Here is a 922746-nt window from a genome sequence, read left to right on the forward strand (position 1 = left end):
AAATCGGCACGGCGGATTTTGGTCGCGCGTTTCAGGTTTTTTCGTAACGATTCCGCGTACTTCGTGCGGTCGCGTTTGAGAGTGCGGCTTAGCACGTCGAAGGTGTAGGCAGCCAGCTCCGGCTTGATGCCGACGCCCATAAAACGGATGACCGTATTGCGTTTGAAAAAGGCGTTATTGATCCCAATCGAATTAACCGCGGCGCAACCAAATGCATCGGCAATCACGCCGGCCAATTGACTGAGATAAACCGGCGGTCGATGCACCGACTTGGTGTCGCTGGTTTCTTCATGCACCGCAGCCGCCGCCACATCTCCGCTGGTGAGGTTGTACTTCTTCATCAACGCATCGGCCTGGCGCTTGGCGGCTTCGGCTTCCGCCGGGTTGTCGCTGGCTGCCAAGGCCAGACACTTGGCTATTTTGTCGGCAATCTTTTTCAGTTCGGCAGCGGTCACGGCGCAAACCCTCCCGGCATCACCACCCACACCGTCACGCACGGCAGCAGGTTGATACATAGGCGCTTGTTGGCCGCCGACCAGTGGGCGCCAATCCAGAGCGAGCCGGGCCTGATGTGCCAGCCGTAGCGCCATGTTTGAATGGGTGGTTTTTCTGGAATATCGGGTTGCGGTATGTGTTTGGCCGGTCTGGTATAGCGCATGGTGTCCTCCTGTTCTGGCCGCGCACTCTACGCCGGCTGTGTCACCCGGGCAGCGCTGGAAACGTTTCCAGCCTCATCAAGCCTCGCGCGCGCGCGTACTCTGCAGTCTCCGAAAGGCAGTAATCAGCAACAGGAGACGATATGAAAATAAATTTGCACGAGGCATCGACCAAGCGGGGCTTGGTATTCGTGGTCACTGGCTTGGTGGCGGTGGTGTTTTGGTGGTTTGGTAAAGATGTACAGCCTGTGTTAGCGGCTGGCACGTTTGTAGTTGGCGGTTTGGGTGTGGCATTGCCGGATCGTGCGGAGTAGGCCATGAATGCCAATCGCAAAGCGTTTTTGGACATGATTGCCCATTCCGAGGGTACCAGCACCTGTAAGGCCACGCGGCACAATGGTTACGATGTGATTGTGGGCGGTACGGTATTTACGGATTTTTCCGACCATCCGCGTAAGTTGGTGCAACTCAATACCCGCCTCAAATCCACCGCTGCCGGGCGTTATCAGCTTTTGATGCGCTATTGGGATGTTTACAAAAAACAGCTAAAGCTTCCGGATTTTTCGCCGGCCTCACAAGACGCGGTTGCCATTCAGCAGATCAGGGAGCAAAAAGCCCTGGCGGATGTGGATGCCGGCCGGTTTGAGGTGGCGGTGGCCAAGTGCGCCAACATCTGGGCCAGCTTTCCGGGCGCCGGTTATGGCCAGCATGAAAATACGTTGGCGGCATTGCAGAAGGCTTATGTTGAGGCTGGCGGGGTGGTGGCATGAGCAGACTCTATCTCGCCGGCCCGATGACCGGTATCGCCGACTTTAATTACCCGCTGTTTAATACCACGGCTGCCAAATTGCGCGCCAAAGGTTTTGTAGTCGAAAACCCGGCGGAAAATCCGGCGCCAGCCAATAACGATTGGCATTTGTATATGCGCATGTCGATTCGGCAAATGCTGACCTGCGACATGGTGGTATTGCTGCCGGGTTGGTCCGGCTCACGCGGCGCGGCCATCGAACATGAGGTGGCCACGCAGCTGGGCATGCCGACTCGTATGGTCGACGATTTATTACAGGAGGCCGTATGAATCCGTTTTTTATCGTGGCCTTGCTGTGCTCTGTCGGTGGCCTGCTGGCGGGCGGTGGCGCGGTAGACATGCTACGCAGGGCCGACATCGCCATTTTAAAGGCCAGCCAAGCCGCTGCCCTGGCGGATGCCGAGCAATTGTACCGGCGCCGGTTGGCCGATGAGCAGGAGCGCGGCTTTGCGCTGTCGGACAAGCTGGCCAAAACCGAAACCCAACTGACCCAACGCACCCTGGAGGTATCCCGTGCCCTTTCTAAAGTTACTACTGGTCGCGCTTGTCTTGGCAATGATGCTGTGCGGCTGCTCAACCGCGCCCCGCGTGACGATCCAATCGTGCCCGAAGCCGCCGGCCCATCTGCTACAGAAAGTGGCGCCGTTGCCACCGATACCGACGTCGCCGGCTGGATCGGCAACGCCCAATGGCAATACGACACCTGCCGAGCCCGCCTCGGCGCATTGATTGATTTCGAGACAGGAAGACCCGATGACCGAACAGAACAATAACGAAGCCGCGCTGGCGCAAAACATAGGCCACTTGACCGGCGAAATCCGTGCCATGCATGCGGCTATCCTGGCGTCGATCGAGCATTTGCGCGAGGACATGCGGCGCATCGAGACCTCCAGCAATGCCCGCATCGATAGGCTGGAAGACAAGATGGCCGATAGGCTGGATGCGGTTGAATCCAAGATCGGCGAGCTGCAAAGCGAGGATAAGCGCATCATCGAGAAGGTGGCCAAGATCGGCGCTTTGGGCGGCGGGGCCGGCGGCGCGCTGGTGGCCGGCATGGTTGAAGTGCTGAAACGGATGAGCTGAACGTGGCGCACACTCCTGAAACACGGGCCAACGTCCGCCGCATGTATGTCGAAGGCATGGCGCTAACCGCCGCCGCTGCTTGCGGCAATGTCAGCTACGACACGGCACGCGAGTGGAAGCGGCTGGGCAAGGAGCGCGGCGACGATTGGGACACCGCACGGGCGGCGTATCGAATCAGCGAGCAAGGCATCGACGAGTTGAACAAGAACATGATCGAAGATTTTGCCCGGTTGGTGTTGACCACGACGCGCGAGCTGGACAACTCGACCATTCCCGCCCACGAAAAAGCCGGCGTGCTGTCGCAGCTGGCCGACGCCCATGCCAAGTTCGCCAAGGCCTTTTCGCGCATCAATCCGCAGTTTAGCGGGCTGAGCGTGGCGCTGGATACGTTGAAAACCGTGGTCGATTTGTTGCAAAAGCGCGATCCACAGGCGCTAAGGGCCTTGCAGCCGCATATTGATGAGATTGGGGCGGTGTTGGGGAAGCGGTATGGGTAAAAAAATGATTACGTCACGAGAAGCGGAAATCCTGGCCCGGCAGGCTATGACCGATTATGTCAACGCCTGCCACTGCCAAACCCAAGATGATGTTGCCAATGTGCTGATGAAGTTGGCGAGCCTATGCGGCCTTGGCATGGTGGCGGTTGTCGGTCATGCCGATGCGGTAGCCAGAATGCAAGGCACGACGGATTACATATCTGAAAACGTATCAGATGTGCTCTGGAAAACCACAAAGGCTCATTGAAATGTCTGAAATAGACATCCAGGAAGTTCGCAACTGGCGCGAGTTCGAAAAGGAACTGGCGGTACTCGGCGAGCAAATCCGCAACCAGATCGAGCTGGAGTGCGAGGCGTTCGCTACCGATCCGGCGGCGAGCCGCGAGCGGCGGGAACGTGCCTGGCACGACTACGGCTATTTCTGCAAAACCTATTTTCCGCACTACGTCCCCACGCCGCATTTCAGCCAGTTTCACGAATTTATCTTCCTGCGCTTTCCGCAAGTGATCGACGGCGCCGCCGATGGCCGCGAGGTGCATCAAGCGCCGCGCGGCGAGGCGAAATCGACCTACGAAACCCAGCTCGGCAGCTTGTGGTGCATCGTCACCGGTCGCAAGCACATGATCGGCATCATCATGAACACCGAGGAACAGGCGGCGGAGATGCTGGAAAGCATCAAGGCCGAGCTGGACACCAATCCACGGTTGATGATGGACTTTCCGGACGCCTGCGGCCGGGGCCGGGTGTGGCAGGCGACCACGGCCATCACCGCCAACAACATCAAGATTCGCATCGGCGGTACCGGCAAGAAAATCCGCGGTATGAAACACGGCCCGCATCGGCCGGATTTGATCTTCCTGGACGATCTGGAGAACGACGAGAACGTCAAGGACAAGGGCCAGCGCGACAAGGTGCAGAAGTATGTACTCAGCGCGGTGCTGGGCTTGGCCGGACCGGGCGGCGGCATGGATGTGTTTTGGGTCGGCACCAGTTTGCATTACGACGCAGCTATCAACCGTGTCAGCCGCGCGCCGGGCTGGCGGCGCAAGGTGTTCCGCTCGATTTTGAAATGGCCGGACCGGATGGACCTTTGGGACCAGTGGGAAGCGTTGTACACCCGTAGCGGTGACGATGACGAAAAGGAACAGTTCGAGGCCGAGGCGCTGGCGTTTTACCAAAAGCACAAGAAGGCGATGGATGCCGGAGCCGTGGTCAGTTGGCCGGAGGTGCGGCCTCTGTACCGGTTGATGTGCATGCGGGCGATCAATCACGACGCGTTTTCCCAAGAGCAGCAAAACGAAGCCGGCAACGATGAAAACGCGCCGTTTAAGGGCGTTCATTTCTGGGTCAATCATTTGGCCGAGTGGATATTTTTCGGCTCTATCGATCCCTCGCTGGGCAAAAAAGGCAAGCCGAAGGGTGACCCATCAGCGATTCTGGTCGGAGGTTTGGACCGGCGGACAATGACACTGGATGTGGTTGAAGCCGATATCGCCCGCCGCGTGCCCGATTTGATCATCAGCCGCGCCATCGATCTGCAAGCCGAATATAGCTGTATGGCCTGGGTCGTGGAGACCATTCAGTATCAGTATTTTTTGCACACCGAGATACTCAAGCGTGCGGCGCTGAAAGGCATTGCATTTCCGGGCATTCCAGTGGAACCGGATACCGACAAGGCGCTGCGCATCATTAGCTTGCAACCGCACATCAACAACGGGCTAATTCGCTTACACCGCAGCCAGTCCACATTGATAGAGCAGCTGAAGTTTTGGCCGGAAGCGGACCACGACGACGGCCCGGACGCGCTGGAAATGCTGTGGCAAATCGCCAAACAGTTTGGCGGCGAGTGGGATTACACGCCGGCAGGCAGCAGTCGCGGCCAGCGGCGCTCCACCAGCCGGGGCAATAGCGATTATGACGAGGATTGGGATGATGATTGACGATGAAGAATTATTTGAATTTGAGGTTAGCTGTAGCAAAACTAAAAGTTCAGATGAACGAATTTCCTGTGCGGTATACACAGTAGGGTTGTATGCAAAGGATGAAGCCGCGGTGCGTAAAATCATGGCTGATGAAGAGCCGGATTTGACGATTGATAGCATCAAACTCATAGGACCGGCATAACATGATCAAACAAGCCAAAGCCGCCTTGGCCGCGCTGGCGGGCGTCAGCAAGAAAGGCCTGCAAGTGTTGCAAGCCGGTGCCCGCTCCACGCAAAGCACGCCGATGAATTACAACAGCGTCAACACGCTGGACCCGACCCGGCTGGCGAATGCGTTTGCCCAGGCCGACCAGGGCTATATCACCGATCAGGCGACGCTGTTCGAGTTGGTCGAAGAGCAGGACGCGCATATTTTTTCGGAGCTGGCCAAGCGCCGCCGCGCGGTGACTGGGTTGAATTGGGACTTGCATCCGAAAGACGATGCCACCCAGGCGGAGATCGACAGGACTAAAGAGCTGAAAGACATGCTGTGTCAGATCCCGCGCTTTGAAGATGCGCAGTACGATTTAACCGATGCCATCGGTAAAGGCCTGGCGGCATTGGAAATCGAATGGCGGACCGGCGCGGAGTGGGTGCCGGCGGCATTGCATTGGGTGCCGCAGCGCGAGTTGGAGATTGACATCAAAACCGGCGATCTGCTGTACCGCAAAAACGGCATGACGGAAGCCTTGCGGCCGTGGGGCTGGGTGATCCACGAGCACCGGGCGAAGTCGGGGTACATCGAACAAGCCGCGTTGTTCCGGGTGCTGGCCTGGACCTATGCCTACAAAGCCTACAACGTGCGCGATATGCAGCGCTTCCTGGAAGTGTACGGCATGCCGTTGCGACTGGGTAAGTATCCGGCCGGCATCGGTAAGGCCGAGCGCGATCAGCTGCTGCGCGCGGTGCGCAATATTGGCAACGACGGTGCCGGCATCGTGCCCAGCACCATGACCATCGATTTCGTCACCCAAACCTCGACCGGCAATGTCACCGACTTTTTGAACGCGATCCAATATTGGGAGCGCAAGCAATCGATGGCGATCCTGGGCGGCACGTTGACCAGCCAGGCGGACGGCAAGACCAGTACCAATGCGCTGGGGGCGATTCACGACAAGGTGCGACGTGAAATCATGCTGCACGATGTGCGGCAGATCGACCCGACCATTAACCGCGATATCGTCCGGCCGATTGCGTTATTGAACGGCATGTTCGCCGAAGACCGTATGCCGGAAGCGCGGCATGATACCTCTGATGAAGTCGATCAAAAGGCGATGGCTGAGGTACTGGATCTGGCGGCGGCGATGGGCATGGAGATCGATGTGGATTGGGCGCATAAGGCGTTGCAGATCCCCAAGGCTGGCAAGGACGCGAAGATTTTAACGGTGTCCGGCAAATCGCCCGCGCCGACCCAAGCCGGGGCGGCATTAACCCGATTGGCAGCACTGGCCAAGCAACAACAGGACGGCGATATCGTCGGCAATTACAGCCAACAATTGGCCGCGCTATGCATGCCACACGAAGAGGCGGCGATTCAACAGATTGCAGCGGTGGTGGCGGCGGCGGGCTCGTTTGATGAGGCGATTGCTGGCATCGAGGCGCTGAATTTGGATAGTAACGCCTGGGCCGGGTCGTTGCAGCTGGGCATGGCGGCGGCGCATTTAGCGGGGCGCGGCGATATCGGCGGTGCAAAATGAGTGTGCATATCGAATGGACGCAGGGCGTGGCGCGGACGTTCGATCCCGGCATGCGCTTCGAGGATGCGGCGCCGTTCGTATCCGTCGTGAAATTGGACAAAATCGGGCCGGATACGGTGCTGCTGTCGGCGGATTTGTCGCAACGTAAACTCAATCGTGGCGATATCGCCGATTTGAAAGCCGCATTAGCCGCGGCCGGGTTTGAGTTGGTGCATTGCTGGCGCAAGATCGGCCGCAAAGTGCCTTACGGCGGCAGAGTGATCCGCACCAAGGGCCAACTGGCACTGTGGGAGATACCGTTGTGACCGATTCGCCGGCCCAACTGCCGTTTAAAGAGGCGATTGATTTTTATAAGGCCAAAATCCAGCTGCCGACCGCGAGTTGGACCGATATTTGGCAGCAGCAACACAGCCACGCCTTTGTCGTGGCCGGGGCGGCGCACGATGCGCTGGTCGAAGACTTCTATAACGCGATTTTCGATGCCAAGCAGAACGGCGGCGGTTATGAGGATTTTCGCGGGCGGTTTGACGAGATAGTGGCCAAGCACGGCTGGAGTTATAACGGTTCCGCCGGCTGGCGGAGCAAGGTGATCTACGACACCAATATCAATCAGTCGTACAACGCTGGACGCTATCAGCAAATGGTGGCGGTCAAGCATCTGCGACCGTATTGGGAGTATGACCACACATCAATCGAGCATCCTCGGTTGGAGCATAAGGCCTGGGACGGGCTGATTTTGTCGGCGGATGACGTCTGGTGGGATACGCACATGCCGCAAAACGGCTGGGGTTGCCGGTGCCGGGTCAATTCGCTGTCCAATTATGAAGCGGAACAGGCCTGGCAGGCCAAAGGCATGACCGGCCCGGACACCGCGCCGCCGATCGAGTGGGAGGAAAAGACGGTCGGCAGCAAAGGTGCGTCGCCGCGCACTGTGCGGGTGCCGAAGGGGATTGATCCCGGCTTTGCGTATAACCCCGGCAAGGCCTATCTGGAACCGACGACGGTGCCGCCGTTGACGGGATATGGCGCTGTGTTGAAACAGCGCGATAAGCCCTGGCCGACTGGGTTTAAGGTGCCGGAAATGCCGAAGCCGACCAAGGTTTCGCCGGCTATTTTGCTGCCGGCCGATATCGCGCCGGAGGTGGCGGTGGCGGAGTTTTTGTCGATTTTCGGGGCGACGATGGAGGAAGGCGCGGCGTTTACCGATGCGGCTGGTTCAACGCTGGCGATTACAAAGGCGTTGTTTGCCGATGGTGCGGGCGGCGTTGCGATTTCTGCTGATTTGGTCTCGAATATCAATTTATTGGCGATGACGTTACTGGAGCCGGATGAGATTTGGTGGCATTGGGTGCGCGATGAGGCGGATGTCGGCCGGTGGCGGCTGAAACGGCGCTATTTGCGGGCGTTCGAGGTGGACAATAGCAATCAATTTGTCGCTGTATCGTATGAATGGGGCCGTACTGGCTGGGCTGGCGACCAGATTACGGCGAGTAAAACGCAAGCAGACGCGTGGTTGGACGATAGCCGAATCGGCCGGCCTCTATATATAAGGTGATGCTATGCAATTTGAGATCGAATTCGAGGTGGGGCATCTGGAGCGGGTGCTGGAGGCGGTAAGACGTGAGATTGCAACACCGGAGGAGATGCTGGACAGCATCGGCGAGTCGCTGTTGCGGGTTAACAGGCGGCGGCATGAACAAGGCGTCGATCCGGAGGGTAAGGCATGGAAAAAGCTATCGTCATTGACGCTGGCTGAGGGTAATCGCAAGGGCGGACCGCTGAAAAAAACCGGTCGGATGTTGGCCAGTCTGAATTATCAGGTTTCAGCTAATACGTTGATTTTAGGATTTGATGGACAAAGGGATTCAATGCTGGCTGCCATTCACAACGCAGGCGCAGATCCGTATGTTATTCGGCCGCGTACTAAAAAAGCGCTGGCATTTGCGGGTATAGTTCGTAAGCGAGTGAATCATCCAGGACTGCCGAAAAGGGAGCTTGTTGGCTTTCCGGATAGCGATAAAAACTTGGTAGAAAATGTGACGGTCGATCATCTCACACGTGTTTTAACGCGCGTTCGATGAACGAATAAACGGCCTTTAATCGGTAATTAATCCGTAATCGGCGGTAGTGTTTTTCCAAAAAAGGACATGGTTTTTCCGCGTTTTCATGCCAATTTTGTCCGGAATTCAAGATTTTTTGCTTTTAGCCTGAATCCCGCGAATTTCGGGGTTTTCGGGGCGAATTTGGGTGTTGTAACTGTCCGTTTTCCACCTCCTCCCTACTATCGGCATTCTCAGCGGCGCCTTGGGCGAAGAAGCCATTGCCGAACCGTTAATACCCTGGCTGCAGTCATTCCCGTTTTTCGCCGCTTACGCTGAAAAACTGGCCTTGGTGGCGACGGTGCTATCGATCACCTTTTTATCCCTGATTGTTGGTGAATTGGTGCCTAAGCGCCTGGCGCTGAATTTTCCGGAACGCATCGCCGCGCTGATTGCGCGCCCCATGCACGGCTTGTCCTTGCTGGCCTTACCCATAGTGAAACTGCTGAGTTTGGCGACGGAAGTCACGTTATGGCTGCTGCGCATCAAGCCGAAAAACGAACCGTCGATGACCGAGGAAGAAATCAAGTTGCTGCTGGCGCAAGGCACCGAGGAAGGCGTGCTCGAAGAGGCCGAATTCCGTTTCATGGAGAATATCCTGAGGCTCGATAAGCGCAACGTGGCTTCCATCATGACCTGGCGTCAGGACATCGTCTGGCTCGATCTGCGCAAGCCGTTCCAGGAAAACCGCCAATTGATCGTCGAAAATTCGCACGGCATCTTACCGCTTTGTTCCGGCGGGCTGGAAACGGTGGTTGGTTTTATCAAGGTCAAGGATATTCTCGACCGGGTACTGATGGGCGACCAACCCAATCTAAACCAGATCATGGTCAAGGCATTGTACGTGCCCGATTCCATAAGCCTGATGGGCTTGCTCGAGCAATTCAAGCAATCCCACTTGCACACAGCCCTGGTCGCCGATGAGTATGGCGAAATCAATGGCTTGGTGACCTTGGGTGACGTATTGGAAGCGATTGTAGGTACGTTGGCGACCAGTCCGCTAGAAGACAGGCCGGAAATCTTGCAGCGCGAGGATGGTTCCTGGCTGGTGGATGGCATGGTCGACATTCACCAATTCCAGAAACAATTCGACCTGGATGAGCTATCCGAAACAGCCGATGTCCGTTTCAATACGGTTGGCGGTTTCATATTGTTGCACCTTGGCTATGTGCCCAAAGCCACCGATCATTTTGAATTCCGCGGCTTGAGGTTCGAAGTCGTCGATATGGATGGAAATCGTGTGGACAAGGTGCTTATTTCCAAAAGCGAAGGTGAAAACTGATCGGCCTCTACATGATCGCAGGTATCGGATTGCCCGCTGTCGTTCTTTTTACCAGCACAGGGAGACTGGATTGAATGATAATGAAACCCAGCTTTGAATCTGTGAGTTTTGTAATCCAAAGAGCAGTAGAAACTCGATTATTTCAAAGCAATTACTGGGTTTCGAGTTGCTCTACCTGGCCATCGGGGGCAGCCGGTCACTAAGAGACATTCGATCCACCTAAAATAGCGTTTATTGAATGGCTAGAGTTCTTCATACTGCGGACGTTCACTGAAGTATGGTTATCTCCTTGCGTTCTTTCTATTTTCAACAGCAAGGAGCTGTCAGTGTCTCATTTTATTAAGGTGATGCCAAGACGAGTCTTTCTTAAAGGTGAAAGGGGTACCTCACCTTTATGAGCCTGTAAAGTGTAGCGCAGTGAGGTCAAATCGTCATTAATAGCTTGTTCTTCGGTCGCATACTCAGCCTGTGTTATCAAATTCGCTTTGAGCTGTTTAGCAACTGCTTTAAGTTGAAGCTCCTGTTGTTCAATCTCCGCAGTTAATAAGCGAACAGTTGTTAATGTGCCAAGCCTATACTGAACTAAGGCATCATCATTTAATTGCAGTAATTCTTCAGTATGCTTTCCATATGGCGTTCGGGCCTCAACCTTACCCGTTTTGGAATTGAACCGAAGATGAGCAGCCATCCCATGATCGCAGGGGTTTACAACGTAAGGCCCAAGTTTTTCGTCAAGCGGCCAATCATTGTTCTTTCGACTATTGCAGTTACCGCAGCAATAATACAAATTATCATAGTCGCAAACTAGGTTTGCGAATCGAGGGATACTCTTTGGCCTGTAATGATCAACACCAAAGTTGAGATTTGGCGCGCTACTGTCAGGTTGGCGACAGTACACACATACTCTGGAAAACTCTGCTTGCAGATAACGCTTGTACGATTGGTAGCGCTTGAACTGCCGTGGTGAAAGTTGTCGCCTGTGCTTGGTTTTAGGGTACTGAAATACCGTCACAGTTTAGATTGAATTCCAAGGCGCTTTGCGCGTTCTTCGCGAGCTGCGCGAATGCGAGCTAACTGCGCATTTGCATCCTCTAAGGCGATTACTTGCTCTTTAGATACGAGCGGCGCGCGCTCCGAGAGACGACTATTGAGAATTTCCAATCGAGCCAATATTTCCGACGACTGGGCGTTTCCACTTGCATATTTGGCTGCCATCAATCTGACGCGCTGCTTAGCGATTTGATCGACTTCTACGCTTCGCTGCGGCACAACGTTGGCCGAAGTATAAAAATTTACGGACTCTTTTAACGTAGGAGTTGATTCTAAGGGCGGCTCTAATTGCGGTATTGGTGGCTTGGTCTGCGCAAGTGGTCCTTTTGTTGTGGAAAATAAATCAACAGCCTTAGCCTCTTCGGTTACAAATGCAGTCTGGTTTGTCAGACCTTTGATTTCTGGAGTGTTTCGATCGCGCGACCTTGGCTGAAAAGGTGCGATATTAAGCGCAACTACCGGATTAATAAATGGCGTATGGTCTATGTAGAAATCCATGATTTCACTCAGGCTCTCTTCTGGTGACTTTCAGATGACAAATGTTCACGAGCTTTGGGTCCTAGTGCCCAATCGAAGACATCAAAGGCTTGTGAATGCATTACGTCTAAAGCTTCCCCAGTGTTGACAAGTTGTATTTCATTGCGGAATGCATCAATGTCTAATAAATACTGAGGAATCATTTCTCCTGCGGTTTGTTTGGGTTTCAAGACTATGCCGTGTTGCAACAAACATCCGCCATCATCCGCCATAAGTTGCAGCTTGCCAGCGTATTCATGAATCCCTTTGAAGCATCCTGAAAGAAGAGGACCAACGAGTTCAGGATTCACCCAACCAAGCACTGGATTGGTATCGCTGTCGACTATATTGATATAACGAAGACCAATCCGGGTGAAGAAGTCTGAATCGATAATTTTGGACGCGGCCTCGACTACGCGCAACACTCTTTCTCTCATATGCGCATAATCGCTGTATGCGGTAGTTTCCACTGAAAGGGAGCTTTGTTTTAACGATACTGTCCAGGTAAACTTTGCCGACCGGAAGATATGAGTGTGAGTATTGTTTGAGCTGTTAGCGCCGATCCCCAAACTAACTTCATTCGCCAATTCAAGGTGAGGGTATTCCTTCCTTAGTGCTTTGACCAAAGCAGCCGGAGGTCGGGGCTCGCCGAGCTCCATGAGCGTAGGGAAACGAAGCTCGCAAACAGCTTGGTGTAAGAAGTTGCGCTTATATTGGTCAACATTCCTAGAACGGAGAGTCACTAAGGAGTCCGCATTCCAATTTGGTGCCATGCTGTTCTCAAGGTGTATGAGGAGGATTATTTTAAATCGCTCTGAATTCTCCCATACGCTAACCAATTAGTCCACCTGTAGAATTTCCTACGGCCAATTAGTTCTGAATGACGGCGTAATGAACTAGACCTGCCGGATGTCCATGCTGAAATAGAACGTCTCATTGGGGTTGCTCGTTGTCGGTCAAGTCGCCGCTGATACCTATGTCGAAAAATAACCAGTCCAGAAAAAGTTGGTTTGCTTGGGATAATTGTGGGCTGCAACAGTCATATCTTAGTGTCGCCTGTTTTGGCGTTATTTAAGATAAACTGCCTCAAACAGCAATATCGATTGATTTTGCTCGTCGTATAAAGTCAGTCTTTCGCCTTGTATTGAATATCGCCGGACTCTGTTTAACGCGTCAAGAAAAGTGCTTTCTAGCTCCATAGTTTCGGCACACGCCATCCTAGTCGTTGCCAAATTCCCAAATTCCAAACGATCATTGTTCTGTTTGTATCCACCCGAAAATCGATTACAGCCGGAAAAACCATGGACATGGTTTTCCCCGCCGCCTGTAACCAGGCTGATTTCTTTTCCTCCGGCGCCCAGTGCTGCGGGCTTGCCATTGATTTCCAGGAGTTTCCAATATGTGTTGACTAGACTAGCATCGGGTTTACTGGCTTCTGCTTTCATGGATGGCGTCGCCACATGGGCGGCATCGTTATTAGCTGCGCAACCAAACAAGGAAAACACGGGTAAGCAGGCAAATACCAGAGCTTGTTCGTACCTCGGGCGATATGATGTCATCTAAATTCTCCGGTTAAAAAATACCTATGGCCGTTCAGTCAAGGGTACGCACCGCTTGCCCTTTGAGACAATGCCAGCGCTTCATGCCCTATCTTTTTATATTGTGTTGCAGCTCAAGCGATTCGGTTAAGTTATAGCCATTATCATTTAATAAATCGCCGACAAAAAACAGGCGCATTTCGATGATCCAGCCGATTTTTCTTTGGTTGTTATTCTCGATGATGACGGTCGATAGCTTGTTATTATTATCAATGATATTGGTCACTATCGTTTTAGGATTATTGATGTCTTCCTTCAGTGCGCTAGAGACTATGCGCTGAGCCGATTCCAGGGTTAGCACTTGGTGCGTGACCGGTATTTGAGACAGTTTTTCTTCTATTAATGATTGCGCCTTGAAATAACCAATATCGTAGGCAAGCTTGGCAATCAGGCTAATGATAATCGCCACGCCCCAAACAGACAGGCCAATTTTCAATCGTCTTCTTACGCGGGGATGGGATAGTCTTTTGAGGAAAACGTTAAATTTCATTTTAGTGCGGTGTTATGACTTTATTTGTTATTTTTCAATAGTGAAAAAGACAAAATAATTTTTGCAGAGTTCGCGGCGGCGATTGGCATAAGGCAATTAAAGCAACGGGGATGCGGGCATTTTGTGTCGCGTGCGGCACAAAATGCCCGCGAGATGGAAATTACTGCAAATCCGCCACAATCTTGTCCCTCACCAATTGCCCGGACAGCGTCACCATCGGCATGCCGCCGCCGGGATTGACGCTGCCGCCGACGAAATACAGATTGGATAATTCGCTGCTGCGCTGCGGTGCCTTGAAACCCAGGTTTTTGAAGCGGTCGGCGACCACGCCGTAAATCGAGCCCTGGTTTGAATAATATTTGGCCTGAATATCCAGCGGGGTCCAGTATTCTTCGGTTACGATGTGTTGGCGTAAATCCGTCAGGCCCATGCGTTCGAGCTTGACCAGCACCCGTTCACGCAAGGCCCAGTAAGCATCGGCGGTCAGCGGTTTATCGGGATCGATATGTGGGATGTGCGGCAGGATTTTGATGATCTCGCAGCCGGCCGGCGCCTGGGCGGGATCGGTCTTGCACGGCGCGACCAGATAAATGGTCGGATCGTCCGACAGGCGATGGCTTTTGAATACCGCATCGAAATGTTCGCGCGGGTGATCGGAATAAAAGAAATTGTGGTGCGCCAGTTGCGGATACGACCGGTCCACGCCCAAGTGCAGCACCAGGCCGGAACAACTCGGCTCGAAACGCTGCATTTTTTTCAGTTCGCTGGCCGGGCTGCGCAGCAGTTTTTCCATGGCTGGAATCACTTCCATGTTCGACACTACGATGTCGGCCGGCAGCACGTCGCCGCTCGCCAACTTTACGGCGCTGGCTCGGCCGTCCTGTTTTTGGATTTCCGACACCTCGGCATCTAAACGAATCTCGACGCCCAATTCCACGGCCAGTTTTTCCATGGCCTGCGCCATGCCATACATGCCGCCTTTCACGTACCACAGGCCGTAATGATATTGAATGTAAGGCAACAGGTTCATCAAGGCGGGCGCATCGTAAGGCGAGGAGCCGACGTATTTGATGAAGTAATTCAGGATGTCGACCAGCTTGGGGTCGGACACAAAGCGGCGCACGCCCTGGTCCATGCTGCGGAAAACATCGAAACTCAGCAGGCTGCGCAGTGGGCCGTAAAACTTGAGTAAATCCCAAAAACCGTCCAGGCCCTTGGCGAAGTAACCGGCTTCGGTTTCGGTGCAGAGGTTTTTGGAATAATCCAGAAAGCGCTGGAATTGCGCGTAAGTGCCGGGGCCAAGCTTATCCAGTTCGCGGCGCTGGGTTTCGGCGTCTTCGCACAAGTCGATCACGCGGCCGTCCTCGAAAAAATTGCGCCAGTGCGGCTCGACTTTCTGGATTTGCACGTAATCGGCCATGTTTTTGCCGGCCCCTTTGAACAAGGCCTCAAAGATGTGTGGCATCGTCAAAATGGACGGCCCCAGATCGAAGGTGAAGCCGTCTTTTATCATGATGTTGAGCTTGCCGCCGACCTTGTCGTTTTTTTCGACGAGTTGCACGGAAAAACCTGCCGTGGCCAGCGAAATGGCGGCGGACAGGCCGCCGAGACCGGCGCCGATCACGATCACGCGTTGGTTGTCATTTGAGTTCATTAGTCATCCCGTGTCCAAGAAAACAGCAGTTTCAGGTTTTGCCAGCGTTGTGCCCAATCGAAAATGGAAAACTCGCGGAAGGCTTGCAGCGCTTGCTGATTGCGCCGGCCGCGCTGAAGCATCGAGTCTTCGTCGTAGATAAAATCGAGAAAACCCTTGAAATTTTCATAGCCTGATGCGCTGTAAGGGAACCAGTTGGGTTCTTTGGGCAAGCGGCTGCGATTGGTCAGGCCCGATACCGGGTAGCTGAAGTTCAGCAAGCCTTCGGCGCCGTGATAACGGCCAAAACCGCTTTGCTTGACGCCGCCGAACGGCAGGCCGGAATGGCCCACGTTTTTCAATACGTCGTTGATCGCCCAGTTGCCAACATCTAGTTGTCCAGCAAGGCGCTCGGCTTTGATTATATCCTGGCTCCAGATGCTGGCGTTTAGGCCCAGATCGCTGTCGTTGGCAAGCGCGATGGCGTCGGCTTCGTCGCTGAACGTCATGACCGGCAGCAACGGACCGAAGGTTTCTTCGCGCATGACCTTCATGCCGTGGTGCACGTCCCAAAGCACCACGGGCTGCACGACATTGCCGTCGCGCAGCAGCGGGCCGGAGGCCTTGGCGCCCTGGGCGATGGCGTCCTCGTAATGGGTCTGGACGATGTCGATTTGCCGGGCGGACGTCATCACTCCCACATCGCCGTGCGGGTCATGGCCGACCTTGAGCTTGGACAGGCCCTTCAGCAGCATGGCCAGGAGTTCCGCAAAACAGGCTTGTTGCACGTACAGACGTTCGACCGAGACGCAGACCTGGCCGCTATTGCAAAACGCGCCGTACAGCGCGGCAGCGCTGGCGCGCTTGAGGTTGGCGTCGGCCAGTACCAGCATGGCGTCCTTGCCGCCCAGCTCCAGCATGACCGGAATCGGATGCCGGGCGGCGCGTTGCATGACCGCCCGGCCGGTCTGCAGGCCGCCGGTGAAAAACACCAGATCGGGGCGGGCGTCTATCAGTTCCGCCCCGGTTTCGCCGGTGCCGATGACCCATTGCACCAACCCGTCCGGCAAGTCCAGCTTGGCGAACAAATCGACGATCAACTGACCGACCGGCAAGCAGAGTTCGGAGGGTTTCAGGATCACCGCATTGCCGGCCAGCAAGGCGGTCAGCAGCGGAGCGACGCTCAGGTGGAAGGGATAATTCCATGGCGAGATCACCGCAACCACGCCGTAAGGGCGGCGTTCGATGCGGGCGGTGGCGGCCGGAAACGCGAACGGCGAGGTGGACACGGCGCGCGCGCGTAGAATTCGCGGCGCCCGCTTTTGATAATACGCCAGCAAATCCAGCACCGGATAAATTTCCCCCAGCAAGGCCTCGGTGCGAACCTTGCCGGTGCTGAGACGGATGGTTTCGCAGAGATTGTCCAGGTTATCTAGCAGTTGTTTTTTCAAGGGCAACAGGCGTTTGACCCGTTCCGTGACCGGCAGCTCGCGCCAAAGCAGGGCGGCGCGGCGGGATTTTGTCAGCTGTTGCTGAATGAGCGCCGGCTCGCTGACTGGAAAATGTCCCAGCAAGCGGCCATCCAGCGGGGAGACGGCTGCCATCGTCGTCATACTCAGGCTTTGGCTTTTTTCAGCCAGGTGCTGTGTGCTATGTCCTTGAACCGCACCCGGTGTTTCTGGGAAATCAGTTTGGCCGAAATCCGCGCCGATTCGTAGATGGTCGGTAAACCGCTGCCGGGATGGGTGCCGCCGCCGACCAGATAACAATTGGCCAGTTCTTCGAAACGGTTGTGCGGCCGCCAGTACAGCATCTGGCTGAACTTATGCGACAGGCTGAAGGTGGCGCCCTTGTAAACGTGCTCGTCCGTTTCCCAGGTTTGCGGCGTGATGATTTTTTCGCATTCGATATGGGCTCTGATGTCAATCAAGCCCAGCCGCGCGCCCAGCGTGTCCAGCACCTGTTCGCGCACGTTTTGGCAATGGGCCTGCCAGTCCAGGCCGCTGTCGTTGTTGGGCATCGGCACCAGCACGTACAGTGCCGATTTGCCGGCTGGCGCCAGGCTGTCGTCGCTGGCGCTGGCGTTCTGCACGTAAAACGAAAAATCGTCCGTCAGGGTTTTGTTGTCGAAGATGTTGCGGATATTGGTGGTGTAATCCTTGGCAAACACGATGGTATGGTGCGGCAGATCGTACATCCTGTCCAAACCCAGATACAGCATGAAGGTCGAGCAGGAATATTCGCGCCGTTTCAGGTTTTCTGGGGTGTATTTTTTCAAGACGCCCGGTTTGACCAGATGCGTCATTGCGTGGGCGAAATCCGCGTTGATGATGACTTCGTCGCCGCGCAGCTCCGCGCCATGTTGTAATTTGACGCCCTTGGCGACGCCGTTTTCGATGATCAACGACTCGATTTCGCTGTTCAAGTGAATTTCGCCGCCGTTTTCCGCGATCACTTGCGCCATGGCCGCCGCGATGCGGTTCAGGCCGCCCTTGACGTGATAAATACCGTATTCGTGCTCCAGATAGGGCAGCATCGTAAACAGTGCCGGGCATTCCCACGGCGACATGCCCAGATACTTGGACTGAAAGCAAAAGGCCAGGCGCATTTTTTCCTGGTTGAAATACTGGCCGAGATTATTGAACACGCTTTTCGGAAAAGCCAGCCACGGCAGGGCCTTGATCAAGTCCAGCGACAAAAAGGATTTCAGGCTGGAATAATCGCGGGTGATGCAGGGATACAGCGCGTTGAAGCGTTTGCGTTCCTGCGCCATGAACTGTTCGTAGCCGTCCGTGCCTTCGTCGAATACCCGTTGCAATTCGGCGCGCATGTTCTCGCGGTCGGAATAGACGAAGATGTCGCGGTCGTCGTACAGCAGGCGGTACATCGGGCTTAGCGGCAGGAATTCCAGATAATCCTCGCTACGGCGCTCGCACAGTTCGAACATTTCGTCCAGCACGCCTTTCATCAACAAGAATGTCGGACCGGTATCGAAGGTAAAGCCGTTCATGTTGATCGGGCGGTTGCGGCCGCCGATTTCTGCATGTTTGTCGAAAATCGATACCTTGAAGCCGCGCTGGCTCAGCAACATGCCGGCGCAAAGTCCGCCGGGACCCGCGCCGACGATGATGATGTGTTTGGTGTTGGCCATGATGATCCGTTGATGCGTTGTCGCCAGGATGATGGTGAAAAATCGCTTAATTTACCAGCAAAACTCAAAAGCTCCAGCGGCTTTGCGAAACGGTGGAAAAAAGCCTAGCCCGGCGGCTGCTTCCGTGGTCATAACCAGCCCGCGCGTTTCAGGCGCCAATAGAGTATAAAGCTACAGAGCAATACACCACCGACGACCAGCGGGTAGCTGTATTCCCAGTCCAATTCCGGCATGTTCCTGAAGTTCATGCCGTACCAACTGAAGATCATGGTGGGAACCGTCAGAATTGCGCCCCATCCGGCCAGGCGTTTGACGACTTCGTTTTGCCGGACGGTTTCGAAGGTCAAATGCACTTGCATCGCCGCGATCAACATTTCCAACATGCCTTCGATGGCACGGTCGATGCGGCTGATATGGTCGGCGATGTCGCGGAAATAAATGCGCACGTCCTTGGGGATGTTGATGTCGTGCGAATGCATCAGCACGTTGCAAATGTCGATGACCGGCATGATGATGCCTTGCATTTGGATCAGTTCGCGTTTCAGTTGATAAAGCCCTTCCAGGGTTTTCCGGCTGGGGTGGTTGGTGAAGATGGCCGATTCCAGCGCGTCGAAGCGTGCCTGCAGACCATCCAGCACCGGCATGTAATTGTCGACGATATGGTCCATCACCGCGTATAGCGCAAAGCCGGGGCCTTTGGCCAGTTGGTGGGGCAAGGCTTCGCAGCGGGCGCGAACTTTGCTATGGCTTAATGAGGCGCCGTGCCGCACTGTGATCAAAAAACGGTTGCCGACGAAAAAATGGGTTTCGCCAAATTCAATACGATCATTTTGTAAAACGGCGGTATGCAGCACCAAAAACAGCGAGTCGCCGTATTCCTCGATCTTGGGGCGTTGATGCGCTCGGTGGGCGTCTTCCACGGCCAGTTCATGCAGACCAAACACGTTTTTGACTTTTGCCAGCAGCTCGGAATCGGGTTCATGCAAACCCAACCAGACGAAATGATCGGGCTGATTGATGGCTTCGTTGATGTGTTCGACGTCTACCTCGCCGATATGCAGGCCGTTTCTATAGGTCGCGCCTTGGATGATCATCGGGTTGTCGCTTGGGCTTGGCAAGGCTTGCTCCTGAATCTGGGCGGCAGGCTAATGGCCGGCGCGCCGGGTAAAATCAAAATCCATTCGAATCTAAACGGCATTTCGTCGATAATAACCGGTTTTATCAATAGTCACCGAGCGCATTCAGCCTGCATGAAGCTGGAAAAAATCAAACTTTCGGGTTTCAAATCTTTCGTCGATCCTACCACGATACCGATCAACGGCAATCTGACCGCGATCGTCGGGCCGAATGGCTGCGGCAAATCCAACATCATCGATGCGGTGCGCTGGGTGATGGGCGAGAGTTCGGCCAAGCATCTGCGCGGGGGCAACATGGCCGATGTGATTTTCAATGGTTCGTCGGGACGCAAACCGGTCAGCATGGCTTCGGTGGAACTGGTGTTCGACAACAGCGAAGGCAAGGCCGGAGGCGAGTACGCCAAATACGCGACGATTTCGATCAAGCGCCAGGTCAGCCGCGACGGCCAATCGCTGTTCATGCTGAATGGTTCCAAATGCCGGCGCAAGGACATTACCGATTTGTTTCTGGGAACGGGGCTGGGTTCGCGCAGTTATGCGATCATCGAGCAGGGCACGATTTCACGCATGGTGGAAGCCAAGCCCGAAGATTTGCGCGTGCATATCGAGGAAGCCGCCGGTATTTCCAAATACAAGGAGCGCCGCTCGGAAACCGAAACCCGCATGCGCCACACCCGCGAGAATCTGGAGCGCTTGGATGATTTGCGCGACGAGGTGGAAAAACAGCTGAAAAACCTGGCCAAACAGGCCGAAAAAGCCGAGAAATACACGGAACTGAAAAAACAGGAACGCCAATACAAGCAGGAATTGCTGGCGATGCGCTGGCAGAGCTTTCAGCAACACGCCCAACAATTGGAAGACAAACTGCAAGCCATCGCCGAAGAACATAACCGTTTGTTCGTGTTGTTGCGCGATACCGAAAAAGCCATGGAGCTGAAGCGCGGCGAACAGAAGGCGCAGCAGCAACATCTGGATGCCACCCAAGCCGAGTATTATGCGGTGGTCGGCGAGGTCAGTCGCCTGGAGCAGGCCATCAGACACAGCGAAAAAAGCCATGAAGAAACGCTGATCGAAATCAATCGCCTGAAACAACAGGCCGAGCAAGCGCAAGCCGAATGCGAACTGGACAGGCAGCAATTGGAAGAGATTCGGCAGACTTTGATGGAGGCCGAGGAAACCTTGCAGGTGGCGAAGGCTCGCGAAGAAGACTTGTTGGACATGCAACAAGATGCGCAGTTGCAAAAGCAGCACTGGCAGCAGCAATGGGAAGCTTTTCTAGCGGAGAATGCCGGTTATCGCGAGCAGGCCGAAGTGCAGCGGGCCAAGTTGATCCAGTTAGACAATCAAAATCGCCAACTGCAAGCGCGTTTGGACAAGTTGCAGAGCGAGCGCGGCGGTCTGGTCGATACCCAGTTGCAATTCGAATTGGAGTCGTTGGAAACCAGCATCGAGCTGATCGAAACCGAGCGCGAGCAGTTGCAACACCAGTTGAATGAGGTCTTGCGGCGCATTGCGCAATTGCGGCCCGAGATCAAACAGCTGCAGGACCAGTTGCACGATCAGCGGGCCGCCTTGCAAAAGGTCAACGGTAAGATCAGTTCGCTGGAATTGTTGCAGCAGCACGCGATGGGCAAGGACAAGAAGGAGTTGGCCGCCTGGCTGGAGCAGGTCGGTTTGGAACAACAGCCGCGGCTGGCCGAGTTTCTGGAAGCGGAAGAGGGCTGGGAAACCGCGGTCGAAACCGTATTGGGCAGCTATCTGGAGGCGATTTGCGTCGACAGCGCCGACGGTATCTTGAGCGAGTTGCAGGAACTCGGCAAGCAATCCTTGATCGTGTTCGAGACGCGCCCTGCCGAGACCGGCGCGGATTTCGACGCTGCGACATTGGCCAGCAAACTGCGCAGCCGGTGGAATTTGTCGAGTTTGCTGGATGGCATTTATTGCGCCGACTCGATGCAGCAGGCGCGAAACATGAACTTGCTGGCGCATGAGTCGATGGTGTTGGCGGATGGTACTTGGCTGGGCCAGGATTGGATCAAGATCAGCCGCGGCAGTGATAGCAAGGCCGGGGTATTGCATCGCGAGAAAGAGTTGCGAGAATTGAGGCAGCGCCAGGGCGAATTGCAGATGACGATTGCCGAAGCCGAGCAGCGGCTGGAAGACAGCGAAATCGAATTGAAAGCCGCCGAAAGCAATCGCGAGCATTATCAACAACGGGAAAAAGCCCTCAGCGCGGAATATTCGGCCAAAAGCGCGGAGTTCAGCGCGCAGTCCGCCCGTCACGAGCAGCAAAGGCGCCGGCTCGAGCAGCTCGATCATGAGATCGCGGAAATCAGCGAGCATTTGGCGGAAAATGCCGAAAGCATCTCGGAAGCCGAACTGATCAAACAGGACGCGGAATCCGCCTTGGGCGAACTGGGCGACAAGAAATTGCAACTGGAACAGCTGAGCCAGCAAATCCTGGCCCAGCAGCAAGACACCGACGCCTCGGTGGACGAAGCGCGCCGGCATTTGCAGCGTTTGCATGCGCAGATCGAATCCTTGAAGACCTCGGAAGGGCTGACTGCCAAGCAGATCGAGCGCTTGCAATTGCAACATCAACAATCGGCCGATCGTATTGCAGAGCTGGAAAATAAATTAGAATTTACCTTGTCGCCGCTGGACGACGAGAAAATGCTGCTGGAACAATTGCTGGAGAAAAAACGGCAGATCGAGGCCGGTCTGGCGGCCGAACGGCAGGCACAGCAGGCCAGCGAGCAAAGCGTCGGCGAATTGGCCGAGTTGTATGCCAAAACCCAGCGCGATCTGGAACGGCAAAAAGAGGCGCTGGATACGGTCCGCTTCGAGCAGCAGGACAGCCGGGTGCGTCAGCAAACCGTCGCCGAACAACTCAGTGAAGTGGATGCCGACCCTGCGGCCATATTAGAGAATCTGACGGCGGAGGCGAGCGAGTCGCTGTGGAAGCGCCGGGTCGATGATCTGGCGGATCAGATCGAAAAACTGGGCTCTATCAATCTGACGGCGATCGAGGAGTACAAGACTCAGTCCGAGCGCATGAAGTTCTTGAACGAACAGCACGACGATCTGATGGAGGCGCTGACCAGCCTGGATCAGGCCATCAGCAAGATCGACCGGGAAAGCCGGCAGCGTTTTCGCGAGACGTTTGACAAGATCAACAGTGGCTTGCAGGAAAAGTTTCCAAGGCTGTTCGGCGGTGGTCAGGCTTATCTGGAGCTAACCGAACAAGATGTGCTGGAGGCGGGTGTCAACATCATCGCCCGCCCGCCCGGCAAGCGCAACAGTTCTATCCATTTGCTGTCCGGTGGCGAAAAGGCTTTGACGGCGGTGGCCTTGGTCTTTTCGATCTTCGAACTGAACCCGGCGCCGTTCTGTTTGCTGGACGAGGTAGACGCGCCGTTGGATGACGCCAACGTGGTGCGTTTTTCCAAGATGGTGGAGGACATGTCGGAGACGGTGCAGTTTTTATATATTTCGCATAACAAAGTCACAATGGAAATTGCAAAACATTTGGCAGGTGTTACCATGAAGGAGCCTGGTGTGTCCAGAATGGTGGCGGTTGATATTGACGAAGCAGTGAGCATGGCGGAAAGCTAATGGATAAAGAATTATTGAGAGTCGTGATTATTTTGATCGGCATGCTGGTGATGATCGGCATGTTGCTGTGGCATTTCTTCAAATCGCTACGTGAGCGCCGCGAGGCCGACGATTATTTCGACGATTCCGAATACGACATTGGCGACGAGGAATTCCAGGTCGACGAGGATGAGGACGAATTGGACCTGTTTCCAACCGAAAGCGTAGTCGATGGCGATGGATTACTGGACGAAGAAGAAATCAAGCCGACCCCGAAGGAGCCGCCAAAAGCCGCGGCAGCGCCGAAACCTTCACCCAACAAGACGGCCTTGCCGGGCCTGATCGAGTTCAGCATCGTCGCCCGCGCCGATGAAGGCTTCAATGGCGAGGATTTATTCGAGGCCTTCGAACGCGTTGGTCTGATCTATGGCAGTGTCAAGGTGTTTGAGCGTATCGACAAGAATCGCCTGGTCGATTTCGCCGTGGCCAGCATGATCGATCCGGGTACCTTCCCGGATACGCATCTGGACGAGTTCTATTGCCCCGGCATCGTGTTCTACATGCAGCCGCGCGAGGTGGATAATCCGTTGGCGGTGTTCGATGATTTCATGGAAACCATCGATACCTTGGCCATCGAATTGGACGGCGTGGTCTGGGACAATCAACGCCAACCCCTGACGGCCGAAACCATCGCGCAATTCAGGCAAATGCTGGCGGCTCGGTAACTGCAATCAACTCAAATTTTGCGAGAGCGGGGCGCTCTCTTTTCAAGTCAACATTAGTAGTCAATAAGTGGATCAAAAACATATTAGAAATTTCTCCATCATCGCTCATATCGATCATGGTAAGTCGACATTGGCGGATCGTTTCATTCAAATTTGCGGGGGCTTGAGCGACAGGGAAATGGAAGCCCAGGTGCTCGATTCGATGGATCTGGAACGCGAACGCGGCATCACCATCAAGGCGCAAAGCGTCACGCTGGATTACAAGGCTCAGGACGGCCAGATCTATCAACTGAATTTCATTGACACTCCCGGTCACGTGGACTTTTCCTATGAAGTCTCGCGTTCTTTGGCGGCTTGCGAAGGTGCCTTGCTGGTGGTCGACGCCGCGCAAGGTGTGGAAGCGCAGAGCGTCGCCAACTGCTATACCGCCATCGAACAAGGCCTGGAAGTCATGCCGGTTTTGAACAAGATCGATTTGCCGTCCGCGGAGCCGGAGCGGGTGATGGCCGAGATCGAGGATGTGATCGGCATTCCGGCGGATGACGCCTGCCAGATCAGCGCCAAGACAGGCTTGAATGTCGAAGCGGTACTGGAACAACTGGTGCAGAAGATTCCGTCGCCGAGTGGCAATGAAGAGGGTCCGCTGCAGGCCTTGATCATAGACTCCTGGTTTGACAATTATTTGGGCGTGGTGTCCTTGGTGCGCATCGTCAACGGCACGTTGAAGCGCAAGCAAAAGATCACCGTGATGTCGACCGGCAAGTCCTATTTGGCGGAAAAGCTGGGCGTTTTTACCCCCAAACAATTGGAAAAACAGCAGCTGAATACCGGCGAAGTGGGTTTCATCGTGGCCGGCATCAAGGATATTTTTGGCGCGCCGGTGGGCGATACCATCACCGCGACCGACAATCCGGCCAGCGGCGCGTTGCCCGGTTTCGAAAAAGTACAGCCGCGCGTGTTCGCGGGGCTTTATCCCGTCAGTTCCGACGATTTCGGCGCGATGCGCGAAGCCCTGGACAAATTGCGCTTGAACGATTCGGCCTTGAATTACGAACCGGAAACCTCGCAGGCCTTGGGCTTTGGTTTCCGCTGCGGCTTTTTGGGCATGCTGCACATGGAAATCGTGCAGGAGCGTCTGGAGCGCGAATATAACATTGATCTGATCACCACTGCACCGACCGTGATCTACGAGGTGGAAACCCATAACGGCGAAGTGCTGATGGTGGATAACCCGGCCAAATTGCCGGAACCTGGCACGATCACCGAAGTTCGCGAACCCATCATCCTGGCCAATATACTGGTGCCGCAAACCTATTTGGGTAATGTGATCAACCTGTGCGTGGAAAAACGCGGCGTGCAGAAGAACATGCATTATGTCGGCGCGCAGGTGTCCTTGAATTACGAACTGCCGCTCAGCGAGGTGGTGCTGGATTTCTTCGATAGATTGAAATCGGTCAGCCGCGGTTATGCCTCGTTCGATTACGAGTTCTTGCGTTTCGATCCGGCGCCGCTGGTCAAGCTGGATGTGTTGATCAATGGCGACAAAGTCGATGCCTTGTCCATCATCGTGCATCGCGACCAGAGTCAAAACCGCGGCCGCGATCTGGTCGAGAAAATGAAAGACCTGATTCCGCGGCAGATGTACGAAGTGGCGATTCAGGCGGCCATTGGTTCCAAGATCATCGCGAGGTCCACGGTCAAGGCCATGCGCAAGAACGTGACGGCCAAATGCTACGGCGGCGACATCACTCGCAAGAAAAAACTGTTGGAAAAACAAAAGGCGGGTAAGAAACGCATGAAGCAGGTCGGCAGTATCGAGATTCCGCAGGAAGCGTTTCTGGCGGTGTTGCAAGTCAATAAAGAATAACGGCGAAGGCTATGGATTACGATTTTTCCTTTTTTCTGGTGGCGGCCACGTTTGTGACCGGCGTGGTCTGGGGCGGCTACTGGCTGTATTTGAAACAGCTTAAACGCCCTTATCCGGCCGAAGGCAGCGAGCCCTTACTGGTGGAATATGCCCGCTCGTTCTTTCCGGTGGTGTTGGTCGTCTTGCTGCTCAGATCTTTCCTGGTCGAACCGTTCAGGATTCCGTCAGGATCGATGATGCCGACCTTGCTGGTCGGTGATTTCATTTTGGTGAACAAATTCACTTACGGTATTCGCTTGCCGGTATTGAACAATAAAGTCATCGAGTTGGGCGAACCCCAGCGAGGGGATATCGTGGTATTCCGCTTCCCTAAGCAGCCCAGCGTCGATTACATCAAGCGGGTGATCGGTTTGCCGGGCGACCGAATCGCCTACTTCGGTAAAAAACTCTATGTGAACGGCCAGCCGGTTCGGCAAACCTCCTTGGGGCGTTATCAGGGGGTGGGTCAGGGCAGCAGCATGACCGGCGCCGAGCATTTGGAAGAAGACTTGACCGGCGTCAAGCATTCGATATTGATCAGTCCGGGCGTCTCTTCGGTGGAAGACGTGTTCGTCGTGCCCAATGGGCATTATTTCGTGATGGGCGATAACCGCGATAACAGTAACGATAGCCGTTATTGGGGCATGGTGCCAGAAGCCAATCTGGTCGGACAGGCGTTTTTCATCTGGATGAATTGGGACTGGCAAAACAACGGCATTGCGTTCGATCGGCTTGGGACGGTTTTGAACTAAGCATTTCAGTTGGCATGGGAGTTAAGGTATGCGTTCTTCGCTAAATAAACAACGCGGGTTGACGTTCATTTCGTTGGTCTTCATCTTAGGTCTGGTCGCATTTTTCACCTTGTTGGTGTTGAAGATCGCGCCGATTTATTTCAATAACAGCAAGGTCAAGAATGCGTTGGCGGCTGTCGAGCAAAGCGTGGACATTACCACCAAGACGCGGCAGGAGATTTTGTCCAGCCTGGATAAACGCTTCAACATGAACTATGTCGAATATGTTACCCAGGACGATATCAAGATCATTGCGCAGCCCGGCTATGTCAAGGTGGACATCGAATATGAGCGGGTCGAGCCTATCATGGGTAATTTGAGTGTGTTGGTGGAATTTCACGAAGGTTTTGAAGTTGGTAATCAGTGATCAAGAAGTCTGATGTACTTGCTAGAAAGCTGGGGCTGACATTTAGTCAGCCCCAGTTGTTTAAAACGGCGCTGACGCATCGCAGCGCCGGTAGTCAAAATAACGAACGCCTGGAGTATCTGGGCGATTCCGTGCTGGGCTTTGTGATTGCCGAAAGGCTTTATGCGCAATTTCCGGGTGTTGGCGAAGGCGTTTTGAGCCGCTTGCGGGCCAGTCTGGTCAATCAAACGTCGCTGGCCGAAATTGCCCGGCAGCATAGCATTGGCGATTATTTGATTTTAGGATCCGGCGAACTCAAGAGCGGCGGTTACCGGCGGGATTCGATTTTGTCGGATGCACTGGAAGCCATCATGGGCGCCTTGTTGTTGGACCAGGGCGTCGATACTTGCCGGCAATGGATCTTGGCGCTGTTTGCCGACAAGTTGGCTGAAATCAAGCTCGATAGCTGGAACAAGGACCCGAAAACTCGGCTACAGGAACTGATGCAGGCGCGCAAAAAAGACCTGCCGGTCTATGAATTGATCGGCATGTCGGGCGTGGACCATGCTCAGACTTTCGAGGTGCGTTGCCGCGTGCCCATCGTTGGCGAGACCACGCGCGGCATCGGGATTTCCCGCAAGAAAGCCGAGCAGGCCGCCGCGGAAAACATGTTAATTCTTTTAGAAGATCGAGACTAATGCATTGCGGATATGTCGCGTTAATCGGTAGGCCGAATGTCGGCAAATCGACCTTGATGAACCATCTTTTGGGGCAGAAACTCAGTATCACGTCCAGGAAGCCGCAAACCACGCGGCATCGGATTTTGGGCATCAAAACCACCGACGCCGGCCAGGCCATCTTCATGGACACGCCCGGCATGCACGGCGACGAAAAAAGGGTGTTGAACCGGTTTTTGAATAAAACGGCCGACAGCACCTTGCTGGGTGTCGATCTGGTGCTGTGGTTGCTGGATGGTTTGTACTGGCATGAGTATGACGAGCGCATCTTCAAGAAACTGGAGCAGGCCGGCTTGCCGGTGATACTGGTCGTCAACAAGGTCGACAAGATCAAGGACAAGCAAGCGATCTTGGCGTTTTTCGCCGAGGCGCAAAAAAGGTACCCGTTCGAGCAGATCGTGCCGGTTTCGGCGCTGAAAAATAATAATCTGGATGTGTTGGAACAGCACATCATGGCTTTGCTGCCGGAAGCCGATCCCATTTATCCAGAAGATCAAATCACCGACAGGCCGGAGCGCTTTTTCGCCGCCGAAATCGTGCGGGAAAAACTGACGCGCCGCTTGGGCGATGAACTGCCCTACGCGTTGACGGTGGACGTCGAGCGCTTCGAAGAGCATCCGGAACTGAGCAAGATTTATGCGAACATCTGGGTCGAGCGTAGCAGTCAGAAGAGCATCGTCATCGGCAAGCAAGGGGAAATGCTGAAAAAAATCGGCACCGAGGCGAGGATCGATATTGAAAAGCTGCTCGGACACAAGGTTTATCTGCAATTGTGGGTCAAGGTGAAAAAGGGCTGGTCCGATAACGAACGTGCCTTGCAAAGCTTGGGGTTTCTCGATACCGAATAAGCAATGACCGAATCCGCCGTCTATTTGCAGCCGGCATTCATACTACAGCACCGGCCATACCGGGAAAGCAGTGTATTGCTCGATGTACTGACCCGCGATTTCGGTATCGTTACTGTGCTGGCGAAAGGCGTGCGCAAGCAGAAATCCAAAATGGCGGGTTTGTTGTTGCCATTTTCGCTGCTGCAATTGTCCTATCTGGACAAAAACGAGCTGAAAACCTTGATTCAGGCTGAAACCGTCACGCGCTACCCATTGCAGAGGCTGGCATTGTATTGCGGGTTTTATGTCAATGAATTGGTGCAGAAGTTTTTACATAAGCACGATCCCCATCCGCGTCTGTTTTTTTGTTATCAGCACTGTTTACAGGATTTGTCACAGCATGAGTGCGTCGAACAAACCCTGCGTTATTTCGAATTGGCATTGCTGGAGGAGTCAGGCTATGGGGCTCAACTGGATGTCGAGCAACAAGAAGGGCGGGCCATCGAGACTGGACGCCGCTACGCATTCTTGGCCGATGTCGGCATGGTTGGGGCGAGTGACGGGCTTGTTAGTGGTGAGACCTTGCTGGCGCTGAGCGCTAAAATGCCGTTGAAGGGCGCTGCTTTACCAGAGGCCAAGCAATTGTTGCGTAAAATGCTTGACGTGCATTTGCAGGGGCGGCCTCTGAAAAGCCGTGAGGTACTGGCTAAAATTGTGAAATATTTATAGGCGATAGGCGATAGGCGATAGGTGGAATATGAAAGATGAAAGGCCGGTCTTTCGTCTTTCATCTTGTGTTTTTTGCCAACTACTAAAAATCAATGGAAAAACAAGTCATTTTATTGGGCGTGAATATCGATCATGTCGCAACCTTGCGTCAGGCCCGTGGCACGCGTTATCCAGAGCCCGTGCAGGCGGCCCTGATCGCCGAACAGGCGGGGGCCGATGGCATTACCGCGCATCTGCGGGAAGACCGGCGGCATATTCAGGATAGAGACATTTATTTATTGAGGGAGATGCTGCAGACCAAGCTGAATCTGGAGATGGCGGTGACCGAAACGATGATTGCCGTCGCGCTGGCAGTCAAGCCGCACGCCTGCTGTCTGGTGCCGGAACGACGCGAGGAGCTCACCACCGAAGGTGGATTGGATGTCGTGGCGGCACCGGGCCGAATGCGCGATGCGTGCCAGACTTTGGCGGAGGCTGGAATCGAGGTGTCGTTGTTTATCGATCCGGACTTCGCACAAATCGATGCGGCGGTGAAAGCCGGGGCGCCGGTGGTTGAATTGCACACCGGCCGTTATGCCGATGCGCAAACACTGCAGGAACAGCAACAGGAGTTGCTACGCATTCAGCACGCTGCCCAATATGCCCATCAAGCAGGGTTACAAGTCAATGCCGGCCACGGCCTGAGTTTGCACAATGTCGAGGCGATCTGCAGACTCCCTCAAATCGTCGAGCTGAATATCGGTCACTCCATCATTGCGCAGGCCGTTTTTTCCGGTTTGGATCAGGCGGTCAGGGATATGAAACGGATCATGCGGGAAGTGCGCCTGCACATTTAGTTCATGATGAATGCGTTGGAGGTTTATCAATTGACCTCGGTGGGCGATAGGGAGGTCAATCAGGATTGCATGGTGCATAGGCTTTACCGGGACTATGCGGTTTTTGTGGTCGCGGACGGTTTGGGCGGACATCATGCCGGCGAAAAAGCGGCGCAATTTTTCTGTCGGGCCTTGATTGCGCTAGTCACTCGGTTTCAACCGGCTATCAAGTTGCAGGCTCAGCAAGCGATCAACGACTGGGTCGTTGCCGCGGTTGGCAAGATGCGGGAATTATTCGCGGACGATCCGGCCGCGTTTGATGCGCATACCACCTGCGCCATTTTGTATCTCGATGACGAGCGGGCGATCACCGCGCATTGCGGGGATTCGCGCATTTATCGTCTTAATCCCGCCCAAGTGCTATGGCGTACCAAGGATCATTCGCGGATTCAGCAATTATTCGACGAGGGTAAGCTCAGTGAATGGGAAATGGGCATACATCCCGAGCAGAATCAACTGACGCGAAGCATCAACGTATCAGTACCGCCGCAGGTGGATATTCAATTATTTCCGCCTATGCAAAGCGGCGAAACCTTCATTCTTTGCAGCGATGGCTTTTGGGAGTCGATCAAGGAGCAGGAGTTGTTGCAGTTATCTCAGCCGGCCGTCGGCAAGGCGGAGCTGAAAAAAATGGCGCAATTGGCGATCTTGCGCGCACAAGGAAAAAGCGACAATTGCACCGTGCAGTGGGTGCGCATGCGTTAAACCTCGAAGCAAGGTTGCGACGCAAGCCGCAACCCGTTTTGAAATCAGTGAGTGGCCAAGCCGTGTTTTTGGATGCGGTACAGCAAGGTGTCGCGGGAAATGCCCAATAAACGCGCGGATTTGCTGCGATTGCCATTGGTTCTGGCCAGGGCCTGATGGATCATGTTGGCTTCCAGGGCGTCGAGTTGCAGGCCGGCTTCGGGTAATTTGAATTCCAGGATAGCGCCGGTGTCGGTGTTATTGTGCGTGAATTCGTGCGGCAAATTCTCCGGTTCGATGACTCTGCCCGCAAGCAGGATGCTCAGGCGTTCGCACAGATTGCGCAGTTCGCGCACATTGCCCGGCCATCTGTAGGCACGCAGGGTCTTCAACGCCTGTTTGCTCAGGGTTGGCGATTGCAAGGCATGGGTTTCGGCAAAATGGGCAAAGAAGTGTTTGGTCAGCATTTCGATGTCGTCGCTGCGTTGGTGCAACGATGGAATCTCGAGGGGAACGACATTCAGGCGGAAATATAAGTCACGGCGGAATTCACCGGCGTCGATCAATTTGTTCAGATCCGAGTTTGTCGCGGCGATGACCCTGACATTGACCCGATAAGGCTTGGTGCCGCCGACGGGCAGGCATTCGCCGGATTCCAGGAAACGCAGCAATTTTGACTGAATCGACAAGGGTAGCGAGTTGATCTCATCGAGAAACAAAGTTCCGCCGTCGGCGGCTTGAAACAGGCCTTGTTTGTCCGAGACAGCGCCAGTGAAAGCGCCTTTCTTGTGGCCGAAAATTTCCGATTCGACCAGGCTTTCGGGCAGGGCGGCGCAGTTTAGCGTTACGAACGGCTTGTTCGCCCTTGGGCTGTCTTTTTGAATGGCTGTCGCGAGGACTTCCTTCCCAGTACCGGTTTCACCTTTGATCAGAACCGTGACGTCGGTCGCCGCCACCATGCGGGCGCTACGAATCAGTGATTCCAGTGCGGGAGATTGACCAATAATTGAACTGAAGTGATCCACTGTAAAACCTCTCAAAACGTCATGATGTGTTCAACACGCATCGGATTAAGCCATGGGAAGGCTGCCAGCAGTGCGAAAATGATTAATAGAATTCCAACCGCTTGTTTGAAATGCTGAATTCTAGACAGCTTGGCCAGCATCGAAGTCATTATACCGACTCCGACCACGGCAGGTAAAGTACCCAACCCGAATGACAGCATGGTCATTGAGCTATGCACGATGTTGCCTGTGGTGGCGGCCAATGCCAGCGCGGTATAAATCAAGCCGCAGGGCAGCCAGCCCCAGATCATGCCGAATAGTAGAGCCTGGATGCGGGTTTTGACCGGAATCATTCTACGGCCAAAAGGCTCTATCAGTTTCCAGAAGCGCGAACCCAGTTTTTCGATGTAGGCAAACCGCGGAAACCAGCCGCCGATGTACAAGCCGGCGCCTGTCATGATCAGCGCGGATGCCAGTTGGAGGATGCGGTGGGCGTGGCCTTGCGTGAACGGCAGACTCAGGAAGGCATGCAGTACGCCGACCACGGCGCCGGCCATGGCGTAACTGGCGATGCGGCCGAGGTTGTAGCTGAGCACGATGCTGAACAATATGCGTTTGTTGTTGCGCAGCTCGGGACTGAGACTATAGGTCAATGTGCCGATGATGGAACCGCACATGCCGATGCAGTGTAGGCTACTAAACAGGCCTATGACAAAGGCAGCGAGATAGGATGCATTGAAATCGAGATAAAGGTGCATAAACGGCTAAATTGAAAATTGCGGTATCCATGTGAGGCGGGATTATAAACGGGATGGCGAAAACGCAAACGAGAATTCAAACGCATTGGGACGGCTGCGACAAGTCCTGGAAACATACCCGGTTACGGCCTTGGTGTTTGGCTTGATACAGCGCGTTGTCGGCTGCTTGCAGGAGGTCGTTCGCATCGCCGCCCTGGCTGGCGATCACCGTGCCAACGCCGATGGAAACCGTGACGTAGGGCGCAGATTCATTGAGCTGGTGCTGGATCTTGAGGTTTTCAACCACGCTTCGATATTGTTCCGCGCGCAGCGTGGCGCCGATGTTATCGGTGTTGGGCAATAAAATGCCGAATTCCTCGCCGCCTAGCCGCGCGACCAAGTCTTCGGGTCTATGCGTCAACGCCCTCAAGGCGTTGGCGACCCGGCGCAGGCAATCATCGCCGACCGGATGGCCGTAATGGTCGTTGAATCGCTTGAAATAATCGATATCCATCATCAACAACGACAACGGGGTCGCGGTGCGTTGGGCTTGGTTGAATTGGCGTTCCAGCGCGGTATCGAATGCGCGGCGGTTCGGAATTTCCGTCAAGCCATCCAGGGAGGCCAGTTTTTCCAGCAAGTCGGTCTTGGCCTTGAGCTGGATTTGGGTTCTGATGCGAGCCAGCATGATGGCGGGTGAAAAAGGTTTGGTGATATAGTCGCAGCCGCCGATTTTGAAGCCTTGTACTTCGTCGGCTTCCGATCGCTTGGCGGTCAGGAAGATGACGGGGATGTTACGGGTTTTGTCATCCGATTTCAGCCGATGGCAAATGTCATAGCCGTTGATGTCGTCGAGCATGATGTCCAGCAGTATCATGTCGGGTTTCTGGGTCTGCGCGATATGCAGGGCCAGTTCGCCGGTCGGGGCTACCTTTACGGTGTAGTAAGGTTCCAGTATGTTTTTGATCAGATCGAGATTTTCAGGGCTATCGTCAACGGCGAGTATCGTGTGGTCGTGTAGTTTTTTCATCATCTCATCTGTCCGATAAATCCAACAGTCTACTTAGGGCAAGACCCGCATCGACAAAACGGTAATTGGCAATTTGTTTTTTGATCTGTAACAGGGCGTCGATCAGCGCCGTATCGTTAATGCCGGATAGAATCAGCTCCAGCTGCTGGTCGGCATCCGAGTCGAAAGCCTGCAGCTTTTCCAGCAAGATTTTCAGTTGCTCGTCTGTTTCGGTCGCCGAAAATAGCCTTTGCGGTTTGGGTAAGGCGGTTGCCGCGGCCGACAAGGTGCCGCGAATACCGTTGATGACCCTGGTGAATTCCGCGTGGGTAAGCTGACATAATTTGTTGATCATCAGGCCATTTTCGATGTTAGAGTCGGAATCTGCAAGTGATTCCTCAAGTCGAATCAAATGTCCTTGTAGCTGGATGGCGCCTAATGAGCCGGCCAGGCCCTTCAGTGTGTGCACCAGCTGCCGCGCGCTGGCTTTGTTGCCGGCTGCCAGGGTTTGTTCGACTTCGCTCATGCTGTCGGCATGGTTTTCGGCAAACTTTTGTAAAATCTTCCGGTAAACGGCGGTGTCGCCGGCGGTATGAACCAGGCCAATCGCAGTGTCTATGCCGTATAGATAAGGAATCTCCTCGTTATTGTGCGGTATGCTGCTTATCATGTCGTTGACCACGCGATTGGGCTTAACCCATTTGACTAGGGTGCTGTAAAGGGTTTCCGGTAAAATGGGCTTGCCGATGAAATCATCCATGCCGGCCTGCAAGCACTTGTTGCGGTCATCGTTCATGACATTGGCGGTCATCGCAATCACGGGCAGCGCGGCGCAATGAGGCAATTTGCGCAGATTGCGCGTCGCTTGATAACCATCCATCACGGGCATTTGCACATCCATCAAGACGCAATCGTAATGGTGTTCCGCCAGTTTACTCAAGGCGATTTCGCCGTTTTCGGCGCAATCGACCTGAAAATGTGCCTGAGTCAACAGTTCCGTGGCGACGATACGATTGACTTCGTTGTCTTCCACCAGAAGGATGCGGGCGTCACGAATGTATTGTAACCTGCTGGTGTCGGCATTCTTGTGCAAGCGGGTCGGAAATTGGTGGATGTCGCCGCTATCGGCCACGCCCAGTGTCACGCTGAAGCTGAAACTGGAACCGACATTGAGCTGGCTGCTGACCTGAATGTCGCCCCCCATTTGTTCCACCAATTGCTTGCAAATCGCCAGACCCAGTCCGCTGCCGCCATAGTGACGGGACACACTGCTGTCGCCCTGAGTAAAAGAGCGGAACAATTTGCTCTGCTGCTCTGGGGTCATGCCTATGCCGGTATCGCTGATGCTGAATTCCAGCCGGATTTCATTCGCCGTGCGGCTCAGTTCGCGTAGCGACACTTGGATTTGGCCGTGCTTGGTGAATTTAATCGCATTGCCGATCAGATTGATCAATATTTGTCGCAAGCGCTGTGGATCGCCGATCACGGCAGGGTAGGGCCGGGTGAATTCGGGACGGAGCAATTTCAGATGCTTGCGGTGGCATAATTCCGACATGATAGAAAAGACCTGGTCCAGCGTATCCTCCAGCAGGAACGGCATTGCTTCCAGCGTGAGTTTGCCTGATTCCATCTTGGAGATGTCCAGAATGTCGTCGATCAGATTCATCAGGTCATGGGCGGCTGCCTCGACCCGTTCGAGGTAATCGCGCTGCTTGGAGGACAGTGGACTGTTCAGGCAAAGTTCTATCAGGCCGACGATGGCGTTCATCGGCGTGCGGATCTCATGGCTCATGTTGGCGAGAAACTCGGATTTGACCTGAGTGGCTTTCTCCGCCTCTTGTTTGGCGTCGAGCAGATGTTGTTCGATTTCCAGGCGCTCACTGATGTCCTGCATGGTGCCTTGGATGCCGATGGCCGGCTGTTTGTCGCCCTTGATGACCTTGCCGCGCTGGTGTACATGACGAATTTTGCCGTTGCTCAGGACGATGCGATGCGTGAAATCGATAGGGCTGTCGGAGGTGGCGTTTTGCAGCACCCTCTTGACCAGGTTTCTGTCGTCAGGATGCACGAGCTGCGTCAGAATGCCGGCAAACGATGGAATGAAGTTGGCCCGGCTGGTACCGGTGATGCGGTACATTTCATCCGACCAGCTGAACACGTTTTCCGACCAGAGCCATTGCCAATCACCAATATGCGAGATGCTTTGCGCGTCGATCAATCGTTGCCTTTGAATTTCCAGCGCGCGCATGGCGGCGGATCTTTCCAGTTCCGCGGTGATTTGGGCAGCGAACAATCTGAGGATGTCTTCGGCAAACTGCGGATCGGGGATGGCTTGCCGATACATCGCCACTACATAGCCAAAAAATTGCTGGCGTTCGTTTTGCAAGGGTATGCCGATGAAGCCCTGGATGTCATGGCTGCTCAGCCACAGGTCTTCCGGGAAATAAAAGCAGACATTCCGGGGATGGCAACAAGTCTTGCCGGTTGCCAGCTGGGCGCAAACGCTGGGGTGCATGTCATAGAGCCGGTTGTCGACCGATGGGGTTTGGCTGCACGACGACAGGACCTGGCAAGTGCCGGCAGGCTGTATTTCAGCTATCAAGGCATAGTCCGCGGCCAGGGTTTCCGCCGCCAGCAGGGTCAGATTGTCCAGTGTCGTCGTGGCGCGTTTCTCCGACACGCTGGATATGATGTTGCGGATGGCGCTAGATTGCTGGCGCTGGCGGGTAATGTCGGTCACCAGGCCGTGATAGCCGATGACTTGGCCGTCTTCGTTTCGGCTGAGGGCTTTATGGTCCTGCACCCACTTGATGCTGCCGTTGGCGGCGATGATTCGATAGGGCTGATGGGCGACTTCCTGGCAATCCGGCAGGTTGCGGCAGCTGTTGAGTTCCTCGTTGAACCTGGCCTGGTCGTCGGGGTGAATCAGGCTCAGGTAGAATATGTTCCCGTTCGCTATTTGGCTGGTCGTGTAGCCCAATAACTGATGGACGTTTTCGGTGGCGAATTCGATTTGCAAGCCTTCGTTGCCGTGCCATTTCAATACGACGGAAGGGCTTTGGCTGATGATTTGGTAGGCCTTTTGCAGGTTTTTTTCAAATTGTTTGCGTTTGCTGATGTTTTGATGCGTGCCGCAGAGTCGAGTGGCTTTTCCGCTGACCGGGTCATGTTCGACTACCGAGCCAGAACCTTGAATCCATACCCAGTGCCCGTCCTTGTGGCGCATACGAAATTCCACCACATAGGGTGTGTGCGATTCGATATGGCTGGCAATCAGTTCGCGCACTCGGTCGCGATCTTCGGGATGAATGCGGTGATCCCAATCGCTGACGTAATTGTCCAGGTCTTCCTGCTGCAAGCCCAGCATGTCCAGCCAGCGTTGATTGACTCGATGCTTGCCGGTGGCGTAGTCCCAATCCCAATAGCCTAATTCCGCGCCGTTGATCACTAGCGACAATTGTCGTTCGGCCTGCTTGCAGGCGGTGATGTCGACATGCAGTTGCAGCCAGAGATCCGGGTGGTCGGGCGACAAGCCGCTCAAGGATATTTGCTGCCAGTGCTGTTCCGAGAAGGCAAGCTCCGTGGCTGGCAAAGGTTTTCCGGCCTTGATGTGTTGGCAAAGCAGGCATTCGCCAATGTCGGTCGCGGCGGGGTGAAACCAGGCGTGTACGGGGTGATCGATCAAAACCCGGCGGGGTTGCGCGACGGAGGCCGCGGCAGCGGGATTGAGGTCGCGAATGATGCCTTGACGATCGACCACGACGGCCGGCAGCGGCAACTCCGCAAAGCCAAGGGGTATGTTTTTTTGCTGAAACGGGGTTTTGCTGGTTCGAGTCAGGCTGTAGCCCAGGCCCAATATCCCCAAACCGGCCATCGCCGCGCGTAAGTATGCAAAAGGTGTTTGCTCGCCACCGGATAGCAGTTCATGCGCCGTCATGGCCAGTTCCGCCGTAAACAACATGACCGCCAGCAACAGGATGATGCGTAATTTGCGCTCGCAGGCTGGCGTAACTGTCGTACTCATTTCTTATCCGCTGAAAAGGTGGCCGCTGACTCAATCTTAAACCGCGGGACGTCGCAGGACAATGCCGACCTGACTTGCCGGTTCAGGCAATACGAATCTTATGCGCGGCACCGGCTTGTTCCTGCACCAATTTCGGCACCAGATAGCCGGGCAGTCTTTGCTGCAAGGTTTGCATCAACTGCCGCGCCCGATTCAATGTCACTTCAAAATGCCCCACGCCGGCCGCGCGATCCAGGCAATGCAGGTAATAAGGCAAGATGCCGAAACCAAACAGTTTTTCGCTGAGCGTGCAGAGTGTGTCGCTGTCGTCATTGACGTCTTTCAGCAAAACGCTTTGATTCAACAACGTGACCCCATGCATGGCCAGTTGCCGGCAAGCGTCGCCGACCTCGGTGCTCAATTCGTTTGGGTGATTGGCGTGTAAAACCAGGATGACTTTTTGCGGCAGGCCGGCCAGCGTTTCCAGCAAAGCCGGCGTAATTCGAGCCGGCAGGACCACGGGAATGCGGCTATGGATACGGATACGCTGGACGTGGGCTATGGCGCTGATGCGGAGAAGCAGATTTTCGAGTTTGTCGTCGTTCAGCAGCAAGGGGTCGCCGCCGCTGAGTATGACTTCGGCGATGTCGTCGCGCTCGGCGATGTAAGTGAGCGCTTTATCCAGTTTTTGACTGGATAACTGCAGTTCCTGATAGGGGAAATGGCGGCGAAAACAGTAACGGCAATGCACCGCACAAGCGCCGGTCGCAATCAGCAGCACGCGGCCATGATACTTGTGGATCACGCCCGCTTCGGCCACGGCATCCAGGTCACCGACCGGGTCGAGGCTGAAGCCCGGAAATTGTTGCAATTCCTGTTGCACGGGTAAAACCTGTCGCAACAACGGATCGGCGGGATTGCCTTTTTCCATGCAGGCGACGAATCCGCGCGGTACGCGCAGCGGAAAATCCTTGAATTCAGGTAATAGTGGCAGGCTGGCTGGATCGATCTGTAGCTGCCGACACAAGGCATCGATGCTCGAAAAAGCCTCGGCAAGCTGGCGTTGCCAAGGGGCGGTGGGGGTGTTCAATGCGGCTCCGGTTTCCGAATAAAATCCATATCCATTATAATCGTCCGACTTATTGTTTGTTTCACGAGGAAAAAATGGCGACTTTTAGCACCAACGAGTTTAGAGGCGGTTTGAAAATCATGCTGGACAACGATCCTTGTTCCATTATCGAGAACGAGTTCGTCAAGCCAGGTAAAGGCCAAGCCTTTAACCGGGTCAAAATCCGTAACCTGAAAACCGGCCGCGTCATCGAGCGCACCTTCAAGTCCGGTGAGACCGTGGAAGGCGCCGACGTCGTCGATAGAGACATGCAGTATTTGTACAACGACGGTGAATTCTTTCATTTCATGGTGCCCGACACGTTCGAGCAATATCAAGCGGACAAAAACGCGGTGGGCGAAGCCATCAAATGGCTGAAAGAGCAGGATATGTGCACGCTGACGCTGTGGAACGATTCGCCGCTGTCCGTCACGCCGCCCAACTTCGTCGAACTGGCGATTACCGAAACCGACCCAGGCCTAAAGGGCGATACCTCGGGCGGCGGCGGCAAGCCTGCAACCTTGGAAACCGGCGCCGTCGTGCGCGTGCCATTGTTCGTGCAAATCGGCGAGGTGATCCGGGTCGATACCCGTACCGGCGAATACGTTTCCCGCGCCAAAGAATAGTGGCCGGCCCCTGGCAGCCGGCGGCGGATATGCTGCGACTGCGACAACGCGCGCGGTTGCTGGCCGAGGTCCGCCAGTTTTTTGCCGAGCGCGACGTGCTGGAGGTGGAAACGCCCTTGTTATGTCGCGCCACCGGCACCGATCCCAATCTGGATTTTTTCTCCAGCCAGTTTCATAGTCCGCCGCACGCTAAACCTCTGTTTTTGCAAACGTCGCCCGAGTTTGCGATGAAAAGGCTGCTGGCGGCGGGCAGCGGCAGCATTTATCAAATCTGCAAGGCCTTTCGCAACGGCGAGGCCGGCCGCTTTCACAATCCCGAATTCACGATACTGGAATGGTATCGCGTCGGTTTCGATTTACAGCAATTGATGAATGAAGTCGCCGACTTGCTGTCGTCGGTGCTGCCACCCATGCAAACGCTGCAAACCAGCTATCGGCAGTTGTTTGTCCAGGTCACGGGCCTTGATCCTCTGCTGTTCGAGCGCTCGGCTTATCGGCAATTCGGCTTGGAACACGGCTTGCCGGAAGCCGACGCTTTGTGCGGCGACGATCATGCATTGTGGCTGGATTTGTTGTTTAGCCATTGCGTGCAAAAAAACATGCCCGGCGATACGGTGTGCCTGGTGCATGATTATCCGGCCATCCAGTCGTCGCTGGCGCGCATTCATCCCGATGACTGCCGTATCGCGCAGCGTTTTGAAGTCTTCATCAACGGCATGGAACTCGGCAACGGCTTTTACGAGCTTTGCGACGCCGCCGAACAGGAGGCGCGGTTTGACAAGGAAATCGCCTATCGCGCGGCGCATGGGTTGGCGGCTGTAGAGAAGGATGCCTTGTTTCTGCAAGCCTTGCAAGCCGGGTTGCCCGAGTGCAGCGGGGTGGCGATTGGCCTGGATCGCTTGTTGATGATCGCTTGCGGTTGTGATTCCATCGAAGAGGTATTGGCCTTTCCCATCGCCAGGGCCTGAAGTCAAGCGGCCTCTGCGTTGAAATGTTCCGTGGGAGCGACGCCCCGTCGCGATTCTAGGCTTTAACTCGCAGCATAAGTATTCAGTCCCCTTTTTCAAACAGGAATGCCCAATTGCCGACTTCTTTTCGAGGAGGGGGCTGAACACCACATCACAGCCTGATTCAATCCGAGAAAAGGCCCGAAGAAATCACCTGCGTTTTAGATGGCCTTCAGTATAATCGGCATAGCTACCGACACCATTTACGAGGGCACCCATGTTCGATATCCAAGCTTTTTTTGAAAGGTATTATCTGCGCTTGCAGGCTCATCCGCAGTATCTGAGATTGATGATGTTGCCGACGCTGCAGCGTTGGGGCGCGATTGCCGGGCTTTTCATCGCCAGTCAGATCGTGGTGTTCGGCAGCCTGTATCTGCTTTTTGGCAAGATCGTCGTGGTGGGTTTTCTGGCCAGTATCCTGGCGGGTTTGGCCACCGGCGTAGGGGCATTGCCCGCCTTGTTTTTCAAGGATATTTCCCCCCGGTTATTCAACAGCATGCTGGGTGCGGCGGCGGGCGTCATGTTGGCGGCGACGGCGTTTTCGTTATTGGTGCCGGGCATGGATTATGGCGAGCAAATCTGGCCGGGCAAAGGTTTGTTGATCGTGTCTGCCGGCATGTTGCTGGGTGCGCTGTTTTTGCATTTTGCCGATGAAAAACTGCCGCATCTGCACTTCGACGCGGTGGCCGATGAAAGCCTGGACTCCCTGCAGAAAATTTCCTTATTCATCATCGCGATTACGATTCATAACTTCCCGGAAGGCATGTCGGTCGGCGTCAGTTTCGGTTCCGGCGACATGAAAAACGGGCTGGTGTTGTCGATTGCGATTGCCTTGCAAAACCTGCCGGAAGGTTTGGCCGTCGCCTTGCCGCTGGTGGGCTTGGGCTATAACAAATGGAAGGCCGTGGCGATTGCGACCTTGACCGGCTTGGTGGAGCCTGTTGGCGGTCTGCTCGGCATCACGATGGTGACGGTGTTTTCCTCGGTATTGCCGGTGGCGATGGGCTTTGCCGCTGGTGCGATGTTGTTCGTGATCAGCGAGGAAATCATTCCGGAAACGCATGCCAGGGGCCGTTCGCGCGTCGCCACGTTTTCGTTGATGATCGGTTTCATCATCATGATGATGCTGGACAAAATCTTGGGATAAGCCAGAAAAAGGCGAATGAAACAGGAAGAAAGCCAAGTGTTTTTCTTGGGCTGTTAAGCTGATTTCGCCTTCGCCCTTTCATTTTTCACTTTTGCTCTATGGATTTTCTAGCTCGCTTCATTGGATATTTGCACGATCTTCCCCAGCTCTCCGCTACCGCGGCGACCAGTTTTGCCCTGATCGCCGCGGCGGAAATCGGCGACAAGAGTCAATTGGTGTGCATGACGCTGGCCTCGCGGCATCGTGCGACTCCGGTGATATGGGGCGCCATCGCCGCCTTTGCCTTTTTGAATACACTGGCCGTGGTGTTTGGCGTGGCGATTGCCAAATGGTTGCCGGAATATCTGGTGGCCGCGATTGTGGCGCTGTTGTTTGCCGGTTTTGGCTTGCATGCTTTGTTGAACCATGACGAGGATGACGATGACGAAGACGTCGTGGAAAAAAGCGGGCACAGCATCTTTTTTACTACGTTTTTGCTGATAACCGTGGCGGAATTCGGCGACAAGACCCAATTGGCGGTCGTGGCCTTCAGCAGTACCGCGTCGCCATTGGCTGTCTGGCTGGGTTCGACAATCGCCCTGGCCTTTACCTCCGGGCTGGGCGTGCTGGCGGGGCGCACGGTACTGCAGCGCATGCCGCTGGTGCTATTGCACAAAATCAGCGGCTTGATGTTTTTGTTGTTGGCCGGTATTGCCGCATACAAGGCTTTCGCGGGGTGGCAGGCGGCCGGATTCTCTCTGGTGTTTTAGTAATGGACTGGCAGGTTGGGCGCATGAGGTTTTAACATGGCGATTCGGCGTTATCGATGGCAGGAAATTGGCGGCTTGTTATGTCTGGGATTGCTGTATGCCATCGTCGCCAAAATTGTACTGACCTCGTTTTCCGAAGCCAATAGCGGCGTTTCGCTAGTCTGGTTTTCCGGCGGCATCGGGCTGGCCGTATTGCTGCTCAAGGGCATGCATTATTGGCCGGGCATTTTCCTCGGTGCGTTCGCGGCCGGTTTGATGGTGGATGATGCCTTTTGGATGTCCGTTTTCATTGCCGCCGGCAATACCCTGGAATCGGTGGCGGCGGCGTGGTGGCTGAAGCGCGATGGCCGGTTTTCGCCGGTCTTGAGCCGGCCCGAGCATTTTTTTCGCCTGAGCTATGCCGCCGCCGCCTGTTCCTTGATTAGCGCCGTGCTGGGTCCTTGGGCCATTTGGTGGGGTGGGTTGATTCCAACGCCTGCCATGCCTAAAGCGATGCTGCATTGGTGGATGGCCGATGTGTTCGGCATCGTCTTCACCACGCCCGTCATTCTGGTCTGGCGACGCTGGCCGCATGAATGGTTTCGGCGGACGCGTCTGCTTGAAACCTTGTCCTTCATGGCGTTGTGCCTGTTCATAGGGCAGTTTCTGTTTCTTGGTTTTTTTCCGTTCTCGGCCGAGGTATATCCTAATACCTATTGGTTTTTTCCCTGCATGATTTGGGGGGCCTTGCGGTTTGGCCGCCACGGTGTGATGTGGGTCGCAACCCTGGGCGTGTTGATGGGGTTGTATGGCGCGGCCCACCTGCGCGGCGTGTTTGCAAACGATTTTCAGCAGAGCGGCATGTTGAACTTCTGGTTTTTCATGGCCGTGCTGTCGTTTACCGGCACGCTGCTGGTCCTGGCTTTGCAAAGCAACCTTTATTACGCTCGAGTTTTACACGGGAGCCAACGCCGCCTGCAAGCCATCATTGATGCGACACCGATACCCTGCGCGCTGAACGATGACAGGCAAAGGATTACGCTGTTGAATCCCGCCTTCGTCAAAACCTTTGGTTATACGCTGGACGATATTCCCACGCTGGAGGATTGGTTTACCCAAGCCTATCCGGAACCGGCGTATCGGCAATGGGTAAAGGACACCTGGAGGCAGCGCCTGCGGCAGGCCAAGCAAAGCGGCCTGCCGCTTCAGCCCTTTCAGAAAAAAGTGGTTTGCAAAAACGGCGAAATCCGTCAGGTACTGGCCGGTGCGGGCCCGCTGGAAGGCGCTTACGAAAACGAATATCTGGTCACGCTGATGGACTTGACCGAGCAGTCTCGAATCAACAAGGCCTTGTCCGATGCCAACGTGTTATTGCAAACCGTCCTGGAAACCCTGCCGTTGCGGGTGTTTTGGAAGGATCGCCAATCCCGTTACCTGGGGGGCAATCGCTTGTTTGCCGAGGATGCCGGCCTGGCCGCCGTCGATGACTTGCTCGGCAAGAATGATCATCAGTTGGGTTGGTGGGCGCAGGCCGAGCAATATCAGGCCGACGACCGTCAGGTCATGGAAACGGGCCAGGGACGGGTAGGCTATGAAGAGCCGCAGACCCGCCCCAATGGCGAGAAAATCTGGCTGCGCACCTCGAAGTTACCGCTACGCAATAGTGATGGCGAGGTGATTGGCGTCTTGGGGATATATGAAGACATCAGCATGCGCAAGCGCATCGACGACCAATTGCTGTGGCGGACCACGTTTCTGGAAGCGTTGCTGGAAGCGACGCCGGACGGTATTTTGGCCGTGGACGAAACCGGCAATAAACTGTTGCAAAATCGAAGGTTGAGCGAATTGTGGGATATTCCGCCCGGCATTGCCGAGCAAGCCGACGACAGTCTGCAACTCGAGTTTGTAAAGAACAAGACCAGAAATCCGCGGCAATTTCTGGAAAAGGTGTCCTTCCTGTATGCGCATCCGGAAGAAACCAGCCGGGATGAAATCGAATTGGTCGACGGCAAGCTTCTGAAACGTTTTAGCGCGCCGGTGCGGGATCGCTTGGGACATTATTACGGCCGTATCTGGTATTTCACCGACATTACCGAGATGCGCAAAGGCGAACTCAGTTTGCGGCAGCAGGAGTACTACCAGCGTTCCTTGCTGGATAATTTCCCCTTCCTCGTGTGGCTGAAGGATAGGGAAAGCCGTTATTTGGCGGTGAACAGAACCTTTGCCCAGCAATGTCGTATCGGCATTCAGGATGTCATCGGTAAAACCGATTTCGACATTTTTCCGGCCGATTTGGCGCAAGGTTATCGCCGCAACGATGAAGAGGTGATGGCAAGCCGGCAACGAAAGCATATCGAGGAAAGTCTGCTGGTCGATGGATGCTGGCGCTGGATGGAGACTTACAAGGCGCCGTTGATCGATGACAAGGGTGAAGTGCTGGGTACGGTGGGGTTTTCCCGCGATATTAGCCCGCGCAAGGAGTCCGAGGAGGCGCTGAAGCTGGCCGCGCTGGTATTTGACAACAGCAGCGAGGCCATGCTGGTGACCGATGCCGAGAATAAGATTCTCAAGGTCAATGCGGCATTCACCCAGATCACCGGCTATTCCTTCGAGGAAGTGCGAGGGCAAGATCCCAAGATTCTGGCGTCGGGATTGCAAGATCAAGCCTTTTATAGGGCGATGTGGGATTCCATCAACGCCACGGGGGGCTGGCGTGGGGAAATCATCAATCGCCGCAAAACCGGCGAAATTTATATCGAAGAAATTACCATCAACAGCATTTTTGACGATCAAGGGCGGCCTCAGCGCCGCGTGGCTTTGTTCTCCGATATTACCCAGCGCAAACAGTCGGAAGAGCAAATCTGGCAGCAGGCCTATTTCGATCCGTTGACAGGTTTGCCCAATCGCAGGTTGATGCGCGAGCGCCTGGCGCAGGAAATCAAAAAAGCCCAACGCATGCAGCAGCGCTTCGGTTTGCTGTTCATCGATTTGGACCATTTCAAGGATGTCAACGATACCTTGGGTCATGAAATGGGCGATGAGTTGTTGAAGGAAGCCGGTCGCCGCTTGAGTGCCAGCGTGCGGGAATCGGATACCGTTGCCCGCCTCGGCGGCGACGAGTTTACGGTAATTCTCGGTGAAATGGCGAGTTTGGATGGGCTGGAAAGGGTGGCGAAGTTGCTGATTCAGCGCTTGAGCGAGCCCTTCACGCTGAGCGACGAGGTGGTGTTCGTGTCCGCCAGTATCGGCATTACGCTGTATCCGGACGATGGTCTGGAGCTGGGGCAATTGCTGCGCAATGCCGATCAGGCCATGTATGCGGCTAAAAACCTGGGCAGGAATCGTTATAGCTTCTTTACCGCGGCCATGCAGGAAGCCTTGACGGCCAGGGCGGCCATGGTGACCGATTTGCGCGGCGCTTTGGCCAATCAGGAATTCGGCTTGGTTTATCAACCCATTGTGGAATTGAGCAGCGGTGCCGTGCATAAGGCTGAAGCCTTGCTGCGTTGGCAGCATCCGGAGCGAGGCGGCATTAGCCCCGCGGAGTTCGTGCCGTTGGCGGAAGACGCGGGCCTGATCCATGAAATTGGCGATTGGGTGTTTCAAACGGCTAGCCGGCAAGTGGCGCGTTGGCGACAAATCCTGCATCCCGATTTCCAGATCAGCGTCAACAAATCACCGCAGCAATTTTTGGATAGCCGGCATGGCGCTCTCGACTGGTTGGACTGGCTGAGGCGCTTGGAATTGCCCGGCAACGCCGTTGCGGTGGAAATCACCGAAGGCTTGTTATTGGAGGCCAATACCAAGGCCAGCGAGCATTTGTTGGTATTTCGCGATGCCGGCGTGCAGGTGGCTATCGACGACTTCGGTACCGGTTATTCGTCCCTGGCTTATTTGAAAAAATTCGACATCGATTACTTGAAAATCGATCAGTCGTTCGTGAGTAACTTGAGCGCCGATTCCAGTGATTTTGTGCTGTGTCAGGCCATCATCGTGATGGCGCATAAACTGGGACTGAAGGTGATCGCGGAAGGGGTGGAAACCGAGGCGCAGAGAGACTTATTGAACGCGATCGGCTGTGATTATGCTCAGGGTTACCTGTTCGCCCAGCCGATGACAGTCGATGAGTTCGAGCGGCGTTTCGTTTTGAAATAACGCCGCTCTAGCGTGGTTGTCGTAAATATTGGGCTGGCCTGTCTTCAGTCTGATTTGACTCTGGCGGCAGGCTTCTATTGAAAAACCTGAGCTTGGCTTGCTAATCCACGGCGGGGCGTATGACGACCGTGTCAGGGGTCAGGCTGAGGGTGTACTGGCCTTGCAGCAGGCCTTGCAACTCCCGGCCCGCCATGTTGTAGCGCCAGCCGTGCAGCAAAGGACAGTCTTCTTCGCCGAACAGCAGTTGTTCCAACTCATTGCGGGTGGCGAGTATGACCGGGTTCAAGGAATTTTCCTCGGCACGTATGCGTACCACGGCGCTCAGCACGTCGATGATGGCTTCGTGCTGGTGAGTTTTCTTGATGGGACGTTCTTTTTCCTTCAGCGGTTTCGGTGGGGTTTGGCGGGCCGAGGCTATCAGCTCGCATAACACTTTGCCGTAACGGTTGGCGCTGCGTTCGTTGATATTGCGAATTTTGGCTAGATCGGCCAGGGTTACGGGCTGCAGTTTGGCCAGTTCCAAGAGCATGTCATCCGGGAACAGCCAGTTGCGTGGCTTGTTTTCGCTTTGCGCGGTGCGTTCGCGCCATTCGCTCAAGCTTTGCAAAATGGACAGTTGCCGCCCGGTGAGCTTGTTTTTGCCGCGGATGCGCAGCCAGGCATTTTCCGGCGACAACTGATACAGCTCCGGGTCGTTCAACAGCGCAAAATCGTTGTCCAGCCAATTCAGCCGGCCCAATTTGTCCAGTTGCTCGCACATCATCGTGTAAATCTTGCACAAATAGATCACGTCGTCGGCGGCATATTGGATCTGGTCGTCGCTGAGCGGTCGCGCGGACCAGTCGGTGCGGGTATGGGCTTTGTTCAGGTTGATGTTCAAAAAACTCGAAACCAGCATCGCGTAGCCGGGATTTTCCTGAAAACCAAGTAGCGGCGCGGCGATTTGCGTATCGAAAATGGGCTCCGGGATTCGACCGGTAAGCTGGTAAAAAATCTCCAGGTCCTGGCGGCAGGAATGCAGCACCTTGGTGATGGAAGGGTTGTAGATGGCGGTGAACAGCGGACCCAGATCGGTGATGCTCAATGGGTCCACGCAGGCGACCCAGCCGGGAGCCGCAATTTGAAGCAGACAGAATTTGGGGTAATAAATTTTTTCTCGCAAGAATTCTGTATCGAGCGCGATCCAGGGTTCCTGGCTGATTTGCTCGCACAACGCGGGTAACTGGTCGGCGTGGTTGATGTATTGAATAGTCATGATGCCTGATAGGGAAAGGGCTTTTCGAAGTTTTGACGGGCTATTTTACTCCGCCGGCCTCGATGATGGGGCAAATAATCCGAAATGGCCGAGTGGCGGATAGTGCGTCCGCAAGTTTGCCGAATGCACAAACAATGCATGGGAAAAATTCCTTTTTTTGTCGCGTGTATTCTGGTGACGGCGGCGGGGCTTATCATGTAGGAATTTGCAAAGAAGGTATATCCGATGAAGAGACTTGCCCTGGGGCTGTTGCCCTGGTTTGCGATGTTACCGCTGGCGGAAGCCATTGCCGAGGAGCTGACCAGCGACGCCGAGGCGTTGGAGAATGTCGAAGTGGTGGCGGTATCGCCATTGCAATTCGGCGGTGTGGATATCAACAAAATTCCCGCCAATGTGCAAACCACCACGGCCGAGGGGCTACAACGGTCGCAGGCAATATCGCTGGCGGATTACATGAATCGCTACATGGGTAGCGTCAATATCAACGATGCGCAAAACAATCCCTTGCAGCCGGATATCCAATATCGCGGCTTCAGCGCGTCGCCCCTGATGGGCTTGCCGGCCGGCATGGCGGTCTATGTGAACGGCGTTCGTTTCAACGAACCTTTCGGCGACATGATCAACTGGGATTTGATTCCGCAGGGCGCCATCGAGAACATGGCCTTGCAACCCGCTTCCAACCCGGCCTTCGGTTTGAACGCCTTGGGTGGGTCCATCACCGTCAATACCAAGACCGGCTTTTCGTCGCCCAAACATCAGTTGGAAGTGCAGGGCGGTTCCTGGGACAGGCATTCGGAAGAACTCAGCAGCGGCTGGAACAACGGCACCTGGGGTTACTTTGCCGACTTCAGCAATTTCTCCGAGGAAGGCTGGCGCGATCATTCGCGTAGCGAGGCCAAGCGCGGTTTCGGCACCTTGAGCTGGCGCGGCAGTCAATCCAGCCTGGATTTGAATTTTGCCGGCACCGAGAACGAATTGCGCGGTAACGGCGCGATTCCCGAGGAGTTGCTGGCCTTCGGCCGCGACAAGGTCTTCACCCATCCCGATCTGACGCGCAACCGTTTGTTCATGGTGTCGCTGGACGGCGATACCTGGCTGAACGACCAGAACCAGTTGTCCGGCACGGCTTATTACCGTCGCAACAAGATCAGTACCTATAACGGCGATGGCAGCGAGTTTGATGACTGTGAGGTCGATGGAACCGATTTCTTGTGTGAAGATGACGAACCTTTGGTGGCGATGGACGGTAATCGGGTTTTGGAAGACGAGGCCCTTGAAGGCGGTACCATCAACACGTCGGAAACCACGCAACAATCCTTCGGCTTTGCGCTGCAAAACGCCTTTCATCACAAGATTTTCGGCATGAACAACCAGTTGATCGGCGGGGCGAGTTACGATCACAGCACGGCGCATTATCGCGCCGATACCGAGCTGGGCAGCTTGACCAGTGATCGCGGCGTCAGGGCGGGCGGCGTGTTGCTGCAGGAGTCTCGAGTACGTTTGAATACCGAGACCAATAACTACGGTGTGTTCCTGACCGATACCCTGTCCGTGACCGATAAACTGGATGTGACGGTTTCTGGCCGCTACAACATCACGCATCTGGAGTTGAAGGATCAATTTCCGGGCGACGATCCGGACGAGAATCTGACTGGCTATCATACCTTCAACCGTATCAATCCGGCCGCAGGCTTGACCTATGCCTTCATGCCCGAGCTGACGTTCTACGGCAACTACAGCGAATCGTCCAGGGTGCCGACCCCGATGGAGTTGAGCTGCGCGGACCCAAACAATCCTTGTAAACTGCCGAATGCCTTCGTGGCCGATCCACCGTTGGAACAGGTGGTGGCCAATAGCTGGGAAGCGGGCTTTCGCGGCGATTTGAAACAATTGCCGTTTGGCCGCATGCATTGGAACGCCGGCTTTTTCCATGTCATCAACAACAACGACATCCTTTGGCAGGGCAACGGCGCCGTCAACGGCATGGGGTATTTCGAAAACGTCGGCAAAACCCAGCGCCAAGGCGCGGAAGCGGGGCTGTCGGGCTTGTTTTTCGACGATCGCTTGCGCTGGACGGCCAATTACACCTTCATCGATGCCACCTACCAATCTTCCTTTGGCAGTCCGAACGGCGCTCATCCCAATGCGGTGGATGGCGTCACGCAAGTTCGCCCCGGCAACAAAATACCCGGCATCCCGGCGCATCAAGCCAAGTTCAGCGCGGATTACGATATCGTTCCGGAATGGACGCTGGGCTTCGACATGAACTACAACAGTTCGCAATACCTGCGCGGCGACGAAGCCAATCTGACCGCCAAGATTCCAGCTTTCGTCATTTTCAATCTACGCAGCGAATACCGCTTCAACGAGCATGTGGCCTTGTTCGGTCGAGTCAACAACTTGTTCGATCGCGATTACGCCAACTTCGGCGCCTGGGCCGAAACCGGCGAAGTATTGCAAGGACTGGGGCTGGAGGAAAACGAAAACGCTCGGTTTGTCGGCGTCGGTGCGCCGCGGGCAGCCTGGATAGGACTGCGTTTGACGATGTAGGCAACATTACTGCGAAAGTCATGCTGGTGGGAGCGACGCATAGTCTCGATGCGAAGTCTATTGTCGCGACGGGGCGTCGCTCCTACAGAAAAATTACTCTGAAAGTAGCAAAATGTGAGGGTGCGGTTGCTTGTTGGACAGGCGTCGGCGGCAAGGATGCCGCCGTCGAGCCTACATGGATGTATTCACGGCGGCCTGTCCGGCAAGCAACCTTACCCTGAAGACGATTTTCATTTGCCGGGACGATGTCCATCTTCATCAGCGTTACTCTGAAAGTCGCGGGCTAAACGACGGCACGCTTGGAAAAAGCTAAAGCTTTTTCACTTCCAAACCACGCTGGGGCGTGAGATTGCTTTAGCTATTGCACTGATGATAAATCTTCCCCGCTTGCGAGGCTTGACCGAACCCTTGGCTCGATTAGGATTTTTTCCGCTTCAGTCGCTGGCGCGTTTGATTTCCCGCAATTTTCTGCGGTTGGATTTGACGCGTTTGATATTCAGCGGGCGCCCGTCTAGCGTTGCTTCGCTCAATAACTGAAAGATGTCGGCCGGCATGCCGTCCGGCAGGTCGACCAGCGTGTAAGTGTCGCGCATGTCCAGGCGGGCAATGCGTTTCCTGTCAACGCCCGATTCTTCAATCAACACCGCCAATACTTGCTCTTCGGTGATGCGATGGCTGGTGCCTACATCCAGGCGATAGCGTACATTCCGATAAGCAGGCCCCTTGAATGCTGGTGGTGGAGCAATGGTGTTCTCCGGCTCCTGTTGCTCGCGCGGATTCTGGAACAAATGCGGTTGGCCGATGTAGAGCAGGGCGGCGGCACAATCCAGTGGGGCTATCGCCATGTCTTTGCCGATTTGTTGCACCACGGCGCGCTGTGCGTCAAGGTTGGCTTGTTTTAGCACATGTTGCAGACGCTTCTTGAGTTTTTCCAGCTTGCGGGGGTGAACGTGCATGTTCTTCAATTCCTGATTAAAGTCTATCCATATCAATTTCCACGTAGGCCTCATCGCGTAAGCGCCGCAGCCATAATTCGGTTTCTTCCTCGATTTTGCGCTTGCGGATTTCGTCCCGGATCTTGTCCTTTCTGAATTGGTCGCTGTTGTCCTGATTTTCGCGTCCCAGCACTTGAATGATGTGCCAGCCAAACTGGGTCTGTACCGGTTCGCTGATTTGATTGATATCCAGCTTGTTCATCGCCTCTTCAAAGGGCGGCACCAGGGCGCCAGGGCCGACCCAATCCAGCGAGCCGCCGTTGATTGCCGAGCCTTTGTCGTCCGAGTGGGCACGGGCCAGTGTGGCGAAATCGTCGCCATCGCGGATACGCTCCTTCAGCACCAGCAAACGCTTTCGTGCTTCGTCATCATCGACCAGTTCGTTGGTCTTGATCAGGATATGCCGGACCTTGGTTTTGGTGACGATATGTTGGGCAGAGCCTTCAGTTTCCAGCATTTTGATGATATGGAATCCGCTGGGGCTGCGAATCGGATCGGAAATGTCGCCTTGCGTCATCGTCGTCACGATGTCGGTGAACAGGGTGGGTATTTGGCCAATGCTACGCCAGCCCAAGTCCCCGCCTTTCAGGGCGTGGTCATCGTCGGAGGCGCTGATCGCGGTTTCCTTGAAATCCTTGCCGCTACGTAATTCGGCCACGAGGCGATCGGCCTTTTCCTGGGCTTTCTGGATCACGCTCGCGGAAGCACCGGAAGGTACGGAAACCAAAATATGTCCCAAATGATACTGCGTGTTGGAGGCGCCGGCCTTGCTTTGGGTTTCCAGGTAGTGGTTGACCTCTGCATCGGTCACCTTCACGCGGGCGCCGATTTCGCGGCCGCGCAGCTGGTTGATGATGATCTCGTTGCGCAAGTTTTCTTCAAAGGCCTTGTAATCCATGCCCTGATTGGCAAGTTCTTGTTTGAAGCTTTCCACCGACAGGTTGTTTCGCCCCGCGATTTCAGTCACCGAGCTTCTGAGCATTTCCTCGCTAACCTGAATCCCGGAGCGAGCCGCGAGCTGACGTTGCAGCTTGTCGACGATCATGCGCTCCAATACTTGCTTTCTCAAGACAAACTCGGGTGGCATCATTACATTGTTGCCGCGCAATTTATTGCTGACAGCGGCGACTTCGACAGCGAGCTCGCGTTCCAGTATCACGTCATCTTCCACGACCGCGACGATGCGATCCAGGGTTTGCGCATGAACCTGTGCGGGCAACAGAGGCAGCAATAACCCGGCAATAACGAGCAAGTGTTTGAGCATATCGAGTTTAATCTTCAAAATCATCGTACGGACGATAACCGTTCAAGTTGCGTTGCAGGAAGGTGTCGACTTGGTCGCCGAAGCTGGTCAAGCCTTTCAATTCCAGCTGAACGAAAAATGCGTTTTCCGGCTTGGCGTCGGGATCCAAGATGTTGGTGGTATTGGCACCGTTGATGTAGCGGCGGCCAATCACGCGTAAACGCCAGCAGCAGGTTTCCTTTTCGATACCAATGAAGCTTTCGGTGGTCTTGTCGAAATTGAACGAGTATTGCCAGCGGCCTAGGCCGTACCAGCCAGCGGCAAGTGGCCAGCGGAAGGAAATGTCCGACTGCGAAATGTCGGTGCTGCCGAATTGATAAAGATCGGCGGGATTATAGTTACGCCAGCGATAGCCGATGTCGAAAATCTGACCCGGTTGATTGCGGTATCTCAATACGCCTTGTGCGCGGGAGAAGCCGTTTTCAATCGGATCCCATTGCGCGCCGGTCGAATAAGACAAATGTTTGGTCATTTGGCCGCTCATTTCGCCGACAAAATTTGAGGTCGTGCTGTTTTCCGCAGCCCGATTGTCCGCTAAATATTCCAAGTCGACGCTTCTATCCTGAAAATAAATGACCTGACCCAGGCTGAGCTTCAGGGGTTCAAGTCCGGTTTGGGAGTCGATCAGGCGAGTCGTGCCGGCCAGTGTAATTTGGTTGGCGTCTTGAATCCTGTCAACGCCGCTGAAGCGGTTTTCCCGAAACAAACTGTAGAAGTTGGTATCGTAGGCGGCCGTGTCGAACAGCGGAATATCGCTCTGATCCTTGCGCGGGATGTACAGATAAAACGCCCTTGGCTCCAGGGTATGGGTATAACCCGAGCCGCCAAGGTTGATGTCTTTCTCGAACATTAAGCCACTGTCCACCGAGAAAATCGGCAGCATGCGGCTTACGCTATCCGGCTGGTTAGGCGTCGCTTGATTGGTAAACTGGTACTGGGTGTATTGGCCGGTGATTTTGGGGATGAAAAAGCCGGCGCTGGACTCCAGCGGCGTGCTTATCGAGGGCGCCAGGTTGAAACGTTGGCCGTTGACTCGGACATCATGATAGAAATGCGTGTATTCATTGTTCATGGCCAGGCTGATCGGCATCTTCTCGAATTCATGGCCGAAGTTCAGGTTCACCCGCGGCAGCATGTCGTAAGGCATGTCGTTGGCGGTGAGCGTTTTATCCAGGGATTCGTAATGATTGATGCCGGTCGAGAATGACGTCTTGGGCAAGCCGGAATAATAAGCATAAGCCGTGCTGGGCAAGAAGCGGTTGGTTTGTTGAAAACCTAGCGCGTTATTCATGTCATTGATGTATTCGTCATCCGAAACGTAATTTAAATCGGTGAGGGTGCTCAAACTCTCGGTAAAGCGGCTATTGTCCTTGAAAGAAGCGGAATAACGGGTTCCGCCTCTTAGCTCGTCATGGGGCAGGATTTCGGTACCCAAACTGCCTTGCGAGGTTTCGGTCAGGTAACGCAGCTTGTTGCGCAGCATGCCGCCGCGTTTTTCCATGTAGCGCGGCGTGATGGTGGTGTCGAAATTAGGGGCAATATTCCAGTAAAACGGTGCCGCGAAATCAAAACCGTTACGCTGCGTGTTGCCAAAGGTCGGAGCCAATAAACCGCTCGTGCGGCGATCATCAATAGGAAACGAAATGTACGGAGTGTACAGCACCGGCACGCCTTTGAACTCCAGCCAGGCGTTTTTGGCCGAACCCTTGCCGGTTTCGCGGTTCATTTTGACCCGCTCGGCATGCGCGACCCAGTCCTGATTGCCAGGCTGACAACTGGTAAATGAGGCATGGTGATAACGCGAAAGGGTTTTGCTGTCGCGATACATGACGTCGGCGGTGCCGCGTAATGGTGCTTCGGCGTTGATGAATTGGGTTTTCCTGAGACGGGCTTGGTCCTTGCCTAGACTGAGCGAGGCCGTATCGCTGGCCAGAGCCAGGGTAGATTCGCTGTAAATGACGTTGCCTTGAGCGTCCATGGTATCGGCGACCGTATCGTAACTGGCTTTATCCGCCATCAGGTGCTGGTCGGCGCGGTTCAAATCGACATTGCCGGTAAAACTTAAAACCTCGCCATCGAATATTTCGGAAAAGTCGGCGGTGACGTCCGTATCAGCGCTATCTCGGTCCTTGCTGGAGGTGGTTTTGTGTTTGATTTTTTTAGCGGACCAATCCGAACAGTTTTGCCAGGGGTCCTGCTCGAATTCTGCGCGCAGGGTCTGAAACGTCCGTTCTTGTTGCTGGCTATAAGCCGGCGTCAACCAGGTGGAGCTGGTCTCGGTGTCGGCTACGATTTGCGCCTCGCCTTTGGGATCGGGGCCGGACAGGTTGCAATTCCAGTTCTTGGTCTCATCGCCCGATTTACAAGTCCAGCCCTGATTCTGTACCTTTTGCGGTGCGGATGCGCTACGAGCGGGGAGCTTTTCCAGCACGGGTTTCTGGCTTTCGCTGATTTTGGCGTGCAGCTTTTCGGGTTTGCTGGCGGGTTTGGCCGCTTCGTCTTCGCCGGGCCGATTGGTTTGCACGTGCTCGATAGCTTGCGCCGGTGTGGCGGCCGCGGGTTGCTGCGGGACTGCCGCCGGCGGCGTTTGCTGACTGGCTACCGCGGGTTTTTCTGGGCTAATGACTTTCGGTTGCGCGGTTTCCGGGGTATTTTGGCCTTGATTCAAACATGTCCATTCGCCGTTTTTGCCTTGCTCGCAATTCCAGGCCGCATTGTTGGCGGCCAGAGCGACTTCCGTAAAGGATAACAATGCTAAATAAATTGTATAAAACCTAAGATTCATATCGAGGCTGGCGGCTAAATTAACTTAGCGGAATGGAAATCGAATAAAATGCCGGCTCATTTTACCTTAGGTTGCTTTGCAGTTTATAAATAATGTGCTATCCCAATTCCGATCCGCGAGCTCATGCGTTGCTGCAGTGGCTGACTGGCGACCTTGATCTTCAGATCAAAAAAATCGAGCCTGCATCCAGTGATGCCAGCTTTAGACGTTATTTCAGGATTTATCATGCCGGTGGCTGTCATATCGTGATGGATGCGCCGCCGGATAGGGAAAACATCGTGCCTTTCGTTCGCAATGCCGCGTTGTTTGCCGCAGCCCAAATCCATGTCCCGGAAATTTTTCAGCAGAATCTGGAGCAGGGGTTTTTGTTGCTGGAAGATTTCGGTAGCCAATCCTATCTGGATGGCTTGCGGGATGACAATGTCGATCGCTTGTATCAGAAGGCACTGGACAGCTTGTATCGCTTGCAAAGCCGAATCGAGCCGCATGACTGTGGCTTGCCCGAATACGACCAGGCCCTGTTGAGCAGGGAGTTGGGCATTTTTCATGAATGGTTCATGGAAAAACGCTTGGGCATTGTGCTGCCGGTTTCGGTTCGGCAAAGGCTGAACGATTGCCTGATCGGCTCGGCATTGGAGCAGCCCCTGGTTTGCGTGCATCGGGATTTCCATTCCCGGAATCTGATGTTGCTGGATGAAGACGCGGAGCCTGGGGTGATTGACTTTCAAGATGCGGTGGTTGGCCCGGTTACCTATGATCTCGTATCCCTGCTGCGTGATTGTTATGTCCGCTGGCCGCAGTCGCGCATTCAAAGTTGGTTGCAACGCTATTTTCAGCGTTTGGTTCAAGCCGAACTGCTGAGCGTGGACTTCGCCCAGTTCAGACGCTGGTTCGATTGGATGGGACTGCAGCGGCATTTGAAAGCCATCGGCATTTTTTCTCGTTTGGATTTGCGCGACGACAAGCCCGGTTATTTGGCCGACATTCCGCGCACGATGGGCTATGTCGCAGACGTATGCAATGCATATCCGGAATTGGCGGAGTTCAACGCCTTTTTGCAGCAACAAATTTTACCGATTTATCAAGCAAAATTATGAAAGCCATGATACTTGCGGCAGGCCGGGGCGAGCGCATGCGGCCATTGACCGACAGCAAGCCCAAGCCTTTGTTGAAACTGGCGGACAAGGCCTTGATCGAATATTGCCTGGAAAATTTGGTCGCCGCCGGGTTTGTCGACATCGTCATCAATGTAGCCTATCTCGGCCACCAGATCATCGAGTATTGCGGCGACGGCAGTCGATGGCAGGCGTCCATTCAATATTCCGACGAGGGGCAAACGGCGCTGGAAACCGCTGGCGGGATCGCCAAAGCCTTGCCCTTGTTGGGCGACAGTCCTTTTTTAGTCGTGAATGCCGATATCCTGTTCGATTATCCCTTGGCTAGCTTACGAAAGCGGTCGATAGAACTGGCGCATCTGGTCTTGATCGACAATCCGCCACATCATCCACAAGGTGATTTTTGTCTGCAAGAAACAGGTTTCTTGTCGGAACAGGGGGCGCAAAAACTGACGTTCAGCGGGATCGGGGTTTATGACCCCGCATTGTTTGCCGAGGTAAAAGTCGGTCAAGCGCTAAAATTGCGGCCGCTTTTGCAGCAGGCCATGCGGATGGGTAAAGTCAGCGGCGAATATTTCGGGGGCTTATGGTGTGATATCGGCACGCCGCAGCGACTGCAGGAAGTGGCCGGAAGCCTTGAGTTGTCGGCGTATTGAAGTCGGTTTCCGCTGTGCGTGAGGCTATCTAAAGGCTCATTTTCTCGGCGCGCATGTCATAATCGGAAACCAATAAATGGATGGGGGGCCGGCATGCTGCAAAAACGTCTTATTATCCTGTTGTCATTATTGATTCTGGTGCCGACGTGGGTGATAGGCTGGATGGCTTATCGTTTTTCCATCGAATCCATTCGTAGCGACAGGATCAAACTGGTCGGTCAAATTGCCGACAATCGTCATCAGCAATTGAATCGGGTGCTGGCGCAAACGCATGCGCGCGCCAATCTATTGTTGGATGATCTTTTACATAAATGTGCCGCCGGCAGCGCTACACTGCAGCAAGAGTGTGCAACCGGTGTTTTGCGTGATTATCTCCATACCGAGGGCGCTAGCGGAGCGTTCTTGTTTCAGGAGCATGGCGAGCACGGTTTAAGGGTGGGAGCGCCGGCCGATATTGACGGGGGGATGGCGGTATTTCAGCCCGAGCAATTGGTTTGGGTTTCGCCGTCATCGTCGCAACAGGCTCGAACCTACTCGGTCATCGTCCGTGATCGACGTTCGTCGTTTCAGTTACAGGTGAGCTATCCCGTCAGCCTGTTGCAAGCAATTTTTACCCCGTCGGCCGAATTGGGACAAACCGGCGAAGTTTTTTTGGCCGACAGCGCGGGATTTTTCGTGACCGAGGCTCGCTATGCCAGCGAGCAAGGCCATAGCCATCCGATTTCTGCGCCACCAATGCAGCTATGCCTGGGCCGACAAAATAGCGAGCTATTGGATGAGGACTATCGCAGGCAAGCCGTCATCCACGGGTTTCGCTACGTGCCGGAAATCGGCGGCGGTTGCATCATGGCGCATATCGACCAGCATGAAGCCTTTGCACCGGTCCATGCATTGGAAAGACGCATCCTCGTCGCGATGTTTCTGTTCATCATCATTGCGGCCGTGGTGGCAAGGTTGCTGGCCAGGCGCATCGTCAGTCCGATAGTCCGTCTGACCGATGCCGCGCGCAAGATCAGCAGGGGAAATCATTCGATTCGCGCAGACGTGAAAGGGCTCGATGAAATATCGGAACTCGCCGAATCATTTAATCAAATGACCGATGCGCTGGCGGACTCTCAGCGTAATCTGGAGGCCAAGGTCTTGGAGCGCACGCAAGCCTTGAGCAATAGTCAGGAACGCTACATGCTGGCGGAGCGCGCCGTCAACGATGGCATCTGGGACTGGAACATCGTCACCCATGAGTATTACCTGTCGCCGCGCTGGAATACCATCCTGGGTTATGGCGATGGCGAACTGCCCAATGTCGAATCGATTTTCTTCGAACTCATCCATCCCGAGGACAAGGCACGTGCCAGCCAGGCATTCAAGCGGCATCTGGAGCATAACGAGCGTTACGCCGCAGAAATCCGTTTGCGGCACAAGGATGGTAGTTATCGCTGGGTATTGGATCGCGGCGAAGCCTTGCGTGACGAAAGCGGCAATCCGGTGAGAATGATAGGTTCGATTACCGACATCACCGAACGCAAGGCCGCCGAAGCGGAGTTGATCGAATATCGGGAGCATTTAGAATCCTTGGTGGCGATGGCGACTACCGAAGTGCAAGCCATCGTGCAGACTGCGGTCAATGGTGTGATTTCGATCGATGCCAGCGGCGCCATTCGCGTATTCAACCCGGCGGCGGAAAGATTGTTCGGGTGGAAGGCGGAGGAAGTGCTTGGCAAAAATGTCTCGTTGCTGATGCCCGAGCCCTTTGCTTCCGAGCATGACAATTACATTCAGCGCTTCTTGCAAACCAATCAGGCCAAAATCCTGGGCATGGAACGAGAGGTCGTGGCGCAGCGCAAGGATGGCGGCGTGTTTCCCGCCAATCTGGCGGTAGGTCACGGCATCATCTCCGAAGGCCGGCACATTTTCGTCGGCTTTATTGCCGATATTACGCAGCAAAAGCAGGTCGAGCAGGAGCTACGCCAGGCCAAGGAAGCCGCCGAGGCAGCGGCCAAGGCCAAAGCCAATTTCTTGGCGAACATGAGTCATGAGATACGCACGCCGATGAATACCATCATCGGTTTCGCCGAAGTGGCCTTGCAAAATAGCGCATTACCTGCCGATGCGCGCGAACATGTGCGCACCATCCTCAGTTCCGCTCGCCATTTATTGAACGTGATCAACGATATTTTGGATTTTTCCAAAATCGAGGCCGGCAAGGTCGAACTGGAGTCGGTTTGCTTCAATCTGCCATTCGCGGTGCAGGAAACCCTCCAGACCATCGGTCTGCGTGCATCCGAGAAAGGACTTAAAATTGAATTGCATATAACCCCTGAATTGCCTCAATTTTTTAGCGGCGATCCCAATCGCTTGCGGCAGGTCATTTTGAATCTGGTCGGCAATGCGGTGAAGTTTACCGAAACCGGGACAATAACGGTGTCAATCCAGCGGGCCGAAGGCGAAGACATGCTGCATTTTGCCATCAGCGATACTGGTATCGGCATGACGGCCGAGCAGACCGAAAAAATCTTCGATTCCTTCTCGCAGGCCGATACGACGACTAGCCGTCGTTTCGGGGGGACGGGCTTGGGTACCACGATCAGCAAGCAAATCGTCGAGATGATGGGGGGGCGGATATGGGTGGAGAGTAAGCTAGGCGTGGGCTCGACTTTTCATTTCACGATTCGATTACCTGAAACAAGTCAACAAGAAAGTTGCCTTTACCAAGAGCATTCGCAACAGACCTTGGATTATTTTTCACCGCGTGCTTTCAAGGTGTTGTTGGCGGAAGATATCGAGGCCAATGCGACCTTGGCGCGTTTGCGCCTGGAGCAGCAAGGGCATCAGGTAATTTGGGTGAAAAATGGTCAGGAAGCCGTGGATGCATTCGAGCAGGGTGATTTTGATTTGATCTTGATGGATTTGCAAATGCCGGTTTTGGATGGCATCAATGCAACCAGGCGAATACGTCAGCTGGAGCAGGGGGGGCGTCAGCGGATACCGATACTGGCATTGACGGCCAGTGTATTGCAGCATGAAATGGCTCAATGCACCGAAGCCGGCATGGATGCCATCGTCGGCAAGCCTATCGATATCAATCAGTTATTGGAGCAAATGGAAGCGCTGGCGCCTGAAGGCGTTGGCCAAACAAGAGCGGAAGGCAATGTGTTTGCTAAGCCGGAAGTGGAGATCGATTTCTCGCCGCTGGCGTCGGTTGCGGATACGGCAAAAGCACTGAAGCGGTGGCGCGAGTCTCTAGCCTATGCTCATGCGTTGCGAAGCTTCGCACAAGAACACAGGGGCGACGCTGCGCGCATGGCCGCCCTGTTTGCACAAAACCCAGGCGAGCTGGCTGCGATAGAGCGTATTGCCCATGGTCTCAAGGGGGTTGCCGGTAATTTGGCCCTGATTGAAGTGACGGATTTGACACTCGGTCTGGATGAAAAACTGAAAGCGGGAGACGGCGAAAATTTGACGGCGGATTTTGCTGCGCTGGATGTCGCCCTGAAGGCGGCTGCCTCTGCGATCGAGTGTTTGCAATTGCCGGAAAAAACGGCGCGCACCGATAATCGGAGTGTCGACATGAACCAGCGAGTCGCTGTTTTGCGGAGGTTATTGCTTGCGCTGGATGCCTTGAACCCGGATCGGGTAGAACCGATATTGCATGAGCTGGAATCCAGTTTGGATGAAGGCGAGCTCAATACGCTAAAACATGAAGTGGACAACTTCGATTTCGATGCCGCAAGGGTTTTGGCGCAAAAACTGTTGGAGCGCTGCAATGCGGATGCGCAAGCGCAAGAGAGAAATTCATGAAAGAAAGTTACAAGGTACTGTTGGTTGATGATGAGCCGAACAACCTGAAGGTGTTGCAGCAGATTTTGAAGGGCCGTTTTGAGTTGCTGTTTGCGATCAATGGCGAGAAAGCTCTGGCCGCGGCCCAGGAACATCGGCCGGATATCATCTTATTGGACATCATGATGCCTGGCATGGACGGTTATCAGGTATGCAGGCATTTGAAGCAGGATACGGCAACTGCGCATATACCGGTGATCTTCGTCACGGCGATGAGCGAGGTCGAAGACGAAGCGCGTGGTTTCGATGTCGGTGCGGTGGATTATATTCAAAAACCGGTTTCCGGCCCCATCGTGCTGCGACGGGTGCAAACGCACCTGTCCCTGGTCAAGGTGGAGCAGCTGGACGCGTTGGCGCGTGCCGCTATCGAAATGTTGGGCGAGGCCGGCCATTATAATGATCCCTATACCGGTGAGCACATTTGGCGGATGGCGGCCTATTCCGCGGCATTGGCGCGGGCGGCCGGCTGGTCGCCGGCTGAAGTCGAGATGATGGAACTGGCGGCGCCTACGCATGACACCGGCAAGATTGGCATACCTCACAGTATCTTGAAGGCGCGGCGCGCGCTTACCGCTGAAGAGTGGGAGGTCATGAAGTCGCATTCTGAAATCGGCTATGACATTCTCAGCAAAAGCGACAATCCGGTCATCAAAATGGCGGCCGTCATTGCGCGTCATCATCATGAAAAATGGGATGGCACCGGTTATCCTATGGGGCTGGCTGGCGAAGAGATTCCTGAGGCCGCACGGATCGTGGCCATTGCCGATGTGTTCGATGCGTTGACGACCAAAAGGCCTTATAAGGAACCTTGGCCGCTCGAGGAGACGTTAAGAGTGATGCGGCAAGCCGCAGGCAGTCACCTGGACCCGCGCTTAATGAGGGTTTTTATTGAAATCATGCCGGAGATATTGCGTATCAAAGCGGATTGGCAATAAATCCTTCAAACTAGTTTGCATGATTAGCTTTGAGCTGCCCGTTTGGGAACGGCAAATTCCTTTTCCAGGTCGGAATAGCAGGAAAAGTGTTGCTTGTAGTCTTTCTGCCATAAACGATTGGCGAGAATGTTTTCAATGGATATTTGGTAAGGTGTTCGCAGACCTCTGTGTTCGCAAGCGTCGGCGATTTGTTGGAATTCAAATCCTTCTTTGCGTATGAACCAAGCCAATGCGGGTGCAACGATGAAATACCAGTAATCAATGTTGTTTTCGGCGCAGTAGACTGCGGCGGCGCGAAACAATCCCCACATTAAACTTCTAGTCTGATTTTTATAGTTATAAATCGATTTGATTTTATCGTTTTCTTCGCTAATTTCTTGTTCAGGCAGTCCATAGGGGGCGAAGCGCTTAGCAGGAAAACGTCTTGCTTCCTTGATGACGCATAATCTCGACATTTCCACTGAAACTTCGCGTTCGGCCAGGGAGATTTCCCGGTACGGCTGAGTTAAGTTTTCGAAGGGAAAGGCATCGTGTTTGTTGAAAACCAAACGCAGACCACCCAGCCAGTGGCCTGACTTTCTATGTCTGACCAAAAAATGGACTGCCGAATCGTCCCAGGCATCAATTTCCATTTGTTCGGGGAATTGATCTTTGTCTTCAAATCCCATTTCATCACAATAAACTTGATATCTAAGGTTGTAATGAATTTGCTTGCTTTCCAAGGTGTCCGCCAAAAACACCTCAAAGCTACTATCAAAAGACTTGTTTTCGGGGATCAAAATAAACTCCAGATGTCCAGAATGCTGGGCCATATACAAAATTGAGTCTAATTCTAGTGGATGTGCAGAGGCTTAGCTATGAAAATAAACCTTAAAATTAGATTAAAATGAAAAACACTGAGTAAAAGGGTGCGGCTGCTATTGGGTGGGGCTTTGTGGATGTTCGGCTGGATTCGCCACAATAATCGTGGTTTTTTTCGCTAATGCCTTGGGCTACAATCGTCCTGCTTTTAACCCGTCATGCATAATGGAGAAAAGAGAATGGCAGAATACAGAAAGTATAAGTGCAAAACATGTGGTCATATTTATGATGAAGCGGTCGGTGATCCGAGACAGGGTATTGCGCCAGGTACTCGGTGGGAAGATGTGCCGGAAGATTGGGGTTGCCCTAAATGCGGCTCGGTCAAAGCAATGTTCACACTGATGAAGTCTTGAACATCTAGTTGAACAGGCATACGGAAAAGGGCGCTTAGGCGCCCTTTTTTGTTTTCGATCAAGCCAATTTCGCCTTGATGAAATCGACGAGCTCCGCGAACGGAACTTCCTGGCTTTCCTTATCGGTACGACCTTGATATTCGACGGTGCCGCTGTCCAGGCCTCGATCGCCGATGACGATGCGGTGCGGAATGCCAATTAGCTCCATGTCGGAGAACATGAAGCCAGCGCGGACTTTTCTGTCGTCCAAAAGCACTTCGATGCCGGCATCCAACAAATCCGTGTAGATTTTTTCTACCGTATCGATCAAACGATCGGATTTGTACATGTTCATCGGGCAAATCGCCACTTGAAACGGTGCCAGTTCGTTCGGCCAGATGATGCCGCGTTCGTCGTGACCTTGTTCGATGGCGGCTGCCACCACGCGGGATATGCCGATGCCATAGCAGCCCATGATCATGATCTGGTTCTTGCCGGCCTCGTTGACGATACTGGCGTTCATCGCTTCGCTGTATTTGTTGCCCAACTGGAAGATATGGCCGACTTCGATGCCGCGGGCGATCGTGAGCTGGCCTTTGCCGTCTGGGCTGAGATCACCCTCGACGACCATGCGTAGGTCGTTGATTTCTGGCAGCGGCAGGTCGCGTTCCCAGTTCACGCCGCTGTAATGTTTGCCTTCTTGATTGGCGCCGCAGATGAAGTCGGACATGATGGCAGCGCTGCGATCGGCGATGATGGGCATGGCCAGGCCGATCGGGCCCAGCGAGCCCGGTTTGCAGCCGCAGGCGGCGACGATTTCCTCGTCGCTGGCGAATTGCAGCGGGGACAATACGCCAGGAATCTTTTCGGCTTTGATGGGGTTCAGTTCATGGTCGCCGCGAAGTAACAAGGCAATCAGGGGGGCATTCTCGCCTCTGACGATCAGGGTTTTCAGGCATCTTGTCGCGTCGACTTGGAAAAACTGGCTGACTTCCTCGATGCTATGTTGGTTTGGAGTGTCCACCAGCGTCATGGTTTGTGCGGGCGAAGGGCGTTCGCCGCCGGGCGCAAGTGCTTCGGCTTTTTCGACGTTGGCGGCATAATCGCTGCTGTCCGAGAAGGCAATGGCATCTTCGCCGGAATCGGCCAGCACGTGAAATTCATGCGAGACCGCACCGCCGATCGCGCCGGAATCGGCGATCACCGCGCGGAACTTCAAGCCGAAGCGGTTGAAGATGTTGGTGTAGGTTTGATACATCACGTCATAGGTTTGTTGCAGCGAAGCCTGATCCAGGTGAAAGGAATAGGCGTCTTTCATGACGAACTCGCGCGAGCGCATCACGCCGAAGCGTGGGCGGATTTCGTCACGGAATTTGGTTTGGATCTGGTAGTAGGTGATGGGCAGCTGTTTGTAGCTTTTCAACTCGTTGCGCGCCAGGTCGGTGATGATTTCCTCGTGCGTCGGCCCCAGGCAAAAGTCGCGGTCGTGACGATCCTTCATGCGTGCCAGTTCCGGGCCGTATTTTTCCCAGCGACCGGTTTCCTGCCACAATTCGGCGGGTTGCAGGGCTGGCATCAGTACTTCCAGGGCGCCGGCCTTGTTCATTTCTTCACGAGTGATTTGTTCGACCTTGCGAAGCACACGCAAACCCAGCGGTAGCCAGGTATAAATACCGGCGGCCAGTTTGCGGATCAGGCCGGCGCGTATCATGAGTTTATGGCTGGCGATTTCGGCATCGGCAGGTGTTTCTTTTACGGTGCTCAGAGGAAATTGTGATGTGCGCATGGGTATGAAAAGATTGAGTCAATAAACACGTATTTTACCGTTTAACTGATGGGGTGAGAATTTTTGCCTGGTCTTTTTGCTTGAGAATCTCGATGTTCTGCTGCAGATTGCTGAATTTTGCTAAACTTGGACCAATTAGGTAGTGCTGTCTTCAGGATGTGAGATCGGATGATTAAAGTTTTATTGGTTGATGATCATGAGTTGGTGAGAAGCGGGATAGAAGCGTTGTTGAATACGGTCGATGGTATTCATGTGGTGGGTGTGTGTGAGTGCGGTGAAAAAGCCTTGCAATTGATTACGCACGATCCGCCGGATGTGGTGTTGATGGATGTGAACATGCCGGGGATGGGGGGATTCGAAGCATGCCGGCGGATTTTGCAGAATTTTCCTAATGTCAAAATCATTGGTTTGTCGGTGCATAACGGCGGTCCGATTCCGCAGCAATTATTGAAATTGGGTGTGGAAGGTTTTGTGTCCAAGGCTTCGCCAGTCAGCGAAATGGTAAGCGCGATCAGGAGCGTGATGGCTGGTAAGCGCTATTTATGCCAGGACGTGGCCAGTAATCTGGTCTTTGAGTCGATCGAGAGCGAAGACGCATCGCCGTTTTTTCAGCTTTCTCAGCGGGAAGCCGAGGTGGCGCAAATGATTTTAAGGGGCAAGGGGATTCAGGAAATTGCCGAAGCCTTGGAGTTAAGCGATAAAACCGTCAACACCTATCGCTATCGGTTGTACGCCAAGCTGAAAATCAAAAATGACGTCGAATTGACCCGGTTGGCGGTCAAACACAATTATTTCGAAACGTTTTAAGTGGAATGCCCGGCCGAAACGACCGGGACGAACCTGCTTCAGACTAAGGTGCGAGCTTTGTTGAAGGCTTCCCTGAAATCAATGAATACCGGTTTTTCGGCTTCCAGCATGGATTTCAATAACTCATGCTGTAGCTGATATTTGACATTCCCCACGGCCAGTGCGCCGACACCAACGGCATTGGGGGATTGAGTGGCATGTACCAACGGAGTCGCCATGTCGTTGGCTGTCACGCCTTCGATACCCGCAGGCGGCACCGCGTTGACGTCACCCGCAACCTTCAGGTTTTTGGTCTGCGCCAAGACAGCGGCATTCAGGACGCGAACGCCGGCTTTGGCCGTACAGAAGACGATGTCCGCCTCTGCCAACAAAGCGATTTTTTCCTCATCGTTTCGGGCGGCCGCGCCAGACAATTGGGCATTGAAGCGGCGGTTATATTGTTTGGCGGCGTCGTTGGCGGTGTCTATCGATAAATGGTCTACCAAGGTAGTATCGGAGCCCTGCAGCGAGGCGATCACGCCGGTGGCGATGCCGACCGGACCCGTGCCGCCAAAAACCAAAGCCTTGCAATCTTTCAATACCTTGCCGTGGCTTTGCTGCAAGGCTTTTTCCACACAGGCCACCAAGGCCGCCGCCGTGGTGAAGGCGCCGCTCGGATCGGCAAATACCGATACTTCGAACGGCGGCACCATGGCCGGTTGAGTCGCTTCCAGCATGTCTATCGCCAAGCCGATGTCGCGGCCACCGATGAAGAGGGCGGTTTTTTTGATGCCGGACGGGCTGCGCGAGAAAATCGCATCCTGGGTCAGATTCCGGATGTTTTCCAGCTTGACGTTGGAATAAGGCATCAGCACCTCAAAACCGGCATCCAATGCCATGTTGATGTCAAACGGGCTGTTGTTTGGCATCGGATCGAACATATGGAGTATGCTGCGTTTCGGCATTTTGATCTTACCCTGGTTGGTTGGCGGAGGCTGGCGCTTACAAAACGCGTTAATCAGTTGACTTAATAAATTCACGAGCGACTTCAAAAGCGTGTTCGAAATGCAAATATAACGGTTGATCGCATTCCAACATGCGTTTCAGCAAGCGGTTTTGCGCCTGATACTTGATGTTGCCGATAGCCAGTGCGCCGATGCCAACCGCGCCACTTTTTGAGCTTGCCAGCGGTTTGCCGTTGTCGAACGCATCGACGCCCGCAATGCCGGCGGGTGGCACGGCGTTGACGTCTGCGACGACTTTGAGTTGTGGTGCGGCGGCGATCAATTCGGCGCTCAACAGTTCGATGCCGGCGGCGCCGGTGGCGAAGACGATGTCGGCGGTTTGCATGTATTCGGCTTTGTCGGCGTCGGCGCCGGCGGCGATGGTGATTTTACCGTCGCCGAATTCTTCGCTGCATAGCTCGGCGGTGCGTTGAGCTCTTTCCAGTTGTCGGCCGATGATTCTGACGTTGGCGCCGGCTTGCGCCGCAATCACCGCTGCCGCTTGGCCGACCGGGCCGGTGCCGCCCAAAGCTAGCACGTTTTTGCCTGCCAAAGTAGTTTGGAATTTGTCGGCCAGTTCTTTTTCGACCGCGGCAACCATGCCGGCGGCAGTGGTAAACGCGCCGCTAGGATCGGCAAATACCGATACTTCGAAAGGGGGCACCATGGAGTTTTTAGCGATCTTCAACATGTCCATTGCTTGCTTGGTTTCGCGGCCGCCAATGAAAATACCAGTGCGTTTCAGGTTTTTCGGGCTGCGGGAGAAAATGGCGTCTTGCACCAAACCCCTGACTTCGCTGGGTTCGACGTTGATATAAGGAACGGCTGAAATCCAGCCCGCATCCATCGCCATGTTGACGTCGAAAGGGCTCAGGTTTTTAGCTGTGGTCAGCATGTGTAGGATGAACGGTTTTTCCATGATGTCCTCTTAAATTTTGGTTAGCCTTCAAGTATAAAAGAAAAGGCGAGTCGATAACAATTTTAGGGCGGCTCGTATAGGGCGCGATTAGCCCGCTTATTTGAGTTTGTCGGTAACGTGCGGCTCGATCGCGTGATACATCAATTGGTGCATGCGCGGGTTGCCGGCGATGATGTTGCCGGATTGCAGGTATTTGTCGTTAAAAGAAAAATCGGTAGCGACACCGCCGGCTTCTTGTACCAATAATACCCCGGCGGCGATGTCCCATTCCTTGACGCCGATTTCCCAGTAAGCATCCAGTCGGCCGCAAGCGACATAAGCCATGTCCAGCGCGGCGGCGCCGGCGCGTCTGATGCCGGCCGTGTCGGCGCTGATGGCTTTGAACATGCCCAAATAGGCTTCGATATGGTCCATGGTTTTGAAAGGAAAGCCCGTGCCGATCAAGGCGCCGCGCATGCTGTTTTGCTTGGTGACGCGGATGCGGCGATTGTTCAACATCGCGCCGCCGCCACGTTCGGCCGTGAACAGTTCGTCGCGGACCGGATCGTAAATCACCCCAATTTCCAGCTTGTTTTTGAGTTTTAATGCGATAGATACGGCGTATTGGGGAAAGCCGTGCAGAAAATTGGTGGTGCCGTCCAGGGGATCGATGATCCAGACGTAATCGTTGCCTTGATGCTCGCCACTTTCTTCGGCCAAAATCGCGTGATCCGGAAAAGCGGTGCGGATGACCTTGATGATTTCCTGCTCCGCCATGCGATCCACTTCGGAAGCATAGTCGTTACGGCTTTTGTGGTCGATGGTGAGTTTCTCGATGTTTTGCGAGGAACGTTGAATCAGGTCGCCGGCATTGCGCGCTGCGCGCACGGCTATGTTGAGCATCGGATGCATAGAACGAATTGACAATGAGCAGTTGGAAAACTGGGATAGGATAGCAAATCTTTTGCTAGAATCGCCCGTTTTTTAGCGGGTGGGAATTGTCTTTGCTATCCAATTTTAAAGTCGTTCTGGTCGAAACATCGCATCCCGGCAATATCGGCGCCGTAGCGCGGGCCATGAAAAATATGGGCATGGATCAATTGCGTTTGGTCACGCCTAAATTCTTTCCGCATGCCGATGCGACTGCCAGGGCTTCCGGCGCCGATGATGTGTTGAGGAGTGCCCAGGTTTATGAATCCTTGGTGGAGGCTATCAAAGATTGCCAGATCGTTTTAGGCGCTAGCGCCCGTGATAGAACCATCAGTTGGCCATCTGTCACGGCCCGAGAATGCGCGGAAAAATGGGCAAATGACGCGAGCCGGGAAAATATAGCTCTTGTGTTCGGCCGGGAAAATTCCGGCTTGAAAAATCACGAACTGGATTTATGTCATTATTTGCTGCGCATCCCTTGTAATCCCGCCTATAGCTCCTTGAATCTGGCAGCGGCCGTGCAGGTGGTCTGCTATGAATTGTATGTCACCAGTGGTCAGGAACATGTCAGCAGCATCGGTGACCGCGGCGAAGATCCTTTGGCCACTGCCGAGCAGATGGAAGCTTTTTACCAGCATCTGCAGCAAACCATGGCCGATATTGGTTTCTTGCATCCGGAGCGGTCCAAATCGATCATGCGCAGACTCAGACGGCTTTTTAACCGCACTCAGCTAGACACCAAGGAATTGGATATTTTGCGCGGCATCTTGCGGTTCTCTCAAAATCACAACCTCAAATAGACGATATGTTGAAGCAAATCAAAGAAGATGTTCAGTGCATATTTGCGCGCGATCCGGCCGCGCACTCGGTTTTTGAGGTGATCACGACCTATCCGGGGTTTCATGCCCTGATGATTCATCGCCTCAGCCATTGGCTATGGATTCGGGGTTTTAATTTTCCGGCGCGTTACCTTTCTTTTTTGGCGCGCTGGTTGACGGGTATCGAGATCCATCCGGGGGCGCAGATCGGTCGACGTTTTTTCATTGATCATGGCATGGGGGTCGTGATAGGCGAGACTGCGGTGATTGGTGATGATTGCACGCTGTATCACGGCGTGACCTTGGGCGGTACTAGCTGGAACAAAGGCAAGCGTCATCCAACTTTGCAGAACGGAGTGGTCATCGGCGCGGGAGCCAAGGTGCTCGGACCGATAGAAATCGGCGAAGGCGCAAGGGTTGGCTCCAACTCGGTAGTCGTAAAACCGGTACCGCCCGGGATAACTGTAGTCGGTATTCCCGCGCACATCATCGATGCCAAGACCAAGCAAGATAAGGCACGGCGTGATGCGATGGCGCAAAAAATCGGTTTCGACGCCTACGGCGCGACCGGAGACATGCCTGATCCAATTGCGAATGCGATTAACCTGATGTTGGATCATATTCACCAAATGGACAAGCAATTGGAAATCATGTGTCGAAAGTTGAATGATGCCGGTATTCAATGTGGCGATGCGCAAATTCCGCAGATGGATGACTGCCAAATCAAGGACAAGGGCTGAAAGTGCTCGAGCTTAATACTTGACTAAAATACTGGGTTTATTTATAGTCACCCTACATTAACTAAGTTTTATTAGGGGGCTATATGCGACTCACCACAAAAGGACGTTATGCGGTTACGGCCATGCTGGATTTGGCATATCACAGCCAGAAACATCCAGTCACGTTGACCGATATAGCGACGCGGCAAACGATCTCTTTGTCTTATCTGGAGCAGTTATTTGCGCGCTTGCGCAAGGCCGGCATGGTCAAAGGGGTCAGAGGGCCGGGCGGTGGATACACCTTGAGTCGCAGTGCGCATGAGGTCAATATTGCCGACATCATCGAAGCCGTCGATGAAACCGTGGATTCGACCAAGTGCGGTGGCAAGTCCAACTGTCATAACGACCAGCCCTGTATTACGCATGATTTGTGGATGGGCTTGAGTGAGCAGATTCGCTCCTATTTAAAACAAATTACGCTCGGTCAGTTGCTGGAAAGAGAATTGGTTAGTGAAGTCGCCAAGCGCCAGGGCAAGCAAGGCGAGCACGTGATCGAACTGAAACCCCTTCAAGAAAGAAAAACCGCTTGAATGATCTATTTTGATCACAATGCCACCACGCCGATCGACGAACGCGTGGTGGAGGCCATGCTGCCGTATTTACGAGGGCTATACGGCAACCCTTCCAGTTTATATCGACTCGGGCGCATCGCCCGTAGCGCCATCGATACCGCGCGAGAGCAAGTGGCGGCCTTGGTTGATGCCCCCGCATCCCAAATTTTGTTTACCAGTGGCGGTACCGAGGCTGATGCCTTGGCCTTGGCCTGCGGGCGTGGGCGACGAGTCTGGATGTCAGCCATCGAACATCCGGCCGTGTTTGAAAATGTCTTGCGCCAAGCCGGACTTTATCGAGAGATAAACAATCTCGGCGTGACTTCCGCGGGCTTGTTTGCACCTGAAACGCTGGACGAGTTGAAACCGGATGCCGGCGATTTCATATCGTTGATGTTGGCAAATAATGAAACCGGTGTCATTCAGGATGTGGCGGGGCTGGTCGAGCGTGCCGAATCATTTGGCGCGATTGTGCATACCGATGCGGTGCAGGCCTTGGGTAAAATGCCGGTCAGTTTTAGACGGTTAGGCGTTCAGTTGATGAGCTTGTCCAGTCATAAAATTTATGGTCCCAAGGGTTGTGGGGCGTTGGTATGGCATGAAAACGTCAGATTGCAGCCTTTGCAGTTCGGCGGCGATCAAGAACAAGGTTTGCGCGCGGGCACCGAAAATGTCGCCGCGATCGTTGGCTTTGGTAAGGCGGCCGAGTTGGCAAGGCTGGAACTGGAGCAGCGTCAGGCTCGTCTGCTGACGCTCCGGAGTCGCTTGGAACAACAATTAAAAACGATACCAGGCCTGGTGATTTTTGCCGAGCAGGCCAAGCGCTTGCCGAATACCGTGCAGTTTGGCATTCCTGGTGTCAATGGCGAAATGCTGCTGATGCAACTCGATCAAAAAAATATCGCCGTTTCCAGTGGTTCCGCGTGTGCCTCGGGTTCCGAGCAGATCAGCCCGGTGTTGGCAGCGATGGGGGTGGAGGCGCAGCTTGCCAAATCGGCGATTCGCGTCAGTCTGGGTAAAGACAACAGCGAAACGGAAATTGACCAATTTATCGATGCCTTGAAGGCATTGCTAGTCAAATCAGGAGACAATTCACTATGACAATTACGATTACTGAAAGCGCGGCCAAACAGATTCAAAAACAACTACAAAAACGCGGTTCCGGCATAGGTTTGCGTCTGGGAGTCAAGACTTCGGGGTGTTCGGGTTATGCCTATGTCTTGGATTATGCCGATGAACAGGCCGCCGACGAGATCGTGTTCTCTCAACACGACGTCAAGGTGCTGGTTAAGCAGGATGATTTGGACAAACTGAACGGCATCGAATTGGATTATGCCAAGGAAGGTTTCAACGAGGCTTTCAAATTCAACAACCCCAATGTCAAAGGCATGTGCGGTTGCGGGGAAAGTTTCAGCGTTTGAGATTCAAATGACACCGGCTCCAGTTTTGCTGCAGCCGGTGCTTGTTGCGTTTACTTCATATTGGCGCCGCAGTTGCCTTCCATCTTTTTGTCGCTGCCGGCCTTGTCGCCTGCTGGCGCGGGAGCTGGTTTGTTGCCGGCGCATTTGCCTTCTACTGCTTTAGAGTCGGTGCTTTTTTGCATCATGGCACCGCCGCATTTACCTTCGCCGCAAGCGCCATCTTTCATTTTGGAATCCGCTGGTTTTTCGGCTTCTGCTGTTTGCATATAGCCCGAATCCAGTTCCGATAGCGCAAATGGATTGGCTTGGGTTTCAACCGCATTGGCTGCAAATGGCAGTAAGGACGCGCTCATCGCGATCGCAAATGGCGTTTTTTGGATTTTTTTCATGATGTCTCCTGGTTGGTGATGTGTTTTAACACGTTGTTAAGATTTGGACGCCAGCTTCCACGCACGTCTTTACGATAACTATCACAAAAAAGTCGGGCAAAGTAAAGATGAGTCAATCCTTATAAACCACAGTATACTGACTTTCATTCATTCGACTTTTGCCATTGATTTGACTTTGCCATGTCTGAAAAAACCGAAATCAAACAATTAGGTGCCGACGTGTTGCGTCAGTGGGCGTGTGCTGTTGACGATTTTAGCTCCGTGGAGTTCCATGAATTGATCGATACTTTGCTTGATGTGATGCGGCAAAGTAACGGTGTCGGTATCGCCGCACCACAAATTGGGGTTTCGTTACAGGTCGTGGTCATCGCGTCCAGGCCGACAGCGCGTTATCCCCTGGCCCCTGAAATGGCGCCGGTGGTAATGGTCAATCCACGCCATGAGGTGCTGGATGCCACATTGATCAAGGATTGGGAGGGATGTTTGAGTGTACCTGGTATCCGTGCCTTGGTACCGCGGCATCGAACGGTTAAGGTGGCATATCAGGATAAAGAAGGACAAGACTGCCAGATCGTCTTGCACGATTTTCCGGCACGGGTATTTCAGCACGAGTTTGACCATTTACAGGGGCTGATTTATCTGGACAGAGTGCAGGATAATCGGGACATCGTCGCCGAAAGCGAATTTTTCAAACGAATTGCCGCATAAGGAGGGAATATGCGTACTATCTTGGTCCTGCTGGGGCTCGTGCTCAGTTATTCCTGTCATGCCGTGCCTGCTTTACCGGTATCCGAGGTCGCACCAGGCATATATCTGCATTCATCCGAGCATCACTGGCCGGATCGAGACAATCATGGAGAGATCGCAAACATTGGCTTCATCATCGGGGACAGATGCGTGGCCGTGATCGACAGTGGTGGAAATCCGCGCCAAGGTATTGCATTGCGCAATGCGATCAAGCAAATCACGCCCAAACCGATCTGTTATGTGATCAATACTCACGTGCATCCCGACCATATCTACGGCAATAGCGCTTTCAAAAAAGAAACGGGGGTCCGGTTTGTCGGGCATCATAAATTGGCCCGCGCGATGGCGACGCGTTCGCCTCATTATTTGAGTAAAGCCGATGAATTGCTTGATATTCGCGTCACGCCCGACAATATCATTCCGCCGGATTTGCAGGTGCAAGACACGATGACGCTGAACCTCGGTAATCGGGAACTGGTATTGACGGCGCATCCCACGGCGCATACCGACAACGATTTGAGCATTTACGACAAAAATACCGATACGCTTTGGTTGGCGGATTTGTTGTTTTTGGAACATATTCCGGTCATCGACGGCAGCATCAAGGGTTGGTTGAAAGGGCTTGAGCGATTGGAGCAAAACTCATACAAACTGGTGATTCCCGGGCATGGCCAGTTGGTGAGGGATTGGCCGGTTAGCCTGCAGCCACACAAGACTTATTTACTGCAATTGGTCAACGAAATCAGGGCCGCGATCAAGCAAGGCAAAACCCTGGAATTTGCGGTCGAGCATGTGGGGCTTGCCGCTAGAAATCAATGGCAACTGTTTGATGAGTTTCATCGTAAAAATGTCACCATCGCGTTTGCTGAACTCGAATGGGAAGACTAAGCATTTGATTTTGAGGAAATAGACTATGAATGCATTACAAAAAATTGCCTGTCTGGCCTGGTTGTTGCCAACGATTGCGTTGGCCGAAGGTGACGATATTACTTGGAACAGTGCGCTAAAAAACCAGTTTTTTGCGGGTAAAACCATTGAAGAATCCGATGCCACGATCGAGCTGGAAGTGCCGGTGCGTGCCGAAGATCCTGCCATTGTGCCTGTTAGGGTCAGTGGCAAAATTACTCAGACTCCGGAAAAGTACATCAAAAAAATCTGGATGTTTGTCGATAAAAATCCTTTTCCTTTCGTAGGGGAGTTCGAGTTTTTCCCGGAAAGCGGCAAGGCTGATTTGGCGATGCGGATTCGGGTCAATACCTACAGTAATATTCGGGCCATTGCGGAAACCAATGATGGCAAGCTGAACATGGTCAAGAAGTTCGTCAAAGCCAGCGGTGGTTGTTCTGCGCCCATCGGAGCCGATTTGGACGAGGCAATGAAGCGCTTGGGCAAGGTAAAGTTCCGTTTGGACGAGCAGATACAGACCAGTCAGCCGGCACAGGCGCAATTGATGATCAGCCATCCCAATATCACCGGCATGCAGATGGATCAGATGACCCGGTTCGTCAGAAAGTCCCACTTCATAGACCGGTTGACGGTCAGCTTCAACGATAAACCCGTGTTAAATGCCAAGCTCGATATCGCCATTAGCGCCGATCCCAATTTTCGTTTTTATTTCGTTCCCGATAAGGCTGGTGAACTGAAGGCCGAATTCAGTGACATTTCGTGTGAATCTCCGGTTAGCCGAGATGTTTGCAAGCCAGGACAAAGTTATGTGCAGCGCTACTCTGTAACCCCATGAGTGTCCGACATGAAAAAGCCGGCGTTATTGTTGTGCCTGTTGTTGGCCGCGACCGATGTGATGGCTTTTCGCTGTGGCCGGCAATTGGTTCACGTGGGGGATCATAAGCTGGATGTGCTCGATAAATGCGGCGATCCAGAGCTAACACAGGAACGCACGGCTGTACGTGGCATGCGCTTGCGTCATCCATTTGGCGCGTTGGAAGAAAGTCTGTACGAAGAGGTGCTGATTGAAGAATGGGTCTATAACTTCGGGCCGCGCAAATTCAAGCAATGGCTGCTATTTGAGAATGGCGTCCTGAAGAAAATCGACAATTTGGACTATGGGCATTGATAAAATTGGAGCGATCCGGCTTTTGCATGTTTTCGGACATTTATTATAAATCGAACTTTTATGATCAAACAAAGCAGCAATACTGTGTGGCATCACGCGACAGTGACACGGGCCAGGCGTGAAAAACAAAATGATCACAAGGCTGCCATTTTATGGTTTACCGGTCTATCGGGAGCGGGAAAATCAACGTTGGCGCATGCCGTCGAGGAACGTTTACACCAAATGGGGTGTCGGACGTTTGTATTGGATGGCGACAATGTCCGGCATGGCTTATGTGGCGATTTAGGCTTTAGCGATCAAGACAGGCAGGAAAACATCCGCCGTATTGCCGAAATGGCTAAGCTGATGTTGGAATCGGGCACGATTACCTTGACGGCCTTCATATCCCCTTTTAGAGCGGAAAGAAATCTGGCAAGAAAGCTTGTGCCGCACGGTGACTTCATCGAAATTTACTGCAGTTGCGATCTTGCGGTTTGCGAACAGCGCGATGTCAAAGGGTTATACAAGAAGGCCAGGCAAGGGGAAATCCAATACTTTACCGGTATCTCGTCGCCCTATGAAGTGCCCGAAAAGCCCGAGTTGAGCATCGATACCGGTAAACACGCTTTGGAAGAATGCGTAGATCAGGTATTGGCATTATTAAAAGAACGCGGTATCGCCAAAAACGCTTAATCAAGGTGGTGTTATGAACTACGATGTGTTCAATGGTGACGCCGATGGTATCTGTGCATTGCTGCAATTGCGATTGGCCGAACCGCGGGAATCGACGTTGATTACCGGTGTAAAGCGAGACATTAGCCTGTTAAAAAGGGTTGATGCCGTTGCTGGTGATAAAGTAACGGTGCTGGATGTTTCTCTGGAAAAAAACCGCCAGCCTTTGATCGACTTATTGGGCAAAGATGTCGATGTTTTTTATGTCGATCACCACCAGGCGGGTGAAATTCCTCCGCACCCTAATCTTAAAGCGCTGATTGATACCGATGCCAATGTCTGTACCAGTCTGTTGGTCGATCAATATTTGAATCACCGATTTAGCCAGTGGGCGGTAACGGCCGCGTTTGGCGATAACCTTGAAGAAACAGCCCTTCGGGCTGCACAACACTTGAAATTGTCGTCAGTGCGGTTGTCTCAATTACGTCAGTTGGGTGTGTGTATCAATTACAATGGTTATGGAGCAAGCGTCGAAGACCTACATTTCGCACCGGATGATTTGTATCGATTGCTATCAGGTTATGAATCTCCATTTGAGTTTATTGCTGACAAAGCAGATGCCTATCGACAGTTGATCGACGGTTATGCGTCTGATATGGAATGGGCTTGGCAAGTTCCCGCAGAGTATCAAACCGATAAAGTTGCTGTTTTCATTCTGCCGGATGAAAAATGGGCGAGGCGGGTGAGTGGTGTCTGGAGTAATGAACTGGCAAATCAACATCCCGACAGGGTTCATGCTGTGTTGACGCATAATCGGCAGGGAGGGTACCTTGTTAGCGTCAGGGCGCCTTTGAATAACAAGGCCGGCGCTGATGAGTTATGTGCTCGTTTTCTAACAGGTGGTGGGAGAAAAGCAGCTGCGGGAATTAATCATTTGCCTTTGGAAGAGTTGACTCATTTTGTCGCGGCGATCGAAAAGCAGTTTTCCGGTTCATGAGAGTGTTGCTCTACATGTTGGTTTGAGTTTGATGCAAAAACTTTTGTTTTATTGGGTCGTTTTTTTTATCACTTATGGATCTTTATATCCGTTCGAATTTTCTTTGCTGATCAGCAGCCAGTCTCGACAGGCGTTTCTGGATTCAATGTGGACATCATCCAGTATCGGCGATGTCATAGGCAATATTGTTTTGTTTATGCCTTTTGGTTTTTTGGGGTATCGCATATTCCCTTTCTGGGGGGTGGCCATAATTGGCTTGCTATTGGCGTTTGTTTTGCAACTTGCTCAGTTATTTCTGCCTAGTCGTGAACCTGCTTTATATGATGTGTATTGGAATTTCCTAGGCATTGGTATCGGTTTGCTATGTGCTTATTTATTGAAGGCGCACGAATTATTCCATAGGCATTTTGGGCTTGCCGACAAACAAGCTGCAATAGGCATAATCATGCTGTGGGGAGCCTCTCAGCTATTACCCTTTGTACCTACCCTGGATTGGCAAGCCTATAAAAATGCCCTTAAGCCGTTGCTGATGCAGCCCAGTTTCGCATGGGAGCATTTATCATTTTTAATGATTGCTTGGTTGTCGGCTGGATACTTTGCTGAAAAAATTCTGGATAAAAATTGGCGTACCGGTTATTTCACCTTAGGTATTCTATCAATACTGGTCTTGAAAATTGTGGTTGTCACCAGTGAACTTACACTGAACGATGTGATTGCCAGTTTTTTTGCAATTTTGTTGTATCCGCTGTTAAGCAGAATGGGGTCTCGCAGAGCCGCTTATCTTGCTTGGATGATGCTATTTACCTACGCTATTACTAGACTGTCGCCCTTGCAATGGCAAAGCGAAAGCAAGTCGTTCAATTGGCTGCCATTCTCAGGATTTCTGGATGGCTCGATGATTGTCAACAGCAGGGTGTTGGCAGAGAAACTGTTTGTGTTTTCTGGTATTTTTACTTTATTTAAAGATATTAAAACTCTCAGTATAAAAACTATTTCGGCAGTGGCCATAGTCGTGACATTGATCGAAATTTGTCAGTTGTGGCTTGTTGGACGAACTGCGGAAATCACCGATCCGTTGCTTGTAGTAATAATTGCTTGGTTGATTGTCAAGTTGAGTAACTCGACGCGGGGCGAGCCTATGTGGCAACCGTCTCCTATGGTGCGTGCCGCCGCGCATATCTTAGGAACCAATTTCGATGCGGCAAATGTGGTGTCAGGTCGAATTGTATATGACAAAAAAATCTCGTTAGGGGGGGGGCATTTCCAAGTCATTGTTTCGGGATTGATGATGAGCATGGGAATCGCTTTCTGTTTTTACGTATTACTCAGAATGCCGAATGTTCCTTACAACATAAAGGAGCTTTTCAAATACCATGGTAATGGTATCGATTTATTTATATTTGCGCTGGCTTTATTGTCGGTAGGGGCTGGTCCCGCCTGGGTGGGCCGAAATATGGCCAATGCCAAAAGTTTTATATTTAGTGGTCCAATCACGGCTATTAAAGTTACCGTCATGATTTATTGTCTGTTTTTTTTCAGTGTTACTGAAGAAAGTATAATGGATATCGCTGGTAGTTCCGTGCTAGTGCATCGTGTGGGCGAAAAAGGTGTATTGGGCGAGTTGGGAAAGCAGTTTGTCGCTACAGTGGGGGCTGATAATCTTCGTAATGTGACCGATATTTTTGAGCCAATAGTAAGATTTGGCGCTCTTTTGGGGCCATTGATTATTTTTCTGGGTATATTGTTTGCCGCAATATTCAAGAGTCTTCGTGTGTCTGAAGCAAGCTATAATTTACATTTTTTTTTACTGGGTAAATTCTTTATTATCTATTTCCTTTACATGTTGCCTTGGTTTTACTTTTGTAAAGTCATCGCATTCGACTGGTCATCCACGGATAATCTGAATGAGCTTATCGCTCCGGATGGATACTATGGCTTGGGAGGGGGTGGATATCTTTATATGCTGTTTGGGTTGATTGCAACTTGCGTGGCTTGGTTTTCCTGGATGCTGGTAAATCCTAATGCCATAAAAATATTGGCAGTTATGGGGGGGGGGGCGCTATCAATTTTGCCAGGATGGCTGTTGATTAATGCCGGATTAACCGATAATGTCGCTAAGTATGGTTTAACCTTTTCGGGTGTCGACTTTCTTTTAGGGCCCGATCGCACTCATCTGCTTTCTCGTGCTGAATTGTTTTTACGCTGGTCGCTACTCCAATATAGTGCAATATTGGGTTTGGCCGCAGGTGCAACGCTTTTTTTGAGGTGGCAGATGGGATTGCTTGCGGATAAGAATCGATTTTTGATAAAAAGCACTCGCTTAAATAATTCTATTATGACCGAGTTATGTGGAGAGCTTGAATTTAATCAGGTTGAGTTTGTCAACGATTTGGCGCGACAAATGGGCAAAAGTTTTTCTGCTACTGTAGAGCTGATTATTTCTTTTGTTAAAAAAGAGATGCTTGGCTTTCAAAGTGTGTTAAATATTGATGCTAAAAATATTAAATATCAGTATCCAATTCAAAAAGAAAAGCTATTGCCCGTCGTTTTAGAGTTGTCACCAAGACAGATGAAGGTTATAACCGAGATCAAGGTGGATTATGGAATTGGTTGTTTTGATGTTATTGGTTGGATGATCAATGTTTTTATGTTTGCTTCTAAGGTAGAAGCGAATAATAAAAGTGATATTGTGGCATGATTTTTGTACAAGGTATTTGTGTCAATCAGTTAGTGCTTTGTAAAAAATTGTTATAAATTTAGTTTATTTGTATCGGGTTTTTATGATGTGTTTTGCTGAGTTTTTGCCATATTTTGTTGGGTATTGTATTAATTTAAATAAATACAATTGATAAATGATCAGTTGCATGGTTGTTGTAATTTTATTTGTATTTAATTAACTTATTGATTTTCATGGTTTTAAAATTTAACAACGTATAATTAATGAACGACTTTATCCCCGGCCAGCGCTGGATTAGCAATACCGAGTCGGAACTCGGTTTAGGCATGATTTTGGAAACGGAATTCAATCGCGTGACGGTGCTTTTTCTCGCAACTGGCGACAAGCGCGTCTATGCGCGCGACAACGCGCCGTTGACGCGGGTGAAATTCATCGAAGGTGATGTCATCGAGTCCACCGATTACGTGAAGATCACCGTGCAGCAAGTGCAACAGCACAATGGATTATTGAGCTATATCGGCTTGGATGAAGACGGGCAATTGCAGCAAATCGATGAAATGGAACTCAATCATCATATTCAATTCAACAAGCCTCAGGATAGATTGTTTACTGGACAGTTCGATCCCAGCGCCTGGTTTAGTCTCCGCTTTGAAACCTGGCGGCGCCAGCAGCAGCATCAACAATCGGCGGCCAAAGGTTTGCTGGGTGCAAGGGCGGCATTGATTCCGCATCAGATTTACATCGCTCATCAGGCCGCCAATAGGGTGGCGCCGCGTATCATGCTGGCCGACGAAGTCGGTTTGGGCAAAACCATAGAAGCCGGCTTGATTCTGCATCACCGTTTGATCAATGGCTTGAGCCAGCGCGTGCTGATTTTGGTGCCAGAAGCCTTGATGTATCAATGGTTGGTGGAAATGCTGCGGCGCTTTAATCTGCGTTTCAGCTTGCTCGACGAAACCCGTTGTCTGGCCTGCCCCGATGAAAACCCGTTTGCGGCCGAACAATTGGTGTTGTGCAGCCAACAGTTTTTTGCCGATTTTCCCGAGCGTCAGGCGCAAGCCTTGGATGCTGGCTGGGACATGGTGGTAGTGGATGAGGCGCACCATCTGGAATGGAGCGAACAATCGCCGAGCTCCGATTATTTGTTTGTCGAGCAATTGGCAAACAGCGTGGATGGTTTGATTTTGTTGACGGCGACCCCGGAGCAATTGGGCAAGGAAAGTCATTTCGCCCGCTTGCGCCTGCTCGATCCTGATCGTTTTTATAATTTTCACCAATTCATTCAGGAGGAAAGCCAATTTGCCCCGGTTGCCGAATTGGCCAATCAGCTGATCTCGGCCCAGCCCTTGAGCAGGGAGCAGCAAAGCCGACTTAAAACGTTGCTACAGCACGACAACGTCGACAAGTTGTTACAGCAGTTCAATGATGAGCCTGACAATCAGGATGTGTGCGAGGAGCTGATCAAGCTGTTATTGGATCATCACGGCACCGGGCGGATTTTGTTCCGAAATTCCCGTCATACCGTGCAAGGCTTTCCAGATCGCCAGCGCCATGGTTATCCTTTGACAGGCGAGGCGACGGCCGAGTTGGCGAGCAGTCCTTACTTTTCGTGGTTGGTCGCCAAGCTGAAAGAACTGGGTGACGAAAAAGCCCTGCTGATTTGCCAGAGGGCTGAAACCGTGATTCAGCTGGAACAATTGTTGCGCCAACATGTCGGGCATACCGCGGCGGTATTTCATGAAGGCATGAGCATCGTCGAGCGCGACCGGGCCGCGGCGTTTTTTGCCGATGACGAAAGCAGGGCGCAAGTCCTGTTATGTTCGGAAATCGGTAGCGAGGGACGTAATTTTCAGTTCGTGCGTCACTTGATTTTGTTCGATTTGCCGCGTAACCCCGATTTGTTGCAGCAGCGTATCGGCCGGCTAGATCGTATCGGGCAAAAACACGTGATTCAGATTCACATTCCTTATTTGATCGATAGTCCACGGCATTTATTGTTTCGTTGGTATGACGAGGGGCTGGACGCCTTCCGGCATAATTGTTCCGCTGCGGGACAGGTCGCCAAACAACTGGATGCAGAATTGACGGAATTACTGGCGGGTTCTAATCAAGCGAGTCACGAAGCATTCATCGACAAGACTCGTAGGCTGACCGCGCAAATCGAAGCGGAGCTCCACAACGGCCGCGATCAGCTACTGGAGCTGAATTCCTGCCGGCCGGTCGAGGCGTCGGTATTGATCGATCAACTCCATCGGATCGAGCGCGATGACAGCTTTTGGCCTTATATGGAGGCAATGTTCGATTGTTATGGTGTCGATGTCGAATACCATTCGAAGGATTGTCATATCCTGTGGCCGAGCGAAAACTTGCGCATCGCGCATTTTCCGATGCTCCAGGACGATGGCTTGACGGTCACCGTAAGTCGGGATGTGGCATTGGCTCGGGAGGATATGCAATTCCTGACCCAGGAGCATCCCATGGTGTTGGCGGCGATGGATTTGGTGTTGTCCAGTGAAACCGGCAACGCGGCGGTTAGCATCATCAAGCAGCCGCAGCTGAAAGCGGGGCAATTCTTGCTGGAATTGCTGTTCGTCGTCGAATGCAGCGCGCCGGCACATCTGCAAATCGGGCGTTTCTTGCCGCATACGCCGCTGCGAGTATTGATCGATCAGAACAAAAAAGATTTGACGGCGGCGATTGCGCACGATTCCATGCTCGAAACTGGCGACAATGTCGATAAGGCTCAAATCACGCAGTTTTTGAGCGCCCAGCGTCAACATGTTCAGGAAATGATCCAGGTCGGAGAGCAAAAGGCCACGCTAATGATGCAAAAACTGATCACCGAAAGCAGCAACCAGATGATTGCGGTATTTACCGGTGAGATAAAGCGCATGGTCAGATTGAAAACAATCAATCCCAGCATCAAGGATCAGGAAATTCAGCAATTAAAGGAAATGACCATGCTGGCACATGAGAGCATCCAGGAAGCGCAATTGAGGCTGGATGCTGTGCGGTTCGTCATAACCAGTTAAGAGCGATTTAAAACGCGGTTCGCTGCGGCGGCATGGGTGAAAATTGCCGTTGGCTTTCGGGCACGGATGCTCAATGGGTTTTGATAAACACCGTGTTTTCGTCGAGTTCCACGCATTCGAACATCAGATCGTCGATAGAGCCATCGATATGATCGATATAATGCAAACCTAGTTCGTCCTTCGCGGCTTGATGCTTTAAAATGCCGTGAACGCAAAAGGGAGTATTGGATTCAGGCAATATCATGTTGATTCTGATGTTGCCTGTCATGTCGGCGGCAATGGGTTGTTTCAGTTTGACTCGAATGCCGCTGTAACTGATGTCCAAAATGTCGGCATCCAGAGCGATTTCCTGATCATGCGAATTAAAGGTCAAACCGGCTTGCAAGCCCTTGGGCCTAATACGTTTGTGTATGCGTTTTTCCGATCTCATGCGCTCCCTCTCTTCTAGTGTTTCGGCTAGTTGGCCTAAGCATGTTATTTTTTTCGTTCCATTGAATTGTATAGGGATTTTGCAAAAAATCCATCTTCAATAGGATTTTTATCGGCCACTTCATCGTGGTGTTCAACAAAGGTCATCAAATGTTATTTTCAGAGTTAAATTTATCGCCGCAACTGTTGCAAGCTGTGGCGGAACAAGGCTATCAAACGCCAACCCCCGTCCAGGCGCAGGCCATCCCTGTCGTTTTGCAAGGCCGCGACGTATTGGCGGGCGCGCAGACAGGCACCGGTAAAACCGCCGGTTTTACCTTGCCGCTCTTGCAGTTGCTGCAAAATCAGCCGATTCCGCAAAAGCCAAGGCCGGTGAGAGTGTTGATCTTGACGCCGACTCGGGAGCTTGCGATGCAAGTCTATGAGAGTGTCAGAACGTACGGGAAGCATTTGCCGTTTTTCGCTGAAGCGATTTTTGGTGGGGTTAGCATCAAGCCGCAGATCCAAAAAATGCAGCGTGGTACCGATATCGTCGTGGCGACGCCGGGCAGGCTGCTGGATTTGATTCAACAGCAACACCTGGATTTGTCCCGAGTCGAGCATTTCGTGCTCGACGAGGCAGATCGCATGCTGGACATGGGCTTCATTCGCGATATTCGCAAAATCATCGCTTTGTTGCCTGCAAAACGGCAAAACCTGTTCTTCTCCGCGACCTATGCGCCCGAGGTCAGTGCTCTGGCCGAGCAGATACTCAACGATCCGGTGGAGATTGCCGTTGCGAAACGCAACGCGGCGGCGGACACGGTATCGCAACTGGTTTATCCGATCAAACGCGAGTACAAGCGTGAGCTGTTGTCTTTCTTGATTGGTGACGGCCATTGGCAACAGGTGTTGGTGTTCGTGCGCACCAAGCACGGCGCCGACCGGCTGTGTAAACAGTTGATCAAGGACGGCATTCGTTGCGCGGCATTGCATGGCGATAAAAGCCAGGGAGCGAGGGTGCGTGCGCTGGACGAATTCAAAAATGGCGACATCACGGCCTTGATTGCGACGGATATTGCCGCGCGCGGCCTGGACATCGATCAATTGCCGCACGTGGTGAACTTCGATCTGCCGCAAGTGGCGGAAGATTATGTGCATCGCATCGGCCGCACCGGCCGGGCGGGCGCGGAAGGCCAGGCTATTTCCCTGGTCGACCCGGAAGAGGCGCATTTGCTGGGGGCGATTCAGAAGCTCTTGAAGCGAGATATTCCGCAAGTGGCCGACACAGGTTATGAAAGCGTGTCATTGAATGTCAACAGTACAGCCAAGTCCAAGCCGGTACAAAAAGCCAACGCCGCAGCCAAACCACAAACCAGGCGGCCCGCACATGCCACAGCAAAACCGGCTGCCGCTGGAAAATCAGGCTCGGCCAACCAGTCCGGCAAAGGACGCAGGCAAACTAATCGCCAGCGCGCTGTATCACGTTAGGGTCTGGTTCAAGCGCATGAACCGCCAGCCAGATGCTGACCTGATCGCTGGCGGTCCAATCGACCCGATGCTTGCAATGCGCGGGTATCAGCAAATAATCGCCCGGCTTCAAGTCAACCGGTTCGGCGTCGGCAAAGCTGATGCGAGCTTGGCCCTGCAGTAAAATGACCCATTCGCTTTCTGCTTGATCGTACCATGCGCCTGCCGGCGTTTGATGGCCGAGGGACAATATGCGCTCGATGCGGACGGTGGGATTCCGAAACAAGGTTTGGCATAATTCCTCGGGTAATTGCTGGGGAATATCGGCAAACACGGACGCAAGGCTGATGTTCATATCTCAATCTTAATGTTTTGCGGAGTGGGTATGAATAATAAGACGTTTTCTGAACTGATGGCGGTGGCGATAGAAAAAACGCCTGATATCGTGCGCTTGATCAGGCATGGTTGTGATAAAGCCAAGTGTATGGATTTTATCGCGCCATTGCTATTACGCTTATATTTGGCCCCGGTGTTTTGGATGGCCGGCACCAAGAAATTCATTAGTTTTTCCGATACCGTCGAATGGTTCGGCAACAGCGAATGGGGATTGGGCTTGCCGCTGCCTTATTTGTTAGTATTTCTGGTGGCGTTGCTGGAGACGTTGGGGGCGTTGTTTTTATTGTTCGGCTTCGCGACGCGCGCGATGTCGCTGCCGCTGATGGTGATCATGCTGGTTGCGGCGCTTACGACGCATTGGAGCAATGGCTGGCTGGCGATTGCGACCGGCAGCGGCATTTTTGCCAGCGACCGGACCGTGGGAGCGATGGAGCGCCTGGAACAGGCTAAACAGATCCTGCAAGCGCAGGGCGATTATCAATGGCTCACCGAAAACGGCAGTTTGGTGATTTTAAATAACGGCATCGAATTTGCCGCGACCTATTTTGTGATGCTGCTGGTGTTGTTTTTTATGGGCGGCGGCCGTTTCGTCAGTGCCGATTATTGGTTGGTGCGCCGTTATTTCAACGATTGATCAAGGACTGCGCCTGGCGCTGCCGTCTTGTACCAATACCCAAGGTTTGACGACAACCGCCCAGACATCTGCTTTGTCGTTGAACCAGTCCGTTGCCTGCTGGTCCGAAACCGGACCAATCCGGCGATTTTTCAGCCATTCTTCGACCAGTGCTTTGTTGTCGCGCGAAAATTGATAGGCCACTTCGACCAAATCCAGCCCTGGTTCTACGGCTATGGCCAATCCCGCCGCGAAAAAGCGCTGCAACTCCAGCCAAGGCAGGAGCGAGGTTTCCAAATTCACTTTCGCTTTTTCCAATGCGCTGTGGTCTAGGGTCATTTTCGGGTTCCGGTTGCCGGGTGGATGTTGTAGACTTTTCGGTTATTTTACCGCAACCCGTATCAAAACAGATCAGTGAGGAATCCGTATGTCACTTTTGAGTTCATTTAAAAAGCGTTCAACCCTGGACGCCGCCATCAAGCAAGTCGCGCAAGCCCGCAAAAGCGAATCAGGTAAAGCCGAGCAGCTGTATAAAAGCGCTTATCAAGGTTTTGCCAGTGTGATTGCCGATAATTTGATGTTCTCGGAAGCCCTGTATCACTGGGGATTTGCCTTGCTGCACGAGGCCAGAAGCAAGCTGCAACCAGCCGAAGCCATAGAGATATACGAAGACGCGATTTCCAAGTTTTCCTTTTGTTTGTTGACGGCGCCTAATTACCTGGGAGCCGCGATCGATGGCGGTGTGGCATTCATGGAATTGGCGCATATCAGCCCTGATGATGGGAGAGCGGCTTTGTATGGATTGGCGGAAGATTTTTTCGAAAAGGCGGGCAAGATCCAAAAAGGTAGTGCGGCCTATAATTTGGCCTGCATCTATGCCTTGCGCGGCGACGAACAGGCTTGTCAGCTGGCTTTGCAGCAGGCCAGGGAATTTGGTAGCTTGCCCGATGTCGACAATATTTTGCAAGATGTCGATATGGATAACGTCAAGCAAGCCGCATGGTTCAAGGATTTTATCGAAGAGCTGAAGGCGCGGCCCGAACCTCAGCGTGAAAAACTGGCCGATGTCGAAATTGAATCCGAACCCAAATTCAAATTGAAAAAGACCGAAGAATTCGATTATTACTCGACAGGCAAAACAGAGAAATAAGTCCGACAGCAAGCTGGGCGAGACTTAGTAAGTGTCCATTATTCTTGCCGAAGTTTTGCCTAGATTACCCAGTGAAATCGGGAAATAGTTTCTGGACACTTACTTAATGTTCAGCATAGCAGGCCACCAATAAGGCTTGCAGTTTTTCCAAGCCCAGTTCGCGAGTCAATTTGATATTGCGAACTGGGATATTTTCAGGGTCGGGATAGTTGGCCAACGCGCGATCGAGGCTTTCCTCGCGGATGAGATGCAGCATGGGGTAGGGTGAGCGGTTGGTGTAATTGGCTGGATCATCACTATCCTCGGTCTCTGTTTCGAAATGATAGTCGGGGTGGAAACTGGCCAATTGGTAAATGCCTTCATAACCTTGCGCTATCAACAGTTGTTCTGCCAGCGCCAGCATATCAAGATAATCATCGAAGTCCGCAAACATGTCCGCAAAAATCAGCAGTGTCGTTTCCGTTTCGGGATGGGTGTCGAGATAATCGCATTCGTCACTCAGTGTTTCCAGCGTATTTTCCAAACCATTGGGTCGCGCGACCCGGTAGCGTATGCTATTGCGTTGCTGCTCCCGTTTGGCAAACGGGCAAATATTGAAGGCAATGATGAAGGACTTTAACCAAGTTTGCGTGGCGTGAATGATTTGTTGATCGATCATAAGGGATATGAATATGTCAAATAAAGCAGTGGATTCTCTGCTGGTATTGCTAATGCTGGTATCCAGCACCGTTCCGGCCGAAGTGTTCAAGTCGGTGGATAGCCAAGGTCGGCCTCACTATTCCGACCGCAGGCGAGATAATGCCGAAATTTTATCCGTTACGCCCGGTGTTTCTTATTATTTCGTGGAAAAAGTGTTCGACGGCGATACGATTTTATTGGCTGACGGGCAAAAAGTGCGCTTGTTGGGCGTCAATACGCCTGAGGTGGCAGGACGGAACAAGGCTGCGGAGCCTGGTGGCGATGCCGCCAAAGCCTGGCTGAAACAACGCCTTGAGCATAAAAGGGTGCGTCTGGAGTTTGATGTCGAAAAGCAAGACAAGTACATGCGCACTTTGGCTTATGTCTTTAGCGAAGATCAGCGGCATATCAATGAAGAATTGGTGCGTGGCGGATTTGCGGCCGTCAATATTTACCCGCCCAATTTGAAATACGTCGATGCCTTGATGGCGGCTCAACAAAACGCGGAGCAAGCCGAGATGGGTATTTGGCGGGACCGGGCTTACGCCGCGAGAGGTTTCGAAACCCTGAATGCCGAGAACTACAAAGGTTGGAAACGCATAAGCGGCGCAATACAGGCAGTGAAAAAGACAAGAAAATACAGTTATCTGCAGTTTTCCGGGCAGGTGGCCGTCAGAATAGAAAATAAATCGTTAAATTTGTTTCCGGCGTTACGCGGTTATATCGGCAAACGGGTAGAAGCCAGAGGGTGGGTCATCAAAAACAAGGATCGCTTCGTACTGCCGGTTCGGCATCCTGGTGAATTGAAAGTGATGTGAGCTTGGCGGATAAAAAAAGGGAGGCTAGGCCTCCCTTTCGCGGTGCGTCAAGAAACTACTTTTTGGCGCGGTCGAAAACGACGCGGCGGTTGTAAGCGCGACCTTCGTCGGTTTCGTTGGTGTCGGCAGGTTTGGATTCGCCGTACCCTATAGTACTCATGCGATGGCCATCGATGCCTCTTCTGATGAGTTCGTTTTTGACGGCTTTCGCTCTGCGCTCCGACAGGTTCAGGTTGTAGTCATCCGAACCGAAGGAATCGGTATGTCCTTGAATCTCGATGGACAATTCTGGATTGATGTGCAGTACTTCAACCGCATTTTCCAGAGCCGGATCAAAGTTCGGCTTGATTTTGTCGCTGTCGAAATCGAAGAAGATGCCGTGGTATGCCCAGCAACCATCTTTATCGACTTTAGCGCCTTTCGGTGTGTTGGGGCATTTGTCCAGGCAGTTGTTGACGCCGTCATTGTCGTCATCGAGTTGCGAGCATTCCTTGACCGGTGAGCCTGGTTTGAAAAAGACGTTTTTGACGAAATTGCCCATGCCGGCAGGGTTGGATATGGCATTGACGTCGGTGGCAAAGCCGCAGTTCGAAATATTCGCGACTTCCTGCAGGTTGGTTTGGCCAGGGGCATCTTGTTCGTTACCAACCCAAACCGTGTAAATACACAGTCTGTCACCATAGCGCGCCTTCAGTGCTTGCGCGGCGGGCAGAGGTGAAAATTCGTCCATGCCATCGCTGAATACCAGTAACGCGATGTTGCCAGAAGCCGACGCAAGATCGGCGTTGGATGCCTCGATGGCTTCAGCCAGCGGAGTGCCGCCGCTGGAGCAGGTTAGCGATGTAATCGCGCTGTCGAATCCGGCTTTTGAATAGTTTTGCAGGGGTTGATTCAAATGGGTATGGCTCCAACCTAGGCAAGGGCCAAAACCAAAGCTGCGTAGCCCCGATGACAAGGGGATGGCGGGAATGGTCTTGTTGAATTTGTTCAACAGGTTTTTTTCCACGTCGAGTTTGGTGCCGCTGTATTCGGCTGAATTCAAGAAAGTTTTGCCCATCGAAGATGATGAATCATTCAGAACGAAGAAGGTATTGGTTTTTTGCACCAACAGCCCCGCTTTAACCTGGGCGCTCAAATCTTCTGCCTGAAAGGGTTGGAAGGTGTTGCTCGATTGCGTGGCGCAACCAGATAGCAGGGCGGCTACCAATGCCGCCGAGAGGGTGAGTGTCGTTCTCATGGATGTTCTCCTGTTATTTTTGTTTATACCGAATAGCCACATAGTCTTCGTAGCAGAGTCTAGCACCAATAGTATTTTTTTTAATACAGGTTTTTACTTTTTAACGGCCTGGCTGTGGAATAATAATCAAAGCCGTTGATCTTGCCCTTTTTCTGCATGTCGGGCTTGTCATCGATGTAATTCGCGTAATGATTTTTAACAGTTAAGTAAGAATAATGAGTATAAGAACCCGATTTGCCCCGAGTCCTACCGGTTATTTACATGTGGGTGGCGCCAGAACAGCTTTGTTTTCCTGGCTTTATGCCCGTAAACATGGCGGAAAGTTTATTCTGAGGATCGAGGATACTGATCTGGAGCGTTCTACTCAGGAATCGGTCAATGCCATTCTGGAAGGCATGACTTGGTTGGGATTGGAGTATGACGAAGGACCTTTTTATCAAACCCATCGTTTCGATCGCTACAAGGAAGTGATTCAGCAGTTACTGGATCAGGGTGATGCCTATTATTGCTATTGCAGCAAGGAAGAGTTGGAAGCGCTACGCGAACAGCAAATGGCCAATAAGGAAAAACCGCGTTACAACGGTAAATGCCGGCATGGGGCCGAAGGCGAAGGCGAGCGGGTGATACGTTTCAAGAATCCGGAAAGCGGCGATGTGATCATCGATGATCTGGTCAAGGGGCGCATCGTGGTCGCCAATAAGGAGCTGGACGATTTGATCATTGCCCGATCAGATGGTACGCCGACCTACAACTTGACGGTAGTGGTCGATGATATGGACATGGGGGTTACTCACGTGATTCGCGGTGATGACCATGTCAATAATACACCTCGGCAGATCAATATCTTAAAGGCGTTGGGCGCACAGTTGCCTGTCTATGCGCATGTGCCGATGATCTTGGGTTCGGATGGCGCGCGTTTGTCCAAGCGTCACGGTGCTGTCAGCGTGATGCAATATCGCAACGATGGTTATTTGCCAGAGGCTTTGTTGAACTATCTGGTGCGCTTGGGCTGGTCTCATGGCGACAAGGAGTTGTTCAGCATCGATGAAATGATTCAATTGTTCGAGCTGGAAAAAGTCAATGTTTCTGCATCGACTTTCAACACCGAAAAGCTGTTGTGGCTGAATCATCAATACATCATGAACAGCGATCCCGCTCATGTCGCGCATCATCTGAGCTGGCATCTGGGCGAGCGTGGCATTGATCCAACCACGGGGCCGGCTTTGATCGATGTGGTCAAGGCTCAGCGCGAACGCTGTAAAACGCTGGTCGATATGGCCGAGCAAAGCCTGTATTTTTATCGCGATTTCGAGGAGTATGACGAAAAAGCCGTGAAGAAAAATTTCAAGGCTGGGGTCGATGATATTTTGCAACATCTTTGGGGCCGCTTCGATGCGGTCGAGGATTGGCAGCCGGAAATATTGCATCAGGTCGTGCTGGATGGCGCCGAACAACTGGAGCTGAATCTGGGCAAGGTAGCTCAGCCCTTGCGGGTGGCGGTGTGCGGTAGTGGAGTGTCTCCGGCCATCGATGTGACACTATATCTGTTGGGCAAGGAGAAAACCTTGGACAGAATTGCCCGGGCGATAGAATTTATAAAAAATAGCTAGACAGAATAAAAAAAGACTGTATAATGAGCAATCTCAACTACGGGGCCATAGCTCAGCTGGGAGAGCGCTTGCATGGCATGCAAGAGGTCAGCGGTTCGATCCCGCTTGGCTCCACCAAAGTAGTTGATAGTTTATCGTCCTGTGTCCCCATCGTCTAGTGGCCTAGGACACCGCCCTTTCACGGCGGTAACCGGGGTTCGAACCCCCGTGGGGACGCCAAATCATTCAATGCATAAGCGATAAATCAAATATTGCAGCATGCTGCACCGGTCTTAGTCCCCATCGTCTAGTGGCCTAGGACACCGCCCTTTCACGGCGGTAACCGGGGTTCGAACCCCCGTGGGGACGCCAAATCGAAAAGCCGCTTTCTATTGCCAGAAAGCGGCTTTTTTTTGCCCATCGTTAATGCGAAACTCACCCAGCATCAGTAGCTGGGTGTTGTGCGCGCTTAAACGTAAATGACGCTTTTGCTGTCCGTTGTTTCAACGATCTCGCCAATGCTGAATGCCGTTTCGCCTTGCTGATTGAGGCTGGCCAAGGTTGCCGCTTCGTCGGTCGCATCCACGCAGACTATCATGCCGATGCCGCAGTTGAAGGTGACCAGCATGTCGGCTAACTCGACATTGCCTTGCTGTTGCAGCCAAGCGAAAATATCCGGCATCTGCCAGGCCGATAAATCGATTTTGGCGCTCAAGCCTTGCGGCAGCACGCGCGGCAAGTTTTCGGTGATGCCGCCGCCGGTGATATGGGCCATCGCGTGTACGTCGACGGTTTTTAGCAATTCCAGCAAAGGCTTGACGTAAATGCGGGTTGGCGTCAACAGCGTTTCGCCTAAGGGTTTGCCATTGACCTTGTCGGTCAGGCTCAAGCCGCTACGCTCGATGATTTTGCGGATCAGTGAATAGCCATTGGAGTGAGGGCCGGAAGAGGCGATGCCGATCAGTTTGTCGCCGGCCTTGACCTTGCTGCCGTCGATGATACGGGCTTTTTCGACTATGCCGACGCAAAAACCAGCCAAGTCGTAATCGCCCTCGCTGTACATGCCGGGCATTTCTGCGGTTTCGCCGCCCACCAATGCAGCACCGGCTTGTTCACAGCCCTTGCCTATGCCTTCGATGACTGCGGCGGCAGTGTCGACGTTCAGTTTGCCGGTGGCGAAATAATCCAGAAAGAACAAGGGTTCTGCGCCTTGTACGACGATGTCGTTGACGCACATCGCCACGAGATCGATGCCGACGGTATTATGCAGATTCAAATCCAGTGCCAGTTTCAGTTTGGTGCCGACGCCGTCGGTGCCGGATACCAAAACCGGATTTTTATAGCGGTCCAAAGGCAATTCAAACAGCGAACCAAAGCCGCCGAGTCCGGCCATCACGCCGGCATTGCGGGTTCTGGCCGCGATGGGTTTGATGCGGTCGACCAAAGCGTTGCCGGCTTCGATATCGACGCCCGCGCTCTTGTAATTCAGGCGATCTTGCTGTTGTGAGCTCAATGGGGGCCTCTTGCTAAAGTTAAGATTGAAACAACCGATATTGTACTATATTCCAAATTCATGCACCGTCAGGGTAGTTCTCGAGCAATGATTTTTACCAAGGGAAAAACAGCGTTTCTGCTGGCTTCGTTATTGGCGTTTTTGCCTGTCAATGCCGTGTTGGCGGTAGAAGTGCAAGGTCTTTACGAAATTGAACTGATTGCGAGGAGTCAATCGCCGGAGGATAGGGAAACGGCAATCAAGCAAGCCTTGTACGGTGTATTGAGTCGGGTCATCGTGGCGGAAGATATTTCCAAAATTCCGGCTGTTCAACAGATGTTGAGCGGTGCGATGCATTACGTCAAACAGTTCCAGTATTCCTTGATTGCCGCCAACGAATATTCCGACAGTGATGCGCGCTTGATTCGGGTTGAGTTCGACCAGGATCAATTATTGGAAGTGATGCGCGCCAGTCATGTGGGGGTATGGAGTGAAATTCGGCCGCAAACCCTGGTTTGGTTGGTCGTGGACGAAGAGGGCAAGCGGCAGTTTTATAATCCTGATGTCATGCCCGATTTCGAAAACGCACTGACGCTGGCCTCCAAAGTCAAAGGGGTGCCGGTGATATTTCCGATGCTCGATCTGGAGGAGCAGCAACGAATTTCCGTCAGCGAAGTATTGGGGGCCGACTCCAGGAACCTGCTCAACGTTTCCGCGCGTTATGAAGTGCCGGCCGTAATGTCGGGTCGGGTCGTCAGAAAGGATCAATGCTGGCAGGGCGAATGGGCGTTTTATTTCGATGGCAAAATCAAACAATGGAACAGCGAATGTCTGCCGATGAAGGCGGCCATTGCCGAAGGCATGCAAGGCGCTTACAACGTGTTGTCCAACTACTATGGGGTTAAGCCGTAGCCCTCTTTTATGGTTTTGCAATAACGTGTGGCTGGGATGTCTTCTCGCAGTCTGATAGGCCATTCCGGGCGCGAATTAAATGGCGTATTGTAAACAGCACACGATTTTTGCGTTGAATTGTCCAGAAAAACTGATTAGAGTTTGGCCGATTGGATGCATAAATAGAACAATAAACAAGAGGCCTATCATGAAATTATCCAACCTTTGGAAAAGCGCATTCCTATTGACCATTTTGCTTGGTGCTCAGGCTGCAATGGCGGTTACTCCGGAAGAAGAGGCGGAGAAAAAGTGCATTAAACCCAAGTTTAGGGATTTTTCGCCTGCCCCAAAATCCGAGGTGATGCCAGAATCGGAGATTTCTTTTCATATCAATCGCCACGCTGATCCCAATCACATTAAGGCAAGTGCAAAAACGATTCCGTTAAAGTTGACTGTCGCCGATAAAAAGACTTTTTACTATGTCAAAGCCAAGTTGCCGGCGGAATTGACCGAAGGATTTGCCCGGATTCATGTCGAAGCCAAGGCGGCGGAAGGCGAATGTATCGGTCAAGATGGTTGGCTGATCAAAGTCAAAGGACAGGGCGCCTCCGCGGCAGCGGGCGAACAAGCCGTGGAATCGGCCAAGGATAGTCCTGCCGCGAAGGCGGAAACTGCTCAATAACGGATCTTGGTTTCCAGCCGGTTCCAGGCTTCAAACGGGGAATCGGCTTCGGGAATCTTGAGATAATGCATCGCGATATTGCGCAGGGCCGGTTTCTTGGGAATCTCGTCGTAGATGAAACTATCGTCGAAACCTGCAGCGGCAGCATCGAAGCGATTGCACGCGTAATAAACGTCTTTCAATCTCGCCCAATAGATTGCCCCCAGACACATCGGGCAGGGTTCGCAACTGGTATAGAGCGTGCAATCAGGTAGCTGAAAGTCCCCTGTTTGCTGGCAGGCGAGGCGTATCGCCATGATTTCGGCATGCGCGGTGGGGTCCAGATTCGGCGTGACGCGGTTGGCGCTGCTGGCGATGATGCGTTGATCTTTCACCACGATCGCGCCGAACGGGCCGCCGCCGTCGGCGACGTTTTGCCGAGCCAAATCAATCGCATATCGTAAAAATTCGCTGTGCATGTTCATAAACTCAGTGGATTGTTGGGATCGACTCCGTCCATGAACGGCAGGCGCCGGTCTTCATTGGTGATCTGATAGACCTTGCCCAGCCAGTTGTTGAATACGGCTTTGGCCGAATCACGCCAGGTAATATCCAGATGTTCGACGATTTGCGCTTCCGGCATCGGTTGCAACGTGGCGCCGCTGGCTTTGGCCGTCATGACGTGTTCGGCGTAGCCGGCCAATAGTTGATGCACGTAAGCGTCGAAATAGTGGTCGGGATAGGGGGGGTAATCGTCCCGTTCGCCGTTGTAAAAGCGGAGCACTTCTCGCTTGTATTCCTTTAGCAAGCTAATGTCGTCGTATTCCGGGTGGCCCTGGAAAAATACGATGCGAAAGCCATCGGGGCTGACCGCTAAGTGTACGCCGGCTTCTTCGCTGACGACCAGCACCTTCAAACCCTGTTTTTCCATGTCGCTTTGAAATATTTCGTTGAAGCGCGAATGCGGTACGTCGAAACGGGTGTTGGTTTCGGCAACCAGAGGGTGCTGCCTATCGACGACTTTATGCGAAAAAACCCCCCAGCGTTTGGCCGGCAAGCGCGTGCGCTCGATGCCATAACAGCTTTGAATCAAGGCGTGCGTGGCCAGACAGGAGCACAATATCGATGTGACATTCTGTTTGGCCCATTCAAAGACCTCGGTCAAGGGGTGCCAGAAGGGTTCGTTTTGCAAATGCTCGTGGGTGACATTGGCGCCACTGATGATCAGCGCATCGAGTCCATCCCGTTTGATTTGTTCGAAACTTTCGTAATATTTTTGAATGTGTTCCCGGGCGGCGGGGCTGCGCTCCAAGCCTTCTATCGTGAATGGATGGACATGGAATTGTGCAATCTGATTGCAGGCGCCGACCAGCCGGAAAAATTGGCGCTCGGTGGCTTCCAGCGCCGCATCCGGCATGATGTTCAACAAGCCGATGTGCAATTCGCGTATCGACTGGTGTTCGGCTCGATCCGGCGTAAGAATTTCCTCGCCTTCTTCATGCAAACGTCTGAAGGTGGGTAAATCGGTGTGGGCGACTAACGGCATGGCTTTACTCGTTAAGCGTCGTGGCGTGCAATGGCGCGCGCAATCAATTGAATGAAATCGTCTTCGGTCTGTACTTTGGCGACATCATCACCATCCACGGTATAACCATACTGGGCGGCGATGGTTTCGTAGCGCGGCACGCGCGCCTTGAACAATTCCGGAAACACCCAGCTGACGAACTCATCCGGCGGAATTTGATCGGTGGAGTCGTAATTCCGTTCACGCATGAACTGGGCTAATTTTTCCTCGACGAATTCGGGACGATAATACAGTGGCTTGGGGTCTTTTTTGGCTCTATCGATGATGGTTTGTTCCAATGCCGGTGGAATCTTGATGTAGACGATCAAGGTATGTTTGGCCAGCGTTTCCAAAACCTCGGGGCAGTCGAGTTCGCAGACGCTGCCACCGGCGTCGTTGATGAAATGCTTGTAGCCATAAATCCTTTCGGCCTTGTGAATGAACTCGGGCACATCGTTCATCGCCGCGATCTCAGCCTGATGATGCAGGGCTTGGCGGCGTTTGAATTCGGCCAAAGTCAGTCCGCCCTTGCTCGGATCGCCTATTTTTCCCAGGAAACTGGACACGGGGGATAGATTGTCGACCGTGATATTGCTGCAGATATAGATGGAATCGGATTTCAGCAAATCGCGCAAGAACGGTACGCCCATCGCTTGTTGCTTGATGTTGTCGAGTATGGGTTCTTCCAGGTATTTGGTGCCGATTCGGTAATCGCCGGAATAATGAAACCACTTGTCGCGGGGTAGTTTGCTGGATAGCGTGGTTTTGCCGGCGCCTGACATGGCCAGCAGGGTGATGCTCTTGGATTCCCAGTCCAAAAATTCTTGCGGGGTCATTCTCATAAAAAACTACTCAATCCAAATAATCGCTGATATCCAAATCTTCCTGATCCGGTCGGGCATGGCGGTCCGGGTCGGTATAACCCAAGTCGTCGACTTCGATGTCATCGAAGGGCGCGCTCCAATCTTCCGGATCTTCGATATAGTCAAAAGTCGACGCATACCAGGCATCGTTGTCGTATTCGCCCAAGTCGCCATTGGCATATTGCACTTCAATGGTGTCATCGGTACTGTCGATTGCCACGACCTTGAAGGTCAGGTTGTTTTCAAAGTCTTTATACCAGCGGCCTATGACCGGGTCTGTAATGGTTGTCATCGTCGCATCCTCGCTGTGGTTGATGGTGGCGGCTATCATAGCCGAGTTTATTCGGGCCGTGTAAACCCACGGCAAAAATTGCCGGGCAATTTCCATTAGAATGTTCGCAATCTATTTTTACCCAAAGCAGGCTATGAGCGAAGAACGCATTATCGAACTGGAAATAAAACAAGCCTATCAGGAAGATTTGATTCAGGCATTGAATCGGGTGGTAGCCGATCAACAAAAACAGATCGGCAAATTGGAAGAAACCTGCAAATTGCTAAATGACAAGATCAAGAGTCTGGCAATGGCCGAGCGTAATCCAATGTCTGCGATTGACGAAAGGCCGCCGCATTATTGAACGGCGGATCAAGCGGTTGCTTTGGTCAGGCGTTACCCGGCAACAACGTGCATTCAAACCCTCTTGAGCGCAGTTTTTTGCAATAGGATCTGGCCTCGTTTTGATCGAGACCGCTCCATTCGGTGCGCCACAGTTGCTTACCCTTGATCTTTTGCCTGACGACTTGAGGTTGTCCACTGTTACCCGTCGCTCCCAAAACATGGCGGGCTTTTTTTAGTTCGACATCGGCGTCGGTTTTACGGCGGTGATCGCCCAGCATGACGGCCCAATCGGAATGAGATGACTCGACTCTGGCATATCTGCTTTTAACCGAACGTTTAGCCGCTTGTCGAGAAGGGTGGTTGGGACGGATATCGATGGCCTCGGAACTGCCGGAACCACTGTCGGCGCCCATTTGCTCCGCGCTACCGGCGCAGCGATTCGACGATAACTGAAACGGCGGCGGCTCGTAGCTGGCGTCGACCAATTGTTCGACTCGCATGCCCGCGACACCCGCTTGGGCTTTTTCAAAGCCCAAATCCAGTAAATTGCCCATTTGCTTGAAACGTTCCGCGCTGCTGTGCGCCCCAAGCAATACGCCGATCAGGCGGCGGCCGTCACGCTTGGCGGAGGCAATCAGGTTATAACCCGAGCCGCAGGTAAAGCCGGTTTTCAAGCCGTCGGCATCCGGATAGGTTTTCAAAATCTTGTTGGTATTCGGCAGCACCCGGCCTTTGTAGGCAAATTCGGTCGCCGAAAAATAGCGATAATATTGCGGAAAATCCCGTATCAACGCGGCGGACAACAAGGCCAGGTCGCGGGCGCTGCTGATCTGGCCTTCATCGGGTAAACCGCTGGCATTGTGAAAGGCGCTGCTATACATGCTCATGCTGTGCGCTTGTTGCGTCATCATGGACGCAAAATTGGCCTCACTGCCGCCAAGTCGTTCGGCCAATAACACGGCTGCATCGTTGGCGGAGCGGGTGGTCACGGCCATGATGGCGTTTTCGACGCTGATACTCTGCCCGCGGCGCAGACCCAATCTGGAGCTGGGTTGCCGCGCCGCATGCGCCGATACGGTCAACATTTCGTTCAGCCGCAGGCGCCCCGCTTCAATTGCCTGGAAGGTCATGTAGATGGTCATGACCTTGGTCAATGAAGCTGGATACCAGCGATGAGCCGCCTCGACTTCATGTATGACTCGGCCGGTGTCTGCGTCCATGACGATTGCCGCATAACGCGCGGAAGCAGACAGGCTGTGAGAGAGCAGGAATGCGAGGGACAGCAGGCGTAGGGTTTTCTTCGGGACAGCGTTCAATGTGTTAAATCTCTGCAGATTAATGACCTAACGGTTGAGTCTGCCATTTAAACAGAATTATCGCCGGCAAAAAAGCCCCAATTTGCATCGAAACGCCATTGTTTTGCCAAGGCACGCAACATTAGGGCCTATTGAACAGTTTAGGTATCATTGGCGGTTTAGTCGTTACCTCGGAAGTTGCCCATGCCTCTCAAGACCTTGCTAGTCCAACATGCCGCGCATGTCCCGGAAACCTTGCAAAGCGAAGCCTCTGTGTTGGTCGAGAAATTGGAAGAGAAACTGACGCCCGAGGATTGGAGTGTTTTCGATAACGCACTATTTTGCAACTCCGTCTTGAAGGTTTGCAGCTGCAGTCAATTCGTCGGTGAAAGTTGGTTGCGCGACCCCGGCATGATTGCCGATTTGGTTCGGTCTGGCGACTTGTTCTCGCCGCTGCGCCGCGAAGCCTATCTGTCCGTACTGCAGGCTGAAACCTACGATGGCGAAGCGATGCTAGCCCGCCAATTGCGCTTGTTCCGGCGCAGGGAGATGGTGCGTATCGCTTGGCGCGATCTGGCGGGATGGGCGGATCTCGACGAAACCCTGCTGGATTTGACGGCGTTGGCCGAGGCCTGTATTCAAACCGCGCTGGATTTTTTCTATCGGCAAGCCTGTCAGCGTTGGGGGACGCCAACACTGGCCAATGGCAGTCCCTTCAATATTGTCGTATTGGGGATGGGCAAGCTCGGTGCCTGGGAGCTGAATTATTCGTCCGATATCGATCTGATTTTTGCCTATGCCGAAGACGGGATTTTGACCGAGAAAAAGGAAATCACTTATGGCGAGTTTTTTACTCGCGTCTGCCGGTCGCTGGTGAAAGCGCTGGATGAGATCACCGTCGATGGTTTTGTCTTTCGCACCGACGTGCGCCTGCGGCCGTTTGGTGATAGTGGGCCCTTGCTGATGAATTTCGAAGGCATGGAACACTATTATTTGACCCAGGCCCGCGAATGGGAGCGTTACGCGATGATCAAGGCGCGGCAAGTAGCGGGAGATTTCGAAACCGGTAAACAATTGGCGGCGATGATCAAGCCTTTCGTCTACCGGCGTTATCTGGATTACGGCGCCTTTGAGGAGCTGCGCTCATTGAAGTTTCAAATTACTCAGGAGTTGAAGCGCAAGGACAGGATGGAAAACATAAAGCTTGGACCGGGCGGTATTCGGGAAGTGGAATTCATCGGCCAGGCTTTCCAATTGATTAGGGGAGGGCAGGAACACGCCCTGCAACAGCGGGAAATACAAGTCATACTCGAAGCCTTGGAAGAGCTGGAACTGATGACCAAGGACGATGTGGCGACGCTCAAGTTTGCCTATCGTTTCCTGCGCCGGGTGGAGAATCACATTCAGCAATACCAAGACAAACAAACCCACGACTTACCGAAGAGTGAGCTGGTGCAACAGGTTCTGGCCTATTCGCTGGATTTCGAGAATTGGGATGATTTCAAGCGAACGCTGGACGATGTTCGAGACAGTGTGCATGCCATTTTCGATCAGGTGTTTTCGCTCAGCGAACAGGACAATCAACAATTGGCTACCCGTTCGGTTTGGCTGGGGAACGACGAGGAGCAGGCGCTGGAAATCCTGGCCGATTGCGGTTTTGCTAATGCACAGGCCATGTATGACGCCATTTTGAATTTCAAGACCTCACATGCGATCAAACGCATGACCAGCAAGGGCGCGGCGGTGTTGGACAGGTTGATGCCGTTGTTGATCGAGCGAGTGCCGCGCGTCGACAATCCGGATGTAGCCTTGAGCCGGATTTTGCATTTATTCGAGGCCGTGGCTGGCCGCAATGTCTATTTGTCCCTATTGGCGGAGAATCCGGATGCGCTGACGCAATTGATCAACTTGGCTTCCGCCAGCCAATGGATTTGCGACTATTTGGCCTTGTATCCGATTTTGTTCGATGAGTTGCTCGATCCGATTGCCTTGTTCGAACCGCTGAAAAAAGCCGACTTGAGCCGCGACTTACAGCGTGAATTGAGCAAACTCGATCCTCACGACAGCGAACAGTTGATGATCGCGTTGCGGCAATTCAAGCATCAGAACGTGCTGCGGGTGGCAGCGGCCGACATCATGGGCGTGATTCCGGTGATGATCGTCAGCGATTGCCTGACCTGGATCGCGGAAGCCATTCTGGGGCACGTGCTGGAGCGCGCCTGGCAAATGCTCAGCGAAAAACATGGCTGTCCGCCCGGTACCCGAGCCGAAACCGCCAGCCGATTCGGCATCGTCGGCTTCGGTAAGTTCGGCGGCATCGAGCTCGGTTATGCTTCCGATCTGGATTTGGTGTTTTTGTATGATTGCGCCGATGCCAATGCAATGACCGATGGCGACAAGCCGATCAATAGCGGGCAGTTCTATCTGCGTCTTGGGCAAAAGATTCGGCATATTTTGGATACCAAAATGTTGTCGGGTGTACTGTACGAAGCCGATTTACGCCTGCGTCCCAATGGCGATTCCGGTTTGCTGGTGACGCATATCCAATACTATGAAGACTATCTGCGGGAAAGCGCCTGGACTTGGGAGCATCAAGCCCTGGTTCGCGGCCGTTTCGTGGCTGGTGATCCCGTGTTGAAGGCCCAATATGAGGCGATACGCACGCGCATTCTGGCGTTGCCGCGCGATGTGGCCAAGTTAAAGCAGGAAGTGCGGGAAATGCGGGAGAAAATGCGGGAAAATCTGGCCAGCAAGCAGGCTGACGTGTTCGATCTAAAGCAAAGCAAGGGCGGTATCGCCGACATCGAATTCATCGTGCAGTTTGGTGTGCTGGCCGAAACCGCCCGCAATCATAGTCTGGCCACCTATACCGATAACGTGCGCTTGTTGGAAGGGTTGGCGGCGCATGGCTTCATCGGCGCCGATGATGCGACGACATTGAAAAAGGCTTATTGCGCCTACCGCGATTACGGCCACCATCAAGTGTTGCAAGGCGAAAGCGCGATGGCGAAAGAGGATGAATTTGCCGAATTGCGCGCGCAAGTGGATAGGATTTGGCAACAGTTCATGGAATGAGAGTTCGGCAAAGCCCTCATGCGCCAGGGGACGGTCGAGTGAGTCATTGTGGGAGCGACGCACCGTCGCGATAAATGGCTTCAATTCGCGGCTATGCATCGCTCCTACAAGTAACTTTTATTTGCCGGGGCGATGCCGAGCCTTCATGACGGTTAGGCTGAAAACGACGAGCCGCAGCCGCAAGTGGTCGTGGCGTTGGGATTGCGGATCACAAACTGGGCACCACTCAGGTCTTCTTTGTAATCGATTTCGGCGCCTTGCAGATACTGAATGCTCATCGAATCGATCAACACCGTCACGCCGCCTTTTTGAATCTGCGTGTCGTCGTCATTGACCTCTTCATCGAAGGTAAAACCGTACTGAAAACCCGAGCAGCCGCCGCCGGTGATATAAACCCGAAGCTTCAGGTTGTCGTTGCCTTCTTCCTGGATCAAACCTGCTACTTTGCTTGCTGCGCTATCGGTAAAAACAATAGGATCGGCCATGAAAAGTCTCTATAAGTGGTTGAAAAAAAATAATTATGATTTTACCTAGTATTTTAATCAAGATTTTTCGGCTTGGCTATCGGTAAGTTTTATTGGTTGATTTCGCCCGATGCAATTCTGTATTTTCTTGAGCTTCAATACGTTTATACATCCCCAAAAACACAGAAGGAGTGCGCCATGAACGCCACCCATTGGGCCAGAATCAAATGTTTCATCGTGTTGTTCATTTTCATGATCATCAGCATCGGCCCAATTCCAATCACCAGCAGCATAGGCCTGTATGTGGTTGTTTTTCGGCCCCTGTGGTTCAAAAAACTGGTTGAAACCGTCTATGCCGACAAGGTTGGCTGACGGCTGAAATACTGCTTTTTTATGCACCAACATCGTGCGAATTGACGCACCAATCCTGAGCGCCGATGTCGGGTGTATTCGAATCAGTGGCCAAGGTAAGTAATTGCTTGATCATAAGAAGTTGTAACTAAAAAACTTATTCGATCTGGTCCTGAGTTTGCTTTAGCTGGCACGATTAGATTCAAGCTACAAGGACTCAGGAATGTTGAAAAGTGCCACGATGAATTTATCCACTCAGGAAAAGTGTTGGCTTCCCTGGTTTGGAAAAACCGGTGCCCTGGCGATGCGCTGGGCGACTTATATCAACCGCCGCCGTTATGCAGTGCTGGAACAAACCTTTGAAGGGATCGCCGCTACGCGAGTGAATATCTTGACCAGTTGGGCGCAGCAGCAATGGGCTTTTCTGGAGGGGGTTTCCGCAGAAGTGATACGCGAACTGCCGCGGCCATCCACTGCGTTTTTGCAAGCCAAATTGACGCAAGCTCCAGATTTTTCTGAGCTATTCGTCATTGACGCCCAAGGCCGCGTGCTGGTTTCTAGTTTGGCGAGTCGTAAGGATAAGCAAGATTTAGCACCACAGGCTGTCGCCTCGGGTTTGCAGGGGCGGTTTTTGCACGGCCCCTATATCGATCAGACTACCTTGGACATTGGCCCTTCCAGCTCCCGGTTTCACGATGCCGTGACCTTGATGTTTTATCTGCCACTGCAGAACCAAGGCAAAGTGGTCGGCTGCTTGTGTGGCAGGGTACCGAACGATGTCTTGGGTGATCTGATTCAGCGCGAGGCCGGGCATATTTTCATCGAGTCCGGCGACAATTATTTGTTCATGGTCAAATCGGCTTTCGATCCCAGTATAAGACCCGGTACCGCCCTGTCGCGCTCGCGCTTCGAGGACAGCGCTTTCAGTCTGGGAGACAATCTGAAGCAAGGGGTGCGGACGGCCTTTGGTATCGTGCGTGTCAGACGGCATACGGAACTGGAGTTGATATTCACCGATCCCGCCACCGGACAACTGCATCCCGGCGTTCGCGAAACCATCCGCCGCGGCGAAAACCTGTTCGTCACCTATCCGGGCTATTCGGACTACCGCCACATTCCGGTGATAGGCAAGGGCGTTACCTTCGTGATGCCGGGATCGCGGGATATTTGGGGCATGATGTGCGAAGCCGATCTGGAAGAGGCGTATCGCTTCCGTTCGGTCAATTACCGGATGATGCGCGTCTATCTGGCGATAAGCTTTTCGAGCTGGCTGATTGCCAGCGGTGTTGGCTATGGCATGCGGCTGGGTGTAATACCCGCGTCGTTGCTGCAGTTGGGCTTGTTGGCTTTGGGCGCGTTGGCATTTTATCGCTTCGGCTTGAGTCCAATGACGAAGCGCCTGCGAACCATGGCGGGTGTGATACGTGGCCTGGCGGAAGGCGGCGGCAATCTGGCGCAACGCTTCGAGCGCAAGGAAGCGGCCGCGGACGAGCCGGCCGTGATGGCGCAATGGGTCAACAGTTTCATCGATAATCTCGATGGTACGGTCAGCCGCGTGATTCATGCCACCGATGAGATGAGCGATAGCCAGTCGAGGATGCTGGAACGTAATCAAGAAGCCAGCGTGGCGACCGGGCAAGTGCTGGATGCGGTGCAAGACATTCTCAATTCACTGAGGCAACAAATGCGGGATATCGATTCCGCGACCCAAGCCACAGCCGACATTCGCGGCGCCATGCAGCAAGCCGTGGAAAACGCACATCAGCAATTTGACATGGTCAAGCAGCGCACACAAGGCATTCGCCATTCCATCGAGCAATCCTCGCAAACCATACGCCGACTCGGTCAGAGTACCGAACTGATCGGCAAGATCGTCAAGGTCATCAACGATATCGCCGACCAAACCAATCTGTTGGCCTTGAATGCGGCGATCGAGGCGGCGCGCGCCGGCGAAGCAGGACGCGGCTTTTCTGTCGTGGCGGACGAGGTGCGCAAGCTGGCGGAACGTACCGGTATGGCAACGCACGAAATCAGTCAAATGATAGGCACTGTGCAGATTCAGGCGCGCGAAGCCGTGCAAATCATGGAAAACGGCGCGGCCGGGATGGAGGAAGGCTTGCGTCTGGCCGAGGAGGTGGCGGCCGACAATACCGGCATGCAGGAGATTGTGGAGCGTATGTTCATGCTGATTCAGAGCATTGCCGAAAGCGCCTACAGCTATGGCGCGCGCGTGCAGGGCGTGGCGGCGATGACCGAGTCGATGCGCGAAGCCCTCGATGAACTCAATTTCAGCGTCGCGCAATCCAGACAGACGTCGCAGAAATTAAAGCATTTGGCCAGTCAGTTCCAGGTGACTCAGGTGCAGCAAAGGTCCGTGATGCGTCGTGTCGGCGTGTCATGAGTTTGCCTGTTACAGCGCTGCAGCAGGTAAGTCGGGCCTTGGTGCCGGGGCTTACCGGCATGGTTGGCCACCATGCAGATTTGACGCTACACAGCGCATTTCAACCTATCCTTGATCTCCGTGACGGCCGGAACATCGGGTTCGAAGGATTGGTGCGGGTACTGCGCGCCGAAGGCGGTTCGGTCACGCCGTTGGCCTTGTTCGATCTGGCCCGGGATGAAGCGGAACTGGTCCATGTGGACAGGCTCTGCCGGGCCTTGCATGTTTGCAATTTTGTCAGGTTGGACGCGGGGGATGGGCTGTTATTTTTGAACGTCAATCCCGTGGTCAGTATTCGTGGCCGGTTTTTTGGCCCGTTTTTCGAGGAGTTTCTGAGTCAGGTGGGTTTGCCGCCCGAGCGGGTGGTGATCGAAATCTTGGAAGGCTCGGTATTGGATGACCAACAGCTGGCGGATTCGATAGCCTTTTACCGGGAGCGAGGCTGCCTGGTGGCCATCGATGACTTTGGGGTTGGTCACTCCAATTTTGGCCGCATCTGGCAGATCAAACCCGACATCGTCAAACTGGATCGTTCCATGCTGACATTTGCCCGCGCGAATGAATGCGCGCGTCGGGCCTTGCCCAGTCTGGTCACAATCCTGCGTGAAGCCGGCTGCCTGGTCATCGTCGAAGGTGTCGAGGATGAATTCGAGGCCATGCTGGCGTTGGAATCGCGCGCCGATTTTGCCCAGGGTTACTACTTTGGTTTTCCTGCGGTCGTGCCGAATGCCCAAACGGCGACAGCTAAATGGCGCGCCTTGCTTGAACGTTCCGAGGGGACGATGGCGGAAGTGGTGGCGAGAGCCTGCCGAGATGTTGGCGAACTTGGGACCCGGCTGCGCCAATCGGCATGATCCCTGTGAAGCCTCGGTTTGCAGGCGTGCGTAATCGTTTCAGAAACACATGTTCGTCTGCAGCCAGTTTTTTTCGTGTCCGTATAAGCGGGGTTGTCGCTGTTAAAGTTGGCGTACTTGGCGAGCAGGGAATATGGTTCGATTGTGTACTTTATTCTGCGGTAAAGACCGTATTGACGGGGTTTGCGGGTTATAAGCCGATTTTTGCCGACTTCATCGCAGGGCTAAGGGTGTTTATTTCGTGTGAGATCAGAGAATAAAGCTCCCGGGTCCATTCCGGTTGTTGAGGGGCGGCCTCCAGGGCGAAGCGTCTGGGGTCGTGCGGCGCAATCACAACTTTCACGTTTTCGGCTCCCACTTGCGCCGTGAGGACGAAAAGTTCCTCTATTGCTTCATCGCCCATGGCGAGACAACCAATGGATTTGTCTTGGCCATGGATAAAAATATCCGAACCGGGGTTCGTGCGTCCTTCCTGCCGGGCATGGAAAAGGTCGAATTCATTGGGGTAATTGATTTTCATCGACAAGTGGTAATGACTGTTGGGATTCAGGCCCTCGATGCGGTAAATTCCCTCTGGAACCTGCTTGTCCCCTTGGCGTAATTTGGGGCCGCTCATGCCGCTGGCGGCCTGGATGTCGTAGTTGCGGATGAACTGAAAATCGCCATTGTCTCTAGCCCAGAGCTCCAGTTTCCTTTCCTGTTTAAGGGCAACGAAAGTAACTTCTTTCGGGGGATAGGAAACCTTGGCCTTGGCGAAATGAGGTTTGAGTTTGTTCGCCGCGTAGGTGCCGTAAATTTGCAAAATGTCGTCCACGGTTCTTTCACCGAGCGGCGGCGGTGGCAGAGGATACAGGTTTCGGCTGGCCTGGGCTTGAGGTTTAATGGCAGGCGGGATGGTCTTGTGGGTAACCTGCTTGTGGCTGGAGCAGGCACCGAGCAATTCCGCCAAGGCCAAGATGGCAATGATTTTGACGCTTGATTTCATACAGTACGCTTGAAACGAAGTGGAGACCGCAATAGTTTAGCAGGCTGTCGAAACTCAATCTCATGTCTTAGGCTTTCGTCCTCGGCCTTTAATTTTAGCGAATAGCCCGGATGGTGCTTGCGAAACCACAAGCGAATGTCGTTATGCGAGTCATGGTCTAAAATTGTCGCTTGGATTTGCCGCCGGAACAGGAAGGCCGTGCTCGGATGATTGTCGAATGAGTTAGCAACCGTGCCGTGAATGATTACACTCAGTGTGAGAAATAGAGTCATGATTACAAATAATCCTATATCGCGGCGAAGCCTTATGCACTGGCTTGTTGGCGGGTTGGTGCTGACATGCGCAACCCTGGGTTGCCAGACGCATTCAGCCTCCGATAAGGCTTTGGGCGCGGTTGAGATTCGGAATGAACAGCTGAAAGCCCCATGGCCAGACGCGCGGCCGACTATTGTGTATGTCTGCGACTTTAGTCTGGACGCTGCCAATTTCAAGGAAAACCAAGGCATCGGCGACAGGTTGCCCGGCCAGAGGTTGCAGCGGCTTGAGCAGCATTTGCCTCTGTCGATGGCGAATTCCGACCCTGGGCAACAGGTTGAAAAAATCGTTGCCGAGATGAGTCAAAATTTGATCAAAAGCCTGAAAGACAAAGGTTTCATGGCGGAGCGGCTTGCTAATCCAAATATCTCCCTGTTGCCTCGCGCCGGCTGGTTGCTGCAAGGCGTGTTTACCGAAGTGGATGAAGGTAATCGGTTGAAACGCGCCACGATCGGTTTCGGCCAAGGGGCAACCCACATGGAGGTTCAGATTGCCGTCAGCGACTTGGCCAGTGCCAACCCGCGAGAACCCTTCATTGTGTTTGGCACCGTCAAAGACCCCAAGAAAATGCCTGGTGCCATCGTCAGCATGAACCCCTATGTGGCGGCTGCCAAGTTCGTGATGGAGAAAAATGCCACGGAAAAAGACATCAAAAAGACGGCTGAACAAATCGTCGAGGAAATGCTGAAAAATTTCGCATCCGCCAGCAAACCCAGATGACGCATCCTGTCAGTTAAGGTGGGAGTTGGCGGAAACCGGGGCAAATGCGGCTTGGATTATTTCGAATTTAGCTGCGTTGCATACGGGATACTCGCTGCCTATTCCAAAAGTTAATCAAAACCAGTTAGAAATTTGAAATTTAGAGCAATTTTTGTTTACTTGAGATCATGCATCGCTAGCAAGCAAAGGCTATTCATAAGTTAAATGAAGCCTGAATCCTTGGCTTCAAGGCTTAAAATCGTAACTTCTCAATAAGTCAAGGCAACAATAAAATCAAAGATTTATGCGCCGAGAATTGTGGCTTCTTGTCGTTTTTTTGAGCTCTCGACACCAAAGATCAATGACTTACAGAGCGAGCTTTTGCCACGAGCGAATAAAAACCCATTTTTTGTGATCGTAAGTCATTCTTTATTAAAGGTGCCGTGACTTATTGAGAAGTTACTTGAAATGGCTATAACCTATTGAAATATAATGTAAAACACTGTTTTTGTGATTTCGCCTAAGGCATTTGAAAAGTCACATGTATTCAATGGCTTATAGGTGAAGTCACGGATTCATGTGAAATCCTTGATTTTAACTACCGGATAATTGCTCTAAGATTTTCAGTTTTCTATTTCATCCAAAGCGAAGTTAGGAGTTTCAACCAAAATGCTTTTACTTGGCGTGATAAATACTTTGTTTGGACGTAGAAATAATATCCGGTAGTTAGCCATATCTATACTCATCATTTCTGGATCAGAATAGCCTTGGCAAAACAATACCGATTCGTTCTCAATGGGAGTTCGGTAGGGTACGCACCGCGTACCTTCGGTTTTCAATCGGTTAAAAATCGCTCGGATACGTCACAATCAACGCTAGGCCAGGTATAGTCGATGATCAATGGCGCATGGTCGCTGAAGCGCTGGTCTTTATAGATCTGGCTGGCAAGCGCGGTGGCGGCCAGAGCGGGCGTGGCGATTTGATAGTCGATGCGCCAGCCGACATTCTTTTCCCGTGCCTGGCCGCGATTGCTCCACCAGGTGTAGCAGGCTTCGGTGGCGTCGGGATGCAGGCGACGGTAGACGTCTATCCAGCCTTGCTCGTCCAGTACCTGGCTAAACCAGGCTCTTTCTTCCGGTAAAAAACCGGAGTTTTTCTGATTGCCGCGCCAGTTTTTCAAGTCTTCCTTGCGGTGGGCGATGTTCCAGTCGCCGCAGATCAGTACTTCGCGGCCGCTGGCCTTGAGTTCCGCCAGATGCGGATAGAAACGTTCCAGCACGCTGAATTTCATGGCCTGCCGTGCTTCGCCGCTGGAGCCGGACGGCAGATACAGGGAAATGACCGATAAATTGCCGAATTGCGCTTCCAGATAGCGCCCTTCTGCATCGATGTCGGCATGGCCCAAACCTTCGATCACGGCGTCCGCGGGTCGTTTGCTGTAAATGCCCACGCCGCTGTACCCCTTTTTTTCCGCGTAATGAAAATAACCGAAGTAGTCGCCCGGTTGCCGCATTGGCTCGGTCATGTTCGTCGCCTGAGCCTTGAGTTCTTGCAAGCAGACGATGTCCGCGTTTTGTTGGTTTAGCCAGTCGTAAAAGCCTTTGCTGGCGGCGGAGCGGATGCCGTTCAGGTTGAGTGAAATGACGCGCATGGGGAATGGAGGTTATTGAAATGGCTGTCATTCTATCGAATTGGTGCGTTGCTTGTGCCTGGCAACGCGGAATGCGGGGGCCGAAAGCCGAGGATGCACCCGCATTCCGTTCCATTCCATTTGGGGCGCTAGCCATGGAATTGGTTATGCCAGAAATGTAACAGGGGAAAAGCAAGAGACCCGGGGTTAAACGCTACACGGTGCCATCCTAATTGGCAGACCAATTCGAAGATTACCTGTCTCGGATTCGCCTTGGACGCGCAATTTTAGTTGCCGGCAACAGCGATTCAGGTCCAGTATTGTGGCACTTCTCCCTGCCCGGATAAACGTCATGAAAAAGCTGTTACTGACCCTGCTTGCCATTTTGCTGATTGTGGAAGAATGGCTTTGGGACTTCCTCTCGGCCTGTGGCCACTATATGGCTTTGCTGTTGAGGCTGGAAAGTTTTGAACGGTGGCTGGTGCAAACTTCGCCACCCTTGGCTTTATTGGCGTTCACAATTCCGATTTTGATCGTTACGCCGATCAATCTGGTGGCGTTGTCCTTGTTGTTAAATGGTTTGTTGTTGCAAGGGATTTTGCTGGAGCTGTTCGCCAAATTGCTCGGCACCTTGCTGGTAGCCAGGGTGTTTAGTTTGACAAAGCCGCAGTTGCTGACTTTCGCCGTGATCGCGGTCATTTATCACAATGTCACAGGTTGGTTACGCTGGGCTCATGCCAAAATCGTCGATACCGAGATATACCGCTGGTCACGACAGGTCAAAGCCCAAGTAAAGACCAAGATCAAAGAACTATTGAGATGGGCGCAGCCCTAGAAACCATTATGCTCCCGTCATGTCCGGCAGACGCTACTCCAATGCCATCGGGTGTCACGGTGCTATCGGGTGAAATTGCGTTACCTGATAGCAGTTTATTGGGGTTTTGCCGCTGGCTCATGTAAAATCCCGCTTCTTTATTCGAATTGAGCAGTTATAAGCCATGAGCATAGAACTAAGAGGTACCACGATTCTGGCCGTGCGGCGTGGAGACAAAGTCGTTATCGGCGGTGACGGTCAGGTGACTTTAGGTAATACTGTCATGAAAGGCAATGCCCGCAAGGTCAGAAGACTGTATCACGACAAAGTCATTGCCGGTTTCGCGGGCGCTACCGCCGACGCGTTCACCTTGTTCGAACATTTCGAAGGCAAGCTGGAAAAGCATCGCGGTAACTTGATGCGCGCGGCCGTGGAAATGGCCAAGGACTGGCGCACCGATCGCGCCTTGCGCAAACTCGAAGCCTTGTTGATTATCGCCGACGCCAAATCCTTGTTGACGATTTCCGGTAACGGCGATGTGATCGAACCCGAGGGCGATTTCATGGCCATCGGTTCCGGTGGCGCGTTTGCCCAGAGCGCTGCGCGCGCTTTGCTGGAAAATACCGAACTCAGCGCGCGCGAGATTGTCGAAAAGGCCTTGAACATTGCCGCCGACATTTGCATTTACACCAATCACAATTTGCGTATCGAAGAATTGGCGACCGAAGCGGTAGCGCCGGAGAAAGAATAAGTTATGAGTCAAATGACCCCCAGAGAAATCGTCAGCGAACTGGACAAACACATCATCGGCCAGGCCGAGGCCAAGCGTTCGGTGGCGATTGCGTTGCGCAACCGCTGGCGCCGCAGTCAGGTCGCGCCTGAGCTGCGCGACGAAATCACGCCGAAAAACATTCTGATGATAGGCCCGACCGGCGTCGGCAAGACCGAAATCGCCCGCCGCCTGGCCAGATTGGCCAATGCGCCGTTCATCAAGATCGAAGCCACTAAATTTACCGAAGTGGGGTATGTTGGCCGCGACGTGGAATCCATCATTCGTGATCTGGTCGATACCGCGGTCAAGATGACCCGGATGTCGGCGATGGAAAAGGTGCAAAACCGTGCTGCCGACGCCGCCGAGGATAGGGTATTGGATATTTTGTTGCCGCGCGCCGAAGGCGGTATGTTGTCGGAAACCGAGGCATCGACCCGGCAGAAAATGCGCAAGAAATTGCGCGAAGGCGATCTGAACGACAAGGAAATTGAAGTCGATGTCGCCGCGCCATCGGTGGGCGTGGAAATCATGGCGCCGCCGGGCATGGAAGAAATGACCAGTCAGTTGCAGGGCATGTTCCAAAATCTCGGCAGCGGCCGCACCAAAACCCGCAAGCTGAAGATCAAGGATGCCTTGAAATTGTTGCAGGAAGAAGAAGCCGCCAAACTGGTCAACGAGGACGAAATCAAGCAAATGGCCGTGGATGCAGTCGAGCAGCATGGCATCGTGTTTCTGGATGAAATCGACAAGATTTGCAAGCGCGCGGAAATGGGCGGCGGTGAAGTGTCCCGCGAAGGCGTGCAGCGTGACTTGCTGCCGCTGGTCGAGGGCAGCACGGTCAGCACTAAATACGGCATGATCAAGACCGACCATATTCTGTTCATCGCTTCCGGGGCGTTTCATCTGACCAAGCCGTCCGATTTGATTCCCGAGCTACAGGGCCGTTTTCCGATTCGGGTTGAATTGAGCGCGTTGAGTGCCGATGACTTCGTGCGCATCCTGACCGAGCCCGATGCGTCGTTGACCGAGCAATATCAGGCGTTGCTGGCGACCGAAGGCGTTATGGTCAGTTTCACCGAAGATGGCATCAAGCGTATCGCGGAACTGGGTTGGCAGGTCAATGAAAGCGTGGAAAACATTGGCGCCAGACGCTTGCACACCATATTGGAAAAACTGTTGGAGGAAATCTCTTTCAACGCACCGGACATGCCGGATAAAACCGTCAGCATCGATGCTGCCTATGTCGATGCCCATTTGGGCGAACTGGCGGCCGACGAAGATTTGAGCCGCTATATCCTGTAAACCATGCGCCTGAAAATTACCCCTTGCGGTCACCTGCCGACCGAAATCAAACTGCATCAGGTATCGGCGCTGCTGGAAGTGCATTTCGACGATGGCAGCATCTTCGAAATGCCGGCCGAATATCTCAGGGTCTATACCCAGTCCGCCGAAGCGGTGGGGCACGGCCCTGGCCAGGAAACCCTGCAAATCGGCAAGGAAGACGTCACGATCACCGATGTCCGGCCGGTCGGCAATTACGCGATTGCGTTGACCTTCAGCGACGGCCATGACAGCGGTATTTATTCCTGGGATTTACTGTACAAGCTGGGCTCGGAATTTCCGTTGTTGTGGTCGCAATACCTGGAAACTCTGAAGGCGGCCGGCATCAGCCGTAAATCTTCTCTACAACATTAAAAGTTCATCATGACCCAAGACAACACTACCCATTTCGGTTTCAAACAAGTTCCCAAGCACGAAAAAGTCGCCCTGGTGCGCGGCGTGTTCGATTCGGTCGCCAGTCAGTACGATTTGATGAACGATTTGATGTCGCTCGGTATCCATCGCATCTGGAAACGCATCGCGGTGCAATTGGCCAATGTGCGCGAAGGCGATTCGGTATTGGATCTGGCCGGCGGCACCGGCGATCTGACCGCGTTGTACGAAAAGCGCGTCGGCTCCAAAGGGCAGGTGGTGCTGGCCGACATCAACGCGGCGATGCTGCGCACGGGGCGCGATCGCTTGATCAACCGCGGCCTGGCCGGCAACATCCGTTACGCCCAGGTCAACGCGGAATGTCTGCCGTTCGCCGACAATACCTTCGACTGCGTGACGATAGGCTTTGGCCTGCGCAACGTCACCGACAAGGATGCGGCCTTGCGTTCGATGTATCGGGTATTGAAACCGGGCGGCCGCGTGATCGTGCTGGAGTTTTCCCATCCGATCGATCCGATCACCGAAAAAGTCTACGATTTTTATTCGTTCAATTTGCTGCCGAAAATCGGCGCCGTGGTGGCCAAGGACGAAGACAGCTACCGCTATCTGGCCGAATCGATCCGCATGCATCCCAAACAGGATGAACTGAAACGCATGATGGAAGAAGCCGGGCTGGAACGCTGCGAGTATTTCAACATGACGCAAGGTATCGTCGCCGTGCACCGGGGTTATAAGTTTTAACCCTAGCATGGGTTTTGGTAATCACGGGAGACGCATCATGCCATTGAAACACGCGCACGACTTCATTAGCGAGGCAGAGTATCTGCAAGGCGAAATGCTGGCGGAGATTCGCCATGAGTATATCGATGGTGAAGTATTTGCGATGGCGGGTACCAGTCGAAACCATAATATCCTGACTGTTAATGTAGCCAGGTTACTGGGGGATGTTACGGCTGACGGTCCCTGTTTTACCTTTTCGTCGGAAATCAAAGTCAGAACCGAACGTTGTTTCTTTTATCCCGATGTCATGGTGGTCTGCGACGATGATGATGGCGATGATTATTACACCGAAAAACCGAAACTGATCGTCGAGGTCATGTCCAAATCAACGCGGCGCATGGACAAAACTACCAAACTGGCGGCTTATAAAACCCTGCCCAGTTTGCTGGAATATGTGTTGATCGAGCAGGATCACGTCGAAATCGAAATATTCCGCCGCTCGCAAAACTGGTTTGCCGAGCATTATTTTCTGGGCGACGCGCTCGAACTCGAATCGGTCGGCTTGACCGTCTATGTGGCCGACATTTACCGCCGGGTCGACAACGAAGACATGCGCGACTACCTACAACAATTGCAAGAGCAGGCCAGCTGATGCTCAATGATTTTCTGCAAATCAAGCCCTTGCTGATTGCGGCCCTGGAAACCGCATTGAATGCCTATCTGACGCTGGACGATCGCCTGGAAGAGTATCTGGCGCCGATGGCCGGCAAGGTGCTTGCCGTGCATATCACGCCGTTCGATGAAACCCTTTATCTGGCTCCGGCGCATGACCGTATCCAAATGCTGGAAAATTATGCCGGCGAGGTCGATGCCCGTCTGAGCGGTTCGCTGTCCGCCTTGGGCTTGATGGGGTTTAGTTCGACGCCGATGCGCTCGCTGTTCAAGGGCGAAGTTAAAATCGAGGGCGACACCCAGCTGGCGCACAAAGTGCAGCGCTTGTTCGAGAAACTGGACATTGATTTCGAAGGTAAACTGGCTCGCTACACCGGGGAAACTTTTGCTCAACGCTTGACCGGCTTTTTTCGCGGCGGTCGGGATTGGACCCAACAGGCCTTGACCAGTTTTCGCTTGAATCTGGAAGAGTTTCTGCAAGAAGAAACCCGCGATTTGCCCGCTAAGGCCGAAGCCGAGTTGCTGTTCCAGGACATCGATGCCTGTCGTTCCGATGCAGATCGCTTGGTCGCGCGCATCGAACGACTGCAGACTACCATCGATCAGCTCCCCTCATCCAAATAAACCTCGCCATTTAAGGAATTGCTGTGATTCGCCCTAAAATTCTCATGCGCCTGATTCATATCAATTGGGTCATGATGTCTCATGGTTTGGATGAGATTGTGCTCAAAACGCACTTGTTTCGGCCGATTCGTTTCCTGGCCGTTTTTTCGCCGACCTATTGGTTGCGCAAGCCCACGGAATCCCGCGGTGTCCGTATTCGCCGTACCCTGGAAGACCTGGGGCCGATTTACGTCAAATTTGGGCAGACCTTGTCCACCCGTAAGGATTTATTGCCGGAAGACATCGCCGAGGAATTGGTCAAATTACAGGACAGGGTGCCGCCATTTCCAGCGGAAACCGCGCGGGCGATAATCGAGGAGCAATTGGGACAAAGCATAGAAGCGGCTTTCGACGAATTCGATCCTCAGCCTTTAGCCTCCGCTTCGGTAGCGCAGGTTCATACCGCTACACTCAAAACGGGCGAAAAAGTCATCGTCAAAGTCTTGCGGCCGGACATCGAAGGCAAGATTTATTCCGATGTCGGTTTGCTGTACGAACTGGCGCGGCTGGCCGAACGTTTCTGGAGCGATGCCAGACGCTTGCGTGCCTCGGAAGTCGTAGCGGAATTCGAAAAAACCATACTGGATGAACTGGACCTGCAGCGTGAAGCCGCCAATGCCAGCGCGATTCGCAATAACTTCAAAAATTCGGATTCCCTCTACATCCCGGAAATCCATTGGCCCTTATGCCGGCGCAAGGTGCTGGTGATGGAGCGCATATATGGCGTGCCGATTGGCGACATTCAAGCCTTGCGCGATGGTAAGGCTGATTTCAAGAAACTGGCCGAGCGCGGGGTGGAAATCTTTTTTACCCAGGTGTTTCGCGACAATTTTTTTCATGCCGATATGCATCCAGGCAATATTTTCGTCGATCTGCCGGACAAATATCTGGCGGTGGATTTTGGCATCGTCGGCAGCTTGTCCGATTCCGATCAACGCTATCTGGCCGAGAATTTCCTGGCGTTTTTCAATCATGATTACCGTAAGGTCGCGCGCATGCACATCGAATCCGGTTGGGTGCCTGCCACGACCCGGATAGAAGAGTTCGAGGCCGCGATTCGCAGCGTCTGCGAGCCCATCTTTGAAAAACCGCTGAAGGATATTTCGTTTGGCCTGTTGCTGTTACGCTTGTTCCAAACCGCGCGCCGTTTCGATATGGTGGTGCAGCCGCAATTGGTATTGCTGCAGAAAACCTTGTTGAACATCGAGGGCCTGGGGCGTCAGCTCTATCCCGATCTGGACTTGTGGCAAACCGCCAAGCCGTTCCTGGAGAATTGGTTCAAGCAACGCCTGGGACCGGCGGCGAAGGTAAAGGAGCTAATGGGTAAATTGCCGGAAATCACCGAGCAGTTGCCCGAAATTCCGAATTTGATATTCCAGGCCTTGCAAAGCAATGCTCAAATGCAGCAGCACATGCAACTGCAGCATCAAGAAATGGCGCTATTGCGTAAGCAGTTGCGGCGTAACAACAGAAGAACGCTATGGGCGATGCTGACTAGCGCGGCGATGATCGCCGCGGCGATGCTCATGCAATCGCCCTTGTTCCATGGCTAAACCGTATAAGCCTTGGAGAGTGGCGCATGTGCGAGTGCCGATGCAGTCGTTAGGCCCAAGCCATGCTTGAGCCTGAGAATGCAATGCAGTATAGTTCTACGCCATGAATACACAGCCGCGCTTCCAAACCTCTGTTTTCGTTGAACTGCCATCACTCGGCAGGCTATTGCTCGCCCTGTCTCTAAGACTGCTGCCCTGAGGGGCAAGCATTCTATCCGCACATAGTTAAAAGAACCTTTTTCTGTTTTTCGGCGCAAACAGCCGAACGCTTCATGACGGAGTTCTCATGAAAGACAAATTGATTATTTTTGATACGACCTTGCGCGATGGCGAGCAAAGTCCGGGTGCGTCGATGACGCGTGATGAAAAAGTCCGGATTGCCCGCGCCCTGGAGCGCATGCGGGTGGACGTGATCGAAGCCGGTTTTCCAGCCGCCAGCCAGGGCGACTTCGAGGCGGTGCAAGCCGTCGCCGACGCGATCAAGGACAGCACGGTGTGCGGTTTGGCCCGGGCCCTGGACAAGGACATCGATCGGGCCGGCGAAGCCTTGAAGGGCGCGAAAAGCTCGCGTATCCACACCTTCATCGCCACGTCGCCGATTCATATGGCGAAGAAACTGAACATGCAGCCGGATCAGGTTATCGAGTATGCGGTGCGTGCGGTGAAACGGGCGCGGCAATATACCGACAACGTCGAATTCTCGCCGGAAGATGCCGGTCGATCCGAAGAAGATTTCTTGTGCCGGATTTTGGAAGCGGTGATCGACGCCGGCGCCACCACGCTGAACATTCCGGACACGGTCGGCTACAGCATGCCGCAACAGTTCGGCGCGACGATCGCCAATCTGATCAACCGGATACCGAACTCGGACAAGGCGATTTTCTCGGTGCATTGTCATAACGACTTGGGCCTGGCGGTGGCCAACTCGTTGTCGGCTGTGATGAACGGCGCCCGTCAGGTCGAATGCACGATCAACGGCCTGGGCGAGCGTGCCGGCAATGCTTCGTTGGAAGAGGTGGTGATGGCCGTGCGCACGCGGCAGGATTTCTTTCCCTGCGATACCGGTTTGGATGCCCGCGAGATCGTCGCCTGTTCCAAATTGGTGTCATCGATTACCGGTTTCCCGGTACAGCCTAACAAGGCCATCGTCGGCGCCAATGCCTTCGCCCATGAATCCGGCATTCATCAGGACGGTGTATTGAAAAACCGCGAGACTTACGAAATCATGCGGGCAGAGGATGTGGGCTGGAGTACCAATCGCATGGTATTGGGCAAGCATTCCGGTCGTAACGCGTTCAAGACGCGCATGGCGGAATTGGGCGTGGAATTCGCCGGCGAAGCCGAGCTGAACGATGCGTTTTACCGTTTCAAGCAACTGGCCGACAAGAAACACGATATTTTCGACGAGGATTTACAGGCCTTGATTTCGGAACAAAGCTTCGAAGCCGAAGACGAGCACATCAAATTGGTGGCGTTGAAAGTGTGTTCCGAGACCGGTGAGGTACCGAATGCGACCGTGACCATTCTGGTCGATGGCAAGGAATTGACCGGTACGGCGGAAGGTGGCGGCGCGGTCGATGCCAGCCTGAAAGCCATTGAGAGCTTGGTGAAAACAGGCGCCACCCTGGCTTTGTATTCGGTCAACAACATCACCACGGGGACAGACGCTCAGGGCGAAGTGACCGTCAGGTTGGAAAGCGCTGGCCGCATCGTCAACGGTTCCGGGGCCGATACCGATATCGTGATCGCCTCGGCCAAAGCCTATATCAATGCGGTCAACAAACTGCAAAGCCCGGACAAAAGACAGCATCCGCAAAAAGGTGACGTCTAACGCCTGCGATGGATAACGCCACGCGCTTGCACTATCTGGAGGCGATGGGTATCGATGTCTGGGTTGCCAGGCATCGGCCTGTTGCCGCTGATTTTGCCGTCGTCCAACCGGTTGATGCACCGGAGCCACCGCCACCGGTACAGATGTCAATGGAAAAGCCTGTGCTGGCAGAAAGCCTGGCTTGGGAGGCGCAAGCCGAATCCTATCAATCCCAGCAAGATCATCCCGAGTCAGGTCTACACTCCGAATCGGTGTTTGTGGAAGTGCCTGAAGCATTGGATGTCGATCATGGCGAAAGCAATCAACATGGCACGCTTGAAGAGTTAAACGCTTGGCTGCCACCGTCTTCGGGTTTGTCTGCACGAAAGCAGGGCGATGAACTGGCCTGGAAAGCGCTAAAGCAAGAAGTGTCGGTTTGTCGTGCCTGCGGTTTGTGCGAAACCCGGACGCAAACCGTGTTCGGCGTCGGCAATCATCATGCCCGCTGGATGTTGATCGGCGAGGCACCCGGGCAGAATGAGGACCTGCAAGGCGAGCCCTTCGTCGGCAAGGCGGGGCAATTGCTGACCGAAATGTTGCGGGCGATCGGCTTGCGGCGCGAGGAGGTGTTCATCGCCAACATGTTGAAATGCCGGCCGCCGAACAATCGCGATCCGCAAGCCGATGAAGTGTTGGCCTGTCATGACTTTTTGCAGCGGCAAATCGCGCTGGTTCAACCCAAACTTATCGTCGCGGTTGGTCGTATTGCCGCGCAAAATCTACTCAAGACCCAGCAACCTTTGGCAAAATTACGCGGTATGTTGCACCATCTGGACGACTTTCCTTTGGTGGTGCTGCATCATCCGGCTTATCTGTTGCGCTCGTTGACAGAAAAAGCCAAGGCCTGGGACGACTTGCAATTTGCGTTGTCCGTTTATCAATCGCTAGAACAATAACCCTGACCATGTGGAAGCTACTGCATAAACTCAAAGATGCCGTGATTTACGATGCCGACCGGGAATTTTACGCCAAGGTATTTCCGGATTCGGTGGATAGCAAAGATTTGTTGAGACTACGCAAAATGGATCATGGCGATCTGCCCAGCGTGCTGAAAATCGAGGCATTGAATTACGAATTTCCGTGGTCCGAAGGCGTGTTCAAGGATTGTTTCCGGGCCATGAATTATGTGAATTGGGTCTGCGAAGCGCCGGAAGATGTCATCGTCGGCTATTGCATCATTTCGGTGATGGCGGGCGAGGCGCATATCATGAATATCAGCGTCAATCCTGATTTCCAGCGGCAGGGCGCGGGCCGTAAGATGATGGAGCATGTGATCGAATACGCACGTCCGCGCGCGGAAAAAATGTTTCTGGAAGTTCGCCCGAGCAATCCTAATGCCATGGCCTTGTACCGCAAGCTGGGTTTCCAGGAAATCGGCATTCGCAAAGGCTATTACCCGGCCAAGGGCGGGCGCGAAGACGCCATCATGTTTGCGCTGGATTTGGTGCCAATGTTATGAGCGTTTGAAGGGTGTGGCAAATTCGCGCGGGATGGTTTGATGCTGTTTTAGCGGCTGCTATCTGTGTGATAATGGTCAGCATTTTTCAGTCACAGATTTACCGGGTATAGATATGGACGAGAACAAGAAAAAGGCGCTGGGCGCCGCATTGATGCAAATCGAAAAACAATTCGGCAAAGGCTCTGTGATGCGGATGGGCGACGTAGCCGCCACCCGCGACATCGAAGTCGTGTCGACTGGTTCTTTGTCGGTGGACATCGCTTTGGGCTGCGGCGGCTTGCCACGCGGCCGTATCATCGAAATCTACGGCCCGGAATCGTCCGGCAAAACCACGTTGACGCTGCAAACCATCGCTCAGGTGCAGAAATTGGGCGGCACCGCGGCCTTCGTCGATGCCGAGCATGCACTCGACCCTGTCTATGCGCAGAAAATCGGCGTCAACATCGACGACTTGCTGGTGTCGCAGCCGGATACCGGCGAGCAGGCGCTGGAAATCACCGATATGCTGGTCCGCTCGGGCGCGGTCGATATCGTTGTCATCGACTCGGTGGCGGCCTTGACGCCGAAAGCCGAAATCGAAGGCGACATGGGCGACTCCCACATGGGCTTGCAAGCGCGTTTGATGTCGCAAGCCCTGCGTAAGCTAACCGCCAACATCAAGCGCTCGAATACTCTGGTGATATTCATTAACCAGCTCAGGATGAAGATCGGCGTGATGTTTGGCAATCCGGAAACCACCACCGGCGGTAATGCGCTGAAATTCTATGCCTCGGTGCGGATGGATATCCGCCGCATTGGTGCGATCAAGAAAGGCGACGAGGTGATCGGCAACGAGACTCGGGTCAAAATCGTCAAAAACAAAGTCGCACCGCCCTTCAAGCAAGCCGATTTCGAGATTTTGTACGGCGAAGGTGTCTCTTTCTACGGAGAACTGGTTGATCTGGGAGTTGAATACGGCTTTGTGCAGAAATCCGGCTCTTGGTACAGCTACGGCGATGAAAAAATCGGCCAAGGCAAGGATAATGCCAAACAATTTTTGAAAGACAACCCGAATAAAGCCGCCGAACTGGAAAAGGCGATTCGAGAAAAAGCCTTTGCCAAGTTAGCGACGCTGCCGGCGACAGCCCCCGATGCAGAAGACGACGCCGAGTTCATCGACGGCGATTGAGCGTCGCCAGCAGATCGAGGCGGTTTGTCTGCGCCTGCTGGCGCGGCGCGAACATAGCCGGCGAGAATTATTGGACAAGCTGGCGCTGAGAGGTTATCAGCGTGACGAAGTCGAACCGGTCATAGACGCTTTGGCGGAACGGGACTGGCAGAACGAAGAACGTTATGCGGAATGTTATGTTCGGCAGCGTATCCAAAATGGCTACGGCCCAATCCGAATACGCTACGAACTCCAGCAGCGCGGCATAGACGGTGCCGACCTGGATGCTCAAGCCGAGGAGCAGGGCGGTTGGCTCAATTTGGCGATGGCGGTCTATCTGCGCAAATACGACGAAGACACCTCGCTGACCCAAACCGAATGGCTGAAACGCAGCCGCTTCCTGCAACAGCGAGGCTTCAGCGGTGAGATGATCAAGGGCTTGTTTGCGGAATTGAAAATCAAGTTGAATCGGCGGTTGAAATCAGGTGAAACCGATTTTACTGATTGGGCGGCAGCAAAGCTGGAAATTAAAACTTGAATTCGATGAAAATTTGATTTGTTAGATTTGCAAGCATTATCTTCAAACTTATATAGCCACAAGAATTGTGAATGGCCTACGATAGCCAAAACTTTAAAATCCCTCGACAGAATTTTGATTACTCGGAGTGTTCATATTTTGTAACAGCGACGATTGAGGCGATCATTAAGGATGCCATCGATAAAGGACGGAACAAAATCGTTATAAATACCAATCTGAAGCTTGGTCTTCCGATGGAGAATATCAATAAAATTGCTGGGCCATTTGTTGAGGCGTGGGCGGCACAAACTTTTTATGATGTTCTGGAGGATCAGTCTAATAAATATCATTTGATTAATGTCGAAACCGTTGAACGTTTGCATATCGCTGATGTTATATTGCAATTTAGAAAGCAGAGGAAAATTGATAGTGGAGTTACTGCTGAAGTAGATGTTAAGGCGACGGCAGAAGATATAGAGTCAAGTGGTAAATCTCCAAATATTACGTCTTATGCGCGTATACGAACTGCTTATATTGAAGATCCTGATTATATATTTATAATTCTTTCTCTTAAGCACAGGGTATATTCAACTCGAAACAATATTACCGGGCTGATGGATGGAATTATGGAAGTCGTTGCGTACAATGCTTATGACTTGAAATTTCTATCTTCTAGGGATATTAGCTACAATCCTGCACTGGGAACAGGACAAATTCAGGTTAGAGATATTCATTATGTTGAACTTGAAGAGAGAACTACTTGGGAGTTTTGCCAATTGCTTGATCGCAAATATCTACAATCGGCTCGCCGTTCTTTTGACCAATGGTTAGTGCTGGCTAATAAAAATGGTTGGATAAAAGCCAATGATTAAGCAAGAAATAATTCTAGGAGATGCGGTTGATGTGATGCGAAAGCTTGAATCCGAGACCTTTGATCTGATCATCGCTGATCCTCCGTATAATCTAGGAAAGGATTATGGTAATAATCACGATATAAAAGGATTCGAAGAATATATCGATTTCTCAAGGTGTTGGCTTAAGGAATCTTGTAGATTACTAAAGCCCAATGGTAGTATTTATGTCTTTATGGGGTTTAGATTTATTTCGTATCTATATGATATTCTCGATAGGGATTTGGGAATGTTTTTTAATAGCTGGATTGTTTGGCATTACACTCAGGGCATGGGGAAGATAAAAGGATTTTCGCCGCGTCACGATGATATTCTTATGTTTACGAAGTCGAAAGATTTTATATTTAATTTGGACGATATTCGTGTTCCTCAAAAATACTATCGTGAACGAAATAATATGAGAGGTGCTAATCCTGGGGATGTATGGCAATTCTCTCATGTTCATTACTGTAATGAAAATCGACAAGATCACCCGACTCAAAAGCCTGAAGGATTAATAGAACGGATGGTGTTGGCGTCAAGCAACCAAGGTTCTATGGTTCTTGATCCATTTTTGGGAAGCGGGACTACTCTTAGGGTATGCCAGCAGCTTAATCGGAAAGGGATAGGAATTGAACTAAACCCGGTATACGTACAAATGTCCCAGGAGCGTTTGCTTAAGAAGTTCGATGGATTCGATAGTGTTGATCCGAGAATGGAGAGAGTACCGTTTGATTTACGCAATCATTCTATCCGAGAAGAGTATCTCAATAATCATAAACGTTGGTTTCTTAAAAATCATGAAAATGCAATAAAAGAGTTTGAGAAATCTGTCGAGTTACTTTATCCAAGTAAATCAGTAGAGCCGATTCAAACATCTTTATTTGAGCCAAAATCAAAATATTTAAAAAATTGATATAATAAATTATTCGAATTTTGTGCCTTTGAATTTATCAGGATTAACTCATACAACCCAAAAATAACCACCATGAAAAAAATGACCAGCGCCGAAATACGCGCCGCCTTTCTGGAATTCTTTCGCCAACGCGGCCACGCCGTGCGTCCGTCCAGCACACTGGTTCCGGGTAACGACCCGACCTTGCTGTTCACCAACGCCGGCATGGTGCAATTCAAGGACGTATTCCTCGGTCGCGAGAAAGTCGATTTCACGCGTGCCGCGACCAGCCAACGCTGCGTGCGGGCCGGCGGCAAGCATAACGACCTGGAAAATGTCGGTTACACAGCGCGTCACCATACCTTCTTCGAAATGCTGGGCAACTTCAGCTTCGGCGATTATTTTAAAAAAGACGCCATCCATTACGCCTGGGACTTTTTGACCAAGGAAATGGGCATCCCGCCCTCTAAATTGTGGGTGACGGTGTTCGACGAAGACTCGGAAGCCGAAGCGATCTGGCTGGAAGACGTCAAGATCGATCCCAACCGTTTCTCTCGCATCGGCGCCAAGGATAATTTCTGGTCTATGGGCGATGTCGGCCCGTGCGGCCCATGCACCGAGATTTTCTACGATCACGGCGAACACGTGGCTGGCGGTCCTCCGGGCAGTCCGGACGATGACGGCGACCGTTACATCGAAATCTGGAACCTGGTGTTCATGCAATACGAACGTGACAAGGACGGCAACCTGACGCCACTGCCGGCGCCGTCGGTCGATACCGGCATGGGTCTGGAGCGGATCGCCGCCGTGATGCAAGGCGTGCACAGCAACTACGAAATCGATATTTTCCAAAACCTGGTCAAAACCGCCGCCAGCCTGGCCGGCACGACCGATTTGAACAATAGCTCGCTCCGTGTAATCGCCGACCACATCCGCTCCTGCGCGTTTTTGGTCGCCGACGGGGTATTGCCGTCCAACGAAGGCCGCGGCTATGTGTTGCGCCGTATCGTGCGCCGGGCGATTCGCCACGGTTATCGCTTGGGCATTCAGGATACTTTCTTCTATAAACTGGTCGCACCGCTGGTCGCCGAAATGGGTGAAGCCTATCCCGAACTCGCCAAGGCACAGGAGCAGGTCGAACGGGTATTGAAAAAAGAAGAAGAGCGTTTTGCCGAAACCTTGGGCCAAGGCATGCGTATCCTGGAAAACTGTGTCGCTAAACTGGATGGGCACGTGATTCCCGGCGACGTGGTGTTCCTGCTCTACGATACTTACGGCTTCCCGGTCGATTTGACCGCCGACTTCGCCCGCGAGCATAACCTGAGCGTGGATCATGCCGGTTTCGAGGTCGAAATGAGCGCGCAGCGCGACCGTGCCCGTGCCGGCGGCCAGTTCGCGGCCGATTACGACCAGGACATCAAGCACGATAGCGTCACTGATTTTACCGGCTACCACAACCTGGAAGGCTCTGTGCGGATTCTGGGCTTGTTTAAAAAAGGCCAGCCGGTCGAAAGCCTGGAAGCCAGCGACGAGGGCGTGGTGATTCTGGACCAAACCCCGTTTTACGCCGAATCCGGCGGTCAAGTCGGGGACAGCGGCGTGATCGAATGTGCGGGCGGCGTGTTCGAAGTTACCGATACGCAAAAGCAGGGCGGCCAGTTGTTCCTGCATAAAGGCAAGGTTGTCAAAGGCGTCATCGCCGAAGGCCAAGCCTGTGAAGTCAGCGTCAATGCCGATACCCGCAAGGCTACCGAACGCAACCATTCGGCGACCCATTTATTGCATGCCGCGTTGCGTTCCGTACTGGGCGAACACGTGCAGCAGAAAGGTTCGTTGGTCAATGCCGAACGCCTGCGTTTCGACTTCTCGCATTTCGAACCGATGACTGTCGAGCAAATCGCCGCTGTCGAACGTATCGTCAACGAGCAAATCCGCGCCAACAACCCCGTTTGCGCGCAAGTCATGGCCAAGGATGACGCGGTCAAGGCCGGCGCGATGGCCTTGTTCGGCGAAAAATACGGCGACGAAGTGCGCGTTTTGACGATGGGGGATTTCTCGACCGAGTTGTGTGGCGGTACACACGTACAACGCACCGGCGACATCGGTCTACTCAAAATCATCGGCGAAACGGGCGTTGCGGCCGGCGTGCGCCGCGTCGAGGCCGTCACCGGGCAAGGCGCTTTGGAATGGATAGCGCAGCGCGAACAAGCCTTGAGCAATATTGCCGGCCTGCTGAAAGCCGCGCCGGACAAAACCGCCGACAAGGTACAGCAGTTGCTGGAGAAAAACCGCAATCTGGAAAAAGAACTGGAAAAACTGAAAGCCAAACTAGCCAGTTCGGCCGGCGACGAACTGACCAGCCAAGCGGTCGATGTCAATGGCGTCAAAGTGTTGGCCGTCAAATTGGATGACATCGATCCGAAAGCGCTACGCGATTTGGCTGATCAGCTGAAAAACAAACTTGGCAGCGCGGCGTTGGTACTGGCTGCCGTCAGCGGCGAAAAAGTCAGCCTATGCGCCAGCGTGTCAAAAGATGCCATGGATAAAGTCAAGGCTGGCGAACTGGTGAATTTCGTCGCCCTGCAAGTCGGCGGTAAAGGCGGCGGTCGCCCGGACATGGCGCAGGCCGGCGGCAATGATCCAAGCCTGTTGGCGGCGGCGCTACAAGCCGTGCCGGCGTGGGTCAAAGAACGACTCGGTTGAAGTGATTGCGGTGAAAGTCATTGTGGGAGCGAGGCCTTCATCGTGACGAAGGCGTCGCTCCCACGGAAAGCTTTTAATGCAGCTTTTTTGATGACCGCAGGCAATTGTCCTCAGACCTATTCGGTGCCGACGATTTCCCGCAATAAAGCCGTTGCGTAACTGCCGGCCGGTAACGCAAAAGACAGCTGCAAAATGTCATCGGCGGCAAAGTTCCAGCTCAGATTGTCCGGCAGCGCGCGTAATGCGCGGCGATCGCTTTGCATACCCTCTTTCAGTAATCCAGCCGCCAGGTCTTGATGGGAGGCGATGATGCGTTGCTCCAAAGCCAGTATTTCGCCGCTGGTGGGATTTTGGCCTTTGCCGAACAGCCAACCGGTCGGATGAAGGTCGCCGTTGGCGATGCGGTCTATCAACGCTTGATCCAGCGTATCGGCGTGAAAATAACTATTGGATTTATTGAGTTTGAACACGTCCCCCGGCAAGCCTTGGCGCCAGGTTTGCGTTCCCACCCGTTCCGCCAAAATCCAGTTGAACAGATAGGATCGCGCTGCGGATAAGTAAATCGAGCGTTGTTCGCGCTTGACCTTTTCGCCTTGAAACATCGCCAAGGCTTTGGCGATATTCTTGCCTTGATGGCCGAAACGCTGCTCGGCGAAATAATTGGGAAAACCCTGGGTTTTGATCCGCTGCAGCTGGTTTTCGGTTTGTGCGCGGTCGCCTTGCCAGTTTCGAACCAGAATGTTGAAACGGTTGCCGGCCAGTACGCCGCGTTTGAGTTTGCGGGCATGGCGGGTCATTTCCAGGATATTCAGCTTGTCTGATTCCAGCACTGACCAATCGGGATCTTCTTTGCCCGGTAGCCAGACACTGAACCATTGCCGGGTGCGGCCGTGACGATCTTTCAGGCCGGCATAGCCGATGTCGCGCTGTCTGACGCCGGCATGGCGGGCCAGCAAACGGGCGACATATTCGGTATTTTCACCGCTTTTTTCGATATGCAGGATCACGTGCTCGCCGCTGCCTTCGGTTTCGAAACCGAGGATTTCTTCGACGATGAAATCATCTGGCACGCTTTTGATGTTGCCTTTGCTGGTTGGTCCACCATAGGCATAAGGCCAGTTTGGCAGGGCGGATTCTGTTTTGTCGCTATCGATTTCTGTCATCTAATCAGTGCAATAGCTGAAGCTGTTGCACGCCAATTCAGGACTGAAAAAGCTTTAGTTTTTTCCTGCATAAAAGCGTTAGCGTTCTATCAACACCACAGCCTGCACGGCGATGCCTTCCTTACGGCCCTCAAAACCCAGTTTCTCGGTCGTCGTGGCTTTGACGTTGATGAAATCGACATCGGTTTCCAGATCGGCGGCAATGTTGGCGCGCATGCCGGGCACGTGTGGCAGCATCTTCGGCGCCTGAGCGATGATGGTCACGTCGGCGTTGATTAGTTTATAGCCTTTTTCCTTGACGATGCCGTACACGTGGCGCAGTAGCACCCTGCTGTCGGCGCCCTTGAAATTGGGGTCGGTGTCCGGGAAATGTTTGCCGATGTCGCCCAAAGCTGCCGCGCCCAGGATCGCATCGGCCAATGCGTGCAACACGACGTCACCGTCGGAATGGGCTTCCAGGCCTTTTTCATAAGGGATTTTGACGCCGCCCAGAATGATGTGGTCGCCGTCGTTGAAACGGTGCACGTCGTAACCCATGCCTACGCGTATCATGCTTGTTGCTCCATGTAAAATTGTGCCAGGGCCAAATCTTCCGGGCGGGTGATTTTGATGTTGTCCGGGCGGCCTTCGACGATCTTGGGTTTGTAGCCCAATAGCTCTAGCGCGCTAGCTTCGTCGGTGACGGCCGGATTGCCTTCGGTTTGTTGTAGCGCGTCGCGCAACATGCCGTATTTGAACATTTGCGGCGTCAAGGCGCGCCAGACATGTTTTCTATCGATTGTCGCAGTGATGGTGTCGTCATCCACATGCTTTAACGTATCATGCGAACTCAAGGCCAGGATGCCGCCGACACCATCGTTTTTGAGTGTCTCTATTTGCAGATGAATGTCCGCAGTCGTCAGGCAAGGGCGGGCGGCGTCATGCACCAGCACCCAATCGTCTTCGCTGGCCAAGTCTTTCAAGGCTTTTAATGCAGACAATACCGAATCGGCGCGTTCCTTACCGCCCGGCGCGGTGATGACGTCGGAGTGTTTGGATATGGACAGTTCCGGCCAATAGGGGTCTTCGACGGAAATCGCCACCGCAACTTTTTGGAAGGCGCCGGACTCCAGTAGTCGAGTCAGTGTGTGTTCTATGACGGTTTTGCCGGCCAAAGGCAGATATTGTTTGGGGCGGTCGGCTTGCATGCGTTTGCCGACGCCGGCGGCGGGCACGACGGCCCAGCATTGGACTGTTGGTTTCATGCTATTCCAGCACTTGAAAGAAGGTTTCGTTTTCTTTGATCATGCCCAGTTCGTAGCGGGCGCGTTCTTCGATGGTTTCCAGGCCGCGGCGCAAATCCAGCACCTCGGCGTATAGCGCGTCATTGCGCTCCTGTTTTTCCTGGATTTCCTTGTTCAATTCCTCTAGGCGTTCGCGATATTCGCCGATTTGCGCAACGCTGGCGTCACCGAACCACAACCGATACTGGAAGTGGATGATCAGCGCAATGATGAGGATGATGATGGATTTAATGGTGGTATCTCGGTAAAGGCCGGGTTATGCCTAAAAGCATAACCCGGTTCGTGCAAGCTGAATATTAACCCAGCATTTTGAACGCGCTGCGGCCGGCGTATCTGGCTTTGGCGCCCAACTCGTCTTCGATTTTCATCAGACGGTTGTATTTGGCAACACGGTCGGAACGGCTCAATGAACCCGTTTTGATTTGGCCTGTGCCGGTCGCGACGACCAGATCCGCGATGGTGGTGTCTTCGGTTTCGCCTGAACGGTGAGAAACCACGGCGCTGTAACCCGCGGCTTTGGCCATGTCGATTGCGGCTAAAGTTTCGGTCAGGGTGCCGATTTGGTTGACCTTGATCAGGATCGAGTTGGCGATGCCTTTTTCGATGCCTTCTTTCAGGATGGCAGGGTTGGTTACGAACAAGTCGTCGCCGACCAATTGAATGCGGTTACCCAGTTTTTCGGTTTGATATTTCCAGCCGTCCCAGTCGTTTTCGTCCAGGCCGTCTTCGATCGAGATGATGGGATATTTGTCTACCCAAGCCGCCAGGAAGTCGACCATTTCTTCGGAAGTGAAGCTTCTGTTTTCGGCGGACAGGAAGTATTTGCCGTTTTCGAAATATTCGGAAGCGGCGGCGTCCATACCCAGATAGATGTCTTGGCCTGCTTTGTAGCCGGCTTTTTCGATCGCTTCCAGGATGACTTCGATGGCTTCTTCGTTGGAACGCAGGTTAGGGGCGAAACCGCCTTCGTCGCCGACGGTGGTGGTCAGGCCTTTGCCTTTCAAGACTTTGGCCAGGTTATGGAACACTTCGGCGCCGTAACGGATCGCTTCGCGGAAAGTCGGCGCACCGACCGGCAGAATCATGAATTCTTGCAAATCGACGCTGTTGTCGGCGTGCGAACCGCCGTTGATGATGTTCATCATCGGCACCGGCAACACGAATTCGCCGCTTTTGTTCATGAATTGATACAACGGTTTGCCGGCTTCTTGCGCGGCGGCGCGGGCGGCGGCCATAGAAACGCCCAGGATGGCGTTGGCGCCCAGTTTACTTTTCGCGTTGGTGCCATCTAGCTCGATCATTTTTTGGTCCAGTTCGGCTTGCTTGCTGGCATCCATGCCGATCACGGCTTCGCGTAATACGGTGTTGACGTTGTTGACGGCGGTCAGCACGCCTTTGCCCAGATAACGGGATTTGTCGCCGTCGCGCAATTCGATGGCTTCGCGTTCACCGGTGGATGCGCCCGATGGCACCATTGCGCTGCCGACCACGCCGGAATCCAAATAAACTTCGGCCTCGACGCTCGGGTTGCCGCGAGAGTCCAGGATTTCTCTAGCTTTTACATCAACGATTCTCATGATCTTCAATTGCTCCGTGGTATGGATGGATAAGATGTTGGTTATTGGTTTAAAGTGGTTTCGATGAACGGGCCGGCTTTGACTGCGCGGTCTATCGTCATCAACGTTTCCAGCAGTTCTTTCATGCGGTGCAGCGGCCAGGAGTTCGGGCCGTCGCTGAGGGCTTCCTCGGGTTTGGGATGGGTTTCCATGAACAAGCCGGCAATGCCTACGGCGGTTGCCGCGCGCGCCAACACCGGCACATGTTCGCGCTGGCCGCCCGAGCAACTGCCTTGGCCGCCCGGTAATTGCACCGAGTGGGTGGCGTCGAACACGACAGGGCACTCAGTGTCGCGCATCACGGCCAGTGAGCGCATGTCGGACACCAGATTGTTATAACCGAAAGAGACGCCGCGCTCGCAAACCATGATCTTGTCGTTGCCGGTGGCTTTGGCCTTGGTCACGACGTTGCCCATGTCCCAGGGCGCCATGAACTGGCCTTTCTTGATGTTGACCGGTTTGCCTTGGGCCGCGACGCTTTGGATGAAATTGGTTTGGCGGCACAAAAAGGCGGGCGTTTGCATCACGTCGACGACGGCAGCCACTTCAGCCAGTGGGGTGTCCTCGTGCACGTCAGTCAGTACCGGTACGTTCAATTGCTGTTTGACCTTTTCCAGAATCTGCAAACCGGTTTCCAGGCCCAAGCCGCGAAAGCTGGTCATCGATGAGCGGTTGGCTTTGTCGAACGAGGATTTGTAGATGAACGGAATGCCCAACTCGGTGGTGATTTCCTTCAGCTTGCCTGCGGTATCCAGTGTCATTTGTTCGCTTTCGATCACGCAAGTGCCGGCGATCAGGAAAAGCGGTTTGTCCAGGCCGACTTCGAAGTTACATAATTTCATGCTGTACCTTGTGTTTTGTGTTTGGCGGCTGCTTCGACGAAGCCCGAAAATAGGGCGTGGCCGTTACGTGGCGTCGAGGTGAATTCGGGATGGAACTGGCAGGCCAGGAACCAGGGGTGTTCGGGTAGTTCGATGATCTCCACCAGGCGGCCGTCCAGAGACTTGCCGGAAAATTTCATGCCGGCCGCTTCCAATTGTTTCAAGTATTGATTGTTGAACTCGTAGCGGTGGCGGTGGCGTTCGGTGATGACGTCTTTTTGATACAGCTCGAACGCCAAAGAGTCGGCCTTCAGGCGGCATTTTTGCGCACCCAGACGCATCGTGCCGCCCAAGTCGGAATCTTCGTCGCGCGTGACCAGTTCGCCGGCTTCATCCATCCATTCGGTGATCAAGCCGATCACAGGGTGGGGGCTTTTGGGCAAGAATTCGGTGCTGTGCGCGCCTTCCAGACCAACCACGTTACGGGCGAATTCGATCACCGCCGATTGCATGCCGAGGCAAATGCCCAGGTACGGAATCTTGTTCTCGCGGGCAAAGCGTACCGTGGAAATCTTGCCTTCCACGCCGCGCTCGCCGAAGCCGCCTGGCACCAGAATCGCGTCGACGTTCTTCAATTTGGAGGTGCCTTCGGCTTCTATGGTTTCGGAGTCGATGTAGCTGATTTGTACCTTGTGCCGAGTGTGTATGCCGGCATGAATCAGGGCTTCATTCAGTGACTTGTAGGCATCGGTGTGGTCGACGTATTTGCCGACGATGGCGATGCTGACTTCATCGGTCGGATGCGTCAGGCCATCGACGACTTTTTCCCAGGCCGATAAATCGGCTGGCGGCACGTCCAGGCGCAACTGATCGACCACGAGATCGTCCAGGCCTTGTTCGCGCAGCAGTAGTGGAATACGGTAGATGGTGTCGGCATCGATCGCCGAAATGACGGCTTTCTCGGCGACGTTGGTAAATAGCGCGATCTTGCGGCGTTCACTGGCTGGGATCGGTTGTTCGGAACGACAGATCAAAATGTCCGGCTGAATCCCGATGGTGCGCAGCTCTTTGACCGAATGCTGGGTGGGCTTGGTCTTCAGTTCGCCGGCCGATTTGATGTAAGGCACCAGCGTCAAATGAATGAACAAGGCGCGGTCATGGCCTAGTTCCACGCCCATCTGGCGTATGGTCTCCAAAAATGGCAGCGATTCGATGTCGCCAACCGTGCCGCCGACTTCGATCAAGGCCACATCCTTGCCTTCGGCGCTTTCATACACCCGGCGTTTGATTTCGTCGGTGATATGCGGAATGACTTGCACGGTCGCGCCGAGATAATCGCCTTTGCGCTCGTTGCGCAATACTTGCTCGTAAACCTGGCCGGTGGTGAAGTTGTTTTTCTTGGTCATCGTGGTTTTCAAAAACCGTTCGTAATGGCCAAGGTCCAAATCGGTTTCGGCACCGTCTTCGGTCACGAACACCTCGCCGTGTTGAAACGGGCTCATGGTGCCGGGGTCGACGTTGATATAAGGATCAAGTTTAGTGATAGTGACTTTGAGGCCGCGGTCTTCCAGAATCGCCGCCAGGGAGGAGGCGGCTATCCCTTTTCCCAAGGATGACACCACGCCGCCGGTGATAAAGATGAATTTTGTCATGAACGTTTTGCGCCCTGTTTAGCGAATAGCAAGGGAGGTCGGAAAAGACGCAAATTTTATCAGTTTTATGCTGGGTTTGCCGTTTTAATTCAGCCGATCCAGGCTTGGCTTTCATAGGTTTTGCTTGACGTCGGCCCGTAGATTGGGCCAGCGGCAGAACGCAAACACCCAAATCATGATGATATTGACGACCGGTATCAGCAAGGTCAACGTCCACCAGCCGTCCAGGCCGGCTTTCAGCAGGATTTTGTAGCCTAGCCACAGGATGAACAGACTGAAAAGGATTACCAGAGTATAAAAAAACAGCATCATGATCAGCGCTCCTGTCTTGCGTTGGGCCAGTCCATGAAGGCCAGTTGCAGGAAGACGATCAACAAGCCAAAACCCGGTAGAAACACCAGGGCGGCCCACATCGGATTCAAGCCGGCTTTTTTATAGATCACTAGGGTCGGAATCACGATCATCAAACCGACGATCACGACTTGCAGTATTTCAGGCACCATGAGCATTGTTAGTCTCCAGAGCTTATTTAAGGCTAATCATCACATGCTTTGGCCGAGCTGCCAAGTCACTTGATAACAGCCGTCAGTCTTGGTTTGTAAGGCCCATTCCGCAATCCATAAGCCCGGCACGGCGGCCAGACGGTCATCCAGATAGAGCAAAGGGCGGGCTTCGCGTTCCCAGGGTGGAATGCCGGCTTCCTGAAACAGTTTTTTCAAGTCGTGGTGGCCTTGGCGGCCAGGAAGCTTGAGTTTTTCCCCGCCACTACGCGGCTTTAACGTAATTTTGCTGCTATGCCATAGTAATTGATCGATGCCGGATGGTGCTATGACGCGCGTCAATTCATAACCATTCGTTAGTGACAGACTGGTTTGGTCGCAAGGCCAGTCGTGCGTGCCCGTTAATTTGAGCAGTTGTTGGGGATGCAGGCAATGCAGGCGTTGCCGGAATTTTTTTAGCACCCGGCCTTGTATCAAAATTTGCGGATTGGCGTCGTCTCTCGCCTGTATCAATTGCTGGCTGATGGACTGCAGCAATGCCTGGTTGGGTGGTTTCAATCCCTGGTTTTGTAACCAATGCCGCAACAGCCAGTTTGCCTGAGTATCGTTAAATTCGGAGAGTTTATCGAGCGCCAAACATCTAGTAGTGGGCTCCATCAGTTGTGACAGTGTTTGATTGGCCCAACCAGTCAATAATTCGACTGCTTCTCCGCAATGGCGGGCGCTACGGGCAATGGTTTTATCCAGCGAGGGCCAGCGCTGTTTCAATAACGGCACGATTTCATTACGGAGCAGGTTGCGATCGAAATCGCTGTGCTGGTTGCTGGGGTCTTCCACCCATTGCAGGTTGTGCCGCGCCGCATAGGTTTGGATTTCCGATTTGCTCACGTCCAGCAAGGGGCGAATCAGGCTGCCCAAGCCAAAAGCGGCCTTGATCGGCATGGCGGCCAAACCTTGAATCCCGGCGCCACGAAATAATTGCAGTAGCATGGTTTCCATTTGATCTTCCCGATGCTGCGCCGTCAATAACACATCGTCCTCTTGGGTCAGTTTTTCCAGGGCTCGATAACGGGCGTTGCGGGCCGCGGCTTCCGGGCTTTCGCCATTCGAGGCCCTGGCGTCCACTTGCAAGCTACAAAAGGCTACGCCCAGCGCCTCGGCTTGTTGGCGGCAATGTACGGTCCAATCCGCCGAAGCCGCTTGCAGGCCATGATCGACATAAACCGTGACGATGCGGTCGCGCCATTGGGATTGCGTTGCCAAAAGATGCAGCAGGACGTGGGAGTCGATGCCGCCGCTGTAGGCGATATAAAGAGTGCCGAAGGAAGTCGGCAACAGTGGGGCAATGCTTTGAAAATCCAACACGGGCGTTTTGCGCATAAAAAAGGCCGGGTTGAGCGGCCTTTCGATGCAGCGCTTTTGCTTTATTTCACCGGCTCTTCGATGAAGGCGCCGAAACGCATGATGCGCTGATAACGATTTTCCAGCATTTTCTCCATGTTCAGCACTTCCAGATTCAATTCGTCCAAATGACGCAGCAAGGCTTCGCGCAGATTTGCAGCGACTTTTTCGAAATTGCGATGGCCACCACCGATGGGTTCGCGCACCACTTCATCCAAAAAGCCTTGCTCGCGCACGCGGTCGGAGGTAATGCCCATGGCTTCCGCGGCCAGTTGGGCCTTGTCGGCGCTTTTCCACAGAATCGAGGCGCAACCTTCAGGTGAAATCACCGCATAGGTGCTGTATTCCAGCATCAATAAACGGTCGCCGACGCCGATCGCCAATGCACCACCGGAGCCACCTTCGCCGATGACGGTGCAAATGATAGGTGTTTTAAGCTTGGACATTTCGAACAGGTTGCGGGCGATGGCCTCACTTTGCCCGCGTTCTTCGGCGCCGATACCGGGATAAGCGCCAGGTGTGTCGATCAGGCAGATGATCGGTAGTTTGAAACGCTCGGCCATTTTCATGACGCGCAAAGCCTTACGATAGCCTTCCGGACGCGGCATGCCGAAATTGCGATAAATCTTTTCCTTGGTGTCGCGGCCTTTTTGATGGCCGATGATGACGATAGGTTGACCTTCCAATCTGGCCAGGCCGCAAACGATGGCGGGATCGTCGGCGTAGGCCCGGTCGCCATGCAGTTCGTGGAAATCGGTGAACATCAGATTGATGTAATCCAGCGTATAAGGACGGCCGGGGTGACGGGACAATTGCGAAATCTGCCAGTCCGTCAGGTTGCTGAAAATCTGTTCGGTCAGGTTTTCGCATTTTTGTTCGAGCTGTTTCAGGGTGTCGGAGATATCGAAATTGTTGTCTAGCTCCACCTTGCGCAGCTCTTCGATCTTGGCTTGCAACTCGGCGATGGGCTGTTCGAAGTCTAAGAATTTTAAATCCATGTCAATCCGGCGTCAGAATCAATAAAATGGTGGGCAATTCTAATGAAAAAAGCCGCCATTGCCTATCTGTTTTACTTGTCATGACAAACGCTTACTCCCACACAGCCACTCCCGATGCACCTTTGGCAGCCAGAATGCGGCCGACGACGCTGGATGAATTCATCGGCCAACAGCATTTATTGGCCAAGGGTAAATCGCTGCGCGCGTCGATAGAGCAGGGCGTGCCCCATTCCCTGGTGTTTTGGGGGCCGCCTGGCGTCGGTAAAACCACCTTGGCCAAGATCATCGCCGCCAGCGCGCACTGTCATTTCATCGAGTTGTCGGCGGTGATGGCCGGTGTCAAGGAGATTCGCGCGGCGGTGGCCGAGGCCGAGGAGGTCAAGCTGACCCGCAACCTGAACACCGTGCTGTTCATCGACGAGATCCACCGCTTCTCGAAAAGCCAGCAGGATTTGTTGCTGGCGCCGATCGAGAATGGCGCCGTCATACTGTTTGGCGCCACTACCGAAAATCCATCCTTTGAATTGAACAACGCGCTGTTGTCTAGGCTGCGGATTTACGTGATGCGCAGCATAGAGCCAGAGGCTTTGGTGGAACTGCTGAAAAATGCCTTGACCGACAAGCGGCGTGGCTTGGGCGAGCGCAACCTGACCATTGCGCCCGAAGTATTGGAGATGATCGCCAAAGCCGCCGACGGCGATGCGCGTCGCTGCTTGAATATTCTGCAAATCGCCGCCGATCTGGCCGAAACCGTCGATGGACAGGAAGTCGTCAATCGCGAGGTGCTGGATGAAGTATTGCAAGGCCACGCTGCCCGCTTCGATAAAGGCGGCGACATTTTTTACGATCAGATTTCTGCATTGCATAAGTCTGTGCGTGGCACCGATCCCGACGCCGCCTTGTATTGGTTTTGCCGGATGCTGGACGGCGGCTGTGACCCGTTATACATCGCCCGCCGTGTCGTGCGGATGGCCTCGGAAGACATCGGCAACGCCGACCCGCGAGGCCTGGAATTGGCCTTGAACGCGGCGCATGCTTACGAGAGGCTGGGCAGTCCGGAAGGCGAGCTATCGTTGGCGCAAGCCATCGTCTATCTGGCCTGTGCGCCGAAAAGCAATGCAGTTTATGTGGCTTACAAGGCGGCGATGGCAGATGCCAGGAATAGCGGTTCGCTGGAAGTGCCGATCCATCTGCGCAATGCGCCGACCAAGCTGATGAAGGAACTGGGACACGGCGCCGAATACCGCTACGCCCACGACGAGGCTCACGCCTTTGCCGCCGGGGAGAATTACTTTCCGGAACAACTGAAAGGCAGGCGCTATTACTTCCCGGTCGAGCGCGGATTGGAGATCAAGATCAAGGATAAATTGGCGTTTTTACGCAAGTTGTAACTGCTCATTGAGCAGTTTTAATGCCCTCTGCTTGGCGGGGCGGGCGGACGTCGAATAGCTTCCGCCACATTGTCAAAAAGACCTTCAGCGATTAAAACCGGCAGGCAGCAAGCCTGAGGTGGCTAAGCTTTCAAGGTATTTTTGCGTCTGACGCCTAAAATGCCGAGTGCACCGGTCAGGAGCATCCAGATAGTTCCAGGTAGAGGAACCGCCGCGGTTGGTACGATCGGCGATACGCTAAGGCTGCCGGTATAGGCGCCACCGGTTGAGCTACCTGCCACGGCCAGCTTATAGTTACCGGCGCCTAAGACAGGAATATTATTGAAGGTAATTGTGTTATAGGTCGTCAATAGACCTTGGTAAAAAGGCGGTAAAAAACCTAGATCAACCAGGGTTGGAGCAGACGTCACGGAAAAAGAACTCAGCGAACCAGTCGCGATGATTGAAGATCCGGAATCGAGCAGTTCAACAGACGCGCTTGAAATGCCAGAAGTATTTGTGACGGATGCATTACTGAAATCTGTCGTAAGACTCGTCAAAATCTGAACGCTCTGAAAGCTGAAAGAGCCTGACAGGTTGTAAGCGCTAAATGCGCCGTCGATAATTACATCGTAGCTATTCTGGAAAGAGCCTGAGCTTACGGTTTGATTGAAAATAGCCGCTGAGGCCGGGGTTAGCAACGTCGCTGCCGATGCTTCCTGTGTATAAACGACAGGTACTAGCATCATGAATCCCGTCAGTAGATAGGCTGTGGTTTTTTGCTGCATGCTCGACTCCTTGTAAAAACTCAACTGAGTTCACAGTTTACAATATCTTGGATCGAGGCAGATAGGACTAAAGTACATATTGTCGAATGTGCTTTCGGCCTGCCGGCAATAAGGTTTTCGAAAGCCATAAAAACCGGAACTTGAACACTCTTCGGATAAGGTGCTCCTTTCTTTATGATTGCGTTGGCGTTCATGAGAGTCGCGCGGTCTCATTCTTGGCGGCGCATCGAAATCAAGTCCCTGGCTCCGGTTATAATGGATTTCCTAAGATTAAAACCAAACCAAGGAGAGCCAATCATGGCTTTAGTGTCATTGCGACAACTTTTGGATTATGCGGCCGAGCAGGGCTTTGCCGTGCCGGCGTTCAACGTCAGCAACATGGAGCAGGTGCAGGCCATCATGCAGGCGGCCGCTGCCTGCGATAGTCCAGTTATCATGCAAGGTTCGGCCGGCGCCAACCGCTATGCCGGCGAAGTGTTTCTGCGGCATTTGATCCTGGCAGCCGTGGAGCAATATCCGCATATTCCGGTCGTCATGCACCGCGACCATGCACCCACGCCCGACATCTGCGCGCAAGCCATAAAATCGGGTTTCAGCTCGGTGATGATGGACGGTTCGTTGCTGGAGGACATGAAAACCCCGGCTTCTTTTGCATACAACGTCGACGTGACGCGCACCGTGGTCAAGAAGGCCCATGCCTGCGGCGTATCGGTGGAAGGCGAAATCGGCTGCCTGGGGGCGCTGGAGGCCAATTCCGCGCAGGATCACAGTCGCCTGCTGACCGATCCCGGCGAAGCGGTCGAATTCGTCGAACAGACCCAGGTCGATGCCCTGGCGGTTGCGATCGGCACCAGTCATGGTGCCTATAAATTCAGCAAGCCGCCCACTGGCGAGGTGCTGGTGATCAGTCGATTGAAAGAACTGCAGCAACGACTGCCGAATACCCATTTTGTGATGCATGGCTCCAGTTCCGTGCCGCAGGAATGGCTGAAAATCATCAACGATTATGGCGGCGATATTCCGGAAACCTATGGCGTGCCGGTCGAAGAAATCGTCGAAGGCATAAAATATGGTGTGCGCAAGGTCAACATCGATACCGACCTGCGCATGGCTTCCACTGGCGCGATGCGCAGGTTTCTGGCGCAACCGGAAAACGCCTCGGAGCTGGACGCGCGCAAGACCTATCAAGCCGCCAAAGACGCAATGGAGGCATTATGCCAGGCTCGCTACGAAGCGTTCGGTTCGGCGGGACATGCCGGCAAAATCAAACCGGTTTCACTGGCAGCGATGGCCAAACGCTATTAACCCCTATTCATTCGATGAAAGCCTTACCCAAACAACCGCACCCTCCCGAACTGCAGGCCCTGCATCAGCTTTACCAGAACGGGCAAGTGCCGCTGGCCGAAGTGCAGGCCAAGGCCATGCTGGCGCGTTACCCCAAATCCCTGGCCGTGTTGAATTTGTTGGGCATGTGCCAGCAGGTGCAGGGCAAGCTGCGGGAAGCGGCCGACAGTTTTCGCAAAATGCTGGCGTTGGACCCGCGCATCGCCGAAATCCATTTCAACCTGGGTGCGATCAACACGCAACTGAATGACGTCAAGGCGGCGATCAGCTGTTACCGGAAAGCCTTGCAGCTCAAACCCGATTTGACAGTGGCGCATTTCAATTTGGGTGTTCTGTTGCAGCAACAAGGCTTGCTACAGGATGCCGGCAAGCACTATCAGCAAGCCGTGGCTCAGCAGCCCGGTTTTTACGAGGCTTGGGTCAATTGGGGCGCGGTGCTGCAATTGGTCGGTGATCTAAGTGGTGCGGAGCGATGCTACCGCAAGGCATTGAATTTGAATGCCGATGCCCGTGGCCATTTCAATTTGGGTACGGTGTTGTACGGGCAGGGCCTGCATCCTGCGGCCATCGAGGCCTTTCGCGAAGCGTTGCGCCTCGATCCGCAATTTGCCGACGCCTGGAATGATTTGGGCGAAACCTATCGCGACCAGGGAGACATGGAGGAAGCCGTGCGCTGCTACCGGCAGGCCTTGAAGATCGATGCCGCGCATGCGCGCGCCAATTACAATCTGGCCGAGAGCTATTGTCTGGGCGGACAATTGCAGCAAGCCGTGCCGTTTTTCGCCGCCTCCGATTTTGCCGATGCGCAGGAGCGGGTGCTGCAGTGCCTGTACAAGACCCGGCAGTTCGACGCATTCAAGCAGCGCTTCGACCAATTGATTCAGCAGGGGCAGCACAGCTCGATATTGCTAGGTACCTTGTCTACCCATTACGCGATCAATTTTCATCAGGATAATCCCTATAAGTTTTGCCGGAACCCGATGGATTTCGTGCAGCATACCCATATCGATGAACTGTCCGATCCTAGCAATCCTTTACTGGGCGAGTTGTTGCACGACATCAAGTCGCTGCAGATTGCCGAGCGCAAGCAAGGGCGGCTTTATTACGGCATCCAGTCGGCCGGCAACTTGCTGCAACGGGCCGAACCGTCGTTTCAAAAACTGGCCGCGCTGATCCGGGCCAAGGTCAAGGCTTATCAAAAGTATTTTGCCGGCAGTGACGATGCGTTGATCAAGTTGTTTCCAAAAGAGCTGGAATTCGCCAGCTCCTGGTATTTGAGGATGAAGCAGGGCGGCTACCTGACGTCGCATATCCACGAAGAGGGCTGGATCAGCGGTTGCGTGTATTTGCAATTACCGGACAAGGGCGCTGATGGGCACGAGGGCAGTTTCGAATACGGCACCGACGGCGACGATTATCCGCGTTTGCACGACGATTTCCCGAGTCGCATCGTCGATCAGATCGTTGGCGACTTGGTGCTGTTTCCGTCTTCGTTGTTTCATCGCACGCTGCCGTTCCATGCCGAGCAAGAACGGGTGTGCGTGGCATTCGACATCAAGCCCAGGGCTTGAAACCTGACAATTTGATTATCCGGCTATTTGCAAGATGAGATTGGAAGGGATGTTTGATAGGCAATATCATTGAATCCGCTCAAGTGGTTGGAATCATGATCGTTTTGTTACGCCCCATAGGAGACAACCGACAGGGGTTGTCCAATGCCGGGGTGAGCCAATTGCCGACAGTAGGATGGGTAGAGCGAAGCGAAACCCATCAAACGAAACGCCGATAAATGAGATATGACAGAATATCGCCGACATCGCCTCAAAGGCGGTTGTTATTTTTTCACAGTCAATTTGGCGGAACGAAATCGGACTTTGCTGACCGATAAGATTGAACTGCTTCGCGAGTCTTTTCGTAACGTAAAAGAACAACACCCGTTTAATATCGACGCGATTGTTGTTTTACCGGAACATCTCCATACCATTTGGACTTTGCCGGAAGGTGACGATGATTTTAGTTGTCGCTGGCGGCTCATTAAGACCCGCTTTACTAAACAGATTGAAAAAGGCGAGCGAATTTCCAAAAGCCGTGAACGGAAACAGGAGCGCGGCATATGGCAAAGACGGTTTTGGGAGCATCGAATTAGAAACGAGGACGACTTCGTCAAGCATGTCGACTATATTCATCCTGAATCCGTGACTCCACATATTGCCAGACCTTTTATTCGTCATACTCTTCCAAAATTCGCTGAATTTAAAAGTGTGGTCCGGGCAATCGAGTTTAACGGCTAGAAATGCAGCGTATTATCTGGAATATTTTCCCTGCATGATTCAATTTGATGGACTTTAGGCGCAGGATTCCCAAGCCACTGTGAATTTGCGGCGTTGTGCTATCGATGGCAGAGCGATCAGTCGCTAGCCGGCGGCGAGTTTGGCGTAGGTGGATTCAAAAGCGATGAAACCGGGACAGCTCTGTGAAAAGCGCAGCTTCAGCCGGTGCCCGCTACGGATGAGTCGCGCGGCCAGATACATCAGTTCCTGGATCACGGTTTTGATACGCCGCCGCTTGGCAGGATGCCTGACCGGGCTTTGTTCGCCCAGCAAGCCGATCAGGCCTATCCAGCGCAGGATGTTGTAGCTATAGGCGCTGAGGCTCATGATCAGGTCGTTGGTGGCAAACTTGCCGGATGGCAGGCGCTCGATATCCAGATCGGTCTTGAATTCGCTGTGGAATTGTTCAGCGGTGGCATGGTCGCGATAGAGGGCAATAACCATGGCATCGTCGTAATCGGCCACCGGCAGACTGGTCCACCAGCCTTCGATTTCGATATCCGGTAGCACGAGGGCTTGGCCTTGAGCCGTGATGGTGCGCTCGGTGATTTGCATGACCCTGCGACAGGTATAGGTTTTACCGTTGCGAGTGTGTTGCTCCATGACACTGAACAAGGCCACGCGTTTGCCTTCGCGCGGTGTGGTCCACTGGCCGTGTTGTTCGGCGTAGGCCAGCCAGGCGTCGGCATCTTGTTTACGCGGGTTCCATTTGATGATGAAATCGACCTGATCGGCTTCGTGTAAGTCGATGCGATTGTCGAGCGCGTCGTGACCGCCATCCAGCCGGACCAACAAAGGCAAAGTCGTCAAACGTTTCGCGGCGGCGAGTCCGCGCTCCAGCGCATAGCGGAATTCGTATTGGCAATGCTGCTTGCCTTCGCGCAGTTCATTACCAATACACCAGCCCTCTTTACCCAGATAGAGGGCAATCGGGGCGTAGCCGTCAAAACCTTTGTAGGTTCGGGAGACGCCTTCTTTGCAGGTTTTTTCGTTGTTCATGGGGTAAACATCGATATCCAACGCGACATGGCCTGTGGCTAACGGCGTTACCGGCACCTGGGCGTGAGCCAGAAAATCGAGGTTGCTTTGATAAATGATCGGTAATAAGGCGGCGGCGTGTTCATCCAGCCGCTGTCTGAGGCGGGCGCTGGAGGGTACTTGATGAATGGCGAGCGCGGCTTTGAAATAGTCGTCGTCGCGATGGTTTTCGATGGCTTCGAAGTCGCTTTTGCCCAGGCTAAGGGTGCCTATATAGCTTTTGATAATATCGGCGTGAGCAATACCGTGCCGTAGCGGAATACCTTTTTCCAGCGCCTGATTGAGCTGGCCATATTGATTCAAACATAAACCGACCAAGGCTAATCCAGAATGGCTGGTATAAAATTCAGTTTCAGATTGCTCCAGGATAAACCGCTTCATGAATCACTCGCCGGGTGAATGGAAGAATAGCGGTATTATCCCAGAATAAGCGTTTTAAATCATTGCGTTGCGGCCGTGGATGGCCTTTTAAGTCACGGATTCAGGTTCATTACAATCCAGTAAAACACGGCTATGCCCGTTGCGTTGCTGATTGGCGATATTCTTCATTTCATGATTTCGTCAAACGCGGCATTCTCCCGGCAAATTGGGCGGGCGGCATATATCCTGAATTGGATTTGGCGTAATCGATGGTGTTTTTGATGGGTTTCGGCTGGCGCCTCTACCCATCCTACGAGCTTGGCTTCATGATATACAGAAGGGAAAATTACATGTTAAACAATGAACTATCGTTTCTAGGATTAAATTTCGGTAGATATACGGAAACTATCTAATTCCTTGTTATGCGTAATTGGCCAACGCTATGAACAAATGGAAGGCATCTTTCTTTGTGATCTTGGCATTATTGATAGCCACAAACGTTTTTTGGCTCTACACCACAATTGATGCTGGAGTCACATACACGTACCAACAAGTCACACTTGATGAAAAATCAAAGGCAGTAGGAATGCTTGGCGCGCTGGTGGTCAAAGGTGGTCAGCAGTACACAAAAAAAGACATTCTTCATATCCTACGCCAGCTAAACAAGGACGCATTCATAGTAGAAGAAGCGAACCTTATTGATGTTGAAGGTGTTCAGTTCATATTCGTAAATGGCAAGCTAGTAGAGGTCAAAGGTTGAATATGCATAACCCTGCGCTCAACCGGAGCGCGGTTATAATGCAGTTTTGTTTTTTCGGCTTTCCGGGCCGCGCCCGGTTAGCTCTACGTTAGCCGTTACGCGTCACAGGAGGTCTCTTGGATCGTCGGGCTCTAAAAATTCCTTTCACCCGAGAGAGCACGCCAGATTGGTTGTGCCCGCGCTGCAGGAAGGGTCTGCTTCGGTTTGTTGATGGGCAATTCCACGCCCAAGAGCGCAAAGATTCAAAGGATGCTCACAGCCACGAGGCCTGGGATCCCGACTGGATCGAGTACGTGTATTCGGGACTTCTCCAGTGCCGCAACGACAACTGCGGCGAGTTTGTTGCCAACTCGGGCACGGGCGCCGTTGACATTGATGTAGTGATTGGTGATGACGGTGAGCCGGAGCAAACTTGGGGCGACTTTTTCCGTCCCAAGTACTTCGAGCCGCCGTTGCGGCTTATTGATCTCCCTGAAGAATGCCCTGATTCTGTTTCTGCCCCACTGCAAGAGTCCTTCCGTTTGTTCTTCAGCAGCCCACCCGCTGCGTCCAACAACGTCCGTATCGCCCTTGAGGCTCTGTTGACGGAACTGGGTGTAAAGCGATTTAACACAAAGAATGGCAAGCGGATTTTTCTCAACTTGCATTCCCGCATTAGCCTTCTTCCGCCCAAATACTCTGAACTTGGAGAGCTTCTGCTGGCCATAAAGTGGCTCGGCAATGCTGGGAGTCATGCTGATAGCGCCGTTACGATCGATGACGTAATGGATGCGTACGAACTCATAGATCACGTTCTGCAAGAGCTCTATACGCAAAAAGCAAAGAAGGCTAAAGCCCTTGCCAAGCTGATCAACAAGAAAAAGGGACCAAAAGGGTGACGCATAACAGTTCGTTCAAGCCGAAGCCGCTTCGCGGCTCGGCTTAACTCAAGTGTTAGCCGTTAAATCGACTTATTGACGACGGTTTGCTAATTTACTGAAATATCCTACCTAGCTGCGGACGATTACAGGAGAATTGCCATGCTACCAATACATGTCCCTGTGGACGAGTTCACCACCCCCGATCCCGTCACCGCAAACGAAGACATGACGATCGACGATCTACGGTATCTGATGGAGGAGCACGGCATCCGCCACCTCCCTGTCGTCCGCGGCGATACTGTAGTCGGTGTGATCAGCGACTGGGATGCGCGCCTCGTTTTGGGTTTGGCCAGCGCAGAGAAGCTCCATGTGCGGGCTGCCGACATCGTGGCGGTTGCCCCCTTGACTGTGAGGGCCGTAGGATGTGCTGAACAGAGTGAAGCGCATCGCTCGCGATTGGTGCGGTTCGTAAACTCACCACACCCTACGCCTGCTTTTGGCTAGACATTTGCCATTAGCACTTTTGTTTCGTCTGGTGGGTATTGGCCGATAACAAGCACAGAGTTCACCAACTTTTGCACAAAACAGCCCATAGGGTTACTTAACGATCCAACCCAGTTTTGCTTGAAATGGGACGTTTTAAAAAAGGGGATGGTGTTGAGTTACAACCCCAGAATGCAAATAGCCGATTACTCTAAAAAATCGGGAGTCCACGAAAAGCACGAAAGACAAGAAATAAAACAGACAGTTACGCCACGAAATTTAATCAGCCAGCCGGTGTCAGCTTGTGTAAGCAATAATGTGCCGAAACTTTTCGTGATTTTCGTGTCTTTCGTGGGTCAAAGCCTTGTTTCAGGATTATTTGCGTTGCAGACGTAAGGAGTTCAGCACCACCGAAATCGAACTCATCGCCATTGCGCCGGACGCGATCATCGGATTGAGTTTGCCCATGGCCGCGACGGGTATCGCCACGCTGTTATAACCCAGCGCCCAGAACAGGTTTTGCTTGATGATGCGTAGCGTTGCTCCGCTGAGCTCCATGACCTCGGCGACCTTGCCGATGTCGCCGCTAACCAAGGTCAGGTCGGCGGTTTCTATCGCGACGTCGGTGCCGGTGCCGATCGCAAAGCCGACATCGGCGGCCGCCAGCGCCGGGGCGTCGTTGATGCCGTCGCCTATCATGCCGACCTTGCCGCCCTTGGTTTGCAAGTTGTGGACGATGTCGAGTTTTTGTTCGGGTTTGGCCTGGGCGACGACGGTGTTTATGCCGACCTGTTCGGCGATGTAGCGCGCGGTGGCTTCAGTGTCGCCGGTCACCATCAAGGGTTCGACGCCCAATTTGCGCAGGCGCTGAATCGCTTCGGCGGCATGTGCGCGTGGACGGTCGGCGATGCCGAACAAGCCGGCGGCCTTGCCGTCGATCGCGACGAATACCGGTGTCTTGCCTTGTTCAGCCAACGGCGCGGCGCGTTTCGCCAGGGTTTTGACATTGATTTTTAGGCTTTCCAGCCAGTCGGCGTTGCCTATCAATACCTCCGCGCCATCGACTCTGGCCTGGATGCCGTGGCCGGGAATGTTTTCGAAGCTTTCGACTTGGCCGGGTTGGATGCCGCGAGACTCCACATAGGCGACGATAGTCTTGGCCAAAAAGTGCTCGGAATCGTCTTCGGCAGCGGCCACCAGCGCCAACAGCCTGGTTTCGTCCTGTCTGGCGGCGACAATGAAGTCGGTTACCTCGGGCTTGCCTTCGGTGATGGTGCCGGTCTTGTCGAAAATGATGTAGTTTAGCTTGGAGGCCATTTCCAGGCTGCCGCCGTTGCGGATGTAAACGCCGCGTTTGGCCGACTGGCCGGTGCCGACCATGATGGCCATCGGCGTGGCCAATCCCAGGGAACAGGGGCAGGCGATCAACAGCACGGCAATCGCATTGGTAAACGCGAAGCCGAAACTGGCGCCGGCCAGCAGCCAGCCGCCCAAGGTCAGCGCGGACAGCGTCATTACCGACGGCACGAAAACGGAAGAAATGCGGTCGACGGTTTTTTGTATCGGCAATTTCGACGATTGGGCCTGATCGACCATGTGGATGATGTTGGCCAGCACCGTATTATTGCCGATCGCGCTGACGCGCATTTTCAACACGCCATTGGCATTGATGCAGCCGCCGACCAGTTTGTCGCCGGCTTGCTTGATCACCGGTAGACTCTCGCCGGTGACCATGGCTTCGTCGACCGTGGACAGGCCTTCCAGCACGATGCCGTCGGTCGGGATTTTCTCGCCGGGCCTTACCAGTAGAATGTCGTCGACCACGACTTGGTCCAGCATCACGACGATTTCCTGACCATCGCGCAGCAACGTGGCGTGTTGTGGCTGCAGATCGACCAGTTTGCGTATCGCTTCGTGGGCCTTGCCCTTGGCTTTTTCTTCCAGGTAACGGCCGATCAAGACGAAGGTCAGGATGCCGGTGGCCGAATCGAAATACAGCCCGCGCCGGCCGGCCAGCAGCGTGTATAGGCTGTAGCCATAGGAAGAGCCCACGCCCATCGCGATCAGACTGTCCATGTTGGTGGCGCCTTGTTTGGCCAGTTTGGCCGCTCTGACGAAGAAGGGCTTGCCGGCCCAGAACACCACCGGAATCGCCAGCAAATGCTGCGCCCAGTGCCAGAAACGTGAGCTCGGCGCGGCCATGCCGATCGCCATGACCGGCACGCTCAAGGCCACCGACACAATCGCCCGGTTGCGGGCATCTTTAAGACGTTGTTTTTCCCTGGTGATCAGCCATTGCCGCTGTGCCAAATTGTCGAAATTGTGCGCCTTGTAACCGGCCTTTTCCACCAGGGCGATGGCTTCGCCCTTGGTCAGTCGTCCTTTGACGATGGCCGATTCCGAGGCGTAATTGACGTTGGCCAGCGTGACGCGCGGGTCGCGCCTAAGCAGCATTTCGATAAGCAGTGCGCAGGAGACGCAGGTCATGCCTTCGATAGCCAGATTGTGTTCCTGCTCCGGCAGGTTCGGATCGACGATGATGGTGCCGGCGGCTTCAGCTGTCTGGCAATTTTTTTGCCCCAGGTTGCCGAGTACGGCATCCAGCACGGTCAACAGACTGGCGGCTGGCAATTTCAAAGGGTCGAAACGGACAGTCACTGAGCCTATCGCGGGTACGCTGCGCACATCGACGATGCCGGGGCGTTTTTTCATCAGGATTTCCAGGATGTAGCAGCGTTCCGGATCTTTGTGTAACAGCGGAGACAGTATCCGCACGCGCCGCTTGAGTTTGTGCACTAACTCACCATGCGCCAGATTTATCAGATCACTGTTCGCTGTCATGACGGTCTCCTGAAAACTTCTGCTGGCCCTATCTTCAGTAAGGATAAGAAAATTTCGACTCGTGCCTTACTCTTCGTGTTGTTGCATTTCGATGATCTGATGGCGGTATTTATATGCGGTGTAACCCAGCGCAAAACCCAGGCCGATCAGCGTAATCGGATGAGTCAGGATTTTTTTCAATGTGCTTTTCTTGGTCGTCGCGACCGCGCCGGCGACGACGCCTGTCATAATCGGGTGAGCCATGGTTTCGCCCATTTTACCCATCGCCGCATCCATCATTTTTGCGCCCGCGTCGGCGACCGCTTTTGCTCCGTGTACATGTGCCATTGTTGTTGCCTCAAAATAAAAGTGAAAAGGATTATTTGGGATCGTCCCGCTCGGCCACATATTCTCGGCTTTCAGCGACCAAGTCCATTAGATTTTCCCGTTGTCGCAGCAGGAAGTTTTTGCTTTCCTTTGCGGTACGGCTACCGACGATGATGATTTCCTTGCGGTATTTGTGGGTCAAATAACCAGCGGCCAAGCCGCCGGAGAATAAGGCCAGCGGATGCTTGATCAATACGCTGGTTATGCTTTTGCTGGCGTGCGTGACACCGGAAATGACGATACCCATGAACACGCCTTTGACCAAGGTCTCGCCGCGTGTGGGTGGAGCCATTTTTTGCAGTTTGCTCTTGTGACCATGAGCCTTTTTGGGTTTTTCGTTGTCGTTCATAGCATACCTCCGTGTCTGGGTAACGGTAAGATCAAGGACTTTCTCTGGTCAGCGTGTTTGGAAACTTACCCGTCAGGCTTGACCTGAGTAGTGGCTTTCAATAATCTGCGGAAGCATTAATCTGCTAGTCAATTCATGCCGGTGTGATTAGCGTAACGACTAGGCAGAATTTTCATCTATCGCGGAAACTCTCTACATGAATATAGCCCAACCAGCGCGCGCCTCCAAAAGTATCTTCAAAAGAATCCTGACCATCATTCTGGCGTTGCTGGGCATTACCTTCATACTGTGGCTGGACAGTTGGTTCATGGACCATGCCGACATGCCGGAAATGACCAAGGACGTCAATTTCGGCCTGTTGATACTGATCGGTTTTTTGACCAGTTTTCATTGCGTCGGCATGTGCGGGCCTCTGATTTTGGGTTACGCCACCAAGGAAGCCAAGGCCGGGCATAAATCTTACATCACTCACTTTTTGTACGGTCTGGGCAAGACCATTTCCTATACCACGATAGGTGCCTTGTTCGGGGCTTTTGGCGCCATCGTTGCGTTCACGCCTTACACCCAGGGCGCGGTGGGCATGGCGGCGGGCTTGTTTTTGATCCTGTTTGGTTTGCATATGCTGGAAGTGTTTCCGGCCTTGAATCATTTTCAGTTCAAGACGCCGGCCTTCGTGATGCGCTTCGTCGGCAAGGAATACCGCAAGCAGAGCAATCCGTTCATGATCGGTTTGCTGAATGGCTTGATGATCATCTGCGGCCCGCTGCAGGCCATGTACGTGATGGCGGCCGGGACCGGCAGTTGGTCGCAAGGCGCGGCTATCCTGTTCTTTTTCGGCATCGGTACCTTGCCGCTATTGCTGGGCTTTGGCTTCTTGACCAGTCTGTTGTCCAGCAATCTTACGCCGAAATTGCTAAAAGCCTCCGGCGTGATCGTGATGGCCTTGGGCGTGATCATGATGAATCGCGGCTTGGCTGTGACGGGTACCGGCGTGGATTTCAATACGCTGGTGGCCAGGGCATCGCAGTATCTGTCGCCAACCGCCGCCGAATCGCCGTCTTGCGATACCGAGCAAACCATACACATGGATGTCGTCAAAACCGGTTTCAAGCCGAATAAATTCACCTTGCGCAAAGGCATACCGGTGAAATGGGTGATCGACGCCAAGGAAATCAATGAATGCAACAAGGCTATCGTCGTGCCCAGCTACGACCTGAAGGTCGAGTTCAAACCGGGCGTGCAGATCGTCGAATTCACGCCTAACGAAGCAGGCGTGATTCCGTGGAGCTGCTGGATGGGCATGATTCCAGGTACCTTCATCGTCGTCGATGAGCCACAACCGGTCAAACAAGCCGATGCGTCCGAACCAGCGGTCGCGCCAGGCCAGGAAAGCGAGCAGCAGCGTCTGATTCGTCGATTCCAGGAACAATGGCGACTGATTGTTAGTTATTTTCGCCGATTGGGAACTTGAGGCTAACGGCTAAATTAGGGTGCTTTGGGGTTGGGTCTTACTGGTTAACTGTGTCATTTGCCGCAAAATAAATCGATAAATGACATAGTTCAAAAATGCGCCTAGGCGGCGCACCTCAAAAGTTAGTTGAAAACACAAGAAAATTTTTTTCTGGCAGCCAGTTTGCTTATAAGCGAGCCTTGGTTTTTGTATCGCTTTTTTTGATTGACTGTTAAAAAGTGTGAGCTTGCGCAACTTTATTTTCCCGCCAATAATTGATGCGTATGCAAAAACAAGCTGAAACATAACGCTAAGGATTCGGTGACAAATAAGTTCCGTGTTTTCGATGGTAGGGGCGAATTCATTCGCCCAGGGCGATTAAAATCGTCCAGACAGCCTTCATTAATTCAGGAATTTATTTTGGGCGGAATCCTGAGGTTTGCTGGCCACCATCTGACGAGCTCATGGACGAGCGTTATTTTTTTAGGGGGAGCATGAGACAGTCCTCATGGTTTTTTTTCGGCATCACGGCCGAAGCAATTGTGTTGAGTTTGTTGCTGCTACATGCAGCATCCAGCGAAAACGCCCAGCAGTCCTCGCTCGCGCAAAAGGCGGCCTTGGTCAAAAATCTGCGGTTGACCGATCTTTGTTTGTTTACCGAGGCTCGCTACACCCGGCATTTGTCGCAAGCCGATTTGAATACGGCTTTTCAGGATCATCCCTTGTCGCTGGAGCATTTTCCATCCGGGTCTTTCACCCAGCCCAACCTGCCAAACGAGGCGCCATGAACAGCTGGATAGAAAAACAACGTTACATCATCGATTTCACGATCTCGTCGCTGCTTAGGCGCAAGGTCAAGAACATCGGCTTGCTGGCCTTGTACACGCTGATCGTGTTCATTCTGGCCTCGACGATGTTCTTTACTTATTCGATCAAGAAAGAGGCCAGGCTGATTCTGCAGGGTTCGCCGGAGATCGTCGTGCAAAAAATCGTCGCCGGCCGGCATGACTTGTTTCCGGTTGCCTACATCGACGACATTAAGGGCATACGCGGGGTCGCCGACGTCGAGCCCAGACTGTGGGGTTATTACTACGACAGTCTGGTGCAGGCCAACTACACGGTCATGGTGCCGTCACGGCAGATTGCCAACAGCCCATCCGATGCCCGCACGACGGTGGTGATCGATCCCAACGATCCGCATGCCGCCGACGTCAACAAACCCATGTACGAATACGACGGCGCGGCGCCGGAAGCTGGCACTATCGTGATCGGCAACGGCGTCGCCAGGATGCGCGAGATCGGGGTCGGTGATTACATGCCGTTCATGGCCGCCGACGGCGAGATCATGAATTTGAAAGTGGTCGGCACCTTGTCGGCGGAATCTGAATTGGTCTCGTCCGATTTGATGCTGCTGAACGACGAGGACTACCGCAAGCTGTTCGGCATCGACAAGCAATTAGTCACCGATGTCGTCGTCAGCGTGAAAAACCCCAGCGAGATCAGCACGGTGGCCAGCAAGATCAAGAAAAAGTTGCATGACTCGCGCCCTATCATCCGCGACGAAATACTCAGAACCTACGATTCCATCTTCAACTGGCGTGGCGGCATGATGATCGTGGTGTTTTCGGCGGCGGTACTGGCCTTCGTGATTTTTGCCTGGGACAAGGCTTCGGGCCTGAGCGCCGGCGAACGGCGCGAAATCGGCATTCTGAAGGCCGTGGGCTGGGAAACCTCCGACGTGATTCAGATGAAGTTCTGGGAAGGGACCGTGGTATCGCTGACTGCCTATTTCAGCGGCGTGATTCTGGCTTACATCCATGTGTTTTTCACCGGGTCCGCGGTGTTCGAGCCGGCCCTGAAAGGCTGGTCGGCTTTGTATCCCAACTTCGCGCTGACGCCGTTCGTCAACGCAGAGCAACTGACGACCTTGTTTTTCCTGACCGTGGTGCCCTATACCGTGGCGACCATCGTGCCGACCTGGCGGGCCGCGACCATAGATCCCGACAGCGCGATGCGCCATACCGGAGAATAAGATGATCGAACTGCTCAATGTCAGAAAAGTGTTCAACGCCGGCAGCCCCAGCGAATTTTCGGCTATCAACGGTGTGGATTTGCGCATCGCCGAAAACAAGGTCACCGTTTTAAAAGGCCCCAGCGGCTCCGGCAAAACTACCTTGCTCAGCATCGTCGGCTGCATGAGCCGGCCCTCCGCGGGGCGGGTGAAATTGCACGACAGGGAAATCACCAGCCTGCCGGAGCGCTTCTTGACCGACATCCGCCGCAAGACTTTTGGCTTTATTTTTCAGCAACCCAATCTGATCAAAGGCATTTCGGTGCTGGAAAACGTGATGCTGCCGGCCTATCCGCTGGGCGAAAGACGTGCCGAATTGAAGGTCAGGGCCTTGAATGGATTGGATAAACTGAATCTAGGCAATAAGGCGGCTTCGAAAGTGGAATGGCTGTCCGGCGGCGAAGCACAGCGAGTGGCTATCGTGCGCGCGTTGATCAACGATCCGCAGATCATCATCGCCGACGAGCCGACCGCGCATCTGGACACCAAACTGTCCTACCGCTTCATGGAAATCGTCGATCAGTTCAAGGCGCAGGGCAAGACCGTCATCATTACCAGTCATGACCCCTTGGTCTACGATTCCAAGATCGTCGATGACGTCGTCAATCTACGCGACGGTAAACTCGAGGCGAATCCCTCGTGATCCTGAATCCGACCGTCATCGCCAACCTGTTGGCCGCGTATATCGCCAGCGGCATGTTGCTGTACGCGGCCTATTACGGCGCGCAAATCCTGAAACATTGGAACATCGAAAGCGGCGACGAATTGCAGCTGATTTTGGAGCGCAAGACCTATCTGATTTCGACGGTGCTGAGTTTCGTGTTTGGCTTGCAGTTGTTGTCGCTGTTTTTGTACATCTTCACCGCCGATGCGCTGAGCCCGTTGTTCGTCGGCGCCATGTGCGCGGCAGGCACCTTGAATATCAATGGCTTTGGCTATCCGACGCTGGAATTGAAAATCTTGAATTTCATTTTGGCCGGCCTCTGGCTGGTGCTGAACCACGCCGACAACCAGGGCTACGACTATCCGTTGATCAAGAAAAAATATCTGCTGTTGTTGATCATCACGCCGTTCATCGTCATCGAAACGATTTTAGAGAGCGCTTATTTTCTGGGCATGCGGGCCGACGTGATCACGTCCTGCTGCGGTAGCCTGTTCAGTAGTGAAAAGGCCACTGGCCTGGGTTCCGAGATTGCCGCGTTGCCGGCCAAGCAGATGCTGTGGATTTTTTACGGCGGCATGTTCGTTACGTTGCTGAGCGGTTTGTTGTTTTATCTCAAACGCATCGGCGGCTCTCTGTATGCGGTCTTGAGTTTTGCGATGTTTCTGGTTTCGCTGGCGGCCATCGTTTCGGCCATTTCCTTGTACATCTACGAACTGCCGACCCACCATTGCCCATTCTGCATCATCATGCCGGATTACCACTATATCGGCTATTTGCTCTACGTGCTGTTGTTCGGCGCCGTGGTCACCGGCATGGGTAGCGGTTTGTTGCTGCCGTTTCGCGGCATTGCCAGCCTGAGCGCCGTGCTGGAGGATTTCATCGGCAAGCTGGCGCTGACTTCCGTGGTGTTGTTTATGCTGTTCATGGCCTTTGTCAGCTATGAAATTCTGAGCTCCAGCCTGGTGATCAGTTACGAAGTCGTTTATTGAATTTGAGGGGGGAATTATGAAAAAGCATTACCGTTTGCCGCATTTTGGCGCATGGCTTTTGCTGTTATGTTTTTTGCTGGGCGTCAGCAATAGTCGGGCGGATCAGCAGATCGAAATCACCAAGCAGGACCGCTGCCCGGTCTGCGGCATGTTCGTTTACAAATACCCTAAATGGGTGGCGCAGATCTACTTCAAGGATGGTAGTGCTTATTTTTACGACGGCGCCAAGGACATGTTCAAGCACGTCTTCGACACGGCCAAATATACGCCCGGCAAGACCGCCGACATGATGACGGAAATTCTGGTGACCGATTATTACGAAGTGGAATTGATCGACGCAAAATCCGCCTATTACGTGATCGGTTCCGACGTGTTGGGGCCCATGGGCCACGAATTGCTGCCATTCAAGGATCAGGAAGCGGCGCAGGAATTTCTGGAAGACCACAAGGGCAACTCCATCATCCGGTATCAGGACGTGACGCCGGCCATCATCGAATCCCTGGATAGACGAGGATGATGAAAAACTCAGGCTGGCGATGGCTGGCGCTCTGCTTGATGCTGATACTCGCGGTGGGTTGCACCCGGCGCGGTGGTTTGCAAATCGACGACCCGGCGCCGGTCGTCAGTTTGCCGGATTTTCACGGCAAGACCGTGAACTTGCCGCAGGACTTGAAGGGCAAGGTATTGCTGGTTCGCTTCTGGTCTCTGGACTGCGTCTATTGCAACAAGGAGATGTTGCCGGCCTTGGAAGCGTTGTATCAAAAATACAAGGATAAAGGTTTCGTGCCGGTGGCTATCGATGTCGGCCAGTACGACGGCAAGGACGAACGCTGGAAGCGCTTCGAACAATTGACTTATCCGATGCTGAACGACGAACGCGGTTTGGTGGCGAGGCGGTTTGGCGTGATCGGCATGCCGACCAGTTTCGTGATCGACCGGGAGGGCATATTGCGGGGAAAAATCACCGGTGAAGCCGGGCTGGACGAATTTGAAAAACTTTTTACAACGGTCCTAAATTAAGGAGGATGCTATGAAAACGCGAACGTTATGGTTTGTGTTGCTTTGCCAGTTACTGCTGCTGCCCGCGTGGGTGCTGGCTCATGACGCGCAGATGACACCGGTGGTAGTGACGCCGCACGATCACGAAAAACAGGAGCGCCCGAGTTGCCGTGTCTGCGGCATGTGGATAGACCAGTACATCAAGACGGCCGGTGTGATTACCTACAAGAACGACGACAAGGAATACACCTGCGGCGTGGCGTGTTTGCTCAGGGAAGTCGATGATGCCGGCGGCATATCCGAATTGAAATCGGCGAAGGTCACCGACTGGGTTTCCGGCGAATTGGTCGATGCCGAAACGGCGACCTATGTGGTCGGCAGTAAGGTAATTCCCGACATGCTGCCGAACTACATCGCCTTCGCCAACCGTGCGGATGCCGAAGCGTTCCAGGCCAAGGAAGGCGGCGAGATCATGGAGTTTGGTGTCGCCTTTCAGGACTCCTCGCCGGTCGGCACCACCGCGCCCTTCAGGATTCGCACCGCGGTAACGCCGGGCGCGGGGAACTTCAGTGTGGGCATGGTGTATGGATACACCGAGAAAAATAATGTCAAGAACGGTTCCAATGGCATTGATCCTAGCGAATTCATTCAAGCCAATCGTGGACAACGGCAGGCACCGAATGAAGTACAAATGCACCAACAGGCGATTACGTTCAACTATTCGCCGACCGACGATTTGGCGCTATTCATGAACATTCCAATGTTTGAAAAAAGGACTAGCACCCTAACTCAATCGGCGCCGACGGCCCGGCAGTCTTTTGGTGAAACCATCGCCGACGAAAGCGGCATAGGCGATATTGCCTTGGAAGGTCGTTATAACTTTTGGCATAGCACGCGCTATGACCAGTTCGCCAGCTTGCTGCTGGGCACCACGTTGCCGACCGGCGACTTTGATGCTACTCGTGAATTCAATGCAATTGTTGGCAGGGATTTGGTGAGGATGGGGCCGGCTTTGCAAATGGGCAAGGAAGTGGCGACCTTTACCGGCGGCTTGCTGTACTCGCAGCGATGGAAAGACTTCTGGCTGCATGCCTCCGCGCTGCACCAAGTCAATCCGGAAAACGACGATGAGTTCAAATATGGCGACGTCACCACAGGTGGATTGGCTTTTCATTACACCCCCAATTATGACTTGATGGTCGGCATCGAACTGGATGCCAGTTACACGCAGAAAAACCAAGACAGGGGCTATGCGATCGGCAATAGCGGTGGTGTCGTCACCAATCTGGCCTTCGTCAGCGATTACCGTTTCCTGAATGCCTTTGGTGGTAACTTCAAGCTGCGTGGATCGGTCGGCTTGCCAATCTATGAAGATTTGAATTCCCGGACTATCAATTATGGGCCGAACAACCGGTTTAATTTGACTCAAGTCCAACCGGGCGATGGCTTCTTCGCCAACCTGGCGATCCAATGGACCTACCGCGAAGCACCGGATTTTTGATCTTCGCGGCTTTGAAAAGCCGGTTTGCGGGTGCTGTTCGCAAACCGGTGGATTTCAAATTCCTTTTAATTTCAAATCTCGCCCATGCGTAAATTACTGCTATTGATCCTGCTCGGTTGTATTGGTTTTTGTTCCCTGGCTTTTGCGCTAGGCTCCGACGAACCTCTGCCGGCCGACGAGGCTTTTCAATTGGCCGCCGAGCTGCGGGATGCCAAAACCGTGTCGCTGTCTTGGCACATCGCCGACGGCTATTACCTATATAAGCAAAAATTCAAATTCGTTACCCGAACACCGGGGGTAGATATCGAGCAAGTCGGGTTTCCCGCCGGCCAAATCAAGCAAGACGAGGTCTTGGGCGCCGTGGAAATCTACCGGGAAAGATTGGAGCTGACACTCCCGCTACGTCATTCGCAGCAGAAACCGGACAGTCTGGCCCTGGAAGTGACCTACCAGGGCTGCGCCGATAGCGGTTTTTGTTATATGCCGATCAAAAAAGTCCTCACTTTCGCACTCGACGATTGAGTCTAAAAACGGCGGTAAGTCCACGAAAATCACGAAATACACGAAACACATGAAAGAAACCATTGCGTCATGAAGTTTATCGATTATCGATTCACTTGTTCGGCGCCGTTCTTGGATGGGATAACGGTTTGAAACTTTTCGTGATTTTCGTGTATTTCGTGGACCCAATGATTTTTCTAGGTTGACTCAACTCACATCCGCCCACATCCTGAGCAGATTGTGATAACAGCCGGTCAATTGGACGGCCGGCTGCGTATCGCCTTGTGTTTGGCGTAGCTGCAGAATCGCCATGTCCATTTCAAACAACAAGCGGCGGCGTTCGGTTTCCCGCACCATGCTTTCCAGCCAGAAAAACGACGCGACCCGGGCGCCGCGGATCACGGGTTCGACCCGGTGCAGGCTGGAACCCGGATACAGCACCATGTCGCCGGCATTCAATTTGACCGCGTGCTGGCCGTAAGTGTCCTCGATGACCAGTTCGCCGCCGTCGTAGCTGTCCGGATCGGCCAGAAAAATCGTCGCCGACAAATCCGTGCGCACGCGTTGGCCGCTTACGCTGCAATGCCGGATTGCGTTGTCGATGTGGTTGCCGAAGGTGTTGTGCTCGCCTTCGTAGCGGTTGAACAGCGGCGGAAATATGCGTTTGGGCAGCGTCGCCGACAGGAACAAAGCGTTGCGGTTCAAGGCATTCAGCAAGATTTCACGGGCCGCATGGCTCTCTGGGCATTGTTCCGGCAATTGCCAATTGTTTTTGACTTGAGCCGACTGGGTACCGGCGGTGATGCGGCCGTCGGTCCAGGATGCATCTTTCAATAAAGATTGCACTTGCTCTAGTTCTGCGGCGGATAACACTTCGGGGATTTCGATCAACATGGTTTAGCCTCCCATCGCGGCCAGCGCCAGATAAGCCGCCGTGCTCAACGAACCCAAACCCAAGCTGGCCGCGGCCAGGCGGGGGCCGTGCAACCGCGTCCACAGCAAGGTGCCGGTCAGGCTCAACAGGATCAACGCGCCGGCCAGGGTATCGACCAATAACACCCAGCCCACGCCCATGCCGGCGCCTTTGTGCAGATTGTTCAGGGTTTGCAATAGATTGGCCTCGCCTTGCTTGACGCTGACGAAGGCGTTGCCCTCCCAGTATTCGGCCTGCAGCATTTTATTGGGGCTGCGCAGATTGATTTGCCACAGCGCGGGTTGTTGTATTTCCTGGTTGTTCCAGACCAGGGTTTTGCCGGGCTCGCGCCGGGCTTTGGCATGGGCCATGTCGACGTTCAGGGTTTGCCCGAGCCAGGCGGCTAAGGCCTTGGGATCGGCGGGGCGCGGCTCGGCCAGCGCTAGCTGGATTTCCTGCTGCTGCATGCGGCCGATGGGGATTTTCATGACGTCGCGGTGATTCAACAAAATGCCGGTAAAACCGAACAACAAGCCCAGCGCCGCGCCCCACAAGCCAAACCAGGCATGGGTGCGGCGCAGCCATTTCAGAAACGCGCCGCGCGACAGGTTTCTGGGCAGGAACAAATAGCCACCATGCGTTTTTTTCGGCGGGCGGTTGGCTGGCGGAGTCAAGGCTGATGGAATGCTATTCATAAGATGGCAATCAAAAAAATTAAGAATCAATGTAATCATCCGGCGATTTTTGTAGGAGGCGATGCACTGTCGATTTTTCCAGGCTCAATTGCACCTTCCCTGGCAGCGTTGCCGTCCATCAATATTTGAAACTTACGGTCAGCTGTCCCGACAACGGTACCCCAGGCAGCGCCGAATTGGTTCGTCCCGATTCGTAGTAGACCTTGTCGGTCAGATTGAACATGTTGAGTTGTACGTCGAAATGCTTCTGGTGGTAGGCCAGCATCCCGTCCAGTCGGGCGTAACCCGGCAAAACAGCTTCGTTGACGCTGTCCGCATAGCGAGAGGAGGCGTAATAAACCCCGCCGCCGATCTCCCAATTGTCTGTCAGGCGATAGGTAGTCCAGGCCACGCCGCTGTGTTCAGGTACATTGACCGCCCTCATGCCTTCGAACGATTTGCGCAAACCGCTGACCGAGCCGACCGCGCTATTGTTGGATTTGACCACTTCGGCGTCCATGTAGGCATAGGTCAGCGAGACATCCCACTTCGGCAGGATTTCGCCGGCCAGGCCAAACTCGAAGCCATCGGTGCGCTGCTCGCCGCTCAGCTCCAGCAAATTCGTGTCTATCGCCGAGGTGGTGCGGGCGTTGGTCTTTTCCAGTCTGAACAGCGCGGCGGTGGCGGCCAGTCTGCCGTCGAACAAATCCCATTTGCCGCCGATTTCGTAATTGTTGTTTTGCTCGGGCGGTAGGTCGGCGTTATTGGCCGACAAGCTCAGGCTTTCCGCCGACGGATTGAAGGATTTGCCGTAGCTGAAATAATAGGATTGCTCTTTGGTCGGTTGCCACATCAGGCCGCCGCGCGGGCTCCATTGATCGACGCTGCTGTCGAAGCTATTGCTGCCCAATAAGTCTTCCTGCTGCGCCTCGAATACGTCATAGCGGGTACCGCCCAGCAATTTCCAGTGCTCGTTGATTTCGAACTGGTCCATGACATAGCCGGCATAGGTTTGAGCATAAGTCAGCCTATCGGTTGCCAGCTTGCCACTGAAGTCATCGGCCAGACCGGCGCCGACGCTGCCAGTGATGACCGGGTTGAAAATCGAAACGCGGGGTACGCCGGTCGAGTCCTTGCTTCGATAGGTATAGTCTTCCCAGCCGAATTCGCTGCCGAACATCAGGGTGTTGTTGAAGCCGAACAGCGGATGCTTGAATACGAAATCGGTCTGGTTGTAGACGTTTTCCTGGGTATTGAAGCGCAAGGCTTGCGAGCGGCCTATCGTGCCGGCGTTTCTGCCGGTATAGGCGGCATTGCCCGAGAACAAGTGCGTCAGATATTTACGCTCGTAATCGCCATAACGCACGGTATTTTTCAGCGAAAACTCGTTGGAAAAGCGGTGCGTCAATGCCACCGTGGCGACGTTGACGTCCGTGTCCATCATCCGGTTGTCGGTGAAACCGTAGAAGGCGTTGATCGGCACGTCGGCGGGCCGGCCTTGCCACATCGGCACGCCGTAATCGAATACGCCTTCTTCCTGTTGATGCAACAGGTTCAGCGTCAAATCGGTGTCCGGCGTCAGCTTGAAGGAGAAGGACGGCGCGATGCCCCAACGGTTGCTGTAGTTGTAATCGCGGAATGAATCGGCGTCCTGGTACATCACGTTGAGTCGCGCCGCAAGGTCTTGATAGCTGGTTTCGGCGTCTATCGTCGTGCGTTTGAAATCGTAATTGCCGTAGGTGAAGCTGCCCTTGACGCCGGTATGGCCGGTCGGCTTCTTGGCGACTTGATTGATCACGCCGCCGGTGGCGCCGCGGCCAAACAGAATCGACGACGCGCCTTTCAACACTTCGGCCTTTTCGATGAAGAAGGTGTCGCGATTGTATTGGCCGTTGTCCTTGACGCCGTCCACGTATTGGTCGGAATTGGCCGCAAAGCCGCGCAAGGTGATGGAGTCGCCGGTACGGCCGCCTTCGCCGGCGGCGATGGTCAAGCCGCTGACGTTGCGCAAGGCGTCGCTCAGATTGAAGGCGTTTTGCGATTCGATCAATTCCTTTTTAACCACGCTGACCGATTGTGGAATGTCGCGTAGGTCTTGTTCTATCTTGCTGCCGATGGTCGAGGTTTTGGCCTTGAATCGATTGGCTTGTTGTTCGCGGGCGGCTTTGACCTTGACGTCTTCGAGGATCATGTCCTCGTTTTCGTTAAGCGTTTCGGCCGTGGTTTCGGCGAATACCGCGCCGCTCAACGCAGCGCCCAAAGGCAGTAGTACGCCGAATTGCCATTTGCGTTTTCGAGAGGAAGTCGTGTTTGACATGAGTATTTCCGTTTTTTCTCTTGATGTGTCAATGGCTGCCTGACGGTGTCCGCTGGGTGGCTGGGTTAATTTAAGGCTGGGTTTTGCTGTCGGGTTCCGACACGAAACCGATGCGGCTGACGCCGGCCTTGGCGGCATCGGCCAGGGTTTCGGCGATGAAGTGGTAAGCCACGTTGCGGTCGGCGCGAATGTGCACTTCCGGATCGTCGGTGTGCTGTCCCAGTTCTTGCAGGCGCTGTTGCAAGGCGGCGCGGTCGAGCGCTTCCCGGTTCCAGAACAACTGGCCGTCGCCGTCTATGCTCAGATTGACCGGCTCCATGGGCGTCGGCTGTTGGGCCTGGCTGCTGGCCTTGGGCAAGTCGATCTTGACCGCGTGCGTCATCATCGGCGCCGTGATCATGAAAATCACCAGCAGCACCAGCATCACGTCGATCAGCGGGATCATGTTGATTTCGGCCACGGTATGGCCGCCTGCTTTGTTGTGATCGAAGCCGCCGAACGCCATCACTCACCTCCTGCGGCCGACATGGCCAGTTTGTCCGAATGGACGATGCTGTTGATCTGGGCGTTGATCGCGGAACCCGTGGTCAAGAACGCGAACAGGTCGTGGGCGAAGGCATCGAGTTGCGAGAGCAGCACCCGGTTGGAACGCACGCAGTCGTTGTAGGCCAGCACGGCCGGAATCGCCACCGCCAGCCCCAAGCCGGTCATGATCAGGGCTTCGCCGACCGGCCCCGCGATTTGCTCCAGCGACCCCTGGCCGTTTTGGCCGATGCCGAGCAAGGCGTGGTAGACGCCCCAAACCGTGCCGAACAGGCCGACGAAAGGCGCGGTGCTGGCGATCGATGCCAGCGCGGTCAGGCCCCATTCCAGTTTGGCGGTTTCTTCGTCGATGACGCGGCGGATGGCCCGGGTCAGAAATTCGCTGGCGGAACCGGCTTCCTGCAGGCGCTTGACGCCATGCAGCGCATGGTGGCGGCTGGCGTTGATGGCGTGATAGGTCAGATGCGAAAAGGGCTCCTCGTCGCGGTGTTGCTGCAAGGTCTTGGCCACGTCGTCCAGCGATTCGGCATTCCAGAACAGGCTCAAAAACAGGCGGCTGCGGCTGCGCGCTTGCCAGCCTTGCCAGGCCTTGACGACGATGAAATACCAACTGGCGACCGACATCGTCAGCAGCAGGAAAAATAAGGCTAGTCCGACGCCGTCGCTTTGCGCCAGAAAATGACTGAGGTTTTGATTGAATGACATGGATTTATCCTTCCAGGCTGAATGAAATCGGGACGACGACCCAAGCGGTCACCGCTTGATCGCCGCGTTTGGCGGGCACGAAGCGCCACTGCTTGACAGAGTCTTGCGCGGCTTGGTCCAGGCGCTGATAGCCGCTGCTTTTGCGCAGATTCACTTGTTCGACGTCGCCATGGGCGTTGACCAGTACCCGCAGCAATACCTTGCCTTGTTCGCCGAGTTCGCGCGATTGCGGCGGATAGGACGGTGGCGGATTGTTCAGGTAATCGGCGTTTAGACTAGGAAGACTCGTTGGCCTTTGCTCGCTTTCGGCTGGGCTATTCGTGGGGCTGGCGCTGCTGACGGCGGGCGCCGGTAGAGTGGGCGTCGGGGCTGGGCTGGTTTCTTTTTGGATGACCGGCTCATCAATCGGCACACTCATTTCCGCAGCCGTTTGCCGCTGCGTTGCAACCACGGGTTGCGGTTTGACGGTTTTGGGGCGCGGCTTGGGTTTGGGCTTTTCCAGTGTGGTTTCCGGTTTTGGTTCGGCTTTAGGCGCAGGCGCTGCCAAGGTTTTGGCAATCGGCGCGTCTATCCAGTTGACCATGATGGGCTTGGGCGGCATGATGGCTTCTTTGTTAGTGTCGTCGCCGGGCATGGCTAGCCAGGCTAGATGTAGGCTCGCGGCGATCAGGACGGCCGGCCACGTAGAGGAATTTTGCGGGCGCGATGTCGGATAGGTAGGCGTGTCGCCCGGTTGGCGCGGCGGTTTGTTCGCCACGGCGACATATTGCAGGAAACAGGTTGTGACGATCATGCAGCCTCACGCTCAGTAGGTTTTACTTTACGCTTGGCTGGCTAGCGGCTGGAAGCGGCTTGGCTGGCTGGGCGATTAAATCGGATTATTTGGTCAGAATCAGTTTGCCGTTGCTGGTGATGCGCAAGCGGTATTCTTCCCCCTGATGGTCGATGATGATTTCGTTTTGCGACAGGAACAATTGCCTACTGTCGAAGCGGCGCCGACTCGTGCCGGTTTCGCTTGGCGGCGGCGTCCGCGGCGTGACTTTTGGATTGAGATCGGTCACGGTATCAATCAATGGTAAACAGATGGGGTTGACTGGTTTTTCTTATGTTCCAGCAAGGCCATGGCAACGCTTTGCCAATGTTCCAGCAGTTGCCGGTACATCTCCTGGCTGGCGGGCACATGCTCCAGCGCGGGATGCGTCAGCAGGCGTTGCAGCTGATGCACGATGACATGGGCCAGCTTGGGGCAATGATGGCCGTTGATGAAGCGCGTCATCAGCAGGCAAGTAGCGGCATGCAATTGGGTAATGTCCTGTTGGGTAGCGAGGTTGGCTTCGGTTGAATGCATAAAAACCTCTGGGCTTGTGAGTCAAAAAATAAAAAAAACGGCGCACGCTGTTGTTGCTTATGAGGATGACCAGGTGCGCCGGGGATAGTACGAGAGAAACTATCGGATACAAATGATAATGATTCTCAAAAACATGTCAAGCAAAAATATTAGCTCTACTTGATTTTTATCCGTGTTGTTTGGGGTTTACATTCCGAGCAAGCAGGCCTAAGCTTGCCTGAGATTAGCGTCATCGATCACCGTCAATCGCACAAAGGAGGCCGTCATGCGCCGTCTATTGTTGTTAGTGATAACCGTCTTCAGTACCACGGCTTGGGGGCAGGCGGTCGATAGCCGGCAGCCTACGGCATCGGCTCAGGTCAATCCGCTGCTCGGTTTACCGCCGTTACCGATTCCGGCCGACAATCCGCAAACGCCCGCCAAAATCGCCCTCGGCGAAAAGCTGTTTCACGATAAACGCTTTTCTATTGATGGCACTGTCAGTTGCGCCAACTGCCACGACGGAAACAAAGCATTTACCGACAATCTGCCGGTTTCGGTCGGCCATCATGGTCTGACCGGCACCCGCAATGCGCCGACAGTAATCAACGCGGCGTTTTACAAATCGCAATTCTGGGACGGCCGCGAACCGGATCTGGAAGCCCAATCCAAAGGCCCGTTCGTCAATCCAGTCGAAGCGGGTTTGGCTAACCACGAGCCGATTCTGCAAATCGTGCGAACCGATCCGGATTATCATGCAGCGTTCAAGGGCGTTTTCAATGTCGGCGGAGACAAGCTGACGATGGAACACGTCAGCAAAGCCATCGCCAGTTTCGAACGCAGCCTCATCGCCGGGAATTCGGCCTTCGACCGTTTCTATTTCGGCGGCGATAAATCGGCGTTGAACGAACAGCAGCAACGCGGCTTGCAAGTGTTTCTGGAGCAGGGCCGCTGCGTATCCTGCCATACCATAGAACAAGATCATGCCTTGTTCAGCGACAGCCGTTTTCACAACATCGGCATTGGCATCAACGCGGTACAGGACGATGTGCCGAGGCTGGCGCAGGCGTTTCTGGAAGCCAAAAACAAGGGCGGCGATGTCGATAAAATGGTGCTGACCGACAAGAAATCCTCCGAATTGGGCCGCTTCGCGGTGACCGATGCGTTTAATGATCTCGGTGCGTTCAAAACGCCGACGTTGCGTAATATTGCGTTGACCGCGCCGTACATGCACGACGGCAGTCTGAAGACTTTAAAAGAGGTGGTGGTTCACTACAACAACGGCGGTGTTACACCGGCCGACGCCATAGTCAACGATTTCCTCAGCGGCGGCATCCGGCCGTTGAATTTGAGCGATGCGCAAATCGACGATTTAGTGGCTTTCATGGAAGCTCTCACCAGTGAACAATATGCCAAACCCAAGCCCGCCGCCAAAGGAGGCAGCCATGAGTAACATCGATCAAAGCCGCCGAAATTTCCTGAAAACCGGTGGGTTGCTGGCCTTGGGCAGCACCTTGCCTATCAGTCTGGTCGAACTGGCCTTTGCCGAATCCAGCCAGAATTTCACCTTTGCCTATATCTCCGACGCGCATATACAGCACATCAAAGGCAACCGCTTCGTCAGAAACTGGGACATGGGCTTGAGGCGCGCGGTGGCCGAGGCCAATCTGCTGACGCCTAAGCCCGATTTCGTGATGTTCGGCGGCGACCTGGCCCAACTCGGCAGCAAGGAAGAACTCGATCACGGCGCCGAGATCATGTCCGCCCTGAAACATCCGGTCAAATACGTGATGGGCGAACACGATTATTATCTGGATTTGGGCGCCTATTGGGAAAAATTGTTCGGACCGCAGTACTACAGTTTCGAGCACAAGGGCGTGCATTTCGTAGTGTTGAACAGCATCCGCACTTACGACGACTGGACGCACAAGCGCTGGCCGACTGCGGAGCAACGCATGCTGGAAATGGCCGGCCTGGACAATCCCAATGGTTCGCCGTTCATGGTCGGCGACGAGCAGCGCAAATGGCTGAAGGAAGACCTGGCCAAGGTCGCCAAGACCACGCCAATCGTAGTGTTCTCGCATTCGCCGCTGCAAAAAATCTACAAGGGCTGGAATTTCTGGACCGAGGACGCCGAGCAGATTCAAGCCTTGCTGAAGCCTTTCAAAAAGGTTTCGGTGATCTACGGTCACGTGCATCAGATTCAATACAACCAGATCGGCAACATCAGCTTCAACTCGGTGATGGCGACCGCCTGGCCGTGGCCTTATCCGCAAAGCTATGCCCAGGCCGAGCAATACCTGCCGAAACTGACGGTACCGATGAATCGTGCCGATCCGTTCTTCGAGCGCGACGCCACCGGCTGGCAATTCATCAATGTCGCCAATGGCAACGTCGATGTGAATTTCACGCTATACAACAATAGCGATCGAACGGTGCGTTTCGACACAGTGAAAAAACAGCCGCGGGATCAGGCATATCAGGACGAAAAAGCCCGCATCAACCCGCAACGCCATTACTAACCGCGACAGGAGCAAGGTCATGACTTCATTGAAAACTATCATGTTGACGCTGGCGCTGGGCGCGCTGCCGCTTGTATCCAGCGCCGACGAATTCACCCCTGAGGATGAACAGCGCTGGCAACAGCAGTTCATGGACGTCGTCAAGCAGGGCAGGGAACTGTGGACCAGTCCAACGCTGGGCAGCAACGGCGTCGCCTGCGCCCAGTGCCACCCCAACGCCGCTAATACCCATCCGGAAACCTATCCCAAATTCCAGAAGCAGATCGGCAAGGTGATCCCTTTGTGGGAGATGATCAACTGGTGCCTGCGCAATCCGCTGGAAGGCACGCCGCTGGCGGCAGACGATCCCAAGATGATCGCGATGCAAGCCTATGTGACCTACGAGCGGCGCGGTGTTAAACTGGAGCCCGGTAAACATTGACGCCACCGGCACTGCGGGAGAGTAATCATGAAAGGCAACGAGCAAGTCATTGCGCATTTAAACGAACTTTTGGCCGGCGAATTGACCGCCATCGACCAGTATTTCATTCATTCCCGGATGTATGAAAACTGGGGCTTCGGCAAGCTTTACGAGCGCATCGCCCACGAAGTGCAGGACGAAACCAACCACGCCGATGCCTTGATCAAGCGCATCCTGTTTCTGGAAGGCACGCCGGACTTGAGCAAACGCGAGCCGCTGAATGTCGGTCACACGGTCGAGGAAATGCTGAAAAACGATCTGTCCCTGGAATTAAAAGTGGTGCAGGATTTGCGAAACGTGATGGCGTTTTGTGAGTCGGTACAGGATTACCAAACCCGCGAAATCCTCCAGGTGATGCTGGAAGACACCGAACACGACCACGCTCATTGGCTGGAGCAGCAACTGGGGGTGATCGAGCGCATCGGCCTGCAAAACTATCTGCAGTCGCAGCTTTAATCAATCTGTGACCGAGTCATCCCGAACAAGCTGGGAAGAGTTGTAACCTGTGCGATAGCTAAAGCAATCGCACCCCCCTGGGGCGGGAGGGAAAAAGCTTTAGCTTTTTCAAGCGCCCATCATGACTTTCAGCGTAATCCAACATTGCGCATAGGTGGTGTGCTTGCTTGGGTTGCCGCCTGCTTAATTTGCATAATTTTTCAATGGAAATGTAATCCAGCCCAGTGCGGCCTTGTGTTCGCACGTTGATGCAACACAACGAGATAGCCATGTCCCAAACCGATGCTCTTTTGCAAGCGGTTCGAGAAATCGAACCCATCTTGCGTCAATATGCCGCCGAGGCAGAGCAAGAGCGTAAGCTCTCTGTCCCCGTGGCCAAGGCGTTTAAGGATGCCGGCCTTTATCGCTTGTGGCGGCCTAAGGCCTTGGGCGGCTTCGAACGGGACCCGGTCTCCGGCTTGCGCGTTATCGAAGCCGTCTCCCGCATCGACAGCGCGGCCGGCTGGAACTTGCAAATCGCCGTCGCGCACGATCTGTTCGCGCCTTGGTTTGGTGATAAAGCCGCGGCCGAGATTTTTCATGCCGATGCCATTCCGGTCGGCGCCTTCAACCCGCCGCGCCTAGCGATTCCAGTCGAAGGCGGCTATCGCATTTCCGGACGAACGCCGTTCGTCAGCGGGACGCACCATGCCAGCGTCTACTTGGGTTTTGCCAAGGTTCACGACGTCGGCGACGAACCTCCGGACATCCGGTTGATCGCGGTTCCCGCATCGGAAGCCATCATCATCGGGCTTTGCTTACACCCAACACGACTTCACGCCCAACATTCGCAATCACTGGATCAAAAACTACGAATATTCCCGGAAATTCCAGGCCGACTTCGCCGCCGAAGGCAATGCCTTTTTGTGTGAGGCCCGCATGGCTGAAAACGGCTGGTTCAAGGGTCATGCCGAGCGCAAAACCTTGGTCAGATTTTTATATCTCGTAGAACACAATGCCGCCTTGGCGTAGGCTTGATCGAGCAGTTATTGCGATTGTCGCAAAGCGCGTGCTATAAGATTGGCCTATTCGACACACTCCAGGGGGAACAAACATGACATCACCATTCCGTGCGCTTGGGCTAGCGTTAGCCTGCTCGGCCTTGGCATTAAGCATTCAGTCTGCGCATGCCGAAGAATCCGCGGCGAAATTTTCACGCGAATCGTTATTGAATAAACGGGTAGCTCTGGAGTCGAATGACATTGACGCCCGCGTCATCCGGGTTCGTTTCCCCAAGGGCTTTAAAACCCCACTGCATACTCACGAAGGGCCAGGGCCGCGTTACGTGCTGAAAGGAAAGCTCAAGGTCGAGGATGACGGCCAAAGCCATACCTATGTTCCGGGCGATGTATTCTGGGAAACGGGCAAGGAAATGACGGTGGAGAATATTGGCCGCGGGGAAGCTGAAATCATTATTTTTGAAATGGCTGCCGCGAAAAAATAACTCGAGCCCAGGGCTGAGTCGGGGCTGAATCATCTTGCAGAGTACTTTGCTGAGTTCTGGCGGTGCTTAGTTCTGTTGCGCTGCGGCCTCATTTGAATTGATTGGCGCTGATGCCGTGTTTTTTCAATTTTCCATAGACTGCGCGCGTGGTCAGGCTCATATCGGCGGCGACTTGTCTGACGTCGCCGCGATGGCATTGTAGGGCTTTTTTCAGATATTGCTGCTCCGCTTCGTCGAGGACTCGCTGTTTGTGTGCATGCCAGTCGCCGGTCGGCACGGGTGCTGGTATTGCCTGATTGTCCAATTCCAATTGCGCCAATTCACCACCTTTACAAAACAGCACACTGCGTTCCAGCGTGTTTTCCAGTTCCCGTACATTGCCAGGCCAAGAATAAGCGCGGATTTGTCCCATCACCTCACGGCTGACCGATTGAACCAGTTTGCCGTATTTCTCGTTCAGGCGCTTCAGGATCAGTTGCACCAGATGCGGCAAATCTTCCGGGCGCTGTGCCAGCGGCGGAATCCATAGCCGAACCACGTTCAGGCGGTAAAACAAATCCTGTCGGAACGAACCTTGCTCGGCATGATGTTCCAATATCCGGTTGCTGGCCGAGACGATGCGGACGTCGACGCTCAATGTGTGTTTGCCGCCGACGCGTTCCATCTCACCTTCCTGCAACACCCTGAGCAAGCGGGTTTGCGCGGCCGCCGACAGGCTATCGACTTCATCCAGAAACAAGGTGCCGCCTTCGGCGCGCTCGAAGAAGCCTTGATGAACTTCTATGGCGCCGGTGAACGCGCCTTTTTCATGGCCGAACAGTGCGCTTTCGATCAGACTTTCCGGTATTGCGCCGCAGTTGATCGCGACGAAGGGTTTATGACCGCGGTCGCTCATCGCATGCAGCGCGCGGGCGATCAGTTCCTTGCCGACGCCGGTTTCCCCGTTGATCAGCACGGTGGCCTTGGTCGGAGCCACGACTTCGATTTGCTGCAACACTTTTTGCATGGCGGGCGATTTGGCAACGATGGCTGGCGCCGGCTTGGCGGCATGCTGTCTGGGTTTGTTCCACCAGACGTTGCGCATGCGCTCTTCGATGCGAGAATGCAGTTCGGCCATTTCCTGCTTGTCTTGCGGACGTTGTTCGCGCCAGTATTCCAGGCCGGGTTTATCGGCCGTGCCGGTGGGGTTGGTGTGAATGCAGACTTCACAGCCGCCCTCTTGCTTGGCGATGCTCTTGCGGATTTCCACCTTGGCATAGCCAAAATTGCGCGCGGCGATGCCGCCGAAGACGCTGGAGGTCATCCGGCACAGTTCCGGGAAATTGGTCACACCGTCTCCGAACGGGCAGCGGCTATTGACCACGCTGATCGTATCGCTCTCCACCGATGTCAGCGAGAAATTGCCGCCGATGTGGTTTTTCAGCGCCAGAATCAGATCGATGTAATCTACCCTGTTCAACTCGCCGTCGCGGCGGAATTCGTCGCGATAGGTTTGCTCGAAATAAAGCCCGGCGCTTTTAGCAATGCGTTCGATTAGTGATTCGCAATAGTCGCCGCCTTCCTGTTCGCAGGCATGCATGAGCTCCAAAATGAAGGTTTGCAGAAAAAAGACCGGCGAAATTTGCGAAAAATCTTGGTTGTCCATGATGCTTCAATGAGTGAAATTTTATTTCACTCATTGAAGCATCATTTCCTTGTTAGGCCAAGTGCATGTTTCTAAGTCTTTGATCAAGAATGTGATTCTTGTTTTTTGATATTGGCCCAAGGATTGCGGTAGATTTGCGGAAGCCGTGTGGCGCGGTTTTCAAACTTTGCCGGCAACAGCCGGCGAGACTTATAACGACAACACATCTTTCGAGGAAAACACCATGAGCAATGACAGGCCGCCTTTGAATCCACATCCACTCAGCGAATACGTGGCTTGGGCCGGTAACCGCAACCGGGAGCCGATTCTGGGCGTATTGAAGGAAAAACTGCCCAAAGATCCGGGCCGCGTGCTGGAAATGGCCAGCGGTAGCGGTATGCATATCAACTATTTCGCCCCGCATTTCGAACACCTGCATTTTCATCCGACCGACAAGGATCAGGAAGTGTTCGACAATATCAAACAGCTGAAGATGGATCATGGCAACGATAATATCGCCGATCCAGCTCACTTGGATTTAACCGACCCGAATACCTGGTTCAATCCGGGGGATAAAAACAGCTTCGATGCGATTTTCTGCATCAACATTTTTCAGGTCGCGCCGATTTCGATTGCCGACGGTATGATGGAATGTGCTTCCCATTTATTGAGCGACGACGGTGTTTTGCTGATTTACGGTCCGTTCAAGGTCGAAGGGCGTTTTACCACCGAATCGAATCAGGCGTTCCATGACACCTTGTCGTCCTACGAAGTACCGGAGTGGGGCTTGAAAGACGTCGCCGATTTGAAAAAGGCTGCGGCCAATCACGGCATGGAACTGAAGGAGATCATCGATATGCCGGCCAATAATTTCACGCTGGTATTCGGACGGGTAGGAGCATGACTGCCGCAGGCGCTGCCCTGGTACTGGGCGTCGGTCCGCAACAGGGACTGGGCGCGGCATTGGCGAGGCGTTTTGCGGCGGAAGGTCTCCATGTCGTCATCGCTGGGCGTAGTCCGGAAAAGTTGCAGCAGGTCGCCAATGCCATTTTCGCCAACGGCGGCGTGGCGACCCCGCTGGTTGCAGACGCCACCGTCGAGGGCGATGTCCAACGCTTGCTGGATGAGGCGGTCTTGGTTGGCGGGACGCTGGAAATCGCCGCTTATAACGTAGATAGTAACCAGTCAGCGCCGTTATTGGATACCGATGTGGACATGTTTGCCGGCTTGTGGCGGCAGAACAGTCTCGGTGCTTTTTTGTTCGGCCGTGAAGCCGTGAAACACATGTTGCCGCAAGGACGCGGCACGCTGATTTTTACCGGCGCCACTGCATCGTTGCGCGCCAGGCCACCGTTTACCGCTTTTGCCGCCGCCAAAGCCGCGGTCAGGGCGTTGGCGCAAGGCATGGCCCGCGAATTCAGCCCGCAAGGCATTCATGTGGTGCATGCGATCATAGATGGCGTGATCGACGGTGACCGCGCGCGCAGCCAATTCCCGCAGTTCGTGGCCGGCAAAGGCCTGGATGGATTGATGCGGCCGGAGGCGATCGCGGAAACCTATTGGCAGTTACATTGCCAGCATCCCAGTGCCTGGACCCATGAAATCGATTTGCGGCCATTCAAGGAGCCTTTCTGATGACGACTCAACATCCCGCCTGGCGGCTGCAAGGCCGCTATTTCGAAACCTGTAATTGCGAAGTGGCTTGCCCGTGCATCTGGCTGCAGCCACCTAGCGAAGGTGAATGCAAATTGCTGGTAGCCTGGCATATCGAGCAAGGGCATCTGGGCGAACAAGGCCTGGATGGCTTGAACGTAGCCCTGGCCTGCCATGCCCCGGATAACATGATCAAGGGCGGCTGGAGCGCGGCCTTGTATCTGGATGAACGTGCCGACGACCGGCAAACCGCAGCGCTGACGCAAATCTTCACGGGTCAGGTTGGCGGCCATCCCAGTGTGTTGCTGGGCTTGGTCAGCAATGTTTGGGGCATACGGAAAGTGAAAATCGACTACCACGAACAAGGTGACCATCGCAGTTTGTCGATTCCCGAGATTGCCGAAGCCGAGATCAAGAGCATTCAAGGCATTACGGGCGGCGAGTCATCGATCGGTACACCGCCGCTCTGCGTGGTGCCCAGTCATGCGGCCACAGTAGCCAAGTCGTCTTTATACCGTTACCGCGATCATGGTCAGGACTGGGAATTCTCCGAGCGAAACGGCTTTCATTCGCCTTTTGTCTACCAACCCTGAGCCTGATGTCGGCGAAAATAGGTGTGGTAATTGCTGCACTGCTGGCTGGCGCCTGGGGTTTTTTAATGATTCAGGCCTGGCAAATGCGCCATCTGCCGATGACGGAGATGTGGATGGCGCCGGCGGGCTCGATTGCTTGGCGCTTGCTTGATTTTGCCTGGGTGTTTGGCATGTGGGCGGTGATGATGGCGGCCATGATGTTGCCAACGGCTCTGCCGATGCTAAACATTTTTGCGCGCTATTGCCAACGCGACCCTGGCAGCTCCGAGCTGAAAACCTTTGGTTTCATTGCCGGCTATTTGGCGGTCTGGATCTTGTTCAGCCTGGGCGCCACTGTTTTGCAATGGCTGTTTCACACCTGGGCCTGGCTGTCGCCGATGATGGACAACCACCAACCTCTCTTGGCGACAGTCATATTTTTTCTGGCCGGGCTATATCAGTTCACCGTTTACAAGAATGCCTGTCTGCATCATTGTCGAACCCCCATCGGTTACCTTTTGAGCCACTGGCGGCCAGGCATGCGCGGAGCGGTACAAATCGGTTTCCGACACGGCTGGTCTTGCCTTGGGTGTTGCTGGGCTCAAATGTTGATCATGTTCGCGGTGGGCGTGATGAATGTGTTGGGCATGCTATTGGTCACCCTGCTGGTGATCATTGAAAAATACGCGCCTGTCGATGCGAACAAGCTTAGCCGTGGCATCGGAGCGTTGTTTCTGCTGGCCGGTTTTTACAATTTGTGGCAGGCAACGGTCTGAGTAAGTGGGAAAAAACCATATTGGGATGGGAATCCTGGCTGGATTACTCTGAAAGTAGCAAAATGTGAGGGTGCGGTTGCTTGTTGGACAGGCGTCGGCGGCAAGGATGCCGCCGTCGAGCCTACATGGATGTATTCACGGCGGCCTGTCCGGCAAGCAACCTTACCCTGAAGACTATTTTCATTTGCCGGGGCGATGCACAGCCTTCATGAGCGTTACTCTGAAAGTCATTGAGCGACGCCTTCGTCGTGACGAGGGTGTCGCTCCTACAGAAAACTTTCATTTGCCCGGCTGATGTCGAGCTTTCATGAGCGTTACGGTTAGTATGAGCTTTGTCAGTGATCTGGCGAGATCATTGTTGCAAGCGATATAAATATTCCACCAGCGCCAGAATCCGGCTGCGAGCGGCTGATTCGCTATCTTGTTGTGGATAATTGTCGAAATACAATGAGGTTTGGTTGTTGAACGCGTTGCCCCATACCGGCATGTCGCGAGGCCCATGCGATTTGACCTCCTCGCGGCCGTCTATGATTTGATAGACTTTGTCGAAAGGGAACACGCCCTTGTTATTTTGGGCCAATACCGTCAGATTCGGCACGGGTTTTACCAGCATGGCTTTCAAAGGACCATCGTCACCCTTGCCGCTGATGCCGTGGCAGACGGCGCAAGCTCCATCGTATTCTCTTTTGCCGATGTCCACTTTCTCTTCGGCGACACTTTGCACGGACAAAAACGCCAGTATCAAGCCAAGTGCGATAGATGAAACATCGACGGCTTTGTTATGAATTTTCATGTTGCCTCCTGATTAGGTATTCGACGTTGAATGCTGGTTAAAACGCAATATGGCTGTTAAATCAAAAAAGCAAACCCAGGCTGGAGTTGCTGGTTACCGTGTCTCCATCTAAAGCAGATGGGGTATTTATATGGCAGGCGGCAGCAGGGGCTCTATGCCTTCGAATTCCGCGGTCGGATGGTGTTTGCCGATGGCTTGATTGATGGCATCTATGCGTTCTTTGGCTATATCCACCAACACCAATACCGCTCCGTTCTCGATCGCCTCGGCATAATCCCTGACTCTGGAATTACCGACCTGAAGGCCGGCCAGGCCGCTCATGATGGTGCCGATGGTGGCGCCAAAGGCCAAAATGCCCAGCACCGGCCCGCCGGCTATCGCAAATCCGGCGAAGCGCAAACCGACCAGGCCAGCCAGCAGCCCGGTCGTGGCACCCAGCGCGGCGCCGCGCTCCATGGCCGGAAGGAAATCGGTTTTTTCGAATACCGAGGCCTCCGGCATGTCGCTCAGTGGCGTGTCACGCGTTGCCAGTACATGGATATGTCTATCCTCTATGCCTTCCGCGCGTAGTTCATCGACGACTTTATGCGTGGTTTCCAGATTGGGTACTAAAAAATAGATTCTTCTCATGGTCTTCTCCTGTCAAGGTTGAAATTGCCGCACGAAAGGTCTGTTCATTTCAGGTCTTCGGCGGTCAAATGCGAGACCGGCTTACCTTTATATTCGCCGTTCAGGGTTAATAAAAACGCCACCAATTTGGCTGTTTCGTCATGTGTGAATTCCCTGTCGACTTGATCTTTGCCCATGATTTCGACTGCTTTGGCCAGATTGTGGGTGGAGCCATCGTGAAAATACGGGAACGTCATCTCGATATTGCGCAACACCGGCACCTTGAAGACATGGCGGTCTTTTTCGTCTTTCGTCACATTGAAACGGCCGTTGTCGGCATCCGTCAACTCGCCGCCGCGCTGCTTGAAATAGTCGTGTTTGACGCCCATTTTTTCGAAGGACAGCCCGCCCAGGGCTGGACCGGAATGGCAGGAGGCGCAGTGGATTTTGAACAAGGCGTAACCTTGTTTCTCGTCGTCACTCAAAATGGCCGTATTGCCGCGCAGATATTGATCGAAGCGGGAGTTGGCCGTGACCAGCGATTGTTCGAATACCGCGATCGCATCCGTCACGCTGGCTTTGCTCAGGCCTTGTCCGGGATACAGTCTGGCGAAAGCCATCTGGTATTCCGGCACTTGGTTGAGTTTTTCCACGACTTCGTCCCATTGCGCGCCCATTTCCAGCGGGTTGGCGACAGGCCCGGCGGCTTGTTCCTGCAAATCCTTGGCGCGGCCGTCCCAGAATTGGGCGATGTTGTACATCGCGTCGTAGACGGTCGGTGAATTGATGGGGCCTTGCTGGCCACGGATGCCGGTGGATACCTTGGCTTGATCGGTGCCGCCGCGTGTCAGATCATGGCAGGAGGCGCAGTTGATGGTGTCGTCGCCGGACAGTCTGCGGTCGTGGAACAACTGTTTGCCCAAGGCGACTTTTTCGGCATCGAGATTGAGCGTCAGCGGCAAGGGGTGTACCGGCTCGCCCTTGAATTCTGGGGCAGCATCCTGGCTCCAGGGCAATTTGGCGCGTTCTTCGGCTATCCAGGCTTGCAGGGTTTGTTTTTCACCGGCGCTCAAATGATCGGTCCAATGCATCGTCAGATACAGTGCCGGCGGCATGCTGTCGTTTAATACGACATGCTCCAGTCTGGCCAGCATTACCGGGCTAAAGGCGTCCTCGCCGCTGAACAGTTTTCTGGTCAGAACCATGCGCTGGCTGGCTTGGGCGATGTCTTTTTCCATCAATTGCTTGGCAACCGGGAAATCGGCGTAGAACGGTTTCCGCAGCATGCCGGGCGCATGGCAGTCCACGCATTTGTCCTGCATGATTGCAGAAGCCTTGGCAAAGTTTTCGGAATGGCCAGCCCCCACGGTAATCGGTTCATTTTTGCCCTGAAGGCCCAATAAATTCGAGAGTGGAAAAAACAAGGCGACGGCAAATAGCACCAGCACTAGTATTTTTTTCATTAGGCTTGCTCCTCTATGAGCAGTGAAAGTAAAGATATACGCTATTCAGTTCTTCCAAGGGAGTTGTTTTGCTAGGGAGGGCATGATTCCCAGGGAAAAGCCTGTTTGGAACTCGGTCTCCAAAATAGTTTGATGTGTTCCCGCTTGGATATAAAAGTACTGAGTATAGTGCCATGCCGATGCTGATAATAGCTTTGGATTGACGATGGCACTTGCTCGCCAAAAAAAGCCTTCAGGTTGAGCAGCAATACGCTGGAGTCCTGGAACTCGCCCATGCGGGTCAGATAAGCATGCAATTGTTCGATATGATCTTCCGGCAGCGGCGGCAACAGGGCTTGACCGGCTTCCAGCATATAGCGCAGTTTTTTCACGGCGATGCGTAAGCGATGGATCGTGTCGGGCTGAGCCACATCAATGGCTTGATAACGCGCCATGGCAGCTTGATAAGTTTCGTCAATGACGGTCAAGATGCGCGGTTTTAGATGGGCTTTGCCAAGCGTTTGCGATAGATGGGCATGCGATTTTTTAAAACGCGCGTGTATTTTGGGCTGGTCGATGGCTTGTAATCTTGCCGGTGTTTGCGCCAGCAGCCATTGTTCGTTCAGCTGTAATTGCCGGAAAAAAGGCAGAAGATCAGGGAGGCTGTCTTGTTTGGCGGTGATTTCTAGCAGCATCACCTGCGTGTCGCGCAACTCGTCGAAGGCGTCGAGCTGAGTTTTGAGATTCTTGCGTAGTTTTTGTAAGGAAGGGTGCGGAGAGAGGGTTTTGAGTAATTCGATTAGAGCGAGGAGGCGCCGTGTGCTTATGCGGAGCTTATGCACGGCCTCCTCGGTGGGCCGATGGTGACAGTCTGTCAGGCGCTTTTGGTACTTGGTCCACAGACTGTCGAGTGCATGAAGCAGCCGTTTGCCGTCATGCATGGCGATCGCTCATGATTTTCGACTCTGCAGGCGTTTTTTACGCATCACCAGCGTTACGATAGGGCCGGAGATTGCGTAACCGACTGAGAGCAGGAACAGCATGCGCTGTGGTTGCGCCATCACGAAGCTGATCACCAGCATTGCCAAAATGGTGACGATGAATGGTACCCGATTTTTGAAATCAATTTCTTTGAAGCTGGAATAGCGAAAATTGCTGACCATCAGCAAACCGGTGGCTATCGTCGTTATCAACACCAGATATTTGAAGTTTTCCACGTCGTAGCCGTTTTCCACGCAAAACCATAATCCGCCGGCCAAAATGGCGGCGGCGGCAGGGCTGGGCAAGCCTTGAAAATAACGTTTGTCGGCTACCTCGACTTGAGTGTTGAATCGCGCCAGGCGCAAGGCGCCGCCGGCCATGTGTACGAACGCGGCGAACAAGCCGACTTGGCCCATGCTGGACAGTGTCCACAGGTACATGACAATCGCTGGCGCTGCGCCAAAGGACACCATGTCGGACAGGCTGTCGTACTGCACGCCGAATTCGCTTTGGGTGTTGGTCAAACGGGCGACACGACCATCCAGGCCATCGAGTACCATCGCGACGAACATGGCGATGGCGGCGGTTTCGAAACGTCCGTTAATGGCCGAGGTAATGGCGTAAAAGCCGGCAAACATGGCGCCGGTAGTGAACAGGTTAGGTAACAAATAGATACCACGATGGCGCTTGGGCAATTGATTTTCTATCATAGTACTGAGTTGAAGTGGGGAATTCAGTGGCATTGTACATGGAGCACTAGCGGCTCGCTATCCTGTTTAGATGACAATTCAAGGACAAACAGCTACTTGTCTGCCATTCAAAAAGTCACAGAAACGGCGCTCGGGGTAAGCCATTGATGCCGTTTAACCTTGAAAAATCATTTGGTCCACGAAACACAGAAAAATCACGAAAATTTTCAAACAGTTATCACGCCCAAGAGCAGCACCTAACAGGTGAATCGATAAGCTTCATAACGCAATGATTTATTTCGTGTATTTCGTGATTTTCGTGGACTTGCTGCCGTTAGGTTTAATGTGCTGGGAGCGGTATTTTAAAACTCTGCGGGGCAAAATTCACCACTGCCGAAATTTTATGCGCGAAAAGTCTATGCCAATTCCTTTTTGTCTCAGTTATCAGGCTGCCAAGAAGTGTTGGCCAGTTCAGCCGCTTGTGGCAAGGATTGTTCGCAAAAATTGCAGATTCGGAATCTATGGTTGGCACGCAAAAAAAAGCCCATCCTGGGATGGGCTTTTTACTGGTTAACGGTCGCTTAGTTTTTGCTTTTATCGACGATTTGGTTGGCCTTGATCCATGGCATCATGCCGCGCAATTTGGCGCCGACCACTTCGATCGGATGTTCGGCGTTCAGGCGGCGTCTGGCTGTCATTTCCGGATAGCCGGTTTGGCCTTCCAGGATGAACTGCTTGGCGTATTTGCCTTGTTGAATGTCTTCCAGGGCTTGTTTCATCGCCCAGCGGCTTTCTTCGTTGATCACGCGCGGGCCGGTGACGTATTCGCCGTATTCCGCGTTGTTGGAGATCGAGTAGTTCATGTTGGCAATGCCGCCTTCGTACATCAGGTCCACGATCAGTTTCAGTTCGTGCAGGCACTCGAAATAGGCCATTTCAGGCGGATAACCCGCTTCGGTCAGGGTTTCGAAACCGGCTTTGACCAGTTCCACCGCGCCGCCGCACAATACCGCTTGCTCGCCGAACAAGTCGGTTTCGGTTTCGTCGCGGAAGGTGGTTTCGATGATGCCGGAACGGCCGCCGCCGATCGCGGAAGCATAAGACAAGCAGATGGCTTTGGCTTGGCCTGAAGCGTCCTGGTGAATCGCAATCAAGTCAGGAATGCCGCCGCCTTTGACGAATTCGGAGCGCACGGTGTGACCCGGCGCTTTAGGCGCGATCATGATCACGTCCAGATCGGCACGTGGCACGACTTGGTTGTACAGAATCGAGAAACCGTGGGCGAAGGCCAACGCGGCGCCTTGCTTGATGTTGGGTTCGATTTCTTCCTTGTACAGTTTGGATTGGAACTCGTCCGGAGTCAGGATCATCACTACGTCGGCGCCGGCGACGGCTTCCGGTACTTCCTTGACGGTCAGGCCGCTGTTTTGCGCTTTGGCGACAGACGCGGAATTGGCGCGCAGGCCGACGACGACGTCAACGCCTGAATCTTTCAGGTTGTTGGCGTGGGCATGGCCTTGTGAACCGTAACCGATGATGGCTACTTTTTTGCCTCTGATGACCGACAGGTCGGCGTCTTTGTCGTAATAAACTTGCATAGATTTTCTCTTGTTATGATGGTGTTAATTAAAGATGTAAGCCTTTTTCGCCTCGGGAAATGCCGGTCGGGCCGGAGCGCACCACTTCGATGATGCAATCGGGGTCCAGGCCATGAACGAAGGCATCCAGTTTACTGGATTCGCCGGTCATTTCGACGACATAACTGGTCGTGGTCACGTCTATGATTTTGCCGCGGAAGATATCGGCCATGCGTTTGGCCTCTTCCCGCGTTTCCGGAGTGGTTTTGATCTTGACCAGCATCAGCTCGCGCTCGATATGCGGGGCTTCGGCCAGATCGATCAATTTGACCACATCGATCAGCTTATTCAGTTGCTTGGTGATTTGTTCTATCACTTCATCGTTGCCGCGGGTGACCAACGTCATGCGGGATAGACTGCCATCTTCGGTCGGCGCCACGGTCAATGATTCGATATTGTAGCCGCGCGCCGAGAACAGGCCAGATACTCGCGACAAGGCGCCGGCTTCGTTTTCAATCAGGATCGAGATGATATGTCTCATTTATGATAACTCCCTGTTCAGCGGAGTGCCTGGAGCGACCCGCAGCTTCATGTCATGATGAGCCTTGCCGGCCTCGATCATCGGATACACGTTTTCGGTACGGTCGGTGATGAAATCCAAAAATACCGTTCTGTCTTTCATCGCGAAGGCCTCTTTTAGCGCATCGCGTACGTCGGCCGGTTTTTCGATCCTTATGCCAACGTGGCCATAAGCTTCCGCCAGCTTGACGAATTCCGGGATGGTGTCCATGTAGGATTGCGAGTAACGGCTCTGGTAGGAAAACTCCTGCCATTGCCTCACCATGCCCATGTAACGGTTGTTCAGATTGATGATCTTGACCGGCGTGTGGTATTGCAGCGCCGTCGACAGCTCCTGTATGCACATCTGGATACTGGCCTCTCCCGTTACGCAGGCGACATCGGCATCCGGGAAGGCCAGCTTTACGCCGATCGCGGCAGGCAAGCCAAAGCCCATCGTGCCGAGGCCACCGGAATTGATCCAACGGCGCGGTTTGTCAAACTTGTAATACTGGGCCGCGTACATCTGATGCTGGCCGACATCGGATGTGATGTAGGCATCGCCCTTGGTTACTTCGTACAGCTGCTCGATGACGAACTGCGGTTTGATGAACGAACTGTTGCGATCGTAATCCAGGCAGTTGACATCGCGCCAGCTTTGAATCAATTGCCACCAGGCTTCCAGTGCTGGTTTGGATGGCTTGATTTTGCTTTCCTTGATCAGTTCCATCATCTGCTGCAACACGGGCTTCACTTCACCGACGATGGGAATGTCGACGCGCACGGTTTTGGAAATCGATGAGGGGTCGACATCGATATGAATGATCTTGGCATAAGGACAAAATTCGGCCAGCTTGCCGGTGACGCGGTCGTCGAAGCGTGCGCCTACGGCTAGGATCACGTCGCTTTCATGCATCGCCATGTTGGCTTCGTAGGTGCCGTGCATGCCCAGCATGCCCAAAAACTGTTTGTCAGTGGCAGGGTAAGCGCCCAGGCCCATCAACGTGTTGGTGATGGGGTAGCCCAGCATTTGGGTCAGTTCGGTCAATTCCTTGTGCCCTTCGCCCAGGATCACGCCGCCGCCGGAATAAATGATAGGCCGTTGCGCCGACAACAATACCTCGACGGCGCGCTTGATCTGGCCCTTGTGGCCGACCACGACCGGGTTGTAAGAGCGCATGCTGACTTTTTTCGGGTACTTGTAGGGTACCTTGATGTTCGGGTCGGTAATGTCCTTGGGGATGTCGACCAGGACAGGACCGGGTCTGCCGGTGGTGGCCAGATAAAAAGCCTTTTTCATGGTCTCGGCGATGTCATTGACATCCTTGACCAGGAAGTTATGTTTGACGCAAGGGCGGGTAATGCCGACGGTATCGACCTCTTGAAAGGCGTCGCTGCCGATGACAGGCGAGGGCACCTGTCCGGAAATGACCACCATCGGAATCGAATCCATATAGGCCGTGGCGATGCCAGTCACGGCGTTGGTGGCGCCGGGGCCCGAAGTCACCAGCACTACGCCGGGTTTGCCGGTGGCGCGCGCGTAGGCATCGGCCGAATGCGTGGCGCCTTGTTCGTGCCGCACCAAAATATGTTTTACGTCGTCTTGATGAAAAATGGCATCATAGATGTGCAAAACCGAGCCACCTGGATAGCCAAAGATATATTCGACACCTTCGTCTTTAAGACACTGGACAACAATTTGTCCGCCGCTGAGTTCCAATTTTATGTCCTCAAAATGCTAATCAAACCTGAAAATGCTTTATACAAAAAAGGGAGAGTAAACTACTGTCTTTAGCGGCTTTCGTCAAGAAAAACAAGCGTTTTACCTAGGTTTTGCAGGGGATTAGAAGTGGAAATACGGCAGCAGGAAGCGGTGTTGGTATCGCAATTTGTCGATGTTTGGGAAGGTCGGTTGACATTGGCGGCTGAGCAAATACGGAGCCTGTTTGGGTTTTTGGGGCAGGACGAGCGGGAAAGGGCGCAAACGTTCAAGTTGCCGCAGATGCGTGATCGTTATATCGCCGTGCGTGGGATGTTGCGGCAGACCTTGGCGGGCTACCTTGATGTTGCGCCGGAAAGTTTGCGGTTTGAAGTCAACGAATACGGCAAACCCAGCTTGCTGTGCGGCTCTTTGCATTTCAATCTTTCTCATTCAGCCGACGTCCTGATGATTGCGGTGGCCAATTTTGCCGACATCGGAATCGATGTCGAAACCATCAAGATGCGTCCGAGTTTGGATAGTCTGGCCGAACGCTGCTTTTCGGCCAATGAACTGACCGGCTGGCGCCAATTACCGCAAGATCAAAAATTGCAATGTTTCTATCGGTTGTGGACCAAAAAAGAAGCCTTTGTCAAGGCAGTCGGACGCGGCATTGCGTTGGGTTTGGAATTGTGCGAGTTCGAACTCGAAGTGGGTGGGCAATTGTTGGCGATTCCGCCTGATTATGGGCCGGTATTGGCGTGGCAGGTTACGGAGTTGGCGGTTTCGCCTGAAATTGGCGGCGCGCTGGTAACGAAGCGGTGCCCGTTCGGATTGTCGCGCCGCAATATCGTTATTTCCTGAGCCGCAAAGCGGCAGTCAACACGGGGGGTGCGATGCTCTATTGGTGTCTACGGTGCGATTTTTGGGGATAATCTGTTTTAGCCCTGGCGGGTTATCAAGTCGTAAGGGCTTGATTGGAATGATTTGGAGCGGGAAACGAGACTCGAACTCGCGACCCCAACCTTGGCAAGGTTGTGCTCTACCAACTGAGCTATTCCCGCTTTACGCATGCGTTTTGCGCGCTTGATTATATGGAGGCTGCGACCGGAATCGAACCGGTGTATACGGCTTTGCAGGCCGCTGCATAACCACTTTGCTACGCAGCCTTTGTCTTAAATAAAAAAGCCGCGTAGTCGCGGCTTTTAAAATTTGGAGCGGGAAACGAGACTCGAACTCGCGACCCCAACCTTGGCAAGGTTGTGCTCTACCAACTGAGCTATTCCCGCTTTGCTTTCGATACGTGCATTATAAGCAATAAAAATTACGTGTCAACAGTTTTGCAAATTTTTATTGTAAATTGATGGCCGAAGTCCAGGCTTTCTTGCCTTGGCATTCGCCTGCAGCAGTGATTTCCACTTCCGCCCATACCAGATTCTTATCTGTGCTGTCGTTCATGGACTGAGCCAGCTTGACGGTAGTTCCTTGCGGCATGTGCTTGCATGCGCCTTCACGATCGTTTTCTTCCGAATCGTCATAGGCAGCCATGGAGCCAGGTACCGCTACCAAACGGATGGTAGCGTTAGGGTCGTAAGTGTTAGGGCTTTTTAGGACATAACTCTGTCCAACCACCATAGGTTTGGTTTGATGAACTGGCAGTTTATTATCGGATCCGCCGCTCATCATCAGGACCACCAATAGCAGAGCAACCCCGCCAATGCCGCCGAAAAATACCTTTGGATTGGACTCCTTCAATTCAAGCAGCTTGGAAATCATGTTGCCGGCAGCGACTGGTGTTTCGATCGCGGGTTGGCTGGTTTCCTCCGCTGGAGTCAAGTTTTCTGATTCGTTGGTGTTGTCATCAATGCTCATGCGATATGTCCTCTCGGTAGTTCTTATTATGGTAGTGATTGTGCTAAGAGCGCTAAAGTTACCATGCTGATCAAACATTTCAAGCATTCATTTTGCAGTTTTTTGATTAACGCTTTTATGAATTACAGGCTACAGTTGCCCTATAGGCAGGAAATTGCCGGCAGGGTTGGGTTAAACTAATATATTAGAAAATTCTTACGTGCGAGGTGTTTGGGTGCGCTTATGCGGTTATTTTTGATACACATGCTTGTCATCGTGTTGCTGTTTTTCGGTTATCGAGTGGCACAGGCGGATGTCGAGGCTCGTACTTTTACATTGCAACAAACCCTCGATTATGCGCTGGAGAACAATCCGGAGCTGGGGGTATTGCAGGCGAGGATCGAGCAGGCGGATGCGCAATTGGGCGAGGCGTTGGCGGCGTTTTATCCGCAAATCAAGGCGAGCCTGTCGTATCTGCACAGCGACAATCCCTCGCAAGCCTTCGCGATGATCATCGCCCAGCGGCGGCTGGATTTTGCCAAGGGGGACGGTTATTTCAACCATCCGGGCGGGGTCGACAACTACCGGCCGGAAGTGAGCGCCAGTTATGCCTTGTTTCGCGGTGGTCAGGACTATTACCGCAAGCAGGCGGCGGAGTGGGGGATAGAGACCGCCGAGCTGGAAAAAACCGCCACCCGGCATCAGCTGATCGACAACGTCACCGCGACCTACTACGGCTATTGGGCTGCGCAAGACGCGCACGCCGTGAGCCAGCGCTCGATCGAAGCCGTGCAGGCCCAGCTGGGGCAAAGCCGCACCCGTTTCGAGGCCGGCACGCTGTTGAAATCCGATGTGTTGTCGCTGGAAGTGCAATTGGCCGAAGCCCAGGACGCGGAAATCCAGGCGACCCATGCGATCGATATGGCCAAGGCCATGCTGAAAACCCTGATGGGCTTGCCGGCGGCACAGGATTTTGCCTTGGCGACCCCGCTCGAGCAAAACCTGCCTGAAACGCCGGCCGGGTTCGAGGTCTTGCTGGACCAGGCCCTGCGTCAGCATCCCGGCTTGCAGGCCGCCCAAAAGCGGGTCGCCATCGCCGAGAAACAGCTCGACATGGCCGAAGCCGGGCATTTACCGCGCGCCGACGCCTTCGTCAGCTACGGCTCCGACAGCCAGGACCTGGCCTACAGCACCCGCCGCGACAACGTCACCGCCGGCGTGACGCTCGAAGTCGACGTGTTTTCCGGCTTCGCCACCCAGGAAAAGATCAAGCACGCCGAGCACGCCGTGACCGCCGCCCGCGAAGCCGCCCGGCAAATGCGGCTGCAGGTGGAAAACCAGGTCAAGACCGCGCACCTGAAATTACTGGAAGCCCTGAGCCGCGAACGGGTGACCGCGGTCGCGGTGCGGGCCGCCGAAGAAGCCCTGCGCCTGGTCAACGAACAGCGCAACGCCGGCGTCGTCACCGTAACCCGTTATATCGAAGCCGAAGTCGCGCGCGACAAGGCCCGGACCCGCGACATCGCCGCCCGTTACGACGCCTTGCGTGCCGACGCGGCCTTGAAACTGGCCACCGGTTTTTGGAACTGAGCACATAGGATACCTCACATGTCGGAACACAACGCTTCCCGCCAGCCGCGCTGGTTGCTGCCCGCCGCCGCCATCGGCGGCTTGATGCTGGTGATCTTGTATGCCCTGGGCATTTTGGGCGGACCGGACAAGGTCGAGCCCGGTGTCAGCCCGGGGCCGGGCCAAACCCTGCCCGCCGGCGCCAAAACCTTTAAAGTCGGCGCCCAGGCGGCCGTCAATACCCTCGCCTGGCAAGGCCGCGTGCGCTCGCGGACCGTGGCGAACCTCTCGCCGAAACTGAGCGCGCGCGTCCTCGAAGTCAACGTGCGGCCCGGCGACAGCGTCAAGCAGGGCGACGTGCTGGCCCGGCTCGACGACCGCGAGTTACGCGCGGCGCATGAGGCCGCGACAGCCGCGTTGGCGGCCGCCCAGGCGCGGGCCGCGCAAGCCACGGCCGACGAAAAGCGCGCGGCCGCTTTGTATGACAAACAAGCCGCCACGCAACAAGACTACGACGCCGCCCTTGCCCAGGCCAAGGCCGCGCGCGCCCTGGTCGGCCAAGCCGCCGGCGCGGCCCGCCAGGCCCAGGTCCTGCTGGGGGACAATAGCCTGCGGGCGCCGTTCGACGGCGTGATCAGCGAGCGCTTGAAAGAACCCGGCGACATGGCCATGCCCAGCGAAACCGTCGTCACCCTGTACCAAGCGCAAGCGCTGCGCTTCGAAGCGGCGATTGCCAGCCAGTGCGCGGCCTCGGTCAGCCGGGGCATGACGGCCACGGTACGCCTGGACGCCCTGGCGCCAACGCTCAGCGCGCAAGTCGACGAAATCGCCCCGGACATTGACCCGCACACCCATACCCGCCTGCTCAAACTCAGCTTGCCCGCGGCCGCCGGCGTGCGGCATGGACAGTTCGGCTGGCTGGAACTGAGCTGCCAGGCCGAGCGCCAGGCCTTGTTGATACCGCTCGGCGCGGTCCTGCAATACGGCCAGCTGCAAGCCGTCAAAGTGGTCGAAGACGGCCGCCTGCATACCCGTCACATCCGCACCGGCAAGCGCTACGGCGATCAAATCGAAGTCCTGTCCGGCCTGCGCGACGGCGAAACCCTTCTGGCTGACGGCGGATTGGCGTTATGACGCAGAAGGCCGCAAACACAAAAGACAGCCTGACGGTCGCCATCGTCAGACTGTTCACCACCTCGCACCTCTCGCTGTTGTTCCTGCTGATCTCGCTGTTGGCCGGCGCTGCCGCCCTGATCTTGACCCCGCGCGAGGAAGACCCGCAAATCATCGTGCCGGTGATGGACGTGTTCGTGCAATACCCCGGCGCCAGCGCCGAAGAAGTCGAAAAACGCGTTGCCACCCCGCTGGAAGTGCTACTGAAACAGATCCAGGGCGTCGAATACGTCTATTCCGTCTCCAGCCCCGGCCAGGCCCTGGTCACCGTGCGCTACGAAGTGGGGCAGAGCATCGAAGACAGCCTGATCAAGACCCGCGACAAACTGGACGCCAATCTGGACATCATTCCGCCCGGCGTCACCGACTGGGTGGTCAAACCGGTGGAAATCGACGATGTGCCGATCTTGCTGCTGAATCTGTCGCTGCCTAAGGCCTGCGAAGACAACCTGGCGTTGCGCCGCATCGCCGAAGAACTGATCGAACGCCTGCGCGCGATCGACGACGTCGGCAAGAGCTGGGTCATCGGCGCCGCACCGCGGCAGATTTCGGTCTATCCGCAACCGGCCAAGCTCCAGGCGGCCCAACTCAGTCTGCTGGACATTCGGCAAGCCCTGGCGCAAAGCAACCTCAAACTGTCCGCCGGCGCGCTGAACCAGCAAAACCAGGAAATCCTGCTGGAAGCCGGCCCGCACTATCAAACCCTCGACCAAGTCGGCGCCACGGTAGTGAAAAACGTCGACGGCCGCTTGCTCTATCTGCGCGACGTGGCCGAGATTCAAGACGGCCCGCGCGATACCCCGTACTACACCCGCATCGGCTTCGGTCCCGGCGTCGCGCACATGAAAACCGTCGGCCAGGCCGCCGGCCCCTGGCCGGAAATGGGCGAAGAGCGGCAAACCGCCACCCTCGCCATCGCCAAGCGCCGCGGCAGCAATGCGGTCGGCGTCGCCGAGCAGGTCCTGGCGCTGACCGCACAACTGCACGGCACGCTGATTCCCGACGACGTCCTGGTCACGGTGGCGCGCGACTACGGCGAAACCGCCGACCACAAAGTCAACGAACTGGTCATGCACCTGGGCATCGCCATCGCCACCATCATCGTGCTGCTGGCCTTGTCCCTGGGCTTCAAGGAATCGCTGATCGTCTCCCTGGCGGTGCCGATGACCTTCGCGGTGACCTTGCTGCTGGACTTGATCTTCGGCTACACCATCAACCGCGTGACCCTGTTCGCGCTGATCCTGTCGCTGGGCTTGCTGGTGGACGACCCCATCGTCGACGTCGAAAACATCCATCGCCATTACAAGCTGCGCAAGGAACCGCCGCTGCAGGCCCTGCTGACCGCGGTCGACGAAATTCGGCCGCCGACGATACTGGCGACCTTTGCCGTGATCATGTCCTTCGTGCCGATGTTCTTCATCACCGGCATGATGGGCCCCTACATGGCGCCGATGGCCTTCAACGTACCGATCGCGATGCTGATGTCGCTGATCATCGCCTTCAGCGTCACGCCGTGGGCCAGTTACCGCCTGCTGAAAGGCGACTACGGCAAGCAGCACGGCCCCGAATTCGACCTGAAACAAACCCGCGGTTTCAAGACCTATCAAGCCATCATGGCGCCGCTACTCCACAGCAAGCCCCGCGCCCTGTGGTTTTTGCTGGCGGTATTCATCGCCTTCGTCCTGTCCGCGCTGATGGCAGTGACCCGGGTGGTGCCGCTGAAACTTTTGCCGTTCGACAACAAAAACGAACTGCAACTGGTGATCGACATGCCGCGCGGGTCTTCGCTGGAGGCGACCGACGAAGTCGCGGCCGCCCTCGGCCGCTACCTGGCCAGCGTCAACGAAGTCAGCCACTACCAGACCTATGTCGGCCTGGCCTCGCCGATGGATTTCAACGGCATGGTGCGGCATTACTACCTACGGCAGGGCGCCTATGTCGGCGATGTGCGCATCGTCCTGGTCGACAAAACCCGGCGCGAACAACAATCGCATGCGATTGCCTTGAGGATGCGGCCCGAGATCGACAAAATCGAACGCCGCTACGGTGCCAACATCAAGATCGTGGAAATGCCGCCGGGGCCGCCGGTGCTGTCCAGCGTGGTCGCGGAAATCTACGGCCCACCGGAAGCCCGCTACGCCGACATCCTCCAGGTGTCTAACCGCGTGCGCGCCGACCTGGAACACAGCGAAGGCGTGGTCGACGTCGACGACTACGTCGAAGCGCCGCAAGCCAAACTGCATTTCCGTCTCGATCAGGACAAGGCCGCCTTGCTCGGCATCAGCAACCAGCAAGTGGCCCACAGCCTGAAACTGGCGGTCGAAGGCGGGCTGGCCGGCACCCTGCACGTCGAAAGCGAGCGCCAGCCGCTGCGAATACAACTGCAACTGCCGCGCGCCGCCCGCTCGTCGGAAGCCGATTTGCTGGCCTTGACGGTCAAGTCCGCCCGCGGCGACATGGTCCATCTGGGCGAGCTCGGTTATTTCGAACACCAGACCGGCGACCAGAGCATCTACCACAAGAACCTGCAGCGGGTCGCCTACGTGCTAGCCGAGATGGCGGGGCGCAGCCCGGTGGAAGCGGTGTGGGACTTGGGCGACAAGCTGGACGAAAAACCGCTGCCGCCCGGCTACCACGCCGAAATGGCCGGCGAGGGCGAATGGAAGATCACCGTCGACGTGTTCCGGGATTTGGGCCTGGCCTTCGCCGCGGCGATGGTGATGATCTACATCCTGCTGGTTGGGCAGACCGGCTCCCTGGGCGTGCCCTTGATCATGATGATCGCGATCCCGTTGACCGTGATCGGCATCATGCCCGGCTTCTGGTTCATCAACCTGTTTGCCGAGGACGTCGGCGCCTATGCCGACCCCATCTATTTCACCGCAACGGCGATGATCGGCATGATCGCGCTGGCCGGCATCGTGGTGCGCAACTCCATCATCCTGATCGACTTCATCGAGAGCATCTACCGCGGCAACCCGGCCATCTGCCTGATCGACGCCATCATCGAGGCCGGTGCCACCCGCCTGAATCCGATCTTCCTGACCGCCGCCTCCGCGGTGCTGGGCTCGGTGATGATCGTGCTCGACCCAATCTTCTCCGGCCTGGCCTGGAGCTTCATCTTCGGCATCATCGCCTCCACCCTGTTCTCGCTGGTGGTGATTCCCCTCGTCTACTTCCTGATCAATCGGGATATGGCTAAAACAGTAGAAATCGATCAATAAGCATTTTATGACCAAAGACTCGCCGTTCATTTTCGAACAAATACATATCGAGGTGGCCCGCGCCGCCTCGGACGACTTCAATTTGTTTCACGACAAGCATAAATGGTTGCAGGTTACCCATAACCCGTTCAAGGGACCGATAGTCCTGGGGTTTCAGATGAATACGCTGATCGAGCATCAGATAAGGCTTTATCGAGAGGCTCAGCACGAAGATAAGATCATCGCCGAAAATCAGCTGCGTTTCAGTAACTATCAGATTACTTTCGTCAACGCCTTGCGGCCACGGCAGGAGTTGGTGCTGGATATCAAAAAAACCTTGATTGCCACGATTCCCGAATTGACGCTGACCAATCGCATTACGATGAAGTCACGCGGAAAAACCATTCTTTTGGGCTATAAAAAAGAAACCAAAGCGCCTTTATTTTTAGCGGAGACCGATTTGAGCGCTCTGCCGGATCTCAATGGGCTTCCCGATAAATCCATGGTGCCCGGCACCGAGTTTTTTTTGAAACGCAAATGGATGACCAATGGCAATGCGAAAAACTTTTTATCGGGTTCCTTGGCCGAGCAATCGGATTATTTTGACGAATTGGCCCATGTGGCGCGCTATCCGGAAATTTTTCCCTGCAGTTTGACGTCCGGGGCATTGCTGGAAAAGGCGCAGTTGGAAAATCACGATTTCAAGCGCAACCCGATGGTCTACACTTCGCATGACATTTCCGTGGACAGGGAATGTCTGGCCCAGGTTAAAAACAACGATAAATTGCACATTCTGGTGAGGCAATTGCCGGAGTCGAAGGACAATACGCTGCATCACAGCAATATCATGTTGCGGACTTATGAGTGTTACGGATTGTTGGCGAATCGGGCCATCTTGTTCCGCATCAAGCTGAATTTGGTGCCGCTCGAAGAAATCGTCAAGAATCTGAGTTCAAAAATGCATTAACAATCAGCTTGTTGCGTTTGTGCGGGCTAATGTTGTGAATTTTTTGGAACATCAAGTATAATCCTGCAAATCGTTAGGCCTAGCCGGTGACGAGATTTCAAATTAACAATACAACACTAAAGATAAGGTGAATGCTTCGTATGAGGTGTTCGCATTGTTCGAGGAAAAATATATGAGTAATATCGAAGAACGAGTAAAAAAGATTGTCGCGGAGCAATTAGGCGTAAAGGAAGAAATCGCAAATGATGCGTCTTTTGTTGATGATCTTGGTGCGGATTCTTTAGACACAGTTGAACTCGTCATGGCTCTGGAAGAAGAATTCGAGTGCGAAATTCCAGACGAAGAAGCTGAAAAAATCACCACCGTCCAATTGGCTATCGATTATATCAACGCCAACCTGCAATAAGCTGTTTCAGGGGTTGGTGGGCGGCATGCCCGCTAACCCTTTCTCTTTTCCCCGCTGTTTGTCTTCTATTGAACGGTAGTTTACTGTGAGCACACGTCGAGTTGTTATAACTGGCTTAGGCGCTGTTACGCCTTTAGCGAATAATGTTGCCGATACCTGGGATGGGATTATCAACGGTAGAAGCGGCATAGGCCCCATAGAGTCGTTTGATATATCTAGTTTCGCAACCACCTTTGGCGGTGTGATCAAGAATTTGAACATAGGGGATTATATCCCCGAGAAAGATGCCAAGCGCATGGATGGTTTCGTGCATTACGGTATCGCGGCGGGTTGTCAGGCTTTCGAAGACTCCGGTATCGAAGTGACCGAAGCAAACGCCGAACGCATCGGTGTGGCGGTCGGTGCCGGTATTGGCGGCATCACGGGTATCGAAGAATGCTATGCCACTTATGTGGCGGGTGGCCCGCGCAAGATTTCACCGTTTTTCGTGCCCGGCAATATCATCAACATGATTTCCGGCAACCTTTCGATCAAATACGGTTTGAAAGGGCCGAATTTCGCGATTGTTACGGCGTGCTCGACCGGTACCCACAATATCGGTGATGCCGCAAGATTGATCAAATACGGCGATGCCGATGTGATGATCGCCGGTGGTGCCGAGCGCTGCACGACTTCGCCGACGGCCATGGGCGGTTTTGCGTCGGCTAAGGCTTTGTCACGTCGTAACGACGATCCGCAACGCGCTAGCCGCCCGTGGGATAGAGATCGCGACGGCTTCGTGCTGAGCGATGGTGCGGGCGTGGTGGTGCTGGAGGAGTTGGAGCATGCCAAGGCGCGTGGCGCCAAAATCTATGCGGAATTGGTCGGCTATGGCATGAGTGGCGATGCTTATCACATCACCTCGCCCTCTGTAGGCGGCGAGGGCGCGGCGCGTTGTATGCGCAATGCCTTGCGAGATGCCAAGTTGGACGCCAGCGCGGTCGATTACATCAATGCGCATGGTACCTCGACACCAGCCGGCGATATTGGCGAAACCCATGCGATGAAAGCCGCGTTGGGCGATCACGCCTATAAAGTGGCGGTCAGTTCGACCAAGTCGATGATAGGTCACTTGCTGGGCGCGGCAGGGGGTATCGAAGCCGTGCTGACGGCCTTGGCCATACAAAACCAAATCGCTCCGCCGACGATCAATCTGGAAAACCAAGATCCGGAATGCGATCTGGATTACGTACCCAACATCGCGCGGGAGATGAAAATCAATGTGGCGATGTCCAATTCCTTTGGATTTGGCGGGACCAACGGTACCTTGGTGTTCAAGCGTTACGAATAAATCCCTTTTTCAAACAGTGTCTGCCGATGTTCTTACTGAATGGCGAACGCAGACACTGTGTCGATGTCTCTGATAGAGGCTTCCAATACGGCGATGGTTTGTTCGAAACCATCGAAGTGTTCCAGAGTAAACCGCTATTTTTGCCGCGACATCTCAAGCGGCTGCAAAAAGGCTGCGAGAGGCTGCTGATTCCTTTGCCAGAACTGACATTGCTCGAGGATGAGGCGGCGCAGCTTTGTGTTGGCGTCGAGCGAGCGGTGCTGAAGATCATCGTCACTCGAGGTTCCGGCGGGCGAGGTTATCGGCAGCCGGACAGTATAGTGCCGACTCGTTTGCTGGGCTTGCATCCCTTTCCCCAATATCCTGATTGCTTCCAACGTGACGGTATCGTGGCGCGCTTTTGCGAGCAACGTTTGGCTATCAATCCTGTACTTGCCGGCATCAAGCATCTGAATCGCTTGGAGCAGGTTCTGGCCAGGGCGGAATGGCGCAGCGATGACGTTCAAGAAGGCTTGATGCTCGACTACGATGAGCATGTCGTCGAAGGCACGATGAGCAATTTATTCTTCGTTAAAAACGGAGTTTTGCATACACCGTTGCTGGTTAATTGCGGCATCACGGGGATTGTGCGAGAAATTGTGATAGACTTCGCTTTGTGCAACAATATTGTTGTATGTGAGCAACAATTTGATAAGCAAAGCGTGTTAGCGGCCGACGAAGTTTTTGTCACCAATTCGGTGATAGGCGTGTGGCCGATAAGACGAATCGATCGACAGTGCTTTGGCGTGGGCAGGATAACCCGCACTATCCAGCAAGGGTATGCGCAGGCACGAGAAGCGGATACGAAATTATGATCAGAAGTATAGTCGCATTTACTTCCCTGATGGTGTTGGGCCTGTTGTTAATCTGGGGGGGGATGCATCATCATATCTTGCAAAAAAAACCGGTGGTGCAGAGTTCCACCACCCTGGAAATCAAAAAAGGCGATACGCTGGATAGCGTCATAAGGCAATTACGCGCACAAAACATTGCGATCAATACGCTTTGGTTCAAATTTCATGCTTACCGTACGCATCTGGACAGGATGTTGAAAGTGGGTGAGTATGTGTTGACAAAAGGCGCTACCGCCGCGGATATCCTGGAGGTGTTGAAGCAAGGCAAAACCCGTCAATATGCGATCACCTTTGTGGAAGGCTGGAGCTTCAAACAAATATTTCAAGCCATCGAGAATAATCCCAATTTGCAGCATACTCTGGAAGACGAGGAACTGGCCGGCGTAATGCAAAAAATCGGTTCCGACGAATTGCATCCGGAAGGGCAGTTTTTTCCGGATACCTATTATTTCGAAAAAAACAGCACCGATGTCGAGCTATTGAAACGGGCCCACGAGAAAATGCAAAACCTGCTGGCGGAGGAATGGCAAAAACGCGACAAGGACATTCCGCTGGAAAATCCATATGATGCCTTGATCCTGGCATCCATCATCGAAAAAGAAACCGCTGCGGCGGAAGAGCGGAAAAAAATCGCTGGCGTTTTCAGTCGCAGACTGAAAATGGACATGTTGCTGCAAACCGACCCAACCGTCATCTACGGCATGGGGGATGACTATCGCGGTGATATTCGTCGTCGCGATTTGCGCGAACCCACGCCTTACAATACCTACGTCAACAAGGGTTTGCCGCCGACCCCGATCGCGATGCCGGGCAAGGCCGCCATCCATGCCGCCTTGCATCCCGCCGACGGCAATGAGTTGTTTTTTGTGGCGCGAGGCAACGGGCGTCATGCGTTTTCAGCGGACTACAGTACGCATGAAAAATACGTCGCGCTTTATCAACGATGAGGGTTGGTCGATTCATTACGCTGGAAGGTGGCGAGGGTAGCGGTAAATCCACGAATTTACGCTATCTCCAGACGCTATTACAGGAACGTCAGATTGACGTCGTCGTCACCCGCGAGCCTGGCGGTACCGAGCTGGCCGAGAAAATCCGTCGGCTTTTGCTAGAAAAACACGCAGAATGCCTTACGCCGGAAGCCGAGTTGTTATTGATGTTTGCGGCGCGTTCCCAGCATATCCGGCACGTGATCTTGCCGGCTCTGCAACGAGGTCAATGGGTGTTGTGCGACAGGTTTACCGACTCAACCTTCGCTTACCAAGGCGGCGGGCGCGGCATGGATATGCATGCTATCGGCTGGTTGGAACAGACGGTACAGGGGGATTTGCAGCCGGATTTGACGCTGTTGCTGGACACGCCGATAGAAATAGGCATGCGCAGAGCCAAACATCGTGGCGACCTCGATCGTTTCGAAAGTGAGCAATACCATTTCTTCGAGCGGGTGCGGCAAGCCTTTCTACAGCGTGCGCAGCAAATGCCCGAACGCTACCGTATCATCGATGCCAGTTTGCCTTTGTCGGAAGTGCAATTGCGGATTAAGCAGGCTATCGATGCCCTGTGTGCAGATGGTTACTGACGCAGCCATTTATCCCTGGCAGCAAGCGCTATGGCAGCATTTGCTAGATTATGTTCAGCAACAGCGTATCCCGCAGGCTTTGCTGATTACAGGGGCCAACGGCCTGGGTAAACGGCATTTGGCTGAAGTTTTTGCGCAGCGTCTGATGTGCCATGCGCCGTTGGCGGATCATTCTGCTTGCGGCCAATGTCAAAGCTGCAAGCTATTAGCGGGCAAGACCCATACCGATTTTGTGCAGGTGGAGCCCGACGAACCCGGCAAGGCTATCGGCATCGACAAGATCAGGCAGCTCATCGTTACACTGGCTCTGAAACCGCAATATGAAACGTTTCGGGTCGTGATCATTGCTCCAGCCGATCAATTGAACACCGCGTCGGCAAATGCGTTCTTGAAGTGTCTGGAAGAACCTACGGAGCGCACCTGCTTGATATTGCTGACAGATAAACCATCCAGACTACCCGCCACGATTCGCAGTCGCTGTCAGACCATTCATTGTCGGCCGCCAGATAGGGCGATTGCCAAGCAGTGGTTACAAAAGGAAGGCGTCATCGGGGATATTGATCTGGTATTGAACCTTGCTCAGGGTGCGCCATTGGTGGCGAAGGATTTTGCCGACCGGAATTTGCATGCGGTAAGGCAGGCGTATTTCGAAAGCTGGCTGCAAATTGCCGACGGCAAGGCAAACCTGGTCCAGTTGGCCGAACAGTGGCAAAAAGCCGAGAACCTCGATTTGGCCACACTCCTGCGCTGGATGCTGAATTGGGTGGTGGATATCATTAAAGCCGCGCACCGGGCAGAGGTGGCGCAGCTGCATAATCCGGACATGAAAAAATCCTTGCAAGCCTTGGCTGAAAAGCTAGAATTGAAAGGCCTTTATCGATTCCATGATGACATACTAAAGGCTCATTCCCTGTTAAACACGCCAATCAATAAGCAACTGATGCTCGAACAGCTTTTAATCAACTGGTCGCAACTGAATACTCGATAACAGCATGGCAGAAACAGCACCCAGGCAAGGTATCTTGTCCTTATCGATCAAAGACAAAAACGCGCTTTATGCTGCCTACATGCCGTTCATTAAAAATGGAGGCTTGTTCATTCCTACCAAACGCGAATACCAGATGGGCGAGGAAGTATTCATGTTGTTGAATTTGATGGAAGAAACCGAACGCTTGCCTATTGCCGGCAAAATCATCTGGAAAACGCCGATTGGCGCCGAAGGTTACCGGGCGCCGGGCATCTGCGTCCAGTTCAGCGACCAGGATGGTGGCATGGCGCGGAATAAAATCGAAACCTATCTGGCCGGTGCTTTGGAATCGGATCGCTCGACTCACACCATGTAATGCCATCGCGGGCGTCTGCGTCCGTTCGTCTACAAACTTGTATTTCCGATGTTCATAGATTCCCATTGCCATTTGGATCGTATCGATCTAAGCCCCTACGCCAACGACTTCAATGCCTTCGTCGAAGATGCCAGAAATCAGCAGATTCGCCACATGCTCTGTATCGCCATTGACTTGGAGTCATACCCTGAAATGCGGGCTTTGGTGGAACCCTACCCGGATATTTCCTTGTCGGTGGGCGTGCATCCGAATGTCACCGAAGGTCGCGAACCCACCATAGACGAGCTGATGCACCTGGCTAATGATGACAAAGTGATCGCGATCGGCGAAACCGGGCTGGATTATTTTCATGGCAAAGGTGATTTGGATTGGCAGCATCGCCGTTTCATCAATCACATCGAAGTGGCCAAATCTCTAAAAAAGCCATTGATCATTCATACTCGCGAAGCCGGGCACGATTCGCTGGATGTACTGCGCGCACAGGGCGCGGAACAGGTAGGCGGGATCATTCATTGCTTTACCGAGGATTGGGCCTATGCCGAAAAAGCGCTGGAACTTGGATTTTATATTTCTTTTTCCGGCATCGTGACCTTCAAAAATGCGCAAGCGATCAAGGACGTGGCGCGACGGGTGCCGGCCGATCGCTTTTTGATCGAAACCGATTCGCCTTATCTGGCGCCGTCGCCGCATCGCGGTAAACCCAATTACCCGACCTATGTGCGCCATGTTGCCGAGCATATCGCCGAATTGCGTGATAGCAGCGTCGAAGAAATCGCAACATTGTCCCGCAACAATTTTTACCGCTTGTTTGCGATAAATGATTGATGGCGGTTATGCAGGCAAAAAAACGGCCAGGTTAAAAACGCAACCCGGCCGCCACGAGAGGGAAGTAACTCTGCATACAAGAGTTGACTAGAGTCTATAGCAAGCGGACTCCTCTGCAAATGTGGCATTTCGCCGCGTGGCAAATTGTCGCTTGAGCTTCTGATTTCGTCCCATCCAGTGTTTACAAAGGTTTTTCCACTCGAATCGCCCATGCAAGGTATTTTTGAAGTTCCACAAGGTCGTTTTCGGCTCAAGCGCTTACCCGAGCGAAAACATGAGTCATTGCAAGCCTGGGATGCGGCCGACGAATATTTGCTGCATTATCTGGCCCATGAAGATACACCAGCACACGATGCCAGCATTGTGATATTGAACGATAGCTTTGGCGCGCTTGCCGTGGCGCTCCATGCTTATCGTCCCGTCGCGCAATCGGACTCTTTTTTATCCCAACAAGCGACGCTGGCCAATATGCGGGCGAACAGGCTGGAGCCGAATCGCGTAGGGTTATTGGATAGCCTGAGCTTGCCTGAAGCCGGCATCGATTATTTGTTGGTCAAGGTGCCCAAGACCTTGGCTTTACTGGAGTATCAACTGCATACCCTACGGCCTTTGCTAAAGCCTGATGCCAATATTATTGCCGCCGGCATGGTCAAGAATTTACCGGCAACGGTCTGGAAAACACTCGAACGCTTGATCGGCCCGACCCGGCCGTCGCAGGCCATCAAAAAGGCTCGTTTGATATTCGCTCAACTGGAGCAAAATTGGGTGTTGCCGCCTAATCCGTATCCGGTGCGTTATCAGCTGGAAAACAGCGATTGGCAAATCTGCAATCACGCCAATGTGTTTTCCCGTGACAGCCTGGACATTGGTACCCGGTTTTTGTTGCAGCATTTGCCGCAAGACAGCCGTTATCGGGATTTCATCGATCTGGGCTGCGGCAACGGCGTGGTTGGCTTGATGCTGGCCAAGCAGTTTCCCGACGCCAATATCCGTTTCGTCGATGAGTCGTTCATGGCGGTCGCATCGGCGCGAGAAAATTTCGAGGCAGCCTTTGCCGGCCAGCATAAAGCAGAATTCAACGTCGCCGACTGTTTGAGCGGTTTTGAGCCTGACAGTGCCGATTGCATCGTTTGTAACCCGCCGTTTCATCAGCAATATGCCATCGGGGACCATATCGCGTGGCAGATGTTTCAGCAAGCCCATCAAGTGTTACGCAAAGGCGGAGAATTGCGCATCATCGGCAACCGGCATTTGAATTATCACTTGAGTCTAAAAAAGCTGTTCGGCAACTGGGAAACCGTCGCCGGCAATGCCAAATTCGTCATCATCAAGGCATTTAAACGCTGAGAGAACGGATTAACCTGAGTTCGGGTTAATAAACTAGCCAGTGTCAGGCATCTCTTCCAGAAGACGCCGTGAATACGTCCTGTAGGCTTGGGCCCGGCATCCATGCCGCGTACTCTTCCAGAGCTGCCTGATACTGTCTTAAACCGCTGTAATAGGGATTCTTTAATCCCGAACTGAGATTGACTAAAACTGATCCTTCAGGCGCCGCACTTTGGCGAATATTTCCGCAGGACTATCGTTTTCGCCGTTGACGGCTTGACGAATGCTGGTGGAGTGCTCGCGTAGAAAGGGATTGGTCGCCAGTTCCTGTGCCAGGGTCGAGGGCAGGGTAGACTGGTTTTGACGCCTGAGTTCGGCAACTTCCGCTAGCCGTTGTTGCAAGGCCGGATTGTCGGCTTCCACACTTAGCGCAAAACGACCGTTGGCTTGCGTGTATTCGTGCGCGCAATAAATCCGAGTGGATTCCGGAAGTGCTTTCAGTCTTTGCAGTGATTGCCACATCTGCTCGGCACTACCCTCGAACAAACGACCGCAGCCCAACGAAAACAAGGTGTCGCCGCAAAACAGCGTCTGGCTGTCTGCGCCATAAAAAACGATATGACCGAGAGTATGGCCCGGCGTGGCCATGACCTTGAAGACATGCGAGCCAAGGCGGATTTCATCGCCGTCTTCAACGCCGATGTCCAGACCAGAGATCCTGGCTTTATCGCTGTTGGCGCCGACGACCTTGCATCCTGTCTGTTGTTTCAGTTGCAGATTGCCGCCGACATGATCGCCGTGGTGATGCGTATTGAAAATGTAGTTCAAACGCCACCCTTTGGACTGCAACACCTCCCGCACAGGTTCGGCGACGGCCGGGTCGACCGCCGCCGTTTCCCCGCTATCGGCATCGTGCAGCAGGTAAATGTAATTGTCGTTCAGGACTGGAAGTTGAATGATTTCCAGCATCGGCAAGTTTAAGCACAAAACTGTTCGATGGTGGCGAGGATGCCCTTGCTGTCGAGTCCGACCAAGCTGAGCAATTCCTCGCGGCTACCTTGCTCGACGAAGCGGTCGGGCAGGCCGATGTTGCAGACCGGCATCAGCACCTTCTGCGCCTGCAGGAAGGTGTTGATCGCACTGCCGGCGCCGCCGGCGATGACGTTTTCCTCGACGGTGACGAACACATCGTGCGTCCTGGCCAATTCCAGCACCAAGGCTTCATCGAACGGCTTGACGAAACGCATGTTCACCACCGTCGCGCCCAGCTGCTTGCCGGCTTCGACGGCAGGCGTGACCATGCTGCCCCAGGCCAGAATCGCGATCCGGCTGCCGTGATGGCGAATCTCTGCCTTGCCGATCTCCAACGCGGTCAACCCTGGATCGATGGCGGCACCAGGCCCCTTGCCGCGCGGATAGCGCACCGAGGCGGGGCCAGGGTGCTGAAAACCCGTGGTCAACATCTGCCGGCATTCGTTCTCGTCGGCCGGCGCCATGATCAGCATGTTCGGAATGCAGCGCAGATAGCTGAAATCGAAGGCGCCGGCATGGGTCGGGCCGTCCGGGCCGACCAGACCGGCCCGGTCCAGTGCAAACAGTACGTCCAGGTTCTGCAAGGCCACGTCGTGGATCAATTGATCGTAACCGCGTTGCAGGAAGGTGGAATAAATCGCCACCACCGGTTTGGCGCCCTGACAGGCTTGGCCGGCGGCCAAGGTCACCGCATGCTGTTCGGCAATCGCGACGTCGAAATAGCGTTTCGGAAACTTTTGTGAGAATTCCACCAGACCCGAGCCTTCGCGCATGGCCGGCGTGATGCCCAGCAAGCGTTCGTCTTGTGCCGCCATGTCGCACAGCCAGCGGCCGAATACTTCGGTGTAGGTCGGATGCGGCGACGGCGCCGCCTTGGGCAGATAATCCTTGGTCGGATCGAAGGCCGGTACGCCATGGTAGGCCAGCGGGTCTTTCTCGGCCGGCGCATAGCCTTTGCCTTTCTTGGTCACCACATGCAGGAATACCGGCCCGGTCAAATCCTTCAGATTTTCCAGGGTCGACACCAGCATCTCGACATCGTGGCCGTCGATCGGGCCGAAATAATTGAAACCCAATTCCTCGAACAAGGTACCGGGCACGATCATGCCCTTCACGTGTTCCTCGGTCTTGCGCGCCAGTTCCCACACCGAAGGCATCTTGGCCAGGGCTTTCTTGCTTTCTTCCCGCACCGACGAATAAAACTTGCTCGACAACACCTTGGTCAGATAATTGTTCATCGCCCCGACTGGCGGCGAGATCGACATATCGTTGTCGTTCAAGATCACCAGCAGGTTGGCATTCACATCGCCGGCATGATTCATCGCCTCATAGGCCATGCCGCCGGTGATGGAACCGTCGCCGATGATGGCTACCATCTTCTTGTCTTCGCCTCGCAGCTGCGAGGCGATGGCCATGCCCAAGGCCGCGCTGATCGAGGTGCTGGAATGGCCGACGCCGAACGCGTCATACTCGCTTTCCTCCCGCGCCGGAAACGCAGACACCCCGCCCAGGGTGCGAATGGTTGGCATGCGTTCCTTGCGCCCGGTCAGAATCTTGTGCGGATAGGCCTGATGGCCCACGTCCCAGACCAACTGATCGACGGGGGTATTGAACACATAATGCAAGGCCACGGTCAGTTCCACGGTGCCGAGGCCGGCCGCAAAATGGCCGCCGGAAATGCTGACCGTGTGGGTCAGATAGCCGCGCACCTCGTCAGCCAGTTGCTGGAGCTGGTCCTTGGACAGTGCGCGTATGTCCGCCGGCGTGTGGATGTTTTTAAGCAAGGGATAGTCGGTGGTCAGTTTCATAATCAGTACAAGGGTTCACGGTAGAACATCAGGATGACGCCGATTTGAAACAAGGCGAACACTGAAATAAAACCGGCAATATTTTTGCCGGGAGAATCGAGCTTGAGTTCCAGCCAGCGACCGCAGGCCAGGATCAGCGAGAATACGCCCATCAAAGTATGGCCGACCTGGATCAAGAACGCGGTTTTGGCTTCGAAGCCGACATGGGAGTGTGCCAGCAACATCATGCCGCCGAAGGCCGCCAGTAACGGAAAGAAGAAGGGCAAGATGCCGGGATCATCCTTGACGCGCGCACGGGTTTCAAACCAGCCGAGTACGAATACCAGCAGTGTGGCGATACGGTGCTGCAGGATCTCACCATTGTTGAAGGTGCTGTCCCAGAAGCCGATAGGGCCCAGCGGCCAGCTTTCCGCGTCGCTGCGGAAGAACAAAAATACGCCCAGCCCCATGAAACCCACTGGCCAGTAGCGCGCCCAGTGATGAAAGCGATCCCGGTAGGACAGCATCGCGAAGAAGCTCATCACGGTCAGGAAAATGCCGGAAATGTTATGGTTATAATCCGACCAGGCCGTGGCGGCTTCGGAAGGGACTTGACCGACGATCGCGACCCGGCCCGCTTCGCCTGCAATCAGCGCTTCATGAGTTGGCGATTCCCAGCGCGGGATGCGCGGATGGAACATGTTCAACACTTCTTCCCAGGTTGCGGTCAGATGCGGAATATCGACGGAAGGCGGCTGCGAAGCCAGGCTGGCGGCGGTGAACAGAATCGTCAGCAGGATCAGGGTTTCGGCTTCGATGTAATAGGGTACGCGTGTGGTCAATACGTAAAGGCTGCGGCTGCTGAAATAGTCTTCGACCGCTTGGCGATTCATCCAGGCAAAGCCGAGCGCCAAGCCCATCATCATGATCTTTACCATCAGTAGATTGCCGTAACCGGCGCCGATGAAGCCCTGGAAGGTGCGGATGTAATACCAGGCCAGCGGCGTGCCGGTGATCAGCAGGCCGACAACCGCCCAGATACCGACGATGGAGAAGCGTTTCAGCAACAAAGGCCATAGCTCGACACTGATGGCGTTGCGCTTTTTCAGGCGCCAGATCGCAAGGATCTGAAAGATGCCGCCTACCCAGGTTGCGGCGGCGAGCTGGTGGCTGACGGTCAGCGTCATCAATAAGCCGCGGTCTTCCAGGCGGCTGGCGCCGTGTACCAACCAGGCAGCCGCCATGACCAGCGGGGCGATGATGGCGATCGCCGTCAGCCAATGTTGCTTGGAGCGTGTGTTGTTGTAAAGGCTGTGCTTGATGAACAGGAATAAACCAAACGCGAAGGCGGCGCGCGCCAATCCGGCTTGAAACTGCACGGTCTGGAAAAATGCCGGAAAGGGCGATTTACCCAGGGTGACCGCCATCAACCAGATTTTCAGGCCGATTTTGGATAGCTGGGTGATCACCAAGGCTTTGCTGCCGAAATAAATCAGGCCGATGGTTTTTTCCAGCAGGGCGTTGTTGTAATTGGCGTTTTCATCCCAGGGACGCAGTACGAACAGGCCCCACATCAGGCCGCCAATGGTGATGGAGTAAAACGTCAGATCGACGCCGCCGATCAGCGAGTCAAGATAATTGGCTATGCCTTCCATACAGTTTATTTAGCTTCTTTGACAAAAAAACGCAGCAGGTCTTCGCTCAAGTGACCGTCCGCGGCGAAGATTTTCAATTTGATTGCATATTCGCCCGGAATCAACGAGGGCAATTCCAGTAAAACCTGGCCAGGCTTTTCGCCGGGAATGGCTTTGATCGGTGTCATCACGTCGCCGGCGCTGACCAGAAACACTTCCGACAAGTCCAGTTCGACCTTGGAGTTGAACGACAACTCGACCTGGCTGGCCTGGTTGACCGGTACCGGTTTCAGTTTCAACGAGTTATGGGTTACCACGGCATGGCCGAAAGCCAGGTTGCTGATGACTAACGTCAATGCCAGAAATAGGGGTTTCAATACGCGCATTACGATTCTCACTTTTTGCTTTTCAAGGCGTGGCTGGCCAGGTTTTTACCCAGTGTCCAGATCGAGCCCGTGACGTTGTGGGTGTCGGCGATGGTGGTTTCCATCGCGTCGACGATCCAGTCGCGGTCTTTTTGCGTCAGATTCAGCGGCGGCAACAATTTGACGACGTTCATGCCATGGCCGGCTACCTGGCTAAGTACCCGATGTTCCTTGAACAGTGGGATCGTGATCATTTGGCAGAAGAGGCCTTTGTTGGCGGCTTCCAGCATGGCCCAGGCGGCTTTAAGCCCCAAGCTCTTCGGGGTGTGGAATTCGATCGCGATCATCGAACCCTTGCCTCTGGCTTCTTTCAGGAATTCGTATTTGCTGCTCATCGCGTTGATGCTGGCGATGATGTCTTCACCGACCTTGGCGCTGTTCTCGACCAGTTTTTCCTCGTGAATCACATGCAGACTGGCCAAGCCCGCCGCCATGGCCATATTGTTTTTCGAGAAGGTCGAACCGTGAACGACTGCGCGATCCATGCGGTTGAAGACGGTATCCATGATCTTGGTCGTCATCGCCACGCCGCCGACTGGCACGAAACCGCCGGACAGCGCTTTGGCCATCAAGATCATGTCGGGTTTGACGCCCCAGTGCTCGATCGCCCAGAACTTGCCGGTGCGACCTATGCCGGTTTGAATTTCATCGGCAACGAACAAGGTGCCGTATTTTTTGCACAAGCGTTCGACTTCTGGCAGGTAGTTGTCGTCAGGCACGTTGACGCCTTTGCCTTGAATCGGTTCGACGATGAAGGCGGCGACGTCCTTGTTGCTGAGGGCTTTTTCCAGCGCGCCCAGATCATTGAAGGGGACCGCGCCGCATTGTGGCAACAATGGGCCGAAGCCTTCGCGGAAAATTTCTTCGCCATTCAGCGACAAGGCGCCCATCGTCAAGCCGTGATAAGCATGCTCGCAGTAAACGATGCGTGGACGCTTGGTGGTATAGCGGGCAAATTTGATCGCCGCTTCCACCGCTTCGGTGCCGGAGTTGCAGAAAAACATTTTTTCCAGATTGTCCGGGCAGGTGGCCAGAATTTCTTTTGCCAGCAAGCCGCTGAGCAAGGAAACGTCCATCTGCACCAGATTCGGCAGTTCCAGGGTCAGGGTTTCTTGCAGCGCGCTGATGACGGTCGGATGATTGCGGCCGATCGCGAATACACCAAAACCGCTCAATAGATCGAGGTATTCATTACCGTCTTCGTCATACAGATATTGGCCGATGGCTTTTTTGTAGTTGCGGTCGTAGCCGATGGTGCGCAGCACGCGAACCATTTGATTGTTCAGATAATGCTCGTGCAGGTCGAATTTTTCTTCGAAGTGCTGAGCAAAGAGTTCGGCAATGCTAAAAGACATGTAATACCTCTTGAATGCGTACTGTCTCGGTCAATACCGGGCAGTAATGAATGAGATTGAAAATGAGCGATTTTTCATAGCGGCTCAATTCGCTATTGGTTTTTATGGGGTTCCGGCAGCGAAAGTTGCCGGGCGACAAGTTTCAAGGTTTTCCGGGCAGCATGGAAATGCAGGCCAAGGCGGATCAAGCCAGAAATTTCCGCGGGATGGAGCAATAAATAGCGCAATAGCTTGGGCAGTTCCGCTCGACCATCGGCGTTCAAGGCATGCTGAACTGCTTGCGGCAAATTCATCTCGACCGGATCGGCGATAACGCGGATGGCCAAAAACGGTAACAAGGCCTGGGATGCGACTTCGGCGATTGCAGTACTTTCCATGTCCAATGCCATTGCCTGGCTTTGTTGGTGGATGCGTTGTTTTTCACGGCTGTCGCTGATCAAGGTGCCACTGGTGAACAAGTGGCCTTCGTGCACGGGCAAAATGGGTGACAAACTCTGAATCGTATCAGCCGTCCAGTTGCCGTCGGCGGCGTAATTGCGGTCTGCAGCAATGATCCGGGTTGGTATCAGCAGATCGCCCGGTTTTAACTGGCCGGACAGTCCCGCCGCGCAACCCCAGCTCATCAAGCGCTGCGCGCCCTTTTCTAGCAGAGTGCGGGCAGCCTTGGCGGCATTGATCGGCCCGGCTCCGCCATAGGCAATCCAGTTGTTTCCAAACCGGCGGCATTCGCCTTGCCGGAGTTTGCTGGATGTCAGTGTGCTTAGCTCTTCCGGTAGCGCAACGACAATGCCGACGATGGCGTCGGCATTGTTGAAGGTAGCGTTAAGGTTATCGCTCACTGTTTCGCCAATTCGTTACGGTATCTGGCCAGCGCCCACAACGGGAAGAATTTGTCGTAGCCGTGATACTTCAGATAAAACACGCGTGGAAAGCCCGGTGCGGTAAAGCAAGGGTCATTCCACAGGCCATTGGCTTGCTGGGTGCGCAACAGGTAATCGATGCCCGCGCTGACTTCCGGACTATGCACTTCGCCGGCGGCGATCAAGCCCAATACGGCCCACGCTGTCTGGAAGGCCGTGCTGAAATGATAACGGCCGCGATATTGCTGGTCGTCATGGTAGCTCAGGTTGTCTTCGCCCCAGCCGCCGTCCTCGCGCTGCACACTTTTCAACCAGGCGGCCGCCTTGGTGTACATCGGGTCTGTTTTGGGTAGATGGGTTTGCTCCAGGGCCAGCAGGACCGACCAGGTACCATAGATGTAATTGGTGCCCCAACGGCCGAACCACGAGCCATCCGCTTCCTGTTCGCTACGGATGTAGTCTATGGTGCGTTCCAGTGCGGGCAAGTACTCAGGATGATCCTTCGCGACTCGTGCCATCAACATTGCGCAACGGGCGCTGACGTCCACGGTGGGCGGGTCGAGCAGGGCGCCATGATCGGCAAATGGAATTTCGTTTAGGTAGTAATAAGTGTTGTCGACGTCGAAAGCGCCATAGCCGCCGTTTTGCGACTGCATGCCGACGATCCAGCGGGTGGCGCGGTGAATCGATTCGTCCAGGCCGCTTTGGCTGGATTCCGCCATCGAAAACGCAATCACCGCAGTGTCGTCGACGTCAGGGTAATGGGGATTGGCAAATTGAAACGCCCAGCCGCCGCCGGCCAGATCCGGCTTGCTGACGCGCCAGTCGCCGGGTTCGTCGGATAACTGCACGCTTTTCAACCAATCATAGGCTTTGCCCAAGCTATTGGCATTGCCTTGTTTGTCGGCTTCCAGCAATGCCAGGCTGGCCAAGCCGGTATCCCAAACAGGCGACAGGCAGGGCTGGCAGTAGGCGTCGTTGTCATTGATGACCAGCAATTTCTCCAGCGCCTGCCGGGCGATGACGACGTTGGGATGGTCTTTTGGAAAGCCCAGTAGCAGCAGGGCTTCGTAAGCGTTCACCATGGCTGGAAAAATCGCGCCCAAACCGTCTTCGCCGTTCAGACGCTCCGTGAACCAGGCCAAGGCTTTGTCGATGGCGCGCTGGCGCATGCTTTTGGGAATGAAGGGTTCGGTAACCCGGCCGAGCTTGTCCAGTACCAGGAAGCACTTGTTCAAAAAGGTTCGTTCCGGAAAGTAGTGTTTTTCCTCGTCCGGATGCACGACAAACAATTCCAGGATGTCGATGTTGTGCGGGTTTTTGGCTTTGGCTTTCAGCGTGCACAAAATGAACAACGGTACCATGACGGTTCGCGACCAATAGGAAACCTTATCCAGATGGAAGGGGAACCAGGATGGAAACAGCATGATTTCCACCGGAATGTACGGTACGCCTCGCCATGGCAATTGTTCGAACATCGCCAGCGCGATTCGAGTGAACACGTTGGCACGCGCGGCGCCGCCTTGCGCCAGAATCCACTCGCGCAGCTGTTTCATATGGGGGGCATGAATCGAGTCGCCGGCCATTTTCAATGCGTAATAGACTTTAACGCTGCAACTGATGTCGCCGGGCCCGCCGGTAAACAAAGGGTAGCTGCCATCCGGGTTTTTGCGACTTCTTAAGTAGATTGCGATTTTGCGTTGCAATTCTTCGTCGATGTCGTCCAGGTAATGCATCATCATGATGTATTCGGCTGGAATGGTGCAATCGGCTTCCAATTCGAACACCCAGTAACCGGCGGGATTCTGCAGGCCTAGCAAGGAACTCTGCGCGCGCTCGATGGCGCCTTGCAATACGCCGAGCGCTGGCCGGTTGGACGAGACGTTGTTTGACATGTCGGGGCTGCTGGTTTCGATAGGGGATTCTGTAAACATGATGATTCCTTATTGTCCAGTGTGCGATTCGGGTAAGTACTGCCAACCAGGTGTCTTTAGTCCCTGGCTGGTCAGATTGAAAAGTAATGAAAGTAACAGGTTGCTGCGCGCGCTGAGCTTGCAGGCCAAAATCGTGGCCTTGACGCTATTCCGGCTGATCTTGACCTGGCTGGATTCGTTGAAGCTCAGGTTTTGCTTGATCTTTTTCAGTGTCAACACCGCCATGCCCAGCGCCCACAGGCAGAAGTTGCGAATGCCCGTTTCGTGGCGAGGCAGTAATTGGGTATAGGTCAAGGCGTTCTGCAAATGACCGTGCGCGATGCTGATCAGGTGCTCCAGTCCTTTGCGAAAGCGTTCGTCGTTGGTGGTTGGCGTCAAGTCCGCCAGGTTGAAGCCGGTTTCGGTGAAAATGTCTTGCGGCAGCCAGCACACGCCACGCTGAGCATCATCCCAGATGTCTTTCAGAATGTTGGTCATTTGCAAGCCTTGGCCGAATGATACGGAAAGTTTCAGTAATTCGTCGCGATGCGCGTCGATTTGCGGCGAGTAGTGACAAAACAGCTTGGCCAGCATTTCTCCGACGCAGCCGGCTACGTAATAACAGTAATCATCCATGTCTTTCATGGTTTTCAGGCCGGCCCGCAGGTCCAGGGCTTGATAGACCGGCATGCCGTTCGCCATCGTTTCCACGCAACAAGCCAAGGCTTCAATTTGCGCCCGATCCAGGCTGTGCGTGATCGCAATGACCCTAGGGATCAAATGAATCAGGCTGTGTTCGGCGGGAATGGTTTGTGTCGAAAGTAAAGGCGCGAGTTCATCGGCAAAAGCTTGAGCACCTTCGCCTGTTTTGACGATTTGGATGAATTCGCTGCAAAAACGTTTTTTTTGTTCCGCGTTCAGCGAGATTTCGTCTTCGATCGTGTCGACGATACGGCACAACAAATAGGCGTTGGCAACGGCAGGGTACAGATTCTCCGGCAGCTGGGGAATGGTGAGCGCAAAAGTCCGTGAGACTCCTTCGAGTAAAACTGCCTGTAGTTCCGCGTCTGATAATTGCGAAAGCAATTGCGGGTTGGTAATGAGTGGTTGAGGTCCGTTCATGAGCTTTCGATAGCCAACTTAAGTAGTTGAAGCAATGATAGACTGTTTGTTGGGTTTTTGCAAAGTGGTGTTGTTTTACTGCAAATGAATTGTGGGTTTTGGTTTCGTCAATGTGGGTCTATCTCGGTTCTACTTTTAGAATACTTAAATTCTTGTTGTTTATTAAGGTAATTTTAAATGTTCGACGCGGACTTGTCCTGTGTCTTTATTCAGGCGGAAGGGGGTGATGCGGCAGATGTTTTTCGTCGGGAAATGTTGCGTTTTATGATTTGTGCTGGAGAAGACCCAAAAAAAGTAGTATTCTAGCAACAATCGGGTCGTGCTTTTGTCCGAAGTTACGTTTTTCGCTATGTTGTGCGTGCTCGAGTATCGGATTTTGTGGTGATGTATCGATTGTTGTTTTTTCGTAACAGCGATGTTCGCCGGTTGTTTTTAGTTTTGGAGAATGTGCCGTGAGTGTTCCTTTGCGTCAGCAGTTGGCTGTAGGTAGTTATTTGATCAAGCAAAAGCTGAAGGGTGCGAAAAAGTATCCTTTGGTTTTGATGCTGGAGCCCTTGTTCAGATGTAATCTGGCATGCGCCGGTTGTGGCAAGATCGATTATCCGGATGACATCCTCGATAAACGCTTATCGGTCCAGGAATGCTTGGACGCGGTAGACGAATGCGGCGCGCCGATGGTGTCCATTCCGGGCGGCGAGCCTCTGATCCATAAGGAAATGCCGCAAATCGTCGAAGGCATTATTGCGCGGAAGAAGTTCGTTTATTTGTGCACCAATGCGCTGTTGTTGCGAAAACGCATCAACGATTACAAACCGTCGCCGTATCTGACCTTCTCCGTTCATCTGGATGGTTTGAAGGATCGTCATGACGCTTCCGTTTGTCAGGAAGGCGTGTTCGATATTGCCGTCGAAGCGATCAAATTGGCTTTGAGTAAAGGCTTTCGCGTGACCGTCAACTGCACCTTGTTTCAGGGTGAAACTCCGGATGAGGTGGCTGAATTCCTGGATTATGTCACTGAGTTGGGTGTGGAAGGCGTGACTATCGCCCCTGGATTCAGCTACGAGCGTGCGCCAAGACAGGATGTATTCATCAAAGGCGTCGATGTCAAGAATCTATTCCGCGGTATTTTCAAAATCGGCAAAGAGAAAAAGCGCAAGTGGAAGCTGAACCACTCTTCGTTATATCTGGATTTTCTGGCCGGTAACCAAAACTACAACTGCACGCCATGGGGTAACCCGACCCGCAATGTGTTCGGTTGGCAAAAACCTTGTTATTTGCTGGCGGACGAAGGTAACGCCAGTTCCTTCCAGGAATTGATCGATACCACGCCTTGGGATAAATACGGCACAGTCAAGAATCCGAAATGCGCAAATTGCATGGCGCATTGTGGCTATGAGGCAACCGCCGTGGAAGACACGCTGGCAAATCCGTTGAAAGCCTTGTGGGCAAGTATCCGTGGCCCGAAAACTTCCGGAGCCATGGTGACCGAGAAAAATCCCGAATACGTTGCGGGTGGGAAAACTTCGATTTCCGATATTCCGGTCAAGGTCGAGTCTTGAGTGTTCGAAACGGGCTGCCTTTGAACTTTACGAGAATTTTTGGTGATGACTATGTTAAGAAAAATTTATTTAGGCTTGAGCATTTTGCTGCTGGTCTGTTTGTCGCCGGTGTCTCTGGCGGAAGAGGTGACGGCTAGACAAGTGGTGGAAGAGTTCCAGGACAGATTGATCGAGGTCATGAAGCAGGGCAAGGAACTCGGTTTTCAAGGGAGATATGACAAGCTGGACGCGGCGGTGAAAAAAAGCCATGACCTGCCCAAAATTGCCCGTATCGTGGTTGGCAAGCAGTGGGAAGAGCTTACCCCCGAGCAGCAGGCTAAACTGGAGTCCGTGTTTAGTCAGCTCAGCGTTTCGGCTTATGCGCACAATTTCAAGGATTTTTCCGGGGAGTCTTTCAGCTTCGTGTCCGAAGAAGAAACCGGTCGTGGTGGCGTCGTCATACACACCAATTTGAAAATTCCCGGAGAAAAGGACGTCAAATTCGACTATATGATGAAGAAAAAAGACGAAGGTTGGCAGATTATCAATATAATAGCGGATGGTGTCAGTGATTTGGCGTTGAAACGTTCGGATTACACCAGTGTTTTGAACCGAGAGGGATTTGATGCGCTGATCGCCAAAATCAACGAGAAAATTGAAAGTTACGCTAAACAATAAGTCTGTCAGGAATTGTAAGCAATGCATACCCCCATTCTACATGGCAAGAGCCAAACATCTCTTTTTTGGGCGCTGTTAATGTCCGGTGCGCTATCTGTAACGGGGTGTGCTAGCACCGAACCTGCGATTGGCGGTGCTTCTCTGGCGGCGGCGCGGCCGTCTCCCGTGGACCCTTATGAGAATTTGAACCGGTCCATTTATGGTTTCAACATGGGGCTGGATAAATATTTGCTGAAGCCTGTCGCCGATGGTTATAAGTTTATTACTCCGAACTTCATGCAAACCGGGGTTACCAATTTTTTCAGAAATCTGAAAGGTATCAATGTCGTTCTGAACGATGTGTTGCAAGGTAAATTCGAACAAAGCGCCTCCGATACGGGGCGCTTTCTGGCCAACTCGACCATTGGCCTGTTGGGGTTGTTCGATGTGGCGAGCGAATTTGGCTTGGCGTATAACGAAGAAGATTTTGGCCAAACACTGGCGGTTTGGGGTGTGGATCAGGGGCCGTATTTGGTACTACCCATCATGGGGCCGACTACGCTGAGGGATGGCGCGGCCGTTGTCGTTGACAAAGCCGCGAATCCAGGAACCTATGTGGTAGGAACCGGGATCGTGGAAGGAATTAGCGACCGTGCCAATGCCGAAGGCGCTTTGAATTTCATTAATGAGGCGGCCCTGGATCCTTATGTCTTCATGCGTGAGTCGTTTTTACAATATCGCCAGAATCTGGTCAATGACGGCAAGGCCGATGCTAACGACCTTGAACTTGATCTTGAGCTTGAGGGCGATGTGGATGTCGGCGAAATTTCAGATGCCAAATCCAAGGAGGGCGGTGCCGCCGCTCGCAAGGCACTAGAGCCTGAAGCCAAGGCGCCCAGGGACGCAATTGATACGACGGCGGGCGATGATACGGTTCAGGCATTCGACAGTATGTCCAAATCCTTCGATGGGGTCGAGCGGGAGTTTGCAGAGGTGTCGGTGAAGATGGACGACATCAGCAAAAAAAAAAGCCGTTTGAAAAGACGCTAGCCTGACAAAAAAGCCGCAGAGATGCGGCGTTTTTATTGCTTGATCAATAATGCAGCAAGGAATGGACTTCGTAATCCTGCAATTTTTCCCGTCCTTGTAAAAAATCCAGTTCCACGACAAAAGCGCAAGCGACGACGCTGGCGCCCAATTTCTCTATCAAGTCACAACTGGCTTTCGCGGTGCCGCCGGTCGCCAACAAATCATCGATCAACAAAACCTTGTCGTTTTCGTCGAAGGCATCGATATGCACCTGCAATTCCGCCGAACCGTATTCCAGATCGTAGGATACGCTTTGGACGTCGTACGGAAGCTTGCCGGGCTTTCTGAGCGGAACGAACGGAATGCCGAGTTCCCATGCCACCAGCGAACCGAAGATGAAACCGCGCGCTTCCATGCCGGCGACGGCGGTGATGTCGCGCCCCAGAAACGGGTGCAGCAATTGATGCACTGTTAGCCTCAAGGCGGCAGGGTCTTTGACCAATGGGGTAATGTCCTTGAAGATGATCCCTGGTTTTGGAAAATCGGGGATGTCGCGAATCTTGCTTTTCAATCTTTCCATTGTCGTTCCTGTTTTCAAGCGCAAAACTGTTCGATGGTGGCGAAGATGCCCTTGCTGTTGAGGCCGACCAGGCTGAGCAATTCCTCGCGGCTACCTTGCTCGACGAAGCGGTCGGGCAGGCCGATGTTGCAGACCGGCATCAGCACCTTCTGCGCCTGCAGGAAGGTGTTGATCGCACTGCCAGCGCCGCCGGCGATGACGTTTTCCTCGACGGTGACGAACACATCGTGCGTCCTGGCCAATTCCAGCACCAAGGCTTCATCGAACGGCTTGACGAAACGCATGTTCACCACCGTCGCGCCCAGCTGCTTGCCGGCTTCGACGGCAGGCGTGACCATGCTGCCCCAGGCCAGAATCGCGATCCGGCTGCCGTGATGGCGAATCTCGGCCTTGCCGATCTCCAACGCGGTCAACCCTGGATCGATGGCGGCACCAGGCCCCTTGCCGCGCGGATAGCGCACCGAGGCGGGGCCAGGGTGCTGAAAACCCGTGGTCAACATCTGCCGGCATTCGTTCTCGTCGGCCGGCGCCATGATCAGCATGTTCGGAATGCAGCGCAGATAGCTGAAATCGAAGGCGCCGGCATGGGTCGGGCCGTCCGGGCCGACCAGACCGGCCCGGTCCAGTGCAAACAGTACGTCCAGGTTCTGCAAGGCCACGTCGTGGATCAATTGATCGTAACCGCGTTGCAGGAAGGTGGAATAAATCGCCACCACCGGTTTGGCGCCCTGACAGGCTTGGCCGGCGGCCAAGGTCACCGCATGCTGTTCGGCAATCGCGACGTCGAAATAGCGTTTCGGAAACTTTTGTGAGAATTCCACCAGACCCGAGCCTTCGCGCATGGCCGGCGTGATGCCCAGCAAGCGTTCGTCTTGTGCCGCCATGTCGCACAGCCAGCGGCCGAATACTTCGGTGTAGGTCGGATGCGGCGACGGCGCCGCCTTGGGCAGATAATCCTTGGTCGGATCGAAGGCCGGTACGCCATGGTAGGCCAGCGGGTCTTTCTCGGCCGGCGCATAGCCTTTGCCTTTCTTGGTCACCACATGCAGGAATACCGGCCCGGTCAAATCCTTCAGATTTTCCAGGGTCGACACCAGCATCTCGACATCGTGGCCGTCGATCGGGCCGAAATAATTGAAACCCAATTCCTCGAACAAGGTACCGGGCACGATCATGCCCTTCACGTGTTCCTCGGTCTTGCGCGCCAGTTCCCACACCGAAGGCATCTTGGCCAGGGCCTTCTTGCTCTCTTCCCGCACCGACGAATAAAACTTGCTCGACAACACCTTGGTCAGATAATTGTTCATCGCCCCGACCGGCGGCGAGATCGACATATCGTTGTCGTTCAAGATCACCAGCAGGTTGGCATTCACATCGCCGGCATGATTCATCGCCTCATAAGCCATGCCGCCGGTGATGGAACCGTCGCCGATGATGGCCACCATCTTCTTGTCCTCGCCGCGCAGCTGCGAGGCGATCGCCATGCCCAGTGCCGCGCTGATCGAGGTGCTGGAATGGCCGACGCCGAAGGCATCGTATTCGCTCTCGTCCCGCGCCGGAAAGGCCGACACCCCGCCCAGGGTGCGAATGGTCGGCATGCGCTCCTTGCGACCGGTCAGAATCTTGTGCGGATAGGCCTGATGGCCCACGTCCCAGACCAACTGATCGACGGGGGTATTGAACACATAATGCAAGGCCACGGTCAGTTCCACGGTGCCGAGACCGGCGGCAAAATGGCCGCCGGAAATGCTGACCGTGTGGGTCAGATAGCCGCGCACCTCGTCAGCCAGTTGCTGGAGCTGGTCCTTGGACAGTGCGCGTATGTCCGCCGGGCTGTGGATGGAATTGAGTAGAGGGAAGTCTTTGGAAAGAGCCATGTCGTTATTTATTCCTTGAAATCACCGTGCGGTGGTAGTGCAATTGGATCAGTGCGTGCGCTCGATGATGTAAAGCGATAGTTCGCGCAGCAGGTCGGCTTCGCTGCCAAATCCCGTTAAGCTTTCGACCGCTTGTTCGTGCAATTCCTGGGCTTTTTGTTTGGCGCCAGCCATGCCCAATAGCGCAGGGTAGGTCGGTTTGTCGTTATCGATGTCCTTGCCCTGAGTCTTGCCGAGTGTCGCGGTGTCGGCTTCGATGTCGAGAATGTCGTCTTTGACCTGGAACGACAAGCCTATGCATTTGGCATAGTGATCTAGTTTCTTGGCGACGCAAGGATCCAGATCGGGTTTGGATAATGCCGCCAGATTGACGCTGGCGCGGATCAGGGCGCCGGTCTTGTGGATATGCATGTTTTCGAGTTCCGGCAGCGTCAATTTGCGGCCGACGGAGCCGAGATCGATGGCTTGACCGCCCACCATGCCTTGAGAGCCGCTGGCGCGGGTCAATGCCGTGATCATCTTCAGGCGAGCCGTGGCATCGACGGTGATGCCGGGGTCGTTGGCCAGAATTTCAAACGCCAGCGCCTGCAGCGCGTCACCGGCCAAAATGGCGGTGGCCTCGTCATAAGCCTTGTGACAGGTCGGTTTGCCGCGGCGCAGATCATCGTTGTCCATGGCTGGCAGATCGTCGTGAATCAGCGAATACACATGGATGAATTCTACCGCGCAAGCCGGCGCATCGAGCAGATCTTCACTCAAGCCCAAAGCCTGGCCGGTTGCATAAGTTAATAAAGGGCGGGTGCGTTTGCCGCCGTTCAATACGGAATAACGCATGGCCTGATGCAAGGTTTGTGGCAGAATGTTTTCGGCAGGCAGACGGGCGTCCAGCGCGCGCTCGACGCGTTCTTGGCAGACGGTTAGGTAGGCTTTCAATTTACTCATCGTTAAATGGCTCCAGGGTTTGTTGGCCGTTTTTTTCTAATAGGATCTGCACTTTCTGTTCGGCTTCCTGCAACGCTTGCTGGCAAGTCCGGGTCAGTTTGATGCCGCGTTCGAAGGATTTTAAGGATTCCTCCAGGGAAATATCGCCACGCTCCATTTGTTCGACCAATTTCTCTAGTTCTTCCATCGCCTCCTCAAATTGGGATGCGCTTTTTCTTCTCGACATATAATGTAACTAGCAGTGCTCAAAATGACCGAGCATTATAGTATGAATTTAACGCAAACGATGACTAACAATGAGTAACGAATATAACGCCGCCGCGATCGAGGTGCTGAGCGGATTGGACCCGGTGCGCAAACGTCCGGGCATGTACACCGACACGACACGGCCGAATCATTTGGTTCAAGAAGTGGTGGACAACAGTGTGGACGAGGCTTTGGCCGGCTACGCCAAAAGCATAGAAGTTACCTTATTCAAGGACGGTTCGATCAAGGTCGTCGACGACGGTCGCGGGATGCCTGTGGATATCCATCCCGAACAAGGCATTCCCGGTGTCGAGGTGATCCTGACCCAGCTGCACGCCGGCGGCAAGTTTTCCAACAAGAATTATCAGTTTTCCGGTGGCTTGCACGGCGTCGGCGTGTCGGTAGTCAACGCCTTATCTGAGAAATTGTTGGTCGAGATCAAGCGCGGCGGCGGGGTTTATCAAATGGAATTCGCCGGTGGTGACAAAGTCGGCGACTTGCAACAAACCGGCACGGTCGGCAAAAACAACACCGGCACCAGCGTACATTTTTGGCCGGACGGTAAATATTTCGATTCCAATCGAGTGTCCGTCAGCAAGCTGAAGCATGTATTGCGGGCCAAGGCGGTATTGTGTCCTGGCCTGACAATCGTGTTGGTTTCCGAACTGTCCGATGAAAAATTCGAATGGTGTTACCAGAACGGTTTACAGGAATATTTGCTGGATCGCGTCGGCGACGCCGAGATTTTCCCGCAGCCGCCGTTCATGGCCAACATGGTGGCCAGCAACGAGGCAGTGGAATGGGGCATCGTCTGGACGACCGATAGCTTGCCTGAAGCGGTCGCGGAGAGTTATGTCAATCTGGTGCCCACCGCCCAGGGTGGCACGCACGTCAATGGCTTGCGCGCCGGTTTGACCGAGGCGATCAGGGAGTTCTGCGATTTTCGCAATCTGCTGCCACGCGGCGTCAAGATTGCGCCGGAAGACGTTTGGGAAAACTGCCATTTCGTGTTGTCGGTGAAGCTGGAAGATCCGCAATTCTCCGGGCAAACCAAGGAACGCTTGAGTTCGCGCGAATGCGTGACCTTCGTCTCCGGCGTCGCCAAGGATACCTTCAGCTTGTGGCTGAATCAGCACCCGCAGGAAGGTGAGAAAATCGCCGAAATCATCCTGGCCAGCGCGCAGAAACGCCTGAAATCAGCCAAGAAAATCGTGCGCAAAAAAATCACCGCCGGTCCCGCCTTGCCCGGCAAACTGGCGGATTGCTCGGCGCAAGACATCAGCCGTACCGAGCTGTTCCTGGTGGAGGGCGATTCGGCCGGTGGCTCGGCCAAGCAGGCGCGCGACCGCGAATATCAGGCCATCATGCCGCTTAGGGGCAAGATTTTGAACACCTGGGAAGTCGATTCCAACGAAGTGATGGCGTCGCAAGAAGTGCATGACATCGCAGTGGCCTTGGGCATAGAGCCGGACAGCGATGACTTGCAAAATCTGCGTTACGGTAAAATCTGCATTCTGGCCGACGCCGATTCCGATGGTAACCATATTGCCACGCTGATTTGTGCCTTGTTTTTCCGTCATTTCAAAGCCTTGGTCAAGGCTGGCCATGTGTTCGTGGCAATGCCGCCCTTATATCGTATCGATGTCGGCAAGAAGGTGTTTTATGCCCTGGACGAATCGGAGCGCCTGGGCGTGCTGGCGCGCATCGAAGCCGAAAAACTCACCGGTAAGGTCAATATCCAGCGATTTAAAGGTTTGGGTGAGATGAATCCGTCGCAACTGCGGGAAACCACGATGAACCCGGATACTCGCCGGCTGGTACAACTGACCATCGCCGAAAACGACGAAACCTTCGAACGCATGGATTTATTGTTGGCGAAAAAACGCTCCTCCGATCGCAAGAGCTGGCTGGAAGACAAGGGTAATCTGGCGGAGGTTTTGTAAGATGGGTTATAACCTGGCCCGACGGGGTGGCCTGATAACAACGACAACGGAAACATCATGATAGAAATCGGCAAAATCAATAGGCTGACCATTGCCAAAAAGCTCGACAATCAGTGTTATCTGGATGGTGGTGAACTCGGCGAACTGGTATTGGTGGATGTTGCGAACGCCGCGCGTCAAATCGGCGATAACGTCGAAGTTTTCGTTTATATCGACGGCAAAAACCAAACCGTAGCCACCACGCAAAAACCCAAGGCCCAGGTCGATGAAGTGGCCTGGCTGAAGGTGGTGTCGCTGAGCCACGCTGGCGCGTTTCTGGATTGGGGCTTGCCGAAGGATTTGTTGTTGCCGTTCAGCGAACAAAAAGGCAAGCTGGTGGAGGGGCGCTCTTGTCTAGTGCGTTTGTTTCTGGATGAAAACAATCGCATCGCCGCGTCCATGCTGTTGGACGATTTCATTCAGGATGAGGCTTTTTATTATAAGGAGGGGCAGGCGGTGGAATTGATCATTGCCGACTTCACCGAGTTGGGTTTCAAGGCCGTGGTCGATCATAAATACTGGGGCGTCTTGTACAAAAACGAGGTATTCCAGCCTTTGAAACGCGGCCAGCAACTGACTGGCCATATCAAGAAAGTCCGCCCTGATCATAGGCTGGACTTGATTCTGGGTCAGGAAAAATACGGCGAAAAAGTCGATGCGACCTCGGCCAAGATTTTGGCTGTGCTGGCAAAACATGGCGGCCATATCGCGCTGACCGATAAGAGTCCGCCCGAGATGATTTATGACACCTTCGGCGTCAGCAAAAAGGTTTTCAAACAGGCGATTGGCGGGCTTTATAAACAGCGGAAGATCGTCATCGAAGAAAAGGGTATTCGCTTGAGCGAAACCCCATGAGTCATGCGGTGCCGTTAGCGATTTGCGTCGCTAACGGCATCGCGGATAGGATTAAAACTCGAGTCTGGCGCCTAGCATCAATTTGTTGCTGTTGATGCTGGTGTAACTCTGTAAAGTTTCGTAGGCCAAAAATGCCGAAATACCACCGGCAAAGACGCTGGATACTTCCGCGCCGAAGGTATAGTAGTCGCGGCTGGGCCCGTCGCTGGTCATGATGAAGCTTTGGCCGCTGGGATCGTTGACAAAACCGGTTTCGATTTGGCGTCCGCCATCCATGAATTGATGATGCCATTCGCCACGCAATTGCGGAATCAAAACTCCCCAAGGAAAACTGAAGGCGTAAGCGGTTTGAATGCCGACGGTCGAGGTCAGCGACTCGATGTTCTGCTTGCCGAATCTCACCGCGTAAGGACTACCTGACTCGCTGTAACTGTCGATGTCCAGATTCATGTATTCGCCTCTCGCATAAGGGGCAATGGTCCAGGCATCGATGTTGAAGTCATAGCCGCCGCCCCAGCTGAAGGCGTACTGGCCGCCTTCTGGCGAAGCCTTGGCCACGGAAGATTCACCGTTATAGGTAATGTTGCGGCGGGTATCGTAGGCAAAGCCGCCATAAGAGGCCGTGGCTTCGACATGAGCCGCGTCGGTGATGTGATAAGCGGTATAAATCGTACCGGTGTACGTGTCATTGACGGTTTCGCCGCGGCCGCCGTCGAAATCGGCGGTGTTGTGGCGATAGGCAAAAGATCCGCCGGCTACCCAGTTATCGAAAATCCGGTAATCGGCGCCAAAAACGAAGTTGTGATTATCGAACTCAAAGCCGGGTTGGCTGAAAGTGGTATCGCGCGAGCCGAAATCGCTGTCGATTTTGCTCCAAAAATTCAACGGCGGAAAATCGATGTCGCCGGCACCGCCCCCACGGCGGCCCTGTTGTCTTAAACCAAAATAGTCCGAAGGTTGTGTGATTTTACCGCCATTGACGCGTGTGGCCAACGAACCCATTGCGAAGATTTGGTCCGGCGTAATGCTAACGGTATTGGCATCACAAGGTGTATCGTAGGAGGAACTGGAGTATTCGTAGTGGGTAGTGGGTGTTTCGGTGATTTCAAAGTTTGTCGGGATCTGATAATCGATGGGTACTTCGCTGCCGCCGCCATTCAAGTTTGATAAGTAACTGGATAGCGCGCTGCTGGCTGCCAGTTGATTGGCGTTGCAACTGGCAGCGGCTTCGCCGGCAACCACCATCGTGGTCAAACCCAGGGCGAGTTGAATGAGTCGGGATTTTGACTCGAAGTGGTGATAAGGATTGCGGGCACTGCTATGGCTTGTTGACTTAAACATCTGATTCTCCCAAGAATTTTTCTGAAACATTATAGTTCAAGTTTGGCGTGGCAGCGAGAGCGCTTATTGGCTCGCGCGGAGTTTTTCCCGCAAACTCAGCAAGCCCTTGTGTGAAGGATTGGCTTCCAAACCTTCTTGGACTTTTTTTAGGGCCGTGGAGCGGTCGCTTTTTTCATAGGCCTCCCAGGCCTGTTGCTCCAACATGTCGGCAATTTTCAGAATGCCGCTGGTTGCCGGCTGATTGTAGGGGTCGATTTTCAGAATTTCCCGGTAGGCCCACAACGCATTGCTGCCGGTGGGCGCGGTTAAATAACCGACATCGGCATGAATGCTGGCCAATTCCAGAAGATCATTGATTTTTTGTTGCTGCTCCGGTGCTATTTGTACCGCGACCTTGGGGGCTTCGACGACAGTAGGCGGTGCAATCATGCTCAAATAGATGTTGATGGCAAACAGCGTCACCGCGACGATACCGCTACCCCACAAGCCATAAAACACTGTCGAGCGCGGGCCCAGCGCATTGATGAATTCATCTATCGTCGCGGTGCGCTGTGCTTGTTGAAAAGCCAAGGCCTTTTGCAGCCCTTTCATTTGCCTGCGCGATAATTGAGGGATGGGTTTGGCTTGCAGATTGACTTCTTGGGCTTTGTCCGCCGACAAGCGGCCGAATGGGTGTTTGCCGCTCAATAGTTCATAACTGACGCAGGCCAGCGCGTAAATGTCGTCGCGCGGGTCGGGATCGCTGTTTTGCAGTTGTTCCAGGCTGGCGTAGGCCGGCGTGAACGCACCAAGGGCGCGAGCATTGAATACCGTGGCGTCTTGATGATCCTTGTCGCCCTGTTTGATCGCGCAGGCAATGCCAAAGTCCAGCACGCGCACTTCGCCGTTTTCGTCGATGAACACGTTGCCGGGTTTGAAATCGGAATGCACGATGTTTTTCTTATGGGCGTGGTGCAGCGCGTCGGCCATCGCCCGAATCAACGGCCAGGCCTGTTTGAATGGCAAGCCCGCGGAGTGTTCCTTGATCAGATGGCTGAGTGGGTGGCCGATCAGATATTCCATCGACATGAATACGTGGCCGCCGTCGCGATCGAAGTCGTAGACCTTGATGATGTTGGGATGCGCCAGGGTCTGCGCCCGCTTGGTTTCTCGTTGCAGCGACACCAGTGCCATCGGATTGGCCTGAAAATCCTGATTCAGTACTTTCAAGGCCACGTAGGGGTCTTTATCGGCGGCTTCGATTTTGCGCAAGTCGGTGGCCTTGAACACCATGCCCATGCCGCCGACACCCAATAACTGTTGCAACACGAAGCGGTTTTTCAGGGTGCTGCCTACGCTGAGCTCTTTATGCGCTTGTTGTTCCTGTAAGCCTCTAAGCAGCGATTCGGTATCCATGCCTGTCTTGTTGAGGGACCCGGTTTTCGTGGCGGCTTGAATCCGGGTGGCGTCGTCTATCGGGACGGGGCTTGCCTTGATCGTCGAATCTTCCGGCGCATGGGTGACATGGGTTTTATCGTCCAGTTCGGCGACAAGTGCGGCGTGGATTTGCGGCGGAAGTTTTCCGGATCGAAATTCGGCTTCCAGCCTCTGCCTGGCTGCGATCAGTTCAGGCCCGCCTTGGCGTGCTGTTTCCCTGACGACTTGCAACAATTCGTCAAACCGGATTTGTGACTGCTGGAAAGCGGTTAATGCTGTGTCTAGTGAGTTCATGGAGACATCGGCCATAGAAGGAAGGGAGGATTTTAGCCGAAACTTGCAATGGACGTCGGTCTACGCTAGCTGGCATGGCTTATGCTGAACGGCTGTTGTTAATCGCCAGCCTATGCCGAAAACAGGCTATCCTTAATCCCAGTGATAATTTCCACGGAGGTTTACCCTAATGAAGCGCTTTTGCATATACACAATGCTCAATGTGCTGGTCGTGGGCTGCGCCAGCGATCCCGAACTACCGCCACCGCCGCCGCCAACCCTCGTCAATTTGCAAATCGAAGCTTCCGCCAATTTGAATGCAGACAGCAACGGCAATGGCGCTCCAGTGATGCTGAGAGTTTATGAATTGCGCGAGCAGAGCAATTTCAGCGCCGCCGATTTTTTTGCGCTGTACGATAACGAACAGGCTACCTTGAGCGCCGATCTGGCGCGCAAGCAAAATTTGTTACTAAAGCCCGGCGAGACGAAAAAACTGACAATTAAACCCGATGACGATGTCGCCTCTGTCGGTTTTTTCGCGGCGTTCAGACAATTGGATAGCGCGCGATGGCGAGCCATTGCCGAGGTCCAGCCGCATCAAACGCAAGATTACCGGGTAAAACTGATAGACAACCAATTGACGGTGGAAGCGATCCAGCCAGCGGCAAGTGCGCCGCAGGAACCTTGAAGGTTTTCATCGGCCGGCCGGTGGCGGACGAGTCGGGACAGCAGTCCTCGGTTGTTTATTTTTACTGCTTTTTGGGGGCAGGGGAGCGTTTTTCGATGCCTGCCGTAAATCCCTCCCTGCTGCCGACATCTCCGAAAATCGCTACCCAATGCCCTTTTTCGTTAAATTGGGAAGGGTTGGAGTCAAGCAGCAATTCTCAATTTAAGCGGAGCAATATAATTTTTCTCAGCGAGGGATTGGAATGTCCAGGCCATCAAGCATAAATTCCATCAAATGTTGCCAGCTATCAAAACAGACATAACGGGTGATTGCCCTTAAATCGTTAAAAAACGTCTTCCGGCTGGACAGTTCTTCGCGCAGCAAGCAATAACATCGATCGAACCATTGCAGCAACGTATGAACCAGAAAAGCCAGTATGATCAAGCTGGCTAACAAGGCCGCGAGATGTTTTTTACCGTGCCCGAAGTTATGCGCGAAGTGATACCCTTTGGTTTTCAAGGTGTTGTTATTTTCGTTTTCGATCTTCCAGCGCGTACGACCGGTGCTGACGATATCGGCCACATTGTGCGCGCCTAATGCGTAATCCGTGGCGAACGCATTGCGGTAGACGAGATGACCTTGTTCATCGATGACCTCGATTTCGCACCAATTCACCAATAGGGCATCGTCGCTGTCGCGTAACGGCACTTGCTGAGCGATGCGGTAGCGTTCGGTCAATCGTTTCTTGCCTGTCCAGTGGCGTTTTTCTATCACTTCAACCTGCCCGAGCCGCTGAAAATCCTCGACCCACTCGTAGAGGGTTTTATGGGATTCCGGTTTGCAAACCAGGATGAAATGTCGGCCCTGTTGCTTAAGGTATTCGCAAAAAGGCTGTTTGCAATATAAATCGTCGGCTAAAAAAGTCACGTTTGCCGGCAGGTGGCTGCCTTCGCGCTCCAACCAGCGTCGCGCGGCCGCCAACTCATAATCCTGCTTATCGCTCCCGTCTTGCGGTGCGATAAATTCGGGGGCCAACGGAATGACATCCGCCTGATGTGGGGAAACGATTACCGGGGTAACCGCGCTGTGAGCATACTGAACAACTCCCGTCTTTAGCGTCTTCGTCGAGCAGCATTCGCAATGAATCTTCTGCGAACTAAAATACTCCACCCCATCCAAGGCTACCAGTACACTATCCTCCAGCACTTGGAATTCTTTGAGTTTGCCTTGCGCTTCCAATGCCTGCAGCACCCATCGGTACAGCGGCCATAGAGCGTCGGGCGACACGGCATCCAGCAGATTCCGAATCTGGTTGTCACTCGGAATCTGATAAACGCCAAATAGACTGTGGGCGTTATTTTGGCCGCGTTCTTTTTGCATTGTCCGCTGATGCTCCAGAAACGAGGGTGATTGCATGAAAAACACCGAAAACGCGCTAAGCGCCGCATCGGACATAGTGTATTTCTGGTAAACACCCGTCCCACTACGACCGTCGGGCAATGTTTCGAAGACTTGCCTGATTCGCTCGATCAAGCGGGCTTGCGTGAATTGTTCGTTTTCTTTAAAAGGGTGAGCCATCGTCCGTGAGCTGTTATGAAAAAATCAGCTCAGTTTACCAGCATCGGCTAAATTGAGAATTGCTGGGAGTCAAGAAGGCTATTTGTCGCTATCGCGGTTTTCTGCTATTTTCGCTCGAGTCATTAACACAACGACAAGGCGGCCCTATGCCTGTGAAACTTTTTAACACGCGGAAATTGGTACTCGCCATTTCGACGATTTTATTGGCATCTTGCGCCCATGAGGCGAGCAAGGAAGAAATCGCCAAGGCTACCGAGGGATTTGCGATTCAGGACACCAATAAATTGTTCGTGGTCGATTGCCTGCTACCGGGACAGGTACGTAAATTGGGCTCGCAGATGACCTATCTGAGTCAGCGCCGGCCGGTGCGCACTACCGCGGCCGATTGCGAGGTAAGGGGGGGAGAGTACGTTGCTTACGACAGGGCTAATTACGCCAGTGCATTGAAAATCTGGTTGCCCAAGGCGCAGGAGGGCGATGCCAGCGCCCAGCTTTATGTGGGTGAGATTTTTGAAAAGGGCCTGGGCGCCCAGGCTGATTATCAGGCCGCGGCCCAATGGTATGAAAAGGCCGCCAACCAGGGTAATTTCCAAGCGCAATTGAATTTGGGGCATTTGTACGAAAAGGGTTTGGGCGTGCCGGAAAACAAGGAAACCGCGATGCGCTGGTATCGGAAGTCGGCGGGGCTGGATGAGGCCGGTTTGCAATTTACGCCGGCGGTCGAGACTCAAACCGTACAACCGGTGCAAGCCACAAGTGGCCAGGTGGAAAGCGAGCTTGCCGCGCTACGACAGGAAGTGGCGGAATCCAGACGGGAAGCCGAACAGTTGCGTGAGCAGTTGAAAAATACTCGTGAACAGGCTTTGGAGCAGCAGGAAAGTTTGAGGAAGGCGCAGGACGAATTGGAAGCGCTACGGACCACGTTGCAGCAGCAAAAATCCGAAGCCCCCGCGGATTCCAGTGAAATACGAGCTCTGGAGCAACAGTTGCGGGAAAAGGAGGAACGGCTGAAATCGCAACAGGCAAAATTGGGAAGCTTGACCCAGACTCTGAGTGCGGAGCGCAAACGCATGGCGCGTGAACTGGAAACGGCTCGTAAGGAAAAAACGCCCGTTTCGGTGGCCGAGGGCGCGAAAAACGACCTGGAAAACCGCCTGAATGAGAAAATCGAAGCCTATCAAGCTCAATCGGCCGAGCTCACGACTTGGTTGACTGCCGACAAAAAAATCGATCGGACCCAAATCGACGCGCGCAAATCGGCGTTACAGCAGCAGGCGCGCGAGATTGCCAGCCTGAAGGAAAAGTTGGAGCAACAAGCCCCAACGCAATTGGCGATGGGCAATGGACCGGCTATCGAATTGCTGGAGCCCGCCGTCACGGTGACCCGTGGTATTCCCAGCATCCAGTTCACACTCGGCGAAGCCAGCAAGCGCTTGGTCGGACGTGTCGATACCAAAGCCGGTCTGAATAAGGTTTTGTTGAACGACAAACCGCTCGAAGTCGATAGCGAAGGCCGTTTTCAGACCGACGTGAGACTGCAGGATAAGGAAACCTTGATACGCATTGTGGCGACCGACAAGAAAAATCACAGCAGCGATTTGAGCGTGCGTTTGTTTGCCGCCGAATCCGCCGAACAACCCAGTTTTGCCGGCACCACAACCGGCGATGTGCAGCGCGCGGGAGACATCCAGTTTGGCAATTTTTACGCGTTGATCATCGGTAACAACGATTATGCCAGCTATCCCGATCTGCAGACACCGACTACCGATGCCAAGAGCCTTGAGGTCTTGTTGCGCGAGCGTTACGGCTTCAAGACCAAATTACTATTGAATGCCAACCGGCATGCCATCATGTCGGCCCTGAACGAACTGAACCAGAAATTGACCGACAAGGATAATTTGCTGATTTACTATGCCGGTCATGGCGAGATCGATGCGAAATCGCAGAGCGCTTACTGGCTGCCGGTGGATGCCGAGGCCGGTAACTCGGCCAACTGGATTTCCAGTCAAAGCATCACCGAATACCTCAGCATCATGCAGGCCAGGCATGTGATGGTGGTGGCCGATTCCTGCTATTCCGGCGCGTTGACAGGCTCTGCGGTGGCGAAGTTGCCGGAAGGCATGGATGCCGCCAAGCGGGAACGCTGGCTCAAAGCGATGAATAGCCGCAAGGCGCGCACCGTATTGACCTCGGGCGGCGTCAAACCGGTCATGGATACCGGCGGCGGTGCGCATTCGGTATTCGCCAATGCCTTTTTGAAGGTCTTGCGCGGCAATAAACGCATCATCGAGGATTATGATATTTTTCGTGACGTGGCCCGGCAGGTCAAAGCCTCGGCGTCCAGAGCGGGTTTCGAACAGAATCCGCAATATGCTCCGTTGCAGCATGCCGGACACGAAGGCAGCCCGTTCATTTTCGTTCCCGAAGCCTAATCCGAGTACGATGCGATCGACAGGACAGATATAAGCCATGGCATTGATACTCAGAACCACCCGCTACAAAGGATTGCCGCCCGGTCAGGAAATCAGCGCTCAATTCGACACCCATGACGGTACCATAGGGCGCGCGCCCAACAATCATTTGGTATTACCCGACCCGGAAAAATTCATTTCCAGGCTGCATGCCACCATCGTTTTCGAAGGCGGGCAATACTTCATTCAAGACAGCAGCACCGGCGGCACCTATCTCGATGATGGCGATACTCCGCTGCAGCAGGCGCGGTCACCGTTGCGCGATGGCCAGAGATTGCGGATAGGCGAATATGAATTAAGCGTTTCTATAACCGATGCCGTGCCCGAGTCGACTTTTACCGGCATTGAGGTACCGGTGCGACAGTTGGACATGGCCGATAGCCAAATTTTGCAGGAGCCGTTCGCGCAACCGAAACCGAGCGAGCCGACGGCGGATTTCTTCTCCAGCTTCATCGAGCAGCCGGAATCCGCGCCGGTGCATGAAAGTTTCATTCCACCCGAGGTTGTTGCCGCGCCGTCGGCGGCACCCATCGATGATTTGGATTTTGGCGATTTGCTTTCCAAATTAGAAGAATTGCCCGGCATGGGCGGTGGCGCGCCGGCGGCAAAACCGCAGCCGCCGGAACTGCCGTCGCTGCCGGATGACTTTTTTGCCGAGGAAGCCGAGCCGGTTCAAAGCCCGCCGCCACCGGCGGAGACCGAACCCGCGTTTGCCTTTTCCGAACCGGCCGAAAATTTACCGGAGCGGCCTGCCGGCGATCATGCCGCTTTCGATCCATTTGCGATGCCTGAGCCCGCCGTTTCTCGGGAACAGCCGGAACAACCGATCTTTGCCGAGCCGGTCGAGCAAGTCCGGGCCACCGACCAAATCCAGCCACTGGAGCCACTGGATGCGCAACCGCAGCCCAGGCAAGCGATTGATACGCCGGCTGTTCAGGCGCCGGTTGCCGAAGGCCATTCGACGAAACCGATGCCGGCGCATACGGCTACCCCGCCGGGCGACGACCGCTTGTTGCGCGAATTTTTGGCCGGTGCCGGCATCAACGATCCCGGTTTGGTTGCTCCCGAACAGTGGCCCGCGCTGATGAGAACTTCCGGCGAGTTGCTGCGCGGCATGGTTGATGGCCTGATGCAGGTGTTGCGCGCGCGCGCCGAGTTGAAAAGCCAGTTTCGCGTTTCCGTCACCACGATGCGTTCGGTCGACAACAATCCCCTAAAATTCACGCCCAATGTCGACGATGCGATGAAACTGATTCTGTCGCCGACCAATCCGGGATTTCTGCCGCCGAAGCAGGCCGTCAAAGAAGGTTTTAGCGACATCATGAATCATCAGATCGCGATGACGGCCGGTATACAGGCGGCTTTGGCCGACGTGCTGCGCAGCTTCGATCCGCAATTGATCGAAAAGACGCATGGTGAAGGCGTGCTGTTCCAGAAAAAAGCCAAATGCTGGGACTATTACGTCGAAAAATATCCTCAGTTGAAAGCCGTGGCGCAGGAGGAGTTTTTCGGCGAGGCCTTTGCCGATGCCTATGAAAAACAAATGCTGCTGCTGAGCCGGTCAGTCCACAAACCCTAAGCGTCGCTGCTTTACAGCCTAGAACCACAACCTATGTCAGAAAATAATCGAGTCGTCTGGTCGGAGGGCATGTTTCTTCGCCCTCAACATTTTCAGCAACATGATCGCTACTTTGAAAATCTGTTGCGCGGTTTGTCGCAAGGCGTCAGGGCTTACGCCTGGGGCTTTTCTCGTTTGAAACTCGATCAAACCTGTCTGGCCATCGGCAAGCTGGGTTTGACTGAATGCAGCGGGGTGTTTCCGGACGGCACGCCGTTCGATTTGCCGCAAGACGACGATTTGCCGTTACCGCTGGAAGTGCCGGAGAACGAAAAAGCCAGCGTGGTTTATCTGGCGTTACCGCTTCGGCGTTCCGACGCCAATGAGGTCGATAGCGAGTCTTACCCGGACAACATGGCGCGCTATAGACTTAGCGAGCGGCAAGTGCGCGATAACAACAGCGGTGCCGATGGTCGCTACGATGTGCAAATCGGCGCGTTGAAACCTCGTTTGATGTGCGATAGCCAGGAGCGCTCGGGTTACGTCTGTCTTGGCGTGGCCCGCATCATTGAAATGCGTGCCGACAAAAGCGTGATTCTGGACGAAAACTACATTCCGCCGGCCGTGCATTGCGCCAGTGCCGGTATTCTCGGCGGTTTCGTCCGTGAATTGCAGGGCTTGTTCCATACCCGCGGCGAGGCCTTGGCCGCGCGGGTCGCGGGTAGCGGCCAGGGGAGTGGGGTCGCGGAGATCGCTGATTTCATGTTGTTGCAGATGATCAACCGTTATCAACCCTTGCTGGCACATTTGGCCCATGCCGCCACGCTGCATCCGGAAGAGCTTTTTCAATGGTGCCTGCAAATCGCCGGCGAATTGTCGACGTTTTATCGCCCCGGCAAGCGCCCCCTCGCTTTTCCGGATTACCGGCACGACGACCTCAAGGCCAGCTTCATGCCGCTGATCGACGAGTTGCGCGGCTTGTTGAGCATGGTGCTGGAGCAAAACGCGGTGCAATTGCCGCTGGCGGAAGTCAAGCCGGGCGTGTATGTCGCGAAACGGCCGGAACTGAATTTGCTGGAGGGCGCGATTTTCGTGCTGGCGGCCAAGGCCCAAGTGTCTTCCGAGCTGATTCGCTCCCATTTTCCGCCGCAAGTCAAAATCGGCCCGGTCGAAGACATTCAGCAACTGGTCAGATCGGCCTTGCCTGGCATCAATATTCAGGCTCTGCCGGTGGCGCCGCGGCAAATTCCTTACCATGCCGGCTATTCGTATTTTGAATTGAACAAGCAAAGCGAGTTGTGGAGCAAGATGGCGGTGTCCGGCGGTTTCGCGATTCATATCGGCGGCAGTTTTCCGGAACTGGAACTCGAGTTTTGGGCGATTAGAAAAGGTTGAATGCCATGAATCAAAACGATCCTTTCGGCTCCTTCGAAGATAGTGACAGAACCGTGATCCGGCCGATGCCGGGCGGTCGGCGGGCGGCTTCGCCACCGAGCCCTCAAGCCCCAGCCTACAGCCCCCCACCTTCATCGGCCCCAAGTTTAAGCCCCCCGCCGACGGCAACATTGATCACTGGCGAGTTTCAGGAAAACGTCATGGTATCGGCGGCGGCATCGATGATTTCGCTGGCCAGTCGCTTGCGGCAAACCGCGGTTTATCCTGCGATCGCCGAATTACGCCAGCGCTTGTCCGCCGAAGTCAGCGGCTTCGAAAATCGGCTGCTGCAGGCCGGGCTGGGAGCCGATGTGACGAGGATGGCGAGCTATGCCCTTTGCAGCTTCCTGGATGAAACCATACTGAACACGCCTTGGGGCGCGCAAAGCGATTGGGGGCATCAAAGCCTGCTGATTTCGTTTCATAAGGAAGCCTGGGGCGGCGAGAAATTTTTCGACATCGTCGGTATGCTGGTCAAACAACCCGCGCAAAACCTGCCTCTGATCGAATTGGCCTACCTGTTCTTGAGCCTGGGTTTTCAAGGCAAGTTCCGCATTCTGACCAATGGCTTGAACGAGCTGGAAAAATACCGGCTGGAGTTGTATCAGCTGATACAACGGGTCAAGGGCGATTACGAACGCGAGTTGTCGCCACGCTGGCAGGGCTTGCGCGATGTGCGTAACGCCCTGGTGCGTTATGTGCCGCTGTGGGTGGTGGGCGCCGTGTTAGGCGTCGCCTTGATCTTGGCCTATATCGGATTTGTCGTGGCCTTGAATGCGCGTTCCGACCAATTGTTTTCGGATGTGTTCGCGCTGGGTAAACAGCCGATCGACATCGCGCAGGCCATGCCGGTCGTCAAACCGCCGGTACCGGGCAGGCGCGAACGATTCAAGCAAATCCTGGCCACGGAGATTGCCGCCAACATGGTCGAAGTGGTCGATGACCGCTTGCTGCGCGTGCGCAATTCCTTTGCATCCGGCAGCGATCAGCTGAAAGCGGAATTCGATCCGATGTTGAAGAAAATCGCCGATGAACTGGTGGCTGGCAACGACAACTTACTGGTCACGGGCCATTCCGACAATGTACCGATTCGTTCCGCGCGTTTTCCTTCCAACTGGCATTTGTCCACCGCGCGGGCCAAATCGGTCAGCGACGATCTGCTCAAGTCTGCGCCGGCGTTGAACGGCAAAATCCGTTTCGAAGGGCGCGCCGACAGCGAACCGCTGGTGGCGAACGATACCGCAGAACATCGGGCGATCAATCGTCGTGTCGATTTACTGATTCAGTGAGAGCGTAAATGGGTAAGCTCAAAGCATTTTTTACCAATATCTGGGTCATCCAGTTTCTAGGCTTGCTGGCTTTCAGCATTCTAATTTGGCTAGCAGGGCCTCTGATTGCGATTGCTGGGCATGTACCCTTGGAAGCGGAGTTGCCCAGGATTTTGCTAATCGCGGGTTTGTTTGTGGTGTGGGTGATTTATCGCTTGCTGATGCAAATTCGCGCCAGCAGCACCGAAAAGCAACTGGTGCAGCAATTGGTGGCCTCGGATGTCGATCAGGTCGCGCTGGCCTCGGCCGATGAAGTGGATATGCTGCGCAAGGGCTTTGAAGAAGCATTGACGCTACTCAAGCAATCGCGGGCGGAAGCCAAAAAAGGCGGACAGTTTATTTATCAATTGCCCTGGTACGTGATCATCGGTGCGCCGGGGTCTGGCAAAACCACGGCTCTGGTCAATTCCGGCTTGCATTTTCCCTTGGCGGAAAAGTTGGGCAAGCATGCCATCAAAGGCGTCAGCGGGACGCGTAATTGTGATTGGTGGTTTGCCGATGATGCGGTGTTTTTGGATACCGCCGGCCGCTACACGACGCAAGAGAGTCATCAGGCGGTCGATGCGGCCGGTTGGGCCGGATTTTTGAACCTGATCAAAAAGCACCGGCCTTTAAGGCCTTTGAACGGCGTTATCATCGCCACCAGCGTGTCCGACTTATTGCAACAGTCCGAACGGGAGCGGGCTGAGCACGCCAAGGCGGTGCGTACCCGCATTATGGAGTTGTATCAACAATTGGGCGTGCGCTTGCCAGTTTATCAACTGTTTACCAAAACCGATCTGGTCGCCGGCTTTAGCGATTTCTTTGCCGATCTGGCGCCGGAGCAGCGGGCGCAGGTCTGGGGGGAAACTTTTTCCGCCACCACCTTGCAGGGCGATCACGATGTATTGGCGCAGTTTGCGAGTGGTTTTTCCGAGTTATTGCAACGTTTGCAAGTGCGAACCTTGAAACGTATCCAGGACGAGCGCGATATTCAACGCCGCGCGGCGATTGTGGACTTCCCGCAGCAAATAGCCTTGTTGAAACCGGCAATGATGGATTTCTTGCAGGCCACTTTTATGCCTAACCGTTATGAAGAGCCGGTGTTGTTGCGGGGAATTTACTTTACCAGCGGCACGCAGGAAGGCACGCCCATCGATCGGGTGTTGGGCATTCTGGCGGGAGCCTTTCATCTGGACAGGCAAACCGTGCCGATGTATAGCGGTCAGGGCAAGAGCTTTTTCCTGACCCGTCTGCTGAAGGACGTCTTGTTTCCGGAAGCCGAACTAGCCGGGCAGGACCCGGTATTGGCCAAACGCACCCGCTTGTTGCAACTGGCGGCTTATGTCGGCGCTGGCTTGTTTTTCGTGCTGATGATGGGGCTGTGGACCGTCAGTTATTTCAAAAACCAGACCGCCTTGGATAAAGTCCAGGAACAGATCGCGCAATATCATGCGATCAAAATCAGCGGCAACGATACACAAGGCAATTTCAATGCCTTGCTGCCGCGCTTGAATAGCCTTTTGGCGATTCGCGATATTTATCAAGACAGCGGTTTTCTGTCCGGTTGGGGGTTGTCACAAGGCGACAAAATTCAAGCTGCCGCCAATCATAGCTATGAACAGCTGCTCCGCGACTATTTTCTGCCGGCAGTCCTGACGCGCCTGAAGGAGCGCATGCAGGGGCAGGAAGGCAACAAGCAGGAGGTACTGTATCAATTGCTGAAAGTGTATTTGATGTTCAATCAGACCGATAAAATGGATCGATCCATGGCCGTAGCCTGGATACGCGCCGATTGGGACAGGCAATACGCGACCGATCCGCAGGCCTTGGGGCAACTGGTCACGCATTTGAACCACCTATTGGATATGCAGTTGCAGCCGGTTCAAGTCGATGACAATTTTGTCGCCGCAGTGCGCAGTAAATTGATGCAAGTGCCGTTGATTGGGCAAATTTATTCCCGCTTCAAAACCGAAGCCTTGCTGGATCAAAGCCATGATTTACGCCTGAGTAAGGCCTTGGGGCCGGATGCCGGCCGAGTGTTTGTAATGTCCGACGGCAAGGATGTTTTAAGCTATACCATTCCAGGACTGTTCACGGCCTATGGTTATACCGAGCTGTTCTTGAAGAAAAGCCGTGATTTTGTCAAAGACGCGGTCGAGCAGAACTGGGTCTTGGGTAGTCAGGCCAAGCTGGAAACCCTGCAAATCGAGCAGCTTCATCGTGAACTGAAAAAACTGTATTTGAACGAATACCAGGCGGCCTGGACGGATTTACTGGCTAAAATCAAATTGCAATCGGCCTTATCGACCAATCAGACCACGCAGATTCTGGATATATTGTCGCGCCCGGACGGGCCCTTGCATGCCTTGCTGGTAACCATCGATGACAATACCGCATTGACCCGCTTGAACCAACGAGTCAGTGACGCGTTGTCCCAGGCGGCCGGCAAAGCGGTGGAAGCCGCTGGTGACAAAGGCGGGCAGTTGTTGGAGATGGCCAAGGAAGCTGCAGGTCTTGGCGGTGAGCCTGATCCGGTGTTGGCGGTGGAAAATCGGTTTGAAGCCTTGCGCAATCTAGTCGCTGGCGGCCCCGACAAACCCAGTGCATTGGAACCCGTGTTGCAGCAATTAAAAAGTCTGCGGGATTATTTCTTGCAATTGAGCGTCGCCAACACTGGCGGACAGGCCTTGCAAAACCAGGCCAATGTTTTCAGTGGCGCCGGCATGGATGTGTTGAAACAGGCGCAGATGGAGTTTGCCCGCCTGCCCGAGCCTTTGAAGAGCTGGTTTCAAATCGTCGTCAGCAGCGGCGGGCAAAAGCTGTCTTCCGCCGCGAAGGGGCAATTGAGCGACATGGTCAAAACCGGCGTGGCCTCGCCTTGCAAGGCGGCGTTGGGCGGACGCTATCCGTTTAGCAAAAGCTCGGCGCAAGACGTGTTGCTGGCGGACTTTGCCAAACTGTTCGCGCCGGCGGGTGTGATGGATCAGTTTTTTCAAGCCAATTTGAAACCCTTCGTCGATACCAGCAAGCCCGTATGGACGGAAATGGCTTCGGAAAAGCCGCTGGGCCTGTCGCAAGCCTCGATTCGGCAATTTCAGACGGCGGCCAGGATTCGCGATGCCTTTTTCGCCGTGGGCAATATCCCGCAGGTGCAATTCGAGTTGAAGCCGCAATTGCTGGATAACACCGTCGGCACGTTTCGCTTGCAGGTCGAAGGCCAGGAGGCCGTTTACCGGCATGGGCCGGAACAAGCCGTCAGTATGAAATGGCCCGGGCCCAATCCCAGCCAAGGCGTGCGCATCGTTTTCGAGACCCTGGATGGCCGGCAAGTCAGCCGCGGCAAGGAAGGCACCTGGGCGTTTTTCAGGCTGCTGGACGAAGCCACCATCATACCCGGCAGCGCGCCGGAAAAATTCACGCTGACTTTTCAGTTACAAGGCTTCAGCGCCAGTTATGAGTTGCGGGCGGCCAGCGTCAACAATCCCTTTAATCTGCTGGAACTGCAAAGTTTCCGTTGCCCGGACGCGCTGTGAGCAGGGCGGATTCCATGGTCGGTTTTTATGGCAAGTTGCCCAGTCACGGTGATTTTTTATCCAGGCGCTTGCCCAGGCAGTTCATTGAACCTTGGGACCAGTGGCTGCAAGGTTGCATCGCCGCCAGTCGCGAACAATTGGGCCAAAGCTGGCTGGATACGTTCTTGGTCAGTCCGATTTGGCAGTTTGGCTTGACGCCGGGGTTGTGCGGCGGCGAGGCTTGGGCCGGCGTGATGATGCCGAGCGTCGATCGCGTTGGCCGCTATTTTCCGTTGACCTTGGCGGCCAAGGTCGAGGCAGCACGCTTGAATCAGTTGTTCGATCCCGCCTGCGGCTGGTTTGACGCCCTGTCCGAACTGGCGTTTTCGTCGCTGGATTACGACTTTGATTTGCAGCGTTTCGATGAGGGGTTGCAAAATCTGGACTTGAGCCGGTTTTTGCCTGCCGCTTATCGTGGTGAAGAGGTGGCTTTTGCATCCGGTTCGGCGCGACTGGCCTTTCAATTTCAATTGGTCAGTCCACAAGATACCCCGCAAGCCTTCGTGCAATTGGGCGAGCAGTTGAAGGAACGTTTCCTGGCGCGTTGCAGTTACTGGCGTTCGTCGGCCAATGAAGGTGTCGAGGCATCGCTGTTGGTATGCGAGGGACTGCCGCCGGTCGATGCCTATGTCGGTTTTTTGAAGGGCGACTGGCCACGGCATGGCTGGCAATTGTCGCGTCGATGCGTGGTGCCGGGTTATGCTGCTATTCAAGCCGAGAGGGCCGATTCCGCGGTTATGCAGCAACCACCGCCGCTACCGGATCAAGAACCAAACCTGACAGCGCAGGCCGATACTCCGCTTTCGCGGGAGGGCGGTGACGAATTTTCCTGGCAAAGTTACGGTATCACTGTCGTCGGCTTGAGGCGCAGGCTAAACGAAGACGCGATTTTGCTGCGCAACGAGGCAGGCTTGTGGGCGGTCGCCGACGGCATGGGTGGACATAGCGCCGGAGATGTCGCCAGTCAGGCCTTGGTCGATGCGCTAACCGACATCCCGGCGATCGATGATTTGGAGCACTTCAGCGAGCAAGTGGCATCCGCGCTGCATAACGTCAATCGGCAGTTGCTGCAAATGGCCAGTCGGCGCGGCTATGGCCACATCATCGGCAGTACGATCGTGGTGTTAATGATTCATGAGCGGCAATTTCGTTATCTATGGGCCGGCGATAGTCGCTTGTATCGTTATCGCCGGGGAGCGTTGGAGCAATTGACGCTGGATCATTCCTTGTACAACGAGTCCATCAGTCAGGGAAGCGCTCCGGTGGATGGCAGCGTGGAACAAGGTCGCGGCAATATCATTACCCGCGCCGTCGGCGCCGATGCGCAATTGCAGCTGGATTTTGGCCAGGGCGAGATTGAGGCCGGTGATTTGTTCTTGCTGTGCAGCGACGGCATAGACAAGGAATTGGCTCATGATGACATTGCCGGTTTGTGCTCGGATGGCTCGGTGGCGGAAATCGCCGAGCGCCTGGTGCATGAAGCGGAAAATCGGGGCGGGCGGGACAATATTTCGGTGATTGTGGTTAAGGCCTGAAACGGGGTGCTCAAAGCCTTTGGCGTCACTCCGAACGGATTGGATGAGCCTTGAACAAACGCCGGCAGAGAGACGACGGCGTTTGCAACGATCCTAGTGAATGAGCATAAAATAATCCATGCAAGTATTCGGTGTGGGTGCGGATTTATCAGCATAGTGCGAATGAATTCGCACCTGCCATTGCCGAACTTATTTCTCACACATTCCTAAGCCGACTTGGGGGTTCGCAAGGCTTTGAGTCTTTTGATTCTCATCATCGATGCGGCACCGAAAAAGCCGATGGCAAGCAAGGCTAGTTCGCCGGGTTCGGGTACGGTTATTCCGGCAGGAGGAATTGAACCATTGTCCTTGGTACGGCCTTCGGTGTAGTAAACGCTGATATGCGATACATCCTTTATTTTCTTGCCAACAGAAAAGTCAGGGGCTCTGAATGGTGATGCCCATGTTCCAGACGTGACACCAGAGCCCAGCAAATAACCAACCAGGGAAGTATCGTTGCCACCCTTGAAAATCAGCATGACATTGTCCCAATTGGTATTGTTGAACAGCAAACTGAAATCGTAAGTCCCGGACTTTCCTTCCGAGGTTCCTTCATAGCCGTCCGTGTTGCCTATCTTGCCGCCGAACAGCCAGTCGCTGGTATCGAAAAAGCCACCTGATAAATTGACCGTCATGGGATCCTGTTTCAGAAAATCTTGAGTTTGATCGCTAATCTCGCAGTCTGTCGCGCCTGAAATAAGACCAGAAATCACTCCGCTACAGTTTGTATAGGTTGCGTTTGATGGTTTGTCAGGTTTGGCGGCCTCGGCCGTGCCAGACAAAACCGCGAACAGCATGGTGGCAAGACCTAAGCTGGTTAATTTGGCGTGATTAGTGGTCGTCATTACTTTCCTCTGCTGTCGTTATTTTTCGTCGTAATTAAGCAAAATAGATGCCATTTAAATAATGACTGAAGCGATTGTAGTTCCATGATTGCGGTTGGAATGAAAAAGGTTTGGCTTTTTGCGCTGAACCCTGACTCAAGAGCAATGAGTGTGCGTTGTAACTTCATGAATTGAAAGCTAAATATTTTTTGGGTGGAAAACTTGATTTTTCGGCGGTCTTCTTCAAAAGGGCGGTGGCTCTACATGAACAAGAAAGTGTTTGGGAGGCGGTAGTGGAAAAAAATGAATGAACTTTTGCAGTAATTTGTCATTTCAACATGACACTCATGACAATTTTGTTGAGGGCTGACAACTCTGGCAGCAGCCTCGATTAACCTATAAAAATCATTGGGTCCACGAAACACACGAAAATCACGAACAGTTTCAAAAAGTTATTGCTCAAAAAAGCCGATATCTTGTGAGTAACCAAATCACGTGACATAACCAACTGTTTTATTTCGTGTCTTTCGTGCTTTTCGTGGACTACTGATGCTTTTAGGATTAAACAGGGGGCAAACCAATGCGGGTGCGATTTATTCGGCTGCCACGCTTCGAGCGTGCGGCGCTTTGCGAATCACCGTGCGAAATGAGGCGGATTATTATTTCAACAGCGGTTGCAAATGGGGCCAGACCTTCTCCATGATCAAGGGTTGCCCTAGCGCATTGGGATGCAGGCCGTCGGCCTGCATCAGTTCCGGCTTCAAGGCCACCTCCTCCAAAATGAAGGGTACCAGCGGCACTTTCAGCTCGGCGGATACTTGCGGATAAATGTTGTAGAACATATCGATGTAGCGCCTGCCGTAATTCGGCGGAATTTTCATGCCCAGCAACAACACTTTCGCTCCCGCTTGTCGACTGCGGCGCACCATTTCGCTCAGATTGCTTTTCATTTCCTGCGGCGAAAGGCCGCGCAAACCGTCGTTGCCGCCCAGCTCCAGCAATACGATGTCGGGCTTGTGTTTGGCCAGCACTTGATCGATGCGCGCCAGGCCACCGGCCGAGGTATCCCCGCTGATGCTTTCATTGCTGATAACATAGTCCAGGTGTTGTTGCTTGAACTTTTCCCGCAACAAATTAACCCAACCCGCGTTGACATCGATGCCGTATCCGGCGCTGATGCTATCTCCCAACACGACTATCGCTTTGGCCACAGCGGCCAAGGGCGTCAAACTCAGAACAACGGCAAGGACAAGGCTATACATCATGCAAACTCAGACTGAAAAAACCAACAGGTCTATTATCGTGACACAAAACTTGGGTAAATCGGTACCCACTTCGGAAGGCGCTTTGCAAATCTTGTCATCCGTTGACCTTCGCATCGAGCGGGGCGAGAGCATTGCCATCGTGGGCGAATCCGGTTCCGGCAAGACCACGTTACTGAGTTTGTTGGCGGGATTGGATACGCCCAGCAGCGGTTCTGTCAGCATCGATGGCCGAGATATCACGCGCATGGACGAAGATGGACGGGCCGTGTTACGCAACGAATTGATCGGTTTTGTGTTTCAGTCGTTTCAGTTGTTGCCTGGTTTGACCGCGCTGGAAAATGTGATGTTGCCGCTCGAATTGAGCGGCGATGACAACGCGGAGAATGCCGCGCGTGCGTTGTTGCAGCGGGTCGGCTTGGCGCAGCGTTTGGGACATACGCCTAAACAGTTGTCGGGCGGGGAGCAGCAACGGGTGGCCTTGGCGCGAGCTTTCGTCACGCAGCCGTCGATTTTATTCGCCGACGAGCCGACCGGTAATCTGGACAGCAAAACCGGAGCCCATATCATCGATCTGTTGTTTGAGCTGAACCAGGAAAAACATACCACGCTGGTATTGGTTACCCACGATGCTTCATTGGCCACGCGTTGCGGCCGCATGATCAGGCTCGAAGCCGGGAGCATGGCATGAAACGTTTCAAGTTGGCGCTCAAGTTATTGAAACGGGATGGCCGCTCAGGTGAATTGACCTTGCTGGTGCTGGCATTGGTCATTGCGGTGGCCAGCTCAACCACGATTTCGCTGTTCGCCGATCGATTGCAACGCACATTGACACTGCAGGCCGCCGAGTTTCTGGCTGGCGATTTGGTGGTATCGAGTCCGGCGCCGATCGAACCGAATTGGCTGGAACAGGCGGCCGCGTTGGCTTTGGTCACGTCGCGAACCACGGAATTCGGCAGTGTTTTGCTGGAAAACGAACAGATGCTGTTGGCCTCGATCAAAGCCGTCAGCGCCGCGTATCCGCTACGCGGTTTTTTGAAAACCTTGGAAGGCGATGCGGCCGATGAGGCCATCCAGCAGCAGGGGCCGCCGCCAGGCGAGGCTTGGGTGGAAAACCGGGTGTTGTCGGCCTTGCATCTGAAGCTGGGTGATAGCGTTACGGTGGGTGAAAAGCCCTTGCGGCTTAAGAAAGTATTGAGCTATGAGCCGGATAAGCGTGGCGATTTTTATAGTTTTTCGCCGCGCGTGATGATCAGTCAGGCCGATTTGCTGGCGACCGGCGTGGTGCAGCCGGGTAGCCGTGTGCAGTATTTTTATCAGTTCACCGGGGCTGAACAGCAATTGGCCGCGTTCAAGCAGTGGCTGAAACCGCAGCTCAATCCGTCGCAGCGACTCATGGATGTGCATGATGATCGGCCGGAATTGGGTTCCGCGTTGAAGCGGGCCGAGCGTTATTTGGGCTTGTCCAGCATCGTGGTGGTTTTGATTGCCGGCGTGGCCATCGCGATGGCGGCCGGACGCTATACCGAACGCCATTTCAATGCCGCGGCGCTGTTGCGCTGCCTGGGCTGCCGGCAAGCAGAAATCGTCCGGCTCTATGTCTATCAGTTTTTGCTGTTGGGATTGCTTGCCAGCGCGGCGGGCTGTTTGCTGGGCTGGCTGGGACAGTTGGGGCTGTTTTATTTGCTGCAATCCTTGCTGCCGACGCAACTGGCCAATCCGGGCTGGCTGGCGGTTTGCTTCGGCTTCATCACCGGGATGGCGATACTGCTCGGCTTTGCGCTGCCACCATTATTGCGTTTGCACCGGGTGCCCGCGTTGCGGGTGTTGCGGCGGGAGCTGGAGCCTTTGCCGACAAAGGCTTGGCTGATTTATGGCTTGGCGATGTTGCTGATGACACTATTGATTGGGCGTTATAGCAACGATTGGCCGATGACCGCCAGTGTGCTTGGCTCGGGAATGCTGACATTGCTGGTGTTGACGCTGCTGATCATGGGATTGCTGCGCTGGCTGAGGGGATGGTTGCCGCGTTTGAGTGTGGGCTGGCGGTTAGGGATGCAAGGTATTTTGCGTAACCGTGGTGCCAGTATTGGCCAAATCCTGGCGTTCAGTATCACGCTGGCGGCGATGAGCCTGAGTTTTAGCGTGCGTAGCGATTTGATCGAGCAATGGCGGCGACAATTGCCCGAGCAGGCGCCCAATCATTTTGCCTTGAACATCATTCCCGAGCAGTTGGCGGCCTTCGAGCGGGATTTGCAGCAAGCGGGTATCCTCAGTAGCCGGTTTTATCCCATCGTCAGGGGTAGGCTGGTGGCGATCAACGACGAAGCCGTGCAGGTCAGAGTCAGCAAGGAAAGTCGCGGCGAGGCGGCGACTCAGCGTGATTTGAGTCTGACCTGGACGGAGATGTTGCCGGAAGACAATGCGATTACCGCGGGCGAGGGCTGGCCGAGTAAACAAGCCGGCTGGGTGTCGGTGGAACAGAAATTGGCGGAGAATCTGAAAATAGCGGTCGGCGACCGATTGTTGTTTACGATAGGCAGTGCCCAGGTCAGCGCGAAAGTCGCCAATATTCGCAGTCTGCAATGGGATACCATGAAGCCCAATTTTTACATGATTTTCTCGCCCGGCACGCTGGACGGTTTTCCGGCGACCTATCTGACCAGTTTTTATTTGCCCGACGGGCAAAAAAATCTGCTGAATCAACTGGTCAAAACCTATCCGGCCGTGACCGTGCTGGAGGTTGACCAAATCCTGAAACAGTTCAAGCTCATACTCTCGCAGTTGACCCAGGCGATCAATATCGTGTTGTATTTGGCCTTGCTGGCGGGATTCTTGGTGTTGTTTGCCGCCGTCCATGCAACGCTGGATGGCCGGATTCATGAAGGCGCCGTGATGCGTACCTTGGGCGCCAAAAGAGCCTGGCTCAGAAAAATTCATTTAATCGAGTTTGGCATTTTGGGGGCCATATCGGGGATTCTGGCGGCTGTGCTGGCGCAGACGATTTTATATGTATTGTACAAGTGGGTGATGCATATAGCCTTTGAGCCTTCATTGCTGATATGGGCGCTGTTACCCGTCATCGGCGCCTTTTCCGTGGGGTTGGCCGGGTATTGGGGGGTGAGGCAAGTCGTCAGGTTATCCCCGATGCGGGTTTTACGGCGGCTTTGATGGGCAAAATCCATCAGCGATGAATCAGATGGGCAGTCTTAGGGTTTATTTCCAAATCCAGCGTTTTGGCATTGAAACGCCGGATAAATACCTGTCAAAATTGTCAGAAAAAACTGTCACGGCTGGCGGAAAGTCGCTTGGGATGTCAAGATAGGCTTCCGCAATTCGAATATTTGACGAGATTTATGGCGCAAAGTGTTTTTAGGCTGGAATCGTTGCTAGAAACTCACGAACAACCTTTCGTGGTGATTGGCGCCGATCTACGTGTTATAGCGGTCAATCGTGCCTGGGAAGCGGCATTCGGAATTCCACGGGAACATCAAATCGGTCAGCCCTGTTGCAAGCAAACGGGGGTATGCCGGCACCAGCATTTGTTTCAAACATTGGAGCCTTATGCCGGCATTTTTAGCGCGGATGACGGAAAAGAGTCCAAAAAATTGTTGAATGTGCATGGTTATCCCTTGCTGGACGCCGATGGGCGGCTATATTTAGGCGAGTCGCAAAATCTGCTGCACAAGTCCGCGGACGAAGTGCATCAAACCGGCATGATCGGTAAAAGCGAACCTTTCCTGCGTTTAAAGGCGCAATTGCAGCAAACCACGATGACCTTGGTGCCGGTATTGTTGTTGGGTGAAACGGGAACTGGCAAAGAACTTGCTGCCGAGTTTGTCCATCGACATTCGATGCAGGCGCGCGGCGAGTTTGTGATTGCCGATTGCACGGTGTTTGGCGAGGATTTGTTTGAAAGCGAATTGTTTGGGCATGAAAAAGGCGCGTTTACCGGCGCCTCTAATAATAAAAAGGGCCTGTTTGAATTGGCGGATAACGGTACCCTGTTTCTGGACGAAATCGGTGAATTGCCTTTCTCGCAGCAGGCGAAGTTACTGCGCGCGATTGAAAGCGGGCAATTCAGGCGAGTGGGTGGCACGGCAACACTGAAAGCATCGGTCAGGATTGTGTGTGCCACGCACCGGAATTTGGCGGAGATGGTAAGGCAAGGCCGGTTTCGGGAAGACCTGTTTTATCGCTTGTCGGTGTTTCCGATTCATATGCCGCCGTTGCGCGAGCGCAAGCAGGATATTCCGTTGTTGGTGGATCACTTTTTGCAACAATTGAGCTTGATGCGGGGTAAACCTTTGGCGATCAGTCGCGCGGGGTTGATCAAGCTGATGCAGCACGCATGGCCAGGCAATGTCCGCGAACTGAGAAATTGCCTGCAACTGGCCGGCAGCGTTTGCGCTGGCGACACGATTCAAGAAGAGGATATTCATTTCATGCGTTGTTTTAATGAATCGGTGCAACCCATAACCAATGGCGAAACCGAGGTGATTGCGCCCGAGCAAACGGCACCGGCATTGTCCGCATTGGAGCAGTATGAGGCCAACTTCATAGCCAGCTTGATTAAAAAATATCAAGGCAACCGCAAGTTGATCGCGGCGGAAATGAATATCAGTGAAAGAACGCTTTATCGAAAATTAAACAGGCTCAATTTAAACTAGGCAAGCACATGCAGTCTACGCTCGAACTCTGGACGCTGGACGCGATCGATTCGCAAGACGGTTTTACCCCGCCGTACGACATGCGCGAAACGATCGCGAAAATTCAGGCGCTCCCTCCCTTTCCGGGTACAGCCGCGCGTATCATAGAACTCATTGCCGATCCCAGTGCCGATGTTGATCACTTGGTCGACATTATTGAGCTTGACCCTATTCTGACCGCGCAAGTCATTCGTTGGGCCAGTTCCGCGCTCTACGGTTATCGCGGAAAAATAACCACGGTGCGTAATGCCATCGTGCGGGTGTTGGGGTTTAATTTTGTCCTCGATCTGGCCTTGGGCCTAGCGGTGATGGCGCCGTTAAGGGCGCCCAGGGAAGGCGTGATAGGTACGCGCATGTTCTGGATTCACGCCTTGGCCAGTACCCGGTTGATGCCGGCATTGGCGGCAAGGACTTCAGTCGGGACGGGATTGAAGTCCGAGGAAATTTTGTTGGCGGCCTTGTTGCACAATATAGGCTTTCCGTTATTCGGTCATCAATTCGCCCCAGAGTTTAAGCGTTTAAATCAGCTGATCCACGTCAATCCGACTCTATCCATTTATAACCTGGAAACCTTTGTGTTTGGCGTCAATCATGCTCAATTGGGCGCTTGGTTGATGAGTGCCTGGTCCATGCCTCAGGTGATTACCGATATCGTCTACCATCACCATAATCCGTTTTATCGCGGAGACCATGACGTATTGAATCTGTTGACTTATATCAACGATTATTTGCTGGGACAAATCGGCATTGGCGATGCCGCCAATCAGACCTGTTCCGACGATATCTGGGCCATGCTGGAATTGCAGCCAACCACGGGTTTTGAAATTCTGGATACACTGCAAGATGAAATCAACACCATTACCGAAATGGCCGATAGTCTTACCACCGATCCCTATCCATGAGCATTGCCTGTTTGGATCGGCTCGGCTTTTTACCCTGCTTGTAGCCGCTCACCGAATTCTCGGTTTACATGTCCGCCTCGCTTTGCCCCGCTTGTTTACAAACCGCTGCAGGTCTCGCGATTTGTCCGCATTGCGGCTGGCGTAAAGGTGAGCAGACGGCCCATACGCTGCATCTCTCGCCCGGAACCGTGATTAAGTCGCCATATAGCGTGGCTCGAGTATTGGGATACGGCGGATTTGGCATCACCTATTTGGGATGGGATGCCCATTTGGCAATCAAGGTCGCCATCAAGGAATACTTGCCGCGCGAGTTTGCCATGCGCGCGCCAGGTTCCACGCAGGTATTGCCAATTTCTCCCCAGGCGCAAAGCCATTTTCACGCCGGACTCAATCAATTCCTGGATGAGGCCCGCACGCTGGCCAAATTTCGCCAGCACCCCGGTATTGTCTCCGTACTGTCTTTTTTTCCCGCCAATGGCACCGGCTACATGGTCATGGAATATGTACAGGGCGAAACGCTGAAAAGTTACATACAGCGGCGGGGTTGCCAGAACTGGTGCCAAACCCTGGAGATATTCATGCACGTGATGGATGCGTTACGGGCCGTGCATGGCGCAGGACTGCTGCACCGCGATATTGCGCCGGATAATATTTATTTATGCGGTGATGGGCGGATACAACTGCTGGATTTCGGCGCGGCTCAGTTGAGCCGGCCAGGCGGCCCTTTAAAACCGGCGTCTTCGACGATTTTGGTCAAGCCGGGGTTTGCGCCGGCCGAGCAATACCAAGATCTTGACGGGCAAGGACCCTGGAGCGACGTCTATGGCGTTGCCGCCAGCATGTATTTTTGCCTTACGGGGCAAGTACCGCCGGATACGCAGGACAGGTTGAGTCATGATTCACTGAGGCCGCCGACGGCTCATGGCGCGTTGATTCCGGTGCGGGCGGAACAGGTTTTGCTGGGTGCGTTGGCGATCGATGCCGCGCAGCGGCCGCAAACCATGGCCTCGTTACAAAACCAGTTTCTCAGCACAGCGTCAGGCTCGGCAACCGCGGAGCTTGCCCCGCCGGATGCCGTGGCAGGATTGTCTGTGCGTGCCGTCGTGGAAAGACTGGCCGTATTTCAGGGTTGGCCTGGACGATTGATGGTTATCTTATTATTGCTGTTGTTACTGTTCTGGCTGTTGCCGGCTCGACAGGCGCGCTTTGACATTGCCCCCGTAGCGATGCCGGATGATACGAGCGGACTCGCTGTTCGGCGAGATTTTTCCGGCCAGCCATACCACGAGGAGACTATGTTGCGAGCCAGGGAGCAAGAGCGGCGGGCGGCGGAAGAATTGAAACAACGACAGATCGAGGCCCTGAAGCGGTTCGAAGAAAGCGCGCGCAGGGAGTCTCAACCGGTAGAGCAACAATCCAGGCAACAAGAACCAAGCTATAGCGAGCATTTGCGCAGCCTGTGCGCGGAATGGGGGGCTACGATGGATTGCAAGGATCTTCGCTAAATTTTGGCCCGATACCGAGTAACATTTGCCCGTTAACTTCATTAAGGATACTCGCCATGAAACTGATACGCTGTGAACGCGGCCATTATTATGACTCCCAACAGCATAGTCGCTGTCCTTCTTGTGGTGTGCCCGGTTTGGATGCCGGCAATAGCGATGCGCAAATGCAGGCGGCGCCAGTGGATGCAATGGTCACGCAAGTGCGTGGGCAGGCGGGAGTGGCCGATATCGGCGTCACCGTGGCAATGGTGCGCAAGAAAATTGGCATCGATCCCGTCGTTGGCTGGCTAGTTTGCATCGAAGGTCCCGAAAAAGGGCGCGATTATCGTATTCGCAGCGAACGCAATGGTATCGGTCGTGGCGCCGACATGGCGATTTGCATCAACGGCGACGAGGCTATTTCACGCGAGAATCATGCTTATATCAGTTTCAATCCGCGTAAAGCCAGTTTTAGGATAGCCCCTGGTGATGGCCGCGGCATGACCTATCTGAATGGCGAGGAAGTCGACGTGCCCATGCCCTTGCTAGCCTATGACCGCATCGAACTGGGGCAGACTCATTTGCTTTTCGTGCCCTTATGCGGCGAGCAATTCAATTGGGAAAATCAAGGAGAGTAACCATGCGTCTTCTGTGTTTGCTGTTATGCGGACTGCTTTCCGGTTTGGCCCAAGGACAAGAGGCTGCCGAACTGCGAGTGATTCAAGCGCGGGCCGATTTGCCCAACCTAACGATTTGGGCTCATTTACCCAACGATACGCCTAGTGAAGCCGGACAGATCAGTGTCAGTGTCGGCGAACGTCCAGCCACCGTGACGCGCATCGATCATTTTCGCCAAACCGGCCAGGGCGTGGCCTATATTTTTTTGGTGGATATTTCCAAGTCTCTCAATCCCCGCCAGTTTGCTCAAATTCAACGCGCATTGCATCAGTGGGTGGATGGCATGAGTGATGATGACCGCGCCGCGCTGATGACTTTTGGCGGCGAGGTCAAGCAACCAGTGGACTTTACCGCCGACCATGACCGATTGAACGCAGCAGTCGAGGCGCTGGCGCCTACCGACATGGAAACCAGCTTGTATCGGGGGCTGTCTGCAGCCATCAATCTGGGGCGTCGGCAGGATGAAGGGCTGCCTGACAGGCGCGCCATCGTCATGCTGAGCGACGGCATCGACGACAGCACGGCCGGAATGTCGGTGGAGGATGTTTTCAGACAGAGCCGTGAATACCGCGTGCCGATCTACAGCATTGGTTTCGCCTCGGATCCGGTCAACGAGCGCAAACGAGAAGGCTTGAAAGTGCTCGGCCTGCTGTCGCGCCAATCCGGTGGCTATTTCGTGCAGGCCAATGCGGCCAGTCTGGATGACGCGTATCGACTGCAGCAGCAACGTATCATCCAGGCTTATCGGATTGGAGTAGCTTGTGCGGCGTGTGAAGCCAACGGGCAGTTACAGCCTATCAACGTGACCTGGAGCGATGGGCGCAGCACGCTGAATGACGGCCTGGAGCTGCGCTTATTGCCAAAAGCCGCGCCAGACAAGGCTTTGTTTCCTGAGAAGATGGTCGGCAATCAAGGCCAGGCGATCTTGGTTTTTGCCGGCGGGTTGTTGCTGTTTTTCGCCGCCTTGATTTGGCTTTATCGGCAACGCTTGGTGCGCCCACCGGCGGATGCACCGCAGCCGTTGCCAGAGTCGAAAAAGTCCTCGGCGCAATCCCCAAAAAGCGAAAATCGACTGACCGTACGGCTAACGACGGTAGCCGGTTTACACAAAGGCAAGAGCCATCAGCTCGACATAAAAGAGCGCGCGTTGTTGGGTCGAGCCGGCGATTGCGAGCTGACGCTGGAAGACGATGTGGAAATATCCGGCCACCATGCCTTATTGTTACGCACTGCCAGCAAACTGATCATTCGCGACCTGAATTCCACCAACGGCACTCTGGTCAATGGCGTGCCGATTCACAATGATTATCCGCTGCGAAACGGCGACCTGTTGTTGCTGGGGCGCACAGAATTGCGTATCGAATTCGCGGATTCTTGATGAAGGTTTCGCCGGGCAACGCCAGCCATATCGGCCGGCGCCAACAACAGCAGGACGCCTTTGCCTTATCCGATTTTGACGATGCCGAGTTTATTGAACATGGTGGTTATCTGGCCGTGGTGGCCGATGGTGTCGGCGGGTTGGCGCACGGCGCGGAAGCCGCCGATACCGCCGTCAGTCGCTTTGTGGCCGATTATCGGAGCAAATTCGAGCAACAATCGGTAGACTCGGCTTTGGACGAAGCCCTGGATCATGCTAATCATGCGGTTTGCGATGCCGGATTTTACTTGGGATGTCCGGAGCGAATGGGCTCGACCTTGCTGGCCGCGGTTATTTATCAAGGCCAGTTATATTGGCGCTCGGTAGGGGACAGTCATTTATATTTATGCCGCGATGGGCGGATCGGCCAACTCAATGCCGGCCATAATTTTGCCCGGCAATTACAAACCCTGGCCAACGAAGGCATCATCAGTCAACAAGAGGCCGACACGCATCCGGAACGCCAAGCCCTGGAAGCTTTTTTGGGTTTGAATCCCTTGCCGGCCAGGGATCGAAATCGTCAACCTCTGCCCTTGCAGGACGGTGATGTCATCTTGATGTGCACCGATGGTATTTATGCCGAGTTATCCGATGACGAGATGATGGCCTGTTTAAACCAAACACCGATGGCAGCGGCACAGGCTTTATGCGATGTGGTATTGGCCAAGCAACAGCCCCATCAGGACAATCTGACGGCCTTGGTGCTTGCCTATGAAAGCAAAGAGTCGAAGCCGGTGTCGTGGTCTGGCAGGTTTGCCCTGTATGGCGTGATCGGCTTATTTCTGCTGATGCTGGCGGAATATCTGGCATAAACGCGAGCAGTGGTTAGAATGGCGGCTTAATCAATTTTTCTGACAACGCTGCGTTGTTGGCGTGGATAAGCGAGTGTTAACTCTTGGAAAATCAGTCAATGGCCCTTGATTTAGTCTATGCCTCTCACGATGAAGCCGGCGCATACATTGAGCTGAGCAAGCAGGAGCAAGCCAAAGTTTTGCAGTTTCAACAACAGGTCTTGAAGCTGGTGGCCCTGGGACATGATTGCGTAAAGATTTGCGAAAAACTGTGTCTACTGGAAGAGCAGTTGGTGCCCAATTCGGTAGCCTCCGTCATGTTGCTGGATGCCAGCGAACAGCAATTGAATGTTTTCGTCGCCCCCAGCATACCCAAGGAAGGCGTTGCCCAGCTCAATGGTTTGCGGCCCGGTCCCTGTGCCGGATCATGTGGCAATGCCATTTATCGGCAAGAACCCGTCTACGTCGAAAATACGCTGACCGATCCCCGTTGGCATGACATTCGTCATCTGGCGGTCAATTTCAATATTTGCGCCTGCTGGTCGATGCCGATACGCGGTCGCGGCGGGCGCGTGATCGGCTCGTTTGCGTTGTCTAGCTTCGAGCACCGGATGCCGGGCCCTTTTCAAACCAAATTATTGGAAATCGGCTCATTCATCGTGGGTATCGTGCTGGAACAACGCAAGATCAATCAACAGCTGTATTTGTCCAGCCAAGTGATTGAGCAAAGTACGGAAGGCATCATGATCACCGATAGCGATAATGGCTTTGTGTCGGTGAATCGGGCCTTTACGCGCATTACCGGCTACGCACAAGACGATGTCTTGGGGGAAAATCCGCGGATATTGTCCTCCGGCCGGCATGGCCAGGATTTTTACCGGCAGATGTGGGGCAGCATCAATGCCACCGGACACTGGCAGGGTGAAATCTGGAACAGGACCAAAGCCGGCAGGTTCTATCCGCAGTGGCTCAGCATTACGGCGATCTTGGATGCGCAAAAGAACGTGATGTACTACCTGGGGGTGTTTTCCGATATCACCGAAAAGAAACAGGCGGCGGAAACCATTTGGCGACAAGCCAATTTTGATCTGTTGACGGGCTTGCCCAACCGTAGCCGTTTTTACGACCGATTGCAGCAGGACATCAAAAAAGCCGCGCGTACCAAGCAGAAGCTGGCGCTGCTGTTTATCGACATCGACCGTTTCAAGGAGGTCAACGATTCCGTGGGACACAGCCGCGGCGATGCCTTGCTGAAAGCCTCGGCGGAAAGACTTGCCGCCGGCGTGCTGGATACCGATCTACTGGCGCGCTTGGGCGGCGATGAATTTACTGTCATTTTGAATGAAGTGACGGATGTCGAGGCGGTCGAGCATATTGCCGCGCGGATATTGCAGAAACTGGCCGATCCGTTCGACCTCGATGGCAAACAGACTTATGTCTCCGCCAGTATCGGTATCGCGTTGTTTCCAGACGATGCGGTCGAGGTCGATGCCTTGTTGAAATGCGCCGATCAAGCCATGTATGTGGCTAAAAGCGAAGGCAGAAGCCGCTGGCGTTATTTCACGCCGGCCATGCAAGTCGCGGCGGAAAAAAGGTCTCAAATCATTGCCGATTTGCGTTTGGCCGTGATGAAGCAGCAGTTTTTTCTGCTGTACCAACCCATCGTTGAGCTGGAAACCGGCAAAGTACATAAAGCCGAGGCCCTGATTCGTTGGCAACATCCAGACAAGGGCATGATCAGCCCGGCCGACTTCATTCCGCTGGCGGAAGAAACCCAGCTGATCATAGAGGTCGGGAACTGGATTTTCCAGCAGGCCATCCAGCAAGTGGCAATTTGGCAAGCGGCGCATGGTAAAGATTTTCAAGTCAGCATCAATAAGTCGCCGGTGCAGTTCTACCATGCCGTTGCCGGAGACTGGTCGGCAAGTTTGCAACAAATGGGCCTGGCAGGTCACAGTATCGTCGTCGAAATCACCGAAGGTTTGTTGCTGGATGCGAACGCCACGGTATCCGGGCAATTGCTGCATTTGCGGGATGCCGGCATTCAGGTCGCAATAGACGACTTCGGCACAGGTTATTCTTCGTTATCCTATTTGAAGAAATTCGACATCGATTATTTGAAAATCGATCAATCCTTCGTACGCAATCTGTCGGAAGATTCCAGTGATCGGGTGCTATGCGAAGCCATCATCACGATGGCGCACCGGCTGGGGATGAAAGTCATCGCCGAAGGCGTGGAAACCCGACAGCAATGCGATTTGTTGAAGCAAGCAGGCTGCGATTACGGCCAAGGTTATTTGTTTGCGCGGCCGTTGACGGCGGAAGCTTTTGATGAGTTTATGGCCAGGAAAATCTCGCCTTGAATGCATCGGTTCGATCGCGAAGCCCACGCATCATTCCCAGCCGGGCAGGGTTTGGGCGCCTTGCGTGTGCTTTACGATTCTTATGCGGAAAAGACTCGTTCAGTAGTCGTTTTTTCGCAAGCTATCGCAGGACTGATCGATGCCATGGGTGTCGATGTCGCAGACCGGCTCCGGCCACATCGCGTTGATGATGCCGAAAGAGGCGGCAAAGCCCACGGTCAACATTGCAGCACGCCGAATAATACCGGAGGCAAGGTACCGCCCAGGAAACAACGCCCAGTCCCAGCCGTTGCGCCAGGATGGATTTTCGAGCTTGCTGCGATAATCAAAGCCAGCCGGTCGGAAGAACAACGCAAACAGCACCAGCAACATCGCCGCGTACAAGCCGGAAAACAAGGTCGCATAGACGGCCGGCCAGATCGCGAAAATCGCTCCGCCCAGCAGTATCAGCCAGACCTGATTGCCTTCCCAGGTAGCGCCAACGGTATTGATGATGACGCGGCGCTCGACGTCGGTCCTGCCGACAAACGGCAACAAGGTACATACGCCAAAATCAAAGCCCTCGATCAAGGCGAAGGCGACGATGCCGATGAACAGCCACCAGATCAGGCGTATGGTTTCATAATCGAACTGGTTGAACTCCACAAAAGTAGATTGGATTGGGCGGAAGCCAACGAAAAAAAACGACTCGGTCGGGATGAGCCTGGTCAAGCATCCAGCGGGTGAGAGTGTTGCTAGCCAGCCCTACTTGGACTTTGCTCAGTACGAACGGCCTACAACACTCGCCAACTGATTTTTTAGGTTCATTGCTGATGCTGATGATGCGTGCCATGTCCACCGACCGCGTGCCGCGCGTGATCGCTGAGCTGGGCATCGAAATAACGGTGGATGGCATTGACTAGCGTGGCATCGTTCGTCGAATATTCGATTTCGGCGCCGTTCGGCAGCTCGCGGTAGTCGAATGTCACCTGTTGATGATGGCTGCTCAACTCGGCCAAGCCCGGCATGTCGTCGCCGTGAATCTGCCGTTGCCGGGAAAAATCGCCCTTTTTGAAACGTTCGCTGATTTGCGACAAATGCTGGCGGATCAAGTGGATTTGCTCGCCATCGCTAGCGTCCTTGGCGATGACTTGCTGCAAGCCACCTCGTTCGGTTTTGTTGAATACATGCCGGGTCTTTTCCAGATGAAATGGCATCACATGTTTGCCGCGTTCGGCAACTTCATCCAGGCGTTGCGGGTTGGCCGGCACCTGGGCATGCGCCGAAACGGTTGTCGCCGACAACAGCAAGGCCCATGCGGTTTTAGGCATAAATTTCAAGGTTGACTCTCCGGTTGATCAATGTGCGGCAGCGGGTTGTTGTTCGAAAAAATAGCGTCCGGTATGCAAGCTTCTGGGGCCCAGTTTGACGTATTTCGGCATCAGATAGAGCTCGATGAGCAATAGCACGGTATAGAACAGGGCAAAGCCGGCGATACTGAACCAGAGTTGATTGCTACTGAGGCTGGAGACGCTCAGGTGGGTCGGCAATACGCCGGAAATAGTCCAGGGCTGGCGTCCGTCATGACGGCCTCCTCGGGAATAAGGTTTATCGAATGTCATGAACAAACGCCAGCGCACGGATCACTCGACCAGGAAATCCCGCATCATGCCCATGTCCTCGTGTTCCAGGTTGTGGCAGTGATACATGAACAAGCCTTTGAAATCCTCGAACGGTTTGATCAAGCGAACACGTTCGCCCGGCATCACCAACACGGTATCCTTCCAGCCGCCTTCGATGAAACCCTCCTTGACGGTCGCATAATCGGCACTTTCATCATTGCTGATGCTGCGGCTGAGGATTTGGAAGTATTGGCCGTGCATGTGAATCGGGTGAGCCATTGACATCATCATGCCCATGTCTCCGCCCATCATGCCGCCCATTTTGTGTCCGCCTTCGCCATCACCATGATTCATGCCTCCCATCATGCCCATGCGATGACCGCCACCCTCGCCATGGTTCATTCCGCCCATCATGCCCATGCCACCCATTTTGTGTTCGGACGCTTCGGCGCGATTACCACCATCATGATTCATGCCGCGGCGCATGCCGCCATGTCGCATGTTGTCCTGGCTTTGTGGTTTGCTGTTTTCGCTCTCATGTTTTTTTTCGCTGCCATGACCACCGCTGCCACCATGAGCATGGAAAATCTCCATCAATTGCACGGTATTAACGGGAATGCGTTCGTTGGGCAGGATGTCGTTATACGCATAAGGCCGGCCATTCAGCACCATGCGCATCGGCCCTTCGGAAATGCCGATGGGTACCGGTTTGTTCGGGTTGGCGGTATCGGCCAGCGTGTAATGCTTAATTGTGGATAATTGGTTGGGCAGGCTTGGGCTATCGCTGACTTGACGGGTCACTTTGACGGTGAAAATCGGGTAATCGCTGCCGACCGGCAACTTGCTGCCATGCATGCCACCCATGCCCATGCGATGACCGCCACCGCCATGCTGTTGATCATCGCCGCCGTGCCTGCCCGTCATCATGCGCTCCGCCATCATCGGCAGCACACCGGAAAATGGCCTGCTGCGCATGACCAATTGCGAACCCACCTTGCGCCCGCTGAAATCAGCCCAGATGTCCAGGCGCTCGCCGGGCGCCAGCATCACATAAGGTTTGTTGACGGGCGTTTCGAGCAGGCCGCCGTCGGTGCCGATCACGGTGATAGGTGATTTGTCGTCCCAGGCCAGTTTGTAGATGCGCGCCGTCGAGCCGTTCAATACCCGAAAACGATAAGCCCGGCTGGCCACGTCCAGCTGAAAATCAGGGCGGCCGTTGACCAAGATGCGGTCGCCGTAAAAGCCCATCATGCGGTCGTGCATGTGCCGTGCGTAAAGCAACTGGTTGTTGCCGTCGAACAAGCGATCCTGAATCACGATAGGCACTTCGTATTCGCCGTTTGGCAATTCCAGCTTGCGCTCTTCGGGGTCGTTGACCAGGATGGCGCCGGCCAGACCGTGATAGACCTGTTTGGCGGTGATGTTGTGCGGATGCGGATGATAGATGTTCATACTGGCACGATTCAGCATCTCGAACTCATAGACGAAGGTTTCGCCCTTGTCGATCGAATAAAGCGGATGTCCGTCGACGTCGGCAGGCACGTGCAGCCCGTGCCAATGCGTGATCGTGGGTTCGTCGAGCTGGTTGTGCAAGTTGATGCGAATTTTTTGGCCTTTTTCAAAACGCATGATGGGGCCAAGATAAGAGCCCGGTATCTCTGTCAGCGTGCTGGCGGGGCCCTTGATCAGCTTGGCGAAATATTGCTGCACCCGGGTTGGTTGTCCGGACAGAATCGAGACCTCCGCGGGCTTGCAGAACAGATCGATTTCTACATCGGGATGAAAATTGGGTGAGGCTTTCTTGGGCGGCATTTTTGGCATTTCGCCCATGCCTTCCATGGCCCGTAGCCAGCCCGGCATGCCTGCGTAGGCGAATAATCCGAAACCGGTTTGCGCGAAAAAACGGCGGCGGGATGGGTTGATGGTATGCGTCATGACGTCTCCTCGACCTTATAGGTTCTTGTTTTTAATAATAATTAGTCTCTGCCATATCCCTATCTCGAGTTCAACCGTTGTCCGATGGTGGCTTCAGGATAACCCGGGTGGAAATGGCCAGCAATAAAATTGCCGCCGACACCCATAACATGCTGATGCCCGCTTGGTGATGCGCTTGCACATCAGCAATCACCAAACGCGCCAGCGCGGTAATGGCGACATAAATCAGGCAGCGCACCGGCATTACGTTGGTCTTGAAATAAATCCCGACCATCGCGCCGAGTTCCTGATAAATGAACAGCAATGGAATATCGCCTATCGTGGCGTGGCCTTGCGACATCATGCCGACTATAGGCGAATACCGCTGACCAGACGATGCTGGCGCCAATCACGAACAAGGCCAGATAATGAAAGCCTCGATCAGCAGGTTGCCGAAGTCATCCGCCCATAGCTTGGTATGGGTATGCCAAGCTCCAAATTGACGAGGGTGCATGATTCAGTGTCCGTTCGAGCCGCTTTGCGGCTTCAAAACCACCGCATCGGCTTTGTGTATCCAACTGCCGATGCGCAACAATATCAATACGGTCAACAAAACCAGTGTAGCCCAGATTTCGCTATGCGCCCGGTCAAACCATGCTTCCGCATCGAGCAACAATTGGGCGGTAAAAGCCTGCGACAGTACATAAAAGCCAACGGCCGCCACCATCAGGCCAAACCCACGCCTCAGCCAGTTGGGCTTGATATAGCCAGACAAGAGGGCACCCATGCCGCTACCAATGAGGGCGCCGGTGGTGACCAAGGCCGTCAACGGTAGATCCAGCGTCGCATGTTGGCTATAGCCACCGAGACCCGCCAGCGCATTCATCACTATGATCAGCAACGAAGTGCCGATCGCGCCCTGCATCGGTAACCCCACCAGCAAGGTCAAGGCCGGCACGATCAAAAAGCCGCCGCCTACGCCGACCATGCCGGTCAAGCCACCGACGAAGAAGCCGTCGAACAGTACGCGTAAATAAGGCACCCGCAAAGGGCAAACCCTGCGCGGGATGCCGGTAGGGCTTGCATCGGTCGATGATTTTCCGCCGCGCAGCATCAATAGGCCGGTCGATAAGCTGATCAGGGCAAATAGCGTCATCAGCAAGTCGGAGGTGAAATGAACAGCCAAACGGCCGCCGGCAAAGGCGCCCATCATGCCGGACAAGCCGAAAAATACCCCGCTCTTCCAGCATACTGAATGGCGTCTGGCGTGCGGAATCAAAGCCAGCAGGCTGGAAACACCGACCACGACAAAAGACGTAGTAATCGCGGTTTTGGGATCTACGTGCAGCAGATACACCAACATCGGCACGGTCAAAATCGAGCCGCCACCACCCAGCAAGCCCAACAACAAGCCAATGATCATCGATAAGCCTAGCGTGAGCAGCATGACGGCATCCTTAACCCTGTGCGATCAAGCCGCAGGATTGATTGGCCGGTAAGGCCTTATCGATGAACTTGGGATAAGCCAGTTTCAAATCTTGCAGGATGGCGATGAATTCCTCGCGTGATTTTCCGCCGCCCAAGCGCGTGTTTTTGGCCATCTCTTGTTTGATCGTGGAAACGGTGTTGCCGTTGTAATCGTGTCCAGGATAAACCAGGGTGTCGGGTGGCAATGTGAACAGCTTGCCGGTGATGCTGTCGTAAAGTTGGCCAGCGTCGCCTTGTTGAAAATCGGTACGGCCGCTGCCGCCGATCAATAGTGCATCACCGGTGAAGACCCGGTCGGCCATCACATAGCTGACGCAGCCATTGGTGTGGCCGGGCGTATGCCGGACTTCTAATTCTAGGTCGCCGACTTGCAGTGGTACGCCATCGGTGACCAGGAGGTCCGCGCACATGGCGCCGGCATCTCGATGCACGACGCTTTTGCTGCCAAGCTTTTGCCGTAGCAGTCCGGAGCCGGTGATGTGGTCCGCATGAACGTGCGTTTCCAGGGTATAAATCAATTTGAGATTCAGGCTATTCAACAGATCGATATAGTCATCCAGTTCCGAGGCGACCGGATCGATTAAAATCGCGCGTTGAGTGCGTTCACAGCCCAGCAAATAGCTATAGGTCGATGTTTCGGTTTCGAAAAGTTGCTTGAAAATCATGACTAGGCTCCTGGTTTTAACCAAAATTAGAAAAGTTTGATGTTCTTATATCAATTCCCGTGCCAGTTTTTTGGGGCCTTGCCACGCGCTTATGTATTGATTTTGCTGCTTCTTTTTCAAGTGTTTGTTTCTCGGTTGTTTCAGGCTGAAGTGTTGAAACGATTGTGTTTCATTTGAAGTATTTGTGAAACATTTGGTGGCGCTAGCCATGAGTCATTGCAAACGCTGGCTTAATACAATCGACTTTTACCAAGGTTCAAGCTTTTGGGGTGAGTCGATAGCGGCGCGGTTTGTCGTCCGACGCCAATGGCAAAGCTTTGTTGCGACAGGAGGAGGAAATCGTTTGAGTTGTCCACCGATGACATCATCGGTAGGGTTCATGCCTGGCTTTGGGAGGAAGCCGTAAGCTATCGATCAGTCCAAAGCAGGCATTTATCCTAGAAAAATCATTGGGTCCACGAAATACACAAAACCCGTCCTGAGCAGGGGCGAAGGGATCACGAAAAGTTTCAAACAGTTATCATTTCAAACAGCAGCACCGAACAGGTGAATCGATAAGCTTCATAACGCTTTTCGTGGTCTGTGGTTTTTTGGGGTTATTCGGGATCGTGGTGTTTTTTAAGTGTGCTGCCGGCCGGTTTGAAGGTATGCAGGTCCGCTTCGGTTTCCATGCCTTGCGCGGCGCAGCCCCAATTCAGTTGCTGATCCTGGGTGAAGCGTTTGCCCAACTGCCAGGCGATCTGCGCCCGCGCCAGTTCCACGCCCAGATAAAAGGCATGGCCGCCGTCGGTTTCGACGCCCAGTTTCGGATACAAGTCGAACGGGTCTTGCGCACTATGAAAACCCTCGCGGTTGAACACATGCAAGCCCTCGCTGCTGACCTGGATGCGGTAGCTGGGGTCCTTGATCTCGGCGGCAATGGCCTGGATTTCGTCGAGCCGGTACGGAAACGGGGCGGTGTCGTGCACGGTCAATAAATCCGCCGATATGTGCTTGGGCAGACTGTTGCTTTGCTTGGCGGCAAACATGATGCGGCGGGCACAGTCGGCTTCCCTGATCGCGCGGCAGGCATGCTTGCTGACTTCGGTGGCCAGGATATGGTTGATGTTCAATTCCGAGCAAATACCCAGCAGCAAGGCATTCATGCCGCTGGTGTCGGCGTGGGTCAGTTCGGTCAGATTGCCGACACCCATCATCATTTCGATGTCGGGGTAACGCTGGCGAAACTCAAAATTGCGCACGATGGACTCGGTAAAGCCGAAATGTATCGGGTCCAGAATCGGATCGACGATGAAGGCCCGGCTCTTGCGCTGCAAGGTTTCAATCGCTTTGTCCAAGGTGCTCAAATCGCCGTGGGCTTGCGGAATCAGAATCGGCGTGGTCGCCACTTCGTCGGCGATCCACAGGCTTTTCTCGGTCAGGCTCAGCATGTAGTCGGCCCCGGCCTTGCCGCCCGCGATCAAGTCTTCATCTTCCAGCGAGTCGATGCTGACCGTGAAGCCTTCCTGTTTCAGGGTACGGATACAGTCGGCCAGATGGGGGAATGGCGTGCCGGGCAGGCAGCCGATGTCGATGACGTCGGCGCCGTTGGCTTTATAGTAATAGGCGCGCTTTATCACCTCGTCGACGCCAATGTTGGGGGCATCGACGATTTCGGCGAAGATCTTGGTTTGGTATTGGCTGAGGTCGTAATGATGCGCGCCCTTGCCGAAATACAAAGGCAAGTCTTTGACTTCTTCCGGCCCGCGTTCGACCGGTACGCCTAACTGTTGAGAAAGGGCCTCGATGTCACCGCGGCAGCGGCCCGGGATGACGATGCGGCTGGCGCCTTCGGTATCCTTCAGGCGGCGGCCTATCATGTCGGTGGTCATCAGGGCTGCGACCTTGACCCCCATTTCCTTGACCTTGTAATAAAAATCCGGCTCCATCGCCGCCAGGATCTGTCGCAGTTGTTTTTCGGCCAGCTTGCCGGTCAAGAACAGGATGCGTTCGGGTTCCGCGTTCATGACAGCGCTGCCAGGCGGTGTAATACCGAAGTTTTCAATTCGGCTACGCTTTCAACGACTTCGGTGAATGGAAAAGTCTTGATTTTGGCGGTGGCTTCCAAGTCGATAGGGCGCGGGTAGACCATGACTTTTTTATTGCCGGGCGCGGTGGTTTCCATTTCCGGCGCGATGTCGCATGGATACACGATGCTGGGTACCCGGCATTTGCCGGCCTGCGAATACAGGTTGGTGACCAGGGAATCGGCGATGCCGAGCACGCATTTGGCAATGGTGTTGGATGTGGTCGGCGCCATCACGAAGGTGTGGTAATAGCCCTTGTAAAACAAACCGACAGGTGGCGCCGAGGCGGCCTTGTCGCGGTAGATCGGCAAGCGGTCCTTGAGGTCGTTGATGTGGATGCCGTACATTTTGAGCACTTCCTCGCCGGCTTGGCTTAAATATAGATCGACGTTGTCCAGGGTCAGCATGAATGCCAGACATTCTTCGATATAATGCCCCGAGCCGGTGATGGCCCAGGCAAGACGCGGTGATTTCATGACGGGTCAAGATAAATAGGGTAGGGCATTATACCCGAGTGCTTACAACATGCGGCGAGGAGGCGGCGATGGCTTTACAGCAGCTCAAACAAAACGGGATCAGCCCGGAAGACTATCTGGCCGGGGAATTGGTCAGTGACATCAAGCACGAGTATATCGATGGCGAAGTCTATGCGATGACGGTCACCAGTATCAATCATAACCGGATCATCGGTAACCTGTATGCCGGCTTACGGGCACAATTAGTCAACATGCCTTGCGAAGTATTTACCTCCGATATCAAGGTCAAGGCGCAGAATAACTTTTTCTATCCAGACCTCATCGTCGACTGCGAGCGGAAAAAGGGCGATCAGCACTTTACCGAAACGCCGCTGATCGTCTTCGAAGTCTTGTCGAAAACCACACGCAAGCTCGATCAAACCTTGAAACGGTTGGCCTATCAAAGTCTGCCGAGCCTACAAGATTATGTGCTGATCGAACAGGATTTCGTCGATGTCGAAGTCTGCCGGCGTAGTAACCACTGGCAGCCGGAGCATTATTATCTGGGTGATCAGGTCTATCTGGCGGCGCTGGATTTGTTTTTGCCGGTGCATGAGATTTATGCCAAGGTCGATAATGATGATATGTCAAGTTTTTTGCAGTCGGCCTTAGCCTGACTATCTGAAGGAATGATCGAAAAAACCATGGAAAATATGAATTTTGCCGAACCATTTTTCCCGTCCGCAAATCATCGCCGACCCCATGTCATGGTGTTTACCAGCGGCAAGGGGGGAGTAGGCAAGACTTGCGTTGCCACCAATGTGGCCACGGCGTTGGCGCAAAATGGCGCGAGAGTTTGTATTTTCGATGCCGATACCGGCTTGGCAAACATCAATATTTTGCTGGGATTGCGGCCTGAGTTTACTCTGGAACACGTGTTGAAAGGCCAAAAGGCCATTAAAGACATCGTCATCAAAACCCGGCAAGGCGTAGGGGTGGTGCCGGGTGCGTCCGGCGTGGCGGAGTTGGCCAATCTGGATGCTGCTAGGGTCAAACGCCTGTGCGCGGCCTTGACCGAACTGGAAGCCGAATACGATTATTTTTTGATCGATACCGCCGCCGGGGTGGCCGATAATGTGTTGCAATTCATCGAATCGGCGCCGTACACCTTTTTGCTGATCACGCCCGAGCCGACATCGCTGACCGACGCGTTTTCCTTGTTGAAGCTGCTGAATGGCCGTGGCTATGGTGGCCGCTTGCGCGTGATCGTGAATATGGCGGTTGATTATCCGCAGGCTAGCGAAACCTACCGACGTTTTGCCACTGCTGTAGAAAAATATCTGGAATTGAAAGTCGAATATGGCGGATTCGTCGCGCGCGATGAACTTTTGCCAAGATCGGTGGTACAGCAAACGCCTTTGGTTGAATTATCAAGCAATTCACCAGCGGCACGCTGTCTGCTGGCGCTGGCGGACAATGTGTTGAAGCATATCGGCGCCGAAAGCAGCGAAACCGGGCTGGCCGACTATTGGAAAACCCTGTTGTCCGATTTGCCCGAAACCGAATTGCCGTCAGCCAATCATGAAGTTGTTATTTCCGCTGAAACTGAGGCGGGCCAAGCGTTACCTGAAACTTTGTCAGGACAGGCCTTGACGGATTTGGCGAGTCAATTGCTGTCCGCGATGACACCATCCACCGATGCCTCTGACTTGGAAACCTTTATCGCCGATTTTTTTGAGGCCTTCGTCAAACAGTTTGGCCACTTCCCGCAAGCATTCAAGCCATTGTTGTTTCGTTGGTTGGAAGCGGAAAATTATGCCGAGCCGCGGTTATTAGAGCTCACTGGAACGCTAGAGGCGTTGTACATGACCAAGCATCGGCAGCCGATGTACAGTCTTGACAGTATGGCCGCGCGCATGGTGGCTCAATGCCAGGGGGATCGAGCACGGATGCAGGATATGGTTTATCAGCTACGCAAGGCTTACCGGCAAATGTTTCAGGCCGATGTTTTCGATGCGCGCCAGGAAGTATTGGATGGCATTTTGCAAGATGATTTTAGCGAGGAGGACTTTCAAAGCTTGCTGGATGCCTTGAGCCAGACCTTTGAAAAACGTTTCAAGCGCTGTTATCAAGGGCAGAGCGACTTATTGCTGGAATCGACCGCCGAGACATTGACCGCGATCGCGGGTGATGAAGAAACATTGCAGCAGCAAATCCAGGCGCTAAGCCATGGTTTTCAGCAGCTTGGTGCGCGGCGAGAAGCCTTGCTGACGGCCATCCGGCATGGTCAGCATGGCAACTTGTCTTTTGAGGCAAAAACTTCCGTGCGGGACTAAAAACCTTGCCGGAAAAAATTGGCAGTGGCGGATGGAGTGATCGCAGTGACCGCTCCATCCAAGTCGCAAATCATGGACGATATTTGGAATAGACGTAATCGCTGTCTTTTTGTGGCTCATGGCAGCCGAAACACGATTTGCCGCCGTCATTGGTCAAGCGCTCCGTTTTGCTGTTGCCGGCAAAGCCTTCAAAGCCCCAGCCTCCCGTGGCGGCGTATTTTTTGGCGTCCTTGACCATCACCCCCACCAATTTACGCTCGCCTTCTTGAATGGTTTTGTCCTGTTCCTGATATTGCAGCAGATCGAAAACCAGCACGGAGCCATCGGCATATTTGCCTTCCTTCAGGCCTTTTTCGGCTTGTTTATTGGCATAGACATGATGCAGGCCTTGAAACGGATTTTCCAGGGCATGGCCTGGTTGTATCAACATGCTTTTGACGTGTAGCCAGTTGCGGTAGCCTTCTGGATAAGGCACGCCCTTGCCGTTTTCCGCGGCAAGGCTAGTCAGAGAAGTCGTAAATAATAAGCCAGCCATACCGAGTGAAATACTTTTTTTCATGATCTCATCTCCCCTAAGTTGAATGGAATAATGATTTCGAATCGAAATCATGCTTTCCTTTTTAGGCGGATTTTGCGAATTTGTCAAATGGGTATTGATGCGCTATTAAATGATAGCGAGTCCGGGTTCTCAGTATGGCATCGCCCGGACTCGCAACCGAAGCGTCTCTCAGTCGAAACCGCTTGCGGCATGTCCGCTGAATGGTATGGCTATTTGCCGTTGATTTTGGTCTTGTTTTTCGCCATCAGATTCGGCGGAGGACCGATCGGATCGAAGTTTTTCAGTAAAGGTACGTCGTCTTTGTTGACCCATAGCACATCCATGTCGTAAGAACCTTGCGGGCCCCAGCCACCAAAGAATTTCTTGCCATCCGGCGTAAAGGCCCAGCACATGTCTTCGCCGGCCGTGTTGATGGCGTCGCCGAGGTTCAAGGGCTCTTGCCATTCGCCTTGGGCGTTCTGGTAAGAAATCCATTCGTCGTGGCCGCCGCGCGAGCCCATGTCGGGGCGCATGCTGGTGATGATCAGGCTTTTACCATCCTTTGACAAACCGGTCCAGTGCAAATGGTCCCGGTACGGTGAGTTGATGCGCGAACCCAGGCTTTGCGGTTTTTGCCAAGTGCCGTTTTTCTTTTCGACTTTCCAGATGTCGCTGTCCTGAGTCACGCCCGGTTGCTGGTAACTGAAGTAAATCAAGTTATCCGAGACAATGATGGGGCAATGTTCCTCGCCGGTCGGCGTGTTGAGGTGTGGCAATTCGGGCACGTCGTTCCAACTCTTGGCTTCTTGCCAGACGCCATCGATTTTCTGCGCCACGTACAAGTCACCGGTCGATAGATTGCCGGGTTGGTAGCGGGTGAAATAAATCGAGTTGCCGTCGTCCGACAGGCTGGGCTCCAGTTCCCAGGCCTCGGTGTTGATATTCGGACCTACCTTGGGATCGATGCCCGGCCCCAGATGGATCGGTGTTTGCCAAGCGCCGTTGACGTTGTGGGCCATCCAGATGTCGAAGCTGTAGGGATTTCCTTTTGACTCAATGACACCGGGTCGAGTCGAAACGAACAGGACCGTCTTGCCGTCGGCGCTATAGGTCAGTTCGAATTCGGAAGCCGGCGAGTTGATCGGCGCGCCCATGCTTTTGGCCAAGGACGGCGCTTTGGCATCCGCGCCGGCCGGCATGTCCATGCCGGGCATTGCATAGGACGGGGACTGCGCCAACAGGAGTGTCATTCCTGCCAAACACAGATTGGGGAGAAGGCGTTTAATTTTCATATCGTTCACACGCTGGTTTTGGGTGGATCTTAGATACCGCAAGTTTAGGCCTTGGGCTTTTCGGTTTCGAACAGAATGGCCTGCATCGGATAACGCATCGGACTGGCACCGAACGCTTGTTTGAAGGCGTCGGCCAGTTCTTTGACGATGTCCTCGGGATCGACGCCACCCCGGTCCCTGATTTCGAAGATCACCGGCGTGTAGACCAAGGCGCGCGCAAATGCCGTGATGTCGAGAATGTCGTAGACGTGGCGCTGCACGGAAATGACGATGGGATCGAAGCCGATCTGAATCAATTGCTCCTTGAGCGGATCAATCTGGTGGCAGGACACGGGGTCGAATAAAAACTGAGGAGGGTCGGACGGAAAGTATTGCTTCAGCACTTCGAAGCTCAAGCTAGCAAACGGGTTGTAGCGTTCCGAGTCCCAGACGCGGAACAGATAACGGCCGCCAGATTTCAGTGTCCGGTACACCTCGCGAAAGCCTTTATCCCGGTCGAAAAACATGATGCCGAATTGGCAGACCACGGCATCGAACGCTTCGTTAGCAAACGGCAAGGCGGTGGCATCGGCGTTTTGGAAGGTGATTCGTTCATCGGGGCGAAACTTTTTTCGAGCCACGTCCAGCATCGAATCGCTGATGTCGATGGCGGTCAGGCGTGCGTCTTTCGTCAACAAGTTGCGTAAGTGGCGCGTGACGATACCGGTGCCGGCGGCGATTTCCAGCACGTCAAGGGGTGTCTGTTCGGCGACGCGTCGAGCGGTGTCGGCACCGTAATGCTCGAACAGCACGGGTCCCAGGTCGCGGTCGTACGGAATCACCACTTCATCAACATAACCTGACATAGTCAATTTCCTTTATTAAGTCCGAATGCTATTAGAGCTCAAAGTCTCAGAAATGCTTGAACGCAGTGCAATAAATGCCGGCGTCTTTAGAGGCTTGGAATTTTGCCATGCATTGTAGGGTAAACGGCTCATGATTAAAATGCATAATGAATCTCTAATTTAGCATGAGGATCTTGCAACTAGGCAAACTGTGAACTGGGACGAGATGGCAAAAGTGCCGACTAGCTGCGTCAGGCATAGGCTTGTAATAGATACAGCTATTGATTTTTTCGAAGAGATCAATCTAAAAAATCAATTTGTATCGAATCGATATATGGCTACAATGGTCTCCAATCCGCCGAGTCATCTTTCACACTCCCAAGGGCCGTTGCTTGGCGGATTTTTGAGGGTGGCGGGCATTTGCTCGCCACTTCGCTCAGCGTGAAGCGGTTTTTTGCGGGTGTCGATGTCATGCTTTGGCCTGCGACATTTGCCGTATTCATGACTCGAAATTCAAGCCTGCAGGAGTTGCCATGATTAAACAGTATCTCGATTTGATCATCGTTTCATTTGTTGTGCTCTCCATAGTCCTGTATGACACGACGATCGATATTTTCTTGAATGTGCTGCATTTCTTTTTTGAACTGCTGCATTGGGGCTATGAGTGGTTTGAACTGGGTATAGAGCATACTGTGGAGCACCTGTTCCATACCTCCCGCCATGGTAGCCAAATCGTCACGTTTTACATTTTGTTGCTGATCGCCAGTTTGGCGCTGTATGCGTTGTGGCGGGTGTTGCCGCGTCTTTACAAGCGCTTTTTACAATTCATGCATCAATCCTGGCTGCGCAGAAAAACCGAACTGGAGGCTTATTGGCTTTCGTTGACCCTGGCCAATAAAGTCAAAGTGCTTTCCACCGCGATGGGCGTGATGTATTTGAGTTCCTTTTGGGTGATGTAGGCAGGATGGACAAGCCTGGAACCGGCTTGTCTTTGTCCTGAGCGGAGCTTGTGAATTACGGTTTCGCGTGACCCACGTGCAAGCCGCATTCTTTCTTCGCGGCATCCTCCCACCACCAGCGGCCGGTGCGCTCGTGCTGATTCGGCAGTACCGGCCGGGTGCATGGCTCGCAGCCTATGCTGATATAGCCGTGTTTATGCAGATCGTTGAACGGCACCTGATAGGCTTCGATGTAATCCCAAACCTGCGCCGAGCTCCAGTTCAACAAGGGGTTGAATTTGATCAATGCTTTGCCGGGTGAGGAAAAGACGGTGTCCATTTGCACTTCGGGTATGTTGCCGCGGGTATCCAGGCTCTGGTCCTTGCGTTGGCCGGTGATCCAGGCATCCAGAGTATTCAGCTTGCGACGCAAAGGCTCGACCTTGCGAATCGCGCAGCATTCCTGATGGCCGTCGTCATAAAAACTGAACAAGCCTTTTTGTTTGACGAAGGCTTCCAGTTGTTCGTGATTCGGACTCAACACATCGATATCGATTTGATAATGTTTGCGGACCTGATCGATGAAGCGATAGGTTTCCGGATGCAGGCGCCCGGTATCCAGCGAAAACACTTGAATGTCCTGGCGGATTTGCAGCGCCATGTCGATCAATACTACGTCTTCGGCACCGCTAAACGAGATGGCGATGTTGTCGAAACTGGCTAACGCGGCTTTCAAGATGGCGCGCGGGTTTTTACCCTGGAGTTCGGTTTGGGCGTTGTCGAGATCGAATGTGGTCATGATTGCGAAAAATAACGAGTCAGAAAATCGTCGAAGGACAATGTGTCGGCAGCCTCGATATCGGCCTGTTTTTGCCGGGACGCAGCAGCCATGTCGATAAACTGTTGTTGAACCTGTGAGTCGAGTGGTTGCGCCAAAAAATAATGTTTGTGCAAGGCCGAAGTATTGCTGGCAAAACAGCCGAATTCCTGGCTGTTTTGGCTCATGCAGGCCAGGATATGCGCCGACGGCGTCAAGGCTGGGTTGTCCACCTTGGCTTGTTGTTGTTGTAAAGCCAATTGATAGGGCTTGTCCAGGCTGCCCTGGTCCAGCAACGCGCAAATCGGTTGCATCGCATCCAGGATTTCATGCGCCCAGGTTTTCAGATCGATGGTTTGGCCGTTTTTGTTCAATTGCAAGCCCGGTTTGCGGCCCTGGTTGGCAACCAGCAGCTGATTGCTGTTGTTGATCTGGAATTCTTCCATGGCTTGTGGTGGACTGTCATGCAATAAACAACTCAGCAAAAAGGCTTCGATGAAGCGCGCGGTACTTTCTTCGATGCCGATGGGATTGAATAGATTCAAATCCAGCGAGCGCATTTCCACATACAAGACGCCGCGGCGCTTCAAGGCCAGCGTGGGTTTTTCGCCGGATTCGGCGATTTGCTTGGGGCGCATGGTGCTGTAAAACTCGTTTTCGATTTGCAGCAGGTTGGCATTCAATTGCTGATATTCGCCGTTGAGTTTGACGCCGATCTTTTCGTAATCGGGGTACGGCGTGTTGATCGCGGCGCTGAGGCTTTCGACATAGCCGTCCAGTGAGTTGTAATCTATCTTCAATCCCGCCTGGTTTTTGCTTTTGTAGCCGATGTCACTCATCCTCAGCGAGGTGGCGTAGGGGTGATAAAGCGTGTGCGGATCGAATTCCTCGAATTCGGCCATCAGGTGCGGGCGGCTTTTGAAGAAACTTTTACAAATCGCCGGCGACGCGCCGAACAAATACAGCATCAGCCAGCCCTGGCGCTGAAAGTTGCGGATCAGACCAAAATAACCGTCGGCGATGAAGCTTTGCAGCGAACCCGGATTTCCTACCTGGCGGTGTAGCGTGGGCCACAGGGATTGCGGCACCGAGTAATTGAAATGGATGCCGGCGATGGCTTGCATCGTGCGGCCGTAACGATGCCACAGGCCCTTGCGGTAAATGTGCTTCATTTTGCCGACGTTGGAACTGCCGTATTGCGCGATCGGCACGCTCAAATCGCCGTCGATGCCGCAGGGCATGCTGGTGGCCAGCAGCATTTCCTCGCCCAATTCAGGATAGACGAACTGGTGAATCTGATGCATGTAGCTCAAGGTTTGCTTGACGTCGGCAAACGGCGGCGTGATGAATTCCAGCAGCGCTTCAGAGTAATCGGTCGTGATGTAAGGATGCGTCAGCGCCGAACCCAAGGCTTTGGGGTGCGGGGTTTGCGCAATGGCGCCGCGGCGGTCGATACGCAAGCTTTCTTTTTCTATGCCTTTTAAGCCCAGCTGCAGCAGGTGGTGCAGATTGTTGTCGAGCAGATAACGCAGGCGTTTGGGTAAGGCGATGTTTTGAATGTTCATGAATGAGAAGAGCGGCATACCAGTGCTGATATAATCGCCGCATTATAAAGGGTCCTACAGCTTTGCAGAAACAATATCCACTCAATAGCGAAGACGATGCCGCGCTGGTCACTCCAGGCGCCCTGGCTCCCGTGACACTAGCACGTCCCTGTGCGTTGCAGGTGTTGCGCACGGTGTTTGGTTACGACAGTTTTCGTGGCCAGCAGCAAGCCATCATTCAGTGCCTGATAACCGGCGACGATGTGCTGGTACTGATGCCGACCGGCGGCGGCAAATCCTTGTGCTATCAAATTCCGGCGCTGGTCAGGGACGGCGTTGGCATCGTGATTTCGCCATTGATCGCGTTGATGCAGGATCAAGTTAGCGCCTTGCATCAAGTGGGCGTCAAGGCAGCCTATCTAAACTCGACGTTGTCGCTGGAACAGGTTAGGCAAACCGAGCAAGCGTTATTGGATGGCGATCTGGACTTGTTGTACATCGCACCGGAGCGATTGAGCAACGGCCGTACCCAGGCCCTTTTTGCCCGCTGCAAGATCGCCTTGTTCGCGATCGACGAAGCGCATTGCGTGTCGCAATGGGGGCACGATTTTCGCGCCGATTACTTGCTGTTGTCGGTGTTGCATGAGCAGTTTCCAACGGTGCCGCGCATCGCTCTGACGGCCACCGCCGACGAGCGCACCCGGCAGGAAATCATCACCCGACTGGCGCTGGAGAATGCACAGGTATTCGTCAGCGGTTTCGATCGGCCCAATATCCGCTACCGCATCGTGCAAAAAGACAATGCCCGGCAGCAATTACTGCGCTTCATTCAAACCGAACATCCGGGCGATACCGGCATCATCTATTGCCTGTCACGCAAAAAAGTCGAGGAAACGGCCGAGTGGCTGAATCAAAAAGGCTTGCGCGCCTTGCCTTACCATGCCGGCATGAGCAACGAACAGCGGCAGAAGCATCAGCATCGGTTCTTGATCGAAGACGGTTTGATCATCGTCGCCACCATTGCTTTCGGCATGGGCATAGACAAGCCTAATGTGCGCTTTGTCGGGCACCTGGATTTGCCGAAAAGCATCGAAGCCTATTATCAGGAAACCGGGAGGGCAGGGCGCGACGGTTTGCCGGCCAATGCCTGGATGGCTTACGGCTTGCAGGACGTATTGACTCTTCGGCAAATGCTGGCGTCCTCCACTGCCGACGAAACACATAAGCGCGTCGAATATCACAAGTTGGAAGCGATGCTGGCCTTGTGCGAGACGGTTTCCTGCCGGCGTCAAGCCTTGCTGGCTTATTTTGGCGATGTACAAGGAGGTACGAGTGCCGCGATAGGCAGGACGCCGAAAGCGGCCGATCATTTGCCGCAAGGTTGCGGCAATTGCGATACCTGTCTGGAACCCGTGGCGACCTGGGATGGCACCGTGCCCGCGCAACAGGCTTTGTCGTGTATTTATCGTACCGGCCAACGTTTTGGCGTGAATTATCTGATCGACGTGTTGCTGGGTAAAAGCGACGAACGCATCAGGCAGTTTGGCCACGACAAGCAATCGACCTTCGGCATAGGCAAAGCCCTGGATGAAAAGCAATGGCGCTCGGTATTCCGGCAACTGGTTGCGCGCGCTTTGGTGGAAGTCGACTTCGAGAGCCATGGCAGCCTGAAGTTGACGGAGGCCTGTCGTTCTGTGTTGCGCGGCGAACAAACCTTGATGTTGCGCAAGGATACACAGACGACCAAAAGCAAGACGAAGGGATACGAAAAGCGCCAGCCTGAGCACGGTGCCGATAATGCCCTGTGGAACGCGTTGCGCGCCAAACGCAAGCAGTTGGCCGAGGAACAGGATGTGCCGCCTTATGTGATTTTTCACGATGCCACTCTGATGGCGATGGTGGAAAATCGGCCACGCACGCATCGACAATTGGCGCTTATTTCCGGCGTCGGCGAGCGTAAGCTGGCACTGTACGGTGATGCGTTTTTGGAGGTGCTGGCGGAATTTGATGATGAGGCTAATTCAACCGATACTGTCAGCGAAACGCTGGATTTATTCCGGCTGGGCTACAGTATCGAACAGGTGGCGCGGCAGCGCGGGTTGAAAGACGATACGGTTTACAATCATTTGGCCAAAGCCCTGGAAGTGGGCGCGGTTCGTTTCGACGAGGTGTTGGAACTCTCGCCGGAGGAAATCGCCGGCATCGAGGCGGTGCTGTTGGCGCTGCCCGATGAGCGGCGCAATGCCCTGAAGCCCGTGTACGAACAATTGGGCGGGGCTTATAGTTATGGGATATTGCGCTGCGTCAGAGCCGCATTGCAGCATCGACTCAAATAAGGCAGTCGGCGGTATTCGAAAAGCAATATTCAGTTTTCAGGCAGTGATCCAGCCATTTTTGCAAAAAATAATTCAATCGCCATTTGTATTCCTGAATTTCCAGCGCCTTGCCTAGATTTTGATAAACCCGGTCCACCGCAGGGCGATCGTGGTCGCGTATCACTTCCGCTAGCTGCGCATCCAGATAAACGCGAATTTTGACGGCCGGTGCCAATAATCTGGATAAGGGTTGCTCGAAACAGTGGCTGAGTTCTATCGTCAGGGTATAGGGATTGCGTTCCAATATGTCCAAATGCAAGGATGGACGATTTTGAGTTTGGCCGATCGCGGTTTTTCCCAGCGAACGTAAATTCGGTATCAGTCTGAACAGCTTCTGATAATTGGATTCACAGATTTTTTCCAGGCATAACGAAGTGTTGACCGGTCTGAGCTGGCTCATCTCAATCTTCCCGGTAGCAGGCGTAGGCGCTGGCGGTTTCCCATAACACCACTTGGTCTACATTCAGGCCTTCGCGTTTCAAATGTTGGTAAATCATTTTGCTCAAGACTTCGGCGGTCGGATGTTCGTCGATGGCCAGGAAGCGTTCGTTGTTGGCAAGCAAGGCCGGAATAATCGGGTCGTCCTTATGCAGCAGGAAGTTATGATCCAGATGTTGATCCACGAAGGATTCGACCGCGTCGCGCACATCGGCGAAGTCGCAGACCATGCCCTGCTGATTGAGTTCGTCGCTCTTGATGGCAATGCTGGCTTTGACGCTGTGTCCATGCAGGTTGCGGCACTTGCCCGGATGATTCATCAGGCGGTGGCCGTAGCAAAAATAAACTTCTTTGGTGATGATGTACATGGATTAGCGCATCCCTGTGATAACTGAGGGGATTTAGGTGGCCTTGATGCTTTTGATCGCGGCGGCAATTTCGTAGTGGTTGTCGTCGTGTTTTGTGCTGCGCACCACTTCGATATAGGCCGTCATCGGCGGTGTAATGTTGTTTTTGGGGGTAATGCTAATTTCCATCGCCAAACCGGGGGCATAGGCCTGGTCGGCAATAAAGGATACGCCGGCGCCACTCAAGGTAGTGCAGCGGCCAGTTTTGACAGTGGGAGAATCGGCCAATTTGTAAGTGAGATCACAGTCAACATCCATACGGATGTAATCGCGCCTTTCATCATGAGTCAGCATCAAGTTCCTCCGACATAAAACCGGGTTATGGGGCGAAAAATCAGTCGTTGCGAAGTGTACTATAAAAAGTCTCTGTTTGTTGGTCGATTCCAGGCAAGATCATGTTCCATTAAGCGGTTTGCCGGCAGCCTGGTGATTCCAATGGCTGAGACTATCGCCGACGATTTGTGTAGAATCGTTAGCTTTTCAATCTTTATAGTAAGGGTGCACAGGTAGCAGCATGAGCAAGTCCATCGTTCTGACCGGTATTACCACGACGGGTACGCCGCATTTGGGAAATTACGCCGGCGCCATCCGTCCGGCGATCAAGGCCAGTAAGGATGAGCAGGTCAGGCCGTTTTATTTCCTGGCCGATTATCACGCCTTGATCAAATGTAACGAACCGGCCCGCGTCAAGCAATCCAGTCTGGAAATCGCCGCCACCTGGCTGGCGTTGGGCCTGGATACTTCGAATGCGGTGTTTTACCGCCAATCCGATGTGCCGGAAATTTTGGAACTGACCTGGATGCTGACTTGCGTGACGGCCAAGGGCTTGATGAACCGGGCGCACGCCTATAAGGCGGCCGTGGCCGAAAACGAAGAAGTGGAAGGCAACGATCCCGACAAGGGCATCACGATGGGCTTGTTCAGTTATCCTATCCTGATGGCGGCCGACATTTTGATGTTCAACGCGAACAAGGTGCCGGTCGGTAAGGATCAGATTCAGCATATCGAAATGGCCCGGGATATTGCCAGCCGCTTCAATCATATTTATGGCGAACATTTCGTGTTGCCGGAAGCGGTGCTGGATGACAATGCGGCGACACTATTGGGCCTGGACGGCCGCAAGATGAGTAAAAGCTACAACAACACCATTCCGTTGTTCGAGCCGGAAAAGAAACTGCGCAAACTGATCAATAAAATCAAAACCAATTCGCTGGAACCGGGGGAGCCCAAAGATCCGGAAGGTTGTACGCTATTTGGTATTTATCAGGCCTTTGCCAATACGCATGAAGTCGAAGCGATCCGCAAGCGTTATGCCGAAGGCATAGGCTGGGGCGAGATGAAACAGGTGTTGTTCGAGAAAATCAACGACGAAATCGCCCCGGCGCGTGAACGCTATGAGGCGCTGTTGGAAGCGCCCGAGCATATCGAGCAGCAATTGCAGGAGGGGGCTGAAAAGGCGAGAGACATTAGCCGGCCCTTTATTCAACAATTGCGCGAGGCGGTGGGGATTTCGTCGATCAGTTTGGGGTAATTGCCTCTGGACGCCCTTAAAGCGATTGCGCTCCCACAGAAAACTTTCATTTGCCAGGGTGATTGCCTAGCCGTGATGAATGTTTGGTTGAAAATAATTTCCCGCACTCCAGGCGCATCGTTCCCCTGCTCCGCGTGGGAATGCAGCCTGAACCGCTCTGCGGTTCGGGACGCTAGAGCGGTCCCTGAGCAGGTTCCCTCGCGGAGCAGGGGTGATATTTCGGCGGATATTAAGGATTGAACTATGATTTTGTTGATTGGGGTGCCAGGCTATAGGTTTTTGATCGTAGCCCAAATATCCAGCCCGACCAGATAATCACCAAATGCCAACAGGAGACAGACGCGATGATTAGGCTTTTACCCGGATGTTTTTTGCTCTGCATGTTGTTGATCAGCAATGCATGGGGGCGACCAGAAGAAGCCAATTTGCCCGATATTTTGCCCCGGATCAAATCCAGCGTGGTTGCGGTAGGTACTTTCATGCCCACGCGTAATCCGCGTGCTGTATTTCTGGGAACCGGTTTTGCCGTGGCGGATGGGCGTCAGGTTATCACCAACGCGCATGTCGTTGGCAAGGAGTTGGATGTGGCCCACCTTGAGCGGTTTGCGGTGTTTTTTCGCCAGAATCAGCAAGAGCAGATGCAGATAGCGGAGCTGGTCGCCACCGATGAAGAACACGATCTGGCTTTGCTCCGCTTGGCGGAAGGCAAGTTGCCCGTGCTTGAGCTGGGTGATTCCTCGCGGGTCAGGGAAGGGGAGTTATATGCTTTCACCGGCTATCCGATCGGAATGGTGTTGGGTTTATACCCGGTTACGCACCGCAGCATTATTTCCGCTATTTCGCCGAATGCAATTCCGGTCATTGTCAGCCGGCAACTGAATGTGCAGATGCGGAAAAAACTGGAAGCACCCTATGACGTGTTTCAACTGGACGCAACCGCATATCCGGGCAATAGCGGCAGCCCCTTGTACGACATAGACACGGGCAAGGTCATGGGCATCATCAATAAAGTCTTTGTACAGGGCAGTAAAGAAAACGCGATCAGCCATCCCAGCGGTATTTCATATGCCATTCCCGCCGAGCATATCCAAAGGCTGCTGGCACAAAAAGGCAATTGATAAGCCCTTCTTCAAAACGCATACGAGTTCCTATGATTAGAATTTTTCGACACTATATCTCGACTGCCTATTTGGGGTTGATGCTGGTGGAATGGCTGGTGTTTTATCTGGCCATGCACTGGGGAGCGGCTGTCAGGTTTTTGTACACGTCGTCCTGGTATTCACGTGGAGACATGATCATGTCTTCGTTGGTGTTTTCCGCTGTATTTACCCTTTGTTGTTCGTTCCTGGGCTTATATCGTAAAACCCTGGATAAGGAAGAATACAACCTGTTGGAAAGAATCAACTACAGCTTTGCCGTGGCGATTTTTACCTTGGTATTTATTTATTACATTATCCCGGATCTGATGCTGGCCCGGAGTGTCTTGATTTCGGCCTTGGCGTTTTCGTTTGTCGGCATGTTGTTGACTCGGTATTTGTTTTATCGCTTTGTCAATCTGGAGAAACTCAAACGACGGGTTCTGGTGATAGGCTGTGGTCAACGTGCCAGCGCGCTGGATGTGGTCAATTCGACCTATGTCTATCGAGGTTTCGATATCGTCGGTTATGTTGCGATGGAAGATGAGCCCGTGTACGCGGCCAATGTCATCTTGGTGGATGAAAATTTGACCCTGGCGGACGTCGTGGCACGAGAAAACGTCGATGAAGTCGTGATTGCGGTCGATGACAGGCGAAAAAAGCTGCCGGTAGACGAGTTGCTGGATATCAAGATGTCCGGCATCCCCGTGATGGATTTACAAACCTTTTATGAAAGAGAGCAACGGCTGGTTTATTTGGAAACCTTGAGTCCGAGCTGGTTGGTGTTTTCCGATGGCTTTGTCAACGACGGTCTGCGGCCTATCGTCAAACGCAGCTTTGACGTGGTGGCCAGCGTGTTTTTGTTGAGCGTCAGTTGGTGGTTGATGCTGTTGACCGCGCTGGCGATTTATCTGGAAAGTGGCTTCGGGGCGCCGGTGTTATACCGGCAAACGCGGGTCGGTTATCGCAATAAGCCGTTTAAGGTGATCAAGTTTCGCAGCATGCGGCTGGATGCGGAAAGGAATGGCGCCCAATTTGCCAGCGCAACCGACGACAGGGTGACGAAAGTGGGCAAGGTGATACGCAAATTTCGTATCGACGAACTGCCGCAGCTGTTCAACGTATTCAAAGGCGAGATGAGTTTCGTGGGCCCGCGTCCCGAGCGTCCCGAGTTTGTCGAGGGTTTTGTCAAAACCATTCCCTATTACAAGGAACGGCATCGGGTCAAGCCAGGCATTACCGGTTGGGCGCAGCTATGCTATCCCTATGGCGCCAGTGAGCATGATACCTGGCAAAAGCTGCAGTACGATTTGTATTACGTCAAAAACTATAGCCTGTTTCTGGATTTGACGATCATGTTGAGTACCGTGGAAGTGGTACTGTGGGGGCGGGGAGCAAGGTAATCAGTTGATCGCAATTTTGACATTGACTTCCAGCCCGACTGGCACTTGCATGTCCGCATTGGGCTCGATAAAGGCCTGAATCACATCGATATCCTTGCGCTCGGTAGCAGTCTTGGCGAAAACGGTTTTTTTACCCATGATCTTTTTCACCAAGGCGACATGTGCCGGTATTTCTTTTTCGCCCAGACCCCGGCCAAAAATAATGGCTTGCTGTCCCTCGCGTAACGACAGCGCGTAGTTTTCGTCGATTTCGGCGCGCACCCGCAGTTTTGTCATGTCGCCAAGCAACAGTGCCGGTTCCGGGCTACCCGCCGAAACGGTCGATTCTCCGATGCGCAGTATTTTTTCCAAAACGGTGCCGTTGATTGGGGCTATCAAATAGGTTTCCGCCAGGCGTTGTTTGGCGGCTTGTAATTGTGCTTCGGCTACCGCGACTTGAGACGTCGCGACTTGTTTGTCGACCTCTCGCACGAAATGCGTCAGATAACGGGTTTCCGCGGCCAAACGCCGACTGTCGGCTTGTTTCAGTTTTGCGCTGGTTTCGGCTAGGTCCCGTTCATCTTCCGATGCAAATTTGTTGCTGCGTAAGTGTTCGATGCGGTCCAGTTTGCGCCGCGCATATTCTGCATCCAGCACACTGACTTGTTGGGCATTTTTTTTGGCCTCGATTTCATAGGGATTGACGCCAGCCAAGACCTTTTCCAGGTCAGCCTTGGCTGCCTGCAAGCGACTTTCCGCAACCGTCACCGCCGTCTGTTCTTCGCGATTTTGCTGAATCGCCAGCGTGTCGCCCGCTTTGACAGACTGACCGATTTCTGCCTTGTATTCTCCGAGAATGCCGGGATGCTTGAAGGCCAATCTAAGCACTTCGCTGGTGGGTTCCACGTAACCTATGCCTTGAATCCAGCGTTGTTCCGCGTGAGCCGACAGCGCGATAAGCGCTTGAGCGAACAAGAATAGGTAAGCAAGTTGTCGCATACGAATGTTCCGCCTAGAGTACTGATTTACGGTTGAGTATAGAAAATATTATCGACGGCGGCGGTTTGCTGTTGTTCGGTCAAGATACCGTCGGCAATCGATAGGATACGGTCAAACAAGGGCAACATGCGCGTGTCGTGCGTCACGACCACCAGCACGGCTTGTTCCAGACGGGCTTGTTCCAGCAACAGTTCCACGACGGTCTTGCCGGTATGCCAATCCAGCGCCGCCGTGGGTTCGTCCGCCAATACGATAGAAGGGCGATGCAGTAAAGCGCGCGCAATCGCAACCCTCTGGCGCTGGCCGCCGCTGAGCTGTGCTGGGAATTTATAGCGCATGGCTTTTAATTCAAGACGTGCCAATAAATTATCCAGTCGCTGTTGGATATCGTCATCAGTCATGCCGGCATTGCGGCCGATGATGGCTAGATTGTCTTCAATGGTCAAAAACGGCAACAGTTGGGCGTGTTGAAAGATGAACCCCAGCTTTTGCCGTCTAACTTCGGTCAAACTGCTTTTGTCAGAAAAATTTACAGGCTGATTGTCGATGAGAAGTTGGCCTTCGCTAGGGGCGAGCAGACAGCCGAGAATCGATAGCAAAGTGGTTTTTCCGGAACCGGATGGGCCGATCAAAACCGAGGCCTGGCCTTGAAAAAACTCCAAATCGACACGCTTGAGCACCAGCTCGGTCATCTCGCCGGAGCCGTAGCTCTTACAAATTCCCTGGCAAGTCATGATGCTATTCATCCGTGGAATACCGAGACAGGGTCGAGTTTGAAAATGGCCCGGATCGAAAACCAGGAAGCGCCGAGGCAGCAGAGCAAGGAAAAAGCAATAAGTCCGGCCGACACTAGTGGGGTCGTTTCCAGCGGTATCGGACTACGAGCGGAGGCATTGCTGGCAAGGATAAACAGCACAGTACCAAACAGAATTCCAAGGCCACCCAAACTCAAGCTTTGACTCAGTACAATTTGCCTCAAGGTTTTTTGATGAAAGCCCAAAGCCAGCAACGTGGCATAATTACCGATATGATCTTGGGTAATTGCAAACAAGGTTTGACTCATGATGACTACGCCAACCAGCAAGCCTAATATGGCGGTAATGATCACCGTGATACCAACGCCGGTTTCCAGCATCCAGTATTTGACCGAGCGTTCGGCAAATTCCGATGTGGTAAGTACTTCGACATTGGATACTTCACTGGCGATGCGGTCGCGAACCTCCGTGAGGCTGGCCCCTGGTTCTATTTTGGCTAAAACATAGGAAATTTCTTCATCTTTATAATAGGGCGAATAGCGTAAGGCATTTTCGATTGAGGTAAAAACAAAAGGGGCGGCGGTAAATGTCCTGACTTCGCTGGAGATGCCGCCTAAAATGACCCGATTACCTTCTATCTCTGCCTCGTCGCCAAGGTTGCGTAAGCCCAAGACATCATAGGAAAGTTCGTCGATAATAACTGTCTCGGGCTGTTCAATATTTTCTATATCGCCGGCCAACATTTTCCAGGGGCCGCCGGCGTGTCTAGTATCCAAACCAACAATTTCGACATTAATTCTTTTGCCATCAGGATGTTGCCACGTAGCCCATCCCATCAACATCCCTTCTGCCCAAGCAACACCCGGTATGCTGCTGACTTGCTGTACCCGATGGCGAGGAATGGCGGTACCATAGTCGAAGGCGCGGGTTTGCTCTGCCATCACCCAGATATCGACGCCGGCGTGTCTGATGATTGCGCTATTGGTGTTGATCCAGCCTACCAATAGACCAATTTGGGCTGCGGCCAGGAAAAAGGCGATGGCTATTCCCACGATCGTCATTACGAAGCGCAGCAGGTTGTGCGACAGCATGCGAATCGCGACCGGGATGACGACGGTGTTCATAAGGAAGCCAAATAACCAGTTTCAGATAAGATGAGCGATTTTAAGTAGTACGCCAATGATCAAAGTGGTTTGCAGTAAGCCGACTGCAACTACCCAGCGCACCAGTTCTGCCTTGGTTTCAGCAAGCTTGATTTCAACTGCTTTGACTTCCAGACGTACTTGGCCGATTTCATGCTGTAAGCGGCTCTCTGTCTCCCTGATTTCCAGTCTGACATTTTCAATTTCCTTTTGTAGTTTTCCTTCGACGTGCCTGATTTCCAGTCTGATATTTTCAATTTCCTTTTGTAGTCTTCCTTCGACGTGCCTGATTTCCAGTCTGACATTTTCAATTTCCTTTTGTAGCTTTCCCTCGACTTCCCGGATTTCCTTGAGCAATCGCAATTCGCTTTCACGCATATGGCCTTGCGTGGCCACTTCCTTCAAATGTGGATAACGCTCTTCCAGTTGCTCAAAGGCATCAGCGATCACCTTGGCACGGGTTTTATCCTCGCCGGCTTCGGTGAGTTGTTCATAAAGACGTAAGGCGACACTCATTGAAATTTCCCGTGAAATACCATTGACAGTATAGCAAACAACACAGTACAAACCGACGAGCAAACCAAGAGGAGTGACACAATGACCGTCTTTGATTATCAACAAGCCTTTTCGCGTAACATTGGTTGGGTAACCCAGCAAGAGCAGGAAACATTAAGAAGAAAAAAAATTGCCATCGCAGGGCTTGGTGGAGTAGGGGGCAGTCACTTGTTGACGTTGACGCGTCTTGGTATCGGTGCCTTCCATATCGCCGATTTCGACAAGTTTGAGTTGCCCAATTTTAACCGGCAGGCAGGGGCTACTGTGTCTCATCTGGATCGACCCAAAACCGATGTGTTAGCCGAGATGGCGCTGGATATCAATCCGGAACTGCAAATCAACAAATTTCCACACGGCGTGACCATGGACAACCTGTCAGAATTTTTTACAGGGGTTGATGTTTACGTCGATGCGCTGGATTTTTTTGCCTTTGATGCGAGGGAAAGGGTGTTTGCTTACTGCGCGGAGCACGGAATACCCGCGATTACAGCGGCGCCATTGGGGATGGGCACGGCATTGTTGAATTTTTTGCCAGGCCAAATGACATTTGAGGAATACTTCAGGCTTCAGGGAAAATCGGAAACCGACAAAATTCTGCATTTTTTATTAGGCCTGTCGCCGGCGATGCTGCAGCGTGGTTATTTGGTCGATCAGGGCGCGGTTGATTTGCTGAATCACAAAGGCCCTTCCACGCCGATGGCTTGCGAATTATGTGCCGGTGTGGCGGCGACACAGGCTTTAAAGATTTTGCTAAAAAGAGGAAAGGTTTTAGCCGCTCCTTGGGGGCTTCAATTCGATGCTTATACCAATAAGATGATAAAAACTTGGCGGCCCGGCGGAAACAGGCACCCCATTCAGTGTTTAGGACTGTTTATGGCGAAAAGGCAGTTTTTGCATTTGGGGGGGGGGCAAGAATAAGGTAAGTGCTGCTGAAAGTCGGATTCTATGTTGATTCGGTATGGAGATTCAAAATTCATTGCAAGATTGCAATTTGAGCTTCCCATGTTCCATGGTTGATTGGGATTGACGGCAAGCGGCTTCGATACAAAGAGTGTCAGTTTTTTTTACGGGTTTGAGGAAAAGGAATGAGTATTTTGGGGTTTCTTGTTTTATTTTTATATAAATCAATATCTTGGAATAATTGGCATATGATGTGCTTTATTTTTGGCGTGTTGTCCATTATCTTAACTTGGAGAAATCTAATGAAAATCGCAAATAAACTAGCAGTGGTCATGGCGTTATCGGCGCTATCAATTGGTAACGCGCAGGCTGCGGCAGCAAAAATTAACACGGGTGTGGATCAGAATTTCGATGGAGATTCGGTCACAGATGTTTTCTTTGACTTGGGGCTTTTTCCTAATGCTACTTCAAATTACACAGGCGCTTCACTAGCCGATGGTTTTTTGAACCCAGGTGATATAGCGAATTTTTCTGACTCCGGTCAAGTTTTGGTTCAAGCCTTGAATCCCTTAAGTACTGTCATAAACGATGTTGAAGGTTTTGGTAATTCTTGGACTTTAAATGCGGTTTATTCAGTTTCAGGTACTGCACAGTATTTAGGAACCGTGAACTATGATTTGAATAATATTGCCACGGGAACCCTGTTTAATGCTAATGAAGGTTTCTTACCCACTTTTGTAAGCGGTACTTTAGAGCTTGTTCTTGTTAATCCAAGTAACTCTTTAGGAGCAGGTGTAAATGGAACCAAATTACTTGAATTAACCCTAACCGGAGGGAGTACTTCTATTGGAAATATCCTTCTCAATGGTGTCGTTGATTACTCTTGGTACAATGCTTTAGCCTACAACGCTAACCAGCAATGGCTAATTGAAAATATGTTCCAATTCGCTACTGGGCAGACATTTTTTGCTGCTGGTTCCGGAACAAATATTGGTAAACTTGCATGGCGAGATGATTTCAATATCGATCCAAATCTGGTTCCAAGGTTTGGACAAAGTAATTTCTATGCTCCAGAAGGCACAAAGTCTAAAGCTTGTGACCAAGGTGCCGCTTGCAGAACCAGCAATCTTAATATGACATTACGTTTCAACAATGTGCCTGAACCGGCTTCAGTCGCGTTATTGGGAATTGGGTTATTGGGTTTAGCTGTTTCGCGTCGAAGAGGTGGGGCAAACATAGAGGCGTAGTTCAAAAGGGTAAAAACCCCCTTTAGTTTAATGCTAGGAACTAAAGGGGAGTAAAAAAGGGCTCTCCCAGATTTCCCGTGGTAGTTCATGATCTCGGCCTAAAACTGAGATTTCAAAGATTAGCAATAAATAATAATTGCTCTTTATTTCAATGGGATGGATTGTATGAGGCAGTTTTTTCGATCTGCAGTCAGCAAAAAAGGGGGTCAGAGTCCTTTTTGGTGTGGAAATTCTCGACAATCTGGTTTTGCCGTCACTGCGGCTGCAGGTGGTTAGCTATACTTGGCTTCTGTTTTTTGAAAAAAGGGGGCAGAGTCCTTTTTGGTGTAGAAATTCTCGACAATTTGGTCTTGCCGTCACTAATTCTGCATGTGGATTGCAATACTAGGTCATTGTTTATATGCAGAAATACAATATTTTCTCATTTGGGCTTTTGTTGCTTGCCTGATGTTGGCTCTGCATGTTGAGTAGGCGGCGCTTGTAGTAGAATGAAAGTCGCTTATTGTTTCTGAGATTCGGTTATGAATGCAATTCCTTTTGATACCCTGCAATTTGCCAACCGACTAAAGGCGGTCGGGTTTTCTGAAGAACAGGCTGCCGTTTTAACAGAATTGCAGAAAACGGCGACGGGTAATACGTTGGAACAGGCGCGGCACGATTATCATCTTGATGATGTGGCGGCTAAGAGGGATTTAAAAGAATTAGAGGCAACGTTGAAGCATGAAATGCGCGAGTTGGACCATAAGATAGAGTTGTTAAGGGCTGACACGCAACGGATGATTGCGGAAAGCAAAGCCGATTTGACTCGCTGGATCATTGGCGCCGGCTTTTTGCAAACCGCGTTAATTATTGGTGTGCTGTTGAAAATTGCTCATTTGATTTGAAATAAAAGGGGCGGAGCCATTTTGCGTGACCTTGTGCAATAAGGGGTCAGAGTCCTTTTTAAGGGGCGTTTTGTGATATACTGCAAGCGTTGTCATCGTATAGCATTGGAGTATAGGGATGGCTTTAGCCCAAGAAGATATCGAGCAAATCCAAAATTTGATTAGGGAGAATATTTCCGAGCGTTTGCTTGCGCAGAATGTAAATGTTCGTTACGAACTGGACTTGCGTGAGCGGACGATTCGCGTTGAGGAAGAACTGAAACATCAACGTGAGTTGATGCTGGAAGGCTTCAAACAGATGGAAAAGCGTTTCGAGCAGGTTGACAAACGCTTTGAACAGATCGATAAGCGCTTTGAACAGATCGATAAACGCTTTGAATTAATCGAAAAGCGTTTTGAACAAATTGACAAGCGCTTTGAGCAAGTAGAAAGGCGTTTCGAACAAATCGACAAGCGGTTTGAACAAGTCGATAAACGTTTCGAGCAAGTCCATTCCGAGATCATGGCTATTCATAGTGAAATTAAGCTGCTCATGCGTTGGGGGGTTGGGACTTTGCTGGCTGTAGCCAGTTTAGTAGTCGCCGTTTTGCGCGTAATGCCTTGACACCTAAGTCTAATGCCCAGGAAACCGCGTTTTTTTCTGCCGGGCGTGCCCGTTCACGCTATTCAACGTGGGAATAATCGGCAGCCTGTCTTTTTTGAAGATGAAGACTATCGTATGTATTTGACTTGGCTGACTGCGGCGGCCGAAAAATATGCTTGTCAAATTCATGCCTACGTGATCATGACCAATCATGTGCACCTTTTAGCGACGCCCGGTCAGCAGGATAGTATCAGTGGCTTGTTTCAATATATCGGTCGGCATTATGTTTCTTATGTCAATAAGAAGTATCAACGCACCGGCACGCTTTGGGAAGGGCGCTATAAAGCCTCTTTGATTGACGAAGAGCCGTATTTGCTAAGTTGCTACCGCTATATCGAGTTAAATCCAGTTCGTGCGGGGATGGTAAGCGCTCCCGAAGACTACCCATGGTCCAGTTATCGATGCAATGCTTTAGGGGAGGATAATCTACTGCTCAAACCACATCGGTTGTATGCTCAGTTGGCTAGGTCTGACGAACAACGGCGCGTTGCGTATCAATCGCTTTTCACTGGCGCGCTAGATGATGCGGTGGTGAATGAGGTAAGAGCCAGCACCCAAAGTGGTACGCCATTGGGTAATCAGCGATTCCATGAGGCGATTGAGCGTTCATTGCAGGTTAAGGTGGGATATGCCCGGCGAGGAAGGCCGGTTAGGCAAGTGTAAAATTTTCTGACGCTTGAGCGAGCGATTAGAAAAATCAAGACTTTGACGGTCACCTGTCCTTTTGGGTAATTTTGTCCGTTGCGCCTTCAGGTTCAAATGCTCTAAGGATTGGTCAAAATAACTTCCAATTTGGTTACCCTCCCCCCAACCCGAAGGAAGAGGGAGTAAAATCCGAAAGTTATTTCAGACGGAATCCTGAGCGCCGAGGCCATGAGTTGTGTCGAGGCGAGATCAACTTTTTCTGGTGTAAAAATTCTCGACAATCTGGTTTTGCTGTCACTGCGGCTGCAGGCGGTTTGCTATACTCGGCTTCTGTTTTTTGTGGAGAAACGCAATGCCTACCATCAGCATGTTTTATGGGATTCTCGTATCAATGTATGTTTTTGATTCGGAGAAGCATCATTTGCCGCATATTCATGTTCGATACAATGAATTCAAGGCATCTATAGCCATTCCGAATGGTGATGTGCTCGAAGGTGTTCTGCCGGCGCGACAAATGAAGCTGGTTCAGGCATGGATAGAATTACATCAGGATGATCTGATGGCCGATTGGTATCTGGCATCGAATGGTCAGACACCATTCAAAATCGATCCCTTGCGCTGAGGGGTGGGATATGACGCCTGATGTGGTACAAGTCACACCACTAACTGATTATTGTCTGGAGGCCGTTTTCGAAAATGGGGAGCGTCGTTGGTTTGATATGAAGCCCTTCCTTTCCTACCCGGCATTTTCTGCACTCACTGAAAAGAATCTATTTATGAAAGCACATGCCGCACATGGCACCGTGACATGGAATGACGAGATTGATCTTTCGCCAGATACCCTTTATCTACGAGGGCGGTCTCTATAGAAGTAAGGGGTCAGCCGAGACCATGACGTGTGTCGAGGCCAGATCATTTTTCTTGGTAGACGAGCATGCTTAACATACCGAAATTTCCTAAAAAGCAATGCGTCATCACGCTATTTCTCTATGGATTGACCCAAGGCGCTTGGGCGCTTGAGGGCGAGTCGCCCGAAGCGCTCAGGCAACTTGCCATGAACCATGAGCATGGCCGGTCTGGTGTCAAGCAAGATTTTCAGCAAGCTTTTCAGTTGTATTGTCAGGCTGCCTTGCAAGGGGATGCGGAATCGGCTTACAACATGGGATTCATGTATTTTAATGGCCGAGGTAAACCACGCGACTTGTCGTTGGCTGTGCATTGGTTCAAGCAAGCGGCCGAGGCCGGCGATAAACATGCTCAAAAAATGCTGGTGCGTTATGTCGATGTTTCTGTGGTTGATGATCAGGCATGCAAGCGACCGGACGCTGAGCCAGAGTTGAAGTTGGCTGCCGACGCCAATCCGAACAAACAAGTGGTTGAAGGCTGGGTCAAACAAATCGCTCCCCATTACGGCATAGACCCAGAGTTGGTTATGGCGGTGATTCGCGCCGAATCGGCATTCAATGCCAGTGCCTTATCCAATAAGAATGCGCAAGGCTTGATGCAGCTCATTCCTGAAACGGCAGCGCGCTTCGGTGTCAAAGACAGTTGGGATCCGATACAGAATATCCAGGGAGGGACCGCGTATTTACACTGGCTGCTCAGGCATTTTGAGGGCAAGGTGGATTTGGTTTTGGCCGCTTATAATGCCGGTGAAGGAGCCGTTGAGCGCTATCATGGCATCCCCCCTTATCAAGAAACGCAGAATTATGTCAGACAAATTCTGACATGGTATCCAAAGCCTTTTCATCCCGTACCCACGCAAGAGCCAGGCAAAATAGTCGTTAGGCAAAAGACCTAGCGAATTGCGCGGCACGCTTTTAGAAGCGGGTCACATATAACTTTAGCGTATCCCCCCTCGTCCAAGTTTCTCTGGAGGAAGGATGGGGAAATCAAGAGCTTTGATCAGAATAGCGCCTAATCATGTCCTGGAAGCCATGTTTTTCCAACAGGCTATAAAGGGTTGGGCGCGTTATTCCCAGCAGCTTGGCGGTTTCCGAGATATTGCCGTCGCTATAATGAAATGCGCGCTTTATGGCGGACAATTCCGCGGCATCACGAACGGTTTTTAAATTTAGCGGCATTGCATGATCCAGAATTTCGCCCATTTCCAAATCGTGCAAAGTTATCAGGTGCTTGTCGGACATTATCACGGCGCGTTTGAGCTTGTTTTCCATTTCCCTGACGTTGCCCGGCCAGGCGTAGTTTTCTAGTGCCTGTATGGCTTCTGGCGACAAGCGTTTTTCTTTGCAGTTGTGTTCGTTGCAGAAACGCTTTAGCAACGCGTTTGCTATGACCAAAATATCGCCCTCGCGTTCTCGTAAAGGGGGAATGTCGATGGTGATTTCGCTCAGGCGATAAAATAAATCGCCACGGAATGCATTTTGCGCAATCAATTCCTGCAGGTTGCGATGGGTGGCGCAAATGATGCGCACATCGACCGGAATTTCCTTGCGCCCGCCTAAGCGTTCGATGACGCGCTCCTGGATGAAGCGTAGCAGTTTGGCTTGTAGTGAGAATGGTAAGTCGCCGATTTCATCGAGGAAAAAAGTGCCGCCGTCCGCATATTCTATTTTGCCTTTGGTTTGTGCTACCGCGCCGGTAAAAGCGCCTTTTTCATAACCAAATAATTCGCTTTCCAATAAGGTTTCTGGAATGGCCGCGCAATTGACCGCAACGAAGGGGTGCTTGGCGCGCGGACTTTTTTGATGTATCGCCTTGGCGAGCAATTCCTTGCCGGTTCCACTGTCGCCTGACAGCAGCACGGTGGCTTGGGTTGGCGCGATCCGATCGACCATGCGCATCACGTTTTGCATCTGCGGACTGGTGGCGATGATGCCCGCTGAAGAGCTTTGCTGACATTGCAGATTGCGGAAATCGCGTTCCAGGGTTTGTAGATGGAATGCCCGCGCGATAATCAAGTTGAGAACATCCGGATCGACCGGCTTTTGATAAAAATCGTAGGCACCAAGCGCGATGGCGTCGATGGCATTGGTTCGGTCGTCGTTTCCCGTGACTACGATGATTTTTGTATGCGGGGCTAAAGCGAGTATTTCTTTCAGGGTGGCAATGCCCTCGCTGGCATTGGTTGGGTCAGGAGGCAGGCCGAGGTCGAGCGTTACAACGCCCGGTGTGTAGCGTCTTAATGCGGCAATTGCTTCCGCGCGATTGCTGGCGATGATCGTTTCATACTGGTCCAGACTCCACTTTAACTGTTTTTGTAAGCCGGGGTCGTCTTCAACTATTAACAGAACATTGGATTGGCTCATTCTGTGCCTGATTTCGTCAGTGGTAGATGTAAGGTTATCGTGGTGCCTTTGCCGGGTTGGCTCTCGACATCGAGTTGTCCATGGTTTTTTAGAATATAGTCTCTGGCTTCATAGGCACCTATGCCCATGCCTGCGTTACCTTTGGTGGTGTCGAAGGGCTTGAATAAGCGTTCGGCTATGAATTTTTCATCCATGCCGATACCGTTGTCGATGATTTTGAGGGCAGCATAGTCACCTTCTATGTTTAGGGAAAGTTTAACCCAGCCATCGGGTTTTTGCTTGGTGGCGTCCTGGGCATTTTGTATCAGGTTGCTAATGATGCTGGCCAGTTTTATCGAGTCTGCCTTGATGGCGCAGTCTTCGGTCGCAATTGCCAATTGCACTTCCGGGTGGCCGATATGTTGTTTCTGAATTTTTCGTAAAAACTCACCTAGATCAATCAGCGTGGCGGGCGATGTGGGCGGTTTTCCTTGTTTTAATTGATCGACGATGCGCTGCATTTTGTTCACGACATTATGCAAGGTGTCTAGGGTGTCATCGAAAAATTCAGGATTGTGCTTATGCTTGTCGGCATTTTTTACAATCAATGAGATTTGAGCCGCAATGTTTTTCAGATCATGTACGAGGTACGCCGAGAGCCTATGATAAGCCTCGAACTGGCGATTGCTGGCCAAAGCTTCGCTGGCTTTGCTGAGAGCAATGGCATTGGCAAGTTGCATCCCTACCGTTTTTAAAAGATCATGGTCCTCCCAATTAAGTTTGCGAGGGGCTCTGGGTTGGGTTAAAGCGACAAAAGCTTCTAGGTGGTTGAGATGAAATAAGGGGATAATCAGCCATATCTGACTGTCCTCGTAGCACCATGGGGACAAATCAATATCATCGTAAACCTCCGGGGTGTGGGCTAGTTCAAAAAAATCGATCACCCATTGCTTGTTGGCTAAATATTCAGGCAGGTGCCGATTATTTTTTAAATGCGTAAGTTCTTGCGATGGAATGCGAAAGTTCTGTGTCGCTGCCAACACAAATTCGCCCTGATCATTTTTTAACCAAAGCCCGCCGCCACAGCTTTCTACCAGGTTGGTAAGGGTGGTGATAATAAAAGTTTTCAGCTCTTCCAGCGACTCGAGTTTTGCCAGTGACTTACTGATTTTTAGCCATTCTTCACGGTAGTCGTAACTGTAGTGGAAAAAGTGCTTGCTAAAATAAACTTTTGCCAAGGCCCTAATCTTTCCCGAGGTAAAGGAGATCACCAATAACAGAAGGGCTAGGAAAATGAATAAGGTTTGAAGGGTTTCGCCCCACACTGCGTCTGTGTGTTTCAGATAATAGCCGGCAACTGACATCAGCAGCAGATAGATGCCGCAACCGAGTAGAATTGTGGTGTAAAAAGTTGTTTTTCGCGGGCTTGTATGTTTTGTCTTTGCGTCACTCGCCTCGACGGGGGGTATGCGGGTGATGGCAATTCCTAGTAAAGGCGCCGTTAAGGCGTTGAGAAGGCCGCGGGTTTGCCAAAGAGAGACATCTAATTGCTTGTAAAGTAAGGATTTACTATAGACCATGAAGTCAATCGCAAAGATGGCGCTAAGGGCAAGGCAGGCAAATTTTATGTTCCAACGTTCGGAGAGAGGGGTATTACGGTATAGTTGTTCGATAAGAATGAGTCCCGAGATTGCAAAGATCACATGAGAAAAGAAGCGTGGGTCCATGTGCGTCCAGGTACGAATCCAATCCAAGAAGGCTGGAAAAGTCTCTATACTTACTACAAAAAGAACAAGCCCGCCAAATGCTGGTGTGAGTGGGCAGTCCTTGAGATATTGGAAGGCATTGCCGCTAAGTTGCTTTGACAATAAAGTCGCCAGGAATAAAATCCAGGATGTATTGCGTAAGGTTTCATAAACCAGTGTATCGGCCAGAAAAAATTGTTCATCCAGGGTCGTTTGTATGATTTTTAGGCTCCAAATTATGGATAGCAGCGTGGCTATCCTGAATGACATGTTGCGTTGTGTTCTGGTAAACGAAAATAACAGTAAAGCTCCGAAAGCAAGTGCGCTGGCTGAATAACTGAAAAAAATGAAATGGTCCATGCTTAAGATATGCTGGAGATGCCTTGTATTTAGGGCTTTATTATAGCGTTAAGGCAGGCGCGATTGTGACGGATAGGCTTGGCAATCAACTTAGGAAGGCATGAAACAAATTCTGTACGAGATTATAAATAATCCACAATTTTCCGAAGGTTCTGCATGGAAGCGTTGTTTTTTTCGCGCGGGGGAAAAAATCCTTGAAAAGGACACTATCGGGAATACTTTGTTTTTTCTTGATGAAGGACAAGTAAGAATCTTGGGGGGAGCTGAAATCGAAGGGAATATCCGAATTACTCCAGGGCTTTGTGATTTGCAGGCAGGGGCTATATTCGGCGATATTTGTTTGTATGGCAATCATCGGAGGACGGCCACTGTTGTGGCGCTTACTGATGTGAATGTCATAGAAATTCGTAGCGATATGCTGAGTGTATTTTTGGATGATCATCCTGTCCAAGGGTATTTGTTTTTAAAAGCCTTGTTTCAAATTATGGTGCTACGCTTGGAGTTAGCCAACGAAAGAATCGAGAAACTTTTGGCATGGGGCATCAAAGCGCATGACATTGATAAATATCTTTGATTGCTTGCTTAATATCATTTTTTAGGGGTCGACTTTAATTATGAATAGCGAACCTAATCTCTCTCTCACGGAAAGCTTTGAACGTTATTTTCGCGTGGAGTTGGCGGTATCGGAAGCCCAGAAAAGGCAGGTATTCGGCATAAGATATAGGGTGTATTGTGAAGAGTTTAAATACGAACCCACCGATCACTTTCCCGAGCAATTAGAAATTGACGAATATGACCAGTTTTCTAGGCATTGTCTGATTGTGCATCGTAGCACAGGTACGCCCGCCGGTTGCGTGCGATTGGTTCCGGCATTAGGTGAGTGCGATGTTGATCCGTTGCCATTGGAGAAATATTGTCGAACCAGTTTGGATTGGGGGTATATCGAGAATCTAAAATTGGATCGCAATACAGTTTGCGAAATTTCGCGATTGGCTGTGGATGGGGCGTTCCGTCGTCGTACGGGGGAGTCCTTGACGAGGTTTGGTCAAATTAATGGGCTGACTATTGATGCTCAAGAGCAAAGAAGTTTTTCATTGATTGCGGTAGCTTGTTTTCTTGCAGCGACAGCGTTAACCGTGATGGATGGTAGAACCAACGTATTTGCGATGATGGAACCCTTTTTGCCTCGTTTGATGCATCGATCCGGTATCGATTTCCAGCGTGTGGGGAAAGATATGGATTATCATGGCATAAGGGCGCCATATTTCATTACTAGCCAGTCCGCTTTGAATAATATGCATAGCGATTTGGCCTGTTTATATCAATGGATTCAGGAAAGTTTAAAAACAAATATTCCGTAAATTAACTGGTTTTAAAGTATTTATCGACGAGATAAATTTTGTGATATTTTATGGCTTTTGAATAGCATATTTTTCGAGTAGTGCATTTGTTTAAGATTAATAATTTAGAGAAAATCGGTTAGTTGTGGGTCCGTTATGCGGGAAAAGCGGCATAACTGTTTTACGCCCGGTATTGTGGGATTAACACACCGCCGCGTACCATGGTAGATTAAAGTTGCAATGATGCACAGTTCTTAAAGGTATTTTAAAAAGATTTGAGCATGATTGCTTGTATGGATTAATGAGAAGTATTTTATGAGGTGAGTATGTTGGCTGATCAAAAAACTAATAAATCGAGTTTGCCCTATTTGCTATTGAGCGCGTTGATTCTGACGGCTTGCAACTCCCCTGAAGAAACTGCTGAAAGTCATCTGCAAAAAGGTAAGGAGTTATTTGAAAAAGGTGAATATGATAAAGCTATTCTTGAATTGAAAACTTCCAGCCAAAGTAGTGATCAACGTGCGGATACTTATTATTACATGGCCTTGCTGGATGAAAAAAGTAATAACTTCAAGTCGATGAGGGAGAATTTACTTAAAACCCTGGAGCGTGACTCTAATAATATGGAGGCAAGGCAGAAGTTAGGTAAGGTACATTTGCTTTTTGGGGATTTAGATAAAGCTCTGGAGCAGGCTGATTTTATTTTGGGTGTCAACGCCAGTAATGTTGAAGCACTGCTATTGAAAGCTTCCGTGCTTGTTCGGCAGGAAAAGAAGGATCAGGCAGTTAAGATCATCGATGATGTATTGGCAGGGAATTCAGGAAATGTTGATGCATTATCACTGAAAGCAGCCTTGCTTTTTCAGGATAATCAATTGGACCAAGCTTTGGCAACAGTTGATGCTGCGTTAGAAAAAGACATAAAAAACATGCCATTAAGGCTTTTCAAGATCAAAATAAATGCAAAGAAAAATAATATTGATGCCGTTGCCGAGGATTATAAAAAATTAATCGAATTGTATCCTGATTCAGATAACTTCAAGTTGAGTTTGGCCTCAATCTACTCCATGAGCGATAAACTGAAGGAAGCGGAAGAACTGCTGCGAGATATGGTAGCGAAGCGCCCGGATAAACTGGAACCCAACATTGTGCTGCTGGAGTTTTTAAATGCCAAAAGCAAAGATCGGGTTGTTGATGAATTCAATTCGTTGCTGGCAAATTTCAATAAAAACCCGGCGGGTAAATTGGAAATGTCTAAATGGATGTTGGCGAATGGTTACCTTGAAGCGGCATCTAATGGTCTAAAGCAAGTGGTGGAATCGGAAAAAGATAACAAGACTGGATTGTCAGCTCAAACCATACTCGCTGAAGTCGCGGTCAATAATAAAGAATATGATAAGGCGGATGAAGCCATTGCAAAAATTTTAAAAGCTAATTCTGATTTTGTTGATGCAAGCTTGTTAAAAGCGCGTTTGTTTTTGATTAAAAACGAAGTAGATCAAGCGATTGAATTATTGAATAAAGTTGTCTGGACAAAGAATGATTCTGATAACGCTTTTATGCTATTGGGACAGGCTTACACATTAAAGAAGGATTTAAAGCAAGCGGATAAGAACTTCAAGCAATCTCTGGAAATAAATCCGGCAAATCTTCAGGCTTTTTTGCCAATTTATAATGGTTACTTAAGAGCCAATCAAAAAGAAATGGCGAGACAGTATTTGGATAAGGCTCTAAAAGCCAAGCCCAATCAAGCTTTATTGCTAACCAATAAGGCCGAATTGGATATTGCGGAAAAAAAATGGGAGGATGCTCAAGAAACTGTACAGCGTATAGCATTGTTTTCGAAGAATAAAGCGGTTCCATTATATCTGCAGGCAAATATTCTACAGGGTAAGGGTGAATATGATAAGGCAGTATCTATTTATGAAAAAATAATTGCCGATTATCCGAATCATCTCAACTCAATGGTCAATCTGGTTCGCTCGTTTGAAGGGCTTAAACAGCGAGATAAGGCGATAGGCTTTTTGGAGGCTCATCACGCTAAAAATTCCGATAATCTCGAAGTTGTCGGGGTTTTGGGCGATCTATATATGGCCAACAAAGATTATGCAAAAGCCAAAAATTTGTTGGAAAGTCAAATCAAGCAATCACCGGATAAGTCGGTGCCTTTGTATCTGGCTTTGGCCAAGGTTGAAGCTGTTGTCAAGAAAACCCCAGAAGCTGCTAGAGATGTTTATATCCGCGGCTTGCAAGCCAATCCAGATGATGTCCAGCTTTCATTGGCATTGGCAGGGCTTTATGAGCAAACGGGCGATAAAGCGGCGGCGCGTAAGCTTTACGAAGCCGTTATCGAAAAGAATGCCGATGTTAATCTGGCCGTCAACAACCTTGCGGCTTTGCTGATTGAGTCTGAAAAAACGGAGGATGTGTCTAGAGGCTTAATGTTGGCAGAGAAGTTTAAAGACGTCGAGAACGTATTTTTTCAAGATACTTATGCCTGGGGACTGGTAAAGAATGGAAAGAATGATGAAGGCTTGGCGATTTTGGAGTCCTTGATCCTGAAGGAGCCAAAAATGCCGGAGCTTAGATATCATTTAGGCGTTGCTCATTTGAATAACGGTAACAAAGCGACCGCTATCATTGAACTGAAACAGGCGCTGGCGCTGGCAGAGAAGGGGCAGCGCAATTTTTCCGGAAAAGATCAAGTCTTGAGGTTACTTAAAGAGCTTGAGCAGCGATAGGTTTGGTAGACTATATTCTTTTGGAACAAGTAGATCAAGGTGCATGAAAGTATGATGGGGTCTAAGGTTAACGCCGTATTGAGTCGATTGGGGCTGTCTATTTTGTTGTCTCTTGCGGTCATAGGCTGTTCACAGCCGTTATTGGAAGACGTGTACCAGGCATCTGATTACACTTATAAAATTGGTCCCGGCGATAGTGTAAACATCTTTGTATGGGGAAATCCTGAGTTATCCACTTCCGCACCTGTTCGTCCGGATGGAAAAATAACGGTTCCGCTTGTAGAAGAGTTGCTTGCGAGCGGTAAAACACCTTTTGAGTTGGCCAGAGATATCGAAAAGGTACTATCGGTCTATGTCAAAAGCCCTCAAGTCGTAGTCATGGTGTCCGGTTTCAAAGGGGTCAGAGATCAGCAAATTCGAGTAATAGGACGAATTGGTGGTGGAAGTGGTGGCGGCATGGGTGGCGGCATGGGTGGCGGCATGGGTGGCGGCATGGGTGGCGGCATGGGTGGCGGCATGGGTGGCGGCATGGGTGGTGGATTAGGACGTTATCAGGGAAAAGCCATACCTTATGAAAGAGGGATGACATTGTTGGATGTAATTATCGAAATTGGGTTAAATCAATTCGCCGACGGCAATCGCGCTAGTGTCATTCGAGAAGTGGACGGGGACTTGAAATCATATCGCGTGCGTATCGATGATTTAATCGATAATGTGGATTTATCTGCAAACGTTCTGATGATGCCAGGGGATATTTTAATTATTCCAGATGCTTTCTTTTAAATAGAGTGTTGTCGGTTCTGACTTAATTATTCCACTAAATATGCAACAAGAACTTTCTGAAATTTATTTTTATCTCAAAGGAACTCTTAAATATAAACGTATCGCAATGCTTTTAGCGTTGCTGGTTTGTATTAGTGGTTGGTCTTACGTTTTTGTAATGCAGGATAAATTTGAATCCAAAGCCAAAGTCCATATCGATTCGTCAACAATTCTTAGGCCGTTAATGCGGGGTATGGTTATCGAGCCAGATGTGTCCGCGCTTATCAGAATTATTTATCAATTGATGTTTACCCGACCGAATCTGGAGAAAGTTGTCGAATTGTCCCGGCTAAAACCCGTTAATTCAGGGCACGTAATTGATGATGATCTGATCGAAAAGTTAAAAAATGAAATAAAAATTTCTGGCGCCGGTTCTAAGGACATTTTTGATATTGGATATTCGGCGGCTGATCCGGAAACCGCAAAAAGTGTGGTTCAAGCCGTTTTGACAGTCTTTTCTGAGCAAACTCAAGGTAAAGCCTTGGCTGATGCGACTGATGCTCAGAAATTCATTGAGCAGCAAATTCGCGAATATGAAATAAGGTTACAAGAAGCTGAAAAAGCAAAAGAGGATTTTAAGCGCTCGAATCTGGATTTACTTTCCGATTCAGGACAATTTGACCAGTTGGCTCAATTAAAAGAACAGTTGAATCAGGCTAATACCAATCTGGAGCAAGCGATAGCTAGGAAAAACGTTCTGGCCGAGCAGGTTGAAGACGTACAGGATTCGGACGAGGATTGGGGGTTGCCTGATGTGACAAATAATGTTGTGCAGGAAGATGCACAAATTTCTCAATTGATGAATAAAAGAAATGATTTATTAATTAAATATACGGAACATCATCCTGACGTCATTGCTATTGATAAATTGATTGAATCGATAAAGGCGCAAAATGAGCAGAATAAAAATACTCAGCCTGAACAAACTGAGACAGATACTTTAGGCCCTAGAAAATTAGCCAATCCTTATGTGCAGGCTTTGAAGACAGGGCTGGATAATGCTCAAGCAGAGATTGCGGCAAATCAAGCGTTGATTGGTTCGATCAAGGAGAGAATGGCGCAGATTGAGCATGGTTTGAGTGACAAACTCGCCCTGGAAACTGAAATGAAAAATCTCAATAGAGATTATGAAACCATTAGCGGAAAGTATACCGAGCTATTAGCGCGCAGAGAGCAGGCTCGTATCACGGAGAGTGTTGATGATCAAACTTCTCGGCTTAAATTCAAAATTGCAGACCCTCCTACCAAGCCTTCAAAGCCATCATTTCCAAATAGACCATTATTTTATTCGTTGATTTTAGTGGCCGGGCTTGTGTTTGGTTTTGGCATAGCATTTCTGATTTATTTCATTCGTCCAGTTTTCATGTCTACAAGACAGGTTAGGGCGGTTACTGGTCTGCCATCATTAGGTAGCGTGTCTCTAACTAGCCAAGGTATTATAAAAGCCAAGGATTTCGACTGGATGTTGTTAATAACTATAATAATTATGATCGCTAGTTACACCAGCATTATATTATTCGAAGTGCTCAAATAATTTAGGTATCTTACATGAGCATAATTGAAAATGCTTTGAGAAAGGCTAATCAACAAAGTGTGACTGATGATAAGAGTCAGTCTGTGGTTGATCTGAAATCTGCAGCTAAACCAGTTGTTCAAGATGAAGAAGTAAAAAATGACAAATTTGTTGCGGAACCGGTATTATCAAATGACAATAAGGTTTTAATAAACTGGAACAAGCTAATCTCGGATGGTTTTATCGATAACAATGATACCAAGTCGCAACTGGCGGAAGAGTTTCGGGTGATTAAACGTCCACTCGTAAATAACATTCAAGGCTCCGAGGTTAATGGAATATCTCGTCCTAACCTGATTTTAATTTGTAGTAGTTTGCCTGGCGAAGGCAAGACTTTTGTTTCAATTAACTTGGCTCTGAGTATCGCCAACGAAATGGATAAAAAGGTTTTATTGATCGATGCGGATGTCGAAAAGCCAAGTATATCAAAGCAGTTGGGTATCAAGCAATCTCCAGGGTTGATCGAGTATTTAGAAAACGAAAGCATCAGTTTCTCTGATATTCTGTTGAAAACCGACCTCGCGAACTTGACTGTTATTCCGGCGGGAAAACGTCACAAATATTCGACTGAATTATTGTCTAGTCAAAGAATGTATCTATTTGCCGATGAAGTTAGTCGTCGTTATAGGGATAGGGTAGTAATCTTCGACTCACCGCCTTTGCTGGTTGCAACCCAAGCTCAAATCTTGGCTGAATTGGTTGGGCAAGTGGTTTTGGTTATTGCGGCGGAAGAAACGCCACAAAATGTGGTTAATGAGTCCGTTGCAAAGTTGGCTAACTGCGATGTGGTGATGACTTTATTGAATAAAACCAAAAAAGAACTTGACCTATATGGCTACGGCTATGGTTATGGTAAGTATGGCCATTCGTAAAAGTGGGCGAAAATTGCACAAGATTGTCGTTAACTCTTGTGTTTTAACATTATCTTATGGACTGTTTTTCTCGCACAAAGCAGCTGCCTTTGATTGGAGAATGCGACCTAGCCTGTCAATGAGTGAAGTATTTACTGATAACCTCGAGTTATCGGATACGGCGAAAAGAAGCGGCTTTATAACTGAAGTAGCGCCAGGAGTATCACTTTTTGGAACATCGCCTTGGAGTAATTTTAACCTTAATTATCGCTTGCAAGGTCTTTACAATGCAGGTGGCAGTGATGCTGTTGATATAAATCATCAATTGCAGATGAACGGTCTTTACCAGGCGGTGCGAAACAGGCTTTTTGTGCAAACTAGTAGCTCAATTAGTCAACAAAATATTAGCAATGGATTTATTGCAACGGATAACTTAACTGGGGGTAGGGATAGAACGGAAACTAAAAACTTTTCTATTTCACCTTATTGGACACCTCAATTTGGGCAATATGCACGAGGTCTCGTCAAGGTTGGCTATCAAAATACCTCTTTCGATAATGCTAGTTTTGGAGGCGGCTCAGTATCGTCTTCTGGTCTTATTTCAGATTCAGACACATTTTCAAAGCAAGCTAGACTTACGAGTGGAACGAAATTTGGTAGAGTGAGGTGGAGCTTAAATTACTCTTCTCAAGAGCAAAGCAGGGCAACAGGGGATGACGTCTTATTCGAACAGTATCAAGGTGACTTGCGTTACTATTTAAACAGAAAGTTTAATGTGTTCGGGCAAGCCGGATACGAAAACAACGATTATCAGACGTTAAACGATTCCATTAATAATGGCTTTTTCTATACCTTTGGTGGGCAATGGAGTCCAAATAGATGGTATTCTCTCGAGGCTGGCTATGGAAATAATAGACACGTAACCGTACGCTTCAATCCTTCTCCTAATTTTATAGGGCATGTAACCTATCGTAATAAGGAAGTTGGCTTGAATACAGGTGATTCCTGGGATGCAAATATCAGGTATCGAGCTCAGCAGGCATTTATTGGCTTTAATTATTCTCAAGATACCACGACAGTTCAGCAGGTTTTAGTAGAGCAGACTGCTTTCGATTTAACTGGCCCAGTCATTGATACGGACATCGATCCCGTAACCGGTCAACCACTTAGCCCGCTTTTAAATCCAAACTTGCCTAATTTTGTTGATGATGTGATAGTTAATAAGCAAGCAAGTTTGACATTTGGATATCAGACCGGGAAAAGCTCTTATAATTTATCCTTTTATAATACCCGTCGGACATACGAATTAAATCCTCAAGAGGACAATGTTTACGGAGCGAGCGGCAGTTGGAACTGGAGACTGGCGCCGAGACTTAATTTTTACCTACGTCCTACTTGGCAAACTATCGATAATGAGGCGTCGAGTAATGACCGCTATGATGTAGCTTTAGGTTTTTCCAAAGCGATCCCAATCAACCTGGGGCGGCCTTTGCTGATGAACACTCGGCTGGAGTTTCGACATATCAACCAAATGTCGGACTTGTCTACCAATGATTACGTAGAAAACCGTGCCACCGCGAATTTTGCCGTTCGATTTTAATTTCTCATATTCAACTAATGTACGACGGATTTTATAACTTAAATCAAAAGCCGTTTCAGTTAAGCAGCGACCCGGATTTCTTTTTTCAGAGTTCGGTTCATCGAAGAGCTTTGGCCTATATGCAATACGGTTTGACTCAAGGCGAAGGATTTGTCTTGGTGACAGGATCTCCTGGTACAGGCAAGACCATGTTGGTTAAAAGCTTGATTAAAAATCTGAATAAAGACAAGCTTTTAATCGGTGTAATGGTGACGTCGCAAGTTGGTCCGGAAGACACCCTCCGCCTGATTGCTTCTACATTCGGATTTCAGTATCTACATAATGACAAGGCCAGTTTATTGGCAAGTTTTGAGAAGTTTATCGTCGAGAAAGCCAGAGAAGGAAGGCGTTTGTTGTTAATCGTCGATGAGGCGCAAAACCTGCCCAAACAATCGCTGGAAGAGCTGCGGATGTTAACGAATCTTGACGTTAATGGCGTGCCGATCTTTCAAGTGTTTTTGATTGGACAGCCGGAGTTAAAGCGTACAATTTATGCGGCTGATATGGAGCAGCTTAAGCAACGTATAGTTTCCACTTATCATCTCGAGCCTCTAGATCTGGAAGAAACCAGGGAATATATTTTATTTCGCCTGCAAACAGCGGGCTGGAAGGGGGCTCCGGAGTTTCACGCCGGTATATTTGTCGACATTCATGAATTTTCTGGCGGTATACCACGTAGAATCAATACCTTGTGCGACCGATTATTGTTGTACGGGTATCTGGAGGAATTGAGCGTACTCGACAGTGATGCCGTTGAAAAGGTGGTTTCAGAAGTCAAGGAAGAAATGCTGTTAGAAACGGTTGACACGTCCGACAATAAAGCCTTCACGCCGGTAAATTACTCCAGCGCAGAAGCCGGGACGATCGAAGAGAGGCTGGCTCGTTTGGAAAATCAGGTGATACAACTTCACGATAATGCCTGCAAGGAAAAAGCCTTGCTCAGAAAAGCGATCTTAATTCAATTGGATATGGATTCAATCTATGACGATGTCGGGAAGTGATCTCAAGCAGCCCAAAACCTTGATCTGTGTCGTTGGGGCAAGGCCTAATTTCATGAAGATGGCGCCCATCATGCGGCAGTTGCAATTGTTCAGGCATTTGATCAAGCCTTATCTGGTGCATACGGGACAGCATTACGATCAGGCCATGAAGGATACCTTCTTCAAGCAACTGGGTATTCCTGAGCCGGACAAGGATTTGGGCGTGGGTTCCGGTAGTCATGCCGTGCAAACGGCCAATATCATGCTGCAATTCGAGCCGGTCCTGGATGAAGTCAATCCGCTCGCGGTGCTGGTTGTCGGTGATGTCAATTCGACGATTGCCTGTGGCTTGGTGGCAGTCAAAAAGCACATTCCGTTGATACATGTCGAAGCGGGGCTGCGAAGTTACGATCGCGGGATGCCGGAGGAAATCAATCGCATCTTGACCGATCAAATTGCTGACTTGCTTCTCACCACCGAGCGGGCGGCGGCGGGAAATTTGCACAAAGAAGGCATACCTGACGAGCGCATCTGTTTTACCGGTAACGTGATGATCGATAGCTTGTTGAGCAATTGCGAACAAGCGATTCCATTCTCGGTTACCTTGCAAAAATATGGCTGTGTTCAGGCGATAGAAGAAAAAGACTATGCTTTGCTGACCTTGCACCGGCCATCAAATGTAGATGATACCGACACCCTAAAGCGTTTAATCACTGTTATCGGCGATATTGCGCGCAAGTTGCCGGTGATTTTCCCGGTTCATCCCAGAACGCAGCAAAAAATTAATCAAGCAGGGTTGTTAAAAGATTTGCCGGAAGATAGCGTGGTCATGTTGCCCCCAGTGGCTTATCTGGAAATGCTGGGTTTGATGCAAAGCGCGAAATTGGTTTTGACCGATTCCGGAGGACTACAAGAAGAAACCACGGCCCTTGGCGTGCCATGCGTGACTTTACGGGAGAATACCGAACGTCCCATTACCGTCACCGAAGGCACCAATACCATCGTGGGGACTGACCCGCGCAAAATCATGCAATGCGTCGACGACATCCTGGTCAGTGGGGGTAAATCGGGGCGCATTCCAGAATATTGGGATGGCCAGGCTGCCAAACGCATAGTTGAGGCCATTGTGCGCCGTTATATTGAAACGGATCAAAGCTGATGGCAGCTGAAAAGATCGTGAATGCGATGACGGTCGATGTCGAGGATTATTTTCAAGTCTCGGCGTTTGAAAGACATATCGCAAAATCGGAATGGGATAGCTTGGTTCATCGGGTGGAGGATAACACGAATCGTATCCTGGATTTATTTGCCCAGCACGACGTCAGCAATTCTCAATTTAGCCGATGCTGGTAAACTGAGCTGATTTTTTCATAACAGCTCACGGACGATGGCTCACCCTTTTAAAGAAAACGAACAATTCACGCAAGCCCGCTTGATCGAGCGAATCAGGCAAGTCTTCGAAACATTGCCCGACGGTCGTAGTGGGACGGGTGTTTACCAGAAATACACTATGTCCGATGCGGCGCTTAGCGCGTTTTCGGTGTTTTTCATGCAATCACCCTCGTTTCTGGAGCATCAGCGGACAATGCAAAAAGAACGCGGCCAAAATAACGCCCACAGTCTATTTGGCGTTTATCAGATTCCGAGTGACAACCAGATTCGGAATCTGCTGGATGCCGTGTCGCCCGACGCTCTATGGCCGCTGTACCGATGGGTGCTGCAGGCATTGGAAGCGCAAGGCAAACTCAAAGAATTCCAAGTGCTGGAGGATAGTGTACTGGTAGCCTTGGATGGGGTGGAGTATTTTAGTTCGCAGAAGATTCATTGCGAATGCTGCTCGACGAAGACGCTAAAGACGGGAGTTGTTCAGTATGCTCACAGCGCGGTTACCCCGGTAATCGTTTCCCCACATCAGGCGGATGTCATTCCGTTGGCCCCCGAATTTATCGCACCGCAAGACGGGAGCGATAAGCAGGATTATGAGTTGGCGGCCGCGCGACGCTGGTTGGAGCGCGAAGGCAGCCACCTGCCGGCAAACGTGACTTTTTTAGCCGACGATTTATATTGCAAACAGCCTTTTTGCGAATACCTTAAGCAACAGGGCCGACATTTCATCCTGGTTTGCAAACCGGAATCCCATAAAACCCTCTACGAGTGGGTCGAGGATTTTCAGCGGCTCGGGCAGGTTGAAGTGATAGAAAAACGCCACTGGACAGGCAAGAAACGATTGACCGAACGCTACCGCATCGCTCAGCAAGTGCCGTTACGCGACAGCGACGATGCCCTATTGGTGAATTGGTGCGAAATCGAGGTCATCGATGAACAAGGTCATCTCGTCTACCGCAATGCGTTCGCCACGGATTACGCATTAGGCGCGCACAATGTGGCCGATATCGTCAGCACCGGTCGTACGCGCTGGAAGATCGAAAACGAAAATAACAACACCTTGAAAACCAAAGGGTATCACTTCGCGCATAACTTCGGGCACGGTAAAAAACATCTCGCGGCCTTGTTAGCCAGCTTGATCATACTGGCTTTTCTGGTTCATACGTTGCTGCAATGGTTCGATCGATGTTATTGCTTGCTGCGCGAAGAACTGTCCAGCCGGAAGACGTTTTTTAACGATTTAAGGGCAATCACCCGTTATGTCTGTTTTGATAGCTGGCAACATTTGATGGAATTTATGCTTGATGGCCTGGACATTCCAATCCCTCGCTGAGAAAAATTATATTGCTCCGCTTAAATTGAGAATTGCTGGCACGACGTCAGAGCTACCTTCTTTACCCTGGGTTGGGTTGCGGAGCGCTATCCTCGCTTGATAACACGCATCGTCTCTGAGGGGCATGAATTGGCGTCTCATGGCTATGAGCACATTCGGGTAACGGAGCAAACGCCTGATCAATTCCGCGCTGATATCAAAAAATCCAAACAGATTTTGCAAGATATTGCCGGCCAACCGGTTATCGGCTATCGGGCGGCCAGTTATTCGATTGGCGCCAGGAATCTTTGGGCGTTAAAAGTGTTGGAGGAAGAGGGCTACCTTTACAGTTCCAGCATTTATCCGGTCAAACATGATTTATATGGCATGCCAACGGCGCCCCGTTTTGCCTTTCACCCAGAGAATACCGAAACTTTGCTCGAAGTGCCCATAACCACGCTAAAAATTCTGGATAAAAATATTCCATGTGGTGGCGGCGGTTTTTTCCGTTTATATCCCTATCCATTTTCCAAATGGGCGTATCGCTATATCAATTCGGTGGAAAAACAGCCGGGTATTTTTTATTTTCATCCCTGGGAGATCGATCCCGATCAACCCAGACAGCAAAACTTGCCGTTAAAATCCCGTTTCAGACATTATTTGAACTTGAGCAAGGTGGAAAGTCGCTTGAACCAATTGTTAAGGGATTTTCGCTGGGACACGATGCAGAACGTATTTCTCAAGCAGTCGACAGTCACAACAGCATTATGATCAAACTCCTCGAACCGCTTGATTATCCGCGTTGGGATAGCTACGTGATGGCTTCCGATGAAGCCAGTTTTTTTCATTTATCCGCTTGGCAAGAGGTGCTACGCCAAGCGTTCTCGCATAAGACCTATTATTATTTCACCGAGCAGGATGGCCAAATTACCGGCATTTTGCCACTGGTGCATGTCAAAAGTATGTTGTTTGGCAACACACTGATCTCGAATGCGTTTTGTGTCTATGGCGGCATAGTCGCCAGCAATGACGACGCTTTTTTGGACTTGCAAAGCCAAGCGCAAAAATTGGCGAGGGAGTTGGGTGTCGATTGTCTGGAAATGCGCAATCGCCGCCAGCTGCATCCTGACTGGCCGCATAAGGAACTTTATGTCACCTTTAGAAAGCAACTGGACGCCGATCACGAGAAAAACATGAATGCGATTCCGCGCAAACAGCGAGCCATGGTGCGGGCGGGTATCAAGGCCGGTTTGAGCAGCGTGATCGATGAATCGGTCGAGCGTTTTTTTCAAGCTTATTCGGAAAGTGTCAGAAATCTCGGTACCCCGGTGTTTCCAAAACGTTATTTTCAAATCCTGAAACAAGTATTTGGCAAAGATTGCGAGATTCTGACCGTCGAACATGAAGGTAAACTGATTGCCAGCGTGATGAGTTTTTATTTCAAGGATGAAGTATTACCTTATTACGGCGGTGGCACGGAACTCGCGCGTGATTTGAAAGGCAACGACTTTATGTATTGGGAAGTCATGCGCCGCGCGGTGGATAAAGGCTGTCGTGTGTTTGACTTTGGCCGCAGCAAAGTGGACACGGGTTCCTATCGTTTCAAAAAACATTGGGGCTTCGAACCCGAGCCGCTATATTACGAAGTCGATTTAGTGCGTGCCCAAAAAATCCCGGAAATTAATCCACTCAACCCGAAATATCGGCTATTCATTGCCGCATGGAAGCGTTTGCCCTTGCCACTAAGTCAACTAGTCGGTCCCTGGCTAGCCAAAGACCTAGGATAGGAAGGTTTTTTTCGAATTTTTATTTTGTCGAATGTTTCTTGGTTATATACATACTTTTAGGGCGATAGCGATATATTTTATAATAGCTATGCACTGTATAGATGTTTTTCAATGGGAAAATAACAAAAACCTAGAAAGAATTCTAAGGATATCTATAAGTAATGGGACAATTTTATTTGTGTTCATTGCTGGTTATTTGTTTCAGCATCTGTCGTCACGATTTCAATATAAAAAATACTTGTTTGCTAAATTTAGAAATGTAATAACACCATACTTTTTTATTTCTATTCCTGCGATTATTGTTTTTACATTGATTTTGAAGCGTGAATCTGTGTGGCAAGGATTTTATGATGATCCTGTGTGGCTGCAAGTGTTGAATTTTTATCTTACAGGTTTGCATCTTGCACCTTTTTGGTTTATTCCAGTAATAACAATTTATTATTTGGTGTCTCCAGCGCTGATTCAGGCAGACAAAAGTAGTGTTTTTTACTATTTATTGCCGATTTTGATTCTGGTTTCTTGTTTGGTCGGCAGGGGGGGGGGGCAACCATTAATAAGTTTCGTGCATTTTCTATCAGTCTATTCTTTAGGTATGTTTTGTAGTCGATATAAAATGTACCTAAATGATTGGCTATCAAAAGGGTTTGTCATTATTATCGTTTTTATTTTTGTTATCTTACTTTGGTTGTGTGAGTATTTTTTTGCAAAAACTACTTATACGTATTTTAATTTTCTGCAGAAGATCGTTCTTTGTTTTTTTGTTTTGGGTGTTCTAGTTCGTTATGGAGAGAAGGCTACGCATCACTATCTAAATTTGGTTGCTGATACTAGTTTTGGTATATTTTTTATACATTCATATGTGTTGACGGCTGGAAAAATGCTGGCTCATAAGTTTTTCGGGTACCTTCCGTCAGGTACTTTCCAGTGGTATTTCCTAACTACACTCATTACGATGTTAGTTTGCTTGGGTATCGTATATGCAATTAAAATTATATTGGGTCCCAAAAGCAGGATGTTTGTTGGGAGTTAACTTATATGAAACCCATTCTCTATCTGGTTCACCGCATTCCCTATCCGCCGAATAAAGGCGACAAGATACGTTCGTTTCATTTTCTGAAAGCGTTGGCGGAAAAATATGAAGTTTATCTGGGGACGTTCATCGATGATCCCGAAGACAGGCCATATCTCGATGCCTTGAAACCCTTTTGCAAGCAGAGTTTTTGCGTCGAGCTACAGCCGAAGTTGGGCAAAATAAAGAGCTTGACCGGATTCTTGAGCGGAGAAGCCCTCAGCTTGCCCTACTACCGTAATACGGCTATGCAAAGTTGGGTGGATAACGTGATTGCCGAGGGAAAAATCGAAAGCGCGCTGATTTTTTCCTCGCCAATGGCGCACTATCTACAGAACCATCCGGCTTTGCGACTGGTGGCCGATTTCGTCGATGTGGATTCCGACAAATGGCGGCAATATGCGCAAAGCAAACCCTGGCCGGCGAGCTGGGTGTATCGGCGCGAAGCGCAAAAGTTGCTGCAGTTTGAAACGGCCATCGCTCAACGCGCCGAGGCGACGTTGTTCGTGTCCGCGCAGGAAGCCCATTTGTTCAAGCAATTGGCCCCCAGCGTTGCCAATAAAGTCGGATTTGTAAACAACGGGGTTGATACCGAATTTTTCAATCCGGAATTGCCCTACGACTCGCCTTATTCGAAAGACCTGAAAACTATCGTTTTTACCGGAGCAATGGATTATTGGGCCAATGTGGATGCCGTGGTCTGGTTTGCGCAACAGGTATTCCCATCGATCAAGCCGCAATGTCCAGCCGTGCGTTTTTATATCGTGGGCTCCAAACCCGCCAGACAGGTGCTGCAACTGGCTGAAACCGATGCCTCCGTGGTGGTAACCGGCCGAGTTGACGACGTGAGAGCCTATATCGCACATGCGGATGTAGTCGTGGCTCCGTTGCGTATTGCCAGAGGCATTCAGAACAAAGTGTTGGAGGCCATGGCGATGGCCAGGCCTGTGGTAGTCACTTCGGCGGCTATGGAAGGCATCTGCGCTGATTCATCCATTCAGGTGCCCGCCATAGATTCGCCTGATGAATTTGCCGAGCAAGTCTTGCGGTATTTGCAACAAGCGATGCCGCCTATCATCGCTAACCGCCGCTATGTGCAAGCCGAGTTCAGTTGGCAGCATAATGGTGAACAACTGTGCCGCGTACTGAGTGGTGAAGGCCAATAATCCATGTCGCAGCCGCCATTGATCGTTCACATCATTTATCGCCTTGGCATCGGCGGGCTGGAAAACGGCTTGGTCAATCTGATCAATCGCTTACCGGCAGATAAGTATCGGCATGCGATTATTTGCTTGACCGATAGTACAGATTTTAAGAACCGAATACAGCGCCCGGATGTTGACGTCTACGAGATGCACAAACGACCAGGTCAGGATTGGGCGAGCTTTTTAAACGTCTATCAACTGATCAAACGATTGCGGCCTGCTGTTGTGCACACGCGCAACCTTGCCGCGATCGAATATCAAGTGTGCGCGTTTTTGGCTGGCGTACCCTATAGGGTGCATGGCGAGCACGGCTGGGATGTCTTCGACCCCGACGGAAGCAATGTCAAATATCAATGGTTACGGAGGCTGTTGGGGCTGCTGATTCATCGTTTCATTCCACTGTCTCGGCATCTCGAGGAGTACTTGCTGAACAAGGTTGGCATTCCCGCCGCGAAAGCTACCCGAATTTGTAACGGTGTCGACACCCAAGTCTTTTATCCCAGAGCGGCTACAAGGCCCATACCGCTGGGCTGTCCGTTGGCGTTGGACGATAAAGTCGTCATTGGCACGGTGGGGCGCATGCACGGCGTCAAGGATCAATTAACTTTGGTCAGGGCGTTCATCCAGGCTTGCAATCAATCTCAATCGTTTGCCGGGCGGGCGCGCTTGCTGATCATCGGCGATGGTCCTTTGCGGGAAGAAGCCTTGGTCTTGCTGGCAAATTGCGGTTTATCGGCACAGGCCTGGTTGCCGGGCGAGCGTAGCGATATTGCCGATATTTTGCGTAGTTTGGATGTATTCGTCTTGCCATCCAAGGCCGAAGGCATATCCAACACGATACTGGAAGCGATGGCGACGGGATTGCCGATTATCGCTACCCGTGTCGGCGGCAATCCGGAATTGGTCGAGGAGGGTGTGAATGGCTGTTTGGTGGATAAGGAAAATCCGCAGCAACTGGCTGAAGCGATGCTGGATGTGCTGCTCGATGACGATAAACGTGCTCGGTTAGCAGAGGCATCGTTGCGCCGCGCCCGAGAAGAATTTTCCATCGATAGCATGGTAGAACGCTATCGACACATTTACGATAGGCAATAACCCAGCCCAATAGGACAATCATGTGCGGCATAGTCGGTATTTTTGATATTCATGGCAGCAGCGAGATAGACCGCGATTTGTTGTCGCGAATGAACGAATCGCAATTCCATCGCGGCCCCGATGAAGGTGGCCTGCATACCGAGCCGGGCTTGGGCTTTGGTCATCGTCGCTTGTCCATCATCGACTTGTCCAGCGGTCAGCAGCCGATGCACAGTCAGGATGGCAATGTCGTGTTGACGTATAACGGTGAGGTTTACAATTTTCCGGCACTGCGGCAGGAGCTGGAAGCGCTGGGCTTTGTTTTTAAAACCCATTGCGATACCGAAGTGATTCTTTATGCCTGGCAAGCCTGGGGCGAGGCTTGCGTCGAGCGCCTGCGCGGTATGTTTGCCTTTGCGATTTGGGATAGACCTCAGCAAACCTTATTTCTGGCCCGCGACCGCTTGGGTGTCAAACCGCTGTTTTATGCGCAGCTGCCGAATGGGCATTTCATTTTTGGCTCCGAGCTAAAGTCATTGAAGCAGCACCCGCTGCTACCCAAAACCATCGATCCGACTGCGATCGAGGATTACTTCGGCTTTGGTTATATCCCCGATCCCAAAACCATTTATCAGGGCGTTTATAAGCTGGAGCCTGGCTATTGTCTGACCATCCGACGTGGACAACAACATTGGCAACCGCGGCAATATTGGGATGTGAAATTCGACGTAGGGCAAAGCCGAAGTGTAGCCGAAGCTGGCGAGGAACTGATAGAGCGTCTGCGCGAAGCCGTGAAAATCCGTATGGTGGCAGATGTGCCGCTTGGAGCGTTTTTGTCCGGCGGTGTCGATTCCAGCGCGGTCGTGGCCATGATGGCGGGCATATCGGCCGATCCGGTCAATACCTGCTCGATTTCCTTTGGCGACCCCAAATTCAACGAATCGCAATTTGCCGCACAGGTGGCCGAGCGCTATCACACCGCGCACCGTGTCGAACAAGTCGATCCCGACGATTTCAGTTTGATCGATCAATTGTCCGGTTTGTACGACGAGCCCTACGCCGACAGTTCGGCCTTGCCCACCTATCGGGTGTGTGAGTTGGCGAAAAAACAGGTGACCGTGGTGTTGTCCGGCGATGGCGGTGATGAAAACTTGGCCGGTTACCGGCGTTATCGTTGGCATACCTACGAAGAACGCATGCGGGCTTTGTTACCGGATGCGTTGCGGGTGCCGCTGTTTTCGACGCTGGGTCGTATCTATCCCAAACTGGATTGGGCGCCGAAAGTGTTGCGAGCCAAATCCACGCTGGAATCGATCGGGCGTGATTCCATGGCCGGGTATTTCCACAGCGTTTCGGTTCTGTCCAACGAAATGCGCGCTCAGTTGTTCAGCGAACAGCTAAAAAGCCAATTACAAGGCTATCAAGCCATTGAAGTATTCCGCCGCTACCGTCAACACGCCCCCGAACACCCGTTGGCCATGGTGCAGTATCTGGATTTGAAAACCTATCTGGCCGGCGATATTTTGACCAAAGTCGACAGAGCCAGCATGGCGCACGCGTTGGAAGTGCGAGTGCCTTTGCTGGATCACAAACTGGTGGAATGGATGGCAACCTTGCCGCCGGACTTGAAATTGCATGGCCGCGAAGGTAAATATTTATTCAAAAAATCCTTGGAACGCTATTTGCCGAACGACATCCTGTATAGGCCAAAGATGGGCTTTGCCGTACCGCTTGCCAGTTGGTTCCGCGGGCCGTTAAAACAGAGGGTGCAAGACGCTTTGCTGGGCGATACCTTGCGGCAAACAGGCTGGTTCAACGAGGATTTTCTGCGGCACATGGTTAGCCAGCATCAATCCGGATTGCGAGATTACAGCGCTTCGATTTGGTCGTTGCTGATGTTCGAAGCGTTTTTGCGGAATAATCTTGAGTAATTTTGTTCGATTTGCTTGGCTTAGTCTGTACCCGCGTGCAAGGGATGTTTTGACGTTGATGCATGAAATCGCGATAGCGTAAACTGAAGTCTATGATTAACCCAATACAATGCGACTATGAAGGTCAAACAAATAGCTTCGGATTGCCCTACCTATCTCAGCAAACGCGAAATACGAAGTACTAAATTGGCCTGAATATGACCGAGCATTGATGAAGCTAGGTGATATCACGGTTTGGTTTGATGAAGAATTTATCAGTTGCCACTGGTGTTCTGAGTCCATTGGTCAGAGTGGTGTACTGTTGAAGCATTCAGATTAAGTGATCCGGTCGTTGTTGGTTTTGAAAGTCACGTTCGCACTGGTTGCGGATGCCCTGGTATTTATTGATTCCCCATCTTTCCCGTAAGGCCTGGATGAAATTGACCGAGCCAAAACAGCCTTAAACCTTGTTGCCAATTTTCCAGCGATCGGCGATGCTAATAAAAACAAAATCATGATATTGCCATGAAAATCCTGCATATCCTCGACCATTCGATACCGCTGCATAGTGGTTACACCTTTCGTACCCGGGCCATTTTGGAGCAACAGCGGCAGTTAGGTTGGGAGACTTTTCATATCACGTCCGCCAAACATGTTGGAAGCCGGGCGGCGGAAGAAGTTGTCGATGGACTGACTTTTTATCGATCACCGAATCCCGAAGGCCTGTTCTCGAAATGGCCGGTTTTGAATCAATGGGCCATCGTGCAAACCTTGCGCCAGCGTCTCGATGAAATCATTCCTAAAATCCAGCCGGACATTCTGCATGCGCATTCGCCCGCGCTGAATGGTCTGGCTGCATTGCAAATGTCTAAAAAACATGGCATTCCATTGGTCTACGAATGCCGGGCGTTTTGGGAGGATGCCGCGGTCGATCACGGCACTACTCAAGAAGGCAGTTTGCGTTATCGGGTGACCAAGGCCTTGGAAACGCATATCTTCAAGCATGCCGATGCGGTTACCACGATTTGCGAAGGTTTGCGTAACGACATCATTGGCCGAGGCGTGGCGGCCGACAAAATCACCGTGATTCCCAATGCGGTCGATATCGATAAATTCACATTCGGCGAAAAAGCCGATCCCGAGTTGCTGCAACAATTGAATCTGGTTGACAATACCGTGTTGGGTTTCATCGGCTCGTTTTACGCCTACGAAGGTCTGTTGTTGCTGCTCGATGCCTTGCCTGAAATCATCAGAAATCAGCCGAATGTACGTTTATTGCTGGTTGGCGGCGGTCCGCAACAGCAAGCAATAAAACATAAGATCAAGGCGCTGGGTTTGCAGGATTTTGTTTTGTTGACGGGACGCATTCCGCACGATCAGGTACAGCGGTATTACAACTTGGTCGATATATTCGTCTATCCGCGCTTGTCGATGCGACTGACCGATCTGGTGACGCCTTTGAAACCGCTGGAAGCCATGGCGCAGGGACGGATTGTGGTGGCTTCCGATGTCGGCGGTCATCAGGAATTGATAAGAAACGGGGAAACCGGTTACCTATTTAAGGCGAGCGATCCTGATGCCTTGGCGCAAACCGTGCTAAAAGCGCTTGCGGATCAACACGGCTGGAACGAGATGCTGCGTAACGGCAGGCGTTACGTCGAGGATGAGCGCAACTGGCAGCGCAGTGTGGCTAATTACCAGTCTGTCTATGCGTACGCCAGTCAAGCGAAAAGATGAGCGAAAAAACGCCCAGAATCGTGGTTTTTTGTTCTCTGTATCCGAGTCAGGTCAGACCGAATGCGGGTGTGTTCATACGCGAACGCATGAGTCGGGTCGCGGAACATTGTCCATTGTTAGTGGTTTCGCCGGTGCCGTGGTTTCCCTTGCAAGGCTTGATTCGCTTGGTTAAGCCAGGCTACCGACCGCAACCTCGCCACTATGAAGAGCAAAATGGTATTTCCGTGTATTTTCCACGTTTTTTGGCGATACCGGGTTTGTTTCGTTCTCTGGATGGCTTCATGATGGCGCTTGCTTGTCTGCCATTGTTCCTCAAGTTAAAAAAAGAATTGGCTTACAATTTGATCGATGCGCATTTCGCCTATCCTGATGGTTATGCTGCAACCTGGTTGGGACGCTGGCTTGATGTGCCGGTGACGATCACTTTGCGGGGAACCGAAGTGCCGCTATCCAGAATAGCCGGACGCCGGAAGTGCTTATTGAAAGCACTACAGCGAGCAACCAAAGTATTTTCAGTTTCCGAGTCGTTGAAACGGCATGTGGTGGCTCTAGGCGCGCAATCTAAAAAAATCCAGGTAATCGGCAACGGCGTTGATAGGGAAAAATTCCGGGCAATCGATAAAACCAAGGCCCGCAAGCAATTGGGACTGCCCGAAGACGTGCCGGTGCTGATTTCGGTCGGTGGACTGGTGGACAGAAAAGGGTTTCATCGTGTAATTGAAATACTGCCCGGATTACTGGAAAAGTATCCAAGATTGGTTTATCTGATCGTTGGCGGGGCCAGTCCGGAGGGTGACAACCGGGCGCAACTGGAGCGTCAAGTCGAAGCGCTGGGGCTGACGCAATGCGTGCGTTTTCTGGGGGCGATGCCAAGCACTGAGCTATATGTGCCATTATCCGCGGCCGACGTGTTCGTGCTGGCGACCGCAAACGAAGGCTGGGCCAACGTGTTTTTGGAAGCGATGGCTTGTGGCTTGCCGGTCGTGACGACTGACGTTGGCGGTAATCGCGAGGTGGTAGCCGATTCCAGTTTGGGCACGATCGTGCCTTTTGGGGACTCCGCGGCCTTAGCTGCAGCTATCGGTGATGCCTTGGGTCGTACATGGGACAGGCAAGCGATCATTCGCTATGCCTCCGACAATGCCTGGGATAGACGCATCTCTCAGTTACGGGCGGAATTCAACTTGCTGGTAAATCAATGAACCTTTATACGTCTTTTTGCTCTGCCATTCTGTTTCCGCTACATGAGGCCCTGAAACAGCACAACACTGTAAAGATTCGTCGCGAGATGGAGCAGACTCAGTGGTTGAGCCCCGAGCAAATCAGACAATTGCAACTGAATAAGCTGAAAGCGTTCTTGACCGATGTACAAGGCCATGTGCCATATTATCGAAACTTGTTCGGGCAAAACGGATTCGATCCCGCGTCTGTCGAGAACCTGGAGCAATTGTCCGCCGTACCGTTATTGTCCAAGGCCGAGATCAGAGCGCATCTCGAAGATTTGAAGGCCGATGATGCCGTCGGGCTGGCTCGGTTCAATACCGGGGGTTCCAGCGGCGAACCTTTGATTTTTTATATTGGCCGGCAACGGGTCAGCCACGACGTGGCCGCCAAATGGCGAGCGACACGCTGGTGGAACGTCGATATCGGTGATCCCGAGGCGGTGATCTGGGGCTCGCCCATTGAGCTTGGCGCTCAGGATAAAATCCGGCTGCTGCGCGATAAATTGCTGCGCACCCACTTGATTCCGGCCTTCGAAATGTCGCCGGAAAAAATCGATGGTTTCATACGCGATATTCAAAGAATCCGGCCGAAAATGCTGTTCGGCTATCCGTCTGCCCTGGCGCATATCGCCAGCCATGCCGAGAAAAAAGGCATCATGCTGAACAATCTAGGCATCAAGGTGGCCTTTGTGACTTCGGAACGGCTCTACGAGCATCAGCGGGAAAAAATCCAGAACGTGTTCGCATGCCCGGTCGCCAACGGCTACGGCGGCCGCGATGCCGGCTTCATCGCCCATCAATGCCCGCAGGGTGGGATGCATATCACCGCGGAAGACATCATCGTCGAAATCGTCGATGCAGCAGGTCGAGTTTTGCCGGCTGGCGAGTTGGGCGAAATCGTCGTCACCCATCTGGCGACTCGCGATTTCCCGTTCATACGCTATCGTACGGGCGACATGGGGATTTTATCCGGCAAAACCTGTAGCTGTGGTCGCGGCTTGCCTTTACTTGAAGAAATACAGGGACGGACTACCGATTTCGTGGTCGCCCGGGACGGCACCGTGCTGCATGGTTTGGCGTTAATTTACGTGCTGCGCGACCTGGAAGGCGTCGATGCTTTCAAGATTACTCAGCACAGTTTGGATAAAACCGTGGTACAAGTGGTAAGAGCCGGCGGCTATCGCGAGGCCGAGGCTGAAAGCAGAATTATCGGTGAATTCAAGAAACGTTTAGGCGCCGATGTCGATATTCAAATCGAATACAGCGATGTTATTGCTAAGGAACGATCCGGCAAGTTCCGCTATGTCATCAGTCATGTGCATCCAGTTTGATTTCGGTCGCAATGTCAAGCCAGTAGCAAAGCCAAGTATGGCAGCGAAGTAAAGCCTGCCTTACCCTTTGCCTTCTCGTGAGCTTGAAGAGGCGATATTTTATCCAACAAATTTATTAGAAAAGGAAAACCTAATCATGATACCCGTCATACTTTCTGGAGGTTCCGGTACTCGGTTGTGGCCGCTGTCCCGTGGACAATATCCCAAACAATTCCTGCCGCTGGTTTCGGGGAAGACCATGATCCAGGAAACATTGTTGCGGTTGAACGGTGTGGCGGATTTGCAGCCGCCTATCGCCGTTTGCAACGAAGACCACCGGTTCATGATGGCCGAGCAATTGCGGGAAATCGGCATCAGGCCGTCGGCGATCATACTGGAACCCGTCGGCAAAAATACCGCGCCGGCCGTGGCGATGGCGGCTTTGAGCGCTTCGTCGGAAGACGATGTGCTGTTGATTTTGCCAGCAGACCATGTCATCGCCGATACGGTGGTTTTCCATGAGGCCATCAGACACGCCGCCGAGTTGGCGCAACAGGATTTGCTGGTAACCTTCGGCATCGTCGCAACGGCACCGGAGACAGGGTACGGCTACATCAAGGCAGCCGATAGTGCTATCGGCCAAGGTTTCAAGGTGGCGGCCTTCGTCGAGAAACCCGATGTGGAAACGGCTCAGCGCTATATCGACAGTGGTGATTATTTCTGGAACAGCGGGATGTTTGCCTTTAAAGCGGGTTGTTTTTTGCGCGAACTGGAAAAATTCAATCCACAAATGTTGGCTTCCTGCCGCCAAGCGTTGGCGGCAGCAAAAACCGATTTTGATTTCACTCGCCTCGATAAGGCAATATTCTCCAGCTGTCCTGCGGATTCCATCGACTACGCGGTGATGGAAAAAACCGACAAGGCGGCCGTGATACCAATGAATGCTGGCTGGAACGACGTCGGCTCGTGGTCGGCCTTGTGGGATGTCACCGGTAAAGATCAAGCCGGCAATGCCATCAAGGGCGATGTATTGGCCATCGATACGGTCAATTCCTATATTCATTCCAGCAGTAAACTGGTAGCCGTCGTCGGCGTCGAGAACTTGGTGGTCGTGGAAACCGATGATGCGGTGATGGTAGCGGCCAAGGACAAGGTTCAGGATGTCAAGCTGGTCGTCGATCAATTGAAAGCATTGAAGCGCGACGAAGCCCAAGTGCATCGCAAAGTTTATCGGCCATGGGGGCATTACGATTTGGTCGATAGCGGAGACAGGCATCATACCAAGCGCATCGTGGTCAAGCCCGGCGCCAAGCTGTCCTTGCAAAAACACCATCATCGCGCGGAGCACTGGGTGGTGGTGAAGGGTACGGCCTGGGTACACAAGGACGGTCAGGAGGTCATGGTCACCGAAAACGAGTCGATCTACATTCCGGTCGGTGCCATGCATAGCCTGGAAAATCCGGGTGTGATTCCGTTGGAAATGGTCGAGGTGCAATCCGGCAGTTATCTCGGCGAAGACGATATCGTACGTTATCAGGATAATTACGGCCGAGTCTGATGCCTTTGGTTCGTTCTCGCTTGGTGGTCGGCGGATCCGGGTTTACCTGCGTCGTGCAGGCCGGGTAACAGAAGAAAGTCGGTTATCATGATGTTGGGTAGTCGCTACACATAGCTTTTCACTTTGAAAAAGGGGATAGGGGGGATCGAAAAACGCCTCCAGTCCTCTTTAGCAAAAGTGATAATCAGCGTGTGATTCGGCACTAGCCGAATTGTGCGAAGTTATGCGTGAGCAAATTCTTGGTAACTGAAACCGCCTGTTCTGGAGTCTTGATTGTCATTGCATACCGTCAACGATTTGTTGAAAAAGCACCGCTTGGTCGAAAAAATGGTTCAAAATCAGGCGCAGCCGCGAAATAAGTTGGTCGCGGCGTTGGTGCAAAAACAGCATCTGGCGGAATTGCACGCTTTACTCGCGCGTTTGACGCCTATCGAAGTGGGTCAAATTTTATCGACCTTGGTTTTGGAAGACGCCGTGCTGGTTTGGGGGCAAGTCGAAGAAACGCGTCAGGATGATGTGTTGTGGGAAATTTCTGATACGCTTCGTGAACAGTTGGTCGGCGACCGGGAGCCTCACTGCGGTTTAGGTCAGATGTGCGCGTTTGAGCTGGTCGATGGTCGACTGGCCAAAGTGGCCATTACCTGCCGGCATGATTTGCAAGCGATCAATCCGATCTGGGTCGATCTGCTGGCGCCTACCAAGGCGCAGCGCGTACTGATTGGACAGCATTACGGCGTGGAATTGCCCGATCCGGAAGAGTTGACGGATCTGGAGGCGAGTGCCCGTTTTTACGTCGAGCAAAGGGAAATCCACATTCATTCCGATTTTTTGCTGGATAGGGAAGGCAAGTCTCGCAGCGTACCGGTCGCGTTCATACTACGGGGTGATATTTTATTTTCGGTACGCCGGGAGGAGTTGCCGGTCTTTCGGTTGCAGCGCTTGCGGGCACGCAGTCAGCCGGGCTTCGTCACCGACGCCAAGGACGTGTTGCTGGACCTTTACGGCGCCGAAGCCGAATATTCGGCCGATGCCCTGGAAAATATTTATACCGAGCTGGAGGCGGTCAGCAAGAAGGTTTTGAGTCAAAATGTCAGCGACGAAGATGCCGAACGGATTTTGGCAGACATCGCCGAAGAAGAAGATCTCAATGGTCGCATCCGCCGTAATATGCTGGATACTCAACGCGCGGTGTCATTTTTGATACGGCGTAAATTGCTTTCCACCACCCAGCTGGAAGATGCGCAGCAAATCCTGCGCGACATCGAGTCGTTGAACAGTCATACCGCGTTTTTGTTCGACAAGATCAATTTTTTGATGGACGCCACGGTCGGCTTCATCAATATCAATCAAAACAAAGTCATCAAAATCTTTTCCGTGGCCTCGGTCGCGATGTTGCCGCCCACCTTGATCGCCAGCATCTACGGCATGAATTTTCAACACATGCCGGAGCTGGAGTGGATGCTGGGCTATCCGTTTGCCTTGTCCCTGATGGCGTTTTCCATTTTGCTGCCCTATTTATATTTCAGGCGTAAAGGCTGGTTGAGATAACGCCGCCTAATAGCTGAGTCTAAAACCGATCTCGGCGCCTCTGGCCGCTTCCGGCGCGAAGTTGCGCTGATAAGACACCGCGTTGCGGATGTTTTGATCCAATAGGTTGTTGCCTTTGGCAAACACCATCAGTTTGGCGTCCTGATAAGCCTTGAGCTGATAATTGACCCCGACATTCAACAGGAAATAGCCGGCCGTCGAGGTTTCGAAGTCGCCAACATAGGTCTGGTCGTCGGCACGGGTAAAGCGCAAATAACTGGATAATTGCTCTTTGGTGTAGTCCAGTTGCAGGCCGTAACGCAGCGGCGGCATGCGCGGCACATCGCCGCCGGACTTGAATTCGCCCCTTGTGTAGTCGCTGAATAGCGTTAATTCCAACAGGCCGTGGCGATTTTCCATGACCGGGAAAATCAGTTTGGCTTCGTAGCCTTTGAAAATGGCGTTGGCCTGGCTGCTTTGCAGCACCGGCACGCAGTAACTGTCGTCGCAGTGTTCGCTGTGACCTTCTTCATCGAGGAATTCGCCGGTGCGGCGCTGGTAGATATAGTCGCTGGCCCAATTGTGGAATAGGTCCAGCTCCGCGCGCATCCAGTCGCTTTTGAAGCGGTAACCCAAATCGAGGTTGTAAGAGGTTTCTTCCTTTAACGAGGTGTCGCCGCGTTCCCAGCTGCGGGTGGCGTGGTGAAAGCCGTCGGACAATAACTCTTGTACCTGCGGCGCGCGCGACGAGCGGGTCACGGCCACATTCAAGCTGTTGCTGCCGTCGAGTTTCCATAAGGCCGACACCGAGGCGCTAACCGGCGTATAGCTGAAGCTTTGCATGCCGTCCGGGCGGATGTCGGTCTGTTCGACGCGGGTGCCGAATTGGTAGGTCACAGGGCCGGCGTCAAAAGATTCCACGGCAAACACGCCGTAACTCTGCACGTCCGAGCGCGGCACGATGTTTTCCACCAATGGGCCTTCATGTTCGCCATCGTGCTCGTCATGTTCATCATGATCTTCTTCCTCGTGCGCGTGATCATCCTCATGCTCATCGTGGTGGTGCGTGTGGTAATGCAGGCCTTGAAAATCGCTGGATTGCGCCTGAAAGCCGACCACGCCACGGAACGGCCCGATGTCTTGATGTTCGAGCTCGATGCGGCCTTCGTAGGTTTTATTGGTAAACAGCGCGCCCATTTCGCCATTGGCGATTTCGGTGTGCTGGTAATCGGTATAGCCCAGCCGGGTGCGTAGGGCTTTGGCGAATTTAAACGGGTTATCCAGTTCGCTCTTGAAATCGTATTTATTCTGCCGCATGGCGATTTGCACGATTTCTTCGCCGGTACCATCCGGGGCAATGCCGTAGTTGTTGTTGATGTTGTTGATGGACGCGCCGGCAAAGCCGAAATCATCGATCCAGGATAAACCGGCCGAGCCGCTGATGGCTTCGGCGCCGGTGTTCTCCAGATAACCTTCGGGATTGTCGACGATTTCCAGCGACGGATCGGTAATGGCCACTTTGGCGGTATCGATCGCCCGGCCGCCGATATCCAGATTGTCGCGATGGCGGTAAAAACCGTCCAGGTGGTAGGCCAGGTTGCCTTGGCCGCCGTCGATTCTCAGCGCAGTGCTGGTTTCGTCGCTGGTGGAGTCGAAACGCTGTTCCAACGCGCCGCCCAAGGCTTTATCGGGCATCTGGCCTGGAATGCGGCTATCGATGACATTCACCACGCCACCGATGGCGCCGCTTCCGTACAATAGCGTCGCCGGCCCGCGCAACACCTCGATACGGTCGGCCAATAGGGGCTCGACGCTGGTGGCATGGTCCGGGCTGATCGCGGACATGTCGTTGGCGCCGATGCCATTGTTCAGTACCCGTACGCGAGGCCCGGCCTGTCCACGAATCACCGGCGTACCGACACCGGGGCCGAACGACTGGCTGCTGATGCCCAGTTCGTTTTTAAGTGTCTCGCCGATGCTGTGGCCGGTTTTCATGCGCAACTCGTCGCCGCTCAAAACCGTTACCGGTGCGGCGCTTTCCGAGAGTTTCACTGCTAAAGGAGCCGTAACGATCACCGATTCCAGTTCCAGGTCTGGCGCAAGAGCTTGATCGGCGAGGATGGTGACGGGATGAAGTGATAGCAGAAAGACGGTAGCTCTTCTCATGGGAAGTGAAGCAAACAGTGATTGGGATGTTATATTGTAACACATTACTGTCTTTAGGTTAGGCATTATGTGTGTCGCCGAAAGTTTGGCTGTCAGTTTGTGTGGGATGTGGGTGGATGGCGCTGGTCTTCGTCACAAAGTGAGCGATTTCACACAATAAACTGAGTGGAATCACCTAATTCTGCCAAAAAGCCCGTTTGGTCGATGATTCTGATGCGGGGTATTCCAGGGTTTTCATGATTGGCATCGCTTTTGCTAAATTATGATTGCAGCTGACAGACATGGATTACAACGTTGTACGCCTGGACATCGTCGGGAGCTGGTAATCAGAATGAATAAAAGGTGCCCATCGTTTTTGTGCTGGCCTGATTGGGACGAGTTTAAGGCTGTGTCAAAAAATATTGGGGCTTTATGTTTTTGCCACCCCCGTCGTGAGGCGGGCTCGGAAAACCACGGATCTTGCGCCTAACAAGATGGCCGGGTTGCTCTCTCGGAGTTGAGAGGTGCGAGTGTGTTCGCCTGCTTGGGGATGCACGTTTAAACAAAAGTTAGGAAAGGAAAAATTATGACTAAAACAAAATTGGCATTGGCAATTGCGGGCGCGGTTCTTTCTGCAAGTGCTTCAACGGCTTCCGCGCATGTGATGTACAACACTTTCACGACAGTCGCTGCGACTCAGACCGACGGTTGGACGCGTGTTTACGATGGTACTGACGCTGATGCCGTCGCTACAGGCCCTGAAAGTCAAGGTAACAAAGGTTCGCTGGTGCCTTGGTTGGGTACTTCAGGTGGTGCGCTGCCTTTTGGCTACACTGGAAGCTCTCATCTGAACTGGGCGGCAACCATTCACGGCGCCGGAGATAGCCTGGAAGTATCTTCAGCCAATGCCTTGGAACATTATGGTTTTGCCGCGGAAATCGATACAGGTGGTGGTGCGTGGAATGATAATGGGACGGACAAGGATGGAAATCTAACAACGACCGGTCCAACTGGCTGGAAGCATCAAACGGATATAGGTTTAATTAAATCTCTGGTCACCCAAAACGTCACGTTGAATCTTTCAACGGTGAATGGCTTATTTAGCCGCTTTGGCGTCACGGTATTCGAAGGCATGGACACCAACACAGGCAACTATAGCCATCACGGCGCCTGGAATAATGCGTCGAATCCTTTCACTAAAGACAATCCATTCGGCACCACCGGTCTGACCAATATCGGTTACTCCGATAACGTCGATTCAATAAACGGATATACCTTTTTGGCGGAAGCCGGCAAAGTGTATTCGATCTACTTGGGTGGGGTTGGTTTCTCGCGCTGGAATTCCGGTGTTGATGGATATGCGTTAAGCATTACCTCTGCGCCGGTGCCGGTTCCGGGGGCCGTCTGGTTATTCGGTAGCGCGATCGCCGGTCTGGTCGGCTTCGGTCGTCGCAAAACAGCCGTTGCTGCATAAAATGTTTTAAAAGTCGCTGAAAATCCGTTGAGTTTTTCAGTGCAGGGAAATTTAGGATAGGTCAGGATGACTGCCACGGATGGCTTCTTTATTGATTTACTCGTTTAATTGGCACGCGAGAATCGCTTGGCCGCGCCAAGTGTTCGCGGATTTATTCCCCCTCCGTTAGTCCTGAGCAATCTTTGCTTTTTTCAAAGACTATTCGTAATGACATTTCTTCGGTATTAAGGCGGTCAAACGTCATTGCGGTCGGGTCACCAATACCCCCTAACCACCGTTATCCCTATTCGACTTGGCGGCAAAATTCAAGCAATCAGTCCCATTTGTGTCGCGTGATATGGCATGATTACACGCAAAATGGCCGTTGAGGTACTGTCGGCCCAGGCTTAAGTTACGAGAACATGCGACATATCTATACGTTAATTTTTTACTGTGCTTTGCCTTTTGTTTTGTTGCGGCTGTATTGGCGAGGCGTCAAGGCAGTGGATTATCGCCGGCGCTGGCGTGAGCGTCTGGGGTTTTATGCGTCAACGCCGGTAAGGAATGTGGTTTGGTTTCATTGCGTTTCGGTGGGAGAGGCCGAGGCCGCATTTTCGTTGATCGGTTTGCTGCAATCGGAGCATCCTGGTCAACGCTTTTTGGTCACGACTACGACCCCCACGGGTTCGGCTAGAGTACGCGCGGTTCTGGCGGATCGAGTTGAACATGTGTATCTGCCCTATGATTTGCCTGCGGTTCTAGTGCGTTTTTTTGCGCATTTTCGTCCCAAAATGGCTATCTTCATGGAAAAGGAAATCTGGCCCAATTTATTTGCGATGTGCGCCGAGCAGGAAGTTCCGCTGTTTGTGATCAATGCGCGTTTGTCGGCGCGTTCTGCGCCTGCTTATCAAAAGATCTCCTGGTTGATTAAGCCCGCCCTGGCGTGTGTTGATCAAATCGCCACGCAAACCGAAGAAGACAAGAGGCGATTCATCGAGATAGGCGCGATGCCTGAGCGGGTAACGGTGCTGGGCAACCTCAAGTTCGATCTGGCGATAGACGATAGCTTGCTTGCGGCTGGCCGGGCAATGCGACGGCAGCTTTTCGCTGGCCGCTTTGTCTGGATTGCGGCCAGTACCCATCACGGCGAGGAGTCGCTATTATTGCCGGTTTATCAACGGTTAAAGCAGCGTATTCCCGAGTTGCTGTTGCTGATTGCGCCAAGGCATCCGGAGCGGTTCCGGCAGGTAGAGCAATTATGCGCGGATCAGGGGCTTGATGCCGTAATGCGCAGTGAGTCGCTGCCTGTTTCCGAGGTTACCGATGTTTACATCGCCGATAGCATGGGCGAATTGAAAATGCTCTATGCGGCGGCCGATGTGGCCTTTGTGGGCGGTAGTCTGGTGCCTGTCGGAGGGCACAATGTGCTGGAGCCCGCCTTAGCCGGGGTGCCGATTTTGTTTGGCCCCGAGATGTTCAATTTCAAGGAGATTGCGCAACGTCTCTTGGCCGAACAAGGGGCTTTGCAATGTGACGAGCCGATGGTGCTTGCCGAGGCTGTCTTGCGGATAAGGGGTGATGAGGATTTTAGAAACAAAATGGCCGCCAAGGCCAAGGCTTTTGTGTTGCGCAATCAAGGCGCCACGCGGCGAACAGCGGACATGCTGACGCAAGCCTTGCGGCGATGAGCGAAGTTGCCGCTGGTTTGCGGAAACTGGCGGTGTTTTTCGATATAATCCTTGGGTTTTTATTCATCAATTTGAGGTGTGAAGCACATTATGTCCGAAGTCAAAAAAGTCGTATTAGCCTATTCAGGCGGTCTGGATACCTCGGTGATTCTGAAATGGTTGCAGGATGTCTACCAATGCGAGGTAGTGACATTTACGGCCGACATCGGGCAAGGCGAAGAACTGGAGCCTGCGCGCGCAAAAGCCACTGCCGCCGGGATCAAGGAAATTTACATCGACGATTTGCGCGAGGAATTCGCCCGAGATTTCATCTTCCCGATGTTCCGCGCCAATACCATTTACGAAGGCGAATATCTGCTCGGTACATCTATCGCTCGCCCGTTGATTGCGAAACGGTTGATCGAGATCGCCAATGAAACCGGCGCCGATGCGATTTCCCATGGCGCGACCGGTAAAGGCAACGACCAGGTGCGCTTCGAGCTGGGCGCCTATGCATTGCGCCCGGACATCAATGTTATCGCGCCGTGGCGGGAATGGGATTTGAATTCGCGGCAAAAGCTGCTGGATTACGCCGAGAAACACGGTATTTCGGTGGAGATGAAAAAGGGCAAGACTTCGCCGTATTCCATGGATGCGAATTCGCTGCATATTTCCTACGAAGGCCGTATTCTGGAAAATCCCTGGAACGAGCCGGAAGAAGATATGTGGCGCTGGACCGTGTCGCCGGAAAATGCGCCGGATCAAGCGACTTATGTTGAGTTGACCTATCAAAACGGCGACATCGTCGCGATCGACGGCGAACCGCATACGCCGCATCAGGTCATGGAAAAGCTGAACAAAATCGCCGGTGCCAACGGCATCGGCCGTTTGGACATCGTCGAAAATCGCTATGTCGGCATGAAGTCGCGTGGCTGCTATGAAACGCCGGCAGGTACCGTGATGCTCAAAGCGCATCGTGCGATCGAATCTTTGACTTTGGACCGCGAAGTGGCGCACCTGAAAGACGAGTTGATGCCGCGCTATGCGTCGTTGATCTATAACGGCTACTGGTGGAGTCCGGAGCGCAAGATGTTGCAAACCATGATCGATGCGTCTCAAGCCAATGTCAACGGCAAGGTTCGGGTCAAGTTGTACAAGGGCAATGTGATCGTGGTCGGCCGGATGTCGGACAACAGCCTGTTCGACGAAAACATCGCGACATTCGAGGAAGATGGTGGTGCCTATAACCAGAAAGACGCCGAAGGCTTTATCAAATTGAATGCTTTGCGCATGCGCATCGCTGCGAAAAAAGGCCGTTAATTTTTCCTGGTTGCAGAAAGCAGGACATTTCTAGTGAAGCTTGTATAATGGCTTGATACGGCCAAGTCCGGGTTTGTGCCCTGTTCTTGGCTAAAGCTTCCTGATTAGCCACACTAAAACAATAATGAGCACTATGCCTGAGATTAATCTGGATGATGCCAATAGCGAATCACGTGCACTAGCTTTACTTCAGGCCGTCCAAAGACATCATGCCTTGGTCAAAGCCAACCGTTTTTTGTTGGGTTTGGTGTTTGTATTGATGGTTGCGGTGCTTGCGATGGGCTTGGTGTTGATGCCCAGTCAAACTAATTGGCCGCGAAGTCAAGCCAGTCAAGTTGCCATGGCATCCAATGCCCTACAAAATCCTGCTATCTCGGCCGAGATCAATACTCTGAAAAGTCAGTTATTCGGGCTGGTGAGTGGATCTATCGAAAGCAAGCTGCGTTCATTGGAGGAAAATATCAAGCGCGGCAGCGTGGCTGATTCGTTGAATACCATTCAAGACTTGAAAAGCGACGTCAAGGTGCTCAGCGCGTATACGCATGCCCCTCAGATCAAGGCGCCGGATGCGGTGGTCAATCAGCAGTTGATCAAGGAAATGACCGATTTGAAGGATTTGGTTTATCTGACCTTTATTTCCTGCGGCTTGATGATTGCGGCGGTGGCTGGTGTCTGGTTGCGTAATCGCTATCGCTTGACTCATCAGAACAATCATACGATTTACCTGGCGCGTAGTCGTAACGAGCAATAACTGCTGCTCATTGCGGATTGGTAAAATGCTCTGAAAAACGGTGTCATAAAAATAATGAAGACATAAAAAAGCCGCCTCACATAACGTGGGCGGCTTGTTTGTTGGCCTGATAGGCTTGAGCTTATTTGCTCAGGTAAGCGTAAACTGCATCGATCGCTTGGTCTTCGGTGTAGCCTGCTTTTTTGACAGGACCCACTTCCATGATGGCGGCGGTTGCTTTAGGCATACCGTTTTTGCCTTCTTTCAGGACTTTGGCGAATTGATCTTTAGGCAGTTTGCCGGCTTTGATCAGTTCTTTCAGTTGTGGGTTAGAAGCGATGTCGTGGCAAGCACCGCAACCACGGCCGAAAGCGCGTTCATAGATTTTCGCGCCGATTTCTTCCGCTTCGTTAGCAGCTACTTGACCGCTGATTGCAATCAGAGCCGCGCCTACTAATAAACCAAATGATTTTTTCATTATTGTGTTCTCTCGTTGTGATTAAAAAAAGGATCGCGAATTACCGAAGAAACTCACGGACCAATGGGAAAATTTGAGAAAGCATAGGGAATTTTCCAGAAAAATTCAATCAATTTTGTCTGAAACAGGACGATTTCCTGGCTTTCGGTTTCATTGTTCAAGGTTAGACTTAACGTTTGCTGAAAATAGTTATTCATCCTTGTGGGATTGGGTTTGAAACCAGTTCAGCTTTTCATGCAACGAAACCACGGTGCCGACGATGATCAGCGTGGGTGGTTTGATATCTTCGTTTTCCACGCGTTGTGGCATGTCGCGCAAGGTGCCGGTGAATACTCGTTGCTGTGGCGTGGTGCCTTGCTGGACGAGGGCTATTGGATGATCGGGCGGACAGCCATTTTCAATCAGGGCCTGGCAAATGTTTTGTAGCCCGACCAGGCCCATGTAAATCACGATGGTTTGATTCGGGGCGGCCAATTGTTTCCAATTCAGATTGATGCTGCCGTCTTTCAGATGACCTGTGACAAAGGTGCAGGATTGGGCGTGATCGCGGTGCGTCAGTGGAATGCCGGCGTAGCTGGCGCAACCTGCGGCGGCGGTGATGCCAGGGACGACTTGGAAAGGTATGCCTTGTTGCATCAAGGTTTCGATTTCCTCGCCACCGCGGCCGAAAATGAACGGGTCGCCGCCTTTGAGCCGCGCGACGCGTTTGCCGGCCAAAGCCAGCTTGGCCAGCAATTCGTTGATCGATTCCTGCGGCAGGCTGTGGTTGCTGCGTTGTTTGCCGACGTAGATTTTTTCGGCGTCGCGCCGTGCCATTTCCAGGATTTCTGGCGACACCAAGCGGTCGTAGACGACGACATCCGCCTGCTGCATCAGACGCAATGCGCGAAAGGTCAATAAGTCCGGATCGCCTGGCCCCGCCCCGATCAAATACACCTCGCCTTGATTATCCGATGTGTCCATTTCGCCCAGGCGAGTGCGCAATTCCTGTTCGGCTTCCTGCATGCGGCCCGAGAAAACCAATTCGGCGACGCGGCCGTGCAGCATGTTTTCCCAAAAGATTCTGCGTCGTGATGGCTGCTTGATTTCTTGTTTGACCAATAACCTGAAATCTTCGGCAAACTGCGCCAGACGGCCATAAGCGGTTGGAATCGTGCTCTCGATTTTGGCGCGTAAAATCCTGGCCAGGACCGGTGATGAGCCGCCAGATGAGATGGCGGCAATCAGGGGTGAACGGTCTACGATGGCCGGGAAAATAAAACTACAGAGATCAGGGTTATCGACTACGTTGACGGGAATATTGCGTTGATTCGCAGCTGCGGCGACCGCCTCGTTACTGGCTCTATGATTGGTGGCGGATACTGCTATGCGCATGCCGGTCAAGTCGTCGGCGGCAAAGCTTTTTTGCCGGATGACCAAATTTAATGCCGCCTGCATCGAGGCTACGTGCTCATGCACTTCTTCCGCAACCACGGTAATCCGCGCGCCGGCCCGGCTGAGCAATTCGATTTTACGCGCGGCAATTTCACCGGCGCCCACGACCAGGCAGGGTTGATCTTTGAGTTTTAGAAAAAGGGGGAAGTAATCCATCTCTGCTCGATTTTCGCGGGTTGGGGTTGATGATATGATAAATGTGTTTATGACTCAGTTGAGAAAACAAAGTAATGATCGAGTTTGACTTGGAAGTGGATGCGAGTGGCTTGCAATGTCCGTTGCCGTTGTTGCGCCTGAAAAAGGCGATTATGGAAATCGATAGCGGCAGGGTGGTAAAGGTGATAGCCACCGATCCCGCCGCCCATCTTGATTTCGGTGTCTATGTCGATCAGGCCGGACACATTCCGCTAAAGATTCTCAAGGAAGCCGACAAACAGGTTTTCTTTATACAGAAAAAATAGAAGCGATTCAATATTAGATAAGGCTAAAGGCAAAAAGGGGGGTATTGCTATTTTGACCCTTTTGCCTTGTACCTAAATCTAAACCCTACCTCAGGCTGATAATCGGCCAACCGGCTTCTTGCGCGGCTTGCAACAATTTTTCATCCGGGTCGACCGCGACGGGTTTGTCGACCAGTCTCAGCAATGGCAGATCGTTGTGCGAGTCGCTGTAAAAACAGCTGCCTTCCAGGGTTTCATGGCTGCTGTTCAGCCAATCTTTCAAAAGCGTGACCTTGCCTTCCTGAAAGCAGGGCGTGCCGATGAATTTGCCGGTGTATTGGCCATTTTTGAATTCGGGCGTCGTTGCCAGCAAGTTGTCTATGCCGTAAAGCTTGACGATGGGTTCCGTTACGAAACGGTTGGTGGCGGTGACCACTAACAACGTGTCGCCGGCAGCACGGTGTTTTTCCACCAATGCATGGGCGGCATCGAGTGTGATCGGCTTGATCACGGTTTCTATGAATTCCTCGCGCCACGCATACAATTGGGTGGCATCGTGCATGGCCAAGGGTTCCAGCGAGAAGTCCAGGAACTCGACGATATCCAGTTTGCCCTGTTTGTAATCTTCATAAAATTTGGCATTGGCATCCTCGTAATACTCTTTGTCGACGATGCCGTGGTCTACCAAAAACTGTCCCCATAAAAAATCGCTGTCATCGGCGATCAGCGTGTTGTCCAAGTCGAAAATCGCTAAGCTCACGGTAAACCTGTCAAAAGTAAATAAAACCAAGCGGCCTGTGGCGTCCGCCGCTTATTTGTGGAACAATTGTGCCATTCATTTTAATGGTCTGCCCGAGTACGATTTTAACATTCACTCGATATTGCGGGCGGCAAATAATACAGGTTTTTACATGATAGACTCGAAAGGATACCGGCCTAATGTCGGCATTATCCTTTGCAATGACGAGGGTCGTGTGTTCTGGGCCAAGCGCAAGGGCGCCAATTCATGGCAGTTCCCACAAGGCGGGATCGATGGCAATGAAGACCCGGAAACCGCGATGTATCGGGAATTGTGGGAAGAAACAGGCCTGCGCGCGGAGGACGTGCAAATCTTGGGTCGTACCCGCTATTGGCTGCGATATAAATTACCGGAACGTTACATACGCAAAAATTCATTGCCGCTTTGTATCGGGCAGAAACAGATTTGGTTCATGTTGCGTTTGCTGAGTGACGAATCCATGGTGCGCTTCGATTGCGGCCACAAGCAGGAGTTCGATAGTTACAAATGGGTGGAGTATTGGTATCCGCTGCAGGATGTCGTGTATTTCAAACGCCGGGTCTATCGCAAAGCCATGGATGAGTTGGGCTCCTTGCTGATAGCAGATGGCAGTCAAGTCGATGCGGCTAGCTATTTGGCCGGACGCGAAGCCTGTTAATATTCGTGCGCTTGCCGGTTTAAGTGTTCTAGTCGGATCGGCAATCTGTGGCACTCGGACTTCAGGCTACCGTCGGCAAACAAGTCGAAGATTCGATAGCCGGGCGGCGCATCGTCGATACTGAATTCCATTGAATGCGGGGTGAACTGGAAGCAGCTGGCCGGGGTAGCAAATATGGCGATCTTATCCATCGTAGCCGAAAGCTCCTGGTGTACATGGCCAAATGTCACGGCCTTGACGTTAGGAAATGTTTTTACCAGTGACAGAAATTCGCCACTGTTCTGGATTTGCATCGTATCCAGCCACGGCGAGCCGCTGGGAATGCAGTGATGGTGTACCGCGATCAGTGCCGGGCGGCTCGGTTCCTTGCGCAGTGTTTCTTCTAAAAATCTTAATTCTTCGGTTGTCAATTCGCCTTGCGGACTTCCTGGCTTTTGGCTGTTCAACGCGATGATCCGCCAATTCTTTGCGATCCATTGCTGGCGGCAGCTGACCAAGCCGCCATTCAAATAGCGCTTCATCATGTCGAAGTCATCGTGATTGCCCGGTAAACATAGGCAGGGTGTGTCATATTGCATCAAGTGCCGGCCAATGCGCTGGTAGCTTTCGGGGCAGGGATCTTGCGCCAAATCGCCAGTGACCAATATCAAATCGAAACGGCCATGCCGCTCAATCGCAACTTTTAGCGTTTGTTGAAAATAGTCCTCGGTAACTATGCCCAGCATGGTGTCGCCAACATGCGGTTTGACATGCAGGTCGGTGATTTGCAGCACTTTGAGTACGGACATGATTTTGCTTTCTTGAATTGGCTTACGATTAATTGACGTCTTTGAACAATACCTTTGAATTGCGCTGATAGTTATACGTGCTTTTCATCGATTCCGGTAAGTCGTCGATTTCACAAGGGGTAAAACCGCGTTCGACAAACCAGTGCACGGTTTGCGTCGAGCGGACGAACAAACGCTTGATGGCCTGTTTTCTGGCCTCGTCAAGCAAATATTCCAGCAAGCGATTGCCGCGGGCGCCTTTACGATAATCGGGGTGTACGGCCAGACAAGCGATTTCCGCCCGTTGTCTGTCTTGCATCACATGAAACGCCGTGCAGCCGATGATCAGCCCATCGCGCTCGATGACGATGTAATCGCTTATTTCCATTTCTAGCTTTTCCCGTGAGCGCTTGACCAGTATCCCTTGAAGTTCCAAAGGTTTGATCAATTCCATGATACCGCCGATATCGTCCAGCGTCGCGGGGCGGATAGTCTCGAACTCCGTAGAGCTAATCAAGGTGCCGACGCCGTCACGGGTGAACAGTTCCAGCAACAAGGCGCCGTCCAGATGTCGGTCGATCAAATGCGCGCGGCCAACGCCGCGTTGACAGCTCTGAATCGCTGCCTGTAAAGAGCGCACGACGGCGTCCGGCATGTCGGGTGTTTGTGCCAATAGTGCGTTGGCTTGTTCGGTTGTCAGTTGTTGGATGGCGATGTTGTCGGTCGGTGACAGGCAGGCTTGCTCGGTCAATAAAATCAGTTTTTCGGCTTGTAATGCGATGGCCACTTCTGTCGCGACCTCTTCGGCGGAGAGATTGAAGACCTCGCCGCTGGGCGAATAACCGATCGGCGAAATCAACACCACATTGTGTTGATCCAGTTGCTGATGTATGGCTTGGGCGTCGATGCGTCTTACCTTGCCGGTATAGCAATAATCGATGCCATCCAATACACCCAAGGGCTTCGCGGTCACGAAATTGCCCGAGGCCACCCGGATCTTGGCCCCCGCCATCGGCGAACCGGATACGCCCATGGACAACAAGGCTTCGATTTCCACGCGCACCAGACCTGCTGCTTGTTTGACGTATTGCAAGGTGGTGGAATCGGTAATGCGTAAATGATGATGGAATTTCGGCGTGTCGCCTTGCTGCAACAAGCGCTCATCGATTTGTGGCCTGATGCCATGTACCAGGACCAATCTGACGCCCAGGCTTCGCAATAAGGCAAAATCATGGATCAAATTGTCGAAATCCGGTTCGGTGACTGCCGTACCGCTAAAAAAAATCACAAAGGTGCGATTGCGATGGGCGTGGATGTAAGGTGAGGAGTTTCTAAACCAATGAACGAAAGCGGTGGGTTGCAGCATGTGAATGTTGAGATGGCGGAATATAGGTCGCAAGACTGAATGAACTGGCTTGCATGTTATGCAGCTGAGTGCTGAAAGTCCAGTGCCGTGGCTGGCTGTAAGGTGCTACATTCACTTGGATAACTCCACCTGGCACAATTATCCAGCATGAGCGGTGTAAACAGGGCAAGCGAAGGTATAATTTGCTTTTATCGTTCCCATCCCTAGATTTGACATGACCACCGTTAATACCGAAAAACTTTCCAGTGCCCGTTTTGCCGAAGCCACCGATGCGTTTGTCGAGGAATTTACCGCCTCGGTGACGTTTGACCAGCGCATGGCGCTGCAAGACATTCAAGGTTCGTTGGCGCACGCGGCGATGCTGGGCAAAATCGGCATTCTGACCGAGCAGGAATTGGCCGATATTCGGCGGGGGCTGGCGCAAATCGAGGGCGAGATCGAGCGAGGCGAATTCGTCTGGTCGATCAAGCAGGAAGATGTGCATATGAACATCGAGGCGCGTCTGACGGATTTGATTGGCATCGCGGGCAAGAAATTGCACACGGGACGCTCCCGTAACGATCAGGTCGCGACAGACATACGTTTGTATCTGCGTGATGAGGTCGCCAACATTCTGCTACAACTCGAGCGCTTGCAATCGGCGTTATTGGATGTGGCCGAGCGCGAGGCCGATACCATCATGCCGGGCTTCACGCATTTGCAAGTCGCCCAGCCCGTTACTTTTGGCCATCATCTAATGGCCTGGTTCGAAATGCTGAGCCGGGATAAGGATCGATTGCAGGATTGCATCAAACGCATCAACGTGATGCCGTTGGGCGCGGCGGCCTTGGCCGGTACCAGTTATCCTATCGACCGTTTCATGACGGCGGAGCTTTTGGGCTTTTCGCGCCCGTCGAACAATTCGCTGGATTCGGTCAGCGATCGTGATTTCGCCATCGAATTCGCCGCGGCTGGTAGTTTGATCATGATGCATTTGTCGCGCTTTTCCGAGGAATTGGTGCTTTGGGCCAGCGCGCAATTCGATTTCATCGATATTCCCGACGCGTTTTGTACGGGTTCTTCGATCATGCCGCAAAAGAAAAACCCGGATGTGCCTGAGCTGGTGCGCGGCAAATCTGGTCGTGTCGCCGGACATTTGATCTCGTTGCTGATGTTGATGAAGAGCCAGCCCTTGGCTTACAACAAAGACAATCAGGAAGACAAAGAGCCCTTGTTCGATACCGTCGATACCTTGCTCAACTGTCTGCGCGCCTTCGCCGACATGATGCCGCACGTCAAGGCCAAGCGTGACAATATGTACCGTTCCGCCAAACGCGGCTTTGCCACTGCGACGGATCTGGCGGATTATCTGGTGCGCAAGGGCATGGCTTTTCGCGACGCGCATGAGGTGGTCGGCCAAGCCGTGCGGCTGGGCTTGGAAAGCGGGCGAGATTTGTCGGAACTGACTTTAGTCGAGTTGCAAAATTTCTCAAACACCATCAACGAAGATGTGTTCGAGATTCTGAAATTGGAAGGCTCGGTGGCCTTGCGCAATCATATTGGCGGTACCGCGCCCGAACAGGTCAGAAAAGCCATTGCGGCCGCGCGCCTGCAAATGGCTGGCTAAAGCGCTTGAGATAGGACGACGGCAAAAAAACGGCAAGACCTGGCCGTTGTCAGCAGCGGCCAGGATGATTTCGCGGTTTTCGATGTTTCAGTCTAGTAGCGCTGAGGCAGTGGAATGGGCTGTCTAGGTGCCAGTGGCGGGTTCAGGTTGGCTCCGGGGCCTTGGTTGGCTGGCGCTTGAGGTGCTGGCGCAGGCGCTGGAATCGGGCGATGGCCGGGCCCCGGTGCTTGCCAAAGATAGTAGTCGTTGACGTCATTTTGATTTTGCCTTTCCAATGCATCGGCTTGTCTATGCTGGGCCTGCGCCTGCTCTTGTTGCGCAAGGGCGGAACGTCGCGCGATTTCCAATGATAAAGCGTCATTGCGCCGAGTGCTTAAAGCCTTTTCATTTTCTACTTTGGCGGCCTTTCTGGCCTCGTATTCACTGCGTATGGCTTCCAGTTTGGCCTTGGCCTCGGCTTCTTTGGCAGGATCGGATTTGATATCGAGCTGTTGTTCTTTTGCGTTTCCTTTACAGGGCGTTTTTTGGTAAATGGTCTTGCCGTATTTCTCGGTGCATTTGAATACTTCGGCATTGGCTGATGCCGATAGCAGCGCCAAAAGGATGAACAACGGTTTGCGCATTTTGAATCTCCATGCTGGAAAAGAAGCCCTCATTTGGCTAGTGTAAGAATCTCGGCGCAAAATCGCAATAACGCGTAGTCCGTCTGTTTTCTAATCCTGCTTCGCCAGCAAATCGTTTTTTCTTGAATGTGCTATCACAAAATAAAGGTTGCGAGCATAGATCAATAAGCCGGCTCCCTGGCCTAAGATAAAAACGGGGTCTTCTTTGTGAATTGAGTAAATCAGTAAGGTCGAACCGCCCAGGATGCTGAAATACCAGAACATCACCGGTATCACACTCTTTTTTTGCCGCTCGCTGGCAAGCCATTGCACCAAAAAACGCGCGGAAAAAAGCGCTTGGCCGACGAAGCCAACGATGAGCCATGCGGTATTACTGTCCATGCTGCACCTCGCTGACCACTGCCAGGCTATGGCGTTTCTTGAGCCAAATGGCGCCTAATAAATCCACGATGCCCGCCAGCAATCTGTCCAATGTGCCGTATTTGGATTGGCCATGGCTTCTGGCTCTATGATTGACTTTCACCGAGATGACTTCGCCGCCGATCATTTGCATCATGGCCGGCATGAAGCGATGGATATGATCGAAATAAGGCAAGGCCAGGAATTTATCGCGGCGAAACAGTTTCAAGCCGCAGCCTGTGTCTGGCGTGTTGTCGTGCAGAATCGCTTGCCGAATGGCATTGGCGAATTTGGATGAAAAGCGCCGCCAACCGGTATCGTTGCGTTGATGTCTGAATCCTGCGAGCATCCAGAGTTTGTCGGAATCATGTTCCGCTAGAGCAGTGATTAGTCGCGGAATATCGGCAGGGTCGTTTTGACCGTCACCGTCTAGCGTGGCGATCCAGTCGTATCGAGCGGCTGCTACCCCACTGTGAATGGCGCGGCTTTGGCCGCAGCTTTTTTGATGTTGCAGTACGCGCAATTGCGGATAGTTTTGCATGGCCTGTATCAATTTGGCCAGGGTGTCGTCTTTACTGCCGTCATCGACAAAAATCATTTCATAAGCTTCTTGTGCGTTGAGTGCCAGGTGTATCTCTGCAATGAGAGCGTTCACATTGTCGGTTTCATTATGAACCGGAACTACGACCGAAATTTTCATGTTTGAATTTAATTGGATACTCGGAATAGCCTAAAGAAAGTTATTTTAACTGCAATGGGAGATACTGTTTAATCTAGAAAAGTCATTTGGTCCACGAAACACACGAAAATCACGAAAAGTTTCAAACAGTTATCACACCTAAGAGCAGCGCCGAACCGGTGAATCGATAAGATTCATAACGCAATGATTTCTTTCGTGTATTTCGTGGACTTACTGCCATTTTTAGGTTTAAGGCGATGATGTTGCGCGAATGGAGGCAATGGCTTGCGCGGCGGTTCTGAAGATTAACCAATGTTCCCGGTGAGGCTGGGTGTAAGCCGCGTTTTCGGGTTTGTGTTTTTCTATGGAAACCAAATAACCGTTGGGATGCTGCTCCACCCAGCTAGAGATTTGTTCGGAGCTGATGACGGGTAATGGTTGTGTCATGCGGCCAAGAAAATTGAATTGTCCTTGATAGTTTCCGACAAAAGCCGTGGGTATCTGTTGGTCGTCAAACTCCTTCAACATCAAAGACGCTGGGCGCAGATTGTATTGCAAGCCCGTGTAATGGAAGAAGAAAAAAAAGCCTATCATGATTGCAGTAACCAGCGCGGTGGAAAGAGCGATAACCGAGAGTTTTCTATAATGCATCACCCAGGCGGTCAGGCATAGCGCAATCCCGATGACGCTCAGTCCCCAATAAGGCTCGACCAATTGCACCCAATGGAGGTTCGATAGGCCAGGGATATGCGGAAGCGATACCAAAACAAGGCCGATCATTGCCATCGCCAGGGCCGGGACTAGTTCCGGAAATAAGTTGCGTTGCGCATCCAAATGACATAAGACGCGCGCGCCGAGCAGGGCAAAGGCGGGTAAAATCGGAATCAGATAATGCAGCTGTTTGCTGGGTAGCCAGCAAAATATCAGCAGCGTCGCCAACAGCCAGGTTAGGCAGAATCGTATTCCTGGATCCTGGCGGATGCTGGCCAGGCGCATGTTGTGCCAGAGGCGGGGCCAGGTTATCCATGGAAACACCATCAGCGGCACGAACGGCAGATACCAGATGAACGAACGGGCGTGAATCTTGGTGTTGATGGTTCTGTCGGCGGTTTGATGCCACAAGATGGCGTCGGCGTATTCTTTACCTCCCGCAAAAGCGGCGGGTAGTGCCCACATCAACGCTAACACGCTGCCTGTCAGTATCGTCAACAATAGATAGCCGGACCAGGTTTTTTTGTCGATGCTATCGCGCTTGCGCCACAAGAACGGGACTGCGCTGGTCGGGAGTAAATGGAGAAATATTACGGGGCCCTTGGCAAGCAGTCCCAAGCCAATTGCCAGGGTGAAGTAGCCCCAGCCTTTACTGGCTGAGCCGTGCGCGGCCTCATGCAGGCCTGTCATGCCCAGCAACACACAAGCGCTAAGCAACATATCGAACATGGTCGAGGTCGCAAACAAGGTCCACGGCAGGGTGGCAATCAACACCCACGGCGCTTTTAGCGCGATCAATTTGTCCTCGGGCCAGAGTTTGCCGGCCAAATGGCGAATCAAAAAAAGATTGGTCAACGCGCATAACGGGCCGACCAAGCGCGGCCACCATTCGTTGATACCCAGCAAGGCCCAGCCGAGATGAAATAACCAAAATAACAGCGGCGGCTTGTGACTGTAGGTATGTCCATTTAGGTAAGGCACCAAAAAATCGCCACGTAACCACATTTCCCATGCCACGCTGAGGTAACGGGTTTCATCGATGGGAATTGGATTGCGGAAAAAAAGTGTCGTTGTCAGCAGCAGCCAGAGCGGAACAATGCCCCAGCGATAAATGGATGCTCTGCAAAAAATAGGCATTGAGAAGAGGGAGAACGGCAAATTAATTTAAATTAAAAAGCAAAAATCCTGCCAAAATCAAATCGGTTTGATGGTTAATCGGGTTTGTTCAGAACGGGCAGCGGTTTAGGATTTAATGGTGCGAATTATAAGGTTTTTGGGCTGGTTCATGCTCGACGGTGGCAAATTGTTTTTGCCTGCAGGCAAAAACAACGCTGGTTGAAATGGCGTAGAGAGGTTGAAATAAACCGGAGTTCTAACAGAATCAAACCAACTGCCAGATCATTTGTTCGCCGGCTTTCAAAGGCGTGATTAGGGTGTCGTCAGTGCCGTATTGCTGGGGGACGCTCCAGGTTTGTTTTCGCAGTGTGACGGTAGCGGTATTTCGCGGCAGGCCGTAAAAATCCGCGCCAAAGAAACTGGCAAAACCTTCCAATTTGTCCAGCGCGCCGGCCTGCTCGAAGGCTTCGGCATAAAGTTCCAGGGCTGCATGGGCGCTATAGCAACCGGCGCAGCCGCAGGCGTTTTCCTTGAGTGTCGTCAAATGCGGAGCGCTATCGGTGCCTAGGAAGAATTTGGGATTACCGCTGGTGGCGGCTTTCAGCAACGCTAGGCGGTGATGCTCGCGTTTCAGAATCGGCAGGCAATAAAAATGCGGGCGGATGCCGCCAGCCAGGATGGCGTTGCGGTTGTACAGCAAATGTTGCGGCGTGAGGGTGGCAGCAACATTTTGGGGGGCAGATTCCACGAATTGCACCGCTTCTTGGGTGGTTAGATGCTCCATCACGATACGCAATTGGGGGAAATGTCGTGTGATAGGCGCGAGTTGGGTATCAATGAAGATTTTTTCCCGGTCGAAAATATCGTATTCGCTGTTGGTGACTTCGCCATGCACCAATAGAGGCACGCCGTGTTCTTCCATCGCGGCAAAAACAGGGTAGGCGGATTCGATATTGGCTACGCCGGCATCGGAATTTGTGGTGGCGCCGGCCGGATAAAGCTTGAAGGCAAAAACGTGCGCCGAATCGGCGACTTGCTTGATGTCATCGACCGAGGTGTTGCCCGTCAAATAAAGCGTCATCAAAGGTTGAAAGGTTGAGCCATGCGGCAACGCCGCTAGTATTTCCTCGCGGTAGCTGAGTGCTTGCTGGACCGTGGTCACGGGCGGTTTTAGATTCGGCATGATGATCGCGCGGGCAAACTGGCGCGCCGTATGCGCAATCACGGTGTTCAAAATGGCACCGGTACGGACATGCAAATGCCAGTCATCGGGTTGAACCAGTGTCAATTGCTCAGTCGATATGTCCATTTTTGCGCCGTTTTCGATTAAAATAGGGCAATTTTAACATCAAGGCTCTTGAAAATTTCAACGAGCAACCCTATTCAGCAGTTTTTACCTATTTTTGGAGTAGCTTATGCCCATTTACGAATACAAATGCAATGCCTGCGGTCATGAGCACGAAGCACTGCAAAAGCTTGGTGCCGAGCCTTTGGTGATCTGTCCTGCTTGCAATGAAGCTGAATTGAAGAAAAAAATATCCGCCGCGGGATTCCGTCTGAAAGGCGGCGGCTGGTACGAAACCGATTTCAAGAGCGGCAACAAGAAAAACGTTGCCGGCGAAAGCAATAGCTCTAGCTCTAGCTCTAGCTCTAGCTCTAGCAACTCGACTTCAAGCAGCGGCGGTTGCGGCAGTAGTTGCGCCTGTCATTAATTAAACAGACGAAAGGCAAAAGAGAAAAGGCAAAACGAGTTCCGTAACAGCCTTTCGTCTTTCGTCTTCCGCCTTTGATCTTTATTATTTTGAACAACCCGAGAACCATTATGCGTAGCCACAAGTGTGGAGAATTGAACACCCAACATCTAGGACAAACCGTTGCCTTGTGCGGCTGGGTACACCGCCGCCGCGACCACGGTGGCGTGATCTTTATCGACTTGCGCGACCGCGCCGGTTTGGTGCAAGTGGTGTTCGACCCCGACGCGGCGGAAAGTTTCGCGATTGCCGAAAGCGTGCGCAGTGAATATGTGTTGCGCATCGAAGGCATCGTCCGCGACCGTCCTGAAGGCACGCATAACCCCAATATGGCAACCGGTCAGATCGAAGTCTTGGGCAAGCACATCGAAGTGCTGAATGAGTCCGAGACGCCGCCGTTTCCGCTGGAAAGCGACATCGAAGTCAACGAAGAAACCCGTTTGCGTTTCCGCTACATCGATTTGCGCCGCACCGCGATGCTGGAAAAAATGAAGGTGCGCCGTGACGTGGCCCGCTATCTGCGCCAGTATCTGGACGCCAAGGAGTTTTTCGAAATCGAAACGCCGTATTTGACCAAAGCCACCCCGGAAGGCGCGCGCGACTATATCGTGCCCAGCCGCACCCACCAGAACGCCTTCTTCGCCTTGCCGCAGTCGCCGCAACTTTACAAACAATTGCTGATGGTCGCCGGCATGGAGCGTTACTATCAAATCGTGCGTTGCTTCCGCGACGAGGATTTGCGCGCCGATCGCCAGCCAGAATTTACCCAGCTCGATATCGAAACCTCGTTCATGAACGAGGAAGAAATCATGGCGATCATGGAAGAAATGATCCGCGGCCTGTTCAAGGACATCATCGATGTCGATCTTGGCGACAAATTCCCGGTCATGAGTTATGAAGAGGCCATGCGTCGTTACGGTTCCGACCGCCCGGACTTGCGGATTCCGCTGGAATTGGTCGATATCGCCGACGAGATGCGCGAAGTCGATTTCAAGGTCTTTTCCGGCCCCGCCAACGATCCGCACGGCCGCGTGGTGGCGATGAAATTGCCGGATGGCGGCGAACTGAGTCGTAGCGTGATCGACGAACTGACCAAATTCGTCGGTATATACGGCGCCAAGGGCTTGGCCTACATCAAGGTCAACGACCTGGCTGCCGGCGTCGATGGTCTGCAATCGCCCATCGTCAAATTTGCCCCGGCCGAAGTCTGGGCCAAGGTCATGGAGAAAGTCGACGCCAAAAACGGCGACCTGATTTTCTTCGGCGCCGACAAGGCCAGTATCGTCAACGAAGCGATGGGCGCATTGCGGGTCAAGCTGGGCCTCGATCGCAACCTGATCACCGGGTCCTGGAAACCGTTGTGGGTCGTCGATTTCCCGATGTTCGCCTGGGACGACAAAGCCCAGCGCTACACGGCAATTCATCACCCTTTTACCGCGCCGAAATGCACGGTCGAAGAGCTCAAGGCCGATCCTGGCAAGGCCTTGTCGCGCGCCTACGACCTGGTGTTGAACGGCACCGAAGTCGGCGGCGGTTCGATCCGGATCAACCGCACCGAAATGCAGCAAATCGTGTTTGCGATTCTGGGCATTGGTCATGAAGAAGCGCGCGAGAAATTCGGCTTCCTGTTGGATGCGTTGAAATACGGCGCGCCTCCGCACGGCGGTATTGCCTTCGGTCTGGATCGTCTGGTGATGTTGATGACCGGTGCGACGTCGATTCGCGACGTGATTGCCTTCCCGAAAACCCAGACCGCGGCTTGCCCATTGTTCAACGCCCCGGCACCGGTCAGCGAAGAGCAATTGAAGGAATTGAACATTCGCTTGCGCAAACCAGCGGGCAAGGACGAAAAACAGGATTGATGCTATGCGCAAAATCGTGTAAGCCCATCAAGACGTGCTTGCACGGTCGGTTTGCGCTTGCTTCGAACTGAAGCGGTTTAGGCTTTTTTGTTGCCGTTTTTCGGTGAAACGCCGGTTTGGCAATCTGGAAGACATATCAAATAGGCTATAGGCGAGGAAATGTGCCGCCCTAGTGTTAAGCCCGCTTGCTGTTCGATCGTTGGTCTTGTTGCTCACTTATCTCGGAGTTTAATTCGCATGAACCGATTGGCCCCTGTTTCGGCGGTTTTGCTGCTGTCAATGATTGCAGGATGTGCTTCTGAACAGCCATTGACCGGGCAAATGTTTGCGGATGATTCACAGGAGCCTTTGTCACGGCAGGCCGGAAATCCAGTCGCGGTTGGCAGTCCTGACGCAGGACCGGGAACGGAGTTGGTCGATATCTTGGTCAATCAGTTAGGTATCGACTCGCGGCAGGCCAAAGGTGGTGTTGGTTCTATCCTCGCGCTGGTGCAACAACGCATGGACCCTATTGATTTCATGCGCTTGAGTAACAGCGTGCCTAATATTGATCAATACTTTTCCGAGGTGCCGGCGTCGGCCTCGTCGGTTTCCTGGTTCAGCTCGCACGAAAGCCTGCAGGGGCAACAAGGACCTGTTTCGGACAGACTGGCTTTTTTGGCGGGTTCGTTTGAAAAACTGGGCATGAACGCAGAGATGGTTGGTCGATTTACGTCGATAGTGTTGCAATATTTTCAAGCCCAAAATGGTCCGGAGGTCATGAGTTTATTGTTCAGTGTCCTGTATTGATCAATTTGCGCGGGAGTCTGGGCGCTTAAGGGTTTGATAAAAATAACGTCTGCATTTTGGTCCCTTGCCTCCTGGGTCGGGTTGAGGGAATAAACAGGGAGGTTATTTTTGACCCCATCCTTAACAGTCTCGGGTCAATAAACTGCATAAATAAGGCAAATTGGCTGGATGAGTCGAGCATTGAATGCGGTTTCCCGTCCCTTTTCCATACACACTCATTCGAACGAACATCATGGCAAACTTTAAAACCCATGTCGGTGCCGCGCTGGGTGTCAGCGCCTTCTCCGTCGCGATAGCGGTCAATGGAGGTCTGATCGAGTTGGCGCAGAGCCATTGGTATGTTTCGATGGGGGTTGTCGGTGGTATGCTGCCGGATATAGACGCCGCCAAATCTCGTCCTTTCAAGCATTTGTTCATGGGGTTGGCGATATGGGCCGGTAGTCTGGCTTGGTACGCCCTGGAAAACAGCTTGAGCGAGAAATCACTGCTATTGGCGGTGTTCGCGGTTGCTGGTTTTGTACGCTATCCGCTGGCGTACTTGTTTCAAAAAATGACGGTTCATCGCGGGGTGTTTCATTCGCTGTTGGCCGGGATATTTTTCAGCCTGTCGCTAGTCTGTATCTGGCATTATTTGCTGGGAGCTTCCAGGCTGGATGCCTGGTTGAGTGGTATTTTCCTGTTGCTTGGCTTTGTGGTGCATTTGTGCCTCGACGAACTCTTCAGCGTGGATTTGGCCAATGGACGTATGAAAAAATCGTTTGGTACGGCGTTAAAATTGTATGGTTACCAGAATGTTTCGGGATCGGTGCTCTTGCTGAGTTTGGTCGCGGGTTTGCTGATATTGGCGCCTTCAGCGGCACCGTTGTATAAGGCTTTGAGTCTGGTGGACTGGATAAATGCCGCCGAGCTGGTTCCGCGCTTCAGTCATGTTCTGTCTGCTAGCTTGGGTTAGCGGGCATCGAGTCCGGGTCTGCGTATCATGTCGTTACGCAAATATTTGAATTAATTTACTTTTCGAGTAATTAAACTATGACAACCACTGCCTTACCCATTCACGATTACGCCCTGCTCGACGAATCCGAGTGCTCTGAGCGTATTGCCGCAGCTAAAGCCAAGCTTGGCAAGCGTTGCATTGTGCTCGGTCACCATTATCAACGCGACGAAGTGTTCAAGCATGCCGATGTTTTCGGCGATTCACTGAAGCTGTCGCGGGAAGCTGCGCAATCGGAAGCCGAATACATCGTGTTTTGCGGCGTGCATTTCATGGCCGAAGTGGCCGACATTTTGTCCAGGCCCGAGCAGATCGCGATTTTGCCGGATATGGCGGCGGGGTGCTCCATGGCTGACATGGCCAACAAAGTCAAGGTGCAGCAGTGCTGGGATGAGCTGGCGACAGTAATCGATGTGGAAAATACGGTAACGCCGGTGACCTACATCAACTCGGCTGCAGACTTGAAGGCTTTTTGCGGGCAGCACGATGGTATCGTTTGCACATCGTCCAATGCGGAAAAAATCCTGAACTGGAGCTTTGCCAAACGCGAAAAAGTGCTGTTCTTCCCCGATCAGCACCTGGGCCGTAACACCGGTTACCGGATGGGCATCCCGCTGGAACAGATGGTGACCTGGGACTTCAACAAGCCCATGGGGGGCTTGAGCGAGCAGCAAATTCGCAATGCTAAGATCATTTTATGGAAAGGCTATTGCTCGGTACATCAGGCATTTCAGCCGGAACAGATCGACGACTTCAAGGCCAGATATCCGGAAACCATCGTCATTTCGCATCCTGAGGCTTGTTTCGAAGTTTGCCAAAAGTCCGATTACATCGGTTCGACCGAGATGATTCTGAAAATCGTGCGCGAGGCAGCTCCCAATACCCGCTGGTTGGTAGCCACCGAACTCAATCTGGTCAACCGCTTGGCGCAGGAATGCAAAGCTCAAGGCAAACACGTGCATTTCATGGCGCCCACCCTGAGCATGTGTTCAACCATGTTCCGCACCGACCCGCAGCATTTATGCTGGGTGCTGGAGAATCTGGTGGCGGGCCATGTCGTCAATCAGGTCTCGGTGCCAGCGGAACAAGCGGCCGCCGCCAAGAAAGCATTGGACAACATGCTATTGGCTTCTTGAGCGTTGTTTTCGAGCGGCGTTTTTGGCCGCCTTTTCAGCACGGATGGCCTCCAATTCAACCATTTCCGCGGTGATCATTTCCGGTGTTTCCAGGCTGATTTGGCCTAGTGTGCCCGCACGCAGTTCGGTCAAAAACAATTTCGCGGCTTTGTCCACGTCGACCAAGCCGCCTGCTTTCAGGCAGCCGCGGTGGCGGCCGATGTTTTGTAAGGCGTCCATTGCGGTTTCCGGCAAAGTTTCCAGGCGGTAACGTGCTTGCAGCAGGCTGGGGTAGGTCTTGAGCAGATATTCCAGCGCAAACAGGGCGATGTCGTCGTGTTGAAAGGCCGTGTCCTTGATCGCGCCGGTTACCGCCAGCCGATAGCCGCTGTGGCGGTTCTCCACATTCGGCCACAACACGCCGGGCGTGTCGGATAGCACGATGTTATTGCGCAGGTTGATGCGCTGCTGCTGTTTGGTAACGGCCGGTTCATTGCCGGTTTTTGCAATGGTGCGGCCGGCCAGAACGTTGATGAGGGTGGATTTGCCGACATTGGGTATGCCCATGATCATCGTGCGAATCACCTTATTGGCTTCGGTTTTTTCCGGCAACATTTTGGCGCATAGGTCGATGATCTGTTTGATCTTGTCAGGCTGCTGCGTGGTGACGGCTAGCGTTTTGACGCCTTGCTCCAATTCCAGATGGGTTTGCCATTTCAGCGTGAGGTCGGGATCGGCGAGATCGGTTTTGCTCAATACGCGAATCGTGGGTTTGTCGCCGCGCAATTGGGCCAGCATCGGATTTTGACTGCTAAACGGGATGCGGGCGTCGAGTATTTCGATCAAGAGGTCTATCTCGGGCAGGGCGTGTTTAATTTCTTTGCTGGCCTTGTGCATATGGCCGGGGTACCACTGAATCAGCATGGCAAGTATCGTTTTTTGTTGATGCAGCCTTCATTCTACTAGGAGCGCATTTAGTCCGACAAAGAAAGATCAAATAAACTTTTCTTTTTTTCAAAAAGATTATAAAATTGTCAGCTCAGTTTGTTTCAGAAACAAAGTGCATTGGACATGTAGGGAGATGATATGCTTATTCTGACTCGTAGAGTGGGGGAGACCTTGATGATTGGTGATGAGGTCACTGTCACCGTTCTCGGCGTAAAAGGAAATCAGGTTCGGATTGGCGTTAATGCTCCGAAGGATGTTTCTGTGCATAGAGAGGAAATTTACGAGCGGATTAAAAAAGAACAATCCGAATCCAAGTCCTCTGAAGTTTAAAAGTTCGTAAAGTTTAGGAGAGATGGCCGAGAGGCCGAAGGCGCTCCCCTGCTAAGGGAGTATGTGCCAAAAGCGCATCGAGGGTTCGAATCCCTCTCTCTCCGCCATTTTTTGGATTTATAAAGACTTTTTATAAATCAGGCTAAAAACCTCAATTCAACAGCGTTTTTCTCTCATCGCTGTCAGACAATCTGAGGTATTTTCATGAGCAAACCTGCCAGCCAGCGTCGACGACACATGCCATTTCAATCGTCGGCTTCCAAGAGAGCGTCGAGTGTCGCCCCATTCTCGGGTCATTTTTTCATAGTCTCGGAACCAGTGACGGACTTGATGCAATCCAAAAGCCTCTGTAGCTTCTTCAGTTTCAAATCTCTATAACGTGACTCCAGGTCAGCGAGATAAACTTAGCCCAAGTTTGGCATCCATTTTTAAAAAATAGCGCAAGCTCTGCAGGCCCGTCTTTGGATTGTTAAGCCTGTGTGATGGCGGTGGCGGCAATGTGGCCAATGGTTATGTGTTCAAGAAGCGTTCCAGAATCTGATCGAACTTAGACATGGAAATCCGTGCGGCTTAACTCGTTTGGGTGGGCGACATCAGTAGGGAATTGCTGATGATAAAGGTGGCGACTGTCGCGCCTACATGAATGCTTTCATATAGGCGCGACGGGCAAGCTTTACGATGTCAGGTTAAAGAAAAAATACCTGTTTGCTGACGGCAATTTTGACGATGTAAATAAAACAGAGCAGCGCGCCGGCAAGAAAAGCCCTGCGCCGGCTGCCTTGTTCTTTCATGGTGAAAATTCCAAGCACGATAAAAGCCACCATCAACAACACCTTGGCAACTATCCAGCCGTAGTTGTCCGCCCAATTACCCTGGAATACCAATCCGATGCCGGACAGCAACAAACCTGCCGCCAGACCATGCGGTAGAATTTTCAGCCATTTTTCGGCCAACTTCTCGGGGTTCTTTTCGGCTAGATAAACCCGCCATAAAAAGCTGGTGATGACCAGGGCGACAAACAATAAATGTAAATGTTTCATAAGTAATCTTGGTTTCGAGATTAATGAATGATGAAGGAATCAACCAGCCGTTGATCATCAGCTATCGCAACGGATAAGGCAAGATTTTCCTGGTTCGGAATTGCGTTTTTGGAAGAAGCCAAGCTTTTTACTCCAGTCACAACGCAGGCGTGCAATAGCTTTAGCTATTGCCGAATAGCGCCCGCGTTTTTTACTTTTAGGATGGCCTCAGGTCAAGGAGGCATGTTTTCACGGAATCTTAAGGGGCAAAAAACAGCCTTAGCGCTTTTGATACAAGGTCAAGGCGTTTATACGATCGTCGATTTCCGCAATCATGTTGCGATACAACTCGCTGCTGGTGTCGCCGAAACGGGTTTTGAAGGTTGGCTCGTCCATTTGTTCGGGCAGGCCTTTGATATCCGGGATGATCATTGTGTAATCTTGGGCTTCCGACATGAAGCGTTGCAGTTCCCGCGCTTGTTTGGGCGAGGCGATGGCCAGTTGGCCGAAGCGCGTGCCGGCACGGTCGGCGGCCAGGTCGATGAAGCTGAAGCCGCTGCCTTGTTCCGCGTCGCCCAATTCCTTGTCCACGCCCAACTGTTCACCCAGCAGCGAGGCATCCACCATCGCAAAGAGTGCCGAAGCGATGAAATGCTGTGGAATGTCGACGCGTTTATAGGCAAATACTTGATATTCCTTGCTGTAGACCAGGCCCAGCGGTAAGAAGCGGCGCAGTTCTTGTTTATAGATGTAGCTGCCTACCGCAATGATTATTGCGCGGTTTTCCTGGATTGCGGTATCTTCGCTGGAGCGTTGGTAAGCCGATAAAAACAGGGGTTGCAACAGTTCCGTCAACGAGAGGCGCCATTCCGGATCGTGCTGGCTGACGATGTCGTTGATTTGTTGCTGATACAGATGCAGGTTGGGATATTCGCGATGTTTCTGTATTGCCAGTTGTCTCGCGGCATCGATTGCGGAACCCAAATAACTGACTTGCAGGCCTTCCTGGGTGAAGCGGATGTCCCTGATGTAGTTTTCACCAAGTTGCCAGTATTTTTTCAGTGGACTCGATTCCACGATGGTCGGAATCAAATAATTTGCCGCCGAGTCAGGTATCGATATTTCACCGATCTTGAAAGATTTGATCTTGATTCCGTTGTCGGTTTGCTTGAGCTTGAAACTAAAATCAAGGTAGCGGCCCCAAATGGTTTTGGGAACGAATACGGCGATTTGTGCGGTAATCAAGTCCTGGCTGATGTCTATTTGTACGGTGTTTTCCACGACGTGATTGAGCAGATAACTTATCGCGATGTTGATGTCTTTGCTGTTCAGGACAACGGTCTTGACGCCACCTCGCTCCTCGGGCGAGGTATGTAAAATCTGTTTCGCGCGTTGAATGTCCTCGCGATTCAAACCCTGATGTATTTTCATCAACGGGGTGTCGTCAATCGCAAATAGCATCAGCAGATTGAACAGCAGCACGAAGGTCAGACCGGCGAACAGCAGGCGTCTGGCCAACTTGGGAAGGGTGAAGGGCCTAGGCATGGTTAAAAAGACAGATTGAACCTGGCCTCTTTCAAATATTGGGCTTCCTGTTTCAGATCGGCGCACGTCAGCGGAGCCTGTTCCAGCCAGGCTTCTGGAAAGGTCAGCTCTATATCCTTACCGTCAATGCCAATCCGAAAATCAGGGCGGACGGCTTGTCTATTGCGATGCAACAGAGTCGCCAAACGGAAAATAACGCTCATGATGGTGGTGTGTTTGTTCCATGGCGGAGGCAGGTCTTCGAAACGGGATTCCTTGAATCTTTTGCGGTGGCTACGAACCAGGCGGGATAGTATCAATTGATCCTGTTTGGAAAAGCCGGCCAGATCGCCGTTTTCGATGATATAGGCGCTATGTTTGTGATATTGGCTATGCGCGATCTCGAAGCCGATTTCATGCAAATCCGCGGCCCATTCCAAAAATTGCAGGCTGGCGGAGTTGTCGGCAAAGCAGGGATGGTGTTCCAACTGGGCCACCATGTAACGCATGGTTTCCTTGAGTTGTTTTGAATGGCGTCTGTCGGTGTGATAACGCTCGGCGATGATTTGGCTGGTTTGCGAACGGGTGTCGTGATTGTAAATGCGGCCGACCAGGTCATATACCAGACCTTCGCGCAAAGCACCGTCGGATACCGTCATTTGCTGGATGTTCAAGGTCTTGAAGGTGGCATAGACTATCGCCACGGCGCCGATGAACACCGGGCGTCTTTCGATGCTTAATGCAGGAAAGCTGATTTGATCGACATGGTCCAGGGTGTGTAAATGCGCGACCAATTGTTCCATGCCGTCGAGCGTGATGCCGTTGTTGCTGAAGCCGGAGGTTTCCAGTACGTTGCTGATGGCTTTCAAGCTGCCGGATGCGCCGATCGCTTCATCGTAGTGTTGACTGTTGAAGGTGCTTTGAAACGGTTCCAGATGGTGCTCGGCGAATAATGTCGCTTTTTTGAAGGCTTTTTTGGACAGCGCGCCGTTCCTGAAAAAAGACTGGCTGACGGTGACGCAGCCCATGTTCAGGCTTTCCTTGGTATGGGGAATATCCTGTTTGCCGATGATGTACTCGGTGCTGCTGCCGCCGATGTCCATCACGAAGCGATTGTTGGCGTTGCTGGACAGGCTATGGGCGACGCCTTGGTAAATCAGCCGCGCTTCCTCTATGCCCGAAATGATATGGATCGGATGGCCCAGGGCTTTTTCCGCCTTGACGATAAATTGGTGAGCATTTTTGGCCAAGCGCAGGGTGTTGGTGCCGACGATGCGCACGCTGTTGGGTGGAAAGTTGCTGATGCGTTGGCCGAAGCGTTCCAGGCAGGCGAGCGCCTTTTCCTGCGTGGCCGAATCCAGATATTTATTCTCATCCAGGCCTGCCGCCAGTCTTACCATTTCTTTCAGGCGGTCTATGGTTTGCAGTTTGCCGTCTTTCAGGCTGCAGATGATCATGTGAAAGCTGTTGGAGCCTAGGTCAACGGCGGCGACATTGGTGGGTATTGGGTTGGACACGGTGATATTCCTGATTTAGGCAGCGGCAGGGTGGGGAATTTTGTTAAGATTCGCGGCTTTGAGCGCTTTCGGTTGGCCTTGCGCCTGTTTCCAGTCGGTCTGCATTATAAACTACCCCATGAAGGCTTTATCTATTCAGAATCTAAAAAAGACCTATAAAAACGGCTTCCAGGCCTTGAAAGGTGTGGATCTGGAGGTCGAATGCGGTGACTTTTTTGCGTTATTGGGTCCCAATGGCGCCGGTAAGTCGACCATGATAGGCATCATCAGTTCCCTGGTCACCAAAAGCAGCGGTGTGGTCAATATTTTTGGTCATGATTTGGATAAAGACAACGGGCGGGCCAAGAGCTGTATCGGTCTGGTGCCCCAGGAAGTCAATTTCAATCAATTCGAAACCGTGAAAAACGTGGTGCTGAATCAGGCAGGCTATTACGGCATTCCACGTAAGCTGGCGCAAGTGCAGGCCGAGTATTGCCTGCGGCAAATGGATTTGTGGGACAAGCGCGATAGCGTGTCGCGGCGTTTGTCGGGCGGCATGAAGCGGCGCCTGATGATAGCGCGCGCGATGGTGCACAAACCGCGTTTATTGATTCTGGATGAGCCGACGGCTGGCGTGGACATCGAAATCCGCCGCTCGATGTGGCAAATGATGCAGGATGTCAACCGCGAGGGTACTACCATCATTTTGACCACCCATTATCTGGAGGAGGCCGAAAGCCTGTGCCGCAACATTGCCATCATCAACAATGGCGAAATCGTGGAAAAATCGGGCATGAGCGCGTTGTTGAACCGGATTCACACCGATCATTTCGTGTTCGACATTGCTCAGCGATTGGACAGCGCGCCAGTCATCGAAGGTTGTGACATCGAATTGGTGGATGGCCATGTGTTGAATGTGGCCGTGCCGAAAAGTTACGGCCTCAATCGGCTGTTTCAGGAACTATCGTCTTTACGTATCGACGTATTGAGCCTGAAAAACAAATCCAACCGTCTCGAACAACTGTTTATCGATTTGGTGCAATGAATTATTCCGTCGCCTTTTTTACCATCCTGTTCAAGGAAATTCGCCGCTTTACCCGGATCTGGCCGCAAACGCTGTTGCCGCCCGCCATTACCACGGCCTTGTATTTCCTGATTTTCGGCAAACTGATCGGCGACAGGATAGGCACGGTGCATGGCGTCAGTTATATGGATTACATCGTGCCGGGCGTGATTCTGATGTCGGTGATCAGTCACTCTTATTCCAACGTGGTGTCGTCGTTTTATTCCACCAAGTTTCAGCATCATATCGAAGAATTGCTGGTGGCGCCGGTGCCCAACTGGGTGATCTTGACCGGCTATGTCTGCGGGGGGATCGCGCGCGGCGGCATGGTCGGGTGCGTGGTGGCGGCGATATCGATGTTGTTTAGTCCTATCAGCGTGATGCATTGGGGTGTCACGGTCGCAGTGCTGGGCTTGACGGCGACCTTGTTCGCGTTGGCGGGTTTCATCAACGCGGTATTTGCCGACAGTTTCGACGACATTTCGATCATTCCCAATTTCGTGTTGACCCCGTTGAGCTATTTGGGCGGGGTGTTTTATTCCCTGGCCATGTTGCCGCCCGTTTGGCAAGCCATTGCTCAAGGCAATCCAATTCTTTACATGATCAATGCCTTCCGCTTTGGTCTGATCGGTGTTAGCGACGTCGATATCATGCTGGCGTTTGAAATGACGGCTGGTTTTATCGTGTTCTTGAGTGTATTCAGTTTGTGGTTGTTGCACAAAGGTGTTGGCATAAAAAACTGACGCAGGATCAAGCTCTTTTAGTTTTGATTTAGATTGTGCATGGCCATGCAGCAAAAAAAACTATGTTAAATAACGCATTATTTCTATGTTAAATAACTGGGATTTTTTCCTTTTTTCTGGCGTGGTTTTTGTTTTGGCAATAAAAACAGAGGGATAGGTTTTGGCTCGGTTCATGCTGTTGCATTCGAGTTGTTTTTTATTTTTCTCTTTGTGAGGTTGAAAGCATGGCACAGGAATTAGTCGCGTCTAATTACGCAGTAGCTGCACAACAAATCAATACCGGTGCCTTGATGTTGGGCGCGGGGCTGGCATTGACCTCGATGATCTTGGTACCCGCGCTGGCTATGCGTTTGGGTTTGAGCGCCAGTTTGACGGGGGCTTTGAGAATTGCTTTGATGAAAGCCTCCAGCCGCGCCGCGGCGGTTCGAGTCACCGAAGAATCCATTCAACAGAAATTATTGCGTTGAGCCAGCTATAGCTCCCCGTAGGTTGCCGTGTTGCCTGATTTAGTCAGGTCGATTGTTGTTTTGCCCGGATAGAAAGTTATAATGTCTAACGTCTTGCGTTGGGTTAATTTTTAAAGTTTGGTCTATTGGTAATGAGCGATAAACAAAAGCAGTGCGATCTTTGTGGTTTGGATGTCGAAGTAGAAGGTTTTGATCTGAAAACCACCGAAGGCGACAAACAGTTTTGCTGCGAAGGATGCAAGGGCATTTATCAAATGTTACATGAAGACCAGGTGCTAGCAGACGAATCCGAAAACGCGGAAAATAATTGATCAAACTAAACGCTATCGAGAAATTTATGGCACACAATCACGATTCCAAAGAAACCTCCATGGGCAAGCAAGTCATGGCGGGAACATTGGCAACGGCAACAGTCAGCACAGGGGAAAAGCTCATGAGTAAGGTCACCAAACATCCATTGTTAGTTTTCGGCCTGGGCATGGTTGCCGGTTTCTTTGTTTACAAATACAGAAAGGAAATCATCGCCAGCGCCAGCAAAACCATCGAGGCCGGCAAGGATTTTGTTCTGCATCAAAAAGAAAATTTGGAAGATATTGTCGCCGAAGCAAAAGAAGAGAAATAACTAACACTCCGAGTGATGCATTGATAGAGCCGGGTTGAGTTTAATTTAAAAACGGGCGTACCTGCGTGGCGGGTTCGCCCGTTTTGTTTTTTGATGTATTGATTATGGCTATCCAAAAAGAATTTGTTGTGCGCTTTCGTAGCGAAGGCCATGTGCGTTTTCAAATACCGCAACGGGCGGCACATGCCGAAGTTGCCAAACTGATTACCGACAAAGTGGCGGCAATAAAAGGGGTTCACGCGGCCAGTTTGTTCAGGCGTTCCAGGAAACTGGTGATTCGCTATCGTGAAGATGAATGCGGTTTCATCGATCTGGCCAAACAATTGCACTCGATTTTGGCTGCCCTGGAGCAACAGGGGTGGTTTGCGCCTAAGGCCGTAGTCGATGTCTCGAAAAAACCGTTACTGGGTTTGAAACATAGGCTGCAAAACAGCGGAGTGGGGCGCTGGTTTGGGGAAAAAATGACGGCCGCCAAGGAAACCGCGCAAGCCGCCAAAATCCTCGGCAAAATGGGCACGAAAGGGCCAAAGGCCTTGTTCCGAGATCCGGAGAAAGCCGTGATCGATTTCTTGAATGACATCTTGGTGCTTTATCTGATCAAGGTGCACTGGACTCGAATTACCCAGCAATGGCTGGTGAGACCTCTTGCCTATCGTTATGAATGGCTGGCAATGTTTTATATGTTTTTCCTGTTGGTCCGTTCTCGCAGGCCCAAATAGCGTTTCCGGCCAGTTATAAAGCCTAGCTGGCCAGGTTGGTTACAGTTCAGAGGAAATCATGCATTCCGAGAGTCAAACATACAAGCATTTCGAAATTCAGCATCAGCTGAAGAATCGTATCCGCATCATTACGCCAGTGTTAAAAAACGATCCCGAGCGGGGGTACATTTTTGAAATTTTGCTGAAAAAAAGGCCGGAAATTGCTTCGGTCAGATCGGTGTTCGACATCGGTTCGGTCGTCATCGAATTCGATTCCAGCCGCTTCCCGGTAAAAAATCTGTTGATCATGCTCGATGCGGTGTTGGGTAACATCGCCCAGAAGCAGCCTACGGTTAAAAAAGACAAGAAAAAGCAATTCGACGGGCCGGTTCAGGACATAGACCTGGCTGTGGAAGGCATGAGTTGCGCGTCCTGCGCCTTGTTGATCGAAATGGTGTTGAACCGCGATGAACGCGTCAAAAACGCCAGCGTCAACTTCGCCACCCAGACCGTCAATGTGCAGGGGCAGTTGAGCAAGGCCGACGTGGTACACCAAATCGAAAAGCTCGGCTACAGCGCCTTGATGGTCGATACCTTGGCGCAGAGAAAGAAGCTCATCGAAAAGGAGCAGACTCGAATTGACGCGGCCCGGCGTCGATTTGTATGGGCAGGGCTTTTGACCATACCCGTGGTAGGCGTGGCGATGTCGATGGCGACCTCTCGTTGGACGCACTGGCTGCAGTTTGCCTTGACGACACAAGTCGTTTTTGGTACCGGCGCCCAATTTTTTACCAAGGCTTACCGTTTGGCCAAGCAGCGCGCGGCCAACATGGATACCCTGATCGCCTTGGGGGTGGGCTCGGCTTATGGCTATAGCGTGCCTGCCTTGTTTCGCCGGCGCGGACACGTTTATTTCGAAGCCGCCGCGGCCATCATCACATTCGTATTGCTGGGGCGTTTCCTGGAAGAGCGCGCCAAAGGCAAGGCCGGCGAGGCCATCCGCAAGTTGGTGGACTTGCAACCGCAAACCGCGACCTTGTTGAGAAACGGCCAGGAAATCGTGGTCGATGTGGATGACGTGCAGGTCGGCGACGTGATGTTGGTGCGTCCCGGCGAACGCATCCCCACCGATGGCCGGGTCATCTTCGGTTTGTCCACAGTCGACGAAGCCATGGTCACCGGAGAAAGCATGCCGGTGGTCAAGACGGTAGGGCATGCCGTGATCGGCGGTTGTGTCAACGGAAACGGCGTGCTGCATATCGAAACGACTGCCGTGGGCATGGATACCGTGCTGGCAGGCATCGTGCACATGGTCGATCAGGCGCAGGCCGCCAAATTACCGATACAAAAACAAGTCGATAAAATTTCCGCCGTCTTCGTACCCTCGGTGATGGCAATTTCCAGTTTAACCTTGTTCGGCTGGTTGTTGGCCGGGGCTCCGTTTGCTTTCGCTTTCGGCAATGCGATAACCGTGCTGTTGATTGCCTGCCCGTGCGCACTGGGTTTGGCGACACCCGCGGCGATCATGGTCGGCACCGGGCAGGCGGCCAAGAAAGGGGTTTATATTCGCAACGGCGAAAGTCTGGAAGTCGCCAGCAAGCTCAACGCCATCGTGTTCGATAAAACCGGTACGATCACGGAAGGCAAACCCAAGGTCAGCGAAGTGTTCAACATGTCCGGCCTGGACAATCACACGCTGGTGATGTTGGCGGCGACGGCCGAGCGTAATTCCGAACATTTTCTTGGCAAAGCCATCGTCGAGTTTGCTCGCGATCAGGCCATCGAGTTGCAGGAATGTAGCTATTTCTACAGCGAAACCGGGCGCGGCATTCGCGCAGACATCAATGGCTACAAGTTATTGCTGGGCAATCGCGATTGGCTGGACAGCCAGAATATCGACTTTGCTCCGCTGGACGTGCAAGCCGATGAATTTGCCGGGCAAGGCAAGACGCCGGTTTACATGGCTATCAATGGCGAGCCCGCAGCCATATTTGCGATTGCGGATAACCCGCGCCTGGAAGCGGGGGCTGCGATTGCCAGGTTGCACGAGCTGGGCATCAAGACCTTGATGGTGACCGGCGATACCGAGAAAACCGCGTATTACATCGCCGACAAAGTCGGCATCGCGGATGTGGTGGCCAACGCCAAGCCGGATCAGAAACTGCAGATCATTCAACAGCTGCAAAGCGAGGGTTTTCAGGTTGGCATGATAGGTGACGGCATCAATGACGCGCCGGCATTGGCGGCGGCGAATGTCGGTTTTGCCATCGGTAGCGGTACCGATGTCGCCATCGAATCGGCGGATTTGACCCTGGTGCAAGGCGACATCGGCAAAGTCACCGAAACCATAGAGCTCAGTGCGTTCACGATACGCGTCATCAAACAAAACCTGTTCTGGGCCTTTGGATACAATACCATCGCGATACCGGTCGCTGCGCTCGGTAAACTCAATCCCATGATCGCGTCGGCGGCGATGGCGTTGAGTTCGGTGTCGGTGATCGTCAATTCATTGAGGTTGAACAAGTAAATGGAAAATACGATGGAGGGCATGGATCATTCCGCGCATGCGATGAATCATGGCATGAATCACATGGACCACGCGATGCACGGCATGGCGGAGATTGCGGGCGCGACCGGTTTTGACTACTCATTGGCCGTGGTGGCCGGTTTCCTGGGCAGCGGCCATTGCTTGGGCATGTGCGGGGCCCTGGTGTCCGGCTATTTCATGAAGGCCGGCAAAAACAAAAGCTACCTGCCGTATTTTGCCTATCAATTCAGTCGCATCAGCGTTTACACCATGGTCGGTGTCTTTGCGGCCTCCTTGGGCGTGGTGCTGGTGTCCAGCGGCCTATTCGGCAAGTTGCAAAGTATTTTGCAAATGCTGATCGGTTGCGTGGTGATCGTGCTGGCCTTGGGCATTTTGGGCTGGATACCTTGGCAGGGCTCGATTCGCTTGATTCCGATGCAAACCCTGCGCAAGGGCTATGCCACCGCCAGCCAGAAAGGCCCGGTGCTGGGCGCGATGATCGCCGGATTTTTGAACGGCTTGATGCCGTGCCCGCTGACCTTTGCGATGGCGGTCAAGGCCACTACCGCGACCAGCCTTTTGGAGGGGGGGGCGTTGATGTTGGCCTTTGGTGTTGGCACTTTGCCGATGATGCTGTTCATCAGCGTAGCCTTTGGCAAAATGAGCGCCAAATTGCGCGGTTTCATGTACAAGTCGGCCGCCCTCATCATGGTGTTCATGGGCCTCAACACCATTCATAAGGGTTTGAGTTTTTATCTGGACGAAGACTTTCGCCATAGCACCTTTTTGATGATGGTCAAGAATTCGCTCGACCAGTTCGATCACTTCATCGATCAGATCATGGATTACATAGCCAGCATGATCACCGTGATTCAGTCCATGTAGTTTTCTCTAAGCCAGGATGGGCAATGGCCAATATTTTAGTCATCGGTTGTGGCGACATTGGGTTCAGGGTAGCCTTGGCGTTACACCGACAAGGCCATCGTGTCACGGGCTTGAAAAGAGCGCCGCCATCGACTCCTGCCCCATTTTCTCTGATCGCCGCCGATATTCGCCAAGCCGCCACGCTGTCTAGTTTAGCGACTGACTTCGATCTGGTGCTGTTCATCGTTTCGGCGGGCAGTCGTCAGGCCGACGAATACCAGGCGCTTTATCAGGTAGGGTTGAATAATGTGCTGGCCCATTTCGCCAGTGCCGGTCGTTCGCCTCGCTGGTTCATGGTGTCTTCAACCAGTGTCTATGGGCAATTTCGTGGGGAATGGGTCGATGAAACAAGTCCCACTGAACCCAAAACAGCCACCGCGCAAGCGCTGGTGGCCGCCGAGCAGCGCTTATGGCAGGACGATCCCAAGCATTGCGTCGTGCGATTTTCCGGAATCTATGGGCAGGGCCGCGATTGGTTGTTGCGGCGCGTGGCGAGCGGCGAAAGTATTCAGCGGCAACCGCCCAGTTATACCAATCGCATTCACCAGGATGATTGCGTGGCGGTTTTGCTGTTTTTGATTGAAAAGCAATTGGCGGGCGAGCGGTTGCAGCCTTGCTATCTAGCCAGTGACGATGATCCCGCGCCCCTGTGGGACGTGATGAATTGGATCGCCGAGCAATACGATTATCCACGTCCAACCGCCTTGTCAGTACCCGTCGATGCCAATCAGAACAAGCGCTGCCGCAATGACCGCCTGCACACGCTAGGGTATCGGTTTTTGTTTCCGAGCTACCGTGACGGGTATGGAAATCCCGCGAAAGAAAGCGCTTGAACAAAAAATAGACAAATCGACTCAAACTATTGATTCGACTGCTTTAATCGATTGATTTCGCAAATTATCTACAAACTTATCCACATCGGCTGGGGATAAACCTGGAAATGTCGGCTTCACTTTTGGATAACTGCCTTGCTCAGTGGCTGGCTCGTGTCTGTGTTACAGGTTGATTAAAAAATAGCCAAATTAATTCAACTTATTGTTTTAAATGGATTTAAATACCTGATTATCAGTTTTTCTACAGGCTTATCCACAGATTGTGGGGATAAATGTGTATTTTAAAAGCGCTTGGGTGTAAATTTATTTCAGGGTTCTGGCACGGGAATCGACCTGGTTCGGCAGGTTTGGAACAATCATTGTCATTGCTTTAATCGCTTGATTATCAATAAAAAATAGATAAGATGCTCAGCTTATCGACAGAGTTGTCCACAGAAAATGTGGATAAGTGGTAACTGTGATATGTCGTGTTGAAAACTGTGGTTGACTGGAGTCGGCCCGAGCTGGTGTAAAAACAAAGATGGCAACGAAATCCAAGCAGACTCATTTTCGCCGTGCCGACACGGCGCCGCCATTGCCGACCGATACGGTTGGCTTCATTTTGTACTGCCTGAAAAGGTTTCGGCGACTGATCTTTTTGATGCTGTTGCTGGAAACCGGGCAGGCGGCGGGCGGCATTTTGGTGCCTTATGCGATCAAGGCCCTGATGGATAACGTTTACAGTCAGGTCGGCGCGGAATTTTCCTGGGAAGCGTTCAAGCAGCCGCTGCTGTTGCTGGTCGGGCTCAATGTAGCCGAGATTCTGTTCAGCCGCTCGAGCGGCGCGGTGCTGATCATCATTGGGCCGCGCATCCGGCAGCGTACCAGTCGTTTGCTGTATGCCTATCTACAGCAACATGCACCGCGTTATTTCGCCAATCATTTCGCCGGCAGCCTGGCGCACCGGATCAGCGAAACCGCGCAAAGCGTCAATCATACGGCCTGGTCGGTATTGTTCGATTTCTGGCCCATCAGCGTGACGTTCACGGTTTCCGTGATTCTGCTGTTGAATGTGCATACCGGCTTGGGTGGATTCGTCGCCGGTTGGGTGTTTTTATACGTTGCTACTTCGTATTGGCTGGCGACACGTTGTCAGCCTTATGCGCAAAACTATGCGGCTACCCGAAGTTTGGTCAACGGTAAGATCGTCGATGCAGTGACCAATATGTTGAATGCCAAATTATTCGCCCGCCTGGCGCATGAGCGGGAGTATCTGGATGGTTTTCTGGAAACCGAGGTGAGGGAAGGCCAGCGTACCTTCTGGTATATGGAACGGGTGCGGTGGTTTCAGTTTACCGCGGCGGCACTGTTGAAAATTGGCACCATCGCTTATGCGCTGATGCTTTGGCGGCAGGCTGAGATCGGCGTCGGCGATTTTGCGATGAGTACCGGTCTTGCCTTGTTGATCATCGGCGATGCCCGTAACTTGACGCGGCGTTTTCTGGAGTTTTTCGAATATGTCGGCAATGTCGCCAATGGCATCGACACCATCGTCAAGCCGCACGAAATCGTGGACGTCAGCCATGCCAAACCCTTGCAAGTCACGCAAGGGCGTATCGAGTTTCGCGACGTCTGTTTTGCCTATGAACCGGGGCGGCCGGTGTTCGAAAACCTCAACGTGGTCATCGAGCCTGGTCAACGCGTGGGCTTGGTCGGTTTTTCGGGGTCGGGCAAATCGACTTTCGTCAGCTTGATATTGCGCAATTTCGAGCCGCAATCCGGTTGCATTCTGATTGATGGCCAGGACGTTTGTCAGATGACTCAGGATTCCCTGCATCAACAAGTCAGTCTGATTCCGCAAGATCCCAGCCTGTTTCACCGCAGCTTGCAAGAGAACATCGCTTATGGACGCCCTTGGGCCAATGACGAACAGATTCGTGAGGCCGCGCGACTGGCGCATGCCGACGCTTTCATCGACGCGATGCCGGATGGCTATGACTCGCTGGTCGGCGAGCGCGGCGTCAAGTTGTCGGGAGGTCAACGCCAGCGTATTGCCATCGCTCGCGTGATGCTGAAGGATGCACCGATATTGATCCTGGATGAAGCGACTTCCAGCCTGGATTCCGTCACCGAAAAAACCATACAGGAAAATCTCGATAGAGTGATGGGGCGGAAAACGGTGATTGCAATTGCGCACCGCTTGTCGACCATTGCGCATCTGGACAGAATCCTGGTGTTCGATCAGGGGCGTATCGTCGAGGACGGCAGTCATGAAGCCTTGCTGGCGCAAAAAGGTTTTTATCACCGCTTATGGGCCATGCAGGCCGGCGGTTTCTTGCCCGAGGAGCAGGAATGGCGTCCGTCCGATGAGGAGTGACGTTTTTGCTACTTGCCGGGGCATGCGCGTATCATCGTCGATACGGTTGATTCACCCATCGCCCTAAAAGCATCGGTAGTCCACGAAAAGCACGAAATACACGAAATCGATCAATGAGTTGTCAACTATATGCATTCACCTGTTGGGTGTCATTGTTGATTGTGAACACTGTTTGAACTTTTCGTGACCCCTTCGACTGCACTCAGGACTGGTTTTGTGTCTTTCGTGGACCAAACTCTTTTTCTAGGATCGCTAAATTTACAGGACTTCGCTGTCTTCTCATTCATAACATGATCAAGGAATTCAATAATCTGCCCACGGGGCTGCTGGAGATCGCGGTCGAGGATTTGCACACGCTGATTCCGGGGCCTGCGTTATTTCATTTGCCCGGTAAAAGCGCCGATAGTCTGTTCGTGTCGGTGCTACTGCACGGCAATGAGCCGACGGGTTTTCTGGCCGTGCAAAGGTTATTGCAGAAATATCACGGACAAACATTGCCGCGGGGGATGACGTTGTTTTTTGGCAATACCCAGGCGGCGCGGGTCAGTTTGCGGCGACTTGATCAGCAACCGGATTTCAATCGCATTTGGCCGGGTACTGCTTTGCCGGACTCGCCGGAGACCGCTTGGGCGAGGCGGATATATGAAATCATGCGGCGGCGAGGCGTGTTTGCCAGTATCGACGTGCATAACAATACCGGTCTGAATCCGCATTACGCCTGTTTGAATAAATTGGATGAGGATTTTTTGCATCTTGGCGCGCTGTTCGGGCGCTTGCTGGTGTATTTCACGCATCCCAAGGGCGTGCAATCGGGTGCCTTTGCCGAATTCTGTCCTGCCGTGACGCTGGAATGCGGTCGCCCCGATCAGCCGCACGGTGTCGAGCATGCGTTCCAGTTCATCGATGATTGTCTGCATCTGCGGCAATTTCCGGCGCATCCTATCCCCAGGCATGACGTCGATATCTATCACACCGTCGCGCAGGTGACCGTGGCGGACAGCGCCAGTTTCGCTTTCAATGATGCCGAGGCCGATTTATGCCTGAATCAGGATATGGAACGGATGAATTTCACCGAAATTCAGGCCGGCACGGCGTTTGGTGAAGTCAAGGGCGATCTGATGCCGGTGATCGCCAGGGATAATGACGGCAATCCCGTCACCGAGCGGTTTTTTCAATTGAGCGATGGGCAATTGCAAATCACCCGGCCGACCATGCCGTCCATGTTGACGCTGAACGAACGCGTCATTCGACAGGACTGTTTGTGTTACCTGATGGAGCGTATATCGCCTTGAGTCTTGGTGATTTTGATAGATGGCGGCGGTGAGCGGGTAAAAAAGATAAAAATCACTTTGCAAGAAGTCTGCCGGGTTTTACAATGACCGGCTTTTTGGGGTATTCCACTCCAAATCCTTGCCTCATCACGCGAACGAGTGGGAGGCTTTTTAAACCGTAAGGAGAAATCATGCGTCATTATGAAATCGTCTTCTTGGTACATCCTGATCAAAGCGCTCAGGTGCCTGCCATGATAGAACGTTACAGATCTACCATCGAAGAGGCTTCCGGCAAGATTCACCGACTGGAAGACTGGGGTCGTAGACATCTGGCATACCCGATCAAAAAAATTCACAAAGCGCATTACGTGCTGATGAATATCGAATGCGATCAAGCCACTCTTGAAGAATTGGAAGCGGGCTTCCGCTTCAACGATGCGATTCTGCGCAGCCAAACCTTGCTGCAAAAAGAAGCGATTACCGAACCTTCGAAGATTGCGACCAGCGGCAACGACGGGCAAAAAGCCGGCAGCCGAGTGAAGGAAGAAGTCGAAGAAGAGCAGGAAGAGACAGAAGTCGAAGTTGCCGATGAAGCGGCAACCGAAACTGAAGCGGATTCCGAATAAACGTTATTGAATCAAGAGAACTACTATGGCACGTAACAACATTAGACGTAAAAAAGGCTGCCGCTTCAGCGGTGAAGACGCGCTCGTAATCGATTACAAAGATCTGGATTTGCTCAGCGAATACATCACCGAAACCGGCAAGATCATTCCTAGCCGTATTACCGGTACCAGCGCGAAATATCAAAGACAGTTGACCTCGGCAATCAAGCAAGCCCGTTTCCTGGCTTTGCTGCCGTTCTGCGACGCGCATAAATAAGCTGGATTAAACCGGAGAGCGGGCGTGCAATTTCTGGCAGCCTACATCATGAAGGGCAGATTGCAAGCCATGACCGTGGCGGCTGCCCTGGCATTGCTGTCATTGGCGTTCCCTCCGGCAAGTATCGTAAGTTCGGCCTCGGTTGCATTGGTCACATTGCGGCGAGGGGCGAAGGAAGGCTTGTATGTGTTGCTGTTCTCCTGCTTGGCGGCGGCGGTATTGAGCGTCTTCCTGAAGATCGGTTATCAGTTTGCCTTGCTGTACGGTCTGGTATTGTGGATGCCGATCTGGCTGATTTCCATCGTGTTGCGCGAAGGGCGTCATCTGGGCGTGGCGATTGAAATCGCCGTGTTGCTGGGTGTGGTGGCTGTTCTGGGTTTCTATCTGTATCAGCCCCAACCGGCCCAGCTTTGGGATGGTGTGCTGACGACGATGATGCAGCCCATGCTGGCGGCCCGGCCGGATGTTCCCGCCGAGGACGTCCGCCATTCGGCGCAAGTCTTCGCGCATTTCATGACGGGTGCGATCGCCGCCGGCAGCGTCTACAGCTTGTTGTTCGGCTTGTTTCTGGCAAGATGGTGGCAAGCGGCGCTTTACAATCCGGGCGGATTCAGAAGCGAATTTCTGACCTTGAAGAGCCATGCCAAACTGGCGATGGCGACTATCGTGATCATCGCCGTGGCGACATTGGCCAGCGGCGTACTCGCGGAAGTGTGTTGGAACGTGCTGCTGGTGTTGCTGGTGCTGTATACCTTCATCGGTACCGCAGTGCTGCATGCCTGTTTCGCGGTGATGAAAGGCAGCCGTTTCATGGTGCCCTTTCTGTACCTGACCCTGGTGGTGATTCCGCATGTCATGGTGATCATCGCCTTGTGCGGCTTGACCGATAACTGGCTGGACTTACGAAAAAAAATTTCAAATCAAACGGCTGAATAAGTGCAGCCATCATTCGACGGTAGGTCGATTAACGAGGTAGGTAAAGATGGAAGTCATTCTTCTTGAAAAAGTTGCGAACCTGGGTAATCTGGGTGACAAAGTCACCATTAAATCAGGTTACGGCAGAAACTATTTGATTCCACAAGGCAAGGCGGCTATGGCCACCCCCGCCAAAGTCAAGGAATTCGAAGAACGTCGGGCGGAGCTGGAAAAACAAGCGGCAGAAAAATTAGCGGCCGCCACCGCGCGTGGCGAAGCCTTGAGCAAACTAAACATCGTCATCGCGCACAAAACCGGTGATGAAGGCCGTTTGTTCGGTTCCGTCGGTACTCAAACTATCGCGGAAGCCGTAAGCGCGGCCGGTGTCAAGGTTGAAAAAAGCGAAGTGCGCATGCCGCATGGCGTGATTCGTCAAGTGGGCGAATACGACATCGCCTTCAATCTGCACAGCGATGTGGTCGTTAGTTTGCCGATCAAAGTCGTTTCCGAGTAAGCCCGCATGATCATCGTAACGGGCGGTGCCGGCTTCATCGGCAGCAACTTGGTGCTGGGCCTGAATGCCCGCGGTTACGATGATATTTTGGTGGTCGACCATTTGACCAATGGGGTCAAATTCAAGAATCTGGTCGATTGCCGCATCGCGGATTACATGGACAGAAGCACCTTTCTGCAACGTTTGCAGCAAGGTGCCTTTCAAGCCGAAAACATAGAAGCAATATTCCATCAGGGCGCTTGCTCGACCACGACCGAGTGGGACGGCCGTTACATGATGGATAACAATTATGAATACAGCAAAACGCTGTTTCATTTTTGCCAAAGCCACAAAATACCGTTCATTTACGCGTCCAGCGCCGCCGTCTATGGCGCCGATCTGACTTTCAAGGAAGAATTGGCGTTCGAAGGTCCGCTGAATGTCTACGGTTATTCCAAATTCCAGTTCGACCAGTACCTGCGCAGGCAAGACAAATTGACTGCGCAAGTGGTCGGCTTACGCTATTTCAATGTCTACGGACCGCGCGAAGCCCACAAGGGCAGCATGGCCAGCGTCGCCTACCATTTGAACAATCAAATCAAGGAATCCGATGCACTCAGGTTGTTCGAGGGCTGCGATGGTTACGCCCATGGCGAACAGCGGCGAGATTTCGTTTACGTCGGCGACGTGGTCGATGTCAATTTATGGTTTCTGGACAACCCGCAAGTGTCGGGGATCTTCAATTGCGGCACCGGCCGTAGTCAGACTTTCAACGACGTCGCCAATGCGGTGATCCACTATCACCAGCGCGGCTACATTCAATACATTCCGTTTCCCGAGCACCTTAAAGGCTGCTATCAAAGCTTCACCGAAGCCAATCTGGACAAGCTGCGCGCCGCCGGTTGCGAGCATCAATTCAAAACTGTCGAAGAAGGCGTTCAGCTTTACATGGAGTGGTTGAACCGGTAAGCGGTATCCCCGAACTCTGGCCTCAATTTTGACAGACCAGAAAAACGTTGCGTTTCCAAAGCGGTAGTACTCCCCTATCGGGTTTGAATGTTGATAGGCCTGAAATTCCGATTCAATTTTGGCTTGGGTCTGGGGGTTAAGTTTTTGTTAAAAAGACCGTCAAAAAACATGTTTCCAATAAATGCCGGCCATAAAGAGGCAATCCAGCCTTTCTGGATAATGGTGGATGTAAGAGAGAAAATCGCCGTTCGATGCTAGGGTTCATCTTCACTTTTTTTTAACCAAGCTTGCTTTTTTAAACGGGTCAAAACCGGTGAGCATTGTATGCAGCATGATCGGAACGCATACCCCATGATGCGCGGCTTCCTTGAATATTGCTTGTTATTTTTGCTGATCCTTTTTGTCCAGCAACCCGCATGGGCAACCGATACCTTGGTATGGGGTGTGTTTGCCTATCGTCCCAAGGACGTTTTACAACAACGTTATCAGCCGCTGGCGGACTATCTGAGCGAGCATCTAAACGATACGCGCATCGAGCTCCGGGTGCTCGACATGGATGAAATCGATGAGCAAATCGCTCACGGACAATTGGATTTTTTGTTTACCACGCCTGGGCATTACATACTACTGCGGCTGCAAAACCGATTGACCGGGGCATTAGCCACCTTGATCAGTCAAGAAAGCGGGCATCCCACCAGCAGCTTGGGCGGGGTGATTATTGCCCGAAGCGACAATGCCTCGATCCAGACGCTTGCCGATCTCAAGGGACGAAAGATTGCCACGCCCGGCACTAAATTCCTCGGTGGCTATCAGACTCAGGCCTTTGAACTACTTGAAAATGGTATCAAATTGCCCATGGTTGCTCAGTGGGTAGAGGTTGGCGCGCATGACAACGTGGTTGCGGAGATTCTGGCGGGACGCGTGGACGTCGGTTTTGTTCGCACCGGCTTGATCGAGGAATTGACGGCGGAAGGCAAGCTCGACCCGGCGTTATTGCGAGTGATCAATCCTTTGCATTTTCCGGATTTTCCTTATCTGACGTCCACGCGCCTTTATCCCGAATGGGCTTTTGTCGCCATGCCCCACGTAGATAGTCAGCATATCCGCAAGGTCGCCGCCGCCCTGCTGCAGTTGGAAGGAGATCATTCCGTGGCGCGGGCCGCGGGCATTGGCGGATTTGCGCCGCCTGCTGATTATTTGCCGGTGGAAAACATCAGCCGCAAATTGCACCTGCCGCCTTTCGATCAGGCGGAGGAAATCAGCTGGCGGGATATTTGGCGCCAATACCAGGCTCTCATCCTGGTTGTAATGGCGTCATTGCTCATCATCTTTTTCTTGCTGTTGCTGGTGGCGCGGCGCAATCGCTCATTGGCCGCAGCCAATGCGGAACAACGCAGGGAACGAGAGCGGACGCAGTATTATCTGGATAGCATTCAAAGCATGATGCTGGCTCTGGACGCTCATGGGCATATCATGATGATCAACCGTTACGCTTGTGATTTGCTGGGTTACAGTGAAGCCGAATTACTGGGGCAGTCCTGGTTTACGCGCTGCTTGCCGCAGCCGGAAGGGGGGCGGGAGTTTTATCCGCTTTTCATCCGGATCATGGCCGGAAGCAAGGAAAAGGTCTATTTTATGGACAATGAAATCCTGCTGCGCGATGGCAGTCGGCGCATGATTTCTTGGCGCAATGCCTATGTCGCTGATGAAACCGGGCGGATCACCTGTTGCCTCAGTGCCGGGCAAGACATTACCGAACGCAAGCAGGCCGAAGCCACTTTGAGGGCCAGCGAAGAAAGGTTACGCACCATTCTGGATAATGTCGATGGTTTAATCTATCTCAAGGATGCCGAAGGGCGCTATCTTTTTGCCAACCGTGCTACAAGAGAACTTTTTCAAGCCGACATCGACGAGATCATTGGCTTCAGCGATGAAAAATTCTTCGAAGCCCCCTCAACGGGACTCATCCGGGACAATGAACGCTGTGTGCTGGAACACGGTGAGTCCATTCAGTCCGACCAGATGCTGACGATTCGCGGTAATGCCGAGACGACAATCTTTCAGACCACCAAATTGCCGTTGCGCGATCACCAAGGACATATTTATGCACTGTGCGGCATATCGATCGACATCACGCAGCGCAAGCGCGCCGAAGCCGAACTGCTACGCTCGCGCGACGAGTTGGCGTTTGCGCAAAGAGTTGCCAAGGTTGGCAGTTGGACGATTAACCTGGAAACCAAGGAACTGGAATGGTCGGCGGAAACTTACCGGATGTTCGGCATTCAGGCGGGGCAACCGGTGGATCTGGACTTATTTGCCTCACTCATTCATCCGGGTGATCGCGACCGGGTGCTGAATGCCTGGAACAAGGCTGAGGCGGGCGAGGCTTATGAAATCGAACACCGGATTCTGGTAGGCGACCAGGTGAGATGGGTGCGGGAGCGAGCCGAATTTGTCCGCGACGACAAAGGCTCGATCATCAGCGCGTTGGGCATAGTCCTCGATATCACGGAACGCAAGCGTGCGGATGAAAAACTGCAACTGGCGGCGAGTGTATTCAGCCATGCCCGAGAAGGCATATTCATTACCACCCCGAATGCCGAGATCGTCGACGTGAACCGAGCTTTTAGCGAAATTACCGGGTTTAACCGCGACGAAGTGTTGGGGCAAAACCCCAGAATCTTTCAGTCCGGTCTCGAGTCGGGCGAGTTTTATCAGGCTATGTGGGCCGCCTTGCTGGAGGAAGGTTACTGGTTTGGCGAGATAAAAAACCGCCGCAAGAATGGTGAGTTGTATGCAGAGCTGTTGACCATCATTGCCGTACGCGACGCCAAAGGTTGCACGCAACATTATGTGGCGATGTTTTCCGACATTACCCTGCAAAAGGCCAGTCAGCAGCAACTGGAGCTCATTGCCCATTACGACCCGCTGACGGGTCTGGCCAACCGTGTCCTGCTGGCCGACCGCCTGCACCACGCCATGGCGCAGGCCAAGCGTCGCAACCTGCAAATTGCCGTGGCCTACATCGATTTGGACGGTTTCAAGGCCGTCAACGATGGCTATGGGCATCATATGGGCGATCAATTGCTTGTTCAAGTTTCGCAACGCATGAAACATGCGCTGCGAGAGGGCGATACCATTGCCCGATTGGGCGGCGACGAGTTCGTGGCGGTACTGGTGGATTTGACTGACAACCATGTAGGCATTCCGTTGATTCAACGCCTTATCGACACTACGGCGGAACCGACACTGATCAATGGCGTTGAACTGAGCGTTTCAGCCAGCGCGGGTATCAGTTTCTACCCTCAACAAGAGGATATCGATCCCGACCAATTGATGCGCCAGGCCGATCAGGCCATGTATCAGGCTAAAGTGGCGGGCAAGAACCGCTACCATCTGTTCGATCCCGAAATCGACCGTAACGAGCGCGGCCGCCATGAACAGTTGGAGCGTATTCGTCAGGCTCTGGAGCAGCAGGAGTTTGTGTTGTATTTCCAGCCGAAGGTCGATTTGCGCCGAGGCAAGGTCTTCGGTGTCGAGGCGCTGATTCGTTGGCAACATCCTGAACTCGGCCTGTTGCCACCGCTGCGGTTTCTGCCCATGATCGAAAATCACAGTCTGGGGTTGCGGGTAGGGGATTGGGTGCTCGATACGGCTTTGTTGCAACTGGAAGCCTGGAGCAGCCAGGGGATCGATCTATCGATCAGCGTCAATGTTTCCGCTCAGCAGTTGCAGCAGCCAGATTTTGTCGTCCGGCTGGAACAGCGGCTTGCCGCGCATCCTGATTTGCCAAACGAGCGGCTGGAATTGGAGGTGTTGGAAACGAGCGCACTGGAGGATTTCGCCAGGGTTTCCCAGGTGATTGCGGCCTGCGCCAGGATGGGGGTGTCATTTGCGCTGGATGATTTCGGTACCGGCTATTCGTCGCTATCCTACTTGAAAAATCTACCGGCCGCCGTGCTCAAAATCGATCAAAGTTTTGTCCGTGACATGTTGGACGATCCGGAAGACCTGGCGATTCTTGATGGTATTTTGGGTCTGGTTAGCGCTTTCCGCCGGCGAGCCATCGCCGAAGGCGTGGAAACGCATGGCCATTGCAAACAACTGCTGCAATTAGGCTGCGATTTTGCCCAAGGCTATTACATCGCCAGGCCGATGCCGGCAAATGAGATTCCACGTTGGCTCGATAATTGGCAACCCGACACCTCGTTATCGCAAATACCGGTGATCAGCGGGGACCGTCTGACGATTCTGTTTGCGATTGTGGAGCATCGGGCATGGGTGCGTGGGATCGAAGATTATCTGCAAGGCGAAGGACAACCCCCGCCACTGCTTGATTACCAATCTTGCCGTTTTGGGGTGTGGCTGTCGGGCACCGTGGCAAGGCTGTTGATACCGGAAGATACCGTAGCGCCGCTCATTAGCCATTTGCATCGGCAGGCTCATGGCATTGCCACAGAAATAGTGGAACTGCACTCGACTGGCAAAACCGTGGAGGCAAAACGCCGTTTGACCGAACTCTATTCGGTAAGAGATGAATTGATCAGCCATTTGGAAAATCTTCTCAGCCAATAGCGGGCAAAATTCATGCTCAGGATATGGTCAGAAATACTCCCTGTGGTTTTTCTTTATCCTATAAAAATCATTTGGTCCACGAAATACACAAAAATCACGAACAGTTTCAAAAACTTATTGCTCAAAAAGCCGACACTTTGCGGGTAACTAAATCAAGTGACGTAACCATCTGTTTTATTTCGTGTCTTTCGTGCTTTTCGTGGACTACTGATGTTTTTAGGTTTATGCCTCGCGGATGCGGAGGGAGAAGGAACTTGTTTTGACTCACCCAACAGAGGACGAGGAAGTAAAATGCGGCAGTTATTTTTGACGAAATTGGGTTAGGCGTTCGTTTTCAGGCTGGCGAGCAAGATCGACTCAGTCCGGCAAATGGTAGGCTTGCTCTTGAAACAGTGTTAGGCAGGCGTTCACAACGCGCGCATCGTAAAGGACATCCTTATTGCGGGAAATTTCGGCCAGTGCCGTGTCCACGCCAAGGCCGGCGCGGTAAGGGCGGTGCGAAACCATGGATTCGACGACGTCGGCGACCGCCAGAATCCTGGCTTCCAGTAGGATTTCCTCGCCTTTCAAGCCCTGAGGATAGCCCCTGCCGTCCAGGCGTTCATGGTGTTGCAATACGATTTCGGCAAGAGGCCAGGGGAATTTGATCGATTTTAGGATTTCGTAACCGGTGAGAGAGTGTCGCTTGATCAGGTTGAATTCCAATTCATCCAGGCGACCGGGTTTGCAGAGTATTTCGGCGGGCACGCGAATTTTGCCAATATCATGGACAACGCCGGCCAGCTTGAGCCCTTCTATTTGTTCCGCCGGCAATTGCAATTCTCTGGCGATGGCGGTGGCGAGATTGGCCACGCGCCGCTGATGCCCCGCCGTATAGGGATCGCGTGCTTCGATGGTGGCCGCGATGGCGGTGACGAAATCGAGCAGATTTTCCCTGAGTTCCAGGGTCCGCTCGACGACCATTTCTTCCAGATGATTGCGGAGACGATTGAATTCCAAATGCGTGCGCACTCGGGCCACCAGCTCTTCGCGCTGAAACGGTTTGGTGACAAAATCAACGGCGCCCAGTTCAAAGCCTTGCACTTTTTCCACTGTCTCTGAAATCGCGCTGACGAAGATGACCGGGATGCCCTGCGTTTTCGGATTCGCCTTGAGTTGTCGGCACACTTCGAAACCATCCATCCCCGGCATGCAAATGTTCAGCAATACCAATTCGGGCGGATTGTTGATCGCGGCATTGAGCGCCAGTTCGCCGCTGAGGGCCGCCCGCACCTGGTAACCTTCTTCGGCCAGCAGGTCGGCCAATAATTTCAGGGAAGCGGGGGTGTCGTCTACGGCAAGGATGTTGCCTTTATTGCTCATGGAGTCCCATCATGTTTGCAGTGCCTTGAGAATGCTGGGGTAATCAAAATATTCGGCCAAGCGCTCCAGTATTTTTTGTAACGCTGGGTCGTACGCGGCTACTTGTTGTATGGCCTGAGCGATGCGCTCTGTTTCCAAGCTTTGCAGGGCCTCTATCATCTCGTTTTTTAAAGCGTCTGGCAAAACGGATAACATTTCCGGCGTCAATTGCGTGGCGGGTTCTTCGGAAACAGGCATGTTTCGATAAACATAGCGGAGACCCAATTGTTTGGACAGGCATTCATAGATTTCATGGGAGCGGTAAGGTTTGCGCACAAAGTCGTCCATGCCCGCGTTCAGCAACTCACTGCGTTGCTCGATAAAGGCCGAGGCGGTCACTGCGACGATTTTTACCTCTTTGCCGCCCGGTAACCCACGGATGCGGCGGGTTGCCTCCACGCCATCCATCACCGGCATGCGTCTATCCATCCAGATCAGATGCGGGTGCCAATGCTGGAACAAGCGAATGCCTTCTTCGCCGTTCTCGGCCACCTTGACCTTCAAGCCGATGGATTCCATCAGCAGAGTCAGCAACAGTTGATTGTCACGCTGGTCTTCAATGATCAGGATGCGGTATTCAGGCTGGCCAGGCTCCAAAGCAATGACTTCGCCTTTGTCGGTTACCGTCGGTTTGCTGATTTCTGTTTCGTGTACCTCGTGCAGCGGTAAATCGACTCTGAACAATGAACCCTTGCCGGGGGGGCTTAGTAAACTGATACTGCCTTCCATCAACTGCACGAATTGGCGCGTGATGCTCAGGCCCAAGCCGGTTCCCTTGTTGGCGCCCTGTTCGTTGAGCTGGATAAAGGGCTCAAAGATAAGGGCTTGATCGTCCGGACTAATGCCGGGACCCGAATCCTCGACTTCGATATGAAGATGGGAATGCGTGTTTTTCGTGGCCCCCAGGCGCAGGGTCACGCCGCCTTGTTCGGTAAATTTGATCGCATTTCCCAGCAGATTGATCAATATTTGCCGCAGGCGCGCTTCGTCGCCAAAAATGTAACGAGGGAATCTCGAGTCTTGGTCGACCAAAAGCCGCAGGCCTTTTTCCTGGGCGCGTATTTGCATCATGTCGGTCACGTCTCGAACCATGCCGCCCAAATCGAACGGTGCGCTTTCCAGTTGCACGCGGCCGGCCTCGATTTTGCTCATTTCCAGTACATCGTTGATCAGCGTCAGCAAATGCTCGCCGCTGCGATTGATGATGTCTAAATTTTGCCGCAGTTTTTCCGATAATTGCGGATCTTTGCACATCATGTTGGAGAAACCCAAAATCGCATTTAACGGCGTGCGCAATTCATGGCTCATGTTGGCTAAAAATGCGCTTTTGGCCTGATTGGCCGCCTCCGCGGCATTGCGCGCAAGCACCAGGTCCGTCGTGCGCTGTTGCACTTCTTCTTCCAGGTGGTCTTTGTAGCGCCTGAGTTCTTCTTCCACGCGCATGCGTTCGGTGATGTCGCTGAACACGACTACCGCGCCGGAGAGTTTGCCGTCCACTTGAATGGGCGTGCTGACAAACTCGACGGGAAAACCGCCGCCATCCTTGCGCCAATAAAAATCGCGACCGCGACAAACCTCGGCGCGGGTATAAGCCGAATGCACCGGGCAACTATCTTCGGCATACGGTGTGCCGTCCGCTTTGCTATGGTGGCACATCTGATGAAAAGGCTGGCCTTGTAGCTCCTCGGCGACATAGCCCAGCAATAGCGCCGCGGTGGGGTTGACGAAGGTGCAGCGGCCATGGCTGTCGAGTCCATAAATACCTTCGCCGGCCGAGTCAAGAATGAGCTTGTTCTTTAAGCTCAACTTGGCTAGTTCCAACTGGGCGATGTGGCGTTCGGTGATATCATGGATCGTGCCTGTGGAGCGTATGGGTTTTCCTGCCGCGTCGTAATGAGTCTCGCATTTTTCGTTGACATACTTGACGCGGCCATCGGGCATCAGCAGGCGGTGTTCGATGTCATACGGCCTGTGATGGCGCACGGATTCGGTATAGGCGGTATCGACTCGCTCCCTGTCCTCGGGGTGGATGAGGTTTAGAAAGGCTTCGTAAGAGGCTTGAAATTGTTCGGGGTCGATTTCAAAGATGCGGTAGATTTCGTCGGACCAGTGCAGTTTGTTCCGCAACAAGTCCAGTTCCCAGTTGCCCAGGTGGGCGATACGCTGGGCTTCGGCCAGGCCTTGCTCGCTACGTTTGAGTTTTTCCTCCGCAAGCTTGCGATCGGTAATGTCCCTGGCGATCGTGGATATGCCGGTGATGGCGCCCGTTGCATCTTTGATAGGCGATAGCGTCAACGCGACATGGATCGGTGTGCCGTCCTTGCGGATGCGGCTGGCCTCATGGTGGGAAACGGTCTCGCCATCGCGTATTTTTTGCAGCAGTGTGCGTATTTCGGTGTGCAGGGAAGGCGGAGCCAATGTGGTGATGTGTTGACCGATAATCTCGTCGGCTTTGTAGCCATAGATTTTCTCGGCGCTTCGATTCCAGTGCGTGATGATACCGTCCAAGGTTTTACCGATGATGGCGTCGTTGGAGGATTCCACGATTGCAGCCAGCTGGGTGCGGACGGCGTCGGCCTGTTTGCGTTCGATGCGGTTGCGTAGCACATTGATACCAAAAGCCATATCGCTGGCAAGTTCTTCCAATAGTCTGACCTCGGCGGGCGTGAAGGTGTTGGGAGTGGACGAATAAATGGTAAGCACGCCGAATATGTCCGCGTTTTCATCCCTGAGAGCCAGGGCTATGCTGGAATGATAACCACGCTGCAAGGCGCTCTCGCGCCAAGGAGCTGCCAGCGGTTCGCTGGAAAAATCCTGGATGCAAGTCGTTACTCCGGTACGCGAGGTGGTGCCGGTCGGGCCGCGTCCGCGTTTCGTATCGGCCCAGGTGATGTCGGCGTTTTCGAGATAACCATGCTCGGCGCCACTCCAGACGACCGGCCTGACACGTTTGGCGGCGTCATGTTCCACATAGCCCACCCAAGCCATGCGATAACCGGCTTCGGCGCAAATGATGTGGCAAATACCTTGCAACAGGCTTTGTTCATCCTTGGCCCGCATCAAGAGCTGGTTGCAGTTGCTGATGGCGCGGAGTTCCCGGTTCAGGTGAAGCAAGGCCGCTTCGGCCTGCAAACGTTCGTTGAACAAAGGCGCTACCCGGGCGATGCCTAAGGCCATGGCAAGCGACAACAACAACCCGATGGATTCATTAAACGGGTCGGGTGGAAACGCTGTATCGCCAATGAATAAACGATAGAGCGGCACGATGCGTCGCAAAGTCATCAGAACCAGCGCGGCCGCAATGAGCCCCCAGGCGGCGCGTTTGCCGGTAATTTCGATGAGGCGGATCGCCATCGCCGCGGCCGCGCATTGAATCATGACCGACACTGCCACGATGCAGACAATCAGATAGTCGGAATGTGCCATGTGAGTGTGCCGTGCCTGCTTGAACCTGAAAACGGTAGTAAGTCCACGAAAATCACGAAATACACGAAAGAAATCATTGCATTATGAAGCTTATCGATTCAACTGTCCGGTGCTGCTCTAGGTGTGATAGCTATTTGAAACTTTTCGTGATTTTCGTATGTTTCGTGGATCAAATGATTTTTCTAGGTTGAATCGTTGGTAAATATGACGGCAACCGCCAAATCAAGGCCAAGCGGATTTAAAAAGTTTTGCGTACCGTTCACGCATGCCAAGTATTTGGCCTATGCTTATGCCGATTTATCCTAAAAAATCAGTTGAGCATGCTAAATCCCGTTCGCCCCGAACCTAGTCGAAGGGCGCGGCACGAACGGATTCCAGATACGCCAACTATTTTTTAGGTTTATAACATCATAAGCCAAGGAGCGCAGCCATGTCTCAATCCCATCAATACATACGCTGGTTCAATGAACTGACTATCCAGGATATTCCGCTGGTTGGCGGAAAAAACGCCTCGCTCGGTGAAATGTATCGGGAATTGGCCACGGAAGGCGTGATCGTGCCGAACGGTTTTGCGATTACCGCCGAAGCCTATCGCGATATGCTGGATCAAGCCCATGCCTGGGATAGACTGCATGAGCTGTTGGACAGGTTCGATCCAGACGATGTCGCCGATTTGGCAAGACGCGCCCAGCAAGCCCGCGACTTGGTCTATGCGGCGCCGTTGCCCGAGGCGTTGCAGCGGCAGATTTTGGCGGCTTTCGCGCAATTACAACAAGAGTATGGCGACGATCTGACCGTCGCGGTACGCAGTTCCGCCACGGCCGAGGATTTGCCGACCGCCAGCTTCGCCGGCCAGCAAGACACCTATTTGAACATCCGCGGCGGCCAATCCTTGCTGGATGCCTGCAAGCGCTGCTTCGCCAGTTTGTTTACCGACCGGGCGATTCATTACCGCATCGTCCAGGGCTTCGATCATTTCAAGGTCAGTCTGTCGATAGGCGTCATGAAAATGGTGCGTTCCGATTTGGCGGCCAGCGGCGTGATGTTTTCGCTGGATACCGAATCCGGTTTCAAGGATGCGGTGTTCATCACGGCCGCCTACGGTTTGGGCGAAAATGTCGTGCAGGGCGCGGTCGATCCCGACGAGTTTTACGTACACAAACCCACCTTTGCCGACGGTCACCGTTGCGTATTGCGTCGCGGCTTGGGCGCGAAAAAGATCAAGATGGTCTACAGCGATGGTCGTACCCACGAACCCATCCGCAACGTGGCGACGTCCAATACCGAACGCAGTCATTTCTGCCTAGACGATACCGACGTGCTGACCTTGGCCGATTATGCGATAAAAATCGAAAACCACTATGGTAGGCCAATGGACATGGAATGGGCCAAGGATGGTCTGGACGGCCGTTTGTACATCGTGCAGGCGCGGCCGGAAACCGTGGCCTCGCAACGCACCGGTACGGTATTGGAACAATACGAACTCAAGCAAGCAGGCGAAATCATCACCAAGGGCCGCGCGGTCGGCAGCAAGATCGCGGTCGGCAATGCACGGGTGATTACCAGTGTCGCCAACTTGTCGACCTTCAAGCCTGGCGAAGTGCTGGTGGCCGACATGACCACGCCGGATTGGGAACCGGTCATGAAAACGGCCGCAGCCATCGTCACCAACCGCGGCGGTCGTACCTGCCACGCCGCCATCATCGCCCGTGAATTGGGGGTTCCGGCCGTGATCGGCTGCGAAGATGCGACCGATGCGATAGTGGGCGGCGGCCTGGTGACGATCAGTTGTGCCGAGGGTGATGTCGGCAAGGTTTACGCCGGAAGGCTGGATTTCGAGGTGCTGCAAACCGATTTGTCGCGGATGCAGCGCCCCAAAACCAAGGTCATGCTGAATCTGGGCAATCCGGAACTGGCTTTCAAGCACAGCTTCTTGCCGAACGACGGCGTCGGCCTGGCCAGAATGGAGTTCATCATCACCGAATATATCAAGGCCCATCCGATGGCCTTGATCCATCCGGAAAAGGTCGCCGACAGCGGCGAACTGGAACAACTGCGGCAGCTCACCGAAGGTTATGAAAAGCCGGAAGAGTTTTTCATTCAGCGTCTGGCCGAAGGCGTCGGCACCATTGCGGCGGCTTTTTATCCCAAGCCGGTGGTGGTGCGGATGTCGGATTTCAAGACCAATGAATATGCCACTTTGTTGGGCGGACGCTGGTTCGAACGCGACGAGGCCAACCCGATGATCGGCTTTCGCGGCGCCTCCCGTTACGTGCATCCGGCCTATGCCGAAGGTTTTGCGTTGGAATGCGCGGCGATGAAGCGGGTCAGGGAACGGATGGGCTTGACCAATGTGGTGCTGATGATCCCATTCTGCCGGCGGGTCGAAGAGGCCGAAAAGGTGTTGGATTACATGGCTCGATGCGGCTTGCGGCGCGGCGAAAACGGCCTGGAAATCTACGTGATGTGCGAGATCCCGAACAACGTGATTCGCATCGACGCCTTTGCCGAACTGTTCGATGGCTTTTCGATCGGCTCGAACGACCTGACTCAATTGACTTTGGGCGTGGACCGCGACTCGGAAATCGTCGCCCACGACTTCGACGAACGCGACCCCGGCGTCAAAGAAATGATCAGGCTGGCGGTTGAAGGCTGCCGCCGCAACAACAGGCATTCCGGCCTGTGCGGCCAGGCTCCGTCCGATTATCCGGAAATGGCCGAGTATCTGGTCGAAATCGGCATAGACTCGATGAGTCTGAATCCCGATACCGTGCTGAAGACCACGCAGCGGATATTGGAGCTGGAACAGCGCTTGGGACGATAAGTGAGGGGCGAAAAGTGTTTTACAAGGTCAACGACTCTTTTCTAGGGTTGTGATGAGAGCACGCAATTTCGCCCTTCTGCCTTGGCTTGATATAAAGCTTTGTCGGCATTATCGATCAAGTCGACAATATCCTGACCTGGCAGGGCTTCGGCAACGCCCATGGACAAGCTGAACGTCCCTACTTGAGCGTCATCGTATTCGTAAACCGCCAGGCGAATACGCTCCGCGATTTCCAGTGCGGCCGATAACTCGCAATACGGCAACAGGAGCAAAAACTCCTCGCCCCCCCAGCGTATCACGGCGTCGCAATTTCTGACCTTGGCTTGCAGAATTTTGCCGGTGTTGACGATGATTCTGTCGCCGACCGAGTGGCCAAAACCGTCGTTGATGCGCTTGAAATGATCGATGTCGGCCATGATGACACAAAAGGGTTGATGCATCGCATTTGCCGAGGCGCGCTGGCTTTTTAGCATGACTTCGCCGCTGCGCCGATTCCACAGCCCGGTCAAGGGGTCTTTGGTCGCCTGTTCCTTCAGCTCCCGTTCGGCGTTGACCCTAGCCGTGGAATCCTTGCTGAAACTGACGAAATGGGTGATTTCGCCCTTCGCATTGCGCACCGGGGCGATACTTTCCTCGGCATGAAACAAGCTGCCGTCCTTGCGGCGATTGGTAAACACATAACGAAAACTTTTACCCTTGCGCAAGGTTTCCCATAAATCGCGGTAAAAACGCGCGTCATGCACACCTGAATGTAACAAGGCGGGCGTTTTGCCCAGGGTTTCTTCCTGCGTATAGCCGGTCAAATCCAGGAAGCTTTGATTGACGAACACAATTTTCGATTGATGATCGGTAATCAAGATCGCATCCGGCGAGTCATTCAATGCCGTGGCCAGCAAGTCGCGCGCCTGTTCCGCCGCAATCATGGCACTGATATTTTGCTGTACCGAGACAAAATGAGTGATGTTGTCGTCCGCGTCGCGGATCGGAGAGATGTTCCATTGGACCACGTATGCCGTGCCGTCCTTACGGTAATTGATGGTCGATCCTTCAAAAAAACGCCCTTCCCGCAAACACTCGCGCAGCCGGTCGATCACCCCGGCATCGGTATCCTGGCCTTGCAATATGCGCGGCGATTTTCCTATGAGTTCGGCTAAGGCATAACCCGTCATCTGACAAAATGCCGGATTGGCATAGACGATCAAGGGGCCTGCCGGACTGGGCTGTGCGTCGGTAATCACCACTGCGTTATAGGACTGATCGATCGCGGCTTGAAATAGGACGGTCAGTTCGGCGGGCGTCAAGGCGGGATGCAAGCGAGGATCGGTTGCCATTAAATGATCGCTATAGAGAAAACAAGAAGGACGGCTTCATTATCGGCAAGGGGTGCGAAAATGTCGCGAATCGCACTCACACAAGCCCAGGATATGCGATGCGCAGGCATCCTGGGCAAGTCGCCGGAGAGGTCAAATGGATGGCAACGGCGGTTCAGACCGATTTTTCCAGACATGCCTGGGCCTGCAGTGCAATTTCCAGCTCTTCGTGGGTTTTGATCACCAGCACCTTGGTGGGAGACGGGTCGGTATGGATGGCACCGCAGGGGCGGGCGGGGGCCCGGTTTTTTTCGGCGTCGATGGCGATTCCCAATGCCGATAAACCGGCGCAGCATTGCTGGCGCAGCCAGTGGTCGTTTTCGCCGATGCCGCCGGTGAATACCAGGGCATCGACACGGCCAAGCACGGCAAAATACGCGCCGATATATTTTTTGATCCGGTAGGCGTACATCGCCAGTGCCAGTCTGGCGTTGACGTCGCCGGCATCGGCCATTTGGTGGATGGTGCGCATGTCGTTTTCACCGCAGACGCCTTTGCAACCGCTGTTTTTATTCAACAGGTTTTCGATCTCTTCCAGGGATAAATTCAGCGTGCGGTGCAGATAAAAATGCAGGGCGGGATCGATGTCGCCACTACGAGTACCCATCATCAAGCCTTCTAGCGGCGTCATGCCCATCGAGGTGTCGATGCTGAGACCGTTTTCGATGGCGGTGACGCTGGCGCCGTTGCCCAGATGCAGAGTGATCAAATTGACTTCGTTTAACCCTTTGCCCAGAAAGTCAGCGGCCTGCTTGGCGACGTAATGGTGCGAGGTGCCGTGGAAACCATAGCGACGCACGCCCTGGTCGTGATAAAGCGCGTTTGGCAGCGCATAACGGTAGGCGTAATCCGGCAAGCTGCCGTGAAATGCCGTATCGAACACCGCCACTTGCGGTACATCACCCATTTGCCGTAACGATTCCTTGATACCCAGCAAATTGGCTGGATTATGCAGGGGCGCCAGCGGAATCAGACTGTCGATGCGGTCGATCACCTGCTGGTCGATCAAGGCCTGCTCCCGGAAAAACTCACCGCCGTGCACGACGCGGTGGCCGATACAGGCCAATTCGCCGTCGCCGATCACGGCGGAAGTCGAGATGAGTCTGAACAATGCCCGTAGCGCATGCTGATGATCGGGAATGACTTCTTCGGTGGTTTGCGGTTCGAGGCCTGCCAGACGGTAACGATGAACACCCAGTGATTCGCCTATGCGTTCTATCAGGCCGGTCAACAGGATGCTTTGATTGCTCATCTCAAACAGACTGTATTTGACTGAAGAGCTACCGGCATTGAGTACGAGAATTTTCATAGGCGAGGTTTCGGCTTATCCGTGAAAGATATGATTGATGTCGTCCGTGGAAAAATATTCCGGATCGAAGTTCTCCGGCAACCATTCCGACAAATTTTGATGTTCTTCGTGTTCCGGGTCTTGCATGATCAGCAGCAAGTCTTTATAGCCCCAGATGCCGCCACAATTTTCCGGCGGGCAGGCACGTTTGCCTTTTACGCAAAACGGTAAGGGTTGCCCAGCCGTAAAAGGCAAAATTTTCTCTAATACGACATCATGTTCCCAGCCATCACCAAAATCGTATTCATACAGCAGTTTGTCGCCTTCCCGTTTTAGCAGGCTGGTCAGTCTGACTTGCGTTTCGTCTTTGCCGTAATCGAATCCCATCGAAGGGTCGGGGATTTTATAGATGACGGAATCGCTGACAAACGCGTGCAGGTGATTGTCTTCCCAACCCATGATGACTTGTAAAATGTTGTGAAACTCGGGCAGTTTGACGCTGGAAAACGTCAGAAAGCGGCGCCAGATGGGCGGTCTGATGCCCTTTAGCGTCACTTTGATTTGATAGATTTCATGCAAGTTTTTGACCATGGAGAGGGGTTGTCGCGCTCAGGGTTGTAGGGATTTAAGCGTGTTGGGCGGCGGCGGGGTGTAGCGATTTTCCAGTTGGTTGTCGATTTTATCCGCCATGGTTTCGACGGCCTTGCCGACCAATTCCACGTTCGGCCCTTTGGATTCGGTAATGAAATGAGCCATCCAGTTTGCATCCCCGACTCGCACCAGTTTACCCATCAAGTAGGCAAACAAGAAACTGGGCTTATGCAAGCGGCCAACCAATACGTAGTCGGCGCCGGCGCGTCTTCCCAGTTCGGATGCGACATCGGCATGATCGAACAAATAGCCCACGCCGCTATTGGCCGCTTGTTGGGTGTCTAACGGAATCTCGACGATTTCGTAGCCGGCGGAGCGTAATTCGCCTTCCAGCAAGGGTTTGATCGAGGCCGTGCGTTCGATTTCCGCCGGCACGCCGGGTGCAAGGGTTAAATCCTTCAGTTCGAAATCCAGAATGGCAATGCGCGGAGCGGCATGCACCGAGCCACTGATGCAGCTTAACAACAGCAGGTGTTTTAAATTTAGCATGTGTTGCCGACCTCCTGCGCTTGAATCGCGGTGATGATGACGGTGTTGACGATATCCGGGACGGTGCAGCCGCGGCTGAGGTCGTTGACGGGTTTGTTCAGGCCTTGTAATACCGGGCCGACGGCGATGGCGTCCGACGAGCGCTGTACCGCTTTATAGGTATTGTTGCCGGTGTTGAGGTCGGGGAAAATGAATACCGTGGCCTGGCCGGCCACCTCGCTGCCGGGCAGTTTGGTTTTGGCGACGCCGGAATCCACGGCGGCGTCATATTGCATCGGACCTTCGAGTTTCAAATCCGGACGCAAGGCTTTGGCGATTTTGACCGCCTCACGTACCTTGTCGACGGCTTCGCCCTTGCCGGAATCGCCGGTGGAATAGGACAGCATCGCCACTTTGGGTTCGATGTTGAACATGCGGGCGGTCTCGGCGGAATTGATGGCAATGTCGGCCAGCTCCTGGGCGGTTGGATTGGGATTGACCGCGCAGTCGCCGTAAACCAGCACTTCGTCTTCCAGACACATGAAAAATACGCTGGAGACGATCGATGCGCCCGGTTTGGTTTTGATGATCTCGAACGCCGGCCGTATCGTATGTTGTGTCGAGTGTACCGCGCCGGATACCATGCCGTTGGCAAAACCCAAGTGTATCATCAGCGTGCCGAAATAGCTGACATCGGCCATCAAGTCGAACGCCGTGGCATAAATGACGTTTTTGTGCTTGCGCGCCTCGTAATAGGCTTGCGCGAATAGCGGGCGCAGCTCGGACGTCATCGGGTCGATGATCTCGACATCGTCCAGTTTCAAGGCTAGTGACTGGATTTTTTGCCGGATTTCGGTTTCGTTGCCCAGCAGCGTGATTTTGACGACATCGCGCAGCAACAAGATTTCCGCGGCGCGTAAAATACGCTCTTCGGTGCCTTCCGGCAGCACGATGTGCTGTTTCTTGGCCTTGGCGCGTTGCAGCAGGTCGTATTCGAACATCAGCGGGGTCATCTTGTGCGTGAGGTTGCTGCGCAAGCGCAAGCGCACTTCGCTCATGTCGAGGTTGCTTTCGACCAAGCCCAAAGCCTTGGCGATTTTTCTGTCATCATGCGAATGCAGGCGGGCCGGCACCTGGCTGATTCGCATCGCGGTGGTGAAGGTATCGGAGTCGACCCCCAGAATTGCAAAGGGCGCATCGCCAAGCCCGTCTATCAAGGCTTGTACTTGCTTGCCCGGTTTTTGATTGCCGGTCAACAACAAGCCGGAAATTTGCGGGTAATTGGTCGAATGGTAAGCCATCAGGCTGGCCAGAATGATGTCGGAACGATCGCCTGGGGTAATGATCAAGTCGCCGGTCTCGACATAATCCAGAAAATCCGGCACCAGCATGGCCGCCACTTTGTATTGATGGACCTCGCGACTCAATGCGTTGTTGTCACCGGAAAATATTTTCGCTCCCATCGCATGTACGATGTTGCCTATGGTCGGCTTTTCAAGCGACAACTCGACCGGGACGATGTAAATCGGGAAATCGTTGGGGTGGCTCAACATGGCGCGCAGCGGCTCTATCTGGCCGGGTTCGACACCGTTGATGATGACCGCCAGCACATCGCTGTCATGCTGATGCAGTTCATGCTTGAGGTGGGCAAGACTGTTTAGAATCTGTATATTGTCTTGCCTGGAACCCGGTATCACCGGCATCATTTGGCAATCCAGATTGTTGGCGACCTGGGCGTTGAAATCGAATTCGAAAACCGCGTCGCGGTGGCTATAGTCCGAGCCCATGCAAAGCACGAAGTCGCATTTCGCCTTCAATGCCCGGTATTTTCCCAGGATGATTTTGTGTAGTTCATCGTATTGTTCATCGGCGACCAGCGCGCGGGCATGGTCGCTCTTGCAGCCATACATGGCTTCGTAAGGGATGTCCGGCTGGTAACGATAGGTAATGAATTGGATCAATTCGTCTTTTTTGTCGCCGGCTTGAATGATGGGGCGAAAAAAGCCAATTTTGCCGGCATAACCCGTCAGCATCTCCATCATCGCCAGCATGATGATCGATTTTCCACTGTTGCGGTCCGCGCCTGTAATATAAAGGTTCCGCGATTGAAACGATTGTTGTTTTTTTTCGGTGGAAGAATTAGTCATCGTCATGGTCGGCTAGGGTGGCGGCATTGATTTTACTGTAAATTCGACCGGATAATAGGCCTTTGTGTTATCGAGTCGATGTTTATCTTCACGGATTTTGCCAGAATTGACGTTCCGCTGGGCGAATGCCGCTTTCAGGCGAATGTGGGGGCTTATTTGCAACGTCCCCGGAGCAGCCGAGCGTGTGATTTGTGGACGTAAAATTGCCAAGTAAGAAAATCGAAAATTATCGTTTATATCACTGCAGGCTTCCTTTTAGCGTCTATACTACAATTCGGTCGCAGGGACTTATAGAAAAACAGCAATGGCAAAATTTACCGTCTATTTCAAAGATAAACCCATTTTTTCAGGTATTTACGATTCCGGCGTGGTGCATATCGGCCGGGACGACACCAACGAATTAGTGGTCGATAGCTTGGCGGTGGCGCCTGCCCACGCCGTGGCGGTCATCAAGGACGGCAAGTGCGTCATCAAGCAACTCAACGAAAAATTTCCGCTACTGGTCAATAATCAACCTTCCAAGGAATGGAATCTGCAAAACAACGACGTCATCAATGTCGGCAAGCATTACATCGTTTACAACGCGACCGAATTTTTTCATCAGCCGGTCGAATCGCCTCAAGCCGCGTCTTCCCAGGACCCTGACCTGGAGTTTTTGAACGAGAAGCTCGAAGCGGGCGCAAGGCAGCAGGAAGGCAAGCTGCAAGTGATGGATGGACCTCATATCGGTCGCATTCTTACGCTGAAAAAGGCCATGACGCGCCTCGGGCACGAAGGCGCCGGCGTGATAGTCATTGCCCGGCGTAAGGATGGTTATTATGTGTCGGCCTTGCAGGGCCACGACGGACTGCGGCTGAATAGGGAGCCATTGGGCGAGCGAACGGCGTTGCTGCGAAACAATGACGTGATCGAGGTGGACAAAACGCCGATGCAGTTTTTCCTGGAGTGATTCGGGTGACGGCAAAAACAGACGGCGAGAAAAGGCATTTCCAGCGCATCTTTTATGACGCCGAGGCATCGTTGCTGAACGATGAGTTCACGCTACCTTGCCGGATTGTCGATATTTCACTGAAAGGCTGTCTATTGAATCTGGAAAAGCCTTGGCCGGGTTCGGCGACGACGCCTTGCATGCTGATACTGAACCTCTCCGACGAAGCATCCATACGCATGAAACTGACTTTTGCTCACGGTTCTGGCACGCTGGCCGGTTTCAAATGTGACGATATCGACATCGACAGCATCACCAATCTACGCCGGCTGGTGGAACTCAATCTGGGGGATAGCGCGTTGCTGGAGCGTGAGTTGAGCGCGCTGGGCGGCTGGTAACTTTCTTCGACGGCGCCCTGTTTTCAGGTTTTGAGGTTCTGCAACCGCGGGACTGGTAGTCTTTACTGGTGCGCGGGCATTAAATCCAGGCCTGTTTTCTATCCAGCCACCTCAGGCTTAGCCAATACCACAGTGTCATTGGCAGCATCATGGCAAACCACTCCCAATCATCCATCAAAAACAGTTTGTTTATCCATTGGCTGTCATTGAAATAATGACTCCAGGGGATGCAATAAAAGCTGAAGACGATGCTGCTCCAGAGCAAAATCAGCGCGCCTCTTCGCGTCTCGATACTCGAAAATGCCAGAAATACCCAAATTGGCATGTCCTTGGTTTTTTGCATGCAAAATTCTCCGTAATAGATTGAGTTGATCAAGCAATTATTGCGCCCATTTTACAAAGGCGCAATTTGGCCGGCCATGGCCTGGAAGTCCGCGATCGAGATTGAGGCATTTGGCCTGAAAACTGCGTGATTTCCCATAATTCTATTCGCGAAAAAACATTTTAAGAATATTACCGAATGATGTAATTTTTTGAAACCTAGTGCTTTAGTGGGTTTTGGCATGAAAGCTGTCTCCAAAATATTGGGTTGAGTTTGTTGTGAGCGTTTTGGCCAAAAATATCGCATCAGATTGTTTGGTAGAGCTAAGGTCAGCCTGGCCACACCCGGCGCGAGGCGGGGTCGGAAAGCCACGGGTCTCAAGGAAATGAGATAGCCGGGTCGCCTCCTTTAGTGATGGGGAGGTCAAGATGGAGGTTAGGGCTATACCTTGTCTTGAACATTACTGTTTACTTATCTTGTCAACAGTATAAAGAGGAAATTATGAAAAAAATCGTTATGTCGTTACTGGCCCTGGCTAGCTTGCTATGCGGCAGCCAGGCATTCGCTCACGTGTCCTATCGTGACTTGAGTGTTTTAAGTCCATTCCAACGTTCAGTGACCAGCAATGTCGGTTGGGCTGATGCCGCGGAAGCTGATTGGGGCGATAGCCACCATGGCGCGTTTTTTAGCTTTACCCTGGCGACCGATCAACAAGTGAAAATCGATGTTACAGGCCTGGGGCAAGGCACTTATGCCAATTTGACTGCCGCGGGTTTGCCAAACGCTAGCACGCCTACCTATAGCACGGTTGCCGCGCTCACCGACGTGGGTTTCAGCTTGTACAAAGGCTTGTTGCCTGCTTCGACGTATGAAGGCGCCACGAACAGCGCTACAGGCGAGTTATGGATCGATTTCGCCGCGCAAGGTAAGCAAGGCGGCTGGAATGCGAATGGCGACATGACGCTGTATAACAACTCGGGTCAATCGGGCACGCTGGAATTTTTGCAAGCCGTCAACAACAGCCTGACAAACGCCGAAAGCCTGACCATTTTTCTGACCGCGGGCAGCTATACCATCACGGCCGGTGGCGCCATCGATCCAGCTAGCGGTGCTCACTCTGGCACATATGGTATCCAAGCCAGTATGGCGCCGGTCCCTGTTCCGGGTGCGGTATGGTTGTTCGGCAGCGCGATGGCCGGATTGATCGGCTGCGGTCGTCGTAAAGCAGTGGTTGCGGCTTAACGGCATCTCGCGGGCCTTGGTTTTGCAGCCAAGGCCTTATGTACTGAAAATCAGAGGAATTCTTGATGACAAAGAAACGACTAAATAAAGCCATTATCGGGATCTTGGGCGTGGCCGCAATCTCCGTATCCACCCAGGCCAGCGCCTTTACCGCCGTATCGTTGGGCGTTTTCACCGGCGACACGATCTCGCGCGATGATGCGACGCCTTACAAATCCTGGTCGGATATTCAAGCCAAAAGCAATATGGGCTGGGTGCATACAGCCGACTGGTTCAAATTACAGGTTGGTACGCAGGCGGACATAGCCGCTGGAAACACGTTCAATGTCGGATTCAGTTTGACTTCTAGAGGGACTAACCAGCCTCTAAATACCGGGGGGTTTAGCATTTGGACCAGCGGTACCAGCGCCATCGCAGAAGGCGGTGGCTTCCATGAATACAATCAGGTGCGCGGTCGCAATGACGGTGGCGTGACCACGAATAATGACATCGGTAATATCGTCGATGGACACGATGGCTGGGTCGGTTATGCGCAAAACGGCCTTTCCTTTAAGAATGGTGATCTCGATGATGTCGCCCATGGCGGCGCCTGGAACACCAATTCGCCTTTTTTGAGCGGTGGCGCCGCAAGTGCGTCGGCGAGCGCGGCAACCTTGAATCTGTTTGGCTTGAAGGCGGGTTACTATCTGATTGGCTTGGGCGGCGTATGCCCGGATAACGATTCGAGCTGCATGGGCCAATCACCGGCTTCGCGCCAATATACGTTCTCGGTTGCCACTGCCGCGCCGGTTCCCGTTCCTGGCGCCGTCTGGTTGTTCGGCAGCGCGTTGGCTGGCGTGGCGGGCATCAACCGGCGTAAACGTGCGGCTTGATCGAAATCTCAAGGAAAATGGACAGCCTGAGGGAAATGGGCAACACGTTTTGAACAGGATGATTTAGAACGCAGGGATGTTAATGGATTGACCTTGCCAGGAGGCAGACGACCCCGAATCACGGAATGGAGCCGGTTCGGGGTTTTTTATGGGTAAAAATTGACTATCCAAAATTGAACTTTTTGAATCCTATGGCCAAAAACAACAATCATCATCCCGCAAGTTTGTCTCGTCTCGACGCGGCGCCAAGCAAGGTTTTTCTATGGCTTACTGTCACCCTCAGCGGTGGCGCCGTGATGATTCTGGAACTTTTGGGTACCCGAATCATTGCGCCTTTTTACGGCGCCAGCCTATATGTCTGGTCTGCGCTGATTTCGGTCACAATGATTGCCTTGGCTTTGGGCTATTATCTCGGCGGTTTTCTGGCGGACCGATACCCAAGCCTTCGTTTGGCGCACGTGATCCTATTGGCGGCTTGCGCGACGAGTTTGATTCCCTTCCTTAGCGGGCCCATCTTGAACCTGACCAATCCACTGGGGATGCGGGCTGGCGCATTTGCCAGCGCCATGTTGTTATTTTTCCTGCCGTTGACGGCCTTGGCGATGGTGGGGCCCTTTGTCATCAAACTGGCGACCGAAACACTGGACGATGTCGGCAGTACGGTGGGCTCCGTTTACGCCATCAGCACCGTGGGCAGCGTGCTGTCTACCTTGATGCTCGGTTTCTTTTTGCTGCCGGCGTTTGGCAGCAGAACCATCATTTTCACGCTCGGCTGGGTGCTGGCATTTTGGGCCATTGCCCTGATGATAAAGGACAAATCCGGCTTTGCCCGCATTTCGACGATAATTCCGTTGCTATTCATCGCCCTGGTCGCCGGCTTGCTCAGTGCCAAGGGTTACGCGACTTCCAGACTAACGGACAGCGGTTTCAAGGTCATGCATCAAGCGGAAAGCAATTATGGCTGGGTCAGGGTGGTGGACAATCCGCAAAATGGCACGCGCCTGCTGTTGTCGGATGCCTCGGTGTTAAGCGCCACCGCCTTGCGGGATGGCCGGACCCTGCTGGATTATCAAAACATCATCAGTTCATTGCCGATTTTGCTGCCTAGTCATAATGATGCGCTTTTGATTGGCTTGGGTGGCGGGCATATCGCCCGGCAGTTGAAAGCCAGGGGATTGACCACGGACACGATAGAAATCGACCCCGTGGTGGCTGATGCGTCATTGAAGTTTTTTGATTTCAAGCCTACCGGCGATTTCATCGTGGGTGACGCGCGGTATGAAATAACAAAACTGCGCAAACGATACGACCTGATCGTTCATGACTGTTTCACGGGCGGCACGGAGCCCGTGCATTTGCTGACGAGAGAGATGTTGAGCGATTTGCGCGGCTTGTTGACGGAAAAGGGCATGCTGGCCTTGAACTATGTCGGCTTCACGCGCGGCGAGGGCACGGCCGCGGTGGCGTCTGTGCATAAAACGCTGAAACGGGTTTTGCCCCATGTGCGGGTATTCGTTACCGAAAAGACCGAAATGACGGATTTCATCTTTTTGGCCGCCAACCAACCCATGGAACTGGACCCTAATAGCCGCGACCCGCGCGTGCAATGGTTGATCGACCACGAATACGCCCTCGATGACAGCGAGGGCATCGTCATCAGCGACGACTATAATCCGATGGAAAGCATGCAAATCAGGAAAGCCGAAATCTACCGCGAATTATTCATCAAGCGCGTGGCGCCGGAGTTGTTGGTACTGTGATGCAAAATGCCGCGAAAATCAGCCGAAACGCGCCATGCCCTTGCGGCAGCGGAAAAAAATTCAAGGCGTGTTGCGCCGACAGGCCGGGTAGCGTTTCGGCCATTCCCTTAGACATCGAGCCATTGCACCGGCAAGCCCGGCAGGCCGTGGCGGCGGGAAATTTCACCGAAGCGGAACGGTGCTTTCGCCAATTGGCCCATGCCAAACCCGCGGATGCTTATTTCAAGGCGGGGTTAGGTCAGGCGCTATGCTGGCTGCATCGACGCAAGGAGGGCATAAGTTGTTTGCTGCAGGCCGCCAGGCTGCTGGAGCGTCAAGCCGCCAAATCCCGCGATCCGCGTTTTTTGGTCGAACTGTCGGCGCAACTGACGCACTGGGGAGAAGTGAATGCCGCCGAGCGCTTGGCGCGCCTCGCGCTAACGCTTGCGCCCAAATCCCCGGTTTTCTTGAATAACCTGGCCTTGTGTTTGGTGCGGATGAATCGGCATCAGGAAGCGCTGCCGGTTTCTCGCCAGGTTTGCCAGTTGTTACCCGATCATCCGGGATGCAATATCCTGCTGGCGATTCTGGAAGCCCGTTTCGCGGCGCCCGAACAAGCCTTGGATCGATTGAACCGCGTGATAGAACGCAATGACGACCGCGAGCAGACCGCGCGTGCCTGGCTGGAAAAGGCCGTGATCCTGGATAAAATAGGCCGTTATGACGAGGCTTTCGCGGCCATGGTTCGCGCCGGCAGGGAGCATAGCGCGCTTTCGCCTCTCGGCCCGGAACAGCGCGAATCCCTTTTCGAAACGCTGGAAAGCAATAGCCAGGGATTTAACGCCGCGTTGCTGAAGCGTTGGCCTGTCGAGGATGTCATTAACGACGGTTTGCCGGCACCGGCTTTTTTGCTGGGTTTCTTACGCTCGGGGACCACGCTAACGGAGCAGGTACTGGGGGCTCATAGCCGGATAATCGCGACCGATGAAAGTAGCGTGATCCACGAACTGACCCGCGAATTGCAGCGGCTCAGCGGCAGCAACGAGGATCATGCCAAGGCGCTCTCGGCGTTGAACCTGGCGCAGATCAAACAACTTCGGCAATTTTATTGGCGGCGCATGCGGGAGGAATACGGCGACGCTGTCATGGTCAGGCAACTGGTCGATAAAAATGCGTTGAATACCATCGAGCTGGGCGTCATCAGCGTGGTATTCCCGGAAGCCAAAATCTTATTCGCCTTGCGCGACCCTAGAGACGTTTGCCTGAGTTGTTTCATGCAGGCCTTCAGTTCTTCACCGGCAACCGTCAATCTGACCTCATGGCAAGGCATCGCCAGGCAATACGCGGGCGTGATGGGGTATTGGCTGACGCTACGCGAAACCATGCAACCCCGGTATCTGGAAGTGCGTTACGAGGATACGGTGAACGACTTCGAAAGCACCTTTAGGCAAATATTCGCTTTTTTGGGCGTGGAATGGCAGGCCTCGGTGCTGAAGTTTCACGAACGCGCGCGAGGGCGTTACATTTCCACGCCGAGTTTTGCCGCCGTTAATCAGCCGCTTTACAACACGGCGTTGCGACGCTGGACGCATTATGCAAAGCATTACGTCGAGATCGAGGGGATACTCGAGCCTTATATCGATGCACTGGGTTACGCCGAGCCCCGGGTCAAAACGGGAACTCGAGAAGATTTGCACTCAATGCGATAGCTAAGCTATCGCATTTCCTGGCGTGGTTTGGAGTGAAAAAGCTTTAGCTTTTTCGCGTGTTCCGGTGTTTCGTCCACTATGACTTTCAACGTAACGCTCATGAAGGCTGGGCATCGCCCCGGCAAATGAAAGTCAACTTTGTTATGTCGTTAGTCTGTTTTTGGGGTTGCCGCGTGACTTTCAGAGTAACGCTCATGAAGGCTGGGCATCACCCCGGCAAATGAAAATAGTCTTCAGGGTAAGGTTGCTTGCCGGACAGGCCGCCGTGAATACATCCATGTAGGCTCGACGGCGGCATCCTTGCCGCCGACGCCTGTCCAACAAGCAACCGCACCCTCACATTTTGCTACTTTCAGAGTAATAATGAACGATGACTAAACCTTAGAGTTCCGCCAAAGCCGCCAAAGCCTCCTGAATGTCGCTGACCGCATGAATTTGCAAATTCTTGATGGCCTCTTTGGGTTTGTTGCTCTTGGGAATGATCGCGCGTTTGAAACCGTGCTTGGCGGCTTCGTTGAGCCGGGCGTGGCCGTTGGCGACCGGGCGGATTTCGCCATTCAAACCCACTTCGCCAAAAAAAACCGTGTCGTACGGAATGATGCGGTCGCGCAGGCTGGAAACCACGCCGACCATGATCGCCAAATCGCTGCTGGTTTCCGTGACCTTGATGCCGCCGACCACGTTGGCATAAATCTCGTCGTTGCCGGTGAAAATGCCGCCATGACGCGCTAATACCGCCAGCAGCATGGCCAGCCGGTTTTGATCCAGACCCACCGCCAGCCGGCGCGGGTTGCCGTATTGGCTCTCGGTGACCAAAGCCTGAATTTCCACTAGCAGCGGCCGCGTGCCTTCCCACAGCACCGTCACCACACTGCCGGGCGAGGGCTTTTCGGCGCGCGACAAAAACATCGCCGAGGGATTTTTCACTTCTTTCAGGCCGGTGCTTTCCATCGCAAAAAAGCCCAGCTCGCCGACGCTACCGAAACGGTTCTTGTCGGCGCGCAACACCCGAAAGCGCGAATCGTCGGTACTCGACAACACCACCTGGGCATCGACGATGTGGCTCAAGGTCATAGGGCCCGCCAGCGATTGATCCTTGGTGACGTGACCGACCATGAAAAACGATACGCCGCTGCGTTTGGCGTACTGGGTCAGGTAACTGGCCGATTCGCGCACCTGCGACATCGAGCCGGGCGCCGAATCCGAGTCGGCGGTGTACATGACCTGGATCGAATCGATGATGACCACTTGCGGCTTTTCCTCGTCCAAAACCTGGCAAATCTGCTGTACCGAGGTTTCGGCCAGCATCTGGATGCCGGCGGAGTTGAGTTGCAGGCGATGGGCGCGTTCGGCGATCTGTTGCAGCGATTCCTCGCCAGACACATACAGCACAGGCCATTGTCGGGCGATATGGGCGATGGCTTGCAATAAAATCGTACTCTTGCCGGCGCCCGGTGCGCCGCCGATCAATACCACGCTGCCCTTGACGATGCCGCCACCCAGCACCCGGTCGAATTCCTGTAGGCCGGTGGAAATCCTTTCCGCTTGTGCCAGATTGACCTCGGACAACAACTGCACCGCGCTGCGGCTGCCGGCGTAACCGGAATGATCGCGGCCGGGTTTGTTGCCGCCCAGCCTGACTTCCTTGATGGTATTCCATTCGCCGCACTGGCTGCATTGCCCGGACCAACCTGGATAATCGGCGCCGCACTCGGTGCAGACGAAAGCGGATTTTTGTTTTTTGGCCATGCTAGTTAATGGGGTTGCTGTTGAGATAAGCCGCGCGAGGCCGGGTTATGCCTCGTTGCGCGGCTTGGCTTCGGCGTCTTCCGAGCTTTCATCGGCCCAGTTGCGGGAGAACTTCAAGGCGCGATCTTTGCTCTCGTTCCATGATAAGGGCATGCTTCAGCAATTCCTGGGGTTAATGGCGGGCTTCCACGATCCGGACGCGCTGGGTTATTCCGCACAGCAGCGTGTAGGGGATGGTATCGGCATGACGGGCGATTTCTTCCACCGGCAGGCCGTCGCCCCACAGCGTGACCGGGTCGCCGGGCTGGGCGTTGGGTTGGCTATTTAAATCCACGGTGATCATATCCATCGATACCCGGCCGATCAAAGGGACGCGTTGGCCGTTGACCAGCACCGGCGCACCGCTTTGGGTGTGGCGGTGATAACCGTCGCCGTAACCGATCGAAATCACCCCCAGCCGGGTATCGGTCTGGCATTGCCAGGTACCGCTGTAGCCCACGGTTTCGCCGGCGGCGACATTTTTGACAGCGATCAATCGGGAATGCAGGCTCATCACTGGTCTCAAGCCAAAATCGGCGCCGGTCTTGCCGGCGAACGGTGAACAACCATACAACATCAGGCCCGGTCTAACCCAGTCGCCGGCACTCTCCCGCGTAGCAATGGAAACATTGGGCCAGCCAAGGATGCCGGCCGAGTTGGCGATGCTGCGCTGTCCCGGATAACCTTGTATGGTTTCGTTGAACAAGTCGATTTGATGCAGGGTTTTGTCGTCCAGCAAGTCGTCGGCGTTGGCAAAATGCGTGATCAGGTTGATCGGTTGCTTGACGATGGCGCAAGCCGACAGGCGTTCGTGAGCGGCATTGAAATCAACGCCCTTGAAGCCCAGCCGGTTCATGCCCGTGTCCATTTTCAGCCATACCGACAAGGCCGCCACATCGGCGCCGCGTTGTTGCAGGATGTCGATTTGTTGTGGCGTGTGAATGACTGCATCGAGGCCGTGCTCCAGCATCAATAGCAATTCATCGGTACAGACGAAACCTTGCAACACGGTAATGGCTTGGCCGATGCCGGCCTTGCGCAGCTTTACGCCTTCGTCGACGCGAGCCACCGCAAAGCCGTCGGCCTGATCGAGTGCGCGGGCAACCCGAGTGATGCCGTGGCCGTAGGCGTTGGCCTTGATCACCGCCATGATTTTATTGTTGGGCGCATAACGCTTGACCTGGGCCAGATTATGCCGGACGGCGTCCAGGTCCAGGTGCACGTAGGCGGCCGGCGTCATTCGTAATCCTCGCTGCCGGTGTAGACGCCGGCGAAATTCTCGAAGCGGGTGTATTGGCCGAGGAAAGTCAGGCGCACCGTGCCCAAGGGGCCGTTACGCTGCTTGCCGATGATGACTTCGGCGATGCCTTTGTCCGGGCTGTCCTCGTTATACACTTCATCCCGATAGACGAAGATGATCAAGTCGGCGTCCTGTTCGATCGCGCCGGATTCGCGTAGGTCCGACATCACAGGGCGCTTGTTCGGGCGTTGTTCCAGGTTACGGTTGAGCTGGGACAGGGCGATGACCGGTACGTTCAATTCCTTGGCCAAGGCTTTCAAGCCGCGAGAAATGTCGGAAATCTGTTGCACGCGGTTGTCACCGCTGGCGGGCGATTGCATCAACTGCAAATAGTCCAGCACGATCAAACCCAACTGGCCGTGTTCGCGCATCAGGCGGCGGGCGCGGGAGCGAACCTCGGTCGGGGTGAGGGCAGGGGTGTCGTCGATGAACAGCTTGGTTTCGGCCAGCAGATTGATCGCCGAGGTCAGGCGTGGCCAATCGTCGTCGTCCAGCTTGCCGGTCCTAACCTTGTGCTGATCGATGCGTCCCAAAGACGACATCATCCGCATCGCCAGGGCCTCGCCCGGCATCTCCATACTGAATACCGCCACCGGCAGGCCGCTTTTCAAGGCCACGTTCTCGGCCATGTTCATCGCGATGGTGGTTTTACCCATCGACGGCCTACCTGCGACGATGATCAAATCCGCTGGCTGCAGACCGGAGGTTTTTTCGTCCAGATCGGTAAAGCCGGTGCTGACGCCGGTGACTTCGCCGTCCATTTCGTACAGGGTTTCGATTTTATCGACGGCCTTGGCCAGTAGCGATTTGATCGAGGCGAAGCCGCCCTGGCCGCGTTGGCGCTGTTCGGCGATTTCAAATACCTTGCGTTCGGCGTTTTCCAGCAAATCCGCGGTTTCCCGGCCTTCGGTGCTGAAAGCCGAATCGGATATTTCTGTGCCGATGTGTATCAATTGTCGCAATACCGAGCGGTCGCGCACGATGTTGGCATAGGACACGATATTGGCCGCGCTGGGCGTTTCCGCGGCCAGCATGCCTAGATAAGCCAGGCCGCCGACATCCTTCAATTCGCCGCGGCTTTCCAGAACTTCGGACAGGGTGACCACGTCGAAGGGTTCCTGTTTTTCCGCGAGCTGTGCAATGGCGCGGAAAATCAGCTGATGGTCACGCCGGTAGAAATCGTGATCAATGACTTTGTCGGCGACCGAATCCCAGGTCTGGTTGTCCAGCATCAAGCCGCCCAACACCGATTGTTCGGCTTGAATGGAATGGGGCGGGACTTTTAGTGATTCGACGGCGTGGTCTGGGGGAAAATAATAGTCTTCTGACATCAGGATGAAAAACTAGGGAAACAGCAGAGTGTTTCATTATACCGCATCGAATATCGTTACCATGGGTCCGGCTTTTAGGGTTTTTCGCAGGATGCGGGTTTACCGCGCATTGTGTGGCTTGGGTGTTTTTTCAGGCCATGGATCGCCAGATTCGATTGCCGCGCTCAGATTTCAGTCTTTTGCCAAACGATAATACGCCTCTGCATTGATTTTCAACTTGTCAACCACCGTGCCGTCGAGTTCGTTGTTGGCCACCCGCCTATCCAGGTCCGCCAGGATATCGTTGAGAGACATGCTGTTTCGGTAAGGGCGGGTTTGCGCCAAGGCCTGGAATACATCGGCCACGCTGATGATGCGGCATTCCAAATCCTGTTCCGAGCCTTGGGTTTTGAACGGATAGCCTTCACCGCGCAGGTTTTCATGATGAAAGCCGGCCCAGACCGGAATGCGGGTGTCGGCGAATACTCGTTGCAGGATACGATAGGTGTCGTAACTATGGCGTTGCATGCAGGCGCGCTCGTCGGCGGTTAATTTGCCGGGTTTATCTATGATGTCTTCGGATACGCGTAATTTACCGATGTCGTGCAATAAACCGGCGATTTCGACCTGCTCCAGATCCTGGCCCGTGATGTCGAAGTCTTTCGCCAGTTGCCGAGCCACCAATGATACGCGTTCGGAGTGTTGTTCGGTATAGGGGCTTTTGGCGTCCACTACCCGGGAAAATAATCGGGCCAGTTCGCGTTGAGCCAAGAAATTCAGGGAAACTGGGGCGATATGTTTACCCAGTCCGCGTAAATCCTCATCCAGATAATCTGGGTCCATGGCCAGCCAGAAGGCCTGGCTTTGCGCTATCTGCGCGAAGGCTTCGATCAATTCCGGCGCGAACAGGCTGCCGGATAGGCTGCTTATGCGTTCCACGATGTCGGGAGCCGCGGTCAATATATGTTCGCTGTTCAAAAACGGCACTTGCAGCACATCGATGCGATCGGCCAGAAACAGCAGATTCGCGCGTATTTTGGTGCGCGCATGCAAAGGTAATGGCTGCAACTGTTCCCAGCGAGTATGGTGATAGCGGATTTCCGCGGCCAAGTGCGCCAAGGGCGGGCGGGCAGCGAGATATTCGGCGCCGCGTTTGGCGTGGGCTTCCGCCTCGCTCCATTCCAGCGTCTCGGTGAGGTTGCGGTGCTCGCGAATCTGGGCGACGCCGCAGTCATGCAGCATGCCGGCATGCAGAATGCTGTAGCGTTCCGCTTCAGGCCAATGCAGTTGATCGGCAATCTGATACGCCATCATGGCCACGCGCTTGCCGTGCCTGACCTCGTCGACACCGACCAAATCCAGCGAGCAGCTCAGTGCGGTGACTGCGCTATGCAGGTCTATGTCTTGATGGTCCATGCAGGGTGTTCCGATTTCATGTGAGGGCTTGATGCTATCGCAATTGTACCGCCGGGGCAAAAGGACGAAGTTTCTGTTTCTTGTTGCCATGGCCAAAACGGACGTATCCTGGCCTTGCAAAAGCTATGGATATGGTCAGAAATGACTGTGTATCTTCCTTCCCCGAGAAGGCGGTCGTAAAAGCCCTCCTCGCGGGAGGGTTGGGGTGAGGGGTATTTAATGTAAGTATTTGATTTATTGCCTCATCCTGGCCTTCTCCTTTATGCCCGCGGGTGCGGAGAGAGAAAGCACTGTTTTGACTCACCCAACAGAGGCCGAGGAAGCAAAATGCGGCAGTTATTTTTGACGGAATTCTTGGTGGAATTCCGTGGAAATATGCGATTGCTACAACCACCCAATCAAAACGAGGCGATCAATGTGAAATAACAAACCGGACAGCTGATTTGTGGTAATAAGTGTCCCGCTAGAAATAACTCAGGCGGGCAGTCGCTTTAGCTATTGCCGAATAGCACTGGCGTTTTTGACTTTGGTGACGTTTCCAGGGCGAGAAAACAAAAGGCGTAAGTTATTTTGCACGGAATCTCGATATTTTCACTAAACAGAGCGCCAGCGGACTGGGCGAAATTGCCACGCCATGACCCCTTGTCCGTACAGGGCGTGACCAAATATTATCGTTTAACCACTTTTCATGCTTGCTAGTTTAATCCGTTTTTCCATCCGCTATGCCGGGTTGGTCATTGCGTTGGCTTTGTTGATGCTGGTGTACGGCGGCTATCGTTTCATCGATGCCGATCTGGATATTTTTCCGGAATTCGCGCCCAAACGCGTGATCATCCAGACCGAGGCGCCGGGATTGGCGGCGGAGCAAGTGGAAGTGCTGGTGACGCAGCCGATAGAAACGGCAGTACGCCCTTTGATAGGCTTGGAGAATTTGCGTTCCGAATCGATTCAAGGTTTGTCTATCGTCACGGCGACCTTCGTCGAGGACAGCGATATTTTTCGCAACCGGCAAATGATCAGCGAGCGCTTGGCGGGTTTGGGCCAGCAATTGCCGGCCGGCATAGGCATACCGGTCGCGGTGCCGTTGTCGTCTTCATCGTCCACCGTGCTGACGATAGGCTTGCGCTCGGATACTAAATCATTGATGGAACTGCGCAACCTGGTCGACTGGACGCTGGCGCCGCGTTTGCTGGCCGTGCCGGGCGTGGCCGACGTCAATACCTTCGGCGGCGACGTGCAGCAATTGCAGGTGCAAGTCAAACCGGAGGCCTTGCAGCGCTTCAATCTGGCCTTGGAAGACGTCGTCAATGCCGCGGCCGGCGCCTCGGCCATCAGCGGCGCCGGTTTCATTGAAAACGCCAATCAGCGTTTTACCTTGCAAGTCAGCGGCCAGCCGGGCAGTCCCGACTCATTCAAGCATTTGGTGGTCAAACGCCAGGACGGCGCCACCATTACCCTGGCCGATGTGGCCGATATTCGGTATGCGGCGGCCCCTCCCATCAGCGCCGCGCAAATCATGGGCAAGCCCGGCATCGTGATGATGATCATCGGCCAGTACGGCGCCAATACCTTGTCGGTGTCGCGGCAAGTGGAAAGCGTATTGAACGGTTTCAAGCCCTTGTTCGAGCAGCAGGGCGTGGTGTTTCATACGCGCTTGTTCCGGCCGGCCGACTACATTGAAACCTCGGTGCATAACCTGGCCGGGCATCTGCTGTTCGGCGGCTTGTTCGTGATCGTGATTTTGTACCTGTTCTTGTTCAATTTACGTAGCGCCTTCATCGCCGCGCTGGCGATTCCGCTGTCGCTGATGGCCGCGGTGCTGGTGTTGCTGGAAATGGGCGTGAATCTGAACATCATGGTGTTGGGCGGCTTGGCGATTGCGTTGGGGGAGGTGGTCGACGACGCCATCATCGATACCGAAAACATTTTCCGCCGTTTACGGGAAAACCAAGTCAAACCCAAGCCCAAATCCAGCGCGGCGGTGATTCAGCAAGCCTCTCTGGAAGTGCGCGGTTCAGTGGTCTATGCCAGCTTCATCGTGGCTTTGGTGTTCGTGCCGTTGTTGACGCTGCAAGGCGTGGCCGGGCGACTGTTTTCGCCGTTGGGCTATTCCTACATTCTGGCGATCCTGATGTCGCTGCTGGTGGCGTTGACCTTGACGCCGGCCTTATGCCGCTTGCTGTTGAACCGGAATCTGCCGGAGGCTTCCGATCCGCCGCTGATCGGCTGGCTGAAGCCGCACTATGCCAAGCAGCTGCAGTGGGTGATGCGGCATTTCCGCGCGGTCGTGGTCGTGTGTGCGCTGCTGTGCGCGTTGGGCATTGCGGCTTTTTTGAGACTGGATCACAAGTTTCTGCCGGAACTGCGCGAAGGCCATTTCATCGTGCATACCGCCAGCGTGCCGGGCACCTCGTTACAGGAGTCGATTAGAGTCGGCAGTCTACTGACCGAACGGTTTTTAGCCATAGAGGGGGTCGAGTCGGTGTCGCAATGGGCGGGGCGCGCGGAACGCGGCGCAGATACCTATGGCAGCCATTACAGCGAATACGAAGTGCGCTTGAAACCTTTGTCGGGTCGTGAACAGCAACGGGTACTGGAAGGCTTGCGCGAGATTATCGAGGATTTTCCGGGCATCCATTCCGAAGCCAATACCTTTTTGACCGAGCGGGTCGACGAAACCATTTCCGGTTATACCGCCCCGGTGGTAGTGAATATTTACGGCAGAGATTTGGCGGAACTGGATGCCAAGGCTCAAGCCGTCGCTGCGTTGATGCAAAGGTTACCCGGTGCGGAGGACGTGCAAATGCGCTCGCCGCCGGCAACTTCGATGATAGAAGTCCGCTTGAACCTGGAACAGCTTCAATTCAGGGGCATCAGTCCGGCGCAAGTGATGCTGGCGCTGGAAACGGCTTACGAAGGCCGTATCGTCGGCAAAAACATGCAAGGCAACCGCATTTACAACGTGGCGGTGACCTTGCCGGCCGATATGCGTACCCATGCCGAATCGCTGCAGCAATTGGCACTGAAAAACGCCGACGGCGAGCGCGTGTTGTTGAGCCAGGTGGCCGATATTCGCCACGGCGAAGGCCGTTACAACATCTTGCATCAAGGTGCCTTGCGCACCCAGACCGTGACCTGTAACGTCGATGACAGGGACATGGACGATTTCATCCGGGAGCTGAAAAGCCGGGTGCTGCAGGACATCGAATGGAGCAGCGACAGCTACCCGGAGTTCATCGGCGCGGCCTTGGAGCAGGCCAAGGCGCGGCATGAACTGATCCTGCATGCCGTTTTGGCCGGCGCGGGCGTGCTGATGTTTATTTACCTTGCGTTGGGCAGCTTCCGGCATACGGCCTTGACCTTGTTGAATCTGCCGTTTGCGTTGCTAGGCGGCGTGGCTGCCGTTGTGCTCACCGACGAGTCGTTGTCGGTGGGGTCTTTTGTCGGCTTCGTGACCTTGTTCGGCATCACCGTGCGCAATTGCATCATGTTGATTTCGCATTACCGGCATTTGATCGAACACGAAGGCCAAGTCTGGTCGGCCGCCACGGCCTTGCGCGGCGCCCAGGAACGGCTGCCGTCGATTCTGATGACCGCCTTGGTCACCGCGCTGGCGATGCTGCCGGTTGCCTTCGACAGCGACAACCCCGGCCGGGAAATCATGGGCCCGATGGCGGCCATCATCATCGGCGGCTTGGCGTCTTCGACCGTTTTGAATTTATTGCTGTTGCCGGCGATCTTGCTGCGCTTTGGCCGGTTTGAGCGGGAAGCGGCTAAAGTGTGATGGTCGATGAGGTGTTGATTTTTACTAGAATGGCCAATGTTAGTTTTAGAAAAAGACTTCGGTCCACGCAAGACACAAAACCTGACTTGAAGGCGGGCGAAGGGAGCGCGAAAAATTTCAAGCCGTTATCTCCTCGAGCAATGCCACCTATCGGTGAATACATAAAGTTGATAACCCATGGATTGTTTTTGTGTATTTCGTGCTTTTCGTGGACTACTGGTGTTTTTAGGTTCAACGGTTGGGTGGGCTGATGAGAGAGTTCGAGGCACTATTTTCAGCGCTAGCTAAATCCAGGTTTCGCGGCAAGTTTCACCTGAACGGCAAGGATTTGCAGTATTTGCGCGACAAGGGCGTGCCGACGATACTCGAACATGCCCGCGATTTCATCGGCAAGCGTTTGGCGCCGGCCTTTATTCCCAATGATGGCAAGCAGACGCCTTACCGTGGGCATCCAGTATTCGTCGGCCAGCATGCAACGGCCTGCTGTTGCCGCGGCTGCTTGCAAAAATGGCATGGGATAGCCGCAGGGCACAATTTGACCGCCGAAGAACAGGAATATGTGTTGAGCGTATTGCGACGCTGGTTGCTGCTGGAAATCGACCGTGCCGGGCAAGAATAGAAAACCCGCTAAAACTATTATGCACGTCGAAAATTGTGGTTCCGGAGCGAAACAGCTTTAGCTTTTTCCATAAACGGCTTTGACTATTCGTCTGACCCCAAAAACATCGGTCTTTCACGAAAATCACGAAAGAAATCATTGTGCTATGAGGCTTATCGATTATCGATTCACCTGTACGGTGCTGCTCTTAGGTGTGATAACGGTTTGAAACTTTTCGTGATTTTCGTGTGTTTCGTGGATCAAATGATTTTTCTAGGTGAAAAATTATCAGTGAGTTATTCACGTTGTTTCCCTAGCGTTTGAACTGATCGACCAATTTGTTCAAGCGGTCGGCCAGTTTGACCAGTTCGCGACTGGCGGCATTGGTTTGTTCGGCATCCTGTGCCGTCCGGTCGGTGAGGTTGCTGATGTTTGCGACGCTGCGACTGACATGTTGCGCGACCTGATTCTGGTTGTCCGCTGTTTCGGCCATTTGCGCATTCAACTGGCGAATGTGGGCAACGCGTTCGGCGATGAGGTTAAGCCCTTCGTCGGCGCTTTGTACTTGCGAGCGGCGTTGTTCCGCGCTGTATTTGGCGTTATCCATCACGGCCACCGCATCTTTTGCTTCACGTTGCAATTGATCGATGATGTTTTCGATTTCTTCGGTTGCCTGATGCGAACGGGTGGCCAGTGTTCTGACCTCGTCGGCAACGACCGCGAAGCCGCGACCCTGTTCTCCGGCGCGGGCGGCCTCGATGGCTGCATTCAGCGCCAGTAAGTTCGTTTGTTCGGCCAGTCCTTTGATAACGTCCAATACCGAGCCTACACCCTTGCTTTTTTCGTCCAGACGCCTGATGACCTCCGCCGCGCGTTCGATTTCGGAAACCAGTTCATAAATGCCGTCGATGGCATTTTTGGTGGTGGTGGCTCCGCTACTGGCTTGCCGGTCCGCTTCGATCGATGCTTGCGCGGCGCTGCCGGCGGCGCCGCGTACGTCGCGAACCGAAGACTCGAGTTGGTTGATCGCTTGCAGTACCGATTCGGTTTCATGATGTTGCTGTCTGGCCGCAGCGGTCGTTTGGTTCGCGACAGTGGAAATTTTCGCGGTGGCGTTGCTCAGATCCACACTGGTCTGGGAAACCTGATTCAGGCTATCGGCAAAGCTGCTCAGCATCGAGTTGAACGACCTGCATAGCTGTCCGATTTCATCATTGGAATGTGTCGCCAAGCGCAGGCGCAAATCGGCATTTTGACTGATCAGATTCATCGTATTACGAATTTCGCCGAGCGGAGTGACGACGATTTTTCGCATTAGGCCAGTAATCAGCAGCATGGCCAGAACGAATAAACCGATGGCGATTCCGCTAGCAATGGCAAGATCACGACTGATGTGGGCATGCAGATTGTTTAAGGAATACGAAAGGCGGACGGCACCCAGTACCGTGCCTTCCGCCACCGCATGGCAGGATAGACAATTGGTGCCCTTGAAGTTGCCGCTGGCGATGATGGGTTGCCAGATGGTAATGATGCTGCCTTGAGCGGTACTCGTCGTCGACGTAACCGCCTCGCCGGCTAGTGCCTTATGGTCCAAATTGTCGAGTGGCTGTTGCTCGCTGCCGCCTGGGCCGAAGAAGTCACTGATGGCTTTGGCCCTGATCAGTCGGACATCGGTGACATTCTCGTGCGACCGGATTTTGTCCCGTAGCGGACCGCTTTGTTGCATCGAGCCACTCAGCATCATGGCATTCAGGCCGTCGAAATAACTATTGGCCATGTCGATGGCTTTATCGGTGGCCAAGGATTCGATCATTTGTTTTTGTCGATTGGCCATGAACAGCATGCTGACGGACATCAGCAGCAGAAATACGCTGGCAATGCTGAGCAGGATTTTGGTTTGGATCGATGATGTGTTGCCCATGAAGGTGCCTGAATGGTGTGGTAGCTTTGTCACGAATTATGCCTGTCAATCCCGCAAGAGTGCGTTGCGGCGATCGGATTGTTTGCGTATGCCGCCCAATATCCACATTTGATACATGGATACGGTCCACATGAATGCGAACGAAATGCCCAAGCCAACGCCGGCGATGATGACCAGCCAGGCGAAATGGGGATTCAGTTTGGTTAGCCACCAGGAGGCAATGTCAACCAGCAAAAACAGATAGGGCATCACGATGGCCGGGTATTTGTATTTGCAGGGTACGTCGGTGGAAAAGCTGAAAATGATGCCGACGAACATGAAGATGAAGCTGATACCGAACAAATGGATGTGCGATAAGCGGGTCAAGGATTGAAAAGTCGCGCCTTCGCTCGATTCCGAGACCTTTTTCAGATTCTCGAATCTGGAAAAATCGGGCAGTGAACCGGCAGCGGCGTTGTGGCAGCTTACGCAGTGGTTATCGACGATGGTTTTGATGCTGGCGTTGTATGCCGGTTCGGAAGCACCATCTCTGACCCATTGTATGATTTTGAAGCGTTCCTGTTCCGGTGCGTTGAATTTCATCGAGCCGTTCAGTTTCGATTCCAGCACCGAGCCCGAGCGGTCGCCGTAATAACTGTAGACGATGTCGTCCAGTGACAAGCCGAATTTGCCGTCGGCCATGCCGTGAGTGAATAGGATCTGTATCAGGGCCATTAAATAGCCCGCGGCGATCGTGACCAGATAGCCGCTGAACAGCAGCTTGATGCAAGTGCCGAAACTGATCAGGTTAAAGCCTTTGTAGGCATATTTGACGGGGATGTTGGATTCTTCGGACATGGTCTATCCACTATTGATTTCGCTGGCTTACCGGCAGGCGGAATTATCTCGGTGTAATCGCAAAAAATTGACAAAAGGCAGTCGTTGTCCGCGCGTACACGGGCAACGACTGCCCGACAGCTTAGTTTTTGATGTTCTGGTAATAAAAGCCCAGTTCATCGATTTCCTGATCGGTCAGGCTTTCGGCAATCAAGCGCATCCTGCTATAGATATCATTACGCCGGGTCCCGTTCTTGAAGGTTTTCAACGTGTAGGAAATATAGGCTGCATTCTGCCCGGAGAGGGCTGGAATATCCATCGCCTGGCCCTTGCCGTCTTTACCGTGGCAGACTTCGCACGGCGGCAGCGTGCGTTCACGGTTGCCGTTTTTGACCAGATTTTCCGCCTGTTCATAGTTCATCAGGCTAGCGGATTGAAAAACCGCAGGCTGAGAGCCGAACCAGGCCGCCAGGTCGGCCGCCTCTTGTTCGCTCAAGCCTTGAGCGACAGGGCCCATCATCGGGTCCGCGCGATTGCCGTTTTTATAATCCTGCAGCTGCTTGTACAGATAGGTCGGTAACTGGCCCGCCAGCGATGGATAAGTCGGCGATGGACTGATGCCCTTGTCGCCGTGGCAGCCGGCGCAGGCTTTGGCGAGCTCCTGGCCTTTGCTTGGATTGCCGTTTTTGACGAAATTCAGTTGTTCCGGTGTCCACGCCACTTGCGACGAAGGCTGAGCGAATACCGAAGCTGGCAGGGTCAGCAGGATACCAATAATGAGTTTTTTCATGATCAGACCCCCCATCTGCCTGAACCAAAGGTGTCCATAAAGAAAAATTGCAGTATAGGATAGCCGAAGGCCACCAGCATGAAGCCGGCAATCACGATATTCCACAGCTTGAAGCTGTTCAAATACTCCGGCAGATCGGTCACTGCATGTATCGGCTCGGCGTATTCGACTTCGCCCTGGTAGGTTTCGCCGCTAGTCTGGGTCTTGTACAGGTTGTAGATCAATAGGCCCGATGAATACAGCAAGATCAGGCCGCCGAAGATCATCGTGCCTTCATAAGGCTCCCAGGACAAAGTCAACAAGTTGTTGTAATTGACGCTGTCGATGCGGCGCGGCTGGCCCAGCAACCCCAAGATGTGCCACGGCGTGGTCAGGATGATCATGCCGATGAACCAGGTCCACATCTGGGTGATGGCCATGGATTTGCAATACAACGGCTTGCCGCTCAGGATCGGCCAGAAATAGTAGGCGATCGCGAAATACATGATGATGGTGGTGCCGCCGAAGATCAGGTGAAAGTGGCCCGAAACCCAGGCAGTGTTATGCACCATCGCGTTCATCGCATAGCTGGCGTTGACCAGGCCGCCGAAGCCGCCCAGGATTAGCATCAACAGCCCCAGGATGATGGCCAATACCATCGGGTTGGTCCAGGGCAGGGCGGCGATCCAGCCGAACAAGCCCTTGCCGCCGTTCAAGCGGCCGGCGATTTCCAGGGAGGCGATCACGGTAAAGCCGGTGATGAAGGTCGGCAGCGTGACGATGAAGGTGCCGATGCCGTGCAGTATCTTCCAGCCGTGGCCTTGTTGCGGATCCATGTATAAATGATGAAAACCAATAGGCAAACTGAACACGATCAACAAAATGAACGCGGCCCGCGCCATTTCGTCGCTGAACAAGAAGCCGCCGGCTTGTTTCGGCACCAGGCAGTAAAACGCCGTGTAAGCCGGAATCAGCCAGAAATAGACGATGGGGTGCAGAGTCCAGGCGAACAAGGTGCGCGCCAAGCCGTCGTCTATGGTATCAACCCATCCCAGAGCCCACGGAATCAACTGAAACAGCACCTCGGCGGCGACGCCGGCGCTGGTCCACAGCCACAGGATGGCGTTGCCGGTGGTGGCGAACATCGCCAACGGCACGGGTTGGCCGGGATTGGCCTGTTTCCATTGCATGAACATGATGATCATCGACGCGCACCAGAACCAGGAGCCGACCACCAGCAAGGTCGCGCCGAGGTAAAACGCGGGATGCGCCTGCATCGGCGGATAAAAGGTGTACAGTACCGATGCCTCGCCACTCAACAGCGGCACGGCCGCCATGATCACGCCAATCAGCGCAACACCGAATCCAGCCCAGGCGAAAGACTTATTCCAGACCGGCATTTTCAGGGTGCTGCTGGCGACGTAGTAGCCAAAACCCATGATGAAAAAGGTCGTCAGCACGAATGCCATCAATACCCCGTGGGTGCTGACCGAGGCGTAATAAACTTCCCGCGACTCCAGAAAGCCGAAGAAGCCGCTACGCTCGATTACTTGATACAAGCCCATCACGGCTGCCAGCGCGAACGCGCCGAACGCTACCCAGAAATGGTAGAGCGCCAATTTTTTTTCTGCTGCGTTATCCATGATTCGCCTCCCCCTGTTTGTTCATGTCCTGCCATTGTGCTTTGCTGACGATGTTGACCTTGCTCCACATGTGAGCATGGCCCATGCCGCAATATTCGTTGCACAGCATCGGGTATTCGCCGGTGTGGTGCAATTCGGTGTGGATTTCAGCGACATAGCCGGGCACGATCATCGTGCTCATGTTGGTCATCGGCATATGCACGCCGTGAATCACGTCCAAACTGACCCAGCGGAAGGTGATCGGCGTTTCGGCGGGCAGGGTCAGGGTTTTGGGATAGAAACCATAGCGTCCGGCTACCATGCGCACGGTCACGCTGCTGTCCGCGTTGATTTTGGCGCCCAGCTTGTCCTCGGCGAATTCCTCGGACAAATGCAGGCGGGCCGAGTCTATGGTCTCGACGTTACTCGGCGCGTGGATGCCGTGGAACAACGCAGAACCTAAGATAAGTACCACAAAAAGGCCGGCGATCCCGAGGGAGATGCCGGCCCATTTTTTTTCCAGTTGATCGATATGCATGGCTGCCTCCTAACCGATATGGCCACGAGGCAGAAATACCCCGTAATACATCATCAGCCAGGCGATCACCATACCGCCGCCGACGATCAGCAGCAAGGCCCAGGTGCCGACTGGCGAGCTTTGCAGAATTTTTTGTCGTTCTTCTTCTGTGAGGTTGTTCATAATGCTTCCTTCTTGTATGTGGATTGAGGAATCAGAGCGCGCAACACCAGGCTGGAATCGCAAGAATTCTGCCGCTCTTGTCGGCGACTCGGCCATGGATTGCTAAGTTGCATCATACATGCAACAATCCAGTTATCCAATTAAAACTGTTAATGTTTTTAAGTGTTTGTGGCTGCTTGTTATTCCGTCTTATTAAGCATTGTTTCGCCTTGATCGGCGTAGTTTGGGCGTTTTAACGCGTTTTTCCGGATTGATGCCGAGGCAGGGCGGCAAAAGCGATGAGTGGAAGATAAGGTAGGGATGCGGTCGGGAATCTCGACCGGGTCAAATTAGCGGTCGTTCTTATGGCGTTCGGAGTTTGTTCCCACGCACCCGGAAAGAATGTCGTAAAAGGTAAGGAATGTGTGAGAAATAAGCTCGACAATGGTAGGAGCGAATTCATTCGCACTGTGCGGATAAATCCGCACCTAAACCGAATACTTGCATAGATTATTTCATGTCCATTCCTAAAACAATTCCTTCGTTCACGACGAGAGGGGATGTTACGACGCGCAGGAACACTTGGAAAAAAGCTAAAGCTTTTTTACTCCAAAATCACACTGTGGGGGGGCGATTGCTTCAGCTATTGTCCTGAGTATAAATCTTCCCGGTTTGTTCGGTTTGACCCGGTAGAGGTAACTTTCATTTTTCGGGGGAATTTCGCATTTTTATGAGCGTTAGTCTGTAACATTCAAGCGTCCGGCCATCAGGAGAATCGATGATGCCAATTTCAGCGAGTACCGCAGCGAAAAAATATTGCCGACTGCAAGCGTTGGGAGGGGCTTATTTGGGCTTGTTCGCCGGATTGCTGATTACATTTGGCGTATGGCGGTGGTCGGAACATAACTTTGCGCTTAATGAGCAAGCCTACTTCGATTTTCGAGTAGGGCAATTGTTGGCGAGTATCGACAATCGTCTGGAAGCCTATCGGCAAGTGTTATACGGTACGCGCGGCCTGTTCGCGGCCTCTAGTGTCGTGGCTCGCGCGGAGTTTCAGGAATATATCAACGCCTTGCATCTGGAGCAACGCTATCCGGGGATTCAGGGCGTCGGTTTTTCGCTGATTGTGCCCAAGGACAAAAAGGACGTCCATATCAAGGAAATCCGGCGGCAGGGGTTCGCGGATTATCGAATTTATCCCGATCAGGACAGGGAGATTTATACCTCCATTATTTATCTGGAACCCTTTAGCGGACGCAATTTGAGGGCGTTTGGCTATGACATGTTCACGGAACCGGTGCGGCGGCGGGCCATGGAATATGCCTGCAAACATAATCAAATCGGCATGTCGGGCAAAGTCACGTTAGTGCAAGAAACCGATAGCGACGTACAGGCCGGATTTTTGCTGTATTTGCCGGTCTATCGGAACAATCAACCGCACGATAGCGTGGACGAACGCAAGGCCAGCGTCATCGGTTGGGTGTATGCGCCGTTTCGCATCAAGGATTTCATGAGCGGCGTCGGTGACGAGCGACGGGGCGACTTGAATTTGAGTATCTATGATGGCGAGACTTTGTCGGCGGACAGCTTGATGTACAGCGATCAGCCGCAACTCACTACCGATCAGGCTATCGTCACGACCCGCACCTTGCGAACGGGGGGGCAAGTATGGACTTTAGTGATACGCAGCGAACCAGGGTTTGGAAACTGGCTCAATCATGACCAGTCGTTGACGATTTTGATTAGCGGCATGGCGTTGAGTGTGATGCTGGCCTTTTTGATTCGCGAATTCATTACCCGGGGACAGGCGCTGGCATTTGCGGCCGCCACCAACCGGGAGTTGCAGGAAAGCGAGGCGCGCTTTCGGTTGATGGCGGATTCCGCGCCGGTACTGATCTGGATGACCGATGCCGCCGAGTCCGTCGTCTGGCTGAATAAGCATTGGCTTGATTTTACCGGGCGAGAGCTGTCCCAGGAATTGGGCCGGGGCTGGCTGGAATCGGTATATCCCTCGCATCTCGATCTGGTGGTCAAGCTGCTGGGTTGGCATTTTCAGTTGCGCAAGCCCTTCAGTGTCGAGTACCGACTCCGCCGGCATGATGGTGAATATCGATGGATCGTCAATAGCGGCGTGCCTCGTTTTGATGAAAAAGGTGAATTTGTTGGCTTCATAGGTTCTTGTATCGACATTACTTCGCACAAGGAAATGGAGGAAGAGCTCTGGGAGCTGGCGACCACCGATGGTTTGACCGGTTTTCTGAACAGGCGTCATTTTTTGGTGCGCCTGCAAGAAGAATTTAACCGCATGCAGCGCAACGATGACTTGCATTCCTCGGTATTGATGCTGGATCTCGATCATTTCAAACGCATCAATGACAGCTACGGTCATGCCACGGGCGATGCCATGCTGAAGCATTTTGCCGAAATCATTCGCGGTCAACAGCGCAAAATCGATGTGGTTGGGCGCTTGGGCGGTGAAGAATTCGCGATCATCCTGCCGGATACCGATATTTACGAGGCTCGGGTGTTTGCCGAGCGTTTGCGCAACGTGGTAGCGAGCAAGCCGCTGTGGCAGCAAGATACCATGATTGAGATCACGGTTTCTATTGGCATCGCCCTGTTAAACTATGCCAGCTTGAGTCCCGATAGTGTGTTGGGCGCGGCCGATCGCGCGCTTTATCGAGCCAAGGCGGACGGGCGCAACCGGGTGGCGTTGGCAGGGAAGTAAAGCCTGTCGGCCGGTTTTTCTGGCGGCCAGTGATTTTTCCGCAAAGGCTTCCCGAGTTCGGGGCGCGGCAATGCACCGTCCGGCATGCCGCCAAGCTTTCGGGGCAATATCCCGAATTCACCGGCTCTCCATCGTATCTAGTAGCCAATCAGACAGTGGAAATGGCTGCTGCCCGCTTTATTTTTAGCCCTGGTAATCAAGCGTTCCCCCCGAATCGAAACATGAAAAAACAACCTGCCATCGATCAACGCTTGCGCCGGCGCTTGCTGCCTTTTTTGTTGTTCGTCATCACGCTTTTGCTGGGAGCGTTGCTTTGGAACCGGATCGAAGGCGTGCGCAAGCAAAATTTCGAGGTGGCCACCGAAGGTGCGCGCAACATTTTCCATATCATCGTGCTGACACGGCAATGGAATGCCGAACACGGTGGGGTGTATGCCTTCGAATCGGATAAAACCACCGCCAACAGCTATCTCGATCATCCTGAACGCGAACTGGAGTTGAAGGACAAGCGCAAGCTGGTGCTGTTGAATCCGGCTTATATGGCAAGGCAAATCGCCGAGCTGGCGGAAAAAGACCCGAGGCTGCATTTACGTTTGCATATTACCAGTTTGCGCCCCATCCGCCCCGAAAACACGCCCGATGCCTGGGAAGCGCTGGCTCTGGGGCAATTCGAACAGGGTTTGCAAGAGATTGCCAGTGTCGAGCAGATGGAAGGGCGGCGCTATCTTCGTTACATGGCGCCACTGCAGGTGACCGAGGCTTGCATGAAATGTCATGCCAAACAGGGGTATCGCTTGGGCGATATACGCGGCGGTATCAGCGTGAGCCTGCAGTTTGCCGGTATTGAGGCAACCATCCGCAAGGAAATCCTGGCGACAGTCATCAATCATGCGGTTTCCTACGGCTTGTTGCTGATTATCACTTGGGGCTTGGTCGAATTGCTCGCCAGACGCTGGCGGGCGCTGGATGACAGCATCGAAACCCTACAAGAGACGCGAAACGAATTGGTCGAGAACGAGAAAATGGCCTCGCTCGGTCGCCTGGTGGCTGGCTTTGCGCATGAAATCAATACGCCGGTTGGGGTTGCCGTCGGCGCCATCAGCCACGGCGATGACACCATCCTCAAATTGCAAGCCTTGCTGAGCAAGGACGAGGTGACCGAGCAGGAATTGGCGGAGGAACTGGATTATCTGCAACAGAGTCATGCCTTGGCGCTTTCGAATTTGCGCCGCGCCGCCGAGTTGGTGCAGCGTTTCAAGCGCACGTCGATTGATCGCGGCTCCGCGCAAAAGCGCGAATACCAGTTGGCGGAATTGATCCGCGATGTGTTGATGACGCTACAGAATGTGTTGAAACATGCATCCGTCGAGGTTGAGGTGCATTGCACCGAACGGCTCAAGCTTTATGGCACGCCAGGATTATTGGAGCAGGTATTGACCAATTTGATCACCAACAGCGTCAGTCACGGCTTCGATGACGGCGCGCGCCCTGGGCGAATCGTCATCAAGGCCTGGCAAGCCGATGGGCGGTTGATGATCGACTATCGCGACAATGGTGTCGGCATGAGCGAGGAAGTAAGGCAAAGGGCTTTCGAACCTTTTTTTACCACGCGCAGGGGGACCGGCGGATCGGGTTTGGGACTTTATGTAACGTATAATATTGTTTCGCAGCAACTCGGTGGTAGCATTCAGATTATTTCCGTACCCAAAACAGGGGTTTGTTTTTACATCGAATGCCCTATCGAGAGAACACCTTAGTCAAGAATTCATGAAAATTATTCGAAATACGGGCGTGGTTACATCGGTTGACCCAAAGCCTAACGTTCCGCAAAGCCTCTCGCCAGAGTCGCGCTATTGCTGGAAAATTCTGATCGTCGATGACGAGCCCGATGTGCGTAAGTTGACGAGACTGAGTTTGCGCGACGTTAGCTTTGCCGATCGCACCTTGCAATTTCTCGAAGCCGGTTCCAGGGCCGAGGCCATTTCGGTGCTGGAAGGGCATCCCGATGTTGCCGTAGCCTTGGTCGATGTGGTGATGGAAAGCGAGGACGCCGGCCTGAAACTGGTCGAACATATTCGCCAACAATTGGGCAATGCGCTGATGCGTATCGTGATTCGCACCGGGCAGCCGGGCGTGGCGCCGGAACGCTATGTGATCGATCACTATGACATCGACGATTACAAGGATAAAACCGAACTCACCGCCTCCCGGCTTTACATGACGGTGCGCCTGGCCTTGAAAGCCTATCGCGATTTGCAGACCATCGATTTCAACCGCCTCGGGCTGGAGCGTATGCTGCAAGCGGCGCCCGAACTTTATCATCTGAATGACGCCCCGTTGTCGCAGTTTTTCAACGGCATGTTGACGCAGGTCATTGGCTTGTGCCGGCTGTCCGGCTCCAGTCATATGGGGTCGCTGGAAGGCGTCATTGCGGCGAAGGAGCAAAATGAATGGAAGGTTTGCGCATGCACCGACAGATTCGTCAAAAGCGCGCGCTTCAGTGAGATTCATCAACAATGCGTCAATAGCGTAATTCACGGCACGTTGCCCAGAGGTTTGCGTACCAATGCGGAAGTACTGCCGCTGACGATTTCCGGTGAGCCGGTGGGTTATATTTATATCGAGCCCATCGAAGGATTGTCGGACATCGACCGCAAGCTGATACAGATATTTGCCAGGCAGTGCTCCCAGGCCCTGGAAAACCACCGCTTGCACCAGTGCATATTGTCCTCGTTCGAGAGTGCTATCGATATGCTCGCGGAAATCGCCGAATACAAGGACAAGGCCACCGGGAGTCATGTCAACCGCCTTGATCAATATACCCGCGCAATCGCCATGGCCATGGGTGTCGATGAGGCCGAAGCGCGCCGTTACGGCAAAGCCAGCCGCTTGCATGACGTCGGCAAGGTCGGGGTGCCGGATCATATCTTGTCCAAGCCGGGCAAATTGACCGATGAGGAGTTCGAAATCATCAAGAAACATACTACCTTGGGTGCCAATATCCTTGGCCACGACGCGGCCTTCGAACTGGCGCGGCAAATCGCGTTGAGTCATCATGAGCGCTGGGACGGCAGCGGCTATCCCGAAGGCATACCGGCAAGGGAATTGCCGCTGGCCACTCGCATCGTCTCGGTGGCGGATGTCTTCGATGCGATGATCAGCTGGCGGCCTTACAAGCAGCCGTGGACGATTCGCGAGGCCAGGGATGTCATCGCCACCGGCGCCGGTACCCAGTTCGATCCCGATGTCGTGCGCGCGTTTTTACAGGTACTGGATAGCGGCGGATTCGACGACGTCATATCGCAGGCCGGTGAAATCGAGGAACCAATCTGATCCGCTTCGCGCCAGGGCGATCTTGCTATAATGGCGAATTTCATCATTCATCGGGTCGTACAAGATGGACGTCAAACACTACATGCAGCAACTGGGGCAACAAGCCCGGCAGGCCGGACGCGAGATCAGCAAGGCGGATAGCGGACGCAAGAATTTGGCATTATTGAAAATTGCCGAGGCGCTTTCCGCGAGTAGTGCCGAACTGGCCCGCGAAAATCAAAAAGATTTGCAGGCAGGCAAGGACAATGGACTGGATGCCGCGTCGCTGGATCGTCTTGAACTGACGCCGTCCCGCATCGAGGCCATGGTCGAGGGCTTGAATCAAGTCGCGGCCTTGCCGGATCCAGTCGGTGAAATCAGTCAGTTGAGCTATCGCCCCAGCGGCATTCAAGTGGGGCAGATGCGCGTACCCTTGGGCGTGATCGGCATCATTTACGAATCCAGACCCAATGTCACGATAGACGCGGCGGCCCTGTGTCTGAAAGCCGGCAACGCCTGTATCTTGCGCGGCGGTTCCGAATCGATTCATTCCAACCGCGCGATTGCCCAATGCATAGGCAAAGGTCTGGCCGAAGCCGGTTTGCCCCTGGCCGCGGTGCAAGTCGTCGAAACTACCGACCGGGCGGCCGTGGGCGAATTGATCACGATGAAGGACTATGTCGATGTGATCGTGCCGCGCGGCGGCAAGAGCCTGATCGAACGCATCAGCGCCGAAGCCACGATTCCGGTGATCAAGCATCTGGACGGCATCTGCCACGTCTATATCGACGGCAAGGCAGACATTGACAAGGCCGTGGCCATAGCGATGAACGCCAAGACTCACCGTTACGGGGTCTGCAATGCGATGGAAACCTTGTTGGTCGCCGAAAGCATCGCCGGGCAGGTGTTGCCGATTCTGGCGGAAAAATACGCCGAAAAAGGCGTGGAATTGCGCGGTTGCCTGAGAACCTGTTCCCTGGTCAAAAAAGCCGTGCGCGCGACTGAAGCAGATTGGCATACCGAATATCTGGCGCCGATTTTGTCGATCAAGATCGTCGCCGACATCGACGAGGCGATTGCGCATATCAACCAATACAGCTCCGCGCATACCGAAGCCATCGTCACCGAGGATTACACCCTGGCGCGCCGTTTTCTGCGCGAAGTCGATTCCAGCTCGGTGATGGTGAATGCCTCGACCCGCTTCGCCGACGGTTTCGAATACGGTTTGGGGGCCGAAATCGGCATCAGTACCGACAAGCTGCACGCGCGCGGCCCGGTCGGTTTGGAAGGTTTGACCTCGTTGAAATACATCGTGCTGGGCGACGGTCATATCCGGCAATAATGATCGGTGTTTACGGCGGCACCTTCAATCCGGTGCATTACGGTCATTTGCGCACGGCGCTGGAAGTCAAGGAGCTATTCGACCTGCAACAGCTGAGGTTGATACCATGCCGCCTGCCGCCGCATCGGCAACAGCCGGATGTCGATGGCGAAATGCGTCTGGGGATGCTGGAACTGGCCATCGCCGAAACACCAGGGGTGCAAACGGACCGGCGCGAGCTGGATCGCCAGGGCGCCTCTTACATGGTCGATACCTTGCAATCGTTACGCGCGGAAAATCCCGATGCCGGTCTGATATTGTTCATCGGTGTCGATGCCTTCGCCGGCCTGGAGTCCTGGCATCGATGGCGGCATTTGTTCGATTATGCCCATGTCGTCGTGATGACGCGTCCGGCTTGCGAGATGCCGGAGCTGTCCGAATTCTTGCGGCAACGCCTGACTGAAGACCGTGGCAGGCTGCATCAACGGACGGCGGGTTGTTTGTTTTTTCAAGCCGTTACCGCGCTGGACATTTCCGCGACCGCGATACGCGAGCTGATTAAAGCCGGTCGCAATCCGCAATTTTTACTGCCGGATGCCGTCATTGCCTATATCCGGCGGCATCATCTTTATCTTTCCTCGAATTAGGACATTGAATGCAATCAGAAGAATTATTGAAATTGGTCGAGAGCGTCCTCGACGATCGCAAGGCTCATCAAATCAAGGTACTGGACGTACGCAAAAAGAGCAGCTTTACCGACTACATGGTGGTGGCAACGGCTACGTCGGCGCGTCATGCGCAAGCGTTGTGCGAATACGTCGTTGAAAAGGTCAAGGAAAACGGCCTGCAGCCGATGGGTGTCGAAGGTCAACCGGGGTCGGATTGGGTGCTGCTGGACCTGGGTGATGTTGTCGTGCATGTGATGACCGGTCAGGCTCGCGAGTTTTATCAGTTGGAAAAGCTGTGGTCGGTGTCCGGCGATAAAGAGCAATAGCTTTTGTTTGCATGTTTCTTGCATCCTTTACCTCAAGAAACGACGGATGACGGAAATTTGTCGCAAGGGGATGATATGAAACATGTGATCGGGTTATGGCTGATGGTGGCGCTGCTGGTGCCAGCGGGTTGCGCCAGCACGAAAAATCGCGAAAACACCGCCCAAATACCCGCCGAAGGTAAGACGTTGCAGGCGGTTGGTTATGGTCAGTTCGAGGATGAGTCGCGCTCAAGTTTTAGCCGTAACTGGCAGTCCGTGGAGCAGGCCGCCAAATTGAATGCCTATCGGAGCTTGGCCGACCAACTGTATTACGAGCCACTGGGCGAAGGCAAGACCGTGGGCTCCCAGGTGGTGGCTCACGAGGTGTATCGGGTGTATTTCGATACGTATCTGAGGCAGGCGCGCGCTGCGGATTATCGCGCCGTCAAGGATAATTTGAAGACCACATTGCAGCTAAAACTGACGCCGCGCTTTTACCAGTGCATGAGTGGCGATCCGGTCCGGGCGCGGCAATGCATTCAGGAAGACGATAAATTGGCGTTTACCCGCCTGGGTTATAAAACCGCCACGACGAAAACCGTCAATCTGGCTTGCGGCATGATCGATTGTAGCGATCAATTTTCGGTCAAGGGTTTTTCCAAGAGCCGGAATGCCGCCGATGATTTGCTATTGGATATCGGCCTGTACGATGTGGAATGGACGGTCAATACCGGTGTTCGCATCCTGCTCAATTATTTGATAGTCAATGGGTTGGCTTATGGCTGGTAAACGTTGGCTGTTTTTGTTGTCGCTGGCCTTGTTGGCGGCGTGCGCCAGTGTGGATGACAAATCCATCGAGACGGTGGCTACAAGCAGGCGGCAAGCGACTTTGCACGGCAGCGCGCCGATTGTGGGCGGCGACCTCGAGGGCGCGCGGCGGGCCGCTATCGACAATGCGATCGCGCAAGCATCCGAGCAACTGCGGCGGGATAGGGCGGAGTCACTGTTGGCGGGGGACATCAAAGTCGTCGATGAGTGGCAGGAAGGAGGGGCTTTTCACGTTCAGGCGGTGGCTGTTTTGTCACGGCAAAAATCCTGCCAGGCGCCTTATAGAAAAAAAATTCTGGTAACGGCCTTTCCGGCCGTAAATACCGAGCAAATCAGCGGTACGGACAGCCAGGATCTGTATGGCGGAATTCCGCGCGAAATTGCCAACCGCTTGATGGAAAGCGGCGATTTCATTGCCCGCAACATGACCAAGACGTCTTTGTATGACCGGCCCGATCTGGCGCCTGAAATACCGCCTTCCGAATTTCACCGAGTCCCTGTGCTGCTGACACTGGCCAGGCAGCAAGATGTTCAATTGGTGTTGGCGGGCGTGATCCGTGATTTCAGGATAGAAGCGACCGAGTACGTGCGCGGTTCCGGCATATTGGCGGCGGTCAAGTCGGTGATGCGGGACTATATCGCGCGCCGCAGTATCGGCGTCGATGTCTATGTCTACGATGGTTTTACCGGGGCGTTGCTGTTCCAGCATCGTTACACGGACTCTATATTGGGTGATGTCAGTTTGCCGCAGGGATATACGGTAGGCAGCGAGCGTTTTGAATCGAGTCCGGCGGGACATAAAATCAGCGAAATCATTCAGCAGGCCAGTGAAGATATACAGCAATTGTTTGCCTGTCATCCTTTCTCTGCCCGCGTGGAGCGAGTTGGCGATAACCGGGTCGTGATTGCGGCTGGGGCGCAAGACGGGATCAGAGCGGGCGACAGGATGACGGTCTATTCCGCCGGCGATAGCGACACGGCCGGGATGGGTTTCACCCGTCCGATCGCCAGCATCGTGATATCCGAAGTAGGGCCATCCATGTCCGCCGGTCAGCTCGAAGACAGCATCAGTCCAGGCATGGTGCGGCCCGGTGATTGGGTGCGCACCATTTCGACGCCTTAAATCATCCAGCGCATCCGGCTCGAAACAGTTGCCTGCTTCACCGGTATTCCCGCCAATTGCCCGCAAAATGTACGTGCCTATCGGATGTCTTCTGGTGCTTGCGTTGCCAGCCGGACGGATGGAAATGTTGCTAGAATTGTCCTTACGTTGAATGCAACGCGGCGATGTCTCTGGCATTAAGGGCATAACAATAATAACGGGGCCTGGGAGCGGATATCATGATCAAAAGCAGTTTGTTTTTCTTGCTTCTGGGTTTATTGGCGTTGGGATTTTGGCTGAGCGCGGAATTCAAAGTCATCGTGGCCGGCGTCGCGGTGTTTCTGTTCGGCATGCTGTCCCTGCAAAGAGGTTTCAAGTTTTTCACCGGCGGCATGCTGGAACGCATCATGCGTAGCGCCACCAATAACGTCTTGAAACGCCTGTTGTTCGGTATCGTCACGACGACGTTGGTACAGTCCAGTTCCTTGGTGTCCGTCCTGGTCATCTCCTTCATCAGTGCCGGGTTGCTCGATCTGGCCGCCGGTATCGGCATCATTTATGGTGCCAACATCGGCACGACCACCGGAGCGTGGCTGGTGGCCGGTTTCGGGCTCAAGGTCGATATTTCCAACTACGCCATGCCGCTTCTGGCCTTTGGGGTTTTGCTGCAACTGACCAGGCCCAAGAGTTTTCAGGGCATGGGGCATATTTTGCTGGGATTGGGGTTTTTGTTTCTCGGCATTCAATACATGAAAGACGGCTTCGATGCCTTCAAGGAAAGCATCGATCTCAGTCAATATGCGATGACCGGCATGCGTGGCTTGTTGCTATATGTGCTGGTCGGCATCGTCGTGACCGTGATCATTCAGGCCAGCGGCGCGACCATGGTCCTGATCATCGCCGCCTTGGCCACCCATCAGATCAGCTATGAAAACGCCCTGGCCCTGGCCATAGGTTCCAACATCGGCACGACGATTACCGCCGTCATCGGGGCCTTCGGCGCCAACATCGGCGGCAAGCGCTTGGCCGGCGCCCACGTCTTGTTCAATGTGCTGACCGGTTTGTTGGCCATCCTGTTTTTACGGCAGTTCGTTTTTCTGGTTGACCTTTTGTGTCAGGGTCTCGATATCGCGAATGACAATTACACTTTGAAACTGGCCATGTTTCATACGCTGTTCAATTTGGTCGGTGTCATCATCATGTTACCTTTTTCCGATCTAATGGCCCGATTTCTGGAGAAAGTCATGCAGGAAAAGCGAACCGCGGTGGACTCTCCGCGTTTTTTGAACACCTCGGCCCTGCAGTTTCCCGATACGGCCGTCAAATCGGTACAGCATGAGACTCATCATTTGTATGAGAATGCCACGCATATCATGCTGAAGGCCATTGGCCTGCATAGGCGCGACGTCTATTCCGAACAGGATTTGAATGAAGTGATCATGAAATATCGCGCCATCAAGGACTATGACATCGACGAGGCCTATGAACGCAACGTCAAGGGTTTGTATAGCGCGATCATCGAATTTGTCAGCCAGGCCCGTTTCAGCTGGGAAATGAAACAGTCAGGCCGTCTTTACTGGCTGCGCGAAGCCAATCTGAAATTGGTCGAGGCAGTCAAGGATACCAAGCATTTACAGAAAAATCTGCTGAGGCACAGCGGCTCCTATAACCGTTATCTGGTCGACGAATATCAGCGCATACGCTATCAGATTGCGCTGGTGATTCGAGAATTACAGAAAATAAAGGATACCGTTGTCGTCAACGAATTGCCGCTCTTATCATTGGATACCCTGAAAGGGCGCATCAAGGAACAACGCCAGGCGGCGATCGAAACCATAGAAAATTTGATTCGGGAGCACAAAATCAGCGCGGAAGCGGGGACTTCATTGCTGAACGACAATGCTTATGTCTATGACATCCAGAAAAATCTGCTCAGCATGGCGGAAACCGTGTTTATCAACCATGCGACCGCGTCGGTGCAGGCCGAAAAAGAAATGGTGTTAACCGATCACGAAATGTTCGAAGTCATTCAATCCAAGGCGGCAATAGATCATGAATAAAATTGAATTGTTGAGTCGATTGCAGGATTTTTTCAATGCCGATGAGAAACAGAAAAAGAAAAAAGCCAGTGAAATCAGGGATGTGATCAGGAAATTACGAGCCAAGGAACGCAATATTCAAGACATGCTGGACAAATGCCAGGATGATGAGATGAAAAAGGCCTTGCAACTGGAGGTCAATATCATCAACGCCCAGATCGAAAAAGGCCTTTCGGTGTTAGAAAGTCTTTGATTTGCTTTCTTGTCATGGAGGCGGGCATAACAGTGAAAAACGCCTGCGCCAATCGGCAATCGCTATTGCGCTCCTGAGTTATGACTGGAGTGAAAAAGCTTCAGATTTTTCCTCTAAGGATTCGTGGTCCGAGAGAACCTTTATCCCATCCCTCGCCTGGATAAAGTCGGCGTGGGCGTGGCGCTTCCTTGCGATGAACCTAAAAACGGCAGTAAGTCCACGAAAATCACGTAAGAAATCATTGCGTTATGAAACTTATCGATTCACCTGTTCGGTGCGGCGCTTAGGTGTGATAACGGTTTGAAACTTTTCGTGATTTTCGTGTGTTTCGTGGACCAAATGATTTTTCTAGGATGAAGCATCACACCCACGCGGATAAAACCTGACGGATGTTTGGGTTAAACCTTCGGCATCGCGCGCAGTTTTTCGACGACCTTGTCGCCAAATTCCTGGGTATTGATCATTTTCACGCCGCTGCCCGGTTTGGACAAATCGGCGGTGGAGTAACCGTCGGCGAACACGCCTTGCATCGCCGCCCAGACGTTTTTGGCTTCTGCCGCCATGTCGAAGCTGTTTTCCAGCATCATGGCCACCGAGCCTATCATCGAATAGGGATTGGCGATGTTTTTGCCGGCGATGTCCGGCGCCGAGCCGTGTGACGGTTCGTAATAAGCTTTTTCAGGGCCTATGCAAGCCGAAGGCATCAAGCCCAGCGAACCCAGAATGCCGCCGCCTTGGTCGCTCAAGATGTCGCCGAACATGTTTTCCATGACCATCACGTCGAACTGGGTCGGTTTCAGGCACAGCGCGGTGGCGGCGGAGTCGACCAGATAGTTGACGACTTGCACGTCGGGGTATTCCTTGGCGACTTCTTCCATGACTTCGTTCCACAGCACGCTGGACTTCAGCACGTTGCTCTTGTGAATGTTGTGCAGCAACTTGCGGCGCTTTTGCGCCAGCTTAAAGGCTTCGTGCATGATGCGGCGGATTTGCTCTTCGTCGTATTCCAAGGTTTCCCGCACATAACGCAGGCCCTTGTCGTTGACACCCATTTCCTTTTCACCGAAATACAGGCCGCCGACCAGTTCGCGCACCATGATCAGGTCGATGCCGTCGCCGATGACTTCGGGTTTCAAAGGTGAAAAATGCGCCAGTGATTTAGGCAAAAAAACCGGACGGAAGTTGGCGTAAGTGTTGTAACGGCGACGCAGCGGCAGCAAGGCGCCACGCTCAGGTTGTTTGTCGACCGGGATTTTCTTGGATTCTTCGTGGCTCAAGCCTATCGTGCCTTTCAGGATGGCGTCGGCCTGGTCGCAGATGTCGATAGTCGCTTGCGGGAAGGCGTCACCGGTTTCGAAATAGGCGCAGGCGCCGAACAGCGCCGGCATCAATTCGAATTTGACGTCGTTGCGTTCTTCGATGACTTTCAAAACCTTGATGGCTTCTGCGGTGATTTCTGGGCCGATGCCGTCGCCGGCCAAGACTGCGATTTTGTAGTTTTTCATGTGGCAGATAATGGTTTGATAGATAAATTAAAAAATGGTACGCATTGCATACCAATTAAATTGAAAGGTACGCCCAGCGTACCCTACGGATTAGTGTTTGCCATCTCGTGCAGTTGTATGTTGATCAGCTTGATCGTGGCCAGCATCGCCGCGAATACCTGATTGACATGCACGCCGCGGGTTTTGCGCAACTCGTGGCCGCAGTCCCAGGTGATCACGCATTCGGTCAAGGCGTTGGTATTGCCGCCCTTGGGAATGCGGATTTCGAAATCGGCCAGTTTCGGCAGCGTGTAGTCGTATTTGACCAGCACCGTGCCGATCGCATCGATGAAGGCATCGAAGCCGCCGTTGCCGGCGCCGGTGGCTTGGTGTTTGTCGCCATTGACCTCGACGCGCAGACTGACCGTCGATTGCAAGTCCAAGCCGCTGTTCACCGAGCAGGCCAGCAATTTGATGTGCTGATAGCTCTTGCTCTCCAACACGTCGGCGATGATGAAGGGCAGATCGTCGGTGGTGATGGTCTGCTTGGAGTCGCCCAACGCGACGATGCGGGCCAGCACCTTTTTTTGGTCCTCTTCGGACAGTTCGACTTCCAGTTGTTCCAGGTTCTTTTTCAACGAAGCCTTGCCGCTCATTTTGCCCAGCGCATAGCTGCGGGTGCGGGAAAAGCGTTCCGGCCCCAGCTTGGTTTTGTATAAGCCGCCTTTCTGGTCGCCGTCGGCATGGATGCCGGCGGTTTGCGTGAACACGTCGGCGCCGACGATGGGCGCATTGTCGGCGATGCGCTTGCCGGAAAAATTCTCCACCATGTTGCTGATGCGCACCAGATGGCTTTCGTCGATGGCCAGTTCCATGTTCATCTTGTCGCGCAACACCACCGCCACTTCCGCCAGTGACGCATTGCCGGCGCGTTCGCCCAGACAATTGATGGTGCAATGCACCGCGCTGACCCCGGCCCGCACGGCCGCCATCACGTTGGCGGTGGCCAGGCCGTAATCGTTGTGCGGGTGAAAATCGAATTGCAGATTTGGGTAGCGCCCGCACATGTCGCTGAAGCTGGCGAACACCTCGTCCGGCGCCATGACGCCCAAGGTGTCCGGCAGCATGAAATGGCTGAGGGGCGCGTCTTTCAGGCGGTCGATCAGGCCGAACACATAATCGCGGCTGTCCTTATAACCATTGGACCAATCTTCCAGATAGATATTGATTTTCAGGCCTTGTTCGTGGGCGTAGCCTATGGTTTGCAACACGTCGGCGCAGTGCTGCTCCAGGGTTTTGCCCAGCTGTTCGCGGCAATGTTTCTCGCTGCCCTTGGCCAGCAAGTTAATCACTTGGCCGCCGGTGGATTTGATCCAATCGACGCTGCGGGTATGATCGACGAAACCAAGCACCTCGACGCGATCGCCGAAGCCTTCCTGCTGCGCCCATTGGTTGATGTTGCGGACGGCTTCCTTCTCGCCTTCCGATACCCGCGCGGATGCGACCTCGATCCGGTCCACCCGCAGATTTTGCAACAAAGCCTTGGCGATGCTGACTTTCTCTGTTGGGGTAAAGGCCACGCCTTGGGTTTGTTCACCATCGCGCAGCGTGGTGTCCATCAGCTGTATTCGTCTTGGATTTAACGACATGGTTTTCGCCTGTGTATTCGTGCGATTTGGCGTAGTGGCGGAATTCCGGCCTTACCCACGCATCATTTTGTTTTCTAACTGCTTAAAGGCAGGATCAAGCCTCGCGTAACCGGTTATTTTCGCCTAAATGGGCGGCCCTTGGCAATTTGCGGTTTTTATTCGGCATTTTAGGGTGACAAGAGCCCTGCAAAACTCATCGACCGCGGATTGGAAAGCGGCATTAGCCAAACTCGCTATAAGACTGCAATATTCGCTATTGTTACGGGGAGTGGCAGCGCAATTTGTTCTAAAGAACTTGGCGACACCGAATTCGACTGGCTCTTTGAGGCAGCCCTGGATAAACCTATAAAAATCATTTGGTCCACGAAACACACAAAAATCACGAACAGTTTCAAAAAGTTATTGCTCAAAAAGCCGACGCCTTGCGGGTAACTAAATCAAGTGACGTAACCATCTGTTTTATTTCGTGTCTTTCGTGCTTTTCGTGGACTACTGATGTTTTTAGGATAAAAACAACCTCTGGGTCAAGCTCAATGCATGCTCTTATGCGATGTTCGTGGTTATCCTTGGTCGTTTGCCTTGCCTGATTCCAGCATTTCCCTGGCATGCGCCAAGGTGTTTTCGGTGATTGTCACGCCACCCAGCATGCGGGCGACTTCCTGAACTCGTTCTTCGTCGCCGAGGCGTTTGACCGTGGAGGAGGTGACGGCCGCTTTCTGATTCTTGGCCACGAATAAATGTTGGTGGGCCTGGGCGGCGACTTGCGGCAAGTGGGTCACGCATAGCACTTGGCGATTTCTGCTCAAGCGGCGCAGTTTCTGGCCGACGATTTCGGCGATACCGCCGCCGATGCCGGAATCGACTTCGTCGAAGATCATCGTAGGCGTGGTCTTGTCGGTGCTGGTGGTCACCTGAATCGCTAGGCTGATCCTGGACAATTCGCCGCCGGAGGCGACCTTCGCCAGCGGTTTGGCCGGCAAGCCGGGATTGGTGCTGACCAGAAATTCTATGGCGTCGTTGCCGTTGCGTTGCGGCTCGGCTTGTTCGGCGAAATGGATCTCGACGATGAATTCGCCATGCGGCATGCCGAGTTCCTTGATGGTGTCGGATATGCGATGTTGCAATTCGGCGGCGGCTTGTCGGCGTCTGGTGGATAATGCCAGGGCCAGTTTTTGGTATTGTTTCAGCAGGCGCTCACAGTCTTTGCTCAGGCTCTCGATGCGTTCGCCGCTGTGGGTGATGTTATTCAGTTCCTCGCTCAGGCGCTTTGCTACGTTGGGTAATGCTTCCGGCTGTACTTTGTGTTTGCGACTCAAGGCTTGCACTACGCCGATCTGATTTTCCAATCTCTCCAATTCGTTGGGGTCGGCTTCCTGATTTTCCAGGAAACGGCGTAGTTGCTGCGAGGCTTCGTTGACTTGAATTTCGGCGCTGCCCAGCAATTCGCTGACTTCATTCAGCTCGTTGGCGTATTGGCATAATTCGCCGATCGCATGCTGGCAATGCCCCAGCATTTGCGCCACGGATTGCTGGTCGTTGTCGTACAGCAAATCGAGCTGTTGCTGGCCGACGCTCAAAATCTTGCCGAGATTGGCCAGTTTGTTATGGGCGTCGGTCAGAGCTTGATAATCGAAATTGTCCAGGTCCAGTTGTTTGAGCTCTTCCAGTTGATAGCCCAGCAATTCCTCGCGTTCGCTCTGATCGCTGCCGGCTTTCAATAATTGCTGCAAGGTCTTTTGCGTTTGTTTCCAGTCTTGGTAACAGGCATTGAGCTCATGCAACAAGGTCTGATTACCGGCGAATTCATCCAGCAGTTGACGCTGTTCCTCCCGATCCAGCAGGGTCAGGTGCGCATGCTGACCGTGAATTTCCACCAGCTGCCGGCTCAAGCCCTGCAAGGTTTGCAGGTTGACCGGGCGATTGTTGATGTAAGCCTTGGAGCGACCGTCCTCGCTGATGGTGCGGCGGATCAGGCAGTTATTCTCGTCGTCCAGTTCCTGCTCTATCAGCCATTGCTTAACCAACGGCGCCTTGCCGAGGTCGAATTCCAGGTTCACCTCGGCGCGTTTGCTATTGGGGCGCACATAACCGGAATCGGCGCGATCGCCCAAAGCCAGGCCCAGGGCAGTCAGCAGAATCGATTTGCCGGCGCCAGTTTCGCCGGTCAGTACCGACATGCCGGGTTCCAATTCCAGATCGAGGGCGTCGACGACGGCCAGGTCGATGATGTTCAGATTTAACAGCATAGTCAGGCGGTGTAACCGCTACTCCAGTTGAGTTTGCTTCTGAGGATATGGAAAAAATCGTGATCTTCGGGGTGCAAAATTTTAATGGTTTTGTCGGCTTTCCTGATGACGATTTTATCGCCGGTCAGCACGTCCGGTATCTCCAAGTGGTCGCAGGTGACTAGCGCGTTGATCTGCTTGGTCTGGCTGAAGCTAATGGTGATTTCGACATTGTCGTCGATGACCAACGGACGATTCGACAAGGTATGAGGATTCAGTGGCACCAATACCAAGGCATTCAGGGCGGGATGTAGAATCGGACCGCCCGCGGACAGCGAATAGGCGGTGGAGCCGGTTGGGGTCGCCACGATCAAGCCATCCGAGCGCTGGGTGTTCAAATAAACGCCGTCGATGCGGGTATCGATTTCTATCATGCTGGGCGTAACCCAGCGATGCACGACCACTTCATTGACCGCCGTTTGCTGGTGTATCACCTGACCGTCACGGACGATCGATGCCAGCAACAGCGGCCGGCTCTCGGTTTTATAGTGGCCGTCCAGAATTTGCTCCAGGCGGCTGGTCAGTTGTTGCGGTGAAATATCGACCAAAAAACCCAATCTGCCCAGATTCACGCCGACCAGGGGAATATCGAAATCGGCGGCGGCGCGGGCCGCGGCCAGAAAGGTGCCGTCGCCGCCCACGGCAATCATCAGATCGCAATGCTCGGGCAGGCGATCGATGTGCAGGCCCTTCACCTTGGCATTGGCGATGAATTCGGCGCTCTGGCTGTCCGCGAGAACTTCATGGCCGCGAGCGTGCAAAAAATCGCACAGCTCGGACAGTGTCGATGCATTGCCGGGATCGCCAAATTTGCCGAGGATGCCAATGCGGTGAAAGGGTGTGAGCATGGTTGAAATAAGTTAGGGTAAATGCGTCGGATTATACAAACAATTCAGGCCTGGGCGAGTAGGGAATCTAAAGGTTTGCTGGTTCGCCATGGACTTCATGCCGTGTTGGCCATCAGCGTAATGACTGCAGTCGATTTTTCCCGTGTTGACAAGGATTTATCTAGCTGATAGCTTTTGCTAGCACTCTAGTGTTTAGAGTGCTAGCTGTTATTATCAGGTGTCGGTGTGATAAAAAATCAGGATTTGAACGAAAGATCGCTTTATCTTTTAAAGACATTGGTCGAGCGTTACATACAGGACGGCCAGCCGGTCGGTTCCAGGGTGTTATCCAAAGATCCTAAGCTGAAACTAAGTCCGGCAACCATACGCAACGTCATGGCTGATCTGGAAGACATGGGCTTGATTCACTCGCCGCACACCTCGGCCGGACGAGTGCCGACAGTCAGTGGCTATCGTTTGTTCGTGAACAGCCTGCTGACCGTCAAGCCGCTGGAGTCGCAAGAGCTGGATCAGCTTCAAACCAGTTTGCTGGCCGAAAACGATGAACCCGCCGATGTGCTGAACAAGGCTTCCAAATTGTTGTCCGACGTCACCAAGATGGCCGGCGTCGTCACGTTGCCGCGTCGGGAATTGGTGGCGTTGCGGCATATCGAATTCCTGCCGATGTCCAACACCCGCGTGTTGGTGATTTTTGTCACCGACGGTCAGGAAGTCCACAATAAAATCATTCATACCGACAAACTCTATGGCCCGGCCGAATTGCAGCAAGCCGCCAATTATCTGAATAGCGTCTATGCTGGCCGGAGTTTGTCCAAAATTCGCGAACTGATTCTAAGCGACATGGAGCATGATCGTAATCAGGTCAATCAGGGCATGATCGATGCGATGACCATGGCGCAACTGACGTTTGCCGAAAAACCCAAGGATGATTATGTGTTGAGTGGCGAAACCAATCTGATGGGTTTTTCCGAGCTATCGGACATGGAGCGTTTGAAACAGTTGTTTGAAGCTTTCAGCCAGAAGCGCGGCATGATCCATTTGCTGGATCAGTGTTTGCAGGCGGAAGGCGTGCAGATTTTCATCGGCGAGGAATCTGGCTACCGGGCCTTCGATCATTGCAGCCTGGTGACTTCGTCCTATTCGATCAACGACGAAGTGGTCGGCGTGTTGGGCGTGATCGGGCCGACTCGCATGGCTTACGAAAAAGTGATTCCCTTCGTCGATGTCACGGCAAAATTATTGGGCGCGGCCTTGAATAGCAAATAAACGCCCCTATCGTTATACGGACCTGAAAATTACAACTTTGGAGTGAAACATGAGTCATCAGCAATCAAGCCACGAGCAGCAATCGGATAGTGAGTTAATCGCTGAAGTGCTTGAGCAAACCAGCGAGGCCTTTGCCGAGCAAGCCTCGGAGGAAAAAGAAACTACGGCAGCGACCGAAGCCGTCACTATCGAGGCTTTGCAGCAACAGCTCGAAGAGGCCAAGCAACAGGCGGCCGCGAATCTGGACAAAGCCATCCGCACCCTGGCGGAAATGGAAAATCTGAAAAAGCGCGTGCAAAAAGACCTGGAAGATGAACGCAAGTACGGGCTGGCCAAATTCGCCAAAGAATTGCTGAGCGTGATGGATAGTCTGGATCTGGGGATTCAGGCCGCCACTGGCGACAGTCCGGAAGTGGTCAAGCTGCGTGAAGGCAGCGAGCTGACTAAAAAACAATTCGAAACGGTTTTCGCCAAATTCAACATCGAAACCATCGATCCCACCGGACAGCCCTTTAACCCCGAATTGCATCAGGCCATGGTCATGCAGCCGAGTTCGACCATCGAACCGAATCACGTGATCACCGTGTTCCAGAAAGGTTACATCTTGAACGGTCGCTTGTTGCGTCCGGCCATGGTCGTGGTGGCCAAAGCGGAAGACAAACCGGCCGCCGACGGCACAAAAATTGATGAGCAGGCTTGAAATTAAAACAATCAACCGCATATCGCTAACAACTTTTTAACTTATCCCTATTCAAGTCTGGAGAAATTCAATGGCTAAAATGATCGGAATCGACCTGGGTACCACCAACTCGTGCGTGGCGGTACTGGAAAACGGTACTGCCCGCGTGATCGAAAACAGCGAAGGCGCGCGCACCACGCCGTCCATCATCGCGTTCACCGGCGACAACGAAGTCTTGGTCGGCCAGTCCGCCAAGCGCCAAGCAGTGACCAATCCCGAAAATACCTTGTTCGCGATCAAGCGTTTGATCGGCCGCCGCTTCAAGGAGGATGCGGTACAAAAAGACATCAAAATGGTGCCTTACAAAATCATGGAAGCCAACAACGGCGACGCCTGGGTAGAATGCCACGGCAAGAAAATGGCGCCGCCCGAAGTATCTTCTCGCGTGTTGATGAAACTGAAAAAAGACGCCGAAGCGTTTTTGGGCGAAGAAGTCACCGAAGCGGTCATCACCGTACCGGCTTACTTCAACGACTCGCAGCGTCAAGCCACCAAAGACGCCGGTCGTATCGCGGGTCTGGACGTCAAACGCATCATCAACGAACCGACCGCGGCGGCCTTGGCGTTTGGCATGGATAAACCCAAAGGCGATACCACCATCGCGGTTTACGACCTGGGCGGCGGTACCTTCGATATTTCCATCATCGAAATCGCCGAAATCGAAGGCGAGCACCAGTTCGAAGTATTGGCCACCAACGGCGACACCTTCCTGGGCGGTGAAGACTTCGACTTGCGCATCATCGATTTCCTGGCCGGCGAGTTCAAAAAAGACACCGGCATCGATTTGCACAACGACCCTTTGGCGCTGCAACGGCTGAAAGAAGCAGCGGAAAAAGCCAAAATCGAGCTGTCCTCTGCCGAGCAAACCGACATCAATCTGCCGTATATCACGGCCGATGCGTCAGGCCCTAAACATTTGAATGTCAAATTGACCCGCGCCAAGCTGGAATCGCTGGTCGACGATTTGATCGAGCGTACCAAAGGTCCTTGCCTGCAAGCGATCAAGGATGCTGGCGTGTCGACCTCGAAAATCAACGACGTGATCTTGGTCGGCGGTCAAACCCGCATGCCGAAAGTGCAAGCCTTCGTCAAAGAATTGTTCGGCAAGGAACCGCGCAAAGACGTCAACCCCGACGAAGCCGTGGCCTTGGGTGCGGCGATTCAAGCCGGCGTATTGGGCGGCGACGTCAAGGACGTATTGCTGCTGGACGTGACACCGCTATCTCTGGGTATCGAAACCCTGGGCGGCGTGATGACCAAGTTGATCGAGAAAAACACCACCATTCCGACCAATGCGTCGCAAGTGTTCTCGACCGCCGATGACAACCAAACTGCCGTCACCGTGCATGTACTGCAAGGCGAACGGGAAATGGCCTCCGGCAACAAGTCGTTGGGCCGTTTCGATTTGCAGGACATTCCACCGGCACCACGCGGCATTCCGCAAATCGAAGTCTCGTTCGACATCGACGCCAATGGTATCTTGAACGTCTCGGCCAAGGACAAAGCCACTGGCAAGAAACAATCCATCGTCATCAAAGCCTCCAGCGGTTTGTCGGATGACGAAGTCGAGCGCATGATCAAGGACGCCGAAGCGCATGCCGACGAAGACCGCAAATTGAAAGAACTGGTTTCGGCGCGTAATAGCGCGGAAGGCATGATTCACGCGACCGAAAAATCGCTGAAAGAACTGGGTGATCAAGTCTCGAGTGAGGAAAAATCAGCCATTGAAGCGGCGATTAAAGATTTGCAAGACGTTCTGAAAAAAGACGACAAGGACGCCATCGAAGCCAAAACCAACGCCTTGACTGAATTGTCCGGTAAACTGGCCGAACGCGTCTATGCGCAAAAGGGCGGCGCGGAAGCGGGTGCTGCCGGCGGTCATGAGCACGCGGCGGGCGGTCAACAGCAAGCCGAACCCGATCACGACGTGGTCGACGCCGAGTTCGAGGAAGTCAAGGACGACAAGAAGTAATTCCGTAGGGCGGATGGCGGAAGCCTTCCGCCTGCTGGATTTGCATACGGCGGAAGGCCTGGAGGCTTCCGCCTTACATGTTTTAAGAAGTTTTGTCGCTTCCATGCCGAGCATGGGAATGGTCTAAAAGTACATAAAAACCATAACGAAATGGCCGCAAAAGAAGATTTTTATAAACTGCTGGAAGTCGATAGAAACGCCAGTGAAGCCGAGATCAAGAAAAGCTATCGGCGCATGGCGATGAAATATCATCCTGATCGGAACAAGGATAATCCCGAGGACGCCGAGAAGAAATTCAAACAGATCAAGGAAGCCTACGAGGTTTTGTCCGATCCCAAAAAGCGTTCGGCCTACGACCAATTCGGTCATGCCGGCGTCGATCCATCCATGGGTGGTCGCGGCGGTTTCAGTGGCGCGGAAAGTTTCAGCGATATTTTCGGTGACGTATTCGGCGATATTTTCGGCGGTGGACGCCAGCAGCGCAGTAGCGTGCAGCGTGGCGCGGACTTGCGTTATAACCTGGAGTTGACGCTGGAAGAAGCCGTCGGCGGCACCGAGGCCACGGTCAAGGTGCCAGTGTTGGTGGCGTGCGGCGAGTGTAATGGTTCCGGGGCGAAAAAAGGTAGCAGCCCGGTGACTTGCTCGACCTGTCACGGTCATGGTCAGGTCCGCATGCAGCAAGGTTTCTTTTCGGTGCAGCAAACCTGTCCGACTTGCCGCGGTACCGGCAAGCAGATCAAGGACCCTTGCCCGAAATGCTACGGTCAGGGCCGCGTGCAGGAAACCAAAACCCTCAATGTCAAAGTCCCTGCGGGTGTCGATACCGGTGATCGGATTCGCCTGGCGGGCGAGGGCGAAGCCGGCATCAACGGCGGGCCGTCCGGAGATTTGTATGTGCAGGTGCAGGTCAAGGATCATCCGATTTTTACCCGCGACGGTGCCAATCTCTATTGCGAAGTGCCGATCAGTTTCCCGACCGCCTGTTTGGGTGGGGAACTGGAAGTGCCTACGCTCGATGGCAAAGTCAAATTGAAAATCCCTGCCGAAACGCAAACCGGCAAGCTGTTCCGCTTGCGCGGCAAGGGCGTGAAACCTGTGCGCGGCGGGGCGGTCGGCGATTTGTTGTGCCGGGTACAGATCGAAACTCCGGTGCGCCTGACCAAGGAGCAGCAGGCTTTGATCGAAAAGTTGCAGGAATCCTTGAGCGGTGGCGGAAAGCAACACAGTCCGCAAGAGCATAGTTTCATGGACGGCGTCAAAAGCTTTTTCGATAAATTGACAGGATAAATCATGGTGAACATTGCCTTGGTCGGTGTGTCCGGCCGCATGGGTTTATGCTTGATCAAGGCCGCTGCCTTGTCCGATCAAGCGGAATTGACGGTTGCGGTTTCTCGTGCCGAGAGTCTGGCGGTGGGCAAGGATGCCGGCGAGCTGGCGGGCATTTCGACCTTGGGTTTGCAGATAGGTAGCGATCTCGCTGCAGTAATCGATCAATTCGACGTGTTGATCGACTTTACCCGGCCTGACGCGTCGATGCATTACATCGAAATCTGTCGCCAAGCCGGCAAGAAAGTCGTGATCGGCACGACCGGCTACAGCGTCGCGCAAAAAGTCATGATAGCGGAAGCCGCCAAGGACATTCCCATCGTGCTGGCGCCCAATTTCAGTGTCGGCGTGAACTTGTCGCTGAAGCTGCTGGAAATGGCGGCCAAAGTCATGGGTGATTACACCGACATCGAGATCATCGAAGCGCATCACCGTCATAAGATCGATGCACCGTCCGGTACCGCGCTGCGCATGGGTGAAGTCGTGGCGAGCACGCTCGGACGCGATTTGAAGGACTGCGCGATTTACGGCCGCGAAGGTGAAACCGGCGCCCGCGACCGCAAAACCATCGGCTTTTCGACGATACGCGCCGGCGACATCGTCGGCGAGCATACGGTCATGTTTGCCGACGAAGGCGAACGGGTGGAAATCACTCATAAAGCCACCAGCCGGATGACATTCGCCAATGGCGCGGTGCGCGCGGCGATCTGGCTGGAAGACAAGGCACCTGGGCTTTATGATATGCAAGATGTACTGGGACTGAAAAATTGTTAATGACCAAATCGGCATAATTTCGTAAAATTAGCTCAGTTTTTATCACTCTGGAACGGGATCAGTCGTCAGGCTCATCCCGTTTTCTACATCTAAGGTGGCCAATCTTGAATAAACCTGCATTACTGGTATTGGAAGACGGTACGGAGTTTCACGGCATAGCGATCGGTGCCGATGGCTGTTCCGTGGGGGAAGTGGTTTTTAATACGGCACTGACCGGCTATCAAGAAATACTCAGCGATCCTTCCTATGCCCGCCAAATTGTCACATTGACCTATCCGCACATCGGTAACGTCGGCACGAATCCGGAAGATGATGAGTCAGTACGCGTGTTTGCCAGTGGTTTGGTGATACGTGACTTGCCGCTGCTGGCCAGTAGTTGGCGCAAGCAGCAAACCTTGCCGGACTATTTACGCCAGCACAACGTCGTCGCGATCGCGGACATCGATACCCGCAAATTGACGCGGATTTTGCGTGACAAAGGCGCCCAACGCGGTTGCATCATGGCGGGCGATGCCATCGACGTCGATTACGCCAAAAAAGCCATCGACGCCTTTCCGGGACTGCAAGGCATGGATCTGGCTAAAGAAGTCACTGCGGCAGAAGCCTATGAATGGACACAGGATGTCTGGCAATTGGGCAAGGGGCACGCCGAAGCGCCCAATTTGAAAAAACATGTGGTCGCCTACGATTTTGGCATCAAACGCAATATCTTGCGCTTGCTGGCGAATCGCGGCTGTAGAGTGACCGTGGTGCCGGCCAAAACGCCGGCCTCGGAGGTGTTGGCGATGAAGCCGGATGGCGTGTTTCTATCCAACGGTCCCGGCGATCCGGAGCCTTGTGATTATGCGATCGAAGCCATCAAGACCCTGTTGGAGCAAAAAATCCCCGTTTTCGGAATTTGCCTTGGGCATCAATTGCTGGCATTGGCCAGCGGCGCCAAGACCGAGAAGATGAAATTTGGCCACCATGGCGCCAATCATCCGGTGCAGGAATTGGCCAGCGGTCGGGTCATGATCAGCAGTCAGAACCACGGTTTTGCCGTGAATGCCGACAGCTTGCCGGCCAACCTGAAAGCCACTTACGTGTCGTTGTTCGACAGCAGTCTGCAAGGTATCGCCCGCACCGATTGTCCCGCCTTCAGCTTTCAAGGTCATCCCGAAGCCAGTCCAGGTCCGCACGATGTCGAAGCCTTGTTCGATGATTTTATCGACCTGATGAATCAGCCTCGTTCCGCTTAAGTTTTCCAAAGAGTGATATGCCAAAAAGAACCGACATAAAATCGATTTTACTGCTGGGCGCCGGCCCCATCGTCATCGGCCAGGCTTGCGAGTTTGATTACTCCGGCACGCAGGCTTGCAAAGCCCTGCGCGAAGAAGGCTATCGGGTGATTCTGGTCAACTCCAATCCCGCCACCATCATGACCGACCCCGAAATGGCCGATGCGATTTATATCGAGCCGATCGATTGGCAAACAGTTGAAAAAATCATCGAAAAGGAACGCCCCGACGCGGTTCTGCCGACCATGGGCGGTCAAACCGCTTTGAACTGTGCGCTGGCGCTGGATAAGCACGGCGTGCTGGAAAAATACGGCGTCGAAATGATAGGTGCCACCAAAGAAGCCATCAACAAGGCCGAAGATCGCGATTTGTTCAACCAGGCCATGCGCAAAATCGGCCTGGAAGTGGCGCGCTCCAAAGTGGCGCACAGCATGGAAGAGGCCTTCGCCGCGCAGGAAGAAGTCGGTTATCCGACCATCATCCGGCCGTCGTTCACGATGGGCGGCAGCGGCGGTGGTATCGCTTACAACCGCGAGGAATTCATCGAGATTTGCGAACGCGGCCTGTATCTGTCGCCGACCAACGAATTGTTGATCGAAGAGTCCGTTCTGGGCTGGAAAGAGTTCGAAATGGAAGTGGTGCGCGATCGGAAAGACAATTGCATCATCGTTTGCTCGATCGAAAACTTCGATCCGATGGGCGTGCATACCGGTGACTCGATAACCGTCGCGCCGGCACAAACCTTGACCGACAAGGAATATCAGATTCTGCGTAACGCCTCGTTAGCGGTGCTGCGCGAGATCGGCGTCGATACCGGCGGCTCGAACGTGCAGTTTGCTTTGAATCCGGAAAACGGCCGTCTGATCGTCATCGAAATGAACCCGAGGGTGTCACGTTCCTCGGCGCTGGCTTCTAAAGCTACGGGCTTCCCGATCGCCAAGGTCGCCGCCAAACTGGCCGTGGGCTATACGCTCGACGAACTGAAAAACGAAATTACCGGCGGCAAAACGCCGGCTTCGTTCGAGCCGACCATCGATTACGTCGTGACCAAGGTGCCGCGCTTTGCCTTCGAAAAATTCCCGCAGGCCAACGACAGGTTGACCACGCAGATGAAATCGGTCGGCGAGGTGATGGCGATTGGCCGCACGTTCCAGGAGTCGCTGCAAAAAGCCTTGCGGGGTCTGGAAATCGGCGTGGATGGGCTGGATGAAATCACCGATTTGAACGACGTCAATGCCGAAGACACAATCCTGCGCGAACTGCGTTATCCGGGCCCGCACCGGCTCTGGTATCTGGCCGATGCCTTTCGTGCCGGCTTGAGTTTTGACGAGATTCATCAGGCCTGCCGCATCGAACCGTGGTTTCTGGCCCAGGTCGAGGATTTGATCGCCACCGAAAAAACCTTGTCGACCAAAACGCTGGCGACCTTGGAGCCGGGCGAATTGCTGCGTCTGAAACGCAAAGGCTTTTCCGATCGGCGTCTGGCGAAACTGTTGGAAGCCAATGAATCCGAGGTGCGCAACGTGCGCCACAAAAAAGGCATACGCCCGGTTTACAAGCGCATCGATTCCTGCGCGGCGGAATTTGCTTCCGATACGGCCTATCTGTATTCGACGTATGAGCAGGAATGCGAAGCCAATCCATCCTCCAAAGAGAAGATCATCATTTTGGGCGGTGGCCCGAACCGTATCGGTCAAGGTATAGAATTTGACTACTGCTGCGTGCATGCGGCGTTGGCGCTGCGTGAAGACGGCTACGAAACCATCATGGTCAATTGCAACCCAGAAACCGTATCGACCGACTTCGATACGTCGGACAGATTGTATTTCGAGCCGTTGACGCTGGAAGACGTACTGGAAATCATCGAATTGGAAAAGCCCAAGGGCGTGATCGTGCAATACGGCGGGCAAACCCCGTTGAAGCTGGCGCGCGCCCTGGAAGCCGCCGGTGCGCCGATTATCGGCACTTCGCCGGATTCCATCGACTTGGCCGAGGATCGCGAACGTTTCCAGAAATTATTGGAACGCCTGAATCTGTTGCAACCGCCCAATGCTACCGCGCGTTCAGTCGAGCAGGCCGTCAATTCCGCCAAAGAATTGGGTTATCCCTTGGTCGTGCGGCCGTCCTACGTGTTGGGTGGACGGGCGATGGAGATCGTGTTCAACGAGGAAGGCTTGCGCCGTTATATGAAGGAAGCAGTCAGTGTTTCCAACGATTCTCCAGTGTTGCTGGACCGATTCCTCGACGATGCGGTGGAAATGGACGTCGATGCGATTTACGACGGCGAGACCGTGTTGATCGGCGGCTTGATGGAACACATCGAGCAGGCCGGCGTGCATTCCGGCGACTCGGCCTGCTCGATTCCGCCTTATGACTTGCCTGTGCATATTCAGGATCAATTGCGCGCCCAGGTCGCCAAAATGGCCGAAGCCTTGGGCGTGTGCGGCTTGATGAACACGCAGTTTGCGATTCAGGGCGAAACGATTTATGTGCTGGAGGTCAACCCGCGCGCATCGAGAACCGCGCCGTTCGTTTCCAAGGCTACCGGTTATCCGCTGGCCAAGATCGCTGCCCGCTGCATGGTCGGCAAGTCCCTGAAAGAGCAGGGCATTACCGAAGAACGCATCCCGGAATACTTCTCGGTCAAGGAGGCGGTATTCCCGTTCATCAAATTCCCCGGCGTCGATCCGCTGTTGGGGCCGGAAATGAAATCCACCGGCGAGGTGATGGGGGTTGGTAAAACGTTCGGTGAAGCCTTCGCCAAGTCGCAACGCGCTTCCGGGGTGGATTTGAGTCACAGCGGCAAGGTGCTGATCAGCATCCGTGACGCCGATAAGCCGAAATTGCCGGAATTGGCCAGAATGCTGATTGCCAAGAATTACGAGATCGTCGCTACTCGCGGTACCGCAAGGGTCTTGAAAGAAGCCGGCATTCCCTGTCAGGAAATCTTCAAGGTGAACGAAGGCCGGCCGAACACCGTGGACATGATCAAGAATGGGGAAATCCAGTTGATCGTCAACACCACCGAAGGCGTAAAAGCCGTGGCCGATTCGTTTACGATGCGCCGTGAAGCCTTGCAACGTAAAGTTACTTATTACACGACGATGGCCGGCGCCAGGGCAGCGTGTTATGCACTGGGCGAACTCGATGCCGGCGACGTGAATTGCCTGCAGGATTTACACAAGGCTTTTAATCCTTAAAATCGCAATTAATCCACGAAAAGCACGAAAGACACGAAATAAAACAGGCCGTTACGCCACGAGATTCAGTCACCTACCGGGTGTCAGCCTTTTTAAGCAATAACTTGCTGAAACTTTTCGTGTGTTTCGTGGAGTAAATTATTTTTCTAGGTTAATGGATGAATTTGATTCAATAGGGGAGTAGTAATGCAAAAATTTCCACTGACAGTGACGGGCGCCAACAAACTGCGCGCCGAACTGGAAGAACTGAAGACCGTGATCAGGCCTCGCATCATTCAGGCCATCGCCGAAGCCCGCGAACACGGTGATTTGAAGGAAAACGCCGAATACCATGCGGCCCGCGAGCAACAAAGTTTCGCGGAAGGCCGGATTGCCGAAATCGAAGGCAAGTTGGCCAATGCCAATATCATCGATGTGACCAAAACCGATGCCAATGGCAAGGTGGTATTCGGGGCGACCGTGAAAATCGAGGATCTGGATTCCGGCAAGGAAGTGACTTATCAGATCGTTGGCGAAGACGAGGCCAATATCAAGGAAGGACGTATTTCGGTGGGTTCGCCGATTGCGCGGGCGCTGATCGGCAAGGAAGAAGGCGATACCGTTATCGTTAAAGCGCCTGGTGGCGATATCGAGTACGAAATCATTGCGGTCGAGTATATTTAGCCAATAAAAAAGGGAGGTCTCTGCCTCCCTTTTTTCACTTCTTGGGATTTTTTCGATAAAGCACGGCGATTTGGCCAATGGACTGAACCAATTCTGCCCCGGTTTCCGAGCAGATTTGTTCTCGGATGACATTACGGTCATCTCTTTCGGCGCGAATTTTGACCTTGATCAGTTCATGGGCATCCAGTGCCAGATTGATCTCGTTGATTACCGCGGGCGTCAAGCCAGCTTGCCCAATCATCACCACGGGATTTAGCGGATGGGCTTGGGCCTTCAGCTTTTTCTTTTCGATAGGATTCACTCTGTTTCCTTAAACTTTAAAAACCGCACGATTTTACACCAATAGAAAAATGGCACGCACGAAAAGTAGTCACCAGTGGATGCAGGAGCATTTTCAGGACGAATATGTCAAAAAGGCCCAGGCGTTGGGCTACAGGTCGCGCGCGGTATTCAAGCTGATCGAAATCCAGGAGAAGGATAAAATCATTCGTCCAGGGATTAATATCGTCGATTTGGGCGCGGCTCCCGGTGGTTGGTCGGAATATGCGCGGAAGCTCGTCGGCAAAAACGACAAGATCGTGGCACTGGATTTGCTTGAGATCGAGCCGATTGCCGGCGTCGAATTTATTCAGGGTGATTTTAGGGAGGATGAGGTATTGGAAAAACTGTTTAAAGTGCTGGACGGTCAACCGGTGCACTTGTTATTGTCGGACATGGCACCCAATATCAGTGGAAATAGGGAAATGGATCAGCCCAGATCGATTTATCTGGGCGAGCTTGCGCTGGATGCTGCCCATCATATACTGGTCAGGGGCGGCACGTTTTTGATTAAAATGTTCCAGGGGGCTGGTTTTGACGAGTATCTGAATCAAGTCAAGCAAAATTTCACGAGTGTGGTGATCCGCAAGCCGAAAGCGTCGCGAGCGCGGAGCAACGAAGTGTATATTTTGGCAAAAGGTTTCAAATAGCTTGGTACACTTGGCATAGTCGAGCTATCGGGTATCGGTATTCCTGATACAATTGGTTGGTTTTTAAATAGTGGGCCGTTTTTGGCCGGAGCGCGTAAATTGAGCGACATGATGAAAAATTTAGTGTTGTGGGTTGTCATCGCAGTGGTGTTGATGGCGATATTCAACAATTTCGGTTCGAGATCGATTCGAAGCGACGCCACGTTGTCGTATTCGCAGCTGATCGATGCCGTGAAGGCAGGGCAGGTACAGCAGGTTGCGATTGCGGACAATACGGTCAGGGGGCGCATGCAATCGGGTGACAAGTTCAAGACCTACATGCCCAACGATCCGCATTTGATCGATGATTTGTTGGCCAATGGGGTTGAAATCGTCGTGCAGCCGCCGGAAGAACCTTCGATGCTGATGCAGATCTTTGTGTCGTTTGGGCCGATTTTATTGTTGATTGCGGTGTGGGTGTTCTTCATGCGGCAGATGCAAGGCGGGGGTGTCGGTGGCCGTGGCGGAGCAATGGGCTTTGGCAAGAGCAAGGCCAGGATGCTGGATCAGGATCAAAACAAGGTGACTTTCGCCGATGTGGCGGGCTGCGATGAAGCCAAGGAAGAAGTTCAGGAAATGGTGGATTTCTTGCGCGACCCGGCCAAATATCAAAAACTGGGCGGCAAAGTGCCTCGCGGCGCGTTGATGGTCGGTCCTCCGGGTACGGGTAAAACCTTGCTGGCACGGGCAATTGCCGGCGAGGCCAAGGTGCCGTTCTTCACGATTTCCGGTTCGGATTTCGTCGAGATGTTCGTCGGTGTCGGTGCCTCACGGGTGCGCGACATGTTCGAGCAAGCCAAGAAACATGCGCCTTGCATCATCTTCATCGATGAGATCGATGCGGTCGGCCGTTCGCGTGGCGCGGGTCTCGGCGGCGGTAACGACGAACGCGAACAAACCCTGAACCAGTTGCTGGTCGAAATGGACGGTTTCGAAGGTCACGAAGGCATCATCGTCATTGCCGCGACCAACCGTGCCGACGTTTTGGATAAAGCCCTATTGCGCCCCGGCCGTTTCGATAGACAAGTGGTGGTCGGTTTGCCTGATGTCAGGGGGCGTGAGCAAATTTTGAACGTGCATTTGAAAAAAGTGCCGGTCGCCGATGATGTCAAAGTCAAATACATCGCCCAAGGTACGCCAGGTTTCTCCGGCGCGGACTTGGCCAATCTGGTCAACGAAGCGGCCTTGTTCGCGGCGCGCTTCAACAAGCGCTTGGTCAGCATGGTCGATCTGGAAAAGGCCAAGGACAAACTGATCATGGGTGCGGAAAGACGCTCCATGGTGATGGACGAAAAAGAAAAGAAAATGACCGCCTATCACGAAGCCGGCCATGCCATCGTTGGTCGCCTGGTGCCCGAACACGATCCGGTTTACAAGGTCAGTATCATGCCGCGCGGTCGCGCGTTGGGCGTGACGATGTTCCTGCCCGAACGCGATCAATACAGTGCCAGCAAATGCAAGCTGGATAGCATGATTTCGAGTTTATATGGTGGTCGTATTGCCGAAGAATTGATTTTTGGCTGGGAACAAGTCTCCACCGGTGCTTCGAACGACATCGAGCGTGCCACCGAGCTGGCCCGTAACATGGTGACCAAATGGGGCTTGTCTCAACGCCTGGGGCCTTTGGCGTATAGCGAAGAAGAGGGCGAAATCTTCCTGGGTCGTTCGGTGACGCAACACAAGTCGGTCGCGGAAGAAACCGCGCATACCATCGATGAAGAAATTCGCTCCATCATCGACAAAAACTATGAGCGCGCGGAAAACATCCTGAAGGATAACATGGACATTCTGCACACCATGGCGGACGCGCTGATGAAATACGAAACCATCGATAAATATCAAATCGATGACTTGATGAACAGAAAACCAGTCAGAGAGCCCAAGGGCTGGGATGATACCCCGACTCCGCCTACCAGCGATAATGCGGAAGTGGAGCCTTGGGCGAAAGGTGGCAACGACCCATTGGTTGATGGCACAGCCGAACACGGTTGATGGGTGAATCATTGAGAAACAGAGAGACTTCGGTCTCTCTTTTTTTTGGAAAAAGGAAAGTAGATCTTTATGGCTAAAAAATATTTCGGTACTGATGGCATTCGTGGCAAGGTCGGCGAATATCCGATTACGCCTGATTTCATGCTCAAACTGGGTTGGGCGACCGGGCGTGTGTTCGCCAAGGAAGGCAATGGTTTTGTGTTGGTTGGCAAGGACACGCGCATATCGGGTTATATGTTCGAAGCCGCGCTGGAAGCCGGGCTTTCCGCCGCGGGCGTGGACACGCGCATGTTGGGACCCATGCCAACCCCCGGCATTGCCTATCTGACTCGGACACTGCGCGCCAAGGCCGGTATAGTCATCAGCGCGTCGCACAATCCTTATTACGATAATGGCATCAAATTCTTTTCGGTCAACGGCACCAAGTTGCCAGACGAATTGGAGCACCAGATCGAGAAATATATCGATATGCCGATGACCACGGTAGAGTCGGCCAAGCTTGGCAAGGTGAAGCGGGTTAGCGATGCGGCTGGTCGCTATATCGAGTTTTGTAAAGCCACTGTGCCGGCGCATCTCGACTTCAAAGGCATGCGCATCGTCATAGATTGTGCCCATGGGGCAACTTATCACATCGCGCCGCATGTATTCAGCGAAGTGGGTGCGGAAGTCGTGATGATCGGCGGTGAACCCGATGGTTTGAATATCAACGACGAATGCGGCGCCACCAAGCCAGAATATCTGGCGGCCAAGGTATTGGAATATCGTGCCGATTTGGGTATTGCGCTGGATGGTGACGGCGATAGGGTCATCATGGTGGACCATAAGGGTGAAATCGTCGATGGAGACGAGTTGATATACATCATTGCCAAATCCTTCCATGACAAAGGTAAATTATCCGGGCCAGTAGTTGGTACTTTGATGTCCAATCTGGGTATGGAGCATGCATTGAAAGCCTTGGGTATTCCATTGTTTCGCGCCAACGTCGGCGACCGTTATGTGATGGAATTGCTGATGGAGAAAAACGGCATGCTGGGCGGCGAAGGCTCGGGCCATATCATTTGTCTGGATAAAACTACCACCGGAGATGGCATTGTGGCTGCATTGCAGGTGCTGGCTGAAATGCGGCTTGCCGGCAAGAGTCTGCACGAACTGAAATCCGGTATGGAGAAGTATCCGCAAGTTTTGATCAATATCCGAACAGACAAGAAGGTCAAGCTCGATGAAATAGAGGGTGTCAAAAAAGCCGTGGAAGCGGTGGAGAAAAAGCTGGGTGACAAAGGGCGTGTCTTGTTGAGATCGTCCGGTACCGAACCGTTGGTGCGGGTCATGGTGGAAGGCGTCGACGCGGACGAGGTTGTTAGGTATGCCAACCAGTTGGCCAACGATGTCAAGAAAGCAATCGCGTCTTGAACTTGAACTCAGCAGGGTTTATCATAAGCGGCTTTATTTGGCTTGGAGTATGTGATGCGTCAACCTTTGATCATGGGAAACTGGAAAATGAACACCTCTAGGGAAGAGGGTGTGCAACTGGCTAAAGCCTTGGCCGAAGGCCTGGGTAGCGTAGCTCAGGAAGTTGCCGTTTGTGTTCCATTTGTCTATTTGTCGGATGTTAAAAACGCATTGGCGGGCTCACCCATTGCTGTAGGCGCGCAAAACGTGGCCGATCAGGCATCTGGCGCTTACACCGGCGAAGTGTCCGCAACCATGTTGGCGGATTGCGGCATTAAATATGCGCTGGTAGGCCACTCGGAAAGACGTTCTTATTACGGCGACACCAATCAAAGCGTAGCGAACCGTTTTTGCCAAGCGCTGAAACAAAACGTTATCCCCGTGTTGTGCGTCGGTGAAACCCTGGATGAGCGTGAGCAAAACAGAACATTTCAAGTTGTCGACGAACAGTTGGACGCGGTCATCGATGCCGCTGGCATCGAAGCCTTTGGCAAAGCCGTGATTGCTTATGAGCCCGTTTGGGCGATTGGTACGGGCAAAACCGCAACCGACGAACAAGCACAAGAAGTTCATCAGTACATCCGTCAGCGCATTGCTGAAAGAAGCGCAGCCGTTGCCGAAAAAGTGCAAATTTTGTACGGCGGTAGCGTAAAACCCGATAACGCCAAAGGCCTGTTCGCGATGCCAGACATCGACGGCGGCCTAGTCGGCGGCGCTTCGCTGGATGCAAAAGGCTTCCTGCAGATTTGTCATTCAGTTTAGTATTTTTTGCTTTAGGATCAATATGCTGTATCAAATTATTATTGTTATACACATCCTGTTAGGAATTGGGATTATCGGTCTGATTCTGATGCAGCAGGGTAAGGGCGCCGATGCGGGCGCGGCTTTCGGTAGCGGCGCATCGGGTTCTGTCTTTGGTGCCCAAGGTTCGGCGTCGTTTCTGTCGAGATCGACAGCTATATTCGCCACCTTGTTCTTTATCACCAGCCTGGGGCTTGCCTTCTTGAGCGGTTATCAAGGCAAGAAAACCGACATCATTTTGGACACTCCGGCAGCGGAGCCAAAAGTTTCCGACGTGCCGTTGTCTCAGAAAGCGGGTGATGATTCCGTGCCGGTGGTGAAATTGCCCGAAGCGCCAGCGATCAAAGAAGTGGAACCTTCAGTTCCCGCTAAAGCGCAATAAAAAAATAAAGCCGACGTGGTGAAATTGGTAGACACGCCATCTTGAGGGGGTGGTGACGCAAGTCGTGCCGGTTCAAGTCCGGCCGTCGGTACCATATATGGGGTTAAAGAAGCCCAAAGAAGTACAAAAACCCGCAAACCGTAAGGCTTGGCGGGTTTTTTTGTGTCCGAAGCGGTGCATTGAAATCTAAGGAAATACAGCAAAATTTGTTGTACTGAGAGTTGTACTGGTAAATTATTGTTATCTCAGTACAACATTCGGTGCAACAACATGGCTATCAATATCAATAAAGACGCGGTTTACAGGGCAGCCAAACCACAGAATAAGGACTACAAAATTAGCGATGGTGGCGGACTGTCACTACTTGTTAAAACTGATGGAACAAAACGTTGGCTTTTTTATTACCGGTTTAATGGTAAGCAAAACACATTCGGGCTTGGCATCTATCCCAATACCACTTTGGAAAATGCCAGACGACAATCGGAAGAAGCGCGGAAACAAGTTGCTGATGGTATCAACCCAGCGGAAATTCGCAGCGCTGTTAAAAAGGCTAAACAAATTTCCAAGTTGAACGAAGAACGAATTGAAGAAGGTTTGCCGATCTTGGGTAGTTTTGCAGATGTTACTCGGAAATGGCTGGATTCTATTTCGCATCTGACAAGCGCCACAACACACAAAAAGAAAACTAGCAGAATCGAGCGTTTAGCGTTCCCGTTATTGGGCGATAAGTCGATCAAGGAAATAAAATCTGCAGATGTGCTGGCAGTCTTAAAGCCTATGATCGACAAGCAGCAACTTGAAACGGCGCATCGATTACATGCGGAAATCAGTTCGATATTTGCTTATGCCATTGTGCATAATTTCACCGAATACGATCCAGCGCAACCCGTAGCCAAGCAGATTCCGGCGCAAAAGGTAAAACACCGGGCAGCCATTATCGATCCTAAACAGGTAGCGCAGCTTTTGCGGGATATCAGCAACTATCAAGGGACGTTTGTGGTGCAATCGGCTTTTAGATTATCGCCATTGTTGTTTCAACGACCTGGCGAAATTCGGCAAATGCTTTGGTCAGATGTCGATTTGGTTTCTCGCGAATGGCGACCCTACATTAGCAAAACCGATTTTCATCATATTGTGCCTTTATCGACGCAAGCCATAGCTATTCTGGAAGCAATTCAGCCTTTTACCGGTGGCGGGCAATATGTGTTTCCGTCAAGCCGTGGTGATGGGCGGCCAATGTCTGATAACACTATCCGCACGGCGCTTAAATCGCTTGGTTACGATTCGGACGTAATGACCGCGCACGGATTCAGAACCACGGCCTCAACCTTACTTAATGAACATGGTTGGTCACCGGATGCGATTGAGCGGCAATTGGCCCACGCGCCACGCGATCAAGTACGGGCGGCCTACAACCGGGCACAATATTTGGACGAAAGGCGTCGGATGATGCAAGCCTGGGCTGATTACCTGGATAGCCTCAAGGCAGGGGCGCAAGTGATACCTATTAGCAGGACAGTGCAGTGACATAAGCTATTCAATAGAAAAGCCATGCAAATACGCTAAGTGAAGGGAAGTGTGTATCACTCAAGCCTTGGGAGTTTTCTGGCCATCTACTTTGATTCTATCTCTCGTGTATCCACTGAAAAATATTAGACTTGGTTTGCCAGGTTGTGAGCGCTGGACTATAGTTCCGGGTTTTTGCTGTATTGGTTAAGTTTCGCTGGAATGTAGCGATCGGATTTTTGGAGTAAATATGGAATCAACATCTCAAGCGAATGAAAACAATGGCGAGAGTACAAGCATCAGCTTAAGTGAGCTTGTCATTGATGGATTGAATTGTTCCTGGCAAACCTAACAGCCGCTTGCAGCAATATCGGCTGTCGGATCAGGGCCGGAAATTTGCGTTAGACTGAGGTTTTAACCATGACATTAGACAGCGCTGAAAAACGCCAAGGTTGCCGTAAAAATTAGACAAGCAACAGTGAAGGAGCGAGACATTTGTATCTATTTGGCTTATCGATATTTGTCTGATACGCCAGCAATGCTGGCACTTGCCTTCCAGCTTTTCACGGCTTCCGTGCTTTCATGGCTCAATCAAACCTTATCTTGTTGTCGGTGGCCTTGTTGAAGACAGTGCCGAGTACGTTGGTGTCTTTTAGCAGTTCGGCGGCATGTTTCAATTCGTCGGTTTTGGTATGGCCTTCTTCGATGACCAGCAGCACGCAATCGACGTAAGGCGAAAAGCCCAGGGTGTCGTCGTGCGACAAGATGGGCGGCATGTCGAAAATGATGATGCGCGAGGGGTAACGGCTTTTTAATTCGCCGACCAGGCGTACCATTTTGGGCGAGCGCAGCATTTCCGTCGAGTTCAGCATGGGTTTACCGGTGGGCAGTATCACCAGACGATCGATGCCCGGATTGATCAGCATCGTGCTGATTTCGGTGTCGCGCAGCAGATAATCGCTCAAGCCGACTTCGGCCTTGATGCCGAACAATTGGCTGATGGCGGGGTTTTGGAAATTGGCGTCGACCAGTAGCGCGGTTCTGTCCAGTTCCATCGCGATGCTGATGGCCAGATTGGCGGCGGTCAGGCTGTTGCCGCTTTGCGTGCTGGTGCTGGTGATCGCTAGGGTTTTCCATTCCATCGCATCCATGGTTTGCAGGCAGCGGGTCCGCAGCATGCGGTAGGATTCCAGCCATTTGCCGGCGGGGAAGGCCGAAATGATGCGGTTTCTTTTTAACAGATCCTTGTCCGGCGTATGTACCCTGGTCTGGCTATAGGCGATATTGATGCCATCGCTATTGGCATCGACGTCGGTCGAAGGTTGTTGGCTTTTATCTGCAAGGGTTTGAATCGAATTCATGGCTAATCTCGGTCAATTATAGGGTGCCAGTCACGCGGAGCAGTTTGTACCAAAACACGTCCAGCGGCATGATGACGAAATGGAATACGGTCACGGCGATAATGCCCGCGATCGACAGGCCCATTAGCAACAACAGGCGGCGCCGTTTCAGGGCCAGGTTCTCTTGCTGGCTCTCCAGATAGGGGATGGTTGCCAGTGGCGCCACGCCCAAAATATTGGCGATGGTTTTTTCGCTGTGTATCGTGGAGTCCATCATTTCCGCCAACGCCACCGAGCCGAAGCCGCCGGCGATCGCCAGCACAAAACCCAGGAACAGGATGGCGATTCGATTCGGACTGACGGGTTCCAGAGGCTCTTGGGGCGGGTCGATCAAGGTGAAGCGTTCGCCTTTTTTCTCGACTTCCAGTTGCTGGGAAATCTGCGCTTCCATTTCGCGCGCGCTAACTTCCTGATAGCGTTGGTTGGTGTTGTTCAGTTCCTGCACCAGATCCATGTAGTCTTTTTCGACCAGCGGCGCCTGCATCAGATTGCGGCGTAGTTCCTCGATTTTCTTTTTGATCTGCTCGCGGGTGAAGGCCAGTGATTTCAGGTCGGCGTTGGCGGCTTCCAGTTGCGATTTCAGCGTGATATAGGCCGGGTTGTCCGGTTCCAGGCTGCTGTTGGCGTATTCGCTTTGCCGGGATTCGACCATGGCTTGCTGCAAGGAAGAAACCTGCCGCTGCAGTTTGACGACATCGGGATGTTTTTCCGAGTATTGTTTCAGCAATACCGCCAGTTCGGCTTTTTTCTCGGTCAATTCGGCGTTCAGCTTGTTAAGGTCGGTATTCGAGCCGATTTCCTTTTGCAGGGATTCGATTTCCTTTTTGACCTTGAGCACATCGGGATGATTGTCGGAATAGCGGGCCAGCAGCGACGGGTATTGCGATTGCAATTCCTTCAGGCGGTCTTTCATGTCGAATACCCGGTTGCCGACGGCATTGGTGGCCAGTGCGTTGGGATCGATCTGGGCCAGTTGGCCTTCCAGATAAAATCGTCTTTCTTGCGCGGAGCGTTCTTGGCTATCCAGGCTCAGCAACTGGTTGTTCAGCGAGGTCAATTCCTGCTGATTCAACTGATTGGCTTCCGGCAGTTGATGCAGATTTTTTTCCTTGAACTCGGCCAGCGTGGTTTGCAATTGCTGGATCTTGTCTTTCAGGCGGCGGGCTTCCTCGCTGAGGAACATCGCCGCGTTTTCGGCCGATTGGGTTCTGGATTTGATGTTTTCCTTCAAAAACAAAGAGGTCAGTTCGTTGGTGACTCTTTGCGCCAGGGCAGGGGATTCGTCATCGAACGCCAGCGAGAAAGCGATGGTGGCCTTGGTCGGCGCGCCGCTGCGCGGGTCGATCACGTCGGCGCTGATGGTTTCTACCTTGATGCTTTTGCGCATCTTTTCCAGAATTTTTTCCTCGGTTTCGGTTTTGCGATCATCTGCGTACAGGTCGTATTTTTTGATGATGTCGACCAGATTTGAGCGCGACATAATGCGCTGGCTGATGATCTGTATGCGCTGGTCGGCAAAGGTCGTCACGGTGGATTTGACCAGTTCCGACGGAATTTCCTGTTCTTCGATCAGGATGGTGGCCGATGAGCGGTAAACGGACGGCAAGACCACCGCTAGGATGACGCTGAGCAGGGCGATGACAATAAACGGAATGATCAGGAATTTGCGGCGTATCTTGACTATCTTCAGATAATCCTTGATGTCGGGTGTTTGATTTTCCACGTTATTTCACCTGCCGATTGATTTGTGGTTGATAAGAAAATGTGAGCTGTAGGTTGTTGCTGATGGCCGAATCATCCAGGAAATCATAATCCTGTTGGCGATAGGAATAGGATAATTCCAAGTTGATGTCCGGCGTCCAGCGCCAGCGGATGTTGGGTGTGACCGACAGGTAAGTCCTGTCATTGCTGGCACGGCCCCTGTTGAAAGTCGATGTCGATTCGGATTGCAGGTAGCTGGCGTTGATGCCGGCGCTCCAGCGCTCGCTGAGGTTATAGCGCAGGTTGCCCGCAAAGGTGGTCGATTGTTGCTGGTTGCCGGAGCTGGAGGGATTGAGCTGTTGCCCGGCGCTGAGGGAAATATCGCCCCATTCGGTTTTTCGGTTTAAGTTAGCCGAGAAGACATGGCCGCTGGCGCTGCTGGTGTCGTTGAATTCCTGCGAGGAACCGGTGAAAAACGCCGGGTCATAGCTTACCGTTTGGCTATAGCGGGTTTTGTTCTCCGTATCCCGCATACCGGCTGACAGCGAAACCTGGGTTTGCTCGTCGAACAGGTATTGCAGGCCGGCTTGATAAAACCATGTGGTCGAGTTCTGCTCGTAAATGGTGGCAACGTTTTGTTCCAGCGGAATGCCGAAAAAGTTGAATCTGGTATTGGTCGATGAGTCGCTCGAGGAATTGAACTCGGAATAAGCCCCCGTCAGGTTGAAACTCAAACGTTCGGAATAGGTATGGATGAAGGTCGCCGTAAACTGTTGATTGTCGTAGTCCGAATAGCCGAGGTTGTCCGCCAGCGCCGGGGTGCGGTCAAAGGTCACGTCGACGTAGTTATAGCCCAGTTGCAAGGCGTTGCGTTCCGTGAAGTTATAGGTGAAACCGGGCGAGATCGAGCGCGTCGTGCGTGGAACCTGGACTTGCAGGTTGCCCGAGCCGTCCAGGTCCAATTGGGTGTTGATGGACGATTGTTCGGCGTATTGCGCAGCCAGATCGGTCTTGAAGCGCTCGCCGTTGAATTGATGGTTGATGTTGCCGATTTTCTCGGAAAAGTCCAATTCGGAATCGCCGTGGTAAATCAGCTCGTTCCATTTGAAATTGGTTCTCAAGCTTTGATTCTCGGCCAAATAGCCCAGCAACACGCCGGGCGACAGCGTCGTGATCAGATTGTCGCGCGTTGGGGTGATCTGCATGCGCAGGTTGTCGGTGTATCGCTCGCTCGCACTGAAATCCGGTTCGAACAGCCATTCCAGCGCCTGGCTGTTATGGCTAAACAATACCATCACTGGCAGTAAAAACTCCGTTTTGATCTTCATAGAGGGTAAGCTCTATTAAGGTACCGTAATGGTGTCTCCGGGCTCCAGCAGGATGTTTTGTTCGAGATCCTCGCCTTCGATGACGTTGCTGTAATCGAACGGGAATACCTTGATTTCGTTGCCAACGCGGCGCTGAATGCTGATGCTGCTTTCCTTGGCAAATACCGTCAGGCCGCCCGCCAAACTCAAGGCTTGCAATACGTCTATGCGCCTGCCGGCAAATACTTGCCCCGGTTTGTTGACCTTGCCGATGACGAAAATGGCATTGCCTTGGTTGTTTAACAGCTTGACGCTTACGGAGGGATCGGCGATGTAGTCGGCCAGTTTTACCGTCAACAGTTCCTTGAGATCGTTGATGGTGCGGCCGGCGGCGGTAATCGTGCCTATCAGCGGATAGACGATATTGCCGTCGGGGCCAATCAGGAATTGCTGTTGTTGCAAGCCTTCCTCTTTCCAGACCGTGATTTCCAGGCCGTCGCCTGGGGATAGCAGGTAGGTGGCCAGGTTTTCCGGGTCTTTCAGTATGACGACTTCCGGTGCCGGCTGGGGTTGAGCGGGAGAAACTTCGGATTCGGCCAGGGCCAGGTTGCTAACTAAACATGAAGCAAAAAAAAGATTAATCAGCTGTTTCAAAACGTATTCCTTTTAAATGTTGATCTGTTATCCGTACTGTCTTTACAGGATAACAATGAGAAATCCCTGGTGTAAAGATGAAATGTAAGCCTAATCTCAAGGTATCGGCAGGCGTGCCAAGCGGAAAAAACCGAAGCTTTTCACCCCAGAATCAACCCCGGAGCGCAATGGCTTTGGTTATTGCTTCACCGGCCGATCCTTTTGTTGGGTTGACTTGGTTTAGGATGTGATTATATGCCACCAAGCTTTATAATCAAAAAATTTTAGGAGTAACTCTATGATGCTAAATGATTTTATCGAACGCGTTAAAGCCGGTCAGGCCGTTGATTTTCAAGACACCATGGCGGTGATTGCCGCGCATTACGACTATCAGCCCGCCGAATTCAGCAATGGTATTGAGGAGCCCTTGTTGAATGAAGCCGGTCGCAACGAAGGTTCCTGCAAGATTTTTGCGTTCGCCCAGTTGCACGGGCTGGATCAAGCCCAAACCTTGACCTTGTTCGGCGATTATTACCGCAAGGATGTACTGGAAAATCCAGCTGGTAGCGATCATCAAAACATCCGTCATTTCATGCGTGACGGCTGGGCCGGCATACACTTCGAATCCGCGGCCTTGACGGCCAAGCATGCCGCTTGATGCGTTGATCGTCGGCCAGGGTTTGGCCGGCAGTTTGCTGGCGTGGGAATTGATGCGCCAGCAATTTAGCGTCATGGTCGTCGATAACGGTATCGAGAATGCCTCGCAGGTAGCGGCCGGTCTGGTCAATCCGGTGACCGGCCAGCGTCTGGCCAAAAGTGTCGATGTCGATACCTTGCTGCCGGCGGCGTTGGCTTGTTATCGGCAATTGGCCGAGCAATTCGGGCAGGAATTCTTCGTGGCGTTGCCGATGCTGCGGATTCTGCAAAACGCGCGCGAGCAGCGGGTCGCCGCGCAACGGCTGCAGGATGTCGCCTATCAGGCGTGGCTGCGGTGGCATGCGGACCCGGTTGCGGGTTTGAATAGTCCCTTCGGCTTATTGGCGCAACAAAATACCGGCTATCTGCGTACTCGTCCCTTGCTGGAAGCATTGCGCAAGTTTTTGATCGAGCATGACAGTTATCGGCAGGCGCGATTCGATTACGCCGAACTCGAATTACAGCCGGTTCTGGGTTGGCGGGATTTGCGGCCCAAGCATGTCGTGTTTTGCGAAGGCCACCGGGCGCTCGATAATCCCTGGTTTGGCCAGTTGCCATTTCAGCCGGCCAAGGGCGAGATTCTCGGTTGCCGCGCAGAGATACCGTGTCGGCAATGGCTATGGAATTTTGGTTACTGGCTGATTCCGCAAGGCCAGGGAGAGTTTCGGCTTGGGGCGACCTTTGAGCCCGGTAAAATCGACACCCTGCCAAGCAAGGAGGCCAGGGTGGTTCTGTTGCGGGCGCTAGCAGAGGTTTGCCCTGCTTTGCGCTCGGTCGAGGTGGCCAGTCATCAAGCCGGCGTGCGTCCGGCGACGCTGGACAAACGGCCTTTCGTCGGTCCTCACCCTCGTTATGCACATTTACACATATTCAACGGTTTCGGCGCCAAAGGCAGTTTGGCCATCCCCTGGCATGCCCGCCGTTTTGCCGACACGCTGAAAGCACAAACACCATTGCCACTTCACAGCCATGTCCAACGCTATGACGAAACGTATTTCCCTGGCTGAGATCGCTCACGACAACGTACGAGAGCATTTGCGCGTCGGCGATACCGCAATAGACGCGACCGTGGGCAATGGCCATGACACAATGTTTTTGGCGCAATGCGTTGGCGAATCGGGGCATGTCCATGGTTTTGACATTCAAGCCCAGGCGTTGCATAAAACCCGGCAACGCCTGCAGGCGGAAGGCTTGCAGGATCGCGTCAGCTTGCATCTGGCGAGTCATGCGGAAATGGCGTTGCGGGTGTCGCAGGCTTGCAGGGGGCGTATCCAAGCGATCATGTTCAATCTGGGCTATTTGCCCGGCGCGGACAAAAGTCTCATCACCCAGCCCGATAGCACGTTGCCGGCTTTGCAGGCGGCGTGCGGCCTGCTGGTCCCGCAAGGCATCATCACCGTGATGGCGTATCCGGGGCATGCCGGCGGTGACGAAGAGACGATGTTGGTCGAGCAATGGCTTGGCCAGCTCGAAAGCGAGCGTTATCAGGTCGGAACGATTTTCAGCGCTCATCACCAAGCCAGCGCGCCGCGACTTTTTGTGATTCGAAAATGGGACTGATCTGATATGATGCGCAGTTTTTTCAGCACAAGTCAGGCATCATGTCAGAATTCAAAAACGTCAACATCGTCAAATTAGCCAACGTGTATTTCGACGGCAAAGTCAACAGCCGCACCATCATCTTCGCCGACGGCAGCAAAAAAACCCTGGGCTTCATGCAGCCGGGCGAATATACCTTCAATACGTCCGAGCCTGAATTGATGGAAATTTTGGCCGGCGAATTGGAAGTGCAATTGCCGGGTACCGACTGGCAGACGGTTCAGGGCGGCGAGTCGTTCAATGTGCCGGCTAATTCAGCATTCACAATGAAAGTCAAAACCGCGAGTGATTATTGCTGCTCGTTCTTGAGATAGGCGCGGCATGCAAAAGGTAGCGATTTTTGCCGACGTGCAAAATATCTATTACACCTGTCGGCATCGCTACCAAAGACATTTCAACTACGGTGCCTTCTGGCAGCGGGCGACCGCGAATCGGCAGATCGTCGCGGCATTCGCCTATGCGATAGACCGCGGCGACAGCAAGCAGCGCGGTTTTCAGCAAATTCTCAAGGACATCGGTTTCCAGGTCAAACTCAAGCCCTATATCCAGCGCAGCGATGGTTCGGCAAAGGGCGATTGGGACGTCGGTATTACCCTGGATGTACTGGAGATGGCGGAGCAGGTCGATGTGGTGATCTTGTTGTCCGGCGATGGCGATTTTCAGTTGTTGCTGCAAAAAGCCCGCGATCGTTATCGGGTGGAGTCGGAAGTCTACGGTGTGCAGGCTTTGACCGCGCAGGGCTTGATTCAGGCCGCCGATCGTTTCGTGGCGATCGAGGAAGGTTTGTTGCTTTAGCATTCCGTGCAAACTGACTTCCGCATTTTGCTCCCTTACCCTCGCTGCCATTAAGCCAAGCCGGAACGACGTGTTTTTTTAACTTAACGCTCATGAAGCTGGTTATCGCCCTGGCAAATGAAAGTTCTAGCTGTAGGAGCGACGCATAGTCGCGAATTGAAGCCATTTATCGCGACTGTGCGTCGCTCCCACAATGGCTTTCAGCGTAATGATAATGTCCCTTGTCCTGGGGTAAAAAACGCCAGCGTATTCGGCAATAGCTAAAGCCATTGCACGGCTGAAGTGAAAAAGCTTTGGCTTTTCCGCTAAGGCGTCGGCGCGCCCAGTTCCTCGGTGGTGGCGTCGTCCGCTGGCTTGGCCGCTGGTTCTGGGGCGCTGCTGGATGCGTCGCCGCCGAACAGGCTGGTGATCTTTTCCCACATCGTGGTTTCGAGGTCCCGCTTCGGTAAATCGATGGTGGTTTCGGTCGATTCTTTCATGATAGGCATGGTGCTGGGGCGGAAATCCCCCTGCACGCCAACCAGATTGTCACCGTTGAAGTAGAGCGATACGCGTTTTTGTACCCGTGCCTCGCCGCCGGGTTGCTTGGAATAGAGATAATCCCAGCGCTGTTCGTGAAAGGTGTCCGTCAGCATCGGCGAGCCCATGATGTACAGCACTTGCCGCTTGGTCATGTTGGGGCGCAACTGATCCACCATGGCTTGGTCCACCATGTTGCCTTGCTCGATATCGATGGTATAAACACCGGGCAGGTTGCTCATGATGGTTTCGCAGGCGGGCAGCGCGGCAACGGCAAGCAGAAAAACGGCTTTTTTCATGGGGTTGACGTGAAATTTGACTAAAAACGATGTGGCATTATCCCATAATTCGATCAGCGGCTCGGGGCAAAAAACGCTACAATGCGCTGCTCAATCGCTTGAAGAGTATTTGGTTATGGAAACACAGGAATTACGCAACGCCGGCTTGAAAGTCACCTTGCCCAGACTCAAAATTCTGGAAATTCTTGAAAAACAACAGGACGACCGGCATCTTTCCGCCGAAAAAGTTTACAAAATCCTGCTGGCGGAGGGCGAAGAGATCGGTCTGGCCACGGTCTATCGCGTGTTGACACAGTTTGAAGCGGCCGGCTTGGTCAATCGCCATCATTTCGAAGGCGGCAACTCGATTTTCGAACTGAATAGCGGCAGTCATCACGACCACATGGTGTGCATCAAATGCGGCAAAGTTGATGAATTTACCGATGAAGTCATCGAAAAACGCCAGGAAGAAATCGCCGAGCGCTTGGGTTATACCTTGACCGAGCATAGTCTTTATCTATACGGCTATTGCGCCGATTGCAAACGCCCTTAATCACATTCCGCATGTTTAAACCCCTGATTCTCTACATCGGCCTGCGCTATACCCGCGCCAAGCGCCGCACCCAATTCATCTCTTTCATCACGCTGACCTCGATACTCGGTATCGCCCTGGGCGTGACGGCCTTGATTACGGTTTTGTCGGTCATGAACGGTTTCGAGGCCGAATTACGCGAACGCATTTTGGGCATGACGGCCCATACCACCATCAGCGGCCGCTTCGGCCAATTGGAAGACTGGCAAAATCTGGCGGAGCGCACCAAAAAAATGCCGCATGTGGAAGGTGCGGCGCCCTTCACGCAGGGCCAGGTCATGGTCAATGCCGACAGGCAGGTGAGCGGTACGATGGTGCAAGGCATTTTGCCCGAATACGAGCCTCAGGTTTCCGAGGTGGCCAGTAAAATGAAAATCGGCAAACTGAGCGATCTGAAGCCGGGTGAGTTCGGCATTGTCCTTGGCGCGGAACTGGCCAATCATCTGGGCGTGTTCGTCGGCGACAAGGTGACGGTGATTACGCCGCAGGTCAATTCGACGCCGGCCGGGATTTTGCCGCGCTTGAAGCGCTTCACCGTGGTGGGCGTGTTTCAAGTGGGCATGTATGAATACGATCGCAACATGGCGATGATCCATCTGGACGATGCCGGCAAACTGTTCCGCATCGAGCCGGCCGTGTCGGGCTTGCGCCTGAAACTGGACGACTTGTTCAACGCGCCGCTGATCACGCAGAACATGGCCGACGCGCTGGGCAGCGAATACCGCGTCAGCGACTGGACCTTGGCCCACAGCAACTTTTTCCGCGCGGTGCAAACCGAGAAACGCGCGATGTTCATCATCTTGCTGCTGATCGTCGCCGTGGCGGCGTTCAACATCGTCTCGACGCTGGTCATGGTCGTGACCGACAAGCGCGGCGACATCGCGATTTTGAAGACCCAGGGTTTGACCAATCGCGCGGTGATGGGGATATTCATCGTGCTGGGTTGCGTGATCGGCAGCATAGGTACCTTGCTCGGCACCTTAGGCGGGGTGGCCTTGGCCTTGAATGTCGAAACCATCGTGCCTGCCATCGAAAAAGCCTTTGGCGTGCAGTTCATGGCCGCCGATGTCTATTACATCAGCGAAGTGCCCTCCAAATTGATTTGGCTGGATGTTTATTGGATAGCTTGCGTGGCGTTTTTTCTGTCCTTGCTGGCGACCTTGTATCCGGCCTGGCAGGCATCCCGGATCAACCCTGCGGAGGTGCTGCGTTATGAATAAGCCCGTGATTTTGCAATGCCAACAACTGACCAAGCGTTATGCGCAGGGCGATTTGAATGTCGAAGTCTTGAAAGGCGTGGATTTGACCATACAGGCCGGCCAGCGCGTCGCCATTATGGGTGCGTCCGGCTCGGGCAAGAGTACCTTGTTGCATTTGCTGGGCGGTCTGGAGAAACCGACATCCGGCAATGTGATTCTGGATGGCTTTGATTTGAACAAGATCGGTTCCGCCAAATTGAGCCGCTTGCGAAACCAATCGCTGGGTTTCATCTATCAATTCCATCATTTGCTGGGCGAATTCACGATGCTGGAAAACGTGGCGATGCCTTTGCTGATCGGCAATCTCCCCATCAAGCAAGCCCAGCAGCAAGCCACTGATTTATTGAAGCGGGTGGGCTTGGGGCATAGGATAGAGCACAAGCCGGGCGAGTTGTCAGGTGGCGAACGTCAACGCGCCGCGGTGGCGAGGGCCCTGATCAACAAGCCCAAATGCGTATTGGCCGACGAGCCGACAGGCAATCTGGACAGTAAAACCGCCGATCAGATTTATCAATTGATGCTGGAATTGAATCAGGAATTGCAGGTCAGCTTCCTGGTGGTGACCCATGACCCGGATTTGGCCGGGCGCATGGATCATGTGTTGCATATGGAAGATGGCTTGATCGTTTGATGACAGGCGAAAGCGGAAAACTCTTTCGACTTTCGCCTTTAGGCTCTTCCTTTGGCTTTTTGGCGCACGTTCCAACGGTGGGTGACGTGAACACGCCAAAACAGCTTCATGCCGAAATAACCCAGCGCGGAGCAGCTTATGCCCAATACCAGGCAGCCCAATAAAAACGGGCCGCCGATATCGGCCATATGGGAAAACACGGTATCCAGCGAGAATTCGCTGTCAAAATGCGGTTTGTCCAAAAGCCAGATGCCGAGGCGATAGGCGAAATAAAACAACGGCGGCATCGTGATCGGATTGGTGAGCCATACCAGTGCCACCGAAATCGGTAAATTGGCGCGGACGAATAACGCCGCCGCCGCCGCCATCGCCATTTGTGTCGGGGTCGGCACCCAGGCAAAAAACAAACCCACGGCAAACGCCAATGCGACCGAATGGCGGTTCAAATGCCACAGATTGGGATCGTGCAAGCGGTCTCCCAAAAAGTGCAGGCTTTTTATGGATTTGATTTTGTCGGGATCGGGTATGTACTTTTTTATTATTTTTTTCGGCATTGCACTACTCGTCAGCAAACACTAAAACTCGATTCTAACAGGTTTTACCCGGCTCGATAGTCGGGCACCGGCGCTATTTTTGTTCCAGCGCCTTGCTGGCCGCCTTGGCTTCGGCACTGAGCTTTTCCAGCTTCCCGCGAAAATCCGTCTGTACCTGATTGGCGCTATTGGCAATCAGTTGATTGTCGGTATTGGCCTCTTTGACCAGGCATTCGATATAAGCGCGTGATTTTAGCTGCCAGTCACTGATTGCGACGAGGCTTTGGTTGAAGGCTGCGACGCTGCCGGCATCGAGAATCGGTGCCGGCGGATTGTCGCCGCAGCTGGTGGGCGACCATTTGCCGTCGCTAATGGAGCCGGCGCAAACGGCACAGGGCGCGGCCGCCATGATGATGGCAGCTAATAAGAAATCGGTTTTCATACGCATAATTTTAACGACCATGAAAGTGTTGCAATACCTCGGAAAATGAAATCCTTGCCGCTGTCGCGTGCCCAACAAGCAACCGCGGCCTCACCCTGGCAAATGAAAGTTTTCTGTAGGAGCGACGCCTCGTCGCGACAATAGACTTCGCATCGTGACTGTACGTCGCTCCCACAATAACTTTCAGAGTAACGCTCATGAAGATGGACATCGCCCCGGCAAATGAAAATAGTCTTCAGGGTAAGGTTGCTTGCCGGACAGGCCGCCGTGAATACATCCATGTAGGCTCGACGGCGGCATTCTTGCCGCCGACGCCTGTCCAACAAGCAACCGCACCCTCACATTTTGCTACTTTCAGAGTAAATATTTTGAAACTAGGGCTAAGATTAAGGGGCGCTTGTCATTCATAAACGGTAGGTTTGATTGTTAAATTTATATGTTGAGCTCAACTTGCCTTGATGTCTATTTATAACCACAAAAAAGAGGGTGTGTTTGAAATGAAAAATTTGCTAACTACTGCGTTGTTGTTTACAGGCTTAATCTATGGCGGCAGCATTGTTCAGGCTCAGACCGCGCCTACGGGGTGTCCCAAAGGCTTGCAGCGAGCATCTGTCAATTTAACGGTGTCATTTAGCCCTAGAACCGACGGAAGCTGTCCTTTACTTCAAGACAAGCAACTTCGAAACTTGGTTAATAAGTATGCCGTAGATAAGGTTTTTGCCTATCCGGCGGTTCCTTGCGTTTCATCAACGAATCCCGTCACTGGAACAATCACTGTAGACGGGATTACCTATCCAGTCACGGGGGCTTCTCAATCTGGGCAAGTGATATCTGGAGCACTTGCCGCAGTCGATCCAAACAACGCAGGCGTTCTTTTGACAGGCCTAAGCAGTTCAAATGCCCCCTTTGCAACTGGCGTTGCTATGACTGTGCTGACGCTTACTGCCAATAACAAGAACCTAAGATTTGTTTCAAATGACCGTTTTGCGATTAATCCGGTTGAACTAACCGATTACGAGGAGTTCGATCTCATTGCCCTTGATGGAGGCAGCGTGGTCGGACAACTGACCGGCACTGGGCAAATTAATGGCGACCCATTTGGCAATTTTGAAGCCGAAATGACGGTAACGGGCACTCCTTGCGTGAAACTTCCCTAAAAGCATTAGTCAAACCGACTACTCGCCTATCGCCGCTGAACTGGCAGGAATGTGTGGGAAATAAGCTCGACAATGGTCGGTGCGAATTCATTCGACTATACGGATAAATCCGCACCTACACCGAATATTTGCATAGCTTATTTCATGTTCATTCCCAAGCAACCAGTTCAGCCCTTTATTTTTTGATTTAAAAAAATTTTGGCACGCACTACACCCTTGACTGTCAGAGTAGTGCTCAATTTTGCCGGTTTGCACGGCGCTCAACGAGGCAGGTGTTTGAATTCCGCCCATTTCGCTTGTAACCACCGCTGCGCCAGGGATAATCGTGGTCGGAGTATGTGCCAGCTTGCGTTTGTAAAATGGATGCTTTGCTGCCAGAGATAACGACTCCCATTTTGTAATGGCGCAATCAAGTTTATTGGTCTATCTTGGATCAAACCTTGGCGATATAGCCAGTGATAAATTCCGCTTAGCCATAGCGTTAACGGCATCAGCCCGATGAAAAACCATAGCAGGCGGCCTTTGGCGCCAAACGCTTCGCCGGTATGCAATGGCCATTGCCAGGTAGTGAAGGTCTGGCCAGCGGAAAATTGACTGGGGTTGTTCACGCTGCGTATTTGACCGCTCCAGCGGTCCACCCAAACCGTCGTGAAAGGGTGATGTTGGTTGAGCTCTTTGGGCTGGCGCAAGTTGATGCGATAAGTGCCGAGCTCGCCTACCGGCGTGGTGATGCGGCGAACTTCCGAACTGGGAAACAAGCCGCGGGCGACCAAAACCGCCTCGGCGATGCTAATGGGCCTGTCATTCGGGACCGCCGTGCTGCGCACGTTGGGTCCTTCGTCGCCGTGGCCCATGCCGGCGGAAGCGGTTAGCGCCTCCAGCAGGTTGGGATAGGCCAGATGAAAGCCGGTGAACGCCAATAACAGTAAAAAAACGGCGCTGAATAGGCCCAGTAAACGATGCAGGTCCATCAACAGACGCATTAAACCGGCATCGTGGCGCACCTTGAAGGCTTGAGCCAGCCGAGCACGCTCCGGCCACCACAAATAGACGCCGCTGGCGACCGACAGTGCCAACAAGGGTGCCAGTACCGCCAAGATGTTTCGGCCACCGGATCCCAGTTGTAGATGGGTGTGCAGGTCCAGTAGCCAGGTCGTCAGCGTCGCGCCCCAAAAGCGGCTGTCGATGATTTTGCCGGTGTAAGGATCGATCGCGACCATCAACGGCGCGTAAAACTTGTCCACGCTTTCGCGCGGTTTTTCGAACCAGGCCGTGATGACGTCGTTTTCGCTGCGCGGCATTTCCAAGGTCCAGGCGCCATGCCGATTGGGATGGGCTTTGCGTACTTGGTTCAGAATCGTGTCCAGCGGCAAAGGCTGGTCTTGCGGGTGTTCGATGCTCAGTTCGGGATTCAATAGCGTATCGATTTCTTCCCGATAAACACACAGGCTACCGGTCAAACCGATTAACGCGAACAGCAGCCCGAAAATCAGGGCCAAATAGAGATGAACTTGCAGCCAGACGCTGCGGGTGAACAAACGGCGATAGGGAAAGGGCATGAGGTAAAGGATGAACAATATTGGATCGAAGCGTTTTTTACAGTTTAACCCTGGAACCAGGCAAGCACAAAACGCCTGTCATTTCGAGCATGAGGTATGAAGCGGATACACATGGCGTAGTCGTTATGGTCGTGTGCACAGGGAAGACAAGACTATGTATCGCGCGGTTTTGACATTTTTGGCCGGTATCGCTTGGGTTCAACACTGGTCGCGCTTGCCAAGCGCCTGGGAATGGCTATTTCTCACGCTGTTGGCCGCCGCTTTTCATTATGCACGCTTTCGCCTGGGCTGGGTTTTAATACTGGGCGTGCTATGGGCTAGTTTGCATGCCGGCTGGCGGCTATCGGATCGCTTGGCCGGCGAGTGGCAGGGCAAGGATGTTCCGGTGCAGGGCTATATCGTCAGTTTGCCGCAGCGGCAGGAACAGAGAGTCAGTTTTGATTTTTATGTGACCGAATCCGCCGAAGGCATTCCGCGCAAATTACGCTTGAACTGGTATTCGCCCAAGCCCGCGCTGCGGGCCGGCCAGGCCTGGGCCTTGACCGTCAGGCTGAAACAGCCGCATGGACTCAGCAATCCCGGCGCTTTCGATTACGAGGCCTGGCTGTTTGCCAATCGGATAGGCGCCACGGGTTATGTGCGACCGGCACCGCCGCCATGGCCAATCAAACCGCCGTTGAGCATGGCTCGTTATCTGGCACAATGGCGGCAGGCGGTTTCGGATAAGCTGGATGCCGTGTCGCCGCATAGTCAATGGAACGGTGTGATCAAGGCCCTGACCATAGGCCGGCAAGATGAAATCTCCCGGCGGCAATGGGACGTTTTTCGTGCCAGCGGTATCGTGCATCTGGTGGTGATTTCCGGTTCGCATATCACCTTGATAGCCGGTTTGGTATTTTGGCTGACGAGGCGGCTTTGGGTTTGGCTTGGTATTCTCGGGGTGTCTCCGCAAACCGTGGCGGCCGCTAGCGCCTGGTTGGCCGCCGGCTTTTATGCCGGACTGGCAGGGTTTTCCATCCCTACCCAGCGTGCCATGTTGATGTTGACGGTGGGCTTATGCGCCATCGTCTTGCAGCGCAACATCGCGGCGATGCGCATATTGTTGCTGGCATTGCTGCTTGTGGTACTGTTCGATCCGTTGGCCTTGTTAGCGGTCGGTTTCTGGTTGTCTTTTGCGGCCGTGGCGATATTGATGTATGTTTCGTCGGCCAGATTGGGCCGGCCGCGTTACTGGCGTGACGCCGGCAAAGTGCATGTTGCGATGGCCATCGGTTTGTCGCCGTTATTGCTGGTGTTTTTTCAGCAAGTTTCGTTGATTTCGCCCGTGGCCAATGCCTTGGCGGTTCCGCTCGTCGGCTTGGTGATCACGCCCATGGCACTGCTGGCAGTGGCCTTGACATTCGTGTCGCCGGCGTTGGTTGCCGGGCTGCTATGGTCAATCGATAAACTCCTGCAGGCTTTGTGGTGGCTATTGCAGCAGATGGCGGCATGGCCCTTGGCGCAACTGGCCAGCCCGGAACCGCCGTGGTATGCCGTACTGATGTCGGCCATCGGCGCGGGATTGCTGCTGGCGCCCAAGGGCTTGCCGGGACGTTATCTAAGCCCGTTTTTGTTTTTGCCGCTGGCGTTCGTTTCCGTCGAAAAGCCCAAGCCGGGCGAGATTTGGCTGACCTTGCTCGATGTGGGGCAGGGTCTCAGCACCGTGGTGCAGACTTCGAATCATGTGCTGGTGTTCGATACCGGAGCCAAATATTCCGAACAATTCGACATGGGCGATGCGGTGCTGCTGCCGTATTTGCGCCATCAAGGCATAAACCGCATCGATGCGTTAGTGCTCAGTCACGATGAAAATGATCATAGCGGCGGCGCGGAGACGCTACTTGCCGAAATGCCGGTGACGGCGATTTATAGCAGTGCGGCCCATTGGACCGCACGCCCCGGCGGGCAATATTGCAGGGCTGGGCAGCGCTGGCAATGGGATGGCGTGGGGTTCAACGTGCTGTCGCCGACTGTCGACGGTTTTGCCTCTGAAAACGACAATTCCTGTGTGCTGAAAATCGGCGAAGTCAACGCGAGCTTCTTATTGACCGGCGACATCGAACACGACGCGGAACAATGGCTGGTTCGACGTTACGGTCCAGAATTGGCCAGTACGGTCATGATAGCGCCGCATCATGGCAGCAAGACTTCCTCGCATGACAATTTCTTGAGCCAAGTCGATCCCGAGCTGATTTTGATTCCGGCAGGTTACGCGAATCGTTTCGGCTTTCCTCATCCCCGCGTGTTGCAGCGTTATAAAGATAGACATATCCAAAGCCTGACGACAGGCGAGGACGGCGCGATCACGGTCAAAATTGCCGGCGAATCGGTGCAAGTCGAGCCATTCCGGCAAAGTCACAAGCGCTACTGGATGAGGCCATGAACTCACGCGGTGGCCAATGGCTTCTTGTCAAATGTCGGCGTCGTATTTGCACGGCAAATGTTTGGCCTGCCATAGATTCGCGCTGACATAGGCCTCCAGGTCGGTTTGATGCAAATCGGCGCGCGTGGCGCAGCCTTCTTCCAGCGCCTTGCCCAGCACACGCGTTGCCACGGCCAAACTGACCTTTTTCAGATCGGCCACCGGCGGATAAATCAGCCCCTTGTCGAGATAATGTTCGGCGACATAATCGGCCAGCGCATAGGCTGCTTCCGCTACCATGCCATCACTGATGCGGCTGCATTCGCCCAGCACCGCGGCGAAGCCGAGGCCTGGAAAAATGAAGGCGTTATTGCCCTGGCCGATGGGGTGGGTTTTGCCCGCGTAGACCACATCCGCAAAAGGACTGCCGGTTGCCACGATGGCACGGCCCTGTGACCATGCCAAAATCTCTTCTGGCGTAGCTTCGCAATTGGCAGTGGGATTGGACAGCGGAAATACGATAGGCCGGGCATGATGCTCGGCCATCGATTGGACCATCGCTTCGGTGAACAAGCCGGCAACGCCGGAAAGTCCCAATAACACGCTCGGTTTGACATGGGTGATCACTTCCTGCAACGTCGGCACGTGTCCGGGGGCTATGCCCCAGTCCCGATAGCTTTCCGGAGTATGGGCCAGCGGTAATTTGTAGGCATCGGTCGTGTAACTATCGACCACCAGGCCGCGGCCGTCGATCACGAAAATGCGTTGTCCAGCTTGCGCTTCGCTGAGCCCAGCGCGTATCAGGCCATCCTTGATGGCGCTGGCGACACCGATGCCCCCGGCGCCGGCGCCGGCAACCACGATGGTTTGCTCGGTCAACGATTCGCCGTTGATGCGGCAGGCCGACAACAAGCCCGCCAAGGCCACCGCGCCGGTGCCTTGAATGTCGTCGTTGAAGCTGGCGATCTGGTCGCGATAGCGCGCCAATACATCAAAGGCCACGTTTTTGGCGAAGTCTTCCCATTGAATGATGGCCTTGGGCCATTTACGCTTGACGGCAGCGACGAATTTATCCACCAGCTCGAAATAAGGCTCGCCTTGCAGGCGTTTCTGGCGTATGCCCAAATAATGCGGGTCTTCCAGCAAGGCTTCGCGGTTGGTGCCGACATCCAGATTGACCGGCAAGGTCTGAAACGGACACAGGCCGCCGCCGGCGGTGTACAGCGCCAGTTTACCGATACAGATCGCCAGGCCGCCCATGCCTTGATCGCCGATCCCGAGGATGGCCGAGGCGTCGGTGACGACCATCAGGCGAATGTCGTGCCAGGGATAATCATCCAATATCCTGTCGGCGTGGTCGATATTGTCGGCGGACAGCGTCAAGCCGCGCGCGGTCCGATAAAGTCCGCTGAATTGCTGAACCGCCAAGCCGATGGTCGGGGTATAAATGATGGGCACCATTTCGGTCAGATGCCTGTCCAGCATCGCGTAAAACAACACCTCGGAACGCTCCTGCATGGCCCGCAAAAACTGATATTTGGCCAGGTCGCTGGGCTGCCGTTGATAGGCGAGGTACAGCCTATCGACTTGTTCTTCGATATCGGTGATCAGTGGCGGCAGCAAGCCTTCGATGCCCAGGTCGATCCGCTCCTGCAGCGTAAACGCGGTGCCCTTGTTGGTGGCGGGAAGCCGCAGCAGCGTGACGCCGCGTATCGAAACCGCCATATAGGTGTTACCTTCCGCATCAACTCGATAATCGAAATAGTCGCTCAACTTTGCCATGACTGGTCCTTGAATGTGGTCTTAATAGTTCGCAGTTTATACGGCCACGGCAGGATTTAAAGTAATGGCAGCGAAGTTTTTTAAAATTTCTTCACTGCGATGCAGTCGAGCGGAGCTAAAAATGACATCAGGCTTCCCTGTTTCAGGAGTCAAACCAGTGTGCATGCTTGATATGCAGCATGACGGGCCGGTCTTTCCGCAGATCCAGGGCTTTGAGTCGCTCGTTGGGCATTTTCGCTCACGGCGGGGTTTGCCTTTTACCTCCGGCTCAATAGCCAGGGATTGCCGCCAATGGCGGCGATATTGACGCTTTGGGTCTGTTCGGTCGTGAATCGCTGCAAATAGTGGGGGCCGCCGGCTTTCGGGCCGGTGCCGGAAAGTCCCATGCCGCCGAAGGGTTGCGCGCCGACCACGGCGCCTATCATGTTACGGTTGACATAGACATTGCCGACTCGCGCATGCCGCTGCACGTATTGCACGGTGTCGTTGAGGCGAGTGTGCAAGCCCAGCGTCAAGCCGTAACCCGTGGCGTTGATGGCGTCAACCACTGGCTTCGGATCGTCGCCGCTATAACGGACGACATGCAATATCGGTCCGAATATTTCCTGTTTCAGCAGCGATAAACCGGGGATTTCGGCCAGGGTAGGGGGGAAGAAATTGCCATTCTTCAGGCTATCGTCCAGCGCCAATTGATACAGCAGTTTGGCGTGGTCTTGTAAATAGTCGATGTGGGCGAACAATGCCGCCAGGGCGCGTCGATCGATGACCGGGCCGACATCGGTCGTCGTCTCCAGGGGGGCGCCGACTCTCAGCAGCCGCATGGCTCCGATAAGACGGGCAATGATCTTGTCGGCCGTTTGTTCCGGCAGGAACAATACTCTTAGCGCCGAGCAACGTTGACCGGCGCTGTTGAAGGTCGATTGCAATACGTCGGCGACCAGTTGTTCTTCGTGGGCCGAGCTATCCGCTATCATGACGTTTTGACCGCCGGTTTCGGCGATCAGGGTGGCTATGGCGCCGGGACGCTCCGCCAGTTGCCGGTTGATCAATTGCGCCGTGCTGCTGGAGCCGGTAAAGGCAACGCCGGCGACGCGCGGGTCGCTCAACAGCAGTCCGCCGATTTGGTTTCCCTCGCCCGGCAAAAACTGCAACACCTGCTCCGGGAATCCTGCTTCATGCAGCAGACGGACACACAGCATCGCCGTCAACGAGGTTTGCAGCGCCGGCTTGGCGATCACGCTGTTGCCGCTGACCAAGGCCGCGGCGATCTGGCCGACGAAAATCGCCACCGGGAAATTCCACGGACTGATGCAGACGAAGACACCGCGACCGTACTGGCGCAAACGATTATCCTCGCCGGTCGGTCCCGGCAACCGGAGCGGCTGGTCAAATTGTTCGAGCGCGCAGGCGGCATAGTAGCGACACAAGTCCACGGCCTCCCGAATCTCGGCCAGGGCATCGCGCAAGGTACGACCGCCTTCCCGCATGCATAGCGACACCAGTTTCAAACGATGCTGCTCCAGTAAATCGGCGGCCTTATGCAAGCAAGCCGCCCGCGTTTCCACCGGACATAAACGCCAGTCGACGAAGGCTTGCTCCGCGTTTGCCAGAGCCCGGTCTACCGTTTGCGCATCGCAGACGACCACGTTGCCGACCAGCGCTGTGCGCTCGAACGGGCTAAATATGGCTAGCGCCGCTCCCGCTACCCTGCAGCCGGGGACTAGCGGCGCAGCATCCCATGTCTGCAGCGAAAGCTCGGCCAAGTCTTGCCGGCATTGTTCAAGCAGTTCCAGGTCCGCCAAGTTGAGGCCCCGCGAGTTTTGCCGTTGCGGCCTGAATATGTCGCGGGGCAATGCGACAGTGTCTGGGGCAGGTTGCTCCAATAGTTGCCGCGGATCGCGCGTCAAGTCGCACACAGGGATAGCCGGATTTTCCACCTGCTGCACGAAGGAGGCATTGGCGCCGTTTTCCAGCAAGCGTCTGACCAGGTAAGGCAGTAAATCTTGATGGCTGCCGATGGGAGCATATATCCGGCAGTTATAAGCCGGATGGCGTGATAACAGCTCATCGTATAGTGTCTCGCCCATGCCGTGCAGACGCTGGAACTCGAAACCAGGATGATCGTGCGCCCAGGTGGAAATGGCGGCGACGCTATGGGCGTTGTGGGTGGCAAATTGCGGATAAAAAGCCTTGCCATGCGACAGCATCAGTCGAGCACAGGCTAGATAGGAGACGTCCGTGGCGGCCTTGCGGGTAAAAACCGGGTAGTCTTCCCAGCCGTTTTCTTGTGCGCGTTTGATTTCGCTGTCCCAGTATGCTCCCTTTACCAAGCGAATCGGAATCGAGCTGTGCCGGCTTTCGGCCAGGGCCGCCAGCCAGCGCAACACGGGTAGGGCGCGCTTTTGATAAGCCTGTACGGCCAAACCTAGCCCGTGCCAGCCCCGCAAGCTGGCATGGCTCAATACTTTGGCGAAAATCCGTAAACTCATGTCCAGACGCTCGGCTTCCTCGGCATCGAGCGTCACGTTGATATTGGCGGCGCGGGCGCGTAGGCACAAGGTCAGCAATTTTTCGCTCAAGGCTTCGATCGCGTCGTGTTGCTGAAAGGCTTCGTAGCGCGGATACAACGCTGAAAGCTTGATCGAAATTCCTGGATTGGCGAACAGGTCGTTGCCGGCGACATCGCTCAGTGCTTCAATGGCCTGAGCATAGGCTTGATAATAACGCTCCGCGTCGTCTGTCGTCAGGGCCGCCTCGCCCAGCATGTCGAACGAATAGCGATACCCAGGGCGCGCCGTCGTGGCCGCCAGGGCGAGGTCGATGTTTTCGGCCAGCACGAAATGTTGGGCCAATTGCTGCATGGCTTGCTTGAGCGCCTGACGTATCAAGGGTTCCCCTAACCGTGTCAGCAATGCGCCCATTATAAGTTGGCCATTGGACCTCGCCTGTCGAATGCAGTCCTCCAGGCTGCCGCTCAGCGATAACGCGGCACTGGCCAGATTTACCCATAATGAATCGCTGTGTGACAAATGGCCATGCCAGGCGGTATCGGCCAGTTTTTCCCGCAGAAAACGGTTCTGGGTTTGTGCGTCCGGTATTCGTAGCAGCGCTTCGGCCATGCTCATCAGCACGATGCCTTCTTCGCTGCTGAGACTGTACTCTTGCAAAAACGCCGCGAAGACGGGTTTGTGCCGATTGCGGCTGCGTACCGCGTCAATCAGTCGGCTGGCCATGGCTTCGATTTCCTGCTGGTCGTAGCTGCCGAGCAGGCTACTTAGCGGTGCGAGGGCGTCCCGCTCGGACTGGAGAAAGGCAAGGTTTATCTGGCTGTATAGGCGGTCTACGGTGTTTGAATTCCTCATGGCGATCCCTCCTGTTCGGGTTTGCCAACACCGTCTACCATTTCTTGGCTTGCCGCGCCAGTCTCGATGTCGAACGATTTTAATTTTTCCTGGCACCGGACATCGCGGTCAAGTTATCCCAAGCCTGGCGTCCGCAGGTTATCTGTTCGGCCATGTGCTGGCGCGCCTCAGTGCGATTCAAGTGGCCTTGGCGAGGTGTGATTGAATCGACAGAGTTGCGTTTCGAGAGATGGGCTTTTTACGTTAAACTGCAGGCTTTGTTGTATTGCCGAATCGCCTTCCTATCAGAAGGCGGACGAATTTTTCCGATGACTACGATACCCGATATTCTGATCGACCATGACGCCAGCTGGCTGATGGATATTGCCGCGGACGCCATGCTGATCATAGGCGCCGATGGGCACGTCCTTAGGGCCAATCCTGCCGCGGCCCGTTTGTTTGGCTACACGCAAGACGAATTTGCCCGCTTGCTTATCGAAGGCTTGATTCCCCGGCGATTTCGGGCTACGCACGGCGATAAGCGTGCCCAATACGCCAAGCAGCCTGAAAGTCGGACGATGGGGGCTTTGCTCGATATTTACGCGTTACGCAAGGACGGCAGTGAATTTGCGGCCGATGTCAGCATCAGCCCCATCGAAGGCGGCCGAGTATTGGCCACTGTGTATGACATCACCGCGCGCAAACAGCTCGAGGCCGAGCAAAAACGGATGATTCATGAACTGGAAGTCGTCAATGAAGAACTGAAAAATTTTGCCTACGTGGTTTCGCACGATTTGAAGGCGCCACTGCGGGCCATTGGCTCGTTGGCCGATTGGATCGCTGCCGACCAGAAGGACCGCCTCGATGCCGACGGCCAGGAACATTTACGCTTGCTGATTCAGCGGGTCAGGCGCCTGGATGCCTTGATAGACGGTGTGTTGCGCTATTCCCGGATTGGACGCATCCATGAGGCGGTGACTGAAGTCGATCTCAACAAGTTGCTGGCAGAGGTGGTAGATATGTTGGCGCCACCCGCGGGGATAGCGATAACCCTGGCCCAAGGCTTGCCGGTCATCCTGGCGGAGAAGACCAGTATTCAGCAGGTTTTGCAGAACCTCATCGCCAATGCGATACGTTATCTGGACAAGCCGCAAGGCAGCATCGTGATCGATTGCGCCGACCAGGGCGATAACTGGCGCCTGAGCGTCAGCGACAACGGCCCAGGTATAGAGACGCGCCACTTCGAGCGCATCTTTCATTTATTCCAGACCTTGAATCCGCGTGATCGGGTCGAAAGTACCGGCGTGGGCCTGGCCATCGTCAAAAAGATAGTCGAGCAGTATGGCGGCCAGGTCTGGCTAGAGTCTACCGTGGGCCAAGGCAGCACTTTTTATTTCACCGTGCCCAAGGGCGCTACGCAACACCCTAAAAGCAATACATGAATCATGAGAGTTAAAAACAAGCCCATTTTACTGATCGAAGATGATAGCGTGGACGCGATGACCGTGCGACGCGCGATAAAAGAGCTGCATGTCAATAATCCGCTCGCGCATGTGGAAAACGGCGAGGAAGCCCTGGCCTATTTGCGGGACAACAGTCATGAACGTCCTTGCCTGATATTGCTTGACATCAACATGCCTGTCATGACTGGCATTGAATTCTTACAGGTGTTCAAAAACATTCCCGAACTGAAATGCATCCCCGTGGTTGCGCTCACTACCTCCGATGAGCAGCAAGACAAGGTGGAAAGTTTTGAGCTGGGCGTGGCTGGATACATGCGCAAACCGGTTGAATATAATCATTTCGTCGACATCATGCGTACCATAGACGCCTATTGGACCATCAGCGAGTCTCCCTTATGAATACCATGCAAAATAAACCCACCATTCGCTTGTTGCTGGTAGACGACGATCAGTTCGATCGCATGGCATGCAAGCGCGCGCTGACCCAAGCGCAGGATTGCGATTTCGTGCTGTTCGAAGCGGAAACGGCCAATCAAGGCCTCAAACTGGCCCGTTCCGAAGCGGTCGATTGCGTGTTGCTGGATTATCATCTGCCGGATTTGACCGGCGTGGAGTTTCTGGCGGAACTGGCGGAGGAATCGGGCGAACTGCCGATGCCAGTGGTCATGCTGACGGGCTCGGATAACGCGATGGTGGCGGTCGATGCGCTGAAGTTGGGCGCGCGCGATTACGTGGTCAAGGGTTCCGATGGAGATTCCCTGCAATGGCTGCCGGCGGTGGTATTGCGTGCGTTGCGGGAGCAACGGAACATTCAAGAGAAAATCGAGGCCGTCGAACAGTTGCGTGAGGCCGAGGCCAAGTACCGCACTTTGGTGGAGCAGATACCCGCCATTACTTACATTGCCTCGCTGGACAATCCGGGGGAACTGCTTTATGTCAGTCCGCAGATTCGGCAATTAGGCTTTCCAGCGGATTTTTGGCTGGGCGAGTCCGACGGTTTTCTGAAACAGGTCCATGCGGACGATAGGCAGCATGTGATCGAGGCTTATTCGACAACCTATCAACAGCAATCGGCGTTACGCTGCGAATATAGATTGCTCAAGCAAAATGGCCAGGTACGCTGGTTTTTGGACGAGGCCAACGTTGTTCGGGACGAGGCGCGCGGCGCATTATGCCTGCAGGGCGTGCTGGTCGATATCACAGCGGATAAGGAAATCGCGCAGGAGCTGCTCTATTATCGAAGACGTCTCGAAGAGCTGGTTGCCCAGCGTACTTCGGAGCTGGAAAAACAAAGCGCGATTCTGGAAGCGGCTAATGCCCGTATGGATAATGAGTTATGCGAGCGCAAGCGGGCGGAAGCCGCGTTACGCAAAAGCGAATCGCGCTTTCGGCTGTTGCTGGAGTCGGCCGGCGAGGGCATTATCGGAATGGATACCGTGGGGCGTTGTACCTTCGTCAATCGCACCGCGCTGGATATGTTGGGTTATTTACAGGAAGAGTTGCTGAATCAAGATACCTGCTCGACGATACATGTCGGCCATGCGGACGGATCGCCGGTGACAAGCGCGCAATGCGGAATCTACGATGCGTTTCGCAGTGGCAGTCCGCAGCGGACGCTGGAAAGGTTCCGGCGCAAGGACGGCAGTAATTTTGCGGTCGAATGCACGGCGCATCCGATGCAACTCGATGGCAAGGTGGTCGGTGCGGTGTTGATTTTTCGGGAAACCCGGTAGTCTGATATAGAAATGCCGATTAAGCTAACGCTCATGAAGGCTCGGTATCGCCCTGGCAGATGAAAGTTTCTGTAGGAGCGACGCCTTCGTCGCGACGACGGCGTCGCTCCCACGATGAGTTTCAGGGTAAAAACATCGATAGACCACGAAAAGCACGAAATACACGAAGGCAATTAATGGGGCATAGGATTTATGCCTTCAACCGTTGGGTGTCATTGTTTATGGTGATGACTGTTTGAGATTTTTCGTGCTCCCTAAAATGACAAACGCTGGTCGGCATCGAATGCTGTTGCGGCAACAACCAAGACTGCGCGCGATGAATTTGGGTTCGTCCGAGTCCTTCGACTTCACTCAGGAGAATCCTGTCGACGAAGGTCGGCGATGAAAAACCAGGGCTTCGATAGGCTTGGTCCGAACGGATGGAATATTTGGCGTGTCCCTGAATGACCTGTTGCTGGATTGGGTTTCGGAGTAAAAAGCTTTTGCTTTTTGCTGACTCAAACGGCGCAAGAACCCCCCGCCTTCACTCGCTAAGAAGTTGAAGGCGGGATGAATCTCGGCCTGGCTTAGTCTTCGGCTGCGGAGTGCGTTGGCTGAGATGACGATTCGCTTGATCTCGCCTCTTGTGGTTCCGACTCGACACGCTGCTTGCGTTCAGCGAACTCGCTGGCGTAAGGACGTGGCGCATTGTCGTTGGTGTTGTTTGCGGCGGGGGACTGATTATCACTGCCCTCGCTGCCTGTCTGTTCTTGTCTTCTGTCGCCGGTATTGCGCGGATTGCGGCGGCGATTGCGTCCACGGCGCGCGGGGCGTTCACCCGCGGGCTTGTTCTGCAAGGCTTCGTTGTTCTCAGCCGATTCGGGCGCTTGCTGAAGGTTTTCCTCGGTCGGAGCCGCTGTGTCAGTGCCTTGCGCCGGATTGAAGGTGCGTTTGTTGCCTCGGCGTGGGTTACGGCCGCCGGCGGGACGTTCCCGATCCCGATCTCGGTCGCGCCGTGCATTACGGCTGGATTTGGATTTGCCTTCGCTCTTTTTCTCGACTGATTCCGTTTTTTCTTCTACCTTGGCTTGTCCGATCAAGCGTTGCCAGAAGCGTTGGATCAGGCTGGTCGATGTCTTTTTGTTTTGCACTGGCGCGGGGGCGTCCGGCAAGAATTCCTTGACCGCGGCTCGTTCTGTTTTCGTTGATGCTTGTTTGGCAAATTCCGGCACGGTGATGTCGTCTTCCTTGATTTGCAGATGGCTCGGTTTTTCTTCCAGGCCTTCCAGCGATTTGATGCGCTCGATGTCGTAAGCCGGCGTTTCCAGGTGTTTGCTGGGCAGTACGACGATGTTGACTTTCAGCCTGGCTTCCAGTTCCTGAATGGAGGCCCGTTTTTCGTTCAACAAGAAGGTGGCGCAATCGATGGGCAAATGCGCGATGACGCGCTCGGTGCCTTTTTTCATCGCTTCTTCCTCGATCAAACGCAAGACGGCCAGCGTGACCGATTCCACGTTACGGATGGTCCCTTGGCCCTTGCAGCGCGGGCAGGTCAATTGGGTGGAGTCGCCCAGCGACGGACGCAGGCGCTGGCGTGACATTTCCATTAGGCCGAAACGCGAGATGCGGCCGGTCTGGATGCGGGCGCGGTCGATTTTCAAGGCGTCGCGCAGGCGGTTTTCCACTTCGCGCTGATTTTTGTTCGACATCATGTCGATGAAGTCGATCACGAACAGGCCGCCCAAGTCGCGCAAACGCAATTGGCGGGCGATTTCGTCGGCGGCTTCCAGATTGGTGTTCAGCGCGGTTTCCTCGATGTCGCTGCCCTTGGTGGCGCGCGCCGAGTTGATGTCGATCGAAGTCAGGGCCTCGGTATGGTCGATCACGATGGAGCCGCCGGACGGCAGCGATACTTCGCGTTTGTAAGCCATTTCGATCTGGGTTTCGATCTGATAACGGCTGAACAACGGTACGCTGTCCTGATACAGCTTGGCCTTGTGCAGGTTATGCGGCATCACCTGTTTCAGGAAATTGTGCACCAGTTTGTAGGCACCTTCCTGGTCGATCAGGATTTCGTCGATGTCGCCGCGCAAATGGTCGCGCAGGGCGCGAATGATGACGTTGCTTTCCTGGAAGATCAAAAAGGGCGCGGTTTGTTCGTGGCTGGAACGTTCGATGGCTTCCCACAGTTGCAGCAGGTAATTCAAGTCCCATTGCAATTCTTCGGCGCTCTTGTCGGAGCCGGCCGTGCGAATGATCAGGCCCATGCTGTCCGGGATTTCCAGCGCGGCCATGGTTTCTCGCAATTCGCTGCGGTTGTCGCCTTCGATGCGGCGGGAAATACCGCCAGCCTTGGGGTTGTTCGGCATCAGCACCAGATAGGTGCCGGCCAGGCTGATGTAGGTGGTGAGGGCGGCGCCTTTGTTGCCGCGTTCTTCCTTTTCGATTTGAACGACGATTTCCTGACCTTCGCGGATGCCGATTTTGTTGGCTTTTTCTTCCGCGTCGCTGACGTTGCGGTATTCAGGGGCAATTTCCTTGAACGGTAGAAAACCGTGTTTTTCGGCGCCGTAATTGACGAAGGCGGCTTCCAGGCTGGGTTCGACTCGGGTGATGATGCCCTTATAGATGTTGGATTTTTTTTGTTCTTTGGACGGAACTTCGATGTCAAAATCGTAAAGTTTTTGACCATCTACCAATGCCACTCGCAGCTCTTCGGGCTGCGTGGCGTTGATAAGCATTCTTTTCATTCAATTATCCTTGTTGTTATATGTATCCTACCGAAGAGCTATCAAACAGTTTATGTCGCGGAAGGCGGGCTAATCCCATCTATTCTTTTTCTTTAAAGGAGCGGCCAGGCTGGCTGAAAACGGCAATGGATGTTGTGTTTGGAGCAGCGAATTATCGGACTTGCCGAGATGGCGCTTGGATATTGGGCGATCTGTTTTTACTGAGCTCTTAGAGTTGGATGCAGTCGCTCATCATGGGTTGAGCGATAAAACCCGAAAAAATTCTTTTGCTTGGCGATGACGTCTGGCGCCGAGGCCATAAGGTATTTTTTATCAAGTCTATCTATAGATAAACTGGCCTAATATAGCAATGTTTGTCAGTGGCAGCAATTTTAAACATGGCTGTTGGAGAAATTGTTATCATTTGTGGCATGAAAACCGCATCCGAACAGAACAATCCACAAGTGCAATGGCTGGAAATCGGCGAAGCCAATTGCGAGCAACGACTCGATAATTTCCTCATCGGTTTCTTGAAAGGCGTACCCAAAACCCGTATTTACCGCATGGTTCGCAAGGGCGAGGTCAGGGTGAACAAAGGCCGGGTCGAGGTCAGTTACAAATTGGCGATGGGCGATATCGTCAGGATTCCGCCGGTGCGCGTGGCGGAAAAGCCGGATGACGTCATCGTGCAGCCCACCTTGAAATACAGTCTGGAGAACCACATTTTGTTCGAAGACGACGGTTTCATTGTCTTGAACAAGCCTGCCGGCTTTGCGGTGCATGGCGGTAGCGGTGTCAATTCCGGTGTGATCGAGGCTTTGCGGCAAATTCGGCCACAGCAAAAGTTTCTGGAATTGGTGCATAGATTGGACAAGGACACCTCCGGCTGTTTATTGATAGCGAAAAAACGCTCGGTCTTGAAAGTGTTGCATGAGATGTTTCGTGGCGATGGCATCCAGAAAACCTATCTGGCTTTGCTGGCCGGCCAATTCAAACGCAAAAAACAACTGGTCGACGTGCCGTTGCTGAAAAACGTCAGCCAGGGCGGCGAGCGCATGGTTACGGTCAGTCAGGCCGGTAAGGTGGCTGAAACCCTATTCACACGGTTGAAGACCTTTGAGGATGCGACATTGGTGCATGCGGCGCCGAAAACAGGACGCACTCATCAAATCCGCGTGCATGCGGCCTGGTTGGGGCATCCTATCGTCGGCGACGAACGCTACGGCGAAAACGAGGTCAACAAGGCTTTCAAAAAGCGTGGCTACAAGCGTTTGTTTTTACATGCCGAGCAATTGCGTTTTGCGCATCCCTTGACAGGCGTGCCACTGCACTTTGTCGCGCCTTTGCCCGCTGACTTACAAGCTCTGCTGGATCATGAAAAAACGCTTTGATGTGATCATATTCGATTGGGACGGCACCCTGGTCGACTCCATCGACTGGATCGTGCATTGCATACAACAAGCCGCGCTGCATCACGGTTGCCGGGTGCCTGATGCGCAGTCCGCCAAGGACATCATAGGCTTGAGCATCGAAAATGCGATCAAGACCTTGTTTCCGGACGAAGATGCCGAAACGCGCGCGAAACTGGCGTTTCATTACGGGCAGGGCTTTTTCTCCAGGCAAATCGGCCCGGACGATCTTTTTCCGGGGGTTCGCGACATGCTGCTTAGGCTCAGGCAAGACGGTTATCGCTTGGCGGTGGCTACCGGCAAAAAATCCAAGGGTTTGGCGCAAGCCATTGCCGGCACCGGTGTGGCGGATCTGTTTTGTACCACGCGTTGCGCGGATCAAACGGCGTCCAAGCCCGATCCATTGATGTTGACCGAAATCATCGCCGAACTGGGTGTTGACAAGCGGCGAGCGTTGATGGTGGGAGATTCGGTGCATGACCTGCAAATGGCGATAAACGCCGAAATTGACGCAATCGCCGTAACCTGTGGTGCGCATTCAGCAGTGACGCTGAAACAATATCGGCCCTTGTGTTGTCTATCGTCTGCAACTGAGTTGTTAGGAATCATCTAAGAGGTTTATATATGGAAAATCAACAACATTCGACTACATCCCATAATAATGCAGACGGTTGGGAAAAAGAGGTTTTGGAAAAGCTGGCGTTTTCGGCCATCGATGAGCAGAAAAGAGCCCGGCGCTGGGGGATTTTTTTCAAATTCCTGACCTTTGCCTATCTGGCGGTTGCATTGGCATTGGTGGTTTATCCGCGCTTCGAGGCGGATATCAGTGCCGGTAAGCCGCATGTGGCGGTGGTCGATGTGATGGGTATGATCGCCGAGGGCGAAGCGGCCAGTGCCGATAACATCATCCAGGGCTTGCGCGAGGCGATCGAAGACAAAAATACCTCCGGCGTCATTTTAAACATCAATTCACCGGGTGGCAGCGCCGTGCAGTCGGCCTATGTTTACCATGAAATTCGCCGGCAAAAAGCCCAGCATCCGGATATGCCGATTTATGCGGTCGTCAGCGATATGTGTGCGTCCGGTGGCTATTATATTGCGTCCGCCAGTGACAAAATCTATGTCAGTCCCGCCAGCATCATCGGTTCGATTGGTGTCGTGATGAACGGTTTTGGTTTTAGCAATGTGCTGGAAAAGCTGGGCGTGGAGCGCCGCTTATTGACGGCGGGCGAACATAAAGCCCTGCTCGACCCGTTTTCGCCGGTGAAGGAGCGGGAAACCAAGCATATGCAATCGTTGCTGGATCAGGTGCATCAGCAATTCATTAGCGCGGTGAAGCAGGCGCGCGGCGATCGCTTGAAGGAAACGCCGGAGATGTTTTCCGGCCTGGTCTGGACCGGCGAGGAGGGCGTAAAGCTCGGCTTGGCGGATGGCTTTGGCAGCATCGATTCGGTCGCCCGCGATGAGCTGGGTACGGAAAAGACCTTGAACTTCACGCCGCAAGAACGTTTGATCGATCGTTTGGCCGGTAAATTCGGCGCATCGTTCGGGCATGCGATCGGTACGATGGTTAAATCGATTAATTTTCAATAAAGGCTTGCCAAGCGCGTCGGATTTGGTCATAATGCGCGCTCTTCGGCAGACAGCCGATAATAATGGTTACCGTGTCGGTCCTCTCGCAACGATACGCTACGAACCCCGCCAGGTCCGGAAGGAAGCAACGGTAGTAGCGGATTCGTGTGCCGGGATGCGGCTGGCATGGTAACCGCCCATCTTTCCCCCGCCCGCGTCGCTAATGGCTTACCAGGTTCTTGCCAGAAAATGGCGTCCCAGCAACTTCACTCAGTTAGTCGGTCAGGAACACGTCAGTCAATCGCTGATACATGCCTTGCAGCATGACAGATTGCACCATGCTTATCTTTTCACCGGTACGCGTGGCGTAGGCAAGACCACCGTTGCCCGCATTCTGGCCAAGGCCATCAATTGCGAAAATCTGCAAGACAGCAACCCTTGCGGAAAATGCCAGGTTTGCCAGGATTTCGAACAGGGCCGCTTCATGGACTTGATCGAAGTCGATGCCGCCTCGCGCACCAAGGTCGAGGATACCCGCGATCTGCTCGACAATGCGCAATACGCTCCCAATCAAGGCCGCTACAAAGTCTATTTGATCGACGAAGTGCACATGCTGTCCGGGCACAGCTTCAATGCGCTGTTAAAAACCCTGGAAGAGCCGCCGCCGCACGTCAAATTCCTGCTGGCTACCACCGATCCGCACAAGATTCCGGTGACGGTGCTGTCGCGCTGTCTGCAATTCAATCTGAAACGTTTGCTGCCGGACCAGATTGAAAAGCAGATGAGTTTTATCCTGAACGAGGAGAAAATCGCCTTCGATCCCGCAGCCATCAAATTGTTGGCCAGGGCGGCCGACGGCAGCATGCGCGACGGCCTGAGTTTGCTGGATCAGGCCATCGTCTACGGTAGCGGTAGCGTCAATCTGGCGGATGTTGGCGGCATGCTCGGCACGGTCGCCCAGCAGCCGATAGACGATATTCTGCGCGCGCTGGCCGCGCAAGACGGTAAAGCCGTGCTGGCAAAAATTGCCGATGCGGCCGAGTTGACGCCGGATTTTGCCGATATTCTGCAACAAATACTGCGCATGTTGCATCGGGTGGCGTTATTGCAGCAACTGCCGGATTTTATCGATCAGGAATTCGATCAGCAATTTCTGCACGAACTGGCGCAGGCTCTTTCGCCGGAAGACGTGCAACTGTTCTATCAAATCGGCTTGATCGGGCAACGCGATTTGGAACTGGCGCCGGACCCGCGTAGCGGCTTCGAGATGGTGGTGCTCAGAATGCTGACGTTTCGTCCGCAAAACAGCGAAACGCCGGCCGTCCCCCAGGCCCGCGCCGCGGTACCCCAGCAGAAACCAGCGTCCGCCCCTGTTCGAACCGTTGAGCAAAAGTCGGCTATGACGCCGCCATCTGCGTCTGTATCGGTTCCCCATACTGCCGATAATCCCGTTGCCTCGCCGCCACCTGAGGCCGGCGCAGTGGCGGCTCAATCCGACAATTGGGGTGACATCATTGCCGCATTGAATATCGGCGGCCGTACCCGTGAATTGGCCAACAATTGCGTGCTGGATGGCATCGAAGATAACGTTTGCCGCTTGTTGATCGATCCCGGCTTTCAACGGGTGGGGGCGGTTGCCGAGGAAAAGTTGCGCGATGCCTTGCAAAAATATTTTGGCAAGCCTTTAAAACTGCAGATTACGCCGCAAATCATTCAGCAAATGACACCGGCGCTGGAAATGCAAAAAGCGCGCGAAGAACGGCAGCAGGCCGCCGTCGACGACATCAACAATGACCCCAATGCAAGGGCATTGAAGGAACAGTTTGACGCCAGGATCATGCCTGGCAGCATAGAACCGATCAACTAGATGGGAGAAATCATGAAAAACGCACTCGCTGGCATTATGCAGCAAGCCCAAAAAATGCAAGAAAACTTCAAAAAAGCCCAGGAAGAGCTGGAAGCCATGGAGGTGAAAGGCGAATCGGGCGGCGGATTGGTGACGATATTGATGACCGGAAAACGCGAGGTGCGTAAGGTCAATATCGATCCATCGCTGGTGGGCGACGACAAGGACATGCTGGAAGACCTGGTGGCGGCGGCGATCAACGATGCCGTGCATAAGGTCAACAAAATGAAGAAGGAAAAAATGGCCGACGTCACGTCCGGCATGCCGTTGCCGCCCGGGTTTCAAATGCCGTTTTAAGCATGCAGAACCCAGGTTTGCTGAAAGAGCTGATCCAGAGCCTGTGCTGTTTGCCTGGCGTTGGGCAAAAATCCGCGCAACGCATGGCGTTTCATTTGCTGCAGCGCAATCGTGACGGTGGCCGGCAGTTGAGCCGCGTTCTTTCGCAAGCCATGGACAACATCGGTTATTGCCGCGATTGCCGTACCCTGACCGAGGCCGAAGTCTGCGAGGTCTGTGCAAATCCGCAGCGCGACGATGCGGTGTTGTGCATCGTGGAAAGCGCGGCCGACGTCTGGGTGATCGATCAGGCCACCAGCTTCAAAGGCAAATATTTCGTGCTGCACGGACGCTTGTCGCCGCTGGACGGCATGGGCCCGGATCAACTCGGCATAGACTTGTTGGAGCAGCGTCTGGCCAGCGGTGTGATCAAGGAAATCATACTGGCGACGAACTCCACGATCGAAGGCCAGGCCACGGCTCATTTCATCGGCGAAATCGCCAACAAGTTCCATATTCGCGCCACCCGCATCGCTCACGGCGTGCCGATGGGCGGCGAACTGGAATTCATCGACAGCGGCACGCTGTCCCACGCATTCAACGACAGGCGGGAATTTTAACCGAGCGTTTCTCGTTTCCGCTAATCATGCCTGTTAGATAACAATCATCTCGTGGCCTGGACCTCTCTATTGTTACTGATCACCGGTATCAGGATAGTCGGCAGTACCGTAGGCATTGAAAAACTGCTTGGCCGTACGACCGTTTTTGCTGGCATGCAGATGGGCAAAATCCAGTGCCGCCTTGTGCAAGGCGCTCCGATCGCCGTTGAAATCGGCGAAATAACTGTCCACGATGTCCAGATAGGTTTGCGTGGGTTGCGGATAAAACGCTAGGCGTAAGCCAAAACGATCCGACAGCGAGATCTTTTCCTCGACGGTGTCGGAATAATGCACCTCGCCGTCGACCAACCGAGTGTCGAGATTGTCGCGCATCTGCTCAGGCAATAAATGTCGGCGATTCGAGGTGGCGTAGAATAATACATTGTCGGGTGGCAGCTCGATGGAGCCTTCCAGCACGCTCTTCAAAGGTTTATAGAGGCTGTCGCCGGCATCGAACGACAAGTCGTCGCAATAAATGATGAAGCGCTGCGGATGCTCGCGGATGTCGTCGACGATTTCCGGCAAGTACAATAGGTCGTGTTTATCGACTTCGACGATGCGTAAGCCACGGTCTTTGAAAGTATTCAACAGAGCTTTGACCAATGAGGATTTGCCGGTTCCGCGGGCGCCCCATAGCAGCGCATTGTTGGCCGGCAAGCCGGCCAGGAAGCGTTCGGTGTTGGCTATCAGCTGCTGTTTCTGCGATTCTATGCCCAGCAGTTGTTCCAGGCGGATGGGGTCGGTTTGTGTGACCGGGCGCAAGTAGGCCTGGCGTTGGCGCCAGATGGCCGCGTAAGTGGTGTTCCAGTCGATCATGGGTATCTTGCCGTGAAAAAATATGGCTGGATTGTAAGAGTTTTGCTCGATTCCACGCCAGTCATTCGTTGATGCAGTTATGTTTTCCAGGGAGTTAGTTTATGAATCACCCCGAATTTCCATTGAGCGAAGAACTGATTTATTTGAATCACGCCGCGGTCGGGCCCTGGCCCAAACGAACTCGCGATGCGGTGGTTCGCTTTGCCGAACAAAATTGCCGTTATGGCTCGCACTTTTATCCCGATTGGCTGCGGAAGGAAACCGAATTACGCCAACAGTTTCAGACGCTGATCAACGCGCCGTCGTTTGACGATATTGCATTGGTCAAAAATACTTCCGAGGCCTTGTCGTTCGTGGCTTATGGTTTGTCATGGCAAGCAGGCGACAATATCGTATCCAGCAACGAGGAATTTCCTTCGAACCGGCTGCCGTGGCAATCCTTGGCCGATCAAGGCGTCCAATTCCGCCAGGCCGATTTATCCAGCGCGGCTACGCCGGAGGATGCCTTGTTTGCGCTGGTCGACGAGCATACCCGCTTGCTGACGATCAGCTCGATTCAGTTCGCTTCCGGTATCCGGATGGACTTGGAGCGCATAGGTGAATTTTGCCGGCAGCGCGGGATCCTGTTCTGCATCGACGCGATTCAAAGCCTCGGGGCTGTCGAGTTTGACGTGCAGGCCTACAAGGCCGATTTCGTGATGGCCGACGGGCATAAATGGCTGTTTGGTCCTGAAGGTCTTGGAGTGTTTTATACCTCAGCGGAATCCAGGGACAAGCTGAAATTGACCCAATTCGGCTGGCACATGATGAAGGATACCCACAATTACGAAAACGAGCCTTGGGAAATGCATCCGTCGGCGCGGCGTTTCGAATGCGGCAGTCCCAATATGCTGGGTATTCATGCGTTGTCGGCCAGTTTGTCCTTGTTATTGGAAATCGGCATGGAATCCATCGAGGCGCAAGTGATAGAGCGTGCCGAGCATCTAAAAGCCGCCATCGCTGCCAAGGACGACTTGGTTTTATTGTCCCGGCGGCAAAGCCGGCTGCAGTCCGGCATTGTCGTTTTCAAGCACAGGACGCTTGCTAGCGACGTGTTATACCGGCATTTGCAGAAAAACGGCGTGGTGTGCGCGCCGCGCGGAGGCGGCATCCGGTTTTCGCCGCATTTTTATAATACCTTTGAGGAGATCGATCGCGCTGTGCATCTTGCGTCGACGGCTGCATCGGCTGGCCGGGATTAGGGCGAGCTCCAACGAATCTTATACCCCTATATTACCTTGGCAGGTCGGGTTACGGTCTGGTCGTAACCCGACGATGGGCCTAAATCCAGTCTGATTCCGAACCGCCATCATCAAAGAAACCTTCACTGTCGTCGCTGGCGAGAAAAGGGTTGTAGTCGGCATGCTGGACGGCTTGGTCGGCGTCACCGTAATAATTGTTGATGACGGTTTGCTCGGCGGGCTGTGGTTCGGCGGCATGTTGCTCACCACCCGTTTGCGCCTGCGATGGCGAAGGCGAGTGATGGTTGCCTAACAGGTTGTTTATGCCTTGAAACAGAAACGAACCCGCAACGACACCGGCGGCCGTGGTCGCGACATTGCCGAGAAAACTGGAACCCATGCCGGACGCCTGATTTTGCGGGGCGGCTTGCGCAAGATTCATATTGCCCGGCACGGCTCGGGGCGGCATTTGATAGTTGGAGGCGCCGGGTACGCGATTGTCTGCCGCTGAAGCGGTCGCCCAGGGGTTGTCGTTCAGGAAGCCAGTGGCCGATGTTGCGGTTTGCTGCTGTTTTAACTGGTCTTGTAGCTCTGATATCCGAGATTGAGCCGCGAGGAGCGCCCGATCTTGCAACAGGCAGCGTTGCACCAACAGATAAGCGGCATCGGGTTGACGCGTGATGGCATCGCGGATCAAGGCTTCGGCTTCTGAATCCTTTGCCGTCAGTTTGACGTCGGTCAATTGTTGCAAAAATTGGTTGAGTTGATCTCGTTCCTGTGGGTTCATGCTGTCATCTCTCTAGGCGAAAAAAAGCATCATCGATGATCAGTCGGTTAATTGCTGTTTTGACTGAATCGCGCCGTGTCCATTCAAGAACACTTTCCAGTTTTTTCCATCGGCCGTCAGGTAAATTTCATATTCTTCGCCAGTACCATTGGGATTTGCGATCAATTCGGCTTTTTGGATGCTGTATCCCGGAAATTCTTTTTTTAGGGTGGCTATGACCGGCGGAAAAATATCGTTGTGATTTTCCACCGTCACTTCGTTGGTGAATAAATGGTCTTTGTCATTGAACAATTCCATTACTTCCTGGCCGCTTTCATCCTTGAAGCGGACTTCCAACAATTTTTGGCCGAAGTGCGTTTCATAGCTTGCTTGCAAGCCTTGCGCCTGCGGATGGCGTTTCAAGATATTGCTGCTGACTTTTTCGGGGATGTTTGCCGTTGCGGATGGTTCAGCGTGCGTTGTGAACGCGACGGTCAAGGCTATGACACCCAGCGTTGATGCTAAGAATTTCTGCATGGTTTCCTCTTTGTTAGTCATTGAAATTGCCGATCTGATCTAAAGCCTTTTGGCTGTTATCGGAAAAATTTTGTGCGCCCTTGCTTAAAGGCAAATTAAAAATTATGCCATGAGCGGGCCTGTCAAGGGCAATCGATATTTTTCTCCCCCGAGCGAGGGCCCGGAAGCCGTCGGGGTTCTATATCTAAAGTTTAGAAAAATATACCCGGCGATAAATAGTCGGGAGTGTTCCGGCGCTGGATAATTTACTCATATACCGAGTTCAGTCCTTTACGCCTTTGCGTGTCAGGTTTTGCAAGAGCAACGATCCGCAAGTATAAGCAGTAAACCCGAGCTGAATGACTACTTCGGGCTATAGGTAAAATTTTCGCGTTGGAGGTGCTCATGTTTAAGAAAAAATTGCTCGTGTTAACGTTGATTACACTGGGTTTATCGATGATCACTACCGCGGTTGTCGCCAAGACAAACGGCAACAGTAACAGCGGTGGCTTCAACAACGGCAGCGGCAATAACGGCAACAATGGTGGTGCCAACAACGGCAGCGGCAATAACGGCAACAATGGTGGAACCAACAACGGCAGCGGCAATAACGGCAACAATGGTGGTACCAACAACGGCAGTGGCAATAACGGCAACAATGGCGGTACCGACAACAGTGGTGTCGATGAATTAGATCTGGGTAATCAAGCTTTGAATGATGTCACTGATGCTGCTGTCGTTCCGCAAACTGAGTCGTTACCATCCGGCATCGTCGTGGAGGATCAACGTCCAGCCGGCAGCGTTCCTGAACCCGGTACATTTCTGCTGTTGGGGCTAGGCGGGCTTGCGATGAGATTGCGGGGCCGAAGAACGAATCAATAGTTTGTCCAACCGGATCAAGTCAGGGTATCGCAACCTTAACCTGCTGGTGGGTCTACATGTATTGAATGGAGCACATTCATGTATATGATTGTTAAAAATTTGCCGAAATCGATCAATATCGATGAGTTGGCGGATGGGCTGCAGTCACTTTTGAAAGGCGGTCTGTTCCACAAAAAAGGCCAGATCAAGGCGATCAAGATGATTGCGCTGGTCAATAAGGAAAGACGTATCATCGAAAGGCATGCCTTGGTGCGTCTTTGCTCCGAATCTGCAAGGCTAAGATTGATCAAGGCTTTCAATGGATCGGAGTATAAAAAACACTTGCAAATTGGGGATGATTCCAGCAATTGTCCCAAAGAATTAACGGCCTCTAATTTTGTTGTCAGAAGCTGGCGTAACGATCGCCGGCAGTCGTCAGAGGTCGAGTCACGTAAAAGAAATCACAGACAGCAGGAAAGGCGGCGGCCCGATTTGTCAGTCTATCCTTTGCTGGAAAAAACCTTTTGAGCGGAATGCAGTGCTCGACGGGAACTTAGACATGGAGGATTTCGAATCGATTCCCTTCAAAATCTCTCTGGAGGGGGTTTCGCGGGAAAGGCCATTTCGACAAGTTTTTTAGCCCAATCCTTTTTCGCGGGCATAAAGACATAATTCCAGCCGGCTTTTAATCCCCAGCTTTTCGTACACATTGTGCAGGTGAACCTTGACGGTGCCTTCGCTGATGAAGCAGTGATCGGCGATTTGTTTGTTGCTGTAGCCGTTTGCAACGAGTTCGACCAGATTCATTTCCCGTGCGGTCAAGATCTGTTTGAGTTGCCGTTGATCCGCTTCTTGCTTTTGCCATCGCGCCAAAGCGGCTAGCACATTATCTGCATCCAGCCATTTGCCGCCGGCGTGCACCTTGCGCACGCATTTTAGCAATGTCTCCGGCGCGGCTTCTTTCAGAACCACGCCCTGCGCGCCTAGCTGAATGGCCTTGGAGATTTCGTTTTCGTCTACACCAGCAGTCAAAACGATTACCTTGATTGGAGTCTCCAATTTCCGTAGGGCTTGCAGGACACTGATGCCGTCCAGTTTGGGCATGCGCAGATCCAGCAGCAATATCTCGGGCTGAGTTTCTGTGACGCTTTGCAAGGCCGCTTCTCCGTCAGTGCAACAGGCCAGCACCTCAATGTCCGGTTCGTTGGCAAACAATTGCATCAGGCCATTGAGTACCAGAGGGTGATCATCTGCCAATACTAATTGGATGGGCATCAGGTTTGCTCCGTGGCAGCGTTGAAATTCGGCAAGGGAGCCGACAAGACCGAGGTTGTCGGCAGGCTGATAAGCAATTTGACATAACCTCTATGCGACTGGATCGTCAAGGTTCCTCCCAGGGCGCGTGTTCTGTCCATGAGGCTTTTAGGGCCAAGGCCAGTGGCGCTTAATTTGGCTAGATCATAACAGCCGGTAAAGGGGAAACCTATGCCATTGTCGTTGATTTCGATGTTGATCGAGGCTCGTGAGATGTTCAATTGGACCCGCGCTTGCGTGGCATCGGCATGGCGCGCGCTATTGATCAAGGCTTCGCGTATCAAATGATAAAAGTCTTCCAGGCAGTTGAGTCGGATCGGCAGCAGTCTTGGCTCGATTGCAATGCTCACCTGCAAATTCCATTGTTGTTCTATGATGTGGGCGATTTCTTGCAGGCGCCGATCAAGATCGGCAAAAGTGTTCGGATAACCGGTGTCGCTAGGTTTTAGCTGTTGGATAAATTGGCGTAGATGGCGTTGTTCTGCCTGAATCAACAGTCCCAGGTTTTCTAGCGCGTCCTGCGCGGCTGGCGGGTCCTTTCCCGCGAGGTGCTCGATATTTTTGACTTGCAGCGCAATGCCCGTTAGCGTTTGCAATACGCCATCGTGCAGGTCGCGGGCCATCTTGATGCGTTCCTCGATGGCAGTGGTTTTCTGTTGCAGCAAATGCAAGTAAAACTGATCTATTCGGGTCGCAATTTGTTGAGCCGCCAGAATGCCTAAACTCAGGTCGTCCAGGTTTAATGCGGGTTTATCGAGTAACAGCAGATAACCCCGAAAGGTTTGGCCTTTCAGGGATAGGCCAATCACCGCTTGAATAGCATGTTTTGCTATCAATAAGGGATCGATGCCGGGGCCGGCTCGATACGCCAGGCCCGACGGTGACATGCAAAGCATCCGGCTGTTTGGAGCGCCAATGTTTTTGCTGAGAAAATGGCAGTCGGCCAAGGTTGGGGCGATACAGGCCTGATAGGCGGACGGTTCGAGCTTTTGCCAATAAAGGTGATCGGATTCCCATAAGGCCAAATAGTTGTGCGGCTCTTCAAACTCTTCCCATAGCATCAGGATGCGGGGTGTTTCCAATAGGTCGACGGCATAGGCCAGGATTTCGCGAACGAATACATGCAAATCTGTATCGGATGGCAACTGCAGAGGCCATTGGCTGAGCTTGTTGAGTTCTTGCCGCAGTTGGTGTTCGTAGGTAGTGAGATTGATCAGTAGTAACGCCACGATGGTCAGGTGAACGTTGCGGATAATGAAGCGGTTGAGTTCAAATCCGCCGTCGGCGTGGTGCATTTCAAATTCCAAAAAGCTACCGGAAGCCAACAGAAGGCATAGAAAAGCCAGCGCCGACCATAAAATGCCGATTTTTTGCCAGCGCAATGCCGCGGCCAATAAGGCAAAAATGAAATAACTGAAAAACGGGCTGGTCGAACCTTGCGTGATTGTGACCAACAGCGAATAAAGACAGACGTCGATGATGTGGCTGAAAAGCCCTATCTGCCTGATCTTTAGCGGCAACCATAACAAGACAGGGAGCAGGCAGGCGGCATAAATAAAATAAACCTGGAGAATGCGGAAGGTAGCAGAAGCCGTGGCCTCCGGTTCCAGGGGGTCTAACCATATCGCCAGCAATGAAAACGCCGCCAGCACTATTCTGCTGAGGATGATGATGCGCTCGGTGCGAGTCAGCGGCGATAGAGTCTGCATGGAAGGACGGCTCGGTGCGGGGAAAGCATTATAGGGTCAGGTAAAATCCATCGCCAAGCTCTATATATCGTCCAAGACGGAATGCTGGTGAGGGCTTTATGCTTTGGTCGGGCAGGGGATCATTCAGGAAAGTGGAAACCGGTTCAAATTTGTTCTTCACTTGATGTCGAAATGAGCGTTATTATTTGTTGAAAATCTTAGTAAGTCGTTTGTTCACGATTTGAGCAGCGGCGTCGTAATCCAGCCATGTTGAATCCATAGATAACCGAACGATGAATCGAATCCTTATCAAGTTAGTCCTGTTACCTTTTGTGTTGCTGCTACTCAATGCTTGTAGCAGTACCGCGCCGGTAGCCAAGCGCGACAAAGCCACTCAATATAGGGCCATCGCACCTAAACAAGCGCCCGATTTGAATAGGCGCTACTCAACGCTGACCTATTCCGGAATATTTCCGAAGCCAGGGGCCTTGGAGCCTGCCGTGGAGTTTTGGCGTAAAACCTATGCGGTTTGGCAGCGTTCCGAAGTGGCTTATCACGACGATCGCTACATGGATGTGATTTACGAGGTCGCGACCTTACCGGGTTACGTGGCGGAGGGGTTGACGAGCGAACAAAAGCAAGTCATGAATGAACGGCGCGATTTTTGGAAGGCCCGCTTAGCCGGTCTGGAAAGCAAACTCCGCTTCAATGCGCCGTTGGATGCGCAGGACAAGCAATTGATTGCCAAACTGGAGAGCAGCGGCCGGCCTTTGACGGCCATCCTGCCCGGTGCCAGCGATCGGGTGCGCGCGCAGCGCGGCACCAAGGAGCGCTTCAAACGCGGCTTGGAAATCAGCGGTCGTTATAACTTGCAGTTTAGAAAAATCTTCCGCGATGCCGGTTTGCCGGAAGAGTTGGCGTATTTGCCACACGTGGAATCCTCGTTCCAGCCGGCAGCACGCTCATCGGCGGGCGCGGTCGGCATGTGGCAATTCACCAAGGCCGCGGCCCAAACCTTCATGCCGGGCAACGATGCGGTCGATAGACGCTTGGACCCTTTTGCGTCGGCCAATGGCGCCGCCCGCTATTTGAGTTATGCCTATGGCAAGCTTGGAGACTGGCCATCCGCACTGACTTCCTATAATCACGGCATCGGCGGCATGAAACGGGCACAAAACAGGGTAGGGCGCGATTTTGTCCGCATCGTCGAAGAATATGACGGACCGGCCTTTGGCTTTGCCTCGCGCAACTACTATGCCCAGTTCCTGGCGGCGCGCGAGATCGCGGTGAACCCAGATCCGTTCTTCCCGGAAGGCATAAGCTACGAATTGCCGGTTTCTCCGGATCAATACCTGGCGGCGGATTAGCTCGACTGGCCGCGTTTCAACTGTCAGTGATCTTGGGGCGGCAAGTGCTGTTTCAAGATCTCAGGCCATATGTCAAGCCAGCAGCAGGCATGATCGTATTCGGCATATGGCAGGTATAAGGCGCTATGTTGACTGGCGCTGAAGGATTCGATGATCCTGGCGGGCACGTTGCGGTCCTTCAAGCCCGCCATGTGTATTTGCCTAACCTGTTCCGGAATGTGGGCATCGAGCATCGGATTCAGCGAACCGGTCGGTTCCAGATAACGGTGATGCTGACTCCAGGCCCTGACATCCAGATTGCCGGCAATCGTGATGACGGTGGCAACGCGTTCGAGCCGGGGCGCGAGTAAAGTCGCCAGCGCGCCGCCGCCACTAAAACCGATCAGACTCAGGCGCTTTATCTTTCTAGCCGACACCCAGCGTTCAAGAGCTGCTTGCATGCTGGTCACCACCTCGCTGGAATAGCGATGCGAGGTCCACAGCGACTCGTTGCATGCGTTGGAACGGCTCAGCCCGTAATAACACGGCCTCCCCAATAAAATCGCCGGCGCCCGGTCTATTTTCATCATCTCTAAAATTAACGGATTTCTGGGGGTTGGGTCATCCGCGATGCGCGTACCCGATTGCCAAGGCGTGCCGTCGCCATCCAGATACACGTGTAATTCAGCGATGTGGTTGGCGTCACGGGCTTGCGGGTTGAGAAAAAAACGATGCCGGTACGGCATGCCATCCAGTTCCTGGCTGGTAAAACCTAATTCCGTAGCCGTAAGGTTAAATTTTTCCGCGGGTGTGGCGCAGCCTTGAAGTGCAGACAGGATGGATAAAAGGCTTAGCAGCATCAACGCAGAGGGTGAAAAAAAATGACTCATTTTCGGAAGCTTATTCAATAACCACCTGCACAATACACATTCTGTTCGGAATAGCCGTAACCTGCACCGAATACTTGCATAGATTATTTCATGTTCATTCCTGAATGTAAGTGACAGCTACCGGGTCGAGACGAGCAAGCGGGCAAGATTTACAATCAGCGCGATAGCTAAAGCAATCGCACTCCCCGGCATTGTTTGGGAGTGAAAAAGCTTTAGCTTTTTCCAGGTGTTCAGTTGCTTCTCTAATCATCATCGCCAAGATGTTGTCGAATATCTGGGGGGTTAGGTGGCATCCATTTTGTAGCCGTAGCCGCGCACGGTTTTCAATAACTTCAGCTCGTATTCGTCATCGATCTTGCGCCGCAGTTGCCGGATGTACACGTCGACCACATTGGTCAAGGGGTCGGCACTGTAACCCCAGACTTGTTCCAGGATGCGGGTGCGGCTCAAGACTTTGCCGGGCATGCGCATGAAACACTCCAGCAAGGCAAATTCCTTGGGGGTGAGTTCGATGGCCTGGTCGCCGCGTTTGACTTCATGGGTGGCCACATTCAAAACCAAATCGGCAATTTGCAGTTCCTTGGAATCCAGTTTGATTTCACCGCTACGCCGGCGCATCAAGACCTCGATACGGGCCAATAGTTCTTCGAAGGCGAAGGGCTTGGTCATGTAATCATCGGCGCCCGAACGCAAGCCGGTGACTTTATCCTGCACGGTATCCCGGGCCGTCAGCATCAGGATGGGGGTGTCCACGCCCTTGTCGCGCAAGCGTTCGCAGACTTCGCGGCCATTGATGTCGGGTAAGCCCAAATCAAGAATGATGGCTTGAAACTGCCCTTCAGTGCCAATGGCGATGGCGTCCTGGCCGCAACGCGCGACTTCCACACCATAACTTTCGGCTTTGAGGCCACGCTCGATGAAATCGGCGATACGTTTGTCGTCTTCCACTAACAGAATACGCATGAGGCCGTGTTCTATCGGTGCGTTGGCTTTGGCAGGGTGTTCATTCATGTCGTCGTATCCTCGTCTGGAAACATCAGCGGTAATGTCACGGTAAAGGTGGAGCCTAAGTTCTCGGTGCTGCTCACCTCAATCCGGCCGCCGTGCGCCTTCAAGATCGATCGAGCCAGCGGCAAGCCCAACCCGGAACCGTCGTCGCGAGAATGGCGAGCGTTGTCGCTACGAAAATGGCGTTCGAAAATCCGCTCCAAATCTTGCGATGGTATACCGATGCCCTGGTCGGTCAAACTAATGCATACCGTTTTGTCTTCCTGCCACAAGGCAATGTTGATATGGCTACCCGGTTTCGAATAACGGCAGGCATTATCGCCCAGGATGAACAGCACTTGCCGCAGTCGCTGTTTGTCGCCGTGGACCCAGATGGCCTGGGTCGGCGCACCAAAGGATACGGTGATCGCGCTGTCTTCGGCCATGACCTTGATGTCGTCGACGCTACCGGATACGAGTTCGGTCAGATTCATGTTATCCCATTCGAACTGAAGATTGGCGGTTTCTATCCGGGCCAGGAACAGCAAGTCGTTGACGTACTTACCCAGCTGCATCGAGAGATCGATGATGCGTTGCAGGGCGTCTTTATACTCATCCGGATCACGATCCCGGCCGCGCAAGGTTACTTCGGCCTCGCCGCGAATCACCGTGATCGGCGTGCGCAATTCATGGCTGATGTCGGCCAAAAACTCGCGCCGCTCGGTATCCATGCGCTTGAGTTCCTCGTTTAGCTGGTGCAGTTCAAACGTGCGTTCGGCCACCCGATTTTCCAGTTCGGCGCGGCCTTCGCGCAATTTTTCTTGTTGTAATTCCAGCTCGAAAGCCATTTTATTGAAATGGCTGGCCAGGTAGGAAAATTCATCCTTGCTATCCAGCGAAATACGGTAGCTCAAATTCCCCGATGCGATCTCGTTGGTCCCCTTCATCAAGGACTCCACGGGTTTTTTGACCCGTCTTAGCAGCAGGACACCGGCGCTGAAGCTGAACAATGCCGCGATCAACGAGGCCAAAATCGCCAGCCAGCGCGATTGGCTGACCAGATTTTCCAATTCCTGCTTGGTCTTGGCGGCTTTTTGCCGTTCCGATTGAATCGCGGCATCGATCAGCGGCTGGAATTTGCTGTCGATCTCTTCGCCCGAGAATTTGGACAAGGCTTGCAAGGCGCTTTCACGTTTTCCTTGTTCCCGCAAGCGCTCGACTTCGTTGAAGCGGTATTCACTGGCATCCAGGAAGGCGGTCAGATTGGCGACCCGTTCCAATTCGGCCGGTTTGTCATAATTTTCCGCGTCGTCTTCGGCGTTTTTGACGACTTCGTCTCTAAGCACCCGCATCGCATCGAACAAGCGGTGTTTTGCCGTTTCCACGCCGGCTTTCGCATTGGGTCCGCCGGTGATCAGGCGATCCATTTGTTGCTTGAAATAACGGTAGGCTTCTTGCGACAGGCGCTCATAACGCTCGAAAGCCTCGTAAGCCGCCTGGCTACGCTGAAAATGGCCGATGACCTGATTGGAACCCCAGTACATCACGGCGCCCAGCAGCAATACGAAGCTGAACGATACGGCGATGACCAAGGCCAGGCGAATACGAAACATCGCGCTTAGTTGCCTTCGCTGGTCTCATCCATTTGTTTTTCGATCGAACGGATGGCTTCCAATTTTTCCCGCAACAAACGATTTTCGTCCTTTTTCGGTTCCGGCGCTTCTTTTGTGTTCGACGCCGATCTGGATTTTTGCTTGCGTTCGTAGCTGGCTTGGCGTTTGGCTAGATTATGCAAATTCATCAACACTTGCGTATGCAAGGCAATGAAGCGTTGTAAATTTTCGTCTCGCGCGTAGGCTTGCTTGATGTTGTCGACGGCTTCCAGCAGCTTGGGAATGTCGCCGCATTCATTGGATAACAGACGGGCCACCATCAAATGTAATTGCACGCCATTGGACGGGGAGATTTTTTGCGTATTCATCAAGGATTTACAGACATCCGCCCGCGACACATCGGACATGTTCGCCATGCTGGCGCCAAAGGCCAGTAGTTCATCGACGCCGGATTGCGCGTAGGGATCGGTGTATGTGGGTACGGTGGGCTGGTTGTTATAGTTATTGGAGGCGCAGCCGGCTAGCCAAAAACCGATCACGGCAAAAGCCAGCGCACGAAGGAAAAAATACGGATAGATCATGGGTTTTTTGGTTTAGGCTTCAGGATTCAGGGGGAGTTGGACCCGTACACGCGTGCCGGGATGATCTTGGCGAGAGTCTATGATTTCGACCGTACCCTGGTGATGGTTGACGTATTCCCGCACCATGGCCAGACCGAGACCCGAGTGGTCACCCACTTTATGGTTCACGGCCGATTTGCCCCGGTAAAAGGGCTCGAACACTTGCGCGCGTTCCTCGGAGGCGATGCCCGGACCGTCGTCTTCGATCTCCAGTTCTACCTGTTCGCCGGCTTCGCGCAACATGATGCGGATTTCGCCCGCGGACGGCGAATATTGAATCGCGTTGACCAGCAAATGCTCGAACATCGCGGCTAACTGCTCTTGCACCCCTTGAAGCCGAATCGGCTTGATCAGTTTTTTGACCTTCAGCGATTTGGCTTGCAAAGCGGCTTGCTGCTTGTCCAGTACCGATTCCAGCAGCACTTTCAGATCGATCGTCTGTTTGGCGCTTGCGTCCTGTTGGGTTTGCAGTTGGCTGTAATGCTGTAACTGCTCGGATACGCCCTGCAATTTGTCGATTTGACCAACCAGTTCGCGCACGAAATCTTGTTGCGGATGAAGGACCTGTGGATTGCCGGGATGGTTCAAACGATAGGCGCCATCGCGTATCGCTTGCAAGGGTAAGTCGATCTCGCGGGCAATGTTTTGCATCAAATGTTGTTTGGAGGTTTCTAGCGCCAATAAATGACTGCGTAGCGATTCCAGGCGTTCGCCAAGATAGCGCATGTCGGTGGGACCTGCGACTTCGACGGGCTCTTCCAGTTCGCCCGCATCCAGACGTCTGATCGCGCCATCCAGTTGCTGCATCGATCGGGATAGCAATAGCAGCAATATCAACACAAAAGCCGTCGAGCAGGTCAGCAAGACCGCGCCTTTTACCATCAACCCTTGTTCCAATGACTCGGAAAGTTGCCGCAATTCGTTGAAGGTGTGTTCGACATGGGCCTCGAATTCGCGCGACAAGGTGTTGGAGGATTCGCGCAAGCCCTGAAACGCTTCGTCTAGCGGCAATATCGGCGTTTCCTCGGATTCGGCGCCAATGATTTGTTGGTAAATCAAGTTTTCCTTTTCGGACAATTCGTTGACCAGCAAGGCGATTTTGTTATCGACGTGCAGTTTCAGTAAGTCATTCAATGCTTGCCTGAAGGACGCCCGTGCCGCTTCGTACGATTCCCGCTCATAGGGTTGGCGCAGTGATGGGTCGGATAACAAGACGAACAAGCGTGCCTTGCGTTCGATGTCGGACGATTTCTGTAAGACCAGCCGAACCGTTTTGGTTTGTTCGAAGACTTGTGAATTGATGGTCCTACCCAATGCCGCCGTTTCGCGTAAGCCATAAGCCGCGTACATCACGCCCACAAACAGCGGGATCACAGCGATGGCAAAACCCAGCACGATCAGGGACTTCAGGGAAAAAAAATTTAGGTTCATCCGCATATAACGAAATTTTAACCGCTCCATGACCAGGTTGTCGTAAAAGATAAAACAATTCCTTCTTTCGCCGGTAGAAGGTCGGGATGAGGGGATATAAACCAGGAGATACAGTATTTATTCCTTCACTCCGGCCTCTCCCGCGAGGAGAGGGGGGGGCTTTTACGACAACCCCATGGTGGGGGCTGCCGTGGTTTTTCAGCTAAGCGACAGCGTTGCCGACTGCTCGGGCGAAATGCAATTCCAGTTTGTTATGGGCAGGGGATTAATCGGTTTGGCGCGTCAGGAGCTATGATACGACGAAATTCGTTAAGTTTGTGATCTTGTTGGTTTACCGGGAGTTTTTGGCCATGAAGCGATTGATTGCCGTTAATCTGGTGTTGCTGCTGGCGATGCATTGGCCGTTGAGTGCAAAGGAGGTTTTGACCTTGCCGGTAAGCGCCTCGGCGCAATGGCCCGTGATATTGCTGGATTTGGGGCAGCAAGCCGCGCTTGCCGAAGACAGCGCAACCCGCATCGCGATGGGCGAAATCTCATCCAGGCAAGCGGTCAGTTCGGTAGAAGTTGCCGATCAAGAAATCAACGTGTTCCATCCGGGATTTGCTGATTGGTCGGTGGCTTTTAGATTCAGATTGAAAGACCCGCCGCAAACGAAGGCGTATCGATTCTGGGCGCGTTGGCGTCAGGGAGGCGAACCTGACGTCTGTATACAAACTTTTGAAATTTGGGCCGGTCCCGATGCCGAGCATTTACGCAACAGTGGAACCTTTGCGCTGAAACCCAAGGGCTGGCAGGCCGCGTGGATAGGCGGAGAGTCTTTGGTCGCTTTGCAAGCCGAAGACAAGGTCATCGAGATTCGCAACAGTGGTGCCGGGCAGGATGTCAAAGTGTTCGATGCGTTTTTATTAGCGCCGCCCTGGGCTGCTTTGCCCGTCGCAGCCAGTGTGGATAAGCCGTTGTTGTTGCTGGAATTGGGCCAGTCGCCGTTATTGGCAGGCCTGGAAAATAACCCAGCCGTGCAGGTTTTTATCGGTAGTGCCAGTTCCGGTATCGGTGCCGAGTCGTTGTTGACAGAAACCGACGAGGTACAGGTTTTTCATCAAGGCTTCGGCGATTGGCGGGCCAATTTTCGCTTTGAACTGGAGCCTTCCATCCCCGCCGGCCGCTACCGGTTTTTCGCCCGTTACAAAAGCGGCGGCGAAGTCTCGCAAGTGATGCAGCGATTTACGCTCAAAGCGGGGGCAAATCCCGAGCATTTGGCAAACCGCGCGGAATTGTCGAGCCTCAACGATACCCCGTGGGAATATCAGTGGCTGGAAGCCAGAGACAGCCTCACGCTATTACCCGGCGACCGCTGGCTGGAAATCAGCAACAGTGGCCAGGCCGATGGCGCCAAGGTCTTCGATGCGTTTTTGCTGCAAACAGAAGCGCCGGCGGCGGACTGGATGAGCGTGGAGCAGGCTCAGCTTCGCAACCGTTTTTTGGCCCTGGTCAAACAAAATCCCGCCGCAAAAAGATATTTGTACGTGCTGGATGGGCCTGGAAAAAACGGCGACACCTTGTTTGCCGGCTTGGCGGCCCGGGAGACGGAAAAGCACTATGAAAACCTGTCGGTAGCCTATCTGATCGGCGAACCAGCCGAAACCATGGCCCAGCAATTGAATATCAACAGTTTGCCGGCGGCTATGATCAGCGACGCGAATGACACGCTGCTGGGAATAGTGTCTCAACCCAACAGCGAAGCCGAGGTATCGCGGTTTTTAACCGACCCGGAAAACGGCGGCTATATGCCAGCCCCGCTGGCCGTCAAGGCGGATACGCCAACGCCGATGAAACGGGGCAAACCGGCCGCATGGCTGGTGGGTGGTTTGCAGGATGGTCTGGCCGGCGTTTCGGTAGCCGGTTTGGATGGCGAAACCATCCTGAGGCCCAACCCAGGACAGCCTTATGTGAGCCTGAAAATGCAGGGCGGGGAGATGAAAACCTGGCAGCCGGCGCAAACTCAAAACGACGGCAGCGTGGATATTTTGAAGGCCGTGCCGCATGCTTATGGCTGGTCGCGCGGTACGGGTTATGCCCTGCTTTATCTGCACGCCGACCAAGCCCAATCGATTGACTTGCACTTGCAGCAATCCGGTATCAAGACGCAGGCTTGGCTGGATGGCAATTCGCTGGCGCTTGACCAAGATCCCAAGCCGCCGACGGTTTTTTTGTCAGCCGGTGAACGGCTCAAAACCGTGCTGAAGGGTTTGACGCCGGAAGGTCTACTGGCAACGGCTCTGGCAGAGCAACAAGAACCGCCAAGGCTGGCAAAACTCGAACTGGCGCCCGGTTGGCATAGCCTGTTATTGAAACTGATCATGCAACACGATGCAGGCCAGCGTTTTTTCTTCAAAGCCTTGTTCACCGATGAACAAGGCCAAGCCATTGAAGACATGCAAACTCAACTCAGCGACCCCTCCGCCGAATTGAGTGTGCAGCAGATTGCCGCGCAGTTGCGGCCGCTGATGTTTGTCGATGCGCCGGCCAATTTGCCTCACCCCGGCGACGCCATCAAGCTGCGGCTGGATCTGCGCTGGCACCCCATATTGGAACAGCCGCGATTACCCATACCATTGCCGCGGTTCAAGTCCAGGCTGCAATTGCGGCTGGTGGACTATAGCGGTAAACAAATCGCGCAGCGGGAAATCACCGATCTGTTTCCGGGGCAAGTCGAGGTGGATTTCGGCCCCATCGAAGCGCCCGGTTATTACGCGGTATATGCCTCGTTATTCACGGAAGACGGCCATCTGATCATGCATTATCCGGCCGATGGTTTTTCGGTAGTGCGGGGAAGCGCGGAACAAAAGCTGCGGCTTCAGCGGAAAAAACTCTGGAATAACGATTATTATGCCCTGGCCGATGGCGATAAAAGTTTTTCCAGGGCTGGCGACTATTTTGTCTGGTTGCAGCGCATGGGCATTTTCAATAGTTATGGCGGCTATCCGGGCTTTGATCAGCAATACCGGTCGCAATGGCAGCAGGCCAGGCAATTGGGCTTGCAGTTGTTCGCGGATTCCGCCGGTGACAGTCATTGGTTGAATGACAAGCCGGAGCAGGGCGCTGAATTCATTCGTGCGGCGGCGCCATATACCCGTTATTTCAAGGCCAGCAACGAAATCGATATTCGATACGAAGCCGAATGGCAAAACCTGCGCGATCCCAAGCATTGGGTGGAACGGGCCAAACGTGAATATGAACAAGTGCATCGGGTACGACCGGATGGGCATTATGTCGGCGGCAGTCTGGTGCGGCCAGGGGAGGGCGAATGGTTTAAGCAGGCACTGCAATTGGGCCTGGATCGCTATCAGGATGCCTGGGACGTGCATGCCTATCCGCAAAAATCGCCCCGCTTCGGCGATCCCCTGGGCAATGGTGCCTTGGAGGACGAGCGTGGGGTATTGGCGGCCTATGCCAGTCTGGGCAAAAAAAATAGCCTGCCGTTCTGGCTGGGCGAAACCGGCGCCAAAGCCATGCACGGTCTGACCGGCCGGCGCTGGCAGGCAGAGCAGACGGCCAAGATGATCGCCTGGGTCAACAGCCGTAATGATTATCTGGGCCTGGCTTTTTGCATCGCGCATGAATACGACCAGGCTTATGGTCGCCTCTGGGATTACTCGATGGGCCATAAACCCGGCGAAACGGCTTTGTACACGGCCAGTGCCTTGATTGACGGTTTGCCGTACCAAGCGGTCGATACCGCTGATGCCGCTGTGCAGGCCGGCCTGTTCGGCACGACCTTGATGATCTGGCGTGATGACGACAAAAACACGGTTTGGCCGTTGCGGCTCGACCCGGAGCAGGCCTGGCTGGTCATCGACGTGGTGGGCAGTGTCCATCCGCTAACGCTGGATGCATCCGGTCATGCGGGCATCGCTATTTCGGCCAGCCCGGTCTATGTAGTGACTAAGGCCGAGTATGAAAAACTGACTCGGTTTTGAGGGCAGAATGTTTTCTGTGGGAGCGACGCCCACGTCGCGACGAAGGCGTCGCTCAATGACTTTCAGAATAACGCTCATGAAGGCTGTGCATCGCACCGGCAAATGAAAATAGTCTTCAGGGTAAGGTTGCTTGCCGGACAGGCCGCCGTGAATACATCCATGTAGGTTCGACGGCGGCATCCTTGCCGCCGACGCCTGTCCAACAAGCAACCGCACCCTCACATTTTGCTACTTTCAGAGTAAAGATCAGTTGAGCCTCGAAAAATCCCGTTTGTCCTGAATTTGTCGAAGGGTGAGAGGGATTTTTCAAGCATCATCCGAGGACATGCGTCGAATGTCTACAAAAGTTCCCTAGTTGTTCTTTTCTTGGTGTTGTGTTATTTTTCGAAAAAACAATTACAGAACATTAGACATGCATGCCTTGACCCGAAAACAACGCGAGATCCTCGATTTTTTGCTGCAGAACCAAGCTGCCTTCGTGCATCCGCCCTCGTTGCAAGAGCTCTGCACGGCGCTGGGTTTGAAGTCGCGCGGTTCCCTGCATTTTCTGATGCAAGGCTTGGTCGAGGCCGGGCTGGTCGAGCCGTTCGACCGCAAGCATCGAGGCGTCCGGCTGACCGAAAAGGCCTTGGACACTGGCAAACACCGGAAAACCACGCAGCATTCGGTGCGTTACGTCGGCAAGATTGCCGCAGGCCGGCCCATCGAGGCGATCGCCGACGAGCGCTACATGGTGATTCCGGACGAACTCAAGACCGAAAATCCTTGTTACATCCTGAAGGTGCAAGGCGATTCGATGATCGAGGCCGGCATCTACGACGGCGACTGGGTCGTCATCGAACAGCGCTGCCATGCCCGCAACGGCGAGATCGTGGTAGCCCTGGTCGACAAGGCCGAAGCCACTTTGAAATACATCGAGCAATACCCGCACGAAACCCTGCTCATCCCCGCCAACTCCAAGATGGAAGCCATGCGTTACAAGCCGCAGCAGGTGGAAATCCAGGGCGTGTTGGTGGGCCAGATGCGCAGCTACAAGCGTCCACACTAGATAAGGAGCACACCATGAAACGTCCACTCGTCCACATGCGCGACCAAAAAGCCAGCTTGATAGCGATGGAGAAACACCGCAGGCAACAAGCCATTCAAGCGGGTTTGGAGAACTTCCTAATGGTGATCAGTATTTGGGTGATGGCCTTTGTGGCGTTGTCTTGATGGATGCGCGCAGCGACAATGTCAACTCGGTTGAAGTGATTGGATTCCTTGATCCTGAAAAATCAGTTGGAGTGCGTGGAATTCGCTCGTGCTGAGGCCTTCGACTAGGCTCAGGGCGAACGGGATTTAAAATGCGCAACTGTTTACGCTGAAAGTCATATTGGGCCAAGCGCCGGAAGATTTGGAAAAAGCTAAGGATTTGGTTGAGAATAATTTTCCGCACTCCGGGATCATCGTTCCCATGCTCCGCCTCGTTCCCACGCTCTCGCGTGGGAATGCAGACCGGCATGCCCACGTCAGCAACAGCTTCATACTTGCGCTCGGGCTCCGCATGGGCTCCCACGGAGGACCGTGGGAACCAGAAAATAGCCCTCAATCATCAAGAGCGATGCTCGACAAGTTTGTTTGTCGAGCAATCAGGCAAAAAGCTGGGCTTCGCAAGACACCTTTTTACGCACCTCGTTATACATAAATGTCGTCATATCCGCCAATAAGCGGGAGCCAGTGCCAGGAATGGTGAGCTCAAAGCATCTCTGTCGCCTGGATTCGCTAACGCGGTCTTACGGTGCTGGCAATCCCTCGGAATGAGCTTGTGGCTGAAACATCGTTGTTATCAGAAATGGGTTTCTAGCGGCAGTTTTGGCTCGGTCGCCAATGATTCGATGCCCGCCGGCAGGATTTCATAAAACTCTAATCCGGCACTCATCCAATCTTAATTCAATCTGCAGTTTCCTCTCATCTTGCTTCTGTAATCTGTGTTTCCAAGGCTGGCGGCTCGGGGTCGCCCGTCATCACTTCACATAGACAATACAGAGGTTCGACCAATATGCCACTCGGTTTGGGAAATATCTTCAACGGGCTGTTCAAGCAATACGGGCACACGGTGATCCTGTTGTTGAGGGTTATCGATGTGGTCATGTTATTGGGCGCGGCCTGGCTGGCGCATTATTTTTGGTTGCATGACAGCGTCATCGATCAGCATTACCGCTTCGTGATTGCCCTGGGTATCTTGGGCGCGATCATATTTTTCGAGATCGGCCAGGTGTATCGGCCGTGGCGCAATGACGCGATGCGCGGCGAAATTCCCCGCATCATCAGAGCCTGGTTGCTGGCCTTGCTGACGGTGGTGTCCATCGTGGCCCTGGTCAGATTGCATTTTTGGTTTGGTTCCAGTTATCGCTGGATCGCATCCTGGGGCGGGTTGGGGCTGTTCTTCGTACTGGCGGCCCGCGGCGTGCTGGCGCAGGTGTTGAAGTGGTTGCGTGCACGGGGCTGGAGCCAGGGGCGCATCATTCTGGTGGGTTTGAATCAGATGGCCGTCGCCGTAAGCCGGCAATTGAATCACTCTTCCTGGGCCGGTTTGCAGGTGATTGGTTATGTCGATGACCGGGCCGATGACAGGCTGGCGGTGGCGGATTATTCGCTGCCACGCCTGGGCAAGTTGAGCGATCTGCCTCGTCTGGTTTCCAGACAAGCCGTGGATGAAGTCTGGGTGGCGTTTCCCGGCGCTTCGCTGGCCGAGCGGGTGCAGCATGAATTACGCCATTTGCCGGTCAGCATTCGCCTGGTGATCGATTGCTTTGCCTTCAAACAAAGCAAATTCCTCAGTCTGAACACGGTGGCCGGTATCCCGACGCTGGATGTCTCGGTGTCGCCGCTGCATGGCGTCAATCGCTATATCAAGGAAATCGAGGACCGCTTGCTAGCTTTGTTGTTGTTGCTGCTGATCAGCCCGTTGATGCTGGTCATTGCGATTGGCGTGAAACTGAGTTCTCCGGGCCCGGTGTTTTACAAGCAGGTCAGGGTAGGCTGGAACAATCGCAAATTCACGATGCTGAAGTTTCGTTCGATGCCGGTCGATGCCGAGGCCAAAACTGGCGCGGTCTGGGCCAGGCCCGGCGAAAACCGTGCAACCCCGTTTGGGGCCTTCCTGCGCAAAACCAGTCTGGACGAGTTGCCGCAGCTGATCAATGTGCTCAAGGGCGACATGTCGCTGGTCGGCCCGCGCCCTGAACGGCCGGATTTCGTCGAGGTGTTCAAGGATCAAGTACCCAATTACATGAAAAAACACATGGTCAAGGCCGGTATTACCGGTTGGGCCCAAGTCAACGGCTGGCGCGGTGATACCGACCTGAATCGCCGCATCGAACACGATCTGTATTACATCCAGCATTGGTCGGTCTGGTTCGATCTGGAGATTGCCTTTCGCACCGTCTTGACCGGTTTTATCAATAAAAATGCCTATTAAGGACATCGCCATGAATAACTTGCCGGAATTTAGATTGTTCCGAACCACAAGATTGTTGCTCCCCTCTTTGACAAAGAGGGGTTGGGGCAGATTTTTAAATAAATCTCGCTTGATCCCTTTTTTTCAAAGGGAAAAGTTATTTTTAGCCCGATCCTAAGGAAATCTTTGCCATGTTTAGACTGATTCCCATCATGCTGGTTTTACTGTTGCCAGGCTGTTTCCTGGCACCGGGTATGGATATGCAGACCGATGGCGACTTGACAGAAATCGAGCTGCCGACCATGAAGGGCGGGCAGTTGGTCAAGGAGAAAACCCGTATCCAGCCGATCACCGCCGATTTGATCATCGAGCGTGAAGTCGCGCGGCGGCAAGCCGTCAACAATCTACCGCCGATGGACGAAACCCGGACCAGTTATCGCATCGGTCCGCAGGACAGGTTGCAAATCACGGTATGGGAGCATCCCGAACTGAACGATCCCGGCGGCGAGAAAATCCTGCCGGAACTGGCCGGCAAGGTCGTGGACGATAACGGCGATTTGTATTACCCCTATGTCGGCACCCTTCATGTCGGCGGCAAGACCGTCACCGAAGTGCGCGAGGAATTGACCCGCGAACTGTCCAAATATTTCAAAAAGGTCAAACTCGACATTCGCGTGCTGTCGTTCCAGGCTCACCGGGTCGCGGTGGTCGGTGAAGTCAGAAATCCCGGCATCGTTGCGATGACCGAAACGCCGTTGACGGTGGCAGAAGCCATCAGCAGGGCCGGCGGCGCCACGCAAGATTCCGATTTGAACAACGTCGCGCTGGCCCGCGGCGGCCAGTTGTACAAACTGGATGTGCAAGCCTTGTATGAAAAAGGCCTGACCACGCAAAACCTGCTGTTGCGGGATGGCGACGTGCTGAACGTCGGCGATCAGAAAGACAGCAAGGTTTATGTGATGGGCGAGGTCGGCCGGCAGCAGGCCATCCAGATCAACAAGGGCCGGATGAGTCTGGCTCAGGCGCTGGCCGAAGCCTATGGCGTCGATTTCAACACCTCGCGTCCCGGCGATATTTACGTGCTGCGCGCTGGCGACATGCAGCCGGAGATTTTCCAATTAGATGCCGAGTCGCCCGACGCGATGATCCTGGCCGAGCAATTTCCGCTGCAGCCGCACGACACGCTATTCGTCGGTACGGCCGGCGTCACGCAATGGTCCAGGGTGCTGAATCAGATTCTGCCGGGTTCGTTCACCGCCATCATGTCGCAAGCCGCGATGATGGGGATGTGATGCCAAGCGAAAGAGAAAGGACAAAAGACGACATTTCTTTTAAACGCATCGAACTATGAAAACCATGTATCCACAAAATGAAGCCACGCCGGTGATGCCGCCTCTGAATCCCGTGATGATGCAGGAGCCTGGCGTCAGCATCCGCGATTATGTCGATCTGTTGATCGAGGGCAAGAAGACGATACTGTTCACGTTGGTCATCGTGCTGAGCGTGACGATGATTTATTTGGTTTTGGCGCCGCGCACTTACAAGGCCGATGCGTTGCTGCGCATCGACAAAAATAAAGCCTTATTGGCGGCCAATTTGCGCAGCGAGGGCAATGGTACGCCAACGGAAGCGGAAAACCCCAGGGCGCAACGGGAAGTGGAAATCCTGCGCTCGCGTTCGGTACTGGGCAAGGTGGTGGAGGATTTGAATCTGGTCGTGGAGGCGTCGCCACGATACTTTCCCATCATCGGCGAAACCCTGGCCCGCAAGCACGACAAACATGAGGGCGTAGCCGGCGCCTGGTGGGGATTCAGCCGTTGGGCCTGGGGCGGGGAGAAACTGAAAATCGAACGTTTCGAGGTGCCCGATCGTTACCTGGACAAGGCTTTTACATTGGTGGCGCTGGAAGCGGGGCGTTTTCAATTATTGAGCCCTAAGGGCGAGGTGCTGGCCGAAGGCTTGCTCGGTGAAACGCTGACCGCCGACATCGGCGAAGCCAGTCCCGTCGTCGTCAACGTCGCGGCTTTGCAGGCGCATTACGGCACCGAGTTCGAGTTGCGGCGCAAAACCTCGCTGGCCGCCATAGAAACCCTGCAAAAAGCCTTTTCGGTCAAGGAAGTGTCCAAGGATACCGACATTCTCAGTGTCGAACTCAAGGGCAGCGATCCCGAGCAATTGGCCAAATCGGTCAACGACATCGCCAGTATTTACGTCAACGCCACCGTGAATTGGGAATCGGCGGAAGCCTCGCAAAAGCTGAATTTCCTGGAGAGCCAGCTGCCGCTGGTGAAGGAAAATCTGGAAAAAGCCGAGCAAGCCTTGAGCGCTTACCGGCAGCAACATGGCGCGGTGGATATTTCCGCCGAAGCCGAGATCCTGCTGAAACAGGCCTCGGAGATGGAAACCTTGAACATACAGCTCAAGCAAAAATACGACGAGCAAAGCCAGCGGCTGGAGTCCGAGCATCCCGACATGATCGCGACTAATGCGCAAATCCGACGGGTGAGCAATAAATTGGCGGCCCTGGAAAAGCGCATCAAGGACTTGCCGAAGACGCAGCAAAACATGGTCAGCCTGTCGCGGGATGTGCAGGTCAATACCGAGCTTTACACCTCGTTGCTGAACAGTGCGCAGGAACAGCGCATCGCGGCGGCCGGTTCCCTGGGCAACTCGCGTATCGTCGATTTCGCGGTGATTCCGGAAAAACCTTATTGGCCCAAACCCGGTTTGTTGTTGGCGATCGCCGGTTTGCTGGGCATGAGTCTGGGCGCGGCGCTGATATTTCTGAGACATTCATTGCAGCGCCATGACAACTATCCGGCCTTGCTGGAATACCAGGTCGGCTTGCCGCTGTTCGCCGCCATTCCGCATAGCAAGAAGCAAAGACGCTTGGCGCGCCTGCTGGATCAGGGCAAGGAGCGGGATACGGCGATTCTGGTCAGCCACGATCCGCTGGATATTTCCGTGGAATCCCTGCGCGGCTTGCGCACTACGCTGGAAGCGACGCTGGCCAGCGATGAAAGCAAGGTCATCATGGTCAGCAGTCCGGCGCCGGGCATGGGCAAATCCTTCATCAGCACCAATTTGGCGGCTCTGCTGGCCAGCATACGCAAGCGGGTGTTGATCATCGACGCCGACATGCGCAACGGCCGCCTGCATGAAACCTTTGCCATTGCCAAGCAACCGGGTTTGTCCGATCTGCTGTCCGGCAAGGCCAGCCTGGGCGACGTGATCGTCAGTTTGCCGGAGATAGGCGTGGATTTGATTCCCAGGGGCGAGATGGTGCTGAATCCGGCGGAATTGTTGGTGCTGGGCGACCTGGCCGATACCTTGGAGCAACTGAAAAGCTTTTACAACCATATCGTCATCGATTCGCCGCCGATCTTGGGCGCCACCGACGCGGCGATCATGGGCAAGCATTGCGATGCCACCTTCCTGGTGGTCAAGGAGGGCCGTTACACCGCGCAAGAGCTGGAGGTCAGTTTCAGGCGCTTGCAGCAAGTCGGCGTGAAACCCAACGGTTTCATCATCAACGACATGAAGGAAGGCTCGTCTTATTACCCGTACTACGGCTATGCCTATCAGCGGGATGACATGCGACAAAAACAAACCACGGCTTGGCAGGCGCGCTTTCAAAACCTGAATGACTGGATGGGGCGGCAGGACGCCGAGTATTTGCCCGTCGCCGACGACGCAGAAGAACTTCACGACAGCATCAGGGCCTAGTGCATGTGGATTCGGCTGGAAAAAGATCTGCCGGTGCTATTGATCCTGCTGGTCGGTGCGTCGCTGGTGGCCTCGCTGCCGCAGGTGGAGTCGGCCTGGAAGGGGATCAAGGAAGTCTACGGCGAACAGGATTTTGGCTTGCGCATCCTGCGTGAGGCGCTATTGGCCGTGCTGATCGTATATGCATTCTTAGAGCCGAGATTGCGGAACGGGGCGATGAGCAGCGAGGTTTTGGCGTTTTTGAGCATCGTTGGCTGTTATGTGTTGTTCGAAATCGGTTATGCCTTGTATCTGGATTTGCCGTTGGTGGTGCCGATGGCGGGGCTGCGGATTTTCGAATACTTGCCGCTGGGCTTGATCGGATTCGTCACCAGCCGGCTGGGCGCCGGTCCCTATGTCTTGACCAGATTCACGCAATTGCTGCGCTACTACGTCGCACTGCAGGCGGTGTTGGCGATCGCTCAGGCGCTGTGGGCGCCGCCCTTGTTCGGCGTGTCTTTTTTTGGAGGCGGGCGGCCGTTCGGCACGTTCGTCAGTCCCAATTTGTTCGGGGCGACCATGGCGACGTGCGCCTTGGTTTTTGCGCTGGTGCCGGGCATGCGCCATTGGCTGGGTTTGAGCGTGTTCTTGGCCTTGCTGAGCGGTTCGCGCACTGCTTTCATCAGTTCGCTGCTGGTGGTGTTTTTTCAAGTCTATGCCTTGCTGCGGCCGCGTGACCGCTGGGCCTTGGTGATGCCGGCGCCGATTCTGGCGGTAGCGGCCTTGATCCTCGCTTCCAGCCCGGCACTGAGCGGCCGCGATGATGCCGACCCGACCCAGGATGGCCGCATCGATCTGTGGCGCTGGGTGTTCAGCCATTACGTGCATGATGGCATGGATTTGTTGTTTGGCTGGGGCCTGGGGTTGAGCTCCAACACCATCAACATCCTGTTTGGCGCCGAGCATTTTCCAGGACAGTTCGATTCGGACAGTCTGTATTTATTTCTGTTGAACGGTTATGGCTTGGTCGGTTTGCTGGCGTATTTGACATTTCTGTGGCTGACCACCCGCCTGTCCGCGCACCCGCACAAAGGCTTGGTGGCAATGTTCATTTTCGTGGCCGGACTGACGTTCAACATGTGGGAGTATTTTCCGCAAAACGCGCTGCTGATGTTTTTGTGGGGCATGGTGTTGGGTTGCCGCCATAAACCTAGAGAAAGAATTTTCTCGAGGCAAGATACAACCTTGCCCAAGGATGTTGGGCAAAGGGTATTCGGACAAGGCTAATTTAAAGGAAGGTTTTATGCTGGATTGGTTGAGGCAAAAGAACTTGTTGGGTGACGCCTGTTGGGCGCTGGCGGGACAGTTATTGTCGGCACTGGCTTTGCTTGCGGGCACGCGCATACTGACCGAATTGGTGACGCCGGCGGTTTTCGGGCACGTGGCGTTGTTGAATGGCTTCGTCGCGCTGGGGGTGGCGGTGTTTGCCTATCCCTTCATCTGCGCCGGGATGCGTTTCACCAATGAATGCCGAAATTTTCGTGAGAGGGCGGCGTTGCATGGATTGGTGCTCGCGCTGACGACGCGATCGACGGCATTGGCCATTACCTTGCTGCTGCTGGGCGGCGCGCTGTATTGCTATTTTGTCGGTAGTGAAATCGGCTTGTTCGTGTTGACCGGATTGCTGTTGGCCGTCACCGTTCGCCGCGAGTTGGGCATTCAGCTGATGATAGGCGAACGCAAGCAACGCGGCGCCGCGCTTTGGCAAACCAGCGACAGCATTCTGCGGCCGGTGATGGCGATCTGGCTGGTATGGGGTTTGGGACAAAGTCCGGAAGCGGTGTTGTTGGGCTATGTCTGTGCCAGCGTGCTGGCCAATACGCTGTGGACGATCGTAAGCGATGCATGGCAAAAAAAACATACCGGCGATCGCGGCTTCCTGGGGCGGCAATTCGAGCGGGGCCTTTGGGCTTATGCCTTGCCGTTGATCCCGATGGAATTGATGTTCTGGCTCAACGGCCTGGGCGACCGTTACGTGATCGGTTATTTCCTAACGGCGGCTGAAGTGGGGGTGTACGCGGCCGCTTATACGCTGGTCAACGAAGCCTTCAATCGTAGCGCGATGGTGTTGTTGCGCACGTTTCAGCCGGCCTATTTTCAAGCGGTTTCCCAAGGCAAAAGCAAAGATGCATGTTCGCTGCTATGGCTGTGGATAGGGGCGGTCGTCGTGATGGGCGTTCTGGGCGTGACGCTGGTCTGGTTGTGCAAGGACTGGTTGGCCGCAGGCTTGTTGGCAGAACCCTATCATGCGGCCGGCGCGCTGATGCCGGTTATCGCCGCGGGCACGGCCTTGCATGCCCTGGGCACGGTGATGTCCCAGCCGCTGCTGGCGAGAAAACGCACGCCGATCTTGCTGCGCGGGCGTATCTGTGGGGCGTTGGCGGCGCTCATCACGCTGCCTTTGCTGGTGGCGCATTTTGGCCTGTTCGGGGCGGCCTTGGCCAATCCCGTGTATTTCGGCATCGAAGCGCTGGTGTTGGCCTTGCTGGCCAAGCCCTGGCGCAAGCTCCGCACGGAACGGCAGGCGCGGAGCGTCCAATCTAAATCTGCGATGTCCGAACCCGATTTTGACACCATCGGAGTGAGAGCGGCGGCGTTCTCCAACGAATCCTGAATCTTTATCGAAGGAAAGTATCCATGATCCAAGCATCGAGCCTATCAACGACTTGCGCTTATTTGTTGCGCCAATGCGTGAGCTGCGGCGGCGAACGCATCCGCTATTGGCGGCGCAAGGACTATCAGTACACACAGGCGCTCAGGAATGATGTTTTTCACATCTATCGCTGCGATGAATGCGGCACGGGGTTTTTGAATCAGCCGCCCGATCCGCAACGGCTGGAGGCGATATATCAATTTTCTGGCCAAGCCCTGACCGAATCCGTTAGTTTGCAAGAGATTCTCGCCAGGGAAGCGGCGTTCCCGAATTGCAGGGTAGACGCCGAGCGCATGAGCGGTTGTGCCGATCGTTTCAACGCATCCGGCAACCGACGCGCGCTGGATATTGGTTCCGGTTTTGGTTTTTATACCCAGGCATTGAAAAAACGCGGCTACGCCACGGTCGCCATCAACCCTGGCCGCTATGAAAACCAGGTATTCAAGGCGTTGAACGGCGAAGAGCCGCTGACGATGATGTTCGAACAATATACGACGCAGGATTCCTACGGTGTCGTGATGATGTCGCAGGTGTTGGAACATATGGTGGAGCCTGAGCGCGCGCTGGAAAAAGTCCGCGGCTTATTGGCCGAAGGCGGCGTGCTGGCCTGCGCGGTACCGAATTACGCTTCGTTTCTGGTCAAGTTGCTCGGTACCCGCGACAACGCCTGTCTGTGGGTGCCGGAACACGTCAATTATTTCACCGCGCAAGGCTTGCAAATCCTGCTGGAGCGCAAGGGCTTGCGGGTTGTTCGGACCGAGCAGGTCACCCGCATTCGCTACGACGCCTTATCCAGACGACTGGGGCTGACGGCTTGGCCGGCGGCGCTGCTCGACACACTCACCAAGTACCTGCAAAAACCCTTTGCCGGCTTGATGAATGCTTTGGGATTGGGCATTTACATCCATGTCTATGCCGTGAAAGTGATTGATAAACAGGTGTGAACCATTGAACAGCTTGACCGTAGTCATTTTAACGCTGAACGAGGCCGCCAATCTGACCCGGTGCCTGGCGGCGATTCCGCAACGTTACCCTGTCGTGATCTTGGATTCGGGGAGCAGCGATGACACGCTGTCGATCGCGGAAGGCCACGGCTGCAAGATTTATCAAAATCCTTGGCCCGGCTTTGCCGAGCAGCGCAATTTTGCGTTGAATCAATGCGATATCGATACACCGTGGGTGTTGTTCGTCGATGCCGACGAAATCTACCCGCAAGTCTTTTATCAGCATTTCGACAGTGGAATGCTGCAAACAGGAGAGATCGATGTGCTGATGGTGCCGTCCATCTTGTTTTTGCGCGGCAAACGCCTGCATCATGCGCCGGGTTATCCGATCTATCACCCGCGCCTGGTTCGGCGGGAAACGACCCGCTTCGTGCGTAATCATACGGGTCACGGCGAGGCCGTCATGGATAGTTGCCGCATCGGCTACACCGATATTCCCTATGATCATTACTTTTACGACGGCGAGATCATCCAGTGGATGCATAAGCATGTCGACAAAGCCGCTCAGGAAGTTCGGCTCAAACCGACCCAGGGCGCGTTGATGACGACCCGCGGGCGCTTGAGCGTAATGCTGGGGCGCTCATGGAGCCGAATCCTGGCCAGGTTTGTTTACCACTATCTGCTGCGTGGCGGCTTTTTGGACGGCGCGGCGGGATTGGAGTTTACGCTGATGTTTACCTGGTATGAAGCCAGCATCTATCTGCAAGCCAAAGCCGCTGCACAGGCAAGGGGAACAGCATGAAAGTGTCATTGATATTGGCTACGCTCGGCAGGGACCTGGAACTGCTGGATTTTTTGAAATCCTTGCTGTTTCAGACCTACAAGAACTTCGAGTTGATCGTCATCGACCAGAATCAAGACGGCAAAATCGATCGGATTGCCGAGCAATATAGCCAATGCCTCGATCTGAAACACGTCAAGGTGAATTTCACCGGTAATGCCCGAGCCAGGGATCATGGCATCGCCTTGGCCCAGGGCGACATCATCGCCTTTCCGGACGATGATTGCGTGTATGAAAAGGATGTGCTGGAAAAAGTGGTAGGCGAATTTGCATGCCAACCAACGTTGTCGATTCTGGTAGCCGGGTCCTACGATTTTTCCGCGAAACGCTTCAGCATAGGCGTCAACAGCCGTAAAGCGCGTTATTTTTCCCGGTTGAACATGATGGGGGTGGAGTTCACGCAGTTTTTTGCGCTGGCGCGTATCGACAGACGGCAGTTTTATTTGGACCACGATTTCGGCATCGGCTCCAAATATGCCGGGGCGGAAGGCTTCGAGTTGCTGTATCGCCTGCTGCGCGCGGGCGGGCGGGCGTTCTACAAGCCGGATATCAAAATCTATCACGCCAACAAGGACCATTACACGCTGGGTACCGCGCGCATGCTGAAATATTCCACCGGTATTGGCGCCTATATCCGCAAATTCGCCAATCAGCATGATCCCTATATCGGCTATTACATCCTGCGCAAGATGCTGATAGCCCCGACTCTGAAAATGCTGCTGGCCTTGTTGACGTTCAACCCGGGAAAACTCGCCTATTCGTTTTATAACCTGGTGGGCATATGGCGCGGATTTTTTGCCTATGGGCGCTAACAAGGGGCGGGAGAAGGGACTGTTTTTGACTTTTACGGCAGCCTCAACAAGGGGCAGGTCTATACAATAATTTAATGGGGAAGTGATATGGAACTGGGTATTGTGACGACACATGTCCCGCCAGCCAAAGGCTACGGTGGTGTCTCGGTGACCTGCGGCGTCTTGACCAAGGCGTGGGCGGAAATGGGGCTGGAGATGGCGCTGGTTTCGTCGGATGAATCCATCGATGGGCGCTTGAAACCGGCGGACGTCAAGCTGGGCGCGAGCGTGGATGTCGATTTGTACCGCTGTTATGGTTTCCGGCGCTGGGGGTTCGGCTTGGGAGCGATACCCAGCCTGCTGCGCCTGTGCTGGCAAGCCCCGCTCGTGTATATCCATGGCGTCGCCACCTGGCCGTCGACCTTGGCGGCGCTTTTTTGCTGCCTGCTGCACAAGCCGTTCATGGTGGCGGTGCATGGCGGCCTGATGCCTGAGCATGTGGCACTGATCAAACGGGAAAAACGGCATAAATGGTGGTATTACAAATTGCTGACTTTTCCGACCTTGCGCCGCGCGATTGCCGTGCATTGCACCAGTGATACCGAGGTTGAGGGCGTGCGTGGCGTACTGGGCGAAAACGCGCGGGTGTTGCTGGTGCCCAACGGCATCGACAGCCGGGATGTCGAGGCGGCCCCTTATCCGGCAGGCGAAGGCATGCAACTGTGTTTTTTGGGTCACGTGCAGCAGGAAAAGGGCATCAACGCTTTCATCCGGGCCTGGCTCGAGGTCCGGCGGCCGTGCGATCGTCTGGTCGTCGCCGGCCGTAGCGTGGACGGGGATTATTTTGCCGAGTTTTGTTCACTGGTCGAACGGGCAAACGGCGCGATCCGCTATTGCGGCTATCTGCAACGTGACGACGTGATGGCCTTGCTGGCGCAAAGTCATTTTCTGGTATTGCCGTCCGGTTTGGAGCAGGTCGGCGGCATGCGGGAGAATTTCGGCAACGTGGTGGCGGAAGCCCTGGCGGCGGGACGGCCGGTGCTGGTTGCCAGGGGCTTGGCCTGGGATCATTTGCCGGCATTGAATGCGGGCTTGGTTTTCGACAGGGACGAGGCCGCCGTCCAAGCCGTGCTGCGCCGGGCTCAGGCGCTCGATCAAGCCGACTGGCTGCGCATGTCGCAAGCGGGCCGGCGCCATGTTCAACAGCAGCTCGATCCGGTCAAACTGGCGGAGCGCGTCTGGCAAGCAATGACGGCGGCGGTACCGGTTGACGAGGCCAAGGTGTTGGCCGAGGAGCCGAAATGACGCATAAGGTTGGACTCGTCGTACCCACCTTGAATGCGGGCACATCCTGGCAGGGCTGGCTGGAGGCCCTGGCGGCGCAAAGCCGAAGGCCGGATCGTTTGTTGCTGATCGATTCCTCGTCCAGCGACGACACGGTGGCGCTGGCCCGTGCGAGAGGATTTGACGCGCATGTGATTGCCAAGGCCTCGTTCAACCACGGCGGCACCCGTCAATCGGGCGTCGATATGTTGGCCGACATGGAGCTGATCGTATTTCTGACCCAGGATGCCTTACTGGCCGACCCTTGCGCGATCGAAAATCTGTTGCAGGTATTTGTCAATCCGCAAGTGGCCGCGGCCTATGGCCGGCAATTGCCGCATCGGGACGCTGGCCCCATCGGCGCGCATGCCCGGATATTCAATTACCCGGCGCAAAGCCAGTTGCGCGCCTTGCCGGACCGCGGCCGCTTCGGCATCAAGACCGTGTTCATTTCCAATTCGTTCGCAGCCTACAGACGTTGCGCCCTGATGCAAATCGGCGGATTCCCGGCTCACACCATTATGAACGAAGATACTTACGTTGCCGGCAAGATGCTGTTGTCCGGCTGGAGCCTCGCCTATTGCGCCGACGCGCGGGTGTTTCATTCCCACGATTACAGCCTGCTGGAAGAGTTCAGGCGCTATTTCGATATCGGGGTATTCCATGCGCAAAACCCCTGGCTGCAACAGACCTTTGGCGGCGCCTCGGGCGAAGGCGCGCGTTTTGTGCTCTCCGAAATGCGTTACTTGTCGAACACGGCGCCCTGGCTGATGTTTTCCGCGCTCCTGAGAACGGGATTGAAATGGGCGGGGTATAAGCTGGGCGGACTGCATCGCGGCTGGCCATTAGCCCTGAGCAGGCGCCTCAGCCTGCATAAGGGATATTGGGTGGCAACTGAACGGGAATACCCTAATATGCCTGGATGCCGTTGAACATGGCGTTCGGAATGTCCGTGCTATAGGAGGCTTTGCGGTCCTGGAAGAAGACCCGGACGAACAAGCCGCCGCTGAAATCCTCGTAATTGGCGGTATGACGCACCGCGGCGCCGGCGCCGAGCTGGAGATTGGGTGCCAGTAGCCAGACGCCTTTCAATTCGATGTCCAGCGCATCACTCAGGCTGAAGCCATCCTTGGCCTCGTACTTGCCAAGCCCTGGCGCCAGCAGCGGGAACCAGGGCGCGTCCGCTTCCTCGATCAGCTGCACGCCGGCGTTGACATGGCCCTTGAACACCAGCGGCCGGCCTTCCTCGCTGAGAAATTGCAGGCTGGGGCCAACGTTGATGTAGTGTTCCGGACTGAAATAGCCGCCGTGCCCCAGCGTGAAATGGCTGAGGTTTTTTTCGTAGTGTTCGTAAGCAAAAGCGGGGCCGATGCTGAAGTAGTCGAATCCAGCCAGCGGAATATTGAAACTCGGGTTGAGCGATACGGCAACCGCGGTATTGTCGGCGACATTTTCCCCATTCAGCATCGCCACTTCGGCCGCGGCGGAAATCCCCCAGCGTTCAGCGAAACTGTGAAAACCCGCCGCCCTGATGCCTGATCGCAGCACCCGGCCCCATTCTTGTTGCTTGGCGTCGGTATTGAGTCCTACCGCTTGACCGTGATAGGGATCGCGAATGCCGGTGTAAGACAGAATGGATTGTCTGACCGGCTGCGAATAGACATTCATCGACCAATTGCCGGTTTCGGTTTGTTGTACGAAACCGACGTCGAAGGTTATCGTAGGATCGATAACGCCGCCGGTAGGTGTGTGGCCTAGTCTGACGTAAGGGCTGAACCAGCCGTCCATGCGATATAAAAAGTCGGTTTCCAAGCCATTGGTCAATTTCCCGGTTGGATCGAATGCCCTCAGATCGCTTGGGTTGCACGCGGAGCTGTCCTTCGGACTCAGGCTGCCTAAGGCGGTGCATGCCGCCGCGCGGCCCGCATCCAATTCCATCCGGCTCATGCTCAAGGTAAAGGTATGTATGCCATCGACCGTGAAGGTACCGCTGGCGGTAGGTAGTTTCAGAATGTCGAGTCGTCCCCGTCCCGGTTCCCCTGATTTGTGCCGCGCGTAAACACCCAAATCGGCGGAAGGCGCATCGATATTGACCAAATTCGGAAACTGCGTTGGTGTTTTATCTTGCGCCGCCAAAAACTGCTTGCGTTGGTAAAGTTCCCGTCCCAGCAACTGCGCGTATTCATCCTGTAACAAGCCGCCGCTTTGCTCCGCATTCAGCGCAAGCTCGTCGCGATTGGCCCGGCTTTGGTTGCGGACATAGGCGCGCGCATAGTCTGGATTATCGGGTGCTTGCCGGTACAAATCGGCGAACAGGTTGGCGGCTTTGGCATGGTGCCGACGGCCGTCGGCAATCCAGGCCTCGATTTGCTGAATCTCCGGGTCCGGGTTGGTTAGCAAGGCCCGCGCCTTGGCCAGATTTTGTTCGGCTTGCGCTAAACGCGCGGCCTGAATGTCTTGCCAGGCCTTGAGTTTGTAAAGCCGGGCGGCAACCTCGTCGATTCTGGCATCGCTGGCGCCCGCCGGATAAACGGCTAGCGCCGCATCGTAGTCTTGCAGTTTTTCCAGGCACAACATCTTGCCCAGTTTGACGTCGCCATGCAGCGGTTGCCATGCCTCCGCTTTGGCGAACCAGTCATGGGCCTTGCGATAAGCCTGACCATCAAAATAACGCCAGGCGATGACCACGGCCAAATCGGCATCCTCAAAGCGCTCTAGCCAGGGTTGCAGTTCCGTTTCGCTGATTGCTTGGACCGGGACGGCATCCGTCGAGCCAGTCAGATAGGCGTTTTTTAGCCATTGGTATTCCAGGTGTTGGCGTTCGGTTTCCGGCACGCGATCCGAAGCGAGCGCGGTCAGCCTGAAATAGTCGTCCCGGCCGGGCAGTATCGCGGCCTTTTCCAGCGTGGCTTCCATCAGGTCCGGATTCCTGCAATCCTGGAGGATGCGCGCGTAACCTGTAACAGCCGCCTGGTGTTGGCCGCGCACGACTTGCGCTTCCAGTGCCGCCCATTGTCTGTCGATACCCGCGCAGGCGTCTTTGATTTTGGCCGTCGTTGCGGGTCGTTTGGTGCGCGCCTGCGTTGCCGGAGTGGTTTTGACACTCGGCCGTCCCAGTGCCTTTTGTAAGTCGGCGGGTACTTGCCAATCCGGAAAACGTTGCCGCAGATCGGTGATTTGCCGCTTCAACGCCTCGATTTTGCCGGCATGGAACAGCGACCACAGGATGCGTTCATCCGGCCCCGGTTGCACCGGGCTTTGGCTAGCGGGTAACGGAGCGCTGCCCAATGGCTGTTGCACGACTGCGCTGACGTCGGCCCGGCACAGCTCGGCTAGCAGCAGCGGCAAACAGTAAAAAACACGCGTCTTGGACATTGGCGGGATTTAGCGGGCGCCGAGTTTGCTCAACATCAACAAGGTTGACGAGTAATAATCCTGTTCCGCGTCCAGCGCGGGCAGGCTGATGGCTTGCGCGCGGCCATTGCGCCAGAGGGTCAGTTGCTTGACGGCAATCATGCCGGTGCTGGCGCCGTAACCGTCGATGACGTTTTCGCTCAGATCGATCCAGGCCGGGGTATAGCCTTGATAAAAGCTCCAGTAATCGGCGAATTTGGCCAGCGTTTGCGTTTCCATGCCGCCCAGTATCAGATACAACGGGATTCTGACGGCGTCGTAACCGAAGCGTTTATTGTTGGCGGGTTCCTGCGTATTGGCGGCGGTGAGGCGCAACCAGTCGGGTGGCAGTTGCCAGCGACCGAAACGGGCTTGCTGCAGCAGCGTCAGGCCGCTATCGCCGAGTCGTTGCCAGACCGGGTCGGGATCGGCTTCGGCAAATGCCCGCAAGGCCGGAAAAATCCAGTAAGACAGATTGATCGTGGTGGCATCGTCTTTCACGAAGCCCTGTTCACCCGGCAGCAGGACGCTCAGGCCATGCCACGAGACTATCAGTTTTTGTTTGATGTCGGCGATGATGGCGTCGGCGGCGTTGCGGTAATCGGGTTGCTGCCATTGCTGGCCGGCTTTCCATAGGGCCCATGCAATCAGCATGTCGCCATCGCTGGCATTGTTATGATCCTCGTCTTTCAAGTCCACGTTTGGACGCTTGCGCCAGATGAACAATTTGTCGTTCCTGACTTGCAGGTTCGCGCGGGTCCATTGCCAGAGATTTTGAAAGGTTTCCCGGTCGCCGTGTTCGACCGCCAGCAACAGGCCATAGCCCTGACCCTCCGAATGGGAGATGCCGCCGTTGCCGGTATCGATGACGCGGCCCTCGGCGGCAATGAAGCGCTGCTTGTAGGTTTGCCAGTCTTGGGCGTCGAGTGCGCCATTATTCTGGCGGCAGCCGGCGATAAGCAAAAAACAGCCGAGATAGGTCAGGGTGCGCCAGATCGACATGGGGTTATCCGTTAATGTTTGCTACGTTGATATTGGTTCAATAGTTTATGGGTTATCCAGGCGGCGAGAACCAGCGTCAGCACCACGATGAATAGCCATTGCCAAGGGTGTTTGGAAAAATGCATCGTCAGCGTCAGCCGCAAATTGCCGTCGCCCAGGGTCATCGTAGCGCCTTCTCGTTGCCAGTCGAAATGTGCCTGATTATCCCAGAGAAACACATTGCCCTGTAATTGGTTCCATAAGGCCGGCGATTCCAGCACCCGCAGGCCCTGGCTCAGGCTGTTGTGATCGCCGCCCAGCAGGGCCAGGACTACGCCGTTGCCTTTGGCATGAGGATAGGACATCAGTAAAAATTGCTCCCCCAGGCCGCCGGTTTGGCTCAAGGCGACATTCGCTTGGCTGATTTGCACCGGTTCGGGTTTTGGTGCGTTGCCGAAGAAAAGCCTGTCCAGTCGCTCCAGCATGGATTCCTCGCTTGCCTGATGCTGCTGTTTAAAAGAGTAGGGGAAGCGCGTGCTTTCGCCCAGTTTCACCGGCGCGTCAGCGAATAATTTTTCTGCTTGGGCAATGCCACCGAGTTTGCCGATCAGCACCACGTTGTCGGCATCCGGCATGTCGCCTTGTGTAATCCTTATATCGAACAGCGGTGTCTGTTGCTGCGCGGCCAAGGTGGCAATCAACTGCCAGGTCGCGGCGATGCTGTCGGACGAGGTGTCGAGCAGTTTGAAGACGGTGGCTTTGGCCGAGGCGTTTTGCGCCAATGGAAAACCAGTGTCGGCGAACAGTTTCAAATCCGGCAATTGCGCCACGTGGCCGGCTTCCGGAAAGCTGATGGTCGAATCGGGGTAAAGCTGGGCGACCAGATTGTTACGCTGTACATAGGTACATTGGCCCGATACCGATGGCGTCAGTTCGGCCTTGAATTTCAAGCGGTTCAAGCCGGGGCGGAAGCTGCGTAAAGGCAGCGTGATTTGATAATTTTGATAGTGCGCGCCTTCCGCTTCTTTCAAGTGGATCGCATTGACAAAAGTGTCGTTCAGTTCGATGTTGATGACCGAATCGTTGCGCATCGCCGCGCCATAAGCCAGGTTCAGGTTGAGCGTCACCCTGCTGTCCTCGGTGCTGTAAAGGTCGGCGGGCAGGCGCAATTCCAGAGATGCCTCACCGGTTTCTTGCAACTGGTCAAGATAGGCCAGTTGCTTGAATTGGTAAGCGTTGCCGGGTGTCACGACGCCGGGCGCCAGCAGCGAGGCGTCAGAGTGCAGAAGCGGCGCCTGGAATACCGATTGCTGCTGATCGGGAAAACGCCCGTTCAATAAGGCCAGCGCTTGCGCGGCCGCGGTGACTTGTTCGTCGTTATTGCCCGATACCACCAGAATGAAATGCGTCTTGTCGTGGTCCTGGCGGAAGATGCCGAGATAGGGGCCTTGAATCGCCTCGCTGATTTTGGGCGGAATCAAGCTCCCGATTTGGGCCTTGCTGCCTACCAGGATGGCGTCGTTTTTTAGTTGCTCGGGATCGATGGCGAAGCCTTGGCTATTGTCGCCGCTTGCAGTGATGGATTTTTCCTCCAATTGCAAGGGGACGTACTTCAAGCGCAGCTTGGCGGCTTGACCGATCAACGCGCCCCAATACAGATAATGATCGGAAATCGCCGTATCGCCCCTGAGTATCGTCAGAGGATAAGAGCCCACTCTGTCGTTGATCAGTTCATTCAACGCGGCAAGCGATTCCCGCACTTCCGCCGCTTCGTAATTCAGGGTGAAGGTGGATTTGACCGTGTCGATGTGGGTCCACAGTTCCGGTGCGCTCCAGTCTTCGCATTCGGACTCGGTATAGTGCTGCGCGGCTATGAAACTGATTTTGTTGTAACCCGGTTTCAAATATTCTCTATCGATTTCAAATTTGGCCAAGGTGTGATTGTTGACCGGATCGAGTTTGAGCTGGCCCACCACGTAATCGTTGACGAATACCGCAATCTGCGAACGGTTGCCCTGCAGTAAATTGGAATTGGTCAGCGCCAGGCTCAATGTCGCCGAGAGTGGTTCGACCCTATCGGAAATCGGCACGCTAAAGTTGTATTTGCCGTCGGCATGGCGCAGCATCAAAGGCTCGTTGCTGGTCATGTACTGGCTGATGGGCGCCGTGGTGGATTGAATCGCGGCCGACAGGGAATTCGAGACCAGAAGGCCCAGGGAACAGAGTATGACGAGAGCGTTTTTCAGCATGGCTTAGTGAATGGTCTTGGATGTTTTGATGGCGTGTTTGAGGTGGTTGAAGCTGTGAATGATGCCGATTTCGGTCATGAACAGCATGGTCTTGAATAAGCCGGGGTCGTGTCCGATATTTTCCTGGATTTTACGCCAGCGATCGCTGTCCCCATGCACCAGGCGCACCACCGCGCGGTACTCCTCCAGATTGGCCGGCGTGAACTTGATGCCGTAAACATAGGCCAGATCGGTTTTGAAATGGTTGGCAAGCTGGATTTTGAAATGCTCGCTGGCGCCGGTTTGCGCGTTTTTGATTTCCAGGCTGTGTCCGGTGGCCCTGGCTAGTGTCTTGGGTATCGTATCGGTCGTGACACGGCCGCCGCTGATCGACAAATCCGTAATGGTGACGTCTAGGCTTTCCGCTATGCCCTCGGGCCCGGAGATGACCCAAGCAGCGGAAATATTGACCGGAAAACGGGGATTGCTGCGTCGCTGTTTTTGTTCGTACAACGCACCCAATACCGACAACAATAACAACAGATTGAAGCTGGCCCAAAACAAGGTAATCGCAATCAGGGGTTGCTGCTCCGGAAACGCCACGCAACGCCAAAGTCCGAAAACAACCTGGGCCAGAGTGATGGCTATCGTCCAGTAAAACGGGGTTGCCAACGGCGAGATGAAATCCCGTTCCAAGGTTTCCATTTTGGGCGTTACCGAAAATTGCGGATGGGCGGGGTCTTTCAGGACCGCCCAGACAGCCCGGAGCGAAAACAACGACTGCAATATCTCATAGAGCTCCGACAAAAATACCCAACGCACCTTGCTGAACAGAAAGTGATTGGTCAGGATCAAAGCGATTAAATAGGGCACGGTATAACAAAAAAACTCCAGCAAATTGGCGTTGTAAATTTTCAGGCCAAAGAATAAATAGAGGCCTGGCGATAATAAAAAAATTAAGCGGGCAAATGGAAAAAACCAGAACAGCATGTTCGACAGGTAGCTGATTTTTTGCCAGATTTTCAAGTTAGGGAGCAATAGCGGGTTATGGAAAATGAAGTTCTGCACCATGCCTTGTGCCCAACGGATGCGTTGCACCATGAAACTGCTGAAGGTTTCCGGTTGCAGGCCGGAAATCAAGGGCTGCATCACGTAATGCGATTTCCAGCCTTTGCTATGCAAGATCAATGCGGTCTCGGAATCTTCGGTAATCGTCTTGCCCTTGAAGCCGCCGGCCTCATCGATGGCTTGGCGTCGTAATACCGCCGCCGAACCGCAAAAAAACGACGATTGCCAAAAATCCAGACCAAGCTGAATCGCGCCATAAAACATCAAGTTTTCCGACGGCATGCGATGAAACAGGCGTAGATTCTTTTCGATGGGGTCCGGGTTGATGAAAAAATGCGGCGTTTGTACCAGAAAGACCTTGTCGTCGCTGATGAACGAGCCCACCGTTTTTTGCAGAATATCGGTGGCCGGCGCATGGTCGGCGTCCAGCACCAATATCAGTTCGCCGTGAATATGCCGCAGCGCCGCATTCATGTTGCCGGCCTTGGCGTGAGCATTGTTTTGCCGGTTCAGATAGCCTATGCCCAGCGCCGCGCACAACGCCTTGAATTGATCCCGTCTTTGCATGGCGGCTTCCCGGATGTGTGCGTCTTTGGCATGCAGTTTCTCCTCGCTAGCGCCATCGTCGAGCAAGTAGATGTTCATTTTATTGCTAGGGTAGTCGATGTTGGTCGCCGCGGCCAAGGTGATTTTCACCAGATCCAGCGGTTCGTTGTAGCTGGGGATGATCACGTCGACGCTGGGCCAGCCCGAACTGTCTTGCGGAAGCGGGATGGCTTCGCGTTTCAAGGGCCTGACGTTGACGAAGGCGCTGAGAAAAAACATCATGCCGCCGTAAATTTCCGCGGCATACAAGACAATGCTGCCCAGGAAGCTGAAAAAATCCTGATAACCCAGGGTATAAAACGTCCGCCAGAAAAAGTAGCGCAAGACGATGAAACTGCTGAGCGCCAAAAACAACACGCGCCAGAATCCGGGATGTTCGAAGCGCCGGATCAGCAACAGTGAGACAAGCAAAAACAAGGAAACGTAAATCTGTGTGTCGGCGTCGACGCGCAAGCTGGACAGAAAAAAAATACCCGCGGCCAGAAACAGCAAGAACATGGCGCGCGGATCGAGGCGTCGAAGTGTGATTTTCATTCGTAAAGAGCGAGAGATTTCACAAATTGTTACAGGTGAATCATGCTTGTCTAGGTTTCAAGGTCTGCCGAAATGAGTGCGACCTTGCGGAGCTTGCCAGTGGTTTCAACGGAGCGGAGGTTGTAAGGGAATAAGAAGCCTAGCATGCTTGTTAGGTTGTATCGGTGGTTTTTTTGGAAAATCAAGCTATTAGGCCTTAAATGAGGTCGCAATGCAACCCAGTCAGCGCCAGTTGCCTGGATCGCTTATCGCCGGCGGGGGCGTAAAAGTCAAAACAATGGATTCTCTCATGGGGGGGCTTCGTAAAAGCCTTTGCGGGAGGGTTGGGGCGTGGGAGGATGTAAGGCATGAACATGAAATAACCTATGCGAGTATTCGGTGTAGGAGCGGATTTATCCGCACAGTACGCATGAATTCGCACCTACCATTGCCTAGCTTATTTCTCACATATTTCTAAGTATTTGATTCATTACCCTCATTCTAACCTTCTCTCGGAGGGAGAAGGAACTGTTCTGACTTTTACGATACCCTCGATAGGGAGGGGGCGAGAACCATTGATGGGGCTGTCGAACAAAATCATCGATGGCAAGTCGGCCGAGGCGGCGGGAATGTTCTGGCTATCTATTCCTTGATTTCGTGCTTCAGACTTTGAGTGGAGGCCTGCAGAATCTGCAGCATTTTTTTACTGCTGTTTTCCAGCTCCAGTTCGGTTTGATTGCCGCTGAATACGCGCGTGTATTCGCTGGTGATTTCGTCTATGGTTTGCATCGCCGTGTCCAATTGCCTCACCAGTTGCTGATTGATGCGCTCCAGGGCATGCGTGTTACTGCTTGGGGCGGGGGTCGCGCCAGGCGTGTTGGCGTGGGTTGTCATGTGTGTCAGGAGCTTGCAATAGGGTTCCGATAAGTTGCCTATGCATTGGTCGATGTCACCGAGTAAACCCATTTCGCGTTTCAAAAATAGCTCGATCACTTTTTGCATCAAGGCGCGTTCACAATCGCCGACGTCTTGCAGGGCGGCTTGCAGCGCTTTTTTATCCAAACCCTGGATTTTGTCGGCCAAGTGGAGCAGGGGATGATTTGTTTGGGCGTTTTTTTCGTCGAGTTCGCTGATGAATTGGTCGATGGCGCTGATTTCATGGTTGCGTTTGCGCCTGTTGACGAAAAATAACGCCAGGGCCAGCACCAGCAGGGCGGCTAAGGTCTCCGCCATCAATATCACCAGAGCCGAATCTAATGTCATCATGCCAGTCTCTCCAATAATTCTTGTTGTTTTTTTGCATTGGCGGCCCTAATAAATTTGTAAATAAAAAAAGCGCTGCCACCCAGCAGTATATTCGCCAACGCAACGATGGCGATGATCAGCGGCCAGTTATTGTCCTGGGCCTTGGCTTGGGCTTGCAAGTGTTGCCCGGCATCGGTGCCAGGTTCCTCCTGGGTGGCCTTGGGGGTTTCCTCGGCGAGTGCGGGCATTGGCGGCGAGTTGAACAGGCTGTCGTCTATCGTCACCGGCGCCAAGGCCGGCGTGATGGTTTTGCCGTCCAACGTTCTGGCCGTGATGTTGAAATGAATTTGCAGGCTGGATCCTGCGGCAACGCTGTCCAGCGGCAACAGCCATTCGCCGTTTTGCGCGCTGACGGTTCTGCTTTCGGTGGGCTTATCGGCGGGGTGGATTTCGGCGACAATGGATAGCGAGGCGCTATCCAGTACCGCGATGTCGGGTACGAACTTCAAGGTTGGTAGGCGCTTGGCGTGATCGATGAGTTTTTCCAGCCGAATCGGCGACGCCATGACTTCGATGTCCCGGACGATTTCGCGCTTGAAGGTTTTGCCGTCGGCGATGATGGTCAGGCTATGCTTGCCTCGGGGCAGCGGCGTTAGCGTTTTGGCAAAAAAACCGGTTTGGTCGCTCAGCGGCGGAATCGGGAGCGGGTCGGCCTGGTCGACCAACAGCGACATCGATACCAGATCGACAAAATCGGGGCGGTTTATCAAATGCTCTTGCTCGGTGAAGTGTAGTTTCAAGCTCACTTCGTCATGTTCCGGCAGGTAATTGCCGAGCCCTTCCAGTTGCAGTTTCAAGTCGGTCAAGACCATGACACGATTGTCCGGGTCCATTTCGGCGCTGATTTGCCAATTGCCGGCCGCAGGTTCCTTGACGGTGATCAGGTCGTAGCCAGGCGTATCCAGCCAGGCGACGCCCTCTGCCAGCGCGCTCTGTTTGTCGATGACGTGCTGGTCGGGTCGGGTCAATTGGGTCGGCGTGGCGCCCTTTTTTTTGAAGACTATAACCGAGAACTCTTGAATGCTGCCGTCGATGCTGAAACGGTTGCCTTCCAGCGGCACCGTATCCTTCGGGGCGACTTTTTGCGCCATTTTCAAAAACATGCGCTGCAATTGTTCGGCGGATTCGGCGGTTTCGTGCCAGCCGCCGGTGTCGAACGCCAGCTTTTCCAGCAGCTCCTTATCGGTTTGTCCGGACAAGGCGATGGTTTGCACTTTTATCTGCCGCTCGCGCAGTTTGGGTATCCATTCGCTGAGGATGCGTTCCCTGGAATCCGCGCTGACCATGATGTCCTTGGAAATGTCCACCATGCCGTCGGTCAACAGGATCAGGTTTTTGCTGCCATTGCCGGCAAAGCCGTTTTGTAGCGTTGTGGCAATGGCGTCTTCGATATGGGTGTAAAGACCGCGGGAGTGAATGGACTTGCTGGCTTTCAAGGCTTGTTGCCGCCAATCCGCGTCGGCATTGTCGCTATGGCTCAGGGGCGTGGTCTTCTCGGCGAACAGCCATAAGGAAACTCTGGCATGGTCCGGCAACAGGTTGAGCAACAATTGCGTGGCGTCGACCCGCAAATTGTCGGGGTCGTTTTGTTTCATGCTGCCGGAGACATCGATCAAGACCTGAATTTCTTCGCCAGCATTGGCAGTGTCTGCCGCATCGACGGTTGAGCCCAGCAGCAACAGCAGACTGGTGCAGAAAATAAGGATGAGATGACGCATGACGGCAGGCTTGGCTTGGTCTAAATGTCCAACTATAGACCAAGCGAGCGGCAATGCCACCGTTTAAATACGCGTTGAAGCGGGTTTACACCTTATAATGTGTCGGTTTTTTCACACCGAGGAGAGTTTATGTCTATCAAGAGAATGGTCGATTTGGATTTGGCGGGCAAGCGCGTGCTGATTCGCCAGGATTTGAACGTGCCGGTTAAAGATGGCAAGGTCACCAGCGACTTGCGCATCCAGGCCAGCGTGCCAACCGTCAAAGCGGCGTTGGCCGGCGGCGCGGCGGTGATTCTGATGTCGCATCTGGGCCGTCCGACCGAAGGCGAATACGACGAAGCATCCAGCCTGAAACCCGTGGCCGCGCGTTTTAGCGAACTGCTGGGCCAGCCCGTGCGTCTGGTCAAGGACTGGCTGGATGGCGTAGAAGTCAAAGCCGGTGAAGTCGTGTTGTGCGAGAACGTGCGCTTCAACAAGGGCGAAAAGAAAAACAACGACGAACTGGGCCAAAAAATGGCCGCCTTGTGCGACATCTTCGTGATGGATGCCTTCGGCACCGCGCACCGCGCCGAAGCCTCGACTCACGCCGTGGCCAAATTCGCGCCGATCGCCTGCGCCGGCCCGTTGTTGGCGGCGGAACTGGATGCGCTGGGCAAAGCGCTGGAAACCCCGCAAAAACCCTTGGTGGCCATTGTTGGCGGTTCCAAGGTCTCGACCAAACTGACTGTGCTGGAATCCCTGTCCACCAAGGTCGATCAATTGATCGTCGGTGGCGGCATTGCCAACACCTTCATCGCCGCAGCTGGTTTCCCGGTCGGCAAATCCCTGTTCGAAGCCGATTTGATTGCGGAAGCCCAACGCCTGATGGCAGCGGCAAAAGAGAAGGGCGGCGAGATTCCGGTGCCGGTGGATGTGGTTTGCGCGAAGGAATTTTCCGAAAGCGCGGCGGCCACCGTCAAAAAAGTGGCTGACGTGGCCGAAGACGACCTGATTCTGGACATCGGACCTGAAACGTCCAAACAATACGCCGAAATTCTGGCCAAAGCCGGCACCATCGTCTGGAACGGCCCGGTCGGCGTGTTCGAAATCGACCAGTTCGGCGAAGGCACCAAAGCCATGTCGATGGCGATTGCCGAAAGCCCGGCCTTCTCGATCGCGGGCGGCGGCGACACCTTGGCGGCGATCGACAAATACGGCATCGCCGACAAAGTATCCTACACCTCGACCGGCGGCGGCGCGTTCCTGGAATTCCTGGAAGGCAAGGAACTGCCGGCGGTAGCGATATTGAAGTCCCGCGCTTAAAGCCAAGCAACAACGGCGGCCCGCAGGGTCGCCGTTTCTTTAGGCTATTTGCATTCTGGGGCTGTAACTCAAAACAATCCCTTTTTTAAAGCGTCCCGTTTCATGCAAAACAGGGTCGGCTCATCGATGAACCCTGTGGTCTGTTTTGTGCGAAAGTTTGTGAGATCAGTGCTTGTTAACGGCCATTATGTGAAGTTTCCTAATTATTGACCAGCCTGGTTTCCGTAAGAAATTTACGCTGAGTAATTACAAAATTTTGTCAATGTGCACAAGCCAGTTTTTTTAGAGCCGCTCTTTGTCAATGCCAATCAAGGAAACACTGTTTACCATAAATAAAAAATATATTGACCAATAAGAAATAAGGTGCAAAATTTTAATTGCATCGAACGTATTCGAAGTACAAGTCGCTACTTAGTGTGGTGTGATGAACCCTCAAGCTCCCAAGCTGGAAATATAATAAAAACAATAGGGTAAGTTCGAATTATGAAATCATTAGTTGAATCTCCACGACCGTCTCAGCTGCTGAGTCGCTTGGCGTTGTTCTTTTTGGCATTTGCAATTAATCAGGATTGTAGCGCCCACGAAAGTTGGGTATTAACGCCGCAACAATTCGACTACTTTAAAAGTCTTCCTAAACCTTCACTCTACACTGAGCTGTCCTTTACTAACTTTGCCATTGTTTCATTATTCCTGATTTTTATCGTTGGCTGGATAAGGCTTGGCTTCACGGGAGCTAGGGAGTTATTTCCAGACCTCCAGGCAAGGCTGACCTCTTATGGTGAGCACGTTCCTCGCATTCTCCGCGTATGTTTGGCTTGGATGCTGATCTCCTCGGCATTTGGCATTGAGCCGCGTGCCGGCGTTGCTCCTTTTACTTCGCCTACACTGTTTGCCCCAGATCTTGAGCTCAAGTACTTAGGCTTCGGCTGGGGTTGGTTACAATTGGTTGAAGTCCTCACGGGCTTAGCCATTCTATTCGGCATCTATGTACGTGCTTGCGCCGTCATCATCATGGTGCTCGGTCTTATCGGCGGATTGTTATTCGGACCTGGATTTCTTGCTTATGGCGGTGCGATTCTCGGTGCTTGCCTTTACCTGCTGTTACAGGGTCCGGGCCGACATTATCTGCCACTCCCCACACCGGAATCGTTTCGAACGGCGCAATCCTGGCTCGAAAACCAGCCGAGGTCGCGCGCCCAGTTTATCCTTAGGGTACTCACTGGCTTTACCATGCTTTACCTCGGCGTAACTTTCAAAATCCAGCAACCGACCCTGGTAATAGGCGTCATCGCGACCTATCAGGTGCCGATATTGTCTTCCGCGCCTGAGGCTTTTTCTCTGGTTATGGCACTGGTCGAAGTTTCCGCCGGATTGTTGATGATTGCTGGCGTTTTATTAAGGCCTCTGTCGCTATTTCTGTTAGCCGCATTCATATTTTTTGCCAGCTTGCTGCCGGAGACTCTCACCTCGCACATCCTGTACTACGGTGTTATGTTGTCGTGCCTGATTAACTCCGCCGGTTATTGGCATCGACCGGAGCCTCGCGATAAGCCCGCGGAAATATTGGTGATCGGTGGAGGTTTTGCCGCCCTGCATGCCGCCATGGAGGTGGAGCGCCTGATTGGTACTTTTACCCATGTGAAAGTTACCCTGCTCCATGACAACTCGAACTTTGTACTCAATCCATTATTACCGGAGGTGATTGGCGGCAGCGTGCAGCCGGGTAATGTCGTGAACCCCATCCGCCGCGTGATTCCCAAGGTTAATGTCGTGGTTGCAAGGCTTGATGCGATTGACTTAGAAAACCGCCAAATTCAAGCACGAAGAGCCAGCGGCGAACGCATTACATTGACTTACACTGAGGTTGTTCTGGCGCCGACGGTGAAGCCCAATACGACATCGATTCCTGGACTACTGTCCCACGCGCTGCCGATCGACTCCGTCGGTGACGCCTTGCATATCCGCAAATGCTTACTGGAATTGGTTGAGCAAGCTGAATTCACTGAAGATAGTACAGAACGAGCGCGGTTGCTGAACATTGCCATCGTTGGTTCAGGTGAATTGGCTTGCAGTGTCGCTGCCGAAGTATGCCAGATGCTTAGAGCGATGGAGCATAACTATCCGGTACTTCAGATTGTCGGCTGGAACGTGCACCTTTATGACGATACTCAGTACGTTCAGACAGATTTCGAGAGTCAGCATCTCATCTTACGGAATACCTGCCTTGAAAATGCCGGTGTAACGCTGCACAAGGGGGTAACCCTCTCGAGGATAGCCGAAGACAGAGTACTCCTAAACACCGGAGGAGATCAGCCGGTTGGGCTGACTATAAACGCCTGTTTCTCTATACCACCCCTGGTGCTTCAGGGTCTGTGCGGATTGAACTGGCCGCTGACGACAACCGATACCCTGGCACTTGACGGATATCGACATGCATGGATAGCGGGTCCTAACACGACTTCCGGCGACCAGTCTAACCTGACGGCAGCCGATTGGGAGAAAGTAGGCGAAACAGCGGGATATAACGCTTGGGCTGTGACTCAAGGTTTCTCCCCACGTCTCTACAAACCGCGCTATAGGCTGTTGACCTCCTATGCCGTCGGTTTTCACTCGTTTTGTGATGCAAAGCTCTTCATCTTTAGCGGTCGTATCGCTTGGTTTGTTTCTCGGCTCGGCCAGTTGCTCGCCATGCCGGGACTCGAAAAGAACCTGCGCATCATGATCGATTGGGCCATGGTGATTCCCTTTAGAAGTGATATCGCAGTGCTGGCTCATGCGCCCCAGGCTCGCCTGCAAAAGGTGCGTTTTACCAAAGGGGACGAAATCTATCGTCAGGGTGACGAGGCCGAGATGGCCTATGTGGTTGAATCGGGTCGTCTGGAAATCATCAAAGACGGACTCAAAGTGGGTGAACTGGGAACCGGCGATTACTTTGGTGAAATCGTTCAGAATTATCTCAACCGGAGAGCCGAAACGGTGCGCTGCATTGCTCCAACCGAGTTGACGGTGCTTTCGCAAAGCGATTTCAAGGTGCTGACTAAGGGATCGGGGTTGATGAACAAAGCTCTGCAGCATCTGGCGAAGGATCGGCCAGTTTCTGAAGACTCAGAGGGCATCAAGAGAGTGATGTATGTCAGTACCATGCACGCTCACTTCACCGACGAAGAAATTACCGAGTTGGGCCGGTCGTCCAGCTTGAACAACAGTCGCTTAGGCTTGACCGGTGTCTTGATTTCGGTACATGACTATTTTTTCCAAATATTGGAAGGTCCGGAAGCCGTTCTGGATCAGCTTTTGGATAAAATCCGAATGGATCCTCGTCACCGGGATCTGACCATCTTGAGTGTGGAGTATGGTTTACCAGAGCGGCTTTTTACGGATTGGGGTATGCGTACAGTGTGTCTGAATGAAGAAAGCGGCGTACTGCTGCAATCCATTCGCATGATGCTTCGCACTATCGCGCAATCCCATCATATTATTGGTCGCTATACCCAGCCATCCGTGCTGAAACTGCTTACCGAAGGGATCAACCCCCTGACTCTGCCGCTTAAACGAGGCGAGCGACTAGTGCTAAACGGCAGTATCGCCGGACTCTCCAAGTTAGCCAATCAATTTTCCACCGAGAATGTATCGGAACTCATCCAGGAATTTTTCGAAATCGTTTCCAGCTGTGTGATTGAACATGGTGGTCAGGTAGCTGACTATATGGGCGATTCCATTGTGGCTTATTTCAATACAGAGCAGGCTGACGCAGCCATTGCAGCCACCCTGGATGCCTTGCAAGGCCTGAGCGAAATTCATCGTCGCAAGCATCCTTTATACACCTATGCCATCGGCAGCTTCAGTTTGGCCTCAGGGACTGTGTTGGAGGGCAATTTTGGCTCGTCATTAAAAATGAGCTACTCGCTGATCGGTCAAGCTGTCGACGAGGCCGTGCGTCTGCAAGCGTCTTGCCGGCATCACGGTAAAGCGCTGATTGTTGCCGAATCTGTGAGAAAGTCCGCCAAGGGGTCCTGGATATTCGAACCGCTTACCATCGAAACCAACGCAGATTCGCCCGTCTATACACTGGATCACGATCTGGTGAAACTAGCGACCAACCCGATTGAACCGATGCAAACCAAGCCAACGGACATCGCCATACCCTCCCACAATTTATCAGGAGACTCTAGTGAAATTAGCCACAATGACGCTACTGCTCGCAAGCCTCGTACTCGCAGTGCAAGCGGCACAAGCCGACGAAGCCCTCGCAAAAAGTAAAGGTTGCTTAGGATATCGCGGTGGATAAGAAAATCCTTGGCCCCGCCTACAAGGATGTTGCCGCGAAATATGCGGGGCAAGATGTTGTCGACCAACTCGCCCAGAAGGTGATGAAAGGCGGTGGCGGTGTTTGGGGCCAGATGCCCATGCCGGCAAATTCAGTAACGCCGGAAGAAGCCAAAAGACTGGTGCAGTGGGTTTTGAGCAAAAAATAATCAAACTTTGAATGACTGCTTAACACATTGAATCTGCCATAGATTCAAAGACGCGAGCGTCTCCTTAGGGTCGTCATGACTCAGAAGCGTTGTATTCTGTTTCTATCGGCCCCCATAGTCAAACATAACAGGCACAAAAAAGGCAGCACGGCAAAACCGTACTGCCTTAGGTCTGGCTGTTTTGGCCGAACGACCTGGCGGTTTACTTCGCGGTGGAGCGGTAATATTCGACCGCTGCGCCCACGCCGCTGCCGGCCTTGATGTCAAAGCCGTGGTCCAGCATCGCCATTTCCACGCCGGCGATGGCGCCCAGCAACGACACGTCGTTCATGTCGCCGATATGGCCGATGCGGAATACTTTGCCGGACACTTCGGTCAGGCCGGCGCCCAGCGAAATATTGTATTTTCTGTAGGCGGTGGCGATCACGTCGCGCGCGTCTTTATCGGCCGGGACCACGACAGCGGTCACGGTGTCGGATTCGAAGCCAGGCTGGGCGCAGATTTTCAGGCCCCAGGCCGCCACGGCGCGGCGCACGCCTTCGCCCAGGCGATGGTGACGCGCGTAGACGTTTTCGATGCCTTCTTCCAGCAACAAATCCAAGGCCTTGCGCAGGCCGTGCAGCATCGGAGTTGATGGCGTGTAAGGGGTGTAGCCGTCTTTATTTGACGCGGCCATGTCTTTCAATGAGAAGAACGAGCGCGGGAACGTGCTGGATTCGGTCGCGGCCAGGGCTTTTTGGCTGAAGCACAGGATCGCCAGGCCGGCTGGCAACATGAAGCCTTTTTGCGAACCGCTGATAGCCGCGTCCACGCCCCATTCGTCCATGCGGAAGTCGATGCTGGCAATCGAGCTGACGCCGTCGACGAACAACAGGGCCGGGTGGGCGGCGTTATCCATGGCTTTGCGCACGCCCGGAATGCTGCTGGTCACGCCGGTCGAGGTTTCGTTGTGGGTCGCCAATACGGCTTTGATTTCGTGGTTTTTGTCGTCTTTCAGGCGAGCTTCCAGATGATCCAATGGAATGCCCTTGCCCCATTCGACTTGATGGATTTCGACATCAAAGCCCAGTTTTCTGGCGGCTTCCGCCCACAGATGGCCGAATTGGCCGAAGCGGTAAATCAAGACTTTGTCGCCTTGGTTCAGGCAGTTGGTCAGCGCCACTTCCCATCCAGCGGTACCTGTGGCGGGGAAGGTGAAGCATTGGCCGGCTTCGGTGCGGAAGATTTTTTTCAGGTCTTCCAGGATCGGTTTCAGCAGATTGGGGAAAATCGGCGAGCGGTGATCTTCCATCGGCACGTGCATTGCGCTCAACACTTCGTGTGGGCAGTTAGTTGGACCTGGAACAAATAAATGATTGCGACCCGCCATCAGGTTTCTCCTTTGAATGAGTTATGTCTGCTAAAAATCGCCGGATAGTGTCATATTTGCCTGTTTTCGGCAAGTCGTTTGCGCTGAATCTTCTTTGTTGTTAGTGGTTTAGCCAGCCCGCGCCGATTGACAATACCGGCTTCGAAAGTAAAATGTACGGTTCTCTGTTTCAGTCTGGGCTGGCGAATGTCGATGCGCCGCCCTCAACCCATTAGGAATACACAGCATGAGTCATACACTATACGGAGCCAACGCCCAACGCGTACAACGTTGCGAATTGGCGGTGCCGGGTTCTAGTCCGGAAATGTTCGAAAAAGCCTTGAAAAGTGGTGTGGACTATGTGTTCCTGGATCTGGAAGATGCGGTGGCGCCGGATGACAAGCTGCAAGCGCGCAAAAACATCATTCAAGCCATCAACGATCTGGATTGGGAAGGTCATGGCGTGACCTTGTCCGTGCGCATTAATGGCCTGGACACCCAATACATGGTGCGCGATGTGGTCGATCTGGTCGAGCAAGCCGGCAGCAAGATCAAAACCATTCTGATTCCCAAAGTGGGCGTGTATAGCGACGTATACATGGTCGAAGCCATACTGAACCAATTGGAAATGCAGCAAGGCCTGAAAAACAAGATCGGCATCGAAGCCTTGATCGAAACCGCGCTGGGCATGGCCAATGTCGAAGACATCGCCAAACAAGGTGCCATCGGCGGCCGCTTGGAAGCCTTGCATTTCGGCGTGGCCGATTATGCCGCCAGCAACCGCGCCCGCACCGTCAACATCGGCGGTTTGAATCCGGATTATCCGGGCGACCAATGGCATTTCGCCATCAGCCGGATGACGGTAGCGTGCCGCGCCTATGGCCTGCGCCCGATCGACGGGCCGTTCGGCGACATCAAAGACCCCGACGGCTATAAAGCCGCCGCCCGCCGTGCTGCCGCCTTGGGTTGCGAAGGCAAATGGGCGATACATCCTTCGCAAATCGCGCTGGCCAACGAAGTATTCACCCCGCCGCCTGCCGAAGTCGAAAAAGCCAAACGCATTCTGGAAGCATTGAAGGAAGCCGCTGCGCAAGGCAAAGGCGCCGCCGCGCTGGATGGCCGCCTGATCGACGCTGCTTCCGAGCGTATGGCCAATAACGTGGTGCGCATGGCCGAAGCGATTGCGGCGAAAAGTAAATAAACAAAACGTAGCCTGGGTTGTCTTGCCCCTTTAGGGGAATGTAATGGAACCCAGCTTGAAGGCTGAACGCTGGGTTTCGCCGAGAGCTCAACCCAGCCTACGAGATTTTTATTCATTCAGAGAGATACCATGGACATTCATGAGTACCAAGCAAAACAACTGCTGTCCGAATATGGCGTGAAAATCGCCGACGGCGGTTTGGCCTATAGCCCCGAAGATGCCATACAGCGTGCCCGCGAAATCGGCGGCCATGTTTGGGTGGTCAAGGCGCAAATTCATTCCGGTGCCCGCGGCAAGGCCGGCGGCATCAAGGTTTGCAAAACCCACGACGAAGTCAGCGAAGCGGCGGAAAGCTTGCTGGGCAAGAAACTGGTCACGCATCAAACCGGCCCTGCCGGCAAACAATGTCTGCGTTTGTATGTCGAGGCAGGTACCGACATCGCCAAGGAATTGTATTTCAGTTTGCTGATCGACCGTGCGCGCGAGCGCATCGTGATGGTGGGCTCTGCGCAAGGTGGCATGGAAATCGAGGAATTGGCTGAGACCAATCCCGACGCGATCAAAAAAGTCTACATCGAACCGGCGGTCGGTTTGCAGGATTTTCAGGCCCGCGAAATGGCGTTTGCCCTGGGGCTGAACGCGGATCAAGTGCCGCAAGCGGTCAAATTGATCCACGGTTGCTATCGGGCGATGCGCGACCTGGACGCCAACATGGTCGAAATCAATCCGCTGGTCATCACCGGCCACGGTGATTTGATCGCGCTGGACGCGAAAATGTCGTTCGACGATAACGCCTTGTTCCGTCGGCAAAAAATTTCCGAGTTGCGCGACAAGACCCAGGAAGACCCGCGCGAAATGGCGGCGGCCGATCGTGGTTTGAGCTACGTGGGGCTGGACGGCGACATTGGCTGCATGATCAACGGCGCCGGCTTGGCGATGGCGACCATGGACATGATCAAACTGGCCGGCGGCGAGCCTGCCAACTTCCTGGACGTCGGCGGCGGCGCGTCGCCGGAGCGTACCGAAAAAGCCTTCCGCATGGTGTTGCAGGACAAGAATGTCAAGGCCATGCTGGTCAACATCTTTGCCGGTATCAATCGCTGCGACTGGATCGCCGAAGGCGTGGTGCATGCGGTGAAAAAAATCGACATGAAGGTGCCCTTGATCGTGCGTCTGTCCGGCACCAATGTCGAGGAAGGTCGCAAGATCATCGCCGACAGCGGACTGCCTATCATCATGGCCGACACCTTGGCGGAAGCCGCCGAGAAAGCGGTTGAAGCACGTAATCAGGTTGTAGCCGCGCAAGGTTGAGGAATACACATGGCAATTTTTATCGATAAAGACACCCGCATCATCGTTCAAGGTTTTACCGGCAAAATCGGTACCTTTCACGCCCAGGAAATGATCGAATACGGCTCCAACGTGGTCGGCGGCATCACGCCGGGCAAAGGTGGACAAAAACATCTGGAGCGTCCGGTGTTCAACACCGTGAAAGAAGCGGTCGAGCAAGTCGGCGCCGAAGCCAGCATCGTGTTCGTGCCGCCCGCTTATGCAGCCGATTCGATCATGGAAGCGGCCGAAGCCGGCATCAAATACTGCGTTTGCATCACCGACGGTATTCCAACCCAGGACATGATGAAGGTCAAAATCTTCCTGAGCAAATTCCCGAAAGAAAGCCGCATGGTCCTGACCGGCCCAAATTGCGCCGGCACCATCAGCCCCGGCAAATCCATGCTGGGCATCATGCCGGGCCATATCTACATGCCGGGTAATGTCGGCATCGTCGGCCGTTCCGGGACCTTGGGCTATGAAGCTGCCGACCAAATGAAAGCATTGGGTATCGGCGTCTCGACTTCGGTCGGTATCGGCGGCGACCCGATCAACGGCAGTTCGCACCGTGACATTCTGGAAAAATTCGAGCAAGACCCGGAAACCAAGGTCGTGATGATGATCGGCGAAATCGGCGGCCCGCAAGAAGTCGAAGCCGGCGTCTTCGCCAATGAGCACATGAGCAAACCGGTCGTGGCTTACATCGCCGGTTTGACCGCGCCAAAAGGCCGCCGCATGGGCCATGCCGGGGCGATCATTTCGGCATCCGGCGAATCGGCGGCAGAAAAAGTCGAGCGTTTGCAAGAGCTGGGCGTCACCATCGCACCGACTCCGGCGGCGATGGGCGAGACGGTCGCCAAGGTACTGGCCAAGCTTTAATCGGCTACCCGTTTCAGGCGGGACAACCGTTCGCCCTGAGCCTGTCGAAGGGCTTTGGGTTCATGGTTCGACAAGCTCACCACGAACGGCTCACTAGAATAACTGTCCCGGTTTAAGTTGGAAGCCCTTTAATCCGGCTTTAGCTCTTCTATAAAGCCCGCAATACGCGGGCTTTTTTGTTTTAGTTGGCGACCTTTTTTGTCATTGCTTAACCTTTCATTCCAACACCCCATGCATCAAGCACAACGCACCAAACTGTTGCAAGCCTACCAGGCTTTGCCGGCCGATTTGCAAACCCTCGTCAACGTGCTGGCCGTTTATAACGGCTATTGCTCGCTGACCAACCTGGCCAAAGCCCTTTCCGGTTTGGGCATCAAGGAAGGCAGTCGCGTGCTGAAATCGGAAACGGTCAAGGCGCGTTTGCGGCCGCTGGTCGCCGAGGGCATATTGGAGGAAAACGTGCGGCCTGGCGGTACCCGTTGCTCGCGTGCTTTGGTCGAAGTGATCACCCGGCAATTGGTCGATGAAAAGGAATTCGAGAGATATGCTGCCGAAGTGCTGGCGTTGAATCCGCCGGGTAAAGGCTATTACCGCTACAACACTGCCGACGATTGCATCCGCGAGGCCCGCATTTATTTTCATCAGGGCGATTATCAACAAATGCAGGCTTGTCTGGAGGTCGGCCGGCGTTATCCGGGCAACCTGCCCAGCCATATCGACTTGTATTTGTCCTGGTTTTTGAATCCGCTGGATGTGTTTTGGTTTCAACGACATCATCCGCTGATCATCAGGGAAATGGCGGGTTACGCGGCCTTGCACCAGCTGATTTACCTGTATGGCCAGCCCGAGCTCGACGTCTTCTTCAAACAGCAGTTGGAAGATAGCGAAGGCCGGGATGATCCGACTTTCACGCGCTTGTATCTGGAATTGAAGCTATTGCGCGGCGACTGGCATGAGGTGTCGGCCTTGCTGATGGGGACGGAAGAGCCGGAATTGCTGGCCATCGCCGCGATGCTGCTATTTTTGCGGGGCGATCATGCTGAGGCCATCGGCGGATTTGAAAGAGCACTGGCCTTGCTCAGAAAGCGCAGCGGTCAACGAAATACCTATTTTTACGGCTTGGCCGGCGTGTTTTATCCGTTGGCGATCATGAAAGCGGGCGACGCCAAACAGCGGGCCAAGCTCAATGCGCTATTGACGCAAGCCGGCAAGAGCCGTGGCTATTGGGGTAGTGTGTATCACTATCTGGCTATGTTTCAGCGGTTTTTGCAAGGCGATTTGTCGGTGCGCGACCAATTGCTGTTCAGGTCGATAACGACCGAATTTCGCGTCAGCAATGGCTTTCGCGAAAGCGGTACGCCAGAAAGCGCGTTGCATATGCCGGCCATGCAACCCGTGTTGTTGCTATTGACCCGATTTTGGGTCAAAGCCGATTTTGCCAGCAAAATCGAACCCGTCGATCAACAGCTCTACAGTCATTTATTCAATAACGGCTATCGCTGGCCGGCGGCGGAGTTGGCAGCGATTTTCAGCCGCTTGCAGCACGCCAAATCAGACCAATGGGACAAAGGGTTTTTCCGGGAAGGTCATGCGGCTTTGGCCGATTTGTTCGTCAGCCGCGCCGATTGGGAAGTCGCACTGGATGCCTTGCTGAATCTGCCGGTAGCCGACAAGAAAAGCGAAATCGCCCAACAAGCCGAAAAACCGACTCGGCTGGTCTGGATGGTGAGCTTCGTGGAAAACAGGCACAGCCTCATCACCGAACCAAAAGAACAAAAACAGCAAGCCAAGGGCGGCTGGAGCAAAGGGCGGGCGATAGCCTTGAAGCGGCTGGCGCTGGAGCGCGATGGTTTCGATTATCTGAGCGAGCATGACGTCAAACTGTGTGCTCATATCAAGGAGTACCGTGATTCGGGCTGGTACGGCGGCAGTACCTATTTTGAATTCGATAACGGCATGCCGTTGGCTTTGATAGGTCATCCTTTGCTGTTCTGGGCGGACGCGCCGGAAGTGAAGGTCGAAGTAGTCAAGGGGGAGGCTGAACTGCGCGTCAAAAAACAAAACGGCGACAAGATCAAGATCAGCCTGGAGCCGGCGCCGGGTTATGAACAGAAGTTTCATATCTCCAAGGAAACCCCGACGCGTTTGCGCGTGGTGGAATTTACCGCCGATCACCACAAAATTTACGCCGTCCTCGGTCCTAAGGGGCTGGAAGTGCCCGCATCGGCGCAAGAGCGAGTATTGCAAACGTTGACCAGCATTTCCGGCTTGTTGACGGTGCATTCCGACATCGGCGGTAGTTCCAGCACCGCTGAACAGGTTCAGGCAGACAGCATGCCGCGCATTCATTTGTTGCCGCATGGCGACGGCTTGCGCGTGGCCGTGCTGGTGCGACCGTTTGCCAACGGCGGCGCTTATTTCCAGCCGGGGCAGGGCGGCGAGAGCGTGTTGGCCGAAATCGACGGCAAGCGTTTGCAGACTCGACGCGATTTCAAACTTGAGCAACAGCGTGTCACGGAGGTCATCGACTTGTGCCCGGCTTTGCAACAGGCCGACCGGGATATCGCCGGCGAATGGCTGTTGGAGCATCCCGAGCATTGCCTGGAGTTTTTATTGCAAGCCCAGTCGCTGGCGGAAGGGCAGGCCTTGCTGGAGTGGCCGGAGGGCGTGCGCTTCAAGGTGTTGGGACAGAGCAGTGGCAAGGGTCTGAATATCCAGGTCAAGCGCGACAACGATTGGTTTGCCGTGCAAGGCGAATTGAAAGTCAGTGAAGACACCGTGATCGAAATCCAGCAGTTGCTAGGCTTGCTCGAGAATAGCCAAGGGCGTTTCCTGCAATTGAAAGATGGCCAGTTCATCGCCCTGACCGAAGAATTCCGCCGCCGATTAGAAGAACTGAAGGCCTATGCGGACATCAGCGGCAAGAAAGTGCGGCTGAATCCGTTGGCGGCGCTGACGCTGGAAGACTGGCAGGACGAAGCCGGTTTCAAGGCCGACAAGCACTGGCAGATGCATATGCAGCGGCTGCAAGCGGCGCGGGATTATCAGCCGCAAGTGCCGTCGACTTTTCAGGCCGAACTGCGCGATTACCAAATGGATGGCTACCGTTGGCTGGCGCGCCTGGCGCAATGGGGTGTCGGCGCCTGTCTTGCGGATGACATGGGGCTGGGCAAGACCGTGCAAGGTCTTGCGCTGCTGGTCGAACGGGCGCCGCAAGGTCCGGCCCTGATCGTCGCGCCGACGTCGGTCTGCGCGAATTGGGAAAACGAAGCCAACCGCTTCGCGCCAACCCTGAAACCCATCGTGCTGGGTAGCGGCGACCGGCAAAAATTGCTGGAAAACCTGCAGCCTTTCGACGTGCTGATTTGCAGCTATGGCCTGTTGCAACAGGAGCAGGTGGCCGAGATGCTGGCCAAGATCGAGTTCGGCACCGTGATTCTGGACGAGGCGCAATGGATCAAAAACATTGCCACCCGGCGCTCGCAAGGGGCGATGAATCTGCAGGCCGGTTTCAAGGTCATCATGACCGGCACGCCGCTGGAAAACCATTTGGGTGAATTGTGGAATTTGTTCAGATTCATCAATCCCGGCTTGCTGGGCTCTTTGGAGCAATACAACCAGCGCTTCGCCGGCCCGATCGAACGCGACCGCAGCACCGAGGCGCGCTATCGCCTGAAGAAGTTGATCCAGCCTTTCATTCTGCGCCGCACCAAGACCCAGGTCTTGCAAGAATTGCCGCCGCGCACCGAGATTCCGATCTACGTCGAGCTCAGCTCTGAGGAAATGGCGTTTTACGAAGCCTTGCGCCGCGACAGCCTGGCGGAACTGGCCGAATCCAGGGACGCGCCCGGCGCCCGGCATCTGCAAATCCTGGCGGCCATCTCCAAATTACGCCGAAGCTGCTGCAACACGCGCCTGGTCAATGCTGCGATGGTCTTGCCGAGCAGCAAACTGGCGGCTTTCGGTGAGATCGTCGAGGAATTGCTGGACAACAAACACAAGGCGCTGGTGTTCAGCCAGTTCGTCGATCACCTGCAATTGATCAAGGAATATGTCGAACAGCGCGGTATCCGTTACCAGTATCTGGATGGCGGCACGCCAGCCAAAGAGCGTCAGCTGAGGGTCGATGCCTTTCAGCGCGGAGAGGGTGAATTGTTCTTGATCAGCCTGAAAGCCGGCGGCGTCGGCTTGAACCTGACCGCCGCGGACTACGTGATTCACATGGACCCATGGTGGAATCCGGCGGTCGAGGACCAGGCCTCCGACCGCGCGCACCGCATGGGGCAGCAGCGGCCAGTGACGATTTACCGGATGATCGCCAAGCAAACTATCGAGGAAAAAATCGTTGCATTACACAGCCATAAGCGCGATCTGGCCGACAGCTTGCTGGACGGCGCCGATATTAGCGGTAAAATGTCGGCGGACGATTTGTTGAGCCTGATGAAGGGTGGCACCTGATGCAAAAATAGTTTGTATGCCGAGGGAGCGAGGCATACCGGGGCAAAACCAGCAAGCCGGGCAGAGTTGAACGCGTTGCGACAGCTAAAGCAATCGCACTCCCCGCATGACTTTGGCGTGAAAAAGGTTTGGTTTTTTCTAAGTGCTTCTTCTAGGTTCAATCAGGACGTTGCGTGGCTTCCGAGGGAATAGCTTTCAACCTAGAAAAATCATTTTGTCCACGAAACACACGAAAATCACGAAAAGTTTCAAACCGTTATCACACCTACAGAGCAGTACCGAACAGATGAATCGATAAGAGATCGATAAGCTTCATAACGCAATGATTTCTTTCGTGTATTTCGTGATTTTCGTGGACTTGCTGCCGTTTTTAGGTTCATGATTGCGCAAAAGCGGACTACAGCGTTTATTACTTACAACCCAGCCTGGCATCGGTGCGTAGCCTGTGCCGGCAATCGAGATGGAAAGGTCATATGCAAAGTCAAAACGACGCAGACAAAATCAAAAGGGTCAAAAACATTGCCGCCGTGCTGTACCTGTTGGTGATGGTTTTTTTGGTGGGCGGTTCTTACTGGCATCAGCACGGTCCTGAAATGGCCGAGGTTGCGGGGCAATCCGCGCAACCACGGTAATAGCCATATTCAATCGCTCTGTAGATGGGAAGCCGAGGTTTCCCATCTACAGAGCGCAGCTTGAGCGTATTACAACATCGCCTTCAAGCGATACAAAGTCTCCAGCGCCTGGCGCGGACTCAGGTTGTCCGGATCGAGTTGCTCCAGCAACACCACTGCCGGATGACATTCCTGGCTGGTAAACAAGTCGAATTGATTGACCTCTTGATGGCTCTGCTGCTCGATATAAGCGGTATTTTCCAGGTGGGTCAGCTTTTGCTTGGCGTGAATGATCACGCTTTGCGGCACGCCGGCCAGGGCGGCGACCTGCAAGCCATAACTCTGGCTGGCGGGGCCTTCCTTGACTGCATGTAAGAACACGATTTTGTCGCCGTGTTCCATGGCATCCAGATGAATGTTATAGATGCCGGTTTGCTCCTCCGCCAGTGTCGTCAACTCGAAATAATGCGTCGCAAACAGGGTAAAGGCTCTGACATTGCGCGCCAGATAATCCGCGCATGCCCAGGCCAGCGACAAACCATCGAAGGTGCTGGTGCCGCGGCCGATTTCATCCATCAAAATCAGGCTGTTGGCGGTGGCATTATGCAGAATGTTGGCGGTTTCCGACATTTCCACCATGAAGGTCGAGCGGCCGCTGGACAAGTCGTCCGAGGCGCCGATGCGGGTGAAGATCTTGTCTATCGGTCCGCAGGTCAAGGATTGCGCGGGGACATAGCAGCCGATATGGGCCATCAACACGATCAATGCCGCTTGCCGCATGTAGGTCGACTTACCGCCCATGTTCGGGCCGGTGATCACCAGCATACGGCGGTCGCCGGAAAAGTCCAGATCGTTGGCGACGAACGGGATACTGGAGAGTTGTTCGACGACGGGATGGCGGCCACCGACGATATGGATGCCGGGTTCTTGCGTCAGGGCGGGTTGAGTCAGATTCAGCGTTTCGGCGCGTTCGGCGAAATTGACCAATACATCCAGTTCCGCCAATGCGTCCGCGCACCGCTGTAAATCGAGCAAGGCCTCGGCCAGGATGCCGAGCAATTCGTCGTACAGGGCTTTTTCGAAGCTCAAGGATTTTTCCCGCGCGCTGAGCACCTTGTCTTCGAAGCTTTTCAGTTCCGCGGTAATGTAACGCTCGGCGCCCTTCAGCGTTTGTTTGCGGGTGTAATGGGCCGGTACCTTGTCGGCTTGGGCGTTGGAAATTTCGATGTAGTAACCATGCACCCGGTTGTAATTGACTTTCAGGGTGGCTATCCCGGTGCTCTGCCGTTCGCGCTGCTCCATGTCGATCAAGAACTGATCGGCGTTTTGGCTGAGATCGCGCAATTCGTCCAGCTCGGCGTTGTAGCCGGGGGCAATCACGCCGCCGTCACGGATCAGTACCGGCGGATTGTCGACGATCGCGCGCCGCAGCAGTTCGACCAGTTCGGGATGCTCGCGCAATTGCTGGCGCAGGCTCTCCAAGTGAGGAGTGTCGCTGTCGCTTAGTTGTTGCTGCAGTTCGGGCAGCACGGCTAGCGTGTGGCGCAATACCAGCAGGTCGCGCGGGCGGGCCGATTTCAACGCGATACGCGAACTGATGCGCTCTATGTCGCCGACTTGCCTCAGGCTGGCCTGAAGATTTTGGTAACGTTCGTTATCCAGCAAGCTGGCGATGCAGGCGTAGCGTCCGTTGATGACGGCTTGATCGCGTAGCGGCCGGTGCAGCCAGCGCCGCAAGCAGCGGCTGCCCATCGCGGTGGCGGTTTTATCCAGCACACCGAGCAGCGTGAAGCGCGCTTGGCCGCTGGGATGCGTATCGAGTTCCAGGTTGCGGCGGCTGGCGGCATCCAGGCTGATACCGTCGTCCGCGTGTTCGACGCTGATGCCCTGAATATGGGGCAGGGCGCTTTGTTGCGTATCACGCACATATTGCAGCAAACAACCAGCCGCGCAAATCGCCGAGGGCAGGTGTTCGCAACCAAAGCCCTTCAAGTCGTGGCTGTTGAACTGTTTCAGTATCAACTGCCGACAGCTGTCCAAATCAAAATGCCAGGGCGGCCGCTTGCATAACCCCTTGCGCTCCCTGATGGCGGCCGGTAGGGCAACGTCTTCGCTAAAAAGCAGTTCGGCCGGGCTCAGTCGCTCGAGTTCGCTAAGCAACTGGCTTTCACTGTCGATTTGCCGCAGTACGAACTTGCCACTGCCCAGATCGAGCGAAGCCAGGCCATAGCATTTATCGAATTTCGCCAGCGCTACCAACAGATTGTCCTTGCGATCTTCCAGCAAGGTTTCGTCGGTGACGGTGCCCGGCGTCACTATACGTACTACCTTGCGTTCGACCGGCCCTTTCGATTTGGCCGGGTCGCCGATCTGCTCGCAAATCGCGATGGATTCCCCTTGTTTCAACAAGCGCGCGATGTAATTTTCCGCCGCGTGATAGGGAATGCCTGCCATCGGAATCGGCTGGCCGCCGGAATGGCCGCGCGCGGTCAGGGTGATGTCGAGTAATTGCGCGGCCTTTTTGGCGTCGTCGAAAAACAGTTCGTAAAAATCCCCCATGCGATAAAACACCAGTGTCGTAGGGTGCTGGGCTTTGATGCGGAGATACTGTTGCATCATCGGGGTATGCTGTGTTTCGTTGCCTTGCTTGCTGTCTTGTTTTGTTTGGATATTCATTCGTAAATTAATGAAATAACAAATAATTGTTCTATGTTGTGAGCCGGGTTCACTTCAGCTACACTTTTCAAAACTTCCCTGCACTTTGCTGTTTAGTATAGGTTTTAGTATAGGTTTTTTCGAGTTATACTCGTGTCATCGATCAACAAAAAAACCTATACTAAAATGCAATTCGATGCCCGCACCGCTAAAGCTTTGCAGCCAGGACAGCATATGGCTTTTGACGATTATCCTGGACTGCGTTTGTCTGCCATGGCAAAGGTGAGAACTTGGTTTTATCGGTATAGAAGCACTGTTGATGGACGCCTTAGGCAGGTGTCAATTGGTCATTGGCCGTCTATGTCATTTCCAGTGGCTATTGTCGCTTGGGAAGCTTTGAAAAACCAGCGTGATTCTGGTAATGATCCTGTATTAGATGCAAAGCAAGCTAAATTAGAGGCAAAAGCTTTAATATTAAAACAAGAGGCGGCAAATTCTGAAAACGCTTATACAGTCCGAGTGCTGTGTGATGAATATTTAGCTGGACATGTTTGTCGCCACAGAGCCAAAAAAGGCTCTACTGAAATTACTAGGATGTTTAACACGATGCTGGGTGATATGGCGGATTTACCATCCACTGCAATTACCCGCGCAATGGCTTTTGATTTGATTCAAAAGTACGCCGCGATATCGCCCGTGCAGGCCGGAAAATTACGATGTGAGTTAGGAGCAGCATGGGATTATGCAATGGATGCCGGCAGACTACCTGAAGCTGCAGTTAATTGGTGGCGCTTAATTTTACGTGGAAAAATTAGATCAAAAGGAAAGACCATAGAAGGTAAGAACATCGGCGTGGTCAAACGCGTACTCACTGAAGACGAAATCGGTGAATTGATAGCTTGGCTTCCAAATTTCGCACCGATAATTACTGACGTTCTAATGTTATATCTTTGGACCGGAACTCGCGGCTCAGAAATTGTCGGCATGTCAGGAACTGAAATTAGTGAAGAGGGCAGTCAAGTTTGGTGGACGATACCGAAAATTAGAACGAAAAATGCCCGACATGAAACTGCTACAGATCAAAGGGTGCCCTTATTCGGTAGAGGTTTGACAGTGGTGTTACGGCGGAAAAAACTATATGGAGACGGTTTTCTATTTCCATCCCGTCATAAAGTGGGGCACATCGAACAAAAATACGTCACTGAACAGGTATTTTATAGGCAACCCTATAGTCAGATTCGCCCTGAGCAGGTGAGGCCTCGATTAACGGTGACTCATTGGGCACCGCATGATTTGCGACGGACGTCACGCACCTTGCTTGCAAAATTAGGATGTCCAGATTCCGTAGGTGAAACGATTCTCGGTCATATGTTACCCGGTGTGGTGGGAACTTATAATCGGCATCAATATGACGATGAAAAACGCCTATGGCTCTTTAATCTGTCAGAGCATCTTGAGTCATTGGCAAAGCGTTTCGAGATTTAGGTTTGCCGTTGCGTCCGCCTATTGCCGTATTAGGGGGGGGCAATAAATCGGAAACAGGACGCGATTCAGCCCATTCTTCAATTTCACGTAGTAACCAGCAGGAACGGCGTGCAGATGCTTTACGAGGCTTAGGGAACTCATCGGCACGAATCAATGATTGGATGGTAGATTCAGAAAGCCCTGTGACTTCCGAAACCGCCTCAAGATCAATCATGATAGGTCTCAATACCGACTGACGTTTATGGGCGTTACTCATGTATTTGTTGTCTATCAATAAATAGGTCACTGGCGCTGCGAAACCTTGGAAACGATGCGCTAGCGAGTGAAGGTTGAGTAGTCCCTGGAAGCCGTAGCGCCGGGCGGTTTTTCGAGTAGAAAAACTGCAAGGCATCGCGAAACGGCGTCGAGTCATGCGAGAGCCAAGGCTTTGATCCCCTTGTTGGGTCAAAGCCGAGGTGACGCGGACGGCCAGGGCCGCCGCAGGCAAACACGTGGCGGTGTAGGCGCGATTGCTAGCCAGGGATGGCTAGCAATCTTTCCCGCCGGAAGCCGACACTCGCCGATTCGATCCGGCCTTGTTTTAAATAAAGCAATGACCGGATTGGTTGCCATTTTTTCTTACTCAGGATTCAAATATTTTTGGTTAACATTCTCATAAATGTATTTTGCAGACGCTGCAGCGATCAGCGAGATCTTCACGGGCTTTTAACAAAACCCAAGATCGACATTGTGGACACTTTGAAAGTTGAACTCGTTTATCTTTGATGTCCTGTGCCACCACCCAAGCATCGGAAAACTCGAGTTGTCCCAAGGGATATGATTTTTTATACGCATTAAAGGCGGTAATTAGTGTCTGGATTTGGCTTTCTGTCGATTTGGTCGTGGCAACCTGAAAACACACGGCGAAGATGGTTACGTCTTTATACTTACGGTGACTACCGGTCAAACCTCGGGTTGAAAACTTGATTGATCCACGGCTGGGCGATCGGCCATGTAATTGACGGTAAGTCTGTCTCAATAGCTTGACCGGAATTCCCGTTGCTTGATGCACGATTTTGACTTTCGCATGGAGATTGAGCAGTTCTATTGCCAAGGTTTGCTGTTGATATTTCTTGAGCATTAGCTGCCTCCCTTAATCAATAGTGCCGCTTAATCCGAGCATGGCTTCCACCATCGGTGGCGATTCTCTGTTGATGTTTTGAATAAACTGACTCGAAAATCGGGGTGTAAAACATAGCCAGTTGGAGCGGGCAATGAAATCAATGTCTTCTAAAGATAAACGTTCAACTGCCAAGCGCATGGTTTCATCTGTAATGCCAAGTACCAGTTCGGTTAGTACCGGGTTCTCCCGTGCGATTTCTCTGGCTTTGATGAGCCAGGCCTGATTCATGGCATAAATCTCTTCATCGCAACCCAGTTCATCGATCGCCGTCAGTTTGTCAAAGTAGACCTCGAGATTTTTGAATGCTGACTGCATCATGTTGTCGATGTACCCCGCCATATTGACTATTTTCAGTTTCGATTTCAGAAAGTCGGATCCGAATTCGGCGATCAATGGCAAAAACAATTCCTGAAAGAACCCCAGCGTGATGCTTTTAACGTCCTTAAAATCAATTGTCAGCGATTGCTGATTGGCAAAGCATTCGCGGGCCAATCGGGCTAGATTTTTGCCATGGATTGGCTGAGGTATTTGAGAACTGGTGGCTGTGACGACAACGATATGCATGCGACTTCTCCTTAGTTGCTAATGGATCGTCTCTAACGAGCGCTGGGTTTGTTCAATGTGAGCATTTTTGATTTTGTGGAAATCCAGCGTCGCCGACCTGAGCGATCAGTCCATACATCACAGATAGGGCATTGACTAAATGCGGCATCAGGGTGAATCATACCCAGGTAACGGGCGCGGCAACGCCCGCAGATCATGAAAACCAAATCACCCGCCGAGAGCAGGCTAATTAAATACCAAGCCCGGTTGATGTCTAACGGATAATGTTGGCTGGAGCGAGATTGGATATATTGCCAATCGGCTAAAATTCTGGAAGCAACGTTGCTGTAGATCTCATAAGCCGCAACCAGTAAGGTCGCATCCAGGTTCGGGGTAGAAAGCCGGTGTCTGATATCTTCAATCATGCTTAAAAATAGCGAGGCATGAATGTTGTTGAACGCCGAGCGAATGGCCCATTGATGATCGTGTGGCAGCATGCCTTGTTTGGGTGCTTGCCCTTGTACCGTCTTAAAAAATGCGATGCTTTGCTTTCGAGTTAAATGGCAGAGTTGGCTGACAATTGGAGGACGGGCGCCGAGTTGGATTAGTTTTTCCGCCAATAGCAAGTCTGCGCCAATGTTTGGCCTGTTTTTAAAGGGCATTGGTTTCATTCGCGGTTCCAGTGATATTGGGTTGGAGCAGATCCACATAGGCAACCATGGGCAAGTTGCTTGGGGCATAGACAGGCAATAACTGAATCACTGCACGACTACTTTCGGCCCGTTCACGAAGTCGCTCCTGTGTCATGCCTGCGAGACGGTCTATGCCAACCCGATCTAATCCAAAGCGCCAGGCTGTTTCCGCCGGATTGCTGCGTGCGCATTCCCTTGCAAGCATGAGATATTCGAAATTTAACCGGGCAAGATCTTCATCCAGTGTTGACATAAGCGCCTCTGAGTTGATTAACGATTGTTGTCGATATGCTAAGAAGACAACTCGCAAATGTCCCGGCCGCAAAGTGACCTGATTTGGGTCACAAAGCTCTGGAAACCACGATTGATATGATTTGGCGTTGTTGAAAATAATTGGCTTATTGAGCCGGTGATGCCTTTTTCCGCATGTGGCGGACGGCCAATTTGATAACGTCAGGTCGTTTTTAGAGTCTAACGAATTGACTGTTCCTGAAATTCTTCTAATCTCGTTCTGCTTGCTAGAGGCTTTGCCCGCGACAAGCGGCATCCTGCTTGGCGTTTGAGCTAAATAACTACATTCAAAAATCATTTTAACCTCGCTCTCATACCGCATTTGTTATGGAGGACATTGTTATGAATCGGCTGTTCGCTAACCAGACTGATACCGCCTGTTACCTGGTTTGGGGTGGTTTATGCGCGAGGTAATTCAATGCTTGATCGATTGGTTGGACAGTGAGACAAGCGACGAAAAAGGCCACCGCATATTGCGCGCGTTAGCCCAGGAGTCGTTGAAGAAATCGGAATTCGAAGAGTCGAAGCGCCGGTTCACGGCCGATGAAATTGTTGCCGCTATCGGTGAGTCCATAGGAAATGCCGATCCAAAAAAATGGATCGACTGGTCGGGCTCGTTGAAAAAATATTGCGAAACTCGCGAGCTCCAAATCATCGAGTTTGCCCGTAAACGTGGGTTGCCTCGTTATCCAAAGCCGGAGCGTAAAAGCACAAAGGGAGGTCCTGGACGACACACGACGTTCTATATCAAGGCGGAACCGATCCCGGAAATCATGGAAGAAGACCAGTCGATAAAATACATGCGGGTGGGGAACGAAGCAGCCGATTTACAAGCCCACTATCAAATGACGGCACTCGGCGAGGTCAAACCCAGTTGGATCTCAAGCTGGCTATTTCGGCATGGACAAATCGAATTGCGACAATGGTACGTATGGGTTGTTCTAGGGTGGTTACTGGCTATCGGCGCATTTGCAGTGTTGATTTTTCTCGTAGGATGGCTGTCATTGTCCGTGCCTAAGCCTGTGACGACACAAGACATCACATTACTGATGAGCATATTCGGGATTCCTTATGGCGCTTGGGTGGCTATCATCAGGCCTTGGTTATTATTATTCGATGACCGAATTATCTCGGCGCATGAACTGCTTACCAACTTTTATGAAAAGCCCGCACAGCTTGAGCTGCTACGCGATGGTAATTTACGAGTGATTCGGTTAGTCCGGTATTCGGCTCCATGCCCGATTTGCGGCGCCACTATTAATCTCGAAAAAGGCGAACCAGATTTCAGGCGAAGATTGGTTGGGCGCTGTTACGAAAGTCCGAGAGAGCATGTGTTCAGTTTCGATCGGATAACTCGTCGTGGGCTACTGTTAATAGAACGTTAGCTTTCTGTAGGGTTCAGTTACGTCCCTAAGTGGTTTTTCGTATATTTCGTTCGCTGAAGCTTTTTGGTTGTCTGGTTAAGTTTTTTGATTATTTGAAGGCGTAGGACAAGGCGACGACGGCGATGCTTCCAACGTTGTCCCTTGTGGCGCGTAACAATTAGGGTCGACAGACGGGTCTTCAGTGGTTCGGCCATGGATACCCCAGTCGAGCGGTTGATCCTGCGCGTAGCGCTTACCCAATGCCTGTGCGATTTGGGCTCGCGCCAATTCCACACCGAGATAAAAGGCATGCCCACCGTCGTTCTCGACGCCCAAATGCGGAAACAAGGCGAATGGATCGCTGTCGGTCCACAAACCGGCGCGGTTGAAGACATGAATCCCTTCGGCCGAAATCATGATGCGAAAGCTTGGGTCACGTATGGCGGCCTGTAGCTCCAGTATTTCCGAAACAGACAATGGAAACGGCGCGCGCTCGTGCAGCGCCATCAAGCCGTCGTTGATATGTTTGGGCAGCCGGTTGCTTTCCCGCGCGGCCAGCATGATGCGGCGGGCAAGATCAGCTTCCTTGATCGCCTTGCAAGCGTGTTTACTGACCTGAGTCGCCAGTATCTGGCCTACGTGCAACTCCGAACAAATGCCCAGCAACATGGCGTTCATACCGGCAGTATCGGCGTGCGTCAATTCGGTGAGATTGCCCACGCCCATCATGATTTCCACGTCCGGATGCAGCCTCCTGACTTCGTGGTAGCGAATGATCGAGTCGGTAAAGCCGAAATGAATCGGGTCGAGAATAGGATCGACGATGAATGGTCGGCCTTTCGCGGTCATTTTGGCAATCACACGGTCGAGCGAATGCAAATCGCCGTGCGGCGTGGCAATCAAAACCGGCGTTGACGCCACTTCATCGGCGATCCACAGCGTCTCTTCGTTGAGGCTCAACAGATAATCGGCGCCAGCACGCCCCGCCAGCAACAGATTATCGCTATCGAGCGAATCGATGCTGACCAAAAAGCCCTCGCTCTTAAGAGCCTTGACGGCATCGGCCAAATGCGGAAACGGAGTAGATGGCAGGCAGCCCAGATCGATGACATCCGCGCCGTCGCGCCGATATTCCTCGGCCCGGCGCAGGATGGCGGCGACATCGATGTGCGGCGCTTCGACGATCTCCGCGAAGATACGCAGTTCGTAGCGGCTCAGATCCGGGCGTTGGCGGACTTTGCCGAAAAATTCCGGCAAGTCGTGCAGTTCTTCCGGGCCGCGCTCGACCGGTATGCCAAAATGCCGGGACAAGGCTTCCAAATCGCCCCGGCAGCGGCCGGGTACCAGAATCCGGTCGGCACCGAAAGTGTCGGTCAGGCGGCGTTGAATCATATCGGCCGTCATCAGCGCCGCTACCGTGACGCCGAGCACATGGACTGTATAGCCGAAATCCGGTGCCATGTCTTCGATGGTGCGGCGCAACTGCTTTTCGGCCAATTTCCCGGTAAGAAACAGAATATGCTCTGCCATGTGTTATGCATGCCCGAAGACTGCACCATGCGAATCGCTCAACCTGTTCCGGTTAATGGTTAGGGAACGGCTTGGCCAGGTTTATGCGCTGGAAATATTTATTTAACTCCACCTTGATCGGCATGAAATACACGTTCCAACCGTTTTCCGCCGCCGAGCTGATCAGCCGGTTGGCAAATTCGACGTTCCAGTCGTAATCCGGTGTGAAATGCTTCGGAAACTTGACGTGATTTTTTACTTCCCAATAGTTTTGCGAGGCCAGCGTCAACACGGGACTGATGCCGATATAGGTCTCCAGGCCGTCCATATGTTCGGCAAACAGTTCCACCAGGCGGTGATCGTAGAACGGTTGCGAAAAAAAGCCATTGGCGCCGGCATCGGCCTTGCGCTGAATATAATGGCATTCGTGTTGCAGGCCTTGCCGGTGCGGGTCGAAGCCGGCATAAATGTTCAGCTTCGGGAAACGCCGGCTCACTGCCCGGATCAGGTCTACCACGTCGGTATTGCAATAAGTGCGTTTCAAACCTTCCGGCGGGTCGCCGGTGACTAGCAATACGTCATCCAGTTCGTATTGCTCGATAATGCGATACAACTCGCCGCTTTCGATTTTAAAATCGATGGCGCGAAAATGCGGAATGAAACGGTATTTGAGCCGGTCGATGCGCGTCGCAAGCTCCCAACTGCGAATATGGAAACGCTGAATATCCGGCACGTTGATGATATTGATGCCGTTATCCAAGCTCCGCACAAACGCATATTGCCTTTCGAAGGCTTCCAGGGTTCTGGGGACGATTTCAAACGAGATGTTCATCGGCAATCGGATTTTTGGCTATTGGCTTATTGGCACGCCCCGGCATCAGGCCGGGGCGGTTGATACAGCAAACGATGCGGATTAGCCCAGCGTGGCTCGCAAGGTTTTGGCGGCGGCCACCATCTGGGCCAATGCCGGTATCACCTCATCCCACTGGCGGGTTTTTAATCCGCAATCCGGATTGACCCACAGCCGTTCGGTCGGAATACACTCGGCAGCTTTGCTCATCAACGCGACGATGTGCTGCGCGCTCGGAATATTGGGCGAATGGATGTCGTAGACGCCGGGACCGATCTCGTTCGGGTAGTTGAAATGCTCGAAGGCGTCCAGCAACTCCATGTCGGAACGCGAGGTCTCGATGGTGATGGCGTCGGCGTCCATATCGGCGATGGCGGCGATGATGTCGTTGAACTCGGAGTAGCACATGTGCGTGTGAATCTGCGTCTCGTCCGTCACGCCGCCCGTCGTGATGCGGAACGATTCCACGGCCCAATCCAGATAGGCCTGCCATTGCGATCGTCGTAGCGGCAGACCTTCGCGCAAGGCCGCTTCGTCGATTTGTATCACGCCGATACCGACACTTTCCAAATCCAGCACTTCCTCGCGGATAGCCAAGGCCAGTTGCTTGCAGGTGACCGAACGCGGCTGGTCGTCGCGGACGAACGACCAGTTCAAAATGGTCACCGGCCCGGTCAACATGCCTTTCATCGGTTTGCCGGTCAGCGACTGGGCGTAGCCGATCCATTCGATGGTCATCGGGCGCGGGCGGCTGATGTCGCCGAACAGGATGGGCGGCTTGACGCAACGAGAACCGTAAGACTGCACCCAACCGGATTGGCTGAACGCATAGCCGTCGAGCTGTTCGCCGAAATATTCCACCATGTCGTTACGCTCGGCTTCGCCATGTACCAACACGTCCAAACCGAGCGCCTCCTGCTCGCGCACGCAACGGGCGATTTCGGCGCGCATGGCCGCTTTATAGCCGGCTTCATCCAGTTTGCCGGACTTGAACTGACTGCGTGCCAGACGAATTTCCGCCGTTTGCGGAAACGAGCCGATAGTGGTGGTGGGGAACTTGGGTAATTTCAGCAACGCGACCTGCTTGACGGCACGTTGCGCATAAGGGCTTTTGCGCTGCGCCATTTGCGGGGTGATACCGGCCAACGCCGCCTTGATCGCCGGATTGTTGACCCGCGCCGAAAGACGGCGCGCTTCGATGGCAGCACGGTTGGCGTCCAGTTCGGCTTTGACCGCCGCGCGCCCTTGGTTCAGTGCGGTGCTCAACTGGCGCAGTTCTTCGAGCTTCTGCTTGGCAAAGGCCAGCCAGGATTTGATTTCGGCGTCGAGTTTCTGCTCGCTGTCCAGATCGACCGGCACATGCAGCAGCGAGCACGACGGTGCCAGCCACAGGCGTTCGCCCAGTTGTTGCGCTAAAGGTTCCAGCCAATCCAGCACGGCGTTGAGGTCGGTTTTCCAGATGTTACGGCCATTGATCACCCCCAGCGATAAAACCTTGCCTGCAGGCAACTGATCGATCAGCGGCTCGACGTCATCGCTGCCGTTGATGGCATCGACATGCAAACCGGCCACCGGTAAATTGGCGGTGAGACTGCGGTTTTCCGCCAGTTGACCGAAATAGGTCGCCAATAAAAGTTTAACCGGGCAATCAGCCAATTGCCGATACGCCGTAACGAAGGCATTTTGCCAAACGGCATCGAGTTCGGTGACCAGAATCGGTTCGTCGATCTGTACCCATTCAACACCCTCCGCCGCCAGCGTGTCCAGCAACTCCGCGTAAACCGGCAACAGTTTGGGCAACAGTGCCAGCTTGTCTGAATCGTCCTTGGCCTTGCCCAGCCATAAGTAAGTGACCGGGCCGATGAGTACCGGCTTGGTGGTGACGCCCTGGGCCTTGGCTTCCCCCAGTTGTTCCAATAGGCGGGACGCATCCAGTTTGAATTCCGTGGCGGCGGAGAACTCGGGCACGATGTAATGGTAATTGGTATCGAACCATTTGGTCATTTCGCCGGCGGCCACGCCTGCACAGCAATCGTCGGCGTCGTTTGCCGAATCCGCCGAACGGCCACGGGCGACGCGGAAGTAGTTGTCCAGCGCGTCGCCGTGAAAATCCCGCACCCGCTCGGGCAAGTTGCCCAAGGTAAAGCTCATGTCCAGCACCTGGTCGTAATAGGCGAAGTCGCCGACCGGCACGCTATCCAGTCCAGCTTGAAGTTGCCAATGGCGCTGGCGCAACTGTTGGCCGAGTGTTTTGAGTTCGTCACGCGAGGACTGGCCTTGCCAGTACGACTCCAAAGCAAACTTGAGTTCGCGCTTGGCGCCGATACGGGGAAAACCTAAATTGTGAATTTTTGTCATGAATAACTGCCGTCTAGTGAATATTTGACACATAAAACATTGTAAACAGATCAACGAATGACGATAATCGATGATTCTTCATCAATCTATGAGGCTTATTCATTGATATGGAATTGATCCATCTGCGTATCCTGCTGGCATTAAAACGCCACGGCACCCTGAGCGCCGCCGCCGAAACCCTGCATCTGACCCAGTCGGCGTTGTCGCATCAAATCAAAAACCTGGAGCAACGCCTGGGCGTGACGCTGTGGTACAAGCAGGGCCGCTCGCTGGTGTTGAGTCAAGCCGGGCGCTATTTGTCGGAGGTGGCCGAGTCGGTCATCGCCACCGTCGATTCGGCTGAAAACCACTTGGCGCAACTGGCTAAAGGCAAAACCGGCAAATTGACCATAGGTATCGAATGCCATGCCTGCTACGAATGGTTCCGTAACATCCTGCAACCCTATTTGCGCGCCTGGCCGGATTTGACGGTGGAAGTCACGTCGCGCTACCGTTTTGAATCGTTCGAGGCGATTCGCCAATACAAGCTGGACGCTGTGTTGACCTCCGATCCGGTCGAAAATGGCCTGCTCAGCTACCAGCCATTATTCGATTTTGAGTTGGCGTTGATCGTCGCCGACAGCCATCCGCTGGCCGGTCGCGGGCTCATCGTGCCCGACGATCTGCGCGGCGAAACCGTGTTGACCTACCCGGTGGCCCGCGACCGCCTCGACATGTTCCGTAAGGTGCTGCAACCGGCAGGTATCGAGCCCGCTGCACACATCCAGGTTGAGGAAACCGACATCATGTTGCAATTGGCCGCAGCCGGTCGCGGCGTTTGCCTGCTACCGGAATGGCTGCTGGCCGACAAATCCGCCAAACTCGGTCTGAACGGCTTGCGCTTCGCCGACCTGCCCATCGGTAAAACCATGTATCTGGCCTGTCGGCATGAGGATGTGGGTTTGGAATACCTGCAATGGCTGATCCATCATGCCCGTACCGGGTTGGCAATCAAACAGCAATAACTACATATAGTGATAAATTAAAAATTTAATCGGCACATATAGTAATTTGAGCTTGACGTCCCTATGCCGCCAGCCTAGAATCCTTCTCCGAGATGGTTCCCCCAAAAGGGGGATTAAAAGGGAATCCGGTCGGTGGTCTAAGAATTCGATCTTTAACTACTGATAAGCCGGAGCTGCCCCCGCAACTGTAATTGGCGAGTCTTTGTTCAAGCATGCCACTGGACGCGAGTCCGGGAAGGCGAACCAAGACGATGACCCGAAAGCCAGGAGACCTGCCTTCGAAACCTTCAGTCAACCAGGAGCGGGGTGCCTCCGAAGACGATGGCAAGCGCATTGGCTTCCGGCGGTTTTCGTATCGCGCTCCGGTTCCCGGCTTTCCCTTCCTCTTCCGCCACTCCCGTCATTAATCGCGTGGAGTATCGCATGCAAGCTACCGCAGTCAGTTCATCCAACCTACGTCCCGGCATTGCCGAATCAGGCGTTCTTACAACTACCGATTATCCGTTGCCGCTGGCATACAGCGGCCTGGAAGTGATCCGCCGTAATCGTTCGGTGGTGGCGTTTCAGCCGGAAAAGATCGCCATTGCCATCACCAAAGCCTTTCTGGCTGTCGAAGGCCAACACGGTGTCAATTCATCCCGTATTCGCGAGCAGGTGGCTCAACTGACTGCCAGCGTGGTCGAGGCATTGACGCGACGCCTGCCCGGCGGCGGTACGGTGCATATCGAAGACATTCAGGATCAGGTCGAACTGGCCTTGATGCGCTCCGGCGCCCACGATGTGGCCCGCGCCTATGTGCTGTACCGCGAAAAACACGCCGAACAGCGCACGGCCGAAACATCAGCGGCAGACATTGTCCCCTCGCTACAGGTCGAGGTCGACGGACAACGTCAGCCGCTGGAAAGCTTGGCGCTGCAGGATGTGTGTCGCGAGGCCTGCGCCGGCTTGACCGATGTCGATGCCGAACTGGTCTGGACGCAAACCCGGCAAAATCTCTACGACGGCATTCCGCTGACTGCGGTGCGCCAGGCCTTGGTGCTGGCGGCGCGCACCTTGATCGAACGCGAACCCGACTATGCCAAGGTCGCGGCCCGTTTGCTGCTGAGTCATTTGCGTCTGGAAGTATTGGGGCTGGCCGTGAATCAGGCCGCGATGGCCGAACGCTATGCCGATAGTTTGGGCGAATTTATCGCCGCCGGAATCGCCGCCGAATTACTCGACCCGCGCCTGAAGGATTTCGACTTGCCCCGCCTCGGTCAGGCCTTGCTGGCCGAACGCGATCTGCAATTCGATTATCTGGGCCTGCAAACCCTGTACGATCGTTATTTTCTGCACATCGACGGCCGCCGCATCGAACTGCCGCAATGTTTCTTCATGCGGGTGGCGATGGGGCTGGCCTTGAACGAAATCGACCGCGAAGCACGCGCCATCGAGTTTTACCGGCTGCTGTCCAGCTTCGACTTCATGTGTTCGACGCCGACCTTGTTCAACAGCGGCACCCGCCATCCGCAATTGTCGTCGTGCTATCTGACTACGGTATCCGACGATCTGGACGGCATTTACCAGGGCATCAAGGAAAATGCCTTGTTGCAAAAATACGCCGGCGGCCTGGGCAACGACTGGACGCCGGTGCGGGCATTGGGCAGCCGGATCAAGGGAACCAACGGCCACAGTCAGGGCGTAATTCCGTTTTTAAAGGTGGTCAACGATACCGCCGTCGCGGTCAACCAGGGTGGCAAACGCAAGGGCGCGGTCTGCGCCTATCTGGAAAACTGGCACCTGGATTTCGAGGAATTCCTGGATTTGCGCAAGAACACCGGCGACGAGCGCCGCCGCTGCCATGACATGAATACCGCCGCCTGGGTGTCCGACCTGTTCATGCAACGGGTGGAGGAAAATGGCCAGTGGACATTGTTTTCACCGGTCGATGTGCCCGATCTGCACGACAAATTCGGCCCGGACTTCGCCGCCGCTTATGTCCATCACGAAGCCAAGGCCGAACGCGGCGAAATCAGACAGTACAAGCAAATCGGCGCGGTGCAACTTTGGCGCAAGATGCTGACCATGCTGTTCGAAACCGGCCACCCGTGGATCACCTTCAAGGATGCCTGCAATCTGCGCTCGCCGCAGCAACATGTCGGCGTGGTGCATGGCTCCAATCTGTGTACTGAAATCACGCTGAATACCTCGGCCGATGAAACCGCGGTCTGCAACCTGGGCTCAGTGAATCTGCCGGCACATTTAAGCGAGCGAGACGGCAACTGGCAGCTGGATGCCGACAAACTGCAACGAACCATTAACACGGCCATGCGGATGCTGGACAATGTCATCGACATCAATTTTTACGCCACCCCCAAGGCGCGCAACGCCAACCTGCGTCATCGTCCGGTGGGATTGGGGCTGATGGGCTTTGCCGACTGCCTGCAACGTATGGGTTTGGCCTATGCCAGCGACGAGGCGGTGACGTTTGCTGATCGTTCCGCCGAGCTGTTGTGTTATTACGCTTACCAGGCATCCACAGAACTGGCTGAGCAACGCGGCCGCTACAGCAGCTTTACCGGCAGCCTGTGGCAACAAGGCGTGCTGCCGCTGGATACACTGGATAGCCTGGCCGAGGCACGCGGCGGACTGTTGGAGACCGACCGCGGTGCCCATCTGGATTGGGACAGGCTCAGACAGCGGATCAGTCAAATCGGCATGCGTAATTCCAATTGCGTTGCCATCGCGCCGACCGCGACCATCGCCAACATCGTCGGCGTTTCGGCATCGATCGAGCCGATTTACCAGAATCTGTATGTCAAATCCAATTTGTCCGGCGAATTCACCGTGGTCAACGCCGCGCTGGTGCGCGAACTGAAGGCGCTGGATTTGTGGGACGAGGTGATGGTCGCCGATTTGAAATACTTCGACGGCTCGCTGGCCGCCATCGAACGCATTCCGGAACCGACCAAGGCCCGTTATGCCACCGCTTTTGAAGTCGAAGCCGACTGGCTGATCGAAGCCGCCGCTCGTCGACAAAAATGGATCGATCAGTCGCAATCGCTCAACCTTTACGTGGCCGGCGCCTCCGGCAAGCAGTTGGATCACTTGTATCGTCTGGCTTGGCGGCGAGGCCTGAAAACCACCTATTACTTGCGCACACTGGCTGCAACAGCGATGGAAAAAACCGCTGGTGACGATGCGCCCACCCGAGCCTGTTCAATCACCGATCCGGATTGTGAGGCCTGCCAATGAAAATGACTGCAAATTTTGAGGATTGGGATGCTGTCGTCACCCAGCCTTCTGCCTGCGCTGCTACAGCTAAACCGGCGTATGGCGTCGGCTCCGCATCTGACCAAGGAACGATGCTACGGGATGCACACACGCCAACGCCCAAAGCCGTCATCAGCATGCCAGTCGATGCCGCAGATAAACGGGTGGTCAACGGCCAAGCGGACATCAATCAACTGGCACCGTTCAAATACCCCTGGGCCTGGTCGTTTTTCCTGAACGCCAACAGCAACCACTGGACACCGCTGGAAATTTCGATGGCGCAGGACGTACACGACTACCAACACACGCTGACACCGGCCGAACGCCATGTATTCGAAAATGTGCTGGCCTATCTGACCACCTCCGACATTCTGGCGATGCGCAACATCGGCCTGGCGGTGATGGAAAAGATGAGCGCGCCGGAATTGCAAATCTATCAGGCCCGGCAAGTCTACGAAGAAGCGTTGCATACCTGGACCTACCAGCATTGCATCGAAACTCTCGGACTCGACCAGCGCGAAATTTACAACCGTTACCGGGTGGTGCCGGAGATCCACGGCAAGATCGCGCTGGCCAACCGCCGCTTGCATGGCGTGCTGCAATCCGGGCGACCGTTGAGCGACCGCGACGCGCTGCACGAGTTTGCGATGGCCTATCTGTTCTTCGCCGCCGTATTCGAGGGCTGCTGGTTTTACAACGGCTTCAGCCCGGTGTTTGCGCTGCAGCGGCGCGGCCTGATGAAGGGCGCCGCCGAGCAATTGCAATACATCATGCGCGACGAAGTGCTGCATTGCGCTTTTGGTATTCGCGTGGTGCGCCAATTGCTGGACGAGGAAAACCTAACGCTTGACCCGCAAGCGCTACGGCAAATGTGGGACGAAGCCGAAGCCGCCGAAACAGCCTATGCCGGTTACATCCTGCACGAGCCGATACTGGGCTACAACGCCAGATTGCATATAGAGCAATTCCGCTACGTTGCCAATCGCCGCGCTCGCCAATTGGGCCTGGCCGAGCCGTTCCCCGGCGCTACCAACATGTTGCCGTGGCTGGACGAACAGGCTAATTTACGCAAGGAGAAAAACTTTTTCGAGACGCGGGTGACCGAATATCAGACCGGTGGGGCGCTGGTTTGGGAGTAGCCGTCGAAAGTGCTCAGAACTACAAGGTCGAATCTCAGTCATGGCGGCTACTATAAAATCTGGTGTTTGAGGTACACAGTAATGCGGCTTTGATTGCTGATTTTCCACTGGAGAGCCCTCTTGTTTAGCAAAAATTTCGATAGTAAACATGAAGCGAAACATTGCCCGCGTTGTCAGCGTCAATTTATTTGCAAGGCTAATCGTATTCATCGCTGTGACTGTTCGAATGTTCGTCTATCCCCTGAAACGAGCGAGCATATCTGGCAACTTTATGATGAATGTTTGTGCCAGATTTGCTTGAGCGAGTTAGAAACGATTGTAACGCCCCTAAAATCACATCAGCTTTGGCAGTCTTTAGGATAGCGTCTGGAGAAACACTGTAAGTCAGCAAGAATCCGCAGCGTCCTGCGATCCCGCAAGTACAGGCAAAAAAACCAACTGAAATCAGTTGGGCTTTGATGGTGGAGGGAACGAAGGAATATGAGGGGGAGCGTCCGGAAAGATGGGTACAAGTGCGGATTCCTGCGGGTATTTGCGGGTTTTAAAAGTCCTCATAATTTGGTCAGATACTCTCAACTCATCCCGGATATCCTGTTACAACTATCGCATTGGCGTGTCTTAAAGGCATATGGTCAGGGGGTGTCTCGGTTTTAGGTATCAAACAGACCAATTTGTAATCCGGTTGCAAGGTGACGGTTAATGTGGTTTGTACAAAGCGCCGCTCGCCCAGTGATGGATGCCTAAAACAACGCTCTCCACCTTCCCGGTTTAGCACGGCATGTTCTTTCCAATAACATCACATGCTCGCCTGAAGAGTGATCACTAAACCATCGAGCAAGGCGATATAGGCGAATACTTTTTTAATTGTGCGTGGTGGAATCCACTGGGTTAGAAACGGTCCCAGGCGTCCGCTCCAAAGAACGCCCAACATGGTGAAAGCTGCCATGTCCCAGGGTACGCCGCCAAAATACCCGGCATGAATCACGGCCAACAAAATCGAGTTCAGCGATAACAACACTACGCCCAGTCCGATTGCTCGGTTGGCATTCAGCTTGTAAGCCAGCATGCAATAGGCCGCGATGATTTCACCCTCGCCAATGGCGACCCAGCCGGTGATCATGCCGCCAAACAAAGAAACCAGCAGAATGGGCAAACGGGCTTTGGCGGGAAGTTCGGCCAGACCGCCTTTTCGGTCGAGCGTGATCAGCGTCAGCAAGCCGACGATAAAGGCGATAGGACCGAACAAGCCTTTGACCAGCATCGGCTGCGGGTGGATCAAAAAAGTAGAGACTACGGTGCCAATGATCAGTGTGGGCACAGTCCATTGCAATAGCGATAATGGTACTTCGCCGCGATGCAGCCAGCCGCTTGCGCCGCTGGTCATACCGACGGCTTGGGTGACGAAGGTGAGTTTCAAGGCACTGACGGGATCGACATGGTAAACGAACATCATGACCGGCATGAATACTATGCCGCCGATCGCAGTCACATTGCCAATGAATGCTCCCATGACACCTACGAAGACCAACGGCCAATTCCGCGCGGCAAGTCCGATGGGATCGGGTAACAGCATTGGATAAGCCACCATCCAAATCAGGGTGATGAGTAATAACCAAGGCGAAAAATAGCGAAATGTTCTTGTTTCGGTTGGTATGCTTGGCTGAACCGTAACAGCAGAGCGCTGCCGTGGGAAACCCTGGCGTTTGGACTGCAACTGTTTCATGGTCAGTGCTCAACTAGATTTGTCGTTCATCTCTTGTTTCATACGCACGATGAGGCGGCCAAGTCCGGTCTTTGTTGTTTGGGCTGCTTGGGCCAACTTGAGGCTTTTCTGTTTGATATGCGCGTCCAGCAAGGTATGGATGCTGGGCAGGTTTTCGGCGGCACAAACCGCTTCGCTGCTGGAATAGGTCGAAACGCAATAGGGCACCAAGTAAGTCAGGATGATCTTAGTGTATTCCTTGATCGATAAGCCATCGCTCAACATGACATCGCCGTGGTTGATGATCATAAGAATCGTACCCACGACCAGCGCGACCTTGATCGCGCGTATCAGGATGGTTTTTTGCAAAGCTATCGTTAACCAGTCAGCAATCATGCGTGGTCATCTCATGCAGGTTGTCATTGTTAGGGTGATGAAGGAAGTCCGGCAGTGCGAAAAACACTGTGTTGGCAACCTCATTTTGGGTTTGATCCTAAGCGGGGACATCAACGCTTTTTTCCAAAGCCTTGAAATTCGCCAAGCAACACTGGCCTGATGGATTTCTGATTTCGCAAGCGCATTCCTTGGCCTTGGTGCGTTGCATGACAAAATTTTTGATCGGTTCTGCTCGGTGAGCATTTAACGCCGATAAATACTGCTCCGCGTCTATATCAAAGCAATAACATAGCGCATCGTTTTGCAAGTCTTGGTAGCTTCTCAGCCAGTCCTTGGGGATGCTGTGCCCCATGCTGGAGAAATAGCCTACTGAGCAGGTTTTGCCCGGACAAAAATAATAGCTTTCAACAATGAGCGCCTGATTTTCTGGAAACCGGACTTGATGGTACAGCGTCGGCATACCGACACTTTTACAGGTGGAGCCACATTCAGGACAAATCTGTTGGGTTTTGGTGGATGGTTGGGTGGGGCAGCAGCAATCAGACATAGCGGTATCCTTGGGTGTTATCGGGAAACAGGCTTGACGGTCGCAGGATAACCAGCCGCCGTGGTCGCTTTGATCAGAGCCTCGGTGTCGGTTTTCGTGCTATCGAACGTAACTGTCGCGGTTTTACTGGCATAATCGACCGTCGCTTGCTCTACGCCGTCAACTTTCTGTAAGGCTTTTTTGATGGTGAGCGTACACATGGCGCAGGTCATGTTCTGGACGTTAAAGGATACGGTTTGCTGCCGAGTCGATTGAACCGTAGTGGTTTCAGCAAAAACAGTGGCTGACCACCCCGTGCTGAACGACAGGCTCAAAAGTAATAAACTGGTTTTTATGTTCATAGCGCGGCCCTCGTTAGGCCAGAAAAAAGGCCATCAGCCAGGGGAAGGCCAGCAGCAACAAGATGAAGGCGGATACTAGCCAAAATATGAGGCGTTGTTTACGTTGCGCATCGGATACACAACGGGTGTCGTCCTCACAACAGGTGGGGGTCAGATAAAGTTTGCGATAGCCCAAAACCATAAAAACCAAAGTTAGGATGATAAAAAAAGGCCGGACGGGTTCCATTGCCGTTAGTGAACTCAGCCAGGCACCGCCCACTCCTAACGATAAAAACAAAAAAGGCCCGACACAGCAGGCCGAAGCCCCGACAGCGGCCAAAATGGCTCCGATACTCAGCCATGACGAGGTTTCGATGGGTGTTTCAGGGTCTGTATTCATGCGAATCTCCTAACCAAACAATGCTCAAGGTTTGCAAGGAGTCTAAACCCTGTTGTTTAGAACAGAGTCAAGTGCGTTTTTTTAATCTAGGGTTGGGTTGATGCATTTTCAATAAACGCATCGAGAATCGCGCAGTGAGCGGATGGTGCAGTCTGTTGACAGTTGTTGACCAGACTTCCCAATACCTGACGGAGAGCCGTTAAATCCCGGATTTGTTGATCGATCTGTTTGCATTTCTGTTCGGCGAGTTGTCGAACATCGGCACAGTGTGCCCCATCAAGCGATAACAAGGTGGCAATCTCTTTCAAGGTAAATCCGGCTTGTTGAGCGCGTTTGACAAAACGTATCCGCGTAATCGCATCAGCCGAATACACACGATAACCACCATGAGGCTTTGCGGGTTCCGTCAATAAACCAATACGTTGATAGTGACGGATGGTTTCGATGGTGACTTCGGTTTGTTTAGCAAGTTTGCCGATCGTCAGAGGTGACATTATTGAGCCTTTGAAATTTTTCTTCATTGTAAAGCAGCAATGTCCTTTATATACGGTCATGTGCCTTCTTTTCACAGACCATTCAATCTTCGAAAGACCAATCCATTCGTCAAGCAACCGAGGGCAGACATGGAGCGGTTACGCGCTTTACAATCCAGTCACCACCTTCAAAGCGCTGTTTCTCTTCCAATATCATATTTAGGTTCTCTGCAATCGTAAGCGCGTAGTCGCGCCACCTGTGAAACTAATTCCGCTCACGGCATCCTGTGACTTTTTGATCAGGAGAAGCTATGGCCATCACATCGAAATGGCGAGAGCATATTGAAGCGTGGCAAAGCAGTGGTTTATCGCAAGCCGAGTACTGTGCGAAGCAGCAAATCAATGTCCATACATTTGCAGCGCGATTGAGCGACTTTCGCAAGTTACCCAAGAGCGATTCGGCTGTCCTGATTCCCGTGCAGGTTGCGCCCACTGAAACAGTAGACGCGGCCATCCTTTTTACCCATGCCCAAGGTCATCGCCTGGAGTTGCCGACTTCGGTATCAGCGCGCTGGGTCGCAGAGCTATTGCAATGTCTGGCTTGATCGATTATCCGTCGCAGATTTGGATAGCGGTGGCGCCGGTCGATATGCGGCGTGGACTGGATGGTTTATCGGCGATCGTGCAGCAAAGCCTGGGCCATTCGCCTTGCGCCGGCTCGGCCTTTATTTTCCGCAACCGGGCCGGCAGCCGATTACGTCTGCTCCTGTGGGATGGCAACGGGGTGTGGTTATGCCAGAGGCGTTTGCATCAAGGCGCTTTTGTCTGGCCCAAGGTGGATGATGTCGTATTTGCCATCAGTCAAGCGCAATGGCAATGGTTGGTGGCCGGTGTCGACTGGCAGCGACTGTCGGCAAAATGCCAACCTGATTGGCAAGTTTGAATCGGTGTGACATCCTACCAAATCTCAGCAATATCAAGGGTTAGAGGGATAATTGCGGTATAATAACCGCCATGAATCCGCTCGCTAAACTCGATCAACTGAACCTGGAACCGGCTGCTAAAACCGAAGTGGCTGCGTTGATCCAATCCCTGATCGAACAGCATGAGCGAGATGCCAAAGCCATCCAAACCAAAGACGCCACCATTCACGCCAAAGAGGTCAAAATCGAGGCGCTGACCTTTGAGTTGGCCTATTACAAGCGTATCCGCTTCAGTCGTAAGAACGAAAGTCTGGCCCCGCTGCAGCGCGATGTGTTCGAGGAAACCTGGAATACGGATATGTCGGCGATTGAAGCCGAAGTCGAGCAACTTCAGGACGACCAACCGTGTGACACCGTCTCTCGTCCCAAACGCCCACGCGCCGGTCGTCAATCCTTGCCGCCTCATCTACCCCGCATCGAACACCGTCACGAACCGGAATCTTGCACCTGCGGAAAATGCGGTAAGGACTTGGTCAAGATCGGCGAAGACGTCAGCGAACAGCTCGATGTCGAGCCGGCCAAGTTTTTCGTGCATCGGCATATTCGGCCGCAATATGCTTGCCGGGCCTGCGAAAGCATCACGGCGGCCCCGATTCCGCCGGCGGTCATCGATGGCGGCATGGCCGCTGTCGGTTTGCTGACCTGGGTGATGGTCAGTAAATTCCTCGACCATTTGCCGCTCTATCGTTTAGAACAAATCGCGGCGAGGGATGGCGTGATCTTATCCCGTTCCACCCTGGCCGATTGGGTGGGTCGTCTCGGCGTTGCCTTGCAGCCTTTGGCTGACCGCTTGGCTTGGCATCTATTGCAACGGGATAGCTTACATGCCGATGAAACGCCGGTGCCACAACTCGATCCCGGCAACGGTAAAACCAAAAAAGCCTATTTGTGGGCTTATCGCAGTAACGACTTACAACCGGGGCCGAAGATCATCGTCTTCGACTATCAGGCGGGCCGCAGTAGCCGGCATGCGCAGAACTTTCTACAAAACTGGCAAGGTCATCTCCTGGTTGACGACTATGCGGGTTATAAAGCCTTGTTTGCGGCTACCCGTGCGCATCCTGAATCACAACGCTTGCTCGTGCCTTGTGTTGAATTGGCGTGTTGGGCGCACGCTCGCCGTAAATTCTTCGATCTATTCCAAGCCAGTCAGAATCCTATCGCGCAAGAAGCTTTGAATCGTATCGCGCTGCTCTATGCCATCGAAGTCGAAGGCCGCGAGATGACCATCGACGACCGCCAACGTCTACGAGCAGAGAAAAGCTTGCCGACACTGGCCGCCTTACACGATTGGCTGCAACAAACGCGTCTGCGTACCGCACCTAACAGCGCAACGCTCAAAGCGATGGATTACAGTCTGAAACGCTGGGTCGCGCTCACCCGCTACGCCGAAACCGGCGATTTGCCCATCGATAACAATCCCGTCGAGAACAGCATTCGGCCAATTGCCCTGGGAAAAAAGAACTGGCTCTTTGCCGGTTCTGAACGGGCAGGCCAGCGCGCCGCAGTCATACAAACCCTGCTCGGCACCGCCAAACTTAACGGCATCGGTCCAGCCGCATGGTTAAAAGACACCTTGGAAAAACTCCCCACTTGGCCTAATCGCCGCATCGACGAACTGCTGCCTTTCGGCCCCTTGGATTAAATCATAGTTGTCGCTAACTGACGATGTGGTTTAGTTGGTTGCTTACCTGCAATCTCCAGACTACACGCCTCGACCGATTTTAAAATATCCATCATTGGGCATCATTGCGCAGTTTGCGGACACACCCACCAGGACGCGATTCGTTAATTGAATCGAAAAAACCAGCCGAGTCCTTTGGTGGCCAGGCATCCTAAACCCAAGCGAAAATGCCACGAGGAGGGAGTGCTTTACTTTTCAGATGATAATGATTATTATTTGCAACAAATAGTGAATATTTGGAGCCCTCAAATGAAATTTGCACTCAAATTTTTCGAACCGTCTGATTTGAAACTGGAGATGAAACCGGAAGTTCTTGCTTCATTGCTTGAAACCGGACACATCCATGCCACGGATTTTCGCTGTCTAGATTTCGGCTCTAAACAAATCGTATGGAAGATATTGCTCTCGCTCGCCAAATCGAAATGGGCGAACAGGAGCCAACAACGCACGTATGCCCTAAATCAACATGAGTGTTTATTAGAACGCTAAACGCCTTACGGAGAATCGATCTATGAATAAAAAGCCTTGTAATCATGAAATCTTGGGGGCAAACGAGTCAGGCAGAGTGCAAATTTGCCGCGATTGCGACGTGGTGCATTTGCATTTACAGAACATGTCGTTACGATTTGATTCGACTCAATTTGCACAGCTAGCCTTACTGATAGCCCAAGCATCGAAAAAAATGGTTGAGGAGCCTAAAGGCGTTGGCCGCAGACAAGCAAAGTTCACGGTGGTGCATTAAGGTGATTCAAGGTCAGAGAAGACGGGCGTTTTAACTGAGTTAAATTAAGAGTGTGGCGCACCCAATCCGACAATCAATCTCGGCGCCCACACCCTTAATGTATGCCAGCAAATCTTCGGATTATTTAGAACCTGCCAGTTGATGATGCATTTTGGCCATTTCGGTATTGGCATCGACAGCTTTCTGATAGGAACTGATCAGTGCTTCGCAATGAATCAAAAACGTTTCGGCTTGCTTACCGGACAAGTAACGATGTTGCTTGTACTGGGCAAGCAGCTTTTTATGCTCATCGACTTTGGCTTGGGCATCCTTGGCGGCTTGCTCATAATGAGCGGCCAACGTTTCGTGGTCTTCCTGGGTTTTGGCGTTCTGTACCGCCGCAGTCATATCCATAGGATGTACATTTTGCTGACAACCCGTTAAAGCGCCCATGGTTAAAGCGGCGACGGCGATTACTTTAGAAAACGTTTTCATGATGACTCCCCTTACAAATTGATAAATAGGTCGGCATTTAACATGCCACTACATTGAATGGAACTTGCTGTATTGGATTTTTATTTGCCGATTTTTCTCCGGTTAAATGAATGAAAACCAGTGTCACTGAGCGACGCCGCCCCGTTGTTTTAGCGAATAAGCCTTGACCAAGGTATAAATCGCCGGAATCACGATCAAGGTCAGCAGCATCGACGAAATCATGCCGCCCACCATCGGCGCGGCAATGCGGCGCATCACTTCGGAGCCCGTGCCGTTGCTCCACATGATTGGAAGTAGCCCGGCCATGATGGCGGCCACCGTCATCATTTTCGGACGCAGGCGTTCGGCGGCACCGTTCATGACACTCTGGTGCAGTTCGGCGTAACCCATCAGTCTGCCTGCTCGTTCGCATGCCTGTTGCGCGGCCTGATAGGCATGATCCAGATAAATCAGCATCACCACGCCGGTTTCCGCCGCCACCCCAGCCAACGCGATAAAGCCGACGCCCACGGCGACGCTGACGTTGTAATCGAGCAGCCAGAGCAGCCACACCCCGCCGACCAAGGCAAACGGCACCGACAGCATGACAATCAGGGTTTCGGCCAGTCGGCCAAAATTCAAATACAGCAGCAGAAAAATGATCAGCAAAGTCAGCGGCACCACAATTTCCAGACGCTGTTTCGCACGCTCCATGTACTCGAACTGGCCGCTCCAGGTGATGTAGTAACCGGTTGGTAATTGCACGGCCTGTTGTACGGCTAGTTTCGCGTCGTGGACATAACCGGCAATGTCGCGGTCACGCATATCGACGAAGATATAGGCCGACAGTAGTGAGTTCTCGGTGCGAATGCCGGGCGGACCTTTGGAGAGGCTGATATGCGCCACGCTCGACAGCGGAATCATCGCTCCGTCGGCGGTCGTTACCAACACGTGACTGCCGATAGCGTCCGGGCTATTTCTCAATTCACGGGGATAGCGCACGATCACGCCAAAGCGTTCGCGGCCTTCGACCATCGTTGTCACCATTTCCCCGCCAATCGCGGTGGAAATCAGATTCTGAATATCGCCCACCATCAGACCATAACGTGCCAGGGCGGCATAGTCGGGATCGATATTCAGGTAATAACCACCGGTAATGCGTTCGGCGTAGGCGCTGGTGGTGCCGGGGACGTTTTTGACCGCTTGCTCGATTTGCTGCGCCAGGCGTTCTATTTCCGCCAGATCGTTACCGAATAATTTGATGCCGATCGGCGTGCGGATACCGGTGGCCAACATGTCGATCCGGTTTTTGATCGGCATGGTCCAGGCATTGCTGACACCGGGAATTTGCAACGCCTGATCCATTTCGGCAATCAGCGTGTCTACGGTCATGCCTGTCCGCCACTGGTCTTGTGGCTTCAGATTGATGATCGTTTCCGACATTTCCAGCGGTGCCGGATCGGTCGCCGTGGCGGCGCGTCCAGCCTTGCCAAACACCGATTCCACTTCCGGGAAGCTTTTGATGATGCGATCCTGGGTTTGCAGCAGTTCAGCGGTTTTGGTGACCGAGAGGCCGGGCAAGGTTTGCGGCATGAACAACAAGGTGCCTTCGTTCAAGGTCGGCATGAACTCACCGCCCAAACGCATCGCCGGATAAACACTGGCCAGCAGGGTCAGCACTGCCAGTAACACGGTGGCTTTGGGATACTGCATCACCCAAGTGATGACAGGACGGTACAGCCACGACAAGCCGCGATTGATCGGATTGTCGTGCTCGGAACGAATATGGCCGCGCACAAACAGCAGAATCAATACCGGTACCAAGGTGACCGACAATAGCGCGGCACCGGCCATGGCAAAGGTCTTGGTATAGGCCAAAGGCTGGAATAATCGGCCTTCCTGCGCTTCCAGCGTGAACACCGGCAAAAACGAAACGGTGATGATCAACAGGCTGAAGAACAGCGGTGGCCCTACTTCCCGGCAGGCGTTCAGTACAATCGTATAGCGCGGCAGCTGCCCAGCATCGCGTTCCAGATGCTTGTGCACGTTTTCGATCATCACGATGGCCGCGTCGACCATCGCGCCAATGGCGATGGCGATGCCGCCCAGGCTCATGATGTTGGAATTCATGTTCAGCCAATGCATGACGATAAACGCCATCAACACGCCGACCGGCAACATGACGATGGCCACCAAGGCGCTACGCACGTGCAGCAAAAACACCGCGCAAATCACGGCCACCACCAAACTTTCTTCCAGCAGGGTATGGCGCAAATTTTCAATCGCCCGATGAATCAGGTCGGAGCGATCATAGACGGCTTGTATGCTGACGCCGGATGGCAAACCCACCGTAATTTCCTTGAGTTTGAGCTTGAGATTGTCGATGACGGACAGGGCGTTTTGTCCGTAACGGGCGACCGCAATCCCGGACACCACTTCGCCATCGCCATTCAACTCGGTAATGCCGCGCCGTTCGTCCGGCACCAGTTCCACTCTGGCCACGTCCCGTACCAACACCGGCGTGCCGTTGGCGACTTTCAATACCAGGCGTTCCAAGTCCTGAGTGCCGTGCAAGTAGCCCCTGCCGCGCACCATGTATTCGGTTTCGGTCAGTTCGATGGCCCGTCCGCCGACATCGCGGTTGCCGTTGGCGATGGTTTCGGTAAGCGTTTTCAGCGGAATGCCGTATGCCTGCAATTGTTGCGGATTGACGGTGACTTGGTATTGCTGGACAAAGCCGCCAATGCTGGCCACTTCGGCGATGCCATGAGCCTTGGTGAGTTGATAACGGACGAACCAGTCCTGCAAGGTGCGCAGCTCTGCCAGCGAATAGTCCTTGCCCAGCACCGCATATTGGTAAACCCAGCCGACCCCGGTGGCATCCGGCCCCAATTGTGGCGTAACACCGCGCGGCAAGCGGCCCGACGCGAAGTTGAGATATTCCAGTACCCGCGAGCGTGCCCAGTAAATATCGGTGCCGTCCTCAAAAATGACATACACGAACGAAGCGCCGAAGAACGAAAACCCGCGAACCACCTTGGAGCGCGGCACGCTGAGCATCGCCGTGGTCAAGGGATAAGTTACCTGGTCTTCGACCACTTGCGGCGCTTGGCCGGGGTATTCGGTATAGACGATCACCTGCGCATCGGACAAATCCGGCAAGGCGTCCAATGGGATTTTCAGCACCGCATACACGCCGCCGATCACCAAAAACAGCGTGGTCAGCAACACCAGAAAAACATTCTTTAATGACCAGTCGATTATCCGTTCCAACATGGTTAGTTCCCCATCGTATGTTGGTGTTGTCCGTGTACAGATTCGGACATGGCTGGATTTTCTAAGCTATTTGCCCCCTCGGATTCCGATGCTTTCACGGCACTACTCAGGCTATCCAGCGCGGCTTTAAGATTGCTTTCGGCATCGATCAGGAAATTGGCGCGGGTGACGACGGTTTCGCCATCGGTTAGACCGTCCAGCACTTCGCTGTAGCCATCCGCCCGATGGCCGATTTTGACCGTACGCGGTTCGAAAGTGCCTTCGCCGAGTTGCACCAACACCACCTGCCGGGTGCCGCTATCCAACACGGCGGAATCGGCAACCATCAACGCATGATGGGCTTGATGGCTCGCCGATAATTCCACGCTACCGTATAAGCCGGGTTTCAACAATCCCTGCGGGTTATCCAGCTCGACCCGGACTTTGACGGTACGCGTATCGGTATTCAAGGTGGGGTAGATGAAGCCAATCTGACCGGTAAAGACTTTATCGGGATACGCCTTGATGTCGACATGAACCGTTTGCCCCACACTAACCCAATCCAAATCCTGCTCGAACACATCGGCCAGCAACCAGACGCGCTGTAAATCGGCGATTTGAAACAATAACTCGCCAGGCATGAAGCGCATACCGGCCACGGCAGGTTTTTCGATTACCACGCCATCAACCGGAGACAACAACGGCAGGTATTCGATAACTTGTTCTTGCTGTTGCAGACGTTTGAGTTGCGCCGAGCCGATGCCCCAATAGCTCAGCCGTTGCAGCGCGTTACGGGTCAGTTGTTCTGCGGTGGTCTGCGCCTGAGGACTGGCTTGTTGCAGGGCCGCCTCGCCTTGTTTGGCAATCAGATATTCCTGCTGAGCGCTCAACAAGTCGGGACTGTAGATTTCCAGCAACGGTTGCCTTTTTTTAACGGTTTGTCCGGTAGTATTGACCAGCAAACGTTGTATCCAGCCTTCGAATTTGGCATTGACGACGGATATGCGCCGTTCGTCGATCTGGATACTGCCCAAGGCGTGCATGGATCGAGCCAGTGGTCGATACTGAACCTTTTCGGTCTTGACGCCCAGCTTCTGGATTTTTTCCGGGGTAATCGTTAGCTGCCTGGAGTTGGTTTGTTCACCTTCGTAGACCGGCAAGTAGTCCATGCCCATCTCGTCTTTCTTGGGCACCGGCGATGTATCGGCAGCTCCCATCGGATGCCGGTAATAGAGGATTTTTCCTTTGGATATTGGTACGCTCGGCGACGGTTCATCCGCGTAAACGGGCAGATAATCCATGCCCATTTCATCCTTGGCCGGGGTCGGTGAGGTCACCTTGGGATTCATCGGGTGGCGGTAATACAATGTTTTACGTTCAACGGTAATGCCCGCACTAGAAGTCGGTTGAGCTTGTTTGCCTGCTAGCCAAAACCCGCCAGCGACACCGATAATCAGGATCAGAAAGCCGACCCAAAATGCTTGTTTAGTCATGGGTCAAGTCCTCGCCGACCAGATTGGATAATTCGGCCAGTAACTGTTGGGTTTCCACCAGGGATTTCCAGTATTGGCTTTGGTATTGAAACAGGCTTAATTGCGAACGTAGCAAGTTGCCGAAGTCGGCTTTGCCGACCGGATAGCCTGCCATCAGCGAATTGACCGCCTGTTGGGTTTGCGGAATCAGTTCGTGTTCCAATAAAGCCAAGCGCTGATTGGCATGATGATATTGAGCGACATTGGTCGCGATATCGCCATGCACTTTGTTGTGTTCGTCTTGTAAAGCATATTGCTCTTGCCGGAGTTCGCCATTGCGTTGTTCGACGGCCTTGGCCTGTTTCTGATCGGCATAAATCGGCAGGTTGACACTCAAGCGAATGCTGGCGAAATCGCTGCGCGATTCACCAGTGGGCGTGTTTTGTCTTACCGCATAACCCGCGCCCAAGGTCAGATCGGGATAAAAATCTTTTTCGGCAAGCTCGACGCGGCTGCGGGCGGCCCCCAGCATTTTGCGGTGCCGTTCGAATAATGGACTGTGCTCCATCGCTTGCGCCTGCAAATCGGCAATCACCAGTCCTGGGCTTTTGATCTCTGCCTGACTGGGTAATGGCATGGGGGTTTCTGGATTGCGGTTCAACAGGGTGTTGAGCTGTATCGCGGTGGTGTGACGCATGCTGAACAGCTCGATTTTTTCATCCTTGAGTTTGGAGCGCTCCAGTTGCGCCAAGATCACGTCCTGTTGCTGACCTTGTCCGACCTTGTAACGCGACTGGGCGGTATCGATCAGCGCCTGGAAAAACTGCTCGCTTTCGCTAGCTACATTGATAGCCCGATCGTAGTAAAACAAACGCCACCAGGTTTGTTTGACATCCCGATTTAGCCTGATTCGGGCCACTTCGACCGAGTCGGCGGCAGCCAGCGCTTCTTGTTCGGCGACTTGCTCTTTTAACGCCAGCTTGCCGGGGAACGGGATGGTTTGGATGATGCCGAAATCCAGCATGGTCATGTCTTCCTTGCGCAGGCTGAAACTGCTGGTTGGCACGTTCAGCGTGTCAAAATTCAGCGTCGGATCGGGCAATGCCCCTTCCTGCAAAGGAATGGCCGCAAGTGCTTCTGCGCGGGCCTTGATTTCAGACAAGCTAGGATTCCCGTCTTGCGCCAGTGCTAGCGCTTGATCAATGGATAATGGCAGCTCTTCGGCGTAAACCGTGCCGATGGCCAAAAACAGGCAGCCACAAAGTGCGCGATGACGCCCCGATGGTCGCTTGCTGGGTATTGGGTAAAACCAGAAATGCATGTAATTCTCCGAACAATGGAAACAGCGCCCGATGCCAAGGCATCACGCGGGGGACACGCTTTAGCGTGCGTTACCAGTGGAGAAAAACTAATTCAGAAGGGTACAGAACCGATAGCGGATCGGTATGGGGTCGGCAAAGGGTGGACTATGCCGGTACGGGATAACTTGCAAGCGCCTTGGGCTGAAAAAAAACACAATCAGCCAAGTCAGACAGAGAATAAAGACTGGGATATCGGGCTTGTCGGTTTTGAAGTTAAAAGTGGGATTGGGTTGCGAGTCCGGGCAGGCTTTTAGGACACAGTCTTGAGTGGGTTGCTTTACCTGTGCTACGACATTATCGTGGTGATGCGCCGCATTGGAACAACCGGCTGGCATGGCATTGGCCACAGGCATTTGCTTAGGCATCGGCATCACGCACGTCGACGAAACCAGCATGAATAGCCAGCTTATCAACATGATCAGCACCAAAGTGGTCTGATAAGATGATTGCCGAAAAATTTTCACGGTCTTGCTTTGCTCACAAAATACAGGAATCTTCAGTAAAACTAGCATCTAACTCATGAAGACTCAACTGGTTAAACAAAGTTCCACCACACAAATCACGAAATGATCGTGGCAACCCACTAAAGTGGCTGCATTTGTCACGTGTTGATTAGCACATAGCGGGCGGTAAGTCCTTCCACCATCCTTTCTACTTCAGATTCGGCCAATGCGTTAATCTCCCTCTGTAGCTGTGGCGCTATCCGGGAAAACGTGTTGACCAACTGCGGATCAAAATGGGTCCCGCTTTCTTGTTTTAGCAACACAATGGCTTTTTCCGTCGACCAGGGTTCTTTATAGGCTCTCCTCGCCGTTAAAGCATCGAAAACATCGACAATGGCAAAGATGCGGGCATTAAGCGGAATGTCTTCACCCTTCAGACCTTGCAGATAGCCCGTGCCATCGTATTTTTCATGGTGAAATTCGACAACCTGACGAGCGTCATTCAGCCAACTGGATTTGGTCAAGATCGCCACGCCCAACGTGACATGTGTTTTCATGACTTCGAATTCTTCGGTGGTCAATTTGCCGGGCTTTAGCAAAATAGGGTCGCGAATCCCTATTTTCCCTACGTCATGTAAAAAAGCACCCACGATCAAGTCACGAAGATTTTCCTGAGGCAATCCAATAGCTTCGCCCAGCCGCATGGCGTAATAGGTGACTCGGTAATTATGGGTATTGGTATCCGAATCCCGTTCCGCAATGGCGCAGCCCAGCACATTCATCAATTCCAGATTGCCTTTCAACAAATCGCCCAACACATTGGTCAACGCCCGGTTGAGGGTGTAAACGATCGGGTACATCAACACGGTGGTAAAGGTAATGGCGACCGTGACAAACGCTAAGGTTCGCAGCAGATCGTCAATGAGGGCGTGCAAAGTCCGATCATCAACTTTATAAATCCCTTCAAAATAGCCGATTACCGAACCATCGTTGCCCGTTACGGGTACCAGCATGACGAGCAACAGCTTTCCGTCAATAAAATGAAATTCCCGTGAAAACGTCCCTTGCTTGGGGAAGCGGTGGCGATAGTCATCGATACGCTGCTCAACTTTCTCCAGTCCTGACTGTACAACCTCAATTTGGAGTTGTTTATTCACGTCATAAAGTTCAGCGACCAAAAAGTGCTGTTTGACCAGTTGCGTTGCCAACTGGGTTAAATGCTTGCGGGCATTGGCGTCAAGTTGATCGAGGGCATGTGCCGACTCTCCGCTAAACGCCCTTGTCTCTTCAAGGGCTAAAGAGTGGACGGTATGCTGGATACGACTGATTTCAAACCATAAGATGCCGCCACCGATCACCATACTCAGAAACAGCCACCCTAGAAATAGCCGGGTCAGAATTTTTCGGTGCAAATATCGACTTGCGGCAAGTGCTGCATGCGAATCGGATTTAACATTGGATGGGGTTGGCATGGAAAATAGCAATCGCGTGATAAATTGTTTGTGTGCCAATCGTAACGAGTTTATGGAGAAAAAACGATGCCTACGCATGGCAATCATGCTTCGCGCGCTGTAACTGCACTAGGTCATAATCGCAATTTCAAGTTGCTGTTTTCCGCCCAGGTCATTTCGCTGGCAGGTAGTGGCGTGACGACGGTGGGTCTGGCTTTATTTGCCCATCAATTAGTAAGTGGCAGTTCGGCTGCCGCCGTGATCGGCAACGCACTGATGCTCCGTATCCTGGCCTTTTTGCTGCTGTCTCAACCAGCGGGTGTGCTGGCGGATCGGATGAATCGTAAATCTATGATGATTGTGGCCGATCTGGTGCGCTTCGGGTTGATGGCTTTGTTCCCGTGGGTGCAAACTGTCTGGCAAGTCTATCTGATGATTTTCCTGATTGATGCCGCGACTGCGTTTTTCACGCCCACCTTCGATGCGACGATTCCCGACATTGTCGGCCAGAAGCACTATGTCAAAGCCTTGTCGATGTCACGCATCGCAGTCGATGTCGAAGCGGTGATGGGGCCGATGCTGGCCGGGTTGCTGGTGACTTGGCTGGGGTTGAACTGGCTATTTTGGTTCGACGCGGCGACCTATTTATTAACCCGGCCCTTAAATACCCTGTGCAGCGTAAGCAGCGGCAGGGTGTCTGAAATAAGTGGCGACATGGTTGGGTAAAGCGGCGATACGGTTCATGAAGGCATGGGCTTTTGCAAGCAACTCGGCAGTGTTTTGGCTGACAGGGCCAGCGCGCAGTGCGGTTTTAAAATCCCGATTGAGGTACTCATCGGGATTTGATTCAGGCGCATAGGGCGGCAGAAAAACCAGTTCAATCCGCTCTTGTTTGTCTTCCAGCCATTCGCTCACCTGTTTAGCATGATGGACACGCAGGTTATCGACCACTAGATAGATCTTGCCTGTCCTGCCGTCAATCAAACGGGCCAGAAATTCAAGAAAGCGTGCGGTATTGATCGAGCCTTCGACGATTTGAAAGGCCAATTCACCGCGACCGGAAATCGCTGAAATCATGGAAAGCTTGTCCCAACGCGTCGGCGTTTTCAGCACCGGTGTCCGGCCTTTGGGAGCATAGCCGCGAATCCAATGCGTATCTTCCTTAACGGCGGTCTCATCGCCCCATAAAATCGTCGCTCCTTCCGCCTTGGCTCTGGCCAATATCTGCGGATAGGTCTGCTCTAGCCAAGTGGCGACTTTGACGGGGTCTTGTTCCAAGGCTCGCTTGATTGGTCGTTGTGGCGTAAAGCCCCAACGCTTGAGATATTTGCCCACCAACCGATCCTGCATGTCCACACCAAAGCGCTCCAGAATCAGCGCTTTGATCGCAGGTCGTGTCCATAAAGCAAACGGCAATTTCAATTGCTGGGGACATTCGCCCACAATTTGATCGCGCAACCAGCATTCGTCGGCCATGGTCAGTTTGCGTCCACTGCCTATCCGGCGTCCTCGGCTTTTTTCCTGTAACGCCCCTTCGCCTTCTTTACGGGCTCGTGCCAACCACTCTTCAACGGTGCGATGGTGAACCCCGGCCACGTCAGCTAACTCTTTCAGGCTCATACCCGATTGTTTGCGTAACCGAATCACCATTTGACGCAACAGCGCACGCCCTTCTACCGTTAATTTTCGCGCATCAATTTTCTGTTTTTCCATGCGACTATTTTATCAAATTTACAGGGTATTTGAGGGCCGGGTTAATAGTCTCGGCTGTGCTGGTAGCGTTCTGTGCTTTGCCGAAACGATCTCAGCCATTGACGAGGTTTTCACTCGGCGAATTACTGGATGAATTAAGTTACGGCACTCGCATTTTGTTGCGGCAAAGCGTCTTGCGCCGGGCTTTGATGCTGAATTTCGTCGAAGCCATCGCCGGTGCGGCTGCCATCGTCGGTACCGTCATTTACGTCAAGGATATGTTGGGGTTGGGTGACAGCGAATTCGTGATAGCCATGGCGGGTTTGGGATTGGGCTCTACCGTCACGGCACTATTTCTCGGTTGAGCGACAGGACGCTACGAGTCTTACGCCAGAAAACCCGCAGAACTGCACGGCAGACGCCATCGCTGGACGGAACGAGCGTTATTAACGGGCGGAATGGTACTCGGACTGATACTACTCCCGGTCATACAACACCCCCCGTTTTTGTTGTTTGCCTTGCTGTGGATTTTTAACGGTGTCGGGCAAGCGTTGATTGCGTTGTCGTCGTCGACCTTGCTGGCCGAACATGTCACCGAAGCAGAACGTGGAAGAGGCTATGCAGCGCATTTTGCGTTGACCCATGCCTTTTGGCTGTTCAGTTATCCAGCGATTGGGCATGGGATCAGTGAGATGGGGGTGCTAATGACCTTGAGCATGGCTGGGGTGTTGTGTCTGTTGATCGCAGTTATCGCAATTCTTTCGCGCAAACCAACCCGCGATCACATGCATCTTCTTTGAGGAAGGAACTGTTGAACTTGGTATGTTTATGATGAGGCATACACATTCTTCGAAAGTGTGGATGTCTACGGTTGCCGAAGTTCAATTAGAGCGCCTCTGATGACGCGTACGGAAGAGATCAACAGCAATAGTGCGAGTAGCGAAGCAACAATAATATCAGGCCAAAGATTATCAAATAGCCAAACACCCGCTGCTGCAATGACCACTGATAAATTGGACGCGATGTCGTTCCGAGAGCACTCAAAGACCGAACTCATATTGATGTCTTCATCACGGTGTCGCCACAACAGATAAAGGCATAGTCCATTGGCAGCTAAGCCAGCCATGCTGAAAATACTCATGATTTCGTAGGACGGTAGTACGGGAACCATGAGTCGATGGACGATCTGCGCGACCACGGCGAGCGAAGCGGCCAAAATTAAGCCGCCTTTGAACAAGGCAACCCGCGCTTTTGTACCAGAGCTACGAGAAACGGCGAATAAACTCAGTCCATAAGTGATGGCATCACCCAAATTATCCAGACTGTCGGACAGCAAGGCCGTGGATTTGCCATACCATGCGGCAATGACAATGACCACAAACATCAATGCGTTGATAACAAGCACTTTAATCAGGGTGCCGCGTTGTTTTTCGCGGAGTGCTTCCGCTGCGCAGTTACCGTCACAACATGAGGCCATGGTTTTAACCGTCGGTATGTCAATTAAGATACCGTCAAAATATAACAATGCCTCAGTTCAGTAAACAGGGTGCGCTTCTAAGTCGCCGAAATGATGGCGACTGTTCAACATGCAGGTATTTCCAAACTAGCGTTTGTGACAGTTGAGCTATGACAGATAGTTGATAAACCACACTAACTTCATGAGGAGATAACTTTCTATTTTGACGCAATTGGTTTTTCCTACTCCTACCCAATGCCAAAATAAAACCGCTTGAAAAGTCTGCGCGTAACCGATTGAAATTTAAGGTCTGAATTTTTGACCTTTACGGACTTCGACTTTTCAGAGTTAGCAGGGTCGGAGAGAAAATAGGCCAGGAGAGAGTGACATTAGGCCAAAACACTGTCGAAATGGCGCTCGTCGAAGTCCGCAGGAACCCGCACGAAACCCCACGAACCCGCAGCAACAGGCAATAAAAAAGCCCAACTGAGAACAGTTGGGCTTTGATAATTGGTGGAGAGCTCGGAATGTGAATTCAAGTCCATATTTTGCGCTCTCCCCAGAATCAGCTTAAAACTTGACGTTGATTCTGGAGAGACAACGATTTGCTTAAATTTCGGCAACGGCTATGACTTCGCCGTTATCGCCTAGCGTCAATTGAAATGTCTTGGAAAACAGCGCAGCACAGCTACCAAATATCGGCAACAGTCGTTGCAGTGCATCCGCTGGTTTGTCGGCGGTGTTGGCCACCACGAAGTTCTGAAAATCCCATTCATCGGCTTCTTTGGCGGACTCCATGAAGGTATCCCACTCGTCGTGGTAACTCGATGCCTGACCGACGACCATGCCGGATGATTCCCGGCCGGGTACGATGAAACGGTCCTGATCCTCGTCATACACGGCATCGTTATCGATGTCGACAGACTCGCCATTGAGGGTTAACCGGTACTGTTCACAAAATACCGCCTGACCATTCACCCATTGCCCTTCAAAAAAAGCGCGGTTCGTTACGTTGATGATATCCAAGGTGATTTCCGGCGCGTTCAAATCGACCAAGTAAGTAAATAGCCAATGCCGGGAATCCAAACTCGGCCGAAATACCCGATAATCGCGGTGCCAGGCAAACATCCAGCGTAGCGCACCGACCTCATCGAGATCATCCAGGTCTGCGACTTTGACAAGGCCGTTTTCCACATCGCTTTGGCTGACCGGTTGCGAAACCGCTGCTAAATTCACGGTGCTATAGCCTTCCTTGATCGGATAATCCTGGATGGTCGCCAATACCTGTTTGGGCAATAACGGCACGTCATTCAGTAAATCCAGGCAGCGGTAAGTTTTCAAGGTGTCATAGCCCTGCACAAAGTCCCCCGCCGATAACTGGTTCTTGATCGCTTCCAGTCGTTGCCTGGCCTCCCGTTGCAGAACGTGCTTAACCTCAGCAATGACCTGTGCTTCATCGATCAACTTATCCCGATCTGGCAACCGCGCGAAAAACCGGATTGAATCCAAGTGGATGACATGACCGGGGTCTCGTTCGTGGTGACTGTGATAGACCGGTAAACCTTGCAGATACAGATGAAAACACTCCGATTGCCGCAACCAGTCTTCGCTTTGGGATAAGCCATACAAGTACAGATCGCCCAATTCGGTCTCGATGAACGGTAATGTTGAGTTTAACGCTCGCGGCCGATCCAGGCTGACACCGTTTAAGCGCACCTCAATCGGAAATCCCCGCGCCAAGCGACGCAACTGGGATTCAATCCGATCCGCTTCCGGTTTGAACTGGGTCAGCGTCAAACGCGTGATGCCTTGCCAGTCCGCGGGTTCGATCACAATCGGTTGGAAGGCCAATAGCTCAGCCGTACCCACCGAAAATCGACCACCTTTGCTGTCGACGCTGATGGCATCGCAGGCAAAAATGGCCGACAAAAACCCGAGACCGAACGGATGTTCCCGTTCGATAACCTCAACATCCCAGCCGGACTCGGCCACGGTCAGTAACGTTTTCAAACAGGTAATGCCGCAGCCATCGTCACATACCGTCAAGGTTCGAGTGTCTTCAACATACTCGAAGTTGACGAACTTGGCACCGGCGCGGCGGGCATTCTGCATCAGTTCGCCCAGTACCGTGGTGGACTGGGTAAAGCTGAAACGCAGGTTGTTAATCAATTTTTCGGGATTTACCGATAATTGTGTGGTTTTCATGTGAGTTCCTCGAATAAAAAGCCCCAAGGAAACGACACAGTCCAACCCCGACGGGGAGAACGAATCATCTCCCCGAGGCGGGTGATACTGGCTAGGCCAGTGGTTAAGTTAAAGACCTGTATAACACCGGATTACGATGCCAAAGCCAGGTCGGTAGAAGATGGTAATGATCCCGTCCATTCCAACAAGCTGGATTGTTCGTTTTTCAATACCGCATCGGGATCGATACCCCGGCTGGCAAGTACTGTGCTCATCGCCTGGGTTAACAGACGATGGCCTTTTTCCCGTTCCGACTCGCCGCCGTGCTTGATCGCCCAAAAGGGATCGAAATGGACATGCCGGCTACTGCGTGGACACTGCTTGTTCACTTCGGTGTGAAACGCCCGATCTAAGTTCTCTGCCTGTTCGAACTGCTGCCAGAAACCTTTTCCGGCTTGGCTTTCCACAGGCGGCAACCAGCGGCGCTGGCGACCGACCCAACGGTTCATGCGGTCGATCAAGGTTTTGCTCTTTGGAAAAAAGTGGATGGTGCCGACGCCCGGATAATAGCGAACGTCAAAATAACTGCCGCTGATCCGTTTTCCAGCCCGAAGTTCATGAAAATGCTGCCGAAACACCGACACCAAACTCACTTCCGCTTCGGTCTTACCATCGAGCAAGGCGAACACCTTGTCGAAATCCGCTAACAGACGTTCCGACTCCCAGTTCAGACTGTTATGATAAGACTCAACTTTGTGCCCTGGTAGAACGAAACGCGTGGTTTTGATCCGCATCCCCAGCGTGCGATGTTTGTCATTGCTTTTCCAGCCCATGTAAAACACTGCATTGTCACTGTAATAGCGGGTGATCAGATCAAACACATCACACACCATGCTCAGCTGAATATCGCCTTGCTGATCGATGATGCCTTGCAGAAAGCCATAGATATTCGGCACGGTAAATTCCAAGGACTTCACCGCTTCAAAATCCGACTCCAATCGTTTCTGCGCCGTCGATGACAAGCGTGAAGTCACCTGCGTAGAGCGTAAAATGCTGGCCCAGGCCCGATTCTTCAGATCGTGATAGCGTTTGAACAGCGTCCGCTTCACCGCATCCGATGACGAGTCGTCTTCACTGCTGATACCGCCACCGCTCAGTTCGCCGAGGGTTTTACCCAGCATGGTCCGATAACGGCTGGCACGGGCTTCACTGACCACGGCCTGTCGCGCGGCTTCGACGGCGGCATTGAACATCAACACCGCGTTATCGATGAAGGCATTCGGTAAGGCCAACTCATGAGGCAAATGAAACTCGCCCGCTAAATCATCGGCCTCCCGGCGATCCTGGCGCAAGTCGTCCAGAATACTGCCGAGGATGTCCTGTTCGAAGGTCGACGTTTTCTTCAACCAAACCAGGGCAATTTCGACCGGCGTTTTGCGTTCGGTATCCTCGCCGGCGAACATTTCCGATAAAAACTCGACCTCGCCGTGCTGCTCGATCAAACGCAATAACAGCTGGCGTTCTTTCGAAAACGGATTGCGCACGGTTTCGGCATTGAGAATGGCGACGATTTCACCGTCAAACAATATCTCCCAAGCCTTCAACACGTGTTTGGCGCCTTCCGCAAACGGCGGGTTCATGATGATGTGAGAATAGACACTGCCGCTTTGAAACTGCAGAAAATCCATCCCCACCACCGCGTAGCCTTCATCGCGCAGAACCGCGTGTTTGCGGATATCGATTTCGATGCAATCGATCGGCAAACGTTTACCGTACTGGTAAGGTCCTGGACGCAGCAAATGTCCTTCGCCTGCTGAAGGCTCCAATACCCGCGCGAATTGCTGGTTCTTGAACATCGCCCAAGCTTTACGGCTCAGTGCTTCTGGCGTTGGATAATACTGATGATTGTCTATCATGGTGATCTCCGATGAGTCCCCTGACGACCGATTCAATCCCTATGGGATAGAATCATCCCGCAGGGGTATAGTGAAAAACTCGGCTTAACCGAGTGTCAAAAATGAAAACGGCGCCTCAGATCAACGCGAACCGCTTACCTTGAATGAAGTCCTGATACTGCCGGGCTTCGGTTTTTACTTTGAACCGGGCATGCACGCTGCCGTCGATCCAGATTTCCCAAGGCAAGCGTTTAAGCTCGCCTCTCGCTAGTTCAACCTTGCCAACACGAAAATCGTCGTGTTGGTAAAGCACCTGGCGTGGGCTATCAATGCGAACGATGCAGTGATCCAATAATGCTGGACCACCGATCTCGCCGGGTTCGATCAGCAATGGGACTTTGATGGATCCCATTGAGCGGCCGATCCAGCCGATGACATCGTGTTCATCGAGCCAGGACTGGCCGGTGGTTGGATCGCCGTAATACAACCGGACTTTGCGCCGACTATGACGAAGCTGTTCCAACAAGTCGACCACCAGTTCCGGTGTGTCGGCGTGGTAACAGGTGCCGGATGGCAAGCGCTGGTAGTGGATGCAATGACCCGTACCGAAAGTGTGTTCAAAGAAGTGTGAGTTCATGATGTCGTCCTCAACGAAAAACGGAAACATCACGATTCCCCAGCGGGAATAGGACATTCCCGTTTGAGTGAATATAAATGAGCACCAAATCCAATGATTTGGCTAACTCAGGCTTTTACAAATTGCGCGCATAAAAATTTCAGCGCGCAGTTTTCAGGATTGGATGTCCAGAACAGGTTTTCCCAAGGCTTGTAATGCCACAGGAATCAACTGATCCAAATCTTCCCAATCGATACTGCCGCCTCTAGTTTCGCCTTGTTGATAGGCCTGAACCAATCCCCGGCAAACCCGCATGGCCGCTTGTTCCTTCTTCAATTGCCGTACCGAATGATCCGGTTCTGGCAACTGTGCAACGGCAACGCATTCCCAGACCAAGCTTTCACCCTCCGATTCATGGTATTCATCGGACAATAACGGCATGGCAGCGGTGTCATCCCAAATCGTGGCATCGTTGAATGCCTGTTCGGCAATCTGTTGTGCCGCTTCGGAACTCTCCGCAGTGATACCCACCGAAACCCTGTGTACATAGTCGATTTCGTAGGACACTACGAAGAGTCGATTCATGCCTTCCGCCGGTACATTGGCTAAGGATGGTTCTTCGACTGGCGAGCCGGTTTCCGCCGATTCGCCATCGATCAATGCGCTTTCATAAGGCTCGATCTCTTTATTGCAATCCGGGCAGCGATCGTTACAGGCGCAATCCCATACATCCTCCCATTCGGTCTGGCAGTAGAGACAGCGGTACTGATTCAGATAGCGAACCGTGCTGTTCTCAAGTGGGGTTGCGCCAACGCTGGGTTGGTTGATTGTTTTCATGGTCATGTCCTCCAAAAAATGCAGGAGCGACCACCCGACAGGATGAGGTTCCTGCAGGGTTAAAAACGCTGAATTAAGCCTAAATCTGGCTCATGCAGCGGGGTTGAATTCGCGTAAAAATCGGTATATGGTAGCTAAAACTCATTAAAAATCAGAGAAACAGCCATGTTTGACGATATTTTGCGCATTTTTGATTTCCTCAGTCCTAAGCAGACCAAGGAGCAGTATCCAAGTCGAAAACCGATGGCGATTCCGTTGGATTCCATCGATCAAGCCACTCCAATTTGCAAAAAATTATTTGCTGATTTGGATGCCGCCGAAGCGGAAGTCTTGAACGATATTGATGATCCAGAAATCGCCTGGACTCTGTTAAGTCGTATTCGCCAACTCAGGCGAGAGAGCCAACACGATCTTTCGGCTTTGTTGTCATCAGACTTATTGCCGACTCAATTTGATCAACCAATCAACAGAAACCCCGTCCGTATCGTCAAAACACAAACAGGTGCTCAGTGGTCGGTTTTCAATGGCGGGCAAGCTCATTAGCCTGAATCACCAGGCCATTGCCAGACTTGAGAGCAGTCCGTAATTGACGCACAGGATGGGATGATTTGGTTAAATTATCATCCATCACCGAAGTAGCTTTTTTCGAGCGTTTTGTCGGTTTACCGGCTTTCGGCTCATCTAAGGCTGCCATTGGTCTGACTTTTTCCAATTCCAGTTGCAACTTGGCGATTTGAATATCGGCTTTGATCAGTTCCATGGTTTTGGTTTTTACCTGCAACTCCACGTCCAATCGATCAACTTGCCGATTGGAGCCTGCGTTGCGACTATGAATTTCCTGACGCACCGAATCCGACATGGCCAACCAATCCACCTCATGACGGATTTGAGGCATGATCATCGGTAATCGGTTTAGCGCTAGGCGCTTGCTTCGATAGCTGTGAAACATTTGAGACGCATGTTTCAATGCGCTCAACAGTTGCAACGCCGTTGCCCAAAGGACTCGCAAGGCGAGGATAAACAGCGCCAAAATAATGATGCCAAAGATAAAGTTCATTGAAGTTCTCCTTTGAAAAATTAAGAAAGCACTTCGAATGAACAGCACCCAGCCGGGCGATGGTCGCCCGAAGCGGGATGAATTGCAGACAATTTGCCTGGACAAACTGAGTTTTACATCGGGCTTAACGCACCCGACACGATCACGGTTTAACGTGCTCGCCGCCTAAAGACGGAACGCCGACGGAAGTCGGATTCAGCATTCTGGAAAGAACGCATGAAATGTCTGCTTGTCGAATGTGCTCCAGGAAATGAGTGCATTCGACAAACTGCGGTTGCAATCAGCTACCCGTAGCCACAATCGCCAGGTTAATACCTAAGGATTGGGCTACGGATAACGGACTGAGGACAGATTACGCTGCCAACAACACCGCTTTCGAGAGTTCGAACAATTGTGCTCTCAGCTCTGAAAGGTCATTAATGGTGATGGCAATCGGGAATAGATGGCTTACATCCAATCCCAAACCGACACCGACCGTTTCAATGCCACTATCGCGGCAACGCTGCAACAGTTCCAGAGTGCTCAGTGACTCGTTGGGTTGACCATCGGTCATTACCATCAGCACTTTACGCGGTTCCCGGCAACGAAGTAGTGACGCTGCACCAAACCAAATGGCTTCCGTCATCGGCGTACTGCCCGTAGCGGCCAGTGAAAAGGCACCGGTGCGGGCATTCACGCGTTGGCCATGCTCAAGCAGCCGAAAAACCGAGTCATCTTGATGACCTGGAAACGCTGTGACGCCGGGATTAACCCCAGGAATGCCTTCAAAGGCCAACGCCAGCGCCAAAGTCGCTTCCAACGCAATCGGCATTCGCGATCCCATCGGTTGGCCCTGGCTATCCGAAATCTGATAACCCATGCTTTCGGATTTATCGAGTAACAGATGGATGGCCGTATTCGGTGCCGCTTTGGCTTGTTTGCGCTGAAACAGCTTGGTTTCGCCTAATGGCAAACGGTGTAAACGCTTGCCATCCATCCGTCGTCCACGACACGCATGTTGCGAACGGCTCAGGGTTTGCGATTGCACCAGGCCTTGCAAAGCGGCACGGATTTTTCCCGATTCGCCTTGCACCTTGCGCAGTAAAAACGCACCGGCCCTCTCGTCCATGGGTGGCTCGTCGCCGCTCGGCATCAGCAATTCCGATACATTTTCCGCCGCCAATGACAACGCCGTTTTCAGCGATTCAAACAAATCCTGTTCGATGTCATCGTCGCCGGCGGACAACAGGGTTTGCAAGACGCCCATAGGGTCGGCAATCTCCGCGTTTTTTTCATCTTCACCTTGCGGATTGGATGGCGTTGCCGGTTCATCGTCAGGATTTTCCGGATTCGCATCCTCGTTACACATCGATTCTGACGACGATTCGTCATCAGTGTCGTTGGGTAACTGTTCATCGGGTTCCACGTCATCCGGAGAATCCGAGGAGTTCGAATCGTCAAAGTCAGCTGTTTCAACATCCTGATCCGTATCGTCCGGTTCAGGCGATGTGTCATCATCTGCCGATGGCTGTGCCTGATGACGCTGCCGTTGTTGCTCGAATTCCTGCTCAATCATGGTCAGGATGCGATCCGTCAATTGCAGGCAATCACTCTCCGATTGCAATCCCTCTGGGACTTCGGACAACAAGCCTTTCAGCCGCGTGACCACACCTTTCGGAAAATTCTCTTTCAGTACCGCTTCAGTTTGTTCGACCAACGGCAGCAAGGCTGATTGGCCCAACACCTTGGCCCGCAAATATTTCAACACAAAGCTGTACAAAATATTGGCAGGATGATCATCAATACTGCTGGCCACAAAGTCGCCTTTGGCAATCATCTTTTCAATTACGGTGCGGATGGTTAGTCGCGTTCCCGGAAAGTCCTTGGCCAGTTCGTGCTCGATGCGGACATCTTCGATGGCACCGCATAAGCGCCTGCGTAATACCGAATGCCCAAAGCGCAGCGTAAAATCCGAATAACGAATATGCGCCGCCTCGTGGGCCAATAGTCCCCAGGCGTAATCCTGATAATCCGCATCGTCGCCCTCATAGGCTGGCAGCCAAATGGTTTGACCATCGGTCTCGGCTTTATCACCGCCGACACTGACTTTGACACCAAAGCGATTGCCAATGGCCGCCGCGACGATGGGGAATGCGTTGTGTAAGGTTCTATTTTTCATGGTGTGCTCCAAAATACAGGGCAAACCATGACCCCATTGGGACATGAATTTGCCCCAATGGGTGAATAGTTAAATGGCGTCAGATCATTCAGAACCAGTAGTCCTGGTCAGAATCGTCCGCTTCCTCATTGTCTCCCGCCGTCACTGTTGCCGGTTCTGCTGAATGCTCAGAAGGGTTGGATTCATCTGCATCGCTGTCGGTTACCAGTTTGGTCTGATTTTTATCAAGTAAGACCTCAAGCGCCCAGTCATCCGATGCCGATTCCGGTTCGAGTTCATCATCAAAGATGCCGTCAAACAGATCGGTAAAATCGGGGCTGTCTGTAGCGCTTTCAGCGATGACGGGTGTCGGCGCTGTTGGTACGATGAGTACTGCTGGTGGCTCGGACTCCGCGTATTCGATGACTTCTTCAGTCTCTTCAACAACGGGCGGTTGAGTCGCTAACAATCCTTCACCGTGCCGCCGGGTTTTATCCGGATCGGACAACAGCATCGCCGTGGCCAGAATCTCCTGCAAAATGCTGCCTTCAATGGCGCCTTTGTTGGGAATTCTCGCCAGTAGGTCGTCAATGGTGCTGACGACCGGCGCGACCCGATGATCCAGAAAACCCAAACCATCGAGTTTGTCGCGCATGCGGCGAATCGGCCGTAACGCATTTCGCGTCACTTGCTCCTTGCCCAGCAACGACTGCTCGATCAACTGATTGGCTTCCACGGAGATTTCGTAGAACATCTGCTCACTGAGTGAACCGATTTTGCTTTCCAGTCGTGCGATGTCCGCCGGCGGCAAGCTATCGGGTAACCCGACACTCACCACCAGGAAATCAAACGATAACCGCGTCGAGACAAACTCCACCGAATCTACCGCTTGCTCGATGATGCCGGCAAATTCCGGATGGCGAACCACCCAGTCCGTCACCGCTGCATCGTAACCGGCGATAAACTCGGTTTTAGCCGCTGCAAAATCCAACGCTATGCGCTCGAGTTCAGCAGTAATACTGGCAGCGGACTCAACCGGTACGGCAAAGCCACCCAAAAAGCGGGTGCCAACGCGCAAACAAATGCGTTCGGCTTCCTTCTTCAGACGGTTGAACACCGTCAGCTTGTCAGGATCGAGCAAACGTTTAGACCCTAAACTGGCTAAATCCTCTGGCGGCAATTTGCTACCATCGGCCAGCACCAGGTCTTCTTTTTTCAGTTTTTTGCGGGCACCGTAGATATTGGCTTCAACTTTCACCAAGACCACGCGATCTAATATCATTTGTGTTTCATGCGACATGGGAACCTCCTAAAAAGTTGAGGCACACCCATCCCGCTGGGGCAGATGTGCCCCTTTCGGGTTAAATGAAAATAAAAAACCGGTTAAAACCAGCAGTCGTCCGTGTTGGACATGGCCTCAGCTAGATTTAAACGGGGTTTGAGTAGACCTAAAACTTCGGCGGTTTCGCGAATGCTGTCAAGATCAGTGCCGAAAAATGCCAGCACGTCCTGTTCAACTTTCAGATCGACCGAGAGGTCTCGGGCGGTTTCGGTGGCAATATCAATGTCCACGCCTTTAAAGCCTTTTGCTTTCAGCACCAGTAAAAACAGCCACGGCAAAACGCCATGCACTGATTTGATCTGACCACTGAGTTCAAAGGTTTCGGCATTGAGGGTGGCATCAATGAATTGTTGCCAGCCATTCCATTCCTGTTCAGGCGTAGTATGACCATTCGACAAGTTTTGAATAACGCCGATCAGTCGCCTGACCTCGATACCGAATTCCACACGGATAGACTGCTTGGCATGGCAATCAATGGTCCAATAAAGTGCCTCGACTGGCGGTGCTGGCATGGGTTCGGGATTCGAATCCGGTTCAGGCAATTGTGATGGCGTTGCCGAAGTCTTACCCGGAAACACCACATTGCCGTTCACATCAATATCCACCTCGCCGACCAACACATAGCCCTTGGCCTGTTTTTGCCGTTCGATGTCGAACTGCTTAAGGCCGTAACGGTTACTTACGCCCGGCAATCGATCTGCCGTTTTTCCCCAACGCGTAGTGATTGATCCATCCGAATTACTCCTGACCGCCCAATCTTTGGAACTGCCGTCACGGTTACGATGACGATAGAGATTCCAGGCTGCCATGACTAGACCTGGTCGGGTAGCAAGGCTTGCATTACTGCAACCCCGCCCCCTAAGAACCGTGCATGAAAGTTTCCCTTCACACGGCTCAAGCCTCATCTAAGCCCCCTTACGGAAGCCGGTTTATCAACTTTCAACTTCAGGTTGTGGACTTGCATGTGACAGGTTGGATGCAACAACACCAAGTTTGATGTTACATCTTTGCCGCCTTCAGACTTCGGCAGGATGTGATGAATATGCCATCCCGTTTCTTCCGTAATCTTTTGGCGGCATGCAGGACATACTCCATCTTGATCCAACCAAAGATGTATCAATCTTTTTCGCTCCTTGTGGTTTGCCAGCATTTTCCGACCAAGCCGATCTTCAAAATAGGTTTCCCATTTTGGATCAAATGGATTAGCTTCACCTTTGATTTTATGGTGTCGTCGAATTTTGGTATCGCACGCTTTAATTAGCGTCGCATGTTTCGATTTACCATCTGGGGAGACAACCTTAGTAGAAAATACCCAGTTCCGATTTCCATTGGAGTGAAAGTATCTCCTCTTAATCCAAGTTTTACTTTTCTTGGAGTGTCTGCGTTTTGCCCACTGCCACAATAATTGCCAAATCTCTTTGTCTACCTTGGAAAAGGCTTCCGACGCAACAGAACATTTATGATAGTTTGTCCAACCCCTAATTTTTGGATTGAGCAAACGAATCAAGTTTTCCTGTTTTGCCTGTTTATTCGCCTTTACTGTTTCACGGATGTTATCCAGGAACGTTTGAATGTTCTTTTTGGACGGTTTTATCAAAAATTTTCCGTCATACTTTCGTATGTTCCATCCGAGAAAATCAACACCCTCTGCGATTGAGGTAATCTTGGTTTTTTCCGGCGATAGGGATAATCCCCTTTCCGCTAGAAAATCTTCAACCAGTGGTTTGACTTCGTTCACCAGAATTTCTTTTGATTTTCCAGTAATAATGAAGTCATCCGCATATCGCACAAAATTGACCTGGTTTAAGGCAGCTTTATTTCGATTAAACCGCCCGGATTCAGAACTTGAGAACTTGCGTTGAAGTTCCCGTTCCAAACCATCTAGCACCATATTGGCCAGCGTCGGCGAGATAATACCGCCTTGCGGCGTACCCGCTTCCGTTGGGAAGAGTTGATTTTGGTAGAGATAGCCACTTTTCAGCCATTTCCGAAGAACCATCCTGTCTGTTGGAATATTGTTGAGCATCCATGCATGGCTGATGTTGTCGAAGCACCCTGTGATGTCACCTTCAAGAATCCATGCGGGTGACGCTTTTTTAGCCAACACTATGTAGCATTGGACATGTGCGTCCGCCGTAGATCTTTCCGGTCTGAATCCGTAAGAGTTTCGATCCGCAGTCGTTTCCGCAACGGGTTCCAGGGCCAACAAGTGTAATGCCTGCATAGCCCGGTCTTTCATTGTCGGAATGCCTAGCGGCCGTTTCTTACCGTTACTCTTTGGGATATAAACCCGCTTCAAAGGGAATGGCTGGTAACCATGTCTTTTAAGCGAAAGTATTGCTTCTGATTTGGCCTCCGGCGTTGACCAAGTTTTTCCATCCACGCCGGGAGTATTCTTACCTTGATTTTCTGTCACCCGTCTGACGGCAATTGCTTTGCCGCTGTACGAGTGGGTCAGCAACCATTGCAAGGCTTTCACCTTACCCCAGCGGCCTTCCTGATTTGCCTTCACGATACGCGCTTGTAGCCTCCTGACATTTTGATAAAATTTGCTCCAGTTGATGCTGTGCCAATTTGTCTCCATGCCGGAGGATGCACACATGATTGTGTTATCAATCAAGTTCATTTGCTTTTCCTCCTAATAAAGGTTCTTCATGCTCTCTCGTGACGAGAGACCTAGCGGAAGTCTGCACCGTTGCCAGTTGGGATAATGTCGCCGACATTAGCTCAATCCCTATTCGCTCTATTACCGAGCGACATTCGCTTTTTCCGCTTTCCCATGCCCGCCCTCCATCGGCCTTCCTTACGGTTAGCTTGCCATCGCTGGCGAAGGGTCGGGTTTTCCGTGTTCTATGTAACTAACAAGAGTGGGTTAGGTTCTGTCTCTGCTCCGGTAGCTGTTTGTCCCTGTAATCCAAGACTGGAATGGATTAACCTGCTACGTACCATTTTGGTTTGAGCCTGTCATCGCTTTTGGCTCAGTCGGCGTTACGGAGTTTCCAACAGTTCACTTTCGTTGACCATACCACTCAGCCTAGCCCCCTTCTGCGTAGCGCTCGCAGATACGTTTTCCCCTCGCGGGTTCGACTTACCATCTTTAGAGGATGGGGTACATTGTCTCGCCAGCTTCATACCGTCCCGTTACCGGGGTCGCATGTGGCGATAGGCTACTGCCGAGGGAACGGCAGGTTTATTAATGACAAATATCAATATAAACAATTAGTTACATAACTTCACGTCACACCCAGTCATCGCCGAACACATCCTTGGCAATCCGATGAATCGCTTCACGTTCGGCGGGTTCGGCCCGAAAGGTCAAGGCCCGGTCCAAGGAATACGCCAAGGCATTCGGCGCACTTTTGAAGGTTGCCACCAACGAAGCCCAACGTACTAAACCGCGCGTCGATAACGTGACTGATAACATGCCGCCGCCATCCGCACCGCCGATGAAGACTTTACGAATCTGATTGGCGACCTTGATCATGCTTTCGCGCACCGTTTCCGGCATGCTCGGTACCACGTCGGCCAACAGTTTCATTTCGTCTTCGGGTTCGGGGTAGCCGACTTCCATCAGCCTAAATCGATCCAGAAACGCCAGGTTTTGACGTAATACGCCTTGGTACAAGCCCGATTGATCGCCGCTACCGGCACTATTGCCGGTAGCGACCAAGCGAAACTTGGGATGCGGTGTAATCACATCGCCGGTCTGCGGAATCGTCAAAGGCTTGCCTTCAACGATTTCATTCAGGCCGATCAGCTCAGCCGGATCGATCGCGTCGATTTCGTTGATCAACAGCACATGCCCTAAGCGAACCGCCAGGGTCAAAGGGCCATCGATCCACTTCATCGCGCCGCCGTCGACCAGCATGTACTGACCCAACAAATCGTTGAGTTCCAGTCGACCGTGACCGGTGACCGAATGTACGCCCCAATTAAGACGCGCCGCGACTTGCTCCAATAACGAGGTTTTACCGGAACCGGTAGGACCGGTCAGGTATAAGCCGTCGCCATTGTGTGCGCCTAAAAAGGCCAATACGTCGCGCAAATGATCCTTGCGAAACACATACGGCTTGATAGCCGGCACATAGGGGTTATTGGCCGGGCTAAAGCCTTCCACTTTCATGGAAGCCGGGGCCTGAATGCCGAAAGTATCGGCAATGGAATAGGATTGATACATGGTGAGCTCCTCGAGGACTAGCCTCAGAAAACAAGGGGCGCACCGGCCCCGAGGGGTGATGAGCCCCAACGGGTGAATAAAGCCCTGGTAAACCAGGACGGATAAAAAATTAACGCAACTGCATCACGCAGTACATCGCCCATTCGGCGCGGGCCAACAGCTCCCGATCCATCAAACGCAGGATGCGCTGAATGTCGCTTCTCAAACCGGGGTCCGAGATTTGACGGTGCATCTCCAGCAGCAATCGCTTTTTGGCCTGAATGTCGTCGCTATGGGCAACGTTCAACCAGCCCTGCAAGGTTTTCCAAAAATCGTGATTCATAATGACCTCCTTCAATGAATAAAAGGGGTCACCGAGTCCCGCAAAGGGGATGAACCCCAACGGGACAAACAAAAACACCAGGCTTGACGCACCTGGCACACGAGACAAACGCTCATGCCGCTTAATAACGGAACGCCGGTCGAAACCGGATTCGGGATTCCACGAAGGGAATGCCTGAACGATGCGGGTTTTGGGTTGGGCTTTACGGTAAAGCCCAGCCGAAAACCGACATACCGGAATCAATCATGACGTCAATCAATGAACATCCCGTAACCACTAGGGTTACGGGATGTCGTGAAACGAACCATCAAAACTCAAAACCAAAAGTCCACGCCCACCAGGTCTTTCAATGCCTGTGCATCGAACGGCACTTCGGCATGTTTGCCGTCGTCGTCCCGGCAGGTCACCCGGACCCGCGTGGCAGACGGTTTTCGATAGACTTCCAGGGCCGCAGCCTGAACATCCGGTTGCAAGGCTTGGAGTGCCGCCTTGTAATCGATGGCACCCTGGCTTTGAAACCGGCTGATGCGTAACCCGGAATGCTCCGCAGCCACGTAATCGCCCATCAACGCCACCAAGGTGTCTTCAATGCGCGACTGCTCGTTCTCCAATTGGTTGAGTTGGCTTTTGAGATCCAAGATGGTCAACGCCCGTTGCCGATACGTCGCCGCCAGTTGTTGCCATTGCCGTTCTGCATCGCCTTGCGGCAAATACAAATCGCGTTCGGGATCCTTAGGCGGCTCCTTTTTGGACTTGACCGCCGACCAGAAATCCATAGCGGACTCGACCAGGGCGGTGAGAAATCTCTCATCGCGCTGAATCTCAAATTCCACATCCTGGCCTTGGTGGTAGAAGAACAAAAAGCCACGCTTGGCATCGGCGACTAGCAATTGCTGTTGCACCTGGCACCAATACAGCTGATAGGCCTCGGACGCTTCCCGATTCAACAGCACATCCAAAAATGTGGTTTCGTGCGGACATTTGATTTCGACGGGCTCACTCGCTTGGGATAAGCCGTCAAACGAAGCCCGCATCAACGGATAGTGTTCCGACTCGCCGCACAGCGGCAACAACATCAGATCGTGTTTATCCTCGAAGCGTTGCAAAGCCTCGGGTTCTTGCTGGATACCGGCGCGGATCAACGGGTTGTTGTCCAGGCTGGCTTCCAGCACCAGGCCGATTTTCTCTGCCCAGAGGCGCCACGGAGTTTTGTACGGTGAGCGATTCATGACGATGGCCGCTTCACTGGCACTGACACCTTGGGAACGCCACTGCCGCCATGCGGTGGACCGTTGCGAAACGTCAATGACCTTCATCGCGAGAATCCGGTCAACTGCACCTGGCAACCGAAGCGCACCGTCTCGATACCGAGCTTGTGCAATTGGGTCTGGCAACGCCGGGCCCAATGGCCATCGCCGAACAGCAACAGCAGTTCGTCTTGCGCCGGCAAGCACACACCGCCAAAACTCTCGGCCAGTTTCGTCAGTTCCGGTCGGCTCAAGGTTTGCGGATTGGGTTCGTTGGGCTGGGGTCGCCACAGGCGTTCCAGAAAGCCCCTGCCATGACGGCGTAACACCGCGGGTGAATCGTAACGTTGCCAGTCGGTATGACAGGGCACGCGGTTGAGTGATTGATCGTTTGTATTCATGACTTCTCCTGATAAGACAAGAGCATCATGTCCTACCCCGTGGGCGAAACATGACGCCCTCGTGGGTGGTTAAAGAATGTGGGATTGCAGCGCTGCTACGCCGCGTGACCCAGGGTTTGACGTGCCTGATTCATGGCCATGTCTTTCGCTGACAAGGGTGGCATGCAATGGTTGTCGTTTTGTTGCAGTGTTGGTGTTACCTTTGGTTCTACCTCCGATACCTTGTCCAACTCGGCCAACGCAAAGCTCAGATCGATGCCTTTGAACTTCTGGTGGGCATAGTCGTAGGCCGCTTTCCAGGCACCGGCTGCCGCAGTACGTCTAACCAATTCCGCTACGGCTTTTTGGACCTTAGGATGGATTTGCGACACGTCGATCACTTGCGGCGTTTGTCCGGTTGGTCCGGAAAACCAATCACCAGCTTGGCCAACATCGGTTTTCCAATGCGTCGCCTCGCCATCGATCACCGAACCGTCGACAACATCATCAAGCGTTTTGCCATCCATTTCCTCGGCGGCATAGCCGCATTCCTCAGGAAAGGCAGCCCGCAAGGACGCCGCTTTACCGCATTTGGATAATTGCCCCTTGGGGCGTTTGATCCACATGGCGGTTGGGACTTGCGAGTTTTTACCGCCGGCGGTGCTATAAGCCTCCAGCCAGTAGACTTCCTCGGTAAAGGCGCAACGTTTGCCGCCGACGATCCGGTACACGGTAACCGCCACCCATTCGGGAAAAGTCACGGTGACGCTGGACTCTTGCCATTGTTCGTTGTCATCCTTGTAGCGACCGGTAAAAGTCTTGGTAACATCAGGGCCCCAGACGGGTCTGTCCATGCCGGCCCAAACACCGGTTCTGGACGCGGTGGTCTGAATTTCCATGATGGACGGCCAGACGGTTTCGACATTGCGGCCCAAAGCGGCACTCCACATCGGCACGATATGCACCGGTTTTTTGAAGATGTCGAGCTTGCGGGCCTTGCAATAATCCAGGGCCATCAAAATGGCTTCCGGGGTTTTCGCCGTAGGAAAGGTGACTTCGGTCAGAACTTTCCAGGACTGCTCCGACAGGCCGTAGCTTTGTTGCGCGGTGGCCGGCATCGGCAGGCCGCGGGTTTTGGGTAAGGTATTACGGTTGTTTTGGCTCATGGTGGGTCTCCTTCAATAAAAAAGGGAACGCCATTGCCCGCCGGGGAATGGAATTCCCCATGGGGTTGAAATACCGAGGCCTGAAAAGGGTCGGCGAAAAAACGTCAAACCAACGAACGCCAATAATAGGCGCGCCGGGGTTTAATGGATGGGCATATCGCTATATTCGTCATCCCAATCGGCATCCTCAGGGGCCGCAGGCGATGATGACGAACCGTTGGCGGCGGCTGCCGATGGGTTAGGGCGATCCAGCATATGCAATTCAAAAGCGGCGATTTCGGTACGGTACCGCTTGTCGCCCCCTTGGCCCCATTGCTGGGTACGCAAACGGCCTTCGATGTAGATCTGGCTGCCTTTGTGCAAATACTGCTCGGCGGTATCGGCGAGTTTTTTGAAAAACACTACCCGATGCCATTCGGTCCGCTCCTGTTTGCCGTATTTAGGATCGTTCCAGATTTCGCTGGTTGCCAAACGGACAGCAACGACTTTGCCGCCGTTATTAGGCATAAAGCGAACATCCGGATCGGCGCCGAGCCGGCCTAGCAAGATGACTTTGTTCACGCCGCGATTGGCCATGATGACATTCCTCCTGTCGGCCGCGCCCGACTCAACGATAACAATACCCAGCGGCGCGGCGATGGGCATGCCGGCCGTCGAATCCCTACGGGAATCGATACGCCCGGCAGGGTAAACACAATCAATAGTCACATCAGGCTTGACGCACCTGACACGCCGATGGAAAACCACCGTCGCCGCTTAAAAACGGAACGCCGACTGAAGTCGGATCAAGGTGATTATGAAAGATCAGCCGAGAAAGTCTGGGAAGAAGCGGAAGGGTGAAGGACAACCGGTTCCGTTGGCGGGTATTGAAGCAGAGATTTTTTGAAGTGATCTTGCAGCTGATGCCGAATTCGCCATCGTCTGCGAAAAGGCTAAAAAGAATCTGGCTTACGATCATGAACCATTCGTCCACATCAGGAAATGCTCATGTCCGAAATAGCTCCACAACCCAAACCAGCCTCGCGTCGCGCCATAAGTCGGCCGATATTTGAGCGCACGTTTAGCATCAACAGCGAACAAGCCATACGCGTCATCCGGAACAGCTATCAGCGGTTGATGGTGTCCCTATATGCGATCGACGTAATCCTGCGCATCATTGGTCGGGAGGACACCGTTGACGAAATCGAAAGCCTCGTCAGTCAGATGATTGCCGAATGCGCGGAGCAGCTGCAGCAGGAAAAAAGTCGGCTGGAAAAACTCAAGGCTGACAACGGCATCAATGAAACGCCGACCTACACTCACCCCAGGGAGTTTGTGGCGAAGATCGCCTCACCGCAGATTGCACAATTCGTCGAGTTGATTCGTTTGCTGGATCAGTTGATGATCGTGATGGACACCTTGTGGCTGTGCCAGGTCATCTCCAACAAACACTGCATTGCCGCGCGCCTGGAGTGGCAGCAGCGATTGCAGCGACTAGCCAATAAAATTGTGACGATGGAAAGACATGCGCACCAGGCCGCGTATGCTCAAGGGCATGGGGAGGAAGTACGCCTGGCCCGGCAGGAGTCAGGACTGTTGGATGAGCCAGCGAAGCTTTCCGAGGATGAGGATTCGGTGGTTGATGAGACCGACTCGGATAAGGCCGGTACGAGATGACCGCTAATCCGTAGGAATCTTTTCAGATTCGTGTTTACCTAATGTTTTGGCTTAATTCAAATGGTGATACGTATTACCCATTTTAGTTGACCTTAAAATATTGGCTCCATAATTAGTCCACTTTCATTTGGGGACACAATCTCGACATGCAAGCCTTGTCTGCCAACAATGATGGCAAGCATTGGGCGCCCATCAGCACGCTTGCCAGCTAGTAGCGCCCATTCTGTTCGATCCAGTCCTGATGGTGTCGGATGATCCTGTGGATGCGTGTGCCATTCCCCTAGGTATCGAATAATCCCAGCACTAGCGCGCCACCTAGCCTCAGCAATGGCTCTATGACCAAAAGGCATACGTTCAAAAAAATAACGACATTGCTTATCTTTGAGCGTGGGCACGGTGACTTCGGTGATAATCATGTGAGCTCCATGTACGGTACCGAGCAAGAGTCCGCCTGCCTCATGATCTGAAGGCAAATTCTGAATATGGCTTTGAAAATCTTCCAAAACGGATTCATTCAACGACACAAGGACACGCCGATCCGGTGTTGCCCAATACCTCAAGAAGAGCATATCGGACAAGAATCCATTTTGGGAGGGTCGCAATCAGACGTACCCAATTTGAATTGAGTATCTATAAGCTTTGTTCTCAATGTTGGCGAAACAACACCGTTTATCCAGGCCAGCACCATCTCCGAGGCTAGGCTTGCAGCTTGAACAGACACCGATGCTGGAAAAGGGACATATAAGTCCTCGCAACCTTGGCCCGCCAATAGCAACGGAAGCTCTCCAGAGATAGAAGGCAGTAACCCTTTGCGATTAGCTTCAAACAGACAACGGTAGCAAGCTCCATCCGCCCGTGTATGAATCAAAGCCCTAACCGCAGTACCAGGTCCCTCAATCCAGACAGTGAGCATTGCTGCCTTCGCTAGATACTGTTTACACAGCCAGTGCCCGATGGATTCTTCCCCAGTTGCGTCTATTATCAAATCGAATTTCCCAAGTTGTGCCATTCTGACATCTACAGGCAGTTCTCTAATTGTCGCCCCAGGCGCACCACGGCGAAGTTCTCCAGCAAGACTCACTGCTTTATTCACAAAAAGACTGGGAAAACCTAATCGGTGTCGGCCGATATTCTGGGGTGATAGTGTTTCGAAATCGACAAGTGTAAGCTTTCCACCGGACGTGCCAGCACCAGCTTTGACAAGCATCTCTGCTAGAAAACCGCCGATAGTTCCACACCCTATCAACACAATATGTTTGCCAGCGAGTGTTTGCATTCCTGGAATATTCCTCTGAGCCATGTAATGGTCATCAATGTGCATCACGGACGCGGGAATCACATCAGAATTATGCATATTAGCTGGTTTAACAACATATTTCCCTTTCTTGGTTTTCTCGCGATTGAAAAGCACTACAAAACCGTAGGTAAGCAGCGGAGACTCAATGAGAATGAGCACGCCTTTCGCTTTGGTCCTAAGGCCTTGCTGCAAGCGCTCTTCAATCTTTTTACGGCACCTTTGATCTAGTTGTCGTTGCCATGCTAAAAGATCAGATATTTTCTTAGGCGGCCAATCAGCTTTCAAATTGGGGCGAGGTTTCGCGCAAGTTCGAACTCTGTACGTCAATAATTTTTTGTCAACGATATCCAAATTAAGTGATTTGAGTTTGGCAGCTGTCCGCAAAGTATCATCGGTAACGATGACAATTAATCGACCATCTGATTTGACGGTCAAGGTTTCCTGGCGACCAAGCTGCTGATCCTGAACATCTACCAAACATGGAATGCCGTCCCAATAGGCGTAGAACTCTTCTTCAAGGTCAGCAACCATATCGCCCTTGAGAATGGAATCAAAAACTTCTTCAGCACGCTGAATACAAGCAAGGGTCTGGCCTACTGGATCGAAAATATCAAGTACGATAGTACCCTTCGCAATGTAACATAGCTGCCCGTTGCTATTGATATGCGGAGTTATAGGGCCTAATGAAGCTGGCAGATCTAAAAGTTGAATACTCGGAATGTCAATGAACTGCGGGTCAACCTGAAGTTCGCAATCGTGGGCTGATTCTGAGCAACGTAACTGCCCCAAGAATCGAAGTTGCCCATCAAAGGTGCGGCCAACAAACTTGAAATCACGAGCTCGAAGAGCATCGACAACACCCTCAATCTTACCTGATGTGCTCACCCGGCCTTGGTCCTCCCGACAAGTTCGCTTGGGCCGGCTACTGCTGGTGCCGACAAAATAGTCGCTGTCACCGATGCAGTCTTGATACGATCCGGTCTATCGGGAAACCTTGGGCCAAGCTGATTAATCAGCCATCTGCATGCATGAGTCGCGCTCCCTGCATCGATAGCTCCACGTAGCGCTTTCTCAAATTCCTCGAAAGCCTGAGCTGCATCTTCCACCCCTTCTTTCCCCAGTCGATTTGTTAAAGACTCAGACTGTTCCACCGGGTTGTTAACACCACTACGTAGCTTTTCGGGTAGAGCCGCAACGACATCCAACAAAGCCAGATCATCACGCCTATCACGCTTTTCGAAAAGTGGTGCCGCTGCAGCCATAAGAAGAATAGATGCTGGCCCGCCGCTTGACCAACGCCAGTCGCGAAATGCTTTCAAGTAGCGAACTACCCTCCGTAACTGTTCTCCCTTGGCGTCCACCTCCGTAAGAAACCATTCCTTTATAGGGCGCGGGTCTGACTCCAGCCAGTTACGTTCTCGATGAGCAAGTAGCACGCTATTTTGAGGGAGTGCTGTCCATGCGTCACGCTCAGCCTTAAGCATCGCCTCGTCAAAAGTGAAATAACCGTAACTCTCAAGGGCGGCCACAGCTAAGCTTCTGAACTCATGATCAGGAATAGCGTATAGAGGGATGTCAATGTGCGCAGAAGCCGAAATTTCGATACGCACACAAGTAGGTTTATCCGTTATGAGGCTCCACTTCCTTTCTTTGACTAGAGGGGCCAACGCGGCCTCTGCTGCCGTAAAAAAGATTGTCGCTGCCACGCTCGGCCGAGTTGTTTGAGAAACAAACCCCAGCGGCAGGTAACAACCATCATCAATGTCGGCCTGTTGACACTCCTTGGCGGGCGCATTCAAAGTCTTATAGGCCCATGAGCCTTGCGTGAAAAATCGAGGCTCCGGAACATCCTCGGTGTAACCTTTCTCCTTAAGAACACGCGGGATACCAGTACGAAGACAGCGACGGACTTCAGTCTTGGCCTGAGCGATATAGGCACGAACATCATTGGGTAAATTCAGTTCATCATGAAAACAACATTCAGCATCATCACTGGTAAAGAATAGGGAACTCAGGTTTTGCATCAAGACTCCTTAATAACATTTTTGTTCGGGCCATGAAAGAAAGTTGGAGCGCTGGCCAAATGCGCTCGGAAGGGGGCAAACAGTTGGTCGCCTAGTGCGCGTTGAGCAGCGTGCATGCCACGATCTCTGAGGGTGTTGGTTGAACCGTTAGTGACTCGGTCCAATGTTTTTACGTCGCGGCTTTGGTCAGGTGTTGCTTTATCATCGATTTGATAGTAATGGCCTCCAAGTGATTGCCGGAGCATGTAATCTACCGAGGACTCTTGAGCAGAGATGACCAGATCGAATAATCCGCCACGCCACAAACCAAAGCCGCGATCAAGGTTCGCAGAACCCCGTATAGTGGCTCCGATGGTCATTGTGCCGATTGATAAGACGCGGACGCGTGCATTCTGATTAGGCGCAAGAAATGTGTTGACCTCGTGTAATCCGAAGAGGCCGGGGGCATTTCCAACCAAGCCTCCATCGGCGAACACACCTCTTTCGTGCCTAAATAGAGGGAAATAGACCGGTGCAGCAGCTGTAGCAAGAGCCACATCTACCAACTTCATTTCATAGTCAGTTTCAAAGGTTTCATGGTGTGGTGTCTTGAAGAACTGGCCTCGACCAGTGGAATAATTCACGGCTGGGATAAGAACTCGATGCTTTAAATCACCGATCGTCATGTCGCCAAATTGCTCTGTCAAAACGCTCTTAAGACCTGTTGAGTCATGTTTGGCTCTGAGCCAGAAACCGAGGATACGCCTAGCCCACGAGTGGCAACCGAAGATTCGGGTACCATTATTCTCGAACAGCGCTTTGAGCTCAATTGCAGGCACTTCAGCCGCAAGTCCTAATGCAAGGAGGCCGCCAGCGGAAGTGCCGCAGATAAGATCAAAGTGGTCAGCAATTGGTCGACCTAGCGCATTTTCCAACTGGCTAAGAACCGTGGCTGTGTAGAGTCCCCGGTAACCGCCGCCAGAAAGCGCTAGGACATGAAAAGTTGGAGTATCAGTCATATCTCGCCACCTTCTTCTTTTAATACCAAGCTTTCTTGGTTCATTACTGTCATGCGATACTCCTTACAAAGGATTAATTGATTAAACAGAACAGGGTAGCCAGTCAATTATTTTGATAAGCGACTCCATGAGCTGACATTGCTGAAAATTATCTTATATTTTATTATCAGTTGTGTGTTTAATATATATTTACGTTTAGTTGTTTATTTTTCTTCGAAAGAGAATTCGGCTTTATATGATGTTGGCATGCATAAATTTCAAGTGTTAAACATACTTTAATTTTTGAGCGGCTTTTCAAGACTCAAATGTGTCAACACGAAGTGTTTTCGTTGATCAGCTTGTTATGGGGCTTTACTAAAGTCTTCGCCGGGATGCTTCGTCGACGCCAACCATGCTGTCAATTGCCGGGGCAATGCTGGTCCTTCATGATCGTTAGTTCATTTATGAATGATTCCCATAGTTGAATACATTCTTTCGCCAATTCCAGTGCATCAAAGAACTCTGCGTTACTTGAAATTGTGTAAGTGCAGCGCATGACTTCTCCTCCACCGTTGCCTGTATACCAGATTGATGATACCCCGGTTCCTGAAATATATGGTTGGCAATTAGTACGCAAAGATCGAGTCAACTTATAATGTTTAGAACCGTTTGCCAAATCCGAACATATCTTTAATGCTTGGTATTGATTTATATATAAATCAACCTGTTGTTTCGTTATACCTGATTTGTTGAGATGAATAATCCAGTCTCTGATGTGGTAACAATGGATGAAAAATGATACTACATCATCATCATCGTAGGCCTCCTTGTCGTGACCTGATGAAGAAAATATACCAGCATAGAGGTTCTCGATCTTTATAAGATATCTTTTGGCTCTTTCAAATTGCTCCAGCATGGTAGCTTTAAAACACAAAAAGTAATTAAATTTTGTTTTATGGTTTTTCGGTAAACAGGCGATTACTTATAATCAACTGTTTTACTTTTCACTATTAAGTGGACAATCTATAACTCCGAATGGAACTCACCTTTGGGTTGTTTTTGCCTGTCATTTTCCGATCTAGTTGAAGCTTCTTTTATTAATTGCCAAATTGAGATTGTAATTTTACACGGACACAAAGTTGGTCTAAGAAGACTCATTCAGATTTCGAGACATAAGGAAAATCTGCATCTACTTCAAAAACGATGTTCCCTACAGAACGACTGATATGATTTCACGCCAAAAAAAATTGCGAAAGCAGCGATCATTAGCGGCAGCAGAAAATATATCCAGCCAAAGATGTGAACGGATTGCCCTAGATATGGCGAAGTTGATGCTCTTATATATTGGTCAACGGCCCAGTCCGCTGTCCAAAACGACACAAACATCAAAACAGCGCCGACAACCGCACCAATCTGCCAAAACATATCGGTTAAAAACGACAAAACATCAAATACGTCTTCCGACATAGATTTTCTTTTTCTGCGACCCATGGGGCCTCCAATTATTAAGTTATAAATGCGGCTTTATCGAATCATTTCAACTGTCAAAAACCGCTGGTTAGTTACTTCTCTTTCCTTACGCCCTTGAACGGCTTGCCGTCGGATTTAACATCCATGAATCGGCCAGTGTTCGTATCTCGTTTGACCCAATGTCCTGAAGGCGTTTGGGTTTGCGAGCGTTCACGGACGGCACCATTGCGATGACCATCGCCTGCGGGTGGATTTGTAGCCATATCACCTCCTATAGGTTATAAAAAATGATCTACATGGAAATGATACATCATCAAAAAGATGATGTCAATTATTCAAAAAGTTGATTTATCCGCTGAAGTCTTTAGAATGCACCTTCATGAATAGCGAAACACAACCAGCATCTGCCCTCGACGCGCTGAGCCACGCCCAGCGTGAACGACTCCTCTTTATAGAATTTCGTTTATATTTTCTCGGAGACATCGGGCGCCAAGACTTAATGCAACGGTTCGGCGTAGCGCCTGCTGTTGCCACACGGGATTTTGCGCTGTACCGCGAGCTGTTTCCGAGCAACATAGGGTTTGATAACAAGTCAAAAACCTATGTGATCGGGCCTGCGTTCTCGCCGGCATTCCAGCACTCCGCAGAACGCGTATTGACGGCGTTGTCACGCGGATTCGGCGATGGCATCGGGGGCAGTAGTGAGCCATTGCTGACGTGCGAATTACCAAAAATACTTAACCAGCCCTCCATCGCTATACTGGCACCGATTACTCGGGCAATACATCAACAAAAAATCGTCAGCATCGACTACACCTCGCATAGCAGTGGATTTTCGACGCGCGAAATCGCGCCGTTCGCTTTGGTCAATGATGGTTTACGTTGGCATGTCCGCGCCTATGATCGTAAAAGACCCGATTTTCTGGATTTCGTTATTACTCGGATACCCAGAAGCCAGCTTATCGAAGACGGACAGGTTTTGCCTCACGAACAGCCCAGTGCCGACATCCAATGGAACAGGATCGTGGAATTGGATCTGGTGCCACATCCCAATCAAGAACACCCAGAGATTATCGAAAACGATTATGGGATGACCGACGGTGTATTGCATTTAAAGATGCGAGCAGCCGTTGCCGGCTACGTATTACGGCAATGGATAGTCGATTGCTCGTCCGGGCACAGCCTACAAGGCAACGAATATCGGTTATGGTTAAGAAATCACCTAGCACTCTACGGTGTTTCCAGTGCCAAGTTTGCCCCTGGCTATGAATTTCCCGAGGTTTGAAAGCCCAAATGCAATCAAATAGGGACACGTTTTTTACGAATTGGACAAGTAAAACCAGCGCATGAATCACGCAGCACACAATAAACTCGTTTCCTTTATCTGGTCGATCGCCGACGATTGTTTGCGCGATGTTTACGTCCGTGGCAAATACCGCGATGTCATCCTGCCGATGGTGGTGTTGCGCCGCCTGGATGCGTTGTTAGAGCCTAGCAAAGACAAGGTGATGGAGGAACTCGCTTTTCAGAAAAACGATATGGGCCTGACCGAACTGGACGATAACGGCCTGAAAGAAGCCTCCGGCTATGTGTTTTACAACACCAGCAAATGGACGCTCACCCAATTATTAAAGACCGCCACCAACAATCAGCAAATCCTGCTGGCGAATGTCGAAGACTACTTGAACGGCTACAGTGCCAACGTCAAGGAAATCATCGACAAGTTCAATCTCAAAACCCAAGTGCGCCATATGGCCGGCAAGGATGTTTTGCTCGGCGTCCTGGAAAAGTTTACCTCGCCTTACATCAACCTCACACCGTATGAAAAGGAAGATCCGGACGGCAACCGGCTACCCGTCCTCAGTAATTTGGGCATGGGTTATGTCTTTGAAGAGCTGATCCGAAAATTCAACGAAGAAAATAACGAAGAGGCCGGCGAGCATTTCACGCCCCGCGAAGTGATCGAGTTGATGACGCATTTGATCTTCGATCCCGTTAAAGATCAACTGCCGCCGGTCATGACCATCTACGACCCGGCTTGCGGTTCCGGCGGCATGCTCACCGAGTCGCAAAACTTCATCAAGGACGAGGAGGGCGCGATTCGCGCGACGGGCGATGTCTATTTGTACGGCAAGGAAATCAACGACGAAACCTACGCCATCTGCAAATCCGACATGATGATCAAGGGCAACAACCCCGCCAACATTCGCGTCGGCTCCACGCTGTCCACGGATGAATTCGCCGGCACCCGCTTTGATTTCATGCTCTCCAATCCGCCTTATGGCAAAAGCTGGGCCAGCGAGCAGAAATACATCAAAGACGGCGGCGACGTGATCGATACCCGGTTTCGGGTGATACTCAACGACTACTGGGGCAACCCGGAAACGTTGGATGCCACACCGCGTTCCAGCGATGGCCAATTGCTGTTTTTGATGGAAATGGTCAGTAAAATGAAACCGCTGGACAGCAGCCCGCATGGTTCGCGCATCGCTTCCGTGCATAACGGTTCCAGCCTGTTCACCGGCGATGCCGGCAGCGGCGAAAGCAATATTCGCCGCCACATCATCGAAAACGACTTGTTGGAAGCCATTATTCAGTTGCCCAACAACCTGTTCTATAACACCGGCATCACCACTTATATTTGGCTGCTGTCCAATCACAAGGCACCCGAACGCAAAGGCAAGGTACAGTTGATCGATGCCAGCCAGCTTTACCGCAAGCTGCGCAAAAATCTCGGCAACAAAAACTGCGAATTCGCCCCCGAACATATCCGGGAAATCGTCGACACCTATCTGGCATTGGCAACCCAGGAACGCCAAACCGATGATCCTGGCATTGCCGCCCAGGTATTCGACAACAGCGATTTTGGCTACTACAAGGTCAATATCGAGCGGCCAGACCGCCGCAAGGCCCAATTCAGCCAGGAACGGATTGAAACCTTACGTTTTGACAAAGCGCTGAATCAGCCGATGCAGTGGATTTACCAGCAATGGGGCGATGCAGTCTATCAACCCGGCTGTTTGGAGCTACACGAAAAAGCCATTCTGGCCTGGTGCGAAGACAATGAACTGGGCCTCAATGCCAAAAATCGCAGCAAATTGCTCAGCCTGGATACCTGGCTGAAACAACAAAACCTGATGCAAACAGCGCAAACCTTGATGGCGGCGATCGGTACCGACGAATCTAGCGATTTTAACCAATTCAAGGTTTCCGTCGACGCCATACTCAAGGCGCAAGCCATCAAACTGACCGCCAGCGACAAAAACGCCATCCTCAATGCCGTCAGTTGGTACGACGAAGCCGCCGAAAAAGTCATCGCGCAAACCTTCAAACTCAACGGCGATATGCTCGAAAAAGTCTTGCAACGCCTGGATTGCAGCGAAGATGAGCTACCCGATTTTGGCGTTTACTCCACAGGTAAAAAAGGCGAATACCTCAGCTACGAAGCCAACGCCGATTTGCGCGACAGCGAATCGGTGCCATTGAACGACCAGATTCACCGCTACTTCCGAGTCGAAGTGAAACCGCATGTCGCAGAAGCTTGGATCAATCTGGATTCGGTCAAAATCGGTTACGAAATCAGCTTTAACAAATATTTCTACCGGCATAAACCGCTGCGCAGCATGAATGACGTGGCTAAAGACATCATTGCCCTGGAAAAGCAGGCCGAAGGCCTGATTGCCGATATTTTAGGCGTTGATGTAAATCTGCTATAGGCGACGATGATGCTGAACGATGGATACTTTGAACGATTGAATATTGGTTATCTGCAATTTGGGAGACAGCGTCTCTCGAATCAAGCGGGTCGCTTTACAATGAGCCAACCCGCATCGAAAATGCAAGCAACGGGCTAATCCACTAGAGGAAAACACTATGCAAATCGCCATCGACCTCCCCAATGATTTCGTCAACTTTCAATCCGTTGCCGACATCGAGAAAGACATGCGTTTGAGCTATTCATTATGGCTATTCAAAAACGCCAAGGTCACTATCACCAAGGCTGCGGAGCTGGCTCATCTGGATATTTACGACTTCATGGCAGCCTGTAAGCAAAACCAGGTGCCGGTCATCGACATCAGTCAGCAGGAATTACTGGATGAAGTTGCCGGGATGCAATCGGTATGATTTGGGTTGTCAATTTTAAGCAGAGTTTGAAAGGAGAAATACGCCATGAATAGCTTGCAATTAGCACATGAAATTGAAGTATTACCGCCCGAACTCCAGAAGCAGGTGTTTGACTTCGTAGCTTTCCTGAAGAAACAACAATTAAAGCAACAGGCGAACAAAAGAACCGTAGGCGAATATCGTGAAAAAATCCGAATTGCCGACGATTTTGACGAACCCTTGGGCGATGATTTTTGGCTGGGTCACTCATGAAGCTGCTGCTGGATACCCATGTATTCCTGTGGCTTAGAACCGCGCCGGGCAAGATTCCCGAACAGGTTTTAGCGTACTACCAGGACATGGATACCGACGTTTTTTTGAGTATGGCGAGCCTGTGGGAAATGCAAATCAAACATCAACTGGGCAAACTTGAGCTGGAATTACCGCTGAGCGAACTCGTTGAGTTGCAATGCCTGAACAACGGCCTGCAAATTCTCAATATAGAACCTGCCCATATCTACCAGTTGCAATCACTGCCATTTCATCACAACGATCCGTTTGATCGCATGATATTGGCGCAAGCCCAAGTCGAAAACTTGCAATTGGTCAGCGCCGACAGCGCTTTCGATCGCTACGGGATTGACGTGCTGTGGCAGGCGGTTGGCAAACAATGATTGAGCAACTGGCGGCAATGCCTGGTTACGAAGCTTATAAGGATTCCGGCGTGGAATGGTTGGGGGAGATTCCTGCGCATTGGAAATCTCAAAAACTAAAGTTTAATTCTGAATTACGAGTTAGTAATGTTGACAAACACAGCAAAAAACTCGAATTGCCGGTGAAGCTCGCAAACTATGTTGATGTTTATAAAAATAACTTCATCACCGATTCAATCGAGTTCATGGAGGTCACAGCTAATCAAGAAGAAATCGAGCGATTTAGTATCAAAATTGATGATGTGCTTATCACTAAGGACTCTGAAGATTGGTTAGATATTGGTGTGCCAGCGTTAGTTAAATATCAAGAGAAAAACTTACTGTGTGGCTATCATCTAGCGATAATTAGGAGTAAATATAATACTGAAGGGAAATTCGTATTTTGGGCGTTATTAGCGCATTACAATAGAATCCAGTTTAGTGTGAAGGCGAATGGTGTAACTCGATTTGGTATTTCACATGGAGCAATAAAAAATAATTGGTTGGCATTGCCACCTCTCCCGGAACAAACCGCCATCGCTGCCTTTCTGGATCGTAAAACAGCGCAAATCGAACAAGCCGTGGCGATCAAGGAACAACAAATCGCTCTGTTGAAAGAGCGCAAACAAATCCTGATTCAAAACGCCGTCACCCGTGGCCTTGACCCCAATGTACCAATGCGCGACTCTGGTGTGCAATGGATCGGCGAGATTCCAGCGCATTGGAATCTCAAAAAACTTAAATATATTGTAAGGTTTGTGAGCGGCGGCACTCCAAGCAAAGACAAAGCGGAATATTGGAACGGGATTATTCCATGGGTCTCTCCGAAAGATATGAAACGCCTAAATATTGATTCTTCAATAGATTATATTACAGATACAGCTGTCAAAAATACCAATATAAGGCTGCTAGACGTTGGAACCATTTTAATAGTTGTTAGAGGAATGATTCTGGCGAAAAAGGTTCCGGTAGCCTTGTCTAAATCGCTTTTAACAATCAATCAGGACATGAAAGGACTTATTCCATCTCCTGATTGCTTGCCTGAATATTTACTTTATCTATTAGATGGTATCAATGGAGTATTATCAACATTACTCGAAGAGTCTGGGCATGGTACAAAAACTTTACCTACAGAGAAACTAGGTCTGCTTCCATTAGGAATCCCTTCAAAAGACGATCAATCTTTAATTGTTACTTACATCGAAACCCAATCCGCCAAAATCGATCAGGCCATTTCTATCCAGCAACAGCAAATCGACAAACTCAAGGAATACAAAGCCACGCTGATTAATAGCGCCGTCACCGGCAAAATCCGCGTTCCTGAGGTTGCCGCATGAGCGCTTTAGCCACCTTGCTCGCACAAGCCGATGCTTTGCTGAGCCAATTGCAGCAATACCGCGATTGGGATAGCCGCAGCGTGGACAAGGCTACCGACATCGAATACACCTACGACAGCAACCGCATCGAAGGCAACACGCTGACCTTGCGCGAAACCGATCTGGTAATCAACAAAGGACTGACCATCGGCGGCAAGCCGCTGGTCGAGCATTTGGAGGCAATCAACCATTATGATGCAGTGGAGCTGATCCGCGAGATGGCCAGCCACGATGCCCAGTTTAATCGACACGACTTGTTGACCTTGCATGCCTTGGTCTTGCGCGGAATCGACAAACAGTATGCCGGGCGGCTTCGGGATATTCCGGTGATGATCAGCGGTAGCAGGCATACCCCGCCACAACCCTGGTTATTGGAAGAGCAGATGGTCGGGTATTTTGAGTTCTATGCGCAAAACCGGCAAAGCCTGCATCCGATTGTACTGGCCGCCGAGCTGCATGAACGGCTGGTGACCATTCACCCGTTTGTGGATGGCAATGGCCGCACCGCCCGCTTGGTGATGAATCTGATTTTGCTGCAACACGGCTACCCCATAGCCATTATTCACGGAGATACTGAATCCCGGCTGGCTTATTACGATGCCTTGGAGCAATGTAACTTGGGGCAGGATAAACAGCCTTTTCATGGTTTGATTACCGAGAAAGTCATCGAAGCTTTGCAGCGCCGATTAGCGCTAGTTCAACAAAAGGAGTAATCAGGGATGGTCAGCAAAACCACCGAGAAAGAACTGGAAATTGCCATCGAAAAACAGCTGACCGGCACCTGTCTGGAAGCCCAAAAGGGTGTTGCCGAAGTGGGCGATCTGCCGTTCAGCCCCAACCACGGCTACCAACTCGGCTTGCCACAGGATTTCAACGCCCGTTACGCCATCGACAGCAAACGCTTTTGGGCCTTTCTGGAGCACACCCAGCATGAAGAGCTGGAAAAGTTGCAAAAGCACGGCGGCGATTGGCGGCTTAAAGTGTTGGAACGCTTCGATAAGCTGATCAAAAAATACGGCCTGCTGCATTTGCTGAAAAAGGGTTTGAGTGTCGACGATGCCACCTTGCACCTGATGTATCCGGCGCCGTTGGTTAGCAGTTCCGAAAAGGTGAAGCAGAACTTCGCCGACAACATTTTCAGCAGTACCCGCCAGGTGCGTTATTCCCTGAGCAATACTCTGGAGGAAATCGACCTGGTGCTGTTTATCAATGGCTTGCCGTTTGCCACGCTGGAACTGAAAAATCCCTGGACCGGCCAAACTGCGCGCTACCACGGCCAAAAACAATATCGCGAAGACCGCGACATCAATCAGCCTTTGCTGCAATTCGGCCGCTGCCTGGTGCATATGGCAGTGGATACCGATGAAATCTACATGACCACCAAATTGGCCGGGCCGCACACCTTTTTTTTGCCGTTCAACAAAGGCCATAACCACGGCGCCGGCAATCCGCCCAATCCCAATGGCCACAAAAGCGCCTACTTATGGCAAGCCGTTTTTAGCAAGGAGAGCGTCGCCAATATCATTCAACATTTTGTTCGACTGGATGGCAGCAGTAAAGAACCGCTGGATAAGCGCAACTTGTTTTTCCCGCGTTATCATCAACTGGATGTGGTGCGCAAACTTGTGGCACATGCGAGTCAAAACGGTGTTGGGCAAACCTATCTGATCCAACACTCGGCGGGATCGGGTAAATCCAATTCCATCACCTGGGCAGCCTATCAATTGATTGAAGTGTATCCGTCGGGTCAGGAAAAACCGTTGTTCGATTCGGTCATCGTCGTTACCGACCGCCGCCTGCTGGATAAGCAGTTGCGCGACAACATCAAGGATTTTTCCGAAGTCAAAAATATCGTCGCCCCGGCGTTTAAATCTTCGGATTTGAAAAGCGCCTTGGAGCAAGGCAAGAAAATCATCATCACCACCATCCAGAAGTTCCCAAAGATCATCGACGGCATCGCCGATCTGAGCGACAAACGCTTTGCGGTGATTATCGACGAGGCGCATAGCTCGCAGAGCGGTTCCGCGCACGACAATATGAACCGGGCGATGGGCCAAAGCGAGCAAGCTGAGGAAGAGCTGGATGTGCAGGACAAAATTCTGCAAGCCATGCAATCGCGAAAAATGCGCGGTAACGCCTCGTATTTAGCCTTTACCGCGACGCCGAAAAACACCACGCTGGAAAAGTTCGGCGTTAAACAGCCGGATGGCAGCTTTGAACCGTTTCATTTGTATTCCATGAAACAGGCGATCGAGGAAGGCTTTATCCTGGATGTGTTGGCCAATTACACCACCTATAAAAGCTATTACGAGATCCAGAAATCCATCACTGATAATCCGCTGTTCGACAGTGCCAAGGCACAGAAAAAGCTGCGCGCCTATGTCGAGCGCCATCAGCAGACCATTGCCGTGAAAGCGGAAATCATGCTCGACCATTTCATCCCGCAGATGGTCAACAGCAAAAAACTCAAGGGCAAAGCCAAGGGCATGGTGATTACCCAAAATATCGAAGCGGCCATTCGTTATTACCGGGCCATTAGCCAGCTATTGAAGGACCGCGGCAATCCGTTCAAGGTCGCCATCGCCTTTTCCGGCACTAAAGAAGTTGACGGCATCGAGTACAGCGAAGCGCAAATCAATGGTTTTGCCGAAAATGAAACCCGCGATTATTTCGATCAAGACGAGTACCGCTTGTTGATCGTCGCTAACAAATACTTGACCGGATTCGATCAGCCCAAGCTCAGTGCGATGTATGTCGATAAAAAATTGCAAGGCGTACTGGCGGTGCAAGCCTTGTCGCGATTGAACCGAGCAGCACCCAAGTGGGGTAAGAAAACCGAAGATTTGTTCATCCTGGATTTCTTTAATTCGGTAGACGATATTAAAACGGCCTTCGATCCTTTCTATACAGCCACGCGCTTGTCGGAAGCCACGGATGTCAATGTATTGCATGAGTTAAAAGATGCGCTGGACGAGGTGGCGGTGTATGAGTGGTTTGAGGTTGAGCAGTTTGTCGAACTGTATTTTAGTAATGCCGATGCCCAGCAGCTAAGCCCTCTGATCGATACGGCGGCAGACCGATTCAATCAGGAATTGGCGCTTGATGAACTGGCTAAAGCCGACTTCAAGATCAAGGCCAAGCAGTTTGTCAAAATCTATGGGCAAATGGCGTCTATCATCCCGTATGAAATTGTTGTTTGGGAAAAACTGTTCTGGTTTCTGAAGTTTCTAATCCCCAAGTTGATCGTGAAAGACACCAATGCGGATCAGATTGATGAATTGCTGGAGTCGGTGGATTTGTCGTCTTATGGTCTGGAGCGGGTCAAACTCAACCACCATATTGGCCTGGATGCCAGCGAAACCGAGCTGGAGCCGCAAAACCCCAATCTCCGTGGTGCGCATGGCGGCAATCAAGAACATGATCCGTTGGATGAAATCATCCGCAGCTTTAATGAACGCTGGTTTCAAGGCTGGGGCGCAACACCCGAAGAGCAACGCATCAAGTTCATCAACATCGCCGACGGTATCAAGGCACATCCTGATTTCCAGGAAAAATATCAAAACAATCCCGATGTTCATACCCGGATCTTGGCGTTTGAAAAGATATTTGAAGACGTGATACTCAAGAATCGCCGCAATGAATTGGAACTCTATAAATTGCTTGCCAACGATCCCGCATTTAAAGCCGCTATGCAGCAGAGTTTGCGGCAAATGGTGGCGTGATGCGCCGATAGCTGTATTTATTTGAATGATCTAAATTTATTAACTTTTAAAACCATCAACTCTCAATTATGAACAAATCCGAACTCATCGACGCCATCGCCAGCCATGCCAACCTGACCAAAGCCGATGCCGGCCGCGCATTGGATGGTATTACCCATTCCATTCAAGCGGCATTAAAAGCAGGCGATTCCGTAGCGTTGGTGGGCTTTGGCAACTTCGAAGTGAAAGAACGTGCAGAGCGCATTGGTCGGAATCCACAAACTGGCGAAGCTATTACCATCGCAGCGGCTAAATTGCCATCGTTTAAAGCCGGCAAGGGCTTGAAAGACGCCGTTCAGTAAGCTTGAGTTTCCACTGAATTTTCTTGTTTTCGAATCCGGAAAATGAAGTCTCCATTCCTAAATGGACAAGTAGCTGTTGGCTAGTTCGTTGAAGAGATAATCAAAGAAGCTTGTACAGTCAAAAAGGTAAGGGATGGGAAGTTTTGCATTAACTCGGCTGATTTTGATCGACTCGTATAAGCCCGGTACGCTACAAGAAGTACGCTTGGACGGCCACACCAATCTCAACGGCGTCAATGGTGCCGGTAAAACCACCTTGCTGCGATTGATTCCATTGTTTTTCGGCGAGCGGCCTGGGCGATTGGTGCCGAAAAGTAAAGTCACCGACAGCTTTGCCAAGCATTATTTGCCCAACGAGTCGTCTTACATCATTTTCGAGTATCGCCGCGACCAGCAAATCTGCCTAGTGGTGATCTACGCCTCACTCAATGAAGAAGGTTTGTGCTATCGGTTTGTCGACAAGGGCTTCGATCGCGACGATTTTCTGGAAACCCGACTCGATGGTTCTTGCTACCCGATCTCCTGTCGTGATCTGAAACGCCACCTGGACAAACGCCATATCAATTGCAGCAATCAGCTGACGTCTTGCAGCGACTATCGCACGGTGATTCAGAACCTGCCGCATAGCAAGGGCCAGGAATTGCGCAATCTGATTGCCCGTTACAGCTTTTGTCAGGGCAGCGCCGGCCGACGATTGAAGGATATAGAAAAGATCGTCTCCGGCATGTTGCAACGTTCGACCGATTTCGCCGACTTGCGAGAAATGCTGGTCAATTGCATCGACGAGAACCGCGATTCAATTTCCTTGGATATATCCATGGACAAATTGGAGGATTGGTACAAGGAATATCGCGCTTACCAACACAGCGAAGCCGAGCGGGAACAGGCGGCTGAACTGAGCGAACTTGCCGCCGAACAGGAACAGTTTAAAACCCGATTTGGTGAACTGCACAAACGCTTACTGCTGCTGCGGGAGCGTTATCGCCAGCAACAACAAGGGCAGCAAGAACGGCTGGCGAATACCGAGCAGTCGCTCAGAACTGTGAAATCCGATTGGGAGACTCAGGAACAAGAGATGCAATCGGCGCTGGCCAGGCAAAGAGCTGAGCTAACCAGTCTGGATAAGCAAAAAACCCAACTGGAAAATGAAAAAGCCGAATGGGACGCCAAGGACATACAGCGAAGCATCCGTCTGGCCGAGCAACAGCCTGTCTTTGCCGACAATCTGGCAAGGGAACAACAGCACTACGAGAAGCTAACTTCCGAAGTTCAGGACATCAATGCCCAATTCTCGGCGATCAAAGCCGACACGGAGAAAGGCTATGCCGAGCAGCGTTACCAGTACGAAAGGCAAATCCAGGAGGTCAGGGCTGAGGCTAGTCAAGATGAAGCCAAACATCGGGCTGAACATAACCAGGTCAGGGAGCAACTGAGAGCCGCGAATAATGGCGAACAGGAAAAGCTACATGGATCGGCCGGTGAGGTTCAGGGAAAGCTGGGGGCGCTGAATGCACAAATTGCGCAAATCCAACCTGACCCGGAATTACTCCAAACCAGAGAAGCCAAGCTAGAGCTTCAGCAAAGCCTGCAGTTAAAACTAGAAGAGGCCAAAACCGAAGTCGCAGGCATCAACAAGCGCATCAAAGCCAATCAGGATGAAGTCGAGTCCGTTCTGGAACAAAAGCGTCATCATCAGACAGAGAAACAGTCGATCGATGAGGCGATCAGCCGTCTAAAGCGGCAATTGGATACCGAAGCCGATACCTTGCTACGCTTTTTGCGCGAACATCAACCAGGCTGGACCCAAGATATTGCCAAAGTGGTTAATCCGGAATTGTTGCTGCGCGACGACCTGGAGCCGGTGTTAGTGGAAAAGCCGACGGGATTTTACGGCGTGTCGCTGAATCTGGATGTACTATCGGCGGATTTGGCGGCCGACGAACAGCAAATCCGTGCGTTGTTGTCCGAGCATGAACACCGATTGCGCGAATTGGCTGGTTTGGACGAACAGGCCGACCAACAACTGACTGCTTTGAAAAAGACCGACAGCCAATTGCGCAAGCAATCTCAGCAAGCCGAAAGTGAACAGGGGCGGCTGCAAACCAGCTTGAAAGGTATCCAAAACGAACTAGCTTCTTTGAAACTGCAGATTGAAAACAGCAAACGTCAGCGCGGGCAGCAGTTGCAATCCGAAAAAATAGCGGTCGAGCAAACGCTGGCGGACACAAAACGGCAACTGGAAGGCTTAAAACGGCAACTACAAGACGATGAAAAACAGCTTGCTGTCGAACTCGAAACCGTTATTACCCGGATTAAACAGACAGCAGAACAACAAGTCGAACATGTCAGGCAGGATATTGCCTCGCTAAACAGCCAAGAGCAGCAGGCACTGCAACAATTGGAACAACAACGGATTAACAGCCTGAAGACTCGGCAAATCGATGTCGATGCCTTGCAGCAGCTTGAGGTCCGAATCGATACTTTGAAAAAGCAGTTGCAGACCGCCAAAACCGCCGCTGAAACGGTGAGCGAATATCGGCGCTGGGAGCAGCTACATTGGTCGGGCTATGCCCAATTGTGCAGCGCGGCCCGTGAACTGACTGCCGAACTACGCCAAACGGAGGCACAGTTTGCTGCCGCCAAGCAACGCTATCAACAATGCAGCAGCGAATTGAAAGCAGAGCAGGGGAGGCTGATTACCGCTTTGCAGAAACTGGACCAGGAGATGAAAACGCTGGAGCAATTACTGGACGATTGCACACCCTATGCTCGTTATGCACCCAATGTCGTCAGCTTTGACGAATCCCACACCCTGGCCTTGTTACAAAACGAATATCGCGCTTTGAGCGAAGCTTACAAAAATCAGCGGCGAATGTTGCTGGCAAAGCTGAGGCATTTGAAACAGACCTTGGCGCGTTATCCCAGCACCCGACCGGCACAGTATTATGCCAGCCAGGAAAATGAACTCGGTCTGGACATTGACGAAACCGCCTGGTTGTCGCCAATTTTGCATTGGTACGATACAGCCTATCAGGATTTACATAGTTGGCTGGTCAATCAGGCCAACCTGTTTGGCTCCATGATTCGAGATTATCAGCAAACTCTGGAAAAATTCGATCGCGGCATAGACTCCCTGTCCAGACGACTGACCAAGCATATCGATAGCAATATTCGTTTCGATAAAATCGAAAGCGTCCAGGGCCGCTTGACGTCAAAAGTGCAGTCCCTGGGCTACTGGCAGCAAATCGTCGCCTTTACCAAGCAATACGATGACTGGAACCGGAACAGTGATGGCTGTTTACCCGGCGAGTCATTCGCTGAAATGGTACGTTTGGTGGCGGAACAAATGTCCGGCAAGGGCAGAGTGGAAATGAAGCTGGTCAGTCTGCTGGAACTGGAAATCATTGTCAGCGAAAACGGCCGCAGCAAACGTGCGACCCATGCCGAGGAATTACAGCAAATCTCCAGTCACGGCTTGTCGTATTTGATCTTGTGCGTATTCTTTATCGCTCTGGTCAACATGATACGCAAGGATCAACCCTTGAACATCATCTGGCCGATGGATGAGCTAAAGGAACTGCATCAGGTCAATATCGAGGTGTTGCTGGAGTTACTGAGCAATAATGGCATCACCTTGCTGTCGGCTTTTCCTGATCCCGACCCGGACGTGCTACGGTTGTTCAAAAATCGTTATCAGGTGGTCGGCCAGCGCGAACTGGTTGAGATGGAAATCGATGACGCTTATCTCGCGGAATTGGCGCCGATGGTCAGGGAGCTGGCAAATGTTTGACGTGCTACTGAAACGCTTGCTGCAAGGCGAGTTCATTTGTGAAATCAGCGACGAAACCGGCTTTCGTTTTTTACAGCAGGCCGACAACGCACAACAGGTCGACGAATTCTTAAGCCGATTGCAATACCGCTTGAGTAAGACTCAGAACGGCCTGGCGTACTATACAGCCTATCGACAGATCGACGCCGGCGCCCGCCGCGATATTCAACGAATCTTTCAACAATTTCGGGTGGAGTTGCAACCGGTGGTGGAATGGCTGGATATGATGATGGCCTGCTTACATCGCGATACCGTCTTGTCGCCTGGTGATACACTGAGCTTCGGGGCGCTATTGCAGGTCATCGAGAGCAATCAGGCTTTGGCGGATCGTTTGCAAACCTTTGGCCGCTTTAAAGACTTTGTCTGCACCGACGATGCCGTTAAAAGTCGTCTGGAAAAACTGCTGAAAACATTGGATCAATGGGGCTATTTGCATCTGTCGAACCGCGACACCCTGATTTATCAAGTGACCGGCAAGCTGGATTATTTCTATCAGGCGCTGCAATTCATCAAAGAGCATGAGCAATTGCCTATCACGCAGGACGAAGACGACGTGGCCCAGGAGAGTTTGTTTTGAGTCAGGCCGAACAAAGCATGGAGCGGCTGTTCAGGGCGCTGGCCAATCATAGCGACTTGATCGCCAAGGCCTATTTCAATGGCACTGTCTATTCGGATAGCCAGAATCAACGCACCCTCAATCAGCTCAAACAACTGAAAGTACTGGTCAATTACGGCGACGATGGTTTCCGCGTCGCCGGCCGGTTGAGCCAGTTTCTCGATAGCGCCTTGAGTAGCGACCGTATTCGCCGGTTGGACACCGATCTGTCGAGCTGGATCGATACCCTGGAGCAGCAGATCGGTTTGTACCAGGACGCCTGGCGGGAGAACCGCTTGGACGATGTGGATCATTACCTGCTGGAAATCCAACGCTTGGTATTTGATTTGGCCGACAATCTGGAGGAAAACACCAGTTACCTGTTGATGCTGGTCAACAGCCGTTTTGCCAATGTCCGGACCCTGGCGGAAAAACAAAAACAGAACACCTTTTACCCGGGGAGTCGCTATTTTTGCGAAAGATTTTTCGGAAATCCCTTGACCGAAAAATCGGCAAAAATCACGCGACCGCTTATGCCTGCGGCGGCCCCGATTCGTCCGCGTCACCTCGTTCCGACCCAACAAGGGGTCGAAACATTGGCTCTCGCATGACTTGACGCCGTGTCGCGATGCCTTGCAGGTTTTCTCCGCTTCGCTGCGAAAACCCGCCCGGCGCTACGGCTATCGGGGACTAAAAATCTTCACTTCGCTAGCGCTCCGTTTCCAAGATTTTCAGCGATCGCCCGTCTGGAAAAGCTGGTGAACGCCATCAGTGCCTTGCAGCCTGAGTTCTTACTGGAATACGTCGAGGAACAACCGGAGTTGCATCAATTGCTGGAGAGGCAATTGCTTCGGCTATTGCCGAAGTACCAACAGCGACTGCAGGATATTCTCGATAAGCTGAAAATTTTCCTGTTCGAACTGCGGCAAATCGAAGTCCGAGCGCAACTGGTACAAGGCTTTGCGTTTTATCTGCGACAAAACCCCGATTACCAGCCGCTGGACTGGAGCGAGCACGATCAGATTCCGGATCATTGGAATCGCATTCAACCCTTGGCGCTGTCGGCGCATGCAGATCCCCTGGACCATGCCGTGGAGCAGGAACTGGTCGAGATTGCCCAGAAAATTCGCGTCGATAGCGATGCCTTGTTAGCCAAACAAAAGCAGCGGCGTTTGAATGCGGTGACGTTAAACCCAGCGGAAAAGCAGACCGTACACGTTCCGAAATACCGACGGCAACTGGCGGCTTATATGGCCAAAGTGCGTCAACAATCTGGCCGGCCATTATCGGCGCTGGCCTTTCAACAGGTGTTCGCCAACGATATTGAACCCACCATCTGGTTGGCGTGCGTGATGAACGAATGCATGAAACAGCAACATAAGTCCTTGCAAGTCGAATGGCGGGAGGTAGGCCAAGGGGCAGGCTTTACCGGCAATAAGAAGATTTGCGATATCGTGTTGTGCTGTCAGGATGGCGAAAGATGAACAAAACATGGTTGGCGGTCATTGGCCGCGCGATCGATAGTGAACAGGAGCTGTTTCCGCTCAATCAAACCTGGCAGGCCATTCACCAGGAATACAACATCGGCCTGACTCAAGCCAAAAAACTACTACTGACCCACCAGGACAAACAGGAATTACGGGAGCTGGTCAATAAAATCTCCGGCATCGATCTGCAGCAGGTCGCTCCTAGCGAGTTTATCGGGATGCAGCGCGAACAGGTTTTAACCGTGGCCGTCGATGAAAAGTTGGCCGGTCAGTCGGTGAAGAAAAATCGCCTGGCTATTAAATCCTTGCCGGGCAGGGCGCTCAAGTTAAACGGTGAACACTATCGATTGCCGGAGAACAGTCATTGCGATATGGCCTTAGAACGTATCGGCAGTGTCGAACATCAGAGCATTTGGATTATTGAGAATTACCGCTGTTTCGATCAGTTGGGCGCCATCAAGCTGGATGAGTCGGCGGCGTTGATCGAACCATTGGTAATTTTTCGTGGCGATCATGTGTATCAGGGCGGAACAGTATTGAGTCTGATCGAGAAACTTCAGTTGCCGGTCTGGGTGATGGGTGACCTGGACCCGAAAGGCCTGAGCATTGCCCAGTCGTATCCCAACTTTGCCGGCTTGATTGCGCCGGACATGGCAGTGTTGGAGAACTATTTCAACGACTCAGGCAAAGCCAATCATAAACTCTACGAAAAACAGCTCGCCGGCTGCCGAAGGGCGTTATCCGATACCCGCTATTCCATTATTCAAGCCTGTTGGCAGCTGATGAAACAGCATCAGGCCGGTATCGTTCAGGAACATTGGCTGGTCGGTAACACTACGCTGAAAATGCACCCAGCCTAATCCAGATCAATGAAGACCTGATGATTCCAGAGCTAATACCCAATCTATATCAAGATCGCTTTCTAAGGTTAACCGAAAACGGCGAGTTGACGACTGATGTGATCATCAAGTTGACGCACCGGTACCTGGACGGAAAACCAGCCAAAGTCGGAAAGCGAAGCTTGAGCGCAGCTGATCGAGATCTCGATTTTTGGAATGCCATTTTTTGGGAAGACGTTTCCAACGAGGTTTTCGAGACTGAAGCCTTCGCTCTGGCTTTGGCTCGATATCTTCAGCAAAACAAGGTGACCCGGCCGGGTTGGCTCCAGCACCTGGTTGTCAGGGCGCCAGGTGCACTCCGGCGTGCCATTCGATATTCCCAGGTGTTCTTGTCACCAACTGAATTGCGTTGGAAGGAAATCATCGGGCTTGATCTGGGCAGTGCCGAAGGTCTGTCTGATTTTATTAAAGCTTGTGGAATTCTTCAGGGCGAAAACCGCAAGTTAAAGAACGCGATAAAGTCGATAGAAGCCGAGCTGAAACTGATAACACCCATGGAAACGCTGGTCTATGCAAGCTTATTTGCATTTAGACATGTCGTATACAGCCTGGGTCAGCAAGAGTTGAGGCCCCACCTACTTGATAAGGATCGTGCAGATGCCAGTCGTGTCGACTTTCAGGAAACAACTGATGCCATCAATCAGATTCTGATTTCAAAACTAAAAACCAGCGTTCACAGCGATTTTTTTATATCGGAGCGTATCATCGGTCAATCGCTTCGCAAGCACATGTCACCGTTGCTGTTTCCGTCCCCCTCTACAGCAAGGGCTGCCGAGAAGTGTCTGTCTTATATGGATACGTTTGAACGTCTCGTTGCCGCCTATCTGCAGTTCAATGAGTTCGTCGGTAGGACCATCAATTGCTTTTGTTTTGACGAGGATTACGATATTCGCTTTGAAGGGGAAAGGCTGATTGTATTTCCAAGGGTAATTCCGGAAGAAAGCGAATGGGATCGAAACGGTAAGAAACTTGATCGATTGCATCAATATTGGCATTTCAGGGCTATCGATGAATTTATCAAATTAGGCCTTGCGTTTGAGCGCTTTGGGCGTCCTGAAAACGAGGAAAGCAATCGATTTGCCTGGATATCCGCCATTCGTACCAAGCTTGAACTGACGGAAATTTACGGCCTTGAAGATGAAATCATGACCGAAAGCGGCTACAAAATCGATTTATTGCGGACACTGCTGACGATTGAACTGATGCACGCCTTTTACAAGCATGGGTATATTTTGCCTTATTGCAGAGAATACGAGCAGGCAGGGAATTGGTTGGCGGCGTTGAGTGTGTTTTCGTTCGCTGGACTTATTGAAGGTGAAATACGGCTTCCGATCACCTTTGCTGAGCGTAAGGCCAAGATTGCCAGAATTTGCAACTGGACTCGCAGCGAGGAATGGCCAAACGGCAATAAACAAATGACGGAAGCTATCCTGAATTTCTGGTCAAACGACTTGAAAGACTCGTCAAGACGACTGCGTGAGCGTGAGCATGCTTTGCAACCGGAGTTGCACGAGCAGCCGATATTCAAAATTGGAAATTATCTTTTCGAATTGCCGTGGGTATTTGCATTTCAAAACAACGTCACGGCCGCCGTGAACAACTTGCGGCGAGTGGGTCGAAATCGAGGTGAGCTGAATAGTGAAACCAATCGTATCGAGAAGCGACTTGCCGAAACCTTTGAGCAATTTGGTTTTAAGGTGGTTGGTAACTTCCATCCGCCTCGCGATGCTGACGATGAGGTTGGCGAAATTGATTTGATCTGTTTTCGCGATGATCATCTTTTTATCTTTGAAATTAAATCGGGATACATGCGCAAGACCCAACGCGATGCCTGGCAACATAGGACCAGCACGTTAAGGAAAGCTGCGCGTCAACTGAAACGAAAAAGTACTTTGGTAACCGAAAGATTTACAACCGATCCGACTCTAGCCGCATTACTCGGTGATCGAGATGTCAGTCATATTCAGACGCATTGCTGGATTATCGACACATCCATCGAGCATGACCATGAGTATTTCGAAGGGTTTCTGAAAGTCTCGCTTCAGGAAATTATCATTGTGCTTAGAAATGAACGCCATTTATTAAGAGATTTTCACCAAGCAATCGATATTAAAAAAGCTAAGCACGGTTTTAGTTCTAGCATCAAAGATGACTTTGCAAATATTTGTGGAGATGCAATGTCAGCAGTATTTGAGCAGATTGACGATGATAATCTCTATCCAAATGGTTTTAACGCTGGTCAATTTGCAAGCATTATTGAAACAGCGGCTATTTGGAATGTTCTCGATGCTTGAAAATACCCAAAAACCTCAGATTTAAAGCCCATTTACTGCGGCCCCATACCCCAGCCTTCCAATTCCGACTGCCGTTTGACCGTAGGGACATCCAGATCGGTCATCCGGCCTTGGGTTCGGATTAAAGTGTCCTGTCGACCGCTGGAGGCTGCACCGTATTTCTGCGGATTGAGTCGGCTGCCTGTGCCGGTGAGTTGATCCAGATTGAGCATGGATGCCGCATTGGCAGCGGTCGGCAAATGCCCGGTCTGCGCCAGAATTGCCAACCATTCGTCGAGATTGACTTGTGTCCAGTCCACGCGGTCCAGATCCGCGACTTTTATGCCGGTACAGCTTGGACTTTCCGGTGTACCGAAATCCATGCCCAACTGCGGTTTGATTTGTTCATTGAGGATGCGCGCTAGCGGCGAGTTGTAGCAACAGTAACTTTCCTTGCGCACCCAACACGCGCCAGCCACCTTGCTCTCGCAATAGGTGCCGAGGTCCGTGCAGACCTTCAGTTGTTTCTTCGCTGCGAGTTCGTACTCCGGTTCTTCGCAGGAATAGACGATCTGGATAATCATGATGATGATCATCACCACCGTGTAAGCCGTCATCAAGGTACTGAGCAACTCGCCGGCAACCGCGGCACCGCCACCCAACTCGACGCCACCCGATTCCGCCGCCGGTGTCAGATTGCCCGCCGAATCGAAGGCTGCCTGGCCGCCGGCACTGAATAGTGCGTTACCGGCGGCTTCGCCAAAGGTTTGGCCGATCCATTCCGCTACCGACTTCATTAATTCGCCTTTCAGCGAGTCGAGTAAACCTTGCGAGGCAATATCGCTGGTACTGAGCATGTCGGTACCAACCAAGTCATTCACCGTCGAGGCAAAATCCGCCTGAAAACTGTTCCAGGCATCGCCCGCCAGAGTAAACGGTGTGCGCATGGTTTCCCAGGCGCCTCGAATGGCCGAAGTGCTATCCATGGCCATGACGGCACTGTCCATTTGACTGGTAGCGATCAGCAAATCAATGTAGCGGCCTAGCCCCATCGCACCCGAAGGTGTTTCGCAGCAATCGACCAGACTGAGCGCGCCGCCGACCATTTTGCAACTGGCGGGTTTTCCCTGAAATACCTGACAGGTAGTCGGATCCTTTTGCTGCAGAGCGGCGTTGGCATAGTCACAATGCAAATCCATCGCCATTTGTTGGGCGCTATTGAGTAAGGCTACAGCCTTGCTGAAATCCTGGCTCTGGGTGCGGTTCACGCTGATGCAATCTTCCCCCATGCAGCGTATCGGCCCGGCACATTGCTGTTGGGTGTTGCTTTGAATGCCGGGAATGCCCACCGTTTGCCCGCAGTCATAAGTATCGACGCTGTCCCAGCAGGTGCCGGAGGCCAACACACTGGTGCATTGGCTTTTGATGAATGAGCAGCCTTGCGTTTCCAACGACGCACAGGTCTTGTTGGGTATCCCGTTCGCCGGCGGCTCCAAGCAATGAGTGCCGGCGGTATCGGTCCAACATTGCCCATACTGATTCAAATCGCAATGCCCTGAGGCTTGAATATTTATGCAACTATTGCGAATCCCGGTCGAACTGGCCACCGGGGCTTGGGCCAAATCCGTGCCGCAGACCATGACTTGCGAAGTCTGATCGACGTAACAGCCTGAAGCATTGGCGGGGTCATTCGTACAACTCAATTGGCTGCCGGCCTGACAAATGCCATCGGTAATGGCATTCGCCAGATTCTGGCAATTGGGTCCGCTCCAACTCCATTCGTCTTGCGTGATCAGTTTCGACAAATCATAGCGTAGCCGAATCCTGGAATAACCTTCACCATTACCACCAACCATGGTTTCCTGTTTGAAGACCTTATGGCCGATGCTGTTGAAGGCATAGGTGACGTCGCGATTGGGATGGTCGACCCAGCTATTGCTGAGCTCACATGAGCCACCCCAGCCGGTGGAACCGGTATAGATCAGATTCCCGCCGTAATAGACGCGGGCATGATCATCGAATTCGACGTCTTCCAGCGTGGCGCTGATGATGGCTTCCGGATGCAGGACGTTGTATGTGACTTCCCAGTTGAATATGCCGCAACCGGCTGACCAATAGTTATCGCCAACGCGGCCCACATACAAATCCATGCAGCCAGATCCACAGCTGGACATGCCTCCGTTTCCGGAGACAAAACTGAGCAATGTTTCGACGTTAACTTGATGGGTGGCGGTACAACTTTGTGGTACCGTCGGTTGGCGCAGACACAATTGATAATCCGGCACTTGCACCGAATGGCTGGTCTCGGTTTGCGTAGTCACGGTGGTACAGTCCGAAAACGACTGCGACCAGGGCGTGAAATTGGCAAACACCTGATCACCGGCAGTCCAGACTGCATCGTTGTGTAAATCCGGATGCGACTGGTGGGCGTTGTCAATCAGGGTGCGATAGGCTTCGCCGGTGAAGCTGGTTTCGCCGTTCAAGGCAGTCTGCGCGTTTAACCCCGCCGCCAGTGTGCCGGGGTTGTTGCCATAGAGATCGGCAAAGTCCTGGGCCGTGGTCGTAGCGCTGTTAGTATCCGGAAACAAGGTGCCAATCGATATGGCACTTTCCTGAGCAGTTCCCGGATTCAAGGTTAGCATGCCGTTGTCGGTATCGAGCGGAAACGCAAAACCGCCCAGAACTTGCTGACCCAGTTGTTGGCCATCTCGCCCGGCCGCCTGAATCGCATCGGCCCAGGAAACGCCAAACGGTGTCCAGGCCAGGGCCACACACAAAATCGCAGACAATGTCTGCGTAAACCTACGTTGCGGTTCGAATAACTCCACGCCCATCACAGCCCCACACAGCAGTCCTGCCAACGCCACAGCAGGTAGAGATGATCTTCACCCGGCCCAGGATAAGTGCGACCTGCACCCCATTTGAACGTGGTTTCGCCAATGGCGTGATTGGACTCGGTTTCGGCGACTGGATAAAACATCGATAGCCGGTATTGCGACTTGGGGATGAAGGGATAGATATAGCCGCCGCATAAAGCATCGTTGCCCGAGGTTTTCCAGGCCAGCCCACGGCGATGCAAGGAGGCAGTGGCGCGTGTGGCCAACAAACTGGTAATCCTGGGATCGGTCCCGTAACTGGTCGGCGAAATCCCGGATAAGGGGTACATGTGACCCCAGGCGCCGGCACACCAGAACAAAGCGTCCAACGGATTGCCGGTGGCGGCCGCTGCGGCATCGGCGACACAGGCGGAAATGGCCACCGGATTGGCGAACAACGCCGTTTCCGGACTGGTAAAAAACGCCAATAAATCGTTGTTCCAGGTCGGGTCCAGTTCCGAGACATACAGCAAATCAAAGTCCCGGTAGCCGTCGCTGTTGCAGCGGCCATCCCAGAACAAATCCAGCAGGATGGTCAACGGAAAGGCGAAATAGTGGTAATTGAAAAACGACATTTCACTGGCATCGAAGTCGGCCTTGCCGGTGGTGGCGATCAAGCGTACATTCGAGGCACTGAACTTATGGCCACCCAGCGCCGGCGAACACCAGGGATTACGGACGATCTCGATCAGCCGAGCTGGATTCCACAGGCCCATGGTCATGCCCAGCTCGGGAATACCCATCGGATCGGTACAGAAGCAGAATTTTTCGTCGGTGGCGATACTCGGTACGTTGCCACCGCCCAGCGACGCCCCGGCCGCCCGAATCGGAAACAAACAGCTCCAGCAAATATCGGTGACCAACTTGCCGGACCACAGTTCGGCGTCCGAGCACAACGGATCGACGCTATTGGTCGTGGTGTCGGCATAAAGCGGGGTTGCCAGTGTTATCAGACCTCCCAAAACCCAAGGGAAAACGAATCGTTTCATGACCGCTCTCCCGATGAAACAGGCAGTTTTCGTTCATGAACAATCAGACGGTTGCCGGATTGTTCGATGAAAGACGGAACATGCTGTAACTGAAATCGACTGCGCACATCCGGTGTCAATAAATACACGGGTGCCTGTAGCGCAGTTTCCAAACGCTGCAAGCTGTCCCACCCGGACTGGCGCGGCATAGACGTGGCCAAATACATCACGTGGGCCTTTTTGTCCTGGCAAGATTGATGCTGAATCAGCTCGACTTGAGCTTGCACCGTGGCATCGAATACCATCAGGCATAAGCCAAACGGCATTTTGTCCAGCGGATTGACAGTCTGTCCGGCTCGAATGATCAGTTGACCGTTGGGCGTCGCCACATCGCGCGGTGCGGTAATGGTCAGATCCACGCTCCGATCACGATCCTCCTGAGCAGTAGGTAAGTCTTCAAATTTTTGCTGTTCCCAGAACCGAGCGATGGCTTGTTGTTGCTTTTGTTTCCAGTCGATGGCCGCCATCCGGCGTTTGATCTCTTCGAGCAAGTCGATTTCGGCAATCTCGGCAACATCGCCCATCGTTCCCAAATCACCTTGTTTGCCGGTTTTGATCTGCTCGTCCAACCAAGACAGACTGCTGACACCTCGAACGTGTAAACGGGTTTTACCGTCCTGTTCGACAACGATGTCAGGTACGGATGACACCGACCAGCGCTGAAAACGGGTGGGATCGATGACGATGTTTGGCAGTGGATCGATGCCCTTCAGCAAGCGTTTGAGGTCCGCCATCAAAGCCGGAAGTTTTTGGCCGGGTTTGGGGCCGCGAAACACCAGTAGCACATCGTCCCGGCCGGCCGCTTCTTCGAAGAGTTCTTTCAGCGCCGTATCGCCGAGCGAAAACGAGACAAACAGCAGTGTGAGTGGCTTGTTCGAAGGATTTGTCGGGTGGACGTTTTCCGATCCCGTCGATAGCGCCTCTGCTTGGATCGTCTGCGAAGCTTTCAAGACTTGTTGCGCCTGGCGTTTCATGTCTCGTTGATCAGCCTGACCGTTCAACCACTCAGGTCGAGGCTGGCCTTCCAAGGCTTGCAAGATGGCCTGAGAACGATCTAGCCAGGCTTCTTCAGCCTGAACCGTATGTACGCTGAACCAACAGAGCAAACAGACCGCCGATTGACGCCAAGGACGATGTGACCGATCAAAACAATGCATAAGCCCGTCCAATCACTTGATGGTCGTAGACATAGCCCCAGTAACGCGAATCGAAGCTTTTGTCGGTTTGCCCGGTCACCCAATAGGCGGCGGGCGGAATAGTTTCTTGGCGATTGAATTGTGCCGCCGGTTTTTTAAGTTTTTCGGTCAACGGCAAACCATTGATGACTGGTTCGCCGTTTATCGTGGTGTGCTGCGGATCAACATGGATGGTATCGCCGGTGACGCCGGCAGCGATTTTGACAATGATCTGGCCGTCTTTGAAAAACGGTGCCATGCGCTCTGCGCGAAACGCAATTAAATCGCCGCGCCAGATGTCTTTATTTTGGGTATCGATCAGGTATATCCATTTATCCGGCAGGCAGCGATCGACCTGGTCATCGCCGCCGATCAGAAAGCGTTGGCCGAGGTAACGTTCCACGGCTAACACCAGCAACAAAATCGGTATCGCCTTCAGCAAGAAGAGGCCTAAGCGAGGACGAGTGACACCGGGCGACGATGGCGAATGGAACCGGGGTTTATTCATAGGCTTAGCGTCCGGTTTGTCGAACATAGACATCCTCCGGTGCGGCCACCACCGCTGTTGAATCGATCACCAGATAGCCTGCGTTACTGAGCTTTTTGGCTTGACCATGCCAGTCATCGACGATCTTGGCCATCTGCTCCTGGCTGGCATTGGGCGGTATCGATTGAATCAATTTGGCTCTGTCGAATACGAATACCGGCGTCACCAAATTCAAGCGTTCTAAGGGCTGTTGTAATTGCTGTTGCGCAGCCAGCCAACCGCCCATGCCGCCCAAACAAGCCGCGATTAAAACGGTGCTGAGCCATTGCGATTTAAGATCCATAACCAGTCTCCCTCGGTTTGCTTCTACGGCTGTCGATGAGTTGTTGAATGGCATCGCCTAAACTCAGGCCTTGCCGGCGCAGCTGCTTGAGTGCCTGAACATCTTCCGGTTTGGTCGAGAAAAGAATGCGTTTGAACGGGTCGACTATCAATCGGCCGATGCCGGAGCCCATTTCAGTGATGAAGAAGATTTCCGAATAGGCGCCGGGTAAGGTGTGCACGGTTTTTAGCAATTCGTAGCCGCCGTCCGACAACGGCAAGCGCCGATCCTGCTTCATGCCTTCGATGACTTCGGCTTTTTGGCCCAATAAATACATATTGGCCGAGTTCTCGACGATGGCTCGCCCTGCGGCATTGCGGTACAAGTCGTTCACCGATTGGGTGATGGTGACTGCAGCACCGCCGTATTTCCGAAACCGCCGGTAGCCGTGTTCCATGAACTTGGCCACATCGCCTTCAGTCAGCAAATCCCAGGCTTCGTCGATGATGACGATCTTCGGGCGGTTGCGTTCGCCCAGATACATTTCCTGCTGGATTTGGTAGATCAGTTGCAGCAACACGACTTGTTGCAGATGCTTGCGGCCCTTCAGCTCTTCGAGTTCCAGCACGGTAAAGTCGTTGGCGAATTTGGCGTTGTTACGGCCATTGAAATAGCGGCCGTATTCGCCCTTAGTGGTAAACGGAAACAGCTGCTCACCGACATCCTTCAAGCGCTGATCAGCTTCTGCACAGAGTTGCTTGGCAATGTCGTCCACGGACATGGCCTGAGCTTTATCGGTCCAAAGTTGCTTCAATATCCGCTTGAGACCTGCGGTTTGAAAATCGGTCAATTTCTCGGTCGGTGCCGCCATCTGGCTGACCAAACCCGCTAGCATGTCGGCTTCCTCCTCGAAGTTCTGCACGATCTCGAACGGATTCATGCAAATGCTGGAACCGTGAGTGAATTTAACGAAATCGCCTTCCAGTACTTCGCAGAGGTTTTCGTAGGAGCGGCCGACATCGATCGCCCAGATTTGCGCGCCTTCGGTCAAATAACTGACGATGATCTCGTTGGTCAGAAAGGATTTACCTTTACCGGATTCGGCGGCGATACACAGATTGTAATTGCCGGTGGTATCGAACAACGACACCGCCATGTGCTCGCCGTTGCGCGAGACGAAATTCAAGGTCGGCGTACCGGTGCCGGCCCAATCGCCAAACAGCGGCAATAACGGAATAGCATGGCGGGTGGCCAGGGTGCGATAGCGTTTAAGATCTGCAATGGCAGAGCGCTCGGGGCCGAACGGCAAACAGTTCAGGAAAAACGGCAGGCAGAAATACTTGTCTTCCAACAGCTGAAAACCCAGCTCCCGAAAATAGACGCGGGCATTAGACACCGCCGCGGCTTCTTCGGCTTCGTCGCAGAACAGCAGCACCCCGAAATAGGCTCGGATTGGCCGGTCACCGTCGCGGTAGGCATCGAACAACACGTCGAAATGGTGTTTCCGTTGTACCAGCACCGGCAGAAAACGGGCAATTGGGGTATTGACCTGGTTGGTGATGAATTGCCGTACGCCTTCTTGTTTTGACCGGGTCGATTCGGCATCGGGATAATGCAGGGTCAGACTGAGCAAGGCATTCTGGCGAATCCCACGCGTGCCGGAGAGAATGTCGCCCAAGTAGCTTTTGGCGCTGCCGAAGTAAAAATGGTCGGGGGTGCGTTTGGCGGACAGGGTCTTTACCCGTTTTGATCCAAGCCAAATGCCTTTCTCGTCGGTTCGAATTGCGTTATCGTAATCCAGCAACTGGTCGCGGATCAGTTGGGTGGGATCGCACTCGGGCACCACCCGATCTTTCCAGCCGGCATCGGGCTGCCAGTTGAGCAGCGTGTTCAGGATGCGGACATACTGATCGGCGCCTAAAATTTCCGGATACAAGCCAATGGTCGCCAGCGATTGCTGGGTGGCCAATTGCAATTCGCTGGCACGGCGGATGTCGGTTTCACTCGGCCTCGGATAGGCCATCGGCAATTTGACCGTGACCAGAATGTGGCTGCGCCGGAGGCGTGCCCCCGAAATCGCTTCCGGTGCCTTGATCGTACCGCGCCGCAGAAAATCGATACTGGCCTGGGTCATGGTCTTATAGGTCGGCTTTTGTTGTTTCAAACGCCGGGTCTGCATGATGGCTAGCGCTTCCTCGATGTCCGGCGAAGTCCACAGTGATACTTGCAATAGTGTTTCGGGAGGCCAGTCCTGATTCAGTAGTACATTGACCCGCGCCGACACGCTGGCATCGGCGCCGGTCATCGGCCGACACAGAAACCCAAAACCGATACTGCTATCGGCCATCAGAAACAGATGATGGTCGTATTCATAAGCCAGTACCGTGAATAACTGATCGGCACGGGGACGTTGCGACGAGGTCATAGTGCTTTATCCTCTTCATAAAGTTGCTGCAAGGCTTCGGCTGGACATTCCGGACGTATACGAATGGTGAAGGGATGCCGGCAAACGCGAACCGCACGCTTTTTGCGAGATAACTGCCGGGCCCTGGCCGGATGGCAGGGGTTGATCGGCTTGCCATTGGCTGCTTGGACCTTGACGCTGCGTGTGGCCTTTGTCGGGCGGCAAGGGCGGCGGTTGCCCGCCGCAGTCTCGGTATCAATCATTGAACCGGTCATCGTGGTCAGGCCTAAATCGTGGCGGTGACGATGTTGGTGATAATGGTCGGCGCCGCAAACAGGCCGACGCCGCTGGCAATCCCCAGCACGAAGCCCATGATGCTGCCGCGCACGACACCGGCAACCAGGCCGACGATGACGAACACGATGGCGATGATGCGGCCGAGCAAACCTTCCACCCAGCCGGTCAGCAAGGTCCAGACGTTGTTAAACTCGGTACCTCCGGCACCGGCCATGGCGTCGGATGCCATCAGCATAAAAAATAACGATGCCAGGGTTACCAAGACCCCGGTTCGATAGGATGTATTCATCAGAATGTCCTCATTAGGTTAAATGACGGTTGCCCGTCGAATCTCGGACGTTCAGTCCGGCAGGTTTGAAGCGGTTGCCCGCTCACTCTCGCAGGGGGTGTGACCTGCGGTGAAAATGGTTACGGTTCAGGGCAATTTATTGCCCAATCGATTGACTGGATTCTCGTCGTCACCGGTATCGACACTGGATCGTTTCTCCGTTGGACGTTGCTCAATTTGCAAAGGAATCAACGATGAACTCGCCGTTGGTGCGGCATTGCCAACCATCCAGCGCCGGGGTTCCAGTTCGGTGTAGACGTAGTTGGACACCATCAAATCGCCCTCAGCATCTTCCCAAGGCGCGATCCAGATGCGCATCACCTGGGATGGCGTCCGAATCGGCGTGGGATCCTCTATTTTGGGCACGGGTTGTTGTAACGGAGGTGCGAGTGCCGGTTTTGACATTGGCTCTGATTCCTGGCTATTTTCCGGAGGGGCTTCCGGCAACGCCGTATTGGTCACCTGGTAGGCCTGCGTCGTCGACAGACAGCTGGGTTCGTCCGGCATGCCTTTACAGCCGTAGTCGGTGGCGCAGCCGGTGGTGATGGCGATCAGCAGTACACTGAGGCTATAAATAGAAAACTGATGAAAGCGTTTCATGGCTTTTTCTCCGTGGCGTTTGTGTTTTGTGCGTTTGTATCGGGCGTTGTTGCCAGACTGGGCGACGGTTTCGGTTTATCGGCCAACCAATCGGCTAACACCTCGGGTGCGCCACTGTGAGTGCGGCCGTCAGGAGCAATCAGAAATGGCACACCCTTCAAATCGAACAGCTTGGCAGTGACCACGGCTTTTTGCAGCGGCTCTTTGTTACATTGAACGGGCGGTTCGCTCGGCAAGCCGGTGTAATCCTGTTTCAACAAGCGGTCGCGCACGGCGTCTTTGGTTTTGGCATCGCTCGCGCCCAGCTGACAGGCTAGTTGTACGACGACGTTTTGCGATTCGGGGCCGAGGATGGGGACCATCACCAGTTTGAAGGTGTATTGGTCTTGCAAGGCTTGCAGGTCTTTCATGACCTTGCCGCAGTATGGGCAACGTGGATCGATGAATACCAGCACCTGGCCTTTGCCGTGGCCGACAGTCACGGCGCCAAGGTCGTCGGCCTTGAGTTTCATCCGGGACAGATGGATGCGATTGGCGATATTGTCGATATCGGCCAATTCCTTGATTTCCTGTTGGGTCCAGATGTCCATCAATTTGCCGCCGTAAAAGGCAAAGCGGCCGTTACTGGATATAAACACCGTCTGCTCGCCGGACTTGACCATCTTGAGGCCCGAGATCGGCAAATCCTGCATGCCGTCGATCTTGATCGATAAAAGACCTGCGGCAATGTCCGACATCGGCGGTTTTGGCGGATTAGCGGCCAGGGCGATGGATGTACCGAGTAGCGTGGCTATCAATAAAGAAATTTGGCGTGGCGTCATAACGACCTTTGGGTTTTAGTTAATGAATCAGCTCGGTGACTTCAGCTTCAATGCTGTGCCTTTTTGCACGATGAAGTTGACTTGGCGGGTGGCATCGACTTCGATGACCGGGTAAATCTCTTCAGCCATATCCATGTAAAAATGCGACAGTCGCTCCATGGCGTAACCGGCGCCTTTCAAGGCACCGCCTTCCATCGACTGCGAGGAAAACGCGCTTTGAAACGGTGTAGTACCGGAAAGTGCCCCCAGCCCGCCGGTCATCAGCATCGGAATCTGGTTGCGACCAAAGGCATCGGAAAAGCCGCGTAAAAAGCCCGCCATCATGGATTGGGCGAGTAGTGCACCTTGTTTGGAAACGACGCGGCCACGCACCCCGTTTTTACCGTCTTCGCCGGTGGCATAGGCATTCATCGGTACTTCGATGACGCCGCCATCCTGACGTACGCAGGAAAAGGTCTCGCCGCGAAAGTAGGCACGCTCGGCGCTCAAGTCGCCGAAGCCGGCGACCAGCAGAAAGCACTCACGCACATCGGCATGGAAGCGATTGGGCAAGATGGCTTCCTTCTTGATCCGGAACAGCACCGGCATTGGCTCTTTCTTGGCTTTTTTGCCGGTCGGGGCATCGAGGCCATTCAACAACACGCCGGTCAAAATGCTGCCGGCCGGAATGAAGACGTCGCTACTGGCATGGCCTTGCTGCGACTGTCCGTGAGCGCTGTTCGACACTGCGTCTTTGTCTTTACCGTTGGACGGCTCAGCACCTTCCTGGATGACCCGAATTTGCATCGCCGCCGGCGCTTGGTTATTGGCTCGTGCTCCTGAGACGCCGGTATTGCTAGCAGTCGGTGCGGGAATAGCGGCTTGCTCGAACACGCGGTTGAGATCGTCTTGCCCGTTGTCGAAGGGCGGAAAGCTTGGGCGGCGGTTTGACGGTCTTCCCTGTGTCGTTGGCTCCACGGTAGTTTGACTGAAGTCGCCAGGGTTGCCAGCCACTGCTGGTGTGGAGGCTTTGTTCTTCAGCGACTCGACTTCACCGGTGACCGCTTGAAGCTTGGCTTCATAGGCGTCGCGCTCAGCGCTGGTCCATTGTTTGAAACGGATTTCGTCGGATTGCTGTTCGCGCTTTTGTTGTTCCTCGATAGCCGCCAGACGGCGGGCTTGTTCCTCGTTTTTCTGCAGCAGATCGCGCAATTGCGCGGAAATGCCGTCGATCCCCAGCGAGCGAGGATCGCTATCGGTCAGGATGTGTTGGATGGTGGCCTGTTTACTCAGCGGCTTGCTGACTTCCGGGGTGATGGTGGCCAGTGCGATGATGACGGCCAATACCACGGTACCGATGCCACCGACGGCCAGATTGCGTTTGGCAGCCGGACTCAAGCATGTCCACCAGGTATCGACGCTGGCCATTACTGTTGACCTCCGCTCAGTAACGAAGGCCGCAAACTGGATGACGCCTCAGGCGATTGTCGGAACACGACATACAATTCGGTCGCTTCCTGTGGCTTCAATACCACGTTGGGCCAGACCGACACGGCCAGTACGTCCTGTTGGGTGGTTGCGCAACTGCGTTCGTCGAACTCGAGTATCTCGCCGCCGGTGTTCTTGGCAAGCCCCACCAGAATCAGCCGATCCTGGCCTTCCAGAACTTGGCCAGTTTTGATCTGCACGCTGTCTTGCAGGCAGCGAATTTGCTCCTGGGGCTTCGGTTCTCGGAGTGAATAACCGGCTGGAGTCTTTTGCAAACCCAAATCCCGAAACAAGGTTTTCAGCTGACTGATGTAGGCTTGTTCCTGTTGGCTCGAGGTTCGGCCTGCGGTGTCGGCGCGCTGCCATTGGTTCAGCAACTGGTAACTGTCCTTATCCAAATCGAGATGGATTTCTCGTGCGGGAATGCGTTTGGGGATCAGGGTGAGCGATAGCGCAATGTCCTGGTTGTCGCCGGGCGTGATGTATAGCGTGACTGGCGTTTCATCGGCGGTGGCGACATAAACGATTTTGCCTTTGGTACTGGTGGTGGCCTGGCTGGTGGTCGTGACCACCGGATGTTCGAATGGCGTGACCAGACGATTCAAGTGGCCGACGGCAATTGGCATCAGTTCGTTGATGCCGGGTTTAACCGGAATATGCTGCGGTCCGATGGAAGTGACAGATTCCGAGTTTGACGCCGCCGCTTGTTGTTTGGCCGCTTTCAATACGCTGGCATCAACCGGCGGTAACTCGATGCCTAAATCGGGATGCGACGAGGCAACGGGTTGTGATGGCGATGAGGATGACTCTTCGGCCACGGTGGTGACTGGTGGCAACACCGTCACCGGTAACTCATCGCTGGCCCAAGCGCCGTTGGCGAACGAAAGTAATAACCAGGGGTGCATCAATCGTTTCATGGTTGAGCCTCATGCGGTTGGCCTTGAGTGGCTTTCAATCGGGCCAGGGTTCTGGGGGAATCCGGATACACGTCGATGTATTCCAGGCGGGGCCGATAGTTTTTGATGGCGATGATGAATTCGTAGGTACGGGGTTTAACGTCCGGTTTGGAACTGGGGCCTTGGCTTTTCAGTTCGCCGCTGACGAACACTTTGTTGGTCTCGGCTTCGTAATCAACGTGACGCGGGGTGAAGCTGATCGCGACCCGATCCATTTTGATGGCCTTGATTTGATCGCTCATGGCATCGAGGACACTGCGGTAAATGTCTGGCGCCAATAGCGGCTCGACTGCGGATTTCAGAAAATCGGCATTGGCCGGCGTAGTGTTGCCGAGGAGTTCGGCGAGGAATAAGCCCCAGGACTCTTTGAACTCACTGGATGCCTGGCTGCGGGTAACCTCGACTTCCTGGGTGAGGGTAGGGGGCACCAGAATGATACTGCGCTCGGTCCTCCATGCAGCCAGCGAAGTAATCACGCAAATCACCAGCAAGCCAATGATGATGACGCGGCTAAACCGGTTCTCGGTCTCGTGCCCGTCCCAGGTTTGTAGAACATCCGACCATCTCATGGCAGGAACCGGCGGATGTAGGGATTGGGGATGGTCTGGGCGCGACTCGGCAACAAACCCAGCCAATACAGCGCATGCAAGGTGTAGCCGTCAGGCCGGTTATCGCGGAAACGCCGGTAAAACTTGACTGCGATGAATCCCAGTACTAAGCCGGGCATGAACTGATCGATCAACATGCCGGTAAGCATGCTGACCATGAAGGGTACGATCTCGTCTGCACTCCACAACAGAATGTGGATCGGATCGTCTATCGATTGGGGAATGGCAACGGGTTCCATAATGACCTCCGGTTGGGATGGCCATTATTGTGAAGAAGATTTTTGGTAGGTCATTTGCAGCTGACGACGAATTTGCGCTCAGCTGCAGAGCTTTGATTCTGATGACTCGAAAGGGGAGCATCGCCTATCGTTATTTCGAGTCGTTGAAATCAGTTGGTGGCTAGTCGCTTGGCCAATCGCTTGAATTTTTGATGGCACAATGAATTCGAAAAGCCCCATCCGAGTCATTGCTTGCCAACCATCTGCCCCAATTTGACTAAGGCTTGATTGACCCGCTCGTCCCAATCCACCGCGCAATTCAGGCGGATGAAATTGCGGTATTTTTGCGTCGCCGAGAACATTGGGCCGGGCGCGATGCTGATGCCTTGCTGTAACGCTCGCCGGCTTAGCGCCGTCGCATCGACACTTTCCGGAAGTTCCACCCAGATCACGAAGCCGCCCTCCGGCTGGGTAACGCGGGTGCCCGGCGGAAAATAAGCGCCGATGGCCGCCGTCATTCTGTCCACAGCTTGCCGGTATTGATTGCGCGCCTGACGTAGATGGCGTTCGTAGCCGCCCTTGGTCAGCATTTCCGCGACCGTTAATTGCGCGTGGGTCGGCGTCGCCAGATTGCTGACATATTTCAAATATTCGGTTTGTTCCAGGTATGGCCCCGCCACCAGCCAACCCACCCGTAAACCGGGACACAAGGATTTGGAAAACGACGAGCAATACAACACTCGTCCCTCGCTGTCCCAGCTTTTCGCCATCGACGGGCGCTGAACGCCGAACCCAAGATCGCCGTAAATGTCGTCCTCGATCAACGCGATCCGGTAGCGGTTGACCAACTCCACCAGCGCGCGTTTACGTTCGTCGCTCATGCAATAACCCAAGGGATTGCTGTAGTTGGGCACCGCGATGCAGGCCTTGATCGGCCATTGCTCGCAGGCCAGTTGCAGCGCGTCCAGCGCGATGCCGTCGCGTGGATGAGTCGGAATTTCGATCGCGCGTAGCGACAACGATTCGATGACTTGCAACAGTCCGTAAAAGGTCGGCGATTCGACGGCGACGATGTCGCCCGGCTTGGTAACCGTTCTCAAGGCCAGCGACATTGCTTCCTGGCAACCGTTGGTGATCAGGATGTCGTTGGGATCGACCGGGCAACCCTGTTCCGACATCCGTCGAGCGATTTGCCGGCGCAATTCCGGCGCACCCGGCGGGAATTCGTAATTGGCGATGCGTTGGCCGTATCGGCGGGCCACGCTGGCCGAGATTTGCGCCATTTTTTGCGTCGGCAGAAACGCCGCCGCCGGCACCGCCGCGCCCAATTGTACGATTCTCGGATCGTTGGCGGCCTTGACCAGACGCAATACCAGTTCCTGACCTGTCACCAGCGTCGGTTCCCGCGGCGGGGTGGAAATCGCCGGTTCCTGCAGCGAACAGCGCGGACGCGGCCTGACGTAATAACCCGAGCGCTGGCGGGCTTCGAGATGGCCCTGGTCCTCCAAAAGCCGCAATGCGCTGACCGCCGTTGCGGTGCTGACCTGATGTTGCTGACTGAGCTGACGAACGCTGGGCAGGCGTTCCCCCGGCCGGTACAGATTCTGCGCGATGGCGTTGAGCAAATGTTCGGCGAGGTTTTCGTAACGAAGATTCATGGCAGTTGCAATACAGTTCCGGCGTTTAGGTATCGATACAATTCATCATCAGTCAAAATTGTATCGATGTAATTTACAGTATTTGCATCTGTATCGATAGTCTGATCTTAGTCTAAAGTAGCCCCTCCAATCAAACAGGGCAAGACTATGAAATTCCGCTTGTTGAACCGCGCCAAGTTTGCCGTTGGCGGCCGAAACCCTACGACACTTCCCCAACCTTCCGAGCTGACGCGCGGTTATTGGTTCGGCTGCGCCGGCATTCTCGGGTTCAGCCTGACCTTGCCGGCGACCCGGCTGGCGGTGGCGGAACTCGATCCGGTATTCGTCGGCTTGGGCCGAGCGGTCGCCGCTTCGTTGTTGGCGGCATTGGCGTTGTGGTGGCGAGGCGGTCGCTTGCCCAAAGGCAGCCAATGGCTCAGGTTGGCCGCAACCGCCGGCGGGGTGGTGATCGGCTTTCCTCTGTTGTCGGCGTTGGCGTTGCAACACGTTTCTGCAGTGCATGGTGCCGTGGTGGTTGGGCTGACGCCGTTGTTCACCGCCGGTTTCGGCGTGCTGTTGTCGGGTGAGCGGCCGGCATGGCGATTCTGGCTGGCAACGGCATTGGGTAGTTCCGCGATCCTGATCTTCGTTTACCGGTCCGGTGTGGCAGGTTTGCAGCAAGCCGATCTGTATTTACTGGCGGCGATTGCCTGCGTGGCCTACGGTTATGCCGAAGGTGCGCGGTTGGCCAAACAGCTCGGCGCTTGGCAAACCATCAGCTGGGCCTTATTGATAAGTGCACCGCTGTTGCTGCCGTGTGTGGTGCAAACCGCGCCGCCGCGCTTCGAGCTGGTCGGTTGGCCTAGTCTGTTGGGCTTCGCCTACGTCAGTGTGGTCAGCATGTATCTGGCATTTTTTGCCTGGTATCGCGGTTTAGCGCTGGGCGGCACCGCGCAGATCGGCCAACTGCAATTGCTGCAGCCGTTTCTCAGCATGGCAGCCGGTTCGGGGTTGATCGGTGAAAGTGTCGAGATTGAACAATTGGCAACCGCCTCTGTAGTCGTCGCCTGCGTCTTGGCCGGTAGAAAATCTTCATGCCAACGTTAACATCAGGAGCATTTTATGAGTACCCATTTGCTAACTTGGCTGAACGGCCAATTGCTTCCAACCAATCAAGCGTGTATCCCGGTCAACGACCACGGACTACTTTACGGCGACGGCGTGTTCGAAGGCATACGTTTTTACCGGCGCCGGGCTTTTCGTCTGCAACGGCATTTGCAACGCCTGGCGCTGTCGGCGCGGGTGATTGCGCTGGAAATACCATACTCCACCGAGGAATTGGAGGCTGTCATCGAACGGCTGATCGAAGCGTTTGCAGACGACTACGGCTATATCCGGCTGATGGTGACGCGCGGCGCCGGGCCATTGGGCTTGAATCCCAAAAGCTGTTCGCAGCCTAATGTCATTGCCATCGCCGACCAATTGACGATGATAGAGTTAGGCCAACAAGTTGGAGCTCGGTTGATTGTTTCGTCGGTGCGTCGCTTGCCGGCCGATGGTCTGGATCCGCGCATCAAAAGCCTGAATTATCTGAACCACATTCTGGCCAAAATCGAAGCCAACCATGCCGGCGCCGACGAAGCAATACTGCTCAACGCCCAAGGCCGGGTGGCCGAAGGCACCGCCGACAATGTCTTCATCGTCCGCGACGGCTGCTTACTGACGCCGCCATGCAGCGAGGGCGCGTTGGAAGGTATCACCCGCGAATTGGTGCTACAGTTGGCGCGGGACAACGGCATCGAAACCAGGGAGCAATCCTTAGGCGTGTACGACCTGTATGCCGCCGACGAATGTTTCTTGACCGGTACCGGCGCGGAAATGATTCCGGTCGCCAGTATCGACTGCCGATCAATGCCTGGTTGTCCCGGCCCGGTATTTGGCCAATTGCAACAGGCCTTTCGGCGGGCCATAGACCAAGAGTGCGGAGGCATCATATGAATTTTCTGGAAAATTTGCAGTTGCAGGCGCGTTACAGCCAATGGGTGAATCAACGTCTGTACGACGCTTGTGCCAGCTTGACAGACGACGAGCGCAAACAGGATAGGGGCGTATTTTTTGCTTCGATTCACGGCACCTGGAACCATTTGCTGCTGGGCGACCGCGTCTGGCTGGCCCGCTTGCAAGGTCAACCGGTGCCATACCAACGCTTGGATTTGGAGCTTTACGCCGATTTCGGCGAATTGCGGGCGGCGCAAACCGATTGCGACCAGGCTTTGCTGGATTGGATTCAAGGTTTGCAAACCGACGATTTACAACGACGCATCGCATTTCGCAGCTTGTCTACCGGGCAGGACAAGGATTTGAGTGTCGCGACCATGTTGACCACCTTGTTGATCCATAAAACCCACCATCGCGGCCAAATCACCGCGTTGCTGAGCCAGTGCGGTTGCGACTACGGCGACATCGATTTTATCTGCGCGCCGTTTGTCGACTAAGCTTGTCGTTTTGCCCTTTTCGGATTGTTCCCAATGACTGAATCAACATTCCCCATTGCCGCCGTGGCGGATCAAGTGCCTCCGCGCGCAAGAAAATCCTTGTATCCGCAAGCCATTTTGGACTTGCATGGCGCCCGGCTGGAAGGCCGGGAAAAGCGACCGCTAGGCGATTTGTTCGGTCTGCAAAACTTCGGCGTCAATCTGACCAAGTTGGAACCCGGCGCGATTTCTGCGTTGCGCCATGCCCATGCCAAACAGGACGAGTTCATCTACATCTTGCAAGGCTGTCCAACCCTATACACCGACACCGGCTCCACGCCCTTGTCGCCCGGCATGTGCGCCGGCTTCAAAGCCGGCAGCGGCGATGCTCACCGGCTGGTCAACGAAACGGAGCGCGACGTGCTGTGTCTGGAAATTGGCGACCGCACTTTAGGTGACCAAGTCATCTACCCGGACGAAGACTTACAGGCTTCGTTTGTCGATAATATCTTCCGTTTCACCCACAAGGATGGTACGCCGTATTGAGTGCTTTGAATTTTGTCGCCGCCAAGGCGGGCGATCACGTTACATTGGCATGCGAACCTTACATGCAAATCCCCCTGTCACTACAAGGCAAACGGCTGCTTAACTGGATGGCGTGGCGCGCGGCAAGGATTTGGCCGCCATCGCTACGGCTTACGATGCATCCGGCATCGTCGATCGGCCGTCGCCGGAAACCTTGGCGAAACTGCGCCTTGCCAACTACGTGGTTTGCAGCGATTTGCTGCGCTCGGTCGAATCGGCCCATGCGCGGGGGGCAATTTGCATGGAGCGGATAGCTTGTTTAGCGAATCAGCTTTTTCGCATTTCGGCGGCGGCCAGGTTGCATTACCCCTTGCGGCCTGGGTGATGGTTTATCGATTACTCTGGCTGGCCGGGAAAACGATTTTGGGAATATGGAGTGTATGAATGCGAGGTTGTCAATGCAGGACTGCGTGAACATAAAACTCTAATCACGTAGAATGGCCTAATTACGAAATAGTAGTGGTTGGTGACTGAGTAAAACAGACATCACATCAGTGTTAGGCTCTGTTTGTTTCAGGATGATTAGTCGCCATTTATCGCCGTTCGGTTGTCAAAAAAGTCCATTCGCAGGAAGGGTTTTATTAAATTCCCCTTTCACGTTTGTCGGCATGCGTTTAAAAGGCGTTCAAGATAAATCCAAAAGATTAATGATATTCATCTTAATGGCTAGGCGAGTCAACTCGATATCACTGGCAACGTCAAGTTTTCGCTTGATCATATAATGGCTGTTCGATACGGTTTTTGGACTGATGTTGAGTGTTTGAGCAATATCATCTGTTGACCGAGCATCGACTAACATACGCAGAATTTCGAATTCTCGTACCGTTAATTCTTGCAGCGCGATACTATCGCCGCCTAATTTTTCCAGGGCCAAGGCTTGTGCAATGTCGGCACTCAACGTAATTCGCCCTGCATAGACATCATGGATAGCCCGGATCAAAACATCCGGTGCACTGCTCTTGGTGACATAACCCAGCGCACCCGCCCGAGTTGCCTGAACAGCAAAGCTTGGATTCTGGTGCATACTGAAGACCAGGATCTTCGCATCCGGGCGTCGTTGTTTAATACGTACAATAGCCTCCAGCCCCCCTTGGCCGGGCATCGAAATATCCATAACGACTATATCAGGGTTGCAATCCTTAAAGCGTGAATAGGCTTCTGCTCCATCAGCTGCTTCAGCAACCACTTCCATTCCTGATTGCTTCTCCAATAGTGAGCGATAGCCTTCACGCACAATGGCATGATCATCGACCAGCAAAATTCTGATACTTTCCGAGCCTGTCATGTTTGTGTCTCTGAAAGGGATTGAACCGGAAGCCATACATGGACGGCAAGTCCGCTGGGGTTACCAGTATTTAATGTCAACCGTCCGCCGATTGCGGTTACTCGTTCACGTATACCGAGCAGACCAATCCCGGGGCTATCTTCAAACGGCAGTTTGTTGGCCTTACCGTTATCTTTGATACTAAGTTCAATGGTTGTTATTGAATTATTCGCAGAGACTGTTCGGAGTGTTACTTTCGCATTCGTAGCGGCTGAGTGTTTGGACACATTGGTCAGACATTCCTGAACAATCCGAAAAATAGTCACAGGAATAGGTTCGGGTAACCGGTCAAGGTCGTCATGAACAGCAAGGCTATAATGAATCTTGCCGCCACTGCTGGCATTCCAGCCAGCCACCAGGCTTTTTAAACTGACAGTAAGGCCCAGTTCATCAATGTCAGAAGGGCGTAAGCGCAATAATAATCCACGTATCGATTCCATCATATGATGGACAATTCGACTGATTTTTTTCCCTTCCGGAACCAGTTCCGGGCATTCATTTTCTGCGGTTTGTGAAATGGAAGCTGCGACCGCGTTGATCGCAGCTAGGCATTGACCGAACTCATCATGCAGCTCTCGGGCCAGGTAACGGCGCTCTTCTTCCTGAATATTCATCAGCTTTAAGGCTAATTTCTTACGCTCGGAAAGGAGTTGTTCCAGACTTGCCGCCAGTTGATTGATGGCCTTCCCGGTTCGCTGCCATTCATCTAACTCGAAAACGGGTAGCCGAAATGACAATTCACCCTTTTCCATTTTCTCCAAGCCTGTAACGATCACCTGTGCCGGTCGTAAAACTCGACTTATCGTAAAATAAACCAGCAAGCAAAGCGCCAAAGTGGTACTGGCAGACAGCCCCATTAAGCCACGGATATTTTGCCAGGCGCTTGCTATTCCCATCTCAGCGCTGGGTGCAACCATTACTGAACCATGAATCCGCCCCTTGAATTCCACTGGTCGCACTACCTCCAAGCCGGGATGGAAAGCCCATTGGTAAAAGCTTGCAAACCAAATAGGCCAGCTTCGTGACGTTATTTTTGCGCCATTGCAAATGTTGCGCCTGAGGCTGTCAATCGTTGATAAGTAACTGATACAAACGCCGGATGCAGTACTGGTCTCTTTCCATAAATTAAAATCAGGGAAACGTTCCGGTTGAGCAAAACCTGCATCGATATGCACCAATTGAAGCTCCAGTTGCTTATCGATTGACTCAGCCGTTACTTGTGTCTCAAGAATAGCTCGCTGATCGGCCTGATACAGCACATAGGCTGTCGTTGCAATCAGGCAAGTGCCAGCAATAAGGACAATCCGTGATAGCAGGTGAAATTTTAGATTCATGGCAAGCGCAAGCCTTCTGTTAAATGCTTTGCTGACGATTCAGCAGCGGAAAATATACATTTTTTGATCATTTTAAGATTGAATTCCAGGTCAGGAATAGAGATCGCAGGAAGGCCGGGCAAATTGCCCGGCTTTCACGGGCAAATATCAGGTTACGGACTTACACTTACTCGCTACTCTACTAGCCACCAAAAAACGAATACGATGAAACAATGAATGATGGTGTTACCGATGACATTTTTTCAACAAGATACCGTGTTATTTAATTATGAACCCTAGAAACAATGCAGGATTACGTCACCTGTTTGGCGTATTTTTATGTCTGTTCAGTGTTGGCGTATTTGCTGAAACAAGCATCGCCATATTGGATTTTGAATTAAAAGATTTAACTCTGGCACCTGGAATACCTGATGAAATCGAAAGGACGGCGGGCATAAAGGCCATGCTCGAAGGTGAATTAAAAAGAGCGGGCTATAAAATCATTGCTGTTGATTTGGATACTCAACGTGAGGCTAACGGCGGTTTTGGGTATCTTTTTGACCACAGCGACATGGCCGCAGAACTAGCGAAAAAAGCCGGAGCTGAGTATGTATTGGTGGGCAGATTGCATAAACCAAGCTTTTTATTTGCTTATATTATGGGACATTTAGTCAGGGTTAGTGACGGCCAATTAATCGGTAATTACATTTCAGAGACAAAAGGCGGTGATAAAAAATTAACCCTTAAAGGCGTCGAAAGTCTTGCCGTTAAAATCGATAGGGATTTAGATAATATCTATACCCCGCCGCCCCCCTTCTAAGACAATTGCTTTATCCAACACCTCTGCTGTTGTAGACGTGTCATCCATAAAGCCCCAGACCCTTAACAACCACATAGAAAATGGAGATGCCAGATGAGAATTTACTTGATAGCTCTAATACTTATTTCTTTCGCAGGTTCTGCATTAGCTCAGGATAAAATTGATCGCATGAGCGCTGTTACCATGGAATCGTTTATCCCGGATACGGTTAAGTGGAATGACGAACCGATACTCCCTAAAGGTGCCAAAAGCGTCATTCTAGTAGGCGACCCAAAGAAAGCGGGGGTTTTTATCGCTTTGCTGAAATTTCCATCTAATTATCCAATCCCACCACACATACACCCATTTACAGAAGTAATTACAGTCCTGCGGGGCAAACTAGGCAATGGCATGGGTGAAACATTTGACACAAAAAAGGGCGAGATGCTTAACGTAGGTTCAAGCTTTGTGTTACCCGCTGGGCACACTCACTATGTTTGGACCACTGATAAGGAAACAATCGTCGAACTAATCGCTACTGGGCCATGGGATATTATTTATACGAATCCGACCGATGATCCACGCAAAAATAAATAGCGGGGAAATGGAATTATGAACTCCAGTAGGATTTTAATGACAGCTTTCGGATTTACTGCCGCCACACGCTCAAATCTTTGAATGTTCCAAAGTGGCCGAACTGATACAACCAGGTAAGTATTTGAGTATGAGGTTCGTGCGAATACCGGAGCGTATTCGCACGAACGAAGGCCTTCCATTCTTCCTCCTACTCTCCACTATTCCGGGCTACACGGGCTAAAGTTTTGCCGATTTCTCCGCTTCGACATCGAGCAAGACCATCGCTACATGGGCTTTGCCATCCGCGCACAATGGCACTTGATCCAGATAACTGGAGCAAACCGCTTCGATAAATGATTCTTTAAGATTCTCCGGAATCCGTTGTGTGTAAGGTAACCAGGTGGTTCGAATCCAGCCCGCCAACCATGCCGGGCCCTCGTGCGTCATATCCTTGGCAATCAGTTCAAGCCGTTTGACGGTAAATCCGGCGGTTTCCAGCATCAACCGGTATTCATCGACACCTGGAAAGGTATACGGAAACTCGAAGCCGATAAAATACCGCGACCATCGCGCCGAGTCCTTGACCCGGTCAATCGCCTCCCGCATGCCGGCCGCATCGCCTTTTCCGCCCATGCGCAGCAGGATTTTGCCGCCGGTTTTCAGGCTTCGATATAAGCCGTCGATCACCGGTTGATGTTGCCTGACCCAATGCAGCACCGCGTTGGAGAAAACCAGGTCAAAACACTCGGCAAAGCTTAATTTCTCGGCATCCATGACCTGAAACGACAGGTTGGGATGTTGCTGTTCCGGGTAGCGATGCCTGGCCAGCGCTATCATCGCCTCGGCATTATCGATGCCGACCACCGCGCCGCGATCGACGATTTTGGCGATTTCCGCCGTGATTTTGCCATCGCCGCAGCCTAAATCCAGTACGGTTTCGCTGCCGGTTAACCGCAATAGAGCCATCATCTCTTTAGCCCATTGCTGTTGGGCGTGCGAGTTTTGTGCATAATCCTGAGCATTCCAGCGGTAAGTATTCAATTTTGTCTCCTGTATCATGCCGTAGGGTTTACGGCTGCCCCAGTCGCCGGCGTGCTATCGGCGATAAAACCGCCGCTTTCAATAGCGTGAGGTTGCCAAAAGTCGGTAGCGTTGTCCAAGCGATTGCAGCCACTGATCAGCGCCTTGATGGATGCGGTGACGATGTTGCCGTCCATGCCGACACCATAGGCGGTTGGGCCGTTCGCAGCCGTTAGTTCGACAAAGGCGCAGGCCTGGGCATCGCCGCCGCTGCCGGTCGAGCGTTCCTCGTAACTGCATACCGACACTGCGCCGCCGAGTGAGCCTAAAGCCTGGACGGCCGCGGCTATAGGCCCGTTACCCATGCCCATCAAGGAGCGCGGTTCGCCGTCGCATTCGATTTGCAGCTGTATGCCTTGTCCTTGCGCATGCTCGTACAATTGATGGCCCTGGTAACGCAACGGCTTTGCCGCATCGAGATACGTCTGTGCGAACAATTGCCACAACTGTACCGCGCCGATTTCGCCGCCTTGGCGGTCGGCATGGCCTTGCACTACTTGCGAAAATTCCACCTGCAGGCGGCGCGGCAGTACGATGCCATAATGGCTTTCCAGCAAATGGGCGATGCCGCCCTTGCCGGACTGGCTGTTGATGCGGATCACCGCGTCGTAACCGCGGCCGACATCGGCCGGATCGAACGGCAGATAGGGCACATTCCAGACAGTATCAGGCTGCCGCGCGGCAAGGCCTTTCTTGATCGCGTCCTGGTGCGAGCCGGAAAACGCGGTGAACACCAACTCGCCGGCATAGGGTTGGCGCGGCGGCACGCTCAGGCCGGTGCAAGCCTCGAAATCACGCACCACCGCATTGATGTCCGAAAAATCCAAGCCCGGCGCCACGCCCTGGGTATATAGATTCAACGCCAGCGTCACCAAATCCACGTTGCCGGTACGTTCGCCGTTGCCGAACAAGCAACCCTCGACTCGCTCGGCGCCGGCCATCAATGCCAGTTCGGCGGCGGCTACCGCGGTGCCGCGGTCGTTGTGCGGATGCACACTGAGGATGACGCTGTCGCGGCGGGCGATATGGCGGTGCATCCATTCGATCTGGTCGGCGTAGACGTTCGGCGTCGCCGTTTCCACCGACGACGGCAAATTCAAGATGATCTTGTTGTCCGGTGTTGCGCCCCAGGCGGCGCTGACCGCATCGCACACCTCGACGGCGAAATCCGGCTCGGTGGCGGTGAAGGTTTCCAGGCTGTATTGCAAGCGCCATTGCGTTTGCGCTTGTTCGGCGGTCAATTGTTTGACCAGCTGCACCGCATCGACGGCCATCGCCAATACCTCGGCACGGCTCATGCCCAACACCAGTTCGCGAAACGGTTGGGAGGTCGCGTTGACGATATGCACGATGGCCGAACGTGCGCCGTGCAAGGCTTCGACCGTTCGGCGCAACAACGGCTCACGGGCATGGCTGAGCACTTCGATGGTCACGTCGTCGGGTATCAACGCGCCGTCTATCAAGCAGCGCACGAAATCGAAATCGGTTTGCGAGGCCGACGGAAACGCCACTTCGATTTCCTTAAAACCGATTGCGCATAAGCTGCGGAACAGGCGCAGTTTGCGTTCGGCGTTCATCGGTTCGAACAAGGCCTGGTTGCCGTCGCGCAAATCGGTGCTCATCCAGATCGGCGCTTGTGCAATCGTGCGGTTTGGCCATTGCCGGTCGGCAAGCGCCACCGGCGGGAATGGGCGGTATTTGCGGGAAGGATCGGTCAACATGGCTGCTTACTCTCGGTCAATAGGATGCCGATAAGATAAGCCAAACCGTCCGCTAGGCGATTGCGTTTATGCCATCTAAAATACCTATCGTTGATAGAATATTGCCAATGTTTAAAGAAATGCGCTGGTAAATTGTTTTACGATGACAAGAGAGGATATTTTATGGAACTGGATCGCTACGACATGCAAATCTTGAACATCCTGCAAGCCGACGGCCGTATCAGCAACCAGGAACTGGCGGACCGCATCGGCCTGTCGCCGTCGCCTTGCTTGCGGCGGGTGAGGGCGTTGGAGGAGGGCGGCCTGATCGTTGGCTATCGGGCGCAGATGGATGCCAAAGCCTTGGGATTGACGCTAATGGCCTTGATCCACATTTCGATGGACCAACACACGCCGGAACGTTTCAGCGCCTTCGAAGCGGCGATTGCCGGGATTCCGGAAGTGATGGAATGCCTGCTGATCACCGGCCAGACTGCCGATTATCAGCTCAAGGTTATGGTCAAGGACTTGGACGCCTATCAGGAATTGCTGCTGAAACGTATCACCGGGATTGCGGGGGTCAGCGGGGTACATACCAGCTTTGTGTTACGGCGGGTGGTGGATAAGACCGCGTTTCCGGTCGGGGTAGGGGCATGATCGTTCCGAACCGATTACTGGCCGAGTTTGCTAACATGCCAACACACTGATTCAGCCCGTTACCCAGAAATGAACGCCGAAATCATCATTCAACGCGCAACTAACTACGATGTCAGAGTCTGCCTTCGCGTAGGCTCAAGGCCGCACTGTTAAAACGTTTGACTACAGTTGGTTCGCCTAATACCATCCACGTTCCAAAATCAGCGATGGTAAAAGCCTCGAAGCACCAAACACACGGATTGTAATCTTGCTGGCCGACAACTCGATGATCACCCTTTCAAGGATCAGATGAAAACCTATTTGACTTTTTTAAGCGCGATATTGCTTTTGCTCAGCGGTTGCGCTGGTTCGCCGCCGCTAAAACCGGATGCAGCGCAACGCGGCGATTACAGTTACCTCAAGGCTAATTTGACCTGGTTGATTGAACAGGAAATGTCCGAACAGGACGTTGAAGGCTTGAGTATCGCCGTGGTCGACGATCAGCAGATCGTCTGGTCGCAAGGCTTTGGTTATGCCGATCAAGCCAAGCAGATTGCCGCGACACCGGAAACGGTTTATCGAGTCGGCTCCATTTCCAAGCTATTCACCGATACGCTGGTCATGCAACTGGCTGAGCAAGGCAAACTGGATATTGATCGGCCTTTGCAAAGCTATCTGCCGAATTTCGCCATCAAAAGCCGCTTCCCGGAGGCCGGGCCGATAACGGCGCGTAATATCATGACCCATCATTCCGGCTTGCCGGGCGATAGGGGGAATGGCATGTGGACTAAGAATCCAGCGCCGTTCAGTCATCTGGTTGACCCGCTGAAAGACGAATATGTCGCCTATCCGCCTAATCGCATCTGGGCCTATTCGAATCTGGGCATCACCTTATTAGGGACGATGTTGGAACAGCTTACCGGTCAGGATTTCAGCAGTTATGCCGACCGGCAGCTGTTAAAACCGCTCGGTATGACGAATGCGGCATTTTCGCTCGGCATCGAGGGAAAACTGGCCTCGAAAGCCTATAAGAATGATCAGGAAAAGACCGAAGTGGCCCTGCGCGATATGCCGGCCGGCGGATTGAACGCGAATGTATTGGATCTGAGCCGATTTGTCGCCATGGTATTGGCTGACGGCAAAGCCAATGGCCAACCAATATTAAAACCGGAAACCCTGCATGAAATGCTGCGCCAGCAAAACAAGGAAGTGGCGCTGGATGTGGGTACCAAAACCGGTTTGGGTTGGTTCTTGACCAGCAAGCCCGGTATCGGCGACGTGGCCGCACACGGCGGAGCCACACTTTTTCATCGTAGCCTGCTGACGGTGGCGCCGGAACACAAGTTGGGCGTGGTCGTGTTGGCAAATTCCCCGCCCACCGGCGACCTGATCGACAAAGTCACCGATAAGGCTCTAAAACTGGCGGTTGCGATCAAGACCGGTAAGCCTCTGCCGGATGACGTCGAAAACCCCGTGATCGAAACCCGCGGCTTAACCCCGCAACAACAGCAATTGGCAGCCGGGCAATATGCAACCGCGTTCGGCTACATCAAGTTAACCGCTGATGGCGATACCCTGTCCACCGAGCTGAACGGTAAAAGCATGGATTTGGTCGGCAGGGACGACGGCAAATTCGGCATTCGCTACAAGCTGCTGGGTTTGATACCGCTACAACCCAAGCAACTAGCCGAAGTGGGCGTGTCTGTGCGCCAGGTCGACGGCCATGATCTGGCGCTGGCCCATTGGCAAGGCCAAATCTTTGTGTTGGGCGAGAAAATCCAACCCGTACCGATTCCCGCCTCCCTGCGTAGCCGTCTGGGCGAATACGAGATTGTGAATCTTGCCGAAGGCGAGGCGATGGTTCCTGAAAACTGCGCGCTACGCGAGCGGGACGGTTTTTTGATGCTGGAATATTCCATCCCTGCTTTCGATATGAATAATCTGACTTTCCCCATTGCACCGGTATCGGAAAACGCCGCCGTTATCCTGGGGCTTGGACGCGGCATGCAGGAAACCGTTAGGCTGGAGACGATCGATGGTCAAGATTTTGTGGCCTACTCCGGGTATTTATTGCGGAAGAAATGAGCTTAACCTTATATTGGTTCGGCATCCTTAAATACTTTCACGCGCTTGGACGTTTTATCAGTGCAAAAGCTTTGCGACTACCGACGGCCGCCAGTCAAAACCGGTTTTATGAGTGGCCACAATCTTGCAACCATCCATCAAGAGGTCTTCCGATGAGCGAATTTATCGCCTATCTGCCGGAAGTGTTCGAACTGTTCGGCTCCATTCAGGTCCGCAAGATGTTCGGGGGCTATGGCGTCTACCACGATGGCTTGATGTTTGCCCTGGTGGCCGACGAGACCCTTTATCTCAAGGCGGATGCTGAAAATGCAAAGTTTTTCGAGGAACAGGGGCTTGCGCAATTCGCCTATCAGCGGGAAGGCAAGATGGCGAAAATGTCGTATTACAAGGCACCTGCTGAGTTTATGGAAGAGCGCGAGCAGGCCGCTATCTGGGCGCGCCGCTCGTACGATGCGGCATTACGGGCTCAGCGTAAAAAACGCAAAAGCAAAACGGACACGACAGTGATACGTCATTTAGACTGATTCAGAACACCTAATATAGAATAATGTTGAAACCCTCTTCCTGCTGAGGGGCTACGAAGTAATTCGTGATTAGGTCAAATTCGGTATCAGCCACTACAAAAGCGTGAGTGCCAGACGTGTTTCTCGCACGTAAACGTGTCAAGCATTTGTCATCCGACACATCAAGAAAATGCAGTACATGCTCCGATTCGACTCTGTCGATAAGAGATCTCATCCATTTTCGGTTTGCGACGGTGTTGGCTGGAAAATCCAATACCACGGACACACCTATACGAAGTAAATCGGTCACGTGTGGCCCGATCGCGCCACGCAAATTCGAAGCACACCGAACATAGTCCGCCACCGTCTTGATGTCGTCTGGATATAGATGTGCAAGCCAAGTGTCCTCGCTGAGGATCACCGTGTCCGGAGTCTTGGCCAGTTCCTTTGCCAATGTCGATTTGCCAGAGGCGATTTTTCCGCAGAGCAGATGAAGTGTTGGCAGTAGTTTTGACATTTTACATGGCTCCCAGTAAGTCAGTGCCATACGAATTATCAATAACACAAAGCCACTTACCGGCAGGGTCCTCCGGGAATACATAGGTGGCGCGTCGTGAGATGCAACTCGTCACACCGGTGTTATCGGTCGTTTCCAGAACGGTTTCCATGATTACTAGAGCAGTATTCCCGCTCCGAATGACATGCATCGCGCCTTGCTTGACCACAAGACTATGGTTGAAATATTCGGCAATTGCGAGGAACGCCTTATGGATTTGTTCCTTGCCTGTTGCAATCAAGCCTGGCTTGATGACAAGCGTTGCATCGTCTGCGTAGAAAGCCATCAATGAATCGAAGTCCTCTTCAGTGATTGCTTTGTCAGCAGCTTCGATAACTTGTTTAAGTGGATGGTATGCCATATCGATCTCCTTGGTAGGATAAGTCACCAAGAGACAGGCAATAAAAAACCCGCCTCAGGGCGGGTTGCAGTAGAAAGTAAACGTGCTAACCCACCATTGGTGAAATGGTGATAATAATAGCCAGCAGGGTTGGGAACACGTTAATCATGATGGGATGTTAACAGAGGTCATAGTGCCGATCAAAGGATAAACTAGCAGTGCTCGATTTTTTAGAAATACAACACCGGCTCCCTAAAGCTGCCGATCAATAAAATCCGCGCGAGTAAGATTCGCTGCGGAGAATCCCGCCTTTTGCATGCCAGCTTGGTTCGGCTGTTGATAGCGGCGTTTCAATTTCTCGCCAAATGCATCTTCCATGCCGCCCGCGCTATCAGCACAATAGCCCCAAGAAAACCGATCGTGGCCAACGAAAAACTCAGCGCCGCCTGGAGCGGAAAGTGCGGTTCGACCGGGATTGTCGCAACGGCCTTGGGCGTCAGGCCTCTTAGCAAAAACGCCAGCGGATTGAAAAATGCGCCAAAGCAACAGGCCGCGATCAACCAATACGGCGGGTCGATGGCATATTGGCGGAAACCCAGGAAAAAGATCAACAGAAACTGTGCCATCATCAGGTAATCGACATGGGCGCGGATGATGTCGTCGCGTTCCGCCAGGCGGGCGGCGAACGCACCGTCCGGGAAAAACAGGGTGACGCCCAGCACCCAGGCGATGGCCAATGCTGTAAGCAGACATAGTCCGCCAAAGCTTAGCAAAATCAGATTGGCGGTGGAGACAGGGTTTTGTGCAGTCATGGTTTTCCTCGTCGAGTGGTTAAGGGATAAGCGCTGGCGGAACGCAGATTGTCCGCGCTACCGGCTTTGGGCTAGACTGCGCCTAAAAACGGTGACTGACAGCGACCAGGAGTGTAAACAATGAAGGAAACACCGCGCTTGTACAAACGTGCTGCGCTCAGCGATAACCCGTTCGACGCACTATGGGATATTCGAGACGGCCGTACGTATTTCACCGGTCCTTTGTACTACAACGCCAGCCACCAGCACGGCGCGCCGGTATTTCTGGCTAGCCTCTACGGCAAGTTTCGCTTGCGTCTCCACGGCGGCGATTGGCTGTGGTGCCGCACTGCGGTTATTCCGGCCGGAGTGTTGCATGAACTGGATGTCGGCGGCGAGCCGATTACCGTACTGTATATCGAGCCTACCGTCGCCGGCGCCGATGCCTTCAAGCCGCTGATCAACAATAGCCGGGCGCTCGACGGCGCCTTGGTCGGCAACGGCGGCGAAATTCGTTTAATGCGCGACTTGTACGAAGACCGCTACAAGCCGGACTGGACGACGGAACCGCTGCTGGATTTATTGGGATACGCCAAGCGGCGCGCCCACTCCGCCGTCATCGATCCGCGCCTGACGCGCGTCGTCGAGTATCTGTCCGAACACGCCGACGACCTGACGCCGGTGGTGACCTGGGCCATGCAAGCCGGTTTGTCGCCGTCGCGTTTTCAGCACTTGTTTACCGAACAAATCGGCGTGCCGTTCCGGCGTTATCGCGCCTGGACCGGATGCGTCAGGCGATTCGTAAAATCATACGCGGCCAAAACTTTACCACGGCGGCACACGCCAGCGGCTTTTGCGATTCCGCCCACTTCAGCCACGAATTCCGCAAAACCTTCGGCGCGCCGGCTACCATAGGCCTGCACCGATTGGCGAGGTTGCAGCTTTAAGTCTTGCAAAGCCTGTTGCGACAAAGAGAAGTAGCCCATAAGCAGAAACGAGTATTGCGTACAGGGACGCGGGAACGTTCGAAATACGTGGCGGGTTACAAACCTTCGTTCCGGTTAGCAAGTCAATCCGTCAATGGCAATTTAACTTGACGTTCAAACCTGTTTTTCATTAAATGACCGCGCTTGTACTCAGGGCGGGGCGGAATTCCCCACCGGCGGTATCTCGGGTTTGACTCGAGGAGCCCGCGAGCGCCGCAATCGCAGTTGTTGAGAATGCGGGTCAGCAGATCTGGTGAAACGCCAGAGCCGACGGTCATAGTCCGGATGAAAGAGAACAGCGCCAAGTATTCCACACGTTTTGTCGTGTCCGGAAGGCTTGTTTCTGCTCGTAAATATTATCTTTCAGCCCTGATTCTGGTGCTTCCATAACTTATTAGGAGTTTTACCATGAATCAGACTTTATTGACTCCGTTCGGCGATGCGAACGAACGCGTGGAATACGCGTTAGCCGCTTTGCGTCGAGGGCAGGGAGTGTTAGTCACCGATGACGAGGCGCGCGAGAACGAGGGCGACCTCATATTTGCCGCCGAAACCCTCAGTGTGCCGCAAATGGCTATGCTGATCCGACATTGCAGCGGCATCGTTTGCCTTTGCTTGCCGGAAGAAAAAACCCAATCTTTAGGGTTACCGATGATGGCGGAGCATAATTCCAGCCGCTACAGTACGGCTTTTACCGTCTCAATCGAAGCGGCACATGGTGTTACCACCGGCGTCTCGGCGGCCGACCGGGTACGGACTGTGCAAGCAGCGATTGCGGACGATGCCAAAGCGGAAGATTTACGCCGACCCGGCCATGTATTTCCGTTAAAGGCTCGTCCGGGCGGCGTATTGGAGCGCGCCGGTCATACCGAAGTGACGGTGGATTTAATGCGGTTGGCTGGGCTTAAGCCGTACGGCGTGTTGTGCGAACTGACTAACCCCGACGGCTCGATGGCGCGCCTGGCGGAAATCGTCGAGTTTGGCCGTTGCCATCAGATGCCGGTATTGACCGTCGCTGATGTGATTGCCTACCGTTTGACACGCGAATCGCCGGCGTTATCTTTGGTATCGGAACGTTTGACAGCTATCGCTTGACGCTAATCAGCAACTCCAGCCGTCGCGCTGGGGTTGCTGTTTTTAATCGGATAGTCGTGGTTATCTAATTTAACCGCAAGAATCTGAGATTTGAGTATCCAAATTAAGCGCCTATTGTTTGCCGATTTGATCTGGTGAACGCGCGACGTCATTGCGGCCTTACGCTTGGTTTCGCTGAAAAGTGCGGTGGTCCGCAACCCATTTTGTAGCAAAGCTTCGATAACTTTTAACCAATTTTCCACCTATTAGGATGTCACTTGGCGCTAACCTTAATCATCGGCAACAAAAATTATTCGCTCTGGCCCTTACGCCCTTGGCTGGCAGAGGCGCAAGTAGAAACTGAAATTAGTCAGGCGTTCGAAGAATGAATGCGAAGATTTGGGCGGCGTTGTTGGCCGTTTATCTGGTGTGGGGATCGACTTATTTGATGATCCGCTTTGTGGTCGAGACGCTGCCGCCATTTTTCTCGGCCGGATTGCGTTTTGTCGTGTCCGGCGTCATTTTGCTGGCTTGGCGGCGTCTGTCCGGCGATGCCGTGCCGACCTTGCGGCAGTGGCGTTCAGCCGCCATTGTCGGCACTTTGTTATTGCTCGGCGGCAACGGTTTGGTCTGTTGGGCCGAACAAACCGTCCCGTCCGGCGTCGCCGCGCTGATCATCGGTGCCGTGCCTATGTTTCTGGTGATTGCCGACGCACTCAGACCTAACGGCGCTAGGCCGACGCTACGCGTATTGATCGGCCTGGTCACTGGTTTCATGGGGATTTACCTGCTGGTCGGTCCATCGACGTTTTCGGACGGTATGCCGTTAAATATGCCCGGTGTGGCGGCGCTATTGCTCGCCAGTTTGCTTTGGGCCGTTGGTTCTATCTATAGCAAGACCGCGGATTTGCCGAAAACGGCGTTGATGACGACGGGCGCGGAAATGCTGGCCGGGGGATTTGCGTTGTTGGTTGTCAGTGTTCTAAGCGAACAATGGAGCATCTTCAGTCTTACCCAGGTATCGGCCGACTCATGGCTGGCCTTGGTGTATCTGATAGTGTTTGGCTCGATGATCGGTTTCGCATCTTATGCTTGGTTGCTGCAGAATGCGCCGATTTCGCTGGTTGCGACCTATGCCTATGTTAATCCGCTGGTGGCGGTGTTTTTAGGCAACTGGTTTGCGCAAGAACCGCTGACGCCGCGCATTCTGAGTGCATCGACTGTCATCATCGGCTCGATCATATTCATGAACAGCTCTCAAGCTTCCAGGGCCAAGCTGGTAGCGGAGCGTGGCGCGAGCAAATGATGCACCTCGACACAAGTGAACCCACTTGAGTCTCGGCGCTGAATGCAAAAGACGAAATACCCTGAGGTTGTGTGCCCATAATCGAACGGTCGATGTGTGTGTGGCAGGTTTTAGCGGCACGACGAGTCGAATTGACCTGCTGTTCCGGCTGTTGCCGGTCTTGTTGATGACTGGTATCTGCGATCAGTCCAAAATTTCCGGGGGATGGGCGTTGTAAAAATGCCTTACAAAATTTTGACCTGGCAAAAGGAGTAGAAAGCCACATCCAAATTTTCGTTTTTGTTGCAAACACGATCAGGTTTGCCGGACCCGTGCCGTTTCCTGCAAATCTGCTATTAGCTGCTGCGGCTCTTCTTGATAGCGGCGCATGAGTTCCGGTGGGGCTGCCGTATGTTTGTCGTAAATCACGCTCCAGCGGCTAATTTCGAGTAGCACAGGGACCAGATCAAGTGCTTTGTCCGTTAGCTCATAAAACACTTGGCGTTTGTCTTCGGGCTTATGTTTGCGGATAACGAGTCCGTCCGCTTCCATTTTCTTCAATCGCGAAGCCAGAATGTTAGTTGCGATGCCTTCTTTCGACGTCATCAGCTCTCGGTAGTGCCGTTTGCCACTTAGCATCAGATCGCGGAGTACGATCAGAGTCCATCGGTCTCCGAACACTTCGAGGGCATAATCAATTGGGCATCTATTTTCGAGCTTCAGGTCGGACATCTGGCTTATTTACTTGCGTTTTGCAATTGAAATGGGATAATTAGTTGCATATTGCAAGTATATCAACCGGGGCTTATTCCGCAAACCACGTTCATAAGGAAATCGTATATGTCGCCAATAAATTCTACTGCCACCAATATCTCGTTGCTGCGGATTTACACAGCTCCTTGCATCATTGTCGGCTCGGTCGTAGCTTGGTTATTCTGGCTATTAGCCGGTGAACATCACTCTGTGCGACCGGAGTTGCTTGTTTCTCCCATGGCTGCGCTCTTTACGCTGACGGCTTTGGTATGGCTGATTATGGTCGTCGCACGCAATGTTGCCGTTATTCGAGGACATGCATCGATCGGGTATTTCGCGGATTACAAGTCGGATATCCCGGCTGATGATCGATTAGAGCGTCCGGCTCGAACTTTCAATAATCTGATGCAAGTACCACCGCTTTTTTATGTGATTTGTCTATTGATGTTGGTAGTGAAAGAAGCTGACAACGTTCAAATCGCTCTTGCGTGGGCTTTTGTTGTACTCAGGTATGCCCATGCATTTATTTATATGGCGGTAAACTGGGTGCCGTATCGCTTCGCGACTTGGGCGTCAAGCTGCATCATTCTAGGTACTCTTTGGTTTCGCTTTGTGACGGTGGTTGGATTTGGCTAAGCGTGTATGGAATCCGGGCGGATTGATGACCGTTAGAAATTAATCCAGTGCTCCTGTATTGCTTGCGAAAATCAGTGTCATTTTCCAGCTGGACCGCGCCTTCTATTAGATCAGGGGTTCCCGATCGCTGAAAGACGCTTTACAGGTCCGAAGTTCGTTTCCGCAATGATCACAAGGATTCGGTAATCAGATTCAACAGCGTGGTTTTTATAAAAAACCGAGCATCGCCGCTTTGACGGCTGCCGAGGTTTTGTTGGCCGCATTCAATTTCGTCGCGGCATTGCTGATATGAAAATTAACGGTCCGCTCGGTTATTTTCATGATGCTGGCTATTTCGCCAGAAGTCTTGCCATCGGCAGTCCAGCGTAATACCGCAATCTCGCGGTTCGATAATTTCGTATCCGCTTCCGGCAGCAATTTTGGCAACAAGCGGCGCGACAACACAATATGCGCATTTTGGGCCAACCAAGCCATTTTGAAAGCCTTGGCCGCAAGCTCGGTTTCGCTAAGCGGCTCATCGGATCGCGCTAACGTGAGCATGCCGGTTGCGCCATGGACATCCCGCATGGATTGCGCCCAACCATAACGCAAACCGAACGAACGTGCTTCCTCCCAAAACGCCGCCGTCGAAGTGAACAAACCGTCTGTCCACAGGATAGGCAGAGGCGAACGGAGGGCGTGTTTGACGGTAGGATCGACCGCACAATAGTTTTTAGCCTGATACTGCACTTGCCAAGCCGATGGATAATTACTCTTTTTCACGATCTTCGGATTGCTCAGCGGCAGCGCCAACCTGAGTCCGTAGGCACAGTAGTCAAAACCCAACTCCGCACCCAGCGAAACAATGGTTTGAAAAAGCTGATGCTCACTATCGCTAGTCTGCAGCGCTTGAAGTTGAATCTCTTGCCAAGCTTTCATGGGTTTACCGTCATTAGAACTGTTCGAAAGCTTATGATAAAGGGTGAGAATACCTAAACTCTATCTGTCTTGAAACTTTACCACCAATAAAAGCTGACAATATTGACAGTTGTTAGGCGATTGCAAATAGCGTCTAATCTAACAAAGTTGGTAGATGTTTCGGCTATACCCTGTATTTTGTCTTTAAGCCATTATCCTCTTTTTGACCGTTAAGCCACACCCGATGACTCTCGATATTTTCATTGCCGATACCGACGCCGACATTCAAGCCTGTTTTCCGGTGTTCAGCGAGTTGCGCCCGCATCTCGAGCAGGACAGGTTTCTGGCCCAGGTTCGCCGCCAGCAAGCGCAGTCCTACCAAATTCTGGCTGTTAGACAGCAAGGCGCCGTTAAAAGCGTGGCGGGGTTTCGTTTCGCCGAATTTTTGGCCTGGGGCAAAATACTGTATGTCGACGATTTGGCCACGCTAAGCGGCGAGACTTCACAAGGATTTGCCGGCGCCTTGCTCGATTGGCTGATCGAGCATGCGCAAGCGCACGGTTGCCGGGGCGTGCATTTGGATTCCGGCTATCATCGCCATCATGCTCATCGATTGTATCTTAACAAGGGCTTTCAACTCAGCAGCCATCACTTTTCCCTGACATTCAACGCCTAGCTTTGCAATGAAAATATTGGCTTTATCGGGCAGTTTGCGGGCGGCTTCCATCAATTCCGCCGTGCTGCGCGCCCTAAGAGTTCTGGCGCCGGCCTCGATCGAAGTTTATTTGTTTACCGGGCTTGGCGACTTGCCTTTATACAATCCGGATTTAGAGAGCTCGCCTCCGTCCGTCGCGGCGCAATTACGCCGCGAAGTGGCCTCGGCGGATGCCTTGCTGATTGCCAGCCCGGAATATGCCCACGGCGTCACCGGCACCATCAAAAACGCGCTAGATTGGTTGGTGGCATTCGAGGGCTTTGCTGATAAACCGGTAGCAGTATTGAACGCGACGCCGCGCGCCCACCACGCCGACGCCGCACTCCGGGAAACCTTGATCACCATGTCGGCCAAGCTGATCGAAGCGGCATCGATCACCTTGCCGTTGCCAAGCGCTAATATCGGCGACGCAGATCTGCTGGCTATGCCAGAAATAGTCTCTTTACTCACCGGCGTAATAGTGGAAATCGAACGCGCGGCGATGAAGCCATACCTGAACAGTAGCCTTTATATCGACAACCAACATCCCGCCGTCGTCGCGCAAGCCGCAAAATTGGCGGACGGCTGCGCCGACGAGGAAGAAATCGCCAAACGCTGTTTCGAATTCGTCCGCGACGAGATCAAGCATGGTTGGGACTACCGACTGAATCCCGTGACCTGTAAAGCCTCCGAGGTGTTAATCCATGGCAACGGATTCTGTTACGCTAAAAGCCATTTGCTGGCGGCGCTGTTGCGCGCCAATGGCATTCCGGCCGGGCTTTGTTACCAGCGGTTGACGATAGACGGTGACCAACCGCCTTATTGCCTGCACGGTTTGAACGCGGTTTACCTGCAACAATACGGCTGGTACCGGATCGATGCGCGCGGCAATAAACCTGGCGTGGCAGCGGACTTTTGCCCGCCGCTGGAGAAATTGGCGTTTCCGATCGTTAATCCTTTGGAACAAGATTTACCAGGCATCCGGGCTGAGCCCCCGCCGGCCGTCGTCAAAGTCCTAACCGAACACCAAACTATCGAGCAGGTTTATAACAACTTGCCGGACGTTGACCTTCAAAATCATACGGTCTAACAGAAGCGAATATGGCCAGAAATATTGAAATCAAAGCGCGAATCGACAGCATCCAATCATTATGGCCGCTGGTGGTCAATATTGCCGATGAAGGGCCCATCGAAATCATCCAAGACGATACCTTTTTTCCTTGCGCTAATGGCAGACTGAAACTTCGTGCCTTCTCCGATCATGATGGACAGCTGATTTTCTATCAGCGTCCCGACAGCGCAGGTCCAAAGCAGTCTTTTTATGTGATTTCGCCCACCGCATCGCCGGATACGCTCCGGCAAAGCTTGACGCTTGCTTATGGTGAAAGCGGTAGGGTGCGAAAACACCGCACATTGTTCATGGTCGGCAGAACCCGAATGCATTTGGATAAAGTCGAAGGGCTGGGTGATTTTCTGGAATTGGAAGTGGTGCTTGCCGAAGACGAAGCTAACGAAGCCGGCTTGTCCATTGCTCATGAATTACTGGAAAAACTGGGCATCAGCCATCAATGGCTGATAGAGGAAGCGTATGTGGATCTATTGGCAAGATTGCCTGGCAAGGTAATCCACCAGCCTGACAATCAGTAAATCAGTACACGCTTGAAATGAATAGCAAGAATCAGAGAGGAATTTCCATGGACGTCTCGCAATTACCCTTCAATCGGCTTATCGGACTGGAGCTCGCCCATCCGGATAGCGGCTTTTTAGTTTGCTTGCCCGATAAACTGCAATACACCAATCATCTCGGCACCGTTCATGGCAGTGCCTTATTAGCGGTTGCCGAGGCGGGTTCCGGTATATTCCTTTCGCAACACTTTGCTAACGAAACCGGAGTGATTCCGGTCGTGAGAAAGCTCGAAGCCAAGTTTCGTAAACCAGCGTCTGGTCAGGTATCCGCCCGATGCGAAGTAGCCTCTGACGAACTTGTCCGCTGGTCGACCGAGTTCGCGTCTCGCGGGCGGGTATCGGCGCCTATTCCGGTAGAGGTTGTCGATGGAGCCGGCGTTGTAGTCCTGTCTGCAATAGTCGAGTGGTTTATTGTCCGCGATACCCCTAATTTACCTTAGGCCTTTTATGCAAGCAATCGACCGATCATCCGCCGAGCACTACCATTGGGGCGATGCCTGCGACGGCTGGCATCTTGTAAAACGAACCGACATGTCGGTTATCTCCGAACGCGTGCCGCGGGGCGCATGCGAAGTACGTCACTATCATGTAAGCGCTCGCCAGTTTTTCTACATTTTGCGAGGGGATGCCATCATGGAAATAAACGGCAAACGCATCCAGCTATCCGAAGGGCAAGGCATTGAGGTGGCTCCCGGTACGCCACACCAATTCAGGAATGAATCGAGTGCTGACGTCCAGTTCCTGGTGATCTCTCATCCGGCTACACTGAGTGACCGTGTAGAGGTTTAACATGATGCTCAAATGTAACGCCAGCGCCTTAGTTCCAGGTTATATTGCAAGTTAAGTAATGGAAATTACATTAATCAGGCACGGTAAGCCCACGTTCGAGCTAAAAGGCAAGGCCAAGGCGCGGGACGTTGGCCAGATTATCAGCCGTTATGATTTATCCGGTATAGCGGACGAACCGCCGGAAAACGCAAAGCAGCTCGCATCGGCATGCCATGTCGCCGTTTGTAGCGATTTTACTCGTTCTTTGGAATCGGCCAAGGCACTGGGATTTGGCGATATTTTGCTGAGCGACTCAGTGTTTCGGGAAATTGCTATTCCTCATTTCAAAAAGGGTTCGTTGACGATGTCGGTTGGTGCCTGTGGTGTGCTACTGCGATGTCTGTCTGCCGTTGGTTTCTCGCGAAACGGTGAGTCGTTGTTAATGGCAAAAAAGAGGGCGCAAGTTGCGGCGTCGACATTAATAGACGTGGCGCATGAGCATAAAAATGTCTTGCTGGTGGGCCATGGTTTCGTTAATTACTTCATAGCCCAGGAGTTGTTAGCCAGAAACTGGGTTGGTCCCTCAAAGCCGGGCGGCGGCTATTGGGAATATGGGGTATATCACTATCGTGCAACATGACATTCAAAGGGACAACGCCTCACTTTTATGCAGAATCCAAAAAACATGCTTGCATCCATTACCGGCAACACCAAAATACTCGGCGTAATAGCCGACCCCGTCAGCCAGGCTAGAACGCCGGTCATGGCAAACACATTACTGGATGAACGGGGACTCTTGGGGGCCTTTGCAATGCTTCCCATGCAAGTCTCGGCAGAAGGCTTTCCCGCATTTATTGCGGGCCTGCGCGCTATGAAAAACTTCGGAGGCGCAGTCGTCTCCATGCCTCATAAAATCTTTACCGCCAGTTTAGTCGATGAACTTACCCCAGAGGCACGCCTGGTCGGCGCCGTGAATGTGGTTCGCCGAAACCGAGACGGCCGCCTCATCGGCACCATGCTGGACGGCGAGGGTTTTATTGCCGGACTAGCCGGCGCCGGATACAGTGTGAAAGGTGCACGCGTCCTTCTTGTCGGGGCCGGAGGTGCGGCATCGGCTATTGCTTTTGCCCTTGCAAAAAACGGCTGCGCTTCACTCAGCATACAGAATCGAGCACCGGAAAGAGCCAGAGGTCTGTTGGAGCGAGTTACCCATGTTTATCCTCAAGTCGAGGGCACAACAGAAATTCATGCAACATCGCACTACGATATCGCGATCAACGGCACTTCTCTCGGCATGAAACCAAATGATGATCTGCCGATTAGCAAATCGCTGATCGCGCGCTGCGATCTGATAGCCGAGTGTGTGATCGCGCCGGAAATGACGCCGCTACTCCAGGAAGCGTCCGATCAGGGGAAGGTCGTCCACACTGGCGTTCCTATGTTGGCTGCACAAATGAATCTCATGTTGGCGTTCATGGGAGCCGAGTAATATGCAATATGCCAAGATAGCTTGTCGATACAGAGCAACTCCTAAACTGCAGTTGCAGTGATAGCCGGATAATAAGCGAGCTGCGCGCCGGAAATTACAAGTTTCGCACCATACCCTGTCAATACTGACAGTTGTTGCAAGACATCATCCGGGTTGTAATTAACCCAAAACAATCCGTTTCTATGCAGAAATTGCTGGAGTTCAAATGCTAGGTGAAACAACAGGCACCGTTCGTGTTTTATTGCGGCTGGAGGGATTTTGCGTTCTGGTTGCCGCCTGCCTCGCTTATGCAAAATTCGATCTGGACTGGAGCACGTTCGCAATCTACTTCCTGGTCCCCGATATTTCTTTGCTGGGTTATTTCACCGGAGCCAAAGTGGGCGCCATTAGCTATAACACTGCGCACTCATACCTCGGTGCCGTTGCCAGCCTGGTAATCGGTTTTGTGGTGCCGTCCCCGGCACTTCAATGTGCAGGTTTAATCTGGTGTGCCCATATTGGTTTTGATCGGGCTCTGGGTTACGGCCTCAAATACCCGGAGGGATTCGGCTTTACCCATCTTGGCCGCATCGGGCGAATTCCTGTCAAACATTCAGAAGTGCAATAACCAGATTAGAAACCCAGAACATTTAGGAAGATTGAATTGGCTTTTACACTCGACAAGGTCGTACCTTGGGGACGTTCATACACCGAATATGTCAGCATGTTTAGCCTGACCGAGGCCGATCTTGGCAGTCGTATTTTGGGTTGCGGTGACGGGCCTGCCGGATTCAACGCTGAACTGACCAAACGCGGCGGTGCAGTGGTTTCTGTTGATCCTGTCTATATCTTTGATGTCGAGCAGATTAAAAGCCGCATAGCGGAGACCTATGAAACTGTCATGGCTCAAATGCGTTACAACCAAACCGACTACGTATGGGATGTCATTCCATCAATAGAAGCGCTCGGAGAAATCCGAATGTCGGCCATGGACACTTTCCTCTCCGATTTCGAGTTGGGCAAGCAACAAGGCCGATATGTAGCTGGAGAGTTACCTTCGCTGCCTTTCGAAAACGGAAAATTCGATATTGCCTTGTCGTCGCATTTTCTGTTTTTGTACAGCGCACACTTGTCGGCAGAATTTCATCTTCAAGCGTTACAGGAAATGTTACGCGTCGCTAGGGAGGTGCGGGTATTTCCGCTGCTTGCGCTGGATGGATCGGTATCGCCTTATCTTTCTCTTGTCAGCGAAGAATTTGCCAGCCGAGGTTTTGATGTGCAGATCGTTAAGGTTGATTACGAATTTCAACGCGGCGGTAATCAAATGCTGGTCATCAAGCCTAAATAACGAACTTGGATTAAAGCAACTGTCGCTCTGAGTACGCGAATGAAACTGGAATTTATACAAGCAACGCCAGACCACGCAGAAATTATAGGCTCGCTGGTCGTCCAGCTTACACAGGAAATCTGTGCGCGCACTCATGCCCAGCATTTCGATATTGATTTGGCAGGTACGGTTCAGTGCTGTGAAGCCTTGTTATCCGCAGGTCACTACGCGGCTATCATCGGCTGGTCGGATGATATCCCAGTGGCTGTTTCGACCATCACCGAAACCTATGCGTTATATGCCGGCGGCAAAATCGGCGTCATTCAAGAGTTTTACGTCATTCCTGAGTTTCGCTGTTCGGGTGTCGGTACACTGTTGATTGAGCAGGTTAGAATTTATGGGCAACAGCGGGCTTGGTCGTGCATCGAGTTATGTACGCCGCCGCTTCCGGAATTTGAGCGGACATTAAGTTTTTATCAGCATAATGGTCTTATTCCGGTTGGCGGTCGGAAAATGAGACAGAATTTAGCTACAAATGGCTAAGCAATCGTGTGCTTTGCGTTAGCTGCCATGGAGGAAGGTTGATGAAATACAGTAGTTGGTTTGTCGTGATTCTCCTGCTGTTGCCGATTTCCGCGTTGGCTTTTTTCAGACCAGTTTGGGTGCTGATTCCAGAAGCATTCGGCGTCTATTGCAACAAACAAAACCTATGCGTAGAGGATTTATCTCGGCTTGCTGCGGCGGAATCTCTACTCAACGACTCGAAAAGTTATCTTGCCACGCAATGGGGCTTGTCTATCGGCGAGCCGAAAATCATCTTTTGTAGCACGGAGCAATGCCGGTCCGCGTTCGGCCTATCGAACAAGGCTGGATTCACCTTGGGCAGTTTCGCTATCGCCATCGCGCCGCGCGGTTGGCAGCAATACTACGTGGCGCATGAACTCATTCATCATTGGCAGGCTGATAATTTCGGCAGCCTGGTGCTGCTAACCGGAGAGCAGTGGCTGATCGAAGGCATGGCCTACGCCCTGAGTAACGATCCGCGGATAGAACTGCAGCAGCCGTTTGAATCCTATCGTCAGCGGTTCAATGACTGGTACAGGCTTAATGCCGGTATTCCGCTCAAAGAATCGCTGGGTGGAGTGCTCTAAAAATGGCGTCTATTAGACTTATGTTTCATCCAAAAAATTGGCTTGGTACGATAAGTTTTAGGCAGTCATTTAGCCCGGTTGCTCAGCACCTCAATCCATATCACTACCCACTATCATAATGAAATATAAAGGAATTATTTTTGATTTCAATGGCGTTTTGCTTTGGGACGCACCGTTTCACGTTCAGGCCTGGCAAGCGACAGCGCTACGACTAAGAGGCTCACCATTAAGCGACAACGAATTTTCAATCCATGTGCATGGCCGTACCAATAGTCACATTTTGTGCTATCTCAGCGACCGAACTCCTCAAGGGCAAGAGCTGCTTGAGCTGATCCAAATCAAAGAGTCTATGTACCGAGATTTATGCTTAAAAAATCCAGAAATGTTTGTCTTGTCTCCCGGTGCCGAGGCACTGCTCGACTTCGTTTCTAGCAAAGATATACCGCGCACCATCGCGACAGCCTCCGAAAAAACCAATCTGGATTTTTTCACCCAGCACCTCGGTCTGGATAAGTGGTTCGATCTGCAACGGATTGTCTACGATGACGGCGCTCTTCCCGGTAAGCCCGCGCCGGATATGTATGCCAAGGCGGCGGGCAATATTGGTTTACTACCGCACGAATGCGTAGTTGTCGAAGATGCCATTTCCGGTTTCCAATCCGCCCATGCCGCCAACATCGGCCATATCGTCGGTATTGGTCCGCTTGAGACGCATAACAGGCTTCTCGGCTGCCAGGGCGTCTCGACCGTGATCGAGAGTTTTGAGCAATTTCCGCGCGAGTTGTTGGTCAATGCATGACTTGATAACTGAGAACGGTTCAGTGCAAATACAGACCAAAAGACAGGAGCCGACCAGCTATGGCGTATCAATTAGGCAACGCGGTAGATGAACAATATTTGTGTCATCTTCGATTTGGACGGCACGCTGGTTGACAGCGAGGGACTGTGCAATCAAGCCTTTCTCGATCTGCTTCCGCAATTGCATGATCCACTGGTGACATTGACCGAGCGCTATCGCGGCCAAAAACTAAGCTCGATTCTGATTGACCTTGAAAACCGTCTTGGCCTAAATCTGCAAAATTCGTTTGAACAGCACTATCGCCAGCGTGTTGCGGAACTCTTCGCGCGTGAGTTGAAACCCATGCCAGGCGTTTTGGAAATGCTCGCAACCCTGAATTCGCCGAAATGCATTGCCTCCAGCGGACCACTTCCGAAAATCCGTCAGGCCTTGAAAGTCAGTGGTCTTGCCGCTTATTTTGGTGACAATCTATTCAGTTCGTATGAGATCGGTTCATGGAAACCCGATCCGGGTTTATTCCAATATGCCGCCCATGCGATGGGCTTTGTGCCTAGTCAGTGCGCGGTGATTGAAGATAGTGAAGTGGGGATTGAGGCTGCCATAGCAGCAGGCATGACGCCGCTTTACTATGTACAAACCGGCGTGACCACTTCGTATCAGGCCGCGGGCAATGTTGTATTTGATGATATGTCGCAGCTGCCGCAACTGCTCAAGCAATTTGCTAATATGACCCAATCCAACCGTTAGCTATTCAATCCACCGAGACAGATATGGGCAAGCGCTTCAACGAACTATCCGCCAAACCAATCCATGTCGTCACCCGAATGACTAACATAATAGCGACAAAGGCAGTATCTAGGTAAATCATCATGAGTAATTTAACAGGCAGTTGCCTATGCGGTGCCGTCCAATACGAAATAGCGAACCCGCTACGGTTTGCCCACAATTGCCACTGCACTATGTGCCGAAAAGCGAAAGGCGCGGCATTTGCCACTTGGGCATACGTAGAATATCGAGATTTTCGATGGATTCATGGGAGTGAGCTACTGGGAGAATATCGCTCATCCCCTGATGTCCGGCGAACATTTTGCAAGGTGTGCGGCTCTACCTTGCAGTACATTGCAGATCAGGCGTTTCCAGATGCTTTCGGGTTAGCATTGGGTACGGTAAATGGTGACCCAGGCTGTAAACCGATGCGCCATGTCATGGTCGGCTCAAAAGCGCCGTGGTTCGTAATCGCCGATCATCTGCCTCAGTCAGTGGAAGCCGCACCTAGTGAATAGTGCTAGCTTTAAATCATATTCAACTGCTAATCATGGGATATTGAATGAACCTATCCAAACGCCTTGTCTTGACCGTTATCGTGCTGATTTCTTGCGTCGGCTGCGACCAGGCCAGTAAATCAGTTGCCCAATCGTTATTGTCCGAAACCGACGTTTGGTCGTTTTGGGGCGACACGGTTCGCTTGCAATTGGCCCATAACCATGGTGCATTTTTGGGTCTGGGCTCGTCGTTTCCGGAAGTTTTGCGCGACGGCTTATTCTCGCTTGGCGTAGCCGGAATGTTAGTCGTTTTGCTGGGTTACATCCTGTTTTCAAAAGCGGCCTCACCGTCCTCGATCCTGGCATATGCGCTGTTGTTGGCGGGTGGCTTGGGCAATCTGATCGATAGATTGATATACGGCGGCTACGTGGTGGATTTTATCAACATGGGCATTGGGCCAATCAGCACCGGCGTGTTCAACCTAGCCGATGTGGTCGTGGTTGTTGGCGCCTTGATGTTGCTTACTGGCATGCCCCGCGCTAACAAACGGTTGTCTGAGCGATGAATCCATTCAGCGAATATCCCCAATACGACGCTTTGGGCTTGGCGCAGCTGGTGCAATCCGGCGAAGTTTCGGCAGGGGAATTGCTGAAGACCGCTCAGGCGCGATTGGCTGAGTTCAATCCGTTACTGAATGCCGTCGTCACGCCGATGGACGATCTGGCGGAATCGCTGGTGAAAAACCTAGGCAACCGCGGACCGTTTACCGGCGTGCCGTTTCTGGTCAAGGACCTGATGCTGCGTTTCGCAGGTGTCCCGATGTCGAACGGCAGCGTGGCGATGAAGGATTATCGTCCCGCCGCCGATAGCGAGATGGCCGCCCGGCTCAATGCCGCCGGTTTCATTACCTTCGGCAAGACCAACACCTCCGAGCTAGGCGCATCGGCGTTGACCAACAACGCCGTGTTCGGTAGCACCTCCAACCCTTGGGATTTACGCCTTAACTCCGGAGGCTCCAGCGGTGGTAGTGCCGCTGCCGTGGCCGCACGCATCGTGACTATGGCCTATGCCAGCGACGGCGGCGGTTCAATCCGATTGCCGGCGTCCTACTGCGGCATCTTCGGCTTCAAACCGTCCCGAGGCTTGAACCGCTTCGAGGATTTATCGAAGGCTTGGGGTGGGGCGGTGGTCAGCCATGTCTGCACGATTAGCGTGCGGGACAGCGCCGCCTATCTGGATTGGGTGGCCGGCAACACCGATCAGGCTTACTCTGCGACCAATCCGCCGCCCCAGTCTTATCTATATGCCACCACGCAGCCACCGAAACGGCTGAAAATTGCACTGATCAACCGGGCGCCTGTCGAGACGCCGATACACCGCGACTGTCTCTCTGCCGCAGCCAAAGCCGCCAAACACTGCGAGGTGCTCGGCCACGTTGTGGAGGAAACGGTCTGGAATTTCGACGGCCGCGAATTGATGCGCGCCTTTCTGACCGTGATTTTTTACTATACCGCTCGGGATGTCGCCAACATGGCGCAGTGGCTGGAGCTGACCGAGCCTCAGCTGGCCATCGAGTTGAATACCCGGCTGATGGCGGGCATCGGCAAAGGCGTGAGCGACGACCAGGTGCAGCAGGCGCTGGCTGTCTGGCAGCGGATTGCCGGACGGTTGGCGGATTTTCATCGCCGCTACGACGTGATCCTGACGCCGACGGTCGCCACGCCACCGTTGGCGTCCGATGCGCTCGATCCCAATGTTTTGGAACAATGGCTGATGCGCGGATTGCTGGCGACCGGATTGGCCGACAAGCTATTCTGCAACAGCTTGCTGGATGCGATCATCACCAAAGCCGTGCAGCAAACGCCGTTCACCCCGATTGCCAACATCACCGGCCAACCGGCCATGTCGATGCCGCTGTATTGGAGCGACGACGGCTTGCCGCATGGCACGCAGTTCATGGCGGCGGAAGGTAACGACCGGCTGTTGTTTCAACTGGCCGCCCAGCTCGAACAAACCGAACCTTGGAAACACAGGATGCCGCCGTTATGCCATCAGTAAAATTTAGCCAATTCGGCGCCGCCGACGGCCAGCCGGTGATCTATTTCCATGGCACGCCGGGTTCGCCTGACGAATGCGAAATTTTTGACCTTCATGGCAAACAACATCATCTGACCATCATTTGTTATGACCGCTCGACCATAGCCCCTCGGTTGCAAGGCGACGCTTATTACCAATGCATAGCCGATGAGATTGCCAACAAGGTTGGCGCTAATCCCGTCGATTTTATCGGCTTTTCGATCGGCGCTTTCATTGCCTTGCAAGTCTGCCGCGCGATGAACGGCCAGGTACGCAGCCTGCATTTGATTTCTGCCGCTGCGCCGCTGGATGCCGGCAACTTCATCGACGCGGCGGCGGGAAAAGCCGTTTTCCGGCTGGCTCAAAATCATCCGTCGGCATTTCTGTGGCTGGCTCGTGTACAAGGATGGCTGGCGAGTAGGTTTCCCGGCCTGTTGTTGCGAATGTTATTTTCCAGCGCGGCCGGCGAAGACAAGGTTTTAGCAGAGGACAAGACGTTTCGGACCACCATGACCAAAATGCTCAAAACCTGTTTCAAGCGCGATTCGCTAGGCTATGCTCGCGACATCATCGCCTACGTGCAGCCCTGGAAAGCAACGCTGGCCGATATCAGCGTTGATACTCATATTTGGCACGGAGCGGAAGACAACTGGTCGCCGGTTGCCATGGCGGATTATTTGGCATCGGCGCTGCCTGGCTGTTCGAAAATCACGGTACTGGACGGACTTTCCCATTATTCCTGTTTGTATCGAACCGCGCCAACGATATGTATGTCGATCAAAACGTTAAGTTAAACAAGGAATTTACCCGCCCATGACCAAATCAATCGCACTGCTCGGCGAATACACGCCGACATTTCCGCCCCATCTGTCGACCAACGCCGCCATCGAACATGCCAAGGCGGCTTCCGGTTTGGATATTGGCGCCGACTGGATTTCGACCGCCGATATCGATCATACGTTGTTCGAACGTTATGCCGGCATCTGGATTGCGCCCGGCAGTCCGTACAAAGACATGGACAAGACATTGTCGGCGATTCGCCACGCCCGAGAAAACAATATCCCATGCTTTGGCACCTGCGGCGGTTTTCAGCATATGATTATCGAATATGCCCGCAACGTGTTGGGATTTAAAGACGCACAACATGCCGAGTACGATCCGTACGCCTCGACGCTTTTCATTTCGCAACTCGCATGCTCGCTGGCCGGGAGGGCACTGCCGCTGACTTTGGAAGCGGATTCGCGCGTTGCCGAAATCTACGGTGCCTTGACGGCAACCGAACAGTATTACTGCAACTTCGGCATCAACCCGGACTATGTCGATACCCTGAAACAAGGCCCCATGCGAATTACCGGCGCCGATGACGAAGGCGAGATTCGGGTGATCGAGTGGCCTGGACATCCATTTTTCATCGGTACGCTGTTCGTACCGCAAGCCCGATCCACGCCGGAACGACCGCATCTTTTGGTTTCGGCTTTTTTAAAGGCGGTGGCAAACCTATGAATAGTTATCTGATTTTGGATCTAACGATCCATGATTTTGATCGATTCCGAGAATACATCTCGAAAATACCGGCATTCATAGAAAAGCATTCCGGAAGGTATGTGGTCCGGGGCGAACAGCCTACCGTTATAGAGGGTGATTGGACGCCTGAAAGGGTTGTTGTCATCGAGTTTCCATCAAGAAAACAAGCTAACGGCTTTCTTCAAGATCCCGAAGCGCAACCACTTTTTTCATTACGCCATCAAACGACTACCAGCAAACTCGTTTTAGTGGATGGATGTTTGTAACGCAATCGTAAAGTCCAACATATCAATGGTTAGATCATCAAAATGGCACAAATCAAAATATACGGCATCAAAGACCATCTCAACCCCATCAAACGGCCATTGTCCGATGTGATTCATGAGTGTGTGGTGGAAGCGCTGCAGTTTCCGCAGGATAAGAGAGCGCATCGATTCTTTTCGATGGAAAAGGAGGATCTTTTCGCACCGAGCGGCAGGAGCGACGCCTACACGATCATCGAAATCAGCATGATCACCGGCCGGGAGACCGCCACCAAGAAAAAACTCATCCGTTTGCTGTTCGACCGCATTCAGGAACAGATCGGCATTGCCCACCAGGACATCGAAATTTGCATATATGAAAGTCCTGCCTGCAATTGGGGATTCCGCGGCATGCACGGCGACGAAGTGACCTTGAATTACCAAATCAATGTCTAGTGCCAGCAACACTTAAGCGGCCAGTATCCAGCAAGAACACATGTATATACCTAAGCATTTCGAAGAACCCAGAATCGATGTCATGCAGACATTGATACGCGATTATCCGCTAGCGACATTGGTCGCCTCATCCGCCAGTGGTTTGAACGCAAACCACATTCCGTTGCATTGGGTAGAGGAGGGCGGTTCACCTTACGGCAGCTTGCGCGGCCATATCGCCCGCTCGAATCCGCTGTGGACGGACTCCGACCCGCAAACCGAAGTATTAGCGGTGTTCCAAGCAGAAAATGCCTATATCTCGCCGTCCTGGTATGCAACCAAGCATCAGGCGGGCAAGGTGGTGCCCACCTGGAATTACGTCGTCGTGCATGCTTACGGCACGCTACGGCTAATAGACGATCCGATTTGGATTCGCCAGCAATTGGAGTCTATGACGCAGGAATTCGAAGCCGGTTTACCCGAGCCTTGGTCTGTAGCGGACGCGCCTGCCGATTTTACCGAACGCTTGATCACACAGATTATTGGTATCGAAATCAGCGTGTCACGGCTGCAAGGCAAGTGGAAAGTCAGCCAAAACCAGCCACCGGAAAATCAAAATAGCGTGATCGAAGCGTTGCGAGAATCCGGTCAGTCGGCCATGGCGAGTTTGGTCGCCGATGCAGCCAAGCCTTGAGTCCGACCATTGAGAGAAGTCGTCATGAAGCCATTTGCAGTTCGCCAAGCTACGCTGTCCGACCTGGAAGCACTCATTCCGTTATTCGACAGTTACCGCCGGTTTTACGGTAAACCCAGCGATCCGAATGCGGCGAAATCATTTTTGCGGGATCGATTCGAACACGGCGAATCGGTACTGTTCCTGGCCGAGCAGGACAATAGAACCACCGGCTTTGTCCAGCTATACCCCAGCTTTTCGTCCGTCTCGCTGGCTCGAACCTTCATTCTCAACGATCTATTCGTCGATGCCGGATTTCGTAGGCAAGGCATTGCCGGTCGGCTTATAGCTGCGGCAGTCGAATATGCGGCCAGCTTGGGCGCTGTTCGCCTGACCTTGTCAACGGCAGTAATCAACACCGAGGCGCAAGGGCTTTATCGAACAACAGGCTGGACGCGCGACGAACAGTTTTATGTCTACCATTTGCCGATCCCGGCCATTGAACTTTTAAGCGAATAAATCATGAATGCTTTGTATGATTGGTTCGGTATGAACCAAGAAATTTTTTACGCCGTTAATGGCTGGCATGGACCTTTGATTGATGCGTTGATGTTGACTGGTACAGCGGTTGGTGACTTCAGAAATATGCCTTGGATACTTGGTGTAATACTCCTTGCGATCGCCTTTCAGCAACTATTTCCGTTTAATGCGGAGCGGCTCCCATCGCTGCCAGGCTTGAAACAGCTGCTAATGCGTTTAATGCTCGGTTATATGGTGACTGCGGGAACTGTGGCACTGTTGAAGATCGGATTCGACATGCCTAGACCTAGTGCCGTGCTGCCCTCAGGACGTGTTACCGTTTTGGCTCTGCCGGAATCAAGACACAGTTTCCCCAGTGGTCATTCTGCGTTTGCGATGCTGATCATGACGATGTTTTGGCCGTCATTAACAATTCGCGATCGGTTGTTGTTAGCCGTTATGACGCTATGGGTAGGCCTATCGCGAATCAATGTGGGAGCCCACTTTCCGGCTGATGTGTTGGCGGGTTATGTCTGTGGGATAGTCGGCGGCTTGCTTGCCAATAAGGCCGTTATGAGTCGGCTAAAATGAAAATACTGTAGATGTGTAATGCTTAGGAGAACGGGTATATGAAGCATCACATCATCACGGTAATGATTTTAGCGGTAGCCGTGGTGTGTTATCTGGCCGGCTATTCCGGTTTTGGTAACACCGCCTTTATCGTTGGCGCAGGCTTCGAGACTTGGTTTTGGATTCGGCTCTTGATCAAACGTCCGTCCGCTTAAAGCAGATTAGTGTTCGACGCTGATTGGCAGCCGGGTACGTGGCGCGCGGCAGATCGTTCACCGGTGGGCACAAGCTGAAGCGCCTCTTACTAATTGCCAAAACAGAGCCCCGATGCACCATTCAAACGAAATGTTAAGCCAGGAACTGGTGGCGATGGCAAAAAACGACCTTTCAGTACGGGAGGCGTTGGTCGCCGATGGCTCTCTAGGCCACGCTCTCTATCACCCGCATATGGAAGCCGTACATATCAGCAATGCCGCTCGCCTGACGGCCATCATGGACCAATATGGTTGGCCCGGAAACAGTCTGGTGGGCGAGGAGGGAGCTTGGGCGGCCTGGTTGATCGCGCAACATGCTATCGGCAATCCCCCATTCATGCGGCATTGCCTATCTTTGCTGAAGCAAGCCGCTGCCAACAACGACGTGATGCCTTGGCAAGTTGCGTTTCTGGAAGACCGCATTCGCATGTATGAGGGAAAACCTCAATGTTACGGGACTCAATTCCAGCCGAATAACAACGGAGAACTCGAACCTTATCCAATCGAAAATCCGGAAACTGTTAACGATCGACGGCTTGCGGTCGGCTTGAACACCATCGAGGAAAGAACCGCCGAATTAACGGCGCAAAGCACGCGCGAGAATATTCCGACACCACCCGATCTAGACGAGCAATATCAAAAATGGCTTTATTCCGTAGGTTGGAGGATCGCAAGTTGAAACCCTGCAACCGTTCGGATTTTTGTTCGCTTTGCTCGCATAATCCAACCTTCCGATGGCTGACATGACATTCGTATTATCGCGGCGTTTGCGATACTTGCTGTTCGGCTTGGCAATCGCATGTCTTGCCGCGCTGGTGGGAGCCGTCTACCAAGCCGAAAGAACCGAGGCCGACCTAGCCGCATTCCCGCCGCCGGGGCGCATGATTTCAATGCATGGCGTGAACCTCCATCTTTACTGTATGGGTTCGGGTTCTCCGACGTTGGTTCTCGAAGCAGGTCTTGGCGAAAACGTGTTGAGTTGGCATCCGGTTCACGCCAAGCTTGCAGAACACATGCGCGTTTGCGCCTATGATCGCCCCGGACTGGGCTGGAGCGATCCCGTAGACACAGCCATTCAGCCGGAAGAGGTGGCCAAAAACCTGCATACGCTACTGAACAATGCCGGTATTGCGCCGCCGTTTGTGTTGGTCGGCCATTCGCGCGGCGGAATCTACGTGCGCGCTTTTTATCACCAGTTTCCCGAAGAGACGCAGGGCATGGTCCTGGTCGATTCGACGCATGAGCAAAGCCCCATGCATCAGCAGCCCTATGCTGCGTGGGATTATCGGAAACAAGCCCTGCAGATTGCAGTGGCCAAGCCGTTATCGTGGCTTGGTATCGTAAGATTGTTGGGGCTTGCCGATGCCGACCTCAGGCCTTCTTCGCTACCGGCGGCAATCCTGGCTGCGAAAACGGCGGTAAAACTTGACCGCAATGAACCCGAGCGCCAAGCCGGGGATGAACTGATCGACCAACATGCCGGTCAGCATGCTGACCATGAAGGGTACGATCTCGTCTGCACTCCACAGCAAAATGTGGATCGGATCGTCGATCGATTGGGGGATGGCAACAGGTTCCATAATGACCTCCGGTTGGGATGGCCATTATTCTGAAGGGATATTTGAAGAGAGCTTGTGCAGCTGATGACGAATTAGACGTCAGCTGCGGAAAGTCCATTTTTTGATCGATAAAGCTATCGATATTCTTTGATCGTATCCACAATGACTGATTAATCGCTCGGATGAGACAACGGATAAACCTGTTCTCGGTCTGGTGTCCGTCCCAGGTTTGCAAAAAATCCGACCATCTCATCAGGAACCGGCGGATATAGGGATTGGGGATTGTCTGAGCGCGACTGAGCAAAACCCTAGCCAATACAGAGCATGCAAGGTGTAGCCGTCAGGCCAGTTATCGCGGAAACGCCGGTAAAACTTGACTGCGATGAATCCAAGCGCCAGGCATGGAATGAACTGATCGATCAATATGCCGGCGAGCATGCTGACTATGAAGGGCGCGATCTCGTCCGCGCTCCACAGCAAAATGTGGAGCGGATCGCCGATCGATCGAGGGAGGGCAACGGGTTCCATAATGACCTCCTTGGGATGATCATTATTGTGAAGGGGATTTTAGGTGCAAATCGGCGTGTAAAACTATTCTTCAAATAGGGCGCAAGGTCAAAAATTCACGCGCATTTTTTCCAAAAGCTGATTAACTTCAGGGTTTGCTACCGATGCTGGTTGAAAAAAAACTTGCACTGTGCGAAGTATTTCAGGATCGGACAAATAACGAAAATTAAGATTGTCCGTTGTTTTGGGAATGGTGAATTCTGGCATCAATGCTATACCAATGCCGGCCCGCACCATTGTCAATATCCCCCCTGCGTCAGAATAGTTGTCGCCTCAAATTTTCAGACTGTATGAAATTTGAGATTTAAACATGAAGTATTCAAAAACCCGTTATTCTGATGAATTCAAAGAACAAGCCTTGGCCAAAGTCTATAGCCGAGGCAATCGCAGCATACAAGCCATCGCTGATGAATTGAATCTCAGCGTGCACACCTTAAAAACCTGGATGAGCCACACAGCACTCAACGATAAGAACCGGGCAAAAAGCCCAGCAAAACGCCCTCAAGATTGGGCGCCGGAACAGCGCTTGCAGGCACTTCAGGAAACCCACACATTGTCGGGCGAGGCCTTGAATGCCTGGTGTCGCGAACGTGGGTTATTTGCCCATCAATTGCAGCAATGGAAGACCGATTTCTGCACAGCCGGTAGCAGCGATAACGACCGCAAAGACAGCCAGACGCTACGCAGCCTAAAAGCCGAAAACCAACGCCTGGAACGCGAGTTGGCTCGCAAGGAAAAAGCCCTGGCCGAAGCCGCCGCTTTGTTGATCCTGCAAAAAAAGGTCCGGGCGCTGTTGGGGGGCGAGGTCGAATGACGTCTCTTCAGCAGCGCCAAAACCTGATCGAATCCGTTGCCGAGGCGATGGCCGCCGGTGCCCGCCAAGACCAAGCCTGTGCTGTACTGGGTCTGAGCCCGCGCACCTTGCAGCGCTGGCAAGCCGGTGACGATGAACCGGTGAAAGCCGATCGTCGACCGCAACGCCAATACACGCCGCCGCATGCGCTCACCGAGGCCGAGCGCGCCCACATCCTGAGTGTGGCCAATTCCGATGAATTTGCGGATTGTCCGCCCAGCCAGATCGTGCCTCGCCTGGCCGATCAAGGCATTTATCTGGCGTCCGAATCGACGATCTATCGCATTCTGAAAGCCGCCCAGCAGCTGAAACACCGCCGTAGCGAACGCCCCCGTCAGCCGCGCAGCAAACCCCGCGCGCTGACTGCTACCGCGCCGAACCAGATTTATAGTTGGGATATTACCTATCTGCCGACGGCGATCAAAGGCCAGTTTTACTATCTCTACTTGTTCCTCGACATCTTTAGCCGTCAAATTGTGGGTTGGCAGGTATTTGAGGAAGAAAGCAGCCAATGGGCCAGCGAACTGATGCAGGATATTGTTCAACGCGAAGGCCTGCGGCCTGGGCAGATCATCCTGCATTCCGACAACGGCAGTCCTATGAAGGGGGCTACCATGCTCGCGACCTTGCAGCGGCTCGGCGTCGTCCCTTCGTTTAGCCGCCCGGCCGTGAGCAACGACAACCCTTATTCGGAATCGCTGTTCAAAACCTTGAAATATCGCCCGCAATACCCGTTGAAACCGTTTGCCGACCTGACGGTTGCCCGGCAATGGGTGGCCGATCTGGTGCAGTGGTACAACCACGAACACCGCCATAGCGCCATTGGATTTGTGACCCCGGCGCAACGCCATGCCGGCTTGGACTTAGCCCTATTGGCGAAACGCACCGCGCTCTATGAAAACGCCCGCCGCCAAAATCCGCAGCGCTGGAGTAAAAATACTCGTAACTGGAACAGAATCCATACCGTTCATCTCAATCCCGATCATGCCGAAGCCCAAAACAACTCGAACCAGGAGCCCTCTAACCAAAACAAAATAACCGCATAAGTTTTTACATTGAGGCGACAACTAGCTTGAAATTTTCCGTATCCACTCCTCGCTATTACTCCTGTATGCAGCATAAAGATCGATTTGTCTATCGTGACAGACATTACGTAGTTCTTCGCGTAATTCGCAATTGAGACGATCAAGGTAGGGTTCTTGTTGAATTGTCACCAAATCGATTTGCTCAAATTGATTGAAACGGTGCTTATCGTTGAAGACTACCACATAGCGTTCTTCATAAAGCCTTAATGAATGATAATGCCCAGCCGGTGGCGAAGTTGGTGCGCTGATTACCACGTCCAGAGTACCATCATCGAGTAATTTCAATAAATTGCTTTCGCAATCCACAATCAATTCCAGTTCTACATGTGGCTGCTCCTGCTGAAAGTCTGTAAATAAAGGACTCAAATATTGTGCTGCAATGGTGTTCATTACGCCGATACGCAACGGCACCGTGTTTAAACGATTAAAGCGGATGGCATCGGCTTTGACACTTTGAGTCTCACGAAATATTTGCCGCAGGGTTGGCTCGACAAAACGTCCAAGGGGGGTAAGCCGGCAACCGCTGCGATCTCGAGTAAACAATTCGCCTCCTAGCTCATCTTCCAATTTCTTTATTGCTTGCGTCAGGGAAGGCTGTGCCACATAGGTCGATTGCGCTGCCCGGGTAAATGAGCTCTTATCGCAGACTGCCAGAAAGTAACGTATTTGTTGTATTTCCATACACGCCTCTATTGGATAGGAAAAAACTATTATTTCATGGAAAATCGAATTTTGCTAATACAAGCCTGAACAATATTGCGCGCTCCCTCATAGAGATGAGCCTGAAGGCGTGAAAGTTGATATCAGGAAGTGCGATTGTAGTTTTAGATGCTCAAATACTTTGAAAAGTAGCAGGTCATGTCGCTTAATGTTAATTGGGTCTTTTTGCGCCATCTCTTTTTCTATAGATTATACCTATTGATTGATAGGAAATCGGTATTTAACAAACTTGTGGAGTTAGAGTAAATTTTAGCCAACTGTTGCATTTCGACTCCTTATTAGAAGCGTTAACTATGTCTGATAGAAGCGATTGTTAATCAGTAAAATAATTTTGTGAGGCTAAAAATGAGCAAAGAAACGAAATGGGCCATCTGTAGCACCTGCGATATCAATTGCGGACTTCTTGTCACCGTTGAAGATGGGAAGGTGAAATCAATAAAAAAAAATCCAGATCATCCACTTACGCCGAATTCAATCTGCGTAAAGGGGGCAAATGCAAATAAATACATCACTCACCCCGATCGATTAACGCATGCTCTGAGGAGAGTCGGTGAGCGCGGATCTGGCCAATGGGAACAAATTGGCACAAAGCAAGCTTTAGATGAGATTGCCGATAAGATGAAGCAATTGATAGCAGAAGACGGTCCGGAAACAGTTGGTAGCACTTATGGATGGAGCTCTAACGCCGGCGCAGCATCACGAAGATTTATGAATCTCCTGGGGAGTCCGAACTGGACTTGGACAGGATTCATCTGCTTGGCCAATTCCACAGTGCCCAGTAAAGCGACTTACGGCTTTTGGCAGTTTCCAGACTTTCATAATACCAAATGCATCGTACTTTTAGGTCATGCACCGGGACCTCAAAGATGGACGGCTGAATATTTATGGATTAAAGATGCCTTGGATAGAGGCGCAAAATTAATCGTCACAGATCCTCGCCGTAATAGCTACAGTGATCAAGCGGACATTTTTTTACAGATTAAGCCGGCTACGGATAGCGCCTATTTACTGGCCTGGATCAATGTGATCATCAAAGAACAGCTCTATGACAAAGAATTTGTAGAAAAGTGGACCATAGGTTTTGAACAACTTGCTGAAAGAGTGAAGGATTATACACCGGAATGGGCATCAGAAATCACTGGAGCGCCAGCAGATAAGATTCGTGATTCTGCCCGCATGTATGCTACCACTGGTCCGGCTGTGATCCCCTGGGGAGCCGTGCCCGATCACCATGCCAACAGCACTCAGACTTTACGAGCCTTAACCATCTTGAGATCTATCACTGGTAATCTTGATGTTCCAGGAGGGGAGTTGTTGATGGGATACCATCCAGAAATTTCGTCGGATGATGAATTTGAACTCAATGAGAGACTATCGCCTGAACAACGCAAAAAACAGCTCGGTATGAATCGTTTTAAGCTCTTGAGTTGGGAAACACTTGAAAAAACCGGCCCAGCAATGGAAAAGGTTTGGGGGAAGAAATACTCAAATCAGGTATCTGGCGGCGCGATGGCGCATCCTGCAAGCATGTGGGAAGCAATGAAAACGGGCAAACCCTATCGCTTGAGAGCTCTTATATCGCAATGCAACAACACCTTAAACAGTTATCCCAATACCACTCATATATACGAAGGATTGATGAATTTGGATCTATTAGTGGTCATGGATCTTATAAAGTCACCAACAGCTCAAATCGCCGATTATATTCTGCCGGCTACTCATTGGCTTGAAAGGCCGAACCTGTTTAATTACTGGGATTGGATTCCAGTATATCAGGGCGGACAACAATCGGTTCAAGCTCCGGAAGAATGTTTGCACGATTGGATGTTGTGGCGTGAGCTTGGTGTTCGTTTGGGACAGGAGAAAGATTGGCCAGCTAGTATGGAAGATGCCTACGATGAACGGTTAAAGCCAGCGGGTTTAACATGGGAAAAATTATCAACCCAAGATCGGGCTTCTGCACCTGAAATAACTTTCAAGAAGTACGAGCAAACCGGCTTTGGGACACCTAGTGGAAAAGTCGAGCTTTATTCAAGTATTTTTGAAGAGCTAGGCTACGATCCGTTGCCCAGTTGGATTGAACCACCGGAAAGTCATGTAAGGAAACCGGAGCTAGCGAAGACGCATCCGTTGACCTTTTTCACCGGTATGCGCGAAAACTATTGGTTTCACAGTTTTGGGCTCGGTCGATCCACAAAGGAACTGCGTAGCCGTGAACCTGACCCGCGAATGCAAATTCACCCAGATACGGCATACGATTTAGATCTATCAGACGGAGACTGGGCATGGGTGGAATCAACTAGCGGAAAGAGAATAAAACTCAGATCGTGGCTAAGTAACGATACACCCCCTAATGTAGTCAGAGTACCTCACGGTTGGTGGTACCCGGAAACAACTGGCAGCGAAGAGCCAGGGGCCGCGCTATCCAGCCTTTGGAAATCGGCAGATGCCGTCATCCTTCATGATTCTGACGAATACTGTGATAAAGAACAAGGCAACTTCCAACTCAGAGGATTGGCGTGCAAGGTATATAAAGTAGAGGATGGAACAGAAGGAACAAGCTATTCAGCATAAGACTACTATTGCATGCAAGGAACAATTAAGCTCAAAAACAGCTAAGATAAAATAGGTTGAGGCTATCATTTTTATTTTTATGACAGCCTCATTTTTATTATTAATTTCTTGCATTTAAACTCGCCGATAAAGCATATATTAACTGAAATTATGATGTGTTTCTAAGCGATAATATGTTTTGATTTTACTGATGATGAGTTGAGTAAATAAACTGATAACAACGGATGCGAGCGCTGCGAAACCTTGGAAACGATGCGCTAGCGAGTGAAGGTTGAGTAGTCCCTGGAAGCCGTAGCGCCGGGCGGTTTTTCGAGTAGAAAAACTGCAAGGCATCGCGAAACGGCGTCGAGTCATGCGAGAGCCAAGGCTTTGATCCCCTTGTTGGGTCAAAGCCGAGGTGACGCGGACGGCCAGGGCCGCCGCAGGCAAACACGTGGCGGTGTAGGCGCGATTGCTAGCCAGGGATGGCTAGCAATCTTTCCCGCCGGAAGCCGAAGCTTAAGAAAAAGGGATATTAAAGTTGCATGAAAAATGTGAATAATCAGGTTTCAGATGAAGATAAATTATGCCGCTAATATTTTGAGGGCTTTACGTAAAAATTATTGAAACGTTTTTATGTGTTTTAGCGAGTCACGTAAATTAACTTAGAGCCTGTTGACCTAAATATGACTATATAAGATTCATGGCAGATGGGATTATGTCAGAAATAACAAAGCCTCTCGCACTTGAAAAGAAGGAAATGAGCGTGACCTATTTGCACACAATGTACTCGAAAAATCCAACAGATTCCCAGTTGGTTGACCCGCAAGGGCGTCATATAAATTATTTAAGGCTTGCTGTTACTGACCGTTGTAATTTCCGCTGTACTTACTGTATGCCAGAAGACGGTATTGACCTTAAAGCACGTGATGACATTATGCGGTTTCAGGAAATGGAGCATCTTCTTGGATTGTTTCTGGAATTAGGTATAACCAAAGTGCGTATTACCGGTGGTGAACCTTTTGTTCGCAAAGGCTTGTCTGAATTCTTAATAAGAATAAATCAATTTGACAAACTGAAATCAATCAATTTAACAACGAATGCGTATTTTATGGAAGATGCAATTTCATTGTTTCAAAAAATAAAAATAGACAATATTAATATCAGTCTTGACTCTTTGGATAGAGAAATATTTTATAAAATCACCCGGCGAGATGATTTTGAGAAAGTGTGGGGTAACATTGAAAAATTGTTGCTAACAGATTTGGCAATAAAGATAAACATGGTAGTTATCAAAGGTGTCAATGATAGTGAGATTGTTGAATTTTCTGAATTGGCTAAAAATAATAAAGTCGAAATCCGTTTTATTGAACAAATGCCCTTTAATGGTGGGTGCTTTTCAAGCGATATACTTTCTGCAGAGGAAATCATTGCCATTTTACAGAATGCATACCCAAGAATGATGGAATATTTTAAATCAAGTTCAACCGCAAGGATTTTTGAAATCCCGGGATTTAAAGGAAAGCTTGGTGTCATCGCTGGTCATTCCAGAACTTTTTGTTCCACATGTAGCCGTTTAAGACTCACTCCTGAAGGCATATTAAAAACCTGTCTCTACGACCATGGTTCGGTAAATTTAAAAGACATGCTACGTTCAGGTCGAAGTGACCAGGAAATAAAGTCGGCAGTTAAAGATGCTGTGTCCCAAAGAGCAAAAGATGGATTTGAATCGGAACAGCGAGCATTACAAAAAGTCCATTTTTCAAAAAAAAAACTTTCAATGGCGCAGATAGGTGGATAATAAATTTAATTTTTTTGCTTGGATTTATGCCGGCAACGTTTAATGTATTAGATATGGTGAATTTAATTTATATATAAAACCAGTTTGATAGGTAATGTCAATTGTTTTGACTGATTTTTTTATAGATAAAAATGACGTTACAGATGTCGCCACAGTAGTTCTGATATTGTTCCAACTCTGCTACTACGCATTTTTAATTTTTTTAGATATTGGTATTTGTGAATTATCACATAATTATATTTGCAAAAATTAACCTTAAACCTTTAATATTTGTTGCGGATATTATTTGAGCAGTGAAATGGAATATGACAATTAAGTTGACGCTATAATAATTTTTTTGAAAAAAATCAATGATTCTCGTTACAGCGGAAGGATAAACTATGAAGGTTAATGTAATTTTTTTTGGCGTTCTGGTCGACTTGGTTGGGCAAAGTATGTTGACAATCCAAGACGCAGATAATATTGATGATTTAAAAATGAAATTGGTAACAAGGTATCCAGGCTTGGAAGGCTACACGTATAGAATGGCTGTAAACCAACAAATGATTGAAAACAACAAACGTCTTTTTGATAACGACACTATCGCAATGATGCCCCCGTTTGCCGGGGGCTGATTTTCTAAGGCATCTATGGATTTAAATAAGCAGGAAAATCAGTATTATCATCGCCAACTAATTTTACCTCAGATTGGCAAAGCAGGACAACAAGCTTTAAAAAAAGCAAACGTACTTGTCATCGGTGCCGGTGGCTTGGGATGTCCTGTTTTAATGTCGTTGTGCGGTGTTGGTGTAGGCAGAATTGGTATTATAGACCCGGACAAAGTAACGGTTTCTAATTTGCATCGTCAAATGTTATATGGTTTTTCACAAATTGGAGAGTTCAAAGCTGAAGCCGCAATAAATCGTTTAAAAGATCTTAATCCTAATATTGTTTTAAACGCATACAGTGAAAGATTGGCTTCGGAAAATGCTATCGAATTGATTTCACAGTATGATGTTATTGTTGATGCGACAGACAATTTCCCAACACGTTATTTGATCAATGATGTTTGTGTTTATTTGGATAAACCTTTTGTTTTAGGATCAATAGATAGATTCCAGGGCCAAGTGAGTGTATTAAACTTCAGAGATGATCAAGGAAATAAATGGCCAACTTATCGTTGTATATTCCCCAAGCCATCAGCTCCTGAAACAGCGCCAGATTGTTCACAAAATGGTGTGATTGGAGTTTTGCCAGGAGTTATTGGTAATTTACAGGCAAACGAAGTTATTAAAGTTATATGCGGAATAGGTGAGGTGTTATATGGGAAAGTTATAATATTTGACGCATTGAGCAATCAAATAGTCCAGTTATCCATTCAACGAAACGAAAAAGCTGTACAACAAGCTCTAAAAAATGCATCAAATTTCAAATCATTTGATTATGAAAGTTTTTGTAATTCTACACAGAAAAAAATAAATGAAATCACTGCTATTGATTTGCACAAGAAAATACAAAATAAAGAAAAAATACAATTGATTGATGTTCGTTCGACACCTGAATTTCAAGTGGAGTTGCCGAATTCTATCCACATTCCGCTAAATGATTTGCATGCTAACATTAATAAAATATCGAGAGATGGCGGTATGGTTGTTTTTTATTGTGATCATGGCGTCAACAGCGCAAAGATGGTTAGAATGCTACATCATGGCAGTAAATCTAAAAATTTATTTAATCTAAAAGGCGGTTTGGCAGCTTGGCTGAAAATCGAAAATAATAATCATGAAAAATAATAATTATTTTGTTCAAGGTGGGATTGATCCGATTTTCATTGGAGAGCAGATAGCAATGTATGGTTCCAAGCATGATATCGGAGCCCATTCAATTTTTCTCGGTCAAGTACGTGCCGATGTAAAAGTAAAAAAACAAGTTTCTGGGATTGAGTACTCCACTTATGAAGATATGGCCAACGAAGCATTTTCAAAAATTCGTGAAGAAGCCTTTGAAAAATGGTCTTTAAGTTGTTTGTACATATTTCATAGCATCGGATTAGTAAATACTGGAGAGCTATCACTTTTTGTTTTCTGCTCTTCCGGACATCGGAGAGAAAGCATTAAAGCAATGGAGAAAGTTGTTGAGGATATTAAGCATAAAATTCCAATCTGGAAAAAGGAAGTTATGACAGATCAATCTGCTTGCTGGGTTTATAAATAGTGTCTAGTTATATTTTATCGAAAAATGCAAAGACAGTTAAATTGCTGTTTTTGATAGTTTTTAACTTCAACTAAATGCGAAAATAGGCAATTTAACAATTCGAAAGGAATAACATGATCGATATTAGTCAAAAATTCAACACATTAAGGTATGCAAAAGCCGAAGGTATCTTGATATCTAACTTGGAAACAATAAATAGGGTTCTTGAAAAAACTGTCCCTAACAGGCTGTTGATTTTATCTCCCCTGCAAGCCCCATTGATTCGTTGAGCTGGAAACGAGATTATCTAATAAGATATTGTTTTTAATGGTAAAATTGTTTTATTCCAAATATATTGCATTGTTCTCATGCGTGGCGCCGACAACATTCAAGAACAACTGTTCAGTTACCGAACCCTGGAAAGCCGGATTCCCAAAAAGCATCCGCTACGCAAGTTGCGTCAAGTGGTCGACCTGTTACTCGGCACCCTCAACGATGAGTTCGACGCACTCTACGCCCGCCGCGGCCGGGACTCCATTCCGCCGGAACGCCTGCTACGCGCCAGTTTGTTGCAAGTCCTGTTCTCTATCCGCTCGGAGCGGCAACTGGTGGAACATATCGACTTTAACCTGCTGTACCGCTGGTTCGTCGGCTTGACGATGGACGACGCCGTATGGGATCACTCCACCTTTAGCGCCAATCGCGACCGCTTGCTGAACGAGCACATCAGCCGTTTGTTCTTCGAACGGGTGCTGGCCTTGGCTGACTGGAAGAAGCTGATCTCCGACGAGCATTTCTCGGTGGACGGAACATTGATTCAAGCCTGGGCCTCGCACAAGCGTTTCGTGAAGAAAGACGGCTCAACCCCGCCGCCGGAAGATGGCGGCCGCAATCCTACGGTCAACTTCAAGGGCGAGAAACGCAGCAACGACACTCACGAATCACGCACCGATCCCGATGCCCGGCTGTACAAAAAGAGCGAGGGCGACAAGTCTCAACTGGCTTTCCTCGGTCATGCCCTGATGGAGAACCGCAGCGGCTTGGTCGTCGACGTCGAAATCACCCAGGCCACCGGCACCGCGGAACGCGAGGCGGCTCACGCCATGGTCAAACGCACCATCCACAAACCCGGCGCGACCTTGGGTGCGGATAAGAATTACGATACGCAGGATTTTGTCGCTAAGTTACGCCAGCGCAAAGTCACGCCGCATGTCGCCAGCAAGGAAAAAGGCTCAGCTATTGACGGCCGCACCACCCGACACGATGGTTACCGAAAAAGCCTCAAAGTCCGCAAGCGGATCGAAGAAGTCTTCGGTTGGGCCAAGACCGTCGGCCCGCTACGGCAAACCAAGTTCCGTGGCTTGAAGAAGGTTGCCGCACAAACGATTTTTACCTTTGCCGCCTATAACCTGACGCGCATGGGTACCATTTTCGGTTGGCGTTACAGCACCGCCTAGGTGCTCGTGCGCCTGAAATCCGCCAAAAGGCGGAATTTAACGCCCTTCGGAGCGAATATAATCGGCTAAAACCGAATTTTGAGGCCTAATCAGGCTTCCAGAACCGCCAAAGCCTCAAAAAAGGGCATCGAAACCGAAGGTATGCTGGCAAATTTCAACAGCCTGCTAAAGGAGATGTTTTACAGGTTGCACGGGCAGCGGGTATATCTGCTGCGAAAAATGCTGCCTCTTGGATCATCTTTTGTCATACTCTACCTTTGGATTGGGTTGGTATAAGTTTCGATGTCGGCGAAAATACAATAAAAGTTTCAGCGGAAGTAAAAGCGATCTGGAAAACCGGTGTTGAAATGGAAGCCATGGCTGCCGTTACGGGTGCGCTACTAAATATATATGACATGCTTAAGCCGTTAGATAACAACATCTCTTTTTCCGATGTAAAGCTGATTGCAAAGCATGGTGGGAAAAGCAGCTTTAATGAGTATTTTGCTGAACCATTAAAGTCAGCTGTTCTTGTTATTTCAGATTCTACATATGCGGGTACTCGCACAGATACATCGGGTAAAAACATTAAATTATTTTTGGAAGATAAAGGACTCTCGGTTCCAATCTATGAAATCTTACCTGACAGTTTAGATCAGGTAACGGATCGCTTGCGGCAACTGGCAGATGAAGACATTGATCTAGTTATTACAACCGGTGGAACGGGTTTTGGTCCTAAAGATATAACTCCAGAAGCTACTGCTAAAGTCATCGAAAAAGAAGCGCCCGGATTGGTTGAGACTATACGTCGCCATGGTAAAGATCGCACACCTTATGCCATGTTATCGCGTGAACTGGCCGGCATTCGTAGAAAAACGGTAATTATTAATTTACCCGGAAGTTCCAAAGGCGCACAGGAAAGTATGGATGCTCTCTTTCCCGGTCTCCTACACGCTTTCCCCATGTTGTGGGGCGGCGGGCATGATGAAGAAAATCGCTGGATTAAAAAATGACATCTATACCCGTAATAGCTTTTGTCGCCTTTATTGGTCCAGCGCGCATCGGTATCTTTTTGATGGCGCTTGGAGGCTGACCAGTCCTCGACCGTTTCGCCGGCTTTGATTTATGCATCTTCTTCCGGCGTATTACGCTGCACCGGCGCCTTGACGAAGCTGGCGTCGATCAGTTGGCCCTTACGGGCGATCATGCCGGCTCGATCCAATTGCCGGTTGAATTCATTGAACAGCGTCTCGGTGAGTTTCAGTTCTTTGAGTGACTCGCGAAACAGCCAGTAACTATTGCGGTCCGGCGCATGCTTGGCATCCGACAAACCGATAAAACGCTGGAAACTGCGCCTATCTTCGATCTGAAATTCCAATTGCTCGTTACTCAGGTTATAGAGACTGCCCAGCACTAAGGCCTTGAACATCAAAACCCCATCCCAAGGCTTCCGTCCGGCTGACGATTTGCGGACTTTGTTACGTACTGGATCCAGCAACGGCCGGAACGCTTCCCAATCCACTTGTGCGTCCAACTCCAGCAACGGATTGCCCAACCGATCAAGCCGACGATCGCGATGTTCGAACAGGGAACCGAAAAGGTCGTCTTGTGCACTCATCATCTCCAGTTCTCCTATGCTTTAATTCCGAGTCATTTTACTCGATGGGCGCAATTTTTAGAGGTGCCCACTAGTAAATGCTCGTTGAATATGCTGTGGCGGCTGTCCAAAAGCGCGAAGGAATGCTTGTCTCATACGTTCTCGGTCGCCGAACCCTGTTTCTCGTGCAATGATTTCGATCGGATGTTGACTTGTCTCTATCATAAGTCTGGCTGCTTCTACGCGAAGATGTTCAATAGCTTTAGCAGGTGTTTGTCCAGTTTCCTCCCGAAACACTCGGCTAAATTGGCGTGGACTCAGCCGAGCGATTTCGGCAAGTGACTCTACAGACAAGTCACTGCGTAGATTCTCTTTTGCATAGATGAGAGCTTTTTGCACACGGTCAGACTTTGGGTCCAACTCAAGAAGAGCAGAAAACTGTGATTGCCCACCGCCCCGTCGCTGATAAACGACAAGCTTACGAGCAACCATACGAGCGACTTCCGACCCCAAATCCTTTTCCACGATAGCCAAAGCAAGGTCCACACCTGCGGTCAAACCAGCCGAAGTCCATATTTGGCCGTCCACGACGAAGATACGGTCCTCATCGAGCAATACGTTGGGGTAGCATTTCCTAAAATTGTTGGCATGAGCCCAGTGTGTCGTCGCGTGTTTCCCTTCGAGAAGTCCCGCTTCGGCAAGGATGAAAGCACCAGTACAAATTGAAGCGATACGTCTAGTCTGAGTCGGCGCATTACGAATATAGTCCAATAGGCTGGCGGAGGGGAGCTTACATTCGTTATCACCAGCGACGATAAGCGTATCGTAGGTTGAGTCACAAAGTCGCTCTGTATTTACCGAAAAAGTCTGCGATGTCATCACGGGTCCTCCTTCTTCAGAGACAAGGCGGAACTGATACATCTTACTGCCATTCAAAATATTAGCGTATTCAAATACGCTTGCCACGGCTAATCCTAATGATTGGAAATTTGGAAAAACAACGAGTCCGATAGTATGCATAAGTCTAATGTCCGGAAATGTCATGACTTTTTTAACCATATTGCCACATATATGGTCATTATGCATGCGAATTATTGCGGGATCACTAGAAGTCTTAATGTCCTATTTAATTGCATATATGTCATTGAAGATATTTTCTGCCTCGATCAAAATATAGTCACACTCTGACAGAACGTCGAGTGATCTTTCTATTTTTTTCTATAAAGGAGAAGTGATATGACAGTTACAACAAATTCCTCTAAAGGAACGGCGCTGATTACCGGCGCATCTACTGGTATTGGAGCTGTATACGCTGATCGCCTCGCCAAGCGCGGCTATGACCTCATCCTTGTGGCTCGGAATGAGGAACGCCTGAAAGCGCTAACAAACCAATTGCATACGGAGACGGGGCGTGCAGTGAAAGCCGTTGTGGCCGATTTGAACGTCAAAGCCGATCTTTCCAAGATCGAGGAGATTCTTCGCGAAGACAAAAGCATTTCGATTCTAGTGAACAACGCAGGGGTCGGCTCGGTCGCTTCGATACTTGACGACGGTGTAGACGATATGGAAGCGATGATCAACCTTAACATCACTGCGCTGACGCGTCTTACTTATGCTGTGGCCCCCGTGTTTGTCAGTAAAGGTTCAGGCACTATCATCAATATCAGCTCGGTAGTCGGCATTGCTGTTGAATTGCTGAATGGCGTCTACAGTGCGTCGAAATCTTATGTATTGAGTTTTGGCCATGCACTTCAACGTGATCTAGCCGATAAAGGCGTGCGAGTTCAGACGGTACTCCCCGGTGGGACTATAACGGAGTTCTGGGATGTGGCCGGTTACGCCAAACAAAATGAATCTCCCATTATGATGACTGCTGGGGATCTGGTTGATGCGGCTCTTGTTGGTCTCGAACAAGGCGAACTAGTGACTATTCCTTCGATGCAGGACGAAAACGACTGGCTGCGCTGGGAAGCTGCTCGCCGCGAGTTGACACCAAAATTTGCCAATCCAAAACCTGCGCCACGCTACGCAGTGTCTATTTAGGCCGGCAATTCAGAGTGTTAGTCAAGCATCGCGCAACAAGAAGCGGACTCACAGTAAACCCTCTTGGAGTCCAGCACATATTGCACACCGAGGGATTTCTTTAAATTAAATAGGGGTTTCTTATGACATACCAAACTATCAACCCAACAACGAACGAGCTGATCAATACCTAACGACAAGTCCTAAAAACATACCGAGCCCTCAAGATGACGGCATGCCGTCATCTTGAGGGCTCTAACCACTAACTCGGGAGGTATCCATGCCATCGTATGTATGTTCTGTTCCGAATGGAAAGTTGAGCGACGCTCAGAAGCAGGAGATCGCAACTTCCATCACCAATCGTCACTGCCACGCCACCGGGGCACCGCCTTTCTTCGTCCAAGTCGTTATCGAGGAAGAGGGTGCGTCAAAGCGTTATATTGGCGGGCTAGTGACGACCGAATACATTTGGGTTCGCGTCGATATGCGCGCGGGACGTTCAGAAGAACTCATGCTGCATATCGTTGACGATGTGAGCCGCATTTCAGGTGTACCTGTCGAAAACGTCTGGATCAATCTGTGTATGCTCGAACCGACAGACATGGTGGAGTATGGCCGTGTCCTTCCAGGATCTGGCAAGGAACAGCAATGGTTCGAAACCCTGCCTCTGCCGGTCAGGGATCGGTTGGAGCAACTTGGCATCAACCAACACAAATTCCAGCTTTGAAGTTGGGCTTTACAGGATACTGGAATCACCGCGTTTCAGGCACCGCTAATACAGAAATTAAGAAAGTGAAGATGAAACCAACAGCAGTTGTCGTGGGTGTGGGATCCGAAGAAGGGCTTGGTGCTGCCTTGGCCCGCCGCTTCGCGAAGGAGGGCTTTCACGTAATCGTCGGGGGACGAACCGCCGAGAAGATTGAGCGAGTAGTGAAAAGTCTCGGCGATGGCAATAGCACGGCGGTTCAGGTGGATGCCACCAAAGAAGAAGATGTATTACGCCTGTTCCAGACAGCATCGGCACCGGGCGAAGGGAAATCGCCGGCGAGCGTTGTGATCTTCAACGCAGGTAACAACCAGTACATCCCGTTTCGTGAGCTGTCGGGAGAGAAGTTCGAGGATTTCTGGCGTGTAGGGTGTCTCGCCGGTTTCCTTGTTGGTCGCGAAGCCGTAAATCTCCTACTCCCACAAGGGACGGGAACGATTATCTTTACGGGAGCCTCGGCGAGTCTGAGAGGCCGTCCCGGTTTTGCGCACTTCTCGGCCGCGAAGGCTGGCCTGCGCATGCTCAGTCAGAGCATGGCCAGGGAGTTCGGGCCGCAAGGTTTGCACGTTGCCCATGTCGTAATCGATGGCGGTATCAACGGCACCAAGTTGAAATCTATCCTACCTGGGATACTCGATCAACGGGGTCTGGACGGACTTCTCAACATCGATGCCATCGCCGAAACGTATTGGCAATTGCATCTGCAACACCCGACGGCCTGGACGCATGAGATCGATCTGCGGCCATTCAAAGAATCGTTTTAACACAAAATACAAATGGTCATCTTCTTTGGCCTTGCTCGCCACCTGGGAATTTAGATCGGCGACCAATCCTTGTAGAAGCGAGCGTCCATAAACGCGATCCTAAATCAGGCTCTTCCGTATTTTGCGGAGAAACCACTACATGTAGTGCTATAGTCTTTGCCTGCCACAGTGAGTTTTGCTAAGGTCGACAATTTAACGCTGGAGTATCGTGATGACACAGTCGCTACTTCAAATACCGCTGGATATACCTGATGTTTGTATCGAAAAAGTTGAAACCACCGCCAAAGGCGAGTTCATCATCACGGTCAGTAGTACGTTAACCAGTGCAACCTGCCATCAATGCGGCCAGAGGATCGATAAGTTTTATGGCTATGGCAGAGAAATCACCTTGCGTCATTTGTCGATTTTCGATCGGCCGGTTTGGATCAAGCTAACCCCCAAGCGCTATCGATGCCCTGACTGCCCCAAAGGTCCGACGACCACGCAACAATGTGGCTGGTATAACTGGAAAAGCCCCCATACCAAAGCGTATGAGCAGTGGATATTGCGTGAATTGATCAACAGCAGCGTGACCGACATGGACGTGAAGCACGGCATCAGCGCCGAAGCGGCGGAAGGGATTATCAATCGGCACGTGGCCCAACAAGTTGATTGGTCTGCCATCCAAGGCATTCGCTTGCTGGGACTGGATGAAATCGCTTTGAAAAAAGGGCATCAAGATTTTGTGGTCATCGTGTCGGCTATCGATACCGAGGACCATAAGCGGATTCTGGCGGTGCTGCCCGACCGCAAAAAAGAAACGGTTAAAGCCTTTTTGCAGAATATTCCCGAGGCACAGCAACACGCGTTACAACGCGTCTGCGTGGACATGTATGAAGGGTATCGCAACGCCGTCTATGAGACATTGCCCGGCGTCGAGGTGGTGGTTGATCGCTTCCATGTCGCCAAGCATTATCGAGACGGCGCCGACCAGGTCCGCAAGGCGGAAATGAAAAAACTCAAGAATACCCTGTCTGCCGAGGATTATGCCAAGCTGAAAGGCGCGATGTGGGCTTTTCGGAAGCGCTGGATGGAACTCTCTGCCGATCAGCAAACCGTTTTGCTTTTTCTATTCCAGCAAGCCCCCATTTTGCGAGAAGTCTATATCCAACGGGAGCTTTTGACGGGTATTTTTGAGCGCCGACTCAATAAGGCTGAGGCCGAAAAAGCCTTGGATCGCTGGATGGAGCATATCAAAGTCTTGAAGTTGAAGGGCTTTGATGCGTTTGTCAAAACCTATCAAAACTGGCGAAATGAAATCACCAACTATTTCATTCGCCGGGAAACCAGTGGCTTTGTTGAAGGGCTTAACAACAAAATCAAAAGCATCAAACGACGCTGCTTTGGCATTTACAATACCGTCCGCCTGTTTCAGCATATCTGGCTTGATATCGAAGGGAGACGGTTGTTCGGTTATGCATAACCCTATATGTCGGGGCTACTCCGCGAAATACGGAAGAGCCCTAAATCAAGCATGGGATTACCGAGCCGACCAGCAAAGTCAAAAAGTTTAATTAGTGATTCGGTAATCACTATCGTTTTGGATCTGGTAAACAATCGTCGGATTTTTTCATTATTTGTGTCAGTAGTTTTTCACTAATTTGGCACATTTTTCACTTTTTGTGTCACTCCACAAAGTAAAACGAATTTACATTATTTTAACATTACCATGTTGCATAGGAATAACCTATTCGATCATAGAAAATGGATATTTTACTAGACATAAAATATGTTGTTTTATATGTCTCAAAAGTTAAATAGCTATGCGAAAAATCTATGAAGCAACAAAAATAATTATAATTTATCGTGTGGCAATAGAAATGAGAACTTATAAATTATGATTAGCAAATTTTATTGTAATTATGGCCGTAAAAAACATACAGAGATAACATCTTTCGTGGTTATCTTGTTCTATTCAAAGGTAAATAGAATCATCAAGCAATTCCCTCATATCGCTGATGCGAATTTCTCTTCTATCGCAAAGCTTGGGGTATGTCGAAATTCATATAGATGTCAATGAATGGTTGGAAACATAGTCGACACGTTCAACAATGGCACCCTATTTTTTTGATTACAGGAGCATAACATCATGCCTTATAACAGAATTTTTCGAAGTGAGATGAAGATGGAGAGGATAAGCCAATGAAAACTAGTCTTAAAGAATACTTGTCGGCATACGGCATTAAAAATTTCTGGTTTAAATTAGCGGCTATCCTTGTTTTGACGGGACTAACGTCAACAAATACCTATGCCCATCGTGGCGCACCAGAAGAGGTAGACGCCTGTAAAACTCGGCTCGGCTTTGAGCGCGTGCATTTAACAGCCTATACACCAACACTGTCAGGTAATAAGGAATATTGCAATATCATACCAGGAGTCGGCCCTACCAAATTAGTGTTCAATTATTAAGGTAAAAGTATGCGAAATTTTAGCGTTGAGTTTGAGATCACTAAAGAGCCCGAAGGTACAAGGGTTTTTTATCAAGAACCTCAAAAAATTAAAACCGGCACGATGAATGGTTTAGTGGATTTTAGCCAATATGGGGCGGGAAATTATCTGGCGCATATCGCTATCGTAGACAAAGATAAGCATTTATATTCACATATTCCGTTTTCCGTAGGATTGGAGTCACTGAATGAAAAAAGCTATATGCAACAAATTCTAGTTATCAGTGGCCTGTGTTTATTGGTCTATGGTTTATTTAGGGTGGCACAAAATGTTACGTACAATCACACCCACGAAACTTAATTCGTTAAAACTATTTAATTATATCCGCCAAATAAGATGGTCAGGACTATGAATATCATTCAATTAAAGTCTTTTCTACTAAAAGGAAATAAATGGCGGAAGGTAATATTCGGATTACCTGTTTTGGTAGCGATTTTCATGTTGTGGCTGGATCATTTTAAAATAAAAGTTAGTTTTTCTAGATGTTTCGTTATTTTATTTTTATCTACTGAGGTGTTGCTATTTTATATATTTTAAGAAAGAGGTATGACTAGCTCCATCAGAAACAAAATGCTGCCGGCAATATCTATCAGCTATATAAACTCCCCAAGGGTAATAGTTGAGAGTAATTACTACTTGTGGTATCTGATGGAGCTAGTCATACGTCCTATTTCTAAATATTTATTCAAGTCAGTGAGGTCATAGATATTCATATATTGATAGAAATATAGTGATATTGTATTTTTATATAAAATACACATAATTAATTAAGGATTAGAAGAAAACTATAAGCCTTTATCATCGCTAATATCAGTACATTTGATGCGTGTGTACTGGTTTTGGGAACTTGCAATCCAAGCACTTTCTTACCTCCAAGGGAAAACGTTACAACTTATTCTTTCGTCAAGTGGCGAATTGGTGGTAAAGGCCTTTTTTAATCAGAAATTCGGTTATTGATTTTATGATAGGCGGCACGTACTTAATTTTCATACATCTATCAAGCATAAATATTCGGAAAGATAATCAGTTTCTGAACGATGCTGTTGAGCTGCAAGTTTAAAAAATAATGATAAATCGTGCCATTAATCCGGAAAAAATTAACTGTGTGTCGGCGGTCGTAGATGATAATGATAGCGTTATGTATCACATGAAAGATTGTAAAGGTCTAAATCAAAATAAATCAAATTGCTGCGATAAACATGACTCGACAGTATTAACTGTTGATGTTGCTCGGAAATTAATTGTGGATTATATCGATCCATTAGCTAGTACGGAGCAAGAGTACTTGCCTTTGCAACAATCCATTGATCGCGTGTTGGCTGAAGATATTATCTCTAAAATGAATGTTCCACCATATGATAATTCTGCGATGGATGGGTTTGCCTTACACGCTGATGATATACCACTTAATGGGGCGGCCGTATTAAAGATAGTCGGATATAGTTTTGCCGGCCATCCATTTTTGGAGGTTTGTTCAAGGCAGGAGTGTATTTGCGTAATGACTGGCGCAGTGATTCCTGCGGGTTGCAACACCGTGATACCGAAAGAACATGTCGAATTTCTCGATGCAACGAGCATTAAAGTCGATAGTAGTGCGGGGCCAAAAGAAAATATCCGATTTGCCGGAGAAGATATTCGTTTGGGGCAAATCGTGTTGAAGCGAGGCCGACGGTTAACGGCGGCAGATTTAGGATTGTTAGCTTCCTTAGGCATCAATAATGTCGCAGTAATACGGCGCTTGCGAGTAGCTTTCTTTTCCACTGGTGATGAATTGCAGGTAGCTGGAGAAATCCTTCAGCCAGGACAAATTTATGACAGCAATCGATACACGCTGTTTGGAATGTTGAGCGGTCTTCATTGCGAAATAACTGATCTTGGTGTGGTTGGTGACGATCCCATGCATGTGCGCAATATATTGCAATTAGCCGCGATGAATCACGATGTCATTATCAGCAGCGGAGGAGTATCGGTCGGAGAAGCTGATTATGTACATCAAGTGTTGAATGAATTAGGTGACATTGTCTTTTGGAAAGTAGCGATTAAGCCAGGACGACCATTAATTTTTGGTAGTCTGCAACAAACCTTATTTTTTGGTTTGCCAGGAAATCCAGTAGCGGTGATGGTAAGTTTTTGCCAGTTTGTGCAACCGGCCCTACAGCGTTTTGGTGGTGAAATCTTTCGTCCACATTTAATGTTACGAGCAGTGACCAGTTCGCATTTAAATAAGAAGGCGGGGAGAACAGAGTATCAACGCGGCATCTTGAGTCAGGCAGCTGATGGTGAGTTGACAGTTTGCTCGACCGGTGAACAAGGGTCTGGAATTTTACTTTCCATGTCGCAAGCAAACTGCTTCATAGTCTTGAACGCCAATCAAACGCGAGTCGAAGCTGGTTCAACGGTAATAGTGCAACCTTTTGACAATTGGTTCTGAGGTTTGAATAAAAAAACTGTTAGTAAGTTAAATGGTTACTCGGGTGTTCTCTGGTTAACAAAGCTTTAATCAGGGGGAATTACCCTACTAGGTGACTGATAATAACCAATAATTGATTGCAATGAATATTAATAATGACCACATGAAGTTTATGCATTTAATAAACGTTCTCAAATTCAGTAAGGTTTTTCCAAAGTGTGGTGAAGTTACGTGAACGGCGATCAACGATAACACACAATCCATTCTAATCCGAGTTTAGTGAGTCAGCCATGGTATTACGCTATTTTCATCCAATAAGTGTTGTCACAAAACGCTCTGATCCAACCCCTAAAAAGTCATTCGTTGATTTATCTAATCAGCCTCTTGACGCACAAGTTGGATCTAAGATATCTGGCCAGAAACCAACCTTAGCTACACAAGACTTGGCTTTGGAAATGGAGAGGGCAAGAATAGAACTTCTATGCTTACTTATAGAAAATCCTATTGCCTATGGATATTTGATTGATCAACTTTCGGACAGCAAAGGTGAAGGTGCCTGTTATTCATTCGACATCAGCGATAAAACCGTTGACGAGGAGATTGTTCAACATAACGATTTTGTAAAATCCCAATCCACATCGAATTTCCCCTTAAAAAGCAAAAATCAGATTTTTGTTGGTAGCGGTTCGAAATCAGTTCGTCCGGAAGATGTACATTTTTTTCCTGCATTTTTGATTCGGATTGCCGACCGAACTTTACATACAGTTCCCAACGACTTTACCCATAAAGTTGAGTTGGCAGCTTCTCGCCGTCATTTACAAGACATCCGGCAAAGAATGATAGCCGCCAATACCGGTCTTGTGGCTTTTCTTGCGCATAAATACAAAACCAGCGCCTTAAGTTTTGACGATTTAATGCAGGAGGGCATCATCGGTTTGATCAGGGCCGTGGATAGATTCGACCCAAATCGCGGGATACGCTTTTCCACCTATGCGGTGTTCTGGATCAAACAAGCCATTTCCCGCTTGATAGTCAAACAGGAAAAAGTGGTTTGCCTTCCGATTGCGATGGCCGAAAAAGCCTCAGTGGTGTTCGAGGCAATGAGAAATTGCTATCTCGAACACCAGCGTTGGCCGAGTCTAGTCGAACTCCAAGCCCGCTGCGAACTATCGCTGGAAGAGATTAAAACCATCAGTAGCTACTATCAGGCTACCCATTCCCTGGATGAATCGCTATCCGGTGATAAAGACGATCAAACACTGCTGTCCGGCCTTATACAGCATCAGTTTCCCCAGCCATTGGACGAACTCGTCGACCAACATCTTAGCCTCTACCTTGGCAAAATCATTGCCAGCCTTCCCGAGAAGGAAGCAGCGATTTTGACTATGCGCTTTGGTCTAAAAAATCACACCGAGATGACACTACAAGCCGTCGCCGAACAATTGCACGTCACCCGCGAGCGGGTTCGGCAAATACAGAATAAAGCCTTAAAAAAACTAAAACAAAACTTCGGTTATGACCTGATGCCGTTTCTAGAGCCTAACGATGGCTGAAAAAACAGGTAAACCAACGATAACAAGAGGAGCGACCATGTCGTCAGAAAAACACAATACCAGTAAACCGACACCACCGCCCAACTGGAAAGTCGAGGCAGACAAAGTCTGGCAACAAGTCAGTCAACGCGGCGCCGATTTTTATCGCGACCACAAACACATGTTATCGCTGCCGAAAATCGGCGCAGTACTGGGCGGTACGCTGGTGCTGGCCTGGCTGGCTAGCGGCGTGTATATCGTCGACCAAGGCAACCGTGGCGTGGTCAGCCGTTTCGGCGCCTACAGCGAGACCACCCAACCCGGTCCGCACTGGCATCTGCCGTTGCCGATCGAGGCCGTCAAGATCGTCAACGTCGAGCAACAGCGCTTCATCGAAGTCGGCTACCGCGATTCCGGCCGCTTCGCCAAATCGGCCAGCATCGCCCAGGAATCCTTGATGCTGACCCGCGACGAAAACATTATAAATGTGCGCCTGGCGGTACAGTACCAGATCAACAACGCCAAGGACTATCTGTTCAACGTCAAGGACCATGAAGCCACCTTGAAACAACTGACCGAAAGCGTGGAACGGGCGGTGATCGGCCGCAACGACATGGACTTTATCCTCACCGAAGGCCGTAGCGAAATCGTCGCCGAGATCAAGCGCGAGATTCAGGTGGCGATGGATGACTATCAAGCCGGTATTACCCTCGCCAGCGTCAATCTGCAGGATGCCCAGCCGCCCGAAGAAGTGCAAGGCGCCTTCGAGGATGCGATCCGCGCCCGCGAGGACAAGCAGCGTCTGATCAACGAAGCTCAGGCTTACGCCAACGAAATCATCCCCAAGGCCCGCGGCGCCTCCGCCCGGCTGTTGCAGGAAGCCGAAGCCTATGAGGCGGAAAAAGTCGCCAAGGCCAAGGGCGAAACCGAGCGTTTCGACCAGCTGCTGGTGGAATACGAGAAAAGCCCGGCCATCACCCGCAAACGCTTGTACCTGGAAGCCAAGGAAAAGCTCTACAGCGGCAGCAACAAAATCATGATCGAAGCGGAACGCAACGCGCCACAGTTTTATATGCCGTTGCAATCGGCCCCAATCCATCGTGCCACAGCGAAAACGGTCCAAGCTTCCGAGATCAACAACGACAGCATCGCTAACGACAAAGGCACGTCTCATAAAGCTGCTGCTAGCACTGAATTACGCCCCAGCCGGAGTAGACCATGAACAGCAAAACCATAACGCTATTGCCGGCCGGTTTAACCCTTCTGATGCTGGCTTACCTGTCGGTTTTTCATGTCAGCCAACATGAAAAAGCCATCCTGTTTCGTCTCGGTGAAATGGTCGACTTTGACTTTAAACCAGGACTCCACTTTAAGACCCCCATCATCAATAACGTCAGTACATTTGATGCGCGTGTACTGACCTTGGACACCAAGTCCGAGCGTTTTCTTACCTCCGAAAAGAAGAACGTTATAGTAGATTCGTTCGCCAAATGGCGGATCGGTGATGTGGGTCTTTTTTATACCACGGTTGGAGGCGATGAATATCAAGCCAATCTGCGTCTCGAACAAGTCCTTAAAGATGCCATGCGCGGCGAGTTCGGCCTCCGTACCATCAAGCAGCTGATCTCCGAAGACCGCACCGAACTGCGGCAAACCCTGCTCACTAAGCTGACGCCGGTAGCCGGTAAATTCGGCATCGAGCTGATCGATATCCGTATCAAACGCATTGATCTGCCGCCGGAAGTCAGCAGTTCGGTTTACCAACGAATGCGCGCCGAGCGCGAACGGGTCGCGCGGGAATTCCGCTCGCAAGGCTCGGAAAGCGCCGAATCGATCAGCGCCGAAGCTGACAAGCAGCGGCAAGTGCTGTTGGCGAACGCCCAGCGCGATGCAGAGAATATCCGAGGCCGTGGTGACGCTCAATCGGCGGATATTTACGCCAAAAGCTTCGGTAAAAATCCCGAGTTTTATGCCTTTTACCGTAGCCTGCAGGCTTATCAGACAGCGTTCGAGAAAACCGACGACACCTTGGTGTTGAAGCCCGATTCTGACTTTTTCAGATATTTCAATAATGAAAAATAGGGGCAAGGCGAAAGGTACAAGGTTCAAACGCCCATAGCGTTAGCTCGACTTTTTGAACCTTGACCTTTGGATCTTGAACCTAATGCGGAGCATCCACATGAAAAAACTCTTAATTTTTTCGACGATCATCATCGCCATCGGTCTGATCGTTTATTCGATTTTTAGCCGCAATCTGCCGGATTACGATCCGCATTATGATATCTCCTATTCGGATTTTATAGAGGATGTGCGAGGTAAAGCAGTTACGGAAGTGACCATTAATGGCAATTATGTCGACGGCCACCGTCAGAACGGCACTCGTTTTACTACCTACAACCCAAACGACATGCGGATGATCGATGAGTTGCTGGAGTACGGCGTCAAAATCAAAGTAGAAAAGCCGCCCGTGCAGTCCACCTTCATGAGTATCTTAATCTCCTGGGCACCTATGTTGCTGTTAATTGCCGTGACCATTTACTTCATGCGTAAACAGCAAATGGGTAGCGCCGGCGGCGCCAACAGTTTCGGCAAAAGCCGCGCAAAACTGATGGCAGAAGACCAGGTAAAAGTCCGTTTCAAGGATGTGGCCGGCGTCGAGGAAGCCAAGGAGGATGTCGTGGAGATGGTCGATTTTTTGAAAGACCCCAGCAAATACGAAGTACTTGGGGGGAAGATTCCGCGCGGCGTACTGATGGTCGGTCCTCCTGGCACTGGCAAAACCTTGCTGGCCAGGGCCATCGCCGGGGAAGCCGGAGTACCATTCTTCTCCATCTCAGGTTCCGACTTCGTAGAAATGTTCGTCGGCGTCGGCGCCTCCAGAGTGAGGGATATGTTTGAGCAGGCCAAGAAACGTGCACCCTGCATCATCTTCATCGACGAAATTGACGCCGTCGGCCGCCAGCGTGGCGCCGGCAACATGGGGGGCAACGACGAACGCGAACAAACCCTCAATCAATTGCTGGTGGAGATGGATGGCTTCAGCGGCAATGAAGGCATCATCGTCATCGCCGCCACCAACCGCGCCGATGTCCTCGACAAGGCGTTGCTGAGGCCGGGACGTTTCGACCGCCAAGTGCAGGTAGGCCTGCCCGACATAAATGGTAGAGAGCAAATCCTTAAGGTCCATGCTGACAAGGTTCCCCTGGCCGACGACGTCAACATCAACGATCTGGCCCGCGGCACCCCCGGCTTCACCGGCGCCGAGCTGGCCAACCTGATCAATGAAGGCGCGCTGTTCGCCGCTCGCAACAACCAGCGGGCGGTGACCATGAACGACCTCGACAAGGCCCGCGACAAGATGATCATGGGCGTCGAGAAGCGCACTATGGTGATGGGCCGCGAAGAGCTGTTAATGACCGCCTATCATGAAGCAGGCCACGCCATCGTCGGCCGCATCGTTCCCGAGCATGACCCGGTCTACAAAGTCAGCATCATGCCGCGCGGCGGTGCCCTAGGCATCACCATGTTCCTGCCGGAACGCGACCAGTACAGTTCCAGCAAGGACAAGCTGGAAGGCCAGATCTCCAGCCTGTTCGGCGGCCGGGTCGCGGAAGCCTTGATTTACGGCAAGAACAAAGTGACCACCGGCGCCTCCAACGACATCCAAAGAGCCACGCAACTGGCCCGGAATATGGTCACCAAATGGGGGTTGTCAGACCGTCTTGGGCCTATGGATTACGGCGACAGCGAAGGTGGTTACGTGGGAGCACAAGCCAAGCCGATGTCCGAGCAGATGGCACAGATCATCGACGATGAAATCCGGCTGATGGTGGACAGCAACTACCTCCGCGCCGAAACCATCCTCAAAGAGCATATCGAGATCCTTCACAACATGGCGCATGCGCTTCTGGATTGGGAAACCATCGACAAATTTCAAATTGATGAATTGATGCAGGGAAAAATCCTTGCCCCCCCAACATCTGAAATTCGTGAATCGAGCATTGATGAAAACAAAATAAAACAGAATCGAGAAGAAATTGAAAACGACAAATTAGATCAAAATATATTTGCGTTATCTTGAGTCTAATTTTAATTAGATAATTTTTGGCAAAAACCAATTTTATAAACTTCATCCCCTACATATCCTTGGTAGTTATTTATATTGATGAAAGTTTACCCTGGTTTATTTCTTTGCTATTGATTATCCCATATGGGGTATGAGTTATTCGGCTCCATAAATAACAGTGACTAACTATTAGGAGAAGGTCTATGAAAAAAACACAAATATTTAGAAATAGTTTCCTTGGATTTCTGGGGATGATTTTGGCTCTTCCGTATTTCGCGGAGTAGCCCCGACATATAGGGTTATGCATAACCGAACAACCGTCTCCCTTCGATATCAAGCCAGATATGCTGAAACAGGCGGACGGTATTGTAAATGCCAAAGCAGCGTCGTTTGATGCTTTTGATTTTGTTGTTAAGCCCTTCAACAAAGCCACTGGTTTCCCGGCGAATGAAATAGTTGGTGATTTCATTTCGCCAGTTTTGATAGGTTTTGACAAACGCATCAAAGCCCTTCAACTTCAAGACTTTGATATGCTCCATCCAGCGATCCAAGGCTTTTTCGGCCTCAGCCTTATTGAGTCGGCGCTCAAAAATACCCGTCAAAAGCTCCCGTTGGATATAGACTTCTCGCAAAATGGGGGCTTGCTGGAATAGAAAAAGCAAAACGGTTTGCTGATCGGCAGAGAGTTCCATCCAGCGCTTCCGAAAAGCCCACATCGCGCCTTTCAGCTTGGCATAATCCTCGGCAGACAGGGTATTCTTGAGTTTTTTCATTTCCGCCTTGCGGACCTGGTCGGCGCCGTCTCGATAATGCTTGGCGACATGGAAGCGATCAACCACCACCTCGACGCCGGGCAATGTCTCATAGACGGCGTTGCGATACCCTTCATACATGTCCACGCAGACGCGTTGTAACGCGTGTTGCTGTGCCTCGGGAATATTCTGCAAAAAGGCTTTAACCGTTTCTTTTTTGCGGTCGGGCAGCACCGCCAGAATCCGCTTATGGTCCTCGGTATCGATAGCCGACACGATGACCACAAAATCTTGATGCCCTTTTTTCAAAGCGATTTCATCCAGTCCCAGCAAGCGAATGCCTTGGATGGCAGACCAATCAACTTGTTGGGCCACGTGCCGATTGATAATCCCTTCCGCCGCTTCGGCGCTGATGCCGTGCTTCACGTCCATGTCGGTCACGCTGCTGTTGATCAATTCACGCAATATCCACTGCTCATACGCTTTGGTATGGGGGCTTTTCCAGTTATACCAGCCACATTGTTGCGTGGTCGTCGGACCTTTGGGGCAGTCAGGGCATCGATAGCGCTTGGGGGTTAGCTTGATCCAAACCGGCCGATCGAAAATCGACAAATGACGCAAGGTGATTTCTCTGCCATAGCCATAAAACTTATCGATCCTCTGGCCGCATTGATGGCAGGTTGCACTGGTTAACGTACTACTGACCGTGATGATGAACTCGCCTTTGGCGGTGGTTTCAACTTTTTCGATACAAACATCAGGTATATCCAGCGGTATTTGAAGTAGCGACTGTGTCATCACGATACTCCAGCGTTAAATTGTCGACCTTAGCAAAACTCACTGTGGCAGGCAAAGACTATAGCACTACATGTAGTGGTTTCTCCGCAAAATACGGAAGAGCCATGATTTTTTCAACAGTTCTTTGGGCGCACGGCGGTGCGGCTGGCACAGATACCGACCAATGTAAGTTCGAACTGGAAAAAGATCATTGGCTACACTACACAGCGTATCAACCGAAAGCTTATCCCGCTAAAGATTTTTGCGGCAGTCTTCCCGATATCAACACGTTGACTCAGTTGGTCTTCGACTACCAAGATCAGCGCTATCGCAACATGGCGATTGAATTTGAAGTTACAAAGGAGCCTGAAGGAAAACGGGTTTTCTTTTCGGAAGCCGAGAAACACAAATCCGGAACTGTTGTATTAGACATGCCGTATGGAGTAGCTGAACCAGGCAAATATCTGATTCATATTACCTTGCTGCAAGATAACGGCGAGAGACTGGATGCGCACATGAACTTTAAGGCAGGTGTAGGGCAACCAGCCAGCAAAAGTAAAATCGGTATATACATAGTCGCGTTTTTGGCTATTCTTTATATATTGTATTTAACCAATGCGCGCGTCAAACGCACGATAGGTAAATTAGTCAAAAGAACTCGCGCCGAATCTACAATCTAAATCTTTAAAGTTTAAGAGAAAGATAAGCACATTGTTAGATTTTTCTGTTCGAACTGCAAAAGTGAGAATATTCTTTTTAAAATGCGCGCCCAAGATCGTGAAATATCTTACCAAGATCGGCCGATGCTTTGTCCTTAAATTCGTTTTTGTGTATTGGCGAGCAGCACGTTGACGGCGTAGGCCAAGACAAAAACACCTACCGGCACGGCTTGCGGTGGAATTGGAAACGGCAAGGTCAAACTGACCAGCAAAAGATACAGCGCACCCAGAATCAGATAAAGGCTGTAGCGATGCGCCATCGGGCTGGGGTAATCGAAGTTGGTCTGGCTGATCTTGCGCCGTACTAGTCCGTCGACGACAAACGGCAACAAAGCGGCCGCCAGGTATGGCACCCAAATACACGCCGTGGTCAGGCGTTTGATCATTTGAATGATCGTGTCCCACAGCACGTTGAGTCGGCTTTCGATAAACGGAAACAAATCGTTGCGCCCCACATCCTCAAAGCCTTTGGACATCTGCCGTTCACGCTCGGTCGGGATGAAGTAGCGGAACACGCTTTCTCGGATGCCGGTGCTGACGAACAGGCGATCAAACCAGCGTTGTGCGGTTTGGCTGATCTGCGCTTCTTTTTTGGTACCAAAATAGCCGATCATCATCTGATCTTCGGCGCGCTGCAATTCACGCGTCCAGCGGTCCGACACGAAACTGGCCACCAGGATCACTTCCAGTAGCCAAAGCATCAGGCTGAACAACAGATTGCGCGTCATGAGCCGACACCTTGGCGATCCCGTTGTCGATCCAGTTCCGACCGCAGAATCGGCAAACGGCCTTTGACTATCCGGCCGCCGGATAACTTGGCGATGTAATGCAAGTCGGGCAGTTGACCCAACAACTGCGGCGCAAACAAGTCACCTTCTTCTTCCATTAGGCGTTCGCCGACATTGCCGGAAAACACTGTAGGATTGGTCGCACTGGTGGCCACGCCCTGGGTGCGCATGATGTATTTCAATCGCGTCTTCGGCAGATTGTCGGTGATGTACTGCTGGGTTTCGCTGTCCATGATCCTGAGCGCGATCAGGTTGTTGACGTTGCCCAGCACTTGCCGGGCTTTGTCCTGGGAACCCGTGCGGGCAGCAAAATCGGCAAAGGTTTGCGTGGCGATGAACAGGCGAATTTTGGCGCCGCGGCCTTTGTTCAAGACCTGAATGAAGGGATCGTTGATGACTTCCGCCGCCTCGTCGACAAACACATTCACCGGTCGGTCCGAGACACCGTAGTTGTAACGGTCGCCGGCAACCGCCGCCAAGTCGGCCAACAGAATCGAGCCAATCGCACTGCCTACCATGCCATCCGATAACGAGTCCAGGCCGATGTAGGCGACCTGAGCTTTTTCGATGATGTGGCCGGTATTGGTGATGGGCCGCAAGTCATCTACGTCGTGAGGATTCGGTGACAGCAAAGGGCCCAAGGACCCCGAGGTCAGCATGTTCATGATCGGAATCAAGGACGCCACCATCTTGCTGAAATGTGTTCGGTCATGTTCGAACAAGGACAACAAGCCTTCCAAATCCAAATTGGGCAGTTGATACTGCACGACCTCCCGGTAAAACCGCACCAGACCCACCGCTTTGGAGTCAATGTCCTTGGCATTCTTCAGGTAAGACCGCGCCTCTTGCCGCCAATGACCGAGGTTGTTGTCGAAATAGCGTTCTAAGGCTTGAATCACCAGCGTGGAGGGTCCGCCTTCCAAATAACGACGCAGCTTGACCAAAGTTGGTCGCTCCTCGATGACCATCAAGCCTTGAATTACGTTATCCAGTGATTTTTGCCCAAAGGCTTTGAACGGATCGTTACTGCTTTCGCTGGGCGAAATGGCGCTAATGCGGCTGGCGATTTCCGAAGGCCGGTTGAAGTTGTGCAAGGGGTCGAGTCGCACGCTGTCTTCCGGAAAGGCCGGATGGAAATACACGAAGCGATCCGGGCGCTGGACTAAGGCGCAGGCACGTTTGGCGCAGGCCATCAAGTCCTTATCGCCTTTGGGGTCGATGATGATTACCGCTTCGCCGCGCAAGACGGCTTGAGTGACCAACACGTCAAAGGCGCGGGTTTTGCCTGCGCCGGTGGTACCGACCAGAAGCGTATGGCCGGCGGTATGCTGCAAGGGCTGGCGAATGTCGCTTTCGGACACTTCCAGGCCGTGTATCCAGGCCGAGCCCATCCGCTGATGATCGCTGGGAATCAGCGTCGAGACATCGCGTTTCAAAATCTCGTAGGCCAATTGCGCATGCTTTTGCACCCAATCGAACCCCCAACCGAACCACAAGGCTTCGGGATGCTGTTTCACCATCGCTACCAGCTTTTCGGCATCCAGATATTGGAACCGAAACTGCCGCAATCGGCGTTTTCGGTACCAAAGACTCAAGGCCGGCGACAGCCGCCAACACGCCATCACTCCGCACGCCGTCATCAACCAGTCGAAGGGTTCACGCGGCAAGCCCGACCAGCGGCTGATGAAATGCGCCAATCCGGCACCGCCCAACCAACCCGAGATGGCATACACCTCGAAGATCGGCCGCCAGGGAAACTGATAGTCGTAATCGGATTTCATGGGCGTAATCTCACCTGAATACCTTCCGTGGCACTGACCGAGCGACAATCCGGATGGTTGGCGATATCGAGCATCAGGCGAGTGCGTTTGATCGTCGGATGCTGCCTCAGAAATTGTTCCAGATCGGTATTGGACAGTGTGTGCCAGTGACCGTCTGTCGATGCTTCATCGGGCGGAAGGTTTTGTTGCCGCACATGCGTGATCAGCAAATCGATCGTTCCGGGTTTTGCCGGTGGGGTTGTTGTGGGAGTACTTGCTTTGTCTGGCTCGGAATTGACCGAACTGTCTGACGCGTTGCCGACAATTGATTTGTGTTTACCTGTTGTGTTTGATTTGGACCGAACAGGCTTGGGTTCCCGAATGGCCTCGTCTTGAGGCTGAGCAGACTTAACTTGATCTCTGGTCTTGTTGTCAGTGTTGCTGGTTGGAGATTGCGCTGGTGATGCTGTCAGCGTGGCTTTGCCTTCTGATTTCAATAAAGCCTTCAAAGCCAAACTCGGTTCCAAGGCCAGCAGGACGCCGCGAACGGATTGAATGGTTTGTACCTTGCGCATCGGCGACAGGACATCGGTCACTAGCCAACCTTTGTCTTCCAGAATTTTGATGAACTGGGGCGGATCGACGGCGAGTTTTTCAGCCGCCGCCGGAAACGGCAGCAGGTATTTGTCTTGGACTTCCAATAGATCGCTGCCTAACTGCCATTGGCCTTGATTGAGCATTGCGGCGATATCCATTAAGCATTGGCCGACATCGCCGTACCTTTCCAACCAGCACTTGGCGCTGTCGACCGGATTAGCGATGCTTTTTGTATCCGTCGTGGAGAGATCGGGTTTTGCGGCTGAATCTGCTTTTTCTGTGTTGGTCGGTTTGGCTGGTGTTTCGTTTTTCGGTTGTTTTGTCTGACACAACGCAGGGGCGTCATCGGTTGATTTGGATTGCGACAGACCTTGATCGGGAGCTGATGGCAAGTTATTCGTGTCCTTCGCACCTTGTGAATTCGAACTGCTTGGTGTCGATTCTATTTGTAGCAGGTCGGGCAGGGCGCTTAGGTCATGCGCGGGTTCTGATTGGATAGCGTCTGGCAAAACTGAAGCAGGACTATCGGTGCGTTGGGGTTGCTTCATAACCACGAGGTTCTTGGCTTTTGCCGGTTTGCTGATTTTCGGTGCCGGATTGGTAACGGGTTCGAGGGGCACCGCAGCTGCATCCTGTTCGCTAATTTCGCGCGCTGCAACCACAAGCGGCGGCTCCCCGCTGAAAATCAGTTCCGCGGATTTCAGGCGCAACAGGTACAGCGGATTGTCCAAACCCTCGGGCTGCATCTGCCAATAACGGTATTGCCGACCATCCGGCCAGGACTTAGGGATTGCCAAGCCGCGTTCGATCAGAATGTCCGCCAAGGTGTCTTCGTCGCGCGGAATGCCGGGTACTTTGTCCTTGGCCAGCAATGTGACGATGTCTTGAGCACCGGCCCGCCAGACGATATGCAGGCCATCCTCAAAACGCCATAGCCGAGCGCCTTTTTCGTTGACTGTCCATTGTCCGGACTTGACCAAGCGGCGCATCGCGTCGAACAGGTACTTTTCAACCGGCATGCCCAAGGCCGAGTCGATGTTTTGGTAGTGCGCTTTCAAATCACGTTCAACGCTTTTACAGTCGGCGGTTATCACCAGTGCGTAAACTTTGGAACCGCGGTCCAAACCGTTAATGGTTTCCAGCATGGCCTGCATGATGTCGGGACCGGACTCCAGAATGAATGTGCGGGCTTCGCGGGTCAGGACGCGCTCGATCACCAACGCCGAAAACTGTTCATGGCGTTTATGGCGGTTGTCCCGCCAGCGCAGAAAGTATCGTTCGATCTCATTTCGCACAGCCCAGTCGGTGATGTTTTCATCGCAAGGGTTCCAGGTATGTTGCCCCTGTGCGTCGATCACGGCGATATCGGCGACCGGTTTGCCAATGTCATGCAATAGACCGGCAAAACAGACCGCCAGACGCCAGCGTAATTCTTGTGCTTTTCGTTCCTTGGGTGATGCTGACGTGGCAAACAAACTGCCTTGGGATGCCAAGGTCGCCCAATGGGCGACTTCCAGACCATGCCGAAACAAACCGCCGGCGCCGCGATGATGATGCGATTCCGAAGCCGGCAACAAGTGGCTGTAGGCGGCATAGCGACGGATGACCGGCGCGGCTATGGTTTGATACAGACTATCTGGCAGGGCCAGCGCCTGTTCGATGGACGCAATCGATTCCGTTTGACTGGACAGGATGCGTTCCACAGGCGCAGCTGGCAGACCCTTCATGAACGGCGGGTAACGCGGCACGTCCTCATCCATCGTTGTAGCAACCTGAGCGACAGGCGCGGACTCGACGCCAAATAAACGTTGACGGATGCGGGTAATGAGAGTCGGAGGCGTATTTTCCATAACGCCGCATCTTGCCGGGAAATTTTCAATCGTCGCTTGCAGCTGACGACGAATTTGACGTCAGCTGCAAGCAGGCCTGGCAAAAGAGTGTTTAGTGTAACGAGCTCCCTTTAATTTCCCCTGGAGCTCTCATGAAATCCAAATCGCTCGCAATCCATTGTCTTGTGTCCGCAGTGTGCGGTACGGCCTGTACTTCGCTGAATCGGCCTGATGTCTCCATCAGCGAGTTTGTCATCGAATCGATTGTGCCGGTTCAACCCGAGCAACCCTGGCGCCTGGATAATGCTTGGCAGACAGGAGGATTGGCCGGTTCAGTGCTGCGAGCTGCAGCAATGGAACACGTCGTCAGGCAAGCCAATCCGCCGCTTGGCGGTTACGTGGCAAGTGACGACGAAGCGGGGCATGTCCTTAATGTCAGCACCTCCCACATATCAGATAGCCCGGATGACGATGCATTGGCCATCGAACGCGCCTGGCGAAAATATTGCCATCACCAGCTCGATATGACGCCGGTGGAGCAGGCGTTAGTCAGAACAATGACTATCCCGCACAACGTTCTGAGTCATGGCTGCAATCCCGGCAGCTTGAAGAAGTGAGGCGGCCGTCATGGACAGAAATACCACAAACCATTCGCTCGATAATCTCACCGAACGTTTTCAGTCTCTGACGGAGCGGAAAAAAGCCAAATTGCGGGTCGTCGAACCCATGACTTCACTACCCAATTGGCCGTCGGCGATACGCGGGACGCCCAATGCTTGCTTACGGAGCGCATTGTTCGCCGGCATTCAAGGTAAGGAGCGCATTGCTTATAAGAAACGCACCCTGCTGGCTGCGGTCGATGGCATTGAGGTTCGCTACCTCGGCATACAGCTCAATCAATCGGATCTCGATGTCTGGATGCAGATCGTGCACTTGTCCCGGCAACAATTACCGGGATTTGGCGTGACCTTCAGCGCCTATGCCCTGCTGACGGCGTTGGGGCGCGGCAGCGGTAAAAGTCAGCATGAATGGTTGAAAGAATCGATGGCGCGCTTGGGCGGCGCCTTTGTCGAAATCACCTTTCACGGCCGGGATGCTTTCGGTGAAAAAGGCTTCTTGCGCTATTACCGTGACGAACTGACGCAGCGTTACGTAGTGGAATTGACTGAATCCATGCTACGCCTGTTCGAGGAGGGCTATACCTACATCGAATTCGAGCAGCGGCAAAAATTGCGCAAACAACCCTTGGCATTATGGTTACACGGTTTTCTGTCGTCCCATGCCGCGCCGTTCCCGATGAAAATTGCCACCATTCACCGACTGAGCGGCAGTGGCTCGAAAACCCTGCGCGACTTCAAATATCGGCTGGGTAAAGCATTGGATGCCTTGGTGTGCATCGGCACTTTGGCAAACTTTGAATTCGCTGATGATATCGTGAAAATCAAACGCCAACCGACGCCCAGTCAACAGCGTTTTCTCGACGACCAGCAACACTAAAAAGCACGGCATTAGACCGACGCTATTTTGGGTCGGTCGAAGCCTCTCGATACGGCATTAGGCCGACGCGGATACGGCATTAGACCGACGGAGGCACGGCATTCGGCCGACAAGGTAACGGCATTAGACCGACGGGCACGGCATTAGACCGACAAAAAGCACGGCATTAGGCCGACGTTTGACACGGCATTAGACCGACGCTTCGGGCAATTTGTGAAATCGCCGCAGGCCTTGCTATTCGTGGTCTGCAGCGATTCTTTCAAGCTGAAAATCGAGGGTGCTAATCTATATATAATCTTTATTTAATCTATATATAGGGACTGGTGATGGCCAGGATTTCGATTTTGAAACGAATGCTAGTGAGGTGATTGTCACTAGGCTTATTCGGAACGCGCTTGGTCGTCTTGTGGCGACCCAAACCCGTCTATCGAGTTTCTCCAAACCGGTCATTCAGTGAAATATAGATTCTTCGAACTACTGGACTATAAAGCAGACGTTAGTGGTCTCAACCTATCGGCCAAAAAGTTGTCTATCGGAGTGGAATTTTGAATGTCCGGTTAAAATCGAAAATTGCTCGTTTAGGATTCCGTCAAAAATAACTTCCCGAAATTACCTGCTTTGAGGCAGAGCTCGGTAATTCCATCGGGGTAGAAAATCATCAAATACGATTCGCATGTTTTGGATGAAATCGGCGGCACATTTCTTTCCGGTTTCATAGATACCGGTCAAAATGTCGACCGTGACTTTTAATCCGGTTGTGGTCTTAGCTTTTTCCATAAATTGCTTGGCAATGTCGAGCGTATGAAACACGACACCTTGGCAGGCGCGGGTGATGTGCGGAAACAAGCGATGCTCAATCGGATTGTGCTTTGAGCAATAGGGCGGATAGTGTGCGATGCGAATTTCCAAGCCCAAACATTCTGCCAAAGCCTGCACGGCTTCTTTGAAAACATGACGATTAGCGGCATTACTGCCACCCCCATCACACAGGATTAATAACCGCTTGGCATGGGGGTAGTGCTCGCGGCCCTGCCGTTGCCACCACAGGGCGATGCTATCGCAACACAATTCGCTGGTATCGTGGCTGGTATTGAGGTGAATCGTGCCTTCATTCCGAGCCACGTCATAAATACCATGCGGAATGAGCTTACCTTGGCCAGCACTTGGAAAATCATGATCCAGCGTTTCGACAGGGGCTTGTGTATGGGTATGCCCTTCGCGGGCGAAGTCACCGATGAGTTCTTTCTTCTTGGTGTCGATGCTGATCACGGGCTCTCCAGCAGCCAAGTATTCCGCTTTGAGACGAGCAATGTTTTCGAATTGGGCATTGCGGTCGGGATGGGCGCCCATGGATTTTTTCTTGCGCGCCTTGCGTTGGCCCAGGCCGTGTTTTCGCAACAGCTTGCGCACTGTATGACGGCTAGCCGGCGTTCCCATCTCCCGTAACCGGCGACTAATTTCGCAACGCGATAGATTGGTCCATAACACACCTTCCCGCATCGGATCACCGGCGGTGAATTCCGCCAGCAGTGCCAGAAAGTTAACCAATAGCTGGGGTTGCTGTTCAATCGCGGGTTTCCGGCCCCCACCTTTTTTTTCGGACCCGCTCCGATGCTGGGTCATCGGCCAAGTCTAATTCCTGCAGTCCACGGCGGACGGTTTTGGGATCGATATCGAATAGCTTCGAAATATAGTCAATACCGCCATGGCCCAATTTCGTCGCTTCTATGCCCGCATAACGACGCTTATCCTTTTCGGATAAGGTTCTAAACAGTCGCTGCATTTTGATTTCGATGGCTTGGTCGTAACCGATCACTGGCTTTTTATCTTACGCTGCGAAAAACGCTTATTATCGTCGATTCGCCCTTAGCAATTCAGGGAAGTTGTTTTTAGCGATATCCTTAACTCTTGCGTAACCGTTGCTCTTGGAGCGTCAGCAGAAAAAAGCAATCCGCGTTGACGCACTTGCTAGGAATAAGCATCCACTTGGCGGTAGACACAGATGTAAAAGCTTCATAGGAAGGCTCGATCTATTGGCGGCCCGTCAAGCACTACGCCGCTCATCGGTCTAATATCAAAAATATAACCGCCAAACAATGAATTAAACTCTTCTTCTACATCTTTGAGGAACTGCAAGATCAAATTTAATTGATCACGAAAGGTCATACAGTGCCATTCCACACCCGGTGAAATATAATATAAAACTTCTTTTTTAAAACTTTCTAAATCGGACGGAACATTCAGCAAGGTGCCAAAGTCCATGCGCGGACTTACTGACTTAAGGTTAAACATCGAAAACATCCAAGAATGAACAGTGTACTGTGACCGCAACTGATCAAATATTTCCTTTTTTTCCTGAGATAGATTGTCGTATGCTTTATCGCGATGAACATTAAATTCTTCAGTGTACTGTAGAACGCGATCAGCTGCGTCACCTATCCTAGGGCAGAAGTATCTTATCCACCAAGCCTCAAAATATCGCTGTTGAAGCTCTAAATAAGTTAATCCGACAATATTTGTATTTCGCGTGTACTGCTTTGCTCCTGATTGAAGGCCATATTTTGAGACGATAAACCCAATGTTAGCCCCAGTTTCATGCATAACAGTGGTAAATGAGTGCACAACAGATTGAGGCACTGCCGCATTCCAATTTTTGCACTCCACAATATATTTAATTTTATCTAAGCTACGGTGGTCTACAGCTAAAACATCTACATTGACGGAGCCGCGAGGCGTCTGGAGATCCACCTCAACGTCTGCATACAGACCAACGTTGCGGAATAGTCTTCGCACACCTGTTTGTAAGTCTTGCCAGCTTTCTGGATATGGGTCGTCAATCATGACTTTCGGCTCAAACTCCTTATTTCTAATGATCAAGCTGTTCAACGCTAACGAAGCGTAGTTTGCGTCTGAACGAGCGCCTTGTTATGCAGCTTTAACTACAATATGGGGATAATCATTTTTTGCCTGATCTACGAATTCTTTTGGCACTAAAATGTATGAAATATCTTGTTTATCAAATTTTAGATAACCTACGATTCTTCCGTTCAAGTTTGAAGGCCTAATCATTCCTGGCTTATCTGCTTTATCATGACCTAAAAAGAGATCTGGCTGATATAGAATTCTCCACTCCGACTGAAAATAATTGTCTTTCTCTCCTTTGTATTCGAGTTCTTGAGATAACCCGGCAGTAAAATAAAAGCTCAGCAACTCGTTTTCAGTAAATTGATATGGCTCTACCTCTTCTTTCCACTCTCTATCTTTATTTAAATCTTCAAATTTTCGAAGCAACCCCATTTGTGATTCGATATGAACTAAATTTTCCGAGGTAACGTAAAGAACAGGGTTCGCTCCATATTTCACCATTGAATCCCTATTGAATGCCACTGCAAATTTACCGAATAACTGTTGATGCTTAGTAATATCAACCTTTTCTGGGTCTGTAAGACAAGCCATCATAAAATGCTTTTCAAAAGTCTCTTTGGCGAACGTTGGGCAGTAGCTCATGAGAAGCTCTGAAGTATCCAGAATTATCTTTAGGATGTCATAAGCTTCCTGATCAGTTCGACCGCGCCCCGTGAAATGCAATAAGTTTTTATTGTGCATAACTAGTAATTAGATAGTTTCCATATAACTACAAGCGAAAGCTCGTTTAACTTATAATTAACTGGCCTGCGCTGCTTTTTTCTCTGGTCCGGTTGAATGTTCGTTTAGATTTTGTTCGCAATTCCAAATGGCACATGAACCATTGGAATATCTCCAGCAGGAGACTCCAAGTGACTGCGCTGGTCATCAAAAAACATATGAGGTTTCATAACCGTCAGTATTCTCGATTTCTGCATCCCCCCCAGAAAGAAAGATTCGTCAGGGGATACACCCCATTCTTTTAGTGTAGTTACAACCCTTTCATGAGCAGGGGCATTTCGAGCAGTAACAATAGCTATTCTTAGAATTTTTTTGTATTCAGGCTCTTCTTTTCGACGTTTTTCCTCTAATTTTTGCATAAATGAAAGTTTTTTGAATAGGTCAGCGAGTGGGCCTGGTTGGTGGGGAATTGATTGTTTTTCTGTTTCGTAAGCCTGAAATTCATTGAGGTCATTATTCCGTTTATAAACAGTTTCTGCTTCATCGTCGGCAACTACTCCGTCAAAGTCGAACGCCACCCTTAATTCTCCATCAATTTCGTCATCATAGACCTTTGAAGGAAGCACTGTTCCAGCTGGATAGTTTGCGTCAATGGCCATTTGAACATCCTCTTCATTCGCGCTCAGGAACAGTGATGCATTAAAGGCAGGCACGTACTCGTGAGGCGATCTCCCCGTCATAAATCCAGCACGGGTTATATCAAGGCCATAGTGTCGAATTGAACGGAAAACCCTCAATCCAGTTTCTGGCGAGTTTCTTGATAAAAGCACAACCTCTACCGGGGACTGCTTTGGGAATGCCTTGTTAATGCTAAGAAACCGTCGGATAAATGGGAAAGCTACCCCTTTGGGAAAAGGGGTGTTAATGTGTTCTTCTTGATGCAAGCGATATGCGTCGACACCTTTAGTAATATAAATTTCGTGTGATTCAGAAAGGTCGAACAGTGCACTAGATGCAACACTGATGACAAATTTTCTTTCTATAGGATATGCTATAAAGGAAATTTAAAGATCATGATAATTGGGGAGAGCTTACGAACGAATTGACATATGTTGTATACTCAAACTCAACGGAACTGCTCCAAAAAATCTTGGAGCGCCTTTTGCGGATCATCCTCCGAAGATGTAATCATTTTAATACCCCATTGATCGAGTATTGCTTCCTGAATTGGATTCGGTCGATGAGTAAATACATACGATCTTGGTTGGACACCTCCACCGTTATTTGTCTTCCACAATTTGGCAAGCTTGTAAAATAAAAAACGAAGATTGACGTCGGTTAGGCTATAACCAATGAAAAGGACAGATTTTCCAAGAACATCTGATCTCAATTTGATATCCAAAGGCGTCTCAAACTCTAGTCGTTCATAATAGCTCGACTCATCAAGAACGATTGTGTCGTCGTTGTCAAAATCTCCATGGAACTTTATTATCTGCGTCACACCATCTTTAATTTGTGGTATATCAGATACACTGGAGATTTTTATATATCGTTTATCATAATATTCAAATGACTTTTCAATCAATCGATCATAATTTGTAGTATAAATAATATGGAATTTAGAATTCGCAATTAATCTATGAATATCAGAACCAGTCAGATCTACTTTGTCAGAGTGCCAGTTTGTATCCATCCAGCTTCGTAAAGGCCCAATATTCCCTTTCTTTACTCTGTAATACTCCGCTAATGCAAGACTATTTCCAAATGTTTTATATATTTCGGGATCATATCCAAGCTCTCTAGCCACGTGATCGATCAGTTCCGACCAAGTTGGCAACCCAAGGTTGTTAGAGAGTCCAGCCCCTATGAAAAGAATTAAGTTTCTATCCTTGTAGGAGGCGATTAATTCATCCATTACAAAATTTCCTTAAGTAAGAATTCTCGAAATTTATCGAATGCTATCTTTCGCATAGAAATTTCATTCTTTTTATTACCTAGCTCTGCAAAGGTTTTGTCATAACCCTTTGGTATAAAAATACAGTCCCATTGAAAATCTCGACTTCCTCTTGGTTCGGGAGAAATATTTCCATCAATCGAACCCTCGAAAATATGAATCTTCTTCGCATCACAATAAGCAATTACCGTTTTAGCTGTTAAAGAAGTGTCTTCAAGGTTTCCGAGTAACTTTGAAAAGTTATCAGCTTCTAATTTGTCCCAAAACACTTGAGTCAAACCACCAGGAAAACCTTGCAATGAATTAATATAAAGACCAGTATGCTCTATAAAAACTTGGCGTCCTATTTTGTCAAATGCCTTAAGAACTTTATCCCTTACGATATCTTGAATGTCTTCTGTCTGAATTTCATGAATTTTCAGAGGGACATCAACTATCGACACTCCTATGTCACCGAGTATTGCCTCGACTTCTTTAGCCTTATAAGGGTTTTTTGTTACAAATCTTATTTCCATTATCTTGCTCAATGCTTGAACTGACGACTGGTAATGATTCAAGTTCGGCCATTGAACCAGATAGAGCAATAGACCGCAACGGGTCGCCAAGTGACCGTCAGGGCAATCGCGCTTTGTAGCACTTGCACGGGCAAGGGGTTTAGTATAGCGATTTTGCCTAATATCCCAGATGCTCCCAGATCCAACCCCCTATTTTGCTGACCTCACAGACCCGCGGCGAGAGGGCAAAAACAAACTCCACAAACTCACGGATATCGTGATGATCGTCTTATGCGCAGTATTGAGCGGCATCGAGGATTGGGTCGGCATGGAAGAGTTTGCCGAAGAAAAAGAAGATTGGCTGCGGACCTTTTTGGAATTACCGAATGGAATTCCCTCGCACGATACCCTGAGTAATGTCTTGGGCCGCCTGAATCCCCAAGCGTTTGCCGAGACCTTTCAACGTTGGGTGCAGGCGGCATTGCCAAGCCTTTCAGGACAGCAAGTCTGTTTGGACGGCAAGACCTTGCGCGGCAGCCGCGAAGGGGATAAGGCCGTGCATTTGATGAGCGCCTTTGCGGCTGAAGCGCGTTGGGTGTTGGCGCAACAGGCGGTGGATGAGAAGACTAACGAAATCAAGGCGATCCCCGATTTATTGTCGATGTTGGACATCAAAGGAGCTCTGATCTCGATCGATGCCATGGGTTGTCAAAAAGCCATTGCGAAAACCATCGTTACGGCGCAAGCGGATTACGTGTTGGCACTGAAGGATAATCATCCGAACCTTTGCGAGGATGTCAGGTTGTGGCTGGATACTGAAAATGCCAACGACCGCTTACCGGTCTACGAAACCATCGACAAAGATCACGGTCGCCTGGAAATACGCCGTTACAGCTTGAGTAGCGAGATTGCTTGGTTGACGCAAAAACCTGACTGGGCCGGGCTACAAGCCATTGGTCGGGTTGAATCGATTCGCACCCTCGGTGACAAGACCTCGGTTGAGTGTCGCTACTATTTGTGTTCGTTTACGGATTTGCAGCGCTTTGCCGAAGGGGTACGGCAGCATTGGGCGATAGAAAATTCCCAGCACTGGGTGCTGGATGTGCAGTTTGGCGAAGATGCGAATCGCGCCAGAACAGATCATTCCGCCGAAAACTTGGCGTTGATGCGACGGATGGCACTCAATTTACTACGAAATAACGGACCTACTAAAGACAGCTTGAAGCGCCGCAAGTTGCGAGCATGTTTGAACGATAACTATCGCTTTAAATTACTCTTCGGAACATCTGCAACATAGCGCGATTGCCCTGAAGTGACCGTCTTCTCCTCGGATTCATAGCCGCGAAACGGTCAATGAAATTCCGACTCCTGAAAGCGGCCTGTCGTCGAGGAGTCTAGTCGAACCTTTGCCACCACTCAAGATGGCTTTTTGATAGAAATTTGGGTTGCCAATATTTCATTAGATTTAAAATTTCGCTAAGTCATCAGCTGATCTGCAATGGTAAGCGCTGAATATACTTCTCTCCTGAAAGAGATTGTCTCAGGATACCCTTCTAGCCCTAACACCCTCACTGTACCGGGTTCATGTCCGTGCATGCAGACTAACGTTGATACGGCGAATTCGTCGGGTACTAAGGCTTGGTGGTAGGTATGGCGTTCTACGTTATAAGTAGAGCCAAGCTCTATGGTGTTACGATTTGCGATAATCGGATGGACTCGTGTAGTCGTTTTGTAAAGAATGTTTGACGTGGCTGACGCATATCTATCGCCGTTATAACCAACTTGGTAGACCGGCTGGCCACCAATTTGAACTGGCTCTACATAATAAAGAATATTGGTGAGGCTCCCTTGTAATATACGACTTTCTATATGCCGATCATGCGTATGAATAAAAGCAGGCATTCCGGTGATAGTTCGTGAGCCTTTAGGCCAAAAATGGAATCGCCATTCTTCTGTTTCAGTGCAACATAGAAGTACAACGTAAAATCCGTGTGGGTGCATAAGACAGATCGGATCTTCCCGTTTCAGCCAATTCTTCACTGCGTCCAGAATAGAGGATTGAGGTGCAGTGCGAACGTAATCTCGCGTCAAAGGAAAGCCGACATCAACGGACATAAGGCGATGGTGATTTTGTAGCCTCACCGGCTGATTGCTTCTCTTGATTCGTAATTCCAGCACTCTCTCCAAACATCGCTTCAAGCGTTGCTGGTAAAACCCGGTTCACATCATTTTCCACTCGGTACGCTTCATCACGAATCCAACCAAATTCAGTAACAAAGGCAGAGAAGTCACGATGATCTCTAAAATAGCGTGCAGCTGTATCTTTTGGATCCTCACGGGTGATGAGAATTTCATTGGAGGATCCCTCAATACGGAAAGTTGACAGTCGCTTGCTCAGAAACAACTGGATATCAACCAAACCAGGATTTTCGCGAGATACTCGAATAAGTTCGAGTATGGTCGCTAAAACCTCCTGTCTTACGTAAGATTCATCCCAGAGCTTCCGGTCGAACGACGCTACTTTGCGGTAATTGGCGTATTTTTGACAGACGGTTTTATCGCGAAAGTCAATTAAGATTACTTCAACTCGAATCGGATTACGGGCTTCGCGAGCCCGCTTAACAAGTATTGGAAGAATTTCGGCACGAAAATGTCGTCCTGTACGAACGAAAATTTTGTAATCTGCAGCATTTTTAGCGATGAACTCCAAAGTCTCGGCGATATCTTCTGGGAGTAATATTGATTTCGCAGTAATGTCGTTTGGATCGATGAAAAAATAATAGATATATAAACCAGATACTAGGGCGAATACGCCACTCGCTACAATCGAAATGGTCAAATTGTTAAGCGCGTTCCATAGCGGCGTATTTGGTGCTAAATAAGAAATCGCAAGAATGGCAATAATAGCAATGAGAAGTACTGCGCCAGATACAAATAAAAAATTTCTTCGTTGGGAGGTTGAGCTAAGGATGCCGGAAAGGGACATAGTTCGTTAAATGATTATTTCGTTCGTCAGCAGTCGCATATAACATCACGGCGCATACTCAAATACAAGCAATCTCAATGGAACTGTCCGCATTTCAGATTTCTCAAGGAGACGTAGCCATTTTTGGTTGGAGTGAGGCAGTGATAATATCAATTTGCTCGCCGAAAACCGGACAGCAGACAGGAGTACAGGATATCTTAACTGTTCAAATCGGATAGATACCCTGACCGGCAGGTTATGGCCGATGGACGAAACCGCTACGCGGTATGGAGTCTGTGTAGCCAAGCCTGAGGGCAATTGGCAGCATATCGAGTGTTTTTCCTATCCAAGAGACGGGGTAATCCGCCTCGTTCAAGATAGGAGTCGTGTCATGACCTCCACAGACAAACCCATCAGCCCATTACGCCAACGCATGATCGACGACATGCGGATGCGCAAACTGTCATCCCAAACCCAAGCCAGTTATATTCGCGTCGTGAAGCGATTCGCTAAGTTCCTGGGTCGGTCACCGGATACCGCCAACGCTGAAGATTTGCGCCGTTATCAGCTGCATTTGGTCGACTCCGGTATTTCGGCGATTTCCCTAAATGCCAATCTTACCGGTCTGAAGTTTCTGTTCGAAACTACGTTAGATCATCCGGCGTTAATGGCCAAGATGCATACGGTGCATGAGCCTCGCAAACTGCCGGTGGTCTTGAGTCGCGAAGAGGTGGCTCGTTTGCTCGCCGCCGCCGATAATCTCAAACACCAGACGGCTTTATCGGTCGCGTACGGCGCCGGCTTGCGGGCTAGCGAGGTGGTGGCGCTGAAGGTCAGCGACATCGATAGCCAGCGCATGACCTTACGCGTCGAACAGGGTAAAGGAGCTAAGGATCGCTACGCGATGTTGTCGCCGGTACTGCTGGAACGCTTGCGCGCCTGGTGGAAGTTTGCGCATGCCCAAGGCAAAATGCTGCCAGGCGGTTGGCTGTTTCCGGGGTTGGACCCTGTCGACCCGCTCAGCACCCGTCAACTCACCCGCGCCGTCCATGCCGCCGCTGAGGCCGCAGGGATAGACAAGCGGGTATCGATGCATACGCTGAGGCATAGCTTTGCGACCCACTTGCTGGAGCAGAAGGTCGACATCCGCGTCATCCAGGTATTGCTCGGCCACAAGAAGCTGGAGACCACGGCATTGTATGCGCAGGTGGCCACCGATATTCTGCGGGAGGTCGTCAGTCCGATCGAGACTTTGCCGTTAATGTAGTCGAGTAAGCCCATGGGGCGGCTTGCGCTTGAGGTCGCGGACATTTTCCGCGCCCATGGTTCCGCTTGGCGACAAGCTCAGCAGGCTCACATGAGTCTGGGCCAGCTGAAAGTCATGTCCGCCATCGAACAGTGTCGTACCGCGACATTGGGTGGTCATGTGCTGTGTTGTCCGGCCTGCCAGCATCAAGACATCGCCTACAATTCCTGCCGAAACCGGCATTGCCCGAAGTGCCAGGCCAGCGCGGCCAAACGCTGGCTCGAAGCCCGGCAGGCCGATCTATTACCGGTCGAGTATTATCACGTGGTGTTTACCTTGCCGGCGCCGATCAGTGCCATCGCTTATTACAATAAAACCATCGTCTATGGCTTGTTGTTCGAGATCGCGGCGGAAACCTTACGCACCATTGCCGCCGATCCGAAACATCTGGGCGCCCAGATCGGGGCCACCCTGGTGCTGCATACCTGGGGTTCGGCGTTGACCCATCATCCGCATGTGCATGGCATCGTGCCGGGCGGCGGCTTGTCGTTGGACGGTGAGCGCTGGATTAACTGCAAGCGCGGCTTCTTTTTATCGGTAAGAGTGCTGTCACGGCTGTTTCGACGCCGGTTTCTCGAAGTATTGAGCAAAGCACATGCGGCAGGACAATTGCAGTTCTTCGGTGAGTACCCCCATCTAACTGACGTGGCAGCCTTTGCGGACTGGCTCAAGCCGCTACGCAAATGCGAATGGGTGGTTTACGCCAAACGCCCGTTTGCCGGTCCCGAAGCCGTCTTAGCCTATCTGTCGCGCTATACCCATCGCGTGGCTATTGCCAATTCACGACTGCTGGCCATGGACGAACGCGGCATCAGCTTCCGCTGGAAAGATTACCGGGCCAAAGGCAGGACGCGGCATAAAACCATGACACTCAGCCCGGACGAGTTCATCCGCCGCTTTCTGTTGCATGTCCTACCCAGCGGTTTTCACCGTATTCGGCATTATGGCTTGCTGGCCAATGGCGGGCGTCGTGATCATCTGGCGCAGATACGTGAACGGCTAAAAGTGGCGCCTGCTCAAGTGGACTCTAAGAATCCTATGGCTGAGGCGCCCGAAAACACAACTCCGCCAACCTTCGTCTGCCCGGATTGCGGGGCGGCAATGATGATCATTGAAATCTTGGCGCGCAAACCGTTGATTCGGGCACCGCCTCCACTGGGAGGCGTACCATGATGACACCCACTTGGCGAATGCGAAACATGACATCCTTACTTCGTTGGTTTTTGCCAACCTCGGGACCGCTTGGCATGCTTGAGGAAAAACCTAAATTCGCCATCGGCGTGTACGCTAAAAATTGCCCTCTTTGGGGCTCTTCCGTATTTTGCGGAGAAACCACTACATGTAGTGCTATAGTCTTTGCCTGCCACAGTGAGTTTTGCTAAGGTCGACAATTTAACGCTGGAGTATCGTGATGACACAGTCGCTACTTCAAATACCGCTGGATATACCTGATGTTTGTATCGAAAAAGTTGAAACCACCGCCAAAGGCGAGTTCATCATCACGGTCAGTAGTACGTTAACCAGTGCAACCTGCCATCAATGCGGCCAGAGGATCGATAAGTTTTATGGCTATGGCAGAGAAATCACCTTGCGTCATTTGTCGATTTTCGATCGGCCGGTTTGGATCAAGCTAACCCCCAAGCGCTATCGATGCCCTGACTGCCCCAAAGGTCCGACGACCACGCAACAATGTGGCTGGTATAACTGGAAAAGCCCCCATACCAAAGCGTATGAGCAGTGGATATTGCGTGAATTGATCAACAGCAGCGTGACCGACATGGACGTGAAGCACGGCATCAGCGCCGAAGCGGCGGAAGGGATTATCAATCGGCACGTGGCCCAACAAGTTGATTGGTCTGCCATCCAAGGCATTCGCTTGCTGGGACTGGATGAAATCGCTTTGAAAAAAGGGCATCAAGATTTTGTGGTCATCGTGTCGGCTATCGATACCGAGGACCATAAGCGGATTCTGGCGGTGCTGCCCGACCGCAAAAAAGAAACGGTTAAAGCCTTTTTGCAGAATATTCCCGAGGCACAGCAACACGCGTTACAACGCGTCTGCGTGGACATGTATGAAGGGTATCGCAACGCCGTCTATGAGACATTGCCCGGCGTCGAGGTGGTGGTTGATCGCTTCCATGTCGCCAAGCATTATCGAGACGGCGCCGACCAGGTCCGCAAGGCGGAAATGAAAAAACTCAAGAATACCCTGTCTGCCGAGGATTATGCCAAGCTGAAAGGCGCGATGTGGGCTTTTCGGAAGCGCTGGATGGAACTCTCTGCCGATCAGCAAACCGTTTTGCTTTTTCTATTCCAGCAAGCCCCCATTTTGCGAGAAGTCTATATCCAACGGGAGCTTTTGACGGGTATTTTTGAGCGCCGACTCAATAAGGCTGAGGCCGAAAAAGCCTTGGATCGCTGGATGGAGCATATCAAAGTCTTGAAGTTGAAGGGCTTTGATGCGTTTGTCAAAACCTATCAAAACTGGCGAAATGAAATCACCAACTATTTCATTCGCCGGGAAACCAGTGGCTTTGTTGAAGGGCTTAACAACAAAATCAAAAGCATCAAACGACGCTGCTTTGGCATTTACAATACCGTCCGCCTGTTTCAGCATATCTGGCTTGATATCGAAGGGAGACGGTTGTTCGGTTATGCATAACCCTATATGTCGGGGCTACTCCGCGAAATACGGAAGAGCCCTCTTTGGAGTAAAATCGCGGCATTTGCTCGACTCAGGCTTACGACTCCTGGGACTTTTAACCACATCAGCGACCCAGCCCCTCCTCAAATCCCCATAGACTGTTACCCAATCTAACTCTCCACTGCGTGGCCCGCGGTTTCCTCCCTCGGGGCTTGTCCGACGCCTGCCCACCATGGTTTGTGGTCCCAAGGTTATCATCAAATGATGAGCAGGCATCCGATAACCCTTAACAATTGGGGACTATGATGCTCTCTGGTTTATCGGTGAAAAGATTGTCATTTAGTCATCTCAACCGATGAATTTGTTATTGGCATCAATCACCTTGCAATATCGCTGCACCGCATCCCGAATTTTTCCCAACCGATCGAGCTGTTGCCGGATATGAGCAAACTCGGTTTCCAGTTCTTCGACTAATTCCGTCTCCCAGGCGGGTTCGTTCTTCAGCAGGTTACCGAGCGGATAACGATAGCCACGGCCTTTCTTAACGTACTGCGCAATGGGCTTGGTTTGACCGTTTTGTCGCAACGTGGCCATGCGGTACCACTCAATGCTGAAAGCGCGTTGACTTTCCCGGCAGCGGATGCGGACACCAATTCGGCCTGATTCGCTTTTGCTGTGTTTCTGACGCTGGCTTTTCATTTGGCGCCAATAATCGTCGACCAACACTTTGGCTTGGGCCTGGAGATGATCGCACCGGGTTTCGATCCAATGCAGCAGGTCTTGTTCGGTGAGAGTGGACTGTGCGTTGACAGGATGTTCGCTGGACATGAATTTTCCTAATACTTAACTGTAGGGATAGACATGGACAATGCCTAACGGGATTTTCTGTTCATTGCGAGCCTTGGAAAGCGTCTTAGTGCATAGGTTTTGTACCTTAAATGCCTACCGCAGTAGGCATATCACTGTCATTTTCCCGATGGTTCATTTAGGCATTGCCTTGGCAAAACAGCGTGATTCATGCCTACCTAGGAAATAACTTCGGATTTCGGGCCGATTACCGTAGCCACGTTTCCCTACTAGCGTAGGGAAATCGAAAGTCGATTTACTATTGGGATTTGCGGGCTATGGTCCGTTCGCAATAAAGCCGGCATTTTATGCAACCGATATGGGATGCCGATTGCAGTTGACGCTGAATTCGGGATCGTCTGCCGTTAGGGGCGCGTTCTGGGATCGCCATTCGAGCCATCTTGCAGCTGATGGCGTTTTCGTCGTCAGCTGCAAAAGTCGCTGGGAAAATCTGGCTGACAATGGCGCGATGAACCGAAACGCCATTTCTTTACCGATCATCATGAGTTTGTGTCTCAGAGCCTCACTGGCGATGGGTAACGACAGCACGCCCGAGATTTCCTATTTCGCCGACAAACAGCGCGGCTGGTTTTGGTACGAGGCGTTGCCGGAGTCGGTAAAAAAAGCTAAACCCGATATTCAAACCGATCAGGAAAAACCCAAGCCTGACATCAAACCGCTCAGCACCGTTCAGGCTGACATGGAACCCAAAACACAAGCCAAGCCCTTTCCGGAACCCCAACCACTGTCCTCCGCCTGGTTGAAGCAAAACCTGGAGCATTACCTGAACCAGGCCATCGACGATCCCACTGAGGAGAATGTCGCAGCGTTTTACTATCTGCAGCGGGTGATGATGGACAAAGCCGAGCGCTTTACCAATGCCGCCCGCTACGTGGTGATGTCCGATCCGCAACTCGACGAAACGGTGCGCCGGCCAGTGGCTACCTATGCGGCCAATGAAGCCAATCATCAGGCCAGCGTGGTGGCCGAACAGGCCTTGAAAGCGATTGCCGCCCAAGCCGGTATTTTGTTTTTCTTCCGGTCCGATTGCCCGTATTGCCATGTGCAGGCGCCGATTTTAGCGATGCTGGAAAACGCTTATGGATTCAAGATTTATCCCGTGTCGCTGGATGGTTTGCCCATGCCGAACGGCTTTTTCAGTCAGTTCAAACGTGATAACGGTCAGGCGGCGATGTTGGGCGTTGAACAAACCCCGGCGTTGTTTCTGATGAAACCGCCGAAGCAGATTGTGCCGTTGGCTCAAGGCGCCTTGTCGTTGGAGGAACTCACCGGTCGGATTTTGCTGGCGGCCAAGGAAGCCGGTTGGATCGATGCGAAGCAATACCAAACCACCCAGGGTATTCGTAACACGCCCATGTTATTGCCGACGGCTGGAAGCATTAGCCCTGCGGTCACTCAAGATCCACTGTCACTGATCCAGGCATTGCAACGCAGTGCGCATCTCGGGAGTACGCCATGACGTCATTTTCGCTATCACGACGCTATCGCCAGGTGGTGGTCGTGATCCTGTTGGTCGAGAGTTCCGTTCCTGCCTATGCCGACCTACAACAGGAAATGGACAGCATGTTCGGCACCATGACCAACTTCACGGCCCCAACGGCCCATTTGGGACAGCGCCGGGGCGTGATTACCGGCGGCAGTTTGGTGGCGCGCAATGGCATCACCAACACCAATCTGGTGTCGTTCGTGCCACCGTCGTTCAGCGCCGGCTGCGGTGGCATCGATTTATTCGCCGGCAGTTTCAGTTTCATCAACTTCAACCAGTTCGTGCAATTGCTGCGCAACGTGGCCGGTAATGCGGCGGGCTATGCGTTTCAGTTGGCGGTCGGTGCCATGTGTCCATGGTGCGCGTCGGTGATGACCGACTTACAAAAGAAAATCCAGGAGATGAACCAGATGTTCAGCAACTCCTGTCGCTTGGCGCAAGGCCTGGTCAACGATACGGTCAAAGCCTTCGATTTGCAGAGTAAGACCAACCTGTCCAATGCCTCGTTTACCCAAGGGATTTCGGATGTGTTTTCCAGCTGGACCAACACCAGTACCTTGGGCGATCCGGTGCAGCAAATCAAGCAGAACGACCCGACGGATATGACCAAGATCATCCAAGGCAATCTGGTATGGCGGGCTTTGGTCAATCAGAACGCCGGGGGATGGTTCCGCTTCGGCGGCAACAGTTTGCTGGAAGCGGCGATGAGTATTTCCGGTACGGTGATCGTCGATGCCCCGCAAGCCGCGCCCGACGGCAAAGGCGAGAACAATGCCATCAGTGCGCCGCCACCGGTGTTACGGATCAAGGATTTGATGTACGGCAACAACGCCGGTAACAGTTATCAAACCGTGCGCATTTACACCTGCATTGATGGTCATGATGCTGATCAGTGTCTGAAGCCTATCGTCCAGAACGTCAATCTGGTCGGCTTGAAGCAACGGGTGATGGAGATCCTGTTGGGTTCGGCCAATAGCGGCAACGGTCTGATTTACAAATTCTCGACCAACAGCGGTCAAATCACCGACAGCGAAAAAGCCTTCATGCAAACCGTGCCGGATGCCATCGGCGGCATGATTCATAACCTGGCGCGGGAAGACGCCGGCATTGCCAAACTGTGGGCCGAAGAAGCGGCACCGGTGATTGCCTTGGAATTGGCGCAATTGATCGTCAACGATTTGCTCAATGCCGTGCAAACCGCCTCGCACATGAACGACCACGCCTACGCCAAGTTGCTGGTGGATGCCTTGAAAGATGCCCGAGAGCAGATTCAAGACGAGTACGTCACCATCGCCGGACGCTATGGCAATCCGCAAACCTTGATGGCGTTTTACCAGCAGCTGATGACCACCGTGAAGCCTAAACACTACGGCACCGTGGCGCAATTGCCGGCTTCCGGTACCGCCTGGCCGACGCCTTAGTCCATCTTATTTATTTGAAGGCAATCTCCTATGTTTGAAATCTTTTCCGTAGGCGATTCTGCCTATCTGCAAGCTGTACTGAATGCCGTGGCGATGATCTCTGGCACCGGCGATTACCGCACCGCCGCTGCCGTCGGTGGCTTGATCGGTGTCATCATCGTCATGCTGCGGGCATTGTTGCAATGGGATGGCCGCGGTATCCGTTATCAGGATTTACTGTTGGCGTACGTGTTGTGGCTGATGCTGTATGCGCCGTCGGTGCGGGTATCGATCGAGGATGCTTATACCGGCAGCGTCGTGGTGGTCGACAATGTGCCCTTGGGGCCTGCGGTGGTGGGTAGTGTGATGTCGAACATAGGCTATCGCACCACACGATTGTTCGAACAAGGCTTTGGCACACCGTCGATGACCGGCAACGGCTTTGCCGACAGTTTGCAGACCTTGACCGCAGTGCGGAAAAATCTGTTGTCGCGGGTTAATCTGGGGGCGGCCAACGTGCCTAATGCCGGCAGTGACATGGAAACCTCGTTTGCCAATTACGTGCGCGAATGCACATTGACCGGGGTCGACCTGAACCAGAAATCGGTGGACGCCATTTTGCGTGATGCCGATCCCCTGAATGCCATCCGCTTTGATTCCGACATCTACATGACCCAAATTTATGTCGGCGGCCAACCGCAAACCAAAACCTGTACGGATGCTTGGGCCGATTTGAGCGTAGTGGCCAATGGCAATTTTGCGACTGCGCTGGAAGGCTTGTTGCAGCCGATCTTGGGCGTGCCGGCGGCAGGAGACACGGTGCCAAAAATCCAGGATGCCTTCGATGCGCTGGCCGGACCCGGTGTGGTCGATGCCGCCGATTACATGCTGATGTCGGCCATCATGCCCATGTTCGAGAAAGGCGTGATCGGTCGACATGAAGACGGCTTGCATTGGAACAAAGCCGCGATGGTCGAACAAGCCATTCAGCAACGTAATACCCAATGGGCCGCCGAACAAACACTGTTTGCCAAGATCGTCCGGCCGATGATGGCGTTTATCGAAGGTTTGAGTTATGCCATCGCACCGATCATGGCGTTTGTGGTGATGCTGGGCAATGTCGGTATCCGGATGAATATCGGCTACTTCTCGATGCTGCTGTGGATCCAGTTGTGGATGCCGATTTTGGCGGTGATCAATCTATTCATCCAGATGTCGGCCGCCGGCAAGATGGCGTCACTGACCTCGGCCACCTACAATCTGCCGTCAATGATGGGCATTTACCAGTTGGACATGGAGTTGCAACAATGGCTGTCGATTGGTGGCATGCTGGCCGCTTCGACACCCGCCATTACTTTGATGCTGATCTACCGCGGGGCAGTGACTGCCACCCATTTCCTGGGGCGCATGGACGGCGGCGATTATGTGAACGAGAAAATTGCCACGCCCGATGTGATCAGCCCGGCGCCGGTCTTGAATGCCCAGGCGCAACATCAATACAGTCCGTTGTCGGCGGTCACCCAAACCGGCGTCGACAAGGTGCTGCCGACCTTTACCGCCGGCAAAGACATGAGTGCGGCGCTATCGTCGGCTTACAGCGCTTCGGAACAGGCGACCAATAGTTTCATGCACAGTGTATCGTCTTCGGCGATGAAATCGGCCAGCATCACCAGCGATGCCTTCGACAGCCGTTCCTTGGGCAATCAGATTGCCAGCAGTTCGAGTTACACCGATGCCTATAACCGTCAGTTCGGAGAAGCCTTTGCCAAGAAGCACGCCGATACCGGCATATCTGCCGATCAGTTCTCGGCCTTGGTGGCCGGCAGTGCCAATGCCGGGGCCAAGCTCGGTAACGACCAACTCAGCGGCGCAATCTCCGGCCGCTTGCAGAACGACTTCAAAGTCAGTCAGGACAAATCCGATGCCATTGCCGCCGACATCAGCCAGACCGTCAACGACAGTCAGGGTTATCAAGCCGGCTTGGCGAAAAGCCTGGCACTGGATGCGCAAACTGGGACTCGAAACGTCGCCTCAATGGGACTGCAAAATCAATCGTTGTCCTCACTGCAACACAGCGCAACCGATGCGGTATCAGCTAGCCAATCTTATCAACAAACCCTATCGGCCCAACAACGCTTCGGAGCCCAAGCCAGTTTCGGCGCGGCGGAAACGGGTTATCAAATAGCTCAAGACTCAACCTTGATGGAGAAACTGGATCGTACACTCGATCAATACGGCTTGCGCGGCGATACGCAGCGGCTGGCCTCGCAATGGAAAGCGTCGGGGTGGATTAGCGATGCCGATCAAGCCTATGCCGCTGCCGGCATGTCGTTACTGACAGGTTTTTCATCACCCAGTTACCGCACCCTAGATGATCAACAATCGCACCAGGCACAAATATCGGGTTATCAACTGTTGGGCGATGCGTTTAATGCACCGCAAGCCGATCAAACCTTGAATGCCAGCCAGAACGAATCGCTGAAGGCCAATGCACCGGAAACTGGCAAGGTTCAGACATCAGTCGAACAGGCTCAGCTTAAAGACCCACGGGCAGAAACCGAATCGTTAAATCAGCGTGCACAGGCACAGATTCGTTCAGCAGCGGGGAAAATTGCCGGCGGCGAAACCCGTGTCGAAGCGCAGCATGATCGTAACCTGGCTGAGCGTGAACAAAACTCGAGAGAAGGCTTTGGGCAATTGGCGAATGTCAAAGCGGAGCACTTTAGGCAATCCATTGCGGCTGCGGCCAACGAAACGCCTTCAGCTGCAGAGGCAACATATGACTATCTCGGGGGCAGTATTTATAATACAGTTAAGGATATTGAAGCGGCAGGGGTGGCAAGTAATGCTTACATAGACCAATTTAGTAATCATTTTCTGGAGGCATTTTCAAAAGGCGAGGATAAGTGGGAATCACTTAAATTCGCAGCGTCACAGTCTTACCCTGGATTTGAACAAGTTACAGAAATTTGGGCAAATCAGCGTGTAAATGCCGTATCAGACAAACTCACTCCAAGCCAACAAGCCTACTATAAAGCGGCAATGTTTGAGGCGTTTGCTGGTTTTGATGTTCGTGGCTCAAATAGTGGAATACTTGATCAGCTCGAACAGAAATTGATTATTGAAGAAGGCGACAAAGTTGGTAGCGATATCGCCAAATTGCTGATTCAGGCTGCGGGCCAAAATAGAATGGACTTGGTCAACCAAGTTGGTAACTACAATCGGTCAATGGGGCGGATAAATTATTAGGTATTAAGGCGATGGGCTCAGCAATTGTAGTGCTCCAACGATTAAGCCACGAAGAACTAAAATTAAAAAAAATACCCCGATGTATCCAATCATATCGTCACGGAGATACATGGTTGTTATGGATAACATGACGATCAGGAGCCAATAGTGCTTGCTATCATGGGAAAATTTTACAGCCAAGTATTCGATACCCTGAAAAAGAATCTCTGCCAACAAGGCTGCGCCGAATAGAGCTACACCAAAAAATGCGATAAGACTTAGCTGTCCCGACACACTGATATGGTCGCTAATCAGCCAAAGGAAGGAGAAACCAAGGGTAATTATGAACAGTTTATTCAGTATTGCCGTTGTCAATCTAGGGCTTTGAAAGCGCGATAGCAGCTTCTGAAATCCTCCCGGAAACCGTGCAAACGTCGCACCACAAAAAGGGCAAATCGATTTTGTTGGTTGCCCGTAATAGGTAATGACGCGCGGCACCATGATTCGATGGCATTCGGGACAATCGACAGTTGCATGATGGCCATTAAACATTGAGTGATTTGATCGAGTTTGAATCGATTGGCTGGGCCGTTTGAACCGATCTGAGAGTGATGACTGTGAAGACATTGTATTCTCCATGCATAAGCGGTTGGGCAATCCTACCGCGATTGAGCTAACGTTCCAAGTCGGTTTTTTAAATCAAAACTATTTCAACAAGGCAAAGAAAAATGACCTGCGTATCGAACGGTTTACTCGCCGACACTTGCCAGAATTTTGTTGATCACGGTAGCCGAAATCCGAAAATCCGATCGATGCAAAATTTCAAAAGTGGCTCGAGCAGACGAAATCAAACCTTGCTTTTTGGCCTGTCCGATGACGGCGGCAGTACCTGCGACATGTAATTGATATTCTTTGGCCACAGCCCGGCCGGCACGTTCATCCATGATCAGCAAATAGTTTTGGGGTGACGACAGCGCAATGTTGATGCAATCCGTTTCTCCGGTGTCCAGATCAATGTCCAAATGTGGTGTTATGGATTCATGCCATACCGTTAGCCAACCTGAATCAAATGCGTGAGCCAGCGCTTGTTCACCTGGCGCCGATTTGCCCGGTAACACTTCTTGTTTCACCGATTCGGGTACGAAAACCTGGCCAAATAACTTCGGTAGCCAGATTAAACCCTCCACCAACGCCAGTCCGATCAATGGACTGGCATCGACAATTACTTTTTTGGTCATCCGCGATCAGGCTTGGTTGAGCCACTGGTCCAGAGTGTCCAAATCATCCTCGACTTCATCAGCCGTTTGCTCGATGACGGAAATACCCAGGCGCGAGACGTGCGCAATAAAGTTTGCCAACGGCATATCGGCCAGTTTAGCGGAGCGGGCAAGGGACAGGTTACCGTCCTTGAAAAGTGCCGTTGCCAAGGCTTTACGCACGCCCGGCATTCCAATGATTTTGGCGGCTTTGAGGCCGACCATCACCGCGTCTGGTTCGTTTCGATTCATAACCAGGACCATATCCTCGTGAGCCATGCGCAGAGCTTCGCTGGGGTTGTTCTTTAGACCACTGACATTCACGGTTTTCATAGTCTGATTACATAGGAAGATTGGATAGGTGGATTATAATCCTCTAAATGAAAATTGCTGCATAAAGTTTTCTCCCTGGACAATGATCTCCTATGTGGCCACGACAACGTTGCTCCTAGGATCAATTAATCGGTGATGATTCTGGTTTTAGGGATTTGGCTTAGCATGCACATTTGGCAGACTTGCGGGTACTTACAGCCATGAATGACCAAATAGGGCGTATGGCAGGTCGTACAGTAAGGTAATTCAGCGAGTCCGTCTCTCAGGGCTTCGACGATAATCCAGGCTTCATCGAAATTTGCAGGCCGTATGCGGCCAAACGGCCGGCGTTCTTGGATATGGTTTGGGTAGAATGCACAAAAAGTGTCCCAGGCAAATACCATGGCATTCAGGTCTATTTCCGCTCTGATAGCGCCTGAGCAAGCGCTTCGATAGATTGAAGCAAATAGGGCCATGTAAAGAAACGACTCGCGTGACTGCGGCATTGACGTAATGCTGGGGATCAGTCCCGCCACTGGGCTTTCGCGGTGCAGCGAAAAGTAAAGGTTACACAAGTCTTTGGGGCGCAGGGTTTTGATGACCCGGCTGACCAATTTGGTACGCAACTTTCGTTTCAGTAATTGATAGGCCCAATACTGATCTTTGAGTCGAGCAGCAAAAGCGCAATGGTTGCTCATGACTCTGGTGAATGGGAGGACAAAAGCGTCAGGAGTTCGACAGTCCGTGCGGCGACTGCATCGGGGTCTTCGGTTTTTTGGACGTTTAGGAATTGGCTCCATTTGTGGGGATTGAAACGGGGAACAAAGGTCAGGCAATCACTTCGAGCCAGAATCTTTAATTGCTCGAGTGGCATCTTTCTGAGCAACGACACCGCTTCGGTCGTAAGACCTAAGCAGAACATGGCTTTCTGTTCGCTGCCGGAAAAAATTAAGGATTGAGCGACAATGAGGTAGTCGAGATTGAGTTTGTAGAGGTTCTCATCCATTCTGCAATCCGCGATGGACTAAAGAATCGCGCGAATTTGATTTGCCAGGGCGATTACTTTCTGCCCGTAACGGATGGCGGCCGGCTCGTTTTTCCAGCTGTAATATCGGCCGATGCCATGAGCGAGATTGCCAGGCACCGATTGGATAGCCTCTGAGAGTACGCTCGCGCCGATTTCGAGATTGGTACTCGGGATTAATAGTTGTTCTGCTTTCGCAACGCGGTAGCCATGCCACCGCAGATTCACTTGCATAATGCCGACGTCGATATTGCGCTTGCCTTGCTCCAACATTTGATTGAGTAAGGCTTCGGCCTCCTGCTGACTGCCGGGAATAAATGCGTTGCCTGCGTTATTGATGGCCCAGGGCCAGGGTATGACTCGATTCTGCGCGCCGTTTTTTCGCGACTCCGTGAGCGCAACGGCATACAGAATATAGGGATCAATGCGATGCCTACGAGCTACTTGCCCCCACAGCGTGTTTTGTAATTTAGTATTTGATGTCAGGGACTGTTGGTTGCTGCTATTCATTTTAATGGATCCAGCAGCCATCGATTCCATGGGTTGGCTAATGATGCAAAAGCCGCCCATCATGCCAATCCGAAGATGCTTAACAACGTTTTGAAATGAAAACTTAAGCTTAAGATCTTTTGAAGGAATAATGAACATCGCAAGCTCGCCGTAATGGTCTTGAGGCGAGTTTACGACGCTGCTAAAAATTCTATACGTTCGAAAAACGCTTGTTTCTGGCGTTTTTATCTTGATTTGTCAATTTTGGAGGTTCGCAACAAATGTTCGTGCGCCATCGTATTTGGATGTCAAGCCAAAAAACGAGCCTAAAATGAGGATTTAGATTAATTGGAATGTTTGACGGGGTATTTCGTTGAAGACAAACCGGACTGATCACTTTGGTTCAAAAGGTTAAACCGATACGATTTTCAGGGAATTCGGTCCGCCTTCGGTAATTGTTGCTTGGTATAGGTTTTAGTATAGGTTTGAATTTTATTCCAATAAACCCCATGAAAAACAATAAGCACACGCTGCTGCATCATCGGCGTGTGTTGCATTTTCTCGTCTTGCTTGGGGCCTTGTGTTTTCTGGTTATTCATTTGTAACAATTTGATACATAAGTAATATTCTTTGGTTTTCTGTTGAGTCTAACATCGTCGACACTTATCAAAACTTTCCTGCACTTTGCTTTTTAGTATAGGTTTTTTCAGGGTATATTCGCGTCATCATTCGCCACAAAAAACCTATACTGAAATGCAATTCGACGCCCGCACCGCTAAAGCTTTGCTATCTGGACAGCATATGGCTTTTGACGATTACCCTGGGCTGCGTTTGTCAACTATGACAAGGGTGAGAACTTGGTTTTATCGATATAGAAGCAGCGTTATAGAAGCAGCGTTGATGGACGCCTTCGGCAGGTCATTGGCCGTCTATGTCATTTCCATCAGCTATTGTCGCCTGGGAGGCTTTGAAAAACCAGCGTGATTCTGGCAGGTATCCTGTATTAGAAGCAAAGCAAGCGAAATTAGAGGCAAAAGCCTTAACGTTAAAACAAGAGGCGGCAAATTCTGAAAACGCTTATACAGTACGTGTGCTGTGCGATGAATATTTAGCCGGACATGTTTGCCGTCATAGAGCCCCAAAAGGCTCTGCTGAAATTACAAGGATGTTTAACACGATGCTGGGGGATATGGCGGATTTGCCACCCACTGCAATTACGCGAGCAATGGCTTTTGATTTGATTCAAAAGTACGCTGCAATATCGCCCGTGCAGGCTGGAAAATTACGATGTGAGCTAGGCGCCGCATGGGATTATGCAATGGATGCTGGCAGACTGCCTGAAGCTGCTGTAAATTGGTGGCGCTTAATTTTCCATCACAGGGTTTTAACCACCGGCTTCAGTCGGTCAGCTTTAGCTATAAGATTTTCGAGGCTTTTGGACTGAAAGGGTTCTGTTGAAAATGTATAAAGCCTGTTATGGCTGTTTGAGTATTACAGAGCCAGTGTGAGCCAGCCCGCCAGATAATTGGGGGCAGAAATCTTTTTGGTATTTTGTAACCCAGCGACGCGTCGTTCAGTCGACGCGTATCGGGACTTTCAGTCCGTTATTCGAACCCACCTGCTTTAGCAGGTGGTTGTTTAGCTAACCCATGAAGCCAGCATCATTGCTGGCTTCTTTCGTTTCAAAGGCAGTTAATCGGGAGCAGGCCCCCTAAAGCCAGGGTCTGCATTTGCATAGGCGGGACGCTATCAGGGTTTTGTCGGTTGGTTTTGCAGTAAATGCTCAATGTCGGACCGAATGGCGGCAGGTGCCCTGAAAGGGGAATATCGCTTCACGACTCGCCCCTGTCTGTCGATCAGGAATTTGGTGAAATTCCATTTGATGGCTTGGCTGCCAAGGGCTCCCGAGGCTTGCGATTTCAAAAACGTATAGAGCGGGTGAGCGTGCTTGCCATTGACGGCGATTTTTTCGAACAGCGGAAAGCTAACCTGATAAGTCATTTCGCAAAAATCGGCAATTTCCTGGCTGTTGCCAGGTTCTTGCTTGCCGAACTGGTTGCACGGGAAGCCCAAAACTGCAAAGCCCTGATCTTTGAATTCCCGATAAAGTTGCTCCAGTCCGCGATATTGCGGCGTGAAGCCGCAGCGGCTGGCCGTGTTGACGATCAGCAGCACTTGGCCTTTGAACGACTCCAGCGGAATCGTTTCGCCGGCGAGGCTATTGGCGCTATAGGAATAGATGGTTTCCATAAGTTTCATGCCGCTTGCGTTTGCAGTGATTTTGCCAGGAAGAAGTTTTTGAAATAAGGCATGAAGCTGGCGGTGATCGGAATCGAATAAAAGCAATAGATCGCGGCGGCTTCTCCGGTCGAAACGCCCAGAAACCATTGCGGCATCAACAGCGTCATCAAGGCCATGAAGCAGTGATAAGAGGCGATTTTCCAGTTGTCTTTCCAAACGAAGCCGCTCAATGCCAATGCAAATAGCGAGCCATGGGTCACGAGCAATCCGAACGCAGCCGGAATCAGGTAGCCGATGTGGTAAATCCCCATGAACAAACAAGCGACTTTGTTGCCGATGAAGTTGGGATCGATACCGAATAATTGCCATTCCTTCGGTAAAAAGGTGCAGATCAAAAAGAACGAGCTCAGCGTGGTGCCGAGCAGGGTGGCTTTTTTCAGCGCCAGTTTGTCGCTGGAGTAAGTCGCCAGCGCCGGCATGATTGCAAAGGCCTGCAGGGCGATGTGGTAGGTCGATAACTGACTGAGAAAAAGATTCGTACCGTAACCGCATTGATCGGCCACGGGATAAGCGAAGTACTGAATCAATTCCATCAACGAGAAGTGAAAGATCGCATAGGCACGGGCCAGGCGCACCCAAAAGGCTTCCTCTTTGTCCATAAAGGTGATGCCCGAGGCTACGAAGCCGACTACCCCAAGACCCAAGGACATATTTGCACTAAAACACATGATAGGACCGTTATTTTTATTGGCGGCACGATAACTAAACCTCGATGAAAATCGAGCCGCTTGGGTTAAGGAAAATGTGGTTTGCAATCGACCGATGCCTACAGGCGTATGGCTCGAGAGTCAATTGTCATATAAAAGTTCGGGATTCTAGCAAAGTTCCGAACCGGTGGTCGTTAAAACCATGCTCTCACTCTGAGTCCGTTCTGGTAGGGAGGCTAACAAGCCCTGGCACATACCCAGACGTCTACCCGGTTAACCCCATGGTGTTTTAGTGCTTGCGCCAGCGCGTCGGCGGTGGCGCCGGTGGTCATGACGTCATCGACGATGACGATGTGTTGATGGTTTAGAGGGCTGATTACGCTGAAAGCATTTCTCAGGTTTTTTCTGCGCTGTTTGGCCGGCAATTCGGTTTGATGAGCGGTATTCCGGTTGCGTATGCAGCTGTTTAAGTCCAACGGGATCGATAGCCGGTTGGCCAGATGGCGGGCGATTTCCAGGGATTGATTGAAACCGCGTTCTTGGTAGCGTCTGCGATGCAAGGGCACGGGAATGATACATTCCGGCAACTCCGCCGTTTGCTCAAGATGGGTTGCCAGCAGGTTGCCCAGTAGGCGGGCGTGTAAATAGCGCTGGTTGAATTTCAACTGGGTAATCAGAAATCGCAGCAAATCATCATAGAGAAAGGGCGCGTGGGTTTCATCGAAGTGGGGTGATTTTTTCAGGCAGCGCCCGCAAAGTTGCGGCGTTGATATCGCTGTTTCAAAGGGTTCGCCGCAGCGATAGCAGCAGTGCAGGTTTCTGCTTAAATCGTCATAGCAAGCCCGGCATAAATCCAATCCATCAAATCCTGCTTGCCCACAGAAGATACAGCGCGGCGGCAGCCATTTGTTCTGTATAATATTCAGCCAGTTGTTCACTTTTATTTTTGAAATAGGTTGATAAGCGGTTCGGTTCGCCGTTTTGCCTGCACAGTTTGGAGAGTATCAGAATGTCTGTCGTCCCGGAATCGATCAAAATCGATGCGTCGTTGCGCCATGATTGGCAGCTGGCGGAAGTCGAAGCCCTGTTTGCCATGCCGTTCAATGATTTACTGTTTAGAGCGCAAAGTGCGCATCGGCTTTATTTCGATCCGAATGAAATTCAGGTCAGCAGTTTGTTGAGCATCAAGACCGGTTCCTGTTCCGAGGATTGCGGTTACTGCCCGCAAAGCGCGCGTTATGATTCCGATCTCAATCCGGAAGCCTTGATGCCGGTCGATGCAGTATTGAAGGCCGCGCAACAAGCCAAACAGCAGGGCGCATCACGGTTTTGCATGGGCGCCGCCTGGCGTAGCCCGAAAGATAGAGACATCGAGCGTGTGGTCGAGATGGTCAAGGGCGTCAAGGCCTTGGGGCTGGAGACCTGCGTGACCTTGGGCATGTTGAGCGACAAGCAAACCCAAGCCCTGAAGGAAGGCGGGCTGGATTATTACAACCATAATCTGGATACCTCCGAGGATTATTATTCCGAAATCATCACGACTCGCACGTATCAAGACAGGCTGGATACCCTGGAGCGCGTGCGCGAGGCCGGCATCAATGTCTGTTGCGGCGGCATCGTCGGCATGGGCGAGTCGGAAATCGATCGGGCCAAGTTGCTGATGCAATTGGCGAACATGGCCAAGCATCCCGAAAGCGTGCCTATCAATATGTTGGTGCAAGTGGAGGGCACGCCGTTGCATGGCACCGAAAAACTGGACCCTTTGCAATTCGTGCGTACCGTCGCCGTGGCGCGCATCATGATGCCGCAATCGCGGGTGCGCTTATCCGCCGGGCGCAAGGACATGAGCGATGAAATGCAGGCTTTGTGCTTTTTAGCGGGCGCCAATTCGATCTTTTATGGCGACAAGCTGCTGACCACCGACAATCCAATGACCAATCACGACAAGCAATTGTTCGAGCGTTTGGGCGTGCACATGGGCGGCTCCAGTTACACCTGATGGCTAATGGTTTTTACGATTTTTCCGGCCAGCTGGAAAGCCTGAAACAACAGGGCCTGTATCGAAGTCGCCGCATCGTCGATGGCCCGCAAGGGATTTTGTTGCAGGTCGACGACAGGTCGGTGGTCAATTTTTGCAGCAACGATTATCTGGGCTTGGCTAATCATCCCGACGTGGTCACGGCGTTTCGCAAGGCCGCCGACCGTTATGGTGTCGGCAGTGGTTCGGCGCATCTGATTTGCGGGCATAGTAGCGCGCATCATGGCCTGGAAGAAGAGCTGGCGGCATTCACAGGGCGCGAACGGGCTTTGCTGTTTTCCACCGGTTATATGGCCAATCTCGGCGTGATTTCGGCGTTGCTTGGGCGGAATGATACGGTACTGGAAGATCGGCTTAACCATGCCTCGCTGCTCGATGGCGGCTTGCTGTCGCGTGCGCGGTTTCAACGTTATCGGCATGGTGACAACGTTGATTTGGCGCAGCGCCTGGCCGAATGTACAGAAAAGGCCTTGATCGTCAGCGATGGGGTATTCAGCATGGACGGCGATTTGGCTGATGTGCCGGCGCTGGCGGCATTGGCGAAATCGCATCAAGCCGGCTTGTTGATCGATGATGCCCATGGCTTTGGCGTGCTCGGGAACTCGGGCGGCGGCATCGTCGAGCACTACGGTTTATCTCAGAATGATGTGCCGATGTTGTTGGGAACCTTGGGCAAGGCGTTCGGCACCTTCGGCGCTTTTGTGGTGGGTTCCAGCGATCTGATCGAGTACTTGATTCAAAAAGCCAGAAGTTATGTTTTTACCACAGCACTGCCGGCTGCCGTCGCCGAGGCAACGCGGGCCAGTCTGCGTTTGTTGCAAGGCGAAACCTGGCGACGCGAAATGCTGCAGGCCTTGGTGGCGCGATTTAGACACGGCGCCGAGCAATTGGAACTGCAGTTGATGGATTCGTTTACGGCGATACAGCCGATAATCGTTGGAGACAGTCAACGTGCCCTGGACACTAGCGCGGCCTTGCTGGAGCAGGGCTTTTGGGTGTCTGCGATCAGACCGCCCACCGTGCCGGCGGGTACCGCCCGTTTGCGAGTAACCTTATCCGCCGCACATGAACCTCATCATGTTGATGCCTTGCTGGAGGCGTTGCTCAAGGTGATGAAATGAGTCAAATTCATACTGAGGTTTACGGCGAAGGCCCCGCATTGGTGATGATACATGGCTGGGCCATGCATAGCGGTGTCTGGCGCGATTTTGCCCGGCAACTTGCCCGGCATTGCCAGGTCATTTGCGTCGATTTGCCGGGACACGGGCGTAGCGAAGCCATCGAGCCCTTTACCTTGCAACAGATTGGCAATGCCTTGCTAAAAGCCATTCCGGTGCAAAAATTCACGGTCTTGGGCTGGTCGTTGGGTGCGACCGTGGCGATGGACATGGCGCAGCGTTTTCCGCAGCGCGTGCAAAGATTGATCGTTTTGGCCGGCAATCCGCATTTCGTGCGGAAACCGGACTGGCCCGGCGTCAAGGCGGAAACCCTGGATAATTTCGCCGAACTGCTGAAGGTCGATGTTTCGCAGACGCTGATTCGTTTTTTGGCTTTGCAAGTCAATGGCTTGGCGCATGGCAAGACGCTGTTGCAAACGTTGAAGTCGGCGATTCTGGAATGTCCCCCACCCGGCGTCGACGTGTTGCAATCCGGTCTGGATATTTTAAGGACTAGCGATTTGCGCGAGTTTCTGTTGCGTAATCGTCTGCCAGTTCATTTGATCGTTGGTGACAAGGATGCCTTGATTCCATTGGCGAGCGCGCAAACCTTACAGCGCTTGAATCCGGCGATCGACGTGCAAGTATTGGCTTCTGCGGGGCATGCACCGTTTCTATCCCATGCCGAACCCCTGATCGCGGCCATCAGAAAATTATTGTGATCGAGCTAGTGTGTCCCGATAAGGCAAAAGTGAAGCGTTCGTTTGCCGCCGCGGCCGGCAGCTATGACGGTTTGGCCGCGCTGCAGCGTAAGGTTGGGCTGGAATTGCTGGAACGGTTTCCGTTGGCTGATCGATCCGGTGTGTGGCTGGATGTCGGTTGCGGTACTGGCTTCTTGACGAATCAACTGGCGATCAGGACGATGGGGGAGCCGTTGATTGCGCTCGATATCGCCCTGCCGATGCTGCATGCCTGTCGGCGTAACTACCCAAATTTGATCGCGCGCCATCTCTGTGCCGATGCGGAAAATCTACCGTTTGCCAGCGCTTCCATCGATAGTATTTATTCCAATCTGGCCTTGCAGTGGGCGCAGGATTTACCGAAGACTCTCAAGGGCTTTGGGCGCGTTTTAAAAGGCAATGGGCAACTGGTTTTTGCCACGTTTGGCCCGGCAACCTTGCATGAATTGAAGGCCGCCTGGGCCGCCGTCGATGATTTCGTGCATGTGAATCATTTTCATGCGGCCGATGACATCAGGCGTTTTTTGTGGGGCGCCGGTTTCGAGTCGATTGACGTCGATAGTTCGTTGTATCGGTCTTATTATCCCAGTGTTCAGGCCTTGATGCGGGAGTTGAAGGGCATAGGCGCGCACAACGTCAATCATGGCCGTAACCCCAAGCCAACGACGAAAGGTCGGCTGGCGCAAATGATGTCGGAGTATCGGCGGCTGATGACTGGGGCGGACATCGTCGCCAGTTATGAAATTATTTTTGTTCAAGCGGGTTTGAGTTGATGAAGAGCGGGTTTTTTGTTACCGGTACCGATACCGATGTGGGTAAAACCTGGTCCAGCGTGGCGTTGATGTGCGCGTTGCAAGCTCAAGGCCTGAGGGTGGTCGGGATGAAACCCGTGGCGGCCGGTTGCGAGTGGACGCGGGACGGTTGGCGAAATCAGGATGCATTGCTGTTGCAACAACACGCTTCGCTGGCAATGGACTATCCAATAGTCAATCCCTACGCCTTTGAAAAACCGGTGTCGCCGCATATCGCGTGCGGGGATACGGCGGTGGAAATGGAAGCCATCTTGAAGGCTTTCCGGGAGTTGCAAACTATCAGCGATCTGGTTTTGGTCGAGGGCGCGGGCGGATGGCATTCGCCGTTGAGTCGGGATTTCGATAATGCCGGCTTGGCTCAAGCCCTGGGTTTGCCGGTGATTTTGGTGGTAGGCATGCGGCTGGGTTGTATCAATCATGCCTTGTTGAGTTATCGGGCCATATTGCAAGCCGGAGTTGGATTGGCCGGCTGGCTGGCAGTTGAAATCGATCCCGTAATGCGCGAATTTCAAGCCAATCTGGAGTATCTGGCTGACAGGATTGAGGCGCCGTTGCTGGGTGTTTTGCCGCATCTCGACAGCCCTGATTTCGAGGTTCTGGCCAAGTTCATCAAGATGGAAACTGGAGATTTCTTGATCCAGATCAATAAGTAACGTTGCGCATATCAAGACAATGCGGCCTCCATTAAAACAATCACTGGAGGTAAGCCATGGCGTTAATTACTTGGACTGCGGAACAATACGGCACCCATGTCGGTTTTGCCGATCAAGAGCACCAAACCTTGTTTGGTTTGTTGAACAAGTTATATGACGACGCGACCGGTGGCGCGGCGCGCTCTACCATCGGCGCATCCCTGGATGCGTTGATTGCTTACGTGGTCGATCATTTTGCCCACGAAGAGCAGGAAATGCAGGCGGCCGGTTTTAGTGGTTATGACAAGCACAAAGCCGAACACGAGGCCTTGGTCGGGATTTGCGCCGATTTGCAGAAAAAATTTCACGCCGGCGAAGCCGATGTTACCGACGAAGTGGGGCAGATGGTCAAAAACTGGCTGGACAGTCACATTCCCACCTTCGACAAGGCGTATTCCGCGGTATTAAAGTAAACAGATAGTTTTTCATCGGGAAATAAAAGCCTGCGAATAGCAATGTTCGCGGGCTTTTTTATGTTATTTGCCACATCGGGAAAAGCTCTTCTGGTTTAGCGGGGAGTCATGGGTTAAAATTAACCGGTTAATTTGTGATAATTATCGGTAAATGGAAGCGTTGTCTGCTCGATTGCAGGCTGCAAAATTACAAGAAGATATACGCATACGAGTTTATAACTACAATCGAGGAGGCTGCTCCGTGAAGAAAACAAAGCAACTGCTTGCGTGTTTGGTTTTGATGGCCTTGGGCCTCGGAACCGCACAGGCGGACTACACACTCAACCTTGTGAAAGGGGTGACGCAACTCAGCAATGAAGTATATGACCTGCATATGCTCATTCTGTGGATCTGCGTGTTCATTGGTATTGGTGTATTTGGCACCATGTTCTATTCGATTTACCATCACCGGAAATCGAAAGGTCATAAAGCCGAGCAGTTTCACGAGAACACCACCGTTGAAATCATCTGGACCATCATTCCCACCTTGATTTTGGTGGCGATGGCGATTCCTGCCACCAAAGCCGTTATCGATCTGGACAAGGTCGAGGAAGCCGAGATGAGCATCAAAGTCACTGGTAAACAATGGTACTGGGACTATGAATACCTGGATAGCGGGGTTCATTTCGAAAGCCATCTGGACGAAGCCAGCGAAAAGGTGCACCGCGTCAGTACGATGGACCCGCGTTCCGTGCCCAACTACTTGTTGAACGTGGACAGACCCTTGGTCGTACCCACCAAAAAGAAAATCCGCTTCTTGTTTACCGCCGCCGATGTGATTCACTCCTGGTGGGTGCCTGATCTGGGCTGGAAAAAAGACGCCAACCCCGGTTTCATCAACGAAGCCTGGACCTACATCGAAAAACCCGGTACCTATCGTGGCCAATGTACCGAACTGTGCGGACGTGACCATGGCTTCATGCCTGTCGTCGTGATTGCGATGGAGCAAGAGCAGTATGACGCCTGGGTGAAGGAAACCTTGGCCAAACAAAATCAAGCGCCTGATCTGAGCGATCAAACCCGCTCATCATTGATGGCGAAAGGCGAATCCGTTTATCTGAAAAACTGCGTGGCTTGCCACCAAATCGACGGTAACGGTATCTCTGGCTGGTATCCTGCATTGAGAGGCAGCGCCAAAGTCACCGGCAACATGGATCAATTGATCGGTTTCATCCAGGCTGGTACCAGCAAAATGCCGTCTTTCCGCAAACTGCCGGATGATCAATTGGCGGAACTGATTACGTATATCCGTAACTCGCCTGAAATCGGCAATAGCGTGGGTGATGAAATTCAACCCAACCAAATCACTCCTAAATGGGACGACGATGAGTAAAGCCCAGGCTTTCTCGTCTAACTCATTTTTCAATATTTGTTGAGGTAAAAAACTATGTCTGCTGTTGTAGCTGAACATGATGATCATCACGATCACCACGACCATGGCCCGCAAAAGGGTATTTTAAGGTGGATCATCACCACCAACCATAAAGACATCGGCACCATGTATCTGGTGTTCTCGCTGGCGATGTTCTTTGTCGGTGGCACGATGGCCTTGATCATTCGTTCCGAATTGTTCGAGCCGGGGTTGCAATTCGTCGATCCCAACTTCTTCAACTCCATGACCACCATGCATGCGCTGGTGATGGTATTCGGCGCGGTGATGCCGGCTTTCGTCGGCCTGGCCAACTGGATGATTCCGATGATGATCGGCGCGCCCGATATGGCTTTGCCGCGCATGAACAACATGAGCTTCTGGATGTTGGTCGCTGGCGTTTTGCTGATCGCCAGCACCTTGTTCATGGAAGGCGGCGCGCCCGCCGCGGGCTGGACCCTGTATCCGCCGCTGGTTTTGCAAACCGGTAAAGCCTTGCCTTTTGCCATTTTCGCGGTGCATTTGCTGGGTATTTCTTCGATCATGGGCGCCATCAACGTGATCGCGACCATTTTCAACATGCGCGCGCCTGGCATGACCTTGATGAAAATGCCGCTGTTCGTCTGGACCTGGTTGATCACCGCGTTCTTGTTGATCGCGATCATGCCGGTATTCGCGGGCGCGGTCACCATGCTGTTGACCGACCGCTTCTTCGGCACCAGTTTCTTCGATGCGGCCGGTGGTGGTGACCCTGTGCTGTACCAACACATCTTCTGGTTCTTCGGTCACCCTGAAGTGTACGTGATGATTCTGCCGACTTTCGGCGTGGCTTCGACCATCATTCCGGTGTTTGCCCGTAAACCGCTGTTCGGCTATTCCTCGATGGTTTATGCGACCGGCGCGATTGCGTTCCTGTCATTCATCGTCTGGTCTCACCACATGTTCACCGTCGGTTTGCCGGTGGCGGGGGAGTTGTACTTCATGTATGCGACGATGCTGATCGCGATTCCGACCGGCGTGAAAGTATTCAACTGGACTGCAACCATGTGGAAGGGCTCGATGACTTTCGAAACCCCGATGCTGTTTTCGATTGCCTTCGTCGTTTTGTTTACGTTGGGTGGTTTCACCGGCTTGATGATGTCCGTCGCGCCGAGTGACTTCCAATACCACGATACCTATTTCATCGTGGCTCACTTCCATTACACGCTGGTACCGGCATCGGTCTTCATTTTGATGGCGGCGGGTTATTACTGGCTGCCAAAATGGACCGGTAACATGTACAACGAGAAAATTGGCAGACTGCATTTCTGGTTGTCCGCGGTTTCCGTGAACATCTTGTTCTTCCCGCAGCATTTCCTGGGGTTGGCCGGCATGCCGCGCCGGATTCCGGATTACGCGATTCAATTCGCGGATTGGAACATGGTCTCCAGTATCGGTGCCTTCATTTACGGTTTTAGCCAATTGCTGTTCGTCTATATCGTCATCGACACCATCAAAGGCGGTACCGGTAAAGCAACGGCGGAAGTGTGGGAAGACGCCGCGAAACACGGCCTGGAATGGACTGTGCCATCGCCTGCGCCATACCATACCTTTACTACGCCACCTGAAGTCATTCCAACCGAGCACATTTAAGGTTGGATATTAACGAGGTTGAGCCTTCATCCCGCAGGGGTGGGGGCTCAAAGAAAATGGATACGAAGAAAAAAAACATTCTGACCGCCGTGGCCCTGGTGGCCATAGCATTGACGATATATGTGTTTGCAGTGCTGAAGGCGATTTCGCAATGAACGAAGAGCTAAGGCAGAAAAACCTCAAGCTGGTTAAAAAGCTGGTGGTCGTGGCTCTGCTGATGTTCGGTTTCGGTTACGCACTGGTGCCGCTTTACAATGTGCTGTGCGATATCACCGGGCAAAACGCCAAATTGAAAGAAGCTAGCGAAGCGGAGTCCGCCTTTGTCGTCGATCAAAATCGGGAAGTCACGGTTGAATTCGTTACCGCGGTCAACGAGTCGACACCCCTGGATTTTCGGGCGGAAACCCACAGCATGAAGGTTCATCCGGGGCAGTATTACACGGTGAATTTCCATGCCAGGAACAACCTGCCAACGCCAATAAAAGCGCAGGCCATTCCAAGCATCGCGCCGGGACTTGCGGAAGAATTTTTTAAAAAGGTGCAATGTTTTTGCTTTGAATTGCAGACGTTCGCAGCGCATGAAGAAAAGACCATGCCGGTCCGCTTCGTGGTGAATCCGAAACTGCCGGAACGCTATAAAACCATTACATTGTCGTATACATTTTTTGATAAAACTAACAATACTGAAAACTAACAAAGGGGAAGGTTATGTCTACACACGGCGCTTATTACATCCCGCATAAGGCAGTCTGGCCGGTATTGGCTACCGCTGGCCTGATGTTTATGCTGGCTGGATTTGCTAATTATTTGAACGGTTCGTCCATCGGTTCCGGCATGATGATGATCGGTTTTGCCACTTTCATCGTGATGCTGGGAATGTGGTTTGCGTTGCAGGCCACTGAAAGCGAATCCGGCATGTACAATCACGGCGTGGGGATTTCCTATCGCATGGGCATGATGTGGTTCATTTTCTCAGAAGTCATGTTCTTCGGTGTGTTCTTCGGCGCATTATGGTACGCACGGAATCTGTCCATTCCCTGGTTGAGTGAAACCGGATTCGTCAGCGGTCCTGGCCGTTCTACCCACGAGGTATTGTGGTCGTCGTTTCAGGAAGCCTGGCCAACCAATGGCCCAGGCAATGTCGGCGGTGATTTCGAACCGATGGGGGCCTTCGGTTTGCCGTTCCTCAACACCTTGTTGCTGTTGTCCAGTGGCGTGACCTGCACCTGGGCCCACCACGGCTTATTGGCGAAAAACCGCGATCAATTGATCAAAGGTTTGCTGGCCACTGTCGGCTTGGGTTTCTTGTTCGTCGCTTTCCAGGCTACCGAATATTACGAAGCCTACCATGAAATGGGCTTGACTCTGGGTTCCGGTATCTATGGTTCGACCTTCTTCATGCTGACCGGTTTTCACGGTTTCCACGTCTGCGTCGGTGCGATCATTCTGTCGGTGGTATTGTTCAGAAGCTGGAAGGGCCACTTTACCCCGGAAAACCACTTCGCCTTCGAGGCCGCCGCTTGGTACTGGCATTTCGTTGACGTGGTCTGGCTGGGCTTGTTTATCTTCGTTTACATCATGTAATTGCTGGTAAACCCAAAAAAGCGCGTCCCGTCTGGTTCGCGCTTTTTTTTTGACTGAAAGTTATTGCGGCGCGGCGGGCTGTTCGCTGTTCTGCGGTTTGGCGTGTTGCATGCGAGTGCCGATACCGCTGGGCTTGAATAAGCCCGTTGCAAGCGCGAGAAATAAGACAATGAACAACACCAGCGATAAGCCTATCCGGTACGTCAAGGCCTTGGCGGTTTTGCGCGATTGCTCCTCATCGCCGCGTTTGACCAAATGAAATAACGCGGAACCCAGGCTGGCGACAATGGCGATAAAAATGACGATGGCAACAATTTTTATGGTCATGGCGATACGTGGAAAGAAATGGAGCCCTTCATTCTGGATGATTCAAGCCGTCTTGCCAATCAATTTAACGCAGCAAGCGAAACTCCTATGAACTTGACTTTGTTTGATAGACCCTTCCGGATTTCCTGGACTGGTCTCATGATTTACACGGTGCTGATGACGCTGCTCTGTGGTTTGGGTTTTTGGCAACTGGCGCGCTCGGAACAGAAAAGGCTGTTGTTGGCGCAGCAACAGGCGGCTCTCGATGCCGGTTCGATCGATTTGAACCAACAGCAAATCATCGATGTAGATGCGGTCAGATATCGCAAAGCCAGACTAAAGGGGCGTTATGACAATGCCCATCAGTTCCTGCTGGATAATCAAATCGTCGACGGCAAAAATGGCTATTACGTATTGACTCCCTTTGTGCCGGAAGGACAGGGTACGGCAGTGTTGGTGAACCGAGGCTGGGTAGCGTTGGGTAAAGATAGAAATGTCCTGCCCGATGTGAGTTTTGCTGCCGTAACACGCCAGGTCAGCGGGCGTATCAATCAGTTTCCTTCGGTCGGCATCAAATTGAAAGGCGCGGAAATTCCAAGCGATAGCTGGCCTTCAGTGGTGCAACTGGTCGACAGCACGGTGTTGTCGGAAAAGTTGGGTTACCCGCTTGCAGGCTATCAATTCGAACTGGAGCCAGCGGCAGAAGAAGGCTACAAGCGGGATTGGAAAATCAATGTGCCCATCCCGCCTGAAAAACATGTGGCCTATGCAGTACAATGGTTTGCTTTGGCGTTGACCTTGACCGCGCTGTTTATTTGGATCAGTACAAGAAATCGCAGTGAACAATCAGCTTAAAAAAAATCGCATCACTATTTTGGTGATTTTCGCGATGTCAGTCATTCCGTTTGTGATCGCCTGGTTTCTGGCGGAGAACCCTAACAAGGTCAAACTGGGGACCAATAATGGCGAATTGATCACGCCACCAGTGACCACGCAGGCCAGTGATTTTAAGGGCTATGACGCTTTTTCCGCCGACAACATCAAAGAGCTCAAGGGACATTGGATCCTGATCAATGTGATAGGGCAAGGGGTGTGCGAGCAAGCGTGCCAGGATGGCCTATACAAAACCCAGCAAATTACCCTGATGATGGGCAAGGACATTGCCCGCATTCGTCGTTTGGCGCTGCTGCTTGAGCCTGCCAATCCGCCCTTGCCCAAACCATGGCAGGAGGACGCCCGCTTATTGAAAGCTGTACCGTCGCAAACGCTGAAAGACACGCTCCATCATTCGATTCATCAATCGGAACCCGGCGGCTTGTTGATCATGGACCCCTTGGGCAATTTGATGATGCAATACGCGGCCGGATACGATCCCTATAAAGTCAGAAACGACTTGAGCAAGTTATTGAGAATTTCACAAATCGGTTAAACACATGTTTAGAAAATTGAGTTTGTTTTGCGCGATCCTGGCGCTGATCGTCATTGTCATGGGGGCTTATGTCCGGTTATCCGATGCCGGTTTGGGCTGCCCGGATTGGCCGGGTTGTTACGGCAAGGCATTGGTTAGCGACAGTGCGCAATTCAAGGCTGATGCGCAAGCCAGTTTTCCAAATAGTCCGGTCGATACCGGCAAAGCCTGGAAAGAAATGACGCATCGCTATCTGGCCGGCGCCCTGGGCGTGCTGGTGCTGGCGATGTTCGCGCTGGCCTGGCGCCTAAAGCAACAACGCGCCGCGATGATAGGCTGGAGCAGTGGCTTGTTGGCATTGATCGGCTTGCAGGCGGCGCTGGGCATGTGGACGGTCCAGCTAAAAGTCATGCCCTTGATCGTAACGCTGCATTTATTGCTGGGCTTCATGACTTTTTGGGCCATAAGTTGGACCTGGCTGCGCAGTCATCCTGAGGCAAGCTTACGCACCGTTGCAGCGGGTCCTAAATGGTTCGCGTTATTTGCGATGTTGGTGTTGAGCCTGCAAATCGCGTTGGGCGGTTGGGTCAGCAGTAATTATGCTGCCTTGGCTTGTACCGATTTACCGCGTTGCCAAGGTCAGTGGTTGCCCGAGATAAGCGCGGATGCCTTTGATGTTTTCGCCGAGGATGGCGCAGCGTTATCCTCGGCCGGCAAGGCCGCGATTCATGCCTTGCATCGCCTGGGTGCAGTCATCACCTTCGTAGTGTTGTCGATGCTGATGTTGTCGGCGACCTCGGAGCATCACCCCAAAGGCGTTCGCCGTAGCGGCGTGTTGTTGAGTGCGTTGCTGTTGGTGCAAATCGTGCTGGGTATTTTTACCGTCAAGCACGGCGTTCCGCTGAGTCTTGCGGTGGCGCACAATGCTTTTGCCGCATTGCTGATGTTGCCTATTTTGGGCATTTATTTCTATAGCCGCTATGCGTTTCCGGGCGAGGAAGCTGCGGAAGTGGAAGTGCGGATTGAAGCGCCCGTCGAAGAAATCGTCAGCAAGGAAATTACCGCAGAGCCGGAATCGCTGTATCAGCGCCTGAAAACGCAGTTGAAAAAAACCCGCGGTAGCCTGGGGGATGCGATCGGCAGTTTGACCTTTGGTGAAAGCGCTGTTACCCGGGAATTGCTGGACGATGTCGAGGCCAATTTGATCATGGCCGATCTGGGAATCGAGACCACGACCCAAGTCATCAAGCACCTCCGAGACAATCTGGAAAAGGATCAGTTGAAAGATGTCAATGCGCTGACCACGGCCCTGAAACAGAATTTGTTCGACATGCTGCAACCCTGCAGCCAGCCGTTGCAAATCGACAAGCAAGAAGGCCCCTTCGTGATTTTGGTGGTCGGCGTCAATGGCGCCGGTAAAACCACCACGATCGGCAAGCTGGCTAATCGCTTGCAGGCGCAAGGCCATAGCGTGATGCTGGCCGCCGGGGATACTTTCCGTGCCGCCGCCGTCGAGCAATTGCAAACCTGGGGCGAGCGCAACGGCATTCATGTGGTGGCGCAACATACCGGCGCGGATTCCGCTTCGGTGATTTTCGACGCCGTGCAATCCGCCAAAGCCAAAGGCATAGACGTGCTGATCGCCGACACCGCCGGGCGTTTGCATACCAAGTCCAATTTGATGGACGAATTGAGTAAAATCAAGCGCATCATGGGCAAGCTGGATGCAACGGCGCCGCACGAAGTCTTGCTGGTACTGGATGCCGGCACTGGTCAAAATGCCTTGTCGCAGGCGCGCCTGTTCGATCAGGCCGTGGGTTTGACCGGTATTGCGTTGACCAAACTGGATGGTACCGCGAAAGGTGGGGTTATTTTTGCGTTGGCCAACCAATTGCAGAAACCGATTCGCTTTATCGGCGTCGGCGAAGCGATCGAAGATTTACAGGATTTCGACGCCAAAAGTTTCGTCGATGCGTTGTTTGCAAAAGAGTGATCCTAAAAACATCGGTAGTCCACGAAAAGCACGAAATACACGAAAGTAAGCTTTGAAATTTTCCGTGCTCCCTTCGGTTGAGTTCACGGTAGGCTTTGTGTTTTTCGTGGAGCAAAAGCTTTTTCTAGGATGATCGGCGTGAATCAAAACAACCAGGGCGTGCATGGGTCATAAGGACATCATATCCAAGCAGGTTTTCAAGCGAATCTTGATCGATGTGGCGACCTATGTGTTCGCGCTCGAGCTCGATAAGGTCGAATTGATTGAAACCGAACAACAGCGGGTCGAAGACCGGCGCGCGGATTTGACCGCCAAGGTCAAGGATAAACAGGGACAGCGTTTTATACTGCATATCGAAATTCAAAATCAAAATCGTGGCGATATGCCGGATAGGATGCTGCGATACTTGACCGATATTCGCTTGAATCATCCAGGCGAAGAGGTTTTTCAATACCTGTTGTATATCGGTGAAGAGCGGTTGACCATCCCGGAAGGGATTGAATCCAGGCAATTGAACTATCGCTATGGGTTAGTCGACATGCACGCGATAGACTATAAGTTGTTTATGGCGCAAGATACGCCAGATGCCATAGTGATGGCGATTCTGTGTGATTTTAAGGGGGAATCCGCGTCGCGCGTCGTTCACGACTTATTGAGCAAGCTGATGCAATTGACGCGGCACGACGCCAGAAGTCTGCGTGAATATATCAGCATGCTGGAAATTCTGGCCAGCAACCGAAACATCGACATCGATATACAGCAGGAGTTTGCAATGTTACAGGTTGAAATCGAAAAATTACCCAGCTTTGTGATGGGCGAAAAGAAAGGCCTTAAAATGGGGTTGGAAAAAGGCATCGAAACGGGCGAAAAACGCAAAGCCCTCCTGGTTGCCAAGCGCTTATTGGCCTTACAGATGCCCATTGAACAAATCGCCCAGATTACCGAACTGGAAACGGCCGAAATAGAAAAATTACTTTCATGAAAACGAGGCTTGAAAGCATCCGATGTTAAGATTCGAGCACGTCAGCAAACGCTATCCCGATGCCGGCGACGCCCTGGTAGACGTCAACTTTCATTTGGCGCACGGCGAAATGGCGTTTCTGACCGGACGCTCCGGCGCCGGTAAAAGTACCTTGCTCAAACTCATTGCAATGATGGAGCAATGTACCCGTGGGGTCGTGATGCTGGACGGTAAAAACATCACGCGCATTGGCGACAGTAAAATCCCGTATTTGCGCCGTAATCTAGGGTTGATCTTCCAGGATTACAAGCTGTTGAATGACCGAACCGTGTTCGACAACGTCGCCTTGCCGCTGGTCGTATCCGGGCATTCCCATCAGGAAATCGGCCGACGGGTGAGGGCGGCACTGGATAAAGTCAGTTTGTTGGGCAAGGAAAGAAAACACCCATTAGCCTTGTCTGGCGGCGAACAGCAGCGCGTCGGCATTGCTCGCGCCATCGTCAACAAACCGAAATTGATTTTGGCGGATGAGCCGACCGGTAATCTCGATCCGGAATTGTCGGCGGAAGTCATGCACATGTTCGAACAGTTCATGCAGGTCGGGGTGACGATATTGATCGCCACGCACGATATCGAACTGATCAACCGCCTGGGGCACCGGGTATTGCACCTCGATAAAGGCCATTTGGTAACGAGTTGAGCATGAGACGAAACCGGCATAAGCAAATCGTGCGCAAACGCCCGCAAGACAAGCTGAAAGAAAAATTTCACGCCTACATGCTTAATCACGCCCATGGCTTGTTTTCCAGCCTGGGGCGCTTGAGCCGCACGCCGTTCACCTCGACGATGACCGTAATCGTCCTGGCCGTGGCGATTGCGCTGGCGGGGTGTTTTTACATCGTCGTCGCCAATATTCAACAGTTGACCGGCAACTTGCGAACCAGCAATCAAATGTCGTTGTTTCTGAAAGATCACATCAACGATGTGGCAGGACAAAAACTGGCGGAACAATTGGCGCAAAACGCCAACGTCGACAGCATCAAATTCATCGGCAAAAAGCAGGCGATGGATGAATTCAAGGCCAACAGTGGTTTTGGTGATGCCTTGAACGCGCTAGACAGCAATCCCTTGCCCAACGTGATTCAAGTATTGCCTAAAGACGTATTGGATAGCCGCGAAGCGCTGGATAACCTGATGGCCGAATTCAAACGCATGCCGGAAGTCGAATTCGTGCAAGTCGACATGCAATGGGTGGAACGTCTGCAAGCCATCATGCGTATCGCCAGTCGCGGCGTCACCGTCGTTTCCGTGTTGCTGGGTTTTGCCGTAACCTTCATCACCGGCAATACCATTCGTTTAGAATTGCATAATCGCAAGGAAGAAGTGTTTATCTCCAAACTGGTAGGCGCCACCAATGCCTTCATCCAGCGGCCATTTTTATACACCGGTTTTTGGCTGGGTTTCATTGCCGGCTTTTCCGCCTGGCTGATCGTGACCATCATGCTGTTGATCCTGGAATCACCCGTCGAACAGTTGTCCTCGCTTTACAACAGTTCCTTTGAATTGCTGTACTTGAGTTTTTCCGAATTCATCCTGATGCTGATGCTGTCTTCGGGCTTGGCGGTATTGGGTTCCTGGGCGGTGTTGCATTACCAACTGCGCCTGATCAAGCCGGAGTGACATGAGCAAATTCTGGGAAACGAAAACACTGGCACAGATGACCACTGAAGAGTGGGAGTCTCTCTGCGACGGCTGCGGCAAGTGCTGCTTGATCAAACTGGAAGACGAAGATACCGGAGAACTGGCTTTTACCAGTGTGGTTTGCGACCTGATCGACCTGGAAACCTGTCGTTGCACCCGCTACAGCGAGCGCTGCACGCTGGTGCCTGAATGCATAGATTTGAAGCAACACGACTTTACCGAATACCGCTGGATGCCTTCCACCTGCGCGTATCGTTTATTGATCGACGGCAAGCCTCTACCGAATTGGCACCCGTTGGTTTCCGGCACTTCCGAATCCGTCAAAGATGCGGGCGTGTCGATTAGTAGCTATGCGGTCAAGGAATCGCAGGTGGATGATCCGGAAGATCATATAATCGAATGGTTGGAATGAGATATCCATTCGTCCAATTTCGGCTGTAGTTCGGCTACGATTTCCGGGTAGTGATCAATAACGTTACGATAGGGATCGTTTTTCAGATCATAGAGCTGATAAACCGCGCCATGATAGGTTGGAATATAAACAAGCTTCCAGCGGTCATCCTGAATGGAACGATTTTTGGCTTGAATTACTGTTGGATAGTATTTCTCATCAATGACCAAGGTGCCAGATTTTATATCGGGAATGGTCAGTAATTCGATAATGTCAGGATATGTAATCTGGTCGGGGTGTTGTCCAGGTATTTTTCCCATCCAAACGCCGGTTTCCTGGTAGGCATATAAATTTGGATTTGAATTATCTTTCAAATACGGAGCCAAGCTAACGCCATCGATATCTTTTGGTATCTCCATGCCCAATAAATCCAGCATGGTGGGCATAAAGTCGATTGTTCGACAAACGTGGCTGAATTTGACGTTTTTAGGTACGCCCGGACCGCTAATGATCAATGGTATGCGGGCACTGGGATCGTTGCCAATCAACGTATTTCCCTGACCCCAGCACTCGGTTTCGAAGAAATCTGTGCCGTGATCGCTATAGATCACGATAAAAGTATTGTCTCTTAAGCCGCATTTATCGATGTGGTCGATAATCTTACCCACCTCGTCATCAAATTCTTTGACGCAACTATCGTATAGATTGATTATTTGACTTAAATCATGATGTTCGACCGTCGATTCCTGGCTTTCCACGATTTGTTCAGGCGTATTGAGATCTGTCATGATGAAGCGGGAGTCACCGGTGTAATCTTTAGGCGTGAACAAATTGTAATAAGGATACTCGGAGCCGAAGGGAACATGAGTGGTTGAAGTGAATAAATTGATAAAAAAAGGTTGATTTTTTTTTGCAAGTTCAGAAATGGTATTACGGCATTCACGTCCCAAGTGACTAGTCAATGGTTTGCCGGCTAGATAATATATTTCCGGTAGAAATCGGTTACCAAAATTGTTATGAGTGAATAAAGACAAAAAAAGTCGTAAATAGGCAGGGCCTTGTCTAAGTAACAGCTTTAAATTCCATTGATCATCAGGAACTGATAATTTCTGAAAGCCAAAATTTATTTTTTTGAAGTCGGCGCCGGCCCAATCAGATATTGCGCAAGTTACATAATTATTTTTATTTAACGACTGTATGAAGCTATTGCATGAAAGCTTGCTTTCGGCTAGGTCTGGATAATTATCTCTGATGAAATGATTATGCGGCCAAAGGCCTGTTAAAAAAGACGTTAAGCTAGGAGCTGTACGCGCTAATGGTGTAATGCAATTTTCAAATAGCACACCTTGTTCGCAGAGTTTATCGATATTGGGTGTTAATTTCCTGTGATACGCAAGTCCTCCAAGTTTGTCGGCGCGTAAAGTGTCTACCCCTATAAGGATAATGTTGTTTTTAATGGGTTCTCGAGGCAAAACAGGGATTTTAGAAGTTCTAGCTTTATGAATAGGAAGTAAAGCGAGATAAAAGGTGAACGAGGCACAGACATACAAAGCCATTAATATCATGTCGTGTGAGAATGCCCAATATGCTAAAAATAAATATATGGGGGATAAAGTGCCAATCAACACTGCACAGAATATTGATATTCTAGTGGGATTTAGATTGCGCCAGAGAGGTGTAAGGCGAGAAAAACGAAATTGGCTGGATAATTGCAGGGATGCCGGGATGTAAAGGAGATTATGTGAAAATGCAAAAGAAGATGTAATGGTAAAAGATAATAATGAGGCGAGGAAACAGTTTGTCCATGTCAGTGAATTGGAATCGAAGAAAACTGATTCTGCGTATAGCATTAAAGGCCCGGGGGCTGAAACTATACTAATAACTATGAAAGACCAGGTTAGAATCCTAAAAAAAGCAAAAACTGCGTATGCGCGAAAGTGGTTTTCAATGGCCTTTTTTATTTTTGGGCCTGTTCGGCTATAACTATTGAAAGCAAATGTGGCTAATATGGTAGTGAGTAATAAAGAAGTGGCAAATGGAGTAAGAAAAATTAAATAAAAAATATCGAACATGTTTAATAAAGATGTCGTAAATGTGGATTCTTGTTTTCAATATTTATTTTTTGTACGACTTTGAGTTCTTCTAATGCGAATTTCTTTATCAATGCAGAAATAAAGATCAAATGATAGAGTAAATCCCAATAAGAAACGCCCAGGAAGGCAGACCCTATCATGTATGCAAGTAGAGATGCTTTTATTGCCTTGCAATAATTAGAGACCCAGCTCAGTGTTGGATAACTCTTTGTAACAACGGGTAATTTAATTAGGCTAATGTAGCTGCCGAGCAGCATAGATAGCCAAATAAAAAAAGCGATAAAACCATGTTCAGAAAAAATTTCAACATAAGCACTATGCCAGTCACGTTGACTAACAAATATCCATCCTTCGAATCCTGCGCCCAAAAAAGGATGGCTTTTGGCATAATTCCAGCCATCAGTCCATACTTGAATTCTGGACATTGCGGATTCATCGGTTTCGTACGTATTAATGGTATCCATACGAGAGAACCATTCTTGCGGTAAATAAGGTATTAAAATGTATATGCCAAGTAAAGTTACAGGTATCAAAATCAATTTATATCTGCTATTCCAAAGCAGGTAACCTCCAGAGCCTACCAAAGCAAGTAGAGCGCCCCGTGACCATGATGAAATTGCGGAAGCAATACAAATCGGGATGGCAAATAGCAGAAATTTCTTGAATAGACTGTGGGTTGTTTCGGTAAAAAGAAGTACAAGCAGAGGTATGGCTATAATGGTGGCTAACGCAAATTCATTATTACCTGCATATTGAGTCCCAGTAGGCCCCCATACTCTGTAAGAAAATCCGTGAGCTATTGCAAAAATACCGCCTTTAAACGCTACAAAGCCGAAAGAACATCCGATTGTTGCAATTAAGCAATATAGTTTGTATCGGGTGTTGATCATCGAAAGCGTAAAAAGAAAAGGGAGGTATATTTTGCTAACACTTTTGAGTTTTTCTAAAGCGTAATCTGGTACCGTCGCGAATATCGTAGTTAATATAAAATAGCACCATAAAATAATGAAAAATTTTACCCGCCAGTCAAAAAATATGGATTGTTTGTCCTTTTCTTTTAAATAGAGGCCAAAACTAATTAAAAAAAGAATGAAATAAACAGGAAGTGACCGCACAAAACCCCATGCGAAGGCATGGGGATTCATATAGCTAAAGATGGCTAGCGCTAATACAGAATGCCATGGGGTTTTTATTGAATCAAATATCAAGTAAATTAAAAAAAGCAAAACTACTATGTCACGCATGGGTCATTTTTTATGAAGTTTAAAGACGCATTGTTGTTGCTTATTTAAAGTAACCGGCTATTTCTCCCAGGGTTGAGAAAAATCGCATGAGGTAAAACCTTAATCTATTCATATCAAACGATACAAGAATGTTGCATAAAATTAACAGCAGTTTTTTGTAAAGATAAAGCGGGGCATGGTTGGCTTTATCTTGTCGTGAGGCGGTAAATGATCTGTTGCGCTGAAAACTTTTAAGCAGAAGATATGTTGTTTTAAGTCTATTCTTATCTACATAATGGAGTTGCTTAATATCAGGTGAATAATAAATTTTCTCGCCGGCATTTACCGCGCGATAAAAAAAGTCAGTATCTTCGCTGCCTACTAAATTGTGTCCGATTGGCCCTAGAGATTCCGAAAATCCTCCTATTCTATCGAATACCTCTTTTTTGACAATTGTATGCCCTCCACCAGGGAGTGATTGGCATTCATCGGGTATTAGGAATGGAGTGTCCCCCAAGTCAAATACAGGGATAGGTGGAGGATAAATGCGATATTTATCTTCGGAAAAAATCCATGAAGGCTCGTCCCCTTGCCAATCCGGAAAAATCCTGCCGCAAAAAATAGATATATTGGGTTGCTTTACTATTGCATTAACGACGGATTCAAAGAAATCAGGCGCGACTGTTTGATCGTCGTCGATGAAGCAAATAAAGCCATCGTTTATTACATTTAAAGCCTTGTTTAAAGCATGAGATTTTCCGGGACGTGGCTCAGACTCGACTTTCAGAAAAATGCACTTATTGACATGAGAAGCTTGTTTGAACTTTTCCAGCTCAATGACCGTATTATCGGTGCATGCATTTGCAATGACTAGTAACCTTATATTTATTTGGTTTGGAATCGTGGCTGAATAGATGGATTTTATTGCATTCAATAATAGATTGATTCTATTGTGAGTGCATATTACAACATTCAATTGCATGTCTGTCATGAGTTCAATCTAAAAATAATCTGCTATAAATATTACAGAGTCTTATATGAGACTCGTTGATGAACCACTCTGATGTTGATAGTTTGTAAGACTGATTGGATGTTTCGTATCCACAAGCTGAAAGCGTCGTTCCTGCAATTGCTTCAAACAGCTTGATCTGTTTTTTATTGAACTTGCTCTTCCATTTATGCGTGTTATTCGATTGTAGAGGCTGAGTCAATAAAGGAGTTTTGCCCGTCTCACTGGATTTTTTAAAGTTTATCAGTGAGTCACTATATTCTATATTCAAAAAATGGCATAACTCTCGAAAAACCTCTTGCGGTGTCGTTAGTAAAGATTCGTATTTTAGTTCAAAATAAATATTCGGGTTTCTTTTGCCAAATTCTAAGCCAGAAGTGACGTACTTATTCCAAATATAAGCTGCATGGTAAATATTAAAAATCCTTAAGTCCCATCGTCTTTCCAGCATGGATAAAGCGCAGTCCCTTCCGTCTCTGACTATATGAACAATACGAGCGTCAGGAAACATTTCCATTATTGTACTTAAATGCAATATGTAATAAGGTGTTTTTTCACCCCAATATTTTTTACCTTCGGCTTGTGCATTCAGCTGAAATAATGCAGATATGGTGTCTTGAACCGTCGACACCTCCATGGCATGGAGGCGATCGGCCAGTATTTCACTATCAAATCTGATGCCATGAAAATCATCATCAAAGAAATGTTTCTTGGCTTGATATATTTCGTCCAAAAGCGCCTTCAAATTGTCTTTATTTTTGAGATTGCCAAACTCCGAACGTCTTTGGTAAAAGGGAATAAAAAAATGCGATTCTCCCGTAGGTAAAGATATTTCAGGATGCGATTTAAGCATATATTGGAGCAGTGTCGTTCCGGAGCGCGGGGCACCAACTATAAAAACAGGCGGATTTGTGCTAATCATTTACTTATCCCTAATGTCCGTTGCTGTTGGCAAAACTTATGAAAGTACCCTTCGATCATGCCTAAAAAATAATATACATTCATCAACTGTCGAAAAGAATTATCAAGCCCGGAGGAGAGGCTCACACTTATATATCGCCATATAGCTCTAATAAGTTGTGGTATAACAAATAAAGGGATGCCGAACACATGGCGATTATAAGAAGATTGGTCATTATTGGCCTGCAATATACCCGCATTATTATGTAAGCGTAGAAAAAAACGCCGTTTAAGCTGGTGAGGCAGAATCTTATGATAGACCAAGGCGTCAGGATGGTAATAAAACGTTCCGCCCGCTTTCGCTAATCGATCAAAAAAATCAGTTTCTTCACCTTTGAATAGTTCTTCTTTTTTTAAACCTTCGCCCTTACGGCCTAGATTGACATCAAAATATCCAATTAAATCAATAACTCGTCGTTTTATTGCCATATTGCCACCGAAAGGGCATTCTGTGATGCCATCCATTGCATGGGGTAATGGACCAAAATCTTGGTGGCCTAAAAAACCGTATAACTCTGGAGTTATCCAAGTCGGTAAGCGTTCAGCAGATTCAATATGAATTCGTCCGCCAACCGCATCGCAGTTCTGATTTTCAAACGTTGTATAGATGGCGTTCAGCCAATTCGGAGTGACTCTGATGTCATCGTCGATGAATATTAAATACTCTCCCTTTGAACGTTTAATGCCTGTATTACGTGCAAAAGATAGGCCCTGCTGTTCTTCGAAAAAATAGTTTATGGTTAATTTTGAAACTTTTGCATAATCATTGATGATCGATTGAGTTTCATCGGTTGAGTTGTTGTCAACTATGTTAACTTCCCAATCGATATTGTTTGGAATGTCTTGGTTTTCAAGCTTTGTTAGACATTCGCCTAAATTATGCGAGCGATTATAAGTGCAGATTATAACGCTAAGTTTCATGGCTTTGTGTCCTCATGGAAAAACCTATGCATTAGTCGGCTTGCATAGTATTTTATTGGAAATGAATAGCTGGCGTCATTAATTCCAAAAGTCATTTTTTGTTTCAATTTCCACCAAGGGTCATTGCCATAAACTTCGATTCTATGTAATAAAAAAGGGTCTCTCGCAGCAGTATTAAATCCGGAACGGGTAGAACAGGCCAAACTAAATCCGCAGTCTCTGACTTGCATCCGGTTTTGATCCGAAAATAAGCCAAATGGATATGCAAAATAATTACACTCCCTGCCTAGCTCTTGCTCAATGGTTTTCTTTGATTCTTTGATTTCCTGGTAAGCTCTTTCAATATCCAGCTCCGGCAGTGCTGGGTGATTAACTGTATGAGCACCAAATATGATGTCGTTTTTAGACATTTCTTTTATTTGGTCCCAATTCAACAAATTACGCAAAGGGAAACCCCTTTTTGTCATCCAGTTGTTTGATGCGCCCAGATGGCCAGTTGTTAGAAAAACAGTAGCGGGAATATTGTATTTCTTTAGAATGGGATAGGCATTGGTATAATTATCTTCGAAACCATCGTCTAATGTGATTGCAATGGCGTTTTTTGGTATTGCGGCTCCAGAATTAATATGATTGTCAATTGTTTTTAGCGAGACCAAATTGAAATTTTCATGTCTCAATTTCGACATATGGTTTTCGAATACATCGGGCGGACATGCGTACTTGATTTCCAGCTCTGATTCAGGTTTGGAAATCATGTGATACATTAAAATAATAAATCTATTCATTTTTTTGTGTCATTGCTGATGTAGTCGACTAGGCTTGAAAATAAACGATAAGTTAAAAAACTCGTAGCAATATAAGGCAAGTCTTTCATGCGCCATGTATTCGATGTAAACATTACACGAAAAAGCTGTTGAGCGGAAACCAAATCTCGTTTCCAAAACGCGGTATAGGCATGCGTGATCAAGAAATTATCAATGACTTCTCGTCGTACTTCATAAGGTATGTGCGCAATGCTATCAGGATGATTTTTGCAGAAATCTTTTTTAACTTTCCAGGCATCGATGACTTGCTTCCATTTAATCGATGATATTTGACCGTACTGATGCCAGCGATAAAAAGCTAAAACCTCCGGCACGCGTATTATTTTTTTACTGACTGCACTCAGGCGCAACCAAAAATCGTAATCCATCGAGCTAAAATAGCGAGTCGAAAAGCCATTCACCCTGTCAATCAATGCCCTGCGTACTAGTGCTGCGTGTATGGGCCAGGGGCAGTTGGTCAGAAACGATGAAATGATGTCTTCGTCTTCGTAAGCAGGGGGGATATAGGGAGGGCCGTTTTGATCAACTTCAGAGATATTTTGCCAACCACAATAACTGATGTCCGCATCCGACGAGGTCATTGCGTTATATAGTTTTTCTAAACAATCGGGAGACCAGTAGTCGTCAGCATCGAGAAAGGCAACGAAATCCCCTTGTGCAGAGGCAATCCCTAAGTTTCTAGCCGGGTAGGGGCCTTGATTGTTTTGCCTGATTACTTTTAATCCAGGAAAACGTTTGCACGCCTCTTCAAGTTTTTGGAAACTTCCGTCAGTAGAGCCATCATCAATAACAATCAATTCGACCGAGGGGTGGGATTGGCCAAATACGGACTCTATCGCCTGTTCGACGAAAGGTTCTGCATTAAAGCAGGGCATGATGACGGAAATCAGCGATTGCTTCATGAGCCGGATACCTATGAGTAGAAAGGTAATGCCTTCTGTACGACCTTATCCCAGGTAAAATTTTCTGCGAAGGCTCGACAGTTTTCGGGGGTGAATGTAATTTGGTCTTGCAGGTAATTTTTTAGTGCCGAGTAAATATTTTCAGTTGTTGGCTCTTCGACAAAAAAACCGCTTACGCCCTCTGCGATTGCTTCAACGGCTCCTGCTTGGCGCGCTCCCAATGAAGGCGTGCCGCATGCTGCCGCCTCTAGGTACACAATGCCAAAGCCCTCGTGACTATCGAGTAGTATGGACGAAGGCAAGATAAAAAGATCAGCGTTAGTCATGGCTTCGATCACCCTTTCCAGAGGTAGACGACCAGAAAAATCCACTTTCTCTTTTAAACCAAGCTCTTCGGCAAGTGATTCCAATTCTGCTTTATAGATACCATCTCCGATTATCTGATAGGAAAAAGCATATTCTTTTTTTAGCTCACCCAGGGCAAGCAATATTTTGTCGACATTTTTGCGCTTCTCGGATAATCGCGTTACCGTTAAAAAATGTGGAACTGGATTACGAGTTTTGCAAATTCGAGAATTTAAAAATAGTTCGCTAACGCCTACTTGCGCTACAACTGTTTTACCTTGACATGCCGGGTATCGGGCTAAGAATACTTGTTCTGTATAACGACTATTAGCTAGTAGGGCGCGCGCTTTTGGTAGGGCTTGGCGCATTTGGCAGGTAGTCAATATTTTGCCTAACCAATGATCCAGGGGATGTAAGAGTGAAGCGAATCTCCAGAGTTTTGGATTTTCCGAGAAGCCCGGCCTACCAGTTAATGGATAAGGATTTAAAAAATCGTTTCCGTGAATCGAAACGACTACCGGTTTGTCGGTCTCTAACGCTATCCAGCTATGAGCGGCATTCATCACGTGCCAGGCATCTACGTCATATTCTCGCAATATTGACCTATCAAGATGTCTTGAGTATTTCAATACAGGGTAAATGGTGATGTTTGGCAAATCAATGGGATGATGTCTAGTATGTACAAATACACTCACTCGGTAGCCAAGTTGAACTAATGCTTGGGCAAATTCCGCGGCATATGTCTCTACACCTCCAATATCAGGTGGAAACTCAGAGGTTATAATTCCAATATGCATGATTATTCGTCGTGATAATTAGTAAGTGCGAGGAGTATGGGAAGTTCATAGCTGGCTTTGTAAGTATTCTATTCTTCTTTTCAAAGGGTAATCCCCATCATCGACTTTTTTAAATGTAGAGGATTAAATAAGTACCTGGATTTTAACTGTTTTCAATCCAGTTGATGTTATCATATCTGCCACGAATAGAGAAATCATATACTGCCTTGTTCTTGTAATAATTATTTGAATAGAAATTGCTGTTTTTGTTAAGTAGGGCACAAGATATTGCTATATGTAGTCTATTTGTATTAACACTATCAAAGTGTTGAATAAATTCGAATAATGTTTTAACTGTCATGTATGCGGTCAATTTATCCTCTAGCCCATAAGAAAACAATTCTGACAAATCAATGTTGTCATTAGGAATGGGGATGTCTGTTTTTTCGCCATCAATTCTGTAACAATTTAGTTGAGTGCAATTAAGTTTTCTTATGGCCTGGTCAAAAGTTGATCTAACCCCAAAAGATCGTATAATTGAGTTTAGACTTTGCGCATTTTTTTTTCTTAGTATTTTTTGTGCCATGTATTTTAGTAATTGCTTATTGGGATTATAATTTACATTGGCTTTGTTGAATTCATCTAAGTCTAAATTAAATGCCATGTCATTCGTTAAATATACGTTTGATTTATTTGAGAATGATTTAACGTATTCGTATGATATTAATTCCCTGCAAAAAATTTCTGTGTTATTGCCAAGCTCTTTGAGTAATTCGTCATTTCTTCGAATTGTTTGTGGAAGAATGATTAGTTTTTTTGCTAATTTATGGCATTTTTTAATTACTTTCGCTGAAAAAGAATGAGGGGTGGTCAAGTTGCCCCCGCCACCATATATAACTATCTTTCCAGATGGGTCAAAATACTTAATGTTTGGTGTGTGGTAGGTTAGTCCTATTTTATCGAATACTTGATAAGTAGCCGCAGCTATTAGAGAGTCGCCGGCATTACCTGGGTTTGGGAAATAGAATATCTCATCATTAATATGATGAGATAAATATAGTTCAATATTTTCCATATTTTGTAGTATAATATGTGTTTTTTAAATTATTTATGGAATTATAATGCTTTTAGTGGTGGTTAGCGAGTTTGATGCTTATAAAAATCAATGGCATATGGTATGTCTATTTAGTCATTTGAGCAAAATCTATTTCGCAATGTATTGAGTGAAAAAGTAAAAATATAAATATTTATAATAAAAATAAGTTGTATTGTTTTATGCTGTGGTGGTTATTATAGAAGTGGTTTTGTCATGACTTATGAATTATTTTTTTCCAATTATCCAGCTGCTTCCTTTGATGTGTAATTTATTGGAATCAATGTGTTTTCCCTTTAAATCAGACCAGTTTAATTCGTTTATTATTGTGTTTTTTTCGGGGATGGCGATATCTTGCTCTGACAGATTTATTAAAAGGTATTCGATGGTTTTATCATACGATAAATTGACTGCGAAAATTTCCGAGTTGTTGAGTTCTGGTAATGGTATTTGATTTTCGAATGGTACGGCTTCACCATTAGCACCAAATAGTGAAGGAGAAAATCCTAAACCGGAAGCCTTATTTTGTATTATTCCTTCCGCCAACCAATGGCGGTATTTCATATCCGGTTTAGCAAGGCAACGATGGTACAGGGCTTCTACCCAAAATCCAGGAGCGTATTGCTTGCCGCTGGGCAATTCCTGATAGCGTTTGATCAAGCCACTTGTTTGAGTAAACTCAAGGGCTTTTCCGAGAATGGAATCATCCAGTTGACCGGGAAAGGCACGGGCGTATCGGCATAAATCCATCAGGTTGATCGTTTGATAATCAATTGCCCAAGTGCGTAAAGATAATTCCCTGTCGATGTAACCGTTGGGCATGACCAAGCGCGGAAATCTGGCCTTGATATCCGGCAACATTTTGATCAGATATTCCGATGCAATCCGCTTGATGGCGCGGATAGGTAATGGCAAGCGTTTGGCAGTTTCGGTCGGGAGCATGGTCAAACCGATAGCCCAAAATAGAGGTTTGTAAAGCCATTCGGCTGGTTTCAATGACAGAACGGTGCGTGTGCTATGCAAGGCGGAGGCAATCAATTCATCATATTGACTATCACCGGTCAGTTTTGCATAGCGATTAATGGCAATCGTGGAGTCAAGGTGAGTATTGAGTACCAGCATATTGGAAACCCTTTTGCCGAGCGTCTTATTGGCTATCCAGCGAAAAGGCCCCTTATTCATGGCTGCTTCGGTGAGCTCCAGGGAATCGTGTAAAAACCAAGCCCCACAATCTAATTGATCGATTGTTTTTGAGAGAAAATTTACGGCTTTCTCTAAAGCTATTTTTACTGTGGGGCATTTGCTGCGTGCATATTCGTCCAGCAACATATGTATCCCGCTAGTATGCAGGCGATAGTGACATTCAGCGTCATCCGTCCACATGCCGTGATACCAGCCTCCATCATCCGATTGTCGGTGTATGACGGATAAGATCAATTGTAGCTGGAAGCAACGGTAAATCGATTTTCCGGTAGATTTTTCCAATCCCGAATAAATCGTGTACAAGGCGTGAGCTTCGTTCTCGGAGAAGCATCGTTTGTTTTGCGGCCAGGAATATCGTAAATCGTAAACTGAGCCAAAAAATAGGTGCCGGTATAAATCAGATGGCTTGCTGACATTGGCATGTGATCCCCAAAGAAAGTAGTGTTGCGATTCGATTGAATTAAGCGTTAAAAATCCGGGGTCAATAATCGAAGAGGGGAATCTCCAGATGACAAAATCAAGTTCCGTGTCAGGTTGTGCTGAAAAGGTTATAGAACCATTTTCTTTTTGCCAGCTGATTGAAATGAGTTCGGCGGGTTTTTCGTCAAGAATTTGCTGTTGAGAGTTAAGTTTAAGTTGCTTTGGTGTAATTGGTATCCATAATACCTTACCCTCTGAGTTTTTTGGCTTTGCTAGATAGCCACCTAGGTCGATTTTTTCAATGGTATAATCTTTGTCTAATTTTATTTCAACTTTTTTTGTTGTTTTTGCTCGGATAAAAATAGCGTCAAAGTCCTGAGTTTTTTCGACAATAAACTTTAAAATATCGTTATCTAAAAATGATCGAGAAGAATAGTTTATCTGGAAGTTTTTATCAAAGTTTGTGAAACTAAAAATATCTTTGATTTCTATCGATGTCATATTGTTACAGAATGCGTATTAGAGTAGTGAACTGTAATTAAATTCCGATAAAAATTGAATTTCATTTTACAGAAAGTTAATAGGATGTGATCTGTAAATTTGTAATATGACTTATTAAGTTCTAGATGCTTCTGGATTATAATAATCAAAAGACTTAGCGTTTAGTAGCTTTTTTATGTACTTACCGTTTCTAACTAGAGTAAACTTTTGTAGTGTTTCCATTTTGCCGTCAATGCAAGGAGAAATATATCGAGGATGTGTAGGGTCCCGGTGATCATTGGCAGTGCCTTGGGCTGGCCAATGCTGAGAGTATAATGTTAGCTCTTTAGTCACATACCTATTGTATGGGTGTATTGGTTCTCTTACCTTAAGGCGTAATATGTTTTTTTCTGAAAAAGTTTTCAAAAAAATTCTATAAAGAGCTTGCTCTAAATCAAGCCCTGGAATAGGTTCCAATGATATGAAGCAATTAATTATTTCTGGGGTTGATTTTATTATAAAAAACTGGGTTGCCAAGCTATCCCTGCACGCTAGTTTGTAAGGATAACCGGTTTTTCTCATTATGTTTGCAAATAGGCGTTCCAGTTTTAATTTTAATGTCTTTTTCTTTAAATACTCAAATTCCAGTAAGTCTTCGTCCCATGATGATGAGCAAATCATTAAGTTTGGGTCTTTGTCCATTTCTGAAATTAGATTGTAAATCACATTCTCATCCATAATCCATGTGTCGCCTTCTAAGTGTATAATATATTCTGGCGAAAATTTCTCCATAGCTAATTTAATCGATTCTTTTAATAAATCTAAGGCTCCGTGCTGCAAAGAAAGTGGTTTTCTATATAGATATGCATTTTCCAAGTATTCTTGATAGTTTGTGCTAGAGCAAGCGTGTATTATAGGCAATGGTTTTTTATAATTCAGTTTTATTATTTCTTGATTGATTCGTGCGCAGTCTATTCTGTTAAAGGTTGTCATGCAAACAACTGCTTTTTCTTTTTTCATGATGTAAAGTATAAATTTCTTATTAAGAAAAGTGTTTGAATGATTAAAATGTATTAGTTCTATTTTAAAGAATCCACTTGGGTGCAATACTAATTAATCGCAATTCATCTTGCAATGGGGTGTCATCGGTTTTTGCTAACACATTAAAATACTTCAGGCTTTCACCATGAAATACTACTCGTCCACGGTGGTCTATTAGGGCAAATCTGATCCCATAGGTACCCGGCACAAGAGGGTAATTAGGTATTATTTGGTGAATTTCATTCTTGCCTTCGTTATAAGTCTGAGTATGTCCTAACACGGCGCTAGACTCGCCGGTTAGATAAACGAAATCCGTAGTATGGGTGCCAATATGGAACTCTGGATTTTCGAGGGGTTTGTTCAGAGTGAAGCTTACCTTGATATGTAAGGAATCACCCTCGATTATTGATTCGGTTGATGTTCCGTGGCTGTCAAGAATGGAGACTTGAATATCCTGTATTTCACCCGATGAGATTATTCTAGCGGATTTGTTTTTAATCTTTTGATCGAAAATGGTTTGATTGCTTATTTGGTAAAAGCGATCGCAGGTCGAATGCGAGTCGCCGTCCTGGAGTATCGAGCCATGGCTAAGCAATATAACGCGTGAACACATTCGCTCAACTTGACGAATATTGTGACTTACCAATAAAACAGTTCTTCCTTGTCTTCGAATGAGTTCTTCCATTCGGTCAAAGCACTTGCGTTGAAATGCCAAATCACCTACCGCCAACACCTCGTCCACGATCAGGATGTCGGCTTCCATGCTGGTTGCAATGGAAAAACCAAGTTTAACGGTCATGCCTGAGCTGTACCGCTTTACGGGGGTGTCAATGAATTGTTCCAGTTCTGAAAACTCAATGATCTCATCAAGCTTTTGCCTAATGATTTTTTTAGGAATACCTAAAATTGCAGCATTTAAAAAAATATTTTCCCGTCCGGTTAATTCCGGATTTACACCAGCCCCGACTTCAATTAGCGGAGCGACACTGCCTCTGACGATTACTTTACCGCTAGTCGGTTTGCTGATATTGGCGAGATGCTTTAGCAATGTGCTTTTTCCAGCCCCGTTATGTCCTATTACGCCAACGACTTCTCCCTGTTCAATGGAAAAGCTGACATTATCCAGAGCTTTAAAACGTTCGCGTTTTTGGGTGGGTTGAAATGTAAGGCGTTTGACGGCATTAAAGGCGGTCTCTTTAAAGCTTTTTATATTACCAAGCTGGTATTCCTTGGTCAGATGGTTAACTTCTATAATTGGCATGATAACTATGGTAGTTGATCTTTAATTTCTAGCATTGAATGAGTTAGATTACATCCGCAAACCAACTTTCAGCGCGTTTAAAAAACCAATAACTGAAAGGCAAGATGCATAAGGTCAGAATTAAGCCAGGATAAAGCGCATGAAAATCGGGCATTATTCCTTTTATCAATGTTCTTTGAAATCCATCGATGATGCCAACTAATGGATTTAGAGTATATAAAGTATAGAGTTTCTCGGACCAAATGCCGGCTGCTTGCTCGACTAATAACTTCTTTTGTACCAAGCTTAACGGGTAAATTACGGGGGTGGCATACATCAGCAAGGACATTGCGATTGGAATGGCTTGGCCAATATCCCGATAATAAACATTCATTGCCGCGCCAAAAAAGCTGATAGTGAGCGCAACAACCATGGCATATAAAATAAAGGCCGGCAGCCATAGTGCATAGATACTGGGCATGACTTTGTAATAAAACATCATTGCGGCCAGAATGCCGAAGCTAATAAATAATTCGACAAGTTTCGTTACCATCGCTGTCAGTGGAAATACTTCCCTGGGAAAGTAAATTTTTTTAATCAATGAAGCGTTGGAGGTGACGCTGTTGACGCCTTCGGAAACGGATTCCTGAAAAAAAACCCAAGGCATTAATGCCGCAAAAGTAATCAGGGGGTAAGGAAAGTTATCAGTTTCAATGCCTACAAAACTCTTAACCAGCGTGAATACCAATGTCAGTAATACCGGTTTCAAAACAGCCCAAAGAATACCCAGATAAGCTTGTTTGTAGCGGACGACGATGTTTTTCCAGGTTAATGCGGCAATGAGTTCCCGGTATTTGTACAAATTGATTGCTATCTTAAACATGTCCTGTGGTCAAAGTTATTTTTTTAGTTTTCTAATTCTTTCAAGCTTTTTGTTAAGTGATTTTTTGTCAGGGTTATGCTCTAGCCCCATTTGAATATACTTTTCCGCCTCATCTAAGTCTTTTAGTTTGATGTATGTATCGGCAATTCCAAGATATGCTGGGTGAAATTTGTTGTTTTTAGAAATTGCGGTCTTGAAATCTAATATTGCTTCTTCGTAGTTTCCAATATCCTTTAGAAGGTTACCTCTTTCGGTGTGCAAAAAAGGTAATAATGCGTAATTTGGATTCTGCGAGTGCTTGATTGCGTATGTGGTTCCTTCGAGAAAATAACTCAAGCAAGCTTTCTTTTCTTTTTCTGGGTATTCATAGCATTTTGGGATTTTATGTTTCCCACTACAGTAATGATTTATAGATGTAAAGTCTTGTCCATATATTTTTTTCCAGTCTTTTGGTTTATGAATAATTCCAATTCCAGAGTTTCCTTCGCAGAATGGGGGTACCAATAACGCAGCGGCTATTGGATCAAAACTACCTTGAACCACGTATTCTGCCCAAGGTTCTTTTGGAAAAGCGGATTTGTTCAGGCCAAAGAATAATAACAAAGTTATCAATATTCCGATGAAGTTAGTTTTCATAGATCAATGATGACCTCTCTTACTAAATTTTGATAAATACCAGATTTAAACCTGCATTCACCTATAAAGTGGATGAATCTTGTTGTACCAGTCTTGATTTTAGTGCAGTCACAATACTTGGGATGGGGTAACACGGAGCTTTTATTGATATTAGCGACGACTATATTCGACATCACTTGCTCGCTACCCCAGTCGTGCCATTTTTTGCCGAGGATGTTTTCTATCTTTTGTGAAATTTCTACTACAAACGAGTCTGCAAATGAGTCTTTAGGAAAGCCTGTAAATCCGGCGCAGCCGCGCACATAATTTAAACTATCGACATTATCGATTTTATTAAAGTTTGCTTCGGCCAGCATTTGAACATGAGATTCCGGGGTTAATGTTACATTCTTTCTCACTCGTTCCGAACAAATATTCATTGGCTCTATGGTTTGGTTGTCCCATGTGCCGATGACAAAGGCCGTTTGAGTGGCGATTTGTTGTTTAACCTCAGGTATTTCAGACAAAGTCAATGTGTCGCTGTCCAATTGAATGACATAATACTCTTTTACATAATGGGCAATCGCCAGTAAGCGTTCCCAGCAACCGCCTTTAGGACAGGCGTTATTTGAGAATTCATTCGCATCCCTTATTTCAACTATGGGGATATGTTTTTTTAATGTTTCAAGGTCGTTTTGGGTTAGAGTTCCATCGTTTATGATGATGACTTTTCTAATGGCGACTTGCTTGGTGAATGATTTAATGGCAATTAAAAAAAGTAATACATCCTTATGTTGTAATAAGGTTAAAACCGCGATGGGTTCGTCGGTTTTTGCCAAAACAGGCGGGGTGCCATATATCTTTTTACAAGCGAATGAAAAGTTAAGTCTGTTTAACTTGTCTCTTAATTGATAGAACATGCTGTTTTTGCTAATAAATTGCGGTAGATTGCTTCTATGGCTTTGGTATGTGTCTCGACTGAGAAGGTTTGTAAGGCTTTTTTTCTGGCATTCTGACCTAATTGTTGCCTTAATGCATGGGATTCATGAAAGGCGAGGATTGATTGTGCAAGCGAGTCTGCGTCACCAGGGGTGAATAATAGGCCTGTTTCATGGTCGGTTATCATTTCACTGGCGCCACCGTGATTTGGCGCAATCAATGGCCGGCCCATGGTCATTGATTCAATGACGACTGTGCCCAGTGGTTCCGGACTAATTGAAGCAGATACTACGATATTCAAGCCATTATAGACCTGTTGCATTTCGTCTATATGACCAGTGAATTTTATTTTGTCCGATAGCCCTTCTCTGGCAACCCGTAATTTCAATTGCCGCTCATATTCTCCGCATTCTTCCGGGGTCCCCCCGATAATAATCATTTCTAAATTGATTATTTTATCTTTTAATATTTTAGCGGCATCAATAAATAGATTCTGACCTTTCCATGGAATCAAAAGACCTACTAAACCTACGGCAAATCCGCCATCAGGAATATTGAAGTGTTTCCGGAATTTTTGTCCATCCGCCTGTGTATCTAGTTTGTCTAACGCAATACCGTCATAAACAACGCTAATTTTTTCAGGTGGGATATTCAATTTTTGTTGCATGCTTTCGGCTACCCAGTTGGAAACCGAGATGAAATGATCGGGTAGGGAATAAGCCCAACGCATCAAGCGGGAACCTTTTTGGTCGCCTCTGACATGGCATACGCTTGGGATGCGAAGGCATTTGGCAACCAACAACGCGGCGCGGTTGCAAAGCGGCTCATTATTGGCATGAATCAAGTCTGCTTTGAAACGCCAGGCTGTCCATAGCAAGCGAAGGAAAAAGGGTAGAAAATTGCACGCATCATCCAGCCGGGCAAGGATTTGTTGGGAGGCGATGCGTAATAACGGCAATTTGTCTGGCCAAGTCTGGCTTGCTAGCCAAGTTTGCAAACCGACAATGTCGATAAGTCTATCGGGAATATGTTTCCAAATCGCTTCGCCGGCTATTTCTTCATATTGCGGGCTGGTGCGGCCGGTGACAACCATCGGCAAGTATTTGCTTCTGTCTAGGTTGCGAACTAAATGCCGAAGACAGATTATTGCTCCTCCATAGCCTATGCCGTTTTCGACAAAGATTATGCGCTTGGGATGGTTTTTTGATTCCATTGACATAGTTAGAGTTCTAGAGGCTCGTTCAGGATGCTCTCATAAGTTTAGTGATTTGTGAATTTTTGTTTTATCTCTCGAATCTTTTTTATTAGATGCAGGGGTAAAAAACAAGCAACCAAGTAAGCCAAGGATTTAGGGTTCAGTTGCTCTTTCAAGCTTTGCCGGAAGGCATGGCGCGCTTTGTTTTGGTCACCGTTTGCAAAGTACCAGTAACCCAATGTCCAGTAACTTTCGGCAACAATTTTATCCGGGTCGATGTTTTGCTCTAATAGTTGTGTTTTTGTATGCTTACGTATCGATGCCATGACTTTAGGCAGCTCTGCAAGCATGCGTTCTGTTGCGGTGGTCGCGCTTTCGCTATGCTTTCTGCGAAGTATCAAGGCATCCGTCACGCAAGCAATAGGATGATTTGCGGCGAATTTGGCCCACAATTCCAAATCTTCACCAAAACGAATATCTGAATTAAACAATCCGGCTTCTAGGGCTGTGCTACGTCTGAAAAAAGCCGAGCTAGTCGGCACGAAGTTCTTGTGTACTAGGGCTGCCAGGGCATTGGGTAAGGGCTGGCCCGATATTTTTTGTAAATCTTTTAAAAGATTATGTTTATCCAGGCTGGAAGGGGTAAGGGTGCTGCCATTCGTATCAATCTCCGCTTCGTCGCCAAAAATGAAATGCAAGGCGGGCGTTGTTTCCAGTGCTTTAAGTTGTTTCGATGTTTTTTCCGGTGTCCATTGATCATCGGCATCTAAAAGTGCAATCCAATCGCCGGTCGCCAATTCAATCCCTTTGTTCCTTGCAGCGGAAGGCCCTTGATTGACTTGTTTGTGGTAGATGATGTTGCCGGGCAAGGTGGCAACTATTTGCTCGGTATTATCGGTGGAACCATCGTCGATGATGATGATTTCATCAATCGGCGTGGTTTGTGCGTGAATGCTGTCGACTGCGGCCGAGATAAATTTTGCGCTGTTATACGCGGGGATGACGGCGCTAATTTTCATGACGTATCCAGAAGATGTTTGTTAAGGCTATGGTGTGATTATCACGATTCAAGTTTACAATGTTCGCATGGATTAGAGGAGTGAAGATGCCGAACATCATGAAAATCCCCGAGCATTGGCAAAAGCCCTTGTTGACTTTGGTTTTGGTTGCATTGGTTTGTATTGTGGCCTTTTATCATACTTGGGTCTCGATAGTCTCGATTTGGGAGCGGTCCGAAACCTTTACCCATGGATATCTGGTGATGCCAATCAGCTTATGGCTGATTTGGTTGCGCCGGGAAGATTATCGGCATTTGCATGCGTCTTTTAGTGGCTTGGCGCTAGTGTGTTTGCTTGGCTGCGGCTTTCTCTGGCTGGTGGCGGATCTAGTATCGGTGTTGATCATCCAGCAATGGGCGGCGGTGGGTGTTTTGGTCTGCGGTTTCTGGGCGGTTTTGGGGAACCGTGCGGCAGCGCAGATGTTATTTCCGTTGCTGTTTTTATTTTTGATGGTGCCGTTTGGCGAGGAATTCATTCCGTTTTTGATGGACTACACGGCGACTTTCGTGGTGACGCTGTTGCGGTTGACCGGTATCAGCGTTTATCGCGAAGGCACATTTTTCACGTTGACCTCGGGTCATTGGTCGGTCGTGGAAGGGTGTAGCGGCCTGCGGTATTTGATTGCCTCTTTTACCTTGGGAACCGTCTATGCCTATCTAAATTACAGCAGTTACAAAAAGCGCGCTGTTTTCATGCTGGCATCCTTCCTGGTGCCGATTTTGGCCAATGGTTTGCGCGCCTACATGATTGTGATGATTGGGCATTTAAGCGACATGAAATTGGCCACCGGCGTCGATCACATTATTTATGGCTGGGTATTTTTCGGCTTGGTCATGTTGTTACTGTTTTACTTGGGGTCGTTTTGGCAGGATTCCGCGCCGCAAGCCATGCAGGGACCTGAAGCTGAAACTGAAACGACCATGGCCATCTCGGGAGCTGGCAAGAGGTGGGGGGCTTTGCTTGCCCTTTTCATGGCGATCGCGGTTTGGCCAGTGCTGGCCGAGGAATTACATGCCCGGCAAGCCGTTCAAGCGGAAATTCCCATCGATGTGTCCGCGCGGCTGGAAGATGTTACGCCTAGTGTTCCCGATTGGGGCTGGGAGCCCAACTTCAAAGGCGTGAGAGCGAAGGCCGGCTATACGGTTCCAACAGCTGATTCCAGCGTTGCTATCTATATCGCTAATTTTGGCGATGAGTCGCAGGGAGGCGAATTGATCAATTCGCAAAATTATCTGGTGCCGCAGAAACATAAGGTCTGGCGCATGATCCATAACGCAAATACGACCGTTCATGGCCCGGATTGGTCGAAAGATGTCGAAGAATCGGTTTTGAACAGCGATCAGCGCGATATTTTGGTTTGGCGATGGTACCGAGTGGGGGATGCCGAGGCGACCAATCACTATTACATCAAATGGCTGCAATTGTTCAAACGTTTGACGGGTGATGCCTCGCCGGAGCTTATGATATTGTTGTACACCGAAACGCCTCATGGTGATAACCGCTTGGCTCGTGAAAAGCTGATGAATGTCGCGCAGGCTTGTTGCGGTTAAGCTGAGGTTCCCGAAGGAGTTCTCTCGGAACCAACTTCTTAAGTGGAAAAAGCTAAAGCTTTTTCACGCCAATCGCAACTTGGGCGTGCAATGGCTTTAGCTATTGCCGAATATTGCTGGCTTTTACTCTGGTTCCCACGGTCCTCCGTGGGAACCCATGCGGAGCCCGAGCGCAAGTACGGAGCTGTTGCTGACGTGGGCATGCCGGTCTGCATTCCCACGCGAGAGCGTGGGAACGAGGCGTTTCACACTTCGACAAGCTCAGGGCAAACGGAAAAGCCCTTAACTTAATAGCAGTGACGCGGAGCATGGGAACGATGATCCCGGAGTGCGGGAAATTATTCTCAACCAAATCCTAAGTGGAAAAAGCTAAAGCTTTTTCACGCCAATCGCAACTTGGGCGTGCAATGGCTTTAGCTATTGCCGAATATTGCTGGTTTTTTTCGGCAGACTGTTTTACATAAATAGGAAATTTTTAGCGGTACTCCCAAAGAAAAGCGACATTCACTGGAAGCAGTGCCGGCCGCTTGCCAATCCTAGTAATCACTAACCACATAGTAATCATGACGAATTTTGCAGGATGGATGGGCAGCCAACGCCCGCAACGACAGATAGCGTCCATGTTGACCGACATGATGGCGGGGCAAACGGGTTGTCAGGTAGCTGTCGGCGCGCAATTTGGTTTGGCCGCAAAGCATTTTTCCGCGTCGGAAGGCCGACGTTTGTTGCTGGTAGCATTGAAAACCGGCCTGACAAATGAGCGTCAGCGGCAGTTGCTGGCAGCGTATGACAGGCATGGCTTGGAATTCCTGGAACGGGAAAAGCAGCCTGAAGCGCTGATTCTGATCGACAGCGAACGGCAATCCGTCATGATGGCGACCGATCCGATTGGTCTTTGCAATCTGTATTACGCCCGGACCGCCGATGGTTTGGTGTTCGGCTCCAGCGCGGATTTCGTGGTGCGCCACGCGGATGTCGACGATGAAATTTCGCCGCAGAGCGTTTACGACTACGTTTATTACCACCATTGCCCCAGTCCCAATACCATTTACCAGGCGGTTAAAAAACTGGAAGGTGGGCAATGTCTGATCTGGCAAAATGGGCAACTATCGCTGAAGTATTATTGGCAGCCCACTTTTCAAGAGTCCGCATCGATCAACCTGAAACAGGCTGGAGCGGAATTACAAGCGCTCATCATAGATGCCGTCAACGTGATGGCCGAATCGGCGGAGCAAACGGGCGCTTTTCTGAGCGGTGGTCTGGATAGTTCCACTGTTGCCGGGGCGTTAGCCAAGGTTTATCCAGGTCAGGCGAAAACCTTTTCGATAGGCTTTCCGGTCGAGGGCTATAACGAAATCGAATATGCCAATATCGCCGTCAAACATTTCAATACCCGTCAGCACGAATATTATGTGACGCCGGAAGATACCGTCAATGCGGTGTCTTTGATAGCCGCGTATTACGACGAACCATTCGGCAATTCCTCGGCCCTGGCGGCCTATTATTGCGCCAAGCTGGCCAAAGACAATGGCATCAAGCGTTTGTTGGGAGGTGACGGCGGTGATGAAATCTTCGCCGGTAACGAGCGTTACGCCAAACAAATGCTGTTCGAGCATTATCATCGCTTGCCGGGTTTTGCCAAGGTTGCATTGGAATCCGGTTTGAATCATTTACCCGCGGTATTGGCCAAACAAAAAATCCCATTCAAGGCCAGGCGTTATATCGAGCAGGCCAATACCCTCATGCCGGACCGCTTGCAGGATTACAATTTCCTGCACCGCCATGATGTAGCGGATATTTTTCAGGACGATTTTTTAACCAGAATCGATACCGCCGAGCCGTTACGTTTGCTGAAAGAGAGCTACTGGCGGCCGGAACAGGCGAGCACCCTGAATCGCATGCTGTATATGGATTGGAAAACCACTTTGCATGACAACGATTTGGTCAAGGTCAACCGGATGTGCGAACTAGCCGGCGTGGAGGTTGGTTATCCATTGCTCGATCAGCGTATCGTCGATTTGTCCTGCAAAATCCCATCGGCGAGCAAATTGCAAGGGCAGAAACTGCGTTGGTTTTATAAACAGGCGATGGCGGATTTTCTGCCTGAGCCGATTATCAACAAATCCAAACACGGTTTTGGCTTGCCGTTCGGTGTCTGGCTGAAAGATCATCAGCCGCTGAAGGAACTGGCGTATGACGCGATTCATGGCCTGAAAAAGCGCGAATACTTCAAGCCGGCTTTCCTGGATCATGCCATCGACATGCATCAAAGCATACATGCCGCTTATTACGGTGAATTGATCTGGATTTTGATGATGCTGGAACTGTGGTTTGTCGGCAAAGGCCGTTGACAGGCAGTTTTTCCGGCGCCACTCAAAAGGGTTTCAAGACCGCCAGCCAAACGATCGCAAACAAGAATAGCACCGGAATTTCGTTGACCCAACGGAAATAGACGTGGCTGTGCTGGTTGCGGTCGTGTTTGAAATCCAACAGCCATTTGCCGCAGAAAACGTGATACACCGCCAAAACAGCCAGCAGTGCAAATTTGGCATGCAACCAACCCGCGCCGGAGTAAAGTGTCCAGGCATAGTCTTGCAGCATCCAAATGCCAAAGATAAACGTGCAAAGCATGCCGGGCGTCATGATGCCGTAGTACAGCTTGCGTTCCATGACTTTAAAGCGTTCGTTGCTGATGGCATCGTCGCTCATGGCGTGATAGACGAACAAGCGCGGCAGATAAAACAGTCCGGCAAACCAGGTCACCATGAAGATCAAATGAAGTGCTTTTAACCAAAGCATAAAGGCCTCTCTCGTTAGTTGTCAGTTGACAGATCGTGTATGGAATGTGGCAAAAGGGTTTAAATCCATAAGATTAGGATTTTGGCAGAAATAACTTCCGCTTAGGGTTCCATGCTCCGCGTGGGAGACGCTCTAGCTTTCCGAGCCGCCGAGCGGTTCTGGCTGCATTCCCTCGCGGAGTATGGGAACGATGAGCCCGGAGTGCGGGAAGTTATTTTCAACCAAACGCTCATGAACCCCAGCAAATGAAGGTTTTCTGAGCGACGTCCTCGTCGCGGCGAAGGCGTCGCTCCGGCAATGAATCCATAAGATTAGTATTGTTTATGTGAGTTTCGTCATGTCTTGTCGGTTTGTTGGGGAAAAGTTTTTAGGTTAACTGCTATTCTTTCACAGAATTTTCTTCGTGGAGGGATTTGATGCCCCGATTTACTAAAAACTTGTTTCTAGTAGACGCGGCCGAGCCGCGGCCCCATCCGTTCGGGGATGGCGAGCCGTTACTGTTTGCCGGCACGACAATGGATGAGCCTGCCATCCTTGCCGTCTTGACCCATAAAGTCGGCAAAAAACCCAGGGATTTATTCGCTCATGTGCGGCGGATTTATTTTTGCTATCAACAGGCCTTGTCGGAACCACTTTACGCGGCGTTACTGGATTTGCTGATCATACTCGACGGCAAGGGGCGCCAGTTCAGCCAGCGCTTGCTTCAGGGCAGTCGGTCACGGCTCGATGCGGTGCAGTGGTCGCTATGCAAACAGGCGCTGGATTCTCCGGCCAATGTGGCTGGTAATCGTCATTCCCTATTCACGACCGGAACCATAGGTACGCTGCATCTCGTCGAAATCCGGCGGAAACAGCAGGAACGACATGATTATCTGGCTTTGGCTAACGATTACATCGAATACAGTCAGCTGGAAGAAGCCATGGCGGTTTTGGAGCGGGGGCTCGATGAGCAGCCTGGACGCCAAGATTTCCAGGCCGCGCTGCTCGAATTGTATCGATCGACCCTGAGTAGCGAGCGGTTCAGGACAAGGTACGAAGCCATGCAATCCTCTGGTTTGCCGCTCATCGAGGATTGGCGGGCAGTGGCCGATTTTTTTGCTGGGATGACATCATGAAAAAACCAGCGGGTAAGGCACCCTTCAACGTAGCGCTGTATGGCATGGACCCACGCAGTTATAAAACCATGGAGCTCTATTTGAAAGGCCCTTGTCGTGGTATGGCGATCGTTGTCGACCCGGCTGATGCCGACATCGATATCATCGATGCCGACTTTGCAACGGCGGGCGAAATTCTGCAAAAAAGGCGTCAGCAAGCGCCAGGGCGGCCGATTATATTGCTGTCCTTGCAAACGTTGAACCTGGAAAACACCTATTTCGTGCAAAAGCCCGTGAAGGCCGAGCAACTGCTGGCGGTCTTCACTCGCATCAAATCGGCCGACCTTGAAGCCAAAAACAAACCGGTAATGCTTGCAAAGCCAGCCGCAACGACCGTCGCCGAGAGTAAAACCGAACCCGCCGGCGAAGTAATGACATCGCCTCGGCTGGATCAACCAAGGACCCAAAAGCGCGCTTTATTCGAAGACAACGAAGGCGGATATGCGACTTTCCTGGGGACGCTGTCCGGCATTGATTTCGACGATCCAGAGCAACTACGCACCGCCAGTTTCGATCCCAGGCTTTATTTTCTCAGTTATGTGCAATCGGCCTATAGGGTCGCTTGCCATGAAAAGCGGGCGTTGCAGCTCAATTCTGTCTGGAAGCCGGTGCTGATCTTTCCAGATAGCCATCAAGTCTGGCTGGACGCGGATGACAAGCAATTGAGGGCTTTTGCCGGCGTCGAGCAGAATAAGATTTTTGCCGGCAACATTGGCGTGATCCCCATCGAGGCAGAGACGGTCAAGGCCACCAAAGAGCTTGACAAGTTTCAGGACATGGATGCTTTTCTGTGGAAATTGACGATCTGGACTTCCAAGGGGCGCTTCCCGTTCGGGCTGGATTTGAATCATCCGGTGTATTTGAAGCACTGGCCGAATTTCACGCGCTTGTTGCTGACTCCGGATGCCTTGCGCATCGCGGCCTTGTTGGTTCAAGGCCCCAGAACTCCGTTGGACATAATCAAGGTTTTAAACGTCAGTCCGCAGTATGTATTTGCCTTCATCAGCGCTAGCCTCGGTCTAGGCATGTTGGGCAAAAGCGAGCGCAGGGCCGACGAGATCATTGTTGCCGAACCGCCCAAGCATGCTAAGCGACAAGGCTTGCTGGCCAAGATTCTGAATAAATTACGCAGCGATTAAGGGTTAAGAAGTCCCATGAGTCAATATAAAATCATTTTTACCGGCCCGGTTGGCGCCGGCAAAACCACGGCTATCAGCAGTATCAGCGATATGCCGCCGGTCAAGACCGATGCCGCCGCCAGCGACATGACCAAAAATCGCAAATCCTCCACCACGGTGGCGATGGACTATGGCGTCATGAATCTGGATGGCGGCGAAAAGGTCCATCTTTACGGCACCCCCGGACAAGAGCGGTTCGATTTCATGTGGGATATTCTGACCACGGGCGGCATCGGCTTGATTCTGCTGCTGGATAACACGCGAACCGATCCTTTTCAGGATATGCGCTTCTTTCTGGATGCGTTTGACAAGTTCATCAAGTCCACCTCGGTAGCGATAGGTGTTACCCAGATGGACCTCAGTAGCAAACCCTCGATAGCCGATTACCATGAGCAATTGCAGGCGATGGGCTATCACCTGAAGCCTCCGGTGTTTGCGGTCGACGCCCGGGAATACAACGATGTTTCGTTGTTGGTGCAGAGCTTGTTGTATTCCCTGGATCCAGGATTGCAGGGCGAGTGACATGAACGAATTCAAATTAAGCGAAGGCTTGTTTTTATACCCTACGCCGGCGGGGGCTTATCAGGCCATTTCCTCTATGGAAGCCGACAAGCCAAGGCGGTTTTTGCGGCGTTTGCTGCAGCTGGCGCAAACGCCGCCGCTGACTATCGAACAGTTATTGATGTTGGCGGATGGCGACGAAGAAAGCAAAGTGCTGGAATTGCTGCACCACTGTCAGAAGTTGGGGTGGGTGCAGGGTGTCGATACGGTGATCGAAGCTCCCATTGGGGCACTGGAAGACATATTACCGGAACTACTGGACAAGATCACCGACAATGGAAAGGTGCTGCTTGCCGACGACCAGGGTTTTTATCTGGCCTGTAGTGGCTTTCCTCATGAAGTGGCCGAGGAATTGTCGGCCCTGAGCGCCGATTTGGCGATGCTGCACAAGCGCCGGTCCGGATTGTTGATCAACAACATGGGTATTGCCAGCCAGGCTTGGGCAATCGTCGATGCCTTCGGCAATAGCCAGATAGGATTTTGGCCGGTTTTCATCGGCCAGCAATGTTTCGTGATTGCGATTGCCGGCATTCCGCATTTCAACCAGCCCGAGTTCGTCACATTGATTTGGGCGTTGAGTATTCGGTACGCAAAAAAGGACGACCCAAGGCGGGTTGATGGTTTTGGAACACTATAAAGTTAAGAGGAAATGATTTATGCGAGCTGATTTGCTGACATCGGTATTGACCGAGCTGAACGGAACATCGGCGGATATTGAAGCATCGGGCGTGATTTCGACCGATGGCTTGATGATGGCGTCGGTATTGCCGGCGGGCATGGATGAAGACAGGGTGGGGGCGATGAGCGCGGCGATGCTGTCGCTGGGCGATAGAACGGCACAGGAATTGAATCGGGGCGGACTGGAGCAAGTCTTGATCAAGGGTCATCATGGCTACGTGCTGATGACCTATGCCGGCGAAGAGGCTGTGTTGACGGTTTTAGCCAAGCCGAATGCCAAGTTGGGTTTGATATTCCTGGATGTCAAACGGGCGGCGGAAAGCATTGCCGAAATGCTGTAATCATCACCGCATCGGGAGAGCACCATGATTGCTGATATGAAAGTCGAGGATATCGTCGGCGAATACCAGGAAGCGAACTTGCAACTTTACGGCTCGATCAAGCGCAAGGTTTTTTATACGCAAATCGAAACGCCTTATCCGGATGGCAAACTCATCGTATCGACGACCAATCCGGAAGGCATTATCACCCACGCCAACCGATCGTTCGTCGAAATGTCGGGCTATCTGGAAGAAGAGTTGATCGGCGCGCCACATTCGATCCTTAGGCATCCGGACATGCCGGCGGCCGCCTTCAAGGACTTATGGGACACGATACAGCGGGGCGAAAAATGGCAAGGTTACGTCAAGAATCTGCGCAAGGACGGCGGTTTTTATTGGGTCAAAGCCACCGTGATTCCCAATATCAGGGGCGGTAAATTGGTGGCTTATACCTCGGTGCGGCGCAAGCCCTCGCGCACCAAGGTGGAAGAATGCATCAAACTTTATCCCACGCTGTTTTGACAAGGAGGGCATCATGTCTTTTATGTTTACCGTCAGTCCGGACTTTACGCCCGACCACCTATCCGGTTGGTATATCTTCAATACCTGGCTGCAAAAACACACCGGCGCGGCCATTCATTTGGAAATGTACAATGATTTTCATAGTCAGCGCGCGGCCATCGCGGCGGACAAGATCGACCTGATTTATGCCAACCCCTTCGATGCGGCGATGCTGGTCAGGGAAAAAGGCTTTTTGCCCTTGGTCAAGGCCGAAGGGGCGGCCGACGAGGCCCTGATCGCGGTGATTGCCCAAAGCCATGTCGATGACGTGGCCGATTTGAACCCTGGTACGCGGGTGGCGTTTACCGACGACCCCGATGTGCGCCTGATGGGCATGATCATGCTGGAGCCAGGCGATCTGGACGCCGGCAATATCGTAACCGTTCCGGCCGATAATTATGTCGTGGTCGCCAAGCATTTGTTGAAGGGCGAGGCCGACGTCGGCATTTTTCTGGCGGAAGCCTACGACGATTTATCCGCGATGATCAAAAAACAGCTCAAAGTGCTGGTCAGAAGCCAGATCAGCGTGATACATCATGCCTTGATGATAGGGCCCAGGTTACAAGAGCGGCGCGATGAGATTCAGCAATTACTGGTCAATATGTCAGCCGACGAGAAAGGTCCCGGCGTATTGCAGAGCCTGGGTTTCAATTCCTGGCAAAAAGTCGATGACGAGGAAATGGAATTCATGATCGATTTGATGGATACCCTGAACACGTGATCGGGACATGAGCTCAACCGCAGGTTTTAGCCGTACCACGATTGATCTGCTGCGCCACGGCGAGGCCGAGGGGGGGAATTGTTTTCGCGGTGCGACCGATGATCCCTTGACTGATGAGGGCTGGCACCAGATGCTTCGGCAATGCGAAGGCGGGCAATGGCAGGCTGTCGTCAGTTCGCCGCTAGGCCGCTGCGCCTCGTTTGCATCGGCCTGGGCGGAAAAGCATCAGCTGAAAGTCACGCTCGATCCCGATTGGCGGGAAATCGATTTCGGCGAATGGGAAGGCTTGCAGGCAGCGCAAATCGACCCTGAAGCCTTACGGCGTTTTTATGCCGACCCAAACGCGTTCACCCCGCCCAAGGCGGAAAGTTACGCCAGTTTTGCGACACGCATTCGGCGGGCCTGGGAGACTCTGCTGACCCGTCATTCCGGGCAAAAGGTACTGGTCGTGACGCATGCCGGCGTGATAAGAGGCTTGTTTTCTCACCTGTTGGCCATCCCGGTCCGGCAAAGTTTTCAAATCGAACTGCCGCATGCGTGTCTGACGCGATTCAGTTGTTTTGAAGATGCCGCGGGGCGTTACGTGCAGTTTAATTTTCATAAACCCGTTTAGATTTCCTTTCCGTTGACTTTTTCTTTACAAGGATAACGTTTGGCTTCGCGTTTTCCACCGATTCATTTGGGCGCACCGGGCGAAGAGATCAGTAAAAAAGATCTGCTGGCGGTTGCCCAGCGCTTCAAACATTTCAATCATGGTCGCTTGCAGCGGGTCAGGGAGTTTTTGCAAGTCAGGCAACAAGACTTTCTGCATGTATTGCCGCTGCTGTTTCATCAAAATCACCCGTTGTTGCCGGGGTTTGTTTCGCTGGAAACGCCGGCCGGCATTCCCGATTACATGCCTGGCAAACAGGCCGTCGAAGTGGCAAAGCAGTTTTCCAAAGGGTTTGTTTATAAGCGCAAGGCGCTGAGAAACTATCCGATACAGGGCATTTATTTGATGGGCAGTGTCGGCAGCATGGCCTTTTCCAAGGATAGCGACATCGATATTTGGTTATGCCATCAACCCACGTTGTCGGCCACGGACATGGAAGAGCTCAGGCAAAAGGCACTGCTGGTCGAACAATGGGCGGCTTCATTGAAGCTGGAAGTGCACTTTTTTCTGGTCGATAGCGAACAATTCCGGAAGGGCGAAAATACGCCGTTGTCCGCCGAGAGCAGTGGCGAAACCCAGCATTATTTGTTGCTGGAGGAGTTTTATCGCACCTCGGTCTATATCGCCGGACGGATTCCGGTATGGTGGCTGGTGCCGCCAGATCAGGAACATAACTACTCAAACTACGTGGCGCATTTGCTGGAAAACCGCTTCATTTCGGAAAGCGAAGTGCTCGATTTTGGCAGTTTGCAAGATATGCCGATGTCCGAATTCGTCAGCGCCACGCTTTGGCATATTTATAAGTCCTTGAGTTCGCCGCATAAAGCCTTGTTGAAGTTGTTTTTAATGGAAAGCTACGCGGCCGAATTTCCAGAGCCGAAATGGCTATGTTCGACCATGAAGCAGGCGATCTATGCCGGTGATTTCACCGTCGATATGCTGGATCCTTATTTGCTGATTTACAACAAGGTCGATGAATATTTGTCCGGGCATGGTTCCAGGCAACGTCTGAACTTGGCGCGTGAGTGCCTGCAAATCAAGATCATGGGGACTTCTTCGGCGGCGCTGGACGCCAGAACCCGGTTCTTGCGCGATAGTTTCCTGGCGTCGATTGCCATGCGTTGGCATTGGCCCGAGGATTTGCTGGAAAATCTGGCGACGCCAAAATTTTGGGACATCAAAAAAGCCACGACCGAGCATGCGGTGATTCGGGAGCAGTTGCGGCAATGCTGGCGGGTGATTTTGAGGATAACCGGCAACCCGCTCGAGCAGCCGGAGCGGAATGAGGATGTAAAGCTGCTGACGCGGAAGTTGAGCGCTTTTCTGGATTTACGGCCGGGCAAAGTGGAAGTCCTGACCACGCGCGCAATGGTGTTTGCAAGACCGGATGTCTGGTCCATTGCTGAAATCCCGCAAGAAAACGCGGCTAGCGTTTGGTGTTTGTTCAGTGGTCGAATGTCGAACATGCCGAGCAATGCCGAAGCGGCGATCAAGCAATGCGACAGTTTGTTTGAGTTATTGTGCTGGGCCGCGGTCAATGGCTTGTATAGACGGGACGTCAATCTGCAATTGCTCTCTCAAAAACCGGCGCTGCCGGCCGTTGAGCTGAGACAATTGCTCGAGGAATTGCAGGGCTTTTTAGCGGGCTCTTTGCCGGGCAAGGAAACCGGGTTGGAGGTATATGCGCGGCCGAATCGGCTAGTGTCGTCGTTGCTGCTGGTGAACTGGGGCGAGCAGCTGGCCATCGACGTCAATCCGGAACAATTCATGATGAGCGAACGAGCCGATCCCTTGAGCTACGGCGATGTCCGGCATTGTTTCGTACAAGGTATGCAGAAACTGTCGATTTCCAGTTGGGGTGATGTGACGATTCAACAATGCTCGGGGCTCGAGGGTGTTTTCGATACTCTGAGCGAGATTTTCAACCAAAGCAGCAGGCCGTTGTCCAATGCCAGGTTGAAAGTTTTGTGTTATACCCGAGGCCGCGGGCGTAGCATCGCGTTGCGGCTGGCGGCAATTTTCAGCCGCTTGTTGGAATGTTTCCCGCCGCGCTCGGAGCCAAACGCCACGCGTTATTTACTGGCCGCCGGGACGGGCTACTGCTGTTTTCGGTACCAAAATAATGCCTTGAGTTATTTCTTGCTGGAAAACAGCACTCAACTGTTGCAGGAATTGTCCAGTCCGCAAAATCTGTTTTCTCAGGCGGTATTCGATGATTATGTGTTGGAGCAGACCTTTATTCCGTTTTTGTATCGCCAGAATCAGGCCGGCATGTTGCAGATTTTTTATCACGTCGGTAGCAAGCATGTAGCCGTCTACATCATCGACGAAAAAGGTTCCTTATTCGTGCGCCCGCATAGCGGGGCCAGCCCGCAACATCTCCTGGTCCATTACAGCGTTTTCATCAAAACCCTGCAGTTGCAGGCCAAGCTGGCCGATACAGTGGAGATCAAATGTTATGAAATCCAGAAAAACTCGGCCGGCGTGGTCTCTTGTCATGAGACTCAGGTAAAGGAGGGGCATACCGTGCTGGATTTGCAGGTAAGGATTGTGGCCGACCGTTCAGGCGGCCAGGCGATTTACTGTAATGAACGCAAATTCCCGGTTGGCAATATCGAATCTTATCAGGCCGTGAAAGATCATATCTTGAGCTTCAGGAAAAATCGGGCGGACTATCCCTTTCATATCACCGAAATTGACGTTGCCCTTGAGTTATTGGGTATCAAGCATTCTGATCAGGCGCAAAGCCTGCACTACCTCAATTACAAACAAAAAATCGAGGAAAAGTTAAATATTTAAACTTTGTTGGCGCAGGCCGATAACCCGTTCGTGCCATAACCAAATCGAGGGTTTCATCATGATTATCGATAGCGCCAAAATCACTATGCATGGCCAGCATCGGCAGCAACAGCAAACCAAGCGCACAGAATCCTTGCAGGTCTGGCGCAACCCGCCGCAAAATCCCGCCGAGAATCGTCCGCCGCGCATGGCCAGCGATCAAGTCAAATTGAGCGATGTGGCCAAGGCAGCCGGCACACAGGAACAAGAACTGGATCTGGAGCAAAAGGTCGGCCCCAAGGATGCCTTGGCAATCCAGATCATTCGGCGCCTGGTCAAGGAAATGACCGGAAAAGAATTGAAATTGTTCGAGCCGGAGGAATTGCAAGGCGAATACGCCGAAATCAGCTATCAGGCGCCGCAGCAACCGCCTGCCCGGCAACAGAATAGCGGTTTTGGCTTGGTATACGAACGTTCGGTTTCCTATCAAGAAAGCGAATCGACCACGTTCAATGCCGCAGGCACGGTTACCACCAGGGATGGCAAGACCATAGACTTTTCCGTGTCGCTGGCCATGAGTCGAAGCTTTTATACCGAATTCAGCGAGGCCATCCGAATCGGAGATGCGGCAAAAATCGATCCCCTGGTGATCAATTTCGATGGCGATGCCGCCGAATTGGGCGATACCTTGTTTCAGTTCGACATCGATGCCGACGGTGCTTTGGACCAGATCGCCGCGTTCAAATCCAATAGCGGCATGCTGGCGCTGGATAAAAATCAAGACGGCAAAATCAACGACGGTTCGGAGTTGTTCGGGCCGAAAACCGGCAATGGTTTTCAAGAGTTGGCTGCCTATGACGAGGATGGCAATCAGTTTATCGACGAAGCGGATGCCATTTATCAGCAATTGCGTATCTGGCAGCGCCATGAAGATGGCACCGAGCAGTTAGTCGCGCTGGGTGATAAAAACATTGGCGCTATTTATCTGGGGCATGTCAGCACGCCGTTTCAACTGAAGGGAGAGGAAAACCGCTCTCTGGGCGAAGTGGCCAGTAGCGGGGTTTATCTGTCCGAAGACGGTAAGGTCGGTACCGTGCAGCAGATAAATTTTACCGCCTGAGGGTTTCTGCCTATACTGCCGATAAATTTGTCTATGGAGCGCAAGGTGGAAGAGGATAAACGCAATCACAGGCGGTTTAACCCCGAAGGTTTGACCGCGCACATCATTATCGACCCGCCGCCACCCGATGAGGAAATCGTCATCGATGGGCAAGTGGTCGACATGAGTTACAGTGGCATCAAGATCAAGCTGAAACAGCCACTCACGCATGATGTCGAACAAGCCGAGCTGAGAATTTCGATCGTTTTGCCCGAATCGCAAGTGCCGGTTTCGATCCATGGCATGATCAAGCATGTGCAGGATAGGCATGAATGCGGCTTGCAGTATGCGGAGAAACATACCGAAGACGACATCGACGATTTGATGTTCGAATGCGTCAAATATGCGCCGAATCCCGAGGAAGATTATCAGCCCGTCATTGCGGATGAAGCGCTCGTTTCTGAATAAATTAGGCAGCGTTTGGCGCGGTTTGAATGGTGATGCCGCTTATCAGCGTTATTTGGTGCATTGGCGCGCTCATCATGCGGAACAGCAAGCCGAACCACTCAGCCGCAAGGCTTTTTTCGCAGCCGAAACCCGACGCAAATGGAACGGCGTCAAGCGCTGCTGCTAAGGATTCCGTCAAAAATAACGGTTGCATTTTGCGCCCTCGCCCTTTGGAGGGTGTCGTAAAAGTCAAAACAGATCCCTCTCCCGCGAGGAGGGGGCTTTTGCGACGACCTCATCCGGGAGTGGGATGGAATAGGATTTAAACAGGTAAGTTATTTTTGATCATATCCTAATCGCTTTGCAGCATGTGTTCAGCCATTTGATTGCCGGCTTCGATCAAGGGATGTATCACAAAGCTGGCGCCCAGTCGTAACAATTCTTCTTGCTCGTCTTGGTAATAGCAAATCGTGCCGATTTGTCCGCGAAAGCCGCGATTCCTGAGTTGGGTGATCGCAGCGCAGCGCAGGTCGAAATCCGGCAAGGTCAAAATAATGCCTTTGATCCGGTCCAGCGGTACGCTACTCCACATCTCCGTGTCTTCCGAATCGCCGTAAACCACCCGCCGATTTTGCGCCAGATGCGCTTCGACCACGGTCGGGTCGGCATCGAAACCGACCACGCGCTTGTCGCGGGCGTGCAGGGCCGCATATGCGGACACGCCGGTGCGGCCCATGCCGACGACCAGCCATTCCGCCACGCCCAGCGTGTCAGGGATGCGGTCCAGATGCAATTGGCGTTTTTTGCGTTCGAAACGCACCAATACCGGTTCCAGCCAGGCAAACAGGATGTGCGAATAGCGATTCAACGGCGCGGCGATGGCCAGCGAGCCGGCTACCGCCAAGCCGATGATGGCTTGCCATTCGTTTGCCAGCAAGCCGGAGTTGACCACCGCTTCGGTCGTGATCAGGGCGAACTCGCTATATGTCGTCAGCGCCAGCGATGAAACGAAGGCGGTGCGGGCCCGCAAGCCGGCCATGATGAACAGGAAAAAAAACAAGCCGCCCTGCAGCGGCAGCCAGGCCAGCAGGGCCAGTGCGGATATCGCTTGATCCTGATTGGGCAAACCATTGAGGCCGATTTGTAGAAAAAATGCCACCAGGAACAGTTCCTTCAGGCCCCATAACTTATGCGCGATATCCTCGGTTTTATCGTGGCCGCCCAGCATGATGCCGGTCAGTAGCGCGCCGATGTCGGCGGAAATGCCCAGGTAGTCGGCAAACACGCCACCGGCCAAGGCCATCGTCACTCCGAGCAACAGGCGCAGCTCTTCGCTACGACTGGCTTCCAGCAGCCGATAGGCGATGGGGCGCAGAAATGGAATCACCAACAGCTCCAATGCCCATGGAGTGGGTTGGCTGTCCTCGGCATAAGCCAACAGCGCGATCGCGATCAAATCCTGCAGAATCAGGATGCTCAATACGTCCCGGCCATGGAAGGAGGACAGTTCGCCGTTGTCTTCCAGTACCTTGATGGCCAGCACGGTGCTGGAGAAGCCGAGGCTCACGCCCAGGACCAAGCCGCCGGTGATTTGCTGGCCCAGCCAGAAAAACATCAAGGTGGAAACGACCGTGACGATGATCAAATGCCAGCCGCCCACGCTCAATACTTCGCCGCGGATCAACGAGCTCGGTTTGATTTTGAGGCCGACCGTGAACAACAACAGTTCGATGCCGATGTCGGCGATGTGCGGCAAAGCGGTCAAGGGCCCAAAGCCGGAGGCATGTAGCGCATAGCCGGCGACCAGATAGCCTACCAGCGGTGGGAACATTAAACTTGAGGCAATCAAGCCCATCAAATAGGCGCTGCCGATCCAGACTAATTCAACCATGACAGTGATTATCCATGTTTTTTATTACAGTTCAGACATCAATCGATATAGCGTTTGACCAGATGGCCATATTCATCGATGCGGCGGTCGCGCAAAAACGGCCAGATGCGCCTGACGTCTTCGCTTCGTTTGGGGTCCAGCGTGGCGAACAGCAGGCTGTCTTGCTGGTCGTCGGCATGGCTCAAGAACTCGCCTTGCGGGCCGGTGATAAAACTATTGCCCCAGAATTGAATGCCGGGAGCATTGTCCGGCGCGGCCTCGAAGCCGATGCGGTTGCAGGCAATCAACGGCAGGCCATTGGCGACCGCATGGCCGCGCTGCACGGTGATCCAGGCCTCCAGCTGGCGCAGTTTTTCGTCCTGTTCATCGTCCGGGTTCCAGCCGATCGCGGTCGGGTAGATCAATAGGTCGGCGCCGGCCAATGCCATCAGTCGGGCGGCTTCGGGGTACCATTGGTCCCAGCAGATCAGCACGCCGAGCTTGCCGATCGAGGTTTGGATGGGCCTGAAGCCCAGGTCGCCCGGCGTGAAATAAAATTTCTCGTAAAAGCCCGGATCGTCCGGAATATGCATCTTGCGGAAGGTGCCGGCAATGCAGCCGTCCTTGTCGAATACCACGGCGGTGTTGTGATACAGCCCTGGCGCGCGTTTTTCGAAAATGGTCGAGACGATGACGACCTTGTTGGCTTTGGCGGCCTGGCTCAGGGTTTCGCAGGTCGGGCCCGGAATGGATTGTGCCAGGTCAAAGCAGTTAGTGTCTTCGCTTTGACAGAAATAATGATCCAGATGCAACTCGGGCAGCACCACCAAATCGGCATGTTGTTTTGCGGCTTGCTCGATTTGGGCGATGGAATAGGCCAGATTGGTTGCCCGGCCGCGGTTACAGGGTTGCTGGACTGCACAGGCGATGATAGGTTTTTTCATAGGCGTTCAGGTGTTCAGAGTCATGTAGGTACGCAATGCGTACCCTACCAACGAAAATATTAAAGGTTGAGCGTTACGAATGCCGGTACTTGCATGCTGGCGCAATGCAGGCTGCCGTATTGATGCACCAAGGGCCGGCACGGTGTTGGAATGATCTGACGATCAGGAAAACACGCCGTCAAGCGTTCGATAGCCACTTTATCCATTGGATCGTCATAGACCGGCACCATGACCGCCTCGTTGATGATCAGGAAATTTGCATAATTGGCCGGCAGGCGTTGGCCATTTTCATCCATGATAGGCTTAGGCATTGGCAAGGCTACCAGTTTGTAAGGTTCGCCAGCCGCGGTTCTTAAAGACTTCAGTTGTGCTTCCATGTTCTTCAGGCTTTGATAATGCGCATCTTCTCTGTCGTCGCAGCTGGTGTAGGCAATCGTGTTGGCGTCGCAGAAGCGGGCCAGTGTGTCGATATGCGCATCGGTGTCGTCGCCCGCAAGATTGCTTTGCTCGACCCATAAAATGCGTTTTGCGCCCAGATAGCGTGTTAACTGGCCGGTTATGGCCTGTTCCGATAAGCCAGGATTGCGATTGGGATTGAACAGGCAGTTCTTCGTGGTCATGACGGTGCCTTGGCCGTCGGATTCCACGCTGCCGCCTTCCAGCACCAGATCCACCGTCGCCGTTGGATGGCCCTTGAAGATCGGATGGGCGAACAGCGCCAGGTTCAGCGCGTTGTCGGCATCATGCGGATATTTGTTGCCCCAACCGTTGAAGCGGAAGTTGACCAGTTGCAGCTTGGCCTTGGGATGCTGCCATTCCAGGCTCAGAAACACCGTGTCGCGTACCCAGATGTCGTTGTAATTGGCCTGAACGAAGTGGATGCGCTCGCCATGATTCAACAAGGATTGAATATGCGCCTGATGTTCGCCGTTTTTGCAGACGATGATCAAGGGTTGAAAACGGCTGATCGTGGTGGCGATAAAATGATAGCTGTCTTCGACCGCGGACAGATTGGTAAAGTCGCCGCTAGAATGCGGCCAGGCGATGACGACGGCGGATTGCGGTTCCCATTCGGCTGGAAAACGGATCATGGAATACTCCCTGAAAGATATGAAACGGATGCGCTATTGTATCAACGCTGGTTAGCTAATGTTTCACGGTTTGGAAATATCGCTGTGCGCCAAATTGCATGCATCTGAATGCATTACCCTGTTGGCTTGGGGCATATCAACGACTACGAAGCCCATCCCCGTTTCAAGTAGTCCAGGTATGAAGTGCACGTTACGCGCTAGCCGGTCCAGCTTAGCAATAACTAACGTGGCCTTATGCTTCCTGCAAGCCTCGATAGCCGCCTTCAGCTGAGGCGTAAACCGGCACCTTATCGAATGCACACAAGTGTACCCACGCTAATTAAATCCGATCTAAGCCTAACCTGATCAGACCTAATTTTGAGTTTGGTTAAATTTGACAAACACCTGAAAAAATGGAGTCCGTCAACGGCCATTATGCGACATTCAGGCAAGAGAAAAACATTATTCACCAGTGGCTGGTTATGAGCAGTAACCAGACGGCGATTGAATATGAAAAATATTGGGTAACTACTCGCCCCTCAAAAAATCAAAAAAAGCTTGACAGGTTTTTTGAGGCTCAAAATCGAAATCATACTACTCCGATTTATTGTGCTGCGTATTGGCCTACCAAGAGGCCTAGAGCGGATTTCATGGAGTATGGCGGATTTTGCGTCAAAAATTCGCTTCTAATCAGATGGCGATTGCATATGAAAAATATTGGCACTATACGAAAGCGATGTTATAAAGTAACATTCAATATTTGAATGGCACACCCTGCAATGAGGTAACAAGCTGAAATGACCGAGTTGGAGCATACTTCGACGACACATGACCATAGTGGTTGCCGTGAAAAAGCGATTCAGACGGCAGAGCAATTGTGTAGTCAACGCGGCGTTCGATTTACACCGATACGTCGAGAAGTGCTGGAACTGATTTGGGAGAGCCATCGAGCTGTCAAGGCTTATGATCTGCTTGATCGGATCAAACCAAAGACCGGGACAGCCAAACCCACCACGGTCTACCGAGCATTGGATTTTTTATTGGAACAAGGATTGATCCACAAGGTGGAAAGTCTGAATGCCTTCATTGGTTGCAGTTTTTCGGATCATCGGCACGAGCAGTTATTGCTGACTTGCGTCCGATGCCATGAAGTCGAGGAAAGACCCGGTGAGCGAATGATGGAATCCATTGCCAAGGAACTTGAACAGGCGTCATTTACCATGCAGCGCAATGCGATTGAAATTCATGGTATTTGCCGCCGATGCGCTCAGGCCAAAGCGATTAGCTAATTGAGCGTAAACCTATATTGCTACCACTGTTTGTAATATAAAAATGTGACGATATAACGTTGTCTTTCAATTCGATTTGGAAATACGATGTACAAAAAACTCTTTTTTCTGGCCGCCTCAGGCTCCGTTGCAATAACTGTTCAAGCTGAAGAACAAGCCAATATTGAGCTCCAACCGGTGATCATTACGGCTCCTTTAGCAGTGAAACTCTCGGAAAGCGCCGCACCGGTAACGGTTTTGAGCGGCGACGAGTTGCGCATGAAAACCGGCCACAGCATCGGCGAGACACTTAAAAACGAACTGGGCATCAGCAGCCAGTCGTTCGGCCCCGGTGTCGGTACGCCGGTGATTCGTGGACAGGCCGGGCCTCGCGTACGGGTACTGAACAATGGCATCGGCGCCAACGACATGTCCGCGATCAGCCCGGATCATGCCACCAGCGTCGAGCCCCTATTGGCCGACCGTATCGAGGTGCTACGCGGCCCGGCGACGCTATTGTACGGAAGCGGCGCCATCGGTGGCGTGGTGAATGTCATCGATAGCCGCATTCCAGGCCAGATGCCCGATAAAGCCTTGGGCGGCGCGTTGGAACAGCGTTTCGACTCCACCAGTGACGAAACCAGCACTGCGCTGAGAATCGACGGCGGCCAAGGCAACCTGGCCTACCACCTGGACGGTTTTTACCGCCATCGCGACAATCTGGATATCGGCGGTCGGGCGATCGATGCCGCCAAAGTGGCCATTACCGATCCGTCGCTGGAAATCGTCGACAATCCCTATGGCTATCTGGAGAACACCGGTGCCGAAGCCATCAGCGGCTCGGCCGGTTTATCCTGGATAGACGATTTCGGCTTTGCCGGCGCGTCCATCAACAACATCAACAACAACTATGGCATTGCCCCGGATGGTACCGGCGAAGAAATCGTGCAAATCGCGATGCGGCAGAATAAATACGATTTCAAGAGCGAGCTGGATAATCCGTTTAAATTCGCCAAAGCCCTACGCACCCGACTGGGCTATACCGATTACCAGCACACCGAAATCGCCAACGGCGAAATGGGCGCTCTGTTTACCAATAAAACCTACGAAGGCCGCGTCGAGCTGGAACATCAAGACATCGGGCCGTTCCGTGGCGTGGTCGGTTTTCAGGCGCAATCCAGCGATTTTCATGGTCTGCATTACCACACGCACCATCACGCTGAGCATGAGGATGATCACGCGCACGAGGAAGAAGATCATGATGAACATGACGAACATGAAGGCCCATTGGTGGAAAACATCGTGCCACGCTCGGACGTGCAGAGTTACGGCGTGTTTGCCGTGGAATCTTTTGACGCCGGCCCTGTGACCTACCAATTCGGCACCCGCGTCGAACAGACCGACATCCGCCCGGACGGCATGCAAAGCTTCAGCTATACGCCGGTTAGCGCCTCGGTGTCGGCCTTATGGAAACTCGACGGCAGCAACAGTTTGAATGTGGCCGTGACCCGCTCGTCGCGCGCACCGCAGGTACAGGAATTGCTGTCCGACGGTTTTCACCACGCCACCCGCAGCTGGGAACGCGGTGACACCTCGTTAAAGGAAGAAACCTCTTACAACCTCGATTTGGGTTACCGCTTCAGAAGCGACTGGATGCGCGCCGAGCTGGACCTATTCCACAATTGGGCCAGCGACTATATCTACCAGCGCCGCACCGGCGAATTCCTCGATGAAGAAGGTCACAGCGAACACTGCGACGACAGTTACTGCGTGCCTGTGCTGCAAAGCAGCCAGGCCAACGCCATTTTCAAAGGCTACGAAGCCAAGCTGATTTTCCCGGTCATGGAAAATCGCCACGGCCTGTTGGAATTAACGCTATTCAGCGACTACACAAGGGGCGAATTCAAGTCCGGCGGCGATGTGCCACGCATGCCGCCGCTGCGTTACGGCCTGCAACTGGATTACACCAAAGAGCAATTATCCAGTTATTTGCGCTTTACCCGTGCCGACGACCAGACCTATGTTGGCGACTTCGAAACCTCGACGGCCGGCTATTTCCTGTTGAATGCCGGTGTCAATTATCAGCTCAAGGCTTATCAGGACGCCAAACTGATGGTGTTTGCCAAAGGCAACAACCTATTGGATCAAAACATCCGCAACGCGGTGTCTTATCAGCGCAACTTCGCGCCGGAACCCGGCCGCGGCGCGGAAGTCGGCTTTAGATTGAGTTATTAACCGCCCCTCAACCTTGGCGCGCAGTTAGCGCGCCTTTTTTTAGATACTTGATTGCTACAATATAACATCTCTATGAGCGATTTAAATTCGGCGAAGACTAACAAACTACCTGTCACTGTGCTATCCGGTTTCCTAGGCGCCGGCAAAACGACTCTGCTCAACCACATCCTGAACAACCGCCAAAACCGACGGGTGGCGGTGATCGTTAACGATATGAGCGAAGTCAACATCGATGCCGCATTGGTCAAAAACGAAGTACAACTGAATCGCGGCCAGGAAAAACTGGTCGAAATGAGTAACGGCTGTATTTGCTGCACCCTACGGGAAGACTTGCTGACTGAGGTAGGCAACCTGGCCAAGGAAGGCCGTTTCGATTATCTGGTGATAGAGTCCACCGGCATCGCCGAACCCTTGCCGATTGCCGAAACCTTTACATTCCGCGACGAAAACGGCGTCAGCCTGTCCGATGTGGCAAGGCTGGATACCCTGGTCACCGTGGTCGACGCAGTCAACTTCATGCGCAACTACCAGGAGGCCTTGAGCCTGAAGGAAGCGGTAGAAGCGCTGGGCGAAGACGACCAACGCAATGTTGCCGACTTGCTGGTCGATCAAATCGAATTCGCCAACGTCATCCTGATTTCCAAGATAGACCTGATTGCTAGCGACGAAATCGCCAATCTGAAAGCCATCCTGCACAGCCTGAATCCCGATGCCGAGATCGTGCCGATGCTGATGGGCCAAGTCAATTTGGCCAAAGTGCTGGATACCGGTCTATTCGATTTCGAAAAAGCCGAACAAGCGCCGGGTTGGCTGAAGGAGCTCCGCGGTGAGCACATTCCAGAGACCGAGGAATACGGCATCAGCAGCTTTGTTTACAGTGCCCGCCGGCCGTTTCATCCACAACGATTTTATCAACACCTGCACGAAGGGGAATGGGACAACGGTACCCTGCTGCGTTCCAAAGGCTTTTTCTGGCTGGCCTCCCGCCCGGAACACGCGGGTAGCTGGTCGCAGGCCGGCGGCGTCATGCATCACGGTTTGGCCGGGCGCTGGTGGGCCTCGGTCCCCAAGGAACAATGGCCCGTGGAATATCTGGACGACATCGAATCACAATGGAAGGAACCTTTCGGCGACCGCCGCCAGGAACTGGTATTCATCGGTCAAAACGTCGATGCCAAAAAAGTGTGCATGGAACTCGACGCCTGCCTGCTAACCGAAGCCGAATTGGCGGCCGGCCCGGACACCTGGCTCAACTACCGGGATGATTTTCCACAGTGGTTTGCCGATGGCTAGCATCGACACCTACTTACACATCATCGGCATCGAGTTGCTGGCGATTCTGTCCATTGTCCTGCGACTGTTAGACGACAAGGCCTACAAACGCGCCTTGTCCACGGTATTTTTGGTGGTACTGGGCTTCATGTTGGCTCACTTCGCCACGCACTTAGTGCCCGGCAAAATCGCCGCGTTCATCTACAGTTCGCACCACCAATACCGTTCCATAAAAACCTCTGGCCTGGATCGAACATGACGATTGCCTTAACGACCGTAGTCGGCACTATTGCCGGCTGTCTTGCCGTCAGTTTGTGCTCGCTGTCGAGTGCGATTGCGCTCTGGCTAAAACCCGAGACTTTAAAATGGCTGGTACCCAATCTGGTCGCCCTGGCTGTCGGGGTGCTGCTGGGCGATGCCTTCATTCATTTGATTCCCGATGCCATCCAGCGCCATGGCGCTGTCAGTGATGTATGCCTGACGGTGTTGATCGGCCTATTTGGTTTTTTCGTGCTGGAAAAAGGCGTGCACTGGCGGCACGACCACAATGTCGACACCCGCCCAACAGCCGATCACATTTTGCCTTTGGCAAAAATGAATCTGATTGGCGATGCCATGCACAACTTCGTCGACGGCATTCTGATTGCCGGCAGCTTTCTGGCCGATCCGGTCTTGGGGCTTACCACCACACTGGCCATCATTGCGCACGAGATTCCACAAGAGCTCGGCGACGTTGGTGCGCTGTTGCGTGGTGGATTTACATCCCGCCAAGCCGTGCTCTACAACTTTTACTGTTCATTGACGGTATTGCCGGGGGCGATTTTTACCTTGCTGCTCAGTCAGGTCGCCGAATCTTCATTGATTGTGCTGCTGCCGATTGCCGCCGGCGGCTTCATCTACATTGCCGCCTCCGACCTGATCCCCGTATTGCACGAACGTTCCAGCCTGGCCCATCTCGGCAGCCAAAGCGCGGCTTTTGCCTCAGGCATAGGCTTCATGCAATGCATCGTTTTTTTTGAACAAGCCTTACTGGCTGCCTAAGGAGTTTAGTTATGTTCACTCATGTTCCATTTCGTCAACCAGACAGTGCATCGTCCATCATTGCCGATGAATTTCGACCGCTATTCAAGCCATCGGCTACCAAGACGGTCATCTCCAATAACTTCGCCGATTTGTCGCGCATCTATGAAGACGGCGTCAATTTGTGCCTGATCAAACGGCCGTTACCCGCCATCATCGAGCAGTTCGTCTACAAGGCATTACACGATGCCGGCAGTATTGAGATTAGCCAGCCAGTCGATCCTTTGCATTTCGACTTCAATAGGCTCTGGCCAAACGCGGCGCCATTACCCGGCTATCAAGACTGGCTGGCGGATATCGAGATGCTGGTTTCGGCTTTCTGCGAACTGTTCGGTCGCCGCGAAGCCGGTTTGCGCCTCAGGACATTGGATAAAGCCATGTGCCCTCGATTTCATGTCGACCGGGTGCCGGTACGGATGATCTGCAGTTACGGCGGCATCGGTACCGAATGGCTGCCGGAATATGCCCTCAATCGCCGCAAACTAGGCATGAGCAACTGTGGCCAATCCGATGCCGAATCCGGTCTGATCACGGATCAGACCGGATTCGGCAAATGCCGGCTTACGCGGTGGGCCTGATGAAAGGCGAAAACTGGGAAGGCAATGAAGGCTACGGGTTGGTGCACCGCTCACCGATACCGACTGCGGTACAACCGCGCAGGTTGTTGTTGACCCTGGATATGTTGTAACGCCCCGGATTGCATTGTGCTGCATCCGGATTACGTTCATCAACCATCAAACCACCCCATGCTCATCAAACTGCAAAATGGCGCGATTTACGACCCTGCGCAAAACCTACACGGCGCAATCCGTGACCTGTTCGTACGGGACGGCGCCATTGTCGCCGACCCTGGCCCGGACGCACGTTTCGATGCCGTGTTCGACTTGACCGGCAAAGTGGTGATGGCCGGCGCAGTGGACATCCACAGTCACATCGCCGGCGGCAACGTCAACACCGCTCGTCTATTGTTGCCGGAGCAACACCGCAACCACATGGCGCGGCGGTTCAATCACCCCTTTTCCAGCGCCAAATGGTCCAGTACCGACACCGGCTACCGCTACGCCCGGATGGGTTACACCACCGTGGTCGAGCCCGCCATGCTGCCGGTCAACGCGCTGGACGTGCATCTGCAAATGGCCGACATCCCGATCATCGACACCGCCGCGCTGGCGATTCTGGGCAACGACGACTTGCTTCTCCGGCTGATGCGGGCCAAGGCCAGCCAAAACCAAATCAACGATTACGTGGCCTGGACCCTAAACGCCACGCGTGCTCTGGGTTTGAAAGTCATCAACGCCGGCGGTGCCAATGCTTTTAAGTCGAATGCCCGCCAATTCGGCCTCGACGATATCGTGCCGGATTACGGCGTCAGCTCACGGCAGATTTTGCAAACCCTGCAAACCGCCGTTTGTCAGCTCGGCGTGCCCCATCCGGTGCACGTACATTGCAACAATCTCGGGATTCCGGGCAATGTCGACACCATCGTCGCAACGATGGAAGCCGCGCAAGGCCTGCCGATGCACCTGGCCCATGTGCAGTTTTACGCCTATGGCAGCGAAGGCGCCAAAGGCTTTTCCTCGGCGGCGGCCAAGCTGCTGGAAGCCTTCAACCGCCATCCCAACATCACCATGGACGTCGGCCAAGTGCTGTTCGGCCAGACCGTCACCATCTCCGGCGACGTCATCGCCCAATACAGCCGCCACAGCGATGCCAGCCCCGCTAAATACGTGATGTGGGACGCCGAAACCGAAGGCTCGGGCGGCGTGGTGCCGTACCGTTACCGCGAGGCTAGCTTCGTCAACACTCTGCAATGGGCAATTGGTTTGGAACTGTTTTTGCTGGCCGACGCACCGGAACGACTGTTTTTCACCACCGATCACCCCAATGGCGCACCGTTCACGGCCTACCCGGAACTGTTGCGGCTGCTGATGGACGCCGACTACCGGCAGGAATACATGACGCAGCTAAATCAGGAAGCCCTAGCCCTAACGCTGTTGCCGGGCCTGAAGCGCGAATTGACTTTAGATGAAATTGCCACGATGACGCGTTCCTCTGCCGCCAAACTGCTGGGTCTCAACGACCGTGGCCATCTTGCCCCCGGCTCGGTGGCCGACATCGCCGTTTACGATCCCCACAAGCGATCCAGCCAAACCGTTGGACCTCGTCCCGATTACCGGGCCATGTTCGCCGATGCGGCACTGCTGTTCAAAAACGGCCGGCTGGTGGTGCAGAACGGCGTCGTGATCGACAGACCTGCCGGCTTGGCGCAAGCCGTCACCCCGGTTTACGACGCCGGCATCACCCGCACCATCAAACAGTATTTCGACCGTTTTTACAGTTTGAATCTCAGCCAGTACGGGGTCAACGACGCCGATTTTGACAACTCCAAACAGCCGCGTTTTCGTAACATCGCAGCGCTTTGATTTTCGCTATGCAAGATGCGGTGGGGCACGATTGGCAATGTAGCACCTTGCAGATCGATTTGAATCTGCCGGGCCGCTTGGGAGCCAACTCATCGACGCCGACGGCAACAAGCAATCCCCGGTGATGCTGCATCGGGCCTTGTTCGGTTCGCTGGAGCGCCTTACCGGCATTTTGCTGGAGCATTACGCCGGTTGGCTGCCGTTCTGGCTGGCACCGATGCAAGTTGTGGTTGGGCCCATCAGCGCACAAACCGAAGCCTATGCGCTGGAGGTTGCCGGGCAATTAAACGGTGCCGGTTTGCATGTGGAAACCGACTTACGCAATGAAAAAATCGGCTACAAGATCCGTGAACACAGTGTGGCCAAAGTGCCGCTGCCGATCGTGGTCGGCCAGCGGGAAATGCAAGACGGTCAAGTTACCCTGCGCTGGCTGCACGGCGGACATCAACAAACCTTGCCGCTGGCGCAAGCCTTGGCCGAACTAGCCCAGCAAAACCAATACCCTTCCAACCTATCCGGTAAACAACCAGGACGACTTGAAAACCCATGACTCTCTCTACACAAACGCAGCCAACCTGCGGCCTCTATAGCCTGAAAGTTCACCCCCAGTTTTGCTCGGCGCATACCTTGCGCGATTATCCCGGCGATTGCCGCCGCCTGCATGGGCATAACTGGAAAGTCGAAACCGACAATGCCAGCGTCCGCTACAGCGAGGTCGCCGCATGAACGCCTGTGCTATCGAAGACATCCAGGGCCGCGCCGACAGCCGTCGAATCGCCATCGACAAGGTCGGCATCAAGGACATCCTGCATCCGGTACGGGTTAAGGACAAGAGCTGCAGCGAACAACATACCGTGGCCCGCTTTGACATGTACGTAAATCTGCCGCACGACTTCAAGGGCACCCACATGTCGCGCTTCGTGGAAATATTGAATGGCCATGACCGGGAGATCAGCATTGCCTCGTTCCCGGTCATGTTGCAGGAAATGCTGCAGCGATTGGAAGCCGAATCCGGCTATATCGACATGCGCTTTCCGTATTTCATCGAAAAGGCCGCGCCGGTCAGCGGCGTGCGCAGTCTGCTGGATTATCAAGTTAGCTTCATCGGCGAAATCGACGCCCAGGGCTGTCGCACCAAGGTCAAAGTGATGGTACCGGTGACCAGCTTGTGCCCATGCTCCAAGGAAATCTCGGAGCGCGGCGCTCACAACCAGCGCTCGCATGTCACCATCACGGCGGCGACCCGAGAATTCATCTGGTTGGAAGATTTGATTGCGCTGGTCGAGGCCGAAGCCTCGTCGCCAATCTATGGCTTGCTGAAGCGACCGGACGAAAAATATGTCACCGAACAGGCTTACGACCATCCGAAATTCGTCGAGGACATGGTGCGCGACGTTGCCGCTCGTTTGGACGCAGAGCCGCGCATCGGAGCCTACACGGTGGAATCAGAGAATTTCGAGTCGATTCATAACCATTCGGCTTATGCGCTGATCGAGCGGGTGAAATGAACCTGTTTAAGCGCGCGGAAATCCTGGCCGTTGGCGACAGTCTGCCGTGGGACGCCGTATTAGCCGAACTACCCTTTAACGCCGACGGCCTATTGCCGGCCATTGCGCAGCAATACGATAGCGGTGAGGTATTGATGCTGGCTTGGATGAACCGCGAGGCTATCCTGGAAACACTGAGTACCGGTCGGGTTTGTTACTGGTCGCGCTCGCGGCAGAGGCTATGGCGCAAGGGCGAAACCTCGGGCCACCATCAAACGCTTAAAGAACTGCGCCTCGATTGCGATGGCGATACGCTGCTGCTAATGGTCCATCAACAGGGGCCAGCCTGTCATACCCTGCGTTCCAGTTGTTTTTATCACGCCGTGTGCGTCGAGCGAGTCGTGGTGATTAGCGAGCCACAGCCGAATAGTGAATCGCTGTTGAGTCAACCCTAACTTCTATTGCTTCTGGAGATTCAAGCCTGAATCCGTGACTCCACATATTGCCAGACCTTTTATTCGTCATACTCTTCCAAAATTCGCTGAATTTAAAAGTGTGGTCCGGGCAATCGAGTTTAACGGCTAGAAATGCAGCGTATTATCTGGAATATTTTCCCTACATGATTCAATTTGATGGACTTTAGGCGCAGGATTCCCAGGCCACTGTGAATTTGCGGCGTTGTGCTATCGATGGCAGAGCGATCAGTCGCTAGCCGGCGGCGAGTTTGGCGTAGGTGGATTCAAAAGCGATGAAACCGGGACAGCTCTGTGAAAAGCGCAGCTTCAGCCGGTGCCCGCTACGGATGAGTCGCGCGGCCAGATACATCAGTTCCTGGATCACGGTTTTGATACGCCGCCGCTTGGCAGGATGCCTGATCGGGCTTTGTTCGCCCAGCAAGCCGATCAGGCCTATCCAGCGCAGGATGTTGTAGCTATAGGCGCTGAGGCTCATGATCAGGTCGTTGGTGGCAAACTTGCCGGATGGCAGGCGCTCGATATCCAGATCGGTCTTGAATTCGCTGTGGAATTGTTCAGCGGTGGCATGGTCGCGATAGAGGGCAATAACCATGGCATCGTCGTAATCGGCCACCGGCAGACTGGTCCACCAGCCTTCGATTTCGATATCCGGTAGCACGAGGGCTTGGCCTTGAGCCGTGATGGTGCGCTCGGTGATTTGCATGACCCGGCGACAGGTATAGGTTTTACCGTTGCGAGTGTGTTGCTCCATGACACTGAACAAGGCCACGCGTTTGCCTTCGCGCGGTGTGGTCCACTGGCCGTGTTGTTCGGCGTAGGCCAGCCAGGCGTCGGCATCTTGTTTACGCGGGTTCCATTTGATGATGAAATCGACCTGATCGGCTTCGTGTAAGTCGATGCGATTGTCGAGCGCGTCGTGACCGCCATCCAGCCGGACCAACAAAGGCAAAGTCGTCAAACGTTTCGCGGCGGCGAGTCCGCGCTCCAGCGCATAGCGGAATTCGTATTGGCAATGCTGCTTGCCTTCGCGCAGTTCATTACCAATACACCAGCCCTCTTTACCCAGATAGAGGGCAATCGGGGCGTAGCCGTCAAAACCTTTGTAGGTTCGGGAGACGCCTTCTTTGCAGGTTTTTTCGTTGTTCATGGGGTAAACATCGATATCCAACGCGACATGGCCTGTGGCTAACGGCGTTACCGGCACCTGGGCGTGAGCCAGAAAATCGAGGTTGCTTTGATAAATGATCGGTAATAAGGCGTCGGCGTGTTCATCCAGTCGCTGTCTGAGGCGGGCGCTGGAGGGTACTTGATGAATGGCGAGCGCGGCTTTGAAATAGTCGTCGTCGCGATGGTTTTCGATGGCTTCGAAGTCGCTTTTGCCCAGGCTAAGGGTGCCTATATAGCTTTTGATAATATCGGCGTGAGCAATACCGTGCCGTAGCGGAATACCTTTTTCCAGCGCCTGATTGAGCTGGCCATATTGATTCAAACATAAACCGACCAAGGCTAATCCAGAATGGCTGGTATAAAATTCAGTTTCAGATTGCTCCAGGATAAACCGCTTCATGAATCACTCGCCGGGTGAATGGAAGAATAGCGGTATTATCCCAGAATAAGCGTTTTAAATCATTGCGTTGCGGCCGTGGATGGCCTTTTAAGTCACGGATTCAGGTCAAGATGAACACAAGCCCAAAACCCAATTACCCGGTACCAGTTACCATTTTGACCGGCTTTCTCGGCGCTGGTAAGCAGCAGATACTAAAAGCGTTGCTGGCCTGCCATATCGATGCCGACGTTTAGATATGGGGCTGAAGTCTACAGGTTATACTTTACCAGCACCTTGGCGTGTTTCACGGCAACATTATTGAGCGCTTGATGATTGCAAACAAAATCCCGGTCATCGTTCTGACCGGCTTTCTGGGTAGCGGCAAGACCACGCTGTTAAACCGCTTGTTGACGGACGGCGTGAAAACGGCGGTGGTCATCAACGAGTTTGGCGCTACACCGATCGATCAGGATTTGCTGCTAAATCAGGACATTCCACTGACCGTACTGTCCGGCGGTTGCTTGTGTTGCCAGATCAAAGGCGCATTGGCACCCACCTTGAAGAACTTGTGGATGGCCTGGAATAATTCTGAAACCAAACCTTTTGAACGCGTCATTATCGAAACCAGCGGTGTCGCCAGTCCGGAACCCATATTGGACACACTACTGCGCGAGCCCTGGTTGTCCAAACGCTACCGGTTGCAACAAATCGTCGCCACCCTGGCGATTCCGTCAGCCCTTGCCCAACTGGAGCATCACGCCGAAGCTCGTGCACAAATGGCTTGGGCCGACCTGTTGTTATTGACTCACGCTGATCTGGCCGATGACAAGCAACACGCTGAACTGATTGACTACTTAAAGCTTCAGGCACCCGCTACGCCAACGCTGACGGCTATGCGTGATCTGTTTGATGCCTCCATGTTGCTATGCAAAACACCACCGTCTTTCCGGCGTATTACTACCGGCCGAGCCTTGCCGGAACATGGTTTTCGTAGCGTGTCGCTTTATCTGGAACACACGCCAAGTTGGCCGCAGTTACAAGCTACTTTGCAAACCTTGTTGTCAAACCATGCCGATGACTTGATCCGAATCAAAGGGGTTGTTTATTTCCCTGAGTGTGCTGAGCCGTTAGCAGTACATGCCGTCGCCGGCCATTTATACTCACCAATTCAGTTGCCGAAGCGAATAAACCAGGATAGGCGTAGCCGCTTGGTACTGATCACGATTTCGAGTCCGGAACAATTGGCCAATGAATTATTTTGCCTCTTGGGGGGAGAACCCAGTCAAAATCCGATACGGCTGCATTGAGAACTCAATTGGCAATTAGGGGATTGGAGTTGGTCGTCTGTTGCCGTTTGGCTGACGTTAGGTAAATTTAAAATTTATTGGTGATAAAAAATCCCCCAACAGATAGCCTTAATTTTTGTTGTGTCACAATTCGACAACAGGATTCATTTAGAGATTCTGCGCTATGCGATTTCAAGATGTGAAGTGCTGATGGAGGTGGACTTGTAATGTACGAAACAAAGGCTTATGCAATTATTTTTATTGGCAAAATGCCTACATAAAATTAATAAGCAATAAAAAAGGCCTTAGATTTTCATCTAAAGCCTTGATTTATCTGGCTCCCCCGGACGGGCTCGAACCGCCGACCTAGTGATTAACAGTCGCTAAAGACTATGTTACCACGTACTTCTGTATGTTGCAGAACATTCCTAAATGCCCGATTATATTGAACTTTATAACATCATCCGTTCATGGTTGTTTCATTCTGTGACCTTATGTTGCGGAATTCAAGTGACCACAAAGTGACCACGAAATTATGCTTACTGACAAATCAATCAAAGGGCTCAAGGCAAAACCGTCGGCATATAGACTCTATGAAAAAGGGCCCGATAAAGGCTTTGGTGTCAAAGTGACGCCAGCCGGAAGCGTAACCTTTTTTATTCAATATGCAGGTCCAGATGGTAAACAAAAATTCGCAAGCCTAGGACGGTACCCATCGATTAGCCTATCTGAGGCAAGGGATAAGTGTCGTGAACTGAGACGGGAGATCGATCGCGGAATTGACCCACAATCCCGCATTGAGCTGAGACTTGGCAGCGTAGCCGATTTGTTTGACTACTACATCAAGCACATGGTTGATTCAGGAAAGCGAACTTTTGAAAAAGTTGAGGCAGATCTTCATTACAACTGTAAAGACATTTTGGACTTCCAAGCCAAAGACGTAACGCCAGCCCATATAAGAAAAATACTTCACACCATTATCTCGCGTGGCTCGAATGTTCAAGCTAATCGGATTCGATCATACTTAAGAAGAGCATTTGAATTAGGGGTTTATCATGATAACGACCCCAAAAACCTATCAAATGATTTCACCTTTCAAATACAAGCCAACCCTGTCGATGCAATTCCAAAAGATACCAGTGCGGAAGTTGCAGGAGAAAGAGCATTATCATTTTCTGAAATAAAAGTACTTTGGAACGAAACATGCCTTCTTGAGCAATTCCATCTGGCTACAAAACTATTACTGCTATATGGCTGTCGATCTTGGGAACTCTGCGGCGCAATGAAACATGAGTTTGATTTTGACACCATGATTTGGAGCGCCCCGCCAGAGCGAGTGAAAAACGAACGCTGGCTGATATTGCCTATTACTCCGTTAGCTAAAAAGTTACTTGATAAATTATGGCCGTATTCCGGAAACTCTGATTATCTTTTTCCAAGTAGATATAACGAAGAAAAACCAATACACAAAACGTCTTTGGCTCACGCAATCACGCGAATAAGCAGTATCGATACTTTTACCCCGAGAGATTTAAGAAGAACAGTAAAGACTCGTATGGGAGAAATTGGCATTGAAAAAAGCATCAGAGATAGGATACAAAATCATGCTCTAAATGATGTAAGCTCAAAACATTATGATAGATATGATTATTTACAGGAAAAACGAAGCGCCTTACTAAAATGGGAAAACTACTTAATCGAGTTGAGCGGAGATAAAAACACATAGTGTTGATTTTTATTAGATCAATAAAAAATTAGCCCCTAGTTATTTGTTGGTTCAATTCAATCACAGAATTTTGTTCCTTTTTCCTGCCATACCGAAAACTCTAGAGGACGCAAGCCAAAACGGATAGCATTTCCCGCATGTAACGTTTTGAGTTCGTTTTGTACCAAATTAATAAATTTCTGCTTGTCTTCCTGAGACACGGAATCCGGAGTGCCAGCCAAAATCGCCGCTCCATCTGTTGCCAGTCCATCCCTGACAATAGCTCGTATGACTTCGGCCAACTCATTTCGGTAACGTAATCGAACGATGTCCGGTGGTACGAGCTGCTGTTGCACGGCAACGTATTGCTGACATGAACGCTCGTAAGCCCAGATGTAGACATCTCTCAACAATTCAATTCGATTCAGCTCGTAGACGCCGAGGACCGCGTCCACATAAGCCTGTTGCGGCACGTCGATAAACGACAGTGGGCAAAGATTGTGTTGAATCAGCGGAATATTGGCCGCCAACCGCGAAACCCGTTTGTTAATGTCTTCGAAGGGTTGCAAGTAAGGCAAATGCACCATCAGGAAAAACGATTGTTCAAACGGATCGTTGATTTCAGCAGCCATGGTCATGACAATCCCAAACAACTCCTCAATCCGTTGCGGCATCGCAATTGGCAAATAGACACTGCCGCCGATATCGACCGCCCGATTGCGCAGGCGACCACAACTCATCGGATCTGCCAACAAACCATCCGATAAAAAAGCATGTAAGGCAACGATGGTTTCGGCCGTAACGCCGGCATGCTCGGTATCGCGTACCAAATATTCAATGGCCGATTTGTGATTGAGGATCATCTGGGTTTCCATGACATCCTTGCCTTCAGCCGCCTGACCGAACTCAATCAAGCGTTCGGTATCCAGTCGACTGTAGGTATTGCCTTCCAAACGGGAAGAAGCCCAAGAAAGGTCGATGAGCAGGCGATTCAGAATGTCACGGGCAAACGTTCCTGCCGGGGTTTGCTCAGACGGCGACCTGCCCAGGGTATGTAATTGTTCGCGTAAACCAGCTGATAAGTAATAGGTGTGGTTTGGATAATACTTCCCCAGGAAATCCGGCTGATAGCTGACGGGAGACCGTTGAGTTCGTGGTTGACGAATAAAGAACTTGATCTCTTCGCCTTCTGGCGAAATGGGAATGTAAACTTCGTCAACGCCATGCCAGTTTGAGTCATCCACACCATTAGCTACGGCGATACCCGTGCCAAGCTTTACGACTTTATACTTCAGTGCTCGTCCATCGCCTTCGCTAACAATGCGACGCTCTGCCACCAATGTGGCCAATCGACGTTGTAAAGTGCGGCCCTTAATTTCGAAATCTAGCCATTGCGCAATGTCTTTCGCGCCAATACCTTCGGGATATTGAGCAATCAGCTTTTCGATTCTCTCCAGCTCTTCTGATGGGACTATTTTTGGCATGATTTGATTTTTGGTGTCGCGATTAGTTTTAATGCGCCACTTAATATGTCATTAAACCAAAAATCGCGCCATAAAAACTTCTTGGTTGCACGTTTAAACTTAATCCAACTTCAGCCCGCTCCAGTCATCACGCTCCGTACCGACCGCAAGATCAAGCAAGGCCAAATTCAGAGGGCCAGCGAAAAACCGTGAAAAGAGCGGTTTTTCGAGCGTATAGAATTTTTGGCAACGTCGTAAACTCGCATCAAGACCATTACGGCGAACTTGCGATGTGCAATATTCCTTCAAAAAATCTTAATCTTCAGTTTCCATTTCAAAACGTTGTTAAGCATTTTCGGATTGGCATGATGGGCGGCTTTTGCCTCATCAGCCAACCTATGGAGTCGATGGCTGATGGAGCCATTCAAATAAACAGTAGCAACCAACAGTCTCCTGGTTCAAAAACCACATTACGGAACACGCTATGGGGCCAAGTGGCTCGGAGACATGGCATTGACCCCTACATTCTCTATGCCGTTGCGCTCACCGAATCGCGAAAAAACGATGACCAGAATAAAGTCATACCCTCGCCATGGGCCATCAACAACGCTGGCAACGCCTATATTCCTGGCAGCCAGCAGGAAGCCGAAGCCTTACTCAATCAAATGTTGGAGCAAGGTAAACGCAATATCGACGTTGGCATGATGCAAGTCAATCTTAGGTGGCATGGCCACCGTGTTGCGAAACCAGAGCAACTCTTGATACCAAGCACCAATCTCGAAATCGGTGCAAGTGTACTCTCCGAGGCCATCCAATCGGTGCCTGGCAATCTTGCACATGGCATAGGCCGATATTACAGTTGGAAAAATGAGCCGGCCGCCATCCAGTACGGACGGAAAGTTATTGCCCTGGCAAATCAAATTCGCGCAATTCTTTAGCCAATCAAGGATTGCAGAATGGATGAGAATCTCTACAAACTCAATCTCGACTACCTCATTGTCGCTCAATCCTTAATTTTTTCCGGCAGCGAACAGAAAGCCATGTTCTGCTTAGGCTTAACGACCGAAGCGGTTTCGTTACTCCGAAAGATGCCACTCGCACAATTAAAAAGCTTGGCTAGAAGTGATTGCCTGACCTTTGTCCCCCGTTTCAATCCCCATAAATGGAGCCAATTTCTAACCGTCGAAAAAAACGAAGATCCCAATGCACTCGACGCACGAACCATCGATCTTCTGATGCTCTTGTCTGCCCACCCACCTGAGTCATGAGCAACCATTGCCCATTTGCTACTCGGCTTAAAGATCAGTATTGGGCTTATCAATTGCTGAAACGAAGATTACGCACAAAATTTGCCGGCCGGGTCATCAAAACCCTTCGACAGAAGGACTTATGTAATCTCTACTTTTCCCTACACGGAGAAAGTCCGGTCGCTGGCCTAGTCCCTAGCATCCTAGCCATGCCACAGTCACGTGAGTCGTTTCTTTACATGGCGCTATTTGCATCAATCTATCGAAGCGCTTGCTCAAGTGCTATCTCGGCCGAAATGGACCTAAACGCCCTAGTGTTTGCCTGGGATACATTTTGTGCCTTCTATCCAAGCCATATCCAAGAACGCCGACCGTTTGGCCGCATACGGCCAGCAAATTTCGATGAAGCCTGGATTATCACCGAAGCACTGAGAGACGGACTCGCAGAATTACCTTACTGTACGACCTGTCATACGCCCTATCTGATCATTCATGGCTGTAAATACCAGCAGGTCTGCCAAATATGCGTGTTAAACCAAATCCCTAAGACCAGAACGATCACCTAAGAATTGATCCTAAAAAGAACGTTGTCGGTCGCGTAGGAGTCAATTCATTGCCCAGCTAGCTCATAATCCAGGGATAACTTTATGCTCCCATTTCAGTTCAGAGGACTATAATCCACCCATTCAATCTTCCTATGTAATCAGTCTATGAAAACAGTGAATGTCAGCGGTTTAAAGAACAATCCTAGCGAAGCGCTACGCATGGCTCACGAGGATATGGTTCTGGTCATGAATCGAAATGAACCGGACGCTGTAATGGTCGGCCTCAAATCCGCCAAAATCATTGGAATGCCGGGTGTGCGTAAAGCCTTGGCGACAGCCTTGTTCAAGGACGGAAATTTATCCCTCGCTCGCTCCGCCAAACTGGCCGATATGCCGTTGGCAAACTTTATTGCGCACGTCTCGCGCCTCGGTATTTCCGTCATCGATCAAACGGCCGATGAAGTCGAGGATGATTTGGACACTCTGGACCAGTGGCTCAACCAAGCCTGATCGCGGATGACCAAAAACGTCATTGTCGATGCCAGTCCATTGATCGGACTGGCGTTGGTGGAGGGTTTAATCTGGCTGCCCCAGTTATTTGGCGAGGTTTTCGTACCTGAATCGGTGAAACAGGAAGTGTTACCCGGCAAATCGGCGCCGGGTGAACAAGCGCTGTTCCATGCATTCGATTCAGGTTGGTTAACGGTATGGCATGAATCCATCACACCACGTTTGGATATCGACCTGGACGCTGGTGAAACGGATTGCATCAACATCGCGCTATCGTCACCCGAAAACTATTTGCTGATGATGGACGAACGTGCCGGCCGGGCTGTGGCCAAAGAATATCAACTGCAGGTCGTCGGTACGGCCGCCGTCATTGGCCTAGCCAAGAAACAAGGTTTGATTGCGTCTGCTCGAGCGGCTTTTGAAGTCTTCCACCGATCGGATTTTCGGATTTCGGCTACGGTAATCAACAAAATCCTGGCGAGTGTCGGCGAGTGATCCAGTCGTTATGCAAGCCATTTTTCTTTGCCCTAAAAAATGGCTTTGAGTTAAAAACCGACTTGGAACGTTAGTTCATTCGCGATAGGATTGCCCAACCGCTTAAGCATGGAGAATACAATGTCTTCACAGTCATCACTGTCAGATCGGTTCAAACGGCCCAGCCAATCGATTCAAACTCGATCAAATCACGCAATGTTTAATGGCCATCATGCAACTATCGATTGTCCCGAATGCCATCGAATCATGGTACCGCGCGTCATTACCTATTACGGGCAACCAACAAAATCGATTTGTCCTTTTTGCGGAAACACTTTTGCATCGTTCCCATCGGGTTTTAAACGATTTATCCATTCCAGATACTCAGATATTCCTTCCTTCTCAGTTCTTAAAAAACTGGCAACGATAACGATATGTCTCGTAGCGCTATGGTTCGTTGCTGACTGGGGAAACCTCTCAGATAACGTCAGTTTGTTTGCCGGATTCGGAACAGCGTTTTTTCTTGCGATGACATTGGCTGAATTGGTATTTCAGGGAGTTGAGCGTCTGGCAGCCAAGTTTTTTCATCAAAGTAACTATTATTGGGCGACAATGGTACTAGTTTCGATGTTTATTGCCCATGAGTATCCGTCGGTAGCTGGCTATGTTGCTCTATTTTTCTTTATGATTATTGCTCGTGGTTTTGTTGCTGCCTTTATCCTAACCCCGAAAAAACCAATGAAATCCACGTTTCAATAATTGATCAGCCCGCGGGCTCGATTATATTGTCCTATCTGGTCAATCAGATCCCGTCTGTTTTGCCCTGCAGCACTTCTTAATAATTTCGCGATATTGTTGCCATCCTTTTCGCCTTCTTCATTTATCATCCGCTGCCTCGCATCCCCCAAGCCACCTATGCTCTCACTACTCACAGCGATCCCATCAAAGGCTTCAAACATAGCAGCACGATAATAAGCTTGTTGACTCGATGTCAGTTTATCAGCAACTTCACTGACTCTTTGATCAGCCCAGGCTTGCGTCGCTTCAGCAAATCCAGGATAGGACTGGGATGCCGCGTGTTTAAAGGCGTCCCATTTTTCAGCGCCTTTTGACAGCGCTTCATCGTAACTATTATTGAATTGCTTCAAGTACTCGTGCCCTGCAGCACCCATAGCCTCAAGGTTTTTAGCAGTACTGTAGACCCCGCCGCCTATGTAATTGTAAGACAACTCTGCAGCCGAAGGCGTGTCAGTGGCCGCTGCCGTAATGGATTGCCTAAAGTGCTCAGCCTTGACATTCGCCAATTGACCAAAGCCTTCGCTTGAATTTTGTTCACGCTCTGCCAGATTTCGATCATGTTGTGCTTCAACACGGGCTTCGCCGCTGGCAACTTTCCCCGTCGCTGAATGAATCTGGGCCTGGGCACGTTGACCCAGAGATTCAGTTTCTGCACTTGGGTCTTTCAGCTGTGCGTGTTCGACGGTCGTCTGAACCTTGCCAGTTTCCGGTGCATTGGCTTTCAGGGATTCGTTTCGGTTGGCATTCCAGGTTTGGTCCGCTTGCGGTGCATTGAACGCATCACCGAGCAGTTGGTAACCCGAGATCTGCGCCTGGTGAGCTTGTTGATTATCCAGCGTGCGGTAACTGGGAGACGAAAACCCGGTCAATAATGACATACCGGCAGCGGCATAGGCTTGATCGGCATCGCTGATCCAACCCGACGCTTTCCATTGCGAAGCCAACCGTTGAGTATCGCCTCGCAAGCCGTATTGATCCAGCGTGCGATCCAGACGCTCCATCAAGCCGGGATCATGAGCGATTTTATATCCCGTTTCCGCCGCGCCGAAACTGGCTTGTGTTCCGAAGCGTTGTTGGGCCGATAGGGTTTGTTGATAGAACTCGTTGGCGGATACCGCTTCGGTTGCGCTGTGTTGCAACGAGGACAACGATTGATTTTGTAACCCCATGGACGCGACGTTTCGGGTACCGGTTTGTGCATCCATCGCCAGGCTTTTGGCTAAGCCGGCTTGATAGCCTTGGCTGTCGTTGACCGTTTGGCTGATGTCGGCGGCAATGGCATCGGATTTGTCTAGACTGACTTTGAAGTCGTTCTGCAAGCGGCCGGAGATCGCGCCGCTCAATTGGTCGCTACCCAGCTTGGCCCCGGCATTGGCACTGCCGGCCACCAACGCCGAGAACTGATCGGCGGATATGCCGGTATCGGCATGTTTCTTGGCAAAGGCTTCACCGAACTGGCGATTGTAGGCATCGGTATAACTGGAACTGCTGGCGATTTGATTGCCCAGCGACCGGCTGTCAAAGGCATCGTTGGTGATGCTGGCTGACTTCGAGGCCGTGGACGACACGCTGTGCATAAAGCTGCTGGTGGCTTGCTCAGATGCGGAATAGGCCGACGAAACGGCGACGCTCATATCCTTGCCGGCGGTAAATGTGGGTAGCACCTTATCGACTCCGGTTTGGGTAACTGCTGAAAGTGGACTGTATTGATGTTGCGCCTGAGCATTCAAGACCGGTGCCGGGCTGATCACATCGGGCGTGGCGATTTTCTCGTTCACGTAATCGCCGCCGTCCATCCGTCCCAGGAAATGCGTGGCCGTCACCGCACCGCGATAAATCAGCATCAAGGTAATGGCCGGCGTCGATGCCGCCAGCATGCCGCCAATCGACAACCATTGCTGTAACTCCATGTCCAACTGGTAAATCCCCATCATCGACGGCAGGTTGTAGGTGGCCGTGGTCAGTGCCGCCATTTTGCCGATGGCCGACATCTGGATGAACAGATTGATCACCGCCAGAATCGGCATCCACAATTGGATCCACAGCAGCATAGAGAAGTAGCCGATATTCATCCGGATGCCGACATTGCCCAGCATCACCACGAAGGCCATAATGGGAGCGATGGCATAACTCAAACCTTCGATAAACGCCATCATCGGACGAACGATCTTGGCAAACAGGGTTTGTTCTGCTGCCCATTGAGTATTACGTTGTTGAATGGCTTGTTCCACCATCGCCGCCTTATTCCAATGCAAACCGTCTTCATGCCGGCCGATCACGCCTTTCTCGAACATCGGCATGATGGCTGACATCAGCATGTAATCGGCGGCATCGACCACACCCGGACCTGCCAGCGCATCGAAGGCATCCTGGACTTTCGGCACCGTATCGCCTACCGCCGGTACGCCCAGGCTCGGTTGCAACAACCCTTCCAGCGCCGTCGCGAATTTACCGTTGGCTACCACACTCAAATCCGCCCAGGCATCGGTACAGGTTTTGGTTTGCGGTTGGCCGCCGACATAGATTTGCGTCATGTAGATGTCGGAATCAAACCTGATCGCATTCAACGGATCGGAATCGCGCAAAATGGCATCTACTGATTTCTGATTCAGATCGACACCGGTCAAGGTACATTCGCGCACGTAATTGGCAAACGAGGTTTCCATGTCGCTGCCGGCATTCGGCACGTTGGCCGCGCCCAAGTTGATCCTCGATAACAGATTCTTCCTCACTGCCGTCAAGGTCTGCAAGCTGTCGGCAAAGCCATTGCCGGTCATCGACGGTGTGCCAAAGCCTTGTTCGAACAGCCGTGTAGTCCGATAACCCATATTCGACATCACGCTGCCGACTACTGCCGGACCCAACGGTACGTTGTCGACCACCACCACGCTGCCAGTATAAGCATCCTCGATCGACACCCGCACCGATGGCGCATACAGCATCAGCCACAACACATAAGCCAGCAATAAATCCTGATAACGAATGCCACGACCATCCCATTGCAACAAAGCTCTGAGCATGACGATGATGACACCGATCAAGCCACCAACAGCTGCGGCGGTGCGGTAGTCACCCGTCCCGGAAATCATCGCAATGGCATTGAGGACGGCTTGCAAATAGGCGGAATCGCCCACGGAGAAGATTTCAAACATGGGCAACCTGCCTTTTAAACAACGAGGGAGAAAACCATAGTGGGTGACGGGAGAATAGGCGTTTAAGGACTTGGCCAAGCCGCCCCGGTAGCTGGCAACTGCGCCACGGTGCCGTATTGTTTGGGCTTCACGGCGGTCATCAATTGCTGGTAAAACGCCATCAGGGTTTGAGGATTACCATAACGACCGGCGATGGTGACGTATTCGTCCTGGATTTGCTCCCTTGCATCCTTCAAGGCGTCCATCAGCAACTTGGCGTAGGCATGATCGTTCATGTGCGCTGCGGTATGCACGGCATTCAGCAAATCGTTGACGATCAGTTGTGCCAATTCCAAGGCAATCACCGGCGCCGCTTCTTCGGCCCACAGCTTGGCAATGCCGGCGTCTTCCCGCGCCAGGTTATGAATCATTGCTCCGATGGCATCCGGCACGGTTTGCATGAAGGCTTTTTCACTGTCAGTGATTTGGCCGCTGTTGGTCGAGAATTTGTAGATCAAGCCGTTGCCGGTATTCGCCGAACCCAACAGGATGTCCATCACCCGTTGCTTCAAGCCGACCAGATTGACGTTCTGGACAATGGGTTTGAGACACTGATCGGCATCGTGACCATCACTGCAGGTGTACATCTTGACAGTTTGATAGCTGTTGCCAGCATCGTTGCCGTACATCAGATCCTTGATCCGCAACACTGGCGGCGGCGCGCTGATGGCATTGTTCTCGCCTTTGCCGTCGGGCGCGGCTTGCGGGGCATCGACGATCACCGTGCCGGAAATACTCATCGCCGCTTCCAGCAAACTGTTGCCGCCAAAGCGAAACCAGCCGCCGGCGTTTTGATTGACCAAGGCCCGCCAGACCAGATTGCCTTGGATGATCTTGGTCATGTCGGCGGGATCGTTTTGTTTGATTTGCTGTACCGGATCGCCTAAGGTACTGGTATTGGTCCAGCTGGAAAACACATCGGAAATGCCTTGGGTAAACGAGGCATTGGACAGATTGGTTTTGCTTTGCAGATCGAAGGCTTTGACCGTGTCGTTGACCAAGCCTTGCGCCAATCGGCAGGAGTTGCTGAACATCTGGTTCATCTCCTGGATTTTCTTTTGCAGATCGGTCATCACTGACGCACACCAGGGACACATGGCGCCAACGGCGAGTTGGAATGCATAACCCGCCGCATTGCCGGCCACGTTGCGCATCAATTGCACGAACTGGTTGAAGTTGATGAAACTGAAGCTGCCGGCGAACAAATCGATCCCACCGCAGCCGGCGCTGAATGAAGGCGGCACGAACGAGACTAGATTGGTGTTGGTGATACCATTGCGCGCCACCAGGCTGCCGCCGGTAATCACGCCGCGGCGTTGGCCCAAATGCGCTGTTGGGGTCGTGAAATTGGTCATGGTGCCGAACATGCTGTCCATTTCCTGTTGCAGGTCGGCATAGGCTGGAACGACACTCTCAACCAACAGAATCAAAACTAATACCTGGCGATATTGGTAGCGAAATCGAAATGAAAACGAAATCATGGTGTACTCCCCATTTGCGCACTGCGTTGCAGTGCCTGGATCAGTGACAGTGGATCTTGAGTAACCGCAGGACTGATGCTACCGGCGGCCGGCAACACCATCGGCGTATTACGAATGCCCTGAGTGGTTTGATATTGCGTGGCATCGATCCATCCCACTTCCTTGGCGGCCAGCAGAATCCGTCCGGTAACTTCCTCTAACGACAAGGCGCCTTGCGCCAACGGTACGATTTGCTTGGGCGGTTTCATCAGAAACAGTGCCGGTGTCTGTTCAACCCCCAACATTGCAGCCTGACCGTTATCACGTTTGAACTGACTGAAAAAGCCGTTCGGCATCGGTAAACCATCCAGCGACACGGGATAAATCTTGGCTCTTCCGTATTTCGCGGAGTAGCCCCGACATATAGGGTTATGCATAACCGAACAACCGTCTCCCTTCGATATCAAGCCAGATATGCTGAAACAGGCGGACGGTATTGTAAATGCCAAAGCAGCGTCGTTTGATGCTTTTGATTTTGTTGTTAAGCCCTTCAACAAAGCCACTGGTTTCCCGGCGAATGAAATAGTTGGTGATTTCATTTCGCCAGTTTTGATAGGTTTTGACAAACGCATCAAAGCCCTTCAACTTCAAGACTTTGATATGCTCCATCCAGCGATCCAAGGCTTTTTCGGCCTCAGCCTTATTGAGTCGGCGCTCAAAAATACCCGTCAAAAGCTCCCGTTGGATATAGACTTCTCGCAAAATGGGGGCTTGCTGGAATAGAAAAAGCAAAACGGTTTGCTGATCGGCAGAGAGTTCCATCCAGCGCTTCCGAAAAGCCCACATCGCGCCTTTCAGCTTGGCATAATCCTCGGCAGACAGGGTATTCTTGAGTTTTTTCATTTCCGCCTTGCGGACCTGGTCGGCGCCGTCTCGATAATGCTTGGCGACATGGAAGCGATCAACCACCACCTCGACGCCGGGCAATGTCTCATAGACGGCGTTGCGATACCCTTCATACATGTCCACGCAGACGCGTTGTAACGCGTGTTGCTGTGCCTCGGGAATATTCTGCAAAAAGGCTTTAACCGTTTCTTTTTTGCGGTCGGGCAGCACCGCCAGAATCCGCTTATGGTCCTCGGTATCGATAGCCGACACGATGACCACAAAATCTTGATGCCCTTTTTTCAAAGCGATTTCATCCAGTCCCAGCAAGCGAATGCCTTGGATGGCAGACCAATCAACTTGTTGGGCCACGTGCCGATTGATAATCCCTTCCGCCGCTTCGGCGCTGATGCCGTGCTTCACGTCCATGTCGGTCACGCTGCTGTTGATCAATTCACGCAATATCCACTGCTCATACGCTTTGGTATGGGGGCTTTTCCAGTTATACCAGCCACATTGTTGCGTGGTCGTCGGACCTTTGGGGCAGTCAGGGCATCGATAGCGCTTGGGGGTTAGCTTGATCCAAACCGGCCGATCGAAAATCGACAAATGACGCAAGGTGATTTCTCTGCCATAGCCATAAAACTTATCGATCCTCTGGCCGCATTGATGGCAGGTTGCACTGGTTAACGTACTACTGACCGTGATGATGAACTCGCCTTTGGCGGTGGTTTCAACTTTTTCGATACAAACATCAGGTATATCCAGCGGTATTTGAAGTAGCGACTGTGTCATCACGATACTCCAGCGTTAAATTGTCGACCTTAGCAAAACTCACTGTGGCAGGCAAAGACTATAGCACTACATGTAGTGGTTTCTCCGCAAAATACGGAAGAGCCTAAATCTTGAATCCATAAGCGTTTTCCAGCATCGCTAAAATCGGCGCCTGCACATGGCAATAAGGGCAATCGGACCGGAAGAAAAACAAAATACCTGCTTGGGATGCAATCGCTTTCAGGGCGCGTTCGGCCACCACGTTGGCCTGATGATTGGCTTCATTGGCCGCATAAGTCGCTACCGGACGGCGCACGGTTTCATCCAATTGTGGATCGGACATCACCACGTAACGAGCGGCGTTGGTAAAGCGTTCGGCTTTGTCCATCATCACCCGCTGCAGGTAATAAAACGCTGCCACATTCTCGGGACTGGGATCGTCGATGGCCTGGTTCAGGTAATGCTCCAGGTTTTGCTTCAACCAGGCGGAGGACAGCGGTTGATGTTCTGCAGAGGGCTTGGCTTGTGTTTTGGGTTCGATTTCAGCCTCAACATCACTGGACGGTTTGATGTCAGACTTGGGTTTGTCTTGATCGGCTTGAATTTCGGTTTGGGAATTTTTAACCGGCTCCGGCAACACCTCATACCAAAACCAGCCTCGCTGTTTGTCGGCGAAATAGGAAACCTCGGGCGCGTCGTCCTTACCCATCGCCAGAGAGGCTCTGAGACACAAACTCATGATGATCGGTAAAGAAATGGCGTTTCGATTCATCGCGCCATTGTCCGTCAGATCTTCCCAGCGACTTTTGCAGCTGACGACGAAAACGCCATCAGCTGCAAGATGGTTCGAAAAACTATCGCAGAATACGACCGTAACGGCAGACGATCGCAAATTCGGCGTCAACTGCAATCGGCATCCCATATCGGTTGCCTAAAATGCCGGCGTTATTGCGAACGAACGATGGCCCGCAAATCCCAATAGGAAATGGACTTTCGCTTTACCTACGCTGGTAGGCAAACGTGGCAACGGTAATCGGCCTCAAAGCCGAAGTTATTTCCTAGATAGGCATGAATGACGCGGTTTTGCCAATGCAATGCCTAAATAAACCATCCAGAAAATGACAGTGGCATGCCTACTTCGGTAGGCACTCAATGTGCAAAACCTATGCGCTAAGGCGCTTTCCAAGGCTCGCAATGAACAGAAAATCCCGTTAGGCATTGTCCATGTCTATCCCTACAGTTAAGTAATAGGAAAATTCATGTCCAGCGAACAACCTGTCAACAGTCAGCTCAATCTTACTGAACAAGACCTGATGCATTGGATCGAAACCCGGTGTGACCATCTCCAGGCCCAAGCCAAAGTATTGGTCGACGATTATTGGCGCCAAATGAAAAGTCAACGCCAGAAACACAGCAAAAGCGAATCAGGCCGAATTGGCGTCCGCATCCGCTGCCGGGAAAGTCAACGCGCTTTCAGCATTGAGTGGTACCGCATGGCCACGTTACGGCAAAACGGTCAAACCAGGCCCATTGCGCAGTACGTTAAGAAAGGCCGAGGCTATCGTTATCCGCTCGGTAACCTGCTGAAGAACGAACCCGCCTGGGAGACGGAATTAGTCGAAGAACTGGAAACCGAGTTTGCTCATATCCGGCAACAGCTCGATCGGTTGGGAAAAATTCGGGATGCGGTGCAGCGATATTGCAAGGTGATTGATGCCAATAACAAATTCATCGGTTGAGATGACTAAATGACAATCTTTTCACCGATAAACCAGAGAGCATCATAGTCCCCAATTGTTAAGGTTTATCGGATGCCTGCTCATCATTTGATTATAACCTTGGGACCACAAACCATGGTGGGCAGGCTTCGGACAACCCTAAACAGATTTGCTCCTTCGGTTTGCACCTTGATTAAACGTCAGCTATCGAGTAAGACGAACTCACAGTATCGGCCAATACCCGTCAGACGAAACAAAAGTCCCAATGGCAAATGTCCAGCCAAAAGCAGGCATAGGGTGTAGCCATTTTAATACGATTACGCGTTGCTAATCGCACGGATGTAAGGCTTTCGTTCCTCCGATTACGCTTCGCTAATCGGAGCTACGCGGGCTTGTTAGGCCTATAGCAATGAGCAATTTTTTCAGGAACGACATGCATGCATTCAATCCTCCAAATTGCGCACGAAGGTATAAGCACCTGAGCCCTGTTTCATCCGATACAGAACGGCCGGCCGGCCGCCCTCCGAGCGTTTTTCGCCGGTATCGATCAATAGTTCCGCCTGTTCGATACGGCGACGGAAAGATTTTTTCTGCAACGGTTTTCCTATCAAAATTTCGTGCAGGTGTTGGAGTTCCGGTAGTGTGAATGTTTCCGGTAATGCATAGGCCGGTACGATCGAATACAGTGCCTTTTGCCGCATACGTTCCCGTGCCAGTTTAATGATGGCCAGATGATCGAAGGCTAACTCCATATTGTTGACCACATCCAGAGAAAGCCATTGCGCATCGGCCACCGTGTCGATGTGGGCTTCGCAGTCCTGATACGCCATCAATGCAGTATAGACAGCCGTTACCGACCAGCCTCGCTTGTCCCGCCCGGCATTGCCAATGCTTTGCAACTGCTCCAGATAGGGCGGATCGATACCGGTCTTCTCCTTGAGTTTGCGTAACACCGTCTCTTCCAGGGTCTTGTCCCGCTCCAAGTCGACGAAACCGCCCGGCAAACCCCATTTGCCCCGGTCGGGGTGGTTCGAGCGCTGGACCAATAATACTTTCAGGTTTTCTTCATGATAGGTAAACAGCACAGCATCGACAGTCAGCAGTGGGCTTGCATATTGGCGTTTATCGTATTCAGCTAAAAACTGTTTTTCATCCATGGTAGCGGTAGGTCTCTCTGACCATTTGATGGCAAATTTTGAGGCAGTAAGCATTATCACAAAATTGGTGTCTTTTTGTCACTTTCGTGCTTGACAATTTAATGTCTTTTAGTCACTATTTTTATTAAGTGACTTTTCGACACAAACAGGAGAAATACCATGTTAGGCATTCAATATTTCAAAGCGGACTCATCAACGTTTGTTATCAAAACCGTTAACGGTAAAGCCCGAAAAAAAGGCAAAGGCTTGAGCTTTTTCTACAATGCTGCCACGGCCTCGATCGCCGCAGTACCGGTCAGTGCTCAGGAAGCTCCATTCATTTTTAAGCTTTTGACGGCAGACTTTCAGTCGGTGACCGTGCAAGGCCAGGTGACATATCGGGTGACTGAACCGGAAAGAATGGCCGAGATGCTGAATTACAGTCTGAAAAACGACGGTCTGACGTATGTCTCGGAAGATCCACTGAAATTGTCGGATAGGGTCATTCGTATCGTGCAATCGATTGTGCAGAACAAAGTACAAGTCACCGGACTACGAGATGCATTGAAACTGGGTCAGACGTTAGTTGCCTTGCTCCGAGAACAGCTTGCCGGGGATTCCCCGTTGGCGGCATTGGGCATCGATTTGCTGGATGTTTCGATCAGCGCCGTGCAGCCGACGCCAGAGACGGCTCGCGCCCTGGAGGCGGAGGCCAGGGAAGCGATTCTGAAGGAGGCGGATGACGCCATCTATGATCGCCGTAAATCCGCAGTCGAACAGGAACGCACGATCAAAGAGGCTGAACTGCAAACCGAGTTATCGGTGCAACAAAAAGAACAGGAAATTGCAGAATCACGGATCCTCAACGAGCGAACCATTCAACGCGGAAAAGTCGAAACTGAACGCGAGCGTTTGCAGGCCGAGATTGCCGCCGAAACACAACGCAAAGAATTGGTCGCTCTGAACAGCGAAAACAGCCGCCAGCAAGCGGATGCGGAAGCCTATGCCATTACGGAACGCATGAAGGCATTCAGGGAGCTGCCGGTGGAAAATCTCAGGGCGATGGCGCTCGCCAAAATGGAACCTGAGCAACTCATGGCCATGGCCTTTGAATCCCTAGCTCAGAATGCCGGCAAGATCGGTGAATTGACCATCACGCCGGATTTGTTCGGTCAAATCATGAAAAAATCGGCGCGGTCATGAGTGAGAATTATCAATACCGCTTTATTCTGGTGGTACGCAAGACGCGGCTGCAGGAGTTAATAGAGCGTTTCAACACCTGGCCGCAAGCTCGGTTTTACCTGGAACACAACCAGGTCGATGTCCAGGATTATCTGGATGAGCACGATCTCTATCAGCGGCGTTTGCAAGAGGCCGAACGGACGCTGAAAGCGCTGGGCCGATTTCAGCTGCTGGAGCGGCGGCTACTGCCCAATTACCAGTTTGGACCCGCCGATATCGTGGTCACCATCGGCCAGGATGGGCTGGTGGCCAATACCCTGAAATATCTCGAAGGTCAGCCGGTCATTGCGATCAACCCCGATCCTGGCCGCTGGGACGGCAAGCTGCTGCCTTTCGAAATCGGGGATTTGCTGTCAGTGGTGACACGTACCATAGCCGGCAAGTCGGCTTGCAAAACCATAGCCTTTGCCGAGGCAAAAACCAATGATGGTCAACGCATGCTGGCAGTCAATGATCTGTTTGTTGGACCGCAAAGCCATACATCCGCCCGGTATCTGCTGTCGTGGAATGGCCGCCAGGAAACTCAATCATCATCCGGTATTATCATTTCTACGGGTTTTGGCTCAACTGGCTGGTTTCAGTCGATCTTGGCTGGGGCATTAGGAGTTTCCGGCAGCGAGTCCCATCCGCTGAAAGATGGTTTTGCTTGGCATGAACAACGTCTGCAATTTACCGTTCGCGAACCGTTTCCGAGTCGGACTACCGGCACCAGCTTGGTTTTCGGCTCTATCACACCCGACACGCCGCTCAAGCTGGAATCGCAGATGCCTGAAAACGGTGTGATCTTCTCGGACGGTATCGAAACCGACTACTTGGCATTCAATTCCGGTACGGTGGTGACGATCAATTTGGCGGCGACTCAAGGGCAATTGATTGTTTGAATTTGGAGTTAGACAAATATGTGGGTATTTCAACGAATCCCAGCCGATTCCGAATTGAAACCAGTCTGACGCTCCAAACAAAAACTGCCTTTGGCACCAATGGATTTTTTAGGAATCGAATGCTCGGAATCGGCCATAAGCCGACAGCTGCATCAACAAAATCACCGGCAGTGTTGATATCTTAAGCCGTCATTGAAGATTCAGAAATCAGTCGAATATATGCTTGGAAAGCTATTACTGCTTTAGACTGTCATTTCATGCCATCAGCTGCCGTTTATGTCACGTTTTCAGCAACTCTTTTCCCAATACTAGGTGTTTATTGGCTTGAAATTCAACATGATAAGGAATGTGAAATATTTGGCCTGATGATTGCTTGTATACGCGGACGACTTATAGCTGTTAATTTGACTTCTAAAAAATTAGGCTCTCGATGCGACTACTGGACAAAAAAATTGCTCGATTTACTTTTCTGACATGGATTTTTCTGTTTACCTTGCCAACAAGCGCGATGTCATTAGACCTGGGGTTAGCGGGCCAATTTAACGCCTTCGTACTTAATGATATGACAGCAAGCCATTCCGATGTGGAAGGCCGTCTTGCGGTTGGCGGCAACCTCAACCTGCAGCATTATGCGATCGGCATGGAACTCGGCAACTCTCAAGGTTATCGGGATGACCTAATTGTTGGCGGTGCGTTGAATTTCAGCGACGGGCGTGTCTATAACGGTAATGCCCGAAGCGGGGGGACTGCCACCATTGAACGCGTGGGCTTTTATAGTGAAGACCAGATTAACAGACTCAACGGAAACTATATTGCAGGAAATCCCATCGATTTTAGCCAAATTGGAGGGGAACTCGCCGATAAATCCAGGCTATGGGGTAATTTGAGCGTTAATGGTTTGGTCGATTTTGAAAGTTGGGGTGGTTTAACCTTGGCCGGCGACGATCCAACCCTGAATATTTTTTCGATTTCCGCCGAACAATTGGGAAGCACGACAAAATTTCTATTAGACATACCCGACTCTGCGCGAGCCTTAATCAATGTCACCGGCAAAAACGTCACGATGCAAGGATTCGGCTTTTACCGACAAGAGGATGGCGTTCCTGTGAATGACGATGACGGACGCATTCCAGACAATGCGCCGCCCAAGCGTCACGATGGTTTGCTGACGCAGAACATTCTGTTTAACTTCATCGAGGCGGAAGTTTTGGAAGCCTATGCCATAGGCATTAAAGGCAGTATCTTGGCGCCGCTGGCCGACATGATTTTTTACAATGGCCACATAGATGGCAATTTGATCGTTAACTCGTTGAGCAGCAAGCCAGGCGAATACACGGGCCAAGTCAATTACTATCCTTTTATGGGCATGACGGAATCGTCGTCCGCAATACCAGAACCGCCGCATGTTGCCTTGATTGTCATTTTCTTATTTGGCCTAGTCATCAAGACGCATACCACCCCGCAACGAAGGATCGCTGGCAAGTTGATTAAAAACCAGCGTTGTTCTCTTACGATAGAGATAAATACCTAATCTGACAAAGTAGAAATAACAAACTGATGAGGAACTTGCAAAATACCACTATTAGTGGCCAATTAATTTTAAAAACCACTATATCTAGTGGTTTTTGCGTAAAATTTCATAATTTTGCAAGTACCTCTGATTTAAAGGCACTTTTAAAGCTGAATGTTTACCATCTGGGTTACCAGCATTCCGCTACGGTTGCTGCGGACACACCTTTTACCCCAGTATTAGTAAGCGTCAACGTTCCGCATTTGTCATTAGCCTGCGCGCCGGTTGGCGTGGCCGACAGTGCGTAGGTATTTGCAGTGACCGCGCTGATGGTCAAACTATAAACAGCGTTCCCTGATGTGGGGCTCTGTGAATGATAGATAGACGGAGAGCCTGTATCATTGGTGCCTGCTGCTCCACAACTATTAGCACCATCCGTTCCTCCGGCATCGCAGTAACTATTGGACTCCGTAAAGTGCCTTTCCATCGCATTTGCCAAGCCCATTAATGCCCCTTCTGCATCGGCTCGGCGTGATTTCCTGACATGTTCTTGGTAGCTTGGAAGGGCGATAGAGACAAGAATACCGACAATCGCCACGGTAACCATCAATTCAACTAAGGTGAATGCCTGTTGTTTATTCATTATGGGTGTAACCTGTTCTTATTAAAGATAGCAGTATCATAAAAGTTGACGCCAGGATTGTCGTCTGGCTGGAAGCAGTGTTGGGGCTACGCTTTCAGGCGCTTTTTCCTTGACCAGCCATAGATTGGCGCTACTGCCGCTGGTGTATTTGCAATCTATACCATTTTCACAGTTGATCACGGCCGGCGTGTCGATAATACCAACCTGGGATTTGACTCCGGAAGCGGCAACGGCGACGCCATTTATCATCACCATGTCGTTGTCATCGACTTTGCCGTCATTATTTAAATCGATAGGTGTGCCTGATAGGCGTGCTCCGGAAAACTGATCCAATTCCATCAGCCAACTCGTACCGCCAGCGGTGCAAACATTGGTATTTGGAATCAAAGTTGGAAATATCACAACACCATGCCGCAATATGGGCATGCTTACGACCTTTTCGCCTTGCAATCCATAAACCGGGGAAATCAAATCGACAAACCAACCGCGCCTATTAATGTTATTGGTGCAGGGTGTGGTGGTTGTCGTTGGCAACGTAGAGCCATAAGCAACTTCGCAATCTGAGCTGATGCGTACATCGCCGTTAGCGCTGGAGCCGTCGGCTAGTAAGGTGTTGCCGCCACTGGTTTCGGCAATAATGCTTTGTTGTTGGAGCGATGATCGACCTGATACCACACCGTTACAGCCGGCTGCACTGGTTTTATCGCACTGATCCCATATGGCATAAAAGCTTTGTACCTGCGGCACGGTCGGAACCAGATTATCATCCGTCTCGAAATATTTTCCCGTACCGAAATAAAGCATCACACCACTGGTCTGCCCTGTGGCGGTTGCCTTGCCCGCTGCTGGCTTGGCGGTAATTGGCTGCGTCGCGGCAAGACTATCCGTTGCGACGAACAGAGGAGAACCCGAGTATGCGACTCCCCAGTTGGCGGTGTCACTACTGCTGACATCGAATTTCCACAAATTACCGTTCAAATCACCGGCATAAATATAATCCACTATTTTGTCGTTATCGCTATCGACAGCAATCGGACTAGATAATCCATTAATCCCACTTGCGGTTTCCGCTTCTATTTTCTTAATCAAGGCTCCCGTTTCAATATTGATGATAAATAGCACGGCCTTGCCGGCTAAGCTGTTATAACCGTTAGCAACAACCGCAGCCCATTGACCGTTAGCCATACGCACCACGTTGACCTGGGGTAGCGTGTACCCCATATCGGCATCGTTGCTGCTGGCAAACTCCCAAAGTACTTTATCGGCACCGAATGCGTCAGGATCGGTTACGTCGAGTGCAAACACTCATTTGCCGCCGCCCCCCAAACTACCCACTAATACGGTATGCCATGCGCCCTCATAGAACACATCGCCGCTTTGGGCTGAGCCGTCAACGAAATAATGATGGCTATAGGAGGGATCACTTAGCGTCACCAATTTGCTGCTTATCACGGCATTGGGAACATAAGCAAAGATCTCTTTACCACCATCGACGCCAGTGCTGGCATCAAAGCCGTGCAACATGCCATCATTAGCACCGACATAGATCATTTGGCGGCGAATGGTACTTGCGAAGCCACCATAGCTTGAACCTTCGCTACCCGGCAGAGAGGCATATCCGGCATCGTCCCGACCCACAAAAAGAGGATCGGAATTGACGATATCCCCTAAGATACTGCTGCGGTTTCTGAAGCTACCTCCATTGCTCTGCTCTAGGGTTTGAACGCCTCTCAAATAGTCGACTACATCTTGGCTGCCCAGAATATTCTGCTGACTGGCATTAAGGCTGCTCCAAACAAAGGGAATGCCCTTGCTTGTGGTGGCTGAAGGGTTATAAGAAAAAATGTCTCGATCGGCTGGGCTTGGTATCAGCGCGTTCGCACTCCATGTTTTTTGCCCAATCGCTCCGGCATCAAGTTTTCCATTGCCATTGGTATCTTCCCCCGGATCAAGCACTTTATCGCCATTAATGTCCTCACTGAGAAGCCTGAATGCCTGTAAGTTACCGCTCCAATCGCCGCTGTCAAATACTGCTTGGTAAATCAAAGTATCGGTCTGAAATTGAGTGGAATTGGTGGCAACCGAAGATGAAGCGCTGGCCTGTTCGGTAATAAAGTTAAAAGCGCTGACCAAGCTAGCGCTCAATTCGGCTTCGTTGCCGGCAAAATAAAATTTGCCACCGCCGTGCAATGCAGCATCCCTAGGCAGCGGGTTTACTCCGGGTATGTTAGGATTGATAGCATCGTCTGCAAAGCCGACGATAAATGTGGTCAAATTATTCTTGGCCTTATTCGATTCATTCTCATTGCGCAAATCTGGCCGTAAATCCATGTCGAACAAGGCTTGGGTCACATCGTCGAGATAATCACTGGAATTATTGCCGGCATTGTTAACTGACAAGTTAGGTGTCGCACCATTACCACCAGGGTAAGGGTATGCTTTTTTCATGTCGTAGGTCGTACAACTGTTGCTAAAATTGCCTGAACAGTCCCCGTCATAGTCCTTGAGATAACTATTGGTTGCAATATCACGATCCGATGAAGGCAAACCGTCAGTAATCAGCACAGCGAAATTCCGCTGGCAGCTATACTGAATTGGACTACTGGAATATGTGGCTTCGCTAGCAATTGCGGTGCGTCCCGACCAACCGGTACTGTTGCCTAAAGCACTCGGCAGAACACTATTCTTGCTTACCGTGGACGCATTACTGGTACCGGCCCTCAAAACTACATTATTACTACCGGTGGCAAAGTAGTTGCCAATATCCGCCATGGTTTCAGCCAGCGGCGTGTGCGCATTTGCACTGGTTGCATTGATACGGTTTTTGATATTGGCCTTCTTTGTGGTACCCAAATCATCAACCGCTTCCCACAGCGTTCCGCCGTTATCGACATTGAAAGTCGTGAATCCGATACGCGTATCACTGGTTAATGAATCCACCAGGAAATTCGCGGCGTTTTTGGCAACTTGTAAGCGGGTGGATGTAGTGCCGGCTTTGGCGATTTCGTTGCCGTAATACCAATTCAGATAATTCGCGCGCTGGGCAGTGGTGGTAACATTAGAAGGCAAAGTAAGATTGGTGGTATAGGCAATATTAGACGCAAAACATTTGGTTCCGATGGTATTGCCTGACTTATAGCCGAAAAAGTTGCTGGGTATGGTGGTGCCATAGGTTACCGGGTTAGTCACCGTCACCGTGCAACGGCCTCTACTGTTATTCCAAGACCCGCCCGCATTCTGGCATTTAGTTCTGGTATTCAAAGAGGTATCAACTTGTGTGCCGGTGGTTGAATTGGGCAGCGAATTGGCATCGCAGTTGGCACCCGTAGGATAAGTCGTCACCGGGTTGTAATCAGAGCCCGAGGCATTGATCGTCAGGGCTTCCGCCATGGACATCGAGTTATCCAGCATCAGCATCACATTGGGCTTGACAGAACTGGTCAAAAACAATGGTGATTGGGCGACATCAGCATGTGCCATGGCACTGAACAAGAAAAAAACTAACAGCGTGAATTCAAGTCGGCGAGATATCGGGCGCTTGTAAAAATAGAATGCCATGAGGCCTCCCTGAAAAGAAACGAGAATGCTATACCTTGGAATACATCAGGGTGCATCTACTTGATAAATGGATTGCAGCATCACCAGCGAATCGGCGGTACCGCCGCTAGCCCGTGCAGTGATGCGAAAATTACGGCGCTGATCGACCGCTGGACATGGTGTCGCGGGGGATGCACAGGTGAGGCCCATATCTTCGATGATATATCGTGGGTTGGTACTTATATCGGCTAAGGCCCCACTATAATGTACCGCTTGCGTATTCCAATCGATGCTGTTCCAGATAGGGGTAGTTTCCTGTACACCATCACAATTGACATCACGTGATTGGTAAAAACCAGTAGGATTAGGGGCTGTGGCTGGGCAAGCTGAAATGGTTGTGGTTTCTGCAGCCGCCTCGCCAGCATTTAATGCCGATTCTGCCGCCTGAAAAGCCAGATTCCGATCCCTCATGTTACCAGCCATTTTTTCGTCTAGCCCGGTGACTCTAACCGCCGTAGTGCCAATCAGCGTCAGCAGCAGCAGCATGATAAGACTGATAGCCAGAACTACGCCGGCTTGGTACTTATGCCTCGAGAACGAGCCCTTCCAATCGCTCATGCATCGATTAAACACGCGTTATCCTCCCTATGAATTCAGCCGATTACGGACGGCTAAGGTCGAGGTAAAAATTCTTCTGAGGCGGCGATCAACTGGAGTGGTCGTTGTGCCATTGAAGGTATAGGCGAGTGGCCGCGAAGCCAGATTGTCATCTCGCGAGGCAACCAGCACGCTAACCCGTGCGCTGATCACATTTTCAATGTTAACCACGCTATTAGCTGGGACGTAGTAGTTGGCTGTTCCATCGGCATCGGTATCTTCCCCGTAAAGAATTTGAAAATCTTCGATGTCTTCCAGTAACTCAACCGGATTTGAGCCGTTGACGACTGCCTTGGCGTTGTCAAGTCGCCACAGGGCGGGCCTCCCTGAAGCGCCGGTACGAATAAAGTAGCTATAGGAACGAAACACGAAAATTTCTGCATCGGCACCATATACTTTACTGAGCTTCGGGCTGGTATTCTGATTATTGGCGTGAGCGATGGTTTGCTTTCCGGCACCAGAGGAAGCGCTGGTGGCAACAAAAACATCCGCAGCATTACAATCCGAAATTAGCAGCGTGTCATATTGATTAATATTGCAAGTATTGGCGGCGGGGATTTGAATATTGGCATTGTCGGATGCCATATTTCCGGTTAGGTATCCACCACAGCTATCGGCGTATTGAACAGTGACTGCATCGGTGTTGGCAACGCATTGATTTGCCCCGGAACAGGCATTGGCATTCCAGCTAGTCGAAATGTTGTTATTGCCGACGATGGCATTCAAATTGGTAAAGGGATTTACCGCCGGATTCGGATTAGGGGATTGCGGGGAAGCATCGATTGCCGGAGTTACCGAACCGAGCGATGCACACCCCAGATAGCCCGCCATGCGAAGATCCCTGCTGATAAACTCCATCGCAAATCTGCCATTCTCCTGCAGCCTGGAAAGATTTTCCTGCATTCGATAAGTTTGCCGACTATTTATAAAAATCTCCAAAACGCCGCCGAGCAGGAACGCGCCAATCAACAGGGCAATCATGATTTCCACCAGCGTCAGACCGGATTGCCGATGCAATGACTGACTCTGACCTGCCACAAGCAGTCCCCTCATAGTTGAAAACTCATCTGAAAATTCGGGTCAGCATTATCGGTCAAGCCATCATGGTTATCGTCCCAATTAACGGTAACGGTAAAAACCCCGCCAGCGCTAGTAATCGTGGCAGCGCCCCCAGGTAAAGCGGTCGCCAGGGCGCTTTTCAACTCATACAGGTCGTTTTGCGCCATTTTTTCTGGGGAGCAGGTCGTGCTGACCTCGGTGCAATCCGCCTGCTGCGTTGCGGACGCAACCGCGGTAGAGGTGCTCAGGTAACTATTGCTTGCAGTAACATTGGCTCGCATACGATCGGCGATGTCATACGCAAGTTGAGTGGCCTGGCTGCGAAAATAGGCGCTCTGGTTATTTTTGAGATTGTTAGCTTGAAGTGCCGCCAACCCTAGCAAGCCAATAGACAACACCAAGGTGGCTACCAACACCTCTATTAGAGTAAAGCCGTTGTTTTTTCTCATGAGGATTAGGGACAAGATGCTGCGTTTCCTACTGTAGTACTAGGTCTGCCTATCGCATTGACACTGATTGTTCGCGAGTTCGTGGTATTTTGAGTGTTATCGCAAAGCCGAAAAACTTCGCTAACCTGATTTTTACTCAAGCCTTCGGCCAGATAAGTCGCATAATCCTTGTAACTGCTATTGCCTGTCCTAAGGGTATAGCCCGTCGACAAAGCATCATAGGTTTTTAATAGGCAATCTTCCGTAGCCTCGCATAGCGTGCTGTTGGCATTATCATCAAATGCACCATTACCATTGAGATCGACAAATACATCCCAACCCGTTTCCCAGTGTTGGCTTGTAGTTCCTTTGCGCCGGATTGATATGGGGGCACTCCGTTTTATGGCTTCGCTACGTGCATAATTCAGGCTAGAAACCAGTTCATTGGCGTAGGTTGTCAAGCGATTACTCCGCACAGTTCCGATGAAGCTTGGAACGGCCAAGCCCATAACAATTGCAGCGACGGTGACCGTTACCATCAACTCGATCAGAGTATATCCTTGGTATGACATTTCTTCGTGAAACATGAATAAAGGGGAAAGAGGATAAAACGCTAATCTAGGTTAGATGGCAATGCCATTATTTTCAACCTGTGCAATGACGCATTAATGGGTTATTGCATACTGCCATACGGATAGTCCATCTTGCCGCCCTCTGCAAAATCACCATGATACCCACTCAGCAATGGCTGCAGATGAAATCTGCCCGCCTAAAGGCGGGGACTTAAACCTTGGATATTGAAGTTCAACCTTGCAACGAAAAGCCCCGGATTGACCAGGGCTGTTTGCCGTTATACCCGTACGACTTTCTTGCGCCTAACGAATGAAAATCCAGCTAGACCAAGACCAATAAGCGCAAATGAGTTTGGTTCGGGTACCGAGAAAGATGATGGAGCAAGGGGTGTTTCAGTAAAAACGATGACATCTTGGCTCTTATTCCGCGCACCGTCGTTTAAATATGTGAGAGTATAGTTCCCGGTATTATTAGCAGTAGCTAATTGACTTAACCAATTATTGGCTAGACTGACAAAAGCTAATGATGAATCTTTAACCCTGAAATTCTTGTCGGTACTATCGATTATAAAACTTCCAACAGCACTGGGCGTACCATAGGCAATTTCCCAAATCGCTAGTTGAAAAGCTGCCGACTCGATTGTTGTGTCAATGAAACTGTAGACTTGATTGGCTAATTGAATCATTTTATCGACCCGTATCTGTCCGGGTGTTTCGGGACGTAATTTAGATAATTCGGTAGCGAGGTCGCTGGCAGTCGCAACGTCATAGATAGTGCTACCATTGCTCATCCAATGATAAATATCCACGCACCATGCATTGAATTGGCCACTTGACGAAAAGTCATAGTCTATATTGTTCGTGGTGAAACTGTTTCCACCTATCGATACACCAACGAAACTGTTATGTGAATTGGGATTGGGGGCGATAGCACCTGTGATGTAACCAACTTGACCACTACCAAAATCGGCCGATTTGGCATAGGTTACGTCAATAGTTGCCGCCATTGATGATGTGCTTGCAACACCTATTAATGCAACGAGCGGTAAAAAGTATCTCTGCTTCATATTGTATCCATGCATAATTGACATCCTCATACCAGCATTAACCGCGCCACAACTTGATCGATGCATGCGCGGTTTTAGGCGAATCGCATAAAATCATGATTTTGCTTATGATTTATTTTGACATGCATCACAAAAACACATGATGTGAACAGCCCAGCACCATAACAAGCATGCAATCTGCCAAAGATGTCACGTTGTGATGCCGAGCTTGTCATGCGGGTAGCATGTAAAAGATAACTTGATAAATATACATATGAGGGACTTGCAAAATTATAAAATTTCCCGCAAAAATCACTATATCTAGTGGTTTTTTAAATATGTCGATTACTAATAGTGGTATTTTGCAAGTCCCTCATAGGTCTTTTTGCATTGGATCAAGAAATGGCCAATTCACAATTCAGCTGATAAAGGCAAAGCGTGTACAGTAAATGATCCGCTGCTTCCGTTAATAACATCTCATTTTTCTGGATACCTAAGGACTATGCTTTTTTTGAATCAGGCCGCAATATCTTAAAAGAAATGCCAAAAAACGAGGTTTATAGTGTTTAAAGTTGAAAGGATTTATTGCCAATGCAATTTCAAAACGGGTTCAAATGAATGGTTTTTTGTTGCCAGAGAAGGAGTGTTTGGCCCTTACGGCAGCAAAGTTATCGCACAAAAAGCACTCAGTGAAATGATCAAGCATTGCATTGATAACGCAGACGATGGTGGCAGAAATCAACTAAACACTACCAAGCTAAGCCTTGTTCCGGATGACAAGTTTGAGCCTAAAAAGAAACCACAACAAGAAAGTAAATCCAAATCTAAGTCAAGCGGACATTGGATATACTGAGCAAAGCAAACATTTAGTGGACGCTCCAACAAATTCCGTCAGCCATCCGCCATTAACCAGACACTCGAAATGTGGCTAAATGGGGCAGAAATGGGTCGTCACAAGACGACCAAGCGCGTTCCGAACAAGCCCAGTGACAACCACCTCACTAGCATTCGTTTCAAAAACTAAATCCTTGCCATCACCAGGCTATATATAGATTAAAAATAGATTATATATAGATTAGCACCCTCAAATTTCAGCACAATAAAATCGCTGAATCCCACGAATAGCATGGCCTGCAGCGATTTCACAATTTACCCGAAGCGTCGGTCTAATGCCGTGTCAAACGTCGGCCTAATGCCGTGCTTTTTGTCGGTCTAATGCCGTGCCCGTCGGTCTAATGCCGTTACCTTGTCGGCCGAATGCCGTGCCTCCGTCGGTCTAATGCCGTATCCGCGTCGGCCTAATGCCGTATCGAGTGGCTTCGGCCAACCCAAAATAGCGTCGGTCTAATGCCGTGCTTTTTTAGAGCTGCTGGTCGCCCAGAAAACGTTGTTGACTGGGCGTCGGTTGGCGTTTGATTTTCACCATATCATCAGCGAACTCAAAGCTAGCCAAAGTGCCAATACTCACCAAGGCCTCCAACGCTTTACCCAGCCGATACTTGAAATCACGCAGGGTTTTCGCGCCACTACCGCTCAGCCGGTGAATGGTGGTAATTTTCATCGGGAACGGAGCAGCATGGGACGACAGAAAACCATGCAACCATAAGGCCAAGGGTTGTTTGCGTAATTTCTGCCGCTGCTCGAATTCGATGTAGGTATAGCCCTCCTCGAACAGACGCAGCATGGATTCGGTCAATTCCACTACGTAACGCTGCGTCCGTTCATCACGGTAATAGCGCAAGAAGCCTTTTTCACCGAAGGCATCCCGGCCGTGAAAGGTGATTTCGACAAAGGCGCCGCCCAAGCGGGCCATCGCTTCTTTCAGCCATTCGTGTTGGCTTTTGCCGCTACCGCGCCCCAATGCCGACAACAGGGCATGGGCGCTGAAGGTCACGCTAAATCCCGGTAATTGTTGCCGGGACAAATGCACGATCTGCATCCAGACATCGAGGTCCGATTGATTGAGCTGTATACCGAGGTAACGAACCTCAATGCCATCGACCGCAGCCAACAATGTTCGTTTTTTGTAGGCAATGCGCTCCTTGCCTTGGATGCCGGCGAACAATGCGCTCCGCAAACAGGCATTAGGCGTACCGCGGATTGCCGTCGGCCAGTTGGGCAAAGACGTCAAGGGTTCGACAACCCGCAATTTGGCTTTTTTCCGTTCCGTCAGAGACTGAAAACGTTCGGTGAGATTGTCCAGCGAATGGTTTGTGCTATTTCTATCCATGACGGCCGCCTCACTTCTTCAAGCTGCCGGGATTGCAGCCATGACTCAGAACGTTGTGCGGGTTAGTCATTGTTCTGACTAACGCCTGCTCCACCGGCGTCATATCGAGCTGGTGATGGCAATATTTTCGCCAGGCGCGTTCGATGGCCAATGTATCGTCATTCGGGCTATCTGATATGTGGGAGGTGCTGACATTAAGGACATGCCCCGCTGCGTCGTCACTTGCCACGTAACCGCCAAGCGGCTGATCGGCTTGCCTGACGACGTGTTCAATCGATGAAGACCGTAATACCGAACCGCCCAATCCACCTGTCTGCCAAGCATTATCCAGGCGCCAGGGTTGTTCGGGTTGAACCGGCACAATCGATTCGATGACGGTCTCACTTATGGCAGCATCGGGCCGATTTAGCGAAGTACAGGCCGTGCCACATATTGCGGACACAAGACAGTGGATTGCGAGCGATTTGGATTTCATGGGAGCTCCAGGGCTAATTTTTAGGAGCTCGTTACACTAAACACTCTTTTGCGAGGCCTGCTTGCAGCTGACGTCGAATTCGTCGTCAGCTGCAAGCGACGATTGAAAAATTCCCGGCAAGATGCGGCGTTATGGAAAATACGCCTTCGACTCTCATTACCCGCATCCGCCAACGTCTGTTTGGCGTCGAGTCCGCGCCTGTCGATCAGGTTGCGACAACGATTGATGAGGATGTGCCGCGTTATCCGCCGTTTATGAAGGGTCTGCCAGCTGCGCCTGTGGAACGCATACTGTCAGGTCAAACGGAGTTGATTTCCGCCATCGAACAGGCGCTGGCCATGCCGGATAATCTTTATCAAACCATAGTCGCGCCGGTCATCCGTCGCTATGCCGCCTACAGCCACTTGTTGCCGGCTTCGGAATCGCATCACCATCGCGGCGCCGGTGGGTTATTTCGACACGGATTGGAAGTTGCACATTGGGCCACTTTGGCTTCCCAAGGCAGTTTGTTTGCCACGTCAGCATCACCCAAGGAACGAAAAGCCCAAGAATTACGCTGGCGTCTGGCGGTCTGTTTTGCCGGGCTGTTGCATGACATCGGCAAACCGGTCGCCGATATCGCCGTGGTCGACGCACAGGGGCAACATACCTGGAACCCTTGCGATGAAAATATCACTGACTGGGCTGTGCGACATGAGATCGACCGGTACTTTCTGCGCTGGCGAGACAACCGCCATAAACGCCATGAACAGTTTTCGGCCTTGGTGATCGAGCGCGTCCTGACACGCGAAGCCCGCACATTCATTCTGGAGTCCGGCCCCGACATCATGCAGGCCATGCTGGAAACCATTAACGGTTTGGACCGCGGCTCCAAAGTCTACGCACTGGTGATCACCGCCGACTGCAAAAGCGTAGAACGGGATTTAAAAGCGCACTACCAAAACATCGATTCGGCCTTGGGCATGCCGGTGGAAAAGTACCTGTTCGACGCTATGCGCCGCTTGGTCAAGTCCGGACAGTGGGCCGTCAACGAAAAAGGTGCTCGGCTATGGCGTTTTGAGGATGGCCTGCATATCGTGTGGCGGGCCGGTGCGCAAGACATCGTCACATTGCTTGCCAAGGACAAAGTGCCCGGCATTCCTCGCGACGAAGACACCTTGGCGGACATTCTGATCGAACGCGGCTTGGCCATTCCCAAATCCTGGCCAGATGGTCGGCAATACCGCTATTGGCAAATGCAGCCTGAAGGCTTGGACAATCCGCTGTATCTGTTGCGCCTGAAATCCGCGGAACTGATCTTCAGTGGTGAGCTGCCGCTCGTGGTTGAAGCGCGCGAAATCAACGAATCCGATGCGACCATCGTAAAAGCCGAGCCAGTTACCAATCCGGCACCGAAACTCAGCAAACCGGCAAAACCCAAGAGCGTCGCGGTTATGAAGCAACCCCAACGCGCTGATAAGCCGAAGCCAGTTGAGCCCAAAGAACCGCAGATAGAACCTGCTCATGACACGAGCGCTGAACTCGAGCTACCGGCCATTGAATCGGCACCAGGCATTTTGAATTCCTTGCCCTCAGATCCCGATCAAGGTCTGTCTGAATCCACATCAACCGATGGCCTCCCTTCGTTGTGTCAGGCCGAACAACCTAACAACGCAACTCGCGCCGAACCGACCAACGCAGAAAAAACTGCATCAGCCGCAAAACCTGATTTCTCCACGAGGGATTCGAAAAGCGTCTCCAATCCGGTCGACAGCGTCAAGTGCTGGTTGGAAAACCATGGCGATGCCGGCCAATGGCTATTGGACATCGCCGCTATGCTCAATCAAGGCCAATGGCAGTTAGGCAACGATATATTGGAAGTCCAAGACAAATACTTGCTCCCGTTTCCAGCGACGGCTGAAAAACTCGCCGTCGATCCGCCCCAGTTCATCAAAACCCTGGAGGACAGAGGTTGGCTGGTGACCGACGTTCTGTCGCCGATGCGAAAGGTACAAACCATCCAATCGGTCCGCGGCGTCCTGCTGGCATTGGAACCGAGTTTGGCTTTGAAGGCATTACTGAAATCCCAAGGCAAAGCCACGCTGACAGCATCATCCAAACAAGCCCCAAGCAACAATACCGATAAGACCAGAGATCAAGTTAAGTCTGCTCAGCCTCAGGACGAGACGCATCTGAAGCCTAAGCCTGTCCAGCCCAAATCAAACGCAACCGGCATGCAAAAATCAATCGGCGGCAACGTGTCAGACAGTTTGGCCAATTCCGAGCCTGATAAGGCAAGTGATCCCGTAACAACCCCACCGGCAAAAGCCGGAACGATCGATTTGCTGATCACGCATGTGCGGCAACAAAACATTCCGCCCGATGAATCATCGACAGACGGTCACTGGCACACAGTGTCCAATGCCGCGCTGGAGCAATTTCTGACGCAACATCCGACAATCAAACGCACTCGACTGATGCTCGATATCGCCAACCATCCTGATTGCCGTTCGGTCAGTGCCGCGGAAGGCATTCAGGTTCGGTTATGCCCATGAAATCCGATTACGACTACCAATTTCCTTGGCGACCCATCTTTGAGGTGTATGCCATCTCGGGTTGGTTGGGCGGTGCTGGATTGGCGCATTTTACCAGTCGCTGGTCAGGCTTGCCGCATGAGCCGTTCGACTGGTTGATGACGGCATGCGGAGTGATGGCGTGCTGGCGGCTGTCGCCGGCGTTGAGTCTGTGGTACCGCAAACGCCGGTTGCGTCAGTTTCGATTCCAATACCTGGATGCCGAAAAGCTTGTGACCCTGGTGAATCGCAACCCCGAGGCCTTGTGGTTCGGTTGGGGATTTGATTGGGTACAAAAGCATGCGCAATTGGCCTACGAGATTTTAAAACGCGATGTCTCGACCTTGATTCCCAGCGATCATCAACGCATGGGTTCGGCTTGGATACACGGCCTGGAAGTGTCCGAAAATGACATTCGCCAGCCTTTACAGCATACCGCCGGCCATACGCTGCTGGTCGGCACCACCGGTGCCGGTAAAACCCGTGCCTTTGATGTATTGGTGACGCAAGCTGTGTTGCGCGGCGAAGCGGTGATCATCATTGATCCTAAAGGCGACAAAGATTTGATGGCCTGCGCCAAACGTGCCTGCGCCTTGGCCAAGCGTCCAGATCGATTCGTGTATTTCCATCCGGCATTTCCGGAAGACAGCGTCCGACTCGATCCCTTGCACAATTTCAACCGGCCTTCGGAGATTGCCAGCCGTATCAGCGCCATTTCGCCCAGCGAAAGCAGTAACGATCCGTTCAAGGCGTTCGGTCAAAAATCACTGGATAACGTGATTCAAGGCTTGATGGTCATCGAGGAAAGGCCAACTTTGGTCAAGCTGCGTCGTTATTTGGAAGGCGGTCCTTCGACATTGGTCATTCAAGCCCTGGAACGCTATTTCGACAACAACCTGGGCCATTGGCGGCAAGAGGCGCGGGCTTACCTGAAGAATGCCAAGGACATCGATTCCAAAGCGGTCTGCCTGGTGCGGTTTTATCGAGAGGTCGTGCAGCATCAAATGCCGAATTTAGATTTGGAAGGCTTGTTGTCTTTGTTCGAACACGACCGGGCACATTTCAGCAAGATGGTGGCGTCCTTGATTCCGATCATGAACATGCTGACCTCGGGTTCTTTGGGGCCTTTGCTGTCACCGAATCCGCATGACGTGGATGACTTGCGTCCCATCACCAATACCGGCCACATCATTGAAAAAGCCCAGGTCGCTTACATTGGCTTGGACTCGTTATCGGATGGCATGGTGGGCAGCGCCATTGGTTCGATTCTGTTGGCCGATTTGGCTGCTGTCGCTGGCGACCGTTACAACTACGGTGTCTCGGAGCGGCCGGTAAATGTGTTCGTCGACGAGGCAGCGGAAGTCATCAACGACCCCTTCATACAGGTGTTGAACAAAGGCCGCGGCGCCAAGATTCGCCTGTTCATCGCCACGCAGACCTTTGCCGATTTTGCCGCCCGCACCGGCTCCCAGGACAAAGCCCGACAAGTGCTGGGTAACGTCAACAACCTGATCGCGCTGCGAATCATGGACAGCGAGACCCAGCAGTACATCACCGACAATCTGCCGAAGACACGGTTGAAATACATCATGCGCACCCAAGGCGTGGCCACCAGTGCGACCAATCCCACCGTGTTTTCCGGCAATGTTGGTGAACGCTTGATGGAAGAAGAAGGCGATTTGTTTGCACCCCAATTGCTGGGACAACTGCCGGACTTGCATTACATCGCCAAGTTATCCGGCGGTCGCATCGTCAAAGGCCGCTTGCCGATCCTACGGTCGGAACTGGATCGCCAGCGGGATCGCCAAGGTGCCGGCTCATGACGCGTAATCTGTTGTTCAGCCTGATGCTGTGGCTTCTGGAAGTGATCCTGGTGGCCAGTTTCGTGTCCGACCGCTGGACGCGCGAACTGCAGCTCGCCGAAGACCGGATGATGATCGGCTATTTTGGCGCCAATAAAGAATCGCAGATCAGTCACACCGCGCAGCGCTGGTTTGATCGCTTGTTTGTCACCACCGGCATCCGAGAAAACGTATTCCGCTACTTCATCCCGACCGAGCGAGAACGGCAGATGTCCAAAGGCTTCGAGGATGTGGGGCGCCACGATTTGTTTCCCTTTATCGAAAGCCGACTCAACGTGCTGTGGGACACGATCTTTCAAATGTTCAAGCGCCTGACCACGGCCTGCATCTGGTTACCGTACCTGGCCGCCGCCTTGTTGCCGTTTGTCGTCGACGGACTGGTGCGGCGCAAGATCAGCCAGACCAATTTCGATTACCCCAGTCCCATGGCGCATCGCTACAGCCTTTACCTGATTCTGGGTGCGCTGTATCTGCTGCTGGTCAGTTTGACACTGCCGTTTCCGATTCCACCACAAGCCGTCCCGGTAGGTGTCTTTGTCGTCGCTTACGCGGTCAACGTACTGTTGGCCAATACGCAAAAGCGGGTGTAGCTGTTCCATGAATTTCATTGGTTTTCTGCACAGCATGATCCACAAATATCCGGAGCTTAACCCCAGGCTCAGGCAAAACCCCAAACTTGTTTTACCCCTCAACCTCAACCCAGGAGCATTATCATGTTAAACCATTCTATTAACGACACCGCTACGTCGGATTCTTTCGTTGAATTCATTACTTTAACCGCTAAGAAAATCGCCCTGAACCCAGCGTCGTCGGAGCTCGATTCACTTTTTCGAGCGTTTATTGAGTCCTGTATTGCAAATGGCCAGGACGATATTTTGGTAAGCGCTTTACGACAATCGGAAGGTTTGCACGTATTTTCGATATTAAATGAGCGTATTGTTTCGCTCGCCGAACGCATTCGGGTGAGATTGCCGTCTATGCCGAATGCAGAGTCGATCGTATTCGCCATCCCGATTGTCATCGAGCCCCATCCTGGAAAGGCTTTACCTAAGCGTATTGAAGACCCTGAACGCATTAGACAATTGCTTCAAAGCCATAGTCTGATCAACGATAGACAAGCCCTCGCCATTCACGACGAATTATTCAGCCTTGAAGACATCAACTGGTTACCTAGCCAAATTCGCCAGCTCAACCAGCAGTTGATCGAGCAAGCCGAAGGCGAAATTTCAACATCGGAATCACGCCGTTCTTTTGTTATGAAGCCCTCGGAGAGTCCGGAGGGGGACCTCATTTTGCGCTTCCTGGTGGGTGTGGTGATTAGCGATCAGGCATTAACGCCTCTTTTTTGTGAACAGCCCCAATCGGATGACGTTGGCGGATTTGCCGAAGAATGGTCAGAGGCCTTTAAAGAGGAGATGGATGAACAAACCGGTCACAACGTCTGGGAAATTGAAAAACCCAATCCGCTCAGTATTGCCGCCTCGCGCGGGATTCATTTACTCAATGAGCTTGAAATCTTCTATAAGCTAAATATGAAAGCCCAAGATTATCCCGTGTCAAAAGTCCTGCTCAGTAAACACGGTATCGATGACATACCCACGGAAATACGGGCAGCCTTTTTTGATCGTGAAAAAGAACTGTCAACCGTTTACGTTTGGCCGCTCTTGACAACCGATGACGCTAAGTCAGTATTCGAAGACATCAACGGGCTACTGACCAACCTCAATATTCCCAGGGCAATCGCGCTATGTTGCAGATGTTCCGAAGAGTAATTTAAAGCGATAGTTATCGTTCAAACATGCTCGCAACTTGCGGCGCTTCAAGCTGTCTTTAGTAGGTCCGTTATTTCGTAGTAAATTGAGTGCCATCCGTCGCATCAACGCCAAGTTTTCGGCGGAATGATCTGTTCTGGCGCGATTCGCATCTTCGCCAAACTGCACATCCAGCACCCAGTGCTGGGAATTTTCTATCGCCCAATGCTGCCGTACCCCTTCGGCAAAGCGCTGCAAATCCGTAAACGAACACAAATAGTAGCGACACTCAACCGAGGTCTTGTCACCGAGGGTGCGAATCGATTCAACCCGACCAATGGCTTGTAGCCCGGCCCAGTCAGGTTTTTGCGTCAACCAAGCAATCTCGCTACTCAAGCTGTAACGGCGTATTTCCAGGCGACCGTGATCTTTGTCGATGGTTTCGTAGACCGGTAAGCGGTCGTTGGCATTTTCAGTATCCAGCCACAACCTGACATCCTCGCAAAGGTTCGGATGATTATCCTTCAGTGCCAACACGTAATCCGCTTGCGCCGTAACGATGGTTTTCGCAATGGCTTTTTGACAACCCATGGCATCGATCGAGATCAGAGCTCCTTTGATGTCCAACATCGACAATAAATCGGGGATCGCCTTGATTTCGTTAGTCTTCTCATCCACCGCCTGTTGCGCCAACACCCAACGCGCTTCAGCCGCAAAGGCGCTCATCAAATGCACGGCCTTATCCCCTTCGCGGCTGCCGCGCAAGGTCTTGCCGTCCAAACAGACTTGCTGTCCTGAAAGGCTTGGCAATGCCGCCTGCACCCAACGTTGAAAGGTCTCGGCAAACGCTTGGGGATTCAGGCGGCCCAAGACATTACTCAGGGTATCGTGCGAGGGAATTCCATTCGGTAATTCCAAAAAGGTCCGCAGCCAATCTTCTTTTTCTTCGGCAAACTCTTCCATGCCGACCCAATCCTCGATGCCGCTCAATACTGCGCATAAGACGATCATCACGATATCCGTGAGTTTGTGGAGTTTGTTTTTGCCCTCTCGCCGCGGGTCTGTGAGGTCAGCAAAATAGGGGGTTGGATCTGGGAGCATCTGGGATATTAGGCAAAATCGCTATACTAAACCCCTTGCCCGTGCAAGTGCTACAAAGCGCGATTGCCCTGTCAATATTCCGCACGTGATTGACAACAATCTTCTTCCTGCCATCGAATTCACGGGGAATTTCGATCACTATTGTGAATCGATGTCCAGGCAATTGGAACCAGAGGAGCCGCAAACGTTCTTTATATGCTGAGTCATGCAGTTAGCGAACGATGACCAATTCTCGCCAATCAGTGGTGTAGCGTTGTGAAATGCGTTCGGCTTTGGGTTTCCAACTGTTATCAAAGCCCGATGACGCGATCGTAACCGCTTTGGGGAATCGTCGGTTGATGGTGTCCAAGGTTTGCATGAGAATGACGTTATCGGGTGGCGTACCTTCGCAGCTCAAGTCGAAGAGATCGAACTGCGAGGGTGATGCGGCAGGTCGAATCGCGCTCAGTTGGACACCGCATTTTTGATAGCTAAAGCCGGGTTTGTAGATGGCTTTTAAGCTCGACAGTGCGACGCGAATAATCGTGCGGGTATCCTGGGTGGCCGCATCCAACTTAACGGTTGCCGATCGTTGGTACTGAGGATCTTGAACGGCAAACGGATTAGTGCGAATAAACACACTCACGCAACCGGTCACTGACTGTTGCCGGCGTAGTTTTTCCGCCGCTCGGGTACAGTATGCCGACAGGGCTCGACTTAACTCCTCCAGCTCTGTCAGTTTGCGACTGAAGGATCGTGAGCAGACAATCTGTTGTTTGTCCGCTGCGACGTCTTCCAGATCAAGACAGGCGGTACCGTTCAACTCCATGACTGTACGGGCGACCACGACGTTGAATTGCGCCTGGATGGTTTTAGGCGACTGGATGGCCAAGTCCCAGACGGTTTGAATGCCCAACTGATTAAGACGTTTTGTGGTTTGCCGGCCAATCCCCCAGACTTCATCGACGGGAACGATTTTCATCAGCTTTTGCCGACGGACGGGGTCGGTAAGGTCAAGGACACCGCCGGTTTGTTTCCATTTCTTGGCGGCAAAGTTAGCCAGCTTGGCCAGGGTCTTGGTCGGTCCCATTCCGACACAGACCGGAATGCCGGTTTGCCGAGCAATCGCCTTGCGGATGCGTTGGCCATAGGCAATCGGATCTTGATAACAAGGATACACGCCGGTTAAATCCAAAAACGCTTCGTCAATGGAGTACACTTCCATGCGCGGCGTAAATTCTTCCAGCAAACTCATCACCCGTGCTGACATGTCCGCGTACAAGGTATAGTTCGACGAAAACAGTTGGATTTGATGCTGATTGACCAAATGCTGCACCTGAAATAAAGGCACACCCATTTTGATGCCTAAATCTTTAACCTGCTGGCTACGCGCCACTACACAACCGTCGTTATTGCTGAGCACCATGACCGGTTTGTCATTGAGGTCCGGCCGGAACACCCGTTCGCAACTCACGTAAAAATTGTTACAGTCGACAAGGCCGATACGTGCTTGTTCGGACATGTTTAGACTGGATGTATCACATTGGTGACCGTTCCCCAGAACACGGTTTCCAGATCCTCGGTCAAGGGAATATCGGGATATGCCGGGTTTTCGGCTTTCAAACGCCATTGGCCGTCAGTAACCATCAGACGCTTCACCGTCAATTCCCCATTGATCGCGCAGATCACGATCTTATCGGGCATTGGCTCCTTGGAGCGGTCGACCACCAAGATGTCGTTGGGATGGATGCCGGCACCCAACATGGAGTCGCCTTGTGCCCTGACAAAAAATGTCGCCGCCGGTTTTTGAATCAGCAATTCCTCCAAATCCAGGGTCTTTTCCACATAATCATCGGCCGGCGATGGAAAGCCCGCGGCTACTTTGCTGATGAACAGCGGCAATCGTCGGTTTTTGTCCGGCTTGGCAAGATGAAACCAAGCCAATCCGTCACGGATTGCCGGTAACGGTTGTGCGGGATTGAGGATCGAAAAAGGCAATGATTCGGTCATGGGTATCACGGTAAGCTACAAAATATTAACGACATAAGACTACCATCGAAAACACAAACGTTCTATTATTGTTCTCAATTTAGTTGAGCCGTATTTTTTTGCCACATGAGCGCCTTAACCCGAAAACAACAGGCCATTTTGGATTTCTTGCTGGACAACCAGGCGCAGTTTCCACGGCCACCGTCGTTGAATGAACTGTGTCAGGCACTCGGCTTGAAGTCGCGGGGCTCGTTACATTTGACCCTAAGCGGATTGATCGACGCCGGTTTTGTCGAAGCCATGGGGCTCAAACATCGTGGGGTTCGGTTGACGGAAAAGGCTTTGGCCTTGCGTGAATCTGGTCAACATCGGTCCCACGCGTTGCCTTTGGTGGGCAGCATTGCCGCCGGCAAACCGATCGAGGCGATTGAGCATACCGAATGGGTCAATGTCCCCGATCAAATTCGTACCGCACAGTCGTGCTATGTGCTCAAAGTTAAGGGGGATTCCATGATTGAAGCAGGCATACTGGATGGCGATTGGGTGATCATCGAACAACGCAGTTACGCCGACAACGGTGACATTGTCGTCGCGCTGATCGACAATCAGGAGGCTACCTTGAAATATATCGAGCAAACAGGGGATGAGGTGTTTTTGATTCCCGCCAATTCCAGCATGGAAGCCATGCGTTTCCATCCATCGCAAGTCAGCATTCAAGGCGTACTGGTCGGCCAGATGCGCAGCTACCGTTAGGATATATACATGCAACCCTTAGCCTTTGTCGACCTGGAAACCACCGGCGGTTCGGCCACCAAAGACCGTATTACCGAGATCGGCATTGTCTTGGTGGATGACGATGGCGTGCGGGAATGGAGCCAACTGGTTCATCCGCAAATGCGCATTCCGTTGTTCATCGAACAGATGACCGGTATCAGCAACGCCATGGTCGAAAACGCACCCACCTTTGAACAGGTGGCCAAAGAAGTCGATGCCTTATTGCAAGGCCGGTTGTTCATCGCCCATAACGCCAGGTTCGATTATGGGTTCCTAAAAAATGAATTCAAACGGGTTGGCCTAATGTTTAAACCGCAAGTACTGTGCACCGTGAAGTTGTCGCGGGCACTGTATCCGCAGTATCACCGGCACAATCTCGATAGCCTGATCGAACGCCATCAACTCACCGCCAAGGAACGCCATCGTGCGCTAGCAGATGCTCAATTGATTCATCAGTTCTGGCAGCATGCCCATCAACAGTTTTTGGCTGACGCCATCGAAACCACAGTTAAGAATCTGGTACAGCGTTCCAGTCTGCCATCGCAACTGGATCCGAATTTGATTCATGAATTGCCGGAAGGTCCCGGTGTTTATCTGTTCTATGGCGAAAACGACTTACCGCTGTATATTGGCAAAAGCGTCAATATCCGCCAGCGCGTCCTATCGCACTTTGCCGCAGACCATCGCCACACCAAGGAGATGAGCTTGTCGCAGCAAACCAAGCGTATCGAGTGGATCGAAACCGGTGGTGAACTGGGTGCGTTATTGACCGAAGCCAAGCTGATTAAACAAATGACACCGGTGCATAACCAACGGTTACGGCGCAAAAATGCCTTGTGTGCCTGGCAACTGGAGCAGAAGCAGGATCAGCTATTGCCGCGTCTGACCTGGGCCAACGATCTGGATTTCGGTTCGCAGGATAATTTGTATGGCTTGTACGGTAATAAACGGGATGCCGAAAAAGCACTTCGCAGTTTGGCTGAACAACATCAGCTTTGTCTAGGTGTGCTGGGCCTTGAAAAAGTCGGTAATGGCAAACCGTGCTTTGCACACCAACTCAAACGCTGTCGTGGTGCCTGTGTCGGCAAGGAATCCGGCTTGGAACATGCCACGCGCTTATTGACCGCCATGAGCAAACTCAAACTGAGCAGTTGGCCTTATCCTGGCGCCATTGGTATTCGCGAGACAGAGGATTTGCACGTCATCGATCACTGGTGTTATCTCGGCACGGCGCGCAGTGATGACGAAATCCACGCATTGCTGGAGCAAGGCAGACCAGCGTTTGACCGGGATACTTATATGACCTTGGTTAAAGCGTTAAAGAAAACGCAGGTCGTGCATTTACGCTCGAAGCCACCCCATGAATCCATCCGCAGGAGACATTCCGATGCCTGATTCAACTGTACGCCGCTTGAATCCGAACAAATTGCTGTTGAGCAAATGGACTGCCGCACTGCCCAAAAACAAGGAAAAGCATTTTCTGGTCACCCAACTGATCAAGCCCGAATGGCCGGATGCGCCTATCGAACACATCGAGCTGGAAGCGATCTATTCGCGCCGCAGTTTTATCCTTCCGTGGCGAGATCTGACGGATACCGAGCAATGGTTACAAGGTTGGCAGTAAGGCAGATCGGAATAGAAAATCATGTGCGGACGATTTCAGCTAACTGCGTCACCTGAAGAAATTGCCGAGCATTTCCAACTCTCGCGCCTGCCCAAATATCAGCCCAGCTACAACATCACGCCGGCGCAGAAAATTCTCTGTATTGTCGAATTGGAGGACAAATCGCTAAAGGCGGTGAATCTGTTCTGGGGCTTGGTGCCGTCCTGGTCCAAAGACACCAAAAACAGCCATCATCTGATCAATGCACGTGCCGAAACGATTCGAGAAAAGCCATCGTTTCGAGCGGCCTTTCATAAACGTCGCTGCCTGATCGTCGCACAAGGTTTTTACGAGTGGCAAAAGCAGGAATCTGGCAAACAGGCCTTTCATATTCATCGACAGGACCATCAGTTATTTGCTTTTGCCGGGGTCTGGGAACAGTGGCAACAAGAACAACAAGCCTTGTATTCCTGCAGTGTCATTACCACTGAAGCGACGGGTTTGATGCAACCCATACATGACAGAATGCCGGTGATCTTGCCGTATGATCACTACGGCGATTGGTTGGATAAATCTAGCAGTGTGGATCAAGCCTTCATGCGGCTGGATAATTTGGCTTATACCAATATGATGGCAACACCCATAAGTGATTGGGTGAATAATCCCAGGCATGATGATATGCGTTGCATAAACCCAATTTAGGCTAACGCACAAACTTGGCGTCAATCAGGGTTGGCACTACACTTCTGCCCAGGTAAGTCTTAAATTGGAGGGATAGACATGGAACGATTACTATTGGCGCTCTGGATTTTCTCTAGTGCAGTTTTTGCTGAGGGCGACGAAAAGCTTTGGCCTGACGACAAGCCAAAAAACTTCTGCCTAGACCCCACATTAGCCACCAACAATGAAAATTTAGCCAAGGAGCATCCCGGCGATGAGCGACTCGTAAAACTTGTCGCCTTGCGTTCCGGACTTTGTAATCTGGTATTGAAAAACATCGTTCCGCTGAATACTGCCATCGATATCTTCGACGCTGAAAAGGAAAACGAAATGCAAAAGCGCTTGCAGGAAGGTCAAACCAATAAAGGTGATATTCTTCTTTGATATTACGTTATATCAACAACAAGACTAGGAACAACGTCCTGCACTGGAATGACTTTAGAAGGAAAATCGCCCAACTTTATCCAACGCTGATATTCGCGAATCCAGCCAAATGTGCTTGTCAGCCGATTGCCAAACATTGACTCCAAAGGAAACTGTCATGAATTTTTTATGCGCTTCATTACTGATGATCTCGTTGATTAGCTTGACGGGTTGCGTTAGCAGGGATATTCACGAAGCGGTCGAGGACCGTGGGCCGCAAGTGGCTTTCGCTCCGCTGCCGCAAGCCAGCCGCTTGACGGTTGCTGTTTCTCGCTTCACTAACGAATCGGTTTACGGCAGTGGTTTGTTTACGGATCAATCCGGCGATCGAATTGGCAAGCAAGCGGCAGATTTGTTGTCTAGACATTTGATGGCGACCCAGCATTTCAATGTGGTGGAACGCCAGGACATCAGCAAGCTCAAATCCGAAGCGGAGTTGATGGGCAAAACCGAATCCGAATTCAAACAGAATCTGCTCGGGGTCGATGCGTTGATCATGGGTTCGGTAGTGGAATTAGGTCGCGATACAACCGGGGGTGTTTGGCTGATTGGTAAGGAAAAAACTCAGCGGGCCCGTGCGCGCGTGGTCTTACGTTTGGTCGATCCCAAAACTGGCCAAGTGTTTTATAGCCAAGAAGGCACAGGTGAAGCGTCTATATCATCCACTGCGACGCTTGGTTTCGGGGGAACTGCTGGATTTGACTCGACGTTGGAAGGCAAAGCCATCGATGCTGCGATTGTGAATATGATCAATAACGTCGTCAGCACATTGGAAGCACGCGGTAAATCACAGCCGTAATATCCCGTCTTATGAAAGGAATCGCATAATGTTCAACATAAGAAGAGGGTATCTCAAGCTTTGTTGCAGTGGGCTTGCCATGTTGTCGGCGCTTTCCGGTTGTGCTCCCCAGGGATTATTCTACTGGGGCGATTATGAAAGCAGCTTGTACGAGCGCTATGTTGATAATAACAGCCAACATACCGATGCCTACTTGCGGAACACGATCACCGAAGCTGAGCAACGTCAGCAGCGCGTGCCGCCGGGTGTCTTCGCCGATTACGGTTTCCTGTTATACACCCGCGGGGATAAAGCCGGCGCGATTGCCTATTTTCAGAAAGAACGCTCGCTGTACCCTGAGTCCACTGCGCTGATGAATAAACTCATCGAAAAGATACAGCAGAAGGAAATGCCGCCGGAACCTAAAAGCGAAACGACGGCAACACCCGTACTGCAGGAGGCGGCGCCATGAGATTAATGTTGGTTTTGTTAATCACCTGGGTGTTGCAAGGCTGTGTAGGTCCGCAACATATCAACCTAGATGCCTTTTATGCGCACCCTCCGCGCTCGATAGTGGTAGTGCCAGTGGTCAACGAATCGCCCGAAGTTACGGCCAATTCGGTATTTATTACCACTATCACGCAACCGTTGGCTGAACGCGGCTATTACGTATTCCCGGTGTACTTGACCGACATGATCCTGCGAGATTTTGGTTTAGTGGAGGCGGGGCACATCCAATTGTTGCCACCCGAGCGGTTTAACGAGTTATTCGGCGCGGACGCAGTTTTGTTTATCACCATTAAGGACTGGAGCACAAAATATTTGGTGCTGGCGTCTTCGGTCGTGGTTGATATGGAATATGTTCTCAAAGACACCCGGACAGGAACGGTGCTTTGGCAAAACCACCAAAATTATGTTCAAAGTTCTGGTGGTGGCGATCCCATAGCTATGGCAGTTTCTGCGGCGCTTAACGCTTTACTGACGGACTACTTACCATTAGCTCGACAGGCCAATTTCTTGGCCTTTCAACCTCCAAAAGGTTTGCCAGCAGGACCCTACCATCCAGAGTATCAGCAAGATAAAAGTAAATTTTAAATTGATTGTTCGGGAGGGTATGTTTTGGTAGTTAACGACCCAAACCCGTCTATCGAGTTTCTCCAAACCGGTCATTCAGTGACATTCAGATTCTGCGAACTGCTGGACTACAAAGCAGACGTTGGTGGCCTCAACCTATCCGCCTAGAGCAGCCGTATAATACTCATTGACCACTGATTGCTAACTGGCTTATTGCCGTCAACGACTTTGTTTGTCTTAAAAATTCAGCAAGCTTTTAGCGCCTTCTCGGAAAGAACCATAGGCTGTGTTTCTATTGGGCGCATCAAACAAACGCACCACGTTCTATAAACATGTTTCGTTTGCTGGATTGATTTCCCGATTTTTGGTGAGTTGGTTACGTACGACGGAGGCGTAAGTTCTGCCTATCCTAACCTCAGAGCCGTCCTTCATGACGGCCACCATGGCGGCGAACGGCGCTTGTTTGATGCGGGCAATGGCGTTACGCCGCACGATGGTGCTGCGGTGAATACGAATGAAGTCTTCCGAACCTAAGTGTTGTTCCAGGGCGGTCAGCGTTTCATGGTAGAGGTACTCCGCCCCGTCGACATGAATGCGCACATAGTCGCGCTCGGCCTGTATGCGAGTGATTCGGTCTTGGGTGACGCGGATGTGTTCTCCGCGGACCTTGACCCAGAATTCGTGGTTTTGCTTGGGTTGTTCGCGTAAGGCGCGTTTCAGGGCAGCGATGGTTTCTTGCAATTCTGCGATACGGTCGGTTTGGTTACGCGCGGCGACGGCGGATTTAGCGCGTTCCATAGCCTGCTCGAAACGGCCCGGTTCGACGGGTTTGGTAAGGTAATCGACGGCGTTGGCTTCGAACGCGCGCAACGCGTGGTGATCGAAGGCGGTGACGAAGACGACGACGGGCGGTTCCGGGCCTAATTGTTCCAGCACGTCGAAACCGCTACCACCGGGCATCAGAATATCCAGAAGCAGGATCTCCGGCTGAAATTCTAATATTTTGTAACGAGCCTCCGCCACATCAGCGGCTTGTTCGATCTGGCCGACCCAATCGAGCTTGCCCAGTAGACGAACTAGTCGGCGACGGGCGAGCGGTTCGTCGTCCGCAACCAGAACGTTGACGCCGGTCATGATTGCCTCCAGGGTAGCTCCATGGCGACGCGGTAGCGGCCGGGTGAAATACCTCCTGATGAAAAGTGCGCATCTTCTTGAAACCTGGCGCGTAAGCGTTCTTCGACGTTGCGCAATCCAACGCCCATGCCCGGGCGACGATTTTCTTTTGCGTTGTCGCGCGGCATGTCGTTTTCTACGGCAATATGCAGCCGGTCGTCGGTGCGGTAGGCACTGAGCACGATTTCGACTGGGCCGCTGGTGGCGCCGACGCCGTGTTTGATGGCATTTTCGATCAATGGTTGCAGGATAAGGCTGGGCACGAGTGCATCGCGCGCGTTTTCCGGCATGTCGACCTTGAACGTCATGCGGTCGGAGAATCTCTCGCGTTCGATCTCCAGATATTCTTCCTGCAGAGCGATTTCGTCGGCGAGCGATACATCGTGCATGGGATCGAGCGAGAGTGTGGTGCGCATGAAGGTGGAAAGCGAAAGCACCATGCGTTCGGCGCGCGTGGCGGCGCCTTCCTCGATCAGGCCGGCAATGGAGTTGAGGGTGTTGAACAGAAAATGAGGGTTGATCTGGTAACGCAACGCTTTCATTTGCGCGGAAAAGGCTTCTTCCCGAACGGCCGCCAATTGGCGCTCCCGGTCTCTGACATCGAAGCTGTACAAAAGTGTAAGAAACGCGCAGGACCAGCCAAAGAACATAGCCCAGCACATAAATAATACTATGATGTTATCAATCACTGAAAAATTTAGGTTCGTGGCGGCGTAGAGCATTTTGTAAAACTCTTGTGTGAGGATGAAATCCACAATGGAAACGATGGCGGAGATAAGGAAGCATATAACGATGTTGTGAATCATCCTGTTGGTTCGCAGGCGCCAGACTGCAATCGACATGATGAAAAATGAGGTGAGACCGGACGCAATTTCGACCAGCGCAGAATGATCGAGGAAGGCCGCCGGAACGTGTAGGTATGATTCCGGGGCAGGAATATATGCAGACAGGCCGTAGAATAAAGCGGCCAGGAGCAGGTAGCTTATTCCCAGCCTAAATGCCTCTCTAAAGAGGGATTCACGAGGCGGCATTCCATCCTCGAGCCGAAGTTGTAAAAACTGGCCGCTCTTGCGTACAGCAGGAGATTCATCTAGCCGCAGAGTCGATAATCTTTCTTTGGTGTTTTGCATGGTGACTGCCTCAGGACGACACTCTAGCAATGAAATTCAAGGTCAAGCAGGCACCCCAACGCTTACCAAGGATGCGGTGTTCGGCCAACCGGGGGCATAACCTTGCGGATATGGAAATCCGGCTCATGCGCTTCTCCAAGGCAAACTAATGGCTGCCCTGTAACGGCTGGGGGATATTCGGCCCGCGAGAAAACCGGCGGCATCCTGAAAGCGCACGCGCAGACGCTCTTCCACGTTGCGCAGACCCACGCCTATGCCTGGACGGGAATCGGCGGACGCATCGTCGCGCGGCATATCGTTTTCGACAATAACATGAAGCCGGTTATCTTCGCGATAGGCACTGAGCGTAACTTCCACGGAACCAACCGTCGCACCGACGCCATGCTTGATCGCGTTTTCAATCAGCGGCTGAAGAATCAGGCTGGGCACAAGGGCGGACTTCACGTCGTCCGGCACGGAGATTTTGAACGTCATGCGGTCGGCGAATCGCTCGCGTTCGATCTCCAGATACTCTTCCTGCAGGGCGATTTCGTCGGCGAGCAGTACATCGTGCATGGGATCGAGGGCAAGCGTGGTGCGCATGAAGGTCGATAGCGAAAGCACCATGCGTTCGGCGCGCGTGGCGGCGCCTTCCTCTATCAGACCGGCAATGGAGTTGAGGGTATTGAACAGAAAATGCGGATTGATCTGGTAGCGGAGTGCCTGCATTTGGGCTGCTAGCGCTTCCTTACGGGCAATTTCCAGGAGTCGTTCGCGTTCGAGCACTTCGAAATTATCTAGTGCGGCGACAAATAAACAACTCCAGCCGAACAGCATGGAAGCCCCTTCAATCAATGTGTAGCCGGAGTAAAGCGGATCGAAGTCAACAGGTTTGGGATACTGGCAAATGGTGTAGTTGATGAAGTCGATTGCCGTATAGATAGGCGCGGTGACGGCCGCCATCAGAAAACACAGCAGGGCTTTTTGCAAGAAGTTCAGCCGATGGCGCAGCCGAATCAACAGCCTCGCCATCAGATAGGTCATCACCGCGCTGATTCCGAATAGCACTAGTTTGAGCGGGGCGGACTCTATCGGGTCGATGTTGATGAAGTAACCCAAGATGCTGTCTGCGACAAACATGCAGAGCCAGTACAGAATATTTAGACGTAGCGCAGCCTGCAGCACTCCGCAGGATTCTGATGTGTCATCGGTCGTCATGGAAGGCGAATTCATGTATGCATTATCGCCTGATCCGGTTGGTTTTCGAATGCATTTGGTCGTCGATTATTCGCCATTCGCAGGAATTTTTCGCCTTCGTAGAAGGCTAATGGCGCTTGGAAGAAATTGACGGGAATTCGCAAACCGGCGTTTTTACAATGCAAGCAGTCCAAGTGACAGCCTGCAAGCCGGGATGAATTACGGTATCCGGTCGAGTCTGATTAATTGCCTGCCGCTTTCCGGTTCGGGCAGGCACTGAATTGGGAAACCGGAAAAACGTAGCATTTCACTGCTTTTGCGAAATACAGCACTGAACGCAGCCTAACCTAAGTCCCTTCGGTCCCCTCGCACGGCACCAAAGCCTTGCCGGCTAGTTCAAGACGTTAGGCATATCTTCACGCTCCTATGCCCAACGTTTCCTTTATTTGGAGCGGTGGAAAATCAAAATGGCACAAAAAGTTCTGGCGGTCGCTCTCTTATTGATGTTTTCCGGCTGCGCAACAACCACCAATAATACTTCCGCTCAAGGAAGCAACCAGGCCGAGAAGAAAATATCGATGGCTATTGGCCGCGAAATTGGCAACTTTAAAATCACCAATTCTCAGGCTACAGAAGCTCCGGCCGGCTATAACGGCATGCAGTACACCGTTAAAACGGATGATGGAGCCACCTTTAAGTGTGAAATTTTAGAGCCGTCCGGGTTTGGCAAATTCGCGACCTGGGGTATGGCAAGCGGGGCAGACGCCATGTGCACCGATTTTACCAAAGGCTCGAAAGACATCGGAAAAACCAACAACGCGAGCTGCAATGCGTTATTAAGAGCCGCGGGCAAATGCTGAGGCCCCTTCGAGAAGGCTAGATGCTTACTGACCGCAAACATTCTATCTCCGACACTTGGTCGACTGCATTTCGTCGTCGATTAATCGCTACCCGCAGAATTTTTTTGCCTTCGCGGTCGCACGGCGACCATTGAAAGAATTCAAATGGAAGCGGTAGACATGGGTTTTTACAATGCGGTCACGGTGTAGAGATTGTGATGATTTTTTTAAATTTAAAGACGACTTCCATGGAGAAACGCGATGAAACCTCGAACTCTTTGCTGCGCACTAGCGGCGTGTTGTTCATTAATGATCGAAAGCGCGCAGGCGCAGTTATTCGATCGCGGCGGCGGCCTAATTTATGACAGCGGTCTCAACGTCACCTGGCTGGCCGACGCCAATTACGCCAAAACCAGCGGATTCGACGCCGATGGCAAGATGAGCTGGCAAAACGCCATGGCCTGGGTAAGCGGACTTAGTTATTTCGACAGCGTGCGTAATACGACATACAACGACTGGCGGTTGCCAAGTTTCACCGATTTGGGCGAGTCGGGCTGCGATTACGGCTATAGCGGCACCGATTGCGGTTTTAACGTCTCGACCTCAAGCTCCGAACTGGCGCATTTGTATTACAGTGATTTCGCCAATAAAGGGTTTGTCGATTCGCGCGGTTTACAGCAGGATGGATACGGTCTGGTAGACGACCCGGCCGATCCGAACGACGAAAGCTTATTCAACAACCTGCAATCGTATTCTTATTGGATGGCGACCTCGTACACGATCCCCGGTGCAAGTACGCCGGATACCGCCGCATGGTATCTGCAATTTTCAACCGGCATGCAAAACACGATCAGTAAAGGCACTCAATATTACGTGCTAGCGGTACGCGACGGCGACGTAGTGGCGATGCCGCCGGTACCTTTGCCGTCAGCGGTTTGGCTGTTCGGCAGCGTGTTGATGGGATTTCTATATTCTGGACGATCCAAGTCCGGCAAATTGCAGCCGATTTAATCCTTCGAGTTATCGGAAATTAGTGGAGTAAAACGCATGAATAAAATAACGATGGCCGCTCTGCTAGCGGCGGCACTAGGCGCCGCAGGCGCGGCGAATGCGACAACAACTGTAGTCGATTTCGAAAATATCCACGATTGGGATCTGGTCGACGGATACGGCGGTTTGTCGGGCTGGGAGTCAATGAGTGGCCAAGTGTCGAGTTATTCGGACTTCGAGATGCACGACCCGGCAACGGGCGAGAACCGACTGCATACTCGTGCTGGCGAGCTGACTTTCGATCAAGGTCCGGTGATTTTTCAAGGTATGTATTACAACTATTGGGGCTTTGACACCGACATCAGTTTTTCGCTGTTCTATCAGGGACAAGAAGTCTATAGCTCCACGCTCGACGCCGCCAATCAGCCATTCGATATTTATTGGCTGGCATCAGGCTACTCCGGACTGGTCGACAGAATTCAGTTTCATGGCCAATCCTCCGACGGTTTTATTGTCGACAATCTGACCTATTCCACGGCGCCCGTGCCGTTACCCGGAGCCGCATGGGTATTTGCCTCCGGGCTGCTTGGCTTATTGCTGCAAAACCGCAGGCATTCGTCCTGAGAAATGGAGTAAACCCGAATACCATGTTGCACTGAGGTCGCCTATAAGAGGACCTACTTTGCAGCAAATCCCGGAAATTGATAGGAGTGAAACTAATGAAGCATAAACAACGATTTCTAGCCACGATGCTGACCCTGGGATTGTCGATGTCGGCACAGGCATCGACCGTGGTGACATTCGAGGATATTTCCCCGAATGATCTGGCGGATGGCTACGGCGGCATATCGGGATGGAGCGCCCTGGGAGGCACCGGGATCGGTGATAAAGCCTTCGGCGGCAACGGCCATTACACATTTTGGGGCAACGAAGGCATGCTCAGCTTCGATCATGCACCGGTTGTGTTTCAAGGCACGTATTACAAGGCGTTTCCCCTGCAACAGGATTATCAGTCTCCTTTGACGGCCATTGAACTATGGTACCAGGGCAATAGGGTGAGTAGCTTCCAATATTCGGGTGCGCCGCTCCAGAGCATGGCGTGGCTGGGATCGGGCTATGCAGGGCTCGTCGACCACGTTTACTTCAGAGGCGGCTTAACAGGTTTTTCGATCGACGACCTGATCTATAATACCGTCAGTTCCGTGCCGTTACCGGCAAGTTGGGCACTGTTCGCCGGCGGAGCCGCCTTGCTGGGATTCGCGCGGCGTCGTATCGTTCCAGCATTTCAAGATCGCGAAAATGAAAATTACCGGTAATCCTGGGCTGCTGCCTCAATTTCGCTCAATTGCAGAGGCTAAACCGAGTGTTCAGCGCAACGCCACGCGCGTTGTGTCGGATATGGCTACAATCTCGCCGTTAGGCAAATCATTGAGTGAGGGCAAAGATCATTCCGTTGACAGCCAATCGATCACGCAAATCATGGCCGGAAAAAGCCTGCGTAACATTCGATACACTGAACTTGTTTCCATCGCTGACAAGCTAAGAGACGCTGGGCAACTTGCGGATAAGGATTATCTGGATTTTATCGGACCATCGCCTGAATTTTCCTCGATTGACGGCTCGCGCAATCCGAACTGGGACGCCCCTATGGACTACATCGGACGTCATGAAATGAATCTCGCCTTCATGATCGCAACGGGGTCGGAGCAGCGCTTTATCGACTTCGAGCGGCATTTGTTGTCGCTTTACAAATCGTTTGAGCCATGATGCAAACAACGCCAAGTCAAGCAAATTGCTGATGCTAACTCAAACAAAAGCCGATTGGCTCATACCTGTCGGCTTGCTAACACTCAGCTTTATTCCTATATCAGCGGGCATTTTTCGTCTGGTTCAACTCGGTTTTGGAGCCGCCATTACCGAGGAGAATGCGCGCTTCTTTGCCGCGCCACTGCCTGTGGTACTGCACATTGTTGGCTCGTGCCTATTTTGCACCTTGGGCGCCGTGCAATTTTCTTGCGTTTTTCGCCGAGAGCAGCTCAATTTGCACCGGCTGTTCGGGCGCTTGCTGATCCCTATCGGGCTTGCGGTTTCGATTTCCGGCCTATGGATGACGCTGTATTACCCGCGTGCAACGCTAAATTATGATGGGCCTGTGCTCCATGTTGTACGTATATTGGTCGGGCTGGGAATGAGCCTGTCTTTATTGCTCGGGCTGTTGGCAGTCCGCAGGCAAAAAATCACGCATCATCGCGCCTGGATGATGCGCGCCTACGCACTTGGCCTGGGTGCGGGCACGCAGGTTTTCACCCATATTCCGTTGTTTGTCTTCCCAAGCCTTTGGAGCGAAACATCAAGGGCAATATGCATGGCCGCCGGGTGGAGCATCAATATCGCTGTGGTTGAGTGGATATTGATGCGCAATTGGCGTGGCCCTCATTAGCTTGAATATGATACCTATCAATGAAAAAGGAGAGATCACAATGAAAACCAGCTTTCTGCCGCTATTGTTTGTAATTGATTTATCAGTTAGCGGATGCGCCGGCACTACATCGATCAAGAATTTGGCATTACCGCCGGTAAGTACGATCGAAGGCACAGTCACGCAACTTGAGGAAAACGGCTTTGTTCTAACGGATGGTTCCGGTTCTATTCCTGTTAAAGCCCGGTTGCCGGACAACAGGAAACTAAATGTTTCGCTGAGTGAGAAAGTCAAAGTATACGGCAATCTGCAAGGCGGTCAGGAAAATGTATTTAATGGATATGTTATCAGGAAGCCGACCGGGGAACAGATCATCATCACCAATCCGACACCCCATTTTGGCTTTATTATTCAAAGTTCATTTCAGTAATTCCTGATAACGCCATCAACGCAGACGTATAAAAACGGTGCGCTGGTTATGAAGAATATTGGGCGCTCTCCCATTTCAGATGAAGCGGTTCAAAAAATGAAAATGTCCTTAATTTTTTTATCGGCATGGCTTTCAGTGCTCAGTCCCATGCCGATGCGGGTGGCTGCCCAGCAAGATATAACGCCGTTGTCGACGCTAATTCCGGCTGGATAACCTGTGTTCCAAAAGATCAGGATAACGGCAATGGCGAAGAGAGTGCCTATGGACCGTCTGTATCGGATCTTTTTATGGCTGTGGTCGGGCATGCCGATACGCCGCAGCTTTGGGTATCTTCCGGCTATCTCAACATTCAGGATGCCGAACGAACCGCTATGGATGCCTGCAAGAGTGCGATGGATTTACCGAACAGTTGCACGCTTCTGGTGCGAGCGCACAACAGCCAATATATCGGCACCGTGAGGAATGGCCGGGGCGTTCCCTATGTATCCAGCGACAATTCGATTGAAAATGCAACCGCTGCGGCCATGCGAGCCTGTAAAAAGGAATCCGATTCTTGCCAGGAGGGCGCCATGCTTTACAACACGCTGGCGCAAACCGACCGTTTTCCATCTATTCCCGTAAAGGAATATCTCGCCGTAACGGTTGCCTGGCCGGCTCTGGGTTCGAAAATAAAGCCCTCCGAAAACAAAAAGACCTGGCTGGCGAGCGGACGCCCAGTCTCGGAGAATGTGGAGGCCGCTCTCAGCCGGTGCCGCAAAGAATCCGGAACAACATGCGTCGTTGGCCGACATTCCGGCGGTGGCATGCTGGGTCGGCTACAGGCCAATGACGGCTATGATTATTGGGTGGATGCTTGGGATAGGGTTTGGCTAGAACGCAATGTGGACAAACTCTGTCCCGATGGTAAGCAATGCAAGCTGATCGAGGTCTTTGATTCAAACCAGATAGCAGATCAAGTCATTCAATAGGTGGCTGGCATGGACATTTACTTTAAGGAGATTGTCTTAAGACTCGTTGGTATTTTACTTATCATCAGCTTGTGTCCCAGTTGCACGTCGCCACAACTTTATGCGACCGGACAGTCCTATCAACGTAATCAATGCCTCCACCTCGCTGACTATGGCGACCGCGATCGGTGTTTAGGTAATGCAGAAGCGTCCTACGATGAATACAAGCGAAAACTCAGTAGGGAACAAGGAGAAACAGCCAGCCATGAGTAGACTTGCATATATTTTATTGCTGGCAATGCTGATGTCCGGTTGTGAGTCGCTACCGAACAAGGCCACGGCTCAAATCGACAATCGACGCGTCGAATACGCCTTATCCGGCAACGGAGGCAAGACCGTCGTGTTCGAAAACGGCCTCGGCGGCACGATGGATTGGTGGGCAAAAGTGTTGCCCGAGCTCGGCGGAAACGTTACCGCATTCGCTTACAACCGCCCCGGATATGGTAACAGCGAACCCGCATCCACCCCCCGCGACGGTCAGCACATTGCCGAAGAACTGCGCCTGTTACTGAGAGCCAAACATTTGCCGCCGCCTTATATTCTGGTAGGGCATTCTTTGGGCGGTTTATACATGCAACTCTTTGCACGGCTTCATCCCGACGAGGTGAGCGCATTGATTCTGGTTGATTCCACCCATCCGGAGCAACTCAAAGGCAACGGAGCCTATGAAAACCGGCCGCTTTGGGTACGCATGCTATTCCAGTTGGCGATGGTGACCTCGGACGTGACCAAGCAGGAACTCAGGAACGCGGTATTGGCAAGCCCGACCTTTGCCGGAAAACCGGTGCTTGTTCTCGGCGCATTACAACCTCTCGAACAAACATCACCATTGGCAGACGATTCCAATGCAAAACGCCGCGATCTAGTCAGACTGTATCCTGGTGCCAAACAAATCTGGGTCGATAGCGGCCACGGCATTCCGCTGGATATGCCCGACTCGGTCGTTGCGGCAATTGGCGATGCGTCGGAGCGACACTGACGCAGCTCACGGCGAGTTGTGACATTTAGCAAAATTGCCTGTACTCAACTGATACGAACTTGCCTGGTCATCGCTGATGGATGCCGAAAACAATGGATATCTATTATTGGACACCCCCATTGGCCACAATGACTTACTTGGCATATTCAAACACCGGCAACCAACACACGAATAGACCGTTTAGAACATATGAAGAACGTTTCAGACATTTTAGGCGCTTGGCTCGGCTTGACTGCATCGCTTTATTGGCTTTGCGGAGTGATATATTTGCCGACGCTGTTGGCAAATTATAATGCCATTAGCCAGACCATTAGCGAATTGAGCGCCATTTCGACACCGCTCGCAAACCGAATCAATTTTGGCTGGTCGTTACCGTTGGGCATATTGCAATGCGGGGCTGTATTGACGAAATACCGACAGCAACATATTACGGCAGAGGTTCGCAACGGGTTGGCAGCATTCGGTTGCGTCGGAATCGCTTACGTGGCTTGCAGCTTTTTTCCGTGCGATCAGGGAGCGCCGCTATGGGGTTCATGGCGTCAATTGGTTCACAATGCTTTTGGTGGACTAGAATATGCCGGTGGCGGCTTGGGGTTATTGCTACTGGGGAAAGCCAGACGCGAAAACGACCGATTGGCCATGGCACTCCAACTGTCCGGACTATTGGTGTGGATGGGTTTGCTGTTAATGACCATTCCAGGGCTGTTTGGTGTGCGCGGAGCGGTGCAGCGCATCATTGAGGCGCTACTGTTTGGCTGGTTGGCGTGGGGAAGTATCAAACGACTCACCAGCAGGTGGCAGCTTGCTTGCGTCGTAGCCAAAAATGAGTGGAACGCTTTAAATATCTCGGATGGATCATAGTGACGCAGTGATAATGTAAATTTGCTCGCCGAATACCAGACATTCGACTGGGCCACAGGTAGCCTTAACGATTGAATTTGGATAGAGACCCTGACGGTCGGCTTTTGGCCGTTCTCGACAAATTCAGCCTTAACAATAGTCACGCAATTTTGTTCAGCCTAGCCACCAAATGCGTGATCCTACGCTGCGATTGCTGGTTTTTCACCGCCATACCCAGCGCTTTGGGTTGGGCAATCACTACGACCAGTTGTTTGCCACGCGTGACGCCGGTATACAGTAGATTACGTTCCAACAGCATAAAGTGCTGCATGGCCAACGGAATGACCACCACGGGGTATTCTGAGCCTTGCGATTTGTGCACACTGGTGGCGTAAGCTAGTGTAATTTCGTCCAGATCACTGAATTCGTAGTCGACCACTCGATCGTCGAACAATATTTTGACCTGGCTGTCCTCAAGATCAATGGATTTGATCACACCAATGTCGCCGTTGAAGACTTCCTTGTCGTAGTTGTTGATCCGCTGAATGACCTTATCACCCGGCGCATAGGTATTCCCAAATCGGGTAATCTTTGGTTCACTGTGACCATTTAAACGCGCTTGCAATTCGATGTTCAACGACCGTGCGCCCAGGCCGCCACGATTCATGGGCGTCAGAATTTGCACGTCGTTGACCGGATGAAAGTGGAAGCGCTGCGGAATCCGTTCAAGGACGACTTGCATCAATTTAGCGAAAATATCTTCGGGTGTTTCGGCATAGAGGCAATAAAAATCGCTGAGAGCTTCGGTCTTGTCCACCACCGGCATTTGCCCGTGATTAATCCGGTGCGCATTAGTGATGATTTCGGAAGTACTGGCCTGGCGGAAAATCTCCGTCAGACGCACGGTGGCAATTTGCCCGGAATCGATGATATCTGCCAGCACGGATCCAGGACCGACCGACGGTAATTGATCAACATCACCGACGATCAATACCGCAGCTTCCGTCGGTATGGCCTTTAACAGCTGATTCATCAGCACCACGTCCATCATCGACGACTCATCGATCACTAAGCAATCGAGGTCCAACGGGATTTCGTCATTATGCTTGAACGCGAACTGCGTCGGATCAAACTCCAGCAGACGATGAACGGTTTTCGCTTCCATGCCCGTCGATTCAGTTAAACGTTTTGCCGCTCGCCCCGTTGGCGCGCACAAACCAATCCGAACGCGTTTGGCTTTGAGAATCTTGAGTAGACTGTTGACCAGGGTGGTTTTACCAACACCGGGGCCACCGGTGATGACTGAGATTTTATGCTGAAGTACCAAGCGAACAGCAGCCGCTTGCGACTGCGACAAGGTCATGCCAGTTTGCTCTTCCACCCAGGGAATGGCTTTATCGGCGTCGATTACACCCCAGGGTGCATCGCCTTGATTTAATCGATTCAAGTTGGCGGCACAACCGATTTCAGCACGGTGCAAAGGCGTCAGAAAAATGAATTCGTCGCTGCCATCGATTTCCGCGATCAAATTGCCTTCGGTTAATTCCGCCGCAATGGCCTGATCGATGATCGGCAACGGAATTTCCAGTTGTTTCGCTGCCATTTCACAAAGCTTGCTGCGAATAGCGGCGCAGTGACCTTCGCCAGACCATTCCTGCAAGACATGGCGGACACCCGCTTGAGCACGCATCAAGGACTGTGGACCGATACCCAGCCTCTGTGCCAGGGTATCGGCGGTCTTAAAGCCGACGCCGTGGATGTCTAGCGCCAGACGATAGGGATTTTCGCGCACTTTCTCGATGGCCTGCTCGCCGTAGGTTTTATAAATTCGCACCGAACGCGAGGTGCCGACGCCATGCGATTGCAGAAAAACCATGATCTCCCGAATCACTTTCTGTTCTGCCCAGGCGCTGGTCACACGCTCTTGGCGTTTCTTACCAATCCCCGGTAATTCCAACAGACGCTCGGGTGTTTGCTCGATCACATCGAACACCTGCTCACCAAAGGCCTTGACCAGCTTTTTGGCAAAATGGGGACCGATACCTTTGACCATGCCGGAGCCCAGGTATTTTTCGATACCGTCCAACGTGGTCGGCGGCACGATTTTTAACGAGATGGTCTTGAATTGCTGGCCGTGTTGGCGATCATTGATCCAGCAACCCAGGCATTCGATATATTCGCCCGCTGTGACACTGGCGGCCGAACCGATCACGGTAATCAGTTCACGATAACCTTTGACCTTGACCCGCAACACGCAAAACCCCGAGGCCTCGCTATGGAACGTCACGCGCTCGATGGAGCCGTGCAGTTTTTCAACGGGATTGTCGGCAGAATGTGATGGGCTAGGTTGGAAATCCATGCTGATTGCGATCCCTAGCGTTTTTTCATCAAGTCATCGAGCGTCAGTCCGCAGTTAGGCGCGAAGGACAACATAAAAAATCTGACCTCAGGCTGATCCATTGCTTCAATATCCCGTTCGAGCTGTTCGGCAGCCATTTCAAATTCAGCATTGCCGGCTTTTAATTCGGCCTGGCATTTCAGGTAAGCGGATATCTTGTCGGCCGCTTTGATGATTTTCTGATGGGCTTCAGACATTTGTTGGTGATCGATCAAAGCCCGGAAATCGAGTTGTAATGCTTCAGGCAGAAGATTCAATAACTCTTGTTCCGCTTGCTGCTCGATTTGTTTGTAGGCACCGAGAATAGCGGGTGAATGGTATTTGATGGGTGTGGGCATATCACCGGTAATGACTTCCGTGATGTCATGGTAAAGGGCTGCGGTTGCCACGGCATTGGCATCGACTTGACCTTCAAAATAGCGGTTTTTGATGAGCGCCAAGGTATGGGCAATGACAGCCACTTCCCAGCTGTGCTCCATGACATTTTCTTCATGGGCGTTGCGTTTTAGCCCCCAGCGTTTAATCCATCGCAAGCGCGAAAGGTAGGCATAAAAATTCGAACTAATCGATGATGACATGGGCTCAGGAAATCCTAGGGTTGTTCAAAGCAGAATAAAACACTGCAACGCAATAGCCTTAATCTTACTGCCGCTGAATCGTTATCCCCAAATTCTGTTGCATTGCCCTGAATTAGAAACCTTGCCACGGATTGCACTTAACTCTATCATTATAATAATTCATCGAGATCGATTAAAAATTCTAAAACAATGATTACCTGTCGACTGTCCACGATCCTTGGATCCAAACGCCTTAAAGTCGCCGACGTTTGTCACGCAACAGGCATTGCGCGGGCGACGGTAGATCGCTATTACTACGATCAGGTAAAAAGCTTTGATCGCGAGGTGCTTGCCAAGTTGTGTCGCTATTTGCAGGTAAAGCCGGGGGATCTACTGGTATTAGTCGACCAACAAGATCTATTTGAATCGTGGGAACAACCCATGCAGCCCAGCGAACCGAAAATCAAGGGAGGCGTATGATTGAGCGCGAGGTGAAGGTTTTGCTTGATGCCAATGCGGTAAAGCAAGTCCAAGTTCATTACGCCGTGATGGCCCAAGGTTACATGGTGGTCATCAACGGGCAACCACTGGAAACGACGAAACGTGAAACCAAGGAATTTAAAACCTTGGACGCAGCCGCTAAACAGTTATTCAAACTGGGGATTGCGGATTTTTCAGTCAAGCTAAAAACCTGTACCGGCTGAAAGGGCCGAGTTATCAAACTTTTTTCTTCAAGGAATTCGAAGTGGGCGTGATCAGTAAGCGCCCTTTAAACGACGCTATTGAATTTCAGTACAAAGCCGTACGAGTTTGATTAGGCCGTTGGATTGGCGAGACGCCAAGGCAGCAATGCTTCGAAGTCTTCGACGGCTTTTGCCCGGGGCAACTGACGGAATAACTCAACCAGATAGGCGTAAGGCTCGATGCCGTTGGCTTTGCAGGTTTCGATCAGCGAGTAGAGATTGGCGCTGGCTTGGGCACCGGCCACCGTGTCGCAAAATAACCAGTTGCGGCGCCCCACCACGAAGGGACGTATGGCGTTTTCGCAGAGATTGTTGTCTATGGGCCAGGCACCATTGTCGACGAAACGCGTCAATTTGGGCCATTGCGACGACAGATAATGCAGGGCCTTGCCCAGCAAACTGCCGGGCGTCACCGAGTGCAGATGCTGTAGCAGCAAGCCTTCGATCTTGGCTAAAACCGGTCGGCTTTGTTCCTGGCGCCGTTGTCTGCGCTGTTCGGCGCTGAGGTCTTTGGCCTTGGCTTCGATGGCATACAACTCGCTCATCGCGGTGATAAACTGCGTCGCGGGTTGCTGTGCGTTACGTGCGGCTTTGGGGATGGCCGCTTCCGCTTCGACGAAATAACGGCGTGCATGCGCCCAGCAGCCGAGATGAACCGCACCGCGCGCGGCGGCAATGGCGTTATACACTTCATAGCCATCGCTCATCAGTGCTACACCTGACCTAATGCCTTCATACAGGGGGTGCGCATGAGTTCCGCCGCGCCCCGGCGTGTAGCTGAACAGCCGGATCGGCGGGCCGGAACCGGTCATCTGTGCCCACAGGTAGCTCTTGCTTTGCGCGGCTCTCCCGGATTCTTTGAGCACCTGAATGACGGTTTCGTCGCCCAGGATCAGGTCGGCGTCCAGCAGATGGTCGCGAAGCAAATTGATCACTGGCTGCACCGCCTGACCGACCCGCACCATGCTGGCCGCCAGGGTGGTACGCGACAGATCGCCACCGAATCGGCCTAATAGTGCGGCTTGCCGATACAGCGGCAGACTATCCTGATATTTGGCGGTGACCACCCAGGCCAATGCCGCTTCGGTGAGTAAGCCCTTGGGGATAATACGCGCCGGTGCCGGCGTGACCCGAATGCTGTCATCGCAGCAAGGGCAGGCATATTTGACGCGGTGATGTTGAATGACTCGCACTTGTTGCGGAACGATGTCGAGCTGCTCGCTGATTTCAGTGCCGATTTCTACCAGATACGCACCATCATGAGTACACACGCGTTCGGCTTCCGGTAGTTCGTGGCGCACGATCTCGCGCGGCAGGTGGGGATCAAGGGGTTTGCGGCCGCGCTTTTGACGGCTATGACCGGCGACTTCAACCGCTTCGGGCGTGACTTCCTCGGCAATCGGCACACCTTGGGGGGCCAGCGCTTCGGCTTCGTTCAGAAACAGATCGCGTTGAGCCGGATTGGCCCTGGCCTCGGACTTGGCGGCAAACAGACGATGCAAAAAGGCATCCAGGCGTTCTTTCAACAGATCACGCTCGACCGTCATCAACCGCAGTTGATGGGCCAGCCGTTGCTGTTCGCCCAGCAAGGCCTGATACTCTTCGGTGGACAGCGTGATGGCGGTCGTCATGCCGCTATTTTACAGGCTTTACACCATCACTTCAGCCTACGTGGGTATAGTTTCGAGTCGGATGCGGCCGCATCGCTGCCAGATCAATTCCTGCTAACAGCCAGTGGAGTTGCTCGACCGTCAAGGTCACCACAGCGGCTTCTTTCGGCCAGCGAAATCGATCGGCCTCCAGCCGCTTGATCATCAACCAGAATCCGGTACGATCCCACAACAGCAGCTTGATCCGATCCCGCCGACGATTGCTGAACACGTAGATGGCCGGCTCAAACGGATTCAACCCCAACGCATGCTCAACCAGCAGCGCCAAACCATTGATGGCTTTGCGGCCATCGACCGGTTCTCGGTGCAAGTAGACCTTTAACCCGGGCTCGAAACGGAACATGTCAAAGCGGCCAGATCATTCAATAAAGGGGAAAGATCGGTCAAACCAACACCCTGCAGTTCCAGTTTAACCCCATTGGGTAACGCCACATGGAGAGTGGCTTTTACCGGCAGGGCAATCGCGCTTTGTAGCACTTGCACGGGCAAGGGGTTTAGTATAGCGATTTTGCCTAATATCCCAGATGCTCCCAGATCCAACCCCCTATTTTGCTGACCTCACAGACCCGCGGCGAGAGGGCAAAAACAAACTCCACAAACTCACGGATATCGTGATGATCGTCTTATGCGCAGTATTGAGCGGCATCGAGGATTGGGTCGGCATGGAAGAGTTTGCCGAAGAAAAAGAAGATTGGCTGCGGACCTTTTTGGAATTACCGAATGGAATTCCCTCGCACGATACCCTGAGTAATGTCTTGGGCCGCCTGAATCCCCAAGCGTTTGCCGAGACCTTTCAACGTTGGGTGCAGGCGGCATTGCCAAGCCTTTCAGGACAGCAAGTCTGTTTGGACGGCAAGACCTTGCGCGGCAGCCGCGAAGGGGATAAGGCCGTGCATTTGATGAGCGCCTTTGCGGCTGAAGCGCGTTGGGTGTTGGCGCAACAGGCGGTGGATGAGAAGACTAACGAAATCAAGGCGATCCCCGATTTATTGTCGATGTTGGACATCAAAGGAGCTCTGATCTCGATCGATGCCATGGGTTGTCAAAAAGCCATTGCGAAAACCATCGTTACGGCGCAAGCGGATTACGTGTTGGCACTGAAGGATAATCATCCGAACCTTTGCGAGGATGTCAGGTTGTGGCTGGATACTGAAAATGCCAACGACCGCTTACCGGTCTACGAAACCATCGACAAAGATCACGGTCGCCTGGAAATACGCCGTTACAGCTTGAGTAGCGAGATTGCTTGGTTGACGCAAAAACCTGACTGGGCCGGGCTACAAGCCATTGGTCGGGTTGAATCGATTCGCACCCTCGGTGACAAGACCTCGGTTGAGTGTCGCTACTATTTGTGTTCGTTTACGGATTTGCAGCGCTTTGCCGAAGGGGTACGGCAGCATTGGGCGATAGAAAATTCCCAGCACTGGGTGCTGGATGTGCAGTTTGGCGAAGATGCGAATCGCGCCAGAACAGATCATTCCGCCGAAAACTTGGCGTTGATGCGACGGATGGCACTCAATTTACTACGAAATAACGGACCTACTAAAGACAGCTTGAAGCGCCGCAAGTTGCGAGCATGTTTGAACGATAACTATCGCTTTAAATTACTCTTCGGAACATCTGCAACATAGCGCGATTGCCCTGCTTTTACCGGCTTTGTCACCGCCATTGACAGAACCGGTGCGAAGGCCGATAACGTGGCCGGGATACTTGGCGGCACTGAGCTGGAATTTTCACGGTACTGGTTAATCCATTTACGCAGCAGATTGGCATTGATGCCGTGTGCCAGTGCCATCCGGGCTACCGAAACACCCGGTTGTAGACAGGCTTCAACGAGCTCCCGTTTGGCTTCCGGATCATAACGACAACGGCCATTGCTCCGATGTCCCACCACCAGTGGTCGCGATAATCGACTCTTGTTCTCCATCATAGGTGTCCACCTTGTTATACGTGGACACTATCTTCTGTGATTTCAATCAGGAACTATAGACGCTGTTGAAAGAGCGCTTACCGTGATCAGAAACTGCATTTTTGGCAAACAATGCGATAAAAAATGGGACGAGTTGGCTCAAACGGATAATCAGGACGTTCGCTACTGTTCTGCCTGTGAACAGTATGTTTACTTGTGCCAGGACGAATACGCTTTAGCTGAGGCGATCCAAGCGAATCGTTGTGTTGCTGTTGATATTGAAGAAAACGTGCGACTTTTAGGTGAGCCATTGCCTCTCCCTTATTCCTAGGCTCATACCTCTCTGTCTCATGAGTACAACCGAAATGGATTATTTGAAATTATGCGTGGGTGAACGCTTTGATCATGACATCCCTGCGGAAGGTATGAGTATCGTCCTGGCCAATGGCACGCCTTTGCTGACGTTTAATTTTTCGGCGTCCCCTCGAGAAATCCAAGCCTTTCTGAATGGGAATACTTCGTTTGCGTTATTCGCAAAAGCGTAAGCGCGTAGCGGTACCACGACCCCAGCTCGCTGGCAGGACTTAATCGGCGTTAGCAAACGGCAGCAGTTCGTCGATGCGGCTGTTGGGCCAGGTGGGGAGTTTTTCCAGGGTGTCGCTTAGCCAAGCGGCCGGATCGAGGCCGTTGAGTTTGGCGGTACCGAGCAGGGTTTGAATGACGGCCGCCCGCTGGCCGGCGCGTTCCGAGCCTGCGAACAACCAATTCTTTTTGCCCAGGGCAATGGGTCGAATGCTGTTCTCGACGGGATTGTTGTCGATGGGCAGATCGCCGGTTTCGGCGTAACGCGTCAGCGCGGGCCAGCGCTTCAGACTGTAATCGATGGCTTTGGCGGTTGCGCTGTTGGGCGCCATCAGCAGTCGGGTTTTCTGCAGCCAATCGTGCAGCTCGGTTAAGGCAGGCTGGCTTTTTTCCGCCCGCAGGCGTTGGCGCTCGTCGCTGCTCATGTCTCGCCCCTCGGCTTCAATGGCATACAGGGCGCCGATCCGCTGCAAGGCGGCTTGCGCCACGGGGCTTTGGCTGGCTTGGAACAGGTCGAAGAACTTTCTGCGCGCATGTGTCCAACACGCCAGTTCGATACACGGTTCAAGCAGAAGTCGGGTTTCCGGGTGCGCGCGGGCAGTGGCAAACAAGGCCTTATAGCCGCCATAGTCGTCGACCATCAGGTGACCGTGCCAATCTTGTAGAAACTGTTGCGCATGCCGGCCGCTGCGACCGGCTTGATAGTCGAAGACGATGATCTTGGGGCCCGGTTGCAAGTCGTTGCTGCGGTAGGCCCACAGATAGGCTTTCTTGGTTTTGCCGTTGCCCGGATCGAGTTGTGGCACCGGGGTTTCATCGGCGTGCAAGCTATCGCGTTGCAATAGATGCCAAGTCAGGCGATCGGCCAAGGGCAGCAAGGCCACGCCGATGCGTCCGACCCAATCGGCCAGGGTGGAGCGGGACAGGATCACGCCATTCCTGGCGGCGATTTGTTCCAGTCGGTACAAGGGCAAATGATCCAGGAATTTACTGATCATGACCCAAGTCAGCAAACCGATCGCCGCCATGCCGCCATCGATCACGGCCGGTGGAATCGGTGCCGCCGTGATGGTTTCGCAGGCTCGGCAGGCGTATTGTGGACGGATGTGGCGATGCACGAAAAACTTGGCGGGTTCGACGTCCAGTTGCTCGGTCACGTCTTCGCCGATCTTGACCAAGTCTTTACCGCATTGACCGCAGGTGCAGGATTCGGGTTCGTGACGGTGTTCGATGCGTGGCAGATGTTCAGGCAAAGGTTGACGACCGGCACGGGGGCGTTTGGGCCGAGTGACCGTATCGGATGGGCTGTTGTCCTGTAGTTGCTCGACCTCGGCTTCAATCGCCGACATGTCGGTGTTCCAGGTTTCCTCGAACACATCGCGTTGCAACGGCGCCAGGGCTTCACTCTTGTGGCTGAAGCGGATGCGCTTGTAATACGCCAATTCGTGCGTCAGCGCGGCGATTTTGGCGTCTTTCTTGGCGATGGTTTGCGCATCCTGCGCGGCTTGATCGACCAGCGTCTGAATCATTGCCGTGACGTGGATTTTCGCGGCAGGTTCCAGGTTCAATTGATCGAGTTCGGCCAAGGGATTCATGGGGTTTATTATACCCCATGAACCCCCTGAATGCCTTGATTTTATTGGGTTTTGCCGGATTTTAGAGCCTCTTTTTCAGCCTCATTTTAAACCTGCCATTCGGCTTTGGGGACGGCTGATAACCGCTGCCAGTCGACACCGGCCACTAACCAGTGCCATTGCGCCTGGCTGAGCGCAAACACCGCGTCAGGGGCCTTGGGCCAGACAAAGCTGCCCTGATGCAATCGGCGTTGACACAACCAGACGCCATTGCCATCCCACAGCAGCAAGCGCAAGCGATTACCCGCTCGATTGCGGAAGATGAAAGCCGAGCCGGCGCAAGGTGCATGCCCCAAACTGTGCTGCACGAGGGCCGACAAGCCATCCAGGCCGCGCCGCATGTCCACCGGCGCCACGGCAATCCAAATCTGCGCTGGATAACCGATCAGGCCAGGCATCGCAGCAACTCCGCCACCCAGCGCGCTGATACCGAAGCAGGCAGCGCCAAGCGATGGCCTTGGACATGGGTAAAGAGAATGCCCGCATCGACGGGCTCAGAAGGCGCAACCTGGACGGGTATCAATGCAACCGAATCGGCTTTGGGCAATTTGCGATAGTCGCTCAGTCGCGCCGTGAACGTGCGAACATTGATCTGCTGCGCTGCGCAATACTCGGCTTGCGACAGTCCACTGCGTTGCCACGCTTCAATATGCTGACGCCATTTCGATGTGATGGCCATACCTGCTCCTGTTCAAAAAATCACAGGATGCCGTAGGACGAATGTTTTTCACAGGTGGGACGGCTGGGCGCTTACGCAAAAGCCGGGCTCATTTTGTTTTTATTCAAAATCGAGGGTTTTCTGGATTGGTCAGATTTGGCGTTTACCATTCATCTAGCGGGTGATGAGTCGATTGAAGAGGGTGATAGTTACTTGCCTTTTAATCTGGTCTTGGTGGATCCAGTCACCAAAATTGTTAAAGGCCTTCGCATGGTGACCGTTTCACCGGATTTCAGGTCAAGGCTAGCTGAGTTGATCCGAAAACAAGCCGCAGAGCCATTCGATACAATGGCCTATTATCAAGCCATTGGCAGCCTTTACGATCAATATCCCTCTGCCAGTGATTTGCTCAAACAGGCCGTGATCGTCGAACAGGGTGGCAAGACATTGCCAGCGCTGTAATGATCTAATCACCAACACCCACTGTTACAAATCACCGATTGGACATACACCTTAGAATGACAAAGTCTGAACTTATCGAACGCACCAGTCTTAAATTGCCGCATTTGATGCAACGCGATGTCGAATTAGCAATTAATGTAATAATTGATGCGATGATCCATCATCTGGCACGAGGCGAACGAATTGAAATTCGTGGATTTGGTGGATTCTATGTTATCCAGCGAGCCGCTCGCATAGGGCGTAACCCCAAAACGGGCGAACAAGTGAGTTTGCCTATTCGGCATACAACCCACTTCAAAGCTGGGTTGGATTTACGCGAGAGGGTAACTCTTTCAAATGACCGTTTTCCTTTGATTAGGGACTAGGGCCTGTTGCCTTGTACATGGGTAGCAAAAAAGCGCAGAACAAAGCATAGCGATTTCATAATTCCATATCAATTTTCACATCGCCTCGCGATGTGCTCAGTGTCAGAAATGTTTCTGTCTCGAAAATACCTACTCAACGAGATAGCGATATTAGTAGAGGCATCAATCCGTCCCGTCGTCGGAAAATTTCAAGCTAGTTGTCGCCTCAATGTAAAAACTTATGCGGTTATTTTGTTTTGGTTAGAGGGCTCCTGGTTCGAGTTGTTTTGGGCTTCGGCATGATCGGGATTGAGATGAACGGTATGGATTCTGTTCCAGTTACGAGTATTTTTACTCCAGCGCTGCGGATTTTGGCGGCGGGCGTTTTCATAGAGCGCGGTGCGTTTCGCCAATAGGGCTAAGTCCAAGCCGGCATGGCGTTGCGCCGGGGTCACAAATCCAATGGCGCTATGGCGGTGTTCGTGGTTGTACCACTGCACCAGATCGGCCACCCATTGCCGGGCAACCGTCAGGTCGGCAAACGGTTTCAACGGGTATTGCGGGCGATATTTCAAGGTTTTGAACAGCGATTCCGAATAAGGGTTGTCGTTGCTCACGGCCGGGCGGCTAAACGAAGGGACGACGCCGAGCCGCTGCAAGGTCGCGAGCATGGTAGCCCCCTTCATAGGACTGCCGTTGTCGGAATGCAGGATGATCTGCCCAGGCCGCAGGCCTTCGCGTTGAACAATATCCTGCATCAGTTCGCTGGCCCATTGGCTGCTTTCTTCCTCAAATACCTGCCAACCCACAATTTGACGGCTAAAGATGTCGAGGAACAAGTAGAGATAGTAAAACTGGCCTTTGATCGCCGTCGGCAGATAGGTAATATCCCAACTATAAATCTGGTTCGGCGCGGTAGCAGTCAGCGCGCGGGGTTTGCTGCGCGGCTGACGGGGGCGTTCGCTACGGCGGTGTTTCAGCTGCTGGGCGGCTTTCAGAATGCGATAGATCGTCGATTCGGACGCCAGATAAATGCCTTGATCGGCCAGGCGAGGCACGATCTGGCTGGGCGGACAATCCGCAAATTCATCGGAATTGGCCACACTCAGGATGTGGGCGCGCTCGGCCTCGGTGAGCGCATGCGGCGGCGTGTATTGGCGTTGCGGTCGACGATCGGCTTTCACCGGTTCATCGTCACCGGCTTGCCAGCGCTGCAAGGTGCGCGGGCTCAGACCCAGTACAGCACAGGCTTGGTCTTGGCGGGCACCGGCGGCCATCGCCTCGGCAACGGATTCGATCAGGTTTTGGCGCTGCTGAAGAGACGTCATTCGACCTCGCCCCCCAACAGCGCCCGGACCTTTTTTTGCAGGATCAACAAAGCGGCGGCTTCGGCCAGGGCTTTTTCCTTGCGAGCCAACTCGCGTTCCAGGCGTTGGTTTTCGGCTTTTAGGCTGCGTAGCGTCTGGCTGTCTTTGCGGTCGTTATCGCTGCTACCGGCTGTGCAGAAATCGGTCTTCCATTGTTGCAATTGATGGGCAAATAACCCACGTTCGCGACACCAGGCATTCAAGGCCTCGCCCGACAATGTGTGGGTTTCCTGAAGTGCCTGCAAGCGCTGTTCCGGTGACCAATCTTGAGGGCGTTTTGCTGGGCTTTTTGCCCGGTTCTTATCGTTGAGTGCTGTGTGGCTCATCCAGGTTTTTAAGGTGTGCACGCTGAGATTCAATTCATCAGCGATGGCTTGTATGCTGCGATTGCCTCGGCTATAGACTTTGGCCAAGGCTTGTTCTTTGAATTCATCAGAATAACGGGTTTTTGAATACTTCATGTTTAAATCTCAAATTTCATACAGTCTGAAAATTTGAGGCGACAACTATTCTGACGCAGGGGGTCGTTCCCGACCGTTGAATCCTATATTCTAGGAAAGATGGGCGCACAATCTCTCTCGAACTGGAATTCTTAACGGTTCTCCATTTAGACAACTCTTGCTCAAGAACTATTGGAAGCTGTTCAATCATCACGAATGATTTTCACAATCACAGGTAATAAAAAGCGCCTGGCATCAAACATTAAATTAAAATTCCTACACCTTCCGCAGCTGACGTCAAATTCGTCGTCAGCTGCAAAAGCACTCTTCAAATGTCCCTTCACAATAATGGCCATCCCAACCGGAGGTCATTATGGAACCCGTTGCCATCCCCCAATCGATCGACGATCCAATCCACATTTTGCTGTGGAGCGCGGACGAGATTGTACCCTTCATGGTCAGCATGCTGACCGGCATGTTGATCGATCAGTTCATTCCTGGCTTGGCGCTTGGGTTGATTGCGGTCAAGTTTTACCGGCGTTTCCGCGATAACCGGCCTGATGGCTACACCTTGCACGCGATGTATTGGCTGGGTTTGTTGCCGAGTCGCGCCCAGACCATTCCCAATCCCTACATCCGCCGGTTTTTGCCATGAGATGGTCGGATTTTCTGCAAACCTGGGACGGGCACGAAACCGAGAACCGGTTTAGCCGCGTCGTCATCATTGGTCTGCTGGTGGTGTGCGTCATTACCTCGCTGGCCGCCTGGCGCACCGAACGCAGCATCATTCTGGTGCCACCGAGCTTGACGCAGGAGGTCGAAGTCACCCGCAGCCAAGCGTCCAGCGAGTTCAAAGAGTCCTGGGGCTTGTTCCTGGCCGAATTGCTCGGCAACACCACGCCGGCCAATGCCGACTTCCTAAAAACCGCGGTTGAGCCGCTATTGGCACCGGATATTTACCGAAGTGTCCTGGATGCCATGAGCGATCAAATCAAGGCCATCAAGATGGACCGGGTCGCGATCAGTTTTACGCCGCGTCATGTCGATTACGAAGCCGAGACCAACAAGGTTTTTGTCAGCGGCGAACTGAAAAGCCAAGGCCCCAGTTCCAAACCGGACGTGAAACTCCGTACCTACGAATTCATCATCGCCATCAAAAACTATCGGCCAAGACTGGAATACATCGACGTGTATCCGGATTCCCCCAGAACCCTAGCCCGTTTGAAAGCTACCCAAGGCCAACCGCATGAGGCTCAACCATGAAACATTCGCTATACCCTTGGCTAGCACTGACCTTCATTCATAACTGTTGGGCCGGGGATGATTTACCGATAACGGTCTTGCCGCCTGTGACCACCGTAGCCGAAGGATCTTCACCATCGCAGCCGGTTACCTCGTCTCAGCCGGATTTAGGCATCGAGTTACCACCAGTCGATGCCAGCGTCTTGAAAGCGGCAAAACAGCAAGCGGCAGCGTCAAATGAAGTGTCAGCCACTTCCATCGGCCCACAGCACATCGCGGTTAAACCCGGCATCAACGAACTGATGCCAATTGCCGTCGGCCACTTGAATCGTCTGGTCACGCCATTCGAACATCCGGTAGTCACGACCACCAGTCAAGCCACCACTAGTACTAAAGGCAAAATCGTTTATGTCGCCACCGCCGACGAAACGCCGGTCACGCTATACATCACGCCCGGCGACAACCAGGACATTGCGCTATCACTGACGTTGATCCCCAAGCGCATTCCAGCGCGGGAAATCCACCTCGATTTGGATAAGGAAAGTTACCAGTTGCTGAACCAATGGCAGCGCACCGATGGCGCGAGTCGATCTTCGAGCCAACAGGAACAAGCCTACATCAGCCAGCTGAAAACCTTGTTCCGGGATTTGGGTTTGCAAAAGAATCCAGCCGGTTATTCACTCCGCGAACCGAAGCCGCAGGAACAAATTCGGTGCCTGCAGGACCGCGTGCAGATCAAAACCGGTCAAGTCCTGGAAGGTCAGGATAGGCTGATTCTGGTGGGACTTGCCAAGAATACCGGCAGTGAGATGCTCGAATTCGACGAACGCAGTTGCGCGACCACCCAACAGGACGTGCTCGCCGTTTCGGTTTGGCCCAACGTGGTGTTGAAACCCCAGGAAGCTACCGAATTGTATGTCGTGGTCCGACAAGTGCCTGAGGCGTCAGTCAGTTTGCGGCCTTCATTGTTGAATGGGGGGCAACGGTAATGGCGGTCGTCGATACCTGGTGGACACGCTTGAGCCCAACCGCCAAACGCAATCTGGCCGTCGGCGGCATTGGTACCGTAGTGTTAGCCGTCATCATCGCATTGGCCACCGTCACCCCGGAAGTCAGCAAACCGCTGAGTAAACAGGCCACCATCCAACACATCCTGACCGATAGCGATCCACGCTCGTTGGGCATCGACGGCATTTCCGCGCAGTTGCGCGATCTGCTGCAGAAGAACGACGAACAAGCCCGCCGATTGGCTGCCATCGAAGAACAACAAAGGCGCGAGCAGCAATCCGACGAATTGCGTTTCAGACAATGGACTATCGCCGAACGGGAAGCCTATGAAGCCAAACTGCAAGCCGTCACCGGTGAAGTCGAGTCGCTGAAAAACAAAGTACCTACTTCAGCAGTGATAGCCAGTCAAGACAACGCCAATTCAAGCGAGCTGGATAACTCGGCGAGGGCAGGGCGGGTTAATCTCCGCCCAAGCAGCCCACCGTTCGACAACGGACAAGACGATCTCAACCGCGTCTTCGAGCAAGCGGCTATTCCTGGACCGATATCCAGTAATGCCGGCGTCTCGGGAGGACGAGCCAATAGCCAAGCGCCGGCGGCGATGCAGATTCGGGTCATCCAGGAAGGCGCTGAGTACTCCAACGGTAAAGATAAAGACACGGCGGCGACCAATGCTCACGGCCAGTCTCAGCCAGGCCACGCAAACAGCGACATCTTCATCCCGGCCGGCAGCATTTTAACCGGCGTATTGTTGAATGGTCTGGATGCCCCGACTGGCCGCAAAGCCAAGAAAGAACCCATGCCGGTGCTGTTTCGCATCAAGAAGGAAGCCATTCTGCCTAACCGTTTCCATGCCGATGTGAGGGAGTGCTTTTTGCTGGCCGCCGGCTTTGGTGACTTAAGTGCCGAGCGGGCCTACTTTCGCGGCGAGACCTTTTCCTGTGTTCGCCAAGATGGTGGCGTGATCGAAGTACCGATGAATGCCTATGCCACCGGCGAAGACGGCAAAAACGGGGTGCGCGGTCGCGTCGTTTCCAAACAAGGCGCGCTACTGGCCCAATCGATGATGGCCGGTTTTTTACGCGGCTTTTCCGATGCCTTCGGTCGGAACCAGATCCCAGTGTTGATGACCGGCGGCATCGGTGCGTTATCCGGCACCACGCCATTCCAAAGCGCCTTTTCCTCGCAGTCGATGGAAGGCGGCGCATTGAAAGGCGCGGGCTACGCGATGGAGCGACTGTCGCATTTTTACATGGACATGGCCGAGGAGATTTACCCGGTCATCGAAGTCGATGCCACCCGCCAGGTTAACTTCATCGTGCAAAAAGGCACGGCATTGAAGCTGAAGTCACTGAGCTGATTCATTAACTAAAACCCAAAGGTCGTTATGACGCTACGCCAAATTTCTTTATTGATAGCCACGCTACTCGGTACATCCATCGCCCTGGCCGCCAATCCGCAAAAGCCTGCGGGCTCGGATATTGCCGCCGGTTTGCTCTCGATCAAAATCGACGGCATGCAGGACTTGCCGATCTCGGGCCTCAAGATGGTCAAGTCCGGCGAGCAAACCGTGTTTATATCCAGTAACGGCCGCTTTGCTTTCTACGGCGGCAAATTGATAGACATCTGGACTCAGCAGGAGATTAAGGAATTGGCGGATATCGACAAAATCGCCAACCGCATCGATCTGTCGCGGATGAAACTCAAGGCCGACGACCTTGGCGCCGTGACTGTCGGTCACGGAAAAGCCCAAGTGCTGGTGTTCATCGATCCGCGCTGCCCATATTGCGGCAAGGTCATGAAAGACCTGCAAGCCTTGCAAGACCAGTACACCTTCAAACTGGTGATGGTCCCCATCCTCGGCCCCGAATCGCAAAACATCGTCGTGCAACTTGCGTGTCAGTTGGAAACCAACGAGACAAAAGCTAAAGACACCGTACGCAACCGACTGTTGAAACAGGATTACGCCGGCTTGCCGACCGAACCACCCACTCAGTGCAACAAAGAGCCACTGCAAAAAGCCGTGGTCACCGCCAAGTTATTCGATTTGAAGGGTGTGCCATTTCTGATTGCTCCTGACGGCCGCACCCACAGTGGCGCACCCGAGGTGTTAGCCGATTGGTTGGCCGACAAACCGAAACCATCGCCCAGTTTGGCAACGACGCCCGCTACAAACGCCCAAAACGCTAATGCACCGGAGAAACAGCCTTGAAACCCATGCACCCACATTCCCTGACTTTCATCGGCCTGTTGCTGATGGTGTTAACCAGCGGTTGCGCCACCACCGAATACGGCTGTAAAGGCATGCCGGACGAACCCAGCTGTCTATCGACGACGCAGGCTTACCAGGTCACCAATACGGCAATAACGGAAGCGCCCCCGGAAAATAGCCAGGGATTAGAGTCGACCTCATCTCCGACAATCGCACCGCCGTTACAACAACCCGTACCCAAGATCGAAGATCCCACGCCGATACGCACGCCCTCACAGGTCATGCGCATCTGGATTGCGCCTTGGGAAGATGCCGACGGCGATTTGATGGTCTCCAATTACATCTACACCGAACTGGAACCCCGGCGCTGGATGATCGGCAAGGCGGCACCGACAGCCAGTTCTTCGTTGATCCCGCTGCAAGTCGAGCAACGTCCGCCCGAGAAACCACCGACTGTTGACGCAAATGATAACGACAGCCCGTCATCCCGACTGGGCAAGCCATTGCCTTGATGGGTCACACCCCATTTAACCGCAGGTCCCACACCCCTTGCGAGAGTGAGCGGGCAACCGCTTAAACCCTGCCGGACTAACCGTCCGAGATTCGACGGGCAACCGTCTTTTAACCATAACGAGGACATCTTTGATGAAAACATCCTTTCGAACCGGGGTCTTGGTCACTCTGGGATCGTTATTTTTTATGCTGATGGCCAATGACGCCATGGCCGGTACCGGCGGTACCGAGTTCAACACTGTCTGGACCTTGCTGACTGGCTGGGTGGAGGGTTTGCTCGGCCGCATCATCGCCATCGTGTTCGTCATCGTCGGCTTGGTCGCCGGTGTCGTGCGCGGCAGCATCATGGGCTTTGTGCTTGGCATTGCCAGTGGTGTCGGCTTATTTGCGGCACCGACCATTATCACCAACATCGTGACTGCCACGATTTAGGCCTTACCACGATGACCGGTTCAATTATTGATACCGAGACTGCGGCGGGCAACCGCCGCCCTGGCTCGTTGGCTAAGGATAAGCGGACCGTTAGGGTTCAAGACGCCAATGGCCAGCCCATAAACCCCTGCCATCCGGCCAGAGCCCGGCAGCTGAAACGTAACCACCGGGTGTCGCTGGTGTGCCGGCATCCCTTTACGATTCGTCTCGATCCGGAATGTCCAGTCGAAGTGCTGCTGTTTTCCGAAGAGGATTTCCTGTTATGACCACCGCCCAACGCCCCCGTGCCGATCAGTTATTCACGGTACTGGCTTATGAGTACGACCATCATCTGTTTTTGATGGCCGATAACAGCCTTGGCTTTGGCTTTTTGTGCCGACCGATGACCGGCGCGGATGCCAGCGTTTCCGCTCGGGTTAATGTGTTGTTGAATCAGGACTGGCCGCCCGACACGCTATTACAAGTATCACTGTGGACCTCACCGGACATTGAGGAATCGCTGGCGATCATGCAAACCCGGCGTCTGAAACAGCAAAAGTCGACTTATAAGACCATGACCCAGGCCAGTATCGAGTTCTTGCGGCAAGGCACCACCAAACCGCCCGAAGCGATTTCGGGGGCACGCCTGCGGCGCAGCCATATTCTGGTCACGGTCAAATTGCCGATGGCATCCCCCCGACCGAGCGAAACCGACATCCGTCGTGCCAGTGAATTGCAAATGGCCACCCAGCAATCGCTGTCGACCATCGGCTTGTATCCGGAGGTTTTGGGTGCCGATCAATATGTCCGCATCCTCAACACGCTGCTCAACTGGCAGCCCGATGCCGGCTGGAAAGACCGAGTGGTTCCCGAGTGCGATCCGACCCAACTGATCCGCGACCAATTGCTGGATTACGACAACGCGCTCGAGCTCGATGAAAAAGGTCTATGGCTGGGACATAAGCGCGTCAAGACCTTGTCCGCCAAACGCACACCCGACCATTTTTACTTCGGCAGCGCCAAAAGCTATCTGGGCGACATTTTGTCCGGTACCCGCGGCATCCGCCAGAATGCTTTGCTCAGTCTGACCTTGCATTACCCCGATGCCGAATCGACCCGCGCCCGTCAGGAAGGCGTGCGGCAATTCATCACCAATCAGGTCAATACACCGATTGCCCGGTTTTTGCCGGTGTTGGTGCAGCGTAAACACCATTTCGATGTGTTGTTCGACGCCTACCGCGATGGCGACCGTCCGATTAGAGCGTATTTCGGTGTACTGCTGTTTTGCGACGAACAAGAAGAAGCGGCGGCGGTCTCCAATGCCCGCGTCTATTTTCGAGAGCTGGGTTTTCAGCTGTTGGAAGACAAGTATTTCTGCCTGCCGTTTTTCCTGAACTGTTTGCCCTTTGGTCCCGAGCGTTCGGCGATTGCCGATTTGAAACGGTATCGTACCTTGGCCACCCGGCATGCGATTCCGTTGTTACCGTTATTCGGTGACTGGGCAGGCACCGGCACGCCGACATTGAACTTTGTTTCGCGTAATGGCGAACAAATGGCCGTGTCCTTATTCGACACTACTGGCAATTACAACTTGTGTATCGCCGCCGAGTCCGGCAAAGGTAAATCCTTTCTGACCAACGAAATCATCGTCAGCTACCTGACAGAAGGCGCGCAAATCTGGGCGATCGATGTCGGCCGCTCCTATGAAAACCTTTGCGAGGTACTGGAAGGCGATTTCGTTAAATTCACTCACGGTTCGAACATCTGTATGAACCCGTTCGAGATCGTGCAGAACTTCGAGGAGGAAGCCGACATGCTGGCCGGCTTGGTCAGCCAAATGGCGGCGCCGACCGAGAAATTGACCGATTTCCAGACGGCTGGTCTGAAGCGGATATTGAAGCAACTGTGGACCGAAAAGGCTCAGGCCATGTCCGTCGACGAAATTGCAAAATGCCTGTGTGCCGAAACCGATCAACGCTTGAAGGATGTCGGCGAGCAGCTTTTTCCATTCACCACTAAAGGCGAATACGGCCGCTACTTCAACGGCAAGAACAATGCCAAATTCGCCAACGACTTTACCGTGCTGGAACTCGAAGAACTCAAGGGCCGCAAGCATCTGCAGCAAGTCGTGTTGCTTCAACTGATCTACCAAATCCAGCAGGAGATGTATCTGGGCGAACGTAACCGACCCAAGATCGTGATTATCGACGAAGCCTGGGATCTACTCACCGAAGGCGATGTCGCCAAGTTTATGGAACACGGCTACCGGCGGTTTCGCAAATATGGCGGCGCGGCGGTGACCATCACTCAGTCGGTGAACGATTTATACCGAAACGCCGCCGGTCGGGCCATCGTCGAGAACTCGGCCAATATGTATTTATTGGGCCAAAAAGCCGAAGTCATCGAAGGCATGAAGCAAGATCGCCGTCTGCCGTTGTCCGATGGCGGCTACGAGTTACTGAAAACCGTGCATACCTTGCCGGGCGCCTATTCCGAGATTTTCTTCATTACCGAGATGGGCTCCGGTATTGGCCGGCTGATCGTCGATCCTTACAAACGCATTCTGTTCTCCACCAAGCCCGAAGACGTCAACGCTTTGAAGCAATTGCGCCGGCAAGGCTTGAGCCTGGGTGATGCCATTCAACAACTCATCGACAACCGCAGCAGAAAACCCAGGGAGACTACCTATGGATCCTAAATCGCAATGGCTCAGCACCGTTTTCATCGCAGCCTGTCTGGGCGGCATCGGCGGTTGGCTGGCGGCGCAACAGCAATTACAACAGCCCATCGCTCGATTAAATATGGTCACACCGGTGTTTGTACTTGACCGGGCCAAGCTGATTCAAAGCATTCCACCCAATGCGAGCCAGGAACACATGGCCAAGATCGTCGATGACTGGCAGGCTCAGGCCAAAAAGCTCAGTGATGCAGGTTATCTGGTGATTGATTCGACGGCGGTGGTGGCTGCACCGGAGGATGTCTATGTTCGACAAGCCGGACGCTAAAGATATGAACAAACCACAGGCCCATAAGCGACCGCGTTTAGACCAGTTTCTGCTCAAGGCGGTACCGATTTTGTTGTTGGCTCTAGCCGTTGAACGCTATATCGGCCAACGCTTTCTAATCGGCGGCGACGATCAGGTCGATCGCTGCCTACCGGACAAATGGGTTTACCTGATCGACACCCACAACAAGGATATCTGGCGCGGCGATTTGATTGCCTTTCGAGCAGAACGCATGGCTCCATTTTTCAAGGATGGCCAAATCATCGTCAAAATCGCCGCCGGCGTCACCGGCGACACCATACACGTCGATCCGCAGCACACCACGATTAACGGTGAACGAATCATCGACGGGTTGCCTTTAACGGAGAAACTCAAAAGGCCCGCGACCCAATTCAAACGTCATGAAACCATTCCACCGGCTGCCTACTGGGTAACCGGACAAACCGACAAAAGCTTCGATTCGCGTTACTGGGGCTATGTCTACGACCACCAAGTGATTGGACGGGCCTATGCGTTGTTTTGATCCACCTCAATTTCCTTGGCGGCAAGTGGCGGTCTGTTTGCTCAGTTGTTTCGGCGGTGTGCTGACGGTTCACGCTGAAGAAGCCTGGCTGCAACGTTCTAAAGCCATTTTGCAGGCATTGGAAGGCCAGGCTAGGCCCGATTGGTTGAATGGCCAATCTGAACAGTTGGACATGAAACGCCAGGCGCAACATGTGTTGGAAGCGTCGCAAGCGATCCAAACAGAGGCACTATCGACACGATTGCCAACGGTGGCAAGTGGTCTGCCGACAACAACTTCGAATAAACCACTCAGGCTGTTGTTTGTGTCCTTCTCACTGGGTGAGTCCGCACTGAAAGGCATCTTCGAAGAGGCCGCAGGCCGAAACGATGTTCTGCTGGTTTTTCGCGGTCCCAAGCCCGGCCAAAAGTTACCGGCCTTGATGGCCGACCTCAAGCGCTTTTTGAAAGGCATTGAGCCATTGCCAAACATTGTCATAGATCCCACCCGTTTTCAGCGCTGGTCGGTGACGGCGGTACCAGACATCGTTGTCGAACAGGACGGTAAAGCCCGGCTACACGTTCGAGGTGTCAGCAGCCTGTCCTGGCTGGACGAGCAACTCAAAGCCGGCAAGCAGGGTGATTTGGGAACCTTGGGTGATGTCGGCCAGATTGCCGAAATCGACTTGCTCGAAGAGATCAAACGTAGGATGACTACCATTGACTGGAAACAAAAGCAGCAACAGGCGATTGCTCGATTTTGGGAACAACAGAAATTTGAAGACTTACCCACAGCTCAGGTGAATCTTGACCGGACCGTGGATCTGACCATCACCGCTCCGCGCGATCTGGCAGCGCCGAACGGTCAGCTAATCATCCGTGCCGGACAAACCGTCAATCCGTTGGACAAAATGCCGTTTAGCTTATGTCTAAAGGTGTTCGATGCCACGGTGCCGGCTCAAGTCGAGCTGATAGAGCATCAGTCCTGCCAGGACAAACAGGCACGCGTGATGTATCTGGCCACGTCACTACCGCGCCAGTCTGGGTGGGATAGCTTGCAGCGTTTGGAAACTGCGCTGCAGGCACCGGTGTATTTACTGACGCCGGATGTGCGCCGCCGATTTCAATTACAAAATGTGCCGGCTATAGTCGAACAATCCGGTAACCGTCTACTGGTTCGCGAACGCAAGCTGCCTGTTTCAACGGCGGGAGCTAAATCATGAAGCGATTACAGCGGACGGCTATCATGGCCTTGGGATTTTTATGGCTGTTGATCTCGGGTGTAACAGCGGCCGAAACCACTACGAATAGCGTCGACCCGTTGTGCTCGGACGCCGAACTGTGGTCCGGCAAGCTGATTACCGATATTTGTTGGAGCTGCTTGTTTCCGATTCGAGCGGCCGGAGCATCGCTGGGTGGCGGCAATGTGCCCAGTATCGCCACCGATGAGAAGTTTTGCTTTTGTACCAACAGCAGGAACATTCCGGAACTCGGCATGACCATGGGCTTATGGAATCCTGCTCGGCTGATCGAGATCGTCAGAAATCCTTGGTGCTCGCCGGCACTGGGCGGCCATAAGTTCAGTGCTTCAAATGTGCGATTGATCGCCACCACCGGCAAGGCCGACTTCGATGCCAGTGAAATGTCGTTTTTCAATTACCACTATTTCGCCTTTCCGTTGACCATCCTGCTGGATTTGTTCTGGGATGGCCGCTGCAACAGTGATGGCTACCGGGATTTCGATTTGCTATATGTCTCGGAACTGGACCCGACCTGGAACAACGATTTATTGGCGTTTTTTACCAGTCCGGAAACGGCGTTGTTCGCCAATCCGGTGGCCATCTCCGCGTGCGTCGCGGATGCTGCGGCGGCGGCCACCGGCAATCCTCTCGATGCCTTGTTCTGGTGTGCCGGTGCTTGGGGGCATATGTATCCCTTGTCCGGCATTTCACCCACCAGTTACGGCACCGACCCACGCATCACCAGTTTATTAGCCACCCGCGCCACGGCATCCTTGCATCGCCGCGGGTTGGCCTGGAAAACCTCGGGCAACGATGCTTTATGCGGCGGCTATATCTATCCCTTCATTCCCAAGTCGCAATACCGGCTATCGATGTTTTATCCGGTCGCGGAAACCGAGTCCAATCATGCCATTGGAGAAACCACCTTCAAATGGGGTGCGGGCCGCACTTATCCGGGACCGGGCGAGGACCATCTATACATCCTGTTTAGGTGGCAGGACTGTTGTGTTGGGTTATAAGGCGATGAGAAAGTTCTTTGAACCTCAAGCATTCGTCACGCAAAGCCTATCTGCGGTACTGTGCGTCACACTCGCTTGGACTCCGTTTGGCGTTTCCTGGGCGGATGCCATTCAGGCGGCCGGGCGTGATGGCCAACAATTGGGCCAGCAAGTTCTGGGCGGTTTTGCGTTTCCGCTCGATACCGGTAACGGCACGCTAACCTTGAATCCGGGGACTGCTCAGGAAAGTGCCATATCGATTGGCACCTTGTTTCCGGATACTAACAGCGCTACGACCACGGCCCAGGACTTTGCCGATCTCTATGGCAACAACCCCGGCACACTGGCGGCGGGGTTAAACGCGCAGACCGCCTTGAACGGCGAAACCAGCTTCACCGGCGAAGCCTATCGCACCCTGATTGACAACGCCCACCAGTCGCATCCGGATTTTCACAACGATGCAGTCTGGACTGCCGGTGATCAGGTGTTTGCCAATTTCACGCCCTGGGCGCAGTCGTTTTCGGACTGTACCACCGTGACCACGCAAACCGAGACCAGCCATTCGGTCCGTATCCCCGACTATCAGTTGTGTCTGCGCCAACCGACAGTACCGCATAGCTGTACAGCCACCCATCAAGTCAATGTAGAGACGCTACTCAGCTTTGTATCCGGTAACGGAGGCATGTCCAGCTGTGGATCTGGCTGCATGGATTTGTACGTGGGCCGCGTTGGCGATAACTATTGGTCAGCCGGCTGCGGCATATTCAACTGGGAAGTTACATACAACGTCCTTCACCCGGAAGCCATCATCAGTGCCACGCTGGAAGACGTCGAATTCGATGACCATGCCCGCGTCTATTACGGCGGGAATCTGATCTATACCGGTTCCACCGGCTGGGGAGGCTCATGTGAGCTCAGCAATAGCTGGGTCGACCATCCCAATCGCGACGTCACCTATGCCTTCAACAGTACGGGCAACAAAGTCTTCAAACAGGAAACCATGGTTGGTGGTAATGGTGAAGGTTATTCCAGGATTCGGCTCCGTTATGATTTGTCGAAATTGATCACCCAGGATCAATGGAGTTGGAGTGGCCCGAATTGCCAAAACTTAGCCAATGCGATTACTGACGGCATTTGTCAGGCCGGCAGCCAATTGAGTTGTACTAGCGATCCTGCCAATGCCTCGGGTTGTTACGTCGATCCGACATCGCAAGTCATGGTCTGCGGCTCGGATTTGGCGCAAGCACCAGTAGCCAGTTCGACGGGGATCCGTAATACCTGTATGAGTATCCAGGCCGCCGGGAACTGCGATCTTAATCAGTATGGCCAATGCTGGACCGATACCGCCGGCACCCACTGTTTGGAGCCGCCGGCCAACGGGATACCCAACAAGACCTGTGCGTCATTAGAAACCCAAGGCTGCTCGTTCATCAAAAGCCAATGTACCAGTGTATTGGCCTCAGGAACCTGCTGGGACAGTGTCGATACCTACGACTGCGGGCAAACGGTGGGCATTCCCGGCATTCAAAGCAGTACCCAACAACAATGCGCCGGGCCGATCCGCTGCATGGGCGAAGATTGCATTACCGTGAATCGCACCCAGAGCCAGGATTTTAGCAAGGCGGTGGCCTTGCTCAATAGCTCCCAGCAAATGGCGATGGATTTACATTGCGACTACGCCAATGCCAATTTACAACAAAAGGATCCGACCACCTGCCAGGTATTCCAGGGCAAACCGGCCAGTTGCAAAATGGTCGGCGGTGCACTCAGTCTGGTGGATTGTTGCGAAACGCCCTCGGGCGCGATGGGGTTAGGCCGCTACATTGATTTGCTGATCGCCACCAGTCAAATGGACAGCGCAGTGATGGCCATGGACAGCACCTCGGCTATTAGAGGCGCCTGGGAAACCATGCGTACACCGTTCACTTTGGCCGGCGATGCCTGGAACAGTTTTCAGGCGGATTTTGCCTCGGGCGTAAATGACTTGGTCGGCACCGATATGCTCAGTACCAGCGATATTGCCTCGCAAGGTTTACTCGACTCGCTGAAAGGTGAATTAATGAAGTCGGTAGCGGAATGGATCGGCCAGACCTTTGGCGAAGCCGCCGGCAATGCCTTGTTCAGCGCCGGTGGTCAGGCTGCCTTCGACTCGGCGGGTAATCTGACCCCGGCAGCGGAATCGGGTGGCGTCGAGTTAGGAGGCGGTGCCGCGGTCGCCGGCGAACTGCTCGGCACATTGATGACAGCCTATACTGTGGTGATGATCATCATCATGATCATCCAGATCGTCTATTCCTGCGAGGAACCGGAGTATGAACTCGCCGCCAAGAAACAGCTCAAAGTCTGCACGGACCTCGGCACCTATTGCGAAAGCAAGGTGGCTGGCGTGTGTTGGGTCCGCAAGGAAAGTTACTGTTGCTACAACTCACCGCTAGCACGCATCCTCAACGAACAAATCAAACCGCAATTGGGGATGGATTTCGGTACACCGGAAAGTCCCAGTTGTACCGGCATCAAAGTCGCTGACCTGGACCGCGTGGATTGGACACGAGTCAATTTGGACGAATGGTTGGCGATTCTGGCTCAGACCGGGCATTTACCGACCGCAGCCAATGCGGCGTCCATGCTGAATCTGGATCAACTCACCGGCACAGGCAGCCGACTCAATCCGCAGAAATACGGCGCAGCCTCCAGCGGCCGCCAAGACACCTTAACCCGTACTCAAGGCCGGATGACCGATTTGGATGTACCCACGGTCAAACGGCAGTCGGAACTGGAAGGCTGGGGTATGGGGCCGCAATGAGCGATCTAAAACTTACTGAACCGCGTCTTTCAAGCCTTTGTCGACTTTGGAAGAAGGTAATTTAGACGATGCAGACTACTGACACGAGGTTACAGAGATAGCATTAAGGGCTGAACAATTAGGGCATGCTAGCCGTCCTAAATGAATGCTAGGAGTCTTACTTTTAACCATAATAGTCAATGAGACAGTTTCATCGGCAAATGAAGATGTATTGTTCTGACTGGATCATTCTCCAAGCACATACACATAAATCAAATCCAATACACCATTTCTAGTATCTCTCACACAAAAGTTTGTACAGAATTCAGGCGCATATAATTGCTGCATTGAAAATTTTGCACTATCCTGTCAAAGTTTGTCCTAAATTGGCCATCAATATGTCATCAAGTACCAGCGAGGGCGAAATCCTCACTATCAAGCAGGTCGCCGACTACCTGAAGGTCACGGAGCGAACGATCTACAGACTGGCGGCTGCTAAGCAAATCCCCGCTTTCAAAGTTGGTGGGAGCTGGCGGTTCTCGCGAGCCGAAATCGATAGCTGGATCAAGCAGCAGTCGATGGATAGACTTTAAACAAGCCGTGAACATGATAGTGATACCTAGGGCCAACAGAACAATGGAGATCGAAAGTTAATGCTTGGACTGACTCTACGAGAAGAATTTCGAGGCAAACGCCTCAAAGGGACCGCTATTGAGCTCTCCAACGATTCCAACACCGGTGCGACACAGATTGCCGCGCAGCAGTTCTTGGAGATCACGTATCCGACCCATGACCTTTTGAAGGGCATTGAGGCCGTCGGCCCCAATCAGGGGCGTCCGGTGGTTGTGATCGGTGAGCGTGGCCTGGGTAAGTCGCACTTGATGGCTGCTCTGTATCACGCCGTCAGCGATGCCAAATCGACTGGCGCATGGCTGAGTTCTTGGGCTACCACGTTGGGTGACGCTAATATCGGCAAGATTGCCTTGCGCAATGAAATGCTGGTCATTGGTGAGAGCCTGCACCGCCAGCGCTACAAATTCCTATGGGACTTGCTTTTTGAACGTCATCCTCGCGGTGAATTCATCAAGGGTAAGTGGGAAGGTATGGGAGCAGCCAAGACTGACATCCCCTCCGACAAGCTCATCGTCGAGCTCCTTGAGCACACACCAACGATGCTGCTGCTAGATGAATTCCAGACCTGGTTCGACGGTTTAACCAACACCAAGCAGTACCCCTGGAAGAATTGGGCATTTAATTTTATCCAGATCCTTTCGGAGATTGCCAAAGAGCGGCCTGATCTATTGGTTCTGGTTATCTCCGTTCGCAATGGCGGCAGCGACGCCTATCAGCAGGTGCACCGCGTCAATCCCGTGGCGATTGATTTCAAAGCGGGTGGCAATGCCGAGCGTATCCAGCAGGATCGGAGGCGAATGCTGTTGCACCGTCTGTTCGACAACCGTCTACATATTGCAGACAGCACCATTGAATCACTGGTCGCCCAGCACGTCTCAGAGTACTTCCGCCTGCTTGATGTGCCGCCAGCAGAGCAAGATCGCAAGCGCCGCGAGTTCACCGAATCCTGGCCTTACGCACCACACCTGCTGCGTCTGCTTGAGGAACAGGTGCTGATCGCTACAGACGCTCAGGAAACGCGGGACATGATTCGCATCTTGGCCAATCTTTACAAGAGTCAAGGCGAAGCTGTGCCCGTACTTACCGCAGCCGATTTCCGGCTGGATGACGATACCTCGGGCATTGGCGCGCTACTGGATTCGGTATCCAACGAGCATCATCGCACCCTGCGTGAAAAGGCACAGCACAACATTATTTCGGTGACCGAAGCGGTATACGACCATGCCAACCTTGCGCCACACTTGCAAGAGATCGTTGGCGCACTGTGGCTGCGGTCGATTGCCGTCGGCAACCTCGCAGGGGCCGATCCCGCTACTTTGCAGGTGGACATCACCCGCAACAAACCAGTGGACAGCAACGCCTTTCAGGTCGAGCTGGCAACTATTGTTGAGAACAGCTTCAACATCCATCAAGAGGGCCTCCGCCTAGTCTTCCGAGAGGAAGAAAACCCACGTGCCAAATTGATGGCATGTGCCCGCAATGACAAGCTGTTCACCGACGGGTCTGATCAGGCCCAGCTTGCCAAGCAGGTTCGCTACATCATTGGCGGCAGCGAAGATGCCGCTGGTAAATTCCGCGTCATTCCATTGCCTAAAACGTGGCAAACAGATCCATGGAAATCGCTCGACGAAACAGAGCAGCCAGAGCGCTGGGATGAGCGTTTGCCGGTACTGGTACTGCCGGAGGAGCCAGAAAAAATCGACCAGACGTTGGGTCGTTGGCTCAAAGATCACCTGCAAAAGCGCCGTAATACCATTCGCTTCTTACTGCCTCGATCTGGTTCCACCAATGCATTCCTGGATCGCGACCTGCTCATCCTCGCCCGCGCTGAAATGAAGGCGCATGAATGGAGTGGCCAGAACCCGGAATACAAAAAGCTGCACAAAGAATTCGAAGGCACCCTGCGTGATAACCTGAAGAAACGATTTGACCGGTTCGCCGTCCTGCACCGTTACGACCACCAGAATCCACAGCAGTCCCTTTTCAGTGTTGAACACATCAAAAAGCAAGGGGCTCAAATCCCTGAAGGCATTGAGGAAACCCTGACCAACGATCTCTTCGTTCCCGAAGACTTCGAAGACCTCGTGCTTGAAGCTGCTTCGGAGAACGCACCCCTCGGCAAGTTGTTGCGCGAACTGCAGGAGCCACGCCCGGCAGGTCAGGATTGTATCCCCTGGCTAGGTGAAACCGCGATGAAAGAACGTATCTTGCGTTTGTGCGCACGCGGCAAGATTGCCATCAACCTGCGAAATCTGGAACACCTGCAAACCCACGCAGGCGAAGACGAAGAATCCGCGTGGCGACGCTTGCGACCCAAACTCTCCTACACTGGGCGTCAGCTTGATGAAGTGTTTCTGATGGAACCATCGGCGGTGCCTGCAACCGGTGGCACCACCCCAGCTACGCCACAGCCGCCAGTGAGTGGAAACGGCGGAGTCATAATTGGCGGTGGTACAGTTCCTATCCCCGGCGTAAACGAGCCAGAGCCTGGCACTACGCCCTCGCCGGGCGGTATTTTCGGGGGTGCAAGCGCTACCACAAAACCACGCATCCCATTTTCTAACCCGCCAACTTCACCGCTCAACCTGATCGGTAAGCTTGAAGGCTGGGGTATAGGCCCTGCTTCCCCTGTACACGAGATTCGACTCGCCTCCATTGGGAGTACGAATAGTCGCCTGGTGGACGCCTTGAAATTCGTTGGCGAAGCCAACAGTGAGATCACGATCAAGGTGTCTGCTGCTACCGGCGCGCAGCTAAAGGAACTGCTCAAGAAACTGCCCGACGGTATGACTTTCGAGCTGAGCCTTGAGAAGGAAGAAAACTGATGGCACTCGATGCAGGAATATTACAGCACCTGACTCAGTGCTCCACTGTAGATGCGTGGCGTTTCATCATCGAACGCACATTCGAAATTGCAGCAAGACCATTAGCGGAGGGCAATGCCCCTGGAGAGGTAGTCAAGCGCGAGCGCGAAATCGGCGAACTCGATCTGTTTCTTGCCTCGAGCGGCTGGGATTTGTGGCAAAGCTTCGGCCAGCCAGACATCAGCGGTGTGGAACGTACCTCCGACCGTCTTGCGCGCTGGTGGAACGAACCAAGTTATGGCAATAGCGCTGCTCGCGCCGTGCTGATTCTAGATGCATTGAGCCTACGCGAATTGCCCTGGATATTGCAGGGAGCCAAGCAACGTGGCTTTACCTTGAACAGCGTCACTGCCACAGCCTCCGAATTGCCCGGTGAAACCAACGAATTCGCCCGAGCACTGGGCTGGGCCAGCCGTAGCCAGTTGCAGGCCAACAGCGGCGGTTTGGTTCACAAACTGCAACCAGCGCAGACCGAAACCATCGATCTGCCGTTGAAGGATTGTGAAAGCCTGGTGGGCAGTGCCTCGGGAGCGAAGAACTGGGTATTTTGGCACCACTGGCCGGACGCTAAGCTTCATGACTACAGTGCAGGCCAGGGTTTGGAGCTGCTGACCAAAGATGCTGCGCAGAATCTTTCCAGTGACGATTTCTGGGCTTTTATTGAGCGTCTCGCCACCGGGCGACGCCTAGTTATCACCTCGGATCACGGTTACGCTGCCACAGGGTACTTTCCCGATGCCGATGGTGAGGTTGCCACTCACCTCAAGCAGACTTTTTCCAGCGGGCGCAGCAAGGCAGGCAATGGTGATGCAGGCCCCTTCGCTCCACCGGTCGCATTGCAAATCGACAGCCCGCATGGGCCACACCTGTTGGCTCTGGGTCGAAGAAAGTGGCGAAGCCAGGGCGGGTACCCGACGCTGACACACGGTGGTCTCTCGTTGCTGGAGGTGCTGTCGCCGTTTGTTGAAGTCTCAAGGGGGTGAACATGGCGACTAGTTACCAGATTGCGTCGGATCTTACCGAGAAACAGATTGAAGCTGATGTATCAGCTTATTTTGGTAGGCTCAGTCCATTTTTTGGCCAGAGCCTCCGGCTATTGGATATTAACGAGCAGCTTACTGGGGCCGACAAACTGCACAAAACAAAGGGCATCGCCTTCTACTTTCAATTCAAAGCACCGATTGGATTGAAGTCTGTTGCAGCTCAAAAACTACCAGTAGCACCGAGAAAGAATGAATCAAAGCTAATGGGCATTCGCCGCTTCAGGCATACGCAAGGACTATTGGATTCGCCCTACAGCATTTGCTTTAACCTTCATGACAACAAGCCGTCAGCTCTAAATCAACTACAGCATAATGTCCTTTTTGCGCATGAACGCCCGCCATTTAGTCGCGCTATGTACATTTGCCCAACCGTATTACATGACGAGGAGTACGTTCGGCAAATGCAACTGCCGTGGTGGCGCAGGCCGTTCGCTCGCCCGTTCTATCGCCATGAAGCAAGGCAATTAGCCGTTGGCATGTTGTGTCATGAACTCAGCAGTGCTCCGTTTCTAAGAGCCCACGCCACAATTGTTCCCCATGCATTGGTGGCATCTGCCGATCACTACTACTCCTTTTCAAAACACGCCACGGACTACGCATTCCATTCGCCTATTGTCGTCGATGATGGTGACCCTCTTCGTTTGTCAGACTTCTTGTCAAAGCAAGTAGATCGTATCTACTCCAATATAGATTCCGTACCTCAGCTGGCGGAGTTGGTTAAGATAATTTCCGCAGCTACGCGAGAAAATTTACCAGACACTCAACTCGGCGAACCTGAGCCAGGTAATGAGGTAGCTTGGCTGCAAGCCTACGGCCAACAGATTAAGAAGGTTTATGGAATAAGGCAGGTTATTGCTTTGGTAGATGATCGTTTAGATACAGAATATTGGAGAGGATTTTAATGGCCACCAAAAAGCAAATACTCGCTCAGGAAGTTGCCAAGGCCGTCGGCGCTGGCAAGACAGTTGCGCTTGAAACCGTTGACTTCAACGACCCAGATCGCCCCAAGACTTGCCTGGAGGTGGATTTCCCGATCCTGCCGGTCAATCAGGTGGCGATTATCGAAGGCAATGCGGGCAAGCCGATTTATCAGATGTCGAAATGGTGGGCGCGCCGGCGCTCCAGCGTGTTCCGCTCGATGTTGATCGCGGCGGCCACCAAGGCTCCGGAGGACAAATCGCACGCGGCCAAGCTGGTGTGGGACAACTACTACGCCAACCACCAGAAGAAAGGCGCGTTCAAGCACCTGAAGGTGGCCGACATCTTCATGGGCGGCGGCACCACACTAGTCGAAGGCTCGCGCCTCGGCATGCAGATGGTCGGCAACGACCTCAACCCGGTCGCGTGGTTTGTTGTAAAACAGGAATTGGCCAACGTTGATCTTGAGGAAGTGAAGAGTCTGCTCGCTGACATTGAGGCGGAAGTCAAGCCGCAGATCATGCCGTACTACTACTGCGACGGCCCGGATGGTGAAAAAGGCACGTGGACGCACCTGCCAACCAAGAAGGTGATGCCCGCCGATTTTGATCCGCTGACCATCCCGCGCGACGAGCGCAAGGACTACCGTTACGAAGGTCCGGAGATCATTTACACCTTCTGGGCCAAACACGGCCCTTGTCAGGTTACAGGTTGCGGCCATCGCACACCAATCATGACCAGTCCGGTGATGGCAGTGAAGACAATCAGCGTCAAGCACTGGGAACACACCTGCGGCAAATGCGGCGGCGAATTCCATGTTGAGGAGAACGCCGCCCGAATGGCCCCGGATGCGCCGTTGTATGTAGGACCTTCCGAACTCCCATTCTCCGTGCTCGACCAAAGGAAGGGTGTTATTTGTCCGCATTGTGGTCATTCGGCGATGGTCAACCTCGGCAAGGGCAAGAACAAGAAGGTCGAATTGAGTCTGCTAGTGCATCCGCAATGGCTGGCGGGTTCGCCCAAGCAGGATGCGGAAGGCCAGCCCTACGGCGGCTCCGCGCAGGACAATGTGGCCGCGACCACGCGTTGGGACAGTGAGCGCGCATCCAAGATTCGGCTGCTGGAGGTGCGTGGAGCACTGCCGGAAGAGGTGACGTGCCCAGAAACGAAAATCACCTTCGCACCGGAAAACGGAACGGTGCCGAAAAAATCGCACTACGCCTGCGCAGCCTGCGGCACGGTGCAGGATGTGTTGACCACTATCAAGGCCACCGGCAAAACCGGGCCGATGGCTGCCTACGCGGTGCAAGGCTACGCGCCCAAGCGCGATGCGGCGGGCAAACCGTACAGCGGTCGCTTCTTCGCGGCCTATGGCACAGCGCACACGCGGCAGTACGACACCGCGTTCGCCGAATGGGAAGCGCGCAAGGATGACGACCTCAAGGACTACTGGCCGCGTTCTGAACTTCCCTACGGCTTCATGACCCACCACCTGCAAGGTGGCGTCCCGAACCACGGCTTCACGCATTGGTGGACGATGTTCAATCCACGCCAGTTGCTGGTGCACGCGCAACTGCTCAAGGCTATAGTCGAAGTCGGGAACTACGACTGGAAAGTGCGTGAGTTTGTAGTCGGGGCCTTTCAGCAGTATTTGCGCAATCAAAACCTGTTCTGTTTCTGGGACAGTGGTTACGACAAGCTCGTGCCTCACATGAGCAACAACAACTATCACCCGAAGAACAATGTCGTTGAAAACTGCGTTTTTTCGGTGTTGGGACGTGGCAATTGGGCTTCTTGCACGGATGGGATCAATGAAGGCCGCGAATGGGCAGCTCAACCGTGGGATTCGGTCAGCATCGAAGCGTTGAAGCGTCGTGATCCCGCATTGGCCGACCAACTGAGTGGCAAGAGCGAAAAGGTTTTCCCTGGCGATCCTGTGCTGGATGTGGCCGTGCATCAGGGCTCATCCACTGATCTGGCACAGCTTGAAAGCAGCAGCCTCGATCTGGTGATCACCGATCCTCCGTTCGGCGGTTTGCTGCACTACTCGGAACTGTCTGACTTCTTCTATGTCTGGCTGCGTCTGGCGCTCAAGGGTCAGTACCCGCAGATTTTCGGGACGGAATACACGCCCAAATCACTGGAGGCAGTGGCCAACCGCGCTCGCGAGCCGGAAGATCCGGATGGTTTCTACCGGCGCCTACTCACCCAGTGCTGGCGCGAGGCGCATCGCCTCTTGAAGCCCAGCGGCATCCTGGCCTTCACCTTCCACCACAGCGAGGACGAGCCGTGGGTGGCCGTGCTGGAGTCATTGTTCGACGCTGGCTACTACCTCGAAGCGACGTATCCGATCCGCTCAGATGAAACCAAGGGCGAAGGCGAGTTCGGCTCCAAGACTATCGAATACGACATCATCCACGTCTGCCGTAAGCGCACGGAAGAGCCCAAACCAGTGAGCTGGGGAAGGATGCGCCGCGAGGTGATGGCCGACGTGCGCCAATTGCAGGGGATGCTGGAGAACCACGCCAAGGAAGGTCTGCCAGCGGCGGACATTCAGGTGATCCGGCGCGGCAAGGCGCTGGAATATTTCTCTCGCCATTACGGCAAGGTCTACGTCGACGAGGGACGAGCCATTTCGGTGAAGGATGCGCTGGTCGGCATCAACCAGCTCATCGACGAAGACGCCGACAAGGGCAAGGAGCCACCACCGGTGAATGCCGAGCCGATGACGCGCCAGTTTTTGCGCACCTTCGGTACGGCTACCGAAATGAAGCGCGATCAGTTGCAGAAGTTCCTGCGTGGCACCATCACCACGCCGGACGAATTCGTGCAGCGTGGCTGGTGCTCTGAGGTGAAGAAGGTGTTCACGCGCACCAATCCGCTCGACTTTGCCCGCGATTGGTCCGGCAAGCACAAACGCAAACTCACATCCGATCTCGATCAGGCACTGGTGCTAATTGGTGCATGCGTCGATGGCAGTGGTATCAATGCCTTGGATACATTGAAGAACGAAAACTTTAAGCCGCACGTGGCGCTCAAGCCGCTGCTGGAGTGGTTACAGAAAAATGGGTCGGATCAAACTACTCGCAACGCAGCATCGCGTGCAGTGTCGATCTTCAACTCATGGAAAGCTAGCCAGGGACCCCAGCCTTTGCAGGCTTCGCTGTTCGATGACGATGGAGAGTATGCGTAATGAGGCAACTGCTTGATACGGTGTGGCAAAGGCACGGAACCAGTTGGCTGTGGGATGAGGAAGCACGTAATACGGTGTGTGAGGCTAGCGAGGTGTGGAGTCTGCGGCAGTTCTTACTGGCCGCCGCGCCAAATGGAAATGGGTGGCCAGAAGACCTACCCAGTAACGACAACCAGACGCTGGTGGTGGCCGGCCTGGAAGGCAGCTTAGATCTTCTTTCTCCCGATCAGGGCGAAATCTGGTTGGGAGACACGATCAAACGCGCCATCCTCTCGTTTCAGGATGCCTATGCTGGCGAGGCTGCGCTGATCTTCTGGTTGCCACAGGGAGATAGTCGTCTCAAGGTGCAGACCTCGACTGATGCGGTGTCGTGGTTGTGCGAAGCTCCGCATCGTGGCAGCCTGCTCGACTTTGGTCGCCTGTTATGGGGCGAGGCCAACGAATACCCGCAGGAGATTATGCTGCGCAATAGCGCAAAAGCGGTGGGCCTCTTCCATTTGCGGATTACCTAGGATGCTGCGATGAAAACCTTACGCAAGGTCAAAATCGAGGGCTTCAAATCCATCGCCAGCGCGGAGCTGAAGTTGGGTGATCTCAATGTGGTCATCGGTGCGAATGGCTCAGGGAAATCGAATCTGATCGGCGTGTTCCGCCTCCTTGAGCGCGTGCTGTCGCACAACCTGCAAGTGTATGTGGCGAGCGAGCCGGATCGGTTTTTACACCACGGGCGCAAAATCACGCCCGCGCTGGCACTCGATTTTGCCCTTGACCAGAACTCCTATGGCTTCAGGCTCAAGGCCGCACAGGACTCGCTAATCTTTGAGTCCGAGCGCGTGGAATACAGCGGTTTTTGGAACTATGGCGAGCCAATTGCTAGAGGGCACAAGGAAAGCAAACTCGAGGAAGCGGCAAAGACGTACCACAACAAGATTCCCCAATATGTATTCCCCAAGGTGCGCAATCTGGTCGTGTATCACTTCCATGACACGTCGGACACCTCTCCGGCCAAACAAACCTGTGACGTGTCGGACAATCGTGCGTTCCGCCCTGATGCGGCGAATTTACCCGCCTACCTGTACTGGTTGCAGGAGAAACACCCAGTGCAGTTCCGCCACATCGAAGAGCATATTCGGTTAGTGGCCCCGTTCTTTGATCGTTTCGAGCTAGCGCCTTCGCGCCTGAACGAACAGAAAATCAAGCTTGAATGGCGACAAAAAGGCTCGGATGCCTATTTCGACGCCTATTCGCTGTCGGACGGGACCATCCGCTTTATTTGTCTGGCAACCTTGTTGTTACAACCCAGCCCGCCTGCACTGATTTTGATGGATGAGCCCGAGCTTGGTCTGCATCCGTTTGCCATTCGCATCCTGGCCGAAATGATCGAGGCCGCGTCAAAGCGCGTACAGGTAATTCTGGCAACGCAATCAGTCACGTTGCTGAACAACTTCGAGCCCAAAAGCGTGATTGTGGCCGAAAACGATGGCCTCAAGACCACGTTTAATCGGCTGGACGAGGAGAAGCTCAAGCACTGGCTGGATGAATTCAGCATCGGCGAACTGTGGGAGAAGAATGTGTTGGGAGGCCGCCCATGACTCGGCTTCTGATGCTGGTAGAAGGCCAGTCGGAGGAGATTTTTGTTAATCGAACCTTGAAGCCTTACCTTGCGGAGCGGGGTGTCTTTATCGAAGGGCCGATTGTGTTGTGGACTAAGCGTCTGCCGAGTGGCGGCGGTTATCGCGGCGGCGTAACTAGCTGGAAAAAGATTCAAGACAGTCTGCTACCACTGACCCGGGATGGCAACGCTTGGGTTACAACGCTGCTCGATTTCTACGGTTTGCCGGAGGATGTACCCGGCTATCAGGAAGCGCGCGGCTCGGGGAATCCTCGCGACAATGTAGTTGCAGTTCAAGAACGGTTGAGCGCTGAGATCAACCACCCAAGGTTTATTCCCTTTCTGGCCCTGCATGAATTTGAAGCATGGATTTTTTGTGCCCCAGACGTCGTAGCCACGCATTTTAACCGGGCAATCCTGGCGCAAAAAGTACAGCAGGCAATAGCCCAAGCCGGCGAACCAGAACTTATAAATCACGGGGAAACCACTCATCCCAAAGCGCGTTTGAATTCGATGGTGGGAGGTTACAAGGAAACCTCAGACGGCCCCACTTTGATGGACAAAATCGGTATCCCTGCCATTCGTGCAGCCTGTCCACATTTTGCTGGTTGGCTAGATCTGCTCGAAGCACTAGCTCAGGAGATTTGATGCTGGCAGATATCGGCATCGGCTTCGCTCCAGGCGACCGAATCACCCACTACGAATTCGGCCAAGGCGTCGTTCTTGACCCGGCGCGAGATGGCTACTTGCGCGCCTTCTTCGGCGTGGGTGAGCGCCGTGTGCCAGTTGGCGCGGTACGTCGCCAGCTATCGCGCACCGAGAGCATTCTGCGAGCAGTGGATGGAGGAATTGAACGAGCACGCAAGGCATGGCTATCTTACGAGGCTCATGCGCTGCCTGTGATGGAAAGCGCATCGTCGCTGACCTCCGCCAAAATCGACTTGCTGCCGCATCAGGTGGTGCTAACCCATCGCATTGCCACCGCATCTCCTCGGCGCTATCTGATTGCCGACGAGGTGGGTTTGGGCAAGACCATCGAAACTGCGCTGATCTTGCGCGAGCTGGCTAGCCGTGGCGAGTTGAACCGCGCACTGATGGTGGTGCCTGCCGGTCTGGTGAATAACTGGCACCGCGAACTGAACGAAGTGTTTAACCTCGATTTCGAGGTGTTCGGCTCTGAGGGCGACATCACCGACCGCAAGACCAATGCTTTTGCTAAGCACGACCGGCTGATCGCAAGCATCGACACGCTTAAAAGACCAGCGCGGATTAAGCGTATGCTGGATGCACCACGCTGGGATTTGGTGGTCTTCGACGAGGCACACCACCTGACCGCCCATCGAACTGGTGGCAAGGTCAGGAAGACAGAGAACTATAAGCTAGCTGAAGCTCTAAAGGATCATTCGCGTGACCTGCTGCTACTGTCTGCCACTCCTCACCAAGGCAATCATTTCCAGTTTTGGATGCTGGCTCAATTGCTGAACTCCACATTGTTTGATAGTCCCGAAGAAATGCTGGACAACCGTCATCGCCTGAACACGGTGATGTTTCGGCGCACTAAAGCCGACGCTTGTCAGCCTGATGGTTCACCGCTATTTGCACGTCGCTGGGTACATACAGAGTCCTTTCTGATGAATCCAGAAGAGAGACTGTTTTATGAAAAGCTGCGCGAATATTTAGAAGACGGCTTCGATCTCGCTCGCCGACAAGGTAATAAAGGGCGTGCACTTGGTTTCCTTATGGCGATTTTTCAGAAGATCGCTGCATCAAGCTTTGCTGCTGTTCGGCGGACATTGAAGCGCCGTTTGTTGATGCTAACACTGCATGAGGCCTTTCTGCGTGATAAGGAACTTGATATCGAAGGCAGGGAGCGCCTAACTGAGGAAGCTCGAGAGCTAATCCATGAACAATACAGATTAACTTATGACAGTATTGGACGTAGCGAAGTTGATCGTGTGCTCGCAGACCTTAAGTACCGTTTGGTCAAACGATTAGACGAGGAAGCATTGGAATTGGCATCAGATCCATATGGCAGCGAATATTCTGCAAGCCATGCAGAAGAGGCTGCTTCTGCAGTCGTGGAAATCCATTTGCCAGAAGAGCGCTTACGGATTGGTGACCTATTAAAGGTATTTCCACAGCAACGGGAAACCAAGGCGCAGAAGTTGCTAGATGGCTTGGGTTATCTGTGGCGACAAAATTCAAGCGAGAAGATCGTCATCTTCGCCACCTACCTCGGCACGGTCGACCTTATTGCTGGAGAGATTGAGCGGGCATATCCCGGCCAGGGTGTAGTGGTTCTGCGTGGCGGTGATCACGGTGCCAAGCTGGCGGCTGAACGCAAATTCCGCCTAAAAGACGGGCCTCGTGTTCTGGTGTGTACAGCAGCTGGCCGCGAAGGCTTAAACCTGCAATTTGCACGAATCCTGTTCAATTTCGATTTACCGTGGAATCCGATGGATGTGGAACAACGCATCGGGCGTATCCACCGCTATGGACAGAATCACACTGCCCAGGTGTACAACCTCGTATTGTCTGACACCATCGAAGGGCGAATTTTCCTGATGCTGGATGAGAAGCTGACGGAAATTGCCAAGACGGTCGGCAAGGTCGATGACCAAGGCAACGTCGCTGAAGACCTGCGTGCACAGATTCTTGGTCAGCTATCTGAGCGGCTCAATTATGATCGCTTGTACCAGGAGGCGTTGTCCGACCCTGAATTGAAACGCACACAGGTGGAGTTGGAAGCGGCGCTCTCGAATTCACGCGAAGCGCGGCAGGTGGTGTTCGATCTGTTCCAAGACCTCGAAGGCTTCAGTCTCGATGACTATAAGCCTTTTTCCGACGTGTCATCCAGTTTGGATCGGCTAGTACGTTTCCTGTCGGCAGCGGTAGTGGATCGTCAGCAGCGCTTGGTCAAGATCGACAACGAAACCTACGACCTCGTGACTGTTGATGGCGCACGTCGGGCACGATTTACCTTGAGCCGCAATACGGCTACAAGCAGTGATAACGTGGAACTGATGGGCCTGGATCATCCACTGATACAGGAAGAGCTAGGACGCTGGCGCAGCGTTCCGCCTGAGGATATTGGAATTGCGGTTTCAGGGGACGTAGACGCGCCAGTTCTGCTTTCTCTCTGGATTGTTGAGGCGTCCGCAGGCAACGGCGAACGCCGTGTCGTCGTTCAACCCATTGCCGTCAAGCAGGATGGTACACGGGTTCCGGTAGTCGAGCGTCAGGCTGAGCAATACCTACAGGCACCAGCAACGTCTCCGAGGTTTGCGCCAGAACAACGGCAGGAACTGTTCTCGCATGTGGTTGAGCCGACACTGCAGCGGGAACTGAAGCACAAGGGCGCAGCGAATGGGGATGGCAGCTATTCGGCGGAGCTGATCGGCTATGTAGAGATTATTAATCAGGTGGATTGATGCTGGACGAGTACTCAATTGAGCAGCGCGCAACGCAAATTTTCGATGCACGAACCAAAGAATATTTTTCCGAGGTGTTGAGCTGCTATTCGGCAGGCAACCATCGGTCAGCGGTCGTGATGCTCTGGTCCGTCGTGGTTTGCGATCTGCTGTTTAAGCTCCAGCACTTGGTTGATCTCTACGGGGATGACAAGGCCAAAGGTATTCTGGCCGAGATTGGGCAGATGCAGCAAGATAACGAACGGTCGCCGGTGTGGGAAACGAAACTGGTGGAATCGGTAGCTGAGCAGACTCAGTTACTGGATATTGCCGAACGTGAGAATCTGCTCCACCTGCAACGGCAGCGTCATCTTGCAGCACACCCGGTAGTCAACGCGAACTTTCAGTTGCATCGCCCGAATCGTGACACTGCCCGTGCCCTGATCCGCAACGCACTTGACGGTCTCCTCACGAAGGCCCCGATCCTGTCGAAGCAGATTGTGGGTGATCTGGTCGAAGACCTTGAACTGGTATCCGGCATTCTGATCGATGATAAGAAGCTGAAGGCCTACTTGCAGAGCAAGTATTTCTCGCGCTTCAATCCGGAGGTTGAAAAAGCCGTATTCAGAGCCCTCTGGAAATTCGTGTTCCGGCTGACGGACGAAAAATGCGAGAAGAATCGTCCCATCAACTACAGTGCGCTGACCCTACTCCATAGCCGCAACCCCGGCCAATTTCGGGCGCAGATCGAAGCCGACAAGGATTACTTCAGCACAATAGCGACTGGCGGCACAGCGCTGGTCTGCCTGATCCACTTTCTATCGCGGTCAGGCGCGATCTACGAGTTGTTGGCTGATCACGCCAAAACCGCGATTCAGCACGTCGTCGATAACGACGTGTCGTCCCGATGCTTGGCTTGGTTTACGGCAGCGTCCTTACCGGAGCATGCCCAGCAGCTACAAGCTTGGATTGTTGGCGATACATATCCGGAGGTCGGTCGCGAAACCTGGGATGCTTTGCTGGAAATATCGGACTCTCTGGAATGGGAGAAAACCGTAGTGCGACTTGCAAGCGCGTACTACACGGCAAGCGCCAGCTACAACACCGCGGACAGACGCTTCAATGAGGCAATCCGGCCTTTGCTTCCGGTATTTGATCTGGACGAATGCATCGAGCTGATTCGCTGCATCGAACAAAACGGTCAGACGTGGGAGCGACGCGGAGCCTATATAGACCACCGAGATCTTCGCGCCCGTGTGCTGGAGATAAACCCGGCAGCAGATTTAACCGAATACCAAGTATTCAATCGTAACCTCGGCTGAAGCCGTATCACGACAAAGAACGAGACAGGAACAAGACAAGCATGGCTCGCATCGAAAACCACAAATACAGCATTGAGGAAGCGTTCAGGGAATGCTTCTATATCGTTCCGGACTACCAGCGCGAGTACGTCTGGACAGACAAGGAAGTGCATCAGCTGCTGGAGGACATCGGTGAGCAGATCGATGCGGGCACGACACGAGAATATTTCATTGGCACTGTGCTGGTGTCACCAACCGACCAGAAGAATCATTACGATGTCATCGATGGTCAGCAGCGCCTTACCACATTCTTCTTGCTGCTTTGTGCATTGAAGCATCTGTTCCAGGGCGAGCCGCAACGGCAGATGATTTCTGGGTTGATCTCGACCAGCTATGTGGATAGCGACGGTGAGGTGCGCACCAACCTAAAGTTAGAGCCTCGCTACGAGAATGCGGGCGAAGTGATGGCCAAGTTGGTGGAATTGGATGCCGATCCTCAGACCGTGCGCACGGGCATCCAGTCAGCGGGCATCGCCAGCTTTGGCTCGCTCGAAAATCTGGTCAACGCCTACGGCACGCTGTATCGCTATCTGAAGGACAACTACGACGACATCGCTAAGCTCAAAAAGTATTGGGGCTACCTGGCCAACAACGTGGTGTTCATTCAGATCTCCACTGACGTTAGTAGCGCGCTGAAGATCTTTGAGACCATCAACGAGCGTGGTGTCGGTTTGAACCCGATGGACCTGCTCAAGAACCTGCTGTTCACGCAGGTCAAACAAGCCCAGTTCACTCAGCTCAAGGACGAGTGGAAGAAGATCACCAAGCCGCTGGAGAAGGAGAAGGAAAAGCCGCTGCGTTTCCTGCGCTACTTCCTGATGGCCAACTACGTCATCAAAAACGATCGCAGTGACTCGGTGGTGCGCGAGGACGAAATTTACGATTGGTTCGTGGCCAAAGACAACGCGGCTTTGTGCGATTATGCGAACAAGCCCTTCGAGTTCGTCCGCAAGGTGATCCGTAATGTTGAGCACTACCTTGCCTTTGCCAATGGGCTCGGTAATGACGGCAAGCCTAGCCTGGTAATGGACAGTCTCAAGCGGCTGGCCGGTGGCGCGTTCAGCTTGCATTACGTTCTACTGCTGGCGGCGGCCAATTTTCCCAAGCCGTTGTTCGACCATTTCGTAGCGCAGCTGGAGAGCTTCCTCTTCTACTACATCTTCACCAAGACCCCGACCAAGGATCTGGAGCGCAGCTTCTCGCAATGGGCCGACGAGCTACGCCCGATTGCGGAAACCACAGATCCGGTGAAGCAGAAGGTTCAGCTCAACGCATTCGTCGCTGACCGTTTCGAGAAAAACATGGCGGGCAAGGCACAAGAGCTGGCCGATGCCCTCAAACGCTTTACCTTGTATTCGATGCAGCAGTACCGGACACGTTACCTGCTGGCACGGCTGACGCAGCACGTCGAGATGGCCTTCAGCGGGCTTAAGGTGCCTGGTAGCCTGGAACCTTTCACCAATTTAGAAATCGAGCATATCCTGCCCAACAAGCCAGAGGACGATCTTCGTGCCAAGTGGGCCACCGAAAATCCGGGGATGGTTTACGACGATTTCAAGAACCGGCTGGGCAATCTGACCTTGCTGGAGAAGCCCATTAACATCGTCGCGAGTAATGATTTCTACACGGCCAAGCAGGTCGAGTACAGCAAGAGTGGAAACTACCTGACCCGCAGTTTGGTGGTGCTGACCGACGTTGGGCAAAACACGTCCATTTCTCGAATCAACTCAAAGCTTGAGGCTTTCCCTGCATGGAATGCGGCAGCGATTGAAAAGCGGCACGGCATGCTCATCGCTTTGGCTCAGGATGTTTGGAAAACGACTCCAATTGATGTCTGACAAAAAGAATCGATCAATATGGCAAGCACAGAGCCCCCTATCTCAATGTGTGCAGATTGCAAAATCTCTGGTTGGTGCTTCCCGACGCGCCTAACCGTATGCCAATCTAGAGTATAGGGATGGTCGGAAAGTCACTTCGATAATTGGGGTCCACTGATATTTCATCCAGATGAACGCTCATTGGTCACCAGCCTTATCCGAGTCGGTCTCATCAACCAATGATTCCTCATCCTCGGAAAGCTTCGCTGGCTCATTCAACAGTCCTGACTCCTGCCGGGCCAGTCGCACTTCCTCCCCATGCCCATGCTCATACGCTGCTTGATGCGCATGTCTGTTGACACCGGTATAAAATTGACCAACCGTACCGGTTGAAATTTGACCAGGGGGCGGAGCCGGTTTTTGAAGTCACCGGCTGTGGATAAGTGTAAAGGAAACGGATAACAATCGGTAGTCTTGCTACCCGTTTCCAAGCTGGATTTTTAAAACGGATTTTCCTCGTAGGCGATATCTTCCGGTGTTTTTCCACTGCGTTTAGCTTGCTCTCTCGCTTGTATCCGAGCCTTGGCTTCTTCAGAACTTTGCCGGAAGCGATAGGATTCGTTGCCAGTTTCAAGGATATAGCAGTGGTGCGTCAGTCGATCCAATAAGGCGGTGGTCATTTTGGCATCACTGAACACGCTGGGCCATTCGGCAAAGGTCAAGTTGGTGGTGATGACCACGCTGGTTCGCTCGTACAGCTTCGATAACAAGTGAAACAACAACGCGCCACCATCCTTGGAAAACGGCAAGTAGCCCAGTTCATCCAAGATGACCAAATCGACCTGCATCAAGCGATAGGCTAATTTGCCTTGGTTGCCAGCGGCCTTTTCCCGTTCGAGTTGTGTGACCAGATCGATGGTGGAATAAAAACGGACGCGCTTGCTGTGGTCAGTAACGGCTTTGACGCCGAACGCGGTGGCCAGATGCGTCTTGCCGGTACCGGTGCCGCCCACCAGCACCACGTTATGGGCGGCGTCGATAAAGGCGCCGCTCGCCAGTTGTTCCACCAAGACGCGATCCACCTTGGCTTGCTCAAAGTCAAAACCGGCCAAGTTGCGATGCACGGTAAGCGCGTAGCGGTACCACGACCCCAGCTCGCTGGCAGGACTTAATCGGCGTTAGCAAACGGCAGCAGTTCGTCGATGCGGCTGTTGGGCCAGGTGGGGAGTTTTTCCAGGGTGTCGCTTAGCCAAGCGGCCGGATCGAGGCCGTTGAGTTTGGCGGTACCGAGCAGGGTTTGAATGACGGCCGCCCGCTGGCCGGCGCGTTCCGAGCCTGCGAACAACCAATTCTTTTTGCCCAGGGCAATGGGTCGAATGCTGTTCTCGACGGGATTGTTGTCGATGGGCAGATCGCCGGTTTCGGCGTAACGCGTCAGCGCGGGCCAGCGCTTCAGACTGTAATCGATGGCTTTGGCGGTTGCGCTGTTGGGCGCCATCAGCAGTCGGGTTTTCTGCAGCCAATCGTGCAGCTCGGTTAAGGCAGGCTGGCTTTTTTCCGCCCGCAGGCGTTGGCGCTCGTCGCTGCTCATGTCTCGCCCCTCGGCTTCAATGGCATACAGGGCGCCGATCCGCTGCAAGGCGGCTTGCGCCACGGGGCTTTGGCTGGCTTGGAACAGGTCGAAGAACTTTCTGCGCGCATGTGTCCAACACGCCAGTTCGATACACGGTTCAAGCAGAAGTCGGGTTTCCGGGTGCGCGCGGGCAGTGGCAAACAAGGCCTTATAGCCGCCATAGTCGTCGACCATCAGGTGACCGTGCCAATCTTGTAGAAACTGTTGCGCATGCCGGCCGCTGCGACCGGCTTGATAGTCGAAGACGATGATCTTGGGGCCCGGTTGCAAGTCGTTGCTGCGGTAGGCCCACAGATAGGCTTTCTTGGTTTTGCCGTTGCCCGGATCGAGTTGTGGCACCGGGGTTTCATCGGCGTGCAAGCTATCGCGTTGCAATAGATGCCAAGTCAGGCGATCGGCCAAGGGCAGCAAGGCCACGCCGATGCGTCCGACCCAATCGGCCAGGGTGGAGCGGGACAGGATCACGCCATTCCTGGCGGCGATTTGTTCCAGTCGGTACAAGGGCAAATGATCCAGGAATTTACTGATCATGACCCAAGTCAGCAAACCGATCGCCGCCATGCCGCCATCGATCACGGCCGGTGGAATCGGTGCCGCCGTGATGGTTTCGCAGGCTCGGCAGGCGTATTGTGGACGGATGTGGCGATGCACGAAAAACTTGGCGGGTTCGACGTCCAGTTGCTCGGTCACGTCTTCGCCGATCTTGACCAAGTCTTTACCGCATTGACCGCAGGTGCAGGATTCGGGTTCGTGACGGTGTTCGATGCGTGGCAGATGTTCAGGCAAAGGTTGACGACCGGCACGGGGGCGTTTGGGCCGAGTGACCGTATCGGATGGGCTGTTGTCCTGTAGTTGCTCGACCTCGGCTTCAATCGCCGACATGTCGGTGTTCCAGGTTTCCTCGAACACATCGCGTTGCAACGGCGCCAGGGCTTCACTCTTGTGGCTGAAGCGGATGCGCTTGTAATACGCCAATTCGTGCGTCAGCGCGGCGATTTTGGCGTCTTTCTTGGCGATGGTTTGCGCATCCTGCGCGGCTTGATCGACCAGCGTCTGAATCATTGCCGTGACGTGGATTTTCGCGGCAGGTTCCAGGTTCAATTGATCGAGTTCGGCCAAGGGATTCATGGGGTTTATTATACCCCATGAACCCCCTGAATGCCTTGATTTTATTGGGTTTTGCCGGATTTTAGAGCCTCTTTTTCAGCCTCATTTTAAACCTGCCATTCGGCTTTGGGGACGGCTGATAACCGCTGCCAGTCGACACCGGCCACTAACCAGTGCCATTGCGCCTGGCTGAGCGCAAACACCGCGTCAGGGGCCTTGGGCCAGACAAAGCTGCCCTGATGCAATCGGCGTTGACACAACCAGACGCCATTGCCATCCCACAGCAGCAAGCGCAAGCGATTACCCGCTCGATTGCGGAAGATGAAAGCCGAGCCGGCGCAAGGTGCATGCCCCAAACTGTGCTGCACGAGGGCCGACAAGCCATCCAGGCCGCGCCGCATGTCCACCGGCGCCACGGCAATCCAAATCTGCGCTGGATAACCGATCAGGCCAGGCATCGCAGCAACTCCGCCACCCAGCGCGCTGATACCGAAGCAGGCAGCGCCAAGCGATGGCCTTGGACATGGGTAAAGAGAATGCCCGCATCGACGGGCTCAGAAGGCGCAACCTGGACGGGTATCAATGCAACCGAATCGGCTTTGGGCAATTTGCGATAGTCGCTCAGTCGCGCCGTGAACGTGCGAACATTGATCTGCTGCGCTGCGCAATACTCGGCTTGCGACAGTCCACTGCGTTGCCACGCTTCAATATGCTGACGCCATTTCGATGTGATGGCCATACCTGCTCCTGTTCAAAAAATCACAGGATGCCGTAGGACGAATGTTTTTCACAGGTGGGACGGCTGGGCGCTTACGATGCACGGGGAATCGTGCGCTTTGAAGTTGGTACCGAATCGAGCGAATGTGTTGGTCCTCGATTTCCGCGTGCAGTAGTTGCCACAGCAACCATTCCGAGGATTGCAATTTGGCACCGCCTTGGCTGGCGACTTCGGCGTAAGCTGAGGCCATGCCGAAGAGTTTAAGAGATTTCAATTCCGCTTCCAGATCACGCATCGCCGTTCTCCTGATCCACCAGAGCTAAGTCGAACGCTTCGCGCAATTGCTCATATCGCGCGGTATCGGCGATGGGCGCATCCTTGATCTGTAAGACGTCAGGCGTGATTACCGTCTGCGGTTCGGCAGGCGGTTGACCGTCCACGGCGAGCGTAGACACGAGATGTTTGACCTGCTCGATACTGATCACCCCGGCGGCCAGCAAAGACTCAACCGCCGCCAACACCGCATCCAGCCCTTGCCGGGGTACGCAGGCTAAAAGATCAGCCATCGCTCGATCACCGCCAGGGCGCTTGTTTAACACGAGCCGCAAAGAAGACAACGGTTTCGGCATCTCAACAAAGGGCGCACCATTGCGTAACGCGCCGGGTTTACGCGCCAATAACGGCAGATAGTGTTGCCAATCGTAGCTGACCTGATCGCGATCCAACAGTCGCACATGGCTGGCAATCCAGGCATCGTCGGCATAGAGTTCAAGCTGTTCCGGATACAAGCGCACACTGATCCGTCGATTAGCAAAACGGCAAGGCACCGAATAGCGGTTTCGTTTCACCGTCACCAAGCAGGTGCTGGATACACGAGCCACAAACTCAATGTAACCATCGAACACGCCAGGCATGGGCATCAACTCCGGTTGTTCCAGTTCCAGCGCCTCTTGTAGCGTTAACCCTTGGCGTTCCGGCCAAGATAGTTCCGTCCATAAGGCTCGGCAACGGGCTTCCAGCCACTCATTCAACTCGGCAAAGCTGGCAAAACATTGTTGACTGGCATCCAGCCAAATGCGCCGCCGGCTATCCTGCACATTCTTCTCAACGATGCCTTTTTCCCAGCCGGATGCGACATTGCAGAAGTCAGGATCGAACAAGTAATACGCCGTCATTGCCGCAAAACGCGTATTGACGATGCGTTCTTTGCCTTTCTGTACCTTGTCGACCGCCGTCTTCATGTTGTCGTATATCCCCCGCAAGGGCACGCCGCCAAAAGCCTGAAATGCGCGGCGATGGGCGTCGAACAGCATCTCATGGCTTTGGCTTGGATAAGCGGAAAGCAAAAAGGCACGGCTGGCACACAGCTTGGTATGGGCAATCTGCAAACGCCTATAAACGCCACCGACCACCAGAGACTCTTCGCACCAGTCGAATTGAAAGGCTTCCCCCCAACGGAATTTCAATGGGACAAAGGCGTGTTTGCCAGCCTGGCTACCGGCACCCTGACGCCAGGCACGGATGTAATCGGTAAGCTGCGTGTAGCCGCCGTCATAGCCGGCTTTCTGTAACTCTTCCAATAACTTCAAGGCGGTTCGTCGCTCCCGCTTGGGGCGATAGCTGTCAGCGATCAGCGCTTGTTTGAGTTGATCCTCAAACGGGGAAAGCTTGGTTGAGCCGGGCTGGCGTTTATATTTCGGGTCGGTCCCATTGGGCATACGCAACCACTTTTTAACGGTATTGCGAGACAGACTCGTCCGTTTGGCAATCTCGTTGATGGAGAGTTTGTCACGGAAATACATCCGCCGAATTTTTGAAAATAAAATCATGGTTATCACCTTCTAAGCTCCTGTCTAATTTTTGGACAGGACAGGTTAATAACCCTGGTCAATTTTCGGCCGGAATTCGGCCTCTTACTTGGTCAATTTTCAACCGGCGTCAACAGACTTGGGTCATGATCAGTAAATTCCTGGATCATTTGCCCTTGTACCGACTGGAACAAATCGCCGCCAGGAATGGCGTGATCCTGTCCCGCTCCACCCTGGCCGATTGGGTCGGACGCATCGGCGTGGCCTTGCTGCCCTTGGCCGATCGCCTGACTTGGCATCTATTGCAACGCGATAGCTTGCACGCCGATGAAACCCCGGTGCCACAACTCGATCCGGGCAACGGCAAAACCAAGAAAGCCTATCTGTGGGCCTACCGCAGCAACGACTTGCAACCGGGCCCCAAGATCATCGTCTTCGACTATCAAGCCGGTCGCAGCGGCCGGCATGCGCAACAGTTTCTACAAGATTGGCACGGTCACCTGATGGTCGACGACTATGGCGGCTATAAGGCCTTGTTTGCCACTGCCCGCGCGCACCCGGAAACCCGACTTCTGCTTGAACCGTGTATCGAACTGGCGTGTTGGACACATGCGCGCAGAAAGTTCTTCGACCTGTTCCAAGCCAGCCAAAGCCCCGTGGCGCAAGCCGCCTTGCAGCGGATCGGCGCCCTGTATGCCATTGAAGCCGAGGGGCGAGACATGAGCAGCGACGAGCGCCAACGCCTGCGGGCGGAAAAAAGCCAGCCTGCCTTAACCGAGCTGCACGATTGGCTGCAGAAAACCCGACTGCTGATGGCGCCCAACAGCGCAACCGCCAAAGCCATCGATTACAGTCTGAAGCGCTGGCCCGCGCTGACGCGTTACGCCGAAACCGGCGATCTGCCCATCGACAACAATCCCGTCGAGAACAGCATTCGACCCATTGCCCTGGGCAAAAAGAATTGGTTGTTCGCAGGCTCGGAACGCGCCGGCCAGCGGGCGGCCGTCATTCAAACCCTGCTCGGTACCGCCAAACTCAACGGCCTCGATCCGGCCGCTTGGCTAAGCGACACCCTGGAAAAACTCCCCACCTGGCCCAACAGCCGCATCGACGAACTGCTGCCGTTTGCTAACGCCGATTAAGTCCTGCCAGCGAGCTGGGGTCGTGGTACCGCTACGCGCTTACAATGCTTGTTGGAGATGACCTGGCACAGCCACAAGGTGTCCATCACTATCATCAACTGATCCAGCAAGCGAATCAATTCGACGAATTGCGCAATCTGCGGCAAGCCAGGGCCATTTTGGTTTAGCATCGCCCATTCAATTTGAAGCAAAGATTTGTGATCATTTGGCCTTAATTCTGCAAGAGTCGCATCTAAATGAAAGCCAAACCGTTTCCGACGCCGACGGATCGGGATTTAGGATGTTAACCGCTGAAGTACTGGATACTTGGCAATTGCGCTGGTGGATTATGGGAGAAGTCGATCGGGTTGAGGTTCTGCTACCGATAGAACTTCGACAGGATATACAAGGTATGCTGGCCAGAGCGCATGCCCAGTATCTTTAGCATATACAGGGCACAGTCGCGAATTCACGCCATACGGCCAAATTGTAAGCTAAGCGCTTAACATACATTTCGGTTGGCATCGTTTGTTTACTGAAACAGTGTAAAAACCGGGCTGTACAAATTCAAAAAAGTTAAACTGTAAGGCTACTTTTATTTCATATTAGGGAACATGCCAGACACCACCTACAAACAAGCCGCCGGATTGATCCGTGAAGCCGAAAAAATCAGTGCTATTCCGGTGCGCGTGACCTGGGACGATACGCTTCAAGTTGGCGCCGTGCTGCATTTGAGCGAAGCTCAATGGTCAAAACAGTTGCGAATTTCGGTAAAACCCACCCGACCGGACATCCCTTATCTCGTAGGCGTGCAATGTGCGCTGGCGATTCGTTTTTACACAAAACGCGAACAACGGCATTTAACCGCTTCGCAAGCCAGTCGCGACAAAGCTGTCAGTGAATTTCGCGAACTGGGTTATGCGCCCGAAATGGCTAAATCGCTGGCCGAAAATTTGTTGGCACAGCTGGGCAGCCAAATTCGCAGCGCCGGACCTTTGATTAAGCTTTCTGCGCAGATTTACAGAGACTATCCAGAATTGCGGGACAGCCAGTTGACGCATTTTCTCTTGGAAAAAGAAGACGGTGAACGGTCGTTAGGCATTGATACAACGAAATTTCCGGACTGGATTTTACGCAGTCACCAAGCCATCAACGGCGCTAACGCATTGGCCGCCGACTATTTGTTTGATCGTACCGATTTCTTTGCGCCGTTTAAGCAAGCCGGTTTTGAGGCGATTTGTACCGGATTAGTGGGTGATGTCACCGGTAGCCAAGCGGATGTATCCGATAGTGAATTGGTTAATGCCTGGCTGAATCGATTGGATTTGAACGACCGTTTTGAATGGATGACACCCTGATATGCAAACACCCAGTACCGTTTTTATCAAAATCGCCGATTACGATTTGTCGGCCTTACCGGAAATCTGCCGTGATCCGAATGCACCCGGTTTCGCGGATACTTTGATTCGACATGTTTCAGACGAGTATGCGACTGATGGGATGTTTGCCAAAGTCAGCATCGAACAGGATACCTTGATTATCGCTGAAGATTTGGAAGCGAAGGCCAAGTCTGATGAAGGCTTGGATGCGTTACAACGCGGCGTTTATGCAACAGGCAAGGCTATTTTCGAAGCCTTGCTATCCGAGCATCCGAACAACGCGATTGTGCTTTACAACTTAGGCATGGTCTACAGCGACGAAGGCAATCTGGGCAAGGCCATCGAGTTGTTATCGACATTGATTTGCCTCAAACCGGATTACGCCCATGGTTGGGTCGCCTTAGCGGTGGCTTACATGCGGAACAACCAAATCATCGAAGCCGATCAAGCCGCGCAAAAGGCGGTTCAGTTAGCGCCAAACGATCAATATGCTCTACGCACTGCCGGTTATATTGCGTCAAAGCTCAACGAACCGGATGCGGCCGCCTTACTGGAAAATGCGGTCAGAGCGGGCCCCGAGGATCCCATCGCGTTATTGGCATTAGCAGAAAACTTACTGACTACGCATAAAGACGAAGCCATCAAAAAGCGAGTGTCAGCCTTACTGACGCAAGTCATCGATGTAGCGCCGGGTTCGAAAGCGGCAGAGCGTGCGGAAGAAATCTTGCGTGGCATCGCTTACGATAAATTTCGCCAAACCGGATCACTCAATCCGCAAGCCATCGACTACTGCCTGCATGCTCTAAAGGCGCTTCAAGGCATGTCGCATCAAGAAGTGGCGGGTGTCGCCATGGAAACCGCCGCACTGGGACAAAGCGGATTGGATGTGAATAATCCCAATAAAACCTATCAGCTTCGATCTATCCCCGGCAACTACACCGGCCTGCAGGTGGTTTGCTTCATGTACGTTGCTCTGGAACAGGTCGCACCTGGGCAGGATATTGGGTTTGATCTCCAGGCGGAATACGAAGAAGCGTTGCGGATTTATAATGCCAACCAACGTTGACGGCGATAGACTATTTTTAATGAAGCCATTCCATGTTGATGGATAATTTTGTCGCTTCATTCCCTAACGCAGCAAGGTAGCCTGGGAATAAAGTGAAACCGGATTTGAATACACCGCATCCCTCATGACACAGCAAAAAGCCAATCGCATTGCGGTATTCGTAGACGCCGAAAATGTTACAAACTGGATCAAGCACGACGGCGTCAGATTACTAATGGAAGAGCTGAATCAGTATGGCCAGATCATTATCCGTCGCGCCTACGGTGTTTGGAGCAAGCCGAATTTGGCCATGCACCAAGCAGCCATCAACCAATCCGGATTTGAACTCATCCATTGCTACCATCCCGTGACCGGCAAGAATACGGCGGATATTCAGATGACGGTGGATGTCATTGAATGCGCTTGGCAACTACCAAACATTAGCTGCTTTGTGCTGGTTACCGGCGACTCAGACTTTACGCCAGTCTTTCGCCGACTTCGAGAAATGGACAAGGATGTGATGTAAGCGCGTAGCGGTACCACGACCCCAGCTCGCTGGCAGGACTTAATCGGCGTTAGCAAACGGCAGCAGTTCGTCGATGCGGCTGTTGGGCCAGGTGGGGAGTTTTTCCAGGGTGTCGCTTAGCCAAGCGGCCGGATCGAGGCCGTTGAGTTTGGCGGTACCGAGCAGGGTTTGAATGACGGCCGCCCGCTGGCCGGCGCGTTCCGAGCCTGCGAACAACCAATTTTTTTTGCCCAGGGCAATGGGTCGAATGCTGTTCTCGACGGGATTGTTGTCGATGGGCAGATCGCCGGTTTCGGCGTAACGCGTCAGCGCGGGCCAGCGCTTCAGACTGTAATCGATGGCTTTGGCGGTTGCGCTGCTGGGCGCCATCAGCAGTCGGGTTTTCTGCAGCCAATCGTGCAGCTCGGTTAAGGCAGGCTGGCTTTTTTCCGCCCGCAGGCGTTGGCGCTCGTCGCTGCTCATGTCTCGCCCCTCGGCTTCAATGGCATACAGGGCGCCGATACGCTGCAAGGCTGCTTGCGCCACGGGGCTTTGGCTGGCTTGGAACAGGTCGAAGAACTTTCTGCGCGCATGTGTCCAACACGCCAGTTCGATACACGGTTCAAGCAGAAGTCGGGTTTCCGGGTGCGCGCGGGCAGTGGCAAACAAGGCCTTATAGCCGCCATAGTCGTCGACCATCAGGTGACCGTGCCAATCTTGTAGAAACTGCTGCGCATGCCGGCCGCTGCGACCGGCTTGATAGTCGAAGACGATGATCTTGGGGCCCGGTTGCAAGTCGTTGCTGCGGTAGGCCCACAGATAGGCTTTCTTGGTTTTGCCGTTGCCGGGATCGAGCTGCGGCACCGGGGTTTCATCGGCGTGCAAGCTATCGCGTTGCAATAGATGCCAAGTCAGGCGGTCGGCCAAGGGCAGCAAGGCCACGCCGATGCGTCCGACCCAATCGGCCAGGGTGGAGCGGGACAAGATCACGCCATTCCTGGCGGCGATTTGTTCCAGTCGGTACAAGGGCAAATGATCCAGGAATTTACTGATCATGACCCAGGTCAGCAAACCGATCGCCGCCATGCCGCCATCGATCACGGCCGGCGGAATCGGCGCTGCCGTGATGGTTTCGCAAGCTCGGCAGGCGTATTGTGGACGGATGTGGCGATGCACGAAAAACTTGGCCGGCTCTACGTCCAGTTGCTCGGTCACGTCTTCGCCGATCTTGACCAAGTCTTTTCCGCATTTTCCGCAGGTACAGGATTCGGGTTCGTGACGGTGTTCGATGCGTGGCAGATGTTCAGGCAAAGGTTGACGACCGGCACGGGGGCGTTTGGGCCGAGTGACCGTATCGGATGGGCTGTTGTCCTGTAGTTGCTCGACCTCGGCTTCAATCGCCGACATGTCGGTGTTCCAGGTTTCCTCGAACACATCGCGTTGCAACGGCGCCAGGGCTTCACTCTTGTGGCTGAAGCGGATGCGCTTGTAATACGCCAATTCGTGCGTCAGCGCGGCGATTTTGGCGTCTTTCTTGGCGATGGTTTGCGCATCCTGCGCGGCTTGCTCGACCAGCGTCTGAATCATTGCCGTGACGTGGATTTTCGCGGCGGGTTCCAGGTTTAATTGATCGAGTTCGGCCAAGGGATTCATGGGGTTTATTATACCCTATGAATCCCCTGAATGCCTTGATATTATTGGGTTTTGCCGGATTTTAGAGCCTCTTTTTCAGCCTCATTTTAAACCTGCCATTCGGCTTTGGGGACGGCTGATAACCGCTGCCAGTCGACACCGGCCACTAACCAGTGCCATTGAGTCTGGCTGAGCGCAAATACCGCATCATGGGTCTTGGGCCAGACAAAGCTGCCCTGATGCAATCGGCGTTGACACAACCAGACGCCATTGCCATCCCACAGCAACAAGCGCAAGCGATTACCCGCTCGATTGCGGAAGATGAAAGCCGAGCCGGCGCAAGGTGCATGCCCCAAGCTGTGCTGCACGAGGGCCGACAAACCATCCAGGCCGCGCCGCATGTCCACCGGCGCCACGGCAATCCAAATCTGCGCTGGATAACCGATCAGGCCAGGCATCGCAGCAACTCCGCCACCCAGCGCGCTGATACCGAAGCAGGCAGCGCCAAGCGATGGCCTTGGACATGGGTAAAGAGAATGCCCGCATCGACGGGCTCAGAGGGTGAAACCTGCACGGGTATCAAGACTACCGAATCGGATTGGGATAATTTGCGATAGTCGCTCAGTCGTGCCGCGAACGTGCGAACATTGATCTGCTGCGCTGCGCAATACTCGGCTTGCGACAGTCCACTGCGTTGCCACGCTTCAATATGCTGACGCCATTTCGATGTGATGGCCATACCTGCTCCTGTTCAAAAAATCACAGGATGCCGTAGGACGAATGTTTTTCACAGGTGGGACGGCTGGGCGCTTACGATGTGATTGGCGTTGGCCAGCATTCAACCTTGAGCGAATGTGTAAAGACGTCTTGCACTCGATTCATTTATACGGACGATGTCATTAACACGTTAGCCGGTAAAAAGGTCACGCCACTAGCGCCCCTACCTCCGCAGCCATTACCGAGTTCCCCACCGACGCTTACGCTTGCACAGGCCGATGCGTTAGTCATTGCCCACTTGAAAGCATCACCTGCGCCGATCAATACCTCTCAAATCAAAAATTTTCTCAAGCAGAATGCGGCAGACTTTGACGAAAAGCATTACGGATTTAAAACATTTACCGATTACCTAATTGCTAACAAGGCCATTGAAATCAGCAAAAGCGGCACGATTAATTTCGCCCGTTTGGCTAAGCCTGCCCAGCCAACCAAAACAGTTAAAGTCGTTGCAACTGCGGAAGCCTACAAAGCCCTGCTGAAAAAGCACAATTCACTGCCAGACAATGCCGACACGCTGAAAAAAATTTACAAACACGCCGTTGCCTTGAAAGACATCTGCCCCGATCCAGCACAATTCAGAGCGGCCTTATTCGATCTGTGTCATAAGGTTGATGCGAGCATTACTAAAACGACCGTGAACAAGGCATTTTCCTATTTTATTGTCATGGGCCTGGTTCATACCGAAAAGGCTAAAGGTGGCGTCGATACCGTGCGTGTGAAAAAAATCACACTCAAGGATTTTTTATTGAAATCCGACAAGTTGGTCATCGCCAAACTGCTGGAACTTGGCAAAACTCAGGCCTTGGACTTGAAAGCCAAGGAAATCAAGAAAATCACGCTGTCAACGATCAGTAAAGACAGCATCAAAAAATTGATTGGAGAATAAGACACCATAAACCGGCCGATCATTGATCCTGCGACTCAACGTACGCGAAGCGTTGTGCTACCAATCCGACACATTAGCAAGCGGAACCATCAAACCTATTTCATTCGGATTAGCGGTCATAGCGCACCGGTCTTATTCGAACTTAGGGATGATTCATTGTCATCCACCACTGAATCCTCATCTTCCGAAAGCCTCGCTGGCTCATCCAACAGTCCTGACTCCTGCCGGGCCAATCGTACTTCCTCCCCATGCCCTTGTTCATACGCTGCTTGATGCGCATGTCTTTCCATCGTCACAATTTTATTGGCTAGTCGCTGCAATCGCTGCTGCCACTCCAGGCGCGCGGCAATGCAGTGTTTGTTGGAGATGACCTGGCACAGCCACAAGGTGTCCATCACGATCATCAACTGATCCAGCAAACGAATCAACTCGACGAATTGTGCAATCTGCGGCGAGGCGATCTTCGCCACAAACTCCCTGGGGTGAGTGTAGGTCGGCGTTTCATTGATGCCGTTGTCAGCCTTGAGTTTTTCCAGCCGACTTTTTTCCTGCTGCAGCTGCTCCGCGCATTCGGCAATCATCTGACTGACGAGGCTTTCGATTTCGTCAACGGTGTCCTCCCGACCAATGATGCGCAGGATTACGTCGATCGCATACAAGGACACCATCAGCCGGTGATAGCTGTTGCGAATCACCCTAATAGCTTGTTCGCTGTTGATGCTAAACGTGCGCTCAAATATCGGCCGACTTATGGCGCGACGCGAGGCTGGTTTGGGTTGTGGAGCTATTTCGGACATGAGCATTTCCTGATGTGGACGAATGGTTCATGATCGTATGCCAAATTCTTTAAAGCCTTTCCGCAGACGACGGCGAATTCGTCATCAGCTGCAAGCACACTTCAAAAAATCTCTGCTTCAATAGCCGCCAATGGAATCGGTTGGCCGTCAGCCAGCCTTTTCTTCCCAGACTTTCTTGGCTGGTCTTTCATGATCACCTTGATCCGACTTCGGTCGGCGTTCCGTTTTTAAGCGGCGACGGTGGATTTCCATCGGCGTGTCAGGTGCGTCAAGCCTGATGTGACTATTGATTGTGTTTACCCTGCCGGGCTTCTCGATTCCCGTGGGGATTCAGCGTGCCGGCATGTCCATCGCCGCGCCGCTGGGTATTGTTATCGTTGAGTCGGGCGCGGCCGACAGGAGGAATGTCATCATGGCCAATCGCGGTGTGAACAAAGTCATCTTGCTGGGCCGGCTCGGCGCCGATCCGGATGTTCGCTTTATGCCCGATAACGGCGGCAAAGTAGTCGCCGTCCGTTTGGCAACCAGTGAAGTCTGGAACGATCCCAAAAACGGCAAACAGGAGCGGACCGAATGGCATCGAGTGGTGTTTTTCAAAAAACTCGCCGATACCGCCGAACAGTATTTGCATAAAGGCAGCCAGATCTACATCGAAGGCCGTTTGCGTACCCAGCAATGGGGCCAAGCAAATGACAAGCGTTACCGTACCGAAATCGCCGCCTTTGAATTGCAGTTGCTGGATCGCCCAAATGCATCGGCAGCCGCCAACGGTTCGTCATCATCGCCAGCGACGCCCGAGGACGCCGATTGGGATGACGACTACAGCGATATGCCCATCCATTAAAACCTGGATCGCCGATTATTGGCGTTCATTGGATAAACGGTTACACCGCCGACCCGTTTCCGGTTTCGGTATTTCAACCCCCTGGGGAACTCCATTCCCCGGCGGGCGATGGCGTTCCCTTTTTTATTGAAGGAGACCCACCATGAGCCAAAACAACCGCAACACCTTACCCAAAACCCGTGACTTACCGATGCCAGCTGTTGTTCAGCAAAGCTACGGCCTGTCGGAACAGTCCTGGAAAGTATTAACCGAAGTCACCTTTCCGACTGCCAAAACCCCGGAAGCGATCCTGATGGCGCTGGATTATTGCAAGGCCCGCAAGCTCGACATCTTCAAAAAGCCGGTGCATATCGTGCCGATGTGGAGCGCGGCTTTAGGCCGTAATGTCGAAACCGTCTGGCCGTCCATTATGGAAATCCAGACCACCGCATCACGGACCGGTGTTTGGGCCGGCATGGATAGACCCGTCTGGGGCCCGGATGTCACCAAAACCTTTACCGGTCGCTACAAGGACGACAACGAGCAATGGCAGGAATCCAGCGTCACTGTGACCTTTCCCGAATGGGTGGCGGTTACTGTGTACCGGATCGTCGGCGGCAAACGCTGCGCCTTTACCGAGGAAGTCTACTGGCTAGAGGCTTATAGCACGGCAGGCGGTAAAAACTCGCAAGTGCCGACCGCGATGTGGATCAAACGCCCCAAGGGGCAATTGGCCAAATGCGGTAAAGCGGCGTCCTTGCGCGCAGCCTTTCCTGAGGAATGCGGTTATGCCGCCGAGGAAATGGATGGCAAAACGCTCGATGATGTTGTCGACGGTTCGGTGATCGATGGCGAGGCGACACATTGGGAAACCGATGTTGGCCAAGCGGGTGATTGGTTTTCCGGATCATCCGAGCAAACGCCGCACGTGATCGACGTGTCGCAAATCCATCCCAAGGTGCAAAAAGCCGTCGCCGAGCTGGTACGTCGTACAGCGGCAGCCGGTGCCTGGAAAGCAGCCTACGACTATGCCAACCAAAAGTTCAAAGGCATCGACCTGACCTTTGCATTGGCCGAGCTAGACAAGGTATCGGAGGTTGATCCCATGGCATCATCAGCCTTAGTTAAAACGGACAGTACCGGCATGCCGCCATTGTCCGCGAAAGACATGGCCATGAATCAGGCCCGTCAAACCTTGGGGCACGCAGCTTAGAAGCGCTGCAATCCCAAATTCTTTAACCACCCACAAGGGCGTCCTGTTTCGCCCACGGGGTAGGACATGACGCTCTTGGTTTTTATCAGGAGAGGTCATGAACACAAACGATCAATCATTAAACCGCGTGCCCTGTCATACCGACTGGCAACGTTACGATTCACCCACGGTGTTACGCCGTCACGGCCGAGGTTTTCTGGAACGCCTGTGGCGACCCCAGTGCAACGAACCCAATCCGCAGCCCTTAAGCCAGCCAGAACTAACAACACTGGCCGAGAGTTTTGGCGGGGTGTGTTTGCCGGCGCAAGACGAACTGCTGTTGCTGTTTGGCGATGGCCATTGGGCCCGGCGTTGCCAGAACCAGTTGCACAAGCTCGGCATCGAGACGGTACGCTTCGGCTGCCAGGTGCAGTTGACCGGATTTTCGCGATGAAGGTCATCGACGTTTCGCAACGTTCCGACGTATGGCGGCATTGGCGATTACAAGGCGTCAGTGCCAGTGAAGCGGCCATCGTCATGAATCGCTCGCCCTACAAAAGCCATTGGCGGCTCTGGGCCGAGAAAATTGGCTTGGTACTGGAAGCCAGTCTGGACAACAACCCGTTGATCCGCGCTGGTATCCAGCAGGAGCCTGAAGCTTTGCAACGCTTCGAGGATAAACACGATCTGATGTTGTTGCCGCTGTGCGGCGAGTCGGAACAGTATCCGTTGATGCGGGCTTCTTTCGACGGCTTATCCGACGCGAATGAGCCAGTGGAAATCAAATGTCCGCACGAAACCACGTTTTTGGATGTGCTGTTAAACCGGGAAGCCTCGGCTGCCTATCAGTTGTATTGGTGCCAGGTGCAACAGCAACTGCTGGTATCCGAAGCGCAACGCGGCTTTTTGTTTTTCTATCACCAAGGCCAGGACATCGAGTTTGAAATTCAGCGCGATGAGATTTTTCTCACCCAGCTGGTCGATAAAGCGATGGATTTCTGGTCGGCGGTCAAATCGAAAAAGGAACCACAAAAGGATCCCGAACGCGATTTGTATTTGCCGCAAGGTGAGTCGGAACGGCAATGGCAACAACTGGCGGCGACGTATCGGCAACGGGCGTTGACCATCTTGGACATCAAAAGCCAACTCAACCAGTTGGAGGACGAGCAGTCGCGCATTGAAGACACCTTAGTGACATTGATGGGCGATTACGTAGCTGCGGAGCATTCCGGGTTACGGATCAGCCGGTTTCAAAGCCAGGGTGCTATCGATTACAAGGCGGCACTGCAAGCCTTGCAACCGGATGTTCAGGCTGGGGCGCTGGACGTCTATCGAAAACCGTCGGCCATGCGGGTCCGGGTGACCTGCCGGGACGACGACGGTAAACATGCCGAAGTGCCGTTCGATGCCCAAGCCTTGAAAGACTTGGCGGGTGTGGACTTTTGGTTTTGATGGTTCGTTTCAAGACATCCTGTAATCCTAGTGGTTACGGGATGTTCATTCATTGACGGCATGATTGATTCGGTTAGGGCATGTCGGTTTTAGGCTGGGCTTTCCCGCAAAACCCAACCCAAAACCCGCATCGTTCAGGCATTCCCTTCGTGGAATCCCGAATCCGGTTTCGACCGGCGTTCCGTTGTTAAGCGGCATGAGCGTTTGCCTCGTGTGCCAGGTGCGTCAAGCCTGGTGTGTTTAGTTTGTCCCGTTGGGGTTCATCACCTTTACGGGACTCGATGACCCCTTTTATTCATTGAAGGAGGTCATCATGAATCACGACTTTTGGAAAACCTTGCATGGCTGGTTGAACGTTGCCCATAGCGACGACATTCAGGCCAAAAAGCGTGTGCTGCTGGAGATGCATCGTCAAATCTCGGACCCCGGTTTGAGAAGCGACATTCAGCGTATCCTGCGCTTGATGGATCGGGAGTTGTTGGCCCGTGCCGAATGGGCGATGTACTGCGTCATGCAGTTGCGCTAGCCATTTTCTATTTACCCTGGTTTGCCAGGGTTTTAATCACCCGTTGGGGCTCATTACCCCTCGGGGCTGGTGCGCCCCTTGTCATTTGAGGCTAGTCCTCGAGGAGCTCACCATGTACCAACAATATTCCATTGCCGACACCTTCGGCATTCAGGCCCCGTCGTCCATGAAAGTGGAAGGTTTTGTACCCGCCGGACAAAACACCTATGTACCGGCACAAAAGCCGTACGTGTTTCGCAAGGATCACTTGCGCGATGTGTTGGCGTTTTTAGGCGCAGCCAATGGCGACGGCTTATACCTGTCCGGTCCTACCGGTTCCGGTAAAACCTCATTGTTGGAGCAAGTCGCGGCGCGTCTCCATTGGGGCGTGCATTCCGTCACCGGTCACGGTCGATTGGAACTCAACGATCTGCTCGGCCAGTACATGCTGGTCGACGGCGGCGCGATGAAGTGGATTGATGGTCCGTTGACCTTGGCTGTTCGCCTGGGACATGTGCTGTTGATCAACGAAATCGATGCCATTGATCCTGCCGAGCTGATTGGCTTGAATGAAATCGTCGAAGGGAAACCTTTAACGATTCCGCAAACCGGCGATGTGATTACGCCGCATCCTAAGTTTCGTTTGGTCGCCACCGGCAATAGTGCCGGATCGGGTGATCAGTCGGGCTTGTACCAAGGGGTGTTACGTCAAAACCTGGCGTTTTTGGATCGTTTTAGGCTGATGGAAGTCGGCTACCCCGAACCCGAAGACGAAATGAAGCTATTGGCCGATGTGGTGCCGACCATGCCGGAAACGGTACGCGAAAGTATGATCAAAGTCGCCAATCAGATTCGTAAAGTCTTTATCGGCGGTGCGGATGGCGGTGGCATGTTATCGGTGACTGATCTTGCTCGTGTTTCACAGACAGATAGCTAAGAGACATGTTTAAGTTCAAAGGCTTCAGGGGATAGATAGCCCAATTTGGAATGAAGCCGTTTGCGATTGTAATACACTTCGATGTATTCGAAGACATGTTGCTTGGCGTCGGCTCGTGTTGATAGCCGCTCACCATGAATGGCTTCGACCTTGAAGCTGTGGTTCCAGCTTTCCATGGCGGCGTTATCGTAGCAATCGCCTTTCTTGCTCATGCTACAAATCAATTGGTGTTGTTTGAGCAAGGCTTGATAGGCTGCTGAACAATACTGGCTGCCTCGATCCGAATGGACGATAACGTCTTTGGGTAATTTTCGCCGCCACAGCGCCATGGTCAAAGCATCGCAAACCAGGCTGGCAGTCATGCGTTCAGCCATGGCCCAACCAATGACCTTGCGTGAATACAACTCCAAGACGACGGCTAGATAAAGCCAACCCTCGTCCGTCCAGATATAGGTAATGTCTGAGACCCATTTCTGATCGGGCGCCGTCGCTCCAAAATCTTGAGCCAAGTGGTTGGGGGCTACGGGCAAGTTGTGATTGCTGTTGGTTGTAGCCTTGTATTTCCGTGCGGCCTTGGCCCGCCAACCCTTGGACTTCATGATCTTGGCCACGGTATGACGGCTGACGCGATGGCCTTCATCGTTGAGTCGCTTGGTTATTCGGGGCGAACCGGCACGCGCTTTTTCATCATCGAATACCCGTTTGATCTCATCGGCCATGGCTTCTTGCGATTGCGCTCTTGGCGAGGGCGGACGCTTTTTCCACTGATAATAGCCGCTGCGCGAAACTTTAAAACAGCGACACATCAGCTTGACGGAAAATTCAGATTCAAGGGATTGCATCATGGCGTACTTCACCGGGGCTGCTTGGCAAAGTACGCTGCCGCCTTTTTTAAAAAGGCGACTTCCTCTTCCAGGCGTGCATTTTCCCGTTTAAGCCGTGCGATTTCAGCTTGTTGCAGTTTTTGCTCTTCAAAGGGCTGACCGGTTTGGCGGCTTTTGGCTTGCCAGCTATACAGCATGGCTTGCGCAATTCCCAAATCTTTGGCTGCTTTTGAGACACCGTCTTGCTTTGCTCGCTCCAAGGCTTGCTCTTTAAACTGAGACGTATATTTGTTGCGTTTAGACTTTGTAGCGATAGTCGCTGGTTGATCGTTGTTTTTCATAAGACTCCTCAGGCATAGAGATTACTCTCTTAACTGGGTGTCTGTGAAATTTGGGCAAGATCAGTGAAGGCTTGTTGGTTAATCAAACACCCGTGTTTGAAGAGACAGACGTTGATGAAACCTTCGAATACGCGGATTTAGAGCTATCAACGGTACCAACAGAAACAACAGTCTCAACCGAAGCAAAACCCGTCATCGCTGAATGCGTTTCAGACAATTCCGATTTTACCGATCTGTTTGACGGGATCTTTGATGATGAATTGGACGCGGAATCGGCATCGGATGACTGGGCGCTTGAAGTCTTGCTGGACAAAAGCCAGACCAATCTGGAAACCGGTAACGATGCCGATCGAGCCAATGATTTGGAAAACGCAGCGAAACCGGAACCGGTGACGGCAGGAGACGATGAGGAGGCGGACGATTCCGACCAGGATTACTGGTTCTGATCCTACGCCATTTAACACTTCACCCACTGGGGCAAATTCATGTCCCGCTGGGGCCGTGGTTTGCCCCAACTTTTGGAGCACACCATGAAAAATAGAACCTTACACAACGCATTTCCCATCGTTGCGGCGGCCATTGGCAATCGCTTTGGCGTCAAAGTCAGTGTCGGCGGTGATAAAGCCGAAACCGATGGCCAAACCATTTGGCTGCCGGCCTATGAGGGCGACGATGCGGATTATCAGGATTACGCCTGGGGCCTGTTGGCCCACGAAGCGGCGCATATTCGCTATTCGGATTTTACGCTGCGCTATGGCAGTTCGGTCTTACGTCGGCGTTTATGCAATGCCATCGAAGATGTTCGCATTGAGCACGAACTGGCCAAGGACTTTCCGGGTACCCGGCTGACTATCCGCACCGTAATTGAAAAGATGATTGCCAAAGGCGACTTTGTGGCCGCCAGTGAAAGCGATCATCCGGCCAACATTTTGTATGGATTCGTGTTGAAAAGCTTGCGTGCACGGGTACTGGGTCAAACGGCCCTATTACCGTTGGTCGAACAAACCGAAGCGGCATTGAAGTCAGCGTTTCCGAAAGGAACCGTAACGCGGTTGAAAGGCTTGCTGTCGGAAGTCCCGAAGTGCTTGCAATCGGAGAGTGATTGCCTGCAGTTGACTGATCGCATCCTGACCATGATTGAGCAGGAATTCGAGCAACAACGGCAGCGTCATCAGGCACAGCCATCGGAAGATGAGGAAAACTCGCCTGAGCCGGATGATGCGGATCAGGATGCTGAATCAACCGATTCGGACGATTCGAATGGCCAGATTTCCCAGGATGACATGGAGCCCGATGAACGATTGCCCAACGACACTGCAGACGATCCGTCTTCAGCATCCGATGGTGACGATGATTCGAATCCCAAAAATCCTGACGATGAACTGGCAACGCCATCCGACAGTTCGACATCCGACCCGCAAGGTGAAGATGAGGAAAATGCTGAGATTGCCGACCCGATGGGCGTCTTGCAAACCCTGTTGTCCGCCGAAGACACTGACATCGAGCAGGATCTGTTTGAGTCGCTGAAATCGGCGTTGTCGTTAGCGGCAGAAAACTTATCGGAACTGCTGATGCCCAGTGGCCTCGAACCGCCCATGGACGAACGAGCCGGTGTGATTTTACTGCGCAAGGTGCAAGGCGAATCGGGAAAAATCCGCGCCGCTTTGCAAGGCATCGTGCAATCGCAAACCATGAGCCGCACGAAACATGCCTGTCGTGGCCGGCGGCTGGATGGCAAGCGTTTGCATCGGCTGCCCTTGGGTGAAACCAAGCTGTTTCAGCGCAAGCAGGCCAAATCGGCCCCCAATACGGCCATTCATCTGTTACTCGATAAATCCGAAAGCATGGGGTATCAGGTCACCGATAGCCAAGGCAACCCGATGGGATCGCGGATGCCGATTGCATTGGAAGCCACCTTGGCACTGGCGTTGGCCTTTGAAGGTATACCCGGAGTCAATCCTGGCGTCACCGCGTTTCCAGGGCGTCAGGACGATTCGGTCTATAGCTTGCTGGAACATGGTCAACGTGTGAATGCTCGAACCGGTGCCTTTTCGGTAGCCGCCGCCGGCAGTACACCAATGACTGAAGCGATTTGGTTTGGTGTGGCGTCACTGCTGCGATGCCGGGAACCGCGCAAAGTGTTGATGGTGATGACCGATGGTCAGCCCAACGAGTCACTGAGCACACTGGAGTTGTTGCAGCGCTGCCGCGATAGCGGTATTGAAACCGTCGGTGTGGGGTTGGGACTGGATGTCAGTCATCTCTTCCCGGTTGCCATCACCATCAACGATCTATCGGAGCTGAGAGCGCAATTGTTCGAGCTCTCGAAATCGTTGTTGTTGGCGGCGTAATCCTCAGTCCGTTATCCGTAGCCCAATCCTTGGCTTAATGCCTTGGATTATGGCTACGGGTAGCTGATTGCAACCGCAGTTTGTCGAATGCACTCAAATCCTGGAGTCCATTCGACAAACAGACATTTCATGCGTTCTTTCCAGAATGCTGAATCCGACTTCGGTCGGCGTTCCGCCTTTAGGCGGCGAGCACGTTAAACCGTGATCGTGTCGGGTGCGTTAAGCCCGATGTAAAGCGCAGTGGAATTCTCTGCTGCAAATCTAAAACCCGCTTCGGGCGACCATCGCCCGGCCGGGTGCTGTTCATTCGAAGTGTTTTCGTTAATTTTTGCTAGGAGAACTTCAATGAACTTTATTTTTGGTGTCATCTTACTGGCTATGTTTATCCTCGCCTTGCGTGTGATTTGGGCAACAGTATTGCAACTGCTGAGCTCATTGAAACAATCGGCTCAAGTGTTGCACCGCTATCGTGCACAGCGATTGGCGCGGAACCGGCTACCGGTGATTATGCCACGTAGCCGCGAGGAGATGGATTGGTTGGCAATATCGGATTCGGTGCGCCAGGAAATTCAGAGTCGTAATCGTGAAACAAATCGCGAGTTGGAGCGATTGGAACTTCAATATCAAGCCAAACAGAAAACAATCAAACTCTACGAGGCGGATATTGAAATCGCCAAACTGGAGCGGGAGCTATTGAAAATCAAACCGATGACTGTTGCGGTCGAAATCGAGCCTAAACCGCGTCGGCGTACAAAAAAAGCGACCGGGCCAACCATGGTGGACGACAAGTCCGCTAAAACTGCCCAACAAGTATTTCAATTGCGGGAAGCGCTGAAAGGTAACGCCAACGCGTTAACGATTAATCAGCAAGCCCGCCATTGAATACCCGCAACGTGGTTCCGGTTGCCGTATTGATACGGCGAACTGGAATCTCGTGTTGATTCGATTCATCAGCAAACACCCAGCTGCCTTCGGGCAATAGCGACAACAAATCGTTCTGGGTTTCCCGGCGAATTTGTCGAATCTTGTTTAGAAACGGCCAGGCTTGCTCTGGATTATCAACCCGCTTGAGCACGTCGGCTTCTAAAACATCCAATTTTTGGAAAATTTGTTGGCAATGTCGAACGACTTTCAATGGTTCGTCGACCGGAATCGCCATCGGTTTTCGCCTTGGATATGGCTCCTCTGTCCGCTTAGTACTGAGGAAATCAAAAATGCGCAAAATATCGTCGAACATGGCAATTTCTCTGCTTTTTAATGAGTTTTAGTCACCATATACCGATTTTTACGCGAATTCAACCCCGCTGCATGAGCCGATTTTAGGCTTTAATCAGCGTTTTTTACCTGCAGGAACACCATCCTGCCGGGTGGTAGTTCCTGCGTTTTTTGGAGGACATGACCATGAAAACAATCAACCAACCCAGCGTTGGCGTAACCCCTGCCGAAAACAGCTCGGTTCGCTATCTGAATCAGTACCGCTGCCCTTACTGCCAGACTGAATGGGAGGATGGTTGGGATTGCGGCTGTAACGATCGCTGCCCGGATTGCAACAAGGAAATCGAGCCTTATGAAAGCGCATTGCTCGAGAGTGAATCGGCGGAAACCGAATCGCCAGTCGACGAACCCGCCTCAACCCATGTCACGGTGGCGGGGGTGAATCGGCTCTTCGTCGTCTCTTACGAAATCGACTACCTGCACCGCGTGTCGGTTGGTATCGCTGCGGATAGTCCCGATGCGGCACAACAGATTGCCGAACAGGCATTCAATGACGCCACGATTTGGGATGACACCGCCGCCATGCCGTTATTATCCGATGAGTACCTTGAGTCGGGCGATGAAAGCCTGGTCTGGGAATGCGTGGCCGTTGCCCGGTTGCCGGAACCGGATCATTCGGTACGGCAGTTGAAGAACGAGCAAGCGGCCATGCGGATTTGCCGGGGATTGGTTGAAGCTTATCAACAAGGCGAAATCAACGGCGGCAGTATCGATTGGGAGGATTTGGATCAGTTAATCCCTCTGGCATTACAAGCCTTGGGAAAACCTGCACTGGAAATCCAATCCAAAAAATGCGCGCGTTGAGAAGCGCTATTTGGAAAAACCTGAGCTAGCCAAGTCATTTGATTCGGCGCTCATTTTTATCCACCCACACGGGAATGTCCTATTCCCGCTGGGGAATCGTGATGTTTCCGTTTTTTTGAGGACAACATCATGAAACAAATTTTTGAACACACGTTTGGCAACGGTCATTGCATCCAATATCAACGGTTGCCCTCCGGCACCTGTTATCACGCCGACACACCGGAACCGGTGGTCGAGTTGTTGGAACAACTTCGCCATAGTCGGCGCAAAATCCGGCTCTATTACGGCGATCCCACCACGGGTCAATCCTGGCTCGATGAACACGATGTCATCGGCTGGATCGGTCGCTCAATGGGATCCATCAAAGTCCCATTGCTAATCGAACCCGGCGATATCGGTGGTCCGGCATTGCTGGATCAGTGCATCGTTCGCATAGATAGCCCTCGCCAGGTGCTTTACCAACACGATGATTTTAAGGTTGGTCAGGTAGATCTGGTGAGAGGTGAGCTCAAACGCTTGCCGTGGGAAATCTGGATCGACGGCAGCGTGCATGCCCGATTCAAAGCAAAAACTGAAGCCCGGCAGTATCAGGACTTCATTCAAGGTAAGCGGTTCGCGTTGATCTGATACGCCGTTTTCATTTTTGACACTCGGTTAAGCCGAGTTTTTCACTGTACCCCTGCGGGATGATTCTATCCCGCCGGGGATAAATCGGTCGTCAGGGGCTTTTTTGGAGAATACCATGACAGACCCTTATCAATACTACCCCACGCCAGAAGCACTGAGTCGTAAAGCTTGGGCGATGTTCAAGAACCAGCAATTCGCTCGGGTATTAGAGCCTTCAGCAGGCGAAGGACATTTGTTGCGTCCAGGGCCATACCAGTACGGTAAACGTTTGCCGATCGATTGCATTGAAATCGATATCCGCAAACACGCGGTTCTTCGCGATGAAGGTTATGCGGTGGTGGGGATGGATTTTCTGCAGTTTTAAAGCGGCAGTGTCTACTCCCACATCATCATGAATCCGCCGTTTTCCGAAGGCGCCAAACACGTGTTGAAGGCTTGGGAGATATTGTTTGACGGTGAAATCGTCGCCATTCTCAATGCCGAAACCGTGCGCAATCCTTTTTCGAAAGAACGCCTGCTGTTATTACGTTTGATTGAGCAGCACGGCGAGGTCGAGTTTCTACAAGAAATGTTCGTCGGCGAGGATGCCGAACGCAAAACGCCGGTCGACGTGGCTCTGGTCTGGTTGAAAAAAACTTCGACGTTCGAACAGGACATCCTCGGCAATATTCTGGACGATTTGCGCCAGGATCATCGGGAGGCCGACGATTTAGCGGGCGAGTTTCAACTGCCCCATGAGTTGGCCTTGCCTAATGCCTTCATCGATAACGCGGTGTTGATGTTCAATGCCGCTGTCGAAGCAGCGCGACAGGCCGTGGTCAGTGAAGCCCGTGCCAGCCGTTATCGGACCATGCTGGGCAAAACGCTCGGCGAACTGAGCGGTGGCGGTATCAGCAGTGAAAACGAGTCGTCGTCGGATGGGGTGAAGCGGACGCTGTTTAAACGCTATCACGATCTGAAGAATCGGGCTTGGGCCAGCATTTTACGCTCGACTCAGGTCACTTCGCGCTTGTCATCGGCGGCGCAGAAACGCTTGTAGTCGGATTTCGAAACGGTCAAGTCCTTGGAATTTACCGTGCCGAATATCTATGGCTTTCTGCAAGGCATCATCGATCAGCAAGGTGAAATTCAACTGAGCATGGTGTGCGATGTGTTCGATCTGATCACTCGCTATTACAGCGATAACGCGGTGTTTTACATGGGTTGGAAATCCAACGATAAACATCGCTCGTTGGGCATGCGGATCAAAACCACGCGCTTCATTCTGCCGGGTCATGGCTCGAGTTCTTACCAGAACGGCCTGAATTGGGAGTCGGAACGGCTATTAGAGGATTTCGATAAGGTGTTTGCCTTGCTCGATGGCAAGACCGAAGCTGAAGTGAGTTTGGTGTCGGTGTTTCGGCAGCATTTTCACGCGCCTCGGGTTGGAAAACGGATAGGCGGCAGTTATTTTGACGTTCGCTATTATCCGGGCGTTGGCACCATCCACTTTTTTCCGAAAAGCAAAACCTTGATCGACTGCATGAACCGTTGGGTCGGTCGCCAGCGCCGCTGGTTGCCGCCGGTGGACACGCAAGCTGGAAAAGGTTTCTGGCAGCAGTTCGAACAGGCAGAGACCTTAGATCGGGCGTTTCACACTGAAGTGAACAAGCAGTGTCCACGCACTAGCCGGCATGTCCATTTCGATCCCTTTTGGGCGATCAAGCACGGCGGCGAGTCGGAACGGGAAAAAGGTCATCGTTTGTTAACCCAGGCGATGAGCACAGTACTTGCCAGCCGAGGCATCGATCCCGATGCGGTATTGGAAAACAAACCATCCAGCTTGCTGGAATGGACGGGCTCATTACCATCTTCTACAGACCTGGCTCTGGCATCGTAATCCGGTGTTATACAGGTCTTTAACTTAACCACTGGCCTAGCCAGTACTACCCGCCTCGGGGAGATGATCCGTTCTCCCTGTCGGGGTTGGACTGTGTCGTGTCCTCGGGGCTTTATTATTTGAGGAACTCACATGAACACCACACAATTATCGGTAAACCCGGAAAAATTAATCAAAAACTTGCGCTTCAGCTTTACCCAGTCCACCACGGTACTTGGCGAACTGATGCAAAATGCCCGCCGCGCCGACGCCACGTTCGTCAGCTTCGAGTATTCGCAAGACACTCGAACCTTGAAGGTGTGTGACGATGGCTGCGGCATCGCCTGTTTGAAAACGTTACTGACCGTGGCCGAGTCCGGCTGGGATGTTGACGTCATCGAACGCGAGCATGCTTTTGGGATTGGCTTTTTATCAGCACTATTTTCGTGCGAAGCCATCAGCGTCGACAGCAAGTGTGGTCGATTTTCGGTGGATACGGCTGCGCTTTTGGCCTTCCAACCGATTGTAATCGAACCCGCGGACTGGCAAGGCATCACGAGTTTGACGCTGACCCAGTTCAAACCGGAAGCGGATCAGGTCGAATCCCAGTTGCGTCGGTTGGCGAGGGGATTTCCGATTGAGGTGCGCTTTAATGGTGTCAGCCTGGATCGGCCGCGTGCGATCAATTCAACATTACCGTTCATCGAAACCGAACTGGGTGAGCTGTATGTGTATGGTTTGTCCCAGGACGAAGACTGGTTACGGCAATCGGAGTATTTTCATCTGTATCTGCAAGGCTTGCCGGTCTATCACAGTCATCACGAACGAGATCCCGGCCATGTCATCCACTTGGATTCCAGCCACTTTTTCGCGCGTCTGCCGGACCGGGATAAATTGATCGATGAAGCACAGGTGATTGCTGAGGTTAAACACGTTCTGCAACGGGAAGCCAGGCAACGCCTGGAAGCGATCAAGAACCAGCTATCGGCGGAGGACTTTGTACAGGGCTATGACACCCTGAAAACATACCGCTGCCTGGATTTACTGAATGACGTGCCGTTATTGCCCAAACAGGTATTGGCGATCATTCAAGATTATCCGATCAAGGAAGGTTGCAGCAGCGTCAATTTGACATCGGTTTCGCAACCGGTCAGTCGAAGCGATGTGGAAAATGGCCTTGTCAAAGTTGCCGATTTGGGTGACCTCGATGAAGTCGGTGCGCTACGCTGGATGTTCGCTTGGCACAGGGATTATTGGGTGTTTCGGCCGGGGTTGGATGCCAGGCATTGGCTGTTTTCGTACCTGGTCGATTTGAACGCGCCGGTCATCACCCTAGACATCGTCAACGAAACGCACCGCGCGTTTTTTGAAGGGCAATGGGTGAGTGGTCAGGCGGTATTTTGTGAAAAATACCGGTTAACCCTGAATGGCGAGTCTGTCGATATCGATCACGATGCCGTGTATGACGAGGATCAGGACTGCTTCATCGTACCCAGTCGGGAGTCATCCGGGTTGGTAGTTTGCCAGGCATCGTCCTACTACGACGAATGGGATACGTTCATGGAATCCGCCAAGGAAGCCGATGAATGGGATTTTGATAACTTCGTGGTGGCCAATACGGCGGATAAACCGGCGGACGCATTGCAACGACTGCTGCCGACATTTGGCAGTTGTCCGGCGCTGTTTTCCAGGACCTTTCAAATCGTGCTCGGCAATGATGGCGATGTCGTCACCGTTGCGGAAATGTAGTCGAAACTCTATCTCGGGGCGATGGCCGCGTCTGAGTTAGCGCGTGGCTTTTGGCTGGTTTTCTGGCGAACGACCACTTAACAAGCACGCATTCCAAAACACCTGACGCAGTCATGGCGTCAGCTTAAGCCTCTTTAGCGAAATGTGTTCTGCCGACGGTCAACGTCGGTAGACATCGCAGACGAGGCTTTGCATATTTTTGACAACCCTTCCGGAGAAAGTCCATCCCGGAAGGGGACGGCTTTCTCCAAATTTTAATATTCCGGGAGAAAGCCCATGTTATACATTCGAGGAACCAATAATCGTTACCGTATGGCCGATGAACAGGATGTCATCTTCGAGGCCATTCAGATCTACAACCGCAACTTCAGTCGAGGCGAAGCCTTGACCAGTCCGGACAAGGCGAAGGACTGTATCAAATTGAAATTGGCGCCGTATGAGCACGAAGTATTTGTGTGTCTGTTTCTGGACAATCAACACCGGGTCATCGCTTGCGATGAATTATTCCGGGGTACGATTGATGGTGCAAGCGTGTATCCGCGCGAAGTGGTCAAAGCCTCGCTGCACTATAATGCGGCGGCGCTAATTATTGCGCATAACCACCCGTCCGGCATTAGTGACCCCAGTCAGGCCGATCGCGTGATTACAGCAAAACTTAAAGAAGCCTTGGCCTTGATTGACGTTCGCGTACTTGATCACTTCATCGTCGGCGAAACCGTGTATTCCTTTGCGGAGCATGGCTTGTTGTGAAAAGGTATTAGCGCCGAAACTATTCCTCGGTATCCAAGGCAAGCATATGTATCAACGAAGTTGAGCAATGGATTCGCCATTGGTAACCATGAGGCGGCATTGATGCGACTTCGTATAATGAAATAAAACCCACGTCTCTCCAGAATTAGTAGCTAAGCATGCTCTGGTTTCTGGGGAGGCTAACTCTTGGCGAGTCAGGATACGGCCGATTGTGTTGGAAAAGTGCCTTTCTTGGAAAACTGGGTTAAACCATAAAATCCATTTCCAATAAAAACAACACCTTACAAGTCATCAAGGCCATCAGACTAGCCAAAATTCGTGAAAAACCGACTTTTTCAACACTATCGGCCATTATGTGAAGTTTCCTTTTATGTATAGCGTTGTTGCCGCAAACTAGGTGCGGCCTAGCTTTGAGGCATCTATTTCGCTCATGAGCTTTGCATAATTTCCATGTTTTGAAACAAGCTTTCAAGCACGCCAAAAGGGAACAGTATCAGCGTTTATTTCAGCCGATGTCATCAGGCCTATCGAATTCTTAGTATTTATCGACATGACGGATAAATTCTGCACGATTGTTTGACTGTTGGAAACTATTTTAAGCAAGAAAAGCCATCTGTTGTGCTGAGGATTGTTTTCAGAATTGAATAGCAGAAAATCCGCCTCTGAACTTTGCAAAAATTATGATCAGCTTTTTATCTGGCTGCCTTGTTCGACCCGGTTAATTCCTGATGTCGACTAGTCGAAAACAAAATACTGTGCATAAAAGGAAACTTCACATAATGGCCGTTATGCAAAGCTTTGCATAACGGCCAATTGCAGTCGGTCGAGGGTTCTTTTGAATGGCCGGTTAATGACATAAATGCTCGCTTAACGTTTACCACAGCCGGCGTCAAAAACAGAGCGAGGCGGTGCATTTTCTCGTCCGCATTGATGGCATTAGTTGGCATCGGCATATGCTTAGTTACTTTTGGCAGTTTGTTGTCACTATTGGCGTATCAATGTCTCTCGATCGTTCTTCTGCCCCCATAATCGACGACGACAAATTAATAAAAGGAACAGCTTTTTTCTAGTGCCCTTAGGCAGATTGGTTGCCAACCGCCCCGTGCATCGCCAAAGATGCCGCCGCAACAATTACCGATTTCAAGAATTTCTTCTTGTTGGTTTTCATGCGGTTTTGGTCAAGTCTTTTTTGGGTGTCTTTGCGAGGTATTTGTTTCGTTACTTTCTTCATAGCTATCTCCTTTGTACTAAATTTAGATGAAAATTGACTTTGGATATTTGCTCGGAAATTGGCGGCAACATCTACCGACGACACAACAGGGTGCTGAATCGAACAGCTATATCTACCCATCTGCCTAAGGGCATTAACTTCTATTATATTTTTCGATCATTTGATTAACATTATAGTACATTGCATCTTCATACTTATTTTTTAATTTATCATAAATTTCATCAAAAAATAGCTGATTGTCTTTTCTGTTTTTGTAAATTTCATCTTGAATTCTCCTAGCAAAAACATTATTTTCGATTGAGTCTTTATTTTCAATCAATTCCTGCCAGTATGAGTCCATATCCTGTTTAAGTTTTTCAAGATTTTCAATTGAATCCTTGTTTTCTCTGTATTGTTCTATGCAAAAAGTAAGAATTGGCAATAACGGGGTCGCAACATTGAGCACAAAATTACTAAATGTAATATCTGACAAAAAGCCAAATACAGCTATGACAAGACCAAAAATAACGGAAAATTTAAAAATGTATTTTATGTACTCATTTCTTAAGCCAACATTCCACACAAGATTAGACCTTTGACAAAGAAATCTTGCAACATAAAAGGGAACATTTGCCACAGATTTGGCATACCAATCCTTCAACTCTGAATAATTCCTTTTCTCTTTAAACCTTTCGGAAAAAAGTTTTATAACTTCGTTGTCAGGAGGATTCCCAACATTTACATCATTCCAATCAAAAGATAA

The 922746-nt window shown here is 52.4% G+C and carries 855 protein-coding genes, 8 tRNA genes, 1 other RNA gene, 9 pseudogenes and 4 riboswitches (2 of these 877 cut by a window edge); of the genes and pseudogenes, 521 read left to right on the forward strand and 352 right to left on the reverse strand.

Going from position 1 to position 922746, the window contains the following annotated elements; all coding sequences use genetic code 11:
- On the reverse strand, nt 1-455 hold the 5' portion of the coding sequence (locus NM686_RS03010) for a DUF2786 domain-containing protein (protein WP_255190508.1). 259 nt of this gene lie to the left of the window's left edge; the window shows 455 of its 714 coding nt (coding positions 1-455); its start codon is at nt 453-455; its stop codon lies off the left edge, out of view.
- Nucleotides 452-658 (reverse strand): hypothetical protein, encoded by a 207-nt coding sequence (locus NM686_RS03015; protein WP_255190509.1) that lies wholly within the window; start codon nt 656-658, stop codon nt 452-454. The genes NM686_RS03010 and NM686_RS03015 overlap by 4 nt, the downstream gene beginning before the upstream one ends.
- A 141-nt stretch (nt 659-799) precedes the next feature.
- Here NM686_RS03015 and NM686_RS03020 point away from each other — a divergent pair, with 141 nt between their 5' ends.
- From NM686_RS03020 to NM686_RS03085, 14 genes are all read left to right on the forward strand, one after another.
- On the forward strand, nt 800-970 hold the full coding sequence (locus NM686_RS03020; protein WP_255188618.1) for a hypothetical protein: 171 nt from the start codon (nt 800-802) through the stop codon (nt 968-970).
- A 3-nt stretch (nt 971-973) separates the two neighbouring features.
- Nucleotides 974-1426 (forward strand): glycoside hydrolase family 24 protein, encoded by a 453-nt coding sequence (locus NM686_RS03025; RefSeq protein ID WP_255188619.1) that lies wholly within the window; start codon nt 974-976, stop codon nt 1424-1426.
- On the forward strand, nt 1423-1734 hold the full coding sequence (locus NM686_RS03030) for a DUF4406 domain-containing protein (protein ID WP_255188620.1): 312 nt from the start codon (nt 1423-1425) through the stop codon (nt 1732-1734). The genes NM686_RS03025 and NM686_RS03030 overlap by 4 nt, the downstream gene beginning before the upstream one ends.
- Nucleotides 1731-2237, forward strand: coding sequence for a hypothetical protein (locus tag NM686_RS03035; protein WP_255190512.1), 507 nt, complete (start codon nt 1731-1733; stop codon nt 2235-2237). The genes NM686_RS03030 and NM686_RS03035 overlap by 4 nt, the downstream gene beginning before the upstream one ends.
- Entirely contained in the window at nt 2218-2547 is a 330-nt protein-coding gene (locus NM686_RS03040; protein WP_255186409.1) for a hypothetical protein, read from the forward strand. Before NM686_RS03035 ends, NM686_RS03040 begins: the two co-directional genes overlap by 20 nt.
- A gap of 2 nt (nt 2548-2549) precedes the next feature.
- Entirely contained in the window at nt 2550-3044 is a 495-nt protein-coding gene (locus NM686_RS03045; protein ID WP_255186410.1) for a DUF1804 family protein, read from the forward strand.
- Between the two features lie 4 nt (nt 3045-3048).
- Nucleotides 3049-3291, forward strand: a complete 243-nt coding sequence (locus NM686_RS03050) for a hypothetical protein (RefSeq protein ID WP_269022328.1) — start codon at nt 3049-3051, stop codon at nt 3289-3291.
- Between the two features lies 1 nt (nt 3292).
- The gene (terL, locus tag NM686_RS03055; protein WP_269022330.1) at nt 3293-4984 is read left to right on the forward strand and encodes a phage terminase large subunit; all 1692 of its coding nucleotides are present in this window, start codon (nt 3293-3295) and stop codon (nt 4982-4984) included.
- Complete coding sequence (locus tag NM686_RS03060) at nt 4974-5168, forward strand: hypothetical protein (protein ID WP_255188625.1); 195 nt, start codon at nt 4974-4976, stop codon at nt 5166-5168. Before terL ends, NM686_RS03060 begins: the two co-directional genes overlap by 11 nt.
- Before the next feature lies 1 nt (nt 5169).
- Nucleotides 5170-6723 carry a DUF935 domain-containing protein gene (locus NM686_RS03065; protein ID WP_255190517.1) on the forward strand — a complete coding sequence of 518 codons (1554 nt, stop codon included), beginning with the start codon at nt 5170-5172 and terminating at the stop codon, nt 6721-6723.
- On the forward strand, nt 6720-7028 hold the full coding sequence (locus NM686_RS03070; RefSeq protein WP_255186418.1) for a hypothetical protein: 309 nt from the start codon (nt 6720-6722) through the stop codon (nt 7026-7028). Before NM686_RS03065 ends, NM686_RS03070 begins: the two co-directional genes overlap by 4 nt.
- Entirely contained in the window at nt 7025-8278 is a 1254-nt protein-coding gene (locus NM686_RS03075) for a PBECR2 nuclease fold domain-containing protein (RefSeq protein WP_255188627.1), read from the forward strand. Before NM686_RS03070 ends, NM686_RS03075 begins: the two co-directional genes overlap by 4 nt.
- A 4-nt stretch (nt 8279-8282) precedes the next feature.
- Nucleotides 8283-8804: a phage virion morphogenesis protein gene (locus NM686_RS03080; protein ID WP_255186421.1), complete on the forward strand. Its 522-nt coding sequence runs from the start codon at nt 8283-8285 to the stop codon at nt 8802-8804.
- 208 nt (nt 8805-9012) lie between these two features.
- Nucleotides 9013-10104: a hemolysin family protein gene (locus NM686_RS03085; protein ID WP_255188565.1), complete on the forward strand. Its 1092-nt coding sequence runs from the start codon at nt 9013-9015 to the stop codon at nt 10102-10104.
- A 331-nt stretch (nt 10105-10435) separates the two neighbouring features.
- Here the strand turns inward: NM686_RS03085 and NM686_RS03090 are convergent, their stop codons facing one another.
- The 10 genes and pseudogenes from NM686_RS03090 to corA (NM686_RS03130) all read right to left on the reverse strand — a co-directional run bounded on the left by NM686_RS03090 (nt 10436) and on the right by corA (NM686_RS03130) (nt 19660).
- Nucleotides 10436-10792 (reverse strand): hypothetical protein, encoded by a 357-nt coding sequence (locus tag NM686_RS03090; protein ID WP_255186422.1) that lies wholly within the window; start codon nt 10790-10792, stop codon nt 10436-10438.
- Nucleotides 10793-10861: 69 nt separating this feature from the next.
- A pseudogene (locus tag NM686_RS21755) lies at nt 10862-11116 on the reverse strand (hypothetical protein); the annotation flags it as partial.
- The gene (locus NM686_RS03095; protein ID WP_255186423.1) at nt 11113-11652 is read right to left on the reverse strand and encodes a hypothetical protein; all 540 of its coding nucleotides are present in this window, start codon (nt 11650-11652) and stop codon (nt 11113-11115) included. The pseudogene NM686_RS21755 and the gene NM686_RS03095, both read right to left, overlap by 4 nt.
- A gap of 8 nt (nt 11653-11660) precedes the next feature.
- Complete coding sequence (locus tag NM686_RS03100) at nt 11661-12443, reverse strand: TIGR04255 family protein (RefSeq protein WP_255186424.1); 783 nt, start codon at nt 12441-12443, stop codon at nt 11661-11663.
- A gap of 294 nt (nt 12444-12737) precedes the next feature.
- Nucleotides 12738-13229 (reverse strand): META domain-containing protein, encoded by a 492-nt coding sequence (locus NM686_RS03105; protein ID WP_255186425.1) that lies wholly within the window; start codon nt 13227-13229, stop codon nt 12738-12740.
- Nucleotides 13230-13317: 88 nt separating this feature from the next.
- Nucleotides 13318-13704, reverse strand: a complete 387-nt coding sequence (locus NM686_RS03110; protein WP_269022333.1) for a hypothetical protein — start codon at nt 13702-13704, stop codon at nt 13318-13320.
- A gap of 214 nt (nt 13705-13918) precedes the next feature.
- Nucleotides 13919-15412 carry a phytoene desaturase family protein gene (locus NM686_RS03115; RefSeq protein WP_255186427.1) on the reverse strand — a complete coding sequence of 498 codons (1494 nt, stop codon included), beginning with the start codon at nt 15410-15412 and terminating at the stop codon, nt 13919-13921.
- Nucleotides 15412-16995 (reverse strand): aldehyde dehydrogenase family protein, encoded by a 1584-nt coding sequence (locus NM686_RS03120; RefSeq protein WP_269022335.1) that lies wholly within the window; start codon nt 16993-16995, stop codon nt 15412-15414. The genes NM686_RS03115 and NM686_RS03120 overlap by 1 nt, the downstream gene beginning before the upstream one ends.
- A gap of 11 nt (nt 16996-17006) precedes the next feature.
- A complete protein-coding gene (locus NM686_RS03125) occupies nt 17007-18542 on the reverse strand; it encodes a phytoene desaturase family protein (RefSeq protein WP_255186429.1) in 1536 nt (511 codons plus the stop codon).
- Nucleotides 18543-18670: 128 nt separating this feature from the next.
- Nucleotides 18671-19660, reverse strand: coding sequence for a magnesium/cobalt transporter CorA (corA, locus tag NM686_RS03130; protein WP_255186430.1), 990 nt, complete (start codon nt 19658-19660; stop codon nt 18671-18673).
- A gap of 132 nt (nt 19661-19792) precedes the next feature.
- Here corA (NM686_RS03130) and smc point away from each other — a divergent pair, with 132 nt between their 5' ends.
- The 10 genes from smc to NM686_RS03180 all read left to right on the forward strand — a co-directional run bounded on the left by smc (nt 19793) and on the right by NM686_RS03180 (nt 30913).
- On the forward strand, nt 19793-23293 hold the full coding sequence (smc, locus tag NM686_RS03135) for a chromosome segregation protein SMC (RefSeq protein WP_255186431.1): 3501 nt from the start codon (nt 19793-19795) through the stop codon (nt 23291-23293).
- On the forward strand, nt 23293-23997 hold the full coding sequence (locus NM686_RS03140; RefSeq protein ID WP_255186432.1) for a cell division protein ZipA C-terminal FtsZ-binding domain-containing protein: 705 nt from the start codon (nt 23293-23295) through the stop codon (nt 23995-23997). The genes smc and NM686_RS03140 overlap by 1 nt, the downstream gene beginning before the upstream one ends.
- 67 nt (nt 23998-24064) lie before the next feature.
- Nucleotides 24065-25864, forward strand: a complete 1800-nt coding sequence (gene lepA / locus NM686_RS03145; protein ID WP_255186433.1) for a translation elongation factor 4 — start codon at nt 24065-24067, stop codon at nt 25862-25864.
- An 11-nt stretch (nt 25865-25875) separates the two neighbouring features.
- Entirely contained in the window at nt 25876-26655 is a 780-nt protein-coding gene (gene lepB / locus NM686_RS03150) for a signal peptidase I (RefSeq protein ID WP_255186434.1), read from the forward strand.
- A gap of 28 nt (nt 26656-26683) precedes the next feature.
- Nucleotides 26684-27061 carry a DUF4845 domain-containing protein gene (locus tag NM686_RS03155; protein WP_255186435.1) on the forward strand — a complete coding sequence of 126 codons (378 nt, stop codon included), beginning with the start codon at nt 26684-26686 and terminating at the stop codon, nt 27059-27061.
- On the forward strand, nt 27058-27738 hold the full coding sequence (rnc, locus tag NM686_RS03160; RefSeq protein ID WP_255186436.1) for a ribonuclease III: 681 nt from the start codon (nt 27058-27060) through the stop codon (nt 27736-27738). Before NM686_RS03155 ends, rnc begins: the two co-directional genes overlap by 4 nt.
- Nucleotides 27738-28625: a GTPase Era gene (gene era / locus NM686_RS03165; protein WP_255186437.1), complete on the forward strand. Its 888-nt coding sequence runs from the start codon at nt 27738-27740 to the stop codon at nt 28623-28625. Before rnc ends, era begins: the two co-directional genes overlap by 1 nt.
- Nucleotides 28626-28628: 3 nt before the next feature.
- The gene (gene recO, locus NM686_RS03170) at nt 28629-29333 is read left to right on the forward strand and encodes a DNA repair protein RecO (protein WP_255186438.1); all 705 of its coding nucleotides are present in this window, start codon (nt 28629-28631) and stop codon (nt 29331-29333) included.
- 92 nt (nt 29334-29425) lie between these two features.
- Nucleotides 29426-30169: a pyridoxine 5'-phosphate synthase gene (gene pdxJ, locus NM686_RS03175; RefSeq protein WP_255186439.1), complete on the forward strand. Its 744-nt coding sequence runs from the start codon at nt 29426-29428 to the stop codon at nt 30167-30169.
- 3 nt (nt 30170-30172) lie between these two features.
- Nucleotides 30173-30913, forward strand: a complete 741-nt coding sequence (locus NM686_RS03180) for a PP2C family protein-serine/threonine phosphatase (RefSeq protein WP_255186440.1) — start codon at nt 30173-30175, stop codon at nt 30911-30913.
- Nucleotides 30914-30957: 44 nt separating this feature from the next.
- Here the strand turns inward: NM686_RS03180 and NM686_RS03185 are convergent, their stop codons facing one another.
- The 5 genes from NM686_RS03185 to epmB form a co-directional block, all read right to left on the reverse strand.
- Nucleotides 30958-31917: a sigma-54 interaction domain-containing protein gene (locus NM686_RS03185; protein WP_269022341.1), complete on the reverse strand. Its 960-nt coding sequence runs from the start codon at nt 31915-31917 to the stop codon at nt 30958-30960.
- Between the two features lie 11 nt (nt 31918-31928).
- A complete protein-coding gene (locus NM686_RS03190) occupies nt 31929-32654 on the reverse strand; it encodes a sulfite exporter TauE/SafE family protein (protein WP_255186442.1) in 726 nt (241 codons plus the stop codon).
- A 76-nt stretch (nt 32655-32730) separates the two neighbouring features.
- On the reverse strand, nt 32731-33666 hold the full coding sequence (locus tag NM686_RS03195) for a diguanylate cyclase domain-containing protein (protein WP_255186443.1): 936 nt from the start codon (nt 33664-33666) through the stop codon (nt 32731-32733).
- 1 nt (nt 33667) lies between these two features.
- Nucleotides 33668-37666: a PAS domain-containing protein gene (locus tag NM686_RS03200; RefSeq protein WP_255186444.1), complete on the reverse strand. Its 3999-nt coding sequence runs from the start codon at nt 37664-37666 to the stop codon at nt 33668-33670.
- Between the two features lie 82 nt (nt 37667-37748).
- The gene (gene epmB / locus NM686_RS03205) at nt 37749-38735 is read right to left on the reverse strand and encodes an EF-P beta-lysylation protein EpmB (RefSeq protein ID WP_255186445.1); all 987 of its coding nucleotides are present in this window, start codon (nt 38733-38735) and stop codon (nt 37749-37751) included.
- Between the two features lie 74 nt (nt 38736-38809).
- Here epmB and efp point away from each other — a divergent pair, with 74 nt between their 5' ends.
- The 5 genes from efp (at nt 38810) to NM686_RS03230 (ending at nt 46416) form a co-directional block, all read left to right on the forward strand.
- On the forward strand, nt 38810-39379 hold the full coding sequence (gene efp, locus NM686_RS03210; protein ID WP_255186446.1) for an elongation factor P: 570 nt from the start codon (nt 38810-38812) through the stop codon (nt 39377-39379).
- Nucleotides 39379-40347, forward strand: coding sequence for an EF-P lysine aminoacylase EpmA (gene epmA, locus NM686_RS03215; RefSeq protein ID WP_255186447.1), 969 nt, complete (start codon nt 39379-39381; stop codon nt 40345-40347). Before efp ends, epmA begins: the two co-directional genes overlap by 1 nt.
- A 256-nt stretch (nt 40348-40603) precedes the next feature.
- Complete coding sequence (locus tag NM686_RS03220) at nt 40604-41533, forward strand: ZIP family metal transporter (protein WP_255186448.1); 930 nt, start codon at nt 40604-40606, stop codon at nt 41531-41533.
- 98 nt (nt 41534-41631) lie between these two features.
- On the forward strand, nt 41632-42282 hold the full coding sequence (locus NM686_RS03225; protein WP_255186449.1) for a TMEM165/GDT1 family protein: 651 nt from the start codon (nt 41632-41634) through the stop codon (nt 42280-42282).
- 36 nt (nt 42283-42318) lie between these two features.
- A complete protein-coding gene (locus tag NM686_RS03230) occupies nt 42319-46416 on the forward strand; it encodes an EAL domain-containing protein (RefSeq protein ID WP_255186450.1) in 4098 nt (1365 codons plus the stop codon).
- 100 nt (nt 46417-46516) lie between these two features.
- Here the strand turns inward: NM686_RS03230 and rnd are convergent, their stop codons facing one another.
- Complete coding sequence (rnd, locus tag NM686_RS03235; RefSeq protein WP_255186451.1) at nt 46517-47671, reverse strand: ribonuclease D; 1155 nt, start codon at nt 47669-47671, stop codon at nt 46517-46519.
- Nucleotides 47672-47896: 225 nt separating this feature from the next.
- On the opposite strand from rnd, the gene NM686_RS03240 reads away from it, so the two are divergent.
- Nucleotides 47897-50221 carry a TonB-dependent receptor gene (locus tag NM686_RS03240; protein ID WP_255186452.1) on the forward strand — a complete coding sequence of 775 codons (2325 nt, stop codon included), beginning with the start codon at nt 47897-47899 and terminating at the stop codon, nt 50219-50221.
- 434 nt (nt 50222-50655) lie between these two features.
- Here NM686_RS03240 and NM686_RS03245 read toward each other — a convergent pair whose 3' ends face one another.
- Genes NM686_RS03245 through NM686_RS03255 form a run of 3 tightly spaced genes read right to left on the reverse strand, consistent with a single transcriptional unit; the run spans nt 50656 to nt 55304 of the window.
- The gene (locus tag NM686_RS03245; RefSeq protein WP_255186453.1) at nt 50656-51177 is read right to left on the reverse strand and encodes a DbpA RNA binding domain-containing protein; all 522 of its coding nucleotides are present in this window, start codon (nt 51175-51177) and stop codon (nt 50656-50658) included.
- A 16-nt stretch (nt 51178-51193) separates the two neighbouring features.
- Nucleotides 51194-52480 (reverse strand): peptidylprolyl isomerase, encoded by a 1287-nt coding sequence (locus NM686_RS03250; protein WP_255186454.1) that lies wholly within the window; start codon nt 52478-52480, stop codon nt 51194-51196.
- A gap of 7 nt (nt 52481-52487) precedes the next feature.
- Entirely contained in the window at nt 52488-55304 is a 2817-nt protein-coding gene (locus NM686_RS03255; protein WP_269022347.1) for an LPS-assembly protein LptD, read from the reverse strand.
- Between the two features lie 92 nt (nt 55305-55396).
- Here NM686_RS03255 and NM686_RS03260 point away from each other — a divergent pair, with 92 nt between their 5' ends.
- From NM686_RS03260 to NM686_RS03275, 4 genes are all read left to right on the forward strand, one after another.
- Nucleotides 55397-56401 (forward strand): aminoglycoside phosphotransferase family protein, encoded by a 1005-nt coding sequence (locus tag NM686_RS03260; RefSeq protein ID WP_255186456.1) that lies wholly within the window; start codon nt 55397-55399, stop codon nt 56399-56401.
- A complete protein-coding gene (gene murU, locus NM686_RS03265; protein ID WP_269022349.1) occupies nt 56398-57075 on the forward strand; it encodes an N-acetylmuramate alpha-1-phosphate uridylyltransferase MurU in 678 nt (225 codons plus the stop codon). Before NM686_RS03260 ends, murU begins: the two co-directional genes overlap by 4 nt.
- 93 nt (nt 57076-57168) lie before the next feature.
- The gene (locus tag NM686_RS03270) at nt 57169-60873 is read left to right on the forward strand and encodes a PAS domain S-box protein (RefSeq protein ID WP_255186458.1); all 3705 of its coding nucleotides are present in this window, start codon (nt 57169-57171) and stop codon (nt 60871-60873) included.
- Nucleotides 60870-61847: a response regulator gene (locus NM686_RS03275; protein ID WP_255186459.1), complete on the forward strand. Its 978-nt coding sequence runs from the start codon at nt 60870-60872 to the stop codon at nt 61845-61847. Before NM686_RS03270 ends, NM686_RS03275 begins: the two co-directional genes overlap by 4 nt.
- A 23-nt stretch (nt 61848-61870) precedes the next feature.
- On the opposite strand, the gene NM686_RS03280 is transcribed toward NM686_RS03275, so the two are convergent.
- Nucleotides 61871-62659: a PEP-CTERM/exosortase system-associated acyltransferase gene (locus NM686_RS03280; RefSeq protein WP_269022351.1), complete on the reverse strand. Its 789-nt coding sequence runs from the start codon at nt 62657-62659 to the stop codon at nt 61871-61873.
- A gap of 228 nt (nt 62660-62887) precedes the next feature.
- Here NM686_RS03280 and NM686_RS03285 point away from each other — a divergent pair, with 228 nt between their 5' ends.
- Nucleotides 62888-63061: a rubredoxin gene (locus NM686_RS03285; RefSeq protein ID WP_255186461.1), complete on the forward strand. Its 174-nt coding sequence runs from the start codon at nt 62888-62890 to the stop codon at nt 63059-63061.
- Between the two features lie 58 nt (nt 63062-63119).
- Here the strand turns inward: NM686_RS03285 and NM686_RS03290 are convergent, their stop codons facing one another.
- Nucleotides 63120-64826, reverse strand: coding sequence for a proline--tRNA ligase (locus tag NM686_RS03290; protein WP_255186462.1), 1707 nt, complete (start codon nt 64824-64826; stop codon nt 63120-63122).
- A 168-nt stretch (nt 64827-64994) separates the two neighbouring features.
- On the opposite strand from NM686_RS03290, the gene NM686_RS03295 reads away from it, so the two are divergent.
- Nucleotides 64995-65633, forward strand: coding sequence for a response regulator (locus NM686_RS03295; protein WP_255186463.1), 639 nt, complete (start codon nt 64995-64997; stop codon nt 65631-65633).
- A gap of 38 nt (nt 65634-65671) precedes the next feature.
- On the opposite strand, the gene NM686_RS03300 is transcribed toward NM686_RS03295, so the two are convergent.
- The 3 genes from NM686_RS03300 to NM686_RS03310 form a co-directional block, all read right to left on the reverse strand.
- A complete protein-coding gene (locus NM686_RS03300; protein WP_269022904.1) occupies nt 65672-66577 on the reverse strand; it encodes an NAD(P)-dependent methylenetetrahydromethanopterin dehydrogenase in 906 nt (301 codons plus the stop codon).
- Nucleotides 66578-66626: 49 nt separating this feature from the next.
- A complete protein-coding gene (locus NM686_RS03305; RefSeq protein WP_255186465.1) occupies nt 66627-67535 on the reverse strand; it encodes an NAD(P)-dependent methylenetetrahydromethanopterin dehydrogenase in 909 nt (302 codons plus the stop codon).
- A gap of 96 nt (nt 67536-67631) precedes the next feature.
- A complete protein-coding gene (locus NM686_RS03310) occupies nt 67632-68426 on the reverse strand; it encodes an inositol monophosphatase family protein (protein WP_255186466.1) in 795 nt (264 codons plus the stop codon).
- A gap of 92 nt (nt 68427-68518) precedes the next feature.
- Here NM686_RS03310 and NM686_RS03315 point away from each other — a divergent pair, with 92 nt between their 5' ends.
- The 5 genes from NM686_RS03315 (at nt 68519) to NM686_RS03335 (ending at nt 72013) form a co-directional block, all read left to right on the forward strand.
- Nucleotides 68519-69244, forward strand: coding sequence for an RNA methyltransferase (locus tag NM686_RS03315; protein WP_255186467.1), 726 nt, complete (start codon nt 68519-68521; stop codon nt 69242-69244).
- 5 nt (nt 69245-69249) lie between these two features.
- The gene (cysE, locus tag NM686_RS03320; protein WP_255186468.1) at nt 69250-70002 is read left to right on the forward strand and encodes a serine O-acetyltransferase; all 753 of its coding nucleotides are present in this window, start codon (nt 69250-69252) and stop codon (nt 70000-70002) included.
- An 83-nt stretch (nt 70003-70085) separates the two neighbouring features.
- A complete protein-coding gene (gene iscR / locus NM686_RS03325) occupies nt 70086-70571 on the forward strand; it encodes a Fe-S cluster assembly transcriptional regulator IscR (protein ID WP_255186469.1) in 486 nt (161 codons plus the stop codon).
- Complete coding sequence (locus tag NM686_RS03330) at nt 70572-71693, forward strand: cysteine desulfurase family protein (RefSeq protein ID WP_255186470.1); 1122 nt, start codon at nt 70572-70574, stop codon at nt 71691-71693.
- Nucleotides 71690-72013 (forward strand): HesB/IscA family protein, encoded by a 324-nt coding sequence (locus NM686_RS03335; RefSeq protein WP_255186471.1) that lies wholly within the window; start codon nt 71690-71692, stop codon nt 72011-72013. The genes NM686_RS03330 and NM686_RS03335 overlap by 4 nt, the downstream gene beginning before the upstream one ends.
- Before the next feature lie 50 nt (nt 72014-72063).
- On the opposite strand, the gene NM686_RS03340 is transcribed toward NM686_RS03335, so the two are convergent.
- The gene (locus NM686_RS03340) at nt 72064-72402 is read right to left on the reverse strand and encodes a hypothetical protein (RefSeq protein WP_255186472.1); all 339 of its coding nucleotides are present in this window, start codon (nt 72400-72402) and stop codon (nt 72064-72066) included.
- A 180-nt stretch (nt 72403-72582) separates the two neighbouring features.
- On the opposite strand from NM686_RS03340, the gene def reads away from it, so the two are divergent.
- From def to rapA, 8 genes are all read left to right on the forward strand, one after another.
- Entirely contained in the window at nt 72583-73110 is a 528-nt protein-coding gene (gene def, locus NM686_RS03345; RefSeq protein ID WP_255186473.1) for a peptide deformylase, read from the forward strand.
- A 9-nt stretch (nt 73111-73119) separates the two neighbouring features.
- Complete coding sequence (locus NM686_RS03350) at nt 73120-74037, forward strand: quinoprotein relay system zinc metallohydrolase 2 (RefSeq protein ID WP_255186474.1); 918 nt, start codon at nt 73120-73122, stop codon at nt 74035-74037.
- Nucleotides 74038-74062: 25 nt separating this feature from the next.
- Nucleotides 74063-74890 carry a quinoprotein dehydrogenase-associated SoxYZ-like carrier gene (locus tag NM686_RS03355; protein ID WP_255186475.1) on the forward strand — a complete coding sequence of 276 codons (828 nt, stop codon included), beginning with the start codon at nt 74063-74065 and terminating at the stop codon, nt 74888-74890.
- A gap of 9 nt (nt 74891-74899) precedes the next feature.
- The gene (locus tag NM686_RS03360) at nt 74900-75223 is read left to right on the forward strand and encodes a DUF2845 domain-containing protein (RefSeq protein ID WP_255186476.1); all 324 of its coding nucleotides are present in this window, start codon (nt 74900-74902) and stop codon (nt 75221-75223) included.
- Nucleotides 75224-75283: 60 nt separating this feature from the next.
- Entirely contained in the window at nt 75284-75895 is a 612-nt protein-coding gene (gene cysC / locus NM686_RS03365) for an adenylyl-sulfate kinase (RefSeq protein WP_255186477.1), read from the forward strand.
- A gap of 13 nt (nt 75896-75908) precedes the next feature.
- Nucleotides 75909-76871, forward strand: coding sequence for a DHH family phosphoesterase (locus NM686_RS03370; protein WP_255186478.1), 963 nt, complete (start codon nt 75909-75911; stop codon nt 76869-76871).
- 31 nt (nt 76872-76902) lie between these two features.
- The gene (locus NM686_RS03375; protein WP_255186479.1) at nt 76903-79569 is read left to right on the forward strand and encodes a VanZ family protein; all 2667 of its coding nucleotides are present in this window, start codon (nt 76903-76905) and stop codon (nt 79567-79569) included.
- Between the two features lie 242 nt (nt 79570-79811).
- A complete protein-coding gene (rapA, locus tag NM686_RS03380) occupies nt 79812-82580 on the forward strand; it encodes an RNA polymerase-associated protein RapA (protein WP_255186480.1) in 2769 nt (922 codons plus the stop codon).
- A gap of 70 nt (nt 82581-82650) precedes the next feature.
- On the opposite strand, the gene NM686_RS03385 is transcribed toward rapA, so the two are convergent.
- Complete coding sequence (locus NM686_RS03385; protein ID WP_255186481.1) at nt 82651-83010, reverse strand: PilZ domain-containing protein; 360 nt, start codon at nt 83008-83010, stop codon at nt 82651-82653.
- Between the two features lie 149 nt (nt 83011-83159).
- Here NM686_RS03385 and NM686_RS03390 point away from each other — a divergent pair, with 149 nt between their 5' ends.
- The gene (locus NM686_RS03390; RefSeq protein WP_255186482.1) at nt 83160-84479 is read left to right on the forward strand and encodes a DEAD/DEAH box helicase; all 1320 of its coding nucleotides are present in this window, start codon (nt 83160-83162) and stop codon (nt 84477-84479) included.
- On the opposite strand, the gene NM686_RS03395 is transcribed toward NM686_RS03390, so the two are convergent.
- Complete coding sequence (locus NM686_RS03395; protein ID WP_255186483.1) at nt 84451-84813, reverse strand: cupin domain-containing protein; 363 nt, start codon at nt 84811-84813, stop codon at nt 84451-84453. The two genes, NM686_RS03390 and NM686_RS03395, sit on opposite strands and share 29 nt — an antisense overlap.
- A 30-nt stretch (nt 84814-84843) precedes the next feature.
- On the opposite strand from NM686_RS03395, the gene NM686_RS03400 reads away from it, so the two are divergent.
- Nucleotides 84844-85488 (forward strand): HvfX family Cu-binding RiPP maturation protein, encoded by a 645-nt coding sequence (locus NM686_RS03400; protein WP_255186484.1) that lies wholly within the window; start codon nt 84844-84846, stop codon nt 85486-85488.
- Here the strand turns inward: NM686_RS03400 and NM686_RS03405 are convergent, their stop codons facing one another.
- Nucleotides 85489-85806: a DUF2288 domain-containing protein gene (locus NM686_RS03405; RefSeq protein WP_255186485.1), complete on the reverse strand. Its 318-nt coding sequence runs from the start codon at nt 85804-85806 to the stop codon at nt 85489-85491.
- Between the two features lie 88 nt (nt 85807-85894).
- On the opposite strand from NM686_RS03405, the gene NM686_RS03410 reads away from it, so the two are divergent.
- Nucleotides 85895-86617 (forward strand): TPR end-of-group domain-containing protein, encoded by a 723-nt coding sequence (locus NM686_RS03410; protein WP_255186486.1) that lies wholly within the window; start codon nt 85895-85897, stop codon nt 86615-86617.
- A 103-nt stretch (nt 86618-86720) separates the two neighbouring features.
- Here NM686_RS03410 and NM686_RS03415 read toward each other — a convergent pair whose 3' ends face one another.
- A complete protein-coding gene (locus NM686_RS03415) occupies nt 86721-87275 on the reverse strand; it encodes a DUF1415 domain-containing protein (protein WP_255186487.1) in 555 nt (184 codons plus the stop codon).
- Nucleotides 87276-87288: 13 nt separating this feature from the next.
- On the opposite strand from NM686_RS03415, the gene NM686_RS03420 reads away from it, so the two are divergent.
- The gene (locus NM686_RS03420) at nt 87289-88113 is read left to right on the forward strand and encodes a thermonuclease family protein (RefSeq protein ID WP_255186488.1); all 825 of its coding nucleotides are present in this window, start codon (nt 87289-87291) and stop codon (nt 88111-88113) included.
- Between the two features lie 55 nt (nt 88114-88168).
- On the opposite strand, the gene NM686_RS03425 is transcribed toward NM686_RS03420, so the two are convergent.
- Nucleotides 88169-89350, reverse strand: coding sequence for an OmpA family protein (locus NM686_RS03425; RefSeq protein ID WP_255186489.1), 1182 nt, complete (start codon nt 89348-89350; stop codon nt 88169-88171).
- A gap of 215 nt (nt 89351-89565) precedes the next feature.
- Between NM686_RS03425 and gltX the strand changes: the two genes are divergently transcribed.
- The 4 genes from gltX to NM686_RS03445 all read left to right on the forward strand — a co-directional run bounded on the left by gltX (nt 89566) and on the right by NM686_RS03445 (nt 91311).
- Nucleotides 89566-90960, forward strand: coding sequence for a glutamate--tRNA ligase (gene gltX, locus NM686_RS03430; RefSeq protein ID WP_255186490.1), 1395 nt, complete (start codon nt 89566-89568; stop codon nt 90958-90960).
- Between the two features lie 41 nt (nt 90961-91001).
- A tRNA-Ala gene (locus NM686_RS03435) sits at nt 91002-91077 on the forward strand.
- 26 nt (nt 91078-91103) lie between these two features.
- Nucleotides 91104-91179, forward strand: a tRNA-Glu gene (locus NM686_RS03440).
- 56 nt (nt 91180-91235) lie between these two features.
- Nucleotides 91236-91311, forward strand: a tRNA-Glu gene (locus NM686_RS03445).
- A gap of 97 nt (nt 91312-91408) precedes the next feature.
- Here NM686_RS03445 and purM read toward each other — a convergent pair.
- Complete coding sequence (gene purM / locus NM686_RS03450) at nt 91409-92452, reverse strand: phosphoribosylformylglycinamidine cyclo-ligase (RefSeq protein WP_255186491.1); 1044 nt, start codon at nt 92450-92452, stop codon at nt 91409-91411.
- A gap of 87 nt (nt 92453-92539) precedes the next feature.
- Here purM and NM686_RS03455 point away from each other — a divergent pair, with 87 nt between their 5' ends.
- The gene (locus NM686_RS03455) at nt 92540-93343 is read left to right on the forward strand and encodes a DUF2066 domain-containing protein (RefSeq protein ID WP_255186492.1); all 804 of its coding nucleotides are present in this window, start codon (nt 92540-92542) and stop codon (nt 93341-93343) included.
- 187 nt (nt 93344-93530) lie between these two features.
- Nucleotides 93531-94004: a hypothetical protein gene (locus NM686_RS03460; RefSeq protein ID WP_255186493.1), complete on the forward strand. Its 474-nt coding sequence runs from the start codon at nt 93531-93533 to the stop codon at nt 94002-94004.
- On the opposite strand, the gene NM686_RS03465 is transcribed toward NM686_RS03460, so the two are convergent.
- From NM686_RS03465 to NM686_RS03480, 4 genes are read right to left on the reverse strand one after another with little or no spacing between them, the layout of a single operon-like run.
- The gene (locus NM686_RS03465) at nt 93998-94462 is read right to left on the reverse strand and encodes a nucleoside deaminase (protein ID WP_329959167.1); all 465 of its coding nucleotides are present in this window, start codon (nt 94460-94462) and stop codon (nt 93998-94000) included. The genes NM686_RS03460 and NM686_RS03465 overlap by 7 nt on opposite strands.
- Before the next feature lie 2 nt (nt 94463-94464).
- On the reverse strand, nt 94465-95529 hold the full coding sequence (metA, locus tag NM686_RS03470) for a homoserine O-succinyltransferase MetA (RefSeq protein WP_255186495.1): 1065 nt from the start codon (nt 95527-95529) through the stop codon (nt 94465-94467).
- An 11-nt stretch (nt 95530-95540) separates the two neighbouring features.
- The gene (locus tag NM686_RS03475) at nt 95541-96389 is read right to left on the reverse strand and encodes an ATPase (protein ID WP_269022362.1); all 849 of its coding nucleotides are present in this window, start codon (nt 96387-96389) and stop codon (nt 95541-95543) included.
- A 10-nt stretch (nt 96390-96399) separates the two neighbouring features.
- Nucleotides 96400-96702: a DUF6763 family protein gene (locus NM686_RS03480; RefSeq protein WP_255186497.1), complete on the reverse strand. Its 303-nt coding sequence runs from the start codon at nt 96700-96702 to the stop codon at nt 96400-96402.
- Nucleotides 96703-96835: 133 nt separating this feature from the next.
- Here NM686_RS03480 and NM686_RS03485 point away from each other — a divergent pair, with 133 nt between their 5' ends.
- The gene (locus NM686_RS03485; protein WP_255186498.1) at nt 96836-97045 is read left to right on the forward strand and encodes a SlyX family protein; all 210 of its coding nucleotides are present in this window, start codon (nt 96836-96838) and stop codon (nt 97043-97045) included.
- A gap of 25 nt (nt 97046-97070) precedes the next feature.
- Here the strand turns inward: NM686_RS03485 and NM686_RS03490 are convergent, their stop codons facing one another.
- The gene (locus NM686_RS03490; protein WP_255186499.1) at nt 97071-98342 is read right to left on the reverse strand and encodes a D-alanyl-D-alanine carboxypeptidase family protein; all 1272 of its coding nucleotides are present in this window, start codon (nt 98340-98342) and stop codon (nt 97071-97073) included.
- Nucleotides 98343-98525: 183 nt separating this feature from the next.
- Here NM686_RS03490 and glnE point away from each other — a divergent pair, with 183 nt between their 5' ends.
- Nucleotides 98526-101396 (forward strand): bifunctional [glutamate--ammonia ligase]-adenylyl-L-tyrosine phosphorylase/[glutamate--ammonia-ligase] adenylyltransferase, encoded by a 2871-nt coding sequence (gene glnE / locus NM686_RS03495; RefSeq protein ID WP_255186500.1) that lies wholly within the window; start codon nt 98526-98528, stop codon nt 101394-101396.
- A gap of 152 nt (nt 101397-101548) precedes the next feature.
- Here glnE and erpA read toward each other — a convergent pair whose 3' ends face one another.
- On the reverse strand, nt 101549-101881 hold the full coding sequence (gene erpA / locus NM686_RS03500) for an iron-sulfur cluster insertion protein ErpA (RefSeq protein WP_255186501.1): 333 nt from the start codon (nt 101879-101881) through the stop codon (nt 101549-101551).
- A gap of 177 nt (nt 101882-102058) precedes the next feature.
- Here erpA and NM686_RS03505 point away from each other — a divergent pair, with 177 nt between their 5' ends.
- The 3 genes from NM686_RS03505 to NM686_RS03515 all read left to right on the forward strand — a co-directional run bounded on the left by NM686_RS03505 (nt 102059) and on the right by NM686_RS03515 (nt 105505).
- A complete protein-coding gene (locus NM686_RS03505) occupies nt 102059-102232 on the forward strand; it encodes a hypothetical protein (RefSeq protein WP_255186502.1) in 174 nt (57 codons plus the stop codon).
- A 202-nt stretch (nt 102233-102434) separates the two neighbouring features.
- Nucleotides 102435-104612, forward strand: a complete 2178-nt coding sequence (locus tag NM686_RS03510) for a methyl-accepting chemotaxis protein (protein ID WP_255186503.1) — start codon at nt 102435-102437, stop codon at nt 104610-104612.
- Nucleotides 104609-105505, forward strand: coding sequence for an EAL domain-containing protein (locus NM686_RS03515; RefSeq protein ID WP_255186504.1), 897 nt, complete (start codon nt 104609-104611; stop codon nt 105503-105505). Before NM686_RS03510 ends, NM686_RS03515 begins: the two co-directional genes overlap by 4 nt.
- A 190-nt stretch (nt 105506-105695) precedes the next feature.
- On the opposite strand, the gene NM686_RS03520 is transcribed toward NM686_RS03515, so the two are convergent.
- Nucleotides 105696-106460, reverse strand: coding sequence for a L,D-transpeptidase family protein (locus NM686_RS03520; protein WP_269022366.1), 765 nt, complete (start codon nt 106458-106460; stop codon nt 105696-105698).
- A gap of 336 nt (nt 106461-106796) precedes the next feature.
- Between NM686_RS03520 and NM686_RS03525 the strand changes: the two genes are divergently transcribed.
- Nucleotides 106797-107525 carry a DUF4410 domain-containing protein gene (locus NM686_RS03525; RefSeq protein ID WP_255186506.1) on the forward strand — a complete coding sequence of 243 codons (729 nt, stop codon included), beginning with the start codon at nt 106797-106799 and terminating at the stop codon, nt 107523-107525.
- 814 nt (nt 107526-108339) lie between these two features.
- Here NM686_RS03525 and NM686_RS03530 read toward each other — a convergent pair.
- Nucleotides 108340-109155, reverse strand: coding sequence for an exodeoxyribonuclease III (locus tag NM686_RS03530; RefSeq protein WP_255186507.1), 816 nt, complete (start codon nt 109153-109155; stop codon nt 108340-108342).
- A gap of 331 nt (nt 109156-109486) precedes the next feature.
- On the opposite strand from NM686_RS03530, the gene NM686_RS03535 reads away from it, so the two are divergent.
- From NM686_RS03535 to alaS, 16 genes are all read left to right on the forward strand, one after another.
- On the forward strand, nt 109487-109969 hold the full coding sequence (locus tag NM686_RS03535; protein WP_255186508.1) for a hypothetical protein: 483 nt from the start codon (nt 109487-109489) through the stop codon (nt 109967-109969).
- A 163-nt stretch (nt 109970-110132) separates the two neighbouring features.
- Nucleotides 110133-110699, forward strand: a complete 567-nt coding sequence (gene hslV, locus NM686_RS03540) for an ATP-dependent protease subunit HslV (protein ID WP_255186509.1) — start codon at nt 110133-110135, stop codon at nt 110697-110699.
- Between the two features lie 3 nt (nt 110700-110702).
- Nucleotides 110703-112022: an ATP-dependent protease ATPase subunit HslU gene (gene hslU / locus NM686_RS03545; RefSeq protein WP_255186510.1), complete on the forward strand. Its 1320-nt coding sequence runs from the start codon at nt 110703-110705 to the stop codon at nt 112020-112022.
- 3 nt (nt 112023-112025) lie between these two features.
- Entirely contained in the window at nt 112026-112415 is a 390-nt protein-coding gene (locus tag NM686_RS03550) for a gamma-butyrobetaine hydroxylase-like domain-containing protein (protein WP_255186511.1), read from the forward strand.
- 9 nt (nt 112416-112424) lie between these two features.
- The gene (gene ubiE / locus NM686_RS03555) at nt 112425-113174 is read left to right on the forward strand and encodes a bifunctional demethylmenaquinone methyltransferase/2-methoxy-6-polyprenyl-1,4-benzoquinol methylase UbiE (protein WP_255186512.1); all 750 of its coding nucleotides are present in this window, start codon (nt 112425-112427) and stop codon (nt 113172-113174) included.
- 37 nt (nt 113175-113211) lie between these two features.
- Nucleotides 113212-113805, forward strand: a complete 594-nt coding sequence (locus NM686_RS03560) for a Uma2 family endonuclease (RefSeq protein ID WP_255186513.1) — start codon at nt 113212-113214, stop codon at nt 113803-113805.
- Nucleotides 113805-114449, forward strand: coding sequence for a ubiquinone biosynthesis accessory factor UbiJ (locus NM686_RS03565; protein ID WP_255186514.1), 645 nt, complete (start codon nt 113805-113807; stop codon nt 114447-114449). The genes NM686_RS03560 and NM686_RS03565 overlap by 1 nt, the downstream gene beginning before the upstream one ends.
- Before the next feature lie 23 nt (nt 114450-114472).
- Nucleotides 114473-116041, forward strand: a complete 1569-nt coding sequence (ubiB, locus tag NM686_RS03570; RefSeq protein WP_269022369.1) for a ubiquinone biosynthesis regulatory protein kinase UbiB — start codon at nt 114473-114475, stop codon at nt 116039-116041.
- Between the two features lie 286 nt (nt 116042-116327).
- Nucleotides 116328-117872, forward strand: a complete 1545-nt coding sequence (locus NM686_RS03575; protein ID WP_255186516.1) for a 2-isopropylmalate synthase — start codon at nt 116328-116330, stop codon at nt 117870-117872.
- A gap of 8 nt (nt 117873-117880) precedes the next feature.
- A complete protein-coding gene (locus NM686_RS03580; RefSeq protein ID WP_255186517.1) occupies nt 117881-118807 on the forward strand; it encodes a uracil-DNA glycosylase in 927 nt (308 codons plus the stop codon).
- A gap of 8 nt (nt 118808-118815) precedes the next feature.
- A complete protein-coding gene (gene rimI, locus NM686_RS03585) occupies nt 118816-119370 on the forward strand; it encodes a ribosomal protein S18-alanine N-acetyltransferase (RefSeq protein WP_255186518.1) in 555 nt (184 codons plus the stop codon).
- A 112-nt stretch (nt 119371-119482) separates the two neighbouring features.
- Nucleotides 119483-120538, forward strand: a complete 1056-nt coding sequence (gene recA, locus NM686_RS03590; protein WP_255186519.1) for a recombinase RecA — start codon at nt 119483-119485, stop codon at nt 120536-120538.
- Nucleotides 120501-121055, forward strand: a complete 555-nt coding sequence (locus NM686_RS03595) for a regulatory protein RecX (protein ID WP_255186520.1) — start codon at nt 120501-120503, stop codon at nt 121053-121055. Before recA ends, NM686_RS03595 begins: the two co-directional genes overlap by 38 nt.
- Nucleotides 121056-121126: 71 nt before the next feature.
- On the forward strand, nt 121127-121906 hold the full coding sequence (locus tag NM686_RS03600) for a hypothetical protein (protein ID WP_255186521.1): 780 nt from the start codon (nt 121127-121129) through the stop codon (nt 121904-121906).
- Nucleotides 121899-122840 (forward strand): DNA-methyltransferase, encoded by a 942-nt coding sequence (locus tag NM686_RS03605; protein WP_255186522.1) that lies wholly within the window; start codon nt 121899-121901, stop codon nt 122838-122840. Before NM686_RS03600 ends, NM686_RS03605 begins: the two co-directional genes overlap by 8 nt.
- A 72-nt stretch (nt 122841-122912) precedes the next feature.
- Complete coding sequence (gene alaS, locus NM686_RS03610; protein ID WP_255186523.1) at nt 122913-125522, forward strand: alanine--tRNA ligase; 2610 nt, start codon at nt 122913-122915, stop codon at nt 125520-125522.
- 116 nt (nt 125523-125638) lie between these two features.
- On the opposite strand, the gene truD is transcribed toward alaS, so the two are convergent.
- From truD to accA, 11 genes are all read right to left on the reverse strand, one after another.
- Entirely contained in the window at nt 125639-126685 is a 1047-nt protein-coding gene (gene truD / locus NM686_RS03615; RefSeq protein ID WP_255186524.1) for a tRNA pseudouridine(13) synthase TruD, read from the reverse strand.
- 78 nt (nt 126686-126763) lie between these two features.
- Nucleotides 126764-127237: a 2-C-methyl-D-erythritol 2,4-cyclodiphosphate synthase gene (gene ispF, locus NM686_RS03620; RefSeq protein ID WP_255186525.1), complete on the reverse strand. Its 474-nt coding sequence runs from the start codon at nt 127235-127237 to the stop codon at nt 126764-126766.
- A complete protein-coding gene (gene ispD, locus NM686_RS03625; RefSeq protein WP_255186526.1) occupies nt 127234-127929 on the reverse strand; it encodes a 2-C-methyl-D-erythritol 4-phosphate cytidylyltransferase in 696 nt (231 codons plus the stop codon). Before ispD ends, ispF begins: the two co-directional genes overlap by 4 nt.
- 1 nt (nt 127930) lies before the next feature.
- Nucleotides 127931-128200 carry a septum formation initiator family protein gene (locus NM686_RS03630; RefSeq protein WP_269022908.1) on the reverse strand — a complete coding sequence of 90 codons (270 nt, stop codon included), beginning with the start codon at nt 128198-128200 and terminating at the stop codon, nt 127931-127933.
- 64 nt (nt 128201-128264) lie between these two features.
- The gene (gene eno, locus NM686_RS03635) at nt 128265-129548 is read right to left on the reverse strand and encodes a phosphopyruvate hydratase (protein ID WP_255188567.1); all 1284 of its coding nucleotides are present in this window, start codon (nt 129546-129548) and stop codon (nt 128265-128267) included.
- A 38-nt stretch (nt 129549-129586) separates the two neighbouring features.
- The gene (kdsA, locus tag NM686_RS03640) at nt 129587-130426 is read right to left on the reverse strand and encodes a 3-deoxy-8-phosphooctulonate synthase (protein WP_255186527.1); all 840 of its coding nucleotides are present in this window, start codon (nt 130424-130426) and stop codon (nt 129587-129589) included.
- Nucleotides 130423-132057, reverse strand: coding sequence for a CTP synthase (locus NM686_RS03645; protein ID WP_255186528.1), 1635 nt, complete (start codon nt 132055-132057; stop codon nt 130423-130425). The genes kdsA and NM686_RS03645 overlap by 4 nt, the downstream gene beginning before the upstream one ends.
- A gap of 111 nt (nt 132058-132168) precedes the next feature.
- Nucleotides 132169-132369, reverse strand: coding sequence for a hypothetical protein (locus NM686_RS03650; RefSeq protein WP_255186529.1), 201 nt, complete (start codon nt 132367-132369; stop codon nt 132169-132171).
- Nucleotides 132370-132371: 2 nt separating this feature from the next.
- Nucleotides 132372-132566 (reverse strand): hypothetical protein, encoded by a 195-nt coding sequence (locus tag NM686_RS03655; protein WP_255186530.1) that lies wholly within the window; start codon nt 132564-132566, stop codon nt 132372-132374.
- A gap of 33 nt (nt 132567-132599) precedes the next feature.
- Complete coding sequence (tilS, locus tag NM686_RS03660; RefSeq protein WP_255186531.1) at nt 132600-133937, reverse strand: tRNA lysidine(34) synthetase TilS; 1338 nt, start codon at nt 133935-133937, stop codon at nt 132600-132602.
- A gap of 44 nt (nt 133938-133981) precedes the next feature.
- Nucleotides 133982-134956, reverse strand: coding sequence for an acetyl-CoA carboxylase carboxyl transferase subunit alpha (gene accA, locus NM686_RS03665; protein WP_255186532.1), 975 nt, complete (start codon nt 134954-134956; stop codon nt 133982-133984).
- 134 nt (nt 134957-135090) lie between these two features.
- Here accA and NM686_RS03670 point away from each other — a divergent pair, with 134 nt between their 5' ends.
- Complete coding sequence (locus NM686_RS03670) at nt 135091-136347, forward strand: replication-associated recombination protein A (RefSeq protein ID WP_407942369.1); 1257 nt, start codon at nt 135091-135093, stop codon at nt 136345-136347.
- Between the two features lie 122 nt (nt 136348-136469).
- On the opposite strand, the gene NM686_RS03675 is transcribed toward NM686_RS03670, so the two are convergent.
- Nucleotides 136470-137114 carry a hypothetical protein gene (locus NM686_RS03675; RefSeq protein ID WP_255186534.1) on the reverse strand — a complete coding sequence of 215 codons (645 nt, stop codon included), beginning with the start codon at nt 137112-137114 and terminating at the stop codon, nt 136470-136472.
- Between the two features lie 297 nt (nt 137115-137411).
- On the opposite strand from NM686_RS03675, the gene fba reads away from it, so the two are divergent.
- From fba to NM686_RS03690, 3 genes are all read left to right on the forward strand, one after another.
- Nucleotides 137412-138419, forward strand: a complete 1008-nt coding sequence (fba, locus tag NM686_RS03680; protein ID WP_255186535.1) for a class II fructose-bisphosphate aldolase — start codon at nt 137412-137414, stop codon at nt 138417-138419.
- A gap of 14 nt (nt 138420-138433) precedes the next feature.
- Nucleotides 138434-140029, forward strand: coding sequence for a tetratricopeptide repeat protein (locus tag NM686_RS03685; protein ID WP_255186536.1), 1596 nt, complete (start codon nt 138434-138436; stop codon nt 140027-140029).
- Between the two features lie 225 nt (nt 140030-140254).
- Nucleotides 140255-140749, forward strand: a complete 495-nt coding sequence (locus NM686_RS03690) for an REP-associated tyrosine transposase (protein ID WP_255186537.1) — start codon at nt 140255-140257, stop codon at nt 140747-140749.
- 123 nt (nt 140750-140872) lie between these two features.
- Here NM686_RS03690 and NM686_RS03695 read toward each other — a convergent pair whose 3' ends face one another.
- Nucleotides 140873-142207, reverse strand: coding sequence for an IS1380 family transposase (locus tag NM686_RS03695; RefSeq protein WP_269022372.1), 1335 nt, complete (start codon nt 142205-142207; stop codon nt 140873-140875).
- A gap of 421 nt (nt 142208-142628) precedes the next feature.
- On the opposite strand from NM686_RS03695, the gene NM686_RS03700 reads away from it, so the two are divergent.
- The 3 genes from NM686_RS03700 to NM686_RS03710 all read left to right on the forward strand — a co-directional run bounded on the left by NM686_RS03700 (nt 142629) and on the right by NM686_RS03710 (nt 144310).
- Nucleotides 142629-142946, forward strand: coding sequence for an Imm58 family immunity protein (locus tag NM686_RS03700; RefSeq protein ID WP_255186538.1), 318 nt, complete (start codon nt 142629-142631; stop codon nt 142944-142946).
- Nucleotides 142947-143062: 116 nt separating this feature from the next.
- On the forward strand, nt 143063-143824 hold the full coding sequence (locus tag NM686_RS03705; RefSeq protein WP_255186539.1) for a DUF4145 domain-containing protein: 762 nt from the start codon (nt 143063-143065) through the stop codon (nt 143822-143824).
- Between the two features lie 141 nt (nt 143825-143965).
- Nucleotides 143966-144310, forward strand: coding sequence for a CBS domain-containing protein (locus NM686_RS03710; RefSeq protein ID WP_255186540.1), 345 nt, complete (start codon nt 143966-143968; stop codon nt 144308-144310).
- Nucleotides 144311-144664: 354 nt separating this feature from the next.
- Here NM686_RS03710 and NM686_RS03715 read toward each other — a convergent pair whose 3' ends face one another.
- From NM686_RS03715 to NM686_RS03725, 3 genes are all read right to left on the reverse strand, one after another.
- The gene (locus NM686_RS03715; RefSeq protein WP_255186541.1) at nt 144665-147130 is read right to left on the reverse strand and encodes a heavy metal translocating P-type ATPase; all 2466 of its coding nucleotides are present in this window, start codon (nt 147128-147130) and stop codon (nt 144665-144667) included.
- A gap of 66 nt (nt 147131-147196) precedes the next feature.
- Nucleotides 147197-147457, reverse strand: a complete 261-nt coding sequence (locus tag NM686_RS03720) for a hypothetical protein (protein WP_255186542.1) — start codon at nt 147455-147457, stop codon at nt 147197-147199.
- A 31-nt stretch (nt 147458-147488) separates the two neighbouring features.
- Nucleotides 147489-147845, reverse strand: coding sequence for a hypothetical protein (locus NM686_RS03725; RefSeq protein WP_255186543.1), 357 nt, complete (start codon nt 147843-147845; stop codon nt 147489-147491).
- 196 nt (nt 147846-148041) lie between these two features.
- Between NM686_RS03725 and NM686_RS03730 the strand changes: the two genes are divergently transcribed.
- The 9 genes from NM686_RS03730 (at nt 148042) to NM686_RS03770 (ending at nt 156041) form a co-directional block, all read left to right on the forward strand.
- Nucleotides 148042-149316, forward strand: coding sequence for a sulfite exporter TauE/SafE family protein (locus NM686_RS03730; protein WP_255186544.1), 1275 nt, complete (start codon nt 148042-148044; stop codon nt 149314-149316).
- 473 nt (nt 149317-149789) lie between these two features.
- Nucleotides 149790-150083, forward strand: coding sequence for a hypothetical protein (locus tag NM686_RS03735; RefSeq protein ID WP_255186545.1), 294 nt, complete (start codon nt 149790-149792; stop codon nt 150081-150083).
- On the forward strand, nt 150080-151327 hold the full coding sequence (locus NM686_RS03740) for an ABC transporter permease (RefSeq protein WP_255186546.1): 1248 nt from the start codon (nt 150080-150082) through the stop codon (nt 151325-151327). Before NM686_RS03735 ends, NM686_RS03740 begins: the two co-directional genes overlap by 4 nt.
- 1 nt (nt 151328) lies before the next feature.
- Nucleotides 151329-152009, forward strand: a complete 681-nt coding sequence (locus NM686_RS03745; RefSeq protein ID WP_255186547.1) for an ABC transporter ATP-binding protein — start codon at nt 151329-151331, stop codon at nt 152007-152009.
- Nucleotides 152006-153019 (forward strand): hypothetical protein, encoded by a 1014-nt coding sequence (locus NM686_RS03750; protein WP_255186548.1) that lies wholly within the window; start codon nt 152006-152008, stop codon nt 153017-153019. The genes NM686_RS03745 and NM686_RS03750 overlap by 4 nt, the downstream gene beginning before the upstream one ends.
- A 16-nt stretch (nt 153020-153035) precedes the next feature.
- Nucleotides 153036-153536: a nitrous oxide reductase accessory protein NosL gene (locus NM686_RS03755; protein WP_255186549.1), complete on the forward strand. Its 501-nt coding sequence runs from the start codon at nt 153036-153038 to the stop codon at nt 153534-153536.
- Nucleotides 153533-154039 carry a peroxiredoxin family protein gene (locus tag NM686_RS03760; RefSeq protein ID WP_255186550.1) on the forward strand — a complete coding sequence of 169 codons (507 nt, stop codon included), beginning with the start codon at nt 153533-153535 and terminating at the stop codon, nt 154037-154039. Before NM686_RS03755 ends, NM686_RS03760 begins: the two co-directional genes overlap by 4 nt.
- A gap of 10 nt (nt 154040-154049) precedes the next feature.
- Nucleotides 154050-155519 carry a nitrous oxide reductase accessory protein NosL gene (locus NM686_RS03765; RefSeq protein WP_255186551.1) on the forward strand — a complete coding sequence of 490 codons (1470 nt, stop codon included), beginning with the start codon at nt 154050-154052 and terminating at the stop codon, nt 155517-155519.
- Between the two features lie 84 nt (nt 155520-155603).
- Complete coding sequence (locus tag NM686_RS03770; RefSeq protein ID WP_255186552.1) at nt 155604-156041, forward strand: protein-disulfide reductase DsbD domain-containing protein; 438 nt, start codon at nt 155604-155606, stop codon at nt 156039-156041.
- Nucleotides 156042-156227: 186 nt separating this feature from the next.
- Here the strand turns inward: NM686_RS03770 and NM686_RS03775 are convergent, their stop codons facing one another.
- The 8 genes from NM686_RS03775 to NM686_RS03810 form a co-directional block, all read right to left on the reverse strand.
- Entirely contained in the window at nt 156228-156914 is a 687-nt protein-coding gene (locus NM686_RS03775) for a Fe2+-dependent dioxygenase (RefSeq protein ID WP_255186553.1), read from the reverse strand.
- Between the two features lie 3 nt (nt 156915-156917).
- The gene (locus NM686_RS03780) at nt 156918-157628 is read right to left on the reverse strand and encodes a PepSY-associated TM helix domain-containing protein (RefSeq protein WP_255186554.1); all 711 of its coding nucleotides are present in this window, start codon (nt 157626-157628) and stop codon (nt 156918-156920) included.
- 118 nt (nt 157629-157746) lie between these two features.
- On the reverse strand, nt 157747-159924 hold the full coding sequence (locus NM686_RS03785) for a TonB-dependent receptor (protein WP_255186555.1): 2178 nt from the start codon (nt 159922-159924) through the stop codon (nt 157747-157749).
- 70 nt (nt 159925-159994) lie between these two features.
- Nucleotides 159995-160429, reverse strand: coding sequence for an ExbD/TolR family protein (locus NM686_RS03790; protein ID WP_255186556.1), 435 nt, complete (start codon nt 160427-160429; stop codon nt 159995-159997).
- Nucleotides 160429-161172, reverse strand: coding sequence for a MotA/TolQ/ExbB proton channel family protein (locus NM686_RS03795; protein ID WP_255186557.1), 744 nt, complete (start codon nt 161170-161172; stop codon nt 160429-160431). The genes NM686_RS03790 and NM686_RS03795 overlap by 1 nt, the downstream gene beginning before the upstream one ends.
- Before the next feature lie 4 nt (nt 161173-161176).
- Nucleotides 161177-161965 (reverse strand): energy transducer TonB, encoded by a 789-nt coding sequence (locus NM686_RS03800; RefSeq protein WP_255186558.1) that lies wholly within the window; start codon nt 161963-161965, stop codon nt 161177-161179.
- Nucleotides 161966-162050: 85 nt separating this feature from the next.
- Nucleotides 162051-162233: a hemin uptake protein HemP gene (gene hemP, locus NM686_RS03805; protein WP_255186559.1), complete on the reverse strand. Its 183-nt coding sequence runs from the start codon at nt 162231-162233 to the stop codon at nt 162051-162053.
- Between the two features lie 8 nt (nt 162234-162241).
- Nucleotides 162242-162520 carry a hypothetical protein gene (locus tag NM686_RS03810; RefSeq protein WP_255186560.1) on the reverse strand — a complete coding sequence of 93 codons (279 nt, stop codon included), beginning with the start codon at nt 162518-162520 and terminating at the stop codon, nt 162242-162244.
- Nucleotides 162521-162785: 265 nt separating this feature from the next.
- Between NM686_RS03810 and NM686_RS03815 the strand changes: the two genes are divergently transcribed.
- From NM686_RS03815 to NM686_RS03840, 6 genes are all read left to right on the forward strand, one after another.
- Entirely contained in the window at nt 162786-163952 is a 1167-nt protein-coding gene (locus NM686_RS03815) for a cytochrome-c peroxidase (protein ID WP_255186561.1), read from the forward strand.
- Nucleotides 163945-165021: a metallophosphoesterase family protein gene (locus tag NM686_RS03820; protein WP_255186562.1), complete on the forward strand. Its 1077-nt coding sequence runs from the start codon at nt 163945-163947 to the stop codon at nt 165019-165021. The genes NM686_RS03815 and NM686_RS03820 overlap by 8 nt, the downstream gene beginning before the upstream one ends.
- Nucleotides 165022-165040: 19 nt before the next feature.
- Complete coding sequence (locus NM686_RS03825; protein ID WP_255186563.1) at nt 165041-165442, forward strand: cytochrome C; 402 nt, start codon at nt 165041-165043, stop codon at nt 165440-165442.
- Nucleotides 165443-165469: 27 nt separating this feature from the next.
- Nucleotides 165470-165937 carry a bacterioferritin gene (gene bfr / locus NM686_RS03830; protein WP_255186564.1) on the forward strand — a complete coding sequence of 156 codons (468 nt, stop codon included), beginning with the start codon at nt 165470-165472 and terminating at the stop codon, nt 165935-165937.
- Between the two features lie 269 nt (nt 165938-166206).
- Nucleotides 166207-166848, forward strand: a complete 642-nt coding sequence (locus tag NM686_RS03835; RefSeq protein ID WP_255186565.1) for an acyl-CoA dehydrogenase family protein — start codon at nt 166207-166209, stop codon at nt 166846-166848.
- Between the two features lie 182 nt (nt 166849-167030).
- The gene (locus tag NM686_RS03840) at nt 167031-167420 is read left to right on the forward strand and encodes a cupin domain-containing protein (protein WP_255186566.1); all 390 of its coding nucleotides are present in this window, start codon (nt 167031-167033) and stop codon (nt 167418-167420) included.
- Nucleotides 167421-167508: 88 nt separating this feature from the next.
- Here NM686_RS03840 and NM686_RS03845 read toward each other — a convergent pair whose 3' ends face one another.
- Nucleotides 167509-169065, reverse strand: coding sequence for a sigma 54-interacting transcriptional regulator (locus NM686_RS03845; RefSeq protein WP_255186567.1), 1557 nt, complete (start codon nt 169063-169065; stop codon nt 167509-167511).
- Between the two features lie 223 nt (nt 169066-169288).
- On the opposite strand from NM686_RS03845, the gene NM686_RS03850 reads away from it, so the two are divergent.
- The 4 genes from NM686_RS03850 to NM686_RS03865 are packed head-to-tail and all read left to right on the forward strand — an operon-like array spanning nt 169289 to nt 172045.
- Nucleotides 169289-169948, forward strand: coding sequence for a DUF938 domain-containing protein (locus tag NM686_RS03850; RefSeq protein ID WP_255186568.1), 660 nt, complete (start codon nt 169289-169291; stop codon nt 169946-169948).
- Nucleotides 169945-170679 (forward strand): SDR family NAD(P)-dependent oxidoreductase, encoded by a 735-nt coding sequence (locus NM686_RS03855; protein WP_255186569.1) that lies wholly within the window; start codon nt 169945-169947, stop codon nt 170677-170679. The genes NM686_RS03850 and NM686_RS03855 overlap by 4 nt, the downstream gene beginning before the upstream one ends.
- Nucleotides 170679-171290 carry a DUF1326 domain-containing protein gene (locus tag NM686_RS03860; protein ID WP_255186570.1) on the forward strand — a complete coding sequence of 204 codons (612 nt, stop codon included), beginning with the start codon at nt 170679-170681 and terminating at the stop codon, nt 171288-171290. Before NM686_RS03855 ends, NM686_RS03860 begins: the two co-directional genes overlap by 1 nt.
- Nucleotides 171291-171295: 5 nt before the next feature.
- Nucleotides 171296-172045, forward strand: coding sequence for a DUF2182 domain-containing protein (locus tag NM686_RS03865; RefSeq protein ID WP_255186571.1), 750 nt, complete (start codon nt 171296-171298; stop codon nt 172043-172045).
- A gap of 352 nt (nt 172046-172397) precedes the next feature.
- Here the strand turns inward: NM686_RS03865 and NM686_RS03870 are convergent, their stop codons facing one another.
- From NM686_RS03870 to NM686_RS03905, 8 genes are all read right to left on the reverse strand, one after another.
- Nucleotides 172398-172838, reverse strand: a complete 441-nt coding sequence (locus tag NM686_RS03870) for a c-type cytochrome (RefSeq protein WP_255186572.1) — start codon at nt 172836-172838, stop codon at nt 172398-172400.
- A 126-nt stretch (nt 172839-172964) separates the two neighbouring features.
- Complete coding sequence (locus NM686_RS03875) at nt 172965-173468, reverse strand: general stress protein (protein ID WP_255186573.1); 504 nt, start codon at nt 173466-173468, stop codon at nt 172965-172967.
- 44 nt (nt 173469-173512) lie between these two features.
- A complete protein-coding gene (locus NM686_RS03880) occupies nt 173513-174910 on the reverse strand; it encodes a cytochrome c peroxidase (protein WP_255186574.1) in 1398 nt (465 codons plus the stop codon).
- Nucleotides 174911-174981: 71 nt separating this feature from the next.
- A complete protein-coding gene (locus NM686_RS03885; RefSeq protein WP_255186575.1) occupies nt 174982-175830 on the reverse strand; it encodes a CHAD domain-containing protein in 849 nt (282 codons plus the stop codon).
- Between the two features lie 9 nt (nt 175831-175839).
- Complete coding sequence (gene pssA / locus NM686_RS03890; protein ID WP_255186576.1) at nt 175840-176580, reverse strand: CDP-diacylglycerol--serine O-phosphatidyltransferase; 741 nt, start codon at nt 176578-176580, stop codon at nt 175840-175842.
- A 560-nt stretch (nt 176581-177140) separates the two neighbouring features.
- A complete protein-coding gene (ilvC, locus tag NM686_RS03895; RefSeq protein WP_255186577.1) occupies nt 177141-178157 on the reverse strand; it encodes a ketol-acid reductoisomerase in 1017 nt (338 codons plus the stop codon).
- Nucleotides 178158-178185: 28 nt separating this feature from the next.
- The gene (gene ilvN / locus NM686_RS03900) at nt 178186-178677 is read right to left on the reverse strand and encodes an acetolactate synthase small subunit (protein ID WP_255186578.1); all 492 of its coding nucleotides are present in this window, start codon (nt 178675-178677) and stop codon (nt 178186-178188) included.
- Nucleotides 178678-180414 (reverse strand): acetolactate synthase 3 large subunit, encoded by a 1737-nt coding sequence (locus NM686_RS03905; RefSeq protein ID WP_255186579.1) that lies wholly within the window; start codon nt 180412-180414, stop codon nt 178678-178680.
- A gap of 129 nt (nt 180415-180543) precedes the next feature.
- Here NM686_RS03905 and NM686_RS03910 point away from each other — a divergent pair, with 129 nt between their 5' ends.
- Nucleotides 180544-181257, forward strand: a complete 714-nt coding sequence (locus NM686_RS03910) for a 4'-phosphopantetheinyl transferase family protein (RefSeq protein ID WP_255186580.1) — start codon at nt 180544-180546, stop codon at nt 181255-181257.
- Between the two features lie 124 nt (nt 181258-181381).
- Here NM686_RS03910 and NM686_RS03915 read toward each other — a convergent pair.
- The 4 genes from NM686_RS03915 to NM686_RS03930 all read right to left on the reverse strand — a co-directional run bounded on the left by NM686_RS03915 (nt 181382) and on the right by NM686_RS03930 (nt 182265).
- Nucleotides 181382-181457, reverse strand: a tRNA-Gly gene (locus NM686_RS03915).
- 31 nt (nt 181458-181488) lie between these two features.
- Nucleotides 181489-181562, reverse strand: a tRNA-Cys gene (locus NM686_RS03920).
- A gap of 44 nt (nt 181563-181606) precedes the next feature.
- Nucleotides 181607-181682: transfer RNA gene (locus NM686_RS03925), tRNA-Gly, on the reverse strand.
- Between the two features lie 61 nt (nt 181683-181743).
- Nucleotides 181744-182265, reverse strand: a complete 522-nt coding sequence (locus NM686_RS03930) for a hypothetical protein (RefSeq protein WP_255186581.1) — start codon at nt 182263-182265, stop codon at nt 181744-181746.
- Between the two features lie 222 nt (nt 182266-182487).
- On the opposite strand from NM686_RS03930, the gene NM686_RS03935 reads away from it, so the two are divergent.
- The gene (locus NM686_RS03935) at nt 182488-183834 is read left to right on the forward strand and encodes a TolC family protein (protein WP_269022374.1); all 1347 of its coding nucleotides are present in this window, start codon (nt 182488-182490) and stop codon (nt 183832-183834) included.
- Nucleotides 183835-183848: 14 nt separating this feature from the next.
- Here the strand turns inward: NM686_RS03935 and NM686_RS03940 are convergent, their stop codons facing one another.
- Complete coding sequence (locus tag NM686_RS03940; RefSeq protein WP_269023023.1) at nt 183849-184136, reverse strand: hypothetical protein; 288 nt, start codon at nt 184134-184136, stop codon at nt 183849-183851.
- On the opposite strand from NM686_RS03940, the gene NM686_RS03945 reads away from it, so the two are divergent.
- From NM686_RS03945 to NM686_RS04000, 12 genes are all read left to right on the forward strand, one after another.
- Complete coding sequence (locus tag NM686_RS03945) at nt 184075-184947, forward strand: efflux RND transporter periplasmic adaptor subunit (protein ID WP_255188568.1); 873 nt, start codon at nt 184075-184077, stop codon at nt 184945-184947. The two genes, NM686_RS03940 and NM686_RS03945, sit on opposite strands and share 62 nt — an antisense overlap.
- A complete protein-coding gene (locus NM686_RS03950; protein WP_269022375.1) occupies nt 184944-188210 on the forward strand; it encodes an efflux RND transporter permease subunit in 3267 nt (1088 codons plus the stop codon). Before NM686_RS03945 ends, NM686_RS03950 begins: the two co-directional genes overlap by 4 nt.
- Before the next feature lie 7 nt (nt 188211-188217).
- Entirely contained in the window at nt 188218-189156 is a 939-nt protein-coding gene (locus NM686_RS03955; protein WP_255186585.1) for a hypothetical protein, read from the forward strand.
- A 172-nt stretch (nt 189157-189328) separates the two neighbouring features.
- Nucleotides 189329-189562 carry an acyl carrier protein gene (acpP, locus tag NM686_RS03960; protein WP_013820083.1) on the forward strand — a complete coding sequence of 78 codons (234 nt, stop codon included), beginning with the start codon at nt 189329-189331 and terminating at the stop codon, nt 189560-189562.
- Between the two features lie 85 nt (nt 189563-189647).
- Nucleotides 189648-190892, forward strand: coding sequence for a beta-ketoacyl-ACP synthase II (gene fabF, locus NM686_RS03965; RefSeq protein WP_255186586.1), 1245 nt, complete (start codon nt 189648-189650; stop codon nt 190890-190892).
- 26 nt (nt 190893-190918) lie between these two features.
- Nucleotides 190919-191746 (forward strand): aminodeoxychorismate lyase, encoded by an 828-nt coding sequence (gene pabC, locus NM686_RS03970; RefSeq protein WP_255186587.1) that lies wholly within the window; start codon nt 190919-190921, stop codon nt 191744-191746.
- Nucleotides 191743-192732: an endolytic transglycosylase MltG gene (mltG, locus tag NM686_RS03975; RefSeq protein ID WP_255186588.1), complete on the forward strand. Its 990-nt coding sequence runs from the start codon at nt 191743-191745 to the stop codon at nt 192730-192732. The genes pabC and mltG overlap by 4 nt, the downstream gene beginning before the upstream one ends.
- Complete coding sequence (gene tmk, locus NM686_RS03980) at nt 192729-193361, forward strand: dTMP kinase (protein WP_255186589.1); 633 nt, start codon at nt 192729-192731, stop codon at nt 193359-193361. Before mltG ends, tmk begins: the two co-directional genes overlap by 4 nt.
- Nucleotides 193351-194349: a DNA polymerase III subunit delta' gene (locus NM686_RS03985; protein WP_255186590.1), complete on the forward strand. Its 999-nt coding sequence runs from the start codon at nt 193351-193353 to the stop codon at nt 194347-194349. Before tmk ends, NM686_RS03985 begins: the two co-directional genes overlap by 11 nt.
- Before the next feature lie 4 nt (nt 194350-194353).
- Complete coding sequence (locus tag NM686_RS03990) at nt 194354-194704, forward strand: PilZ domain-containing protein (RefSeq protein ID WP_255186591.1); 351 nt, start codon at nt 194354-194356, stop codon at nt 194702-194704.
- Between the two features lie 48 nt (nt 194705-194752).
- Nucleotides 194753-195529 (forward strand): TatD family hydrolase, encoded by a 777-nt coding sequence (locus NM686_RS03995; protein WP_255186592.1) that lies wholly within the window; start codon nt 194753-194755, stop codon nt 195527-195529.
- 210 nt (nt 195530-195739) lie between these two features.
- Nucleotides 195740-196876 (forward strand): methyltransferase, encoded by a 1137-nt coding sequence (locus tag NM686_RS04000; RefSeq protein ID WP_255186593.1) that lies wholly within the window; start codon nt 195740-195742, stop codon nt 196874-196876.
- A 183-nt stretch (nt 196877-197059) separates the two neighbouring features.
- Here the strand turns inward: NM686_RS04000 and gloB are convergent, their stop codons facing one another.
- The 8 genes from gloB to NM686_RS04040 all read right to left on the reverse strand — a co-directional run bounded on the left by gloB (nt 197060) and on the right by NM686_RS04040 (nt 206983).
- On the reverse strand, nt 197060-197824 hold the full coding sequence (gene gloB, locus NM686_RS04005; RefSeq protein WP_255186594.1) for a hydroxyacylglutathione hydrolase: 765 nt from the start codon (nt 197822-197824) through the stop codon (nt 197060-197062).
- A gap of 8 nt (nt 197825-197832) precedes the next feature.
- Nucleotides 197833-199695 carry a 1-deoxy-D-xylulose-5-phosphate synthase gene (gene dxs, locus NM686_RS04010; RefSeq protein WP_255186595.1) on the reverse strand — a complete coding sequence of 621 codons (1863 nt, stop codon included), beginning with the start codon at nt 199693-199695 and terminating at the stop codon, nt 197833-197835.
- 2 nt (nt 199696-199697) lie between these two features.
- Complete coding sequence (locus NM686_RS04015; protein ID WP_255186596.1) at nt 199698-201329, reverse strand: copper resistance D family protein; 1632 nt, start codon at nt 201327-201329, stop codon at nt 199698-199700.
- A 5-nt stretch (nt 201330-201334) separates the two neighbouring features.
- On the reverse strand, nt 201335-201694 hold the full coding sequence (locus tag NM686_RS04020; protein WP_255186597.1) for a copper resistance CopC family protein: 360 nt from the start codon (nt 201692-201694) through the stop codon (nt 201335-201337).
- A gap of 8 nt (nt 201695-201702) precedes the next feature.
- On the reverse strand, nt 201703-203088 hold the full coding sequence (locus tag NM686_RS04025) for an aspartate aminotransferase family protein (RefSeq protein ID WP_255186598.1): 1386 nt from the start codon (nt 203086-203088) through the stop codon (nt 201703-201705).
- Nucleotides 203089-203180: 92 nt separating this feature from the next.
- Nucleotides 203181-203927: a phosphorylase family protein gene (locus NM686_RS04030; RefSeq protein ID WP_255186599.1), complete on the reverse strand. Its 747-nt coding sequence runs from the start codon at nt 203925-203927 to the stop codon at nt 203181-203183.
- Nucleotides 203924-205882, reverse strand: coding sequence for a squalene--hopene cyclase (shc, locus tag NM686_RS04035; protein ID WP_255186600.1), 1959 nt, complete (start codon nt 205880-205882; stop codon nt 203924-203926). Before shc ends, NM686_RS04030 begins: the two co-directional genes overlap by 4 nt.
- A gap of 9 nt (nt 205883-205891) precedes the next feature.
- Nucleotides 205892-206983: a phytoene/squalene synthase family protein gene (locus NM686_RS04040; RefSeq protein WP_255186601.1), complete on the reverse strand. Its 1092-nt coding sequence runs from the start codon at nt 206981-206983 to the stop codon at nt 205892-205894.
- Nucleotides 206984-207435: 452 nt separating this feature from the next.
- Between NM686_RS04040 and hpnH the strand changes: the two genes are divergently transcribed.
- Genes hpnH through NM686_RS04055 form a run of 3 tightly spaced genes read left to right on the forward strand, consistent with a single transcriptional unit; the run spans nt 207436 to nt 210228 of the window.
- On the forward strand, nt 207436-208542 hold the full coding sequence (gene hpnH, locus NM686_RS04045) for an adenosyl-hopene transferase HpnH (protein WP_255186602.1): 1107 nt from the start codon (nt 207436-207438) through the stop codon (nt 208540-208542).
- Between the two features lie 51 nt (nt 208543-208593).
- Entirely contained in the window at nt 208594-209199 is a 606-nt protein-coding gene (locus tag NM686_RS04050) for an ABC transporter substrate-binding protein (protein WP_255186603.1), read from the forward strand.
- Between the two features lie 21 nt (nt 209200-209220).
- Nucleotides 209221-210228, forward strand: coding sequence for an MlaA family lipoprotein (locus NM686_RS04055; RefSeq protein WP_269022390.1), 1008 nt, complete (start codon nt 209221-209223; stop codon nt 210226-210228).
- Between the two features lie 43 nt (nt 210229-210271).
- Here NM686_RS04055 and NM686_RS04060 read toward each other — a convergent pair whose 3' ends face one another.
- Genes NM686_RS04060 through NM686_RS04075 form a run of 4 tightly spaced genes read right to left on the reverse strand, consistent with a single transcriptional unit; the run spans nt 210272 to nt 213832 of the window.
- The gene (locus tag NM686_RS04060; protein ID WP_255186605.1) at nt 210272-210787 is read right to left on the reverse strand and encodes an adenine phosphoribosyltransferase; all 516 of its coding nucleotides are present in this window, start codon (nt 210785-210787) and stop codon (nt 210272-210274) included.
- A 14-nt stretch (nt 210788-210801) separates the two neighbouring features.
- Entirely contained in the window at nt 210802-212664 is a 1863-nt protein-coding gene (gene dxs / locus NM686_RS04065; RefSeq protein WP_255186606.1) for a 1-deoxy-D-xylulose-5-phosphate synthase, read from the reverse strand.
- A 48-nt stretch (nt 212665-212712) separates the two neighbouring features.
- Nucleotides 212713-213606: a (2E,6E)-farnesyl diphosphate synthase gene (gene ispA, locus NM686_RS04070; RefSeq protein ID WP_255186607.1), complete on the reverse strand. Its 894-nt coding sequence runs from the start codon at nt 213604-213606 to the stop codon at nt 212713-212715.
- Nucleotides 213599-213832, reverse strand: coding sequence for an exodeoxyribonuclease VII small subunit (locus tag NM686_RS04075; protein WP_269022393.1), 234 nt, complete (start codon nt 213830-213832; stop codon nt 213599-213601). Before NM686_RS04075 ends, ispA begins: the two co-directional genes overlap by 8 nt.
- Before the next feature lie 70 nt (nt 213833-213902).
- On the opposite strand from NM686_RS04075, the gene parE reads away from it, so the two are divergent.
- Both parE and NM686_RS04085 read left to right on the forward strand, forming a co-directional pair.
- Nucleotides 213903-215795, forward strand: a complete 1893-nt coding sequence (parE, locus tag NM686_RS04080) for a DNA topoisomerase IV subunit B (RefSeq protein ID WP_255186609.1) — start codon at nt 213903-213905, stop codon at nt 215793-215795.
- A 57-nt stretch (nt 215796-215852) separates the two neighbouring features.
- Nucleotides 215853-216689, forward strand: a complete 837-nt coding sequence (locus tag NM686_RS04085; protein WP_255186610.1) for a CvfB family protein — start codon at nt 215853-215855, stop codon at nt 216687-216689.
- A gap of 51 nt (nt 216690-216740) precedes the next feature.
- On the opposite strand, the gene NM686_RS04090 is transcribed toward NM686_RS04085, so the two are convergent.
- A complete protein-coding gene (locus NM686_RS04090) occupies nt 216741-218030 on the reverse strand; it encodes an autotransporter outer membrane beta-barrel domain-containing protein (protein WP_255186611.1) in 1290 nt (429 codons plus the stop codon).
- 63 nt (nt 218031-218093) lie between these two features.
- Nucleotides 218094-219740 (reverse strand): serine/threonine-protein kinase, encoded by a 1647-nt coding sequence (locus tag NM686_RS04095; protein WP_255186612.1) that lies wholly within the window; start codon nt 219738-219740, stop codon nt 218094-218096.
- A 169-nt stretch (nt 219741-219909) separates the two neighbouring features.
- Here NM686_RS04095 and tssJ point away from each other — a divergent pair, with 169 nt between their 5' ends.
- Nucleotides 219910-220407, forward strand: a complete 498-nt coding sequence (tssJ, locus tag NM686_RS04100) for a type VI secretion system lipoprotein TssJ (protein ID WP_255186613.1) — start codon at nt 219910-219912, stop codon at nt 220405-220407.
- Between the two features lie 225 nt (nt 220408-220632).
- Here the strand turns inward: tssJ and NM686_RS04105 are convergent, their stop codons facing one another.
- Nucleotides 220633-221919: an ISNCY family transposase gene (locus NM686_RS04105; protein ID WP_407942382.1), complete on the reverse strand. Its 1287-nt coding sequence runs from the start codon at nt 221917-221919 to the stop codon at nt 220633-220635.
- A gap of 191 nt (nt 221920-222110) precedes the next feature.
- On the opposite strand from NM686_RS04105, the gene NM686_RS04110 reads away from it, so the two are divergent.
- Genes NM686_RS04110 through tagF form a run of 6 tightly spaced genes read left to right on the forward strand, consistent with a single transcriptional unit; the run spans nt 222111 to nt 233844 of the window.
- Complete coding sequence (locus NM686_RS04110; RefSeq protein WP_255186614.1) at nt 222111-224396, forward strand: caspase family protein; 2286 nt, start codon at nt 222111-222113, stop codon at nt 224394-224396.
- A gap of 37 nt (nt 224397-224433) precedes the next feature.
- Complete coding sequence (tagH, locus tag NM686_RS04115; RefSeq protein ID WP_255186615.1) at nt 224434-226014, forward strand: type VI secretion system-associated FHA domain protein TagH; 1581 nt, start codon at nt 224434-224436, stop codon at nt 226012-226014.
- A gap of 33 nt (nt 226015-226047) precedes the next feature.
- Complete coding sequence (gene tssK / locus NM686_RS04120) at nt 226048-227388, forward strand: type VI secretion system baseplate subunit TssK (RefSeq protein WP_255186616.1); 1341 nt, start codon at nt 226048-226050, stop codon at nt 227386-227388.
- A gap of 5 nt (nt 227389-227393) precedes the next feature.
- Nucleotides 227394-228716: a type IVB secretion system protein IcmH/DotU gene (gene icmH, locus NM686_RS04125; protein ID WP_255186617.1), complete on the forward strand. Its 1323-nt coding sequence runs from the start codon at nt 227394-227396 to the stop codon at nt 228714-228716.
- Nucleotides 228717-228724: 8 nt separating this feature from the next.
- Complete coding sequence (gene tssM, locus NM686_RS04130) at nt 228725-232270, forward strand: type VI secretion system membrane subunit TssM (RefSeq protein ID WP_255186618.1); 3546 nt, start codon at nt 228725-228727, stop codon at nt 232268-232270.
- Between the two features lie 14 nt (nt 232271-232284).
- Complete coding sequence (gene tagF / locus NM686_RS04135) at nt 232285-233844, forward strand: type VI secretion system-associated protein TagF (protein ID WP_255186619.1); 1560 nt, start codon at nt 232285-232287, stop codon at nt 233842-233844.
- Nucleotides 233845-234050: 206 nt separating this feature from the next.
- Here the strand turns inward: tagF and NM686_RS04140 are convergent, their stop codons facing one another.
- The gene (locus NM686_RS04140; protein WP_255186620.1) at nt 234051-234728 is read right to left on the reverse strand and encodes a PEP-CTERM sorting domain-containing protein; all 678 of its coding nucleotides are present in this window, start codon (nt 234726-234728) and stop codon (nt 234051-234053) included.
- Nucleotides 234729-235366: 638 nt separating this feature from the next.
- Nucleotides 235367-235969 (reverse strand): arylesterase, encoded by a 603-nt coding sequence (locus NM686_RS04145; RefSeq protein ID WP_269022910.1) that lies wholly within the window; start codon nt 235967-235969, stop codon nt 235367-235369.
- A gap of 1 nt (nt 235970) precedes the next feature.
- Between NM686_RS04145 and NM686_RS04150 the strand changes: the two genes are divergently transcribed.
- From NM686_RS04150 to NM686_RS04190, 9 genes are all read left to right on the forward strand, one after another.
- Nucleotides 235971-236660 carry an ABC transporter ATP-binding protein gene (locus NM686_RS04150; RefSeq protein ID WP_255186622.1) on the forward strand — a complete coding sequence of 230 codons (690 nt, stop codon included), beginning with the start codon at nt 235971-235973 and terminating at the stop codon, nt 236658-236660.
- On the forward strand, nt 236657-239140 hold the full coding sequence (locus tag NM686_RS04155) for an ABC transporter permease (protein WP_255186623.1): 2484 nt from the start codon (nt 236657-236659) through the stop codon (nt 239138-239140). Before NM686_RS04150 ends, NM686_RS04155 begins: the two co-directional genes overlap by 4 nt.
- A 185-nt stretch (nt 239141-239325) precedes the next feature.
- Nucleotides 239326-240639 (forward strand): sigma-54 interaction domain-containing protein, encoded by a 1314-nt coding sequence (locus NM686_RS04160; protein ID WP_255186624.1) that lies wholly within the window; start codon nt 239326-239328, stop codon nt 240637-240639.
- 8 nt (nt 240640-240647) lie between these two features.
- Nucleotides 240648-241580, forward strand: coding sequence for an HDOD domain-containing protein (locus NM686_RS04165; protein WP_255186625.1), 933 nt, complete (start codon nt 240648-240650; stop codon nt 241578-241580).
- A gap of 188 nt (nt 241581-241768) precedes the next feature.
- Nucleotides 241769-243085 carry a serine/threonine protein kinase gene (locus tag NM686_RS04170; protein ID WP_255186626.1) on the forward strand — a complete coding sequence of 439 codons (1317 nt, stop codon included), beginning with the start codon at nt 241769-241771 and terminating at the stop codon, nt 243083-243085.
- Nucleotides 243086-243141: 56 nt separating this feature from the next.
- Entirely contained in the window at nt 243142-243702 is a 561-nt protein-coding gene (locus NM686_RS04175; protein ID WP_255186627.1) for an FHA domain-containing protein, read from the forward strand.
- A gap of 2 nt (nt 243703-243704) precedes the next feature.
- A complete protein-coding gene (locus tag NM686_RS04180) occupies nt 243705-245120 on the forward strand; it encodes a VWA domain-containing protein (protein WP_255186628.1) in 1416 nt (471 codons plus the stop codon).
- Nucleotides 245120-245971, forward strand: coding sequence for a PP2C family protein-serine/threonine phosphatase (locus tag NM686_RS04185; RefSeq protein ID WP_255186629.1), 852 nt, complete (start codon nt 245120-245122; stop codon nt 245969-245971). Before NM686_RS04180 ends, NM686_RS04185 begins: the two co-directional genes overlap by 1 nt.
- A gap of 98 nt (nt 245972-246069) precedes the next feature.
- On the forward strand, nt 246070-248313 hold the full coding sequence (locus NM686_RS04190) for an EAL domain-containing protein (protein ID WP_255186630.1): 2244 nt from the start codon (nt 246070-246072) through the stop codon (nt 248311-248313).
- 99 nt (nt 248314-248412) lie between these two features.
- Here NM686_RS04190 and cydB read toward each other — a convergent pair whose 3' ends face one another.
- From cydB to NM686_RS04240, 9 genes and pseudogenes are all read right to left on the reverse strand, one after another.
- The gene (cydB, locus tag NM686_RS04200; RefSeq protein WP_329959168.1) at nt 248413-249024 is read right to left on the reverse strand and encodes a cytochrome d ubiquinol oxidase subunit II; all 612 of its coding nucleotides are present in this window, start codon (nt 249022-249024) and stop codon (nt 248413-248415) included.
- 92 nt (nt 249025-249116) lie between these two features.
- Nucleotides 249117-249623 (reverse strand): aspartate carbamoyltransferase, encoded by a 507-nt coding sequence (locus tag NM686_RS04205; protein ID WP_269022413.1) that lies wholly within the window; start codon nt 249621-249623, stop codon nt 249117-249119.
- 27 nt (nt 249624-249650) lie between these two features.
- Nucleotides 249651-249872 (reverse strand): annotated as a pseudogene (locus NM686_RS04210) (cytochrome ubiquinol oxidase subunit I); the annotation flags it as partial.
- Nucleotides 249873-249935: 63 nt separating this feature from the next.
- Nucleotides 249936-251849: a multicopper oxidase family protein gene (locus NM686_RS04215; protein ID WP_255186633.1), complete on the reverse strand. Its 1914-nt coding sequence runs from the start codon at nt 251847-251849 to the stop codon at nt 249936-249938.
- 70 nt (nt 251850-251919) lie between these two features.
- Nucleotides 251920-252192, reverse strand: coding sequence for a phosphate-starvation-inducible protein PsiE (locus tag NM686_RS04220; RefSeq protein ID WP_255186634.1), 273 nt, complete (start codon nt 252190-252192; stop codon nt 251920-251922).
- A gap of 153 nt (nt 252193-252345) precedes the next feature.
- The gene (locus tag NM686_RS04225) at nt 252346-253275 is read right to left on the reverse strand and encodes a sulfite exporter TauE/SafE family protein (RefSeq protein ID WP_255186635.1); all 930 of its coding nucleotides are present in this window, start codon (nt 253273-253275) and stop codon (nt 252346-252348) included.
- Nucleotides 253276-253285: 10 nt separating this feature from the next.
- Nucleotides 253286-253981, reverse strand: coding sequence for an MBL fold metallo-hydrolase (locus tag NM686_RS04230; protein ID WP_255186636.1), 696 nt, complete (start codon nt 253979-253981; stop codon nt 253286-253288).
- Nucleotides 253982-254577: 596 nt separating this feature from the next.
- Nucleotides 254578-255987: a DUF6513 domain-containing protein gene (locus NM686_RS04235; RefSeq protein WP_255186637.1), complete on the reverse strand. Its 1410-nt coding sequence runs from the start codon at nt 255985-255987 to the stop codon at nt 254578-254580.
- Nucleotides 255984-256523, reverse strand: coding sequence for a flavoprotein (locus tag NM686_RS04240; RefSeq protein ID WP_255186638.1), 540 nt, complete (start codon nt 256521-256523; stop codon nt 255984-255986). The genes NM686_RS04235 and NM686_RS04240 overlap by 4 nt, the downstream gene beginning before the upstream one ends.
- A gap of 68 nt (nt 256524-256591) precedes the next feature.
- Here NM686_RS04240 and NM686_RS04245 point away from each other — a divergent pair, with 68 nt between their 5' ends.
- Together NM686_RS04245 and NM686_RS04250 are read left to right on the forward strand one after the other, a co-directional pair.
- Complete coding sequence (locus NM686_RS04245) at nt 256592-257179, forward strand: Uma2 family endonuclease (protein ID WP_255186639.1); 588 nt, start codon at nt 256592-256594, stop codon at nt 257177-257179.
- Between the two features lie 27 nt (nt 257180-257206).
- Complete coding sequence (locus NM686_RS04250; protein ID WP_269022418.1) at nt 257207-258838, forward strand: MinD/ParA family protein; 1632 nt, start codon at nt 257207-257209, stop codon at nt 258836-258838.
- A 70-nt stretch (nt 258839-258908) separates the two neighbouring features.
- Here the strand turns inward: NM686_RS04250 and NM686_RS04255 are convergent, their stop codons facing one another.
- The 3 genes from NM686_RS04255 to NM686_RS04265 all read right to left on the reverse strand — a co-directional run bounded on the left by NM686_RS04255 (nt 258909) and on the right by NM686_RS04265 (nt 261513).
- On the reverse strand, nt 258909-259397 hold the full coding sequence (locus tag NM686_RS04255) for a cytochrome P460 family protein (RefSeq protein WP_255186640.1): 489 nt from the start codon (nt 259395-259397) through the stop codon (nt 258909-258911).
- A gap of 209 nt (nt 259398-259606) precedes the next feature.
- Nucleotides 259607-260626 carry a hypothetical protein gene (locus tag NM686_RS04260; protein ID WP_255186641.1) on the reverse strand — a complete coding sequence of 340 codons (1020 nt, stop codon included), beginning with the start codon at nt 260624-260626 and terminating at the stop codon, nt 259607-259609.
- An 86-nt stretch (nt 260627-260712) separates the two neighbouring features.
- A complete protein-coding gene (locus tag NM686_RS04265) occupies nt 260713-261513 on the reverse strand; it encodes a class I SAM-dependent methyltransferase (RefSeq protein WP_255186642.1) in 801 nt (266 codons plus the stop codon).
- 512 nt (nt 261514-262025) lie between these two features.
- Between NM686_RS04265 and NM686_RS04270 the strand changes: the two genes are divergently transcribed.
- Nucleotides 262026-262451 carry a hypothetical protein gene (locus NM686_RS04270; protein ID WP_255186643.1) on the forward strand — a complete coding sequence of 142 codons (426 nt, stop codon included), beginning with the start codon at nt 262026-262028 and terminating at the stop codon, nt 262449-262451.
- A gap of 55 nt (nt 262452-262506) precedes the next feature.
- Here NM686_RS04270 and NM686_RS04275 read toward each other — a convergent pair whose 3' ends face one another.
- Nucleotides 262507-263229 (reverse strand): phosphoadenylyl-sulfate reductase, encoded by a 723-nt coding sequence (locus NM686_RS04275; RefSeq protein ID WP_255186644.1) that lies wholly within the window; start codon nt 263227-263229, stop codon nt 262507-262509.
- On the reverse strand, nt 263226-264812 hold the full coding sequence (gshA, locus tag NM686_RS04280; RefSeq protein WP_255186645.1) for a glutamate--cysteine ligase: 1587 nt from the start codon (nt 264810-264812) through the stop codon (nt 263226-263228). The genes NM686_RS04275 and gshA overlap by 4 nt, the downstream gene beginning before the upstream one ends.
- Nucleotides 264813-264943: 131 nt before the next feature.
- Between gshA and recQ the strand changes: the two genes are divergently transcribed.
- Complete coding sequence (gene recQ, locus NM686_RS04285; protein ID WP_407942383.1) at nt 264944-267127, forward strand: DNA helicase RecQ; 2184 nt, start codon at nt 264944-264946, stop codon at nt 267125-267127.
- Here recQ and NM686_RS04290 read toward each other — a convergent pair.
- Genes NM686_RS04290 through NM686_RS04300 form a run of 3 tightly spaced genes read right to left on the reverse strand, consistent with a single transcriptional unit; the run spans nt 267120 to nt 268305 of the window.
- Entirely contained in the window at nt 267120-267566 is a 447-nt protein-coding gene (locus NM686_RS04290; protein ID WP_255186647.1) for a DUF1249 domain-containing protein, read from the reverse strand. The genes recQ and NM686_RS04290 overlap by 8 nt on opposite strands.
- A gap of 1 nt (nt 267567) precedes the next feature.
- The gene (locus NM686_RS04295; RefSeq protein WP_255186648.1) at nt 267568-267972 is read right to left on the reverse strand and encodes a 6-pyruvoyl trahydropterin synthase family protein; all 405 of its coding nucleotides are present in this window, start codon (nt 267970-267972) and stop codon (nt 267568-267570) included.
- Between the two features lie 33 nt (nt 267973-268005).
- The gene (locus tag NM686_RS04300) at nt 268006-268305 is read right to left on the reverse strand and encodes a PilZ domain-containing protein (protein WP_255186649.1); all 300 of its coding nucleotides are present in this window, start codon (nt 268303-268305) and stop codon (nt 268006-268008) included.
- A 220-nt stretch (nt 268306-268525) separates the two neighbouring features.
- Here NM686_RS04300 and NM686_RS04305 point away from each other — a divergent pair, with 220 nt between their 5' ends.
- From NM686_RS04305 to NM686_RS04315, 3 genes are all read left to right on the forward strand, one after another.
- Nucleotides 268526-269542 (forward strand): tryptophan--tRNA ligase, encoded by a 1017-nt coding sequence (locus NM686_RS04305; protein WP_255186650.1) that lies wholly within the window; start codon nt 268526-268528, stop codon nt 269540-269542.
- A 344-nt stretch (nt 269543-269886) separates the two neighbouring features.
- Entirely contained in the window at nt 269887-270660 is a 774-nt protein-coding gene (locus NM686_RS04310) for a S1C family serine protease (RefSeq protein WP_255186651.1), read from the forward strand.
- 32 nt (nt 270661-270692) lie between these two features.
- Nucleotides 270693-272081, forward strand: coding sequence for a TIGR03013 family XrtA/PEP-CTERM system glycosyltransferase (locus NM686_RS04315; protein WP_255186652.1), 1389 nt, complete (start codon nt 270693-270695; stop codon nt 272079-272081).
- Here the strand turns inward: NM686_RS04315 and NM686_RS04320 are convergent, their stop codons facing one another.
- Genes NM686_RS04320 through NM686_RS04335 form a run of 4 tightly spaced genes read right to left on the reverse strand, consistent with a single transcriptional unit; the run spans nt 272082 to nt 275472 of the window.
- Nucleotides 272082-273059, reverse strand: coding sequence for an HlyD family secretion protein (locus NM686_RS04320; RefSeq protein ID WP_255186653.1), 978 nt, complete (start codon nt 273057-273059; stop codon nt 272082-272084).
- A gap of 26 nt (nt 273060-273085) precedes the next feature.
- A complete protein-coding gene (locus NM686_RS04325) occupies nt 273086-273805 on the reverse strand; it encodes an ABC transporter ATP-binding protein (RefSeq protein ID WP_255186654.1) in 720 nt (239 codons plus the stop codon).
- Nucleotides 273802-274938 (reverse strand): ABC transporter permease, encoded by a 1137-nt coding sequence (locus NM686_RS04330; protein ID WP_255186655.1) that lies wholly within the window; start codon nt 274936-274938, stop codon nt 273802-273804. The genes NM686_RS04325 and NM686_RS04330 overlap by 4 nt, the downstream gene beginning before the upstream one ends.
- Before the next feature lie 21 nt (nt 274939-274959).
- Nucleotides 274960-275472 carry a hypothetical protein gene (locus NM686_RS04335; RefSeq protein WP_255186656.1) on the reverse strand — a complete coding sequence of 171 codons (513 nt, stop codon included), beginning with the start codon at nt 275470-275472 and terminating at the stop codon, nt 274960-274962.
- An 81-nt stretch (nt 275473-275553) separates the two neighbouring features.
- Between NM686_RS04335 and NM686_RS04340 the strand changes: the two genes are divergently transcribed.
- The 8 genes from NM686_RS04340 (at nt 275554) to NM686_RS04375 (ending at nt 281631) form a co-directional block, all read left to right on the forward strand.
- Complete coding sequence (locus NM686_RS04340; RefSeq protein ID WP_255186657.1) at nt 275554-276429, forward strand: ThiF family adenylyltransferase; 876 nt, start codon at nt 275554-275556, stop codon at nt 276427-276429.
- 167 nt (nt 276430-276596) lie between these two features.
- A complete protein-coding gene (locus tag NM686_RS04345) occupies nt 276597-277658 on the forward strand; it encodes a PEP-CTERM sorting domain-containing protein (protein WP_255186658.1) in 1062 nt (353 codons plus the stop codon).
- 521 nt (nt 277659-278179) lie between these two features.
- Complete coding sequence (locus tag NM686_RS04350) at nt 278180-278542, forward strand: CCDC90 family protein (protein WP_255186659.1); 363 nt, start codon at nt 278180-278182, stop codon at nt 278540-278542.
- Between the two features lie 118 nt (nt 278543-278660).
- Nucleotides 278661-279146, forward strand: a complete 486-nt coding sequence (locus tag NM686_RS04355) for a hypothetical protein (protein ID WP_255186660.1) — start codon at nt 278661-278663, stop codon at nt 279144-279146.
- Nucleotides 279147-279158: 12 nt separating this feature from the next.
- Nucleotides 279159-279848, forward strand: a complete 690-nt coding sequence (locus NM686_RS04360) for an REP-associated tyrosine transposase (RefSeq protein WP_255186661.1) — start codon at nt 279159-279161, stop codon at nt 279846-279848.
- 334 nt (nt 279849-280182) lie between these two features.
- Nucleotides 280183-280452 (forward strand): DUF4160 domain-containing protein, encoded by a 270-nt coding sequence (locus tag NM686_RS04365; protein WP_255186662.1) that lies wholly within the window; start codon nt 280183-280185, stop codon nt 280450-280452.
- A 10-nt stretch (nt 280453-280462) separates the two neighbouring features.
- Entirely contained in the window at nt 280463-280699 is a 237-nt protein-coding gene (locus NM686_RS04370; protein ID WP_255186663.1) for a DUF2442 domain-containing protein, read from the forward strand.
- A 65-nt stretch (nt 280700-280764) separates the two neighbouring features.
- Nucleotides 280765-281631: a transglycosylase SLT domain-containing protein gene (locus tag NM686_RS04375; RefSeq protein WP_255186664.1), complete on the forward strand. Its 867-nt coding sequence runs from the start codon at nt 280765-280767 to the stop codon at nt 281629-281631.
- A 91-nt stretch (nt 281632-281722) separates the two neighbouring features.
- On the opposite strand, the gene prsR is transcribed toward NM686_RS04375, so the two are convergent.
- A complete protein-coding gene (gene prsR / locus NM686_RS04380; RefSeq protein WP_255186665.1) occupies nt 281723-283099 on the reverse strand; it encodes a PEP-CTERM-box response regulator transcription factor in 1377 nt (458 codons plus the stop codon).
- Nucleotides 283096-285183: an XrtA/PEP-CTERM system histidine kinase PrsK gene (gene prsK, locus NM686_RS04385; protein ID WP_255186666.1), complete on the reverse strand. Its 2088-nt coding sequence runs from the start codon at nt 285181-285183 to the stop codon at nt 283096-283098. The genes prsR and prsK overlap by 4 nt, the downstream gene beginning before the upstream one ends.
- A gap of 100 nt (nt 285184-285283) precedes the next feature.
- Between prsK and NM686_RS04390 the strand changes: the two genes are divergently transcribed.
- The 22 genes from NM686_RS04390 (at nt 285284) to corA (NM686_RS04495) (ending at nt 312248) form a co-directional block, all read left to right on the forward strand.
- Complete coding sequence (locus NM686_RS04390; RefSeq protein ID WP_255186667.1) at nt 285284-285757, forward strand: Crp/Fnr family transcriptional regulator; 474 nt, start codon at nt 285284-285286, stop codon at nt 285755-285757.
- 40 nt (nt 285758-285797) lie between these two features.
- Nucleotides 285798-286544 (forward strand): PEP-CTERM/exosortase system-associated acyltransferase, encoded by a 747-nt coding sequence (locus NM686_RS04395; protein ID WP_255186668.1) that lies wholly within the window; start codon nt 285798-285800, stop codon nt 286542-286544.
- A 305-nt stretch (nt 286545-286849) separates the two neighbouring features.
- Nucleotides 286850-289264 carry a tetratricopeptide repeat protein gene (locus tag NM686_RS04400; RefSeq protein ID WP_255186669.1) on the forward strand — a complete coding sequence of 805 codons (2415 nt, stop codon included), beginning with the start codon at nt 286850-286852 and terminating at the stop codon, nt 289262-289264.
- A gap of 39 nt (nt 289265-289303) precedes the next feature.
- Nucleotides 289304-290047 carry a polysaccharide export protein gene (locus tag NM686_RS04405; protein ID WP_269022429.1) on the forward strand — a complete coding sequence of 248 codons (744 nt, stop codon included), beginning with the start codon at nt 289304-289306 and terminating at the stop codon, nt 290045-290047.
- A gap of 40 nt (nt 290048-290087) precedes the next feature.
- Nucleotides 290088-291620, forward strand: coding sequence for an XrtA system polysaccharide chain length determinant (locus NM686_RS04410; protein ID WP_255186671.1), 1533 nt, complete (start codon nt 290088-290090; stop codon nt 291618-291620).
- Between the two features lie 14 nt (nt 291621-291634).
- The gene (locus NM686_RS04415; protein ID WP_255186672.1) at nt 291635-292531 is read left to right on the forward strand and encodes an XrtA-associated tyrosine autokinase; all 897 of its coding nucleotides are present in this window, start codon (nt 291635-291637) and stop codon (nt 292529-292531) included.
- Nucleotides 292518-294110, forward strand: coding sequence for a TIGR03016 family PEP-CTERM system-associated outer membrane protein (locus NM686_RS04420; RefSeq protein ID WP_269022432.1), 1593 nt, complete (start codon nt 292518-292520; stop codon nt 294108-294110). The genes NM686_RS04415 and NM686_RS04420 overlap by 14 nt, the downstream gene beginning before the upstream one ends.
- 17 nt (nt 294111-294127) lie before the next feature.
- Entirely contained in the window at nt 294128-295150 is a 1023-nt protein-coding gene (locus NM686_RS04425) for an XrtA/PEP-CTERM system-associated ATPase (RefSeq protein WP_255186674.1), read from the forward strand.
- Nucleotides 295131-296288, forward strand: coding sequence for a non-hydrolyzing UDP-N-acetylglucosamine 2-epimerase (wecB, locus tag NM686_RS04430; RefSeq protein ID WP_255186675.1), 1158 nt, complete (start codon nt 295131-295133; stop codon nt 296286-296288). Before NM686_RS04425 ends, wecB begins: the two co-directional genes overlap by 20 nt.
- Nucleotides 296288-296482: a hypothetical protein gene (locus NM686_RS04435; protein WP_255186676.1), complete on the forward strand. Its 195-nt coding sequence runs from the start codon at nt 296288-296290 to the stop codon at nt 296480-296482. Before wecB ends, NM686_RS04435 begins: the two co-directional genes overlap by 1 nt.
- Nucleotides 296483-296561: 79 nt before the next feature.
- Nucleotides 296562-297848 carry an ISNCY family transposase gene (locus tag NM686_RS04440; protein ID WP_407942382.1) on the forward strand — a complete coding sequence of 429 codons (1287 nt, stop codon included), beginning with the start codon at nt 296562-296564 and terminating at the stop codon, nt 297846-297848.
- A gap of 24 nt (nt 297849-297872) precedes the next feature.
- Complete coding sequence (locus NM686_RS04445) at nt 297873-298598, forward strand: XrtA system polysaccharide deacetylase (protein ID WP_255188570.1); 726 nt, start codon at nt 297873-297875, stop codon at nt 298596-298598.
- Entirely contained in the window at nt 298595-299614 is a 1020-nt protein-coding gene (locus NM686_RS04450; protein ID WP_255186677.1) for a FemAB family XrtA/PEP-CTERM system-associated protein, read from the forward strand. Before NM686_RS04445 ends, NM686_RS04450 begins: the two co-directional genes overlap by 4 nt.
- A 31-nt stretch (nt 299615-299645) precedes the next feature.
- Nucleotides 299646-300644 carry an acyltransferase family protein gene (locus tag NM686_RS04455; protein WP_255186678.1) on the forward strand — a complete coding sequence of 333 codons (999 nt, stop codon included), beginning with the start codon at nt 299646-299648 and terminating at the stop codon, nt 300642-300644.
- Between the two features lie 5 nt (nt 300645-300649).
- Entirely contained in the window at nt 300650-301849 is a 1200-nt protein-coding gene (locus NM686_RS04460) for a TIGR03087 family PEP-CTERM/XrtA system glycosyltransferase (protein ID WP_255186679.1), read from the forward strand.
- Nucleotides 301850-301852: 3 nt separating this feature from the next.
- A complete protein-coding gene (locus tag NM686_RS04465) occupies nt 301853-302983 on the forward strand; it encodes a TIGR03088 family PEP-CTERM/XrtA system glycosyltransferase (protein ID WP_255186680.1) in 1131 nt (376 codons plus the stop codon).
- Between the two features lie 20 nt (nt 302984-303003).
- Entirely contained in the window at nt 303004-304893 is a 1890-nt protein-coding gene (locus NM686_RS04470; protein ID WP_255186681.1) for an XrtA/PEP-CTERM system amidotransferase, read from the forward strand.
- 504 nt (nt 304894-305397) lie between these two features.
- Complete coding sequence (locus NM686_RS04475) at nt 305398-306609, forward strand: TIGR04063 family PEP-CTERM/XrtA system glycosyltransferase (RefSeq protein ID WP_255186682.1); 1212 nt, start codon at nt 305398-305400, stop codon at nt 306607-306609.
- Complete coding sequence (locus tag NM686_RS04480; protein ID WP_255186683.1) at nt 306606-307811, forward strand: glycosyltransferase; 1206 nt, start codon at nt 306606-306608, stop codon at nt 307809-307811. The genes NM686_RS04475 and NM686_RS04480 overlap by 4 nt, the downstream gene beginning before the upstream one ends.
- Nucleotides 307808-309163 (forward strand): phenylacetate--CoA ligase family protein, encoded by a 1356-nt coding sequence (locus NM686_RS04485; protein WP_255186684.1) that lies wholly within the window; start codon nt 307808-307810, stop codon nt 309161-309163. The genes NM686_RS04480 and NM686_RS04485 overlap by 4 nt, the downstream gene beginning before the upstream one ends.
- Before the next feature lie 136 nt (nt 309164-309299).
- Nucleotides 309300-310700: a mannose-1-phosphate guanylyltransferase/mannose-6-phosphate isomerase gene (locus tag NM686_RS04490; RefSeq protein WP_255186685.1), complete on the forward strand. Its 1401-nt coding sequence runs from the start codon at nt 309300-309302 to the stop codon at nt 310698-310700.
- A 273-nt stretch (nt 310701-310973) separates the two neighbouring features.
- A complete protein-coding gene (gene corA / locus NM686_RS04495; RefSeq protein ID WP_255186686.1) occupies nt 310974-312248 on the forward strand; it encodes a magnesium/cobalt transporter CorA in 1275 nt (424 codons plus the stop codon).
- A gap of 6 nt (nt 312249-312254) precedes the next feature.
- On the opposite strand, the gene NM686_RS04500 is transcribed toward corA (NM686_RS04495), so the two are convergent.
- Nucleotides 312255-314393: a TonB-dependent receptor gene (locus NM686_RS04500; RefSeq protein WP_255186687.1), complete on the reverse strand. Its 2139-nt coding sequence runs from the start codon at nt 314391-314393 to the stop codon at nt 312255-312257.
- 409 nt (nt 314394-314802) lie between these two features.
- A riboswitch (cyclic di-GMP riboswitch) is annotated at nt 314803-314883 on the forward strand.
- A 75-nt stretch (nt 314884-314958) separates the two neighbouring features.
- Here NM686_RS04500 and NM686_RS04505 point away from each other — a divergent pair.
- The 4 genes from NM686_RS04505 (at nt 314959) to NM686_RS04520 (ending at nt 319563) form a co-directional block, all read left to right on the forward strand.
- A complete protein-coding gene (locus NM686_RS04505) occupies nt 314959-315846 on the forward strand; it encodes a hypothetical protein (RefSeq protein ID WP_255186688.1) in 888 nt (295 codons plus the stop codon).
- Nucleotides 315847-316247: 401 nt separating this feature from the next.
- Complete coding sequence (gene waaA, locus NM686_RS04510; RefSeq protein ID WP_255186689.1) at nt 316248-317513, forward strand: lipid IV(A) 3-deoxy-D-manno-octulosonic acid transferase; 1266 nt, start codon at nt 316248-316250, stop codon at nt 317511-317513.
- A 90-nt stretch (nt 317514-317603) separates the two neighbouring features.
- A complete protein-coding gene (locus tag NM686_RS04515) occupies nt 317604-318812 on the forward strand; it encodes an argininosuccinate synthase (protein ID WP_255186690.1) in 1209 nt (402 codons plus the stop codon).
- A gap of 133 nt (nt 318813-318945) precedes the next feature.
- Nucleotides 318946-319563: a hypothetical protein gene (locus NM686_RS04520; RefSeq protein ID WP_269022439.1), complete on the forward strand. Its 618-nt coding sequence runs from the start codon at nt 318946-318948 to the stop codon at nt 319561-319563.
- 121 nt (nt 319564-319684) lie between these two features.
- Here the strand turns inward: NM686_RS04520 and NM686_RS04525 are convergent, their stop codons facing one another.
- Both NM686_RS04525 and cysG read right to left on the reverse strand, forming a co-directional pair.
- The gene (locus NM686_RS04525; RefSeq protein WP_255186692.1) at nt 319685-320020 is read right to left on the reverse strand and encodes a c-type cytochrome; all 336 of its coding nucleotides are present in this window, start codon (nt 320018-320020) and stop codon (nt 319685-319687) included.
- Nucleotides 320021-320209: 189 nt separating this feature from the next.
- A complete protein-coding gene (cysG, locus tag NM686_RS04530) occupies nt 320210-321610 on the reverse strand; it encodes a siroheme synthase CysG (RefSeq protein ID WP_255186693.1) in 1401 nt (466 codons plus the stop codon).
- Between the two features lie 74 nt (nt 321611-321684).
- On the opposite strand from cysG, the gene NM686_RS04535 reads away from it, so the two are divergent.
- Entirely contained in the window at nt 321685-321915 is a 231-nt protein-coding gene (locus NM686_RS04535) for a sulfurtransferase TusA family protein (protein WP_255186694.1), read from the forward strand.
- Nucleotides 321916-322000: 85 nt separating this feature from the next.
- Here NM686_RS04535 and NM686_RS04540 read toward each other — a convergent pair whose 3' ends face one another.
- Nucleotides 322001-322654 (reverse strand): histidinol-phosphatase, encoded by a 654-nt coding sequence (locus NM686_RS04540; RefSeq protein ID WP_255186695.1) that lies wholly within the window; start codon nt 322652-322654, stop codon nt 322001-322003.
- Between the two features lie 151 nt (nt 322655-322805).
- Here NM686_RS04540 and rppH point away from each other — a divergent pair, with 151 nt between their 5' ends.
- Nucleotides 322806-323330 (forward strand): RNA pyrophosphohydrolase, encoded by a 525-nt coding sequence (gene rppH, locus NM686_RS04545; RefSeq protein WP_255186696.1) that lies wholly within the window; start codon nt 322806-322808, stop codon nt 323328-323330.
- Here rppH and cpdA read toward each other — a convergent pair.
- Both cpdA and argA read right to left on the reverse strand, forming a co-directional pair.
- Nucleotides 323327-324118, reverse strand: coding sequence for a 3',5'-cyclic-AMP phosphodiesterase (gene cpdA / locus NM686_RS04550; protein WP_255186697.1), 792 nt, complete (start codon nt 324116-324118; stop codon nt 323327-323329). The two genes, rppH and cpdA, sit on opposite strands and share 4 nt — an antisense overlap.
- A gap of 28 nt (nt 324119-324146) precedes the next feature.
- Nucleotides 324147-325463 carry an amino-acid N-acetyltransferase gene (gene argA, locus NM686_RS04555; RefSeq protein WP_255186698.1) on the reverse strand — a complete coding sequence of 439 codons (1317 nt, stop codon included), beginning with the start codon at nt 325461-325463 and terminating at the stop codon, nt 324147-324149.
- A 214-nt stretch (nt 325464-325677) separates the two neighbouring features.
- On the opposite strand from argA, the gene argH reads away from it, so the two are divergent.
- The gene (gene argH, locus NM686_RS04560; RefSeq protein ID WP_255186699.1) at nt 325678-327069 is read left to right on the forward strand and encodes an argininosuccinate lyase; all 1392 of its coding nucleotides are present in this window, start codon (nt 325678-325680) and stop codon (nt 327067-327069) included.
- 92 nt (nt 327070-327161) lie between these two features.
- Here the strand turns inward: argH and NM686_RS04565 are convergent, their stop codons facing one another.
- From NM686_RS04565 to pyrC, 5 genes are all read right to left on the reverse strand, one after another.
- Nucleotides 327162-327692, reverse strand: coding sequence for a DUF4124 domain-containing protein (locus NM686_RS04565; RefSeq protein WP_255186700.1), 531 nt, complete (start codon nt 327690-327692; stop codon nt 327162-327164).
- A gap of 90 nt (nt 327693-327782) precedes the next feature.
- A complete protein-coding gene (locus NM686_RS04570) occupies nt 327783-328073 on the reverse strand; it encodes a lipid-A-disaccharide synthase N-terminal domain-containing protein (RefSeq protein ID WP_255186701.1) in 291 nt (96 codons plus the stop codon).
- On the reverse strand, nt 328063-328791 hold the full coding sequence (locus NM686_RS04575; protein ID WP_255186702.1) for a glycosyltransferase family 2 protein: 729 nt from the start codon (nt 328789-328791) through the stop codon (nt 328063-328065). The genes NM686_RS04570 and NM686_RS04575 overlap by 11 nt, the downstream gene beginning before the upstream one ends.
- A 228-nt stretch (nt 328792-329019) precedes the next feature.
- Complete coding sequence (locus tag NM686_RS04580; protein WP_255186703.1) at nt 329020-330618, reverse strand: ArnT family glycosyltransferase; 1599 nt, start codon at nt 330616-330618, stop codon at nt 329020-329022.
- Between the two features lie 244 nt (nt 330619-330862).
- The gene (gene pyrC, locus NM686_RS04585) at nt 330863-331906 is read right to left on the reverse strand and encodes a dihydroorotase (RefSeq protein ID WP_255186704.1); all 1044 of its coding nucleotides are present in this window, start codon (nt 331904-331906) and stop codon (nt 330863-330865) included.
- 106 nt (nt 331907-332012) lie between these two features.
- Between pyrC and NM686_RS04590 the strand changes: the two genes are divergently transcribed.
- The 5 genes from NM686_RS04590 to nadA all read left to right on the forward strand — a co-directional run bounded on the left by NM686_RS04590 (nt 332013) and on the right by nadA (nt 337126).
- Nucleotides 332013-332309 carry an FmdB family zinc ribbon protein gene (locus NM686_RS04590; protein WP_255186705.1) on the forward strand — a complete coding sequence of 99 codons (297 nt, stop codon included), beginning with the start codon at nt 332013-332015 and terminating at the stop codon, nt 332307-332309.
- 110 nt (nt 332310-332419) lie between these two features.
- On the forward strand, nt 332420-334210 hold the full coding sequence (gene aspS / locus NM686_RS04595; RefSeq protein WP_255186706.1) for an aspartate--tRNA ligase: 1791 nt from the start codon (nt 332420-332422) through the stop codon (nt 334208-334210).
- 237 nt (nt 334211-334447) lie between these two features.
- Entirely contained in the window at nt 334448-334999 is a 552-nt protein-coding gene (locus tag NM686_RS04600) for a DUF2780 domain-containing protein (protein ID WP_255186707.1), read from the forward strand.
- 232 nt (nt 335000-335231) lie between these two features.
- Nucleotides 335232-335951 (forward strand): metal-dependent hydrolase, encoded by a 720-nt coding sequence (locus NM686_RS04605; RefSeq protein ID WP_255186708.1) that lies wholly within the window; start codon nt 335232-335234, stop codon nt 335949-335951.
- 77 nt (nt 335952-336028) lie between these two features.
- The gene (nadA, locus tag NM686_RS04610) at nt 336029-337126 is read left to right on the forward strand and encodes a quinolinate synthase NadA (protein ID WP_255186709.1); all 1098 of its coding nucleotides are present in this window, start codon (nt 336029-336031) and stop codon (nt 337124-337126) included.
- On the opposite strand, the gene ylqF is transcribed toward nadA, so the two are convergent.
- Nucleotides 337112-338029, reverse strand: a complete 918-nt coding sequence (gene ylqF, locus NM686_RS04615; protein ID WP_255186710.1) for a ribosome biogenesis GTPase YlqF — start codon at nt 338027-338029, stop codon at nt 337112-337114. The genes nadA and ylqF overlap by 15 nt on opposite strands.
- Before the next feature lie 162 nt (nt 338030-338191).
- On the opposite strand from ylqF, the gene csrA reads away from it, so the two are divergent.
- Together csrA and NM686_RS04625 are read left to right on the forward strand one after the other, a co-directional pair.
- Nucleotides 338192-338383 (forward strand): carbon storage regulator CsrA, encoded by a 192-nt coding sequence (csrA, locus tag NM686_RS04620; RefSeq protein ID WP_066988010.1) that lies wholly within the window; start codon nt 338192-338194, stop codon nt 338381-338383.
- 16 nt (nt 338384-338399) lie between these two features.
- Nucleotides 338400-338490 (forward strand) — tRNA-Ser (locus tag NM686_RS04625).
- 579 nt (nt 338491-339069) lie between these two features.
- Here NM686_RS04625 and NM686_RS04630 read toward each other — a convergent pair.
- The 3 genes from NM686_RS04630 to ppx all read right to left on the reverse strand — a co-directional run bounded on the left by NM686_RS04630 (nt 339070) and on the right by ppx (nt 342443).
- Nucleotides 339070-339423: a SirB2 family protein gene (locus NM686_RS04630; protein WP_255186711.1), complete on the reverse strand. Its 354-nt coding sequence runs from the start codon at nt 339421-339423 to the stop codon at nt 339070-339072.
- A gap of 258 nt (nt 339424-339681) precedes the next feature.
- Complete coding sequence (locus tag NM686_RS04635) at nt 339682-340947, reverse strand: hypothetical protein (RefSeq protein ID WP_255186712.1); 1266 nt, start codon at nt 340945-340947, stop codon at nt 339682-339684.
- A 2-nt stretch (nt 340948-340949) separates the two neighbouring features.
- A complete protein-coding gene (ppx, locus tag NM686_RS04640; protein ID WP_255186713.1) occupies nt 340950-342443 on the reverse strand; it encodes an exopolyphosphatase in 1494 nt (497 codons plus the stop codon).
- A gap of 118 nt (nt 342444-342561) precedes the next feature.
- On the opposite strand from ppx, the gene NM686_RS04645 reads away from it, so the two are divergent.
- The 17 genes from NM686_RS04645 (at nt 342562) to NM686_RS04725 (ending at nt 361760) form a co-directional block, all read left to right on the forward strand.
- Nucleotides 342562-343467 carry an ABC transporter ATP-binding protein gene (locus NM686_RS04645; protein WP_255186714.1) on the forward strand — a complete coding sequence of 302 codons (906 nt, stop codon included), beginning with the start codon at nt 342562-342564 and terminating at the stop codon, nt 343465-343467.
- On the forward strand, nt 343464-344228 hold the full coding sequence (locus NM686_RS04650; protein WP_255186715.1) for an ABC transporter permease: 765 nt from the start codon (nt 343464-343466) through the stop codon (nt 344226-344228). Before NM686_RS04645 ends, NM686_RS04650 begins: the two co-directional genes overlap by 4 nt.
- A gap of 224 nt (nt 344229-344452) precedes the next feature.
- Complete coding sequence (locus NM686_RS04655; RefSeq protein WP_255186716.1) at nt 344453-344695, forward strand: hypothetical protein; 243 nt, start codon at nt 344453-344455, stop codon at nt 344693-344695.
- A 131-nt stretch (nt 344696-344826) separates the two neighbouring features.
- Nucleotides 344827-345006: a heavy metal translocating P-type ATPase metal-binding domain-containing protein gene (locus NM686_RS04660; protein WP_255186717.1), complete on the forward strand. Its 180-nt coding sequence runs from the start codon at nt 344827-344829 to the stop codon at nt 345004-345006.
- 26 nt (nt 345007-345032) lie between these two features.
- Nucleotides 345033-345317: a hypothetical protein gene (locus NM686_RS04665; RefSeq protein WP_255186718.1), complete on the forward strand. Its 285-nt coding sequence runs from the start codon at nt 345033-345035 to the stop codon at nt 345315-345317.
- Nucleotides 345318-345421: 104 nt separating this feature from the next.
- Nucleotides 345422-346036 (forward strand): hypothetical protein, encoded by a 615-nt coding sequence (locus tag NM686_RS04670; RefSeq protein WP_255186719.1) that lies wholly within the window; start codon nt 345422-345424, stop codon nt 346034-346036.
- A gap of 58 nt (nt 346037-346094) precedes the next feature.
- Complete coding sequence (locus NM686_RS04675) at nt 346095-348542, forward strand: heavy metal translocating P-type ATPase (RefSeq protein WP_255186720.1); 2448 nt, start codon at nt 346095-346097, stop codon at nt 348540-348542.
- Nucleotides 348543-349427, forward strand: coding sequence for a sulfite exporter TauE/SafE family protein (locus tag NM686_RS04680; RefSeq protein WP_255186721.1), 885 nt, complete (start codon nt 348543-348545; stop codon nt 349425-349427).
- 23 nt (nt 349428-349450) lie between these two features.
- Nucleotides 349451-350299, forward strand: coding sequence for an SDR family oxidoreductase (locus NM686_RS04685; protein WP_255186722.1), 849 nt, complete (start codon nt 349451-349453; stop codon nt 350297-350299).
- Nucleotides 350300-350819: 520 nt separating this feature from the next.
- Nucleotides 350820-352655 (forward strand): ABC transporter ATP-binding protein, encoded by a 1836-nt coding sequence (locus tag NM686_RS04690; protein WP_255186723.1) that lies wholly within the window; start codon nt 350820-350822, stop codon nt 352653-352655.
- Nucleotides 352656-352945: 290 nt separating this feature from the next.
- A complete protein-coding gene (locus NM686_RS04695; RefSeq protein ID WP_255186724.1) occupies nt 352946-353947 on the forward strand; it encodes a M14 family metallopeptidase in 1002 nt (333 codons plus the stop codon).
- A 170-nt stretch (nt 353948-354117) separates the two neighbouring features.
- On the forward strand, nt 354118-354552 hold the full coding sequence (rpsF, locus tag NM686_RS04700) for a 30S ribosomal protein S6 (protein WP_255186725.1): 435 nt from the start codon (nt 354118-354120) through the stop codon (nt 354550-354552).
- Nucleotides 354553-354577: 25 nt separating this feature from the next.
- Entirely contained in the window at nt 354578-354808 is a 231-nt protein-coding gene (rpsR, locus tag NM686_RS04705; RefSeq protein ID WP_255186726.1) for a 30S ribosomal protein S18, read from the forward strand.
- Nucleotides 354809-354832: 24 nt separating this feature from the next.
- The gene (locus NM686_RS04710; protein WP_255186727.1) at nt 354833-355744 is read left to right on the forward strand and encodes a hypothetical protein; all 912 of its coding nucleotides are present in this window, start codon (nt 354833-354835) and stop codon (nt 355742-355744) included.
- 46 nt (nt 355745-355790) lie between these two features.
- Complete coding sequence (gene rplI, locus NM686_RS04715; RefSeq protein WP_255186728.1) at nt 355791-356237, forward strand: 50S ribosomal protein L9; 447 nt, start codon at nt 355791-355793, stop codon at nt 356235-356237.
- A 6-nt stretch (nt 356238-356243) separates the two neighbouring features.
- Complete coding sequence (gene rfaD / locus NM686_RS04720) at nt 356244-357185, forward strand: ADP-glyceromanno-heptose 6-epimerase (protein ID WP_255186729.1); 942 nt, start codon at nt 356244-356246, stop codon at nt 357183-357185.
- Nucleotides 357186-357509: 324 nt separating this feature from the next.
- Nucleotides 357510-361760, forward strand: a complete 4251-nt coding sequence (locus tag NM686_RS04725) for an EAL domain-containing protein (protein ID WP_255186730.1) — start codon at nt 357510-357512, stop codon at nt 361758-361760.
- A 357-nt stretch (nt 361761-362117) separates the two neighbouring features.
- Here the strand turns inward: NM686_RS04725 and NM686_RS04730 are convergent, their stop codons facing one another.
- Entirely contained in the window at nt 362118-363122 is a 1005-nt protein-coding gene (locus tag NM686_RS04730) for an HD domain-containing phosphohydrolase (protein WP_255186731.1), read from the reverse strand.
- A gap of 9 nt (nt 363123-363131) precedes the next feature.
- Nucleotides 363132-366587 carry a PAS domain S-box protein gene (locus NM686_RS04735; RefSeq protein WP_255186732.1) on the reverse strand — a complete coding sequence of 1152 codons (3456 nt, stop codon included), beginning with the start codon at nt 366585-366587 and terminating at the stop codon, nt 363132-363134.
- A 430-nt stretch (nt 366588-367017) separates the two neighbouring features.
- Between NM686_RS04735 and ppsA the strand changes: the two genes are divergently transcribed.
- Entirely contained in the window at nt 367018-369411 is a 2394-nt protein-coding gene (gene ppsA / locus NM686_RS04740) for a phosphoenolpyruvate synthase (protein ID WP_255186733.1), read from the forward strand.
- 41 nt (nt 369412-369452) lie between these two features.
- On the opposite strand, the gene NM686_RS04745 is transcribed toward ppsA, so the two are convergent.
- The 5 genes from NM686_RS04745 to pta form a co-directional block, all read right to left on the reverse strand.
- Nucleotides 369453-370742 carry a sensor domain-containing diguanylate cyclase gene (locus NM686_RS04745; RefSeq protein WP_255186734.1) on the reverse strand — a complete coding sequence of 430 codons (1290 nt, stop codon included), beginning with the start codon at nt 370740-370742 and terminating at the stop codon, nt 369453-369455.
- Nucleotides 370743-370896: 154 nt separating this feature from the next.
- Complete coding sequence (locus tag NM686_RS04750) at nt 370897-372090, reverse strand: acetate/propionate family kinase (RefSeq protein WP_255186735.1); 1194 nt, start codon at nt 372088-372090, stop codon at nt 370897-370899.
- Between the two features lie 15 nt (nt 372091-372105).
- Nucleotides 372106-372660 (reverse strand): plasmid pRiA4b ORF-3 family protein, encoded by a 555-nt coding sequence (locus NM686_RS04755; protein ID WP_255186736.1) that lies wholly within the window; start codon nt 372658-372660, stop codon nt 372106-372108.
- A gap of 18 nt (nt 372661-372678) precedes the next feature.
- On the reverse strand, nt 372679-373209 hold the full coding sequence (locus tag NM686_RS04760) for a DUF2380 domain-containing protein (RefSeq protein WP_255186737.1): 531 nt from the start codon (nt 373207-373209) through the stop codon (nt 372679-372681).
- Nucleotides 373203-375335: a phosphate acetyltransferase gene (gene pta, locus NM686_RS04765; protein WP_255186738.1), complete on the reverse strand. Its 2133-nt coding sequence runs from the start codon at nt 375333-375335 to the stop codon at nt 373203-373205. The genes NM686_RS04760 and pta overlap by 7 nt, the downstream gene beginning before the upstream one ends.
- A gap of 304 nt (nt 375336-375639) precedes the next feature.
- Here pta and NM686_RS04770 point away from each other — a divergent pair, with 304 nt between their 5' ends.
- Nucleotides 375640-376284: an FHA domain-containing protein gene (locus tag NM686_RS04770; protein WP_255186739.1), complete on the forward strand. Its 645-nt coding sequence runs from the start codon at nt 375640-375642 to the stop codon at nt 376282-376284.
- A gap of 5 nt (nt 376285-376289) precedes the next feature.
- Nucleotides 376290-376661 carry a PilZ domain-containing protein gene (locus tag NM686_RS04775; RefSeq protein WP_255186740.1) on the forward strand — a complete coding sequence of 124 codons (372 nt, stop codon included), beginning with the start codon at nt 376290-376292 and terminating at the stop codon, nt 376659-376661.
- A 79-nt stretch (nt 376662-376740) separates the two neighbouring features.
- Here NM686_RS04775 and NM686_RS04780 read toward each other — a convergent pair whose 3' ends face one another.
- Complete coding sequence (locus NM686_RS04780) at nt 376741-377004, reverse strand: hypothetical protein (protein ID WP_255186741.1); 264 nt, start codon at nt 377002-377004, stop codon at nt 376741-376743.
- 306 nt (nt 377005-377310) lie between these two features.
- Nucleotides 377311-377390, forward strand: a riboswitch (cyclic di-GMP riboswitch).
- A gap of 94 nt (nt 377391-377484) precedes the next feature.
- Here NM686_RS04780 and NM686_RS04785 point away from each other — a divergent pair.
- From NM686_RS04785 to NM686_RS04800, 4 genes are all read left to right on the forward strand, one after another.
- Nucleotides 377485-378225, forward strand: coding sequence for a hypothetical protein (locus NM686_RS04785; protein ID WP_255186742.1), 741 nt, complete (start codon nt 377485-377487; stop codon nt 378223-378225).
- Nucleotides 378226-378290: 65 nt separating this feature from the next.
- Complete coding sequence (locus NM686_RS04790; protein ID WP_255186743.1) at nt 378291-379097, forward strand: VPLPA-CTERM sorting domain-containing protein; 807 nt, start codon at nt 378291-378293, stop codon at nt 379095-379097.
- 191 nt (nt 379098-379288) lie between these two features.
- Nucleotides 379289-380857 carry a fused MFS/spermidine synthase gene (locus NM686_RS04795; protein WP_255186744.1) on the forward strand — a complete coding sequence of 523 codons (1569 nt, stop codon included), beginning with the start codon at nt 379289-379291 and terminating at the stop codon, nt 380855-380857.
- A complete protein-coding gene (locus NM686_RS04800) occupies nt 380857-382545 on the forward strand; it encodes a sulfotransferase (RefSeq protein WP_255186745.1) in 1689 nt (562 codons plus the stop codon). Before NM686_RS04795 ends, NM686_RS04800 begins: the two co-directional genes overlap by 1 nt.
- A gap of 381 nt (nt 382546-382926) precedes the next feature.
- Here NM686_RS04800 and radA read toward each other — a convergent pair whose 3' ends face one another.
- The 4 genes from radA to NM686_RS04820 form a co-directional block, all read right to left on the reverse strand.
- Complete coding sequence (gene radA, locus NM686_RS04805) at nt 382927-384294, reverse strand: DNA repair protein RadA (RefSeq protein WP_255186746.1); 1368 nt, start codon at nt 384292-384294, stop codon at nt 382927-382929.
- A 172-nt stretch (nt 384295-384466) separates the two neighbouring features.
- The gene (gene alr / locus NM686_RS04810; RefSeq protein ID WP_255186747.1) at nt 384467-385573 is read right to left on the reverse strand and encodes an alanine racemase; all 1107 of its coding nucleotides are present in this window, start codon (nt 385571-385573) and stop codon (nt 384467-384469) included.
- Nucleotides 385570-386964, reverse strand: coding sequence for a replicative DNA helicase (gene dnaB / locus NM686_RS04815; protein ID WP_255186748.1), 1395 nt, complete (start codon nt 386962-386964; stop codon nt 385570-385572). Before dnaB ends, alr begins: the two co-directional genes overlap by 4 nt.
- A 171-nt stretch (nt 386965-387135) precedes the next feature.
- A complete protein-coding gene (locus NM686_RS04820) occupies nt 387136-388359 on the reverse strand; it encodes an HD domain-containing phosphohydrolase (RefSeq protein WP_255186749.1) in 1224 nt (407 codons plus the stop codon).
- A gap of 688 nt (nt 388360-389047) precedes the next feature.
- On the opposite strand from NM686_RS04820, the gene NM686_RS04825 reads away from it, so the two are divergent.
- On the forward strand, nt 389048-392143 hold the full coding sequence (locus tag NM686_RS04825; RefSeq protein WP_255186750.1) for an efflux RND transporter permease subunit: 3096 nt from the start codon (nt 389048-389050) through the stop codon (nt 392141-392143).
- Nucleotides 392144-392393: 250 nt separating this feature from the next.
- The gene (locus NM686_RS04830) at nt 392394-392762 is read left to right on the forward strand and encodes a DUF4186 domain-containing protein (RefSeq protein ID WP_255186751.1); all 369 of its coding nucleotides are present in this window, start codon (nt 392394-392396) and stop codon (nt 392760-392762) included.
- Between the two features lie 292 nt (nt 392763-393054).
- On the opposite strand, the gene NM686_RS04835 is transcribed toward NM686_RS04830, so the two are convergent.
- The 6 genes from NM686_RS04835 to NM686_RS04860 form a co-directional block, all read right to left on the reverse strand.
- Nucleotides 393055-394695, reverse strand: a complete 1641-nt coding sequence (locus NM686_RS04835; RefSeq protein WP_255186752.1) for a methyl-accepting chemotaxis protein — start codon at nt 394693-394695, stop codon at nt 393055-393057.
- 12 nt (nt 394696-394707) lie between these two features.
- The gene (locus tag NM686_RS04840; protein ID WP_255186753.1) at nt 394708-395499 is read right to left on the reverse strand and encodes a hypothetical protein; all 792 of its coding nucleotides are present in this window, start codon (nt 395497-395499) and stop codon (nt 394708-394710) included.
- Nucleotides 395500-395620: 121 nt separating this feature from the next.
- Nucleotides 395621-396268 (reverse strand): c-type cytochrome, encoded by a 648-nt coding sequence (locus tag NM686_RS04845; protein ID WP_255186754.1) that lies wholly within the window; start codon nt 396266-396268, stop codon nt 395621-395623.
- Between the two features lie 2 nt (nt 396269-396270).
- Nucleotides 396271-397890, reverse strand: a complete 1620-nt coding sequence (locus NM686_RS04850; protein ID WP_255186755.1) for a b(o/a)3-type cytochrome-c oxidase subunit 1 — start codon at nt 397888-397890, stop codon at nt 396271-396273.
- On the reverse strand, nt 397883-398407 hold the full coding sequence (locus NM686_RS04855; RefSeq protein WP_255186756.1) for a cupredoxin domain-containing protein: 525 nt from the start codon (nt 398405-398407) through the stop codon (nt 397883-397885). The genes NM686_RS04850 and NM686_RS04855 overlap by 8 nt, the downstream gene beginning before the upstream one ends.
- Nucleotides 398408-398416: 9 nt before the next feature.
- The gene (locus NM686_RS04860) at nt 398417-398569 is read right to left on the reverse strand and encodes a hypothetical protein (protein WP_255186757.1); all 153 of its coding nucleotides are present in this window, start codon (nt 398567-398569) and stop codon (nt 398417-398419) included.
- Nucleotides 398570-399326: 757 nt separating this feature from the next.
- Between NM686_RS04860 and NM686_RS04865 the strand changes: the two genes are divergently transcribed.
- The 10 genes from NM686_RS04865 to NM686_RS04910 all read left to right on the forward strand — a co-directional run bounded on the left by NM686_RS04865 (nt 399327) and on the right by NM686_RS04910 (nt 411104).
- The gene (locus tag NM686_RS04865) at nt 399327-401276 is read left to right on the forward strand and encodes a CHASE domain-containing protein (RefSeq protein WP_255186758.1); all 1950 of its coding nucleotides are present in this window, start codon (nt 399327-399329) and stop codon (nt 401274-401276) included.
- Nucleotides 401277-401497: 221 nt separating this feature from the next.
- Nucleotides 401498-403033 (forward strand): sensor histidine kinase, encoded by a 1536-nt coding sequence (locus NM686_RS04870; protein WP_255186759.1) that lies wholly within the window; start codon nt 401498-401500, stop codon nt 403031-403033.
- Nucleotides 403034-403043: 10 nt separating this feature from the next.
- Nucleotides 403044-404609: an HD domain-containing phosphohydrolase gene (locus tag NM686_RS04875; RefSeq protein ID WP_255186760.1), complete on the forward strand. Its 1566-nt coding sequence runs from the start codon at nt 403044-403046 to the stop codon at nt 404607-404609.
- Between the two features lie 64 nt (nt 404610-404673).
- Nucleotides 404674-405930 carry a glutamate-5-semialdehyde dehydrogenase gene (locus NM686_RS04880; protein ID WP_255186761.1) on the forward strand — a complete coding sequence of 419 codons (1257 nt, stop codon included), beginning with the start codon at nt 404674-404676 and terminating at the stop codon, nt 405928-405930.
- The gene (nadD, locus tag NM686_RS04885; RefSeq protein ID WP_255186762.1) at nt 405930-406556 is read left to right on the forward strand and encodes a nicotinate-nucleotide adenylyltransferase; all 627 of its coding nucleotides are present in this window, start codon (nt 405930-405932) and stop codon (nt 406554-406556) included. Before NM686_RS04880 ends, nadD begins: the two co-directional genes overlap by 1 nt.
- Nucleotides 406557-406564: 8 nt before the next feature.
- Nucleotides 406565-406903 (forward strand): ribosome silencing factor, encoded by a 339-nt coding sequence (gene rsfS / locus NM686_RS04890; protein WP_255186763.1) that lies wholly within the window; start codon nt 406565-406567, stop codon nt 406901-406903.
- Between the two features lie 75 nt (nt 406904-406978).
- Entirely contained in the window at nt 406979-407671 is a 693-nt protein-coding gene (locus tag NM686_RS04895) for a hypothetical protein (protein ID WP_255186764.1), read from the forward strand.
- A complete protein-coding gene (locus NM686_RS04900; RefSeq protein ID WP_255186765.1) occupies nt 407661-408833 on the forward strand; it encodes a flagella assembly protein FlgT middle domain-containing protein in 1173 nt (390 codons plus the stop codon). The genes NM686_RS04895 and NM686_RS04900 overlap by 11 nt, the downstream gene beginning before the upstream one ends.
- Before the next feature lie 218 nt (nt 408834-409051).
- Nucleotides 409052-410872, forward strand: a complete 1821-nt coding sequence (locus NM686_RS04905) for a Na/Pi cotransporter family protein (RefSeq protein WP_255186766.1) — start codon at nt 409052-409054, stop codon at nt 410870-410872.
- Nucleotides 410865-411104, forward strand: coding sequence for a hypothetical protein (locus NM686_RS04910; protein WP_255186767.1), 240 nt, complete (start codon nt 410865-410867; stop codon nt 411102-411104). The genes NM686_RS04905 and NM686_RS04910 overlap by 8 nt, the downstream gene beginning before the upstream one ends.
- 398 nt (nt 411105-411502) lie before the next feature.
- Here the strand turns inward: NM686_RS04910 and leuB are convergent, their stop codons facing one another.
- From leuB to NM686_RS04930, 4 genes are all read right to left on the reverse strand, one after another.
- A complete protein-coding gene (leuB, locus tag NM686_RS04915) occupies nt 411503-412609 on the reverse strand; it encodes a 3-isopropylmalate dehydrogenase (RefSeq protein WP_255186768.1) in 1107 nt (368 codons plus the stop codon).
- Nucleotides 412610-412692: 83 nt separating this feature from the next.
- The gene (locus NM686_RS04920; RefSeq protein WP_255186769.1) at nt 412693-414237 is read right to left on the reverse strand and encodes an alpha-isopropylmalate synthase regulatory domain-containing protein; all 1545 of its coding nucleotides are present in this window, start codon (nt 414235-414237) and stop codon (nt 412693-412695) included.
- A 560-nt stretch (nt 414238-414797) separates the two neighbouring features.
- The gene (recN, locus tag NM686_RS04925; protein WP_255186770.1) at nt 414798-416483 is read right to left on the reverse strand and encodes a DNA repair protein RecN; all 1686 of its coding nucleotides are present in this window, start codon (nt 416481-416483) and stop codon (nt 414798-414800) included.
- 2 nt (nt 416484-416485) lie between these two features.
- Complete coding sequence (locus NM686_RS04930; RefSeq protein WP_255186771.1) at nt 416486-417370, reverse strand: NAD(+) kinase; 885 nt, start codon at nt 417368-417370, stop codon at nt 416486-416488.
- Between the two features lie 225 nt (nt 417371-417595).
- Here NM686_RS04930 and hrcA point away from each other — a divergent pair, with 225 nt between their 5' ends.
- From hrcA to greA, 8 genes are all read left to right on the forward strand, one after another.
- Nucleotides 417596-418636, forward strand: coding sequence for a heat-inducible transcriptional repressor HrcA (hrcA, locus tag NM686_RS04935; protein ID WP_269022456.1), 1041 nt, complete (start codon nt 417596-417598; stop codon nt 418634-418636).
- Nucleotides 418637-418685: 49 nt separating this feature from the next.
- The gene (grpE, locus tag NM686_RS04940; protein ID WP_255186773.1) at nt 418686-419336 is read left to right on the forward strand and encodes a nucleotide exchange factor GrpE; all 651 of its coding nucleotides are present in this window, start codon (nt 418686-418688) and stop codon (nt 419334-419336) included.
- Nucleotides 419337-419406: 70 nt separating this feature from the next.
- Nucleotides 419407-421347 (forward strand): molecular chaperone DnaK, encoded by a 1941-nt coding sequence (gene dnaK, locus NM686_RS04945; RefSeq protein WP_255186774.1) that lies wholly within the window; start codon nt 419407-419409, stop codon nt 421345-421347.
- A gap of 150 nt (nt 421348-421497) precedes the next feature.
- Nucleotides 421498-422634, forward strand: coding sequence for a molecular chaperone DnaJ (dnaJ, locus tag NM686_RS04950; RefSeq protein ID WP_255186775.1), 1137 nt, complete (start codon nt 421498-421500; stop codon nt 422632-422634).
- Between the two features lie 3 nt (nt 422635-422637).
- Nucleotides 422638-423447 (forward strand): 4-hydroxy-tetrahydrodipicolinate reductase, encoded by an 810-nt coding sequence (gene dapB, locus NM686_RS04955; protein ID WP_255186776.1) that lies wholly within the window; start codon nt 422638-422640, stop codon nt 423445-423447.
- Nucleotides 423448-423551: 104 nt separating this feature from the next.
- Entirely contained in the window at nt 423552-424685 is a 1134-nt protein-coding gene (gene carA, locus NM686_RS04960; protein ID WP_255186777.1) for a glutamine-hydrolyzing carbamoyl-phosphate synthase small subunit, read from the forward strand.
- A 17-nt stretch (nt 424686-424702) separates the two neighbouring features.
- Complete coding sequence (carB, locus tag NM686_RS04965) at nt 424703-427924, forward strand: carbamoyl-phosphate synthase large subunit (RefSeq protein ID WP_255186778.1); 3222 nt, start codon at nt 424703-424705, stop codon at nt 427922-427924.
- 186 nt (nt 427925-428110) lie between these two features.
- Entirely contained in the window at nt 428111-428587 is a 477-nt protein-coding gene (greA, locus tag NM686_RS04970) for a transcription elongation factor GreA (RefSeq protein WP_255186779.1), read from the forward strand.
- Between the two features lie 34 nt (nt 428588-428621).
- Here the strand turns inward: greA and yhbY are convergent, their stop codons facing one another.
- Nucleotides 428622-428888 carry a ribosome assembly RNA-binding protein YhbY gene (gene yhbY / locus NM686_RS04975; RefSeq protein ID WP_255186780.1) on the reverse strand — a complete coding sequence of 89 codons (267 nt, stop codon included), beginning with the start codon at nt 428886-428888 and terminating at the stop codon, nt 428622-428624.
- A gap of 49 nt (nt 428889-428937) precedes the next feature.
- Here yhbY and rlmE point away from each other — a divergent pair, with 49 nt between their 5' ends.
- The 7 genes from rlmE (at nt 428938) to NM686_RS05010 (ending at nt 435745) form a co-directional block, all read left to right on the forward strand.
- Nucleotides 428938-429555, forward strand: coding sequence for a 23S rRNA (uridine(2552)-2'-O)-methyltransferase RlmE (gene rlmE, locus NM686_RS04980; protein ID WP_255186781.1), 618 nt, complete (start codon nt 428938-428940; stop codon nt 429553-429555).
- A gap of 108 nt (nt 429556-429663) precedes the next feature.
- Nucleotides 429664-431586 carry an ATP-dependent zinc metalloprotease FtsH gene (gene ftsH / locus NM686_RS04985; RefSeq protein WP_255186782.1) on the forward strand — a complete coding sequence of 641 codons (1923 nt, stop codon included), beginning with the start codon at nt 429664-429666 and terminating at the stop codon, nt 431584-431586.
- A 69-nt stretch (nt 431587-431655) separates the two neighbouring features.
- On the forward strand, nt 431656-432996 hold the full coding sequence (gene glmM, locus NM686_RS04990; RefSeq protein WP_255186783.1) for a phosphoglucosamine mutase: 1341 nt from the start codon (nt 431656-431658) through the stop codon (nt 432994-432996).
- A 54-nt stretch (nt 432997-433050) separates the two neighbouring features.
- Nucleotides 433051-433797 (forward strand): triose-phosphate isomerase, encoded by a 747-nt coding sequence (gene tpiA, locus NM686_RS04995; protein WP_255186784.1) that lies wholly within the window; start codon nt 433051-433053, stop codon nt 433795-433797.
- Between the two features lie 22 nt (nt 433798-433819).
- Entirely contained in the window at nt 433820-434218 is a 399-nt protein-coding gene (gene secG, locus NM686_RS05000) for a preprotein translocase subunit SecG (protein ID WP_255186785.1), read from the forward strand.
- A gap of 9 nt (nt 434219-434227) precedes the next feature.
- Nucleotides 434228-434312 (forward strand) — tRNA-Leu (locus tag NM686_RS05005).
- A 176-nt stretch (nt 434313-434488) separates the two neighbouring features.
- The gene (locus NM686_RS05010; protein ID WP_255186786.1) at nt 434489-435745 is read left to right on the forward strand and encodes a tyrosine-type recombinase/integrase; all 1257 of its coding nucleotides are present in this window, start codon (nt 434489-434491) and stop codon (nt 435743-435745) included.
- Between the two features lie 566 nt (nt 435746-436311).
- Here the strand turns inward: NM686_RS05010 and NM686_RS05015 are convergent.
- Genes NM686_RS05015 through NM686_RS05030 form a run of 4 tightly spaced genes read right to left on the reverse strand, consistent with a single transcriptional unit; the run spans nt 436312 to nt 440786 of the window.
- Complete coding sequence (locus NM686_RS05015) at nt 436312-437085, reverse strand: CpsD/CapB family tyrosine-protein kinase (protein WP_255186787.1); 774 nt, start codon at nt 437083-437085, stop codon at nt 436312-436314.
- A 16-nt stretch (nt 437086-437101) separates the two neighbouring features.
- On the reverse strand, nt 437102-438847 hold the full coding sequence (locus NM686_RS05020; RefSeq protein WP_255186788.1) for a hypothetical protein: 1746 nt from the start codon (nt 438845-438847) through the stop codon (nt 437102-437104).
- A gap of 1 nt (nt 438848) precedes the next feature.
- Nucleotides 438849-440153, reverse strand: coding sequence for a porin family protein (locus tag NM686_RS05025; RefSeq protein ID WP_255186789.1), 1305 nt, complete (start codon nt 440151-440153; stop codon nt 438849-438851).
- A 15-nt stretch (nt 440154-440168) separates the two neighbouring features.
- Nucleotides 440169-440786 (reverse strand): polysaccharide biosynthesis/export family protein, encoded by a 618-nt coding sequence (locus NM686_RS05030; protein WP_255186790.1) that lies wholly within the window; start codon nt 440784-440786, stop codon nt 440169-440171.
- Nucleotides 440787-441063: 277 nt separating this feature from the next.
- Here NM686_RS05030 and NM686_RS05035 point away from each other — a divergent pair, with 277 nt between their 5' ends.
- Genes NM686_RS05035 through NM686_RS05055 form a run of 5 tightly spaced genes read left to right on the forward strand, consistent with a single transcriptional unit; the run spans nt 441064 to nt 443855 of the window.
- A complete protein-coding gene (locus NM686_RS05035) occupies nt 441064-441423 on the forward strand; it encodes a HopJ type III effector protein (RefSeq protein WP_255186791.1) in 360 nt (119 codons plus the stop codon).
- Nucleotides 441413-442468 carry an NAD(P)/FAD-dependent oxidoreductase gene (locus NM686_RS05040; RefSeq protein WP_255186792.1) on the forward strand — a complete coding sequence of 352 codons (1056 nt, stop codon included), beginning with the start codon at nt 441413-441415 and terminating at the stop codon, nt 442466-442468. Before NM686_RS05035 ends, NM686_RS05040 begins: the two co-directional genes overlap by 11 nt.
- Entirely contained in the window at nt 442443-443021 is a 579-nt protein-coding gene (locus tag NM686_RS05045) for a class I SAM-dependent methyltransferase (RefSeq protein ID WP_255186793.1), read from the forward strand. The genes NM686_RS05040 and NM686_RS05045 overlap by 26 nt, the downstream gene beginning before the upstream one ends.
- A gap of 41 nt (nt 443022-443062) precedes the next feature.
- Nucleotides 443063-443374, forward strand: a complete 312-nt coding sequence (gene ppnP, locus NM686_RS05050; RefSeq protein WP_255186794.1) for a pyrimidine/purine nucleoside phosphorylase — start codon at nt 443063-443065, stop codon at nt 443372-443374.
- Nucleotides 443375-443381: 7 nt separating this feature from the next.
- Nucleotides 443382-443855, forward strand: coding sequence for a LabA-like NYN domain-containing protein (locus tag NM686_RS05055; RefSeq protein ID WP_255186795.1), 474 nt, complete (start codon nt 443382-443384; stop codon nt 443853-443855).
- A 305-nt stretch (nt 443856-444160) separates the two neighbouring features.
- Here NM686_RS05055 and NM686_RS05060 read toward each other — a convergent pair whose 3' ends face one another.
- The gene (locus tag NM686_RS05060; protein ID WP_255186796.1) at nt 444161-444673 is read right to left on the reverse strand and encodes an outer membrane protein assembly factor BamE; all 513 of its coding nucleotides are present in this window, start codon (nt 444671-444673) and stop codon (nt 444161-444163) included.
- Nucleotides 444674-444788: 115 nt separating this feature from the next.
- Between NM686_RS05060 and fur the strand changes: the two genes are divergently transcribed.
- Genes fur through lolD form a run of 3 tightly spaced genes read left to right on the forward strand, consistent with a single transcriptional unit; the run spans nt 444789 to nt 447134 of the window.
- On the forward strand, nt 444789-445205 hold the full coding sequence (gene fur, locus NM686_RS05065; RefSeq protein WP_255188571.1) for a ferric iron uptake transcriptional regulator: 417 nt from the start codon (nt 444789-444791) through the stop codon (nt 445203-445205).
- An 11-nt stretch (nt 445206-445216) separates the two neighbouring features.
- Nucleotides 445217-446464, forward strand: coding sequence for a lipoprotein-releasing ABC transporter permease subunit (locus NM686_RS05070; protein ID WP_255186797.1), 1248 nt, complete (start codon nt 445217-445219; stop codon nt 446462-446464).
- Entirely contained in the window at nt 446457-447134 is a 678-nt protein-coding gene (gene lolD, locus NM686_RS05075; RefSeq protein WP_255186798.1) for a lipoprotein-releasing ABC transporter ATP-binding protein LolD, read from the forward strand. Before NM686_RS05070 ends, lolD begins: the two co-directional genes overlap by 8 nt.
- A 38-nt stretch (nt 447135-447172) precedes the next feature.
- Here lolD and NM686_RS05080 read toward each other — a convergent pair whose 3' ends face one another.
- A complete protein-coding gene (locus tag NM686_RS05080) occupies nt 447173-447688 on the reverse strand; it encodes a DUF2062 domain-containing protein (protein ID WP_255186799.1) in 516 nt (171 codons plus the stop codon).
- 73 nt (nt 447689-447761) lie between these two features.
- Nucleotides 447762-448109: a hypothetical protein gene (locus tag NM686_RS05085; protein WP_255186800.1), complete on the reverse strand. Its 348-nt coding sequence runs from the start codon at nt 448107-448109 to the stop codon at nt 447762-447764.
- Between the two features lie 458 nt (nt 448110-448567).
- Between NM686_RS05085 and NM686_RS05090 the strand changes: the two genes are divergently transcribed.
- A complete protein-coding gene (locus NM686_RS05090; RefSeq protein ID WP_255186801.1) occupies nt 448568-449266 on the forward strand; it encodes a hypothetical protein in 699 nt (232 codons plus the stop codon).
- Nucleotides 449267-449526: 260 nt separating this feature from the next.
- Here the strand turns inward: NM686_RS05090 and NM686_RS05095 are convergent, their stop codons facing one another.
- On the reverse strand, nt 449527-450825 hold the full coding sequence (locus NM686_RS05095; protein WP_255186802.1) for a PepSY-associated TM helix domain-containing protein: 1299 nt from the start codon (nt 450823-450825) through the stop codon (nt 449527-449529).
- A 154-nt stretch (nt 450826-450979) separates the two neighbouring features.
- On the opposite strand from NM686_RS05095, the gene NM686_RS05100 reads away from it, so the two are divergent.
- Complete coding sequence (locus NM686_RS05100) at nt 450980-453247, forward strand: DNA internalization-related competence protein ComEC/Rec2 (RefSeq protein ID WP_255186803.1); 2268 nt, start codon at nt 450980-450982, stop codon at nt 453245-453247.
- Nucleotides 453248-453274: 27 nt separating this feature from the next.
- Here the strand turns inward: NM686_RS05100 and NM686_RS05105 are convergent, their stop codons facing one another.
- Nucleotides 453275-455008: an NAD-dependent malic enzyme gene (locus NM686_RS05105; RefSeq protein ID WP_255186804.1), complete on the reverse strand. Its 1734-nt coding sequence runs from the start codon at nt 455006-455008 to the stop codon at nt 453275-453277.
- Nucleotides 455009-455265: 257 nt separating this feature from the next.
- Nucleotides 455266-458370 (reverse strand): bifunctional proline dehydrogenase/L-glutamate gamma-semialdehyde dehydrogenase PutA, encoded by a 3105-nt coding sequence (putA, locus tag NM686_RS05110; protein WP_255186805.1) that lies wholly within the window; start codon nt 458368-458370, stop codon nt 455266-455268.
- Between the two features lie 308 nt (nt 458371-458678).
- On the opposite strand from putA, the gene NM686_RS05115 reads away from it, so the two are divergent.
- From NM686_RS05115 to NM686_RS05125, 3 genes are read left to right on the forward strand one after another with little or no spacing between them, the layout of a single operon-like run.
- Entirely contained in the window at nt 458679-459791 is a 1113-nt protein-coding gene (locus NM686_RS05115) for a sensor histidine kinase (protein WP_255186806.1), read from the forward strand.
- A 3-nt stretch (nt 459792-459794) separates the two neighbouring features.
- Nucleotides 459795-460211, forward strand: a complete 417-nt coding sequence (locus tag NM686_RS05120) for a response regulator (protein WP_255186807.1) — start codon at nt 459795-459797, stop codon at nt 460209-460211.
- Entirely contained in the window at nt 460208-461545 is a 1338-nt protein-coding gene (locus NM686_RS05125) for a PAS domain-containing response regulator (protein ID WP_255186808.1), read from the forward strand. Before NM686_RS05120 ends, NM686_RS05125 begins: the two co-directional genes overlap by 4 nt.
- 566 nt (nt 461546-462111) lie before the next feature.
- Here NM686_RS05125 and NM686_RS05130 read toward each other — a convergent pair.
- A complete protein-coding gene (locus NM686_RS05130) occupies nt 462112-464274 on the reverse strand; it encodes an Rne/Rng family ribonuclease (protein ID WP_255186809.1) in 2163 nt (720 codons plus the stop codon).
- Nucleotides 464275-464684: 410 nt separating this feature from the next.
- On the opposite strand from NM686_RS05130, the gene rluC reads away from it, so the two are divergent.
- The 7 genes from rluC (at nt 464685) to recR (ending at nt 470036) form a co-directional block, all read left to right on the forward strand.
- Nucleotides 464685-465644: a 23S rRNA pseudouridine(955/2504/2580) synthase RluC gene (gene rluC / locus NM686_RS05135; protein ID WP_255186810.1), complete on the forward strand. Its 960-nt coding sequence runs from the start codon at nt 464685-464687 to the stop codon at nt 465642-465644.
- Nucleotides 465628-466275, forward strand: coding sequence for an HAD-IA family hydrolase (locus tag NM686_RS05140; RefSeq protein ID WP_255186811.1), 648 nt, complete (start codon nt 465628-465630; stop codon nt 466273-466275). Before rluC ends, NM686_RS05140 begins: the two co-directional genes overlap by 17 nt.
- An 11-nt stretch (nt 466276-466286) precedes the next feature.
- Nucleotides 466287-467255 carry a signal peptide peptidase SppA gene (gene sppA / locus NM686_RS05145; protein ID WP_255186812.1) on the forward strand — a complete coding sequence of 323 codons (969 nt, stop codon included), beginning with the start codon at nt 466287-466289 and terminating at the stop codon, nt 467253-467255.
- Nucleotides 467256-467327: 72 nt separating this feature from the next.
- Nucleotides 467328-467424: signal recognition particle sRNA small type (ffs, locus tag NM686_RS05150), an RNA gene on the forward strand.
- 33 nt (nt 467425-467457) lie between these two features.
- Entirely contained in the window at nt 467458-469101 is a 1644-nt protein-coding gene (gene dnaX / locus NM686_RS05155) for a DNA polymerase III subunit gamma/tau (RefSeq protein ID WP_255186813.1), read from the forward strand.
- 12 nt (nt 469102-469113) lie between these two features.
- Nucleotides 469114-469437 carry a YbaB/EbfC family nucleoid-associated protein gene (locus NM686_RS05160; protein ID WP_255186814.1) on the forward strand — a complete coding sequence of 108 codons (324 nt, stop codon included), beginning with the start codon at nt 469114-469116 and terminating at the stop codon, nt 469435-469437.
- Between the two features lie 2 nt (nt 469438-469439).
- Nucleotides 469440-470036 carry a recombination mediator RecR gene (recR, locus tag NM686_RS05165; RefSeq protein ID WP_255186815.1) on the forward strand — a complete coding sequence of 199 codons (597 nt, stop codon included), beginning with the start codon at nt 469440-469442 and terminating at the stop codon, nt 470034-470036.
- A gap of 72 nt (nt 470037-470108) precedes the next feature.
- Here recR and NM686_RS05170 read toward each other — a convergent pair whose 3' ends face one another.
- Nucleotides 470109-470891 carry an ATP-binding protein gene (locus NM686_RS05170; RefSeq protein WP_255186816.1) on the reverse strand — a complete coding sequence of 261 codons (783 nt, stop codon included), beginning with the start codon at nt 470889-470891 and terminating at the stop codon, nt 470109-470111.
- Nucleotides 470892-470992: 101 nt separating this feature from the next.
- On the opposite strand from NM686_RS05170, the gene NM686_RS05175 reads away from it, so the two are divergent.
- Entirely contained in the window at nt 470993-472132 is a 1140-nt protein-coding gene (locus NM686_RS05175; RefSeq protein WP_255186817.1) for an aminotransferase class V-fold PLP-dependent enzyme, read from the forward strand.
- Nucleotides 472133-472211: 79 nt separating this feature from the next.
- Here the strand turns inward: NM686_RS05175 and NM686_RS05180 are convergent, their stop codons facing one another.
- On the reverse strand, nt 472212-472898 hold the full coding sequence (locus NM686_RS05180) for a DUF2076 domain-containing protein (RefSeq protein ID WP_255186818.1): 687 nt from the start codon (nt 472896-472898) through the stop codon (nt 472212-472214).
- Between the two features lie 39 nt (nt 472899-472937).
- The gene (locus NM686_RS05185; protein ID WP_255186819.1) at nt 472938-473414 is read right to left on the reverse strand and encodes a hypothetical protein; all 477 of its coding nucleotides are present in this window, start codon (nt 473412-473414) and stop codon (nt 472938-472940) included.
- Nucleotides 473415-473798: 384 nt separating this feature from the next.
- On the opposite strand from NM686_RS05185, the gene NM686_RS05190 reads away from it, so the two are divergent.
- Nucleotides 473799-474275, forward strand: a complete 477-nt coding sequence (locus NM686_RS05190) for a PEP-CTERM sorting domain-containing protein (RefSeq protein ID WP_255186820.1) — start codon at nt 473799-473801, stop codon at nt 474273-474275.
- 78 nt (nt 474276-474353) lie between these two features.
- Nucleotides 474354-474782: an RNA recognition motif domain-containing protein gene (locus NM686_RS05195; protein WP_255186821.1), complete on the forward strand. Its 429-nt coding sequence runs from the start codon at nt 474354-474356 to the stop codon at nt 474780-474782.
- Between the two features lie 108 nt (nt 474783-474890).
- On the opposite strand, the gene NM686_RS05200 is transcribed toward NM686_RS05195, so the two are convergent.
- Together NM686_RS05200 and NM686_RS05205 are read right to left on the reverse strand one after the other, a co-directional pair.
- Nucleotides 474891-475529 carry a response regulator gene (locus NM686_RS05200; protein ID WP_255186822.1) on the reverse strand — a complete coding sequence of 213 codons (639 nt, stop codon included), beginning with the start codon at nt 475527-475529 and terminating at the stop codon, nt 474891-474893.
- Entirely contained in the window at nt 475529-477277 is a 1749-nt protein-coding gene (locus tag NM686_RS05205; protein WP_255186823.1) for a sensor histidine kinase, read from the reverse strand. The genes NM686_RS05200 and NM686_RS05205 overlap by 1 nt, the downstream gene beginning before the upstream one ends.
- Before the next feature lie 272 nt (nt 477278-477549).
- Here NM686_RS05205 and NM686_RS05210 point away from each other — a divergent pair, with 272 nt between their 5' ends.
- Nucleotides 477550-478623 carry a lytic transglycosylase domain-containing protein gene (locus tag NM686_RS05210; protein WP_255186824.1) on the forward strand — a complete coding sequence of 358 codons (1074 nt, stop codon included), beginning with the start codon at nt 477550-477552 and terminating at the stop codon, nt 478621-478623.
- A 23-nt stretch (nt 478624-478646) separates the two neighbouring features.
- On the opposite strand, the gene NM686_RS05215 is transcribed toward NM686_RS05210, so the two are convergent.
- From NM686_RS05215 to NM686_RS05235, 5 genes are all read right to left on the reverse strand, one after another.
- Nucleotides 478647-479492, reverse strand: a complete 846-nt coding sequence (locus NM686_RS05215) for a dienelactone hydrolase family protein (protein WP_269022474.1) — start codon at nt 479490-479492, stop codon at nt 478647-478649.
- Between the two features lie 282 nt (nt 479493-479774).
- Entirely contained in the window at nt 479775-480503 is a 729-nt protein-coding gene (locus tag NM686_RS05220; protein ID WP_255186826.1) for a response regulator transcription factor, read from the reverse strand.
- Entirely contained in the window at nt 480500-482092 is a 1593-nt protein-coding gene (locus NM686_RS05225; protein ID WP_255186827.1) for a sensor histidine kinase, read from the reverse strand. The genes NM686_RS05220 and NM686_RS05225 overlap by 4 nt, the downstream gene beginning before the upstream one ends.
- Before the next feature lie 5 nt (nt 482093-482097).
- Nucleotides 482098-482673, reverse strand: a complete 576-nt coding sequence (locus NM686_RS05230) for a hypothetical protein (protein ID WP_255186828.1) — start codon at nt 482671-482673, stop codon at nt 482098-482100.
- 12 nt (nt 482674-482685) lie between these two features.
- Nucleotides 482686-484143: a sensor histidine kinase gene (locus tag NM686_RS05235; protein ID WP_255186829.1), complete on the reverse strand. Its 1458-nt coding sequence runs from the start codon at nt 484141-484143 to the stop codon at nt 482686-482688.
- 350 nt (nt 484144-484493) lie between these two features.
- Here NM686_RS05235 and NM686_RS05240 point away from each other — a divergent pair, with 350 nt between their 5' ends.
- The 13 genes from NM686_RS05240 to NM686_RS05300 all read left to right on the forward strand — a co-directional run bounded on the left by NM686_RS05240 (nt 484494) and on the right by NM686_RS05300 (nt 502811).
- The gene (locus tag NM686_RS05240; protein WP_255186830.1) at nt 484494-488123 is read left to right on the forward strand and encodes a hypothetical protein; all 3630 of its coding nucleotides are present in this window, start codon (nt 484494-484496) and stop codon (nt 488121-488123) included.
- A gap of 412 nt (nt 488124-488535) precedes the next feature.
- Nucleotides 488536-489171, forward strand: coding sequence for a transcriptional repressor LexA (gene lexA / locus NM686_RS05245; protein ID WP_255186831.1), 636 nt, complete (start codon nt 488536-488538; stop codon nt 489169-489171).
- Nucleotides 489172-489185: 14 nt separating this feature from the next.
- Entirely contained in the window at nt 489186-489335 is a 150-nt protein-coding gene (locus NM686_RS05250) for a hypothetical protein (protein WP_255186832.1), read from the forward strand.
- Between the two features lie 826 nt (nt 489336-490161).
- On the forward strand, nt 490162-491583 hold the full coding sequence (locus NM686_RS05255; protein WP_255186833.1) for an undecaprenyl-phosphate glucose phosphotransferase: 1422 nt from the start codon (nt 490162-490164) through the stop codon (nt 491581-491583).
- A 170-nt stretch (nt 491584-491753) separates the two neighbouring features.
- Nucleotides 491754-492854 carry a polysaccharide biosynthesis/export family protein gene (locus tag NM686_RS05260; protein WP_255186834.1) on the forward strand — a complete coding sequence of 367 codons (1101 nt, stop codon included), beginning with the start codon at nt 491754-491756 and terminating at the stop codon, nt 492852-492854.
- Nucleotides 492855-492918: 64 nt separating this feature from the next.
- A complete protein-coding gene (locus NM686_RS05265) occupies nt 492919-495288 on the forward strand; it encodes a polysaccharide biosynthesis tyrosine autokinase (RefSeq protein ID WP_255186835.1) in 2370 nt (789 codons plus the stop codon).
- Nucleotides 495289-495291: 3 nt separating this feature from the next.
- Nucleotides 495292-496554 (forward strand): O-antigen ligase family protein, encoded by a 1263-nt coding sequence (locus tag NM686_RS05270; protein WP_255186836.1) that lies wholly within the window; start codon nt 495292-495294, stop codon nt 496552-496554.
- Between the two features lie 16 nt (nt 496555-496570).
- The gene (locus NM686_RS05275) at nt 496571-497941 is read left to right on the forward strand and encodes a lipopolysaccharide biosynthesis protein (protein ID WP_255186837.1); all 1371 of its coding nucleotides are present in this window, start codon (nt 496571-496573) and stop codon (nt 497939-497941) included.
- Nucleotides 497942-497964: 23 nt separating this feature from the next.
- Nucleotides 497965-498924 carry a class I SAM-dependent methyltransferase gene (locus tag NM686_RS05280; RefSeq protein ID WP_255186838.1) on the forward strand — a complete coding sequence of 320 codons (960 nt, stop codon included), beginning with the start codon at nt 497965-497967 and terminating at the stop codon, nt 498922-498924.
- 4 nt (nt 498925-498928) lie between these two features.
- Complete coding sequence (locus tag NM686_RS05285) at nt 498929-499726, forward strand: glycosyltransferase family 2 protein (protein ID WP_255186839.1); 798 nt, start codon at nt 498929-498931, stop codon at nt 499724-499726.
- Entirely contained in the window at nt 499723-500577 is an 855-nt protein-coding gene (locus NM686_RS05290; RefSeq protein WP_255186840.1) for a glycosyltransferase family 2 protein, read from the forward strand. The genes NM686_RS05285 and NM686_RS05290 overlap by 4 nt, the downstream gene beginning before the upstream one ends.
- Nucleotides 500578-500664: 87 nt before the next feature.
- Nucleotides 500665-501861, forward strand: a complete 1197-nt coding sequence (locus tag NM686_RS05295; protein ID WP_255186841.1) for a glycosyltransferase family 4 protein — start codon at nt 500665-500667, stop codon at nt 501859-501861.
- Entirely contained in the window at nt 501858-502811 is a 954-nt protein-coding gene (locus NM686_RS05300; RefSeq protein WP_255186842.1) for a glycosyltransferase family 2 protein, read from the forward strand. The genes NM686_RS05295 and NM686_RS05300 overlap by 4 nt, the downstream gene beginning before the upstream one ends.
- On the opposite strand, the gene NM686_RS05305 is transcribed toward NM686_RS05300, so the two are convergent.
- From NM686_RS05305 to NM686_RS05330, 6 genes are all read right to left on the reverse strand, one after another.
- On the reverse strand, nt 502789-505254 hold the full coding sequence (locus NM686_RS05305; protein WP_255186843.1) for a cellulose synthase subunit BcsC-related outer membrane protein: 2466 nt from the start codon (nt 505252-505254) through the stop codon (nt 502789-502791). The genes NM686_RS05300 and NM686_RS05305 overlap by 23 nt on opposite strands.
- A 9-nt stretch (nt 505255-505263) precedes the next feature.
- The gene (locus NM686_RS05310) at nt 505264-506274 is read right to left on the reverse strand and encodes a glycosyl hydrolase family 8 (protein WP_255186844.1); all 1011 of its coding nucleotides are present in this window, start codon (nt 506272-506274) and stop codon (nt 505264-505266) included.
- Between the two features lie 11 nt (nt 506275-506285).
- Nucleotides 506286-508502, reverse strand: coding sequence for a cellulose biosynthesis cyclic di-GMP-binding regulatory protein BcsB (locus NM686_RS05315; RefSeq protein ID WP_255186845.1), 2217 nt, complete (start codon nt 508500-508502; stop codon nt 506286-506288).
- A gap of 3 nt (nt 508503-508505) precedes the next feature.
- The gene (bcsA, locus tag NM686_RS05320; RefSeq protein WP_255186846.1) at nt 508506-510689 is read right to left on the reverse strand and encodes a UDP-forming cellulose synthase catalytic subunit; all 2184 of its coding nucleotides are present in this window, start codon (nt 510687-510689) and stop codon (nt 508506-508508) included.
- A gap of 621 nt (nt 510690-511310) precedes the next feature.
- The gene (locus NM686_RS05325; RefSeq protein WP_255186847.1) at nt 511311-511934 is read right to left on the reverse strand and encodes a hypothetical protein; all 624 of its coding nucleotides are present in this window, start codon (nt 511932-511934) and stop codon (nt 511311-511313) included.
- Complete coding sequence (locus tag NM686_RS05330; protein WP_255186848.1) at nt 511931-513691, reverse strand: VWA domain-containing protein; 1761 nt, start codon at nt 513689-513691, stop codon at nt 511931-511933. Before NM686_RS05330 ends, NM686_RS05325 begins: the two co-directional genes overlap by 4 nt.
- A gap of 129 nt (nt 513692-513820) precedes the next feature.
- Here NM686_RS05330 and NM686_RS05335 point away from each other — a divergent pair, with 129 nt between their 5' ends.
- The 3 genes from NM686_RS05335 (at nt 513821) to NM686_RS05345 (ending at nt 519468) form a co-directional block, all read left to right on the forward strand.
- A complete protein-coding gene (locus NM686_RS05335) occupies nt 513821-514993 on the forward strand; it encodes a phosphoglycerate kinase (RefSeq protein ID WP_255186849.1) in 1173 nt (390 codons plus the stop codon).
- 483 nt (nt 514994-515476) lie between these two features.
- Entirely contained in the window at nt 515477-519253 is a 3777-nt protein-coding gene (locus tag NM686_RS05340) for a BLUF domain-containing protein (RefSeq protein ID WP_255186850.1), read from the forward strand.
- Nucleotides 519254-519273: 20 nt separating this feature from the next.
- Complete coding sequence (locus tag NM686_RS05345; RefSeq protein ID WP_255186851.1) at nt 519274-519468, forward strand: c-type cytochrome; 195 nt, start codon at nt 519274-519276, stop codon at nt 519466-519468.
- Between the two features lie 202 nt (nt 519469-519670).
- Here the strand turns inward: NM686_RS05345 and NM686_RS05350 are convergent, their stop codons facing one another.
- Complete coding sequence (locus NM686_RS05350; RefSeq protein WP_255186852.1) at nt 519671-520837, reverse strand: aminotransferase class V-fold PLP-dependent enzyme; 1167 nt, start codon at nt 520835-520837, stop codon at nt 519671-519673.
- 226 nt (nt 520838-521063) lie between these two features.
- On the opposite strand from NM686_RS05350, the gene NM686_RS05355 reads away from it, so the two are divergent.
- The 5 genes from NM686_RS05355 to NM686_RS05375 all read left to right on the forward strand — a co-directional run bounded on the left by NM686_RS05355 (nt 521064) and on the right by NM686_RS05375 (nt 529315).
- Nucleotides 521064-522017 carry an HpcH/HpaI aldolase/citrate lyase family protein gene (locus NM686_RS05355; protein WP_255186853.1) on the forward strand — a complete coding sequence of 318 codons (954 nt, stop codon included), beginning with the start codon at nt 521064-521066 and terminating at the stop codon, nt 522015-522017.
- Nucleotides 522018-522146: 129 nt separating this feature from the next.
- Nucleotides 522147-523328, forward strand: a complete 1182-nt coding sequence (locus NM686_RS05360; protein WP_255186854.1) for a malate--CoA ligase subunit beta — start codon at nt 522147-522149, stop codon at nt 523326-523328.
- Nucleotides 523329-523337: 9 nt separating this feature from the next.
- Nucleotides 523338-524225 carry a succinate--CoA ligase subunit alpha gene (gene sucD / locus NM686_RS05365; RefSeq protein WP_255186855.1) on the forward strand — a complete coding sequence of 296 codons (888 nt, stop codon included), beginning with the start codon at nt 523338-523340 and terminating at the stop codon, nt 524223-524225.
- 231 nt (nt 524226-524456) lie between these two features.
- Nucleotides 524457-528683 (forward strand): DEAD/DEAH box helicase, encoded by a 4227-nt coding sequence (locus NM686_RS05370; RefSeq protein ID WP_255186856.1) that lies wholly within the window; start codon nt 524457-524459, stop codon nt 528681-528683.
- Between the two features lie 473 nt (nt 528684-529156).
- Entirely contained in the window at nt 529157-529315 is a 159-nt protein-coding gene (locus tag NM686_RS05375; protein WP_255186857.1) for a hypothetical protein, read from the forward strand.
- Nucleotides 529316-529384: 69 nt separating this feature from the next.
- On the opposite strand, the gene mutS is transcribed toward NM686_RS05375, so the two are convergent.
- Entirely contained in the window at nt 529385-531970 is a 2586-nt protein-coding gene (mutS, locus tag NM686_RS05380) for a DNA mismatch repair protein MutS (RefSeq protein ID WP_255186858.1), read from the reverse strand.
- Between the two features lie 132 nt (nt 531971-532102).
- On the opposite strand from mutS, the gene NM686_RS05385 reads away from it, so the two are divergent.
- Nucleotides 532103-533434: a tyrosine-type recombinase/integrase gene (locus NM686_RS05385; protein WP_255186859.1), complete on the forward strand. Its 1332-nt coding sequence runs from the start codon at nt 532103-532105 to the stop codon at nt 533432-533434.
- Here NM686_RS05385 and NM686_RS05390 read toward each other — a convergent pair.
- The 5 genes from NM686_RS05390 to NM686_RS05410 all read right to left on the reverse strand — a co-directional run bounded on the left by NM686_RS05390 (nt 533385) and on the right by NM686_RS05410 (nt 536420).
- Nucleotides 533385-533846 carry a helix-turn-helix transcriptional regulator gene (locus NM686_RS05390; RefSeq protein WP_269022486.1) on the reverse strand — a complete coding sequence of 154 codons (462 nt, stop codon included), beginning with the start codon at nt 533844-533846 and terminating at the stop codon, nt 533385-533387. The two genes, NM686_RS05385 and NM686_RS05390, sit on opposite strands and share 50 nt — an antisense overlap.
- Nucleotides 533847-534086: 240 nt before the next feature.
- Nucleotides 534087-534554, reverse strand: a complete 468-nt coding sequence (locus tag NM686_RS05395; protein ID WP_064025942.1) for a FlhC family transcriptional regulator — start codon at nt 534552-534554, stop codon at nt 534087-534089.
- Nucleotides 534555-534566: 12 nt separating this feature from the next.
- Nucleotides 534567-535160, reverse strand: a complete 594-nt coding sequence (locus NM686_RS05400) for an STAS-like domain-containing protein (protein WP_255186861.1) — start codon at nt 535158-535160, stop codon at nt 534567-534569.
- Between the two features lie 32 nt (nt 535161-535192).
- Entirely contained in the window at nt 535193-535810 is a 618-nt protein-coding gene (locus NM686_RS05405; protein ID WP_255186862.1) for a FlhC family transcriptional regulator, read from the reverse strand.
- Nucleotides 535791-536420 (reverse strand): flagellar transcriptional regulator FlhD, encoded by a 630-nt coding sequence (locus tag NM686_RS05410; RefSeq protein WP_255186863.1) that lies wholly within the window; start codon nt 536418-536420, stop codon nt 535791-535793. Before NM686_RS05410 ends, NM686_RS05405 begins: the two co-directional genes overlap by 20 nt.
- Before the next feature lie 103 nt (nt 536421-536523).
- On the opposite strand from NM686_RS05410, the gene NM686_RS05415 reads away from it, so the two are divergent.
- Nucleotides 536524-537507, forward strand: a complete 984-nt coding sequence (locus NM686_RS05415; RefSeq protein ID WP_255186864.1) for a polysulfide reductase NrfD family protein — start codon at nt 536524-536526, stop codon at nt 537505-537507.
- Between the two features lie 75 nt (nt 537508-537582).
- Here NM686_RS05415 and NM686_RS05420 read toward each other — a convergent pair whose 3' ends face one another.
- From NM686_RS05420 to metE, 3 genes are all read right to left on the reverse strand, one after another.
- Complete coding sequence (locus tag NM686_RS05420) at nt 537583-539016, reverse strand: DUF6513 domain-containing protein (protein ID WP_255186865.1); 1434 nt, start codon at nt 539014-539016, stop codon at nt 537583-537585.
- Between the two features lie 52 nt (nt 539017-539068).
- Nucleotides 539069-539827 carry a methylenetetrahydrofolate reductase gene (locus NM686_RS05425; RefSeq protein WP_255186866.1) on the reverse strand — a complete coding sequence of 253 codons (759 nt, stop codon included), beginning with the start codon at nt 539825-539827 and terminating at the stop codon, nt 539069-539071.
- Nucleotides 539828-539908: 81 nt separating this feature from the next.
- On the reverse strand, nt 539909-542203 hold the full coding sequence (gene metE, locus NM686_RS05430) for a 5-methyltetrahydropteroyltriglutamate--homocysteine S-methyltransferase (protein WP_255186867.1): 2295 nt from the start codon (nt 542201-542203) through the stop codon (nt 539909-539911).
- A gap of 107 nt (nt 542204-542310) precedes the next feature.
- On the opposite strand from metE, the gene NM686_RS05435 reads away from it, so the two are divergent.
- From NM686_RS05435 to NM686_RS05450, 4 genes are all read left to right on the forward strand, one after another.
- Nucleotides 542311-543207 (forward strand): LysR family transcriptional regulator, encoded by an 897-nt coding sequence (locus NM686_RS05435; protein WP_255186868.1) that lies wholly within the window; start codon nt 542311-542313, stop codon nt 543205-543207.
- 76 nt (nt 543208-543283) lie between these two features.
- Nucleotides 543284-543501: riboswitch (cobalamin riboswitch) on the forward strand.
- A gap of 129 nt (nt 543502-543630) precedes the next feature.
- Nucleotides 543631-546441 carry a ribonucleoside-diphosphate reductase subunit alpha gene (locus tag NM686_RS05440; RefSeq protein ID WP_255186869.1) on the forward strand — a complete coding sequence of 937 codons (2811 nt, stop codon included), beginning with the start codon at nt 543631-543633 and terminating at the stop codon, nt 546439-546441.
- Between the two features lie 2 nt (nt 546442-546443).
- On the forward strand, nt 546444-547598 hold the full coding sequence (locus NM686_RS05445; RefSeq protein WP_255186870.1) for a ribonucleotide-diphosphate reductase subunit beta: 1155 nt from the start codon (nt 546444-546446) through the stop codon (nt 547596-547598).
- Between the two features lie 120 nt (nt 547599-547718).
- Nucleotides 547719-547961, forward strand: a complete 243-nt coding sequence (locus NM686_RS05450) for a cysteine-rich CWC family protein (RefSeq protein WP_269022495.1) — start codon at nt 547719-547721, stop codon at nt 547959-547961.
- 433 nt (nt 547962-548394) lie between these two features.
- On the opposite strand, the gene NM686_RS05455 is transcribed toward NM686_RS05450, so the two are convergent.
- The 5 genes and pseudogenes from NM686_RS05455 to NM686_RS05480 all read right to left on the reverse strand — a co-directional run bounded on the left by NM686_RS05455 (nt 548395) and on the right by NM686_RS05480 (nt 551517).
- The gene (locus NM686_RS05455) at nt 548395-549321 is read right to left on the reverse strand and encodes a sulfite exporter TauE/SafE family protein (RefSeq protein WP_255186871.1); all 927 of its coding nucleotides are present in this window, start codon (nt 549319-549321) and stop codon (nt 548395-548397) included.
- A gap of 9 nt (nt 549322-549330) precedes the next feature.
- Complete coding sequence (gene nrtS / locus NM686_RS05460; RefSeq protein WP_255186872.1) at nt 549331-549696, reverse strand: nitrate/nitrite transporter NrtS; 366 nt, start codon at nt 549694-549696, stop codon at nt 549331-549333.
- A gap of 97 nt (nt 549697-549793) precedes the next feature.
- Nucleotides 549794-550243, reverse strand: a complete 450-nt coding sequence (locus tag NM686_RS05465) for a putative iron-sulfur cluster-binding metallochaperone (RefSeq protein ID WP_255186873.1) — start codon at nt 550241-550243, stop codon at nt 549794-549796.
- A gap of 17 nt (nt 550244-550260) precedes the next feature.
- Nucleotides 550261-550963: pseudogene (locus NM686_RS21765) on the reverse strand (MerT/CopZ fusion-like heavy metal transport selenoprotein).
- A gap of 86 nt (nt 550964-551049) precedes the next feature.
- On the reverse strand, nt 551050-551517 hold the full coding sequence (locus tag NM686_RS05480) for a MerR family transcriptional regulator (RefSeq protein ID WP_255186876.1): 468 nt from the start codon (nt 551515-551517) through the stop codon (nt 551050-551052).
- Nucleotides 551518-551747: 230 nt separating this feature from the next.
- Here NM686_RS05480 and tnpA (NM686_RS05485) point away from each other — a divergent pair, with 230 nt between their 5' ends.
- From tnpA (NM686_RS05485) to NM686_RS05505, 5 genes are all read left to right on the forward strand, one after another.
- Complete coding sequence (tnpA, locus tag NM686_RS05485) at nt 551748-552041, forward strand: IS66 family insertion sequence element accessory protein TnpA (RefSeq protein WP_255186877.1); 294 nt, start codon at nt 551748-551750, stop codon at nt 552039-552041.
- Complete coding sequence (gene tnpB, locus NM686_RS05490) at nt 552029-552379, forward strand: IS66 family insertion sequence element accessory protein TnpB (protein WP_255186878.1); 351 nt, start codon at nt 552029-552031, stop codon at nt 552377-552379. Before tnpA (NM686_RS05485) ends, tnpB (NM686_RS05490) begins: the two co-directional genes overlap by 13 nt.
- Before the next feature lie 71 nt (nt 552380-552450).
- A complete protein-coding gene (gene tnpC, locus NM686_RS05495; protein ID WP_255186879.1) occupies nt 552451-554064 on the forward strand; it encodes an IS66 family transposase in 1614 nt (537 codons plus the stop codon).
- A 288-nt stretch (nt 554065-554352) separates the two neighbouring features.
- On the forward strand, nt 554353-554592 hold the full coding sequence (locus NM686_RS05500) for a hypothetical protein (RefSeq protein ID WP_255186880.1): 240 nt from the start codon (nt 554353-554355) through the stop codon (nt 554590-554592).
- A gap of 22 nt (nt 554593-554614) precedes the next feature.
- The gene (locus NM686_RS05505) at nt 554615-554845 is read left to right on the forward strand and encodes a DUF6686 family protein (RefSeq protein ID WP_255186881.1); all 231 of its coding nucleotides are present in this window, start codon (nt 554615-554617) and stop codon (nt 554843-554845) included.
- Between the two features lie 120 nt (nt 554846-554965).
- Here the strand turns inward: NM686_RS05505 and NM686_RS05510 are convergent, their stop codons facing one another.
- The 5 genes from NM686_RS05510 to NM686_RS05530 all read right to left on the reverse strand — a co-directional run bounded on the left by NM686_RS05510 (nt 554966) and on the right by NM686_RS05530 (nt 563301).
- Entirely contained in the window at nt 554966-555319 is a 354-nt protein-coding gene (locus tag NM686_RS05510) for a hypothetical protein (RefSeq protein ID WP_255186882.1), read from the reverse strand.
- 123 nt (nt 555320-555442) lie between these two features.
- Nucleotides 555443-558574 carry an efflux RND transporter permease subunit gene (locus NM686_RS05515; protein WP_255186883.1) on the reverse strand — a complete coding sequence of 1044 codons (3132 nt, stop codon included), beginning with the start codon at nt 558572-558574 and terminating at the stop codon, nt 555443-555445.
- Between the two features lie 2 nt (nt 558575-558576).
- On the reverse strand, nt 558577-560046 hold the full coding sequence (locus NM686_RS05520) for an efflux RND transporter periplasmic adaptor subunit (RefSeq protein ID WP_255186884.1): 1470 nt from the start codon (nt 560044-560046) through the stop codon (nt 558577-558579).
- Nucleotides 560039-561346 (reverse strand): TolC family protein, encoded by a 1308-nt coding sequence (locus tag NM686_RS05525; protein ID WP_255186885.1) that lies wholly within the window; start codon nt 561344-561346, stop codon nt 560039-560041. The genes NM686_RS05520 and NM686_RS05525 overlap by 8 nt, the downstream gene beginning before the upstream one ends.
- A gap of 641 nt (nt 561347-561987) precedes the next feature.
- Nucleotides 561988-563301, reverse strand: coding sequence for an HD-GYP domain-containing protein (locus NM686_RS05530; protein WP_269022503.1), 1314 nt, complete (start codon nt 563299-563301; stop codon nt 561988-561990).
- A 66-nt stretch (nt 563302-563367) separates the two neighbouring features.
- Between NM686_RS05530 and NM686_RS05535 the strand changes: the two genes are divergently transcribed.
- On the forward strand, nt 563368-564006 hold the full coding sequence (locus NM686_RS05535) for an MFS transporter (RefSeq protein ID WP_255186888.1): 639 nt from the start codon (nt 563368-563370) through the stop codon (nt 564004-564006).
- Here the strand turns inward: NM686_RS05535 and NM686_RS05540 are convergent.
- Entirely contained in the window at nt 563941-564993 is a 1053-nt protein-coding gene (locus NM686_RS05540; protein WP_255186889.1) for an IS630 family transposase, read from the reverse strand. The genes NM686_RS05535 and NM686_RS05540 overlap by 66 nt on opposite strands.
- 98 nt (nt 564994-565091) lie before the next feature.
- Between NM686_RS05540 and NM686_RS05545 the strand changes: the two genes are divergently transcribed.
- Nucleotides 565092-565337: a hypothetical protein gene (locus NM686_RS05545; protein ID WP_255186890.1), complete on the forward strand. Its 246-nt coding sequence runs from the start codon at nt 565092-565094 to the stop codon at nt 565335-565337.
- A 42-nt stretch (nt 565338-565379) separates the two neighbouring features.
- Entirely contained in the window at nt 565380-565772 is a 393-nt protein-coding gene (locus tag NM686_RS05550) for an MFS transporter (RefSeq protein WP_255188572.1), read from the forward strand.
- A 65-nt stretch (nt 565773-565837) separates the two neighbouring features.
- Here NM686_RS05550 and NM686_RS05555 read toward each other — a convergent pair whose 3' ends face one another.
- From NM686_RS05555 to NM686_RS05575, 5 genes are all read right to left on the reverse strand, one after another.
- Nucleotides 565838-566497 carry a cation transporter gene (locus tag NM686_RS05555; protein WP_255186891.1) on the reverse strand — a complete coding sequence of 220 codons (660 nt, stop codon included), beginning with the start codon at nt 566495-566497 and terminating at the stop codon, nt 565838-565840.
- 540 nt (nt 566498-567037) lie between these two features.
- Nucleotides 567038-568633 carry a hypothetical protein gene (locus NM686_RS05560; RefSeq protein ID WP_255186892.1) on the reverse strand — a complete coding sequence of 532 codons (1596 nt, stop codon included), beginning with the start codon at nt 568631-568633 and terminating at the stop codon, nt 567038-567040.
- A 131-nt stretch (nt 568634-568764) separates the two neighbouring features.
- On the reverse strand, nt 568765-570528 hold the full coding sequence (locus tag NM686_RS05565; protein ID WP_255186893.1) for a DUF4942 domain-containing protein: 1764 nt from the start codon (nt 570526-570528) through the stop codon (nt 568765-568767).
- Between the two features lie 115 nt (nt 570529-570643).
- Nucleotides 570644-571144: a hypothetical protein gene (locus NM686_RS05570; protein ID WP_255186894.1), complete on the reverse strand. Its 501-nt coding sequence runs from the start codon at nt 571142-571144 to the stop codon at nt 570644-570646.
- A gap of 153 nt (nt 571145-571297) precedes the next feature.
- The gene (locus NM686_RS05575; RefSeq protein ID WP_255186895.1) at nt 571298-571960 is read right to left on the reverse strand and encodes a hypothetical protein; all 663 of its coding nucleotides are present in this window, start codon (nt 571958-571960) and stop codon (nt 571298-571300) included.
- Between the two features lie 165 nt (nt 571961-572125).
- Between NM686_RS05575 and NM686_RS05580 the strand changes: the two genes are divergently transcribed.
- On the forward strand, nt 572126-572503 hold the full coding sequence (locus NM686_RS05580) for a hypothetical protein (RefSeq protein ID WP_255186896.1): 378 nt from the start codon (nt 572126-572128) through the stop codon (nt 572501-572503).
- Here NM686_RS05580 and NM686_RS05585 read toward each other — a convergent pair.
- From NM686_RS05585 to NM686_RS05640, 12 genes are all read right to left on the reverse strand, one after another.
- The gene (locus NM686_RS05585; protein ID WP_269022507.1) at nt 572481-573017 is read right to left on the reverse strand and encodes a hypothetical protein; all 537 of its coding nucleotides are present in this window, start codon (nt 573015-573017) and stop codon (nt 572481-572483) included. The genes NM686_RS05580 and NM686_RS05585 overlap by 23 nt on opposite strands.
- A gap of 352 nt (nt 573018-573369) precedes the next feature.
- On the reverse strand, nt 573370-575175 hold the full coding sequence (locus NM686_RS05590; protein WP_255186898.1) for a VWA domain-containing protein: 1806 nt from the start codon (nt 575173-575175) through the stop codon (nt 573370-573372).
- Nucleotides 575176-575263: 88 nt separating this feature from the next.
- Nucleotides 575264-576454, reverse strand: a complete 1191-nt coding sequence (locus NM686_RS05595) for a DUF3150 domain-containing protein (protein ID WP_255186899.1) — start codon at nt 576452-576454, stop codon at nt 575264-575266.
- Between the two features lie 83 nt (nt 576455-576537).
- On the reverse strand, nt 576538-577305 hold the full coding sequence (locus NM686_RS05600; protein WP_269022510.1) for a hypothetical protein: 768 nt from the start codon (nt 577303-577305) through the stop codon (nt 576538-576540).
- A gap of 92 nt (nt 577306-577397) precedes the next feature.
- Entirely contained in the window at nt 577398-579122 is a 1725-nt protein-coding gene (gene ltrA, locus NM686_RS05605; protein ID WP_255186901.1) for a group II intron reverse transcriptase/maturase, read from the reverse strand.
- Between the two features lie 612 nt (nt 579123-579734).
- Nucleotides 579735-580673, reverse strand: a complete 939-nt coding sequence (locus tag NM686_RS05610) for an AAA family ATPase (RefSeq protein ID WP_255186902.1) — start codon at nt 580671-580673, stop codon at nt 579735-579737.
- A gap of 109 nt (nt 580674-580782) precedes the next feature.
- The gene (locus tag NM686_RS05615) at nt 580783-580995 is read right to left on the reverse strand and encodes a hypothetical protein (RefSeq protein ID WP_255186903.1); all 213 of its coding nucleotides are present in this window, start codon (nt 580993-580995) and stop codon (nt 580783-580785) included.
- Between the two features lie 314 nt (nt 580996-581309).
- On the reverse strand, nt 581310-582311 hold the full coding sequence (locus tag NM686_RS05620; RefSeq protein ID WP_255186904.1) for a YqaJ viral recombinase family nuclease: 1002 nt from the start codon (nt 582309-582311) through the stop codon (nt 581310-581312).
- Nucleotides 582308-582643 (reverse strand): hypothetical protein, encoded by a 336-nt coding sequence (locus NM686_RS05625; RefSeq protein WP_255186905.1) that lies wholly within the window; start codon nt 582641-582643, stop codon nt 582308-582310. The genes NM686_RS05620 and NM686_RS05625 overlap by 4 nt, the downstream gene beginning before the upstream one ends.
- Nucleotides 582644-582738: 95 nt before the next feature.
- The gene (bet, locus tag NM686_RS05630) at nt 582739-583788 is read right to left on the reverse strand and encodes a phage recombination protein Bet (protein ID WP_255186906.1); all 1050 of its coding nucleotides are present in this window, start codon (nt 583786-583788) and stop codon (nt 582739-582741) included.
- Nucleotides 583789-583929: 141 nt separating this feature from the next.
- Complete coding sequence (gene ssb, locus NM686_RS05635) at nt 583930-584496, reverse strand: single-stranded DNA-binding protein (RefSeq protein WP_407942371.1); 567 nt, start codon at nt 584494-584496, stop codon at nt 583930-583932.
- Between the two features lies 1 nt (nt 584497).
- The gene (locus tag NM686_RS05640) at nt 584498-584746 is read right to left on the reverse strand and encodes a hypothetical protein (RefSeq protein ID WP_255186907.1); all 249 of its coding nucleotides are present in this window, start codon (nt 584744-584746) and stop codon (nt 584498-584500) included.
- A 29-nt stretch (nt 584747-584775) separates the two neighbouring features.
- Between NM686_RS05640 and NM686_RS05645 the strand changes: the two genes are divergently transcribed.
- Nucleotides 584776-585444 (forward strand): hypothetical protein, encoded by a 669-nt coding sequence (locus tag NM686_RS05645; RefSeq protein WP_255186908.1) that lies wholly within the window; start codon nt 584776-584778, stop codon nt 585442-585444.
- A gap of 92 nt (nt 585445-585536) precedes the next feature.
- On the opposite strand, the gene NM686_RS05650 is transcribed toward NM686_RS05645, so the two are convergent.
- The 7 genes from NM686_RS05650 to NM686_RS05680 all read right to left on the reverse strand — a co-directional run bounded on the left by NM686_RS05650 (nt 585537) and on the right by NM686_RS05680 (nt 591475).
- Nucleotides 585537-586013: a Mov34/MPN/PAD-1 family protein gene (locus tag NM686_RS05650; protein ID WP_255188574.1), complete on the reverse strand. Its 477-nt coding sequence runs from the start codon at nt 586011-586013 to the stop codon at nt 585537-585539.
- Nucleotides 586001-587626 carry a ThiF family adenylyltransferase gene (locus NM686_RS05655; protein ID WP_255186909.1) on the reverse strand — a complete coding sequence of 542 codons (1626 nt, stop codon included), beginning with the start codon at nt 587624-587626 and terminating at the stop codon, nt 586001-586003. Before NM686_RS05655 ends, NM686_RS05650 begins: the two co-directional genes overlap by 13 nt.
- A complete protein-coding gene (locus NM686_RS05660) occupies nt 587623-588765 on the reverse strand; it encodes a CBASS cGAMP synthase (RefSeq protein WP_255186910.1) in 1143 nt (380 codons plus the stop codon). Before NM686_RS05660 ends, NM686_RS05655 begins: the two co-directional genes overlap by 4 nt.
- Nucleotides 588765-589763 (reverse strand): CBASS cGAMP-activated phospholipase, encoded by a 999-nt coding sequence (locus tag NM686_RS05665; RefSeq protein ID WP_255186911.1) that lies wholly within the window; start codon nt 589761-589763, stop codon nt 588765-588767. Before NM686_RS05665 ends, NM686_RS05660 begins: the two co-directional genes overlap by 1 nt.
- A 397-nt stretch (nt 589764-590160) precedes the next feature.
- Nucleotides 590161-590658, reverse strand: a complete 498-nt coding sequence (locus tag NM686_RS05670; protein ID WP_255186912.1) for a hypothetical protein — start codon at nt 590656-590658, stop codon at nt 590161-590163.
- A 278-nt stretch (nt 590659-590936) separates the two neighbouring features.
- On the reverse strand, nt 590937-591233 hold the full coding sequence (locus NM686_RS05675) for a hypothetical protein (RefSeq protein WP_255186913.1): 297 nt from the start codon (nt 591231-591233) through the stop codon (nt 590937-590939).
- A 71-nt stretch (nt 591234-591304) separates the two neighbouring features.
- On the reverse strand, nt 591305-591475 hold the full coding sequence (locus tag NM686_RS05680; protein WP_255186914.1) for a hypothetical protein: 171 nt from the start codon (nt 591473-591475) through the stop codon (nt 591305-591307).
- Nucleotides 591476-591591: 116 nt separating this feature from the next.
- Here NM686_RS05680 and NM686_RS05685 point away from each other — a divergent pair, with 116 nt between their 5' ends.
- The 15 genes from NM686_RS05685 (at nt 591592) to NM686_RS05755 (ending at nt 610551) form a co-directional block, all read left to right on the forward strand.
- Nucleotides 591592-592497 carry a WYL domain-containing transcriptional regulator gene (locus NM686_RS05685; RefSeq protein ID WP_255186915.1) on the forward strand — a complete coding sequence of 302 codons (906 nt, stop codon included), beginning with the start codon at nt 591592-591594 and terminating at the stop codon, nt 592495-592497.
- Between the two features lie 61 nt (nt 592498-592558).
- Entirely contained in the window at nt 592559-594928 is a 2370-nt protein-coding gene (locus tag NM686_RS05690; protein WP_255186916.1) for a type I restriction-modification system subunit M, read from the forward strand.
- Between the two features lie 157 nt (nt 594929-595085).
- Complete coding sequence (locus NM686_RS05695; RefSeq protein ID WP_255186917.1) at nt 595086-595337, forward strand: UPF0175 family protein; 252 nt, start codon at nt 595086-595088, stop codon at nt 595335-595337.
- Nucleotides 595338-595382: 45 nt separating this feature from the next.
- Nucleotides 595383-595589, forward strand: coding sequence for a DUF2281 domain-containing protein (locus NM686_RS05700; protein ID WP_064025893.1), 207 nt, complete (start codon nt 595383-595385; stop codon nt 595587-595589).
- A complete protein-coding gene (locus tag NM686_RS05705; protein WP_255186918.1) occupies nt 595586-595990 on the forward strand; it encodes a type II toxin-antitoxin system VapC family toxin in 405 nt (134 codons plus the stop codon). Before NM686_RS05700 ends, NM686_RS05705 begins: the two co-directional genes overlap by 4 nt.
- Nucleotides 595987-597345, forward strand: coding sequence for a restriction endonuclease subunit S (locus NM686_RS05710; protein ID WP_255186919.1), 1359 nt, complete (start codon nt 595987-595989; stop codon nt 597343-597345). Before NM686_RS05705 ends, NM686_RS05710 begins: the two co-directional genes overlap by 4 nt.
- Nucleotides 597342-598097 carry a Fic family protein gene (locus tag NM686_RS05715; RefSeq protein WP_255186920.1) on the forward strand — a complete coding sequence of 252 codons (756 nt, stop codon included), beginning with the start codon at nt 597342-597344 and terminating at the stop codon, nt 598095-598097. Before NM686_RS05710 ends, NM686_RS05715 begins: the two co-directional genes overlap by 4 nt.
- 6 nt (nt 598098-598103) lie before the next feature.
- The gene (locus NM686_RS05720) at nt 598104-601106 is read left to right on the forward strand and encodes a type I restriction endonuclease subunit R (RefSeq protein WP_255186921.1); all 3003 of its coding nucleotides are present in this window, start codon (nt 598104-598106) and stop codon (nt 601104-601106) included.
- A gap of 68 nt (nt 601107-601174) precedes the next feature.
- On the forward strand, nt 601175-601447 hold the full coding sequence (locus NM686_RS05725; protein WP_255186922.1) for an HU family DNA-binding protein: 273 nt from the start codon (nt 601175-601177) through the stop codon (nt 601445-601447).
- A gap of 133 nt (nt 601448-601580) precedes the next feature.
- A complete protein-coding gene (locus NM686_RS05730; protein WP_269022518.1) occupies nt 601581-605237 on the forward strand; it encodes an ATP-binding protein in 3657 nt (1218 codons plus the stop codon).
- Nucleotides 605230-605853: a DUF2490 domain-containing protein gene (locus NM686_RS05735; protein WP_255186924.1), complete on the forward strand. Its 624-nt coding sequence runs from the start codon at nt 605230-605232 to the stop codon at nt 605851-605853. The genes NM686_RS05730 and NM686_RS05735 overlap by 8 nt, the downstream gene beginning before the upstream one ends.
- Nucleotides 605850-606482: a hypothetical protein gene (locus NM686_RS05740; protein WP_255186925.1), complete on the forward strand. Its 633-nt coding sequence runs from the start codon at nt 605850-605852 to the stop codon at nt 606480-606482. The genes NM686_RS05735 and NM686_RS05740 overlap by 4 nt, the downstream gene beginning before the upstream one ends.
- Before the next feature lie 147 nt (nt 606483-606629).
- Nucleotides 606630-607355, forward strand: a complete 726-nt coding sequence (locus NM686_RS05745) for a hypothetical protein (protein WP_255186926.1) — start codon at nt 606630-606632, stop codon at nt 607353-607355.
- Nucleotides 607352-608218, forward strand: coding sequence for a DUF7281 domain-containing protein (locus NM686_RS05750; protein ID WP_255186927.1), 867 nt, complete (start codon nt 607352-607354; stop codon nt 608216-608218). Before NM686_RS05745 ends, NM686_RS05750 begins: the two co-directional genes overlap by 4 nt.
- Nucleotides 608219-608238: 20 nt before the next feature.
- A complete protein-coding gene (locus NM686_RS05755) occupies nt 608239-610551 on the forward strand; it encodes an NERD domain-containing protein (RefSeq protein ID WP_255186928.1) in 2313 nt (770 codons plus the stop codon).
- A gap of 32 nt (nt 610552-610583) precedes the next feature.
- On the opposite strand, the gene traN (NM686_RS05760) is transcribed toward NM686_RS05755, so the two are convergent.
- The 15 genes from traN (NM686_RS05760) to NM686_RS05830 all read right to left on the reverse strand — a co-directional run bounded on the left by traN (NM686_RS05760) (nt 610584) and on the right by NM686_RS05830 (nt 625775).
- Nucleotides 610584-613364 carry a conjugal transfer mating pair stabilization protein TraN gene (gene traN / locus NM686_RS05760; protein WP_269022519.1) on the reverse strand — a complete coding sequence of 927 codons (2781 nt, stop codon included), beginning with the start codon at nt 613362-613364 and terminating at the stop codon, nt 610584-610586.
- A complete protein-coding gene (locus tag NM686_RS05765) occupies nt 613364-614395 on the reverse strand; it encodes a TraU family protein (RefSeq protein WP_255186930.1) in 1032 nt (343 codons plus the stop codon). The genes traN (NM686_RS05760) and NM686_RS05765 overlap by 1 nt, the downstream gene beginning before the upstream one ends.
- Nucleotides 614392-615591 (reverse strand): TrbC family F-type conjugative pilus assembly protein, encoded by a 1200-nt coding sequence (locus NM686_RS05770; protein WP_269022520.1) that lies wholly within the window; start codon nt 615589-615591, stop codon nt 614392-614394. The genes NM686_RS05765 and NM686_RS05770 overlap by 4 nt, the downstream gene beginning before the upstream one ends.
- The gene (gene lepB / locus NM686_RS05775; RefSeq protein WP_255186932.1) at nt 615578-616117 is read right to left on the reverse strand and encodes a signal peptidase I; all 540 of its coding nucleotides are present in this window, start codon (nt 616115-616117) and stop codon (nt 615578-615580) included. The genes NM686_RS05770 and lepB (NM686_RS05775) overlap by 14 nt, the downstream gene beginning before the upstream one ends.
- A gap of 4 nt (nt 616118-616121) precedes the next feature.
- Complete coding sequence (locus NM686_RS05780; protein WP_255186933.1) at nt 616122-616439, reverse strand: hypothetical protein; 318 nt, start codon at nt 616437-616439, stop codon at nt 616122-616124.
- Entirely contained in the window at nt 616429-618843 is a 2415-nt protein-coding gene (traC, locus tag NM686_RS05785) for a type IV secretion system protein TraC (RefSeq protein ID WP_255186934.1), read from the reverse strand. Before traC (NM686_RS05785) ends, NM686_RS05780 begins: the two co-directional genes overlap by 11 nt.
- Nucleotides 618840-619097, reverse strand: coding sequence for an RRXRR domain-containing protein (locus tag NM686_RS05790; protein ID WP_255186935.1), 258 nt, complete (start codon nt 619095-619097; stop codon nt 618840-618842). Before NM686_RS05790 ends, traC (NM686_RS05785) begins: the two co-directional genes overlap by 4 nt.
- Nucleotides 619098-619108: 11 nt before the next feature.
- Entirely contained in the window at nt 619109-619408 is a 300-nt protein-coding gene (gene traA, locus NM686_RS05795; RefSeq protein WP_255186936.1) for a TraA family conjugative transfer protein, read from the reverse strand.
- A 126-nt stretch (nt 619409-619534) separates the two neighbouring features.
- The gene (locus NM686_RS05800) at nt 619535-620047 is read right to left on the reverse strand and encodes a TraV family lipoprotein (RefSeq protein WP_255186937.1); all 513 of its coding nucleotides are present in this window, start codon (nt 620045-620047) and stop codon (nt 619535-619537) included.
- Nucleotides 620044-620868 (reverse strand): DsbC family protein, encoded by an 825-nt coding sequence (locus tag NM686_RS05805; protein WP_255186938.1) that lies wholly within the window; start codon nt 620866-620868, stop codon nt 620044-620046. The genes NM686_RS05800 and NM686_RS05805 overlap by 4 nt, the downstream gene beginning before the upstream one ends.
- Nucleotides 620869-620895: 27 nt before the next feature.
- On the reverse strand, nt 620896-622275 hold the full coding sequence (locus NM686_RS05810) for a TraB/VirB10 family protein (protein WP_255186939.1): 1380 nt from the start codon (nt 622273-622275) through the stop codon (nt 620896-620898).
- A complete protein-coding gene (locus tag NM686_RS05815; protein WP_255186940.1) occupies nt 622275-623252 on the reverse strand; it encodes a TraK domain-containing protein in 978 nt (325 codons plus the stop codon). The genes NM686_RS05810 and NM686_RS05815 overlap by 1 nt, the downstream gene beginning before the upstream one ends.
- A complete protein-coding gene (locus NM686_RS05820; RefSeq protein ID WP_255186941.1) occupies nt 623249-623860 on the reverse strand; it encodes a type IV conjugative transfer system protein TraE in 612 nt (203 codons plus the stop codon). Before NM686_RS05820 ends, NM686_RS05815 begins: the two co-directional genes overlap by 4 nt.
- The gene (gene traL / locus NM686_RS05825; protein ID WP_255186942.1) at nt 623857-624138 is read right to left on the reverse strand and encodes a type IV conjugative transfer system protein TraL; all 282 of its coding nucleotides are present in this window, start codon (nt 624136-624138) and stop codon (nt 623857-623859) included. The genes NM686_RS05820 and traL (NM686_RS05825) overlap by 4 nt, the downstream gene beginning before the upstream one ends.
- Nucleotides 624139-624362: 224 nt before the next feature.
- Nucleotides 624363-625775 (reverse strand): aminotransferase-like domain-containing protein, encoded by a 1413-nt coding sequence (locus NM686_RS05830; RefSeq protein WP_255186943.1) that lies wholly within the window; start codon nt 625773-625775, stop codon nt 624363-624365.
- 147 nt (nt 625776-625922) lie between these two features.
- On the opposite strand from NM686_RS05830, the gene NM686_RS05835 reads away from it, so the two are divergent.
- The 6 genes and pseudogenes from NM686_RS05835 (at nt 625923) to NM686_RS05855 (ending at nt 629138) form a co-directional block, all read left to right on the forward strand.
- The gene (locus NM686_RS05835) at nt 625923-626861 is read left to right on the forward strand and encodes a DMT family transporter (protein ID WP_255186944.1); all 939 of its coding nucleotides are present in this window, start codon (nt 625923-625925) and stop codon (nt 626859-626861) included.
- 15 nt (nt 626862-626876) lie between these two features.
- Entirely contained in the window at nt 626877-627752 is an 876-nt protein-coding gene (gene ilvE, locus NM686_RS05840; protein WP_255186945.1) for a branched-chain-amino-acid transaminase, read from the forward strand.
- A pseudogene (locus NM686_RS05845) lies at nt 627749-628210 on the forward strand (DinB family protein); the annotation flags it as partial. The gene ilvE and the pseudogene NM686_RS05845, both read left to right, overlap by 4 nt.
- Nucleotides 628195-628290 (forward strand): hypothetical protein, encoded by a 96-nt coding sequence (locus NM686_RS21865; RefSeq protein ID WP_456238243.1) that lies wholly within the window; start codon nt 628195-628197, stop codon nt 628288-628290. The pseudogene NM686_RS05845 and the gene NM686_RS21865, both read left to right, overlap by 16 nt.
- Entirely contained in the window at nt 628283-628774 is a 492-nt protein-coding gene (locus NM686_RS05850) for a cupin domain-containing protein (protein WP_255186947.1), read from the forward strand. The genes NM686_RS21865 and NM686_RS05850 overlap by 8 nt, the downstream gene beginning before the upstream one ends.
- Before the next feature lie 112 nt (nt 628775-628886).
- Nucleotides 628887-629138: a hypothetical protein gene (locus NM686_RS05855; protein ID WP_255186948.1), complete on the forward strand. Its 252-nt coding sequence runs from the start codon at nt 628887-628889 to the stop codon at nt 629136-629138.
- A gap of 300 nt (nt 629139-629438) precedes the next feature.
- Here NM686_RS05855 and NM686_RS05860 read toward each other — a convergent pair whose 3' ends face one another.
- Together NM686_RS05860 and NM686_RS05865 are read right to left on the reverse strand one after the other, a co-directional pair.
- Nucleotides 629439-630098 carry a response regulator gene (locus tag NM686_RS05860; RefSeq protein ID WP_255186949.1) on the reverse strand — a complete coding sequence of 220 codons (660 nt, stop codon included), beginning with the start codon at nt 630096-630098 and terminating at the stop codon, nt 629439-629441.
- Nucleotides 630095-631471, reverse strand: coding sequence for a sensor histidine kinase (locus tag NM686_RS05865; protein ID WP_255186950.1), 1377 nt, complete (start codon nt 631469-631471; stop codon nt 630095-630097). Before NM686_RS05865 ends, NM686_RS05860 begins: the two co-directional genes overlap by 4 nt.
- 268 nt (nt 631472-631739) lie before the next feature.
- On the opposite strand from NM686_RS05865, the gene NM686_RS05870 reads away from it, so the two are divergent.
- Complete coding sequence (locus NM686_RS05870; protein WP_255186951.1) at nt 631740-632270, forward strand: DUF2380 domain-containing protein; 531 nt, start codon at nt 631740-631742, stop codon at nt 632268-632270.
- 93 nt (nt 632271-632363) lie between these two features.
- Complete coding sequence (locus tag NM686_RS05875; RefSeq protein ID WP_255186952.1) at nt 632364-632846, forward strand: cupin domain-containing protein; 483 nt, start codon at nt 632364-632366, stop codon at nt 632844-632846.
- 216 nt (nt 632847-633062) lie between these two features.
- Here the strand turns inward: NM686_RS05875 and NM686_RS05880 are convergent, their stop codons facing one another.
- Both NM686_RS05880 and leuA read right to left on the reverse strand, forming a co-directional pair.
- Entirely contained in the window at nt 633063-633866 is an 804-nt protein-coding gene (locus NM686_RS05880) for a class I SAM-dependent methyltransferase (protein ID WP_255186953.1), read from the reverse strand.
- Between the two features lie 14 nt (nt 633867-633880).
- The gene (leuA, locus tag NM686_RS05885; protein WP_255186954.1) at nt 633881-635626 is read right to left on the reverse strand and encodes a 2-isopropylmalate synthase; all 1746 of its coding nucleotides are present in this window, start codon (nt 635624-635626) and stop codon (nt 633881-633883) included.
- 162 nt (nt 635627-635788) lie between these two features.
- Here leuA and NM686_RS05890 point away from each other — a divergent pair, with 162 nt between their 5' ends.
- The 3 genes from NM686_RS05890 to NM686_RS05900 all read left to right on the forward strand — a co-directional run bounded on the left by NM686_RS05890 (nt 635789) and on the right by NM686_RS05900 (nt 638850).
- The gene (locus tag NM686_RS05890; RefSeq protein WP_255186955.1) at nt 635789-636262 is read left to right on the forward strand and encodes an Lrp/AsnC family transcriptional regulator; all 474 of its coding nucleotides are present in this window, start codon (nt 635789-635791) and stop codon (nt 636260-636262) included.
- Nucleotides 636263-636550: 288 nt separating this feature from the next.
- Nucleotides 636551-638326, forward strand: a complete 1776-nt coding sequence (locus NM686_RS05895; protein ID WP_255186956.1) for a serine hydrolase domain-containing protein — start codon at nt 636551-636553, stop codon at nt 638324-638326.
- Nucleotides 638327-638478: 152 nt separating this feature from the next.
- Nucleotides 638479-638850, forward strand: coding sequence for a TfoX/Sxy family protein (locus NM686_RS05900; protein ID WP_255186957.1), 372 nt, complete (start codon nt 638479-638481; stop codon nt 638848-638850).
- Between the two features lie 10 nt (nt 638851-638860).
- On the opposite strand, the gene NM686_RS05905 is transcribed toward NM686_RS05900, so the two are convergent.
- The 3 genes from NM686_RS05905 to NM686_RS05915 form a co-directional block, all read right to left on the reverse strand.
- A complete protein-coding gene (locus NM686_RS05905; protein ID WP_255186958.1) occupies nt 638861-639346 on the reverse strand; it encodes an AAA family ATPase in 486 nt (161 codons plus the stop codon).
- A gap of 1 nt (nt 639347) precedes the next feature.
- Nucleotides 639348-639746, reverse strand: a complete 399-nt coding sequence (locus tag NM686_RS05910) for a YybH family protein (protein ID WP_255186959.1) — start codon at nt 639744-639746, stop codon at nt 639348-639350.
- 329 nt (nt 639747-640075) lie between these two features.
- Nucleotides 640076-640537, reverse strand: coding sequence for a hypothetical protein (locus tag NM686_RS05915; RefSeq protein WP_255186960.1), 462 nt, complete (start codon nt 640535-640537; stop codon nt 640076-640078).
- Nucleotides 640538-640657: 120 nt separating this feature from the next.
- Between NM686_RS05915 and NM686_RS05920 the strand changes: the two genes are divergently transcribed.
- The 3 genes from NM686_RS05920 to NM686_RS05930 all read left to right on the forward strand — a co-directional run bounded on the left by NM686_RS05920 (nt 640658) and on the right by NM686_RS05930 (nt 643882).
- Complete coding sequence (locus NM686_RS05920) at nt 640658-641431, forward strand: helix-turn-helix domain-containing protein (protein WP_269022531.1); 774 nt, start codon at nt 640658-640660, stop codon at nt 641429-641431.
- Between the two features lie 213 nt (nt 641432-641644).
- Nucleotides 641645-641803: riboswitch (FMN riboswitch) on the forward strand.
- A 107-nt stretch (nt 641804-641910) separates the two neighbouring features.
- Nucleotides 641911-642597 carry a 3,4-dihydroxy-2-butanone-4-phosphate synthase gene (gene ribB / locus NM686_RS05925; RefSeq protein WP_255186961.1) on the forward strand — a complete coding sequence of 229 codons (687 nt, stop codon included), beginning with the start codon at nt 641911-641913 and terminating at the stop codon, nt 642595-642597.
- 364 nt (nt 642598-642961) lie between these two features.
- On the forward strand, nt 642962-643882 hold the full coding sequence (locus NM686_RS05930) for an EamA family transporter (protein WP_255186963.1): 921 nt from the start codon (nt 642962-642964) through the stop codon (nt 643880-643882).
- A gap of 294 nt (nt 643883-644176) precedes the next feature.
- Here the strand turns inward: NM686_RS05930 and NM686_RS05935 are convergent, their stop codons facing one another.
- Complete coding sequence (locus NM686_RS05935; protein WP_255186964.1) at nt 644177-644593, reverse strand: winged helix-turn-helix transcriptional regulator; 417 nt, start codon at nt 644591-644593, stop codon at nt 644177-644179.
- A gap of 108 nt (nt 644594-644701) precedes the next feature.
- Here NM686_RS05935 and NM686_RS05940 point away from each other — a divergent pair, with 108 nt between their 5' ends.
- Nucleotides 644702-645250, forward strand: a complete 549-nt coding sequence (locus NM686_RS05940; protein ID WP_255186965.1) for an MAPEG family protein — start codon at nt 644702-644704, stop codon at nt 645248-645250.
- Between the two features lie 207 nt (nt 645251-645457).
- On the opposite strand, the gene NM686_RS05945 is transcribed toward NM686_RS05940, so the two are convergent.
- Complete coding sequence (locus tag NM686_RS05945; protein ID WP_255186966.1) at nt 645458-646168, reverse strand: autoinducer binding domain-containing protein; 711 nt, start codon at nt 646166-646168, stop codon at nt 645458-645460.
- 223 nt (nt 646169-646391) lie between these two features.
- Here NM686_RS05945 and NM686_RS05950 point away from each other — a divergent pair, with 223 nt between their 5' ends.
- The 26 genes from NM686_RS05950 to NM686_RS21870 all read left to right on the forward strand — a co-directional run bounded on the left by NM686_RS05950 (nt 646392) and on the right by NM686_RS21870 (nt 663209).
- The gene (locus NM686_RS05950; RefSeq protein WP_255186967.1) at nt 646392-646823 is read left to right on the forward strand and encodes a GNAT family N-acetyltransferase; all 432 of its coding nucleotides are present in this window, start codon (nt 646392-646394) and stop codon (nt 646821-646823) included.
- A gap of 7 nt (nt 646824-646830) precedes the next feature.
- Nucleotides 646831-647931, forward strand: coding sequence for an NAD(P)H-dependent oxidoreductase (locus NM686_RS05955; protein ID WP_255186968.1), 1101 nt, complete (start codon nt 646831-646833; stop codon nt 647929-647931).
- Nucleotides 647932-647942: 11 nt separating this feature from the next.
- Nucleotides 647943-648488 (forward strand): class IV adenylate cyclase, encoded by a 546-nt coding sequence (locus NM686_RS05960; protein ID WP_255186969.1) that lies wholly within the window; start codon nt 647943-647945, stop codon nt 648486-648488.
- A 47-nt stretch (nt 648489-648535) separates the two neighbouring features.
- On the forward strand, nt 648536-648967 hold the full coding sequence (locus tag NM686_RS05965) for a PaaI family thioesterase (protein ID WP_255186970.1): 432 nt from the start codon (nt 648536-648538) through the stop codon (nt 648965-648967).
- Nucleotides 648968-648974: 7 nt separating this feature from the next.
- Nucleotides 648975-649316 carry a cupin domain-containing protein gene (locus NM686_RS05970; protein WP_255186971.1) on the forward strand — a complete coding sequence of 114 codons (342 nt, stop codon included), beginning with the start codon at nt 648975-648977 and terminating at the stop codon, nt 649314-649316.
- A 58-nt stretch (nt 649317-649374) separates the two neighbouring features.
- The gene (locus NM686_RS05975) at nt 649375-649935 is read left to right on the forward strand and encodes a histidine phosphatase family protein (protein ID WP_255186972.1); all 561 of its coding nucleotides are present in this window, start codon (nt 649375-649377) and stop codon (nt 649933-649935) included.
- A gap of 45 nt (nt 649936-649980) precedes the next feature.
- Complete coding sequence (locus tag NM686_RS05980; RefSeq protein WP_255186973.1) at nt 649981-650784, forward strand: shikimate dehydrogenase family protein; 804 nt, start codon at nt 649981-649983, stop codon at nt 650782-650784.
- 205 nt (nt 650785-650989) lie between these two features.
- On the forward strand, nt 650990-651391 hold the full coding sequence (locus tag NM686_RS05985) for a DUF4260 domain-containing protein (protein ID WP_255186974.1): 402 nt from the start codon (nt 650990-650992) through the stop codon (nt 651389-651391).
- A gap of 36 nt (nt 651392-651427) precedes the next feature.
- Nucleotides 651428-652111 (forward strand): class I SAM-dependent methyltransferase, encoded by a 684-nt coding sequence (locus tag NM686_RS05990; protein ID WP_255186975.1) that lies wholly within the window; start codon nt 651428-651430, stop codon nt 652109-652111.
- Nucleotides 652112-652150: 39 nt separating this feature from the next.
- A complete protein-coding gene (locus tag NM686_RS05995; protein ID WP_255186976.1) occupies nt 652151-652633 on the forward strand; it encodes a GNAT family N-acetyltransferase in 483 nt (160 codons plus the stop codon).
- Between the two features lie 41 nt (nt 652634-652674).
- The gene (locus NM686_RS06000) at nt 652675-653241 is read left to right on the forward strand and encodes a hypothetical protein (protein WP_255186977.1); all 567 of its coding nucleotides are present in this window, start codon (nt 652675-652677) and stop codon (nt 653239-653241) included.
- A 118-nt stretch (nt 653242-653359) separates the two neighbouring features.
- Nucleotides 653360-654040, forward strand: coding sequence for an HAD family hydrolase (locus NM686_RS06005; RefSeq protein WP_255186978.1), 681 nt, complete (start codon nt 653360-653362; stop codon nt 654038-654040).
- A gap of 87 nt (nt 654041-654127) precedes the next feature.
- Entirely contained in the window at nt 654128-654787 is a 660-nt protein-coding gene (locus NM686_RS06010) for an HAD-IA family hydrolase (RefSeq protein ID WP_255186979.1), read from the forward strand.
- A gap of 122 nt (nt 654788-654909) precedes the next feature.
- The gene (locus tag NM686_RS06015; protein WP_269022538.1) at nt 654910-655323 is read left to right on the forward strand and encodes a GFA family protein; all 414 of its coding nucleotides are present in this window, start codon (nt 654910-654912) and stop codon (nt 655321-655323) included.
- Nucleotides 655324-655367: 44 nt separating this feature from the next.
- Nucleotides 655368-655868: a signal peptidase II gene (gene lspA / locus NM686_RS06020; protein WP_255186980.1), complete on the forward strand. Its 501-nt coding sequence runs from the start codon at nt 655368-655370 to the stop codon at nt 655866-655868.
- Nucleotides 655865-657361 carry an amidase gene (locus tag NM686_RS06025; RefSeq protein WP_255186981.1) on the forward strand — a complete coding sequence of 499 codons (1497 nt, stop codon included), beginning with the start codon at nt 655865-655867 and terminating at the stop codon, nt 657359-657361. Before lspA ends, NM686_RS06025 begins: the two co-directional genes overlap by 4 nt.
- Nucleotides 657349-658173, forward strand: a complete 825-nt coding sequence (locus NM686_RS06030) for an alpha/beta fold hydrolase (protein ID WP_255186982.1) — start codon at nt 657349-657351, stop codon at nt 658171-658173. The genes NM686_RS06025 and NM686_RS06030 overlap by 13 nt, the downstream gene beginning before the upstream one ends.
- 19 nt (nt 658174-658192) lie before the next feature.
- A complete protein-coding gene (locus tag NM686_RS06035; RefSeq protein WP_255186983.1) occupies nt 658193-658882 on the forward strand; it encodes a CTP synthase C-terminal region-related (seleno)protein in 690 nt (229 codons plus the stop codon).
- Nucleotides 658879-659169 (forward strand): DUF1330 domain-containing protein, encoded by a 291-nt coding sequence (locus NM686_RS06040; RefSeq protein ID WP_255186984.1) that lies wholly within the window; start codon nt 658879-658881, stop codon nt 659167-659169. Before NM686_RS06035 ends, NM686_RS06040 begins: the two co-directional genes overlap by 4 nt.
- A gap of 42 nt (nt 659170-659211) precedes the next feature.
- Nucleotides 659212-659601 carry a tautomerase family protein gene (locus tag NM686_RS06045; protein ID WP_255186985.1) on the forward strand — a complete coding sequence of 130 codons (390 nt, stop codon included), beginning with the start codon at nt 659212-659214 and terminating at the stop codon, nt 659599-659601.
- A gap of 40 nt (nt 659602-659641) precedes the next feature.
- A complete protein-coding gene (locus NM686_RS06050) occupies nt 659642-660274 on the forward strand; it encodes an FMN-binding negative transcriptional regulator (RefSeq protein ID WP_255186986.1) in 633 nt (210 codons plus the stop codon).
- A gap of 24 nt (nt 660275-660298) precedes the next feature.
- Entirely contained in the window at nt 660299-660772 is a 474-nt protein-coding gene (locus NM686_RS06055) for a GNAT family N-acetyltransferase (RefSeq protein WP_033158691.1), read from the forward strand.
- A gap of 3 nt (nt 660773-660775) precedes the next feature.
- A complete protein-coding gene (locus NM686_RS06060) occupies nt 660776-661363 on the forward strand; it encodes a phosphatase PAP2 family protein (protein WP_255186987.1) in 588 nt (195 codons plus the stop codon).
- Between the two features lie 38 nt (nt 661364-661401).
- Nucleotides 661402-661557 carry a hypothetical protein gene (locus NM686_RS06065; protein ID WP_255186988.1) on the forward strand — a complete coding sequence of 52 codons (156 nt, stop codon included), beginning with the start codon at nt 661402-661404 and terminating at the stop codon, nt 661555-661557.
- Nucleotides 661558-661669: 112 nt separating this feature from the next.
- A complete protein-coding gene (locus NM686_RS06070; protein ID WP_255186989.1) occupies nt 661670-662275 on the forward strand; it encodes a DUF6624 domain-containing protein in 606 nt (201 codons plus the stop codon).
- Nucleotides 662276-662339: 64 nt separating this feature from the next.
- Complete coding sequence (locus tag NM686_RS21870) at nt 662340-663209, forward strand: alpha/beta fold hydrolase (protein ID WP_255186990.1); 870 nt, start codon at nt 662340-662342, stop codon at nt 663207-663209.
- A 198-nt stretch (nt 663210-663407) separates the two neighbouring features.
- Here the strand turns inward: NM686_RS21870 and traL (NM686_RS06085) are convergent, their stop codons facing one another.
- Nucleotides 663408-663683: a type IV conjugative transfer system protein TraL gene (traL, locus tag NM686_RS06085; protein ID WP_269022547.1), complete on the reverse strand. Its 276-nt coding sequence runs from the start codon at nt 663681-663683 to the stop codon at nt 663408-663410.
- An 87-nt stretch (nt 663684-663770) separates the two neighbouring features.
- Nucleotides 663771-663968 carry a type 2 periplasmic-binding domain-containing protein gene (locus NM686_RS06090; RefSeq protein WP_329959183.1) on the reverse strand — a complete coding sequence of 66 codons (198 nt, stop codon included), beginning with the start codon at nt 663966-663968 and terminating at the stop codon, nt 663771-663773.
- Nucleotides 663969-664032: 64 nt separating this feature from the next.
- On the opposite strand from NM686_RS06090, the gene NM686_RS06095 reads away from it, so the two are divergent.
- Nucleotides 664033-665621 (forward strand): IS3 family transposase gene (locus tag NM686_RS06095; RefSeq protein WP_407942372.1). Its coding sequence is split into 2 segments (ribosomal slippage): nt 664033-664504 and nt 664504-665621, totalling 1590 coding nucleotides; the frame shifts between segments, so codons are not numbered across the junction.
- 39 nt (nt 665622-665660) lie between these two features.
- Here NM686_RS06095 and NM686_RS06100 read toward each other — a convergent pair.
- Nucleotides 665661-666341: pseudogene (locus tag NM686_RS06100) on the reverse strand (LysR family transcriptional regulator); the annotation flags it as partial.
- Nucleotides 666342-666725: 384 nt separating this feature from the next.
- On the opposite strand from NM686_RS06100, the gene NM686_RS06105 reads away from it, so the two are divergent.
- From NM686_RS06105 to moaCB, 7 genes and pseudogenes are all read left to right on the forward strand, one after another.
- Nucleotides 666726-668954, forward strand: coding sequence for a molybdopterin-containing oxidoreductase family protein (locus NM686_RS06105; protein WP_255186993.1), 2229 nt, complete (start codon nt 666726-666728; stop codon nt 668952-668954).
- Nucleotides 668955-669651: 697 nt separating this feature from the next.
- Entirely contained in the window at nt 669652-670734 is a 1083-nt protein-coding gene (gene moaA, locus NM686_RS06110) for a GTP 3',8-cyclase MoaA (RefSeq protein WP_269022552.1), read from the forward strand.
- 380 nt (nt 670735-671114) lie between these two features.
- Nucleotides 671115-671348 carry a MoaD/ThiS family protein gene (locus tag NM686_RS06115; RefSeq protein ID WP_255186995.1) on the forward strand — a complete coding sequence of 78 codons (234 nt, stop codon included), beginning with the start codon at nt 671115-671117 and terminating at the stop codon, nt 671346-671348.
- A gap of 15 nt (nt 671349-671363) precedes the next feature.
- Nucleotides 671364-672506, forward strand: a complete 1143-nt coding sequence (locus tag NM686_RS06120; protein ID WP_255186996.1) for a HesA/MoeB/ThiF family protein — start codon at nt 671364-671366, stop codon at nt 672504-672506.
- Complete coding sequence (locus NM686_RS06125) at nt 672496-672927, forward strand: molybdenum cofactor biosynthesis protein MoaE (RefSeq protein WP_255186997.1); 432 nt, start codon at nt 672496-672498, stop codon at nt 672925-672927. Before NM686_RS06120 ends, NM686_RS06125 begins: the two co-directional genes overlap by 11 nt.
- A gap of 347 nt (nt 672928-673274) precedes the next feature.
- A complete protein-coding gene (locus tag NM686_RS06130; RefSeq protein WP_255186998.1) occupies nt 673275-674363 on the forward strand; it encodes an IS5 family transposase in 1089 nt (362 codons plus the stop codon).
- A 170-nt stretch (nt 674364-674533) separates the two neighbouring features.
- Nucleotides 674534-675355, forward strand: a pseudogene (gene moaCB / locus NM686_RS06135) (bifunctional molybdenum cofactor biosynthesis protein MoaC/MoaB); the annotation flags it as partial.
- 110 nt (nt 675356-675465) lie between these two features.
- Here the strand turns inward: moaCB and NM686_RS06140 are convergent.
- Complete coding sequence (locus NM686_RS06140; RefSeq protein ID WP_255186999.1) at nt 675466-675963, reverse strand: transposase; 498 nt, start codon at nt 675961-675963, stop codon at nt 675466-675468.
- 54 nt (nt 675964-676017) lie between these two features.
- The gene (locus tag NM686_RS06145; RefSeq protein ID WP_269022555.1) at nt 676018-677025 is read right to left on the reverse strand and encodes a GlxA family transcriptional regulator; all 1008 of its coding nucleotides are present in this window, start codon (nt 677023-677025) and stop codon (nt 676018-676020) included.
- Between the two features lie 150 nt (nt 677026-677175).
- Here NM686_RS06145 and NM686_RS06150 point away from each other — a divergent pair, with 150 nt between their 5' ends.
- The 11 genes from NM686_RS06150 to ftsH (NM686_RS06200) all read left to right on the forward strand — a co-directional run bounded on the left by NM686_RS06150 (nt 677176) and on the right by ftsH (NM686_RS06200) (nt 690001).
- On the forward strand, nt 677176-677982 hold the full coding sequence (locus NM686_RS06150) for an SDR family NAD(P)-dependent oxidoreductase (RefSeq protein WP_255187000.1): 807 nt from the start codon (nt 677176-677178) through the stop codon (nt 677980-677982).
- A 259-nt stretch (nt 677983-678241) separates the two neighbouring features.
- Nucleotides 678242-678688, forward strand: a complete 447-nt coding sequence (locus NM686_RS06155) for a tautomerase family protein (protein WP_255187001.1) — start codon at nt 678242-678244, stop codon at nt 678686-678688.
- 71 nt (nt 678689-678759) lie between these two features.
- Nucleotides 678760-679491, forward strand: a complete 732-nt coding sequence (locus tag NM686_RS06160; protein ID WP_255188576.1) for an SDR family NAD(P)-dependent oxidoreductase — start codon at nt 678760-678762, stop codon at nt 679489-679491.
- Nucleotides 679492-679702: 211 nt separating this feature from the next.
- Entirely contained in the window at nt 679703-680953 is a 1251-nt protein-coding gene (locus NM686_RS06165; RefSeq protein ID WP_255187011.1) for an ISL3 family transposase, read from the forward strand.
- Between the two features lie 719 nt (nt 680954-681672).
- Nucleotides 681673-681939 (forward strand): hypothetical protein, encoded by a 267-nt coding sequence (locus tag NM686_RS06170; RefSeq protein ID WP_255187004.1) that lies wholly within the window; start codon nt 681673-681675, stop codon nt 681937-681939.
- A gap of 9 nt (nt 681940-681948) precedes the next feature.
- Nucleotides 681949-682278 (forward strand): hypothetical protein, encoded by a 330-nt coding sequence (locus tag NM686_RS06175; protein WP_255187005.1) that lies wholly within the window; start codon nt 681949-681951, stop codon nt 682276-682278.
- Nucleotides 682279-683044: 766 nt separating this feature from the next.
- Nucleotides 683045-684409: a molybdopterin molybdotransferase MoeA gene (moeA, locus tag NM686_RS06180; protein ID WP_255187006.1), complete on the forward strand. Its 1365-nt coding sequence runs from the start codon at nt 683045-683047 to the stop codon at nt 684407-684409.
- Nucleotides 684410-684678: 269 nt separating this feature from the next.
- Nucleotides 684679-685941 (forward strand): sigma-70 family RNA polymerase sigma factor, encoded by a 1263-nt coding sequence (locus NM686_RS06185; RefSeq protein WP_255187007.1) that lies wholly within the window; start codon nt 684679-684681, stop codon nt 685939-685941.
- 37 nt (nt 685942-685978) lie between these two features.
- Nucleotides 685979-687142 carry an FtsH protease activity modulator HflK gene (gene hflK / locus NM686_RS06190; RefSeq protein WP_255187008.1) on the forward strand — a complete coding sequence of 388 codons (1164 nt, stop codon included), beginning with the start codon at nt 685979-685981 and terminating at the stop codon, nt 687140-687142.
- Nucleotides 687139-688002: a protease modulator HflC gene (gene hflC / locus NM686_RS06195; RefSeq protein WP_255187009.1), complete on the forward strand. Its 864-nt coding sequence runs from the start codon at nt 687139-687141 to the stop codon at nt 688000-688002. The genes hflK and hflC overlap by 4 nt, the downstream gene beginning before the upstream one ends.
- A 97-nt stretch (nt 688003-688099) precedes the next feature.
- Nucleotides 688100-690001 (forward strand): ATP-dependent zinc metalloprotease FtsH, encoded by a 1902-nt coding sequence (ftsH, locus tag NM686_RS06200; protein WP_255187010.1) that lies wholly within the window; start codon nt 688100-688102, stop codon nt 689999-690001.
- 284 nt (nt 690002-690285) lie between these two features.
- Here ftsH (NM686_RS06200) and NM686_RS06205 read toward each other — a convergent pair whose 3' ends face one another.
- Nucleotides 690286-691536 (reverse strand): ISL3 family transposase, encoded by a 1251-nt coding sequence (locus NM686_RS06205; RefSeq protein WP_255187011.1) that lies wholly within the window; start codon nt 691534-691536, stop codon nt 690286-690288.
- A 104-nt stretch (nt 691537-691640) separates the two neighbouring features.
- Here NM686_RS06205 and NM686_RS06210 point away from each other — a divergent pair, with 104 nt between their 5' ends.
- Nucleotides 691641-692195 carry a hypothetical protein gene (locus tag NM686_RS06210; RefSeq protein ID WP_255187012.1) on the forward strand — a complete coding sequence of 185 codons (555 nt, stop codon included), beginning with the start codon at nt 691641-691643 and terminating at the stop codon, nt 692193-692195.
- A 134-nt stretch (nt 692196-692329) separates the two neighbouring features.
- Here the strand turns inward: NM686_RS06210 and NM686_RS06215 are convergent, their stop codons facing one another.
- Genes NM686_RS06215 through mobH (NM686_RS06225) form a run of 3 tightly spaced genes read right to left on the reverse strand, consistent with a single transcriptional unit; the run spans nt 692330 to nt 697229 of the window.
- The gene (locus NM686_RS06215) at nt 692330-692962 is read right to left on the reverse strand and encodes a DUF4400 domain-containing protein (RefSeq protein ID WP_255187013.1); all 633 of its coding nucleotides are present in this window, start codon (nt 692960-692962) and stop codon (nt 692330-692332) included.
- Nucleotides 692959-694803, reverse strand: coding sequence for a conjugative transfer system coupling protein TraD (gene traD, locus NM686_RS06220; RefSeq protein ID WP_255187014.1), 1845 nt, complete (start codon nt 694801-694803; stop codon nt 692959-692961). The genes NM686_RS06215 and traD (NM686_RS06220) overlap by 4 nt, the downstream gene beginning before the upstream one ends.
- Nucleotides 694800-697229 (reverse strand): MobH family relaxase, encoded by a 2430-nt coding sequence (mobH, locus tag NM686_RS06225; RefSeq protein WP_255187015.1) that lies wholly within the window; start codon nt 697227-697229, stop codon nt 694800-694802. Before mobH (NM686_RS06225) ends, traD (NM686_RS06220) begins: the two co-directional genes overlap by 4 nt.
- Before the next feature lie 131 nt (nt 697230-697360).
- Between mobH (NM686_RS06225) and NM686_RS06230 the strand changes: the two genes are divergently transcribed.
- Together NM686_RS06230 and trfA (NM686_RS06235) are read left to right on the forward strand one after the other, a co-directional pair.
- Nucleotides 697361-697825: a hypothetical protein gene (locus NM686_RS06230; RefSeq protein ID WP_255187016.1), complete on the forward strand. Its 465-nt coding sequence runs from the start codon at nt 697361-697363 to the stop codon at nt 697823-697825.
- A gap of 10 nt (nt 697826-697835) precedes the next feature.
- Nucleotides 697836-698705: a plasmid replication initiator TrfA gene (gene trfA / locus NM686_RS06235; RefSeq protein ID WP_255187017.1), complete on the forward strand. Its 870-nt coding sequence runs from the start codon at nt 697836-697838 to the stop codon at nt 698703-698705.
- A 609-nt stretch (nt 698706-699314) separates the two neighbouring features.
- Here trfA (NM686_RS06235) and NM686_RS06240 read toward each other — a convergent pair.
- The 7 genes from NM686_RS06240 to NM686_RS06270 all read right to left on the reverse strand — a co-directional run bounded on the left by NM686_RS06240 (nt 699315) and on the right by NM686_RS06270 (nt 704759).
- Nucleotides 699315-700253 (reverse strand): ISAzo13 family transposase, encoded by a 939-nt coding sequence (locus NM686_RS06240; protein ID WP_255187018.1) that lies wholly within the window; start codon nt 700251-700253, stop codon nt 699315-699317.
- Between the two features lie 16 nt (nt 700254-700269).
- Complete coding sequence (locus NM686_RS06245) at nt 700270-700521, reverse strand: hypothetical protein (RefSeq protein WP_255187019.1); 252 nt, start codon at nt 700519-700521, stop codon at nt 700270-700272.
- 197 nt (nt 700522-700718) lie between these two features.
- On the reverse strand, nt 700719-701546 hold the full coding sequence (locus tag NM686_RS06250) for a restriction endonuclease (RefSeq protein ID WP_269022562.1): 828 nt from the start codon (nt 701544-701546) through the stop codon (nt 700719-700721).
- 84 nt (nt 701547-701630) lie between these two features.
- On the reverse strand, nt 701631-702212 hold the full coding sequence (locus NM686_RS06255; RefSeq protein ID WP_269022564.1) for an abortive infection system antitoxin AbiGi family protein: 582 nt from the start codon (nt 702210-702212) through the stop codon (nt 701631-701633).
- Nucleotides 702213-702415: 203 nt separating this feature from the next.
- Nucleotides 702416-703354 (reverse strand): 5'-nucleotidase, encoded by a 939-nt coding sequence (locus NM686_RS06260; protein WP_329959184.1) that lies wholly within the window; start codon nt 703352-703354, stop codon nt 702416-702418.
- A 62-nt stretch (nt 703355-703416) separates the two neighbouring features.
- Entirely contained in the window at nt 703417-704205 is a 789-nt protein-coding gene (locus NM686_RS06265) for an SIR2 family protein (protein ID WP_255187023.1), read from the reverse strand.
- On the reverse strand, nt 704205-704759 hold the full coding sequence (locus tag NM686_RS06270; protein ID WP_255187024.1) for a non-canonical purine NTP pyrophosphatase: 555 nt from the start codon (nt 704757-704759) through the stop codon (nt 704205-704207). Before NM686_RS06270 ends, NM686_RS06265 begins: the two co-directional genes overlap by 1 nt.
- A 169-nt stretch (nt 704760-704928) precedes the next feature.
- Between NM686_RS06270 and NM686_RS06275 the strand changes: the two genes are divergently transcribed.
- Nucleotides 704929-706035, forward strand: a complete 1107-nt coding sequence (locus tag NM686_RS06275) for an ISAs1 family transposase (RefSeq protein WP_255187025.1) — start codon at nt 704929-704931, stop codon at nt 706033-706035.
- Nucleotides 706036-706842: 807 nt separating this feature from the next.
- On the opposite strand, the gene NM686_RS06280 is transcribed toward NM686_RS06275, so the two are convergent.
- The gene (locus tag NM686_RS06280) at nt 706843-707724 is read right to left on the reverse strand and encodes a hypothetical protein (RefSeq protein ID WP_255187026.1); all 882 of its coding nucleotides are present in this window, start codon (nt 707722-707724) and stop codon (nt 706843-706845) included.
- Between the two features lie 370 nt (nt 707725-708094).
- On the opposite strand from NM686_RS06280, the gene NM686_RS06285 reads away from it, so the two are divergent.
- From NM686_RS06285 to NM686_RS06295, 3 genes are all read left to right on the forward strand, one after another.
- Nucleotides 708095-708970 (forward strand): tyrosine-type recombinase/integrase, encoded by an 876-nt coding sequence (locus NM686_RS06285; protein ID WP_255187027.1) that lies wholly within the window; start codon nt 708095-708097, stop codon nt 708968-708970.
- Nucleotides 708971-708982: 12 nt separating this feature from the next.
- Nucleotides 708983-710182 carry an IS91 family transposase gene (locus NM686_RS06290; protein WP_255187028.1) on the forward strand — a complete coding sequence of 400 codons (1200 nt, stop codon included), beginning with the start codon at nt 708983-708985 and terminating at the stop codon, nt 710180-710182.
- Between the two features lie 238 nt (nt 710183-710420).
- Entirely contained in the window at nt 710421-711671 is a 1251-nt protein-coding gene (locus NM686_RS06295; protein WP_255187011.1) for an ISL3 family transposase, read from the forward strand.
- Between the two features lie 330 nt (nt 711672-712001).
- Here the strand turns inward: NM686_RS06295 and mobI (NM686_RS06300) are convergent, their stop codons facing one another.
- Complete coding sequence (gene mobI / locus NM686_RS06300; RefSeq protein WP_255187032.1) at nt 712002-712481, reverse strand: conjugative transfer protein MobI(A/C); 480 nt, start codon at nt 712479-712481, stop codon at nt 712002-712004.
- 487 nt (nt 712482-712968) lie between these two features.
- Between mobI (NM686_RS06300) and traF (NM686_RS06305) the strand changes: the two genes are divergently transcribed.
- The 3 genes from traF (NM686_RS06305) to NM686_RS06315 are packed head-to-tail and all read left to right on the forward strand — an operon-like array spanning nt 712969 to nt 718655.
- On the forward strand, nt 712969-713979 hold the full coding sequence (gene traF / locus NM686_RS06305; protein ID WP_255187033.1) for a conjugal transfer protein TraF: 1011 nt from the start codon (nt 712969-712971) through the stop codon (nt 713977-713979).
- Nucleotides 713976-715427 carry a conjugal transfer protein TraH gene (locus NM686_RS06310; RefSeq protein WP_255187034.1) on the forward strand — a complete coding sequence of 484 codons (1452 nt, stop codon included), beginning with the start codon at nt 713976-713978 and terminating at the stop codon, nt 715425-715427. Before traF (NM686_RS06305) ends, NM686_RS06310 begins: the two co-directional genes overlap by 4 nt.
- A 30-nt stretch (nt 715428-715457) precedes the next feature.
- Nucleotides 715458-718655 (forward strand): conjugal transfer protein TraG N-terminal domain-containing protein, encoded by a 3198-nt coding sequence (locus NM686_RS06315; protein WP_255187035.1) that lies wholly within the window; start codon nt 715458-715460, stop codon nt 718653-718655.
- Between the two features lie 3 nt (nt 718656-718658).
- On the opposite strand, the gene NM686_RS06320 is transcribed toward NM686_RS06315, so the two are convergent.
- From NM686_RS06320 to NM686_RS06350, 7 genes are all read right to left on the reverse strand, one after another.
- Complete coding sequence (locus NM686_RS06320) at nt 718659-719261, reverse strand: hypothetical protein (protein ID WP_255187036.1); 603 nt, start codon at nt 719259-719261, stop codon at nt 718659-718661.
- A 122-nt stretch (nt 719262-719383) separates the two neighbouring features.
- Entirely contained in the window at nt 719384-719872 is a 489-nt protein-coding gene (locus tag NM686_RS06325) for a DUF3368 domain-containing protein (RefSeq protein WP_255187037.1), read from the reverse strand.
- A gap of 6 nt (nt 719873-719878) precedes the next feature.
- Complete coding sequence (locus tag NM686_RS06330) at nt 719879-720223, reverse strand: UPF0175 family protein (RefSeq protein WP_033159614.1); 345 nt, start codon at nt 720221-720223, stop codon at nt 719879-719881.
- 125 nt (nt 720224-720348) lie between these two features.
- Nucleotides 720349-720900 carry a FlhC family transcriptional regulator gene (locus tag NM686_RS06335; RefSeq protein WP_255187038.1) on the reverse strand — a complete coding sequence of 184 codons (552 nt, stop codon included), beginning with the start codon at nt 720898-720900 and terminating at the stop codon, nt 720349-720351.
- Complete coding sequence (locus tag NM686_RS06340) at nt 720897-721208, reverse strand: flagellar transcriptional regulator FlhD (RefSeq protein WP_064027130.1); 312 nt, start codon at nt 721206-721208, stop codon at nt 720897-720899. Before NM686_RS06340 ends, NM686_RS06335 begins: the two co-directional genes overlap by 4 nt.
- A gap of 18 nt (nt 721209-721226) precedes the next feature.
- Nucleotides 721227-721874: a transglycosylase SLT domain-containing protein gene (locus tag NM686_RS06345; protein ID WP_255187039.1), complete on the reverse strand. Its 648-nt coding sequence runs from the start codon at nt 721872-721874 to the stop codon at nt 721227-721229.
- A 269-nt stretch (nt 721875-722143) separates the two neighbouring features.
- A complete protein-coding gene (locus NM686_RS06350) occupies nt 722144-722314 on the reverse strand; it encodes a hypothetical protein (protein ID WP_255187040.1) in 171 nt (56 codons plus the stop codon).
- A gap of 332 nt (nt 722315-722646) precedes the next feature.
- Between NM686_RS06350 and NM686_RS06355 the strand changes: the two genes are divergently transcribed.
- Nucleotides 722647-723159: a hypothetical protein gene (locus tag NM686_RS06355; protein WP_255187041.1), complete on the forward strand. Its 513-nt coding sequence runs from the start codon at nt 722647-722649 to the stop codon at nt 723157-723159.
- Nucleotides 723160-723464: 305 nt separating this feature from the next.
- On the opposite strand, the gene NM686_RS06360 is transcribed toward NM686_RS06355, so the two are convergent.
- The 4 genes and pseudogenes from NM686_RS06360 to NM686_RS21725 all read right to left on the reverse strand — a co-directional run.
- The gene (locus NM686_RS06360) at nt 723465-723974 is read right to left on the reverse strand and encodes a glutathione peroxidase (protein ID WP_456238244.1); all 510 of its coding nucleotides are present in this window, start codon (nt 723972-723974) and stop codon (nt 723465-723467) included.
- Nucleotides 723971-724684 carry a DUF5765 domain-containing protein gene (locus NM686_RS06365; RefSeq protein ID WP_269022578.1) on the reverse strand — a complete coding sequence of 238 codons (714 nt, stop codon included), beginning with the start codon at nt 724682-724684 and terminating at the stop codon, nt 723971-723973. Before NM686_RS06365 ends, NM686_RS06360 begins: the two co-directional genes overlap by 4 nt.
- 215 nt (nt 724685-724899) lie before the next feature.
- Nucleotides 724900-725352 (reverse strand): ComF family protein, encoded by a 453-nt coding sequence (locus tag NM686_RS21720; RefSeq protein WP_255187043.1) that lies wholly within the window; start codon nt 725350-725352, stop codon nt 724900-724902.
- A gap of 63 nt (nt 725353-725415) precedes the next feature.
- Nucleotides 725416-725601: pseudogene (locus NM686_RS21725) on the reverse strand (double zinc ribbon domain-containing protein); the annotation flags it as partial.
- Between the two features lie 71 nt (nt 725602-725672).
- Here NM686_RS21725 and bioB point away from each other — a divergent pair.
- From bioB to NM686_RS06420, 10 genes are all read left to right on the forward strand, one after another.
- Nucleotides 725673-726662, forward strand: coding sequence for a biotin synthase BioB (gene bioB, locus NM686_RS06375; protein ID WP_269022580.1), 990 nt, complete (start codon nt 725673-725675; stop codon nt 726660-726662).
- Nucleotides 726662-727822, forward strand: a complete 1161-nt coding sequence (bioF, locus tag NM686_RS06380) for an 8-amino-7-oxononanoate synthase (protein ID WP_255187044.1) — start codon at nt 726662-726664, stop codon at nt 727820-727822. Before bioB ends, bioF begins: the two co-directional genes overlap by 1 nt.
- Nucleotides 727819-728580: a pimeloyl-ACP methyl ester esterase BioH gene (bioH, locus tag NM686_RS06385; RefSeq protein ID WP_255187045.1), complete on the forward strand. Its 762-nt coding sequence runs from the start codon at nt 727819-727821 to the stop codon at nt 728578-728580. The genes bioF and bioH overlap by 4 nt, the downstream gene beginning before the upstream one ends.
- 29 nt (nt 728581-728609) lie before the next feature.
- Nucleotides 728610-729371: a malonyl-ACP O-methyltransferase BioC gene (gene bioC, locus NM686_RS06390; protein ID WP_255187046.1), complete on the forward strand. Its 762-nt coding sequence runs from the start codon at nt 728610-728612 to the stop codon at nt 729369-729371.
- The gene (gene bioD, locus NM686_RS06395) at nt 729371-730063 is read left to right on the forward strand and encodes a dethiobiotin synthase (RefSeq protein WP_255187047.1); all 693 of its coding nucleotides are present in this window, start codon (nt 729371-729373) and stop codon (nt 730061-730063) included. The genes bioC and bioD overlap by 1 nt, the downstream gene beginning before the upstream one ends.
- Before the next feature lie 56 nt (nt 730064-730119).
- Nucleotides 730120-730515, forward strand: coding sequence for a bacteriohemerythrin (locus NM686_RS06400; RefSeq protein WP_255187048.1), 396 nt, complete (start codon nt 730120-730122; stop codon nt 730513-730515).
- Nucleotides 730516-730756: 241 nt separating this feature from the next.
- Nucleotides 730757-731887, forward strand: coding sequence for a cytochrome c oxidase subunit II (gene coxB, locus NM686_RS06405; RefSeq protein WP_255187049.1), 1131 nt, complete (start codon nt 730757-730759; stop codon nt 731885-731887).
- Nucleotides 731888-731941: 54 nt separating this feature from the next.
- Entirely contained in the window at nt 731942-733555 is a 1614-nt protein-coding gene (gene ctaD, locus NM686_RS06410; protein ID WP_255187050.1) for a cytochrome c oxidase subunit I, read from the forward strand.
- 151 nt (nt 733556-733706) lie between these two features.
- The gene (locus tag NM686_RS06415; RefSeq protein ID WP_255187051.1) at nt 733707-734249 is read left to right on the forward strand and encodes a cytochrome c oxidase assembly protein; all 543 of its coding nucleotides are present in this window, start codon (nt 733707-733709) and stop codon (nt 734247-734249) included.
- Between the two features lie 14 nt (nt 734250-734263).
- The gene (locus NM686_RS06420) at nt 734264-735139 is read left to right on the forward strand and encodes a cytochrome c oxidase subunit 3 (RefSeq protein WP_255187052.1); all 876 of its coding nucleotides are present in this window, start codon (nt 734264-734266) and stop codon (nt 735137-735139) included.
- A gap of 60 nt (nt 735140-735199) precedes the next feature.
- On the opposite strand, the gene NM686_RS06425 is transcribed toward NM686_RS06420, so the two are convergent.
- Nucleotides 735200-735466, reverse strand: a complete 267-nt coding sequence (locus NM686_RS06425; protein WP_255187053.1) for a twin transmembrane helix small protein — start codon at nt 735464-735466, stop codon at nt 735200-735202.
- A 138-nt stretch (nt 735467-735604) separates the two neighbouring features.
- Between NM686_RS06425 and NM686_RS06430 the strand changes: the two genes are divergently transcribed.
- The 7 genes from NM686_RS06430 (at nt 735605) to NM686_RS06460 (ending at nt 741920) form a co-directional block, all read left to right on the forward strand.
- A complete protein-coding gene (locus tag NM686_RS06430; RefSeq protein WP_255187054.1) occupies nt 735605-736300 on the forward strand; it encodes an SURF1 family protein in 696 nt (231 codons plus the stop codon).
- Nucleotides 736284-736874, forward strand: a complete 591-nt coding sequence (locus tag NM686_RS06435; protein WP_269022586.1) for a hypothetical protein — start codon at nt 736284-736286, stop codon at nt 736872-736874. Before NM686_RS06430 ends, NM686_RS06435 begins: the two co-directional genes overlap by 17 nt.
- A gap of 4 nt (nt 736875-736878) precedes the next feature.
- Entirely contained in the window at nt 736879-738846 is a 1968-nt protein-coding gene (gene ftsY, locus NM686_RS06440) for a signal recognition particle-docking protein FtsY (RefSeq protein WP_255187056.1), read from the forward strand.
- 163 nt (nt 738847-739009) lie between these two features.
- The gene (locus NM686_RS06445) at nt 739010-739828 is read left to right on the forward strand and encodes an RpnC/YadD family protein (protein ID WP_255187057.1); all 819 of its coding nucleotides are present in this window, start codon (nt 739010-739012) and stop codon (nt 739826-739828) included.
- 22 nt (nt 739829-739850) lie between these two features.
- On the forward strand, nt 739851-740507 hold the full coding sequence (ftsE, locus tag NM686_RS06450; RefSeq protein ID WP_255187058.1) for a cell division ATP-binding protein FtsE: 657 nt from the start codon (nt 739851-739853) through the stop codon (nt 740505-740507).
- A 2-nt stretch (nt 740508-740509) separates the two neighbouring features.
- Nucleotides 740510-741487 (forward strand): permease-like cell division protein FtsX, encoded by a 978-nt coding sequence (gene ftsX, locus NM686_RS06455; protein ID WP_255187059.1) that lies wholly within the window; start codon nt 740510-740512, stop codon nt 741485-741487.
- Nucleotide 741488: 1 nt separating this feature from the next.
- Nucleotides 741489-741920, forward strand: a complete 432-nt coding sequence (locus NM686_RS06460; RefSeq protein WP_255187060.1) for a YcgN family cysteine cluster protein — start codon at nt 741489-741491, stop codon at nt 741918-741920.
- Here the strand turns inward: NM686_RS06460 and NM686_RS06465 are convergent.
- The 17 genes from NM686_RS06465 to NM686_RS06545 all read right to left on the reverse strand — a co-directional run bounded on the left by NM686_RS06465 (nt 741896) and on the right by NM686_RS06545 (nt 761080).
- On the reverse strand, nt 741896-743455 hold the full coding sequence (locus NM686_RS06465) for a sulfatase family protein (protein WP_269022589.1): 1560 nt from the start codon (nt 743453-743455) through the stop codon (nt 741896-741898). The two genes, NM686_RS06460 and NM686_RS06465, sit on opposite strands and share 25 nt — an antisense overlap.
- A gap of 518 nt (nt 743456-743973) precedes the next feature.
- Nucleotides 743974-745236, reverse strand: coding sequence for a putative O-glycosylation ligase, exosortase A system-associated (locus NM686_RS06470; RefSeq protein WP_255187062.1), 1263 nt, complete (start codon nt 745234-745236; stop codon nt 743974-743976).
- A 40-nt stretch (nt 745237-745276) separates the two neighbouring features.
- Nucleotides 745277-746206, reverse strand: coding sequence for a glycosyltransferase family 2 protein (locus NM686_RS06475; RefSeq protein ID WP_255187063.1), 930 nt, complete (start codon nt 746204-746206; stop codon nt 745277-745279).
- A 4-nt stretch (nt 746207-746210) separates the two neighbouring features.
- Entirely contained in the window at nt 746211-747146 is a 936-nt protein-coding gene (locus NM686_RS06480; protein WP_255187064.1) for a sulfotransferase family protein, read from the reverse strand.
- On the reverse strand, nt 747143-748105 hold the full coding sequence (locus NM686_RS06485; protein ID WP_255187065.1) for a glycosyltransferase family 2 protein: 963 nt from the start codon (nt 748103-748105) through the stop codon (nt 747143-747145). The genes NM686_RS06480 and NM686_RS06485 overlap by 4 nt, the downstream gene beginning before the upstream one ends.
- Nucleotides 748102-748890, reverse strand: coding sequence for a polysaccharide deacetylase family protein (locus NM686_RS06490; RefSeq protein WP_255187066.1), 789 nt, complete (start codon nt 748888-748890; stop codon nt 748102-748104). The genes NM686_RS06485 and NM686_RS06490 overlap by 4 nt, the downstream gene beginning before the upstream one ends.
- Nucleotides 748887-749831: a glycosyltransferase family 2 protein gene (locus NM686_RS06495; protein WP_255187067.1), complete on the reverse strand. Its 945-nt coding sequence runs from the start codon at nt 749829-749831 to the stop codon at nt 748887-748889. The genes NM686_RS06490 and NM686_RS06495 overlap by 4 nt, the downstream gene beginning before the upstream one ends.
- Nucleotides 749832-749842: 11 nt before the next feature.
- Complete coding sequence (locus NM686_RS06500) at nt 749843-750973, reverse strand: glycosyltransferase family 4 protein (protein ID WP_255187068.1); 1131 nt, start codon at nt 750971-750973, stop codon at nt 749843-749845.
- A gap of 142 nt (nt 750974-751115) precedes the next feature.
- Nucleotides 751116-752027, reverse strand: a complete 912-nt coding sequence (locus NM686_RS06505) for a polysaccharide pyruvyl transferase family protein (protein ID WP_255187069.1) — start codon at nt 752025-752027, stop codon at nt 751116-751118.
- Nucleotides 752028-752273: 246 nt separating this feature from the next.
- Nucleotides 752274-754169, reverse strand: coding sequence for a hypothetical protein (locus tag NM686_RS06510; RefSeq protein ID WP_255187070.1), 1896 nt, complete (start codon nt 754167-754169; stop codon nt 752274-752276).
- Between the two features lie 114 nt (nt 754170-754283).
- Nucleotides 754284-755168 carry a hypothetical protein gene (locus NM686_RS06515; protein ID WP_255187071.1) on the reverse strand — a complete coding sequence of 295 codons (885 nt, stop codon included), beginning with the start codon at nt 755166-755168 and terminating at the stop codon, nt 754284-754286.
- A 64-nt stretch (nt 755169-755232) separates the two neighbouring features.
- Nucleotides 755233-756450, reverse strand: coding sequence for an ABC transporter ATP-binding protein (locus NM686_RS06520; protein ID WP_255187072.1), 1218 nt, complete (start codon nt 756448-756450; stop codon nt 755233-755235).
- A 43-nt stretch (nt 756451-756493) separates the two neighbouring features.
- On the reverse strand, nt 756494-757312 hold the full coding sequence (locus tag NM686_RS06525) for an ABC transporter permease (RefSeq protein WP_255187073.1): 819 nt from the start codon (nt 757310-757312) through the stop codon (nt 756494-756496).
- A 15-nt stretch (nt 757313-757327) separates the two neighbouring features.
- On the reverse strand, nt 757328-757948 hold the full coding sequence (locus tag NM686_RS06530; protein ID WP_255187074.1) for a tetratricopeptide repeat protein: 621 nt from the start codon (nt 757946-757948) through the stop codon (nt 757328-757330).
- Nucleotides 757945-758847, reverse strand: a complete 903-nt coding sequence (locus NM686_RS06535) for a hypothetical protein (RefSeq protein ID WP_255187075.1) — start codon at nt 758845-758847, stop codon at nt 757945-757947. Before NM686_RS06535 ends, NM686_RS06530 begins: the two co-directional genes overlap by 4 nt.
- Nucleotides 758832-760085 (reverse strand): glycosyltransferase family 4 protein, encoded by a 1254-nt coding sequence (locus tag NM686_RS06540; RefSeq protein ID WP_269022595.1) that lies wholly within the window; start codon nt 760083-760085, stop codon nt 758832-758834. The genes NM686_RS06535 and NM686_RS06540 overlap by 16 nt, the downstream gene beginning before the upstream one ends.
- A 41-nt stretch (nt 760086-760126) precedes the next feature.
- Nucleotides 760127-761080: a glycosyltransferase family 2 protein gene (locus NM686_RS06545; protein WP_255187077.1), complete on the reverse strand. Its 954-nt coding sequence runs from the start codon at nt 761078-761080 to the stop codon at nt 760127-760129.
- Nucleotides 761081-761166: 86 nt separating this feature from the next.
- Between NM686_RS06545 and xrtA the strand changes: the two genes are divergently transcribed.
- Entirely contained in the window at nt 761167-762669 is a 1503-nt protein-coding gene (gene xrtA, locus NM686_RS06550) for an exosortase A (protein WP_255187078.1), read from the forward strand.
- A gap of 563 nt (nt 762670-763232) precedes the next feature.
- Nucleotides 763233-765020 carry an asparagine synthetase B family protein gene (locus NM686_RS06555; protein ID WP_255187079.1) on the forward strand — a complete coding sequence of 596 codons (1788 nt, stop codon included), beginning with the start codon at nt 763233-763235 and terminating at the stop codon, nt 765018-765020.
- 22 nt (nt 765021-765042) lie between these two features.
- Here the strand turns inward: NM686_RS06555 and hemJ are convergent, their stop codons facing one another.
- Nucleotides 765043-765468 carry a protoporphyrinogen oxidase HemJ gene (gene hemJ / locus NM686_RS06560; protein ID WP_255187080.1) on the reverse strand — a complete coding sequence of 142 codons (426 nt, stop codon included), beginning with the start codon at nt 765466-765468 and terminating at the stop codon, nt 765043-765045.
- 416 nt (nt 765469-765884) lie between these two features.
- Here hemJ and NM686_RS06565 point away from each other — a divergent pair, with 416 nt between their 5' ends.
- From NM686_RS06565 to NM686_RS06620, 12 genes are read left to right on the forward strand one after another with little or no spacing between them, the layout of a single operon-like run.
- On the forward strand, nt 765885-766583 hold the full coding sequence (locus tag NM686_RS06565) for a type IV pilus assembly protein FimV (RefSeq protein ID WP_255187081.1): 699 nt from the start codon (nt 765885-765887) through the stop codon (nt 766581-766583).
- Complete coding sequence (locus NM686_RS06570; protein ID WP_255187082.1) at nt 766580-767761, forward strand: hypothetical protein; 1182 nt, start codon at nt 766580-766582, stop codon at nt 767759-767761. The genes NM686_RS06565 and NM686_RS06570 overlap by 4 nt, the downstream gene beginning before the upstream one ends.
- A 15-nt stretch (nt 767762-767776) precedes the next feature.
- Nucleotides 767777-768322, forward strand: a complete 546-nt coding sequence (locus tag NM686_RS06575) for a GTP-binding protein (RefSeq protein ID WP_255187083.1) — start codon at nt 767777-767779, stop codon at nt 768320-768322.
- 1 nt (nt 768323) lies between these two features.
- Complete coding sequence (locus tag NM686_RS06580; protein WP_255187084.1) at nt 768324-768998, forward strand: hypothetical protein; 675 nt, start codon at nt 768324-768326, stop codon at nt 768996-768998.
- Between the two features lie 19 nt (nt 768999-769017).
- Nucleotides 769018-769380 carry a roadblock/LC7 domain-containing protein gene (locus NM686_RS06585; RefSeq protein ID WP_255187085.1) on the forward strand — a complete coding sequence of 121 codons (363 nt, stop codon included), beginning with the start codon at nt 769018-769020 and terminating at the stop codon, nt 769378-769380.
- Between the two features lie 24 nt (nt 769381-769404).
- Nucleotides 769405-769881 (forward strand): PAS domain-containing protein, encoded by a 477-nt coding sequence (locus NM686_RS06590; RefSeq protein WP_255187086.1) that lies wholly within the window; start codon nt 769405-769407, stop codon nt 769879-769881.
- 13 nt (nt 769882-769894) lie between these two features.
- Nucleotides 769895-770641: a phosphate/phosphite/phosphonate ABC transporter substrate-binding protein gene (locus tag NM686_RS06595; protein ID WP_255187087.1), complete on the forward strand. Its 747-nt coding sequence runs from the start codon at nt 769895-769897 to the stop codon at nt 770639-770641.
- A gap of 7 nt (nt 770642-770648) precedes the next feature.
- Nucleotides 770649-771254, forward strand: a complete 606-nt coding sequence (locus tag NM686_RS06600; RefSeq protein ID WP_255187088.1) for a histidine phosphatase family protein — start codon at nt 770649-770651, stop codon at nt 771252-771254.
- 39 nt (nt 771255-771293) lie between these two features.
- Nucleotides 771294-774092 (forward strand): class I adenylate cyclase, encoded by a 2799-nt coding sequence (locus tag NM686_RS06605; protein ID WP_255187089.1) that lies wholly within the window; start codon nt 771294-771296, stop codon nt 774090-774092.
- A 58-nt stretch (nt 774093-774150) separates the two neighbouring features.
- Nucleotides 774151-775191, forward strand: coding sequence for a hypothetical protein (locus NM686_RS06610; RefSeq protein WP_255187090.1), 1041 nt, complete (start codon nt 774151-774153; stop codon nt 775189-775191).
- Nucleotides 775192-775236: 45 nt separating this feature from the next.
- Nucleotides 775237-775638, forward strand: a complete 402-nt coding sequence (locus tag NM686_RS06615; RefSeq protein ID WP_269022601.1) for a PilZ domain-containing protein — start codon at nt 775237-775239, stop codon at nt 775636-775638.
- Nucleotides 775616-775804 carry a YbdD/YjiX family protein gene (locus NM686_RS06620; protein ID WP_269022603.1) on the forward strand — a complete coding sequence of 63 codons (189 nt, stop codon included), beginning with the start codon at nt 775616-775618 and terminating at the stop codon, nt 775802-775804. Before NM686_RS06615 ends, NM686_RS06620 begins: the two co-directional genes overlap by 23 nt.
- 165 nt (nt 775805-775969) lie before the next feature.
- On the opposite strand, the gene NM686_RS06625 is transcribed toward NM686_RS06620, so the two are convergent.
- The 4 genes from NM686_RS06625 to NM686_RS06640 all read right to left on the reverse strand — a co-directional run bounded on the left by NM686_RS06625 (nt 775970) and on the right by NM686_RS06640 (nt 779822).
- Nucleotides 775970-777508, reverse strand: coding sequence for a cation:proton antiporter domain-containing protein (locus tag NM686_RS06625; RefSeq protein WP_255187093.1), 1539 nt, complete (start codon nt 777506-777508; stop codon nt 775970-775972).
- Nucleotides 777509-777546: 38 nt separating this feature from the next.
- Complete coding sequence (locus tag NM686_RS06630; protein ID WP_255187094.1) at nt 777547-778431, reverse strand: carbon-nitrogen hydrolase; 885 nt, start codon at nt 778429-778431, stop codon at nt 777547-777549.
- 59 nt (nt 778432-778490) lie between these two features.
- A complete protein-coding gene (locus tag NM686_RS06635) occupies nt 778491-779522 on the reverse strand; it encodes an agmatine deiminase family protein (protein WP_255187095.1) in 1032 nt (343 codons plus the stop codon).
- 63 nt (nt 779523-779585) lie between these two features.
- Nucleotides 779586-779822 (reverse strand): recombinase family protein, encoded by a 237-nt coding sequence (locus NM686_RS06640; protein ID WP_255187096.1) that lies wholly within the window; start codon nt 779820-779822, stop codon nt 779586-779588.
- A gap of 476 nt (nt 779823-780298) precedes the next feature.
- On the opposite strand from NM686_RS06640, the gene NM686_RS06645 reads away from it, so the two are divergent.
- From NM686_RS06645 to hisI, 12 genes are all read left to right on the forward strand, one after another.
- Entirely contained in the window at nt 780299-780790 is a 492-nt protein-coding gene (locus NM686_RS06645; RefSeq protein WP_255187097.1) for a transcriptional repressor, read from the forward strand.
- An 87-nt stretch (nt 780791-780877) separates the two neighbouring features.
- Nucleotides 780878-783004: a TonB-dependent receptor gene (locus NM686_RS06650; protein ID WP_255187098.1), complete on the forward strand. Its 2127-nt coding sequence runs from the start codon at nt 780878-780880 to the stop codon at nt 783002-783004.
- A gap of 72 nt (nt 783005-783076) precedes the next feature.
- On the forward strand, nt 783077-784297 hold the full coding sequence (gene zigA, locus NM686_RS06655) for a zinc metallochaperone GTPase ZigA (protein WP_255187099.1): 1221 nt from the start codon (nt 783077-783079) through the stop codon (nt 784295-784297).
- Nucleotides 784290-784535, forward strand: coding sequence for a hypothetical protein (locus tag NM686_RS06660; protein WP_255187100.1), 246 nt, complete (start codon nt 784290-784292; stop codon nt 784533-784535). Before zigA ends, NM686_RS06660 begins: the two co-directional genes overlap by 8 nt.
- The gene (locus tag NM686_RS06665) at nt 784532-785317 is read left to right on the forward strand and encodes a ZIP family metal transporter (protein ID WP_255187101.1); all 786 of its coding nucleotides are present in this window, start codon (nt 784532-784534) and stop codon (nt 785315-785317) included. The genes NM686_RS06660 and NM686_RS06665 overlap by 4 nt, the downstream gene beginning before the upstream one ends.
- A gap of 11 nt (nt 785318-785328) precedes the next feature.
- A complete protein-coding gene (locus NM686_RS06670) occupies nt 785329-785934 on the forward strand; it encodes a DUF1826 domain-containing protein (protein WP_255187102.1) in 606 nt (201 codons plus the stop codon).
- Nucleotides 785934-786044: a DUF1826 domain-containing protein gene (locus NM686_RS06675; protein ID WP_255187103.1), complete on the forward strand. Its 111-nt coding sequence runs from the start codon at nt 785934-785936 to the stop codon at nt 786042-786044. The genes NM686_RS06670 and NM686_RS06675 overlap by 1 nt, the downstream gene beginning before the upstream one ends.
- A gap of 58 nt (nt 786045-786102) precedes the next feature.
- Nucleotides 786103-787779, forward strand: coding sequence for a formylmethanofuran dehydrogenase subunit A (locus NM686_RS06680; RefSeq protein ID WP_255187104.1), 1677 nt, complete (start codon nt 786103-786105; stop codon nt 787777-787779).
- A 124-nt stretch (nt 787780-787903) separates the two neighbouring features.
- Complete coding sequence (locus tag NM686_RS06685; protein ID WP_255188578.1) at nt 787904-788329, forward strand: His/Gly/Thr/Pro-type tRNA ligase C-terminal domain-containing protein; 426 nt, start codon at nt 787904-787906, stop codon at nt 788327-788329.
- Nucleotides 788326-788505 (forward strand): 6-carboxytetrahydropterin synthase, encoded by a 180-nt coding sequence (locus tag NM686_RS06690; RefSeq protein WP_255187105.1) that lies wholly within the window; start codon nt 788326-788328, stop codon nt 788503-788505. The genes NM686_RS06685 and NM686_RS06690 overlap by 4 nt, the downstream gene beginning before the upstream one ends.
- Nucleotides 788502-789287 carry a GTP cyclohydrolase FolE2 gene (folE2, locus tag NM686_RS06695; protein WP_255187106.1) on the forward strand — a complete coding sequence of 262 codons (786 nt, stop codon included), beginning with the start codon at nt 788502-788504 and terminating at the stop codon, nt 789285-789287. Before NM686_RS06690 ends, folE2 begins: the two co-directional genes overlap by 4 nt.
- Complete coding sequence (gene hisI / locus NM686_RS06700) at nt 789284-789721, forward strand: phosphoribosyl-AMP cyclohydrolase (protein WP_255187107.1); 438 nt, start codon at nt 789284-789286, stop codon at nt 789719-789721. Before folE2 ends, hisI begins: the two co-directional genes overlap by 4 nt.
- A 253-nt stretch (nt 789722-789974) precedes the next feature.
- Here hisI and NM686_RS06705 read toward each other — a convergent pair whose 3' ends face one another.
- On the reverse strand, nt 789975-791309 hold the full coding sequence (locus NM686_RS06705) for an IS1380 family transposase (protein ID WP_269022609.1): 1335 nt from the start codon (nt 791307-791309) through the stop codon (nt 789975-789977).
- A 110-nt stretch (nt 791310-791419) separates the two neighbouring features.
- Here NM686_RS06705 and NM686_RS06710 point away from each other — a divergent pair, with 110 nt between their 5' ends.
- The 3 genes from NM686_RS06710 to NM686_RS06720 all read left to right on the forward strand — a co-directional run bounded on the left by NM686_RS06710 (nt 791420) and on the right by NM686_RS06720 (nt 794300).
- A complete protein-coding gene (locus tag NM686_RS06710; RefSeq protein WP_255187108.1) occupies nt 791420-791542 on the forward strand; it encodes a GTP-binding protein in 123 nt (40 codons plus the stop codon).
- 75 nt (nt 791543-791617) lie between these two features.
- A complete protein-coding gene (locus NM686_RS06715; protein ID WP_255187109.1) occupies nt 791618-792595 on the forward strand; it encodes a CobW family GTP-binding protein in 978 nt (325 codons plus the stop codon).
- A 514-nt stretch (nt 792596-793109) separates the two neighbouring features.
- Nucleotides 793110-794300 (forward strand): tyrosine-type recombinase/integrase, encoded by a 1191-nt coding sequence (locus tag NM686_RS06720; RefSeq protein WP_255187110.1) that lies wholly within the window; start codon nt 793110-793112, stop codon nt 794298-794300.
- A gap of 56 nt (nt 794301-794356) precedes the next feature.
- On the opposite strand, the gene NM686_RS06725 is transcribed toward NM686_RS06720, so the two are convergent.
- Nucleotides 794357-795763, reverse strand: a complete 1407-nt coding sequence (locus NM686_RS06725; protein ID WP_255187111.1) for a Fic family protein — start codon at nt 795761-795763, stop codon at nt 794357-794359.
- A 188-nt stretch (nt 795764-795951) separates the two neighbouring features.
- Between NM686_RS06725 and NM686_RS06730 the strand changes: the two genes are divergently transcribed.
- The 5 genes from NM686_RS06730 (at nt 795952) to NM686_RS06755 (ending at nt 799277) form a co-directional block, all read left to right on the forward strand.
- On the forward strand, nt 795952-796680 hold the full coding sequence (locus NM686_RS06730; RefSeq protein WP_269022612.1) for a transglycosylase SLT domain-containing protein: 729 nt from the start codon (nt 795952-795954) through the stop codon (nt 796678-796680).
- 18 nt (nt 796681-796698) lie between these two features.
- Entirely contained in the window at nt 796699-797010 is a 312-nt protein-coding gene (locus NM686_RS06735) for a flagellar transcriptional regulator FlhD (RefSeq protein ID WP_255187113.1), read from the forward strand.
- A gap of 689 nt (nt 797011-797699) precedes the next feature.
- Nucleotides 797700-798044 carry a UPF0175 family protein gene (locus tag NM686_RS06745; RefSeq protein ID WP_255187114.1) on the forward strand — a complete coding sequence of 115 codons (345 nt, stop codon included), beginning with the start codon at nt 797700-797702 and terminating at the stop codon, nt 798042-798044.
- A 6-nt stretch (nt 798045-798050) separates the two neighbouring features.
- Nucleotides 798051-798539, forward strand: a complete 489-nt coding sequence (locus tag NM686_RS06750; protein WP_255187115.1) for a DUF3368 domain-containing protein — start codon at nt 798051-798053, stop codon at nt 798537-798539.
- Between the two features lie 120 nt (nt 798540-798659).
- Entirely contained in the window at nt 798660-799277 is a 618-nt protein-coding gene (locus tag NM686_RS06755) for a hypothetical protein (RefSeq protein WP_255187116.1), read from the forward strand.
- On the opposite strand, the gene NM686_RS06760 is transcribed toward NM686_RS06755, so the two are convergent.
- The 5 genes from NM686_RS06760 to NM686_RS06780 form a co-directional block, all read right to left on the reverse strand.
- Nucleotides 799271-802468 carry a conjugal transfer protein TraG N-terminal domain-containing protein gene (locus NM686_RS06760; RefSeq protein ID WP_255187117.1) on the reverse strand — a complete coding sequence of 1066 codons (3198 nt, stop codon included), beginning with the start codon at nt 802466-802468 and terminating at the stop codon, nt 799271-799273. The two genes, NM686_RS06755 and NM686_RS06760, sit on opposite strands and share 7 nt — an antisense overlap.
- Before the next feature lie 62 nt (nt 802469-802530).
- The gene (locus tag NM686_RS06765; protein WP_255187118.1) at nt 802531-803988 is read right to left on the reverse strand and encodes a conjugal transfer protein TraH; all 1458 of its coding nucleotides are present in this window, start codon (nt 803986-803988) and stop codon (nt 802531-802533) included.
- A complete protein-coding gene (gene traF, locus NM686_RS06770; protein ID WP_255187119.1) occupies nt 803985-804404 on the reverse strand; it encodes a conjugal transfer protein TraF in 420 nt (139 codons plus the stop codon). Before traF (NM686_RS06770) ends, NM686_RS06765 begins: the two co-directional genes overlap by 4 nt.
- Nucleotides 804397-805647 (reverse strand): ISL3 family transposase, encoded by a 1251-nt coding sequence (locus NM686_RS06775; protein WP_255187011.1) that lies wholly within the window; start codon nt 805645-805647, stop codon nt 804397-804399. The genes traF (NM686_RS06770) and NM686_RS06775 overlap by 8 nt, the downstream gene beginning before the upstream one ends.
- Nucleotides 805648-805750: 103 nt before the next feature.
- Entirely contained in the window at nt 805751-806398 is a 648-nt protein-coding gene (locus NM686_RS06780; protein ID WP_255187120.1) for a conjugal transfer protein TraF, read from the reverse strand.
- 487 nt (nt 806399-806885) lie between these two features.
- On the opposite strand from NM686_RS06780, the gene mobI (NM686_RS06785) reads away from it, so the two are divergent.
- Nucleotides 806886-807365 carry a conjugative transfer protein MobI(A/C) gene (gene mobI / locus NM686_RS06785; protein ID WP_255187121.1) on the forward strand — a complete coding sequence of 160 codons (480 nt, stop codon included), beginning with the start codon at nt 806886-806888 and terminating at the stop codon, nt 807363-807365.
- 422 nt (nt 807366-807787) lie between these two features.
- Here the strand turns inward: mobI (NM686_RS06785) and NM686_RS06790 are convergent, their stop codons facing one another.
- Nucleotides 807788-808501: an NUDIX hydrolase gene (locus NM686_RS06790; protein ID WP_255187122.1), complete on the reverse strand. Its 714-nt coding sequence runs from the start codon at nt 808499-808501 to the stop codon at nt 807788-807790.
- Between the two features lie 159 nt (nt 808502-808660).
- Here NM686_RS06790 and NM686_RS06795 point away from each other — a divergent pair, with 159 nt between their 5' ends.
- The 3 genes from NM686_RS06795 (at nt 808661) to NM686_RS06805 (ending at nt 812134) form a co-directional block, all read left to right on the forward strand.
- Complete coding sequence (locus NM686_RS06795; protein WP_255187123.1) at nt 808661-809683, forward strand: SPFH domain-containing protein; 1023 nt, start codon at nt 808661-808663, stop codon at nt 809681-809683.
- Nucleotides 809680-810603, forward strand: a complete 924-nt coding sequence (locus NM686_RS06800; RefSeq protein ID WP_255187124.1) for a diacylglycerol kinase catalytic domain-containing protein — start codon at nt 809680-809682, stop codon at nt 810601-810603. Before NM686_RS06795 ends, NM686_RS06800 begins: the two co-directional genes overlap by 4 nt.
- A gap of 430 nt (nt 810604-811033) precedes the next feature.
- Nucleotides 811034-812134, forward strand: a complete 1101-nt coding sequence (locus NM686_RS06805) for a choice-of-anchor A family protein (protein WP_255188272.1) — start codon at nt 811034-811036, stop codon at nt 812132-812134.
- A gap of 169 nt (nt 812135-812303) precedes the next feature.
- Here the strand turns inward: NM686_RS06805 and NM686_RS06810 are convergent, their stop codons facing one another.
- The 7 genes and pseudogenes from NM686_RS06810 to NM686_RS06840 form a co-directional block, all read right to left on the reverse strand.
- Nucleotides 812304-812756 carry a type IV pilin protein gene (locus NM686_RS06810; RefSeq protein ID WP_269021786.1) on the reverse strand — a complete coding sequence of 151 codons (453 nt, stop codon included), beginning with the start codon at nt 812754-812756 and terminating at the stop codon, nt 812304-812306.
- Nucleotides 812757-812792: 36 nt separating this feature from the next.
- A pseudogene (locus NM686_RS06815) lies at nt 812793-816314 on the reverse strand (PilC/PilY family type IV pilus protein).
- A gap of 45 nt (nt 816315-816359) precedes the next feature.
- On the reverse strand, nt 816360-816839 hold the full coding sequence (locus NM686_RS06820) for a pilus assembly PilX family protein (RefSeq protein ID WP_407942358.1): 480 nt from the start codon (nt 816837-816839) through the stop codon (nt 816360-816362).
- A 99-nt stretch (nt 816840-816938) separates the two neighbouring features.
- Nucleotides 816939-817988 (reverse strand): PilW family protein, encoded by a 1050-nt coding sequence (locus tag NM686_RS06825; RefSeq protein ID WP_255188273.1) that lies wholly within the window; start codon nt 817986-817988, stop codon nt 816939-816941.
- A gap of 11 nt (nt 817989-817999) precedes the next feature.
- Nucleotides 818000-818458 (reverse strand): type IV pilus modification protein PilV, encoded by a 459-nt coding sequence (pilV, locus tag NM686_RS06830; protein ID WP_255188274.1) that lies wholly within the window; start codon nt 818456-818458, stop codon nt 818000-818002.
- A 5-nt stretch (nt 818459-818463) separates the two neighbouring features.
- Nucleotides 818464-819024 carry a GspH/FimT family pseudopilin gene (locus tag NM686_RS06835; protein WP_255188275.1) on the reverse strand — a complete coding sequence of 187 codons (561 nt, stop codon included), beginning with the start codon at nt 819022-819024 and terminating at the stop codon, nt 818464-818466.
- 263 nt (nt 819025-819287) lie between these two features.
- The gene (locus tag NM686_RS06840; RefSeq protein ID WP_255188276.1) at nt 819288-820076 is read right to left on the reverse strand and encodes a PEP-CTERM sorting domain-containing protein; all 789 of its coding nucleotides are present in this window, start codon (nt 820074-820076) and stop codon (nt 819288-819290) included.
- A gap of 541 nt (nt 820077-820617) precedes the next feature.
- Here NM686_RS06840 and NM686_RS06845 point away from each other — a divergent pair.
- Nucleotides 820618-820908: a hypothetical protein gene (locus NM686_RS06845; RefSeq protein WP_255187135.1), complete on the forward strand. Its 291-nt coding sequence runs from the start codon at nt 820618-820620 to the stop codon at nt 820906-820908.
- Nucleotides 820909-821415: 507 nt separating this feature from the next.
- On the opposite strand, the gene trfA (NM686_RS06850) is transcribed toward NM686_RS06845, so the two are convergent.
- Together trfA (NM686_RS06850) and NM686_RS06855 are read right to left on the reverse strand one after the other, a co-directional pair.
- Nucleotides 821416-822285 (reverse strand): plasmid replication initiator TrfA, encoded by an 870-nt coding sequence (gene trfA / locus NM686_RS06850; RefSeq protein WP_255187136.1) that lies wholly within the window; start codon nt 822283-822285, stop codon nt 821416-821418.
- Between the two features lie 10 nt (nt 822286-822295).
- Nucleotides 822296-822646, reverse strand: a complete 351-nt coding sequence (locus NM686_RS06855) for a hypothetical protein (protein ID WP_269022620.1) — start codon at nt 822644-822646, stop codon at nt 822296-822298.
- Between the two features lie 245 nt (nt 822647-822891).
- Here NM686_RS06855 and mobH (NM686_RS06860) point away from each other — a divergent pair, with 245 nt between their 5' ends.
- The 4 genes from mobH (NM686_RS06860) (at nt 822892) to NM686_RS06875 (ending at nt 828946) form a co-directional block, all read left to right on the forward strand.
- Nucleotides 822892-825294 (forward strand): MobH family relaxase, encoded by a 2403-nt coding sequence (gene mobH, locus NM686_RS06860; protein ID WP_255187138.1) that lies wholly within the window; start codon nt 822892-822894, stop codon nt 825292-825294.
- Nucleotides 825291-827135, forward strand: coding sequence for a conjugative transfer system coupling protein TraD (gene traD, locus NM686_RS06865; protein WP_255187139.1), 1845 nt, complete (start codon nt 825291-825293; stop codon nt 827133-827135). Before mobH (NM686_RS06860) ends, traD (NM686_RS06865) begins: the two co-directional genes overlap by 4 nt.
- On the forward strand, nt 827132-827764 hold the full coding sequence (locus NM686_RS06870; RefSeq protein WP_255187140.1) for a DUF4400 domain-containing protein: 633 nt from the start codon (nt 827132-827134) through the stop codon (nt 827762-827764). Before traD (NM686_RS06865) ends, NM686_RS06870 begins: the two co-directional genes overlap by 4 nt.
- 123 nt (nt 827765-827887) lie before the next feature.
- On the forward strand, nt 827888-828946 hold the full coding sequence (locus NM686_RS06875; protein ID WP_255187141.1) for a ubiquitin-activating E1 family protein: 1059 nt from the start codon (nt 827888-827890) through the stop codon (nt 828944-828946).
- Here NM686_RS06875 and NM686_RS06880 read toward each other — a convergent pair.
- The 3 genes from NM686_RS06880 to NM686_RS06890 form a co-directional block, all read right to left on the reverse strand.
- Nucleotides 828920-830026, reverse strand: a complete 1107-nt coding sequence (locus NM686_RS06880) for an ISAs1 family transposase (protein WP_255187025.1) — start codon at nt 830024-830026, stop codon at nt 828920-828922. The genes NM686_RS06875 and NM686_RS06880 overlap by 27 nt on opposite strands.
- Nucleotides 830027-830237: 211 nt before the next feature.
- Complete coding sequence (locus tag NM686_RS06885) at nt 830238-831527, reverse strand: Y-family DNA polymerase (protein ID WP_255187143.1); 1290 nt, start codon at nt 831525-831527, stop codon at nt 830238-830240.
- 2 nt (nt 831528-831529) lie between these two features.
- Nucleotides 831530-832015 carry a LexA family protein gene (locus NM686_RS06890; protein ID WP_255187144.1) on the reverse strand — a complete coding sequence of 162 codons (486 nt, stop codon included), beginning with the start codon at nt 832013-832015 and terminating at the stop codon, nt 831530-831532.
- A gap of 105 nt (nt 832016-832120) precedes the next feature.
- Here NM686_RS06890 and lexA (NM686_RS06895) point away from each other — a divergent pair, with 105 nt between their 5' ends.
- The 8 genes from lexA (NM686_RS06895) (at nt 832121) to NM686_RS06930 (ending at nt 837387) form a co-directional block, all read left to right on the forward strand.
- A complete protein-coding gene (gene lexA / locus NM686_RS06895) occupies nt 832121-832747 on the forward strand; it encodes a transcriptional repressor LexA (RefSeq protein WP_255187145.1) in 627 nt (208 codons plus the stop codon).
- Between the two features lie 9 nt (nt 832748-832756).
- Entirely contained in the window at nt 832757-834163 is a 1407-nt protein-coding gene (locus NM686_RS06900) for a 3'-5' exonuclease family protein (RefSeq protein ID WP_255187146.1), read from the forward strand.
- The gene (locus NM686_RS06905) at nt 834156-834392 is read left to right on the forward strand and encodes a TIGR02450 family Trp-rich protein (protein WP_255187147.1); all 237 of its coding nucleotides are present in this window, start codon (nt 834156-834158) and stop codon (nt 834390-834392) included. The genes NM686_RS06900 and NM686_RS06905 overlap by 8 nt, the downstream gene beginning before the upstream one ends.
- A 21-nt stretch (nt 834393-834413) precedes the next feature.
- Nucleotides 834414-835073 (forward strand): SOS response-associated peptidase, encoded by a 660-nt coding sequence (locus NM686_RS06910; protein WP_255187148.1) that lies wholly within the window; start codon nt 834414-834416, stop codon nt 835071-835073.
- A 78-nt stretch (nt 835074-835151) separates the two neighbouring features.
- Nucleotides 835152-835475, forward strand: coding sequence for a hypothetical protein (locus NM686_RS06915; RefSeq protein WP_255187149.1), 324 nt, complete (start codon nt 835152-835154; stop codon nt 835473-835475).
- Nucleotides 835476-835632: 157 nt separating this feature from the next.
- Nucleotides 835633-836313, forward strand: coding sequence for a CsgG/HfaB family protein (locus NM686_RS06920; protein WP_255187150.1), 681 nt, complete (start codon nt 835633-835635; stop codon nt 836311-836313).
- Nucleotides 836314-836341: 28 nt separating this feature from the next.
- Nucleotides 836342-836764, forward strand: coding sequence for a DUF4810 domain-containing protein (locus tag NM686_RS06925; protein ID WP_255187151.1), 423 nt, complete (start codon nt 836342-836344; stop codon nt 836762-836764).
- Nucleotides 836761-837387 carry a DUF799 domain-containing protein gene (locus tag NM686_RS06930; RefSeq protein ID WP_255187152.1) on the forward strand — a complete coding sequence of 209 codons (627 nt, stop codon included), beginning with the start codon at nt 836761-836763 and terminating at the stop codon, nt 837385-837387. The genes NM686_RS06925 and NM686_RS06930 overlap by 4 nt, the downstream gene beginning before the upstream one ends.
- A 303-nt stretch (nt 837388-837690) precedes the next feature.
- Here NM686_RS06930 and NM686_RS06935 read toward each other — a convergent pair whose 3' ends face one another.
- The 3 genes from NM686_RS06935 to NM686_RS06945 all read right to left on the reverse strand — a co-directional run bounded on the left by NM686_RS06935 (nt 837691) and on the right by NM686_RS06945 (nt 840866).
- On the reverse strand, nt 837691-838500 hold the full coding sequence (locus NM686_RS06935) for a LytR/AlgR family response regulator transcription factor (protein ID WP_255187153.1): 810 nt from the start codon (nt 838498-838500) through the stop codon (nt 837691-837693).
- A complete protein-coding gene (locus NM686_RS06940) occupies nt 838497-839669 on the reverse strand; it encodes a sensor histidine kinase (protein ID WP_255187154.1) in 1173 nt (390 codons plus the stop codon). The genes NM686_RS06935 and NM686_RS06940 overlap by 4 nt, the downstream gene beginning before the upstream one ends.
- A gap of 123 nt (nt 839670-839792) precedes the next feature.
- Nucleotides 839793-840866 (reverse strand): sensor histidine kinase, encoded by a 1074-nt coding sequence (locus NM686_RS06945; protein WP_255187155.1) that lies wholly within the window; start codon nt 840864-840866, stop codon nt 839793-839795.
- A gap of 446 nt (nt 840867-841312) precedes the next feature.
- On the opposite strand from NM686_RS06945, the gene NM686_RS06950 reads away from it, so the two are divergent.
- The 10 genes from NM686_RS06950 to NM686_RS06995 all read left to right on the forward strand — a co-directional run bounded on the left by NM686_RS06950 (nt 841313) and on the right by NM686_RS06995 (nt 848370).
- Entirely contained in the window at nt 841313-841705 is a 393-nt protein-coding gene (locus tag NM686_RS06950; RefSeq protein WP_255187156.1) for a hypothetical protein, read from the forward strand.
- Between the two features lie 240 nt (nt 841706-841945).
- Nucleotides 841946-842695: an Lcl domain-containing protein gene (locus NM686_RS06955; RefSeq protein WP_255187157.1), complete on the forward strand. Its 750-nt coding sequence runs from the start codon at nt 841946-841948 to the stop codon at nt 842693-842695.
- Between the two features lie 36 nt (nt 842696-842731).
- Nucleotides 842732-843298, forward strand: coding sequence for a hypothetical protein (locus tag NM686_RS06960; RefSeq protein WP_255187158.1), 567 nt, complete (start codon nt 842732-842734; stop codon nt 843296-843298).
- 95 nt (nt 843299-843393) lie between these two features.
- Nucleotides 843394-843990, forward strand: a complete 597-nt coding sequence (locus NM686_RS06965; RefSeq protein WP_255187159.1) for a hypothetical protein — start codon at nt 843394-843396, stop codon at nt 843988-843990.
- Nucleotides 843974-844441 (forward strand): hypothetical protein, encoded by a 468-nt coding sequence (locus NM686_RS06970; RefSeq protein WP_255187160.1) that lies wholly within the window; start codon nt 843974-843976, stop codon nt 844439-844441. The genes NM686_RS06965 and NM686_RS06970 overlap by 17 nt, the downstream gene beginning before the upstream one ends.
- A gap of 31 nt (nt 844442-844472) precedes the next feature.
- Nucleotides 844473-845114 (forward strand): DUF2306 domain-containing protein, encoded by a 642-nt coding sequence (locus NM686_RS06975; protein WP_269022626.1) that lies wholly within the window; start codon nt 844473-844475, stop codon nt 845112-845114.
- A gap of 40 nt (nt 845115-845154) precedes the next feature.
- A complete protein-coding gene (locus tag NM686_RS06980) occupies nt 845155-845523 on the forward strand; it encodes an OB-fold nucleic acid binding domain-containing protein (RefSeq protein WP_255187162.1) in 369 nt (122 codons plus the stop codon).
- A 125-nt stretch (nt 845524-845648) separates the two neighbouring features.
- Nucleotides 845649-846491 carry a DUF4189 domain-containing protein gene (locus tag NM686_RS06985; protein ID WP_255187163.1) on the forward strand — a complete coding sequence of 281 codons (843 nt, stop codon included), beginning with the start codon at nt 845649-845651 and terminating at the stop codon, nt 846489-846491.
- A 244-nt stretch (nt 846492-846735) separates the two neighbouring features.
- Nucleotides 846736-847509, forward strand: a complete 774-nt coding sequence (locus NM686_RS06990; protein ID WP_255187164.1) for an alpha/beta fold hydrolase — start codon at nt 846736-846738, stop codon at nt 847507-847509.
- A gap of 189 nt (nt 847510-847698) precedes the next feature.
- The gene (locus tag NM686_RS06995) at nt 847699-848370 is read left to right on the forward strand and encodes a DUF998 domain-containing protein (protein WP_269022627.1); all 672 of its coding nucleotides are present in this window, start codon (nt 847699-847701) and stop codon (nt 848368-848370) included.
- A gap of 139 nt (nt 848371-848509) precedes the next feature.
- Here NM686_RS06995 and recD2 read toward each other — a convergent pair whose 3' ends face one another.
- Together recD2 and yfbR are read right to left on the reverse strand one after the other, a co-directional pair.
- Nucleotides 848510-850708, reverse strand: coding sequence for an SF1B family DNA helicase RecD2 (recD2, locus tag NM686_RS07000; protein ID WP_255187166.1), 2199 nt, complete (start codon nt 850706-850708; stop codon nt 848510-848512).
- A gap of 14 nt (nt 850709-850722) precedes the next feature.
- The gene (gene yfbR / locus NM686_RS07005) at nt 850723-851325 is read right to left on the reverse strand and encodes a 5'-deoxynucleotidase (RefSeq protein WP_255187167.1); all 603 of its coding nucleotides are present in this window, start codon (nt 851323-851325) and stop codon (nt 850723-850725) included.
- A gap of 189 nt (nt 851326-851514) precedes the next feature.
- On the opposite strand from yfbR, the gene NM686_RS21770 reads away from it, so the two are divergent.
- Nucleotides 851515-851784, forward strand: a complete 270-nt coding sequence (locus NM686_RS21770) for a helix-turn-helix domain-containing protein (protein ID WP_192391929.1) — start codon at nt 851515-851517, stop codon at nt 851782-851784.
- Complete coding sequence (locus NM686_RS07010) at nt 851781-852008, forward strand: hypothetical protein (RefSeq protein WP_054758235.1); 228 nt, start codon at nt 851781-851783, stop codon at nt 852006-852008. The genes NM686_RS21770 and NM686_RS07010 overlap by 4 nt, the downstream gene beginning before the upstream one ends.
- A gap of 110 nt (nt 852009-852118) precedes the next feature.
- Here NM686_RS07010 and tnpC (NM686_RS07015) read toward each other — a convergent pair whose 3' ends face one another.
- Together tnpC (NM686_RS07015) and tnpB (NM686_RS07020) are read right to left on the reverse strand one after the other, a co-directional pair.
- A complete protein-coding gene (gene tnpC / locus NM686_RS07015) occupies nt 852119-853678 on the reverse strand; it encodes an IS66 family transposase (RefSeq protein WP_255187168.1) in 1560 nt (519 codons plus the stop codon).
- Nucleotides 853679-853709: 31 nt separating this feature from the next.
- Nucleotides 853710-854027 (reverse strand): IS66 family insertion sequence element accessory protein TnpB, encoded by a 318-nt coding sequence (gene tnpB, locus NM686_RS07020; protein ID WP_269022628.1) that lies wholly within the window; start codon nt 854025-854027, stop codon nt 853710-853712.
- Between the two features lie 214 nt (nt 854028-854241).
- Between tnpB (NM686_RS07020) and NM686_RS07025 the strand changes: the two genes are divergently transcribed.
- Complete coding sequence (locus NM686_RS07025; protein WP_255187025.1) at nt 854242-855348, forward strand: ISAs1 family transposase; 1107 nt, start codon at nt 854242-854244, stop codon at nt 855346-855348.
- Here NM686_RS07025 and tnpA (NM686_RS07030) read toward each other — a convergent pair.
- The 4 genes from tnpA (NM686_RS07030) to tnpA (NM686_RS07045) all read right to left on the reverse strand — a co-directional run bounded on the left by tnpA (NM686_RS07030) (nt 855309) and on the right by tnpA (NM686_RS07045) (nt 858521).
- Complete coding sequence (tnpA, locus tag NM686_RS07030; protein ID WP_269022629.1) at nt 855309-855647, reverse strand: IS66-like element accessory protein TnpA; 339 nt, start codon at nt 855645-855647, stop codon at nt 855309-855311. The two genes, NM686_RS07025 and tnpA (NM686_RS07030), sit on opposite strands and share 40 nt — an antisense overlap.
- Before the next feature lie 563 nt (nt 855648-856210).
- Nucleotides 856211-857803 (reverse strand): IS66 family transposase, encoded by a 1593-nt coding sequence (tnpC, locus tag NM686_RS07035; RefSeq protein WP_255187172.1) that lies wholly within the window; start codon nt 857801-857803, stop codon nt 856211-856213.
- Between the two features lie 86 nt (nt 857804-857889).
- Entirely contained in the window at nt 857890-858240 is a 351-nt protein-coding gene (tnpB, locus tag NM686_RS07040) for an IS66 family insertion sequence element accessory protein TnpB (RefSeq protein ID WP_255187173.1), read from the reverse strand.
- Nucleotides 858228-858521 (reverse strand): IS66 family insertion sequence element accessory protein TnpA, encoded by a 294-nt coding sequence (gene tnpA / locus NM686_RS07045; protein ID WP_255187174.1) that lies wholly within the window; start codon nt 858519-858521, stop codon nt 858228-858230. The genes tnpB (NM686_RS07040) and tnpA (NM686_RS07045) overlap by 13 nt, the downstream gene beginning before the upstream one ends.
- 135 nt (nt 858522-858656) lie before the next feature.
- On the opposite strand from tnpA (NM686_RS07045), the gene NM686_RS07050 reads away from it, so the two are divergent.
- Nucleotides 858657-858962, forward strand: a complete 306-nt coding sequence (locus tag NM686_RS07050) for a hypothetical protein (protein ID WP_255187175.1) — start codon at nt 858657-858659, stop codon at nt 858960-858962.
- Between the two features lie 56 nt (nt 858963-859018).
- Nucleotides 859019-859327 carry an integration host factor subunit beta gene (locus NM686_RS07055; RefSeq protein WP_255187176.1) on the forward strand — a complete coding sequence of 103 codons (309 nt, stop codon included), beginning with the start codon at nt 859019-859021 and terminating at the stop codon, nt 859325-859327.
- 218 nt (nt 859328-859545) lie between these two features.
- On the opposite strand, the gene NM686_RS07060 is transcribed toward NM686_RS07055, so the two are convergent.
- Nucleotides 859546-861134, reverse strand: a protein-coding gene (locus NM686_RS07060) for an IS3 family transposase (RefSeq protein ID WP_168033312.1) whose coding sequence is annotated in 2 segments (ribosomal slippage) — nt 859546-860663 and nt 860663-861134 — 1590 coding nt in all. Because the reading frame shifts where the segments join, the coding sequence is not laid out codon by codon here.
- 352 nt (nt 861135-861486) lie between these two features.
- Here NM686_RS07060 and traL (NM686_RS07065) point away from each other — a divergent pair.
- The 25 genes from traL (NM686_RS07065) (at nt 861487) to NM686_RS07185 (ending at nt 891898) form a co-directional block, all read left to right on the forward strand.
- Entirely contained in the window at nt 861487-861768 is a 282-nt protein-coding gene (gene traL / locus NM686_RS07065) for a type IV conjugative transfer system protein TraL (protein ID WP_255187177.1), read from the forward strand.
- The gene (locus tag NM686_RS07070; RefSeq protein ID WP_255187178.1) at nt 861765-862376 is read left to right on the forward strand and encodes a type IV conjugative transfer system protein TraE; all 612 of its coding nucleotides are present in this window, start codon (nt 861765-861767) and stop codon (nt 862374-862376) included. The genes traL (NM686_RS07065) and NM686_RS07070 overlap by 4 nt, the downstream gene beginning before the upstream one ends.
- Nucleotides 862373-863344, forward strand: a complete 972-nt coding sequence (locus NM686_RS07075; protein WP_255187179.1) for a TraK domain-containing protein — start codon at nt 862373-862375, stop codon at nt 863342-863344. The genes NM686_RS07070 and NM686_RS07075 overlap by 4 nt, the downstream gene beginning before the upstream one ends.
- Nucleotides 863344-864723, forward strand: a complete 1380-nt coding sequence (locus NM686_RS07080; RefSeq protein ID WP_255187180.1) for a TraB/VirB10 family protein — start codon at nt 863344-863346, stop codon at nt 864721-864723. The genes NM686_RS07075 and NM686_RS07080 overlap by 1 nt, the downstream gene beginning before the upstream one ends.
- 27 nt (nt 864724-864750) lie before the next feature.
- Nucleotides 864751-865575 carry a DsbC family protein gene (locus NM686_RS07085; protein WP_255187181.1) on the forward strand — a complete coding sequence of 275 codons (825 nt, stop codon included), beginning with the start codon at nt 864751-864753 and terminating at the stop codon, nt 865573-865575.
- Between the two features lie 5 nt (nt 865576-865580).
- Nucleotides 865581-866087 carry a TraV family lipoprotein gene (locus tag NM686_RS07090; protein ID WP_255188579.1) on the forward strand — a complete coding sequence of 169 codons (507 nt, stop codon included), beginning with the start codon at nt 865581-865583 and terminating at the stop codon, nt 866085-866087.
- A 133-nt stretch (nt 866088-866220) separates the two neighbouring features.
- Entirely contained in the window at nt 866221-866520 is a 300-nt protein-coding gene (traA, locus tag NM686_RS07095) for a TraA family conjugative transfer protein (protein WP_255187182.1), read from the forward strand.
- An 11-nt stretch (nt 866521-866531) separates the two neighbouring features.
- Complete coding sequence (locus NM686_RS07100; RefSeq protein WP_255187183.1) at nt 866532-866786, forward strand: RRXRR domain-containing protein; 255 nt, start codon at nt 866532-866534, stop codon at nt 866784-866786.
- Complete coding sequence (traC, locus tag NM686_RS07105) at nt 866783-869197, forward strand: type IV secretion system protein TraC (protein ID WP_255187184.1); 2415 nt, start codon at nt 866783-866785, stop codon at nt 869195-869197. Before NM686_RS07100 ends, traC (NM686_RS07105) begins: the two co-directional genes overlap by 4 nt.
- Nucleotides 869187-869504, forward strand: coding sequence for a hypothetical protein (locus tag NM686_RS07110; RefSeq protein ID WP_255187185.1), 318 nt, complete (start codon nt 869187-869189; stop codon nt 869502-869504). The genes traC (NM686_RS07105) and NM686_RS07110 overlap by 11 nt, the downstream gene beginning before the upstream one ends.
- Before the next feature lie 4 nt (nt 869505-869508).
- Complete coding sequence (gene lepB / locus NM686_RS07115) at nt 869509-870027, forward strand: signal peptidase I (protein ID WP_269022630.1); 519 nt, start codon at nt 869509-869511, stop codon at nt 870025-870027.
- Nucleotides 870014-871228 carry a TrbC family F-type conjugative pilus assembly protein gene (locus NM686_RS07120; RefSeq protein WP_269022632.1) on the forward strand — a complete coding sequence of 405 codons (1215 nt, stop codon included), beginning with the start codon at nt 870014-870016 and terminating at the stop codon, nt 871226-871228. Before lepB (NM686_RS07115) ends, NM686_RS07120 begins: the two co-directional genes overlap by 14 nt.
- Before the next feature lie 23 nt (nt 871229-871251).
- Nucleotides 871252-872265 (forward strand): TraU family protein, encoded by a 1014-nt coding sequence (locus tag NM686_RS07125; RefSeq protein ID WP_269022924.1) that lies wholly within the window; start codon nt 871252-871254, stop codon nt 872263-872265.
- A 4-nt stretch (nt 872266-872269) separates the two neighbouring features.
- Nucleotides 872270-875047 (forward strand): conjugal transfer mating pair stabilization protein TraN, encoded by a 2778-nt coding sequence (traN, locus tag NM686_RS07130; protein WP_255187189.1) that lies wholly within the window; start codon nt 872270-872272, stop codon nt 875045-875047.
- 377 nt (nt 875048-875424) lie between these two features.
- The gene (gene mads1 / locus NM686_RS07135; protein ID WP_255188580.1) at nt 875425-875619 is read left to right on the forward strand and encodes a methylation-associated defense system helix-turn-helix domain-containing protein MAD1; all 195 of its coding nucleotides are present in this window, start codon (nt 875425-875427) and stop codon (nt 875617-875619) included.
- Nucleotides 875620-875679: 60 nt separating this feature from the next.
- Entirely contained in the window at nt 875680-878484 is a 2805-nt protein-coding gene (locus tag NM686_RS07140; protein ID WP_255187190.1) for a DUF499 domain-containing protein, read from the forward strand.
- Entirely contained in the window at nt 878484-879506 is a 1023-nt protein-coding gene (locus NM686_RS07145) for a hypothetical protein (RefSeq protein ID WP_255187191.1), read from the forward strand. The genes NM686_RS07140 and NM686_RS07145 overlap by 1 nt, the downstream gene beginning before the upstream one ends.
- Nucleotides 879507-879508: 2 nt before the next feature.
- Nucleotides 879509-880468, forward strand: a complete 960-nt coding sequence (locus tag NM686_RS07150; RefSeq protein WP_255187192.1) for a hypothetical protein — start codon at nt 879509-879511, stop codon at nt 880466-880468.
- Complete coding sequence (locus NM686_RS07155; RefSeq protein ID WP_255187193.1) at nt 880468-883677, forward strand: DUF1156 domain-containing protein; 3210 nt, start codon at nt 880468-880470, stop codon at nt 883675-883677. The genes NM686_RS07150 and NM686_RS07155 overlap by 1 nt, the downstream gene beginning before the upstream one ends.
- Complete coding sequence (locus NM686_RS07160) at nt 883677-884189, forward strand: hypothetical protein (RefSeq protein ID WP_255187194.1); 513 nt, start codon at nt 883677-883679, stop codon at nt 884187-884189. Before NM686_RS07155 ends, NM686_RS07160 begins: the two co-directional genes overlap by 1 nt.
- Nucleotides 884190-884198: 9 nt before the next feature.
- The gene (locus tag NM686_RS07165) at nt 884199-885269 is read left to right on the forward strand and encodes an AAA family ATPase (protein WP_255187195.1); all 1071 of its coding nucleotides are present in this window, start codon (nt 884199-884201) and stop codon (nt 885267-885269) included.
- Entirely contained in the window at nt 885266-885937 is a 672-nt protein-coding gene (locus NM686_RS07170; RefSeq protein ID WP_255187196.1) for a DUF4276 family protein, read from the forward strand. The genes NM686_RS07165 and NM686_RS07170 overlap by 4 nt, the downstream gene beginning before the upstream one ends.
- Complete coding sequence (locus NM686_RS07175; protein WP_255187197.1) at nt 885937-888720, forward strand: DEAD/DEAH box helicase; 2784 nt, start codon at nt 885937-885939, stop codon at nt 888718-888720. Before NM686_RS07170 ends, NM686_RS07175 begins: the two co-directional genes overlap by 1 nt.
- Nucleotides 888720-890021: a hypothetical protein gene (locus tag NM686_RS07180; protein ID WP_255187198.1), complete on the forward strand. Its 1302-nt coding sequence runs from the start codon at nt 888720-888722 to the stop codon at nt 890019-890021. The genes NM686_RS07175 and NM686_RS07180 overlap by 1 nt, the downstream gene beginning before the upstream one ends.
- Before the next feature lie 41 nt (nt 890022-890062).
- Complete coding sequence (locus NM686_RS07185) at nt 890063-891898, forward strand: DUF262 domain-containing protein (protein WP_255187199.1); 1836 nt, start codon at nt 890063-890065, stop codon at nt 891896-891898.
- A gap of 479 nt (nt 891899-892377) precedes the next feature.
- Here NM686_RS07185 and istB read toward each other — a convergent pair whose 3' ends face one another.
- From istB to istA, 6 genes are all read right to left on the reverse strand, one after another.
- Nucleotides 892378-893001, reverse strand: a complete 624-nt coding sequence (gene istB / locus NM686_RS07190) for an IS21-like element helper ATPase IstB (protein WP_456238245.1) — start codon at nt 892999-893001, stop codon at nt 892378-892380.
- Nucleotides 893002-893045: 44 nt separating this feature from the next.
- Nucleotides 893046-894638, reverse strand: a complete 1593-nt coding sequence (tnpC, locus tag NM686_RS07195) for an IS66 family transposase (RefSeq protein ID WP_255187172.1) — start codon at nt 894636-894638, stop codon at nt 893046-893048.
- Nucleotides 894639-894724: 86 nt separating this feature from the next.
- Nucleotides 894725-895075 (reverse strand): IS66 family insertion sequence element accessory protein TnpB, encoded by a 351-nt coding sequence (gene tnpB, locus NM686_RS07200; protein ID WP_255187173.1) that lies wholly within the window; start codon nt 895073-895075, stop codon nt 894725-894727.
- A complete protein-coding gene (gene tnpA / locus NM686_RS07205) occupies nt 895063-895356 on the reverse strand; it encodes an IS66 family insertion sequence element accessory protein TnpA (protein WP_255187174.1) in 294 nt (97 codons plus the stop codon). Before tnpA (NM686_RS07205) ends, tnpB (NM686_RS07200) begins: the two co-directional genes overlap by 13 nt.
- On the reverse strand, nt 895322-895630 hold the full coding sequence (locus NM686_RS07210; protein ID WP_269022638.1) for an ATP-binding protein: 309 nt from the start codon (nt 895628-895630) through the stop codon (nt 895322-895324). Before NM686_RS07210 ends, tnpA (NM686_RS07205) begins: the two co-directional genes overlap by 35 nt.
- Nucleotides 895623-897164, reverse strand: a complete 1542-nt coding sequence (gene istA / locus NM686_RS07215) for an IS21 family transposase (protein ID WP_255187200.1) — start codon at nt 897162-897164, stop codon at nt 895623-895625. Before istA ends, NM686_RS07210 begins: the two co-directional genes overlap by 8 nt.
- A 74-nt stretch (nt 897165-897238) precedes the next feature.
- Here istA and tnpC (NM686_RS07220) point away from each other — a divergent pair, with 74 nt between their 5' ends.
- A complete protein-coding gene (gene tnpC / locus NM686_RS07220) occupies nt 897239-898285 on the forward strand; it encodes an IS66 family transposase (protein ID WP_255188581.1) in 1047 nt (348 codons plus the stop codon).
- Here tnpC (NM686_RS07220) and NM686_RS07225 read toward each other — a convergent pair.
- Nucleotides 898282-898455 carry a hypothetical protein gene (locus NM686_RS07225; RefSeq protein ID WP_255187201.1) on the reverse strand — a complete coding sequence of 58 codons (174 nt, stop codon included), beginning with the start codon at nt 898453-898455 and terminating at the stop codon, nt 898282-898284. The genes tnpC (NM686_RS07220) and NM686_RS07225 overlap by 4 nt on opposite strands.
- Before the next feature lie 35 nt (nt 898456-898490).
- On the opposite strand from NM686_RS07225, the gene NM686_RS21775 reads away from it, so the two are divergent.
- The 4 genes from NM686_RS21775 to NM686_RS07240 all read left to right on the forward strand — a co-directional run bounded on the left by NM686_RS21775 (nt 898491) and on the right by NM686_RS07240 (nt 901214).
- Nucleotides 898491-898709, forward strand: coding sequence for a WCX domain-containing protein (locus NM686_RS21775; protein WP_407942373.1), 219 nt, complete (start codon nt 898491-898493; stop codon nt 898707-898709).
- Between the two features lie 169 nt (nt 898710-898878).
- On the forward strand, nt 898879-899622 hold the full coding sequence (locus tag NM686_RS07230; protein WP_255187202.1) for a hypothetical protein: 744 nt from the start codon (nt 898879-898881) through the stop codon (nt 899620-899622).
- 1 nt (nt 899623) lies between these two features.
- Nucleotides 899624-900709: a tetratricopeptide repeat protein gene (locus NM686_RS07235; RefSeq protein ID WP_255187203.1), complete on the forward strand. Its 1086-nt coding sequence runs from the start codon at nt 899624-899626 to the stop codon at nt 900707-900709.
- A gap of 124 nt (nt 900710-900833) precedes the next feature.
- Nucleotides 900834-901214, forward strand: a complete 381-nt coding sequence (locus tag NM686_RS07240) for an NYN domain-containing protein (protein WP_255187204.1) — start codon at nt 900834-900836, stop codon at nt 901212-901214.
- A gap of 39 nt (nt 901215-901253) precedes the next feature.
- Here NM686_RS07240 and tnpC (NM686_RS07245) read toward each other — a convergent pair whose 3' ends face one another.
- From tnpC (NM686_RS07245) to tnpA (NM686_RS07255), 3 genes are all read right to left on the reverse strand, one after another.
- Nucleotides 901254-902846 (reverse strand): IS66 family transposase, encoded by a 1593-nt coding sequence (tnpC, locus tag NM686_RS07245; protein ID WP_255187205.1) that lies wholly within the window; start codon nt 902844-902846, stop codon nt 901254-901256.
- A gap of 86 nt (nt 902847-902932) precedes the next feature.
- Nucleotides 902933-903283, reverse strand: coding sequence for an IS66 family insertion sequence element accessory protein TnpB (tnpB, locus tag NM686_RS07250; RefSeq protein WP_255187206.1), 351 nt, complete (start codon nt 903281-903283; stop codon nt 902933-902935).
- Nucleotides 903271-903564 (reverse strand): IS66 family insertion sequence element accessory protein TnpA, encoded by a 294-nt coding sequence (gene tnpA / locus NM686_RS07255; protein ID WP_255187207.1) that lies wholly within the window; start codon nt 903562-903564, stop codon nt 903271-903273. The genes tnpB (NM686_RS07250) and tnpA (NM686_RS07255) overlap by 13 nt, the downstream gene beginning before the upstream one ends.
- Nucleotides 903565-903642: 78 nt before the next feature.
- Here tnpA (NM686_RS07255) and NM686_RS07260 point away from each other — a divergent pair, with 78 nt between their 5' ends.
- Nucleotides 903643-904488 carry an OST-HTH/LOTUS domain-containing protein gene (locus NM686_RS07260; protein ID WP_255187208.1) on the forward strand — a complete coding sequence of 282 codons (846 nt, stop codon included), beginning with the start codon at nt 903643-903645 and terminating at the stop codon, nt 904486-904488.
- Nucleotides 904489-904604: 116 nt separating this feature from the next.
- On the opposite strand, the gene NM686_RS07265 is transcribed toward NM686_RS07260, so the two are convergent.
- Complete coding sequence (locus NM686_RS07265) at nt 904605-905285, reverse strand: hypothetical protein (protein WP_255187209.1); 681 nt, start codon at nt 905283-905285, stop codon at nt 904605-904607.
- A 292-nt stretch (nt 905286-905577) separates the two neighbouring features.
- Here NM686_RS07265 and ssb (NM686_RS07270) point away from each other — a divergent pair, with 292 nt between their 5' ends.
- The 6 genes from ssb (NM686_RS07270) (at nt 905578) to NM686_RS07295 (ending at nt 910194) form a co-directional block, all read left to right on the forward strand.
- Nucleotides 905578-906129, forward strand: coding sequence for a single-stranded DNA-binding protein (gene ssb / locus NM686_RS07270; RefSeq protein WP_407942385.1), 552 nt, complete (start codon nt 905578-905580; stop codon nt 906127-906129).
- A gap of 142 nt (nt 906130-906271) precedes the next feature.
- Nucleotides 906272-907321, forward strand: a complete 1050-nt coding sequence (gene bet / locus NM686_RS07275) for a phage recombination protein Bet (RefSeq protein ID WP_255187210.1) — start codon at nt 906272-906274, stop codon at nt 907319-907321.
- A gap of 97 nt (nt 907322-907418) precedes the next feature.
- Nucleotides 907419-907754 carry a hypothetical protein gene (locus NM686_RS07280; protein WP_255187211.1) on the forward strand — a complete coding sequence of 112 codons (336 nt, stop codon included), beginning with the start codon at nt 907419-907421 and terminating at the stop codon, nt 907752-907754.
- Complete coding sequence (locus tag NM686_RS07285; RefSeq protein WP_255187212.1) at nt 907751-908752, forward strand: YqaJ viral recombinase family nuclease; 1002 nt, start codon at nt 907751-907753, stop codon at nt 908750-908752. The genes NM686_RS07280 and NM686_RS07285 overlap by 4 nt, the downstream gene beginning before the upstream one ends.
- Nucleotides 908753-909065: 313 nt before the next feature.
- A complete protein-coding gene (locus NM686_RS07290; RefSeq protein WP_255187213.1) occupies nt 909066-909278 on the forward strand; it encodes a hypothetical protein in 213 nt (70 codons plus the stop codon).
- A gap of 112 nt (nt 909279-909390) precedes the next feature.
- Nucleotides 909391-910194, forward strand: a complete 804-nt coding sequence (locus tag NM686_RS07295; RefSeq protein ID WP_255187214.1) for an AAA family ATPase — start codon at nt 909391-909393, stop codon at nt 910192-910194.
- On the opposite strand, the gene NM686_RS07300 is transcribed toward NM686_RS07295, so the two are convergent.
- A protein-coding gene (locus tag NM686_RS07300) for an IS3 family transposase (protein ID WP_255187215.1) occupies nt 910191-911359 on the reverse strand; the annotation gives its coding sequence in 2 pieces (ribosomal slippage) (nt 910191-911092 and nt 911092-911359; 1170 coding nt in all). The two genes, NM686_RS07295 and NM686_RS07300, sit on opposite strands and share 4 nt — an antisense overlap.
- Before the next feature lie 50 nt (nt 911360-911409).
- Between NM686_RS07300 and NM686_RS07305 the strand changes: the two genes are divergently transcribed.
- From NM686_RS07305 to NM686_RS07315, 3 genes are all read left to right on the forward strand, one after another.
- Complete coding sequence (locus NM686_RS07305; RefSeq protein WP_255187216.1) at nt 911410-911805, forward strand: hypothetical protein; 396 nt, start codon at nt 911410-911412, stop codon at nt 911803-911805.
- A gap of 84 nt (nt 911806-911889) precedes the next feature.
- Complete coding sequence (locus NM686_RS07310; RefSeq protein ID WP_255187217.1) at nt 911890-913710, forward strand: VWA domain-containing protein; 1821 nt, start codon at nt 911890-911892, stop codon at nt 913708-913710.
- A 240-nt stretch (nt 913711-913950) separates the two neighbouring features.
- On the forward strand, nt 913951-914592 hold the full coding sequence (locus NM686_RS07315; RefSeq protein WP_255187218.1) for a hypothetical protein: 642 nt from the start codon (nt 913951-913953) through the stop codon (nt 914590-914592).
- On the opposite strand, the gene NM686_RS07320 is transcribed toward NM686_RS07315, so the two are convergent.
- Nucleotides 914570-914869, reverse strand: a complete 300-nt coding sequence (locus NM686_RS07320; protein WP_255187219.1) for a hypothetical protein — start codon at nt 914867-914869, stop codon at nt 914570-914572. The genes NM686_RS07315 and NM686_RS07320 overlap by 23 nt on opposite strands.
- Nucleotides 914870-915111: 242 nt before the next feature.
- On the opposite strand from NM686_RS07320, the gene NM686_RS07325 reads away from it, so the two are divergent.
- From NM686_RS07325 to radC, 7 genes and pseudogenes are all read left to right on the forward strand, one after another.
- Nucleotides 915112-915789: a hypothetical protein gene (locus tag NM686_RS07325; RefSeq protein ID WP_255187220.1), complete on the forward strand. Its 678-nt coding sequence runs from the start codon at nt 915112-915114 to the stop codon at nt 915787-915789.
- A gap of 129 nt (nt 915790-915918) precedes the next feature.
- Nucleotides 915919-916416: a hypothetical protein gene (locus tag NM686_RS07330; RefSeq protein WP_255187221.1), complete on the forward strand. Its 498-nt coding sequence runs from the start codon at nt 915919-915921 to the stop codon at nt 916414-916416.
- A gap of 115 nt (nt 916417-916531) precedes the next feature.
- Entirely contained in the window at nt 916532-916780 is a 249-nt protein-coding gene (locus tag NM686_RS07335) for a hypothetical protein (protein ID WP_255187222.1), read from the forward strand.
- Nucleotides 916781-916807: 27 nt separating this feature from the next.
- The gene (locus NM686_RS07340; RefSeq protein WP_255187223.1) at nt 916808-917455 is read left to right on the forward strand and encodes a hypothetical protein; all 648 of its coding nucleotides are present in this window, start codon (nt 916808-916810) and stop codon (nt 917453-917455) included.
- 15 nt (nt 917456-917470) lie between these two features.
- Nucleotides 917471-918295, forward strand: a pseudogene (locus tag NM686_RS07345) (DUF4942 domain-containing protein); the annotation flags it as partial.
- A 132-nt stretch (nt 918296-918427) separates the two neighbouring features.
- Nucleotides 918428-920023: a hypothetical protein gene (locus tag NM686_RS07350; RefSeq protein ID WP_255187224.1), complete on the forward strand. Its 1596-nt coding sequence runs from the start codon at nt 918428-918430 to the stop codon at nt 920021-920023.
- A gap of 276 nt (nt 920024-920299) precedes the next feature.
- Nucleotides 920300-920773 (forward strand): RadC family protein, encoded by a 474-nt coding sequence (gene radC / locus NM686_RS07355; RefSeq protein WP_269022646.1) that lies wholly within the window; start codon nt 920300-920302, stop codon nt 920771-920773.
- 1075 nt (nt 920774-921848) lie between these two features.
- On the opposite strand, the gene NM686_RS07360 is transcribed toward radC, so the two are convergent.
- Nucleotides 921849-922004 carry a hypothetical protein gene (locus tag NM686_RS07360; RefSeq protein ID WP_255187225.1) on the reverse strand — a complete coding sequence of 52 codons (156 nt, stop codon included), beginning with the start codon at nt 922002-922004 and terminating at the stop codon, nt 921849-921851.
- A 133-nt stretch (nt 922005-922137) separates the two neighbouring features.
- On the reverse strand, nt 922138-922746 hold the 3' portion of the coding sequence (locus NM686_RS07365; protein WP_255187226.1) for an S-4TM family putative pore-forming effector. It continues 315 nt past the right edge of the window; only the last 609 of its 924 coding nucleotides appear in the window; its start codon lies beyond the right edge, outside the window; it ends in the stop codon at nt 922138-922140.

Source organism: Methylomonas rapida (genome assembly GCF_024360925.2).
GTDB lineage: Bacteria > Pseudomonadota > Gammaproteobacteria > Methylococcales > Methylomonadaceae > Methylomonas > Methylomonas rapida.

What these genes read in the sequence shown, in the direction of transcription:
- NM686_RS05340 (WP_255186850.1), top strand. Translation starts at nt 515,477, where the DNA reads ATGAAATCATTAGTTGAATCTCCACGACCGTCTCAGCTGCTGAGTCGC.
- NM686_RS03715 (WP_255186541.1), bottom strand. Translation starts at nt 147,130, where the DNA reads ATGACAGCGAACAGTGATCTGATAAATCTGGCGCATGGTGAGTTAGTG.
- NM686_RS05530 (WP_269022503.1), bottom strand. Translation starts at nt 563,301, where the DNA reads ATGCCAACCCCATCCAATGTTAAATCCGATTCGCATGCAGCACTTGCC.
- NM686_RS05920 (WP_269022531.1), top strand. Translation starts at nt 640,658, where the DNA reads ATGAAGGAAACACCGCGCTTGTACAAACGTGCTGCGCTCAGCGATAAC.
- wecB (WP_255186675.1), top strand. Translation starts at nt 295,131, where the DNA reads ATGACGATGTCGGGAAGTGATCTCAAGCAGCCCAAAACCTTGATCTGT.
- lepB (WP_255186434.1), top strand. Translation starts at nt 25,876, where the DNA reads ATGGATTACGATTTTTCCTTTTTTCTGGTGGCGGCCACGTTTGTGACC.
- bioF (WP_255187044.1), top strand. Translation starts at nt 726,662, where the DNA reads ATGGCTAATGGTTTTTACGATTTTTCCGGCCAGCTGGAAAGCCTGAAA.
- NM686_RS05645 (WP_255186908.1), top strand. Translation starts at nt 584,776, where the DNA reads ATGTCCGAAATAGCTCCACAACCCAAACCAGCCTCGCGTCGCGCCATA.
- NM686_RS03725 (WP_255186543.1), bottom strand. Translation starts at nt 147,845, where the DNA reads ATGAACGACAACGAAAAACCCAAAAAGGCTCATGGTCACAAGAGCAAA.
- pyrC (WP_255186704.1), bottom strand. Translation starts at nt 331,906, where the DNA reads ATGGACATATCGACTGAGCAATTGACACTGGTTCAACCCGATGACTGG.
- rppH (WP_255186696.1), top strand. Translation starts at nt 322,806, where the DNA reads ATGATAGACTCGAAAGGATACCGGCCTAATGTCGGCATTATCCTTTGC.
- tnpA (WP_269022629.1), bottom strand. Translation starts at nt 855,647, where the DNA reads ATGATGGAGAACAAGAGTCGATTATCGCGACCACTGGTGGTGGGACAT.
- def (WP_255186473.1), top strand. Translation starts at nt 72,583, where the DNA reads ATGTCTGAAAAAACCGAAATCAAACAATTAGGTGCCGACGTGTTGCGT.
- NM686_RS06485 (WP_255187065.1), bottom strand. Translation starts at nt 748,105, where the DNA reads ATGAAACTTAGCGTTATAATCTGCACTTATAATCGCTCGCATAATTTA.
- accA (WP_255186532.1), bottom strand. Translation starts at nt 134,956, where the DNA reads ATGGATTTAAAATTCTTAGACTTCGAACAGCCCATCGCCGAGTTGCAA.
- NM686_RS07285 (WP_255187212.1), top strand. Translation starts at nt 907,751, where the DNA reads ATGAAGGTCATCGACGTTTCGCAACGTTCCGACGTATGGCGGCATTGG.
- NM686_RS04675 (WP_255186720.1), top strand. Translation starts at nt 346,095, where the DNA reads ATGCATTCCGAGAGTCAAACATACAAGCATTTCGAAATTCAGCATCAG.
- NM686_RS07335 (WP_255187222.1), top strand. Translation starts at nt 916,532, where the DNA reads ATGACAGACCCTTATCAATACTACCCCACGCCAGAAGCACTGAGTCGT.
- NM686_RS04690 (WP_255186723.1), top strand. Translation starts at nt 350,820, where the DNA reads ATGGCAACGAAATCCAAGCAGACTCATTTTCGCCGTGCCGACACGGCG.
- NM686_RS06735 (WP_255187113.1), top strand. Translation starts at nt 796,699, where the DNA reads ATGGATGAGAATCTCTACAAACTCAATCTCGACTACCTCATTGTCGCT.
- NM686_RS06880 (WP_255187025.1), bottom strand. Translation starts at nt 830,026, where the DNA reads ATGCTCCCAGATCCAACCCCCTATTTTGCTGACCTCACAGACCCGCGG.
- NM686_RS06980 (WP_255187162.1), top strand. Translation starts at nt 845,155, where the DNA reads ATGAAAACCAGCTTTCTGCCGCTATTGTTTGTAATTGATTTATCAGTT.
- NM686_RS06585 (WP_255187085.1), top strand. Translation starts at nt 769,018, where the DNA reads ATGCGAGCTGATTTGCTGACATCGGTATTGACCGAGCTGAACGGAACA.
- NM686_RS06480 (WP_255187064.1), bottom strand. Translation starts at nt 747,146, where the DNA reads ATGATTAGCACAAATCCGCCTGTTTTTATAGTTGGTGCCCCGCGCTCC.
- NM686_RS05810 (WP_255186939.1), bottom strand. Translation starts at nt 622,275, where the DNA reads ATGGCCAGCGTCGATACCTGGTGGACATGCTTGAGTCCGGCTGCCAAA.
- recD2 (WP_255187166.1), bottom strand. Translation starts at nt 850,708, where the DNA reads ATGGATTTCCAACCTAGCCCATCACATTCTGCCGACAATCCCGTTGAA.
- NM686_RS05225 (WP_255186827.1), bottom strand. Translation starts at nt 482,092, where the DNA reads ATGTTTCGTATTCGCCTGGCCTTGGTCATCGCCGTATCGTTCAGCTTC.
- traC (WP_255187184.1), top strand. Translation starts at nt 866,783, where the DNA reads ATGACCACCGCCCAACGCCCCCGTGCCGATCAGTTATTCACGGTACTG.
- NM686_RS04165 (WP_255186625.1), top strand. Translation starts at nt 240,648, where the DNA reads ATGCAGTCTACGCTCGAACTCTGGACGCTGGACGCGATCGATTCGCAA.
- tnpA (WP_255187174.1), bottom strand. Translation starts at nt 895,356, where the DNA reads ATGGCCATCACATCGAAATGGCGTCAGCATATTGAAGCGTGGCAACGC.
- NM686_RS04895 (WP_255186764.1), top strand. Translation starts at nt 406,979, where the DNA reads ATGAAACATGTGATCGGGTTATGGCTGATGGTGGCGCTGCTGGTGCCA.
- NM686_RS06270 (WP_255187024.1), bottom strand. Translation starts at nt 704,759, where the DNA reads ATGGAAATAAGATTTGTAACAAAAAACCCTTATAAGGCTAAAGAAGTC.
- NM686_RS03770 (WP_255186552.1), top strand. Translation starts at nt 155,604, where the DNA reads ATGCGTAAATTACTGCTATTGATCCTGCTCGGTTGTATTGGTTTTTGT.
- NM686_RS03815 (WP_255186561.1), top strand. Translation starts at nt 162,786, where the DNA reads ATGCGCCGTCTATTGTTGTTAGTGATAACCGTCTTCAGTACCACGGCT.
- NM686_RS03655 (WP_255186530.1), bottom strand. Translation starts at nt 132,566, where the DNA reads ATGCTCATGGTGCCTGAAATACTGCAAGTCGTGATCGTCGGTTTGATG.
- NM686_RS06690 (WP_255187105.1), top strand. Translation starts at nt 788,326, where the DNA reads ATGACTCTCTCTACACAAACGCAGCCAACCTGCGGCCTCTATAGCCTG.
- rimI (WP_255186518.1), top strand. Translation starts at nt 118,816, where the DNA reads ATGTGGAAGCTACTGCATAAACTCAAAGATGCCGTGATTTACGATGCC.
- NM686_RS06210 (WP_255187012.1), top strand. Translation starts at nt 691,641, where the DNA reads ATGATTTTTTCAACAGTTCTTTGGGCGCACGGCGGTGCGGCTGGCACA.
- NM686_RS06185 (WP_255187007.1), top strand. Translation starts at nt 684,679, where the DNA reads ATGGTATTACGCTATTTTCATCCAATAAGTGTTGTCACAAAACGCTCT.
- NM686_RS06610 (WP_255187090.1), top strand. Translation starts at nt 774,151, where the DNA reads ATGATTATCGATAGCGCCAAAATCACTATGCATGGCCAGCATCGGCAG.
- NM686_RS04910 (WP_255186767.1), top strand. Translation starts at nt 410,865, where the DNA reads ATGAATAAAATTGAATTGTTGAGTCGATTGCAGGATTTTTTCAATGCC.
- argA (WP_255186698.1), bottom strand. Translation starts at nt 325,463, where the DNA reads ATGCTGCAACCCACCGCTTTCGTTCATTGGTTTAGAAACTCCTCACCT.
- NM686_RS05930 (WP_255186963.1), top strand. Translation starts at nt 642,962, where the DNA reads ATGAATGCGAAGATTTGGGCGGCGTTGTTGGCCGTTTATCTGGTGTGG.
- NM686_RS05915 (WP_255186960.1), bottom strand. Translation starts at nt 640,537, where the DNA reads ATGACTGCACAAAACCCTGTCTCCACCGCCAATCTGATTTTGCTAAGC.
- NM686_RS03125 (WP_255186429.1), bottom strand. Translation starts at nt 18,542, where the DNA reads ATGGCCAACACCAAACACATCATCATCGTCGGCGCGGGTCCCGGCGGA.
- murU (WP_269022349.1), top strand. Translation starts at nt 56,398, where the DNA reads ATGAAAGCCATGATACTTGCGGCAGGCCGGGGCGAGCGCATGCGGCCA.
- NM686_RS03275 (WP_255186459.1), top strand. Translation starts at nt 60,870, where the DNA reads ATGAAAGAAAGTTACAAGGTACTGTTGGTTGATGATGAGCCGAACAAC.
- NM686_RS03025 (WP_255188619.1), top strand. Translation starts at nt 974, where the DNA reads ATGAATGCCAATCGCAAAGCGTTTTTGGACATGATTGCCCATTCCGAG.
- ubiE (WP_255186512.1), top strand. Translation starts at nt 112,425, where the DNA reads ATGACCCAAGACAACACTACCCATTTCGGTTTCAAACAAGTTCCCAAG.
- NM686_RS04695 (WP_255186724.1), top strand. Translation starts at nt 352,946, where the DNA reads ATGATCAAGGAATTCAATAATCTGCCCACGGGGCTGCTGGAGATCGCG.
- NM686_RS03690 (WP_255186537.1), top strand. Translation starts at nt 140,255, where the DNA reads ATGACAGAATATCGCCGACATCGCCTCAAAGGCGGTTGTTATTTTTTC.
- NM686_RS07330 (WP_255187221.1), top strand. Translation starts at nt 915,919, where the DNA reads ATGAAACAAATTTTTGAACACACGTTTGGCAACGGTCATTGCATCCAA.
- NM686_RS06875 (WP_255187141.1), top strand. Translation starts at nt 827,888, where the DNA reads ATGTTAAACCATTCTATTAACGACACCGCTACGTCGGATTCTTTCGTT.
- icmH (WP_255186617.1), top strand. Translation starts at nt 227,394, where the DNA reads ATGAATCAAAACGATCCTTTCGGCTCCTTCGAAGATAGTGACAGAACC.
- NM686_RS04475 (WP_255186682.1), top strand. Translation starts at nt 305,398, where the DNA reads ATGAAAATCCTGCATATCCTCGACCATTCGATACCGCTGCATAGTGGT.
- NM686_RS07175 (WP_255187197.1), top strand. Translation starts at nt 885,937, where the DNA reads ATGCTGGCAGATATCGGCATCGGCTTCGCTCCAGGCGACCGAATCACC.
- NM686_RS04575 (WP_255186702.1), bottom strand. Translation starts at nt 328,791, where the DNA reads ATGAAAATTTCGGTCGTAGTTCCGGTTCATAATGAAACCGACAATGTG.
- NM686_RS05715 (WP_255186920.1), top strand. Translation starts at nt 597,342, where the DNA reads ATGAGCGCTTTAGCCACCTTGCTCGCACAAGCCGATGCTTTGCTGAGC.
- NM686_RS05350 (WP_255186852.1), bottom strand. Translation starts at nt 520,837, where the DNA reads ATGGCGGGTCGCAATCATTTATTTGTTCCAGGTCCAACTAACTGCCCA.
- NM686_RS04745 (WP_255186734.1), bottom strand. Translation starts at nt 370,742, where the DNA reads ATGGCAACCGATCCTCGCTTGCATCCCGCCTTGACGCCCGCCGAACTG.
- tilS (WP_255186531.1), bottom strand. Translation starts at nt 133,937, where the DNA reads ATGCGCAAAACGCCCGTGTTGGATTTTCAAAGCATTGCCCCACTGTTG.
- NM686_RS03295 (WP_255186463.1), top strand. Translation starts at nt 64,995, where the DNA reads ATGATTAAAGTTTTATTGGTTGATGATCATGAGTTGGTGAGAAGCGGG.
- rlmE (WP_255186781.1), top strand. Translation starts at nt 428,938, where the DNA reads ATGGCACGCACGAAAAGTAGTCACCAGTGGATGCAGGAGCATTTTCAG.
- NM686_RS04525 (WP_255186692.1), bottom strand. Translation starts at nt 320,020, where the DNA reads ATGAAAAAATCATTTGGTTTATTAGTAGGCGCGGCTCTGATTGCAATC.
- NM686_RS03070 (WP_255186418.1), top strand. Translation starts at nt 6,720, where the DNA reads ATGAGTGTGCATATCGAATGGACGCAGGGCGTGGCGCGGACGTTCGAT.
- NM686_RS06835 (WP_255188275.1), bottom strand. Translation starts at nt 819,024, where the DNA reads ATGTTTCACGAAGAAATGTCATACCAAGGATATACTCTGATCGAGTTG.
- NM686_RS05390 (WP_269022486.1), bottom strand. Translation starts at nt 533,846, where the DNA reads ATGACTCGACGCCGTTTCGCGATGCCTTGCAGTTTTTCTACTCGAAAA.
- NM686_RS04225 (WP_255186635.1), bottom strand. Translation starts at nt 253,275, where the DNA reads ATGCTGCTCACGCTAGGCTTATCGATGATCATTGGCTTGTTGTTGGGC.
- NM686_RS06165 (WP_255187011.1), top strand. Translation starts at nt 679,703, where the DNA reads ATGACACAGTCGCTACTTCAAATACCGCTGGATATACCTGATGTTTGT.
- ribB (WP_255186961.1), top strand. Translation starts at nt 641,911, where the DNA reads ATGAATCAGACTTTATTGACTCCGTTCGGCGATGCGAACGAACGCGTG.
- NM686_RS03505 (WP_255186502.1), top strand. Translation starts at nt 102,059, where the DNA reads ATGAACGCCACCCATTGGGCCAGAATCAAATGTTTCATCGTGTTGTTC.
- truD (WP_255186524.1), bottom strand. Translation starts at nt 126,685, where the DNA reads ATGACAGAAATCGATAGCGACAAAACAGAATCCGCCCTGCCAAACTGG.
- NM686_RS05675 (WP_255186913.1), bottom strand. Translation starts at nt 591,233, where the DNA reads ATGGGTCGCAGAAAAAGAAAATCTATGTCGGAAGACGTATTTGATGTT.
- hflC (WP_255187009.1), top strand. Translation starts at nt 687,139, where the DNA reads ATGAACAGCAAAACCATAACGCTATTGCCGGCCGGTTTAACCCTTCTG.
- NM686_RS03255 (WP_269022347.1), bottom strand. Translation starts at nt 55,304, where the DNA reads ATGAATCTTAGGTTTTATACAATTTATTTAGCATTGTTATCCTTTACG.
- NM686_RS05610 (WP_255186902.1), bottom strand. Translation starts at nt 580,673, where the DNA reads ATGTATCAATCCTATTCCATTGCCGATACTTTCGGCATTCAGGCCCCG.
- NM686_RS06545 (WP_255187077.1), bottom strand. Translation starts at nt 761,080, where the DNA reads ATGAAAATTAGCGCCGTCATCCCCGCGTATAACAGCGCAAAATTTATC.
- NM686_RS06960 (WP_255187158.1), top strand. Translation starts at nt 842,732, where the DNA reads ATGAATAAAATAACGATGGCCGCTCTGCTAGCGGCGGCACTAGGCGCC.
- cysE (WP_255186468.1), top strand. Translation starts at nt 69,250, where the DNA reads ATGTTGAAGCAAATCAAAGAAGATGTTCAGTGCATATTTGCGCGCGAT.
- NM686_RS05540 (WP_255186889.1), bottom strand. Translation starts at nt 564,993, where the DNA reads ATGGAAAAACAGAAAATTGATGCGCGAAAATTAACGGTAGAAGGGCGT.
- NM686_RS04830 (WP_255186751.1), top strand. Translation starts at nt 392,394, where the DNA reads ATGAGAGAGTTCGAGGCACTATTTTCAGCGCTAGCTAAATCCAGGTTT.
- NM686_RS04175 (WP_255186627.1), top strand. Translation starts at nt 243,142, where the DNA reads ATGAAACTGATACGCTGTGAACGCGGCCATTATTATGACTCCCAACAG.
- NM686_RS03310 (WP_255186466.1), bottom strand. Translation starts at nt 68,426, where the DNA reads ATGCATCCGATGCTCAACATAGCCGTGCGCGCAGCGCGCAATGCCGGC.
- NM686_RS05695 (WP_255186917.1), top strand. Translation starts at nt 595,086, where the DNA reads ATGCAAATCGCCATCGACCTCCCCAATGATTTCGTCAACTTTCAATCC.
- hflK (WP_255187008.1), top strand. Translation starts at nt 685,979, where the DNA reads ATGTCGTCAGAAAAACACAATACCAGTAAACCGACACCACCGCCCAAC.
- ppsA (WP_255186733.1), top strand. Translation starts at nt 367,018, where the DNA reads ATGTCTCAATCCCATCAATACATACGCTGGTTCAATGAACTGACTATC.
- NM686_RS06340 (WP_064027130.1), bottom strand. Translation starts at nt 721,208, where the DNA reads ATGGATGAGAACCTCTACAAACTCAATCTCGACTACCTCATTGTCGCT.
- tpiA (WP_255186784.1), top strand. Translation starts at nt 433,051, where the DNA reads ATGCGTCAACCTTTGATCATGGGAAACTGGAAAATGAACACCTCTAGG.
- NM686_RS04645 (WP_255186714.1), top strand. Translation starts at nt 342,562, where the DNA reads ATGAAGGCTTTATCTATTCAGAATCTAAAAAAGACCTATAAAAACGGC.
- NM686_RS04500 (WP_255186687.1), bottom strand. Translation starts at nt 314,393, where the DNA reads ATGAGAAGAGCTACCGTCTTTCTGCTATCACTTCATCCCGTCACCATC.
- NM686_RS03775 (WP_255186553.1), bottom strand. Translation starts at nt 156,914, where the DNA reads ATGTTGATCGAAATCCCCGAAGTGTTATCCGCCGCAGAACTAGAGCAA.
- NM686_RS06820 (WP_407942358.1), bottom strand. Translation starts at nt 816,839, where the DNA reads ATGCTGCTGCTGCTGACGCTGATTGGCACTACGGCGGTTAGAGTCACC.
- NM686_RS05085 (WP_255186800.1), bottom strand. Translation starts at nt 448,109, where the DNA reads ATGAAAACCGATTTCTTATTAGCTGCCATCATCATGGCGGCCGCGCCC.
- NM686_RS04630 (WP_255186711.1), bottom strand. Translation starts at nt 339,423, where the DNA reads ATGAAACATTTACATTTATTGTTTGTCGCCCTGGTCATCACCAGCTTT.
- NM686_RS06970 (WP_255187160.1), top strand. Translation starts at nt 843,974, where the DNA reads ATGAAAATTACCGGTAATCCTGGGCTGCTGCCTCAATTTCGCTCAATT.
- NM686_RS03035 (WP_255190512.1), top strand. Translation starts at nt 1,731, where the DNA reads ATGAATCCGTTTTTTATCGTGGCCTTGCTGTGCTCTGTCGGTGGCCTG.
- NM686_RS04370 (WP_255186663.1), top strand. Translation starts at nt 280,463, where the DNA reads ATGACGCCTGATGTGGTACAAGTCACACCACTAACTGATTATTGTCTG.
- NM686_RS03600 (WP_255186521.1), top strand. Translation starts at nt 121,127, where the DNA reads ATGGCCTACGATAGCCAAAACTTTAAAATCCCTCGACAGAATTTTGAT.
- NM686_RS04305 (WP_255186650.1), top strand. Translation starts at nt 268,526, where the DNA reads ATGAGCAAGTCCATCGTTCTGACCGGTATTACCACGACGGGTACGCCG.
- NM686_RS04425 (WP_255186674.1), top strand. Translation starts at nt 294,128, where the DNA reads ATGTACGACGGATTTTATAACTTAAATCAAAAGCCGTTTCAGTTAAGC.
- NM686_RS04655 (WP_255186716.1), top strand. Translation starts at nt 344,453, where the DNA reads ATGGCACAGGAATTAGTCGCGTCTAATTACGCAGTAGCTGCACAACAA.
- NM686_RS07085 (WP_255187181.1), top strand. Translation starts at nt 864,751, where the DNA reads ATGACGCTACGCCAAATTTCTTTATTGATAGCCACGCTACTCGGTACA.
- NM686_RS05060 (WP_255186796.1), bottom strand. Translation starts at nt 444,673, where the DNA reads ATGAAAAAAGCCGTTTTTCTGCTTGCCGTTGCCGCGCTGCCCGCCTGC.
- NM686_RS03855 (WP_255186569.1), top strand. Translation starts at nt 169,945, where the DNA reads ATGACTGCCGCAGGCGCTGCCCTGGTACTGGGCGTCGGTCCGCAACAG.
- bfr (WP_255186564.1), top strand. Translation starts at nt 165,470, where the DNA reads ATGAAAGGCAACGAGCAAGTCATTGCGCATTTAAACGAACTTTTGGCC.
- NM686_RS06925 (WP_255187151.1), top strand. Translation starts at nt 836,342, where the DNA reads ATGTTCAACATAAGAAGAGGGTATCTCAAGCTTTGTTGCAGTGGGCTT.
- NM686_RS06140 (WP_255186999.1), bottom strand. Translation starts at nt 675,963, where the DNA reads ATGATGAGTGCACAAGACGACCTTTTCGGTTCCCTGTTCGAACATCGC.
- NM686_RS04795 (WP_255186744.1), top strand. Translation starts at nt 379,289, where the DNA reads ATGGCCAAAAACAACAATCATCATCCCGCAAGTTTGTCTCGTCTCGAC.
- NM686_RS06755 (WP_255187116.1), top strand. Translation starts at nt 798,660, where the DNA reads ATGTCTTCACAGTCATCACTGTCAGATCGGTTCAAACGGCCCAGCCAA.
- NM686_RS04520 (WP_269022439.1), top strand. Translation starts at nt 318,946, where the DNA reads ATGCCTGAGATTAATCTGGATGATGCCAATAGCGAATCACGTGCACTA.
- NM686_RS04350 (WP_255186659.1), top strand. Translation starts at nt 278,180, where the DNA reads ATGAATGCAATTCCTTTTGATACCCTGCAATTTGCCAACCGACTAAAG.
- NM686_RS03050 (WP_269022328.1), top strand. Translation starts at nt 3,049, where the DNA reads ATGATTACGTCACGAGAAGCGGAAATCCTGGCCCGGCAGGCTATGACC.
- NM686_RS05505 (WP_255186881.1), top strand. Translation starts at nt 554,615, where the DNA reads ATGAATAAAAAGCCTTGTAATCATGAAATCTTGGGGGCAAACGAGTCA.
- aspS (WP_255186706.1), top strand. Translation starts at nt 332,420, where the DNA reads ATGCGTAGCCACAAGTGTGGAGAATTGAACACCCAACATCTAGGACAA.
- NM686_RS03360 (WP_255186476.1), top strand. Translation starts at nt 74,900, where the DNA reads ATGAAAAAGCCGGCGTTATTGTTGTGCCTGTTGTTGGCCGCGACCGAT.
- NM686_RS04800 (WP_255186745.1), top strand. Translation starts at nt 380,857, where the DNA reads ATGCAAAATGCCGCGAAAATCAGCCGAAACGCGCCATGCCCTTGCGGC.
- radC (WP_269022646.1), top strand. Translation starts at nt 920,300, where the DNA reads ATGTTATACATTCGAGGAACCAATAATCGTTACCGTATGGCCGATGAA.
- NM686_RS03990 (WP_255186591.1), top strand. Translation starts at nt 194,354, where the DNA reads ATGGCAGAAACAGCACCCAGGCAAGGTATCTTGTCCTTATCGATCAAA.
- rplI (WP_255186728.1), top strand. Translation starts at nt 355,791, where the DNA reads ATGGAAGTCATTCTTCTTGAAAAAGTTGCGAACCTGGGTAATCTGGGT.
- NM686_RS06565 (WP_255187081.1), top strand. Translation starts at nt 765,885, where the DNA reads ATGCCCCGATTTACTAAAAACTTGTTTCTAGTAGACGCGGCCGAGCCG.
- NM686_RS03395 (WP_255186483.1), bottom strand. Translation starts at nt 84,813, where the DNA reads ATGAACATCAGCCTTGCGTCCGTGTTTGCCGATATTCCCCAGCAATTA.
- NM686_RS06115 (WP_255186995.1), top strand. Translation starts at nt 671,115, where the DNA reads ATGAAGGTTAATGTAATTTTTTTTGGCGTTCTGGTCGACTTGGTTGGG.
- NM686_RS04315 (WP_255186652.1), top strand. Translation starts at nt 270,693, where the DNA reads ATGATTAGAATTTTTCGACACTATATCTCGACTGCCTATTTGGGGTTG.
- NM686_RS07010 (WP_054758235.1), top strand. Translation starts at nt 851,781, where the DNA reads ATGATTGAGCGCGAGGTGAAGGTTTTGCTTGATGCCAATGCGGTAAAG.
- lepB (WP_255186932.1), bottom strand. Translation starts at nt 616,117, where the DNA reads ATGAATAAACCCCGGTTCCATTCGCCATCGTCGCCCGGTGTCACTCGT.
- NM686_RS05300 (WP_255186842.1), top strand. Translation starts at nt 501,858, where the DNA reads ATGACGCATAAGGTTGGACTCGTCGTACCCACCTTGAATGCGGGCACA.
- NM686_RS05730 (WP_269022518.1), top strand. Translation starts at nt 601,581, where the DNA reads ATGGGAAGTTTTGCATTAACTCGGCTGATTTTGATCGACTCGTATAAG.
- dnaJ (WP_255186775.1), top strand. Translation starts at nt 421,498, where the DNA reads ATGGCCGCAAAAGAAGATTTTTATAAACTGCTGGAAGTCGATAGAAAC.
- pdxJ (WP_255186439.1), top strand. Translation starts at nt 29,426, where the DNA reads ATGGAAAAACAAGTCATTTTATTGGGCGTGAATATCGATCATGTCGCA.
- NM686_RS04190 (WP_255186630.1), top strand. Translation starts at nt 246,070, where the DNA reads ATGGCCCTTGATTTAGTCTATGCCTCTCACGATGAAGCCGGCGCATAC.
- traF (WP_255187119.1), bottom strand. Translation starts at nt 804,404, where the DNA reads ATGCATAACCCTATATGTCGGGGCTACTCCGCGAAATACGGAAGAGCC.
- mltG (WP_255186588.1), top strand. Translation starts at nt 191,743, where the DNA reads ATGATCAGAAGTATAGTCGCATTTACTTCCCTGATGGTGTTGGGCCTG.
- metA (WP_255186495.1), bottom strand. Translation starts at nt 95,529, where the DNA reads ATGCCGTTAGTCGCCCACACCGATTTACCCACCTTCAGACGTTTGCAT.
- NM686_RS06800 (WP_255187124.1), top strand. Translation starts at nt 809,680, where the DNA reads ATGAGTGAGAATTATCAATACCGCTTTATTCTGGTGGTACGCAAGACG.
- NM686_RS03335 (WP_255186471.1), top strand. Translation starts at nt 71,690, where the DNA reads ATGACAATTACGATTACTGAAAGCGCGGCCAAACAGATTCAAAAACAA.
- NM686_RS03720 (WP_255186542.1), bottom strand. Translation starts at nt 147,457, where the DNA reads ATGGCACATGTACACGGAGCAAAAGCGGTCGCCGACGCGGGCGCAAAA.
- ispA (WP_255186607.1), bottom strand. Translation starts at nt 213,606, where the DNA reads ATGAGTAAATTGAAAGCCTACCTAACCGTCTGCCAAGAACGCGTCGAG.
- NM686_RS04565 (WP_255186700.1), bottom strand. Translation starts at nt 327,692, where the DNA reads ATGCGCAAACCGTTGTTCATCCTTTTGGCGCTGCTATCGGCATCAGCC.
- NM686_RS06950 (WP_255187156.1), top strand. Translation starts at nt 841,313, where the DNA reads ATGGCACAAAAAGTTCTGGCGGTCGCTCTCTTATTGATGTTTTCCGGC.
- NM686_RS06350 (WP_255187040.1), bottom strand. Translation starts at nt 722,314, where the DNA reads ATGAATAACCAGAAAACACAAGGCCCCAAGCAAGACGAGAAAATGCAA.
- NM686_RS03405 (WP_255186485.1), bottom strand. Translation starts at nt 85,806, where the DNA reads ATGACCCTAGACCACAGCGCATTGGAAAAAGCGAAAGTGAATTTGGAA.
- NM686_RS05230 (WP_255186828.1), bottom strand. Translation starts at nt 482,673, where the DNA reads ATGATCTATCCGTATTTTTTCCTTCGTGCGCTGGCTTTTGCCGTGATC.
- NM686_RS04845 (WP_255186754.1), bottom strand. Translation starts at nt 396,268, where the DNA reads ATGAAAAAACTCATTATTGGTATCCTGCTGACCCTGCCAGCTTCGGTA.
- NM686_RS06460 (WP_255187060.1), top strand. Translation starts at nt 741,489, where the DNA reads ATGAGCAAATTCTGGGAAACGAAAACACTGGCACAGATGACCACTGAA.
- NM686_RS03240 (WP_255186452.1), top strand. Translation starts at nt 47,897, where the DNA reads ATGAAGAGACTTGCCCTGGGGCTGTTGCCCTGGTTTGCGATGTTACCG.
- NM686_RS05700 (WP_064025893.1), top strand. Translation starts at nt 595,383, where the DNA reads ATGAATAGCTTGCAATTAGCACATGAAATTGAAGTATTACCGCCCGAA.
- NM686_RS06070 (WP_255186989.1), top strand. Translation starts at nt 661,670, where the DNA reads ATGCACCATTCAAACGAAATGTTAAGCCAGGAACTGGTGGCGATGGCA.
- NM686_RS06990 (WP_255187164.1), top strand. Translation starts at nt 846,736, where the DNA reads ATGAGTAGACTTGCATATATTTTATTGCTGGCAATGCTGATGTCCGGT.
- NM686_RS05270 (WP_255186836.1), top strand. Translation starts at nt 495,292, where the DNA reads ATGTGGATTCGGCTGGAAAAAGATCTGCCGGTGCTATTGATCCTGCTG.
- NM686_RS03375 (WP_255186479.1), top strand. Translation starts at nt 76,903, where the DNA reads ATGCAAAAACTTTTGTTTTATTGGGTCGTTTTTTTTATCACTTATGGA.
- ftsH (WP_255187010.1), top strand. Translation starts at nt 688,100, where the DNA reads ATGAAAAAACTCTTAATTTTTTCGACGATCATCATCGCCATCGGTCTG.
- NM686_RS04875 (WP_255186760.1), top strand. Translation starts at nt 403,044, where the DNA reads ATGAAAATTATTCGAAATACGGGCGTGGTTACATCGGTTGACCCAAAG.
- NM686_RS06130 (WP_255186998.1), top strand. Translation starts at nt 673,275, where the DNA reads ATGCGTGGCGCCGACAACATTCAAGAACAACTGTTCAGTTACCGAACC.
- era (WP_255186437.1), top strand. Translation starts at nt 27,738, where the DNA reads ATGCATTGCGGATATGTCGCGTTAATCGGTAGGCCGAATGTCGGCAAA.
- NM686_RS07070 (WP_255187178.1), top strand. Translation starts at nt 861,765, where the DNA reads ATGAGATGGTCGGATTTTCTGCAAACCTGGGACGGGCACGAAACCGAG.
- NM686_RS04780 (WP_255186741.1), bottom strand. Translation starts at nt 377,004, where the DNA reads ATGCAAAAAACCAAGGACATGCCAATTTGGGTATTTCTGGCATTTTCG.
- NM686_RS06465 (WP_269022589.1), bottom strand. Translation starts at nt 743,455, where the DNA reads ATGGCTTTGTATGTCTGTGCCTCGTTCACCTTTTATCTCGCTTTACTT.
- NM686_RS05955 (WP_255186968.1), top strand. Translation starts at nt 646,831, where the DNA reads ATGAAAATATTGGCTTTATCGGGCAGTTTGCGGGCGGCTTCCATCAAT.
- NM686_RS06520 (WP_255187072.1), bottom strand. Translation starts at nt 756,450, where the DNA reads ATGCCAATTATAGAAGTTAACCATCTGACCAAGGAATACCAGCTTGGT.
- NM686_RS05015 (WP_255186787.1), bottom strand. Translation starts at nt 437,085, where the DNA reads ATGAATTCGATTCAAACCCTTGCAGATAAAAGCCAACAACCTTCGACC.
- NM686_RS04450 (WP_255186677.1), top strand. Translation starts at nt 298,595, where the DNA reads ATGATCAAACTCCTCGAACCGCTTGATTATCCGCGTTGGGATAGCTAC.
- NM686_RS06625 (WP_255187093.1), bottom strand. Translation starts at nt 777,508, where the DNA reads ATGGTTGAATTAGTCTGGATCGGCAGCGCCTATTTGATGGGCTTGATT.
- NM686_RS06265 (WP_255187023.1), bottom strand. Translation starts at nt 704,205, where the DNA reads ATGGATGAATTAATCGCCTCCTACAAGGATAGAAACTTAATTCTTTTC.
- NM686_RS06325 (WP_255187037.1), bottom strand. Translation starts at nt 719,872, where the DNA reads ATGACCAAAAAAGTAATTGTCGATGCCAGTCCATTGATCGGACTGGCG.
- traL (WP_255187177.1), top strand. Translation starts at nt 861,487, where the DNA reads ATGGAACCCGTTGCCATCCCCCAATCGATCGACGATCCAATCCACATT.
- NM686_RS04825 (WP_255186750.1), top strand. Translation starts at nt 389,048, where the DNA reads ATGCTTGCTAGTTTAATCCGTTTTTCCATCCGCTATGCCGGGTTGGTC.
- NM686_RS05850 (WP_255186947.1), top strand. Translation starts at nt 628,283, where the DNA reads ATGACTGAATCAACATTCCCCATTGCCGCCGTGGCGGATCAAGTGCCT.
- dnaX (WP_255186813.1), top strand. Translation starts at nt 467,458, where the DNA reads ATGGCTTACCAGGTTCTTGCCAGAAAATGGCGTCCCAGCAACTTCACT.
- NM686_RS03850 (WP_255186568.1), top strand. Translation starts at nt 169,289, where the DNA reads ATGAGCAATGACAGGCCGCCTTTGAATCCACATCCACTCAGCGAATAC.
- NM686_RS06930 (WP_255187152.1), top strand. Translation starts at nt 836,761, where the DNA reads ATGAGATTAATGTTGGTTTTGTTAATCACCTGGGTGTTGCAAGGCTGT.
- NM686_RS05965 (WP_255186970.1), top strand. Translation starts at nt 648,536, where the DNA reads ATGGACGTCTCGCAATTACCCTTCAATCGGCTTATCGGACTGGAGCTC.
- NM686_RS03475 (WP_269022362.1), bottom strand. Translation starts at nt 96,389, where the DNA reads ATGAGAATGACCCCGCAAGAATTTTTGGACTGGGAATCCAAGAGCATC.
- NM686_RS05465 (WP_255186873.1), bottom strand. Translation starts at nt 550,243, where the DNA reads ATGTCTGATTGCTGCTGCCCCACCCAACCATCCACCAAAACCCAACAG.
- NM686_RS03835 (WP_255186565.1), top strand. Translation starts at nt 166,207, where the DNA reads ATGTCCCAAACCGATGCTCTTTTGCAAGCGGTTCGAGAAATCGAACCC.
- recR (WP_255186815.1), top strand. Translation starts at nt 469,440, where the DNA reads ATGCAGAACCCAGGTTTGCTGAAAGAGCTGATCCAGAGCCTGTGCTGT.
- traD (WP_255187139.1), top strand. Translation starts at nt 825,291, where the DNA reads ATGAAATCCGATTACGACTACCAATTTCCTTGGCGACCCATCTTTGAG.
- tagH (WP_255186615.1), top strand. Translation starts at nt 224,434, where the DNA reads ATGGCATTGATACTCAGAACCACCCGCTACAAAGGATTGCCGCCCGGT.
- NM686_RS05440 (WP_255186869.1), top strand. Translation starts at nt 543,631, where the DNA reads ATGCAAGCTACCGCAGTCAGTTCATCCAACCTACGTCCCGGCATTGCC.
- NM686_RS05420 (WP_255186865.1), bottom strand. Translation starts at nt 539,016, where the DNA reads ATGGCAGAGCATATTCTGTTTCTTACCGGGAAATTGGCCGAAAAGCAG.
- NM686_RS04455 (WP_255186678.1), top strand. Translation starts at nt 299,646, where the DNA reads ATGTTTCTTGGTTATATACATACTTTTAGGGCGATAGCGATATATTTT.
- terL (WP_269022330.1), top strand. Translation starts at nt 3,293, where the DNA reads ATGTCTGAAATAGACATCCAGGAAGTTCGCAACTGGCGCGAGTTCGAA.
- NM686_RS04365 (WP_255186662.1), top strand. Translation starts at nt 280,183, where the DNA reads ATGCCTACCATCAGCATGTTTTATGGGATTCTCGTATCAATGTATGTT.
- NM686_RS06510 (WP_255187070.1), bottom strand. Translation starts at nt 754,169, where the DNA reads ATGACATCGATAGAAATCAAAGATATTTTTAGTTTCACAAACTTTGAT.
- NM686_RS03020 (WP_255188618.1), top strand. Translation starts at nt 800, where the DNA reads ATGAAAATAAATTTGCACGAGGCATCGACCAAGCGGGGCTTGGTATTC.
- NM686_RS03120 (WP_269022335.1), bottom strand. Translation starts at nt 16,995, where the DNA reads ATGGCAGCCGTCTCCCCGCTGGATGGCCGCTTGCTGGGACATTTTCCA.
- tssK (WP_255186616.1), top strand. Translation starts at nt 226,048, where the DNA reads ATGTCAGAAAATAATCGAGTCGTCTGGTCGGAGGGCATGTTTCTTCGC.
- lspA (WP_255186980.1), top strand. Translation starts at nt 655,368, where the DNA reads ATGAACCTATCCAAACGCCTTGTCTTGACCGTTATCGTGCTGATTTCT.
- NM686_RS06000 (WP_255186977.1), top strand. Translation starts at nt 652,675, where the DNA reads ATGAAATACAGTAGTTGGTTTGTCGTGATTCTCCTGCTGTTGCCGATT.
- NM686_RS06230 (WP_255187016.1), top strand. Translation starts at nt 697,361, where the DNA reads ATGAAATCCAAATCGCTCGCAATCCATTGTCTTGTGTCCGCAGTGTGC.
- NM686_RS07075 (WP_255187179.1), top strand. Translation starts at nt 862,373, where the DNA reads ATGAAACATTCGCTATACCCTTGGCTAGCACTGACCTTCATTCATAAC.
- NM686_RS04735 (WP_255186732.1), bottom strand. Translation starts at nt 366,587, where the DNA reads ATGGCACATTCCGACTATCTGATTGTCTGCATCGTGGCAGTGTCGGTC.
- NM686_RS06125 (WP_255186997.1), top strand. Translation starts at nt 672,496, where the DNA reads ATGAAAAATAATAATTATTTTGTTCAAGGTGGGATTGATCCGATTTTC.
- NM686_RS06705 (WP_269022609.1), bottom strand. Translation starts at nt 791,309, where the DNA reads ATGAAGCGGTTTATCCTGGAGCAATCTGAAACTGAATTTTATACCAGC.
- NM686_RS05195 (WP_255186821.1), top strand. Translation starts at nt 474,354, where the DNA reads ATGTATATGATTGTTAAAAATTTGCCGAAATCGATCAATATCGATGAG.
- NM686_RS05650 (WP_255188574.1), bottom strand. Translation starts at nt 586,013, where the DNA reads ATGCTCTTCTTGAGGTATTGGGCAACACCGGATCGGCGTGTCCTTGTG.
- NM686_RS05820 (WP_255186941.1), bottom strand. Translation starts at nt 623,860, where the DNA reads ATGAGATGGTCGGATGTTCTACAAACCTGGGACGGGCACGAGACCGAG.
- NM686_RS03190 (WP_255186442.1), bottom strand. Translation starts at nt 32,654, where the DNA reads ATGCACCTTTATCTCGATTTCAATGCATCCTATCTCGCTGCCTTTGTC.
- NM686_RS04075 (WP_269022393.1), bottom strand. Translation starts at nt 213,832, where the DNA reads ATGTCGAGAAGAAAAAGCGCATCCCAATTTGAGGAGGCGATGGAAGAA.
- NM686_RS06310 (WP_255187034.1), top strand. Translation starts at nt 713,976, where the DNA reads ATGACGTCATTTTCGCTATCACGACGCTATCGCCAGGTGGTGGTCGTG.
- tssJ (WP_255186613.1), top strand. Translation starts at nt 219,910, where the DNA reads ATGAAGCGCTTTTGCATATACACAATGCTCAATGTGCTGGTCGTGGGC.
- NM686_RS07150 (WP_255187192.1), top strand. Translation starts at nt 879,509, where the DNA reads ATGGCGACTAGTTACCAGATTGCGTCGGATCTTACCGAGAAACAGATT.
- NM686_RS04785 (WP_255186742.1), top strand. Translation starts at nt 377,485, where the DNA reads ATGAAAAAAATCGTTATGTCGTTACTGGCCCTGGCTAGCTTGCTATGC.
- tnpC (WP_255187205.1), bottom strand. Translation starts at nt 902,846, where the DNA reads ATGAATCCCTTGGCCGAACTCGATCAATTAAACCTGGAACCCGCCGCG.
- NM686_RS05305 (WP_255186843.1), bottom strand. Translation starts at nt 505,254, where the DNA reads ATGTCCAAGACGCGTGTTTTTTACTGTTTGCCGCTGCTGCTAGCCGAG.
- NM686_RS04020 (WP_255186597.1), bottom strand. Translation starts at nt 201,694, where the DNA reads ATGCGCGTATTGAAACCCCTATTTCTGGCATTGACGTTAGTCATCAGC.
- NM686_RS05570 (WP_255186894.1), bottom strand. Translation starts at nt 571,144, where the DNA reads ATGAACTCACACTTCTTTGAACACACTTTCGGTACGGGTCATTGCATC.
- NM686_RS06420 (WP_255187052.1), top strand. Translation starts at nt 734,264, where the DNA reads ATGTCTACACACGGCGCTTATTACATCCCGCATAAGGCAGTCTGGCCG.
- tnpC (WP_255186879.1), top strand. Translation starts at nt 552,451, where the DNA reads ATGAATCCGCTCGCTAAACTCGATCAACTGAACCTGGAACCGGCTGCT.
- NM686_RS04635 (WP_255186712.1), bottom strand. Translation starts at nt 340,947, where the DNA reads ATGCCTAGGCCCTTCACCCTTCCCAAGTTGGCCAGACGCCTGCTGTTC.
- gloB (WP_255186594.1), bottom strand. Translation starts at nt 197,824, where the DNA reads ATGCTGGAAATCATTCAACTTCCAGTCCTGAACGACAATTACATTTAC.
- acpP (WP_013820083.1), top strand. Translation starts at nt 189,329, where the DNA reads ATGAGTAATATCGAAGAACGAGTAAAAAAGATTGTCGCGGAGCAATTA.
- NM686_RS03115 (WP_255186427.1), bottom strand. Translation starts at nt 15,412, where the DNA reads ATGAACTCAAATGACAACCAACGCGTGATCGTGATCGGCGCCGGTCTC.
- NM686_RS06530 (WP_255187074.1), bottom strand. Translation starts at nt 757,948, where the DNA reads ATGAAAACTAACTTCATCGGAATATTGATAACTTTGTTATTATTCTTT.
- NM686_RS04535 (WP_255186694.1), top strand. Translation starts at nt 321,685, where the DNA reads ATGATCGAGTTTGACTTGGAAGTGGATGCGAGTGGCTTGCAATGTCCG.
- NM686_RS05425 (WP_255186866.1), bottom strand. Translation starts at nt 539,827, where the DNA reads ATGAACATCTCGTTTGAAATCGTCCCCAGAACCCTGGAAGCCTTCGAA.
- NM686_RS04515 (WP_255186690.1), top strand. Translation starts at nt 317,604, where the DNA reads ATGTCCGAAGTCAAAAAAGTCGTATTAGCCTATTCAGGCGGTCTGGAT.
- NM686_RS06570 (WP_255187082.1), top strand. Translation starts at nt 766,580, where the DNA reads ATGAAAAAACCAGCGGGTAAGGCACCCTTCAACGTAGCGCTGTATGGC.
- ilvE (WP_255186945.1), top strand. Translation starts at nt 626,877, where the DNA reads ATGAGTACCCATTTGCTAACTTGGCTGAACGGCCAATTGCTTCCAACC.
- NM686_RS06470 (WP_255187062.1), bottom strand. Translation starts at nt 745,236, where the DNA reads ATGCGTGACATAGTAGTTTTGCTTTTTTTAATTTACTTGATATTTGAT.
- NM686_RS04580 (WP_255186703.1), bottom strand. Translation starts at nt 330,618, where the DNA reads ATGCCTATTTTTTGCAGAGCATCCATTTATCGCTGGGGCATTGTTCCG.
- NM686_RS04415 (WP_255186672.1), top strand. Translation starts at nt 291,635, where the DNA reads ATGAGCATAATTGAAAATGCTTTGAGAAAGGCTAATCAACAAAGTGTG.
- NM686_RS03670 (WP_407942369.1), top strand. Translation starts at nt 135,091, where the DNA reads ATGCGGCCGACGACGCTGGATGAATTCATCGGCCAACAGCATTTATTG.
- NM686_RS04335 (WP_255186656.1), bottom strand. Translation starts at nt 275,472, where the DNA reads ATGAGTGTCGCCTTACGTCTTTATGAACAACTCACCGAAGCCGGCGAG.
- NM686_RS04235 (WP_255186637.1), bottom strand. Translation starts at nt 255,987, where the DNA reads ATGAACGCGGAACCCGAACGCATCCTGTTCTTGACCGGCAAGCTGGCC.
- cysC (WP_255186477.1), top strand. Translation starts at nt 75,284, where the DNA reads ATGATCAAACAAAGCAGCAATACTGTGTGGCATCACGCGACAGTGACA.
- hslV (WP_255186509.1), top strand. Translation starts at nt 110,133, where the DNA reads ATGAGCATAGAACTAAGAGGTACCACGATTCTGGCCGTGCGGCGTGGA.
- nadA (WP_255186709.1), top strand. Translation starts at nt 336,029, where the DNA reads ATGACAACCACTGCCTTACCCATTCACGATTACGCCCTGCTCGACGAA.
- NM686_RS05295 (WP_255186841.1), top strand. Translation starts at nt 500,665, where the DNA reads ATGGAACTGGGTATTGTGACGACACATGTCCCGCCAGCCAAAGGCTAC.
- NM686_RS03105 (WP_255186425.1), bottom strand. Translation starts at nt 13,229, where the DNA reads ATGACATCATATCGCCCGAGGTACGAACAAGCTCTGGTATTTGCCTGC.
- NM686_RS03675 (WP_255186534.1), bottom strand. Translation starts at nt 137,114, where the DNA reads ATGCAGCAAAAAACCACAGCCTATCTACTGACGGGATTCATGATGCTA.
- tmk (WP_255186589.1), top strand. Translation starts at nt 192,729, where the DNA reads ATGAGGGTTGGTCGATTCATTACGCTGGAAGGTGGCGAGGGTAGCGGT.
- NM686_RS04470 (WP_255186681.1), top strand. Translation starts at nt 303,004, where the DNA reads ATGTGCGGCATAGTCGGTATTTTTGATATTCATGGCAGCAGCGAGATA.
- NM686_RS06975 (WP_269022626.1), top strand. Translation starts at nt 844,473, where the DNA reads ATGCTAACTCAAACAAAAGCCGATTGGCTCATACCTGTCGGCTTGCTA.
- bioD (WP_255187047.1), top strand. Translation starts at nt 729,371, where the DNA reads ATGAAGAGCGGGTTTTTTGTTACCGGTACCGATACCGATGTGGGTAAA.
- NM686_RS03525 (WP_255186506.1), top strand. Translation starts at nt 106,797, where the DNA reads ATGCACTGGCTTGTTGGCGGGTTGGTGCTGACATGCGCAACCCTGGGT.
- NM686_RS06675 (WP_255187103.1), top strand. Translation starts at nt 785,934, where the DNA reads ATGAAAGGCGAAAACTGGGAAGGCAATGAAGGCTACGGGTTGGTGCAC.
- NM686_RS03030 (WP_255188620.1), top strand. Translation starts at nt 1,423, where the DNA reads ATGAGCAGACTCTATCTCGCCGGCCCGATGACCGGTATCGCCGACTTT.
- NM686_RS04865 (WP_255186758.1), top strand. Translation starts at nt 399,327, where the DNA reads ATGATGCCAATTTCAGCGAGTACCGCAGCGAAAAAATATTGCCGACTG.
- mobH (WP_255187138.1), top strand. Translation starts at nt 822,892, where the DNA reads ATGGAAAATACGCCTTCGACTCTCATTACCCGCATCCGCCAACGTCTG.
- NM686_RS05960 (WP_255186969.1), top strand. Translation starts at nt 647,943, where the DNA reads ATGGCCAGAAATATTGAAATCAAAGCGCGAATCGACAGCATCCAATCA.
- NM686_RS04260 (WP_255186641.1), bottom strand. Translation starts at nt 260,626, where the DNA reads ATGACACTCCTGTTGGCGCAGTCCCCGTCCTATGCAATGCCCGGCATG.
- smc (WP_255186431.1), top strand. Translation starts at nt 19,793, where the DNA reads ATGAAGCTGGAAAAAATCAAACTTTCGGGTTTCAAATCTTTCGTCGAT.
- NM686_RS06885 (WP_255187143.1), bottom strand. Translation starts at nt 831,527, where the DNA reads ATGTCCGAACAAGCACGTATCGGCCTTGTCGACTGTAACAATTTTTAC.
- NM686_RS04290 (WP_255186647.1), bottom strand. Translation starts at nt 267,566, where the DNA reads ATGAGCCAGCTCAGACCGGTCAACACTTCGTTATGCCTGGAAAAAATC.
- argH (WP_255186699.1), top strand. Translation starts at nt 325,678, where the DNA reads ATGACCACCGTTAATACCGAAAAACTTTCCAGTGCCCGTTTTGCCGAA.
- NM686_RS04355 (WP_255186660.1), top strand. Translation starts at nt 278,661, where the DNA reads ATGGCTTTAGCCCAAGAAGATATCGAGCAAATCCAAAATTTGATTAGG.
- NM686_RS05970 (WP_255186971.1), top strand. Translation starts at nt 648,975, where the DNA reads ATGCAAGCAATCGACCGATCATCCGCCGAGCACTACCATTGGGGCGAT.
- recN (WP_255186770.1), bottom strand. Translation starts at nt 416,483, where the DNA reads ATGCTGTTAAATCTGAACATCATCGACCTGGCCGTCGTCGACGCCCTC.
- NM686_RS05720 (WP_255186921.1), top strand. Translation starts at nt 598,104, where the DNA reads ATGGTCAGCAAAACCACCGAGAAAGAACTGGAAATTGCCATCGAAAAA.
- traF (WP_255187033.1), top strand. Translation starts at nt 712,969, where the DNA reads ATGAACCGAAACGCCATTTCTTTACCGATCATCATGAGTTTGTGTCTC.
- NM686_RS04390 (WP_255186667.1), top strand. Translation starts at nt 285,284, where the DNA reads ATGAAACAAATTCTGTACGAGATTATAAATAATCCACAATTTTCCGAA.
- csrA (WP_066988010.1), top strand. Translation starts at nt 338,192, where the DNA reads ATGCTTATTCTGACTCGTAGAGTGGGGGAGACCTTGATGATTGGTGAT.
- NM686_RS05160 (WP_255186814.1), top strand. Translation starts at nt 469,114, where the DNA reads ATGAAAAACGCACTCGCTGGCATTATGCAGCAAGCCCAAAAAATGCAA.
- NM686_RS05255 (WP_255186833.1), top strand. Translation starts at nt 490,162, where the DNA reads ATGCCACTCGGTTTGGGAAATATCTTCAACGGGCTGTTCAAGCAATAC.
- NM686_RS07025 (WP_255187025.1), top strand. Translation starts at nt 854,242, where the DNA reads ATGCTCCCAGATCCAACCCCCTATTTTGCTGACCTCACAGACCCGCGG.
- NM686_RS04215 (WP_255186633.1), bottom strand. Translation starts at nt 251,849, where the DNA reads ATGACGCATACCATCAACCCATCCCGCCGCCGTTTTTTCGCGCAAACC.
- NM686_RS03515 (WP_255186504.1), top strand. Translation starts at nt 104,609, where the DNA reads ATGAGTTTGCCTGTTACAGCGCTGCAGCAGGTAAGTCGGGCCTTGGTG.
- NM686_RS04110 (WP_255186614.1), top strand. Translation starts at nt 222,111, where the DNA reads ATGCCTGTGAAACTTTTTAACACGCGGAAATTGGTACTCGCCATTTCG.
- NM686_RS03080 (WP_255186421.1), top strand. Translation starts at nt 8,283, where the DNA reads ATGCAATTTGAGATCGAATTCGAGGTGGGGCATCTGGAGCGGGTGCTG.
- NM686_RS04680 (WP_255186721.1), top strand. Translation starts at nt 348,543, where the DNA reads ATGGAAAATACGATGGAGGGCATGGATCATTCCGCGCATGCGATGAAT.
- NM686_RS03305 (WP_255186465.1), bottom strand. Translation starts at nt 67,535, where the DNA reads ATGGAAAAACCGTTCATCCTACACATGCTGACCACAGCTAAAAACCTG.
- NM686_RS04055 (WP_269022390.1), top strand. Translation starts at nt 209,221, where the DNA reads ATGCATACCCCCATTCTACATGGCAAGAGCCAAACATCTCTTTTTTGG.
- NM686_RS05185 (WP_255186819.1), bottom strand. Translation starts at nt 473,414, where the DNA reads ATGCAGAAATTCTTAGCATCAACGCTGGGTGTCATAGCCTTGACCGTC.
- NM686_RS06320 (WP_255187036.1), bottom strand. Translation starts at nt 719,261, where the DNA reads ATGTCTTCACAGTCATCACTCTCAGATCGGTTCAAACGGCCCAGCCAA.
- NM686_RS03865 (WP_255186571.1), top strand. Translation starts at nt 171,296, where the DNA reads ATGTCGGCGAAAATAGGTGTGGTAATTGCTGCACTGCTGGCTGGCGCC.
- NM686_RS03645 (WP_255186528.1), bottom strand. Translation starts at nt 132,057, where the DNA reads ATGACAAAATTCATCTTTATCACCGGCGGCGTGGTGTCATCCTTGGGA.
- NM686_RS07140 (WP_255187190.1), top strand. Translation starts at nt 875,680, where the DNA reads ATGCTTGGACTGACTCTACGAGAAGAATTTCGAGGCAAACGCCTCAAA.
- ftsX (WP_255187059.1), top strand. Translation starts at nt 740,510, where the DNA reads ATGAGACGAAACCGGCATAAGCAAATCGTGCGCAAACGCCCGCAAGAC.
- NM686_RS21770 (WP_192391929.1), top strand. Translation starts at nt 851,515, where the DNA reads ATGATTACCTGTCGACTGTCCACGATCCTTGGATCCAAACGCCTTAAA.
- NM686_RS05455 (WP_255186871.1), bottom strand. Translation starts at nt 549,321, where the DNA reads ATGAAACAGTTGCAGTCCAAACGCCAGGGTTTCCCACGGCAGCGCTCT.
- NM686_RS06355 (WP_255187041.1), top strand. Translation starts at nt 722,647, where the DNA reads ATGTCATTTCCATCAGCTATTGTCGCCTGGGAGGCTTTGAAAAACCAG.
- traN (WP_269022519.1), bottom strand. Translation starts at nt 613,364, where the DNA reads ATGGGCGTGGAGTTATTCGAACCGCAACGTAGGTTTACGCAGACATTG.
- hslU (WP_255186510.1), top strand. Translation starts at nt 110,703, where the DNA reads ATGAGTCAAATGACCCCCAGAGAAATCGTCAGCGAACTGGACAAACAC.
- NM686_RS03885 (WP_255186575.1), bottom strand. Translation starts at nt 175,830, where the DNA reads ATGCATGACGGCAAACGGCTGCTTCATGCACTCGACAGTCTGTGGACC.
- NM686_RS05800 (WP_255186937.1), bottom strand. Translation starts at nt 620,047, where the DNA reads ATGAAACGCTTTCATCAGTTTTCTATTTATAGCCTCAGTGTACTGCTG.
- NM686_RS05690 (WP_255186916.1), top strand. Translation starts at nt 592,559, where the DNA reads ATGAATCACGCAGCACACAATAAACTCGTTTCCTTTATCTGGTCGATC.
- NM686_RS03870 (WP_255186572.1), bottom strand. Translation starts at nt 172,838, where the DNA reads ATGAAAATTCATAACAAAGCCGTCGATGTTTCATCTATCGCACTTGGC.
- NM686_RS05180 (WP_255186818.1), bottom strand. Translation starts at nt 472,898, where the DNA reads ATGAACCCACAGGAACGAGATCAACTCAACCAATTTTTGCAACAATTG.
- NM686_RS04250 (WP_269022418.1), top strand. Translation starts at nt 257,207, where the DNA reads ATGGAAAATATGAATTTTGCCGAACCATTTTTCCCGTCCGCAAATCAT.
- ftsE (WP_255187058.1), top strand. Translation starts at nt 739,851, where the DNA reads ATGTTAAGATTCGAGCACGTCAGCAAACGCTATCCCGATGCCGGCGAC.
- NM686_RS03410 (WP_255186486.1), top strand. Translation starts at nt 85,895, where the DNA reads ATGTCACTTTTGAGTTCATTTAAAAAGCGTTCAACCCTGGACGCCGCC.
- NM686_RS06765 (WP_255187118.1), bottom strand. Translation starts at nt 803,988, where the DNA reads ATGATTTCGTTTTCATTTCGATTTCGCTACCAATATCGCCAGGTATTA.
- rpsR (WP_255186726.1), top strand. Translation starts at nt 354,578, where the DNA reads ATGGCACGTAACAACATTAGACGTAAAAAAGGCTGCCGCTTCAGCGGT.
- NM686_RS06645 (WP_255187097.1), top strand. Translation starts at nt 780,299, where the DNA reads ATGACCGAGTTGGAGCATACTTCGACGACACATGACCATAGTGGTTGC.
- NM686_RS06795 (WP_255187123.1), top strand. Translation starts at nt 808,661, where the DNA reads ATGTTAGGCATTCAATATTTCAAAGCGGACTCATCAACGTTTGTTATC.
- NM686_RS05670 (WP_255186912.1), bottom strand. Translation starts at nt 590,658, where the DNA reads ATGCTGGAGCAATTTGAAAGAGCCAAAAGATATCTTATAAAGATCGAG.
- NM686_RS04480 (WP_255186683.1), top strand. Translation starts at nt 306,606, where the DNA reads ATGAGCGAAAAAACGCCCAGAATCGTGGTTTTTTGTTCTCTGTATCCG.
- greA (WP_255186779.1), top strand. Translation starts at nt 428,111, where the DNA reads ATGCAAAAATTTCCACTGACAGTGACGGGCGCCAACAAACTGCGCGCC.
- NM686_RS04160 (WP_255186624.1), top strand. Translation starts at nt 239,326, where the DNA reads ATGGCGCAAAGTGTTTTTAGGCTGGAATCGTTGCTAGAAACTCACGAA.
- NM686_RS03245 (WP_255186453.1), bottom strand. Translation starts at nt 51,177, where the DNA reads ATGCACGTTCACCCCCGCAAGCTGGAAAAACTCAAGAAGCGTCTGCAA.
- NM686_RS06425 (WP_255187053.1), bottom strand. Translation starts at nt 735,466, where the DNA reads ATGACCATAAAAATTGTTGCCATCGTCATTTTTATCGCCATTGTCGCC.
- NM686_RS05355 (WP_255186853.1), top strand. Translation starts at nt 521,064, where the DNA reads ATGAGTCATACACTATACGGAGCCAACGCCCAACGCGTACAACGTTGC.
- NM686_RS05870 (WP_255186951.1), top strand. Translation starts at nt 631,740, where the DNA reads ATGAACCCTAGAAACAATGCAGGATTACGTCACCTGTTTGGCGTATTT.
- NM686_RS07210 (WP_269022638.1), bottom strand. Translation starts at nt 895,630, where the DNA reads ATGCGTGATCTGGAAGCGGAATTGAAATCTCTTAAACTCTTCGGCATG.
- NM686_RS05290 (WP_255186840.1), top strand. Translation starts at nt 499,723, where the DNA reads ATGAAAGTGTCATTGATATTGGCTACGCTCGGCAGGGACCTGGAACTG.
- istA (WP_255187200.1), bottom strand. Translation starts at nt 897,164, where the DNA reads ATGATTTTATTTTCAAAAATTCGGCGGATGTATTTCCGTGACAAACTC.
- NM686_RS04465 (WP_255186680.1), top strand. Translation starts at nt 301,853, where the DNA reads ATGTCGCAGCCGCCATTGATCGTTCACATCATTTATCGCCTTGGCATC.
- NM686_RS05205 (WP_255186823.1), bottom strand. Translation starts at nt 477,277, where the DNA reads ATGCAGACTCTATCGCCGCTGACTCGCACCGAGCGCATCATCATCCTC.
- bcsA (WP_255186846.1), bottom strand. Translation starts at nt 510,689, where the DNA reads ATGAAAATCACACTTCGACGCCTCGATCCGCGCGCCATGTTCTTGCTG.
- NM686_RS03280 (WP_269022351.1), bottom strand. Translation starts at nt 62,659, where the DNA reads ATGGCCCAGCATTCTGGACATCTGGAGTTTATTTTGATCCCCGAAAAC.
- NM686_RS06335 (WP_255187038.1), bottom strand. Translation starts at nt 720,900, where the DNA reads ATGAGCAACCATTGCGCTTTTGCTGCTCGACTCAAAGATCAGTATTGG.
- NM686_RS07155 (WP_255187193.1), top strand. Translation starts at nt 880,468, where the DNA reads ATGGCCACCAAAAAGCAAATACTCGCTCAGGAAGTTGCCAAGGCCGTC.
- lolD (WP_255186798.1), top strand. Translation starts at nt 446,457, where the DNA reads ATGAATAAGCCCGTGATTTTGCAATGCCAACAACTGACCAAGCGTTAT.
- traC (WP_255186934.1), bottom strand. Translation starts at nt 618,843, where the DNA reads ATGACCTCGTCGCAACGTCCCCGTGCCGATCAGTTATTCACGGTACTG.
- NM686_RS04820 (WP_255186749.1), bottom strand. Translation starts at nt 388,359, where the DNA reads ATGGACCATCAAGACATAGACCTGCATAGCGCAGTCACCGCACTGAGC.
- ispF (WP_255186525.1), bottom strand. Translation starts at nt 127,237, where the DNA reads ATGATACGCGTAGGCATGGGTTACGACGTGCACCGTTTCAACGACGGC.
- NM686_RS03575 (WP_255186516.1), top strand. Translation starts at nt 116,328, where the DNA reads ATGAAAGACAAATTGATTATTTTTGATACGACCTTGCGCGATGGCGAG.
- NM686_RS06430 (WP_255187054.1), top strand. Translation starts at nt 735,605, where the DNA reads ATGATTTACACGGTGCTGATGACGCTGCTCTGTGGTTTGGGTTTTTGG.
- NM686_RS05980 (WP_255186973.1), top strand. Translation starts at nt 649,981, where the DNA reads ATGCTTGCATCCATTACCGGCAACACCAAAATACTCGGCGTAATAGCC.
- NM686_RS03095 (WP_255186423.1), bottom strand. Translation starts at nt 11,652, where the DNA reads ATGGATTTCTACATAGACCATACGCCATTTATTAATCCGGTAGTTGCG.
- NM686_RS07295 (WP_255187214.1), top strand. Translation starts at nt 909,391, where the DNA reads ATGTACCAACAATATTCCATTGCCGACACCTTCGGCATTCAGGCCCCG.
- NM686_RS05895 (WP_255186956.1), top strand. Translation starts at nt 636,551, where the DNA reads ATGAAAACCTATTTGACTTTTTTAAGCGCGATATTGCTTTTGCTCAGC.
- NM686_RS07280 (WP_255187211.1), top strand. Translation starts at nt 907,419, where the DNA reads ATGAACACAAACGATCAATCATTAAACCGCGTGCCCTGTCATACCGAC.
- NM686_RS05120 (WP_255186807.1), top strand. Translation starts at nt 459,795, where the DNA reads ATGAGAGTTAAAAACAAGCCCATTTTACTGATCGAAGATGATAGCGTG.
- NM686_RS07055 (WP_255187176.1), top strand. Translation starts at nt 859,019, where the DNA reads ATGACAAAGTCTGAACTTATCGAACGCACCAGTCTTAAATTGCCGCAT.
- NM686_RS04245 (WP_255186639.1), top strand. Translation starts at nt 256,592, where the DNA reads ATGGCTTTACAGCAGCTCAAACAAAACGGGATCAGCCCGGAAGACTAT.
- NM686_RS07125 (WP_269022924.1), top strand. Translation starts at nt 871,252, where the DNA reads ATGGCCTTGGGATTTTTATGGCTGTTGATCTCGGGTGTAACAGCGGCC.
- NM686_RS03845 (WP_255186567.1), bottom strand. Translation starts at nt 169,065, where the DNA reads ATGGACAACCAAGATTTTTCGCAAATTTCGCCGGTCTTTTTTCTGCAA.
- NM686_RS06650 (WP_255187098.1), top strand. Translation starts at nt 780,878, where the DNA reads ATGTACAAAAAACTCTTTTTTCTGGCCGCCTCAGGCTCCGTTGCAATA.
- NM686_RS04755 (WP_255186736.1), bottom strand. Translation starts at nt 372,660, where the DNA reads ATGGTCAAAAACTTGCATGAAATCTATCAAATCAAAGTGACGCTAAAG.
- NM686_RS05905 (WP_255186958.1), bottom strand. Translation starts at nt 639,346, where the DNA reads ATGTCAAAACTACTGCCAACACTTCATCTGCTCTGCGGAAAAATCGCC.
- NM686_RS05130 (WP_255186809.1), bottom strand. Translation starts at nt 464,274, where the DNA reads ATGAAAAGAATGCTTATCAACGCCACGCAGCCCGAAGAGCTGCGAGTG.
- prsR (WP_255186665.1), bottom strand. Translation starts at nt 283,099, where the DNA reads ATGAGCCAATCCAATGTTCTGTTAATAGTTGAAGACGACCCCGGCTTA.
- NM686_RS06780 (WP_255187120.1), bottom strand. Translation starts at nt 806,398, where the DNA reads ATGAATCGAAACGCCATTTCTTTACCGATCATCATGAGTTTGTGTCTC.
- NM686_RS05860 (WP_255186949.1), bottom strand. Translation starts at nt 630,098, where the DNA reads ATGACAGGCTCGGAAAGTATCAGAATTTTGCTGGTCGATGATCATGCC.
- NM686_RS03880 (WP_255186574.1), bottom strand. Translation starts at nt 174,910, where the DNA reads ATGAAAAAAATACTAGTGCTGGTGCTATTTGCCGTCGCCTTGTTTTTT.
- rsfS (WP_255186763.1), top strand. Translation starts at nt 406,565, where the DNA reads ATGCAATCAGAAGAATTATTGAAATTGGTCGAGAGCGTCCTCGACGAT.
- NM686_RS06910 (WP_255187148.1), top strand. Translation starts at nt 834,414, where the DNA reads ATGTGCGGACGATTTCAGCTAACTGCGTCACCTGAAGAAATTGCCGAG.
- hisI (WP_255187107.1), top strand. Translation starts at nt 789,284, where the DNA reads ATGAACCTGTTTAAGCGCGCGGAAATCCTGGCCGTTGGCGACAGTCTG.
- NM686_RS07145 (WP_255187191.1), top strand. Translation starts at nt 878,484, where the DNA reads ATGGCACTCGATGCAGGAATATTACAGCACCTGACTCAGTGCTCCACT.
- ylqF (WP_255186710.1), bottom strand. Translation starts at nt 338,029, where the DNA reads ATGCTGATTCAGTGGTACCCCGGCCATATGCACAAGGCCAGCAAAGAA.
- NM686_RS06490 (WP_255187066.1), bottom strand. Translation starts at nt 748,890, where the DNA reads ATGAATAGATTTATTATTTTAATGTATCACATGATTTCCAAACCTGAA.
- NM686_RS03225 (WP_255186449.1), top strand. Translation starts at nt 41,632, where the DNA reads ATGGATTTTCTAGCTCGCTTCATTGGATATTTGCACGATCTTCCCCAG.
- NM686_RS06175 (WP_255187005.1), top strand. Translation starts at nt 681,949, where the DNA reads ATGCGAAATTTTAGCGTTGAGTTTGAGATCACTAAAGAGCCCGAAGGT.
- NM686_RS03685 (WP_255186536.1), top strand. Translation starts at nt 138,434, where the DNA reads ATGAAAGCCTTACCCAAACAACCGCACCCTCCCGAACTGCAGGCCCTG.
- NM686_RS03090 (WP_255186422.1), bottom strand. Translation starts at nt 10,792, where the DNA reads ATGGCTGCTCATCTTCGGTTCAATTCCAAAACGGGTAAGGTTGAGGCC.
- NM686_RS06155 (WP_255187001.1), top strand. Translation starts at nt 678,242, where the DNA reads ATGCCATCGTATGTATGTTCTGTTCCGAATGGAAAGTTGAGCGACGCT.
- NM686_RS05070 (WP_255186797.1), top strand. Translation starts at nt 445,217, where the DNA reads ATGTTTAAACCCCTGATTCTCTACATCGGCCTGCGCTATACCCGCGCC.
- NM686_RS04485 (WP_255186684.1), top strand. Translation starts at nt 307,808, where the DNA reads ATGAACCTTTATACGTCTTTTTGCTCTGCCATTCTGTTTCCGCTACAT.
- NM686_RS05770 (WP_269022520.1), bottom strand. Translation starts at nt 615,591, where the DNA reads ATGCATTGTTTTGATCGGTCACATCGTCCTTGGCGTCAATCGGCGGTC.
- NM686_RS03930 (WP_255186581.1), bottom strand. Translation starts at nt 182,265, where the DNA reads ATGAGCATTGATGACAACACCAACGAATCAGAAAACTTGACTCCAGCG.
- NM686_RS06715 (WP_255187109.1), top strand. Translation starts at nt 791,618, where the DNA reads ATGATTGCAAACAAAATCCCGGTCATCGTTCTGACCGGCTTTCTGGGT.
- NM686_RS05405 (WP_255186862.1), bottom strand. Translation starts at nt 535,810, where the DNA reads ATGAAACCAATGCCCTTTAAAAACAGGCCAAACATTGGCGCAGACTTG.
- NM686_RS03800 (WP_255186558.1), bottom strand. Translation starts at nt 161,965, where the DNA reads ATGATCGTCACAACCTGTTTCCTGCAATATGTCGCCGTGGCGAACAAA.
- NM686_RS03270 (WP_255186458.1), top strand. Translation starts at nt 57,169, where the DNA reads ATGCTGCAAAAACGTCTTATTATCCTGTTGTCATTATTGATTCTGGTG.
- traA (WP_255186936.1), bottom strand. Translation starts at nt 619,408, where the DNA reads ATGAATACATCCTATCGAACCGGGGTCTTGGTAACCCTGGCATCGTTA.
- NM686_RS05235 (WP_255186829.1), bottom strand. Translation starts at nt 484,143, where the DNA reads ATGAACCTAAATTTTTTTTCCCTGAAGTCCCTGATCGTGCTGGGTTTT.
- NM686_RS04145 (WP_269022910.1), bottom strand. Translation starts at nt 235,969, where the DNA reads ATGTATAGCCTTGTCCTTGCCGTTGTTCTGAGTTTGACGCCCTTGGCC.
- NM686_RS06475 (WP_255187063.1), bottom strand. Translation starts at nt 746,206, where the DNA reads ATGACAGACATGCAATTGAATGTTGTAATATGCACTCACAATAGAATC.
- gshA (WP_255186645.1), bottom strand. Translation starts at nt 264,812, where the DNA reads ATGAACATTCAAAACATCGCCTTACCCAAACGCCTGCGTTATCTGCTC.
- NM686_RS04920 (WP_255186769.1), bottom strand. Translation starts at nt 414,237, where the DNA reads ATGTCGTTAAATCCAAGACGAATACAGCTGATGGACACCACGCTGCGC.
- NM686_RS03820 (WP_255186562.1), top strand. Translation starts at nt 163,945, where the DNA reads ATGAGTAACATCGATCAAAGCCGCCGAAATTTCCTGAAAACCGGTGGG.
- lepB (WP_269022630.1), top strand. Translation starts at nt 869,509, where the DNA reads ATGAACAAACCACAGGCCCATAAGCGACCGCGTTTAGACCAGTTTCTG.
- NM686_RS05325 (WP_255186847.1), bottom strand. Translation starts at nt 511,934, where the DNA reads ATGATGACATTAGATTCGGCTCTGGTGATATTGATGGCGGAGACCTTA.
- NM686_RS03285 (WP_255186461.1), top strand. Translation starts at nt 62,888, where the DNA reads ATGGCAGAATACAGAAAGTATAAGTGCAAAACATGTGGTCATATTTAT.
- NM686_RS06945 (WP_255187155.1), bottom strand. Translation starts at nt 840,866, where the DNA reads ATGACGACCGATGACACATCAGAATCCTGCGGAGTGCTGCAGGCTGCG.
- NM686_RS05175 (WP_255186817.1), top strand. Translation starts at nt 470,993, where the DNA reads ATGAATCACCCCGAATTTCCATTGAGCGAAGAACTGATTTATTTGAAT.
- tnpB (WP_255187173.1), bottom strand. Translation starts at nt 895,075, where the DNA reads ATGCCTGGCCTGATCGGTTATCCAGCGCAGATTTGGATTGCCGTGGCG.
- NM686_RS06540 (WP_269022595.1), bottom strand. Translation starts at nt 760,085, where the DNA reads ATGTCAATGGAATCAAAAAACCATCCCAAGCGCATAATCTTTGTCGAA.
- NM686_RS04860 (WP_255186757.1), bottom strand. Translation starts at nt 398,569, where the DNA reads ATGAACAACCTCACAGAAGAAGAACGACAAAAAATTCTGCAAAGCTCG.
- nadD (WP_255186762.1), top strand. Translation starts at nt 405,930, where the DNA reads ATGATCGGTGTTTACGGCGGCACCTTCAATCCGGTGCATTACGGTCAT.
- NM686_RS06665 (WP_255187101.1), top strand. Translation starts at nt 784,532, where the DNA reads ATGACGATTGCCTTAACGACCGTAGTCGGCACTATTGCCGGCTGTCTT.
- NM686_RS05480 (WP_255186876.1), bottom strand. Translation starts at nt 551,517, where the DNA reads ATGACCGTATATAAAGGACATTGCTGCTTTACAATGAAGAAAAATTTC.
- NM686_RS05565 (WP_255186893.1), bottom strand. Translation starts at nt 570,528, where the DNA reads ATGATAGACAATCATCAGTATTATCCAACGCCAGAAGCACTGAGCCGT.
- NM686_RS04085 (WP_255186610.1), top strand. Translation starts at nt 215,853, where the DNA reads ATGATAGAAATCGGCAAAATCAATAGGCTGACCATTGCCAAAAAGCTC.
- mobH (WP_255187015.1), bottom strand. Translation starts at nt 697,229, where the DNA reads ATGGAAAATACGCCTCCGACTCTCATTACCCGCATCCGTCAACGTTTA.
- NM686_RS06330 (WP_033159614.1), bottom strand. Translation starts at nt 720,223, where the DNA reads ATGAAAACCGTGAATGTCAGTGGTCTAAAGAACAACCCCAGCGAAGCT.
- mobI (WP_255187032.1), bottom strand. Translation starts at nt 712,481, where the DNA reads ATGTCCAGCGAACATCCTGTCAACGCACAGTCCACTCTCACCGAACAA.
- NM686_RS05265 (WP_255186835.1), top strand. Translation starts at nt 492,919, where the DNA reads ATGTATCCACAAAATGAAGCCACGCCGGTGATGCCGCCTCTGAATCCC.
- NM686_RS05790 (WP_255186935.1), bottom strand. Translation starts at nt 619,097, where the DNA reads ATGACCGGTTCAATGATTGATACCGAGACTGCGGCGGGCAACCGCCGC.
- ilvC (WP_255186577.1), bottom strand. Translation starts at nt 178,157, where the DNA reads ATGCAAGTTTATTACGACAAAGACGCCGACCTGTCGGTCATCAGAGGC.
- NM686_RS03785 (WP_255186555.1), bottom strand. Translation starts at nt 159,924, where the DNA reads ATGTCAAACACGACTTCCTCTCGAAAACGCAAATGGCAATTCGGCGTA.
- NM686_RS04240 (WP_255186638.1), bottom strand. Translation starts at nt 256,523, where the DNA reads ATGAAATCACCGCGTCTTGCCTGGGCCATCACCGGCTCGGGGCATTAT.
- NM686_RS05805 (WP_255186938.1), bottom strand. Translation starts at nt 620,868, where the DNA reads ATGACGCCACGCCAAATTTCTTTATTGATAGCCACGCTACTCGGTACA.
- NM686_RS06285 (WP_255187027.1), top strand. Translation starts at nt 708,095, where the DNA reads ATGACCTCCACAGACAAACCCATCAGCCCATTACGCCAACGCATGATC.
- tnpC (WP_255187172.1), bottom strand. Translation starts at nt 857,803, where the DNA reads ATGAATCCCTTGGCCGAACTCGATCAATTGAACCTGGAACCTGCCGCG.
- recO (WP_255186438.1), top strand. Translation starts at nt 28,629, where the DNA reads ATGACCGAATCCGCCGTCTATTTGCAGCCGGCATTCATACTACAGCAC.
- NM686_RS03330 (WP_255186470.1), top strand. Translation starts at nt 70,572, where the DNA reads ATGATCTATTTTGATCACAATGCCACCACGCCGATCGACGAACGCGTG.
- tnpA (WP_255187174.1), bottom strand. Translation starts at nt 858,521, where the DNA reads ATGGCCATCACATCGAAATGGCGTCAGCATATTGAAGCGTGGCAACGC.
- NM686_RS03810 (WP_255186560.1), bottom strand. Translation starts at nt 162,520, where the DNA reads ATGCATTCAACCGAAGCCAACCTCGCTACCCAACAGGACATTACCCAA.
- carB (WP_255186778.1), top strand. Translation starts at nt 424,703, where the DNA reads ATGCCAAAAAGAACCGACATAAAATCGATTTTACTGCTGGGCGCCGGC.
- waaA (WP_255186689.1), top strand. Translation starts at nt 316,248, where the DNA reads ATGCGACATATCTATACGTTAATTTTTTACTGTGCTTTGCCTTTTGTT.
- NM686_RS05080 (WP_255186799.1), bottom strand. Translation starts at nt 447,688, where the DNA reads ATGCCGAAAAAAATAATAAAAAAGTACATACCCGATCCCGACAAAATC.
- NM686_RS06870 (WP_255187140.1), top strand. Translation starts at nt 827,132, where the DNA reads ATGACGCGTAATCTGTTGTTCAGCCTGATGCTGTGGCTTCTGGAAGTG.
- xrtA (WP_255187078.1), top strand. Translation starts at nt 761,167, where the DNA reads ATGCCGAACATCATGAAAATCCCCGAGCATTGGCAAAAGCCCTTGTTG.
- NM686_RS03935 (WP_269022374.1), top strand. Translation starts at nt 182,488, where the DNA reads ATGCGGTTATTTTTGATACACATGCTTGTCATCGTGTTGCTGTTTTTC.
- NM686_RS04325 (WP_255186654.1), bottom strand. Translation starts at nt 273,805, where the DNA reads ATGAATAGCATCATGACTTGCCAGGGAATTTGTAAGAGCTACGGCTCC.
- NM686_RS04040 (WP_255186601.1), bottom strand. Translation starts at nt 206,983, where the DNA reads ATGAACGGACCTCAACCACTCATTACCAACCCGCAATTGCTTTCGCAA.
- NM686_RS06145 (WP_269022555.1), bottom strand. Translation starts at nt 677,025, where the DNA reads ATGCATAATGACCATATATGTGGCAATATGGTTAAAAAAGTCATGACA.
- NM686_RS03455 (WP_255186492.1), top strand. Translation starts at nt 92,540, where the DNA reads ATGATTTTTACCAAGGGAAAAACAGCGTTTCTGCTGGCTTCGTTATTG.
- NM686_RS04300 (WP_255186649.1), bottom strand. Translation starts at nt 268,305, where the DNA reads ATGCTGACTCATGATGAAAGGCGCGATTACATCCGTATGGATGTTGAC.
- NM686_RS05025 (WP_255186789.1), bottom strand. Translation starts at nt 440,153, where the DNA reads ATGAAGATCAAAACGGAGTTTTTACTGCCAGTGATGGTATTGTTTAGC.
- NM686_RS03340 (WP_255186472.1), bottom strand. Translation starts at nt 72,402, where the DNA reads ATGAAAAAAATCCAAAAAACGCCATTTGCGATCGCGATGAGCGCGTCC.
- NM686_RS03250 (WP_255186454.1), bottom strand. Translation starts at nt 52,480, where the DNA reads ATGCTCAAACACTTGCTCGTTATTGCCGGGTTATTGCTGCCTCTGTTG.
- NM686_RS05210 (WP_255186824.1), top strand. Translation starts at nt 477,550, where the DNA reads ATGAATCGAATCCTTATCAAGTTAGTCCTGTTACCTTTTGTGTTGCTG.
- NM686_RS05395 (WP_064025942.1), bottom strand. Translation starts at nt 534,554, where the DNA reads ATGCTCAAGAAATATCAACAGCAAACCTTGGCAATAGAACTGCTCAAT.
- moeA (WP_255187006.1), top strand. Translation starts at nt 683,045, where the DNA reads ATGATAAATCGTGCCATTAATCCGGAAAAAATTAACTGTGTGTCGGCG.
- NM686_RS03755 (WP_255186549.1), top strand. Translation starts at nt 153,036, where the DNA reads ATGAAAAAGCATTACCGTTTGCCGCATTTTGGCGCATGGCTTTTGCTG.
- NM686_RS03015 (WP_255190509.1), bottom strand. Translation starts at nt 658, where the DNA reads ATGCGCTATACCAGACCGGCCAAACACATACCGCAACCCGATATTCCA.
- trfA (WP_255187017.1), top strand. Translation starts at nt 697,836, where the DNA reads ATGGACAGAAATACCACAAACCATTCGCTCGATAATCTCACCGAACGT.
- NM686_RS05910 (WP_255186959.1), bottom strand. Translation starts at nt 639,746, where the DNA reads ATGGCATACCATCCACTTAAACAAGTTATCGAAGCTGCTGACAAAGCA.
- NM686_RS04375 (WP_255186664.1), top strand. Translation starts at nt 280,765, where the DNA reads ATGCTTAACATACCGAAATTTCCTAAAAAGCAATGCGTCATCACGCTA.
- NM686_RS05410 (WP_255186863.1), bottom strand. Translation starts at nt 536,420, where the DNA reads ATGATTTTTGAATGTAGTTATTTAGCTCAAACGCCAAGCAGGATGCCG.
- NM686_RS04015 (WP_255186596.1), bottom strand. Translation starts at nt 201,329, where the DNA reads ATGGAAGGCATAGCCAATTATCTTGACTCGCTGATCGGCGGCGTCGAT.
- NM686_RS06160 (WP_255188576.1), top strand. Translation starts at nt 678,760, where the DNA reads ATGAAACCAACAGCAGTTGTCGTGGGTGTGGGATCCGAAGAAGGGCTT.
- NM686_RS04410 (WP_255186671.1), top strand. Translation starts at nt 290,088, where the DNA reads ATGCAACAAGAACTTTCTGAAATTTATTTTTATCTCAAAGGAACTCTT.
- NM686_RS05095 (WP_255186802.1), bottom strand. Translation starts at nt 450,825, where the DNA reads ATGCCCTTTCCCTATCGCCGTTTGTTCACCCGCAGCGTCTGGCTGCAA.
- NM686_RS05750 (WP_255186927.1), top strand. Translation starts at nt 607,352, where the DNA reads ATGAACAAAACATGGTTGGCGGTCATTGGCCGCGCGATCGATAGTGAA.
- NM686_RS06005 (WP_255186978.1), top strand. Translation starts at nt 653,360, where the DNA reads ATGAAATATAAAGGAATTATTTTTGATTTCAATGGCGTTTTGCTTTGG.
- NM686_RS03780 (WP_255186554.1), bottom strand. Translation starts at nt 157,628, where the DNA reads ATGAATAGCATTCCATCAGCCTTGACTCCGCCAGCCAACCGCCCGCCG.
- NM686_RS06500 (WP_255187068.1), bottom strand. Translation starts at nt 750,973, where the DNA reads ATGCATATTGGAATTATAACCTCTGAGTTTCCACCTGATATTGGAGGT.
- NM686_RS04340 (WP_255186657.1), top strand. Translation starts at nt 275,554, where the DNA reads ATGACCGTCTTTGATTATCAACAAGCCTTTTCGCGTAACATTGGTTGG.
- NM686_RS05525 (WP_255186885.1), bottom strand. Translation starts at nt 561,346, where the DNA reads ATGCATTTCTGGTTTTACCCAATACCCAGCAAGCGACCATCGGGGCGT.
- NM686_RS05875 (WP_255186952.1), top strand. Translation starts at nt 632,364, where the DNA reads ATGAGAATTTACTTGATAGCTCTAATACTTATTTCTTTCGCAGGTTCT.
- NM686_RS05520 (WP_255186884.1), bottom strand. Translation starts at nt 560,046, where the DNA reads ATGACTAAACAAGCATTTTGGGTCGGCTTTCTGATCCTGATTATCGGT.
- NM686_RS07165 (WP_255187195.1), top strand. Translation starts at nt 884,199, where the DNA reads ATGAAAACCTTACGCAAGGTCAAAATCGAGGGCTTCAAATCCATCGCC.
- ftsY (WP_255187056.1), top strand. Translation starts at nt 736,879, where the DNA reads ATGTTTAGAAAATTGAGTTTGTTTTGCGCGATCCTGGCGCTGATCGTC.
- cpdA (WP_255186697.1), bottom strand. Translation starts at nt 324,118, where the DNA reads ATGTCCGTACTCAAAGTGCTGCAAATCACCGACCTGCATGTCAAACCG.
- NM686_RS05040 (WP_255186792.1), top strand. Translation starts at nt 441,413, where the DNA reads ATGCCGCTTGATGCGTTGATCGTCGGCCAGGGTTTGGCCGGCAGTTTG.
- NM686_RS03415 (WP_255186487.1), bottom strand. Translation starts at nt 87,275, where the DNA reads ATGATCGATCAACAAATCATTCACGCCACGCAAACTTGGTTAAAGTCC.
- NM686_RS06365 (WP_269022578.1), bottom strand. Translation starts at nt 724,684, where the DNA reads ATGTGTTTTAGTGCAAATATGTCCTTGGGTCTTGGGGTAGTCGGCTTC.
- NM686_RS05200 (WP_255186822.1), bottom strand. Translation starts at nt 475,529, where the DNA reads ATGCCCATCCAATTAGTATTGGCAGATGATCACCCTCTGGTACTCAAT.
- prsK (WP_255186666.1), bottom strand. Translation starts at nt 285,183, where the DNA reads ATGGACCATTTCATTTTTTTCAGTTATTCAGCCAGCGCACTTGCTTTC.
- NM686_RS05710 (WP_255186919.1), top strand. Translation starts at nt 595,987, where the DNA reads ATGATTGAGCAACTGGCGGCAATGCCTGGTTACGAAGCTTATAAGGAT.
- traD (WP_255187014.1), bottom strand. Translation starts at nt 694,803, where the DNA reads ATGAAATCCGATTACGACTATCAGTTTCCCTGGCGGCCGATCTTCGAG.
- erpA (WP_255186501.1), bottom strand. Translation starts at nt 101,881, where the DNA reads ATGGCCGATCCTATTGTTTTTACCGATAGCGCAGCAAGCAAAGTAGCA.
- rpsF (WP_255186725.1), top strand. Translation starts at nt 354,118, where the DNA reads ATGCGTCATTATGAAATCGTCTTCTTGGTACATCCTGATCAAAGCGCT.
- NM686_RS06535 (WP_255187075.1), bottom strand. Translation starts at nt 758,847, where the DNA reads ATGTTCTATCAATTAAGAGACAAGTTAAACAGACTTAACTTTTCATTC.
- dapB (WP_255186776.1), top strand. Translation starts at nt 422,638, where the DNA reads ATGGTGAACATTGCCTTGGTCGGTGTGTCCGGCCGCATGGGTTTATGC.
- NM686_RS06040 (WP_255186984.1), top strand. Translation starts at nt 658,879, where the DNA reads ATGAATAGTTATCTGATTTTGGATCTAACGATCCATGATTTTGATCGA.
- bioB (WP_269022580.1), top strand. Translation starts at nt 725,673, where the DNA reads ATGTCTGTCGTCCCGGAATCGATCAAAATCGATGCGTCGTTGCGCCAT.
- NM686_RS03790 (WP_255186556.1), bottom strand. Translation starts at nt 160,429, where the DNA reads ATGGCGTTCGGCGGCTTCGATCACAACAAAGCAGGCGGCCATACCGTG.
- NM686_RS03955 (WP_255186585.1), top strand. Translation starts at nt 188,218, where the DNA reads ATGACCAAAGACTCGCCGTTCATTTTCGAACAAATACATATCGAGGTG.
- gltX (WP_255186490.1), top strand. Translation starts at nt 89,566, where the DNA reads ATGAGTATAAGAACCCGATTTGCCCCGAGTCCTACCGGTTATTTACAT.
- tagF (WP_255186619.1), top strand. Translation starts at nt 232,285, where the DNA reads ATGGTCGGTTTTTATGGCAAGTTGCCCAGTCACGGTGATTTTTTATCC.
- NM686_RS04590 (WP_255186705.1), top strand. Translation starts at nt 332,013, where the DNA reads ATGCCCATTTACGAATACAAATGCAATGCCTGCGGTCATGAGCACGAA.
- fur (WP_255188571.1), top strand. Translation starts at nt 444,789, where the DNA reads ATGGAAACACAGGAATTACGCAACGCCGGCTTGAAAGTCACCTTGCCC.
- fba (WP_255186535.1), top strand. Translation starts at nt 137,412, where the DNA reads ATGGCTTTAGTGTCATTGCGACAACTTTTGGATTATGCGGCCGAGCAG.
- NM686_RS07320 (WP_255187219.1), bottom strand. Translation starts at nt 914,869, where the DNA reads ATGGCGATTCCGGTCGACGAACCATTGAAAGTCGTTCGACATTGCCAA.
- NM686_RS06065 (WP_255186988.1), top strand. Translation starts at nt 661,402, where the DNA reads ATGAAGCATCACATCATCACGGTAATGATTTTAGCGGTAGCCGTGGTG.
- NM686_RS06050 (WP_255186986.1), top strand. Translation starts at nt 659,642, where the DNA reads ATGTATATACCTAAGCATTTCGAAGAACCCAGAATCGATGTCATGCAG.
- NM686_RS04435 (WP_255186676.1), top strand. Translation starts at nt 296,288, where the DNA reads ATGGCAGCTGAAAAGATCGTGAATGCGATGACGGTCGATGTCGAGGAT.
- NM686_RS05865 (WP_255186950.1), bottom strand. Translation starts at nt 631,471, where the DNA reads ATGAATCTAAAATTTCACCTGCTATCACGGATTGTCCTTATTGCTGGC.
- NM686_RS06580 (WP_255187084.1), top strand. Translation starts at nt 768,324, where the DNA reads ATGAACGAATTCAAATTAAGCGAAGGCTTGTTTTTATACCCTACGCCG.
- NM686_RS07230 (WP_255187202.1), top strand. Translation starts at nt 898,879, where the DNA reads ATGCCAGACACCACCTACAAACAAGCCGCCGGATTGATCCGTGAAGCC.
- tnpA (WP_255186877.1), top strand. Translation starts at nt 551,748, where the DNA reads ATGGCCATCACATCGAAATGGCGAGAGCATATTGAAGCGTGGCAAAGC.
- NM686_RS04420 (WP_269022432.1), top strand. Translation starts at nt 292,518, where the DNA reads ATGGCCATTCGTAAAAGTGGGCGAAAATTGCACAAGATTGTCGTTAAC.
- NM686_RS06400 (WP_255187048.1), top strand. Translation starts at nt 730,120, where the DNA reads ATGGCGTTAATTACTTGGACTGCGGAACAATACGGCACCCATGTCGGT.
- NM686_RS05640 (WP_255186907.1), bottom strand. Translation starts at nt 584,746, where the DNA reads ATGATCGTAAGCCAGATTCTTTTTAGCCTTTTCGCAGACGATGGCGAA.
- dxs (WP_255186595.1), bottom strand. Translation starts at nt 199,695, where the DNA reads ATGAAACTGACCACCGACTATCCCTTGCTTAAAAACATCCACACGCCG.
- NM686_RS04310 (WP_255186651.1), top strand. Translation starts at nt 269,887, where the DNA reads ATGATTAGGCTTTTACCCGGATGTTTTTTGCTCTGCATGTTGTTGATC.
- NM686_RS04095 (WP_255186612.1), bottom strand. Translation starts at nt 219,740, where the DNA reads ATGAACTCACTAGACACAGCATTAACCGCTTTCCAGCAGTCACAAATC.
- traL (WP_269022547.1), bottom strand. Translation starts at nt 663,683, where the DNA reads ATGGAACCCGTTGCCCTCCCTCGATCGATCGGCGATCCGCTCCACATT.
- mads1 (WP_255188580.1), top strand. Translation starts at nt 875,425, where the DNA reads ATGTCATCAAGTACCAGCGAGGGCGAAATCCTCACTATCAAGCAGGTC.
- NM686_RS05995 (WP_255186976.1), top strand. Translation starts at nt 652,151, where the DNA reads ATGAAACTGGAATTTATACAAGCAACGCCAGACCACGCAGAAATTATA.
- NM686_RS03560 (WP_255186513.1), top strand. Translation starts at nt 113,212, where the DNA reads ATGCCATTGAAACACGCGCACGACTTCATTAGCGAGGCAGAGTATCTG.
- NM686_RS05890 (WP_255186955.1), top strand. Translation starts at nt 635,789, where the DNA reads ATGGAACTGGATCGCTACGACATGCAAATCTTGAACATCCTGCAAGCC.
- NM686_RS03425 (WP_255186489.1), bottom strand. Translation starts at nt 89,350, where the DNA reads ATGAGAACGACACTCACCCTCTCGGCGGCATTGGTAGCCGCCCTGCTA.
- NM686_RS03465 (WP_329959167.1), bottom strand. Translation starts at nt 94,462, where the DNA reads ATGCACAGCGAATTTTTACGATATGCGATTGATTTGGCTCGGCAAAAC.
- NM686_RS05590 (WP_255186898.1), bottom strand. Translation starts at nt 575,175, where the DNA reads ATGAAAAATAGAACCTTACACAACGCATTCCCCATCGTCGCGGCGGCC.
- NM686_RS06060 (WP_255186987.1), top strand. Translation starts at nt 660,776, where the DNA reads ATGAATGCTTTGTATGATTGGTTCGGTATGAACCAAGAAATTTTTTAC.
- NM686_RS06840 (WP_255188276.1), bottom strand. Translation starts at nt 820,076, where the DNA reads ATGAAGCAGAGATACTTTTTACCGCTCGTTGCATTAATAGGTGTTGCA.
- parE (WP_255186609.1), top strand. Translation starts at nt 213,903, where the DNA reads ATGAGTAACGAATATAACGCCGCCGCGATCGAGGTGCTGAGCGGATTG.
- NM686_RS05535 (WP_255186888.1), top strand. Translation starts at nt 563,368, where the DNA reads ATGCCTACGCATGGCAATCATGCTTCGCGCGCTGTAACTGCACTAGGT.
- NM686_RS03355 (WP_255186475.1), top strand. Translation starts at nt 74,063, where the DNA reads ATGAATGCATTACAAAAAATTGCCTGTCTGGCCTGGTTGTTGCCAACG.
- NM686_RS05735 (WP_255186924.1), top strand. Translation starts at nt 605,230, where the DNA reads ATGTTTGACGTGCTACTGAAACGCTTGCTGCAAGGCGAGTTCATTTGT.
- NM686_RS06810 (WP_269021786.1), bottom strand. Translation starts at nt 812,756, where the DNA reads ATGAATAAACAACAGGCATTCACCTTAGTTGAATTGATGGTTACCGTG.
- NM686_RS04265 (WP_255186642.1), bottom strand. Translation starts at nt 261,513, where the DNA reads ATGTCAGGTTATGTTGATGAAGTGGTGATTCCGTACGACCGCGACCTG.
- NM686_RS05090 (WP_255186801.1), top strand. Translation starts at nt 448,568, where the DNA reads ATGTCTATTTATAACCACAAAAAAGAGGGTGTGTTTGAAATGAAAAAT.
- NM686_RS03580 (WP_255186517.1), top strand. Translation starts at nt 117,881, where the DNA reads ATGGATAACGCCACGCGCTTGCACTATCTGGAGGCGATGGGTATCGAT.
- NM686_RS05400 (WP_255186861.1), bottom strand. Translation starts at nt 535,160, where the DNA reads ATGCATATCGTTGTCGTCACAGCCACCAGTTCTCAAATACCTCAGCCA.
- NM686_RS05625 (WP_255186905.1), bottom strand. Translation starts at nt 582,643, where the DNA reads ATGAATACAAACGATCAATCACTCAACCGCGTGCCCTGTCATACCGAC.
- bet (WP_255186906.1), bottom strand. Translation starts at nt 583,788, where the DNA reads ATGAGCCAAAACAACCGTAATACCTTACCCAAAACCCGCGGCCTGCCG.
- kdsA (WP_255186527.1), bottom strand. Translation starts at nt 130,426, where the DNA reads ATGAAATTATGTAACTTCGAAGTCGGCCTGGACAAACCGCTTTTCCTG.
- dxs (WP_255186606.1), bottom strand. Translation starts at nt 212,664, where the DNA reads ATGGCTCTTTCCAAAGACTTCCCTCTACTCAATTCCATCCACAGCCCG.
- NM686_RS07360 (WP_255187225.1), bottom strand. Translation starts at nt 922,004, where the DNA reads ATGAAGAAAGTAACGAAACAAATACCTCGCAAAGACACCCAAAAAAGA.
- bet (WP_255187210.1), top strand. Translation starts at nt 906,272, where the DNA reads ATGAGCCAAAACAACCGCAACACCTTACCCAAAACCCGTGACTTACCG.
- NM686_RS05275 (WP_255186837.1), top strand. Translation starts at nt 496,571, where the DNA reads ATGCTGGATTGGTTGAGGCAAAAGAACTTGTTGGGTGACGCCTGTTGG.
- NM686_RS03695 (WP_269022372.1), bottom strand. Translation starts at nt 142,207, where the DNA reads ATGAAGCGGTTTATCCTGGAGCAATCTGAAACTGAATTTTATACCAGC.
- tnpB (WP_255187173.1), bottom strand. Translation starts at nt 858,240, where the DNA reads ATGCCTGGCCTGATCGGTTATCCAGCGCAGATTTGGATTGCCGTGGCG.
- NM686_RS04930 (WP_255186771.1), bottom strand. Translation starts at nt 417,370, where the DNA reads ATGCTCACACCCTTTCACCGCATTGGCATCCTCGGCAAATTTGGCGAT.
- NM686_RS03300 (WP_269022904.1), bottom strand. Translation starts at nt 66,577, where the DNA reads ATGCCGAAACGCAGCATACTCCATATGTTCGATCCGATGCCAAACAAC.
- NM686_RS05835 (WP_255186944.1), top strand. Translation starts at nt 625,923, where the DNA reads ATGAAATTCCGCTTGTTGAACCGCGCCAAGTTTGCCGTTGGCGGCCGA.
- NM686_RS04230 (WP_255186636.1), bottom strand. Translation starts at nt 253,981, where the DNA reads ATGATTTTCAAGCAACTTTTCGAAACCGAAACATCGACCTATAGCTAT.
- NM686_RS06725 (WP_255187111.1), bottom strand. Translation starts at nt 795,763, where the DNA reads ATGCCAAAAATAGTCCCATCAGAAGAGCTGGAGAGAATCGAAAAGCTG.
- shc (WP_255186600.1), bottom strand. Translation starts at nt 205,882, where the DNA reads ATGTTTACAGAATCCCCTATCGAAACCAGCAGCCCCGACATGTCAAAC.
- NM686_RS05045 (WP_255186793.1), top strand. Translation starts at nt 442,443, where the DNA reads ATGACGAAACGTATTTCCCTGGCTGAGATCGCTCACGACAACGTACGA.
- NM686_RS05575 (WP_255186895.1), bottom strand. Translation starts at nt 571,960, where the DNA reads ATGAAAACAATCAACCAACCCAGCGTTGGCGCAACCCCACTTGAGAAC.
- NM686_RS06010 (WP_255186979.1), top strand. Translation starts at nt 654,128, where the DNA reads ATGAACAATATTTGTGTCATCTTCGATTTGGACGGCACGCTGGTTGAC.
- rfaD (WP_255186729.1), top strand. Translation starts at nt 356,244, where the DNA reads ATGATCATCGTAACGGGCGGTGCCGGCTTCATCGGCAGCAACTTGGTG.
- NM686_RS06415 (WP_255187051.1), top strand. Translation starts at nt 733,707, where the DNA reads ATGAACGAAGAGCTAAGGCAGAAAAACCTCAAGCTGGTTAAAAAGCTG.
- NM686_RS07080 (WP_255187180.1), top strand. Translation starts at nt 863,344, where the DNA reads ATGGCGGTCGTCGATACCTGGTGGACACGCTTGAGCCCAACCGCCAAA.
- NM686_RS06710 (WP_255187108.1), top strand. Translation starts at nt 791,420, where the DNA reads ATGAACACAAGCCCAAAACCCAATTACCCGGTACCAGTTACCATTTTG.
- NM686_RS04505 (WP_255186688.1), top strand. Translation starts at nt 314,959, where the DNA reads ATGACTAAAACAAAATTGGCATTGGCAATTGCGGGCGCGGTTCTTTCT.
- mutS (WP_255186858.1), bottom strand. Translation starts at nt 531,970, where the DNA reads ATGAATATCCAAACAAAACAAGACAGCAAGCAAGGCAACGAAACACAG.
- NM686_RS07240 (WP_255187204.1), top strand. Translation starts at nt 900,834, where the DNA reads ATGACACAGCAAAAAGCCAATCGCATTGCGGTATTCGTAGACGCCGAA.
- NM686_RS05100 (WP_255186803.1), top strand. Translation starts at nt 450,980, where the DNA reads ATGTATCGCGCGGTTTTGACATTTTTGGCCGGTATCGCTTGGGTTCAA.
- NM686_RS06105 (WP_255186993.1), top strand. Translation starts at nt 666,726, where the DNA reads ATGAGCAAAGAAACGAAATGGGCCATCTGTAGCACCTGCGATATCAAT.
- NM686_RS03530 (WP_255186507.1), bottom strand. Translation starts at nt 109,155, where the DNA reads ATGCGCGTCATTTCACTCAACCTGAACGGCATCCGCTCCGCCGCCAGC.
- NM686_RS05280 (WP_255186838.1), top strand. Translation starts at nt 497,965, where the DNA reads ATGATCCAAGCATCGAGCCTATCAACGACTTGCGCTTATTTGTTGCGC.
- NM686_RS06620 (WP_269022603.1), top strand. Translation starts at nt 775,616, where the DNA reads ATGAAGCGCTCGTTTCTGAATAAATTAGGCAGCGTTTGGCGCGGTTTG.
- NM686_RS04345 (WP_255186658.1), top strand. Translation starts at nt 276,597, where the DNA reads ATGAGTATTTTGGGGTTTCTTGTTTTATTTTTATATAAATCAATATCT.
- NM686_RS05815 (WP_255186940.1), bottom strand. Translation starts at nt 623,252, where the DNA reads ATGAAACGATTGATGCACCCCTGGTTATTACTTTCGTTCGCCAACGGC.
- tnpA (WP_255187207.1), bottom strand. Translation starts at nt 903,564, where the DNA reads ATGGCCATCACATCGAAATGGCGTCAGCATATTGAAGCGTGGCAACGC.
- NM686_RS06150 (WP_255187000.1), top strand. Translation starts at nt 677,176, where the DNA reads ATGACAGTTACAACAAATTCCTCTAAAGGAACGGCGCTGATTACCGGC.
- NM686_RS07225 (WP_255187201.1), bottom strand. Translation starts at nt 898,455, where the DNA reads ATGCTAAACCAAAATGGCCCTGGCTTGCCGCAGATTGCGCAATTCGTC.
- NM686_RS03700 (WP_255186538.1), top strand. Translation starts at nt 142,629, where the DNA reads ATGAACAAATGGAAGGCATCTTTCTTTGTGATCTTGGCATTATTGATA.
- recA (WP_255186519.1), top strand. Translation starts at nt 119,483, where the DNA reads ATGGACGAGAACAAGAAAAAGGCGCTGGGCGCCGCATTGATGCAAATC.
- NM686_RS07120 (WP_269022632.1), top strand. Translation starts at nt 870,014, where the DNA reads ATGCGTTGTTTTGATCCACCTCAATTTCCTTGGCGGCAAGTGGCGGTC.
- NM686_RS05125 (WP_255186808.1), top strand. Translation starts at nt 460,208, where the DNA reads ATGAATACCATGCAAAATAAACCCACCATTCGCTTGTTGCTGGTAGAC.
- NM686_RS03460 (WP_255186493.1), top strand. Translation starts at nt 93,531, where the DNA reads ATGAAATTATCCAACCTTTGGAAAAGCGCATTCCTATTGACCATTTTG.
- tnpB (WP_255187206.1), bottom strand. Translation starts at nt 903,283, where the DNA reads ATGCCTGGCCTGATCGGTTATCCAGCGCAGATTTGGATTGCCGTGGCG.
- NM686_RS04790 (WP_255186743.1), top strand. Translation starts at nt 378,291, where the DNA reads ATGACAAAGAAACGACTAAATAAAGCCATTATCGGGATCTTGGGCGTG.
- NM686_RS07160 (WP_255187194.1), top strand. Translation starts at nt 883,677, where the DNA reads ATGAGGCAACTGCTTGATACGGTGTGGCAAAGGCACGGAACCAGTTGG.
- NM686_RS06495 (WP_255187067.1), bottom strand. Translation starts at nt 749,831, where the DNA reads ATGAAGCAATCGCTGATTTCCGTCATCATGCCCTGCTTTAATGCAGAA.
- NM686_RS05560 (WP_255186892.1), bottom strand. Translation starts at nt 568,633, where the DNA reads ATGAAAACCACACAATTATCGGTAAATCCCGAAAAATTGATTAACAAC.
- NM686_RS04185 (WP_255186629.1), top strand. Translation starts at nt 245,120, where the DNA reads ATGAAGGTTTCGCCGGGCAACGCCAGCCATATCGGCCGGCGCCAACAA.
- NM686_RS06575 (WP_255187083.1), top strand. Translation starts at nt 767,777, where the DNA reads ATGAGTCAATATAAAATCATTTTTACCGGCCCGGTTGGCGCCGGCAAA.
- NM686_RS07290 (WP_255187213.1), top strand. Translation starts at nt 909,066, where the DNA reads ATGAATCACGACTTTTGGAAAACCTTGCATGGCTGGTTGAACGTTGCC.
- NM686_RS04050 (WP_255186603.1), top strand. Translation starts at nt 208,594, where the DNA reads ATGTTAAGAAAAATTTATTTAGGCTTGAGCATTTTGCTGCTGGTCTGT.
- NM686_RS03735 (WP_255186545.1), top strand. Translation starts at nt 149,790, where the DNA reads ATGAGACAGTCCTCATGGTTTTTTTTCGGCATCACGGCCGAAGCAATT.
- dnaK (WP_255186774.1), top strand. Translation starts at nt 419,407, where the DNA reads ATGGCTAAAATGATCGGAATCGACCTGGGTACCACCAACTCGTGCGTG.
- NM686_RS05935 (WP_255186964.1), bottom strand. Translation starts at nt 644,593, where the DNA reads ATGTCCGACCTGAAGCTCGAAAATAGATGCCCAATTGATTATGCCCTC.
- NM686_RS04330 (WP_255186655.1), bottom strand. Translation starts at nt 274,938, where the DNA reads ATGAACACCGTCGTCATCCCGGTCGCGATTCGCATGCTGTCGCACAAC.
- NM686_RS05260 (WP_255186834.1), top strand. Translation starts at nt 491,754, where the DNA reads ATGTTTAGACTGATTCCCATCATGCTGGTTTTACTGTTGCCAGGCTGT.
- NM686_RS03825 (WP_255186563.1), top strand. Translation starts at nt 165,041, where the DNA reads ATGACTTCATTGAAAACTATCATGTTGACGCTGGCGCTGGGCGCGCTG.
- metE (WP_255186867.1), bottom strand. Translation starts at nt 542,203, where the DNA reads ATGACAAAAATTCACAATTTAGGTTTTCCCCGTATCGGCGCCAAGCGC.
- NM686_RS06890 (WP_255187144.1), bottom strand. Translation starts at nt 832,015, where the DNA reads ATGACCGAATCATTGCCTTTTTCGATCCTCAATCCCGCACAACCGTTA.
- nrtS (WP_255186872.1), bottom strand. Translation starts at nt 549,696, where the DNA reads ATGATTGCTGACTGGTTAACGATAGCTTTGCAAAAAACCATCCTGATA.
- NM686_RS05680 (WP_255186914.1), bottom strand. Translation starts at nt 591,475, where the DNA reads ATGGCTACAAATCCACCCGCAGGCGATGGTCATCGCAATGGTGCCGTC.
- NM686_RS05035 (WP_255186791.1), top strand. Translation starts at nt 441,064, where the DNA reads ATGATGCTAAATGATTTTATCGAACGCGTTAAAGCCGGTCAGGCCGTT.
- NM686_RS03060 (WP_255188625.1), top strand. Translation starts at nt 4,974, where the DNA reads ATGATGATTGACGATGAAGAATTATTTGAATTTGAGGTTAGCTGTAGC.
- NM686_RS05240 (WP_255186830.1), top strand. Translation starts at nt 484,494, where the DNA reads ATGAAGCGATTGATTGCCGTTAATCTGGTGTTGCTGCTGGCGATGCAT.
- NM686_RS05725 (WP_255186922.1), top strand. Translation starts at nt 601,175, where the DNA reads ATGAACAAATCCGAACTCATCGACGCCATCGCCAGCCATGCCAACCTG.
- NM686_RS04870 (WP_255186759.1), top strand. Translation starts at nt 401,498, where the DNA reads ATGAAAAAACAACCTGCCATCGATCAACGCTTGCGCCGGCGCTTGCTG.
- NM686_RS06030 (WP_255186982.1), top strand. Translation starts at nt 657,349, where the DNA reads ATGCCATCAGTAAAATTTAGCCAATTCGGCGCCGCCGACGGCCAGCCG.
- NM686_RS05900 (WP_255186957.1), top strand. Translation starts at nt 638,479, where the DNA reads ATGAGCGAATTTATCGCCTATCTGCCGGAAGTGTTCGAACTGTTCGGC.
- leuB (WP_255186768.1), bottom strand. Translation starts at nt 412,609, where the DNA reads ATGAAAAACTACAAAATCGCAGTCTTGGCCGGCGACGGCATCGGCCCA.
- NM686_RS04025 (WP_255186598.1), bottom strand. Translation starts at nt 203,088, where the DNA reads ATGTCTTTTAGCATTGCCGAACTCTTTGCTCAGCACTTCGAAGAAAAA.
- efp (WP_255186446.1), top strand. Translation starts at nt 38,810, where the DNA reads ATGGCGACTTTTAGCACCAACGAGTTTAGAGGCGGTTTGAAAATCATG.
- NM686_RS03485 (WP_255186498.1), top strand. Translation starts at nt 96,836, where the DNA reads ATGAGCGAAGAACGCATTATCGAACTGGAAATAAAACAAGCCTATCAG.
- sucD (WP_255186855.1), top strand. Translation starts at nt 523,338, where the DNA reads ATGGCAATTTTTATCGATAAAGACACCCGCATCATCGTTCAAGGTTTT.
- NM686_RS06045 (WP_255186985.1), top strand. Translation starts at nt 659,212, where the DNA reads ATGGCACAAATCAAAATATACGGCATCAAAGACCATCTCAACCCCATC.
- NM686_RS03100 (WP_255186424.1), bottom strand. Translation starts at nt 12,443, where the DNA reads ATGGCACCAAATTGGAATGCGGACTCCTTAGTGACTCTCCGTTCTAGG.
- NM686_RS03385 (WP_255186481.1), bottom strand. Translation starts at nt 83,010, where the DNA reads ATGAGATCGGAAAAACGCATACACAAACGTATTAGGCCCAAGGGCTTG.
- NM686_RS04000 (WP_255186593.1), top strand. Translation starts at nt 195,740, where the DNA reads ATGCAAGGTATTTTTGAAGTTCCACAAGGTCGTTTTCGGCTCAAGCGC.
- NM686_RS05615 (WP_255186903.1), bottom strand. Translation starts at nt 580,995, where the DNA reads ATGAATCACGATTTTTGGAAAACCTTGCAGGGCTGGTTGAACGTTGCC.
- radA (WP_255186746.1), bottom strand. Translation starts at nt 384,294, where the DNA reads ATGGCCAAAAAACAAAAATCCGCTTTCGTCTGCACCGAGTGCGGCGCC.
- NM686_RS06525 (WP_255187073.1), bottom strand. Translation starts at nt 757,312, where the DNA reads ATGTTTAAGATAGCAATCAATTTGTACAAATACCGGGAACTCATTGCC.
- NM686_RS05415 (WP_255186864.1), top strand. Translation starts at nt 536,524, where the DNA reads ATGCGCGAGGTAATTCAATGCTTGATCGATTGGTTGGACAGTGAGACA.
- NM686_RS03840 (WP_255186566.1), top strand. Translation starts at nt 167,031, where the DNA reads ATGACATCACCATTCCGTGCGCTTGGGCTAGCGTTAGCCTGCTCGGCC.
- NM686_RS05755 (WP_255186928.1), top strand. Translation starts at nt 608,239, where the DNA reads ATGATTCCAGAGCTAATACCCAATCTATATCAAGATCGCTTTCTAAGG.
- NM686_RS04900 (WP_255186765.1), top strand. Translation starts at nt 407,661, where the DNA reads ATGGCTGGTAAACGTTGGCTGTTTTTGTTGTCGCTGGCCTTGTTGGCG.
- NM686_RS03230 (WP_255186450.1), top strand. Translation starts at nt 42,319, where the DNA reads ATGGCGATTCGGCGTTATCGATGGCAGGAAATTGGCGGCTTGTTATGT.
- NM686_RS05105 (WP_255186804.1), bottom strand. Translation starts at nt 455,008, where the DNA reads ATGGCAAAGTTGAGCGACTATTTCGATTATCGAGTTGATGCGGAAGGT.
- NM686_RS07090 (WP_255188579.1), top strand. Translation starts at nt 865,581, where the DNA reads ATGCACCCACATTCCCTGACTTTCATCGGCCTGTTGCTGATGGTGTTA.
- ltrA (WP_255186901.1), bottom strand. Translation starts at nt 579,122, where the DNA reads ATGAACTTGATTGATAACACAATCATGTGTGCATCCTCCGGCATGGAG.
- NM686_RS03760 (WP_255186550.1), top strand. Translation starts at nt 153,533, where the DNA reads ATGATGAAAAACTCAGGCTGGCGATGGCTGGCGCTCTGCTTGATGCTG.
- NM686_RS04605 (WP_255186708.1), top strand. Translation starts at nt 335,232, where the DNA reads ATGGCAAACTTTAAAACCCATGTCGGTGCCGCGCTGGGTGTCAGCGCC.
- putA (WP_255186805.1), bottom strand. Translation starts at nt 458,370, where the DNA reads ATGAGGAATTCAAACACCGTAGACCGCCTATACAGCCAGATAAACCTT.
- NM686_RS07110 (WP_255187185.1), top strand. Translation starts at nt 869,187, where the DNA reads ATGGATCCTAAATCGCAATGGCTCAGCACCGTTTTCATCGCAGCCTGT.
- NM686_RS06595 (WP_255187087.1), top strand. Translation starts at nt 769,895, where the DNA reads ATGTCTTTTATGTTTACCGTCAGTCCGGACTTTACGCCCGACCACCTA.
- NM686_RS03795 (WP_255186557.1), bottom strand. Translation starts at nt 161,172, where the DNA reads ATGTCATTCAATCAAAACCTCAGTCATTTTCTGGCGCAAAGCGACGGC.
- NM686_RS07180 (WP_255187198.1), top strand. Translation starts at nt 888,720, where the DNA reads ATGCTGGACGAGTACTCAATTGAGCAGCGCGCAACGCAAATTTTCGAT.
- NM686_RS03195 (WP_255186443.1), bottom strand. Translation starts at nt 33,666, where the DNA reads ATGATGAAAAAACTACACGACCACACGATACTCGCCGTTGACGATAGC.
- NM686_RS04295 (WP_255186648.1), bottom strand. Translation starts at nt 267,972, where the DNA reads ATGTACATCATCACCAAAGAAGTTTATTTTTGCTACGGCCACCGCCTG.
- NM686_RS04855 (WP_255186756.1), bottom strand. Translation starts at nt 398,407, where the DNA reads ATGCATATCGATCAACTGGAAAAAAAATGGGCCGGCATCTCCCTCGGG.
- NM686_RS06775 (WP_255187011.1), bottom strand. Translation starts at nt 805,647, where the DNA reads ATGACACAGTCGCTACTTCAAATACCGCTGGATATACCTGATGTTTGT.
- rnd (WP_255186451.1), bottom strand. Translation starts at nt 47,671, where the DNA reads ATGACTATTCAATACATCAACCACGCCGACCAGTTACCCGCGTTGTGC.
- ctaD (WP_255187050.1), top strand. Translation starts at nt 731,942, where the DNA reads ATGTCTGCTGTTGTAGCTGAACATGATGATCATCACGATCACCACGAC.
- NM686_RS06505 (WP_255187069.1), bottom strand. Translation starts at nt 752,027, where the DNA reads ATGGAAAATATTGAACTATATTTATCTCATCATATTAATGATGAGATA.
- ispD (WP_255186526.1), bottom strand. Translation starts at nt 127,929, where the DNA reads ATGAAACCAACAGTCCAATGCTGGGCCGTCGTGCCCGCCGCCGGCGTC.
- NM686_RS04180 (WP_255186628.1), top strand. Translation starts at nt 243,705, where the DNA reads ATGCGTCTTCTGTGTTTGCTGTTATGCGGACTGCTTTCCGGTTTGGCC.
- traL (WP_255186942.1), bottom strand. Translation starts at nt 624,138, where the DNA reads ATGGAACCCGTTGCCATTCCCCAATCGATAGACGATCCGATCCACATT.
- NM686_RS06290 (WP_255187028.1), top strand. Translation starts at nt 708,983, where the DNA reads ATGGGGCGGCTTGCGCTTGAGGTCGCGGACATTTTCCGCGCCCATGGT.
- rapA (WP_255186480.1), top strand. Translation starts at nt 79,812, where the DNA reads ATGAACGACTTTATCCCCGGCCAGCGCTGGATTAGCAATACCGAGTCG.
- NM686_RS04905 (WP_255186766.1), top strand. Translation starts at nt 409,052, where the DNA reads ATGATCAAAAGCAGTTTGTTTTTCTTGCTTCTGGGTTTATTGGCGTTG.
- tnpB (WP_255186878.1), top strand. Translation starts at nt 552,029, where the DNA reads ATGTCTGGCTTGATCGATTATCCGTCGCAGATTTGGATAGCGGTGGCG.
- NM686_RS03510 (WP_255186503.1), top strand. Translation starts at nt 102,435, where the DNA reads ATGTTGAAAAGTGCCACGATGAATTTATCCACTCAGGAAAAGTGTTGG.
- pta (WP_255186738.1), bottom strand. Translation starts at nt 375,335, where the DNA reads ATGACTAATTCTTCCACCGAAAAAAAACAACAATCGTTTCAATCGCGG.
- NM686_RS07325 (WP_255187220.1), top strand. Translation starts at nt 915,112, where the DNA reads ATGAAAACAATCAACCAACCCAGCGTTGGCGTAACCCCTGCCGAAAAC.
- NM686_RS06360 (WP_456238244.1), bottom strand. Translation starts at nt 723,974, where the DNA reads ATGAAACTTATGGAAACCATCTATTCCTATAGCGCCAATAGCCTCGCC.
- NM686_RS03040 (WP_255186409.1), top strand. Translation starts at nt 2,218, where the DNA reads ATGACCGAACAGAACAATAACGAAGCCGCGCTGGCGCAAAACATAGGC.
- NM686_RS03390 (WP_255186482.1), top strand. Translation starts at nt 83,160, where the DNA reads ATGTTATTTTCAGAGTTAAATTTATCGCCGCAACTGTTGCAAGCTGTG.
- sppA (WP_255186812.1), top strand. Translation starts at nt 466,287, where the DNA reads ATGGAAAATCAACAACATTCGACTACATCCCATAATAATGCAGACGGT.
- NM686_RS03400 (WP_255186484.1), top strand. Translation starts at nt 84,844, where the DNA reads ATGAATAATAAGACGTTTTCTGAACTGATGGCGGTGGCGATAGAAAAA.
- NM686_RS05500 (WP_255186880.1), top strand. Translation starts at nt 554,353, where the DNA reads ATGAAATTTGCACTCAAATTTTTCGAACCGTCTGATTTGAAACTGGAG.
- NM686_RS05975 (WP_255186972.1), top strand. Translation starts at nt 649,375, where the DNA reads ATGGAAATTACATTAATCAGGCACGGTAAGCCCACGTTCGAGCTAAAA.
- NM686_RS04660 (WP_255186717.1), top strand. Translation starts at nt 344,827, where the DNA reads ATGAGCGATAAACAAAAGCAGTGCGATCTTTGTGGTTTGGATGTCGAA.
- NM686_RS05765 (WP_255186930.1), bottom strand. Translation starts at nt 614,395, where the DNA reads ATGAAACGATTCGTTTTCCCTTGGGTTTTGGGAGGTCTGATAACACTG.
- glmM (WP_255186783.1), top strand. Translation starts at nt 431,656, where the DNA reads ATGGCTAAAAAATATTTCGGTACTGATGGCATTCGTGGCAAGGTCGGC.
- NM686_RS04770 (WP_255186739.1), top strand. Translation starts at nt 375,640, where the DNA reads ATGGCAAAATTTACCGTCTATTTCAAAGATAAACCCATTTTTTCAGGT.
- NM686_RS06680 (WP_255187104.1), top strand. Translation starts at nt 786,103, where the DNA reads ATGCTCATCAAACTGCAAAATGGCGCGATTTACGACCCTGCGCAAAAC.
- NM686_RS07100 (WP_255187183.1), top strand. Translation starts at nt 866,532, where the DNA reads ATGACCGGTTCAATTATTGATACCGAGACTGCGGCGGGCAACCGCCGC.
- NM686_RS05600 (WP_269022510.1), bottom strand. Translation starts at nt 577,305, where the DNA reads ATGGCAGCCTGGAATCTCTATCGTCATCGTAACCGTGACGGCAGTTCC.
- NM686_RS05435 (WP_255186868.1), top strand. Translation starts at nt 542,311, where the DNA reads ATGGAATTGATCCATCTGCGTATCCTGCTGGCATTAAAACGCCACGGC.
- cysG (WP_255186693.1), bottom strand. Translation starts at nt 321,610, where the DNA reads ATGGATTACTTCCCCCTTTTTCTAAAACTCAAAGATCAACCCTGCCTG.
- NM686_RS06685 (WP_255188578.1), top strand. Translation starts at nt 787,904, where the DNA reads ATGCTGCATCGGGCCTTGTTCGGTTCGCTGGAGCGCCTTACCGGCATT.
- alaS (WP_255186523.1), top strand. Translation starts at nt 122,913, where the DNA reads ATGAAAAAAATGACCAGCGCCGAAATACGCGCCGCCTTTCTGGAATTC.
- ftsH (WP_255186782.1), top strand. Translation starts at nt 429,664, where the DNA reads ATGATGAAAAATTTAGTGTTGTGGGTTGTCATCGCAGTGGTGTTGATG.
- traN (WP_255187189.1), top strand. Translation starts at nt 872,270, where the DNA reads ATGAGAAAGTTCTTTGAACCTCAAGCATTCGTCACGCAAAGCCTATCT.
- NM686_RS07310 (WP_255187217.1), top strand. Translation starts at nt 911,890, where the DNA reads ATGAAAAATAGAACCTTACACAACGCATTTCCCATCGTTGCGGCGGCC.
- bioH (WP_255187045.1), top strand. Translation starts at nt 727,819, where the DNA reads ATGAGTCAAATTCATACTGAGGTTTACGGCGAAGGCCCCGCATTGGTG.
- NM686_RS05375 (WP_255186857.1), top strand. Translation starts at nt 529,157, where the DNA reads ATGCAAAGTCAAAACGACGCAGACAAAATCAAAAGGGTCAAAAACATT.
- NM686_RS06790 (WP_255187122.1), bottom strand. Translation starts at nt 808,501, where the DNA reads ATGGATGAAAAACAGTTTTTAGCTGAATACGATAAACGCCAATATGCA.
- trfA (WP_255187136.1), bottom strand. Translation starts at nt 822,285, where the DNA reads ATGGATAGAAATAGCACAAACCATTCGCTGGACAATCTCACCGAACGT.
- NM686_RS07185 (WP_255187199.1), top strand. Translation starts at nt 890,063, where the DNA reads ATGGCTCGCATCGAAAACCACAAATACAGCATTGAGGAAGCGTTCAGG.
- NM686_RS04360 (WP_255186661.1), top strand. Translation starts at nt 279,159, where the DNA reads ATGCCCAGGAAACCGCGTTTTTTTCTGCCGGGCGTGCCCGTTCACGCT.
- NM686_RS05330 (WP_255186848.1), bottom strand. Translation starts at nt 513,691, where the DNA reads ATGCGTCATCTCATCCTTATTTTCTGCACCAGTCTGCTGTTGCTGCTG.
- NM686_RS04850 (WP_255186755.1), bottom strand. Translation starts at nt 397,890, where the DNA reads ATGGATAACGCAGCAGAAAAAAAATTGGCGCTCTACCATTTCTGGGTA.
- NM686_RS04140 (WP_255186620.1), bottom strand. Translation starts at nt 234,728, where the DNA reads ATGACGACCACTAATCACGCCAAATTAACCAGCTTAGGTCTTGCCACC.
- NM686_RS05945 (WP_255186966.1), bottom strand. Translation starts at nt 646,168, where the DNA reads ATGAAAGCTTGGCAAGAGATTCAACTTCAAGCGCTGCAGACTAGCGAT.
- NM686_RS04685 (WP_255186722.1), top strand. Translation starts at nt 349,451, where the DNA reads ATGGCCAATATTTTAGTCATCGGTTGTGGCGACATTGGGTTCAGGGTA.
- NM686_RS04155 (WP_255186623.1), top strand. Translation starts at nt 236,657, where the DNA reads ATGAAACGTTTCAAGTTGGCGCTCAAGTTATTGAAACGGGATGGCCGC.
- NM686_RS07340 (WP_255187223.1), top strand. Translation starts at nt 916,808, where the DNA reads ATGAATCCGCCGTTTTCCGAAGGCGCCAAACACGTGTTGAAGGCTTGG.
- pilV (WP_255188274.1), bottom strand. Translation starts at nt 818,458, where the DNA reads ATGAGAAAAAACAACGGCTTTACTCTAATAGAGGTGTTGGTAGCCACC.
- NM686_RS04750 (WP_255186735.1), bottom strand. Translation starts at nt 372,090, where the DNA reads ATGAAAATTCTCGTACTCAATGCCGGTAGCTCTTCAGTCAAATACAGT.
- NM686_RS03710 (WP_255186540.1), top strand. Translation starts at nt 143,966, where the DNA reads ATGCTACCAATACATGTCCCTGTGGACGAGTTCACCACCCCCGATCCC.
- NM686_RS03860 (WP_255186570.1), top strand. Translation starts at nt 170,679, where the DNA reads ATGACGACTCAACATCCCGCCTGGCGGCTGCAAGGCCGCTATTTCGAA.
- NM686_RS06515 (WP_255187071.1), bottom strand. Translation starts at nt 755,168, where the DNA reads ATGAAAAAAGAAAAAGCAGTTGTTTGCATGACAACCTTTAACAGAATA.
- iscR (WP_255186469.1), top strand. Translation starts at nt 70,086, where the DNA reads ATGCGACTCACCACAAAAGGACGTTATGCGGTTACGGCCATGCTGGAT.
- NM686_RS05780 (WP_255186933.1), bottom strand. Translation starts at nt 616,439, where the DNA reads ATGGATCTTAAATCGCAATGGCTCAGCACCGTTTTAATCGCGGCTTGT.
- NM686_RS04255 (WP_255186640.1), bottom strand. Translation starts at nt 259,397, where the DNA reads ATGAAAAAAAGTATTTCACTCGGTATGGCTGGCTTATTATTTACGACT.
- NM686_RS03370 (WP_255186478.1), top strand. Translation starts at nt 75,909, where the DNA reads ATGAACTACGATGTGTTCAATGGTGACGCCGATGGTATCTGTGCATTG.
- NM686_RS04320 (WP_255186653.1), bottom strand. Translation starts at nt 273,059, where the DNA reads ATGCGACAACTTGCTTACCTATTCTTGTTCGCTCAAGCGCTTATCGCG.
- NM686_RS03535 (WP_255186508.1), top strand. Translation starts at nt 109,487, where the DNA reads ATGAAAAAGCTGTTACTGACCCTGCTTGCCATTTTGCTGATTGTGGAA.
- NM686_RS06935 (WP_255187153.1), bottom strand. Translation starts at nt 838,500, where the DNA reads ATGACCGGCGTCAACGTTCTGGTTGCGGACGACGAACCGCTCGCCCGT.
- NM686_RS03260 (WP_255186456.1), top strand. Translation starts at nt 55,397, where the DNA reads ATGTGCTATCCCAATTCCGATCCGCGAGCTCATGCGTTGCTGCAGTGG.
- NM686_RS03605 (WP_255186522.1), top strand. Translation starts at nt 121,899, where the DNA reads ATGATTAAGCAAGAAATAATTCTAGGAGATGCGGTTGATGTGATGCGA.
- NM686_RS03140 (WP_255186432.1), top strand. Translation starts at nt 23,293, where the DNA reads ATGGATAAAGAATTATTGAGAGTCGTGATTATTTTGATCGGCATGCTG.
- NM686_RS07235 (WP_255187203.1), top strand. Translation starts at nt 899,624, where the DNA reads ATGCAAACACCCAGTACCGTTTTTATCAAAATCGCCGATTACGATTTG.
- NM686_RS03565 (WP_255186514.1), top strand. Translation starts at nt 113,805, where the DNA reads ATGCTCAATGATTTTCTGCAAATCAAGCCCTTGCTGATTGCGGCCCTG.
- NM686_RS07350 (WP_255187224.1), top strand. Translation starts at nt 918,428, where the DNA reads ATGAACACCACACAATTATCGGTAAACCCGGAAAAATTAATCAAAAAC.
- NM686_RS03995 (WP_255186592.1), top strand. Translation starts at nt 194,753, where the DNA reads ATGTTCATAGATTCCCATTGCCATTTGGATCGTATCGATCTAAGCCCC.
- NM686_RS05335 (WP_255186849.1), top strand. Translation starts at nt 513,821, where the DNA reads ATGTCTATCAAGAGAATGGTCGATTTGGATTTGGCGGGCAAGCGCGTG.
- NM686_RS06660 (WP_255187100.1), top strand. Translation starts at nt 784,290, where the DNA reads ATGGCTAGCATCGACACCTACTTACACATCATCGGCATCGAGTTGCTG.
- NM686_RS06555 (WP_255187079.1), top strand. Translation starts at nt 763,233, where the DNA reads ATGACGAATTTTGCAGGATGGATGGGCAGCCAACGCCCGCAACGACAG.
- NM686_RS03220 (WP_255186448.1), top strand. Translation starts at nt 40,604, where the DNA reads ATGTTCGATATCCAAGCTTTTTTTGAAAGGTATTATCTGCGCTTGCAG.
- NM686_RS06955 (WP_255187157.1), top strand. Translation starts at nt 841,946, where the DNA reads ATGAAACCTCGAACTCTTTGCTGCGCACTAGCGGCGTGTTGTTCATTA.
- NM686_RS06250 (WP_269022562.1), bottom strand. Translation starts at nt 701,546, where the DNA reads ATGATTGACGACCCATATCCAGAAAGCTGGCAAGACTTACAAACAGGT.
- NM686_RS04490 (WP_255186685.1), top strand. Translation starts at nt 309,300, where the DNA reads ATGATACCCGTCATACTTTCTGGAGGTTCCGGTACTCGGTTGTGGCCG.
- NM686_RS03745 (WP_255186547.1), top strand. Translation starts at nt 151,329, where the DNA reads ATGATCGAACTGCTCAATGTCAGAAAAGTGTTCAACGCCGGCAGCCCC.
- NM686_RS04060 (WP_255186605.1), bottom strand. Translation starts at nt 210,787, where the DNA reads ATGGAAAGATTGAAAAGCAAGATTCGCGACATCCCCGATTTTCCAAAA.
- NM686_RS06445 (WP_255187057.1), top strand. Translation starts at nt 739,010, where the DNA reads ATGGGTCATAAGGACATCATATCCAAGCAGGTTTTCAAGCGAATCTTG.
- NM686_RS04600 (WP_255186707.1), top strand. Translation starts at nt 334,448, where the DNA reads ATGAACCGATTGGCCCCTGTTTCGGCGGTTTTGCTGCTGTCAATGATT.
- NM686_RS03740 (WP_255186546.1), top strand. Translation starts at nt 150,080, where the DNA reads ATGAACAGCTGGATAGAAAAACAACGTTACATCATCGATTTCACGATC.
- NM686_RS06025 (WP_255186981.1), top strand. Translation starts at nt 655,865, where the DNA reads ATGAATCCATTCAGCGAATATCCCCAATACGACGCTTTGGGCTTGGCG.
- NM686_RS06985 (WP_255187163.1), top strand. Translation starts at nt 845,649, where the DNA reads ATGGCTTTCAGTGCTCAGTCCCATGCCGATGCGGGTGGCTGCCCAGCA.
- NM686_RS04400 (WP_255186669.1), top strand. Translation starts at nt 286,850, where the DNA reads ATGTTGGCTGATCAAAAAACTAATAAATCGAGTTTGCCCTATTTGCTA.
- tssM (WP_255186618.1), top strand. Translation starts at nt 228,725, where the DNA reads ATGGGTAAGCTCAAAGCATTTTTTACCAATATCTGGGTCATCCAGTTT.
- yfbR (WP_255187167.1), bottom strand. Translation starts at nt 851,325, where the DNA reads ATGTCATCATCGATTAGTTCGAATTTTTATGCCTACCTTTCGCGCTTG.
- NM686_RS06015 (WP_269022538.1), top strand. Translation starts at nt 654,910, where the DNA reads ATGAGTAATTTAACAGGCAGTTGCCTATGCGGTGCCGTCCAATACGAA.
- NM686_RS07265 (WP_255187209.1), bottom strand. Translation starts at nt 905,285, where the DNA reads ATGTCCGAAATAGCTCCACAACCCAAACCAGCCTCGCGTCGCGCCATA.
- NM686_RS06600 (WP_255187088.1), top strand. Translation starts at nt 770,649, where the DNA reads ATGAGCTCAACCGCAGGTTTTAGCCGTACCACGATTGATCTGCTGCGC.
- folE2 (WP_255187106.1), top strand. Translation starts at nt 788,502, where the DNA reads ATGAACGCCTGTGCTATCGAAGACATCCAGGGCCGCGCCGACAGCCGT.
- NM686_RS05315 (WP_255186845.1), bottom strand. Translation starts at nt 508,502, where the DNA reads ATGCTGAAAAACGCTCTCGTCATACTCTGTTCCCTGGGCCTTCTGGTC.
- NM686_RS03180 (WP_255186440.1), top strand. Translation starts at nt 30,173, where the DNA reads ATGATGAATGCGTTGGAGGTTTATCAATTGACCTCGGTGGGCGATAGG.
- grpE (WP_255186773.1), top strand. Translation starts at nt 418,686, where the DNA reads ATGAGTCATCAGCAATCAAGCCACGAGCAGCAATCGGATAGTGAGTTA.
- NM686_RS05140 (WP_255186811.1), top strand. Translation starts at nt 465,628, where the DNA reads ATGAAAAAACGCTTTGATGTGATCATATTCGATTGGGACGGCACCCTG.
- alr (WP_255186747.1), bottom strand. Translation starts at nt 385,573, where the DNA reads ATGACGCCGGCCGCCTACGTGCACCTGGACCTGGACGCCGTCCGGCAT.
- NM686_RS03765 (WP_255186551.1), top strand. Translation starts at nt 154,050, where the DNA reads ATGAAAACGCGAACGTTATGGTTTGTGTTGCTTTGCCAGTTACTGCTG.
- NM686_RS05685 (WP_255186915.1), top strand. Translation starts at nt 591,592, where the DNA reads ATGAATAGCGAAACACAACCAGCATCTGCCCTCGACGCGCTGAGCCAC.
- NM686_RS03950 (WP_269022375.1), top strand. Translation starts at nt 184,944, where the DNA reads ATGACGCAGAAGGCCGCAAACACAAAAGACAGCCTGACGGTCGCCATC.
- lexA (WP_255187145.1), top strand. Translation starts at nt 832,121, where the DNA reads ATGAGCGCCTTAACCCGAAAACAACAGGCCATTTTGGATTTCTTGCTG.
- NM686_RS05585 (WP_269022507.1), bottom strand. Translation starts at nt 573,017, where the DNA reads ATGAACTTTATCTTTGGCATCATTATTTTGGCGCTGTTTATCCTCGCC.
- NM686_RS06295 (WP_255187011.1), top strand. Translation starts at nt 710,421, where the DNA reads ATGACACAGTCGCTACTTCAAATACCGCTGGATATACCTGATGTTTGT.
- zigA (WP_255187099.1), top strand. Translation starts at nt 783,077, where the DNA reads ATGAGCGATTTAAATTCGGCGAAGACTAACAAACTACCTGTCACTGTG.
- NM686_RS06255 (WP_269022564.1), bottom strand. Translation starts at nt 702,212, where the DNA reads ATGAGCTACTGCCCAACGTTCGCCAAAGAGACTTTTGAAAAGCATTTT.
- NM686_RS05445 (WP_255186870.1), top strand. Translation starts at nt 546,444, where the DNA reads ATGACTGCAAATTTTGAGGATTGGGATGCTGTCGTCACCCAGCCTTCT.
- NM686_RS04665 (WP_255186718.1), top strand. Translation starts at nt 345,033, where the DNA reads ATGGCACACAATCACGATTCCAAAGAAACCTCCATGGGCAAGCAAGTC.
- pabC (WP_255186587.1), top strand. Translation starts at nt 190,919, where the DNA reads ATGTTCTTACTGAATGGCGAACGCAGACACTGTGTCGATGTCTCTGAT.
- NM686_RS05115 (WP_255186806.1), top strand. Translation starts at nt 458,679, where the DNA reads ATGACTACGATACCCGATATTCTGATCGACCATGACGCCAGCTGGCTG.
- NM686_RS03155 (WP_255186435.1), top strand. Translation starts at nt 26,684, where the DNA reads ATGCGTTCTTCGCTAAATAAACAACGCGGGTTGACGTTCATTTCGTTG.
- NM686_RS06915 (WP_255187149.1), top strand. Translation starts at nt 835,152, where the DNA reads ATGGAACGATTACTATTGGCGCTCTGGATTTTCTCTAGTGCAGTTTTT.
- NM686_RS05215 (WP_269022474.1), bottom strand. Translation starts at nt 479,492, where the DNA reads ATGAGTCATTTTTTTTCACCCTCTGCGTTGATGCTGCTAAGCCTTTTA.
- NM686_RS03290 (WP_255186462.1), bottom strand. Translation starts at nt 64,826, where the DNA reads ATGCGCACATCACAATTTCCTCTGAGCACCGTAAAAGAAACACCTGCC.
- NM686_RS05515 (WP_255186883.1), bottom strand. Translation starts at nt 558,574, where the DNA reads ATGTTGGAACGGATAATCGACTGGTCATTAAAGAATGTTTTTCTGGTG.
- NM686_RS06920 (WP_255187150.1), top strand. Translation starts at nt 835,633, where the DNA reads ATGAATTTTTTATGCGCTTCATTACTGATGATCTCGTTGATTAGCTTG.
- NM686_RS06345 (WP_255187039.1), bottom strand. Translation starts at nt 721,874, where the DNA reads ATGTTCATTATTCCTTCAAAAGATCTTAAGCTTAAGTTTTCATTTCAA.
- NM686_RS06670 (WP_255187102.1), top strand. Translation starts at nt 785,329, where the DNA reads ATGTTCACTCATGTTCCATTTCGTCAACCAGACAGTGCATCGTCCATC.
- secG (WP_255186785.1), top strand. Translation starts at nt 433,820, where the DNA reads ATGCTGTATCAAATTATTATTGTTATACACATCCTGTTAGGAATTGGG.
- NM686_RS05220 (WP_255186826.1), bottom strand. Translation starts at nt 480,503, where the DNA reads ATGAATGAACACCCTGCCAAAGCCAACGCACCGATAGAACACGGCCTC.
- NM686_RS05985 (WP_255186974.1), top strand. Translation starts at nt 650,990, where the DNA reads ATGCTAGGTGAAACAACAGGCACCGTTCGTGTTTTATTGCGGCTGGAG.
- NM686_RS03350 (WP_255186474.1), top strand. Translation starts at nt 73,120, where the DNA reads ATGCGTACTATCTTGGTCCTGCTGGGGCTCGTGCTCAGTTATTCCTGT.
- NM686_RS03650 (WP_255186529.1), bottom strand. Translation starts at nt 132,369, where the DNA reads ATGATGCTGTTTTTTTATACTCTGGTAATCCTTTTCAGTCTGTTCATC.
- pssA (WP_255186576.1), bottom strand. Translation starts at nt 176,580, where the DNA reads ATGATAGAAAATCAATTGCCCAAGCGCCATCGTGGTATCTATTTGTTA.
- ilvN (WP_255186578.1), bottom strand. Translation starts at nt 178,677, where the DNA reads ATGAGACATATCATCTCGATCCTGATTGAAAACGAAGCCGGCGCCTTG.
- NM686_RS04725 (WP_255186730.1), top strand. Translation starts at nt 357,510, where the DNA reads ATGCAGCATGATCGGAACGCATACCCCATGATGCGCGGCTTCCTTGAA.
- ppnP (WP_255186794.1), top strand. Translation starts at nt 443,063, where the DNA reads ATGTCAGAATTCAAAAACGTCAACATCGTCAAATTAGCCAACGTGTAT.
- NM686_RS06940 (WP_255187154.1), bottom strand. Translation starts at nt 839,669, where the DNA reads ATGCAAAACACCAAAGAAAGATTATCGACTCTGCGGCTAGATGAATCT.
- NM686_RS06315 (WP_255187035.1), top strand. Translation starts at nt 715,458, where the DNA reads ATGTTTGAAATCTTTTCCGTAGGCGATTCTGCCTATCTGCAAGCTGTA.
- NM686_RS05370 (WP_255186856.1), top strand. Translation starts at nt 524,457, where the DNA reads ATGCATCAAGCACAACGCACCAAACTGTTGCAAGCCTACCAGGCTTTG.
- NM686_RS04395 (WP_255186668.1), top strand. Translation starts at nt 285,798, where the DNA reads ATGAATAGCGAACCTAATCTCTCTCTCACGGAAAGCTTTGAACGTTAT.
- NM686_RS06035 (WP_255186983.1), top strand. Translation starts at nt 658,193, where the DNA reads ATGACCAAATCAATCGCACTGCTCGGCGAATACACGCCGACATTTCCG.
- traA (WP_255187182.1), top strand. Translation starts at nt 866,221, where the DNA reads ATGAAAACATCCTTTCGAACCGGGGTCTTGGTCACTCTGGGATCGTTA.
- NM686_RS03985 (WP_255186590.1), top strand. Translation starts at nt 193,351, where the DNA reads ATGGTTACTGACGCAGCCATTTATCCCTGGCAGCAAGCGCTATGGCAG.
- NM686_RS05705 (WP_255186918.1), top strand. Translation starts at nt 595,586, where the DNA reads ATGAAGCTGCTGCTGGATACCCATGTATTCCTGTGGCTTAGAACCGCG.
- NM686_RS04570 (WP_255186701.1), bottom strand. Translation starts at nt 328,073, where the DNA reads ATGGACAGTAATACCGCATGGCTCATCGTTGGCTTCGTCGGCCAAGCG.
- NM686_RS06280 (WP_255187026.1), bottom strand. Translation starts at nt 707,724, where the DNA reads ATGTCCCTTTCCGGCATCCTTAGCTCAACCTCCCAACGAAGAAATTTT.
- tnpC (WP_255187168.1), bottom strand. Translation starts at nt 853,678, where the DNA reads ATGACGACCGCCATCACGCTGTCCACCGAAGAGTATCAGGCCTTGCTG.
- NM686_RS04880 (WP_255186761.1), top strand. Translation starts at nt 404,674, where the DNA reads ATGGACGTCAAACACTACATGCAGCAACTGGGGCAACAAGCCCGGCAG.
- NM686_RS06630 (WP_255187094.1), bottom strand. Translation starts at nt 778,431, where the DNA reads ATGAAAAAACCTATCATCGCCTGTGCAGTCCAGCAACCCTGTAACCGC.
- NM686_RS05660 (WP_255186910.1), bottom strand. Translation starts at nt 588,765, where the DNA reads ATGCAAAACCTGAGTTCCCTATTCTTTACCAGTGATGATGCTGAATGT.
- NM686_RS05620 (WP_255186904.1), bottom strand. Translation starts at nt 582,311, where the DNA reads ATGAAGGTCATTGACGTTTCGCAACGGTCCACCGCATGGCGGCAGTGG.
- tnpC (WP_255187172.1), bottom strand. Translation starts at nt 894,638, where the DNA reads ATGAATCCCTTGGCCGAACTCGATCAATTGAACCTGGAACCTGCCGCG.
- NM686_RS04650 (WP_255186715.1), top strand. Translation starts at nt 343,464, where the DNA reads ATGAATTATTCCGTCGCCTTTTTTACCATCCTGTTCAAGGAAATTCGC.
- NM686_RS04270 (WP_255186643.1), top strand. Translation starts at nt 262,026, where the DNA reads ATGATTAAACAGTATCTCGATTTGATCATCGTTTCATTTGTTGTGCTC.
- NM686_RS05055 (WP_255186795.1), top strand. Translation starts at nt 443,382, where the DNA reads ATGCAAAAGGTAGCGATTTTTGCCGACGTGCAAAATATCTATTACACC.
- NM686_RS06900 (WP_255187146.1), top strand. Translation starts at nt 832,757, where the DNA reads ATGCAACCCTTAGCCTTTGTCGACCTGGAAACCACCGGCGGTTCGGCC.
- NM686_RS04205 (WP_269022413.1), bottom strand. Translation starts at nt 249,623, where the DNA reads ATGCCTAAAACCGCATGGGCCTTGCTGTTGTCGGCGACAACCGTTTCG.
- NM686_RS06750 (WP_255187115.1), top strand. Translation starts at nt 798,051, where the DNA reads ATGACCAAAAACGTCATTGTCGATGCCAGTCCATTGATCGGACTGGCG.
- NM686_RS06745 (WP_255187114.1), top strand. Translation starts at nt 797,700, where the DNA reads ATGAAAACAGTGAATGTCAGCGGTTTAAAGAACAATCCTAGCGAAGCG.
- NM686_RS06905 (WP_255187147.1), top strand. Translation starts at nt 834,156, where the DNA reads ATGCCTGATTCAACTGTACGCCGCTTGAATCCGAACAAATTGCTGTTG.
- NM686_RS05940 (WP_255186965.1), top strand. Translation starts at nt 644,702, where the DNA reads ATGTCGCCAATAAATTCTACTGCCACCAATATCTCGTTGCTGCGGATT.
- NM686_RS05010 (WP_255186786.1), top strand. Translation starts at nt 434,489, where the DNA reads ATGGCTATCAATATCAATAAAGACGCGGTTTACAGGGCAGCCAAACCA.
- NM686_RS07170 (WP_255187196.1), top strand. Translation starts at nt 885,266, where the DNA reads ATGACTCGGCTTCTGATGCTGGTAGAAGGCCAGTCGGAGGAGATTTTT.
- NM686_RS04760 (WP_255186737.1), bottom strand. Translation starts at nt 373,209, where the DNA reads ATGCTAAATTTAAAACACCTGCTGTTGTTAAGCTGCATCAGTGGCTCG.
- leuA (WP_255186954.1), bottom strand. Translation starts at nt 635,626, where the DNA reads ATGTTGACCGATCCTTCCCGCAAATACCGCCCATTCCCGCCGGTGGCG.
- NM686_RS05950 (WP_255186967.1), top strand. Translation starts at nt 646,392, where the DNA reads ATGACTCTCGATATTTTCATTGCCGATACCGACGCCGACATTCAAGCC.
- moaA (WP_269022552.1), top strand. Translation starts at nt 669,652, where the DNA reads ATGTCAGAAATAACAAAGCCTCTCGCACTTGAAAAGAAGGAAATGAGC.
- NM686_RS05250 (WP_255186832.1), top strand. Translation starts at nt 489,186, where the DNA reads ATGAAACGTCCACTCGTCCACATGCGCGACCAAAAAGCCAGCTTGATA.
- mobI (WP_255187121.1), top strand. Translation starts at nt 806,886, where the DNA reads ATGTCCAGCGAACAACCTGTCAACAGTCAGCTCAATCTTACTGAACAA.
- NM686_RS21870 (WP_255186990.1), top strand. Translation starts at nt 662,340, where the DNA reads ATGACATTCGTATTATCGCGGCGTTTGCGATACTTGCTGTTCGGCTTG.
- NM686_RS05170 (WP_255186816.1), bottom strand. Translation starts at nt 470,891, where the DNA reads ATGATCGACTGGAACACCACTTACGCGGCCATCTGGCGCCAACGCCAG.
- NM686_RS05310 (WP_255186844.1), bottom strand. Translation starts at nt 506,274, where the DNA reads ATGTCGATCTGGCGCACCCTGACCTATCTCGGCTGTTTTTTGCTTATC.
- NM686_RS06720 (WP_255187110.1), top strand. Translation starts at nt 793,110, where the DNA reads ATGCTTACTGACAAATCAATCAAAGGGCTCAAGGCAAAACCGTCGGCA.
- NM686_RS04090 (WP_255186611.1), bottom strand. Translation starts at nt 218,030, where the DNA reads ATGTTTAAGTCAACAAGCCATAGCAGTGCCCGCAATCCTTATCACCAC.
- NM686_RS03200 (WP_255186444.1), bottom strand. Translation starts at nt 37,666, where the DNA reads ATGAGTACGACAGTTACGCCAGCCTGCGAGCGCAAATTACGCATCATC.
- NM686_RS06965 (WP_255187159.1), top strand. Translation starts at nt 843,394, where the DNA reads ATGAAGCATAAACAACGATTTCTAGCCACGATGCTGACCCTGGGATTG.
- NM686_RS03550 (WP_255186511.1), top strand. Translation starts at nt 112,026, where the DNA reads ATGCGCCTGAAAATTACCCCTTGCGGTCACCTGCCGACCGAAATCAAA.
- NM686_RS06805 (WP_255188272.1), top strand. Translation starts at nt 811,034, where the DNA reads ATGCGACTACTGGACAAAAAAATTGCTCGATTTACTTTTCTGACATGG.
- NM686_RS06635 (WP_255187095.1), bottom strand. Translation starts at nt 779,522, where the DNA reads ATGATCCGTTTTCCAGCCGAATGGGAACCGCAATCCGCCGTCGTCATC.
- NM686_RS03480 (WP_255186497.1), bottom strand. Translation starts at nt 96,702, where the DNA reads ATGACAACCATTACAGACCCGGTCATAGGCCGCTGGTATAAAGACTTT.
- NM686_RS06205 (WP_255187011.1), bottom strand. Translation starts at nt 691,536, where the DNA reads ATGACACAGTCGCTACTTCAAATACCGCTGGATATACCTGATGTTTGT.
- NM686_RS03875 (WP_255186573.1), bottom strand. Translation starts at nt 173,468, where the DNA reads ATGAGAAGAATCTATTTTTTAGTACCCAATCTGGAAACCACGCATAAA.
- NM686_RS06120 (WP_255186996.1), top strand. Translation starts at nt 671,364, where the DNA reads ATGGATTTAAATAAGCAGGAAAATCAGTATTATCATCGCCAACTAATT.
- NM686_RS05580 (WP_255186896.1), top strand. Translation starts at nt 572,126, where the DNA reads ATGTTTGACGATATTTTGCGCATTTTTGATTTCCTCAGTCCTAAGCAG.
- NM686_RS05830 (WP_255186943.1), bottom strand. Translation starts at nt 625,775, where the DNA reads ATGAATCTTCGTTACGAAAACCTCGCCGAACATTTGCTCAACGCCATC.
- NM686_RS03730 (WP_255186544.1), top strand. Translation starts at nt 148,042, where the DNA reads ATGAATATAGCCCAACCAGCGCGCGCCTCCAAAAGTATCTTCAAAAGA.
- NM686_RS06590 (WP_255187086.1), top strand. Translation starts at nt 769,405, where the DNA reads ATGATTGCTGATATGAAAGTCGAGGATATCGTCGGCGAATACCAGGAA.
- dnaB (WP_255186748.1), bottom strand. Translation starts at nt 386,964, where the DNA reads ATGTCAGAAGACTATTATTTTCCCCCAGACCACGCCGTCGAATCACTA.
- NM686_RS06275 (WP_255187025.1), top strand. Translation starts at nt 704,929, where the DNA reads ATGCTCCCAGATCCAACCCCCTATTTTGCTGACCTCACAGACCCGCGG.
- NM686_RS06170 (WP_255187004.1), top strand. Translation starts at nt 681,673, where the DNA reads ATGAAAACTAGTCTTAAAGAATACTTGTCGGCATACGGCATTAAAAAT.
- NM686_RS06995 (WP_269022627.1), top strand. Translation starts at nt 847,699, where the DNA reads ATGAAGAACGTTTCAGACATTTTAGGCGCTTGGCTCGGCTTGACTGCA.
- NM686_RS05510 (WP_255186882.1), bottom strand. Translation starts at nt 555,319, where the DNA reads ATGAAAACGTTTTCTAAAGTAATCGCCGTCGCCGCTTTAACCATGGGC.
- NM686_RS04460 (WP_255186679.1), top strand. Translation starts at nt 300,650, where the DNA reads ATGAAACCCATTCTCTATCTGGTTCACCGCATTCCCTATCCGCCGAAT.
- NM686_RS04730 (WP_255186731.1), bottom strand. Translation starts at nt 363,122, where the DNA reads ATGAGCAATAAAGGCAACATCCTTGCCGTAGACGACACCCCCGCTTCC.
- NM686_RS06760 (WP_255187117.1), bottom strand. Translation starts at nt 802,468, where the DNA reads ATGTTTGAAATCTTCTCCGTGGGCGATTCCGCCTATTTGCAAGCCGTC.
- NM686_RS05360 (WP_255186854.1), top strand. Translation starts at nt 522,147, where the DNA reads ATGGACATTCATGAGTACCAAGCAAAACAACTGCTGTCCGAATATGGC.
- NM686_RS03595 (WP_255186520.1), top strand. Translation starts at nt 120,501, where the DNA reads ATGCAGAAGACGACGCCGAGTTCATCGACGGCGATTGAGCGTCGCCAG.
- NM686_RS04150 (WP_255186622.1), top strand. Translation starts at nt 235,971, where the DNA reads ATGCAAACTCAGACTGAAAAAACCAACAGGTCTATTATCGTGACACAA.
- NM686_RS03065 (WP_255190517.1), top strand. Translation starts at nt 5,170, where the DNA reads ATGATCAAACAAGCCAAAGCCGCCTTGGCCGCGCTGGCGGGCGTCAGC.
- NM686_RS05665 (WP_255186911.1), bottom strand. Translation starts at nt 589,763, where the DNA reads ATGACTGATACTCCAACTTTTCATGTCCTAGCGCTTTCTGGCGGCGGT.
- NM686_RS05190 (WP_255186820.1), top strand. Translation starts at nt 473,799, where the DNA reads ATGTTTAAGAAAAAATTGCTCGTGTTAACGTTGATTACACTGGGTTTA.
- NM686_RS04220 (WP_255186634.1), bottom strand. Translation starts at nt 252,192, where the DNA reads ATGATGTCGCAAGGCCACGCCACGATAGGCGATATTCCATTGCTGTTC.
- NM686_RS06215 (WP_255187013.1), bottom strand. Translation starts at nt 692,962, where the DNA reads ATGACGCGCAATCTGTTGTTCAGCCTGATGCTTTGGCTACTGGAAGTG.
- NM686_RS04670 (WP_255186719.1), top strand. Translation starts at nt 345,422, where the DNA reads ATGGCTATCCAAAAAGAATTTGTTGTGCGCTTTCGTAGCGAAGGCCAT.
- glnE (WP_255186500.1), top strand. Translation starts at nt 98,526, where the DNA reads ATGCCTCTCAAGACCTTGCTAGTCCAACATGCCGCGCATGTCCCGGAA.
- hemJ (WP_255187080.1), bottom strand. Translation starts at nt 765,468, where the DNA reads ATGCTTTGGTTAAAAGCACTTCATTTGATCTTCATGGTGACCTGGTTT.
- NM686_RS04275 (WP_255186644.1), bottom strand. Translation starts at nt 263,229, where the DNA reads ATGACCACATTCGATCTCGACAACGCCCAAACCGAACTCCAGGGTAAA.
- rluC (WP_255186810.1), top strand. Translation starts at nt 464,685, where the DNA reads ATGAAAACCGCATCCGAACAGAACAATCCACAAGTGCAATGGCTGGAA.
- NM686_RS03420 (WP_255186488.1), top strand. Translation starts at nt 87,289, where the DNA reads ATGTCAAATAAAGCAGTGGATTCTCTGCTGGTATTGCTAATGCTGGTA.
- NM686_RS04840 (WP_255186753.1), bottom strand. Translation starts at nt 395,499, where the DNA reads ATGTCCGAAGAATCCAACATCCCCGTCAAATATGCCTACAAAGGCTTT.
- NM686_RS05595 (WP_255186899.1), bottom strand. Translation starts at nt 576,454, where the DNA reads ATGTCGCATGAAACACAAATGATATTAGATCGCGTGGTCTTGGTGAAA.
- NM686_RS06055 (WP_033158691.1), top strand. Translation starts at nt 660,299, where the DNA reads ATGAAGCCATTTGCAGTTCGCCAAGCTACGCTGTCCGACCTGGAAGCA.
- lexA (WP_255186831.1), top strand. Translation starts at nt 488,536, where the DNA reads ATGCATGCCTTGACCCGAAAACAACGCGAGATCCTCGATTTTTTGCTG.